The 908,986-nt window shown below is 64.2% G+C and carries 815 protein-coding genes, 18 tRNA genes, 2 other RNA genes, 6 pseudogenes and 3 riboswitches (2 of these 844 only partly in view); of the genes and pseudogenes, 482 read left to right on the plus strand and 359 right to left on the minus strand.

Translation table 11 applies throughout. From position 1 onward, the window contains the following. Nucleotides 1-977, plus strand: the 3' portion of a protein-coding gene (gene typA, locus AC1MGT_RS17095) for a translational GTPase TypA (RefSeq protein ID WP_482897671.1). It extends 856 nt beyond the left edge of the window; the window shows 977 of its 1,833 coding nt (coding positions 857-1,833); the start codon falls outside the window, past its left edge; the stop codon is at nt 975-977. A gap of 127 nt (nt 978-1,104) precedes the next feature. Here the strand turns inward: typA and AC1MGT_RS17100 are convergent, their stop codons facing one another. The 12 genes from AC1MGT_RS17100 to flgB form a co-directional block, all read right to left on the minus strand. Beyond that, a complete protein-coding gene (locus AC1MGT_RS17100; RefSeq protein ID WP_499501172.1) occupies nt 1,105-2,145 on the minus strand; it encodes a hypothetical protein in 1,041 nt (346 codons plus the stop codon). Continuing rightward, complete coding sequence (gene flgL / locus AC1MGT_RS17105) at nt 2,145-3,056, minus strand: flagellar hook-associated protein FlgL (protein WP_499501173.1); 912 nt, start codon at nt 3,054-3,056, stop codon at nt 2,145-2,147. Before flgL ends, AC1MGT_RS17100 begins: the two co-directional genes overlap by 1 nt. A 10-nt stretch (nt 3,057-3,066) precedes the next feature. Then, complete coding sequence (flgK, locus tag AC1MGT_RS17110) at nt 3,067-4,452, minus strand: flagellar hook-associated protein FlgK (RefSeq protein WP_499501174.1); 1,386 nt, start codon at nt 4,450-4,452, stop codon at nt 3,067-3,069. 97 nt (nt 4,453-4,549) lie between these two features. Then, complete coding sequence (locus AC1MGT_RS17115; RefSeq protein WP_499501175.1) at nt 4,550-4,891, minus strand: rod-binding protein; 342 nt, start codon at nt 4,889-4,891, stop codon at nt 4,550-4,552. Then, nucleotides 4,891-6,009, minus strand: a complete 1,119-nt coding sequence (locus AC1MGT_RS17120; protein ID WP_499501176.1) for a flagellar basal body P-ring protein FlgI — start codon at nt 6,007-6,009, stop codon at nt 4,891-4,893. The genes AC1MGT_RS17115 and AC1MGT_RS17120 overlap by 1 nt, the downstream gene beginning before the upstream one ends. Nucleotides 6,010-6,017: 8 nt before the next feature. After that, nucleotides 6,018-6,689, minus strand: a complete 672-nt coding sequence (flgH, locus tag AC1MGT_RS17125) for a flagellar basal body L-ring protein FlgH (protein ID WP_499501177.1) — start codon at nt 6,687-6,689, stop codon at nt 6,018-6,020. Continuing rightward, a complete protein-coding gene (gene flgG / locus AC1MGT_RS17130; protein ID WP_183549500.1) occupies nt 6,689-7,474 on the minus strand; it encodes a flagellar basal-body rod protein FlgG in 786 nt (261 codons plus the stop codon). The genes flgH and flgG overlap by 1 nt, the downstream gene beginning before the upstream one ends. Nucleotides 7,475-7,502: 28 nt before the next feature. Next, a complete protein-coding gene (locus tag AC1MGT_RS17135) occupies nt 7,503-8,228 on the minus strand; it encodes a flagellar basal body rod protein FlgF (protein WP_332530266.1) in 726 nt (241 codons plus the stop codon). Between the two features lie 10 nt (nt 8,229-8,238). After that, a complete protein-coding gene (locus AC1MGT_RS17140) occupies nt 8,239-9,429 on the minus strand; it encodes a flagellar hook protein FlgE (RefSeq protein WP_499501178.1) in 1,191 nt (396 codons plus the stop codon). A gap of 11 nt (nt 9,430-9,440) precedes the next feature. Then, nucleotides 9,441-10,142 (minus strand): flagellar hook capping FlgD N-terminal domain-containing protein, encoded by a 702-nt coding sequence (locus tag AC1MGT_RS17145; protein ID WP_499501179.1) that lies wholly within the window; start codon nt 10,140-10,142, stop codon nt 9,441-9,443. A 2-nt stretch (nt 10,143-10,144) separates the two neighbouring features. After that, nucleotides 10,145-10,549, minus strand: coding sequence for a flagellar basal body rod protein FlgC (gene flgC, locus AC1MGT_RS17150; protein ID WP_258836342.1), 405 nt, complete (start codon nt 10,547-10,549; stop codon nt 10,145-10,147). A 19-nt stretch (nt 10,550-10,568) separates the two neighbouring features. Then, nucleotides 10,569-10,928: a flagellar basal body rod protein FlgB gene (gene flgB / locus AC1MGT_RS17155; RefSeq protein ID WP_499501181.1), complete on the minus strand. Its 360-nt coding sequence runs from the start codon at nt 10,926-10,928 to the stop codon at nt 10,569-10,571. 187 nt (nt 10,929-11,115) lie between these two features. Here flgB and flgA point away from each other — a divergent pair, with 187 nt between their 5' ends. Next, entirely contained in the window at nt 11,116-11,703 is a 588-nt protein-coding gene (gene flgA, locus AC1MGT_RS17160) for a flagellar basal body P-ring formation chaperone FlgA (RefSeq protein WP_499501182.1), read from the plus strand. Nucleotides 11,704-11,719: 16 nt separating this feature from the next. On the opposite strand, the gene AC1MGT_RS17165 is transcribed toward flgA, so the two are convergent. From AC1MGT_RS17165 to fliE, 17 genes are all read right to left on the minus strand, one after another. Further along, nucleotides 11,720-12,484, minus strand: coding sequence for a glycoside hydrolase family 73 protein (locus AC1MGT_RS17165; RefSeq protein ID WP_499501184.1), 765 nt, complete (start codon nt 12,482-12,484; stop codon nt 11,720-11,722). Next, nucleotides 12,471-12,899 carry a flagellar export chaperone FlgN gene (gene flgN, locus AC1MGT_RS17170; RefSeq protein ID WP_499501186.1) on the minus strand — a complete coding sequence of 143 codons (429 nt, stop codon included), beginning with the start codon at nt 12,897-12,899 and terminating at the stop codon, nt 12,471-12,473. The genes AC1MGT_RS17165 and flgN overlap by 14 nt, the downstream gene beginning before the upstream one ends. Before the next feature lie 2 nt (nt 12,900-12,901). After that, nucleotides 12,902-13,207 carry a flagellar biosynthesis anti-sigma factor FlgM gene (gene flgM, locus AC1MGT_RS17175; RefSeq protein WP_499501187.1) on the minus strand — a complete coding sequence of 102 codons (306 nt, stop codon included), beginning with the start codon at nt 13,205-13,207 and terminating at the stop codon, nt 12,902-12,904. Beyond that, nucleotides 13,204-14,181 (minus strand): flagellar motor protein MotB, encoded by a 978-nt coding sequence (locus tag AC1MGT_RS17180; RefSeq protein ID WP_499501189.1) that lies wholly within the window; start codon nt 14,179-14,181, stop codon nt 13,204-13,206. The genes flgM and AC1MGT_RS17180 overlap by 4 nt, the downstream gene beginning before the upstream one ends. A gap of 3 nt (nt 14,182-14,184) precedes the next feature. After that, nucleotides 14,185-15,096 (minus strand): flagellar motor stator protein MotA, encoded by a 912-nt coding sequence (motA, locus tag AC1MGT_RS17185; protein WP_332530275.1) that lies wholly within the window; start codon nt 15,094-15,096, stop codon nt 14,185-14,187. Between the two features lie 37 nt (nt 15,097-15,133). Further along, entirely contained in the window at nt 15,134-15,862 is a 729-nt protein-coding gene (locus AC1MGT_RS17190; protein ID WP_499504307.1) for a FliA/WhiG family RNA polymerase sigma factor, read from the minus strand. Between the two features lie 34 nt (nt 15,863-15,896). After that, on the minus strand, nt 15,897-16,346 hold the full coding sequence (locus tag AC1MGT_RS17195; protein WP_499501191.1) for a flagellar basal body-associated FliL family protein: 450 nt from the start codon (nt 16,344-16,346) through the stop codon (nt 15,897-15,899). A 10-nt stretch (nt 16,347-16,356) separates the two neighbouring features. Further along, complete coding sequence (locus AC1MGT_RS17200; protein WP_499501193.1) at nt 16,357-17,523, minus strand: flagellar hook-length control protein FliK; 1,167 nt, start codon at nt 17,521-17,523, stop codon at nt 16,357-16,359. A gap of 20 nt (nt 17,524-17,543) precedes the next feature. Continuing rightward, a complete protein-coding gene (locus AC1MGT_RS17205; RefSeq protein WP_499501194.1) occupies nt 17,544-17,861 on the minus strand; it encodes a hypothetical protein in 318 nt (105 codons plus the stop codon). Then, nucleotides 17,854-18,243 carry a flagellar export chaperone FliS gene (fliS, locus tag AC1MGT_RS17210; RefSeq protein ID WP_332530279.1) on the minus strand — a complete coding sequence of 130 codons (390 nt, stop codon included), beginning with the start codon at nt 18,241-18,243 and terminating at the stop codon, nt 17,854-17,856. The genes AC1MGT_RS17205 and fliS overlap by 8 nt, the downstream gene beginning before the upstream one ends. Before the next feature lie 19 nt (nt 18,244-18,262). Next, nucleotides 18,263-19,651, minus strand: a complete 1,389-nt coding sequence (gene fliD, locus AC1MGT_RS17215) for a flagellar filament capping protein FliD (protein ID WP_499501195.1) — start codon at nt 19,649-19,651, stop codon at nt 18,263-18,265. Between the two features lie 64 nt (nt 19,652-19,715). Continuing rightward, a complete protein-coding gene (locus AC1MGT_RS17220; RefSeq protein ID WP_499501197.1) occupies nt 19,716-20,159 on the minus strand; it encodes a flagellar FliJ family protein in 444 nt (147 codons plus the stop codon). Then, nucleotides 20,156-21,487 (minus strand): flagellar protein export ATPase FliI, encoded by a 1,332-nt coding sequence (gene fliI / locus AC1MGT_RS17225; protein WP_499501198.1) that lies wholly within the window; start codon nt 21,485-21,487, stop codon nt 20,156-20,158. Before fliI ends, AC1MGT_RS17220 begins: the two co-directional genes overlap by 4 nt. A 17-nt stretch (nt 21,488-21,504) precedes the next feature. Next, nucleotides 21,505-22,191 (minus strand): flagellar assembly protein FliH, encoded by a 687-nt coding sequence (fliH, locus tag AC1MGT_RS17230; RefSeq protein WP_499501199.1) that lies wholly within the window; start codon nt 22,189-22,191, stop codon nt 21,505-21,507. Next, the gene (locus tag AC1MGT_RS17235) at nt 22,188-23,216 is read right to left on the minus strand and encodes a FliG C-terminal domain-containing protein (protein ID WP_499501200.1); all 1,029 of its coding nucleotides are present in this window, start codon (nt 23,214-23,216) and stop codon (nt 22,188-22,190) included. The genes fliH and AC1MGT_RS17235 overlap by 4 nt, the downstream gene beginning before the upstream one ends. After that, nucleotides 23,200-24,885, minus strand: a complete 1,686-nt coding sequence (gene fliF / locus AC1MGT_RS17240; protein WP_499501201.1) for a flagellar basal-body MS-ring/collar protein FliF — start codon at nt 24,883-24,885, stop codon at nt 23,200-23,202. Before fliF ends, AC1MGT_RS17235 begins: the two co-directional genes overlap by 17 nt. 23 nt (nt 24,886-24,908) lie before the next feature. Beyond that, nucleotides 24,909-25,259, minus strand: a complete 351-nt coding sequence (gene fliE / locus AC1MGT_RS17245) for a flagellar hook-basal body complex protein FliE (protein WP_499504308.1) — start codon at nt 25,257-25,259, stop codon at nt 24,909-24,911. A gap of 316 nt (nt 25,260-25,575) precedes the next feature. Between fliE and AC1MGT_RS17250 the strand changes: the two genes are divergently transcribed. The 7 genes from AC1MGT_RS17250 to AC1MGT_RS17280 are packed head-to-tail and all read left to right on the plus strand — an operon-like array spanning nt 25,576 to nt 31,952. Further along, nucleotides 25,576-26,496 carry a FliM/FliN family flagellar motor switch protein gene (locus tag AC1MGT_RS17250; protein WP_499501203.1) on the plus strand — a complete coding sequence of 307 codons (921 nt, stop codon included), beginning with the start codon at nt 25,576-25,578 and terminating at the stop codon, nt 26,494-26,496. A gap of 5 nt (nt 26,497-26,501) precedes the next feature. Further along, entirely contained in the window at nt 26,502-26,852 is a 351-nt protein-coding gene (locus tag AC1MGT_RS17255; protein ID WP_332530426.1) for a FliM/FliN family flagellar motor switch protein, read from the plus strand. Continuing rightward, nucleotides 26,852-27,628: a flagellar type III secretion system pore protein FliP gene (fliP, locus tag AC1MGT_RS17260; RefSeq protein ID WP_499504309.1), complete on the plus strand. Its 777-nt coding sequence runs from the start codon at nt 26,852-26,854 to the stop codon at nt 27,626-27,628. The genes AC1MGT_RS17255 and fliP overlap by 1 nt, the downstream gene beginning before the upstream one ends. A 33-nt stretch (nt 27,629-27,661) precedes the next feature. Then, a complete protein-coding gene (fliQ, locus tag AC1MGT_RS17265; RefSeq protein ID WP_332530288.1) occupies nt 27,662-27,931 on the plus strand; it encodes a flagellar biosynthesis protein FliQ in 270 nt (89 codons plus the stop codon). Between the two features lie 16 nt (nt 27,932-27,947). After that, the gene (fliR, locus tag AC1MGT_RS17270) at nt 27,948-28,727 is read left to right on the plus strand and encodes a flagellar biosynthetic protein FliR (RefSeq protein WP_499501205.1); all 780 of its coding nucleotides are present in this window, start codon (nt 27,948-27,950) and stop codon (nt 28,725-28,727) included. Then, nucleotides 28,717-29,853 (plus strand): flagellar type III secretion system protein FlhB, encoded by a 1,137-nt coding sequence (gene flhB / locus AC1MGT_RS17275; protein ID WP_499501207.1) that lies wholly within the window; start codon nt 28,717-28,719, stop codon nt 29,851-29,853. Before fliR ends, flhB begins: the two co-directional genes overlap by 11 nt. Beyond that, entirely contained in the window at nt 29,850-31,952 is a 2,103-nt protein-coding gene (locus tag AC1MGT_RS17280) for a flagellar biosynthesis protein FlhA (protein ID WP_499501208.1), read from the plus strand. The genes flhB and AC1MGT_RS17280 overlap by 4 nt, the downstream gene beginning before the upstream one ends. Here the strand turns inward: AC1MGT_RS17280 and AC1MGT_RS17285 are convergent, their stop codons facing one another. From AC1MGT_RS17285 to AC1MGT_RS17305, 5 genes and pseudogenes are all read right to left on the minus strand, one after another. Then, on the minus strand, nt 31,953-32,582 hold the full coding sequence (locus tag AC1MGT_RS17285; protein ID WP_499501210.1) for an MFS transporter: 630 nt from the start codon (nt 32,580-32,582) through the stop codon (nt 31,953-31,955). It lies immediately after the preceding gene. Nucleotides 32,583-32,732: 150 nt separating this feature from the next. Continuing rightward, on the minus strand, nt 32,733-33,716 hold the full coding sequence (locus AC1MGT_RS17290) for an IS5 family transposase (protein WP_499500361.1): 984 nt from the start codon (nt 33,714-33,716) through the stop codon (nt 32,733-32,735). Nucleotides 33,717-33,811: 95 nt separating this feature from the next. Beyond that, nucleotides 33,812-34,795 (minus strand): annotated as a pseudogene (locus AC1MGT_RS17295) (MFS transporter); the annotation flags it as partial. Between the two features lie 141 nt (nt 34,796-34,936). Further along, a complete protein-coding gene (locus tag AC1MGT_RS17300; RefSeq protein ID WP_499501212.1) occupies nt 34,937-35,785 on the minus strand; it encodes a hypothetical protein in 849 nt (282 codons plus the stop codon). Between the two features lie 85 nt (nt 35,786-35,870). Continuing rightward, on the minus strand, nt 35,871-36,728 hold the full coding sequence (locus tag AC1MGT_RS17305; RefSeq protein ID WP_499501214.1) for a flagellin N-terminal helical domain-containing protein: 858 nt from the start codon (nt 36,726-36,728) through the stop codon (nt 35,871-35,873). A 269-nt stretch (nt 36,729-36,997) separates the two neighbouring features. On the opposite strand from AC1MGT_RS17305, the gene AC1MGT_RS17310 reads away from it, so the two are divergent. From AC1MGT_RS17310 to AC1MGT_RS17340, 7 genes are all read left to right on the plus strand, one after another. Beyond that, nucleotides 36,998-39,193, plus strand: a complete 2,196-nt coding sequence (locus AC1MGT_RS17310; RefSeq protein WP_499501216.1) for a TonB-dependent receptor — start codon at nt 36,998-37,000, stop codon at nt 39,191-39,193. Nucleotides 39,194-39,385: 192 nt separating this feature from the next. Then, nucleotides 39,386-39,613, plus strand: coding sequence for a hypothetical protein (locus tag AC1MGT_RS17315; protein ID WP_332530294.1), 228 nt, complete (start codon nt 39,386-39,388; stop codon nt 39,611-39,613). Nucleotides 39,614-40,075: 462 nt separating this feature from the next. Further along, nucleotides 40,076-41,590 (plus strand): ATP-dependent nuclease, encoded by a 1,515-nt coding sequence (locus AC1MGT_RS17320; RefSeq protein WP_499501217.1) that lies wholly within the window; start codon nt 40,076-40,078, stop codon nt 41,588-41,590. 903 nt (nt 41,591-42,493) lie between these two features. Beyond that, nucleotides 42,494-43,519, plus strand: a complete 1,026-nt coding sequence (gene dusA / locus AC1MGT_RS17325) for a tRNA dihydrouridine(20/20a) synthase DusA (protein WP_499501219.1) — start codon at nt 42,494-42,496, stop codon at nt 43,517-43,519. A 356-nt stretch (nt 43,520-43,875) separates the two neighbouring features. Then, entirely contained in the window at nt 43,876-45,672 is a 1,797-nt protein-coding gene (locus AC1MGT_RS17330; protein WP_499501220.1) for a methyl-accepting chemotaxis protein, read from the plus strand. A gap of 88 nt (nt 45,673-45,760) precedes the next feature. Beyond that, on the plus strand, nt 45,761-46,105 hold the full coding sequence (locus AC1MGT_RS17335) for an energy transducer TonB (protein WP_482897717.1): 345 nt from the start codon (nt 45,761-45,763) through the stop codon (nt 46,103-46,105). Nucleotides 46,106-46,337: 232 nt separating this feature from the next. Further along, a complete protein-coding gene (locus tag AC1MGT_RS17340) occupies nt 46,338-46,763 on the plus strand; it encodes a YXWGXW repeat-containing protein (protein WP_332530299.1) in 426 nt (141 codons plus the stop codon). 31 nt (nt 46,764-46,794) lie between these two features. Here the strand turns inward: AC1MGT_RS17340 and AC1MGT_RS17345 are convergent, their stop codons facing one another. Both AC1MGT_RS17345 and AC1MGT_RS17350 read right to left on the minus strand, forming a co-directional pair. Further along, nucleotides 46,795-48,375 carry a sensor domain-containing diguanylate cyclase gene (locus AC1MGT_RS17345; RefSeq protein WP_499501221.1) on the minus strand — a complete coding sequence of 527 codons (1,581 nt, stop codon included), beginning with the start codon at nt 48,373-48,375 and terminating at the stop codon, nt 46,795-46,797. A gap of 141 nt (nt 48,376-48,516) precedes the next feature. Continuing rightward, entirely contained in the window at nt 48,517-49,185 is a 669-nt protein-coding gene (locus AC1MGT_RS17350; protein WP_499501222.1) for a pentapeptide repeat-containing protein, read from the minus strand. Between AC1MGT_RS17350 and AC1MGT_RS17355 the strand changes: the two genes are divergently transcribed. The 8 genes from AC1MGT_RS17355 (at nt 49,176) to AC1MGT_RS17390 (ending at nt 59,932) form a co-directional block, all read left to right on the plus strand. Further along, on the plus strand, nt 49,176-49,373 hold the full coding sequence (locus AC1MGT_RS17355; protein ID WP_499501224.1) for a hypothetical protein: 198 nt from the start codon (nt 49,176-49,178) through the stop codon (nt 49,371-49,373). The two genes, AC1MGT_RS17350 and AC1MGT_RS17355, sit on opposite strands and share 10 nt — an antisense overlap. A gap of 176 nt (nt 49,374-49,549) precedes the next feature. After that, nucleotides 49,550-51,022 (plus strand): hypothetical protein, encoded by a 1,473-nt coding sequence (locus AC1MGT_RS17360; RefSeq protein WP_499501226.1) that lies wholly within the window; start codon nt 49,550-49,552, stop codon nt 51,020-51,022. Beyond that, nucleotides 51,019-52,497 (plus strand): hypothetical protein, encoded by a 1,479-nt coding sequence (locus AC1MGT_RS17365; RefSeq protein WP_499501227.1) that lies wholly within the window; start codon nt 51,019-51,021, stop codon nt 52,495-52,497. Before AC1MGT_RS17360 ends, AC1MGT_RS17365 begins: the two co-directional genes overlap by 4 nt. A gap of 40 nt (nt 52,498-52,537) precedes the next feature. Next, nucleotides 52,538-52,975 carry a hypothetical protein gene (locus AC1MGT_RS17370; protein WP_332530305.1) on the plus strand — a complete coding sequence of 146 codons (438 nt, stop codon included), beginning with the start codon at nt 52,538-52,540 and terminating at the stop codon, nt 52,973-52,975. Between the two features lie 25 nt (nt 52,976-53,000). Then, entirely contained in the window at nt 53,001-56,723 is a 3,723-nt protein-coding gene (locus AC1MGT_RS17375) for a tubulin-like doman-containing protein (RefSeq protein WP_499501229.1), read from the plus strand. 196 nt (nt 56,724-56,919) lie between these two features. Then, nucleotides 56,920-57,957, plus strand: a complete 1,038-nt coding sequence (locus AC1MGT_RS17380; RefSeq protein WP_499501231.1) for a hypothetical protein — start codon at nt 56,920-56,922, stop codon at nt 57,955-57,957. A gap of 35 nt (nt 57,958-57,992) precedes the next feature. Beyond that, nucleotides 57,993-58,697 (plus strand): hypothetical protein, encoded by a 705-nt coding sequence (locus AC1MGT_RS17385; RefSeq protein WP_499501232.1) that lies wholly within the window; start codon nt 57,993-57,995, stop codon nt 58,695-58,697. Between the two features lie 293 nt (nt 58,698-58,990). Next, nucleotides 58,991-59,932, plus strand: a complete 942-nt coding sequence (locus tag AC1MGT_RS17390; RefSeq protein ID WP_499501234.1) for a hypothetical protein — start codon at nt 58,991-58,993, stop codon at nt 59,930-59,932. A 596-nt stretch (nt 59,933-60,528) separates the two neighbouring features. On the opposite strand, the gene AC1MGT_RS17395 is transcribed toward AC1MGT_RS17390, so the two are convergent. The 3 genes from AC1MGT_RS17395 to AC1MGT_RS17405 form a co-directional block, all read right to left on the minus strand. Further along, nucleotides 60,529-60,864 carry a hypothetical protein gene (locus AC1MGT_RS17395; RefSeq protein WP_499501236.1) on the minus strand — a complete coding sequence of 112 codons (336 nt, stop codon included), beginning with the start codon at nt 60,862-60,864 and terminating at the stop codon, nt 60,529-60,531. Nucleotides 60,865-61,114: 250 nt separating this feature from the next. Further along, complete coding sequence (locus AC1MGT_RS17400) at nt 61,115-61,579, minus strand: T6SS effector amidase Tae4 family protein (RefSeq protein ID WP_499501237.1); 465 nt, start codon at nt 61,577-61,579, stop codon at nt 61,115-61,117. Then, nucleotides 61,576-62,100 carry a Rap1a/Tai family immunity protein gene (locus tag AC1MGT_RS17405; RefSeq protein WP_499501238.1) on the minus strand — a complete coding sequence of 175 codons (525 nt, stop codon included), beginning with the start codon at nt 62,098-62,100 and terminating at the stop codon, nt 61,576-61,578. The genes AC1MGT_RS17400 and AC1MGT_RS17405 overlap by 4 nt, the downstream gene beginning before the upstream one ends. Nucleotides 62,101-62,162: 62 nt before the next feature. On the opposite strand from AC1MGT_RS17405, the gene AC1MGT_RS17410 reads away from it, so the two are divergent. Next, nucleotides 62,163-63,340 (plus strand): IS3 family transposase gene (locus AC1MGT_RS17410; RefSeq protein ID WP_499500736.1). Its coding sequence is split into 2 segments (ribosomal slippage): nt 62,163-62,430 and nt 62,430-63,340, totalling 1,179 coding nucleotides; the frame shifts between segments, so codons are not numbered across the junction. Between the two features lie 334 nt (nt 63,341-63,674). On the opposite strand, the gene AC1MGT_RS17415 is transcribed toward AC1MGT_RS17410, so the two are convergent. From AC1MGT_RS17415 to AC1MGT_RS17430, 4 genes are all read right to left on the minus strand, one after another. Beyond that, nucleotides 63,675-63,750, minus strand: a tRNA-His gene (locus AC1MGT_RS17415). Between the two features lie 76 nt (nt 63,751-63,826). Continuing rightward, nucleotides 63,827-64,702: a glutamate racemase gene (gene murI / locus AC1MGT_RS17420; protein WP_499501239.1), complete on the minus strand. Its 876-nt coding sequence runs from the start codon at nt 64,700-64,702 to the stop codon at nt 63,827-63,829. 17 nt (nt 64,703-64,719) lie between these two features. Beyond that, nucleotides 64,720-66,255, minus strand: a complete 1,536-nt coding sequence (locus AC1MGT_RS17425; protein ID WP_183549636.1) for a fumarate hydratase — start codon at nt 66,253-66,255, stop codon at nt 64,720-64,722. Between the two features lie 34 nt (nt 66,256-66,289). After that, nucleotides 66,290-66,898 carry a TIGR00645 family protein gene (locus AC1MGT_RS17430; RefSeq protein WP_332530314.1) on the minus strand — a complete coding sequence of 203 codons (609 nt, stop codon included), beginning with the start codon at nt 66,896-66,898 and terminating at the stop codon, nt 66,290-66,292. A 230-nt stretch (nt 66,899-67,128) separates the two neighbouring features. Between AC1MGT_RS17430 and acs the strand changes: the two genes are divergently transcribed. Continuing rightward, on the plus strand, nt 67,129-69,129 hold the full coding sequence (gene acs, locus AC1MGT_RS17435; protein ID WP_499501240.1) for an acetate--CoA ligase: 2,001 nt from the start codon (nt 67,129-67,131) through the stop codon (nt 69,127-69,129). 91 nt (nt 69,130-69,220) lie between these two features. Here the strand turns inward: acs and AC1MGT_RS17440 are convergent, their stop codons facing one another. Beyond that, nucleotides 69,221-71,920: a polysaccharide deacetylase family protein gene (locus AC1MGT_RS17440; protein WP_499501241.1), complete on the minus strand. Its 2,700-nt coding sequence runs from the start codon at nt 71,918-71,920 to the stop codon at nt 69,221-69,223. A 168-nt stretch (nt 71,921-72,088) separates the two neighbouring features. On the opposite strand from AC1MGT_RS17440, the gene AC1MGT_RS17445 reads away from it, so the two are divergent. Together AC1MGT_RS17445 and AC1MGT_RS17450 are read left to right on the plus strand one after the other, a co-directional pair. After that, a tRNA-Ser gene (locus AC1MGT_RS17445) sits at nt 72,089-72,179 on the plus strand. A 675-nt stretch (nt 72,180-72,854) separates the two neighbouring features. Continuing rightward, the gene (locus AC1MGT_RS17450) at nt 72,855-73,793 is read left to right on the plus strand and encodes a hypothetical protein (protein ID WP_499501243.1); all 939 of its coding nucleotides are present in this window, start codon (nt 72,855-72,857) and stop codon (nt 73,791-73,793) included. Between the two features lie 127 nt (nt 73,794-73,920). Here the strand turns inward: AC1MGT_RS17450 and AC1MGT_RS17455 are convergent, their stop codons facing one another. Further along, complete coding sequence (locus AC1MGT_RS17455; RefSeq protein WP_499501245.1) at nt 73,921-74,055, minus strand: hypothetical protein; 135 nt, start codon at nt 74,053-74,055, stop codon at nt 73,921-73,923. Between the two features lie 138 nt (nt 74,056-74,193). Here AC1MGT_RS17455 and AC1MGT_RS17460 point away from each other — a divergent pair, with 138 nt between their 5' ends. After that, on the plus strand, nt 74,194-75,342 hold the full coding sequence (locus tag AC1MGT_RS17460; RefSeq protein WP_499501247.1) for an acyltransferase family protein: 1,149 nt from the start codon (nt 74,194-74,196) through the stop codon (nt 75,340-75,342). Between the two features lie 102 nt (nt 75,343-75,444). Here AC1MGT_RS17460 and AC1MGT_RS17465 read toward each other — a convergent pair whose 3' ends face one another. The 4 genes from AC1MGT_RS17465 to AC1MGT_RS17480 all read right to left on the minus strand — a co-directional run bounded on the left by AC1MGT_RS17465 (nt 75,445) and on the right by AC1MGT_RS17480 (nt 77,509). Then, a complete protein-coding gene (locus AC1MGT_RS17465; protein WP_499501249.1) occupies nt 75,445-76,131 on the minus strand; it encodes a dihydrofolate reductase family protein in 687 nt (228 codons plus the stop codon). 49 nt (nt 76,132-76,180) lie between these two features. Then, nucleotides 76,181-77,044 carry an oxidoreductase gene (locus AC1MGT_RS17470; protein WP_499501251.1) on the minus strand — a complete coding sequence of 288 codons (864 nt, stop codon included), beginning with the start codon at nt 77,042-77,044 and terminating at the stop codon, nt 76,181-76,183. Next, nucleotides 77,044-77,220 carry a DUF3606 domain-containing protein gene (locus AC1MGT_RS17475; RefSeq protein ID WP_499501253.1) on the minus strand — a complete coding sequence of 59 codons (177 nt, stop codon included), beginning with the start codon at nt 77,218-77,220 and terminating at the stop codon, nt 77,044-77,046. Before AC1MGT_RS17475 ends, AC1MGT_RS17470 begins: the two co-directional genes overlap by 1 nt. A gap of 127 nt (nt 77,221-77,347) precedes the next feature. Continuing rightward, nucleotides 77,348-77,509 (minus strand): hypothetical protein, encoded by a 162-nt coding sequence (locus AC1MGT_RS17480; protein ID WP_499501255.1) that lies wholly within the window; start codon nt 77,507-77,509, stop codon nt 77,348-77,350. Nucleotides 77,510-77,544: 35 nt separating this feature from the next. On the opposite strand from AC1MGT_RS17480, the gene AC1MGT_RS17485 reads away from it, so the two are divergent. The 5 genes from AC1MGT_RS17485 to AC1MGT_RS17505 all read left to right on the plus strand — a co-directional run bounded on the left by AC1MGT_RS17485 (nt 77,545) and on the right by AC1MGT_RS17505 (nt 83,263). Next, the gene (locus AC1MGT_RS17485; RefSeq protein ID WP_499501257.1) at nt 77,545-78,387 is read left to right on the plus strand and encodes a PEPxxWA-CTERM sorting domain-containing protein; all 843 of its coding nucleotides are present in this window, start codon (nt 77,545-77,547) and stop codon (nt 78,385-78,387) included. A gap of 95 nt (nt 78,388-78,482) precedes the next feature. Next, entirely contained in the window at nt 78,483-79,313 is an 831-nt protein-coding gene (locus tag AC1MGT_RS17490; protein WP_499501259.1) for a sterol desaturase family protein, read from the plus strand. A 94-nt stretch (nt 79,314-79,407) separates the two neighbouring features. Continuing rightward, entirely contained in the window at nt 79,408-80,967 is a 1,560-nt protein-coding gene (locus AC1MGT_RS17495) for a TerC family protein (RefSeq protein ID WP_499501261.1), read from the plus strand. A 38-nt stretch (nt 80,968-81,005) separates the two neighbouring features. Next, nucleotides 81,006-82,319, plus strand: coding sequence for a VWA domain-containing protein (locus AC1MGT_RS17500; protein WP_499501263.1), 1,314 nt, complete (start codon nt 81,006-81,008; stop codon nt 82,317-82,319). A gap of 149 nt (nt 82,320-82,468) precedes the next feature. Further along, on the plus strand, nt 82,469-83,263 hold the full coding sequence (locus tag AC1MGT_RS17505) for a fatty acid desaturase (protein ID WP_499501264.1): 795 nt from the start codon (nt 82,469-82,471) through the stop codon (nt 83,261-83,263). On the opposite strand, the gene AC1MGT_RS17510 is transcribed toward AC1MGT_RS17505, so the two are convergent. From AC1MGT_RS17510 to AC1MGT_RS17520, 3 genes are all read right to left on the minus strand, one after another. Then, entirely contained in the window at nt 83,199-84,764 is a 1,566-nt protein-coding gene (locus AC1MGT_RS17510) for a PepSY domain-containing protein (protein WP_499501266.1), read from the minus strand. The two genes, AC1MGT_RS17505 and AC1MGT_RS17510, sit on opposite strands and share 65 nt — an antisense overlap. Before the next feature lie 13 nt (nt 84,765-84,777). Further along, nucleotides 84,778-86,925 (minus strand): TonB-dependent receptor, encoded by a 2,148-nt coding sequence (locus AC1MGT_RS17515; protein ID WP_499501267.1) that lies wholly within the window; start codon nt 86,923-86,925, stop codon nt 84,778-84,780. A gap of 98 nt (nt 86,926-87,023) precedes the next feature. Further along, nucleotides 87,024-87,422, minus strand: a complete 399-nt coding sequence (locus tag AC1MGT_RS17520) for a DUF2946 domain-containing protein (RefSeq protein WP_499501269.1) — start codon at nt 87,420-87,422, stop codon at nt 87,024-87,026. Between the two features lie 148 nt (nt 87,423-87,570). Here AC1MGT_RS17520 and waaF point away from each other — a divergent pair, with 148 nt between their 5' ends. From waaF to kdpE, 9 genes are all read left to right on the plus strand, one after another. Beyond that, nucleotides 87,571-88,593 (plus strand): lipopolysaccharide heptosyltransferase II, encoded by a 1,023-nt coding sequence (gene waaF, locus AC1MGT_RS17525; RefSeq protein ID WP_499501271.1) that lies wholly within the window; start codon nt 87,571-87,573, stop codon nt 88,591-88,593. Nucleotides 88,594-88,627: 34 nt separating this feature from the next. Continuing rightward, the gene (rfaD, locus tag AC1MGT_RS17530; RefSeq protein ID WP_332530429.1) at nt 88,628-89,638 is read left to right on the plus strand and encodes an ADP-glyceromanno-heptose 6-epimerase; all 1,011 of its coding nucleotides are present in this window, start codon (nt 88,628-88,630) and stop codon (nt 89,636-89,638) included. A gap of 137 nt (nt 89,639-89,775) precedes the next feature. Continuing rightward, complete coding sequence (locus AC1MGT_RS17535; protein ID WP_499501273.1) at nt 89,776-90,576, plus strand: TorF family putative porin; 801 nt, start codon at nt 89,776-89,778, stop codon at nt 90,574-90,576. Nucleotides 90,577-90,707: 131 nt separating this feature from the next. Further along, nucleotides 90,708-90,797 carry a potassium-transporting ATPase subunit F gene (locus tag AC1MGT_RS17540; protein ID WP_332530337.1) on the plus strand — a complete coding sequence of 30 codons (90 nt, stop codon included), beginning with the start codon at nt 90,708-90,710 and terminating at the stop codon, nt 90,795-90,797. Continuing rightward, entirely contained in the window at nt 90,797-92,596 is a 1,800-nt protein-coding gene (gene kdpA, locus AC1MGT_RS17545) for a potassium-transporting ATPase subunit KdpA (RefSeq protein ID WP_499501275.1), read from the plus strand. The genes AC1MGT_RS17540 and kdpA overlap by 1 nt, the downstream gene beginning before the upstream one ends. A 14-nt stretch (nt 92,597-92,610) precedes the next feature. Then, nucleotides 92,611-94,710 carry a potassium-transporting ATPase subunit KdpB gene (gene kdpB, locus AC1MGT_RS17550; protein WP_499501277.1) on the plus strand — a complete coding sequence of 700 codons (2,100 nt, stop codon included), beginning with the start codon at nt 92,611-92,613 and terminating at the stop codon, nt 94,708-94,710. Between the two features lie 8 nt (nt 94,711-94,718). After that, the gene (gene kdpC / locus AC1MGT_RS17555) at nt 94,719-95,327 is read left to right on the plus strand and encodes a potassium-transporting ATPase subunit KdpC (RefSeq protein WP_499501279.1); all 609 of its coding nucleotides are present in this window, start codon (nt 94,719-94,721) and stop codon (nt 95,325-95,327) included. Beyond that, entirely contained in the window at nt 95,328-98,051 is a 2,724-nt protein-coding gene (kdpD, locus tag AC1MGT_RS17560; RefSeq protein ID WP_499501281.1) for a two-component system sensor histidine kinase KdpD, read from the plus strand. Next, a complete protein-coding gene (kdpE, locus tag AC1MGT_RS17565) occupies nt 98,044-98,736 on the plus strand; it encodes a two-component system response regulator KdpE (RefSeq protein ID WP_499501283.1) in 693 nt (230 codons plus the stop codon). Before kdpD ends, kdpE begins: the two co-directional genes overlap by 8 nt. A gap of 445 nt (nt 98,737-99,181) precedes the next feature. Here kdpE and AC1MGT_RS17570 read toward each other — a convergent pair whose 3' ends face one another. Continuing rightward, nucleotides 99,182-99,589, minus strand: coding sequence for a putative quinol monooxygenase (locus AC1MGT_RS17570; protein WP_499501285.1), 408 nt, complete (start codon nt 99,587-99,589; stop codon nt 99,182-99,184). Between the two features lie 138 nt (nt 99,590-99,727). On the opposite strand from AC1MGT_RS17570, the gene AC1MGT_RS17575 reads away from it, so the two are divergent. Further along, nucleotides 99,728-101,365, plus strand: coding sequence for a M28 family peptidase (locus tag AC1MGT_RS17575; protein WP_499501287.1), 1,638 nt, complete (start codon nt 99,728-99,730; stop codon nt 101,363-101,365). A gap of 43 nt (nt 101,366-101,408) precedes the next feature. On the opposite strand, the gene AC1MGT_RS17580 is transcribed toward AC1MGT_RS17575, so the two are convergent. Then, on the minus strand, nt 101,409-103,967 hold the full coding sequence (locus AC1MGT_RS17580; protein WP_499501289.1) for a hybrid sensor histidine kinase/response regulator: 2,559 nt from the start codon (nt 103,965-103,967) through the stop codon (nt 101,409-101,411). A 114-nt stretch (nt 103,968-104,081) separates the two neighbouring features. Continuing rightward, nucleotides 104,082-104,612 (minus strand): GNAT family N-acetyltransferase, encoded by a 531-nt coding sequence (locus AC1MGT_RS17585; RefSeq protein WP_499501291.1) that lies wholly within the window; start codon nt 104,610-104,612, stop codon nt 104,082-104,084. A gap of 268 nt (nt 104,613-104,880) precedes the next feature. Between AC1MGT_RS17585 and AC1MGT_RS17590 the strand changes: the two genes are divergently transcribed. The 3 genes from AC1MGT_RS17590 (at nt 104,881) to AC1MGT_RS17600 (ending at nt 109,118) form a co-directional block, all read left to right on the plus strand. Beyond that, complete coding sequence (locus AC1MGT_RS17590; protein ID WP_499501293.1) at nt 104,881-106,641, plus strand: methyl-accepting chemotaxis protein; 1,761 nt, start codon at nt 104,881-104,883, stop codon at nt 106,639-106,641. 253 nt (nt 106,642-106,894) lie between these two features. Further along, nucleotides 106,895-107,365, plus strand: a complete 471-nt coding sequence (locus AC1MGT_RS17595) for a chemotaxis protein CheW (RefSeq protein WP_499501295.1) — start codon at nt 106,895-106,897, stop codon at nt 107,363-107,365. Between the two features lie 25 nt (nt 107,366-107,390). Then, the gene (locus tag AC1MGT_RS17600) at nt 107,391-109,118 is read left to right on the plus strand and encodes a methyl-accepting chemotaxis protein (RefSeq protein ID WP_499501297.1); all 1,728 of its coding nucleotides are present in this window, start codon (nt 107,391-107,393) and stop codon (nt 109,116-109,118) included. Between the two features lie 383 nt (nt 109,119-109,501). On the opposite strand, the gene AC1MGT_RS17605 is transcribed toward AC1MGT_RS17600, so the two are convergent. Then, nucleotides 109,502-110,524, minus strand: coding sequence for a porin (locus AC1MGT_RS17605; RefSeq protein ID WP_499501299.1), 1,023 nt, complete (start codon nt 110,522-110,524; stop codon nt 109,502-109,504). 659 nt (nt 110,525-111,183) lie between these two features. Here AC1MGT_RS17605 and AC1MGT_RS17610 point away from each other — a divergent pair. The 12 genes from AC1MGT_RS17610 (at nt 111,184) to AC1MGT_RS17665 (ending at nt 128,485) form a co-directional block, all read left to right on the plus strand. Then, a complete protein-coding gene (locus AC1MGT_RS17610; RefSeq protein WP_499501301.1) occupies nt 111,184-113,814 on the plus strand; it encodes a TonB-dependent receptor in 2,631 nt (876 codons plus the stop codon). 93 nt (nt 113,815-113,907) lie between these two features. Next, complete coding sequence (locus tag AC1MGT_RS17615; protein ID WP_499501303.1) at nt 113,908-115,269, plus strand: MFS transporter; 1,362 nt, start codon at nt 113,908-113,910, stop codon at nt 115,267-115,269. A 22-nt stretch (nt 115,270-115,291) separates the two neighbouring features. Beyond that, on the plus strand, nt 115,292-116,242 hold the full coding sequence (locus tag AC1MGT_RS17620; protein WP_499501305.1) for a glycoside hydrolase family 43 protein: 951 nt from the start codon (nt 115,292-115,294) through the stop codon (nt 116,240-116,242). A 13-nt stretch (nt 116,243-116,255) separates the two neighbouring features. Further along, nucleotides 116,256-117,308, plus strand: a complete 1,053-nt coding sequence (locus AC1MGT_RS17625) for an aldose epimerase family protein (RefSeq protein ID WP_499501307.1) — start codon at nt 116,256-116,258, stop codon at nt 117,306-117,308. Next, the gene (locus AC1MGT_RS17630; protein ID WP_499501309.1) at nt 117,305-118,186 is read left to right on the plus strand and encodes an SMP-30/gluconolactonase/LRE family protein; all 882 of its coding nucleotides are present in this window, start codon (nt 117,305-117,307) and stop codon (nt 118,184-118,186) included. Before AC1MGT_RS17625 ends, AC1MGT_RS17630 begins: the two co-directional genes overlap by 4 nt. A gap of 151 nt (nt 118,187-118,337) precedes the next feature. Beyond that, nucleotides 118,338-120,080: an IlvD/Edd family dehydratase gene (locus AC1MGT_RS17635; RefSeq protein WP_499501311.1), complete on the plus strand. Its 1,743-nt coding sequence runs from the start codon at nt 118,338-118,340 to the stop codon at nt 120,078-120,080. A gap of 24 nt (nt 120,081-120,104) precedes the next feature. Beyond that, complete coding sequence (gene araD1, locus AC1MGT_RS17640; RefSeq protein ID WP_499501313.1) at nt 120,105-121,097, plus strand: AraD1 family protein; 993 nt, start codon at nt 120,105-120,107, stop codon at nt 121,095-121,097. Continuing rightward, complete coding sequence (locus AC1MGT_RS17645) at nt 121,094-122,665, plus strand: aldehyde dehydrogenase (NADP(+)) (RefSeq protein WP_499501315.1); 1,572 nt, start codon at nt 121,094-121,096, stop codon at nt 122,663-122,665. The genes araD1 and AC1MGT_RS17645 overlap by 4 nt, the downstream gene beginning before the upstream one ends. Nucleotides 122,666-122,696: 31 nt before the next feature. Then, the gene (locus tag AC1MGT_RS17650; RefSeq protein ID WP_499501317.1) at nt 122,697-123,464 is read left to right on the plus strand and encodes an SDR family NAD(P)-dependent oxidoreductase; all 768 of its coding nucleotides are present in this window, start codon (nt 122,697-122,699) and stop codon (nt 123,462-123,464) included. A gap of 78 nt (nt 123,465-123,542) precedes the next feature. Next, nucleotides 123,543-125,087 carry an alpha-N-arabinofuranosidase gene (locus tag AC1MGT_RS17655; RefSeq protein ID WP_499501319.1) on the plus strand — a complete coding sequence of 515 codons (1,545 nt, stop codon included), beginning with the start codon at nt 123,543-123,545 and terminating at the stop codon, nt 125,085-125,087. After that, nucleotides 125,088-126,131, plus strand: a complete 1,044-nt coding sequence (locus tag AC1MGT_RS17660) for an arabinan endo-1,5-alpha-L-arabinosidase (RefSeq protein ID WP_499501321.1) — start codon at nt 125,088-125,090, stop codon at nt 126,129-126,131. It abuts the gene before it with no gap. After that, a complete protein-coding gene (locus tag AC1MGT_RS17665; protein ID WP_499501323.1) occupies nt 126,128-128,485 on the plus strand; it encodes a beta-L-arabinofuranosidase domain-containing protein in 2,358 nt (785 codons plus the stop codon). Before AC1MGT_RS17660 ends, AC1MGT_RS17665 begins: the two co-directional genes overlap by 4 nt. Before the next feature lie 9 nt (nt 128,486-128,494). Here AC1MGT_RS17665 and AC1MGT_RS17670 read toward each other — a convergent pair whose 3' ends face one another. Beyond that, nucleotides 128,495-129,211: an anti-sigma factor gene (locus AC1MGT_RS17670; RefSeq protein ID WP_499501325.1), complete on the minus strand. Its 717-nt coding sequence runs from the start codon at nt 129,209-129,211 to the stop codon at nt 128,495-128,497. Then, entirely contained in the window at nt 129,208-129,795 is a 588-nt protein-coding gene (locus AC1MGT_RS17675; protein WP_499501327.1) for a sigma-70 family RNA polymerase sigma factor, read from the minus strand. Before AC1MGT_RS17675 ends, AC1MGT_RS17670 begins: the two co-directional genes overlap by 4 nt. A gap of 242 nt (nt 129,796-130,037) precedes the next feature. Here AC1MGT_RS17675 and AC1MGT_RS17680 point away from each other — a divergent pair, with 242 nt between their 5' ends. The 7 genes from AC1MGT_RS17680 to AC1MGT_RS17710 all read left to right on the plus strand — a co-directional run bounded on the left by AC1MGT_RS17680 (nt 130,038) and on the right by AC1MGT_RS17710 (nt 137,599). After that, nucleotides 130,038-131,015 (plus strand): ferritin-like domain-containing protein, encoded by a 978-nt coding sequence (locus tag AC1MGT_RS17680; RefSeq protein WP_183549775.1) that lies wholly within the window; start codon nt 130,038-130,040, stop codon nt 131,013-131,015. Between the two features lie 144 nt (nt 131,016-131,159). Then, a complete protein-coding gene (locus tag AC1MGT_RS17685) occupies nt 131,160-132,122 on the plus strand; it encodes an ABC transporter substrate-binding protein (protein WP_499501328.1) in 963 nt (320 codons plus the stop codon). Nucleotides 132,123-132,129: 7 nt separating this feature from the next. Further along, entirely contained in the window at nt 132,130-133,662 is a 1,533-nt protein-coding gene (locus AC1MGT_RS17690) for a sugar ABC transporter ATP-binding protein (protein ID WP_499501330.1), read from the plus strand. 59 nt (nt 133,663-133,721) lie between these two features. Beyond that, the gene (locus AC1MGT_RS17695) at nt 133,722-134,729 is read left to right on the plus strand and encodes an ABC transporter permease (RefSeq protein WP_332530431.1); all 1,008 of its coding nucleotides are present in this window, start codon (nt 133,722-133,724) and stop codon (nt 134,727-134,729) included. Further along, a complete protein-coding gene (gene yjfF / locus AC1MGT_RS17700; RefSeq protein ID WP_499501332.1) occupies nt 134,726-135,691 on the plus strand; it encodes a galactofuranose ABC transporter, permease protein YjfF in 966 nt (321 codons plus the stop codon). The genes AC1MGT_RS17695 and yjfF overlap by 4 nt, the downstream gene beginning before the upstream one ends. Nucleotides 135,692-135,705: 14 nt before the next feature. Next, the gene (locus AC1MGT_RS17705; RefSeq protein WP_499501334.1) at nt 135,706-136,653 is read left to right on the plus strand and encodes a glycoside hydrolase family 43 protein; all 948 of its coding nucleotides are present in this window, start codon (nt 135,706-135,708) and stop codon (nt 136,651-136,653) included. Nucleotides 136,654-136,657: 4 nt separating this feature from the next. Further along, entirely contained in the window at nt 136,658-137,599 is a 942-nt protein-coding gene (locus AC1MGT_RS17710) for a LysR family transcriptional regulator (protein WP_499501336.1), read from the plus strand. A gap of 12 nt (nt 137,600-137,611) precedes the next feature. On the opposite strand, the gene AC1MGT_RS17715 is transcribed toward AC1MGT_RS17710, so the two are convergent. Further along, nucleotides 137,612-138,580, minus strand: a complete 969-nt coding sequence (locus AC1MGT_RS17715; RefSeq protein ID WP_499501338.1) for an IS1595 family transposase — start codon at nt 138,578-138,580, stop codon at nt 137,612-137,614. 312 nt (nt 138,581-138,892) lie between these two features. Between AC1MGT_RS17715 and AC1MGT_RS17720 the strand changes: the two genes are divergently transcribed. From AC1MGT_RS17720 to AC1MGT_RS17730, 3 genes are all read left to right on the plus strand, one after another. Beyond that, nucleotides 138,893-141,769, plus strand: coding sequence for an ATP-binding protein (locus AC1MGT_RS17720; protein WP_499501340.1), 2,877 nt, complete (start codon nt 138,893-138,895; stop codon nt 141,767-141,769). Between the two features lie 88 nt (nt 141,770-141,857). Then, nucleotides 141,858-142,553, plus strand: coding sequence for a fumarylacetoacetate hydrolase family protein (locus AC1MGT_RS17725; protein WP_499501342.1), 696 nt, complete (start codon nt 141,858-141,860; stop codon nt 142,551-142,553). An 87-nt stretch (nt 142,554-142,640) separates the two neighbouring features. Further along, a complete protein-coding gene (locus AC1MGT_RS17730; protein WP_499501344.1) occupies nt 142,641-143,498 on the plus strand; it encodes a hypothetical protein in 858 nt (285 codons plus the stop codon). Between the two features lie 15 nt (nt 143,499-143,513). Here the strand turns inward: AC1MGT_RS17730 and AC1MGT_RS17735 are convergent, their stop codons facing one another. Next, nucleotides 143,514-145,064, minus strand: a complete 1,551-nt coding sequence (locus tag AC1MGT_RS17735) for a methyl-accepting chemotaxis protein (protein WP_499504310.1) — start codon at nt 145,062-145,064, stop codon at nt 143,514-143,516. Between the two features lie 191 nt (nt 145,065-145,255). Further along, nucleotides 145,256-146,281 carry an asparaginase gene (locus AC1MGT_RS17740; protein ID WP_499501346.1) on the minus strand — a complete coding sequence of 342 codons (1,026 nt, stop codon included), beginning with the start codon at nt 146,279-146,281 and terminating at the stop codon, nt 145,256-145,258. Nucleotides 146,282-146,542: 261 nt separating this feature from the next. Between AC1MGT_RS17740 and AC1MGT_RS17745 the strand changes: the two genes are divergently transcribed. Then, entirely contained in the window at nt 146,543-146,926 is a 384-nt protein-coding gene (locus AC1MGT_RS17745; protein ID WP_499501347.1) for a hypothetical protein, read from the plus strand. Here the strand turns inward: AC1MGT_RS17745 and AC1MGT_RS17750 are convergent. Then, complete coding sequence (locus AC1MGT_RS17750; RefSeq protein ID WP_499501349.1) at nt 146,912-147,778, minus strand: pirin family protein; 867 nt, start codon at nt 147,776-147,778, stop codon at nt 146,912-146,914. The genes AC1MGT_RS17745 and AC1MGT_RS17750 overlap by 15 nt on opposite strands. 125 nt (nt 147,779-147,903) lie before the next feature. On the opposite strand from AC1MGT_RS17750, the gene AC1MGT_RS17755 reads away from it, so the two are divergent. From AC1MGT_RS17755 to AC1MGT_RS17775, 5 genes are all read left to right on the plus strand, one after another. Further along, entirely contained in the window at nt 147,904-149,454 is a 1,551-nt protein-coding gene (locus tag AC1MGT_RS17755) for a dipeptidase (RefSeq protein ID WP_499501351.1), read from the plus strand. A gap of 362 nt (nt 149,455-149,816) precedes the next feature. Continuing rightward, entirely contained in the window at nt 149,817-150,911 is a 1,095-nt protein-coding gene (gene galT, locus AC1MGT_RS17760) for a galactose-1-phosphate uridylyltransferase (protein ID WP_499501353.1), read from the plus strand. Continuing rightward, the gene (locus tag AC1MGT_RS17765; RefSeq protein ID WP_499501355.1) at nt 150,908-152,011 is read left to right on the plus strand and encodes a M24 family metallopeptidase; all 1,104 of its coding nucleotides are present in this window, start codon (nt 150,908-150,910) and stop codon (nt 152,009-152,011) included. Before galT ends, AC1MGT_RS17765 begins: the two co-directional genes overlap by 4 nt. Beyond that, on the plus strand, nt 152,008-153,123 hold the full coding sequence (gene galK / locus AC1MGT_RS17770) for a galactokinase (RefSeq protein WP_499501357.1): 1,116 nt from the start codon (nt 152,008-152,010) through the stop codon (nt 153,121-153,123). Before AC1MGT_RS17765 ends, galK begins: the two co-directional genes overlap by 4 nt. Next, nucleotides 153,110-154,921, plus strand: a complete 1,812-nt coding sequence (locus AC1MGT_RS17775) for a glycoside hydrolase family 2 protein (protein ID WP_499501359.1) — start codon at nt 153,110-153,112, stop codon at nt 154,919-154,921. The genes galK and AC1MGT_RS17775 overlap by 14 nt, the downstream gene beginning before the upstream one ends. 204 nt (nt 154,922-155,125) lie before the next feature. Here the strand turns inward: AC1MGT_RS17775 and AC1MGT_RS17780 are convergent, their stop codons facing one another. The 7 genes from AC1MGT_RS17780 to AC1MGT_RS17810 form a co-directional block, all read right to left on the minus strand. Further along, nucleotides 155,126-155,695 (minus strand): hypothetical protein, encoded by a 570-nt coding sequence (locus AC1MGT_RS17780; protein WP_499501360.1) that lies wholly within the window; start codon nt 155,693-155,695, stop codon nt 155,126-155,128. 220 nt (nt 155,696-155,915) lie between these two features. Beyond that, complete coding sequence (locus tag AC1MGT_RS17785) at nt 155,916-156,341, minus strand: VanZ family protein (protein WP_499501361.1); 426 nt, start codon at nt 156,339-156,341, stop codon at nt 155,916-155,918. 118 nt (nt 156,342-156,459) lie between these two features. After that, nucleotides 156,460-156,765, minus strand: coding sequence for a hypothetical protein (locus AC1MGT_RS17790; RefSeq protein WP_183553458.1), 306 nt, complete (start codon nt 156,763-156,765; stop codon nt 156,460-156,462). Nucleotides 156,766-157,333: 568 nt separating this feature from the next. After that, complete coding sequence (locus AC1MGT_RS17795; RefSeq protein ID WP_499501362.1) at nt 157,334-158,101, minus strand: SDR family NAD(P)-dependent oxidoreductase; 768 nt, start codon at nt 158,099-158,101, stop codon at nt 157,334-157,336. 44 nt (nt 158,102-158,145) lie between these two features. Beyond that, the gene (locus AC1MGT_RS17800; protein WP_499501363.1) at nt 158,146-158,658 is read right to left on the minus strand and encodes a TPM domain-containing protein; all 513 of its coding nucleotides are present in this window, start codon (nt 158,656-158,658) and stop codon (nt 158,146-158,148) included. Continuing rightward, nucleotides 158,658-159,509, minus strand: coding sequence for a TPM domain-containing protein (locus AC1MGT_RS17805; RefSeq protein ID WP_499501364.1), 852 nt, complete (start codon nt 159,507-159,509; stop codon nt 158,658-158,660). The genes AC1MGT_RS17800 and AC1MGT_RS17805 overlap by 1 nt, the downstream gene beginning before the upstream one ends. A gap of 9 nt (nt 159,510-159,518) precedes the next feature. After that, the gene (locus AC1MGT_RS17810; protein WP_499501365.1) at nt 159,519-160,130 is read right to left on the minus strand and encodes a LemA family protein; all 612 of its coding nucleotides are present in this window, start codon (nt 160,128-160,130) and stop codon (nt 159,519-159,521) included. A gap of 149 nt (nt 160,131-160,279) precedes the next feature. On the opposite strand from AC1MGT_RS17810, the gene pyrF reads away from it, so the two are divergent. Next, nucleotides 160,280-161,107, plus strand: coding sequence for an orotidine-5'-phosphate decarboxylase (gene pyrF, locus AC1MGT_RS17815; RefSeq protein WP_499501367.1), 828 nt, complete (start codon nt 160,280-160,282; stop codon nt 161,105-161,107). 246 nt (nt 161,108-161,353) lie between these two features. On the opposite strand, the gene sbcB is transcribed toward pyrF, so the two are convergent. Both sbcB and AC1MGT_RS17825 read right to left on the minus strand, forming a co-directional pair. Next, entirely contained in the window at nt 161,354-162,802 is a 1,449-nt protein-coding gene (gene sbcB / locus AC1MGT_RS17820; protein ID WP_499501369.1) for an exodeoxyribonuclease I, read from the minus strand. A gap of 107 nt (nt 162,803-162,909) precedes the next feature. Then, nucleotides 162,910-163,872, minus strand: a complete 963-nt coding sequence (locus tag AC1MGT_RS17825) for a GGDEF domain-containing protein (protein ID WP_332530395.1) — start codon at nt 163,870-163,872, stop codon at nt 162,910-162,912. A gap of 129 nt (nt 163,873-164,001) precedes the next feature. Here AC1MGT_RS17825 and AC1MGT_RS17830 point away from each other — a divergent pair, with 129 nt between their 5' ends. Next, nucleotides 164,002-164,814 carry a helical backbone metal receptor gene (locus tag AC1MGT_RS17830; protein WP_499501370.1) on the plus strand — a complete coding sequence of 271 codons (813 nt, stop codon included), beginning with the start codon at nt 164,002-164,004 and terminating at the stop codon, nt 164,812-164,814. 67 nt (nt 164,815-164,881) lie between these two features. On the opposite strand, the gene AC1MGT_RS17835 is transcribed toward AC1MGT_RS17830, so the two are convergent. From AC1MGT_RS17835 to AC1MGT_RS17845, 3 genes are all read right to left on the minus strand, one after another. Beyond that, nucleotides 164,882-165,274, minus strand: a complete 393-nt coding sequence (locus tag AC1MGT_RS17835; RefSeq protein ID WP_499501372.1) for an HPF/RaiA family ribosome-associated protein — start codon at nt 165,272-165,274, stop codon at nt 164,882-164,884. 95 nt (nt 165,275-165,369) lie between these two features. Beyond that, nucleotides 165,370-166,626 carry an MFS transporter gene (locus AC1MGT_RS17840; protein WP_499501373.1) on the minus strand — a complete coding sequence of 419 codons (1,257 nt, stop codon included), beginning with the start codon at nt 166,624-166,626 and terminating at the stop codon, nt 165,370-165,372. A gap of 6 nt (nt 166,627-166,632) precedes the next feature. Next, a complete protein-coding gene (locus AC1MGT_RS17845) occupies nt 166,633-167,661 on the minus strand; it encodes a CDP-6-deoxy-delta-3,4-glucoseen reductase (RefSeq protein WP_499504311.1) in 1,029 nt (342 codons plus the stop codon). Nucleotides 167,662-167,812: 151 nt separating this feature from the next. Between AC1MGT_RS17845 and AC1MGT_RS17850 the strand changes: the two genes are divergently transcribed. Continuing rightward, a complete protein-coding gene (locus AC1MGT_RS17850; protein ID WP_499504312.1) occupies nt 167,813-168,694 on the plus strand; it encodes an NAD(P)H-binding protein in 882 nt (293 codons plus the stop codon). A gap of 33 nt (nt 168,695-168,727) precedes the next feature. Here AC1MGT_RS17850 and AC1MGT_RS17855 read toward each other — a convergent pair whose 3' ends face one another. From AC1MGT_RS17855 to AC1MGT_RS17870, 4 genes are all read right to left on the minus strand, one after another. Further along, on the minus strand, nt 168,728-169,333 hold the full coding sequence (locus AC1MGT_RS17855) for a glycine-rich domain-containing protein (RefSeq protein ID WP_499501376.1): 606 nt from the start codon (nt 169,331-169,333) through the stop codon (nt 168,728-168,730). A 233-nt stretch (nt 169,334-169,566) separates the two neighbouring features. Then, nucleotides 169,567-171,444: a sensor histidine kinase gene (locus AC1MGT_RS17860; protein ID WP_499501378.1), complete on the minus strand. Its 1,878-nt coding sequence runs from the start codon at nt 171,442-171,444 to the stop codon at nt 169,567-169,569. A gap of 188 nt (nt 171,445-171,632) precedes the next feature. After that, on the minus strand, nt 171,633-173,816 hold the full coding sequence (locus AC1MGT_RS17865; RefSeq protein ID WP_499501380.1) for a metallophosphoesterase: 2,184 nt from the start codon (nt 173,814-173,816) through the stop codon (nt 171,633-171,635). 86 nt (nt 173,817-173,902) lie between these two features. After that, the gene (locus tag AC1MGT_RS17870) at nt 173,903-175,657 is read right to left on the minus strand and encodes a glutamine--tRNA ligase/YqeY domain fusion protein (protein ID WP_499501381.1); all 1,755 of its coding nucleotides are present in this window, start codon (nt 175,655-175,657) and stop codon (nt 173,903-173,905) included. 199 nt (nt 175,658-175,856) lie between these two features. Here AC1MGT_RS17870 and AC1MGT_RS17875 point away from each other — a divergent pair, with 199 nt between their 5' ends. From AC1MGT_RS17875 to AC1MGT_RS17895, 5 genes are read left to right on the plus strand one after another with little or no spacing between them, the layout of a single operon-like run. Continuing rightward, on the plus strand, nt 175,857-176,150 hold the full coding sequence (locus AC1MGT_RS17875; RefSeq protein WP_499501383.1) for a DnaJ domain-containing protein: 294 nt from the start codon (nt 175,857-175,859) through the stop codon (nt 176,148-176,150). Between the two features lie 48 nt (nt 176,151-176,198). Then, entirely contained in the window at nt 176,199-176,708 is a 510-nt protein-coding gene (locus tag AC1MGT_RS17880) for a hypothetical protein (RefSeq protein ID WP_499501385.1), read from the plus strand. Continuing rightward, a complete protein-coding gene (locus AC1MGT_RS17885) occupies nt 176,698-177,489 on the plus strand; it encodes a hypothetical protein (RefSeq protein ID WP_183549872.1) in 792 nt (263 codons plus the stop codon). Before AC1MGT_RS17880 ends, AC1MGT_RS17885 begins: the two co-directional genes overlap by 11 nt. A 14-nt stretch (nt 177,490-177,503) precedes the next feature. After that, a complete protein-coding gene (locus AC1MGT_RS17890; protein ID WP_183549875.1) occupies nt 177,504-178,382 on the plus strand; it encodes a hypothetical protein in 879 nt (292 codons plus the stop codon). A 10-nt stretch (nt 178,383-178,392) separates the two neighbouring features. After that, nucleotides 178,393-179,601 carry an MFS transporter gene (locus AC1MGT_RS17895; RefSeq protein ID WP_499501387.1) on the plus strand — a complete coding sequence of 403 codons (1,209 nt, stop codon included), beginning with the start codon at nt 178,393-178,395 and terminating at the stop codon, nt 179,599-179,601. Nucleotides 179,602-179,713: 112 nt separating this feature from the next. Here the strand turns inward: AC1MGT_RS17895 and infA are convergent, their stop codons facing one another. After that, a complete protein-coding gene (gene infA / locus AC1MGT_RS17900; RefSeq protein WP_183549881.1) occupies nt 179,714-179,980 on the minus strand; it encodes a translation initiation factor IF-1 in 267 nt (88 codons plus the stop codon). Nucleotides 179,981-180,432: 452 nt separating this feature from the next. Here infA and AC1MGT_RS17905 point away from each other — a divergent pair, with 452 nt between their 5' ends. From AC1MGT_RS17905 to AC1MGT_RS17920, 4 genes are read left to right on the plus strand one after another with little or no spacing between them, the layout of a single operon-like run. Next, a complete protein-coding gene (locus AC1MGT_RS17905; protein WP_499501388.1) occupies nt 180,433-181,935 on the plus strand; it encodes an ATPase domain-containing protein in 1,503 nt (500 codons plus the stop codon). Then, nucleotides 181,922-183,658: a response regulator gene (locus tag AC1MGT_RS17910; RefSeq protein WP_499501389.1), complete on the plus strand. Its 1,737-nt coding sequence runs from the start codon at nt 181,922-181,924 to the stop codon at nt 183,656-183,658. The genes AC1MGT_RS17905 and AC1MGT_RS17910 overlap by 14 nt, the downstream gene beginning before the upstream one ends. A 28-nt stretch (nt 183,659-183,686) precedes the next feature. Continuing rightward, nucleotides 183,687-184,244: a sigma-70 family RNA polymerase sigma factor gene (locus AC1MGT_RS17915; RefSeq protein ID WP_499501391.1), complete on the plus strand. Its 558-nt coding sequence runs from the start codon at nt 183,687-183,689 to the stop codon at nt 184,242-184,244. After that, complete coding sequence (locus AC1MGT_RS17920; protein WP_499501392.1) at nt 184,241-184,936, plus strand: anti-sigma factor; 696 nt, start codon at nt 184,241-184,243, stop codon at nt 184,934-184,936. Before AC1MGT_RS17915 ends, AC1MGT_RS17920 begins: the two co-directional genes overlap by 4 nt. An 86-nt stretch (nt 184,937-185,022) precedes the next feature. Here AC1MGT_RS17920 and AC1MGT_RS17925 read toward each other — a convergent pair whose 3' ends face one another. Then, the gene (locus tag AC1MGT_RS17925) at nt 185,023-186,672 is read right to left on the minus strand and encodes a DUF4394 domain-containing protein (RefSeq protein ID WP_499501393.1); all 1,650 of its coding nucleotides are present in this window, start codon (nt 186,670-186,672) and stop codon (nt 185,023-185,025) included. Nucleotides 186,673-186,941: 269 nt separating this feature from the next. On the opposite strand from AC1MGT_RS17925, the gene AC1MGT_RS17930 reads away from it, so the two are divergent. Next, entirely contained in the window at nt 186,942-187,145 is a 204-nt protein-coding gene (locus tag AC1MGT_RS17930; RefSeq protein ID WP_332530412.1) for a hypothetical protein, read from the plus strand. A gap of 46 nt (nt 187,146-187,191) precedes the next feature. On the opposite strand, the gene AC1MGT_RS17935 is transcribed toward AC1MGT_RS17930, so the two are convergent. From AC1MGT_RS17935 to AC1MGT_RS17945, 3 genes are read right to left on the minus strand one after another with little or no spacing between them, the layout of a single operon-like run. Continuing rightward, nucleotides 187,192-188,460 carry a CaiB/BaiF CoA transferase family protein gene (locus tag AC1MGT_RS17935; protein WP_499501394.1) on the minus strand — a complete coding sequence of 423 codons (1,269 nt, stop codon included), beginning with the start codon at nt 188,458-188,460 and terminating at the stop codon, nt 187,192-187,194. Nucleotides 188,461-188,494: 34 nt separating this feature from the next. Further along, entirely contained in the window at nt 188,495-190,264 is a 1,770-nt protein-coding gene (locus tag AC1MGT_RS17940) for a cation:proton antiporter domain-containing protein (protein ID WP_499501395.1), read from the minus strand. A gap of 56 nt (nt 190,265-190,320) precedes the next feature. After that, nucleotides 190,321-192,648, minus strand: coding sequence for a family 1 glycosylhydrolase (locus AC1MGT_RS17945; RefSeq protein ID WP_499501396.1), 2,328 nt, complete (start codon nt 192,646-192,648; stop codon nt 190,321-190,323). 299 nt (nt 192,649-192,947) lie between these two features. Here AC1MGT_RS17945 and trpS point away from each other — a divergent pair, with 299 nt between their 5' ends. Next, the gene (gene trpS, locus AC1MGT_RS17950; RefSeq protein ID WP_499501397.1) at nt 192,948-194,009 is read left to right on the plus strand and encodes a tryptophan--tRNA ligase; all 1,062 of its coding nucleotides are present in this window, start codon (nt 192,948-192,950) and stop codon (nt 194,007-194,009) included. A 116-nt stretch (nt 194,010-194,125) separates the two neighbouring features. Next, a complete protein-coding gene (locus AC1MGT_RS17955) occupies nt 194,126-195,175 on the plus strand; it encodes a serine endopeptidase (RefSeq protein ID WP_499501398.1) in 1,050 nt (349 codons plus the stop codon). A gap of 60 nt (nt 195,176-195,235) precedes the next feature. Here AC1MGT_RS17955 and AC1MGT_RS17960 read toward each other — a convergent pair whose 3' ends face one another. Continuing rightward, complete coding sequence (locus tag AC1MGT_RS17960; RefSeq protein WP_499504313.1) at nt 195,236-195,664, minus strand: DUF3597 domain-containing protein; 429 nt, start codon at nt 195,662-195,664, stop codon at nt 195,236-195,238. Between the two features lie 767 nt (nt 195,665-196,431). On the opposite strand from AC1MGT_RS17960, the gene AC1MGT_RS17965 reads away from it, so the two are divergent. From AC1MGT_RS17965 to alaS, 4 genes are all read left to right on the plus strand, one after another. Continuing rightward, nucleotides 196,432-196,782, plus strand: a complete 351-nt coding sequence (locus AC1MGT_RS17965; RefSeq protein ID WP_499501399.1) for a DUF1294 domain-containing protein — start codon at nt 196,432-196,434, stop codon at nt 196,780-196,782. Nucleotides 196,783-196,802: 20 nt separating this feature from the next. Then, entirely contained in the window at nt 196,803-197,555 is a 753-nt protein-coding gene (ugpQ, locus tag AC1MGT_RS17970; RefSeq protein ID WP_499504314.1) for a glycerophosphodiester phosphodiesterase, read from the plus strand. Between the two features lie 94 nt (nt 197,556-197,649). Then, nucleotides 197,650-199,305 (plus strand): flagellinolysin, encoded by a 1,656-nt coding sequence (locus AC1MGT_RS17975; protein ID WP_499501400.1) that lies wholly within the window; start codon nt 197,650-197,652, stop codon nt 199,303-199,305. Nucleotides 199,306-199,377: 72 nt separating this feature from the next. Then, nucleotides 199,378-201,987, plus strand: a complete 2,610-nt coding sequence (gene alaS / locus AC1MGT_RS17980; RefSeq protein ID WP_499501401.1) for an alanine--tRNA ligase — start codon at nt 199,378-199,380, stop codon at nt 201,985-201,987. 86 nt (nt 201,988-202,073) lie between these two features. Here alaS and AC1MGT_RS17985 read toward each other — a convergent pair whose 3' ends face one another. Further along, the gene (locus tag AC1MGT_RS17985; RefSeq protein WP_499501402.1) at nt 202,074-202,388 is read right to left on the minus strand and encodes a hypothetical protein; all 315 of its coding nucleotides are present in this window, start codon (nt 202,386-202,388) and stop codon (nt 202,074-202,076) included. A 65-nt stretch (nt 202,389-202,453) separates the two neighbouring features. Further along, a complete protein-coding gene (locus AC1MGT_RS17990; RefSeq protein WP_499501403.1) occupies nt 202,454-203,353 on the minus strand; it encodes a LysR family transcriptional regulator in 900 nt (299 codons plus the stop codon). 151 nt (nt 203,354-203,504) lie between these two features. On the opposite strand from AC1MGT_RS17990, the gene AC1MGT_RS17995 reads away from it, so the two are divergent. The 5 genes from AC1MGT_RS17995 (at nt 203,505) to AC1MGT_RS18015 (ending at nt 208,257) form a co-directional block, all read left to right on the plus strand. After that, on the plus strand, nt 203,505-203,831 hold the full coding sequence (locus AC1MGT_RS17995; RefSeq protein WP_499501404.1) for a putative quinol monooxygenase: 327 nt from the start codon (nt 203,505-203,507) through the stop codon (nt 203,829-203,831). Between the two features lie 362 nt (nt 203,832-204,193). Next, entirely contained in the window at nt 204,194-204,421 is a 228-nt protein-coding gene (locus AC1MGT_RS18000; RefSeq protein ID WP_183553472.1) for a sulfurtransferase TusA family protein, read from the plus strand. 221 nt (nt 204,422-204,642) lie between these two features. Next, complete coding sequence (locus tag AC1MGT_RS18005) at nt 204,643-205,392, plus strand: electron transfer flavoprotein subunit beta/FixA family protein (RefSeq protein WP_183549925.1); 750 nt, start codon at nt 204,643-204,645, stop codon at nt 205,390-205,392. A 34-nt stretch (nt 205,393-205,426) separates the two neighbouring features. After that, entirely contained in the window at nt 205,427-206,356 is a 930-nt protein-coding gene (locus tag AC1MGT_RS18010; protein ID WP_499501405.1) for an electron transfer flavoprotein subunit alpha/FixB family protein, read from the plus strand. 110 nt (nt 206,357-206,466) lie between these two features. Then, a complete protein-coding gene (locus AC1MGT_RS18015) occupies nt 206,467-208,257 on the plus strand; it encodes an acyl-CoA dehydrogenase (RefSeq protein ID WP_499501406.1) in 1,791 nt (596 codons plus the stop codon). Nucleotides 208,258-208,314: 57 nt separating this feature from the next. Here AC1MGT_RS18015 and AC1MGT_RS18020 read toward each other — a convergent pair whose 3' ends face one another. Then, nucleotides 208,315-208,728 (minus strand): NINE protein, encoded by a 414-nt coding sequence (locus AC1MGT_RS18020; protein ID WP_499501408.1) that lies wholly within the window; start codon nt 208,726-208,728, stop codon nt 208,315-208,317. A 248-nt stretch (nt 208,729-208,976) separates the two neighbouring features. Here AC1MGT_RS18020 and rpsP point away from each other — a divergent pair, with 248 nt between their 5' ends. From rpsP to AC1MGT_RS18065, 9 genes are all read left to right on the plus strand, one after another. Further along, nucleotides 208,977-209,225 carry a 30S ribosomal protein S16 gene (gene rpsP / locus AC1MGT_RS18025; RefSeq protein WP_183549939.1) on the plus strand — a complete coding sequence of 83 codons (249 nt, stop codon included), beginning with the start codon at nt 208,977-208,979 and terminating at the stop codon, nt 209,223-209,225. Nucleotides 209,226-209,321: 96 nt separating this feature from the next. Continuing rightward, nucleotides 209,322-209,816 (plus strand): ribosome maturation factor RimM, encoded by a 495-nt coding sequence (gene rimM / locus AC1MGT_RS18030; RefSeq protein ID WP_499501410.1) that lies wholly within the window; start codon nt 209,322-209,324, stop codon nt 209,814-209,816. 26 nt (nt 209,817-209,842) lie between these two features. Next, nucleotides 209,843-210,604, plus strand: coding sequence for a tRNA (guanosine(37)-N1)-methyltransferase TrmD (trmD, locus tag AC1MGT_RS18035; RefSeq protein ID WP_499501412.1), 762 nt, complete (start codon nt 209,843-209,845; stop codon nt 210,602-210,604). Nucleotides 210,605-210,739: 135 nt separating this feature from the next. Beyond that, nucleotides 210,740-211,132 carry a 50S ribosomal protein L19 gene (rplS, locus tag AC1MGT_RS18040; RefSeq protein ID WP_183553473.1) on the plus strand — a complete coding sequence of 131 codons (393 nt, stop codon included), beginning with the start codon at nt 210,740-210,742 and terminating at the stop codon, nt 211,130-211,132. Between the two features lie 91 nt (nt 211,133-211,223). Next, complete coding sequence (locus tag AC1MGT_RS18045) at nt 211,224-211,889, plus strand: CoA pyrophosphatase (protein WP_499501414.1); 666 nt, start codon at nt 211,224-211,226, stop codon at nt 211,887-211,889. A gap of 91 nt (nt 211,890-211,980) precedes the next feature. Further along, complete coding sequence (locus AC1MGT_RS18050; protein ID WP_499501415.1) at nt 211,981-212,940, plus strand: CobD/CbiB family protein; 960 nt, start codon at nt 211,981-211,983, stop codon at nt 212,938-212,940. Between the two features lie 84 nt (nt 212,941-213,024). After that, nucleotides 213,025-213,375: a DUF3579 domain-containing protein gene (locus AC1MGT_RS18055; protein ID WP_183549952.1), complete on the plus strand. Its 351-nt coding sequence runs from the start codon at nt 213,025-213,027 to the stop codon at nt 213,373-213,375. Between the two features lie 189 nt (nt 213,376-213,564). Beyond that, nucleotides 213,565-216,387: a M16 family metallopeptidase gene (locus tag AC1MGT_RS18060; RefSeq protein ID WP_499501416.1), complete on the plus strand. Its 2,823-nt coding sequence runs from the start codon at nt 213,565-213,567 to the stop codon at nt 216,385-216,387. Between the two features lie 101 nt (nt 216,388-216,488). Further along, nucleotides 216,489-217,280 carry an SDR family oxidoreductase gene (locus tag AC1MGT_RS18065; protein WP_499501417.1) on the plus strand — a complete coding sequence of 264 codons (792 nt, stop codon included), beginning with the start codon at nt 216,489-216,491 and terminating at the stop codon, nt 217,278-217,280. A gap of 17 nt (nt 217,281-217,297) precedes the next feature. Here AC1MGT_RS18065 and AC1MGT_RS18070 read toward each other — a convergent pair whose 3' ends face one another. The 8 genes from AC1MGT_RS18070 to AC1MGT_RS18105 form a co-directional block, all read right to left on the minus strand. After that, the gene (locus tag AC1MGT_RS18070) at nt 217,298-218,368 is read right to left on the minus strand and encodes a flavodoxin family protein (RefSeq protein WP_499501418.1); all 1,071 of its coding nucleotides are present in this window, start codon (nt 218,366-218,368) and stop codon (nt 217,298-217,300) included. A gap of 118 nt (nt 218,369-218,486) precedes the next feature. After that, entirely contained in the window at nt 218,487-219,002 is a 516-nt protein-coding gene (locus AC1MGT_RS18075) for a LysR substrate-binding domain-containing protein (RefSeq protein WP_499501419.1), read from the minus strand. 275 nt (nt 219,003-219,277) lie between these two features. Further along, complete coding sequence (locus AC1MGT_RS18080) at nt 219,278-219,700, minus strand: lysozyme inhibitor LprI family protein (protein ID WP_499501420.1); 423 nt, start codon at nt 219,698-219,700, stop codon at nt 219,278-219,280. An 83-nt stretch (nt 219,701-219,783) separates the two neighbouring features. Beyond that, complete coding sequence (locus AC1MGT_RS18085) at nt 219,784-221,067, minus strand: tetratricopeptide repeat protein (RefSeq protein WP_499501421.1); 1,284 nt, start codon at nt 221,065-221,067, stop codon at nt 219,784-219,786. A gap of 177 nt (nt 221,068-221,244) precedes the next feature. Beyond that, nucleotides 221,245-222,732 carry a glycoside hydrolase family 3 protein gene (locus AC1MGT_RS18090; protein WP_499501422.1) on the minus strand — a complete coding sequence of 496 codons (1,488 nt, stop codon included), beginning with the start codon at nt 222,730-222,732 and terminating at the stop codon, nt 221,245-221,247. 17 nt (nt 222,733-222,749) lie between these two features. Then, complete coding sequence (locus AC1MGT_RS18095) at nt 222,750-223,772, minus strand: SIS domain-containing protein (RefSeq protein WP_499504315.1); 1,023 nt, start codon at nt 223,770-223,772, stop codon at nt 222,750-222,752. Between the two features lie 38 nt (nt 223,773-223,810). Further along, nucleotides 223,811-224,920, minus strand: a complete 1,110-nt coding sequence (nagA, locus tag AC1MGT_RS18100) for an N-acetylglucosamine-6-phosphate deacetylase (protein WP_499501423.1) — start codon at nt 224,918-224,920, stop codon at nt 223,811-223,813. Further along, complete coding sequence (locus tag AC1MGT_RS18105; RefSeq protein ID WP_499501424.1) at nt 224,917-225,795, minus strand: glucosamine kinase nucleotide-binding domain-containing protein; 879 nt, start codon at nt 225,793-225,795, stop codon at nt 224,917-224,919. Before AC1MGT_RS18105 ends, nagA begins: the two co-directional genes overlap by 4 nt. A 276-nt stretch (nt 225,796-226,071) precedes the next feature. Between AC1MGT_RS18105 and AC1MGT_RS18110 the strand changes: the two genes are divergently transcribed. The 6 genes from AC1MGT_RS18110 to AC1MGT_RS18135 all read left to right on the plus strand — a co-directional run bounded on the left by AC1MGT_RS18110 (nt 226,072) and on the right by AC1MGT_RS18135 (nt 232,873). Then, complete coding sequence (locus AC1MGT_RS18110; protein WP_499501425.1) at nt 226,072-229,047, plus strand: ATP-binding protein; 2,976 nt, start codon at nt 226,072-226,074, stop codon at nt 229,045-229,047. Between the two features lie 66 nt (nt 229,048-229,113). Beyond that, the gene (locus tag AC1MGT_RS18115) at nt 229,114-229,632 is read left to right on the plus strand and encodes a hypothetical protein (protein WP_499501427.1); all 519 of its coding nucleotides are present in this window, start codon (nt 229,114-229,116) and stop codon (nt 229,630-229,632) included. 6 nt (nt 229,633-229,638) lie between these two features. Further along, entirely contained in the window at nt 229,639-231,291 is a 1,653-nt protein-coding gene (locus AC1MGT_RS18120; RefSeq protein WP_499501428.1) for an AAA family ATPase, read from the plus strand. A gap of 1 nt (nt 231,292) precedes the next feature. After that, the gene (locus tag AC1MGT_RS18125; RefSeq protein ID WP_499501430.1) at nt 231,293-232,096 is read left to right on the plus strand and encodes a general secretion pathway protein GspB; all 804 of its coding nucleotides are present in this window, start codon (nt 231,293-231,295) and stop codon (nt 232,094-232,096) included. Between the two features lies 1 nt (nt 232,097). Beyond that, nucleotides 232,098-232,658, plus strand: a complete 561-nt coding sequence (mobB, locus tag AC1MGT_RS18130) for a molybdopterin-guanine dinucleotide biosynthesis protein B (RefSeq protein WP_499501432.1) — start codon at nt 232,098-232,100, stop codon at nt 232,656-232,658. 23 nt (nt 232,659-232,681) lie between these two features. Beyond that, the gene (locus tag AC1MGT_RS18135; RefSeq protein ID WP_332530710.1) at nt 232,682-232,873 is read left to right on the plus strand and encodes a putative motility protein; all 192 of its coding nucleotides are present in this window, start codon (nt 232,682-232,684) and stop codon (nt 232,871-232,873) included. Nucleotides 232,874-232,921: 48 nt separating this feature from the next. Here AC1MGT_RS18135 and AC1MGT_RS18140 read toward each other — a convergent pair whose 3' ends face one another. From AC1MGT_RS18140 to fumC, 3 genes are all read right to left on the minus strand, one after another. Continuing rightward, on the minus strand, nt 232,922-233,206 hold the full coding sequence (locus tag AC1MGT_RS18140) for a DUF883 family protein (RefSeq protein WP_499501433.1): 285 nt from the start codon (nt 233,204-233,206) through the stop codon (nt 232,922-232,924). Nucleotides 233,207-233,311: 105 nt separating this feature from the next. After that, complete coding sequence (locus AC1MGT_RS18145) at nt 233,312-233,524, minus strand: RNA-binding S4 domain-containing protein (protein WP_183550004.1); 213 nt, start codon at nt 233,522-233,524, stop codon at nt 233,312-233,314. A 61-nt stretch (nt 233,525-233,585) separates the two neighbouring features. Continuing rightward, nucleotides 233,586-234,983 carry a class II fumarate hydratase gene (gene fumC, locus AC1MGT_RS18150; RefSeq protein WP_258836197.1) on the minus strand — a complete coding sequence of 466 codons (1,398 nt, stop codon included), beginning with the start codon at nt 234,981-234,983 and terminating at the stop codon, nt 233,586-233,588. A gap of 125 nt (nt 234,984-235,108) precedes the next feature. On the opposite strand from fumC, the gene AC1MGT_RS18155 reads away from it, so the two are divergent. Next, nucleotides 235,109-236,221 carry a FimV/HubP-related protein gene (locus AC1MGT_RS18155; RefSeq protein ID WP_499501436.1) on the plus strand — a complete coding sequence of 371 codons (1,113 nt, stop codon included), beginning with the start codon at nt 235,109-235,111 and terminating at the stop codon, nt 236,219-236,221. Between the two features lie 326 nt (nt 236,222-236,547). Here the strand turns inward: AC1MGT_RS18155 and AC1MGT_RS18160 are convergent, their stop codons facing one another. Next, nucleotides 236,548-236,829, minus strand: coding sequence for a flagellar protein FliT (locus AC1MGT_RS18160; protein WP_499501437.1), 282 nt, complete (start codon nt 236,827-236,829; stop codon nt 236,548-236,550). A gap of 159 nt (nt 236,830-236,988) precedes the next feature. Between AC1MGT_RS18160 and AC1MGT_RS18165 the strand changes: the two genes are divergently transcribed. Continuing rightward, a complete protein-coding gene (locus AC1MGT_RS18165; protein ID WP_499501438.1) occupies nt 236,989-237,606 on the plus strand; it encodes a class I SAM-dependent methyltransferase in 618 nt (205 codons plus the stop codon). 72 nt (nt 237,607-237,678) lie between these two features. Continuing rightward, nucleotides 237,679-237,855 (plus strand): CsbD family protein, encoded by a 177-nt coding sequence (locus AC1MGT_RS18170; RefSeq protein WP_258836194.1) that lies wholly within the window; start codon nt 237,679-237,681, stop codon nt 237,853-237,855. Between the two features lie 63 nt (nt 237,856-237,918). On the opposite strand, the gene AC1MGT_RS18175 is transcribed toward AC1MGT_RS18170, so the two are convergent. Further along, nucleotides 237,919-239,022 (minus strand): AI-2E family transporter, encoded by a 1,104-nt coding sequence (locus AC1MGT_RS18175; RefSeq protein WP_499501439.1) that lies wholly within the window; start codon nt 239,020-239,022, stop codon nt 237,919-237,921. A gap of 236 nt (nt 239,023-239,258) precedes the next feature. On the opposite strand from AC1MGT_RS18175, the gene AC1MGT_RS18180 reads away from it, so the two are divergent. After that, entirely contained in the window at nt 239,259-239,465 is a 207-nt protein-coding gene (locus AC1MGT_RS18180; RefSeq protein ID WP_499501440.1) for a CsbD family protein, read from the plus strand. Between the two features lie 99 nt (nt 239,466-239,564). Here AC1MGT_RS18180 and AC1MGT_RS18185 read toward each other — a convergent pair whose 3' ends face one another. Continuing rightward, nucleotides 239,565-241,784, minus strand: coding sequence for a S9 family peptidase (locus AC1MGT_RS18185; RefSeq protein ID WP_499501442.1), 2,220 nt, complete (start codon nt 241,782-241,784; stop codon nt 239,565-239,567). An 87-nt stretch (nt 241,785-241,871) separates the two neighbouring features. Then, on the minus strand, nt 241,872-243,272 hold the full coding sequence (locus AC1MGT_RS18190; RefSeq protein WP_499501445.1) for an MATE family efflux transporter: 1,401 nt from the start codon (nt 243,270-243,272) through the stop codon (nt 241,872-241,874). A 176-nt stretch (nt 243,273-243,448) separates the two neighbouring features. On the opposite strand from AC1MGT_RS18190, the gene tssF reads away from it, so the two are divergent. The 3 genes from tssF (at nt 243,449) to AC1MGT_RS18205 (ending at nt 246,970) form a co-directional block, all read left to right on the plus strand. Further along, nucleotides 243,449-245,281 (plus strand): type VI secretion system baseplate subunit TssF, encoded by a 1,833-nt coding sequence (tssF, locus tag AC1MGT_RS18195; protein WP_499501447.1) that lies wholly within the window; start codon nt 243,449-243,451, stop codon nt 245,279-245,281. A 3-nt stretch (nt 245,282-245,284) separates the two neighbouring features. Then, nucleotides 245,285-246,244: a type VI secretion system baseplate subunit TssG gene (gene tssG / locus AC1MGT_RS18200; RefSeq protein WP_499501449.1), complete on the plus strand. Its 960-nt coding sequence runs from the start codon at nt 245,285-245,287 to the stop codon at nt 246,242-246,244. Between the two features lie 96 nt (nt 246,245-246,340). Then, nucleotides 246,341-246,970: a type 1 glutamine amidotransferase domain-containing protein gene (locus AC1MGT_RS18205; protein ID WP_499501451.1), complete on the plus strand. Its 630-nt coding sequence runs from the start codon at nt 246,341-246,343 to the stop codon at nt 246,968-246,970. A 28-nt stretch (nt 246,971-246,998) separates the two neighbouring features. Here the strand turns inward: AC1MGT_RS18205 and AC1MGT_RS18210 are convergent, their stop codons facing one another. From AC1MGT_RS18210 to ssrA, 3 genes are all read right to left on the minus strand, one after another. Further along, complete coding sequence (locus tag AC1MGT_RS18210; protein ID WP_332530724.1) at nt 246,999-247,553, minus strand: manganese efflux pump MntP; 555 nt, start codon at nt 247,551-247,553, stop codon at nt 246,999-247,001. 3 nt (nt 247,554-247,556) lie between these two features. Next, nucleotides 247,557-247,730: riboswitch (yybP-ykoY riboswitch) on the minus strand. An 84-nt stretch (nt 247,731-247,814) separates the two neighbouring features. Next, entirely contained in the window at nt 247,815-248,936 is a 1,122-nt protein-coding gene (locus AC1MGT_RS18215) for an acyltransferase family protein (RefSeq protein WP_499501452.1), read from the minus strand. Nucleotides 248,937-249,296: 360 nt separating this feature from the next. Next, nucleotides 249,297-249,655: a transfer-messenger RNA gene (gene ssrA / locus AC1MGT_RS18220) on the minus strand. 98 nt (nt 249,656-249,753) lie between these two features. On the opposite strand from ssrA, the gene AC1MGT_RS18225 reads away from it, so the two are divergent. Next, a complete protein-coding gene (locus AC1MGT_RS18225) occupies nt 249,754-250,665 on the plus strand; it encodes a class I SAM-dependent methyltransferase (protein WP_499501454.1) in 912 nt (303 codons plus the stop codon). Nucleotides 250,666-250,720: 55 nt separating this feature from the next. Here the strand turns inward: AC1MGT_RS18225 and AC1MGT_RS18230 are convergent, their stop codons facing one another. From AC1MGT_RS18230 to ompA, 4 genes are all read right to left on the minus strand, one after another. Further along, the gene (locus AC1MGT_RS18230; protein WP_499501456.1) at nt 250,721-251,335 is read right to left on the minus strand and encodes a glycine zipper 2TM domain-containing protein; all 615 of its coding nucleotides are present in this window, start codon (nt 251,333-251,335) and stop codon (nt 250,721-250,723) included. A gap of 195 nt (nt 251,336-251,530) precedes the next feature. Next, a complete protein-coding gene (locus AC1MGT_RS18235; protein WP_499501458.1) occupies nt 251,531-252,238 on the minus strand; it encodes an HAD family hydrolase in 708 nt (235 codons plus the stop codon). Nucleotides 252,239-252,242: 4 nt separating this feature from the next. After that, nucleotides 252,243-252,947 (minus strand): bifunctional 2-polyprenyl-6-hydroxyphenol methylase/3-demethylubiquinol 3-O-methyltransferase UbiG, encoded by a 705-nt coding sequence (ubiG, locus tag AC1MGT_RS18240; RefSeq protein ID WP_183550052.1) that lies wholly within the window; start codon nt 252,945-252,947, stop codon nt 252,243-252,245. A 146-nt stretch (nt 252,948-253,093) separates the two neighbouring features. After that, a complete protein-coding gene (gene ompA / locus AC1MGT_RS18245) occupies nt 253,094-253,798 on the minus strand; it encodes an outer membrane protein OmpA (protein ID WP_183550055.1) in 705 nt (234 codons plus the stop codon). Nucleotides 253,799-254,172: 374 nt separating this feature from the next. Between ompA and gyrA the strand changes: the two genes are divergently transcribed. From gyrA to AC1MGT_RS18295, 10 genes are all read left to right on the plus strand, one after another. Next, a complete protein-coding gene (gene gyrA, locus AC1MGT_RS18250) occupies nt 254,173-256,788 on the plus strand; it encodes a DNA gyrase subunit A (RefSeq protein WP_183550057.1) in 2,616 nt (871 codons plus the stop codon). 115 nt (nt 256,789-256,903) lie between these two features. Beyond that, the gene (locus AC1MGT_RS18255; RefSeq protein ID WP_499501460.1) at nt 256,904-257,479 is read left to right on the plus strand and encodes a DUF2059 domain-containing protein; all 576 of its coding nucleotides are present in this window, start codon (nt 256,904-256,906) and stop codon (nt 257,477-257,479) included. 19 nt (nt 257,480-257,498) lie between these two features. Beyond that, nucleotides 257,499-258,584: a 3-phosphoserine/phosphohydroxythreonine transaminase gene (gene serC, locus AC1MGT_RS18260; protein ID WP_499501462.1), complete on the plus strand. Its 1,086-nt coding sequence runs from the start codon at nt 257,499-257,501 to the stop codon at nt 258,582-258,584. Nucleotides 258,585-258,689: 105 nt separating this feature from the next. Then, entirely contained in the window at nt 258,690-259,760 is a 1,071-nt protein-coding gene (gene pheA, locus AC1MGT_RS18265) for a prephenate dehydratase (RefSeq protein ID WP_183550066.1), read from the plus strand. Between the two features lie 22 nt (nt 259,761-259,782). Continuing rightward, nucleotides 259,783-260,886, plus strand: a complete 1,104-nt coding sequence (hisC, locus tag AC1MGT_RS18270; protein ID WP_499501464.1) for a histidinol-phosphate transaminase — start codon at nt 259,783-259,785, stop codon at nt 260,884-260,886. Next, nucleotides 260,887-261,789: a prephenate dehydrogenase gene (locus AC1MGT_RS18275; protein ID WP_499501465.1), complete on the plus strand. Its 903-nt coding sequence runs from the start codon at nt 260,887-260,889 to the stop codon at nt 261,787-261,789. It abuts the gene before it with no gap. Further along, nucleotides 261,786-263,117, plus strand: coding sequence for a 3-phosphoshikimate 1-carboxyvinyltransferase (gene aroA, locus AC1MGT_RS18280; protein WP_499501466.1), 1,332 nt, complete (start codon nt 261,786-261,788; stop codon nt 263,115-263,117). Before AC1MGT_RS18275 ends, aroA begins: the two co-directional genes overlap by 4 nt. Nucleotides 263,118-263,135: 18 nt before the next feature. Then, the gene (cmk, locus tag AC1MGT_RS18285; protein WP_499504316.1) at nt 263,136-263,798 is read left to right on the plus strand and encodes a (d)CMP kinase; all 663 of its coding nucleotides are present in this window, start codon (nt 263,136-263,138) and stop codon (nt 263,796-263,798) included. 341 nt (nt 263,799-264,139) lie between these two features. Further along, a complete protein-coding gene (gene rpsA / locus AC1MGT_RS18290) occupies nt 264,140-265,846 on the plus strand; it encodes a 30S ribosomal protein S1 (protein ID WP_183550082.1) in 1,707 nt (568 codons plus the stop codon). Between the two features lie 26 nt (nt 265,847-265,872). Beyond that, nucleotides 265,873-266,178: an integration host factor subunit beta gene (locus tag AC1MGT_RS18295; protein ID WP_183550085.1), complete on the plus strand. Its 306-nt coding sequence runs from the start codon at nt 265,873-265,875 to the stop codon at nt 266,176-266,178. A 60-nt stretch (nt 266,179-266,238) separates the two neighbouring features. Here AC1MGT_RS18295 and AC1MGT_RS18300 read toward each other — a convergent pair whose 3' ends face one another. Beyond that, on the minus strand, nt 266,239-267,186 hold the full coding sequence (locus AC1MGT_RS18300; RefSeq protein ID WP_499504317.1) for an IS1595 family transposase: 948 nt from the start codon (nt 267,184-267,186) through the stop codon (nt 266,239-266,241). Between the two features lie 217 nt (nt 267,187-267,403). On the opposite strand from AC1MGT_RS18300, the gene AC1MGT_RS18305 reads away from it, so the two are divergent. The 7 genes from AC1MGT_RS18305 to cysM all read left to right on the plus strand — a co-directional run bounded on the left by AC1MGT_RS18305 (nt 267,404) and on the right by cysM (nt 273,398). Continuing rightward, nucleotides 267,404-267,727, plus strand: coding sequence for a LapA family protein (locus AC1MGT_RS18305; RefSeq protein WP_499501467.1), 324 nt, complete (start codon nt 267,404-267,406; stop codon nt 267,725-267,727). A 13-nt stretch (nt 267,728-267,740) separates the two neighbouring features. Beyond that, on the plus strand, nt 267,741-268,916 hold the full coding sequence (gene lapB, locus AC1MGT_RS18310) for a lipopolysaccharide assembly protein LapB (RefSeq protein ID WP_332530738.1): 1,176 nt from the start codon (nt 267,741-267,743) through the stop codon (nt 268,914-268,916). Nucleotides 268,917-268,954: 38 nt separating this feature from the next. Further along, nucleotides 268,955-269,923 (plus strand): D-glycero-beta-D-manno-heptose-7-phosphate kinase, encoded by a 969-nt coding sequence (rfaE1, locus tag AC1MGT_RS18315; RefSeq protein ID WP_499501468.1) that lies wholly within the window; start codon nt 268,955-268,957, stop codon nt 269,921-269,923. A gap of 111 nt (nt 269,924-270,034) precedes the next feature. Then, the gene (locus AC1MGT_RS18320) at nt 270,035-270,382 is read left to right on the plus strand and encodes a ComEA family DNA-binding protein (RefSeq protein ID WP_499501469.1); all 348 of its coding nucleotides are present in this window, start codon (nt 270,035-270,037) and stop codon (nt 270,380-270,382) included. An 89-nt stretch (nt 270,383-270,471) separates the two neighbouring features. Next, nucleotides 270,472-271,899 (plus strand): M28 family peptidase, encoded by a 1,428-nt coding sequence (locus AC1MGT_RS18325; protein WP_499501470.1) that lies wholly within the window; start codon nt 270,472-270,474, stop codon nt 271,897-271,899. Between the two features lie 15 nt (nt 271,900-271,914). Beyond that, nucleotides 271,915-272,388 (plus strand): DUF4124 domain-containing protein, encoded by a 474-nt coding sequence (locus tag AC1MGT_RS18330; protein ID WP_499501471.1) that lies wholly within the window; start codon nt 271,915-271,917, stop codon nt 272,386-272,388. A 107-nt stretch (nt 272,389-272,495) separates the two neighbouring features. Beyond that, the gene (gene cysM / locus AC1MGT_RS18335; protein WP_499501472.1) at nt 272,496-273,398 is read left to right on the plus strand and encodes a cysteine synthase CysM; all 903 of its coding nucleotides are present in this window, start codon (nt 272,496-272,498) and stop codon (nt 273,396-273,398) included. Between the two features lie 266 nt (nt 273,399-273,664). Here the strand turns inward: cysM and AC1MGT_RS18340 are convergent, their stop codons facing one another. The 5 genes from AC1MGT_RS18340 to AC1MGT_RS18360 all read right to left on the minus strand — a co-directional run bounded on the left by AC1MGT_RS18340 (nt 273,665) and on the right by AC1MGT_RS18360 (nt 279,624). Continuing rightward, nucleotides 273,665-274,003: a hypothetical protein gene (locus AC1MGT_RS18340; RefSeq protein WP_183550106.1), complete on the minus strand. Its 339-nt coding sequence runs from the start codon at nt 274,001-274,003 to the stop codon at nt 273,665-273,667. Nucleotides 274,004-274,470: 467 nt separating this feature from the next. After that, nucleotides 274,471-275,703, minus strand: coding sequence for a lytic murein transglycosylase B (gene mltB, locus AC1MGT_RS18345; RefSeq protein ID WP_499501474.1), 1,233 nt, complete (start codon nt 275,701-275,703; stop codon nt 274,471-274,473). Further along, nucleotides 275,700-277,715, minus strand: a complete 2,016-nt coding sequence (locus AC1MGT_RS18350) for a transglutaminase TgpA family protein (protein WP_499501475.1) — start codon at nt 277,713-277,715, stop codon at nt 275,700-275,702. Before AC1MGT_RS18350 ends, mltB begins: the two co-directional genes overlap by 4 nt. Then, nucleotides 277,712-278,704: a DUF58 domain-containing protein gene (locus AC1MGT_RS18355; protein ID WP_499501476.1), complete on the minus strand. Its 993-nt coding sequence runs from the start codon at nt 278,702-278,704 to the stop codon at nt 277,712-277,714. The genes AC1MGT_RS18350 and AC1MGT_RS18355 overlap by 4 nt, the downstream gene beginning before the upstream one ends. After that, nucleotides 278,704-279,624 (minus strand): AAA family ATPase, encoded by a 921-nt coding sequence (locus AC1MGT_RS18360; protein ID WP_499501477.1) that lies wholly within the window; start codon nt 279,622-279,624, stop codon nt 278,704-278,706. The genes AC1MGT_RS18355 and AC1MGT_RS18360 overlap by 1 nt, the downstream gene beginning before the upstream one ends. Nucleotides 279,625-279,841: 217 nt before the next feature. Between AC1MGT_RS18360 and AC1MGT_RS18365 the strand changes: the two genes are divergently transcribed. The 7 genes from AC1MGT_RS18365 to AC1MGT_RS18395 all read left to right on the plus strand — a co-directional run bounded on the left by AC1MGT_RS18365 (nt 279,842) and on the right by AC1MGT_RS18395 (nt 287,618). Then, a complete protein-coding gene (locus AC1MGT_RS18365) occupies nt 279,842-280,774 on the plus strand; it encodes a histone deacetylase family protein (RefSeq protein WP_499501478.1) in 933 nt (310 codons plus the stop codon). A 69-nt stretch (nt 280,775-280,843) separates the two neighbouring features. Continuing rightward, the gene (locus AC1MGT_RS18370) at nt 280,844-281,752 is read left to right on the plus strand and encodes a hypothetical protein (RefSeq protein WP_499501479.1); all 909 of its coding nucleotides are present in this window, start codon (nt 280,844-280,846) and stop codon (nt 281,750-281,752) included. Continuing rightward, nucleotides 281,724-282,944: a hypothetical protein gene (locus tag AC1MGT_RS18375; protein WP_499501480.1), complete on the plus strand. Its 1,221-nt coding sequence runs from the start codon at nt 281,724-281,726 to the stop codon at nt 282,942-282,944. The genes AC1MGT_RS18370 and AC1MGT_RS18375 overlap by 29 nt, the downstream gene beginning before the upstream one ends. A 296-nt stretch (nt 282,945-283,240) precedes the next feature. Further along, nucleotides 283,241-284,188: a ribosome biogenesis GTPase YlqF gene (gene ylqF / locus AC1MGT_RS18380; RefSeq protein ID WP_332530749.1), complete on the plus strand. Its 948-nt coding sequence runs from the start codon at nt 283,241-283,243 to the stop codon at nt 284,186-284,188. Between the two features lie 25 nt (nt 284,189-284,213). Beyond that, a riboswitch (cobalamin riboswitch) is annotated at nt 284,214-284,452 on the plus strand. 68 nt (nt 284,453-284,520) lie between these two features. Then, the gene (locus AC1MGT_RS18385) at nt 284,521-286,479 is read left to right on the plus strand and encodes a TonB-dependent receptor (RefSeq protein ID WP_499501481.1); all 1,959 of its coding nucleotides are present in this window, start codon (nt 284,521-284,523) and stop codon (nt 286,477-286,479) included. A gap of 150 nt (nt 286,480-286,629) precedes the next feature. Next, complete coding sequence (locus tag AC1MGT_RS18390; protein WP_183550131.1) at nt 286,630-287,292, plus strand: thiol:disulfide interchange protein DsbA/DsbL; 663 nt, start codon at nt 286,630-286,632, stop codon at nt 287,290-287,292. Further along, nucleotides 287,289-287,618, plus strand: a complete 330-nt coding sequence (locus AC1MGT_RS18395; protein ID WP_183550134.1) for a hypothetical protein — start codon at nt 287,289-287,291, stop codon at nt 287,616-287,618. Before AC1MGT_RS18390 ends, AC1MGT_RS18395 begins: the two co-directional genes overlap by 4 nt. Nucleotides 287,619-287,663: 45 nt before the next feature. On the opposite strand, the gene AC1MGT_RS18400 is transcribed toward AC1MGT_RS18395, so the two are convergent. Together AC1MGT_RS18400 and AC1MGT_RS18405 are read right to left on the minus strand one after the other, a co-directional pair. Continuing rightward, the gene (locus AC1MGT_RS18400) at nt 287,664-288,887 is read right to left on the minus strand and encodes an MFS transporter (protein WP_499501482.1); all 1,224 of its coding nucleotides are present in this window, start codon (nt 288,885-288,887) and stop codon (nt 287,664-287,666) included. Then, nucleotides 288,884-290,203 carry an ATP-binding protein gene (locus tag AC1MGT_RS18405; protein WP_499501483.1) on the minus strand — a complete coding sequence of 440 codons (1,320 nt, stop codon included), beginning with the start codon at nt 290,201-290,203 and terminating at the stop codon, nt 288,884-288,886. The genes AC1MGT_RS18400 and AC1MGT_RS18405 overlap by 4 nt, the downstream gene beginning before the upstream one ends. A 351-nt stretch (nt 290,204-290,554) precedes the next feature. Here AC1MGT_RS18405 and AC1MGT_RS18410 point away from each other — a divergent pair, with 351 nt between their 5' ends. Both AC1MGT_RS18410 and AC1MGT_RS18415 read left to right on the plus strand, forming a co-directional pair. Beyond that, entirely contained in the window at nt 290,555-291,394 is an 840-nt protein-coding gene (locus tag AC1MGT_RS18410; RefSeq protein ID WP_499501485.1) for a MipA/OmpV family protein, read from the plus strand. Next, nucleotides 291,394-292,089, plus strand: a complete 696-nt coding sequence (locus AC1MGT_RS18415) for a hypothetical protein (RefSeq protein WP_499501486.1) — start codon at nt 291,394-291,396, stop codon at nt 292,087-292,089. Before AC1MGT_RS18410 ends, AC1MGT_RS18415 begins: the two co-directional genes overlap by 1 nt. A gap of 225 nt (nt 292,090-292,314) precedes the next feature. Here AC1MGT_RS18415 and AC1MGT_RS18420 read toward each other — a convergent pair whose 3' ends face one another. Both AC1MGT_RS18420 and AC1MGT_RS18425 read right to left on the minus strand, forming a co-directional pair. Further along, a complete protein-coding gene (locus tag AC1MGT_RS18420; protein ID WP_499501487.1) occupies nt 292,315-293,001 on the minus strand; it encodes a response regulator in 687 nt (228 codons plus the stop codon). A gap of 143 nt (nt 293,002-293,144) precedes the next feature. Next, nucleotides 293,145-294,713: an alpha-amylase gene (locus tag AC1MGT_RS18425; RefSeq protein WP_499501488.1), complete on the minus strand. Its 1,569-nt coding sequence runs from the start codon at nt 294,711-294,713 to the stop codon at nt 293,145-293,147. A 251-nt stretch (nt 294,714-294,964) separates the two neighbouring features. Here AC1MGT_RS18425 and AC1MGT_RS18430 point away from each other — a divergent pair, with 251 nt between their 5' ends. After that, the gene (locus AC1MGT_RS18430; protein WP_499501489.1) at nt 294,965-295,750 is read left to right on the plus strand and encodes a UCP032817 domain-containing protein; all 786 of its coding nucleotides are present in this window, start codon (nt 294,965-294,967) and stop codon (nt 295,748-295,750) included. A gap of 85 nt (nt 295,751-295,835) precedes the next feature. Here AC1MGT_RS18430 and AC1MGT_RS18435 read toward each other — a convergent pair whose 3' ends face one another. After that, nucleotides 295,836-296,411, minus strand: coding sequence for a superoxide dismutase (locus AC1MGT_RS18435; RefSeq protein ID WP_183550156.1), 576 nt, complete (start codon nt 296,409-296,411; stop codon nt 295,836-295,838). A gap of 110 nt (nt 296,412-296,521) precedes the next feature. Continuing rightward, on the minus strand, nt 296,522-297,883 hold the full coding sequence (xseA, locus tag AC1MGT_RS18440; RefSeq protein WP_499501490.1) for an exodeoxyribonuclease VII large subunit: 1,362 nt from the start codon (nt 297,881-297,883) through the stop codon (nt 296,522-296,524). Between the two features lie 1,065 nt (nt 297,884-298,948). Here xseA and AC1MGT_RS18445 point away from each other — a divergent pair. From AC1MGT_RS18445 to ggt, 9 genes are all read left to right on the plus strand, one after another. Continuing rightward, nucleotides 298,949-299,557 carry a MotA/TolQ/ExbB proton channel family protein gene (locus AC1MGT_RS18445; RefSeq protein WP_183550160.1) on the plus strand — a complete coding sequence of 203 codons (609 nt, stop codon included), beginning with the start codon at nt 298,949-298,951 and terminating at the stop codon, nt 299,555-299,557. Beyond that, nucleotides 299,557-299,994 (plus strand): ExbD/TolR family protein, encoded by a 438-nt coding sequence (locus AC1MGT_RS18450; RefSeq protein ID WP_332533441.1) that lies wholly within the window; start codon nt 299,557-299,559, stop codon nt 299,992-299,994. The genes AC1MGT_RS18445 and AC1MGT_RS18450 overlap by 1 nt, the downstream gene beginning before the upstream one ends. A 39-nt stretch (nt 299,995-300,033) precedes the next feature. Continuing rightward, the gene (gene lpxK, locus AC1MGT_RS18455; protein ID WP_499501491.1) at nt 300,034-301,068 is read left to right on the plus strand and encodes a tetraacyldisaccharide 4'-kinase; all 1,035 of its coding nucleotides are present in this window, start codon (nt 300,034-300,036) and stop codon (nt 301,066-301,068) included. Continuing rightward, nucleotides 301,049-301,219, plus strand: coding sequence for a Trm112 family protein (locus AC1MGT_RS18460; protein ID WP_183550164.1), 171 nt, complete (start codon nt 301,049-301,051; stop codon nt 301,217-301,219). The genes lpxK and AC1MGT_RS18460 overlap by 20 nt, the downstream gene beginning before the upstream one ends. 9 nt (nt 301,220-301,228) lie before the next feature. Further along, nucleotides 301,229-301,981, plus strand: coding sequence for a 3-deoxy-manno-octulosonate cytidylyltransferase (gene kdsB / locus AC1MGT_RS18465; protein WP_499501492.1), 753 nt, complete (start codon nt 301,229-301,231; stop codon nt 301,979-301,981). Nucleotides 301,982-302,167: 186 nt separating this feature from the next. Continuing rightward, nucleotides 302,168-302,824, plus strand: coding sequence for an adenylate kinase (adk, locus tag AC1MGT_RS18470; RefSeq protein ID WP_258836150.1), 657 nt, complete (start codon nt 302,168-302,170; stop codon nt 302,822-302,824). Between the two features lie 179 nt (nt 302,825-303,003). Beyond that, nucleotides 303,004-303,573 (plus strand): hypothetical protein, encoded by a 570-nt coding sequence (locus AC1MGT_RS18475; RefSeq protein ID WP_499501493.1) that lies wholly within the window; start codon nt 303,004-303,006, stop codon nt 303,571-303,573. 106 nt (nt 303,574-303,679) lie between these two features. Continuing rightward, entirely contained in the window at nt 303,680-304,438 is a 759-nt protein-coding gene (locus AC1MGT_RS18480; RefSeq protein ID WP_258836148.1) for a 3-hydroxyacyl-CoA dehydrogenase, read from the plus strand. A gap of 107 nt (nt 304,439-304,545) precedes the next feature. Beyond that, nucleotides 304,546-306,321 (plus strand): gamma-glutamyltransferase, encoded by a 1,776-nt coding sequence (gene ggt, locus AC1MGT_RS18485; RefSeq protein WP_499501494.1) that lies wholly within the window; start codon nt 304,546-304,548, stop codon nt 306,319-306,321. Nucleotides 306,322-306,363: 42 nt separating this feature from the next. Here the strand turns inward: ggt and AC1MGT_RS18490 are convergent, their stop codons facing one another. Together AC1MGT_RS18490 and AC1MGT_RS18495 are read right to left on the minus strand one after the other, a co-directional pair. Next, on the minus strand, nt 306,364-306,954 hold the full coding sequence (locus AC1MGT_RS18490) for a hypothetical protein (protein WP_499501495.1): 591 nt from the start codon (nt 306,952-306,954) through the stop codon (nt 306,364-306,366). A 90-nt stretch (nt 306,955-307,044) separates the two neighbouring features. Next, nucleotides 307,045-307,635: a hypothetical protein gene (locus AC1MGT_RS18495; RefSeq protein WP_499501496.1), complete on the minus strand. Its 591-nt coding sequence runs from the start codon at nt 307,633-307,635 to the stop codon at nt 307,045-307,047. 394 nt (nt 307,636-308,029) lie between these two features. Here AC1MGT_RS18495 and AC1MGT_RS18500 point away from each other — a divergent pair, with 394 nt between their 5' ends. The 4 genes from AC1MGT_RS18500 to AC1MGT_RS18515 all read left to right on the plus strand — a co-directional run bounded on the left by AC1MGT_RS18500 (nt 308,030) and on the right by AC1MGT_RS18515 (nt 315,331). Beyond that, nucleotides 308,030-312,310, plus strand: a complete 4,281-nt coding sequence (locus AC1MGT_RS18500; RefSeq protein ID WP_499501497.1) for a hybrid sensor histidine kinase/response regulator — start codon at nt 308,030-308,032, stop codon at nt 312,308-312,310. Nucleotides 312,311-312,354: 44 nt separating this feature from the next. Next, on the plus strand, nt 312,355-313,035 hold the full coding sequence (locus AC1MGT_RS18505) for a response regulator (RefSeq protein WP_499501498.1): 681 nt from the start codon (nt 312,355-312,357) through the stop codon (nt 313,033-313,035). A gap of 126 nt (nt 313,036-313,161) precedes the next feature. Then, entirely contained in the window at nt 313,162-314,799 is a 1,638-nt protein-coding gene (locus AC1MGT_RS18510) for an AMP-binding protein (protein ID WP_499501499.1), read from the plus strand. A 7-nt stretch (nt 314,800-314,806) separates the two neighbouring features. Further along, complete coding sequence (locus tag AC1MGT_RS18515; protein ID WP_499501500.1) at nt 314,807-315,331, plus strand: MarR family winged helix-turn-helix transcriptional regulator; 525 nt, start codon at nt 314,807-314,809, stop codon at nt 315,329-315,331. 1 nt (nt 315,332) lies between these two features. Here AC1MGT_RS18515 and AC1MGT_RS18520 read toward each other — a convergent pair. Then, nucleotides 315,333-315,407: transfer RNA gene (locus AC1MGT_RS18520), tRNA-Arg, on the minus strand. Between the two features lie 228 nt (nt 315,408-315,635). Here AC1MGT_RS18520 and AC1MGT_RS18525 point away from each other — a divergent pair. The 14 genes from AC1MGT_RS18525 to AC1MGT_RS18590 all read left to right on the plus strand — a co-directional run bounded on the left by AC1MGT_RS18525 (nt 315,636) and on the right by AC1MGT_RS18590 (nt 333,981). Then, the gene (locus tag AC1MGT_RS18525; RefSeq protein WP_183550195.1) at nt 315,636-317,537 is read left to right on the plus strand and encodes an ATP-binding cassette domain-containing protein; all 1,902 of its coding nucleotides are present in this window, start codon (nt 315,636-315,638) and stop codon (nt 317,535-317,537) included. A 39-nt stretch (nt 317,538-317,576) separates the two neighbouring features. Next, nucleotides 317,577-318,314 carry a CAAX prenyl protease-related protein gene (locus AC1MGT_RS18530; protein ID WP_499501501.1) on the plus strand — a complete coding sequence of 246 codons (738 nt, stop codon included), beginning with the start codon at nt 317,577-317,579 and terminating at the stop codon, nt 318,312-318,314. A gap of 36 nt (nt 318,315-318,350) precedes the next feature. After that, entirely contained in the window at nt 318,351-319,565 is a 1,215-nt protein-coding gene (gene epsL, locus AC1MGT_RS18535) for an XrtB/PEP-CTERM-associated polysaccharide biosynthesis outer membrane protein EpsL (protein WP_499501502.1), read from the plus strand. A gap of 184 nt (nt 319,566-319,749) precedes the next feature. Beyond that, nucleotides 319,750-320,550, plus strand: coding sequence for a polysaccharide export protein EpsE (epsE, locus tag AC1MGT_RS18540; protein WP_499501503.1), 801 nt, complete (start codon nt 319,750-319,752; stop codon nt 320,548-320,550). 120 nt (nt 320,551-320,670) lie between these two features. Continuing rightward, nucleotides 320,671-321,153: an MgtC/SapB family protein gene (locus AC1MGT_RS18545; protein ID WP_499501504.1), complete on the plus strand. Its 483-nt coding sequence runs from the start codon at nt 320,671-320,673 to the stop codon at nt 321,151-321,153. A gap of 484 nt (nt 321,154-321,637) precedes the next feature. Next, the gene (locus AC1MGT_RS18550) at nt 321,638-323,632 is read left to right on the plus strand and encodes a heparinase II/III family protein (RefSeq protein WP_499501505.1); all 1,995 of its coding nucleotides are present in this window, start codon (nt 321,638-321,640) and stop codon (nt 323,630-323,632) included. 603 nt (nt 323,633-324,235) lie between these two features. Next, complete coding sequence (gene galE / locus AC1MGT_RS18555; protein ID WP_499501506.1) at nt 324,236-325,234, plus strand: UDP-glucose 4-epimerase GalE; 999 nt, start codon at nt 324,236-324,238, stop codon at nt 325,232-325,234. 16 nt (nt 325,235-325,250) lie between these two features. After that, complete coding sequence (locus AC1MGT_RS18560; protein ID WP_332533416.1) at nt 325,251-326,417, plus strand: nucleotidyltransferase family protein; 1,167 nt, start codon at nt 325,251-325,253, stop codon at nt 326,415-326,417. After that, entirely contained in the window at nt 326,414-327,832 is a 1,419-nt protein-coding gene (locus AC1MGT_RS18565) for a mannose-1-phosphate guanylyltransferase/mannose-6-phosphate isomerase (RefSeq protein WP_332533417.1), read from the plus strand. The genes AC1MGT_RS18560 and AC1MGT_RS18565 overlap by 4 nt, the downstream gene beginning before the upstream one ends. A gap of 467 nt (nt 327,833-328,299) precedes the next feature. Beyond that, entirely contained in the window at nt 328,300-331,278 is a 2,979-nt protein-coding gene (locus tag AC1MGT_RS18570; protein WP_499501507.1) for an ExeM/NucH family extracellular endonuclease, read from the plus strand. Between the two features lie 12 nt (nt 331,279-331,290). Next, complete coding sequence (locus tag AC1MGT_RS18575; protein ID WP_499501508.1) at nt 331,291-331,893, plus strand: NF038129 family PEP-CTERM protein; 603 nt, start codon at nt 331,291-331,293, stop codon at nt 331,891-331,893. A gap of 159 nt (nt 331,894-332,052) precedes the next feature. Then, nucleotides 332,053-332,769, plus strand: coding sequence for a winged helix-turn-helix domain-containing protein (locus tag AC1MGT_RS18580; protein ID WP_499504318.1), 717 nt, complete (start codon nt 332,053-332,055; stop codon nt 332,767-332,769). Then, nucleotides 332,766-333,476, plus strand: coding sequence for a LuxR C-terminal-related transcriptional regulator (locus AC1MGT_RS18585; protein ID WP_499501509.1), 711 nt, complete (start codon nt 332,766-332,768; stop codon nt 333,474-333,476). Before AC1MGT_RS18580 ends, AC1MGT_RS18585 begins: the two co-directional genes overlap by 4 nt. A gap of 82 nt (nt 333,477-333,558) precedes the next feature. Continuing rightward, nucleotides 333,559-333,981 (plus strand): hypothetical protein, encoded by a 423-nt coding sequence (locus AC1MGT_RS18590; protein WP_499501510.1) that lies wholly within the window; start codon nt 333,559-333,561, stop codon nt 333,979-333,981. A 121-nt stretch (nt 333,982-334,102) separates the two neighbouring features. On the opposite strand, the gene AC1MGT_RS18595 is transcribed toward AC1MGT_RS18590, so the two are convergent. Together AC1MGT_RS18595 and AC1MGT_RS18600 are read right to left on the minus strand one after the other, a co-directional pair. Then, nucleotides 334,103-337,243: a S8 family serine peptidase gene (locus tag AC1MGT_RS18595; protein ID WP_499501511.1), complete on the minus strand. Its 3,141-nt coding sequence runs from the start codon at nt 337,241-337,243 to the stop codon at nt 334,103-334,105. A gap of 31 nt (nt 337,244-337,274) precedes the next feature. Then, nucleotides 337,275-338,000, minus strand: coding sequence for an NF038120 family PEP-CTERM protein (locus AC1MGT_RS18600; RefSeq protein ID WP_499501512.1), 726 nt, complete (start codon nt 337,998-338,000; stop codon nt 337,275-337,277). A gap of 427 nt (nt 338,001-338,427) precedes the next feature. On the opposite strand from AC1MGT_RS18600, the gene gspG reads away from it, so the two are divergent. The 11 genes from gspG (at nt 338,428) to AC1MGT_RS18655 (ending at nt 347,994) form a co-directional block, all read left to right on the plus strand. Then, nucleotides 338,428-338,865, plus strand: a complete 438-nt coding sequence (gspG, locus tag AC1MGT_RS18605) for a type II secretion system major pseudopilin GspG (RefSeq protein ID WP_258836125.1) — start codon at nt 338,428-338,430, stop codon at nt 338,863-338,865. 62 nt (nt 338,866-338,927) lie between these two features. After that, nucleotides 338,928-340,115 carry a type II secretion system F family protein gene (locus tag AC1MGT_RS18610; RefSeq protein ID WP_499501513.1) on the plus strand — a complete coding sequence of 396 codons (1,188 nt, stop codon included), beginning with the start codon at nt 338,928-338,930 and terminating at the stop codon, nt 340,113-340,115. Continuing rightward, a complete protein-coding gene (locus AC1MGT_RS18615) occupies nt 340,112-341,797 on the plus strand; it encodes a GspE/PulE family protein (protein ID WP_499501514.1) in 1,686 nt (561 codons plus the stop codon). Before AC1MGT_RS18610 ends, AC1MGT_RS18615 begins: the two co-directional genes overlap by 4 nt. Beyond that, on the plus strand, nt 341,790-342,611 hold the full coding sequence (locus AC1MGT_RS18620; RefSeq protein ID WP_499501515.1) for a hypothetical protein: 822 nt from the start codon (nt 341,790-341,792) through the stop codon (nt 342,609-342,611). The genes AC1MGT_RS18615 and AC1MGT_RS18620 overlap by 8 nt, the downstream gene beginning before the upstream one ends. Continuing rightward, complete coding sequence (locus AC1MGT_RS18625; RefSeq protein WP_499501516.1) at nt 342,608-343,153, plus strand: PilN domain-containing protein; 546 nt, start codon at nt 342,608-342,610, stop codon at nt 343,151-343,153. The genes AC1MGT_RS18620 and AC1MGT_RS18625 overlap by 4 nt, the downstream gene beginning before the upstream one ends. Beyond that, nucleotides 343,150-343,725, plus strand: a complete 576-nt coding sequence (locus AC1MGT_RS18630; RefSeq protein WP_499501517.1) for a hypothetical protein — start codon at nt 343,150-343,152, stop codon at nt 343,723-343,725. The genes AC1MGT_RS18625 and AC1MGT_RS18630 overlap by 4 nt, the downstream gene beginning before the upstream one ends. Continuing rightward, nucleotides 343,722-344,267, plus strand: coding sequence for a hypothetical protein (locus AC1MGT_RS18635; protein WP_499501518.1), 546 nt, complete (start codon nt 343,722-343,724; stop codon nt 344,265-344,267). Before AC1MGT_RS18630 ends, AC1MGT_RS18635 begins: the two co-directional genes overlap by 4 nt. Next, complete coding sequence (locus tag AC1MGT_RS18640) at nt 344,267-346,348, plus strand: secretin GspD/PilQ domain-containing protein (RefSeq protein WP_499504319.1); 2,082 nt, start codon at nt 344,267-344,269, stop codon at nt 346,346-346,348. The genes AC1MGT_RS18635 and AC1MGT_RS18640 overlap by 1 nt, the downstream gene beginning before the upstream one ends. Before the next feature lie 11 nt (nt 346,349-346,359). Next, nucleotides 346,360-346,833: a type II secretion system protein gene (locus tag AC1MGT_RS18645; protein WP_499501519.1), complete on the plus strand. Its 474-nt coding sequence runs from the start codon at nt 346,360-346,362 to the stop codon at nt 346,831-346,833. 16 nt (nt 346,834-346,849) lie between these two features. Further along, nucleotides 346,850-347,239: a type II secretion system protein gene (locus tag AC1MGT_RS18650; protein ID WP_499501520.1), complete on the plus strand. Its 390-nt coding sequence runs from the start codon at nt 346,850-346,852 to the stop codon at nt 347,237-347,239. After that, nucleotides 347,233-347,994, plus strand: a complete 762-nt coding sequence (locus AC1MGT_RS18655) for a type II secretion system protein (RefSeq protein ID WP_499501522.1) — start codon at nt 347,233-347,235, stop codon at nt 347,992-347,994. Before AC1MGT_RS18650 ends, AC1MGT_RS18655 begins: the two co-directional genes overlap by 7 nt. A gap of 177 nt (nt 347,995-348,171) precedes the next feature. Here AC1MGT_RS18655 and AC1MGT_RS18660 read toward each other — a convergent pair whose 3' ends face one another. Together AC1MGT_RS18660 and AC1MGT_RS18665 are read right to left on the minus strand one after the other, a co-directional pair. Beyond that, nucleotides 348,172-348,399, minus strand: coding sequence for a hypothetical protein (locus AC1MGT_RS18660; RefSeq protein ID WP_499501524.1), 228 nt, complete (start codon nt 348,397-348,399; stop codon nt 348,172-348,174). Between the two features lie 299 nt (nt 348,400-348,698). Beyond that, a complete protein-coding gene (locus AC1MGT_RS18665) occupies nt 348,699-349,250 on the minus strand; it encodes a GNAT family N-acetyltransferase (RefSeq protein ID WP_499501526.1) in 552 nt (183 codons plus the stop codon). Between the two features lie 337 nt (nt 349,251-349,587). On the opposite strand from AC1MGT_RS18665, the gene AC1MGT_RS18670 reads away from it, so the two are divergent. Both AC1MGT_RS18670 and AC1MGT_RS18675 read left to right on the plus strand, forming a co-directional pair. Beyond that, nucleotides 349,588-350,067, plus strand: coding sequence for a nuclear transport factor 2 family protein (locus tag AC1MGT_RS18670; protein ID WP_499501527.1), 480 nt, complete (start codon nt 349,588-349,590; stop codon nt 350,065-350,067). A gap of 19 nt (nt 350,068-350,086) precedes the next feature. After that, on the plus strand, nt 350,087-351,634 hold the full coding sequence (locus tag AC1MGT_RS18675; protein WP_499501528.1) for a dienelactone hydrolase family protein: 1,548 nt from the start codon (nt 350,087-350,089) through the stop codon (nt 351,632-351,634). A gap of 7 nt (nt 351,635-351,641) precedes the next feature. Here AC1MGT_RS18675 and murJ read toward each other — a convergent pair whose 3' ends face one another. Then, on the minus strand, nt 351,642-353,192 hold the full coding sequence (gene murJ, locus AC1MGT_RS18680) for a murein biosynthesis integral membrane protein MurJ (protein WP_499501529.1): 1,551 nt from the start codon (nt 353,190-353,192) through the stop codon (nt 351,642-351,644). A 209-nt stretch (nt 353,193-353,401) separates the two neighbouring features. On the opposite strand from murJ, the gene rpsT reads away from it, so the two are divergent. Beyond that, a complete protein-coding gene (gene rpsT / locus AC1MGT_RS18685) occupies nt 353,402-353,668 on the plus strand; it encodes a 30S ribosomal protein S20 (protein WP_183550274.1) in 267 nt (88 codons plus the stop codon). A gap of 415 nt (nt 353,669-354,083) precedes the next feature. Continuing rightward, on the plus strand, nt 354,084-356,315 hold the full coding sequence (locus AC1MGT_RS18690; RefSeq protein ID WP_499501530.1) for an NADP-dependent isocitrate dehydrogenase: 2,232 nt from the start codon (nt 354,084-354,086) through the stop codon (nt 356,313-356,315). Nucleotides 356,316-356,366: 51 nt separating this feature from the next. Here the strand turns inward: AC1MGT_RS18690 and AC1MGT_RS18695 are convergent, their stop codons facing one another. Beyond that, on the minus strand, nt 356,367-356,933 hold the full coding sequence (locus AC1MGT_RS18695; protein ID WP_499501531.1) for a pseudouridine synthase: 567 nt from the start codon (nt 356,931-356,933) through the stop codon (nt 356,367-356,369). 169 nt (nt 356,934-357,102) lie between these two features. Here AC1MGT_RS18695 and icd point away from each other — a divergent pair, with 169 nt between their 5' ends. Beyond that, nucleotides 357,103-358,356: an NADP-dependent isocitrate dehydrogenase gene (gene icd, locus AC1MGT_RS18700; protein ID WP_499501532.1), complete on the plus strand. Its 1,254-nt coding sequence runs from the start codon at nt 357,103-357,105 to the stop codon at nt 358,354-358,356. 26 nt (nt 358,357-358,382) lie between these two features. Then, on the plus strand, nt 358,383-358,676 hold the full coding sequence (locus AC1MGT_RS18705; protein ID WP_499501533.1) for a hypothetical protein: 294 nt from the start codon (nt 358,383-358,385) through the stop codon (nt 358,674-358,676). A gap of 58 nt (nt 358,677-358,734) precedes the next feature. Here AC1MGT_RS18705 and AC1MGT_RS18710 read toward each other — a convergent pair whose 3' ends face one another. Further along, nucleotides 358,735-358,938: a cold-shock protein gene (locus tag AC1MGT_RS18710; protein ID WP_171084635.1), complete on the minus strand. Its 204-nt coding sequence runs from the start codon at nt 358,936-358,938 to the stop codon at nt 358,735-358,737. A 317-nt stretch (nt 358,939-359,255) separates the two neighbouring features. On the opposite strand from AC1MGT_RS18710, the gene clpS reads away from it, so the two are divergent. The 3 genes from clpS to AC1MGT_RS18725 all read left to right on the plus strand — a co-directional run bounded on the left by clpS (nt 359,256) and on the right by AC1MGT_RS18725 (nt 363,616). Continuing rightward, nucleotides 359,256-359,558 carry an ATP-dependent Clp protease adapter ClpS gene (gene clpS, locus AC1MGT_RS18715; RefSeq protein ID WP_137175749.1) on the plus strand — a complete coding sequence of 101 codons (303 nt, stop codon included), beginning with the start codon at nt 359,256-359,258 and terminating at the stop codon, nt 359,556-359,558. Beyond that, nucleotides 359,555-361,855 carry an ATP-dependent Clp protease ATP-binding subunit ClpA gene (gene clpA / locus AC1MGT_RS18720; protein WP_258836105.1) on the plus strand — a complete coding sequence of 767 codons (2,301 nt, stop codon included), beginning with the start codon at nt 359,555-359,557 and terminating at the stop codon, nt 361,853-361,855. Before clpS ends, clpA begins: the two co-directional genes overlap by 4 nt. Nucleotides 361,856-362,047: 192 nt before the next feature. Beyond that, complete coding sequence (locus AC1MGT_RS18725) at nt 362,048-363,616, plus strand: methyl-accepting chemotaxis protein (RefSeq protein WP_499501534.1); 1,569 nt, start codon at nt 362,048-362,050, stop codon at nt 363,614-363,616. 78 nt (nt 363,617-363,694) lie between these two features. Here the strand turns inward: AC1MGT_RS18725 and AC1MGT_RS18730 are convergent, their stop codons facing one another. The 3 genes from AC1MGT_RS18730 to prpR all read right to left on the minus strand — a co-directional run bounded on the left by AC1MGT_RS18730 (nt 363,695) and on the right by prpR (nt 368,069). Then, nucleotides 363,695-364,894 (minus strand): trans-sulfuration enzyme family protein, encoded by a 1,200-nt coding sequence (locus AC1MGT_RS18730; protein WP_499501535.1) that lies wholly within the window; start codon nt 364,892-364,894, stop codon nt 363,695-363,697. After that, complete coding sequence (locus tag AC1MGT_RS18735; RefSeq protein ID WP_499501536.1) at nt 364,891-366,270, minus strand: pyridoxal-phosphate dependent enzyme; 1,380 nt, start codon at nt 366,268-366,270, stop codon at nt 364,891-364,893. The genes AC1MGT_RS18730 and AC1MGT_RS18735 overlap by 4 nt, the downstream gene beginning before the upstream one ends. 176 nt (nt 366,271-366,446) lie before the next feature. Continuing rightward, on the minus strand, nt 366,447-368,069 hold the full coding sequence (prpR, locus tag AC1MGT_RS18740; protein ID WP_499501537.1) for a propionate catabolism operon regulatory protein PrpR: 1,623 nt from the start codon (nt 368,067-368,069) through the stop codon (nt 366,447-366,449). A gap of 174 nt (nt 368,070-368,243) precedes the next feature. Here prpR and AC1MGT_RS18745 point away from each other — a divergent pair, with 174 nt between their 5' ends. The 7 genes from AC1MGT_RS18745 (at nt 368,244) to AC1MGT_RS18775 (ending at nt 379,034) form a co-directional block, all read left to right on the plus strand. Then, the gene (locus tag AC1MGT_RS18745) at nt 368,244-368,552 is read left to right on the plus strand and encodes a DUF485 domain-containing protein (RefSeq protein ID WP_499501538.1); all 309 of its coding nucleotides are present in this window, start codon (nt 368,244-368,246) and stop codon (nt 368,550-368,552) included. After that, nucleotides 368,549-370,216, plus strand: coding sequence for a cation acetate symporter (locus tag AC1MGT_RS18750; protein ID WP_499501539.1), 1,668 nt, complete (start codon nt 368,549-368,551; stop codon nt 370,214-370,216). The genes AC1MGT_RS18745 and AC1MGT_RS18750 overlap by 4 nt, the downstream gene beginning before the upstream one ends. 237 nt (nt 370,217-370,453) lie before the next feature. Continuing rightward, the gene (prpB, locus tag AC1MGT_RS18755; RefSeq protein WP_499501540.1) at nt 370,454-371,344 is read left to right on the plus strand and encodes a methylisocitrate lyase; all 891 of its coding nucleotides are present in this window, start codon (nt 370,454-370,456) and stop codon (nt 371,342-371,344) included. A gap of 11 nt (nt 371,345-371,355) precedes the next feature. Continuing rightward, nucleotides 371,356-372,516, plus strand: a complete 1,161-nt coding sequence (prpC, locus tag AC1MGT_RS18760; protein WP_499501541.1) for a bifunctional 2-methylcitrate synthase/citrate synthase — start codon at nt 371,356-371,358, stop codon at nt 372,514-372,516. Between the two features lie 4 nt (nt 372,517-372,520). Continuing rightward, nucleotides 372,521-375,121, plus strand: a complete 2,601-nt coding sequence (gene acnD, locus AC1MGT_RS18765) for a Fe/S-dependent 2-methylisocitrate dehydratase AcnD (protein ID WP_499501542.1) — start codon at nt 372,521-372,523, stop codon at nt 375,119-375,121. Further along, complete coding sequence (gene prpF / locus AC1MGT_RS18770; protein ID WP_499501543.1) at nt 375,118-376,311, plus strand: 2-methylaconitate cis-trans isomerase PrpF; 1,194 nt, start codon at nt 375,118-375,120, stop codon at nt 376,309-376,311. The genes acnD and prpF overlap by 4 nt, the downstream gene beginning before the upstream one ends. A 122-nt stretch (nt 376,312-376,433) precedes the next feature. Continuing rightward, on the plus strand, nt 376,434-379,034 hold the full coding sequence (locus tag AC1MGT_RS18775; RefSeq protein ID WP_499501544.1) for a bifunctional diguanylate cyclase/phosphodiesterase: 2,601 nt from the start codon (nt 376,434-376,436) through the stop codon (nt 379,032-379,034). Here AC1MGT_RS18775 and xth read toward each other — a convergent pair. Beyond that, nucleotides 379,031-379,798 (minus strand): exodeoxyribonuclease III, encoded by a 768-nt coding sequence (xth, locus tag AC1MGT_RS18780; protein WP_499501545.1) that lies wholly within the window; start codon nt 379,796-379,798, stop codon nt 379,031-379,033. The two genes, AC1MGT_RS18775 and xth, sit on opposite strands and share 4 nt — an antisense overlap. Before the next feature lie 457 nt (nt 379,799-380,255). Between xth and AC1MGT_RS18785 the strand changes: the two genes are divergently transcribed. The 3 genes from AC1MGT_RS18785 to AC1MGT_RS18795 all read left to right on the plus strand — a co-directional run bounded on the left by AC1MGT_RS18785 (nt 380,256) and on the right by AC1MGT_RS18795 (nt 381,316). Continuing rightward, complete coding sequence (locus AC1MGT_RS18785; protein WP_499501546.1) at nt 380,256-380,603, plus strand: phiTE_015 family protein; 348 nt, start codon at nt 380,256-380,258, stop codon at nt 380,601-380,603. A gap of 13 nt (nt 380,604-380,616) precedes the next feature. Further along, a complete protein-coding gene (locus AC1MGT_RS18790) occupies nt 380,617-380,805 on the plus strand; it encodes a DUF1653 domain-containing protein (protein WP_499501547.1) in 189 nt (62 codons plus the stop codon). 124 nt (nt 380,806-380,929) lie between these two features. Continuing rightward, the gene (locus tag AC1MGT_RS18795) at nt 380,930-381,316 is read left to right on the plus strand and encodes a hypothetical protein (RefSeq protein WP_499501548.1); all 387 of its coding nucleotides are present in this window, start codon (nt 380,930-380,932) and stop codon (nt 381,314-381,316) included. 280 nt (nt 381,317-381,596) lie between these two features. Here the strand turns inward: AC1MGT_RS18795 and AC1MGT_RS18800 are convergent, their stop codons facing one another. Then, complete coding sequence (locus AC1MGT_RS18800; RefSeq protein ID WP_499501549.1) at nt 381,597-383,090, minus strand: leucyl aminopeptidase; 1,494 nt, start codon at nt 383,088-383,090, stop codon at nt 381,597-381,599. A 63-nt stretch (nt 383,091-383,153) separates the two neighbouring features. On the opposite strand from AC1MGT_RS18800, the gene lptF reads away from it, so the two are divergent. From lptF to AC1MGT_RS18815, 3 genes are read left to right on the plus strand one after another with little or no spacing between them, the layout of a single operon-like run. Next, the gene (gene lptF / locus AC1MGT_RS18805; protein ID WP_332533537.1) at nt 383,154-384,308 is read left to right on the plus strand and encodes an LPS export ABC transporter permease LptF; all 1,155 of its coding nucleotides are present in this window, start codon (nt 383,154-383,156) and stop codon (nt 384,306-384,308) included. Next, nucleotides 384,305-385,489, plus strand: coding sequence for an LPS export ABC transporter permease LptG (lptG, locus tag AC1MGT_RS18810; RefSeq protein ID WP_258836089.1), 1,185 nt, complete (start codon nt 384,305-384,307; stop codon nt 385,487-385,489). Before lptF ends, lptG begins: the two co-directional genes overlap by 4 nt. Before the next feature lie 11 nt (nt 385,490-385,500). Next, nucleotides 385,501-385,872, plus strand: coding sequence for a sirohydrochlorin chelatase (locus AC1MGT_RS18815; RefSeq protein ID WP_499504320.1), 372 nt, complete (start codon nt 385,501-385,503; stop codon nt 385,870-385,872). A gap of 38 nt (nt 385,873-385,910) precedes the next feature. Here the strand turns inward: AC1MGT_RS18815 and cobA are convergent, their stop codons facing one another. Genes cobA through AC1MGT_RS18845 form a run of 6 tightly spaced genes read right to left on the minus strand, consistent with a single transcriptional unit; the run spans nt 385,911 to nt 391,887 of the window. Beyond that, nucleotides 385,911-386,630 carry a uroporphyrinogen-III C-methyltransferase gene (cobA, locus tag AC1MGT_RS18820; RefSeq protein ID WP_499501551.1) on the minus strand — a complete coding sequence of 240 codons (720 nt, stop codon included), beginning with the start codon at nt 386,628-386,630 and terminating at the stop codon, nt 385,911-385,913. Nucleotides 386,631-386,646: 16 nt separating this feature from the next. After that, nucleotides 386,647-387,972 (minus strand): sulfate adenylyltransferase subunit 1, encoded by a 1,326-nt coding sequence (locus AC1MGT_RS18825; RefSeq protein ID WP_499501553.1) that lies wholly within the window; start codon nt 387,970-387,972, stop codon nt 386,647-386,649. Then, on the minus strand, nt 387,972-388,904 hold the full coding sequence (gene cysD, locus AC1MGT_RS18830; protein WP_499501554.1) for a sulfate adenylyltransferase subunit CysD: 933 nt from the start codon (nt 388,902-388,904) through the stop codon (nt 387,972-387,974). Before cysD ends, AC1MGT_RS18825 begins: the two co-directional genes overlap by 1 nt. Before the next feature lie 24 nt (nt 388,905-388,928). Next, the gene (locus tag AC1MGT_RS18835) at nt 388,929-389,645 is read right to left on the minus strand and encodes a phosphoadenylyl-sulfate reductase (protein WP_499501555.1); all 717 of its coding nucleotides are present in this window, start codon (nt 389,643-389,645) and stop codon (nt 388,929-388,931) included. Between the two features lie 9 nt (nt 389,646-389,654). Beyond that, entirely contained in the window at nt 389,655-390,206 is a 552-nt protein-coding gene (locus tag AC1MGT_RS18840) for a DUF934 domain-containing protein (protein WP_499501556.1), read from the minus strand. Next, a complete protein-coding gene (locus AC1MGT_RS18845; RefSeq protein ID WP_499501557.1) occupies nt 390,199-391,887 on the minus strand; it encodes a nitrite/sulfite reductase in 1,689 nt (562 codons plus the stop codon). The genes AC1MGT_RS18840 and AC1MGT_RS18845 overlap by 8 nt, the downstream gene beginning before the upstream one ends. 165 nt (nt 391,888-392,052) lie before the next feature. Between AC1MGT_RS18845 and AC1MGT_RS18850 the strand changes: the two genes are divergently transcribed. From AC1MGT_RS18850 to AC1MGT_RS18875, 6 genes are all read left to right on the plus strand, one after another. Beyond that, nucleotides 392,053-392,991: a CysB family HTH-type transcriptional regulator gene (locus AC1MGT_RS18850; RefSeq protein ID WP_332533543.1), complete on the plus strand. Its 939-nt coding sequence runs from the start codon at nt 392,053-392,055 to the stop codon at nt 392,989-392,991. A gap of 29 nt (nt 392,992-393,020) precedes the next feature. Continuing rightward, nucleotides 393,021-393,689 (plus strand): class I SAM-dependent methyltransferase, encoded by a 669-nt coding sequence (locus AC1MGT_RS18855; RefSeq protein WP_499501558.1) that lies wholly within the window; start codon nt 393,021-393,023, stop codon nt 393,687-393,689. Nucleotides 393,690-393,691: 2 nt separating this feature from the next. Further along, entirely contained in the window at nt 393,692-394,210 is a 519-nt protein-coding gene (locus tag AC1MGT_RS18860) for a GNAT family N-acetyltransferase (protein ID WP_499501560.1), read from the plus strand. Between the two features lie 30 nt (nt 394,211-394,240). Continuing rightward, nucleotides 394,241-394,687 (plus strand): YaiI/YqxD family protein, encoded by a 447-nt coding sequence (locus AC1MGT_RS18865; RefSeq protein ID WP_499501561.1) that lies wholly within the window; start codon nt 394,241-394,243, stop codon nt 394,685-394,687. A 151-nt stretch (nt 394,688-394,838) separates the two neighbouring features. Continuing rightward, nucleotides 394,839-395,408, plus strand: a complete 570-nt coding sequence (locus AC1MGT_RS18870) for a hypothetical protein (protein WP_499501562.1) — start codon at nt 394,839-394,841, stop codon at nt 395,406-395,408. A gap of 133 nt (nt 395,409-395,541) precedes the next feature. Then, nucleotides 395,542-395,832: a hypothetical protein gene (locus AC1MGT_RS18875; protein ID WP_499501563.1), complete on the plus strand. Its 291-nt coding sequence runs from the start codon at nt 395,542-395,544 to the stop codon at nt 395,830-395,832. 116 nt (nt 395,833-395,948) lie between these two features. On the opposite strand, the gene AC1MGT_RS18880 is transcribed toward AC1MGT_RS18875, so the two are convergent. Next, nucleotides 395,949-396,842, minus strand: coding sequence for a LysR family transcriptional regulator (locus AC1MGT_RS18880; RefSeq protein ID WP_499501564.1), 894 nt, complete (start codon nt 396,840-396,842; stop codon nt 395,949-395,951). 146 nt (nt 396,843-396,988) lie between these two features. Here AC1MGT_RS18880 and AC1MGT_RS18885 point away from each other — a divergent pair, with 146 nt between their 5' ends. Both AC1MGT_RS18885 and AC1MGT_RS18890 read left to right on the plus strand, forming a co-directional pair. After that, nucleotides 396,989-397,426, plus strand: coding sequence for a PACE efflux transporter (locus tag AC1MGT_RS18885; RefSeq protein WP_499501565.1), 438 nt, complete (start codon nt 396,989-396,991; stop codon nt 397,424-397,426). A 347-nt stretch (nt 397,427-397,773) separates the two neighbouring features. Then, nucleotides 397,774-398,951, plus strand: a protein-coding gene (locus tag AC1MGT_RS18890; RefSeq protein ID WP_499500736.1) for an IS3 family transposase whose coding sequence is annotated in 2 segments (ribosomal slippage) — nt 397,774-398,041 and nt 398,041-398,951 — 1,179 coding nt in all. Because the reading frame shifts where the segments join, the coding sequence is not laid out codon by codon here. 3 nt (nt 398,952-398,954) lie between these two features. On the opposite strand, the gene AC1MGT_RS18895 is transcribed toward AC1MGT_RS18890, so the two are convergent. Beyond that, nucleotides 398,955-399,224 carry a hypothetical protein gene (locus AC1MGT_RS18895; RefSeq protein ID WP_499501566.1) on the minus strand — a complete coding sequence of 90 codons (270 nt, stop codon included), beginning with the start codon at nt 399,222-399,224 and terminating at the stop codon, nt 398,955-398,957. Between the two features lie 414 nt (nt 399,225-399,638). Here AC1MGT_RS18895 and AC1MGT_RS18900 point away from each other — a divergent pair. The 8 genes and pseudogenes from AC1MGT_RS18900 to AC1MGT_RS18935 all read left to right on the plus strand — a co-directional run. Then, nucleotides 399,639-400,331 (plus strand): annotated as a pseudogene (locus AC1MGT_RS18900) (IS1595 family transposase); the annotation flags it as partial. A gap of 180 nt (nt 400,332-400,511) precedes the next feature. Further along, nucleotides 400,512-401,204, plus strand: a complete 693-nt coding sequence (locus AC1MGT_RS18905) for a recombinase family protein (protein ID WP_499504321.1) — start codon at nt 400,512-400,514, stop codon at nt 401,202-401,204. 72 nt (nt 401,205-401,276) lie between these two features. Then, nucleotides 401,277-401,438: a recombinase zinc ribbon domain-containing protein gene (locus tag AC1MGT_RS18910; protein WP_499504322.1), complete on the plus strand. Its 162-nt coding sequence runs from the start codon at nt 401,277-401,279 to the stop codon at nt 401,436-401,438. A 209-nt stretch (nt 401,439-401,647) separates the two neighbouring features. After that, on the plus strand, nt 401,648-402,088 hold the full coding sequence (locus tag AC1MGT_RS18915) for a hypothetical protein (RefSeq protein ID WP_499501567.1): 441 nt from the start codon (nt 401,648-401,650) through the stop codon (nt 402,086-402,088). 511 nt (nt 402,089-402,599) lie between these two features. Then, nucleotides 402,600-403,103 (plus strand): hypothetical protein, encoded by a 504-nt coding sequence (locus AC1MGT_RS18920; protein WP_499501568.1) that lies wholly within the window; start codon nt 402,600-402,602, stop codon nt 403,101-403,103. 35 nt (nt 403,104-403,138) lie between these two features. Then, nucleotides 403,139-404,694, plus strand: a protein-coding gene (locus tag AC1MGT_RS18925; RefSeq protein ID WP_499501569.1) for an IS3 family transposase whose coding sequence is annotated in 2 segments (ribosomal slippage) — nt 403,139-403,601 and nt 403,601-404,694 — 1,557 coding nt in all. Because the reading frame shifts where the segments join, the coding sequence is not laid out codon by codon here. 252 nt (nt 404,695-404,946) lie between these two features. Continuing rightward, nucleotides 404,947-405,810 (plus strand): ImmA/IrrE family metallo-endopeptidase, encoded by an 864-nt coding sequence (locus tag AC1MGT_RS18930; RefSeq protein ID WP_499501570.1) that lies wholly within the window; start codon nt 404,947-404,949, stop codon nt 405,808-405,810. Further along, nucleotides 405,803-406,873, plus strand: coding sequence for a beta family protein (locus AC1MGT_RS18935; protein ID WP_499504323.1), 1,071 nt, complete (start codon nt 405,803-405,805; stop codon nt 406,871-406,873). The genes AC1MGT_RS18930 and AC1MGT_RS18935 overlap by 8 nt, the downstream gene beginning before the upstream one ends. Here the strand turns inward: AC1MGT_RS18935 and AC1MGT_RS18940 are convergent. Together AC1MGT_RS18940 and AC1MGT_RS18945 are read right to left on the minus strand one after the other, a co-directional pair. Next, nucleotides 406,863-407,435 carry a sce7726 family protein gene (locus AC1MGT_RS18940; protein ID WP_499501571.1) on the minus strand — a complete coding sequence of 191 codons (573 nt, stop codon included), beginning with the start codon at nt 407,433-407,435 and terminating at the stop codon, nt 406,863-406,865. The genes AC1MGT_RS18935 and AC1MGT_RS18940 overlap by 11 nt on opposite strands. 590 nt (nt 407,436-408,025) lie before the next feature. Then, a complete protein-coding gene (locus AC1MGT_RS18945; RefSeq protein WP_499501572.1) occupies nt 408,026-409,204 on the minus strand; it encodes a lipase family protein in 1,179 nt (392 codons plus the stop codon). A gap of 400 nt (nt 409,205-409,604) precedes the next feature. On the opposite strand from AC1MGT_RS18945, the pseudogene AC1MGT_RS18950 reads away from it, so the two are divergent. Next, nucleotides 409,605-409,898 (plus strand): annotated as a pseudogene (locus tag AC1MGT_RS18950) (IS1595 family transposase); the annotation flags it as partial. Between the two features lie 113 nt (nt 409,899-410,011). On the opposite strand, the gene AC1MGT_RS18955 reads toward AC1MGT_RS18950, so the two are convergent. The 9 genes from AC1MGT_RS18955 to AC1MGT_RS18995 all read right to left on the minus strand — a co-directional run bounded on the left by AC1MGT_RS18955 (nt 410,012) and on the right by AC1MGT_RS18995 (nt 422,681). Next, nucleotides 410,012-411,052, minus strand: coding sequence for a porin (locus AC1MGT_RS18955; protein ID WP_499501573.1), 1,041 nt, complete (start codon nt 411,050-411,052; stop codon nt 410,012-410,014). A 151-nt stretch (nt 411,053-411,203) separates the two neighbouring features. Further along, nucleotides 411,204-412,310 (minus strand): sensor histidine kinase, encoded by a 1,107-nt coding sequence (locus tag AC1MGT_RS18960; RefSeq protein ID WP_499501574.1) that lies wholly within the window; start codon nt 412,308-412,310, stop codon nt 411,204-411,206. 117 nt (nt 412,311-412,427) lie between these two features. Beyond that, a complete protein-coding gene (locus tag AC1MGT_RS18965; protein WP_332533559.1) occupies nt 412,428-413,189 on the minus strand; it encodes a LytR/AlgR family response regulator transcription factor in 762 nt (253 codons plus the stop codon). A gap of 104 nt (nt 413,190-413,293) precedes the next feature. Next, nucleotides 413,294-414,577 carry a sensor histidine kinase gene (locus AC1MGT_RS18970; protein WP_499504324.1) on the minus strand — a complete coding sequence of 428 codons (1,284 nt, stop codon included), beginning with the start codon at nt 414,575-414,577 and terminating at the stop codon, nt 413,294-413,296. 267 nt (nt 414,578-414,844) lie between these two features. Beyond that, nucleotides 414,845-417,208 (minus strand): sensor domain-containing protein, encoded by a 2,364-nt coding sequence (locus tag AC1MGT_RS18975; RefSeq protein WP_499501575.1) that lies wholly within the window; start codon nt 417,206-417,208, stop codon nt 414,845-414,847. Between the two features lie 131 nt (nt 417,209-417,339). Further along, on the minus strand, nt 417,340-418,197 hold the full coding sequence (fdhD, locus tag AC1MGT_RS18980; RefSeq protein ID WP_499454020.1) for a formate dehydrogenase accessory sulfurtransferase FdhD: 858 nt from the start codon (nt 418,195-418,197) through the stop codon (nt 417,340-417,342). Continuing rightward, nucleotides 418,194-420,533: an FdhF/YdeP family oxidoreductase gene (locus tag AC1MGT_RS18985; protein WP_499501576.1), complete on the minus strand. Its 2,340-nt coding sequence runs from the start codon at nt 420,531-420,533 to the stop codon at nt 418,194-418,196. The genes fdhD and AC1MGT_RS18985 overlap by 4 nt, the downstream gene beginning before the upstream one ends. Nucleotides 420,534-420,748: 215 nt before the next feature. After that, on the minus strand, nt 420,749-422,017 hold the full coding sequence (locus tag AC1MGT_RS18990; protein WP_499452917.1) for a nitronate monooxygenase: 1,269 nt from the start codon (nt 422,015-422,017) through the stop codon (nt 420,749-420,751). A 178-nt stretch (nt 422,018-422,195) separates the two neighbouring features. After that, complete coding sequence (locus AC1MGT_RS18995; protein ID WP_183550398.1) at nt 422,196-422,681, minus strand: YajQ family cyclic di-GMP-binding protein; 486 nt, start codon at nt 422,679-422,681, stop codon at nt 422,196-422,198. 143 nt (nt 422,682-422,824) lie between these two features. Between AC1MGT_RS18995 and murB the strand changes: the two genes are divergently transcribed. The 6 genes from murB to blaOXA (AC1MGT_RS19025) all read left to right on the plus strand — a co-directional run bounded on the left by murB (nt 422,825) and on the right by blaOXA (AC1MGT_RS19025) (nt 428,417). Next, nucleotides 422,825-423,841, plus strand: coding sequence for a UDP-N-acetylmuramate dehydrogenase (gene murB / locus AC1MGT_RS19000; protein ID WP_499501577.1), 1,017 nt, complete (start codon nt 422,825-422,827; stop codon nt 423,839-423,841). Between the two features lie 10 nt (nt 423,842-423,851). Further along, a complete protein-coding gene (locus tag AC1MGT_RS19005) occupies nt 423,852-424,559 on the plus strand; it encodes an SDR family oxidoreductase (protein ID WP_499501579.1) in 708 nt (235 codons plus the stop codon). Between the two features lie 104 nt (nt 424,560-424,663). Next, complete coding sequence (locus AC1MGT_RS19010) at nt 424,664-425,047, plus strand: BlaI/MecI/CopY family transcriptional regulator (protein WP_258836062.1); 384 nt, start codon at nt 424,664-424,666, stop codon at nt 425,045-425,047. Beyond that, entirely contained in the window at nt 425,044-426,768 is a 1,725-nt protein-coding gene (gene blaOXA / locus AC1MGT_RS19015; protein WP_499501581.1) for a class D beta-lactamase, read from the plus strand. Before AC1MGT_RS19010 ends, blaOXA (AC1MGT_RS19015) begins: the two co-directional genes overlap by 4 nt. A 9-nt stretch (nt 426,769-426,777) precedes the next feature. Then, nucleotides 426,778-427,641 (plus strand): subclass B3 metallo-beta-lactamase, encoded by an 864-nt coding sequence (bla, locus tag AC1MGT_RS19020; RefSeq protein WP_499501582.1) that lies wholly within the window; start codon nt 426,778-426,780, stop codon nt 427,639-427,641. Further along, nucleotides 427,641-428,417 (plus strand): class D beta-lactamase, encoded by a 777-nt coding sequence (gene blaOXA, locus AC1MGT_RS19025; protein WP_499504325.1) that lies wholly within the window; start codon nt 427,641-427,643, stop codon nt 428,415-428,417. The genes bla and blaOXA (AC1MGT_RS19025) overlap by 1 nt, the downstream gene beginning before the upstream one ends. Before the next feature lie 183 nt (nt 428,418-428,600). Here the strand turns inward: blaOXA (AC1MGT_RS19025) and AC1MGT_RS19030 are convergent, their stop codons facing one another. From AC1MGT_RS19030 to AC1MGT_RS19055, 6 genes are all read right to left on the minus strand, one after another. Further along, nucleotides 428,601-430,241, minus strand: a complete 1,641-nt coding sequence (locus AC1MGT_RS19030) for a DUF4832 domain-containing protein (protein ID WP_499501583.1) — start codon at nt 430,239-430,241, stop codon at nt 428,601-428,603. A gap of 255 nt (nt 430,242-430,496) precedes the next feature. Next, nucleotides 430,497-431,729 carry an argininosuccinate synthase gene (locus tag AC1MGT_RS19035; protein WP_258836058.1) on the minus strand — a complete coding sequence of 411 codons (1,233 nt, stop codon included), beginning with the start codon at nt 431,727-431,729 and terminating at the stop codon, nt 430,497-430,499. Nucleotides 431,730-431,841: 112 nt separating this feature from the next. Continuing rightward, nucleotides 431,842-432,765: an ornithine carbamoyltransferase gene (argF, locus tag AC1MGT_RS19040; protein WP_499504326.1), complete on the minus strand. Its 924-nt coding sequence runs from the start codon at nt 432,763-432,765 to the stop codon at nt 431,842-431,844. 84 nt (nt 432,766-432,849) lie between these two features. After that, on the minus strand, nt 432,850-433,764 hold the full coding sequence (gene rsgA, locus AC1MGT_RS19045) for a ribosome small subunit-dependent GTPase A (protein WP_499501584.1): 915 nt from the start codon (nt 433,762-433,764) through the stop codon (nt 432,850-432,852). After that, nucleotides 433,761-434,105, minus strand: coding sequence for a 4a-hydroxytetrahydrobiopterin dehydratase (locus tag AC1MGT_RS19050; RefSeq protein ID WP_332529787.1), 345 nt, complete (start codon nt 434,103-434,105; stop codon nt 433,761-433,763). The genes rsgA and AC1MGT_RS19050 overlap by 4 nt, the downstream gene beginning before the upstream one ends. After that, the gene (locus AC1MGT_RS19055) at nt 434,102-435,364 is read right to left on the minus strand and encodes a M48 family metallopeptidase (protein ID WP_332529788.1); all 1,263 of its coding nucleotides are present in this window, start codon (nt 435,362-435,364) and stop codon (nt 434,102-434,104) included. The genes AC1MGT_RS19050 and AC1MGT_RS19055 overlap by 4 nt, the downstream gene beginning before the upstream one ends. Before the next feature lie 47 nt (nt 435,365-435,411). On the opposite strand from AC1MGT_RS19055, the gene orn reads away from it, so the two are divergent. Then, nucleotides 435,412-435,996, plus strand: coding sequence for an oligoribonuclease (gene orn, locus AC1MGT_RS19060; protein ID WP_183550437.1), 585 nt, complete (start codon nt 435,412-435,414; stop codon nt 435,994-435,996). A gap of 128 nt (nt 435,997-436,124) precedes the next feature. Then, a complete protein-coding gene (locus tag AC1MGT_RS19065; RefSeq protein ID WP_499501585.1) occupies nt 436,125-438,623 on the plus strand; it encodes a hybrid sensor histidine kinase/response regulator in 2,499 nt (832 codons plus the stop codon). A 27-nt stretch (nt 438,624-438,650) separates the two neighbouring features. Here the strand turns inward: AC1MGT_RS19065 and AC1MGT_RS19070 are convergent, their stop codons facing one another. Further along, nucleotides 438,651-439,337: a UPF0149 family protein gene (locus AC1MGT_RS19070; protein ID WP_183550443.1), complete on the minus strand. Its 687-nt coding sequence runs from the start codon at nt 439,335-439,337 to the stop codon at nt 438,651-438,653. 130 nt (nt 439,338-439,467) lie between these two features. After that, the gene (locus AC1MGT_RS19075) at nt 439,468-440,508 is read right to left on the minus strand and encodes an alpha/beta hydrolase (protein WP_499501586.1); all 1,041 of its coding nucleotides are present in this window, start codon (nt 440,506-440,508) and stop codon (nt 439,468-439,470) included. Between the two features lie 157 nt (nt 440,509-440,665). On the opposite strand from AC1MGT_RS19075, the gene AC1MGT_RS19080 reads away from it, so the two are divergent. Continuing rightward, nucleotides 440,666-441,679: a serine/threonine protein kinase gene (locus tag AC1MGT_RS19080; RefSeq protein ID WP_499501587.1), complete on the plus strand. Its 1,014-nt coding sequence runs from the start codon at nt 440,666-440,668 to the stop codon at nt 441,677-441,679. A 108-nt stretch (nt 441,680-441,787) separates the two neighbouring features. Then, nucleotides 441,788-444,241 carry a coiled-coil domain-containing protein gene (locus tag AC1MGT_RS19085; RefSeq protein WP_499501588.1) on the plus strand — a complete coding sequence of 818 codons (2,454 nt, stop codon included), beginning with the start codon at nt 441,788-441,790 and terminating at the stop codon, nt 444,239-444,241. A 27-nt stretch (nt 444,242-444,268) separates the two neighbouring features. Here the strand turns inward: AC1MGT_RS19085 and AC1MGT_RS19090 are convergent, their stop codons facing one another. Both AC1MGT_RS19090 and AC1MGT_RS19095 read right to left on the minus strand, forming a co-directional pair. Next, nucleotides 444,269-444,703, minus strand: a complete 435-nt coding sequence (locus tag AC1MGT_RS19090; protein WP_499501589.1) for a DUF8785 domain-containing protein — start codon at nt 444,701-444,703, stop codon at nt 444,269-444,271. Nucleotides 444,704-444,825: 122 nt separating this feature from the next. Further along, nucleotides 444,826-445,884, minus strand: coding sequence for a DUF475 domain-containing protein (locus AC1MGT_RS19095; RefSeq protein WP_499501590.1), 1,059 nt, complete (start codon nt 445,882-445,884; stop codon nt 444,826-444,828). A gap of 133 nt (nt 445,885-446,017) precedes the next feature. On the opposite strand from AC1MGT_RS19095, the gene AC1MGT_RS19100 reads away from it, so the two are divergent. The 4 genes from AC1MGT_RS19100 to AC1MGT_RS19115 all read left to right on the plus strand — a co-directional run bounded on the left by AC1MGT_RS19100 (nt 446,018) and on the right by AC1MGT_RS19115 (nt 455,556). Further along, on the plus strand, nt 446,018-446,440 hold the full coding sequence (locus AC1MGT_RS19100; protein ID WP_499501591.1) for a divergent PAP2 family protein: 423 nt from the start codon (nt 446,018-446,020) through the stop codon (nt 446,438-446,440). Nucleotides 446,441-446,685: 245 nt separating this feature from the next. Beyond that, the gene (locus AC1MGT_RS19105) at nt 446,686-447,831 is read left to right on the plus strand and encodes an efflux RND transporter periplasmic adaptor subunit (RefSeq protein WP_499501592.1); all 1,146 of its coding nucleotides are present in this window, start codon (nt 446,686-446,688) and stop codon (nt 447,829-447,831) included. 28 nt (nt 447,832-447,859) lie between these two features. Beyond that, the gene (locus AC1MGT_RS19110; RefSeq protein ID WP_499501593.1) at nt 447,860-451,066 is read left to right on the plus strand and encodes an efflux RND transporter permease subunit; all 3,207 of its coding nucleotides are present in this window, start codon (nt 447,860-447,862) and stop codon (nt 451,064-451,066) included. A 260-nt stretch (nt 451,067-451,326) separates the two neighbouring features. Then, complete coding sequence (locus AC1MGT_RS19115; RefSeq protein WP_499501594.1) at nt 451,327-455,556, plus strand: ATP-binding protein; 4,230 nt, start codon at nt 451,327-451,329, stop codon at nt 455,554-455,556. Between the two features lie 91 nt (nt 455,557-455,647). Here AC1MGT_RS19115 and AC1MGT_RS19120 read toward each other — a convergent pair whose 3' ends face one another. The 4 genes from AC1MGT_RS19120 to AC1MGT_RS19135 form a co-directional block, all read right to left on the minus strand. Next, nucleotides 455,648-456,049: a hypothetical protein gene (locus AC1MGT_RS19120; protein ID WP_499501595.1), complete on the minus strand. Its 402-nt coding sequence runs from the start codon at nt 456,047-456,049 to the stop codon at nt 455,648-455,650. Nucleotides 456,050-456,341: 292 nt separating this feature from the next. Further along, on the minus strand, nt 456,342-457,319 hold the full coding sequence (locus AC1MGT_RS19125; RefSeq protein ID WP_499501596.1) for an NAD(P)H-hydrate dehydratase: 978 nt from the start codon (nt 457,317-457,319) through the stop codon (nt 456,342-456,344). Nucleotides 457,320-457,330: 11 nt separating this feature from the next. Beyond that, the gene (locus AC1MGT_RS19130) at nt 457,331-458,092 is read right to left on the minus strand and encodes a histidine phosphatase family protein (protein WP_499501597.1); all 762 of its coding nucleotides are present in this window, start codon (nt 458,090-458,092) and stop codon (nt 457,331-457,333) included. A 95-nt stretch (nt 458,093-458,187) separates the two neighbouring features. Then, nucleotides 458,188-459,588: an L-cystine transporter gene (locus AC1MGT_RS19135; protein ID WP_499501598.1), complete on the minus strand. Its 1,401-nt coding sequence runs from the start codon at nt 459,586-459,588 to the stop codon at nt 458,188-458,190. A 251-nt stretch (nt 459,589-459,839) separates the two neighbouring features. Between AC1MGT_RS19135 and AC1MGT_RS19140 the strand changes: the two genes are divergently transcribed. After that, the gene (locus AC1MGT_RS19140; RefSeq protein WP_499501599.1) at nt 459,840-461,657 is read left to right on the plus strand and encodes a methyl-accepting chemotaxis protein; all 1,818 of its coding nucleotides are present in this window, start codon (nt 459,840-459,842) and stop codon (nt 461,655-461,657) included. 33 nt (nt 461,658-461,690) lie between these two features. On the opposite strand, the gene AC1MGT_RS19145 is transcribed toward AC1MGT_RS19140, so the two are convergent. The 5 genes from AC1MGT_RS19145 to AC1MGT_RS19165 all read right to left on the minus strand — a co-directional run bounded on the left by AC1MGT_RS19145 (nt 461,691) and on the right by AC1MGT_RS19165 (nt 466,023). Continuing rightward, nucleotides 461,691-463,061 (minus strand): DUF3526 domain-containing protein, encoded by a 1,371-nt coding sequence (locus AC1MGT_RS19145; RefSeq protein WP_499501600.1) that lies wholly within the window; start codon nt 463,059-463,061, stop codon nt 461,691-461,693. Beyond that, entirely contained in the window at nt 463,058-464,488 is a 1,431-nt protein-coding gene (locus AC1MGT_RS19150; protein WP_499501602.1) for a DUF3526 domain-containing protein, read from the minus strand. Before AC1MGT_RS19150 ends, AC1MGT_RS19145 begins: the two co-directional genes overlap by 4 nt. Beyond that, nucleotides 464,485-465,240, minus strand: a complete 756-nt coding sequence (locus tag AC1MGT_RS19155) for an ABC transporter ATP-binding protein (protein ID WP_499501603.1) — start codon at nt 465,238-465,240, stop codon at nt 464,485-464,487. Before AC1MGT_RS19155 ends, AC1MGT_RS19150 begins: the two co-directional genes overlap by 4 nt. 161 nt (nt 465,241-465,401) lie before the next feature. Then, nucleotides 465,402-465,731, minus strand: coding sequence for a hypothetical protein (locus AC1MGT_RS19160; protein WP_499501604.1), 330 nt, complete (start codon nt 465,729-465,731; stop codon nt 465,402-465,404). Between the two features lie 97 nt (nt 465,732-465,828). After that, complete coding sequence (locus AC1MGT_RS19165; RefSeq protein WP_183550491.1) at nt 465,829-466,023, minus strand: hypothetical protein; 195 nt, start codon at nt 466,021-466,023, stop codon at nt 465,829-465,831. A gap of 427 nt (nt 466,024-466,450) precedes the next feature. Here AC1MGT_RS19165 and AC1MGT_RS19170 point away from each other — a divergent pair, with 427 nt between their 5' ends. From AC1MGT_RS19170 to AC1MGT_RS19180, 3 genes are read left to right on the plus strand one after another with little or no spacing between them, the layout of a single operon-like run. Further along, complete coding sequence (locus tag AC1MGT_RS19170) at nt 466,451-467,731, plus strand: CmpA/NrtA family ABC transporter substrate-binding protein (protein WP_499501605.1); 1,281 nt, start codon at nt 466,451-466,453, stop codon at nt 467,729-467,731. Nucleotides 467,732-467,759: 28 nt separating this feature from the next. Beyond that, nucleotides 467,760-468,665: a nitrate ABC transporter permease gene (gene ntrB / locus AC1MGT_RS19175; RefSeq protein ID WP_499501606.1), complete on the plus strand. Its 906-nt coding sequence runs from the start codon at nt 467,760-467,762 to the stop codon at nt 468,663-468,665. A gap of 13 nt (nt 468,666-468,678) precedes the next feature. Beyond that, nucleotides 468,679-469,488, plus strand: a complete 810-nt coding sequence (locus AC1MGT_RS19180; RefSeq protein ID WP_499501607.1) for an ABC transporter ATP-binding protein — start codon at nt 468,679-468,681, stop codon at nt 469,486-469,488. 445 nt (nt 469,489-469,933) lie between these two features. On the opposite strand, the gene AC1MGT_RS19185 is transcribed toward AC1MGT_RS19180, so the two are convergent. The 11 genes from AC1MGT_RS19185 to arsA all read right to left on the minus strand — a co-directional run bounded on the left by AC1MGT_RS19185 (nt 469,934) and on the right by arsA (nt 479,022). Further along, nucleotides 469,934-470,191, minus strand: a complete 258-nt coding sequence (locus AC1MGT_RS19185) for a hypothetical protein (protein ID WP_258836033.1) — start codon at nt 470,189-470,191, stop codon at nt 469,934-469,936. A gap of 70 nt (nt 470,192-470,261) precedes the next feature. Next, nucleotides 470,262-470,337, minus strand: a tRNA-Lys gene (locus AC1MGT_RS19190). A gap of 73 nt (nt 470,338-470,410) precedes the next feature. Then, nucleotides 470,411-471,166 carry a tol-pal system protein YbgF gene (gene ybgF, locus AC1MGT_RS19195; protein ID WP_499501608.1) on the minus strand — a complete coding sequence of 252 codons (756 nt, stop codon included), beginning with the start codon at nt 471,164-471,166 and terminating at the stop codon, nt 470,411-470,413. Nucleotides 471,167-471,296: 130 nt separating this feature from the next. Continuing rightward, a complete protein-coding gene (pal, locus tag AC1MGT_RS19200) occupies nt 471,297-471,821 on the minus strand; it encodes a peptidoglycan-associated lipoprotein Pal (protein WP_499501610.1) in 525 nt (174 codons plus the stop codon). 33 nt (nt 471,822-471,854) lie between these two features. After that, nucleotides 471,855-473,126: a Tol-Pal system beta propeller repeat protein TolB gene (tolB, locus tag AC1MGT_RS19205; RefSeq protein ID WP_499501611.1), complete on the minus strand. Its 1,272-nt coding sequence runs from the start codon at nt 473,124-473,126 to the stop codon at nt 471,855-471,857. A 31-nt stretch (nt 473,127-473,157) separates the two neighbouring features. After that, nucleotides 473,158-474,234, minus strand: a complete 1,077-nt coding sequence (tolA, locus tag AC1MGT_RS19210; protein WP_499501612.1) for a cell envelope integrity protein TolA — start codon at nt 474,232-474,234, stop codon at nt 473,158-473,160. A gap of 24 nt (nt 474,235-474,258) precedes the next feature. Beyond that, on the minus strand, nt 474,259-474,690 hold the full coding sequence (locus tag AC1MGT_RS19215; protein ID WP_332529818.1) for a biopolymer transporter ExbD: 432 nt from the start codon (nt 474,688-474,690) through the stop codon (nt 474,259-474,261). 16 nt (nt 474,691-474,706) lie between these two features. Continuing rightward, complete coding sequence (gene tolQ, locus AC1MGT_RS19220) at nt 474,707-475,390, minus strand: protein TolQ (protein WP_183550516.1); 684 nt, start codon at nt 475,388-475,390, stop codon at nt 474,707-474,709. Between the two features lie 23 nt (nt 475,391-475,413). Beyond that, entirely contained in the window at nt 475,414-475,818 is a 405-nt protein-coding gene (gene ybgC / locus AC1MGT_RS19225; RefSeq protein WP_499501613.1) for a tol-pal system-associated acyl-CoA thioesterase, read from the minus strand. A 246-nt stretch (nt 475,819-476,064) separates the two neighbouring features. Next, the gene (locus AC1MGT_RS19230) at nt 476,065-476,811 is read right to left on the minus strand and encodes an SDR family oxidoreductase (RefSeq protein WP_332529820.1); all 747 of its coding nucleotides are present in this window, start codon (nt 476,809-476,811) and stop codon (nt 476,065-476,067) included. A 195-nt stretch (nt 476,812-477,006) separates the two neighbouring features. Then, nucleotides 477,007-479,022 (minus strand): arsenical pump-driving ATPase, encoded by a 2,016-nt coding sequence (gene arsA, locus AC1MGT_RS19235; protein ID WP_499501614.1) that lies wholly within the window; start codon nt 479,020-479,022, stop codon nt 477,007-477,009. Between the two features lie 263 nt (nt 479,023-479,285). After that, nucleotides 479,286-479,405: riboswitch (ZMP/ZTP riboswitch) on the plus strand. Nucleotides 479,406-479,504: 99 nt separating this feature from the next. Between arsA and glyA the strand changes: the two genes are divergently transcribed. The 9 genes from glyA (at nt 479,505) to AC1MGT_RS19280 (ending at nt 486,503) form a co-directional block, all read left to right on the plus strand. Next, a complete protein-coding gene (glyA, locus tag AC1MGT_RS19240) occupies nt 479,505-480,752 on the plus strand; it encodes a serine hydroxymethyltransferase (RefSeq protein ID WP_258836027.1) in 1,248 nt (415 codons plus the stop codon). Nucleotides 480,753-480,815: 63 nt separating this feature from the next. Then, nucleotides 480,816-481,283, plus strand: a complete 468-nt coding sequence (gene nrdR, locus AC1MGT_RS19245) for a transcriptional regulator NrdR (protein ID WP_183550526.1) — start codon at nt 480,816-480,818, stop codon at nt 481,281-481,283. Between the two features lie 103 nt (nt 481,284-481,386). Next, nucleotides 481,387-481,914, plus strand: coding sequence for a type IV pilus modification protein PilV (pilV, locus tag AC1MGT_RS19250; protein ID WP_499501615.1), 528 nt, complete (start codon nt 481,387-481,389; stop codon nt 481,912-481,914). Beyond that, nucleotides 481,911-482,912 (plus strand): PilW family protein, encoded by a 1,002-nt coding sequence (locus AC1MGT_RS19255; protein WP_499501616.1) that lies wholly within the window; start codon nt 481,911-481,913, stop codon nt 482,910-482,912. Before pilV ends, AC1MGT_RS19255 begins: the two co-directional genes overlap by 4 nt. Before the next feature lie 7 nt (nt 482,913-482,919). Beyond that, nucleotides 482,920-483,564 (plus strand): pilus assembly PilX family protein, encoded by a 645-nt coding sequence (locus AC1MGT_RS19260; RefSeq protein WP_499501617.1) that lies wholly within the window; start codon nt 482,920-482,922, stop codon nt 483,562-483,564. A gap of 27 nt (nt 483,565-483,591) precedes the next feature. Beyond that, entirely contained in the window at nt 483,592-484,071 is a 480-nt protein-coding gene (locus AC1MGT_RS19265) for a type IV pilin protein (protein ID WP_499501618.1), read from the plus strand. After that, nucleotides 484,068-484,661, plus strand: a complete 594-nt coding sequence (locus AC1MGT_RS19270) for a GspH/FimT family pseudopilin (protein WP_499501619.1) — start codon at nt 484,068-484,070, stop codon at nt 484,659-484,661. Before AC1MGT_RS19265 ends, AC1MGT_RS19270 begins: the two co-directional genes overlap by 4 nt. A gap of 39 nt (nt 484,662-484,700) precedes the next feature. Further along, nucleotides 484,701-485,864, plus strand: coding sequence for a bifunctional diaminohydroxyphosphoribosylaminopyrimidine deaminase/5-amino-6-(5-phosphoribosylamino)uracil reductase RibD (gene ribD / locus AC1MGT_RS19275; protein WP_499501620.1), 1,164 nt, complete (start codon nt 484,701-484,703; stop codon nt 485,862-485,864). A gap of 6 nt (nt 485,865-485,870) precedes the next feature. Then, nucleotides 485,871-486,503, plus strand: coding sequence for a riboflavin synthase (locus tag AC1MGT_RS19280; protein WP_499501621.1), 633 nt, complete (start codon nt 485,871-485,873; stop codon nt 486,501-486,503). Here the strand turns inward: AC1MGT_RS19280 and AC1MGT_RS19285 are convergent. The 3 genes from AC1MGT_RS19285 to AC1MGT_RS19295 all read right to left on the minus strand — a co-directional run bounded on the left by AC1MGT_RS19285 (nt 486,464) and on the right by AC1MGT_RS19295 (nt 494,876). Further along, nucleotides 486,464-488,917: a hybrid sensor histidine kinase/response regulator gene (locus tag AC1MGT_RS19285; protein WP_499501622.1), complete on the minus strand. Its 2,454-nt coding sequence runs from the start codon at nt 488,915-488,917 to the stop codon at nt 486,464-486,466. The two genes, AC1MGT_RS19280 and AC1MGT_RS19285, sit on opposite strands and share 40 nt — an antisense overlap. Nucleotides 488,918-489,153: 236 nt before the next feature. After that, entirely contained in the window at nt 489,154-492,078 is a 2,925-nt protein-coding gene (locus AC1MGT_RS19290) for a M16 family metallopeptidase (protein ID WP_499501623.1), read from the minus strand. A gap of 125 nt (nt 492,079-492,203) precedes the next feature. Beyond that, nucleotides 492,204-494,876 carry a two-component system response regulator gene (locus AC1MGT_RS19295; RefSeq protein WP_499501624.1) on the minus strand — a complete coding sequence of 891 codons (2,673 nt, stop codon included), beginning with the start codon at nt 494,874-494,876 and terminating at the stop codon, nt 492,204-492,206. A gap of 346 nt (nt 494,877-495,222) precedes the next feature. Here AC1MGT_RS19295 and ribBA point away from each other — a divergent pair, with 346 nt between their 5' ends. From ribBA to nusB, 3 genes are read left to right on the plus strand one after another with little or no spacing between them, the layout of a single operon-like run. Continuing rightward, nucleotides 495,223-496,335 carry a bifunctional 3,4-dihydroxy-2-butanone-4-phosphate synthase/GTP cyclohydrolase II gene (gene ribBA / locus AC1MGT_RS19300; RefSeq protein WP_499501625.1) on the plus strand — a complete coding sequence of 371 codons (1,113 nt, stop codon included), beginning with the start codon at nt 495,223-495,225 and terminating at the stop codon, nt 496,333-496,335. A gap of 33 nt (nt 496,336-496,368) precedes the next feature. Next, the gene (gene ribH, locus AC1MGT_RS19305; RefSeq protein ID WP_183550546.1) at nt 496,369-496,848 is read left to right on the plus strand and encodes a 6,7-dimethyl-8-ribityllumazine synthase; all 480 of its coding nucleotides are present in this window, start codon (nt 496,369-496,371) and stop codon (nt 496,846-496,848) included. A gap of 19 nt (nt 496,849-496,867) precedes the next feature. Then, on the plus strand, nt 496,868-497,338 hold the full coding sequence (gene nusB / locus AC1MGT_RS19310; RefSeq protein WP_183550548.1) for a transcription antitermination factor NusB: 471 nt from the start codon (nt 496,868-496,870) through the stop codon (nt 497,336-497,338). A 236-nt stretch (nt 497,339-497,574) separates the two neighbouring features. On the opposite strand, the gene AC1MGT_RS19315 is transcribed toward nusB, so the two are convergent. Further along, nucleotides 497,575-498,372, minus strand: a complete 798-nt coding sequence (locus tag AC1MGT_RS19315) for a transglycosylase SLT domain-containing protein (RefSeq protein ID WP_499504327.1) — start codon at nt 498,370-498,372, stop codon at nt 497,575-497,577. 621 nt (nt 498,373-498,993) lie between these two features. Between AC1MGT_RS19315 and ubiD the strand changes: the two genes are divergently transcribed. From ubiD to AC1MGT_RS19345, 6 genes are all read left to right on the plus strand, one after another. Further along, nucleotides 498,994-500,478, plus strand: coding sequence for a 4-hydroxy-3-polyprenylbenzoate decarboxylase (gene ubiD, locus AC1MGT_RS19320; protein ID WP_499501626.1), 1,485 nt, complete (start codon nt 498,994-498,996; stop codon nt 500,476-500,478). Nucleotides 500,479-500,547: 69 nt separating this feature from the next. Then, nucleotides 500,548-500,646, plus strand: an RNA gene (gene ffs, locus AC1MGT_RS19325) — signal recognition particle sRNA small type. A 173-nt stretch (nt 500,647-500,819) separates the two neighbouring features. Then, nucleotides 500,820-503,054: a DNA polymerase III subunit gamma/tau gene (locus AC1MGT_RS19330; protein ID WP_499501627.1), complete on the plus strand. Its 2,235-nt coding sequence runs from the start codon at nt 500,820-500,822 to the stop codon at nt 503,052-503,054. Nucleotides 503,055-503,093: 39 nt separating this feature from the next. Continuing rightward, the gene (locus tag AC1MGT_RS19335) at nt 503,094-503,423 is read left to right on the plus strand and encodes a YbaB/EbfC family nucleoid-associated protein (RefSeq protein ID WP_183550557.1); all 330 of its coding nucleotides are present in this window, start codon (nt 503,094-503,096) and stop codon (nt 503,421-503,423) included. A gap of 59 nt (nt 503,424-503,482) precedes the next feature. Next, nucleotides 503,483-504,073, plus strand: a complete 591-nt coding sequence (gene recR, locus AC1MGT_RS19340) for a recombination mediator RecR (RefSeq protein WP_499452960.1) — start codon at nt 503,483-503,485, stop codon at nt 504,071-504,073. A gap of 146 nt (nt 504,074-504,219) precedes the next feature. Further along, nucleotides 504,220-506,625 (plus strand): penicillin acylase family protein, encoded by a 2,406-nt coding sequence (locus AC1MGT_RS19345; protein ID WP_499501628.1) that lies wholly within the window; start codon nt 504,220-504,222, stop codon nt 506,623-506,625. A gap of 20 nt (nt 506,626-506,645) precedes the next feature. Here the strand turns inward: AC1MGT_RS19345 and AC1MGT_RS19350 are convergent, their stop codons facing one another. From AC1MGT_RS19350 to AC1MGT_RS19360, 3 genes are all read right to left on the minus strand, one after another. Then, nucleotides 506,646-508,817, minus strand: a complete 2,172-nt coding sequence (locus AC1MGT_RS19350) for a putative bifunctional diguanylate cyclase/phosphodiesterase (RefSeq protein ID WP_499501629.1) — start codon at nt 508,815-508,817, stop codon at nt 506,646-506,648. 1 nt (nt 508,818) lies between these two features. Beyond that, nucleotides 508,819-511,713 carry a hybrid sensor histidine kinase/response regulator gene (locus AC1MGT_RS19355; RefSeq protein ID WP_499501630.1) on the minus strand — a complete coding sequence of 965 codons (2,895 nt, stop codon included), beginning with the start codon at nt 511,711-511,713 and terminating at the stop codon, nt 508,819-508,821. Between the two features lie 452 nt (nt 511,714-512,165). Beyond that, on the minus strand, nt 512,166-512,801 hold the full coding sequence (locus AC1MGT_RS19360; protein ID WP_499501631.1) for an NAD(P)H-dependent oxidoreductase: 636 nt from the start codon (nt 512,799-512,801) through the stop codon (nt 512,166-512,168). A gap of 96 nt (nt 512,802-512,897) precedes the next feature. Between AC1MGT_RS19360 and AC1MGT_RS19365 the strand changes: the two genes are divergently transcribed. Continuing rightward, a complete protein-coding gene (locus tag AC1MGT_RS19365; protein ID WP_499501632.1) occupies nt 512,898-513,824 on the plus strand; it encodes a LysR family transcriptional regulator in 927 nt (308 codons plus the stop codon). 75 nt (nt 513,825-513,899) lie between these two features. Further along, on the plus strand, nt 513,900-514,472 hold the full coding sequence (locus AC1MGT_RS19370) for a GNAT family N-acetyltransferase (protein WP_499501633.1): 573 nt from the start codon (nt 513,900-513,902) through the stop codon (nt 514,470-514,472). A gap of 168 nt (nt 514,473-514,640) precedes the next feature. Here AC1MGT_RS19370 and AC1MGT_RS19375 read toward each other — a convergent pair whose 3' ends face one another. Next, the gene (locus AC1MGT_RS19375) at nt 514,641-514,835 is read right to left on the minus strand and encodes a YbdD/YjiX family protein (RefSeq protein WP_183550582.1); all 195 of its coding nucleotides are present in this window, start codon (nt 514,833-514,835) and stop codon (nt 514,641-514,643) included. Next, entirely contained in the window at nt 514,835-516,901 is a 2,067-nt protein-coding gene (locus AC1MGT_RS19380) for a carbon starvation CstA family protein (RefSeq protein ID WP_499501634.1), read from the minus strand. Before AC1MGT_RS19380 ends, AC1MGT_RS19375 begins: the two co-directional genes overlap by 1 nt. 201 nt (nt 516,902-517,102) lie before the next feature. On the opposite strand from AC1MGT_RS19380, the gene AC1MGT_RS19385 reads away from it, so the two are divergent. The 7 genes from AC1MGT_RS19385 to AC1MGT_RS19415 all read left to right on the plus strand — a co-directional run bounded on the left by AC1MGT_RS19385 (nt 517,103) and on the right by AC1MGT_RS19415 (nt 524,045). Next, nucleotides 517,103-518,461 carry a cache domain-containing protein gene (locus AC1MGT_RS19385; RefSeq protein ID WP_499501635.1) on the plus strand — a complete coding sequence of 453 codons (1,359 nt, stop codon included), beginning with the start codon at nt 517,103-517,105 and terminating at the stop codon, nt 518,459-518,461. A gap of 4 nt (nt 518,462-518,465) precedes the next feature. Continuing rightward, complete coding sequence (locus AC1MGT_RS19390) at nt 518,466-519,098, plus strand: response regulator transcription factor (RefSeq protein WP_499452967.1); 633 nt, start codon at nt 518,466-518,468, stop codon at nt 519,096-519,098. A gap of 79 nt (nt 519,099-519,177) precedes the next feature. Continuing rightward, entirely contained in the window at nt 519,178-520,356 is a 1,179-nt protein-coding gene (locus AC1MGT_RS19395) for an HDOD domain-containing protein (protein WP_499501636.1), read from the plus strand. Continuing rightward, nucleotides 520,349-522,415 (plus strand): putative bifunctional diguanylate cyclase/phosphodiesterase, encoded by a 2,067-nt coding sequence (locus tag AC1MGT_RS19400; protein WP_499501637.1) that lies wholly within the window; start codon nt 520,349-520,351, stop codon nt 522,413-522,415. The genes AC1MGT_RS19395 and AC1MGT_RS19400 overlap by 8 nt, the downstream gene beginning before the upstream one ends. Before the next feature lie 52 nt (nt 522,416-522,467). Then, nucleotides 522,468-522,557, plus strand: a tRNA-Ser gene (locus AC1MGT_RS19405). Nucleotides 522,558-522,729: 172 nt separating this feature from the next. Then, nucleotides 522,730-523,335, plus strand: a complete 606-nt coding sequence (locus tag AC1MGT_RS19410; protein ID WP_499501638.1) for a type IV toxin-antitoxin system AbiEi family antitoxin domain-containing protein — start codon at nt 522,730-522,732, stop codon at nt 523,333-523,335. Continuing rightward, nucleotides 523,332-524,045, plus strand: a complete 714-nt coding sequence (locus tag AC1MGT_RS19415) for a nucleotidyl transferase AbiEii/AbiGii toxin family protein (protein WP_499501639.1) — start codon at nt 523,332-523,334, stop codon at nt 524,043-524,045. The genes AC1MGT_RS19410 and AC1MGT_RS19415 overlap by 4 nt, the downstream gene beginning before the upstream one ends. A 52-nt stretch (nt 524,046-524,097) precedes the next feature. Here the strand turns inward: AC1MGT_RS19415 and AC1MGT_RS19420 are convergent, their stop codons facing one another. Both AC1MGT_RS19420 and AC1MGT_RS19425 read right to left on the minus strand, forming a co-directional pair. Continuing rightward, nucleotides 524,098-524,742, minus strand: a complete 645-nt coding sequence (locus AC1MGT_RS19420) for a hypothetical protein (protein WP_499501641.1) — start codon at nt 524,740-524,742, stop codon at nt 524,098-524,100. A 373-nt stretch (nt 524,743-525,115) separates the two neighbouring features. Continuing rightward, on the minus strand, nt 525,116-525,511 hold the full coding sequence (locus tag AC1MGT_RS19425) for a hypothetical protein (RefSeq protein ID WP_499501642.1): 396 nt from the start codon (nt 525,509-525,511) through the stop codon (nt 525,116-525,118). Nucleotides 525,512-525,884: 373 nt separating this feature from the next. Between AC1MGT_RS19425 and AC1MGT_RS19430 the strand changes: the two genes are divergently transcribed. Further along, nucleotides 525,885-527,528 carry a methyl-accepting chemotaxis protein gene (locus AC1MGT_RS19430; RefSeq protein ID WP_499501643.1) on the plus strand — a complete coding sequence of 548 codons (1,644 nt, stop codon included), beginning with the start codon at nt 525,885-525,887 and terminating at the stop codon, nt 527,526-527,528. A 29-nt stretch (nt 527,529-527,557) separates the two neighbouring features. Here AC1MGT_RS19430 and AC1MGT_RS19435 read toward each other — a convergent pair whose 3' ends face one another. Beyond that, nucleotides 527,558-529,015 carry a carboxylesterase/lipase family protein gene (locus tag AC1MGT_RS19435; protein WP_499501644.1) on the minus strand — a complete coding sequence of 486 codons (1,458 nt, stop codon included), beginning with the start codon at nt 529,013-529,015 and terminating at the stop codon, nt 527,558-527,560. A gap of 312 nt (nt 529,016-529,327) precedes the next feature. On the opposite strand from AC1MGT_RS19435, the gene AC1MGT_RS19440 reads away from it, so the two are divergent. The 4 genes from AC1MGT_RS19440 (at nt 529,328) to AC1MGT_RS19455 (ending at nt 533,415) form a co-directional block, all read left to right on the plus strand. Further along, nucleotides 529,328-530,986 (plus strand): diguanylate cyclase domain-containing protein, encoded by a 1,659-nt coding sequence (locus AC1MGT_RS19440; protein WP_499501645.1) that lies wholly within the window; start codon nt 529,328-529,330, stop codon nt 530,984-530,986. 55 nt (nt 530,987-531,041) lie between these two features. Beyond that, on the plus strand, nt 531,042-531,773 hold the full coding sequence (locus AC1MGT_RS19445) for a helix-turn-helix domain-containing protein (RefSeq protein WP_332529872.1): 732 nt from the start codon (nt 531,042-531,044) through the stop codon (nt 531,771-531,773). Nucleotides 531,774-531,903: 130 nt separating this feature from the next. After that, a complete protein-coding gene (locus AC1MGT_RS19450) occupies nt 531,904-532,881 on the plus strand; it encodes a porin (RefSeq protein WP_499501646.1) in 978 nt (325 codons plus the stop codon). 99 nt (nt 532,882-532,980) lie between these two features. Beyond that, nucleotides 532,981-533,415, plus strand: a complete 435-nt coding sequence (locus tag AC1MGT_RS19455; protein WP_499501647.1) for a hypothetical protein — start codon at nt 532,981-532,983, stop codon at nt 533,413-533,415. On the opposite strand, the gene AC1MGT_RS19460 is transcribed toward AC1MGT_RS19455, so the two are convergent. The 3 genes from AC1MGT_RS19460 to AC1MGT_RS19470 form a co-directional block, all read right to left on the minus strand. Next, nucleotides 533,377-534,399: an SDR family oxidoreductase gene (locus AC1MGT_RS19460; protein ID WP_499501648.1), complete on the minus strand. Its 1,023-nt coding sequence runs from the start codon at nt 534,397-534,399 to the stop codon at nt 533,377-533,379. The two genes, AC1MGT_RS19455 and AC1MGT_RS19460, sit on opposite strands and share 39 nt — an antisense overlap. Nucleotides 534,400-534,608: 209 nt before the next feature. Further along, the gene (locus AC1MGT_RS19465) at nt 534,609-535,610 is read right to left on the minus strand and encodes a sulfate ABC transporter substrate-binding protein (protein ID WP_499501649.1); all 1,002 of its coding nucleotides are present in this window, start codon (nt 535,608-535,610) and stop codon (nt 534,609-534,611) included. 110 nt (nt 535,611-535,720) lie between these two features. Beyond that, the gene (locus AC1MGT_RS19470) at nt 535,721-535,933 is read right to left on the minus strand and encodes a hypothetical protein (RefSeq protein ID WP_183550633.1); all 213 of its coding nucleotides are present in this window, start codon (nt 535,931-535,933) and stop codon (nt 535,721-535,723) included. A 140-nt stretch (nt 535,934-536,073) separates the two neighbouring features. Here AC1MGT_RS19470 and AC1MGT_RS19475 point away from each other — a divergent pair, with 140 nt between their 5' ends. Both AC1MGT_RS19475 and AC1MGT_RS19480 read left to right on the plus strand, forming a co-directional pair. After that, the gene (locus AC1MGT_RS19475) at nt 536,074-536,823 is read left to right on the plus strand and encodes a phosphatase PAP2 family protein (protein WP_499501650.1); all 750 of its coding nucleotides are present in this window, start codon (nt 536,074-536,076) and stop codon (nt 536,821-536,823) included. Nucleotides 536,824-536,834: 11 nt separating this feature from the next. Beyond that, on the plus strand, nt 536,835-537,671 hold the full coding sequence (locus tag AC1MGT_RS19480; protein WP_499501651.1) for a metallophosphoesterase family protein: 837 nt from the start codon (nt 536,835-536,837) through the stop codon (nt 537,669-537,671). 14 nt (nt 537,672-537,685) lie between these two features. Here AC1MGT_RS19480 and cls read toward each other — a convergent pair whose 3' ends face one another. Both cls and AC1MGT_RS19490 read right to left on the minus strand, forming a co-directional pair. Then, a complete protein-coding gene (gene cls, locus AC1MGT_RS19485; RefSeq protein ID WP_499501652.1) occupies nt 537,686-539,074 on the minus strand; it encodes a cardiolipin synthase in 1,389 nt (462 codons plus the stop codon). After that, on the minus strand, nt 539,071-541,275 hold the full coding sequence (locus AC1MGT_RS19490; protein ID WP_499501653.1) for a site-specific recombinase: 2,205 nt from the start codon (nt 541,273-541,275) through the stop codon (nt 539,071-539,073). The genes cls and AC1MGT_RS19490 overlap by 4 nt, the downstream gene beginning before the upstream one ends. Before the next feature lie 196 nt (nt 541,276-541,471). On the opposite strand from AC1MGT_RS19490, the gene AC1MGT_RS19495 reads away from it, so the two are divergent. Continuing rightward, on the plus strand, nt 541,472-542,308 hold the full coding sequence (locus AC1MGT_RS19495) for a branched-chain amino acid aminotransferase (protein ID WP_499504328.1): 837 nt from the start codon (nt 541,472-541,474) through the stop codon (nt 542,306-542,308). A 71-nt stretch (nt 542,309-542,379) separates the two neighbouring features. On the opposite strand, the gene AC1MGT_RS19500 is transcribed toward AC1MGT_RS19495, so the two are convergent. The 4 genes from AC1MGT_RS19500 to AC1MGT_RS19515 form a co-directional block, all read right to left on the minus strand. Then, entirely contained in the window at nt 542,380-543,048 is a 669-nt protein-coding gene (locus AC1MGT_RS19500) for a YiaD family glycine zipper/OmpA-like lipoprotein (RefSeq protein ID WP_499501654.1), read from the minus strand. Between the two features lie 108 nt (nt 543,049-543,156). Continuing rightward, nucleotides 543,157-543,303, minus strand: coding sequence for a lmo0937 family membrane protein (locus tag AC1MGT_RS19505; RefSeq protein ID WP_005671362.1), 147 nt, complete (start codon nt 543,301-543,303; stop codon nt 543,157-543,159). Between the two features lie 86 nt (nt 543,304-543,389). Continuing rightward, entirely contained in the window at nt 543,390-543,614 is a 225-nt protein-coding gene (locus AC1MGT_RS19510) for a hypothetical protein (protein ID WP_499501655.1), read from the minus strand. Between the two features lie 172 nt (nt 543,615-543,786). Next, nucleotides 543,787-544,485, minus strand: coding sequence for a glycine zipper 2TM domain-containing protein (locus AC1MGT_RS19515; RefSeq protein ID WP_499501656.1), 699 nt, complete (start codon nt 544,483-544,485; stop codon nt 543,787-543,789). A 185-nt stretch (nt 544,486-544,670) separates the two neighbouring features. Here AC1MGT_RS19515 and AC1MGT_RS19520 point away from each other — a divergent pair, with 185 nt between their 5' ends. Further along, on the plus strand, nt 544,671-545,399 hold the full coding sequence (locus AC1MGT_RS19520; RefSeq protein WP_332529883.1) for a Crp/Fnr family transcriptional regulator: 729 nt from the start codon (nt 544,671-544,673) through the stop codon (nt 545,397-545,399). Between the two features lie 101 nt (nt 545,400-545,500). On the opposite strand, the gene AC1MGT_RS19525 is transcribed toward AC1MGT_RS19520, so the two are convergent. From AC1MGT_RS19525 to AC1MGT_RS19535, 3 genes are all read right to left on the minus strand, one after another. Then, nucleotides 545,501-545,722 carry a YMGG-like glycine zipper-containing protein gene (locus AC1MGT_RS19525; protein ID WP_332529884.1) on the minus strand — a complete coding sequence of 74 codons (222 nt, stop codon included), beginning with the start codon at nt 545,720-545,722 and terminating at the stop codon, nt 545,501-545,503. Nucleotides 545,723-545,742: 20 nt separating this feature from the next. Next, nucleotides 545,743-546,069, minus strand: coding sequence for a BON domain-containing protein (locus AC1MGT_RS19530; RefSeq protein WP_499501657.1), 327 nt, complete (start codon nt 546,067-546,069; stop codon nt 545,743-545,745). A 118-nt stretch (nt 546,070-546,187) separates the two neighbouring features. After that, nucleotides 546,188-548,257, minus strand: coding sequence for an AsmA family protein (locus AC1MGT_RS19535; RefSeq protein ID WP_499501658.1), 2,070 nt, complete (start codon nt 548,255-548,257; stop codon nt 546,188-546,190). A gap of 210 nt (nt 548,258-548,467) precedes the next feature. Here AC1MGT_RS19535 and AC1MGT_RS19540 point away from each other — a divergent pair, with 210 nt between their 5' ends. From AC1MGT_RS19540 to AC1MGT_RS19570, 7 genes are all read left to right on the plus strand, one after another. Further along, nucleotides 548,468-548,857 (plus strand): DUF4398 domain-containing protein, encoded by a 390-nt coding sequence (locus tag AC1MGT_RS19540; protein ID WP_183550666.1) that lies wholly within the window; start codon nt 548,468-548,470, stop codon nt 548,855-548,857. A 103-nt stretch (nt 548,858-548,960) separates the two neighbouring features. Beyond that, the gene (locus tag AC1MGT_RS19545; protein WP_499452988.1) at nt 548,961-549,884 is read left to right on the plus strand and encodes an OmpA family protein; all 924 of its coding nucleotides are present in this window, start codon (nt 548,961-548,963) and stop codon (nt 549,882-549,884) included. Between the two features lie 38 nt (nt 549,885-549,922). After that, on the plus strand, nt 549,923-550,456 hold the full coding sequence (locus tag AC1MGT_RS19550) for a ferritin-like domain-containing protein (RefSeq protein ID WP_183550672.1): 534 nt from the start codon (nt 549,923-549,925) through the stop codon (nt 550,454-550,456). A gap of 66 nt (nt 550,457-550,522) precedes the next feature. Continuing rightward, nucleotides 550,523-550,867: an ElaB/YgaM/YqjD family protein gene (locus AC1MGT_RS19555; protein WP_332529889.1), complete on the plus strand. Its 345-nt coding sequence runs from the start codon at nt 550,523-550,525 to the stop codon at nt 550,865-550,867. A gap of 13 nt (nt 550,868-550,880) precedes the next feature. Then, complete coding sequence (locus AC1MGT_RS19560) at nt 550,881-551,267, plus strand: phage holin family protein (protein ID WP_183550679.1); 387 nt, start codon at nt 550,881-550,883, stop codon at nt 551,265-551,267. A 23-nt stretch (nt 551,268-551,290) separates the two neighbouring features. Then, nucleotides 551,291-551,689, plus strand: a complete 399-nt coding sequence (locus AC1MGT_RS19565) for a hypothetical protein (RefSeq protein ID WP_499501659.1) — start codon at nt 551,291-551,293, stop codon at nt 551,687-551,689. A 191-nt stretch (nt 551,690-551,880) separates the two neighbouring features. Then, nucleotides 551,881-553,023 carry a DUF3616 domain-containing protein gene (locus tag AC1MGT_RS19570; RefSeq protein ID WP_499501660.1) on the plus strand — a complete coding sequence of 381 codons (1,143 nt, stop codon included), beginning with the start codon at nt 551,881-551,883 and terminating at the stop codon, nt 553,021-553,023. Between the two features lie 28 nt (nt 553,024-553,051). Here AC1MGT_RS19570 and AC1MGT_RS19575 read toward each other — a convergent pair whose 3' ends face one another. Together AC1MGT_RS19575 and AC1MGT_RS19580 are read right to left on the minus strand one after the other, a co-directional pair. Then, nucleotides 553,052-553,399, minus strand: a complete 348-nt coding sequence (locus tag AC1MGT_RS19575; protein ID WP_499501661.1) for a hypothetical protein — start codon at nt 553,397-553,399, stop codon at nt 553,052-553,054. A 111-nt stretch (nt 553,400-553,510) separates the two neighbouring features. Continuing rightward, nucleotides 553,511-553,969: an outer membrane lipoprotein gene (locus AC1MGT_RS19580; protein WP_499501662.1), complete on the minus strand. Its 459-nt coding sequence runs from the start codon at nt 553,967-553,969 to the stop codon at nt 553,511-553,513. Nucleotides 553,970-554,216: 247 nt separating this feature from the next. Between AC1MGT_RS19580 and AC1MGT_RS19585 the strand changes: the two genes are divergently transcribed. From AC1MGT_RS19585 to AC1MGT_RS19595, 3 genes are all read left to right on the plus strand, one after another. Beyond that, nucleotides 554,217-554,768: a hypothetical protein gene (locus AC1MGT_RS19585; RefSeq protein WP_499501663.1), complete on the plus strand. Its 552-nt coding sequence runs from the start codon at nt 554,217-554,219 to the stop codon at nt 554,766-554,768. Between the two features lie 79 nt (nt 554,769-554,847). Continuing rightward, on the plus strand, nt 554,848-555,162 hold the full coding sequence (locus tag AC1MGT_RS19590) for a BON domain-containing protein (RefSeq protein ID WP_183550710.1): 315 nt from the start codon (nt 554,848-554,850) through the stop codon (nt 555,160-555,162). 45 nt (nt 555,163-555,207) lie between these two features. Continuing rightward, nucleotides 555,208-556,464 (plus strand): AI-2E family transporter, encoded by a 1,257-nt coding sequence (locus tag AC1MGT_RS19595; RefSeq protein ID WP_332529896.1) that lies wholly within the window; start codon nt 555,208-555,210, stop codon nt 556,462-556,464. A gap of 37 nt (nt 556,465-556,501) precedes the next feature. On the opposite strand, the gene AC1MGT_RS19600 is transcribed toward AC1MGT_RS19595, so the two are convergent. Continuing rightward, on the minus strand, nt 556,502-557,416 hold the full coding sequence (locus AC1MGT_RS19600; RefSeq protein ID WP_332529897.1) for a YihY/virulence factor BrkB family protein: 915 nt from the start codon (nt 557,414-557,416) through the stop codon (nt 556,502-556,504). Between the two features lie 86 nt (nt 557,417-557,502). Further along, on the minus strand, nt 557,503-558,531 hold the full coding sequence (locus AC1MGT_RS19605; RefSeq protein ID WP_499452995.1) for an OmpA family protein: 1,029 nt from the start codon (nt 558,529-558,531) through the stop codon (nt 557,503-557,505). A 525-nt stretch (nt 558,532-559,056) separates the two neighbouring features. Here AC1MGT_RS19605 and AC1MGT_RS19610 point away from each other — a divergent pair. The 4 genes from AC1MGT_RS19610 (at nt 559,057) to AC1MGT_RS19625 (ending at nt 562,179) form a co-directional block, all read left to right on the plus strand. Next, nucleotides 559,057-559,659 (plus strand): winged helix-turn-helix domain-containing protein, encoded by a 603-nt coding sequence (locus AC1MGT_RS19610; protein WP_183550722.1) that lies wholly within the window; start codon nt 559,057-559,059, stop codon nt 559,657-559,659. 214 nt (nt 559,660-559,873) lie between these two features. Beyond that, nucleotides 559,874-560,620 carry a glutathione peroxidase gene (locus AC1MGT_RS19615; RefSeq protein ID WP_499501664.1) on the plus strand — a complete coding sequence of 249 codons (747 nt, stop codon included), beginning with the start codon at nt 559,874-559,876 and terminating at the stop codon, nt 560,618-560,620. Nucleotides 560,621-560,622: 2 nt separating this feature from the next. Continuing rightward, nucleotides 560,623-561,510 carry a M90 family metallopeptidase gene (locus AC1MGT_RS19620; protein ID WP_499504329.1) on the plus strand — a complete coding sequence of 296 codons (888 nt, stop codon included), beginning with the start codon at nt 560,623-560,625 and terminating at the stop codon, nt 561,508-561,510. A gap of 114 nt (nt 561,511-561,624) precedes the next feature. Further along, complete coding sequence (locus AC1MGT_RS19625; protein WP_499501665.1) at nt 561,625-562,179, plus strand: hypothetical protein; 555 nt, start codon at nt 561,625-561,627, stop codon at nt 562,177-562,179. Nucleotides 562,180-562,228: 49 nt separating this feature from the next. On the opposite strand, the gene AC1MGT_RS19630 is transcribed toward AC1MGT_RS19625, so the two are convergent. From AC1MGT_RS19630 to AC1MGT_RS19645, 4 genes are all read right to left on the minus strand, one after another. Continuing rightward, nucleotides 562,229-562,906, minus strand: coding sequence for a hypothetical protein (locus AC1MGT_RS19630; RefSeq protein WP_499501666.1), 678 nt, complete (start codon nt 562,904-562,906; stop codon nt 562,229-562,231). Beyond that, complete coding sequence (locus AC1MGT_RS19635; RefSeq protein ID WP_499501667.1) at nt 562,906-563,745, minus strand: hypothetical protein; 840 nt, start codon at nt 563,743-563,745, stop codon at nt 562,906-562,908. The genes AC1MGT_RS19630 and AC1MGT_RS19635 overlap by 1 nt, the downstream gene beginning before the upstream one ends. A gap of 547 nt (nt 563,746-564,292) precedes the next feature. Beyond that, on the minus strand, nt 564,293-565,651 hold the full coding sequence (locus AC1MGT_RS19640) for a DEAD/DEAH box helicase (RefSeq protein WP_499501668.1): 1,359 nt from the start codon (nt 565,649-565,651) through the stop codon (nt 564,293-564,295). A gap of 246 nt (nt 565,652-565,897) precedes the next feature. After that, nucleotides 565,898-566,677 (minus strand): inositol monophosphatase family protein, encoded by a 780-nt coding sequence (locus tag AC1MGT_RS19645; protein WP_183553544.1) that lies wholly within the window; start codon nt 566,675-566,677, stop codon nt 565,898-565,900. 181 nt (nt 566,678-566,858) lie between these two features. Between AC1MGT_RS19645 and AC1MGT_RS19650 the strand changes: the two genes are divergently transcribed. The 5 genes from AC1MGT_RS19650 to AC1MGT_RS19670 all read left to right on the plus strand — a co-directional run bounded on the left by AC1MGT_RS19650 (nt 566,859) and on the right by AC1MGT_RS19670 (nt 570,995). Next, a complete protein-coding gene (locus AC1MGT_RS19650; protein ID WP_499501669.1) occupies nt 566,859-567,638 on the plus strand; it encodes an RNA methyltransferase in 780 nt (259 codons plus the stop codon). Nucleotides 567,639-567,729: 91 nt separating this feature from the next. Then, nucleotides 567,730-568,713 (plus strand): alpha/beta hydrolase, encoded by a 984-nt coding sequence (locus AC1MGT_RS19655; protein ID WP_499501670.1) that lies wholly within the window; start codon nt 567,730-567,732, stop codon nt 568,711-568,713. Nucleotides 568,714-568,742: 29 nt separating this feature from the next. After that, nucleotides 568,743-569,600 (plus strand): response regulator, encoded by an 858-nt coding sequence (locus AC1MGT_RS19660; RefSeq protein WP_499501671.1) that lies wholly within the window; start codon nt 568,743-568,745, stop codon nt 569,598-569,600. A 91-nt stretch (nt 569,601-569,691) separates the two neighbouring features. After that, nucleotides 569,692-570,387: a TetR/AcrR family transcriptional regulator gene (locus AC1MGT_RS19665; RefSeq protein WP_183550752.1), complete on the plus strand. Its 696-nt coding sequence runs from the start codon at nt 569,692-569,694 to the stop codon at nt 570,385-570,387. A gap of 11 nt (nt 570,388-570,398) precedes the next feature. Continuing rightward, on the plus strand, nt 570,399-570,995 hold the full coding sequence (locus AC1MGT_RS19670) for an LOG family protein (protein WP_332529910.1): 597 nt from the start codon (nt 570,399-570,401) through the stop codon (nt 570,993-570,995). A 10-nt stretch (nt 570,996-571,005) separates the two neighbouring features. Here the strand turns inward: AC1MGT_RS19670 and AC1MGT_RS19675 are convergent, their stop codons facing one another. From AC1MGT_RS19675 to AC1MGT_RS19705, 7 genes are all read right to left on the minus strand, one after another. After that, nucleotides 571,006-572,121 (minus strand): diguanylate cyclase domain-containing protein, encoded by a 1,116-nt coding sequence (locus tag AC1MGT_RS19675; RefSeq protein WP_499501672.1) that lies wholly within the window; start codon nt 572,119-572,121, stop codon nt 571,006-571,008. Then, nucleotides 572,102-574,861, minus strand: a complete 2,760-nt coding sequence (locus tag AC1MGT_RS19680) for a bifunctional diguanylate cyclase/phosphodiesterase (RefSeq protein ID WP_499501673.1) — start codon at nt 574,859-574,861, stop codon at nt 572,102-572,104. Before AC1MGT_RS19680 ends, AC1MGT_RS19675 begins: the two co-directional genes overlap by 20 nt. A gap of 7 nt (nt 574,862-574,868) precedes the next feature. Next, on the minus strand, nt 574,869-575,309 hold the full coding sequence (locus AC1MGT_RS19685) for a phosphate ABC transporter substrate-binding protein (protein ID WP_499501674.1): 441 nt from the start codon (nt 575,307-575,309) through the stop codon (nt 574,869-574,871). 5 nt (nt 575,310-575,314) lie between these two features. After that, nucleotides 575,315-576,607 carry a hypothetical protein gene (locus tag AC1MGT_RS19690; protein ID WP_499501675.1) on the minus strand — a complete coding sequence of 431 codons (1,293 nt, stop codon included), beginning with the start codon at nt 576,605-576,607 and terminating at the stop codon, nt 575,315-575,317. 165 nt (nt 576,608-576,772) lie between these two features. Further along, on the minus strand, nt 576,773-577,306 hold the full coding sequence (locus AC1MGT_RS19695; protein ID WP_499501676.1) for a YgjP-like metallopeptidase domain-containing protein: 534 nt from the start codon (nt 577,304-577,306) through the stop codon (nt 576,773-576,775). A 139-nt stretch (nt 577,307-577,445) separates the two neighbouring features. Then, on the minus strand, nt 577,446-577,787 hold the full coding sequence (locus tag AC1MGT_RS19700) for a KGG domain-containing protein (RefSeq protein WP_499501678.1): 342 nt from the start codon (nt 577,785-577,787) through the stop codon (nt 577,446-577,448). A 153-nt stretch (nt 577,788-577,940) separates the two neighbouring features. Beyond that, on the minus strand, nt 577,941-578,972 hold the full coding sequence (locus AC1MGT_RS19705; protein ID WP_499501679.1) for an NADP-dependent oxidoreductase: 1,032 nt from the start codon (nt 578,970-578,972) through the stop codon (nt 577,941-577,943). Between the two features lie 128 nt (nt 578,973-579,100). On the opposite strand from AC1MGT_RS19705, the gene AC1MGT_RS19710 reads away from it, so the two are divergent. Next, nucleotides 579,101-579,643 carry a YaeQ family protein gene (locus AC1MGT_RS19710; protein ID WP_258837476.1) on the plus strand — a complete coding sequence of 181 codons (543 nt, stop codon included), beginning with the start codon at nt 579,101-579,103 and terminating at the stop codon, nt 579,641-579,643. A gap of 40 nt (nt 579,644-579,683) precedes the next feature. Further along, entirely contained in the window at nt 579,684-580,172 is a 489-nt protein-coding gene (locus tag AC1MGT_RS19715) for a copper chaperone PCu(A)C (protein WP_332529919.1), read from the plus strand. Between the two features lie 38 nt (nt 580,173-580,210). On the opposite strand, the gene AC1MGT_RS19720 is transcribed toward AC1MGT_RS19715, so the two are convergent. Further along, the gene (locus AC1MGT_RS19720) at nt 580,211-580,993 is read right to left on the minus strand and encodes a head GIN domain-containing protein (protein WP_499501680.1); all 783 of its coding nucleotides are present in this window, start codon (nt 580,991-580,993) and stop codon (nt 580,211-580,213) included. Nucleotides 580,994-581,189: 196 nt separating this feature from the next. Here AC1MGT_RS19720 and AC1MGT_RS19725 point away from each other — a divergent pair, with 196 nt between their 5' ends. Together AC1MGT_RS19725 and AC1MGT_RS19730 are read left to right on the plus strand one after the other, a co-directional pair. Then, nucleotides 581,190-581,672, plus strand: a complete 483-nt coding sequence (locus AC1MGT_RS19725) for a DMT family transporter (RefSeq protein WP_499501682.1) — start codon at nt 581,190-581,192, stop codon at nt 581,670-581,672. A 72-nt stretch (nt 581,673-581,744) separates the two neighbouring features. Continuing rightward, nucleotides 581,745-582,866 (plus strand): type IV pilus twitching motility protein PilT, encoded by a 1,122-nt coding sequence (locus AC1MGT_RS19730; protein ID WP_332529922.1) that lies wholly within the window; start codon nt 581,745-581,747, stop codon nt 582,864-582,866. A 12-nt stretch (nt 582,867-582,878) separates the two neighbouring features. On the opposite strand, the gene AC1MGT_RS19735 is transcribed toward AC1MGT_RS19730, so the two are convergent. The 4 genes from AC1MGT_RS19735 to AC1MGT_RS19750 form a co-directional block, all read right to left on the minus strand. After that, on the minus strand, nt 582,879-584,153 hold the full coding sequence (locus AC1MGT_RS19735) for a cytochrome c (protein WP_499504330.1): 1,275 nt from the start codon (nt 584,151-584,153) through the stop codon (nt 582,879-582,881). Beyond that, complete coding sequence (locus AC1MGT_RS19740; protein ID WP_499501683.1) at nt 584,153-584,863, minus strand: c-type cytochrome; 711 nt, start codon at nt 584,861-584,863, stop codon at nt 584,153-584,155. The genes AC1MGT_RS19735 and AC1MGT_RS19740 overlap by 1 nt, the downstream gene beginning before the upstream one ends. A gap of 61 nt (nt 584,864-584,924) precedes the next feature. Further along, nucleotides 584,925-585,536, minus strand: coding sequence for a 3'-5' exonuclease (locus AC1MGT_RS19745; protein WP_499501685.1), 612 nt, complete (start codon nt 585,534-585,536; stop codon nt 584,925-584,927). Nucleotides 585,537-585,574: 38 nt separating this feature from the next. Then, nucleotides 585,575-586,099: a ProQ/FINO family protein gene (locus AC1MGT_RS19750; RefSeq protein ID WP_499501686.1), complete on the minus strand. Its 525-nt coding sequence runs from the start codon at nt 586,097-586,099 to the stop codon at nt 585,575-585,577. A 555-nt stretch (nt 586,100-586,654) separates the two neighbouring features. Here AC1MGT_RS19750 and rpoD point away from each other — a divergent pair. The 3 genes from rpoD (at nt 586,655) to AC1MGT_RS19765 (ending at nt 592,102) form a co-directional block, all read left to right on the plus strand. Beyond that, nucleotides 586,655-589,387 carry an RNA polymerase sigma factor RpoD gene (gene rpoD / locus AC1MGT_RS19755; RefSeq protein WP_499501687.1) on the plus strand — a complete coding sequence of 911 codons (2,733 nt, stop codon included), beginning with the start codon at nt 586,655-586,657 and terminating at the stop codon, nt 589,385-589,387. 303 nt (nt 589,388-589,690) lie between these two features. Continuing rightward, nucleotides 589,691-590,485, plus strand: coding sequence for a transporter (locus AC1MGT_RS19760; protein WP_499501688.1), 795 nt, complete (start codon nt 589,691-589,693; stop codon nt 590,483-590,485). Nucleotides 590,486-590,497: 12 nt separating this feature from the next. Continuing rightward, nucleotides 590,498-592,102 carry a methyl-accepting chemotaxis protein gene (locus AC1MGT_RS19765; RefSeq protein WP_499501689.1) on the plus strand — a complete coding sequence of 535 codons (1,605 nt, stop codon included), beginning with the start codon at nt 590,498-590,500 and terminating at the stop codon, nt 592,100-592,102. Nucleotides 592,103-592,106: 4 nt separating this feature from the next. On the opposite strand, the gene ppc is transcribed toward AC1MGT_RS19765, so the two are convergent. After that, on the minus strand, nt 592,107-594,932 hold the full coding sequence (gene ppc, locus AC1MGT_RS19770; RefSeq protein WP_499501690.1) for a phosphoenolpyruvate carboxylase: 2,826 nt from the start codon (nt 594,930-594,932) through the stop codon (nt 592,107-592,109). 185 nt (nt 594,933-595,117) lie between these two features. Between ppc and hemC the strand changes: the two genes are divergently transcribed. The 5 genes from hemC to ppa all read left to right on the plus strand — a co-directional run bounded on the left by hemC (nt 595,118) and on the right by ppa (nt 599,836). Next, nucleotides 595,118-596,077, plus strand: coding sequence for a hydroxymethylbilane synthase (gene hemC / locus AC1MGT_RS19775; protein ID WP_499501691.1), 960 nt, complete (start codon nt 595,118-595,120; stop codon nt 596,075-596,077). Next, complete coding sequence (locus AC1MGT_RS19780) at nt 596,070-596,858, plus strand: uroporphyrinogen-III synthase (RefSeq protein WP_499501692.1); 789 nt, start codon at nt 596,070-596,072, stop codon at nt 596,856-596,858. The genes hemC and AC1MGT_RS19780 overlap by 8 nt, the downstream gene beginning before the upstream one ends. Continuing rightward, entirely contained in the window at nt 596,855-598,036 is a 1,182-nt protein-coding gene (locus AC1MGT_RS19785; RefSeq protein WP_499501693.1) for a uroporphyrinogen-III C-methyltransferase, read from the plus strand. The genes AC1MGT_RS19780 and AC1MGT_RS19785 overlap by 4 nt, the downstream gene beginning before the upstream one ends. Before the next feature lie 2 nt (nt 598,037-598,038). Next, complete coding sequence (locus tag AC1MGT_RS19790) at nt 598,039-599,235, plus strand: heme biosynthesis protein HemY (RefSeq protein ID WP_183550809.1); 1,197 nt, start codon at nt 598,039-598,041, stop codon at nt 599,233-599,235. A 61-nt stretch (nt 599,236-599,296) separates the two neighbouring features. Beyond that, nucleotides 599,297-599,836: an inorganic diphosphatase gene (ppa, locus tag AC1MGT_RS19795; RefSeq protein WP_258837489.1), complete on the plus strand. Its 540-nt coding sequence runs from the start codon at nt 599,297-599,299 to the stop codon at nt 599,834-599,836. Between the two features lie 60 nt (nt 599,837-599,896). Here the strand turns inward: ppa and AC1MGT_RS19800 are convergent, their stop codons facing one another. The 7 genes from AC1MGT_RS19800 to AC1MGT_RS19830 all read right to left on the minus strand — a co-directional run bounded on the left by AC1MGT_RS19800 (nt 599,897) and on the right by AC1MGT_RS19830 (nt 607,965). Continuing rightward, the gene (locus AC1MGT_RS19800) at nt 599,897-600,562 is read right to left on the minus strand and encodes a choice-of-anchor J domain-containing protein (RefSeq protein ID WP_499501694.1); all 666 of its coding nucleotides are present in this window, start codon (nt 600,560-600,562) and stop codon (nt 599,897-599,899) included. 214 nt (nt 600,563-600,776) lie between these two features. Beyond that, entirely contained in the window at nt 600,777-601,862 is a 1,086-nt protein-coding gene (locus AC1MGT_RS19805; RefSeq protein WP_499501695.1) for a branched-chain amino acid ABC transporter permease, read from the minus strand. A 2-nt stretch (nt 601,863-601,864) separates the two neighbouring features. After that, nucleotides 601,865-602,887: a branched-chain amino acid ABC transporter permease gene (locus AC1MGT_RS19810; RefSeq protein WP_499501696.1), complete on the minus strand. Its 1,023-nt coding sequence runs from the start codon at nt 602,885-602,887 to the stop codon at nt 601,865-601,867. 8 nt (nt 602,888-602,895) lie between these two features. Beyond that, complete coding sequence (locus AC1MGT_RS19815) at nt 602,896-603,642, minus strand: ABC transporter ATP-binding protein (protein WP_499504331.1); 747 nt, start codon at nt 603,640-603,642, stop codon at nt 602,896-602,898. Then, nucleotides 603,629-604,426, minus strand: coding sequence for an ABC transporter ATP-binding protein (locus AC1MGT_RS19820; protein ID WP_499501697.1), 798 nt, complete (start codon nt 604,424-604,426; stop codon nt 603,629-603,631). Before AC1MGT_RS19820 ends, AC1MGT_RS19815 begins: the two co-directional genes overlap by 14 nt. Before the next feature lies 1 nt (nt 604,427). Continuing rightward, nucleotides 604,428-605,636, minus strand: coding sequence for a substrate-binding domain-containing protein (locus AC1MGT_RS19825; RefSeq protein ID WP_499501698.1), 1,209 nt, complete (start codon nt 605,634-605,636; stop codon nt 604,428-604,430). A gap of 46 nt (nt 605,637-605,682) precedes the next feature. Next, nucleotides 605,683-607,965: a TonB-dependent receptor gene (locus AC1MGT_RS19830; RefSeq protein ID WP_499501699.1), complete on the minus strand. Its 2,283-nt coding sequence runs from the start codon at nt 607,963-607,965 to the stop codon at nt 605,683-605,685. Between AC1MGT_RS19830 and AC1MGT_RS19835 the strand changes: the two genes are divergently transcribed. Together AC1MGT_RS19835 and AC1MGT_RS19840 are read left to right on the plus strand one after the other, a co-directional pair. Then, nucleotides 607,964-608,155 carry a hypothetical protein gene (locus tag AC1MGT_RS19835; RefSeq protein ID WP_499501700.1) on the plus strand — a complete coding sequence of 64 codons (192 nt, stop codon included), beginning with the start codon at nt 607,964-607,966 and terminating at the stop codon, nt 608,153-608,155. The two genes, AC1MGT_RS19830 and AC1MGT_RS19835, sit on opposite strands and share 2 nt — an antisense overlap. A gap of 57 nt (nt 608,156-608,212) precedes the next feature. Then, entirely contained in the window at nt 608,213-609,133 is a 921-nt protein-coding gene (locus AC1MGT_RS19840; protein ID WP_499501701.1) for a LysR family transcriptional regulator, read from the plus strand. A 44-nt stretch (nt 609,134-609,177) separates the two neighbouring features. On the opposite strand, the gene udk is transcribed toward AC1MGT_RS19840, so the two are convergent. Then, on the minus strand, nt 609,178-609,819 hold the full coding sequence (gene udk, locus AC1MGT_RS19845) for a uridine kinase (protein WP_183550835.1): 642 nt from the start codon (nt 609,817-609,819) through the stop codon (nt 609,178-609,180). Nucleotides 609,820-609,878: 59 nt separating this feature from the next. Beyond that, on the minus strand, nt 609,879-610,859 hold the full coding sequence (locus tag AC1MGT_RS19850; protein ID WP_499501702.1) for a TIGR01777 family oxidoreductase: 981 nt from the start codon (nt 610,857-610,859) through the stop codon (nt 609,879-609,881). 309 nt (nt 610,860-611,168) lie between these two features. Here AC1MGT_RS19850 and AC1MGT_RS19855 point away from each other — a divergent pair, with 309 nt between their 5' ends. The 9 genes from AC1MGT_RS19855 to AC1MGT_RS19895 all read left to right on the plus strand — a co-directional run bounded on the left by AC1MGT_RS19855 (nt 611,169) and on the right by AC1MGT_RS19895 (nt 618,969). After that, on the plus strand, nt 611,169-612,587 hold the full coding sequence (locus AC1MGT_RS19855; protein ID WP_499501703.1) for an SLC13 family permease: 1,419 nt from the start codon (nt 611,169-611,171) through the stop codon (nt 612,585-612,587). Between the two features lie 25 nt (nt 612,588-612,612). After that, on the plus strand, nt 612,613-614,280 hold the full coding sequence (mdcA, locus tag AC1MGT_RS19860) for a malonate decarboxylase subunit alpha (protein ID WP_499501704.1): 1,668 nt from the start codon (nt 612,613-612,615) through the stop codon (nt 614,278-614,280). Between the two features lie 11 nt (nt 614,281-614,291). Beyond that, nucleotides 614,292-614,615, plus strand: a complete 324-nt coding sequence (gene mdcC, locus AC1MGT_RS19865) for a malonate decarboxylase acyl carrier protein (RefSeq protein ID WP_482898243.1) — start codon at nt 614,292-614,294, stop codon at nt 614,613-614,615. Beyond that, a complete protein-coding gene (locus tag AC1MGT_RS19870) occupies nt 614,612-615,520 on the plus strand; it encodes a biotin-independent malonate decarboxylase subunit beta (RefSeq protein ID WP_499501705.1) in 909 nt (302 codons plus the stop codon). Before mdcC ends, AC1MGT_RS19870 begins: the two co-directional genes overlap by 4 nt. Beyond that, nucleotides 615,520-616,236 carry a biotin-independent malonate decarboxylase subunit gamma gene (gene mdcE / locus AC1MGT_RS19875; RefSeq protein ID WP_499504332.1) on the plus strand — a complete coding sequence of 239 codons (717 nt, stop codon included), beginning with the start codon at nt 615,520-615,522 and terminating at the stop codon, nt 616,234-616,236. The genes AC1MGT_RS19870 and mdcE overlap by 1 nt, the downstream gene beginning before the upstream one ends. Beyond that, on the plus strand, nt 616,220-616,894 hold the full coding sequence (gene mdcG / locus AC1MGT_RS19880; protein ID WP_499501706.1) for a malonate decarboxylase holo-[acyl-carrier-protein] synthase: 675 nt from the start codon (nt 616,220-616,222) through the stop codon (nt 616,892-616,894). Before mdcE ends, mdcG begins: the two co-directional genes overlap by 17 nt. Beyond that, the gene (gene mdcB, locus AC1MGT_RS19885) at nt 616,887-617,783 is read left to right on the plus strand and encodes a triphosphoribosyl-dephospho-CoA synthase MdcB (RefSeq protein ID WP_499501707.1); all 897 of its coding nucleotides are present in this window, start codon (nt 616,887-616,889) and stop codon (nt 617,781-617,783) included. Before mdcG ends, mdcB begins: the two co-directional genes overlap by 8 nt. Beyond that, nucleotides 617,753-618,709 carry an ACP S-malonyltransferase gene (locus AC1MGT_RS19890; protein ID WP_499501708.1) on the plus strand — a complete coding sequence of 319 codons (957 nt, stop codon included), beginning with the start codon at nt 617,753-617,755 and terminating at the stop codon, nt 618,707-618,709. Before mdcB ends, AC1MGT_RS19890 begins: the two co-directional genes overlap by 31 nt. A gap of 131 nt (nt 618,710-618,840) precedes the next feature. Continuing rightward, nucleotides 618,841-618,969, plus strand: a complete 129-nt coding sequence (locus tag AC1MGT_RS19895) for a hypothetical protein (RefSeq protein ID WP_332529949.1) — start codon at nt 618,841-618,843, stop codon at nt 618,967-618,969. Between the two features lie 97 nt (nt 618,970-619,066). On the opposite strand, the gene AC1MGT_RS19900 is transcribed toward AC1MGT_RS19895, so the two are convergent. Beyond that, a complete protein-coding gene (locus AC1MGT_RS19900) occupies nt 619,067-620,677 on the minus strand; it encodes a DUF4214 domain-containing protein (protein WP_499501709.1) in 1,611 nt (536 codons plus the stop codon). Nucleotides 620,678-620,788: 111 nt separating this feature from the next. Further along, nucleotides 620,789-621,937: a GNAT family N-acetyltransferase gene (locus tag AC1MGT_RS19905; RefSeq protein ID WP_499501710.1), complete on the minus strand. Its 1,149-nt coding sequence runs from the start codon at nt 621,935-621,937 to the stop codon at nt 620,789-620,791. Nucleotides 621,938-622,017: 80 nt separating this feature from the next. Here AC1MGT_RS19905 and AC1MGT_RS19910 point away from each other — a divergent pair, with 80 nt between their 5' ends. Together AC1MGT_RS19910 and AC1MGT_RS19915 are read left to right on the plus strand one after the other, a co-directional pair. Then, nucleotides 622,018-624,090, plus strand: a complete 2,073-nt coding sequence (locus AC1MGT_RS19910) for an NAD(+) synthase (protein WP_499501711.1) — start codon at nt 622,018-622,020, stop codon at nt 624,088-624,090. Then, entirely contained in the window at nt 624,087-624,425 is a 339-nt protein-coding gene (locus tag AC1MGT_RS19915; RefSeq protein ID WP_183550870.1) for a P-II family nitrogen regulator, read from the plus strand. The genes AC1MGT_RS19910 and AC1MGT_RS19915 overlap by 4 nt, the downstream gene beginning before the upstream one ends. A 35-nt stretch (nt 624,426-624,460) precedes the next feature. Here the strand turns inward: AC1MGT_RS19915 and AC1MGT_RS19920 are convergent, their stop codons facing one another. Continuing rightward, nucleotides 624,461-625,066, minus strand: a complete 606-nt coding sequence (locus AC1MGT_RS19920) for a trimeric intracellular cation channel family protein (protein WP_499501712.1) — start codon at nt 625,064-625,066, stop codon at nt 624,461-624,463. Between the two features lie 212 nt (nt 625,067-625,278). Between AC1MGT_RS19920 and AC1MGT_RS19925 the strand changes: the two genes are divergently transcribed. Further along, nucleotides 625,279-625,704: a DUF1842 domain-containing protein gene (locus AC1MGT_RS19925; RefSeq protein ID WP_499501713.1), complete on the plus strand. Its 426-nt coding sequence runs from the start codon at nt 625,279-625,281 to the stop codon at nt 625,702-625,704. Here the strand turns inward: AC1MGT_RS19925 and AC1MGT_RS19930 are convergent. The 3 genes from AC1MGT_RS19930 to trxB all read right to left on the minus strand — a co-directional run bounded on the left by AC1MGT_RS19930 (nt 625,673) and on the right by trxB (nt 629,679). Then, complete coding sequence (locus AC1MGT_RS19930) at nt 625,673-627,868, minus strand: ATP-binding protein (RefSeq protein ID WP_499501714.1); 2,196 nt, start codon at nt 627,866-627,868, stop codon at nt 625,673-625,675. The two genes, AC1MGT_RS19925 and AC1MGT_RS19930, sit on opposite strands and share 32 nt — an antisense overlap. Before the next feature lie 150 nt (nt 627,869-628,018). After that, a complete protein-coding gene (locus tag AC1MGT_RS19935) occupies nt 628,019-628,687 on the minus strand; it encodes a Smr/MutS family protein (protein WP_499501715.1) in 669 nt (222 codons plus the stop codon). 23 nt (nt 628,688-628,710) lie between these two features. Further along, nucleotides 628,711-629,679, minus strand: coding sequence for a thioredoxin-disulfide reductase (trxB, locus tag AC1MGT_RS19940; RefSeq protein WP_183550884.1), 969 nt, complete (start codon nt 629,677-629,679; stop codon nt 628,711-628,713). Between the two features lie 208 nt (nt 629,680-629,887). On the opposite strand from trxB, the gene AC1MGT_RS19945 reads away from it, so the two are divergent. From AC1MGT_RS19945 to AC1MGT_RS19955, 3 genes are read left to right on the plus strand one after another with little or no spacing between them, the layout of a single operon-like run. Then, complete coding sequence (locus tag AC1MGT_RS19945) at nt 629,888-632,380, plus strand: DNA translocase FtsK (RefSeq protein ID WP_499501716.1); 2,493 nt, start codon at nt 629,888-629,890, stop codon at nt 632,378-632,380. A gap of 53 nt (nt 632,381-632,433) precedes the next feature. Continuing rightward, nucleotides 632,434-633,138 (plus strand): outer membrane lipoprotein chaperone LolA, encoded by a 705-nt coding sequence (lolA, locus tag AC1MGT_RS19950; RefSeq protein WP_499504333.1) that lies wholly within the window; start codon nt 632,434-632,436, stop codon nt 633,136-633,138. A gap of 17 nt (nt 633,139-633,155) precedes the next feature. Next, nucleotides 633,156-634,457, plus strand: coding sequence for a replication-associated recombination protein A (locus AC1MGT_RS19955; protein ID WP_332529958.1), 1,302 nt, complete (start codon nt 633,156-633,158; stop codon nt 634,455-634,457). Here the strand turns inward: AC1MGT_RS19955 and AC1MGT_RS19960 are convergent. Further along, on the minus strand, nt 634,454-634,819 hold the full coding sequence (locus tag AC1MGT_RS19960) for a winged helix-turn-helix domain-containing protein (protein ID WP_332529959.1): 366 nt from the start codon (nt 634,817-634,819) through the stop codon (nt 634,454-634,456). The two genes, AC1MGT_RS19955 and AC1MGT_RS19960, sit on opposite strands and share 4 nt — an antisense overlap. Before the next feature lie 140 nt (nt 634,820-634,959). Between AC1MGT_RS19960 and AC1MGT_RS19965 the strand changes: the two genes are divergently transcribed. The 5 genes from AC1MGT_RS19965 to AC1MGT_RS19985 all read left to right on the plus strand — a co-directional run bounded on the left by AC1MGT_RS19965 (nt 634,960) and on the right by AC1MGT_RS19985 (nt 638,527). Continuing rightward, nucleotides 634,960-635,511: a hypothetical protein gene (locus tag AC1MGT_RS19965; RefSeq protein ID WP_499501717.1), complete on the plus strand. Its 552-nt coding sequence runs from the start codon at nt 634,960-634,962 to the stop codon at nt 635,509-635,511. Between the two features lie 158 nt (nt 635,512-635,669). Then, nucleotides 635,670-635,852, plus strand: a complete 183-nt coding sequence (locus tag AC1MGT_RS19970; RefSeq protein WP_499501718.1) for a hypothetical protein — start codon at nt 635,670-635,672, stop codon at nt 635,850-635,852. 119 nt (nt 635,853-635,971) lie between these two features. Further along, entirely contained in the window at nt 635,972-637,267 is a 1,296-nt protein-coding gene (gene serS, locus AC1MGT_RS19975) for a serine--tRNA ligase (RefSeq protein WP_499501719.1), read from the plus strand. A gap of 112 nt (nt 637,268-637,379) precedes the next feature. Further along, nucleotides 637,380-637,469 (plus strand) — tRNA-Ser (locus AC1MGT_RS19980). Between the two features lie 104 nt (nt 637,470-637,573). Then, nucleotides 637,574-638,527 carry a bile acid:sodium symporter family protein gene (locus tag AC1MGT_RS19985; protein ID WP_499501720.1) on the plus strand — a complete coding sequence of 318 codons (954 nt, stop codon included), beginning with the start codon at nt 637,574-637,576 and terminating at the stop codon, nt 638,525-638,527. On the opposite strand, the gene AC1MGT_RS19990 is transcribed toward AC1MGT_RS19985, so the two are convergent. Further along, nucleotides 638,524-639,042, minus strand: a complete 519-nt coding sequence (locus tag AC1MGT_RS19990) for an arsinothricin resistance N-acetyltransferase ArsN1 family B (protein ID WP_499501721.1) — start codon at nt 639,040-639,042, stop codon at nt 638,524-638,526. The two genes, AC1MGT_RS19985 and AC1MGT_RS19990, sit on opposite strands and share 4 nt — an antisense overlap. Before the next feature lie 158 nt (nt 639,043-639,200). Between AC1MGT_RS19990 and AC1MGT_RS19995 the strand changes: the two genes are divergently transcribed. Genes AC1MGT_RS19995 through AC1MGT_RS20010 form a run of 4 tightly spaced genes read left to right on the plus strand, consistent with a single transcriptional unit; the run spans nt 639,201 to nt 643,192 of the window. Beyond that, nucleotides 639,201-640,706: a DASS family sodium-coupled anion symporter gene (locus AC1MGT_RS19995; RefSeq protein WP_499501722.1), complete on the plus strand. Its 1,506-nt coding sequence runs from the start codon at nt 639,201-639,203 to the stop codon at nt 640,704-640,706. A 25-nt stretch (nt 640,707-640,731) separates the two neighbouring features. After that, nucleotides 640,732-641,694 (plus strand): phosphate acetyltransferase, encoded by a 963-nt coding sequence (locus AC1MGT_RS20000; protein ID WP_499501723.1) that lies wholly within the window; start codon nt 640,732-640,734, stop codon nt 641,692-641,694. Beyond that, entirely contained in the window at nt 641,694-642,908 is a 1,215-nt protein-coding gene (locus AC1MGT_RS20005; RefSeq protein WP_499501724.1) for an acetate/propionate family kinase, read from the plus strand. The genes AC1MGT_RS20000 and AC1MGT_RS20005 overlap by 1 nt, the downstream gene beginning before the upstream one ends. After that, nucleotides 642,905-643,192, plus strand: a complete 288-nt coding sequence (locus AC1MGT_RS20010; protein WP_499501725.1) for an RNA recognition motif domain-containing protein — start codon at nt 642,905-642,907, stop codon at nt 643,190-643,192. Before AC1MGT_RS20005 ends, AC1MGT_RS20010 begins: the two co-directional genes overlap by 4 nt. A gap of 76 nt (nt 643,193-643,268) precedes the next feature. On the opposite strand, the gene AC1MGT_RS20015 is transcribed toward AC1MGT_RS20010, so the two are convergent. Together AC1MGT_RS20015 and AC1MGT_RS20020 are read right to left on the minus strand one after the other, a co-directional pair. Continuing rightward, entirely contained in the window at nt 643,269-643,955 is a 687-nt protein-coding gene (locus AC1MGT_RS20015; protein ID WP_499501726.1) for a hypothetical protein, read from the minus strand. A 122-nt stretch (nt 643,956-644,077) separates the two neighbouring features. Continuing rightward, on the minus strand, nt 644,078-644,983 hold the full coding sequence (locus AC1MGT_RS20020; RefSeq protein WP_499501727.1) for a LysR family transcriptional regulator: 906 nt from the start codon (nt 644,981-644,983) through the stop codon (nt 644,078-644,080). A 107-nt stretch (nt 644,984-645,090) separates the two neighbouring features. Between AC1MGT_RS20020 and AC1MGT_RS20025 the strand changes: the two genes are divergently transcribed. The 3 genes from AC1MGT_RS20025 (at nt 645,091) to AC1MGT_RS20035 (ending at nt 647,254) form a co-directional block, all read left to right on the plus strand. Beyond that, a complete protein-coding gene (locus AC1MGT_RS20025; RefSeq protein ID WP_499501728.1) occupies nt 645,091-645,420 on the plus strand; it encodes a nuclear transport factor 2 family protein in 330 nt (109 codons plus the stop codon). A 116-nt stretch (nt 645,421-645,536) separates the two neighbouring features. Next, nucleotides 645,537-645,626: transfer RNA gene (locus AC1MGT_RS20030), tRNA-Ser, on the plus strand. A gap of 323 nt (nt 645,627-645,949) precedes the next feature. Further along, nucleotides 645,950-647,254, plus strand: a complete 1,305-nt coding sequence (locus AC1MGT_RS20035; RefSeq protein WP_499501729.1) for a cation:proton antiporter — start codon at nt 645,950-645,952, stop codon at nt 647,252-647,254. 7 nt (nt 647,255-647,261) lie between these two features. Here AC1MGT_RS20035 and AC1MGT_RS20040 read toward each other — a convergent pair whose 3' ends face one another. Then, the gene (locus AC1MGT_RS20040) at nt 647,262-648,197 is read right to left on the minus strand and encodes a methyltransferase (protein WP_499501730.1); all 936 of its coding nucleotides are present in this window, start codon (nt 648,195-648,197) and stop codon (nt 647,262-647,264) included. 164 nt (nt 648,198-648,361) lie between these two features. On the opposite strand from AC1MGT_RS20040, the gene AC1MGT_RS20045 reads away from it, so the two are divergent. The 5 genes from AC1MGT_RS20045 (at nt 648,362) to AC1MGT_RS20065 (ending at nt 653,394) form a co-directional block, all read left to right on the plus strand. After that, the gene (locus AC1MGT_RS20045) at nt 648,362-648,544 is read left to right on the plus strand and encodes a hypothetical protein (protein WP_499501731.1); all 183 of its coding nucleotides are present in this window, start codon (nt 648,362-648,364) and stop codon (nt 648,542-648,544) included. 28 nt (nt 648,545-648,572) lie between these two features. Continuing rightward, nucleotides 648,573-649,454, plus strand: a complete 882-nt coding sequence (gene ypfJ / locus AC1MGT_RS20050; RefSeq protein WP_499453054.1) for a KPN_02809 family neutral zinc metallopeptidase — start codon at nt 648,573-648,575, stop codon at nt 649,452-649,454. Nucleotides 649,455-649,639: 185 nt separating this feature from the next. Then, a complete protein-coding gene (locus AC1MGT_RS20055) occupies nt 649,640-650,824 on the plus strand; it encodes a zinc-dependent alcohol dehydrogenase (RefSeq protein WP_499501732.1) in 1,185 nt (394 codons plus the stop codon). A 43-nt stretch (nt 650,825-650,867) separates the two neighbouring features. Further along, complete coding sequence (locus AC1MGT_RS20060; RefSeq protein ID WP_499501734.1) at nt 650,868-651,461, plus strand: hypothetical protein; 594 nt, start codon at nt 650,868-650,870, stop codon at nt 651,459-651,461. A gap of 94 nt (nt 651,462-651,555) precedes the next feature. After that, on the plus strand, nt 651,556-653,394 hold the full coding sequence (locus tag AC1MGT_RS20065) for a M4 family metallopeptidase (protein ID WP_499501735.1): 1,839 nt from the start codon (nt 651,556-651,558) through the stop codon (nt 653,392-653,394). Here the strand turns inward: AC1MGT_RS20065 and AC1MGT_RS20070 are convergent. Continuing rightward, the gene (locus AC1MGT_RS20070; RefSeq protein WP_499501736.1) at nt 653,363-654,055 is read right to left on the minus strand and encodes a M23 family metallopeptidase; all 693 of its coding nucleotides are present in this window, start codon (nt 654,053-654,055) and stop codon (nt 653,363-653,365) included. The two genes, AC1MGT_RS20065 and AC1MGT_RS20070, sit on opposite strands and share 32 nt — an antisense overlap. Before the next feature lie 60 nt (nt 654,056-654,115). Continuing rightward, a complete protein-coding gene (locus tag AC1MGT_RS20075; RefSeq protein WP_499501737.1) occupies nt 654,116-655,147 on the minus strand; it encodes a L,D-transpeptidase family protein in 1,032 nt (343 codons plus the stop codon). Nucleotides 655,148-655,261: 114 nt separating this feature from the next. Between AC1MGT_RS20075 and AC1MGT_RS20080 the strand changes: the two genes are divergently transcribed. Then, nucleotides 655,262-655,570, plus strand: a complete 309-nt coding sequence (locus AC1MGT_RS20080; protein WP_499501738.1) for a 2Fe-2S iron-sulfur cluster-binding protein — start codon at nt 655,262-655,264, stop codon at nt 655,568-655,570. 294 nt (nt 655,571-655,864) lie between these two features. Here the strand turns inward: AC1MGT_RS20080 and AC1MGT_RS20085 are convergent, their stop codons facing one another. Then, nucleotides 655,865-656,767: an alpha/beta hydrolase gene (locus AC1MGT_RS20085; protein WP_499501739.1), complete on the minus strand. Its 903-nt coding sequence runs from the start codon at nt 656,765-656,767 to the stop codon at nt 655,865-655,867. A 159-nt stretch (nt 656,768-656,926) separates the two neighbouring features. On the opposite strand from AC1MGT_RS20085, the gene AC1MGT_RS20090 reads away from it, so the two are divergent. Continuing rightward, nucleotides 656,927-657,121: a hypothetical protein gene (locus AC1MGT_RS20090; RefSeq protein ID WP_499501740.1), complete on the plus strand. Its 195-nt coding sequence runs from the start codon at nt 656,927-656,929 to the stop codon at nt 657,119-657,121. Between the two features lie 15 nt (nt 657,122-657,136). On the opposite strand, the gene AC1MGT_RS20095 is transcribed toward AC1MGT_RS20090, so the two are convergent. Next, nucleotides 657,137-657,337 (minus strand): hypothetical protein, encoded by a 201-nt coding sequence (locus AC1MGT_RS20095; protein WP_332529988.1) that lies wholly within the window; start codon nt 657,335-657,337, stop codon nt 657,137-657,139. 186 nt (nt 657,338-657,523) lie between these two features. Between AC1MGT_RS20095 and AC1MGT_RS20100 the strand changes: the two genes are divergently transcribed. Both AC1MGT_RS20100 and AC1MGT_RS20105 read left to right on the plus strand, forming a co-directional pair. Next, entirely contained in the window at nt 657,524-657,661 is a 138-nt protein-coding gene (locus AC1MGT_RS20100; protein WP_332529989.1) for a hypothetical protein, read from the plus strand. A gap of 59 nt (nt 657,662-657,720) precedes the next feature. Then, nucleotides 657,721-658,092, plus strand: coding sequence for a hypothetical protein (locus AC1MGT_RS20105; RefSeq protein ID WP_332529990.1), 372 nt, complete (start codon nt 657,721-657,723; stop codon nt 658,090-658,092). Nucleotides 658,093-658,200: 108 nt separating this feature from the next. Here AC1MGT_RS20105 and AC1MGT_RS20110 read toward each other — a convergent pair whose 3' ends face one another. The 6 genes from AC1MGT_RS20110 to AC1MGT_RS20135 all read right to left on the minus strand — a co-directional run bounded on the left by AC1MGT_RS20110 (nt 658,201) and on the right by AC1MGT_RS20135 (nt 666,360). Beyond that, nucleotides 658,201-658,422, minus strand: a complete 222-nt coding sequence (locus AC1MGT_RS20110; protein ID WP_499501741.1) for a hypothetical protein — start codon at nt 658,420-658,422, stop codon at nt 658,201-658,203. Between the two features lie 145 nt (nt 658,423-658,567). Beyond that, nucleotides 658,568-661,408 (minus strand): bifunctional diguanylate cyclase/phosphodiesterase, encoded by a 2,841-nt coding sequence (locus AC1MGT_RS20115; RefSeq protein ID WP_499501742.1) that lies wholly within the window; start codon nt 661,406-661,408, stop codon nt 658,568-658,570. A 164-nt stretch (nt 661,409-661,572) separates the two neighbouring features. Continuing rightward, the gene (locus tag AC1MGT_RS20120) at nt 661,573-662,352 is read right to left on the minus strand and encodes a fused MFS/spermidine synthase (RefSeq protein ID WP_499501743.1); all 780 of its coding nucleotides are present in this window, start codon (nt 662,350-662,352) and stop codon (nt 661,573-661,575) included. A gap of 32 nt (nt 662,353-662,384) precedes the next feature. Further along, the gene (locus AC1MGT_RS20125) at nt 662,385-663,905 is read right to left on the minus strand and encodes a CitMHS family transporter (RefSeq protein WP_499504334.1); all 1,521 of its coding nucleotides are present in this window, start codon (nt 663,903-663,905) and stop codon (nt 662,385-662,387) included. Nucleotides 663,906-664,178: 273 nt separating this feature from the next. After that, nucleotides 664,179-665,657, minus strand: coding sequence for a sensor histidine kinase (locus tag AC1MGT_RS20130; RefSeq protein ID WP_499501744.1), 1,479 nt, complete (start codon nt 665,655-665,657; stop codon nt 664,179-664,181). A gap of 13 nt (nt 665,658-665,670) precedes the next feature. Next, nucleotides 665,671-666,360: a response regulator gene (locus AC1MGT_RS20135; protein WP_258837542.1), complete on the minus strand. Its 690-nt coding sequence runs from the start codon at nt 666,358-666,360 to the stop codon at nt 665,671-665,673. 134 nt (nt 666,361-666,494) lie between these two features. Here AC1MGT_RS20135 and AC1MGT_RS20140 point away from each other — a divergent pair, with 134 nt between their 5' ends. From AC1MGT_RS20140 to AC1MGT_RS20185, 10 genes are all read left to right on the plus strand, one after another. Next, nucleotides 666,495-667,562, plus strand: a complete 1,068-nt coding sequence (locus AC1MGT_RS20140; protein ID WP_499501745.1) for a porin — start codon at nt 666,495-666,497, stop codon at nt 667,560-667,562. A 30-nt stretch (nt 667,563-667,592) separates the two neighbouring features. Continuing rightward, nucleotides 667,593-668,564, plus strand: a complete 972-nt coding sequence (locus tag AC1MGT_RS20145) for a tripartite tricarboxylate transporter substrate binding protein (protein ID WP_499501746.1) — start codon at nt 667,593-667,595, stop codon at nt 668,562-668,564. 33 nt (nt 668,565-668,597) lie between these two features. Then, nucleotides 668,598-669,320: a CPBP family intramembrane glutamic endopeptidase gene (locus AC1MGT_RS20150; protein WP_499501748.1), complete on the plus strand. Its 723-nt coding sequence runs from the start codon at nt 668,598-668,600 to the stop codon at nt 669,318-669,320. Between the two features lie 145 nt (nt 669,321-669,465). Next, entirely contained in the window at nt 669,466-670,422 is a 957-nt protein-coding gene (locus AC1MGT_RS20155) for a GGDEF domain-containing protein (RefSeq protein ID WP_499501749.1), read from the plus strand. Between the two features lie 160 nt (nt 670,423-670,582). Further along, nucleotides 670,583-671,230, plus strand: coding sequence for a double zinc ribbon domain-containing protein (locus AC1MGT_RS20160; RefSeq protein WP_499501750.1), 648 nt, complete (start codon nt 670,583-670,585; stop codon nt 671,228-671,230). Nucleotides 671,231-671,375: 145 nt separating this feature from the next. After that, complete coding sequence (locus tag AC1MGT_RS20165; protein WP_499501751.1) at nt 671,376-672,965, plus strand: aspartate-alanine antiporter-like transporter; 1,590 nt, start codon at nt 671,376-671,378, stop codon at nt 672,963-672,965. A gap of 69 nt (nt 672,966-673,034) precedes the next feature. Next, nucleotides 673,035-673,283 (plus strand): hypothetical protein, encoded by a 249-nt coding sequence (locus tag AC1MGT_RS20170; RefSeq protein ID WP_183551000.1) that lies wholly within the window; start codon nt 673,035-673,037, stop codon nt 673,281-673,283. Between the two features lie 42 nt (nt 673,284-673,325). After that, nucleotides 673,326-673,952, plus strand: a complete 627-nt coding sequence (locus AC1MGT_RS20175; RefSeq protein WP_499501752.1) for an exopolysaccharide biosynthesis protein — start codon at nt 673,326-673,328, stop codon at nt 673,950-673,952. Between the two features lie 158 nt (nt 673,953-674,110). Further along, a complete protein-coding gene (locus AC1MGT_RS20180; protein ID WP_499501753.1) occupies nt 674,111-675,283 on the plus strand; it encodes a GGDEF domain-containing protein in 1,173 nt (390 codons plus the stop codon). 66 nt (nt 675,284-675,349) lie between these two features. After that, entirely contained in the window at nt 675,350-676,276 is a 927-nt protein-coding gene (locus AC1MGT_RS20185) for a Ppx/GppA phosphatase family protein (protein WP_499501754.1), read from the plus strand. Here AC1MGT_RS20185 and AC1MGT_RS20190 read toward each other — a convergent pair. After that, nucleotides 676,250-677,347: an AI-2E family transporter gene (locus AC1MGT_RS20190; RefSeq protein ID WP_499501755.1), complete on the minus strand. Its 1,098-nt coding sequence runs from the start codon at nt 677,345-677,347 to the stop codon at nt 676,250-676,252. The two genes, AC1MGT_RS20185 and AC1MGT_RS20190, sit on opposite strands and share 27 nt — an antisense overlap. A 75-nt stretch (nt 677,348-677,422) precedes the next feature. Then, nucleotides 677,423-677,581 carry a hypothetical protein gene (locus AC1MGT_RS20195; protein ID WP_499501756.1) on the minus strand — a complete coding sequence of 53 codons (159 nt, stop codon included), beginning with the start codon at nt 677,579-677,581 and terminating at the stop codon, nt 677,423-677,425. Between the two features lie 71 nt (nt 677,582-677,652). Here AC1MGT_RS20195 and AC1MGT_RS20200 point away from each other — a divergent pair, with 71 nt between their 5' ends. Then, entirely contained in the window at nt 677,653-678,174 is a 522-nt protein-coding gene (locus AC1MGT_RS20200; protein WP_499501757.1) for a hypothetical protein, read from the plus strand. A 21-nt stretch (nt 678,175-678,195) separates the two neighbouring features. On the opposite strand, the gene AC1MGT_RS20205 is transcribed toward AC1MGT_RS20200, so the two are convergent. The 6 genes from AC1MGT_RS20205 to AC1MGT_RS20230 form a co-directional block, all read right to left on the minus strand. Beyond that, nucleotides 678,196-678,486: a hypothetical protein gene (locus AC1MGT_RS20205; RefSeq protein WP_332530008.1), complete on the minus strand. Its 291-nt coding sequence runs from the start codon at nt 678,484-678,486 to the stop codon at nt 678,196-678,198. Between the two features lie 172 nt (nt 678,487-678,658). Continuing rightward, nucleotides 678,659-679,303, minus strand: coding sequence for an ABC transporter ATP-binding protein (locus tag AC1MGT_RS20210; RefSeq protein WP_499501759.1), 645 nt, complete (start codon nt 679,301-679,303; stop codon nt 678,659-678,661). A gap of 39 nt (nt 679,304-679,342) precedes the next feature. Continuing rightward, complete coding sequence (gene phnE, locus AC1MGT_RS20215) at nt 679,343-680,161, minus strand: phosphonate ABC transporter, permease protein PhnE (RefSeq protein WP_499501760.1); 819 nt, start codon at nt 680,159-680,161, stop codon at nt 679,343-679,345. Next, nucleotides 680,158-680,988 carry a PhnE/PtxC family ABC transporter permease gene (locus AC1MGT_RS20220; RefSeq protein WP_499501761.1) on the minus strand — a complete coding sequence of 277 codons (831 nt, stop codon included), beginning with the start codon at nt 680,986-680,988 and terminating at the stop codon, nt 680,158-680,160. The genes phnE and AC1MGT_RS20220 overlap by 4 nt, the downstream gene beginning before the upstream one ends. Before the next feature lie 2 nt (nt 680,989-680,990). Further along, nucleotides 680,991-681,806 carry a phosphonate ABC transporter ATP-binding protein gene (locus tag AC1MGT_RS20225; RefSeq protein WP_499501762.1) on the minus strand — a complete coding sequence of 272 codons (816 nt, stop codon included), beginning with the start codon at nt 681,804-681,806 and terminating at the stop codon, nt 680,991-680,993. Nucleotides 681,807-681,813: 7 nt separating this feature from the next. Continuing rightward, nucleotides 681,814-682,692 (minus strand): putative selenate ABC transporter substrate-binding protein, encoded by an 879-nt coding sequence (locus AC1MGT_RS20230; protein WP_499501763.1) that lies wholly within the window; start codon nt 682,690-682,692, stop codon nt 681,814-681,816. A gap of 210 nt (nt 682,693-682,902) precedes the next feature. Here AC1MGT_RS20230 and egtD point away from each other — a divergent pair, with 210 nt between their 5' ends. The 3 genes from egtD to AC1MGT_RS20245 are packed head-to-tail and all read left to right on the plus strand — an operon-like array spanning nt 682,903 to nt 686,032. Then, complete coding sequence (gene egtD / locus AC1MGT_RS20235; protein WP_499501764.1) at nt 682,903-683,871, plus strand: L-histidine N(alpha)-methyltransferase; 969 nt, start codon at nt 682,903-682,905, stop codon at nt 683,869-683,871. Further along, complete coding sequence (egtB, locus tag AC1MGT_RS20240) at nt 683,868-685,094, plus strand: ergothioneine biosynthesis protein EgtB (protein WP_499501765.1); 1,227 nt, start codon at nt 683,868-683,870, stop codon at nt 685,092-685,094. The genes egtD and egtB overlap by 4 nt, the downstream gene beginning before the upstream one ends. Then, complete coding sequence (locus AC1MGT_RS20245) at nt 685,091-686,032, plus strand: YihY/virulence factor BrkB family protein (protein ID WP_499501766.1); 942 nt, start codon at nt 685,091-685,093, stop codon at nt 686,030-686,032. Before egtB ends, AC1MGT_RS20245 begins: the two co-directional genes overlap by 4 nt. Before the next feature lie 62 nt (nt 686,033-686,094). On the opposite strand, the gene AC1MGT_RS20250 is transcribed toward AC1MGT_RS20245, so the two are convergent. Beyond that, entirely contained in the window at nt 686,095-687,057 is a 963-nt protein-coding gene (locus AC1MGT_RS20250; protein WP_308638126.1) for a TerC family protein, read from the minus strand. Nucleotides 687,058-687,265: 208 nt separating this feature from the next. On the opposite strand from AC1MGT_RS20250, the gene nhaR reads away from it, so the two are divergent. Next, entirely contained in the window at nt 687,266-688,162 is an 897-nt protein-coding gene (gene nhaR / locus AC1MGT_RS20255) for a transcriptional activator NhaR (protein ID WP_499501767.1), read from the plus strand. 9 nt (nt 688,163-688,171) lie between these two features. Here the strand turns inward: nhaR and selD are convergent, their stop codons facing one another. From selD to AC1MGT_RS20270, 3 genes are all read right to left on the minus strand, one after another. After that, entirely contained in the window at nt 688,172-689,227 is a 1,056-nt protein-coding gene (selD, locus tag AC1MGT_RS20260) for a selenide, water dikinase SelD (RefSeq protein ID WP_499501768.1), read from the minus strand. 138 nt (nt 689,228-689,365) lie between these two features. Then, the gene (locus AC1MGT_RS20265) at nt 689,366-690,919 is read right to left on the minus strand and encodes a DEAD/DEAH box helicase (protein ID WP_343027716.1); all 1,554 of its coding nucleotides are present in this window, start codon (nt 690,917-690,919) and stop codon (nt 689,366-689,368) included. Between the two features lie 389 nt (nt 690,920-691,308). Next, nucleotides 691,309-692,631: a transglycosylase SLT domain-containing protein gene (locus AC1MGT_RS20270; RefSeq protein WP_499501769.1), complete on the minus strand. Its 1,323-nt coding sequence runs from the start codon at nt 692,629-692,631 to the stop codon at nt 691,309-691,311. A gap of 345 nt (nt 692,632-692,976) precedes the next feature. Between AC1MGT_RS20270 and AC1MGT_RS20275 the strand changes: the two genes are divergently transcribed. Both AC1MGT_RS20275 and AC1MGT_RS20280 read left to right on the plus strand, forming a co-directional pair. After that, on the plus strand, nt 692,977-693,543 hold the full coding sequence (locus tag AC1MGT_RS20275) for a DUF1415 domain-containing protein (protein ID WP_499501770.1): 567 nt from the start codon (nt 692,977-692,979) through the stop codon (nt 693,541-693,543). After that, nucleotides 693,527-693,772 carry a DUF1289 domain-containing protein gene (locus AC1MGT_RS20280; RefSeq protein ID WP_499501771.1) on the plus strand — a complete coding sequence of 82 codons (246 nt, stop codon included), beginning with the start codon at nt 693,527-693,529 and terminating at the stop codon, nt 693,770-693,772. The genes AC1MGT_RS20275 and AC1MGT_RS20280 overlap by 17 nt, the downstream gene beginning before the upstream one ends. 19 nt (nt 693,773-693,791) lie before the next feature. Here AC1MGT_RS20280 and AC1MGT_RS20285 read toward each other — a convergent pair whose 3' ends face one another. Beyond that, nucleotides 693,792-694,301 carry a DUF1993 domain-containing protein gene (locus tag AC1MGT_RS20285; protein ID WP_332530021.1) on the minus strand — a complete coding sequence of 170 codons (510 nt, stop codon included), beginning with the start codon at nt 694,299-694,301 and terminating at the stop codon, nt 693,792-693,794. A 172-nt stretch (nt 694,302-694,473) separates the two neighbouring features. Here AC1MGT_RS20285 and AC1MGT_RS20290 point away from each other — a divergent pair, with 172 nt between their 5' ends. Next, nucleotides 694,474-697,614, plus strand: a complete 3,141-nt coding sequence (locus tag AC1MGT_RS20290; protein WP_499501772.1) for an EAL domain-containing protein — start codon at nt 694,474-694,476, stop codon at nt 697,612-697,614. On the opposite strand, the gene AC1MGT_RS20295 is transcribed toward AC1MGT_RS20290, so the two are convergent. Continuing rightward, nucleotides 697,611-698,036, minus strand: a complete 426-nt coding sequence (locus AC1MGT_RS20295; RefSeq protein WP_499504335.1) for a thioredoxin family protein — start codon at nt 698,034-698,036, stop codon at nt 697,611-697,613. The genes AC1MGT_RS20290 and AC1MGT_RS20295 overlap by 4 nt on opposite strands. Before the next feature lie 89 nt (nt 698,037-698,125). On the opposite strand from AC1MGT_RS20295, the gene tsaB reads away from it, so the two are divergent. The 4 genes from tsaB to AC1MGT_RS20315 are packed head-to-tail and all read left to right on the plus strand — an operon-like array spanning nt 698,126 to nt 701,124. Continuing rightward, complete coding sequence (gene tsaB, locus AC1MGT_RS20300) at nt 698,126-698,833, plus strand: tRNA (adenosine(37)-N6)-threonylcarbamoyltransferase complex dimerization subunit type 1 TsaB (protein ID WP_499501773.1); 708 nt, start codon at nt 698,126-698,128, stop codon at nt 698,831-698,833. After that, nucleotides 698,830-699,297, plus strand: coding sequence for a ribosomal protein S18-alanine N-acetyltransferase (gene rimI / locus AC1MGT_RS20305; RefSeq protein ID WP_499501774.1), 468 nt, complete (start codon nt 698,830-698,832; stop codon nt 699,295-699,297). Before tsaB ends, rimI begins: the two co-directional genes overlap by 4 nt. Next, nucleotides 699,294-700,202 carry a uracil-DNA glycosylase gene (locus AC1MGT_RS20310; protein ID WP_499501775.1) on the plus strand — a complete coding sequence of 303 codons (909 nt, stop codon included), beginning with the start codon at nt 699,294-699,296 and terminating at the stop codon, nt 700,200-700,202. Before rimI ends, AC1MGT_RS20310 begins: the two co-directional genes overlap by 4 nt. Further along, nucleotides 700,186-701,124, plus strand: coding sequence for a DUF1853 family protein (locus tag AC1MGT_RS20315; protein ID WP_499501776.1), 939 nt, complete (start codon nt 700,186-700,188; stop codon nt 701,122-701,124). Before AC1MGT_RS20310 ends, AC1MGT_RS20315 begins: the two co-directional genes overlap by 17 nt. A gap of 456 nt (nt 701,125-701,580) precedes the next feature. On the opposite strand, the gene lplT is transcribed toward AC1MGT_RS20315, so the two are convergent. Then, nucleotides 701,581-702,840 carry a lysophospholipid transporter LplT gene (lplT, locus tag AC1MGT_RS20320; protein WP_499501777.1) on the minus strand — a complete coding sequence of 420 codons (1,260 nt, stop codon included), beginning with the start codon at nt 702,838-702,840 and terminating at the stop codon, nt 701,581-701,583. Nucleotides 702,841-703,000: 160 nt separating this feature from the next. On the opposite strand from lplT, the gene alr reads away from it, so the two are divergent. The 10 genes from alr to phoR all read left to right on the plus strand — a co-directional run bounded on the left by alr (nt 703,001) and on the right by phoR (nt 713,038). Continuing rightward, nucleotides 703,001-704,107 carry an alanine racemase gene (gene alr / locus AC1MGT_RS20325; RefSeq protein ID WP_499501778.1) on the plus strand — a complete coding sequence of 369 codons (1,107 nt, stop codon included), beginning with the start codon at nt 703,001-703,003 and terminating at the stop codon, nt 704,105-704,107. 12 nt (nt 704,108-704,119) lie between these two features. Next, entirely contained in the window at nt 704,120-705,496 is a 1,377-nt protein-coding gene (gene radA, locus AC1MGT_RS20330; protein ID WP_183551078.1) for a DNA repair protein RadA, read from the plus strand. A gap of 93 nt (nt 705,497-705,589) precedes the next feature. Further along, nucleotides 705,590-705,910 (plus strand): PilZ domain-containing protein, encoded by a 321-nt coding sequence (locus tag AC1MGT_RS20335; RefSeq protein WP_499501779.1) that lies wholly within the window; start codon nt 705,590-705,592, stop codon nt 705,908-705,910. Nucleotides 705,911-706,400: 490 nt separating this feature from the next. Continuing rightward, nucleotides 706,401-707,435 (plus strand): phosphate ABC transporter substrate-binding protein PstS, encoded by a 1,035-nt coding sequence (gene pstS / locus AC1MGT_RS20340; protein WP_499501780.1) that lies wholly within the window; start codon nt 706,401-706,403, stop codon nt 707,433-707,435. Between the two features lie 108 nt (nt 707,436-707,543). Next, nucleotides 707,544-708,566 carry a phosphate ABC transporter permease subunit PstC gene (gene pstC / locus AC1MGT_RS20345; RefSeq protein ID WP_183551087.1) on the plus strand — a complete coding sequence of 341 codons (1,023 nt, stop codon included), beginning with the start codon at nt 707,544-707,546 and terminating at the stop codon, nt 708,564-708,566. 13 nt (nt 708,567-708,579) lie between these two features. Next, nucleotides 708,580-709,440: a phosphate ABC transporter permease PstA gene (gene pstA / locus AC1MGT_RS20350; RefSeq protein WP_183551089.1), complete on the plus strand. Its 861-nt coding sequence runs from the start codon at nt 708,580-708,582 to the stop codon at nt 709,438-709,440. Nucleotides 709,441-709,476: 36 nt separating this feature from the next. Continuing rightward, on the plus strand, nt 709,477-710,265 hold the full coding sequence (gene pstB, locus AC1MGT_RS20355; RefSeq protein WP_258837575.1) for a phosphate ABC transporter ATP-binding protein PstB: 789 nt from the start codon (nt 709,477-709,479) through the stop codon (nt 710,263-710,265). Between the two features lie 71 nt (nt 710,266-710,336). Then, complete coding sequence (phoU, locus tag AC1MGT_RS20360; RefSeq protein ID WP_183551093.1) at nt 710,337-711,038, plus strand: phosphate signaling complex protein PhoU; 702 nt, start codon at nt 710,337-710,339, stop codon at nt 711,036-711,038. Between the two features lie 2 nt (nt 711,039-711,040). Then, nucleotides 711,041-711,727 (plus strand): response regulator, encoded by a 687-nt coding sequence (locus AC1MGT_RS20365; protein ID WP_183551095.1) that lies wholly within the window; start codon nt 711,041-711,043, stop codon nt 711,725-711,727. Between the two features lie 18 nt (nt 711,728-711,745). Beyond that, entirely contained in the window at nt 711,746-713,038 is a 1,293-nt protein-coding gene (gene phoR, locus AC1MGT_RS20370) for a phosphate regulon sensor histidine kinase PhoR (protein ID WP_499501781.1), read from the plus strand. A 486-nt stretch (nt 713,039-713,524) separates the two neighbouring features. On the opposite strand, the gene AC1MGT_RS20375 is transcribed toward phoR, so the two are convergent. The 4 genes from AC1MGT_RS20375 to AC1MGT_RS20390 are packed head-to-tail and all read right to left on the minus strand — an operon-like array spanning nt 713,525 to nt 716,576. Beyond that, nucleotides 713,525-713,875, minus strand: a complete 351-nt coding sequence (locus AC1MGT_RS20375; protein ID WP_499501782.1) for a DUF3325 domain-containing protein — start codon at nt 713,873-713,875, stop codon at nt 713,525-713,527. Then, on the minus strand, nt 713,872-715,509 hold the full coding sequence (locus AC1MGT_RS20380) for a PepSY-associated TM helix domain-containing protein (RefSeq protein WP_499501783.1): 1,638 nt from the start codon (nt 715,507-715,509) through the stop codon (nt 713,872-713,874). Before AC1MGT_RS20380 ends, AC1MGT_RS20375 begins: the two co-directional genes overlap by 4 nt. Then, nucleotides 715,506-715,793 (minus strand): DUF3649 domain-containing protein, encoded by a 288-nt coding sequence (locus AC1MGT_RS20385; RefSeq protein WP_332530035.1) that lies wholly within the window; start codon nt 715,791-715,793, stop codon nt 715,506-715,508. Before AC1MGT_RS20385 ends, AC1MGT_RS20380 begins: the two co-directional genes overlap by 4 nt. A 57-nt stretch (nt 715,794-715,850) precedes the next feature. Then, a complete protein-coding gene (locus AC1MGT_RS20390) occupies nt 715,851-716,576 on the minus strand; it encodes a DUF4198 domain-containing protein (protein ID WP_499501784.1) in 726 nt (241 codons plus the stop codon). 199 nt (nt 716,577-716,775) lie between these two features. Here AC1MGT_RS20390 and AC1MGT_RS20395 point away from each other — a divergent pair, with 199 nt between their 5' ends. The 6 genes from AC1MGT_RS20395 (at nt 716,776) to AC1MGT_RS20420 (ending at nt 723,869) form a co-directional block, all read left to right on the plus strand. Next, nucleotides 716,776-717,693, plus strand: a complete 918-nt coding sequence (locus AC1MGT_RS20395; protein WP_499501786.1) for a patatin-like phospholipase family protein — start codon at nt 716,776-716,778, stop codon at nt 717,691-717,693. Between the two features lie 11 nt (nt 717,694-717,704). Beyond that, complete coding sequence (locus AC1MGT_RS20400; RefSeq protein WP_499501788.1) at nt 717,705-718,115, plus strand: GlcG/HbpS family heme-binding protein; 411 nt, start codon at nt 717,705-717,707, stop codon at nt 718,113-718,115. A 243-nt stretch (nt 718,116-718,358) separates the two neighbouring features. Then, nucleotides 718,359-719,522 carry a glutamine-hydrolyzing carbamoyl-phosphate synthase small subunit gene (gene carA / locus AC1MGT_RS20405; protein ID WP_258837584.1) on the plus strand — a complete coding sequence of 388 codons (1,164 nt, stop codon included), beginning with the start codon at nt 718,359-718,361 and terminating at the stop codon, nt 719,520-719,522. 1 nt (nt 719,523) lies between these two features. Then, on the plus strand, nt 719,524-722,754 hold the full coding sequence (carB, locus tag AC1MGT_RS20410; protein ID WP_499501790.1) for a carbamoyl-phosphate synthase large subunit: 3,231 nt from the start codon (nt 719,524-719,526) through the stop codon (nt 722,752-722,754). Nucleotides 722,755-722,901: 147 nt separating this feature from the next. Next, entirely contained in the window at nt 722,902-723,375 is a 474-nt protein-coding gene (greA, locus tag AC1MGT_RS20415; RefSeq protein WP_183551119.1) for a transcription elongation factor GreA, read from the plus strand. After that, nucleotides 723,375-723,869: a DUF4149 domain-containing protein gene (locus AC1MGT_RS20420; RefSeq protein ID WP_499501792.1), complete on the plus strand. Its 495-nt coding sequence runs from the start codon at nt 723,375-723,377 to the stop codon at nt 723,867-723,869. The genes greA and AC1MGT_RS20420 overlap by 1 nt, the downstream gene beginning before the upstream one ends. A 95-nt stretch (nt 723,870-723,964) precedes the next feature. Here AC1MGT_RS20420 and yhbY read toward each other — a convergent pair whose 3' ends face one another. Then, complete coding sequence (gene yhbY / locus AC1MGT_RS20425) at nt 723,965-724,435, minus strand: ribosome assembly RNA-binding protein YhbY (RefSeq protein WP_499501794.1); 471 nt, start codon at nt 724,433-724,435, stop codon at nt 723,965-723,967. Nucleotides 724,436-724,477: 42 nt separating this feature from the next. Between yhbY and AC1MGT_RS20430 the strand changes: the two genes are divergently transcribed. The 6 genes from AC1MGT_RS20430 to AC1MGT_RS20455 all read left to right on the plus strand — a co-directional run bounded on the left by AC1MGT_RS20430 (nt 724,478) and on the right by AC1MGT_RS20455 (nt 729,873). Further along, entirely contained in the window at nt 724,478-725,125 is a 648-nt protein-coding gene (locus AC1MGT_RS20430; protein ID WP_499501795.1) for an RlmE family RNA methyltransferase, read from the plus strand. Between the two features lie 236 nt (nt 725,126-725,361). Continuing rightward, nucleotides 725,362-727,245: an ATP-dependent zinc metalloprotease FtsH gene (gene ftsH, locus AC1MGT_RS20435; protein WP_258837589.1), complete on the plus strand. Its 1,884-nt coding sequence runs from the start codon at nt 725,362-725,364 to the stop codon at nt 727,243-727,245. A gap of 109 nt (nt 727,246-727,354) precedes the next feature. Beyond that, complete coding sequence (folP, locus tag AC1MGT_RS20440) at nt 727,355-728,203, plus strand: dihydropteroate synthase (RefSeq protein ID WP_499501796.1); 849 nt, start codon at nt 727,355-727,357, stop codon at nt 728,201-728,203. Nucleotides 728,204-728,234: 31 nt separating this feature from the next. Then, complete coding sequence (gene glmM, locus AC1MGT_RS20445; protein ID WP_499501797.1) at nt 728,235-729,575, plus strand: phosphoglucosamine mutase; 1,341 nt, start codon at nt 728,235-728,237, stop codon at nt 729,573-729,575. A 79-nt stretch (nt 729,576-729,654) separates the two neighbouring features. Then, a tRNA-Pro gene (locus tag AC1MGT_RS20450) sits at nt 729,655-729,731 on the plus strand. A 65-nt stretch (nt 729,732-729,796) separates the two neighbouring features. Next, nucleotides 729,797-729,873: transfer RNA gene (locus tag AC1MGT_RS20455), tRNA-Arg, on the plus strand. 174 nt (nt 729,874-730,047) lie between these two features. On the opposite strand, the gene AC1MGT_RS20460 is transcribed toward AC1MGT_RS20455, so the two are convergent. Continuing rightward, nucleotides 730,048-731,088 (minus strand): DUF4214 domain-containing protein, encoded by a 1,041-nt coding sequence (locus AC1MGT_RS20460; protein ID WP_499501798.1) that lies wholly within the window; start codon nt 731,086-731,088, stop codon nt 730,048-730,050. 98 nt (nt 731,089-731,186) lie between these two features. Then, nucleotides 731,187-731,597: a tellurite resistance TerB family protein gene (locus AC1MGT_RS20465; RefSeq protein ID WP_499501800.1), complete on the minus strand. Its 411-nt coding sequence runs from the start codon at nt 731,595-731,597 to the stop codon at nt 731,187-731,189. A 107-nt stretch (nt 731,598-731,704) separates the two neighbouring features. Here AC1MGT_RS20465 and AC1MGT_RS20470 point away from each other — a divergent pair, with 107 nt between their 5' ends. Then, nucleotides 731,705-732,592, plus strand: coding sequence for a LysR family transcriptional regulator (locus AC1MGT_RS20470; protein WP_499501801.1), 888 nt, complete (start codon nt 731,705-731,707; stop codon nt 732,590-732,592). A 16-nt stretch (nt 732,593-732,608) separates the two neighbouring features. Here AC1MGT_RS20470 and AC1MGT_RS20475 read toward each other — a convergent pair whose 3' ends face one another. Further along, a complete protein-coding gene (locus tag AC1MGT_RS20475; protein WP_499501802.1) occupies nt 732,609-733,346 on the minus strand; it encodes a S24 family peptidase in 738 nt (245 codons plus the stop codon). Between the two features lie 169 nt (nt 733,347-733,515). On the opposite strand from AC1MGT_RS20475, the gene AC1MGT_RS20480 reads away from it, so the two are divergent. The 3 genes from AC1MGT_RS20480 (at nt 733,516) to AC1MGT_RS20490 (ending at nt 736,058) form a co-directional block, all read left to right on the plus strand. Next, on the plus strand, nt 733,516-733,722 hold the full coding sequence (locus tag AC1MGT_RS20480) for a hypothetical protein (RefSeq protein WP_499501803.1): 207 nt from the start codon (nt 733,516-733,518) through the stop codon (nt 733,720-733,722). A gap of 96 nt (nt 733,723-733,818) precedes the next feature. Next, on the plus strand, nt 733,819-734,235 hold the full coding sequence (locus tag AC1MGT_RS20485) for a DUF5710 domain-containing protein (RefSeq protein ID WP_499501804.1): 417 nt from the start codon (nt 733,819-733,821) through the stop codon (nt 734,233-734,235). Nucleotides 734,236-734,294: 59 nt separating this feature from the next. Beyond that, on the plus strand, nt 734,295-736,058 hold the full coding sequence (locus AC1MGT_RS20490; RefSeq protein WP_499501806.1) for an energy transducer TonB: 1,764 nt from the start codon (nt 734,295-734,297) through the stop codon (nt 736,056-736,058). 25 nt (nt 736,059-736,083) lie between these two features. Here AC1MGT_RS20490 and AC1MGT_RS20495 read toward each other — a convergent pair whose 3' ends face one another. From AC1MGT_RS20495 to AC1MGT_RS20505, 3 genes are all read right to left on the minus strand, one after another. Continuing rightward, nucleotides 736,084-737,214 carry a DegT/DnrJ/EryC1/StrS family aminotransferase gene (locus AC1MGT_RS20495; RefSeq protein ID WP_499501807.1) on the minus strand — a complete coding sequence of 377 codons (1,131 nt, stop codon included), beginning with the start codon at nt 737,212-737,214 and terminating at the stop codon, nt 736,084-736,086. Nucleotides 737,215-737,229: 15 nt separating this feature from the next. After that, entirely contained in the window at nt 737,230-738,558 is a 1,329-nt protein-coding gene (locus AC1MGT_RS20500) for a nucleotide sugar dehydrogenase (RefSeq protein ID WP_499501808.1), read from the minus strand. Between the two features lie 612 nt (nt 738,559-739,170). Then, nucleotides 739,171-740,127 (minus strand): N-acetylmuramoyl-L-alanine amidase-like domain-containing protein, encoded by a 957-nt coding sequence (locus AC1MGT_RS20505; protein WP_499501809.1) that lies wholly within the window; start codon nt 740,125-740,127, stop codon nt 739,171-739,173. A 237-nt stretch (nt 740,128-740,364) separates the two neighbouring features. On the opposite strand from AC1MGT_RS20505, the gene AC1MGT_RS20510 reads away from it, so the two are divergent. The 7 genes from AC1MGT_RS20510 (at nt 740,365) to AC1MGT_RS20540 (ending at nt 747,142) form a co-directional block, all read left to right on the plus strand. Next, entirely contained in the window at nt 740,365-743,388 is a 3,024-nt protein-coding gene (locus AC1MGT_RS20510; protein ID WP_499501810.1) for a TonB-dependent receptor, read from the plus strand. A 219-nt stretch (nt 743,389-743,607) separates the two neighbouring features. Further along, nucleotides 743,608-743,823 carry a hypothetical protein gene (locus tag AC1MGT_RS20515; protein WP_499501811.1) on the plus strand — a complete coding sequence of 72 codons (216 nt, stop codon included), beginning with the start codon at nt 743,608-743,610 and terminating at the stop codon, nt 743,821-743,823. Nucleotides 743,824-743,892: 69 nt separating this feature from the next. Next, nucleotides 743,893-744,069 carry a hypothetical protein gene (locus tag AC1MGT_RS20520; protein WP_499501812.1) on the plus strand — a complete coding sequence of 59 codons (177 nt, stop codon included), beginning with the start codon at nt 743,893-743,895 and terminating at the stop codon, nt 744,067-744,069. Nucleotides 744,070-744,249: 180 nt separating this feature from the next. Beyond that, nucleotides 744,250-744,627, plus strand: coding sequence for a LiaI-LiaF-like domain-containing protein (locus tag AC1MGT_RS20525; RefSeq protein WP_332530057.1), 378 nt, complete (start codon nt 744,250-744,252; stop codon nt 744,625-744,627). Next, nucleotides 744,617-745,342, plus strand: a complete 726-nt coding sequence (locus tag AC1MGT_RS20530) for a LiaI-LiaF-like domain-containing protein (protein WP_499501813.1) — start codon at nt 744,617-744,619, stop codon at nt 745,340-745,342. The genes AC1MGT_RS20525 and AC1MGT_RS20530 overlap by 11 nt, the downstream gene beginning before the upstream one ends. Then, the gene (locus tag AC1MGT_RS20535) at nt 745,342-746,409 is read left to right on the plus strand and encodes a sensor histidine kinase (protein WP_499501814.1); all 1,068 of its coding nucleotides are present in this window, start codon (nt 745,342-745,344) and stop codon (nt 746,407-746,409) included. The genes AC1MGT_RS20530 and AC1MGT_RS20535 overlap by 1 nt, the downstream gene beginning before the upstream one ends. A gap of 4 nt (nt 746,410-746,413) precedes the next feature. After that, a complete protein-coding gene (locus tag AC1MGT_RS20540; RefSeq protein WP_499501815.1) occupies nt 746,414-747,142 on the plus strand; it encodes a LytR/AlgR family response regulator transcription factor in 729 nt (242 codons plus the stop codon). 4 nt (nt 747,143-747,146) lie between these two features. Here AC1MGT_RS20540 and AC1MGT_RS20545 read toward each other — a convergent pair whose 3' ends face one another. From AC1MGT_RS20545 to AC1MGT_RS20555, 3 genes are all read right to left on the minus strand, one after another. Further along, nucleotides 747,147-749,507 carry a helicase C-terminal domain-containing protein gene (locus tag AC1MGT_RS20545; protein WP_499501816.1) on the minus strand — a complete coding sequence of 787 codons (2,361 nt, stop codon included), beginning with the start codon at nt 749,505-749,507 and terminating at the stop codon, nt 747,147-747,149. Beyond that, on the minus strand, nt 749,446-751,101 hold the full coding sequence (locus AC1MGT_RS20550) for a VRR-NUC domain-containing protein (RefSeq protein WP_499501817.1): 1,656 nt from the start codon (nt 751,099-751,101) through the stop codon (nt 749,446-749,448). Before AC1MGT_RS20550 ends, AC1MGT_RS20545 begins: the two co-directional genes overlap by 62 nt. Nucleotides 751,102-751,188: 87 nt before the next feature. Beyond that, nucleotides 751,189-751,932 (minus strand): hypothetical protein, encoded by a 744-nt coding sequence (locus tag AC1MGT_RS20555; protein WP_499501818.1) that lies wholly within the window; start codon nt 751,930-751,932, stop codon nt 751,189-751,191. A gap of 60 nt (nt 751,933-751,992) precedes the next feature. Here AC1MGT_RS20555 and AC1MGT_RS20560 point away from each other — a divergent pair, with 60 nt between their 5' ends. From AC1MGT_RS20560 to AC1MGT_RS20575, 4 genes are all read left to right on the plus strand, one after another. Beyond that, nucleotides 751,993-752,832 (plus strand): M15 family metallopeptidase, encoded by an 840-nt coding sequence (locus AC1MGT_RS20560; protein WP_499501819.1) that lies wholly within the window; start codon nt 751,993-751,995, stop codon nt 752,830-752,832. A 176-nt stretch (nt 752,833-753,008) separates the two neighbouring features. Then, complete coding sequence (tssM, locus tag AC1MGT_RS20565) at nt 753,009-756,734, plus strand: type VI secretion system membrane subunit TssM (RefSeq protein ID WP_499501820.1); 3,726 nt, start codon at nt 753,009-753,011, stop codon at nt 756,732-756,734. Then, nucleotides 756,734-757,681: a type VI secretion system-associated protein TagF gene (gene tagF / locus AC1MGT_RS20570; protein ID WP_499501822.1), complete on the plus strand. Its 948-nt coding sequence runs from the start codon at nt 756,734-756,736 to the stop codon at nt 757,679-757,681. Before tssM ends, tagF begins: the two co-directional genes overlap by 1 nt. A 25-nt stretch (nt 757,682-757,706) precedes the next feature. Next, nucleotides 757,707-758,453, plus strand: a complete 747-nt coding sequence (locus AC1MGT_RS20575; protein ID WP_499504336.1) for an OmpA family protein — start codon at nt 757,707-757,709, stop codon at nt 758,451-758,453. A gap of 36 nt (nt 758,454-758,489) precedes the next feature. Here AC1MGT_RS20575 and icmH read toward each other — a convergent pair whose 3' ends face one another. The 3 genes from icmH to tssJ are packed head-to-tail and all read right to left on the minus strand — an operon-like array spanning nt 758,490 to nt 761,275. After that, the gene (gene icmH, locus AC1MGT_RS20580) at nt 758,490-759,254 is read right to left on the minus strand and encodes a type IVB secretion system protein IcmH/DotU (protein ID WP_499501824.1); all 765 of its coding nucleotides are present in this window, start codon (nt 759,252-759,254) and stop codon (nt 758,490-758,492) included. Then, nucleotides 759,251-760,624, minus strand: a complete 1,374-nt coding sequence (gene tssK / locus AC1MGT_RS20585; RefSeq protein WP_499501826.1) for a type VI secretion system baseplate subunit TssK — start codon at nt 760,622-760,624, stop codon at nt 759,251-759,253. Before tssK ends, icmH begins: the two co-directional genes overlap by 4 nt. Before the next feature lie 60 nt (nt 760,625-760,684). Then, a complete protein-coding gene (gene tssJ / locus AC1MGT_RS20590) occupies nt 760,685-761,275 on the minus strand; it encodes a type VI secretion system lipoprotein TssJ (protein WP_499501828.1) in 591 nt (196 codons plus the stop codon). Nucleotides 761,276-761,478: 203 nt separating this feature from the next. Between tssJ and AC1MGT_RS20595 the strand changes: the two genes are divergently transcribed. From AC1MGT_RS20595 to tssA, 7 genes are all read left to right on the plus strand, one after another. Beyond that, nucleotides 761,479-762,063 carry a tetratricopeptide repeat protein gene (locus tag AC1MGT_RS20595; RefSeq protein WP_499501830.1) on the plus strand — a complete coding sequence of 195 codons (585 nt, stop codon included), beginning with the start codon at nt 761,479-761,481 and terminating at the stop codon, nt 762,061-762,063. A 60-nt stretch (nt 762,064-762,123) separates the two neighbouring features. Next, nucleotides 762,124-762,639 carry a type VI secretion system contractile sheath small subunit gene (tssB, locus tag AC1MGT_RS20600; protein ID WP_183551302.1) on the plus strand — a complete coding sequence of 172 codons (516 nt, stop codon included), beginning with the start codon at nt 762,124-762,126 and terminating at the stop codon, nt 762,637-762,639. Nucleotide 762,640: 1 nt separating this feature from the next. Beyond that, nucleotides 762,641-764,131 carry a type VI secretion system contractile sheath large subunit gene (gene tssC, locus AC1MGT_RS20605; RefSeq protein ID WP_499501832.1) on the plus strand — a complete coding sequence of 497 codons (1,491 nt, stop codon included), beginning with the start codon at nt 762,641-762,643 and terminating at the stop codon, nt 764,129-764,131. A 55-nt stretch (nt 764,132-764,186) separates the two neighbouring features. After that, a complete protein-coding gene (locus AC1MGT_RS20610; protein WP_183551309.1) occupies nt 764,187-764,678 on the plus strand; it encodes an Hcp family type VI secretion system effector in 492 nt (163 codons plus the stop codon). A 76-nt stretch (nt 764,679-764,754) separates the two neighbouring features. Beyond that, the gene (gene tssE, locus AC1MGT_RS20615; protein WP_499501834.1) at nt 764,755-765,279 is read left to right on the plus strand and encodes a type VI secretion system baseplate subunit TssE; all 525 of its coding nucleotides are present in this window, start codon (nt 764,755-764,757) and stop codon (nt 765,277-765,279) included. Continuing rightward, nucleotides 765,255-767,912 carry a type VI secretion system ATPase TssH gene (gene tssH, locus AC1MGT_RS20620; RefSeq protein ID WP_499501836.1) on the plus strand — a complete coding sequence of 886 codons (2,658 nt, stop codon included), beginning with the start codon at nt 765,255-765,257 and terminating at the stop codon, nt 767,910-767,912. Before tssE ends, tssH begins: the two co-directional genes overlap by 25 nt. Before the next feature lie 27 nt (nt 767,913-767,939). After that, nucleotides 767,940-768,950, plus strand: a complete 1,011-nt coding sequence (tssA, locus tag AC1MGT_RS20625) for a type VI secretion system protein TssA (protein ID WP_499501838.1) — start codon at nt 767,940-767,942, stop codon at nt 768,948-768,950. Between the two features lie 25 nt (nt 768,951-768,975). On the opposite strand, the gene phaP is transcribed toward tssA, so the two are convergent. Both phaP and AC1MGT_RS20635 read right to left on the minus strand, forming a co-directional pair. Continuing rightward, on the minus strand, nt 768,976-769,539 hold the full coding sequence (gene phaP, locus AC1MGT_RS20630) for a TIGR01841 family phasin (RefSeq protein ID WP_499501839.1): 564 nt from the start codon (nt 769,537-769,539) through the stop codon (nt 768,976-768,978). A 72-nt stretch (nt 769,540-769,611) separates the two neighbouring features. Beyond that, nucleotides 769,612-769,818, minus strand: a complete 207-nt coding sequence (locus tag AC1MGT_RS20635; protein WP_183553594.1) for a hypothetical protein — start codon at nt 769,816-769,818, stop codon at nt 769,612-769,614. Between the two features lie 124 nt (nt 769,819-769,942). Here AC1MGT_RS20635 and cueR point away from each other — a divergent pair, with 124 nt between their 5' ends. Next, nucleotides 769,943-770,332, plus strand: coding sequence for a Cu(I)-responsive transcriptional regulator (gene cueR / locus AC1MGT_RS20640; RefSeq protein WP_499504337.1), 390 nt, complete (start codon nt 769,943-769,945; stop codon nt 770,330-770,332). 101 nt (nt 770,333-770,433) lie between these two features. Here the strand turns inward: cueR and AC1MGT_RS20645 are convergent. From AC1MGT_RS20645 to AC1MGT_RS20660, 4 genes are all read right to left on the minus strand, one after another. Continuing rightward, nucleotides 770,434-770,518, minus strand: a tRNA-Leu gene (locus AC1MGT_RS20645). Between the two features lie 52 nt (nt 770,519-770,570). Beyond that, nucleotides 770,571-770,655, minus strand: a tRNA-Leu gene (locus AC1MGT_RS20650). Nucleotides 770,656-770,710: 55 nt separating this feature from the next. Beyond that, nucleotides 770,711-770,795, minus strand: a tRNA-Leu gene (locus AC1MGT_RS20655). Between the two features lie 37 nt (nt 770,796-770,832). Further along, nucleotides 770,833-770,917 (minus strand) — tRNA-Leu (locus AC1MGT_RS20660). A gap of 384 nt (nt 770,918-771,301) precedes the next feature. On the opposite strand from AC1MGT_RS20660, the pseudogene rnr reads away from it, so the two are divergent. From rnr to AC1MGT_RS20675, 3 genes and pseudogenes are all read left to right on the plus strand, one after another. Next, nucleotides 771,302-773,590 (plus strand): annotated as a pseudogene (rnr, locus tag AC1MGT_RS20665) (ribonuclease R); the annotation flags it as partial. Between the two features lie 1,240 nt (nt 773,591-774,830). Then, nucleotides 774,831-775,574 (plus strand): 23S rRNA (guanosine(2251)-2'-O)-methyltransferase RlmB, encoded by a 744-nt coding sequence (rlmB, locus tag AC1MGT_RS20670; protein WP_183551326.1) that lies wholly within the window; start codon nt 774,831-774,833, stop codon nt 775,572-775,574. 185 nt (nt 775,575-775,759) lie between these two features. Continuing rightward, the gene (locus AC1MGT_RS20675) at nt 775,760-776,425 is read left to right on the plus strand and encodes a YceH family protein (protein ID WP_499501841.1); all 666 of its coding nucleotides are present in this window, start codon (nt 775,760-775,762) and stop codon (nt 776,423-776,425) included. Here the strand turns inward: AC1MGT_RS20675 and AC1MGT_RS20680 are convergent. The 7 genes from AC1MGT_RS20680 to AC1MGT_RS20710 form a co-directional block, all read right to left on the minus strand. Next, entirely contained in the window at nt 776,385-777,173 is a 789-nt protein-coding gene (locus AC1MGT_RS20680; RefSeq protein ID WP_499501843.1) for a hypothetical protein, read from the minus strand. The genes AC1MGT_RS20675 and AC1MGT_RS20680 overlap by 41 nt on opposite strands. A 5-nt stretch (nt 777,174-777,178) precedes the next feature. Next, nucleotides 777,179-778,162 (minus strand): hypothetical protein, encoded by a 984-nt coding sequence (locus AC1MGT_RS20685; RefSeq protein ID WP_499501845.1) that lies wholly within the window; start codon nt 778,160-778,162, stop codon nt 777,179-777,181. After that, nucleotides 778,159-779,031, minus strand: a complete 873-nt coding sequence (locus tag AC1MGT_RS20690) for an ABC transporter ATP-binding protein (RefSeq protein WP_499501847.1) — start codon at nt 779,029-779,031, stop codon at nt 778,159-778,161. Before AC1MGT_RS20690 ends, AC1MGT_RS20685 begins: the two co-directional genes overlap by 4 nt. After that, the gene (locus AC1MGT_RS20695) at nt 779,028-779,396 is read right to left on the minus strand and encodes a GntR family transcriptional regulator (RefSeq protein ID WP_499501848.1); all 369 of its coding nucleotides are present in this window, start codon (nt 779,394-779,396) and stop codon (nt 779,028-779,030) included. Before AC1MGT_RS20695 ends, AC1MGT_RS20690 begins: the two co-directional genes overlap by 4 nt. A 163-nt stretch (nt 779,397-779,559) precedes the next feature. After that, on the minus strand, nt 779,560-780,342 hold the full coding sequence (locus AC1MGT_RS20700; protein ID WP_499501849.1) for a UDP-2,3-diacylglucosamine diphosphatase: 783 nt from the start codon (nt 780,340-780,342) through the stop codon (nt 779,560-779,562). Nucleotides 780,343-780,373: 31 nt separating this feature from the next. Further along, a complete protein-coding gene (locus AC1MGT_RS20705; protein WP_499501850.1) occupies nt 780,374-780,865 on the minus strand; it encodes a peptidylprolyl isomerase in 492 nt (163 codons plus the stop codon). A 59-nt stretch (nt 780,866-780,924) separates the two neighbouring features. After that, nucleotides 780,925-781,542: a peptidylprolyl isomerase gene (locus tag AC1MGT_RS20710; protein ID WP_499501852.1), complete on the minus strand. Its 618-nt coding sequence runs from the start codon at nt 781,540-781,542 to the stop codon at nt 780,925-780,927. A gap of 286 nt (nt 781,543-781,828) precedes the next feature. Between AC1MGT_RS20710 and cysS the strand changes: the two genes are divergently transcribed. The 6 genes from cysS (at nt 781,829) to AC1MGT_RS20740 (ending at nt 788,069) form a co-directional block, all read left to right on the plus strand. Continuing rightward, on the plus strand, nt 781,829-783,229 hold the full coding sequence (cysS, locus tag AC1MGT_RS20715; protein ID WP_499501854.1) for a cysteine--tRNA ligase: 1,401 nt from the start codon (nt 781,829-781,831) through the stop codon (nt 783,227-783,229). Next, nucleotides 783,229-783,918 carry a DNA-3-methyladenine glycosylase family protein gene (locus AC1MGT_RS20720; protein ID WP_258837698.1) on the plus strand — a complete coding sequence of 230 codons (690 nt, stop codon included), beginning with the start codon at nt 783,229-783,231 and terminating at the stop codon, nt 783,916-783,918. Before cysS ends, AC1MGT_RS20720 begins: the two co-directional genes overlap by 1 nt. A 100-nt stretch (nt 783,919-784,018) precedes the next feature. Further along, complete coding sequence (locus AC1MGT_RS20725; protein WP_183551355.1) at nt 784,019-784,996, plus strand: acetyl-CoA carboxylase carboxyltransferase subunit alpha; 978 nt, start codon at nt 784,019-784,021, stop codon at nt 784,994-784,996. 62 nt (nt 784,997-785,058) lie between these two features. Then, nucleotides 785,059-786,483 (plus strand): tRNA lysidine(34) synthetase TilS, encoded by a 1,425-nt coding sequence (tilS, locus tag AC1MGT_RS20730; protein ID WP_499501856.1) that lies wholly within the window; start codon nt 785,059-785,061, stop codon nt 786,481-786,483. A gap of 148 nt (nt 786,484-786,631) precedes the next feature. Then, a complete protein-coding gene (locus AC1MGT_RS20735) occupies nt 786,632-787,879 on the plus strand; it encodes an aspartate kinase (protein ID WP_183551359.1) in 1,248 nt (415 codons plus the stop codon). Nucleotides 787,880-787,976: 97 nt separating this feature from the next. Further along, nucleotides 787,977-788,069: transfer RNA gene (locus AC1MGT_RS20740), tRNA-Ser, on the plus strand. 113 nt (nt 788,070-788,182) lie between these two features. Here AC1MGT_RS20740 and AC1MGT_RS20745 read toward each other — a convergent pair. The 3 genes and pseudogenes from AC1MGT_RS20745 to AC1MGT_RS20755 form a co-directional block, all read right to left on the minus strand. Further along, a pseudogene (locus AC1MGT_RS20745) lies at nt 788,183-788,317 on the minus strand (helix-turn-helix transcriptional regulator); the annotation flags it as partial. A 48-nt stretch (nt 788,318-788,365) separates the two neighbouring features. Continuing rightward, nucleotides 788,366-788,689 carry a hypothetical protein gene (locus AC1MGT_RS20750; RefSeq protein WP_499504338.1) on the minus strand — a complete coding sequence of 108 codons (324 nt, stop codon included), beginning with the start codon at nt 788,687-788,689 and terminating at the stop codon, nt 788,366-788,368. After that, nucleotides 788,610-788,825 (minus strand): hypothetical protein, encoded by a 216-nt coding sequence (locus AC1MGT_RS20755; protein ID WP_499504364.1) that lies wholly within the window; start codon nt 788,823-788,825, stop codon nt 788,610-788,612. The genes AC1MGT_RS20750 and AC1MGT_RS20755 overlap by 80 nt, the downstream gene beginning before the upstream one ends. Before the next feature lie 147 nt (nt 788,826-788,972). Between AC1MGT_RS20755 and AC1MGT_RS20760 the strand changes: the two genes are divergently transcribed. Together AC1MGT_RS20760 and AC1MGT_RS20765 are read left to right on the plus strand one after the other, a co-directional pair. Continuing rightward, complete coding sequence (locus AC1MGT_RS20760) at nt 788,973-789,104, plus strand: hypothetical protein (RefSeq protein WP_499501857.1); 132 nt, start codon at nt 788,973-788,975, stop codon at nt 789,102-789,104. A 139-nt stretch (nt 789,105-789,243) separates the two neighbouring features. Then, a complete protein-coding gene (locus AC1MGT_RS20765; RefSeq protein WP_499501858.1) occupies nt 789,244-789,477 on the plus strand; it encodes a hypothetical protein in 234 nt (77 codons plus the stop codon). 475 nt (nt 789,478-789,952) lie between these two features. Here the strand turns inward: AC1MGT_RS20765 and AC1MGT_RS20770 are convergent, their stop codons facing one another. After that, complete coding sequence (locus AC1MGT_RS20770; RefSeq protein ID WP_499501859.1) at nt 789,953-790,891, minus strand: IS5 family transposase; 939 nt, start codon at nt 790,889-790,891, stop codon at nt 789,953-789,955. A gap of 81 nt (nt 790,892-790,972) precedes the next feature. Between AC1MGT_RS20770 and AC1MGT_RS20775 the strand changes: the two genes are divergently transcribed. Next, nucleotides 790,973-792,070: a Gfo/Idh/MocA family protein gene (locus AC1MGT_RS20775; RefSeq protein ID WP_499501860.1), complete on the plus strand. Its 1,098-nt coding sequence runs from the start codon at nt 790,973-790,975 to the stop codon at nt 792,068-792,070. Nucleotides 792,071-792,168: 98 nt separating this feature from the next. Continuing rightward, nucleotides 792,169-793,401, plus strand: a complete 1,233-nt coding sequence (locus AC1MGT_RS20780) for an MFS transporter (RefSeq protein ID WP_499501861.1) — start codon at nt 792,169-792,171, stop codon at nt 793,399-793,401. A gap of 11 nt (nt 793,402-793,412) precedes the next feature. Here AC1MGT_RS20780 and AC1MGT_RS20785 read toward each other — a convergent pair whose 3' ends face one another. Both AC1MGT_RS20785 and AC1MGT_RS20790 read right to left on the minus strand, forming a co-directional pair. Further along, nucleotides 793,413-793,913 carry a hypothetical protein gene (locus AC1MGT_RS20785; RefSeq protein WP_499501863.1) on the minus strand — a complete coding sequence of 167 codons (501 nt, stop codon included), beginning with the start codon at nt 793,911-793,913 and terminating at the stop codon, nt 793,413-793,415. Then, nucleotides 793,910-797,272, minus strand: a complete 3,363-nt coding sequence (locus AC1MGT_RS20790) for an nSTAND1 domain-containing NTPase (RefSeq protein WP_499501865.1) — start codon at nt 797,270-797,272, stop codon at nt 793,910-793,912. Before AC1MGT_RS20790 ends, AC1MGT_RS20785 begins: the two co-directional genes overlap by 4 nt. A gap of 332 nt (nt 797,273-797,604) precedes the next feature. Between AC1MGT_RS20790 and AC1MGT_RS20795 the strand changes: the two genes are divergently transcribed. The 5 genes from AC1MGT_RS20795 (at nt 797,605) to AC1MGT_RS20815 (ending at nt 803,087) form a co-directional block, all read left to right on the plus strand. Then, complete coding sequence (locus tag AC1MGT_RS20795; protein WP_499501867.1) at nt 797,605-798,441, plus strand: hypothetical protein; 837 nt, start codon at nt 797,605-797,607, stop codon at nt 798,439-798,441. Between the two features lie 67 nt (nt 798,442-798,508). Beyond that, nucleotides 798,509-798,892 (plus strand): hypothetical protein, encoded by a 384-nt coding sequence (locus AC1MGT_RS20800; RefSeq protein WP_499501869.1) that lies wholly within the window; start codon nt 798,509-798,511, stop codon nt 798,890-798,892. Nucleotides 798,893-799,052: 160 nt separating this feature from the next. Then, nucleotides 799,053-799,484 carry a DUF2231 domain-containing protein gene (locus AC1MGT_RS20805; protein ID WP_499501871.1) on the plus strand — a complete coding sequence of 144 codons (432 nt, stop codon included), beginning with the start codon at nt 799,053-799,055 and terminating at the stop codon, nt 799,482-799,484. A 29-nt stretch (nt 799,485-799,513) separates the two neighbouring features. Then, nucleotides 799,514-800,773 carry a PQQ-dependent sugar dehydrogenase gene (locus tag AC1MGT_RS20810; RefSeq protein WP_499504339.1) on the plus strand — a complete coding sequence of 420 codons (1,260 nt, stop codon included), beginning with the start codon at nt 799,514-799,516 and terminating at the stop codon, nt 800,771-800,773. 259 nt (nt 800,774-801,032) lie between these two features. Further along, nucleotides 801,033-803,087: a TonB-dependent receptor gene (locus AC1MGT_RS20815; protein WP_499501872.1), complete on the plus strand. Its 2,055-nt coding sequence runs from the start codon at nt 801,033-801,035 to the stop codon at nt 803,085-803,087. A gap of 5 nt (nt 803,088-803,092) precedes the next feature. Here AC1MGT_RS20815 and AC1MGT_RS20820 read toward each other — a convergent pair whose 3' ends face one another. The 3 genes from AC1MGT_RS20820 to AC1MGT_RS20830 all read right to left on the minus strand — a co-directional run bounded on the left by AC1MGT_RS20820 (nt 803,093) and on the right by AC1MGT_RS20830 (nt 805,168). Then, on the minus strand, nt 803,093-803,722 hold the full coding sequence (locus AC1MGT_RS20820) for an NAD(P)H-binding protein (RefSeq protein ID WP_499501873.1): 630 nt from the start codon (nt 803,720-803,722) through the stop codon (nt 803,093-803,095). Nucleotides 803,723-803,818: 96 nt separating this feature from the next. Next, nucleotides 803,819-804,448 carry a superoxide dismutase gene (locus AC1MGT_RS20825; RefSeq protein ID WP_499501875.1) on the minus strand — a complete coding sequence of 210 codons (630 nt, stop codon included), beginning with the start codon at nt 804,446-804,448 and terminating at the stop codon, nt 803,819-803,821. 222 nt (nt 804,449-804,670) lie between these two features. Then, a complete protein-coding gene (locus AC1MGT_RS20830) occupies nt 804,671-805,168 on the minus strand; it encodes a nuclear transport factor 2 family protein (RefSeq protein WP_499501877.1) in 498 nt (165 codons plus the stop codon). Between the two features lie 171 nt (nt 805,169-805,339). Between AC1MGT_RS20830 and AC1MGT_RS20835 the strand changes: the two genes are divergently transcribed. The 3 genes from AC1MGT_RS20835 to AC1MGT_RS20845 all read left to right on the plus strand — a co-directional run bounded on the left by AC1MGT_RS20835 (nt 805,340) and on the right by AC1MGT_RS20845 (nt 811,093). Then, nucleotides 805,340-805,678, plus strand: a complete 339-nt coding sequence (locus tag AC1MGT_RS20835) for a hypothetical protein (protein WP_499501878.1) — start codon at nt 805,340-805,342, stop codon at nt 805,676-805,678. Nucleotides 805,679-805,738: 60 nt separating this feature from the next. Further along, nucleotides 805,739-808,174 (plus strand): heavy metal translocating P-type ATPase, encoded by a 2,436-nt coding sequence (locus tag AC1MGT_RS20840; RefSeq protein ID WP_499501880.1) that lies wholly within the window; start codon nt 805,739-805,741, stop codon nt 808,172-808,174. Between the two features lie 144 nt (nt 808,175-808,318). After that, a complete protein-coding gene (locus tag AC1MGT_RS20845) occupies nt 808,319-811,093 on the plus strand; it encodes a PAS domain S-box protein (protein ID WP_499501881.1) in 2,775 nt (924 codons plus the stop codon). Here AC1MGT_RS20845 and AC1MGT_RS20850 read toward each other — a convergent pair. Genes AC1MGT_RS20850 through AC1MGT_RS20865 form a run of 4 tightly spaced genes read right to left on the minus strand, consistent with a single transcriptional unit; the run spans nt 811,090 to nt 814,747 of the window. Continuing rightward, nucleotides 811,090-812,502, minus strand: a complete 1,413-nt coding sequence (locus AC1MGT_RS20850; RefSeq protein ID WP_499501882.1) for a multicopper oxidase family protein — start codon at nt 812,500-812,502, stop codon at nt 811,090-811,092. The two genes, AC1MGT_RS20845 and AC1MGT_RS20850, sit on opposite strands and share 4 nt — an antisense overlap. Beyond that, nucleotides 812,499-813,890 carry a TolC family protein gene (locus AC1MGT_RS20855; RefSeq protein ID WP_499501883.1) on the minus strand — a complete coding sequence of 464 codons (1,392 nt, stop codon included), beginning with the start codon at nt 813,888-813,890 and terminating at the stop codon, nt 812,499-812,501. The genes AC1MGT_RS20850 and AC1MGT_RS20855 overlap by 4 nt, the downstream gene beginning before the upstream one ends. Beyond that, complete coding sequence (locus tag AC1MGT_RS20860; RefSeq protein ID WP_499501884.1) at nt 813,890-814,273, minus strand: hypothetical protein; 384 nt, start codon at nt 814,271-814,273, stop codon at nt 813,890-813,892. Before AC1MGT_RS20860 ends, AC1MGT_RS20855 begins: the two co-directional genes overlap by 1 nt. Before the next feature lie 60 nt (nt 814,274-814,333). Next, nucleotides 814,334-814,747, minus strand: coding sequence for a hypothetical protein (locus AC1MGT_RS20865; protein WP_499501885.1), 414 nt, complete (start codon nt 814,745-814,747; stop codon nt 814,334-814,336). 113 nt (nt 814,748-814,860) lie between these two features. On the opposite strand from AC1MGT_RS20865, the gene AC1MGT_RS20870 reads away from it, so the two are divergent. The 3 genes from AC1MGT_RS20870 (at nt 814,861) to AC1MGT_RS20880 (ending at nt 818,564) form a co-directional block, all read left to right on the plus strand. Next, nucleotides 814,861-815,271 (plus strand): hypothetical protein, encoded by a 411-nt coding sequence (locus AC1MGT_RS20870; protein WP_499501886.1) that lies wholly within the window; start codon nt 814,861-814,863, stop codon nt 815,269-815,271. Between the two features lie 147 nt (nt 815,272-815,418). Beyond that, nucleotides 815,419-818,124, plus strand: coding sequence for a bifunctional acetate--CoA ligase family protein/GNAT family N-acetyltransferase (locus AC1MGT_RS20875; protein ID WP_499501887.1), 2,706 nt, complete (start codon nt 815,419-815,421; stop codon nt 818,122-818,124). A gap of 134 nt (nt 818,125-818,258) precedes the next feature. Next, nucleotides 818,259-818,564, plus strand: coding sequence for a hypothetical protein (locus AC1MGT_RS20880; RefSeq protein ID WP_499501888.1), 306 nt, complete (start codon nt 818,259-818,261; stop codon nt 818,562-818,564). Nucleotides 818,565-818,676: 112 nt separating this feature from the next. Here the strand turns inward: AC1MGT_RS20880 and AC1MGT_RS20885 are convergent, their stop codons facing one another. After that, on the minus strand, nt 818,677-819,837 hold the full coding sequence (locus AC1MGT_RS20885; RefSeq protein ID WP_499501889.1) for an IS30 family transposase: 1,161 nt from the start codon (nt 819,835-819,837) through the stop codon (nt 818,677-818,679). A 130-nt stretch (nt 819,838-819,967) separates the two neighbouring features. On the opposite strand from AC1MGT_RS20885, the pseudogene AC1MGT_RS20890 reads away from it, so the two are divergent. Then, nucleotides 819,968-820,584, plus strand: a pseudogene (locus tag AC1MGT_RS20890) (transposase); the annotation flags it as partial. Between the two features lie 15 nt (nt 820,585-820,599). On the opposite strand, the gene AC1MGT_RS20895 reads toward AC1MGT_RS20890, so the two are convergent. The 6 genes from AC1MGT_RS20895 to AC1MGT_RS20920 form a co-directional block, all read right to left on the minus strand. Then, nucleotides 820,600-821,844, minus strand: coding sequence for a DEAD/DEAH box helicase (locus AC1MGT_RS20895; protein WP_499501890.1), 1,245 nt, complete (start codon nt 821,842-821,844; stop codon nt 820,600-820,602). Nucleotides 821,845-821,954: 110 nt separating this feature from the next. Further along, nucleotides 821,955-822,092 carry a hypothetical protein gene (locus AC1MGT_RS20900; RefSeq protein WP_499501892.1) on the minus strand — a complete coding sequence of 46 codons (138 nt, stop codon included), beginning with the start codon at nt 822,090-822,092 and terminating at the stop codon, nt 821,955-821,957. A 68-nt stretch (nt 822,093-822,160) separates the two neighbouring features. After that, nucleotides 822,161-823,888: an ArnT family glycosyltransferase gene (locus tag AC1MGT_RS20905; RefSeq protein ID WP_499501894.1), complete on the minus strand. Its 1,728-nt coding sequence runs from the start codon at nt 823,886-823,888 to the stop codon at nt 822,161-822,163. Continuing rightward, nucleotides 823,860-824,564 (minus strand): TVP38/TMEM64 family protein, encoded by a 705-nt coding sequence (locus AC1MGT_RS20910; RefSeq protein ID WP_499501896.1) that lies wholly within the window; start codon nt 824,562-824,564, stop codon nt 823,860-823,862. Before AC1MGT_RS20910 ends, AC1MGT_RS20905 begins: the two co-directional genes overlap by 29 nt. Then, entirely contained in the window at nt 824,561-825,325 is a 765-nt protein-coding gene (locus tag AC1MGT_RS20915) for a glycosyltransferase family 2 protein (protein ID WP_499501897.1), read from the minus strand. Before AC1MGT_RS20915 ends, AC1MGT_RS20910 begins: the two co-directional genes overlap by 4 nt. A 194-nt stretch (nt 825,326-825,519) precedes the next feature. After that, complete coding sequence (locus AC1MGT_RS20920; protein WP_499501898.1) at nt 825,520-826,209, minus strand: hypothetical protein; 690 nt, start codon at nt 826,207-826,209, stop codon at nt 825,520-825,522. A 231-nt stretch (nt 826,210-826,440) separates the two neighbouring features. On the opposite strand from AC1MGT_RS20920, the gene AC1MGT_RS20925 reads away from it, so the two are divergent. The 3 genes from AC1MGT_RS20925 (at nt 826,441) to AC1MGT_RS20935 (ending at nt 829,867) form a co-directional block, all read left to right on the plus strand. Further along, nucleotides 826,441-827,703: a sensor histidine kinase gene (locus tag AC1MGT_RS20925; protein WP_499501900.1), complete on the plus strand. Its 1,263-nt coding sequence runs from the start codon at nt 826,441-826,443 to the stop codon at nt 827,701-827,703. Next, the gene (locus tag AC1MGT_RS20930; protein ID WP_499501901.1) at nt 827,700-828,470 is read left to right on the plus strand and encodes a LytR/AlgR family response regulator transcription factor; all 771 of its coding nucleotides are present in this window, start codon (nt 827,700-827,702) and stop codon (nt 828,468-828,470) included. The genes AC1MGT_RS20925 and AC1MGT_RS20930 overlap by 4 nt, the downstream gene beginning before the upstream one ends. Nucleotides 828,471-828,565: 95 nt before the next feature. Beyond that, a complete protein-coding gene (locus tag AC1MGT_RS20935) occupies nt 828,566-829,867 on the plus strand; it encodes an NAD(P)/FAD-dependent oxidoreductase (RefSeq protein WP_499501902.1) in 1,302 nt (433 codons plus the stop codon). 76 nt (nt 829,868-829,943) lie between these two features. Here AC1MGT_RS20935 and AC1MGT_RS20940 read toward each other — a convergent pair whose 3' ends face one another. Continuing rightward, the gene (locus AC1MGT_RS20940) at nt 829,944-830,663 is read right to left on the minus strand and encodes a sensor histidine kinase (protein WP_499501903.1); all 720 of its coding nucleotides are present in this window, start codon (nt 830,661-830,663) and stop codon (nt 829,944-829,946) included. A gap of 192 nt (nt 830,664-830,855) precedes the next feature. Here AC1MGT_RS20940 and AC1MGT_RS20945 point away from each other — a divergent pair, with 192 nt between their 5' ends. Next, entirely contained in the window at nt 830,856-831,335 is a 480-nt protein-coding gene (locus tag AC1MGT_RS20945) for a hemerythrin domain-containing protein (RefSeq protein WP_499501904.1), read from the plus strand. Nucleotides 831,336-831,524: 189 nt separating this feature from the next. Further along, nucleotides 831,525-831,944 carry a hypothetical protein gene (locus AC1MGT_RS20950; protein ID WP_499501906.1) on the plus strand — a complete coding sequence of 140 codons (420 nt, stop codon included), beginning with the start codon at nt 831,525-831,527 and terminating at the stop codon, nt 831,942-831,944. Nucleotides 831,945-832,087: 143 nt separating this feature from the next. Here AC1MGT_RS20950 and AC1MGT_RS20955 read toward each other — a convergent pair whose 3' ends face one another. From AC1MGT_RS20955 to AC1MGT_RS20965, 3 genes are all read right to left on the minus strand, one after another. Next, on the minus strand, nt 832,088-833,092 hold the full coding sequence (locus tag AC1MGT_RS20955; protein ID WP_499501908.1) for a response regulator: 1,005 nt from the start codon (nt 833,090-833,092) through the stop codon (nt 832,088-832,090). 130 nt (nt 833,093-833,222) lie between these two features. Next, complete coding sequence (locus tag AC1MGT_RS20960) at nt 833,223-836,249, minus strand: ATP-binding protein (RefSeq protein WP_499501910.1); 3,027 nt, start codon at nt 836,247-836,249, stop codon at nt 833,223-833,225. A gap of 161 nt (nt 836,250-836,410) precedes the next feature. Then, entirely contained in the window at nt 836,411-837,244 is an 834-nt protein-coding gene (locus AC1MGT_RS20965; protein WP_499501911.1) for a response regulator, read from the minus strand. 283 nt (nt 837,245-837,527) lie between these two features. Here AC1MGT_RS20965 and AC1MGT_RS20970 point away from each other — a divergent pair, with 283 nt between their 5' ends. From AC1MGT_RS20970 to AC1MGT_RS20980, 3 genes are read left to right on the plus strand one after another with little or no spacing between them, the layout of a single operon-like run. Next, nucleotides 837,528-839,459 (plus strand): TOL_0244 family TonB-dependent receptor, encoded by a 1,932-nt coding sequence (locus AC1MGT_RS20970; protein WP_499501913.1) that lies wholly within the window; start codon nt 837,528-837,530, stop codon nt 839,457-839,459. Between the two features lie 16 nt (nt 839,460-839,475). Then, complete coding sequence (locus tag AC1MGT_RS20975) at nt 839,476-840,063, plus strand: TOL_0243 family YfiR-like periplasmic protein (protein WP_499501914.1); 588 nt, start codon at nt 839,476-839,478, stop codon at nt 840,061-840,063. Beyond that, entirely contained in the window at nt 840,063-841,955 is a 1,893-nt protein-coding gene (locus tag AC1MGT_RS20980) for a sensor histidine kinase, YfiR-like protein-associated (RefSeq protein ID WP_499501915.1), read from the plus strand. The genes AC1MGT_RS20975 and AC1MGT_RS20980 overlap by 1 nt, the downstream gene beginning before the upstream one ends. Before the next feature lie 87 nt (nt 841,956-842,042). Here the strand turns inward: AC1MGT_RS20980 and AC1MGT_RS20985 are convergent, their stop codons facing one another. The 6 genes from AC1MGT_RS20985 to AC1MGT_RS21010 all read right to left on the minus strand — a co-directional run bounded on the left by AC1MGT_RS20985 (nt 842,043) and on the right by AC1MGT_RS21010 (nt 844,625). Further along, nucleotides 842,043-843,011, minus strand: a complete 969-nt coding sequence (locus AC1MGT_RS20985; protein WP_499501917.1) for an IS1595 family transposase — start codon at nt 843,009-843,011, stop codon at nt 842,043-842,045. A gap of 152 nt (nt 843,012-843,163) precedes the next feature. Beyond that, nucleotides 843,164-843,240 (minus strand) — tRNA-Arg (locus tag AC1MGT_RS20990). Between the two features lie 162 nt (nt 843,241-843,402). Next, nucleotides 843,403-843,479 (minus strand) — tRNA-Arg (locus tag AC1MGT_RS20995). An 80-nt stretch (nt 843,480-843,559) separates the two neighbouring features. Continuing rightward, the gene (locus AC1MGT_RS21000) at nt 843,560-844,189 is read right to left on the minus strand and encodes an NUDIX hydrolase (RefSeq protein WP_499501918.1); all 630 of its coding nucleotides are present in this window, start codon (nt 844,187-844,189) and stop codon (nt 843,560-843,562) included. Between the two features lie 89 nt (nt 844,190-844,278). Then, nucleotides 844,279-844,355, minus strand: a tRNA-Arg gene (locus AC1MGT_RS21005). A gap of 193 nt (nt 844,356-844,548) precedes the next feature. Further along, nucleotides 844,549-844,625, minus strand: a tRNA-Arg gene (locus AC1MGT_RS21010). Nucleotides 844,626-844,734: 109 nt separating this feature from the next. Between AC1MGT_RS21010 and AC1MGT_RS21015 the strand changes: the two genes are divergently transcribed. Then, a complete protein-coding gene (locus AC1MGT_RS21015) occupies nt 844,735-848,619 on the plus strand; it encodes a two-component regulator propeller domain-containing protein (protein ID WP_499501919.1) in 3,885 nt (1,294 codons plus the stop codon). Here the strand turns inward: AC1MGT_RS21015 and AC1MGT_RS21020 are convergent. Next, nucleotides 848,616-849,557 (minus strand): D-2-hydroxyacid dehydrogenase, encoded by a 942-nt coding sequence (locus AC1MGT_RS21020; protein ID WP_499501920.1) that lies wholly within the window; start codon nt 849,555-849,557, stop codon nt 848,616-848,618. The genes AC1MGT_RS21015 and AC1MGT_RS21020 overlap by 4 nt on opposite strands. 123 nt (nt 849,558-849,680) lie before the next feature. On the opposite strand from AC1MGT_RS21020, the gene ligD reads away from it, so the two are divergent. Further along, nucleotides 849,681-852,251: a DNA ligase D gene (gene ligD / locus AC1MGT_RS21025; protein WP_499501921.1), complete on the plus strand. Its 2,571-nt coding sequence runs from the start codon at nt 849,681-849,683 to the stop codon at nt 852,249-852,251. Nucleotides 852,252-852,271: 20 nt separating this feature from the next. Here the strand turns inward: ligD and AC1MGT_RS21030 are convergent, their stop codons facing one another. The 3 genes from AC1MGT_RS21030 to AC1MGT_RS21040 are packed head-to-tail and all read right to left on the minus strand — an operon-like array spanning nt 852,272 to nt 854,547. Further along, nucleotides 852,272-852,505, minus strand: coding sequence for a hypothetical protein (locus AC1MGT_RS21030; protein WP_332532972.1), 234 nt, complete (start codon nt 852,503-852,505; stop codon nt 852,272-852,274). A gap of 2 nt (nt 852,506-852,507) precedes the next feature. Next, complete coding sequence (gene ku / locus AC1MGT_RS21035; protein WP_499501922.1) at nt 852,508-853,557, minus strand: non-homologous end joining protein Ku; 1,050 nt, start codon at nt 853,555-853,557, stop codon at nt 852,508-852,510. A gap of 24 nt (nt 853,558-853,581) precedes the next feature. After that, complete coding sequence (locus AC1MGT_RS21040; protein ID WP_499501923.1) at nt 853,582-854,547, minus strand: SDR family oxidoreductase; 966 nt, start codon at nt 854,545-854,547, stop codon at nt 853,582-853,584. A gap of 177 nt (nt 854,548-854,724) precedes the next feature. Between AC1MGT_RS21040 and AC1MGT_RS21045 the strand changes: the two genes are divergently transcribed. From AC1MGT_RS21045 to AC1MGT_RS21090, 10 genes are all read left to right on the plus strand, one after another. Then, a complete protein-coding gene (locus AC1MGT_RS21045) occupies nt 854,725-856,197 on the plus strand; it encodes a diguanylate cyclase (RefSeq protein WP_499501924.1) in 1,473 nt (490 codons plus the stop codon). A 103-nt stretch (nt 856,198-856,300) separates the two neighbouring features. Next, complete coding sequence (locus AC1MGT_RS21050; RefSeq protein WP_499501925.1) at nt 856,301-857,140, plus strand: urease accessory protein UreD; 840 nt, start codon at nt 856,301-856,303, stop codon at nt 857,138-857,140. A gap of 27 nt (nt 857,141-857,167) precedes the next feature. Continuing rightward, complete coding sequence (locus AC1MGT_RS21055; RefSeq protein ID WP_183551533.1) at nt 857,168-857,470, plus strand: urease subunit gamma; 303 nt, start codon at nt 857,168-857,170, stop codon at nt 857,468-857,470. A 12-nt stretch (nt 857,471-857,482) separates the two neighbouring features. After that, nucleotides 857,483-857,821: an urease subunit beta gene (locus AC1MGT_RS21060; RefSeq protein ID WP_499501926.1), complete on the plus strand. Its 339-nt coding sequence runs from the start codon at nt 857,483-857,485 to the stop codon at nt 857,819-857,821. Next, the gene (gene ureC / locus AC1MGT_RS21065; RefSeq protein WP_499504340.1) at nt 857,821-859,521 is read left to right on the plus strand and encodes an urease subunit alpha; all 1,701 of its coding nucleotides are present in this window, start codon (nt 857,821-857,823) and stop codon (nt 859,519-859,521) included. Before AC1MGT_RS21060 ends, ureC begins: the two co-directional genes overlap by 1 nt. A gap of 9 nt (nt 859,522-859,530) precedes the next feature. Beyond that, a complete protein-coding gene (ureE, locus tag AC1MGT_RS21070; protein ID WP_499501927.1) occupies nt 859,531-860,064 on the plus strand; it encodes an urease accessory protein UreE in 534 nt (177 codons plus the stop codon). Nucleotides 860,065-860,071: 7 nt separating this feature from the next. Beyond that, nucleotides 860,072-860,737 (plus strand): urease accessory protein UreF, encoded by a 666-nt coding sequence (locus AC1MGT_RS21075; RefSeq protein ID WP_499501928.1) that lies wholly within the window; start codon nt 860,072-860,074, stop codon nt 860,735-860,737. Nucleotides 860,738-860,760: 23 nt separating this feature from the next. Continuing rightward, nucleotides 860,761-861,384 (plus strand): urease accessory protein UreG, encoded by a 624-nt coding sequence (gene ureG / locus AC1MGT_RS21080; RefSeq protein WP_499501929.1) that lies wholly within the window; start codon nt 860,761-860,763, stop codon nt 861,382-861,384. Nucleotides 861,385-861,400: 16 nt separating this feature from the next. Beyond that, complete coding sequence (locus tag AC1MGT_RS21085; RefSeq protein WP_499501930.1) at nt 861,401-862,000, plus strand: HupE/UreJ family protein; 600 nt, start codon at nt 861,401-861,403, stop codon at nt 861,998-862,000. Between the two features lie 87 nt (nt 862,001-862,087). Continuing rightward, nucleotides 862,088-863,746: a SulP family inorganic anion transporter gene (locus tag AC1MGT_RS21090; protein ID WP_499501931.1), complete on the plus strand. Its 1,659-nt coding sequence runs from the start codon at nt 862,088-862,090 to the stop codon at nt 863,744-863,746. An 11-nt stretch (nt 863,747-863,757) separates the two neighbouring features. On the opposite strand, the gene AC1MGT_RS21095 is transcribed toward AC1MGT_RS21090, so the two are convergent. Then, the gene (locus tag AC1MGT_RS21095; RefSeq protein ID WP_499501932.1) at nt 863,758-864,390 is read right to left on the minus strand and encodes a 1-acyl-sn-glycerol-3-phosphate acyltransferase; all 633 of its coding nucleotides are present in this window, start codon (nt 864,388-864,390) and stop codon (nt 863,758-863,760) included. A 191-nt stretch (nt 864,391-864,581) separates the two neighbouring features. On the opposite strand from AC1MGT_RS21095, the gene arsC reads away from it, so the two are divergent. After that, nucleotides 864,582-864,929, plus strand: coding sequence for an arsenate reductase (glutaredoxin) (gene arsC, locus AC1MGT_RS21100; protein ID WP_499501933.1), 348 nt, complete (start codon nt 864,582-864,584; stop codon nt 864,927-864,929). On the opposite strand, the gene AC1MGT_RS21105 is transcribed toward arsC, so the two are convergent. The 6 genes from AC1MGT_RS21105 to AC1MGT_RS21130 form a co-directional block, all read right to left on the minus strand. After that, a complete protein-coding gene (locus tag AC1MGT_RS21105; RefSeq protein ID WP_499501934.1) occupies nt 864,913-865,365 on the minus strand; it encodes an acyl-CoA thioesterase in 453 nt (150 codons plus the stop codon). The two genes, arsC and AC1MGT_RS21105, sit on opposite strands and share 17 nt — an antisense overlap. Before the next feature lie 98 nt (nt 865,366-865,463). Further along, nucleotides 865,464-866,240, minus strand: a complete 777-nt coding sequence (locus AC1MGT_RS21110; RefSeq protein ID WP_499501935.1) for a hypothetical protein — start codon at nt 866,238-866,240, stop codon at nt 865,464-865,466. Between the two features lie 7 nt (nt 866,241-866,247). Further along, nucleotides 866,248-868,902 carry an aminopeptidase N gene (gene pepN / locus AC1MGT_RS21115; RefSeq protein ID WP_499501937.1) on the minus strand — a complete coding sequence of 885 codons (2,655 nt, stop codon included), beginning with the start codon at nt 868,900-868,902 and terminating at the stop codon, nt 866,248-866,250. Between the two features lie 180 nt (nt 868,903-869,082). After that, complete coding sequence (locus AC1MGT_RS21120) at nt 869,083-870,051, minus strand: IS1595 family transposase (RefSeq protein ID WP_499501938.1); 969 nt, start codon at nt 870,049-870,051, stop codon at nt 869,083-869,085. A 172-nt stretch (nt 870,052-870,223) separates the two neighbouring features. Beyond that, nucleotides 870,224-871,288, minus strand: coding sequence for an alkene reductase (locus AC1MGT_RS21125; protein ID WP_499501939.1), 1,065 nt, complete (start codon nt 871,286-871,288; stop codon nt 870,224-870,226). A gap of 9 nt (nt 871,289-871,297) precedes the next feature. After that, nucleotides 871,298-871,594, minus strand: coding sequence for an ArsR/SmtB family transcription factor (locus tag AC1MGT_RS21130; protein WP_499501940.1), 297 nt, complete (start codon nt 871,592-871,594; stop codon nt 871,298-871,300). Nucleotides 871,595-871,742: 148 nt separating this feature from the next. Between AC1MGT_RS21130 and sugE the strand changes: the two genes are divergently transcribed. Further along, the gene (gene sugE, locus AC1MGT_RS21135) at nt 871,743-872,063 is read left to right on the plus strand and encodes a quaternary ammonium compound efflux SMR transporter SugE (RefSeq protein ID WP_499501941.1); all 321 of its coding nucleotides are present in this window, start codon (nt 871,743-871,745) and stop codon (nt 872,061-872,063) included. Nucleotides 872,064-872,066: 3 nt separating this feature from the next. Here the strand turns inward: sugE and AC1MGT_RS21140 are convergent, their stop codons facing one another. Then, nucleotides 872,067-873,041 carry a succinylglutamate desuccinylase/aspartoacylase family protein gene (locus AC1MGT_RS21140; RefSeq protein WP_499501942.1) on the minus strand — a complete coding sequence of 325 codons (975 nt, stop codon included), beginning with the start codon at nt 873,039-873,041 and terminating at the stop codon, nt 872,067-872,069. 209 nt (nt 873,042-873,250) lie between these two features. On the opposite strand from AC1MGT_RS21140, the gene AC1MGT_RS21145 reads away from it, so the two are divergent. Genes AC1MGT_RS21145 through AC1MGT_RS21155 form a run of 3 tightly spaced genes read left to right on the plus strand, consistent with a single transcriptional unit; the run spans nt 873,251 to nt 874,222 of the window. Beyond that, on the plus strand, nt 873,251-873,457 hold the full coding sequence (locus AC1MGT_RS21145) for a hypothetical protein (protein WP_499501943.1): 207 nt from the start codon (nt 873,251-873,253) through the stop codon (nt 873,455-873,457). A 14-nt stretch (nt 873,458-873,471) separates the two neighbouring features. Continuing rightward, complete coding sequence (locus tag AC1MGT_RS21150; RefSeq protein ID WP_499501944.1) at nt 873,472-873,972, plus strand: hypothetical protein; 501 nt, start codon at nt 873,472-873,474, stop codon at nt 873,970-873,972. A 25-nt stretch (nt 873,973-873,997) separates the two neighbouring features. Beyond that, a complete protein-coding gene (locus AC1MGT_RS21155; protein ID WP_499501945.1) occupies nt 873,998-874,222 on the plus strand; it encodes a hypothetical protein in 225 nt (74 codons plus the stop codon). Between the two features lie 20 nt (nt 874,223-874,242). Here AC1MGT_RS21155 and AC1MGT_RS21160 read toward each other — a convergent pair whose 3' ends face one another. From AC1MGT_RS21160 to AC1MGT_RS21170, 3 genes are all read right to left on the minus strand, one after another. Further along, nucleotides 874,243-874,713, minus strand: coding sequence for a hypothetical protein (locus tag AC1MGT_RS21160; RefSeq protein WP_183551599.1), 471 nt, complete (start codon nt 874,711-874,713; stop codon nt 874,243-874,245). Between the two features lie 81 nt (nt 874,714-874,794). After that, nucleotides 874,795-875,589, minus strand: a complete 795-nt coding sequence (locus AC1MGT_RS21165) for a pirin family protein (RefSeq protein ID WP_499504341.1) — start codon at nt 875,587-875,589, stop codon at nt 874,795-874,797. Between the two features lie 139 nt (nt 875,590-875,728). Beyond that, entirely contained in the window at nt 875,729-876,325 is a 597-nt protein-coding gene (locus tag AC1MGT_RS21170; protein ID WP_499501946.1) for an FMN-dependent NADH-azoreductase, read from the minus strand. Between the two features lie 108 nt (nt 876,326-876,433). On the opposite strand from AC1MGT_RS21170, the gene AC1MGT_RS21175 reads away from it, so the two are divergent. Then, nucleotides 876,434-877,405: a LysR family transcriptional regulator gene (locus AC1MGT_RS21175; RefSeq protein WP_499501947.1), complete on the plus strand. Its 972-nt coding sequence runs from the start codon at nt 876,434-876,436 to the stop codon at nt 877,403-877,405. Nucleotides 877,406-877,415: 10 nt separating this feature from the next. On the opposite strand, the gene asd is transcribed toward AC1MGT_RS21175, so the two are convergent. Further along, a complete protein-coding gene (gene asd / locus AC1MGT_RS21180; protein WP_499504342.1) occupies nt 877,416-878,249 on the minus strand; it encodes an archaetidylserine decarboxylase in 834 nt (277 codons plus the stop codon). A 292-nt stretch (nt 878,250-878,541) separates the two neighbouring features. Between asd and AC1MGT_RS21185 the strand changes: the two genes are divergently transcribed. After that, nucleotides 878,542-880,698 carry a TonB-dependent receptor plug domain-containing protein gene (locus AC1MGT_RS21185; protein ID WP_499501948.1) on the plus strand — a complete coding sequence of 719 codons (2,157 nt, stop codon included), beginning with the start codon at nt 878,542-878,544 and terminating at the stop codon, nt 880,696-880,698. 221 nt (nt 880,699-880,919) lie between these two features. Here AC1MGT_RS21185 and AC1MGT_RS21190 read toward each other — a convergent pair whose 3' ends face one another. From AC1MGT_RS21190 to AC1MGT_RS21200, 3 genes are all read right to left on the minus strand, one after another. Then, nucleotides 880,920-882,188 (minus strand): TCR/Tet family MFS transporter, encoded by a 1,269-nt coding sequence (locus AC1MGT_RS21190; protein ID WP_499501949.1) that lies wholly within the window; start codon nt 882,186-882,188, stop codon nt 880,920-880,922. Nucleotides 882,189-882,256: 68 nt separating this feature from the next. Further along, nucleotides 882,257-882,916, minus strand: coding sequence for an HD domain-containing protein (locus tag AC1MGT_RS21195; RefSeq protein ID WP_499501950.1), 660 nt, complete (start codon nt 882,914-882,916; stop codon nt 882,257-882,259). Beyond that, nucleotides 882,910-883,578, minus strand: a complete 669-nt coding sequence (locus AC1MGT_RS21200) for a ribonuclease HI family protein (protein WP_499501951.1) — start codon at nt 883,576-883,578, stop codon at nt 882,910-882,912. The genes AC1MGT_RS21195 and AC1MGT_RS21200 overlap by 7 nt, the downstream gene beginning before the upstream one ends. Before the next feature lie 87 nt (nt 883,579-883,665). On the opposite strand from AC1MGT_RS21200, the gene AC1MGT_RS21205 reads away from it, so the two are divergent. Continuing rightward, nucleotides 883,666-885,621 carry a S9 family peptidase gene (locus tag AC1MGT_RS21205; RefSeq protein WP_499501952.1) on the plus strand — a complete coding sequence of 652 codons (1,956 nt, stop codon included), beginning with the start codon at nt 883,666-883,668 and terminating at the stop codon, nt 885,619-885,621. Here the strand turns inward: AC1MGT_RS21205 and AC1MGT_RS21210 are convergent. Together AC1MGT_RS21210 and AC1MGT_RS21215 are read right to left on the minus strand one after the other, a co-directional pair. Beyond that, a complete protein-coding gene (locus tag AC1MGT_RS21210) occupies nt 885,618-886,199 on the minus strand; it encodes a YXWGXW repeat-containing protein (RefSeq protein ID WP_499501953.1) in 582 nt (193 codons plus the stop codon). The genes AC1MGT_RS21205 and AC1MGT_RS21210 overlap by 4 nt on opposite strands. A gap of 163 nt (nt 886,200-886,362) precedes the next feature. After that, nucleotides 886,363-886,599: a hypothetical protein gene (locus tag AC1MGT_RS21215; protein WP_499501954.1), complete on the minus strand. Its 237-nt coding sequence runs from the start codon at nt 886,597-886,599 to the stop codon at nt 886,363-886,365. A gap of 225 nt (nt 886,600-886,824) precedes the next feature. Between AC1MGT_RS21215 and AC1MGT_RS21220 the strand changes: the two genes are divergently transcribed. From AC1MGT_RS21220 to AC1MGT_RS21255, 8 genes are all read left to right on the plus strand, one after another. Continuing rightward, nucleotides 886,825-889,911, plus strand: a complete 3,087-nt coding sequence (locus tag AC1MGT_RS21220; protein WP_499501955.1) for a penicillin-binding transpeptidase domain-containing protein — start codon at nt 886,825-886,827, stop codon at nt 889,909-889,911. Nucleotides 889,912-890,001: 90 nt separating this feature from the next. Further along, nucleotides 890,002-891,288 carry a hypothetical protein gene (locus tag AC1MGT_RS21225; protein WP_499501956.1) on the plus strand — a complete coding sequence of 429 codons (1,287 nt, stop codon included), beginning with the start codon at nt 890,002-890,004 and terminating at the stop codon, nt 891,286-891,288. Then, nucleotides 891,285-891,836, plus strand: coding sequence for a hypothetical protein (locus AC1MGT_RS21230; protein WP_499501957.1), 552 nt, complete (start codon nt 891,285-891,287; stop codon nt 891,834-891,836). The genes AC1MGT_RS21225 and AC1MGT_RS21230 overlap by 4 nt, the downstream gene beginning before the upstream one ends. Before the next feature lie 30 nt (nt 891,837-891,866). After that, nucleotides 891,867-892,946, plus strand: a complete 1,080-nt coding sequence (locus tag AC1MGT_RS21235; protein WP_499501958.1) for a hypothetical protein — start codon at nt 891,867-891,869, stop codon at nt 892,944-892,946. Further along, on the plus strand, nt 892,943-893,947 hold the full coding sequence (locus tag AC1MGT_RS21240) for a hypothetical protein (protein ID WP_499501959.1): 1,005 nt from the start codon (nt 892,943-892,945) through the stop codon (nt 893,945-893,947). The genes AC1MGT_RS21235 and AC1MGT_RS21240 overlap by 4 nt, the downstream gene beginning before the upstream one ends. Nucleotides 893,948-894,071: 124 nt before the next feature. Then, nucleotides 894,072-896,126, plus strand: coding sequence for a coiled-coil domain-containing protein (locus AC1MGT_RS21245; RefSeq protein WP_499501960.1), 2,055 nt, complete (start codon nt 894,072-894,074; stop codon nt 896,124-896,126). A 7-nt stretch (nt 896,127-896,133) separates the two neighbouring features. Next, a complete protein-coding gene (locus tag AC1MGT_RS21250) occupies nt 896,134-898,416 on the plus strand; it encodes an SUMF1/EgtB/PvdO family nonheme iron enzyme (RefSeq protein ID WP_499501961.1) in 2,283 nt (760 codons plus the stop codon). Between the two features lie 71 nt (nt 898,417-898,487). Beyond that, nucleotides 898,488-899,378 (plus strand): pirin family protein, encoded by an 891-nt coding sequence (locus AC1MGT_RS21255; RefSeq protein WP_499501963.1) that lies wholly within the window; start codon nt 898,488-898,490, stop codon nt 899,376-899,378. A 201-nt stretch (nt 899,379-899,579) separates the two neighbouring features. On the opposite strand, the gene AC1MGT_RS21260 is transcribed toward AC1MGT_RS21255, so the two are convergent. Both AC1MGT_RS21260 and AC1MGT_RS21265 read right to left on the minus strand, forming a co-directional pair. Further along, a complete protein-coding gene (locus AC1MGT_RS21260) occupies nt 899,580-901,181 on the minus strand; it encodes an FHA domain-containing protein (RefSeq protein WP_499501964.1) in 1,602 nt (533 codons plus the stop codon). A gap of 138 nt (nt 901,182-901,319) precedes the next feature. Continuing rightward, on the minus strand, nt 901,320-902,300 hold the full coding sequence (locus tag AC1MGT_RS21265; RefSeq protein WP_499501965.1) for a PP2C family protein-serine/threonine phosphatase: 981 nt from the start codon (nt 902,298-902,300) through the stop codon (nt 901,320-901,322). A 176-nt stretch (nt 902,301-902,476) separates the two neighbouring features. Here AC1MGT_RS21265 and AC1MGT_RS21270 point away from each other — a divergent pair, with 176 nt between their 5' ends. From AC1MGT_RS21270 to AC1MGT_RS21290, 5 genes are all read left to right on the plus strand, one after another. Continuing rightward, complete coding sequence (locus tag AC1MGT_RS21270; RefSeq protein ID WP_499501967.1) at nt 902,477-902,953, plus strand: GNAT family N-acetyltransferase; 477 nt, start codon at nt 902,477-902,479, stop codon at nt 902,951-902,953. Between the two features lie 264 nt (nt 902,954-903,217). Beyond that, entirely contained in the window at nt 903,218-904,504 is a 1,287-nt protein-coding gene (locus AC1MGT_RS21275) for a lipopolysaccharide biosynthesis protein (RefSeq protein WP_499501968.1), read from the plus strand. Nucleotides 904,505-904,525: 21 nt separating this feature from the next. Next, entirely contained in the window at nt 904,526-905,467 is a 942-nt protein-coding gene (locus AC1MGT_RS21280) for a polysaccharide pyruvyl transferase family protein (RefSeq protein ID WP_499501969.1), read from the plus strand. Nucleotides 905,468-905,499: 32 nt separating this feature from the next. Continuing rightward, nucleotides 905,500-907,629 carry a two-component system response regulator gene (locus tag AC1MGT_RS21285; RefSeq protein WP_499501970.1) on the plus strand — a complete coding sequence of 710 codons (2,130 nt, stop codon included), beginning with the start codon at nt 905,500-905,502 and terminating at the stop codon, nt 907,627-907,629. A 70-nt stretch (nt 907,630-907,699) separates the two neighbouring features. Next, a complete protein-coding gene (locus AC1MGT_RS21290) occupies nt 907,700-908,431 on the plus strand; it encodes a hypothetical protein (protein WP_499501971.1) in 732 nt (243 codons plus the stop codon). 130 nt (nt 908,432-908,561) lie between these two features. On the opposite strand, the gene AC1MGT_RS21295 is transcribed toward AC1MGT_RS21290, so the two are convergent. Beyond that, nucleotides 908,562-908,986: the 3' portion of a hypothetical protein gene (locus AC1MGT_RS21295; protein ID WP_499501972.1), read on the minus strand. 205 nt of this gene lie beyond the right edge of the window; the window shows 425 of its 630 coding nt (coding positions 206-630); the start codon falls outside the window, past its right edge; its stop codon occupies nt 908,562-908,564.

Below are 908,986 nucleotides of genomic sequence, written 5' to 3' on the forward strand. Positions count from 1 at the left end.
TCGGCATCGGTTCGACCGTCTGCGCACCGGACACCCCGGACGCACTCGAAATGCTGACCGTCGATGAGCCAACGCTGACCATGAACTTCATGGTCAACAACTCGCCACTGGCAGGCCGCGAAGGCAAGTTCGTCACCAGCCGTCAGCTGCGCGAACGCCTCGACCGCGAACTGAAAGCCAACGTCGCACTGCGCGTTTCGCCAACCGACGACGACACGATCTTCGAAGTCTCGGGCCGCGGCGAACTGCACCTGACGATTCTGCTGGAAAACATGCGTCGCGAAGGCTTCGAGCTGGCCGTGTCGCGTCCACGCGTCGTGTTCAAGATGGTCGATGGCGTGCGCCATGAGCCGTTCGAGAGCCTGTCGGTCGACGTCGAAGAAGCGAACCAGGGTGGCGTGATGGAAGAACTGGGCCGTCGTCGTGGCGACCTGCAGAACATGGAATCGGATGGCAAGGGCCGTGTGCGTCTCGAGTACCTGATCCCGGCGCGTGGCCTGATCGGCTTCCAGGGCGAATTCATGACCCTGACCCGCGGCACCGGCCTGATGAGCCACGTGTTCCACGAGTACGCACCAGTCGACAACAGCAAGGGCGAAATGGCCGGCCGTCGTAACGGCGTACTGATCTCGCAGGATGACGGCGCTGCCGTTGCCTACGCGATCTGGAAACTGCAGGACCGCGGCCGCATGTTCGTGTCGCACAACGATCCGGTGTACGAAGGCATGGTCATCGGCATCCACTCGCGCGACAACGACCTGGTCGTGAACCCGATCAAGGGCAAGCAGCTGACCAACGTGCGTTCGTCGGGTACTGACGAAGCGGTGCGCCTGGTGCCACCAATTCAGATGTCGCTGGAATACGCGGTCGAATTCATCGAGGACGACGAACTGGTCGAGATCACCCCGAAGAGCATTCGTCTGCGCAAGCGCTACCTGAAAGAGCACGAGCGCAAGAAGGCCAACCGCGAAGGTTAATGCCTTCCCCTCACCGGCAATCGAGATTGCCGGTGAATGAAAAAACCCCGCTGCATGCAGCGGGTTTTTTTTTTATCCAAGCGATGCTGAATAAGCGCGATGTCAGACGTTCAACGGCTGGAAAGTGTCAGCGCAACCCGAGCAGCGCCTGCACCCGTTCGCGGCTCACACCCACCAGCGCCGAGGTGATGGCCAGCAGCGACTGGTAATCGTGGCTGGTGGCGGTGCCGGAGAAATCCGCGGCCAGCAGCGCCAGTTCGGCTTGCGGCAGCTCCGATTGCGCCGTGCGCGCCGTGGCCTGACTCAGGGCGAGGGCGGCGGCATCCTGCGAGCGACGCACGCGCGCCAGCGCTTGCACCACCTCGCGCAGACCCTGGCGCAGGGCGTCCGGATTACCCAGTTGCCATTCCCGTGGCGCCAGCGAGGCTGGCAGCGCGGTCGTATCGACGCGGCCACGGCCCGTCACGGCAATGGCGTCCCTGACGCCGTCGAATGTGGCCTCGGGCGTCGTGAAGACGAGCGCGCGCTCCGTGTCGAGCCCGGCGCGGATGCCGACCGGTGCCAGCGTGCGGTCCAGGCGCCGGGCGATCTCTTCCTCCGTCATGCCCGGCTCGAACGTGGCCGCCAGTTGCGGGCCGCCGATGCTGCCGACCGAAAAGCCCAGTGTCTGGGGGGCGGCCGCCTGCAGGCTGGCGACGTCCAGGCCGTCGATACGAAAACGCTGTTGCGCGACGCGGCCGCCGTCGAAGCCCAGCTCGGCATCGAGCCCGGCGCCGCCTTCGCTGCGGCGGGTGTCGAGTGTGTCGCCCAGCTGGCGTGCCCGCGCTTCGAGCTGGCGCGATGCCGCGCCGCGCCCGGCCAGGCGCGTGCTCAGATCGGCCTTGAGCGCTTCGAGCTGGGCGGCGATGCGTGCCAGATAGTCGAGCGCTTGTTGGGCCTGGGCCACGCCCGTTTGCAGATCGTGGCCGTGCGCAGCGCTGCGGCGCGACGCGCGCGCAGTGGCCGCCGTAGCGGACGCCGTCGCGGAGCCCGTCGCGGGTTCGGCCGCGGACGGCTGCGTGGCAACAGCCCGGGCTGCCATGGCGCCAGCGCGGACGAGGCCGGCTGGCGTGCTGCTACCCGAAACGGCCGGCGGGGTAATGGTGCGGGTCAGGGCGTCCATGGGCATCAGAGCGCATCGAACAGCGACAGGTTGCCGATCTTGGCGTAGGCCTTGTAGGTCGCCTGCAGGGCCGATGAGTAGCCGCTGAGCTCAGTCGCGGCGACGCCGACGTCGAGCTGGCCGATGTCGAGGATGGCCATCTGGTTCGACAGGCTGATGTTGGCGTGGTTGGCCTCGAGCGTCCGGATGACGTTCTGGCGCCCGCCCATCGTGGCGATCTTGCTCGACACCAGCCCCTGGGTCGTGTCGAAGCCCTTCAGGTTGGCTGCCAGCACCGCACGTACGGCAGGGTCATTGGCGCTCGCGCTAGGGGCCGACAGCACGCGGATGGTCTCGTCGAGCTGATTCAGCAAGGACTCCAGGCCCGCCAGGTCTTCGTTGGCGGGCTGGGTCAGGCCACTGCCGACCGTGACGTTCTGGCTGTTGGTGTTGCCCACATACGTGTAACGCGCACCCGGTACGGCGGCCGGATCGTAGGCCAGCGGCGCCGTCCGCGTCAGCGTGCCCGAGAACAGATGGTTGCCTTCGTGGTCGACCGTATTGGCGGTGAAGAACAGGCTGTCCTTCAGCGCCTGCAGCGGTGCCAGCATCGCTTTCAGGTCGGCCGGGGCATTGCTGCCGTCGGAGGCCCAGACCAGCAGGTCGCGGCCCTCGTTCATCTCGCTCACCATATTGCTCAGGTAGCCTTCCGACTTGGACAGGCGCAGCTGCAGCGCGCCGATATTGTCGCGGTATTGCTGGACCGACGATTCCTCGCGCTCCAGGCGCGACAGGCGCACGCTGTCGACCGGGTCGTCCGATGGCAGCAGGATGCGCTTGTTGCTGGCGATCTGCTGCATGATCTGGCTGACCCGCTCCTGGTTGACCTGGAGCGAAGCGTTCATCGTCGATTGGTACTGGGAAGTGGCGATACGCATGATTATTCCTTTAGCCCATCATCGCGAGCGTGGCGTCGAACATCGAGTTGGCAATCGAGATCACCCGCATGTTCGCTTCGTACATCCGCTGCAGTTCCACCAGCTTGACCGCTTCTTCGTCTTCGTTGACGCCGCTGGTCGATTGCCAGTCGTCGACCGCTTGCGTGCGCACGGTGTCGGTGGTCTTCAGGGATGCTCTGTTGAGTTTGCTGTCGATGGCCAGTTTGCCCAGCAGCTGGGTATCGGCGTCGCTCAGCAGGACAGTCCCGATCCCGGGCAACGTGACCGGCTGGCCCTTCAGCGCGGCAAGTTGTTGCAGATTGGCGGTATCGCCCGGCAAGCCATCACCCGAGAAGGCCAGGTCTTCGGCCTTGAAGCCGGCGACGACCTTCAGTGCATTCGCGCCGCCGCCCGGGGTGTAGACGAACAGCGGTGTGCCGGCCACGGCGGGCCCGCTGGCGCGCGTGCTGAACCCGAGCGCCAGCTGGGCATTGACGCGCTCGGCAATGGTGCGGCCCAGCGCGTCGACATCATCCTGCAGCGGCTTGAGGGTCGTGATTTCGTACAGGCTCAGGCCACCGATCTGGCCCCCCATTTTCGTGGCATCCAGCGTGAAGGTGGCACTGGCAAACGTGATCGAAAACGCCTGTGGCGCGCCCGTCGTCGCGGCGGCCTGCAGCGTGCCGTGCATGCTGCCGATCACCAGCGCCTGGCCGCTCTTGAGCGCGACATCGCGGCTGCCATCGGCGTTGGTCGATACTTCGAGCGCCATCTTCGACGCCAGTGCGTCGATGGCGTTGTCGCGCGCATCGATCAGGCCGGATGCCGAGACGCCGCCCGCCTGGGTTTCCATGATCTGCCGGTTCAGGCTCGCGATCGTGCCGATGTCGCTGTTGGCCGCATCGACCAGCGCGCTGCGCTGCTGGCGCACCGACGTGATCTGCGCGTTGAAAACATTGTTCATGCCATTGATGCGCTCGCCCATCAGGCTCGCGGACGTCAGCACCTGCTGGCGCAGCGGGGTCGAACCGGGGTCGCCAGCCACGGCGTTGATCGCCTTGAAGAAATCGTCGATGCCGGCCGACAGGCTGGCCGAGGCGTCGCCCATCACGCTTTCGAGCTGCGTCAGGTAGGGCTGCGACTGGGCGTAGGCGCCTTGTTCCGACGCGGCGCGCCACATCGCCTGGCTCTTGTAGTTGTCCGAGAAGCGCATGAGCGAGCTGACCTCGACGCCATTGCCGGCCGACCGCCCGCTGGCATCCGGGCCGACCGATGTGAACAGCGCCGATTGCCGGGTGTACCCCTTGGTTTGCAGATTCGCGATGTTCTGGCTGCTGGCCGACAGGGCGATCTGGGCGGCGAGGGCGCCGGAAAGGGCATTGTTGATGATCGTCATGGTGGAACTCGTTTCGGGACAGGGTTAACCTGATAAGGCGACCAATTCTTGCCGCCTGTTAAGCTTTACTGCAGATTGGCGCTGCCGGTGCAGACGGTCAGGTCTTGCCCCCGCCGGCGCCCGGCACCAGCTGGCGCAGGATCGCGTCGGCGATGCCGAACGCGCGCTGGCCGGCCATATTGCCTGCCAGCAGATCGTCGGCCATGTCCTGCATGTCCTGGTTGACGCGGTTGTTGAACACGCTGTCCTCGCTTGCCATCTCGCGGGTCGAGGCACGCATCGTGCGCAGCATGTGGCCGATGAAGAAGCGTTCGAATTCCACCGCAGCCTTGGTAGCCTTGGCGACGTAGGCCGGATCGACCTGTGGCTCGGCAGCGGGGGCGATCGCATTCTCGGTGTTGGTCGCCAGGCTCGTGTTGCGAAGTTCGTCGATGCGCATCAGATCACCACCAGTTCGCCTTCGATCGCGCCGGCCTGGTCGAGGGCCTGCAGGATCGCCATGATGTCATCGGGCGAGGCGCCCAGGCTGTTGACGGTGTCGATGATCGTCTGCAGGCGCGCGCCGGGCGGCCAGCGGAACATCTGGCCCGAACCCTGGTCGACCGACAGCTTCGATTCGGGCGTCACGGCGGTCTGGCCATTGCTGAGCGGGCCCGGCTGGCTGACACGCGAACTCTCCGAAATGATCACCTTGAGCGAGCCGTGCGTGACGGCGGCCGCTTTCACGCGCAGGCCGTCGGCGATGACGACGGTGCCGGTGCGCGAATTGAACACGACGCGCGGCACCTCGACGCCCGATTCGACGGTCAATGCCGTCAGGCGCGCCATGAACGCCACGCGCTCGGTCGGATTGCTCGGCGCGATGACGTCGACGCTGGTGCCGTCCTGCGTCGTGGCCACCGGGCCGTAGCGCTTGTTGATCGCATCGACGACATTGGTCGCCGTCTCGAAATGCGGCTGGCGCAGGCGCAGCGTGATTTGCGGCCGGGTGGCGAAATCGCTGGCGATCTCGCGCTCGATCTGGGCGCCGTTGGGCACGCGGCCGGCGGTCGGGGTATTCACGGTGACCGACGAACCGCTGCGGCCCGTGGCGTTCAGGCCACCCACCACGACATTGCCCTGGGCCAGTGCATAGACTTCGTTGTCGGCCGCGCGCAGTTGCGTCAGCAGCAGCGTGCCGCCGCGCAGGCTTTTCGAGTCGCCCAGCGACGAAACGGTCACGTCGATCGTCTGGCCACGGCGGTAGCCGGGCGGGAAGGTGGCCGAGACCATGACGGCCGCGACGTTCTTGTTCTTGGCGTCTTCGCCCTCGGGCAGGCGCACGCCGAACTGCTTGAGCATGTTGACGACCGACTGGCTCGAATATTTCACCTGGGTCGAGTCGCCGCTGCCGTTCAGGCCCACGACCAGGCCATAGCCGACCAGCGGATTGTCGCGCACGCCTTCGACGCTGACGAGGTTGCGCAGGGCCTGGGCGGCGTGGGCGGGGTGGATGGGCAGCAGGGCGCTCGCGCAGAACGCGGCAAACAGCAATGGCGCAAAACGGCGCGAAATCATGGAGATCCTCAGAACGGCATCAGGGGGCTGTTGAAAAAGCGCGTCAGCCAGCCCGGTGTGTTGGCTTCGGCCAATGCGCCGCGGGCGGAATAGGCGATGCGGGCATTGGCCACGCGCAGCGACGAGACGCGGTTGTCGGTATCGATGTCGGCGGCGCGGACAAAGCCTTTCAGGCGCACGAATTCTTCGCCCTGGTTCAGCATCAGGTTCTTTTCGCCGGCCACGCGCAGCAGGCCATTGGGCAGCACTTCCTGCACGATCACGGTCAGGGCGCCAGACAATGCATTCTGCTGGGTGCTGGTGGCGTCGCCCTCGAAATCGCGGTCGGCCGAAATGTCGATCCCGGTCTTGCCGTAGACCTTGCCGAGCGCAGCCAGTGGCGAGATGCCGACCGACGAGCCCTTCGAGATGCTGGTGCCGGCGCGCTTGCTCGCTTGCGTCGTCTCTTGCAGGATCACGGTGACGGCGTCGCCCACGCGGTAGGCGCGGCTGTCGGACGTCAGCGAGACCGTGTCGGCCGTGAACACGCCACCCGACAGGCCGGCGCGCACCGGACGCTGCAGCGGCATGGCGTCGTCGTCGGCCAGGGACACCGGCATCGGCGACGAGCAGCCGGCCAGGACCAGCCCGCACAGGGCGGCGGCAAGCGCGCGGGCAAGCGGGATTGCAACGGTATGCATCAGCGTGCCGCCGCCGCCAGGGTCTGCAGCATATTGTCCGCTGCCGACAGCACCTTGGTGTTCATCTCATAGGTGCGCTGGGCCGCGATCATGTCGACCATCTCTTCGACGACCTGCACGTTCGAGCCTTCCAACGAGCCTTGCTTGAGCTTGCCGAATGCGGCGTCGCCCGGGCGGCCTTCATTGGCTGCGCCGCTGGCAGCGGTTTCCTGGAACAGGTTGTCGCCCAGCGCCAGGAGGCCCGTCGGGTTGATGAAGGCGGTCAGGTTCAGCTGACCGATTTCCTGCGGCGCCGGCTGGCCCGCGATCGTGACCGAGACGACGCCGTTCTCGCCGATGGTCACGCCGGCAGCGTTCTGCGGAATCGTGATCTGCGGCACGATCGGCAAGCCCTGGGCATTGGTCAGCGTGCCGTTGGCATCGACCTGCAACTGGCCGGCGCGGGTGTAGGCCGGTTCGCCGTTCGGGCGGCGGACCTGCAGGAAGCCGGCGCCCGAGATCGCGACGTCAAGCGGCTGGCTGGTCTGTTGCAGGCTGCCGTTGGTGAAGGCTTTCTGGGTGCCGACCACGCGCACGCCGTTACCGAGCTGCACGCCATTGCTGACGGTGTTGTCGGCGTTCTGGGCGCCCGGTTGCGCATCGACCTGGTAGAACAGGTCTTCGAACACGACGCGGTCACGCTTGAAGCCGACGGTGTTGACGTTGGCCAGGTTGTTGGCGATGGCCTGCAGCTTGGCGTCTTGCGCCTGTACACCGGTCTTGCTGATCCACATTGCTGGATTCATGGTTGCTCCCTGTGAGGTTGTGCCGGCGTCAAGCGCCGAGCAGTCGGTTGCCCGATTCATTCATGCTGTCGCTGGCCTTGAACATCTTCATCTGCATCTCGAAGCTGCGGTTCAGGGCCATCACGGCGACCATTTCTTCCACTGCCGAAACGTTGCTGCCTTCGAGCACGCGGCTGCGTACATTGATGTTCTGGTCGGCCGCCAGCGGCTCGCCGCCACGCGCCACGATCAGGCCCGCTTCGTTCTTGGTCAGTTCGGCGCCTTCGGCGCTCACCAGCCGCAGCCGGTCGACGACCTGGGTCACGGTGCCACCTTCGGGCATCACCGAGATCGTGCCGTCGTTGGCGATGTCGACCGCCGTGTGCGGCGGCAGCACGATCGCGCCGCCTTCGCCCAGCAGCGGGCGGCCGGCAACCGACAGCGCGCCATTGGCATCGATGGCGATGGCGCCGCTGCGGGTATAGGCTTCGCCGCCAGCCCATTCGACCGCCAGGTAGCCGTTGCCGGCGACGGCCACGTCCAGTGGACGGCCGGTCTCGCGCACAGTGCCGGTGCGGGTGGAAATCGTGTCGGCTTCCGAGCGCGACTGGTGCACGCTGTCGTAGCCGTAGCCACCCAGCGACTGCACCGACGCCAGCTCGATATTGGCGCGAAAGCCCGGCGTGTCGGCATTGGCCAGGTTGTTGGCCCGCACCTGCTGCGCGCGCAGCGTGCGTTCGGCGCCGCTGACGGCGGTAAAGATGAGCTTATCCATGGCGCGGCGCTTACAGGGCCTGCATCAGCGACTGCATCATCTGGTTCTCGGCGGTGATGACCTTCGAGTTCGCCTGATAATTGCGCTGCGACGTCATCAGGCCTACCAGTTCCGACGTGATGTCGACGTTCGAGCCTTCCAGCACGCCCTTGGACAGCTTGCCGCCCAGGCCCACGCCCGGCGTCGTGTACAGCGGCGCGCCCGAATTGGCATTCGCGATCCAGGCGGTATCGCTGACCGATACCAGGCTGCCTTCGTCGGGGAAGGTCGCAATCGCGATCGTGCCGACGACCTGCTGCTGCTCGTTGCTGTACTTGGCCACGATCGAACCGTTCTCGGCCAGCTCGACGCCGACGAAGGTGCCCGAGGCATAACCGTCGGCGCGGTTGGTGGTGTTGGTTGCTTCGCCGGCAAACTTGGACGTGCCCGTATAGTCGAAGCTGAACGTCATGTCGGCCGCGCCCGTTGCGGCGCCGGGGATGGTCAGGGCCGTGCCGGTCGTCGTCGCCGGCAGGATCTGGCCATTGGTGCCGAAGTTCATGGCAAAGCCGGCGCCGGCCGGTGCCGCGCCATCGAGGCTGTAGTGCACGGTCACGGTGTCGGCATCGGTCTTGACGAAGTACTGTGACACGGTGTGCTGGGTGCCGAGCGAGTCGTAGACCACCGACTGCTTGACCATATTGTAGGTATTGGCGTCAGTCGGGCTGAAGGCGGTGGCCGGGACTTTCCAGTCGCCCGACATATTGCCGGCATAGCTCACCTTGGTGGTGGCCACGGCCGGGATCTGGCCGGTCGGGATGGCGATGTCGCCCATCGTGCCAAGCACGCCGCCCACGGTCGGGCCGTAGCCCTGGACTTTCTTGCCGGTCGAATCGACCAGCAAGCCATCGGCGTTGGTCGAGAAGATGCCCACGCGCGAGTACGACACGACGCCCTGGGCATCGCGGCTGGTGAAGAAGCCGCGGCCCTGGATCGCTGCGTCCATGCCGCGCCCGGTGCTCGACAGGCTGCCGTTCTGGCTGATGTTCTGGGTCAGCGACTGTACCTGCACGCCGTTGGCCTGGTCGCCGGCATACACCGAGGCGAAGTTGGCGCGGCTGCTCTTGAAGCCGTAGGTACCGGCGTTGGCGATATTGTTCGACAGCGTCGTGAGCTGTTCGTTGATGGCCTGGATGCCCGACAGGGCGATATTGAAGCTCATGGCTGATCCTTTTAATTGAACGTGACGGGCGCATCGGCGCCGGTGGTCGTGCCGTTGAAACCCGTGATCCAGCCCGGCTCGACGTCGCCGATGCCTGCCACCTGCATGACGATGCCGCCGGTCGACGACAGCCGCACGCTGTTCAGGCGGCCGTCGATTTCCACCGCCGGCTGGGTGCCGTCGGCCGCTTCGGCAGCGATGCTGTATTTGCCTGCTGGCAGGCCGAGTTTGGCCGGGTCGATCGTGAAATGCTGCGCGCCCGCGGCATGCGGCGGCAACTCGATCCGTGTCTGTGTCCCGGTGGCGCCGGTGAGCACCAGGTGGGTCAGGCTGCTGGCCCCGCCCAGCTGGACACTGCCCTGCAGCGCCGTCTCGCCCAGTTGCACGCGGCTCGTCTCGACCGAGACCTGGTTGCCGACCTGGCCGCCCATCGCCAGCACCTGCAGGCTTTGCAGCATGGTGGCGCTGGCAGCGGTGGTCTGCGTCATGTTTTCCAGCGCTTCGGTCTGCGACAGCTGCGACAGCTGGTTGACGAACGTGGCCGGATCCGATGGCGCCAGCGGATCCTGGTTGCGGATCTGCGCGACCAGCAGCTTGGTAAACATGTCCTTGTTGGCGCTGACGGGGCTGGCCGCCGGGGCGACGGCGTTGCTGTTCGCGTTGCCGTTCGTGTTGCCATTCAGGCCGAAGGCATTCGACGCGGTGGTGACCATGATCAGCTCTCTCCCATGCGGATCAGCGACTGCTGCATCGACTTGATGCGGCCCATGACCTCGACATTGGTTTCGAAAGCGCGCGAGGCGGCCATCATGTCAGCCATTTCGGCCACTTCGTTGACGTTCGCGTAGAACACCATGCCGTCGGCATCGGCCAGCGGATTGTCCGGTTCGTGCATGCGGCGCAGTGGCGCGCTCGACTCGACCACGTCGAGCACCTGCACGCTGGCAGTACCGGCGTCGCCCACCATCGCGGCGAACACGGGCTTGCGCGCGCGGTAGGCATCGGCTTCGGTGCCCGCGACTGCGTTTGCGTTGGCCAGGTTGCTGGCGATCGTGTTCATGCGCACGGTCTGGGCCGCCATGGCCGAGCCGGCAATCTGTGAAATATCCTTGAATCCCATGGGATGCTCCTGGTTGGTCTTATTGACCGGAAATGACTTTGTTCAGACCGCGCAGCTTCATGTTGATGAAGGTAAGGCTGGTCTGGAAGTCGGACGCGTTCTGCGAAAACGCTGCCTGCTCGACGCCGATTTCGACGGTGTTGCCGTCAGCGCTGGCCTGGTACGGGACGCGGTACAGCGGGCCGTCGGCCGACAGGGGCGGCATGCCGTCGTCGGCATCGCGCTGGTCCTGCAATGCACTGGCGAAATCGATGTCGCGGGCGGTGTAGCCCGGCGTGCTTTCGTTGGCGATGTTGGCGGCCAGAACGCGGGTGCGTTCAGCGCGCAGCTGCAGCGCGTCGGCGTGTACGCCCAGCGCCTGCTTGAAATTGATCGACATGGCGATTCTCCGTGAAGTGCAGTGGGATTGGTTAAAATGGCTGTTTCCGCCTGACCAATATTGTCCACCCATGAGTTTCCATAAGGCAATACTGATTATTGTAGCGTGTGTGTTGTGCACCACAGCATGGTCAGCGCAAACTATTTCTGCGCAGATACAAAAAATTGCACGTGATGAGCTCGAAAAAGTGGCGGCCGCCAGCGGCTTGTCCGAACCCGAATTCGACTTGACCGTGGTCAGCAGCCGGCCGGCACCAGCGTGCAGCGTGGCGCCCGCCATTGAGGCCGTCGATACGCGCCAGCCGGCGCGAATGCGCTTTGTCGCGCGTTGCCCGGATGGCAGCGGCTGGCGCCATGAATTCATCGTGCGGGCGCGGGTGTCGGCCATGGTGGCCGTGGCCAGCGCGCCGTTGTCAGCCAATACGGTGCTGGGCGCGTCCGATGTCGCACTCGAGCGGCGCGACATCACCAATATTGCCGATCCGGTCGGCGTGCTGGCCAATGTCGTCGGCCAGTCGAGCCGGCGCAGCCTGCGTGCAGGCGATGTGCTGCGCGCGGGCAGCCTGGCCGCACCGGTCGTGGTCAAGCGCGGCGACGGTGTGGTGATGGTGGCGCGCCAGGATGGCATCGAAGTGAGCATGGCCGGCGAGGCGCTCGACGCCGGCGCGCGCGGCGCCGTGGTCCGCGTCAAGAACAGCGCCAGTGGCCAGGTCGTGCGCATGCGCGTGGTCGGCGCCGGCGCGGTCCAGCCGCCCGACTTGCCGTTGGGCGAATGACGGGGCAAGCCCGGCATCATTCAGCCGTCCCCTGCAGCTTGCCGGCGATGCGCGCCAGCTTCGAAGCATAGTCGGGGTCGGTAGCGTAACCGCCGCGCGCCAGTCCCTGCGCGAACGCCTGCGCATCGTTGCCCGTATTGAGGGCGCCGCGGTAGCGCGGGTTGTCCAGCAACACGCGTGCGTAATCCTGGAATGCACTGGCCGCATCCGGATAGGCGCGAAAGCGCTCACGGGTGGTCAGCGCCGCGCCGTTCACGTATTCAGTGGTGGTCGAGTCGCCCGTCGCCCCGTTCCAGCGCGGCCCGGCCTTGATGCCGAACAGGTTGTGGCTGCTCGCACCGCCGGGGGCGCGCAGCGGCCGCTGGCCCCAGCCCGATTCAAGGGCAGCATGGGCCTGCACCAGTTCCGGCGCCACGCCGAGCTGCTGTGCCGCCTGGCGTGCCCAGGGCGCGATGCTGTCCAGGAATGCCTGCTGCTGGGGCGGCCTGGCGACGGCGTTTGGCGCCGGGACACCATCAGCGCCGTCAGCGCCCTCGGTGCCATCCATGATCAGGCCGGTGGCGCGTGCGCGCAGCAGCGCACCTTCGGCGCTCAGTGCGCTGGCAGCGCCGCCATCCGGGTCGCCATGCTGGATGTAGGCAGCCACTTCACTGGCCACATCGTTCAACAGGCTGCCAAACCCCGTGCCCCCGCCGGAAGCGGCGGTCGGGCGCGTTGCGTTCGCTGCGCTCGTGGCGGCGGTTGGCGCGGTGGCCCGGGTCGTCAGGTCAACGTGGCGCATACAATTGCTCTTCGCCGTGCAACACGCGCTGCATGATGCCGTGCTGTTCGGCCAGCAACTGGCCGTTGCGCAGCGTCGCGTCCTTGCAGGCGCGCACCGTCTGCTCCAGCGCCTGCCAGGCCGCCTCGAAGGCGGCGCGCGGGGCCGGCGCCAGCGTCGCGCTGTACTGCGCCATCGTTCCCTGCGGCCCCAGCAGTGCGCGCACCAGATTCACGCGCTGCTGGCGGCGCGCTTCCATGGCCTCGAGCAGCGGGGTGAGTTCATCGGCCAGCGTACTCAGCTCGGCGCTGCGGTGGCGCACGGCGGCGTCGAACTGGCGTTCGAGCAGCATCAGGATGTTGGCCGCTTCCTTGACATCCTGCGTGACGCCATCGGCAAGCAGCGTGTTGGCCTGGCTGCGGGTGAGGGTGGCCATGCTCAGCGTCCCGAGTGGAACTTTTGAATCAGGCCGGCCAGGCGCCCGGCATCGAACGGCAGCTCGCCGCGTGCGAGCGCTTCGCGCAATTCGGCCACGCGCACGGCGTCGAAGTCCGGCATGGCGCTGAGCGCATCGGCGGCAGGCTGCAGCACCGCCGACTGCAGGGCGGCTGCCGGCGCCGCCGACGCTTCGGTCTGGACCGGTACCGACACCGCACCGGCGCCAGGCGTCACGGTGGTGATGGCGGACGACGATGTGCCGGAGATTTTCATGCGGTTACCTCGTGATTTGGTGTTGATGGTCATGGCGATGTCGGCAGCTGGCCGCGCAGAGTTTCCAGTGCCGCCGTGTCGGGCAGGCTGACGGTCGCGCCCGCACCGGCGTTGCCGACCAGTGTCCTGGCTGCGGGTGCGCCGGCGGCCGGTGCGCCGAACATGCCGGCCACGGCACGCGACTGCGCGCTGGTCAGGATCAAGAGTTCGATGCGGCGGTTCTTGCCGTCGAGCGGCTGTTCGGGATGCAGCGGGCCGCGGTCGGCCATGCCCACCACCTGCAGCACGGTGTCGGTGCGCATGCCGCCGGTGAGCAGCTGGGCCCGCGCCGACAGCGCGCGGTCGGTCGACAGCGCCCAGTTCGAATAGGCGCCGCGGTCCATGCCGGCGTAGCGGCTGGCGTCGGTATGGCCGACGATCAGCATCTGGTTGCGCATCTGCGCGAACAGCGGCCCCATCTTCTGCAACAGGCGCGCAAAGCGCCCGGTCGGCAGCGCGCTGCCGCGCATGAACATGCCCTGCTTGTCGGTGTCGTGCAGCATCACGCGCAAGCCGTAGGGCGTGACCACGGTGGCCAGGTTCGGGGCCAGGCCTGCTTCGGCCGACAGCTCGGTGAGCGCTTTGGACAGCGCGGACAGGTCGGCCTGCGTTTCATAGCCGACCTTCGGTGCGTTCGCATCGCCCCCGCTGCCCGGATTGCCGGGGCCGCCATTGCCGGTGTGCGGTACCGGGAAGCGTTCGATCAGGCTGCCGCTGGGTTCGCTGGCGATGGCCGGCTTCTGGCCCTGGCCTTCGAGCATGCCGCTTTCGGTCGCCTCGCTGATGATGGCTTTCAGATTCTGCTGCTCGCGCGAAGCGATCAGCCACAGCACCAGGAACAGGGCCATCAGCGCCAGGCAGAAGTCGGCGAACGCGACTTTCCAGGCGCCGCCATGCTCGTCATGCTGGTGCTTGCCGCCACCACGCTTGACGATGGTCGATTCGTGCTTGTCGTTCGTTTTCGACACGTGTTACCCCGTCATGCGGTCGGCGGCGCGACGGCGCTTGTTCTGCGATTCGTCTTCGCCGCCCATCGCGTTGATCCACTGTTCGAGCTGGGCAAAGCTGGGCTTGGTATTCAGCTGGATCAGGCGGCGCCCGGCGTCGATCGCCAGCAGGGCAGGCTTGCCGGCCACGTGGGTGCACAGCACGACCTTGACGGTTTCCATCGTCGAAGCGTCCGAGTTGACCCGCTGTTTCATCAGGTTGGCCAGCGGCTCGAGCACGCCGTAGCAGGCGAAGATGCCGATGAAGGTGCCGACCATGGCCGCGCCGATCTTTTCGGCGATCTCGCCCGAATCGGCGCCGCCCGAGACCGAGTACATGGCCATCACGATGCCCAGCACGGCCGCCAGGATGCCAAAGCCCGGCATCGCTTCGGCGATCTTCTGCAGCGATTTGGCCGGTTGCGTCAGCTCTTCGTGGATGGCTTCGAGTTCCTGCTCGAGCACGCCTTCGAGCTCGTGCGCGTTGATCTTGCCCATCGCCATCAGGCGGAAGTTATCGACGATGAATGCAAGCAGCTTGGTTTCGTCCAGGATCGCCGGATAGCGCTGGAACAGCGGGCTTTCGGCGGGCGCCTCGACGTGCGCGTCGAGTGCCTTCAGGCCACCGGCGGCAGTCTGCAGCAGCTCGTACATCAACAGCAGCAGCTGGCGCTGGAATTCCGAGTCGTGCTTCTTGCGCGCCGCCACCTTCTTGAGCTGGTGGCCCAGTTCGGCCAGGACGTGCCTCGGGTTGCCGAGCACCAGTGCGCCCAGCGCGGCGCCGCCGATGATCAACAGCTCGATCGGGTGGAAGATCGAGGTAAAGGTGCCGCCCATCAGGGTAAAGCCCCCGAAGACGGCGCCAAGCACGATGGCGATACCGAGTAATTGCTGCATGACGTGGTGCCTTTCTGGCGGTTTCTGTGGTGTCGGTTCAGTCGCGCCGGAGCGCGGTCTTCATTTTTGCCAGCGCGCTCTTGTTGAGCTGGCAGACGCGCGCATCGGACAGGTCGAGCACGGCGGCGATTTCCTTGTAGCTCAGTTCGAACTCATAGATCATCTGGATCACGCGCTGCTCCTTGTCGTTCAGCCTGGCCAGCGCCTGTTCCAGGCTGCGCCGTACCAGATAGCTTTCTTCAGGGCCGGGCGTGTGCTGCTCGGCGCCAACCGCTTCCTGCAGGATCTCGTCGAAACTGAGCATTTCTTCGGCGCTTTCGGCCAGCAGATACTGTTGATATTCATCCGGACTCAGGCCCAGTGCGGCTGCCGCTTCCTGTTCGTTCGGCTCGCGGCCCAGGCTGCGGGTGAGCGCGCGCAGCGCGTCGCGCTGGCGGTGGCTGTCCTGGCGCACGGCGCGCGGGCGCCAGTCCTGGCGCCGCAATTCGTCCAGGATTGCACCGCGCACGCGCAGTGCGGCGTAGCTTGAAAACCCGGTATCCGGCGTGCCATAGCGACGCAGCGCTTCGAGCAGGCCCATCAGGCCGATCTGTTCCATGTCCTCGCGCCCCATCGCGCCCGAGACCTGGCTGCCGAGCTGACGCACGATGCGCTTGACCAGCGGCGCATACGCCACCAGGTGACGCGACTCGTCCTGCGGCGACAAGCCCGCGCTGGCCACCACGTCGCCATATTCGCTGGCGGCGGCATCGGCGTAATCGGTCATGTAGGCCACGGCGTCTCCGGGATCAGGCTGCGTATCACTCGATGATCAGCTTGCCGACCATGACTTCGGAAAACGGCTTGATGTGGTTTTCCTTCGCATAGTTGGCGTCGAAGACCTTGTTCAGCTCGGCCGCGTACTGGTCCACCGTCATGGCGGACGCTTCGGTCATCGTGCGTGCCGACAGGGCGGACACCACGATGCTGCGCAGCAGCGGCAACTGTTCCTTGGTGGCCTTTTCGTCCGCTGCCGTGGTGGCCAGCACCAGGTCGACCGACAGGTAATGGGTGGCCTGCTCGGCCGGTGCACGGCGCAGCATGACGATGACCTTGTCCAGCGTGACGTACTTGGTCAGCTTGGTCTCGGGCGCCGGCTTGGCGGCCACGGCGGCGCCTGCGGTCGTGCTCGTGTACCACATGGCGCCACCGGCGGCGGCGGCCGCCAAGACGGCGACCGCGGCAATGGCGATGATCAGTTTTGATTTCATGGGGGTCGTGTCAGTTCATCGAGAAAAGAGTGGCGCCGGCGGCGGTTTCGTCGTGCAGCGCGCGGCCAGGGGTGCGCGCCTGTTCCTGTTCCTGGCGCGAACGACCCTGGGCATCGGCCTGGCCCTGGCCCGGCGTCTGGCCACCGGTCTGGGCGCTGGCCTGCATGCGCGGCACGTCGCTGACGTTGACCGAGACACTGCTGTACTGGCGCCCCGCGAGGTCGCTGCGCAGGCTGTCGCTGACAGCGTTCAGCTGGCGCAAGACGTCGCTGTTGGACGCGGCGATGTGGATCTCCAGGTTGCCGCCGCTGTGGCGGATCGCGATGTCGATGCGGCCGAGCATCGGCGGCTCGAGGCGGATCGTGGCCTGGTCGATGTTGCGGCCAAGCTGGAGCTGCAGGCGCTCGCCCAGCGCCTCGTGCAGGTTCTGGCGCCATGCAGTCGGCGGACCAGCCAGCACGAGGCTGTCGGCGCCGCGCGCGCCCGCGGGCGGCGTGGCAGCGGCGCTCACGCCCGGCACCGTCGTGACGCTGGCGGCGTCGGCGCTGGCCTCGGCCGCGGCCTCACCCGCTACGGGCGCGGCGGCAGGCAAGGCGTTCGGCTGCGCCGTCACCGGCTGGGCGGCGCCCGGGCCAGGCCCGGTTGCTGCTGCCGGCATGCCGGCGGCCTGCACGGCAGATGGCAGGATCGGCGGCGCTGCGGCGGTCAGCACATTGGCCGCTGCCGGTGTGGCGCGTGCGCCGCCCGCCTGGGCGACGGCCTCCAGCACGCCGGCAGCATCGTCGGAAGGCGCAGCAGCGCCATCACCGGCAACGCCGGGCTTCGCACCCTGCATCGCCAGCATCATCGCTGGCAGTGCGGCCGGCGCCACCAGCGGCGCCATCGCGGCCAGCAGGACGTCAGGCGCGTGCTCTTCTTCGGGCGCTGCCTTGGCTTCATCGGCGTCGGCGTCCGGCGCGGCCACGGTATCGCCCTGCGGCGCGGCGGCGGTCTCGGGCAACGCTTGCTCCCGTGCGATCCAGTGACCGAAGGGCAGGGCCGCGGCTGGCGGCGTCGCAGGCGCCTGGGCCGGCGTGTCAGCACCGGCTGCGCCGGCAGGCGGCGCCAGCGCATCGGGCGCCGCTGCCGGGGCGGGATTGCCGGCCACGTTGCCGGCCGCGCGCATCGCAGTATTCATGGCGCTGTTCATCGCAAGGTTCATTGCACAATCTCACCAGGTTCGGTTGCGCCCGCGAGGGCATAGGCTATCCAGCCTTCCTTGTTGTCGCGCATCTCGTCCATGCGCGCCTGCAGGCCGGCAGCGGCAGCGGCGCCCGCATGCGCGGCGCGCTCGTGCGCTGCCTGCAGTTGCCGCAGGGCCGCGCGCTCGGCGGCGCTCCACGGGCCCTTGACGGCCAGCGCCTGCAACTGGCGCGCCAGGTCGCGCACGGCCCGCTCGAGGCCATCCCAGTCGGCGCCGCTGACGGCGGCGTCGAGATCTGCGCCCAGGCGGCCGATGACGAGTGACCTATCCATTGCGTTCCTGAACGCCTTTCCAGCCCTGGCGAATGGTCGACAGGATGCGGGTGACTTCATCGACCATGTCCGGGTCGAGCTTGATGCCGGCCGTGTGCAGGCGGCCCGCGCAGAAGTCGTAGATGCGGGCGAGGTTGGCGACCGTGTCGCCGCCGCCGTCGAAGTCGAGCGAGCTGGCCAGGCCATTGATGATCTCGACGCACTTGTTGATGCTGTTTGCCTTCTGTTCGTAGCGGCGGGCGACGATGTGCGCGCGGGCGCGCGCCAGTTCGTCGAGCAGGCCGTCGGTGAGCAGCAGCACCAGGTCGACCGGCGAGGCGCGGGTGGTCTGCGCGTCGAGGTTCACTGCGTGGTAACTGCCGTAGGCTTCTTGATAGGACATGGTGGGAATCCGGCTGTGGTTATTTGTCGTTGCCGAACAGGGCATCGAACAGGGACACGTTGTTGTTCATCACGGACTGCATCGTCTGCAGCTGCGTGAATTGGCGCAGGTAGCGCTGGTAGGCGGCTTCATGCTGCCCGTCGAGCGAAGCCTGGCGATCGCTCAGGCGCGATTGCTGGCTGGTGGTCTGTTCGCGGCGCTGCTTGATCTGGCCGTCGACGCTGCTGCTCCAGGTTTTCAGGTAGTTGTCGAGCGCACCGGCGATGCCGGTCGGGGCCGACGTACTCGGCGCGCCGATCAGCGCGTCCAGGCCTGTGGGATTGACGGCCAGCTGGCTGGTCAGGCGCGCCGCATCCAGTTCGAGCGTGCCGCTGCGGGTGGAAATGATGCCGTAGGCCGCCAGCGAATCGCCACTGGCGGGCCGCAGCAGCGACCCGAGCCGGTCGTTAAGGGCGCGCACGCCGCTGTCATGCGCGAACGTGCCGCCGGCCACGCCCTTGGCAGCGTCGCCGCTGGCGGTCAGCTTGCTCAGCGTGTTCTTGAGCTTGTTGTAGGCGTCGACGAACGCCTGCACATTGGCCGTGGTGGCCTTGGTGTCGGCCGATACGGTCAGCGTGACGGGCGCCGCGCCGGTCGTCTGGGCCCGGGTAAACGTCATGCTGACGCCATCGACGGCGGTGAACGTGTTGCTGGCCTGCGTGATCGCGGTGCCGTTCTCGGCGCCGACGCGGATCTCGGCATCCTGGGCCTCGACCAGCACGCGGTGCCGCGCCGGGTCGGCATTCGCGTCAACCAGGCTGGACGTACCGGTCAGGTCGCTCGTATCGAGCGTGATGGCCGAGTTCAGGCCCGTGTCCCGGGCGGTGAGCACCAGCTCCGCCGTACCGCCGGTGGTGACGATCGAGGCCGTGACCTTGCCCCCGTTGCCGGCTGCGCCATTGATGGCGGCGGCCAGTTCGCGCGTGCTCAGCGCGCCGCCATCGGTATTGGCCGCGATCATGTCGACGTCGAAGGCGAGGGCGCCGCCCATGTTCAGTTTGAGCGTGCCCGCCACGCCGGTGCTGTCGGTCAGGCCCGTGAGCGAGACCTGGCTGGCCGTGGCGATCTGCTTGACGAAGAACGCATACGTGCCGGCGGCGGCCTTGCTGCTGGCCGTGGCGCTGCCGATCGTGGTGTCGCCAAACACGGCGGACTGGGCGAACACCTTCTTGTTCGCGCCCGTGAGCGCCGCCAGGCTGGTCTGGAACGCCAGCAGCGCCGAATTCATCTCGGTCAGGCCGCGCTCGGCGGCCGTGGCGGCGGCAAGCTGCGTCGTCAGGATCTGCTGGCGCGGCGCGATGTACTTGTCCGCCAGATTCGTCGCGGTCGGGACGGGATCGTAGACCGGTGAGGTGATTGCCGTTGCCATGGGATGGGTTCCTTGTGGTTGCGTGTGCGTGTGCGTGTGCTTGTACGTGTGCGTGTGGTTGGGCTCAGGCCCGCCCGGCCAGCCAGGATTGGGTGGCGATATCGTCTTCGCGCTTGCGGGTGGCGCGCTCCTGCCCGGCGGCCTGCGCGCTTTGTTCGCGTGCCAGCACCTTGCCCAGCAGTTCGCGTCCGACCCAGGCATCCCTGAGCCGGTCCTGCGAGACCGCCATGTTCGCCTGGTGCAGCGACAGGTCGACCCGGTGGCTGTCGGCCAGCGCCATCACGCCCTGCTTGTAGGCGCCGCAGTTCAGCGCCATGGCAGGATTGATCTGCAGCGCCGCGCCCGATGCGCCGCTGCCGTGCGTCAGCGCCGTCAGGCGTTGCAGGTTGTTCTGGTAGCGCACCCGGGTTGCTTCCTGGCTGGCCAGATCGGCTTCCAGGCGTTCGACCTGGGTCGAACGGAGCTGCACCAGGGTGCCCAGGCTGCGGATGGTCGTCGAACGGGTCATGCCATGATCGCTTTCAGGGCGTCGATGCAATGGTCGATGGGCGCGCCTTCGCGCGTGCCCTGGCATAAAAACGTCTCGATATGCGGCTGCAGCGCCACGGCGCGGTCGGTCTCCGGGTCGGCGCCCGGCACGTACGCGCCCAGTGGGATCAGGTCGCGCACGCGCGCATGGCGCGCCAGGGCCGCCTTGAGCCTGCGTGCGGCCAGCGTGTGCTCCGGCGTGACCACCTGCGCCATGCAGCGCGAGATCGATTGCGCAATGTCGATCGCCGGGTAGTGGCCGCGCTCGGCCAGTTCGCGCGTGAGCACGATGTGGCCATCGAGGATCGCGCGCGCCGAGTCGACCACCGGATCCTGCTGGTCGTCGCCCTCGGCCAGCACCGTGTAGATGGCGCTCATGCTGCCTTGCGGGTTCTCGCCATTGCCGGCCGATTCGACCAGTTGCGGCATGTTCGAAAACACCGACGGCGGATAGCCGCGCGTGGCCGGCGGCTCGCCCAGCGACAGCGCCACTTCGCGCAGCGCCATCGCGTAGCGGGTCAGCGAATCGCACAGCAGCAGCACGTTCTGGCCGCGGTCGCGGAAATGCGCCGCCACCGCATGGCACAGCTCGGTCGCCATGACACGCATCAACGGGCTGTCGTCGGCCGGTGCGACGACGAGAACGGCGCGCTTCAGGCCTTCGGGTCCGAGTGAGCGCTCGACGAATTCGCGCACCTCGCGATTGCGCTCGCCGATCAGGCCGACCACGACCACATCGGCCACGGTCTGGCGCGTGATCAGGCCCAGCAGCACCGATTTGCCGACGCCGGAACCGGCCATCAGGCCGACGCGCTGGCCCTTGCCGATGGTGAGCATTGCATTGATGGCGCGCACGCCGACGTCGAGCGGCTCGTCCACCGGGGTTTTCTTCAGCGGATTCACGCGCGGCGGGGCAGGGGCGAGCGGCTGGTCGCCACTCAGGCGGCCCAGGCCATCGATCGGCTCGCCCAGGCCGTTGACCATGCGGCCCATCCAGCTCGGGCCGATCATCAGCTCGGCCTTGTCCGCCGCCGGCAGCACGCGCGCGCCGGTGGCCAGGCCGGTCGCCTTCTTGAACGGCATCAGGTACGAGACCTTGTCGCGAAAGCCGACCACCTGCGCATCGAGCCACTCACCATCAACCGTCTCGATGCGGCAGCGCTGGCCCGTGTGCAGGCGGCAGCCGCTCGCTTCCAGCAGTAGCCCCTGGGCGCCGACCAGGCGTCCGGTGGGCGTGGCCACTGGCACCGCGCCGAGTTCGACAGCGCGCAGCGAGTCAGCCAGCGAATGCGATAGCGAATTTGCCATTGACGCGGCCAATCCCGTCATGCCCGTTCCCCTTCACCGAGCAACTGGTTCTGGACCTGTTCCATCACGGCCGCCAGGCGCCCCTGGCAACCGGCATCGACTTCATGGTCGCCCGAACGCACGCGGCATTCGCCGGCGTCGAGCGCCGGGTCGGGCAGGATCGTCCACTTCTTGGCGCGCTTCGGATCGAGCTCCAGCACGCGGCGCAGTTCTTCCGGATTCATGAACACCTCGACCTGGTCGCGCGACGGCGGCATCACGGCCAGCGCTTCCTCGACCAGCGAGAGCAGCTGCACCGGCTGCAGCGCCAGTTCGGCGCGGATCACCTGGCGCGCGATCTTGCCTACCAGCTCGACCACTTCGGTGCGCTGCGCGGCGCGCAGGTCGGTCTTGAGTTTCTTGAGGCTCTTGAGCATCGCGTCGACCGGCTTGGCCAGCTGTTCGAAGCTCTCGAGCGCCATCGCCCGGCCTTCGTCAATGCCCCGTTCGAGGCCTTCGATCTTGCCTGCGGCAATGCCATCGGCGCGGCCCTGGTCCAGCCCCACCTCGTAGCCGTCACGCTGGCCCTGGCGATAACCGTCGGCCAGCGCGCTTTGCCACTCGTCGGCGGCATTGCCACCGGCCGCCCCGGCGGACGCGCCGGCAGGGCGCGCCGCGCTGAACTGGTGCAGCGGCGGAAAGTGGTAAGTGCGAAACGGTTTCATTCGGCGGTCGCTTCGGCAAACAGCTGGATGTCGATCTCGCCGGCATCGGCCAGCTCCTTGACCGTGGTCATGATTTCGCGGCGGGTCTGCTCGATGCGCGACATCGGCACCGGGCCCGAGCGGCGCATCAGGTCTTCGAAGCTTTGCGCCTGGCGGCGCGGCATCGCGGCCAGGATGGTGTCGCGCAGCGGCGCTTCGGCGCCCTTCAGCGCGATCGCCCACTGCTCCAGCGGCACGTCGTCGAGCAGGCGCGAGATGACCGGTTCGGTCTGGCGCGACAGGATGAAGAAGTCGTACATCGACATTTCGATCTGCGAGACGACCTCGGGATCGTGGGCGCGCAGCAGTTCGACCATGCCGGCGCGGTTGTCCTGCAGGCGGTTGAGGATGTCGGCGACCTGGCGTACGCCTTCGACGCTGGCGCTTTGCGTGTCGAACGCGGCCAGGCAGCGGCCGACCAGCTCTTCGAGCTCGTGCAGCACGTCGCGGTTGATCTCGTCCAGGCGCGCCATGTTCAAGAGCACCAGTTCGCGCCCCTCCACCGGCAGCGCTTCCAGGATCTGCGAGGCCAGTGCGGGCGGCAAAAAGGCCAGGAACACGGCCTGCATCTGCACGTGCTCGCTCGAGACGAATTCGGCCAGCCACTTTGGCGACGCGTACTGCAGGCGCGCCATTTTCGGGCGGATCGCATCGCCATAGATCGAATTGAGCACGCTGTTGGCGATGTCGCTGCCCAGCGCCAGATCCAGCGAGCGCTTCAGGTAGCTGCGCGAGGCGCCATGCAGGCCGCTTTGCTGGCGGTAGTCGTCGAAGAACGTCTGCAGCGCCGATTTGACGGTGTCGACCTTGATGCCGCTCATGCGCGACATGACCTGGGTCAGCTCCATCAGTTCGTCGCGCTCGAGACAGCGCAGCACGGCCGCAGCCTGTTCTTCGCCGATCGACAGCAGCACGATGGCTGCCTGCTCGACCGGGGTCAAGCCGGCCTCGAGGTCGCTGTCTTCGATGTTATTCAGTTCGGCCATGTTTTTTCTGTACCCATTGTTTGACGACTTCAGCAACGCGCTCCGGCTCCTTGGCCGCCAGCACTCTCAGGTGATCGACCATGACGTCGACCGGCGAGCCGGATGGCGGCAAGTCATAGTTCTCGAGAAGGGGAATGACGGCGCCCGGGCTGCCCTGCGCAGGTGCTTCGAGCGCCGCCACGCTGCCAGGCAGTGCGGTGAGCGGCGCCGCGGCAGTGGCGCCCGGCAAGGCCGGGGTGGCCGGGATGGCCGGCGTGGCCGGCGACGGCGCCAGCCGCGTGGTGGCGGCGCGCAGCAGCGGCCTGGCCAGCAGGAAGTAGGCCAGCAGCGCGCCGACGGCCCACAAGGCCCAGCTCGCCATGTCGACGATGTTGTCGCGTTGCTGCCACCAGGCCTGTTCCACCGGGGCGGCCGGGAACTTCATGGCCGACACGGCCAGCACATCGCCCCGTGCAGCGTCGATGCCCAGGCCACCGGCCAGGATCTTCTCGATGTTCGTCAGTTCGGCCGGTGTCCAGGCCTTGCCGTCGGCGGCGCTGGTCGCGTTGAGCACCACGGCCACCGACAGTTTTTTCAGGCGGCCCCGCTCGCGCTTGATCTGCGTGATCGCGCGGTCATACGCGTACTGGCGGGTGGTGGCGTTCTTGCGCGCGCTGCCATCGTCGGGTTTTTCGGCAGGCGGGGCGCCCGCCGCGTCCGTGACGGCCGGCGCCGGCGGCCGGTTCGACAGCGTGCCCGGCACGCCCATCGCCATGCGGCTTTTTTCCATCTCTTCGCGCATGGCTTCGCTCGTGACTTTCGGGGCTTCGCCGTATTTTTCCTGGGTTTCTTCGATGCGGTCGTTGTCCACGGCGGCGGTCACGCTGACCTTGTAGTTGGCCACGCCAAGAATCGGCGCGAGCAGGTCGTTGACGTTGGCGCGCACCTCGTCGGCGTGGCGCTTTGCAGCCGTGTCGCCCTGCGCGGCGCCATCGAAGCCGTCGGCCAGGTCGATGCGCGAGGACAGGTAGTTGCCGGCCTGGTCGACCAGCGAGACGCGCTGCGGCGACAGGCCCGCCACGCTGCCCGAGACCATGTTGACGATCGCGGCGATCTGTTCGTTGCCCAGGCTGCGGCCCGGCTTGACGGCGACCACGACCGACGCCGAGTTGCCGTCGGCATTGCCGGTCACGAACGAACTGGTCTTCGCGATGGCCAGGTGCACGCGGGCGCTGGCGATCGAATCCATCGTCAGGATGCTTTGCGCCAGCTCGCCTTCGAGGCCGCGCCGGAAACGCACGTCCTGCACGAACTGCGACACGCCGAGCGGGTCGTTGCGGTCCATCAGCTCGAGGCCGGCCGGCAGCTGGGCGGTGACGCCCTTGGCCGCGAGCAGCATGCGCACCTTGCCCAGCTGCGACGACGGGACCAGCACCTGGCCGCTGTCCGGATGGACGCGGTAGGGAATCTGTTCGGCTTCGAGCACCGTCATCATGTCGGCGGCAACGACTTTCTCGCGCGCGCCGAAGACTGGCTTGTAGCTCGATTGATCCTGCCACATGAACATCATGACGGCAGCGGTGACGGCCACTGCCAGGCCCAGCATCAGCGGCAGGTTGTTGCGCAGCAGCGGTGGCAGCGCGGGCAGCGCGAACTTGCCGCTGAAGGGGGACTTGAGGGAGGAGAGCACGTGAGCGTCGCTTGTCAGGTAAATCAGATCGGGAGCTTGAGCAGTTCGTCGACTGCGCCCATGACCTTGTTGCGTACTTGCATCAGCATCGAGAACGAGAGACTGGCTTCCTGGCTGGCCAGCATGGCCCCGACCAGGTCATCGCTCTTGCCGGTTTCAACCGCTGTCACCCGGGCGCTCGCGGCCTGATCCTGGGCATCGACGCCGGCGATGGCGCTCTGCATCGCCTGGGTAAATGAAAACGCCCCGGCGCCACCTGTCGGTGCGCCGAGTTCGGCAAACGAGGTAGCAGCCGGTGCAATTGCCAGACGATTCGCATCGTTGCTCAATTGCGACAGATCAGCCTGGATCAGGCCAGCAAGTTCGGTTGCCATCATGGTTTCCTTGAAAGTTTAATGTTGTACATCGGCCACAAAAAGCATGGAAATTGCAGTAATTTCCGGTCGGTAATTGTTAAATACCGTCGAAGATGGCATGCGTAACGTCATCACGACACAATCCTGTACCACTGGTGTCCGTGTTCAAAATCTCCTATGAGGAGCAGAGAATGATGCGGTGCAATGGTCCAATATTACCGTAGGGCAAATGATAAATCAAAGCGATATGTCAAAGTTGCGGTGGTAAAACTCGCGGTATAATTATTGCTGTTGGGAATCAAAGCAATGTGACATTAACTTCCGATAAAGACAGATGCCAATCAATCAACTTAACCGACGACGCGACCATCAGGTGCTCGATCCGTGCCTGCTGGGACGGCCGGTGCATCTGCTTCCGGCCTTTGCTGCCGGGCTGGCCGAGGCGATTGGTGCCGAGATGGCATCGCCCGGCGGGCGCCGGCACTGGGGTGCTTACCGTCTCGAACACCTCGCGTTCGAACGGGCGCCCGAGCAGCCCGGACTGCGCTGGCTTGGGGTCAGCGGACCCTACGGCGTGGCGGCTGTTGCCTTTGAACGGGCCCTGCTTCTGGGGCTGCTGGAAGGGCGTTACGCACGCCGTCAACCGGCAACTTCTGCTGCGGTGCAGCAAAGTCCGGCGCTGGAGCGGGTCACGGCGACCGAAGAGCGTCTCGCTGTCACACTTGCCCAGCAACTGGCCAGCCAGCTCGATGCACGTGTGGCCGATGGCCTGGCCCGACTGGACGGCGCGCCCGCACCCGTCAAGACCGGCGCCGGCGCCGCGATCGTGCCGGCCGGCGCGCCAGGCAAAACCGGGTGGGTGCTGCGCGCCGTGCTGCGCGCGCAGTACGGCCGGCGCGAAACCGATGAGCCGACCCAGGCTGCGCCGGAAGGGCAGATCTGGATCGGGCTCGACCACGCCCTGATGGCTTGCGTACTGCAGGGCATCAAGGCCGACCGCGGCGCCGTGCGCGCGGCGGGCAGCGCACGCATGCCGGGCGAGCCGCTGGCCACGCGCCTTGAAGTCAAGCTCGACGGCTGCCTGGTGAGCAAGGAGATCACGCTCGCCACGCTGTTCGGCCTGCAGGTCGGCGATGTGATTCCCGTGGCGCTCGGTCGCGCCGATGTCGTGCTGGATAACTCCCGCCTGTTCACCGCCGCAGTAGCAGAGCACAAGGGCAAGCTGTGTTTAACCTCATTTGAAGATGCCGAATAATGGACATGAATCTCAACGAGCAACTGGGTGGCGACGTCATCATTGACGACCTGGACGGCGAAGATGCGTTGCAAGCCGCCGCCGGGCGCACCGGTGCGCGCCAGCTGCCGCAGATGATGCGGCGCATCCCCGTCACGCTGACCCTCGAAGTCGGTTCGGTGCGCATCTCGCTGCAGGAACTGATGGACATCGGGCCGTCGTCGGTACTGCCCCTTGATTCGCTCGCCGGCGAACCGCTGGTCATCAAGGTCAACGGTACCCCGATCGGCCGCGCCGAAGTCGTGGTCGCGGGCGAGCAGTACGGTCTGAAGGTGATCGATCTCGAAGGCCTGAACCTGGATATTCTCGCGCCATGATGTGCTTTGCCGGGGGCGTCAGGGCCCGTGCCCCTGCGCTTCTGTCCGCGCTGCTGGTGGGACTCTTGATCGCGGTCCCGGCCGCGGCCCAGAACCAGGACCTGCTGGCCGGCGTGCTGCCCGGCGCCACGTCCACCAGCGCCGGCATGAGCGTCAAGTCGCAGATCCTGGTGCTCATGACGCTGCTCGGGCTGCTGCCCGTGATGGTCATGATGATGACCTGCTTCACGCGCTTCGTGATCGTGCTGTCGCTGCTGCGCCAGGCGCTCGGTCTGCAGCAGGGCCTGCCCACCCGGATCATCACCGGCATCGCCCTGATCCTGACCATCCTCGTCATGCGCCCCGTGGGCGAGCAGGTCTGGACCCAGGCCTTCCTGCCGTACGACCAGGACAAGATCGGCCTCGAGACCGCGCTGCGCATCGCCGAGCAACCTGTCTCGCGCTTCATGCTGGCCCAGACCAGCAAGGCCTCGCTGGCGCAGGTCGCCCGCCTGGCCGGCGAATCGACGGCGCAGCCGCCGCAGCAGCACAGCTTCCCCGTCAAGCTGGCCGCGTTCGTGCTGTCCGAACTGAAGACCGCGTTCCAGATCGGCGCGATGCTGTTCATCCCGTTTTTGATCATCGACCTGGTGGTCTCGTCGGTGCTGATGGCGATGGGCATGATGATGCTCTCGCCCCTCGTCATTTCCCTGCCGTTCAAGCTGCTGCTGTTCGTGCTGGTCGATGGCTGGACGCTCACGGTGAGCACACTGGTTGGCAGCATCCATGCGTACTAGTGTCAAACCTGGCCTGGCCACGGGAGAATCGCGATGAGTCCCGATATCGCCGTCGACCTCGTGGTCGAGGCCCTGCAGATTGTCATGCTGATGGTGATGGTGCTGGTGATCCCGGGGCTGCTGGTCGGCCTGCTGGTGGCGCTGGTGCAGGCAGCCACCCAGATCAACGAACAGACGCTGAGTTTTTTGCCGCGCCTGCTGGTGACGCTGCTGGCCGTGATCCTGGCCGGCCACTGGATGACGTCCACGCTGATGGATTACTGCGTCTCGGTGTTCCAGCGCGCGGCAACGCTCGTCGGCTAGGGCAGGGCACGCGCCGATGGAACTGTACGGCTTCCTGATGCCGCTGATCGGCGCCCTGTGGTGGCCGTTCTGCCGCATCATGGCGATGATGATCACCGCGCCCGTACTGGGCGACGGCACGATCCCCATCCCGGTGCGCGTGCTGCTGGCCGTGGTGCTGTCGTTTCTGATGCTGCCGCTCACGAGCAAGGGCGCGATGCCCGATGCCTTTTCGCTGGCAGGCGTGCTGGCGATGTTCGAGCAGGCCGTGATCGGCGCCGTCATCGGCCTGGCGCTGCAGTTCGCGATGGCGGCCATCAGCATGCTGGGTTTCCTGGCCTCGAGCCAGATCGGCTTTTCGATGGCGACGATGAACGACCCGGTCAACGGCCAGGCGTCGGACGTGATTTCGAGCCTGATGGCGCTGGTGGCGATGCTGGTGTTCTTCGCCATCGACGCGCACCTGGTGCTGGTGGCGGTGCTGGGCCAGAGTTTTCTGGCCTGGCCGGTCGGCGGCGGCCTGCAGCCGATGCTGCTCGAAGCCGTGGCGCTGAACCTGAGCTGGGTGTTTGCCGCCGCGATCCTGCTGGCGCTGCCGCTCGTGTTTTCGACTGTGGTGGTGCAGATCGGCTTTGGTTTTCTGAACCGCGTCGCGCCCAGCCTGAACCTGTTTTCGCTGGGCTTTTCGCTGGTGACGATTTTTGGCTTGCTGATGCTGATCCAGCTGGTGCGCTTCATCCCGGAGCACTACATCGCGATGACCAACCAGGTGCTGGAAATGCTGACCGAACAAATGAGGCTGGCCCATGGCCGATAGCAGCAGCGGCGACAAGACCGAAAAACCCTCGGCGCAAAAGCTCAAGAAAGCGCGCGACGAGGGGCAAGTGGCGCGCTCGCGCGACCTGGCAACGGCTGTCGGCATCCTGATCAGCCTGAAGGTCTTCATGCTGATGCTGCCCGGTTACCTGGACGACATGCGCCACCTGTTTCGCCTCGTGTTCGTGCCGCTGGGCGAGGCGGGCGACCTGGAAAACGCGATGTCGACCGTGTTTTCGTCGGCGCTGCTGCTGCTCGTGCACATGGTGCTGCCATTGCTGGCCGTGCCGCTGGCGATCGTCATCGCTGGCGCGATCCCGGGCGGCATTGTCGCCAGCGGCAAGAACCTGGCACCGAAGTTCAGCCGCCTCAATCCGCTGACCAATCTGGGCAACCTGTTCAAGCAGAAGCACTGGGTGGGCTTCCTGACGTCAGCGGCCAAGGCGATCGTGCTCGGCATCGTGCTGTGGCATGTCTCGAATGGCAGCATCAAGGGCTATATCGAGTTGCAGCGCATGCCGCTGGACGACGCCATCGGCGCCGGTGGCACGCTGGTGTTTGACGCGCTGATGGCGCTGGTGGCGGTGTTCGTGATTTTCGCGCTGATCGACGTGCCGGTGCAGAGTTTTCTCTTCATGCGCAACCAGCGCATGAGCAAGCAGGACATCAAGGAAGAGCACAAGAGCAGCGAAGGCCGCCCGGAAATCAAGCAGCGCATCCGCCAGCTGCAAAACCAGCTGGCCCAGCGCAGCGTGCGCAAGTCGGTGCCGACGGCCGACGTCGTGATCGTCAATCCCGAACATTACGCGGTGGCACTCAAGTACGACGTCGACCGCGCCGAGGCGCCGTTCGTGGTGGCCAAGGGCGTCGACGAGATGGCACTGTTCATCCGCCGCGTGGCCGTCGAACACGGGCTCGAGGTGGTGGAGCTGCCGCCGCTGGCGCGCGCGATCTATCACACGAGCCAGGTGCAGCAGCAGATTCCCGCGCCGCTGTACCAGGCCGTGTCGCAAGTGCTGAATTATGTTTTACAACTGAATGCGTTCCGTGCAGGCAGGCGCCAGGCGCCGCCCCGGTTCCCCAATGAGGTGGTCGTACCACCGCACCTGAGTGAGGCTCAAGCATGACCGTGACGAATACCTTCAACGCCTTCGTGGGAGAGCTGCGCCGCCACAAGTTCGCCGCGCCCGTGTTCCTGATCGCGCTGCTGGGGATGATCATCCTGCCGCTGCCGCCGATCCTGCTCGACGTGCTGTTCACGTTCAACATCGTGCTGGCGCTGATCGTGATCCTGGTGGCCGTGACGGCGCGGCGCCCGCTCGACTTCTCGGTGTTCCCGACCGTGATCCTGGGCACGACCCTGATGCGCCTGGCGCTGAACGTGGCCTCGACCCGCGTCGTCCTGCTGCACGGTCACGAAGGCACGCACGCGGCCGGCCAGGTCATCGAATCGTTCGGCAATGTCGTCATCGGCGGCAATTTCGTTGTCGGCCTGGTGGTGTTCGTGATCCTGATGATCATCAACTTCATCGTCGTGACCAAGGGCGCCGAGCGCATCTCGGAAGTCTCGGCGCGCTTCACGCTCGACGCGCTGCCGGGCAAGCAGATGGCGATCGACGCCGACCTCAATGCCGGCCTGGTCAACCAGGAGCAGGCAACCACGCGGCGCAAGGACGTCGCGGCCGAAGCCGACTTTTACGGCGCGATGGACGGCGCCTCGAAATTCGTGCGCGGCGATGCCATCGCCTCGATCCTGATCCTGATCATCAACCTGATCGGCGGCGTCGCCATCGGCGCGCTGATGCACGACCTGCCGCTGGGCGACGCCTTCCGCGTGTACGCGCTGCTCACGATCGGCGATGGCCTGGTGGGCCAGATCCCTGCGCTGCTGCTGTCGGCCGCCGCCGCCATCCTGGTCACGCGCATCGGCGAGTCGGGCGACCTCGAACAGCAGGTCGGCCATCAACTGCTGGCCCAGCCGGGCGTGCTGTACTCGGCCGCCGGCGTGATGATGATCCTGGCGATCGTGCCGGGCATGCCGTGGTGGTTCTTCACGGTGGCCGCCGGCGTGCTGGCCTGGGTCGGCTGGACGATGGCCAAGCGCATCGGCGCGCCGGACGTGGCGGGCGTCGCGAAGATCGAAGCGGCGCTGCGCGACGACCGCGTGCCCGAACTCGATTGGCAGGCGCTGCCGGTGGTGCAGGCGGTCACGGTGGCGGTGGGCTACAAGCTGGTGGGCATGATCGACCGCGCCCAGGCCGAGCCGCTGGCCAAGCGCATCAAGGGCGTGCGCCAGAGCCTGTCGGAGCAGATGGGCATGCTGCTGCCGGCGATTTCGGTGCGCGACGACCTGGCGCTGCGCCCGACGCAATACGCGATCAGCCTGTCGGGCACCGTCGTGGCCGAGGCCGAAGTCATGCCCGACCATCTGCTGGCGATCCCGTCGCCGAACGTGTACGGCGAACTCGATGGCATTCCCGGCATCGAGCCGGCGTACGGGATGGCGATCACGTGGATTTTGCCCGAGCAGAAAGCGCACGCACTGGGCCTGGGTTACCAGGTGGTCGAAGTGCCGAGCGCGATCGCGACGCACGTGTCGAAAGTGGTGCGCGAATACCTGCACGAATTGTTCCGCCACGAAGACGTGCCGGCGATCCTGGAACGCCTGACGGCGCTGTCGCCCAAGCTGGCCGCCGCGCTCGACAAGGCGCTCACGCACACCCAGCTACTGCGCGTGTTCCGCGTGCTGCTCACCGAAGGCGTGTCACTGAAGGACATCGTGGTGATCGCCACCACGCTGCTCGACAGCTCCGAGACGACCAAGGACCCGATCCTGCTGGCGGCCGAAGTGCGCTGCGCGCTGCGGCGCCAGATCGTCTCGACGCTGTTCGGCAAAAAGAAGGACATGCCGGCCTTTAACCTGTCGGCCGAACTGGAAAACATGCTGCTTGGCTCGCTGAACCAGGCGCGCCAGAATGGCGGCGGCAAGGTCGCGCTCGATAACTACCCGATCGATCCGCAACTGCTGTCGCAACTGCAGATCAATATGCCCGTCGCGCGCGAGCAGATGAAGGGGCAGCACACGCCGCCGCTGCTGCTGGTGCTGCCGCAGGTGCGGCCATTGCTGGCCCGTTACGCGCGGCTGTTCGCGCCGGGCCTGCACGTGCTGTCGTACAACGAGATCCCCGAAAACCGCGATGTGTCGATCGTCGGCACGGTGGGTTGATCAGCCCTTGGCCACGAGGCGTCGCGTGATCACCGGGCCATCCGGCCCCAGGTGAAACGCCAGCTTGCGCTCGCGTAGCGCGGCGTCGCCCGCCGTGGCGCGGTCGAAGCGGCGCAGGTGTTCGGTCCAGGACGGATCGATGATCTGCTCGGTGAATAATCCCGGATCGCTGACGTCGCGCAGCAAGGTCCAGCTCAGCGCGCCCTGGCGCAGGCGCGCGCGCCGGCTCAGTTCCATCAGCGCCATGAACGCTTCGGTGCGCTCCGGGTCGATCCGGTATTCCACCGTCAGCACGAGGCGCCCGCCATCCTGCAGCGGTGACAGCGATGGCGCCAGCGCCTTGAGCGCGGAGGATGGCGTCATGTCTTCGAGCAGCTCGCGGTCCTGGATCAGGCGCAGCACGAGCGCCATGACGACCACGCTGCTGCCGGCCGCATACAACAGGCTGTGCTGCACGCTGTCGAGCGTCGCGACCTGGCCCCAGACCGCGGCGCCCGTCGCACTCGCGCCCATCAGGGCCATCTGGTAGATCGACATCCCGCGCGCCCGCACCCAGTCGGGCAGGGCCATCTGCATCGATACGCTCAGCGAATTGGCCGACACGATGAAGGCCATCCCCGACAGCCACATCGCGCTAGGGAAACGCTGATCAATTGACGATTTTGGCGTCTCCGAGGTTTTTTGGCGACGCGGTCGCGCTCCAGCTGCGATCTCGTTTTTTAGAGATCACTACAGCCTGTTTTTATGCGTTATAGCGGTATTCCTTGCGCCTTTTGGCGCTCAGGACGCAACTCGGGTTTCAGTGACCCTAAATCGTCGCCCAGCCAGCACTAAATTGGCGAAGCCAAACAATGTAAACAGTTGCGCAGTGTTCTTCGCCAGGCCGCGGTAGCGCGTCTTTCGATGACGGAACAGGTTCTTGATGACATGGAACGGATGCTCGACTTTCGCGCGCACGCTGGCCTTCAGATGCTCCAGTTTTTCCGTCATGCGGCCCAGTTTGTTTTTGGGCAGCGCCTTGCGTTTGGAGCGCTTCATGGCGACATGCCAGGTCACCGCTTTGCCAACATTTTCCGGGCGCTTCTCCACGCCCTGATAGCCGGCGTCGCCGATCGCAGCGGTCTCGTCTCCATGCAAAAGCGCATGTGCTTGCGTCACGTCGGAGACATTGCCAGCCGTGCCCACGACGGTGTGCACCAAGCCAGACGCAGCATCAACGCCGATGTGCGCTTTCATCCCGAAGTGCCAGTCATTGCCCTTCTTCGATTGGTGCATCTCCGGATCACGCTTGCCATCCTTGTTCTTCGTCGACGGTGGCGCGGCGATCAGCGTGGCGTCAACAATGGTCCCCTCGCGCATCATCAAACCCTTTTCGGCGAGGTGTCGGTTGATCGTATCGAAGATCTGGCGCGTCAGATCTTTTGCTTCGAGCAGGTGACGAAACTTGAGCAGCGTCGTCGCGTCTGGCGCCGACTCGCGGCCCAGATCGATGCCGACGAAAGCGCGAATGGACTGGCTGTCGTAGATCGCATCTTCAATGCCCTCGTCCGACAAACCGAAGCATTGTTGGGCCACATACATCCGCAGCATTCGCGCCAGCCCGATCGGTGGACGGCCAGCGCCTTCGACCTTCGGATAGAACGGCTCGACCAGTTTGTGCAGCTTGCTCCACGGTGTCACGCTATCGATCTCAGCGAGAAAAAGGTCGCGCCGCGTGAGCTTTTTCTTGGCGGCGTATTCGAGGTCGGAGAAGCTCTTTTGCATGATCGATGGCGGGCGAGGAACGTAGCGTCATTGTCTCAGGTTGTGGCACCGGCGGGAACCGGAGCGGCCGAATTAATCAGCGTCTCCCTAGAGGTCAGCACCACGTTCGTGCTGACGGCTGCTACTGCGATCATCGCCGCCGACAGCACGGTGCTGGCCATGACGAGCGTATCGCGGCTGAACGCCTGGCGCATGCGCGGCAGGAAGAACACGGCGCTGATCGCGCCGCCGCCCATGCAGGCCAGCAGCAGCGTAAACACCCCGGCGCCGCCGCCACCCTGCGCGCGCGCGACCAGCGGCAGCAGCGCCATCAGCGCGGTGGAGTGAAAGAACGACGCCGCCACCCGCGCCAGCACGGCCTTGACGCGGTTGGAATGGCGGGCAAACTGCAGGCCGACGCGCATCGCGCCGCCGATCCGCTCGCGCCCCAGCGGACTTGGCACGTGCGTGCGGCGCCAGCGCATGATCACGAAGCCCGAAATCACCGACAACACGGCATTCAGCACGAATACATATGCGCTGCCCAGGCTGGCGATGATGGCGCCGGCCGCCAGAGGCCCGGCAATGCGCGACGCGTTCATCGCCACGCCATTCAAGGCCAGCGCCGCCGGCAGCTGCGCGCGCGGCACGAGTTCGGGCACGATCGCCGAGAACACGGGCCAGCGCATGGCCAGGCCAATGCCGTTGGCGAACGTGAGCGCCAGCAGCACGGGCGGCGTGATGGCGTCGGCCAGGATCACCGCGCACAGGATCGTGGCCACGACGGCGACCCAGAATTGCGTGATGATGAAATAGCGCCGCCGGTCGAGGATGTCGGCCAGCGCGCCGCTGGGCAAGCCGAGCAAAAACACGGGCAGCATCGACGCGGTCTGCACCAGCGCGACCCAGATCGGCGCGGTCGTCAGCGACGTCATCATCCAGGCGGCGGCCACGTCGTTCATCCACATGCAGGTGTTGGCGATCAGCCAGGTCAGCCACAGCATGCGGAATACGGGGGCGCGCATCGGCCCGAACGCCGACGGCGGCGGCGCGGCGTCGTTGGCCGAGGGCGCCGGGGCTGGGGTCTGGGATCTGGTCATGCCGGTGAGCTCACCGGCAGCGGCGCGGCTGGCCGCGTGCATCTGCAGCGTGTCATTGAAAAGGCGAATACGTGAAGACAAGCGCCATTGTAGTCGGGGCAGCGCCCGGGGCGGCGCGCTGCTCAGCCTGCTGGATCAACTTCAGCTGCGCGCCCGCTGCGCTGGCAGCAGCAGCGCCAGTTCGGCCACGGCGCGAAACACGGCCGGCGTCAGCGCTTGTGCCGCCTCTTCGGCATTGGCGATCATCGCGTGGCTGCGTCCGGGGGGCAGGGCGTCGCGAAAGCCCCAGCGCAGCACCGTCAGGCCGGCGCGCTTCAGCACGGTTTCGAGTTCGGGCTGCAGCCAGCGCAAGCGCGTGAGCGCGCTCGCATCGGGCGCGCAGACCTCGATCACCAGGCCCTGCGGCGTCGGTTCGACCTGGATCACGACGGCGCTGCCATCGGCCAGTTCGAGTTCGAGGCGCAGCGCAGCGCGCGCACGGCGGCGGCGGCCGGGAGGCTTGTCGGCCTCGTCGGCCAGCACGGCCAGGTGCTGCGGCTTGTCGCCGGCGCCATGGACCGTGAAGCGCCAGGCATCCTGGTGCGTTGCGAGCAGCTGGGGCTGGTGCACGACCTGGCCCTGTTGCCCGGCAGCGAGCATGGCCGGCGACAAATGCCCGCCCATGTCGGCCAGCGCGCGGCTGGTCAACTGGCTGCCATGGTTACGCACCTGGCTGCGCCAGGCGCGCGCCAGGCCGGCGCCGTCCTGCTGCTGATAGGCGAGCTGGCGCGCCATCAGCACCTGGTCCGGCCGCATGGCGGCGCCATCGCTGTCGGCGGCCGCACCCGGCTGGCCGGTGGCCTGGGTCTCCGGCGCCAGTCGCGCTGAAAACGGCAGCGGCAGCGCATCGGCGCCGCCGGCCAGCACGGCGGCCGGGGCCACCACGGCGCCGACCTGCAGTGGCGCGAGGGTTGGCGGGGGCAGCGCGGCAACGGGGAACATCTGGGCCATTGGAATGCCTGTCAAAAATGAAAAAAGGCCAACCGCGTGGCTGGCCTTTGAACTCTACCCGGGGTGAGGCCCGGGCATGCGGCCATTATTGCAGCAGCGACATGACCATCGACGACATGCTGTTCGACTGCTTGAGCATGGCGGTGCCGGCTTGCAGCAGCATCTGGCTCGACGTCATGTTGGCGCTTTCGGTCGCGAAGTCGACGTCCATGATCAGGCCGGTAGCTTGCTTGGTGTTGGTGCTGATGTTCGACAGGTTGTTGTTGACGTGTTCCAGGCGGTTGGCGGCGGCGCCCAGGCTCGAACGGACTTTGTTGACCGATGCCAGTGCGGTGGTCAGGTCGGTGATCGCAGTGCTCGCATCAGCGGCGGTGCTGATTTCCGTGCCTGCGGCGCCGGCAGCGTACGACGCGGTGGCAGCGCTCACGTCGGTAGCAATGGCAGTCACGTCCGTGGCCATCGTGATGTTCATGACTTCGTTTGCATCAGCGCCGATCTGGAATTTCATGGCGGCGCCGATGGTACCGCCGACGATCAGCGTTTCGCCGCCGAACTTGGTGTTTTTCAGCACGTTGCCGAGTTCGGTACCCAGTGCGTCGTATTCCGATTGCATCGACTCCTTGTCAGCGATGCTCGACGACGTATCGGCAGCCTGGGTTGCCAGATCCTTCATGCGGATCAGCATGTTCGACACTTCATCCAGCGCGCCTTCCGCAGTTTGCAGCATGGCGGTCGAGTTCTGGGTGTTACGCATGGCAACGGCCATACCCGAGGTCTGCGCTTTCAGGCGCGAAGCGATCTGCAGGCCGGCAGCGTCATCCATTGCCGAGTTGATGCGGTAGCCGGTCGACAGACGGGTCATCGAGGTCGACAGATTGCTCTGGGTCTTCGAGATGGCGTTTTGTGCGGACAGGGCAGCGTTGTTGGTGTGCAGGCTCAGCATGATGGACTCCGAAAATGTAGGGGAAGAATTCTGTATGTCGAGTGCGTCACTCGCTCTCATGAGTACAAGGCGACACATTTCCGTACGGCATTAAATTCTTTATCGAATTTGTTGAAATAAATTTTTCAGTCGGTATTCAAGCCTGCGCTGACCGTCTCACCTTGTCGTACGTCGAAGCAATAGCAAGCCCTCGATAATGCGAATGAGGATGATAATGATTCTCATCTCTGTTAGAATCCCGGTTTTTCGCACCTTACGATCGCCAAACCATGACCCAACACGCCAATGCTCCTCTGCGCCCACCCGTCGAATCGATCCTGTCGCGCCTGATCAGGAGTGCTCTCGTTGGCGCTGTCGCCTCGGCGCCGATGCTGGTGCTGCCGTTTGCCGCCAATGCGCAGGAGGCAGGGCCCGCGGTGGAGAAGGTGATCATCACCGGTGCGAAAGTACAGGCCGATCCGGCCTACGCTGGCGGCCAGATCGGACGCAGCGGCGGCCTGGGCATTCTGGGCGAGGCGGACATCATGAAGACGCCGTTCGCTACAACCAACTATACGTCGCAGATCCTCGAAGACCAGCAGGTACGCACGCTGGCCGACGTCGTCGTCAATGAAGCGTCGGTGCGCGTGATGACGTCGACCGGCGGTTTCAGCGAAGACTTCCAGATCCGGGGCTTCAATGTCACCAGCGGCGACGTCGGCCTGAACGGCCTGTACGGCCTGTCGTCGTCGAACCGCATGCCGGCTGCCATCATGGAGCGCGTCGAAGTGCTCAAGGGCCCTGGCACGCTGATGTATGGCATCAGCCCGAACGGCAGCGTTGGCGGCAATATCAATATCGTGACCAAGCGCGCTGGCGACCAGCCACTGACGCGCGTGACGGCCACCTATGAAAGCCAGGCGCTGTTTGGCACCCATGTCGACGTCGGCCGCCGCTTTGGCGACAACGGCGCCTGGGGCGTGCGCGTCAATGGCGTGATCCGCGGCGGCGACACCAATATCGACGACGGCAAGCAGGATTTCGGCCTGGCCGCGATCGCGCTCGACTACCGCTCGCCGAAACTGCGCTGGACCCTGGACAGCTACGGCCAGCAAGAAAAGACCGACAACTTCCGCGCGCAGAACAGCTTCCGGCCCGACATCGCGTCGATCCCGGCGCCGCCGTCGGGCCACCGCGCCGTGTACCGCGGCGCCGACCTCGAGTTCCGCGATGCGACGATCGCGTCGCGCCTCGAGTACGATGTGTCGAAGCAGTTGATGGTCTACGCGACGGCCGGCTACCACTACGGTGCCAGCGAACAGGACTTCCCGACGGCGCGCGCACTGAATGCGGTCGACGCTGCCGGCAACTTCCGCCTGACCAACACCTGGTACGACGCCTATGGGCGCAGCAAGACCGGCGAAGTCGGCGCCCGCCTGAGCCTGGACACGGCCGGCATCAAGCACTTCATCACCGCCTCGGTCTCGCGCCTGGACAGTGAAGCGGGAAGCTTCTACCTGTCGGCCCCGGCCAGCTCGTCGCAGCTGTCGAACATCTACAACCCGGTGGCGATCACGCCGATGACGGGCAACCGTCTGGCGCCGACCAAGACGTCGGAAACCGAGCTGTCGAGCGTCTCGCTGACCGACACGCTGACGTTCCTGGACGGCCGCGTGCTGTTCACCGGCGGCTTGCGCAAGCAAAAGGTAGCGGCTGACAACGTGGCGCCAAGCGGCGCTGTGACAAGCTCATACAGCGAAAGCGCCGTGTCGCCGCTGGCTGGCCTGGTTGTCATGCCGATGGAAAACGTGTCGCTGTACGCCAACTTCACGTCAGGCCTGACCCGCGGCAGCACCGCCCCGGCGACGGCCGCGAACGCCGGTGAAGTCTTCGCCCCGTTCAAGTCCAAGCAATACGAAGTGGGCACGAAAGTCGATACCGGCCGCGTACTGCTCGGCGCCGCCGTGTTCCAGATCGACCGTCCTAACGCCATCACCGATCCGCTGACGACGGTCTACAGCCTGGACGGCACGCAGCGCAACCGCGGCCTGGAATTGTCGGCGGTCGGCGAAGCCGCACCGGGCCTGCGCCTGATGACGAGCGCCACGTTCTACAACGCCAAGCAGCAGCGCACAGCCGGAGGCATCAACGAAGGCAAGAAAGCCACGGGGGTGCCGAAGAACGCGTTCAACGCCGGCGTCGATTGGGACTTGCCATGGATTAGCGGCCTGAGCCTGAATGCCCGCGCGATCCACACGGCGGAGCTGGCGCAGAATGTCACCAATACCGTGTATATCTCGTCGTGGACGCGTTTTGATCTCGGCGCGCGTTATCGTACCGAGCTGATGGGCAAGCCGGTCGTGCTGCGCGCCAGTGTTGAGAACGCTGCCAACAAGCGCTACTGGCTGTCGAGCAGCACGCTGGCTACCGTTGGTACGGCAGCGGCGCCGCGCACGGTGCTGGTATCGGCGCAGGTCGATTTCTAAGTCATACTGCGACGTCAGCTGGGACCTGCCTGCACGGTGACTGCAGGCAGGTCCTGCGTTTTTTTTGGCAGCGCCAGCGCGCGCTACTAGATTCGGAACAAAAATTTGCTCCTGGTGTTGTTTTGCGGTAACTGAATCACGTGCATTCTGTTGCTCTAAGGTATAGTTCTTCACATATTCTGCGAACATGTGATGAAACTTATAACCTTTGAAATCAGCGATCGTTCCCTTGCGATCACTACCGTGAAAAAAGCGGGAGAGCAGTGGGACTGCGTAATATCGGCTTCCAGCCATGCCGGTGACGGCGCGATGTCAGCCATCGTCCAGAAACAGGTCAAATTTGACGGCGCGTATTGTGCCGATCTGGTGCTGGAGAAGGCGGTGGATTTCAGTGGCGCTTTCCTGCAACTGATGATGTAAAAAGCCTCGCTCGCTCGCTAGCGGCGTCGGTATGGCACGACGTCCAGATTTATATTCCTAGTGCACCCGTCTCCCGACTGGTCAGATGCTGATCCACGGTTCGATTGTAGCCGTACTTCTTTCGGCGGACGAACTTCCACCACCTCCTCCTGATCCGCAGTGTTGCGTAACAACCCTATCGTGTGTCGAGGAGGGCGGGTAGATGCACACAAGCATGAATCGCAGTGACATCAACTTAATACTGTGGGTAGCCTGAGTGTGGCCCTGGTGATGGATTAGATATAGGAACTTGCTTTCTTTTATAGCAGCCTGATCCTCTGTAGCAGTTTCGTAGCAACGTACACCGCGTGTGGGAAACCCTTGGTAATTTTTTTAGGTCTTGAAAGCAATAATAACAGGAGTTTGTCTACCATATGTTACTATCGAGACATCAAAATAAACTTTCGAAAATGGAGATGACCAATGGCTGTAAGGGTAACTATCGAAAATCTTAAGTCGATTAAAAGTTTGATTTTTGACGTGCCGATGCACGGAGCATTCGTCCTGACTGGCGCTAATGGATGCGGAAAGACATCGCTGCTCACGGCGCTTCACCGAATGGGTATGGCAAATGCGTTTCAAACTGGTCTTCCAGGTGCGAAAAAATTTAATGGAATCGATGGGTTGGAGGCTGCGAGACTGGTTTATGAAATAAATGGGAAAAGCGTATCATACCGCTACAACAATACGCGATGGTCTGCGACTCCAAAATCTCACAGCTCTTTAGTCTTCGATGGTTTTAGCGATGTCCTTTTTCTTAAGGCAGATTCGTCTAGAGTAGAGCCTACACCAAATGAATTGGTCGGTGCCAGAAAACTCGCGGCGGATCCTTTGCTAAAAAAATTTCTAAATGACGTTTTTGACACAGAAAAATTTGAAAAGTTATTAAAAATAAATTTGCCGGGTAAAAATACAGTTGCGCATTTGATAGAAATGGAAGGCGGACCGGGAAAAAAGAAAAATTTCTACTCAGAGAAAGCATTTAGTCTTGGTGAATTGTGCGTTATGCGTTTGGCACAAAAACTGCTATCTGTAAAAAATGGTGCTTTATATATTGTCGATGAGTTCGAGATGGCTCTTCATCCTGCTGCCCAGGTACGACTGTTCAAAGAAATTGAGACGCTGGCGAAAAGCAGAAACTGCACGATTTTGGTGTCGACCCATTCGTCCAGTCTTATCAAGAGCGTAAAGCGCGAAAACATAATATATCTCGAAAATATTGATGGCATTGTCTCTGTACACAGAAATGTTTATCCCACCTATGCACTTCAGTATATAGCAATGGATGAAGAGAACGTTCCAGACAAAATGATCTTCGTCGAGGATACGTCGGCGCAATTTTGTATAGATGCGATGTGGAAAATGCATGTTAAGGGTCATGCTAATCCTCATCTCCTACCAACAGTGCATTCTGTTGTAATTGGCGGATATAAAGAGGTGCTTAGGTTTTTAGATCGGAGTTCATCTTTCATACCGAATATTACCCGGCGAATGGCGGCACTTGATCTTGATGCAGAACCTATTTGCATGCCGCCCATAGCTATTGCAGGGCAGCCTTTGCCAGACCTGACGGTTCCGCAGGAGCTATATCGAAAACTGAAAAGCGATGTTGTCTTTTTGCCTTGGACTCCTGAGGTTGGATTTTGTGATCTACTTCACGCAAATCTGAGTACGGCGCTGCCTGCACTTAAGGCTTTTACTGGCGTTATGAGCTTAAAAATTACAAATGTTGAGGCAAACGACCACATTGGACTGAGTCCTTCGGACGCACGTAAGAAATGCAAGCAGACTGTCGATGGAATAGCATCGAGGATTGCATCGAAGAAAGCATGCACAACCGACAGAGCTAGAGAGGAGTTGTTTGCTTTTTTAGTTGAGGAATTCACAAAAACGGATAAACAGTCAATGGCTGCCCTTTCCGGAAAGTTATTTTCTTAATCTATAATGTTCGTCAGTTCTGAGCTACCGTTTGCATAGAAAAGGAACCAGCGCATTCACATTGCATTCTATTACTAGTTGTAGTTTCTCAGTGAATCGAAATAGAGGGTAACATCGCGGATATCGGCCATGGTTTCATCCTCTGTGTTCGGAATCGGAAAATATGGACTGGACGCTTGCTATAGGAGGTCTTCATAGACATGCCGATCGCACTACAGTCCTTTTTTCAGGTTTTCGCCGGGTTTTTTTTAACAGTCAGCAATATAAATTCGGCGTTCTTTGTAAATTTTGCTTTTCAACTGTGCATGGGGGATGTGAGGGCAGCCAAGCAGGTAGGTGGTGTTCTGGTGCTGGTCACAGCAGCAGTAGATCGGTAGGCTCCAAGTGATCATGCGGCTATCGCCATTCTCGCCCGTAGCTGTTGTTCGCTATGATCAGCGCCGCCGCAGGTGTCGGCACGTTGCTCCCAAGTATCTACACCAGCTTTAACTCTTGTGTCAGATCTGACATTTGAGCATGACTTCAACATAAGCCTGTCAGGCCGCAGTGCTTGCACTGCACTATCCAGGCCCTGGCACGTGACCCGAAATCCGAAAGCGACCCTGATACGTCTTTTCTAAGTCTGGCGTTCGCGGTAATTCGGGTGTCAGGTCTGACATTTGCAAATAACCTCAACCTAACTTTTTCAGGTTACATCGCTTGCACAGCACAGCCCAAGCCTCAGCACGCGACCTGAAATCGGAACCAACCCCAACAGCATCGTTTGTCAGATGTGGCGTTCGTGCACCGTAGTCCTTGCCCCAACCAATCAGCAGCATGGATGCAGCATGAACAGCTTTGGCTTATGATGGCGCGTTTTCGACAGTATTCATCGCCTGCTCCCAGGCGACCACACCCTCCAGCATGAGCACTACTTCCACCATTCCGGCTGCTACTGCCATCGTGCCGCCATCCCGCCGCCTTTCGGTTGCCCCCATGATGGACTGGACCGACCGCCATTGCCGCGTCTTTCACCGGCAGATCACCCGCCATACCTGGCTCTATACCGAGATGGTCAACACGGGCGCGCTGGTCTATGGCGACGCCGAGCGTCATCTGCGCTTCGACGACATCGAGCATCCCGTCGCCCTGCAGTTAGGTGGCAGCGACCCGGGCGATCTGGCCAAAAGCGCCAAGCTCGGCGAGCAGTGGGGCTACGACGAGATCAACCTGAACTGCGGCTGCCCCTCCGAGCGCGTGCAGAAGGGCGCGTTTGGCGCCTGCCTGATGAACGAGCCGCAACTGGTGGCCGACTGCGTCAAGGCAATGCGCGACGCCGTCTCGATCGACGTCACGGTCAAGCACCGCATCGGCATCGACCACAATGAAGAGTACGGCTTTGTGCGCGACTTCATCGGTACGGTCGCCGATGCTGGCTGCAAGACGTTCATCGTGCACGCCCGTAATGCGATCCTGAAGGGCCTGTCGCCGAAGGAAAACCGCGAGATCCCGCCGCTGCGCTACGCTGTGGCGTATGAGCTCAAACGCGAGTTTCCCGACCTCGAAATCATCATCAACGGCGGCATCAAGAGTGATGACGAGATCGCGCTGCACCTGCAGCATGTCGACGGCGTCATGCTGGGGCGCGAGGCCTATCACAACCCATGGACGATGGCCGACTGGGACGCCCGTTTCTACGATGCCCCTGGCGCGGCACGCACTCGGATCGACGTGCTCGAGGCGATGATCCCGTACATCGAAGCGCAACTGCGCCAGTACGGGCCGCTGGGCTTGAAACTGAACAGCATCACGCGCCACATGCTGGGCCTGATGCAGGGCTTGCCGGGCGCACGCGCTTTCCGCCAGACGCTGTCGGACTCGAAGCAGCTGGCGCTGGGCGATGCACGCCTGCTGCTGGCGGCCGCTGCCCGGATGCCAGCGACCGCATAAGCACACCCGACCGACAAAAAGCGTGCCTTGGCACGCTTTTTTTTCGCCTGTCGACAAAGCGAGACATTTCCTTGCCGAAACTCTCTTGAAGCTTCAAATTTGCTTGCCGAAGAGCAACGCCGGCTCCATAATGTTTCCCTGTTCCAATTCTTGAACTCTATCAGCGCTGTTGTTGCGGTGAAACAATTCATTCGAGAAAGAGATTTTCTCGCTGGTTGAGGAAATCTTGATTTATCCTTTGGGAAATAGCTGAAAACTATAAGAAACATAGATTTCACTTGCGCATCGTACGGTGTATCGCGTGACGCGATCTCAACCGGGCGAGTTTCGATCAATAAGTTACAGGGAAAACACGAATGAATTTGAACAACATGAAGGTCGGCACCCGTCTGGCCCTCGGTTTTGCACTGGTTCTGGTACTGCTGGTCGCAGTCGCGGTGGTCGGTATCCTGCGCATGGCGCAGATCCAGGATCGCCTCGATCACGTGGTAAGCGTCAGCAACGTATCGACCGGTCTCGTGGTCGAGATGCGCAACAATGTCGGCGATCGCCTCGCTTCGCTGCGCGTGCTGACCCTGATGACCGACCCGGCCGACATGGAACCGGAAATCGTCAAATTCAAGGAACAGACCGCCAAGTACGATGCGGCCCAGGCCAAGCTGGCGGCGCTGTTCGCACAGCACGCCAATGCCCAGGAAAAGACGCTGCTGAACCAGATCAAGGAACACGAGGCCACCGCGATGCCCGCCATCGCCCGCGCGACCGAACTGTATCTGGCTGCAAACGCAATGGATGCTACCCGCGTGATGATTCGCGAAGTGCGTCCCGTGCAGCGCAAGTGGACCGACGCCCTGAACGCGCTGTCGGCCCTCGAAGACAAACAGAATGCCCAGAGCAAGGCCGATGCCGAAACGGCGTTTGCCAATGCCCGTAACTTCATGCTGATCCTGCTGGTCCTTGCTGTCGTCATGGGTATCGTCGCTGCCGTGGCCATTACCCGCAGCCTGCTCAAGCAGCTCGGCGGCGAGCCAGCCTACACGGCCAAGATCGCCGGCAGCATCGCCCATGGCGACCTGTCGATCGCCATCGACACGAAAGAATCGGACCGCGGCAGCCTGCTGGTCGAAATGAAGGAAATGCGCAACAGCTTGGTTGGTATCGTCGAGCAAGTGCGTCGCGGTACGGAAACGATTGGTACCGCCTCGCGTGAAATTGCCGCCGGCAATATCGACCTGTCGTCGCGGACTGAACTGCAGGCGAGCTCGCTGGAAAAGACCGCCTCGGCGATGGAGCAGCTGACCGCGACCGTGAAACAGAATGCCGACAGTGCCCGCGAAGCCAATGCGCTGGCGGCAACCGCGTCGGACGTGGCCCGCAAGGGCGGCGACGTGGTGTCGCAAGTGGTCGGCACGATGGGCGAGATCAATACGTCGGCCAACAAGATCTCGGACATCATCGGCGTCATCGATGGCATCGCCTTCCAGACCAACATCCTGGCGCTGAACGCGGCAGTCGAAGCGGCCCGTGCCGGTGAACAGGGCCGTGGTTTTGCGGTCGTGGCATCCGAAGTGCGCAACCTGGCGCAGCGTTCGGCAGCGGCAGCAAAAGAAATCAAGACGCTGATCGGCGACTCGGTCGAGAAGGTCGAGCGCGGCAGCAAGCTGGTCGGCCAGGCCGGCGTGACGATGGACGAAGTGGTCTCGAGCGTCAAGCGCGTGACCGACATCATGAGCGAAATCGCCAACGCCAGCGCCGAGCAAAGCGCCGGCATTGCCCAGGTCAACACGTCGATCATCGAGATGGACAGCATGACGCAACAAAACGCTGCGCTGGTCGAACAAGCCGCCGCAGCCGCACAGAGTCTGCAGGACCAGGCAGGCGAGCTGGCCCGCGTGGTCAGCATCTTCAAGCTGGAAGAGGGCGAAGAGCACCACGTTCCAGCCCACGCCAAGTCCCCGGCAGCGGCGCCGGTCGTGACCTCCACTGCGGTGGTGGCGCGCCCGGTCGTCAAGCGCCCGGCGCCACCGGCACTGAAAAAGCCGGCCGCAGCCCCGGCCGCACCGAAAAAAGCGGGTGAAGCAGTTGCAGCGCCGAAGCCGAAGAAAGCCGCCGTCAGCGCCACCGCCAGCGCCGACGAGTGGGAAGAGTTCTGATTTTTATGTAGTCGACCAGCGCCGGCCAGCCGTGCGGCGCACACCCAGACCATTGCCGTTCAATTCAAAAACCTTAAGTGGGGAAACCATGAAAAACCTGTCCGCCAAGCTGTTCGTTGCACTGACCCTGACCGCCGCTGCCGGCGCGAGCTTCGCCGCTGAGACCGCTGCCCAGTTCGATCCAAAGAAATGCAGCATCGAGTACCCGAAGGCGTCGCTGATGAATGAAGAGCAGGGCACGACGACCGCGTCGTTCCTGGTCACCGCGGACGGCACCGTGACGGAATCGAAGATCGACAAGTCGAGCGGCTTCAAGAACCTGGACCGCGCGCTGGTCAAGGGCCTGACCTCGTGCAAGTTCAAGCCGGGCACCAAGGACGGCGCACCAGCACAGACCTGGACCAAGATCGACTACGCTTTCAAGCTCGACTGATCCACGCTCGCTTTACGTTTCCTTTCACGCAGCCGGCCCATGTGCCGGCTGCGTCGTTTTATCCCCCGCAGTACCGCCTCCCGTGTCATTTCCCCTCTGCACCAAACAATCCTGGTTGTTACAAGATTGTTGCCATATGTTACTACTGTAATGACTTGGTTCAATCCCGTTTTTTACCGCATGTGCCCGCTATAGTAGGTTCATACAAACAGAAACCGAAACGGAGCACACCATGAAAACCTTCCTCTCGACCGCCACCGCTGCTGCTGCCGCGCTCCTGATCGGCACCTCGGCTTTCGCACCGGTGCAAGCTCAGCCGCATCATCAGCGCGCCGACGTCATCATCATCAAGAAGGCGCCGCCAGCGCTGCGCCGCGAAGCCGTGCCGAACGCACGCCGTGGTTTCGACTGGGTGCCGGGTTACTGGAACTGGAACGGTCGCCGCCACGATTGGGTGGGCGGCCATTGGGAAAAAGTGCGTCCGGGCTATGCCTATCAGCGCGCACAGTGGCGCCAGGACCGTAATGGCTGGCACCTCGACCGCGGTGGCTGGCGCCAGGAAGTGCGCGGCCGTGACAACGGTCCACGCGGCGACCGCGATCGCGACGGCGTCCCGAACCGCCACGACGACCGTCCGAACAATCCAAACCGTTATTGATGGGGCAGGCAGCGGCGCCGCAGGGCACGGTTCAAGAGACTGTGCTGTCGCCGCCGCAGACCTGGTTACGGCCTGACAGTTTGGCCTGGTAGAGCAGGGCGTCAGCACGTTCTACCAGACTACTGGCAGCAATCGCCACGCCTTCCCCGGTCGTGCTGGCCACCGTCGACGTGTAGACGCCGGCGCTGATCGTCACGACCCCGGCGTCATTGCCGGCATGCGCGATCTGCAGTGCCATCACGGCGCAGCGGATGCGCTCGGCGACCATCCTGGCCCCGGTCGGGTCGGTATCCGGCAGCAGCGCCACGAATTCTTCACCCCCATAACGCGCCGCCAGATCGGCCGGGCGCACCAGGCTGTCCCGCAGCGCCGCCGCTACCTGGCGCAGGCAGGCGTCGCCCGCCACGTGGCCATAGGTATCGTTGAAGCGCTTGAAGTAGTCGACGTCGATCAGCACGATCGACAGCGGCAGCACGCTACGCGCCGCGCGCGCACTTTCCAGCGTCATCGCCGCTTCGAAACGGCGCCGGTTGGCGATGCCGGTCAAGCCATCGTGGTCGGCCAGCACGGTCAATGCGCGGTTATGTTCCTGCAGTTGCTCGCGCGCCCCTACCAGTTCGTTTTGCAGATGGTCGCGAATCATGATCTGGCGCACCAGGCGCCAGCCAAAGGCCAGCAGCAGCACGATGGCAACAAACGTGATTGCGGCTTGCGTCAGCACCGATTGCAGCCATTTCGCGAGGATTTCCTCCTTCGATTGCGCGGTCGCGACAATCAACGGATAGGTGTCGAGGTGGCGGTAACTGTAGAGCCGCTCGATGCTGTCGATCTTCGAGCGTCGCATGCCGGAGCCCACCGGCCCCTGGCTCAGGTACATCTGCTGGATCGGGCCATTGCTCACATTGGTGCCAATCAGCGACTCGCTGTGCGGCAGGCGGTAAACCATCGTGCCATCGTCGAGCGTGAGCATGACCACGCCGGCGCGGCCGACGTCGAAGCTTTCGTATAGCGTTGAAAAATACGCGATGCGGATGGTGCCCAGTGCCACACCGGCGAACGTGCCGTCGGGATGATCGAGCCGGCGCGACACCGGCAAAACCCATTCGCCGCTCGACCGGCTGCGCACCGGTTTGCCCACATGCACGTCGCGATCCCGGTGTTTAAGGTGATATTGAAAGTACTCGCGGTCGGCGTTGTTGTACTGCGGCGTGCGGTCTTGCGACGTCATCACCCAGCGTCCATCGGCGCCAAACACGAACAGGGCATGCAGTTCATCGACCTGCGAGGCCATATTCTTTAAATGCAGCTGCAACCGGGTGCGCGCCGCGCCGCGCTCTGTGCCATCGGTTTCCACGCGCTCGACCACGCCGGAGAGCACGGTATCGACGACACGCACGGCGCTTTCTCCCTGCGCCGCCAGCGCATGCGACATATTGGCGGTGGCCACGGCCACTTCGGTCAGGCGTTCCTGGCGCGCACGCCAACTGTCCGAGATCTGGATCGCCAGCAATAGCAGGCACAGCGCGATCAGGAACAGCAACGCATTGCGCACGGCGGGGCGCTTTTCAGCGGTCAGGCGGGAGATTTCGGGAGCGGCACTGGTGTTTGGCATCGTGGGGGATGGCGAGCCGCTACAAACGCCCACGGTCGTCAGCTGCAGGGACTCTGATTACTTGTACAAAACCAACAGATTGTCGCACAGCGCTGCCACTGCACCTGGATTGTTGCCGCCCTGTTACAACTGCCGCGCGGTTCACGCCACACGCAGGCCCAGCTCACTGATCAGTTCGGCCGCCTGGCGCGGTGTGATCCAGGCGCCCTGGAACAGCTTCACGTCGGCCAGTGTCAAGCCCGAGAGATCTGCTTCGCGCAGGTCGGCATTGTCGAAGCGCGCCTGTTTCAGGCTCGCGTTGCGCAGGCTGCCGCCCTCGAACACGGTGTCCCGAAAGTCGCAGGCGGCCAGGTCGGCATCGGAAAAGTCGAGTTCTTTCAATGTCGATTTGCGAAACGACATGCGGCGCAGGTCGGCGCCGATCAGCAGGCATTCTTCAAAGGTCAAACCCAGGTGCGCCGCTTCTTCGAAATTCGCACCGGTCAGTTTGCAGCCCTTGAAGGTGAGTGAGGCAAGGCGCGCGCGACGCCAGCTGCTGTTATTCAGGTCGCAGCTCTGGAACTGCGCGTCGGTCAGGTCGGCCGCTTCAAAATCGGCTTGCCGGCCGCGGCAGCGCCGCCAGGTGGTCTGCGCCAGTTTGGCGGCGTAAAACGAGGTTTCGGCAATGCTGCAGTTGATGAAACTGCTGCCGCGCAGGTCGAGCCGCGACAGATCGGCAGCGTCGAGCATGCAATCGAGAAAAGTGACGTTGCCGCTGGCAAGTGCCGCATCGATTGCGTCACGGCCGGGAAATTGGGTAAATGTATGCATTGATGTATGTTGAAAAAGCGGATGCCAAAGAAGGGAACCGTTCTTCAAGTTCCCGGATTGCGCTGATGGCACGCAATATCACGCCAGGGAGCCAGCGCATCGCCAGCGACATAATGACTGCGGCAGTTTACCTGAATTCGCCATGCCCGATCCGTGCAGGATTCCACCAGGAATTGATGGCGTTTTGACGGGCGGCGCGGGTGTTGTGCGCATGATGAGCAAGGCACCAGCTGCGTTTCCACTTGGACAAAAAAGAAGGTAAGATAGTGTTGCTCCCTTTATGTTTTTGATAAGCCCTTATTCTTGGTTAAGCATATTGAAAATAGTTGAAGGGTAATCGTGTTTGAGAAATTCGGAATACAAGATGGATCATAAGAAAACGGCTGATTGGGATCTCGCTTCCGGCAGCTGGACGGTGGCAGCCAACGATGGCGAGATTCGCCTGAATCGCACGGTGATGGGCAATCCCGTCGCCGCCTCATTGGGTTCTGCAGATATTGCCGCCATCATGAACATGCGCCGTGCGCACGATGCGTCAACGCTGTATCCCCCCGATTTCAATTTCTCGCCCATCGACGGCGCGCAACTGGCGCCCAATGCCCCAAGCGGCGCCAGCTGGATCGCGCCAAGCGGCGCATCGGCCCTCACGGACGCCGGGATGCCCGAAGCCGTCGGCCTGAAGCGCACGCGCCACAGCGTGCCGGTCGACCGCCTGCGCCGACACGACGCCGACAGCATGGCTGACATGGAATTGCCGCTGCCGCCGCCCGGCGAGTACGAATTCTTCTCGGGCACGTTCGGCACCGTCGGCGCTGTGTTGCTGGCACTCGATACGGGCAAGGGCACGCTGTTCGGCTGGTTGCCGGCGTCGAAAAAATGGCAGCCGTTGCTCGGCACCGGCACGCGCCTGCTGTCCGAATCCAATTTACCGGTTCATGCCTGGCGTGCCGAGATGGCCGCCGCGTTCAACAGCCGCCTGTATATCCCCACCGAACATGGCCTGGCCATGCTGGTGCCCGATTTCGCGGCGCTGCAGTTCCGGATTGATTACGTCGGCAACGCCCCGGTCGTGGGCGCACCGGTGGCCTTCGATCACCAGGTCTGGTCGCCGATTCGTCATGAAAACGGCGTGGTCCAGTTCGTGTTTGCCGACGCCCATGGCGTGGCCGGTCCGCCACTGCGCGTCGATGGCAGCTGGACTTTGGGCGAGATGGGGGCGCCGTGCGCCTATGGCCGGCTTGCGGTCTGGCCCTGCGCGGAAGGGCAGTTGCGCTTGCAAAAAATGACCGACGGCAGTGTGGCGGCCACGTTCCTGGCCTGGCCTGACGGCATCACACCGCACTTCGAGTTTGGCAGCGCGCACATGGCGCGCTCGGGTTCGCTGTGGCAGTTGTGCTTTGACAGCCGCCTCGACAGCTACGTATATGTGCGCCTTGGCGTGAACGAGCACGAACAGGTCGCCGCGCTCAATCCACGCATCGGCTCGGGCACCATCAATTACCGCTTTGCCACCAAGCTGAAAACCGACCCGTGGATCGAGCCCGAACATGGCGACGACGGTGCGGCCAACACGGTCGTGGTGCCGCTGCTCGAGCTGGGCGAGCGCAGCGCCGTGCTGGCCCTGCGCATCGACAGCACGGCTGGCCTGGGTACCTTGCTCAATTCGGCTGAACGCATGCGCGCCCAACTGGTCTACGATGATGAGAACAACGACATCGTGTTTCACACCATCGCGGTCAGCAAACCATGGGAACTACGCCTCTTCCTGCACAACGGCTATCTGTGGGCCTACCACCCCGGCATGCAGCGCATCCTCGGCTGGGACGTCCAGCAATGATGCCGCGCGCGTGGTGTGCGGCGCTCACGAGCGTCGTTTTGGGTCTGTGCGCTGTGCCGGCGCAGGCCATTCAGCAAGCGTTTCTGGTGCAGAATTCCGGCTGGATGGAGCCGTTCTACGCCGATCCGCAATCGCAGTTCAAGCCGCTGATCGCCGCTGTGGCCAATGCCGCCGCGCGCCCGGGCGACAAGGTCATGGTGCTGGCGTTCAGCCAGTCCAGCGGCAGCAATGTCTCGCCGCAATTGCTGGGGCAGGGCGATGGCGCCGCCCAGGTCGCCGGCTGGCTGGCACCGCTCGCGCCTGCGCGCAAGAGCCCTAGTGCACTAGCCGACACGGATTTTCGCGAAGCGGTCACCAAGACCATCGGTGAGACGTTCAAGTCGCGTCCCGGCATCATCTGGATCTTCACCAACAACAAGAACAGCCCGGGCAACGATCCCGCCACGGCAGCGCGCAACCTGGAGTTCTACCGGCTGCTGCATCTGGAGCCATCGATTACGCGCACCGTGGTGTTTCCGTTGCGTATGCCGGTGCAGGGCAAGTTCTTTGCTGCCAAGGGCTTGATGGTCTACGGGCTGGCCTACGGCAAGGAAGCCGGTGACGAGCTGGGCCGCATGGTGGCCGAAGGCCGGCTCTTCAGGATCCTGACGAAACCGCCTGCGCGACTGAAACCGGTGGACCAGGACGGGGTGCGCATCGTGCCCCAGGCCGTGCTGAATACCCCGAACATGACGGCCTCGATGGGCACCGACAAGCGCACCGTCGTGCTCGATGTGGACGCCGACAAGCTGGTCCCGCAAGTGCGCCTGAAAGCATCGTTGCAGAACCTGTTCTACCCGTACCTGATCGCCCAGGCGACCGTCGATGGCCAGTTGCGCACGCGCGCCGGCACGACGCCGTTGACGGTGGCGCCCGCAGCGGTAAGCAATCTCGCGCCTGGCGCCAGCCAGTCGATCGAGGTGAGCTTCAAGCTGCCGCTCGAAGAAGTGCCGTCGGCCTGGTCGCGCCAGGCCATTGCGGCGATGGGCAAGCAAGTGATCATGCCGATGTCGGTGAGCCTGGGCCTGAGCAATCAACGGCTGGCTTTGCCGGCATCGTTCAAGACCGAGATGCAGGAACTGTTCCCCGGCGATCCGCTGTCGGACATGTTCGTGCCGCCCGACAGCGTGAAATCGTCCACCGCGCAGGTGCCGCTGATCGTGCGTGTGCAATACCCATTGACGCCGGTGCTCGTGATCGTCGGCGGCGTGCTGGCGTTGCTGCTGGCGCTGGCCGTGCTCGCGTTTCTGGCGATGAAAACCACGCGCTATCCGATCATGGTCAACGGCGTGCGCCGCAATGTGCTGCTCAAGCCGTTCAAGTCGCTGGCGATCAAGGCCGACGACGGCGCCGCGGTCGGCGAAATCCGGCGCGGTCTCGGCCGCCCGAGCGTGGTCCAGGTCGAGCCGGGCCAGACGTTGACCATCGCGTCGTAATCCATTCAAGTAGTCTTTATCCCATTCAGGAGAACGTGGCATGACGCAGCAAGCAAAAGATAACGCAGGCTTTGCCCTGCCGGCACCGGTCGAAGGCCAGCAGGCGCCAGCAGCGGCAGCGACCCCCGCGACCCCCGCCACGGGAACGCCCGAGACGGTCGAATCGCTGCCGGTGACCACCGACGTCGACACGTCGTCGCGCGATGCGCTGATCGGCGGCGGCGTGCTGCTGGTGCTGTTCATTGCGTTCTTCTTTGCCAAAAATGCCTACGCCAACACGCTGGTGGCAAAACGTATTCAACCGGGCAAGGCGAATGCGGCCGGCTGGTGGCTGTTCATCTTTTTGGCCAGCCTGTCGACCGGCGTCGTGCTGGCGGCAATCAATGCACCGAAGTTCATGGCGCCCCTGATCATCGGACCACTGACGCTGATCGGCCTGATTGCGCTGGTGCTGATGCTGCTGTCTTCCCGCAAATAAGTACCCAGACCAGGAACCACGCGACATGGCAGATAATCTGAACCAAACGATCGGCGCCGGCACGGGCGAGCGCAAGCAGGAGCAGAGCATCGACCTGCGCCCGACGCTGTTCATCGGTATCGGCGGCACCGGCATGGAAGTGCTGATGCGCGTACGCCGCCGCATCCTCAATACTTTGTGGGGTGGCAACGGCGCGCGCACCCGCGTCGACAGCCTGGCCGAATTTCCGGTCGCGCAATTCATCCAGTTCGACCTCGATACGGGCGCCGTCATCGACAGCGGCCGCGCCCAGGCCGAAGACCTGCAATTTGACCAGGTCAAGTTCACCGATGAAGAGAAAATCGTCGAAGCGTTCGACATGGACAAGTACAGCCGTGACGACGACGCGCTGGAGAAATACCCGCACATCAAGGAATGGCTGTCGCTGACGCCAAAGAAAATCCGCGAGCTGGGTATCGACCCATCGAAGGGCGCCGGCCAGATCCGCGCCGTCTCGCGCCTGTACCTGTTCGACAAGTACACCAAGATCCGCGACAAGATCCGCCTGAAGCTCAAGACGCTCAAGGCCGGCCTGTCGCACGAGCAGCAACTGGCGCGCCTGGGCCTGCGCATGGAAACCGAGAAGTTCCGCATCGTTATCGTGGGTTCGGTCGCCGGCGGCACCGGTTCCGGCGCCTTCCTCGACATGGGTTTGCTGGCGCGCTGGCTGGCCAAGTCCGAGGTGGGCAATGCCGACGTCGAACTGATGCTGTTTTTGCCGACCGGCTACGCGGGCGCCAACAAGGAGCGCACCGAAGCGAACGGCTACGCCGCGCTGATGGAACTCGAATCGGCGATGCTTGGCAACAAGGGCTATGTGGGCCGCTGGGATGCCTACGACCAGCCGGAATTGCCGCGCGAACCGTACAGCGAAGTCTATTTGATCGACTCGGGCAACCTGGCGCAGCAGCACACGAACGACGTCAAGGATGTCTACCACATGGTGGCCGACACGCTGTTCGAAGATTTTGCCTCGGGCGACTTCGCGCGCCGCAAGCGCTCGGTGGCCGTGAACCAGGCACAGCACAAGAATTTCCTGCACGATGCGCTGGTGCCGAAGAACCGCTTTGCTGACATGCGCCTGTCGTACTCGAAGCGCTTCTCGTCGTTTGGCCAGGCCGTGCTCGACACGCGCCAGGAAGCGCGGCGCGAAGAGCGCGCGCACCGCTGGGCCGGTGCGATGCTCAAGGCCTTCTTTGGCGTGGGCGGCGCCGACACCGGCGTGAACCGCGCCACCGACAAGCAGCGCGACGAATTCATGGCGGCCCAGATGGCGCTGCGCGCCGCGCCGTTCAGTGATTTCCCGACGTTCTCCGACCGCAACGTCGAGCTGAAACGATCGAGCGGCGAGTTCCTCGATTACGCCCTCGTCGACGACCTGCTGCAGGACAAGCATGGCCTGCTGCTGGCCGGCGTCGAGCAGCGCGTCAATGCGCGCATCGACAGCATCCGTACCGGGTTCGATCGCGCAGAGTGGCCGACGCAGGTGCGCGAAACCGTCCAGCAGCTCGAACGCGACTCGGTGCGCGACCAGGATTCCACCGCCGACACGACCGAAGACCGCGTGGTCAAACGCCGGCGCGAGGTGCTCGAGCGCATCAAGCTCGCGATCCGCGACCAGCTCTACGCCTACCTCGACAACAAGGATTTCGGCGGCCTCGAATACGTGCTGTCGCTGGTCGAGCAGATCAAGGACAGGCTCGAAGCACCCGGCACCGGCCTGATCAGCGCTCTCAAGCTCAACAGCGAGCGTTACCGGGAAATCAAGGAAGCGGTGCGCACCCGCGAATACGAACGGCTGCTGGCCAACCTCGAACAGACCCGGGGCGGCTTCTTCAGCAGCAACAACGAGAAGCAGGCGGTCACGGTGCTGGACCACCTGCGCACCGAGATCGCCAACGCGCTCAAGTTCCACCTGCGCGCCAAGGCCGCCGACGAAGCGGCGATCCTCATGGCCGACCTGTCCGCCTGGCTGGGCAAGAAGAACGGTGTCGACGCGCAGGGCCGTCCCATCTGGAACGGTCTGGTTGGCGAATTGCAAGCCGGCCGCGAAGCCGTGCTGGCCATGCTGGGTCAGCTGCAGCACGCCAACGCCATCATCCAGCAAGACCTGAACAAGGACCACGCCACGTTGATCACGGTGCCAGTGGCCGAGCGCAACGTGCCGATGCCGAACGCGCTGCAACTGCGCGAATGGGCCGACGAAGCGTTCAAGGACCTGGGCGGCTCGAAGGTGCTGTTCCCGATGTTGGGTGACGCCGCCCAGCGCAGCGAGATCATCAACAAAGTCAAACGCATGGCCGAGCGGCAGTTGACGCTGGCCGGTGCAGGCGATGCGGACAACGTCGACCACGATCCGTTGATCGAGGCGCTGGAACAGATGAATCCAGTGGAACGGATGGACCGCTTCCGCAAACTGCTGGCCTGCGCGATGCCGTGGATCGATGCGAATTTGTCGGGCGACTTCACGGTGAAGGCCGACCAGTTCAAGTGCTTCGTGGGCGTGGCCAATGCCGACCGTTTCAAACGCCTGTTTGGCGCCGAACTCAATACCTGCGTGCCGACCCAGGCCAATATCACCGCGGCGCAATTGTCCATCGTCGAAACCGGCGTGCCGGGCCGCGCCGTCTGTTACTGCGAACTGTCCGGCATCCCGATGACGGTGCTGCGCGGCATGGAAGGGTGGCGCACCAGCTACCGCAAGGAAGCCGAAAAGAACCCGACTCACACGCACATCGACTCGACCCAGTTCAGCCATCCGATGGCGCCGACGACCGACGAGATCAATCGCCTAGCCGAAGACTTCAAGCAGTACCTGCAGGCGATCATGCTGGGCATCCTGACGCGCTCGACCCAGCGCGTGATCCCGCGCGGGCAGTACCAGTTTGCGGTCGCGCGCGGCGACGTGCGCCGCATCGGCAACGAACGCGCGATTCGCCAGAACGGGCTGCCAGCTACTTACCGCGACGCCATCGTCGAGCGGGTGCAGGAGCGCCTGGCCGAACTCGACGCCAGCCAGACCGTTGCCCTCGCAGCGCTGGCAAGCTATTACGAGACGGCCGTCTACACGCCGAAACTGGTGGAAGACGCGACCGGCGCGCAGGATGACCGCAAGGGCTTTGCCAGCGCAATTGCCGGCGAAGCCAAGCGCGAGCTGGCCGAGAAGGCCCGCCGCAAGGGCATGAGCCAGCGCGACATCGACCGCGCCGACGAGCAATTACTCGAGGTGCTGACGGAGTGGGCGAGCGTCGTGCCGGATTCGGATGAAGACGCGTACGACTGGGAAGTGCGCGAGCCGGGCGAGGATGGTCATCTGCGCCTGAAATACGTGATCAAGCCGGACGCGTTCAATGCCGGCAAGTTAGACGCCTTGCTGGCGCCGCAGGCCACTGCGCCTGTTGCCACGTTCCCTGCTGGTGCGCCGGGAATGCCTGGCATGCCGCCGCCATTGGGTGCGACGCCACCGCCACTGGGTATGCCGCCACCGCTCGTCGAGCATCAATATCATCTGGGCATTGGCGGGCAGCAGTTCGGGCCTTATACCGCGCAGCAGATCGTGCAGATGGTGCAGACGGGGCAGGTCGTGGTTGCCAGTACGAAGGTGTGGCGTGCGGGTCTTGCGGCGTGGGGTGAGCTGGGGCAGTTGCCGGAATTGACGATGCTGTTTGCAGCGCCGGCCTCGCCGCCGCCGTTGCCACCGATGCTGTGAGGACGAGACTTTGAAACAGTGTTCTGGCTGCAGTGCGACGCTGCAGGGTGAGGTGGCGTTTTGTCCATTCTGTGGTGAAGGGGTGGATGGGGCGGTGCGCAAGGTGGGGCAGGTTGCTGCTCCTGCTCCTGCTGCTGCGGTGCCGGTATCAGCGCCGTCGAGCGTGCCTGTGCCTCCCGCTCCAGCTGCACCTGTCGTGACACCGCGACCAGTTGCGGCGCCGGCAATTGTGCCGCCTGCTGCCGCTGTGCCGCCATCTGCACCCGCAACACCTTCCCGGCCTGCAGCCGATCGCGCGCCGATACCGCCCGCAACGCGCAAAGGCGGGAAGGGCAAGTGGATCGCCGGCGGGATCGCGCTGCTGCTGGTTGTGCTCTACAACATGGGTTCCGGGGACAAACCGGTGATCGAGGAAAATTCCTGCGAATCGGCCTTCAACCTGGGCACCCAGGCGGTCACGTCGGGCGACCTTGCCGCCGCGCGCACCCAGGCGCTGCGGGCCAGCGCCGAATGCGGCGACAAGGAACGCGCCAAGGTCAATACCTTGCAACGTGCGATTGCAGCAGCGGAAAAGACCGACAACGCCTGCCAGCGCAACTTCCGTTCAATCGACGGCCTGCTGCAGGACAGCCGGCCCGGTCGTGCACGCGCAGGACTGAACGAATTGACGGCGGCGTGTTCAAACAAGCCGGAGGCCGAAGCCTTGCGCACCCGGCTGGAGGCGACCCAGGAGTCCATCAAGGCAGCGCTGGCTGACGTGCGCAGTGCGCTCGATGCACGTGATCAGGCGCAAGCCAGGGCCGCACTGGCCAAACTGACTGGCCTGAACCGCGATGAACCCAGCTTGAATCAGCTTAAATGGGAGGTCGACGCACTGGATGCCGCCGCGGCAGCCGCAGCCCAGCCAGCGCCGCCTGCCGAGGTCTTCATGCCGGGCGCTGCACCGGTCCAGCGCGCGCCAAGCCAGGTGCAGGAGCCGGTGGCGCCGCGTGCGCCGACTGCGCCGAGTGCTTCAGGTACACAAGACGGGGGCGCAGCGCAGCGCACGTCGATGGCAACGATGTTCCTGCGCGATGCCGAGCAGGCATTGTTGCAGCGAAAATTTGATGCCGCAAAAACCTATGTAGAAAGCGCACGCCGGGCCGATCCGAACAATCCGCAGCTCGACAGCATGATGCAGCAGATCCGCGATCGCGAACGCCAGATGCTCCAAGAAGAAACCACCATCAGATAAAGCAGTCTCATCAGGGAAAATACATGAAAACGCCAATGAAAAAGATCGTTGTCCTGACGTTGCTGACGAGCCTGGTATCCGGCTGCGCCACCACGGGCCAGAGCGGCATGTCGCAAATGCAATACCCGCGAGGCGGCGTCGCCGCCGAGCAGGACCCGTGCGCCGTCGGCTCATCGGCACTGATGGGTGCCGCAGCCGGCGCACTGCTGGGCGCGCTGATGGATGGCAAACGCGGCGCCGCACGTGGCGCTGCCGCCGGCGGCATCGTGGCCGCACTTGGCTGCGTGGCCATCAACTCGCAATCACGGCAGACCCGCACCGCCGCCCAGGTCGACAATGACTTCATCCGCACGCGTGGACGCCTGCCAGCCGAGCCGCAAGTGGTGTCGTATCAGCCGCGCTTGAATGCCAGCACGGTGCAGCGTGGAAAGCCGGTGGTGGTCAACTCGACCGTCGAACTGGTGAACGGCGCGACGACACCGGTCATGCAAGTGCGCGAAGAGCTGGTGGTGTTCGATCAGGATGGCAAGCAGTTCAAATCCGGCTCGAAGGCGCTGACCAACAACTCGGGCGGGCGTTTTGAAAACTCGTTTGAAATCACGCTGCCGAAGGATGCGTCGCAGGGACGCTATGCGCTGCGGACCAATTTGTACGTCAACGGCAAGTTGTCGGCGTCGCGGGATATGAATACGCAGCTGGTGTGGAATGGGGCTGCACCGGTGATGGTGGCTAGTCGTTAAACCTCCGTTGACATGGTTTCATCTCATACGTTTAAGTATAGTAGAGCGCGAATGATTCCTAGATATCGAATAATCTCGAGGGTTTGGGATATTATGGTCACTGCAAATCCCACTATCTATTCTGCTCGGGTATCATTGAGAGTAGTGCTGGTATACCGCGCCTTATGATCCTTGGTAGACAAAGTTTGAGGTGATCTAAGCGTAAGGGCATTGCTATTTCAGACAAGCGGACTACTTGTGATGGCTGCATCCTCACATATACGGCTACCGGCCGTTCGTTCTATAAGGTCGTCATGCGTCCAGATTTCATTCTATGCTTAGGCGTGATATTTGCATTGTCAGGCTGCGTCAGTCGTGAGCAGTCTGATAGCCATTCAATTGTCACCAGGGATACGCGGGGCGAAAAGGTACAGATTGGTACGACCAGAGGCACATATGGGCCGTTAGGTCCGTTAGGGCGATTCGACGTTGTAAGCACATCGGGCCCGGCAGGTAAAGAAGGAGAGCGCGGCGAGCGGGGCGATCGCGGTCCAACGGGGCAGAAAGGTGCTCCTGGGGAGCCTGGTCGGAAGGGCGACAGAGGCGAACCTGGAGTGCGCGGTATCGATGGTGAGCGCGGTCTCAGTGGAGAAACGGGGAAGGTTGGAGAGCGCGGTGAAAAAGGCGACATGGGGGTACCTGGAGCAGACGCTCCATACAGTCTCGTTGGTGTGTCGTCCCCACTGATTGTTCCGTGGTTTATTAGTCAGGCAGGATCTGACAGTAAAAAACTTGGCGAGGAAAACAAAGCAAACACAGTCGAAAGCGTAGGATTATTCTTTTACTATTTGCTGGTCGGTTTTTCGGCGCTGATTACCGCACTGAGTCCGTTGATTCTTGTGTACTTTGAAAGCCGAAAAGAAAGTGACGATGGGGCTTCGAAAATTCCGGATATTCTCGTGAAGGGGTTTTACACGATTCTGCAGTTGTTTGTTCTCGTATTTGGGTCATTGTTTGTCGCCTTTTTAGCTCTGCATTTCATGCAATGGCTGCTGATATTTATCTGTGTCTATTCACTGGTTATCGCGATCGCATTCGTCTGCTATGCATATGGGAAAACGCTGCTTGCCAGTCATGAGAACAAGTTAATGCTCGCTGATCTAAAGCTGGAAAGAAGGCGCCAACGTCAATTTTTTAAAGTGAAAACGGCCAGAAACCAGGCAAATCGACCTAGCGACTCAAATACAGAAAAATGATTGTAGTTATTGTTTGCAAGATATCAGCTATATTGATGAACTATCTGATCTGCAAAGCGCCACGTTGAAGTCTTTGCAATAGAATTTCTCGAGTCTAACTGGAAATAGCTGTATACGAGTATCACGTAAAAGGCTTAGGTCAGTCTAATCTTCGGACACGAGCTCAGTCCTAAATTAGAAAAGATTAGCCTACCGCACTTCCATAGGTGTACCTAAAGCCGGGATCAGGTCTGACATTCGCACACGAGCTCCGGCTTAACATAGCGTTTAAGACTGAAATGTTAAGCTTAGCAAAGACATTATTTGCCGCGCTGGAAGCACAACGGGATGAATGTAAGGAATGTGTCCGAATGCCAGACCGGATCGCCGCTTTTTGCTTCAATTTTTTGTGGCAGACTAAAAGCAAGCAATAGCCAGAGGCGGCTCTGAGATTCGGACACAAGCTCATACTCCATTAGCATCGAAGACTAGGGAGTTTTGCTGAGCGAAGAAATTTGATACGTGCAGCAGGGATTGCGAGGCGAATGCAGAGCACGTGTCTGAATGTCAGACCCGACCCCACCTTTCTTAGGTCTGGCCGAAGTAGGGGCGCAAAATCATTTGCACTGGACGGATGCTGTCACTCGGCGCGACTCCAGTATTCGTTGCTTGAGTATGCAATGTTTCGCGGAAGGACTCACGCGATACCAGCGAGCGGCGGTGGGCTCGTACCAGCAGGCTATCCATCTCACCTCGCCACCATTGAAGCCGAAGCTGACATCATGGCCGCCGTATACCATTTTCGGCTTACCCACCAATTCGTACTGTCTCCCATCACCTTCAAACATGCCGACCCCGATGAGTCGCGCTCCAGAATTCTTCGCGGGACAGTCGATTACCTCTGCTTGCACGGCGCCAGAAACCAAAATAATTGCGAGCAATGCGGCCTTCATTTGGAAACCACTACGTAGAACTGGTCTGCGTTATCTAAGTCGAAATCGGCGCTTTCCTCGGCCTTACTTTTGCCCCGTGCGATGACTTCCCCTTGCCTGATGGTATTTAAGATGCGCGTGAGCCACTGGTCCATGACCCGCATATACAGCCGGGTGTAGAGTACGTGTTTAAATGTCAGACCTGAGCCTGGCTTTTACTCTTGCATGAAGACAGTTCAGGTCTGGCCGAATTCGGGGCCCAACAAAGCGATCAATTTAGTGGCCAGAACCAGATCGGCTTTGCCGCCCAAAAGCAAGCGCGCGCGCAATCCTGGAATCTGCTTCCGGGTCGATGCACGATCAGGTCTATGTGACCTACCGCGCCCCCTCCGATGCGAAAAAAGGACACGACGCCATTACGACTGCCGATTCCTGCGCGCGCCTCGTCTTCGTCGGTGTAGACCTCGGGCCACCCCCAGATCATCTTGAGAATTTCCGACAGCTTTTCCTGTCCAGGTTCGATGAGCTTGCCAGCAAGCACACCAGCCTTCGCTTTCATACGAGCACCAGGCAATGGCACCCCAGCCCGTAGCAGCCCGTAGCTCATGCGCACTGCACATGTATTCATATAGCTCTGGTTGTCGATCAGGTCGTCCCAGCCGATCTCGCCATATAATTCCTCGCGTGAAGCTTGCGCCGGGTAGTGTTTGAGCAACTGTATAAATGCCGGCTTCATGGCTCGGATCCTGGCGTTGGGCACGGATAGATCCTGCTTACCATCGATAAGGCCAACTCAGCCGCGCTCCCCGTAAGTTGACGTGGGGATAGGCGCTTCATCTGTTCGGCAGCTTCATAGCTGAGCTCGTGCGCAACGGGCTGACCATTTGGGCACCACCGCACGCCGACGGTGCCGTCGAGCAGTCCATCCATATATCCCATCGCCCGCTCGCGGCGGAGCGACGCTAGATCGTTTTTTGGCATTGCCACCATGTCGCGCACGAACTGTTCGCCGGTCATGGCCGGTGGATGCGGCTCCGCTGACGCCCCTAAAGGCACTAGGGCTAACAGCAGGATCAGAGGACATAAGCTGACCTCCATTGATTCGGTTGCGGCAGCGCGAGTAGCGCGACATTGATACGCACTGCTAGTGTTCCATCGTCCCTGTAACTGTGCGCATACCGTACGCCTAATGCGTCGCCAGACTCTCTGTGACATCGTGTCACCCCACTGCCGTTTTTGCCTCATCGTGACCTCCATGTAGTGGTCTAATGTCTCCGGACACCTCGATAGGTGGATAATTCACCTTCGAAGGAGTTTACATGACCAGGCAGCGCCGCAATTTTGACCCTAGCTTCAAGCTTGAGGTCGTTCGAATGATCACAGAACAAGGCCTCAGCATTTCGCACGTCAGCCAGACGATGGACATTGGCGTTACCGCGATCCGTCGCTGGATGGAACAGTACGAGGCCGAGCAACAAGGCCAGCCAGGCATTGGCAAACCGTTGACGGCTGAGCAGCAGCGAATCCGTCAGTTGGAGCAGGAAAACCGTCAACTTCGTAGTGATGTGGACGTCTTAAAAAAGGCATCGGCCTTCTTTGCCCGCGAGCTCAAATGAGCTATCGGCTCATCGATGAGCTGCAAACGAAGGCCGTACCTGTCGCACAAACCTGTCGTCTCCTTGGTGTTAGCCGGGCTGGATTTTACGAAGCCAAGCGTCGTGCAACTGCGCCGATGTTTTGCAAAGCGAGCGTGCATTTGCGTGCCGCGTTCATGAGCAGCGGCCAAAGTTACGGCAGCCGTCGGCTTGTCACGGCACTGGCCAACAGAGGCCTGCAGGTCGGGCGTTACAAGGTGCGCCGCCTGATGCAACAGGCCTGCCTGAAGCCAGTCTGGAAGCGCAAATTCGTACACACAACCGACAGTAAGCATGCCCTGCCGGTTGCGCCGAACGTCCTTGCCCGACAGTTCAACCCGGCAGCGCCGAATCAGGCTTATGCCTCGGATATCACGTACATCCGTACTGGCGCAGGCTGGCTCTACTTGGCTGTCGTGCTCGACCTGTTCTCGCGCAGAGTCGTGGGCTGGGCAATGGCGCCGAGCATGCCAGCTGCCTTGGTTTGCGATGCCTTGCGTATGGCGATCCAAGCTCGGCGACCAGCGGCCGGACTGGTCGTCCACTCCGACCGCGGCAGCCAATATGCAAGCGACCAGTACCAAGCGTTGTTGACCGAGCATGGCTTCGTTTGCAGCATGAGCCGCAAAGGCAACTGCTGGGATAACGCCGTCGCTGAACGCTTCTTCTTAAATTTAAAGATGGAGCGTGTCTGGCAGCGCAATTATGCGAACCAAGCCGAAGCCAAGCTTGATGTGGCCAACTACATCGTCGGCTTCTACAACTGCGAGCGCTTGCATTCTGTATTGGGCAATCTGCCGCCCAGCGTCTATGAACGCGCAATGGCAGAGAAAGAACTTATCGTTGTGTCCGAAATTACTTGACCACTACACCATATGTGAGAGGTCATACTGACAAAGTATGCATTACAGCAAGCCGACTTCTATCAAGGACTGGCACAGCCGTCACTAGCAAAGCTCATGGAAGCCAGAAAAGCCAGGGCAGGTCTGGAGTAGGGGGTATTCGGAAACGAACTCAGGCTTCACGTAGCGTCAAGAGCCGAGGAAGTTTGCTGAGCAAAGAAATTCGATGCCGTGCAGGAAGGACTACAGGCTCAATGTTGAGGTCGTGTCCGAATGTCAGACCTGACCCCGGCTTTTGTTCGTATCAGAACGCAAAAAGCCCAGTCCGAAGACTGGGCTTTTTACTTGCATTCTGTGGGGTGGCTGATGGGGCTCGAACCCACGACAACAGGAATCACAATCCTGGACTCTACCAACTGAGCTACAGCCACCACTGAACTACTACATCTGTCTCGTTGTTTCCGCGACAGAACAAGATTATATAAACTTTAGCCCGTGCTTGCAAATTTAATTGCATGTCGAAGCAGAGGGCGCTTGCGGCTCGGCAATGTCGACCGCGTACACGGGCGGATCTATCCCCAGCAGGCTGCGAAACGCTGCCGTCAGCGCCGCCGCACTGGCCGTCGTATAGCCCGTCAGACCAGCTGGCAGCGCATCCAAGCCAACAGCCCGCGCCAGCCCACCAGCCACCAGCAAACGCGCCAATTGCCGCGCCACGGCATCCCCCGTATCCACCAGCGCCACGTCACTGCGCCCCGCATCCGCCAGCAGCCGCTCGATCGCCCCACGCACCAGCGGATAATGCGTGCAGCCCAGCACCAGCGTATCGGCACCCTGCGCCAGCAGTGGTGCAATGAAGCGGTCCAGCATGGCCATCATGGCGCCAGAGTCCAGCTCACCCAGTTCGATCTGGTCCACCAGGCCCACACATGGCTGCAGCAAAAAATCCACCCCGGTTTCACGATTAATCTGGTCGCGCAGCAGCAAGAACTTTGCGCCTTGCAGGGTGCGCGCCGTCGCCAGCACGCCCACCTTGCCACTGCGGGTGAGTGCAGCAGCCGGCTTCAGCCCCGGCTCCACCCCCACAACCGGCATCCCCGGATGCGTCTCACGCAGCACGCGCACCGCCGCCACAGTGGCCGTATTGCACGCGACGACGATCGCCTTCGCACCTCGCGCAATCAGGAAGTCAGCAATCGCCAGCACGCGCGCAATGACGAGCGCTTCCGGCTTGTCGCCATACGGCGCATAGCCGGAATCGGCGACGTACAACAGGTGTTCATGCGGCAGCTGCGCCTGGATGTGGCGCAGCACCGAGAGACCGCCGACGCCCGAGTCGAAAATGCCGACCGGGGCGTCGTGGGAAAGCGTGGTGGAAACCATGCTGGAGGGGAGAGGTGTTATGCGACGTTGATCGGCACGCCGCGCAGCGATTCGATCTTGGCCGACCATTCCTTCGGGCCGGTCGTGTGGACCGACGTGCCGGTCGAATCGACGGCGACGGTCACTGGCATGTCGGTCACGTCGAACTCGTAGATCGCTTCCATGCCCAGGTCCGCAAAGCCGACCACGGTGGCCGACTTGATCGCTTTCGAGACCAGGTACGCCGAGCCGCCGACCGCCATCAGGTAGGCCGACTGGTGCTTCTTGATCGACTCGATGGCGGCCGGGCCGCGTTCGGCCTTGCCGATCATCGAGATCAGGCCGGTCTGCTCGAGCATCATGTCGGTGAACTTGTCCATGCGCGTGGCGGTCGTCGGGCCAGCCGGGCCGACCACTTCGTCGCCGACCGGGTCGACCGGGCCGACGTAATAGATCACGCGGTTGGTGAAGTCCACCGGCAGCGATTCGCCCTTGGCCAGCATGTCCTGGATGCGCTTGTGCGCGGCGTCGCGGCCCGTCAGCATTTTGCCGTTGAGCAGCAGCGTCTGGCCAGGCTGCCACGAAGCGACTTCTTCCTTGGTCAGCGTGTTCAGGTCGACGCGCTTGGATTTCTGCGTGTCGGGCGTCCAGTTCACATCAGGCCAGCTCGACAGTGCAGGCGGTTCGATGTAGACCGGGCCCGAGCCGTCGAGCACGAAGTGCGCGTGGCGCGTGGCGGCGCAGTTCGGGATCATCGCCACGGGCTTCGACGCCGCGTGGGTCGGGTACATATTGATCTTCACGTCCAGCACCGTGGTCAGGCCGCCCAGGCCCTGTGCGCCGATGCCCAGCGCGTTGATCTTGTCGCACAGCTCGATACGCAGCTCTTCGAGTTTGTTGTTCGGGCCGCGCTGGCGCAGCTCGTACATGTCGATGTCTTCCATCAGCGACTCTTTGGCCATCAGCATCGCCTTCTCGGCGGTGCCGCCGATGCCGATGCCGAGCATGCCCGGTGGGCACCAGCCCGCGCCCATCAACGGCACGGTTTTCAGCACCCAGTCGACCAGCGAGTCGGACGGGTTGAGCATGACGAACTTGGTTTTATTTTCCGAGCCGCCACCTTTGGCTGCAACTTTCACGTCGACGGTCTCGCCTTCGACCAGCTCCATGTGGACCACGGCCGGGGTGTTGTCCTTGGTGTTCTTGCGCTCGAAATGCGGGTCCGCGACGATCGAAGCGCGCAGCTTGTTGTCGGCGAAGTTGTAGGCGCGGCGCACGCCTTCGTTGACGGCGTCCGTGACGGTGCCCGTGAAACCCTCGAAGCGCACGCCCATGCCGATTTTGAGGAACACGTTGACGATGCCGGTGTCCTGGCAGATCGGACGCTTGCCTTCGGCGCACATGCGCGAATTGGTCAGGATCTGGGCGATCGCATCCTTGGCAGCCGGGCTTTGCTCGGCCTCGTAGGCGCGCGCCAGGTGCTGGATGTAATCCGCAGGGTGGTAGTAGCTGATGTACTGCAGTGCTGCCGCGACCGATTCGATCAGGTCGTCTTGGGTAATCACGGTTGCCATGTTCGCTCTTTCAGGAGTACCAGGAATGTTTGTTTTAAGCGTGCTTGTCGTTGTGCGTGCTCATCACGATGCGGTCGGTGTAGGCAATCGCCATGGCCGAGAGCAGGAACGCGAAGTGGATCAGGGTCTGGAAGAACAGCGTCTTCACATCGTATGACGACGCATTGATGAAGGTCTTGAGCAGATGAATCGACGAAATGCCGATGATTGCCATCGCCAGCTTGGTCTTCAGGACCGACGCGTTCACGTGCGACAACCATTCTGGCTGGTCCGGGTGACCATCCAGATGCATGCGCGACACGAACGTCTCATAACCCCCGATGATCACCATGATCAACAGGTTCGAGATCATCACCACATCGATCAGGCCGAGCACGACCAGCATGATGATGGTTTCATTGAGCCGGGTAGGGCGCAGGGCGCCCGGAACGCTGACGGCATCGATGATGTGTTTGAGCGAATCGGCGTTGCCCATGGCGGCGCCGATCAGGTCGACGAGTTCGACCCAGAAGTGAAAGACGTAGACGCACTGGGCCAGGATCAGGCCAAGGTAGAGCGGCAGTTGCAGCCAGCGGCTCGAGAAAATCAGCGAATTGAGGGGCGACAGCTTGCGAAAAGGCTGGTTGGGGGGCAGAGACGACATCGGGATGGAACTCCAGGAAATGCGAGAAAATTCAGCACGGCATTTTACACCGGCGCTGGCGTTACGGTGTCGTTGGCAGAGCACTTGCCCGCTTTGCAACGGACGGCGTTAGAATGAATTGGGCGGCGCAGGCTGGCCCAACGCCTAGTCGCCGGGGCGAGGTGTAAGGGCTCAGTAAGCGAGCGCCCCTATGGTATCGGCATAACCCACTAACTAGAATGGAGACTGACATGTCCGAGAACGAGACGACGCAGGAGCAATCCCAGGGCCTGCAAGAGCACCGCGTGTTCCAGCCGCCGCACGAATTTGCCGCGAACGCCACGGTCAGCGGCATGGCCGCCTACGACAAGCTGTGCGCCGAAGCCGCCAGCGACTACGAAGGTTTCTGGGCGCGCCTGGCGCGCGAGAACCTCGACTGGCACAAGCCATTCACCAGCACCCTCGACGAGTCCGACGCGCCGTTCTACAAATGGTTCGGCGACGGCCAGCTCAATGCGTCGTACAACTGCCTCGACCGCAATCTTGAAAACGGCAACGCCGACAAGACCGCGATCATCTTCGAAGCCGACGATGGCGCCGTCAACCGCGTGACCTACCGCGAGCTGCACGAGCGTGTCTGCAAATTCGCCAACGCGCTCAAGTCGCGCGGCATCAAGAAGGGCGACCGCGTCATCATCTACATGTCGATGTCGGTCGAAGGCATCAGCGCGATGCAGGCCTGCGCCCGCATTGGCGCGACCCACTCGGTGGTGTTTGGCGGCTTCTCCGCCAAGTCGCTGCAGGAGCGCATCATCGATGCTGGCGCGGTCGCCGTCATCACGGCCGACGAGCAGCAGCGCGGCGGCAAATCGCTGCCCCTCAAAGCCATCGTCGATGAAGCCCTGGGAATGGGCGGCTGCAACACGGTCAAGGACGTCATCGTCTACAAGCGCACCGGCGGCGACGTCGCCTTCCAGGAAGGCCGCGACCTGTGGCTGCACGAGCTGGTCGAAGGCCAGTCGGCCGACTGCGAGCCGGAATGGGTCGACGCTGAGCACCCCCTGTTCATCCTATACACGTCCGGCTCGACCGGCACCCCGAAAGGCGTGCAGCACTCGACCGGCGGCTACCTGCTGTGGGCCGCGCTGACCATGAAGTGGACGTTCGACCTGAAGCCCGACGATGTCTTCTGGTGCACCGCCGACATCGGCTGGATTACCGGCCACACCTACATCGCCTATGGCCCGCTGGCCGTCGGCGGCACGCAGGTCGTGTTCGAGGGCGTGCCCACCTTCCCGAACGCCAGCCGCTTCTGGAAGACGATTGAAAAGCACAAGGTCAGCATCTTCTACACGGCGCCAACGGCGATCCGCTCGCTGATCAAGGCGTCGGACGTGGACGAAAAGGTCCATCCGAAGAATTCGGACCTGTCGAGCCTGCGCCTCTTGGGTTCGGTCGGCGAGCCGATCAATCCGGAAGCCTGGATGTGGTACTACAAGAACGTCGGCGGCGAACGCTGCCCGATCGTCGACACCTTCTGGCAGACCGAAACGGGCGGCCACATGATCACGCCGCTGCCTGGCGCGACGCCGATGGTGCCGGGTTCGTGCACGCTGCCGCTGCCGGGCATCATGGCCGCGATCGTCGATGAAGCCGGCGCCGACGTGCCGAACGGGCAGGGCGGCATCCTGGTCGTCAAGCGTCCATGGCCGTCGATGATCCGCACCATCTGGAATAACCCGGACCGGTTCCGCACCAGTTACTTCCCGGACGAGCTGGGTGGCAAATACTACCTGGCGGGCGACGGCGCGATCCGTAACAAGGACACGGGCAACTTCACGATCACGGGCCGCATCGACGACGTGCTGAACGTCTCGGGTCACCGCATGGGCACGATGGAAATCGAATCGGCGCTGGTGGCCAATTCGCTGGTGGCCGAAGCGGCGGTGGTGGGGCGCCCGGACGACACGACGGGCGAATCGATCTGCGCCTTCGTCGTGCTCAAGGGCGCGCGGCCAACGGGTGAAGAAGCGAAGAAAATCGCGAATGAGCTGCGTGCGTGGGTGGGCAAGGAGATCGGTCCGATCGCCAAGCCGAAGGAGATCCGCTTCGGTGACAACCTGCCAAAAACCCGCTCGGGCAAGATCATGCGCCGCCTGCTGCGCGTGCTGGCCAAGGGCGAGAACATCACGCAGGATGTGTCGACGCTCGAGAATCCAGCGATTCTGGAGCAGCTGAAAGAATCGGCGTAATCGCAAGCGTCTGCACCGGCCTGCGGGCCGGTGGAAAAAATGCCCGTGGTCGCATTGCGAACACGGGCATTTTTTATGACGCCAACCACCATCACAACTTCTGTAACTGCTCCTTCGCATACGCCGCACCTGCACCGGTCGGCGCCAATTCAAGATACGTCGTGAACGCCGCTTTGGCTTTCTGCGGCTGCTTCGACCTCACATACGCATCACCTAAATTGCGATACGCAATCGCCCGCGACGGATCGATCTTGACGGTATTTTCAAACCAGCGCGCCGCCTCGACAAAACGATCCTGCTTGTAAAACACGAAGCCCAGGTTATTGGCCGCCAGGGCAAAGTCCGGCCGCAGCTTGAGCGCCTCGGTAAACTGCGCCTCGGCCTGCGCATACTGCTTCTCCCGATAGAGCTGCAACCCCAGATCGTTAGCCCGCTGCGCCTGCTGCCGGCTTGACACCGGCACCGCCGCCGGCGCCTTGAGCCGCGTCTCGCCACCCTGCAGATCCTTGACCACGACCGTGCCCGTTGCCTTCGACGCCTGCGCATCGAGCCGCGTATTGAGCGCAATCGCATCGTTCGACAACTGCGCCGTGCCGGCCGTGAGGAACTCGGTCTCTTCCGGCAGCTCGAACACGAAGTCGCCGCCTTCCGATCCCGGCAAGCTGCCAAAGGCGGGCGTCTGCTGCGACACGCTGGATACCGCCGGCGCCACATACGCCGCCAGCTCGGTGGCCGTGATCAGGCCATCGCCATTCAGGTCACCCTTGCCGCCCAGGCCCTGCATCAGGGTCCAGGTAAAGACCGAGTGGCCATTCGGCCCGCCATCGGCCACCAGCTGGTCGGTGCCGCCGGCCGTCAGCATCTGCCGGCCCAGGCGGCGCGCGTTGTCGCGCAAGAACGACGCATTGGCCGCGCCGCGTGTCAGGCCAAGGCCGCTGTAGCAGGCGTCCATCACGAACAGCGCATGCTTGGCGGGCAGGCTCTCGGCGATGTTCTGGATTTCGGTCATCGGAATCGCATCGGTGGCCAGGTTGTTCGGGTCGGCGTCGAACGGCACGATGTAGCCGAGATCGCGCCCCGAGCTGAGTTTGCGCGTGGCGCCGTGTCCGGCAAAGAACACGAACACGCGGTCGTCTGGCTGCAAGCCGCCATGGGCCAGACGATCGTGGAACGCGGCCAGGATGCCTTGGCGCGTGGCCTGTTCATTCTTTAGCGTGATCACGCGTTCCTGCGCGAAGCCGAACTTTTGCACCAGCAGCCGCTCGACGCCTTCGGCATCGCGCACCGCATATTCCAGGCGCGGCCACTTCGGATAATTGTCGATGCCCACCAAGATCGCCCACGAATTGGCGTAGCCGGTGGCCGCCGCGCGTGGCGCCGGCGTGGGCGCTGCCTTGCTGTCGACCTGGAACGTGGCGCCATCCCAGCCGGCAAATTGATAGCCCTCGGCCGCCAGCCGCTCGAGAATCATCGGCAGCGCCTTGACGGTGCGCTCGTGGATATCGTGGAACAGGATGATGCCGCGGCCTTCCTTTTCGACAGTGCGCAGCACGCGGTCGGCAATCGACGACGGCACCGGATCGGCCCAGTCGAGCGAATCGATATTCCACATCATTGACGTGAGCTGCGCATCGGCCAGCAATTGCATGCCCTCGCGATTACGCGCGCCATACGGAAAGCGAAACAGCGACGAGCGCTTCGGATCGACGGCCTTGAGCAGCGTATCGGTATCGAGGATTTCGGACTTGAGCTTCGCGCCCGTCTGCTTGGACAACTGCGCATGCGTGAGGCTGTGATTGGCCAGCACGTAACCGGCGTCCTTGAGCTTGCGGCTCACTTGGGCATTGGCACTCAGTTTCGCTGCACCCTGCGCATCGAGCGCGCCCAGGTTGCGTCCGACGTTGAAGAAGATCGCCGGCGCGTTGTACTGCTTGAGGATCGCGGCGATTTCTTCGCTGTAGCGGCGGTGCGGGCCGTCGTCAAAGGTGAGCAGCACGGTCTTTTTAGGGAGCGACTTGCCGAAGATTTCGGCGCCTTCGCGGCTGGCCTGCGCTGGCGCGCCCGGCTCAGAAGCAGCCGGTTCCGGCTCGGGCGCAGCGGGGTAGGGCAACACGACGCCGTATTCCTTCAGGATGCGTTCGCGCGTGTAGAGCTTTTCCAGGTAGGCGATGTAGCTGTCCCACTTCTCGCGTTTCAGCTCGATCGCACGGGTATCGTAGCGCCCGAAGATCGCGCGGATCTCCTTCTCGTAATTGCGCTCGATTTCGGCCAGCGCGTCGAGGTCTTCCGAGATCCGCTTGTGCAGCTTGATCGCGGCGAGCGACGAATCGCTGGCGATCTGCGCCTGCAGGCTGCGCAGGGTTTCGCGAAACGCCAGGCGGTCGGCGTCGTACAGGCCGTCGCCCGACTCGATATAGTCGAGCAGGGTGCCGATGGCGTCGAAGCGGCGTGGGTTGTTCGACGCGATCAGGGTGGCCAGAGCGGTCTCCACGCGGCCGATGCGTTCCTGGTTTTCATGGAACAGCTGCTGGCCGATGCGGTTCGCCTGGGCACGCTCGGCGGCAGGCAGCGTGGCCTCGTCGTGGGTCAGCACGATGATCTTGCGGTAGGCGTCGAGCATGGCGCCCAGCTCGGTTGCGATGGCGCTGGCGTCCTGGGTGCTAGTGGCGGTTGCGGGGGCAGGCTTCGTTTCCGGCGCCCCGGTCGGGGTGCGGTTCACGAGCCAGGAGCCTGCGCCGGCACCAGCGGCGGCCACAGCGAAGATGATGAGATAAAGTGATGTGCGTTTCACGACGTATCCGTTGCGGGTAGCGTGCCGGATGGGCAGGCCAGCCGGGAACGATACCATTCACGGGTGGTTGGGGGGAAGGGGCTTGCCGACCGTTGTCAGGTCGGTCTTGTACTACCAGGAATTGTTGTTATAATGAGCGGCTTCGTGGAACGCACACGTCGACCATCAGGAGAGATGGATGAGTGGTTTAAGTCGCACGCCTGGAAAGCGTGTGTAGGTTCATAGCCTACCGGGGGTTCGAATCCCCCTCTCTCCGCCAAAAATACTGAAAAGCCCCTATGAAGGGGCTTTTTCAATTCTGCCTACCCTCATCTCTACCAACACAAACCGCTGCGCACAAGCCGGGGTCACAAGCCGGGGTCAGGTCTGACAAACGGACACGGCCTGAACTGTAGTGCGACATATTCGCCCTTAAGGCAGAGCTTGTGTCTGGGCACAAGCCGGGGTCAGGTCTGACAAATGGGCACAAGCCGGGGTCAGGTCTGACAAACGGACACGGCCTGAACTGTAGTGCGGCATATTCGCCCTTAAGGCAGAGCTTGTGTCCGAATGTCAGACCTGACCCCGACTACGTGTGACCCCGACTACGTGACCCCGACTACGGGTAGTGCGGCATATTCGCCGTTAAGGCAGAGCTTGTGTCCGAATGTCAGACCTGACCCTGGCTATCGCTGGCTATCGTGACCCTGGCTATCGAATGTCAGACCTGACCCTGGCTATCCTGGCTATCCCGGCTATCCTGGTAGCCCATAGCCGCTGGACGCGTCTAAAAAGGCGGGTCACCGGCGCTCTGTCACGCTGTCGTAAGCATAGCGTCATGAGTGGAAAAATAAGCTTGCGCTCATATGCGTTTACGCTAAGATTGTTAATCTAAATAACAATATTTATAGGCATGGCATCAATGACTCAACACGCGGTACTGCTAAGGCGAGCAATGATGTACCTAGGGCTAAGCGGCGTAGCGCTCGCAAAAATGATTACAACCTGCCGCGAGGACGGCAAAACTACTGCCCCAGAAACCGTGAGCCGCTGGCTCAACGGCATCAATCCAGTTGAACCAAGCCTTATAGGGTGGGTAACGGAACTTGTCAGGGCAAAAGCTCTGAAAGACGGCTGCGCCCTCATTACATGGCCGGCTAGAAAATCAATAACGATTGCGGTAGCGAACTTGAAGGGCGGTGTGGGGACGACCACTGTCTCGCACAACCTCGCATTCGTGGCGAGTAAGGCGTATCGACTAAACACCTTGCACATAAGCGCCGGGATACGGAGCGATACCGAAGTCGCTTCGCGTGCATTGGAGCGGCTGGGCATCCGCGCCGGTGTAATGTCCTACGACGCAGCGTTGACGCATAGGCCCGATCGGCATCAGGTGGTGATCGTCGACGTTGCACGAGATGCTGCATATGAAGCGCTTGGACAAGGCGAAGATGCGTTCCTGCGCCACTTCGAGGCTGATGTCATATTAGTGCCGGCCGACTTCGGCTGTGTCTTTGAAGCCGGGTCAACCAGACAGTTCGTTGGAATTCGAGGACTGCGTGGCTTGGTTCGATTACTGCATCGGCCACGTTACATGGAGATAGATTTTTCTGCAGTAGCAGCTAAAGAGGGGCTCGACGTTACGAGTGCCCTGTTCTGCCCGATGTTCATACCGAAGTCGCTTTCTTACGCGCCACACATTCCGCTGACCTGGGGTGGTGAATGGCAGGCTCCTGAGCAGCAGCACTATCATGTCGAACTGTTCCGCTATTTGGTCGAACAAGCAGGCGGGGAAGTTAGCTTGCCAGGCGATACCGAAGCGTCGCTGCGTAAGATGGGTTTAGCCGAGCTCCTTGATTTTGTGGCTACCGGCGAACCTTCGGCAATAACATGAATTTGCTGAAGGCTAGCGCTTCGCACGTCCTTGCCGTCGCATATAGCTGTGCACAAGAAGTGCTACTCGCTTCAGCTCTGCTTCGATCACGGCCAGCTCCTTACGGTACGCGGACGACCTGACACCATTACGGCTTGCGATCGCCTTCTGGTCCGACGTTCTCGGGCCGGTCGACTTGCGCCGCGGCGTCCACCGACGGATTGCCGCGGCCTGCCTGCCCCGGCGTTCTGGTGTCCAGCCGTTCGAGTTCTTGATGACGCACCCGTTAGTTCGACGCAAAAAGCGGTCAACCGAAGGTCTGCGCTGGCTCGAGGTTCGCGCAAGATGGGGTGCAGGTCGAGGTGGACGCTCGCATCACGCCACCATATATAATTGCAAAGTAGCCAACTTTGCCAATTGTATGAATATTTCTAATCCTGTCTTCGCTGTCGCTTTAACGCTGTTGGCATTCTTGGCGATCAAAATCACGTTCGTATTTGAAGACAAAAGTCCTCCGCCGATGCGGTTTGCCACGATCAACGGTCTGCGTGGATATCTCGCACTCTTCGTGATGTTGCACCATGCGTGCATGTGGTTCGTATTGGTTCAGACAGGCAAATGGGATGTACCTCGGCCAAATCTATACGGACCTCTGGGCCAGGCCAGCGTTCTCATGTTTTTTATGATCACGAGTTTTTTATTCTATGACAAACTAATGAATGCGCGGGGGCGCAGGTTTGACTGGAAAGCATTTTTCATCGGCCGTTTTTTCCGTATTGCGCCGCTCTATTACGTGGTCCTGGTATTTGTTTTTCTAACCGTTGCCTACCTGTCAGACTGGCGCGTCGTCGACAGCCCGCAGGCGATTTTCCTCGCCGTTGCGAAGTGGCTGTTGTTCACCATTCCTACTGCAGCGCCACTCAATGGTCACACGGATTCCTGGATCATCATGGCTGGCGTGACGTGGTCGCTCCGGTACGAGTGGTGTTTCTATCTGGCCCTGCCATTGATTTCGCTGGCTGTAGGGCAACGTCCAGGTTGGCTCATGCTGCTTGTCTCGGTCGCAGCGCTGATCATCGGTTGGCGGATCGGATTGAATAGTCGATTTGCAGCAGTATTTGTTGGTGGCATCCTGGCCGCGTATCTGGTGCGTGATCCGAGATTTACGCGATTCTGTGAAAAAAGGGTGGCATCAATATTGGTGCTACTTTGTTTTGCTGCAGCGCTTCAATTTGAAAATCTGCTGCAGATTGCGCCGTGTATCGCGCTGATCACCGCCTTCTGCGTGATTGCCGGCGGTGCAAATATGTTCGGCTTACTCTCGCTGCCGACGTCTCACAGACTCGGCGAACTCGCTTACGGTATCTATTTAATCCATGGCATCGTGCTATTCGTGGCGATAAATTTTCTTGTCGGCAAAGATGTCGCCGCGGACATGTCAGTGCCAATGTACTGGATGTTTGTTGCGGTGCTGGCGCTGGTCACTCTCGGCCTGTCTGGCATGGCATACCACTACGTCGAGAAGCCAGGAATCGCCGTGGGCAAGCGGCTTGGCAAGCGAAGCACATAATCCCCGGCCGGCCCTGATGGTCTCAGGTCCTCAATCCATTCAGACAGGCCGTGGGTCGAACGCTGGCGCGCGCGAATCAATGATCACCGCGCGCCGAACGCGTCACGACCGCTTGTAACGCAGCCAGACGCCGCCACTGTCCTGAACCTCGGCCGAGTCGAGTTTCAGGTAACTCGGCTGCTTCCAGGACTCTTCGGCAATTTCAAACGACGCAGGATGATGGCCACGCCCGTCGATCAGCGGCAATATCAGCACGCTGACTTCATCGACCAGCCCTGCATTGACGAACGAGCCGCTGACGTGCGGCCCGCCTTCGACGATCAGCCGCTTCGTGCCCAGTTCATCGGCCAGGGTCTGCACGACCTGCGCCAGATCGATATCGGTTTTGCCTGCGAAAAAATACGACACCTCGATCGACTGCAGATAGGCCAGATAGTCGTCCGACACGGCTTCCGTCAACACCGCGACCACGTGGGAGCCGAGTGCTTCATTGCTCTTCCAGGCGACCTTGCCGTGACCATCGATGGCAATGGCGTAGGTCTTCGCATCACGCTTGGCAAAATAGGGCGTACGTGGGATCGGCTCCTTCGCCAACCCTTTCGGATACCCTTCGCCATGCGCGATTTCTTCCATGGTCGTGCGGCCACAAATCCAGCCATCAAAGTCAAACGTCGCGGCGAGCTTTTCGTACAGGTCGCCCGCAGCGTTCTTGAATGGCCGATCCCAGCCATCGGTCAGCGCGTGCCCGTCGATGGATGACATCATGTGGCAAATAACATAGGGTTTCATTAAATTCTCCAGAACGAGACATCAACAAATTGCTCGTCAATTAAAAGGGTCATGCCTCGTCATCAAAGTCGGCAGACAAACTCAGATCACGTTGCATCGAGATGTCGCGAACGCGTTCCTCCAGGCGCTCAACAACCGCATTAAAACCCCAGGCGCCGAGCACGAGATGCCGTGGCGCGTCGGCGCCATTCGCAATCGTGACCATGGCCTGCGCGGCCCTGACCGGGTCACCGGCCTGCGCGCCGCTCGTTTCTTTCGTCCCGGCCAAGCGTTTTCCTGCCGTATCAGCGTAATCAGCGATCCCGCTCGTTGTCTGGCGCAAGGAGCGGCCCGCCCAATCCGTGCGAAACGGCCCAGGCTCGACGCACGTCACGCCAATTCCCAGCGGAAGCACTTCGGCGCGCAGCGCGTCCGACCAGCCCTCGACCGCATGCTTGGATGCGGCGTAGTAGCCGGACCCCGGATAACCGATGAGGCCAGCGACCGAGGTGATGTTGAGGATGTTGCCCTTGCGCTGCTCGCGCATCAGGGGAAGGACCGCCCGCGTCATGGCGAACAGGCCGAAAACGTTCGTGTCGAATTGCGCACGAATTTCCGCTTCTTCACCTTCTTCGACAGTGCTCTGGTAGCCGTACCCCGCGTTGTTGACCAAAACGTCGATGCGGCCGAAATGGTCGCGCGTCGCAGCAACGGCTGCATCGATGTCTGCCGGACGGGTGACATCGAGAGACAGTGCGAGTACCCGGTCCGGTGCGCTGCCTTCGAGGTCTGTAATGGCGTGCTTGTCGCGCGCGGTGACGACCACGCGCCAACCGCGCTGAACGATCAGTTCAGCCAAAGCCCGGCCCAGGCCAGTTGAACAGCCGGTAATGAACCAGACCGGCGTGTTGTCCTGCTCCGGAAAGCGCTGCATTACTTATTCAAGTGCTCGCGCACCTTGGCCGCACTGTGGCCCACTTGGCCAACCACGCGCTCCAGCTCTTCCTTGCTGATGCCCAGGGCTTCAGTCCAATAACGGACCTCGTGCGCCTCGGTGAGACTGATGAGGTTGCGGTCTGGGTTGCCTTTGTTTGAAAGATTATCTGACATGGGTTATCTCCTCAAAACTGCAGGATGCGCGGCCAGAGAGTACTGAGTCAGTGCGTGATTTCACGAACCGCTGAACAACTTCATGTAATAGACCGCCAGGGCATGCCTTCCATCCGGCGGCGCCTTGCTACCTGTCTGTTGTTTTCGCTGCATGCTGTTCGTCCAATGTTTTATGCAATTCGTCCAGCGTGGGTGTCCTGGCACTGCCGTTTGCAAGGTACTTTGCCAAAACACCCTGAAAAATGCATAAAGGCAACAAAATTGCAATATAAATATTGATCTTGCGCATTGAGAATCTGCTAGAATATTTACAGGCAATAAAAATTGATCATCATTCACAAAAGTTTCATTGTCTGGGCCGTGTCGATCCCAGGAAAATGCCGCTATCTGTCACCAATGTCGATATTCCACGGAGTCCGTCCCATGCGCATCAAGTCAGTCCTGCTGTTCCTGTCAGCTTTCATCACGTTCAGCGCGGGGATCGCCCACGGCAGCCCGATTCTGGTCAAGAACGGCGACTTCGAGTTGACTTCCAAAGGTGGTAACAAGAAGGTCAACGGTACGCATCTTGAATCTGACCGCACGACGCTGACCGGCTGGACCAGCAGCGAAAACGGCGGCAAGGGCGGCGGATATAACTTCGTATTGGATGGCACGATTGCGAACACCCCGCGGTCAGCGCTGTGGCTCGAAGGGAAGGGCAATGGTTACACTGCATCGCCAACCGGTGGCAATTTCTTTGCGTCGGATTCGCAATACCATCCGGGCATGCTGTCTCAACTGATCAGTGGCCTGACAATCGGCACCAGCTACCTGCTGACGTTTGATTACGCGCTGGCGCAGCAGGTCGGTTTCTATGGCGCCAACTACGACAACTTCTGGGAAGTGGGCTTCGGTAGTGCCACCGCCAGCACCGCGCCTTTGAGCATTGCCGACAATGCATTTAGTGGATGGAAAACGGCCACCATGGCGTTTACCGCAACCAACGCCAGCGAAATGCTGTCGTTCCTGGCCCGGGGCACCGCACCAGGCGCTCCGCCATTCATGCTGCTGGATAATGTTGCGTTGAATGCAGAAGTGCCGGAGCCGGCAACCTGGATGCTCATGATCGGTGGCCTGGGCCTGCTTGCCGTCAACGCACGCCGCCGCCGCAACGCACGCGTATGATTTTGCACGCCCGGTAGCATCGCGCTTGCCCATAAGGGCACTTCCCGCTACCGGCTTGCTGTTGGTTGATCCTCATTTCGCACGCTGCATTTGCCATGAACGTTTCCCTCGCCGAATTCGCTGCCACCGCACTGCGCCTGTGCGTCTGGCTGATCCTGCTCACGGCCCTGTTCGTGCCGCTGGAGCGCTGGTTCGGCGTGCGCCACGACGGCCCGAACGGCGAGTTGCGCCACAACCTCGCGTATTACTTCCTCAGCAGCCTGGTGCCCATCGTGCTGCTGAGCGCGCCGTTGGCGCTGCTGGCCATGCTGGCCGCCTGGCTGGTGCCGGACGCCTTGACCACCGCCATCGCCGGCTTGCCCCTCGCGGTGCGCATGGTGCTTGCCTTCGTAATCGCCGAAACGGGTTTCTATTGGGGCCACCGGCTCAGCCATGAGCTGCCGTGGCTGTGGCGTTTTCATGCGCTGCACCACAGCACCGAACGCATGCACTTCCTTGCCAATACGCGCAGCCATCCCGTCGACATGGTTGTCACGCGCCTGTTCGGCATCGTGCCGCTGTATCTGCTGGGCCTGGCCAGCCCGACGGTGGCCGGCAGCGCCGCGCCCGCCGCACTGATCGTGCTGGGCACGTTGTGGGGCTTCTTCATCCACGCCAACCTGCGCTGGCGTTTCGGCCCGCTCGAATGGCTCGTCACGACGCCGGCCTTTCATCACTGGCACCACAGTCGGCACGAGCACCTCAACCGCAACTATGCGTCCACGTTGCCATTCCTGGACCGCTTGTTCGACAGTCACTACCTGCCACGCCACTGGCCGGCCGAAGTGGGGACGGACACGCCGCTCGCGCCCACTTTGAGCCGCCAGTTGATCGAGCCGCTGCTGCCGGCACCGACGGCCAGACCGGCGCCCGAACGGCCATTTTGAAGGGCGACGCCAATACAACGGCGGCCCCCCGGATCTGCTTGATTGACGGCGTGATCGCGTACAATGACGGGCCAATCACTACCAAACACACCTAATGGAATGGCTTTTTGACCCAAATATCTGGGTCGGCTTGTTCACCCTTGTCGTGCTCGAGATCGTCCTTGGCATCGACAACCTGATCTTCATCGCCATCCTGGCGGACAAACTCCCCCCGCACCAGCGTGACAAAGCCCGCCTTGTCGGCCTGTCGCTCGCCATGATCATGCGCCTTGGCCTGCTGACCGTCATCGCCTGGCTCGTCAAACTCACCGCGCCCCTGATTGCCCTCGGCCCGCTGACGTTCTCCGGGCGCGACCTGATTTTGCTGGTGGGCGGCTTCTTCCTGCTGGCCAAGGCCACGATGGAGCTGCACGAGCGCGTCGAAGGCAAGCTGCAGGTCGCTACCGGCAAGCGCGCCTACGCGAGCTTCGCTGCCGTCGTCGCGCAGATCATCGTGCTCGACGCCGTGTTCTCGCTCGACGCTGTGATCACCGCGGTCGGCATGGTCGATGAGCTGGGCGTCATGATGGCCGCCGTCGTGATCTCGATGGGCGTCATGCTGTTTGCGTCCAAGCCGCTCACGCGCTTTGTCAACGCGCATCCGACCGTCGTCGTGCTGTGCCTGAGCTTCCTCTTGATGATCGGCCTGTCGCTGATCGCCGAAGGCCTGGGCTTCCATATTCCGAAGGGTTACCTGTACGCGGCGATCGGCTTCTCGGTGGTCATCGAACTGCTCAACCAGCTGGCGCGCCGCAACTTCGTCAAGCAGGATGCGCACATCCCGCTGCGCGACCGCACGGCTGATGCGGTGCTGCGCCTGCTGGGCAGCACGCGCGGGATCGAGCCGGGCGACGAGCCGGCCCCGGTGACGAGCAAACAGCAGAAGCAAAAGCCCGACGAGCCGACCTTCGAGCTCGAAGAGCGCAATATGGTCAGCGGGGTCCTGAGCCTGTCGCAGCGCTCGGTGCGCTCGATCATGACCAACCGCTCGGACATCTCATGGATCAATATCGAGGACGATGCCGACACGATCCGCGCCCAGCTCCTGGCCACGCCGCACGGCTTCTTCCCGGTCTGCCGGGGCGAGCTCGATGAAGTGATCGGCGTCGCGCGCGCGAAAGACCTGATCGCCGACCTGGCGCTGTCAGGCGCGATCGATGCGAACAATATCCGCGTGCCGATCATCCTGCCCGATGCCAGCGGCGTGCTCAAGGTGATGGACCGCCTCAAGCGCTCGCACGGCCAGCTGGTCATCATCGCCGACGAATACGGTACCTTGCAGGGCTTGGTCACGCCAATTGACATCCTCGAAGCCATCGCCGGCGAATTCCCGGACGAAGACGAGCAGCCCGTGGTGCAGGACCTGGGCGGCGGGCGCTGGCGCGTGGATGGCACGGCCGACCTGCACTACCTGGAACAGGTGCTCGAGGTGGACGCGCTGGTGGGCGACACCGACGATTACACGTCGCTGGCCGGCCTGATGCTCGAGCGCTTCGGCACCTTGCCGCTGGTGGGCGACGGCATCGAGATCGAAGGCTTGCGCATGGAAGTCGAAGAGGTGCTCGAACGGCGCATCGCCTCGGTGCTGGTTACCCGCATTGCCGATCCGCTTTGACGACAAGTTGAACGACCGTTTTTGACAGGGACACGATCATGCAAGCACTCTCCCGGGGCCAGCGCCTGCCCCTGTCCACCGTGGTACCAGACGGCGTCCTGCAGGCGGGCGTATCGGCCCAGGGACTGGCGCTCGATGTCGCGTGCTTCGCGCTAAGCGCCGCCGGCAAGCTGGCGGACGAACGCTACATGACGTTTTTCAATCAGCCCGCGACGCCGTGCGGCGGCGTGGCGCTGGTCGCGGTCGGCCAGGATGCTGCGGGCTTCAGTTTCCAGCTCGCGCGGCTACCTGGCTGGGTCGAACGCGTCAGCATCGTCGCCAGCACCGAGGGCGCAGCGACGATGGCGCAACTGCAGACCGGTTACCTGCGCCTGGTTGGTCCGCAAGGTGAGTTCGCGCGCTTCACGTTCAGCGGCAGCGACTTCGCCGGCGAGCGAGCCGTCATGCTGGGCGAGCTGTATCGCAAGGACGGCGGCTGGCGCTTCATGGCCGTGGGGCAGGGCTTCAACGGCGGGCTGGATGCGCTGGTGCGTCACTTCGGCGGCGCAGTGGCGGATGACGCGCCCCCGGCGCCTTCAGCACCATCGGTCGACCTCGAAAAGCGCGTGGCCCAGGCCGCGCCGCAGCTGGTCAATCTGGTCAAGTCGGCTGCCGTGTCGCTCGAAAAAGCGGGGCTCGCGCAGCATCGTGCCAAGGTCTGCCTGGTGCTCGACATCTCCGGTTCGATGAGCGCCTTGTACAGCAAGGGTCTGGTGCAGAAATTCGCCGAGCGCATCCTGGTGCTGGGCTGCCGCTTCGATGACGACGGCGAGATCGACGTGTTCCTGTTTGGCCGCAACGTCCACCAGGGCGAGGCGATGGGCCTGTCGAACTGGCCGAACTACATCAAGGGCATCATCACGCGCCACCCGCTCGAAGGTGATACCCGCTACGGCGCCGCGATCGAAGCCGTGCGCCGCCACTACTTCCCGGATGCGCGTGGTGGCGAACGCCGTGCCGTCGCCAAGGCCGCCGTGCCGGTGTACGTGATGTTCGTTACCGACGGCTCGACGTCCGACAAGCCGCTGACCGAACGCCAGCTGCGCTGGGCCAGCCGCGAGCCGATCTTCTGGCAGTTCATGGGCATCGGCAAAGGGCGCAAGTCCAAGGCCAAGGCGCTGGCCAGCTTCGCCGACTCGGATTTCCCGTTCCTCGAAAAACTCGACGAGCTTGATGGCCGCCTCGTCGATAACGCGGATTTCTTCTCGGTCGCCTCGCCCGACGAGCATCCCGACGCCGCGCTGTACGACCTGTTGATGAACGAATACCCGCAGTGGGTGAAGCAGGTCAGGGCGCTCGGCATGATCGGCTGATGCGCGGTAGAAGGGTTCGCATTTGTCATGCAAACAGGCCCGGAAATACCGCTCTTCTCAGTCGTTAGAAACCGGTAGTTGCACGTTACTCTTGTCGCATCGTCAGGACGTCGTTACGTCCACAGACCGTGTACAACAGGAGAAACAACGTGTTCGAAGGATTCATCCAGCTCAACCCAACGGGCGTCGCGCTCACCATGGCCGCGTCGTACATCATGACCGTGTTTGCCAGCGAACTGTATCTGCATCGTTCGCGCAGCCACCGCGCGATCACGTTCCACCCGATGCTGTGCCAGCTGTTTCGCCTGTGGATCTGGCTGACGACCTACGGCGTGACCGCCAAGGCCTGGGTGGCGGTGCACCGCAAGCACCACGCCAAGTGCGACACGGTCGACGACCCGCACAGCCCGCAGATCCACGGCCTCTGGACCATTCTGACCAAGGGCACGCTGCTGTACCGTAAAGCCGCCCGCAACGCTGACCTGATCAAGGCCTACGGCGTGGGCATCAAGGAAGACTGGATGGACGCGCATCTGTATACAAAGCACCGCTTCCGCGGCGCGTTCCTGTTCCTGGCGCTCGAGATGCTTGCGTTCGGCGTGACCAACGGCTTTTTGATCTGGCTGTTCCAGTTTTCGATCCTGCCATTCTGGGCCTCGGGCTTCATCAACGGGATCTTCCACGTGGTGGGCTACCGTAACTTCGAGACGAAGGAAGCGTCACGTAACTTCTTCCCGATCGGGATCATCTTCGGCGGCGCCGAGCTGCACAACAACCACCACGCCAATCCGGCGTCGGCCAAGCTGTCGATGAAGTGGTGGGAGTTCGATGCGGGCTGGCTCGTCATCCGCATCCTCTCGTTCGTGCGCCTCGTGACCATCAACCATGTCGACCGCTTGCCGGCGCCGGATGCGCCGCAGGCACGGCGGCACGCGGCGGGTTGACGCCCGCCGGGCGCAGCTTCTTGCCAAGCCGGCGCCACCCGATCACCACGCCCGTCACGCTGAGCAGCAAACCACCGAGGCTCAGCACGACCAGCACGATGTCCCATAGCGGCCGCCGTTCCAGCAGCGGCAGCCAGTCCCACGAATGCAGCATCGCAAACAGCCAGCGGCTGGTGCGCTTGCCGCTGTCGATGTGGCCCAGCACCGCACCCGTATGCGGGTCGAGATGCACCCAGGTCGCATGCGGATCGTCGAACACGAGACGTAATGCCGGTAGCGGCTTGTCGGCGCCGCCCATCATCGTGTGCGCATCGCGCGCGTAGTAATACAGGTCATACGCGGCCAGTTGCTCGACCCGTGCGACGGGTGCATCGACCAGGTGCGTGGCGGCAGCCCACAGCGCCGCCGTGTCGAGCGTCACCGGTCGCGCCGTGTGGCTGTCCAGCACCTGCGGCGCGCCGCCCGCGCGGTACGCCAGCACGCGGTTCTGGCCCAGCACGCGCACCCAGCGCAGCTCGCGCACGGCGCCCGTGCTGGCGGCCAGCAGCGCTGGCGGCGCGGCGTCCTGGCCCGTCAGCGTCAATGATCCGCCCTGCAGCGCCTCCATGCGCAGCTTCGGCGCACCCGTGTCGAAGATGTGCCACGGGTTCATCGACATCAGGCCGCTGAAGATCCACGCGATCGTCACCAGCGCAAACAGCAGGCCCGTCACGTGGTGCCAGCGCATCATCGCAGTCGGGTAGGGCGTGCGCGCACCGCTTCGGTAGGGCGTACGAAAACGCCAGCGCAGGATGCCGGCCACGGTGCCCGACAGCGCAGCGGCGATGCCGGCGATGGCCAGGTAATTGACGATATTGGTCCAGTAAGGCTGGAACACGTTGCCGCGAAACGGATACAGCCAGTGGATCCAGGCGCCGGCGTAATTCCACAACTGTTCGCTGCGCGTTGCGTCGCGCACGACCTCACCGCTTTTCCCGGACACGTACAGCAGCGTGCGATCGGCGTCAATCACCTCCACCCGGTGCAGCGGGCGCTGCGCATCGAGCCCGCGCGAATGGGTGAAGGCGTCTTCGTCGATCACGTCCCGGTAATGCACGTTCACGCCGGGGCCGGCCCAGGCGCCAGCACTGGCCAGCGCATCGGCCGCGTTCACCGTTTCAACGCGCGCGCCGCTGATCGCGTCGATGACGGTGGCGCCGCTCTTGCCGCTGGCAATCGGCGTCGCCACATACACGGCGCGCCCGCCACTGGACGCCGCCAGGCGCAACCCGTCCAGCGGCTTGGAGACACCGGCCCTGGCCAGCGCCACGTCTGGTGCCAGCAGCGGCGCCTTTTGCGACAGCGCCGGGAGATGCGCCAGCCGTTCGGCATCGGTCAGTTTCGGGTAGCCGACATACATCATCACGATGCCTGACGCGAACCACATCGCAAACAGCACGCAACCACCGATGCCCAGCCAGCGGTGGGTCAGGAACAGCCAGCGCTTGAGTTGTGCCTTCATGCCGGGCTCCCCCTTAGAACGCCACGCGCAGCGACACGTCCGCCGTGCGCGCCGCGCCCAGGTACGCCATCGTGCTGTTCACGTTGGCGGCGTAGATCCGGTCGGTCAGATTGCGCACGCGCCCGACCAGCGTGACGTCGCGGTTGATCTGGTAGGCCAGGCCCAGGTCGACGAACGTATAGGCCGGCCAGTACAGCGTGTTGGCTACATCCGCATACACCTTGCCGACCCGGCGCACGCCGATGTTCGTCTGCAGCGCCGGCGTGATGGCGTACGACAGCCACAGGTTGGCCACGGTCGCCGGCGTGTTGACCGGCGTCTTCCCGGCCAGCGACACGTTGCCCTGGCGGTAGTTCTGGTATTCGGCATCCACGTAGGTGACATTGCCCTGCAGGCCAATGCGGCGCGTCGGCTGCAGGCCGACAGCCAGTTCGACGCCTTGCGACGTCTGCTCGCCCACGAGCAGGGTCAGCGCGCTGTTATTCGGGTCCTGCGTCGCGATGTTCTTGCGCGTGATGTGGTACGCGGCCAGCGTCGCCGTGCCCTTGCCGTCCCAGAATCCCAGCTTGCTGCCCACTTCGAACTGGCGTCCTGTCGTCAGCTCGCTGTTGGTGCGCACGTCCGCGAACGAGGCGGTCGACAGCACGCCGGACGGTGGATCGGCCGCTGTCGCGTATTGCGCATACAGGTTCATGTCGGGCGTGACGTCCCATATCAGGCCAAGGCGGCCCGTCGTCGGCGTGTAGCTGCGCGCGAAGCTGGCCGGGCTGGCGCTGGTCACCTCGCGGCGGTTGGTCAGGTCGAGTTCAATGCGCTCGTGGCGCAGCGCGGTCACCAGGTTCAGGGCGGGCACCAGCGCAGTGCGGTTCTCGATATACAGGGCCGTTGTCGTGACCTTGTTGTCGCGGTCGGGGCGGAAGCCCGGCCTCATGCCCTGCACCGCGAAGAAGCGTTCGGTGACGAAGTCGTACGGGTCGACTGTACTGACCGTGGCGGGCAGGCTGTTCGGAAAGCGCGTCTGCTTGTTGACGCTGACGTCCAGGCCAAAGGCCCAATCGCTGCGGCGTGCGCCGATGTGGCTCTTGTACACGCCATCAAGGCGATCGCCCACCATGCGCTGGTCGTGGCGCTGGAGCAGGGCGGCCGAGCGGATCACGGCCGTGTTGGACGGGTTGAAGCGGTAGGTCTCGACGTTGCGGTAGTCACGCAGCGCATCGTAGAGGTACAGCGTATTCGTGAACTGCAGCGCATCGCTGACCTGCCACTTGCCGATCGAGCGCAGCCAGTGCACGCGCTGGTCGTAGACGCCGTCGGCACTGTTGTAGTTCTTGAAGCGCGTAGCCTCGAGGATGCGCGTCTGGCCGGCAATCGGATTGGCCAGCGGCGTGCCCCAGTACGGCCGGTCCACGTCTTCCTGCTGGAATTCATAGGCCAGCGTATGCGTCACGCCGCGCCCGAACTGCGAGAGCAGGGACGCCGCGAGCTGGGTCGAGCGGCTGTCGACGCCGTCGATCGGGCTGCCGGTGTCGCGGTGGTTGATGTCGATGCGTGCGTACTGGCCATCGCTCAGTTGGCGGTTCAGGCCGACCGACACTTCTTTCAAGCCATGTGCGCCAAGCCGTGCCTGGGCTTCTGAAAACTCGCGCGTCTCGGCCAGTTTGGTGACGTAGTTGATCGAGCCGCCGACAGCGCCCGAGCCGAACAGAAAGCTCGATGGTCCGCCGATGGCTTCGACCCGGTCGATGATCCAGCTGTCGACGGGGCGCGCGGCGATCGCATACTGGACGTTGATGCCGTTGAACAGCTGGCTGATCGAGCCGCTGCCAAAGCCCCGGTAGCTCACGCCGATATTGCCCGGCGCATTGTGGGCGGTTACGCCGGGGATGGCGCGCAGGATTTCCTGCGTGTCCTGGGCGCCCCGCACGTCGATCAGTGCGCGGTCGACAACGGTGACGGTGGCCGGTGTTTCACGTGCGCTCAAGCCAAGGCGGCTGGCGGTATCGAGTGGCGTGTCGAGGTCGAGCAGGCTGCCGGCGCGCGGTGCATCGGCCGTGATCTCGACGGTGGGGATGGTCTGGGCGTGCACCTGCCACGGGACGACGAAGGTAAAGCCCAGGGCGAGCGCGATCGTGCGCGGCCCGGCGTGAAGACATGGGGTCATTGCATTTCCTGTGCGCGCGACGAACGGCGATGGCGCGTCGCGCATGGTCCGCCGGTGCTGCATGGGGATGCAGCGCCGGAATCAAGGGTGAGGACGGATCAGGAAAGGGATGGGGGCGGCCCGCGCGATTGCGCAGCTGTCCAGGCGAATTGCGGACGTGGCGCCTGATAGAACAGGGGCGGGTAGGGATCGCGCTCGAGGCTTGCCACCAGCAGCGCGCCAGCGTAGGGCGGCGCCATGGCGGCGTGCTGGTGCGAGCAGCACAAGTCACAGTGTGACATGTCGGGCACCGGTGGCGCCGTCGTCTGGCCCGCGTCGTCCACGACCAGGACGTGGCGCGTGCCGCTGGCGCTGCAAATCTCGGACAGATAGGCATTGGGTGGCTGCGCGGTGGCCAGGGCCATCGCATGCGACAGCACGGGCGTGAACAGGCCAAACAGGAACGCCACGAGGACGGTCCAGCCATACAGCGCGCGGGTTGTGCGAAGCCTGTGCATATGAAAATTATAGTCGGGGCAGCGCGCCGCGGCGCACGGGAGGTCAATTTGTCCATCTTGCCGGGCGGCCAGCGACCGGGTCGCGAACGATACCGCGTGCGATTGCTATAATCGCGGCCTACCATTCCCGCTACCCACGACCAACACGATGCCGCGCACCCTTGTCATTTCCCCGAACTGGATCGGCGACGCCGTGATGGCCCAGCCCTTGCTGCGCCGGCTCCGGGAGCGCCATCCCGATCGCCCGATCGATGTGGTCGCGCCCACCTGGGTCGCCCCGGTCTGGCGCGCAATGCGCGAAGTCGATACGGTGATCGAGTCGCCATTCAAGCATGGCGCGTTGCAGTGGAAAGAGCGCAAGGCGTTCGCAAAAATGCTCAAGGCGCGCGGTTACGCCGACTCGTACGTCCTGCCCAACACGCTCAAGTTCGCGCTGATCCCGTGGCTGGCCGGCATCCCGCGCCGCGTAGGCTACAAGGGCGAGATGCGCTATGGCCTGGTCAATGTCATGCACCACGACGACAAGACCGCGCCGCGTCCGATGGCCCAGTTCTACCAGGCGCTGGCCGACGCGCCGGTGCGCGACCTGGCGCGGCCCGAGCGCCTGCCCGAACCGGCGATGACGGTGGCGCCAGCAGAAGCGCAGGCCGCGCTCGCGCGCCTGCAACTGCCGGGCGGCGCGCACGTCGTGTTCGCACCGGGCGCCGAATTCGGCCCGGCCAAGCGCTGGCCGTCCACGTACTTCGCCGAGCTGGCGCAGACGATCCTGGCCCATCGGCCGGATGTACAGATCCTGCTGCTCGGCTCACCGAAAGACCGCGCGGTCTGCGACGAGATCACCGCGATTGTGCCGCAGGCGCATAACCTGGCCGGTTCGACCTCGCTGGCCGAAGCCATCGCGCTGATCTCGCGCGCCACCGCCGTGGTCACGAACGACTCGGGCCTGATGCACATCGGCGCGGCGCTGGGGCGGCCGGTGGTGGCCATTTATGGCCCGACCGATCCGCGCCATACGCCGCCGTTGTCGCAACTGGCGCAGATCCTGTGGCTGCACATCGAATGCTCGCCCTGCCAGCAGCGTGAATGCCCGCTGGGCCACCAGAACTGCATGAAGCAGATCCTGCCGCAGGCTGTCTGGCAGCCCTTGCAATCCATGCTTGCCGCTGCGTGATGCGGGCAAGCCAAACGATTTAACAGAGGACCCCATCATGATTCTGGTTACCGGCGCCGCAGGTTTTATTGGCGCGAACCTCGTACATGCACTGTCAGCGCGCCAGCCGTTCAGCGTGTTCGCCGTCGACAATATGTCGCGGCCCGAAAAATTCCATAACATCGTCGACGCCGAGATCGCGGACTACGCCGACAAGGAAGACTTCCTGGTGCGCCTGAAGGCCGGGGAGTTCGACAACAAGTTCACCGCCGTGCTGCACCAGGGCGCGTGCTCGAACACGATGGAGACCGATGGCCGCTACATGATGAAGAATAACTACGACTACACGGTCGCGTTGTTCGAATTCTGCCAGCGCCAGGACATCCCGTTCATCTACGCATCCTCGGCCGCCGTGTATGGCGCGGGCACCGTGTTTCGCGAAGAGCGGCCGCTCGAGCGCCCACTGAACGTCTACGGTTATTCCAAATTCCTGTTCGACCAGTACCTGCGCCGCTACTGGGCCACCAAGGGCAAGGATGCGGGCAGCCAGGTCGTCGGCCTGCGCTACTTCAACGTCTACGGCCCGCTCGAAGGGCACAAGGGCACGATGGCGTCGGTGCCGTTCCACCAGTACCACCAGTTCCTGAAGGACGGCAAGGTGCGTCTGTTCGGCGCCAACGACGGTTACGAAGCCGGCGCGCAGATGCGCGATTTCGTCTACATCGACGACGTCGTCAAGGTCAACCTGTTCTTCCTGGACCATCCGGAGCAGCGCGGCATCTTCAACCTGGGTACCGGGCGCGCGCAGCCGTTCAACGACCTGGCGGTGGCCACGGCCAACGCGCTTGCCAACGAAGGCAAGCCAGCCTTGACGCTGCAGGAGATCGTCGACCAGGGCCTGCTCGAGTACCTGCCGTTCCCGGACAAATTGAAAGGCAAATACCAGAGCTTCACGCAGGCCGACATCTCGGCACTGCGCGCGGCCGGCTACAACGAACCGTTTACCGACGCGGCCACCGGCGTGGCCAAATACATGGACTGGCTGCGCGCGCAGCCGGTGCGTTAAGGCCGACGTTTACATCACGTATACACCGGGGGGCAAGCTTTATACCCGGTTTTTACGCTTGAATCGCTAACCTGCTCGTGTTCCATGCGACGCCATCGTGCGCCGCCTGGGTTCCAACACAACCACGAGCAGACACCATGAACGCATCGATTCAAGCACGGCGCGCCGCCCTGGCGGCAGCCGCCATGCTGGCCATCAGTGGCGCGGCCCAGGCCCAGGCCACCGACACCTTCGCGCCGGCCGAACCTTCCGCAGCCGCATCCCCCGTCACCTTCAACGCCGCCATCACGTCGGACTACCGCTACCGGGGGATTTCGCAGACGCGCCTGCAACCGGCAGTGCAGGGCGGTCTTGACTACGTCCACGCCGCTGGCTGGTATGTGGGCGCGTGGGCATCGACTGTCAAGTTCGCGAAGGACGCCGGCGGCGACGGCGACGTCGAGATCGATCTGTACGCCGGCAAGCGCGGCGAGATCGCGGTCGGCCTGTCCTCGGGTTTGACGTACGACGTCGGCGTGCTGCGCTACCTGTATCCGGACAATGGCCTGGGCCAGGTCGCCGGCTTCGTCAATGCCAACACCACCGAGGTGTATGCGCAACTGGGTTACGGCCCCGCCTACATCAAGTATTCGCACGCCACCACGAACCTGTTCGGCTTCGTCGACAGCAAGGGGAGCGGCTACCTCGACATCGGCGCCAGTCTCGACGCCGGCCATGGCGTCACGGTGCTGCTGCACGCAGGCCGCCAGCGCGTGGACAACAACCCGGCAGCCGATTACACCGACTGGAAGATCGGCGCCTCGCGCAGCTTTGCGCTGGCCACGGTGGCCGTCGCGTATGTCGGCACCAACGCCAGCAAGAGCGCTTACGCCTCACCAAGAAACGGCAAGTTCACGGGCCGCGACGCGCTGCAGCTGACCCTCAGCCGCACCTTCTGAATCCAACCACCAGAATAACCACCACGCTGAAAGCGAACGTCCATGGATCTCATCTATATCGGCGCGCTCCTCGTCTTCGTCCGCCTGACTTGCCTGCTGGTGAGCGGTTGCGGACTCCTCGGAGGCAAGCAATGAATCTCTCCTACGTGATCGGCGGCCTGGCCGCCTGCGCGCTCCTGGTCTATCTCCTGATCGCCCTGTTCAAACCGGAGGACATGTGATGGCCACCAATGAACTGATGACGCAGTTCCTGCCGCTGCTGGCGCTGTTCCTGGTCGTGCTGCTTGCGCTGGCCTGGCCGCTGGGCGCACTGCTGGCGCGCATCGGCGCCGCCGACATCAAGCCAGGCGCCGTGCCCGGCCTGGGCTGGGTCGGCGGCATCGAGCGCGCGCTGCTGCGCGCTGCGGGTCCCGCCGCCGGCACCGCACAGACCTGGAAAGCCTATGCGCTGGCGCTGATCGCCTTCAATGCCGTCGGCGTGGTGTTTGTCTACGGCTTGCAGCGCCTGCAGGGCTGGCTCCCGCTCAATCCTGAAGGGATGGCGGGTGTGAGTCCCGATTCGAGTTTCAACACCGCCGTCAGCTTCGTCGCCAACACCAACTGGCAAGGCTACAGCGGCGAGCAGACGATGAGCATCCTGACCCAGATGGTCGGCCTGGCCGGCCAGAACTTCTTTTCGGCCGCTACCGGCATCGCCGTCGCGTTCGCGCTGATCCGCGGCTTTGCCGCGCGATCGGCCGGCGCGATCGGCAATTTCTGGGTCGACGTCACGCGCTCGACGCTGTACGTGCTGCTGCCGCTGTCCGTGATCCTGGCCGTATTCCTGGCGGGGCAGGGCGTGGTGCAGAGCATTGGGCCGCATGTCGAAGCGCAGGTGATCGAGCCGGTCGCCTACACGCAGCCGGCCAGCGATGGCCAGGCCGCGGTCGAAACGCGCGCCGACACGCAGGTCATTCCGATGGGCCCCATCGCTTCGCAGGAAGCCATCAAGATGCTGGGCACGAACGGCGGTGGCTACTTCAACGCCAACTCCGCGCACCCGTTTGAAAACCCGACCGCGCTGTCGAACTTCGCGCAGATGGTGGCCATCTTCCTGATCCCTGCCGCGCTGTGCTTCGCGTTCGGCCGCATGGTGGGCGATCCCCGCCAGGGCTGGGCCGTGCTGGGCACGATGACGCTGATCTTCGTGATCGCGGCCATCGGGGCTTTCTCCGCCGAGCAGCAGGCCAATCCGCTGCTCACGCCACTGGGCATCGACCAGGCGGCAAGCAGCCTGCAGTCGGGCGGCAATATGGAAGGCAAGGAGACCCGTTTCGGCATCGCCGCATCGAGCCTGTTCGCGGTCGTGACCACGGCCGCATCGTGCGGCGCAGTCAACGCCATGCACGATTCGTTCATGCCGCTGGGCGGGATGGTGCCGATGGTGATGATGCAGTTCGGTGAAGTGATCTTCGGTGGCGTGGGCTCGGGCCTGTACGGCATGCTGGTGTTCGCGATCCTGACGGTGTTCATCGCCGGCCTGATGATTGGCCGCACGCCGGAATACCTGGGCAAGAAGATCGGCGCGTTCGAGATGAAGATGGTCGCTGTCGTCATTCTGGTCACGCCATGCCTGGTCTTGCTGGGCACCGCGCTGGCCGTTACCACGGGCGCTGGTGCAGCCGGCGTGGCCAATCCGGGCGCGCACGGCTTCTCTGAAATCCTGTATGCGCTCACGTCCGCCGCCAACAACAACGGCAGCGCGCTTGCGGGTTTGTCGGCCAATACGCCGTTCTACAACACCCTGCTGGCCGTGGCGATGTGGTTCGGTCGCTTCGGCGTGATCGTGCCGGTGCTGGCCATTGCCGGCTCCCTGGCGAGCCGCCAGCGCCTGCCCGCCACGCCCGGTACCTTGCCCACCCATGGCCTGATGTTCGTCGCCATGCTGGCCGCGATCGTCGTGCTGGTCGGTGTCCTCAACTACGTTCCGGCGCTGGCGCTGGGTCCCGTGGTCGAACACCTGCAATTGTTCGGAGAATGACAATGGATCAATCGATGATCAACCCAACTGAAGCAACCCCGGTCCAGGCGCCGCGCAAGTCGCTGAATCTGTTCGACGGCGCGCTGGTCTGGCCGGCGATGCTCGACGCGCTCAAGAAGCTCCATCCGCGCACGCAGCTGCGCAGCCCCGTGATGTTCGTCGTCTACGTCGGCAGCATCATCACCACGCTGCTGTGGTTCCAGGCGCTGGCCGGGCATGGCGAAACAAGCGCCGGCTTCATCCTGGCCACCGCCGTCTGGCTGTGGTTCACGGTGCTGTTCGCGAACTTCGCCGAAGCACTGGCCGAAGGCCGCAGCAAGGCGCAGGCAGCATCGCTGCGCAATCTGCGCCAGACCGTGACGGCAAAGAAGCTCGAGGCGCCCAAGCACGGCGAGCCATGGCAGGCCTGCCCGTCGGGCGATCTGCGCAAGGGCATGTTCTTCCTGGCCGAAGCGGGCGACGTGATTCCCGTGGACGGCGAAGTGGTCGACGGCGTGGCCTCGGTCGACGAAAGCGCCATCACCGGCGAATCGGCGCCCGTGATCCGCGAATCGGGCGGCGACTTCGGCTCGGTCACCGGCGGCACCCGCGTGCTGTCGGACTGGCTGGTGGTGCAGGTGAGCGCCAATCCCGGCGAGACGTTCCTTGACCGGATGATCGGCATGGTCGAAGGCGCCTCACGCAAGAAGACCCCGAACGAGATCGCGCTGACGATCCTGCTCGTGGCGCTGACGATCGTGTTTCTGGTCGTGACGGTGACGCTGCTGCCGTTCTCGCTGTTTGCGGTGCAGGCTTCCGGCAGCGGCTCGCCGGTGACGCTCACCGCACTGGTGGCGCTGCTGGTATGCCTGATCCCGACGACGATCGGTGGCCTGCTGTCGGCCATCGGCGTTGCCGGCATGAGCCGCATGTTGCAGGCCAACGTGATCGCCACGTCGGGCCGCGCAGTGGAAGCTGCTGGCGACGTCGACGTGCTCCTGCTTGACAAGACCGGCACCATCACGTTTGGTAACCGCCAGGCCGCCGCGTTCCTGCCGGCGCCCGGGGTGACCGAAGAAGAACTGGCCGACGTGGCGCAACTGGCGTCGCTGGCCGACGAAACGCCGGAAGGCCGCAGCATCGTGGTGCTGGCCAAGAACCGCTTCAATCTGCGCGAACGGGCGATGGAGTCGCTCGGCGCGGTGTTCGTGCCGTTCACGGCCCAGACGCGCATGAGTGGGGTTGACCTGGGTGAGCGGCAGTTGCGCAAGGGCGCCGCCTCGGCGCTGCGCCGTCACATGGAATCGCTCGGTGCGGTCTGGCCGGGCGACGTGGAACGCAGCGTCGACGAAGCGTCGCGCCGTGGCAGCACGCCGCTCGTGGTGGCCGACGGCAGCCGCGTGATGGGTGTCGTTGAACTCAAGGACGTCGTCAAGGGCGGCATCCGCGAGCGCTTCGCCGAACTGCGCCGCATGGGCGTCAAGACCGTGATGGTCACCGGCGACAACAAGCTCACGGCGGCGGCGATTGCGGCCGAAGCGGGGGTCGATGACTTCATCGCCGAAGCCACGCCGGAAGAAAAGCTCGCGCTGATCCGCAGGTACCAGAGCGAAGGCAAGCTGGTAGCGATGACGGGCGACGGCACCAACGATGCACCGGCGCTGGCCCAGGCCGACGTCGCCGTGGCGATGAACTCGGGCACGCAGGCGGCCAAGGAGGCCGGCAATATGGTCGACCTGGATTCGAATCCGACCAAGCTGCTGGAGATCGTCGAAATCGGCAAGCAGATGCTGATGACGCGTGGCGCGCTGACGACGTTCTCGATCTCGAACGACATCGCCAAGTATTTTGCGATCGTGCCGGCCATGTTCGTCGCCACCTATCCCGAGCTGAAGGCGCTGGACGTGATGGGGTTGACCAGCCCATCGTCGGCCATCATGTCGGCCGTGATCTTCAATGCCCTGATCATCGTGGTCCTGATCCCGCTGGCGCTGCGCGGCGTGCGTTATCGCGCCATCGGTGCGGCGGCCCTGCTGCGCCGGAACATGCTGATCTACGGCCTTGGCGGTCTGCTGCTGCCGTTCGCCGGCATCAAGCTGATCGACATGGCGCTCACTGCGCTCAATCTGACCTAGGAGTTTTCATGCAATCGATTCTTCGCCCCGCACTCGTGCTGTTCGCGGTGCTCACGCTGATCTGCGGCGTGTTGTATCCACTGGCCGTGACCGGGATCGCCCAGGCGGCGTTTCCCGTGCAGGCCAATGGCAGCCTGATCGAACGGGATGGCAAAACCGTCGGCTCGGCGCTGATCGGCCAGTCATTCACTGCGCCGGGCTACTTCTGGGGCCGGCCGTCGGCCACCGGCCCGATGGCGAATAATGGCGGTGGCTCGGGCGGCTCGAACCAGGGGCCGCTCAATCCAGCCTTGGAAGAAGCGGTCAAGGGCCGCGTCGCTGTGCTGCGCGCACTCGACCCGTCCAACACAGCGCCCGTGCCAGTCGACCTGGTGACGGCATCGGCCAGCGGTCTCGATCCCGAGATCAGCGTGGCGGGCGCGCAGTACCAGGCGGCGCGGGTGGCGCGTGCGCGCGCGATGCCGGTCGAACGGGTCGGCGCGCTGATCGAACGGCACACCGAGCTGCCATTACCGGGCCTGCCAGGCGCGCCGCGCGTGAATGTGCTGGCGCTGAACCTGGCGCTGGACCAGGCTGCCGGCGTGGTCAGCGGCCCCGAAAGCGGTCATACTTGCTAGATGATGCCGCACGACGACCAGCGACCCGACCCCGACGCACTGCTTGCGCAACTGCGCGAGCAGGACCGGCGCGCCGCGAGAGGGCGCCTGCGCATCTATTTTGGCGCTTCGGCCGGCGTGGGCAAGACCTACGCCATGCTGCAAGAGGCGCGCAAGCTGCAGCGCGATGGCGCCGCGCCGCTGGTGGGCGTCATCGAAACCCACGGGCGCACCGAGACGGCGCGCCTGCTCGACGGGCTCGAACTGCTGCCACGGCGGCGCATCGACTACCGCGGCAAGACGCTCGACGAATTCGATCTCGACGCCGCGCTGGCGCGTGCGCCCGGCGTCATCCTGGTCGACGAACTGGCGCATTCGAACGCGCCCGGTTCGCGCCATCCCAAGCGCTGGCAGGACGTCGAAGAACTGCTGGCGGCCGGCATCGACGTGCTCACGACCGTCAACGTGCAGCACCTGGAAAGCCTGAACGATGTGGTGGGCGGCATCGCCGGTATCCGCGTGGCCGAGACGGTGCCCGATCGGGTGTTCGACAGCGCCGATGAAATCGTGATGGTCGACCTGACGGCCGATGCGCTGCTGGCGCGGCTGAAAGAGGGCAAGGTGTATCAGCCGCAGCAGGCCGAGCGCGCGGCCGGTAATTTCTTCAAAAAGGGCAACCTGATCGCGCTGCGCGAACTGGCGCTGCGCCGCACGGCCGACCGCGTCGAAGGCGACGTGCGCGCCTGGCGCGAAGCGCAATCGATCGACGCGATCTGGAAGACCGGCGCCGGCCTGCTGGTGTGCCTCGGGCCGGGCACGCACGCCGAACACGTCGTGCGCAGCAGTGCGCGCATGGCGTCGCAACTGGGTACGGGCTGGCATGCGGTGTATGTCGAAACGGCCCGCCTGGGCAAGCTGCCCGAGGCAGCGCGGGTGCGTATCATGGACACGCTCAAGCTTGCGCAGAGCCTGGGCGCCACCACTGCGGTGCTGTCGGGGGAGGACATCGCGGCCAGCACGCTCGATTACGCGCGCGACCATAACCTGTCGCGCATCGCGCTGGGCCGGGATGGCTCGCGCTGGCCGTGGCGCCGGCGAACCGCGCGCCGGCTTGCGCGGCTCGCGCCGGGCGTGGACCTGATCGAGATCGGGCAGCCGGCGGTGCCGCCTGCTGCGGTCAGCGGCGCGGTGGCAGCCGCGGTTGCGGCTGCGCCGCCTCAGTCATTGCTGCCGCATGCGTGGGCTGTCGGCGCCAGCCTGCTGACAGCGCTGGTGGCGACGCCGCTGCGGCCGTGGCTCGATCTGGCCAATATCGTCATGCTGTTCCTGCTTGTGGTGCTGCTCGTGGCCATGCGTTTCGGGCGCGCGCCATCGGTCACCGCCACCTGCGTCGGCGTGGCCAGTTTCGATTTCTTCTTCGTGCCGCCGCGTTTCGATTTCGCGGTGAGTGACGTGCAGTACCTGATCACGTTCGCCGTGATGCTGGCCGTCGGCCTGATTACCGGGCACCTGACGGCTGGCCTGCGCTTCCAGGCGCGCGTGGCGGCGCAGCGCGAGCGGCGCGTGCGCGCGCTGTACGAATTCGCGCGTGAGTTGTCCGGTGCGCTGGCGGCGTCGCAGGTGTTTGAGTCGAGCCGCGCCGTGATCCAGAATGCGTTCGGCGCGCGCGCCACGCTGCTGGTGCCCGATGCCGACGGGCGGCTCGGTATGCCGGCGGCGGACGATGGCGCTGCGGCGAATCCGGCGCCCGGTAACGTCGACCTGGGCATCGCCCAGTGGGCGTATGACCACGCGCAGCCGGCGGGCCTGGGCACGGACACGCTGCCGGCGTGCCCCTTGTTTTACCTGCCGCTGGTGGCGCCGATGCGCACGCGCGGCGTGCTGGCGATCGAGCCGGAAGGCGGGCGCTGGGTCCTGATTCCCGAGCAGCGGCGCCAGCTCGACGCCTTGGCGGCGCTGGCGGCGATCGCGCTCGAGCGCGTGCATTACGTCGAAGTGGCGCAGGCCGCATTGGTGAACATGGAATCGGAGCGGCTGCGCAATTCGCTGCTGGCAGCGCTGTCGCACGATCTGCGCACGCCGCTCACGGCGCTGGTAGGCTTGTCCGAATCGCTGCTGCGCGGCGAGCCGGCGCTGCCGGCCAATTCGCTGGCGATGGCGCAGGCGCTGCACGATGAAGCGGTGCGCATGGGGACCCTGGTGGCGAACCTGCTGGACATGGCGCGTATCGAAAGCGGGGAAGTGCGCTTCAACCTGGAATGGCAGGCGCTCGAAGAAGTCATCGGCAGCGCACTGCGCGCCTGTGGCGCGGCGCTGCGCCGGCACACGGTGACAGTGCGCCTGCCGCCCGATATGCCGCTGGTGCGGTTCGACGCCGTGCTGATCGAACGGGTGCTGTGCAACCTCGTTGAAAATGCCGCAAAATACACGCCGCCCGGTTCGCGCATCGAGATTGCAGCGCTGGCACGCGGCGACTGGATCGACGTCACGGTGAGCGACGACGGGCCTGGCCTGCGCGCCGGCAGCGAAGAAGCGATCTTCGAAAAATTCACCCGCGGCGAGCGCGAATCGGCGCTGCCCGGCGTGGGCCTGGGCCTGGCAATCTGCCGCGCGATCATCGGTGCACATGGCGGCATGATCCGCGCCTGCACATCAACCCTGGGCGGCGCCGGCTTCGTGTTCTCGCTGCCGGCCGGCAGCCCCCCTGAACTGGACTTGCTGTCGATGGAGACAAACGATGCTTGACGCGCCATGCGCACTGCTGGTCGAGGACGAGCCGCAGATCCGCCGCTTCGTGCGCGCCGCACTCGAACAGGAAGGCTGGCAGGTGCACGAATCGGTGAGCATGGCGCGCGGCCTGATCGACGCCGGCACGCGCCGCCCCGACCTGATCGTGCTCGACCTCGGCCTGCCGGACGGCGACGGCATCGACTTCATCCACGACGTGCGCAAGTGGTCAGCGGTGCCGATCATCGTGCTGTCGGCGCGCGTGGCCGAGGGCGAGAAAATCCGCGCCCTCGACGCCGGCGCCGACGACTACCTGACCAAACCGTTCGGCACCGGCGAACTCCTCGCCCGCGTGCGCGCCACGCTGCGCCGCCAGCGCCAACCCGCCGCCGGCGGCGACAGCAAAACGCACTTCAGCGACGTCTCAGTGGACCTGCAAGACCGTGTAGTCACGCGAAACGGCGAACACGTCCACTTAACGCCTACCGAATACCGCCTGCTCGCCGTCCTGGTCAGCAACGCCGGCCGCGTGATGACGGCCCCCCAACTGCTGCGCGCCGTCTGGGGCCCCGGCCACGCCGAAAGCGGCCACTACCTGCGCATCTACATGGGCCACCTGCGCCACAAACTCGAACCAGACCCCGCCCAACCCCGCCACCTCCTCACCGAAACCGGCGTCGGCTACCGCCTCTGGCTCGGCTAAAAATCCCGCAATCAATATTAAATAAATTAGGGTCAGAGTAGAATTAAAAAGCAATTTTTGAAGTTGCCAGTCAATTCGACTCTGACCCTAATTAATTTGCAACGCTTTCCCAAAATCTAAATTAGGGTCAGAGTCGAATTGTTTGACAACTTTCGGTAATTGCCCAATAAATCTACTCTGACCCTAATTGATTATTCCCTTTGGGCACCAATTATCTTGCGATGTTGAATCTAAGGCGAGAAAGAAAGATCCGCGCATAATTTAGATGCGCAGCGAATTCGATTCAGTGAATCCAGGAATAAAACTATCGAAAAGAGGAGATCAATTGCTCAATAATTCGACTCTGACCCTAATTAATTTGCAAGAGTTTCTGCAAGAGTAAATTAGGGTCAGAGTCGAATTGTTTGACAACTTTGGGTAATTGCCCAATAAATCTACTCTGACCCTATTTGTTGGGGAGGCCTTGGCCGCCGACCGGTTCGGTTTCGAAGCGTTCGCCGAAGCCGGCGATCAGGGGGCGGGCTTGTTTGATGGCGGCTTGGACGGCGGGCAGGGTCAGGGAGGCCTTGTGGTTGTCTTGTGTGTCCCAGGTTTCGGTGATCCAGATGGCGTCGGCGTCCTGTTTGTCTTTGGCGATGATGTAGGCCAGGCAGCCGGGCATGGCGGTGGTGCCTTCGAGCAGGATGGCGATGAGGGCGTCGCGTTGGTCCGGCGTGGCGAGCATTTTTCCGATCAGACCGTACATGCGGGGTGTCTCTTTCATCGTGGTGGTGACGGGAAGTACGGCGGCGCGGGCCTGGGTTAGCGGCAGGGCTGCCAGCGTCCCCAGCACCTTGCGGCGGGATACGGTCATGCCTGTCCTCGCGTGGAATTGTTCCTTGAGAAGTATAGGTGTGGCTCCTGGCGCCGCCAAGCACAAACGGGCGTCTTGGCGCATTCGATGCAGGTCGGGTTAAGATGGCTTTTCCATCATCCTGTCACGAAAGCCTCGATGCGACTTCATCCTCTTGCCCTGGCCGTCAGCGCCTGCATTTTCTCCGTCTCCCAGGCTGCGCATGCGCAGCAGCCGGCCGCCGTGTCCGAGACCGCTCTGCGCGCCCACCTGTCGTTCCTCGCTGACGATCTGCTCGAAGGCCGCGGCACCGGCCAGCGCGGCGGCGACCTGGCCGTACGCTATCTGGAAACGCAGGCTGCGCTGATTGGCCTCAAGCCCATCCCCGGCGGCGGTTATCGCCAGAAGGTCGAGATCGAGGGCAGCAAACTTCTGAATGGCAGCGCCACCTTCACCGCCGGCGGCAAGACCTTCAAGCCGGCGCTGGGCAAGGGCATCGTCATGGGCACCAAGAGCGGCAACGAGAATCTGTCGTTCGATGCGCCCCTCGTCTTCGTCGGCTACGGCGCGGCAGCGCCCGAAGAACAATGGGACGACTACAAGGGCCTCGACGCCAAGGGCAAGATCCTCGTCATGATGGTCGACGACCCTCAGCCCACCGCCGAGGAGCCCAACCGCTTCGCCGGCAAGGCCTATACCTGGTATGGCCGCTGGGTCTACAAATTCGAGGAAGCCGCGCGCCGCGGCGCGGCCGGTGTCCTGTTGATCCACACGACGCCGTCGAGCTCCTATCCGTGGAGCGTGCCGGCCAATGGCTTCGGCAACGAGCGCTTTGGCCTCAAGGGCCCGGGCAACCCGATGGAAGGCTGGCTGCACGAAGACACGGCGCGCGAGCTGTTCGCGGCCGGTGGCCATGACCTCGACAAGCTGCGCGCGCAGGCCGAGCGCCGTGATTTTCGCCCGGTCGACCTGAAGGTCGCGGCGCATGTTCAATTGCGCTCGGCGATCCGGCCGGTCGAGCAGTTCAACGTGATCGGCATCGTGCCCGGCACCGACGCCAAGCTGAAAGAGCAGGCCGTCGTGTATTCGTCGCACTGGGATCACATGGGCATGGCCGAACTGAAAGCCGGCGACGATCCGAAGGCCGACCGCATCTACAACGGCGCGATCGACAACGCATCGGGTACCGCGGCGCTCCTGGTGATGGCAGCCGAAGCGGTGAAGAAGCCGGCCAAGCGGACCCAGATCTTCTTGTGGCCCGCCGCTGAAGAGCAGGGCTTGCTGGGCGCGGCGGCGTATGTCGCCAACCCGGTCTGGCCGCTGGCGCAAACGGCGGCCGACCTCAATCTCGATAGCCTGAACTTCGTCGGCCGCACCCGCGATATCGGTGTCGCCGGCGCGGAGCGCAGCAGCCTGTTCGAGACCTCGAGCCAGGTGGCCAGGTCGATGGGCCTGAAAATCGCGCCAAGCACGCCGGACATGTCGGGCGCCTACTTCCGCGCCGACCACTTCGCGTTCGCCAAGGCGGGCGTGCCGGCGTTTAACGTCGGTTCGGCCGTGTTCTCGGGCGATGGCCACTTCGAGTTCGAGCAGCACCAGAACGAATCGAGCACCAACATCAAGGGCTTCAAGGACCACTACCACCAGGTCAGCGATGCATACCGGCCCGAGTGGGATTTGTCCGGCATGGTGCAGCAGGCCCAGTTCACGCTCAACCTCGGTTACGCGGTCGCGAACGCACCTGGCATGCCGACCTGGAAGAAGGGCGAAGCCTTCGGCAGCGTCAAGCGCAAATAGGGTTCGCCGCCAGCGCTCACACGGCTCACACGGCTCACACGGCTCACACGGCAGCGGCGGCGCCACTGGCCGCCGCCGTCAGGATGCGATCCAGGTCGGTCATGTCCACCGGCTTGACCAGATGATGGTCGAACCCGGCCTGGCTGCTGGCATCGCGATCCTGCGACTGGCCATAGCCGGTAACCGCCACCAGCAAGGCATTCGCGGTCGCCGGTGCTGCGCGCAGGCGGCGCGCCAGTTCATGGCCGTCCATCCCGGGCAGGCCGATGTCGAGCAGGCAGGCGTCGGGCACGAACTGCGCGGCGCGCTGCAAGGCGTCGAACGGATCGTGTTCGACCGCCACCTCATGCCCGGCTGCGCTGACGTACATCGCGAGCACCTGCGCCGCATCGATATTGTCGTCCACCACCAGCACCTTGAGTTGCTGCAGCGCGCCTGCCTCGTGCGTGTTGGCAGCGCTGCTGCCGGCGCTGCGGTCTTCGCTGCGCGGCAGCGTCACGATGAAGGTGCTGCCCAGGCCCTGGCCCGGGCTCTCCACGCGTACGCTGCCGCCATGCAGCTGCACCAGGCTGCGCACCAGCGCAAGTCCGATTCCCAGGCCGCCCTGCGTGCGGTCGGGCGTGCGTTCGCCCTGCACGAACATCTCGAATGCACGGTCCAGTTCTTCGGGCAGCATGCCGATGCCATTATCTGCCACCACGATGCGCAGGCGCGATGCGTCGAGTTCGAGCGCTACCCGCAGCTTGCCGCCGGCGGGCGTGAACTTGACCGCGTTGTGCAGCAGATTGCCCACCACCTGCACCAGCCGTTTGCGGTCGCCCATCACCCAGGCCGGCGTTGCCGGCAGCGACGATGTCAGCGTATGGCCTCGCTGGCGTAGCGGTTCCTGGACCTGTTCCATCGCTTCGGCCAGCACCTCGTTGACATCGAGGCGCACTTTCGACAGCGCCACCAGGCCGCGCGTGACGCGCGACACGTCCAGCAGATCGTCCACCAGACCGGCCATGTGCCGCGCCTGGCGCGCGATGATGCCGCTGATCTGGCGCGTGCGCGCCGGGTCGAGCGTGTCATGGCCCAGCAACTGCGCGCCGGAGGCGATTGGTGCCAGCGGGTTGCGCAGCTCATGGGCGAGCATCGCCAGAAATTCGTTCTTGCGCTGGTCGGCCTGGCGCAGCGCTTCTTCGGCGTTGACGCGGTCGGTCACGTCCTGGATCGTGCCGCGCAGCGCCGACACGCGCGCGTCGCCGTCCTGCACCGCCTCGCAATGCAGGTCGATCCAGATGCGGTGGCCGTCGGCGTGCAGTACCTGCAGCTGCAGCCTGCCGCTGCCGCCGGTACGTTGCAGCTCGCGGATCAGGGCATTGGCGCGCTGCCACGATTCTTCGGGCAGCACCGCGCCGCGTTGTTCGTCGAACGGCGGCAGCTCACGCCCGTAGATGTGCGGCACCGACTCGGACGTGACCAGGGCACCGGACGGCAGTTGCATGTGCCAGGTGCCGAAGCGCGCCATGCGGTGCGCGTCGCGCAGTTCGGCTTCCTTGATGGCCAGCGCTTGCGCGCGTTCGCCGAGCAGCGTCGATGCGGCGCTGATCGCCTCGGCCACTTCGGCCGCTTCCTTGACGTGTACTTGTGTGAAGCGGGGCGGTGTTTCGCCTTTGCCCAGCGCCACCGCCGGTGCCGTCAGGGCCTGGACCGAACGCGCGAGGCGTCCGCCAATCTGCCAGGCCAGCCACAGGCCGACGGCAAACAGCAGCAGCACGCCGGTCAGCAGCGCGGCCAGCGGTTCGAACAGCACCTGGTTCAGGTTCGAGCGCGGCATGCCGATGGCGACGTGCCAGCCGGTGGCTTCGGAGCGCGAGTAGAAGGTGAGCAGGGCAGTGCCTTCCTGCGACACCGACTGCACGATGCCTTCGCGCTGGCGCTCCATGGCGCGAAACAGCGGATCGGTGACGCGGTTGCCGACGAAGCGCTCGGGACTCAGGTTGCGCGCGAAGATGGTGCCGCTGGCGTCGACCACCGACGCACGCGCGCCATCCGACACGGATCTGGGCGTCAGCATGTCGTCGAAATACCCGGGCCGTACACCGATGCTCAGCACGTAGGCCACGCTGCCGTCGATCATCACCGGCACGTCGACGCTGACGGTGGGCTGGCCGATGACCTTGCCGATGAAAACGCGCGAGATGCCTGGCCGGCCGCTGGCAAAGACCTTTTCCAGCGAGTCGGACGGTTCGAGCGGAAGGCGTTCGCCGTAGACGACGGCGGTGTTGAGGATCTGCTGGCCACTGCGCTCGCGCAGTACGGCGATCATGCCGTCGCCGGCCAGTTGCAGCGCCTCGCGCGCCTGGCGGTGCACGAGCGGGAAGTCGCGGTCCTGGAGCGCATCGAGCGTCGACAGGGTCTGGGCAATGACCTGCGCCTGCAGCAGCTTGCTGTCGACCGTGTGCACCAGCGCGCGCACGGTCTGCATGGTGTTGCGCTCGAACTGGGCGCGGCTTTTCTGGTACTGATGGACGAACAGGAGCGATGCGCCGACCACGCCCGGCAACAGCGTTACCAGGACCAGCCAGAGCAAATAAGCCCGCAGTGGTCTGCGGGGCATGGTGGACGATATGCCAGTCACATTGCTTTCCAGAACGTTTAATCCGGCAAATTCTACGCCACAAACCAAAAGTACATGCTTTCCTTTAGTGAGGCTGGCAGCGGGCTGTGTCGGTCAGCGCCGGTTGCGTGTGAACAGAGTCTTGTAATAAATTGCCGTCGCGTGCCAGCGGCCATTGGGTGTACACGCGTACTCAGGCAATTCGCCGACCCGCTCGTAGCCGCTTTGTTGCACTAGTCGCTCGGCGCCGGAACCCACCGCCGCATCCAGAAACAACAAGCCACGGCGCAAGGCCAGTGCTTCGATCTCGAGGGCTTGCAGCAGTGCCATCCCGATGCCACTGCGTCGTACGGTGCAGTGTACGAGCAACTGTTGTACTTCGGCGCGGTTGTGGCCATTTGGCTTCGCACACAATGCTAGCTGGATACTGCCAACCAGCACGCCGTCAAGTTCCGCTGCCAATAGTACGCGCTGGCCCAGACCAACTTCTTCCGCGATGCCTTGCCAGTACGCGTCAAGCTGATCCTGGTCAAGGCCGTTGACGAATCCAAGTGAATGGCCATCGGCCACCGCATCGAGCAGCAACGTGCCCAGCGATGGCATGGATTGGGCGATGGTGCGTGGATCGAGTCTGCGGATGATCATGGAACTCCCTGAACAGAGGGTGAATGGATTGTCCATTGATCTCAAGCACGATGCATGCCAACGTGTTCATGTCCATATGGCCACTGTGTCATCACCTGTTGTGGGCGCACCATACTTTCGACCTAAACCAAGTTTTATTTTCCGGTATTGACATGGATCTATCGACATGACGAAAAGTCGCTTGTAATGTTCTCTCAGGGTAACTATTTTCAGCGCCTGACGCTGCACAAGGACGACCATGACAGCACCAACCAAGAAACGCCGTGCCATGACACTGGCAAATCTGCGCATCGGCAAGCGACTGGCACTGGGCTTTGGCCTGATCTGCATCATGCTGGTCGTGATGATCGTACTGAGCAATGCGATGCTGGCCCGCACCAATGCGGGCACCGCCGAGATCGTCAACGAGCGCATGCCGCGCATCGCGTTGACCACCCAGATGCAGGACCGGATCAACGATATCGCCATCTCGCTGCGCAACATGATCCTCAGCGAGAGCGGTTCCGACCACCGGCGCCAGGTCAAGGACATCATGGCCGCGCGCGCGGCGATGGACGCCATCCTGGTCAAGCTGCGCGCATCGCTGCATCACCCGAAAGCGCTCGAACTGCTGGCACAGATGGACAAGGAAACCGCGCTGTACAAGGCCGGGCAGGATGCGATGATCAAGCACCTCGAGGCCGAGGAAGTCGACGAGGCGCGCGCGCTCCTCGGCGAGGACCTGGGCCCGCTGCTGATGCGCCTGAAGCGGGCGACGTCCGAGCAGACCGCGCTGCAGGTCGCGATCGCGGATGAGGCCGCGCGCGCCGCCGCCGCCACCTACCGCAATACCAGTCTGCTGATGTGGGGGCTGGGCGGCGTCGCATTGCTGCTGTCGTTGCTGGGGGCGTGGGCGATCACGCGCTCGATCACGCGGCCACTGGCGCGCGCGCTGGATGTGGCCAACACGGTTGCCGCCGGCGACCTGACCAGCCGCATCGAAGTGACCACGCTCGACGAAACGGGCCAGTTGCTGCAAGCCCTCAAGACCATGAACGAAAATCTCGCGCGCACCGTCGGCACCGTGCGCGTGGGGACCGACACGATCGCGCTGGCCGCTGCCGAAGTGGCAGCGGGCAATCATGATCTGTCGATCCGCACCGAGCAGCAGGCCGCGGCGCTGGAAGAAGCGGCGTCGTCGATGGAAGAGCTGACGGCGACCGTGCGCCAGAATGCGGACAATGCGCGCCAGGCCAATGTGATGGCGGGCCTGGCCTCGAGCGTTGCCTCGCGCGGCGGCGACGTGATCGAGCAGGTGGTCGGCACGATGGACGGCATCAACGCGTCGTCGAACAAGATCAACGACATCATCGGCGTCATCGATGGCATCGCGTTCCAGACCAATATCCTGGCCCTGAACGCGGCGGTGGAGGCAGCCCGCGCGGGCGAGCAGGGCAGGGGCTTTGCCGTGGTGGCGGGTGAGGTGCGCAATCTGGCGCAGCGCTCGGCGGCGGCGGCGCGCGAAATCAAGGGCCTGATCCAGGATTCAAGCGGCAAGGTTGCCGAGGGCGGCAAGCTGGTGGCGCAGGCTGGCCAGACCATGCGCGAGATCGTCGACAGCGTGCGCGGCGTGACCGACATCATGACCGAGATCAGCGCGGCGAGCCTGGAGCAGACCGCCGGCATCGAGCAGATCAACCAGGCTGTGGCGCAGATGGACGAGGGCACGCAGCAGAACGCGGCGCTGGTGGAAGAAGCGGCAGCGGCGGCGACCTCGATGCGCGAGCAGGCGGCCCGGCTGGCGCAGGCGGTGGCGGTATTCCAGATCGACGGGGAGCAGATGCAAGGTGCATCGGCGGCAGCGCCGCAAGCGGTGGCGCCGCCGCGTGCAGTGCCGGCGCCTGCACCGGTCGCTAAAACGACCGCGATACCGGCTCGGGCCCCGAACCCTGCCCCGGGCAAGGCAATCGCAGCAGCCAAGGTACCACCCAAACCAGAGGTGACGGCCGGCGCAACGCCGGTGGCGGCCGGGGATTGGGAAGAGTTCTGACATCGCGCCAGGCCTGAATTTCACCGGTCAAACGGCATCGTCACTGAAAACGGCAAGCTGCGGCTTGCCGTTTTTTTTGCACGAACAACCAACACATGCGCAAAGAAAACGTGCGCATCGTCCAGTATTCATTGCAATCACGCTGGCATTGCCGTTTCGTTAGCGTGCATGCATCGTTATCGTCCGCGTTAGAATCTAACCTGCTTGCCGAAAAGAAACATGACGAAATCTCACGGCATTGGAAGGTAATACCATGGAACACGCAATCAACGATCGCGAAGTGCTCTCTTTCCGCCTCGGCAGGGAAGAATATGGCATCAGTATCCTCAAAGTGCAGGAAATCCGCGGCTACGAGGCGCCGACGCGCCTGGCCAATGCGCCCGAATTTCTCAAGGGTGTCATCAATCTGCGTGGCCGGATCGTGCCGGTTGTAGACATGCGCATCAAGTTCGGCTTTGCCAATCCGACCTATGACAGCCTGACGGTCGTGATCATCCTGAACATTGCGCAGCACGTGATCGGCATGGTGGTCGACAGCGTCTCCGAGGTCGTCACCCTCGAAGCCGACCAGATCCGGCCGGCGCCTGCCATGGGCTCGCTTGATGCGGGCTATCTGCGTGGTCTCGGCACGGTCGGCGAACGCATGCTGATCCTGCTCGATATCGACGCCCTGATGCAATCCGAAGAACTCGGCCTCGTGCCGTCGCTCGCGCTGGCCGCCTGAGCCGCCCTGCAGAAAGAACAACCCCATGAAACTCGGTAATCTGAATATCGCCACGCGCCTGTCGCTTGGCTTTGGCATCGTTGGCGTCATGCTCATCGCGATGATCTTGATGAGCAATGCGTCGCTGCTGCGCGTGAACAATGGCACCAGGGATATCGTCGAGCACCGGATCCCGGCAATCGAGATGAGCAACCGACTCGAAGGCCAGATCAACGTCATCGCCATTGCGCTGCGCAACATGATGCTCAACGCCGAGCCGACCGACCGCCAGAAGCAGGTGGATGCGATCGGCAAGGCCCGTGCGACGATCACCGCAACGCTGGCCGAGATCGAGCCGCTGCTGACGGCGCATCCCGATGAACTGGCCATCCTGCGTACCATGCAGAGCACGAGCACCAGCTACCTGACCGGCGTCACCGAACTGCTCGCCCTGATCAACGCAGGCGAGGAAGAGCCGGCCAAGCTCTATCTGACCAACGAACTGCGTCCACGCCTGGCCAGGCTGAAGGATGCCACTGCCGCCGAACTGGCGCTGCAGAAGGACCTGAGCGCGAAGGCTGCAGCAAGCGCCGCAGCAACCTATGACAGGACAATGTGGCAGACCTGGGCGCTGGGCGGTCTGGCGCTGGCGTTCGCGGCCCTGGTGGCCACCTTGATCACGCGTTCGATCACCGTGCCGGTACGCCGCGCGCTGGAAGTGGCCAATACCGTCGCCGCCGGCGACCTGACCAGCCGCATCGACGTCACCACGCAGGATGAGACCGGCCGGCTGCTGCAGGCGCTCAAGACAATGAACGAAAGTCTGGCGCGCACCGTGGGCGCCGTGCGGATTGGCACCGACACCATCGCGGTTGCCGCCAGCCAGGTGGCGGCGGGCAGCCAGGACCTGTCTGGCCGCACCGAGCAGCAGGCCGGGGCGCTGGAAGAAACGGCATCGTCGATGGAGGAACTGACGTCGACCGTCAAGCAGAACGCCGACAATGCGCGCCAGGCCAACAAGCTGGCCGAGACCGCGTCGAACGTGGCGGCGCGCGGCGGTGAAGTGATCCATCAGGTGGTCGACACGATGGACCAGATCGACGCATCGTCGAACAAGATCAGCGACATCATCGGCGTGATCGACAGCATCGCCTTCCAGACCAATATCCTGGCGCTCAACGCGGCGGTGGAAGCGGCGCGTGCCGGCGAGCAGGGCCGCGGCTTTGCGGTCGTGGCCAGCGAAGTGCGCAATCTGGCGCAGCGCTCGGCGGCGGCGGCCAGGGAAATCAAGACGCTGATCGGCGACTCGAGCAGCAAGGTTGCCGACGGCAGCAAGCTGGTAGCCCAGGCAGGTTCCACGATGCAGGAAATCGTCGACAGCGTCCGGCGCGTGACCGACATCATGACCGAGATCAGCGCCGCCAGCGTCGAGCAGACCGCCGGCATCGAGCAGATCAACCAGGCCGTGGCGCAGATGGACGAGGGCACGCAGCAGAACGCGGCGCTGGTCGAGGAAGCGGCAGCGGCGTCGGCGTCGATGCAGGAGCAGGCCGCGATGCTGGCTGCCGCCGTGGCGGTGTTCAGGATCGATGCCGGGCAGATGGCCGATGCGGCGCCAGCTGACGTTGCCGTTGTGCGCGGCAAGCCGGCAGCGGCGCCGGCACCGGCAGTGAAGAAGGTCGCCATTGCCCATGCCAAGCCGGCCCCGGCGCCGGCCCCGACGCGCACGCAGGCCAGGACGCCTGTCGCTGCGGACGAGTGGGAAACGTTCTAAGCCGGTCAGGACCTGCATGCCCGGATAGCGGGCAAGAAAAAACGGCAAGCCGCAGGGCTTGCCGTTTTTTTGTTGCGTGGTCTGAACGTTGCAGGAGCTGTCATTGTCAGCGATGGATGAGGGCGCTGGCATGACCCCATGACCCCATGACCCCATGACCCCATGACCCCGTGCCGCCGTAACCCCGTCATTCCATGACGCCGTACGCCACGTATTCCCTCTGAAGCCGATACGCTATCCGGTGCACCCAACGCATCCCCTATTTAACGTTGACAGCGCCGAACCGCAAACCGCAGACGTAAAAAAACGGCAGACCCTGCGGTCTGCCGTTTTCATGTCCGTCGCGCACCAGGCGACATGCGCCCGATGCGGTAGGGCATCGCTTAGAACGAGTGACGCACGCCGACGTTGTAGACCTGTGGGTCTGCGCCGAAGGCAGTCGCTGGCAGGGCCAGGGTGCCAGCAGCCGAGGTCAGCGCGAACACGCCGTTGTTGTTGTTACGCAGCTTTGCGTACGATGCGTACACGTTGGTGCGCTTCGACAGGGTGTAGCTGTAGGCAACGGTGACTGCCTTGCCTTCTGCGCCACTGGCCAGTTCTTGCTGCTGGTAGTTCAGGAAGACGCGGTTGGCGCCGAAGCCATACGACACGCCGGCGTTCTTCTGCTCGTACTTGGCGCTTGGCAGGATGCCGGTTTCCGGATCAGCAGCCATGTAGCCAGCGCGCACTTCGAAGTCGCCGAACTTGTAGCCAATACCTGCGTTGTACTCTTTGTCGTCGCCGGTCGCCAGGCGCTCGACGTTCTGGTAACCAGCACCGATGTACAGGCCAGCGTTAGCGTATTCCAGCGCGACGCCGGTCACGTCGCCCGATGGGTCGATGCTACGCTCGCCAGCGCCGTAGGCAGCGCGCAGGGTGAAGCCGCTCAGCTGGTTGCTCTGGTAGTTGACCGAGTTCGACAGGCGACGGGTCAGGCGGTTGGTGCCGAAGGCAGCCAGGTTCGAACCGTAGAAGCCCTGGCCCAGGGTGTCCGATGCGCCGGCAACAGCAGCGATCGGGCCATATTCACGACCGACGGTCACGGTGCCGAAGGCGCCTTGCAGGCCCACGACAGCGCGGCGCTGGAACATGTTCGAATCGGTTGCGCCGGTATCGACGGCAACACCGGCTTCGATGTTGAACAGTGCCTTCAGACCATTGCCCAGGTCTTCGGTACCACGGAAACCGATACGGCTGGACGATTGGCTACCCGACGTCACAACAGTGCGGCTGCTCTCGCCAGGCGCATCGTTGTTTTCAACACCGATCGACGCATCGACCATACCGTACATGGTGACGCTGGTTTGGGCTTGGGCGACGAGTGGCAGTGCCGACACGAGGGCGATGGCAAGAATTTTGTGCTTCATGGATGAATCTCCAGTGTTTGTTTGTGAAATAGCCTAGTAATCATGACATGCCCGACGGACATCTGTCACCGGGTTCGCCCAAGCGGAATTGGCGTGACGGCGACCGCAATTGGCATCAAAAAAATCCCCCGAGGGCCAGATTCTCATAGGAGAACCGTGGATTCCAGCAGCCTTCCCAGCGTCGCGAATCGCGCCCGCGAAGCACTTAAAATATTGCTGAAAATCAACCAGAGGCGTTGCAGCGACGCCACATTTTTGGCCTTGACAGCTGCTGCAATGCGCAATAACGGTGCACGCATGCATTCCGCTGCCCATCGAGCCATGAGCGCGACTGTATGACAGCGGGGTCCATCCATCCTGGAATCTGGCCATGTTGCCGTTTTTTTTGCACCGCAATAGTGCATTGGGACCTTTGCCCCCGTCACGCCGACAGCAACCTCGATCACTTGCAATGTCGATACGTAAATTGGTATCGGAACTGCGGAAAAATTGATTGGAACGTTCTCAGTGCAACGCCTACCATTCCGTACAGCATCGAAACAATAAAGTCGCACAGCGACGTATAACGATTAAGGAGACATATGACACGGTATTCGCCGGGCAGCATTGCGCCCACATTTTCCCCAACCCTCCGCATTCATGCCCGCCGCAGGTTTGCCTTGCGTGCCACGGTCGCGGCCCTGGCCGGCGCTGGCCTGATGAGCGCGGCGACGGTTGGCGCCCAGGAAGTCGGCGCCGCCACGGCGGACATCCCGGCCGCCAGCGCCCCGTCGAATGCCGAAAACAACACGGCGCGCGCCGGCGCCGACCGCGATGCGGCCGTCGTGACCGTCACCGGAACCCGCCAGGCCGCCCAGAGCGCGCAGGCCATCAAGCGCAACGCCGAGCAGGTGCTCGATTCGATCGTCGCCGACGACATCGGCAAATTCCCCGACAAGAACGTGGCCGAGATCCTGGGCCGTGTGCCGGGCGTGCAGGTGATCCGCCAGAATGGCGAAGCCGGCAACGTCGTCATCCGTGGTCTGGGCGGCATCACGACGCTGTACAACGGCCGCGAAATGTTCACCGCCGCCGGGCGCAGCCTGTTCCTGGCCGATGTGCCGGTCGCCATGCTGCAGCGCGTGGACGTCTACAAATCGCAGGGCGCCGACATGGTCGAAGGCGGCACCTCGGGCGTCATCGACGTGCGCACCAACCGGCCATTCGATTTCAAGGGCGCGCAGGCCGCCTTCAATGTCCGCGGCGAGCACCGCGACAAGGCCGACAAGATCGATCCGAACGTCTCGGGCCTGCTGTCGAACCGCTGGAAAACGGCCATGGGCGAGATCGGCCTGCTCGGCGGCCTGTCGTACCAGCGCGGCCGCTACCATGACGAAACGGCCTTCGTGGGCGAACCACGCACGATCGACCGCGGCATCATCGGCGCACCGTCGATGGGCCGCGTGATGAGCGGCGGCGATCGCGAACGCCTGGCCGGCAACCTGTCGGCCCAGTGGCGCCCGTCGAGCGACCTCGAAGTGTACGCCGAGAGCTTCTCGACCAAGATCGACCACGACTCGCAAAGCATCTTCTTCGTGGGCGACCTGCCAATCAACAATCCCGGCTCCACCGTCACGCCGATGCCGGGCTCCAATTACCTGGGTTCGATCAGCAATCCCAACGTGAACACCTTCACGCTGAGCTCGACCCAGGCGCGGCGCGACGATTCGGAAACCCATCAGGGCGCCGTCGGCGCGATCTGGAAGGCCACCCCCGGCGTGCGCGTCAGCGGCGAGGTGGTGCGCACGGTCAGCAAGTACAGCCAGAAGAATCCGATCCTCGACACGGTCATGAACATGTCGAAGGCAATCAATGCCGAAGTGCGCGACGGCGGCGGCTACCTGGAATACCCGGGCACCGACATGACCGATCCGGCCAACTGGACGATGTTCGCGCTGTTCGATAACCACAACCGCTCGCGCGGCGCCGCCACCGACTGGCGCGGCGACGTGGCCTGGACGCCGGAAGCCGATGGTTTCTTCAAGGAACTCAGCGTGGGCGCGCGGCATGTCCAGCGCGACGCCTCGTTCGTGCACGAGCTGAACGGCTACACGGCCGCGCCGAATTCGTTCACGCCAAACGCGATCAAGGTCACCGACTTCCCGGGCCTGAACTGCACCAGCCCGAAAACGGGCGGCAACTACGGGATGAACCAGTTCTATGCGCCGTGCCGGGACTACCTGCTCGACAACACGGGCGCGATCCGCCAGGTCATCAAGGGCAATCCGGATCCGCAACCGGACAATCCGCTGTCGTTCTACTCGGACCGCGAACAGTCGAGCGCCGCCTACATCAAGGCCAACTTCGGCTTCGATGCATGGTCGCTGCCGATCGACGGCACCGCCGGCCTGCGCTACGTGAAAACCAAGCAGCGCATCAGCGGCTTCTCGTCCACGGCCGGCGTGGTCTCGCCAGTCACCGTCTCGAGCACCACCAACGACGTGCTGCCAAGCCTGTCGATGCGCGCCCACTTCAGGCAAGACCTGATCGGCCGCCTGTCGGCCAGCAAGGCGATCGAACGGGCGCCGTTCGGCGACTTCAATCCGGGCCTGACGCTGTTCCCGTCCACCACCACGACGCTGGCCACCGGCAGCGCCGGCAACCCGAACCTCAAGCCGCAAGAGGCGCGGAACGTCGACGTGGCGCTGGAGTGGTACTTCGCGCCGGCCGGCTCGATCACCGGCACGCTGTTCCAGCACGACTACGAAAACTACCTGCGCCGCAGCGCGCGGCCGGAAACGTATGACGGCCTGACCTACAACGTCAGCCGCCCGTACAACGCGGTCGAGGGCAAGCTCAAGGGCGCCGAACTGGCGTACCAGCAGTTCTACACGAAGCTGCCGGGCTGGCTGGGCGGGCTCGGGATGCAGGCCAACGTGACCTGGATGGATGGCGGCCTGGCCGAAGCCGACGGCACCATCAACACGTTCGCCGGCATGTCGAAGCTGTCGGCCAACCTGGTCGCGCTGTACGAATACGGCAAATGGTCGGGCCGCATCGCCTACAGCTGGCGCGACAAGTTCACTGCCGAGTACAACTACCGCGCGTTGCCGTATAACATCGTCGTGGATCCGCTCAAGACGCTCGACGCTTCGGTGTCGTACAAGCTGACCGACAAGCTGACGGTCACGCTCGACGGCAGCAACCTGCTGGACCAGTCGTACCACGACTATCACAGCGTACCGGAGCTGCCGCGCGACGTGCGCCGCTACGACCGCGTCGTGGGTCTGGCGCTCAGGTGGCGCAATTGAGTGGTGCCGGCCGGTTTTTCTTGATGGCCGGCTGACCTGTTCCAACCGGGCGCCGCAGGATTTCCTGCCGCGCCCCGTCGTTGTTTTGATTGGATGGAAAACGTGCAAACGCAAAAACTCTCGACGCTTGAAAAAGTCGGCTTCGGCGCCGGCGACATGGCGCTCAATGTGGTGATCTCGTCGATGATGCTGATCATCACCTTCTTCTACACCGACATCTATGGCCTGCACGTGCGCGACCTGGCGGTGCTGTTCGTCGTCGTCAAGATCGTCGGCGCCGTGGCCGACCTGGCGATGGGGCAGGTGACCGATTCGGTATTGACGCGCTGGGGGCGCTACCGCCCGTGGCTGCTGCTGCTCGCGGTGCCGTACGGCCTGTCGGTGTTCCTCGTGTTTTCCACACCAGGCTGGGACTACGACGCGAAACTGATCTGGGCCTACTCCACCTACATCCTCATGACCATCATGACCGCCGGCGTGGGCATTCCGTACATCTCGCTGATCAGCGGCCTGACCGCCGATCCCCAGCAGCGCCTGTCGGCCAATGGCTACCGGCTGTTCTTCGCCAAGGTGGGCGCCTTCATGGTGACGATCGTCGTGCCGGTCCTGGCCAGCGCCTGGGATGGCGCGCATCCGGCTGCCGGCTACCAGGCGGCAATGGCGGTGATGGCGGCCATCGGCGTGCTGCTGTTCGTGTTCTGCTTTTTCACCACCACCGAGCGGGTCGTGCACAAGGTCGAGAAGCAGCCGCTGATGGCGCAGGTGCGCGTGCTGCTCAAGAACGACCAGTGGCTGATCCTGTGCGCCGTGTGCGTGACCGGCACCATCGGCTACGTGATCCGTGGCTCGGTGGCGATCTACTATGCCAAGTACTACCTGGGCGGCGACACGGCGGCCGTATCGGCCTTCCTGTCGACCGGCGTGGCGGCGGCCATCCTGGCGATGGTGGTCTCGACCTGGACCACCAAGTTCTATTGCAAGGTCAAGCTGTTCCGGCATTCGCAGATCGCGGTGGCGGTGCTCAGCGTGATGATGTATTTCCTGGTGCAGCCGGGCGACATGGTCACTGCCTTTGTCCTGTATTTCCTGCTCTCGCTGGTGGTCGACCTGCACGCGCCGGTGTTCTGGTCGGCCATCGCCGAGACGATCGACTACGGTCAGGTCAAGACCGGCAAGCGCGTCTCGGGCTTCGCATTCGGCGGCATCTCGGTATGCCAGAAGATCGGCATGGGCGTGGCCGGCTACATGGTCGGCATCCTGCTCGACTACTTCCGTTACGTGCCGAACCAGTCGCAATCGGCGCTGGCGCTGCAGGGCATCGCGCTGATGCTGTCGGTGATTCCAGGCTTCTTCCACTTTTTAATGGGGATGCTGATGTTCAAGTACCGGATCAGCGACGACTATTACACCACCGTCAAGCAGGACATGCAGGCGCACGGCTACGCCACCACCTGACAATCACATACAGAGAACAACCATGCAAGAAACCATCCTTCAGCCGCTGATCGAGCAACGCGCCGATCCTTATATCTACAAGCACACCGACGGCTACTATTACTTCACGGCCTCGGTGCCGCTGTACGACCGCATCGAACTGCGCCGCGCGACGACCATCGCCGGTCTGGCCACCGCGCCCACGGTCGACGCCTGGCACAAGCCCGAGACCGGCCCGTATTCCGAGCTGGTCTGGGCCCCGGAGCTGCACTTCAATGACGGCGCCTGGTATGTCTATTTTGCCGCCGCGCCCAGCCGCGCGATCAAGGACGCGTTGTTCCAGCACCGCATGTACGCGATCCGTAACCGCCATGCCAACCCGCTGGAAGGCGAGTGGGAATTCATGGGCCAGGTCGACACCGGCATCGACAGCTTCTGCCTCGATGCAACCACCTTTACCCACAAGGGCACGCTGTATTACCTGTGGGCGCAGAAGGACCCCGCCATCGAGGGCAATTCGAACCTGTACATCGCGCCGATGAAAACGCCCTGGCAGATCGAGGGCGCTCCGATCCTCTTGAGCAAACCGGAGCACGACTGGGAAACGATCGGCTTCTGGGTCAACGAAGGCCCGTCGGTCCTGCGCCGTAACGGCAAGATCTTCATCAGCTACTCGGCCAGCGCGACCGACCACAACTACGCCATGGGGTTGCTGTCGGCCGACGAAGACGCCGATCTGCTCGATCCGCGCTCGTGGACCAAGTCGGCGCAGCCTGTTTTGCGTACATGCTACGATCACGGCGTCTATGGGCCGGGCCACAACAGCTTCACGCTGGCCGAAGACAACGACACCGTGATGCTGGTCTACCACGCGCGTACCTACACCGAGATCGTCGGCGATCCGCTCTGGAATCCGGACCGCCACACCTTCGTGAAACCGCTGCGCTGGGACGACCAGGGCATGCCGGTGTTCGGCCGACCCTCTGTCTATTAAGGATCACATCACCGTGCAAACCGGTATCACGCAAGCGCCATTCGGCCACCTGCCAGGCGGCGCCGCCGTCACCCAGTTCACGCTCACCAATGCCAATGGCATGGTGGCGAAGATCATCGACTTCGGCGGCGTCATCACCGAACTGCATGCGCCGGACCGCGATGGCAGGTTCGCCGACGTGGTGCTCGGCTTCAATTCGCTAGAGCCATACTGCACCGACAGCCCGTACTTCGGCGCGCTGATCGGCCGCTACGGCAACCGCATCGCCAGGGGGCGCTTCACGCTCGATGGCGCGCAGGTTCAGCTGCCGGTCAACAACGGCAACAACCACCTGCACGGTGGTGCAGGCGGCTTTGATCGCGTTCTGTGGACGGCGACGGTCGATGGCGCCAGCCTGCGCCTGGCCTACCGCAGCGTCGACGGCGAGATGGGCTATCCCGGCAACCTCGATGTCACGGTCGTCTACCAGCTCAATGACGCCAATGAACTGGTGGTGCGTTTCCATGCCGTGACCGACAAGGCCACGCCGGTCAACCTGACGCAGCACAGTTACTTCAACCTGGCCGGCGAGGGCGACATCCTGGGGCACTACCTGACCATCGATGCCGACAGCTTCGTGGCGATCGACAGCGAATTGATTCCCACGGGCGAACTCACGCCCGTTACTGGCACGCCGTTCGACTTTCGCCTGCCACGCCAGATCGGCGAGCGGATCGGGCAGCCCGACAAGCAGCTGCGCCACGGCAGCGGCTACGACCATAATCTCGTCCTGAACAGGCCGCAAGGCACGGGATTGACCAGGGCTGCGCGAGTGAGTGAACCCGTCTCGGGCCGCGTGCTCGAACTATGGACGCAGGAACCCGGCGTGCAGTTCTACAGCGGGAACTTCCTCGATGGGTCATTGCACGGCAAGGGCCGCAGCTACGGACACCGCAGCGGCTTGTGCCTGGAACCCCAGCATTTCCCCGATTCGCCGAACCAGCCGCAGTTCCCGAACGTGATCCTGCGCCCGGGCGAGGTGTATGCCACCGAGTCGCGCTTTCGTTTTACCACCGAGGCGGCGTGATGGAGGTGCTGACCGACACCCGGCACGAGCTGGGCGAGTGCGTGCTGTGGTGCGAGCGCACCGGCCGCCTGCTGTGGACCGATATCCCCGCCGCCACCCTGTGGGCATACACGCCGGCCACCGGCCGCAAGGCCAGCTGGCCGATGCCCGAGCGCCTGTGCTGCTTCGCGCTGACCGGCAGCGACGACCGCCTGCTGCTGGGGCTGGCGTCCGGTCTCGCGTTCTTCACCTTCTCGAGCGGCAAGGTCACGCGCATCTGTGATGTCGAACCGGAGATCCCGTCCACGCGCATCAACGATGGCCGCTGCGACCGGCAGGGGCGGTTCGTGTTCGGCATGTTCAACCAGGCCGAGAATCCCAAGCACGCACTGGGGGGCTTCTACCGCCTGAACCTCGACCTGTCGCTCGAACGCCTGCCGCTGCCCAACGCGGCCATCGCCAACAGTATCTGCTTCAGTCCCAACGGGCGCCGCATGTACTTTGCCGACTCGGCGCAAAAGGCGATCCTGTACGCCGACTACAACCCGTGCAGCGCCGAAGTGGGGCGCGTGCACACATTCGTCGCGGCCGATGCCGTGCCCGGGGAGCCCGACGGCTCGACGATCGACGCCGCCGGCTTCCTGTGGAGTACGCGCTGGGGCGCCGGCATCGTCGCGCGCTTTGCGCCCGACGGCCAGCTCGAACGGACGGTGCCACTGGCAGCGCCGCAGCCGAGCTGCCCGGCCTTCGGCGGGCCTGACCTGACGACACTGTTCGTCACCAGCGCCCACCTGGGCATGACCAATGCCGAACGTGCGGCCGCGCCGCTGTCGGGCGCATTGTTTGCGCAGGCTCTGGAGATCCGCGGCCTGCCCGAGTCGCGTTTCCTGCACGTTTGACGGCTCGTCAGCGATACGAAAAACGGTATCGATCTTCGTTAAAATTTGATTAGTAAGTTATCTGCCCGGACTTTAGACTTCCTCTCGGTAATCAAGTGATATGGACAGCGGCACCATGCACGCTTCATCCAGAGAATAACGAGGAGATACGATGTCCGAGGCAAAGAAAAAGACGCCGCTGCGTTCTGCGGCATGGTTTGGCACGCAGGATAAAAACGGGTTCATGTACCGCAGCTGGATGAAGAACCAGGGCATACCCGACCACGAATTCCAGGGCAAGCCGATCATCGGCATCTGCAACACCTGGTCCGAACTGACCCCGTGCAATGCGCACTTTCGCAAGCTCGCCGAGCACGTCAAGCGCGGCATCCTGGAAGCGGGCGGCTTCCCCGTTGAATTCCCCGTGTTTTCGAATGGCGAATCCAATCTGCGCCCGACGGCGATGCTGACCCGGAACCTGGCCAGCATGGACGTCGAGGAATCCATCCGCGGCAATCCGATGGATGCGGTCGTGCTGCTGGTCGGCTGCGACAAGACCACGCCGGCGCTGCTGATGGGCGCGGCCAGCGTCGACCTGCCGACGATCGTCGTCACTGGCGGCCCGATGCTCAACGGTAAACTGAACGGCAAGGACATCGGCTCCGGCACCGCCGTCTGGCAGTTGCACGAGCAGGCCAAGGCCGGCACGATCACGATGCACGAATTTCTGTCGGCCGAAGCGGGCCACTCGCGCAGCGCGGGCACCTGCAACACGATGGGCACGGCGTCGACGATGGCCTGCATGGCCGAAGCGCTGGGCACCTCGCTGCCGCACAACGCCGCGATTCCCGCCGTGGATGCGCGCCGCTACGTGCTGGCGCACATGTCGGGCATGCGCATCGTCGAGATGGTGCACGAAGACCTGCGCCTGTCGAAGATCCTCACCCGTGCAAATTTCGAGAACGCCATCCGCGTGAATGCGGCCATCGGCGGCTCGACCAACGCCGTGATCCACCTGAAGGCCATTGCCGGGCGGGTGGGCGTGCCGCTCGAACTGGAAGACTGGACCCGCATTGGCAAGGGCACGCCGACCGTGGTCGACCTGCTGCCATCGGGGCGCTTCCTGATGGAAGAGTTCTATTACGCGGGCGGCTTGCCGGCCGTGATTCGCCGCCTGGGCGAGGGCGGCCTGATTCCCAACAAGGATGCGCTGACCGTCAATGGCAACACGCTGTGGGAAAACTGCGTCGCCGCGCCGATCTACAACGATGAGGTCGTGCGTCAGCTGGACAATCCGCTGATCGCGGACGGCGGCATCTGCATCCTGCGCGGCAATCTCGCGCCGCGCGGAGCCGTGCTCAAACCGTCGGCCGCCTCGCCGCACCTGATGCAGCATCGCGGACGCGCCGTGGTCTTCGAAGACTTCGATCACTACAAGCAGCGCATCCTCGACCCCGACCTGGACGTCGACGAAAACTCGGTGCTCCTGATGAAGAACTGCGGCCCGAAAGGTTATCCGGGCATGGCCGAAGTGGGCAATATGGGCTTGCCGCCCAAGCTGCTGGCCAGGGGCATCACCGACATGGTGCGCATTTCGGATGCGCGCATGAGCGGCACCGCATATGGCACCGTGGTGCTGCACGTCGCGCCGGAAGCGATGGACGGCGGCCCGCTGGGCATCGTGCAGGACGGCGACATGATCCAGCTCGATTGTCATAACGGGCTGCTCAACGTCGAACTGCCGGATGCTGAAATCGTGCGCCGGCTGGCCGATCGCGCCGAAAAGAACAAGCCCGTGCAGCACAGCGGCTACCAGCGCCTGTACCTCGATCACGTGATGCAGGCCGACGATGGCTGCGATTTCGATTTCCTCGTCGGCTGCCGTGGCTCGGCCGTGCCGAAGCATTCCCACTGAACCAAGAACCGAGGAGACCAGAGCATGCTGCTCATCCAATTTCTGACCGACGCGCAGGAGCGCCGGGTCGGCATCCTGACCGGCGCCACCATCCGCGTCATCGATGGCTACACCACCACCCTGGAGCTCGCACGCGCCGCGATCGGCAGCGGCCAGGGCCTGGCCCAGCTGGCCGAGGACGCCGCCGGCGCGCAGCAGGTCGACTATGACGCGACCGCGCAGGCCGGCCGCATCCTGCCACCGCTCGACCACCCGGACGCCGCCCACTGCTACGTGACCGGCACCGGCCTGACCCACCTGGGCAGCGCCGATGCACGCGACGCCATGCACCAGAAAATCGGCGGCGATATCGCCGCGCTCAGCGACAGCATGAAGATGTTCCGCATGGGCGTCGAAGGCGGCAAGCCGCCGACCGGCACGGCCGGCGTGCAGCCGGAATGGTTCTACAAGGGCGACGGCTCGATCGTGCGCGCCACCGGCCAGGACCTCGAGATGCCGGCATTCTCGCTCGACGGCGGTGAAGAGCCGGAGATCGCCGGCCTGTACCTGATCGGCGACGACGGGCACCCGTACCGCCTCGGTTACGCCATCGGCAACGAGTTTTCCGATCACGTGACCGAGCGCCAGAACTACCTGTACCTTGCCCATTCCAAGCTGCGCAACTGCGGCCTGGGCCCGGCGCTGCTGGTGGGCGAACTGCCGGCGCACGTCGCGGGCGTCTCGCGCATCATTGGCGCGGATGGCAAGGTGCGCTGGGAAAAGCACTTCGTCAGCGGTGAACAGAACATGTCGCACACGCTCGAGAACCTCGAGCACCACCACTTCAAGTACGGCCTGTTCAAGCGCGCCGGCGACGTCCACATCCACTTCTTCGGCACCGCCACGCTGAGCTTTGCCGATGGCGTCCAGGTCGCGCCAGGGGAAACCTTCGAAGTCGCGTCGCCCACCTTCGGCCCGGCGCTGCGCAACCGCCTCGCGGTGCAGTCTACCCCTTACACGAAAGTGACCGCCTTATGAGCATCACCGGCGACGCCATCATCAACGGCCTTGCAGAGCGCGGCGGCGCGGGCGCGTTCCAGGCCTGGGCGCCCGGCCAGCGCGAGCACATCGAGCCGGCCTTCCACATGGTCACGCCCGAGCAGATCGACCGCGCCTGCACGCTGGCCGGCGACGCCTTCGACGCCTTTCGCGCGACGGGCGACGCGGCCCGTGCGCAGTTTCTCGAGACCGTGGCCGAGCAGGTCCTGGCCATCGGCGACGCGCTGATCGAGCGTGCGATGCTGGAAACCGGCCTGCCGCGCGTGCGCCTGGAAGGTGAGCGCATGCGCACCGTGGGCCAGCTGCGCCTGTTTGCCACGCTGCTGCGCGAAGGCTCATGGAACGATGCGCGCCTGGACACGGCGCTGCCCGAGCGCGCGCCGCCCCGGCCCGACCTGCGCATGCGCCTGATCGGCGTTGGCCCGGTGGCCGTGTTCGCCGCCAGTAACTTCCCGCTGGCGTTCTCGGTCGCCGGTGGCGATACGGCGTCCGCGTTTGCGGCCGGTTGTCCGGTCGTGCTCAAGGCCCACTCGGCCCACCCGGGCACGTCGGAACTCGTGGGCCGCGCAGTCGCCCGGGCCGTCGCGCAATGCGGCTTGCCAGCCGGCGTGTTTGCGCTGTTGAGCGGGACCGGCAATGGCATCGGCCAGCGCCTGGTGGCGCACCCGGCGATCCAGGCCGTGGGCTTTACCGGCTCGCGCTCGGGCGGCCTGGCCCTGATGGCGGTGGCGGCCGCGCGCAGGCAGCCGATTCCCGTGTATGCCGAAATGAGCTCGATCAATCCGGTGTTCCTGCTGCCCGAGGCGCTGGCCAACCGGGGCGAGGAGATCGGCAAGGGCTTCGCTGCGTCGCTGACCATGGGCGTCGGCCAGTTCTGCACCAATCCCGGGCTGGTGCTGGCGGTCGACGGGCCGGGCCTGGATCATTTTACCAACGCCGCGAGCGACGCGCTGGCAGCATCCAGCAGCGCCGTGATGCTCAACCAGGGCATTGCAGACAGCTACCGCAAGGGCGTCGAGGCGCTGGCCGGCAACGACGCGATCACCACGCTCGCACGGGTGGCGCACGAAGAAGGCAAAGGCGGCGCGGCGTTGTTTCGCACGACGGCCGATGAATTCCTCGCGCGCACCGAGCTGCACGACGAAGTGTTCGGCCCCGCCTCGGTGCTGGTGGTCTGCAAGGATGCGGGCAAGATGCGCGACGTGGCCGAGGCCATCGAGGGCCAGCTGACCGCCACGCTGCAGCTCGACGCGGGCGACATCGCCGCCGCCAGAGCGCTGCTGCCGACGCTGGAGCGCAAAGTCGGGCGCATCCTGGCCAACGGGTATCCTACCGGCGTCGAGGTGTCGACGGCGATGGTGCATGGCGGGCCGTTCCCGTCGACGGCCGACGGCCGCAGCACCTCGGTGGGAACGGGCGCGATCAGCCGCTTCTTGCGACCGGTCTGCTACCAGAACCTGCCGGCCGCACTGCTGCCGGAGATCCTTCAGGATGGTAACCCGCTGGGCGCGTGGCGGCGCCGGGATGGCGCGCTCACCAAAGAGTGAGCGGGCAGACAACAACAAGATGGAGACAAGCATGCAACACATGGCGAACTACCCGAGCCTGAGGGACAGGCGGGTGTTTGTGACGGGCGGCGGCACCGGCATCGGTGCGGCGATCGTGGAAGCGTTCGTGGCGCAGGGCGCCGTCGTCGCGTTCGTGGACATCGCGCGCGAGGCCAGCGAAGCACTGTGCGCGCAACTGGCCGGGGCCGGCCACCGGGCGCCGGCGTATCGGCACTGCGACATCACGGACATCCCCGCGCTGCAGCGCACGATGGCCGAACTGGCCGCGCAGCTGGGCGACTTCGAGGTGCTGGTCAACAATGCGGCGAACGACCAGCGCCACGATATCCATGACGTCTCGCTCGACTACTGGAACGAGCGCATCGCGATCAACCAGCGCCCGATGTTCTTTACCTGCCAGGCGGTCCTGCCGGGCATGAAAAAGAAGGGCGGCGGCTCGATCATCAATTTCAGTTCGATGTCCTGGCATGCCAAGGGTGCCGGCTATCCGGTCTATGCGACCACCAAGGCCGCCGTGATCGGCCTGACACGCAGCCTGGCGCGTGACCTGGGACCGTTCGGTGTACGGGTCAACACCGTCACGCCCGGCTGGGTCATGACGCAGCGCCAGATCGACTTGTGGGTGGACGACGCGGCCGAAGCCGAGATCAAGAAAGCGCAGTGCCTGCCGGGCAAGCTGATGCCGGAGGATGTCGCGCGCATGGTGCTGTTCCTGGGCGCCGACGATAGCCAGATGTGCACGGCGCAGGACTTCGTCGTGGATGCCGGCTGGACCTGAGATGCGCCGGCCGTCACATCGCGGCACAGGCAAATAAAACAAGCCTGCAACAACAAGCAGGCAAAACCAATGGAGACAATGTTGAAAGCACTCAAACCCCTCATCTTCGCATGCGGCCTGGCCGCCATGCCTGCGTTTGCCCAGGTCAGCGTGTCGGTCGACACCGGCAAGCCAGGCCCTGTCATCAACAAGAACGTGTATGGCCAGTTCGCCGAACACCTCGGCACCGGCATCTACGGCGGCCTGTGGGTTGGCCAGAACTCCTCCATCCCCAATACCCGCGGCTGGCGCAATGACGTCGTCGGCGCCCTGAAGGAATTGAAGGTTCCGCTGGTGCGCTGGCCGGGCGGCTGCTTCGCCGACGAATACCACTGGCGCGACGGCATCGGCGCGCGCAACAAGCGCCCGGTCAAGGTCAACACGCACTGGGGCGGCGTGGCCGAGGACAATGCGGTGGGCACGCATGAATTCTTCGACCTGGTCGAGATCCTGGGCACGGAAGCCTACATCAACGGCAACCTGGGTTCCGGCACGCCGCAGGAGATGGCCGAGTGGCTCGAGTACATGACGTCGGACACCAAGTCGTCCCTGGCCGAACTGCGTCGCAAGAACGGCCGCAAGGCGCCGTACAAGGTGGCCTATTTCGGCATCGGCAACGAAGCCTGGGGCTGCGGCGGTAACATGAAGCCGGAATACTATGCCAACCTGTACAACCACTACGCGACGTTCCTGAAAACGCCACCGGATGCACGACCGAAAATGATCGCCAGCGGTGGCAACGACAACGACACCAAATGGACCGAGGTGCTGAGCAAGGAAGCCGCGCGCGGCACCGACGGCATCAGCTTCCACTACTACACGCTGCCGACCGGCGTATGGGAAAAGAAGGGCGCCGCCACGGGCTTCCCGGAATCGGAATGGTTCTCGACCATGCAGCAAACGCTGCGCATGGACCAGCACATCAAGCAGAACGTCGCCATCCTCGACAAGAACGATCCCGAGAAGAAAATCGGGTTCTACGTCGACGAATGGGGCACCTGGTACGACGTCGAACCGGGCACCAATCCGGGCTTCCTGTTCCAGCGTAACACCCTGCGCGACGCGGTCGTGGCGGCGCTGAACTTTAACATCTTCCATGCCCACGCCGAGCGCGTGCGCATGACGAACATCGCGCAGATGGTCAACGTGCTGCAGGCGATGATCATCACCGACAAGGAGAAGATGCTGCTCACGCCAACCTACCACGCGTACAAGATGTACATCCCGTTCCAGGATGCGACGTCGCTGCCGGTGGCGGTCGACAATGATGTGGCCTATTCGAGCAACGGCAAGGGCGTGCCGGGCATCAGCGCCACGGCGGCGCGCGCCAAGGATGGCAAGGTGTATATCGCGCTGGTCAACACGCACCCGACCCGTGCCAGCGATGTCACGCTCAATGTGGCGGGCCTGACGGTCGGTGGCGTTGCGGGCCAGGTGCTCACGGCCGATGCCATGGATGCGCACAACACGTTCGAAAAGCCTCAGGCGATCAAGCCGGCGCCGTTCAGCGCCAGGGCGCAGGATGGCAAGCTGACGATCAAGGTCCCGGCCAAGGCCGTGATGGTCTTCGCGGTCGAGGCATAAATGCGGGCCGCACACCTCGTGTGGGCGGCGCTGGCGATTGCCAGTGCGGCCAGCGCGGCCAGCGCCGCCGCAGCCGCCGGCGGAGCCACTGCCGCGCAGGTCGGCGTGCACGACCCGGTCATGGCGAAGCAGGGCGCGCGCTACTACCTGTTCAGCACCGGCCCCGGGATCACGTTCTACAGCTCGACCGACCTGACGACGTGGAAGCCGGAAGGCCGCGTCTTCAAGGAGGGCCCGGCCTGGGCGACACGGGCCGCGCCGACCTTCGACGGGCATATCTGGGCGCCCGACATCTATCACCACGACGGCAAGTACTACCTGTACTACTCGGTGTCGGGCTTCGGCAAGAACACGTCGGCCATCGGCGTGACCGTCAACACGACGCTCGACCCGCGTTCGCCCGCCTACAAGTGGGAAGACCAGGGCCCGGTCGTGCAGTCGGTGCCGGGGCGCGACCTGTGGAACGCCATCGACGCGCAGGTGATCGACGACGCCAAAGGCACGCCGTGGATGTCGTTCGGCTCGTTCTGGGGCGGCCTGAAACTGGTCAGGCTCGACGCCAGCCGCACCAGGCTCGCCGAGCCGCAGGAATGGCACACGATCGCGCGCCGCGAGCGGCCTGCTTTCACGCCGGACGACGAAGCCGGGCCGGCGCAGATCGAGGCGCCGTTCATCTTCCCCAAGAACGGCTGGTACTACCTGTTCGCCTCTTGGGACCTGTGCTGCAAGGGCAAGGACAGCACGTACAAGGTCGTGGTGGGCCGCGCGAAAACGATCACCGGACCCTACCTCGACCGCAACGGCGTCGACATGGCCAAGGGCGGCGGCACACTCGTGATCGCGGGCGACAGCGACTGGCGTGGCCTGGGCCACAACAGCGCTTACACGTTCGACGGCAAGGACTACATGGTGCTGCACGCCTACGAGACCGCCGACCGCTTCAAGCAGAAGCTGAAGGTGCTGGAGATGGGCTGGGACCGGGATGGCTGGCCGGTGCTCGATCAGAAGGACCTGAATCGCTATCAGAGCGCGCTGCAGCCATGAAGGTTCGCCTCCTGGCATGGCTGCTGCTGGGAGCGGGTACGCTGGCGCAGGCGGCCGCGCCGTTCCCGCTGGCCGACGTGCGCCTGGGCGCGGGGCCGTTCCTCGACGCCCAGACCACCAACCTGAACTACCTGATGGCGATGGAGCCGGACCGCCTGCTTACGCCGTTCCTGCGCGAGGCCGGCCTGGAGTCGCGCAAGCCAAGCTACGGCAACTGGGAATCCTCGGGCCTGGATGGCCACATGGGCGGGCACTACCTGTCGGCGCTGGCGCTCATGTACGCGTCGACCGGCGACGCGGAAACGCTGCGCCGCCTGAATTACATGGTCGCCGAACTGCAACGCGCGCAGCACGCCAATGGCGACGGCTACCTCGGCGGCATCCCGGGTGGCCACCAGGCCTGGCGCGATGTCGCGGCCGGCAAGCTCGAAGCCGATGGCTTCTCGGTCAACGGCAAGTGGGTGCCGTGGTACAACCTGCACAAGGTCTATGCGGGCCTGCGCGATGCCTACCGCTATGGCGGAAACCGGGACGCGCGCGCCATGCTGGTTGCGCTGTCCGACTGGGCGCTGTCCTTGACCGCACGCCTGTCGCCGGAACAGATGCAGGCGATGCTGCGCAGCGAGCATGGTGGCATGAACGAGATCTTCGTCGATGTCGCCGAGATCACCGGCGACAGGAAGTACCTCGACCTCGCACTGCGCTTTTCGCACCAGGCGATCCTGCAGCCGCTGGCGCGGCAGGACGACCAGCTCACCGGCCTGCATGCCAATACGCAGATCCCGAAGGTCATTGGCTTTCAGCGGATCCATGATGCGACCGGGCGCAAGGACATGGGCGACGCGGCCAGGTTCTTCTGGCAGACGGTGGTGGAGAAGCGCTCGGTGGCGATCGGCGGCAACAGCGTCAAGGAGCATTTCCACAGCCGGGACGACTTCGCGCCGACCGTGCATGACGTCGAAGGGCCGGAGACCTGCAACACCTACAATATGCTCAAGCTGACGCAGATGCTGTTCGCGGCCGAGCAGAAGGGCGCTTATGGCGACTATTACGAGCGCGCGCTGTACAACCACATCCTGTCGTCGCAGCGCCCGCAGGGCGGGTTCGTGTATTTCACGCCGCTGCGGCCGAATCACTACCGCGTGTATTCGCAGCCCGACCAGGGCATGTGGTGCTGCGTGGGCTCGGGCATCGAAAGCCACGCCAAGTACGGTGAATTCATCTACGCGCACGAGAAGGACACCTTGTTCGTCAACCTGTTCATGGCCTCGACCCTCGACTGGAAAGCGCAGGGCGTCCGGCTGACGCAGGCGACCCGCTTCCCGGATGCCGAGACGACGCGCCTGACGATCGACCGCGCCACACCCGGCTCGAACACGTTCACGGTGAGGATCCGTTATCCCGGTTGGGTGGCCCCTGGGCGCATGACGGTGCAAGTCAATGGCAGGGCGGTCAAGCTTGATGCCGGGCCGGGCGGCTACGTGGCGCTCACGCGCAGCTGGCGCACCGGGGACCGAATCGACGTGCGCCTGCCGATGACCACGCACCTGGAGCAGTTGCCGGACAAGTCGAACTATTACGCGGTGCTGCACGGCCCCGTGGTGCTGGCGGCCAGGACACGGATGCCGGGCGACGAGCGGCTGCAGTATCTGGCCGACGACGCGCGCATGGGGCACATCGCATCCGGCCCGGTCTGCCCGATGGAATCAGCGCCGATGTTCGTCAGCGATTCGGTGGACTTCATCCGCAAATTCAAGCCGGTGGCCGGCAAGCCGTTGACGTTCACCGCGCCGGGGCTGGTGCATGGTGCGGACGGACCGGCCACCGAGTTCGTGCCGTTCTTCCGCCTGCACGAATCGCGCTACACGATGTACTGGCAGCACGCGACGCCGGTGGGGCTGAAGGCGCAACAGGCGGCCAATGCTGCGGGCGAGGCAGAGCGCCTGGCGCTCGATGCGCGCACCATCGACCAGGTCGCGCCGGGCGAGCAGCAACCGGAGTCCGACCATTTCTTCAAGGGCGAGGGCATCGACGCCGGTGTCAATAATGGACGCCACTGGCGCCATGCGTCAAAGTGGTTCAGCTATGAATTGAAGGATCCGAAGCAGCAAGCCGCCGTGCTGCGGCTGACGTATGCGAAAGCCGACGCCGGGCGGCGCTTCGACATCCTGCTCAATGGGCATGTGCTGGCCAACGTGACGTTGACCGGCGACGCGGCCGGGGATTTCTACACCGTCGACTACCCGATTCCGGCCGCGCTGCGGGACGCCGCGCAAGGTCTGCTCAACGTGCGCTTCGTCGCGCAGGCCGGTTCACTGGCCGGCGGCCTGTATGGATTGCGGCTGCTGCGCTAAGAGTCGCCCTTACAGCATCCGCACCCAGTTGCCCTTGTACAGAATCGGTCCGGTCGGTCCACCGGCGCCGGGCGAGCCGCCGCGCGGTTCGAGCGAGACGGCCAGCGTGGCGATGTCGTCGCCAATGGCGCCGCCGGTCAGCGGCAGCGTGATCGCGCCTTCCGGCGGGATCACGCCGAGCGAACGGGGCGCGCCTTCCTTGGGAACAGCCCACAGCTGCAGCGATTTGTCGGCGGCGACCGGCGCGTTCTCCACCAGGCGCGCCGTGAACACGCGGCGCTCGCTGTCGGCGGTCAGCAGCAGCGCCGTGCGGGCCTTGTCATCGATCAGCGTGGCGACCAGATCGACCTGCGGCGCCTCGACCAGCGTCGAGCGCAATATGCCCACCATCAGCAAGGTCGCGGCCAGTGACGCCAGGCTCAGTGAGCGCCAGAACGTCAGCGACTCGGTGCGCCAGAACTGCCAGGCCGCGTGCGCACGTTGTTGCACCTGGCCCAGGCCAAGGCGGCGTTCGATCGCGCGCCACACCTGGGCGCGCGGTGTCTGCGCACCCGAGAATTCGGCCATCGGCATCAGGCGCTCCTGCCATTCGGCGGTCAGGCGCTGCAGCACCGCGTCGTCACGCAGATAGCGCTCGAAGCGCCGGCGCGCGCCACCCCTGAGCGTACCGAGGACATACTCGGCCGCCAGCTTGTCGCACAGTTGCGGGTTGTCGCGGATATTCATGCTCGTTCGCCTTTTACCAGGCACGTCTTGAGCCGCTCCAGGCTGCGGCGGATCCAGGTCTTGACGGTACCGATCGGTATCGCCATCTGCTGCGCTACCTCGCTGTGCGACAGGTCGTGGAAGAAGGCCAGGCCCACGACTTGCCGGTGCGCGCCTTCGAGCAACGACATGCACAAGGCCAGCGCCTTCGCATCATGGCTGATCAAGAGGGCGTCGATCGGCGTGGCGCGCGGATCCTGGAGGGCCGCCATGATCTCGGCATCGAAGACGGGGCCGTCGATGTCGAGGTCGTGGGCACAGCGGCGCAGCAGGTCGAGCGATTTGTTGCGCACGATCGTCGTCATCCAGGTCATGGGCGCGGCCAGGTGGCGCTGGTATCCGGCGGCGCCGTTCCAGATCGCCACGAACCCATCTTGCAATGCTTCTTCAGCCAGTTCGCGCTTGCCTAATATACGCAGCGCGTAGCCAAACAGTTTCGGAGAAATGGCGTCGTACAGCGCGCGAAATGCCGCCGCGTCGCCTTTTGCTGTCGCTTGCAGCCAGGTGGTCAGCTGCTCGGGATCGGGATGAAGGGTGTCTGGCACTGCCATCCTTGGACGTTGTAGGAGTGGGGAATCGGGTGATATTGACAATATCACATCGTTCCGATCGCGCTCGCACGGCTGGGCCCGCGTACAAATTCAACACTATTTTAAAAATAGTTGAAACCGATTCAATCGTGCGTCAGTACAAGCTATACGCGCTGCATTGGTAGCCAGGTTTCCTGGCTGGAATAACCGAGCAGACGCCCGCCCATTTATACGATCGCATCAACCGGAGACCTACCATGACAGACACGAATGTGACATTGGCACTGCTCGAATCACGCAAGGAAAAGCTGGAAAAGCGCCGCTCGTTTTTCAAGAACGTGGGAGGGATCAGCGTCGGTATGGTAGGGGGCACCTTCCTGTCCGCCTGCGGCGGCTCGGTCAAGGACGCGATTGCGCAGGCCGCGCAGCCGACCGATATCGACATCCTTAATTTCGCGCTGAACCTCGAGTACCTCGAAGCGCAGTTCTATTCGTACGCCGTGTTCGGCACCGGCCTGGCCGCAAGCCTGACGGGCGGCACGGGCACGCAGGGCGCCGTGACGGGTGGCCGCGCAGTCGCATTCAAGGATCCGCTGGTCGCGCAATACGCCAAGGAAATCGCGCAGGATGAGATCGCGCACGTGGGCTTCCTGCGCGCAGCACTCGGTTCGGCGGCCGTTGCCCAGCCAGCCATCGACATCGGCGGCACCGATCCAAACGGCGCGTTCTCGAACGCGGCCCGCGCGGCCGGCCTGGTGGGCCCGGGCGTTGCCTTCGACCCGTATGCCAGCGATGAAAACTTCCTGCTCGGCGCATTCATCTTCGAGGACGTCGGCGTGACCGCGTACAAGGGCGCGTCGCCGCTCATCACGAACAAGACGTTCCTGGAAGCGGCAGCCGGCATCCTGGCGGCCGAGGCGTACCACGCCGGCATCGTGCGCACCGTGCTGTACACGAAAGGCTTGACGGCGCCAACGCTGCGCACCGCGGCCACGGCAATCTCGAACGCACGCGACAGCCTCGACGGTTCGACCGATGTCGACCAGGGCATCGTGAATGCCACCGACAGCACCGTGTCGAACATCGTCCCGCTTGACAAGGATGGCATCGCGTTCAGCCGCACGCCGGGCGACGTGCTCAATATCGTGTATCTGACCAAGGAATCGGTCACGATGGGCGGCTTCTTCCCGCGTGGTGTGAACGGACTGCTCAATATGAGTTCCGCCTACGTCTGATCGCCAGTAAGACCAGCATGATGCGGTAGCGTTCTGCCGCATCATGCTGGATACCAGAAAAAGTATCACTCGGCGCAAAAAATTGATTGGATCAGTATCACACTTTGTCCTACGATTGCAGAACAACAATATCGGAGACAAGTGATGCGATTCAACCGCAGGAAGTTCCTGGGCGTAGCCACGGCCGCCACTTTTGCAGCAACCCACCCGGCGCTCGCCGCCAAGCCTCTCACCATCGGCTTTTCGCAGGTCGGCGCCGAGAGCGAATGGCGCACCGCGAACACCACCTCGATCAAGGACGCCGCCAAAAAGGCTGGCGTCATCATGAAATTCGCCGACGCCCAGCAGCGTCAGGAAAACCAGGTCAAGGCCATCCGCTCGTTCATCGCCCAGCGCGTCGACATCATCGCGTTCTCGCCCGTCGTCGAATCGGGCTGGGATACCGTGCTGCGTGAAGCCAAGGCTGCCAAGATCCCCGTCATCCTCACCGACCGCGGCGTGAAAGTTGCCGACCCGTCGCTGTACGTGACGCTGCTCGGCTCCGACTTCGTGGAAGAGGGTCGCCGCGCCGCCCGCTGGCTGGTCGAGCACGCGAAGAAGAACCCGGGCCGCGCCTACAACATCGTCGAGCTGCAAGGGACCGTCGGCTCGGCGCCGGCGATCGACCGCAAGGCCGGCTTCGCTGAAGTGATCAAGGGCGAGCCGCGTCTGAAGATGCTGCGTTCGCAGACGGGCGACTTCACCCGCACCAAGGGCAAGGAAGTGATGGAAGCGTTCCTCAAGTCCGAGGGCAAGAACATCACCGTCCTGTACGCGCACAACGACGACATGGCCATCGGTGCAATCCAGGCGATCGAGGAAGCGGGCATCAAGCCCGGCAAGGATATCCTCGTGATCTCGATCGATGGCGTGCGCGGCGCGTTCGAGGCCATGTTGCAGGGCAAGCTGAACGTGACGGTCGAATGCAATCCGCTGCTGGGTCCCCAGCTGATGCAGGCCGCGCTGGCGGTCAAGGCGGGTAAACCGGTCCCCAAACGCATCGTCGTCAATGAGGGCGTGTTCCCGGCTGAAGTGGCGGCGAAGGAATTCCCGAACCGTCGCTATTGAGGCGGCCATGCTCCCCACGACAACGCAGGTGCCGGTCCTGGAAGTGACCGGCATCCACAAGCAGTTTCCCGGCGTGCGCGCGCTGTCGGATGCGGGCCTGCGCCTGTATCCGGGCGAAGTCCACACGCTGATGGGCCAGAACGGCGCGGGCAAGTCCACGCTGATCAAGGTGCTCACGGGCGTCTACCAGCCCGATCGCGGCAGCATCGTGTTTGCTGGCGAGGCGATTGCGCCGCGCTCGACGCAGGACGCGCAGGACCTGGGCATCAGCACCGTGTACCAGGAAGTGAACCTGTGCCCGAACCTGTCGGTCGCCGAGAACATCTTCATCGGCCGCTACCCGCGGCGCTGGGGCATGATCGACTGGCGCCGCATGCGGCAGCAGGCGCAGGCGCTGCTGACGCGCCTGCAGGTGCACATCGACGTGCGCCAGCCGTTGGCCAGCTTCCCGCTGGCGGTCCAGCAGATGGTGGCCATTGCGCGCGCGCTGAGCATTTCGGCGCGGGTGCTCATCCTGGACGAGCCCACGTCGAGCCTCGACGAAGCCGAAGTCCAGCTGCTGTTTTCCAATCTGCGCGCGCTGCGCGAGCAGGGCATGGCGATCCTGTTCGTGACGCACTTCCTGGAGCAGACCTACGCGATCTCGGACCGCATCACCGTGATGCGCAACGGCGAGCGGGAAGGCGAATACCTGTGCCGCGACTTGTCGCGCCTGGCGCTGGTGAACAAGATGATCGGTGCTGCGCCCGATGCCCAGGAACTGCCTGCCACCGGTCAGCAAGCGGCGCAGGCGGCCAGCGCTGCGGCGGGCGAGATTGTCCTGCGCACGCGCGGCGCCGCCCGGCGCGGCGTGCTTGCGCCGCTGGACCTTGTGATCCGCAAGGGCGAGCTGCTGGGCCTTGCCGGCCTGCTGGGATCCGGCCGCACCGAAACCGCGCGCATGCTGTTCGGCGCCGACCGGATCGACAGCGGCGCGATCGAGATCAAGGGCCGCGCGCGTGCCCTTGCCACGCCACGTGACGCGATCACGCACGGTGTTGGTTTTTGTTCCGAGGACCGCAAGCACGAAGGCGCGATCCTCGACCTGTCGGTGCGCGAAAACCTGATCCTGGCGCTGCAGGCGCGCCAGGGTTTGCTGCGCGCGATTCCGCTGCGCCGCCAGCAGGCGCTGGCCGATCACTATGTGCAGCAACTGGGGATCAAGACGGCCAGCATCGAGACGCCCATCGGCACGCTCTCGGGTGGTAACCAGCAAAAGGTGCTGCTGGCGCGCTGGCTGGCTACCGAACCGACCCTGATGATTCTCGACGAACCGACGCGCGGCATCGACGTGCGCGCCAAGCAGGAGATCATGGATTACGTCACGAGCCTGTGCCGCAAAGGCATGTCGATCCTGTTCATTTCGTCCGAACTGCCGGAAGTGCTGCGCGTGAGCGACCGGATTGTCGTCATGCGCGACCGCAAGGCCTGCGGCGAGTACCGGCGCGGTGAGCTCGACGACAGCACGGTGCTGCACGTGATTGCCGGGGAGGGCGCGTGATGGCCGTCAACGACATCCCGGCGCTGCAGCCGCCCGCGCGGGTGCCTCTGGCATCACGCATGCTGGCACACCGCCTGTTCCGGCCCCTGGCCGCGCTGGCCGTGCTGTTGCTGATCGACTTTCTGCTGATTCCCGGCTTCTTCCACCTGGAGGTGCGCGACGGCCATCTGTATGGCGCGCTGGTCGACATCGTCAACCGCGCGGCGCCCCTGATGCTGGCGGCGATCGGCATGACGCTGGTGATTGCGACGCGCGGCATCGACATCTCGGTCGGCGCCGTCGTTGCGCTGTCCGGCACCGTCGCCTCGATGCTCATTGGCGGCACGATGGTGATGCAGGATGGCGTGCCAGTGTATCTGGCCGACACGCCGATGCTGGTGGCGATTGCCGCCGCCCTCGGCGCGGCGCTGCTGTGCGGCCTGTGGAACGGCGCGCTCGTCGCCGGCCTGGGCCTGCAGCCGATCGTCGCGACGCTGATCCTGATGGTGGCGGGGCGCGGCCTGGCCCAGTTGCTCACCGATGGCCAGATCGTCACGGTCTACTACCAGCCATATTTTTTCCTGGGCAGCGGGTATCTGTTTGGCTTGCCGTTCGCGCTGTTTGTGGTGGCGGTGGTGTTCGGCGTCACGGCGCTGCTGCTGCGCCACACGGCGCTGGGGCTGTTCATCCAGGCGGTAGGTATCAATCCGGTGGCCGCGCGCCTGGCCGGCATCCGTACGGCGGCGCTGATCGTGTTCGTCTACGTGTTCGCGGCCACCTGCGCCGGCATGGCGGGCCTGTTAATCAGTTCCAACGTGAAGAGCGCGGACGCCAACAACGCCGGCCTGATGCTCGAACTCGATGCCATCCTGGCCGTCACGCTGGGTGGCACGTCGCTCGCGGGCGGCAAATTCAGCCTGGCCGGTTCGCTCGTCGGGGCTTTGATCATCCAGACGCTCACCTACACCATCTATTCGCTGGGCGTGCCGCCCGAGGTCAATATGGTCGTCAAGTCGGTTGTCGTGTTCCTGGTCTGTATTTCGCAGTCCGACCAGTTCAGGCAGTTGTGGCAGCGGAGGCGCGCATGAATGTCCGCGTACTTGCGAAGGCCCCGTCCTTCACATCCCTCGTCACGGTGGCGCTGCTGGTGGCGATGCTGCTCGTCGGCGGCGCGCTGTACGACGGCTTCCTGTCGCTGCAGGTGCTGCTCAATCTCCTGATCGACAATGCGTTTTTGCTCGTGATCGCGATCGGCATGGGCTTCGTGATCCTGTCCGGCGGGATCGACCTGTCGGTGGGCGCGGTGCTCGCACTGGCGACGATGATCGCGGCCTGGCTCCTGCAGGTGGCGCACTGGCCGCCGCTGGCGGTGATCGCCGTTGTCCTGTTGCTGGGCGCCGGGTTCGGCGCGGGCATGGGGGCGATCATCCACTACTTCCGGCTGCAGCCGTTCATCGTCACGCTGGCCGGCATGTTCCTCGCGCGCGGCCTGTGTTACCTGATCAGCATCGAGTCGATCACGATCGACGATCCGCTGTTCGTGGCGATGTCGCAGACCCAGCTGCCGTTTTTCGGGGGCTTCCTGTCGCCCGGAGCGCTGATTGCGCTGGGCATGCTGGGCCTGGCCATCTGGCTCGCGCACTACAGCGGCTTTGGCCGCGCCGTGTATGCGGTCGGCGGCAATGAAACCTCGGCCGCGATGATGGGGCTGGCGGTCGGGCGCACCAAGGTGCTCGTGTATGCCCTGAGCAGCTTCTGCGCCGCGCTGGCCGGCGTGCTGTTCGCGTTCTACATGCTGTCCGGCTACGGGCTGCATGCGCAGGGGACCGAGCTCGATGCCATCGCCGCCGTCGTCATCGGCGGCACGCTGCTGACGGGCGGCTACGGCTACGTGGCCGGCGCGCTGTCGGGCGTGCTGGTGCTGGGCACGATCCAGACGCTGATCGCCTTCGATGGCACGCTCAGTTCGTGGTGGACGAGGATCGTGATCGGCGGCCTGCTGTTCGTGTTCTGCGTCGTCCAGCGCGTGATGGCATTCGGAAGAAAATAATAGAAGGAGACACCATGAAACACACCATGTTTGCCGCGCTGCTGTGCGCGAGCGCCTGCGCGCAAGCCGCCAACCCGATCGTCCGGGACATCTTCACGGCCGACCCGGCCGCACTGGTCGACAAGGGCCGCGTTTACCTGTACGTCGGCAAGGATGACGCACCGGCGGGCGGCAAGGATTACGTCATGAACGAATGGCGCGTCTACTCGAGCTGCGACATGCAGCGCTGGACGGACCACGGCTCGCCGCTGCGTTACTCGACCTTCAAATGGGCCGGGCGCGACGCCTGGGCCTCGGACATCGTCCGGCGCGGGGACAAGTATTATTTCTATTCGACGGTCGACCATGCGACGATTCCCGGGAAGGCGATCGGCGTGGCGGTGTCGGACAGCCCGACCGGCCCGTTCGTCGATGCACTGGGCCGCGCGCTGGTGACGAACGACATGACGAAGCAGACGCAGATCCTGTGGGATGATATCGACCCGGCCGTGTTCATCGACGACGATGGCCAGGCTTATCTGTATTGGGGCAATACGGTCATGAAGTATGTCAAACTCAAGCCGAACATGATCGAGTTCGACGGCCCGATCCAGACCGCCGGCCTGGACAATTTCGTCGAGGCAGCCTATGTCCACAAGCACAAGGGCACGTATTATCTGACTTACTCGCGCCACTTTCCTGAAGAAACCGTGGCCATGCGCGGCCCGGGCGTGCATGGGCCATGGTCGATGGATGGCGTCATCATGGAAAAGAACACCAATGTGAAGACCATCCACCAAGCGATCGTCGACTTCAATGGCAAGTCGTACATTTTTTACCATAACGGCAAGCTGCCCACGGGGGGCGAATTCCGCCGCTCGGTCGCGGTCGAAGAATTGCACTACGCGCCGGACGGCAAGATCCTGCCGGTCGCGCAAACGACCGCCGGCCCTGCCGCCAATCCAGCGCCGGGCTGCACGTGATCTGATGGAGACGACTAACCCCAACTGGTTCTTGAAGGCGCGCCTGAAAACGCGCCAGTTGCTGCTGCTGATTGCGCTGGATGATTACCGCAACATTCACCGGGCGGCCGAAGAACTGCACATGACGCAGCCGGCGGCATCGAAACAGGTCAAGGATCTGGAAGAGATGCTCGACGTGCGCCTGTTCGAACGGCTGCCGCGCGGGATGGAGCCGACGATCTACGGCGAAACGATGATCCGCCACGCGCGCATGGCCCTGACCAGCCTGGCGCTGGCACACGACGACATCGTCGCGCTCAAGGCCGGCCTGGCGGGCCAGGTCGAGGTAGGCGTGATCATGACGCCGGCGATGGCGCTGCTGCCGCGCGCCATTGCCCGTATCAAGGAGCAGGCGCCGCTGCTGCGCATCGGCGTGCAGCTCGAGTCGAGCAATGTGCTGCTCGATAAGCTCAAGCACGGCACGCTCGACTTCATGATCGGGCGCATCCTCGAAAAAGAAGATTCCACCGGGCTGATCTACGAAGAGCTGACCGAGGAGCCGGCCTGTGCGGTCGTGCGGCCCGATCATCCTTTGCTGGAAAGTAAAAACCTGACGCTCGAGGCGCTTGTCGGGCGGCCCTGGATCCTGCCGCCACCGGGCAGCATCCTGCGCCACCGCTTCGACATGATGTTCCTGCGCGCCGGCCTGCAGCCGCCGGTGAACGTCGTCGACACAACGGCGCTGTTGCTGGTCACCGCGCTGTTGCAGCAAACCGATGCATTGCACGTGATGCCGCAGGAAGTCGCCCAATATTATGCGTCGTTGAATGTGATGCGGATCTTGCCGATCGATTTGCCCTGCAAGATGGATGCGTTCGGCATAATCCGTCAGCAGGATCATCTGCTGTCGCCAGGGGCCGAATTGCTGCTGGGCGCCGTGCGCGCCGCTGCTGCGGAGATTTACTAGGCGCAGTCAGCGTTATCTATTGATGACGCTGATAGCAATACTAAGCAATTGTCCGGGGGACGTGACCCGTTCGCCATCCAGCGCCCAGCGCCAGCCCAGGTAATTGGGCAGGTAGCGCGACGCCACACCACGAAAGCCCTGTAGCCAGGCCTTGAAGCGCTGGTGGTAGGCGTTCACGTTCTGCACGTGGATGGCAAGGCTGCCCAGACGCCTTGCACGCACACCGGCGCGCACATTAACCGCCTCATGCGCGATCCTGTGCTTGCGTGCGAAGGCGCGGTAAGCGGGATGGCCGTCACTGACCAGCAAGGCCTGCCTGTCGAGCCTGGGTAGCAAGTCACGCTCGAGTTGCGCAGTCTTGAGCGCACCGCGCCCAGTAACGGCGTCGACCGTGCGTCCTTCGCGGTCGCGCGCGACCAGAATGCAATCGAGTTCGCTGGAAATACCCCGTTTGGCAGCATGGCCGCCGCGGTGGCGCGGTGGCCGATCGAGTGTGCGCGAACCTTTTTGTGACTCGAGCAGAAATGTTTCGTCAGCCTCGACGATGCCATTCAGGAGCGCGGGCCGGTCGAGCTTGATCCAATGCAGGAAGCGGTGGCGCCAGCGAAAGGCGGTGTTGCGGTGTACGCCGACCCGATCTGCGCCCTTGCGTACGGGGAGTGAATCGAGCAGCACCTGCGAATACGCGAGCCATTTGGCTTTGTGCCTGAGCCGCGCCAGTGGCGTGCCGGTGAGGTCGTTAAAGGTACGGCCGCAGGCGCAGCAGCGGTAGCGCTGCAAGTCGTTGGCAAAACCATGCCGGTAGCAATGCTCGTTGCCGCATCTGGGGCAGCAGCGGCTTGACGCTCTGACCTCACTGATGAGTGCGACCACCTGATCCAGCCCGGCTGCAGGATGCAGGGCATCGAGCACTTGCCGGCGTTGCGGCTGATTCAACGAAGGCAGTTTTGCGAACCAGCCCTTGAAACGTGGCGCTTTCATGATCGACTCCTGACGCTGGGGACAGGGGTTGGACCATTGGACTACTCATCAGTTCAAAGTTAGTCTCTATTTAACGTTGACTGCGCCATCTATTAGGATGGCGCAGTCTGCGTTTAACGTTGACTGCGCCTCAGGATTGTGGCGTCCCCGCCACGCCCATCATGGCCTCAGGTGTAACGGGCGCGGTCCCGTTTGCTTGCTCGCTATAATCGCCCCAACAAGAATATGTTGGCGGCGCTGCAGCAGGGCAGGATCAGATGTTTCAGGATATCGAGCTCGCCAGCCTTGCAAGAACCACACTGGGTATTCCTGATGAGTAATCTGAGCGGCTTCATGCCGATGGTCGGCGGCAGTTCCACGCTGTCCGGCGACCCCACCGTACTGGATGCGCCTGCACCAGTTCTGGCCGCGCCGTCGGCGCTGTTTGCGTCTTCTCCTGCGACAGCATTTGCCCCTCCACCCGCATCCACAGAGCGTGCGCTGGCCGGGCTTGCACACTTGCACCCGGATGCCTGGCCCGAAGGCCTGCGCGCCATTGCCGACCTCATCCAGGCGTCGCGTTTTCCCATGTTTCTGGCGATCGGGCGCGAGCTGCGCCTGTTCTACAACGACGCTTATTCCGACCTGCTGGGCGACAAGCACCCGGCGGCACGCGGCGCGCCGTATGCCAGTGTGCGCCCCGAGTTGTGGGAGCGCATGCGGCCGTATTTCGACGAAGTCCTGGCCGGCGAATCGGCCCAGCTCCAGCACGCGCTGATGGAATTCGAGCGCAACGGCAAGCGCGAACGGCGCTTTTTCTGCGTGTCCCTGTCGCCCGTGCGCCATGCGGGGCAGGTGGCCGGCGTCTATTGCGTGCTCACCGAAACAACGTCCGACGTGCTGTCCGATTACCGTCATGCCTTCCACCAGAAGCTCGGCGAAGCGCTCGACGGCCTCGATGACGCCGCCCACATCATGCGCGCGACGAGCGCCATGACCGGGCAGACGCTGGGCGTGGCGCGCGTGGGTTATGGCGAAGTCGACGCCCTTGGCCGCACCGTCAGCATCGACCGCGACTGGACGGACGGCCGCATGGCCAGCCTGGCCGGCAGGTCGTATCCCCTTGACGCGTTCGGCCCGGTGGTCAATGCCAAGCTGCGCCAGGGTCGCAGCGTGCGCATCGACGACGTCGATGCCGACGAACGCAGTGCGCCGCATGCCGCGGCCTACGCCGCCATTGGCGCGCGGGCGCTGGTGATGGTGCCGATCATCGAGGAAGGGCGCCTGTGCGCCGTGTTCTACCTGCACGAACCGATGGCGCGCCACTGGACCGAACAGGAAGTGGCCCTGGCCGAAGACGTGGCGCGCCACACGCGTGAAGTGGCGCGCCGCTCGCGCGTCGAAGAAAGCCTGCGCGACGAAAGCCGCATCCTCGAGACGGTCAACCGCGCCGGGCGCGCGCTGGCCTCGACACTCGACCTCGACACGCTGGCCCAATCGATCACCGACGCCGGCGCCGAACTGAGTGGCGCGCGCTTCGGCGCGTTCTTCTGCAATCCTGCGGGCCGGGGCGACCCGCTGCACGATCCGGTGCATGCGACGATCTGCGCCACGGCGCATGAGCAGATGCGCCTGTACGCGCTGTCGGGCGCGTCGCGCGAGCAGTTCGACCGGCTTGCGCCCCCGACGGCGGCCATCTTCCGCCCGCTGATCGAAGGCGGGGCGCCGGTGCGCAGCGACGACATCACGTGCGATCCGCAGCACGCTGCGCTGGTGGCCGACGGCACGCCGCTGGCGCAGCTGCGCGTACGCAGCTATCTTGCGGTGCCGGTCGTGTCGCAATCGGGCAAGGTGCTCGGTGGCCTGTTCCTCGGTCACCCGGCGCCGGCCATGTTCACCGAACGCACCGAGCGCATGGTTGCCAATCTCGCCGCGCAAGCCGCCGTGGCGATGGACAATGCGCACCTGTACGAGATCGCGCAAACGTCGGCGCTCGAACGCGATGCGCTGCTGCAGAGCGAGCGCCTGGCGCGCGTGCAGGCCGAGCGCCTGAGTCACACCAAGGACGAATTCCTGGCCATGCTGGCGCACGAGCTGCGCAACCCGCTCGCGCCGATCAGCAGTTCGGCCAGCTTGCTCAGCATGCAGTTCGCGAACGAGCCGCGCATTTGCCAGACCAGCTCCATCATCAGCCGCCAGGTCAAGCACATGAGCCGCCTGATCGACGATCTGCTCGACGTGTCGCGCGTCACGCGCGGGCTGGTCAAGCTCAAGCTGGCGACGGTCGATTTTCGCGATGTCGTGAACGGGGCGCTCGACCAGACCCGCCCGCTGGTGCTCGAAAAATCGCACCACGTGACCGTGCAACTGCCCGAGACGCCCGTGTACGTGCGGGGTGACCAGACGCGCCTCGTGCAGAGCGTGGCCAATATCGTCGGCAACGCCGCTAAGTACACGCCCAAGGCCGGTACGCTGACGCTGCGCCTGGTGGCCGGCGACGGGCGCATGATGCTCGAAGTGCGCGACAACGGGTCCGGCATGCCGCCCGACCTGCTGCCCAATGTGTTCGACCTGTTCACGCAGGGCGCACGCACGCTGGCCCGCTCGCAGGGTGGGCTGGGACTGGGCCTCACGCTCGTCAAGCGCCTGGTCGACCTGCACGATGGCGAGGTCACCGCGCATAGCGATGGCGTCGGTTGCGGCAGCACGTTCACGCTCTGCCTGCCGTGCGTGAGTGCGCGCGCCAGCGAGGGTGATGCCGACGATGCGCTGCCGTCCGAGGCCGACCCGGTACGCGCCGCGCTGGGCCGCCAGCTGCGCGTGCTGATCGTCGACGACAACACGGACGCCGCTGACAGTCTGGCCACGCTGCTGCAGGTGCAGGGCCACGCCACCGCCGTCGAATACGACGCCGCCTCGGCCCTGCGCCGCGCGCGCGTCGAGCATCCCGACGTGATGCTGATCGATATCGGGCTGCCCGACATCGACGGCTACCAGTTGGCCTCGAGCCTGCGCGCGCTGCCCGAGATGGCGGCCACGGTGCCGGTGGCCGTGACCGGCTATGGCCAGGCGAAGGACCGCGAGCGGGCGCTCGAGGCCGGCTTCGTCCATCACCTGGTCAAGCCGGTCGACATGACGGCGCTCGTGCGCATTCTGGATTCGAGTGCAGCGCAGGCAGCGCAAGCCGAGGCAGCGGCCGCATCGGCCTGAGCTTAAACCTGAGCTTGAGCTTGAGCCTGAGTCTTGCCGCCCTTCATGGCGGGAGTATGATGATGCTCCTGTCAATGAAAGGATGAGCATGACCGAATTTGTCATCACCGCACCCGAGACGGCGTCCGTGGCCGTCACCGGTTCCAGCGCGCGCTTCCCGGTGCGCCGCGTGTTCTGCGTGGGCCGCAACTATGCAGCGCACGCACGCGAAATGGGCAGCGACCCGAATCGGGAACCACCGTTCTTCTTCACCAAGCCAGCCGATGCCGTTGTGCCGGCCAGCGGCGCGGTGCCGTATCCGCCATCGACGAACGACCTGCACCACGAGATCGAACTGGTCGTGGCGCTGAAAGCCGGCGGCAAGGACATCGACGCGGCGCAGGCGCTCGATCTGGTGTGGGGTTATGGCGTGGGCCTGGACCTGACCCGGCGCGACCTGCAGGCTGTGGCCAAGGACGCCGGCCGGCCATGGGACATGGCCAAGGGCTTCGACGCGTCGGCGCCGTGCAGTGCACTGCATCCGGTCAGCGACGTGGGGCATCCCGCCCAGGCGCGCATCTGGCTCGAAGTGAACGGTACGCTGCGCCAGGAAGGCAACCTCGATGAAATGATCTGGCCCATCGCGGACGTGATCGCGTCGCTGTCGCGCCTCGTGACGCTGGCCCCGGGCGACCTGATTTATTCGGGCACGCCGTCCGGCGTCGGCGCGCTGCAGCCGGGTGACCAGGTGCGCGGCGGCGTCGATGGCGTCGACACGTTCGAGCTGACCATCGCGCCACGCTGAGGGTCAGCTTCTCCACAATCTTTGTTCTGCCTCAACACGTGCGAAATTTGATACGCTAGGGATATCGGCGCGCGTGGGGAGGTGGCAATGACACAAGTTGCATTGATAGCCGTGCATGGCATGGGCGAAACCTTGCCCGACTATGCCGACGGCCTGATGGCGGAGCTGCGTACCCGCCTGGATGCGCTGGCCAGCCAGGTCGTCATGCGCTCGGTCTACTACCAGGGCATCCTGCACGATAACCAGCGCCTGGTCTGGGACCGCACCGCGGCCACCGGCCAGGTGCGCTACGCGGCGCTGCGCAAATTCGTCCTGTACGGTCTGGGCGACGCCGCCGGGCTGGAAAACAGCAAGGATGATCCCGGCTCGGTCTACGAGCAGGCCCAGGGCGAGATCGCCAGCGCGCTGTTGTCGGCCCACGCGGCGCGGCCCGGCATGCCGGTCGTATTCGTCGCGCATTCGCTCGGTTGCCAGGTGCTGTCGAGCTATCTGTACGATGCGCAGAAGGCGGCCGCCGGCAAGCCGGTCGGCGCCGGCATTTGGCGTGATATCGGTGCGTGGGCCGGCGCAACGCTCGGCCGGGCGCTGACAGCAAGCGAACTGGCGTTCATCGGCGGCGGCAGCTGCGTCGGGCTGGTTACCACCGGCTGCAATATCCCGATCTTTGTCGCCGCGCACCAGGAAATGCACATCATCCCGATTGCGCCGCCGACGTCGCTGTTCAAGTGGATCAACTTCTATGATCCCGACGACGTGCTGGGCTGGCCGCTGCAGCCGCTTTCAAATGGCTACCGTACGCTGGTCGAGGACCGCGCGATCAATGCCGGCGGCGGGGTGGGCGACTTGTTGCTGCGCAGCTGGAATCCGCTGGCGCACAACACCTACTGGGACGATGACGCGGTGCTGGACGCCATCGCCGCGATGCTGCGCCGGCTGGCGGCGTAGCGGGCTTCCAGGCGCCTAGGCTGCCAGCGCCGGCACCGCGCGCGCCGCCAGTTGCGGGCGCGTCCGCCCGCCGGTATTACCCAGCTTGAACGCGGCCGCCACCTGCGCCAGTTGCGCTGCCTGTTCCTGCATGCTCGCTGCCGCGGCGGCGGCTTCCTCGACCAGCGCCGCGTTCTGCTGCGTCACCTGGTCCATCTGCGCGATCGCTTCGTTGACCTGGTTGATGCCCACGCGCTGCTCCTGCGTGGCAGTGCTGATCTCGGACATCATGTCGGTCACCCGCGCCACGCTGGCCACGACGTCGTCCATCGTGGCGCCGGCCTGCTGCACGAGCGCCGTGCCGGCATTCACCTGCGTCATCGAGTCGCCGATCAGGCCCTTGATTTCGCGCGCCGCACCGGCCGAACGCTGCGCCAGATTGCGCACTTCGGACGCCACCACGGCAAAGCCGCGCCCCTGTTCCCCGGCGCGCGCTGCTTCCACGGCGGCATTCAGGGCCAGGATATTGGTCTGGAAGGCGATGCCGTCGATCACGCCGATGATGTCGACGATCTTGCGCGCCGAGGCGTCGATCGAACCCATCGTGTCGACCACCTGGCCGACGATGGCGCCGCCACGCGCCGCAACATCCGAGGCGGTTTTTGCCAGGCCGTTGGCCTGTACCGCATTGTCGGCATTCTGACGCACGGTCGCGGTCAGTTCTTCCATCGAGGCGGCCGTTTCTTCGAGCGAGCTGGCCTGCTGTTCGGTGCGTGCCGACAGGTCGAGGTTGCCGGCCGCGATCTCGCTCGACGCGGTCGAGATCGCGTTCGTGCCTTGCTGGACTTGCGAGACCACCCGCACCAGCGAGCCGTTCATCGTTTCCAGCGCGCGCATCAGGTCGCCGACCTGGTCTTTCGGATAGCTCGCGAACGTGTGGCCAAGGTCGCCCGAGGCGACGGTTTCAGCGACGTCGAGCGCGGCGTCCAGCGGCCGGGTGATGCTGCGCGTGACGAACACGGCGGCCACGGCACCGATCGCCGTCGACAGCAGGGCCAGCAGCAGCACCAGTTGCGTGCTGCGTGCATTCGCCGCTTCGATGGCCAGCGCCGTCTGGTCGATGCTCTTGCGCTGGATCTGCAACAGGCTCTGGACCCGGGCGCCATAGGCGGCGGCGGCTGGCGCAAATACCTGTTCGTAGGCCTGTTCTGCCGTCGCTGAGTCACCTGACGTGCGCGCGTTCATCACGGTTTCCTTGGCTTTCTGGTAGGTCTTGCGCAGGCCAAGGATGTCCTGCAGCGTTGCTTTCTCTTCGGGCGAGTCGAGCAGGACTTCGACTTTCTTGAGGATGGCCGTGGTGTCGGTGACGCTGTCCTTGATCGGCTTGGCAAACACGGCCGCCAGGGTACCGTCGGTGCTGCGCGCAATGAGCGAGGTACGCGCGATGGCCGAATAGGTCAGCACATACCAGTCCGAGACCAGGCGTTCCTTGGTCAGCGGCTTTTGCATCATCTGCTGGGTGGCCTCGGCGCTGGAACGCGTGGTGTAGAGGGCGAACGAGGTGCCGGCCAGCGACAGGACGAGCATCGTGGCAAAGCCAAGGGTGAGGCGGGAGCCGATACGTAGATTTTTTAACACGATGTCATCACTTTGAAGAAAGGATTGAGCGCCGAAGAAATGCCTTGCGGCAAGTATCAACCCTTTAAACTTCAAATGAAATAGCAAGAAGACAGGATGTTGTAATGACGCCGCACAAGCCGGATGCGGCGTTATCTGGCTTATGCCTGACGCGCCAGCTTGAACAGCGTACGGATGTCACCGGCCACGGCGCCGCGCGCGTTCTTGATGACAGGCTGGCGATAACGTTCGAGCAGCTCGCGCCGCGCTGCGTTCAGCAGGCCCAGCTGGTCGAGCACCGCGTACACGGTGGGGTGCAGCGCGCGCACATTGCCATCGGTGATCTTGATCGCGATGCCGATCCCGGCCGAGCGGATGCCGATTGCCTGCACGGCGTCGGCGCCGATCTTGGTGACCCAGTCACCGCCGCCTGCCGTCATCCAGTGCAGGTCGGTGCGCTCCTCGCCCGAGACCAGATCGGGGCGGGCGATCATCGCGTCGCGCAGCGTGCCCATCGCGCCGCCCAGTTGCGGGTCTTGCGGGCCATGCGCGAGGCGCGCGTACAGGTGCGCCAGGCGACTGAGCGGCATCGCGTAGTTGGGGGCCGAACAGCCGTCCAGGCCAACCGGCATGGCTTCGGGCGCCACGCCGATGGCGTCGGCCAGCGTGCTGCGCACGGCTTGCTGCAGCGGGTGCGCGCGGTCGACATAGTTTGCCGTGGGCGCATCGTGCAGGCGGCACCAGGCCAGAAAGCCGCTGTGCTTGCCGGAGCAGTTGTGGTGCAGCGGCGTCCAGTGCGCGTCCGGCGGGGGTTTCTGGCCGGTGAACTCGTAATGCAGCGGCACCGCGCAGCCGCATTCGAGGTGGCCGGGGTCGAGTCCGATCTTGTTGAGGATCGAGCTAACGCCGTCGAGATGCTTGTCTTCGCCCGAATGGCTCGCGCACAGCAGCGCGACTTCATCGCCGGAGAGGCCAAAGCGCGCCGGGCCATCGGCCAGGATGAAGGGCAGGGCCTGGAACGGCTTGAGCGCCGAGCGCGTGAAGGTCGGGTAATCCGGGTCGCCGGCGGACCACAACAGACGGCCGTGCGTGTCGACGACGGCGACCGATCCAAGGTGTATGTTCTCGATCACGTTACCGCTGTCGGGGTAGCCGCGCGTGGTCGCGGCGAGGGGAATGACTGGCATGGGAAAGGGTACATTGGCGTTGGAGGAACCCTACTGTACGACATACCTACGCAATGCAGACACACAGTTGAAATAAGGCGCGCTTTCATATATGCACCTCCCGTTCACCCCGCCGATTGCGCACTTCGTCGCGCATTTCCGGCGCTTGATGCCCCTGGTGCTTGAACAGGTTTTGCGGCTCGCTAGACTGGCTTCATCGTCAGGCAACGCAGCGCTGGCGACACGGACTTCTTCGCCACCGACCTGAAAGGAATTTCCATCATGCGCCTCTCCCAACTCGCCTTGTTCGCCGCCGCCGCTGCCGTTTCACTGACCAGCGCCGCCCAGCCAGTGACTGCAGCCAATCCCGACGTCGTCAACGTGCACGCTGCGCAGCCAAAGAAAGTCTATATCGATCCGCTGATGTACAAGCGCATGCAGGGCGCCTACAAGCTCGAGGACGGGCGCACGCTGCACGTGACGGGCAAGAGCCGCAAGCTGTACGCCGACCTGGGTGACGGGCCGCAGGAAATCGTCCACGTGGGCCGCGACCGCTTCGAGGCGGTCGGCCGCGACCTGAGCGTGCGCTTCGACGGCGGACCGTTCCCGCACACGGTGCACCTGAAGGACGATGGCGGCCGGGTGCTGGCGTCAAGCCAGCGTTGAGCCGAAGCGGCCGGCCTGGTAGTCGGTGATCGCCTGCGCGATTTCATCGCGGGTGTTCATGACGAACGGCCCGTGCGAGACGACCGGTTCGCCGATCGGATCGGCATGCCCGAACAGCAGCAGCGAGCCGGACTCGGCGACGATCTCGAGCGTGTCGCCCTCCGTGCTCAGCTCCACCAGTTGGTAAGCGTTGGCGAGATCGCCGTGGTGACCCACGCCGATGCGTCCACGCACCACATACAGCAGCACGTTGCGACCTTGCAGGCCGGTGATGCGCAGCCGGCCACCGGCCTGCATCGCGACCGTGCTCATGAACACACCGGTCAGCGATTGCACCGGGCCCGTGCTGCCGTCCCACGCGCCCGCGATCAGGTTCAGCGTGACCTTGCCGTCGTCGAGCGCTAACGCAGGAATCCGGTCCTGCTGCACGCCTGTATAGGCAGGCGCCGTCATCTTCAGGCGCGACGGCAGGTTGACCCATAACTGCAGGATTTCGAGTGGGCCGCCTGTCTCTAAAAACGCACGCGGCGAGACCTCGGCATGCACGATGCCGCTGCCGGCCGTCATCCACTGGATGCCACCGGCGTGGATCACGCTTTCATGGCCGGCGCTGTCGCGGTGGGCCAGCATGCCTTCGACGATGAAGGTGACTGTTTCAAAGCCCCGGTGCGGATGCGGGCCAAATGGCAGACCGCGGTTGTGCGGGCCGTAGGTCTGCGGACCATGATGATTCAGGAACAGGAACGGATCGATCTGGTCGAGCTGAGGCGAGGGCACGGGGCGCTGCGTGAGCAGGTCGCCGATGTCGTCGCGCAGCGCGGCGTGCGCGCGCAGGAAGGTCTTGTCAGTCATGGTGTGAATGCCGTTTAGTCAGGATGCGTAACGATACGCTGAAAGTGGCCGTCGCGTTCACAGCGGTGGCAGAAGACGCTATGCTGGACGTTTGCGTGTCTGCAACCCTTGGAGATCGGCCCCGTATGTACAAGAACGCCTGCCTTGCCAGCCTGTTGCTGGCCTCATCCACTGTCCTGGCTGCCGCACCTGCTGCCGCATCTACTGCAACCTCGGCTGCAGCGCCCAGCGAGGCCGCCGTCAGCGCTGCCAAGTATGCGGTGGCCACCTACCGCAACGACGTCGTCGACACGCTGGCCAAACTGGTGAGCTTCAACACGGTGGCCGATCCGCGCTACCCGTCGGACCGGAACCCGGTGCATGCCGCGTTCAAGGCCACGCTCAAGGCAGAAGCCGAGCGCCTGGGCCTGGACTATACCGATTACGGCTGGACAGTCGTCATCGGCCTGGGCAAGGGCGCCGAGCGTGTCGGCATCGTCACCCACGGCGATGTGCAGCCGGTCGACCCGACCAAGTGGAAGAAGTCGCCATTCGTGCTGGACCGCACGAGCGAGCCGGGCAAGCTGATCGCGCGCGGCGCCGAGGACGACAAGGGACCGATCGCCACCGCACTGTATGCGATGAAGACGATCCGCGACCGCCAGATCCCCTTGAGCAAACGCATCGAGCTGTACGTGTACATGGGCGAGGAATCCGACTGGGGCCCGCTGACCGAATTTCTCAAGACGCACGTGCCGCCGCAGATGAGCATCACGCTCGACGCCGAGTATCCGGTGGTGACGGCGGAGAAGGGCGGCGGCCTCGTGGCCGTGACGGTGCCGAAGGCCGGCGCGCAGGCGCCCGTGGAGGGCGACGCCTACATCGCCGCGTTCGGGGGCGGTTCGTTCAACACGCAGATTCCCGAAGACGCCGAAGCGCTGGTGGCCAACGCGACGCCGCAGATCGAGGGACAGATCCGCGCGCGCGGTGCGCAGCACGAGGGCATGACCTACACCTACACGTGGCAGGGCAAGGATCTGGCAGTGCGCGCCAAGGGATTGTCGGCCCACTCGTCCAAGCCGCAGGAAGGCGTGAACGCCGTGAGCATGCTGGCCGATGCACTGGCCGTGCGGCCATGGGCCAATACGACCGCCGGCGGCGTCGTCAACTACCTCAACGAGATGGTGGGGACGGGCTACTACGGCGAGAAATTTGGCAGCGGCGCCGGCAACATCGCCTACCGCGACAAGTTCATGGGCCCGCTCACGTTCAAGCCCACCGTGATTCGCCAGCTGGACGACGGCATCGAAGTGGCGATCAATGTGCGCCGCCCGCAAGGCAAGACGGGCGCGCAGCTGACCGATGAAATCAACGCCGCACTGAGCCAGTGGCAGGCGCGCCAGGTCCCGCTCACCAACATCAAGGTCGGCGTGCGCGACCCGTGGGTGCTGAACGATGCGCCGCAGGTGCCGACGCTGCTGGCGACCTTTGCCTATTTCACCGGCATGAAGGATGCGAAGCCGGTCGCCATTGGCGGCGGGACCAACTCGCGCCTGTTCCCGAATGCCGTCAGTTTCGGGCCATCGATGCCGGGCCAGAAATATTCCGGGCATTCGGAGCATGAATTCATCACGACCAAGCAGCTGCTGCTGAACCTGCAGATGTACACATCGGTGCTGGTCGAGCTGGCGCGCTAGGCACGTGCCCTGCAGCTCTGCTGGACGCCGTGGTTGCCACGGCTGACCTGTAGGGCTCCTTCTTGCCAGGTAGTGTAAAAACTTCTAATTTTTGCGTAGGCGCCGGACTACAATATCCCTGCCGTGGAGTGCCCGCAAGGGCGCTCTCCCTTGTGAATCATCGTTGTATGCCAAGGGCGGTATCGTCTTGATACAGCCACAGTATTGTCGCCTGGAAAAGTACGAAGTTCCGGGCAGAAAATGTGGCAAATACAGCATGATAGGATCGGCTTGGAGCCAAGCTCCTGCAGCCGCGAGCGCGCCAATGCGTCGATGTTGGCGTGCGCGTTCGCGCCGGATGTGACCGAACCTTATTGATTGCCATGCACAGTAAAGAACTCAAAAAACCGGACGGACGCAACCTTACCCTCTACAGCAACCGGCCCATTCCCGATGGCCTTGTTGCCCCCAGCCCGTTTCCGGATCCCCAGCACGCCAACCCGCACCTGCGCTGGCATCCGCTGCGCGGCGAGTGGGTGACCTATGCCGCGTTCCGCCAGAACCGCACGTATCAGCCGCCGCCCCAGTACAACCCGCTGGCGCCGACGATCGATCCTGCCAATCCCACCGAGATGCCGGCCGGCGACTACGAGATCGCCGTGTTCGACAACCGCTTTCCGTCCCTCGCGCTCGAGTCGCACGATCCGCCGTCGGTGACGGTGCAGACCGCGCCGGCCAATGGCCAGTGCGAAGTGGTCGTGTTCACGCAGGATCCGAACACGGCGCTGGCCCACCTGCCGCTGTCACGCATTGCGCTGTTGCTGCAGGTGTGGGGCGATCGCACCACGCGCGTGGGCAGCCACCCGCACATCCAGTACGTGCTGCCGTTCGAGAACCGCGGCGCCGAAGTGGGCGTGACGCTGCACCATCCGCACGGCCAGATCTATTCGTACCCGTTTGTGCCGTCAGTCCCGGCGCGCATGCTCGCGCAAGAGCGCGACTACTACCAGCAGCACGGCACGAGCATGCTGTGCGACATGGCGCGTGACGAAGCGGCCGATGGCAAGCGCGTGCTGTACCAGGACGATTTCGCCATCGCCTTCGTGCCGGCCTGCGCCCGTTATCCGTACGAGGTCTGGGTGATGCCGACCGCGCCGTGCAAGGATTTCGCGGCGCTCACGCCGCCGCAGCGCGACTCGCTGGCGCGTGCACTCAAGACCGTGCTGCTCAAGTACGAGACGCTGTGGAACCGACCGTTCCCGTACCTGATGGCGTGGTACCAGGCGCCGACCGACGGCGCCGAGCATCCCGAGACGCAGCTGCACGCCCAGTTCTATCCGCCGTACCGCACGCGCGACCGCCTGAAATACCTGGCCGGCACCGAGCTCGCCGCCGGCATGTTCGCAATGGACGTGCTGCCCGAAACCACGGCGTATGAATTGCAGCAGGTCGAGATCGACCTGGAGGAGGGCGCATGACGGACATCGATATGCGCGCCCAGGAGGTCGCCGACAAACTCGCGCTGCTGCGCGCCACCCTTGCCACCAGCGGCGCCGGCGCCGTGCGCCTGCGCGGCACCGACTGGTTCGCGTGGATTACGGCAGGCGGCTCGAGCGCCGTGCTGCACACGACCGACACGGGCATTGCCGAAGTGCTGGTCACAGCGGGCGACGCCTGCGTGCTGACCGACCAGATCGAAGGCGAGCGCCTGCGCCTCGAAGAAGTACCGGCCGGGTTCAGCTTTCATATCGAACCATGGGCCGAACCCGAGCTGCGCGAGCATTTCGTGCTCGCTGCTGCCGAAGGCCGGCCGGTGCTGTCGGACCGGCCGCAGACCGACGAACTGCCGTTGCCACTGCCGCTACGCCAGCGCAAGCTGGTGCTGGGCGACGCCGAACAGGCGCGTTACCGGCTGCTGGGACGCGAAGCGGCCGAAGCGATGACCGAAGTGCTGCACCGCGCCCGGCCCGACTGGACCGAGCAGCAGCTGGCCGGTGCCGGCGCCGAGGCGCTGTGGCGCCGCGGCATCCATCCGGCGCTGGTGCTGGTGGCCGGTGCAAGGCGCTTGCCATTGTTCCGCCACGCGACGCCGTCGCACGAGCCAATTGGCGAGCGCGCCATGCTCGTGTTCTGCGCGCGCCGCCATGGCCTGTATGCCAACCTGACCCGCTTCGTGGGCTTTGGCGGCGCCGCTGCTGCGCCGGCAGCGCAGCGCGCACTGATGGCGCTCGAAGCCACCGGCCTGGCGGCCGTGGCGCCTGGCAAATCGCTGTCGTCGGTATATCACGCGCTGGCCCAGGCCTATCACCACGCCGACGTCGAAGACGCGATCCGCGAGCACCACCAGGGCGGCATCACCGGCTACCTGGCGCGCGAGATCGTGGCCACCCCAAGCACGGCCACGCAGCTCGAACAGGGCATGGCATTTGCGTTCAATCCAAGTTATAACGGTATGAAGATCGAAGACACGTTCCTGCTCGGCCCCGACGGACTCGAAAACCTGACCTTCGACCCGGCCTGGCCGTCGGTGGATATCCAAGGCCGTCAGCGGCCGCTCTGGCTGGAGGTGGACGCATGACCATCACGACCGATACCTTCTTTGGCGGCGCCCCCGAGGTAAACGCCTCGGCCCCGGGACGCGTGAATCTGCTGGGCGAGCACACCGACTACAACGACGGGTACATGCTGCCGGTGGCCACGCCGCAGCGCACGCTGGTGGCCATGAGCCGCAGCGGCGACGACCATTTCCATTTTTACTCGCCCAACTTCGACGCGACCGTGACGTTTGCAAAGGACAGCAGCGCGCCGCAGGGCTTCGGCAGCTATATCGAGGGCTGCATCCGCCTCGTGCAGGCCGAGGGCATCGAGGTGCCGCCGCTGCGCGTGTATGTCGAGACCGATCTGCCGGTGGGGTCGGGCCTGTCGTCGTCGGCCGCGCTCGAAGTGGCCACGCTGCGCGCCATGCGCGCGCTGCTGGGGTTCGAGCTCGACGACGTCAAGCTGGCGCGCATCGCCCAGCGCGCCGAAATCGAATACGCGCACGTGAACTGCGGGATCATGGACCAGATGGCCTCGAGCCTGGCCGATGAAACCAATATGCTGTTCATCGATGCGCGCACGCTCGAACATCACCTGTCGGCACTGCCGCCGGATACCGAACTGATCGTGATCGATTCGGGCGTGGCGCGCACGCTGGCGGCCAGCAAGTACAACGAACGCCGCGCCGAATGCGAAGAAGCCTCGCGCATCCTGGGCGTGACGGCGCTGCGCGACGTGGTCGACCCGGCCTCGGTCGAGACGCTGCCGTCGCCGCTGCGCGAACGGGCCCGCCACGTGGTGCAGGAAAACCTGCGCGTGCTCGAAGCGGCCAAGGGCGTCGATGCCGAACGCTTCGGCGAACTGATGAACGCATCGCATGCGAGCCTGCGTGACGATTACGAAGTCTCGATCCGCGCGCTCGACGTCCTGTGCGACGCGCTGCGCGCCGCCCCCGGCGTACTGGGCGCGCGCCTGACCGGCGCCGGCTTTGGCGGCGCCTGCGTCGCCCTGTGCCGCAAGGGGCAGGCGCAAGAAGCAGCCGCCACCGCGCTGGCGGCGTATCACGATCATCATGGACCAGGCAATGACGTCCAGGGACGCATCCTGATTCCGGTGCCAACTGACAGAAAGGACAAGAATGAATCAGTTTGAATATCCGCGTCCACAACTGGTGCGCGACCAGTGGCAGAACCTGAACGGCACATGGCAGTTCTGCTTCGATGACGAAGGGCACTACACGCTGCCGTCGGACGTGAAGGAATGGACGCACGAGATCACCGTGCCGTTTGCACCGGAAACCGCGATGAGCGGCATCGAGGACACGGGCTTTCACCGCTTCGTCTGGTACCAGCGCGAATTCGAGGTCATGCCCATGGAGGGGCGCACGATCATGCACTTCGGCGCGGTTGACTACAGCGCACGCGTCTGGGTCAATGGCCAGCTGGTCGTCGAGCACGAGGGTGGGCACACGCCGTTTTCCGCCGATATTTCCGGCACCCTGAACGCGGATGGCAAGCAGGTCGTCACGGTCTGGGTCGAAGACGATCCGGCCGATCTGGCCAAGCCGCGCGGCAAGCAGGACTGGCTCCTCGATGCGCACTCGATCTGGTATCCACGCACCACCGGCATCTGGCAGACTGTCTGGATCGAGCAGGTCTCGCAGACGTATATCCAGAAGCTGCGCTGGACGCCGGTGTTCGAGACCTATGAAATCGGCTGCGAAGTGTTTGCCACCGGCGATATCCAGGAAGAGCTGTTCGTCGAAGTCAAGATCTGGAACGGCGACCAGTTGCTGGCCGACGATTACTACAAGCTGCTCAATGGTGAGGCGAACCGCAAGATCGCGCTGTCCGATCCGGGGATCGACGATTCGCGCAATGAGATCCTGTGGAGCCCGGAACGCCCGACCCTGCTCGATGCCGAAGTGACCCTGCGCGCAGGCGACGTGGTGCTGGACCGCATCCGCTCGTACACGGCGCTGCGCTCGGTGTCGATCAACCGTGACCGCTTCATGCTCAATGGCCGCCCGTACCAGCTGCGCCTGGTGCTGGACCAGGGCTACTGGCCGGAATCGTTCATGACGGCGCCGTCCGACGAACACCTGAAGCGCGACGTCGAGCTGGCCAAGCTGATGGGCTTCAATGGCGTACGCAAGCACCAGAAGATCGAAGATCCGCGCTTCCTGTACTGGGCCGACAAGCTGGGCCTGATGGTGTGGGAAGAGATGCCATCGGCTTACCGCTTCAGCCCGCGCGCCATCACGCGCATGGTCAAGGAATGGACCGAGGCGATCGAGCGCGACTACAGCCACCCGTGCATCATCGTCTGGGTGGCCTTCAACGAGTCGTGGGGTGTGCCGAATCTGACGCTCACGCAGGCGCATCGCAATGCCGTCGAGGCGCTATACCACCTGACGCGCACGCTTGACTCGACCCGCCCCGTGATCGGCAACGATGGCTGGGAAGCGTCTGCCACGGACATCCTGGGCATTCACGACTACGACAGCGATCCCGAGAAGGTGCTGGCGCGCTACGCCGTCACCGATCCGGTGCGCACGCTGTTCGACCAGCGCCGCCCGGGTGGCCGCATCCTGACGCTCGACGGCTTCCCGCATCGGGGCCAGCCGATCGTGCTGACGGAATTCGGTGGCATCGCCTACGATCCGAAACAGACGCCCAATCCCGACGAAACCACGTGGGGCTACAGCCGCGCGCACACGGCCGAAAGCTATCTGAAGCAGTACCGGCGCCTGCTGCAGGTGGTCAACGAGACGTTCATGTTCAGTGGTTTCTGCTACACGCAGTTCACGGACACGTTCCAGGAAGCCAATGGCTTGCTGAACGCCGATCGCTCGCCGAAACTGCCGCTGGATGTGATCAGCGCCGCCACGCGCAATATGCCGCTGTTCCAGCGTGCGGTGGAAGAGGGCAAGGATCCTGGCACGCCGTAACGTCGCAGGCAGGGCAGGGCAGGGCCAGTAGGGCGGGCCTGCCCGCTGAGGCAGTCAGGTAATGCGGTAAGCAAAAGGCCACATGTCGCGTCAGCGCATGTGGCTTTTTTACAGCCGTGCAGACGGTTTTAACAGACGCGACGCAAGGTGAGGCTGTCGACCGGTTGAATGCAAGACCCATAGCGGACCTGACGACACCTTGCATCATTTCGATTTGTAGCGTGCCAGGATCTTCACTCGCTCACCCTGGTGCCCAACCTTGCTGCCCCACTTACGTAACTGGGCAAGCTGTTCGCGCTCGTCCTGGAGACCAGGTAATTTAAGAGAGCGTCGCACAACATAGATGTCCAGTATGGGCTCTTCGTTGCAACGCACGGGTGGGCGTTTGCGAGAGTCACGCGCCATGGCTGCAATATCACCATCGTCGAGTACAACATGCCGGCACTCGTAATTTCGTAACGCAACAGCAGCCACACTGCGTGAGCGCATGTCGACGATAACTGCTGCCTTTTCCATGCAGCTCTGGCGGCGACACCCGTCGATCATGGCGTATGGCCCGAACTGGACGGGTTCTTCATCTCCAGGGATACCGATAAACTCATCAATCGTCCGGACTAACGACGCGTTTGGGATATACGCGTCAATCTGCATGCCTGCGAATACAGATTTGCTATCCGGGTAGACAAGGCGAGCGACATCGTAAAAACCCAGCGTCGCGGATTGTGCCGAAGTCGTGGTTAACGCGACAAGCGCTAAAAGAACTTTACCGAACATTAAATCGCTCCCTGGAACGTGGACAGACGATGGTGGCTCAGCTGGGACATGGTTATCTTGGCGCACCTATCGCTGGTTCTGCTGTCCGCTCCTGGCCGGGAAGCGAAAGTTCGTCCTGGTCAGCGTAACTCAGCAAGAAGCGATCGACTTCGCTACTTGACGTCCGGTAGTCGCAGTAATTTCCAGAGCGGCGCTTCTATGTCGGAAAATCACAGCGCTGTCAGCGCGGACGCGCGGGATTGCGGCCGGACGCCTGCGGCATCGGGATGCGCGCGAGCAGTGCTCCCAGTGCCGTCGCTGCGACGGTCGCGGCGCTGACATCGACCAGCCAGTCGTGCACCGTACCCGAGCGGTACGGCAGGAAGTGTTGCACGCCCTCGTCGAAGGCGCCCATCAGCGCAATCGCCAGCACCGCCTTGAGCACACGTTGCAGCGTGCTGCCGGTGCTGCCCAGGAACCAGAGCGTTGCGAGGCCGGCATAGGCCAGGCTGTGCAGCACGATGCCGGACGCGTATTCGCCCACCTCGGCGCGCGCACCGGGCACGGAGCCGGCGATCACGATGCAGGTAAAGATGAGCAGGGCCGCAGCGTGCATGGCACGGCGGTGACGGGGTTCGGCGTACAGCAGGGGAGACAGGGCAGGCATGGCGACGTGGTAACAGTACAGTAACGGTGACGGGGCAAACGTCAACGTTACCATGCCGGGCGCACCTTGTGTGCCCGTTGCCGCTGGCCCGTGCGCTGGCCGCCCAACGCGACGTGCGTCAAATCGTCAGCGCAGGGGCGCCGTCGGCGTAATGGGCGTCGAAACAGCTGGCGCAGTCGGCGCAGAACAGGTGCGCCACGCGCACGCTCGCCTGTCGTAACACGAGTTTCAGGTGTGCCCGCCGGCACTTGGGACATACTTCGCGGACGCTGCCGAACGTGAGCAGATTGAGAGGGACGCTGTCGCGGTCGATATCGTCGACCACGGCGCGCGGATTGAGTTCGCTGAGAACGAGGTCGCTTGAATCCTGATGGCGACGGCAACTGTCTGGCGAAAGCGATGTTTCTGGTACACGTAAACTCATCGGACAATCTCCCGTGGTCGTTTCGTTGTACGCGGTCTCCACCCGCTGGACAAGGTGGGACGTCGCAGCTTCATGATAGCCCTATTGAAGACGGCTTCAAGCACATAGACAATTTTTTCTGGCCCAAGTTGCGACAATGCCGAAAAAAATGCCCGCGCTGGGCGGGCATAACCCGAGATCGGGCCAAGAGTGCGGAAACCGGGTTGGTGTGCAGCGCACGGAGCGCTCCACACCTGCTGGCACCACGCATATCGGTTACGTGTGTGTCAGGTGCATTCGAGTATAGGCAGGGAATGTGACGGGTCAGTGACCGTCGTCAAGGTTCGGATGGAACAGCAGGAATGTGATGACAGAATTGGGCTTATGACAATACGGCCGCAAATGACGTGGGCCGCGCAAACCGTCCAGGCAAAAAAAAAGCCCGCTGTGCGGGCTTGAAACTATTTTCTTGGAGGAGAATAGTGGAGACAGGTGTAACTATAGGGATTTGGTGACCGAGCGTCCAATTGCGTTTTCGGATACCAGACATGTGATCTGTCAATATCTCTCGAATGTGGCCAGCGACATATCAATCACGCACCGGCACCGTGTAGTTCAGTGCCATGCGGCCACCGTCGGCGTACAGGGTCTGGCCCGTCATGTACGAGGCATCGTCGCTGGCCAGGAAGGCGGCGATCGACGCGACTTCTTCCGGTTCGCCGCACCGGCCCAGCGGAGTGCGCGACAGGATCGTGTGACGTGCTTCCGGGCTGCCCAGCACCGCTTTTTTCGCCAGTTCGGTCAGGATCGTGCCGGGACCGATGGCGTTCACGCGAATGTCGTACTGGGCCAGGGTGATGGCGGCCACGCGTGTGAGCTGGTTGACGCCGCCTTTCGAGATCACGTACGGCACCTGGTTCGGGATCGTCAGCTCGGCATTCACGCTCGACATATTGATGATGCAGCCGCCTTCGCCACGCGCCACCATATCGCGCGCCGCCGCCTGGCTGCACAGGAACATCGATTTCAGGTTGATGCGCAGCACGCGGTCGAAATCGTCCTCGTGCAGGTCGAGGAACTCGGCCGCGTGGGTTACACCGGCATTGTTGATCAGGATATCGATGCGGCCAAACGCGGCCAGCGTGGCCGCGATCATCGCATCGACCTCGACCTTGATGCCGACGTCGGCACGGTAGGCGCGGGCTGCGTCGCCCAGGCTGGCAGCGGCTTGCTCGACTTCGGGCCGGATATCGACCAGCATGACGCGCGCGCCTTCGCGCACGAGGCGCTCGGCGCAGGCCAGGCCAATGCCTTGGCTGGCCCCGGTGACGATGGCGATTTTCTGATGTAGTTTCATGGCGGGCTTTCGACGCTGTGGCAAAAGCCGCCATTCTACTGCTGCTAGAGCATGATGGGCCGGTCAGGCAACTCGTTGGTGCGCTCGCCGCTGGCCGGGAAGTGCTGGTGCAGCAGGTCGTTGACCTGCGCCACTGCCGCCAGCGTGGCGTCATGGAAGTGCCCGCCCTTGAAGCCTGCCGTCATCGTGCGGCACACCGCCTGCCAGGTGGCGGCGTCGATCTTGCGGTCGATGCCCCGGTCGGCCACGATGTCGATCTTGTGCTCGGCCAGGTTCACGTAGATCAGCACGCCGCAATTGTCTTCGGTGTCCCACACGCCATAGTCGGCGAACAGCGCGAGGGCGCGCTGGCGGTTGGTGATGCCGTCCCAGGCCGCGTCGAAGGGCAGGGCCTTCTCGACGATCAGGCGCACTTCGCCGCGGTGTGTGCGCTCACCGGCATCGATGGCTTCGGCAATGGCCGTCAGCGTCGTTTCAGGAAACGCGCGCCGCGCTTCAGCCGCGCTGCTGGTGGCGTGGCGCCACGCGCGTGTCATTTTTTGTGTGATCGATCCCATTACCAGTCTCCCGAGGCGCCGCCGCCGTCAAAGCCGCCACCACCACCCGAAAAACCACCGCCGCCGAAGCCACCACCACCGCCGCCGCCACCGCCAAACCCGCCACCACCACCGTTGCTCATATTGCCGATGATATTACCGAGGATGAAGCCGGTCGTCGCGCCACCCCAGTTCGAACGGCCACGGCTGCTCGTAACCGTACGGCCGCGCTTGCCGCCGAAGACCGAGCGCAGCAGGAATGCACCGATCAGGATCGCGAAGATGGCGATCAACGGAATCCCGCCACCGCCCGCAGCTTCCTGTCGTTGTGGTGCTTGCTGCGCAGGTGCCGGGAAGGCTTCCTGGTTGAGCAGCGCGGCGATGGCACCCACGCCGGCCACCAAACCTTCGTAATAATGTTGTTCCCGGAAATGCGGCGCGATCACGTCCTGCAGGATGCGCTTGGATTGGGCGTCGGTCAGCACACCCTGTACGCCACGGCCAGCCTCGATACGCAGGCGGCGCAACGCTGACGGGTTGCCAGGCGCAACAACCAGCAGCACGCCGTCGTCGACGCCCTTGCGGCCGAGTTTCCAGGCATCGGTAACGCGGATGCTGTAGGCCTCGATGGCTTCGGGCTCGGTCGATTTGACAAGCAGCACGGCGATCTGGCTACCCGTCTTGGCTTCGTAGTCAGCCAGCACGGCTTCCAGGCGCTGGCGCTGGGTGGCGTCGAGCATGCCAGCCTGGTCGGTCACGCGGGTCGTGAGCTTCGGCACCTCCTTGAGCTGGGCATGGGCCGTCCCCGTACCGGCGAGCAGCGTCGCCAGTGCGAACAGGAGCGTGGAAAACAAGCGCAGGAAGGCCGTCATCGCCAGACCTTACTTGCCGAAGTCGACTGCCGGTGCAGTCGAGATCGCTTTTTCATTCTCGACCGTGAACGATGGCTTGGTCTCGTAGCCGAACACCATGGCCGTCAGGTTCTTCGGGAACTGGCGCACGGTCACGTTGTAATCCTGGACCGAGGCGATGTAGCGCTGGCGGGCCACCGTGATGCGGTTCTCGGTGCCTTCGAGCTGCGAGGCCAGGTCACGGAAGCTGGTGTCGGCTTTCAGGTCCGGGTATTTTTCGGACACCACCATCAGGCGCGACAGCGCGCTCGACAGTTCACCCTGCACCTGCTGGAACTTCTGGAACGCTTCCGGGTTGTTCAGCACTTCCGGGGTGATCTGGAAGCTGGTGGCCGAGGCGCGGGCGCGCGTGACGGCTTCGAGCGTTTCACGTTCGTGCGAGGCATAGCCCTTGACCGTGTTGACCAGGTTCGGGATCAGGTCGGCGCGGCGCTGGTACTGGTTGACCACTTCGCTCCAGGCGGCCTTGGTCGCTTCATCCTTGGTCTGGAAATCGTTGTAGCCGCAGCCCGAGAGCAGGACGCCGGCGAGGATGGCGCTGCCGAGCAGGCGGGTCCAGCGGGAGATAAAGGTCGTATTCATGGCAGTAAAGGTCCGTGCAAGTTGTCGAATAATCAAAATATACCTGAAACGCGCCGCAATTGGTGTTCCTGCAACCCCGAGGGGCAGGGGACCGCATCGCGGCGGGTACAATAATGGGTTTGCAATTATCCGGATACAAGGGGCTCGACGTGACTTTCATTCAAAAACTGGCGGCTGCATGGACCCGCAACGATTCGCTGCTGTGTGTCGGCCTCGACCCGGACCTGGCGCGCTTCCCGGCGCACCTGGCCGGCCAGCCGGATGCGATCGTGCAGTTCTGCAAGGCCATCATTGACGCCACCGCCGACCTGGCCTGTGCCTTCAAGCCGCAGATCGCCTATTTCGCCGCGCTTGGCGCCGAAGACCAGCTTGAGGAAATCTGCACCTATCTGCGTGAAACGTATCCACACATCCCGCTGGTGCTCGATGCCAAGCGCGGCGACATCGGCGCGACCGCGCACCAGTACGCACGCGAAGCATTCGACCGCTACGGCGCCGATGCGGTGACCGTCAATCCGTATATGGGCTTCGATTCGGTCGAGCCGTACATGGCCTGGCCGGACCGCGGCGTGATCGTGCTGTGCCGCACGTCGAACGCGGGCGGTTCCGACCTGCAATTCCTGGACGTGGGCGGGCGCCCGCTGTATCAGCACGTGGCGCAACTGGTGGCCGACAAGTGGAACCGCAATGGCCAGTGCGCGCTGGTAGTCGGTGCGACGTTCCCGGAAGAGATCGCGCAGGTGCGGGCACTGGTGGGCGACATGCCGCTGTTGATTCCGGGCGTGGGCGCGCAGGGTGGCGATGTCGAGGCGACCGTCAAGGCCGGCCGCACGGCAGGCGGCGCCGGCATGATGATCAATTCATCGCGTGCGATTTTGTATGCGACGCCGCAGGCGGGTGAAGATTTTGCGCAGGCAGCGCGGCGCGTGGCGACGGAAACGCGCGACGCGATCAATGCGGCGCGCAACGCGGCCTGATGAAAACATCACGCCGTTTGGCGTAATGTCGTAGCGGCGTAACGGCGTAATGTCGTAGCGGCGTAACGGCGTAACGGCTAACGGCGTAACGGCGTAATGGCTAACGGCGTAACGGCGTAATGGTGTAACGGCGGTAGGGTGGACGGGTTCCCCCGTCCACGCGTTCAATCAACGTCAATGCGCCACGAGTTCAAGTGAATTTGAACGCGTGGACGGCCAGCCGTCCACCCTACGTATCGCCGACTTTCAGTGCAGTTCAGGCGCGATCATTTCGGCGTAGTCGTACAGCGCGCCGAGAATCGCCTCGGCCCGCTCGTCGGCCGTCTCCGACAATGCATCGATCTCCTGGAACAATTGATCGATGGTTCTGGCCCCGCCGGCGCCCTCGAACAGGCGCGCCGCGCGGTGCGCTTCCCAGGTCTGCATTTCTTCTTCCGATAACGTTTCGGGGAAGTTGCGCGCCCGGTAGCGCAGCAGCAGTTCGTTGAGGCGCTCGTCGTCGAAGCTCACGCGCTTGCCTGTCAGGGCCGCGGGTTTTTGCATGCGGATCGATTCCAGCTGGCGCCGGTCATCCTTGCTGACGAACCCGCCATACAGGTCTTCATCCACATCGACCGGCGTGCCGGATGCCGGCTTTTGCAGCACCTGCGCCCAGACGGCGCGCAGGTCGGGGCCGGCAGCGGCCAGCGCAGCGTGCGCGCGGCCCTGTTCGAGATCGATATCCCAGCGCGTGGCCAGTTCAGGCTGCAGCGTCTTCAGATTGGCCACCAGCATCGGCGACTTGTTCAGGTGCACGCTCTTGATCGGCAGGCGCGTGACGCCTTCCGGCAAGTCGTCGGTGCGCGTGAACATGCGTGTGCGGATCGTCTCGGCATCCAGGGCGAACAGTTCGGATGGATCGTAGCGGCAATCCCAAACCAGGATTTCGTTCTTGTTGGTCGGGTGCTGCGCCAGCGGATAAACGAGGGCCAGGCAGCCGTTCTCGACCGGGAACATGCCGGACACGTGCAGGAACGGCTGGCGCGCTTCAGGGGCCTGGTGCAGGCCGATCTCGGCGGCGACGCGGTCCTTGCGGCGCAGCTCCAGGCAAAAGTCGAACAGGCGCGGCTGCTTGCTGCGGATCAGGCGCGCCAGCGCAATGGTCGCGCGCACGTCCGACAGCGCATCGTGCGCGGCCTCGTGTGCCAGGCCGTTGGCTGCGCTCAGGTGCTCCAGCTTGAAGCTCGGCTTGCCATCGTCGCGCGTCGGCCACACGATGCCGTCCGGGCGCAGCGCATGCACCATGCGCACGACGTCGAGCAAGTCCCAGCGGCCGCAGTTGTGCTGCCACTCGCGCGCGTATGGATCGATCAGGTTGCGCCAGAACAGGTAGCGCGTGACTTCGTCGTCGAAGCGGATCGTGTTGTAGCCGACGCCGATCGTGTCGGGCTGGCTGAATGCGGCCTCGATCTGGCGCGCGAACTCGTGCTCGGGCACGCCGTGTTCGAGGCAGTGCTGCGGCAGGATGCCGGTGATCAGGCACGATTCCGGATCGGGCAGAAAATCATTGGCCGGCTGGCAGTACAGCATGATCGGATCGCCGATCTCGTTGAGTTCAGCGTCGGTGCGGATCGCGGCGAACTGGGCCGGGCGGTCGCGGCGCGGGGTCGCGCCAAAGGTTTCGTAGTCGTGCCAGAGGAAGGTATGCGGGCTCATGTCTTGTTGTTGTCTTGGCTGCAATCACAGCGTCGGCGACATGGTGGCACAGATGCGCCGTCCCGTCACGGCCCGGTGTCACGGTCCGTGCGGGACGGCATTGGGCGCTAGTTGCAGACGCGGTTGCGCCCGGCTTCTTTCGCCCGGTACAGAGCGGCGTCGGCCGCCGCCATCAGCGCGTACTCGTCGCCGTTCTCGCCCAGGCTGGCCACGCCGAACGACGCGGTCAGGTGCGGCAGCTCCACGCGCATGTCGGTAAACACGACGGTGTCGCGCAGGCGCTGGCACAGGCGCTCGGCCACCATCGTGGCCAGTTCGATGCCGGTGTCGGGCAGCACGGCCAGCATTTCCTCGCCGCCGAAGCGAACTGCGAAGTCGGATGGGCGCAGCGCGTCGCGGATCAGGCTGGCTGCGGCCGACAGCGCCACGTCGCCGATGATGTGGCCGTGGGTATCGTTGAACTGCTTGAAGTGGTCGAGGTCGATCATGACGATCGACAGGCCGCTGCCGGTGCGGGCAGCGCGCGCCGCCAGCTTCGGCAACATGTCGTTGAGCCAGGCGCGGTTGTACAGGCCCGTGAGCGGATCGTTGAGCGACAGCTGGCGGTAGAATTCGCCGAGCTTCTGGCGCCGGCGCAGCAGTGCATTGGTGGTGCGGATACGGAACGACAGCAGGCGCAGCAGATTGCGCGCCAGTACGCTCGAGTGGTCGATCAGCGTCCAGACGACGCTCGATTCGATCACCAGGAGCTCGCTGTCTTCCAGCGCCGTCATGGCCGCCAGATTGGCGGCATCGTCCAGCACGGCCTGGTCGCCCACGCTCTCGCCTGGCAAGACGCGGGTGGTGCCGGTTTCGTCGCCTGCGTGCGCGTCCGATTCGATTTCGAGCTGGCCCGAGAGTACGATATACAGGTGCGCCTGGCCACTGTCGTCGATGCGCTCGCCCTGCGGCACGCGCACGATGGCGCAGTCGGCCAGCATCGCGGCGACATCAGGGTCGGTTTCGTCGCGAAACAGTTGCAAGTCGTTGATATTGGTACGGCTGGTGCCGAAGGTGCCGATCTGTTCCAAGTGAGTCCTCGAGCGGTATGCCGCGTTGGCATGCGTGATTGCATGTGTTATTACATCAGCGGGATCATAGCCGATTGTGCCACCCTTGCGCGTTTGGCGAAACTTAAACCATCATGACCACATCTTCACATGACATCCAGCACCACTGAACTGACCGACGCGCTGGGTCAGGTACACCGGCCGGCGCCCGGCGCGCGCATCGTTTCCCTCGTGCCGTCGATCACCGAATTGCTGTGCGACCTGGGCCTGGCACCGCAGCTTGCCGGCCGCACAGGGTTTTGCATTCATCCACAGGCGCTCGTTGCCGCCATTCCCAAGATCGGCGGCACCAAGGACGTCAATCTCGACAAGATCCGTGCCCTGGCGCCGACCCATGTTGTCGTCAATCTCGATGAAAACACCCGGCCGACGTACGACGCGCTGCTGGAGTTCGTGCCGCATGTGATCGTCACGCATCCGGTGACGCCGCAGGACAATCTGGCGCTGGCCCGCCTGCTGGGCGGCATCTTCGGCGTGCAGGATGCGGCCGAATCCTGGTGCACCGCCTTCGAACAGGCCTTGGCCGCGCTGCGTGCCCGGCCCGCCGGTCCATCACGGACCGTGCTGTACTGCATCTGGCAGGATCCGTGGATGAGCATCTCGGCCGATACCTATATCGCTGCGATGCTGGCCGAGCTGGGTTGGCGCGTGCCGCACCTTGGCGAAGACCGCTACCCGCGCTTCACATGGTCGGACAGCCTGGTCGACGGGCTTGACGCCGTGCTGCTGTCGACCGAGCCCTACCGCTTCACGCAGGCGCATGTGGACGCGCTGGAAAAACAGATCGGTATTCCCGTGCTGCTGGTCGATGGCGAAATGCTGTCGTGGTACGGCAGCCGCGCGCTGGCGGGTGTGAATTATCTGGGGACGTTGCGGGAAATGCTGGAAGGTGCGCCGCGCTAGGTACTTGAAACGCGGCATGCTTGTTGCCCCTGCGCCCATGGCGGGCGCAGGGTCCTGCGGGCACTGATCAGTTATCGGTCAGGTGCTTGTCGGCCGTTGGATCGATCTCGCCGTCAGCGCCGACCACCGGAACGGCGGTATGGCGATGCTTGTCGTGCAGGCGACCGATGGTGCTGTCGAGTGCACGGGCCAGTTTGCCGCTGGCGTTGTTGATGGCCTGGTGCAGGTCATTTGCATGATCGTGCACGACAATCGGGGCCACGCCGGCCAGGCGTGCTTCGAGCATGCAGTGGTTGCCGCCGTCCGCTTTCTTTTCCTTGTTCTCGTCGCTCAGGTGAACGTCGACGCGGGTCACTTGCTCGCTGAAACGACCGATGGAAGCGCGCACGACGGTATCCACGTGCTCGTCCAGGCCCTGGTGCTTGGTGATGGTGTTATCGGTATTGACATTGATCTGCATGGATGGCTCCTGTAATCGTTATGGCTTTATCTTACACGCCCCGCGATTTTTACCGCGTCCGCTCCGCCAACCGTGCTCGACCCGGCATACGACCATCAAACCACGTCTTTTTCCCGCGCTGCCTCATGGTGCGGAAAACGGTCCATCCGCGACAGCACCGGAAACAGCATCGCCCACACGCCCGTCACGACCAGCGTGGCCACGCCGCCGAGCAGGATCGCGCGGGTCAATCCCAGCCAGCCAGCCGTGACGCCGGACTCGAATTCACCGAGCTCGTTCGAGGCGCCGATGAACACCGAGTTCACGGCGCTCACGCGCCCGCGGATATCGTCGGGCGTTTCGTACTGCACCAGCAGGTGGCGGATATACACGCTGACCATGTCGCCCACGCCCAGCAGGAACAGCGCGCCGAAGGCCACCGCAAAGTGGTCGGTCAGGCCCAGCACGATCACGCACAGCCCGAACAGGGCAACGCCGCCGAACATCCAGGCGCCGACGCGGCGCGTGATCGGGAACATCACCAGCGCCACCGAGCACAGGGCCGCGCCCATGCCCGGCGCGGTGCGCAGGAAGCCCAGGCCGGACGGCCCGGCGCCCAGGATGTCATGTGCGTAGGCCGGCAGCAGGGCGGTCGCCCCGCCGAAGAGCACCGCGAACAGGTCGAGTGAAATCGCGCCCAGCACGATCGGGCGCGAGCGCACGAAGCGCAAGCCTTCGAGCAGCGTGTGCCAGCTGACGGGCGCCTTGTTGATCACCTGCGCGATCGTGCGCGTGTTCGTCATGAGCAGGACCGCCAGCGCCAGCAGCGAGGCGGCGGTCATGTGCACCGTCTGCGGGCCCAGCACGTAGATCAGGCCGCCGACGATCGGGCCGAGGATCATCGCCACGTGCATCGTCGAGGAACCCAGCGCCACGGCCTGGCTGAAGTCGCGGTCCGGCACCAGGTTCTTGAGCACCGCCTGCGAGGCCGGCATCATGAAGGCACGTGCGCTGCCGAACAGCACCAGGATCGCGAACACGGGCCACACGGTCGTGCTGCCACTGGCCGTGAACGCAATCAGCATCGCGCTGCACAGCAGTTGCACGGCCATGCAGCACAGCACGATCAGGCGCCGGTTGTAGCGATCGGCCACGTGGCCGGCCCAGAGAATCAGCACCAGGAACGGCGCAAACTGCGCCAGGCCGATCAGGCCCAGGTCGAACAGGCTGCCGGTGATCTGGTAGACCTGCCAGCCGATCGCCACGCTCTGCATCTGTACGGCAAAGGTGGCGAGAAAGCGCGCCGACAGGTAGAACGCCAGGTTACGGTTGCGCAGGACACCCAGGCGCCCGGTCGGGGAAATCAGCGGCATGGGCCCTTACTGGTCGGCCAGATCGGCGGCGGTCGTGAACGCGTCGGCGAAGAATTCGTCCTCGGGCAGGCCGCACAGCGCCACGTAGTCGCGGCGCGCCGCATCGACCATGAGCGGTGCGCCGCAGGCATATACCTGATGGCCGGAGAGGTCGATGATGTCCTGCACGACAGCGGCATGCACGTAGCCAGTGCGGCCCGTCCAGGCATCCTCGGGCAGCGCATCCGAAATCACCGGCACGTAGGTGAAGTCGGGCAGCGTGGTTTCCCAGGCGCGGCACAGTTCGTCCATGTACAGGTCTTGCGGGCGGCGACCGCCCCAGTACAGCGTGACCTTGCGCGTGGACTTCAGGTGCATCAGGTGCTCGACCAGGGCCTTGACCGGTGCGAAGCCGGTGCCGGACGCCAGCAGCACGATCGGCTTGTCGGAATCTTCGCGTAAAAAGAAGGTGCCGAGCGGGCCTTCGAAGCGCAGGATGTCGCGCTCTTTCATTGCGCCGAACACGTGGTCGGTGAACAGGCCGCCGGGCAGGTGGCGGATATGCAGTTCGAGCGGGCCTTCGAACGACGGCGCATTGGCAATCGAATACGCGCGGCGCTTGCCGTCCTTGAGCAGGAATTCGATGTACTGGCCGGCGCGGTAGGCCAGCAATTCATTGGCCGGCAATTGCAGGTTGACGATGGCGACGTCCGGCGCGGCCTTGCGGATGCCGGCAACGCGGGTGGGCATCTTGCGCAGCGGGTAATCCGAGCTGCCGCCCACTTCGCGCGCTTCGATCACCAGGTCGGCCGACGGCATCGCGCAGCAGAACAGCGCCATGCCGGCGGTCTTTTCGATGTCGGAGAGGGCGCGCTGCTGGTAGGGCTTGTGCTCGATGGCGCCATCGAGCACCTTGCCCTTGCACGAGCCGCAGGCGCCGTTCTTGCAGCCATACGGCAGGCCGACGCCGGCGCGGATGGCGGCGGCCAGGACGGTTTCATCGGCTTCGCAGCCGAACTGGCTGCCGCTGGGCTGGACGGTGATCTGGAAGGTCATGCGAATGGAGAAGTTGGGGCGCGAACGCGGGTGGTTGGTGGGGTGCGCCGGCGTGCGGCGAGAGGCCGCCATTCTACACCCGCCCTTGTTTTGCCGGGCGCGCCCTGTGCTACAGTTGCCGCCTCCACGACCCCGCGATTCTTTCATGACCATGCCATCCCGCCCCGCTTTTGCCCGTCCGCGCCTGTTGATTATCGGCTGCGGCGACGTCGGCATGCGCCTGCTGCCACTGCTGGCCGGGCGCTTCCGCGTGTTTGCACTGACCAGCCAGCCGGAGCGCTGTGCCGAACTCCGCGCGGCCGGTGCGGTGCCGGTCGTCGCCGACCTCGACCAGCCCGCAACGCTGGCGCGCCTGCGCAATCTGACGCCGTGGGTGCTGCACCTGGCTCCGCCACAGCCCGACGGCGATACCGACCGCCGCACGCGCCACCTGGTGGCGGCGCTGGGGGCCGTGCGCCGCATCGTGTATGTGAGCACCAGCGGGGTGTATGGCGATTGCGGCGGGGCGCTGGTGAAAGAGTACCGGCCGGTGGCGCCGAAGAACGGGCGTGCCCGGCGCCGCGTCGACGCCGAGCGCATCCTGCGCGCGTGGGCCCTGGTGGCCGGTGCGACGCTGTCGATCCTGCGCGTGCCGGGCATCTACGCCGCCGACCGGCTGCCGCTGCGCCGGTTGGAGCAGGGCACGCCGGCGCTGCGATTTGAGGACGATGTGTACACCAACCATATTCACGCCGACGACCTGGCCCGCATCGTGCTGCAGGCGTTGACACGTGGCCGGTCCGGGCGGGTATATCACGCGGTCGACGACACGCGCATGAAGATGGCCGATTACTTTGACGCCGTGGCCGATACCTTCGGCATGCCGCGCTCACCGCGCCTGCCGCGCGCCGAACTGGCGCAGCTGGTCTCGCCCGTGCTGCTGTCGTACATGTCCGAGTCGCGCCAGCTCGACAACACGCGCCTGCGGCGCGAGCTGCGCGTGCGTCTGCAATACCCGGACGTCGCCACGGCGCTGGCGCGCCTGCGGCGCTGAGCCACGCCGTCGGGTATTCCCGCTTATATCCGCTTATGCCCGCTTGCCGGGCGACGCGCAGAACGCGATCTTGCTCGTCATGAGGGCCGGCAGGCCCGGCGAGGCGCAGAAAGTGCTGTCTGCGCCCTTGGCAACCGGCTTGCCGGGAGACGCGCAGAAGGCGGTGGCATTCGCTGCGGCTGCCGGTTTGCCCGGGGACGCACAGAACGCGGTGGCGCCTGCCGGCTTGCCTGGCGACGCGCAGAACGCAGCGTCGCCCCTGACCACGACACCGAACTCGGCTTCGTACAGCGCGCGCATGCGCTCGCCCGCCTGGACATGCTCGCCTTCGGTGCCGGCGGCGATGCCGACGTACGGATAGTGGTGCAGGAAGAAGCCGAAGGCGGCCTCGCAGTCACGCGCGTACTTCATGGTGTCGAGGATGTGGTAGTGCCAGAAGGTGTCGACATCGACCGTTGGCGAGGCACCGGCATCCGGGTACTTTTTCATGAGGAACAGGAAGCGCCGGTATTCGGTTTCCACGGCGTTGGTGCGCATTTCGGACCAGCCCTCCCCGGACGCTTCGTGCATCAGCTTTATCTTGATCGGGTTCAGGTCAAGCGCCTCGAAGGCAGCGTATTCGGTATGGGTCGACATCATGATCACCTCGTGTGGTTGTGTGGATGAATCGGAAAGTGCTGGCGGCTGTCACGGTGCCTGAGTGCAGTATTTCCATGGCGCATTACCGGAAAATTCCGGTGGTGTTGACCTGTGACAGACACAGCCATTGTCATGCGCTGGCTCAGCTCAGCAGTTGAGCTGGATCAAACTTGGGAGCATGGACGAGCGCGGTGACGGGCGACGTCGTCACCGTTGCTGGGAAAGGGGATGCCTCAGGCGGCGATGGGCGAGATTGGGGCGCTGTCGGTGCGCATGCCGGCGGCCGCCGGAGCGCCGGCCGCCGGAGCGCCGGCCGCCGGCATGCCATCCACCGGGATGCTGACCACGATCGTGGTGCCGCCGCCCATGCCGCTGCTGTTGATCGAGAACGAGCCGCCCAGGATGGCGATGCGTTCCTCGATGCCCACCAGGCCGAAGGAGCCGTGGCGGTTGCGGCTGCCCGGCTGCAGGCCGACGCCGTTGTCGCGGATGGTCATGGTGAGCATGCCGGCATGCTGGTGCAGCGTGATGCCGACTTCGCTGGCACGCGCGTGGCGCGCCACGTTGTTGAGCGACTCCTGCAGGATGCGGAAGAACGCGGTCGCACTGTTGTCATCGATGCGGTGCTCGCCATCGTCGTCCACCAGCTCGCAGGTGATGCCGGTGCGGCGCGCGAAGTCGGCCACCTGCCAGTCGACGGCGGCCGACAGGCCCAGGTCGAGTACGTTCGGCCGCAGGTCGTTGATGATCTGGCGCACGCTGCGGATGGTGACGTCGATCTGGCGCACCGTGGCTGCGGCGCGCGCGTGCAGGCGCTGCTGCGCCCCACGGGTACGGTTGGCCAGCAGTTCGGCCTCGATTTTCAGCGCCAGCAGGTTCTGCGCCAGGTCGTCGTGGATTTCGCGCGCAATGCGCTTGCGCTCGCCTTCCTTGATCTGCTCCGCGTGGGCGGCCAGCAGGCGCAGTTTTTCATGGCTGGCCTGCAGCTTGGTCTGCGAGGCGCGCAGTTCGCGCGTCATTTCCTCGGCCATGCGCAGCGCGTTGCGGCGCGACGAGGCCAGCGTCTGGAACAGCGCGTAGAGCAGGGCGGTACTCATGCCGGCGGCAAGCGCCGCCAGCCATGGGTAATACATGTCGAAGCGGGTGTACATGTCGGATCTGGGAATGCTGAAATCGGCGCGCCAGACGCGCTGGTTGAATTCAATGGGCAGGCTGGCCGCGAAGATCCCGTCGTCGGTCTGCGAGGTGGCTGGATTGGGTTGCGCGCTCGTCGCCAGGCTGTCGTACAGCACGGCGCGCGGCGGCGCTTCGCCCGGTTCCGGCGCCAGCGCGGTCAGCTCGGTCAGCACCAGGCGCACGCCCTTGACGGGAAATTCATCGAGCACACCGGCGACCAGCGGCGCAAGGCCGAAGCCAAGACCGGCCGAACCGATATACGCCAGGCGCCGTTCCTCGACGCTGTCGTTGGGCAGGTCGCTGCGGTAGACCGGCAGGCGCAGCGCCAGCGCACTCTGGTTGGGACCGGGCCGCAAGGCGATGCGGGTCCCCGAAGCGCTCGAGCTGCCGGTATCGCGCGACATGGCCAGCGAGCGCCGGGTCGTGCCGCGCGCTTCCAGGTCCAGCCCCAGCCGGTCAAGCAGATTCGGCGGCAACGGTTCCATGTACACCAGGACGGTGTAGGTATCGCGATCCGGCGCCGTCAGCAACGGGGTGTGCGCGACGCCGCGCCGCGCCAGGCGCTTTTGCAACTCGTCGTTCAGCGCCGGCAGGCCGTCGGCGCGCACCGCGCGCGCGTAATTGATGTTGACGATCCCGGGGAACTGGCGCTTGATGTCGAGTTCACCGACATACTGGTGGAACTGGGCCGCGCTGGTATCGGGTTCGGCGCGAAACAGGCCGGCGACCCCGCGCAGCACGTCGCTGTAGCTTTTGATCCGGGCATCGATATTGTTCTGGGCGGCGCGCGCCATGGCGCGAAAGCGTGTCTGCGCATCGCTCTCGATCGCGCCGGACGTCGCACAGTAGGCGCCGGCCCCGAACGCCAGCGACAGCACCACGCCGACGATCATGGCGGCGGGTACGAACGTCCCGGATTGGCGGTCTGGATGCATGGCGGATCTCACGAACGTGAGGCTGGTTGTGGACGTGCGTGCGGATGATGTTTCTACGCTAAGCATTGTCGGCGTCCACCGTAGCTAGCAGGTTTACTAGGTTCTGCAACAATGCTGCCCCTTGACGACATCACGGCGCCCGGCTCGTTGCGAGCGGGGCACCGTGACACAGTTGGCGTGGGACCGGCCTAGTTGAAGCTCAGCCCGTTGTTGCTGGCGTTACTGACTTTCTTGCCCTTCAGGTCGACCGTGAAATGGTCGCTCGGCTTGGCCGAACCAAGACCCTTGAGGATCGCGAAGACGCCCTTGAACTGCTGCTGGAACGGCACGTTCACGGGGTTCTGGTCGGACGGCTTGTCGCCGATGCGCACGATCGGCGTCGGGCTGGCCGGGAACGCCGCCATCAGCACCTTGTACTGGTTGACGCGCGCCTGGCCCATGTCGCGCAGGGCCAGTTCGCCCGCGTACACGGTACGGTGGAAGTCGCCGTAGAACGCGTACGGGGTGAGGTTCGCAAAGTCGTCCAGGCGCAGGCCGGCAGCCGTGGCCAGGCGTTCGGCGCGCACCGTGGCGTCCTGCCAGTCGGTGGCCAGCGTCGAGGCGGCAACCGTGGTGGTCGGGGGCGTGCCGGCGGCGGCGCATGCGGCGCTCAAGGGCAGGATGCCGGGCGCGTCCTTCAGTTGCGCCAGCGTGACCTTGGTCTGCAACTGTGACAGGATCAGCATCTGCTTGCCGTTCAGGGCCATCGCGGCTTCTTTCATCTCGCACGGCCAGTATTCTTCCATGAAGCGCAGGCGCGACAGCTCGCCGAAGTACTGGTGCGTGAATTCGCCGTACGAACGGGTATCGAGGATGCTGCGGTCCCAGCGCTTGGCGACATCGGCGTTAACCGAGCTGCCCTTGAGGTAGTCGTTCTCGACGACGTAGTGCGGGAACAGTTCGGCAAAGCGTGGCACCGTCGACAGCGGCATGGTCTGGACGTCGATCGTCTCGGCGTCCTTGTAGGTGACGACCTTGTAGGCGGCGCCATACACGGCCAGCGACGGCGACTGCACGTTGACGAGGTAGTTACTGCTGCCATCAGTGTGGTCGTTGGTGCCGTTGAAGTGCATGTGGCCGCCCACGTGCAGGCGCAGGCCCGTGGCCGCCACGGCATTCGCAACATTCTGGTCCGGCACGCGCGCCGTCTGGAACGCGCCGGACTTGAACACGTCCTTCATGGCCTGCGTCTGGTTGGCGTAGAAGTCCATGGTCGGGTAGTGCGAGAAGGCCATCAGCTGCTTGCCCTCGGCCTTGGCGCGCGCAGCAACCGACTTGATGTAATCCATCAGGAACATCTTGTGGGTGATCACCTTGTTCCAGCCGGCGTTACCGGCGCCGTCGAAGCCCTTGAAGCTGGTCGGGTTGGCCGGGTCGAACTTCGCGTTCGGCACGAACACATTGGCGTCGATCGACAGCAGCCACAGGCCCTTGACCGGCTCGACCAGGTAGGTCGTGTCGATCAGCTTCGTGCATTTGGTGAAGGCTTTGCCCAGCTTGGCCTCGCCAGCAGCTTTATAGGCGCCGCCCGAGCCTTCGGCGCAGATTTCGAATTCACGGCTCTTGCCGCCAGACTGCGCCAACGCTGCGTCATACGTGTACTTGCCGGCGTCGTACTTGCTGAACGGGGTTTCCCACAGCAGGTCGGCCTTGTTCGGCATGAAGCCGAATTCGCCCATCTTGACCATCAGGCGTTCGGTGCCTTGTTCCATGACCTGGTCGGTGCAGATCACCGTCGGGTCCTTGGCCAGGCACGCCGGATTGCCAGTGGCATAGATTTTCTGTTCCTTGCCGTCCTTGGTCAGAAAGTCGTTCTTGCCCGCTTCGTTGTCGTCAAACGGCTCGACCGGGTCGTGGTTGCCGGGCGCGATGAAAAAGCGCATGCCCTTGGCCTGGTACTGCTTCATGATCTCGGCGATGCCGTCGACGTTCATCGGCTGGGCGTCGTCGGTATAGTCGCCCGGCAGCGCAACGACGCGAATGCCCTTGGCATAGGCGTCGTCGAGCGCGGCGTAGAAGGCGAAGTAATTTTCGTTGAACAGGCGCGTGGAGGTCAGCTGCGCATACATCGTGCGGATGGTCGCGTTCTTGCCATCCTTGGTCGGAATGCCCGCGAACTGGCTGCTCTTGAAGTCGCCGTAGACATTCTGGAAGTGCACATCGCTCATGAAGGCGACGGCGGTGCTGACCGGGGCAGGGGCCGGCGCCGGGCTTTGCACCGGCGGCGTGGCGGTGACAGGGGCGTCGCTGTCGCCGGGACTGCAACCTGCCAGCACGGCCAGCAGGGAAAGCGCCGCGCAGGCGGCAGCGCGGTGAGGCATTGGACGGGTCATGCAATTACTCCGGTCATCAAGATGCCCGGAGGATGACATCGTTGCATGACCGGATGGTTACATGACCGGATAGTTACATGAGGCTGTTACTTGCCCCAGCTGTCCTTGAGCGTCGTCACCCGGTTGAAGACCGGCTTGCCCGGCGTCGAATCGACGCGGTCGGCCACGAAGTAGCCGTGACGCTCAAACTGGAAGCGCTGGTCGCCCACGGCGTCCTTCAGGCCCGGTTCCAGATACGCGGTGATGGTTTCCAGCGCATTCGGATTGAGCACCGTCTTGAAGTCCTTGCCGCCGGCGTCCGGCTGCGGGTCCAGGAACAGACGGTCGTACAGGCGCACTTCGGCTTCCAGTGCGCTGGCGGCGCTGACCCACGTGATGTTGCCCTTGACCTTGTAATTGTCCGCGCCCGGCGTGCCCGACTTCGAATCCTCGAAGTACTTGACGTGCACGGCGGTGACGTTGCCGTCGGCATCCTTGTCGAAGCCCGTGCACTCGACCACGTAGCCATACTTCAGGCGCACGCGGCTGCCCGGCAGGTCGCCCTGCGGCGGCGTGAAGCGGAAGTAGCCCTTGACCGGCGTTTCCATGAAGTCTTCCTGCTCGATCCACAGTTCGCGGGTGAACGGGAAGGTGCGCTTGCCCATCTCGGGATGGTGCGGGTGCACCGGCGACGAACATTCGTGCGACTCGCCTTCGGGGAAGTTGTCGACGATGAGCTTCAACGGGCGCAGCACGGCAATCGCGCGCGGCGCCTTTGGGTCGAGATCATCGCGCAGCGCGCCTTCGAGCGTGCTCATGTCGATCCAGCCGTCGGCCTTCGACACGCCGATGCGCTCGCAGAACAGCTGCAGCGATTCGGGCGTGTAGCCGCGGCGGCGCAGGCCAACGATGGTCGGCATGCGCGGATCGTCCCAGCCGGTGACGGTGCCATCGTCGACCAGCGCGCGCAGCTTGCGCTTGGAGGTCACGACATAGGTCAAATTCAGGCGCGCAAATTCGTACTGGCGTGGCACGGGCTTGTTGAAGAAGCCGCCTTCGGCCAGCGTCTCGACCAGCCAGTCGTAGAACGGGCGGTGATCCTGGAATTCCAGCGTGCACAGCGAGTGCGTGATGTTTTCGATCGCATCCGAGATCGGGTGCGTGTAGTCGTACATCGGGTAGATGCACCAGGCGTCGCCCGTGCGGTGGTGGTGCGCATGGCGGATGCGGTACAGGGCCGGATCGCGGTTCGTCATGATTGGCGAGGACATCGCGTCTTCGCTCATCTTGGCGCGCAGGATGTGTTCGCCATCCTTGTACTTGCCGGCTTTCATGTCGCGGAACAGCTGGAGCGATTCTTCGGTCGGGCGGTCGCGGAAGCGCGAATTGGTGCCCAGCGTGCCGAAATTGCCGCGGTTCTTCGCCATCTCTTCGGCGCTCTGGCTGTCGACGTAGGCTTTCCCGTTCTGGATCAGGTACTCGGCCATCGCGTACAGCTGGTCGAAGTAGTCGCTGGCGTAGTACAGGTGCTCCTGGCCCTCCTGCTGCCACGAGAAACCGAGCCACTTGACGCTGTCGATGATCGTGTCGACGTATTCCTGGTCTTCCTTCTCGGGATTGGTGTCGTCGAAACGCAGGTGGCACAGGCCGCCGTAGTCGCGCGCCAGGCCGAAGTTCAGGCAGATCGATTTGGCGTGGCCGATGTGCAGGTAGCCATTCGGCTCGGGCGGGAAGCGCGTGATCACGGGCGGCAGGCCCTCGCGGGCATGCGTGCCGGCGGCCAGGTCGGATTCGACGATGGCACGCACAAAGTTCGACGACGGTGCGTTGCCCGGCGCCGGGGAATTCTTGTCGTTGCTCATGAGATAGTTCTGGGAGGGTAAGGTGTCGGGCATTTTACCGTAGACAGCGGCCCTGTAGCATGCCCTCGTCGTTACCCTGCCTGCTGCCACCGCCATCCCGCAAAAGCGGGCACCCGCGCCCCGTCGAACCTTTTCTATAGGATAATCTCTCTTTAAACCGTGATTCATTGCCAGACGGCTGACGCCGGGAGAGTTTCTGTTGGAAAATTTATATGCGATCCTCGGCGTGGCCCCGAATGCCACCGACGATGAGATCAAGAAGGTCTACCGCTCGCTGGCCATGCGCTATCACCCGGACCGCAACCAGGCGCCGGGCGCCGAGGCGCGCTTCAAGGCCGTGAGCAAGGCCTACGAGATCCTGTCTGACCGCGCGAAGCGCGACGACTACAACCAGAGCCTGAACCACCGCATCGTGCTCGACGCCGAAGCCGAAGCCTTCGAGCTGTGGCGCTCGCTGTTCGCCCTGAACGGCGTCAGCCTGCCCGCGCACTGACGCTTTGGCCGCCGATGCGGCCCGCCATACACATCTACAGGACACACTATGAAAAACGTACATCCCGAATTCTCTTTCCAGTCGCGTGAACTGGAAGGCCAGATCGAAGGCACCCTGGGCGACCCGCCGAACCGCAAGAACTACGACATGATGGTGAACGCGCTGGTGTCCGAATACGCCGACGGCGGCGGCATCGACGACGTCAACATGATGGCCTTCGCGCTGGTCGACAAGATCCGCTTTCTGGACGCCAAGGGCCTGATGCGCGAAGCGCTCGACTATGCCGACGGCGACCCTTCCAAGGTGTTCGCGATGGCCGAATGCACGGGTGACGACGGCGCCAAGATGTACGAAGCGATGACGACTAACTTCCCGGAGCTGGCGCGCCAGGCGATCATCACCGCATTCCTGTTCAAGAACCAGAATCGCTGGGACGATGAAGACCAGTCGCTCGAGCAGCTGGGCCGCAATGACGATGGCGACGATGTCGATGAAGACGGCGAAGCAACCGACGACTTCAGCGGCCTGTTCGACGAAGGAGACCGCGATGAGCGATGATACCGGCAGCAAGAACGAACACCTGCCAGCCTTGACGCAGCAGGTGGGCGACTTGGTGCTGGCCGGCTCGCTCGACCACGCCGAAGAGGTGTTTTCGAAGGCGGCCGACGAGCATGGCGACTACGCCGTGGCGCAGGTGCTGAGCGACCTGCCACCGCAAGTGACGGCGCTGCACCTGGCCGGCTTTGACGGCGGCAAGACGTCGCTGGCCACGATGCTGGTGCCGCCCAAGGCCTGGGCGGACAGCCTGGCCTACATCGCCGCGACCTGGCCCGACAACCTGATCGAGGACGATCCCGAGCGCATCGCCGAAAACCTGTTCAACCACGTCCATGGCGTGGTGTATGCGCAGGACGACGAAGAGCGCCGCAACGAGCTGCTCGAAGCAGCGTCCGCCACCGACCATGGCGCGACGATCTTCGCGATCATGTGGTCGCTGGCCCCGCGCGAAATCCTCGAAGTGGCGGGCGAAATCCTGTCCAAGGGGCGCTACGTGAGCGGCCAGACGAGCGCGGACAGCGACATCGTGCCGCTGGCGGTCGACCTGGCCAAGGCCAGCGAAGATGGCTGGGAGCGTTCGCTGCTCGAGCTGTTCCCTGAATTCCGCCACAGCGCCGAGATGGCCGAGATCGAACTGCCGGACGATCCGGATGAAGAGTCCGAATTCATGCAGCGCTCGACCCGCGACCTGTTGCTGCGCCTGCGCAAGCAAGTGCCGTCGGTGCGCAGCATGCCGCGCCGCAGCCCGCGCCGCAGCCTGGGTTCGGACATCTTTTCGTGACGGCAGGCTCCAGCATGTTGCCCGCCATTGTCATTGAAAAGCCGCCCCGGCTGATCCGCGCGATCCGGCTGCTGCCGGTCGACGCCACGCCCGATGAAGCGGCGATCCTGGCCGACGAACTGTCCGGGATCACCGCCATGGTGGCCGAAAAGTTCACCAACGACCGCACGGCCGAAGGCATCGGGCGCGCGCTTCTGTTGACGGTCGGCGGCATCTCGCTGGGCCTCGAACACCTGATCCAGACCGAGGAAGAGGGCGACCTCGATGCGCTCGACATCCTGATCGGGGAGGGCGCCGAGCACGCGTTCCAGGCCGGCTTTCGCCTGATCCGCGAGCTGGCCGCGCTGCCCGAGGACAGCCTGGTGAGCGAGTACGATCTCGATCCGATCTACGCGCAGCGGCGTCTGAAGGAGCTGTTCGTCGACATCTGCACGGCCGATCCGGGCGAATCGTGGTCGGGCTATGAGCGCTATCTGGGCCAGGTGCGCCAGCGCCAGGAAGTCCAGGCGGTGGTCAAGGCCGCCGAGTGGCTGCGCAAGCACCACTACGAGGGCGCGGTCGTCGATCCGGACCTGAATGCCGAAGGCGTGATCGCGATGGCGATCATCTTTGCGGCCGAAGGTGGCGCGCGTATCACGGCGCGCACCGGCCAGCGCGAGTTCGAACGCTTCGTCAAGGCGGTGCGCAAGCACAATCCCGACTTCGAGGCCGGCTGGGCCGAGCTGATGGCCCGCGTGCCGCCGGCACATCAGCCAGTCATCGCCGCCCGCATCGCGACCTACCGCGCCAGTTGCACGGTGCTGCAACTGATTGGCACGACAGCGACGATGAAGCAGCTGTTCGCCGAAATGGAAAACTACGCCGGGTCGGAGCTCGATCCCGAGTATCCGTGAAAGCTGCCAGGTGAGCGCGTCGGGCGCCCGCATTGCCGCCGGCAGCGCGGCGTTCCGGCGCATCAACCGCGCCATGGCCTTTGGCGGCTTTTCCACCTTCGCATTGCTGTATTGCGTCCAGCCCTTGATGCCGCTAATGGGCCGCGACTTCGGGTTGTCACCCGCGCAGAGCAGCCTGGTGCTGTCGGTGGCGACGGCCACGCTGGCCCTGGCGCTGCTGGGCTCCAGCAACGTCGCCGAGCGCTTCGGGCGCAAGAAGGTCATGGTCGGCTCGATGCTCAGCGGCGCGGTGCTGACCCTGGGCTGCGCCTTTGCTTCCGACTACATTCACCTGGTGGCGCTGCGCGCCTGCATGGGCCTGATGCTGGGCGGCTTGCCGGCCGTGGCGATGGCTTACCTGGGCGACGAGATCGAACCGACATCCCTTGGCCTGTCGATGGGCATGTACATCAGCGGCAGTGCCTTTGGCGGCATGACGGGGCGGGTACTGTCGGCCTTCATCAGCGATTTCGCCTCATGGCGCATTGCGCTCGGCGTGCTAGGCGCGGCCGGGCTGTACGCGGCGTGGGAATTCTCGCGCAGCCTGCCAGCCTCGCGCCATGGCGCGACGCTGCCGGCGCGCGGGCCTGGCTTCATTGCAGGCTTGCGCATCCACTTGCGCGATCCGGGGCTACCGTGGCTGTTCGCGCTGTCGTTCCTGCTGATGGGCGCGTTTATCACGCTGTACAACTATATCGGCTACCGCCTGCTGGGTGCGCCGTTCAACCTGCGCCCGAGCGCCGTCGGGCTGCTATCGCTGCTGTACCTGCTCGGTATTGTCAGTTCGATGTGGGCCGGCAAGCTGGCCGACCGGCTCGGACGGCGCAATGTGCTGTGGCTCTTGATGGGGCTGATGATCGCCGGGTTGCTGATCACGCTGGCCGATTCGCTGGTGGCGATCGTGTTGGGCGTGGGCCTGGCAACCTTCGGCTTTTTTGCGTCGCACTCGGTGGCCAGCAGCTGGGTAGGGCGGCGCGCACGGGCGCCGCAGGCGCTGGCCTCGGGCATCTACCTGTTTTTCTATTACCTGGGATCGAGCGTGGTGGGCTGGTCGGGCGGGTACGTCTATGAGCACTGGGGCTGGACCGGTGTCGTGACCTTGCTGGCGGGGCTGCTGGGGGTGGGGCTGGCGATCGCGCTGCATCTGCGGCGCCTGGCGCCGTTGCCGGTGAGCTACTAGCCGGAGTAAATAGGGAGCAATACCGAGTAGCGGGCAACACCGATGCCGTGCGCCGGCCGAAAACCGGTCGCACAAGTAAAAACGCCACGCTGCGAAGCGTGGCGTTGTCCGATCAGCGGCGAGCTGCGCGGTTTTGCGGGCGCGGTGCGCCGCCGGTCTTGCCAAGGTGACGGAAGGTGATCCGGCCCTTGCTCAGGTCGTACGGCGACAGTTCGAGGCTGACCTGGTCGCCGGCGATGATGCGGATGTGGTTCTTGCGCATCTTGCCCGAGGTGTAAGCGATCAGCTTGTGGCCGTTTTCGCAGTCGATACGATAACGCGAGTCCGGCAGCACTTCAGCCACGACGCCATTCATTTCGATGAGTTCTTCTTTTGCCATGATGGAGCTCCTGTAAATTTTAATATTGGGTAATCACACCAGCCTGGCGCGTGGCGCACGGGCTGGCGAATGATGCGGCCTGCGTGAAGCAGGCAGTGTCAGGATGGGAATAATATTGACTTCGCTGGGTGTTGCGGCCCGTGTGCCATCTCGTGCCGTGGCGTCGCGCTTTGCGCGAATCATTTGTCCACAGGAACACGATATGGGGACGGTAGTAGAATTTTCCAGTGGCAATCTCGTGTTGTCATTCCTGAAACTTTGTAATCGTGGAGGAGTGATCGATGCCATACAAGCGATAGTGTAGCACGGTTGCCGGTCTGCGGCTCATGCGCACGCATAATGACGATATAATCTGCTTAACTTCCGTTGCAAAAAGCAACGCTTTTCACCAGGTCTTTCGCGTGCAGCATTTGCCCCACGTGTCGATCGGCCGACTTTCCTGGGCTGCTCTCATGAACGACCACATTTCCGCCAATGTAACCGGCCGTATTTCCACCGGTATCGCCGGCCTCGACGACATCCTGGGTGGCGGCTTGACGCCCCAGCGCGTGTATCTCGTCGAGGGTTCGCCCGGCGCCGGCAAGACCACCCTCGGCCTGCAATTCCTGCTCGACGGCATGGCGCGCGGTGAAGCCGGCCTGTATGTCACGCTTTCCGAAACCACCGACGAACTGATTGCGGTGGGTCAAAGCCATGGGTGGGACCTGACCCCGCTGTCGATCTACGAGCTGGCAGGTGAAGACGACCTTGATCTTGACTCGCAGCAGTCCGTGTTTCATCCGTCCGAAATCGAGCTGGGCGAAACGACGCGCAAGGTGATGGACCGGGTCGACGAACTGCAGCCGGTGCGGGTGGTGTTCGACAGCCTGTCCGAAATGCGGCTGCTGGCCCAGAATCCGCTGCGCTACCGGCGCCAGATTCTTGCTCTCAAACAATTCTTCTCCGCGCGTGGCTGTACCGTGCTGCTGCTCGATGACAAGACCAACCAGTCCGATCAGCAGCTGCACAGCATTGCCCACGGCGTCATCAGCCTGGAGCAGATCGCCCGCGACTACGGCAAGGAACGGCGCCGCGTCAATATCCTCAAGATGCGCGGGATTCGCTTCCGTGGCGGCTACCACGACTATGCGCTCGACACGGGTGGCATCACGATGTACCCGCGCCTGGTCGCCGCCGAACACGTGCGCGATTTCGTGCCGCTGGTCGGCTCGAGCGGCTCCGACGGCTTTGACGCGCTGCTGGGCGGCGGTCTGATTCGCGGCACCAACACGCTGATCGTCGGCCCCTCCGGCATCGGCAAGACGACGCTGTCCACGCGCTGCCTGCTGGCCGCGCTCGAGCGTGGCGAAAAGGCGGCCTACTACCTGTTCGACGAAGGCCTGGGCACCTTCTTTGCCCGCAGCACGCAACTGGGGCTGGACCTGCGGCCCTACCTGGCCACCGGCCAGCTCGCGATGTGCCACTTCGATCCGGCCGAACTCTCGCCCGGCGAATTCGCGCAACTGCTGCGCGACGCCGTCGAACAGCAGGGCACGCGCTTCATGGTGATCGACAGCCTGAACGCCTATCTGCAGGCGATGCCGGGCGAACAGTTCCTGACATTGCAGATGCACGAACTGCTGTCGTACCTGAACCAGCAGGGCGTGACGACCATGATGATCCTGGGCCAGCATGGCCTGATGGCCGAAGGGCGCACCGACGTCGACCTGAGCTATCTGAGCGACAGCACGGTGCTGATGCGCTTCTTTGAAGCGAGCGGTAATGTGCGGCGCGCGATCAGCGTGATCAAGAGCCGCACCACGCAGCACGCACAGACGATTCACGAGCTGCAACTGGGCGAGGGCGGCGTGCGCATCGGCGCGCCGCTCGTGGGCTTCGAGGGTGTGCTGACCGGCATCCCCAACTACCGCGGCGCCACGCCCATGATGGATCCGGTCCCAGATGCCGGGCAATAGCCAACCGCGCAGCGCGCACGAAGAGCGCATCCTGATTTTCGCGCCGCGCGGGCGCGACGCCGACGTCATGGCGTCGGTGCTGCAGCGCGATGGCCTCGAGTGCAAGGCCTTCCTCGACTTCGCCCAGCTTGGGGCGGCGATCGAGGAGGGCGCCGGCGCGGCCATCCTGGCCGAAGAAGCGCTGCAGAACATCGATCCCAGGGCCTTGCATGCGTGGCTCGAGGCGCAGGCGCCGTGGTCCGACTTTCCGTTCATCGTGTTGCTGGCCAAGACCGTCGGCCTGCAGCAGGGCGCGGCGCGCGAGCGCCTGGGCGACTACGGCAACGTGATCCTGCTCGAACGCCCGCTCAATGCCCAGACGCTGCGCAGTGCCAGCATCTCGGCCCTGCGCGCGCGCCGCCGCCAATACCAGGCGCGCGACGTGCTGGCCGACCGCGAGCGCACGGCGCAGAGCCTGCACGACAGCCGGCAGGAACTCGTCGCGCTGAACGAAACGCTCGAATCGCGCATCGACGAGCGCACCCGCGCGCTGGCCCAGGCCAACGACCGCCTGATGAACGAAATCATCGAGCGCGAGCGCGTGCAGCAGGCGATGGCGCAGTACCAGAAGATGGAAGCGGTCGGGCGCCTGACCGGCGGCATCGCGCACGATTTCAACAATCTGCTCAATGTGATCCAGGGCAGCATGGATCTGATCCTGTTGATGTCGAAGGACGATGTGGCCAAAGGCCGCGCCGAGATCGCGCGCCGCGCCTGCCAGCGCGGCGGCAAGCTCACGAGCCAGTTGCTGGCGTTCGCGCGCAACCAGAGCCTCGACCTGCGCGAAACCGATATCGGCCTGCTGTTCGACGGCGTGCGCGAACTGGTGGCCAGCTCGGTCGGCTCGGCCATCCGGCTGCGCTTTGCCGTCGACGACGACTGCGCGGCGGTGCTGGCCGATGGCAACCAGATGGAGATGGCCTTGCTCAACCTGGCCATCAATGCGCGCGACGCGATGCCGGCCGGCGGCGAGCTGGTGTTCGCAGCGGGCCTGTCGGCCCCGCCGGCCGGCTTGCTGGCCGAGGGCGACTATGTGCGCATCGCGGTGACCGACAGCGGCGAAGGCATGGCGCCGGATCTGGTGGCCAAGGTGTTCGAGCCGTTCTTCACGACCAAGGGTGTCAAGGGCACGGGACTGGGCCTGAGCCAGGTGTACGGCATGGCGCAGCAATCGGGCGGCGCGGCGCGCATCCTCAGCGAACAGGGCGTGGGCACCACGGTGGAAATCTGGCTGCGCGCCGCCACCAATATCGACGAGGCCGAGCCGGCGCCATTGGCGCAGATGCCGGTCGCAAGCCACCCGGCCCGCATCCTGATTGTCGAGGACGACGATTTCGTGCGCGCCTCGATGGTGTCGTCGCTCGAAGCGCTCGGCCACCAGGTGACGCAGGCGGCCGACGGCGAAGCGGGCCTGGCGGCGCTGCAACGGGCGCGCCCGGAACTCCTGATCACCGATTACCTGATGCCCGGCATGACGGGCGCCGACCTGATGGTGCGTACGCGCGATATGTTCCCGGGCCTGCCGATGATCATCGCTACCGGCTACGCCGACATGAAGGCGATCGAGCAGGTGATCGGCGACGATATCGTGCTGCGCAAGCCGTTCCAGCTGGCCGAACTGGCCGTGAGCGTCGGCCAGGCCCTGGATCGCCAGCGCCAGCGCGAGAGCGCGGCACTCGTATGAATGCACTGCTACTCTCCAACGGACGATCGTGACGACAGCACCTGACCCATTCGACTATGAAGCCGCCATCGGCGCCTGCGCCCGCGGCGACCGGCATGCCCTGCGCCGGCTGTATGACCAGGAAAGCCCGCGCCTCCTCGGCGTGGCACTGCGCATCGTGCGCGACCGCCAGAGCGCCGAAGACGTCGTGCATGACGCTTTCGTGAGCATCTGGACCCGCGCCGGCACGTTTGATGCCACGCGCGGTTCGGGCCGCGGCTGGATGTACACGATCGTGCGCCACGGGGCACTCGACGCCGTGCGCGATGGCGCCCACGAAGTCGGCGTCGACGAAGACACGCTCGATGCGCTCGACGCCGACGCCTTCGATCCCAATATGCAGGACGCCTTCGAGCTGCGCCAGGACATGGGCCGGCTGCACGAGTGCCTGACCCGGCTCGATCCGGCCAAGCGCAACAGCATCCTGCATGCCTATGTGGATGGCTTCTCGCACAGTGAAATCGCCGAGCGGCTCAAGTCGCCGCTGGGCACGGTCAAGGCCTGGATCAAGCGCGGCATGAGCGCGCTGCGGGAGTGCATGGTATGAACGCTACACACGATTACGACGAACTTGCCGGCCAATACGTGCTCGGCACGCTGCCGCGCGCCCAGCGGCTCGAGGTCGACGCCGCGCTGGCCAATAACGCATCATTGCGCGCCGCCGTCGCATTCTGGGAAGCACGGCTGCTGCCCTTGACCACGCTGGTGGAACCGAGCACGCCACCGGCGTCGCTGTGGGCGCGCATCGAGCGCAGCCTGGGCCATGTCACCAAACCGGCGCCGACTGCACGCGCCGGCTGGTGGGAGCGCCTGGGCCTGTGGCGGGGCCTGGCCGCGGGCGGTTTTGCTGCCGCTGCCGTCATGGCGGTAGTGGTGGGCCTGCGCGTCAATGACTTGCAGCAGCCGCACTACATGGTCGTGCTGGCCGCGCCACAGAACGCGGCGCCTGGTTGGGTGCTCAAGATGACGGGGGCGACGACGTTGCGCCTCGAGCCGCTGGTGGCGACCGCCGTGCCGGCGCAGCGCGCGCTGCAATTGTGGACCAAGGCCGACGACTGGTCCGGTCCCGTGTCGCTGGGTCTCGTCAAGCCTGGCGAGACCGTCGAGGTCAAGCTCGACAAGCTGCCGAAGATCGTGCCGAACCAGCTGTTCGAGATCACGCTGGAGCCGGAAGCCGGCTCCCCGATCGGCAAACCGACCGGCCCGATCCTGTTCATCGGCCGCGCTGTCGTCATCTAGAAATCGCGCACACCAATGGAAAAGGGCGTTCCCACGCAAGCGGGAACGCCCTTTGTTCATGCTACGGTGCGATTATCGCAACCAGATCAACGCAGCCAGATCGCGATGTCCTTCACGCCCGGCATGCCGCTGCCGATCCGCGATGCGGCCGGGTTGGCGGCGCCGCCAATCAGCGCGCCGGCGCCGGTCGTGATATCGACGCGGTACAGCGACGTCGGGCCACCGTCGGTGGTGCGCAGCGCTGCCAGCACCAGACCGTTCGCGCCGCCAGCGATGTCCATGCCGCCGTCGCCGGCGATCGTCACGCCCAGCGGGCCGACATTGACCAGCGTGCCATCGTTTGGCGGATTCTGCAGTGCCAGCACCGAGCTGGTGCTGTCGACGTCGAACAGTTGCGTCGCGGTCGCGTTCAGGACGCTGTTCGTGTAGGCGGCTGCTGCCACCATCGGGGCTGCACCGGCGCGGTTGATGACGCCATCGGTGGTGGTCGCGCCGGTGTCGACGTTGATGCGCAGGTTCTGGCCGCTGTTGCTGATCACGCGCAGGCGGTCGGCGACCGGGTTGAAGTCGACGGCAAATGCGGTGCCGGCAATCGCGGTGTACGGCAGCGTGGTGTCGGTGCTGTCAGCGGCCAGCGTGGCTTTCACGGTGGCCACGCCGGTGGCCGGATCGATCGTGATCAGGCGCGCGGTCGAGGTCAGGCCGTACAGCATATTGTCACGTGGACGCACGTCGATGCCCAGCACGACTTCGCCCGCGGCCAGGCCACTGATGGTGACGTTGGTGTCGAGCGCGTTCGGCGTACCGACCTTGAAGCCGACCAGGCGGTTATCGTCGGTCAGGCCCAGCACGACCGGCGTCTGCGCCGCGCGCAGCGCGATGCCGCGGATGTCTTCGGTCACGCCCAGCGCGCCCACCAGCGTGGCCGGTGCGGTGGTGGCGGCCAGGTTCACGCCATACAGATTGCGTGCGCCGCCGACGGTGGCCACCATATAGCCCATGTTCGTGCGTGCATCGATGTCGAAGCCGTTGACGGCGCCGGCGACGATGCCCAGCGGGACCGGATTGGCCAGCGTGCCGTTGTTTGGCGGGTTCTGGGTGTACAGCGTGTTGTTGACCGCATCGATGCCAAACAGCGTCGTCGAGCCGGTGCCGGCGAACGAGTTGGTGTAGGCCGAGGCCGAAATCGCCGTGTTCGCTGCGCCGCCGTTGATGCTGCCGTCGGTGGTCGTCGCGCCGGTGTCGACGTTGATGCGCAGGCTCTGGCCCGTGTTGCTGACGATGCGCAGGCGGTCGGCCATCGGGTTGAAGTCGACGCCGAAGTTGGTGCCGGCCAGCGCGGTGAAGGCGTCGGTGGTGTCGGCGGCATCAGCGGCCAGGCGCGACTTGTTGGTGGCAGCGCCAGTCGCCGGGTCGAGCGTGTACAGGCGGCCGGTCGAACCGACGCCGTACAGCATGCCGTCGGCCGGACGCATGTCGATGCCGACCAGGTTTTCGCCGCTCTGCAGGCCAGTGACCAGCACATTGGTGCGGATGGTCGCAGGGGCGGCGCGGTCGAACGAGATCAGACGGTTGCTGACAGTCAGGGCAACCACATCGCCAACAGTCGCGGACGCCGGCGGCGGGGTGATCGGCGCCGGCGCGGCGTTGTTGTCGTCGTCGTCGCTGCCGCAGGCGGTCAGCGCAAGGGCGATCGAAGAAACGAGGACGAGCTTGGCGAATTGTGGTTTTTTCATGATGTGTCCTTATTAGTAGAATGGGTCGTCAAAGTGGATCAGGGCGCATGGCCCGCGGGCAGGCTGCCATGTCGACCCGGGTACTACGCACCAGATGCAGGATTGGATGCAGACGGATGAAAATAAATTTTTCTGCGTAGCCCGGCGGGTGCATGCAGCCAGTGTGCATGTGAGAATGCACGCATTTTGATGACAATGTCGCATGTTACTGTAGGGAAATCCTGGTGCAGCCGTCCTGCACCGGCAACCCCTGTTTCAACGGTGTCGTCATGCGTGTTTCCCTGGGTGAGGTCGTGTCCGTGGCCGCCTTTTCGCTGGCCGGGTCGGTCTCGTGCATCAAGGCCTGGTCGGTCTTGTCGGGTACCCCATTCACGCCGGGTTTCTACATTGCCGGCGCGATCTTCAGTCTGCTGATCTGTTCGTTTTTTTTGCTGGCGTTCGCGTCGGTGCGGGCCTGGACCCGGGTGCGCTGAGGCAGCCCTGACGGCCAGGCGGCCGCCAGGATGGCGGGAGATGGCGCTAGACGACGCCGCGGTTCTGCAGGGCCGCGATCTCGGCGTCGCTCTTGCCCAGCACATCGCGCAGCACGTCCAGCGTGTGCTGGCCCAGCGTGGGCGGCGCCACGGTGCTGGTGGCCGGCGTGGCCGACATGCGGATCGGATTGCGCACCAGCGTCACTTCGCCGGCGCTCGGATGCGGCAGCGCGATCGCCATCGCGCGCGCCTGCACCTGTTCGTTGGCGAAGACCTCGCCAACGTCGTTGATCGGCCCGCACGGCACGCCGTGTTCTTCCAGCAGCGCGATCCAGGCGGCGCGCGTTTTTTCGCCGACCATCTCGGCCAGTAGCGGCACGAGCACATCGCGATGCTGTACCCGCAGCGGATTGGTGGCAAAGCGCGCGTCAAGCGCCAGCTCGGGCCGGCCGCCCGCTTCGACGAACTTCTGGTACTGGCCATCGTTGCCGGCGGCGACGATGATGTGGCCGTCCAGGCAGGCAAAGGTCTGGTACGGCACGATATTGGCGTGCGCATTGCCCCAGCGCTTCGGGGCCTTGCCACTGTTGAGATAATTGCTGCCGACATTGGCCAGCATCGCCACCTGCGTGTCGAGCAGCGCCATGTCGATGTGCTGGCCTTCACCGGTGCGGTCGCGGTGTGTCAGCGCGGCCAGTACGGCCACCGTCGCATACATGCCCGTCATCAGGTCAGTCAGCGCGACGCCGGCCTTTTGCGGCCCGCCGCCGGGCAGGTCATCGCGCTCGCCCGTCACCGACATCAGGCCGCCCATGCCCTGGATCAGAAAATCGTAGCCGGCGCGGTGCGCGTACGGCCCATCCTGGCCAAAGCCCGTGATCGAGCAGTAGACCAGATCGGGTTTGAGCGCCTTGAGGCTCGCGTAGTCGAGGCCATAGCGCGCCAGGTGCCCGACCTTGAAGTTCTCGAGCACCACGTCGCATGACAGCACCAGTTCGCGCAGTAATGCCTGGCCTTCGCTGCTGGCGATGTCGACCGTCATCGAGCGCTTGCCACGGTTGGCCGTCAGGTAGTAGGCCGCTTCCTGCGTGTCGCGGCCAGCGGCGTCCTTCGCATACGGCGGGCCCCAGGCGCGCGTGTCGTCGCCGCTGCCGGGGCGCTCGATCTTGATTACATCGGCGCCCAGATCGGCCAGGTTTTGCGCGCACCACGGGCCGGCCAGCACGCGCGACAGGTCGAGCACGCGGATGTGGCCGAGCGCCTTGGGCAGCGATGTGGAAGCGGAAGCGGAAGCGGAAGCGGAGGATGGCGTCATGGTGGAGGCAGCTTAAGCAATCATGAAGCGCCGATTATAACGGGCCGGCCATGGGCTGCGGGGCCAGCTGGGCGGCCGCGGACAGTGCGCGTTCACGGTCGACGATGGCGTCGATCGTGCGCTCTTCCAGCCCCATTGCCCCAAGCACGAAGCTGGACAACTGCAGGCTCGCTTCCAGCGTTTCCGGCACCACGACCGAGGCGCCGGCCAGGCGCAGGTCGCGCGCGTGCTTCTCGTCGCGCGAGCGGGCAAACAAGGCCACGTGCGGGAATTCACGGCGGATGCCGTGCACCGCCTGCAGCGCCGCGAGCGGCTGATCCATCGTCAGCACGATCGCGGGCGCCTCGTCGGCGTGCACGCGGCGCAGCAGCTCGGGCCGCGCCGCGTTGCCGAACCAGACCGGCCAGCCGTCGGCGCGCAGCTGCGCCACCAGCCGCGCATCGGTTTCGAACGCCACGAACGGAATCTTTTGCGCAGTGAGCAGCTTGCCCAGTTGCTGGCCGACGCGGCCGAAGCCGGCAATGATGACCTGGCCGCGCACAGCACTCAGGGCGGCATGATCGTGCTGCGCGGCGAGCTGGTTCCCGCGCGTTTCCAGCTGGTCGCCAATAACCGTGCCCAGGCGCGCCAGCAGCGGCGTGATGAACAGCGACAGGCCGACCGCCAGCATCACGCGCGCGCCCAGCGCCGGATCGAGCACGCCGCTGGTGGCCGCATAGCCGATGACGATGAAGGCGAACTCGCCGCCCTGGCCCAGCAGCAGGCCACCTTCGACGGCGCGGCCCCACGGCAGGCCGCCAATCCGGAACAGCAGGGCCACGACGACGCCCTTGATCAGCACCAGCCCGAGGACGAAGCTGGCCAGCCACAGCGGTGCCTCGAGAATCTGGCCGGTGTCGATCGTCATCCCGACCGTCATGAAGAACAGCCCCATGAGCAAACCCTTGAACGGTTCGACCATCAGTTCGACCTCGTGCTTGAATTCGGTCTCGGCCAGCAGCAGGCCGGCAATCAGGGCGCCCAGCGCCATCGACAGGCCGGCGGCGGCCGACAGCGCCGCGATGCCGAAGGTCGCGAGCAGGACCAGCGCCATGAACACGTCGGGCTGGCGCTGGCGCGCAAAAGCGCGAAACAGCGGGTGCACGACGCGCCCGCCCACGAGGTAGATGAGGGCAATCGCGCCGGCGGCCTTGGCCAGCGTGATCGCGGCCAGCAGCAGCGCGCCGTTGCCGTCGCCGGCGCCCTTGGCCAGCGCGCCGATCAGGATCAGGATCGGCACCACGGCCAGATCCTGCAGCATCAATACGGCGAACGCGGCCTGGCCCAGGCGCGTGCCGGTGCTGTGCTGCTGGTTCATCAGCTGCATGACAACGGCGGTGGACGAGAGCGAGAGTACGAGGCCGAGGACGACGGCGGCCTGGCCCGGTAAACCATACAGGTACAGCGCGGCGCCGATCAGCGTGGCGCTGGCCGCGACCTGCGCGGTGCCGGCGCCGAACACCCAGCGCCGCATCGACCACAGGCGCGCGGCCGACAGTTCCAGCCCAATCATGAACATCAGGAACAGCACGCCGATTTCGGCCAGCATCGAGATGCCGGGGCCTGCGGGGAAGGTAAGAAACGACAGCCACGGCGTGTGCAGGGCCAGCGCGCCCAGGCCGAAGGGGCCGAGCAGGGCGCCGACGGCGAGAAAGCCGAGCACCTGGTTGATGCGCAGGCGCTGCAGGGTGGGGATGAGGATGCCGGCCAGGATCAGGAACAGCAGAATTTCACGCAGGAAGGGGAAAGCGTGGTGGTCGTTCACGGTGGTACCTGTTCGTGGAGGGTTGGCGCAATTGCCAACCCTACCACACCGGCCGGTCAGGTCCCGGAGTGCACTGCCTCGTCCACTTCGGCCTGGCGCTCGCCACCCGCGACGTCCTGGCGTCGTTCGGCCTGCGCTTCGAGTTCACGCCGTTCGTCGCGGTCGGCATTGCGCAGGTCGATGTAGCGGCGCAGCGCATCGTCGAGCGTCGGCAGCAGCGCGCCCCGTTCGCTGGCGAGCGCGCAATAGCGTGGCCGCGGCGCCGTGAAGCCGAATTCCTCTGCGGGCAGCGCTTCGAGCCGGTGCGCATCGATGCCGGCCAGTTCGGCCGCGCGGCGCGCCAGCTCGGCCCAGGTCAGCTCGCCCTGGTTCGCCAGGTGCCAGATGCCGGCTTCGCCATCGACCGCGAGGTCGAGGCAGGCATGCACCAGGTCGGGCACGAAGGTCGGCGACACGGTCAGGTCGCCGGCCGCGACGAACGGATCGCCCCGTTCCAGCGCTGCGAGCGCCTGGGTGACGAAGTTGTGTTCGTCCCACGGCCCGAAGAAGGCACTCGTGCGCACGACCAGCGCGCCCGGGTGGTTCAGCAGGACGACGCGCTCGGCTTCGGCCTTGCTGCGGCCATACACGCCCAGCGGCGCAACTGGATCGGATTCGACATACGGGCGCTCGTTGCTGCCATCGAACACGAGGTCGCTCGAGAACGTGGTCAGGTGGATGCCATGCTGCGCGCAGGCGGCGGCCAGCGTCGCCGCGCCCACCGTGTTTTCACGCATGCAGCGTTCGAGTTCGCGTTCGGCGTCGTCCACGCGCACGTAGCCGCAGGTATTGATCACGGCCCACGGCTTGTAGCGGGCCAGTGCGCGCTCGACCGACTCCTGATCGGCGATGTCCATGTCCTGGCGCGACAGCAGGCGGTGCGCCAGGTTGCGCTTTTCGCAGATGCGGGCAAACGCGCGGCCCAGCGTGCCGGTGGCGCCCAGGATCAGGATCGGCGGGGCGCCTGTGTCGACCACGCGGTGACCGTCGGCGACGATGGACGTCACGGTGTCGGGCGTGGCGACCGGCTGGCACACGAAGCGGCCCGGACGGCGCCACCAGCCCTGCGCGCGCAGCACCGGGTGCGACAGCGGCTCGCCAGCAGCCAGTTCATTCATCATCGTGGCCAGCGCGGTGCGGCGCGGCAGTGGCGAGCGCACGTCAAGCGGGCCCGGTTCGTAATAGCCATGTTCGGCAGTGACGAGGCAATTCCAGTCGAACGAGCCGAGCAGCGCCCAGACGGTCACGGCGCGCACGTCGACGCCGTTGGCGCGCGACCCCTGCGCTGCTTCCCAGATTTCAAGCAGCCAGCGCATCTGGTCTTCGCGGTTGGCGTCGATGTGCGCCTCGGTGATCGCCAGCGGGATGCCGTAGCGTTCCCAGATTTCCTGCAGCAGTGGGGCGATGCCAGGTGTGGGCGTGGCCAGCACGCGCGACGCTTCGACGTCGGCGCACGGGAGGTCGTCGGCCATGCCGCGGTGGTGCGCCGGATAGCGCTCCGGGCGATGGTCGAGCCAGCGCTCGCTCGTGACGTAGTAATTGCAGCCGATGATGTCGGGCGGGCACGGGTTGTCGCGGAACCAGAGGAGTTCGGCGGCATCGGCGCCATTGCGCAGCAGGTAGTTCCACAACGGGTGGTCGGGCACGAGCATCCCGCACAGCAGGTCCCAGCCGAGCCAGCGGCGCTCGTTGTAGAACTCGGCGACGTCGCTCAGTTCGGGCGTGCTGTAGGTCTTGCCGAGATCGTCAGTCTGGATCAGCTTGGCAGCCGGATTGACGGCGCGGATCGCGCGCATCGACAGCACAGTGGCGCGGCACTGATTCAGCAGCGCCTGGATGAACGTGCGGTCGTCGCGCCCGTGCGGATACCAGACGCCGTACAGGCCGGCAAAGCGCGCCGTCGTGCAGATCTCGTTGACGGGGGTGTAGTACTCGAGCCAGGGATAGCGCGCAGCGACGGCGCCGGCGTAGTCGGCCAGGGCCTGCGCAAAGCCGGGGTCGACCAGGCTCGTGTGGCGCGGCCCGCTGCCGTGGTGAACCAGGCCGGCGATCGGCGTGACGCCGGCTTCTCGCAGGGCGTTCAGGCGTTCGTCGGGCCAGTGCCAGTTGGCGTGCTCGAGGCCATCCGGGGCGGTGCGTTCCCACAGTATCGGATAGCGGATGGCGCGGATGCCGAGGCCGGCGAAGCGCTCGATGTCGCACGGCCGGTCGGTGTGGCCGTTGCGGTCGAGCTGGCTGAAATAAGCGTCCTGCACGCGGTTGACGGTGCATTCGAGGCCACCCCACAGTTCGAGGGGATGGTCCTGGTGATTTTGATGATTATGGCTGTTCGTGCTCTTGTTCATGGTGTTGGTTCCTTAATATTATTACAACTAGCTGGTCGGCATGAAGTGCTCTGACTGATCGATGCTGTGTTGGGAGAGCCCTGCTGCCGAGTCATGGACCGGGTGGCGGTTGACAGCGCGGCGGCAACCTGCAACCATGCGGTCCATGATCTTTCCGAAAGCACATCCAATTCTTCTTTCCTGGTGGCGCCGCTGACAGCGCGCGGCCACGGGAAATGATGTGCATTTCATAGCCGCCTCGATTCAGGCGGCGTTCATTGTTGATACGCAGCGATCGGGGCATAGAACCAGGAACCTCGATGACACTGCCTACTTCAACTACTTCTACCGATAACGCAACGACCGCCGCAACTACGCCGGCTGCCAACTCGATCATCCTCACCGGTGACCGGCCGACGGGCCCGCTGCACCTGGGCCACTTCGTCGGCAGCCTGCGCGATCGCGTGGCATACCAGCACCAATACCGCCAGTTCGTCATGCTCGCCGACTCGCAGGCGATGACCGACAATATGGATGACTTGGGTAAGGTACACCGGAATGTGGTCGAAGTGGCGCTCGATTACCTTGCTGTCGGGATCGATCCGGCCAAGACGACCGTGTTCATCCAGTCGCAAATCCCCGAGCTGACCGAGCTGACGTTCTATTACCTGAACCTCGTGACCGTCGCGCGCCTCGAGCGCAACCCGACCGTCAAGGCCGAAATCGTCCTGCGCGGCTTCGAGCGCGACATCCCGGCGGGCTTTCTGACCTACCCGGCCAGCCAGGCCGCCGACATCACCGCGTTCAAGGCGAACATGGTGCCGGTGGGCGAAGACCAGATCCCGATGATCGAGCAGTGCAACGAGATCGTGCGCAAGTTCAACCGCATCGTCGGGCGCGACATCCTGGTGGAAGCCAAGGCCTTCGTGCCTGAAGTGGGGCGCCTGCCGGGCATCGACGGCAAGGCCAAGATGAGCAAGTCGCTGGGCAACACGATCAATCTGGGCGCGAGCCCTGACGAGATCCGCGCTGCCGTCCGGAACGTCTACACCGACCCGCTGCACCTGAAGGTTTCCGATCCGGGCCACATCGAAGGCAACGTCGCCTTCACGTATCTGGACGCGTTCGATACCGACAAGGACGGCCTGGCCGAGATGAAGGCGCATTACCAGCGCGGTGGCCTGGGCGACAGCATCGTCAAGAAGCGCCTCGAAGGCATCCTGCAAGAGATGCTGGCGCCGATCCGCACGCGCCGTGAAGAGTTCGCGAAAGACCCGGCCTACGTCATGCAGATGCTGAAAGAAGGCACGATGAAGGCGCGTGAAGTCGCGGCGGCGACGACCGACGAAGTCAAGAAGGCGCTGGGGCTGTCGTACTTCTGACTGGTATCACACGGCGATGCCGGCGGTAGCGCAGCGCAAGGCCGTGTTGACTATCGGTAGCGTAGACCGCCCGGGGATGGCAAGCTGCCTGCTTGTCCATCACCCTGGAGTTGATCATGAGCAAAGGCTTGCGCCTGACTGAAAAATGGATGCAGCGCGCCCTGTGGCTCGTTGCGTTCGTGTTTGCTGGCTTTTTGATCGGGCTTGGCAGCCTGATCGTGCAGAACGTGCGCGATGTTGAAGAGCCACTGACGCTCGAGCAATTCATGGACCCGGTCCAATTGGCCAGTGTGCAAGCCGAGCGGGAAGCAGCGCACAAAGCGCAGGAACAGGCCCAGACGCGCCTGGAGCAGGCGACCCAGAAGCACACGGTGGCCAGCGCGAATACTGCTTCGGCACGCGAGACGTTCGGCAACTGGCTGGCGACCCGGCAGGTGACGGCGCGGCCCGAGCAGGATCCGGAATTAATCAAGCGTACCGAAGCACTCGATGCGCTGGCAAGCGCCGAGCGCACGGCCCTTGCAGCAGTGGAGGCCGAACAGCAGACGCTGCTCGACGCAACCCAGGCCGGGGAGCGTGCCGGCACCCGCTGGCGTGCGCTGGAAGAGCCAGCCGCGAAGGCGTTGTTTGAAGCGCAGGCGGCGCGCGATCTTCGCGTGTTTGGCTATCGGCTCGCGCTGACCCTGCCGCTCTTGCTGGTGGCCGGCTGGCTGTTCAAGCACAAGCGCAAGACGCCCGACTGGCCGTTTGCCTGGGGCTTCATCCTGTTTGCATTGTTCACGTTCTTCTTCGAACTGGTGCCGTATCTGCCGAGCTATGGCGGGTATGTGCGCTACATCGTCGGCATCATCCTGACGGTCGTTGCCGGGCGCTATGCGATCCGGTGGTTGCAGGGATATCTGGCGCGCCAGAAGCTGGCTGAAGCCTTGCCCGATGCCGAGCGGCGTCAGGGGATGCGCTATGACGTGGCCCAGACCAGGCTGGCGAAAAGCCTGTGTCCCGGGTGCGAGCGTGCGGTCGACCTGAAGGATGGCAAGAACGATTTCTGCCCGCACTGCGGCATCGGCTTGTTCAACCGCTGTACTGCTTGCACGCCGCGCAAGAATGCGTTTGCACGATTCTGCTTCGCCTGCGGGGCGGCGGCCAACACGACACTGGCCGACTGAATAAAAAAACCGCAGCCGGCGGGACCGGTTGCGGTTTCGTGGAGTGCGCGCTACGGGGTATCAGTCACGCAGGTCAGCTGGCACCTTGCCGCCATTGGCCGCCAGCTTGTTCATGACCTGGCGGTGCAGCCAGATGTTCATCTTGGCCGAATCGTTCATGTCGCCGGTGTAGTTAAGCTCAGCGGCGAGTTCCTTGCGCGACTGCAGGCTGCTGTCCAGACCGAGCAGCTTGAGCAGGTCGACGATCGACGAACGCCAGTTCAGTTGCTGGCCCGACGAGGCGAGCATGCCGTTGAGGACTTGCTCGACATCGACTGGTTGGGCTGGCGCCGCTGCCGGGGCTGGCGCTGCTGCTGGTGCGGCGGCCGTTGGTGCGGCTGGTGCCGGTGCTGCGGTCGGGGCAGCAGGTGCAGCCGTTGGCGTTGCCGCCGGTGCTGCGTCTTTTTTGCCTGGGAAAATTTTATGGAAGATGTTGCTCAGGATACCCACGGGTCCCTCCTTTTCTGGTGATTGTTTACGGATATTGTTTGCCATGTAGCCCAGTGCGACGGCCAGGGCGGCGCCCCCGGCAGCCTTGATCAGCGTTGGATGCTCGGCGTAGAAGTCGCTCATGCGATCGACGATGCCGGGATTCTGCTGCTGTGCTTTTTCAGCCAGTTCCTGTACTTGCTCAGGCGAGACCTGCGCCGCCTGTTCAGGTGTGACCTGCGTTGGCACATTGTTGCCAAAGATCTTGCTCAGTGCACCACCAGCGACCGACGACAGCACGCCGCCGCCCGCGCCGCCCAGCAAGCTGGTCAGCATGCCGGCGCGCTGGTTCTGATCGCTCTGGCCAAACAACTGGCTGACCATTTGCGGGAACGGTGGGGTCTGGTCGGAGCGCAGTGCGCTCGCGATGCCTTGCGCGACGCTGGCCCGCGGCGCGTTCTGCGCTACCTGGTCGAAGTCGGCGGCAGCATTGCCGTTGGTGCTGGCGGCGCCTGCGCCACCAAGATATTGCTGCAACAAATTACCTAAATCAAAAGCCATGTGTTCTCCTGCTGGGTGAATGCCGGGATGGATGACCAGCGTAGGCGTTTTGATATCGACCGCTCTGTACGATGACGAACCCACGGTGCATCGATCATCAACGATCTGCGCTCGGTGATCGGCGCTCTGCGCTCTGTGAACGTTACGTGGGTGTTTCACAGGAAAGGGTAGCGCTGCATCTATTTGCCAGGTGGACACGACAGTACCGCGAACGGTAAGCTGTCGCTATGCCCTACGTCCCGCTCGCCGTGTTCCTCGTCCTGTACCTGTTTGCCAGCCTGGCCTGGAACATGTCCCAGATCGTCGGCGCCGCCTACCTCGTCACCAGCCTGACCTGTTTCGTGGCCTACGCGATGGACAAGTCGGCGGCGCGCGCCAGTACGTGGCGCACACCGGAAGCCACGCTCCTGCTGCTGGGCCTGATTGGTGGCTGGCCTGGTGCCGTCGTGGCGCAACAATGGCTGCGCCACAAGACCAGCAAGCAATCGTTCCAGTGGAAGTTTCAGGCGACGGTGGCGCTGAACCTGGGCGTATTCGCATTCCTTGCTTACCGCTTCGGCCAACCGGCCTTTGCATGATGATGATGAAGAATGATCCCGTGTGGCCATGGCCCCGCATCCTCGCGCACCGGGGAGGCGGCACGCTCGCGCCCGAAAACACGGTGGCCGGCTTGCGCTGCGGTATGGCGGCGGGCTTTCGCGCGATCGAGTTCGACGTCATGCTGGCGCGCGACGGCGTCCCCGTGGTGCTGCACGATCCTGGCCTGGGCCGCACGGTCCGGGGCAGCGGCAGCGTGTTCGAGCACGATGCGCGGGACCTGGCCGCGATGGATGCCGGCAGCTGGTTCGGCCCGGCGTTCGCGGGCGAGCCGGTGCCGCTGTTCGACGCCTTCGCGCGCCTGTGCATGGCCCACGGCATCTGGATGAATATCGAGATCAAGCCGGCGCCCGGCTACGAACGCGAGACGGGCCGCACCGTGGCGCAGATGACGGCCGCGCTGTTCGCCGACGCGCTCACATCCGGCGACCCGGCCGCGTTGCCGCTGTTGTCGTCATTCAGCAACGTCGCACTGGCCGCGGCCCAGGCGGCGGCCCCGATCCTGCCACGTGCCTGCCTCATCAGCGCGCTCGGTGCCGATTGGCAGACGCGGGCGCAGGCGCTCGGCGCACGCGCCATCCATACCAACCACTTGCACCTGAGCCAGCAGCAGGCACGCGCCGTCAAGGACGCCGGCTATGGCCTGTTCTGCTACACCGTCAACGATGCCGGCCGCGCGCGCGAACTGCTGGCCTGGGGTGTGGACGCCTTCTGCACCGACCGCATCGACCTGATCACGCCCGATTTCGCCTGACGGCAGACCTTGGCACTATATTTACATTGTGACCTAAAGTAACAGGGGAGGGGTGACGTTAAGAACTGACGATCATTCTGACAGTGTTGCCACCATGGCGCTTTCCATCTCGACGAATACCCTGTCGCCCAGTACGCAGCGCAGCATGCGCACGCATGATACCGAGGCGGCAAAGCTCACCGAGCGCCTGAGCTCAGGCATGCGCATCAATCGCGCGTCCGACGACGCGGCCGGCCAGGCGATCACGTCGCGCCTGACGTCGAACCTGCGCGGCACCAGCCAGGCGATGCGCAGCCTGAGCGATGCGACATCGATGCTGCAGGTGGCCGACGGTGCCATGGCCAGCGTCACCGAGACCCTGCAACGCCTGCGCGAGATGGCAGTGGCCGCCGGCAACGGCAGCTACACGGACGGCGATCGCGGCGCGCTGCAGAAAGAAACGCAGGCGCTGCTGCAACACATCACACAAGTGGGCACCGACACCAGCTTTAACGGGCAAGCGCTGTTTTCGCAGGACACCGTCAGCATTGGCGGCGACGAACGGCGGCGCGCCGTGCTCGATGGCCTGCAGTCCGGCTGGCTCAGTTCTGCTGAGGACATGATCAAGCAGCATTACGGCCTCATGGGTGACGGCGCCAAACTGACTGTCAACCTCGAGACCACGGATGGCGCCTACAACGTGCTTGCCTCGGTGTCCGGCACGTCGTCCGGCGGCAAGCTGAACAATCTGCACCTGAACCTCGACATGGCCGACTTCGGCACCGCGGTCACGCCCGATGGCGGCAGCGCGCCGCTCTACAGCGACCGCATCGTCGCCCATGAAATGGTGCACGCCGTGATGGGCCGCACCATGAACATGGGCGCGCTGCCCCAATGGTTTGTCGAAGGCACGGCTGAACTGATCAATGGCGCCGACGAACGGCTGGCCGGCGCCGGCAGCATCGCGGGCGTGGTCGCCACCATCGCTGGCGGCGGTTTTTCCTACGAAGGCGGGTATGCCGCCAGCCGCTACCTGCACGACCGCATGAAAGGCCTGGGCGTGGAGGGTGGTATCAAGGGCATCATGCAATACCTGAACAACAACCAGTCCGCCAATCTCGACGCGGCGCTCAATGCCGTGTCAAAAGGCGTGTACACCAGCAATGCCGCGTTCCTGGCCGACTTCGGCGCCAACGGCGCACAATTTATCAATACAAAAATGAATCTGACCAATGCCGATACGGGCGCCATCGGCGGCCTGGATGCCGACGGCGGCGCCGTGCGCGATGCCCGCGCCGTCGTGCCCGCCAGCGGGACCAGCAATGCCGCAGACGGCCTGGCCGGTTTCAATGTCGTGTACCCGAACGAAGGCGGCGCCAGCGGCGTGCGGCGCGTGCAGGTGCAGGCGGGCGACAGTGCCGGCGACCTGATCGACCTGCAATTCTCGTCGATGAATGCGCGCGCCCTCGGCCTGGCCAGTCTCGACATGACGCGCTCCAGTGTGGCGCTGCTGACCATCGACCGGGCGCTGGAGTTCGTCAATGAGCAGCGCGTGCGCACTGGCGCCTCGAGCAACCGGCTGGATCTGGCCGCCGGTGCCCTCGAGACGAGTTCACAGAACATGCAGGCGGCCCGCTCGCGCATCCAGGACACGGATTACGCGAGCGACACGGCGCGGCTGACCCGCACGCAGATCCTGCAACAGGCAGCGTCGGCGATGCTGGCGCAGGCCAACGGGCAACCACGCTCAGTTCTGGGCCTGCTGCGCTGAGAATGGATCGGGGAGCTAGGCTATAATCGTTCCTTTATAGGCACGCTGCCTCACTCCGCCCAACGATCAGACATGAAATCCTCCGACATCCGCGAAAAGTTCCTCAAGTTCTTCGAATCCAAAGGCCATTCCATCGTGCGTTCCAGCCCGCTGGTGCCGGGCAACGACCCGACCATGCTGCTGACCAACAGCGGCATGGTGCAGTTCAAGGATGTCTTCCTGGGCCTGGATTCGCGCCCGTACTCGCGCGCGACGTCCGTGCAGCGCTGCGTGCGCGCCGGCGGCAAGCACAACGATCTGGAAAACGTCGGCTACACGGCGCGGCACCACACGTTCTTCGAGATGCTGGGCAACTTCAGCTTCGGCGACTACTTCAAGCGCGATGCGATCCAGCTGGCCTGGGAACTTCTGACCAAGGTCTACCTGCTGCCGGCCGAAAAGCTGACCATCACGGTCTATTTCGAGGACGACGAAGCGTACGACATCTGGGCCAACGAGATCGGCGTGCCAAAAGAGCGCATCATCCGCATTGGCGACAACAAGGGCGCGCGCTACGCATCCGACAATTTCTGGCAGATGGCCGATACGGGCCCATGCGGTCCGTGCACCGAGATCTTCTACGACCACGGCGCCGACATCTGGGGCGGCCCACCGGGCTCGGCTGAAGAAGACGGTGACCGCTTCATCGAAATCTGGAACCTCGTGTTCATGCAGTTCTACCGCGACGAGACCGGCTCGCTCACTCCGCTGCCGAAGCCGTCGATCGACACCGGCATGGGCATGGAGCGCCTGGCCGCTGTGCTGCAGAACGTGCACAGCAACTACGAAATCGACCTGTTCCAGAACCTGATCAAGGCCGCTGCCCGCGAAACCGCCGCGCCCGACCTCGAGAACAATTCGCTGAAGGTCATCGCCGACCACATCCGCGCTGCGTCGTTCATGATCGTCGACGGCATCATCCCGAGCAGCGAAGGCCACGGCTACGTGCTGCGCCGCATCGTGCGCCGCGCGCTGCGCCACGGCCACAAGCTGGGCCAGACCAAGCCATTCTTCTACAAGCTGGTCGCGGACCTCGACATCGAGATGGGCGAAGCCTATCCCGAACTGCGCACGGCCAAAGAACGCGTGGCGCAAGTGCTCAAGGCCGAAGAAGAACGCTTCGGCGAGACGCTGGAAAACGGCATGAAGATCCTCGAAGCCCAACTGGCCAAGGATCCGAAGAACCTCGACGGCGGCACCGCCTTCACGCTGTACGACACCTACGGCTTCCCACTCGACCTCACCGCCGACATTTGCCGCGAGCGTGGCATCACGCTCGACGAAGCGGGCTTTACTGCCGCCATGGAACAGCAAAAGAAGACGGCGCGCGCCGCCGGCAAGTTCAAGATGGCGGCCAACGTCGAGTACGCGGGCGAAAAAACGAAATTCGTCGGCTACGATTCGCTGGCCCACAACACGCACGTGCTGGCGCTGTATGCCGACGGCGTGAAGGTCGAGCAACTGAGCGCCGGTCAGGCGGGCATCGTCGTGCTCGACACGACGCCGTTCTACGCTGAATCGGGCGGCCAGGTGGGCGACCAGGGTGTGATTGGCGACGGCGCCATCCGCTTCGAAGTCGAAGACACGCTCAAGATCCAGGCCGACGTCTTCGGTCACCACGGCGTGCTGCGCGAAGGCACGCTGAAGGTCGGCGCGACGGTCGATGCACAGGTCGACACGGCCAAGCGCGCACGCACCATTCGCAACCACTCGGCAACGCACCTGATGCACAAGGCGCTGCGCGAAGTGCTGGGTACGCACGTGGCACAAAAAGGTTCGCTGGTCGATCCTGACAAGACGCGCTTCGACTTCAGCCACCCGCAGGCGCTGACGCTGGACGAAATCACGCAGGTCGAGACCATCGTCAACCGCGAGATTCTCGAAAACCACGCGACGCAGTCGCACAATATGTCGTTCGACGATGCGGTCAAGCACGGCGCCATGGCCCTGTTCGGCGAGAAGTACGGCGACACCGTGCGCGTGCTCGACATCGGCACCTCGAAAGAGCTGTGCGGCGGCGTCCACGTGACCCGCACCGGCGACATCGGCCTGTTCAAGATCGTGTCCGAAGGCGGCGTCGCTGCCGGCATCCGCCGCATCGAAGCCGTCACGGGTGAAGGCGCACTGGCTCTGGTGCAATCGATCAACCGCAAGCTGATCGAAGCGGCCGGCGCCCTGAAGACCAATCCTGACGAACTGACCAGCCGTATCGGCCAGGTGCAGGATCAGGTGAAGCTGCTCGAAAAAGAAGTCGCTGCGCTGAAGTCGAAGCTGGCGTCGGGGCAGGGCGACGAGCTGATCGCACAAGCCATCGACGTCAACGGCATCAAGGTGCTGGCAGCGACGATGGAAGGCGCTGACGTGGCCACGCTGCGCGAAGCAATGGACAAGCTCAAGGACAAGCTGGGCACGGCCGCCATCGTGCTGGCAAGCGTCCTCGACGGCAAGGTCAGCCTGATCGCAGGCGTGACCAAGGATGCCACCGGCAAGGTCAAGGCGGGCGAGCTGGTCAACTTTGTGGCCCAGCAGGTAGGCGGCAAGGGCGGCGGGCGTCCGGACATGGCGCAGGCCGGCGGTACCGACCCATCGGGCTTGCCGGCAGCGCTGGCCGGCGTGGCGGGCTGGGTGGGCGAGCGCGCGTAAGCACGCCGCCTGCGAGATCGACGCCGCCTTCGGGCGGCGTTTTTTTTCGGCGCGCCGCTGGTGGCGTTCGATGAATACTGCGTTGACTAACGCCGCTTCCAATGTCCGGGGATGTTCTTGTCCGGCCATTGCTTGTCCACTTTTTCCTTGAACGCGCAAAAATCCGGCGCAACGAACTCGCCCGACTGAACGCCGCGGCATTCCCACATCACGGCGCTTCTGTGTGCAAACTGGTCCCACGCGTAGTCGTAGTCGATCGGGGCCGGTGTATTCGGTGCAATGTCGATCACGGCATCCGGTCCGGCCTTCCCCTGGCCGGGTTGGTCTTGAAGTTTGTCCTGCGAATAGGCGACGGGAAGCAACTGCATCGCGATGAAGAGCGAGAAGGCAATAATTTTCATGTTCTGATACCCCCAGGTTGGCATACACGATGACGTCAGCTTAGCAGGTTGCCGGGCTGGAAAAGTCATCGACTGTCTCGAACGAGTCCGGGAACATTCGCAAGCACCTGCGCAATAAAGTCAATGAAGACCGCTGCACGCCGGGGCAGGCGCCGTTCTGCGGAATACAGCACATTGACGGGCACCGGCGGCGCCCCATGCCCGGTCAACACCGCTACCAGTTTGCCGCTCTGCAGTTCCTTGGTCACCATCCAGGCCGGCAGGTAAGCGATCCCCAGGTCGTTCAGGACGGCGCGCCGGATGCCGTCCAGACTATTGAGTCGCACACGTCCGCTGACCTTGCGATCGCCATCCCTGAACGGCCAGCTGTCATTGCCGGCCGCCAGCAAGGTATACACAAGGCAGTCGTGCGCAGGCAGGTCGCCGGGTTCCAGCGGCGTGCCACGTTGTTTCAGATACGTCCTGCTTGCCACGCAGATGCGCGCAGATTGACCGACGCACCGGGCACGCAGGGTGCTGTCACGTAACTTGCCACCCCGGATGGCGATATCGATGCCTTCGGCCACCAGGTCGATGTAGGCGTCACTCAGACGACATTCCACATCGACATGCGGATAGCGCTGCAGAAAATCCGGCAGGGCGGGTATCAAGAGTTCAGTGCCGATACTCTCCGGACACGCAATGCGCAGCAGTCCATGCGGATCTTGTTCACCATGCGCCTCTGCTTCGGCTTCTCCGATGATGTCGAGTGCCAGGCGCGCTTGCGCGTAATAGCGCTGGCCCTCGGTCGTGGCGACCATTTGCCGCGTCGAGCGATGCAGCAGCCGCGTGCCGAGCGACTTCTCCAGTGCCGCCACATGCCGGCTGACGTTTGGTTGCCCAATCCCGAGTTCGCGCGCGACGGCTGAAAAACTACCGGTTTCGACGGCGCGCACGAAGCATCGCATCCACAACAATTTATCCATTCCTGCCCGCGTGAATTGGTTTTATGCGGCGAGAGCATAAATGATATGGCCGCTGCATGGCTTCTCATCCATGCAGTCAGCAATCAGACTGCACCAATTGCCCCATGCACATACGCTCGTGCCCCGGGGTTTCACCATGACAGGAACCCATATGAATACTGCTTCCACTGCACGCTTCGTCAGCCTGGTGGGCACCTATGAAATCAATCCGCTGGACGCTGCGGCCTTTGCACGCAGCGCGACGGCGTCGGTTGACCAGATCGCTGGCAAACCAGGCTGCCTGTATTACATCGCCTCGCAAGACCTGAAGCAGGCCAACGTGTTTCACCTGGCCGAAGGCTGGGCCACGCAAGAAGCTCTCGATGTTCACCTCGGCAGTCCGGATTTTCTGGCCATGCTGGAGCAGGCATTCACACTGCGCATCGTGCGCCGTGAAATTTATGTGTCGGCGTCGGCAGGGCGAACGTTGCTGGGTTGATCGGCGCAATCCGTCCGCAAATCCAGCTGTCGGACATGGATTGACCCGCCCATCAACGCTTCAATCGAACCAGCACCCATTTTATTGCGCAAGATTGTCTGACCGTCTATTGCACGCGCCGATTTGGGTCGCATCTTGTCTGCATGATGCACCGCCATAGTGCTTTTTTGTGAGCATCCAGTACAGACTCGGTAGCAGCTCGTCAAGCTTTTAACACTGGGTTGCAGGCTCGCAACAATCTATGACTATTTTGGTGCGCTGCGTCATACTGTGGGAATTGGAGTAGTATTCGAGTTCCAGCACCCTCCTTACTGATCAGGAATGCGATGAGCGACATCATTTTCGACACTGACACCGACACCATGGAATTCCAGAGAGATCTGGATGCGCGGGGGCTCAATTGCCCACTGCCCATCCTCAAAGCGAAGAAGGCGCTCGCCGAAATGGAGAGTGGCCAGGTGTTGCGTATCGTGGCCACCGACACCGGCTCCGTGCGCGACTTTCAGGCGTTTGCCAAACAGACCGGCAATGCGCTGCTGGCCCACACCTTCGAACACGGCGAGTTCACGTTTCTGATGCGCCGCAAGTAATCCAGGCTGCCGTGTTGCGCCTGTCGATGCGGCGCACACACTTGCCGTGCCGGGGTCTGTGCCCCGTTTGTTTTCCCCAAATTCATGACAGACCGAGTATTTTAGGTGTTTTCCTCTACTAAAAAATCGCACGCTCGTGCTTTAATTTGGCCCGTTGCCCCGATTTCTCATATAATCTGAGCCACTTTAGTCTGTCTCCATCTCATTTTAAAAGGCACCCTATGAAAGTCCTGGTACCCGTCAAACGCGTGGTCGACTACAACGTCAAGGTTCGCGTCAAGTCCGACAACAGCGGTGTGGATATCGCCAACGTCAAGATGTCGATGAACCCGTTCGACGAAATCGCGCTGGAAGAGGCGACCCGCCTGAAAGAAGGCGGCAAGGTTACCGAAGTGGTGGCAGTGTCGATCGGCGTGCCGCAGTGCCAGGAAACCCTGCGCACCGGCCTGGCCATCGGCGCCGACCGCGCCATCCTGGTCGAGACCGCAGGCGACACCGAGCCGCTGGGCGTGGCCAAGATCATGAAGGCGCTGGCCGACAAAGAGCAGCCACAGCTGATCATCCTGGGCAAGCAGGCAATCGATGACGACTCGAACCAGACCGGCCAGATGCTCGCCGCACTGCTGGGCTGGCCACAAGCGACGTTCGCGTCGAAAGTGGTGCTCGAGGACGGCAAGGTCACCGTGACGCGTGAAGTCGACGGCGGCCTGGAAACCGTGGCGCTCAAGCTGCCTGCAGTCATCACCACCGACCTGCGCCTGAACGAGCCGCGCTACGTGACGCTGCCGAACATCATGAAGGCCAAGAAAAAGCCGCTCGAGACGATCAAGCCGGAAGACCTGGGCGTGGACGTGGCGCCGCGCCTGAAGACGTTGAAAGTCGTCGAGCCGGCCAAGCGTTCGGCGGGTGTGAAGGTCCCGGACGTAGGCACGCTGGTGCAGAAACTGCGCACTGAAGCCAAAGTCATCTGAGCCGTTTGTCGTCATTTACAAGATAGGAATCAACATGGTCGCATTAGTCATTGCTGAACACGACAACGGCTCCCTGAAGGGCGCTACCCACCACACCGTTACCGCAGCTGTCCAGTGCGGCGGCGATGTGCATATCCTGGTTGCCGGTTCGGGCTGCGGCGCCGCTGCCGACGCTGCTGCGCAGATCGCAGGCGTTTCGAAAGTGCTGGTCGCCGACGCGCCGCACTTCGCTGACGGCCTGGCCGAGAACGTGGCCGAGCAGATCCTGGCGATCGCCGGCAGCTACTCGCACATCCTCGCGCCCGCCACCGCCTACGGCAAGAACATCCTGCCGCGCGTGGCCGCCAAGCTGGACGTCGCGCAGATCTCCGAGATCACCAAGGTCGATTCGCCCGACACGTTCGAGCGCCCGATCTACGCCGGTAACGCGATTGCCACCGTGCAGTCGAGCGACAGCGTGAAAGTCATCACCGTGCGCGGCACGGCGTTCGATTCGGCAGCCGCTGGTGGTTCGGCCGCCATCGAAGCCATCGCTGCTGTCGCAGACGCGGGCACGTCGAGCTTCGTGGGCCGCGAGCTGGCCAAGTCGGACCGTCCGGAACTGACCGCCGCCAAGGTGATCGTCTCGGGTGGCCGCGGCATCGGCTCGGCCGACAACTTCAAGATCCTCGAGCCACTGGCCGACAAGCTGGGCGCGGCCATGGGTGCATCGCGCGCCGCCGTCGACGCCGGCTTCGTGCCGAACGACTGGCAAGTTGGCCAGACGGGCAAGATCGTCGCGCCAACGCTGTACATCGCCGTCGGTATTTCCGGCGCGATCCAGCACTTGGCCGGCATGAAGGACTCGAAGGTCATCGTCGCGATCAACAAGGACCCGGAAGCGCCGATCTTCTCGGTCGCCGATTACGGCCTGGTGGGCGACCTGTTCGAGGCAGTGCCGGAACTGGTCAAGGAACTGGGCTGATCGCCAGGCGCGGCGTCGTTGTACGCCGCGCCGACAGCCGCCAATGACGCCGTTCCCGCCTGTGCAGGAACGGCGTTTTTTTTGCATAAGAATTTATTCAGGAGACAATGGTGAGCTACAACGCCCCGCTGAAAGACATGCAGTTCGTGCTGACCGAACTGGCCAACCTGGCCGAGATCAATGCGCTGCCCGGCTGTGAAGATGCGACGCCCGATACCGTGGAAGCGGTTCTGGAAGAGAACGCGAAATTCTGCCGCGACGTGATCGCGCCGCTCAACCGCGTCGGCGACAAGGACCCAAGCTACTGGAAAGACGGCGTCGTTACCACGACCAAGGGTTTCCGCGAGGCGTTCAAGGCGTACGCCGAGGCCGGCTGGCAGGGTGTGCAGCATCCGCAGGACTTCGGCGGGCAGGGCTTGCCCAAGCTCGTGGCCACGCCGTGCATGGAGATGCTGCATGGCGCCAACCTGTCGTTCGCGCTGGTGGCACTGTTGTCCGACGGCGCCATCGAGGCCTTGCTCACCGCCGGTTCGGACGCGCAAAAGGCGCGCTTCCTCGAGCCGCTGGTGTCGGGCCGGTGGACCGGCACCATGAACCTGACCGAGCCGCAGGCCGGCTCCGACCTGGCCGCCGTGCGCACCCGCGCCGAGCCGCAGGGCGACGGCACCTATAAACTGTTCGGCACCAAGATCTACATCACGTATGGCGATCACGACATGACCGAGAACATCGTGCACCTGGTGCTGGCGCGCACGCCTGACGCGCCACCGGGCGTGAAGGGGATCTCGCTGTTCATCGTGCCCAAGTTCATGATCAATGACGATGGTTCGCTGGGCGAACGCAACGACGTCGCCTGCGTCTCGATCGAGCACAAGCTGGGCATCAAGGCCAGCCCAACGGCCGTGCTGCAGTTCGGCGACAACGGCGGGGCTGTCGGCACGCTGGTCGGCGAAGAAAACCGTGGCCTCGAATACATGTTCATCATGATGAATGCAGCGCGCTTCGGCGTGGGCATCCAGGGCGTCGGTCTGGCCGAGCATGCGTACCAGGGCGCCGTGGCCTTCGCCAAGGACCGCGTCCAGTCGCGCGACGTGGCCGGCTCGAGCGGTCCGGTGACGATCATCCACCACCCGGACGTGCGCCGCATGCTGATGTCGATGCGCTCACAGACGGAAGCCGCGCGCGCGCTGGCCTATGTCGGTGCGGCACTGTCCGACCTGGCCCATCACCATCCGGATGAAGCAACGCGCACGGCGAACCTGGCCATCTATGAATACCTGGTCCCGGTCATCAAGGGCTGGGCGACCGAGATGAGCGAGCAGGTCGCGCGCGACGGCGTGCAGGTGCACGGCGGCATGGGCTTCATCGAAGAAACGGGCGCGGCGCAGCACTACCGCGATGCCAAGATCCTGACCATCTACGAAGGCACGACCGCGATCCAGGCCAACGACCTGGTGGGCCGCAAGACGGTGCGCGATGGCGGCGCCGTGGCCAAGGCGCTGATCGCGCAGATCCGCGATGTCGAGCGCCAGTTGATGGACGCGCAGAACGCCGATTTCGCGGCCATCGCACAGCGCCTGCAGGAAGGCAGCGCGGCGCTCGAACAAGTGGTCGAGTATGTGGTGGCCAATATCAAGACGGATGTGAAGGCGGTGTTTGCCGGCAGCGTCACGTACCTGAAGCTGGCTGGCATCGTGCTCGGCGGCTGGCAGATGGCGCGCGCGGCGCTGGCGGCGCAGAAGCGCCTGGATGCAGGCGAGGGCGATGCTGCCTTCTACCGCGCCAAGATCGGCACGGCGCGCTTCTTTGCCGATCACATCCTGTCGCAGGCGCCGGGATTGTGCACGTCGATCGTCGATGGCGCGGCAGGCGTGCTGGCGCTGGAGATCGAGCAGTTCTAACGGAACAGTTCGCGCTGGCCGTAACAAAAAAGGCAGCCTGCGGGCTGCCTTTTTTTATCACCCGTACGCGCCGCCCGTGTACATCACATCCGACAACCGTGCGATCGTCCCGATCAGCACGGTCGTCGCCACCAGCATCGTGATCACCAGCAGCAACACCAGCACCCAGTTCGAGCGAGTCTGCTGCCCGCTGTGCGCATTGTATTGGGCATCCCACTTCTCATCCGGCGTCAGGCCAATCACCAGCGCCTCGACAAAGCCGACGATGTACGACACCAGCAGCGGCAGCACCATATAGAACGGATGCGGCTTGACCGCGCCATACAGTATTCCGGTGACCGGCAGGCAGCACAGGTGCAAGAGGCCAATGCGGTCCGCACCAGGCTTCAGGTAAAAGCGGTGGATGCCGAAGCCACCCAGCAGCAGGGCGAGCAGGGTAGCAACAGTCTTGTTCTTGTGCGCAGCAGCCATGGATGTTGTCAATCGTTCAGGAAAGCCAAAGTATCGTCCAGATTGGCGCGAATGGCACGCTTTCAGCGATTGACAGCGTATTCCAGGCCAATCGGGCAGATGGCTGGTAGCGGTATGGCGCGAAATCGGTGATAATGGTTGATTCTCCTGGGACTGCGCGCCCTGTATCATTAACGCTTGCTGCTGTTCGGTGTCGCGCGCTATAATCGTCGACTTTCTCCGTCCAGAACAACTTTTTCGGAAATATTATGGTCGTTATTCGTTTGGCTCGTGGTGGCGCAAAAAAGCGTCCGTTCTTCAATATCGTTGCAACTGATTCGCGCAATCGTCGCGATGGTCGTTTCATCGAGCGTATCGGTTTCTACAACCCGATGGCATCGGGCGCTGAAGTCAGCCTGCGTATCGCTGCTGACCGTCTGTCGCACTGGCAAGGCGTTGGCGCACAACTGTCGCCAACCGTCGCTCGCCTGGTCGCCCAGCAAAAGCCAGCTGCTTAATTTCATTAAGCAAGGTACGCAGGTTTGAACGATTCAGCAGCGAGCAACGCAGGTACGGGAACTTCGGTTCCCGCCGATCTGGCCGAAGTGGGGTACGTGTCCGGTGCTTATGGCATCGTCGGTGGCATTCGTGTCACGCCGCACTCCGCTGACGCCGATGCGCTGCTGAACGTGAAAACCTGGTGGGTCAGCAAGCCGACTCTGCACGCCGTTACGGTGCGCAGTGCAAAACTGCATGGCGGCGATGTCGTCGCCACGCTGGTCGGCCTGCAGGGCCGCGATGCTGCCGAAGCGCTCAAGGGCGCCACGGTACAGATCGCACGCAGCGCGTTTCCCGCGCTCGAAGAAGATGAGTATTACTGGTCCGATCTGATCGGGCTTGACGTGGTCAACCTGCAGGGCGAAGCTCTGGGCAAGGTGGCCGACATGATGAGCAATGGCGCGCAATCGATTTTGCGCATTGTGCCGGTGCCCGATCCGTCGTCCGACGAAAAAGCACCCGAGCGCCTCGTGCCGTTCGTCGACCAATTCGTCAAGACTGTCAGCCTCGACCAAAAACTGATTACCCTGGACTGGGGTCTCGATTTTTGAACCCGTCCACGTGGGCTTGAGATCCGATGCAATTTGACGTCGTGAGCTTGTTCCCGGAAATGTTTGCCGCATTGACGCAGTCCGGGGTGACCCGCCGTGCGTTCGAGCAGCAACGCTGGGGCTTGCATCTCTGGAATCCACGCGATTTCACGCAAGACCGTCACCGCACCGTCGATGACCGCCCGTATGGCGGTGGTCCCGGCATGGTGATGATGGCACGGCCGCTCGAAGCGACCATCGATGCCGCGAAGGCGCGCCAGCAAGACCTCGGTCTGCCCAGCCCGCGCGTGGTGTTCATGTCGCCGCAAGGCAAGCCGCTGACCCATGCCCGCGCGATGGCACTGAAGGACGAGCCTGGTCTCGTCATCCTGTGCGGTCGCTACGAAGCGGTGGATCAGCGCCTGCTCGATCGCTGCGTCGATGAGGAAATTTCTCTCGGCGACTTCGTGCTATCGGGCGGTGAATTGCCGGCGATGGCCCTGATGGACGCCGTGGTACGCCTGATTCCCGGTGTGCTCGGCGACGATGCATCGGCCGTCGAAGACAGTTTCGTCAACGGCTTGCTCGACTCGCCGCACTATACGCGGCCTGACGTGTACGAAGACATACCGGTACCACCTGTCCTGATGGGTGGCAACCACGCCGAGATCGTCAAGTGGCGCCGCCAGCGCATGCTGGAAGCCACCGCAGCGAAGCGGCCGGATCTGCTGGACGCGGCGCGCGCCGCCGGCCAGCTGACCAAGAAGGACGAACAGTTTCTGGCAGGGTTGGTCAAACCTGCCGAGTAAGAATGTGGCGTCGCAAGACGCGTGCAGAATATGCGTCGCAAGACGCATGCAAAAGCGGGCACGTTGCCCGTTGTTCAACCCCATCCTCTACTGGGCGAAGGTAGCGCCGGCAAGATGGTTTATGGAGTCATAAAAATGAATCTGATTCAACAACTCGAGCAAGAAGAAATTGCGCGCCTCGGCCGCAAGATCCCTGATTTCGCACCTGGCGATACCGTTATCGTCAGCGTCAACGTCGTCGAAGGCACCCGCAAGCGCGCCCAGGCATACGAAGGCGTCGTGATTTCCCGTCGTAACCGTGGCTTGAACTCGAACTTCATCGTTCGCAAGATCTCGTCCGGCGAAGGCGTCGAGCGTACGTTCCAACTCTACTCGCCGCTGATCGCTTCGATCGAAGTCAAGCGTCGTGGCGATGTGCGTCGTGCGAAGCTGTACTACCTGCGTGAGCGTTCGGGCAAATCGGCGCGTATCAAAGAAAAACTGCCACAGCGTCGCGTCAAAGCAGCGCCAGCAGCTGCAGCTGAGTAATAGCTTTCGTGCGCAAGCACCTTTGCTAATAAAAAGGCATCCGCAAGGATGCCTTTTTTACTATCCGCAGCGTTATTGAAAGAACGTTATTTTGGCCAAGCTCGTGTTCGACCCCACCCAGTTGCCCGTGATCAGTCTGGCCGGCGAGGCCGCGCTCGCGCCCGCGCGGCTGAGTCCGACAGCGCTGCGCCAGCGCTTTGCGCAAACCCTGACGTGGGATCCGGAAATCTCGACCGAGACCGACGAACGCCTGGCCGCGCCGTTTCGCCGCGCCGCCGTATTGATCCCGCTGGTCGAGCGGCCAGAAGGCGTGACGGTCCTGCTTACGCGCCGCACCGACCACCTGACGAGCCACGCCGGCCAGGTCAGCTTTCCCGGTGGCCGCTCGGAAGATTACGATTCGTCGCCCATCGAAACCGCGTTGCGCGAAACCGAAGAAGAAATCGGCCTGTCGCGCCACCGCATCGAGATCATCGGCGTGCTGCCCGACTACGCCACCATCAGCGCGTACCGCGTCACGCCGGTCGTGGCCCTGGTCGCGCCACCGTTCACCTTGCAGGTGGACCCGGGCGAAGTAGCGGAAGCCTTCGAGGTGCCACTGGCCTGGCTGATGGACGGCCAGCATCACCAGCGGCGCGAAATCGACCTGCCGCAGGGCGGCAGCCGGGCCTTCTACACGATGCCCTACGAGCAGTATTTTGTCTGGGGCGCAACGGCCGCCATGCTGCGCAACCTGTTCCACTTTCTGCGGGCTTAAGGGAATGTTATTGCCCGAAATTTGATTCTGGCGTACTTCTCCGCTATCGTAACGGGGCAGTCGTATTGCCATAACAAAAAAGGGTTCCTGAATGACATTCTTTTCCATCCTGTGCGCGCTGCTCTTCGAGCAACTGAAACCGCTGCGCGCGGACAACCAGGTGTACGGCGCCATCAAGGCGCTGACGATTCGCATCGAAACCTGGTTCAACGCCGGCGAGCAGACCAATGGCCGCATGGGATGGTTGCTGATGATGGGTGCGCTGATGCTGCCCACCTGGCTCGTCTACTGGGTGTTCATGCATTACAACCTGATCTTCCTGGCCTTCGTCTGGAATGTCCTGATCATCTACCTGACGATGGGGTTTCGCCACTACAGCCATTTCTTTACGTCGATCCAGTTCGCACTCAACGCCGGCGACGAGCCGCGTGCGCGCGCGCTGCTGGCCGAATGGACGCGGCTCGACACAGTCGGCATGGACAGCACGGAAATCACCCGCATCGCTGTCGAGAAAGCCCTGATCACGACGCACCGCAATGTGTTTGGCGTGTTCTTCTGGTTCCTGATGCCGCTGGGCCCGGCCGGCGCCGTGATGTACCGCGTCTCGGAATACCTGTCGCGTGCGTGGAATGAGCCCGACCACATGCGCAACGAAGCGTTCGGCGAGTTTGCGGCCAAGGCGTTCTACTGGATCGACTGGATGCCCGTACGCCTGACGGCGGTGGCATTCGCCGTGGTGGGCAATTTCGAAGATGCCGTCTATGCGTGGCGCAATTTTGCCAACCGGTGGGTCGACGAAGCGCGCGGCATCATCCTATCGGCGGGCGGCGGTGCGATGGGTGTGCGGCTTGGCACGCCCAACGAAAATGCTCCACAATTGTTGCCGGCGGACGCCGCCATGGTTGACATGAGCGACAGCGAAACGGACATCCTGCCGGGCGAAGACCCGACGATCCGTGCGCTGCAGAGCACGGTTGGCCTCGTGTGGCGTGCGCTGATTCTGTGGATGATTTTGCTGTTGCTGACCTCGAGCGTGGCCTGGCTGCGCTAGGGCAGAGAAGGGGGCAGCGCCCGCTTCCTCGTCCTCAGGTCTTCTATAAGATATAATAGTGGCTTCACTTAGCCCCTCAGGACTATGACCGACTTAGCGCAGACCAAGGACGAGGATCTCTCCGGAGAATTTTTTGTCCTGGGCATCACGAACAACGGCAAGCAATTCCGCCCGAGCGACTGGGCGGAGCGGCTGTGCGGCGTCCTGGCAGCCTATTGTCCCGGCACCGGCGGCCCGAATGCCCACCTGAAGTTTTCTCCCTACGTCTACCCGACCCTCGTCAACGGGATCAAGGCCGTCGTGGTCAACCGCAAGCTGCAGAAGATCGAACCACTGGCGTATCACTTCGTGCGCAGCTTTGCCACCGATAACGACATGCAGATCGTCGAGGCGTGCTTCGTGCCGCTGCCCGGCGAGAAGAAGCCCGAAGCCTGAACCTTCAGCACCACGCCACTGGCGCCTTGATCACATCAAGGCGCCAGTGTTCATTTGGGGGGGGGCTTAAGCACGCCTCGGATGCTTCCTGTCAACCCGTCAACCGAAGGGGCATGCTGGGCTTGCCCATCTGCTACTATTTCGGCCGCAGGCGGGACGGTTGGCGTCCTGCCCCAATGATCGGACATCATGGATTCAAAGAACAAGCTGCGCGGTATGTCCGCGCATGTCGCGGCGCTGTGCCTGGCGCTGATCACCATTGCGCCTGCCGGTGCACAGCCTGCTGTCAACGCAACTGCTGTCAACGCACCTGCGGCCAGCGCGCCTGCGGCCAGCGCCGCCAAAGCAGTGCTGCCCAAGGGCGTGACGCTCGGCCCGGCAGTCGAAGGCATCACCGAATACCGCCTGGCCAACGGCCTGAAGGTACTGCTGTTCCCGGACGCTTCGCGCCCGACCGTGACGGTCAACATGACCTATCTGGTCGGCTCGCGCCACGAAAACTACGGCGAAACGGGCATGGCCCACCTGCTCGAACACCTGCTGTTCAAGGGCTCGACAAAGAACCGCGACATCACCAGGCAGTTCTCGGAGCGGGGCATGCAGTTCAACGGCACCACGTCACTCGACCGCACCAACTACTATGAAGTGTTCCAGGCGTCGAAAGACAATCTGGACTGGGCGCTGCAGATGGAAGCGGACCGCATGGTCAACTCGTTCGTCTCCGCCAAGGACCTGGCGTCCGAGATGACGGTCGTGCGCAACGAGTTTGAAAGCGGCGAAAACCAGCCGGGCAATGTGCTGTTCAAGCGCATGCAGAGCATCGCCTACGACTGGCACAGCTATGGCCGCTCGACGATCGGCAACCGCAGCGACATCGAGAACGTTCGGATCAAGAATCTGCAGGACTTTTATCGCACCTACTACCAGCCGGACAACGCCGTGCTGCTGGTGGCCGGCCAGTTCGAGCCGGCTGCCACACTGGCGAAGATCCAGCGCCTGTTCGGGGCTATCCCGAAACCGAAACGCAGCTTGCCCGTGTTCTGGACCGAAGAGCCGACCCAGGACGGCGAGCGCAGCTTTACCGTGCGACGCCAGGGTGACATGCAGTTCGTCGCGATTGGCTACAAGATCCCGTCCGACCTGCACGCGGACGCCGAAGCGCTGGGCTTTGCCTCGCAGATCATGGGCGATGCGCCCAACGGCCGCCTGCACAAGCTGCTGGTCGAAACAGGCAAGGCGAGCCAGGTGTTCAGCTTTGGCCAGACCGGCTACGCGCCGGGCCTGCAGTACTTTGGCGCCGTGGTCAAGCTGGGCGAACCCATCGAGCCGGTGCGCGAGGCGCTGGTCCAGGCCGTCGAAGAATTCGCCAGCAAGCCGCCCACGGCCGAAGAACTCGAGCGCGTGCGCCGTTCGTGGCTCAATACGATCGAGCGCAGCCTGAACGATCCGCAGGCGGTGGGCGTGGCGCTGTCCGAGCCGGCATCCCTTGGCGACTGGCGCATGTTTTTCGTCAGCCGCGAGCGCGTGCGGAAGATGACGGCCGAACAGGTCGCCGCCAGCGCCGGCCGCTACTACCTGCGCACCAACCGCGTGACCGGCACCTTCATTCCTGAAGAATCATCGAAACGCGCCGCGCTGCCGTCGGCGCCTGCCGTGACGGACGTGCTGAAGGACTTCAAGCCGGCCGTGTCGAACCTGGTGGCGGAAAACTTTGACCCGAGCCAGCAGAACATCATGCAGCGCACCACGGTAACGACGGCGGGTGGTGTGAAGCTGGCGCTGCTGCCCAAAAAGAACCGGGGCGAGACCGTCACGGTCGACCTGCGCCAGCACTTCGGCACCGAGCAAAGCCTGTTCGGCAAGGGCACGGTCCAGGGCCTCACGTCGGCGATGCTGATGCGCGGTACCACGCGCTACACGCGCGCCGAACTGGCCGATGCCTTCGACAAGCTCAAGATGACGGGTGGTCCGACGCATTTCCAGACCACGCGCGAACATCTGCCCGAGGCATTGAAACTGGTGGCGCACGTGCTGCGGGAACCGGCATTCCCGGAATCGGAATTCGAGCAGCTGCGTCAGCAGATCCTGGTCGGGCTGGAAGCGAGCCGTAACGAGCCCGACAGCGCCGCCGCGCGCGCGATGGCGCTGCACTTCAACCGCTATCCAAAGGGCGACGTGCGCCATGCGAACTCGCTCGAAGAAGACGTCGCTGACGTCAAGGCGGCGCGCCTGGCCGATCTGAAGGCCTTCCACGCCGACTTCCATGGCGCCCAGCCGGCCGAGATGGCGATCGTGGGTGACTTCGACGCAGCCCAGATCACGCCGCTGGTGAACACGCTGTTCGGTGCCTGGCGCGCGCCGCAGCCGTTCGCACCGGTGCTGACCGGCCACGCCGACGTGGCGCCGCTTGCGCGCACGCTCAACACGCCGGACAAGGAAAATGGTTCGTACACGGCGCGCCTGAACGTCGACCTGAACGTCGAGGATCCGGACTATCCGGCCCTGATGCTGGCCAACTATATCTTCGGCGAAGGCGGCCTGAAGTCGCGCCTGATGGACCGGATCCGCCAGAAGGATGGCCTGTCGTATGGCGGCGGCTCGAACCTGATGGCGGGTACGCTCGACCGCTTCGGTGTGTTCTCGATCGGCGCGATCGCGGCGCCGCAGAACCTGGCCAAGCTCGATGCTGCAGTGCGCGCCGAATTGACGCGCGCGGTCAAGGAGGGCTTCACGGCGGAAGAGCTGGCCGGTGCCCGCTCAGGCCTGATGCAGCAACGCCTGCAGACACGCACGAACGATGCCGCGCTGGCAAGCGGCTGGACCTCGTATCTGTACCGCGGCAAGACCTTCCTGTGGTCGCTGGAACTGGAACGCAAGCTGAACGCGGTCACGTTGCCCGAGCTGAATGCCGCATTCCGCAAGGCGATCGATCCGGCAAAACTGTCCGTCGTGATGGCTGGCGACCAATCCAAAGTCGGCGAGCCGGTCAAACCGATAGTCGCTATGCCCTAACTGCAACAGTTGCCCGACTTAAATGCCCTGGGTTGTGACGCCGGAAGAAGCATGCGTTAAAATGTTTCCTTTCGGAATCAAAGTATCACCCAGGGAGTATCATGAAGGGCATCAGCAAATTGCCGGCAGCAAACGGCATGTCGTTCACCGGCAAGGTTGTCCTGGTCACTGGCGCCGCCAGCGGCATCGGTCGCGCCATTGCCTTGGCCTTTGGCCGCGCCGGCGCCTGTGTGGTCGTGGCCGACATCTCGATCGAGGGTGGCCACGCGACGGCGGGCATGATCGTGGAAAACGGCGGCAAGGCGTTGTTCGTGCAGTGCAATGTCACGCGCGCGCCCGAGGTCGAAGCGCTGGTGGAAAAGACGATCAATTACTATGGTCGCCTGGACATCGCGGTGAATAACGCTGCCGTGGATGAAGAGCACCATCCGCTGGCGGATACCGACGACGAGCAGTTTGACCGCATCATGAACGTCAACGTCAAGGGTGTCTGGTTGTGCATGAAATACCAGCTGCGCAAGATGCTGGCGCAGGGCGGCGGGGCGATCGTCAACATGGCGGGCGTGGCCGGCCTGGTGGGCAGCCCGAACCATGCAGTCTACGGCGCCAGCAAGCATGCCGTCGTGGGCCTGACCAAGAGCGCTGCCGCCGAGTACGCACGCGATGGCGTGCGTATCAACGTGCTGTGCCCGGCGGCGGTGAAGACGCCGATGCTGGCGCGCGCGATCGAGCGTGATCCGGGCATCGAGAAAAAGCTCAAGGCAGCCCATCCAATGGGCCGCTTCGCCGAAGCCGGTGAAGTCGCGCAAGCCGCCCTGTGGCTGTGCTCGGACATGGCCTCGTACGTCAATGGCCACGAGATGGTGATCGACGGCGGTTATACGGCCGTCTAGGTTCGCCAGCCCAGGTCTTACTTGGGTCGTGGCTGCTTGAGCTCCTGGCTGGCGACGGCGACGCGGCCGGCGCGCACTTCGCCCACAGCAATCGCCACGGCGCGCGCGACATTGCGCGCTTCTTCCTGCACCGCGTGGTCGGCGTCGAATGTCTCGTGGCTGTCGGCATACGATTCGTAGTAGCCGATGAAGCGGTTGAGCTGGCCGAAGCTGCCCGAACTGATCAAGCCCATCCATTCCAGCCAGTCCGACAGCGAGCGGCGCACGCCCTCGATGCCGGCCACGTCGCCATGCACGATGAGGCCGAATGCGCGGCCGGCCAGGTGCTTTGGATATTCCCAGCCGTCGCGTTCGATCTGCTTGGCCATCTCGGCTTTCTTGCCCTGGGTCGAGGTGGGATCGGGATTGCCGCCGTCGGCGCAGACCAGGCGGTCGATCATCTGCTTGAGCACGCCCGGTGTCTGGTACCAGTAGACCGGCGTGATGATGATGACGCCGTGCGCCAGCACCCAGCGCTCGTAGATCTCGTTCATCCAGTCATTGACCTGGCGCTCGGCGTGGTTCGGGTAGCAGCTGCATGGCCAGTGGCACAGCGGCATGGCGGTCGACACGCAACCCTTGCACGGGTGGATGTGGCGGTCGTAGTCCGAGTTGATCAGGCTAAGGTCGAGGATATCGGCCTCGATGCCATCGGCTTCGATGACGGCGCGCGCCATCTCGGCCATGCGCCAGCTTTTTGAAATTTCGCCGGGGCAGGTGCCGTCGTTGCGGGCCGAAGCATTGATGATCAGGATGCGGCTTTTGGTGTCCGGGTTCTTCTGGTGTTGTTCGGCTTCGAGGAGGCGATCGCGCGCGGCTTTCCAGTCGATCGACAGGTCGTAGTCGGGATCGGCAAAGCCAGGGCCGGCCTTGACCGTGCGGGGCGCCTTGCGGCCGTCCTGGTAGGCGTCCCAGGCCACTGCCTCAATGGCGGCCAGCTCGTTTTCCAGCGCGTCGTAGCCGGGGTCCTGGAAGGTGCGACGGAATTGCAGGTGAAATTCGTTGCGCCCCAGTTTGGCGGGCGCCTGGCCCTTGCGTACCGTCGTCATAAATTCTCCAATGTGAATGGCGTAATTATCGTGGCGACGGGTCAAAGGCTATGTTCGGACGCGCACACAGAATCGTTGCACCAATCAAGTTTGCGTCCAAACAGCACGATTTGTGCGCTCATAGTCGCTCGGAAAACTCCGCAATCATGGCCCGTAGCCAACGTTGGGCAGGATGACCGTGATGGCGCCCGTGCCACAACATGCTGACCGAAAAGCCGGGGACGGGAAAAGCGCAATCGACGACCTCAAGCAGCGCTGCGCCATTGCGCACCAGGCGTGCCGGTACCAGTGCCACGAGGTCCGATTGTGCAACGATGCCAGGCACGAACAGGAATGACGACGCCGACAACACCACCTTGCGCTGATGGCCAAGCGCGGCCAGCCCGATATCCAGAGGCGTCGAGAAGGCACCGCCATCAAGCGACACAATGACATGCTCGAGCCCGCAGAATTGCGCAGCGGAGATCCCGGGACACAGCGCCGGATGGCCGTGCCTGCCGATCAAGACATAGCGCTCGTCGAACAGGTGCCGGCTGCAACAGCCGGGGTCAGGTCTGACATTCGGACACGAGCTCAACAAAATGTCTATTTGTGAAAGCCTTGATGAAGGAACGAAGGGAGAGTCCGTGTCCAAATGTCAGACCTGACCCCGGCTATGAGGAAGACGCCGTGTCCAAATGTCAGACCTGACCCCGGCTATGAGGAAGAGTCCGTGTCCAAATGTCAGACCTGACCCCGGCTATGCGGCTATGCGGCTATGCCGGCTATGTGAAAGCCTTGATGAAGGAACGAAAGAAGAGTCCGTGTCCAAATGTCAGACCTGACCCCGGCTATGACCCCGGCTATGACCCCGGCTATGTGACCCCGGCTATGCATCGTTGCTCGGAGAATTTGATTCGGCAGAGATGGTTAGTCCGAATTCCAGGTTCTTAATTGTGCTGCACGCTGTGTCGCATGTTCACGGCGGCAGTTCATTTTGTACCATGATTGTAGGCTTGCTCCAGGACGTAATTCGTATTTGGCATCGCAGTCCAGATCCCGGAACTTGATCCATTCACGCTGCGCTTTGATCAATCCCTCCCGAGCCTTCGAGCCCTCAAGGTTGGCAAGCAGTTGCGTGTATGCCGAATTCAGACTCTGCTCTGATTCCTTGAGCTTGTCCTCCTCGCATCGTAGTGAGTCGAACGAGGTGCCATCGTTTGAGCATCGCGGACTTTGCGCAAAGGCGGCAGTCGATAGCATGGCAAACGCGACGCCATAGATCCAGGTGCATCGATTCATCGATTCGTCCTTAAAATGGTTGTGGCTGATAGTGGCGGTTCGCGCGAGCATGAGCGCACCATGCCAATGCATGAAAAAAGCGGGCCAGACCCAGGGCCCGGCCCGCTTTCACGGGTCCATCAACAGCAGCAGTCTTACTTCTGTTGCTGCAGCAGCACCAGCCAGTACTTGGCCAGGTCGCCGGCACCGCCGCCGCCCTTGACGGTCTGGAAGGTCGAGATCGCTTCAGCTTTCTTGCCGGCGCGAACTTGTGCCATGCCGAGGCGCAGCTTGGCTTCTTCCGCGTTCTTCAGGCCACCCTTGGCGATACCTTGCTGGATGAAGCCGACGCCCTTGTCGCCCTGGTCCATGGTCGCGTACGCCCAACCCAGGTTGACGAGGCCGGCGCCGGTCTTGGCCTTGGCCGCGCCTGCTTCACCGGCAGCGATGTTCTTGGCATCGTCCGCCGCGCCCTTGTTGGCCTTGTCGCGCAGCGCGTTGTGGGTCTTGGCATTGGCGCCTTTGCCCAGCACGCCGGCAGCGTAACCGGCATCCATGGTTTTCTTCGCTTCGGTCGGGAAACCGTCACGCAGCGACAGCTCGGCCAGGTCCACGTATTCCTCGGCCGCCATCTGCTTGACGGCAGCGGCTTCCAGGCGATACACGTTAATCATGTTGGTCTGTGCATCGAAGCCCGACTTGCGTGCCACGCCGCGGTTGAGCAGGTCGGTCCAGAAGTCGTCGCTCGGGTAGTGGGTGACCAGCTTTTCCAGTGCGACCAGGTAACCGGCATCGTCCTTGACCTTGTTGGCCGACGAGGCCAGGAGGCGCAGGTCTTCTTCGCTTGGCTTTTGGCCGGCTTTTTCGGTGGCTTCGATCGCTGGCAGCAGCGCCGTCTTGGCGCTGGCGTAATCGCCGCCCAGGTAGTAGGCGCGGGTCAGTGGCGCGGCAACTTTTTCAGGCGTCGGGCTTTCTTTCTGGTAGCGCTTGAACCACTCGATCGCCTTCGGGTAATCCTTGGCGTTGTAGTGCATATTGGCCAGGGCCTGGATGAAGTCAGCCTGCTCGTTCGGCGCCAGGCGGCCCGATGCGATGACGGCTTCGAGGGCCGGGATCGAGATGGCGTTGTCGTTCGTTGCCGAACCCAGCGACAGCTTCATGCGGTTGACGACGTAGTCTTCGTACGGCGTGCGGTTCGGGAAGGCTTCGGCCTGCGTCACGCGGCTCTGGATTTCGGCGTAATTCTTTGCATCCATCAGCGGCTTGATCTGCGCCGGGTCGAGCAGCTTGAACAGCTCTGGGCGGACGGTGTCCTTTGGCGCTGCAGCGGCGGCGGCGGCAGGCTTGTCCTGCGCCTGGACGGCAGGAATCACGGCAGCGGAGCTCAGGCCGACGGCGGCCAGCATCAGGCAGAGGCGGGCGAGACGGAATTGGGACATTGGTTATCCTTCTATCTAGACAAAAAATATACGAAATGTGCGTTTTGCAATATAGCAAAAATGCCAAGCTCGGACAAAAAAGTATTGTCCCATATATCCAGCTTTTTCTGGATTGGCAATTGTGCCGCAGCACGGGCCGCCGTGCCCGTGTCGTTACATCGCGTTACTTTGCCGCTGTCACGGCCCGTCAAAACCCGGTACCGGGCAGACTCCCGGCGCGTCGATCTCGCCGGCCAGCCAGGCCACGACCGCGGCCAGCGCCGGCGGCGCGAAGCCATAGGTGAGAAGGGCAGGAGCAGGAAAATCGAGCGCCTGGTACGGATTCCACAAGGCCAGGTGCAAATCGGGCCGCCAGGTTGCGCAGGCCTGGGGCCCATAGCGGCGGCGCGCGGTCGAGGCCAGGATTGTGAAACGGCCGTCGGCCGGCAGCGCGTTCCAGTCGAAGGTCTCGCTGTCGGCAAAGGTCACCAGGTCGACGTCGTACAGCTGCGCCAGCGCTGCCGCGATGCCTGCCGCCGGCACGCCGGCCTCCGACACGCCATCGCTGACCACGTCGGCGCGTGCGACCACGCGCACGCGCGCACCGCGCTCAGGGCGCTGGGGCGAGCGCAATGCTGTCAGGCCCGCGCGCCATGCGCGTTCCATCAGTGCGCGGTCATCCGGTTCGGCCGCGTACGCGACCGCGCCGGCCGGATGTGCGTCAGCCAGTTTGCCAAGGCGCGCCAGACGCGCCTGCACGGCCGCCAGCGGCAGCACGCCGTCGCGGATCGCCGCGGCAATCGCCTGCACGGTCTCGATCTGCGTAGCGCGCGTGCCGATGGCCATGACCATGTCGGCGCCGGCCACCAGCGCATTCACAGCCGCCTGGCCGACGCCGTAGCGGTGGGCGATGGCGTGCATGTCCATGCCGTCCGTGATGATCACGCCGTCGTAGCCAAATTGCTCGCGCAGCACGCCGGTGAGAATCGCATGCGACATGGTGGCCGGATTGGCGGGGTCCAGCGCGGGATAGACGATGTGGGCCGTCATCATGGCCGGCGCGTGGGGCGCAGCAAGGCGGAACGGGGCGAATTCGAACTGTTCGAGGTCGGCGCGCGATTTGTCGACGTAGGGCAGGTCGCGGTGCGAATCGACATGCGTGTCGCCATGGCCGGGGAAGTGCTTGACGCAGCAGGCCACGCCTTCGCGCTCGCTGCCTTCCATCCAGGCCAGCGCAATGCGCGTTGCCTGATCCGGATCGGCGCCGAACGAGCGCTCGGCAATCACCGGGTTGCGCGGGTTGTTGTTCAGGTCAAGCACCGGCGCGAAGTTCCAGTTGAAGCCCAGCGAGCGCACCGCGCGCGCCACGGCCGCGCCGACGTCACGCGCCAGGTCCGGATCATTGGCTGCGCCGAGCGCCATCGCGCTGGGCGGGGCCGGCACCCAGGTCGAACGCACGACGGCGCCGCCTTCCTGGTCAAGGGCGATCAGGGCTTGTGGCCCGATCGCGTCACGCAACGCGCCCGTGAAACGCGTCAGCTGCGGCGCGTCGAGCATGTTCTGGCGGAACAGGCAGGCGCCGCGAATGCGGTAGGTGCGCAGGAAGGCGTCGGTCTCGGCATCGAGTTCGGTGCCGAACAGGCGCACCATCACCAGTTGGCCGGCCAGGTCGAGGTAGTCGTTCATGGTCGAGATTCAGGCGGTTAGTTCGTCTTGGTGACTTTGCTCAGGTGGCGCGGCTGGTCGGCATTCATGCCGCGTGCCGCCGACAGTTTGGCCGCCATTGTATAAAACGCCTGCGCCGCGACGATCGGGTCGAGGTCGGGGATGGCGGCGGTGGGCAGCGTCAGGTCGCGGCTGGCGATGTCGGCCGGCGCGGCGAGCAGGACGCGCGCGCCCCGTGCGCGCATGTCGTCGGCCAGCGCCACCAGGCTGGCCTGGGTCGGGCCGCGCGTTGCAAAGATCAGCAGCGGATAGCCGTCTTCGATCAGCGCCATCGGGCCGTGCTTGATCTCGGCGCCCGAAAACGCTTCGGCCTGCAGCGCCGAGGTTTCCTTGAACTTGAGCGCCGCTTCGAGCGCGAGTGGGAAGCTGATGCCGCGGCCCACCACCATGATGTTGCGCGCCGGCGCCAGCACGTCGATGGCGGCCGACCAGTCGCCATCCTGGCCGAAACTGCGGGCAGCGCGCAGCGCATCGGGCAGGGCGGCGATGCCGTCCTTCAGTTCCGGGTCGTTCTGCCAATCGGCGACCAGGCGCGCCCCGGCCACCAGGCTCGCGATGAAGCTCTTGGTCGCGGCCACGCTGTGCTCCTTGCCGGCATGCAGTGGCATGGTCCATTCGGCTGCCTCGGCCAGCGGCGAAGCGGCGTCGTTGACCAGCGCCACCGTCACGGCCCCGCCGGCGCGGAAGTACTGCATCGGCTCGACCACGTCGGGACTCTGGCCCGATTGCGAAATCGCGATGGCCAGCGTGTCGCGCGCGATGATCGGCGACTTGTACAGCGTGATGAGCGACATCGGCAGCGACGTGACCAGGCGGCCCATGCGCGACATGATCAGGTACGCCAGGTAGCCCGACGCGTGATCGGAGCTGCCGCGCGCCACCGTCACGGCGCTGTGCAACTGGGTCGCACGCAGCTGTTCGCCCAGCGCGGCGTAGCGGTCGGCGTCCTGTGTCAGGGCGTGGGCGATGCAGTCGCCCGACGACAGGGCCTCTTGCAGCATCAGCGATTGGTGACCGTCAGCGGTGGCGGGCGTGGCATTCACAGGCATTCTCCTTCGATATAGACAGCTTTGACGTTCAGGGCGCGGTCCAGGACCACGAAATCGGCGTGACAGCCAGGCGCCAGGCGGCCGCGCCGGGTCTCGCCGAGGTAATCGGCAGCATGGGTCGAGACGCGCTTGCTGGCGTCTTCGATCGACAGCCCCATGCCCACCAGGTTGCGCAGCGCCTGGTCCATCGTCAGCGTGCTGCCGGCCAGCGTGCCGTCGGCCAGGCGCACGCCGCCCATGCATTTGTGGACCACCTGGCGGCCCAGCATGTACTCGCCATCGGGCATGCCGGCCGCCGCCGTCGAATCGGTCACGCAGAACAATTTGGGGATGCAGCGCAGGGCAGTGCGGATCGCGCCCGGGTGCACGTGCAGCAGATCGGGAATGATCTCGGCGTATTCGGCGTGCGCGAGCGCGGCGCCGACCATGCCAGGGTCGCGGTGGTGCAGGCCGGGCATGGCGTTGAACAGGTGCGTGAAGCCGGCCGCGCCGTGTGCAAGCGCTGCCACGCCGACGTCGTAATCGCCGTTCGTGTGGCCGATCTGGACCCGGATGCCGGCCTTCGTCAACTGCCGCACGAGGGCCATGTGGCCGTCGATCTCGGGCGCCACGGTGATCAGCTTCATCGGCGCCAGCGCGTGAAAGCGCATGACTTCATCGAGATGCGCTTCGCGCGCAAACGGTGGCTGGGCGCCGAGTTTGCCAGAGTTGATGTACGGGCCTTCCAGGTGCACGCCAAGAATGCGCGCCTCGCCCTTGCCGCGCGCTGCGCAGGCCGCGCCGATGGCGCTCAAAGCCCGGTCGATGTCTTCGACGGGGGCAGTCATGGTCGTGGCCAGCAGGCTGGTGGTGCCGTGCCTGGCGTGCAGCGAGGCGATCACGTGCGGGGCATCGCCGCCTTCCATCATGTCGCGGCCCGCGCCGCCGTGCACGTGCACGTCGATAAAGCCCGGCACGATGTAGACGTCGTCGTTGTTGGCCGGGTCGGCGCGGCGGCCGTCGATGACGTCGACACGCGCGCCGAAGCGCAGCGCCCCGTGCACCCAGCCGGCCGGTGTGAGGATGTTGCCCTTGATAGCGGGGCGAGCGTCGTTGGTCATGTGTTGGCGTCCTTCAGATGCAGTTCGATCATGCGCAGCGCGCCGGCGGCGGAGTCGCCATGCGGTGCGCTGCAGCGGGCCAGCGTCTCGGCCGGCAGGTAGGCGCGCAGCGTGTCACCCAGGCCGCCGCACAGCGCCAGCGGCAAGCTGCCCGACGGGTCGAGCGCGCGCGCGATGCGGGCCGCTTCTGCACCCGCCTGTGTCAGGATCCCGGCGGCCACGGGATCGGTGGCGCCGTGCGCCACGACGAAGCGCGCCAGGCCCGCGTAGTCGGTCTGCGTGGCGTGGCCGAGCCAGACCTGGATCGGATCGCGCGCGCCGCCGCAGGCGGCAATCACGGCGTCGGCAAAGGCGCCGCCTTCGGCGCGGGCGTCGAGCACCTGCTGGATGTGACCGATCGCGCGCAGGCCCATCCAGGCGCCGCCCGCTTCGTCGCCGGCAGGAAAGCCCCAGCCGCCCACTTCAACGCGCGTGCCATCCTGCCGCAACGCTTCGCCGACACTGCCGGTGCCGATGGCGACGATCGCGCCGGGCTGCCCGCCATGGGCGCCCATCAGCGTCGTGAACCCGTCGGTGTCGAGCACGAGGGCGCCAAAGCCGGGATCGGCGGCGCGGAAGGCGGCCGCCCATTCCTTGTTGTGGACGCCCGCCATGCCCAGGCCGATTGCGCAGGCTGACATGGGGACGGTGTCGATGCCGATTGCGGCGAAGGCCTGGCTGGTGGCGGCAAGGACCGCGCTCCAGGCCTTGTCGATGCCGTGGCGCAGACCGGATGCGCCGCTGCTGCCGGTTGCGAGCACGGCGCCGTCGCGGCCGGCCAGGCGCACGCGGGTATTGGTGCCGCCGCCGTCAACGCCAATGAGATAGTCGATCATGGTGTCCAATGAGTGCCGGGAAAAGGGTCATCGCACTATAGGCAGGGCATTCCGGCATGTCAACAGGTATTTAACTGGTATTGATTATGAAGGACTGCTGTGTAGATTTCGCTCTATAGCAGAGCGGCATATATTCGAGCCGGTGAGTAAATTGGTATCGCAATTGGTATTGCGCGAGGCTCGGTCGAGCACCGGCACCTTTTCCTACAGGAAAAGGGCAACTTGTCGGGGCGTCAAAGTGGTATCGTTCATGGAATATCCCTGGTGAATAACTCCATGCCCGACCTCTTGCCCTCGCACCTCCCGCCCTCGAACCTGGCGTTTGCCACCGGTGGCGGGGACATGGGCGCGCTGCTGCGCGCGCTCGACTGGGCGCACCATCCGCTTGGCCCGCTGGCGGCCTGGCCGCAACCACTGCGCACTGCAGTGAGCCTGATGCTCGGTGCGCGCCAGCCCATGTACGTGGCCTGGGGCCCGGCGCTGCACCTGCTCTACAACGATGCCTATCGCGTCGTGCTGGGCGCGCGAGGCGAGCATCCCGAACAGACGTTCGGCCAGCCGTTTGCCGAGGTCTGGGCCGATGTCTGGGACGAGGTCCGCCCGATGCTGTCCGCTACGCTGCAGGGCAATCCGGTGCACGAAGAAGACCACGGCTTCGTCGTGCACCGCAACGGCTACCCGGAGCAGATCTACGCCACCTTCTCGACCATCGCGCTGCGTGACGAGGCGGGGCAGGTGGCAGGCGTGTGCTGCATGTGCGCCGAAACCACGGCCCAGGTGCTGGCCGCGCAACAGCGCGACCACGCGCTGCACGCGCTGGAAACCACCAACGAAAAGCTGCGCATCGCGGCCGATGCCGGCGAATTTGGCCTGTTCGACCATTCGCTGACCCACTGTGACATCGTCTGGAACACGCACGCGCGTACACATTTCGGCGTGCCGCCCGGCGGGCCAGTGACCCACACGCTGATCGACGGCGCGTTCCATCCGGACGACCGCGAGCGCGTCGTGGCAAAGGTGGCGGCGCTGCTGGCCGCGCCGGGCGATGGCCACTACTGCGACGAATACCGCACGGTGAGCGCCATCGATGGCCGCGAACGCTGGATCGCGGCCAGCGGGCGCCTGCTGCGCGATGCTGCGGGCGCCCCGGAACGCCTGGTTGGCACCACGCTCGATATCACCAGCCGCAAGCTGTTCGAAGCAAGCGCGCGCGCCACTGCCAACGAAGCCATGGCCGCAGCCGAAGCGAACGCCAAGTTCCGCACGTTCTTCGAGCAGGGCACGCACTTCGGGACCCTGATGACACCGGGCGGCACGCTGATCGAAGCCAATCACGTGGCCCTCGACGCCGGTGGTTACGCGCGCGAAGACGTGCTGGGGCGCCCGTTCCAGGCCTGCGGCTGGTGGAGCGGCTCGCCGAAGGTGGCGGCCGAGATCGCGGCCTGCGTCGCGCTGGCCGCGAGCGGAGAGCGTGTGCGCCGCGAGCTGCCGTACTTCGTGGCGGGCGGGGGCGAGCGCTTCATCGACCTCGTCATCGCGCCGGTCATGGGCGACGACGGCGCCTTGCTGTTCGTGGCCGCCACCGGCAGCGACATCACCGAGCGGCGCCAGGTCGAAGAGCGCCTGCGCATGCTCGACGCGATCGGCGAAGCCACGCGCGTCGCGCACGATCCGAAGACGATCATGGACGAGGCCACGCGCCTGCTGGGCCAATACCTGGGCGTCACGCGCGTGGCCTACGCGGACGTCGAGGCGGACAACGACCGCTTCACGATCCGCCACGACTGGGTGACGCCGGGCGCCATCAGCACCGTGGGCGTGTATTCGCTCGATCTGTTCGGCTCGCGCGCCCGCGCCGACATGCGCGAAGGCCGCACGCTGCTGATCCACGACGTCGAGCGCGAACTGACGGACGAAGACGGCGCCGCGATGTTCACCCAGATCGATGTCAGGGCCATCATCTGCTGCCCGCTGGTCAAGGGCGGCAGGCTGGCGGCCATGATGGCGGTGCACCAGCGCACGCCGCGCGTCTGGACGGCGGGCGAGGTGGCGCTGGTCGAGGCGGTGGTCGAGCGCTGCTGGGCGCACATCGAACGGGTACGTGCCACGGAAGCGCTGCACGACGCCGACCGCCGCAAGTCGGAGTTTCTCGCCACGCTGGCGCACGAGCTGCGCAACCCGCTGGCGCCGATCCGCAACGGTCTCGAACTCATGCGCATGGGTGCGGACAAGCCGGGCAGCGCCTTGCGGCTGGGCGGCGTGCGCGCGATGATGGAGCGCCAGGTCGGCCACATGGTCCACCTGATCAACGACCTGCTCGACATCGCGCGCGTCTCAAGCGGCAAGCTGGTGCTGCAGATGCAGCCGGTCGATTTGCGCGACGTGATCGCAACGGCCATCGAAACCAGCAAGCCGCTGATCGACGCTGCCGGCCATGCGTTGTCGGTCGATCTGCCGCTGCTGCCGGTGCCGGTCGACGTCGACCCGGTGCGCATCAGCCAGGTGGTCAGCAACCTGCTGTCGAATGCCGCCAAGTACACGCCGCACGGCGGGCGTATCGTGCTGGCGGCGCGCATCGAGGGGGACGAAGTGGTGGTGACGGTGCGCGATAACGGCGTGGGCATCGCGGCCGACATGCTGGCGGCCGTGTTCGAGATGTTCACCCAGGTGGCGCGCAGCATCGAGCGCGCCAACGGCGGACTGGGGATCGGGCTCTCGCTCGTGCGGCGCCTGGTCGAACTGCATGGCGGCGCGGTCAGCGCGCAGAGTGCCGGCGTGGGCCTGGGCAGCAGCTTTGCCGTGCGCCTGCCGTTGATGACGCCGGCGCTCGTCGCTGCGCCGGCGCCTGCGCCAGCGGCGGACGGCACGCCGGGTGGCGCACTGCAGGTGCTGGTCGCGGACGACAACGTCGACGCCGCCGCCACGCTGGCGGCGCTGCTCGAGATCGCCGGCCACGCGGTCCGGGTCGTGCATGACGGCGCGGCAGCGGTGGAAGAAGCCGCGGGCTTCCAGCCTGACCTCGTGTTTCTCGATATCGGCATGCCGCTCATGGACGGCTATGAAGCGGCGCGCCGCCTGCGCCAGCTGCCCGCGCTCGACGGCGTCATGCTGGTGGCGCTGACTGGCTGGGGCACCGAGGAAGACCGCGCCCGCTCGCGCGCGGCGGGTTTTGATCGTCATCTGCTCAAGCCGGCCTTGCCGGACGATGTCGATGCGGTGCTGGCAGCGGCGGCAACACGCGCGTTGGCGTGATCCGGCACTTGGCAGTCCGGGCGCCACGCAGTGTCATAATGGGCGCCGATGAAGGAGAGTATCGCCATGATCCGCCCGATTGTTGCCTGCCGTACCACTAAGCTGTTGCCGCTGCTCGCCGGCCTCGTGCTGTCCTGCACCGCAACCGGGGCAGGCGCGGCGCCATCGACGTTCGGGCCGGTGATCGGCAGCGCGCTCCTGTGCCGCAGCCAGCTCGATAACGCCTACTTCCATGCCTATCTCACCGAGTTTTTCGGCCCGGCCTACAAGCGCGAGGGCGGGGCCTACTGGTTCCGCACCGAGGCGTCGCTGTGGGGTTCAAATGTGGAACAAGTCATGGTCAGCGACGACACGAGCGCCGTGGTGTTCGTGGCCGCGATCCTCGAGGCCAAGCCCGACGAACTGGAAAAGTCGGTGCGCGCCGCCGCGGGTACGCCGTTTCGCGCGGCCGATGGCTCGCGCTACCCGTTGCGCAAGTCGATCCCCGGCAGCACGATCGCTTACGCGAACGACAAAAGCAAAATATACTGCGCCAAGTTCAAGCCGCAGAGCAGCCCGCAGAGCATCCCGCAGAGCACCCGTTAGTCATTCATGTACAACCACTATTTCCAGCTCACGCACTCGCCATTTTCGATCGCCCCCGATCCGCGCTACCTGTTCATGAGTGAGCGGCACCGCGAAGCGCTGGCGCACCTGTTGTACGGGATCGGCAGCGGCGGCGGCTTCGTGCTGCTCACCGGCGAGATCGGCGCCGGCAAGACCACGGTCTGCCGCTGCTTCATCGAGCAGGTGCCCGCGAACTGCCGCCTGGCGTACATCTTCAATCCGCGCCTGACGGCGCAGGAGCTGCTGCAGACCGTGTGCGACGAGCTGCATATCGAGGTGGCGCCGGCCGCCGCTGGTGCGGGCGTGAAGGGCTATGTGGATGCGATCAACCGCTACCTGCTGGCGTCGCACGCGCAGGGCCTGAACAACGTGCTGGTGATCGACGAGGCGCAGAACCTGTCGAGCGACGTGCTCGAGCAACTGCGCCTGTTGACCAATCTCGAAACCAGCGAGCGCAAGCTGCTGCAGATCATCCTGATCGGCCAGCCCGAACTGCGCACGATGCTCGCGCGCCCCGAACTCGAACAACTGGCCCAGCGCGTGATTGCACGCTACCACCTGGGGCCACTGGGCGAAGCCGAAACGGGCGCGTATATCGCCCACCGGCTGGCCGTGGCTGGCGCCGTCGGCGTGCCATTCCCGCCCGCGCTGACGCCGCTGGTGCACCGCCTGGCGCATGGCGTGCCGCGCCGGATCAACCTGCTGTGCGACCGCGCGCTGCTGGGCGCCTATGTGGAAAACAGTCCGCAGGTCACGCGCGCCATCCTGCGCCGGGCGGCCGCCGAAGTCTTTGCCGACGATCCGGCCGCGCGCCGCGCACCGCAGCGCTGGCCACTGCTGGCCGGCGGCGCGCTGGCCTGCGTGGCGCTGGGCGCGGCGGCGTGGCAGATGCTGCCACAGCATGCGGCGCAGCCAGCGGCGGCCAGTGTTGCGGCGGTCAAGCCGGCGCCGGTTGCTTCGGTTGCTGCGGCGGCATCGAGCACACCCAAGCCTGTCGCCATCCCCGCCGCGGCACCAGGTGCGCCGCTGCCGACGCTCGAGAACGAGACCGCGGCGCTGGGGGCCCTGGCGGCGCTGTGGGGGCCGTCATTTGCCAACCTGGCCGGCGCCGATCCAAAGGCCATCTGCGAGGCCGCGCTGCGTGCCAATCTGCGCTGCCATGCGGGGCGGGGCGGCGTGTACGAGCTGCGCCTGCTCGACCGGCCGGCCGTGGTCACGCTGCACGACGGATCGCGCACCGGCCATGCGGTGCTGGTCGGGATGGACGAGCGCAGCGTCACGCTGGCGCAGGGCGACCGGCGCGAGCGCGTCGACATTGCGGCCTTTGTCGCACGCTTCGGGGGTGAATTCACCACCTTCTGGCGCATGCCTGCGGCGTTTCGCGATGTCGTCGCCCAGGGCGACCGCGGGCCGGACGTCGACTGGATCGCCCAACGACTTGCAGGCCTGCACAGCGCCACGGCGCCGGCGCTCGATGCGCCGCTCGACGCCCGCACCAAGGAATGGCTGCGCGCCTTCCAGGCCGCGCAAGACCTGAAGGCCGATGGCGTGGTCGGACCACGTACTTATATGCGTCTGAACCAGCTGTCGAACGTGGCGGAGCCCCGTTTGCTGGCCGCTGGCGGGACGGGAAGCTGATATGTCGTACATTCTCGAAGCACTCAAGAAGGCGCAAGCCGAACGCCAGCTGGGCAACGCCCCGACCATCCACGCACCGGCGCCGTCGTACGCCGGGCCGCGTGCAGGGCAGGGCGTGCAACGGCGCTACCTGGCGCTTGGCGTGGGCGTCGTCGTGGTCGCAGCAGCCGTGGCGCTGCTGTGGCCGCGCTTTGCGGGCGAACAGCCAGTGCGGCTGGCAGCCGTGACGCCGCCTGCAGTCTTGGCGGCGACTGCGCCCGCGACTGTGCCGGCTACCGCGCCGGCTACCGCGCCGGCTACCGCGCCGGCTACCGCGCCGGCTACCGCGCCGGCTACCGCGCCGGCTACCGCGCCGGTAGCGATGCCTGCACCGCCCGCTGCTGTGATACCCGCACCCGCCCCGGTTGTTCAGCCTGCACCTGCACCCCCACCGGTAGCCGAAGCCCGGCCGTTACGTGCGAAGCCCGCACCGGCGCCGGCCGTGTCGACGGCGTCACCGTCACCGCAGCCGTCACCGCAGCAGCGCGAGACCGCACCAGCACCTGTCACCGTGGCTCCGCAACCAGTCGGCGACGACCAGCTGCGCACGCTGCAGCAACTGCCGGACACACTCCAGCGTGAAATCCCGAAGGTGGCCTTTGGCGGCTACATCTATTCGCCAACGCCCGGCGAGAGCCTGCTGCTGGTCGACAAGATGCTGCGCCGCGAAGGCGAGGAAGTCGCCCCTGGTCTCGTGCTCGAGCGGCTCACGCCGAAGGCCGCCGTGATGAATTACCGTGGAACCCGTTACCGTGCCGCATACTGAGTTGTCGGATCAACGCGCGTCCGGCCCCGTGCTGGCGGTGGTCGGCTGGTCGGGCAGTGGCAAGACGACGCTGCTCGAACATCTCGTCGCCGGCCTGTCCGGCGCCGGCCTGCGCGTCAATATCGTCAAGCACAGCCACCACGATATCGAGCTCGAGCCGCCGCGCAAGGACAGTGCGCGCCTGCGCCTGGCCGGGGCGGCCGAGGTGATGATCGCCTCGCCGTACCGGATCGCCATCATGCGTGAGCTGCGCGCCGCCCCTGAGCCGCCGCTGGCCGAGTTGCTGGCGCGCCTGTCGCCCGCCGACCTGACGCTGGTGGAAGGCTACAAGTGGGAGTCGCTGCCGAAGCTGGAAGTGCATCGCCCGGCGCTGGACAAGCCGGCCTTGTACATCGACGATGCGACGATCGTGGCGGTGGTGTCGGACGTGGCCCGTCCCGCGACGCTGCGCGCCGGCGTGGCCTGGCTCGACCTGAACGACATCGGCGCGGTGCTGGCCTGGGTGGGTAAATGGGCGGGCGCCAACCCTCAAGTTCTGCCTGGCGGCGTCGTTAAAGACTGACGAGTCTCATTCTGGAGGAATATATGGACGTCACGAATATTGCCAAACTGTCGACCAGCATGGCGGAAACCGGTATCCGTCAGGAAGTGGGCATGACGATGCTCAAGCGCGCGATGGACATCGAAGCCTCGTCGGCAGCCCAGATGATCGCCTCGCTCCCGCAGCCGCAGAACCTGCCGGCGCATCTGGGCAATTCGATCAACACGAAGGCGTAAGCAACCCGGCGCGATGCCGGGTTTTTTTGTTATAGCTTAGTGTATAGCTCAGTGAAACGCGCGCAGGATGCGCGATTCGCCCGAGCGGTCCGCGAACTGCTCGTTGGCCAGGCGCGTGGCGGCCATCATGCGTTCGAGCTGGGCATCCTCGAAACGCGACAGTTCTTCATTCGCCGCTTCCAGCGCCAGGGACAGCTTGGTCCGGGCGTTCTGGTACAACTCGCTCGAGTATTGATCCGTGTTCTTGAGCAGTTCTTCCGCGTTCTCGATCACGAGACGCAGGTCACCGATCAGTTGCTCTTGCGACTGTGCGCGGGTTTCAGGGGTTTCCATCGCTTTCACCTATAAGCCGTTGATTGACGTCTTAAAATATAAACAAGGAAGCCCTGTTCTGTTTGTTAGGCCGCAAACATAAGAAGCTGTCTTTCTGTCTATTTTTTATTGAACGGTGATTTCGACGTCGCCTAGCGTAACGACCTGGCCGGTACGGATCTTGGCCGTCTTGCGTAGTTCCTGCTTGCCGTCGACCTTCACCACGCCACTGGCGACCAGGTTCTTGCCAGCGCCGCCGCTGTCGACCAGCCCGGCCAGCTTGAGCAGCTGGTTGACTTCGACAAATTCCGATGTCAACTCGAATTCGATTTTTTGCATGTTTTCCTCGGGTGTGAAAAGGGCGGCCTGATGGGCATGCGGCCGCCCGGGTACTGGGTGTTTATTCGACCGGATCGGGCCGCGTCATGTCAATCGGCACGATCCACTGGTCAAACTGCTGATCATCGACAAAACCGCTTTGCAGGGCGGCCTGGCGCAGGGTCAGGCCTTCCTTCGATGCGGTCTTGGCAATCTGCGCGGCGCGATCATACCCGATGTGCGGGGCCAGTGCCGTCACCAGCATCAGCGATTTTTCCATCAGTTCGCCGATCCGGACCAGGTTCGGCTCGATGCCCTGGGCGCAGTGCGTGTCGAACGAGCGCATGCCGTCGGCCAGCAGGCGCGCACTTTGCAGGAAGTTATGGGCAATCATCGGCTTGAACACATTGAGCTCGAAGTTGCCCTGCGAGCCGCCGACGGTGATCGCGACATCGTTGCCGAACACCTGGCAGCAAAGCATCGTCAATGCTTCGCACTGGGTCGGGTTGACCTTGCCCGGCATGATCGAGCTGCCCGGTTCATTTTCGGGGATGGTGATTTCGCCCAAGCCCGAGCGCGGGCCGGACGCCATCCAGCGGATGTCGTTGGCGATTTTCATCAGCGCCGTGGCCAACAGCTTGAACGCGCCATGGGCGGAGACCATCGCGTCATGCCCCGCCAGCGCCATGAATTTGTTCGGTGCCGACTTGAACGACAGCCCGGTGCGCGAACCGAGTTCGGCCGCGATGCGCGGTGCGAAATCGGGATGGGCATTCAGGCCCGTGCCCACGGCGGTGCCGCCGGCCGCCAGTTGCAGCAGGCCGGACAAGGTGGACTTGAGCGCGCTTTCGGCAAATTCGAGCTGGGCCACGTAGCCGGAAAATTCCTGGCCGAGCGTCAGCGGCGTCGCATCCTGCAGGTGGGTGCGGCCGATCTTGACGATCGGCTCGAAATCGCGCGACTTGCGCAGCAGCGTGCCGCGCAATTGCGCCAGGGCAGGCAGGACTTCCTTGGCCAGTGCCCAGGCAGCAGCCACGTGCATTGCGGTGGGGAAGATGTCGTTGGACGACTGGCCCATGTTGACGTGGTCGTTCGGGTGCAGCAGGCGTGCTTCGCCGCGCTCGCCGCCGAGCAACTCGGAGCCGCGGTTGGCCAGCACCTCGTTCATGTTCATATTGCTTTGCGTGCCCGAGCCGGTCTGCCACACGGCCAGCGGGAATTCGCCAGGGTGGCGCCCGTCGAGCACTTCGTCGGCCGCGCGGATGATGGCGTCGGCCTTGTCGGCTGGCAGCTTGCCCAGCGAGCGGTTGACAGCGGCCGCGGCGCGCTTGACCTGGGCGAGCGCGGCGACCAGTTCGGGCGCCATGCGTTCGGTCGAGATGTGGAAGTGGTGAAGCGAGCGCTGCGTCTGCGCACCCCACAAATTGTTTTGTGGCACTTCGATCGGACCAAAGCTGTCTTTCTCAATCCTGTTTTCCATGGACATGTCCTGATATGCAAGAGGCTGGGATTAAAGAGTTTATCCCAATGTCCGTTAATGACGCTTGGGCTTCACTTTTGTTAGTTGCTATGGCCAGCCGCCTCCCTGTATTCATCACGTGTGCTTTGCTTTCCTGTGGCGTCGGCGCAGCCGAGCTCGGCGAACCGCGCATCAGTTCGTATATCGGCCAGCCGCTGGCGCTGGAACTCGAGCTGACTGCGCTGGCGTCTCCCGCGACCCCAGTCCAGGCACGCCTGGCGCACCCGGACGTGTACCGGGGCGCGAACATCGGCATGCCGGCCGTGCTGTCGACGCTGGCCATGCGTGTGAGCCAGCGCGATGGCCGTCAGTTCCTGCGCGTAACGTCGTCGGCGCCCGTCGAATCAAGCCGCCTGCATTTGTACCTTGATCTGGCCGATGGCGGGACGCGCGACGTGCGTCTCGTGACGCTTTTCATTGCGCCGAATCCGAATCCGCCCGCGCCAGCGGTTCCACTACCGGTTCCGGTTCCATTACCGGTTCCGGCGCCGGTGCCCATGCCCGCGAAGGCGCCGGCGCCGGTCGTGGCGGACCTTTCTGCTGCGCCCGTTGCTGGGTCCAAGCCGATGGCGGTCAAGCCAAGGCCACCGAAGCCGCCAAAGCCACCACGCCCGGTCATGCCGACGGTGCCGGTCGTCGCGGAGAAGGTGGCGCCGGCGCCCGAACCGCCTGCAGCCACGCAAGCACTGACGCCATTGTCCAAGCCGCTGCCAGTGCCAGTTGCTCTGCCTGCACCTGCCTCTGCCGCGACCTGCGCGCCGGCATCCTCGGTCGACAGCGCAACCGTGTGCGCCGCGCTCGATGTCAAGAATGCCCAGTTGCGCGAGCAGATTGGCACGCTGGAAGACAAGGTGCGTGTGCTGCAGGTGGCGCTGGGCGCCAGCCCGTCCGCCGTCGTCCAGGACAAGGTCGCGCCGCGGGCCGCGCCACGGCCATCCCGCAAGCGGCCTGCGCCGGAACCGGACGCCTCCACGCCGTGGGGCTGGATCGCCGGGGCAGTGGTTGCCGTCCTGGCGCTGGTGGGTGGCGCGCTGTTCATCCTGCGCCGCCGCAAGCGGGCAGCGCCGATGATCCAGCCCATGCCGCGCGCTTCGCTGATGGCGCGTCTGCGGCAGCGTTTCGCGCGCAAAACGAAGACGCCGGCGCCGGTCGAACCACAGCTGGACGAGTCGCACAATGAAATGTCTACACAACTTTGATTTTGCGCTATAATTGCCTCGTGATCGACAAGGTCACAGACAGCACAGGGTCTGGCGCAGTCACCAACGATAGGTGGCGCGACAAGCAGACGACCGTTGAGGAAACGCCTGTGTCTGGAAGCAGTTCGCTTGCCTACAGTGGCAACGGACGCCGGCAGCAACCGGCACGAGGCGACGCCAGCAGATAGCTGGGGTTCGTCCTCTCACCGAATTCGTCACCCGGCTTCAAGCCCGGTGGCCTCCAAAGCGCCCACCGGGCGCTTTTTTATTGCCTGTGCCATAAAAAAAGCACCCGAAGGTGCCTTGATCGACGATTCGACGGCGGATCAGTGTGGATGCAGGGCGCGATCGACTTGCGCATCCCACGGATCGGTGACGTCACGGATGGCGCGGTCATTGGCCATCAACTGTTTCAGCAGGTCGACCTTGCTGAGACGCTTTTCGCCCGTCAGTGCTGGCAGGCCGGCTGTTGCTGGCGCTGCCTGAGCCCGGGCTTCCAGATTCAATTGTGCAAACTCTTGCCAGTCGCGGGCCTTGGCGGCGTGCGTCATCTGGCCCGTCAGGCCAGTCAGGTTTTCGTAAATCGCAAGGACATCGTCTGCGTTCATAGGGTTACCAAAGCATGGTTTCTCAGGCCGGATTGCCGGTTGTCTGAATCATTTACGGCCTGGCTAATGGGAACTTTAGGGTAGTCTGGAAAATATTTTCGATGCATTTTGCATGGGTGCGCATGCCGCAAGCAGCGTCCCCGCTGGCATACTATGCGCATGAACCATGACGACATCTCCCGCAGTACTCTCCAACACTACAACGAGCATGCCGAGGATTTCTTTGCCGGCACGATTGACCATGACGTAAGTCAAAACATTGATGCCTTGCTGGGTGCGATCACAACGTCAGCGCCGCATACGATCCTTGATCTGGGCTGCGGGCCCGGGCGTGACCTCAAGACCTTCAGCGGCCTCGGCCATCGCGCCATCGGCGTGGACGGCAGCGAACGGTTTGTCGCCATGGCCCGGGAATACAGTGGTTGCGAGGTATGGCAGCAAGATTTTTTACACCTGGATTTGCCGCCCGCGCTGTTCGACGGCATTTTTGCCAATGCGGTGCTGTTTCACGTCCCCAGCGCGGCATTGCCGCACACGCTCGATCAATTGTTCGGCACGCTCAAGCCGGGCGGGGTGCTGTTCACGTCGAACCCACGTGGCGAAAATCAGGAAGGCTGGAACGGCGAGCGCTATGGCACCTACCATGACTACGACAGCTGGCATCGCTTCATGCTCGCGGCTGGCTTCGTGGCGCTGCATCACTATTACCGGCCACCTGGTTTACCGCGCGACCAACAACCGTGGCTGGCGAGTGTCTGGCGCAAGCCTGTTTGTTAAGCGCCGTACAGAACTGACCGGAAGTTACTCCTAGTGTGAAGCCTCATCCACGTCACGGGCAAGGAGATTGCAATGAACAAGGATCAAGTCAAGGGCAAGACCAAGGAAGTCGCCGGCAAGGTGCAGCAGAAGGTTGGCGAAGCCGTCGGCAGTCGCCAGCAGCAGAGCGAAGGCCTGTCAAACCAGGCTGAAGGGAAAGCGCAGAAGAAAGTTGGCGATGTCAAGGATATTGCAAAAGGCAATCGCTGATGCATCTCCGCTGATTCATTCGGCATCAACAACAAAGCCGCGCATTGCGCGGCTTTGCTTTTATCAGGACTCTCTGGCGGGTCTGTCCCCGGGTCTGTCGCCCAGTATATCTTCGATATACAGCATCTTCACCAGCACGGACATCACAGCTGCCAGTGGCGTAGCCAGCGCAACACCGGCGAAGCCGAACAGCGTGCCGAAGATCAGCTGCATCACGATTACGAGTGCCGGCGGCAACTCGATGGCTTTCGCCTCGATCATCGGCTGCAACACATAACCTTCGAGCATATTGATTGCTGCGAACAGCAGCAGCGCGTACAGGGCCAGGTCAGGGCTGATCGACAGCGCCAGCAACACGGCCGGAATGCCCGCCATGATCGGACCCAGGTAGGGGATGAAGTCGAGCAGGCCCGCAATCACGCCCAGGATCAGCGCCAGTGGCACGCCGAGCAGGCTCAGGCCGATGGCGGTGGTGACGCCGACGATCAGCATCGACACTGCCTTGCCCAATAGCCAGCTCGACAGGTTGTCGCCCATCTCTTGCATGACTTCACGTGCGCGGCCCCGCTTCTGTTGCGGCACGAGGCGGATGAAACCACCCGTATACACGCCGGGTGAAGCGGCAAAATAAATCCCCACGAAAATGATAATGACAATATTGCCCAGCGCGCCGATGACGCCACTGAAGAACAGGCCGGCATTCGGCACAAGCGAACCCATCTGCTTGACGATGTCTTCCGGTGGCGGCAGCTCGGCCACGACGCGCTTGAGGATAGGATGCTGCGCGACTTCCGCTTGCAGGCGCTCGACGGCTGCGGGGATTTCCTTGGCCAGCTGACCCGACTGCTCGGAGATCTGCGGCGCCATGGCCCACCCGCCGAGACCGAAGACGGCAGTGAGCAGCAACACGACGATGACCAGGGCGATATTGCGCTTGATGCCCGTGCGCTGATGCAGCAATGCGCTCAGTTTGTAGAGCAGGATCGAAAACAGGATGCAGGCAAAGATCAGCAGCAAGGCGTCGGCAGCGAGCACGACCGCTGCCAGGCCAAGGATGAACAGGACGCCGATACCGTTGACGAGCGTGACGCGGCGCGCGAGTTTGCGCTGGGTGAGGGGAGTCTCAGGCGCTGGAGCGTCGGAGGATGGTGGCGTGTGGGGATTCATGGTGGTATCTGATTGCGCAATGAAAATTGTTATTTAAACTGATGTAGTTACAACTGCCTTTGTACAACTGGTGTAGTTATAGCTGATGTTGGTAAAACGATAGCATTCTTAACGGCAAGATGGCGCATCGTTCGATTGTTGTACTAAGTGCGTGCGCTAACAGAAGAGCTGGAAACATTCCGTTAATCTGTACTCATCGCATCGCCAACCGGCCATGCCAACCAAAGGAGATCACCATGAATAAAGACCAAGTCGAAGGCAAACTGAAAGAAGTTGGCGGCAAAATCCAAGAAGGCGCCGGCAAACTGGTGGACAGCAAGGAACAGCAGGCTAAAGGCCTGGCAAACCAGGTTGAAGGCAAGGTCCAGAACGCCGCTGGCGACGTGCGCGAAGCAGCAGAAGACGCAGCTGACGACGCAAACCGTCCACGTCCACGTCCATAAAACGGACTCCCTCACCAGCCGCGCACAGCGGCAGGTGAATGGGCGAAGAAAAAGCCGCATCGTTTCCGATGCGGCTTTTTTACGTCTGGTGCAACAGCCTTATTTTGCCGGCGTCTCGCCCAGATGACGCTTGAAGTACGATTCAATCAAGCCGTAGACATGACGCTGGTTGGTGCGTCCCGAGATGCCATGCTTGGCGCCCGGATACGTCATCAGGTCGAACTGCACATTGCGCTTGACCAGTTCATCGATCAAGAGCGTCGTGTTCGAGAACAGCACATTGTCATCGGCCATGCCGTGCACCAGCAACAGCGGCGACTTCATCCCATCCAGGTGCGCAAACACGCCGCTGCGCTTGTACGCTTCCGGATCGCCCTTCGGGGTCGCGCCGACGAACTGTTCGGTGTAATGGGTGTCATACAGCGACCAGTCGGTCACCGGCGCCACCGACACGCCCATCGCGATCTTGTCCGATGCGGCCGACAGCAGACGCAGCGTCATGAAACCGCCATAGCTCCAGCCGAACACGCCGATGCGCTTTGGATCGACAAAGCTCTGTTTGGCCAGCCAGTCGATGCCGGTCACCTGGTCTTCGACTTCGTGCTTGCCAAGATTGTTGTACAGCACGTCGGTAAAGGCGCGCTCGCGGCGGCCCGAGCCACGGTTATCGAGGCGGAACACGACGAAACCCTGCTGCGCCATGTATTGGTCAAAATAATTGCCCCAGGCGCGGGTCACGCGCTGCGAGTGCGGGCCGCCGTAGGTGAACAGGAACACCGGATACCGCTTGGTCGCGTCAAAATTGGCCGGCTTGATGATCGAATAGTGCAGCGTCTGGCCATCGTTGGCCTTCATCGTGCCATATTCGGTCGCCAGGTGGTCGGCCAGGTGGCGCGTGTACGGGTGATCGGCATTGAGCTCGTTCTTTTCGATCCACTCGACCATCGCGCCATCGGCGCGGCGGATCGACACCTGCGGCGGGGTGCGCGGGTTCGAATAGGTGTCGACAAACAATTTGCCATTGCCGGCAAACGCCGCGTCGTGCCAGCCGTCGCCCTGCGTGATGCGGGCCGGCTTGTCGGCGCTGCTGCCGTCCAGGGCCAGCGCGTAGGTCTGCTTGTCAATCACGGCGTCGCGGTTCGACGACACGTACACCTTGCCGGCGCCTTCGTCGACCGCCAGTACATCGTCCACGCCCCACGCACCGCGCGAGATCGGGTGCAGCAGCTTGCCGTCCAGGTCGTACAGATACAGGTGGTTATAGCCGCTGCGCTCCGACGCCCAGATGAAGGCCTTGCGGTTTTTCAGGAAGCGCAGGTCGTTGTGAATGCTGACCCAGGTCTTGGAGTTTTCCGAGAACAGCGGGCGCTGGGCCAGCGAGCCGACATCGACGGCCACCAGGTCCAGGCGCTTCTGGTCGCGCGTCTGGCGCTGGTACACGAGCGTCTTGGCGTCGGCGCTGAAATCGGCGCGCACCAGATAAATATCCTTGTCCGCGCCCAGGTCGACCTTGCGCTGCACGCCGGTGGCCGGGTCGACCAGCATCAGGTCGATCAGCACGTTCGGATCGCCCGCGGCCGGGTAGTGCTGGTCGATCACCTCGGTGCGATCGGCGAAGATCTCGAAGCGGCGCACGACCGGCACCGGCGCTTCATCGTAGCGGCGGTAGGCAATGGCAGAATCGTCTGGCGCCCAGTAATAGCCGGTGGTCTGGCTCATTTCTTCCTGCGCGATGAACTCGGCCGCGCCGTTGTGCACGGTGCCCTTGCCATCGGTGGTCAGCTGGCGCTCGGCGCCGCTTTTCAGGTCGATCACAACCAGGTTCTGGTCGCGCACGAACGAGACATAACGGCCGCGCGGCGAGATTTTCGGATCGGTCACGCTGCCCGAGGCGACCTTGCGTGCGTTCTCTGGCTGGGCGGCATCGACGAGGTACAGGTCACCACCGATCGGCACCAGCAATTGCTTGCCATCCGGCGACCAGAAATAATTCAGGATGCCCGACAGGCCGGCAGTGCGGGCGCGCTCGCGGCGTGCTTTTTCTTCGATCGACAAGGCCTCGTTCGGCACCAGTTGCTTCGAATCCACCAGGCGCTGCGTGGCCTTGCTCTTGGTATTGTATTCCCACAGGTCGAGACGGTACTGGTCGTCGGCGCGCGGGCGCAGGAAGGTCACGCGTTCACCGTCGGGCGACACGCGCAGATTGCGCACACTGGCACCGGCCAGCGAAGCGTCGCCATAAATACGGTCGAGGGTCAGACGTTCAGCCATGGCAGGAACGGCCGTGAGAGCGGCCAGAAGGACGAGGAGAGGGCGCATAGTTTCTCTGATGGATGTTTAATTGACAGCAACCGCGAGACGATACCAGAGTCAGACTGCCAGCGCTGTAATGACATGTCATAAAAACTAGGACACCAACGCTTTCGCCACACCCTCGCGAATGCGCTGGCGCGCCAGTTTTTCAAATTGCCAGGTCAGCAGCACCGCCGCAACTGTCAACGCGAACACGAGCCCGATCCAGAACCCGGTGGCTTCCATCGGCGCCGCAGGCGTCCACGGGAACCATTGCGGCGCCAGGCCCAGCACGCAACCGAGTGGCAGCGACAAGCCCCAGAACGAGACCAGCTGGATCACCATTGGCGGGCGCGTTACCTGGTAGCCGCGGATGGCCGACGCGGTGGCAACCTGGGTGGCATCCGACAACTGGAACAGTGCCGCGAACAGCAGCAGGTGGGCCGTCACTTGCTGCACGGCCGGATCGGACGTGTAGGCGGCCGCGATTTCCCAGCGGAAGATGGCAATGAACAATGCCGCCAGCGCGCCGAACGTCAGCGAGACACCCACGCCGACCCAGCCGACGAAGCGCGCCCGCACCGGGTCGCCTTCGCCCATTGCCTGGCCGACGCGGGTGAGCATGCCGATCGCGAAACTGAGCGGCAGCATGAAGACGAGCGACGCAAAATTGAGCGCGATCTGGTGCGCCGACACTTGCACGACGCCATAGCGCGCCACCAGCAGGCTGATCAGGCCAAAAGCGCTGACCTCAGCAAAATACGTCACGCCGATCGGCAGGCCCAGGCGCAGCATGCTGCCGATGGCCGCCGCGTCCGGACCCTCGAAGCGATCGAACGGGTAGGTCATGCGATAGGCGGGCGAGCGCCGCACCCACCACAGCATCACGCCCAGCATCAGCCACATGCCGCTGGCCGTGGCGATCGCGCAGCCGACCGCGCCCAGGCGCGGAAAGCCGAGTTCGCCAAAGACAAGCAACCAGCTCACCAGGGTGTTGTACAGCAGACCGAAAATGGCGATCCACATGATCGGCTTGGTCTGGTTGATGCTCGTCGTGTAGCCGTACAGCGCGCGGTAGACGCCAAACGCCGGCAAGCCGACGCTGATCACGTGCACGACCAGCGACGCCCGCGCGGCGACGTGGGCATCGAGCCCGACATGGTCGAACAGCAGCGTGCACAGGTTGGCAAACAACATCGCAATGGTGCCGACCAACAGCCCTTTCCACATGGCCTGGCGCACCGAGTGGGGCACCTGATCATGCCGCGCGGCGCCCATTTCGTGCGCGACAACGGTATTGATCGCCATCATCGTGCCCATCACGGTCACCAGCACGATCGACCACACGGCCGTGCCAAGCGACACGGCCGCCAGTTCTTCGGCGCTGACGTGCCCGGTCATGGCGACATCGACCACGCCCATCCCGACGGTGGCCAGCTGGCCGACCAGCACGGGCCACGACAGGCGCCACAGGGTGAGAATTTCGGTACGGATCGGTGTGGCGGAGGTGGTCATGATGCGGGCTCGACTAAAGGAACCCGGGATTTTACTGACTTATTGTCAAGGTCGGTGGAAGCCGCACTGTCCACGCGCTGCAACGTGTCGTTTATCCGCGCGCATCCATTGCGCTTTCACAACGGCCATGCGCGCGATCTGACCGACCGTAGCGTGTCAGCCTGAGGGAGAATGCAATGAAAGCGCTGTTGCCCTACTACGAGCGCGAGCTGGTCTACCTGAACACGGTCGGCCGCGAGCTTGCCCACCAGTATCCGAAGCTGGCTGCCGAGCTGGGCCTGGGACCGGAAGGCAGCGAGGATCCGCACATCCGGCGCCTGATCCAGGCATGCGCGCTGCTCAATGCGCGCACCGCGAAAAAGCTCGACGACGATTATCCGGAATTCACCGAGGCGCTGCTCGGCAGCCTGTATCCGCATTTCCTGCACGGCATCCCGAGCTGCTCGATTGTGCGCGTCGACGACAGCGACCGCCAGGCCAGCTCGGTCACGCTTGGCCATGTGCACGTGGTGCCGCGCGGTACCGAGATGACGTCGCTGGCCGCGCGCGGCGCGCCATGCCGCTTCCGCACGACGGCCGACCTGGCGCTGGCGCCAGTGACGGTCACGCGCGCCTGGTTCTTGCCGGTGGCGCAGGTGCCGCCGCCGCTCCGGCTGCCGGCCCGCGCCAGCGCGCGCATCAGCATCAGTATCGACAGCGCCATACCGTGCCGGCTGTTGCCCAGGCTTGGCCTGGCGCGCCTGCGGCTGCACGTCGACGGCGACGCGCTGCTGACGGCCGCGCTCATCGACAGCCTGTGCCTGCACACGCTGGAAACGTGGGTCGAGACAGAAGGGCAGGATCGCTGGCGCCGCCTGGACTGCCCGGCCTTGTCGCTCGGCGGCCTCGAGCCGGACGAAGCGCTGGTGCCCGAACCGGCGCATGCCCATCCCGCCTACCGCTTGCTGACCGAGTACTTTGCCTTCCCCGACAAGTTCCACTTCCTCGACGTCGACCTGGCGGCGCTGGCGCCGATGTTTCCCGCTGGCGCGCGCCGCTTCACGCTGCACGTGCTGCTGACTGGCCTGCACGCGGACGCCGGTCCGGCGCGTGTCCTGCGCGCGCTGTCGCACCAGCACTTGCTCGCGGGCTGCGCGCCGGTGGTCAATTTGTTCCGGCAAGCGGCGGCGCCGGTGCGCATCACGCACCGTTCAGCCCTGTACGACGTGGTGCCGGGCCGGCACGAAGACGATGTCGAAGTCTATAGCATCGACGCAGTCCAGGTGCTGACGACGCGTAGTGGCAAGACGACCGGCGTGACCTATCGCCCCTGTTATGGCCTGCGCCATGGCGAAGGCGGCGAGGGCCAGCGCTACTGGTTCGACCGCCGCATTGATGGAGGCGATCGCCGGCACCGCATGCAGATCGCCTTCAGCGACGACGACACGGCGCTGGCCGGACCCGAGCCAGCGATCGCGTCGATCGACCTGACCTGCAGCAACGGCCCGGCGGCCTGCGCGGTAGGCGTCGGCGCGTCGGGCGGCGACTTGGCCAGCGAAACGGCGACGAGCGGCGTGCCCATCCGCCTGTTGCGCAAGCCATCGGCGCCGCTGCACTTCGGCAACCGCGACGGCACCGGCTGGCGCCTCGTGGCCCAGCTGGCGCTGAATCACCGTTCGCTGGCTCAGCTCGACGCCTTCCGCGACACGCTGGCGCTGTACGACCTGGCGCGCTCAGGCAGTTCGCAGCGCCAGATCGCCGGCCTCACCGCGCTGGCCACGCTGCCAGCCACGGCGTGGCTGCGCAACCGGCACGGCGCCACGCTCGTGCACGGCACCGAGGTGCGGCTGACGCTGGACGAAGAAGCATTTGCCGGCAGCAGCGTGTTCGTCTTCGCGCAGGTAGTCAGCCGCTTTCTGGGGCTCTATGTTCACCTGAACAGTTTCACGCGACTGGTGTTGATCTCTGGCCAGAGCGGCAAGGAGCTTCTGCGCTGTGAGCCACGCAGTGGCAGTCTGACGCTGGTGTAGTGGGTGATTGCCGACCTGCTGGCGCATCCGCAGCGCTACGAATTTTTCCAGGCAGTGCGCCTGCTGTTGCGCTGGCTCGGCCGGCAGGGAATCGGCCCCGAGCAGGCGCTTGGCGGCATCATTCGCTTTCGCAACAGCGTCGGACTGGGCTTTCCACCGAGCGAGATCGAGGCCATCGAGCCTGGCACCGGGGACGTGCCGGCAATCACGATCACACCCGCGATGATGGGGTTGCTCGGCACGATGGGCGCCTTGCCGCTGCACTATACCGAACGGTTCGCCGCCTGGGAGTTGCGCAACCGCGACGAAGGGCCGCGTGCCTTTCTCGATCTGTTTTCCAGCCGCCAGGTGGCGCTGTTTTACCGCGCCTGGTGCAAGTACCGGGTGCGGCAACCGCTGGCGGCGGGCGCCGACCGTTTTCAGCCGCTGCTGCTGGCGCTGGCTGGCGGGGCGTCGGGGCAGCAAGACATGGCTGGCGCCGATGCCATGGCCCGGTTTGCCGCGCCGCTGCGCAGCCGCGTGGTCAGCGCCGACCTGATCGCTGGCGTACTCGGCGCCTGCTTTGGCGTGGCAGTGCGTGTCGAGCAATTTACCGGGCGCTGGGATGTGCTCGCACCGGGCCGGCGCACGCTGCTTGCCCAGGGCAATTGTGTGCTGGGGGCGGGCGCAACTGCAGGGGCGCGGCTGCTGCGGCCCGAGCTCGGCATCCGCATTCGTCTGGGCCCGGTGAGCGCCGCCGAGTTCGAGCGGTTCCTCCCGGGGCAGGAGGGCAGCCGCGCATTGGCTGCGTTGCTCCGACGCTTTGCCATCGACGTGCCGTATCGCACTCTGCAAGTCGTGCTGCGGCGCGAGGCGGTCCATGGTGTCCAGCTCGGCGGTTCGACGCGGCTGGGGCTGGATGGCTTCCTGTGTACGCGGGATGCACTAAGCGATCGCGACGACATGTGCTACCTGCTCGACTAACATGTTCGATTCCTGACGGCATACGCGCGCCACACATGTGACGGGCAGCCTACAATCGATGTCAACGAATTAACAAACCATCGACCAGGAGGCACCATGCAACAAGCAGAAAACATGCAGCCGGCAGATCATCTCGAACCAGCAGCAACCCAATCACTTGAAGGGCGCCGCGTCGCGGTCCTGATGACCGACGGCGTCGAGCAAGTCGAATACACGAAGCCGCGCCAGTTCCTCGAAGCGCAGGGCGTGACGGTCGTGCTGATCTCGCCAAAGAAAGTGGGCGAACAGATCCAGGGCTTCAATCACCTCGAACCATGCGACAAATACGCGGTCGAACTGAACGTGGAAGACGCCAACGCAGATGACTACGATCTGCTCCTGCTGCCGGGCGGCGTGGCCAATCCCGACAATCTGCGCTCGAGCCCGGAATCGATCGCCTTCATCAAGGCGTTTGGCGATGGCGACAAGCCGATTGCCGCGATCTGCCATGGCCCGTGGCCGCTGATCGACGCTGGCATTGCCGAGTCGAAGCACATGACCAGCTGGCCGACGCTGCAGATCGACCTGGTCAATGCCGGCGCCGAATGGACCGATGACGAAGTGGTGGTCGACGGCAAACTGATCACGAGCCGCAAGCCGGACGATATTCCGGCGTTTAACGAAGCCATCATGAAGCAATTGATGGTGCAGCAAGAGGCTGGCACCGATCCTGGGCCGACCTCGTAATGTCCTAGTCGTCAGCGGGCGGGCCGCGTCACTGCAAGTGTTCCCACAGCGTGACGCAGCCGACCGCGATCAATACCAGGCCGCCGAAGATCTCGGCGCGCTTGCCCGCCAGGGCGCCGATACGGCGTCCTACCAGCATGCCCAGCGTTACCATCGTCAGCGTCGCTAGGCCAATGGCCAGCGCCGGCCAGACGATATGGGTGGCCGTAAAGGCCAGACTTACGCCGACGACCATGGCGTCGATGCTGGTGGCGAAACCCGTCAATGCCAGCAGCCACAGTGGCCGGTTCGAGTCTTCGGCATCTTCCGGTGGGGATAAGCCTTCGTGGATCATGCGCACGCCCAGTCCGCAGAGCAAGACGAACGCCACCCAGTGATCCCAGCTCTCGACGTAGGAAGCGGCAATGCTGCCCAGCGCCCAGCCGACCAGCGGCGTCACACCCTCGATCACACCGAACAGCAGGCCCACCTTCAACGCATCCTTGAACCGTACATGATGGCGGCGTGCGCCCATGGCAATGGCGACGGCAAAAGCGTCGGTAGACATGGCGAAGGCGAGGATGAGGATGGCAACGAGAGACATGACAGCTTTCCGATCGGGCACGACACAAGGCATGTCGCGTGGCCCGAACGTCACGCAAACATGCCAATGGTCTTGCCAACCAGAAGGCTTGCGCACCATGACGTTGAGCGTCAAGTATGTTGATGCGACAAACTTCCGAAAGAGGAAGCAGGCTACTCCCCAAGGGCGGCGCTATGGTAACTCAGCGGTAGCTAATCGGCAAGGCGCGTTATGTGCGCGTGATGGGGGCGTTAAGGATGTGTTAGCACCACATTGTCAGCATCAAGCGAGAACGGTGCGGCGCCCGGGTGCCCACATCAGCGCGCGGCCGATCGGTAACTCGACGCCGTGATGGAACAGGGCGCCGGCGATCATACTGGCAATCCAGGCGAGGATGACGCCGGCAGTTTGCACAAGCACGTCCTGCGGCGCGAAGCGGGTGAATGCCGCATTGATGACTAGGCACACAGGAAAATGCACCAGGAACACGGAGAACGAGATGTTCCCGGCGTTACTGACGACGCGCCATCGGCCAGGTGCAGTCGACGCGGACTGCATGCGGCCGAACGCGACCAGCACACACGCGACGAGCAGCGCAAGTGCAATGCGGCTGCGGAAGTCGACCGTCAGCGCGAGCAGCGCTGGCACCGCCATCAGTAGCAGCAGGATGGCGACGGAGCGCGGCCGACGGGTGGGATCGCTCGCCCACCAGGCCAGCGATCCCAGGCCATAACTGCCGAGAAAGTAGGGCGCCCAGACATCCCAGTCGGCATCCAGGTTGAAGTACAGCAGCGAGGCACCGGTGGCAATGGCCGTCATGGCCGGGGTCAGGTACGCAGGCATGGGTTGTGCCGATACGCGGCTGCAAGCCCACAGCAGGATGCTGAACATGGCATACAGCTGCAGATCGATGGCGACGTACCAGGCGCCGGCCGACAGCGCGTCGTAGGCGAGTACGTCGTGCAGCAGGAGCGCGTGTGCGAGCAATTGTCCGCCGCTGGGCGGTGCGGAGATGGCGTCGTGTGTCATCCACAAGCCTGCTAGCCACGAGGCAGCGACGGCCAGCAGGATCGCGACGAAGAACGGCGGGGCCAGCTTGGTGTAGCGGCGCAGGATGGTTTTTAACGGATTTGCCGGGCCGGACAGCGCCTGGGGTGACAATGATTTTGCGGCAAGGAAACCGCCGATGACAAGGAAGACCTGGACCGCGATGCGGGCGTCCTGGGCGAGCCAGTCGATCAGGTCAGGGAGTGCCTCGCGGGTGTAGTCGGCCATGGGGCCGTAGAAGGCCAGGTGGTGCAGGACGATCAGTTGGGCGGAGATGGCTTTGAGCAGGTTGATCGTGGCGTATTCTGCGGGGCGTTGTGACGGGGTTATCGGCGTGATGCTGGGGGTGGACTTCATGTGTTTTCCGGGATGCTGCTGACGCGCTTGGTGGGGCGCTATCATAGCTGATCTTGCTAGAAAGACATGGTGGGGCGGTGTGTGGGGTAGGGTTTTGTTTTTGGCTTGGCTTGCAGTGATTGCTTTCTGATCGAAACCTGCGGCGTTTCAGCAGAGGCGGGAGGGCAAGAAATCGCCTTGGCGATTTCCCTCTGGTCAGGCGAATCGGAGAGCCTTGCGCTTGCAAGCGCAAGGCGGATTTCCGGCGGGGAGCAGTGCTCCCCGAATTCCCGGAAATCCCCCGCGTCCCGCGGGTTCGAGTCCCGCCGCCTGGAGCGCAGGCGAAAAAAAACCGTCCACTGGACGGTTTTTTAGGAATACTGGTGGAGGCGGCGGGAATCGAACCCGCGTCCGCAAGCACTCTACAGACAGTTCTACATACTTAGCACTATCATTTAATTTAGCCCGTACAGCGCGGATGTGCACGCTTTGGACAGGCGAGTTACCTTAAATTTCGGAAACAACCAAGTAACCCGGCTGAGTCCTAGCCTCTGTAAATGACTCTACTAGTCTTGCGACTCACCCCAGAGGCGAGGTGTTGTAGAGCTAGCAGCAATTAAGCTGCTTGTGCGTACGAGTTATCGTTTGCAGTTATTGATTTCTGGATGTATTTACGAGGTAACCAGTCCTCGGTATGCCCTGCGCTGCTTTGCAACCCACGTCGAAACCAGGTCGCCCCCAGTGTCGAGAAGTTTTATTGTACCCCATGCGTGGGTGATGTACACCCGTTTTCATTAGAAGCGCCTTAAAGTCGCTGTTGGTGAGAAACCCACAATGCATGCTCGAATTGCAATATGCTCGTCAGATTCATCATGTAACGACAGGGCTCGTAATGACATGCATCGTTTGTGGCGGTTCGCAGATCGCAGGACTGACTGGCTGGCACGCAACATGCCGCGGTTGTCGTTATGAAAGCGCCGCGTTGAGGCCGGCGATCAATGCGCCCAGCACCGTACCCATGGATGAGGCACAGCGCGAGGCGGCGCTGAAGGCATTGCGCGTCCAGAATTTCAACACGATCGTCGGCTATGCCAAACAGCATGTTTCGGCCAGCAAGCCGCGGCTGCTCGACGTAGGCAGCGCACATGGCTGGTTTCTGGAGGCGGCACGCGGGCAATTCGATGTGCTGGGTGTCGAGCCCGATGCTGAGGTAGGCGGGCGTGCGGCTGCGCGTGGTTTGCCGGTGCGCTCGGGGTATTTTCCTGATGCCGTGGGCCGCGACGAGCGTTTCGATGCGATCGTTTTCAACGATGTGATCGAGCATATTCCCGATATTCACAGCGCACTGGCAGCTTGCCACGCGCATCTGAATGACGGCGGCATCCTGATCCTGAACCTGCCCAGTAGCCGTGGCTTTTTCTATCGCGTGTCCAAGGTGTTGGCCCGGATCGGCTGGCGCGGACCGTTCGAGCGCATGTGGCAAAAAGATATGCCATCGCCACACGTTCACTATTTTGACCCGCGCAATCTGCGCGAACTGGTGCTCAAGCAAGGGTTCACGATGGCAAAAACGGCCGAGTTGCCTGCACTGCGCGCGGAAGGCCTCATGGAACGGCTGCGCTACGTGGGCAAGGCCGCACCGGTGTCGCTGTATCTCCAGTACATCGTGATTCGCTGCGCCATCCCGGTCCTGAGCGTTTTCCCGAGCGACATCATCGTCAGCATCTTCACGAAAAAAGCCGCAAGCTGATCAGCTTGCGGCCAAGGGGAGGTGTTGGGTTGTCGCGTGCTTGGTTGTCGCGTGCTTAGCGGTTGCGGTTGGCAATTTCGTTGCCGAGCATGCCGCCGCCGATCACGCCGGCCACGGTGGCCAGTTTCTTGCCATTGCCGCCGCCAATCTGATTGCCGATCAAGCCGCCGATGACGGCGCCGGTACCGATGCCGACATAGTTCGGCTGCGCTGGTGCTGGCTCAGCGTAACGCGGCTGTTCATAGCGTACTGGCTTCGGCGCGGCGTGCACCACGCGGGTTTTCTCGACCACGCGCACCACCGGCTTTTCCTTGATGATCACCGTCGGCTGCTGCTGCTGCTGCTGGGCCACTGGCTGGGCATACGCCAGCTGATTGGCGGGCACCATCGCCGGCACCATCGCAGGGACCAGTTGCTGCTGGTTAGCGGCGACCGGCACCAGCTGGCCATTCTGGACCATGTAACCGTTAGGCACCTGCAGGCCAGGCTGCTGCATGCCTGGCTGCTGCAGATTGTAGGGCGACGTGGCTGCCAGTGGCATTGGCTCGGGCGCGCTCTTGGACGATGGCAGCAGACCAGTGATCGCTGCGGCACCGGTCAGGCTGACGATGATGACCGACGCTGCTGCGGCTGCCATCATTGGGTGAATGCGGTTGGTGGTGTTTTCCATGATCTGCTCCAGTAAGTTATTGCTTGTTTGTATGGATGTAGATTACTGGCGAGCTCGCTTCCAAGCTAGACGCATCCCTGTATCAATCGTAAAGAGATGTAAGCCACCATCCCTGGTGGGCATAAACAAAAATGGCGCCCGGAGGAGGGCGCCATTGTGGAACGAAGTCAGTGCGAAATCAGTTTGACCGCTCGATCAGGCTGCCCGATCCGCGCGCGACGTGCGATCTGCAGCATCGCGCAGTGCAGCCAGCAATTGCTCCGGTGTGTCGAACAGATAATCAGCGCCCCAGGTCGACGGTGCAATCGCGCCGCAGTAACCCCAGGCGCAGGCCACCGTGATCATGCCGGCTGCCTTGCCGGCCTCGATATCGCGCAGGTCGTCACCCACGTACCAGCACTGTTCTGGTGCGACGCCCAGGCGGCGGGCCCCTTCAAGCACGGGCGCCGGGTGTGGCTTGGCGAACGCCGTCGTGTCGCCCGACACGATGCAGCCGGCGTGCGCCAGCGCGATCTGCGGCACCAGCGGGTCGGTAAAGCGCGACGGTTTATTGGTGACGATGCCCCACGCCATGCCGGCTTGTTCGATGCCAGTGAGCAGTTCATTGATGCCATCGAACAGCGTCGTATGGGTCGACATCGCGGTCTGGTAGCGGTCGAACCAGGCCAGGCGCAGTTCTTCGTAACCATCGTCGCCCGGCGCCAGGCCAAAGGCAGCGCCGATCATGCCGCGCGCACCGGCCGACGCGGTAGGGCGTAACACCTCGTACGGCGTCTCGGCCAGGCCGCGCTCGGTGCGTAGCCAGTTGACAGCCGCAGCCAGGTCGGGCGCGGTGTCGGCCAGCGTGCCATCGAGGTCGAACAGGACGGCGCGCGGCGCCGGAATCGAAGCAGGGAAGGTCATCGGATCACAGGGGTTTGGTGCACGCCACCATGTAGTTCACACTGGTGTCGCTGTTGAGCGAATAAATTTTGGTCAGCGGATTGTAGGTCAGGCCCTTGAGGCCATCGACCTGCAGGCCGGCCTGACGCACGAACTGCGACAGCTCGGCCGGTGTGATGAACTTGCCGTAGTCGTGCGTGCCGCGCGGCAGCATGCGCAGGATGTACTCGGCGCCGATCACGGCAAACAGGTACGACTTCGGATTGCGGTTGAGCGTCGAGAAGAACAGGTGGCCGCCCGGTTTGACGAGCGCTGCCGCGGCGCGCACGATCGAGGCGGGGTCGGGCACGTGTTCCAGCATTTCCATGCAGGTGACCACGTCGAACTGGCCCGGCTCTGCCAGGGCCATGTCTTCGGCAGCGATGTGCTTGTAACGCACCTCGACGCCTGATTCGAGGCTGTGCAGGTCAGCGACCTTCAGCGCTTTTTCCGACAAATCGATGCCGGTGACCTTGGCACCTTTTTTCGCCATCGACTCGGACAGCACGCCGCCGCCGCAACCGATATCGATCACGTTCTTGCCGGCCAGCGGCACGCGCGCGTTGATCCATTCAAGGCGCAGGGGATTGATCTCGTGCAGCGGCCGGAATTCCGAGGTTGGATCCCACCAGCGGTGGGCCAGTTCGCTGAACTTCTGAATTTCTGATGGGTCTGAATTTGTCGTCGTCATAGCTCGGAATAATAACGGAAATCGACATTGCCCGGCGGGCAAGGTCGCCCCCGTGCAGACGGGGGGCGAATTTATCGCTGCGCGCATGAAAAAACCCCGCCGTAGCGGGGTTTTTATGGAACCGGTAAGGGTTCTGCGGGGCCTGATTACTTGGCGGCGCCGCGGGTACCGACCACTTCGATTTCCACGCGACGGTTCTGTGCGCGGCCTTCGGCAGTCGCGTTGTCCGCTTTAGGCTGGCTCTCGCCCTTGCCTTCGGTGTAGATGCGGGTTTCTTCGATGCCCTTGCCCTTCAGGTAAGCCTTGACAGCTTCTGCACGGCGGATCGACAGTTTCTGGTTGTACGCATCGGTACCGACCGAGTCAGTGTGACCGACGGCGATGATGACTTCCAGGTTCATGTCGCCCAGCTTGCCGCTCAGTTCGTCCAGCGATGCCTTGCCGGCTGGCTTCAGGATCGCCTTGTCGAAGTCGAAGAATGCGTCGGCCGAGTAGCTGACTTTTTCCGAGGTTGGCACTGGGGCTGCTTCAGGCACTGGTGCCGGTGCTGGTGCAGGGGCGACAGGCGCTGGTGGCGCGACGCACTTGCCGTTTTCAAGCTTTTCTGGCTCGACGCACAGAGGCGCGTCGCAACCTGGGACCGCATCGGCCGGGGTCCAGTAGCCGGTACGCCAGCACAGACCGAAAGGATTGCGTGCGATCACGCCGCGGCTGTCCTGCACATAAGCGCTGTATGGGGTGCGCGCTTGCAGGTCAGTGGTCAGCGGCGCATAAGGTGGGGCGCTTTGGGCAGAAGCGACGCCCGCGATGGCGGCCGTTGCTGCGAACAGAACAGTGATCATTTTTTTCATATTCTTTTCCTTTCGGTAAATTCCGTGTCGATTCAGACAGTCTCCATGTGGTCATAACAATAACATGGTGGCTGCTCTGTCCGTTTCGTATTGTGAAACAAGCAATTGACTTCCTGGCCATTCTGCCACACGCACCAAAATCGTACGACTGCACCTAAATCAAACACCGAGCATTTGTTGCTTGACGTTGTTTAAGCGCAACATTTATGCAAGCAGGCGTCACTGGTGACGACAATACTGGAACTTTTAGTGAGTCCAGTCCGGATTTCCCGTGCCAAAAAGGCATGGGCCGGAATTGAGCAACTACTATGTTGCGCGTGGTAGAATCGCCCGCTGTAACTTATAACTTTCGCCTGAAAGCAGTCGACCCGCCAATGGATCAATTCGCAAAAGAAACAGTCCCGATTTCCCTCGAAGAAGAGATGCGCAAGAGCTATCTCGATTACGCGATGAGCGTGATCGTCGGCCGCGCACTGCCGGATGTCCGCGACGGCCTGAAGCCGGTGCACCGCCGCGTCCTGTACGCGATGCACGAAATGAACAACGTGTGGAACCGGCCTTACCTGAAGTGCGCGCGCGTCGTCGGCGACACGATGGGCAAATTCCACCCGCACGGCGACTCGTCGATCTACGACACGCTCGTGCGCATGGCGCAAGACTTCTCGCTGCGCTACACGCTGGTCGATGGTCAGGGCAACTTCGGCTCCATCGACGGCGACAGCGCCGCGGCGATGCGTTACACCGAGTGCCGCCTGGACAAGATTGCCGGTGAAATTCTGGCCGACATCGACAAGGACACCGTCGACTTCCAGCCGAACTACGACGGCAAAGAGAAAGAGCCGACCGTCCTGCCAACCCGCATCCCGAACCTGTTGATCAATGGTTCGTCGGGCATCGCGGTCGGCATGGCCACCAATATTCCGCCGCACAACCTGTCCGAAGTGATTGCTGGCGCGATGCACGTGCTGCACAACCCGGATTGCACGATTGACGAGCTGATCGAGCTGATCCCGGCGCCGGACTTCCCGACCGCCGGCATCATCTATGGCGTCTCGGGCGTGCGCGACGGTTACCGTACCGGCCGTGGCCGCGTCGTGATGCGCGCCAAGACCCACTTCGAAGAAATCGGCCGCGACGGTGCCCGTACGGCGATCATCATCGATGAGCTGCCGTACCAGGTGAACAAGAAGTCGCTGCTCGAGCGCATCGCCGAGAACGTGCGCGACAAGAAGCTCGAAGGCATTTCCGACATCCGCGACGAGTCCGACAAGTCGGGCATGCGCGTCGTGATCGAACTCAAGCGCGGCGAAGTCCCTGAAGTCGTACTGAACAACCTGTACAAGCAAACGCAGCTGCAAGACACGTTCGGCATGAACATGGTGGCTCTGGTCAATGGCCAGCCGAAGCTGCTGAACCTCAAGCAGATGCTCGAGTGCTTCCTGTCGCACCGCCGCGAAGTCGTCACGCGCCGTACCGTGTTCGAACTGCGCAAGGCGCGCGACCGCGGCCACATGCTCGAAGGCCTGGCCGTTGCGCTGGCCAATATCGACGACTTCATCGCGATCATCAAGGCGGCGCCATCGCCACCGGTCGCCAAGGTCGAGCTGATGCAGCAAGCCTGGGATTCGTCCCTGGTCCGTGAAATGCTCAACCGCACCGAAACCGGCGCTGCCGGCGGCATCGAAGCCTTCCGTCCCGAGCACCTGCCAAAGCACTACGGCATGCAGCCAGACGGCCTGTACAAGCTGTCGGACGAACAGGCGCAAGAGATTCTGCAAATGCGTCTGCAGCGCCTGACGGGCCTGGAGCAGGACAAGATCGTCAACGAGTACAAGGAAGTGATGACCCACATCGCCGACCTGCTCGACATCCTGTCCAAACCAGAGCGCGTCACCACGATCATCGTCGACGAAATGACGGCGATCAAATCCGAGTACGCCGACAATGGCAAGGATGCGCGCCGTTCGGCCATCGAGCACAATGCCAGCGACCTCGAAACCGAAGACCTGATCACGCCACAGGACATGGTCGTGACGCTGTCGCACTCGGGCTACATGAAGTCGCAGCCGGTGTCCGAATACCGCGCGCAAAAGCGCGGCGGCCGTGGCAAGCAGGCGATGGCAACGAAAGAAGACGACTGGATCGACCAGCTCTTCATCGCCAACACGCACGACTACATCCTGTGCTTCAGCAACCGTGGCCGCATGTACTGGCTCAAGGTCTGGGAAGTGCCGCAAGGCTCGCGCAACTCGCGCGGCAAGCCGATCGTCAACATGTTCCCTTTGCAGGACAACGAAAAGATCACCGTCGTGCTGCCGCTGCAGGGCGAGAACCGCACCTTCCCTGAAGACCATTACGTGTTCATGTCCACCTCGCTGGGCACGGTCAAGAAGACGCCACTGCGCGACTTCTCCAATCCACGCAAGGCCGGCATCATCGCGGTCGACCTGGACGAGGGCGACGTGCTGGTTGGCGCGGCGCTCACCGACGGCAAGCACGACGTGATGCTGTTCTCCGACGCCGGCAAGGCCGTGCGCTTCGACGAGAACGACGTGCGCCCGATGGGCCGTACGGCGCGCGGCGTGCGCGGCATGAACCTCGAAGAGGGCCAGGAAGTCATCGCGCTGCTGGTGGCCGAGAACGAGCAGCAAACCGTTCTCACCGCGACCGAAAACGGCTTCGGCAAGCGTACCCCGATCACGGAGTACACCCGCCATGGCCGCGGCACGAAGGGCATGATCGCGATCCAGACCTCCGAGCGTAACGGCAAGGTGGTGGCGGCGACCCTGGTCGAGCCAAGCGACGAGATCATGCTGATCACAACAGGCGGCGTGCTGATTCGCACCCGCGTCTCCGAGATCCGCGAGATGGGCCGCGCGACGCAGGGCGTGACCCTCATCGCCGTGGAAGACGGCACCAAGCTGTCGGGCCTGCAGCGCATCGTCGAAACCGACCTCGAAGAAGTCGAGTTCGAGCCGGCGCCCGAGTAACATCGTACTGAGCAGGGGCGTGCTGTCGCCCCTGTTGCTGCCACTTCGAATGGCCGGCCCGGCAGGCCGGCCATTGTCCCAAGTCGCCGGGCTCTGCCACCCGCATGGACTCCTGATGAAACACCTTCTTCGTTCCCTGACCCTCGTTGCCGCTGTCGCTGCTGCGCCGTCGTTTGCCGTGGCGCAGACTGCGCCGGCCCCAATGGCCACGGCCGCTGCCGTCAGCCCGCAAGCCAACGCCGCCGTCAAGGAACTGCTCGACGCGATGGACGTGCGCAAGATGATGACCGCGTCGTTCGCCGAGATGGAAAAGGCGCTGCCGCAGATGATGCGCGCGCAGATGACAGCCGTGATCAACGCCGATCCGGGCGCCGATGCCGAGAAAAAGAAGGCTGCACTGGCCAAGGTCGAGCAGGTCTTGCCCGTGGCGTCGCAAGCCATCAACCGCATGTTCAAGGATCCGGCGCTGATCGATGAAATGATGGTCGAAATCGCGCCGCTGTACGCCAGGAACTACACGGTCGCTGAACTGAAGGAACTGACCGCGTTCTACCGCACGCCGCTGGGCCGCAAGATGATGGCCCTGAGCCCGCGCCTGTCTGCCGAAAGCATGGCGATCGGCCAGCGCATCGTCGCACCGCGCCTGAATGGCATGATGCAGGAAGTCATGCAGAGCGCACAAGGCAAATAACCTTCCACGAAAGGACCGCATGACCCAGATCTTCAATTTCTCGGCCGGCCCCGCCGTACTGCCGAAAGAGGTGCTCCAACAGGCCGCGCACGACATGCTCGACTGGCATGGCAGCGGCATGTCGGTGATGGAGATGAGCCACCGTGGTCCCGAATTTTCCAGCATCCACCGCCAGGCGCTGGATGACCTGCGCGAGCTGCTGAACGTGCCGGCCAATTACAAGATCCTGTTCCAGCAGGGCGGGGGGCTTGGGCAGAACGCCATCGTGCCGCTCAACCTGGCCGGTCGCCGCCCAGACCCGGTGATCGACTTTGTCCACACCGGTACCTGGTCGGGCAAGTCGGCCAAGGAAGCGGCGCGCTTTGCGCGCGTGAACATCGCGGCGTCAGGCGAGCCTGAGCACTTCACCCGCGTGCCGGCGCGAGACACCTGGCGCCTGAGCAACGACGCATCGTATCTGCACATCTGCACCAACGAAACCATCGACGGCGTCGAGTACCCTGACGCGCCCGACGTGCCGGCCGATCTGCCGATCGTGGCCGACATGTCGTCGCACATCCTGTCGCGCCAGATTGACATCTCGAAGTACGGCGTGATCTTCGCCGGCGCGCAAAAGAACATCGGCCCGGCGGGCCTGACGCTCGTGATCGTGCGCGATGACCTGCTCGACTTTGCCTCGCCACAGTGCCCGTCGGCCTTCCACTGGAAGACCTGCGCCGAGCACGATTCGCTGTACAACACGCCGCCCACCTATGCGATCTATATCGCGGGGCTCGTGTTCGCGTGGCTCAAGCAGCGCGGCGGCGTGGCGGCGATGGAAGCAGTCAATATCGAAAAAGCGCGCCTGCTGTATGCCGCGCTCGATGCCGATGATTTCTACGCCAACCGCGTGGATCCGGCCTACCGTTCTCGCATGAACATTCCGTTCTACCTGCGCGACGAATCACTGAACGAGCAATTCCTGGCCGGCGCGAAAGAGCGCGGGCTGTTGCAACTGAAGGGCCACAAGTCCGTCGGCGGCATGCGGGCATCCATCTACAACGCGATGCCAATCGAGGGCGTACAGGCCCTCGTCGATTATTTGAACACGTTTGCAGGACGGTAAGCCGTCGCGGTTGAGCACGACGTAGGTGGACGGCTTTGCCGTCCACGCGTCCAATGCACGGCTGATGCGCCCGAACGCAAACAACATCGACCAACCAGCATAACGATGACAGACAAACTCACCCCCTTGCGCGAACGCATCGATGCGATCGACGCACAAATCCTCCAGCTGCTGAGCGAGCGCGGCCAGGTCGCGCAAGCCGTCGGCCACGTGAAGGCCGAAACCAACGCGCCCGTGTTTCGCCCCGAGCGCGAAGCCCAGGTGCTGCGCGGCGTGGCCGAGCGCAATCCCGGTCCGCTCAAGAACAGCGACGTCCAGACGATCTTCCGCGAGATCATGTCGTCCTGCCGCGCCCTTGAAAAGCGTGTCACGGTGGCGTTTCTCGGCCCCACGGGCACCTTCAGCGAGCAGGCCGTGTTCCAGCAGTTCGGCACGGCCATCGACGCGCTGCCGTGCGTGTCGATCGATGAAGTGTTCCGCGCCACCGAGGCCGGCACCGCTGACTTTGGCGTGGTCCCGGTCGAGAATTCGTCCGAGGGCGCCATCAACCGCACCCTCGACCTGCTGCTGGCAACGACCACCATCATCAGCGGTGAAGTCTCGATCGCGGTCCACCACAGCCTGATGACCAAGACCGGCACGATGGACGGCGTGACCGTCGTCTGCGCCCATTCGCAGGCGCTGGCACAATGCCAGGTGTGGCTGAACCAGCATTACCCGAACATCGAGCGCCGCGCGGTGGCCTCGAACGCCGAGGCGGCCGTGCTGGCCAGCCAGGATCCGACGGTCGCCGCGATCGCCAGCGAGATGGCGGGCGAGCAGTATCGCCTGGGCGTCGTGCAGGCCCACATCCAGGACGATCCGCACAACCGCACGCGCTTCGTCGTGATCGGCCAGTTGCAGACCGGCCGCTCGGGCAAGGACCGCACCGGCATCGTGCTGGCCGTGCCGAACAAGGCCGGCGCCGTCTACAACCTGCTCGCGCCTCTTGAAAAACACGGCGTGTCGATGACGCGTTTCGAGTCGCGCCCGGCCCGCATCGGCACCTGGGAGTACTACTTCTACGTCGACATCGAGGGCCACGTGCACGACGCTGCCGTTGCGCGCGCGCTCGAGGAACTCAAGGACAACGCCGCCTTCTTCAAGGTGCTGGGGTCCTACCCGCAAAGCCTTTAAAACGATTACGAGAGAGATTTTCATGTCGACATTTGGTCCTGAATACATCCGTGCCATCGCCCCGTACCAGGCCGGCAAGCCGATCGCCGAAGTGGCCCGCGAATATGGTCTTGACGAAGCAAACATCGTCAAGCTGGCGTCGAACGAAAACCCGTTCGGCATTCCGGCGTCGAGCCGCGCCGCGATGCTCGAAGCAGCAGCAGACCTGGGTCGCTACCCGGACGCCAACGGGTTTGATTTGAAGACCGCGCTGGCCAAGCGCTACGACGTGCCGCTCGAATGGCTCACGCTCGGCAACGGCAGCAACGACATCCTCGAAATCGCGGCGCACGCCTTCGTACAAAAAGGCGAAGCGGTCGTGTACTCGCAGTACTCGTTCGCCGTGTATGCGCTGGCCACGCAAGGCGTCGGTGGCCGCGCGATCGTGGTGCCGGCCGTCGACTATGGTCACGACCTCGATGCGATGGCGGCCGCCATCGATGCCGACACGCGCCTGGTGTACGTCGCCAACCCGAACAACCCGACCGGCACGTTCATCCCGGCCGCGCAGATCGAAGCGTTCCTGCAAAAAGTGCCGGCGCGCGTGATCGTCGTGCTGGACGAAGCGTACAACGAGTACCTGGCGCCCGAACATCAATTCGAGTCAAGCGCCTGGGTACGCAAATACCCGAACCTGATCGTGTCGCGCACGTTCTCGAAGGCCTATGGACTGGCCGGCCTGCGCGTGGGCTTTGCCATCGCGCAGCCAGCGGTCACTGACCTGATGAACCGCATCCGCCAGCCGTTCAACGTCAACTCGCTGGCGCAGGCCGCCGCAGTGGCCGCGCTGAACGACACGCCGTTCCTGGACCAGGGCGCGCGCAACAACGCCGACGGCTATCGCCAGATGATCGCCGCGTTCGAGGAGCTGGGGCTCGAGTACGTGCCATCGTTCGGTAACTTCGTGCTGGTGCGGGTCGGCGACGACGACGGCGCCGGTGCGCGCGTGAACGTGGCGCTGCTCAAGCAGGGCGTGATCGTGCGCCCGGTCGGCAACTACGGTCTGCCGCAGTGGCTGCGCATCTCGATCGGCCTGCCGCAGGAGAACGCGGCCTTCATCGAGGCGTTGAAGAAGGCGCTTCGCTGAATGCTGGACAAGATCGTTATCGTCGGCGTCGGCCTGATTGGCGGTTCGTTCGCGCTGGCGCTCAAACGCGCCGGGCAGGTGCGGGAAGTGGTCGGCATCGGCCGCCATCCCGAAGCGCTGGCCCGGGCGCTGGCCCTTGGCATCATCGACAGGGTCTGTGACGACTATGCCGATGCGATGGACAAGGCTGACCTGGTCATGCTGGCCGCGCCGGTGGCGCAGACGGGGCCGATCCTGGCCGCGCTGCTGCCGCACCTGGCGCCCGGCACGGTCGTCACCGATGCCGGCAGCACCAAGTGCGACGTGGTCGCGGCAGCCCGCGCGGTGCTCGGCGAGCGTGTGCACCAGTTCGTGCCCGGCCACCCGATCGCCGGCAGCGAAGCAAATGGCCCCGACGCCGCACTGGCCGGCCTGTACCAGGGCAAGAAGGCCGTGCTCACGCCGCTGCCCGAGAACGCAGCAAGCGATGTCGAACGTGTCTCCGCCGCCTGGCGCGCCTGCGGCGCCGTGATCCATCAACTGACGCCCCAAGACCATGACCGCGTGTTCGCCGCCGTGAGCCATCTGCCGCACTTGCTGGCCTACGCGCTGGTGGACGACCTCGCCGGCAAGCCGCACGCCGACATGTTGTTCCAGTACGCCGCCAGCGGCTTTCGCGACTTCACGCGCATCGCCGGTTCGTCGCCCGAAATGTGGCGCGACATCAGCCTGGCCAACCGGGCTGCGCTGCTGACCGAGCTGGATGCCTATCTGGCACAATTGACGACGATGCGGGCCATGCTCGCCGCCGGCGACGGGGCCGGATTGCACGATATTTATGCGAACGCGCAGCGCGCCCGCCACGAGTGGCAGATCGCCATCGAAGCTGGCTCGGGTCGCGCGCCAATTCAGGAAAACACATGACGCAGCAAAAACACTATCCGCAGCATATCGATCTCGAACCCGTGCTGCACGCGCAGGGCGTGGTGCGGCTGCCGGGCTCCAAGAGCATCTCGAACCGCACGCTGCTGCTGGCCGCGCTGGCCGAGGGCACGACCACGATCCACGACATGCTCGCGTCGGACGACACGATGGTCATGCTGGGCGCACTGCGCTCGCTGGGCATCCGTTGGGATGAGGTCGACGAGCGCACGGTCATCGTGCATGGCAACGGCGGCGTGCTGCCCGAGGCTGCGGCCGATCTGTTCATGGGCAATGCCGGCACCGCGATCCGGCCGCTGACGGCGGCGCTGGCCGTGATCGGCGGCGACTACACGCTGCATGGCGTCTCGCGCATGCATGAGCGCCCGATCGGCGACCTGGTCGACGCACTGAACGCCGTCGGCGCGCAGATCGAGTACACGGGTGAGCAGGGCTTTCCGCCGCTGCGCATCCGCCGCGGCCACATCACGGCCAACCGCATGGCCGTGCGCGGCAATGTGTCGAGCCAGTTCCTGACCGCGCTCTTGATGGCTGCGCCGCTGATGGCCACCACGCATCCGGTCTCGATCGATGTCGTCGGCGAGCTGATTTCCAAGCCGTACATCGAGATCACGCTGAACCTGATGCGCCGCTTCGGCGTCGAGGTCGAGCAGAATGGCTGGGCCTCGTTCACCGTGCAGCCGGGCCAGCGCTATCAAAGCCCGGGCACGATCCACGTCGAAGGCGATGCGTCGTCGGCGTCGTACTTCCTGGCCGCCGGCGCGATTGCGGGCGGGCCGGTGCGCGTCGAAGGCGTGGGTGAGCACAGCATCCAGGGCGACGTGCGCTTTGCCGATGCGCTCGAACGCATGGGCGCCATTGTCACGCGGGGCGAGAACTGGATCGAGGTGCAATCGAATGGCGTGCTGAAAGCCATCGACGCCGACTTCAACCACATCCCGGATGCGGCGATGACGATCGCGGTGGCGGCGCTGTACGCCGACGGCCCGAGCACGCTGCGCAATATCGCCAGCTGGCGCGTGAAGGAAACCGATCGCCTGAGCGCGATGGCGACCGAACTGCGCAAGGTCGGTGCCGAGGTGGAGGAGGGGCCCGACTACATCCGCATCACGCCGCCGGACGAACTCAAGCCCGCCACGATCGACACCTACGACGACCACCGGATGGCGATGTGCTTCTCGCTCGCGTCACTGGACGGCAAGGCGCGGCGCGGCAACGCGATGCGGATCAACGATCCGAAGTGCGTCGCCAAGACTTTCCCCGACTATTTCGAAGCGTTTGCGGGCATTGCGCGCAACGAGCTGTTTTAATTGACCCGCCCCGACCCTATGCCGAACTCCAACGTACCAGTCATCACCATCGACGGCCCGACCGCTTCCGGCAAGGGCACCGTGGCCAGCCGCATCGCCGACCGCCTGGGTTTTCACCTGCTCGACTCAGGCGCGCTGTATCGCCTGACGGCGCTGCAGGCACTGCGCGGCGCGCTGCCGCTGTCGGACGAAGCTGGCATCGCGAAGCTGGCCCAGCAACTGCCGGCGCGCTTCCGGGATGACGTGATCTACCTGGCGGATGAGGATGTAAGCCACGCGATCCGCGCGGAAGAGGTGGGCAATATGGCGTCGAAAATCGCCGCCTTGCCGGGCGTGCGCCAGGCGCTGTTTGACCTGCAGCTGGGCTTTCGCGCGGCGCCGGGACTGGTGGCCGACGGGCGCGATATGGGCACGGTGATATTTCCCACCGCCAAGCTCAAGGTGTTCCTTACCGCAAGTGCTGAGGCGCGCGCGCAACGCCGGTATAAGCAATTGATTGACAAAGGCTTTTCTGCTAATATGAACGACCTGCTGGCTGATTTACGGGCTAGAGACGAACGCGACACCCATCGCGCAGTCGCTCCCCTGGTCGCAGCAGCTGATGCGCATATCCTGGATACCTCTGCGATGGGGGTCGACCAGGCGGTCGAGCAAGTCCTGGCCTGGTATGCGCAGAAATAAGACTTTGAATGACGTGGTGGCGGTGGTGTCAACCGGTTGTAGTTTGAACCGTTAGGCAGCAGCGCCTGAACGTCATTCCCGCGCAGGCGGGAATCCCGGTTCGATGCGTCACCATTGGCTTGAGTCATCGCCATGGTGGTTTGCAAGTAAATCTGGATCCCCACCTGGGTGGGGACGGTGGTCTTCCGGTTGGCATCTTCGTTGTTGAGGGTGGCAGTCGAAGACCTTGTCCTTTGGTGCTTGCGACAGCATATTGGCCATCGCAAGCGTGTTTTAACCTAACCCAGTTCAGTCCGCACTATCGTCGGTCTGCTGGCTCACATGAAATAACCAACTTTTTTATGTCTACTGCAACTACCCAAGATACTGGTATGGAAAGCTTTGCCGCCCTCTTCGAGGAATCGCTGTCGCGTCAAGACATGCGTTCGGGCGAAGTCATTTCGGCTGAAGTCGTGCGTCTGGATCACAACTTCGTGATCGTCAACGCAGGCCTGAAGTCGGAAGCGTTCATTCCAATCGAAGAATTCAAGAATGACCAGGGCGAACTGGAAGTCGCAGTAGGCGACTTCGTTTCCGTGGCCATCGAGTCGCTGGAAAACGGCTTTGGCGACACCATCCTGTCGCGCGACAAGGCCAAGCGTCTGGCTTCGTGGCTGGCGCTGGAAAAAGCAATGGAATCGGGCGAAATCGTCACCGGTACCGTCAATGGCAAAGTCAAGGGCGGCCTGACCGTTCTGACCAACGGCATCCGCGCGTTCCTGCCGGGTTCGCTGGTTGACACCCGTCCAGTCAAGGACACGACCCCATTCGAAGGCAAGACCCTCGAATTCAAGGTCATCAAGCTGGACCGCAAGCGTAACAACGTCGTGCTGTCGCGCCGCGCTGTCATCGAAGCATCGATGGGCGAAGAGCGTCAGAAGCTGATGGAAACGCTGAAAGAAGGTACCGTCGTTACCGGTATCGTCAAGAACATCACCGACTATGGCGCATTCGTCGACCTGGGCGGCATCGATGGTCTGCTGCACATCACCGATCTGGCATGGCGTCGTGTGCGTCACCCGTCCGAAGTCCTGTCGGTTGGCCAAGAGATCACCGCCAAGGTCCTCAAGTACGATCAAGAGAAGAACCGCGTCTCGCTGGGCGTCAAGCAGCTGGGCGACGATCCATGGACCGGTCTGTCGCGTCGTTACCCACAGAGCACCCGCCTGTTCGGTAAAGTCACGAACCTCACCGACTACGGCGCGTTCGTCGAAGTCGAGCAGGGTATCGAAGGTCTGGTCCACGTGTCCGAAATGGACTGGACCAACAAGAACGTGGCACCAAACAAAGTTGTCCAGCTGGGCGACGAAGTGGAAGTCATGGTTCTGGAGATCGACGAAGAGCGCCGCCGTATTTCGCTGGGCATGAAGCAGTGCAAAGCAAATCCATGGGACGACTTCGGCATGACCCACAAGAAGGGCGACAAGGTCAAGGGTTCGATCAAGTCGATCACCGACTTCGGCGTGTTCATCGGCCTGCCAGGCAACATCGATGGTCTGGTGCACCTGTCGGATCTGTCGTGGACCGAAGCCGGCGAAGAAGCTGTGCGTCGCTTCAAGAAAGGCGACGAACTGGAAGCCGTGGTTCTGGCCATCGACGTCGAGCGCGAGCGTGTTTCGCTGGGCGTGAAGCAACTCGAAGGCGACCCGTTCAACACCTACTCGTCGATGAACGACAAGGGTTCGCTGGTTACCGGCACCGTGAAATCGGTTGAGCCAAAAGGCGCCGTGATCTCGCTGTCGGAAGAAGTCGAAGGCTACCTGCGCGCTTCGGAAATCTCGCGTGACCGCGTTGAAGATGCTGGCACCCACCTGAAAGTCGGCGACACCGTCGAAGCTCTGGTGATCAACATCGATCGCAAGGCTCGCAGCATCCAGCTGTCGATCAAGGCGAAAGACAATGTCGATACGCAAGAAGCCATGAGCAAGCTGTCGAACGACAACAGCGCTGCTTCGGGCACGACCAGCCTGGGCGCACTGCTCAAGGCCAAGTTCGACAACAAGAACTAATCAGGTAACCCCTGAGGAGCTTGCAGATGACCAAATCCGAGCTGATCAACCGACTGGCTGAGCGTTATTCTCAGCTGGTGGCAAAGGATGCGGAATTTGCTGTCAAGACCATCCTCGATGCGATGACCAACGCCCTGGCGACCGGTCAACGCATCGAGATCCGTGGTTTCGGCAGTTTCTCGCTGAACAGCCGTCCGCCGCGCATCGGTCGCAATCCGAAGTCCGGCGACAAGGTGATGGTGCCCGAAAAACGGGTGCCGCACTTCAAGCCGGGCAAGCAGTTGCGCGAGCAGGTGGACGCGATGGTCGGGCAACCGATCATCAACGATTGAGTCAGTGCTGGCACCAAGAAACGGCATCCGCGAGGGTGCCGTTTTTTTTGGCCGGCGCAGTCAGCGTTTTCTGTTGATGACGCTGATAGCAATACTAAGCAATTGTTCTGGCGAAATGATCCGCTCTCCATCCAGCGCCCAACGCCAGCCCAGATAGTTGGGCAGGTAGCGCGACGCCACGCCACGAAAGCCTTGCAGCCAGGCCTTGAAGCGCTGGTGGTAGGCGTTCACGTTCTGCACATGGATGGCAAGATTGCCCAGCCGCCTCGCACGCACCCCGGCGCGCAGATTGACCGCTTCGTGCGCGATCCTGTGCTTGCGTGCAAAGGCTCGGTAGGCAGGATGGCCGTCACTGACGAGCAGCGCCTGCCGATCGAGCCTGGGCAGCAAGTCACGGTCGAGTTGCGCAGCCGTGAGCGTACCGCGACCGGTGAAGGCATCGACCGTGCGCCCCTCGCGGTCGCGCGCGACCAAGATGCAATCGAGTTCACTGGAAATTCCCCGTTTGGCAGCGTGGCCACCACGGCGGCGCGGTGGCCGATTGAGCGTGCGTGAACCTTTCTGTGACTCAAGCAGAAATGTTTCGTCAGCCTCGACGATGCCATTGAGCGCTGCGGGCCGGTCGAGCTTGACCCAATGCAGAAAGCGGTGACGCCAGCGAAAGGCCGTGTTGCGGTGTACGCCAACCCGGTCTGCCGCTTTCCGTACGGTGAGCGAATCGAGCAGCACCTGCGAATACGCGAGCCATTTGGCTTTGAGCCTGAGCCGCGCCAGTGGCGTGCCGGTCAAGTCGTTGAAGGTGCGGCCGCAGGCACAGCAGCGGTAGCGCTGCAAGTCGTTGGCGAACCCGTGCCGGTAGCAGCGCGCGTTGCCGCATCTGGGACAGCAGCGGCCTGACGCTCTGGCCTCAGTGATGAGTGCGACCACCTGATCGAGCCCGGCTGCAGGATGCAGGGCATCGAGCACCGGCGCTGTGGCTGGTTCAGCGAAGGCAATCTTGCGAACCAGCCCTTGAAACGTGGTGCTTTCATGATCGACTCCTGACGCTGGGACAGGGATTTGACCATTGGACTGCTCGTTAGTTCAAAGCTGGTCTCTATTTAACGTTGACTGCGCCTTTTGGCCTGTCGGGTCAGCCAACGGCCCAACGCCGCACGCTATTTTGAAATATGATGGCGGATATGCGACACTTCGCCCTTACACCATTGTCTAGCGGAACCTGTTGATGAAATTCGTCTCGACCATCGTCGGATTTGTCCTGTTCGTCCTGTTTTTCGGTTTCGCGCTGAAGAACACGAAAGAGGTCGACCTGCATTTTTTCCTCGACTATGAACTGCGCGGCCCCCTCGTGCTGATGCTGCTGGCGTTCTTCGTCGCCGGCGCCGCCTTCGGCATCCTGGCCCTGGCGCCGACCGTGTTCCGTCAGCGCCGCGAAAAATGGCAGCACAAGTACACCATCCAGGCTCTGCAAAGCGCCGCCGGTACCGGTGTGGTCGCCACCACGCCACCGCCGCCGGATGCCGTTCCACCGGTTGCACCCCGCCACTAACAACAAGAACACCATGGATTTCGAACTCTGGATGCTGCTTGGCATCCCCTTCTTCTTTGGCCTGGGCTGGCTCGCTGCCCGGGTCGACATTAACGAGGTGGTCTCCGAGTCGCGCACGCTGCCGCGCGGCTATTTCAAGGGCCTGAACCACCTGCTCAACGACCAGCCCGACAAGGCCATCGATTCGTTCATCGAGATCGTCAAGCTCGATCCTGAATCGAGCGACATGCACTTCGCGCTGGGCAATCTGTTTCGCCGTCGCGGCGAGACCGAGCGTGCCATCCGCGTGCACCAGAACCTGCTCGCTCGGCCTGACTTGCCGAGCGAAGAGAAAGCGCACGCGCAGTACGAACTGGGCATCGACTACCTGAAAGCCGGTCTGCTGGATCGCGCAGAGGAATCGTTCAATGGCCTGGCCGACACACCGTATGCGGTGCAGGCGCGCCGTTCGCTGCTGGAAATTTACCAGCGCGAAAAGGAATGGAAGCGCGCCATCGAGGCTGCCGAAGACTTGCAGGCATCTGGCGCCGGCGCGCGCCAGATCGAGATCGCCCAGTTCTATTGCGAACTGGCGGCCGACGCGCTGGTGCACATGGCGCCAAGCGACGCGATGCTGCTGCTGGACAAGGCGCTGGAAGCGAATCGCCACAGCGTGCGCGCGACCATCCTGCGCGGCGACGCGCTGCTGGCCCAGGGCGATGTGGAAGAAGCGCTCAAGACCTGGCGCCGCGTGGAGCAGCAAAGCGTGCCGCACGTGGCCCTGGTGGCTGCGCGCCTGATGGATGGCTACCGCAAGGTGGGCCGCCCGCAGGAGGGCGTGAACCTGCTGCGCTCGTACCTGGCCGAGGCTTCGTCGATCGACCTGATCGAAGTGGTGTTCAAGGCCGTCATCGAGCTCGATGGCGTCGAAGCGGCCAAGGGCCTGGTGGTGGAAGAGCTGCGCCGCAATCCGACGCTGCTTGGCCTGGATAAATTGCTTGAAGCGCGTCTGATGGATGCGCCGGCCCATGTCTGGGAAGAGCTGTCGATGGTCAAGAACCTGGTGCAGCGCTACACGCAGAAGCTGGCGCGCTATCAGTGCAGCCACTGCGGTTTCAAGGCGCGCCAGTTCTACTGGCAATGCCCGGGCTGCAACCGCTGGGATTCGTACCCGCCACGCCGCACCGAAGAACTCAATGTGATGAACTGACGGTTCATCGAACGATCCCAATGACAAGCGATATGCCCATGACCCCGAGCCGCCTGCTGGTGGCCGACGATTACCGCCAGCAGGCGGCCCCTGAACTCTCCGCCGTGCGCCTGCTGGTGGTGGGCGACGTGATGCTCGACCGCTACTGGTTCGGCGACGTCTCGCGCATCTCGCCCGAAGCGCCGGTGCCCGTCGTGCGCATCGAGCGGCGCGAGGAGCGCCTGGGCGGCGCTGCCAATGTGGCGCGCAATGCCGCTGCGCTGGGCGCCTACACGGGCCTGCTGGGCGTGGTGGGGGCCGACGAGGCGGGCGACGAAGTCGAGCGCCTGCTGCAGGGCGCGGGCATCCACAGCTATCTCAAGCGCGACGAGGCGATCTCAACGATCATCAAGCTGCGCGTCATCGGCCGCCAGCAGCAGATGGTGCGCATCGATTTCGAGGATGCGCCGACCGAGACCGTGCTGCGCGACAAGCTCAGCCAGTTCAAGGCGCTGCTGCCCGATTACGACGTGATCATCCTGTCCGATTACAACAAGGGTGCGCTGGTCAATGTCGCCGAGATGATTGCCCTGGCGCGCGCTGCCGGCAAGATCGTGCTGGTCGATCCGAAAGGCGACGATTTCACGCCGTACAAGGGCGCAAGCATCCTCACGCCCAACCGCGCCGAACTGCAGCGCGTCGTCGGCGGCTGGAAGAGCGAGACGCAATTGCTCGAAAAAGCGCAGGCGCTGCGTGTGGACCTTGGCCTGGATGCGCTGCTCTTGACGCGCTCCGAAGAAGGCATGAGCCTGTTCACGGCCGACGAAGTGCTGCATGTGAATGCCGATGCGCGCGAAGTGTTCGACGTATCGGGCGCCGGTGACACGGTGATTGCGACGCTGGCCACGATGCTGGGCACGGGCGCGCCGCTGGGCGAAGCGCTGGTCACGGCCAACCGCGCCGGCGGCATCGTCGTCGGCAAGCTGGGCACGGCCACCGTGACCCGCGACGAGCTGTTTCCGGGTTGAGTCGCGCCTGATCTGCCTCAAGCCCGGCCCGTCAACGACGCGCCGGGCGATCCGTTAGGAGTCCGATGGGCGGCGTCGCCGTCCAGCGTCTTCAACCAACGGAGAAATTCGATGATCAAGAAACTGATGCTTGCCTTTGCCGCGCTGGCTGTCTCGGGCAGCATGGCGTTTGCCCAGGTCGATGTGAACAAAGCCGATGTCGCCGCGCTCGATGGCGTCAAGGGCGTGGGGCCGAGCATGTCCAAGGCCATTCTCGACGAGCGCGCCAAGGGCGAGTTCAAGGACTGGTCCGACCTGCAAACGCGCGTCAAGGGGCTGGGTGACAAGAAGGCCGCCAAGCTGAGCCAGTCCGGGCTGGTGGTCAATGGCAAGGGCAAGGAAGGCGCAGCAGCCAAGCCTGCCGCCGCCAAAGGCGACAAGTCGGCCGCCAAACCGGCCGACGCCAAGACCGCAACATGACATGTATTGACTGACAGCGTCACGGGCGCGTGGCAAGATGTTCCAGCTCTTCAAGATCATGCTTGAACATCATTATCAGAAAGGTCGTCATGCCTCACGCCCGTGTTTCAACCCGTGCTTCAACTGCCTTGCTGGCAGCCCTGCTGGCTGCTTCCGGCGCCGCTTCAGCTGCTGCGCCAGCAACTACGCCCGCAACTACGTCCGCTGCGCCCGCCACACCGAAACAACCCGACATCACCGCGCAGCAAGCCCAGATCACGAAGATCCTGGGTGAAGTCTCGCAGCAGCGCATCGAAGGCCATATCCGCAAGCTGGTCAGCTTCGGCACGCGCCACACGATGTCCGAGACCGAATCGCCAACGCGCGGCATCGGCGCTGCCCGCCGCTGGATCAAGGCCGAGCTCGAGCGCTGCGGTGCCGGCACGCCATTGCAGGTCACGTATGACAGCCATGTGGCGCCCGTCTCGGCGCGCATCACCAAGCCCACCGAGATCGTCAACGTCGTCGCGACGCTGCCGGGCACGCAGGCCGCTTCCAAAGAGCGAATGTACGTGGTCAGCGGCCACTACGACTCGCGCGCTTCGGACGTGATGGACGCCACCTCGGACGCACCAGGTGCAAACGACGACGCATCGGGCACCGCTGCCATCATGGAACTGGCATGCGTGATGGCCAAATACAAGTTCGACGCGACGCTCGTGTTCATGGCCGTGGCCGCCGAAGAGCAGGGCCTGATCGGCGCCCGCCACTGGGCCGTCGGCGCGCGTGAAAAGAACTGGAACGTGGCCGGCATGTTCACCAACGACATCATCGGCAGCTCCAAGGGCGACGACGGCAAGGTCGACAACAAGCAGGTGCGCCTGTTCGCCCAGAGTATCCCGGCGACCAAGGAAATGAGCGAGGCCGTGCGCCAGCTCGTGGCCACGGGCGGCGAGAACGATTCGCTTTCGCGCCAGCTCGCACGCCACACGAAGGAGCAGGGCGAGCGCTACGTGAAAGGCTTCAAGGTCAGCGTGATCCAGCGGCATGACCGCTATCTGCGCGGGGGCGACCACATGCCGTTCCTCGAGCAGGGCTACGCCGCGCTGCGCTTTACCGAACCAGCCGAAGATTTCGCGCACCAGCACCAGGATCTGCGCACCGAGAACGGCAAGGTGTATGGCGACACGATCGACCACGTCGACTTCGACTACATCGCCAAGGTCACACGCGTGAATGGCGCCGCGATGGCCTCGCTCGCAATGGCGCCGGCCGCACCGCAGGAGGTCAAGCTGCGCACCGCGGCCCTGACCAACGATTCCACACTGGTCTGGAAAGCGAATGGCGAGCCCGATCTGGCCGGCTACCGCATCGTCTGGCGCGACACCACCAGCGCCAACTGGGAAGGCTCGAAGTGGGTCGGCAACGTGACGGAAGCCACGCTCGACCTGTCGAAGGACAATGTCTTCTTTGGCGTGCAGGCGGTTGACAAGGACGGCAACGTCAGCGTCGCGACGTATCCGCTGCCGCTGCGTTAATCCGGTATCGCTATCGTGAAATCGTCCATCGTCATGTGCATCATTGCGGTGGGCGGGTGCGTACTCGCGTTGCCGGCTGCGGCGCAGGTCTACAAATGCGTCGATCCCAAAACCGGCGCCAAGACCTATTCCGACTCGGGCTGCGCCCGCAGCGCGCAGCGCACGACGATGGAGGCACTCCCGCCAGTCGTCACGCGTGCGCCGCAGGCAACGCGGCCTGCGCCGGCGCAGGACTGGCGTGCAGAAGACGCGCGTGCGGGCCTGCAGGCAGTCGCGGCCGAGCCGGTCGGCTCGATCGCGCCGCCGCAGGGTGATCCGAACTCGTACGAGTGCGAGCAGGCAAAAAGGAAACTGGCGGTACGCCGAAGCCGCGTCACCAATTTCGCTTCCGATGCCAAAGAACCCATCATCGATGTCAACCGCATCTGCGGTTACTTCATGAATCCAAATCCCATGCCAGGCCAGCTGACGCGCCAGGGTACGCGCTGAACACCATTCCCTGCTGCCGTTTGCAGTCGCGACCGGCGGCTGCGCCGACGCCCGTGTGCGTCTCGGATTAAAATGGTGTTTTGGTATCGCAAGGAATAGAGAACGCAATGGCATACAAGACCATCGAATCCACGATCGGCAACACGCCGCTCGTGCAGCTGCAGCGCCTGCCGGGCGCGGAGTGCGCAGCCCGCAACAACATCATCCTGGGCAAGCTCGAAGGCAATAACCCGGCCGGTTCGGTAAAGGACCGGGCTGCGATGTCGATGCTGCGCGGCGCCGAACTGCGTGGCCAGATCAAGCCGGGCGACACGCTGATCGAAGCGACCAGCGGCAATACCGGCATCGCGCTGGCGATGGCTGCGGCGATCCTCGGCTACAAGATGATCCTGCTGATGCCCGACAACCTGTCGATCGAGCGGCGCCAGAGCATGGCCGCCTATGGTGCGCAGATCATCCTCACGCCAAAGACGGGCGGCATGGAGTACGCGCGCGACATGGCCGAGCAGATGCAGAAAGACGGCCAGGGCATCATCCTCGACCAGTTCGCCAACGACGACAATCCACGCGCGCACTACGAGAGCACGGGCCCGGAAATCTGGCGTGACACCGAAGGGCGGGTCACGCACTTCGTCAGCGCCATGGGCACCACCGGCACCATCATGGGCGTGTCGCGCTATCTGAAGGAGCAGAACGAGGCCGTGCGCATCATCGGCGCGCAGCCCGAAGAAGGCTCGTCGATCCCGGGCATCCGCAAGTGGCCCGAAGCCTACCTGCCGAAGATCTATGACAAGGCGCGCGTCGACCAGGTCGAGAGCGTGAGCCAGGCAGCCGCCGAGCAGATGGCACGCCGCATGGCAGCCGAAGAGGGCATCTTCTGCGGCATTTCGGCCGCCGGCGCCTGTGAAGTGGCGCTGCGCATCGCCCAGACCGTCGAGAACGCGACCATCGTGTTCATCGTCTGCGACCGGGGCGATCGCTACTTGTCCACGGGTGTCTTTCCCGCCTGAGGCAAGGGCGCGGTCAACGTTGATACAAAATTGACTGCGCCATAAAAAAGGCCGCCTGGTGCACAGGCGGCCTTGTCAAATCAGTCCTTGGACTGCCTAGACCTTTCCATCGGCTCCAAGCCAATTTCCTTCGGTCGTCCGCCAATGCGGCGGCTCATACGCCCGCGCGGGCGTATGCACTACTGGTGCCGGCCGTACCATATGGGACGGCCCGTTCAATCCTGGCCAGACGAGAAACGCAGGCGCCCGGAAGCGCCCGGCGTCGCTCAGTCCTTCATTGCCGGGACTGCGCCTTCTTTTGGCTTGAACTGCTTGTCGCTGATGCGGAATTTTGCACGGCGATCGCCCATCAGGTAGCGCAGGTCGCGGATCGACAGGTCGCTCACTTCGTGCATGCGGATCAGCAGCGAGGCGCCGACCGGCAGGCGGTGGTGACGGATTTTCGAGATCACTGGCGGCGCCACTTCCAGCGCGCGCGACAGCGCTGCGTCATTTTTCAGACGCAGGTTCTCGATCAGCGTATCGAGCAGGCGATTCGGGTTGTACTGAAGCAGCTCGTCGCCTTCCGAATCGCTGTTCATATCAATGCCGACTTGGTTAGTCATGATTCATATTCCTTAGGGGTTAGTGCGGAGTCATCAACATCTACAACGTCGAGTCCGGTTTTACTTTCGTAAATTTCTATTCAATTGTACAACTATTTCGATACCGATACTCATGAGCAAGCCGGAATCGTTTCTTTCGATTCGGTTATCGTTGTCTACTTGCAACAATAGCCGCAATGCAATTCTCTCATATAGTCACGTGAAACAACTATTGTTTTTTGATTAATGAGTAGTGTACGGGCATCCAGCATTTGATGCCGCACAGTATGGGAATTGCTGACTTAATGGAAAGAAAATGGGGAGTATGACTACATTCGTAATATATTTAGTACGAATAATTGCAAGATACTTGCGCATACCCCTGGGGGGTATGCAAGCGAGTGCTGGTCAGCAATATTGAAAGTTGGCAGGAAACTTGTTACAAAGGATTACAAAATTTCCCGCTCGGAAAGTGAACGTGACGTGCCTCACTCCGGCCGGGCAGCGCGCACCGCACGTCCCAGGTCGACTACTGACATTGCATAGAAATAACTGCGATTGTATTTGGTGATGGCATAAAAATTATCGTTGGCGACCCAGTACTCGGTCGGCTCAGCGCCATTTTGCAAGTCGATCAAACCGTACAGGTTCTCCGCCGGCAGCGGCGTGCTGGTGACCACGCCCGCAGCGCGCAGCGCTTCCGGTTTCAGCGTCGCTTCCAGACCGAGTCCGAGCAGTGGTTCCCAGGCGCGCGTTGGCGAGACGTCGGCAGCATACGCGGTCGGCCCGCGGTGCTCGGGGTTCCAGCCATGCTGGATCAGGAAATTGGCCACGCTGCCAATCGCATCGACGCTGGAGCCGCGCAGATCGACGCGGCCATCGTTGTCGAAGTCCACACCATATTTGAGGATATTGCTCGGCATGAATTGCGGCAAACCGACTGCACCAGCGAATGAGCCGAGCAGCGAGAACGGGTCGTAGCCGCGCTCGCGCGCCAGCACCAATGTGTTGGCCAGCTCATCGCGGAAGAACGCCTGGCGCGCCGCCTGGTTCGGTGCGGCCGGATAGGCGAACGCCAGCGTGGTGAGCGAGTCGAGCACGCGGAAGCGCCCGGTGTCGCGGCCATAGATGGTTTCGATGCCGATGATGCCGACGATGATCTCGGCCGGCACGCCATATGCCGCTTCGGCGCGCTTGAGCGCCTCGGCGTTCTCTTCCCAGAAGCGCACGCCGGCACGAATCCGGATCGGCTCGATGAAGCGGGCGCTGTAGGCTTGCCAGTTCTTCGGCTTGCCCGGCGGCGCCGGCTTGACCAGCTGCACGGCCGTATCGATGTAGCGCACCTGGCCAAACAGCGTCTCGAGCGCCGTGCGTTCAAAGCCGTGCTGCGCGACCATTCCCTCGATGAATTCGCGCACCGGTTGCCATTCCAGAAAGTTGACGTGCTCGTTGTCGGTGTCGACGACGCTGGCGGCAGCGGCAGCGGCGCCGGCTGCAGCAACTGGCGCGGCCTTGGCGGCCGTGCGGCGCGCCTTGGACGATTTCGCTTTCGTTGATTTGACTTTCGCTGATTTGGCTTTCGCTGCGGCCCTGGCTTTGGCGGCCTTGGTCTTGGCTTGCGCGCTGCGTGCCTGGGTGTCGGAAGAAGGGGCGGCGAGCGCATCGCCATGCGCGCTGGCGACAAGGGCGAGCGCGGCGAACAGGGTAACAATTAATTTCATCTGACTTGCGACAATAGACGTTTCAAGGTGGCGTGGAGCCGGGGATCGGCTGCGGGCGCGGCGTAGCGCCAGGCGCTGTAACGACGCAGGAAGGCGATGGCGGCCTCGCGGGCGGGCTGGCCCAGGGCCTGCGCGCCGGCGGCGGTAGCAGCATCGGTGGCGAGGATGCGCGCCGCGTAGGCGCTGGGCCCTTCGTCTTGTGCGCGCGGCAGGCCGGCCTGGCCCAGTCGCTTGCACAAGACCGAGTATAGAGCATCGATCGGGTCGATTTCGCGACGGCGCCGCAAAATCTTCATGCCCCACCAGGCCAATCCGGCCAGCACCAGCGCGACGCCGAACGGCCAGCCGAGCAACTTGTCCTGCAAGCCCTGTACGACGCTGCGCTGGCGTTCCGGCGTGTAGTTCAGCACCCACTGGTTCCAGCCGTTGTTGAGCGCGCCCATCGCGTTGCGCACATCGGCCAGCCAGGCGCTGGCTTGCAGTCCGAACGGGTTCACGCCGCGCAGCGCGTCGATCCCGAATGGCGCAGGCCGTTCCGTGGCCCGGTTCGTCCCCGACTGCACGCGCTCCGGCGCCACCGCCGCCGTCGGATCCACGCGCAGCCAGCCGCGGCCTGCGATCCAGACTTCGGCCCAGGCATGGGCATCCGACTGGCGCACCGTCATGAAGCCGTCGATGGGATTGAGTTCGCCCCCCTGGTAGCCGGTCACCACGCGCGCCGGCACGCCGGCCGCGCGCATCAAAAACACGAACGCGCCCGAGTAATGTTCGCAAAAGCCCGAGCGTGTCCCGTACAGGAATTCGTCGACCGTATGGCGCCCGAGCAGCGGCGGGGCCAGCGTGTATTCAAATGGCTGCTCGCGGAACTGGCGCAGCACGGCGTCCACTCGCGCGGCCGGGTCGCCCAGCGCGCGCAAGGCCATGCCGGCAGCCAGGGCGCGCGGGTTGAAGCCATACGGCAGCAGCAGCCAGCGATTGGTGTCCGCCAGTACCGGACCATTCTGCAGCGCATACTCGACGTGCGAGCTGGCGCGGTAGCGCACGCGGCTCGCCAGCGGCGTGTCGGCCGTCAGTTCGAACTGCGGCGAGATGCGCAGCTCGTGGCCCGGCACGACGGGCAATTCGCCCGGCATCTCGAGCGCGAACACCCAGCGCGACTGCGATGGTTCGAGCGTGACTTCGTATTCCAGACCCGGCCCGCCGACCGACAGGCGCAGATTGCGGCCCGATGCGATGTTGTCGCCGCGACGCCAGGTCAGGCCATCGAAGGCGTCGAGCACGGGGCCGCGCCAGTACAACTGAGGCGCCAGCGGCGGACGGCCAAAGAAGCGCACGCGAAACGCCGGCTCTTCGGACAGCGCCAGGTTCGACATCTGGCCCGGCGCCATCTGGTCCGACAAGCCCGAGGTGCCGGCGCCCGCGCCGCCCGGCATGCTCCACAGCGGGCCCTGGATGCGCGGGAACACGAAAAACAGCGCAATCGCAATCGGCGCAGCAAAGGCCAGCATGCGCGCGGCCATCGCCAGGCGCGTGCGCAGCGGCGGCACCGCGCCGGTGAACTGGAACGACAGCTGCGTGGCCAGCAGCAGCAGCACCGACGCGATCATCATGACCGCCGTGCCGATCCCCTGCGCGTAAAAGAAGTTGGTGAGCACCAGGAAGAAGCACAGGAACACCACGACGAACAGGTCGCGCCGCGCGTGCATTTCGAGCATCTTGAAGGCCACCAGCAGCACCAGCATCGCCACGCCGGCATCCTTGCCGAGCAGCGTGTCGTAGCTGAACTGCACGCCGACCATGGCGGCAATCGCGATCGGCAGCAGGACGATGGTCCTGGGCATGCGCTTGCCGCGCAGCGTGATGGCGGCGCGCCAGGCCAGCGTGGCCGCGCACAGCAGCGAAACCCACCACGGCAGGTGCAGCGCGTGCGGCGCCAGCACCAGCACCGCGCTGCCCAGGAGCAGCAGCGTGTCGGCCTTGTCGCGTGGCAGCGGGGTACGCAGGAAGTTCATGCGGGGCCCTCGATGCCGTACAGGGCCAGCGCGCGCAGACACGCCGCCTGGTGCGCCGCGCCACTGCCGGCATCGATGCGCACGGCGCCCAGGTGGAAGGCGTAGGGCAGGGCGCGGCTTTCGGCGTCCAGTACCCAGCGCGTCAGGCGCGCCAGGCGCAGTTCGATGTCAAGGTTGCGTGGCAGGCGGTCGAAGTCGAGCACCAGTTCGTCGCCGCCACCGCCTTCGAAGTGTTTCGTCACCAGCTGGCCGCCGATGCTCGGGTCGAGCCGCGCGATCTGGCGCCACGCCATCTGGCGCGGCGAGTCGCCCGCCTGGTAATTGCGCACGCCGGCAAAGTCGTCATGGCCGGCCGTGCGCACGCTGTTGCCGCCGCCGCCCTGCAGCGGCAGGCCGGGCGCGCCGTCTTCGGGGCGTGGGTAGACCAGCACGCGCGCGGCCGGCCGCCAGTAGCTCCAGGCCACGAACAGGCCGAGGGGAAAGCGCGTCGACAGCTTCACGCGCCCCGGCGCCGCCCAGCCACGCGCGGTGGTCGGCAGCGTGAGCGTGACGGTGGCCTGCGTGCCGGCGGCGATGTCGGCGACATGGCGTGGCTCGGGCCAGTCGGCAAAATCGGCCCGCACGGCGTAGCGCGCCAGGCGCGTGCGGTTGATCACATGCAGCTCGAATTGCGCCACTTCGCCCGCAAACACGGGCGCCGTGCGGCCCTGTTGCAGGCGCAGCTGCGCCAGATTGCGATAGGTGGCCACCATGTCGACCAGCGCGCACGACAAAGCCAGGAAGGTCAGCCCGAAGCCCAGGCCAAGCCCATAATTGACCGAGCCAACCAGCAGCACGGCCAGCAGCAGCACGAAGCCCAGGCCCGCGCGCGACGGCACGATGAACACGCGGCGCTGGCTGATGACCACCTCGCCCGCATCGAGCGCGCCGCCGCGCGGCAGCCATGTGCCGGTCGTGCGGCGCAACCAGCCCCGTAGCGCCAGCGCCATCAGACCGGGACCGCCTTTTGCAGTTGCAGCACCAGGTCGCGGCTGGCCAGCGCCGTGCCGTGCGCGGCGCGCAGTGGCCGCAAGCGGTGCGCGCAGACCGGCACCAGCACGGCCTGGATATCCTCTGGGATCACGTGGTCGCGCCCTTCCAGCGCGGCCCAGGCGCGCCCGGCCTGCAGCAGCGCGATCGCGGCGCGTGGCGACAGGCCCTCGGCGAACATGCCGTTCTGGCGCGAGGCCTGTGCCAGCGCCTGCACATAGGTGATCAGGGCGTCGGACGCGTGGATGGTGCGCAGCTGGTGCCGGGCCGCGGCCAGCTCGGCGGCCTGCATCGCCGGCTGCAGGGTCTTGAGCATCGCGCGCCGGTCTTCGCCCATCAGCAGCGCGCGTTCGGCGGCGGCGTCCGGGTAGCCCAGCGTCAGGCACATCAAAAAGCGGTCGAGCTGCGACTCGGGTAGCGGGAACACGCCGACCTGGTTGGCCGGGTTCTGCGTGGCGATGACAAAGAAGGGCTCGGGCAGGGCGCGCGTGACGCCATCGGCCGAGACCTGGTGTTCTTCCATGGCTTCGAGCAGGCCCGACTGGGTCTTGGGCGTGGCGCGGTTGATCTCGTCGGCCAGCAGCACCTGCGTGAAGATCGGGCCGGGGTGGAACACGAACTCGTTCTTTTCGCGCTCGTAGATCGAGATGCCGGCCACGTCGGCCGGCAGCAAATCGCTGGTGAACTGGACGCGGTTGAAGCGCAGGCCCAGCGAAATGGCCAGCGCGTGCGCCAGCGTGGTCTTGCCGACGCCCGGCAGGTCGTCAAGGAGCAGGTGGCCGCCGGCCAGCAGGCAGGTCAGGGCCAGGCGCACCTGCTGGTCCTTGCCGACCACCACCTGGTTGACCTGGCGTGCGACGGCGTGCAATTTGTTGAACATGGTTGGCTTTACGTTATTCGGTACATGGAACAGGTCATTGGACCTTGAACGTATGGCATGATTGACAAGGCGGCACAGCAGCGCTGTGGCCTGCCGTGGTAGATTAGCGTCATTGGCAATCTTCATACGTCGACAGCAACAAGCCGTCCCAAGGGATTCTATGCGAGAACGGCGTGGCAAGGTGTGAATGGATGAGCACAGGCGGAGACCGAGCATTATGAGTACAGCGATTTACAGCCACCCCGACTGCCTGCGGCACGAGATGGGCGATTGGCACCCCGAGTCCCCGGCGCGCCTGCGGGCCATCGACGACCAATTGATCCTGGCGCGCCTGGATGGCCTGATCGAGCAGCGCAGTGCGCCGCTGGCCGACACGGCGCAGATCCTGCGCAACCACACGGCGGGCGCGCTGGCGCTCGTGCGCGACCATGTGCCCACGACGCCGGGCGACTATTACCCGCTCGATGGCGACACGTCGCTCAATCAGCACAGCTACCAGGCGGCGCTGCGCGCGGCCGGCGCTGCCGTGGCGGCAACCGACGACGTCATCGCCGGCACGGTCACCAACGCCTTCTGCTCGGTGCGCCCGCCAGGCCACCATGCAACGCCGACCGAGCCGATGGGCTTTTGCCTCTTCAATAACGTGGCCATCGCCGCGCGCCACGCGCTCGAGGCGCATGGACTCGAGCGCGTCGCAATCATCGACTTCGATGTCCATCACGGCAACGGCACCGCCGATGCGTTTCGTGACGATCCGCGCGTGCTGATGGCGAGCTTCTTCCAGCACCCGTTCTTTCCCTACACCGAGCCCGAACCGATTACGGCCACCTGCGTGAACGTGCCCGTGCCGGCGCGCTGCGAGGGCGACACCGTGCGCCAGCTGGTGCAGGAGCAGTGGCTGCCGGCGCTGCATGCCTTCAAGCCGCAGATGATTTTTGTCTCGGCCGGCTTCGACGGCCATCGCGACGACGACATGGGCGGCATCGGGCTGGTCGAGGCAGACTATGCGTGGATCACGCGGCAGGTGCTGGCGGTGGCCAACGAGCACGCTGGCGGGCGGATCGTCAGCTGTCTCGAAGGCGGCTATGAGCTGTCGTCGCTGGCGCGCAGCGTCGTGGCGCATCTGAAGGTGCTGGCCGATCTCGAATAGTCGGGAACCGCGCCGGCATTCTGGTCTCTAACGTAGCACCGGCACGCGCCGGGCAGCGAGGAGACCAGCATGAGCGAGGAGACCAGCATGAAACACCGCCGCATCCCGTACACCTTCTACGTTATTTGCACCTTGTGCCTGCTGCTGGCCAGCACCGTGGCGGGCGCCACCAATTACACCCTCTGGATCAATGGCCGCAGCGGCGGCGGCGCGCCCGGCAACTACAGCGACTTTCGCTACTGGGGCCCGGCCGCGACCCCTGCCGGCATCAACAAGCGGGCAGTCAATTGGGACGGCCGTAGCAGCATTGCCTCGCAAAGCGGTCGCGTGCGCGATGCGCTCGACTGCTTCTGCACGGGCCAGAACTGGTGCTATATCGCCACCTACAGCGCGGGCGACCTGCTGCTTGGCTACACACTGGCCAATTACGGCGGCTCGGCGCGCACCGTGACGAACGCCAGCGCGAACGCCAGCGGTGTATGCGCCGCCAGCGGCGGTGTGCAGACGGGCTGGAACCTCAAATGGGTGCGCGTCGCGGCCGGCGCGGCGGGCGGCTCCGAGCTCGCCAACGCCGGCGGCTGGACCACCTCCGAGCCGCTCGTGCAAGACCTCAAGACCAGCACCGCGCGCGCCATGTACAACCACAATGACACCCGCAACGTCTGGTTCTATCGCTACGCGGGCGCGCGCGGCACCGCGTACTCGTTCCTGTTGCCGGGCCAGGACGACGAAGTCGTGGCCTACCACAGCAGCGGCGGCGTGGCCGGCAATGCGGGCCGTTCGCTGTGTAATCCTGGCGACTGGCTGTGCGACGACCTGCGCCTGGGCACCGCGCCGAACCAGGGCGGCAGCGTCAAGTGGAGCTGGCACTCGGTCGTGTTCCGCGACGACGGCGAACGCTTCAACCACTATGGCGACGGCAACTGGGCCGGCATCATCGGAGTCATGCGTGACGCGATGGTCGATACGGCCAACTAGGCGGCGCGCCGTTTGGCTGGCGCTGTTCGTCGCCGCTGCGTTCGTGGTCGGGCTGTTTGGGCACAAGGACGATACGGCGCTGCCACGTGCAGCGTCGGCGCCGCCGGCTGGGTTGCATTTTCTCGGGCCGGTGCCGGTCATGCCCCCCTCCGGCGAAGACCGTAGCGCTCGCCGCCGCCAGCTTGCCGGGCAGGTCCGATTAACGCAGCACACCTATTGCAGCTACCTCCAGCACAGCCGCTATCCGCATGCCTCGCGCCCGGCCGCGCAGCATCCCGACCAGCTGTATCCGAACCAGCCGGTGCGCGAATCGAATCCGATGCGCGTCGCTGGCGGTGACAGCGATCCGGGCGTGCTGGTACAGACCGCGCAGTCGCGCGTCTACCTGGCAGCGGGCGAAACGGTCACGTTGTCGCTGCGCGCCGTCGACGCACACGGCGCCGCGCTGCCGCTGGTGGTCACACGCGCGCTGGCCCACGGGATGGTTGCGCAGGGAGCTCGCCCCGCGCCCAGCGCGACGCTGGCGTTTTCAGAGGATGACGGCGGCAACTGGCGCGCCACGTTCGCGCCGCATGCGGGCGCACTGGCGGGCTTTCACGGCACCATCCGCAGCGAAGTGCGTTTCAGCGCGGCCGGCCGCGCGGGTGTCGTGTTGTTCGATGTGATCCATTCGCCCGAGCTGCCGGCTCTGTGGACCGGCACACCGCGTGAAGCGATCGGCGCGGACGCGCTGGAGTTCATGCTGCCGCTCGATGTGCGCTTGGCCGGCCGCTACGTGGTCAGTGGCCGCATCGACGATGCACTGGGCCGCCCGTTCGCGCTGGCGAGCTTCAACGAACTATTGGGGCAGGGGATGCAGTCGGTAGCGTTGCGCGTGCACGGCAAGCTGCTGCACGACGCCGACCCTGCGCCGCCGTTGCCGCTGGTGCTGCGCGATGTCGAAGGTTATCTGCTGCGTGAGAACGCGGACCCGGACCGGCTGCTGCTGGCGCGCCGCGAGGGCCCCGTGCTGGTCAGCCGCACGCTGTCGCTGGCCGGCGTGCCCGATCACGCGTGGCAGAGCGAGGAACGCAGCCGCTATCTGGCCGAGTATGCGAAAGACCGCGCGGCGGCGCGCGAGCGCTTGGCGGCGTTCGATCCGGCGGCCACCATGCCGCCTCTTGCGTGCAGCGAACCGGGGCTGGTTCAGTAAGGCACCAGCGGCAACTCGACCAGCGCGGACACCGCGATGGCGCAGCACAGCAAGCCCACGCCATACCAGCGTGCCATCGATCGTTTCAGTCTGTCCCGTGCGCGCATATGTCGTCTCCGCTGGCGGCCCGCCACCGTGCGTGGCCAAGGGCCAGTGTGCACGCCGAATATGTCAACAGTGTTGCAACGGCTCAACGTCATGCGCAAGAGAAAGACCAGCTGTGGCGGGTTCGCGACGCGCGCGCGCGCCACCAGCGTAAAATAGCACCTTGAACGAAAGATAAAGAAAGCAACAGCATGTCGATACAATGGTTCCCGGGCCACATGAACGCGGCCAAGAAGGAAGCGGCCGAGCAGATGGAGAACATCGATCTGGTGATCGAAGTCCTCGATGCACGCCTGCCCGAGGCGAGCTGCAACCCACTGGTGGATCAGCTGCGCAAGTTCCGCCAGCGTCCCAGCCTCAAGATCCTCAACAAGATCGACCTGGCCGATCCGGTCGCCACCGCCGCCTGGAAAGCCTATTACGATGCGCAGGAAGGCGTCACGGCCTACCCGATGACGACCAAGAAGCCGGCCGACGTCGCCCGTATCCCCGATCTGGCCCTGTCGCTGGCGCCGCACCGCGGCGTGCCGACGAAGCCGCTGCGCATCATGATCATGGGCATTCCCAACGTCGGCAAATCGACGTTGATGAACGCGCTGCTGAAAAAACGCGTGGCCAAGGTGGGCGACGAGCCGGCCGTGACCAAGGTCCAGCAGCGCCTGTACCTGAACAAGAACGTGGTGCTGGTCGACACGCCCGGCATGCTGTGGCCAAAGATCGCCATGGCCACCGATGGCCTGATGCTGGCGGCCAGCCATGCCATTGGCACCAACGCGCTGGTCGAAGAAGAAGTGGCCGAATATCTGGGCGAGCTGCTGCTGCAGCGCTACCCGCACCTGCTCACCGCGCGCTACGGCCTGAAAACCGAGGGCATGGATGGTGTCGGCGTCATCGAAGGCGTCGCGATGCGCCGGGGCTTCCGTGTACGCGGCGGCGAGTACGACTACGAAAAGGCAGCGCACTCGCTGCTGCAGGATTACCGCCAGGGCGCCCTGGGCCGCATCAGCCTGGAAACGCCGGATTCGCGCGCGGCCAGCCTGGCCCTGCACGCGGCCGAAGTGGCCGAGAAAGCCCGCCTGGCCGCCGAGAAGCTCGCTGCCAAGCTCGAAGAGCAGTCGCGCGGCAAGCGCGGCAGCTGACCTGCCAGGGCGCGTGCCGACACGGTATAATCGCGCCGTTTTGGTGCTCTCGCGCGCATTCCGGCGCGCGAAGTTAAACGGGAAACACGACAGGGCTGCGCCGCGCGCCGTCCTGGAAGTGTGCTGCCCCCGCAACGGTCAACAAGCGCCGCGTCCGCACATCCTGCGCCGCGGCAGACAATCTCGATAACCACTGTCCGCACGACAGGAAGGTGAGGGCGTCCGCTTGCCAGCCCGGATACCGGCCAGGACAGGTGGGAGCGCAAGGCGCTTCCTTCGACGCCAGGCTGCGGGGACGCAGCGGGGCGCCCTTTACCGAGAACACACTCATCATGACTTTTGCAGCTCCCGCGCGCCGCGCGCCCCTCGTTGTGGCGTGCGCCTTCGCCGTGTCCACCTTCGCCACCATCGCCACCGCACAGGAAACGCTGGCGCCGGTCGTCGTCACCGCCGCCCGCTTCCCGGCCACCGCCACGCCAATCGGCGCCACCGTGATCACCGCTGACCAGATCCGCAGCGCCGGCGTGGCCGACGTCAATGCGGCCATCCGCAAGATCGGCGGCGTCTTCGGTCGCCAGAGCCTGGACGGCTCGCCCGACTTCAGCCTGGACCTGCGGGGTTTCGGCACCAACAGCGCGCAAAACGTGGTGGTGATGGTCGACGGCGTGCGTCTGAATGAAAACGAGCTGGCCAGCACGGTGCTCTCGAGCATCCCGGTCGACACGGTCGAGCGCATCGAGATCACGCGCGGCGGCAGCAGCGTGCTGTACGGCGACGGCGCCACCGGCGGCGTGATCCAGATCTTCACCCGCCGCCCGCAAGGTAGCGGCACGCGCGGCACCCTGTTCGTGGAAGGTGGACGCTTCGACGCGCTCGACCTGCGCGCCTCGATCGCGCATGGCGCCGGCCCGTGGTCGTTCGACGCCGCCGTGGCCGACCGCCGCACCGACAACTACCGTGACAACAACAAGTACGAGCAGACGAGCTTCAGCGGCGGCGTGCAATATGCGTACGCTTCGAATGGCCGCGCCGGCCTGCGCTTCGAGAGCTCGCGCTCGGACTCGCGCCTGCCGGGCTCGCTGAACGAGGCACAGTTCCAGGCCAACCCGACCCAGAGCAATACGCCGGATGACTTCGGCTCGCTCGACACCGACCGTGTCAGCGCGTTCGTCGAACACCGCATCGGCGCCATCGAACTGGCGGCCGAACTGTCGCACCGCGAGCGCGATGTCGGTTCGACGTATGTGTTCTCGGGCTTCCCATCGGCCTCGCGCTACCAGTCCGAGCAGACCCAGTTCTCGCCACGTCTGCGCCACACCGCCACGCTTGGCGACAAGCGCAATGAATTCGTTACCGGGATCGATCTGACCCGCTGGGACCGCCAAGTGACGTCGAGCTTCTCGGCCGGCGACGCAAAACAGGCGTCCAAGGCGCTCTACGTGCGCGACGAACTGACCTGGAACGCGCCGCACAATGCGCGCCTGGCCGTCGGCGCGCGCCATGAACGTTTCGACAAGAACTATGCCGACCCGCTCGCGTTCACCGCTCCCGAAGACACCGAACAATCGGTCAATGCGTTCACGGTCGAAGGCAGCATTGACGTCGCGCGCGAGGTGACCATGTTCGCCAAGGCCGGCCGCAGCTACCGCATCGCCAACATCGACGAAAACTCGTACCGCGCCACAACGGACGTGCTGGCGCCGCAAACATCGCGCGACCTCGAACTGGGCGTCGCCTTCGGCAACGACGCGCGCAAGGCCACGGCCCGCGTGTTCCGGCACCGCCTGACCAACGAAATCTTCTTCGACCCGACGCTGGCCGGCGGCTTTGGCATCAACACCAACCTCGACCCGACCCGGCGCCAGGGTGTCGAAGTCGAAGGACAGGCGCTGCTGGCGACCAATCTGCGCCTGACCGGCGCGTGGCAGTACGTGCAGTCCGAGTTCCGTGATGGCCCAAACGCCGGCCGCGAGATGGTGCTGGTGCCGAAACACGTCGTGACGACGCGCCTGGCCTGGACGCCGGGCAATGGCCAGACCGCCGATGTGGGCGCGCAGTGGGTGGCCAGCCAGCGTTTCGGCAGCGACTTCGCCAATAGCTGCGACGCCCGCGTGCCGTCGTACACGACGGTCGACGCCCGCTATGCGCGCCGCTTCGGCCCATGGGAAGCGTCGGTATCGGGCCTGAACCTGCTCGATCGCCAGCACTACAGTTACGCGTTCAGCTGCCGCGCCGGGATTTACCCGAGCGATGGCCGCCAGCTGAAGGTGTCGCTGCGCTACGACTTCTGATCCATGTTCTGCGGGGCGCGGACGGCTGATGTATTTGCATGCATGTTTCAGCGGTAAGCAAATGCAATAAATCGCGCCCTGCAGACAGGGAAAGGGCAAAAAGTGGTAATCTCGCGATCGTTCGCTCAATCATATATGTGGAAGGATGTTATGCGCACTCTGCGTTTTGCCCTCGTTGCTGCCGCCCTGGTTGCCGGTTTCGCCAATGCTTCGCCGACTGATCCACGCGTCGGTTCCGAATACACCGTGCTGGCCGCGCCGCAGCCGACCCAGACCGTCGGCAAGAAGGTCGAAGTCGTCGAATTCTTCGCCTACCACTGCGGCGCCTGCAATGCGTTCGAGCCGACGCTCAATGCATGGATCAAGAAGCAGGGCGACAACATCGTGATGCGCCGCATCCCGCTGCCATTCCAGGGCCCAAGCGACCCGGAAGCACGCCTGTTCCTGACGCTCGACGCCATGGGCAAGCTGGAGCAGTACCATGACCGCGTGTTCCGCGCCGTGCACGTCGAGCGCAAGCGCCTGATGAAGGATGAGGACATCATCGCCTGGGCAACCTCGAACGGGCTCGACAAGGCCAAGTTCATGGAAGCGTGGAACTCGTTCGGCGTGCAGACCAAGCTCAAGCGCCTGCCGGCAGTTGCCGAAGCGTACAAGGCCAGCAGCACGCCGACCGTCGTCATCGATGGTAAATACGTCGTGTCGCCGGCTACTGTGGCACAATCGAACAAGATCCAGGACATGGGCCAGCTGATGACGGCCACTGGCCAGGTCCTCGATGCACTGGTAACGAAAGCAGCCCAGACCAAATGACCAACGACGTCGAACGCGATATCCTCAAGATCTATGAAGGGTCACGGCCCAAAGAGGAAGAGCTGTTTGAGACCAGCCGCGTGAACCATGTCGCGTGGTCGCTGGCGGCGATCTTCGCCCTGGTGGCCATCTGGCTGGCCATCGCGCTGGTCAATGCCGAAAACCAGCGTCATGCGCTGGCGACGAACAAGTGCCCCGACATGGTCTTCAAGTCCGGTGTCGACAAGGCCTGCCTCGTCACGGTCAATTCGCGCGATCACTGGTGGCAGCATCTCTGGCATGCGGTGACGAATGTGCGTCCGCTGCCGAGTAATGTCGGGCAGTAAAGGTTGTTGATAGCAAGTTGAACGGCGTCCGGTGGACGCCGTTTTTCATTCTACTGGTGTCCCCGCATGCATTACCCGGGCGCGGGCGCTGGCACTCCAGCGCCGCAGCGCCACCGAGGCGCACGCCGCCAGCACCCCCCCGACGACCAGCACCAGTCGCGTGTCGATCAGCGTCAGCACCGCGCCCAACAGCGCCATCAGAATATTGGCCAGGCAGAAAATGGTCGACAGCAGCGCCATGACCGAACCCTGGCCATACTCCGCGAACGTATCGGCCGACCACGTTTGCAGCGCCGTGTTGTAGAACGCATGCGGCACGCCGAACAGGACGATGCCCGCAATGCCGATCCACAGATTGCCTAAGCCCACGCACAGGATCGCCGTGGCGCCCACGGCCGCATACCAGCCGGCGCGCAGGCGGCCTTCGACGAGGCTGGCATGGCCGGCAAACAGCGCGGCAGTGGTCATCAACGCGCACATGCCCATGTTCACCAGCGAAATCTGGCGCGCATCGTAGCTGCCCACGTCGACCAGCCACAACGGGAAGTACTCGTACAGCGACGCGACGCCGCAGCAATAGCCCAGGTGGATGATGAACAGCGTGCGCAGCGGCCCGTGGCGCAGTAGCGTCAGCGCATGGCGTTCACGCGCGACGGTCCACCAGCGCAGCCCGTGCGTGGCCGGTGGCGTCGCCGGGATCGTCAGGAACACGCCGAGCGTGCCCAGCAGCAGCGCGACCGCGGCGATGCCGAACGGGACTTCTGCGCCGTAGGCCATCGTGAAACCGCCCAGCAGCGGTCCGACGAGCCAGCCAAGGTTGAACGCACCATTAAGCCAGGACAGAGCGTGATTGCGCAGCGGCCCCTTGACGCGTTCGATCACCAGCGCGCGCATGACGGCGCCATTGCCTTCGAGCAGACCGGTGAAGAAGCGCGCCGCCAGGAACAGCAGATACGATTCCATGACCATCGCGGCGGCCGTGAGCAAGTGGCCGAGCGCCGCGCCCACGGTCGTGAGCAGCAGCGCGCGGCGCCGGCCGAAGCCGTCCGACAGCGGCCCCAGCACCGCGCTGCCGATCAGCAGGCCCAGTGGATTGATCATCAGCGCAATGCTCAGCAGCAGCTTGGGCGGCAAGCCGAGGAAGCTGTTCAGGCCGTGGACGCTGCCGTCGGCAAACAGCGGCGCCAGCATCGGGTAGGGCAGGGAGGCGCCGACGGTCGACAGCAAGGCCAGCGCGCACAGGGTGGTGATCAGGAACCGTTCGTTCATGCGGGAGTCTCGATGGACAGCGGCAGCCGCACGACGAAGCGCGCGCCGCCAAGACCGGACGTCGCCACCTGCAGCGTCCCGCCATGCAACAGCACCGCCTTGAGCGCGATCGACAAGCCGAGCCCGAAGCCGCCGGTGGCGCGGTCGCGGCTGCGGTCGAGCCGGTAGAACGGCTCGAACACCTTGTCACGCTCGGCGTCGGGGATGCCGGGGCCGTCGTCGTCGACGGCAATCTCGATGTTGGTTGGTCCCCGTGTCGCCGACAGCACGACCCGGCTGCTGGCATATTTCTGGGCGTTGCGCAGCAGATTGCCGACGGCGCGCGCCAGCAGGCGGGCGTCGCCGTCGATGGTGCCGAGCCCGTCCTCAAACTGGCAACTGACGTCCCGGGGCGACGGTGGCAGCGTGGCGCAGCAGTCGCGCAGCAGCGCGTCCAGATCCACCGTAGCGCCCTGCAGCGTGCCGGCGCTGTCGAGTTTGCTCATATCGAGCAGCTCTCTCACCAGGTCGTTCAGTTCGCGCACATCGCCTTCCATCGCGGCGATGCGGCGGCGCAGGTCCGGGTCGTTGGCCCGCGCGTCCAGCAATTCAAGGCCGAATTCAAGGCGCGCAATCGGCGTGCGCAATTCGTGCGAGACCGAATGCAGCAGGCTGCGCTGCGCGCCCATCAGCGCCTCGATGCGCCCGGCCATGTCGTTGATGCGTTCGGCCAGCGGATAGACGATCTCGGAGGGGGCGAGCTGGGCGCGTGCCGACAGCTTGCCGGCGCCGAACTCGTCGGCCATCCGTGACAGCGATTGCAGCGCCCGCCAGTGCGAACGCGACCACAAGGCAATCGGCAGCAGCAGGGCGAGGGCGACGATGACGAAGCGCAGCAGCTCCTTCTTGAGCTCCTTGCCGATATCGATCGGCAAGTTCTGCGCATGCAGCACGTCATCGTTGCTGCCGATATAGCGCTCGCCCGCCAGGTCGACACGCCGATACAGGGCGCGTTCGCCGATATCCAGGACAATCGCGCCGCGATCGAGCGCCGCACGCCGGGCGCCATCGAACCGGGCGCGCGCGGCGGCCAGCGGCAGCAGGTCATAGCGCACCGGCGAGACTTCACGCACATTGTTCAGGCGCGTGAGCCACTCGTCGCCGGGCGCTTCGTCCACATAGTGTTCGATCAGGAAAATCTGGCCCGCCGCCTGGCGCCGTGCAATGTCTTCCAGCGGATCGCCGAACAGGCGCGCAAAGGCGAAGTAGATGAGGAAGGTCGCGGCCGTGATTGCCAGCATGACGACCACGAAAAACCGGAAAAATAGCCGGTTCACGGGTGCATCCCGGGTGACTGTCGGTGATGAAGCGCGGCCAAAAGCATGGTTTCTCCTGAGCCGGAGATTGTACAGCGGCAAGGGCGCAACCGTCAGCATCCACGCCGGCGCACGGGCATCGCCTTACAAATTGACGACAATTGGTGGACATCTGAAGGGTGATTCACGGCGGCGCAACGCTTACCATCAGTCGCATCATCAGGGTTTCCGTTTGCCCACTGATGCGCAAGTGTCAGTGGGTTTTTTTATTTGTGCCAGAGCGAAAGCGTCTGCGTTGCCACCATGCGATTGGGAGAGCGAAGCTTGCTCGACGTAAAATATCAGCACACGAACTCCCGGAACGCCATCACGATGAAACAGTTCTTCGCCCTGGCCCTCGCTGCAGCAAGTGGTGTTGCGAGCGCGCAGACGCCGGCCACCAACCCGATGCCCGACGGCAGCCACGATATGTATGCGGGACTGGGCGCTGTGTCACGGGCGCGCTATGAGGGCGCGGCAAATACGAAGACATCGGTCCTGCCAGTGCTGCAGGTGCAGTGGAGCAATGGGATCTTCATTTCCGGCATGAGCGCCGGGATGCACATGTCGACCGATCCCACGCTTGAATTCGGCCCATTGGTATCGCTCCACGCCAGCCGCGACGAGTCCGGTTCGGGCGGCATCGTCGATGGCGTCGGCGTGGCGACCATGCTGCCGCTGGCGGCGCGCATGCGGCGCGACAATCCGCTGGCCGGCATGCCGGACGTGGATGCACGGATCGAAGGCGGCGCCTTCCTCAACTATTACCTGACTCCCGCATGGCGTCTCACCAGCAGTGTGCTGATCGGCTCCGGTAGCGAGCGCGACGGTGCACGCATGACGCTGGGCGTGCAGCGCCTGGCCGTGGCCATTGCGCCGCAGCACACGGTCTCGCTCAATGCCGGGCTCACGCTGGTCAACCGCGACTACAACCAGAGTTATTTCGGCGTGAGCGAGAACGACGCCTGGACCAGCGACAATCCCGTGTACCGCCCTGGAGGCGGCCTGAAGGATGTGCACGTCGGCGCGCGCTGGAACTGGGCGCTTGGTCCGTCCTGGATGCTCACCACCAACGTGCAAGCGACGCGCCTGACCGGCAGCGTTCGCCATAGCCCGCTCGTCGAGCGGCCCACCAACGTGACGGTTTCGACCGCCTTCGCTTACCGCTTCTGATGATGCAACGCGTACACCTCTCCGCCTGCGTGACCCTGCTGCTGACGGCAGGCGTTGCCGTCGCGCAGGTGCGTGCCGACGAATGGGTGAGCTATCGGGATGCCTACCGCGCGATGGTGGTATTCGACAAATATGGCGGACCCAAGCATCTGCTGCAGAATCAACTGCAGGTACGCCCGCGTGCCAAAGGGATGCTGGAAGATGGCGCGAGCCTGCTGATCAAGGGCCGCACGCTGCAGACCAGCCTGGCGCTCGATCCACTTGGCCGCACGACGCTGCCGCTGCTCAAGGCCGCCTACGACGAGAACGCCGTGCTGGCGCCCAACCGGCCGCTGGGCGGCTTCACGGTGCGCCCGCGCATCTCGCTGGCGCTGCGCGCCGATGGCTCATACGACGCGACCGAACTGCGCGCCGCCTGCGAGCAGGCCCTGGGCTTTGCCCGCCACATCAACGCCTCGGCGCGCAGCCAGGCGTGCGTGGGCGTGCGGCTCGTGTTTCCCAAGACAAGTACCGATGCCGGCGCCCGGGTGCGGGCCGGTAGCGCCGAGACCGTCCTGCCAGTCACGCGCGCGCCAGCGTTCACCGGCGACATCGATGACGATTTCCCGGCCGTCACCTACCGCTTCGCGCCAACAGACGCGACCCAGCTCGTCACGTACCACGCGCCGCTAGCGATCGTGCCGGTGTTCGAATAGGTAAAAAGCGGGGGTCAGGTCTGACATTCGGACACGAGCTCGACAATCGGCTAGTCAGAACTAGCTGGCACCGGGTCATGCTAATACTGGTCAAGACACTTTTGGAAGTGGCTAAGGCTGAGGCCGTGTCCGAATGTCAGACCTGACCCCGGCTGTGTGACCCCGGCTGTGAATCGTCAGACGTAAAAAAAACCTGCCGCGGCAGGTTTTTTTATGGGAGCGCCGTCAATTCCAGGCCGATGGCGAAAACAGGTAGCCTTCGCCCCACACTGTCTTGATCTTTTCCGAATCGGCATCGTCGAACTTGCGGCGCAGCTTCGAGATGCAGTTGTCGATACTGCGGTCGAGGCCATCGAACTCGATCCCGCGCATCTTCTTGAGCAGGGCGTCGCGCGAGAGCACGCGCCCGGCCGCCTCGGCCAGCACCAGCAGCAGTTTGTATTCGGTATTCGACAGTATGCACGGCTGACCACGCCAGACGACGCTGCGGTCGCTCGTGACGATGCGCAGCGCGCCAAATTGCAGGATGCGCGCATCGACGCCCGACTTGGCCTGGGCCCTCCGCATCAGCGCGCGCAGGCGGGCCAGCAGCACGCGCGGCTGGACCGGCTTGTTGACGAAATCGTCGGCGCCTTGCTCCAGGCCCGAGACTTCATCGTACGAATCTTCGCGCGCGGTCAGGATCAGGATCGGGACGTCCGAGTGCTCGCGGATCTGGCGGCATACCACCATGCCGTCCAGGCCCGGCAACATCAGGTCGAGGATCACGACGTCGGGCGAGAGTTCCTTGAAACGCTCGAGCGCGACGTCGCCGCGGGTGACGAGGTCAACCGCGAACTCGTAACTGGACAGGTATTCGGAGACGAGCTCGGCCAGGCGCGCATCGTCTTCCACCAACATTACACGGTGCATTCAATTTCTCCTCGGTCGGCCATTGTAGCGGCCAGTGCGCCGGAATGGCAGATCCTGCGAGAAGCGAGACAAGTCATTACAGTTTGACGACAACCGGGCGCATCTGATGCGCCCGGTTGTCGATCAAGGCGCACACACGATCCTCAGTCGGCACCAATCGTGTTGCGTGACACGCTGGCGCCGACTTTCTGGTTGGCGTGCAGTGCAAGCGCCGGCACGGTCGCCCCATTCACGCTGCCCAGCGTGAACTTGACGACGCCAGTGGCCGGGACCACCACGGTGTCGCCGCTGCAACCTGTTTTGGCGGCATTGAGCTGGCCATTGATGACGTTGCAATAGGTGCCAGGCGGGAGGCCGGTCGCCTGCGTCGTGGTCCAGACCGCTGAGTCGTTATTGATCGCGACAAATCCCTTGCTGCCACGCGAAAAGGCGATCTGGTTGCGCGTGCCGGTGACAAAATTATCGACGCCCTGGCCCGATGTGGCAGCGCGAAACCCGACCATGTTCGAAATTTCGGGCCAGCGGTGAATGAAGTCCCATGCCTGGTTGATCAGCGGATTGCCATTCGCGTCGAACGGGCTGGTGCTTGGTGGCGGCTGTTCGCTCCGGGTAAAGCGAAAGCCCGAATGCACTTGCGCCGCGCCGTAGGGCCAGGCCAGCATCAGGACATTGGCCAGCTGGTAGCGCTTGGTGCCTTGCGTATCGTTGGGAACGCCGGTGAAGTTGCTGGCCACGAGCGAGCTCGGGGCGTGTTCGCCGCGTTCGGAGTCCCAGTTGTTGATGAACACGGTCGCCTTGTCGCTGGGGAGGAAGCCCCAGGTCCCGCCCCATCCGGCGCTTGGCGAACCCATAAACCTGGGCAAGTCCGCCACGGCGGCGCCATTCACATTCTGGAACATTTCCTTCATCGCATAGACGTAATGGAACTCGTTGACCAAGCCAGTGGCCAGGTAGGCACTCGCCTTGACGCCACTGTCCGGGATCACCTCTTGCGTGAACCACAGGGGCTCACCGGCTCGGGTGGTCCGGGATACGCCATTGAGGAAGCCGGCAATGTCGCCCGGCGCCATGTGCTTGGCGGCGTCCAGCCGCACACCGTCCACGCCCATGGCCACGAGCTTGTTCAGGTAGTTGCGGATCTGGCCCTGAACATAGGTGGCCCCGGTATTCAGGTCGGGCAGGTTGTTGAGGCGGCAGCTCGTCACCCTGGTGCGGTCGGCCAGGCTGTAGTCACCGCCCTGGATAACGCAGGCGGCATGGAAGTCGGGGGCGCTGAAATAGGGATAGCTTTGCGTGGCGGCATTCCAGCTGCTGCCATCGGTGGCCGTGCCGGTGCCGGCGCCGTCGGCCATCTGGTTGACGACCACGTCGGCGTAGATGCGCACCTTGGCCGCGTGGCAGGTATTGATCATGGCCTGCAGCTCGGCTTCCGTGCCCATCCGGCTGTCGAGCCTGGTGTAGTTGACGGCCTGATAGACGTCGTACCAGAAGTCCAGCTTGCGCGATGCATGCGGTGGCGAGATCTGCACCGCGCCGTAGCCCTGTGGCCCGAGCCAGTTCGTGCACTCCCTGGCGATGTCGTTCCATTTCCAGCGGAACATCTGTACCGAGGTATCGGCAGGGTTGAAGTCGGCAGCCGCTGCTGGCGTGCTGAACGCCATGGCGATGGAGGCGATGCTGCAGAGACGCGCTGCGCGGGGCAGACGGTGCACCAATTTCCTGGTTCGGATGAATTCCACGTTGATTCCCGGGTTGTGACGCGTTGACGATAATGCCCCCACGGTGGACTAACTATCTGTCCAATGTTGCTATGACGGAAATTATCACGGAACGTCAGGGCATAGATTCAGACTTGCTTCAGAGCCAGGCAGCCTGGGCATGGGGGTTGCCGGCTTGACGAACAGGGATCCGTCGTCGAAGATTCCGATCATCCAACCACGTCCTGACACCCTTGGAAAACGCCATGAACCTGGTCGTCAAAGTACGCGTGCTGCGGCACATCCGGCAGTCCGGCTATCGTCCGCAACTGGAGGACCTTCCTCCTGGTCTGTTCCCGTTCTGGCAGCGCACTAGCGGGAAAGAATTTCCCGGCATGCCGGACAACGCACTCTTTTTCATGCATGCAGCGACCGGACTGATGCGCTTTTTCGAGGTCGCGGCAGACCGGCGCGAGCCGTGCGCGTTGCCATCGCTGGCCGCCGACTCGGTCTGGCATGCTTGGATGGCATGGGACGCCGTGAATCTGGATCACTTCTGCCGCCGCCACTTCGGCAAGCCAATCGACCATCTTCCCCGCGCCATGCTCGATGCGCTGGCATTGCCGCGCGTGCTCGTTGGCTGCCGTGAACACGAAGACGCGCGCTCGCGGGTACGGGGCTTGCCCGCGTTGTTCCGCCTCGATGCCACATTGCGTATGCCATATGGTCATGGCTACGCGCTGCAGGACGAGGACATCGTGTACAGCCGTCTGGATGCGAACGGCAAAATGACCGGGGGCGCACGGCCGCATCCCGAGCTGACACTGCGGGCGCTGCTGCTGGCAAACCTGATCAGCCAGACAGACTATGCCGCGGCACTGCGAGAAAAACGGGGGCTGGATACCGGGGCAGGCACCTATTATGTCGGTGATGGCGGCAACGACAAGGCGATGCGCGACTGTGACGCCGACCTCAACTGCCACGGCGGCGGAAGCGATGGTGGCGATAGCGGCGGTGGCAGCAGTTGCGGCGGCGGTGGCGGAGGAGACTGACCGCCAGCATGCAAACGGCCCGCTTGCGCGGGCCGTTGCAGATAGTCACGCCGGACAGCGCGTGACGTTCAGTGACTCATTTACTTCAGGCCATGTTCTGGTTGACGAAGTCCCAGTTGGCCACGTTCCAGAACGCTTCCAGGAACTTCGCGCGCGCATTGCGGTAGTCGATGTAGTAAGCGTGTTCCCAGACGTCGGCCGTCAGCAGCGGCTTGTCGGTCGTGGTCAGTGGCGTTGCGGCGTTCGACGTGTTGACGATGTCGACGCTGCCGTCGGCCTTTTGCACCAGCCAGGTCCAGCCCGAACCGAAGTTGCCCAGTGCCGATTTGTTGAACTCTTCCTTGAACTTCTCGACCGAGCCCCATTTGGCATTGATTGCGTCCAGCGCCTTGCCACTCGGTGCGGCGCCGTTCGGGGTCATGCAGTGCCAGAAGAAGGTGTGGTTCCAGACCTGTGCCGAATTGTTGAACACGCCGCCCGACGACTTCTTGACGATCTCTTCCAGTGGCATCTCTTCGAACTCGGTGCCCTTGATCAGATTATTCAGGTTGGTCACGTAGGTCTGGTGATGCTTGCCGTGGTGGTATTCCAGGGTCTCGGCCGAAATGTGCGGTTGCAGGGCGTCCTTGGCATACGGCAGTGCTGGCAGGGTGTGTTCCATGATAAATCCTTGTTGGGTTGGAAAGGTTGCAGTTCTGATAGCGGCGCTATTCTAAACCGGCTGCAGCAATATTGCATGACTGCATTCTCTTTCCTGCCGGACAGGATTCGTTACTCGAGCACGCTCTGCACCTGTGCTACACCAACCTCGGCGCTGCCATCGGCCAGTCGGATGCGCAAGGTGTCGCGTGCGTGGATCTTCGCCGGGTCGCGCACGATCTGGCCTTTGCCGTCGCGCACGATCGCGTAGCCACGCTCGAGCGTGCGCTGCGGGTTGAGCAGTTCGAGTTGCGCTGCAAGGCCCATCAGCGCATCGCGGCGGCCCTTGAGGTTATTGCGCAGGCTGGTGTGCAAGTGACGCCCGTCCGACGCCAGTTGCGCCCGCAGCGCGCGCATGTCGGGCCGGTGCCGGCTCCAGCGCTGCTGCAATTGCGCCAGCACCAGTCCCTGGCGGTTGATGGGCAGCTTGACCGCATGCGTCATGGCTGTGGCCAGTGCCAGCAGTTTCAGGCGCTGGTGGCCGATCTGCGCTGACGGGCTCAACAGGCGACGGCTCAGGTTATCCAGGCCCTGGCTGGCGTCCGACAGGCGGCGGTCCATCGCGCGCTGCAGGTCGAGCGCGTCGCCATGGAGCGATGCGAGCCAGTCGGCGCGGGGTGTGGCGGCCAGTTCGGCGGCGGCAGTTGGCGTCGCGGCGCGCACGTCGGCCGCGAAGTCGGCGATGGTCACGTCGGTTTCGTGGCCCACGCCCGAGACCACGGGAATGGCGCAGGCATCGATCGCGCGCGCCACGCATTCTTCGTTAAAACTCCACAGGTCTTCGATCGATCCGCCACCGCGGCACACCAGCAATACGTCGACTTCGCCGCGGCGCGAAGCCGTCATGATCGCCTCGGCAATCTTGTCGGCAGCGAACTGGCCCTGGACCGGAGTGGGGTAGAGCACCACGTGTACGTGGGGCGCGCGTCGGCGCAGCGCCGTGAGCACATCGCGCAGCGCCGCGGCGCCGGGGCTCGTGACGATGCCGATGCTGCGCGGGAACAGCGGCAGCGGCCGCTTGCGGTCGGCGTCGAACATGCCTTGCGCCGCCAGCTTTTCCTTCAAGCGCAGGAATGCCTCATACAACTGGCCAACGCCGGCGCGCCTGATCGCCTCGACATTGATCTGGTAATCGCCGCGCGCGCCGTACAGCGTCACGAGAGCGCGCACTTCGACCTTGTCGCCTTCACGCGGGATGAAGCCGGCCGACTGCGCGCGGCCACGGAACATCACGGCGCGCACCTGGGCTGCGTCGTCCTTGAGCGTGAAATACCAGTGGCCCGACGCCGCGCGCGTGAAATTGGAAATTTCGCCGCCGATCCAGGTCAGTGGAAAAGTGCGCTCGAGCAGGCGCGCCACTTGCTGGTTCAGCGCGGTGACGCTCAGAACGGCAGGGGGCGTGTAGGCAGAGTCGGCGTCGCTGGTCGGGAACATGGTCAGTCGCGAAAAATCGGAGAGGGCGATTATAGCCGCCCTGGCGAAGTGTCCGGGTTCGGTGGCAATCCGGTCGGCTGAAGCCGATTATTGCTGCTTTTCAATGCAATCTATTGAAATGGGTTTGAAATCAAGAGGTTGCAGGGTTAGTAATGTTGTTTGAGAGCGGTTTATCCACACAAACTGTGGGGAACTCATTCATAGGACATGACGCTGCGCGCGGATTGAGCAGGGGAGGTAGATTTATTACAAAACAATGACTTAGGGTCATTGCAGCAGGCTTGATCACAAAGTTGTCCACAGAATCTGTGCACACCTTTTGTTTGTCGCTAGACGGCTTTTTACACCGGAAAGTTATATTCCGAATCCGCCCGGTCGATACCAACCAAGCTGCTTAATTTTGAAGCAGGACGATTGGTTGTTAATGAAATCAATGACTTACACCCCTAACTTTATGTTTCCTCACATTGTTATCCACATAAAGTGTGCACAGGGCGAATTTTCTGTGAACAAGAGGCGCTAAGGCCGAATAAACGTGGCAATGGCAGGGAATACGGCGTGTTTCAGGCGTGATTCAGGCCATATGCTCAAATTTTAAGCTCTGCGTGTTTGCTGATTAAAATCAATAGCTTAGTGTCATAAACGACGTCTTGCACACACTTTTGTCCACAATAAGTGTGTGGAACTACACAGCTATACCTGTTGAGCAAACTGGTGCAACACTGCCTCCAAAACAGGCGCGTAATCGAAACCCTTTGAAATCAATAGCTTAGGTGTTGTCCAGGGGCCTTGCGCACAATTTTGTCCACAGAATGTGTTCGCAACTACATGCCCCTGCAGGATCGTTGTCGAAAAAACCATGGTGTCATTGCATGCTGGCACTGAGTCATGAGACTGCCATTTTCTTGCGCAGGCGCAGAAAGCCCTTTGAAATCAACGTGCTTGGGCCGTGTCCCGCGCCTTGCGCACAATTTTATCCACAGAAGGTGTGCAGAACTCCACTTGCCGCTTCGCTGCCAACTTGCTACATTGCCGGATTGACTTTTATCCTCTCAGGAGTATCTCTTGCTCGCCATTTTTCAAGCCGCAGGCTGGCCTATCTGGTTCCTGCTGTTCGCGTCGATCGTTGCCGTCGCCCTCATCGTCGAACGCCTGATCACGCTGCGCCGCGAGAAAATCCTCCCACGCAACCTGCTCGACGAAGTCATCCGTGTGCACCACACGGGCAAGGCCACGCCGGACGTCATCAACAAGCTGGAACAGAATTCGCCGCTGGGCACCGTGCTGGCGGCTGCGCTGCGTAACGTCGACGCGCCACGCGACGTCATGAAGGAGTCGATCGAGGAGGCCGGCCGCGGTGTGGCCCAGAACCTCGAACGTTTTCTGACCACGCTCGGCACCATCGCCTCACTCGCGCCGCTGATGGGCCTGTTCGGCACGGTGGTCGGCATGATCGAGATCTTCGGCGCCTCGGCCCCGACCGGTGGCAATAACCCGGCGCAACTGGCGCACGGTATCTCGGTGGCGCTGTACAACACCGGTTTCGGCCTGGCCATCGCGATGCCGGCGCTGGTAGCCTACCGTCACTTCCGCAACCTGGTCGACACCTATATCGTCGACATGGAACTGCAGGCCGTGAAATTTGTCGACGTCGTCCACGGTGCCCGCAAATGATGGATTTTCGCCGTGGCCGCAAGCGCGAGGATCCGGAGATCAACCTGATCCCGTTCATCGACGTGCTGCTCGTGGTCCTGATCTTCTTGATGGTCTCGACCACCTACAGCAAGTTCACCGAGCTGCAGATCACCTTGCCGACGGCCGAGGCCGAGAAGCAGGCGCAAAAGCCGTTCGAGATCAATGTCACGGTCGACGCCAAGGGCAACTACACGGTCAATAACACGCCCGTGGCGTTCACCAGCGTGGCCGGCCTGGCGCAGGACATGCGGACGGCGGCGCGTACGCCGGACGGGCAGGTGGTGGCCAGCCCGGTCGTTATCGTCAATGCCGACCAGTTCGCGATGCACCAGATGGTGATCAATGTGCTCGAAGCAGCGCGTGTGGCCGGCTACGACAAGCTGACCTTCGCTGCCCAGACCGGCACTGGCAAGTAACCTCACCGGCCCGCGTCAAGCGGGCCGGCATCCTCCCGCATGGCTTCTTCCCTAGAATCGACCCTGACCCGCGCGTGGCTGCGGCGCGGCCCGCTTGCCATCGCGCTATTGCCGGTGGCGCTGCTGTTCGGGACGCTGGCCGCCGTGCGCCGCCAGTTGTTTCAGTCCGGCCTCAAGGCATCAAAGCGCTTGCCCGTGCCCGTCATCGTTGTCGGCAACATCTTCATTGGTGGCACTGGCAAGACGCCGCTGACGATCTGGCTGGCCGAGGCCCTGCGCGCGGCCGGCATGCGGCCGGGCATCATCTCGCGCGGTCACGGTGGCGATGCTGGCAAGGATGGCGCGCCGCGCGCTGTCACGCCCGGGTCCGATCCGCGCGTCGTGGGCGACGAGCCGCTCCTGATTGCCCAGCGTACCGGCTGCCCGGTTGTCATCGGCCGCCAGCGCGCCGAGGCGGGCAGGGCGTTGCTGGCGGCGCACCCGGACGTGGACGTGCTCATCACCGACGATGGCTTGCAGCACTACGCGCTGGCGCGCGACATCGAGATCGTCCTGTTCGACGGCCGCGGCGTGGGCAATGGCTGGCTGCTGCCGGCCGGGCCGCTGCGCGAGCCGCCGTCGCGGCGCCGGGATTTCACCGTGGTCAATGTTCCCGAGATCACGCCCGCGCTGGCACGGGCCGTCGGCGGCGCTCCGTACCGCATGCTGCTGTCGGGCCAGTATGCCGAACCGCTGCATGGCGGCGCGCGTGTGCCGCTGGCCGATCTGCGCGCCAAACGCATTGTTGCCGCAGCCGGCATCGGCAATCCGGGGCGCTTCTTCTCGATGCTGCGCACGGCCGGCCTGGCCCCTGGCGAACTGGCCTTGCCCGACCATCACGACTTCCTGGACAACCCGTTCGCCGCTCTGGACGCCGAGATCATTCTGATCACGGAGAAGGATGCAGTAAAATGTCGGCAAATTGAACATCTGAAGGACGATCCGCGCTTGTGGGTCGTGCCTGTGACGGCGCAGCTCGATCCTGCGCTGGCTGAACAAATCGTGGAGAAATGTCGTGGACGCTCGCCTGCTTGATATCCTGGTCTGCCCGTTGTGCAAGGGTCCGCTTGAACTCGACAAGAAGGCGCAGGAGCTGACCTGCCGCGCCGACCGCCTCGCTTATCCGATCCGCGACGGCATCCCGATCATGTGGGCCGACCAGGCGCGCAAGATCGAGCCTGTCTGATCGGCCTGCATGAACTTTACCGTCATCATCCCGGCGCGCCTGGCGTCGACCCGCCTGCCGAACAAGCCGCTGGCCGACTTGGGCGGCAAGCCGATGGTGGTGCGCGTGGCCGAGCGGGCGCGTGAATCGGGCGCGACCCGGATCATCGTCGCGACCGACCACGCCGACATTGCCGCCGCCTGCGCCGAGCATGGCGTGAGCGCCGTGCTCACGCGCGCGGATCACCCGTCGGGCACCGACCGCATCGCCGAAGTCGCGCACGTGCTGGGCCTGGCGCCGGATGACGTCGTCGTCAACCTGCAGGGCGACGAACCGCTGATCGACCCGCGCCTGCTGGCGGCCTGCGCCGCCCGGATCAGCGCCGACGTGCCGATGGCCACCTGCGCGCATCCGATTCTCGATGCGGCCGACGTGTTCAACCCGAACGTCGTCAAGGTCGTGCTCGACAAGCACGGGCGCGCACTGTATTTCTCGCGCGCCACGATCCCCTGGCACCGCGATGCATTTGCCCAGACGCTCGAGTCGCTGCCTGCCGGCTATGCGCCGCTGCGCCACATTGGCCTGTATGCCTACAGCAATGCGTTCTTGCAGGCGTATCCGGCCATGGCCGTGTCGCCGCTCGAGTCGATCGAGGCCCTGGAGCAGCTGCGCGTGCTGTGGCACGGCATCCCGATCGCCGTGCATATCACGGACAGCGCACCGCCAGCGGGCGTTGACACCCCCGACGATCTGGCACGCGTACGCCTGCACTACACGTCTTGATGCACTCCACAAAGGTATAGCCGGGCCGTCTGCGCAGGATCAAATATCCTCACTGCAACGGCTTGCGGCTGGCTTTTACGCCAACTTTTGTGGTAACTTCCGTCTCAACGAAGTCTGCGCCATATCAAAAAGATCACCGTATTCGCCATTTTACTTTTCTCTATTTTCTAGAATCTCAGGAAACTCATGCGTCTCATTCTGTTAGGAGCACCCGGTGCCGGCAAGGGCACCCAGGCCAACTTCATCAAGGAAAAGTTCGGCATCCCCCAAATCTCGACCGGTGACATGCTGCGCGCCGCGATCAAGGCAGGGACTGAACTGGGCCTGGCCGCCAAAAAAGTGATGGATGCCGGCCAGCTCGTGTCGGACGACATCATCATCGGCCTGGTGAAAGAGCGCCTGAAGGACGCAGACTGCCAGAACGGCTATCTGTTCGACGGCTTCCCGCGCACCATCGCGCAGGCCGAAGCGATGAAGGACAGCGGCGTGAACATCGATTACGTTCTCGAGATCGATGTCCCGGACGACATGATCCTCGAACGCATGACCGGCCGCCGCTCGCACGCTGCGTCGGGCCGCGTGTACCACGTCAAGTTCAACCCGCCAAAAGTCGACGATACCGATGACATCACGGGCGAGCCGCTGATCCAGCGTGACGACGACAAGGCGGAAACCGTCTCGAAGCGCCTCGAGGTGTACCACAACCAGACCAAGGTGCTGCTCGGTTACTACGGCAAGTGGGCCGAGTCGGGCCTGCCAGGCGCGCCGAAATATCGCCGCATCTCGGGCGTCGGCCCGGTCGAGCAGGTGCGTGACAACGCGTTTGCCGCGCTGGCCGAATAAGTCGTCCGTCCAGTACCACCTCAGCGATCCCGCGCCGGCCCTGCCTGCGCGGGATCGCTGCATTTCGGGCCTGTCATCGTCATTACGCCGTACAATTGTGAGCAATTGTTTCCCGTGCGCCGTGTGCGGGTTGGCAAGACGATAATAAGTTATCTGTCTACAACCCTGAGAGGTCTCCCATGAACAAGAACAACACCATCCTCGCCATGCTGCTGGCACTTGCCGCTGCCAGTGCCGGTGCCCAGACGACAGGTGCTACCCAGGGTCAGCCCGCCACGGGCGAGACGTACCGTCCATCCCTCGACGGCCAGCAAACCTCGACGCCCGCCGCGCCGATCGACATGCAGCCGAAAACCCAGGAAGAAAAAGCCACGGGCCGCCAGGAGCCATCGCGGCTGAAGGACATCGACCCGGCCACGCATCCAGCGCCGCAGAACGTGCGTCCACAGACAACGCCAGCACCGAAGACGCAGCAAGAGCAAGGCGTGCAACCGGTCGCGCGCCGTTCGGTCCAGCAGCAGATCGATAGTGCAGGTCGCCTGGCGTCGCCAAATGCCCCAACGGTCGTTGCGCCAGCCACCACTGCCCCAACGCCAGTCGTGCCAACGACCAGCCAGGTTGCGCCGTGCATCGGCGCAACCTGCACCGACACGACTGGCGCCACCACCGCCGGTGCCGTGGGCAGCTCGAGCGTGAACAGCGCCGGTCGCCTGTGCAACCGCAGTGGTACCACGGTGCAGTGCTTCTGAACTGACCGCGCGTCGTCCCGAACGTTCTTGATGCGCCTACTTTACGTTTACGTAAACGTTAAAGCCGGGCAAAATAGCGGTACAAGAATTTTCACAAGGGACAACCATGCATATCCAGGATAACGTTTTCATTGTCACCGGCGGCGCGTCCGGTCTTGGCGCGGCCACCGCGCGCATGCTCGCCGCGAATGGCGCGACCGTCGTCATCGCTGACGTCCAGGCCGAAGCAGGCCAGGCTCTGGCCGAAGAGTTGAAGGGTCAATTTGTTCGCTGTGACGTCACCCAGGAAGCCGACGCACAAGCCGTCGTCGATGCGGCAGTTGGGCTGGGCACGCTGCGCGGCCTGGTCAACTGCGCCGGCGTCGCGCCGGCCGTCAAGACCGTCGGCAAGGATGGCGCGCACCCGCTGGACGTGTTCCAGCGCGCCGTGAACATCAACCTGGTCGGCACCTTCAATATGGCGCGCCTGGCTGCCGAGGCCATGGGCAAGACCGAGCCGGCCGAGCACGGCGAGCGCGGCATCATCATCAACACCGCATCGGTCGCCGCGTTCGATGGCCAGATGGGGCAGGCGGCCTACGCGTCGTCCAAGGCGGCCGTGGCCGGCCTGACGCTGCCGATGGCGCGCGACCTGTCGCGTAACGGCATCCGCGTCATGACCATTGCGCCGGGCATTTTCGAGACGCCGATGCTGATGAACATGCCGCAAGAGGTGCGTGATTCACTGGGCAAGATGGTGCCGTTCCCGCCGCGCCTGGGCCTGCCGACGGAGTTCGCCCACCTGGCCCGCGCCATCATCGAAAACGTGATGCTCAACGGCGAGACGATCCGCCTGGATGGCGCGATCCGCATGCAGCCAAAGTAGTTCTTCAGGGACGTGTCCTGAAAGCATTTCGAAGATGCTGTAGCATGTCTTCGATGTCGGGCGCCTGGCCTAAGGTCACGCGCCCGTTTGCTATTTTGGAGAACCGTTTGAACACACTCAGCAAGCTTGCGCTCGCCCTGGCATTGGCCGGCGCGACGACGACGCCCCTGTGGGCCCAGGATTCACTGCAGGCCGCGCCCGAAGCGGCGACTGGCTACACCGAGAAAAATGGCTGGCAGGCCAAGAAGTACATGGTCACCGCCGCCAATCCGCTGGCGGTCGAGGCCGGTTACCAGATCCTGCACCAGGGCGGGGCTGCGATCGATGCGGCCATTGCCACGCAACTGGTGCTGACGCTGGTCGAGCCGCAATCGTCGGGCATCGGCGGCGGTGCGTTCATGGTCCATTACGACGGCAAGCAGACGCAGGCGTTCGATGGCCGCGAAACGGCGCCAAGCAAGGCCGACGAGCACCTGTTCGAACGGCCTGACGGGACGCCGCTGTCGCGCACCGAAGGCGTGGTCGGCGGCCGTTCGGTCGGCGCACCGGGCGTGTTGCGCATGCTCGAACTGGCGCACCGCCAGCACGGCAAGCTGCCGTGGAAGACGCTGTTCGCCCCGGCGATCCGCCTGTCCGAGGAGGGCTTCAAGGTCAGCCCGCGCATGCACAAGATGCTCGCTGGCGAAACCTTCCTGATCAAGGACCCGGTTGCCGCCGCCTATTTTTATGACGCTGCCGGCAAACCGTGGCCGGTCGGCCACGTGCTGAAAAACCCGGCGCTGGCCGCCACGCTGCGCGAGATCGCCGCCGGCGGCGCCGACGTGTTCTACACGGGCCGCTTCGCCCGTGACATCGCAGCCAAAGTGGCCGCGCACCCGACCAATCCAGGGCTGCTGACAGCCAAGGACATCGCCGACTACCGCCCCAAGGTCCGCACGCCCGTCTGCAGCGACTATCGCGCCTACACCGTGTGCGGCATGCCGCCGCCATCGTCGGGCGGGATCGCCGTGGCGCAGATGCTGGGCATGTTCGAGACCTTCGACATGAAGGCGCTCGCGCCGAAAGACGGCGTGCCGGGCGCGGACGCCGTGCACGTGTTCTCGGAAGTAGGGCGCCTGGCCTACGCCGACCGCAACCGCTACGCCGCCGACGCCGACTTCGTGCCGCTGCCGGGCCGTGGCATCCCGAGCCTGATCGACAAGGGCTACCTGACGGCGCGCGCCAAGTTGGTCGGTGCGCGTTCGATGGGCGAGGCCAAGGCCGGCACGCCGCCCGGGATGGAAGTAGCGTGGGGCACCGACAACGCGATCGAGACGCCGTCGACCTCGCACGTCTCGGTCGTCGACGGCAATGGCGCCGGCCTGGCCATGACGACGACGATCGAAGACGCGTTCGGCTCGCGCCAGATGGTCGACGGCTTCATGCTGAATAACCAGTTGACCGACTTCTCGTTCAGCGCGCGTGACGCCGACGGCCCGGTGGCCAACCGCGTCGAAGCGAACAAGCGCCCACGCAGCGCAATGTCGCCGACGATCGTGTTCGACCGCGCCAGCGGCAAGCTGGTACTCGCCATCGGCTCGCCGGGCGGCCCGGCCATCATCAATTATGTGGCCAAGGTGCTGGTGGGCACGCTCGACTGGGACCTGAACGTGCAGCAAGCGATCGCGCTGCCGAATTTCGGCAGCCGCAACGGTCCGACCGAGCTGGAACGGGGTCGCTTCCCCGACGCCACGCTCGACGTGCTGCGCGCACGTGGCCACGCGATCCGGGTCAGCGAGCAGACGTCGGGCCTGCACGGCATCGAGCGTGTGATGGTAAAAGGCGTGCCGATGTGGTTCGGCGGCGCCGATCCGCGCCGGGAAGGTGTTGCCAGGGGCGATTGAGGTATCCCTGGAATGCAAGCCGGCTCGAATGGGCCGGCTTTTTTATTTTATGAGATGCAGATTCCGGAATGCGTAGCGAAGTGCTTCCGGCAGCGTGTCCATGTCGACGTATTGATTCAGGAGTTCGATCCGGAGCTTGTCCTTGCCGCCATACGCAGCAACAAGCCGGTTTGCATAGTCGATCATGAGACGCTGCTGAATGTCGCGCGAGTATTCCTCGGTGAAGTCGTCATCGGCCAGTCGGTAGGGGCCTTCGTGATCGATGATGACGCACGCTTGATGTTGCAGCATGATGATCGGCGCATATTCATCGGTGATGTTGCGTGGGAAGCGCATATCGTCGACGTGGTGCCGAACCTCAGAGCTGTTGAGCAGGTAGTAGACCCGGCCGGAGGCGTCGCTTGCGCTGGCAAAAATGAAGAAGGTGCGATGTGGATTTCCGCCCTCGTCCAGCGCCGGGCACTCCTTGCGTAAGGTTGACGGGAAGGGCGCGAAATGGGTTGTGACGGGTTCATACCGCAGGCGAAGAACGGGATCTTGCAGAATGCGTGGCAGGGGTTGGGCGCACGGCAATCCGCTCAATGTACTGAACAGGATGGCGCAAACAAGTGGCTTGATCGTGTTGGACGACATGGCAGCAGCCTCGCTATTTGTTGATTCCGGATCTGATCGACCATCTGACGGGCTTCGAAAAGGGCGTCAACGCCAGCGAGTTGGCGATCTCTATTTCGGCAGGCGCAAGTCCCTGAATGTCTGGCGAAGCTCGTCGGGCAGCGTGTCGAGATCCACGCGCTGCTTCAGGATTTGCGCCCGAAGCTTCTCTTTGCCGCCGAAGGCCGAGGACAGCCGCGCGGCGAAGTCGATTGCCAGCCTCTGGTGTATATCCTGGGGATATTCGTCATTGAAAACCGGACTCCTGAATATTTCTCTGGCATCGTTATCGATGATCAGACATTCCGGACCCCGGACCATCACGATCAATCCATGGCCACCAGTCGAATACTTGGGGAAATGAGGAGGCTCGGGGTTGTTCCGGATTTCGTACCCATGTAGCAGATAAAAGATTCGGCCCGCATTGTCGCTTGCTTTGGCGAAGACGAAATGTACACCGACACTGTATTCATTGTCAGATAACGTGTCGCACCCGGCGATGGCCTGCAATGGTAGCGGCTCGAAACGTATCTTTGCCTGTTCATAACCCAGTTCAAGGAGCGGGTCGTGAAGGATTCGTGGCAGCGACTGTGCAAATAGAATACCGCTCGCGCTGCCGAGCAATGCGACGGCGATGAGCTGCTTAAGGACGGTAAAACGCATGAGGTGGCCTCTTGATGCGGTAAGTTGGACCTGACCAAACGTCGCGCTGCTTGAAATTCTGGATCCGAATTCGTCCATCGCGTTGCAAGGTTGGATGGAAGACGGGATTCTCGACCGGTACAGGCGTCACGATGTTGGCGTTTCGCAAGACCAGGCGTCGGGTGGCAGCGATCCAGCGCGACTGGGGCACACAAGCGACAATCTGCGACAAATTCTTGCCATTTCCATCCCATATTTGCCTCAAGACAAGCAGAATTTGCTAACCTGCTGGCGTGACGAACAAACAGAAAACCAGACCGGGCGTGACAGAAGATGATGCGCGCGACGCCTGCCGGGGCGGGATTCTGCACGCCTGGCAAAGCAGCGACGTGCTCGCCTTGTTCGCGGCGTGACGATGCTGCGCACGTTCCTGATCCTGGTGCTGCTGGCGCTGACCGCGCTGTGCTCACCCCGTGCGCGCGCAGCGGCGCCCGAACCGACGTTGCGCTTCGATCACCTGTCGGTACAGCACGGCCTGGCGCAGGAGTCGGTGCTGTCGATCCTGCAGGATGCGGATGGCTTCATGTGGTTCGGCACCCAGTCCGGCCTGTCGCGCTACGACGGTTATCGCTTCGTCAATTACCGCACCGAGATCGGCAACCCGCGCAGCCTGGCCAGCAACTGGGTGCGCGCGATGCTGCTCGATCGCCACGGTCGCATGTGGGTGGGCACCGACGGCGGCCTGAATCGCTACGATCCGGCCACCCGCAGCTTCACGCTGTACGCCCCCAACGAGCCGGCGCGGCGCGGCGCCGGCAACCGCCAGATCAAGACGATGATCAGCGATGGCCAGGACGGCCTGTGGATCGGCACCGCCGACGGGTTGCAGTATTTCGACATCGACACCGGCAAGTTCACGGTCTGGCACCATGTCCCGAACGACCCGCGCACGCTGCGCGGTGACGGGATCCAGGCGCTGGCGCTGGGCGGCGACGGGCGCCTCTGGATCGGCAGCGCGGCAGGCCTGGACAGTCTGAGCGCGGACCGCCAGCGCATCGAGCACCATGCGTCGGACCTGGCCGGGCGTGCGCTCCCGGTGCATGCGCTGCTGGTCGACAGCCAGCAGCGGCTGTGGGTGGGCCGTTACGGCGGGCTCGAACGCCACGGTCCGGGCGGGCCGGGCAAGGGCGCGCTGCGCCGCTTCGGGGCTGGCGATGGTGTCGGCAACGAATGGATCACGACCCTGCGCCAGGATGCCGACGGCACGGTGTGGGCGGGCACGCACGACGATGGCCTGTATCGCTGGCGTGCCCAGGGCGATCGCTTCGACACGTTCCGCCATGAGGTCGCCGATCGCCACAGCCTGGGCGACAATTATGTCTCGGCGCTGTACCGCGACGACGTCGGTACGTTCTGGGCCGGCACCTGGTATGGCGGCGTTTCGCGCGTCGACCTGGGCGGCGGTGGTTTTGCCCGCATCGTTGGCCGTCCCGGCGATGCCCATTCCCTGGCCGACAACAAGATCCGCGCGCTGCTGCAGGACGGCGACCATCTGTGGCTCGGTTCGTCCACCGCGCTGCACCGGTTCGATCCTGCCACCGGCAAGGCCGACGTGTACCGGCATGAAAAGGACAACCCCAACAGCCTGATCGACGTGCCGGCAGCGGCCATCGTGCGCGATCGCGCTGGCCTCTTGTGGATCGGCAGCCGCTCGGGCGTGACGAGCTTCGATCCGGCCACGCGGCGCTTCCGGCGCTACATGCTGCCAGGCGACGCCGACGCCAACCAGGTGCGCTCGATGCTGGTCGATCGCGACGATGTGATCTGGATCGGCACGCGCGGCGGCATGCATCGCATGGCGGCCGGCACCCGCGCACTCACGAGTCTGCGGCATGACCCGGCCAAGGCGACCAGCCTGACGGACGACACCGTGCGGCCGCTGCTGGAAGACCGTCGCGGGCGCTTCTGGGTTGGCACGGTGTCGGGCCTGGAATTGCTCGATCGCGCCAGCGGGCGGTTCCGCCACTTCCGCCATGATCCGTTCGACCCGAATAGTCTCAGCCACAACGAAGTGCAGTCGCTGTTCGAAGACAGCCGCGGCGACATCTGGATCGGCACCGGCGTGGGCCTGAACCGCATGGTCACGGGACCGGATGGCACCCTGAGCTTCACGCGCTACACGACGCGTGATGGCCTGGTCGACGATTCGGTGTCGGCCATCCTGGAAGATGCGGACGGACGCATCTGGACCAGCACGTCGAGCGGCATCTCGAGCTACGACCCGGCCAGCGGGCGCTGGCGCAGCTACACGGCCGCCGACGGCATCAGCGAGGGCGCATTCTTCGACACGGCGGCGCTCAAAACGACCGATGGCACGCTGTATTTCGGCGGCTTCAATGGCCTGACCGCGTTCGATCCGCGCGCGATCCACGACAACCGCATCCCGCCGCGCCCGACGATCACCGGGCTGCAGGTGTTCAACCAGCCGGTCGAGCAGGTATTCCCGGGCCTGTTGCCGGGACCGATCGAGCATGCGAGCGCCATCACGCTGCCGTCCGACGCCGCCGTGATCACGGTCGAATTCGCGGCGCTGCATTTCGCCGCGCCCGAGCGCAACCGCTTCGCTTACCGTCTCGATGGTTTCGATGCGGGCTGGGTCAATGCCGGCGCTGACAAGCGCTTTGCCACCTACACCAATCTCGATCCGGGCACCTATGTGTTCCGTGTGCGCGCAGCCAACAAGGACGATGTCTGGAGCGAAGACGTGGCCGCGCTGGCGATCACGATCGAGCCACCACCGTGGGGTACCGCGTGGTTCCGGATCGGGATGATCATCCTGATTTGCGGTGCGATCTACCTGGGCATGCGCATCCGCTTCGCGAGCCTGCGGCACCAGAAGGAGCGCCTCGAGCACCAGGTAAGCGCGCGCACCGAGCAGGTCGAGCAGCAGAACCGCATGCTCGAACTCCAGACGGAGGAACTGCGTGAGCAGGAGCGGCGTGGCCGCCACCAGAGCAACGAGCTGGCACGCGCCTACCGCGCCTTGCAGGACAACGAGGAAGTGCTGCGCCAGGCCAAGGAGCGCGCCGAGGATGCGACGCGCCAGAAGTCCGAGTTTCTGGCCAATATGAGCCACGAAATGCGTACGCCGTTGGCCGGCGTGATCGGCATGCTGGGCTTTGCGCTGCGTGACCTGGCGCTGCGCGAGAACACGCGCGAGCAGATCCTGCGCGGCCAGGCCAATGCCCAGGCCCTGCTGGGGATCATCAACGACCTGCTCGACTTTTCCAAGATCGAGGCCGGCAAGCTGACCCTGGAACGGATCGACTTCGACCTGCACGCCAAGATACGCAATGTGGCCAGCCTGTTCGACGAGCAGGCGGCCATGATGGACCTGGCGTTTTCGGTGCTGGTCGACGACAACGTGCCGCGCTACCTGGCGGGCGATCCCACACGCGTGCGCCAGGTGCTGGTCAACCTGGTCGGCAATGCCTTCAAATTCACCAACGCGGGTGGTGTGACGATCCATGTCGAATGCCGGCCCAGCGACCAGCATGGGGTGAGCAACCACCACATGATCCGCTTCACGGTGCGCGATACCGGCATCGGCATTCCGGCAGCGGCCTTGCCGCGCCTGTTCCAGAAATTCGAGCAGGCCGACACCACCACCACGCGCCGCTACGGCGGCACGGGCCTGGGTCTGGCGATCTGCCGCCAGCTGGTCGAGCTGATGGGCGGGACGATCGGCGTGAGCAGCGTCGAAGGCGAGGGCAGCGTGTTCTCCGTGCTGCTGCCGCTGCGCGACGGCGTCGCACCGGCTCACGTCCCGCACGTGACGCGCGCGCCGCACAGCCACCGGCTGACGATTTTATGCGCCGAGGATTTTCCGACCAACCAGATCATCGCGCGTCTGATGGTCGAGGAGATGGGGCATGCGATCGACATCGTCGACAACGGCGTCGAAGCGGTGGCAGCGTGCGCCCGCAAACGCTACGACCTGATCCTGATGGATGGCCGCATGCCCGAGATGGACGGCGCCAGCGCCACGCGCCTGATCCGCGCCGGCGGCCCGCACGACGCGCCGGTGCTCGACCAGCACGTGATGATCGTGGCGCTCACCGCCAACGCCAGCGGCGAAGACCGCGCACGTTATCTGGCCTGCGGGATGGACGCGTTCTTGACCAAGCCGATCGACGAAGCGGCGCTGCACCTGCAACTGGCACGCGCGATCGAACGCCAGTTGCAGCGCGGATTCGTGCTGCCGCTGATCGAGGACGGGCCTGTACCTGCGCCTGCGCCGGCTGCACCTGCGCCGGCCGCACCTACGCCGGCTGCACCTACGCCGGCTGCACCTACGCCGGCCGCCCTCGATGCGCTGTTCGGGGTGGCGGCGCCGGCGCCGCCTGCCGCGCGCGCCGACACTCTGGGGCTGCGCCTGCGCGCTGCATTCTGCAACGACCTGCCGCGCCGGCGCGCCGAGCTGGACGCCGCGCTGGCAAGCGACGATTTCGAGGCCGCGGGCCGGGTCCTGCACGGGCTGCGCGGCAGCGCCACCTATCTGGCCGAGCCGGCGCTGGAAACACTGTGTGCCGAACTGGAAGCCGCCGCCGACGGTCGCGACGCGCAACGCCTGCGCGCGGGCTTGCCGGTCCTGGCCAGCTTCCTCGATGCCTTCGAAACGGGCGCCCCCTCCTGACACCTGCTTATAATGAAGGTTCTGACGAATCTGGTGGAGACGTGATGAACGTGCTGGTGGTCGACGATGACGTAGTGGCGCGCATGATGCTGATGCATCTGGTGGACAGCTGCGGCAGCCATGCGATCGTCGAAGCGGACGACGGCGCCGATGCCTGGCGCCAGCTCGAAGCGGGCCTGCGGCCCGATATCGTGTTCTGCGACCTGCGCATGCCGCACCTGTCGGGCCTCGAACTGTTGCAGCGCGTGCGTCACGATCCGGTGCTGGCGGCGTTGCCGTTCGTGCTGGTCTCGGCGGCGTCCGACAGCGCCACGATGGACGAGGCGGCGCAGGCCGGCGCCAGCGGCTACATCGTCAAGCCGTTCCGCCACGACGACGTGCGCGTCCAGTTCGAGCGCCTGTTCCCGGCGGCTGATGCACACAACGCGAACGACGCGACCGACGCGAATGACGAGGCTCCGGACGCCGTGGTGCGCCGGCTTGGCATCGACATCGAGCGTCTGCGCGTGTATCTGGATGGCCTGGCGCGCCAGGTGCAGGCGGCGCAGGGTGGTTTGACCGAAGGAGCAGAGGGCGCCGAACAGCTTGCGCGTCTGCGCGCCGGCTGTACCATGCTTGGCTTGCACGGCGCAGCCGAAGCGCTCGAACGGGCGCCGCTGGCGGCAGGCCTGGCGCAAGCGCAGGCAGCGGTGATGCGCCAGATCGAGCGCGCCGCGCGTGCATGATGCCGATGGCCTGTCTGCCCGACAAATCTCCTAGCTGTCGGTGTGCTTTGGACTTACAGTATCCCGCGGGTGTTGCCTGACCGGCGCTGCCGGTCGACTGCTTCGTTGTCAGCCGGGGATCACGCCATGAACGACGTCACCAGTGCAGCGCTGTGCCCCTCCGGCCACACTGATGGCTTCGCGCGCGCACACTTGCCGCCGCCCGATACCTGGCCCGACTTCCTGTTCGACCTCCCCGAGCTGCAATATCCGGAGCGCCTGAACTGCGCGAGTGCGCTGCTCGATGACGCCATCGCGCGCGGCTGGGGGGCGCGCACGGCGCTGATCGGCGCGCGCGAACGCCTGAGCTACGCCGAATTGCTGGCGCAGGTCGACCGCATCGCCCACGTGCTGCGCCATGATCTTGGGCTGGCCACCGGCAGCCGCGTGCTGCTGCGCGGCGCGAACTGCCCGATGATGGCGGCCTGCATCCTGGGCGTGATCAAGGCCGGCTGCATCGTGCTGCCCACCATGCCGCTGCTGCGCGCGCGCGAACTGGGCGCCATCGCCGACAAGGCGCGCATCAATGCGGTGCTGTGCGCCGATGGTCTGGTGGACGAAGTCGATGCGCTCGGCCTGAAAGTGCCGGTCCTGGTGTTCGGTACGCCGGCGCCCGATGCACCCGATGCGCTGGAAGCACGCATGGCCCGCCACGACGCCCCGTTCCTCGCGGCCGACACTGCGCGCGACGACGTCTGCCTGATCAGTTTCACGTCCGGCACCACCGGCATCCCGAAAGGGACCATGCACTTTCACCGCGACGTGCTGGCCGTGTGCGACTGCTTCCCGCGCCATATGCTGGAAGCGTGCGCCGACGATATCTTCATCGGCACGCCGCCGCTGGCGTTCACATTCGGACTGGGCGGCCTGCTGCTGTTTCCGCTGCGCGTCGGTGGCGCTGGTGTGTTGCTCGAACGTCTGAGCCCCGAGGCGTTGCTGGCTGCCATTGGCGACTACCGCGCCACCGTGTGTTTCACGGCGCCGACCTTTTATCGTCTGATGGCGGCGCAGGCGGATCGATTTGAGCTGACCAGCCTGCGCGCCAGCGTGTCGGCCGGCGAGCCGCTGCCGCTGGCCACGCGCGAGGCCTGGCAGGCGGCGACCGGGCTGGCGATGATCGACGGCATCGGCGCGACCGAACTGCTGCATATCTTCATCGCCAGCGCGGGCGCGGCTATCCGGCCAGGCGCGACCGGCAAGCCGGTACCGGGCTACCAGGCCTGCATCCTCGATGCCGACGGCGTACCTGTCGGCCCAGGCGTGATCGGGCGCCTGGCCGTGAAAGGCCCCACCGGCTGCCGCTACCTGGACGACGAGCGCCAGCTCGACTACGTGCAGGATGGCTGGAACATCACCGGCGACGCCTATGAAATGGACGCCGACGGCTACTTCTACTACCGCTCGCGGACCGACGACATGATCATCTCGGCCGGCTACAACATCGCCGGTGCCGAAGTCGAAGAAGCACTGCTGCACCATCCGGCGGTGGCCGAGTGCGCCGTCGTCGGGCGGCTCGACCCCGAGCGCGGGCAGGTGGTCGAGGCCCATGTCGTGCTGCGCGCAGGGCAGGTGGGGTCGGCGGGTCTGGCCTGCGAACTGCAGGAATTCGTGAAGGCGCAGATCGCACCGTACAAGTACCCAAGGGCCATTTTGTTCAAGGAAAAACTGCCTCGCACCGAAACCGGTAAACTACAACGCTTTAAATTACGCACGAACGCAGATTGAGGACAGCATGCAGGAAGTGGATGGACGTGAACAAGACCCAGTGATGGGCGGGGCAGCCGAGCTGGACATGGAAAGCCGCCTGACGGACGAACATCACCAATCGCTGCGCCTGTGGCTGCGCATGCTGTCGTGCACGACGCGCATCGAGAACGAAATCCGCAGTCGCCTGCGCACGACGTTCGACATCACGCTGCCGCGCTTTGACCTGATGGCGCAGCTCCAGCGGCATCCGGACGGCCTGCGCATGGGCGAACTGTCCAAGCGCATGATGGTCACAGGCGGCAATATCACGGGGATTACCGATCAGCTCGAGCGCGAGCAGCTGGTGGTGCGGGTGCAGGATGTGAACGACCGGCGCGCATCGGCTGTCAAGCTGACGCCAGCGGGACGCGCGGCGTTCGACGAGATGGCGGCCGTGCATGAACGCTGGATCGAGGAAATGCTGGCCGATGTGGCGGCGGAAGACAAGGCGACGATGATCGCGTTGTTGTCGACCATGAAGCGCAGTTTGCGGGTGGATGACGGGGTGTAGGTGGTCCCCCCGACTGGAATCGAACCAGTATCCCACGCTTAGGAGGCATGTGCACTATCCATTGTGCTACGGGGAGGACGCCCGCGCCGCCAGGTGCTGACGGCGCGAAGCAGGGCAAGCCTGCAGTCCGGCGGGCAGGCCCCGCAGGGCGGGCTGGTACCGTGAACCGGTTGCAATTATAGCCGGGATCGAAATAGAAATGCAGGTTCATGCCCGGCAGTCGGTACAATGTGCCCCTTAATCAATCAACGCACCTTTTCCCCCCGCGCCAAAAATTTTTCGCGCGACGAAACGCATACCGATCATGGCTGTCATCTCCATTAGTTCCGCTCAACTTGCTTTCGGCCACGTGCCGCTGCTCGATCACGCTGATTTTTCCCTCGAGACCGGCGAACGCGTCGGCCTCATCGGCCGCAACGGCACCGGCAAATCCTCGCTCCTGAAAGTCATCTCGGGTCGCTCGCGCCTGGACGATGGCTTGCTGGTCATGCAGCAGGGCGTCACCATCGCCTATGTTGAACAGGAACCGGTGTTTGACCTGAGCATGACGGTGTTTGCCGTCGTCGCCGGTGGCATGGGCGACCAGCAGGCGATGCTGACCGAATACGAAGAACTGACCGGCAAGTTCGGCCAGGGCGACGATGACGCGCTGATGGAGCGCATGCATGTGATCCAGACCAAGCTCGATGCGAACGATGGCTGGAACCTGGCGCACAAGGTCGAGACCACGCTCGACCGCCTGAACCTGTCGGGCGACGCGCTGATGGGCACGCTCTCGGGCGGTATGCAAAAGCGCGTCGCGCTGGCCGTGGCGCTGGTCTCGGCGCCGGACGTGCTGCTGCTCGATGAACCAACCAACCACCTGGACTTTACGTCGATCAAGTGGCTCGAGAGCCTGCTGCGCGAATTCCGCGGCTCGGTCCTGTTCATTACCCACGATCGTAGCTTCCTGGACAACGTTGCCACCCGCATCATCGAACTCGACCGCGGCCGTCTGCTGTCGTTCCCGGGCAACTTCACGACCTATCAGGCGCGCAAGCAGGAATTGCTGGCCAATGAAGAAGTCGAAAACGCCAAGTTCGACAAGTTCCTGGCGCAAGAAGAAGTGTGGATCCGCAAGGGCGTGCAGGCACGCCGCACCCGCGACGAAGGCCGCGTGCGCCGCCTGGAAGCACTGCGTTCGCAGCGCGCGGTGCGCCGCGACCAGCAGGGCCAGATCAAACTCGACGTGGCCACGGGCGAACGCTCGGGCAAGATCGTTGCCGATCTCGAGAACATCTCGAAGATGTATGGCGACAAGGTCATCGTCGACAACTTCACCGGCACCCTGATGCGTGGCGACAAGGTCGGCCTGATCGGGCCGAACGGCGCCGGTAAAACCACGCTGCTCAAGATCATCCTGGGCGAAGAAACGGCCGACAGCGGCAAGGTCCGCCTGGGCACCAAGCTGAACGTCGCGTACTTCGACCAGATGCGCACTCAGCTCAATGAAGAAGCCAGCCTGGCCGACACCATTGCACCGGGCAGCGACTGGGTCGAAATCAACGGCCAGCGCCGTCACGTGATGACCTACCTGAACGACTTCCTGTTCTCGCCGGAACGCGCGCGTTCGCCGGTCAAGTCGCTCTCCGGTGGCGAGCGCAACCGCTTGCTGCTGGCGCGCCTGTTCGCCAAACCGGCCAATTGCCTCGTGCTCGATGAGCCGACCAACGATCTGGACATCGACACGCTCGAGCTGCTCGAAGAACTGCTCGAGGAATACACAGGCACCGTGTTCCTGGTCAGCCACGACCGCACGTTCCTCGACAACGTCGTCACGCAAGTGATCGTGGCCGAAGGCGCCGGCAAGTGGCGCGAATTCGTCGGTGGTTATACCGACTGGGAACGCGTCAAGGCTGCCACGCCGGTGGTCCAGGCGCCGGTCAAGACGAGCGCACCGAAAGCGGACGACACGGCCGCCCCGGCCGCCAAGAAGGTCAAGCTGAGCTACAAGGAGCAACGCGAGCTGGAAGAGTTGCCGAAGCTGATCGCGACGCTGGAAGATGAACAGTCGGCGATCACGGCCCAGCTCAATGGCCCGGACTTCTACAAGCAGAACCCGGCCGACGCCAAGCGCATCAATGCGCGCTTTGCCGAAATCGAAGATTTGCTGCTTGACGCACTCGAGCGCTGGGAAACGATCGAAGCGCGCTCGCGCGGCGTGTAAGCAACAGGGGCAGCCAATGACCAGGCGGAGCGACTTTTCATGATCGACAACAACGAATCGCGTGCCGCCCGGCCAGCCGGCCCCGGGACCTCGGCCCCTGCGGCCGACGAACCCTTCCTGACCCGCGCCGCCTGGGCGCGGATTCTGCCATTCGGCACCTATATCCTGTTCATGGTGATTGGCGACCTGCTCGAGCGCATGGGCATGAGCCGGGCCGACCTGCGCTGGCTGTATCCGGTACAGGCCGGCGCCGTGCTGGCGTTGCTGGCCGTGTTCTGGCGCCAGTATGACGAGCTGCACCGGTTCGGCCTGCGCCTCTCGCACACGCTCGTTGCGATGGTCGTCGGCGTGATCGTGCTGGTGCTGTGGGTTAATCTGACGCTGCCCTGGATGACGCTGGGCAGCTCGCCCGGCTACGATCCACGCACGAATGGCGAGATCGACTGGCTGATGGTGACGCTGCGTATCGCCGGCGCAGCGCTGATCGTGCCCGTCATGGAAGAATTGTTCTGGCGCTCTTTCTTGATGCGCTGGATCGAACAGGCCAACTTCACACTCGTTGATCCGGCGCGTATCGGATTCAAGGCGTTCGTGATCCCATGCGTGCTGTTCGGCTTTGAACACACGCTGTGGCTGGCCGGTATTGTGGCCGGCGTGGCGTATGGCGTGTTGTATATGAGGCACCGCAACCTGTGGTCGCCCATCCTGGCCCACGCTGTCACGAATGGGTTGCTGGGCGTCTGGGTCGTCTACACAGGGGGCTGGCAATTCTGGTGATTCCTCCGGTAGTACGACCCGTGGAAGACGACGACCATGCCAGCCCCTTCAGCGTTGCATCGCCTTTCTCCGGTCGCGCTGTGCGCCGGTGCCCTCTGGTGCTTTCCTGCAGGCGCGGCGTCCACGGCGCCAGCTGAAGGCCTACAACTGCTCGCCAGCATCGGCTGGGCCCACGACGACAACCTCCTGCGCCAGGCCGATGGGGCGCCCGCGTTCGCCGGCGGGCGCAGCGACAGCTACCGCACGTTCGAAGCGGGTGTGGCGCTCGACCAACACATCAGCCGCCAGCGTATCGCAGCCACCGCCAAAGTGTCGAAGAATGCGTTCGATCGCTTCAGGCAGCTCGACTACACCGGCCACGACCTGCAAGCGACGTGGTTCTGGCACATCGGCACCCAGTTCGACGGCCGTGTCGAGGTGCTGGATATCCGCACACTCGCGCCGTACACCGACTTCAACAGCGACCAGCGCAACCTGCGCCAGCAGCGTCGCCAGGCATTCGATGCCGGCTGGCAGCTGCACCCGAGCTGGAAACTGCGCGCAGGCGCCGAGCGCGACAAGGCAAGCTACGACCTGGCGATCCAGCGCTTCAACAACCGCACCGAAAAGGCATTTGAAACCGAACTGCTGTACCAGCCGAGAGGCGGCAGCGCACTGGGCCTGGTCGCACGCCGCGTCAAGGGCAGATATCCGTACCGGCGACCGGCCATCGCTACGATGCTGACAGACGATTTCACGCAGGACGAACTCAAGCTGCGCGTGAACTGGCTCGCCACCGGCTCGACCACGGTGCAGGGCCTGGCCGGCTACGTGCGGCGCGAGCAGCCGTCGTATGGCGAAGGCGTCACGAGCGGCGTCAACGGCCGCATCAATGCGTTTTATACGCCGCGCGGCGAGGTCAGCTATCAGGCGGGCGTGTGGCGCGAGTTCGCGCCCATTGAAAGCCCGTTTGTCAGTTACACGCTCAACAAGGGCGTCAGCATTGGCATTAACTGGGCGGCCAGCGCCAGGCTGGCGTTCGAGGCCGATGCGACGTACGAGCGGCGCAACTACACGGCGCGGGGTGACTTTGCCGGCGCCGACGCGCTGCGTGACGCGATCCGGTCGGCCAGCGTGCGCGCCGTGTGGCAGGCCCGGCCCAAGGTGAAGGTCGTTGCCACGGTGGTCCACCAGGCGCGCACCGCCTCGGGGCTCGGCACTGGCAAGTTCGATGCGAACGTGGCGCAGGTCAGCGCCAATGTGTTGTTCTGATGACGATTCTGTTGACGTGATGTTGATGGTTTTTTTTGCGAGAAAACGCGCATTGGTTGCGCTGGCGCTAACGCAATCAGGCCAGCGGCTTTTCGGCGGAACCGATGGGTTGCTGACACATCGAATGGCATGTCGGGCATGTGCTGGTGGCCCCGTTGCAACGATCACCGATGCTGGAGGAATCATGAAGCGTGTTGTCATATGGATCGCAGGCCTGGCGTTGATGCTTGGCATGGGCATGGGTATGGGCACAGCTGGCGCGGCAGAAGTGCTGCTGGGGCCGGGGGACGTGGTCAAGCTGTCGGTGTATGGCAGTCCCGACCTGTCAATCGAGACCCGCGTCAGTGAAAGCGGCCATCTCACGTTTCCGTGGCTGGGGCAGGTGGCCGTCGGCGGCATGCCGGTGGCGACGGCCGAGAAGACCATCGCAAGCCTGCTCGAAAAGGGTGGTTACCTGAAGCAGGCCCAGGTCAATATGCTGGTGACGACCCTGGCGAGCCAGCAGATTTCGGTGCTGGGCCATGTAAATCGGCCCGGGCGCTATCCGGTGGACGGGCGCCGCCGTGTGCTCGACATGCTGGCGCTGGCGGGCGGCATTCATAGCGAGGGCGGCGACATGATCAGCCTGGTGCGCACGCGCGATGGAAAGACGCTGCGCGAGACCATCGATGTGGTCGACATGGTGCGCACAGGAGAACTCGACAGGGATGTGGAAGTGGCCGGCGGCGACATCATCTTTGTCGAACGCGCGCCACGGGCGTATATCACCGGCGAAGTCAGTCGCCCGGGACCATTCCGGCTCGAGCGCGGCATGACGGTCCAGCAAGCCTTGTCGGCTGGCGGCGGCTTGAGTCCGCGCGGCAGCAGCAATGGCATCCGCATCACGCGCAAGGCCGCCGGCGGCCAGCCAATCTCCCTGGACGCCCGTGCCAGCGACATCGTCCAGGTCGATGACGTGATCGTCGTGCGCGAAAGCTGGTTCTAAACGTCCATTGCCTTCGCCTCTACTTCGACGTTGCCACCAGCCCGACAGGGCCAGCGTGGCGACACACTTCTTGCATGGATGGCATCATTTCCTTGAAAAATATTGATCAAGGATAGAGGCATGCAAGCGTGGTGGACAGAAAGCTGGGAGACGATTCAACACGAATTTTCCGATCTGGGCGATGCCGAAGATGTGACGATCATTGTCGTGCGTCTGCTGGTGGCGGCGGTGCTGGGTGGTTTGCTTGGTTATGAGCGCGAAACGAAAGGGGCTTCGGCCGGGTTGCGCACACACATGCTGGTCTCGGTTGGCTCGGCGTTGTTCGTCCTGATTCCATTGCAGGCTGGCATGACGATCCAGGATTTGTCACGCGTGTTGCAGGGTGTCACGGCTGGTATTGGTTTCCTTGGCGCTGGCGCGATTCTCAAGCAGCGCGATCAGAACGATATCAAGGGGTTGACCACTGCCGCCAGTGTATGGATGACGGCTGCCATCGGCGTTTCCGCCGGCATGGGGCGCGAAGGCACGGCAGTGCTGAGCGCATTATTTGGACTGGTAATCCTCGCGTTCGTTCGCTCGCCAAGCAAGCGCAACGCTGACTGACAGTGGGGCGGTGGCGTACGCCAGTCGCCCGCCTGTACTGCCCGACGCGCTGATGTTCCAGGACACTTCCGGTGCATCAGCGCCTATGCCAGTCGCCTGATCACGCCAGATGTTGACCCGCTATTGCACCGACTATCTTGTTGTTGTTAGCCAACTTGCCATCGGTGATGACGCCGGGTACGACCTTGTTTGCACCCCTATACCTTCGATTGACGGCACGGCCGCGGCATTCTCATGCCAAGTGAAAACTGTCCGACTTTGCACCATCCTGGCAAGTTTGTCTTCCTCAACGACGCACCCCGAATCGTGCGTAGCTCCCGACACAGATGAATGTATTATCGGAAAAATTGTGCCTTTACCAAGTGCTTGAGCGCGAGGGTGCGGCGTTCATCGCCCCTACACCGGAGGTGCGCTGCGATCCAAGGACGCCTGGCGGCGGATGGCAATCGGTTGACGAGGCAGAATTCTGCATGAAGGAAGCGCAATGAACGGAACAAACATGGTGTGGCTGGTCAACCGCTTGCGCTGCATGTCGGTGGCTGAGATGGGGTACCGGGTCCAGCAGGCCACTGCGATCCGGCTAGGGCGGAGCCTGGCGGGCCGCACGCAGTTGGCGCTGGCACGGTCGGCGCCGCCGGCCGTGCCGACACTCAATTTAGGCGTGCGCGGTGCGCCCGAGCTCGACCCCGGCGAGGTCGAGGCGCTGCTGCTCGACGCCGAGCGCATCTGCGCAGGGCACGTCGTGCTGTTTGCCGATGGGCGCTTTGACGTGGGTGTACCGACCGCATGGAACCGCGACCCCGACACCGGTGTGACCGCGCCGGCCGTGTACCGGGGCGACCTCGCCATTACCGACCGCGAACTGGTGGGCGACATCAAGCATGTCTGGGAACTGAATCGTCACTTGCACCTCGTGCGTCTGGCACAGGCCTGGACGCTCACGCGCGATGCGCGCTGGATGGATGCGCTTGAACAAAACCTGCGCAGCTGGCTTGAGCAGTGCCCACCGCTGACCGGCCCCAACTGGACCAGTTCGCGGGAGCTGGGCATCCGGCTGATCAACTGGAGTCTGATCTGGCAATTGATCGGCGGCGACCGCAGCGCGCTGTTCGAGGGCGATGCCGGGCAGCGCCTGCGCGCGGACTGGCTCGGCAGCATTCACGCCCACTGCCGCACGATCGCACGCCATCTGTCGCGCCATTCGTCAGCCAATAACCACTTGATCGGTGAACTGGCCGGCCTGTACATGGGCGCTGTCACCTGGCCGTGCTGGAAAGAATCGCGCGATTGGCAGACGCTGGCGCAGAACGAGCTGGAAGTGGAAGCTCAGGCGCAATTCTCGCGCGATGGTGTCAACCGCGAGCAGGCCTTTGGCTACCACCTGTTCGTCTGCGAATTTTTGTTCGTGGCCGGCTTGCTGGCCCAGACCGGCGGCCACAGCCTGCGACCGTTTTCGCGCGCGTACTGGGGCAGCCTGCAGCGCGCACTGCGCTTCTTGCGCTCGGTACGCGACGTCGGTGGCAATGTGCCCGCCGTGGGCGACGCCGACGATGGCTGCGTATTCCGCCTGGACGCCTCGGGCATGGACCGCGCCGCGCAGTTGCTGGCGCTGGGCGACACGGTATTTGGCGGCCATGCCGACAGCCACCCGGGCGTGCGCTGGCTGCTGCACACGCTGCCGGGCGGGCGGCCCGATTGCGATCCGCACGAGGTCGATACGGGCTGGGCCTTTCCCGATGGCGGCTACCTGCTGTTCGGCAATCGCTTTGGCGAAGCCGACGAAATCAAGGGCTTGCTCGACTGCGGTCCACTGGGCTACCTGGGCGTGGCTGCCCACGGTCACGCCGATGCGCTGGCGCTGGCTCTGTCGGTCGCGGGTGAACCGTGCCTGGTCGATCCCGGCACCTATTCATACGGCCAGGACGACAAATGGCGTGATTATTTTCGCGGCACGTCCAGCCACAACACGGTGCGCATCGACGGTGTTGACCAATCGGTTTCGGGTGGGCGTTTCATGTGGCTGCGCAAGGCCGTCGCCAGCATCGAGCGCATGCCGGCTTCGCCCCACGAATTCGATTTCCGCGGTTCGCACGACGGCTATGCGCGTCTGCCCGATCCGGTTCGCCATGTACGCAGTGTCCGCTTCGAGAGCGCCAGCAACACGCTGACCGTGCGCGACGAGGTGTCCGGCAAGAAGCCGCACAAGGTCGAGTTGTTCTGGCACTTCGCACCCGGGCTGGACGTGCGCCTGACCAGCAATGGCCTGGCGGTAAGGGGCCGCCGCTTCGTGCTGCAGATGCAGGCCAGCGGCGAGGACCTGCACCTCGAACTGGTGCGCGGCGCCGAAAATCCGCCGCTCGGATGGTACTCGGCCACGTACCAGTCCAAGGTGCCGTGCGACGTCTTGCGGATCTCGACCGTGTCGTCTGCCGTGCCGGTGGAGTGCAAGTTTTCCATCACGTTCATCGACGAAAAGTAGCGCACTGCCCGCAGCAAAGGCACACCGCGCACGCGCTTGGTCGCTGCACCTCTCTGCACCTCGCTGCACCCGCGGATTGCTTGACGAACGGTATATCGTTGCGGATCCCCGGGAGCAGGGCGCGTTCTGAACTTCATGTTGCAGTGCAATCTTGAGCACAGGAACGAGTGTTGCCCGTGCACACGCGTGCGTGCGCACAGAATCGGTTAATGCATTGTAAAATAGATAAGCTTTATCCGCGGGACATCCCGAACCAGGTTGCGGCGCCTCTTTTACTTGGTCCAGCCTCATCCAGTGACCTCGATCCGTACTGCGGCGCCGGGCACGTGCAAGGGGCGGGCAGGCACGAATTCTCGCTGGGCACTCACGAAGATATCGTGCGCGGGTCGGGCAGATGTATTCTAGGCATGGTGCGCCGCAACCGCGGCAACCGGCTATCGCGCCGGTCCCGTTGTTTGAAGCACAATGGTTGCCACGTTCCGAGAACGCGCGCACCAGCAGAGAACAGCAATAAACAGCAGTAACTGGCATCAAGCACTGGCTGGAAGCATCACGGCTATTGCACACAATCGATCACAAAAAGTGAAGGCAGAGAGCAAACACATGAAGATTCTCGTTACTGGCGGCATCGGTTACATCGGTTCGCACACGGTCGTTGAACTGCAAAGCGCAGGGCACGACGTGGTGGTGCTCGACAACCTGTCCAATGCCCAACTGTCGGTACGCGACCGCGTGCAGCGCATCAGCGGCAAACCATTCGCCTTTGTCGAAGCGGACATCCGCGATCGCGCGGCGATGGAAGCGGCGTTCGCCGAGCACAAGCCGGAAGCTGTCATCCACTTCGCCGGCCTGAAGGCGGTAGGGGAATCCGTGGCTGAGCCGCTGCGCTACTACGACAACAATGTCTCGGGCAGCGTCGTGCTGTTTGAAACGATGGCCAAGTTCGGTTGCAAGTCGCTCGTGTTTTCGTCGTCGGCCACCGTGTATGGCGACCCGGCCTCGGTGCCAATCCGCGAAGACTTCCCGCTCTCGGCCACGAACCCGTACGGCCGCAGCAAGCTGATGATCGAAGAGATCCTGCAAGACCTGGCCAAGGCCCAGCCCGACTGGCGCATTGCGCTGCTGCGCTATTTCAATCCGGTGGGCGCCCATGAGAGCGGCCTGATCGGCGAAGAGCCAAGCGGCATTCCAAACAACCTGGTGCCCTATATTGCCCAGGTTGCCAATGGCCAGCGCGAGAAACTGTCGGTCTTCGGGGGCGATTACAACACGCCCGACGGCACCGGCCAGCGTGACTACATCCACGTCGTCGACCTGGCCATCGGCCACGTCAAGACGCTGGACCGCCTGGCCAAGGGGCCGGGCATCGTTGCCTACAACCTTGGTACAGGGCGCGGCAACAGCGTCCTGGAAATGATTCGCGCATTCGAAGCGGCCAGTGGCCGCACGGTCGCCTACCAGATCGTCGACCGCCGCCCAGGTGACGTGGCGAAATGCTACGCCGACCCGGCCAAGGCACGCGATGAACTCGGCTGGACCGCCGAACGCGATGTCGCTCAAATGTGCGCCGATGTATGGCGCTACCAAACCACTGCCAAATAATTCAAAGGAACATCGAATGAAAGCCATGATTCTCGCCGCAGGCAAAGGGACGCGCGTACGTCCACTCACCTACGATCTGCCAAAACCGATGATCCCGCTGCTGGGCCGGCCTGTGATGGCCTACCTGGTGGACCACCTCCGAAAAAACGGGGTGTCTGAAATCATGGTCAACGTCAGCTGGCTGCATGAAAAAATCGAAGAGTACTTCGGCGAAGGCGAGCAGTTCGGCGTCCAGATCGGCTACTCGTTCGAGGGTTACACGAAGGACGACGGCGAAGTCGTGCCGATGCCGATCGGCTCGGCCGGCGGCATGAAGAAAATTCAGGAATTCGGTGGTTTCTTCGACGACACCACGGTTGTGCTGTGTGGCGACGCGCTGATCGACCTCGATCTGAAGGCAGCCCTGATGGAACACCGCCGCAAGGGCGCGATGGCCACCGTCATCACCAAGGAAGTGCCATGGGACAAAGTCTCGTCGTACGGCGTGGTCGTGACCGATGAAGAAGGCCGCATCCAGGAATTCCAGGAAAAGCCAGCCGAAGCCGACGCCAAGTCCAACTTCATTTCGACCGGTATCTATATCTTCGAACCAGAAGTCATCGACCTGATCCCGTCGGGCGTCTCGTTCGACATCGGCTCTGATCTGTTCCCGCTGCTGGCCGAGCGCGGCCTGCCGTTCTATGCGCAGGGCCGGCCGTTCAACTGGCTCGACATCGGCACCATGAGTGACTACTGGGAAGTGCTGCAGACGGTGCTGACCGGCGAAGTGAACCACATGCACGTGCCGGGCATCCAGATCAAGCCGGGCGTCTGGGTTGGCTTGAATACCAGCATCGACTGGGAAGGCACGACGATCGAGGGCCCGGTGTACATCGGCTCGGGCTGCAAAGTCGAGGCGGGTACGCGCATCGTGGGCCCGACCTGGATCGGCCACGGCAGCCACATCTGCGAAGGCGCCGAAGTCGTTCGCAGCGTCTTGTTTGAATACACCCGGGTATTGCATGATGTAACATTGAATGAAATGATTGTATTCAAGGAATACAGTGTCGACCGAAATGGCGAGATGAAGCACACTTCCGAGTATTCTTCCGAAGAGTGGCTCAATGCGCGCGATCGCCGCACTTCGCGCCGCAAGGACACCCCAGATACCAACGAGTCAAAGAAAGAGAAAGTCAGCGCATGAAAATCTATCCAGTCATCCTTTCCGGCGGCGCCGGGACCCGCCTCTGGCCCCTGTCGCGTGCCGTTCTGCCAAAGCAGTTGCTGCCACTGGTTGCCGACAAAACCATGCTGCAGGACACTGCCTTGCGCGTGACGAACTGGCCTGGATTGATGGCTCCTCTGGTGGTATGCGGCAATGACCACCGTTTCATGGTGGCAGAGCAATTGCGCGAAGTGGGCATCACGCCGCTGGGCATCCTGCTCGAGCCGGTTGGTCGCAATACGGCGCCAGCCGTGGCGGCGGCTGCGCATCATCTGCAACAGATCGATCCGGAAGCCGTCATGCTGGTGCTGCCAGCCGACCACGTCATCGAAAACGTTGCCGCCTTCCGTGAAGCGGTCGAGCGCGCGACGCGCCTGGTCGCCGCTGGCAAGCTGGCCACCTTCGGCATCGTGCCGAAGACCCCGGAAACCGGCTACGGCTATATCCGCCGCGGCGAACCGGTGGCCGATTGCAGCGATTGCTACAACGTGGCGCGCTTTGTCGAGAAGCCGGATGCCGCCACCGCCGAAGGCTTTGTTGCCGAAGGCACGTATTACTGGAACAGCGGCATGTTCATGTTTGGCGCCGCCCGTTACCTGAAAGAACTGGAAGAGCATGCGCCGGCCATCGCCGCCGCTGCCGACCAGGCCATGCATGCTGCTTACCGCGACCTCGATTTTTGCCGTCTCGACGAAACCGCCTTCTCGGCGTGCCCGTCCGATTCGATCGACTACGCGGTCATGGAGCACACGCGCGACGCGGCAGTCGTGCCGGCCGACATCGGCTGGAATGACGTCGGTTCGTGGTCGGCCCTGTGGGAAACCCAGCCGAAAGATACGAACGGCAATGCCCAGCGCGGTGACGTGTACCTGGATGGCGTGAAGAACTCGCTGGTGCGCGCCGAAAGCCGCATCGTGGCGGTCGTCGGTCTCGAAGACATCGTTGTCGTCGAAACGCAGGATGCCGTGCTGGTCACGAGCAAGAGCCAGGTGCAGCGCGTCAAGCAGGTGGTCGAACACCTGAAATCGAAAGAGCGCACCGAGCACTTGCACCACACCAAAGTGTACCGTCCGTGGGGCCACTACGAAGGCATCGATGCGGGCGACCGTTTCCAGGTCAAGCGCATCACGGTCAAGCCGGGCGAGAAACTGTCGCTGCAGATGCACCACCATCGCGCCGAGCATTGGGTCGTGGTGTCGGGCACGGCGCGCGTGACGTGCGGCGATACGGTCAGCCTGCTGTCCGAGAACGAATCGACATACATCCCGATCGGCATGAACCACCGTCTGGAAAACCCGGGCAAACTGCCGCTGCACATCATTGAAGTGCAATCCGGCAGCTATCTGGGTGAGGACGATATCGTCCGCTTCGAAGATATCTACAAGCGGGCCTGATTCTTCAGGCCGCTCCACGCTGATACGCGATCGGTTGTATTGACCGACCGCGTATCAGCGGCAGTGGCGCTACGCGTCACTGCGTCACTGCGTCACTGCTTCACTGCATCACCGATGCCTGTATTGCCTGCCCAACCCTGGCCAGGTCTACGCTCTTCCCACACCGACGAATTCTGCCTGCGGCACGCTGGCGGCGCTTCGCCCGTCCGTCTAAAAGTCGTCGACCGGCTTTGCCCGACATCCGGTCAGCTATCCCGATACCGGTACCATGTCGTTGGACCGGATTCCCGGTCACCGTGGGGCGACGACCGTCCTGACACGGTAATTTCCAATTGTGTTGTATGCATGCTGAAGATTAGTTCCTTCGGTCTAATGCAGCGTCATCATGTTGTCAATTTGCGCATTTACTATGATTTTTGTTAATGAATGCCGCAAGCATGTCTTGCACGACAACCAACAGGGAATCCATGACCACCTTTGCATCCTTCATGCCACGGCGCACGCTGCTGGCGACCTTGATCGCGGGCTTTGCTGCGACAGCCTCGGCTGCTCCAGGCGACGTTGTGATCAGCCAGCTGTACGCTCATTCGAACAATGCCGGCGGTCAGTGGAGCCACGACTTCGTCGAGCTGTTCAATCGCAGTTCCTCGCCGGTCAGTCTGGATGGCATGAGCTTGCAATACCAGTCCGCGAGCGGCACTAACTGGGGTTCGGTCACGCGTTTGCCGCCCGTGGAACTCAAGCCTGGTCAGTATTTCCTGATGGTCGGCCGCACCGGCACCCAGGCCAACGCCATGCCAGTAGGCACGGGCGACGTTACCAGCGCCAGCTTCGACATGGCGGCAGGCGGCGGCAAGGTCGCGCTGTCCGGTATTGCGACGCAGATGCCTGCGGGCGATGGCACGAACCTGATCGACCTGGTGGGCTTCGGCAGCGCCAACCGCGCCGAGGGCGCGCCGGCACCGGCCCCATCGACCGTCAATTCGATCCAGCGCGCCGCACTTGGCTGCCAGGATACCGACAACAACCGTGACGACTTTGCCGCCGCGTCCGTGACCGGCCCACGCAGCATGGCCTCGGCCATCCAGGCCTGCGGCGGTCCGGTCGCGCCGCCGATCGTGCTGACCTGCCCGGCGGCAGTCCAGGTCGCGCAGGGCAGCAGTTCGTCGACCGTCCTGTCGGCCATCGACGGCGACAGCATCGTCAACAGCGCCAGCATCATCGCGGGCGCCCGTCCCGGCATCAGCCTGCTCGACTTCGCAGCAGCCGGCGCCGTTGGCGGACGTGCCCAGGCGCAGCTCGTCATTGCCGACACGCTGGCCGCGGGCAGCTATCCGGTCCAGGTCCAGTTCGGCAATGCCGCGGGCGACGCCGAAACCTGCTCCATCAACGTCAATGTGGCCGGTGAACTGCGCATTCCGGCGATCCAGGGATCGGGTGCGGCCAGCCCGTATGTCGGCACGGTCCAGTCCACGCAAGGCGTGATCACGGCCAAGATCGGCAGCGGCTTCTTCATCCAGGATGCTGCCGGCGATGGCGACCCGTCGACGTCGGATGGCCTGTATGTCTTTGGCGCGCAGACCGATGCGCCGATCGGCGAACTGGTGCGCGTGACCGGGACGATCATCGAATACCGCCCGACCGGCGCCAACCGCACCTATACCGAATTTTCCAACGTCACCGGCGTACAGCGCCTGGGTACCGGTCCGGCCGTCACGCCGACCAATATCGTGCTGCCGAATACCGATCTGGCAAGTGTCGAAGGCATGCTGGTGCGCTTCACGTCGCCATTGACCGTGAATGGCAACCGCAATGTCGGTGACCGTGGCGAACTGATCCTTGCCAATGGCCGCCGCGAAAATCCGACCAACCGCTTCCCACTCGGCTCGCCTGAAGCCCTGGCGCTGTACCAGGAACACCAGGCCAACCAGATCGTGCTGGACGATGGCATCTTTATCGCGCCGACCGTGATTCCGTACCTGGCCGACGATGGCACCGTGCGCGTCGGCGACACTGTCACCGACCTGACGGGCGTGATCGACTATGGCGCACTGGGCGGTGGCGGCGCCGGCTTCAAGCTGCAGCCGACCATGGCCCCGACCTTTGCGCGCACCAACGAACGTACTCCAGCCCCAATCCTGCCAGCTGGCATCAAGGTCGGCAGCGCCAACGTGCTCAACTTCTTCACGACCTTCACCGACGGGCGTGATGCCTGGGGCCGCACCGGCCAGGGCTGCACGATCGGCAACTCGACGTCCGCCGGCAATTGCCGCGGTGCCGACAACACGGCCGAATTCGTCCGCCAGCGCGACAAGATCGTCAAGTCGCTGGCGGCGCTCGACGCCGACGTCGTGGGCCTGATGGAAATCCAGAACAACCGTGACATCGCAGTCAGCTACCTGGTCGAGCAGCTCAACGCCGCCACGGCGCCGGGCAAGTACGCCGTCGTGCCACAGCCGGTTGCGCTGGGCACCGATGCGATTCGCGTGGCGATGATCTACAAGCCATCGGTCGTGTCGCTGGTGGGCAGCGCGCTGTCGGACGGCAACGCCGTCAACAACCGTGCGCCGATGGCCCAGACCTTCATGGCCAGCAATGGCGGGGGCAAGTTCTCGGTGGTCGTGAACCATCTGAAATCCAAGGGCGGTTGCAGCGGCGCTGGCGCCGGCGATACCGATCCGGGCAATGGCGCAGGTTGCTGGGATCGTACCCGCACCGCACAGGCCCAGCGCCTGACGTCGTACTTCATCCCGCAAGTGATCGCGGCCGCTGGCGACCCGGACGTGCTGGTTATTGGTGACCTGAACGCCTACGCCTTCGAAAGCCCGATCAACCACCTCACCGGCGTGGCCGGCATGGTCAACCTGCTCGAGCGTTTCGTGCGCCCGAACGCGATGCCGTACTCGTATGTGTTCGACGGCCTGTCAGGCTACCTCGACCACGCACTGGCAAGCAGCTCGCTGGCCACGCAAGTGGTGGGCGCTGCCGAATGGCACAGCAATGCGGATGAGCCGGAAACCATCGACTACAACCTGAACGACACCGTGCAGGATCCGTACCGCAACAATGCCTACCGTGCATCGGATCACGATCCTCTGGTGGTGAGCCTGAACCTGACGCCGGCGTACAGCGATGTTACGGACAGCGTGAAGATCGGTGTGGGCGGCTTCACGCTCAACCGTGTGACAGGAAAATTCAGTGGCAAGGTAACGGTCACCAACATGAGCGCCACGGTCCTGAACGGTCCGCTGCACTTCGTGATGAAGGGCCTGCCTTCCGAACTCACACTGGATAACGCGACCGGGGTGCGCAATGGCGTGCCTTACCTGACCCTGCCGCAGCCCAGCATCGCACCGGGAGCCGCCGTCACGTTCACGACCACTTTCACGAATCCCGCCAAACGCAGCATCACTTACACGCCGCAGCTGGTCTCCGGTGCGCTCTAAATAGGACATGACATGAACAATCTTTTCTCTCTCTTTCTTCGCGCCGTACTGGCGTTCTCGATCGCGGTCGGCGCACCTGCCGCACTGGCTGGTCCGCAATACCAGGTTTCGATCGACACATCGACCCTCTCGGGAAGCTCGGGCTTTCTTTCCCTGAATTTCATTGGGGGCGGCGATCTGGGGCAGAGCGTTGCCAGCGTCAGCAACTTCCGTGGCAACTTCGTGGGCACCCCGTTATATGACGGTGACGTTGTGGGCGATGTTTCGAATGGCGTGACACTCAGCAACACGAGCTTCCTCAGCATTTTCGACCAGGCTGTCACGTTCGGCGGATTATTCGCATTTAACGTGAGCTTCGAGTCGGGCAACGAACTGTTGGGGACGGTGTTTTCCGCAGCATTGCTGAACAATGCGCGTGATGGCTTCCTGGGGGCCGACGCCGACCTGTTCACTATCGATCTGGTGCCTGGTGAGCCAGATGCAGTGGCAGTGCTTGCCCCTGGTCTCACGCAAGTGGCCCAGGTTGCCGAAGTCCCGGAACCAGGCGAATGGCTGCTGCTGGCCACCGGCCTGCTGCTGATCGTCGCCACCCGCCGGATGCAACAGCGCGGTTAAACCCTGCACTACAGGTAAATACAGCGCAGCGACCCTGGAGGCCGCTGCGCTGTATTTATTTTATAAACATATAAATACGATAAAGAAATTGTATTTATAAACATTTGATCCTTGGGGCATAGTCATTGTATTGTCGCGCAGACATTACATATGCCTTCCATGCCAGTCCAGATTCTCGCGGTCGATCCTGACCCTGCTGTCCAGCAATTATTGAGGCTCAATTTCGTCAGTGCCGGCTATCTGGTCGAGTGTTGCCCGGATGCGGAAAGCGCACTGAGACGCATGGCGCGCGGTTTGCCGAATCTGGTGCTGATCGAGTGGGAGTTGCCAGGCCAGAGTGGCGAAACCCTCGTGCGCCGTCTGCGCGCGCACGCCAGCACGCGCGACATGGGCGTGATCATGCTCACAGAGCGCGGCGCCGAGGCCGACAAGGTGCTGGCGCTGGAATCGGGCGCCGACGATTACGTCACCAAGCCATTCAGCCCCCGCGAATTACTGGCACGCACGCAGTCCGTGTTGCGCCGCCTGGCGCCGGCTGGCGCTGCCGCTCTGCGCGACGGTGGCCTGCACCTCGATCCGGACACGTTGCAAGTAAGTGCCGGCGGTCGCCCGATCCTGCTCGGCCCCATTGAATTTCGCCTGCTGGCATTCCTGATGCGCCATCCCGAGCGCGTGCATTCACGGCCGCAGTTGCTCGACCGTGTCTGGGGTCGTCATGCAGTGCTCGACGAACGGACCGTCGACACCCATGTCGGGCGCCTGCGCCAGGCGCTGGGGCCGGACGGGCAGGGCGAGCGCATCCAGACCGTGCGCGGCGCCGGTTACCGCTTCACTGCCGGCTTGCCGACGCTGGCGACGCTGGTGCGGGCAGCATGACGATCCTCGACAAGCTGGAGCAGGAATACCTGCTGCGTACGATCGAGTCGGGTGTCGGACTCACCGAGCGGCGCCAGCTGTTCCTGTGGACGCAGGGGGCGTTTCAGGCGCTGCTGCCACACGAGATCATGCTGTGCGTGACGCTGGATGCGAGCGGCGCCGTCGACCATGTCGAGTGCCTGCACCGCGCCGTGCTCGACCGGGCTGCGCTGGCGCAGCTCAAGGCCGATGTAGCGCCGGCGCTGGTCACGCGCTGGCAGGCGGAGCGCGCCATGCCCACCGTGATCGATGCCAATGACATCGTCTTGCGCGCGACGGGCATGGACCACGCGCTCGTGCATGGCAGCGCGCAGCCGGGGACAACCGGCACGGTATTCGCGCTGCTGGGCATGCCATCGCAGCCGGATGCGCGCCACGTCTATTTTCTGCAGTTGCTGCTGCCGTATCTGCATCTGGGATTGCTGCGCATGCCGGTCGCTACCAGCGCCGGGCAGGGCGCCGACAGCGCGCCGGTGCGGCCCCTCAGCGGGCGCGAACTGGCCGTGCTCGACCGCATACGGGCGGGGCACAGCAACGAAGAAGTGGCGCGCCAGCTTGGCATCAGCGCGCTGACAGTGAAGAACCATCTGCAGCGCAGCTACCGGGTGCTTGGCGTGGCCAACCGGGCGCACGCGGTGGCGCGCTGCATGGCGCTGCGTCTGCTCTGATCGTCGCTGCAAGATAATCCCAGCCGCGCGGGGCAGCCGCAATTCGCTTGACCGCATGCCGATCGCACGCGAAGATAGCCCCATGAACAAACTCTTACTTTTGCTGCTCGTCAGCTGCGCCGCCTGCACGAGCCAGGCCCAGGGTCCCGTCCGCGCCCAGGTCAAGGGAGAAACCTCCATCAGCACGGCGCCGGCCAATACGCCGGCCACTACGCTGGCCGACATCCGGCGCCAGATCGGCACGCCGACGTGCAGCGACAACGCACAATGCCGCACGCTGCCGGTGGGCGCCATGGCCTGTGGCGGCCCGCAGGAATACCTGCCGTACTCCACGCAAAAAAGCGACGCCAATGCGCTGCGCGCACTGTCCGAACGCTCGTACACCGAGACCAAGGCCGCACTCACGGCCAGTGGCATGGTGTCGACCTGCATGCTGAAAGCCGATCCGGGCGCGGTTTGCGTCGCCGGCACCTGCCAGCTGGGCACCGGTTCCCCGGTCAATTGATCGTTCATCGGCGCATGTTCATGCGCCTGCAATGACAAAGCGCGCCGAGGCGCGCTTTGTCGTTTATCACCAGACCACCGGATCGTTGAACGCTGCTGCGTTGCAACGATCCGGCATCGCCTTACAGGCCCAGGTCCTTCTTGCGTGCGCCCGAGACTGCACGTGGAATCGGGCTGTTGGTTTCCACCTGCAGCAGCGTCGTCGAGGCAACCGCGCCGCTTGGTTCAAGCAAGCGGATGGCGCCCAGGAAGCGTTTGCCGGTTGGCAGACCCGACCAGCTGGTGGTGACCGTTGCCGTACCGCCCACGTACACCTGGGCAGGCACCAGCGCCTTGAAGTTGTAGGCGCGGTCGGCCGTGGTGACGACGCCGGCATGCAGGCCGAAACCGATCACGCCGCTGTTGACGGTGTCGTAGCCGAGGGCGCAGACCGTGTAGGTGCCGGCGCTCGGCGAGGTCAGCGTGACCATTTCGTCCGACGTGCCATTGCCCGAATAGCCCACCTCGGCATTCGCACCGTTGAGCACGAGCAGGTCGAGGTCGTTCGTGCCTTCGCCCGTGATGTCGCGGTCGAACAGTTCGAACTTCGCCGCCATCGTGTTGCTTGGCACCACGACCTTGGACACGAACACGCCTGGTACGCTGGCCAGGCACGCCTGGCGCATCGTTTCCCGGGTGCTGAAGATCGCCGGATTGGCGGTGCCCACGGTGCCGGCAATGCGGTTGATTTCCTTCATGCCGCCGGCCGCCACGCCCATCTTGCCGGCGAACCCGGTGCTGATGGTGAGGGACTTGCCGCCGCTGGCGCGGTCGCTTTCCACGAGGGCAGGCGCCGAGATCAGGCGGCCGGAGCGGGCCACGATCGGGCTGCGCACGCGATGGGTGCCGTCCGACCAGGTCAGCGAACCGAACTGCCACACATTCTCGGCAGCGTTGGTGCGGCTCAGCGTCACGGTGTACTGGCGCGTCTCGCCAGCCGGCACGGTCAGCGATGCCGGGCTGACCGTGGCGGTAAAGCCCGTGATCGCCACTGTCGGCGTGTAGGTCGATTCGCTGTCGCTGACATTGGTGACCGAGCGGGTGACGGTGACGGTGCCCAGAACATTGCCGACCGCAATCGACGGCAGGTTCAGGTTATAGCCGGCGATGCTACCGCCACTACATTGCGCTGCGACGCCCGCGCCGCACATGTATTTGCGGTAATCGAGTTCGGTGATGTCATACACCAGGCCCGGATTGGCCGCAGCGTTCGGTGCCACATGGCCTGCGCCCTGGCCGAACGGCAGACGCCCTCGCGTATCGCCGGACAGGATCGCATCGGCAAAGGTGTCGGTGGCGGTCGTCATCAGTGCCGATTTGATCATGGCTGGCGACCAGGTCGGATGCTGCTGGCGCAGCAGGGCGGCCAGGCCGGCCACGTGCGGGCTCGACATCGACGTGCCCTGGTACGACGCCCAGGCCACCGGCACCGGATCGAGCGTGCCGGTCAGCAGCGCTGCGCGCTGCGCTTCGGTCATGTTCGGCGAGACGCCGGCGATGACGTCCACGCCAGGTGCGGTCATGTCAGGCTTGAGCACGTTGGGGTCGTAGCGGTTCGGGCCGCGCGACGAGAAGCTGGCCATCATCGGTGCCGACACGCTCGACGTGCCGATCACGAAGGTCGAGATCGACGCGGTGGCGCCGGACGTTGCGGCATACGACTTGATGACAGCGCCATCGTTGGCATTGACGTGCACCGACGGGACTGCATGCACTTCGGCCACCAGGCCGGTGTTGTTGTCGATCTGCACCATGCCGACGCCACCGGCGTCCTTCACGGCCAGGCTCTTGTCGACGCGCGCATTGCCGCCGCGGGTACAGGTGACGATCTTGCCGGCCACCTTGGCCGGATCGAGCACGGCCTGGCCGCCGTTTTCGCTGGCGCTGTAACACCGTGCCACCAGCGTCGGATTGGCGCCAGGCAGCGCCGCCGATTCGGCGGTGATCATTGGCGCCGGACCCACGGCAGTCGAGTTCATCGAGGCGCCGCGGAAGCTGCGGCCGTTGCCAAGGGTGACGGTGGCCTGCAGTTCGCGGTTGTGGGTCGAGGCGGCAACGGTTGCCTGCCACGGGCTGATGTGGGCGACCGTGTTTGCCGGGCCGCTGTTGCCGGCCGAGGCAGCAACGAACACGCCGGCGTTCGAGGCATTGAAGAAGGCTTGCTCGACCGGGTCGATGATCGACTCACCGCCGCTGATCGAGAAGTTGATCACATGCACGCCATCGACGACCGCCTTTTCAATGGCGGCCACGCTGTCGCCAGTGAAGCAGGCATTGCGTCGGCCACTGGCCTGGCCCGAATCGAGATAGGTCCAGCAGACCTTGTACGAAGCGATCCGCGCGCGGGGCGCCATGCCGCTCATTTCGCCGATGGCGACGCCGCCGACAATCGCGGTCGAGCGGGCATTGCCGCCGGCCGTGGTGGAGGTGTGGGTGCCGTGGCCGCCTTCGCCGGTGGTGCCGCCGATCGAATCGCGTGGCGACGAATTGAATTCGGTCCAGTGGCTGACCCGGTTGCTCGAGCGGTAGCTGGCGTCGAAATACTGGGCGCCGATCAGCTTGTTGTTGCAATCGGCGGCGGTAAAGCCTTCGCCGGTCTGGCACGTGCCTTTCCAGCGAGATGGCGGCGCATCGTACACGATGGAGCCGCTGGTGGCGAAGGTCGGCTTGCCGTTGGCGTCGACACGGTCGGCGTACGATGGATGCTCGGGCCAGATGCCGCCATCGACGATGCCGATGATGATGTCCTCGCCGGCGGCGCCCTGGCCGCCGAGCTGCGACCACAGGCCGCCGGGTTGATCCAGACCGAGGAAGGTCGGGGTGTAGGTGGTGGCCAGTTCGCGCGGCACGTCCGGCGAGACCGTGACCACGTCGGTGCGCGCCATCAGGGTGCGCACTTCGGCATCGGTCAGCATGGCGGCAAAGCCGTTCAGGACCACGCTGTATTCGTGCAGCACCGGTGCGCTGGCGACGACGGCGCGCACGGCGGCCTGCTTGCGGGTCAGGTAGTTGTTGTAGAGAACTACATTCTGGGTTTCCAGGTTCAGGCGGCTGCCTGCGGTCGGCTGGGTCGCAGGCATGCCGGCGATCTCGCCGGTGTAGCCGGCGATCGGCTTGTCGGCCAGCTGAATGATGTATGGGCGGCGCACGTCGTCGGCCTGGACGGTGATCGTCAGGCTGGACAGCACCAGCAGTACTGCAGCGGAAAGTGGACGGAGTTTCATGGTGATTCGTTCCCGGGAAGCGTTGTGGGGATCAGGCGCGGATGGCAAGGCTGTTGTTGCGGCGGCGGCGTGCGCTGGCGGCCAGGCCGGCGATGCCGAGGCCGAACAGCAGGGCGGTGGCCGGTTCCGGCACATCGGCGGCCGGGCCTGATTCCAGGTTCAGGTTATCGATCGCAAACTGGCCCTGGTTGGTATTGAAGGAGTCGCATTCGCGAGCGGCATCGCAAACGAAGCCAAAGAGAGCGATTCTCATGAACTCGAGTCGCGAGAACGTGTCGAGGTCATAGCTGCCGAATTCGAATCCAGCCCTGGATGGACCATCAAGTGCCAGGTTGATAAAAGACGATGTGCCGTCGGCCCGAAAGCCCTGCACGCGCAGCAAACCTGAAATTGCCGGGTAGCCGCCAAGTTCGGTCGTATTGCCAATGAAACTCGCGTCCAGGCCGAGCATACGGAATGGATTGCGGTCCTCGGCAGTGATCCAGACGACACTATCGTTGAACGCGCCGTAGTACATGCTCGAATTATTGACCGGGCACGCCATGTCGCAGGCCCATGGGTCGCTGCCATCGACAAAGGCGCCGACGCCGGTGCTGCTGTCGGCTTGCGGGTTGTAGGCATCGAACAGCATCGAGAAGCCCGACTCCTGGTAGGTCTCGCCATGCGCGACAGCCCCATAGCCGTTTTCGAAGCCGATGGTGGCTGCCTGGGCCGACGTGGTCAGGACGACAGCGCCAAGCGTGGCGCTGCATAACATTGCAAGGGTGCTGCCGAGGGTCGGTGATGCCAATCGTGCTTGCCGAATCATGATGTGCCTTTGTCGTTGGGTTGGTTCCTGCCGCGATACGGCAAGACCGGTAAAAGTGCAACTATCTGTTGCGTTGTAAATAAATATATCAATGGAAATAATTAAAATGTAAAAATTTTTAACAGGAAAAATCTTGAGTTTTCGCAAAATTGATTAATTAAATTCGGTTTGTACAGTGACCAGTCTTTGTTTTACGGTTTTATGACGTCAGTATGAATTGTGGTGTTTTTGTAACGGTAATTGAACAAGGTGCTGTTTGTTTCGGGTCTACAGCTTTGACGCAGGGTGGTATCGCAAAACAAGAGTTGTCCTTCTGCTATACCGCGTGATACCGTTCAGAGGTATTTTTTTCGAGAAGCACATGAGGAGTCGGTTGATGTTTTTTGCCATGAAACGGGGCGCCGCGCGTCGCAGCGCCGGATTCACGTTGCTGGAATTGCTGGTGGTGATCGTCATCATCGGTTTGCTTGCGGCCTATGTCGGCCCGAAATATTTTTCCCAGCTCGGCAAATCCGAAGTCACCGCGGCCAAGGCCCAGATCGATGCGTTCGATAAAACGCTGGACACCTACCGGCTCGATGTCGGCCGCTATCCGACCACCGAAGAAGGCCTGGCGGCCCTGATGACGGCGCCACCGAGCGCCGGCGTCAAATGGAATGGCCCGTACCTGAAGAAAGCCGTGCCGCTCGATCCGTGGGGCAATGCGTACCAGTACCGCGCGCCCGGCGCCCGGGCCGAATACGAAGTGCTTTCGCTGGGCAAGGATGGCCAGCCCGGCGGCGCTGGCGAGAACGCCGACATCACGTCGAACTGAACGACGTTGTCCGCCGCATTGTTCGCCCCATTGTCTGCATCACCCACCTGACAGCACCGCCCATGCAGTTTGCCGTTCGCACCCTCGCGCCCGACATGTCGATCGCCAACCTCGTCGTCGATGCGCTCGATGCGCAGGATGCACGCCGCCAGATCGAGGCGCGCGGCCTGTTCGTCAGCGCCGTCGAACCGGCGCGCGGCGCACGTCTGGCCAGTTCGCGCGGCGCCAAATTATCTCTGGTCCTGTTCAGCCAGGAGCTGCTCGCGCTGCTCAATGCGGGCCTCGGCATCGTCGAAAGTCTCGAAGCCCTGCTGGAAAAGGAAAGCGCCGCGCCCACCCGCGCCGTGCTCGAACGCCTGCTCGGCGGCCTGCGTGAAGGCAAGCGTTTTTCGGCCGTGCTGGCGGCGCAGCCGGCGCTGTTTCCGCCGCTGTACATCGGCATCGTGCGCGCCGCCGAAGGCACGAGCGACCTGCCGCGCGCCCTGACGCGCTACATCGATTACCAGCAGCGCATCGACACCGTGCGCGCGAAGATCGTCAGCGCCTCGATCTATCCGGTGATCCTGCTGATGGTCGGCGGGGGTGTCTCGGGCTTTTTGATCGGCTACGTGGTGCCCAAATTCGCCGAGGTCTACCAGGGCGCGGGTCGCGACCTGCCATGGCTGTCGCAGTTGCTGCTCGACTGGGGCCAGTTCGCGTCCGGCCATGGGACGGCGATCCTGATCGGCGCCGTGCTGGTGGTGGCCGGCATCGTGGCCGGCATCCGCCACCTGCGCCGCAGCGGCGGCATGGGCCGACTGCTGCGGCGCGTGCCCGGCATCGGCGAGCGTGCGCGCGTCTATGAACTCTCGCGCCTGTACCTGACGCTCGGCATGCTGACCGAAGGCGGCATCACGATCGTCGGCGCCATCGAGACCGTGCAGCAGATGGTCTCGCCGCACCTGGCCAGGAACCTGTCGGCGGCGCGCGCCGCGATCGAGTCGGGCGAGCCGATGTCGAACGCCTTCGAAGCCCATGGCCTGACCACGCCGATCTCGCTGCGCATGCTGCGCGTGGGTGAACGCACGGGCGAAATGGGGCCGATGCTGACCCAGTCGGCCGCGTTCTACGATGGCGAGATCGGGCGCTGGATCGATCGCTTCACGCGCACCTTCGAGCCGCTGTTGATGGCGGCGATCGGCCTCGTGGTCGGCGCCATCGTCGTGCTGTTGTACATGCCGATCTTCGATCTGGCAGGGGATATGTCGTGACCGCCGCGCCGTTCGATCCCGCCATCCTGGCGCAGGCCAGAGCAGCGGCCAACGTATCGCGCCGGGGCCTCGTGGCCGAGCTGGAAGCGCTGACCAGGCGCGACGCGCGTGAACTGGTCGACGGCCTGGCGGGGCTGTTTGCGCTGCCCGTCATGGAGACGGGCGAGATGCTGCTGCTCGCACCGGCGTTCGACCTGCTGCCGCTGGCGCAGGCGCTGTCGCGTCACTGCGCGCTGCTGCGCCACGCCGACGGGCGCCTCGTTGGCGTGGTGGCCGATCCGTTCGATCTCGACCTGCAGACGTGGCTTGGCGCCCAGGCCCGCGCCACACCTGGCCGGCCACTCGAACTGTGCTTGGCGCAGCAGGCCGACATCCAGGCCTACCTCTCAAAGCAGGAAGAATCGGCGCGCGCCGTCGATTCGCTCGTGGGTGGGGCAGCCGACGGCCGGCGCGATGGCAAGATCGGCACCGTGCTGTCGTTCGCATCGGTATCCGAAGCGGGCAGCCCGGCCGTCAAGCTGGTCAACTCCACGCTGTACGACGCGCTGAAAGCCGGCGCCTCGGACATTCACCTGGAAAGCACGGCCGGCGGCCTGGCCGTGAAATACCGCGTCGATGGCGTGCTCGATCATGCGACGACGGTGGGCGGCATCGAACTGGCCGAGCACATCATTTCGCGCCTGAAGGTACTGGCCGAACTCGATATCGCCGAGCGCCGCGTACCGCAGGACGGGAGCTTTAGGGTCGAGGCGGCCGGGCGCGACATCGACCTGCGCGTGTCGATCATGCCGAGCATTCACGGCGAAGATGCGGTGATCCGTATCCTCGACAAGCGCGCGATGATCGAGGCCTACGGCTCGCTCACGCTCGAAGCGCTGGGGTTCGACGCGCCATCGCTCGTTACGCTGCGCCATCTGGCGCAGGAAGCCTACGGCATGCTGCTGGTGACGGGCCCCACCGGTTCGGGCAAGACCACGACGCTGTACGCGGCGCTGACCGAAATCCACAATGGCCGCGAAAAGATCATCACGATCGAAGACCCGGTGGAATACCAGCTGCCCGGCATCCTGCAAATCCCGGTCAACGAAAAGAAGGGCCTGACTTTCGCCAAGGGCCTGCGCTCGATCCTGCGGCATGACCCGGACAAGATCATGGTGGGCGAGATCCGTGACCGCGAAACCGCCGAAATTGCGGTGCAGTCGGCGCTGACCGGTCACCTGGTCCTGACGACCGTCCATGCCAACAATGTGTTCGACGTGTTCGGACGCTTCACGCACATGGGCATCGATCCGTATGCGTTCGTCTCGGCCCTGAACGGCATCTGGGCCCAGCGCCTGATCCGCATGAACTGCCCGCGCTGCGGCGAGCGGCACGACCCGACCGACCTTGAACTGGCCTCGGTGCACCTGGAACGTGCCGAGGTGGGCGACTACCTGTTCATGCGCGGCAAGGGCTGCGGCGATTGCCGTGGCACCGGCTACAAGGGCCGCCGTTCGATCGCTGAAATCCTGACCCTGAACGACGAGATCCGTGAACTGATCGTCGACAAGCAGCCGATCCGCCGCATCAAGGCCGCGGCCCATGCCAATGGCACGCGCAGCCTGCGCCTGGCTGCGCTTGACCTGGTGCGGCGCGGCGCCACCACCATCGATGAAATCAAGCGAGTGACCCTGCATGCTTAGGCGGACCAATCTGCGCTTCGGACACACCCTGCGTCTGGGCATTGCCAGCGATGGCCTGGCCCTCGTCAGGATCGACCGCCTGTTCGGCCGCGCGCCCGTGCTGCTGGCCGAGCAGCGGCTCGACCTGTTCGCGCCCGATGCGCTGGCCACGGGCCTCTCCGCGCTGTTTTCCGACCATGCGCCTGGCGGCTGGACGGTAAGTGTCGTGCTGGCCGATGAATTGATCCGACTGTGGCAGGTCACGCCGCCGCAAGAAGCAACGCGCATGGGCGACCTCGAAGGGGCGGCCGCGCTGCGCTTCCAGCACCTGTTCGGGGCGCCGCCTTCCGAGTGGGTGATCCGCGCCGACTGGGATGCCGCCAAGCCGTTCCTGGCCAGCGCCGCGCCGCTCAATCTGCTCGACGGCTTGCAGCTGGCCGCCGAGACCCACCGCTTTTACCTGGTCGACATCCGGCCGCAGTTCGTGGCCGCGCTCAATCAGTGGCGCCAGGCGCGCAGGACAGGGGCGTGGTTCGGCCAGGTGCATGGCGGCGTGCTGTCGCTTGCAGCCTATGACGGCGCGCTCCTGATGGCCGTGCGCAGCAGCCCGATCCCGGCCGGCGCCGATCGCAACTGGCTGGAATCGCACGTGGCGCGCGAAGCGCTGCGCGTGGGCGTGGGGCGGCCCGAACGGCTGCAACTGTGCGGCGCCGCGCCGGCGGCCTGGGGCAGCAGCCCGGGGCGCCTGAAGTTCGCCTGCAGCCTGCTCGAACAGAACGCCGGCGACGGCTGGTCCGACCTGGCGCGCCTGGCGCGTACGGGAGCGCCCGCGTGAAACGTACCCGCATCGATTTTGCCCCGCCGGGCCTGCGCCGCACGCTGTTTCGCACGCCGCCACGTCTGATCTTCATGCTGCCCGCCGTGTTGTTGATCTGCGTGCCCGCAGGGTTCATGACCCAGCGCTACGTCGAGCAGCAGCAGGAGCTGACCGACTTGCAGGCGGCGCTGGCCGTGCGCAGTGCGCCGCCGCCCGTCGTGGTGGCCGCCGCGCCGAAGGTCATCCTGGCGCCGGCGCAGGTCACCGCCGTCAACGCCGCCGTAGGGCAACTGAACCTGCCATGGCGCGACCTGGCGGCGGCACTGGCCGACGCCACGCCAGCGTCAATCGCGCTGCTGGCGCTGGAGCCCGACGCCAAGCGGCGCACGCTGCGCATCAGCGCCGAGGCAAAGAACAGCGACGACATGCTGGCCTACATCACGCGCCTCCAGGCCGAGGAATGGTTCACGAGTGTGGTGCTGATGCGCCATGAAGTGATGCAGGAAGACCCGAACCGGCCGCTGCGCTTCCAGGTCAGCGTGCAATGGGGGACGCCATGACGCTCGCGACCCTGCCATTGCGCGCCCGCCTGCTGCTCGCGCGCGTCAATCCGCTAGTGGCGCTGGTCGTGGCGCTGATCGTGGCCGGCGCAGCCGTGCAGGTCGCGCTGGTGCCGGCGCGCGCCCGCCTCGAAGCAGACTACGAGACGGCGCGCCGTCTCGCGCGCACGCCGCTGCCACCGCGCCCGGCACCAAGCGCGCCGCCACCGAGCAGCGACCAGAACCTGGCGCAGTTCTACGCGACGCTGGGCGATGCGCGCAGTGTTGAGCGCCAGTTGAAAGCGGTGTTCGCACTGGCCGCGCGCCATGGCTTGACGCTGGAGCAGGGCGAGTACCGCACCACCGTTGACCGCAACGCCAAGCTGGTCGCCTATCAGGTCAACCTGCCGGTCAAGGGCAGTTACGGGGCGATCTGGCAGTTCGCGATGGACGTGCTGCGCGCGGTACCGCATGCCTCGCTCGACGACGTGGCGTTTCGCCGCGACGCGATTGGCGAGGCAGGCGTCGATGCGCGGCTGCGCCTGACGTTCTATCTCGCCGAGCGCAGCGCCACACCGGGAGAAGCACGATGAAACCCCGTCACATTGCCATGGGTGGCGCGCTGGCGCTGGCTGCCGGCCTTGTGGTCTTTGGCGACACCACGCCTGAAGATACGTTGGCCGCGCCGGCCGAACGTGTGGCGACAGTCTCGTCTACTGCGCCTGCGCGCAGCACGGCCGTGGCAGTGGCCAAGCCCGTCGCGGACACCGCGATCGTGCGCCTGGTCCCGCGCGACGAGTTGATCGGCGCCGACGGCGAGCGCTTCGGCGAGGGCGAGCAGGGCCTGTTTGCGCGCCACGACTGGACGCCGCCACCGCCGCCGCCATCGAATCTACCGCCGCCGCCACCGCCGCCGCCCGTGGCGCCGCCCCTGCCGTTCAAGTACATCGGCAAGTCGCTCCAGGACGGCGTCTGGGAAATCTACCTGGCCCGCAACGACCGTACCTATCTCGTGCGCGACGGCGCGACGATCGACGGCGCCTACCGCGTCGACGCGATCCGTCCGCCCACGCTGACCCTGACTTACCTGCCGCTGGACCAGGTCCAGCAGCTCAATATTGGAGTATTCGATTGATGGCTCGTTTGCCGATGCGGGGGTTGACCCTGCTGCTGTTGCCGTTTCTTCTCGCGGGTTGCGCGGCGCAGCGCGCCTACCAGGAGGGCAATGCACTGGTGGCCCAGGACAAGGTCGGCGCCGGCCTTGCCAAGTACCAGGAGGCGCTGGCCTCCGACCCCGGCAATCCCGAATACAAGGCGGCCTACCTGCGCGCGCGCGACGGCGCCGTCGTGCGCATGGTGGAGGCAGCCGACCGCGCACTGGCCACCGGCCAGATCGACGTGGCCAGTAATGAATACCGGCGCGTGCAGACCATCGATCCGGGCAACGACCGCGCCCGTGCTGGCCTGCGCCAGGTCGAGGCGGACCGGCGCCACGCGGCCGCACTGATCGAGGCGCGCGCAGCGTTCGAGAAGGACGATATCGAGACCGCCCGCAACAAGCTCGCGGCCGTGCTGACCGAGCGCCCGGCGCACGAGGCGGCGCGCCTGCTGCTGCTGGAGATCGACGAGAAAGCGGCGGCTGCGCCATCCGGCCCGGCAGCGCTGGCGGCCAGCTTCCGCAAGCCCATCAGCCTCGAATTTCGCGATGCCCCGCTCAAGCAGGTGTTCGAGATCATCGCGCGCCACTCGGGCCTGAACTTCATCTTCGATAAGGACGTCAAGGCCGATACCCGCACCTCGATCTTCCTGAAGAACAGCACCGTCGAAGCGGCCGTGTACTACCTGCTCATGACGAACCAGCTCGAGCGCCAGGTCATGGACGGCAACACGATCCTGATCTACCCGAACGTCGCGGCCAAGCTGCGCGAGTACCAGGAAATGACGGTCAAGACGTTCTTCCTGGCGAACGCCGATGCCAAGGCGATTGCCAATACGTTCAAGACGATCCTCAAGAGCCGCGACGTGGTGGTCGATGAAAAACTGAACCTGGTGATCCTGCGCGACAACCCGGAAGCGATCCGCATCGCCACGCAGCTGGTGGCGCTGCAGGACGTGCCGGAGCCCGAAGTCATGCTCGACGTCGAGGTGCTGGAGATCAACCGCAGCAGCGTGATGGACCTGGGGATCAACTGGCCGTCATCGCTCGGGTTCTCGCCACTGACGTCGTTCGATGGCAATGTGCTGACCATCGACCAGCTGCGTGGCCTGAACAGCAGCACGATCACGACAGGCCCGATCAGCGCCACGCTCAACGCCAGCAAGACCGACGGCGACACGACGACGCTGGCCAATCCGCGCATTCGCGTGCGCAACAAGGAAAAGGCCAAGATCGTCATCGGCGACAAGATCCCGAATATCTCGGCGACGGTGTCGTCGGGGATCGGCGGCTTCGCGTCCGATAACATCACCTATCTGGACGTGGGCCTGACGCTGAACGTCGAGCCGACCATTTACCTGAACAACGAGGTGGCGATCCGCATCAACCTCGAGGTCAGCACGCTGGGCGAGCGCGTCGAGACCCGCAACGGCACGGTGGCCTACCGCATCGGCAGCCGCTCGGCGACCACCATGCTGCAACTGAAGGATGGCGAGAACCAGGTGCTCGCTGGCCTGATCAGCAATGAAGACCGCAGCAGCGGCACCAAGGTGCCGGGCGTGGGCGACCTGCCGATCGTCGGACGCCTGTTTGGCAGCCAGACCGACAGCAACGGCCGCACCGAGATCCTGCTGTCGATCACGCCGCGCATCGTGCGCGCGGTGCAGCGCCCGCCCGCATCGGCGTCCGAATTCGGCGCCGGCACCGAGGCGAGCTTCCGCCGCCGGCCCGACAACGCCGTGCGCGCACCCGTGCTGCTGCCGACGACGGGTGCTCGGCCTGCCACGCCAGCTCTGGCGCCGCCAGTGACGGTCACCACGACCACGGTCACGACGCCGGTCGCACCGCCGCCCGTGCAGGAACCCGCGACGTCATTCTCGGTGCCGCCGTCGGCCTTGCCGGCCACGCCGCAACTGGGTTCGCCGCCATCGGCGCCGCCGGGTCAGCCGGTGACGGCGCCTGAATCTGTGCCTGCATCTGCGCCGGAAGCTGCGCCCGAGGCCATGGCGCAGCCAGCCGCCTATCCGCCGGGCGTGACGCCGCCAGTGCCGCAGCGATGACGCAGCCGGGCATGCGCGCGCGGCACGGCTTCACGCTGATCGAGCTGCTCGTCACGCTCGCGATCCTGGGCCTGCTCGGTACCCTGGTGTTGCCCGTGGCCGAAGTCACGGTGCAGCGCCGCGACGAGCAGGAACTGCGGCGCGGCCTGCGCGAAATCCGCGCCGGCCTGGACGCCTACAAGAAGGCCGCCGACGAAGGCCGCGTGGCCACGGCTGCCGACGCCAGTGGCTATCCGGCGCGCCTGGAATTGCTGGTGCAGGGCGTGCCCGATCTGCGCAGCCCGAAGCAGGCCAGGATCTATTTCATGCGGCGCCTGCCGCGCGACCCATTTACGCCTGAGCGCGATCTCGATGACGCCGCCACCTGGGGCAAGCGCAGCTACGCCAGCGAGCCGGATCAACCGCAGGAAGGCGACGATGTCTATGATGTGTATTCGCGCTCCACGCGCGTGGGGCTGAACGGCATCCCCTACAACAAATGGTGAGCACGAGGTGAGCACAATGCGCATGCACGCAGATGGAAAAGGCCGCGGCTTCACGCTGATCGAACTGCTGGTGGTGCTGGGGATCATCGCGCTACTGCTGACGGTGGCGCTGCCGCGCTTTTTCCCCAGCATCGACAGCGCGAAGGAGACGATCCTGGCCGATAACCTGCGCAACACGCGCCAGGTGGTCGATCAGTACCGCTCCGATACCGGCCGCTATCCCGAGTCGCTCGAGCAGCTGGTGGAGGCGCGCTACCTGCGCGAAATCCCGCTCGACCCGGTCACCGAAGCGCGCGACACGTGGATCCTCGAAGCCCCGCACGAAGGGGAGCAGGGCGGCTTTGCCAACCTGCGCAGCGGTGCACCGGGCAACGACCGGCGCGGCCGGCCCTATCTGGAATGGTAGTTCGGGCAGGGATACGCCGCGGGCGCCAGGCCGGGTTCACCTATCTGGGCCTGATCATCTTTGTCACCATCATCGGCCTGGTAGGCGCGGCTACGCTCAAGATCGGCGCGCTGCTGCAACGGGCGGCGGCCGAAGAAGAATTGCTGGACATCGGCGCTGCCTTCAGCGCAGCGCTCGACAGCTACGCGGCGGCGACACCGCAAGGCGCCTCGCCGTATCCGCCATCGCTCAAAGAATTGCTGAAGGACCCGCGCGTGCCGGGCGTGCGCCGGCACCTGCGCAAGATCTTCGTCGACCCGCTGACGGGCAAGGCCGAGTGGGGTGTGGTGTATCTGGGCGACGGCACGACCGGCGTGGTGGCAGTGCATAGCCTGTCGACGGCCAAACCGTTGAAGGTCGCCAATTTCGACAGCCGGTTTGCGGGCCTGGACAATGCGGATACGATTTCGGCGTGGCGGTTCAAGGCGCGCGATCCGGCGTTGGGGCAGGGGCCTGGGCAGCCACTGCCTGCTGCGTCAGCAACGCCGACTGCGCCGGCTGCGCAACCAGCGCAAACAGCGCCGCCTGGCCTGCCTGCGGCGGCGCCGGCAGATGTGCCGCCGGCAGAGACGACAGAGGAGTCCAATCCCGTGCCGGATACCGCGCCGGATACCGTGCCGGATACCGCGCTGGATACCGTCCCGGAACCTGCGCCGGTGAATGCACCCGAACCGGAAGCCGAAGCCTCGCCGGAAAAGCCGCCTGAAGACCGGTAGGGGTGGCCGACCATTACCACAGAGCGCGCCCGCGCCTGCAGGTTCAAGCCCGGTCTCCAGCTTGGCGCTCGCCGCAGTCGGTACCAGACTTTGTTCCTGGCTGATGCGTCGTCGAGCAGGCGAGGCAGGCGATCTTATGGGTAGTCCGATGGCCGCACTCCTGGCAAGACTTACAGACTAGCGTCCAAACATGAACCACATAGAAATCATCATGACGCCCAGCACGATACCAATCACCGATCCTATCCTGACAATGCCCTCCAACGCGTTGGTTACGAGCGCTCCGCTATAGCTATTGAATTCCTGAATCCCAGCAGAATTGCGCCGATAAAACGCCCGCTTCCCAGTCCAATACAGGCCGAAAGCACCTCCAACAAGAAAGATAATTCCCGCTACAAGAGCCATTATCACTCCTCGCAAATTGAAACATCGTCGCATATTAGACTTTAGTAAAATGCTTTATAACATTATTCGCTGCGCCATCGAAGGCTTGGCCTGTCAGGGAAAGCAATAGCAGTCTACAACTCCAATATCTGCAGAAATGCGCGAAATATCAAATTTCGTCAATTATTTACAAGACTTGTTGTAATTAAAAAGATTAATTGGAATTGGGCAGTTACCTTTTGGTAGCATGGGGTATCGAATGTGGGACAAGGGCTTTGCGTAGTGCGGAATGATGACTTGCACGCAGTAGCAGGGCAGGGTCAAGCGGGGCAGGGTACGTCTGACATTGCCGATTCGTACAGGCTGGAGTCGTTGATTGAAAGCACAAACTGATAATTGCACTCTATCTCTTGCTGGCGAATCACGTGTTTGATCGAGAATCCACACCGTTGGAGCACTTTTGCCGAACCTATATTTCCAGCATGTACATTGGCGACTAAAAGACTCAGGTTCCAATGTGACCGCGCCTCATGGATCAACCGCCTGACCGCCAGTGTTGTTAATCCTTGCCCGCAAGCGTTTTCAGCAATCCGATATCCGACTTCTGCCGATCTTTCCAAAACGTTGATATCTTTCAGGTTCGCTCGGCCCACTATTTTTCCTTCAGAATCTTCGATAACAAGCGGATGCCAGGTTCCGTTATCAAGGCCGGATAAATAAGAGGCAATATGTTCGGTAACGCCTTCAAGTGAGTAGAAGGCGGAATTGCGTGTATCAATGTGACGCTCAAACCACTGGCGATTTTCCAATTCAAATTTCAGTAATGGCTCAGCATCAATTGGTTGCAGAGTGCGGATGCGGATCGGCCCCATAGGATCATTTACTCTCTAATGAAAAAATAACGATCATGGCATGTGATATAAGCCCCTTTGCCCGGGGGATTGTCGCGACTGGCTGCTTTTGGCCAAAGCAGATTGTCAGCGTTGCTTAGTGTACGTTCCCGTGGTCCCTGGAACAAGTTGCACGAGCGCCGGCAGACTGCGGTTGCTGTGGCAGACCGCCTGCTTTTGTAGCGAAGTTTATTAGCACTGCACAGTAACCCAGCAGCCATATGTATCCATTTTTAATAGGCAACGATAACGCGGATTGCTATGATCGACCGTCACCGTGACGCCACTACCGGCGTTGACAAACTTTACGAGGAGCCGCATGATTTCTGTCCTGTCGCGCCGTTACAGCAACATGCTATGCATTGCGGGCGCGCTTGCCTGCCTGTTGATCACGCCCGCCCACGCCGCCACGCCGGAACAGTCGGTCAGCGAGCTGGTGCAGCGCTTTGCCACCGCGCAGGGCACGTTCGACCGCGCCACTTTGGAAGCGCTGACAGCCGAGAACTATATCGAGGTTTCCCCGCTGGGCGAGGTCGACCCGCGCGCGAAGATGCTGTCGTTCTATGTCAAGCATGACGACAAGCCGCTGCCGGCAATCACCGTCGACGAGATCACGCCGCGGGTGCTGGGCAATACCGCCATCGTGCTCGCGAAGGTGTCGTACGCCATGACGGTTGGCGGACAAACCCGCACAGCCTCGCTGCGCTCGAGCTTCGTGGCTCAGCAGCAGGACGGCGCCTGGAAGCTGGTCTCTGCGCAGTACACGCCGATCCGGCCATCGGCCGCACCAGCCAAGTGAACAACCAATGAAGTCGCCAATGAAATCGCCAATGAGCCTGCGTCCCGTCCTGATCTTCTTCTCCATCGCCGTCAGTGTCAGTGCCAGTGCAGGCGTGCCGGCGCCTGCCGCGCCAAATCTGATTCCTGAGGCTGGCCCGCATGCCGTCGGCTTGCGCGTCATCCAGCAATATGACTACAGTCGTATGCTCGAGCCGCAGGTCGATGCGTTCGGCAAGGCCGGCAATGCTGCGCCTGGCCGGCCAATCCAGATGCTGGTCTGGTATCCAGCCAGGCGTGGTGGCGGCGCGCCGATGCTGGCCGCAGATTATCAGCAGACCAGCCTGAATGATGTCGACTTCACCGCGCCGGCTGCCGAAGCAACCAGGCAGCGGGCAGACTGGGTGGCGGGACCGCAAAGCGCGCAGTACCGCGCGCCGACGCTGGCCGTGCGCGATGCAGCGGCTGCCGCAGGCCGCTTTCCGGTGGTGATCTACGCGCCCAGCTTTGCTGCCCAAGCCCATGAAAACATCGACCTGTGCGAATACCTGGCCAGCCATGGCTATGTGGTGCTCGCCAGCCGCAGCCTGGGCGCGCGCTCGGTCATGATGACCGACGACGTCGACGGCGTCGAGGCGCAGGCCGCCGATATCGCCTTCCTTGCCAATTATGCACAGACGCTGCCGCAGGCCGACATCGGCAATGTGGCGGCGGCAGGTTTCAGCTGGGGCGGCATGGCCAATGTGTTTGCCGCGGCGCGTTCCAGCCGCATCAAGGCGCTGGTCAGCCTGGATGGCTCCATCCGGTATCACCCAAAGGTGTGGGGCGCGGCGGGTTATGTGCAGCCAGTGCGCACGGCGGTGCCGATGCTGTACCTGGGCGCGCGTGCGCCGTCCGCGGAAGTCATGGAGCGCAGGGACATGCTTGGCAAAAGTTACCTCAACACGATGACCTATTCCGACGTGTATGTCGCGACCCTGCCGCCGATGACGCATCCCGATTTCAGCGCGTGGCATGTGCGCTTTGCCGACGATGCGGCGTTCGGCGACTATGCGCGTGCCGATGTGCTGCAGGCATACCGCAGCGGCGCGCTGTATGTGCGCCGGTTCCTGGACGCCTATCTGAAGCAGGACGGCGAGGCGCTTGCATGGCTGAAGCAGTCGCCGGCGCGCCATGGTATCGGCCCGCAGGTGATGTCGATGACATTCACGCCGGCCCGCCATGAACTCCTTGACGAAGGCGACTTCCTGCGTGCGTTCGCCAAGGCCGGCTACAAGGATGCGCAGTCGATCCACGCCGGGATGGTGGCACGCTCGCCCGACTTCAAACTCAGCCCCTTGAGCATGAATACGCTGGGCTACCAACTGCTGCGCGGGAAGAACGCGCGCGGCGCCGTCGAACTGTTCAAGCTGGCCACGTTCCTCGAACCGAAGTACGCCAATGCGTTCGACAGTGAAGGCGAGGCATATGAAGCGCTCGGCGACACCAAGTCAGCCATTGCGGCGTACGAAAAAGCCGTCGCGGCCGATCCGAACCAGCGCAATGCTGTGGCGCGGATCGCGGCGCTGCGCCGGGGTGGCGCAGGCTAAGCAGCGTTCAGGCCGCGCGGCGCCGGAAGTCGCGTGGCCGGAACCCCAGCAGCGCGAGCATCGCAAAATACGTCACGGCACTGGCCACGATGATGCCGAACAGCGCACCGATGCGCAGGCCGGGCGTCACCTTCATGGCGGCCCAGTCGAACTGCGCCTGGCCGAACCATGCGACCGCACCCATGACCGCCACGCCGATGGCAAGCTTCAGGAAGAATTTCCCCCAGCCCGGCTGCGGCGTATAGATGCCGCGTTTGCGCAGGCCAATGTACAGGCAGGTCGCATTGATGCAGGCGCCCAGGCCAATTGACAGGGCCAGGCCCGCCACGCCCATCAGCGGCACGAAGATCAGGTTCATCAGCTGCGTGGCAACCAGCACCGCAACGGCGATGCGCACCGGCGTCTTGACGTCCTGGCGAGCGTAGAACGCCGGCGCCAGGATCTTGACCAGGATGATGCCCAGCAGGCCGGCGCTGTAGGCCATCAGCGGCATCGATGAATTGACCAGCGCTGCATCGTCGAATTTACCGTAGTGGAAGAGGGTGGCGATCATCGGCACCGCCAGCGTGGCCATGCCGACCGCGGCCGGCAGCGCGAGCAGGAAGGTCAGGCGCAGGCCCCAGTTCAGCAGCGCTGCGTATTCGGCGGTATCGCCTTCGCTATTGGCTTTCGACAGCGATGGCAGCAGGATCGTCCCCAGGGCCACGCCCAGCATCGCGGTCGGGAACTCCATCAGGCGGTCGGCATACTGCAGCGCCGAGACGGCGCCGGCGGCGAGGCTGGCGGCGATGCCGGTATTGATCAACAGGCTGATCTGCGCTGCGGACACGGCAAACACGGCCGGACCCATCTTCTTGAGCATGCGGCGCACGCCGGCGTCGCGCAGGCCCGTCATTGGATTGAACGAGATGCGCGGCAGCATGCCGATTTTCACGAGCGATGGAATCTGGATCGCCACCTGCAGCAGGCCGCCGACGCAGACGGCAATCGCCATCGCATAGATCGGCTGCTCGAGGTAGTTGACCAGCACGAGCGACGCGAAGATGAACGACAGGTTCAGCAGCACCGGCGTGAACGCGGGGATCTTGAACTGGCGCCAGGTATTCAGGATGCCGCCGGCCAGCGCGACAAACGACATGCAGGCAATGTACGGGAACATCATCTGCGTCATGATGACCGACGCGTTATACGCGCCGGGCGTCTCGCGCAGGTCGCCGGCCAGGATCATGATCAGCAGCGGGGCGCCAATGATGCCCACGATGCTGGTAAGCACCGTGGCCCACAGCAGCGACGTGGCGACATGGTCGACCAGCGTCTTGGTGGCCACGTCGCCATGCTGCGTCTTGTATTCGGACAGAATTGGCACGAACGCTTGCGAGAACGCGCCTTCGGCAAACAGACGCCGCAGCAGGTTGGGCAGGCGGAACGCGATGATGAAGGCATCGGTATACGCCGAGGCGCCGAAAGCGCGTGCAAACAGGCTTTCACGCAAGAGGCCAGTGACGCGCGAAAGCATCGTCATGCTGGAGATGGCGGCGAGGGTTCTGAGCAGGTTCATGGCGCGAGATTATACTGGTGCAACTCGACCGGTACCGACATCCGGCCGACAATCTTTGAATTTTGAATTGCCCAGACTTGAAAGCTTCGCTATAATCATGGGCTGTACTGAATTCTGTTAGCAGACACTAATCGTTGGGCAGGCTCCTGCGCCGGTTTAACAGTCGCTAATGTTTGCAAACGCAACTTGACCCCGATTTAGGAAATTCCATGGCAAATACCGCACAAGCGCGCAAGCGCGCTCGTCAAGCAGTTAAGCAAAACGCGCACAACTCGTCGCAGCGTTCGACCCTGCGTACCGCAATCAAGGCAGCTCGCAAAGCCATCCAGGCTGGCGACAAAGAAGCCGCGACCCTGATCTTCCAGCAGTCCGTGTCGAAAATCGACAGCATCGCTGACAAGAAAATCATCCACAAGAACAAAGCAGCGCGCCACAAGAGCCGCCTGGCTGCAGCCCTGAAAGCACTGTCGGCGTAAAGCCCGCGTGCGTGCGGCCTTCGGGCCGCGCAGGCAAGTTCTGTGCAGTGGAAAGACCCGCCCGACTTCGGTCCTGGCGGGTTTTTTTGCTTGGCGCTCCCATTTTTCCATCCGGAATGCATGACGGCGTTAGCGATAACGTAAAAACTGGTGTCTGCCGCAAAGGTGGGGCATAATATGGCGCGTCTTATGTCTTATAGAAGACTAGTGTTGAAGACAGGTTTCGCGGCCTTGCACGAAGCGGCCGCCCAACCAACGGAATGTACGCCGGTGCGCTCTGGCCCTCCCGTCGCAGACAGGGGTAGAATGTCCGGCATCGGCGCCCAGTGCCCGCAGCTCATCTATTGGATGGGCCGTGGCCAATTGTCAGTTTTTACTACGCGCGACGTTGTCGCGATTACCGAGGAAAATGTGCATGAGCAGTGATCAGACCATCATCTACACCCTGACCGACGAGGCGCCGCTGCTGGCGACCCACGCCTTCCTGCCTGTGGTCAGCACCTTCACGAAGCCGGCCGGCATCACCGTCACGGCCAGCGACATCTCGGTCGCGGCCCGTATCCTGGCAGCGTTCCCTGAAAACCTGACCCCGGAGCAGCGCGTGCCGGATTCGCTGGTCGAGCTGGGCAAGAAGACGCTCGAGGCGAGCGCCAACATCATCAAGCTGCCGAACATCAGCGCTTCGGTCAGCCAGCTGACCACCGCGATCAAGGAACTGCAGGACAAGGGCTACAACATCCCTGACTACCCATCGGACCCAAAGACCGACGAAGAAAAAACCATCAAGGCCAAGTACGGCAAGTGCATCGGCTCGGCAGTGAACCCGGTCCTGCGCGAAGGTAACTCCGACCGCCGCGCCCCGCGCGCCGTCAAGGAATACGCGCGCAAGAACCCGCACTCGATGGCCCCATGGTCGCAAGCATCGCGTACCCACGTGGCGCACATGACCGAGGGCGACTTCTACCACGGCGAAAAGTCGATGACGGTCGAGACCGCGCGCGACGTCAAGATGGAACTGGTCACCAAGAGCGGCCAGACCATTGTTCTGAAGCCAAAAGTTTCGCTGCTGGCCGGTGAAATCATCGATTCGATGTTCATGAGCCGCAAGTCGCTGCTGGCCTTCTACGAAGCCCAGATTGAAGATGCACACGCCACGGGCATGCTGTTCTCGCTGCACGTCAAGGCAACGATGATGAAGGTGTCGCACCCGATCGTCTTCGGTCACTGCGTGCGCATGTTCTACAAGGAAGCATTCGAGAAGCACGGCGCGCTGTTCGAGAGCCTGGGCATCAACGTCAACAACGGCATGGCCGACCTGTACAACAAGATCGCCGACCTGCCGTCGTCGCAGCGCGAAGAAATCATCCGCGACCTGCACGCCTGCCAGGAACACCGTCCTGAACTGGCCATGGTCGATTCGGCCAAGGGCATCACCAACTTCCATTCGCCGAATGACGTCATCGTCGACGCGTCGATGCCAGCCATGATCCGCGCCGGCGGCAAGATGTACGGCGCCGATGGCCGCCTGAAGGAAGTCAAGGCTGTCATCCCGGAGAGCACCTTCGCGCGCATCTACCAGGAGATCATCAACTTCTGCAAATGGCACGGCGCCTTCGACCCGAAGACGATGGGTACCGTCCCGAACGTCGGCCTGATGGCCCAGCAAGCCGAAGAATACGGCTCGCACGACAAGACCTTCGAGATCCAGGAAGATGGCGTGGCCAACATCACCGACCTCGCCACCGGCGAAGTCCTGATGAGCCAGAATGTCGAGCAGGGCGATATCTGGCGCATGTGCCAGGTCAAGGATGCGCCGATCCGCGACTGGGTCAAGCTGGCCGTGACGCGCGCGCGCAACTCGGGCATGCCGACCGTGTTCTGGCTCGACCCGTACCGTCCGCACGAAAATGAACTGATCAAGAAGGTCAAGGTCTACCTGAAGGATCACGACACGAACGGCCTGGATATCCAGATCATGTCGCAAGTGCGCGCGATGCGCTTCACGCTCGAGCGCGTCTGGCGTGGCCTGGACACCATCTCGGTGACCGGCAACATCCTGCGCGACTACCTGACCGACCTGTTCCCGATCATGGAACTGGGCACGTCCGCCAAGATGCTGTCGATCGTGCCGCTGATGGCCGGTGGCGGCATGTACGAAACGGGCGCCGGCGGTTCGGCCCCGAAACACGTGCAGCAGCTGGTCGAAGAAAACCACCTGCGCTGGGATTCGCTGGGCGAGTTCCTGGCGCTGGCCGTGTCGCTGGAAGACCTGGGCCTGAAAACCGGCAACCACAAGGCCAAGATTCTGGCTCGCACGCTGGATGCTGCCACCGGCAAGCTGCTGGACAACCGCAAGTCGCCATCGCCAAAGACCGGCGAGCTCGACAACCGTGGCAGCCAGTTCTACCTGTCGCTGTTCTGGGCGCAGGAGCTGGCCGCGCAGACGGACGACGCCGCGCTGGCCGCCACGTTCGCGCCACTGGCCAAGAAATTGGCTGACGATGAAGCAACCATCGTCGCCGAGCTTCTGGCAGTGCAGGGCAAGCCGGTTGATATCGGTGGCTACTACAAGCTGGATGAAGCCAAGGTGACGGCAGCAATGCGTCCGAGCGCCACCTTCAATGCGGCGATCGATTCGTTCGCCTGAACTGAACGGCTGCTGTAACTGAAACCCGCCGACCGAGAGGTCGGCGGGTTTTTATTTGCCCGCGTGGCGCGAGTAGGCCGGCACGTCGATGAATTCGCCCGGCAACAACGGATGCGTACTCAGGGAAAACGGGCCGATACTGCTGCGCACCAGGCGCAGCGTCGGCAAGCCCACGGCCGCCGTCATCCGGCGCACCTGGCGGTTCTTGCCTTCTTCGAGCGTGATGGCAAGCCAGCTGGTGGGCTTGTCCTGGCGCGCGCGGATCGGTGGATTGCGCGGCCACAGCCACTCGGGTTCGGAAATCCGCGTGGCGCGGCACGGCTTGGTGACGAAGTCGCCCAGGTCCAGCGGCGCCTGCAGGCGCGCCATGGCGGCGGCATCGGGCACGCCATCGACCTGCACCAGGTAGGTCTTGGCTTCCTTGTGATCCGGATGGGCGATCTTGTGCTGGAGCTGGCCGTCGTCGGTCAACAGCATCAGGCCTTCGCTGTCGGCGTCGAGCCGGCCGGCGGGGTAGATGCCGGGAATCTTGAGATAGTCAGCAAGGCATTCGCGGCCTTCCTGGGGCGAGAACTGGCACAGGACCTGGAACGGTTTATTGAAGAGGATCAGGGACATGAAGGTGCAGAGAAACGAATGAAAGGGCGGCCAGCCGGTAGCGTGGCAATATGGCAAAATACTGGGGCATAATGAAGAGCAGCCCTCGGCTGACGCTGGCAACGGCGACATTGTAAGCGAGTTCATAACGTCGATCGCACCGCCTTTCGCCACCTACCTGGAGAACTTGATGTACCAGCATATCACCGTCCCGCCTGCGGGCCAGAAGATCACCGTCAATGCCGATTGCAGCTTGAATGTGCCGGCCACGCCGATCATTCCATATATCGAGGGTGACGGCACGGGCGCGGATATCACGCCGGTGATGAAGAAGGTGGTCGACGCGGCGGTACGCAAGGCCTACGGTGGCGAGCGCAGCATCGCCTGGATGGAGATCTTCGCCGGTGAAAAGGCGACCAAACGCTACGGCGCCGATGTCTGGCTGCCCGCAGAAGCGCTGGACGTGCTGAAGGAGTACGTCGTCTCGATCAAGGGCCCGCTGACCACGCCGGTTGGCGGCGGCATCCGCTCGCTCAATGTCGCGCTGCGCCAGGAACTCGACCTGTATGTCTGCCTGCGCCCGGTGCGTTATTTTACCGGCGTGCCGTCGCCACTGAAGCAGCCGGAAAAGACCGACATGGTCATCTTCCGTGAAAACTCCGAGGACATCTACGCCGGCATCGAATGGGAGGCCGGGTCGGAAGGCGCGCAAAAGCTGATCGCGTTCCTGAAAGCCGAGCTGGGCGTGTCGAAGATCCGTTTCCCGGCCACGTCGGCCCTGGGCCTGAAGCCCGTCTCGATCGAGGGCACCGAACGCCTCGTGCGCAAGGCGATCCAGTACGCGATCGACCACGACAAGCCATCGGTGACCCTGGTCCACAAGGGCAATATCATGAAGTACACGGAAGGCGGCTTCCGGGATTGGGGTTACGCGCTGGCGCAGAAGGAATTCGGTGCCGAGCTGTTCGACGGCGGCCCATGGTGCAAGCTGAAAAATCCGAAGACCGGGCGCGACATCATGATCAAGGACTCGATCGCCGACGCCTTCCTGCAACAGATCCTGCTGCGCCCGGCTGAATACAGCGTGATCGCCACGCTGAACCTGAACGGCGATTACATTTCGGATGCACTGGCGGCCCAGGTCGGCGGCATCGGCATCGCGCCAGGCGCAAACATGTCCGATTCGGTAGCGATGTTCGAAGCAACCCACGGCACGGCGCCAAAATACGCCGGCAAGGATTACGTGAATCCGGGCTCGCTGATCCTGTCGGCGGAAATGATGCTGCGCCATATGGGCTGGAGCGAGGCGGCCGACCTGATCATTGCAGCGATGGGCAAGGCAATTGTGTCGAAAAAAGTGACGTATGATTTTGCGCGCCTGATGGAAGGGGCGACGCAGGTGTCTTGCTCGGGCTTTGGTGAAGTGCTGATCGAGAATATGTAATACGACGCAGGGTTGGGGGAGGGCATATGCAACAGGACGCGGCAATCATGCAGCACTACGAGAGGCTCGGGCGCTTCATCTACGGCTTTCAGCGTCATACCGATCCGGACGCGCTGCGCGCGCTGCCGCCGTCGCACAGCTTGGCCACGCGCGGCGCTGAACTGGCGGCACGTTTTGAGGCCGCCATTGCGGCGTCGAGATGGGACGGCGAAACCGGGCAACCCGACACGGTGAGTGAAGCAGCGTTCAGCGCGATTCTGGAAGAGGCAAAGTCATTCGCCGGTGAAATTGGCTGGCAGTACGGGATACCCACAACTTGAACGGGCGAAAAAAAGCCCCACTGTAGAGTGGGGCTTTTCACTTCCGGTAGGGGAATGATTAATTACCCTGGATGTTGGAAGCTTGCTTGCCTTTAGGGCCTTGCGTGACTTCGAATTGGACTTTTTGACCTTCTTTGAGGGTCTTAAAACCGTTCATGTTGATTGCGGAGAAGTGTGCGAACAGATCCTCGCCGCCGTCATCAGGCGTGATGAAGCCAAAGCCTTTGGAATCATTGAACCACTTAACAGTACCAGTTGCCATAAAAGAACTTTCAATTTTAACAAATCACACGAGCCATAAAAGCAAGAAACCTCTTGCCCTCCTCAGCCTGCTAACTGCTTATCAACGAGTACATAAGTACAAAGTCGATGACTGCATTGTTGGTGGAATAATCACGTAAGTCAAGAGGTTTGGGGCGCGGGTTGTCAAATTTTTCATCGTATTCCTGTGCAGTGGACTTGATTTCGGCAATCGAAACGCCATCTGCGCAGTTATCCGAAAACGCGTAAGATGGAAACAACAGAAAAACGGGCTGATGTTTACGCTTGGCACTAACCTCGGAAGTATTAGAATACCCCATGGCAACGAAGCACGATACTGAACAACTGCTAGAGCGGCAGACCGTCAAACCGCCTCCGCTATACCAGGTGGCGCTACTGAACGATGATTACACGCCGATGGAGTTTGTCGTGGCCGTGATCCAGGAGTATTTCAACAAGGATCGGGAAACGGCCACGCAGATCATGCTGTCGGTACACCAGAACGGCAAAGGAGTGTGCGGCGTGTTTTCCAAAGATATAGCGTGTACCAAAGTGGAGTTTGTCTTAACGCATGCACGCAAGGCAGGGCATCCCCTGCAGTGCGTGATGGAGGAAGTATGATTGCGCAGGAACTTGAAGTATCCCTACACATGGCCTTTGTCGAGGCACGCCAGGCACGCCACGAGTTCATCACCGTGGAACACCTGCTATTGGCACTGCTCGACAATCCTTCGGCCGCCGAAGTCCTGCGTGCATGCGCGGTCAATATTGAAGACCTGCGCAAGACCCTGACGAATTTCATCGGCGATAACACCCCGACCGTGCCTGGCACGGGCGAGGTTGACACACAGCCGACCCTTGGTTTCCAGCGCGTGATCCAGCGTGCGATCATGCACGTGCAATCGGCGTCCAACGGCAAGAAGGAAGTCACCGGCGCCAACGTGCTGGTGGCGATCTTCGGCGAAAAAGACTCGCACGCGGTGTACTACCTGCATCAGCAGGGCGTGACCCGTCTCGACGTGGTCAATTTCATTTCGCACGGCGTGCGCAAGGACCAGCAGGTCGACACGTCCAAGGCGCCGGAAGGCGTCGAGGAAGCGCAGGTCGAAGGCCAGGCCAAGGAAAGCCCGCTGGACCAGTTCACGCAGAATCTGAACAAAGCCGCGGCCGATGGCAAGATCGATCCGCTGATCGGGCGCGAAGAAGAAGTCGACCGCGTCATCCAGATCCTGTGCCGTCGCCGCAAGAACAATCCGCTGCTGGTGGGCGAGGCGGGCGTGGGTAAAACCGCGATCGCCGAGGGCCTGGCATGGCGCATCGTCCAGGAAGACGTGCCTGAAATCCTGCAGAACGCTGTCGTGTTCTCGCTGGACATGGGCGCGCTGCTGGCCGGCACCAAGTACCGCGGTGATTTCGAACAACGCCTGAAGGCCGTGCTCAAGCAGATCAAGGACACGCCGAACGGCATCCTGTTCATCGACGAGATCCACACGATCATCGGCGCCGGTTCGGCATCGGGCGGTACGCTCGACGCATCGAACCTGCTCAAGCCAGCGTTGGCCAATGGCCAGCTCAAGTGCATCGGCGCGACCACGTTCACCGAGTACCGCGGCGTGTTCGAGAAAGACCACGCGCTGTCGCGCCGGTTCCAGAAGGTCGACGTCAACGAGCCGACCGTCGAACAGACCATCGCGATCCTGCGTGGCCTGAAATCGCGCTTCGAAGAGCACCATGGCGTGAAGTACTCGGCCTCGGCCCTGACCACGGCCGCGGAACTGGCTGCGCGCTTCATCAATGACCGTCACCTGCCCGACAAGGCCATCGACGTGATCGACGAAGCCGGCGCCGCCCAGCGCGTGCTGCCGAAGTCGAAGCAGAAGAAAACGATCGGCAAGACCGAGATCGAGGACATCATTGCCAAGATCGCGCGTATCCCGCCGCAGTCGGTCAATCAGGACGACCGCAGCAAGCTGCAGACGATCGACCGCGATCTGCGCAACGTCGTGTTCGGCCAAGACCCGGCGATCGAGGCGCTGTCGGCCGCGATCAAGATGGCACGTGCCGGCCTGGGCAAGACGGACAAGCCGATTGGCTCGTTCCTGTTCTCGGGTCCGACCGGTGTCGGCAAGACCGAGGTCGCCAAGCAGCTCGCCTTCATCCTGGGCATCGAGCTGGTGCGCTTCGACATGTCCGAGTACATGGAGCGTCACGCTGTCTCGCGTCTGATTGGCGCGCCACCGGGCTACGTTGGTTTCGACCAGGGCGGCCTGCTGACCGAAGCGATCACCAAGAAGCCGCATACCGTGCTGCTGCTGGATGAGATTGAAAAAGCCCACCCGGACATTTTCAACATCCTGCTGCAGGTGATGGACCATGGCACGCTGACCGACAACAACGGTCGCAAGGCCGACTTCCGCAACGTGATCATCGTCATGACCACGAACGCGGGCGCCGAAAGCCTGACCAAGCGTTCGGTGGGCTTCGTCAACTCGCGTGAAGCGGGCGACGAGATGGGCGACATCAAGCGCATGTTCACGCCGGAGTTCCGTAACCGTCTGGATGCGATCATCAGCTTCCGCGCGCTGGACGAAGACATCATCCTGCGCGTCGTCGACAAGTTCCTGATGCAGCTGGAAGAGCAGCTGCACGAGAAAAAAGTCGAAGCCATCTTCACCGAGAAGCTGCGCAAGTTCCTCGGCCAGAAGGGGTTCGACCCGTCGATGGGTGCACGACCGATGTCGCGCCTGATCCAGGACATGATCCGCAAGGCCCTGGCCGACGAACTGCTGTTTGGTCGCCTGACCAACGGTGGCCGTGTCACGGTCGACCTGAACGAGAAGGACGAGGTTGTTCTCGAGTTCCCCGAGGGCGATGTCAGCCCGCCACCGGCCCCGGCCGAGACGGTCGAAATCGAGTAAGCAGTTTTGCTCCCAAAAAAGCCCGCGCACGCATGTGCCGCGGGCTTTTTTTATGCCGAGCGGAACCCACACGTAACGCTGATTGCGCATTTCATAATGGCAATTACAGTTACTTCGGGTCCATTTCACATGCCTGTCATCGAAGCTTCCTACACTGTGCGTACACGCTGTTTCACTCTCACGAAGATCCCAATGCGACTCGCACCGCGCAACACGTTTTCCAAGCTCATCGGCGCCTTTGGCATCCTGTCCCTCGTCATCGTTCTCATTGCCGCCGTTGCCGTCTGGCGCATGCACGCGGCCGACGTCATCACATCCAACCTGGTCGACGACAAGCTGGCCAAGCAGCAACTGACGTCCGAGCTATTGGGCATCGCGCGCCTGAATGGCTCGCGCGCCGTCTCGATCGCGCGCAGCGACAGCCTGGAACTGGGCGATTACTTCGGCGCACAACTGGCAGAGGGCCGCAAGATCGCCGCCGATATCGAGGCGAAACTGGGCAAACTGCCGGCCACGCCACAGGAACGCACGTTGATCGCCGCAGCAAGCGCAAACAAAGCGGCGCTGGCCACGATCCAGGCTGACCTGTTCAAGGCCAAGGACCTGGGCCAGACTGGCCTCGTCGAAGACATCCTCACAAAGCGCTGGGAGCCGGCCTATCGCGCCGAAGTCGCCGCGCTCGAGGGCCTGCTGACCCACGAAAGCACCGAAGCGCACCGCCTGGCCGATGCGTCGGCAGCGGAATCGAGCTTCAGCAAGGTGCTGCTGCTGGCGCTGGGCGCAGCAGCGCTGGCCGTGGCCGGTGGCCTGGCCTGGCTCCTGACCCGCAACCTGGTGGGGCCGCTCAGGCAAGCCGCGACGCTGGCAGAGCAGGTGGCCCATGGCGACCTGCGCCCGACCATCAGCCATACCCGCACCGATGAAATCGGCCGCCTGTTCGATGCACTCAATGGCATGACGCACGGCGTCTCGGGCACCGTGGCGCAAGTGCTGCAAGGGGCACAGGCAATCGATGCCGCGTCCAGTGAAATCGCCGAAGGCAACCAGGACCTGTCGATCCGCACCGAGCGCCAGGCCGAGTCGCTGCGCGAGACGGTGACGGCAATGGACGAACTGTCGGGCGCCATCGCCAGCAACAACGCCAATGCGCAGCAGGCCAATGCGCTGGCCCAGACCGCATCCGGCGTGGCCGCCGAGGGCGCGCAGGCCGTGGGTCAGCTGGTCGTGCGCATGGGCGCGATCAAGGCGTCGGCCGCGCGTATCGTGGACATCACCGGCATGATCGACAGCATCGCCTTCCAGACGAATATCCTGGCCCTGAACGCCGCGGTGGAAGCGGCGCGCGCCGGCAGCGAGGGGCGCGGCTTTGCCGTGGTGGCGTCTGAAGTGCGCAACCTGGCGCAGCACTCGGCCGGCGCCGCGAAAGAAATCAAGAAGCTGATCGGCGAATCGTCGCGCGAGATCGAGGCCGGCACCGGCATCGCTGAAGCGGCCGGTTCGACGATGCGTACCATGCTGCAGCACGTGCATGACGTGGCGGGCATCCTGGGCGAAATCCACACCGCCAGCGCCGGTCAGGCCAACGGCGTGTCGCAAGTGAGCCGCGCCATTGCCGAGATGGACCTCTCGACCCAGCAAAATGCGGCGATGGTGGAAGAGGCGGCAGCAGCGGCCGCCTCGATGCGCCAGCAGGCCGCGGAATTGTCGGCGCTGGTGGCGACGTTCAAATTGCGTGCCCAAGGGCCGTTGTTATTGGCGTAGTAGGGTGTGCGGCTTCGCCGCACACGCGGTGATGGTTGACGGCACGGTCATCCGTGATGATGACAGCAATTCACCCAATCAAATCGCCGCCAGCGCCCGCCGCAAATCCTCGCGCTGATCATCGATATGCTCGATGCCGACCGACAACCGGATCAGCCCATCGCCAATCCCCAGCTCGGCACGCCGCTCCGGCGGAATGCTCGCATGCGTCATCAGCGCCGGATGCTCGATCAGGCTCTCCACCCCGCCCAGGCTTTCGGCCAGCGTGAACACTTCGCACGCTTCGAGAAAACGCCGCGCGCCGTCGATGTCGGTGTCCAGGTCGATCGAGACGATGCCGCCATAACCGCCATGCATCTGGTTGCGCGCCAGTGCATGCTGCGGGTGCGATTCCAGCCCGGGATAGTGCACCTTGCGGACCTGCGGCTGCTGCTCGAGCCAGTTCGCCAGCAATAGCGCGTTGCCGCTGCTGCGTTCCACGCGCAGGGCCAGCGTCTTGATCCCGCGTAGCACGAGGAAGCTGTCGAACGGCCCCTGGATCGCGCCCACCGAGTTCTGGATGAAGCCGAGCTTCTCGGCCAGGCCGGTCTGGTGGTCGTTGGCGCCGACAATCGCCACGCCGCCGATCACGTCCGAGTGGCCGTTGATGTACTTGGTGGTCGAGTGCACGATGATGTCGAACCCGTGTTCGAGCGGGCGCTGGATGATCGGGCTGGCGAACGTGTTGTCGCACACGCACAGGATGCCGCGCGCATGGCACAGGCTCGCGATCGCGGTCAGGTCGGCCAGCTTGAGCATCGGGTTCGTCGGCGTCTCGACCCACACCATGCGCGTGGCGGGCGTGATGGCAGCGGCCAGGGCCTCCGGGTCGGACAGGTCGACGTAGCTGAACGTGTGGCCGGCGCTGTCGCGGCGCACGCGTTCGAACAAGCGGTAGGTGCCGCCATACATGTCGTCACCCGCGACGACGTGCGAGCCGCTCGGGAGCAGTTCCAGGACGGCGGCAATCGCCGCCAGGCCCGACGCAAACGCGAAGGCGGCGCGGCCACCCTCGATGTCGGCCAGCGAGCGTTCGAGCGCAAAGCGCGTCGGGTTGTGCGAGCGGCCGTAGTCGAAGCCCTGGTGCACGCCGGGGCTTTCCTGGCGATAGGTCGAGGTGGCGAAGATCGGCGGCATCACGGCGCCGGTCGCGGGTTCGGGCGACTGGCCGCCGTGGATGACGCGGGTGGCCAGGTGGCGTTTGAATTCGATGGTGTGTTTGGTGTCCGGATGGGTCACGAGAGTGTCCTTCGCAGGTGATTGAGCAGGTCGTAGCGCGTGATCAGGCCAAAGAACTGCGGCCCGTCGGCGATCACGGCAGTAAGGCCCCGGTCGAGAATGTCGCGCAGTTGCGCCATGCTCGCGCCAGGGGGCAGGGTTTGCAGGTCGGCCGTCATCGTGGACGACACCGGCGCGCTGAAATGGTCGTTCGATTGCGTGACCTTGAGCAGCAGGTCGGATTCGTCGATCAGGCCCGCCAGGCGTCCTTCGGCATCCATCACGGGCAGTTGCTGCAGGTCGCTCGAGCGCATGCGGTTGAACGCAGTGAGCAGCGTATCCGACGGCGCCAGCGTGATGACTTCGCCGGCGTCGTGGCGGCGGCCGATCAGGTCGCGCAGGTCGCCCGTCTTCGGGCGCGTGATCAGGCCCTGGTCGACCATCCAGCCATCGCTGTACACCTTGCTGAGATAGCGCGTCCCCGTGTCGCAGACGAACGTAACGACGCGCTTGGGGCGCGTCTGTGCGCGGCAGTATTTGAGCGCCGCCGCCAGCAGCGTGCCGGTGGACGAGCCGCCCAGGATGCCTTCCTGCTGCAGCAGCAGGCGGGCAGTGGCGAAGCTTTCTTCGTCGGTGATCGTGTAGGCCTTCTTGACGCGGGTGAGGTCGGCGATGCCGGGAATGAAGTCTTCGCCGATGCCTTCCACGGCCCACGAGCCGGCATGCTGCGACACGTGGCCAGTCTCGACGTATTCGGCCAGGATTGAGCCTTTCGGATCGGCCAGGATGAATTCGAGCAGGGGCGCGGCTTTCCTGAAGTAGCGCGACAGGCCCGTCAGCGTGCCGGACGAGCCGACCCCGAGTACGATCGCGTCCAGCTTGTGCTTGGCCTGGTCCCAGATCTCGGGGCCGGTGGTGGTTTCGTGGGCGCGCGGATTGGCCGGGTTGTTGAACTGGTCGGCGAACCAGGCGCCGGGAATCTGCTTGGCCAGCCGCGCGGCAAGATCCTGGTAATACTCGGGGTGGCCCTTGCCGACGTCGGAGCGGGTCAGGTGGATTTCGGCGCCAAGCGCCTTGAGGTGCAGGATTTTTTCGGGCGCCATCTTGTCAGGCACGACGAGCACGACGCGATAGCCCTTGATGCGCGCCACCAGCGCCAGGCCCAGGCCCGTGTTGCCGGCAGTGGCTTCGACGACGGTGCCGCCGGGATTGAGCAGGCCATCATGCTCGGCCTGTTCGATCATCGTCTTGCCGATACGGTCCTTGATGGAGCCGCCCGGGTTTTGCGATTCGAGCTTCAAAAACAGCTGGCAGGGGCCCGTATCGATGCGGGTCACTTCGACCATCGGGGTATCGCCAATCAGGGAAAACAGAGCCGCTTGCGACGCATGTTGCATATTTGCCTCCGTTGGGGTCGGATGCGGCGCCGCGGGTAGGGCGCCGCGGCCGGCATGCCAGGACGACCTGGCGCGGATTGGCGCCGGGCCATATCAAAGAATCATGATACGAGTTTTCGATACATGTTGCTTTGGAGCGTCTTAAGGGTTGAAGATCGGAGGTCAGCGCTCAGAAATCAGCCTTCCGCCTTCAGCCGTCGCCACAGCGTCGTGCGGCTGATCCCAAGATGATCGGCCGCCAGGTCGCGCTGCCCGCCAAAGCGCGCCAGCACTGCCGCTACCGATTCCCGGTTCTGCCCGACCCATGCACCAGCCGGGGCAGCACCACGCGCCAGCTCCGGCGCCACCGACAGCATGAAGCCCGGCGTCAGCGCCTGCAGCGGCTCGGCCGCCAAAAAGAGCGCCAGGCGCTCGGTCAGGTTGCGCAGCTCGCGCACGTTACCGGGCCAGGCGTAGCCGGTGAGCAGCGGCGTACACACTTTCAGTTCGGCCAGCAGATTCGGGTGCGGGCGCGCATCGAGCGCGGCCAGCGCGCCCTTGAGCGACCATTCGAGCAGCGGCGCGATGTCCTGCACCCGTGCCCGCAGCGGCGGCAGGGCCAGGCGCAGCACGGCCAGGCGATAGAACAGGTCGGCCCGGAAGCGCCCGTCGCGCACGCGCGCCTCCAGGTCGCAGTGGGTGGCGCTGATCACGCGCACATCGATCGGCACCGGCCGCGTGCCGCCCACGCGCATCACTTCACGTTCTTCGAGCACGCGCAGCAGGCGTGTTTGCAGGCTAAGGGGCATTTCGCCGATCTCGTCGAGAAACAGCGTGCCGCCATTGGCCGCTTCGAACAGGCCCGCGTGGCCGCCGCGGCGCGCGCCGGTAAATGCGCCGTCTTCATGGCCGAACAGTTCCGATTCGAGCAGCGACTCGGCAATCGCGCCGCAGTTGACGGCCACGAAAGGGCGGTTCGCATCCCGGCGCGGGCTTTCGCGGTGGATTGCCTGCGCCACGAGTTCCTTGCCGCTGCCGGTTTCGCCTTCGATCAGCACGGTGCTGGGCGAGCGCGCGTACAGCACGACGGTCTGGCGCAGCTGCTGCATGGCGGGCGAATCGCCGCGCAGGTCGTTCAGGCCGCGCCGCAGCCGTTGCCTGTCGGGCGGCGTGCTGCCGGTTCGGCCACGGCCACGGCTGCGGTCGACCTCGAGCCGGGTCAGGCGCGCCAGTTCCAGTGCATCGTCGAACGCTTGCCGGATCGACGCCGCCGAATACAGGAACACGGCGCGCAGGCCGGCTTCCTCGGCCAGGTCGGTCACCGAACCGGCGCCGACGATGACGGCCACGCCCAGTGCCTTGAGTTCGTCGACGGCGGCGCGCGCATCTTCCTGCGTCACATAGCTGCGCTGGACCAGGTCCAGGCCGAATCCGGTCGCGAACTCGGCCAGTTCCGGGAGCAGGGCGCCGTAACTGACAACGCCAATGGCGCCATGGGCGTTGCCGGCAAGCTTGCGCGCGCGCGTGAGCGCCTGCAGCACATCGAAGCCACTGGCCCGGGCCGCGACCACAGGCACCGAAACGCGGCTCTTGAGCCAGGCCGCGTTCGAGCCGGCGGCGATCACGACGTCACAATGTTCCGTGGCGAGCCGCTCGCGGATGTGCGTTGCAGCCTCATCGAACCCGATATGCAAGGGCTCGATCGAGGCCAGGTGATCGTATTCGACGGTGATGTCGCGAAACAGGGCGGACAGGCGCGACACCGACACCGTCCAGATGATGGGCTTGTCGCTGGCGGAAGAAGTGCGTGGGGAATCCATGTTTCAAGTGTAGTGCAAATGATGGCCGTTGTTTCAGCCTGAAACGCGCAATGGGCGAACGACCGGTCGAAATTAGGCACCCGGCGTAAGAATCCGGTAAGGGCATGCCCGTAGGATGGGTCGCAGCCAAAAGGCAGCCGAACCACGGCACTATCAAAAGAATCAGGAGACAAAGTGGATCAAGACATCGTAGAACGGGTCAAGAATGACCCCAATTACCAGAAACTCAAACGCATCCGTTCCCGCTTCGGCTGGACGCTGACCTGGGCCATGATGATCGTGTACTACGGCTTTACGCTGCTGGTCGCGTTCAACAAGGAGTTCATGGGCACCCCGATCGGCAACAGTGTCATCACCTGGGGCATTCCCCTGGGCCTGTTCGTCATCCTGTTCACCGTTCTAATTACCGGCATCTATGTGCGCCGCGCCAACCGCGAATACGACGAGTTGAGCGACGCCATCCGTGCAAAGGTGGGCGCATGATGGCCGGCGCCCGCACCTCCTCACTGCTGGCATTCGTGCTGCTGGCCGCCTCCGGCATTGCTTACGCCGCGCCCGACATGGGCCAGGCCGTTCGCCAGCCGACCAACTGGACCGCGATCAGCATGTTCGCGCTGTTCGTCGTCGGCACGCTGTTCATCACCAAGTGGGCTGCCGCCAAGACCAAGTCGGCGTCCGACTTCTACACCGCTGGTGGCGGCATCACGGGCTTTCAGAACGGCCTGGCGATCGCGGGCGACTTCATGTCGGCCGCGTCGTTCCTGGGTATCTCGGCCGCCGTGTTCCTCGACGGTTACGATGGCCTGATCTACGCGATCGGCTTCCTGGTCGGCTGGCCTGTCATCACGTTCCTGATGGCCGAGCGCCTGCGCAACCTGGGCCGCTTCACGTTTGCCGACGTGGCCTCGTACCGCTTCGCGCAAAAGCCGATCCGCGTGTTCGCGGCCTCCGGCACACTGGTCGTCGTCGCGTTCTACCTGATCGCGCAGATGGTTGGCGCGGGTCAGCTGATCAAGCTGCTGTTCGGTCTGGAGTACTGGATCGCCGTCGTGCTGGTCGGTATCCTGATGATGGTCTACGTGCTGTTCGGCGGCATGACGGCCACCACCTGGGTCCAGATCATCAAGGCCGTGCTGCTGCTGTCGGGCGCGTCGTTCATGGCGTTCTCGGTGCTGGCGCAATACAACTTCAGCCCGGCCAAACTGTTCCAGACCGCGACCGAAGTACACGCCAAGGGCACCGCCATCATGGGTCCGGGCACCTTCATCAAGGATCCGATCTCCGCCATCTCGTTCGGCATGGCGCTGATGTTCGGTACCGCTGGCCTGCCGCACATCCTGATGCGCTTCTTCACCGTCCCGAGCGCGAAGGAAGCGCGCAAGTCGGTACTGTGGGCCACCACCTGGATCGGCTACTTCTACATCCTGACCTTCATCATCGGCTTCGGCGCGATCGTGCTGGTGGGTACCAACCCGGCATTCAAGGATGCAGCCGGTGCCCTGCTGGGCGGTAACAATATGGCGGCGGTTCACCTGGCCAAGGCCGTGGGCGGCGACGTGTTCCTGGGCTTCATCTCGGCGGTGGCGTTCGCGACCATCCTGGCTGTGGTGGCAGGTCTGACGCTGTCCGGCGCCTCGGCCGTGTCGCACGATCTGTATGCGACCGTGTTCAAGAAGGGCAATGCCACCAGCGAAAACGAGCTGCGCGTGTCGAAGATCACCACCATCGCCCTGGGTATTGTGGCCGTGGTGCTGGGTATCGCCTTCGAAAAGCAGAACGTCGCCTTCATGGTGTCGCTGGCCTTCGCCATTGCTGCATCGGCCAACTTCCCGGTGCTGTTCATGTCGGTGCTGTGGAAGGATTGCACCACCCGCGGCGCAACCGTCGGCGGCTTCCTGGGCCTGGCCACGGCAGTGGGCCTGACGATCGTGTCGAAATCGGTGTGGGTCGATGTGCTGCACCATCCGGCCGCGATCTTCCCGTATGCCTCGCCAGCGATCTTCTCGATGGCAGTGGGCTTCATCGGTATCTGGCTGTTCTCAATCACCGACAAGGGTCCGCGTGCCCAGATCGACCGTGCAGGCTTCGAGGCGCAGCAAGTGCGTGCCGAAACCGGTATCGGCGCATCGGGTGCGTCGGGTCACTAAGAGCGGCTCAGCTACTCAAAATCAACCGGGTGCGCGCCGCAAGGCGGCACCCGGTTTTTTTACGCCTGAACGTTTCATGTTTCATACTCTTGTTTCAGCATGAAACAACAGCACTTCTTTTAAAAAGGTATTTGGGTAGAATCTGCACGCAAGTGCTTGATATGGCGGATCAGCGAATGCTGGCACGGTGCTTGCAATGAACTACACAACTTCTTCACCGTGATGACAAGGACCAGCATGAGCAAACTTTCCGCAGGCGCCGCCTTCCGCCAGGCGATCCTCGATGAATCCCCGCTGCAAGTCGTGGGCGCAATCAACGCCAACCACGCACTGCTGGCCAAGCGCGCCGGCTTCAAGGCCATCTACCTGTCCGGTGGCGGCGTCGCTGCCGGCTCCCTCGGCCTGCCTGACCTGGGCATTTCGAATCTCGACGACGTGCTGGTCGACGTGCGCCGCATTACCGACGTCTGCAACCTGCCGCTGCTGGTCGACGTCGACACCGGCTTTGGCGCCTCGGCCTTCAATGTCGCGCGCACCGTGCGTTCGCTCAGCAAGGCCGGCGCCGCCGCCTGCCACATCGAAGACCAGGTCGGCGCCAAGCGCTGCGGCCACCGGCCGGGCAAGGAAATCGTCAGCAAGGAAGAAATGGTCGACCGCATCCGCGCCGCTGCTGACGCGCGCCTGGACGACGACTTTGTGATCATGGCGCGCACCGATGCGCTGGCCGTCGAAGGCCTGGACGCAGCGATCGAGCGCGCCGTGGCCTGCGTCGAAGCGGGCGCCGACATGATCTTCCCGGAAGCGATGACGACGCTCGACATGTACAAGCGCTTCGCTGATGCGGTGAAGGTGCCGGTGCTGGCCAATATCACCGAGTTTGGCGCGACGCCGCTGTTTACCGTCGACGAGCTGGCCGGCGCCGGCGTTGGCCTCGTGCTGTATCCGCTGTCGGCGTTTCGCGCGATGAACAAGGCCGCCGAAAACGTCTACACCGCGATCCGCCGTGACGGCACGCAGCAGAACGTGTTGGGCACGATGCAGACGCGCGCCGAACTGTATGACCGCATCGATTACCACAGCTACGAGCAGAAGCTCGACGCGCTGTTTGCCCAGAACAAAGTCAAGTAAGGAGACCTCACATGAATACGCAGAACCAGGAAACCCCGACCTTCAAACCGAAGAAATCCGTCGCCCTGTCCGGCGTCGCCGCTGGTAACACCGCGCTGTGCTCGGTCGGCAAATCGGGCAACGACCTGCATTACCGCGGCTACGATATCCTCGACATCGCGACCACCAGCGAATTCGAGGAAATCGCCTACCTGCTGGTGCACGGTAAACTGCCGAATGACGGCGAACTGCGCGGCTACAAGGCCAAGCTGCGTTCGCTGCGCGGCCTGCCGCAGGCGCTCAAAAGCGCGCTCGAAGCGTTGCCGGCCAATGCCCATCCGATGGACGTGATGCGCACGGGCGTGTCGGTCCTGGGCTGCACGCTGCCCGAGAAGGACGATCACCACATCAACGGCGCGCGCGATATTGCCGACCGCCTGATGGCGTCGTTCGGCTCGATGCTGCTGTACTGGTACCACTTCAGCCACAGCGGCAAACGCATCGACGTGAATACCGACGACGATTCGATCGGCGGCCACTTCCTGCACCTGCTGCATGGCTTTGCGCCAAAAGAGTCGTGGGTGCGCGCGATGCACACGTCGCTGATCCTGTACGCCGAACACGAATTCAATGCCTCGACCTTCACCGCCCGCGTGATCGCCGGTACCGGCTCGGACATCCACTCGGCCATCACGGGCGCGATCGGCGCGCTGCGCGGACCGAAGCACGGTGGCGCCAATGAAGTCGCGCACGACATCCAGAAGCGCTATGACAACCCGGACGAAGCCGAGGCCGATATCCGCAACCGCGTGGCCAACAAGGAAGTCGTGATCGGCTTCGGCCATCCGGTCTACACGATCTCGGACCCGCGCAACAAGGTGATCAAGGAAGTGGCGCGCACCTTGTCGGAAGAGGGCGGCTCGATGAAGATGTTCGACATCGCCGAGCGCCTCGAGACCGTGATGTGGGACGTGAAAAAGATGTTCCCGAACCTGGACTGGTTCTCGGCCGTGTCGTACCACATGATGGGCGTGCCGACGGCGATGTTCACGCCGCTGTTCGTCATCGCGCGCACGTCGGGCTGGGCGGCGCACGTCATCGAGCAGCGCATCGACAACAAGATCATCCGCCCGAGCGCCAACTACGTGGGGCCGGAGGATCTGCAGTTCGTGCCGCTGGCAGAGCGCAAGTAACGCCATGAATACCGATTACCGCACACCCCTGCCGGGCACGGATCTCGATTACTTCGACACCCGCGCCGCCGTCGACGCGATCGCGCCTGGCGCCTACGCCACGCTGCCCTACACGTCGCGCGTACTGGCCGAAAACCTCGTGCGCCGCTGCGCGCCGGCGAGCCTGCGCGATTCGCTGAAGCAGCTCATCGAACGCAAGCGCGACCTGGATTTTCCGTGGTTCCCGGCGCGCGTGGTCTGCCACGACATCCTCGGCCAGACCGCACTGGTCGACCTGGCCGGCCTGCGCGACGCCATCGCGCTGCAAGGGGGCGACCCGGCGCTGGTCAATCCGGTGGTGCCGACGCAGCTCGTGGTCGACCATTCGCTGGCGGTCGAATGCGGCGGGTTCGACCCGGATGCGTTCACCAAGAACCGCGCCATCGAAGACCGCCGCAATGAAGACCGCTTCCACTTCATCGACTGGACCAAGAAGGCCTTCAAGAACGTCGACGTGATCCCGCCCGGGAACGGCATCCTGCACCAGATCAATCTCGAGCGCATGTCGCCCGTGATCCAGGCGGAGCGCGGCGTGGCCTATCCGGATACGCTGGTCGGCACCGACTCGCACACGCCGATGGTCGACGCGCTTGGCGTGCTTGCCATCGGCGTTGGCGGGCTGGAAGCCGAGAGCGTGATGCTGGGCCGCGCCTCGTGGATGCGTCTGCCCGACATCGTCGGCGTCGAACTCACCGGCAAGCCGCAGCCGGGCATCACCGCGACCGACGTCGTGCTGGCGCTGACCGAGTTCCTGCGTAATGCCAAAGTCGTCTCGACCTATCTGGAATTTTATGGCGCTGGCGCAGCTGCGCTGACGCTGGGCGACCGCGCGACGATCGCGAACATGGCGCCCGAATTCGGCGCCACCGCCGCGATGTTCTACATCGACGAGCAAACCATCAAGTACCTGCGCCTGACGGGACGCGACGATGCGACCGTGCACCTGGTCGAGACGTATGCGAAGCACGCCGGCCTGTGGGCCGACAGCCTGCAGAGCGCCGAATACGAGCGCACGCTGTCGTTCGATTTGTCAAACGTGGTGCGCAATATCGCCGGCCCGTCCAATCCGCACAAGCGCGTGCCGACGTCCGAGCTGGCCGCACGCGGCATCTCGGGCGTGGTGGAAAACACACCGGGCCAGATGCCCGATGGCGCCGTCATCATCGCCGCGATCACCAGCTGCACCAACACCAGCAACCCGCGCAATATGGTCACGGCGGGCCTGCTGGCGCGCAATGCCAACCGCGCGGGCCTGACCCGTAAACCCTGGGTGAAAAGTTCACTGGCGCCCGGCTCGAAGGCAGTGGCGCTGTACCTCGACGAAGCGGGCCTGAGCCAGGAGCTCGACCAGCTGGGCTTTGGCGTCGTCGCCTTTGCCTGCACCACCTGCAACGGTATGAGCGGCGCGCTCGACCCAGTGATCCAGGACGAGATCATCAAGCGCGACCTGTATGCAACGGCGGTCCTGTCGGGCAACCGCAATTTCGACGGCCGCATCCACCCGTACGCGAAGCAGGCCTTTTTGGCGTCGCCGCCGCTGGTGGTGGCGTACGCGATTGCCGGCACCATCCGCTTCGACATCGAGAAGGACGTGCTGGGGCTGGACAACGCAGGGCGCGAAATCCGCCTGGCCGACCTGTGGCCATCGGAGGAAGAAATCGACGCCGTGGTCGCCGCGAGCGTCAAGCCGGAACAGTTCCGCAAGGTCTACACGCCGATGTTCGCGCGCGTGGCCGACGATGGCGCCGCCGTCAGCCCGCTGTACGACTGGCGGGCGCAGAGCACTTATATCCGCCGGCCACCGTACTGGGAAGGCGCGCTGGCTGGCAGCCGGCCGCTCGCTGGAATGCGGCCATTGGCGGTCCTGGGGGACAACATCACCACCGATCACTTGTCGCCGTCGAACGCGATCCTGCTCGACTCGGCCGCCGGTGAATACCTGGCCAAGATGGGCCTGCCAGAAGAAGACTTCAATTCGTATGCCACGCACCGGGGCGACCACCTGACAGCGCAGCGCGCGACGTTCGCCAATCCGACGCTCAAGAACGAGATGGTGAAAGACAGCCACGGCAAGGTGATGGCCGGTTCGCTCGCGCGCATCGAGCCAGAGGGTGAAGTGACCCGCATGTGGGAGGCGATCGAGCATTACATGGCGCGCAAGCAGCCGTTGATCATCATCGCCGGGGCCGATTATGGCCAGGGCTCGTCGCGCGACTGGGCGGCCAAGGGCGTGCGTCTGGCGGGCGTCGAGGCGATTGCGGCCGAAGGCTTCGAGCGCATCCACCGCACCAACCTGGTGGGCATGGGCGTGCTGCCGCTCGAATTCAAGCCGGGCGAGAACCGCATCACCCTGGCCATCGACGGCACCGAAACGTTCGATGTGATCGGGGCGCGCACGCCGCGCGCCGAGCTCACGCTGGTCATCAACCGCGCGAGCGGCGAGCGGGTCGAGGTGGCCGTGACGTGCCGGCTCGATACGGCCGAAGAAGTGGCCATCTACGAAGCCGGCGGCGTGCTGCAACGCTTCGCGCAGGATTTCCTTGAATCGACGGTGAAGGCGGCATGATGGAAGCAACCACGTATTCTCCCCAGCGCCGGATCGCCGCCACTTATATGCGCGGCGGCACCAGCAAGGGCGTGTTCTTCAAGCTGGACGACCTGCCGGACGACGCCCGCGTGGCCGGCGCCGCACGCGATGCGCTGCTGCTGCGCGTGATCGGCAGCCCCGACCCGTATGGCAAGCAGATCGACGGCATGGGCGGCGCCACGTCGAGCACCAGCAAGGCCGTCATCGTCGCGGCGTCCGCGCGCGCTGAGCACGACGTCGACTACCTGTTCGGCCAGGTGGCAATCGACAAGCCGTTCGTCGACTGGAGCGGTAATTGCGGCAACCTGTCGGCTGCAGTCGGTCCGTTCGCCATCGCCGCGGGCCTGGTCGATCCGGCGCGCGTGCCGCACGACGGCGTGGCCGTGGTGCGCATCTGGCAAGCCAATATCGGCAAGACCATCCTCGCGCACGTGCCGATGGCCGCAGGCCAGGTGCAGGAAACGGGCGGTTTCGAGCTCGATGGCGTGACCTTCCCGGCAGCCGAGGTGCAGCTCGAGTTCATGGACCCGGCCGCCGAGGAAGAGGGCGGTGGCGGCGCCATGTTCCCGACCGGGAATCTGGTCGATGAACTCGACGTGCCCGGTGTGGGCGTGCTGCGCGCCACGCTGATCAACGCGGGCATCCCGACCATCTTCGTCGAGGCCGGGGCGCTGGGCTACGATGGCACCGAGCTGCAGGACGCGATCAATGGCGACCCGCGCGCACTGGCCGTGTTCGAGACGATCCGCGCCCACGGCGCGCTGCGCATGGGCCTCATCGCCAGCATCGACGAGGCAGGCAAGCGCCAGCACACGCCGAAGGTCGCGTTCGTGGCCAAGGCGGCCGGGTATGTATCGTCGAGTGGCCGGCAGGTGGCGGCGGGCGAGATCGACCTGCTGGTGCGGGCGCTGTCGATGGGCAAGCTGCACCACGCGATGATGGGCACCGCAGCAGTGGCGATCGGCACGGCGGCGGCCATTCCGGGCACGCTGGTGAACCTGGCAGCCGGCGGCGGCGAGCGCTCGGCGGTGCGGTTCGGCCATCCTTCCGGCACGCTGCGGGTGGGCGCCGAAGCAGTGCTGGAAGACGGGCAGTGGCGCGTGGCGAAAGCCAGCATGAGCCGCAGCGCGCGCGTCCTGATGGAAGGCTGGGTGCGGGTGCCCGGTTAGTGTCGCTTTCTCGTCGCGCGAGGCTGGAGTAACGGGCTGTTTCCGGGTTATGATTGACCTTCAGTGGTTGCTAAATGGCAACTCGCCGGATCATCATAACCAACAGCTTGGCTGCCTCGACGATGGATGGATTTTCGACCCCGCACGTTCCTGATGTACCGGCCCCCGGCGCGCCTGCGCGTGGCCTCGTCGGCGTGCGCCGCACGGTGCGCGAACAGCGCGCGATCTTTGAGCACGCACCGGTTGGCATTGCCGTCACCCAGCCCGACCAGATCCGTTCATTCAACCCGCGCCTGGGCGAAATGTTCGGCTATGCGCAGCATGAAGTCGATACCATTTCGCTGCCGGACGTGTGCGTGTCGCCCGAGGCGTATCAGGCCCTGGCTACCGAAGCATTCACCGTGCTGGGGCGGGGCGACATGTTCGAAAAGAGCGAGCAGCAGTTTCGGCGCCGCGATGGCTCGCCCTTCTGGGCGCGCCTGCGCGGCTGCTCGGTCGAACCGGGCAACCGCAGCGCGGGCACGATCTGGATCGTCGAGGATGTGACCGAGGCGCGCCAGGCGGCCAGTGAAATGCAGGCGATCATGACCAACGCATCGATCGGCGTCATGTTCACCCGCAACCGCGTGATCCGGCGCGCCAATCCCGCCTTCTGCACGATGTTCGGCTATGCAGGCGATGAGCCGATCGGCGTCTCCACACGCGTGCTGTACCCGGACGAAGAAGCGTACCGCGCGCTGGGCGCCGAGGCGTATCCGCAACTGGCGGATGGCCGGCCGTTTCGCACCGAACGCATCCTCGTGCGCAAGGACGGCGCGCCGGCCTGGGTCCTGATGATCGGCTATCAGGTCAATCCGCTCGACCCGGACAAGGGCACGATCTGGATGCTCGAAGACCGCACCCGCGAAAAGGGCGACGAGCAGTCGCTGCGCGAGGCGCTGATGGAAAATCGCGCGATCCTGAATAATGCGGTGCTGGGCATTGCCGTCGTCGAGAACGGTCGCACGCTGCATTGCAACCGCAAGATGGAAGAGCTGTTCGGCGCGCCGCCGGGCGGCATGGATGGCGCGCCGGTACGCGCGCTGTATCCGGACCAGGACAGCTGGCTGGCGGCGCGCGCCGTGTCCGAGACGCAGTTCGCTACAGGCCAGGCCCACATGGCAGAGCACGAAATGATACGCCGTGACGGCACGCGCTTCTGGGCGCGCCTGTCCGGGCGCCTGTTCGACGCCGCACTCACGCGCGGGCGCAGCGTCTGGCTGGTGGACGACGTGACGGCCCAGCGCGAAGCGGCCGACGCGGTGCGGCGCGCGCGCGACGAACTCGAAGTGCGCGTGGCCGAACGCACGGCCGAACTGGCCGGCGCCAACGCACTGCTGCAGGAAGAAATCAACGAACGGCGCCAGGCCGAGGCGCGCGTGCACCACATGGCGTACCACGACAGCCTGACGGGGCTGCCCAATCGCGCCATGCTGTCGGACCGGCTCGATGCGGCGATGCGCAGCGTGACCAGCGGCGACGAAGCGCACAAGGGCGCGGGCCTGGCGCTGATTTTCCTCGACCTGGACCGGTTCAAGACGATCAACGATTCGCTCGGCCACCTGGTGGGCGACCTGCTGCTGTGCGAAGTCGCGCGCCGGCTGGTGCGCTCGGTGCGCCCGGGCGACCTGGTGGCGCGACTCGGGGGCGATGAATTCGTCGTGTTGCTGCCCGGGGTCGAGGAGGGCCCTGCCGCCGCTGCGGTCGGCGACGCGATCATCGCGGCGCTGGCTTCGCCGTGCGCCATCGAAGGCCGCAGCCTGCATATCTCGCCGTCGATCGGCATCTGCCTGTATCCGCAGGACGGCGGCGACGTCGATACGCTGATGCGCCACGCGGACGCGGCGATGTACCAGGCCAAGGCGGCGGGCCGCAACAATTATCAGTTTTTCACCGAGCGCATGAACCAGGCCGCGGCGCGCCACTTCGAGCTCGAATCGAGCCTGCGCGGCGCGCTGGCGCGGGACGAATTCGAGCTGCACTATCAGCCGATCATGTGCACCGCCACGCGCCGTGTGCACGGGCTCGAAGTGCTGCTGCGCTGGCGGCGCGGGGGCAATGAGCTGGTGGGGCCGGACGAATTCATTCCGATCCTCGAAGAGAGCGGCATGATCATGGCAGTGGGCGAATGGGTGATCCGCACCGCGTGCGCGCAGAACCAGTTGTGGCGCAGCGAAGGGCTGGACGTGGTGCCGCTCGCGATCAACCTGTCGGCGCGCCAGTTCACGCACCACGGCCTGGTCGACTCGATCCGCGGCATCGTGCAGGAAACCGGGATCGACGCGGGCCTGGTGGAATTCGAGATCACCGAGACGGCCCTGATGCAGCATGGCGGCCAGACGCTCGAGACGCTGCGTCAGATGAATGCGATGGGGATGTGCCTGTCGATCGACGACTTCGGCACGGGGTATTCGAGCCTGGCGTACCTCAAACGCTTCCCGGTGCGCAAGATCAAGATCGACCGCGCCTTCGTGCGCGAGCTGGAAGCGAGCGCCGAGGATCGGGCGATCGTGGCGGCCGTCATGGCGCTGGCAAACAGCCTGCAGCTGGCGGTGGTGGCCGAAGGCGTGGAGACGGAAGGGCAATACGCGCTGCTGCGCTCGTTCGGCTGCGAGTTCGCCCAGGGCTATCTGTTTGCGCGCCCGTTACCGGCCGCGCAAATCGGCAGACTGCTGGCCGGTTAGTCGGCCAGCGTCGCCACTACTGGGGCGTGGTCCGATGGCTGTTCCCATTTGCGGGTCTCGCGGTCGATGTGGCATGCGGTGCAGCGCGCGGCCAGTGCTTTGGACAGCAGGATGTGATCGATGCGCAGCCCGCGGTTGCGGCGAAACGCCATCTGGCGGTAATCCCACCAGCTGTACTGCTTCTCGGGCTGCTCGAACAGGCGGAAGGCGTCGGACAGGCCCAGGGCGATGAGCGCCTGCAGCGCGTCGCGCTCGGGCAGCGAGAAGTGGATCCGTCCTTCCCATTCGGCCACGTCGTGCACATCGCGCGCCTCGGGCGCAATATTGTAGTCGCCGAGGATCGCGAACTGCGGATGCGCGGCCATCTCGGCCGCCACCCATTTCTGCAGGGCCGCCAGCCAGGCCAGCTTGTAGGCGTACTTGTCCGAGCCGACTTCCTGCCCGTTGGGTACGTACGCGCAGATGAAACGCACGCCACCGATCGTCGCGGCCAGCAGGCGCTGCTGTGGGTCGTCGAAGTGCGGATTGTTGCGCACGACATCCTCGATCGGCAAGCGGGACAGGATCGCCACACCGTTGTACGTCTTCTGGCCCGAGAACGCGACTTGGTAGCCGGCGGCATTGAGTTCGGCGACCGGGAACTTGTCGTCGGTCAGCTTGGTCTCTTGAATGCAGAGCACGTCAACAGGATTGGTGTCCAGCCATTGCAACAAATGTGCAAGGCGGACTTTTAAAGAATTCACATTCCAGGTGACAATTTTCATCGGTTTATCTACAGTTAACGTTGTGAAGTTGCTGATAGCTCAAGTGTGTCTAGGCGAATTGCTTGCCAACCGGCTATTATTAACGAAATTACCGGATTGATTCCGTGTCATGCATGAAATAACGATAGGGTTATCCATGTCGGGTTGGTATAATTACAACACCTGATGACACTATTCATTGGTAGCTTTCCAAAAAGTATTGCCCGATTCCCCCGTCAAGACTATAACTAGTCGGGTCCGGTACTTGTCGCAAAAAGCGACAGCATCGAGGGATTGCTTTTTGGTAATAATAAAATTGCGTACGTGCAACTTTCATTGTACCATTGGCTGGTCGCGATGCAGCGTTGGTCGACAGCTCACACAGTTGTTTCAAGCCATCGACGTGCGCTAGTGGTACTATTGTGAAATATTGCGTTCAGGAGTTCATCATCCTGGCGCAGAATTGAAAAGGACAGAAATGCGCAGTGCATTTGAAGCATGGGCCCAGCGTGAAGGCCACATCGTTCGCCGCCGCGAAGACAAGCCCGAGGAATACCTCGTTTTCGAGACCCAGCGTCGTTGGGTGATCTGGCAAGCTGCCCTGGCGCATGGCGCCAAGACCGCGGCCGATTCGCCATCGAAGTTCGGCAAGGATGGCAGCCCTGCGCCAGCCATCGCGCCCGACGAAGCGGCAGTGCGCAACAGCGTGCTGAACGAAGTCCTGGACGCCTTCAGCGAACTGGACGAGACCGCCGGCATGGAAGGCGTGCTCAAGGTCATCCAGGGCCTGAAGAAAAAGCAGAAGGCCGAGGCCGAAAAGGTCTGACCCGGTCTGCCGGATGCGTTACCGTCACTACAAGGGCCGCATCTACGAGCTGGTGTGCGAGGCGCTGCTGGAATCCGACCACACCCCGGTCATCGTGTACCGGGCTGAGGACGGCGCTGTCTGGGTGCGTCCCCGCGAAGATTTCTTCGATACCGTCACGGTCGGCGGCGCCACGCAACCGCGTTTTGCGCCGCTGGACTGATCCTACCTCAGTATTTTCGCGCCGCTGCCGTTAAAGAAGCATCTGCTTCTCGACGGTCGCCATGTTGCCTTTTCTCCGCCCACTCGTTCTGTCCGCGCTTGCCCTCTTGGGCGGCTGCGCGACCATGTCCGATTCCCCCACGCAGCAGCTCGAAGTGCGCACGGTGCTCGACTACCGCGAGATCGGCGGGGTCGGCTGCATCCTGAGCAATGATGCCGGCCGCTGGTATGTGATCGCCCCGGGCCGCGTGACGGTCACGCGCAACAAGGGACCGCTGGCGATCAGCTGCAAGAAGCAGGGCGTGGCCATCGCCGCCGAGACCGTCCAGGCGCAGCTCAATACCAGCAACCTCGTCGGCAACCTGGTCACGACCGCCGGCATCGGCCACTACGTCGACCGCTACTCGGGCGCCGGTTATGGCTACCCGTCCACGCTGACCGTACTGATGCAGCCAGCAGAAAAATCCCCCGCCGCCGCAGGCGCCGAACCCGTAGCAACAAGGATGTTCTGACCTGATTTGCGCAAAGCCGGGGTCAGGTCTGACATTCGGACACGAACTCGACAATAAAGCCGGTAAAGCCGGGGTCAGGTCTGACATTCGGACACGATCTCGACAATCGGGTAAGCGGAACTAGCTGGCGCAGGGCTATGTTAATACTGGGCAAGGCACCATCGGAAATGGCTACGGCTCAGGTCGTGTCCGAATGTCAGACCTGACCCCCGCTGTATGCGCTGGTTCGAGACGAAAAAAAGCCCCGCATGCGGGGCTTTTTCACGATGCGTGGGATTGCTTACACGCGATTCATCAGGAACGTGGTCAGCAGCGGCACCGGACGGCCCGTGGCGCCCTTGGCGGCGCCCGACTTCCAGGCGGTGCCGGCGATGTCGAGGTGGGCCCAGGTGTACTTGCGGGTAAAGTTCTCCAGGAAGCACGCGGCCGTGATCGATGCGGCGCCCGGGGTGCCGATATTGGCCAGGTCGGCGAAGTTCGACTTGAGCTGGTCGTTGTAGATCTCGCCCAGCGGGAAGCGCCAGGCCACGTCGCCAGCCTGCTTGCCGGCCGTGAGCAGCTCGTCGGCCAGGGCGTCGTGCGCGGCGTCGTCACGGGTGAACAGGCCGCTCGTGTGGTGGCCCAGGGCCACGATGCAGGCGCCCGTCAGCGTGGCGATGTCGACCACGACGGCCGGGTTGAAGCGCTCGGCGTACGACAGCGCATCGCACAGCACCAGGCGGCCTTCGGCGTCGGTGTTGAGGATTTCAATCGTGGTGCCGTTCATGGCGGTGACGATGTCGCCCGGCTTGGCCGCGCGACCCGATGGCATGTTCTCGCAGGCGACGACGATGCCGATCACGTTGAGCTTCAGGCCCATCTCGCCGATGGCGCGGAAGGTGCCCAGCACCGAACCGGCGCCGCACATATCGTATTTCATCTCGTCCATGCTCGGACCCGGCTTGATCGAGATGCCGCCCGAGTCGAACGTGATGCCCTTGCCGACCAGGACGACCGGCGCATCGTTCGGCTTGCCACCGTTGTGGCGCAGGACGATGAACTTCGGCGCTTCTTCACTGCCGCGCGCAACCGCCAGGAAGCTGCCCATCTTGAGCGCTTCGAGCTGTTTGCGTTCGAGGACTTCGAGGCCAAAGCCGAAGTCGTCGGCCAGCTTGCGCGCCGTTTGTGCCAGGTAGGTCGGGGTGCAGATGTTTGGCGACAGGTTGCCCAGGTCGCGCGTGAGCTTCATGCCGTTGGCAATCGCTGCGGCCTGCGCCAGGGCTGCCTTGGCGCTACCGGCATCCGGCGTGGCGATGACGACCTTGCGCACGCCGGCGGGTGCCGGTTCTTTCTTGCTTTTTTGTGCGTCGGTACGGTATTCGGCGTCGCTCGAGGCCAGCACCAGTGCCTGCAGCGCCCAGTTCGCGTCGCGTTCTTTCACGCTGTCGAGCGGGAATGCGATAATGGCGTCCGTGGAACCCAGTGTAGCGAACATTTTCAGGGCGGCAGTCGCGCCCGTGGTGAAGCTTTTCTGGGAAACGATCTCGTCAGCGCCCAGGCCGATGAGCAGCACGCGCGCTGCAGTCACGCCCGCAACGCCGCGCAGCAGCAGGGTCGAACCAGGCTTGCCGCTGATGTCGCCGGACTTGACCGCCGCGCTGATCTCGCCATTCACGTCGAGTGCTTTTGCTGCAGCCGACAATTTTTTATTTTCGAACACCGCCACTGCTACACAGCCGGTCTTCGCCGCTGCCAGGGTGTTTTTTGTGTCGAATGCTTTTATGCTAAAGTCCATTTGGTTCTCCGATTCGTTGTTCGCGGCGGACTGCCTAATCTGCAATTATAACGACTCTATTGAATGATCTTCCGACGTTCCCTGCAACGTGAGTTGGCAAGCGCCGCTGGCGCGACCTTCACGGTGCTGTTTTCCATTCTTGTGACCTGGACGCTGATCGCCATTCTTGGCCGCGCGGCGGGCGGCAAGGTCGCGTCCGGCGACGTGCTGTCGCTGATCGTGTTCCGCAGCGCCGAGCTGCTGCCGATCATCCTGATCCTCACCTGCTTCATCGCCGTCGTTGCTGCCGTCACGCGCAGTTACCGCGATTCCGAAATGGTCGTCTGGTTCGCGTCCGGCCAGTCGTTGCTGGCGTGGATCCGGCCCGTGCTCACGCTGGGCCTGCCGATGGTGTTCGTCGTGGCCGCGCTGTCGCTGGTCGTCACGCCGTGGGCCAAGATGAAGAGCGCCGAATTCGTCGAGCGTTTCCAGAAGCGCGAAGACCTGCAGCGCGTTGCGCCGGGCCAGTTCCGCGAATCGAGTTCGAACGACCGCGTATTCTTTGTCGAGCGCAGCGCCGAAGGCACGACCGTCGTGCAGAACGTGTTCGTCAACAGCGTCGATGGCAACACGCATTCGGTCGTGGTGGCCAAGCAGGGCGTCATCGAATCGGACGGCAAGGGCGGCCAGTTCCTCGTGCTGAGCAACGGGCGCCGCTACGAAGGCATTCCGGGCCAGGCCAACTTCCAGACGATGGAGTTCGAGCGCTACAGCATGCGCGTGGCCACGCAGGCCCCGATGCTCGGTGCCGACATCCCGGTGGCGGCGCTGTCCACGCCCGCGCTGCTGCTCGCGCCCAACCGCTTTACGCAGGCCGAACTGCTGGCGCGCATCGCCGCGCCGATCACCTGCCTGATCCTGATGCTGCTGGCGATCCCGCTCGGCTTCGTCAACCCGCGCGCGGGGTCGTCGGCCAACATGATCCTGGCGCTGCTGATCTTCTTCACCTATAACAACCTGGTGCGGCTGTCCGAAGCCAGCGTCAAGCAGGGCAAGCTGGCGTTTGCCATGGGCTGGTGGCCGCTGCACCTGTTCGCGCTGCTGTGCGTGGCGGGCCTGTTTGCCTGGCGCCTCAACGTGAACCACCCATACCACCCGCTGGTCATGCTGAGCGCCTTCAAGCGCCGCCTGCGCAAGCCACAGCCTTTGCACAAGCGTGACGAGGCAGCCGTCGAATGAAAATCCTCCAGCGTTACTTCGCAATCAATATCTTCCAGGCGGTGGCCTTCGTGCTGGCCGCATTCCTGGCGCTCGTCGCCTTCATGGACCTGACCAGCATCCTGCCATCGGTCGGCAAGAACGACTTCGGCATGCAGCACGCGTTTCTGTATGTGCTGCTGCTCGTGCCGGGCAATGTGTACCAGGTGATGCCCGTGGCCGCGCTGATCGGCACCATCTACACGATGGCGCAGTTTGCCTCGAGCTCCGAGTTCACCATCATGCGCGCTTCGTCGATGTCGACCCGGCATGCGGCCTGGATGCTGTTCAAGATCGGCGCCATCTTCGTCGTGGTGACGTTCATTTTCGGCGAGCTGATCACCCCGCGCACGGCGCCCATTGCCGAGCGCATGCGCCTGACGGCCAAGGGCGGCTCGGTCTCGGCCGAGTTCCGCTCGGGGATGTGGACCAAGGACAGCGTCCATGAAAACGGCGTGCGCGGCACCATCACCGGCTCGCGCTTCTTCAACGTGCGCCGCATCGCGGCCGACGGCCAGCTGGAAGACGTGCGGCTCTACGAGTTCGACAACAATATGCGCATGCGCTCGCTCGTGACGGCGGCGCGCGGTACCTATGGCGGCAACAACACGTGGCGCCTGACGGACGTGACGGAAACGATGTTCACCAACAGCCGCGAGTTGCCGGCGCCCGGTTCGGCCGTGCCGGAAGGGCAGACGATCCAGAGCACGTATGGCCAGGAAACCGCGGCCATTGCGACGCGCAAGCTGGCCACCTACACGCTGGCGTCCGAGATCACCCCGAAGATCCTGTCGGTATCGCGCTCGGACCCCGAGCGCATGTCGGCGGCCGAACTGGCTGTCTACACGCGCCACCTGGCCGAGAACAAGCAGGAGACCGAGCGCTTCAAGGTCGCGTTCTGGAAAAAGGTCATCGATCCGTTTTCAATCTTCGTGCTGATGGCGCTGGCGCTGCCGTTCGCCTACCTGCACACACGCAGCGGCGGCGTGAGCCTGAAAATCTTCATCGGCATCATGATCGGCGTGAGCTTCCTGCTGATCAATTCCCTGTTCTCGCACCTCGGTGTGCTGACCATCCTGCCTGCGTTCTTCACGGCGCTGGCGCCCAGCCTGTTATTCCTGCTCATGGCGCTCGGTGCGCTGTGGTGGGTGGAGCGACACTAAGCATGACGACAATGAAACGTGGCCTGATCCTGTTTGCCCACGGCGCGCGCGCCGCGTCCTGGGCGGTGCCTTTCGAGCGCCTGCGCGACCAGACGCGCGAGCGTGTCGCCGGTGCGGTCGTGGAGCTGGCATTCCTGGAACTGATGACGCCAAGCCTGCCCGATACCATCGACGCCATGCGCGCGCAGGGCATCGACGACATCACGGTGGTGCCGGTGTTCCTGGGGAAGGGTGGGCATCTGCTGCGTGATCTGCCTGCGCTGTGCGATGAAGTACGCGCGGTGCATCCGGCGTTGACGCTCAATGTCGCCGGCGCCATCGGTGAGGATCCGGGCGTGCAGCGGGCGATGACGGATTATTGCGTCAATTCGTTGGGTGGCTGAACACGTGGACGGATTCTCCGTCCACGTGTTCAACGAAATCAATCCGGCTGGTGCTCGCGCCGCGCCAGCGCCTCACCCATCATGACCAGCACTGGCCCATGGCCAGGCTCCAGCCCACGCGCCAGGTCCGTCAGCGTCAAACGCAGGATGCGTTGATCGGCGCGACTGCAATTTTCCACCACGACCACCGGCAGGTCGGCACGCCGACCTTCGGCCAGTAGCCGTTCTGCAGTGGCAGCGGCCTCGCGCCCGCCCATGTACTGGACCAGCGTATCGGTTTCGGGCAAAGCAGGATGGTCCGGTTCATCGGGCGCGGTGCTCGACGTGAAGAACGCCACGCTGCGCGCCACACCACGTTTGGTCAGCGGCTGCTTGGTGGCTGCCGCGGCAGCGACGGCGGTGGTAATCCCCGGTACGACTTCGACCTCGATCCCTTCGGCTTCGAGTGCCCGCAATTCTTCATCGGCGCGGCCAAACAGCATCGGATCACCGCCTTTGAGGCGCACGACCAGCGCATACTTGTGCGCGCACTCCACTAACTGGCCGTTGATCAGCGTCTGCGCCATCGATCGCTGCCCCGAGCGCTTGCCGACCGAAATTTTATCGGCCCGCTCGCACAGCGCCAGCATCTCGGGCGTCACCAGCGCGTCGTACAGCACCACGTCGGCGGCTGCCAGCAGGCGCGCGCCGCGCACCGTGATCAGGTCGGCCGCGCCGGGGCCTGCTCCCACCAGATAAACTTTGCCCAGTGCCGCCATACCGCCCCTTTGTTGTTTACGCGTCGATGCGGATCATACCTGCGGCCACAGTCTGGTGGGTGACTTCGTCGATCAGGATGAAGGCGCCAGTCGCGCGGATCGCGTCGTAGGCATCGGCCGCCAGCGGCTGCTGGACGGTCAGTTGCACGCGTGCGATGTCGTTGAGCTTCAGGCCCTCGGCCGGATGGCGCTCTTGCGTGTTCACGTCCAGCAGCGTGTCGATGCGCGCGAACTTGGCCGCCGTCTGGCGCGTGCCGTGTTTGAGCCAATACTTGCGGCGCAGGTCCAGCGGCTCGTCGGCCATCCAGCAGACATCGGCCGTGACTTGCTTGAGCAAGGTCGCCGGCTGCGCGCTACCGGCCAGCATGTCGCCGCGCGAGACATCCACGTATTCGTTCAGCACCAGCGTGACCGACTGGCCGGTCGTTGCCGACTGCAGCGAGCCGTCGAACGTGACGATCTCCTTGACCGTCGCGCTCTGGCCGGACGGCTGAACGACCAGCGTATCGCCCACGTTCACGACGCCCGATTCGATGCGGCCCATGTAGCCACGGAAGTCCTTGGCCGCATGGCCGTTGTGGCGCGCCACCAGCTGTACCGGGAAGCGGAAGGGCGCGCTGTGCGCTTCGTCGTAGACCGACAGCGATTCGAGCAGGTCGATCAGCGTCGGGCCGCTGTACCACGGCGTGTTCGTCGATTTTTCCACCACGTTGTCGCCAGTGAGCGCCGACAGGGGAATCGCCGTGATGTCCTTCAGGCCCAGCGACGTCGCAAACTTCTGGTACTCGGCCACGATACGGTCATAGATCGCCTGGTCGTAGCCGATCAGATCCATCTTGTTGACAGCCACCACGACGTGTTCAATCTGCAGCAGTTTCGCGATCGTCGAGTGGCGTTTGGTCTGCGTGAGCAGGTCGACGCCGCCGTCTTCGCGCAGCGTCACTTTCGACACGTCGATCAGGATGATGACGGCGTCGGCAGTCGATGCGCCCGTGACCATATTGCGCGTGTACTGCTCGTGGCCCGGCGTGTCGGCGATGATGAACTTGCGCTTGGGCGTGGCGAAGTAGCGGTAGGCCACGTCGATCGTGATGCCCTGTTCGCGCTCGGCTTCGAGGCCGTCGGTCAGCAGCGACAGGTCGATCGTGTCGCCCACGGTGCGCTTGTGCTTGGCGCGCGAGACGGCGGCCAGCTGGTCGGCGAAGATGCCCTTGCTGTCAAACAGCAGGCGGCCGATCAGCGTGCTCTTGCCATCGTCGACCGAGCCGGCGGTGATGAAGCGCAGCAGTGAGCGGTTGGCTTTGGTGTCGCCGTTGGCGTTGAGGTCAGTCATGGCGTTCATCAGAAGTATCCTGCTTTCTTGCGTTTTTCCATCGAGGCTTCGGAGGTCTGGTCATCCATGCGTGTGGCGCCCCGCTCAGTGATGTCGGTAATCGCCGTCTCGGCAATGATGTCGGCCAGCGAATCGGCGCTGGAGGCCACCGGGCAGGTGCACGAGATGTCGCCCACGGTCCGGAAGCGCACGGTGCGGTTCTCGACCGTCTCGCCCTCGCGCGCCGGGGTCAGGGGCGTAAGTGGTACCAGCAGGCCATTGCGTTCGATGACGTCGCGCTGGTGCGCGAAATAGATCGACGGCAGCGCCAGTTTCTCGCGGGCGATGTATTGCCACACATCGAGCTCGGTCCAGTTCGAGATCGGGAACACGCGCATGTTTTCGCCCGGATGGACGCGGGTGTTATACAGGTCCCACAGTTCGGGGCGCTGGGCTTTCGGGTCCCACTGGCCGAACTCGTCGCGGAACGAAAAGATGCGTTCCTTGGCGCGGGCTTTTTCTTCGTCGCGGCGTGCCCCGCCGATGCAGGCGTCGAAGCCGTGTTCGGCGATGGTTTCCAGCAGCGTGACGGCCTGGGCCGCATTGCGCGAATCGGTGGCCGGGTTGCGCAGGCGCACCGTGCCGCGGCGGATCGATTCTTCGACGCTGCCGACGATCAGGCGCTCGCCCAGCTCAGCGGCGCGGGCGTCGCGGAAGGCAATCACCTCGTCGAAATTATGGCCGGTGTCGATGTGCACGAGCGGGAACGGGAAGCTGCCCGGGCGGAAGGCTTTTTCGGCCAGGCGCAGCAGGACGACCGAGTCCTTGCCGCCCGAGAACAGCAGGGCGGGGTTGCTGCATTCGGCGGCCACTTCGCGCAGGATGTGGATCGCTTCGGACTCCAGCGCGTCCAGGTGGGCGGCGTTTACTTCGTTAAAGATGCTCTCGGTAACAGATGTCATGGCGGTGCCTGTTGTTGTTGTGGCTTAGGCAGCCACGGATTTGATGCGGATAAGTTTGCCGTCAACCACGTGCAACCCGCATTCCTTCGATTCCGGGTTTTCCCACCACCAGCGGCCGGCGCGCACATCTTCGCCGGGCTGCACGGCGCGGGTGCACGGTTCGCAGCCGATCGACGGGAAGCCACGGTCGTGCAGCGCGTTGTATGGTACTTGATGCGTGCGCAGATACTCCCAGACGTTCTCTTCGCTCCAGTCCGTCAACGGATTGAACTTCTGGATGGCGTGGCCCAGATCGTCTTCCTGCACCGCCAGTTCGGCGCGCGTGGCCGACTGCGCGCGGCGCTGGCCCGTGATCCAGGCACGCTTGCCGGCCAGTGCGCGACCGAGCGGCTCGACCTTGCGGATGCGGCAGCATTCCTTGCGCATGTCCACGCTCTCGTAGAACGCGTTCAGGCCGTTCTGCGTGACGTAGCGCTCGACCGCCAGCGGGTCGGGGCGGAACAGGGCGATATCGTAGTCGTACGTTTCCTTGACGCGATCGATCATCGCCAGCGTTTCGGCATGCAGCCGGCCTGTCTCGAGCGAGAAGATCGCAATCGGCAATTCGGCCTTCAGGATCAGGTCGGTCAGCACCATGTCTTCGGCCGCCAGGCTCGATGCGAACACGGCTGGCGTGAAATCACGGGCAATACGTTCCAGGATCGCGCTGGTCTCGGCCACGCGACGATGCAGATCGCTCATGAAGGGCTCCTAGCTGGCAACGTCGCCTGACGGCGCCGGGGTTTCCCGTGGCACGCGGCGGAACAACGGCACCGGATTGTCGATCGACGCCTGGTAGGTTTCCGAAAACACCGACAAGCCCTTGAGCGCATCGTGGATGCTGCGATCCTGGCGGGTGGCAAATGCATCGAAGCCGCAGCGCTGCATCTGGAACAGCTGGTCGCGCAGCACGTCGCCGATGGCGCGCAGTTCGCCCGTCCAGCCAAGGCGCCGGCGCAGATTGAAGGCCGTCGAGTAGCCACGGCCATCGGTGAACTTCGGGAAGTCGATCGCGATGACCGCAAAGCGGCCCAGATCGTCCTTGATGCTCTCCGCGCGCTCGTCCGGTGCCAGCCATACGCCGAGTTCCGCGCGCGTCTCCAGCGCAGCGCGCTGGGCCAGCCAGACGGTCAGCGGCACGATGATCTTGCCGTCCGGGACGTTAACCGTCTCGGGCGTGTCGGTTTCTGCAAGACGCAGCACGCTCCAGTCGTCGGCGACGACGTCGCGGCCCTTGATGATCTGTGGGTGAGCGTCAAGCATACTGATCTTCCTTCGCGGGTTCGCCGACCGGAATCGGCGTGGCATACAGATGTTCCTTGAATGGGGCAATGCCGAGGCGGCCCACGGTGTCGACGAAGCGCTCACCCTCGATCCGACACTGCACATACGTCTCGAGCAAGCGCCCGATTACTTCCGGCATTTGCGGCGCCGAGAACGACGGCCCGATGATCTTGCCGATGGCCGAGGTGTTGCCCTGCGCGCCGCCGACCGACACCTGGTACCACTCGCTGCCATCCTTGTCCACGCCCAGGATGCCGATATTGCCGACGTGGTGGTGGCCGCAGGCATTGATGCAGCCCGAGATATTCAGTTCGATGTCGCCGATGTCGTGCTGGAAGTCCAGGTCGTCGAAGCGCTCGGCAATCGCCGCGGCAATCGGCAAGGACTTGGCATTGGCCAGCGAGCAATAGTCGCCGCCAGGGCAGGCAATGATGTCGGTCAGGAGGCCAATGTTCGGCGTGGCCAGGCCCTGCGATTTGAGCAATTGCCACAGCGCGAACAACTGGCTTTGCTCGACATCGGCCAGCACCAGGTTCTGCTCGTGCGTCACGCGCACTTCGCCAAAGCTGAACTGGTCGGCCAGGTCGGCCACGAAATCGAGTTGCCCGTCGGTGGCGTCGCCCGGCGGCACGCCGGTTTTTTTCAGCGACAGCAGCACGGCGGCGTAACCCGGCACCTTGTGTGGCTTGACGTTGCGATCGAGCCAGTTGGCAAACGGTTTGTTGTCTGGCTGCGACGCAGCCACGTCAATCGTCTCGAGCGTGCGGTAGGCGTGCGGCTGGAACCACTTGGCAACGCGGTCGAATTCTTCCTGCGTCAGCGTTTCAGGGCCATCCTTCAGGTCGGCCCATTCGGCTTCGACCTGGCGCGTGAATTCCTCGACGCCCATGGCTTTAAGCAAAATCTTGATGCGTGCCTTGTACTTGTTGTCGCGGCGACCGTTCTGGTTGTACACGCGCATCACGGCTTCGGTGTACGTCAGCAGGTGCTGCCACGGCAGAAATTCGCGGATGACGCTGCCCAGGATCGGCGTACGGCCCATGCCGCCACCAGCCATGAACTTGAAGCCGACTTCGCCTGCTTCGTTGTGCACAACCGTCAGACCGATATCGTGCACGGCGATGGCCGCGCGGTCTTCGACGGCGCCATTGATGGCGACCTTGAACTTGCGGGGCAGGGCGGCAAATTCCGGGTGGAAGGTGCTCCACTGGCGCAGGATCTCGGCAAACGGGCGCGGATCGATGATCTCATCGGCCGCCACGCCGGCGAATTCGTCGGTGGTGATGTTGCGGATGCAATTGCCCGAGGTCTGGATGGCGTGCATCTCGACCGAGGCCAGGTCGGTCAGGATGTCCGGCGTCTGCTCCAGCTCGATCCAGTTGTACTGGATGTTCTGGCGCGTGGTGAAGTGGCCGTAGCCGCGGTCGTAGGTGCGGGCGATGTGGCCGAACATGCGCACCTGGGCGCTCGACAGCAGGCCATAAGGCACGGCGACGCGCAGCATGTAGGCGTGGCGCTGCATGTACAGGCCGTTCTGCAGGCGCAGCGGGATGAATTCTTCTTCGAGCAACTCACCGCTCAGGCGGCGCGCCACCTGGTCGCGGTACTGGGCGATGCGCTCGCGCACGATGAGATGGTCGTACTGGTCGTAACGATACATGGGCTTGTTCCGGTAAGGGCGGATAGTGCACGCCCATTCAATAATGTTCCGATGATACGGAGATCGGCTTATATTCCAAACTACGGATAATTTATTTGCTTATATACGTAACCTGAATAAGCATCTTAAAATGCTGTTCGCAGATCCAACAAGAATATTTCCAGAATGAACCTCCATCAGCTGCGCTTCGTGCGCGAGGCCGTGCGCCAGAACTACAACCTGACCGACGCCGCCAAATCGCTGTTTACCTCGCAGCCGGGGGTCTCGAAGGCGATCATCGAGCTGGAAGAAGAGCTGGGCGTCGACATCTTCACGCGCCACGGCAAGCGCATTCGCGGCCTGACCGAGCCGGGCCGGCTGGTGCTGCAGTCGGTCGAGCTGATCATGCAGGAGATCGAAAGCCTCAAGCGCATCGGCAAGGAATACGCCGCCCACGACAGTGGCAGCTTCACGATTGCCACCACGCACACGCAGGCGCGCTACATGCTGCCGAAAGTGGTGCAGGCGTTCATGCAGAAGTACCCGAAGGTGCGCCTGTCGCTGCTCCAGGGCAATCCGAAGCAGATCGCCGACATGGTCAAGAGCGACCAGGCCGACCTGGCCATCGCCACCGAAGCCATCACGACGATCGACGGCCTGATCACGCTGCCGGCCTACCAGTGGGAACACGTGGTGGTGGCGCCGCCCGAGCACCCGCTGTTCAAGTCGCGGGCGATCTCGCTCGAAGAAATCGCCAGCTACCCGATCATCACGTATGATGCCGCCTTCGCCGGGCGCAGCAAGATCGATCACGCCTTCGGCCTGCGCGCCCTGAGCCCGGACGTCCTGCTGGAGGCGATCGACGCCGACGTGATCAAGACCTATGTCGAACTGGGCATGGGCATCGGCATCATCGCCGGCATGGCGTTCGACGCCGAGCGCGATCGCGGCCTGCGCGCGATCCCGGTCGGCCACCTGTTCGGCATGAACACGTCGCGCGTGGCGATCAAGCAGGGCGCCTACCTGCGCAGCTATGTGTACACCTTCATCGAACTGCTGACGCCGACACTGAATCGCAAGATGGTCGAATCGGCCATGCGCGGTGGGGACAATTACGAACTTTGATGCACAACGACATTTCAATGGAAACACCGATGGACAAGAATCCGGTTATCGCCTACTACGACAGCATTGCCGCTCACTATGACAACGCCGCCGCCGAGGTGGCCGACGAGCAGCTGGAAGACCTGGACGAAGCGCGCGAGCAAATTTCCACGCTGCTGGCCGGCCACCGCATCCTGGAGCTGGGCTGCGGCAGCGGCGCCTGGACCGAGGTGCTGGCCGAAACCGCCGAGTCGATCGTCGCCACCGACGCCAGCGCCGCAATGCTCGAGCTCGCGCAAATGCATGGCGAGGACCTGGACAATGTCGAATACCGCCTGATGGATGCACTGGCGCTCCCGGATGACTTGGGCACGGGGGACGACAAGTTCACGGCCGTGTTCCTGGGCGGCCTGTGGGCGCACCTGACCCGCAAGCAGCAGGACGATCTGCTGCAATCACTGAAAAAGCGCCTGGGCAAGGATGTGCTGCTGGTGCTGTTCGACGACAACTACGTCGAAGGCGATAGCGCCGTCACCGTGCGCACCGATTTGCTGGGCAACACCCACGAATTCCAGCTCGACGCCGACGGCAAGCAGCATGAACTCGTCAAGAACTACCCAACCGACAGCGCGCTGCGCAAGCGCGTGGGCGTGGCGGGACGCGAGATCCGCGTGGCGCGCTGGGAGTTTTACTGGGTGCTGACCTGCCGCTTGAAATGACCGTGTCTTTGCAGCCAGCCGACAGCCGCTTCACGGTCGAGCGTGCGACACGCGAGGATCAGGCGCTGTTGTTCCGCATGCTGCAGTTCTATTATTTCGAAGCGACCCAGTGGAGCGGCGAAGACTTGCTGGAAGATGGGCTGTACGAGTCCGATGCGGCTGGCGTGGCAAGCTACTGCGAGCCGGACGGCGTGGACGCAGCCTGGCTGTTGACGGTAGATGGTCAAGCAGCCGGTTTTGTTTTGGTCGAATCGATCCCGTTCGAAGGTGGCCAGATCCGGGAATTGGCCGACCTGTTCGTCATGCCGAAGTACCGCCGTCTCGGCCTGGCCGAGGCTGCGACGCGCAAGATCGTGCCGGGTCACGAAGGGCCGTGGTTGGTTTCGGTGTTTCGCAAGGATGAACGTGCGCTGCGTTACTGGCAGGGCGCCTTTGCGCGGCTGCCGTTCAGGTCGGTCCAGCCCGGGCCACACCATGCGCTTTTTCACCAGTTCATCATCAATGGTGATGTGCCCGACTGATCTTTCAAAACAACTTATTTCATTCTTATCATGCATATCTGGGTCGATGCCGATGCCTGTCCTGGCGTCATCAAGGATATCCTTTTTCGGGTAGCGGAGCGCACCCAGTTGCCCGTCACGCTCGTGGCCAATCAGTTGATGCGCGTGCCGGGCTCGCGCTTCATCCGCGCGCTGCAGGTGCCCGCAGGCGCCGATGTGGCCGATGCCGAGATCGTCGAGCGCGTGAGTCCGGGCGACATCGTCGTCACCGGCGACATTCCGCTGGCGGCGCTGGTGCTGGAGAAGGGCGGCCTGCCGCTCAATCCGCGCGGCGACTGGTACACGAAGGACACGATCGCGCAGCAACTGACGATGCGTGCCTTCATGGAAGAACTGCGTGGCAGCGGCGTCGATACGGGTGGGCCGGCGGCGTTCAGCCAGGCCGACAGCCGCAATTTTGCCAATGCCCTTGATCGCGCGCTGGCGAAGCGGAAATAAACCCTGTTTTGCCATGACAGGTCGGCCTGGATGTATATGCCCAGTATGACAGCGGCATGGAATCAATCCGGCCCGTAGATTCCGGTCGTGGCTTCTGGTAGGGTAGTCTGCTTGTACCTGCAATCTGCGCCAGTGGCGGAGCATCGTCCACTTGATCGACTTGTCATCCGGGGGAATCATGCCAGCCGTTTCAGTCAACGATCGCCGCATCCTGCTTACGTTGCTCGCGTTTGGTGCCGAAGCCGGCATCCTGGCATGGGAATATCTGAACGGTGGCGTTCGGTCCCACCACCTGCTGGCCAATCCGGATCTGCCCGCCGTCTCGAACTGGTGGGGACTGCTCCTGATCCCGCTGTTGACGTGGTGGACCATGACCCAGTTGCGCCGCCGCATTGAGAGCAGTGCTCAGTACAACGCGAAGGGGTTTGCAGCACTGGCCGCATTCGTGTGCGCTCTGGTGTATGGGCTCGCATTGTCGCTCCTGTTCTCGCACGGCAGCATGCTGGTCGACTATGCTTTCTTTGGTCTCCTTGCCCTGGCCCTGGTGCTGCGCCTGTGGCATGGAGAGTATGTGCTTGGATTCGTTTTCGGCATGGGGTTCGTGATCGGGCCGGTCTTGCCAGCACTATTCGGCGCCATGGTCGCGCTGTTTTCATGGGTGGTGCATACCGCGTGGCGCGTGCTGTGGCGCAAGGTCCGCGCCAGGCGCGGTCTGGCGTGACTGACCAGATCATCACCCCACCCAATAAATGTAAGCATTTGTTAAGTCGGTCAACAGCTTGGCGAGCTCATCGTTGATTGGTTAGTAGCATGGAAAACATGCACTTCCAAACCATCACCCAAGGAGCTGCACCATGAAAAAATTGACTGTTACCCTGATTGCGGGTCTGTTTGCCACCGCTGCCTTCGCCCAGACGCCAGCCACTTCGACGTCTTCAGCAACGTCAGAAGCACATGGCACGACGGACACCAAGACCCCGAAAGCCGCATTTGTCCCTAACGAGAATCTGAAGGGCAGCACGCAAACCGACGGCAAGCTGGTCAAGAAGGTCAGCAAGGACGATGCGAAAGCGGTAGCGCAAGCCGACAAGGAAGCCAAGGCGACGGCGAAAGCCGAGAGCAAGGGCGACGTCAAGGCAAAGTAAGGGCGCGGGGAGTGGTGCAAACCGGGACCCACAGAACACCTGTATCAGAGGCGGCCAGACCGGATCATCGTTTGGCCGCATGAAAAAACCCGCGAATGTCGCGGGTTTTTTACGCATCAACCCTCACCCTCGTGGTACTGCGCGAACAGCAGCCCCACGAAATCGACGACCGCCCTGACGCGCGCAGTCGTTCGCACCGTGCGATGCATCGAGAGCCAGATGGCCTGATCCAATTCGGGAATATGCGCAATTGCCGTGACGAGGCCATGGGCTTCGCTTGCCAGAAACGAGGCCAGCACACCCAGGCCGGCGCCATGCGTCACACCATCAAGGATGCCAAGGCCATAGCTGCAGCGCATCCAGGGTGCAGGCGCACCGGGCAACGCCCGTAACCACTGGTCGGACTGGAACTCGGCACGTGGCTCGTCGAAGCCCACGAATGGCACGCCTGTCCAGTTCTGGTTCGCTATGGCCTCGGCATAGCGCGTTGCGATCGCCTGACTGCCATACAGTCCAAACGACAGCGTGCCGACCTGGCGCGCCACGAGGTCGAGCTGTTCGGGCCGGTAAGGACGAATTGCGATATCGGCTTCGCGCCGTGCCAGGTTATAGGGCCGGTGGGAGGTAACGATCTCGACCTCCACATCGGGATAGGCGTCATGGAACGGTGCGAAGCGGGTCGTGAGGAAGTACGAGAGCCATTCGTCGGTATTGATGCGTACCACGCCCGACGCAGAACTTGCATTCTGCCGCGCCTGTGCATGCTCGACTTCCAGCGCAATATCGCTCATCTGTTCGGCCAGTGCGAACATGTCCACGCCAAACGTCGTTGGAACGCAACCACCTTGATGGCGCTCGACAAGCTTCTGGCCGACCGCTTCTTCGAGCTGGTCGAGCCTTCGCGACAGCGTGGCAGGGCTCAACCCAGCCCTTCGCGCCGCACCGCGCAAAGTGCCTTCCTGCGCAATGAGTGCCAGCAAGCGCAGGTCGTCCCAGTTCAACTGTTTCATATTTGCACCATGATGCCTCAGTTTCTTGGCTATGTGTGCATTTATCGACTATGGGATGATCTTGCCTTGCTTTACCGGTCCAGCGTTTGAACGTACTGCTCAACATCTGCCTGCCGTAAGCTCCACCAACAATAACAAGGATTTACATGCGTACATTCGCCGATCGCGTGCGCCACGCGCTTCTTTTCGAGGCGGTGGCGCTGGCCATCTTTATCCCGGGATCCGCAGTCCTGTTCGACCAGCCCGTGCAGGACATGGGCGTCATTGGCATTTTCTCGGCCACGATCGCCACACTCTGGAATTTCGTGTTCAACGTTGGATTTGACCGCGCCATGCTGCGTCTGCGCGGCAGCGTCGAAAAGACGATGGCGATTCGTGTCACGCATACCTTGCTGTTCGAAGCCGGCCTGGTTGCCATGCTGATCCCGCTGATCGCCTGGTATCTGGGGATTGGCTTGTGGGCTGCGCTACTGATGGATATTGCCATCGTGACGTTTTATCTGATCTACGGCTTTCTGTTCAATCTTGCATATGATCGCTTGTTCCCAGTCGCCAGTGTGGCGGCGTCCGCGCAGCCCTGCTGAATATCGCCGACTGCCCGCAACGTCTGGTTGGGATTGACGCGGCAACCCGCTGTATCGAGAAGCCGCGTTGTGATTGATTGGTAGAGAGACCTTGGCTGGGCAGTGGCCAGTCATGGTCCTTCACTAGCGCTGCGCAACAGCCGATGAGATCACCACCATATCGGCGAAGCGCGGGTCTGGCGCGTAGGTCATGAGCATGTCGTCGCCGAATTCGCCAAGATTGAATTCCATGGTGACTCGACCATCTCCCGACACGAATTTATACGGGGCGACAGCAAGAAGACTGTAGTGGTCTAATGTCTCCGGACACCTCGATAGGTGGATAATTCACCTTCGAAGGAGTTTACATGACCAGGCAGCGCCGCAATTTTGACCCTAGCTTCAAGCTTGAGGTCGTTCGAATGATCACAGAACAAGGCCTCAGCATTTCGCACGTCAGCCAGACGATGGACATTGGCGTTACCGCGATCCGTCGCTGGATGGAACAGTACGAGGCCGAGCAACAAGGCCAGCCAGGCATTGGCAAACCGTTGACGGCTGAGCAGCAGCGAATCCGTCAGTTGGAGCAGGAAAACCGTCAACTTCGTAGTGATGTGGACGTCTTAAAAAAGGCATCGGCCTTCTTTGCCCGCGAGCTCAAATGAGCTATCGGCTCATCGATGAGCTGCAAACGAAGGCCGTACCTGTCGCACAAACCTGTCGTCTCCTTGGTGTTAGCCGGGCTGGATTTTACGAAGCCAAGCGTCGTGCAACTGCGCCGATGTTTTGCAAAGCGAGCGTGCATTTGCGTGCCGCGTTCATGAGCAGCGGCCAAAGTTACGGCAGCCGTCGGCTTGTCACGGCACTGGCCAACAGAGGCCTGCAGGTCGGGCGTTACAAGGTGCGCCGCCTGATGCAACAGGCCTGCCTGAAGCCAGTCTGGAAGCGCAAATTCGTACACACAACCGACAGTAAGCATGCCCTGCCGGTTGCGCCGAACGTCCTTGCCCGACAGTTCAACCCGGCAGCGCCGAATCAGGCTTATGCCTCGGATATCACGTACATCCGTACTGGCGCAGGCTGGCTCTACTTGGCTGTCGTGCTCGACCTGTTCTCGCGCAGAGTCGTGGGCTGGGCAATGGCGCCGAGCATGCCAGCTGCCTTGGTTTGCGATGCCTTGCGTATGGCGATCCAAGCTCGGCGACCAGCGGCCGGACTGGTCGTCCACTCCGACCGCGGCAGCCAATATGCAAGCGACCAGTACCAAGCGTTGTTGACCGAGCATGGCTTCGTTTGCAGCATGAGCCGCAAAGGCAACTGCTGGGATAACGCCGTCGCTGAACGCTTCTTCTTAAATTTAAAGATGGAGCGTGTCTGGCAGCGCAATTATGCGAACCAAGCCGAAGCCAAGCTTGATGTGGCCAACTACATCGTCGGCTTCTACAACTGCGAGCGCTTGCATTCTGTATTGGGCAATCTGCCGCCCAGCGTCTATGAACGCGCAATGGCAGAGAAAGAACTTATCGTTGTGTCCGAAATTACTTGACCACTACAGACGCATTGGTTGCTGTTTATCGATCTTGGTATCGATCGTGCGGGTGCTTGGTCGTACTTTCAGGCGCCAGCCATTTATCAGATTGTAGGTTCCGGCAATTTGCCGGGCTTGTTCTTCCTGAATCCGAACCGGCTTTGCTGCTGCGCTGACAACCACTGACGTGAGTGGCGCCGTGTCACTTTGTGGATAAGGCCAAGACTGCGCGCCAGAAGTCGAGGCGAGAAGAAACAGGGTTGCGGGGAGCAAAACAGATGAAATGCGCATGATATTTCCTTATGAAATACAGGCAGAGGCGCCTGTTCTGGCGTTTGCGCAAAAAGGGCGTGATGCCTTGTCGTCGGGAAAACATTGACCACGTTTGAGGCTGTCGTGAGTCAGAATGGAGTTTAGGTCGGGTGCATTGAACGACAAGCGTAAAACTATGATCCTGACTAAATTGACTATTGGCTCAAAAAGTCAGATGCAAACGACATGACACGCGATTCGTCTGGTCGTTTCCAGATTCGTATCAAATCCAGAGAGCCGAGCGGTAATCTCGCGCAACGGCGAGGCAGCCGGTGTATATCCAATCAGGCTCGCAGCCATAAAAAAGGCGCAGTCAACATTAAATAGAGACTAGCTTTGAACTGATGAGTAGTCCGATGGTCCAACCCCTGTCCCGAGCGTCAGGAGTCGACCATGAAAGCGCCACGTTTCAAGGGCTGGTTCGCAAAACTGCCTTCACTGAACCAGCCGCAGCGCCGGCAAGTGCTGGATGCCCTGCATCCTGCAGCCGGACTCGATCAGGTGGTCGCGCTCATCGATGAGGTCAGAGCACCAGGCCGCTGCTGCCCCAAATGCGGCAACGAGCACTGCTATCGGCATGGTTTCGCCAACGACTTGCAGCGCTATCGTTGCTGTTCCTGCGGCCGCACCTTTAACGACCTCACCGGCACGCCCCTGGCGCGGCTCAGGCACAAAGCCAAATGGCTCGCGTATTCGCAGGTCCTGCTCGATTCACTCCCCGTGCGCAAGGCCGCAGATCGGGTGGGCGTACACCGCAACACCGCCTTTCGCTGGCGGCACCGCTTCCTGAATTGGGTCAAGCTCGACCGGCCCGCGCTGCTGAATGGCATCGTCGAGGCTGACGAAACATTTCTGCTCGAGTCAAAAAAAGGTTCGCGTACGCTTGATCGGCCACCGCGCCACCGCGGCGGCCATGCTGCCAAACGGGGCATTTCCAGCGAATTGGATTGCATCCTGGTCGCGCGCGACCGCGAAGGGCGCACCATCGATGCCGTTACCGGGCGCGGTGCGCTCAAGACTGCGCAACTCGAGCGTGACTTGCTACCCAGGCTCGACAGGCAGGCCCTGCTGGTAATCATGTGCAACAATAGGCCAGATCTAGAAAAGGACAAATGTGTGGCAGTAGCTTACTCGTACATACGTTTTTCATCTCCCGAACAGCGGTTTGGGGGACAGTCTGCGTCGGCAACAGGCCGAGAGCAACCGTTGGGCACAAGAACACGGGCTGGAGTTGGACACGTCGTTAAACATCAGTGACTTCAGAAAATCCGCCTACCGAGGAAAAAATGCACTGGAGGGGGATTAGGTGCCTTTCTAAACGCAGTGGAAAATGGAACCGTTGAAAAAGGATCATACCTCCTAGTTGAAAACCTAGATCGTCTGACGCGGATGGAACCTGGTGCAGCTTTTGCACTTTTACAGTCGATCGTCAGTCGAGGGATCACGGTCGTTACCCTTTCAGATAATAGGCAGTACACCGCAGAGAATCTTAACAGAGACATTTCGTCCCTGCTTATTAGCTTAATAACCATGCATCGAGCGCATGAGGAAAGCCGCATTAAGGGCGTGCGGGTACGGGCATCGTGGAGCAAGAAAAAACAAATTGACGCGCGTGCCGGCCTGCCGATAACAAATATGATCCCATTTTGGTTACGAATTATCGATGGGAAATTTGAGGTTATAGAAGCAAAAGCCGCTGTGATACGCCGTGTCTTTGCGTTAGCGACTGAAGAAGGCTTAGGGCAACGTGCAATAGTGACCCGCTTGAAAAAAGAGGGGTGCGCGACTATAGGTCGTATTGATCAATGGACAGAAACATCTGTACGTCGGATCATCCAAAACGTCGCTGTCATCGGGACGTATCAGCCGCGAGCAACGGACATGACAAATCCTGCAGAGCGACAAAATGACGGGGAACCGATTGAAAACTATTACCCCGCAGTCGTATCCTCACAGTAATTCTATTACGCACAGACACTACGTGAACGTGCACTTATTCCGCGCGGTCCGCGAGGTGAAAACTTAGGAACGATTTTTACTGGCTTAGTTTTCTGTGGTGGATGTGGTGCAACAATGCGACGTCAAGGGGCGTCTGCTAACGATGTATTTATCCGCTCACGTTGTTCGGCAAATTGCGGAGCGCCGTCGTGGAAATATGATGTTTTACATGTGTTAGTAATAGGTTTCTTTTAACACGATCTAATGCCTCATCTCGATAACAAAAAACCTTCCCAGCAAGCGCCGGCGGGTTGCAAAGCGAGCGTAGTAATAGTCAGCGCGCTCATTCTACATTGACCGACACTACCTTGCGCGTCGACTCATATCGGAGCATCTGGGGTATCAATCAAGGCCAGCTTTTTGGAGTAGCTAAGTGTCTCACCATTTGGGATGAATTTCGGCGCATGTCAAAGGCTCCAGATAATCTTATTTTAAGATCGCTTTGGGCGAAAGCACGTGGCGGTTATGAAGAAGGGCGTATAAACAAAGGTTTGGGGCGGCGCGGTGATGCTTTAGGTTTTTTAAAAGCTTTAGGCGGGCTTGACGCTGCGCGCAATGGCAAAGCCAAGAAAAAGAAGCTAATCGTAACTCGAGTGGTTGAAGAGTCTAAAAACCGTTTTGGGGATAGAATAAAAAAGACTGTGGGGATCTCCCTTATAAAAAAAGAATGGAAACGTAATCATAAAGATAAAGATGGTAAAAAACATTCAAAATCTGTATGGAAAACCAGCATCGAAGTTCTTGCCAGCATACGAACAAAGTTCAAGGTATGGAGATTTCAGAAAATTAAATCACAAGCTGCTGCATTTGATCGTATTAATAGTATAAATTCAATTTGGCCCTAGTTAATTCTAGCGATATCCAATTAATTTATTATGTAATACGTCGCCGGCATAGCCGGCTATAAGCGCTCTATTTTCATGATCTAAATTCCATCATAAATTATCTATCCTGCACTAAGAGAATTCTGATGAAATAATTAGCATTAATATTAGAGGAGTTTGATAAAATAAGCTGATTTCTGTTGACAATCAATAAGGTAATTAGCAATAAAGATGGATTTATGTATTTGTGCTAGCGTTTACTAAAAACCACTATGACAGATGCTTCGGAAAACTTTTTCTAGTTATCCAAGGTAGGTAATTAGCAGCGGCAGAAGATCGAACCACATAGTTTCCATAGAGAAATATATGTGTAGTGAATAAAGTGTCTAGACTTGGCGAAGACTATCCACATTTTGTTGTTGTTGGGTACCAAAAAATACATAAATGTCCACGAATGTTGTATATTGATCACTTGCTTGTTCTAGCGTCCCTTCGTAGAGCCATATGTGTCCCATGACTGTTTAGTACCCGAATGACAACCATCAATCAAATCAAAAAAATGTTGGAATCGGGGCAGATTACTCCGAGCGACGACGATATTGTCAGACAGGGTGTGCTGACGTCGTCGAGCGGGGCTTCGGTTCCGTATACACTTCATCACGGCTGGGACATCGCGAAATGTTACAGTTGCGACGAACACTGGGGCAAGTTTAACCTCGATCTTTTCGGATTTATTGACGAGCAGAACTATACTCCTGCTGATTTGGACAAGGTTTTGGCTCAGATTCAAATTGATGATCGTCATTGGAAGTGGTTTAAGAAGGCTTGCGCGCTCAAAGACGAGTCGTACGAATGGTTCTTCATCATGGCAGAAGGTAAGCCCCAGGGCGCTTGTCTGATTTACCACCCGAAGAAGAGCGTCATTAATGCTGATGACATCTTCTACATTGAGTTCCTTGCAGTGGCACCTTGGAACCGCACCAATCCCGTAGCGTCGCCCCCCGGTGTCAGAATAGTTGTCGCGTCACCTGATTAAGTGAAGTCATACCGGGGACGGGCAAGAGAGAATGTGTGAAGCAGTATCCAGCAGAACGAAAAGAGGCGATGTTGCGGCAGATGATGCCGCCCCAGAACCGGTTGGTGTCGGAATTGGCGCGGGAGAGCGGGATCACCGAGCAGACGCTTTATACTTGGCGCCGTCAACTTCGTGATCAAGGAACACCGGTGCCAGGTAGTGGGAAAAATGCTGAGGAATGGACCTCGGAGGACAAGTTCGCGGTGGTGCTGGAAACGGCAGCGTTAAACGAGAGCGAACTGTCGGAGTATTGTCGCCGGAAGGGACTATTTGCAGAGCAGATCGCCACGTGGCGAGCCGCATGCATGGCCGCCAACGTGAGCATGGTGCAGCAGACGCGGGCGCAACAGGTCCAGTCGAAGGAAGACAAGAAGCGGATTCGGCAGTTGGAGAAAGACTTGCAGCGCAAGGAGAAGGCGCTGGCTGAAGCCGCAGCGTTGCTGATCCTGCGAAAAAAAGCCCAGGCGATCTGGGGGGACAAAGAGGAAGACTGATCAGCGTCCCAGATCGCCTGTCATGTGTAGGGTTGATCCGTGAAGCCGAAGCTGCAGGCAGCCGGTTGTCACCGGCCTGCCGCGAGCTCGGCATCACCCTACGGACGTTTCAACGCTGGGTGCGGGCTGGGGATGATGCTGTAGCCGTCGACAGCCGCCCGACCTGCATCAGGCCTGAGCCGGCCAACAAGCTCACTGACAACGAGCGTACCGAGATTCTGGCTGTCGCCAACAGCGAGGAATTCGCCAGTCTGCCACCGAGTCAGATCGTGCCGACGCTGGCTGATCGAGGCATCTATGTAGCCTCGGAATCGAGCTTCTACCGCGTCTTGAAGTCGGCCTCGCAACAGCACCATCGCGGCAAGGCAAAGAAGCCGAGTGAACGCGTCGTCACGAGCCATTGCGCCATGGCGCCGAACCAGGTTTGGAGTTGGGACATTACGTGGCTGCCGGCCGCGATCAAGGGCAAGTACCACTACTGGTACATGGTGCTCGACATCTACAGCCGCAAGATCATCGGTCACGAAGTTCATGAGGCCGAGTCGGCGGAATCGGCGTCACGGCTGATGCGGCGGGCCAGTCTGGCCGAGGGATTGGCAGGCAGGCCGCTCGTACTGCACTCGGATAACGGCAGTGCAATGAAAGGCTCGACCATGCTGGCCACATTGGAGCAACTCGGCGTTGCCCCGTCGTTCAGCAGGCCGCGTGTGAGCAACGACAATGCCTACGCTGAGTCCTTGTTCAGGACCTGCAAATATCGGCCGGATTACCCAAGTAAGCCGTTCGCGACGCTCGAACAAGCGCGGGCATGGACGCAGAAATTTGTGCGCTGGTACAACCAGGATCACAAACACAGCGGCCTGAAATTCGTGACGCCGGCACAGCGCCATGGCGGCCAGGCTGAAGCGATTCTCGAGCATCGCGAACAGGTATATCGAGAAGCGAAAAGCCGCAATCCTCGGCGCTGGTCGCGCAATGTCAGGAACTGGACTTTGGATGGTCAAGTCTGGTTGAATCCGGAACGGATTCGACCAGAGAAACTACAGCAGGTCGTGTGAGGTGACGCGACAACTACGTTGACAAACACCGTCGCGTCGGTTCAATGGTGTGGGAACGCTTCTGGTCAAGAGCGCGATCACCTACGTAAAAGATTCCCTGGCTTACCGTTTCGGATTCTCTCTTCATGCACTGCCTCGTGCCAGCGGGTACTACAGGAAGATTGGAATGCAGCGCTTTGCTGCAGAAGATAAGGACACGTTGGAATATTTCGAGATGCCTGAGAGCGCCGCAGCGGACTATCTGGAGGCACCATGACTGATAATTTCGAACTTGATCAAGATGATTTCTATCATCTGCCTTCTGACGCGCGCTCGGCAAAGGAGCAATTCGCTCTTTATTTGAAATCCAAAGAAATATTTGATGCTATACCAAAGTCTGTAAGAACGGGTGATCCGAGTGCAGATCTTCATACGCTATTTAAGGAAGTGTCGCTGGCGGAGACATATAACTCGGCTCTATATCGTAGAAAATTGGACGCGAGCGAATCGCTCTCGTCCTTCTGGCTTTCCAAAGTTCGGAATTTTGCGACAGTATTTAGTGTGGCAAGAAGGGTTCCAAAATTTGCTGGTTTAGAGGAAAGTGAACTTAGCTCCATAGCAAAGTGGAGTAAAGATGTCGATCATTTGCCAGCGGTAAGTGGCGCTCTGCTTCAGCGCGGGATAATCTTGGTATATGAGCGAGCGATCCCAGGTATGAAGTTGGATGGCGCAGCGTTCCTCCTTGACTCAGGTAATCCTGTGATTGGTATGACACTCCGTTATCCGAGAGTTGACAACTACTGGTTCACCCTTATGCATGAGCTTGCTCACGTGGCTAAGCACTATAATCTGTTGCAGAGCCCAATTCTGGATGATTTGGAAGAAACGCCGCTAGATAAGGTTGAAAAAGAAGCTGATCGGTTAGCCGGAACTTCTTTAATCAGCCGCAGTGACTGGCGAAGCTGTCCTGCGAAGTATGATTTAAGTGAAAAGAACGTTTTAATTTTTGCGGCGCAAATAGGCGTTCATCCGTCTATTGTTGCAGGTAGGCTGCGACGAGAGTTGGGCCGCTACGATATATTTTCAGATATTGTAAATAAAACCAATACTAGGGGAATACTTCTTGGCGATGAATAACTACGTTCCGTTTTTGAAGCTTAAGGTTAACGAAATAGGTGCTCTCAAGGGGCTTGATGCCGAAATCAAAAGTCACATAGTTCCGTTCTTCGACTTCCCGCAAAAGGTTGATGTTGCTGAAGATCAGTTCGTAGACTTGGTTGAAAAATCAGCGCGTAAGATCAAGAAGAATCTTGCTGGTTACAAAGCATTTTACCTCGACAATTTTGATATCAGTGACCAACTGAAGATTGCAGGTAAGGATAATTATGAGTTCATAATCGATAGCTTTTCAGATCAGAACTTCATACCTGTGCTCGGCCTTGATCGTGCACCTGGACGAAACCAGATCGTATTTGCGGCGAAACAAGACGGTCGAATTATGTCCGATTCCGTCGCACTACGGCTTTTAGTCGAAGATTTCGAAGATTTCGATGCTGTAGTCGATGAGATATCGGACTTGGCCGATGAGGCTGGCGATCTCTTTGACAACTGGGTCCTGATATTCGACAACAGGCTGTGTCTCAATGTTGACGCCGAAGACCGGGGCTCATTAATAGCAGAGTTTATTCAGGAATCCGAGAAGGTTTTCAATTTTGATGAAATTGTAGTTACAGGGTCATCTATCCCAGCTTCGATTAAAGATATTGTTTCATCGGTAAGCGATATTACTCATAATCGTGCAGAACTTGCGATTTATCGGGGTGTGATCGACAAGTTGGAAGACGTCTCGATCACGCTAGGCGACTATACTATCGTAAGTCCATTGTATTCCGACCTGAACGTTCCGCCGGAAGCTCTTCGTAACGTAACTGCGCCAAAAATTGTTTACTCTTATGAAGATGTGCACTACATCGAGCGTGGCGGCTCTCTTAAGTCTCATGCTCGCGGCTCGCTTCAATACAACGATATTGCGCTCAACCTAATTGGAATGCATTTCTATCGTGGAGCGCCATACTCATACGGCGACAACTACATTCACCAAAAGGCGAATTTCATCGGCACATCGATAACACCGAGTAGTATCTTGAATCCCACTATCAATGCACATATAACGTATATGTGTAAAGGGTTTACTGTGTAGCTTTTCTTGCGATTATTTGAGCACTTATGTGGCGGCTCACATCATCCTTGCCGAGGGTATCCCCAATGAGATTCGACAAACTTGCCCTAGATAGGTTTTTGACTTTTTCGTTTGTGATCGGGGAGGCTACTTCTGCTAGTTCGGATCGCCAAAGGGTGAGCAGAGCCAGTTTCTTGTCGTAATAGGGGTTTGTACTAGTAGGTCTTATATATTTCAACGTGATTCTTTCGTTTTTGAAATATGCAAGCATAATGCCCCAATGAGACGGTGCTAATCGTTCTGCACTTGAATGATGTCTTGCTGTGGTTACTAGGGTAATTTTCCGAAAAGCTACGTTGTAGAATTTGGCTTGTTGTAATATCCGACTGATGCTATCGTTTTCGCCTTTTATTTCATAACAATGCATATCGCTATGTAGAGTTACCACATCGGCGATTGCATTGCCATTGTGAACTCGTAATTCTTCGATAATTTTCTTTGGCAACGTTGACGTCCATAGACGTTCGATCAATGCTGCTCTTATCGCTCCATCACCCAGTGTTGGGCTCGTCTGAATTTCCATCTTAATGGCAATTTTATCGCTAGTGTCGGTGCTTCGTTATATAAGTCTCAATCACATACCTACCTGCCGAGGCTAGGGGTATCTGCGCTGCTCGAGGTCTGCAAGAGTTGAAGAGAGTAACTAATCGGTGATATTCGACCCAGATTGGTCCCACTAGGCATCATGCGCCTACGTCACCGTTAGTTGCAATCGTATCAACTCAACTTGATGTGTCCACCCTCTAGTATAGCAAGATAGGTCTCTAAATGTATCAGGCGTATTGTTGCCAACAATGGTGGCACTTGGCATGCTAGTGTCCGCTTGTAGTTCGACATTGACCCTAGGCGCTCCCATCCGGACCGTGTCAGCTACGCAAGACGGCGATACTCATGGATGCCTTTCGTATGAGAGACGTGTTTGCTGGGGTGACGTATGTCCCTGCGATTGAGGATAGCCAGACGTGCGTGAAGGGTTAGCATCCACCATAGAGAAAGCAGCGATATGTCCGAGTCTACCCCGTGTCTTGGAGTTCATTTCGTCGCTTAAGCTAAGTAGGCCTTCTATCAGGTCAGTTGTATAACTGGCTGTCCCTGACATGACCGTTCGGGGAGTTAGATGGACGTCTGTGCAGGGCAAAGCGTGTTTTTTAGAGCTAAGGTATAAGTGACTGGTTGTAGGTCTGGTACGCCAATATATGTGTTTCCGTCAGGCGCCTTTTTCGCCTTTCTCATCAAGTTGCGCGAGTAGAAATGCGATAGTTGTTCAGCGTAGTGATCCATCCGGTGGCCATATGCAAGTATCTTAGTTGCACCTTTGTTTTCGAACTCAATCCGCAATTGATAGGCGAAATCTCGTTCGATATCGATCCCTACTGAATAATCAAAATACGGCGGGTTAAGCAAAAGAAAAATATTCCCGTTAGCTTGGTAGCTCTCGTTTGACCAACCGAAGAAATTTGGTGGTGGCATGAAAGGTACAACGTCGTCACACCGCACAATTCGATGAGTAACCTGGTTTAAGACTTGATACTTCCTAGCGCCTTCATTGGTAGTAAAGCGGGGAGCCCCAAACGTGACAACAGATGCAACCTGTGATCCCCCTTGATGCAGATACATGGATATGATTGATGCAATTGATCCACCTAATGAATGCCCTGACAGATAAAATTTATAAGTCGTCAGCACTTCGTCGCTTAAATTGTGCTTCTTTAGGTGCGCCAAGATCTCTCGGGCAAGAGTACGAAAGCCTGAATGAACTCGAAAACCCAGCTCTTCATCGAATGCTGATGCCGCCTTTAAATCGTAGAGCACATCGTCAAGATTTGCAGTGCCACGCACCGCTATTTCTATCGTCTTGCCGTGATGGTTGACGTTAAGTAAAACGATAGAAACTGCATCCTTAAATAGAGGTTTTTGCCGAGGCACCGTAATCCGTTGCCAATTAGTCCCCGCGAAATTGTCATTGGAGTAGGTCAATTCTGCCGATCTTGCAGCGTTTTCAATATCCTGACTTACAGCTTTTAACGCGCCGATTCGGAAGATTCTTTGTGTGATAGGCAAGTTCTGGATTTTCACTGCAGGCACTTCAGTGTTCTTTTCGAATTTTGGAATCCTCTCAGTTACCGGGCGCCGGCTTGGCTTTAATAGACGTGCTACCTCTTCATCCGACGGCATTGCCGCAGATCCGGTCGGGTTTTGGGCAAGACTATCCGCGACCGTAAAGATCGTCGTAAGAAGTAAAAGGCAAAGCACTTTCATTTTCAGCCCCCTTATCATCAGTGCAAATAACATGCCTAAATTGCATGTTATGTTACGTCATATCGCGCAGTCTCAAGCCAAGCCTGAGAAAAATTTCAAAAATTTGTCATGGGTTCCTCTCCCGTTCGGCGCTCAATTGACTGAAAAAAAATCGAACAAACAGCGAAGCGTCAAATTTTGGAAACGTAGTTCCGTAGCTCTTAGTTGCAAGCGCCTAGATTTAGCGGTGCTGATAGTTACAGCGATGCTGTCACAGCAGTAATTATGTTTACAGCGAAGTGCGCGGTCCAATGCTCGAACGTCCGCACCTCTGCTTCGATCAGAGAGGTATGTTTAGCATATATTGCATCTAATTTTGCGTGTGGAAAAACTGCGACTGTGTTTTTTGATCAACATGCGCACTTGCGGAATTTCTGGCTTATTGTTGCCTACGATGGTCAGTGACAGCCACCCCGCTTACCGCGCCTTTGCACGCAAGCACAGGATCGCGCACGAGGCGGTCAATGTGCGCGCCGGTATGCGTGCAAGGCGTCTGGGCAGCCTTGCCATCCACGTGCAGAACGTGAACGCCTACCACCAGCGCTTCAAGGCCTGGCTACAGGGCTTTCGTGGTGTGGCGTCGCGCTACCTGCCCAATTACCTGGGCTGGCGCTGGGCGCTGAATGGAGAGCGGATCATTTTGCCAGAACAATTGCTTTGCATTGCTATCAGTGTCATCAACAGATAACGCTGACTGCGCCATGAAAAATGCCGGCAGCGCCGGCATCAAATGTCCCCACGAACGCAGGAACGGTGGGCTAACGTCACACGCCGCCGTTGGCGGCGTGTGCGGCGCCATGGTTAGAACGCGTGACGGATACCAACGGTCAGCACCGATGGATCGGCGCTCAGGGCACTGATGGCCGGCACGCTCGAGACCGGGGTCACGTTGTTCGACGACGCATTGATGCCGAAGGCAGCGCGGTTGTTGTTGCTCAGCTGGGCGTAGGTACCGTAGAAGTTGGTGCGCTTCGACAGCGTATAGGTGTACGACACGGCCACGGTGTTGCCCTTGGCGCCGTTGTTCAGCTTTTGCTGCTGGAAGTTCAGGAAGAACTTGTTCGCGCCCATTGCGTACGATGCGCCGATGTTGGCGTTCTTGTACTCGACGCCGTTAGTGGCGGTGGTGCCTTCCAGTTCGGCTTCCAGGTAGTTACCCTTGATTTCGAAGTCGCCGAACTTGTAGCCGGCACCGAATGCCATTTCCTTGTCGTCACCCTTCGCCAGGCGCTCGATGGTGTGGTAACCGGCGCCCAGGTACAGGCCGCCAATCTTGTATTCCAGCGCGATGCCCAGCAGGTCACCCGACGGGTCCACGGTTTTTTCACCGGTCGAGTAGGCGGCGTTGACGATGAAGCCCGACAGGTCGTTCGATTTGTAGTTGATCGAGTTCGACAGGCGACGGGTCAGACGGTTGGTGCCGAAGGCCGACAGGTTGCTGCCGTACATGCCCTGGCCGTTGATGTCCGATGCGGCGGCGACAGCAGCGATTGGCGAGTACTCGCGGCCCAGGGTCACGGTACCGAAGTTGCCTTGCAGGCCGACCACGGCGCGGCGGCCGAAGGTTTGCGTATCGGTGGCACCGGTATCCAGCGCGACGCCGGCTTCGATGTTGAACAGGGCTTTCAGGCCATTGCCGAGATCTTCGGTACCGCGGAAGCCCAGACGGCTACTCGACTGGTTGCCCGAGCTGATGGTGGTACGACGGTCTTCACCCGGCACGTCGGTGTCTTCGAGAGCGACGGCCGCGTCCATCACGCCATAGATCTGGACGTTGGTTTGGGCGGATGCGAACAGTGGCAGGGATGACAGCACGGCGGCGGCCAGGAACTTATACTTCATGAAGATCTCCAGTGTGGTTTCGACAAGATGTAGAGTTTGTAATCAACTCAGATCGACAGCGATCTTATCGAGACTATGTGTCGAGTTCATGACAGCTTGGCACTGTTGTTTTTATGCAATAGGACGTTTGGCACGCCCGATTCTTCGGGCATCAGACGACATGGCCCGCAATGGGCAGCACGATGTCGATGCGCGTCCCCGGCGGCTCATCGGCGCCGATCGTGATATCGCCCTGCATGGCCCAGACCCGCTCGCGCATCCCGATCAGGCCCAGCGATTCGGCCTTGCCCATGTCCTGCGCGCGGATGCCCCGGCCATCGTCCTGGACCGTCAGCAGCAGGTCGCCATTGGTGCGATACAGATTCACGCACACGTGCTGCGCACCAGCATGGCGCGCGATATTGGTCAGTGCCTCTTGCACGATGCGAAAGATGGCGGTGCTGGCCGCATCGTCCAGCCGCAATTCGGCTTCATCCGCGAGGACGGTGCAGGCAATGCCGTGGCGTTCGGTGAATTCGTCGCGCAAGCCCTGCAGTGCAAAATACAGGCCGCCTTCGTCGAGGGCGCGCGGGCGCAGATTGGTGGCGATCCGCCTCAGCGACGCAATGGCCGTGAGCAGATTGCTTTCCATGCCGGCGATCAGCGGTGTGCTGGCCTCGGGCAAGTGCTTGACACGCGCCAGTAGCGTCAGGTCCATGCGCAGCGACGCAAGCAGTTGCCCGAGGTCGTCGTGCAGCTCGCGCGCGATATGCGTGCGCTCTTCTTCGCGAATGCTTTGCAGTGCCGACGACAGTTGGCGCAACTGGTCATGCGAGCGCGCTAGCGTTTGCTGGACCAGGTGCCGCTCGGACACATCGCGCAGGATCACCGTGTAGATCGGCCGGCCTTCGTGCTCCACGTTCGAGATCGACCCTTCGATGGGAAAGCGTTCGCCATCGCTGCGGATGCCGGTGACGGCGTAGTCGGTGGCACGCCGGCCGGCGCGTCCGAGGCCGGCGGGAAAATAGTCGGGCGGGGTGCGCGCATCGGCGCCGGGTGCGAGGATGAAGCGCGCCAGCGGACTGCCCTGCAGGCTGGCCACGCCCGTATCGAACATGCGCGCCGCCGCCGGGTTGGCCAGCAGGATCGTGGTGTCGTGGCCGACCGACAGGATGGCGTCGCTGGCGCTGTGCAGGATGCGCCGGCTGTCGCAGGCGCGCGCGGCGCGCTGGTCGAGGCTGCGGTTTCGCCGCAGGTGCATCGTGCGCTGAAGTTTCATGCGGGCAGGGACGAGAAGGCCACGGGCGAGGGCCGGACCTTCTACACTACGCGCCCGCTCCGGCGGGGCCTTGAGAGGTCACAAGGCGCGCAATAGCACGCGCGCCCCGCAACGCTGTCACATCTGCTTGAACAGGTGCAAGAAACTGCGGCTGACTTCGAGCTTTTCGGGCCGGCCCTTGACCATCACCAGATGACGGCCACGGATATCGCGCGTCACGCCTTCGATGGCATTGACGTTGACCAGCGTCGCGCGGTGGATTTGCCAGAACAGCGAAGGATCGAGCTCATCAGCCAGGTCACGCACCGGCTTGCGGATCAGCGCCTCGAAGCCGCTCGTCTGCACGCTGGTGTATTTTTCGTCCGAACGGAAGAACAGGATGTCTTCGACGGGAATCATGCGCAGGTCCTGGCCGATGCTGGCCTGGATCCATTGCAGGTGCTTCGGCTTGGGCGAGGCGATCTTTTCGGCCAGCTGGCTCAGCATGGCGCTGACGCTGTCGTTCACATTGGCCGGCGGCCGCTCGAGGCGCTCCTTCAGGCGGTCGACCGTCACCCGCAAGCGATCCGGCTCGGTCGGCTTGAGCACGTAGTCGATGGCGCCGCGTTCGAACGCCTCCACCGCGTACTGGTCGTAGGCCGTGACGAACACGACCAGGCTCTTGTCGCCGATGTCGCGCGCCGCTTCCATGCCGGTCTTGCCCGGCATGCGGATGTCCAGAAACGTCAGGTCGGGCTTGAGTTCGCCCACCAGCTGGACTGCCTCGTCACCATTCTTCGCTTCGCCGACGATCTGCAGTTCGGGCCAAGCATCCTGCAGGCGCATGCGCAGTTGGTCGCGCATCAGTCTTTCGTCATCGGCAATGATTGCGGTGGGCATGGTGGTCTCTTGAGCGTGTTGTTATGAAAATATGATTGAATGATTATTCAATGAAACTGATTTACAGGCAAGCGATCGATCGCCGCTGCCCGCCCGCCAGCTGATTACTTGGACAACTGGTACGGCACTTCGATCGTCGCGATCACGCCGGTCGGGCTGTTGGCGCCGATGTGCAGCCAGCCGGCCTCGCCATGCAGCAGCTTCAGGCGTTCGCGGATCGTCTGCAGGCCCAGGCCGGTGCCGTCGCTGGGCATCACGCCAAAGCCCACGCCGTCGTCGGCCACGGTCACGCGCAGGCGGCTGTCGACGACCTCGGCGACGATGTTCAGCGTGCCGCCTTCGGGCTTGCACTCCAGCCCGTGCTTGATGGCGTTCTCGACCATCGATTGCAGCATCATCGGCGGAAAGGCCGCGCTGCGCAGGCCGTCGGGCACGCGCAGGTTGACCGTCAGGCGTTCTTCCATCCGCATTTTGAGCAAGTCCAGGTAGGCATTGACCATGTCGACCTCGCGCCCCAGGCCCGTCACGACGGCGTTGTCGCGCATTTGCGGCAGCACCGCGCGCAGGTACTGGATCAGGCTGCGCTGCATGGCCGACGCGCGTGGCGGGTCGACGCGGATCAGGTGCTCGACGGATGCCAGCGTGTTGAATAAAAAGTGGGGCTCGACCTGGGCCTGCATCATCTGCATTTTCGTTTCCATCAGCTGGCGCTGCATCGCTTCGCGCTCGGCGGCCGCGTTGGCCACCTGGGCTTCGGCATCGGCGCGCTTCTTGCCACCGACGAGCGCTTTTGTGCCGAACAGCGCCAGCAGCAACAGCACGACGAAGTTCATGAACCAGGTGGACGCCTGCTTGTGATAGCGCGACACCTTCTGTTCGGCCGCGTCTTCGACGGCGGCCTCGATGGCGTTCGACAGTTCTTCACCGATTTGCGGTGGCAATTCGATGTGGACCGAGTCGCTGCCTGGCGAGATATTCACGGCGCCGGTGCTGGAGGAGGGCGCTGTCACTGTTACCGGCGGACCCGGTGGTGCGTCGGGCGTGTCCGGTACGGCAGGGACCTCGGGCGTTTCCGGTGTCGTCGCCGGTGCTGTTTCTGCCGTGCGGGTCCGGGTGCGGGGATTGAAGCGGATGCCGCTCTCGTCGATCAGGATGCTGGCGTCGCTGCGGCGGCCGGATTCGCGCTCGGCGCGGGCGATTTCTTCTTCGGCCGGGCCGTTGAACAGTTCTTCCTGCAGGATGCCGGCGGCGGTCAAGGTCAGGCCGGCAAAAAGAAGAAACTTCCACCATGACAGCTGGGTGACCCAGGTCGCCACGCCGTCGAAAGCGCGGTAGAGCCAGGACAGGGTGCCGGCCAGATGGTGCTGTGTCGTGCTGCGTGCTTGCATGGCGTCGTCGATCGTCGGAGGATGTTGCATCGGCCCAAAAGGGCGGCCGTTGGAATGATGCAACTTTAACGCGCCGGGCGCGTCAGGGCCAGTTTCCTGCGACAGTCTGCACAAATCGGGGAATGGACGGGGTGGGCGTCACGGTATGGTAAATCGGCCACATTGATTGCCGTAGGGTGGACGGCTCTGCCGTCCACGCGTTCGACGCAAGTTGGATGTGTGGCGCACCGACGTTCATTGAACGCGTGGACGGGGGACCCGTCCACCCTACAACGCATGTTGGCGATCCTTGAGGAAAGCGCGCGCGGCAGCGGCTGACAATGGCGCGCTGAACCATTGGCCCTGCATCTGGTCGCACCCGTGGCTGCGCAAAAAGTCGACCTGCGCCTCGGTTTCCACCGCTTCGCCCACCACGGTGATATCGAGATTGTGGCCGATATCGATCAGGGTCCGGGCGAGCGCGCCGTTGCGGCCGTGGTCGGCGATGTCATGCACGGCCTTGCGTGACAGTTTCACCTGGCGCACCGATAACTGCTGCAGGAACGCCAGATCGGACATACCTTGCCCGAACTGGTCGACTGACAGCATTGCGCCTGTCGCGCGCAATTGCACCGAGAGGTCGCGCCCCAGACCGGGGTTGCGGATCAGGTCAGCTTCGGGGATCTCGATCTCGAGGCTCCCGGGTGGTAACCCGGCCTCCTGCATGCGGCGGGCGATGCCGCCGATGAAATCGGGCCGGCTGTATTCGCGGTGCGTCACGTTCACCGCCACCGGCAGGCCCGTGTAACCGGCGCTGCGCAGATCGCGTGCGAAGGCGCAGGCCTGGTCCAGCACCCAGCCGCCGATCTCGACAATTTGTCCGCTTTCTTCGGCTTCGGCCAGAAAGGACGCCGGCAGCATCACGCCGTGCTCGGGATGGCGCCAGCGCAGCAGGGCCTCGAACCCCCGCACCTTGCCGCTGTGCGCTTCCATCCGGGGCTGGAACAACAGGAACAGCTGATCGTCCTCGAGTGCGCTGCGCATGCTGTCGGCCAGTGCGGTGCGCGCTGCGCTGACGTCGTGCATTTCGCGGGAATGAAAGTGCACGCCACCGCCATGGCGCTTGGCGCGGTGCATCGCCATGTCGGCGGCGCGGATCAGGTCAGCCGTCGTCGCGCCATCGTGCGGGTAGGCCGCCACGCCCAGGCTCGCGCCCACGGCGATGTCGTTGCCGCCAAACGAGACCGGCATGATCAATGCGCGGCGTAACCGTTCAACCATGCGCAGCGTGAAGCGCAGTGTCGGCTGGTCGACCAGCACCATCGCAAACTCATCGCCTGCCATGCGCGCCACCGTATCGCTGTCGCGCACGGCTGCCTGCAAGCGCCGTGCCACGACCTTGAGCACGGCGTCGCCGGCATCGTGGCCGAAGGTGTCGTTGATGGCCTTGAAACCGTCCAGGTCGATCAGCACGGTCGCCACCAGCGTCTGGTGGCGCTGGGCCAGGTGCAGGGCATGGTCGAGCCGGTCGCGCAACAGCGTGCGGCTGGCAAGCCCTGTCAGGCTGTCATGGTTGACGTCGTGCCCGAGATTGTCGGTGCGCTGCTTGCTGGCGGTGACGTCGTTGATGATGCCGATGAAGTGGGTGACCTTGCCATTGTCGTCGTGCACGGGCGTGATGTGCAGGTCATTCCAGAACAGTTCGCCATTCTTGCGCAGGTTACGCAGTACGACGTGCACCGAGCGGTGTTCGCGCAGCGCCCGGTGCATGCGGCTGCGCTCGTCGGCGTCCAGCCCGGGCGCCGCCATGAAGCGCGAATCGCGCCCGATGACTTCGTCGGCGCTGTAACCGGTGATGTGTTCAAAGGCGGGATTGACGTACTCGATCAGGTGGTCGGGCCCCCCATCGCGGGCGATGATCACGCCATTGCGGGCCGCATTGAGCGCGCGCCGGTACAGGGCCAGCTGGCGCTCGCGTGCGCGCTGGCGGGAAATGTCGATGCCCATGCCAAAGATGTACTGGCCCCCATTGCAATCGATGCGCGCGCCACGCAGCAGCATCGGTGTTTCGCGGCCACTGCGCGAAACATAGTCGGTCTCCAGGGCGATCTCGGTATTGTTGTCGAACATGGCCTCGACCTGCCTGAGTGCGCCGGGGCGGTCGCGCGGGTCGAGCATGGCGATGCCGTTGGCGGCGGCGATTTCGTCCGGCATCATCTCGCACAACCGTTCGAGATTATGGTTCCACAGCAGGACGCGGCCTTCGCGGTTCATGATGTAGAAGGTGCCCGGCAGCAGGTCGACGACGGCGGACAGTGGTGTCGCGCCGAGCCGCTCGCCTTCCGATACGCCGATCACGGTCGGGATGATAGTGATGCTATAGCCGAGCGGGGCGCCGTCGCGGCCCGTCTGCAACACGAGGTGGAGGTTGGCAGGGCGCGGGCCGGCGCTTGTCGCCAATGTGGTATGGCTCTGGGCGGCGCCTTGCAAGACTACCCAGCTGGCACCGTCGAGCAGGCTGGCGACCGGCTGGCCGATGATGTCGGCTGCAGCACGACCGAACAGCGCGGCGCACGCCGGGTTCCAACTGGTGATGGTGCCCGCTTGATCAGCCAGGAAGCTGACGTGCTCGGCAGGGGCAAACGTTGACATGTCGGGCCGCCTCTCTCGCATCGCGTCGCGTTGGTTGCGCGCATGCTTTCAGCTTATACCCGTTCAACATCGTTGTCGCGCGCCGCGCTTGAGACGTGCGCGGGTGTGCATCAGATCCCTGCGTCAGACGCTCAGGTCAGGCGTTGCGGATGGCTGTAGACGACGTGGCGGCCGGCGCGCACGAAGCCGGCCAGCGTCACGCCGGCAGCATCGGCCAGGCGCACGGCCATGGCCGTCGGCGCCGAAATGGCCGCCAGCACGGCAATGCCGGCGCGCGCGGTCTTTTGCACCATCTCGAAACTGGCGCGGCTGGTCACGACGACGAAGCCGCTGTCAGCTGGTACGCCATCGTGCGCCACCGCGCCGATCAGTTTGTCGAGCGCATTGTGGCGGCCGACGTCTTCGCGCACGGTGCGCAGCACCCCATCGCGGTCGGCCCAGCCCGCCGCGTGGACGGCGCCGGTCGCCAGGTGCAGGTGCTGGCGCGCCGCCATCGCGGCCATCGCGCGGTGCAGTGCATCGGGCGCAAACTGCGCCGTAACGCCATGCGCGCCGCCATCGCGTGCATCGATCAGACCCGTCTCGCGCTCGAACCAGGCCAGGCTGTCCACACCGCACAGGCCGCAGCCGGTCTTGCCAGTGCGCGCACGCCGCGTTTCCTTCAGGCGCGCCATGGCGCCGGGGGCAATCTCCATCGCTAGCGTGATGCCGTGCGGGCCCGTCTCGATGGCAATGTCGCGGATATCTGCCGCCTGGCGCACGATGCGCTCCGACAGCGAAAATCCCAGTGCGAAGTCTTCCAGGTCTTGCGGCGAGGCCAGCATCACGGCGTGGCTGATGCCGTTGTAGACGAGTGCTACCGGCACTTCCTCGGCCAGCACTTCGGCCAGCGCCTCGCTCGCGCCAGCCTGCCAGCAGGCCGCCGGCACGCTGCTGGCAACGGGATAGTCCGGCCCGCCGTCACCGGGAAAGGACGTGCGCGCGTTCATGCCACGCTCGGTGCCGCGCTGGTTGCCGCGCTCGTTGCCACTGAATGACTGCGCTCGAGCAGCACATCGATGGCCTTGGCTGCCGGTACCTTGCTCTCCTTCGCGTGGTGCCACAGCGGAATCAGCGGATTGCATTCCGGGTAATAACCGGCGATGCAGCCGGTCGGCACATCGTAGGGCACGATCTGCAAGCCTTCGACGCGGCGATTCACGCCATCGTCCGCATGCGTGCGCAGCGCCACGACGTCGCCCTTGCCCAGGCCATAGCGTTCCATGTCGGCCGCGTTCATGAACAGCACCATGCGGCTGCCGTGCACGCCGCGGAAGCGGTCGTCGTTGCTGTAGATGGTCGTGTTGAACTGGCCGTCGCTGCGGATCGTAAACAGGCGCAGGATGTCGGGGCCGCCCGGCATGTTCGGGTTGCCTGGCAGTTCTTCGGGCACCGTGAATTCGGCCTTGCCGCTCTCGGTCTTCCAGATGCGCTCGGCAGCGGCCAATGGCTTGCGGTAGCCGCCCGGCGTCCACATGCGCTCGTTCAGATCCTTGAAGATCTCGGGGAAGGTCACGCCCATGGCCTTGCGGATGACCCGATAGTCGGCCACCCAGGCGTCCCAGTTGACATTGGGGTTGGGCGCCAGCGTCGCCTTGGCAATGCCTGCGACGATCGCCGGTTCGGACAGCAGCCCGGGCGCGGCCGGCTCGGTCATCCCGCGCGAGCCGTGCATGTGCGACGTGCTGTCTTCGACCGACACGGACTGGTCACCCGAGCCCTGGCGGTCGATTTCAATACGGCCCAGACACGGCAGGAGGTAGGCCGCCTTGCCGTGGATGACGTGGTTGCGGTTGAGCTTGGTAGCGATCTGCACCGTCAGCGGCAGCTCGCGCCAGGCCGCTTCCATCAGCACCGTTTCCGGCACGGCGCGCAGGAAATTGCCGCCCAGGCCGATGAAGCCCTGCAAGTCGCGCTTGATGATGGCTTCGCAGGCATCGACCGTCGTCAGGCCCATGTCGCGTGGCGGCTCGAAGTTGAATTGTTCCTTGAGCTTGTCGAGCGGCGCCAGTTCGGGTTTTTCGGTGATGCCCACCGTGCGCTGGCCCTGTACGTTCGAGTGGCCGCGTACCGGACAGATGCCGGCGCCCGGCTTGCCAATATTGCCGCGCAGGAGCAGCAGGTTGACCAGCATCGTCACATTCTGCACGCCATTACGGTGCTGCGTCAGGCCCATGCCGTACACGCCCAGCACCGCGCTTGACTTGGCATACACGCTCGCAGCTTCTTCGAGCGCCGCTTGCGACAGGCCCGCTTCGCGCTCGATGGCTTCCCATGAGCAGGCGCGCACGGCCTGCTCGAAGTCGCTGAAGCCGTTGGTGTGTTCCTGGATGAACGCGATGTCGATCACGCGCTGTTCGCCAGCCGCCAGCGCCGCATCGTCGAGGGCAAAGATCGCCTTGCACATGCCCATGATCACGGCTGTGTCGCCACCCGGCTTGACCTGGTGGTACTGGGTCGAGATGGCCGTCTCTTGCCTGGTCAGCATTTCCAGCGGCGACTGTGGATTGGTGAAGCTGACGAGCCCGCGCTCGCGCAGCGGGTTGAAGGTGATGATCGGCACGTCGCGCTTGCGCGCCTCTTGCAGCTGGTGCAGCATGCGCGGGCTGTTCACGCCCACGTTCTGGCCGAAGAACAGAATGCAGTCGGTATCCTCGAAGTCGCTCAGCTTGACCGTGCCTACGCCTACGCCGATCGTTTTTTGCAAGCCGACCGACGTACTTTCGTGGCACATGTTCGAGCTGTCCGGCAGGTTGTTGTTGCCATACATGCGCGCCAGCAGCTGGTACATGTACGACGTTTCCAGCGAGGCGCGGCCCGATGCGTAGAACACGACCTGCTTGGGGTCAAAACCGCGCAGCGCGGCGCCGATCTCGTTGAACGCCACGTCCCAGTCGACCTGCACATATTTGTCGCTGGCGGCGTCGTAGCGCAGCGGCGTGGTCAGGCGGCCGTGGTCTTCCAGTTCATGGTCGCTCCAGCTTTCGAGCTCGGTCAGCGTGTGGCGCTGGAAAAAGTCGGCGCCGATGGACTTGCTCGTGGTTTCCCAGGCGGTGGCCTTGGCGCCGCTGGAACAGAATTCAAAGGGGTGCGGATTGGCCGGCTTGGCCCAGGCGCAGCTGACACAGGCGAAGCCATCTGTCTTGTTTTGCTTGAGCAGCAAGCCCGTGTCTTTGACGACGACGTTCTGGTCGGTCAGGATCGTGCTGACGTCACCGACCGAGCCCCAGCCGCCGGCTGGCATCGTGGCTTTGGTAATGCGGACCTGCTTTTTCTCTTCGCTCATTGCTCACTCCCGCTGATGGAGTGATTACCGTAACGTTCATGCAAGACGGCTTCGGTGCGGCTGCGCACATTCAGCGGCGATCACGGGGCAGGGGCGGGACAAGGCGGTTCATTCAGGCGTAAACGCAAAAACGTCATTCCCGCGGGGGCAGGAATGACGCTTTCATGGCCACCGTACGGCGCGGCAACAGCGAAAGTAGGGCTTACACCGCGCGATTACGCCGCAACGATCTCCTGCTTTTCCGGCAGGGCGATCTCGTTGTTGACGCTGAACTGGTAATCCTTGAACACGTGCTCGGCGCTCAGGATCTGGTAGTTGCCATCGGCCAGCAGATGTGACGTGTCCTTCAGGCGGTACGTGTAATGACCGCACGTCCAGCAATTGAAGTTGCGCATATGCGTGCACAGGCAGGTCTTGTCCATCACCGTGACTTTTTTCAGTTCCGGATGCGCCTGCACCTCGCGGTTGTAGGCATTGATGTACGAGCAATTGCCGGTCGCATCGAGCAGATAACCATACGATTCGCAGCCCGGGCGAATGCCCGAGCCAATCGCCGGCGTATTCTTGAGCATGCGCATCGGATAGCCGGTCGGCGAGATGCCGTTGACTTCGATGTCTTCTTCGCTGGCGCGGAAGTATTCCTGCTTGACGTCGTCCGGCAGGCCGCATTCGGTGGTCACAGTAAAGCGCGTGGCGACCTGAACGGCGCCCGCGCCTTTTTCGAGGAAGCTGACGGCATCCGAACCGGTGAACACGCCACCGGCGGCAATCACCGGGATGCCCAGCTGCTCGGCCTTCACGAACGCATGGATTTCGTCCATGATCGTGTGCAGGTCGTATTGCTTCCAGTCATCCATGCCGAAGCCCAGGTGGCCGCCAGCCAGGGGGCCTTCGACGATGATGAAGTCGGGCTTGCGGTCCAGGCGCGAGACTTTACGCAGGAACAGTTGCAGCGCGCGCACGGACGAGACGATGATGCCCAGGTGCGCATCGCGGAAACGCGGGTGGTCCTTGATCAGCTCGAACGAACCCAGGTGCAGGCCGGCCGACAGCGTGATGCCGTCGATGCCGCCGTCCAGGGCCGACGCCAGGCGCACGCGCAGCGTTTCCTTCGGCGCGTTCATGGTCAGCTTTTCCATGCAGTTTACGTAGATCAGGCCATCGCCTTTCTTCGCTTCCATGGTGGAGCTGACATGACGGCGCGTGGCCTCGGCCAGGTGATCCAGATCGAACTGGACCACGGCCTTGTTCATGTTGTTGATGTTGAACTTGTAGGTCTTGGTTTTTTCCTTGACGTACGTGGTGTCGAACTTGCGGTCGGACACGTCTTGCGACATTGCATCGGAGATATGGCCGATCCCGCCCAGGCGGGCTGCTTCCAGCGCCAGCTCGGACGTCGAAATGTCCACACCCATTCCGCCGATCATGATGGGCACGTATTCCTTGTTGCCCATGCGCAGGCGGAAATCATCAACACGTTTCATTGCTATCCTTAGACTACCTAATCTGCCCGGAGTGGCTGCGGTGTGCGAGAGTCGACCCTGGGTCGACACACGGCGCCATTTTACTCCAAGCGTTACAAGGCTTCAGCGGACACATTGTCCACGTAGCGCCCCGTGCCAGCGCCGGTCAAGCCGGCCCGTTGCAACGCGCTGATACCGATCAGTCGCGGAAGTTGTTGAAGGCCAGCGGCAGGTCTTGCACGTCCTTGCGCAGCATGGCCATGGCCGTCTGCAGGTCGTCGCGCTTGGCGCCGGTGATGCGCACCGATTCGCCCTGGATGCTCGCCTGCACCTTCATTTTGCTTTCCTTGACCAGCTTGGTGATCTTTTTTGCGTCGTCGGTTTCGATACCGTTGCGCACCTTGATCACCAGCTTGACCTTGTCGCCGCCGATTTTCTCGACCTTGCCTTCGTCCAGAAAACGCACGTCAACCTTACGCTTGGCCATCTTGTTGATCAGGACGTCCTTGACCTGGGTCAGCTGGAAATCGGAATCGGCAAACAGCGTCAGTTCCTTGTCTTTTTGCTCGACATTGGCCGAGCTGCCCTTGAAATCGAAACGGGTCGTGATTTCTTTGTTCGATTGTTCAACCGCGTTCTTTACTTCGACCATGTCTGCTTCGCAGACGACATCAAATGATGGCATGGGGTGTCCTTTTTTTGTCTTGCATGTAGATGAATCCCTCTATTTTAGCGGACGGCGGCCCGAATCGCGACCGTTTCACCCGTGTGGAAAGCCGGCAATGCACGAACCACTATAATGAAACGACACTTTTACGCCGTTACATCATGCCTCTCATTCACGACCAGCCGCTCGACACGTTCAATACCTTCCGCATTCCCGCCCGCGCGCGCCACTATCTGCGCGTGGATGGCGCCGAGCAACTGGCCGCGGTGCGTGCCGATCCGGCGCTGGCTGCCTTGCCGCGCCTGGTACTTGGCGGCGGCAGCAATCTGCTGTTTACGCGCGACGTCGAGGGCCTGGTGCTGCACATGACGGGGCAGGGCCGCGAGGTGCTGGGCGACGAGGCCGGCAAGATCCTCGTGCGCGCCCAGGCCGGCGAAAACTGGCACGGCTTCGTGCGCTTCACGCTCGAGCAGGGGATCGGCGGGCTGGAAAACCTGTCGCTGATACCCGGCACCGTGGGCGCGGCGCCTATCCAGAATGTGGGGGCGTATGGCGTCGAAACCAAGGACGTATTCCATAGCCTTACTGCCTACGACATGGCCAGCGGCGCCACGCGCACGCTGGACGCGGCCGCCTGCCGCTTCGGCTACCGCGACAGCATCTTCAAGCATCCCGATGGCGCCAATCTCGTCGTGCTGGACGTGACCTTTGCGCTGCCGCGCGCGTGGGGGCCGAACCTGCGCTACGCCGAACTGGGCAATGCGGTGCAGGAAGCTGGACTAACGGCGCCCACGCCGAACGATATTGGCCTGATGGTCGAAGCGATCCGGCGCCGCAAGCTGCCCGATCCGCGCGAGATCGGCAATGCCGGCAGCTTCTTCAAGAACCCGGTGGTGTCAAACGCGGAATGCACGCGCCTGCTCGCGCAGTTCCCGACCCTGGTGCATCACGCTCAGCCAGACGGCACGTTCAAGCTGGCCGCGGGCTGGCTGATCGACCAGTGCGGCTGGAAAGGCCGCCACCTGGGCGCGGCCGGCGTGTACCACAAGCAGGCGCTGGTGCTGGTCAACCTGGGCGGGGCCACGGGACAGGAAGTCGTCCAGCTGGCTGCCGCCATCCAGGCCGATGTCGCGGCGCGCTATGGCGTGATGCTCGAACCCGAACCCGTCTTCATCTAGGAGCCTCCCTATGAACAAAGTCATCGTCACCGGCCACACCCGTGGCCTCGGGGCCGCCATCGCGGCCGAATTAAAGGCGCGCGGCCTGGCCGTGCTGGGCCTGGCGCGCGGACGTTCCGCGCTGGCCGGCATCGAACAGGCTGAAGTCGACATGGCCGATCCGGCCGCGTTACAGGCCTGGCTCGCCGGCCCGGCGCTGCGCGATTTTCTCGCGGGCGCCGACGCCGTGTACCTCGTCAACAATGCCGGCGTCGTCACGCCAGTGGGCCCGCTTGCCGCGCAGGCGCCGGCGGCCGTGCTGCAGGCGGTGATGCTCAACGTTGGCGCGCCGCTGGCGCTGGCCGCCGCGTTCGTGCAGGCCGCGCCCGAGGCGACGCGGCGCATCCTGCACATTTCCAGCGGGGCAGGGCGCAATGCCTATCCTGGCTGGGCCGTGTACTGCGCGACGAAGGCGGCGCTCGACCAGCATGCGCGCGCTGTCCAGCTTGATGGCGATTCGCGCGTGCTTGCAGTCAGCCTGGCGCCGGGCGTCATCGATACCGACATGCAGGCGGCGATCCGCGCGACACCGGACGCCAACTTCCCGCTGCGCGAGCGCTTCGTCGAGCTGAAGGACACGGGCGGCTTGACCTCACCCGAGGATTGCGCGCGCAACCTGGCCGATTATCTGCTCGCGACTGGCTTTGGCAGCGAAGCGGTCGACGATCTGCGCAACTGACGGTCGTCGCAAGTTCTTGTTGACGCGATTGCGACACTTGTCGCATAATTGTGGCAAGAGTCACAACAAGTGTCACATTAATCGTCACGTCAAGGACTGTTGCCATGGCCGTACCCTCGATTTCCGAACTGAGCCTCCTCAAGGCGTTATGGCGCCAGCAGCCGCTCAGCGCGCGTGAAATCCACGACGCCGTCGAGGCCGAACTGGGCTGGTCGTATTCCTCCACCCGCAAGACGCTCGAACGCATGCTCGACAAAGGCATGGTGCGTCAGGAATTGCGCCATGGGGTGCAGGTGTATGCCGCAGTCAGCGACAAGGTCGATACGCTGGCCGCGTTCGCCCATGACTTTGGCAAGCGCGTGATGGAGATCGACACGCCGCTGCCGGTCAATATGTTCACCGGCAGCAAATTGGTGGACGACGATGAGCTCGCGCGTCTGGAGCAACTGCTTAACGACTGGCCAGTCGACAAGGACGCGGCGCCATGACTGCGCTCGACGCGGCGCTCATCCGCTTGCTGTTCGCCAGCATCGGCTGCCTGGCCGCTGGCCTGGCCGTGTGGGGCGTGCTGGCGCTGGCGCGGCGGTACCTGCCGGCGCTTGGCATGCAGCGCACCCCGTGGATGCTGGGGCAGGTCGCGCTTGCGGCCACCTTCATCATCCTGATGCTGCCGCAGGCGCAGCAGCTTCACATGCTGCCCGTGTTCAATGTCGATCTGTCGCCCATGACGGCCGGCACAGTCCCCAGGCCCGTTCAGGCGGCCGGTGCTGCCAGCACGTTTGCCCAATCCCGCTCGTGGCTGAGCTGGACCGCGTGGGCATGGGCGCTGGCTTATACGGGCGGTTTGCTGTGGATGCTTGCGCGCCTGGTCCATGGCCAGCGCGCGCTGGCGCGGCTGCTGCGTGCCGGTGCGCGAACGCCGTCGGACGGGTCGCTGCCTCTCATGATCGAAGTCGATGCCCCCATTTCCCCGATGCTGGTCGGTCCGGTCCGACCGCGCTTGCTGTTGCCGCTGGCCCTGCGAACGATCGATCCACTGCAGCGCGAGCTGATCGTCGCCCACGAACTGACGCACTGGCGCCGGGGCGATCTGTGGTGGCTCGCCGCCTGCGCGCTGCTCCAGGCACTGTGCTGGTTCAATCCGGCGATGCGCCTGCTGCGCGCGCGCCTCGTCTGGGCCCAGGAACTGGGCTGCGACCGCGACGTGCTGCGCGGCCGGTCGCAGGTCCAGCGCAAGGCGTACGCTGCCGCGCTGGTGGCGCAGCTGCGCTTCCAGTACCAGGCCGCGCCAGCCAATGCGCTGGCCTTCGGTGGCGTCGCGCCGGACACGCTGGCCGCGCGTGTCGCGCTGATCCGCTCACCGGGCCTCGCCCGTCATGCAGGCCGTGCCCGCTGCGCCGGCCTGACGGCACTGGCGCTGGTGTTCGGCGCCAACCTCGCGCTGCAGCCGGCATTGGCCTGGGACGCTGCGCCAGAAACGCTCGACTGCACGCTGATGCTCGATGCTGCCACGGGGGCGGTGCTGGTCGAGGAAGGGCGCTGCGATGTACGCACCACGCCGGCGTCGATCTTCAATATCGCCGTGAGCCTGATGGGATTCGACGCCGGCATCCTGCAGGATACCCGCACACCGGCGCTGCCGTTCAAGGCGGGCTACATCGACTGGCAGCCAGCGTGGCGCGCCACCACCGATCCGGCGAGCTGGATCCGCAATTCGACCGTCTGGTACGCGCAGCAGGTCACTAGCCGGCTGGGCGAAGGCCGCGTACAGGATTACGTGGATCGCTTCGACTACGGCAACCAGGACCTTACCGGCGGCGTCGACAGGGCCTGGATCTCGTCGTCGCTGCAGGTCTCGCCGCGTGAACAAGCCGCTTTTCTGCGCAAGGTCGCCAACCGCGAACTTCTCGTCAGCGCGCACGCCTTCGACATGACGGCGCAGCTGCTGCGCTTGCCCACGTCGGCCAATGGCTGGCAGGTGTACGGCAAGACCGGCACTGCCACGGACAGCGCGCGCGATGGGGCCGGGGCCACGGGCCGCGCGCTCGGCTGGTTCGTCGGCTGGGCCACGAAGGATGGGCGCACCGTCGTTTTCACGCGGCAGATGCTTGGCCCGCGCCACCCGGACCGCGCGGCCGGGCCGCTCCTGAAAGAACACTTCCTGCGCGCGCTGCCGGGAAGGCTCGCAACGCTTTCACCGTCCACATAAGGAATCGTCATGATGAAACACACAAGCCTGGCACTCGCCGCGGCTGGCCTCGCCGCGTGCCTGCAGCCTGCTGCAGCCAACGACTGGAACACGCCGCAGGAACCGTTTGCCCTGTACGGCAACACCTTCTATGTCGGCACGCATGGGCTGTCGGCGGTCCTGATCACGTCGAACGAGGGACATATCCTCATTGACGGGGGCAGCGACAAGTCGGCGCCCCAGATCGTCCGTAACGTTCGCCAGCTCGGCTTCAAGGTCGAAGACATCCGCTTCATCCTGAATTCGCACGCGCATTTCGACCATGCGGGCGGCATCGCAGAACTGCAGCGCCTGTCGGGCGCCGAGGTCCTGGCCGGCAGCGCCACCGTGCCCGTACTGCGCAGCGGCCAGGCCAGCAAGGGCGACCCGCAGTACACCGACCTGACACCCATGGCGCCGATCGGGCGCGTGCGGGGCGTGGCCGACGGCGACGTGGTCAAGCTCGGCCCGCTGGCAGTGACGATGCACGCGACACCCGGCCACACGCAGGGCGGCGCGAGCTGGACCTGGAACGCCATCGAAGGCGGCCGGACGGCGCACATGGTGTACGCCGACAGCCTGAACGCCATCGCGGCGGGGCCATTTCGCTACCGTGGGCACCCGGCCTATCCGACGGCGCGCGCGGACCTCGAGCGCTCGATCGCGACGGTGGCCGGCCTGCCGTGCGACGTGCTGGTATCGGCGCATCCGGAAGGCAGCGATCTGTGGCAGCGCTACGCCCGCCGCGCTGCGCGGGGCAACGCCGCCTTCATCGACACCACCGCCTGCCGCACGTATGCCGACAAGGCTAGAGCGCGTCTGGCCACCCGACTGACCAAGGAAACAGCCCAGTGATCAAGCATGTTCTTGCACTCGCCCTGATGGCGTTCGGCGCCGTCGCCCAGGCCACCGAATGGCGCGACAGCCCGGCCATCACGCAGCTGTTCAAGAAAGAGGGCGTGACGGGCACGTTCGTCGTGCACGACGTGGCCCAGGACACCGACACGGGCCACGACCGCCAGCGCGCCGCCAAACGGTTCATCCCGGCGTCGACCTTCAAACTCCCGAACTCGCTGATCGCACTGAGTACCGGCGCCGTCGCCTCGGTCGATGAGATCGTGCCGTACGGCGGCAAGCCAGTCGCCCGCCCCGAATGGGCCAGAGACATGGGGCTGCGCGAAGCGATCAAGATCTCGAACGTGCCCGTCTACCAGGAAATGGCACGGCGCATCGGACTGGAACGCATGCGCGGCGCGCTCGTGCGCATGAATTACGGGAACATGGACACCGGCACGGTGGTGGACCGCTTCTGGCTCGATGGCCCGCTCGAAATCAGCGCGCTCGAGCAGACCGTGTTCCTGGCCCGGCTGGCGCAGGGCCAGTTGCCGTTCGAGAACGTGCACATGGACGCGGTGCGCGCGATTGCGCGCCAGGATGGTCCGGCCGAACTGTATGCGAAAACCGGCTGGGGCAAGCGACCCGGCCAGCCCGATATCGGCTGGTGGGTCGGCTGGATCAAGAAGGACGGCAAGCTCTACACGTTCGCGCTGAACATCGACATCCCGGACGGGGCGCCCGACAAACGCGTGGTGCTGGCGAAAGCGGCGCTGCAGTCAATGGAGCTGTTATAGCACCACGTCCGGCTGAAGAAAAGCGGGGGTCAGGTCTGACATTCGGACACGATCTCGACAGTCGAGTAGTCGGGACGAGCTAGCACAGCGCCATGCTAATCCTGAGAACGACACCATTGGAAGTGGTTAATGCTGAGGTCGTGTCCGAATGTCAGACCTGACCCCGGCTGTTCTTTGTGATGCCTATTTCACCGTGACAATCGTGCCAGTGCTGAAAGCACCGAGCGCAGCATCCCATGCCTGCCGGTTGCCGGCATTGTCTGCGTTGGCCGGTCGTACTGCGAACCGTGGATCGCCGTTGACCTGCGCTGCGCCATCCGGAAGGGCAAGGTAGATATCGTATTCACCGGGCTGGGCTGTCGAGGGGATGCCAACCGACGTATCGTGAGCGAAGGTATTGCCGGCAGTCCAAGTCCTTGGATCGACTGAGGTCACGAGCTTGAGGACATTGCCGCTGACGCGATGCTTCAGGAAGACACTGAGCTGTCGAGGTTTGTACGGCCGCGCCCAGCCGACGTTGCGCACAGCGATGCGAATCGGCCATGCTGCGCCGGCCGCTGCAGTAGCGGCGTGCTCGGTGGAGAGGAACTCCAGCCGGTAGCCCATCGAGCGCTGTACTTCGGCGTAGCAACCATCCTTTTTCCAGCGGCTATGGAACGCTTCGGTGTAGTACTCACTGTTCAAGTACGTCAGCGAAAACTGTTTTCCTTCGCCCAGGATTGCCGCGCAGCTGGTGCGGGGCTGTGCGCCATCCTCATCTGCCGGATTGCAGGTTTCGCCACCGAACGGGGTCACCTTGGACAGGGCCATCGTGTAGTTGCGCTGCTCGGTCCTCGTGCTGGCGTTGTCGCTATAGGTGCCGACGTCGGTCGCACTTGCCAGGAAGCAGTCGTTGTGCACGCCGGAGCGCGATGCCGCAGATCCATTCAATGCACTCGATTCACCGGGCGCGCTGGCAAACCATGCCATCAAATGGGGCGGATAGCGGAACTGGACGAACTGGTCCTTTGGCATGGCATCAAGAAGGGCGTCCCGGATGGCCGTGCGGTTGGTACTGCTGGCCAGGCCATTGGACGATGTATGCCACTCGCCCCAGGCCCCGATGAAGCCGGCCTGCAGGTAGGCAATGACATCGGTGTTTTCCTGCAAAACCGGCTTGAGCTGGGCAATATGCGCCAGCACTCGGCTCAGCGATGCATCGGTGACATCCCGGTACTCGGTTTCGCTGGCCGGATAGTTGTAGACGAATCGCGGAATAACCTTTACGCCCGATTGCCGCGCGTTTGAAAATGCCGTGCGCAGCCGGGACAACAAACTGGCTGGCAGTGCGCTGCTCTTGTAACCGTCGAGTCGGACCATGGAGTAGACAATCCGGATTCCATTCTTGTACGCATCAGCACCGTCGCTCTTGCTGAACTGATCCAGATCGGTCCATGCCCAGCGATAGAAGCCTCGCTCGGGGTTGGCGATCTCGGCATCGGTGCCGCTGAATTGTGTGAAGACGACTGGTGCGGCGACGGGGGCGAGCGCCGGCGTCGGGGTCGGCGTTGGGACGGGTGCTGCGACCGACGTCGGCGTCGGCACTGGTGCCGGGACAGGTGTCGAAACCGGCGCTGGATCAGGTGTTGGGTTTGGCGCCCGATTTGGCACCGGATCCGGTGCCGGAATCAAGACCGGAGCCGGAGAAGAAACAGAACCGCTGGCGCTCTCGCCAACTTGCTTGCTTTCCTCAGTGCCACCGCCGCAGCCGCTCAGAAGCACAGTGCTGGCGCAGAGCGCAATCGACACCGTGAGGTTCGAGAATGACAGGTTATTCAATGCCATATGTAAATTTTTCTGTAGAACAGTGGTGAGGGGAGATGCGCCGATGAAGGGAAAGCGTCAGAGCACAGAATCTATTTAATTGCCTATTTGCAACAATATGGAGCGTCGGTACTATGCACGTAACCAGTAATTTAATCAAGAATGAAACGCAGGGTAGTTCGGGCAGAACGAAGCAATGGTCGAACCCAGATGCCATTCCCGATACCCCCAAACAAAAAAGCCGCCCTCAGGCGGCTTTCTCATCCACGAACCGGCTTACTGCCCGCGCTTGGCGCGTGCCTTCGCCGCAATCCGCATGCGCAGCGCATTGAGCTTGATGAAGCCGCCAGCGTCAGCCTGATTGTACGCGCCACCATCTTCATCGAACGTGGCGATGTTCATGTCGAACAGCGAATCGGTCTTCGAATCGCGCGACACGACGATCACATTGCCCTTGTACAGCTTGATACGCACCCAGCCGTTCACGGTGGCTTGCGTGTGGTCGATCAGCGTCTGCAGTGCAACGCGTTCCGGCGCCCACCAGTAGCCGTTATAGATCAGCGACGCGTAGCGTGGCATCAGGTCGTCCTTCAGGTGCGCCACTTCGCGGTCGAGCGTGATCGATTCGATGGCGCGGTGCGCGCGCAGCATGATCGTGCCCCCCGGAGTTTCGTAGCAGCCGCGCGACTTCATGCCGACGTAGCGGTTTTCCACCAGGTCCAGGCGGCCGATGCCGTGCTTGCCACCCAGGCGGTTCAGCTCGGTCAGGACGGCGGCTGGTGACAGGCGCTTGCCGTTCAGGCCGACGATGTCGCCGCGCTCGAATTCGACGTCCAGGTATTCCGCTTCGTCCGGCGCCGCTTCTGGCGAGACGGTCCAGCGCCACATCGATTCCTCGGCTTCGGCGCTCGGGTTTTCCAGGTGACGGCCTTCAAAGCTGATGTGCAGCAGGTTGGCGTCCATCGAGTACGGCGCGCCGCCGTTCTTGTGCTTCATGTCCACCGCGATGCCCGCGTCTTCTGCGTACTTCAGCAGTTTTTCGCGCGACAGCAGGTCCCATTCACGCCATGGCGCGATGATCTTGACGTCTGGCTTGAGTGCATACGCGCCCAGCTCGAAACGCACCTGGTCGTTGCCCTTGCCGGTCGCGCCGTGCGAGACGGCATCGGCGCCGGTTTCGTTGGCGATCTCGATCAGGCGCTTGGCGATCAGCGGACGCGCGATCGACGTGCCCAGCAGGTATTCGCCTTCGTACACGGTGTTCGCGCGGAACATCGGATACACGAAGTCGCGCACGAATTCTTCGCGCACGTCGTCGATGTAGATGTTCTCTGGCTTGATGCCGAATTTGATGGCCTTGGCGCGTGCCGGTTCCAGTTCTTCACCCTGGCCGAGGTCGGCGGTGAAGGTGACGATTTCGCAGCCGTAATTGTCTTGCAGCCATTTCAGGATGACGGAGGTGTCGAGGCCGCCAGAATAGGCCAGTACTACTTTCTTGATGTCGCTCATGGGATGTTCCAGTGATGGAGGGAGGGTAGAGGAGTAATGGTCAGCTGGCTCGCAAATCCAGCCCGGCAAGCGCCGGGATGGACGGCCAACGATCAAGCTTCAGGGGTAAAAATCAATCTTCGATACGGCCGAGCAGCAGGTACTCGATCAGGGCTTTTTGCACGTGCAGGCGGTTTTCGGCTTCGTCCCAGACGACCGATTGCGGGCCGTCGATGACCTCGGCGGCCACTTCTTCGCCGCGGTGTGCTGGCAGGCAGTGCATGAACAGCGCGTCGCTCGCGGCGCGGGCCATCTTGGCTTCGTCAACGATGAAGCCGTCAAACGCCTTCATGCGCTCGGCGTTTTCCTTTTCGTAGCCCATGCTGGTCCAGACGTCGGTATTGACCAGGTGCGCGCCTTCGCAGGCGTCCGACGGGTTGTCGAACAGCGTGTAGCGCGTGGTCGAGACCAGGCTCGGGTCCATCTCGTAGCCTTTTGGGGTGGCGACGTTCAGGTGGAAGCCGAAGACTTCGGCTGCCTGCAACCACGAGTACAGCATATTGTTGGCGTCGCCGATCCATGCGACGGTCTTGCCGGCGATGGAGCCGCGATGCTCGTGGAACGTGAACACATCCGCCAGCACCTGGCACGGGTGGTGTTCATTGGTCAGGCCATTGATGACCGGCACGCGCGAATTGGCGGCGAAGCGGTCGATGATGTCCTGACCAAAGGTGCGGATCATGATGATGTCGCACATGCGGCTGATGACCTGGCCGGCGTCTTCCACCGGTTCGCCACGGCCGAGCTGGCTGTCGCGCGTGTTCAGGTAGATGGCGGCGCCGCCCAGCTGGTGCATGCCGGCTTCGAACGACAGGCGCGTGCGCGTCGAGCTTTTCTCGAACACCATCACCAGCGTGCGGTCGACCAGCGGGTGATACACCTCGTAGGCCTTGAACTTGCGCTTGATGATCGCCGCGCGCTTGATGACGTATTCGAACTCGTCGCGCGTGAAGTCGGAAAACTGCAGGAAGTGCTTGATCGGTGGGGTGCTCGTCATCATAAGTCTGCTCGTGTCTGCTGCGATGTTTATCCCTTGAATTATAAGGGGAATTTCTTTCCGTTAGGGAAAGTAGTCAGGGCCTTAGTACAGGGTCTGCGCGGATTCGTGCAGCAGTTGCCCGTAGAGTTCATGGCGGTGCTTCCAGATCTTGCCCGCTGCCACGGCATCGAGAATGGCGCAGAACGGCTCGGCCAGGTGGCGGCAGTTGTAGTACTTGCAGCCACCCAGATACGGCTTGAACTCCACAAAAGCGCGCTCGAGCATGCCCTCGCTCAGGTGATACAGGCCAAATTCCTGGAAGCCCGGCGAATCGATGATCGCACCGGCCTTGCCATCGACTTCGGGCAGCCAGTACAGGCGCGTGAACGTCGTCGTGTGCTTGCCGGTATCGAGCGCAGCCGAGATTTCGCGCACGGCGATATCGGCGTCCGGAATCAACAGATTGATCAGCGACGACTTGCCCATGCCCGACTGGCCGATGAAGATCGACGAATGGCCGGCCAGCAGCGGCTTGAGGATTTCCACGGTTTCTTCAGGATGCGCCTGGGCCGAGACCTCGTGCACCGGATAGCCGAGGCGCGAATACTGCGCGGCGCGTTCGCGTGCGCGGGGCAGCAGGTCGGTCACGTCGGTCTTGTTGAGGATCAGGTGCGCCTCGATGCCGGCCGCCTCGCATGCCACCAGCGAGCGCGATACCAGGTCGTCGGCAAAGCCGGGTTCGGTGGCGATCACGACGAACAGGCGCGAGATGTTGGCCGCCAGCAGCTTGGATTTGTACTGGTCGGAGCGGTACAGCAGCGTGGTGCGCTCGGCGATGCGCTCGATCACGGCCTGGTTCTCGGACGTCCTGACCACGTGGACGACGTCGCCCACGGCCACATTGGTTTTCTTGCCGCGCGTGACGCACTGCAGTTTTTCGCCGTCGATGTCGGCCAGGTAGTGGCGGCCGTGGGCCGCGATGATGGTGCCGGTCAGTTCAGTGGGGGATGCGCTCATGCGGTTTCCTGGTTGAGGTACAGCGCATTGGCTTTCGCGGCGCAGATAAAGTCGTTGTCGGACAGCGTGCTGCCCGCGGAATGGGTGGTCCAGCTGACGCGGCAGGTGGTGTAGCCCACCGTCATCTCAGGGTGATGGTCTTCGTGCTCGGCCAGCGTTGCCACCGCGTTGACGAATGCAATCGTGGCGCGGTAGTCGGGCAGCGTGAAGGTGCGCGCCAGGACGTTATCGGCCACTTCCCAGCCGGGCACTTCGTGCAGCAGCGTGGCGATGGCCGCTGCGTCGAGCGCGGCTGTCTTGCGCGTGCAGTGGCGCGACGTGAGTGGTGGCGTCAGGTTCATGCGGCCGCCATCGTCAGGCGCTTGACCCGAACCGACGCCGGCGGGTGCGAATCGTAGAACGCCGAATGCAGCGGATCGGGCGTCAGCGTCGACGCATTGTCTTCGTACATCTTGACCAGCGCCGACACCAGGTCGCGGTGGTCGGTGTGCTGCGCAGCAAAAGCGTCAGCCTCGAATTCATGCTTGCGCGACGTGATCGAGCTCAGCGGCGCGAGCACGAAGGTGAATACCGGCAACACGAGGATGAACAGGATCAGCGCCATGCCATCGTTCGACGCGTTCATGAACGGCAGCACGCCCAGGCCCGTATAGAACCAGGCCTGGCCCTTCAGGTAGCCGAGCAAGGCAAGGAAGGCCAGCGAGATCGCGAACATCGTGGCCACGCGCTTGACGATGTGGCGCAGCTTGAAGTGGCCCAACTCGTGCGCCAGCACCGCTTCGATTTCCTGTGGCTCCAGGCGCGACAGCAGCGTGTCGAAAAACACGATGCGCTTGGCACGCCCAAAGCCCGAGAAATACGCATTACCGTGCGCGCTGCGCTTGCTGCCGTCCATGACGAACAGGCCGCGCGACGCAAAGCCCACGCGCGTCATCAAGCCATCGATGCGCTGCTTGAGGCTGACGTCGGCCAGTGGCGTGAATTTGTTGAACAGCGGCGCGATCACGGTTGGGTAGAACGCAATCATCAGGAGCTGGAACCCGCTCCAGACGAACCACGTGTACAGCCACCACAGCGAGCCGCTTGCTTCCATCAGCTTGAGCACGACCCACAGCAGCGGCAGGCCGATCAGCGCGCCCACGAACGTGCTCTTGATCAGGTCGCCCCACCACAGGCCGGGCGTCATCTTGTTGAAGCCGAAGCGCTGCTCGAGGACGAACTGGCGATACCAGTCGAGCGGCAGATCGAGCACACTGGCGATCACGGCAAAGGCAACGACCAGCACCAGCTGGTGCATCAGACCGGGGCCGGTGAACGGCAGGATCGCCAGCGACAGCAGTTGCAGGCCGCCCATCAGCGTGAAGCCGATCAGGACGATGGCGCCCCACAGCGTGCCGATCAGGCCGAGCCGGGTCTTGGCGACGGTGTAGTCGGCCGCTTTCTGGTGCGCCGCGAGCGGCACTTTCGGCGCAAACTCGGCCGGCACGCTGGCGCGGTGGCGCGCGATATGCCGGATATGGCGCGCGGCCAGCCAGGTACGCAGCGACAAGGTGAGCAGCAGGAAAACGACGAACAAAACCGAAAACGCGAATGAAGACATTCTGTGCCTGTGAGAAAATGCAGGATTGATTAGGCAAAGAGAGAATTATGTCACAAGCGACACCTTCCGCAGTGCCGGGCACGCCCCAGCGGCCCAATGAATTCAACCTGGTCTGGCTCGACATGGAAATGACGGGCCTCGACCCGGACAACGACCGCATCATCGAGGTCGCCGTCGTCGTCACCGATCCCGACCTGAACATCATCGCCGAAGGCCCGGTGTTCGCGATCCACCAGTCGGATGAAACACTCGACAAGATGGACAACTGGAACAAGGGCACCCACGGCAAGTCGGGCCTGATCGACCGGGTCAAGGCGTCGACCGTGACGGAAGCCCAGGCCGAAGTCGAGCTGATCGAATTTCTCAAGCAGTACGTGCCAAAGAACAAGTCGCCGATGTGCGGCAATTCGATCTGCCAGGACCGTCGCTTCATGGCGCGCGGCATGCCGAAGCTCGAAGCGTTCTTCCATTACCGTAATCTCGACGTGTCGACGCTGAAGGAACTGTGCCGCCGCTGGAAGCCCGAGCTGGCATCCGGCTTCAAGAAGCACCAGAAGCACACGGCGCTGGCCGACATCGTCGAGTCGATCGAAGAGCTGCGCTACTACCGTGAGCACTTCATCAAGCTGTGATGCGCAAACTGTGATGCGTAAGCTGTGATGCGTTAACGGTCATTCGAGAGTTGTAAAGTTGCGCAAGGGCCACTGTCAAACCGGAAAAAGCTGCAATCCGGCAAGCAAGTTATGCGACAATCCTGCGCATGGCCTCGCTCTCCGCTACCGCTTTTTCGGGTGACAGTGTGATGGCTGCGCAGATGCGCAGCCACGACTGGCGCCAGTGCCCGCTCGGCGCACCCGACACCTGGCCGCCGTCCCTCCGGACGGCCGTCGACATGTTGCTGCATTCCGCCTTCCCGATGTTCGTTGCGTGGGGGCCACAGCACATCGTCCTGTACAACGATGCCTATATCCCGATGCTCGGCGAGCGCCACCCAGGTGCGCTCGGTCAGCCGTTCACGGCCGTGTGGCCCGAGGTCTGGCCCGAGCTGCAGCCGCAGATCGAACGCACGATGGCGGGCAAGCCGGTCTTTTTCGAAGATTACGGGCTGTGCCTGCTGCGCAACGGCTACCCCGAGCGCGCCTGGTTCACTTTCTCGTACGCCCCGTTGCATGCCGATGGCGGCAGTGTCGGCGGCCTGTTCTGCACCGCGATGGAAACCACGGCCCGCATGCTGGGCGAGCGCCGCGCGGCGTTCCGGCTCATGCTGTCCGACGCGCTGGCAGTGCTGGCCGATCCGGGTGACGTGATTGCCACCGCCAGTGCGCTGCTGGGTGCAGAGTTAAGTGCAGACTCAACGACGACGCGCGCGCGGTATGCCGAGATCGATCCGCTCAGCGGAACGCTGGCCGCACCCTGCCTGTCGGCGCTGGCGGACAGCGCGCCGCGGGCGCAGCTGGACCGCTTCGGTCCCGCAATGATGGCCGCGCTGCAGCAGGGCGCCGTGGTGAGCATCCACGACACCGCCAACGATCCGCGCGCGTTGCAGTCGCCGTTTGGCGAGCGCGTGGGTGCCATGCTGGTGGTGCCGTTGATGGCGGCGGGCCGCCTGGCCGCGTGCCTGTGTGTCGATGCGCCGGCGCCGCGCGCGTGGACCGAACACGATATCCGGCTGGCGCGCGACGTGGCCGAGCGCACCTGGGCCGCGGCGGGCACGGCGCGTGCGCATGCGATGCTGCGCGAAGAGCGCGACCGGGGCCGCGAGATCTTCGCCAACATTTCCGAAGGCTTCGCGCTGTTCGACCGCAACTGGGTGATGCAGCACATGAACACCGAAGGCTTGCGTATCTGCGCCGTCACGAGCGACGAGGTCATCGGCCGCAATCACTGGTCCGTGTTCCCGGCCATGCTCGAGTCCGAGGCCGGGCGCATGTACCAGAGCGTGATGGCCAGCCGCAAGGCGGGCAGCGCCGAACAGTGCCGCGTATTTCCCGATGGTCGCCGCGTCTGGATCGATCTGCGCGCCTATCCGACCCAGGACGGGGGCATCGCGACGTTCTTCCGCGACATCACCGACCGCAAGCTTGCCGAAGAAAAGCTGGTGGAGGCCGATCGCCGCAAGGATGAATTCCTGGCGATGCTCGCGCACGAGCTGCGCAATCCGCTGGCGCCGATCAGCGCTGCGGCCGAGCTGCTCAGGCTCGGCAACGTCGATGCGCGCCGGGTGCACCAGAGCAGCACCATCATCAGCCGCCAGGTGCGCCACATGACGCGGCTGGTGGACGATCTGCTCGACGTCTCGCGTGTGACGCGCGGTCTGATCACGCTGGGCCAGGCACGTGTGGCGGCGCGCACCGTCATCGAAGAAGCCATCGAGCAGGTACGGCCGACCATCGACACGCGCGCGCAGACGCTCAGCGTGCGCCTGCCGTCGGCCGGCGTTGCGGTGCTCGGTGACAAGGCGCGCCTGGTGCAGGTGGTGGCCAATGTGCTGGCCAATGCGGCCAAGTACACACCGGCCGGGCGCAGCATCGACCTGCGCGCCGACCTGCACGGCACACGTCTGGTGCTGAGTGTGCGCGACGAAGGCATCGGCATGGACGTCGAACTCACCGGGCGCGTGTTCGACCTGTTTACGCAGGCCGAGCGCTCATCGGACCGCGCTCAGGGCGGCCTGGGGCTCGGCCTGGCGCTGGTCAAGCACCTGGTCGAGCTGCACGGGGGCACGGTGGGCTGTTCGAGTCCGGGGCTGGGCAAGGGCAGCACCTTCGTCATCACGCTGCCGCTGCTTGAAGAAGCGCCGGACCTGCCAGAGCCGGAGGTCAATGCGCCAGTTGCCGTCATGCGCCTGAAAGTGCTGGTGGTGGATGACAATACCGATGCGGCAGAAATGCTTGGTCTGCTGCTGGCAGCGCAGGGGCATGACGTGGCGATCGAGCACGGGGCGCTGGGTGCACTGGCGCGGGCGCGCAGCATGCGGCCCGATGTCTGCCTGCTTGATATCGGCTTGCCCGACATCGACGGGCACGAACTGGCGCGGCGCCTGCAGCAGGATCCCGGGATGGCCGGTTCGGTGCTGGTGGCGGTAACGGGCTACGGGCAGCCACAGGACCGCGATGCGGCGCTGGCGGCGGGGTTTGCGCACCATCTGGTCAAGCCGCTCGATGTGGAGGTATTGCTGGAGGTGCTGGCTGGCGTGCCGGGCAGGGTGCCCGGGCAGCAGGTTCGCGAAAACGTATGGGAACAGGTTGGGCAGGATTGACGGCCGGGCCGTCAATCCTGCAGCTTATTACTCAGCGCCGCAGCACTTCTTGAATTTCTTGCCGCTGCCGCAGGTGCAGTCGTCGTTGCGGCCAACCTTCGGCTCGTCGCGCACGATCGTTTCCACCGCCGGCTTGCGCAGTGGCAGCCAGTGGCGGTAGATCGCCGGCACGTTGGCTTCGATCTGCAACGCCAGCGCATGCACCTTGACCGGGTCGTCGACCTCGGCCAGTTCGGCTTCTTCGATTTCGTCCGCGCCCAGCAGGTAGATCGGGCGGATCAGTTCGGCGACGTCGCTGTCCCAGATCGCATCCCACGAGCCGGCGCGCAGTTCGACGCCTTCCCAGAAACCCCAGCACCAGGCTTCCGGATCGATCAGCACCTTGCCGTCGACCTCGTGCTCGCAGAACAACGGCTCGAAGTCCTTCGGCGCGACTTCGAACGTGATCAGGACTTCGTTCATGAAGCGCATGATCAGGTTGACGATGCGCTCTTCGTCGCGCTTGTTCTTCCATTTCGGCGCCGCGGCCTCGTCTTCGCCCCAGACCATCGGCAGCCATTCGGCCGGCATGATCGATTCCGGGCCGATCGCGATGGCGGTCAGGTAGCCGTGCAGGGTGTCCATCGTCATCGCGTCGTCGGAGCAACGGTCGGAGAGCAGGAACTGGTCGAGTTCGTCGAATTCTTTTTCGGAGAGGGGCTGTTCGAGGTGCATGGGGTAGGTGGTCTGTGGCGCGAACGCGCCTGTTGCGTCAAAGGCGCCAGTGTAACGCCTGCGCCGTCGCCGGGCACGAAAAACCTGCCGGCGAGGCGCTGCTTGCAACGTTTACTTCAGTAAAAAATGATTAACGCTTGGCATTGAACGCCTTGGTCAGCTCGTCAGCTGCGAACTGCTGGGCTTCCTTGGCCTTCGGCACCACGGCGTCCATGCCGAAGAACTCGTGGGTTACGCCGGTGAAGTGGCGATAGTTGACGGTCACGCCTTCCTTCTTGAGGCGGTCGGCGTAAGCCTTACCCTCGGTCATCAGCGGATCGATTTCTGCGGTGATCACGGTTGCCGGTGGCAGGCCCTTGAGCGAGGCAGCCTTCATCGGCAGTGCGTGCGGGCTCTTCGGATCGGCGCCGTAGTGCTTGAAGAACCACGTCATCATCGCCTTGTTCAGTGGCTTGGCGTTGGCGTTCTTCTTGTACGACTCGTTGTTCATGTCGTCGTTGACCACTGGGTAGACCAGCAGCTGGTGCACCGGCATCTGGATTTTCTTTTCCATCGCCATCATCGACACCACGGTCGCCAGGTTGCCGCCGGCCGATTCGCCCGCCACTGCGACACGCATCGGATCGCCATTGATGCTCTTGGCATTGGCCAGCGCCCACTGGTAGGCCGCGAACGCGTCCTCGGTCTGGGTCGGGAACTTGTGCTCCGGTGCACGGCGGTAGTCGGCCGAGATCACGATCGCCTTGGCCTTCTTGGCCAGGCCACGCACCGACGCTTCATACACCTTGGTGTCGGCAATCACGAAGCCGCCGCCGTGGAAGTACACGACGACCGGGAACGGGCCCGCGCCTTCAGGCGTGAAGATGTGGATCGGGAAGCTGCCGTCCTTGCCCTGGATCGATTGCGTCTTCATCGTGACGCCTGGTTCCGGTGCCGTGCTCTTGCCGGCGTCGGTCAGCACTTTCTTGACAGCGTCGCTCGGGGTTGGCTGCTTGCGCGCTTCTTCCGGGCTCAGGGTTTCGATCGGCTTTGGCTTCAGGGCCGCCATCGCGTCCAACACTTTTTGCATGTTCGGCTCAGCCTTTGGCGGCTGGGCAGCAGTTTGTGCGATGGCGGTGCCGGCCAACAGGCCAGCGGCGAGAGCGATGACGGTCAAAGTCAGTTTTTTCATGGTCAGTCCTATGCGGTGATTTGTCCGCTGCACGATTGCGCGGGTACATACATGACATGAGACCTTGTTAGATTGTCACGCTCTGTGCGAGAACGAACACAGCAATAGTGAAATGTTCGCAATCACCACGCGGCCGTGCGCCGCCGTACAATGGTGCATGGATAACCTGAACCCCGCCACCGCCGACGCCGCGCCAGATCACCCGTACGCGCGCCTCGATCCCGCGACCGTGCTCGATGCGCTCGACAGTGTCGGCCTGCATGGCGACGGGCGCCTGCTGGCGCTCAACAGCTACGAGAACCGCGTCTACCGCGTGGGCCGTGAAGAGGGCGAGCCGGTGGTGGTCAAGTTTTACCGGCCCGAACGCTGGAGCGATGAGGCCATCCTCGAAGAGCATGGCTTTGTTGCCGAGCTGGTGGCGCAGGAGGTCCCCGTGGTGCCGGCCATCGACATCGACGGGCGCACGCTGCACACGTTCGACGGTTTCCGTTTTGCGGTGTTCGAGAGCCGCGGCGGGCGCGCCCCGGAGCTGGGCGACCCCGCCGTACTGGAATGGATTGGCCGCTTCATCGGCCGCATTCATGCGCAGGGCGCCGTCAAGCCATTCCTGCTGCGCCCGGCGCTCGACCCGGTCACGTTCGGCCGCGAGCCGTTCGACTGGCTGCGCGCCCACGACTTCGTGCCGCCCGAACTGATGCCGGCCTGGTCGAGCGTGATGGAACAGGCGCTTGAAGGCGTCGCGCGCTGCTACGAGCGCGCTGGCGAGTTGCCGCTCGTGCGCCTGCATGGCGATTGCCACGGCGGCAACGTGCTGTGGACGCCGGACGGACCGCACTTCGTCGATTTCGACGACAGCCGCATGGGCCCGGCAGTGCAGGATCTGTGGATGCTGCTGTCAGGCGAGCGGCAGGAAATGGTGGGCCAGATGGCCGACGTGCTGGCCGGCTACGAGGATTTCTGCGATTTCCACCCGCGCCAGCTGTACCTGGTCGAAGCATTGCGCACACTGCGCCTGATCCATTACTCGGCATGGCTGGCGATGCGCTGGACCGATCCGGCATTCCCGGCTGCTTTCCCCTGGTTCAATACCCAGCGTTACTGGCAGGATCGCATCCTCGAATTGCGCGAGCAGGTCGCGTTGATGGATGAGCCGCCGCTGTGGCAGATGTAGAGGGGCGAGGCAAAGCGCCAAGCTGATGCACGATTGCCACCCAGTTCGGCATAGCACGAGAACCGGATTTACCGGATAATCAACCCGACTGCCGCCACAGAGACTCGCATGGAACCGAACCCAGCCCAACAAGACGACACCGACTTCACGATCGACCTGCCGCCGGCCGCCGGCGCGCTGGCGCCGACCGATGTGGTGTCAATGCCAGTGCCAACCCCGGCGGCTGCCGCGTTCGCGCAGCCGGTGGTGCCAGTCACCCCGGTGCTGCCCGCTGCGGCGGAACCTGCTGAATTTGCCGGTCCGGGTCGCAAACCACTCGAAATGCGCGAAATCCAGGAAGCGATCGCGCGTGTCGAGGCAGAAGCCAAGGCCAATATGGCGGCCGAGAGCCGTCACCACGCTGAAGCGCGCGCCCGTTCGCTGGCCGACGAGCGCGCCTCGCTCGACGCCGCTGCCGCCGCGGCGGCGCAAGCCAATTCCCAGGCGTCCGAAGACGCCATCGCCGCCAACCGCGAACGCCTCGACTCGCTGCGCGCCGCCGCGCAGGCATCGAGCGAACGTCTGGAGGCGATCCGTCAAGAGACTGCAGAGCTGCGCGCGCGCGTGAAAAGCGACACCGAAGTGCGGGTCGCCACCGAAGCGCGTGCCCGCCTCGAAGAAGAAGCACGCCGCCGCGCCACGGCGCAGATCGAAGCCGAGGCCGAACTGGCTGCCAAGGCCGCCCGCGCAGCCGACGAACTGGTCGTGCACACCGAGCAGGCGCGCCTGCAGGCAGTCGAACGCATGGCCGCCGTCGAGGCGGCGCGCGAAGAAGTGCAGCACAACGCCAGCGCCGACGCCCGCATCGCCATCCTGGCGCGCGAGCGCGAGCGGGCCGAACGTTCCGCCCGCCAGACCGCCGAAAAGCTCGCCGATGCCGAAGCGGAAGCCCTTGAACTGACCCAGCAGCGCGAGCGCGCCGACCAGATCGCGTTGACGTCGGCCTTTGCCCGCGCGGCAGCCGAGGCGCGCGCACTCGAAGAAGCGCGTGCCTACGCCCACATCGAGCAGGAACGCGAGGCGATCGCGTTGGCCCAGGCCGAGTCCGAACGGGTGGCCGGCCAGTCGCTGCGCATGCGCCTGCAGACCGAAAAAGACATCCGCGACGCCGCCGTGCACCGCGAACGGCAAGAACAGATGGCGGCCTCGAGCGCCGCCGCGCGGCGCGACGCCGAAACGCGCATCCTGGCCGCGACCGAAGCGCGCATCGAAGCCGACCGCAAGCTGCGCCTGGTGGCCGAAGACCGCGCCCGCGCCGAAGAAGAAGCGGGTGAGCAGGTGCAGGCGCGGCTGGAAGCCGAAGCGCAGGCGGCGCTTGACGCACGCGCGCGCATGGCGGCCGACGAAGCGGCCACTGCCGCAGCGCAGGTTGAGGCCGAAGAACACCGGCGCGAGCGCGCGCTGGCCGACGAGCGCGCTGCGCTGGCACAGGCGGCAGCCGACGCGCAGGCAGCATTGAACAACGACGACGCAGCGGCCCTGGCGCTCGAAGCGTCGCAGGTGCAGTTGCAGCAAGAGGCCGCGCAACTGGCGGCGCAGCGCCGCGAACAGGCTGAACACCTGGTGCAGGCCGAGCAGGAGCGCAAGACCGCCGAGGCGCAAGCCCTGGCGGCACTGGAACAGAAAATCGCGGCCGAGCACGAGCTGACGCTGGCGGCCCAGGCGCGCAGCGAGGCCGAAGCGGCGGCTGCCGCAGCCCTGCAGGTGAAGGTCGAGGCCGAGCGGCGCATCGAAGAAGCGCAGCGCGCCGCCTGGGAAGCGCAGCAGGCGCAGGCCGATGCAGCCATCGAAGAAGCGTCTCAGGCTGAAGCGGCAGCCGCCGCCCAGCAAGCACACGCGCGCCGCGCCGCCGAGCTGGCGCAAGCCCAGGCCGAACGGGCCGAGGTCGAGCAGCAACAGGTGGCATTGACCGAAGCAGCCATCGCCGCCGAGCGCGACGCAACCCGGGCTGCGCGCGAGGCGCTCGTGCTGGTGGAACGCAAGCTGGCCGCGCAGCGCGAGCAGGCCGCCGCCGACACCCGCGCCAACGAAGCGCAGGCAGCGCGCCTCGCGTCCGAACAGGCTGCGGCACAGGCGGCCGTGTCGCGTGCCGACGCCGAGCAGGCGCAGGCCGAACTGGCGCGCCAGCGCGAGCTGGCCGAGCTGGCGGCGGTGCAGGCGGCGCTTGAAAAGCGCGAAGCGCAGCGGGCGCTGCTCGAACATGCGCAAGAGCACGCCGAGATGCAGCGCAAGGCGGCGCACGCGACGCAGCAGATGGCCGACGCGCGCAAGCAGCTGGTCAATCTGGAAAGCCGGCGTCAGGACGACGACGCAGTCGAGCTGGCAGCGACGCAGCGCGCCATCGGCGAGCGCAAGGTCGAAGCAGGGCAGCGCTCGGTCTCGGCCGACCTGACGCGCGAGGTGCTGGGCCGATTCAAGCAGTCGCAGGCGCGGGCCGGCGATACATCGGCGGCGCAGGCGGCCGCCAGACTGGCAGAAGTGATTGCGACCCAGCGCGAGCTGGACCCGGATCGCAAACCATAACGGGGGCGGGCGGTCCGCCCCCTGTGCTTACTGCGCCGGCGCCTGTTCAGGCAAACCCGGCGCCTGGCTTGGCGACAGCGGATTGTCCGGGCCGCCGGCCACTTTCGACACGAAATACTCGGTCTCGCCGAAGCACGTGGTGGGCACGCCCTTGTGCTGGTCATACGTCAGCTGCACACGCTTGCCCATGCTGGCCAGCAGGGCCGGCACCACGGTTTCGTCGCGCACCGTAAACACGAAGCGTTCGGGAATCGCGCCCGGCATGCTCGACAGCAGAATCTCGCCTTCCCACGTTTTGCACAGCCAGCCGCGCTTGGAGAATTTCTGCAGGTAGCCGGCCCGTTCGCCTTCCGAATACGACCAGGTCAGTGTGAACCAGGTATAGCCTGCAGCCAGGACAGCAACGACGGCGATGAGGATGAGCAGGATGGCGGAAGTGCGCTTGGGCAGGGTGGTCGGCATGGTTGGGGCTGGTCGATCAAGAAAGTGGGCAGGGTTGGCAAACGGGCAGCGCAAACGCGGTGCGCGCCCATTCTGCCATGCCTTGCCTTAATCGCAAACCGGGATTCCTGACAACGGAGGATTCAGCCTGTCTGGCTGGCCGCCAGAGCGTTTTCAGCGGCCAGGCGCCGGCGATGTCGTATGGATGACCACAGCGAGACGAGAATGAACGCCAGCCCGGACAACCCCGTGAACCATTCGGGGATGTGATAGTGCACGCTGGCGAACATGATCAGCGCCAGGATGCCGATGGCGTAGTGCGCGCCATGCTCCAGATACACGAATTCCTGCAGCGTGCCCTTGTAGACCAGGAACACGGTCATCGAGCGTACGAACATGGCGCCGATGGCCAGCCCCAGCATGATGATGACGACATCGTTGGTGATGGCAAACGCGCCGATCACGCCATCGAAGCTGAACGACGCATCGAGTACCTCGAGATACAGGAAGCCCCCGATGCTGCCCTGCGAGATCATCGCGCCCACCGACGGATCGTGTTCCTTCGCTTCCAGCAGGTTGCTGAGCCATTTCACGGCTATATAGATGAGCACACCGGTAACGCCGGCGATCAGCACCGCCAGCTTGCGCGCTTCTGGCATCAGGCGCATGGCGACGACCACGCACAGCAGCGTGAGCAGCACGGCCAGGCCTTCGGTGCCGTATTTGCCGACCTTCGCTTCGAACCAGTGCAGCCAGTGCAGCTCTTTCTCATCATCGAACAAAAAATTCAGGAACACCAGCATCAGGAAGGCGCCACCAAAAGCCGCGACCTCGGCGTGGTGCGCCGTCAGGTTGCGCGAATACTCGGCGGGATTGTCGAGCGCCATGTGCCAGACGTCCGGCAACCCCAGCCCGGTTGCGGCGGCCACGATCACTAGCGGAAACAACAGGCGCATCCCGAACACCGCCACCAGGATGCCGACGGTGAGGAACAACTTGCGCCAGAATTCGTTCCAGTGCTTGAGTACCGAAGCGTTGACCACCGCATTGTCGAAAGAAAGCGACACTTCGAGCACGCCGAGGATGGCAGTGATCCACAAGGCCTGCAGCAGCCCTGGCCAGCCCCGGTGCGCATAGCCCCACCAGCCGGCGAGCACCATGAGCACTGCCGTTACGACGAACGACCACCGGAAATGCCGCATATGCGCCTCTTGTGTGCAGGTACCTGTTGGGACAATATTACCGTGTCCCTGCCAAAATGGGCTGTACCGAAAGTCGCCCGCTGAGCCTTGCTTCTGAGATAATTCTGCCCAGCATTTTTCACTCTAAGACATCATGGAAATCATTTATCTCGTCACACCGGTACTGACCTGGATGGTAGTCGGCCCGATCAAGTTCCTCATATCCAGTGTCCGCTATCGGCGCTGGGCTTTCGACCTGGTCGGCAATGGCGGCTTTCCCAGCAACCACAGCGCCGTCGTTTCCAGCATGGCCACGCTGATCGCGCTGCGCGAAGGCATGGGCCATCCGGCATTCGGCGTGGCCGTCACGCTTGCCTTCATCGTCATGATCGACGCCAACAGCCTGCGCCAGCACGTCGGTCGCCACGCTGTCACGCTGAACCGCCTGCATGACGGCAAAGAGGATTATGTGATCCTGCGCGAGCGCATGGGGCACACCCGGTTCGAGATCGCCGGCGGCATCCTGACCGGCATCGGCATGGGCTTTCTGATCTACACCGTGCTGGGCGGGTTCTAGTGTATGTACGGGATGCGTGCGCCGCGCATCCCGTGGACGTCCGGGCGTCCATCGTCTGTCCGTTTTTTATGGCATTCCATCCCGGACGGAATGCAGCTCATCGCCAGATTCCGCACTTCATCCATCCAATTCCGCAAACCACAGGATCGTCAATTGACGCTGCTGGAGACCTCCTGAATACTGCGCGCTGGATGTATCTGAACTTATTTTTATAAAAACACCGAGTCCATTTCCGGAGAACCACCATGCTGCGCAAAACACTCCTCGTTCTAGCCATCGCATCAAGCCTAGTCGCTTGCGGCAAAGATTCCAAAGCCCCCGAGGGCAAGGACAACAAGCCGACCCAGCTGACCGTGGCGCAGGAGGATGTCTTGACGATCCAGAGTGCGTCGGTGTCGTCGGGCCCGGTGATTACCGGCTCGATCGAGCCTGAGCGCCGCGCCGACCTGCGCGCCGAAGTCTCGGCCATCGTGCTGCAGGTGCTCAAGGAAAACGGTGAACCGGTCAAGCGCGGCGACGTGCTGGTGCGCCTCGACGAAACCTCGATCCGCGACACCCTGATGTCGGCCGAAGACATGCAGCGCGCCGCCTCGCTGGCCGTCGACCAGGCCAATCGCCAGCTCGAGCGCCTGAAAACCCTGACGGCGTCGGGCATGACGTCGGCCAAGGCGCTCGACGACGCCGAGATGGCGCGCAACAACGCAATGAGTGAACTGTCGAGCTCGCGCAGCCGCGTGGCCACCGCGCGCCAGCAACTGGCCCGCACCACCGTGCGCGCGCCGTTCGACGGCATCGTCTCCGAGCGCAAGGTCTCCAACGGCGACACCGCCACCATCGGCAAGGAACTCGTCAAGGTCATCGACCCGACCAGCATGCGCTTCGAAGGCGCGGTCTCGGCCGATTCGGTCAGCACCGTCAAGATCGGCCAGAAGGTCAACTTTCGCGTCAACGGTTACGCCGACCAGACGTTTGCCGGCGTGGTCAGACGCATCGATCCGGCCGCCAATCCGGTGACGCGCCAGGTCGAGGTGCTGGTAGGCTTTGTCGACAATGCGCAGCCGCGCGTGGCCGGTCTGTACGCCGAAGGGCGTGTCGACGCTGCCGCGAGCGATGCGCTGATGCTGCCCGAGAGCGCGCTGGTGCGCGTGGGCGACGCCAGCCACACCTGGCGCATCAAGGACAAGACGCTGTCGAAGGTCAAGCTGGTGGTCGGCGCGCGCGATGCCCGTACCGGCAATGTCGAGATCAAGCAGGGCCTCGCGGCCGGCGACGTGGTGCTGCGTGCGCCGACGTCGAACCTGAAGGACGGCCAGAAGGTCGACATGCCGAACGCCCGTGTGGCCAGCGCCAATGGCGCAGCTTCGGGTGCCGGCGCAGTCCAGGGCAAGTAAATCCAGGAACACCAAAGGAAAACCCACCATGTTCCTGTCCAATTTTAGTGTCAAGAAACCGGTCGCGACGATCGTCATCATCGTCGCGATGATGGCCATCGGCCTGCTGGCCCTGTCCAAGCTGAAGGTCAACCAGGAGCCGGACGTCGAGATCCCGATCATCGTCGTCGACATTCCGTATCCGGGCGCATCGCCCGAGACCGCCGAGCGTGAAATCACCAACCGCCTCGAAAAGCAGATGCAGGCGATCCAGGGCGTCAAGGACGTCAATTCCAATTCCTATGAAGGCGGCGCCTCGATCTGGATGGAATTCGACTTCAACCGCGACCTGATCGAAGCATCGGACGACGTGCGCAATGCGATTGCCGCCGTGCGCTACAAGCTGCCGATCGAGATGCGCGAGCCCGTGCTGCGCCGGATCGATCCGTCGGCCCAGCCGATCATGTCGCTGGCGCTGTCGTCCAGCACCCAGAGCCACGCCGAAATCTCGCGCTACGCCGAAGACGTGCTGGCCGACGAATTCCGCGGCATCGATGGCGTCTCGACCGTGGTCGTCAACGGCGCGCTGCGGCGCGAACTGTCGGTGCTGCTGCGCGCCGAGAAGCTGAGCGAATTCAATGTCTCGGCGTCCGATGTCACCAACGCGCTGCGCAACGGTAATACCAATGCGCCGGTGGGCAAGCTGCGCAGCGAACTGGACGAAAAAGGCATCCGCCTCGTCGGTCGCATCGAGCGGCCCGAAGACTTTTCGCAGATCGTCGTCAAGCGCAATGGCGACCAGATCGTGCGCCTGAGCCAGGTGGCCGAGATCCGCGATGGCTTCGCCGACGTGAATACGCTGTCGGTGCGCAGTGGCAAGCCAAATGTGGGCCTGCAGATTTCGCGTTCACGCGATGCCTCGACCGTGTCGCTGGCCAAGCGGGTGCACGAAGTGGTGGCGGCGCAGAGCAAGCTGCTGCCGGCCGGAACCGAACTCGAGGTCGTGCGCGACGGCGGCAAGGATGCGCAGTCGAGCCTGAACAACGTGATCGAGGCGCTGGTGCTGGGCGCCGTGCTGACCGTGTTCGTCGTCTACGCGTTTCTCAACTCCTGGCGCTCGACGCTGATCACCGCACTGGCACTGCCGACGTCGGTGCTGGCCGCATTCATCGCCGTCTGGCTGTGCGGCTTCACGCTGAACTTCATGACGCTGCTGGGCCTGTCGCTGGCCATTGGCGTGCTGATCGACGATGCGATCGTGGTGCGCGAAAACATCGTGCGCCATATGGAAATGGGGTCCGACCGCCGCACTGCAGCGCTCGAAGGCACCGCCGAGATCGGCATGGCCGTGGCCGCGACCACGTTCTCGATCATGGCCGTGTTCGTGCCAGTGGCCTTCATGCCGGGCGTGTCCGGCGAGTGGTTCCGCCCGTTTGCCCTGACCGTGACCTGCTCGGTGATCGTGTCGCTGTTCATCTCGTTCACGCTCGACCCGATGATGTCGGCCTACTGGGGTGACCCACCGGATCACCACAGCCGCCCGAAGACCGGCATCGGCGCCGTGCTCGACCGCTTCAATCACTGGTTCGACCACCAGGCCGACCGCTATGGCCGCGTGATCGCCTGGGCGCTGCATCACCGTCGCGCGATGGCATTCCTGGCTGTTGCCAGCCTGATCGGCGCGCTGGTCATGCACCATTACTTTGGCGGGTCGAGCTTCCTGCCCAAGCAGGACTCGGGCAACCTGCAGATCGAGGTGCGCACGCCGGCTTCGTCGTCGATCGAATATGCGCGCCGCAAACTCGAAGCGGCAGCCGTGCTGGCCCGCACCTTGCCTGAAACGAAGGACACCAACAGCAACGTCAAGACCAGCGGCGGCACGATCTACGTCGACATCGGCAAGCGCAGCGAACGCAAGCGCACTGCGTCCGAAGTCGCCGTCGAACTGCGCGCCAAGATTGCCAGCCTGGTGGGCGCCGAATACACGGTCATCGATGACCTGTCCGGCGGTGGCAAGCCGGTGCAGGTGGAATTTACCGGTCCCGATTCGCGCAAACTGATGGAGCTGACCACCGCCTACATGGAAAAGCTGCGTGAAGTACCGGGTGCGGTCGACGTCGCGCTGTCCGAGCAGGATCCGAAGAACGAACTGCAGATCGTGCTTGACCGGGGTCTTGCCAATGCCCTGGGTATTTCGGTGGGCGATGCGGCGCAGTCGCTGCGGGTGGCGTTCGCCGGCATCGAAGTGGGCGACTGGGTCGATCCGACCAGCGAAACCCGCGACGTCGCTGTGCGTCTGCATCCGGACGACCGCGTCAATACCGACAGCATCGAGCGCCTGCCGATTCCGGTCACCGGCACCGGCATGATGGTGCCGCTCGAGCAGATCGCGTCGATCACGATGGGCAAGGGCCCGTCGGCGATCCGTCACAAGAATGGCGAGCGCATGATTACCGTGTCGGCCAATGCCCAGGGCCGTTCGGCGGGCGAAGTCACGACCGACGCCATGAAACTGGCGCGCACCTTCGACTTCCCGCCGGGGTATGGCCTGGCGCTGGGCGGGTCGGGTGAAGATCAGGCCGAACTGTTCAAGGAGATGCTCATTGCGCTGTTCTCGGGCATCGCGCTGATGTACCTGATCCTCGTGATGCAGTTCGGGTCGTTCACGGCGCCGATCGGTGTGATGCTGTCGTTGCCGCTGTCGCTGATCGGGGTCGTGCTGGCCCTGATCATGACGGGCAACACGCTCAACCTGATGAGCATGATCGGCATCCTGATGCTGATGGGGCTGGTGGCCAAGAACGCGATCCTGCTGCTCGACGCCGCCAGGGCGCTCGAGCACGAAGGGATGGACCGCGAAGAAGCGCTGATGGCGGCCGGGCGCAAGCGCCTGCGGCCGATCCTGATGACCACCTTCGCGCTGATCGCCGGCATGCTGCCGGTGGCGCTGGCCCTGGGCGACTCGGGCGAGTTCTACCAGCCACTGGCCATTGCGATCATCGGCGGCACGATCACCTCGACCATCCTGACGCTGCTGGTGGTGCCAACCTTCTATGACAGCATCGAGATCGCCCGTGACCGCATGGTGGCCAAGTACGGCCGCCGCGCCGAGCATCGCAATGCGCTGGTGGCATTCCTGATGACGTTTGTCGAAGCCATCCTGGCGCTGACTCTGGTGCGCCTGGTCTATCGGCTGGTCATGCGCGTCGTGCGGATGGTGACGGGCCGCGGCCGTGCCAAGGTGGCGCCGGTCTGATCCACAGCGGCAGGGCGCTGCGCGCCTTGCCGGATGTTCCGGACACGGCCAGTGATGACTGGCCGTGTTTTTTTATGCTTGACAAATGGTTGCTTTATCGGGGTTGTAAAATAGCACCCCGGCAACCAACGGACGACGGCTTATGGTCTAATAGCGGCTGTTTTGCCATGCACTTTGCCATCAGGCAGCATGTGCAACGGTGGCGTGCCTGTGCACGCCGCCACGCCGCATCTCCATTTTCCTCCGTAAGGTCCAGCCCCATGCCCGCAGCCCAGCCCATCGCCTTGTCCGTTAACGACGACATGAACTGGCTCGCCGGTGGGGGCGAGATGGGCGAACTGATCCGCAGCATGGACTGGTCGGCGACGCCGCTCGGACCGCTGTCCGGCTGGCCGCAGAGCCTGCGCACATCGGTCAGCCTGTGCCTGTCGTCGACGTTCCCGATCCTGGTCTGCTGGGGCCCGGACGACATCCAGATCTACAACGACGCCTACCGCCCGATCTGCGGCGACCTGCATCCGGCAGCGATGGGCGCGCCATTCAAGGTGGTCTGGGCCTCGGCCCTGCCGGTCGTGGGCGAGGCCTTCGAACTGGCGCACCAGGGCTCCGGTGCGTACATCCGCGACCAGCAGATGTTCCTCGACCGCAGTGGCTATCTCGAAGAAGCCAATATGACGTTCTCGTTCTCGCCAATCCGCGACGAGTCGGGCGCGATCGGCGGGATATTCCACCCGATTACCGAAACCACGGTACAGGTGCTCAACGCGCGCCGCAGCAAGGGCTTGCGTGACCTGACCGCGAGCCTGGCAGGCGTGCGCGCGATCGGTGACATCGGTACGCAGCTCGCAAGCCACTGCGCGCACATGACGGCCGACGTGCCGTTCGTGCTGTTCTACCAGATCGATGCCGAGACCGGCACGCTGGCGCTGCGCGGCAGCGCCGGCCTGGCAGCGGGCAACCCATTGGCGCCGCTGACAGCTGCCTTCGATGACAGCATCTGGCCATTTGCCCGCAGTAACAGCTCGCAGACGGTCGAACAGGCCGACGACGTGGCCGCGCGCCTGGGTGATGTCGCTTGCGGGCCCTACGAAGACGCGCCGCGCTCGGCGCTGGTGCTGCCACTGACCTTGCCCGGCCAGCAGGAGCTGTTCGGCTTTGTCGTGGCCGGGGTCAGCGTGCGCCGCGCGCTCGATGCCGAGTACCGCAACTTTTATGCGTTGCTGGGGGCGGCTGTCAATACCGCCGTGGGCAATGTCATCGCCTACGAGCAGGAACAGCGCCGCGCCGAAGAACTGGCTCAGATCGACCGCGCCAAGACCGCGTTCTTCTCGAACGTCTCGCATGAATTTCGTACGCCGCTGACGCTGATCCTCGGCCCGCTCGACGATGCGCTGGCCGATGCGCCCGAGTCGATGAATGCGATCCAGCGCCAGCGCGTCGAGCTCACGCACCGCAACTCGCTGCGCCTGCTCAAGCTGGTCAATTCGCTGCTCGACTTTTCGCGCATCGAGGCCGGCCGCGTGCAGGCCAGCTACGTCCCGGTCGATCTCACGCGCCTGACGGTCGACCTGGCCGGCGTGTTCGAGTCGGCCATGGCCAAGGGAGGGCTGGACTACACGGTCGATCTGCAGCCGCTGACGCAGCCGGTCTTCGTCGACCGCGACATGTGGGAAAAGATCGTCTTCAACCTGCTGTCGAACGCCTTCAAGTTCACGCTGCACGGGGGCGTCACGGTGACCCTGCGCGAACATGCCGGCATGGCGCGGCTGTCGGTGCAGGACACCGGCACCGGCATTCCCGAGCACGAACTGCCGCGCATGTTCGAGCGCTTCCACCGCATCGAGGGCGCGCCGGGCCGGACCTACGAAGGCACTGGCATCGGCCTGGCGCTGATCCAGGAGCTGGTGCGCCTGCATGGCGGGACGATCGCGGTCTCGAGCACCTTCGGCGAAGGCACCCGTTTCGACGTCGACCTGCCGTTTGGCGACGCGCACCTGCCGGCGGATCGCATCGTGCAGGCGCCGGAGGCGCTGGCCGACCGCCAGCGCATGGGCGCGGCGTTCGTCGAGGAAGCACTGCGCTGGCTGCCCGACACGCAGGGAGGCGCTGCGCCGGCCCCGGATTCGGACCTGGACACGAGCGCGCCCACGCAGCCTGAGGTGCAGCACGAAGCGCAGCATGACGCGCGACCGCGCATCCTGGTCGCCGACGACAACAACGACATGCGCGCCTACCTGAAATCGCTGCTCGAACCGCATGCCGACGTGCGCGTGGTGGCCGATGGCCAGGCGGCCTATGAGATGGCGCTGCTGGACCCGCCCGACCTGCTGCTGTCGGATGTAATGATGCCGCGCCTGGACGGTTTCGGCCTGATCGCCAAGGTGCGCGCCAGCGAGCTGCTGCGCCATCTGCCGGTCATGCTGCTGTCGGCGCGCGCCGGCGAAGAAGCCAAGGTCGAGGGCCTGCAGGCCGGCGCTGATGACTACCTGGTCAAGCCGTTTTCGGCCAACGAACTGCTGGCGCGCATCGGCACCCAGGTGGCGCTGGGGCGCGAGCGGCGCGAGAACGCACGCGCTGCGCAGGCGCGCGAAGCGCATGTGCGGGCGCTGATCGACGCGTCGCCCGCGATGCTCTGGACCACCGACAACGACAGCCTGTGCACTTACCTGAGCCAGCGCTGGTACGATTACACGGGCCGCGCGCCCGAGCAGGACCTGGGCATGGGCTGGCTCGAGAACGTGCACCCCGACGACGCCGCGCGCTCGGGCGAGATCTTCCTGGCCGCCAGTGCCGCGCGCCAGCCATTCTCGTTCGACTACCGCCTGCGCGGCCGTGACGGTAGCTACCGCTGGTTCATCGATGCCGGCCTGCCGCGCGTGAACGCCGCCGGTGAGCCGGACGGCTATGTCGGCACCGTGATCGACGTCCATGCGCGCAAGCTGCTGCAGGAGCGCTTCGAGCGCGTGTCCGAGGCGGGCGATATCGGCGTCTGGTACGCCGACGTGCCGTTCACGCATTTCCAGATCAATGCCGAGATGGCGCTGCACTTCGGCGTTGACATGGGCCGCGCCGCTTCGGTCAGCGAGCTGCTGGCCGCGGTGGAGCCGGAAGACCGCGAGCGGCTGGCCGAGAGTGTCGAGCACGCGGTGCGCGCCGGCGCGCCGCTGGACCTTGAATTCCGCACCCGTGTTGCCGCAGCGGACGGCGGCGATGGTACGCCGCGCTGGTTGCGCGCCATTGGCTGGTGTGGCCTGGACAAGAATGGCCAGCCCGAGCGCTTCGACGGCGTCACGCTCGATATCGACAGCCAGAAGCACGCCGAGCAGGAACTGCACCGTCTGGCGCGCGAACTGGGCGCGAAGAACCGGGCGCAGAGCGACTTCCTGTTTACGCTCGCGCACGAACTGCGCAATCCGCTGGCGCCGATCCGTTCGGGGCTGGAGCTGATGCGCATCGGCGCGGCCAGCGGCGACGTGCAGGCCATCATGCGGCGTCAGGTCGATCACATGGTGCACCTGGTGGACGACTTGCTCGACATGGCGCGCCTGGCCGAAGGCAAGGTCACGCTGCGCTGCGAGCGTGTGCTGCTGGCCGACGCGGTGCGCGAAGCCGTCGACATGAGCATGCCGCTGGTCGAGCGCGGCCGCCACACGCTGGCCGTGCACCTGCCGGACGGTTACGTCGGCCTGCACGCCGACCGCCATCGCGTGGCCCAGATCCTGAGTAACCTGCTCAACAACGCGGCGAAGTACACGCCGCCGGGTGGCGCGCTGGAAATCCGGGCGCAGATCGAGGGCGATGAAGTCGCGATCTCGGTGCTGGACAATGGCATCGGCATCGCCGCCGATGCGCTCGAGGGCGTGTTCGATATGTATGCGCAGGCCCATGCGGGCGCCGAGATGGCGCAGGGCGGCCTGGGTGTGGGCCTGAACCTCGTGCAGCGTCTGGTGAAGCTGCATGGCGGCCGGGTGGCCGCCACCAGCGCCGGGGTCGGGCAGGGCAGCCAGTTCACGGTCTGGCTGCCGCTGCCGGCCGACAGCGCCGCGCCGCCGCCAGTCGTGGCTGATGCGGCGCAGCTGGCAGGGCAGGCCGACCCGGGCGTGCTGCGTATCCTGGTGGTGGACGATAATGTCGATGCGGCCGAGACGCTGCAGGCCCTGCTGGAGATGAACGGGCACACGGTAACCGCCGTGCACGACGGCGCCTCGGCGCTGCTGCAGGCGGCAGCGCTGGTGCCGCAAGTCGTGTTTCTCGATATCGGGTTGCCCGACATGACCGGCTACGACGCGGCCGAAGCGATGCGGCGCATCCCCGGTATGGAAACATCGACGCTGATCGCACTGACAGGTTGGGGCGCGGAGCAGGACCGCAAGCGCTCGAGTCAGGCAGGGTTCGACCATCATCTGACCAAGCCAGCTGATTTTTTGATTGTGGAGAAATTGATCCGCGATGTAGCGGAGCGCGCGCCAGGACCTCTCCCGGCGCCGTGACAAAACAAACAGCCCGGCTAAGAAGCCGGGCTGCGATGGTGCGCCGAACCCGCCCCGATTTGCAGGGCGCTGTTCGGCTGGTTGACCGCGATTACTTGCCGGTCGTGCCGGTTGGCGGCGTGGTGGTGCTTTGTGGGTCGGTGGTCTGTGGGCTGGTGGCGCCTTCTGCAGTGCCGGTCATGCCCGTGGTGCCGGTAGCACCAGTCGTGCCCATGGTGCCAGCTGCGCCCGACGTGTCGGTCGTGGTGCCGGTGGTGCCGGCAGCAGCGCCCGTGCCCATGTCGCCCGTACCGGTGGTGCCGGTGCCCGTTGCGCCAGCGCCGGTGTCACCCATGGTGCCGGTGGCGCCCGAGGTGCTGCTTGGCATGGTGGCTGAGGTGTCAGCCGGAACGGTCGTGGTGGTCGCTGCTTCATCTTTCTTGCATGCGCCCAGCAGGGTTGCCAGCACAGCGGCGGTCAGCAGGATTTTTGGTGCCTTGGTCATTGCATTCATTTTTTCACTCCTCGATTGACGTCTATTTGTGTGCCACAGATCCCGGACTGCTTGTTGGGACATTGCGGCGCCAGATCGGTTCCACTGTGACGCGATGGTCGCTGGTGAAACGTTGAGGGTACCGACGCAATACGCGGCCCCAGTGCGTACTTCAGTGAATCTGTTTCGACTTCAATGTGTTTCAATGCATCTGTGTCGATTAGACCGCAAGCCCGACAGCTGGTTCGTTAGATACCGCACACTTACGGAAATCGGTAACATTATTTACACAGATCGTGTGACCGCGAGTGTTCTAGGTGCCCAGGTGGACATCGCCCGCGACGGGCGGGGCGGGCGCTGCCGCTGGCTTGTCCTGCCCGCCAAGCTCCTCCAATAAAATTGGTACCTCGGCGGCAAGCTCGCGGGCCAGATACCCGAGCGTGCCCAGACGCTGCGCCAGCCGGTCGCCGGCGCGTGCATGCAGCGCGACGCCCCAGCAGGCCGCCTGCGCTTCGGTGGCGCCGCGTGCCAGCAGGCCGCCGATGATACCGGCCAGGACGTCGCCCGAGCCGGAACTGGCCAGTCCGATATTGCCGGCGCCTTCGTGCTGCCACAGCGTGCCGTCCGGCGCGGCGATCACGGTGCGCGCGCCCTTGAGTGCGATGACGGCGTTCCAGTCGCGCGCCGCGGCCAGGGCCGGCGCATCGGGCAGGCCGACGATGCAATCCTTGTCGATGCCCGTCAGGTGCGCCATTTCGCCGCAGTGCGGTGTCATGATCACGGGACGGTCAAAACGCATCGGCTTGCCCTCGGGCCAGTGCTCTGGTGGATAGAGCAGAACGTCCATCGCGCAGGCGTCGAGCACCAGGCCCACGTCCGCGTCGACCAGGTGGGGTAGCAGTGCATGCACCAGGCGCGCTGTGCTCGCTTCGTCGCGCATGCCGGGCCCGACCAGCACGGCGTTGACGCGATCGGCCAGCGGGTCAAGGCTGGACAGGGCGTCGAGGCTGAAGCCATCGGTATCGTGCTCGGTCAGGCCGATCACGCGCGCCTCGGGCATGGCCAGTGCGACCAGCTGGGCGACACTGGCGCCGGTCGCGATCGTGAGCTTGCCGGCCCCGGCGCGCAGCGCGGCCGTGGCTGCCAGGATGATGGCGCCCGGCATTTCGCGTGAGCCGCCGATGATCAAAATGTGGCCGCGTACTTCCTTGTCGCCTGCCGCGCCCGGTTGCGGCAGTGGCCAGGCGGCCAGCATGGCGGGGTCGACGTCGTGTACCTGGTTCATGTCCATGGGGGATGCCCTTATGCGTTGGGGGCCGATGCGACGTCCTTGGCCACGGTGACCGGTGTGCCGGTCTCCTCCAGCGGCGCGACGAAATTGACCAAGCGCAGCGCCAGGTCGCCGTGCTTGCCGGCCTCGGGATCGAATTCGTACGATGTGACGGAACAGTTCGGGACATCGTCGTTGCGGTCAAATTCCAGGATCTGCGCTTCGGTGAGGTGCTCGAACAGGTAGCGGAAGCAATTGACCGTGACCTGGTGCGCGACGATCAGCACGCGCTCGCCGGCAAATTCCCGTTCGAGCGTATCCATGACACTGCGCAGGCGCAGGATGACGTCACACCAGCTTTCGCCGCCGGGCGGGCGGAAATAGAACTTGCCGACGTGATGGCGCTGCTCGTAGAGGTCGGGGAAGTCGTGCGCGATGCCGTGCGTCGTCAGGCGGTCGAGCACGCCGAATTCCTTCTCGCGCAGGCGCTCGTCTTCGCGCACGCACAGGCTGTCGCGGTCGAGGTGGCGCATCACGAGGTTGGCCGTTTCGGCGGCGCGCACGTACGGCGAATGCAATACGACGGTCGGGCGCTGCGCTTCCGGCAGCGACGCGAACCAGGCGCCGAGGGCGTCGGACTGGCGCTCGCCAAGGTCGGACAATGGCACGTCGACGTCGCGCTCGGCGATGTCGATGCGGTGTCCTGCTGCTGCTTCAGCCAGGTCGCGGGCGACGTTGCCGGCGCTCTGTCCATGCCGCACGACCCAAATTTCCTGTGGCCATTTTTGTTCCATAAAGTCCGCCAAAAAGTTATCTTGGCGTCATCATAGAAGGTTTCATGACGGCTTCAGCGCACGATTGTTCCGTGCACGGAAACCGTCGGGCAGCGTCAGACGGCCCGCGCCTCGCTGTCCAGGTTGATGTCGGCGTCATCGTTGAACACGCGCATATCGGTCTGCCCCATGACCCGGCTGGTGACGGTGCCAGCGGCGATCGAGCCGCTGACATTCAGCGCCGTGCGGCCCATGTCGATCAGCGGTTCGACCGAGATCAGCAGGCCCGCGAGCGCCACCGGCAGGTCCATCGCCGACAGCACGATCAGCGCGGCGAAGGTGGCGCCGCCGCCGACACCTGCCACGCCGATCGAGCCGAAGGCGATGATCGCCAGCAGCGGCAGCAGGAACGCGGCCGTGAACGGATCGACGCCGACCGTCGGCGCAATCATCACCGCCAGCATGGCCGGGTAGATGCCGGCGCAGCCGTTCTGGCCGATCGTGGCGCCGAACGAGGCGGCGAAGTTGGCCGTGCCTTCGGGCGTGCCCAGGCGCGCGGTCTGCGTGGCCACGCTCATCGGGATCGAGCCGGCGCTGGTGCGCGAGGTGAATGCGAACACCAGCACCGGGAAGATCTTCTTCACGTAGCGCCATGGCTTCAGGCCGGCCGCTGCGACCATCGCCAGGTGGACGCAGAACATCAGCGCCAGCGCGGCATACGAGGCGACCACGAAGTTGAGCAGGCCAAGAATGTCTTGCCAGCTCGAGCTGGAGACGACCTTGGCCATCAGCGCGAACACGCCGTACGGGGTCAGGCGCAGCACGAGCGTGACCATGCGCATCACGATCACGTGGGCCACGTGCACGAAGCTGCTGAACGACGTGAAGACTTCCGGCTTCTTGCCGGCGATGCCGGTGGCCGAGACACCAATGAAGATCGCGAATATCACCACCGCAATGGTCGAGGTCTTGCGCGCGCCGGTCATGTCGAGGAACGGGTTGGCCGGGATGAAGGACAGCAGCAGCGACGGCAGCGACAGTTCCTTGGCCGCTGCCAGATTGCCCTGCATGTATTCGCCGCGCGCGACTTCAGCGGCGGTGGAGGTCAGGCCGACCGCCGTCAGGCCGAACAGCTTGGCCATCAGGATGCCGATCGAGGCCGCCACGATGGTCGTGATGAGCAGGATGCCGATCGTGAGCGTGCTGATCTTGCCGAGCGAGGAGGCGTCGCGCAGCTTCAGGATCGCCTGGATGATCGAGACCATGATCAATGGAATGATGATCATCTGCAGCAGTTGGACATAGCCGCTGCCGATCACGTTGAGCCAGGTGTTGGTGGCCTTGATCTCCGGCCCCGCCACATCGTACATCGCCTGCAGCGCGGCCCCGAGCAGAACGCCAAGGCCAAGGCCGGCAAAGACCCGCTTGGTGAACGAAACATGATTGGCCTGCAACCGGTACAGGAAGACGCAGACGGCCAGGGCAATGGCCAGGTTGAGCAGGACGGGAAGTGTCATGGGGGCTTCGATGGGACGACGTGGACAATCGTGTCATTTTATCGACAAAGTTGCCTGTTCACAGTGCGCTAGTCATTTTTGCCAAGGCGCAGCTTGTACTGGCAGCCCTTGGCTGTTGCGGACCAGCGACGCTGGCAGCGGCTTGTATAGGTAACCCGTCAATCTTCCGTTCAATACTTCCCACAGGGAAGACAAAGTTTCTATAATCCAATAACGCACCTTCTTATTCCTCTCACGTCAGCCCAGCGAACATGTTCAAACATCTCAGCATCAAGTCGCGCCTCATTTTCGTCATCGCGTTTCTCGCGGTCGAACTCATCGCCGGCGCCGTCATCGGCATCTACAACCTCGGCACGGCCAACGCTGAGCTCAAGCAGATGTACGATCGCCGCCTGGTCGGCTTGAGCCAGGCCGGGGAGGTCACGCAGCTGATCACGGCAAACCAGCTGACCGTGGCCAAGGCGGTCACTTTGGAAGATGCCGCCCAGCGCAGCGCTGCGATGGACACCGTCCAAGCGACGAGCGCTACCATCAACAAGCTCTGGGGCCAGTTCACGCAGATCCCGATGAGCGAGAAGGAGCGCGCGCTGGTCGGAGAGATCGCCGCAGCGCGCAAGGCGTTCCTCGATGGCGGCCTGCTGCCGGCAGTGGCGGCGATTCGCGCCAATGACAATGCGCAGGCGATCCAGCTGCTGAACGGGCCAATGACACAGTTGTATGCATCGCTCAATACGCTGGGCATCCGGCTGATCGACGAGCAGCAGGCCGCAGCACTGGCCGAATACCAGGCCTCGCAGGCGACCTTTGAACTGGTGCGCGCGGTGTGCCTGGCCGGCCTGGCCTTCGGCCTCATCATGGCCGCGCTAGTCGGGTACCTGCTGGTGCGCGCGATCGTGCGTCCGATCGAGCAGGCCGTGAAGATCGCCGGCGCCGTCGCCCAGGGCGACCTGACCCAGACCATCGAGGTCACGTCGACCGACGAAACCGGCCGTCTGCTGCAGGCGCTCAAGGACATGAACGAATCGCTCGTGCGCATTGTCGGCCAGGTCCGCACCGGTACCGACAACATCGCCACCGCTTCCAGCGAAATTGCGGCTGGCAACCTGGATCTGTCGTCGCGCACCGAGCAGCAGGCCGGCTCGCTGGAAGAAACCGCCTCGTCAATGGAAGAACTGACGTCGACCGTCAAGCAGAATGCCGACAACGCGCGCCAGGCCAATGCGCTGGCCACATCGGCGTCGGAAGTGGCAGGCAAGGGCGGCGCCGTGGTGGCCGAGGTGGTGCAGACGATGGGCGCGATCAATACGTCGGCCACCCGCATCGTCGACATCATCGCCGTGATCGACGGCATCGCGTTCCAGACCAATATCCTGGCCCTGAACGCGGCCGTCGAAGCAGCGCGCGCCGGCGAGCAGGGCCGCGGCTTTGCAGTCGTGGCGGGCGAGGTGCGCAGCCTGGCGCAGCGCAGCGCGGCAGCGGCCAAGGAAATCAAGGTGCTGATCGACGATTCGGTCGAGAAGGTGCACCACGGCTCGGAACTGGTGGACCGCGCCGGTACGACGATGGCCGAAATCGTGCAAAGCGTGAACCGCGTGACCGACATCATGGCCGAGATCACCGCGGCCAGCCAGGAACAGACGGCTGGCATCGAGCAGATCAACGGCGCCGTGGCGCAGATGGATCAGGTGACCACGCAGAATGCGGCGCTGGTCGAACAGGCGTCGGCGGCGGCGACGTCGCTACAGGAAGAAGCGGCCAAGCTGGCGCAGACCGTGGGCGAGTTCAAGCTTGCTACGCCGGCAGGCGTGCGCGCAGCTGCGGCCAAGCCGCGCGTGGTCGCCAGCATGCCGAAGATGGTAGCCAATGCGGCGCCGAAGCCGGTAGAGAAGGCGCCTGCGAAGTTGCCTGCGAAGTTGCCTACGAAAGCACCGGTGCTAACGCCGGTAAAACCGGTCGTGACAAAAGCCCGCACCGATGCCGCGCCAGCCGCGAAGCCGGTGAAGCCAGCGAAGGCAGCGAAGGCAGAAACAGCCAACGCCAGCGCCGGCGACGGCTGGGAAGAGTTCTGACGCAGTCCGGGATTGGCGGCCCGGCCGCCAATCCTACCGCACCGTGCGCAATCTGCGCAGCCCCGCCGCCAGCAGCAGCAAGGCCAGCACGGCCAGCGCCAGCAACTGCCCCGGCGCCAGCGTCCCCTTCATCGCACGGCCGTCGTACACAGGCAGCTTCGCCGCATCGCTTGGTGTGAACGGCCGCTCCTCGAACAGGTACGGATAGAAGAACTGCCGCAGCTGCGTGTGATACGCCCCGATGCGGTCGTGGTACGCCAGTTGCGAGGCCAGGTCGGTATCGGCCAGCCGGTGCAGCAGCACCTGCACGTTCACCGACGCCAGCAGCAGCCCGGCGCGCGCGGTCCAGTCTTCACGCGCCATCATGCTGGCGCGGTACTGCGCCACGCTTGGCGCCACCGCGTCGTCGCCCGCCTGATGCATCGCGTAATACCATTTCCAGTGGAAGCGCCCGGTGACCGGCGCCGTGTCCTTCCATTCGGGATGCGTGCGGAAGAATTTCTCGAACGTTTCAGGCTTGGGCACGTCCCACGCCGAGTGCACGGCCTGGCGTTGCGCCAGCGCCAGCTCGACCCCCTTCGACACCGGCGACAGGCGCGCGATGCCCGCATCGGCCAGTGTCGGCAGGATCATCGTCAGTCCCACCAGGCTCGCCAGCAGGATCGCGGCGCTGCCGGCCGACGTGCGCGCACGCGCCGCCACCCAGGCCGCCAGGCCAAACCAGAACGCCAGGTACAGCGTCGCCACCAGTGCAATCTGGCCGAAACCCGTCACGCCGGCGCCGGCGATGAAGACGCCCACTGCCAGCGGCAGCAGCGCGGCCAGCCACAGCAACCCGTAGCGCAAGCCGACGCGGCGGCGCCAGGTGTCGGCCGCGCCTTTCGGCAGGGACGCCAGCAGGCGCAGGCGGCCGGCCTCGCGCTCGCTCGAGACCAGATCGTGCATCAGCGCGATGACGAACAGCGGCGTCAGGTACACCAGCACGAACGCGAAATCGAAGCGCCCAGGCATGGCCAGCTCGGGATTGATCGACTCCGATTCGTACAGCTGCGCGTGCAACCCGAGGATGCGCACGCGCAGCGCCGAAGGCTGCAGATCGCGTCCGCCGATGGCGGCAAACGCCAGCGGCGACGGCGGATTGACGGTCAGGTGCGGCAGGTAGTAGCCGACCGCACCGGCTTCGACACTGCCGGTTTTGCTGACAGCGCGTAACTGCGTGGCCAGGATGGCCGCATGGTCATGGGCATGGCTCGCGGCGATGCGCTCGAGCGTGGCGCGCTGCTGACTCACGGCGTGCAGGCCAGTCCAGACGGACAGCGCGGACAGCAGCGCCAGCAGCACGACAGCGCCGACGGCCAGGCGCGAGTGCGCGATCTGGCGCAGTTCAAGAAGATACGTTTTCATGCCGGATTCCTTTCCAGGCGTTTGGCAACCCAGCCGCCGATGGTGAATAACGCCAGCAGCCAGCCGCCCAGCAGGGTGAACGCGGGCCAGGCGTGGCGCGCGGCGACCTCGCCGAACGGGGCAGGGGCGTAGCCGAAGCGGGGCGTGTCTTCCCAGTGGTGCTTGTCGATGCGCTCGTCGCCGGCGCCAGTGGGCGTGACAACATTGACATGCAGGCCGTTGAGCCGCTGGACAAAGGCGTAGCGGTAGCGTTCACCTTCGAGCAGGAAGCGCGCGTGGCTGTCGAGGTTGGTGCCGGATAGCGCAGTCGACATGCGGCGCAGCGCGATCAGCGGACTGGCCACGCTGGCCGAATGGACGATCGCGCTTTCTTCACTCTGGCGCGCATGATCGGCGCACATGAATTCATCGAACAGGGCGCTCGTCATGCGCTCGCCCTCGGCCATCAACAGGCCGCTGTAGTTGACCGGCAGGTCTTCCACGCGCGTCACGCCGTAGTGTTGCAGCGTGCGCGCCCGGAACGCCTTGAAGTACGGGTCGTCGGGATTATGGCTATCGCCGATCGCGGCCAGCCGATCGTGGATCGCAACCTCGGTTTCGATGCGGCTCGGGCGGCCCACGTCGCCGGCCGCGACATCGGGCATCACGCGCGGCAGCAGAATCGCCGTGACGATCCAGCCGGCCACCAGTGCCAGCAGCGCATCGCGCGCCCGGGGCAGCGACGCCGATACCAGCACGGCCGCCACGACCCACACCAGCAGGTACAGCGCATACCCGGCCAGCAGCGCGATCGCCTCGGCGGCGACGGTCGGGTGCACGACGGCGATCGCCACCAGCGCGATAAAGGCCGGCGCACCCAGCAGCAGCGCCACACCCGCATGGGCCGCGAGCTTGCCCAGCAACAGCGTCGCGCCGCGCACACCCTGGACGATCTGCAGCCGCAACTGGCCACGTTCACGTTCGCGCGCGACGCTGCCGAAGGCGAGGAACACGATCAGCAGCGGCGTGAGCACCTGCAGCACGAAGGCGGGCGTCAACTGGCCAAAGCGCAGCAGCACCGACGACTGGGCGGCGTCGCTGAAGTTCGCGCTGTTCTGGCGGTGACCTTCCAAAAACAGCGTGCTGCCGGTGAACGGATCGACGCCGAAATCGAAGAAGGCGAGGGGACTCAGTGGCCGGAACACATAGTGCCCATAGTGGACGACGCGGTGCGGGTGGCGGTCCGGCTGGTTGGCCCACTGGGCGTCGACCGTGCTCTGGAAGCGCGCACGTTCGGCGTTCACGGCGCCCACACGCTCATGGCTGACGACGATGGCCACGAGCGTGAGCGCCAGCATCAGGATGCCGGCGGCGACCGCCACCTGGTTGCGCAGCATCGCGCGCCACTCGCCCACGGCAACCGCGGGCAGTGCTCGAGAAACGCTCATGCGGCCTCCGGTCTGGCGGCAGCGTTAGTGGCACCGGCGTAGCGCCGGTACAGGTCGCGCACGTCATAGTGTTCGGCGCCGCTGGCGGCCACTTCGTGGCTGATGTGGCCGCGCTCCAGAAAGCCGATGCGGTCGGCCACTTCGGCCGCGCCCAGCAAATCGTGCGTGACCATGAAGATGGCGCTGCCCCGTGCGCGCAAGTCCTGCAGCAGCGTGTTGAATTCGCTGGTGGCCTGCGGATCCAGGCCCGTGGTCGGCTCGTCGAGCAATAGCAGCGGCACCTGGCGCGCGACGGCCAGCGCAATCGCGACCTTCTGGCGCATGCCTTTCGAGTAGCCGCCCAGGCGACGCGTCCATGCGGCCGGATCGAGCCGCACGGCGCTCAGGGCATCGTCGATGGTAGCGTTAAGAGTGGCATTAAGCGGAGCGCTGCCGGCCAGGCGCAGGAAGTAGTCGATGTTTTCGCGGGCACTCAGGTGTTCGTAGAGCGCGACGTTTTCGGGCACGTAGGCAAGCTGGCCGCGCGCGGCGAGCGGGTCGGCGGCGACGTCGATGCCGCACACGCGCACGCTGCCGGTCTGCGGTGCGAGAAAGCCGAGGAAGGCGTTGAGCGTCGTCGACTTGCCGGCGCCATTGCCGCCCAGCAGGGCATAGATTTCACCGCGCGCAACGCGCAGGTTCAGGTCGCGCAGGACGGTCGTGGCGCCGTAGGCGACGGTCACGCCGGTCGCTTCCATGGCAGGAGTGGTCATGGTCATCGTGTTCTTTCAAAGTAAACAAGCTATGCCGGCGCACGCATGCAGCGTGCGCGCTCGTTGCAGACGCGCAGGTGCGGCGCCGGCAAACGGGACGGAGATGACTCGCGCCGCGACGCCGTCACGTCACGTTAGTGACCGCGTCGGGGCAAGACGAGTCAGTGGACGGACTGGTGGCGTGGTGGCGCCTGGGGGGAAGGGATCAGGTACTGGCGCCGGTAGAACGGCGCAGGGCGCGGCAGGCGCGCGAGGAGGTAGACGACCGCGAGGAAGACGGCCAGCAATTGTGGTGACACGGCCGGCAGGTCCGCCGTGGCGTGGGCGGCGACCTGGCAGCTGACACAGTCGGACAGCTGCTCGGCCAGATCATGCTCGTGGTACGAGCTGCCGATGAGTTGCAGTGCCAGGATCAGCGCGCACGCACACAGGAGCAGCCGGCGCAGGGCCGTGCTGGTGTGGGTGATGCGTAAGGTGTGCAACAGCGACATGCAATCCTGGCTGAACGGGTGACGGCGCAGTATAGCCCGGCCATTGCGGCGCGGGCAAGGCGCCAGGCAAGGCACAAGGCGGGGCGTAATGCCCGGCTTACTCGAACGCCACCAGCAGCGTGGCCAGGCTGATGCAGACGACGGCAACCACGCCGATGCGCTGGCGCAGGCGGCGACTGCTCGCGACGATGTCTTTCGCGATATGACGGCGTGGCTTTTTTGGATTGCTGCGGTCGACGGCGGTCGCCGTATGGATCGGCGTGCGGTGACGCTGGACTTGTTCGGTGTGCATAAATGGCTCCAGTTGCAGGCCCCGGCGGTGCAAGGTCAGTAGTGGTAGTAATGTACTCGTGCTTGTGTTTGAGGCAATAAACAATCCTAGCATGCACGCATTGGGTTGTGGAAGGCCACGTTGTCAACCGTGCGCGCGTACGGACAGCGGGCTTGCCCGGCCTGCAGGACCGTCCAAAAAGAGGCGCTGCGCGATCGTAGTGCGCCGCGCGCGCCATGCTGCGGTGCACCGCAGCAGCGGCCATTCGTACGCTCACTCTGCGGCGGTCACTGGCACGAAGCTTGCGTAATGAGTAATGCGCAACGGAGCGCACGAGGTGAATGCCAACGCTGGCCCCGCCTCCCCGGACAACGACGTCTACCAACGCATGAACACGTTCATGTGGGGTAGCCGTTTTTTTTTGCCTGATCACTTTTTGGGATTCGCAATGGAAAATCAACAGCGTCAAGCGCAGGGCAACCCTTCTACCGGGACGAACGTCGATGGGACGCGCCGCAATATCATCCAGGGTGCGTCGCTGGCAGCGGCCGGCAGCCTGCTGGGGCTGGCCGGGGGCGGGGCATGGGCAGCGGGGTCGGACAAACCGGAAAAGACCGAGATCAAGATCGGCTTCATTCCGCTGACCGATTGCGCATCGGTCGTGATGGCGTCGGTGCTGGGCTTCGACAAGAAGTACGGCGTCAAGTTCGTGCTGAGCAAAGAGGCCTCATGGGCCGGCGTGCGCGACAAGCTCGCCAATGGCGACCTCGACGCCGCCCACGTGCTGTACGGCCTGCTGTACGGCGTGCAGATGGGCATTGGCGGCCAGAAGAAGGACATGGCCGTGCTGATGGGCTTGAACAACAACGGCCAGGCCATCACGCTGTCGAAGCAACTGGCCACCAAGGGCGCGGTCGACGGCGCCTCGCTCGCCAAACTGATGCGCACCGAAAAGCGCGACTACACGTTCGCGCAAACCTTCCCGACCGGCACCCACGCGATGTGGCTGTATTACTGGCTCGCCGCCAACGGCATCAATCCGATGAAGGATGCCAAGGTCATCACGGTGCCACCGCCGCAGATGGTAGCCAATATGCGCATCGGCAACATGGACGGCTTCTGCGTGGGCGAACCGTGGGGTCACCGCGCCATCATGGACGGCATCGGCATCACCGCCACGACGACCCAGGACATCTGGCGCGACCACCCCGAGAAGGTGCTGGGCTCGACGCTGGAATTTGCCAAGGCCAATCCGAACACGTGCCGCGCGATGATGGCTGCCATTCTGGAGGCGGGCAAGTGGATCGATGCGTCGCTGGCCAACAAGAACAAGATGGCCGAAGTGATCGCCGCCAAGTCGTACGTCAACACCAGCAAGGATGCGATCGACCAGCGCATCATGGGCCGCTACCAGAACGGCATGGGCAAGACCTGGGACGACGCGAACCACATGAAGTTCTACAACGATGGCCTGGTCAACTTCCCGTACCTGTCCGACGGTATGTGGTTCATGACGCAGCATCGTCGCTGGGGCCTGCTCAAGAGCGATCCGGATTACCTGGCGGTGGCCACGGCGGTCAACCAGGTCCAGTTGTACAAGGACGCGGCCACGATGACGAAGACGCCGGTCCCGGCGAGCTTGCTGCGCACATCGAAGCTGATGGACGGCACCGTGTGGGATGGCAAGAACCCACAGGCGTATGCCGCGTCGTTCAAGGTCAAGGCTTGACCATCCACCCGTACTGCGAGGAGCCGTCATGAATGCCCTGTTGAAATCCGTTCCCAACGAGCCGGCGCCAGTGCCGGTGGCCGTCAGCGGCCCGGCGCGCACGGTGACGCCGCGCAAGCCGGCAGCCAGCACCGTTGCTGCGCGTCGCGCACAGCCGTTTGCCACGGCAGTCCGGCGCGTGGCGCCGCCGCTGACCGGCATCGCGCTCGTGCTGCTGGTCTGGCAAGTGATCGCCGCGCAGAACGAGGCGTTTCCGTCGCCGCTGGTCACGTGGCAGGCAGCGCTCGAACTGTTTGCCGATCCGTTCTACCGCAACAGCCCCAACGACCAGGGCATCGGCTGGAACGTGCTGGCGTCGCTGCAGCGCGTGGCGATCGGCTTCGGCCTGGCGGCGCTGATCGGCATTCCGCTGGGCTTCGTGATCGGGCGCGTGCAGTTTGTCAGCCGCATGTTCGGCCCGATCATCAGTCTGCTCAAGCCCGTGTCGCCGCTGGCCTGGCTGCCGATTGGCCTCTTGGTGTTCAAGTCGGCCGACCCGGCGGCGATCTGGTCGATCTTCATCTGCTCGATCTGGCCGATGATCATCAACACGGCCGTTGGCGTGCAGCGTGTGCCGCAGGACTACATGAACGTGGCGCGCGTGCTGAACCTGTCGGAGTGGAAGATCCTCACCAAGATCCTGCTCCCATCGGCGCTGCCGTACATCCTGACCGGCGTGCGGCTGGCGATCGGCACCGCATGGCTCGTCATCGTCGCGGCCGAAATGCTGACCGGCGGCGTGGGCATCGGCTTCTGGGTGTGGGACGAGTGGAACAACCTGAACGTGGCGCACATCATGATCGCGATTGCCATCATCGGCGTGGTCGGCCTGCTGCTCGAACTGGCGCTGGTGTCGCTGGCACGCGCACTGACCCACGAACAAGTGGCTAACTGAAAGGGTTTCGATCATGGACGAACTGCAAAAGAAATTCATCGACATCACCGGCGTCGAGATGGCGTTTCACACCAAGAAGGGCGTGTTCCCGGCGTTGCAGGGGATCGACCTGACGGTCAGCAAGGGCGAATTCATCACGCTGATCGGCCACTCGGGCTGCGGCAAGTCGACGCTGCTGAACCTGATCGCCGGACTGCTCAAGCCGACCGCAGGCCTGCTGATCTGCGCTGGCCGCGAGATCGGCGGCCCGTCACCGGAGCGCGCGGTCGTGTTCCAGAATCATTCGTTATTGCCATGGCTGACGTGCTACGAGAACATCCACCTGGGCGTCGAGCGGGTGTTTGGCGGGGCTGAATCCCGCGCGCAGTTGCGCGAGCGGACGATGGATGCGCTGGCGCTGGTGGGCCTGACGAGCGCCGAAACCAAGCGGCCGCATGAAATCTCGGGCGGCATGAAGCAGCGCGTCGGCATCGCGCGGGCGCTGGCGATGCAGCCGAAGGTGCTGTTGATGGACGAGCCGTTCGGCGCGCTCGACGCGCTCACGCGCGCGCACTTGCAGGACGAACTGCTCAAGATCGTGGCGGCCACGAAATCCACCGTGGTGATGGTGACGCACGATGTGGACGAGGCGGTGCTGCTGTCGGACCGGATCGTCATGCTGACCAATGGGCCGGCAGCCACGATCGGCGAGATCGTCGCCGTGGAACTCGAGCGGCCCCGTGACCGGGTGGCGCTGGCGCAGGATGCGCGCTATACCGAGCATCGGCGGCAGGTGCTGGAGTTCTTGTACCGGAAGCAGGCGCATCCGGCCGTGGCTGCCTGATTGGTGGCGGTGTTGGACTGAAGAAAAGCTGATGGATGATCAAAAGGCGAATACACTGTAAAACTTGTGGTATCGCGAAATTCTGGTCGGATGTTAAAACGCTGATCAGTGAGACCGTAGGGTGGACGGGTTTCCCGTCCACGCGTTCAACGATTTCTGGGTCACCACGAATCGAATGAAGGTGAACGCGTGGACGGCATAGCCGTCCACCCTACGTGCTGTTTGCAGTAGTCATCCTGGTATGTCCACTTCTTGAAAGAGCACACAATGTCGAACTCCATCAAACCAGGGCCAAAGCCCAAGCGGGAGGACGGGCATGATGATCAGCGCCGTCACGTCAATCCGCCGAACAAACCAAAACATCCATCGCTGCCCGTTCACAAACCAGTGAAGAAGTAGCGCAACGCCAGAACCGTTTTCCTGGCTATGCCTGTTCAATCCGGGATCAGGTCGCTTTTTTCTTCTGCACCTGACGCTGCTGCTGCTTGCGCTGCGTCTGGTTGCGGTTTTGCTTGCCTTCGTGGAGCGCGGTGGCGTCCAGCTTGGCTTGCTCGGCGGTGCGCAGCTCTTCCTTGTCGTCGTGCGCGACAAAGTAATCGTTGGCTTGCGCATCGACCACCAGCTTGATCGCCGCTTCGTCGGTGAGGTCATACATCTCCGTGAGGAGCGTGGTCACCTCGTCGAGAAAATCTTCATAAGTCATGGTGGGATTATCCTAATGTGAGCGGAACACAAAAAAGCCAACCCGAAGGTTGGCTTTTCTGCTGAATCTTTGGTAGGCCGTGCGGGATTCGAACCTGCGACCAACGGATTAAAAGTCCGCTGCTCTACCAGCTGAGCTAACGACCCGAAGAAGCAAGATTATAGGGGGCGACACGGGCGCTGTCAAATGCTGCGCCCGGTGTGTCGCTCGCCGTTACGGTTATTTCAGCGACGCCAGCCGATCGCGCGCGGTCTGCGCGGCGCTCGAATCCGGGTACTTTGCCACCAGCGTCTGGAGCGACTTCTTCGCGTTCTTGTTGTCCTTGAGCAGGGCGTAGCTGCTGGCGATATTGAGCATCGCGTCCGGCACCTTCTGGCTGGTGGCGTAGGTGGTCGTGACGACCTGCTGCGCTGCGATGGCCTTCTTGTAGTCGCCCAGTGCGTAGAAGGTGTTGCCGAGCCAGTACTGCGCGTTCGATGCGTACGGCGACTGCGGGAACTGCCGCACGAATTCCTGCAGCGCGACCGAGGCGCCCTTATAGTCGCCCGACTGGAACATGGCAGTGGCGGCTTCGTAGGCGGTCTTTTCGGTCGGCAGCACTTCGGCGGCCTGGCCGTCGATCACTTCGGCGCGCGGCTCGACCTTCTTCAGGCGCGCGTCGAGGTCGGCGTACAGCTGCTTCTGGCTGTTCTGGGCTTTCGCGACTTCATTGGCCAGCACTTCGATCTGGCCGCGCAGGCGGGCGATTTCCTGCATCGTCTGCTCGTGCTGGTTGAGCATCTCGATCTGCACCGTCTTGTCCGATTTGCTGTCGATGCGTGCGGTCAGGTCGCGCGTGATGTTGTCGACCTTGGTGCGCAGGTCCAGGATGGCCTTGCGCGCTTCTTCGTCGTCGAACGGGCCGGCGACGGCGTGCAGCGGCATCGACAGGGCCAGCACGAGGCATGCGAGGCGGGACTTGGACAGTTTGAGCATAAGCGTTGTGTTCTTTCTACTAAGCCGGTGACTTCGGCGGTTGCTGAGATAAAACAAGGGGCGGGTAGCAGTCTGCACTGCGTCCCGCCCCCTGTCAATCGAACCTGTCCGGCTTGTTCAGCCGAATCGGTTATTGATAGACGATGTCTGCGCGGCGGTTTTCAGCCCACGATTCTTCGTTGCTGCCGGTGGCTTTTGGCTTTTCTTCGCCCAGCGACACGGCTTCGATCTGGTTTTCCGACACGCCCAGCGACGCCATCGAACGACGGACGGCTTCAGCACGCTTCTGGCCCAGGGCCAGGTTGTACTCGGTGCCGCCGCGTTCATCGGTATTGCCCTGGATCAGGACTTTACGCGACGTGTTCTTGGTCAGGAAGTTCGAGTGGTTCTGGACCACTGGCTGACCATCAGCGCGCACGACGAAGCTGTCGTAGTCGAAGTAGATGCTGCGCTTGGCCAGAACGCCTTGTGGGTCGTTCAGCGGATCGACGCTGCCGGTCTGGACCGGGTTGATGTCGCGTGGATCAGCAGCTGGCGCTGCCGGCGTTGGCGATTTCTCGACGACCGGGGTTTCGTTCAGCTTGGTTGGCGACGAGCAAGCGGCCAGCAGGGCTGCGGTGGAAACGATGAAAGCTACACTCTTGAAGTTGCGCATGGATTTTCTCCTGTTATGTTGAGGTTTTACTTCTTACTTCATGAAGGGACCCCAGCTGGGCTCCCGAATGTTTCCCGCTTTGGTCGTCAAGCGTTGCTTGACTCGTCCATCCACAGACACCACGGCCAGCGAGGTGCGACCGCCACCCTTGGTTGCATACATGATGTACTTGCCGTTAGGCGAAAAACTCGGTTCGGTGGCCCCATCGGCCAGGCGCAGTTCCTGGCCGCTGGCCAGGTCCATCGCATATAAGGAGTAAGCGCCGCCGCGCTGCGAAATCCAGGCCAGCGTCTTGCCGTCGGACGACACGCGTGGGCTGATGTTGTAGCTGCCATTGAACGTCACACGGGTGGCGTTGCCGCCGGCTGCGCTCATTTTGTAGATCTGCGGGCCACCGCTGCGGTCGCTCGTGAAATAAATGGTCCGGCCGTCGGCCGAATATTGTGGCTCGGTGTCGATCGCCGGGTTGTTGGTCAGCCGCTTGTGGCCGGTGCCGCCCGAATTGACCGAGTAGATCTCGGTATTGCCGTCCTTCGACAGGGCCACGGCCAGCGTCGAGCCGTCCGGCGACCACGATGGCGCCGAGTTGTTGCCCTTCTGGTTCGAGATCACGTTGCGGCGACCCGTCATCAGGTCTTGCAGATACACGACCGGCTTGCGGTCTTCCATCGAGACGTAGGCGACTTTCGAGCCGTCCGGCGACCAGGATGGCGAAATGATCGGCTCCTTGCCCTGGGTGGCGATGACTTCGTTCTCGCCGTCAGCATCCGACACGGCCAGGACATAGCGCTTGGCGCCGCTGTCGGCTTTCACGTAGGCGATGCGGGTCGAGAAGATGCCGCGCACACCGGTCAGCTTTTCATAGACATCGTCGGCAATGCGGTGCGCCTGCAGGCGCGTGTAGCGGGGCTGGACTTCGCCGCCCATCTGCGAAATTTCGCCACCCTTGACGGTGTCCATCAGCTTGTAGCGGATGGCAAAACGGCCATCCGGTTGCTTGGACACACTGCCGACCACGAGCGCGTCGGCGCCGCTGGCCTTGAAGGCAGCCAGATTGATGCTGCCGGCGTCACGGTCGCTGATGACCTGACCAGCGTCGATGACCTTGAATACGCCACTGCGCTCGAGGTCGGCGCGGATGACGGCCGAGACCTTATCGGGTGCGACGGATTCGTCGGCGAAGGCCGCAATGGCGACCGGAATCTGGTTGCTGCCGACACCGGCGATTTCGATTTGCAGCTGCGCATTGGCTGCCGATCCCATGGCGAGGGAAGCGCTAAACAGCAAGAAATGGATTTTTTTCATAGTTTCTCTTGTAAAACTGGTTCGAACCGAATCAATCGTAATCGCGCATCGAGAAATTCACGTCAAGCGTACGCTCCACGGTCCCGTCCTTCTTTTTGGGCAGTGGCGATGCTTTCTTGATACCATTTTCCACTGCCCTGTCAAATTCTGGCACACCGCTGCTTTTCACCAACCTGACCGACATGATTTCACCGGTCGGCAACTGGTCGACGCGGAACGTGGCGCGTGGATTTCCCGATACATCGGTGTTGCCCGGATAGGCCGTGCTGCTCTTGATGGCCGCCGTGATCGCGGCGATATAACCGCCGTCCGACTTCGGTCCCGTCGACTTGGCCGCGCTGCCGCCGCTGCCCATGGCGCCGGCCATGCGCTTGAGCTCATCGGCACGCAGCTTTGCGAGCTTGGCGTCTTCGGCAGCGGCTGCCTTGGCTTTCGCGGCATCCGCTTTCTTCTTCTCGGCAGCCGCTGCGACCTGATCGGCTTTCTTTTTCTCGTCCGCTTCTTTTTTCTTTTCAGCCGCGGCCAGCGCTGCCGCTTTCTTGTCGGCTTCCTTCTCGGCTTCTTTTTTCTTTTCGTCCGCTTCCTTCTTGGCGAGCAGCTCTTTTTCTTTCTCTTTCTGCTTGCGCTCGGCCTCGTCCTTCTTCTTTTGCTCGGCGAGCTTTTCCTCACGCTCGCGTTTTTCCGCGTCACGTTTCTCGGCCAGTGCTTTCTTCTTCGCTTCCTCGGCCTTGCGTTCCTTTTCGCGCTGCAGGGCGATGTCCGGCGCTGGCTTCGGCGCCGGCTCTTCGACCACCGGTGGTGGCGGCGGCGGTGGCGGGGTGCGCACGGGTTCCGGCGTCGGCTCGGGCGCTGGCTCCGGTTCAGGGGTTGGCTCGGGCTCCGGGGTAGGCTCGGGCGGCAGCTCGGGGGCGGCTGCTGTCTGCACTGACATGTCCCACACTTCGGCCTCGACCGTGATCGGCGTCTTGGCCGTCCAGCTCACGCCGATCCACAGAAACGCCAGCAACGCGGCGTGCACGGCCACTGCCAGCAGGAACGATGGCAGGCGGCTCGGTTCGGGCGGCACGTGGTACGGCACGCCGGCGTTGTCTGGCTTTATTTCGGGCATATTCTAGGCATCAATGCATCGACATCACTGGGTGGCCAGGCCAACCCGGTTGATACCCATCTTCTTGGCTTCCGAGATCAGTTGGATAACGTCGTCGTACTTGCTCTCGCGGTCGCCCGCGATCAGCACCGGATAATCGGGATGTTCTTCATGCAGCGCGCGCAGGCGCTGCAGCAGGGCAGAGCGGTCGGCCACGTCTTCCTGGGCCACGCGTCCCTTGCCCTGCACGCCGATCGACAGGCGATTCTCGGGCTCGATCGAAATCTGGATATAGGTGTCCGGCGGCAGCGCCGATTTCTCGGCGCGCGGCAGGTTGACCACGCTCGGCGCCTGGTTGGCCGGCACTGCCATGAAAATAATGAGCAGCACCAGCATCACGTCGATGTACGGCACGACGTTGATCTCGGATTTGAACTTGCGGCGACGTCCGCCGCGCATGCTGCTGGAAAAGGCCATGGTCAGGCTCCCTGGATCAGCGCGACTGGCGCTGGAGAATGTTCGAGAATTCTTCGACGAAGCTCTCGAAGCGGTTGGCCAGGCGGTCGATATCGTGCGTGAAGCGGTTGTATGCCACCACGGCCGGAATGGCGGCAAACAAGCCGATTGCGGTCGCGATCAGTGCTTCGGCAATGCCTGGCGCGACGATCGCCAGCGTGGCCTGCTCGACGCTGGCCAGACCGCGAAACGCGTTCATGATGCCCCAGACGGTACCCAGAAGGCCGATGTACGGCGAGACCGAGCCGACCGACGCCAGGAAGTTCAGGTGCGATTCGAGTGCATCGAGTTCGCGCTGGAACGAAGCGCGCATGGCGCGGCGGGCGCCGTCGAGCACCGAGTTCATGTCGAGCGTTTCGCGCGATGCTTGCTTGCCCTTGATGAATTCACCCATGCCGGACTCGAAGATGCGGGCCAGGGCGCCGCTCTGGTCGCGCTGACTGCTGGCGCTCTGATGCAACGTGTGCAGGTTGCCGCCGGCCCAGAAACTACGCTCGAACTGCTCGGTCTGCGCACGTGCGGCGCGGATCGCGAATACCTTGCGGAAGATGTAGGTCCAGCTCACGATCGACAGCAGTAACAGCAAGGCCATAATCAATTGCACCAGCACGTGGGCATTGCCGATCAGGGCGACGAATGAAAGGTCTGGGGTGACGGTCATGGGCTATTTATTTAGGTATGTATTCAGGCGGCACGCATTTTAGCAGCCACGTGGTCAGGCAAGGGGCGCGGGCGCATTGTGGCAATATCGACACAACACACGGTCACGCTCGCCGTATTGAGCAGGGTTTCACCGCACCAGGCCTGCTGCAGAAACTGGACCGATGCGCGGCCCAGCCTGGAAACACTGGTCTGGATCGTCAGCTGGTCGTCGAGGCGCGCCGCAGCGTGATAGTCGAGGGTCACATTCTTGACGACGAATGCGGTGTTGTCCGCGTCGAGCAGGGCTTGTTGCTGCACGCCCAGTGACCGAAGCCATTCGGTGCGGGCGCGTTCAAAGAATTTCAGGTAGTTGGCATAGAAGACAATGCCGCCAGCGTCGGTATCTTCGTAATACACCCTGACTGGCCAGTTAAATACTGAAGACATTGTTACTGCCGATACATGAACATGAGAAACATTCTACGCGAGTTTCCTTCTCGATATCACCGTTTCCGGCCATCGATCGTGGAAATTACTTACGTACCCCTCGCACAAAATTGTGCTTTTGAGCGGTAGTAGACTTGAAACTTGGCAAAAAGACCAATCACTGTAACATTTTCTCACAAATGGCGACCGTGCTATCGGTGGCCAATCTGCTAGCCCGCGCACGTGCCTGCGCGGGCTAGCGAGCAATCAGGCGCGCTTGATCGTGAATGGCGAGAAGCCCTGGCAGGTCGGCATCAGTTCGATGCTGTTGACGTTGACGTGCGGTGGCAGCGTCGCGATCCAGTACGCGGTGTCGGCAATATCCTTTGCGCTCAGCGGCGTCGTCCCTTCGTAGACCTTGGCTGCTGCCGAATCGTCGCCCTTGAAGCGCACGTTGGAGAATTCCGTGCCGCCGGACAAGCCCGGCGCCAGATTCGTCGCACGCACGCCGGTGCCGACGAGGTCGGCGCGCAGATTGAGCGTGAACTGTTCGACAAACGCTTTGGTGGCGCCGTACACGTTGCCGCCTGGATAAGGGTAGTGGCCGGCGGTCGAGCCGATATTGATCACCAGGCCGCTGCCACGCGCGACCATGTCGGGCAGCACGAGGCGGGTCATCGTCACCAGGCCTTTGCAATTGGTGGCGATCATGGTTTCCCAGTCTTCCAGCGGCACTTCGTGCGCCGGCACCGTATTCAGGGCCAGGCCGGCATTGTTGATCAGCACATCGATCCCCTTCCAGTCGGCTGGCAAACCGGCTAGCGCCGCTTCGATCGATGCGCGGCTGGTGACGTCGAGCGTTACCGGCAGGGCGGCGTCGCCCAGCTCGCCTGCCAGATCGGCGATGCGGTCGGTGCGGCGGGCTGCCAGGATCACGCGGTGGCCGTGCGAAACGAAGGTACGCGCCATTTCGGCGCCGAAGCCGGCCGATGCGCCGGTGATGAGGACGATCATGATGAATCCTTGAAAGGGCAGTGAGGGAGAAGCAAGAAGGCACATGCAGGGTTGCAAAATTGTAGCCGAAATGACCATGAAGACGTGCAGGCCATCACGGCGGCCGCTCTGGACGCACGAATCTTTCCCCAAACAAGTCAGGCACGTGAAATTTGGCGCAGTCAACGATTGCGGGCGAATACCCGATCGGTATGGCTATCGGTGAACACCATCCGTTTCCTGCTGTTGAGTGACGAGCTTGGACAATTCGACAACACCAACCGGTGGCGTGGTACGCCAGGGCACGACGAACAAGCGCGCGGCCAACCCATCGGCCATGCGTTTCATCTGCTTGCGTTCGCCCGCCATTCGCGCTGCCAGCAGCGGATCATGGGTGCCCGCTGCGAGGATGCTCTTGTTGATCACCCACGCGTAAGGTTCGACACTGGCGCGGCGCAAGTCGTCTTGCAGCGCTGCCGCTTGCGACACCGGGGTCACTTCGGGCAAGGTCACCAGGATGATCCTGGTGTAGGTTCCGTCCTGTAGCCGCATCAGGGGCGTGGTCACGCGCCCGGCGCCATGGCCTTCGAATTCGCGCAACGTTTGCCGATGATAGGCCCCGGTGGCGTCCATCAGCAGCAGGGAATGCCCGGTTGGCGCGGTGTCGAGTACAACAAAGGCGCTACGCCCTTCATTGACAATTTTCGAGAAGGCGTGAAAGACCGCAACTTCCTCCGTGCAGGGCGAGCGCAGGTCTTCCAGTAGCAGTGCCTGTTCCTGAGGATTCAGCCCTGGCGATCTGCTTGCCATGATCTTGTCGATGTAGCGCCGGGTTTCGACCTTGGGATCGATGCGGTCGACCTGCAGGCCAGGCACGTCGCCATCCAGCGTGCCGACAAGGTGCGCCGCCGGATCCGTGGTGCTGAGATGGACCGTTTTTCCGCGTTGAATCAGGCCGAGGGCCAAGGCTGCAGCTACCGTCGTCTTGCCGACGCCGCCCTTGCCCATTACCATGATCAAGCCATGTCCGGCGAGTGCCAATTCATCGACCAGGGCGTCCAGGCCCGGCAGCGGCGCACTGGCTTCGGCAACGATCTCCGCGTTGGCGATGGGGGTCGTGCTGGCTGTAAGCAGCGCACGCAGGGCAGGCAGCCCGACCGTGTCGAACGATCGCAACGGTATCTGGTCTTGCGGCAGCGATCGCAAGGATGTCGGCATCTCATTCAATGCCTGCTCTTCCAGTGCGGCAATAGCAGCCGCGACGACGTCGCCGTGATCGCTTGCATGGAACACGCCATTGATGATCAGGCGCTGGTTGTTCAGACCGAGCGTGCGCAATTCTTCCGATGTGCGTGCCGCCTCGGCAATCGCACTCTTGTCGGCGCGGGAGACCAGGATGACAGTGGTTTGGGCGGGATCGCTCAAGGCGTCCAGGGCTGCCTTGAAGCGCACTTCCTGCATCTTCAAGCCTGAATGCGGCCCGAGACACGAGGCGCCGCGATCATTTCCGGCCAGAAAGCCACTCCATGCCTGAGGCAAGCTGAGCAAGCGCAATGTGTGTCCCGTCGGCGCCGTGTCGAACACGATATGGTCGTAGTCATCGGCTGCGTCGGACAGCAGGGAGGCAAACTCGTCAAATGAAGCGATTTCGGTGGTACAAGCGCCGGACAACTGTTCGCGCACCGTTGCACGGTCCGTGTCGCTCGCGCCGGATGCCATCTGCGCCAGCACGCGTTGGCGATACGATTCGGCCGCAGTGTCCGGGTTGATGTTCAGCACCGCCAAGCCGGGTGCGCCAGGCACTGGCGTCGGACTATTGCTAAGCGTAATGCCCAGCATCTCATCGAGGTTCGATGCGGCGTCGGTACTTACCAGGAGTACCTTTTTTCCAGCATCGGCAAGCGCAAGCGCCGTAGCAGTCGACAGCGACGTCTTTCCGACGCCGCCTTTACCCGTAAAGAACAGGTGCCGCGTCGGCCGCTCCAGAAAGCGCGCCGTGTTGGGCCTGAGCCAGTCTGCTACCTGTTCGGGCGTTGGAATGCCGCCGCCATGCACAAGCACGCCATCGATCAGGACAGCGGGCGTCGCAGTAGCGCCGAGTCGCAGGATGTCTTCCGGGGCCGAAACCTGCGTAATATCGACGGACACCCCGGCAGCGAAGGCTGCTTTTTCAAGGCGTGCAATCGTGGCTCGACACTTGCCGCAGCCGGTTCCCAGTACCTTGATTTCCATTGTCTGACCTTTCGGTGATTGTTGAGAATGAAAATCGGCCAGGAAAATAGCTGGCGAACCTGAGGCACGGACTGCGTGCGCGGCCGCTTCTTGCCGATGAAGTTCAGGGTACAGCGGAACCCGGCCAGCAAACCGGATCGTCCGGTAATTTGTCTGCGAAAGCCGGCGAGGCCGCGGTGGGGCAGGCAATTGCGCCCTGACTGGTCACCAGAATGGCGCTTTCCTTGCCCTTCAATGGGGAGTTCAGTACAATTTGCGGACTTTACGTCTCACGTAACTGGCGAAACACCGCACAAGCGCCACCGATTGGTGCGCGGCGCGGCAAAGGTGGGTACCCACCGGGGAACGTGAGACGCCATACGCCGTTCGCCTGGGCAGCCATCAACCGGTACGCGTTCGATCGCGGCTGCCCGCGCCCTTTGGCTCCCGCACCCGCACACAGCGCCGCTCGTTGCCTGGATTACTATCGATTGGAGTTTTACATGTTTGCTAAAGACCATACGCTGGCCAATGTCGATCCGGATCTGTGGAATGCCATTCAGAAGGAAAACGTCCGTCAGCAAGACCACATCGAGCTGATCGCGTCCGAAAACTACACCTCGCCAGCCGTCATGGAAGCGCAGGGCTCGCAACTGACCAACAAGTACGCCGAAGGCTATCCGGGCAAGCGCTACTACGGCGGCTGCGAATACGTCGACATCGTCGAGCAGCTGGCAATCGACCGCCTGAAGCAACTGTTTGGCGCGGAAGCCGCCAACGTGCAGCCGAACTCGGGTTCGCAGGCGAACCAGGGCGTGTTCTTCGCTGTGTTGAAACCAGGCGACACGATCATGGGCATGTCGCTGGCCGAAGGCGGTCACCTGACCCACGGCATGCCGCTGAACATGTCGGGCAAGTGGTTCAACGTCGTCTCGTACGGCCTGACCGCTGACGAAGACATCGACTACGAGGCGCTCGAGCGCCAGGCGCACGAGCACAAGCCGAAGATGATCATCGCCGGCGCATCGGCGTTCTCGCTGAAGATCGACTTCGAGCGCATCGCCAAGGTTGCCAAGGCAGTCGGCGCCTACTTCATGGTCGACATGGCCCACTACGCCGGCCTGATCGCTGCAGGCGAGTACCCGAACCCGGTGCCGTTCGCCGACTTCGTCACGTCGACCACGCACAAGTCGCTGCGCGGCCCGCGCGGCGGCATCATCCTGATGAAGGCCGAGCACGAGAAAATCATCAACTCGGCCATCTTCCCTGGCATCCAGGGCGGCCCGCTGATGCACGTGATCGCCGGCAAGGCCGTCGCTTTCAAGGAGGCGCTGACGCCTGAGTTCAAGACCTACCAGCAGCAGGTTGTCAAGAACGCCAAGGCACTGGCCGACACGCTGACCGCGCGTGGCCTGCGCATCGTGTCGGGGCGCACCGAATCGCACGTGATGCTGGTCGATCTGCGCGCCAAGAACCTGACCGGCAAGGAAGCCGAAGCAATCCTGGGCCAGGCGCACATGACCTGCAACAAGAACGGCATCCCGAACGACCCGCAAAAGCCGTTCGTCACGTCGGGCATCCGCTTGGGCAGCCCGGCCTTCACGACGCGTGGCTTTGTTGAAGAAGATGCCGTCACCGTGGGCAACCTGATCGCCGACGTGCTGGACAACCCGCACGACGCTGCGACCATCGAGCGCGTCAAGGGCGAAGTCAAGAAACTCACCAGCAAGTATCCGGTCTACGCTGCCTGATTTGCCTTCCGGGCCGGTTCGCTCGCCCGGAAGTACCCCATGTAGTATTGCAGCCCCGGCGCCATGAAATGTCCCTTTTGCCAGCATGAAGATACACAAGTCCTCGATACCCGCGTATCGGAGGAGGGGGACGCCATCCGGCGCCGGCGCCGCTGCGGCAAGTGCGACAAGCGCTTCACCACCTATGAGCGCATCGAACTGTCGATGCCGATCATCGTCAAGAAGAACGGCAGCCGCACCGAGTTTGCCTCATCAAAGCTGCGTGGCAGCCTGATGCTGGCGCTGCGCAAGCGGCCGGTGGCAGCCGAAGCCATCGACAAGGCCGTTGCCTCCATCGAAGAAAAGCTGCTCACCAGCGGCCTGCGCGAAGTCGATACCGGCCATGTGGGCGAGCTCGTGATGCAAGAGCTCAAGGGCCTCGACAAGATCGCGTATATCCGCTTCGCATCGGTCTACAAGAATTTCGAAGACCTGGATTCGTTCCAGGCAGCGCTGGCCGAAGTCGGGCACCAGCGAAAGCTCGACAACTAATCCCTTTTCAAGGTTCCCCGATTGGCGCGGCGTACGCTTGCGCCGACGCACGGGCGTGCAAAGCCGGCCTGATAACGTCGTAGCTCGTTATCGGGAGGCTTGCGTGCGCAACCATTCACACCGCGGTTTTACCCTCATCGAAGTACTGGTGGCGCTGTTCGTGCTCGCCATCGGCATCGTCGGCGCCGGAGCGGCCCAGTTGGCGGCCGAGCGCACGCGCCAGCAGGCGGCGCTGATGGCCGAAGCGGGCCAGCTCGCAAGTTCGCTGGCGGCGCGCATCGGCGCCAACCTGCCGCTGGCCAGCCTGCCCGATGCGGCCAATCCCTATCTGTCGCTCGACTATGACGCCGTCGCCGACGGCCCGCCTGTCGCCGCCGCCCCATGCTTCGGCACTGCCGCATGCGATCCGCTGGCGCTGGCGGCCTTCGATCTCGATGAGACGCGCCTGCTCGTGCACCGGCGCTTTCCCGGCGGGCGCATTGCCGTATGCCGCGATGTGGCCCCGTGGGATGCCGCCAGCCGCCGCTATCGGTGGGCATGCAGCGGCGGTGCGCATGCCGCGGTGGCGATTAAGATCGGCTGGCACGGCAACGATGACTTGCCCGCGTTCGTGCTGATGGTGGCGCGATGAGTTGCCATCGTCGCCGGGTTGTGCGTCAGAGCGGCTTCACCATCGCCGAATTCATGGTCGCGATGACGCTTGGCCTGGCCGTGCTGCTGGCGGCTGGCTCGCTGCTGATTGGCGCCACGCGTGCGCATGCGGCGCTGCTCGAAGCGGCCGAGATGGATGACGCCGGCCGCTACGCGCTCGATGCGCTGGCGCGCGCCGTGCGCCTGGCGGGCCACGTCGACTGGGCCGCGCATCCGGTGATCGATCCTGCGCTACCTGCCGCGATCGCTGGGCTGGATGCTGCGTCGCTGACCCATGCCGGCGCTGGCATCGATGCGCCGCTTCCGGCGACCGTCAACGGCAGCGACGTGCTGGCGCTGCGCTTTTCCGGTACGGGCGCGCCACCGGACGGCGATGGCGGCACGCTCGATTGCGCCGGCTTTCCCGTGCACCGCGATCAGGAAGGCTGGAGCATTTTCTACGTTGCGCGCAATGCCCAGGGCGACGCTGAACTGCGCTGCAAATACCGGGGCGCCGGCAACTGGTCGTCCGATGCCGTGGCAGGGCGTGTCGACAGCTTCCAGGTGCTGTATGGCCTCGATACCGATGGCGATGGTGCGCCCAACCGGTACGTGAACGCCAGCGCGATCCGGGCGCTCGACGCGGCGCTGGTGCTGGCCGGGTCGACTCTAGATGAGCGTGCCGCCGATCTGCGCACACGCAGCCACTGGAAGCACGTTGCGAGCGTGCGGGTTGGCTTGCTGCTGCATGGGCCGCGCCAGGCGCCTGGTGTGGGCGCGGGCCTCGTCCATTGGCTGTTTGGTCCCGGGTATGACGGTGCGCTGGCGGCTGCCGATCCGGGTGTCCGGCTGGCGGCGGCCGATCTCGATCGCGGCGGCGATGCGCGCATGCACAAGGTGTATGGCGCCGTGATTGCGGTGCCGATTGAGGTGCCCGTTTTGTCAGCGACTGCGCCGCCCGTTGTGCCACCTTCTGCGCCGCCGGCCGCGGCGCCTTGAGTTGCCTATGCGCCACCGACTTCCACCCATGCCGCGGCGCCAGGCCGGCATCGCGCTCATCACCGCGCTCGTGCTGATGCTGGCCGTGCTCATGACGGGCATCGCCTCTGCGCGCGGCGCGCTGCAAAGCACCCGTGCCGCTGCGTACGAACGCGAGCGCGCGCTGGCCCTGCACATGGCCCAAGCCGCCTTGCTCGATGCCGAACACGATATCGACGGTGGCGCAGCGCCAGGCTCGGCGCGCGCCAACGCGATCCGTGGCGGCAGTGCGGATGCCTTTGTCGGCGCGTGCCTGGGCGCCCGGCCGTACAACGGTTTGTGTGCGCACGACGCCGACGCCGATGGCCAGCTGGCCCGGCTGGCGCTTGACGATGGCCCGGCCATCCCGTTCGGCACGTTTACCGGCGCCACGCTGCCCACAGGGGAGGGCGGCTTGCCACTCGAGACGCCACGCTACCTGATCGAGCTGATGCCGGCGTCCGCCAACGGCCAGCTGTATCGCATCGCCGCGCGCGGTGCCGGCAGCATGCCGGGCGCCGGGGCTGCCGTGCAGGCCTACTACCGTCTGCCACCCGCCGGCGGGCATGGCCGGCGCGTTGGCTGGCGCGAAATCGGCAACTGGTCCGCGCTGGTTGCCGCGGCATCCGAATAACGCACCCGGGCAAACAGGAGCGAGTTCATGACACGACACCGCAACGGCTTTACGCTGATCGAACTGCTGATGGTGCTGGCAATCGTCGGCATCCTGGCCTCGGTGGCCTATCCGTCGTATGCGCGCCAGATCGTCAAGGCGCGCCGGGTCGAAGCCCAGTTGGCGCTGCTCGACCTGATGCAGCGCCAGGAACAATACCGCGCCCAGCATCACAGCTATATCGCGTTCTCGATGGCCACAAGCACCCTTGATGCGGGTCAGTTCCGCACCTGGCTCGGCAACAGCGCCGCCGCCAGCGCCTATGAGCTCGACGGCGAGGCCTGTCCGGAGCAGTCAATTGCCGCCTGCATCGTGCTGCGTGCGCGGCCCGGCACGGTCAATGTCAACGCTGCATTTGCCGATCCGGAATGCGGCACGCTGACGCTGGACAGCACAGGTGCGCAGGGCGCCAGCGGCGCAAGTGGCGCAAGTGGTTCGATCGGCCAGCCCACACGTTGCTGGCCATGACAGGCCCTCGTGTGACCACGCTGGCCCGCGCCATCCTGCGCCGCCACTGCACTGGCCTGTCGATGGCCGAACTGGCCGTGGTGCTGGGCATGGTGGCGATCACGTCGTCGCTGGCGGCGCCCGGCCTGCACCGGATCGTGCAGGGCCAGGAACTGCGCATGGCCGCCAGCGACCTCTACAGTGCGGTCCAGCTCACCCGATCAATGGCAATTGCCCGTAACGAACCCGTGATCCTCACATCCAACGACGTGGCCGGCATCGACTGGTCGCGTGGCTGGACCGTGTATGTCGATCGCGACAACAATCGCCAGGCGGGCGCAGGCGACGAGATCCTGGCCGTACGCGCGACGCTGCCGCAGGGCGTGCAGGTGAGCTATTCCTTTGCCAGCCCTGCAGCCCCGCAATACATCGCCTACAATGGCGCGGGACGCAGTTGCAGCGATACGAGCAGCGCCGCAGCGCGGCCAGGCACGCTGTCGCTGTTCCACGGCGGCGGGGTACGCCGTATTAAAATCAATCTGCTTGGCCGCCCGCGCCTGTGCAACCCGGCGCATGACGCCGGCTGCGACGGCGTCGCAGCGCCGCCCTGAAATAAGCTTAAAAACAAGCGCATTGCACGATGCGCACCGATGAAAGACCACGTGACGCACGACAGCCAACCCATTCTCAACGACACCGAAGGCATGGCCGCGGCGCTGGCCTGGGCGGCGCGCGGCATGTTCATCACGGCGCCCAATCCCCGCATCGGCTGCGTGATCGTCAAGAACGACGTCGTCATTGGCGCCGGCCACACGCAACCGGCCGGCCAGGCGCACGCCGAAATCCAGGCGCTGCGCGACGCCGCTGCGCGTGGCAACGACGTGCGTGGCGCCACCGCGTACGTCACGCTCGAACCGTGCAGCCACCACGGCCGCACGCCGCCCTGTTCGGACGCGCTGATCGCCGCCGGCCTGGGGCGCGTGGTCGCGGCCATGGTCGACCCCAATCCGCTCGTGGCGGGGCGCGGCCTGGCGCAGCTGGAAGCGGCGGGCATCGCCGTGCGCTCCGGGATCATGGCGCGCGAAGCGCAAGAATTGAATATTGGCTTTTTCTCGCGCATGGTGCGCGGCCTGCCGTGGGTGCGCCTGAAAGTGGCCGCCAGCCTGGATGGCGCCACGGCCCTGGCCGGCGGCGAAAGCCAGTGGATCACCGGGCCGGATGCGCGCGCCGACGGCCATGCCTGGCGCGCCCGCGCCAGCGCGATCGTCACCGGCATCGGCACCGTCAAGGCCGACAACCCGCAGCTCACCGTCCGGGGCTTGGCCACGCCGATGCAGCCGCGCCGCGTGATCGTCGACAGCCGCCTCGAGATCGATCCCGATGCGCACATCCTGCAGGGCGAACCGTGCTGGCTCGTCGCGGCGGTCGAGCAGCCGGGCGACGAGAAGGCAGCCGCCCTGCGCGCCGCCGGCCACGAAGTGCTGTACCTGCCGAACGCCCACGGCAAGGTCGACCTGCCAGCGCTGATGCGCGAACTGGGCCGGCGCGAAGTCAATGAAGTGCACGTCGAAGCGGGCAGCAAGCTCAATGCCTCGCTCGTGCGCGAAGGCTGCGTCGACGAATTGCTGGTCTATCTGGCGCCAAGCCTGATCGGCCCGGGGCAGGGGATGTTCGACCTGCCGCCGCTCACCCTGCTGACCGAGCGGCGCCAGTTGCGCTTCCACGACGTCACGCGCGTGGGCGACGACCTGCGCATCCTGGCCCGCTTCGCCGAAGCTGCTTCCCCATCCTCTGCTACCTCCAACAAGGAATAACGTCGTATGTTTACTGGAATCGTCGCCGCTGTCGGCACCATCACTTCCGTCGCGCCGCTGGCCGGCGGCCTGGACGCCGGCGTGCGTCTTGCCATCGATGCCGGCCCGTTGCCGCTGGCCGACGTGGGTCTGGGTGACTCGATCGCCATCAACGGCGCCTGCATGACCGTCACCGAAAAGAGCGCCACCGGGTTCACGGTCGACGTCTCGCGCGAAAGCCTGAACAAGACCGTGGGCCTGGACGCGCCGGGTGAAGTCAATCTCGAGAAAGCCCTGACGCTGGCTGAGCGCCTGGGTGGCCACCTGGTGTCGGGCCACGTCGACGGCCTGGGCGTCGTGCACAGCTTCGAGCCGGTCGGCGAATCACGCGAACTGATCATCGATGCGCCGCACGAGCTGGGCAAATTCCTGGCCTATAAAGGGTCGATCGTCGTCAATGGCGTGTCGCTGACGGTCAACCGCGTCGCTGACCTAGAAGAGGGCGGCCAGAAAGTGTGCCGCTTCTCGATCAACCTGATTCCCCACACGATCGACGTCACCACGCTGCGGCACCTGGCCGCCGGCTCGCGCGTCAATCTCGAGATCGACCTGATTGCGCGTTACGTCGAGCGCATGCTGGCAGCAACCACCGCCAGGTAATCGAGCACACGGCTCGAGTCCACCGGCTTGGTGAAGTGCGCGTCAAAGCCGGCGGCGCTCGAGCGCGCCAGATCGTCCTGCGCACCCCAGCCGGAGACGGCGACGATGGTGCAGCGTTCGAGCCCGGCGATCTGCCGCAGGCCGCGCGCCACGTCGTGGCCCGACATGTCCGGCAGGCCGATATCGAGAAACACCACGTCCGGTACGCATTGCGCGGCCATCTGCAGCGCCTGCTGGCCGTCATGGGCGACCGTTACGGCGTGGCCCTCCATCTCGAGCAGCATCGACAGCGTCACCGCCGCATCCACATTGTCGTCCGTGACGAGAATGCGCAGTGCCGGCACAGCCGGCGTGCCCTGCGCGGCGACCTCCTCAAGCGGCGCCGCCGCCGGCGCTTCGTCCAGCGCGAGCCGGACCACGAAGGTGCTGCCCTTGCCGATGCCCTCGCTGTGCGCACTGACCGCGCCGCCGTGCAGGTCGACCAGCTGGCGTACCAGCGACAGGCCGATGCCCAGGCCGCCCTGCGCGTGCTGGCGGTTGCTGCCCACCTGGCTGAACATCTCGAACACCGATTCCAGCGCGGTTGCAGGAATGCCGACGCCGTTGTCGGTGACGGTGATGACGGCGTGGGCGCCGTCCTGCGTCACGCGCAGCGACAGCGCGCCGCCTGGCGGCGTGTACTTGGCCGCATTGGTCAACAGGTTGCCGATCACCTGCGCGATGCGGGTGGCGTCGGCCTGTACCGGCAGCGGCGCAGCGTGCAGCTGCAGGTCGAATGCATGGCGGTGTTTGTCGATCAGGGGCAGGCTGGTTTCGACCGCATTGGTCACGATGGCGTTGAGGTCGACGCGGGTCTTGCGTATCTCCACCTTGCCATTGGTGACGCGCGCGATGTCGAGCAGGTCGTCGATCAGGTGCGCCAGTTGCCGGACCTGGCGCTCCATCATATCGCGCACATTGGCCACCACGGCGGGTTCGCGGGGCCCGACGCGCATCAGTTCCAGGCCCGTCATCAAAGGGGCCAGCGGATTGCGCAGTTCGTGCGCCAGCACGGCCAGGAATTCGCTCAGGTTGCGGTTGGACCGGGCCACTTCGTCGAACAGCTCGCGCTGGCGGGATTCGGCCAGGCGCAGCGCTGCTTCGGTGCGTTTGAAGGCATCGATGTCGGTGACGATCGCCACATGGCCGCGCATGACACCGTCGCGGCCCTTGAGAGGTACGGCGGCCACCTGCGTCCAGATCTCGGCGCCATCGTCGCCCAGGTAGCGCGCTTCGATGCCCGGTACGACGCGCTCGCCGCGCGCCGCCCGTGCGCCGGCGAAATCACGGCGCTCGACGAGCCGACCGTCGTCATGAAACGCAGTCCAGCGCATGTAGCGCTCTTCGTCCAGCGACGGCAGCACGCCGGTGGGCAGGTAGCGGTGCATTGCCTGGTTCGACAGCAGCAGCTTGCCGTCCTGGCCGGCCACGGCCACGCCCACCGGCAGGGCGTCGAACATCGCCACGAGCGTGTCGCGCGTCTCGTGCAGCGCCTGTTCGGTTCGCTTGCGGTCGCTGATGTCGAGCACGTTGCCGACAAAACCCAGGAAGTCGCCGTTCGCTGCAAAGCGCGGCTGTCCGGTCGCAATTACCCAGCGGTACCCATCGACGGCATGCCGCAGCCGATGCTCCATGCTGAATGGCACGCGGCGCGCATTGGCATCGACGACGGCGTGCAGCGCCGCGTCGCGCTCGTCGGGATGCACGGCGGCCGTCCAGCCGAACGCCAGGCTAGTCTCCCGGTCCTGGGCCGTGAATTCGTGCCAGGCGCGCGACAGGAACGAGAGCTTGCCATCGGGCTCGGTGACCCACAGCATGGCCGGCGCAGCATCGGCCAGGTCCAGGAACCGCGATTCGCTGCGTGCCAGCGCGCGTTCGGCCAGGCGGCGCTGCAGGATGGCGGCAGCCTGGTTGGCGGCCACGCCCAGCAGCAGGCGCTCGTGTTCGGACGGAAAGCCGGCGCGCCGCGCGCCGATGACCACGACGCCGGGATTGCTGCCGGTGCCGAAGCGCGCCGTGCCCAATTGCAGCGGCGCGTCGCCGGCATGCAGGGTTGCAGGCTGCATGTCAAGCAGGTCGGCCGACCCGATGGCGGCGTCGAGCGCCGCGCGCGCGGCCGGCAGCATGGCACCATTATCGTCATCGTTGCGCCGGAGGCGAATCGCGTCCAGGGGATCGATCTCGCCCTTGCCCGGCAGGTGGATACCGACCAGGTCCAGGTCCAGCGTCGTGAGCAGGACGCTCGCCAGGCTGTCGATGACGCCTTCCGGCGGCAGGTCGCCCCAGATGGCCGGCAGGGTGGTCATGGCAACCAAGTCGCGCGTGGTCTTGCGCAGACGGTCGATTTCGGTGCGGTACTCGTCGGGTGAATGCATGCGGCTGCCGACTCAGTGCGCTGGCATCACGCGGTGGTGTGCTTGTGCGCCCTGCAACAGGGCGCTGGCCAGGTGAACCGGGTGATCGGGCATGCTCATGGGTTGTTACCAGTAGAGCGCCGATAGTGCCTGGCGCCGGCGTTGATGTGTACGGGGGCGAATGCCCGCTGCGGGCACGCATAGTATAGACGATGCGCGCCGGCAGCCCGAAAGGCCAGGCCGGCGCGCCTGGCCCATCAGGTGCCCGGCAGTGTCGACTGACCCGGCTGCACTGCGGGCAGCGTTTTCGCCACGGTGGCCGCCCTGGCGGCCGCTTCGGGATTGAGCACCACCTGCACATAGTTCTTCGTATCGAAGTAACGCCGCGCCGCGGCCTGCACGTCCTGCGCCGTCAGCGCGGCCACCTGCTGCTCGACCTTCAGGATCGACGCCCGGTCGGTGCCTTCGGTCAGGCTCGATTGCAGGTTCGCCACCCAGTAGCCGTTCTCGCGCAGCGAGCGGCGGTGGTTCTGGATCCAGCCGGATTTCACTTTTTCCAGCTCGGCAGCGTCCGGTCCGTTCTCTTGCAGGCGCTTGATTTCGGCAAGCGTTGCGGCCACGACCTTGTCGACATTTTCCGGCCCGGTCGGCAGGTTGATGCCGATCGAGTAGTTCCCGTACGGGATCTTGCTGAGCGCGCCGCTGGCGCCGCCGCCGTAGATCATCGCCATCTTTTCGCGCAGCACCTCGATGATGCGCAGATTGGTCACTTCGATCAGTGCCGACAGGCGCAGCTGCTCGGCCTCGGAAAATACGGCCGGCCCCGTGAAGTTGATCGAGATACTGCTCTTGGGCTCGGTGCCGCTGCGCACTTCGCGCTTGACCACACCGGTGACCGGGCGCAGGCCCACGTCGCGGTATGCCACCGGCAGCGCGGGCGTGGGCAGGGTGCCCAGATAGCTGGTCAACAGCGGCCGGATCGCTTTTTCGTCGAAGCTGCCCACCAGGATGAACGTCATGTCCTTCGCGCTCGAGAAGCGCTGGCGGAAGATGGCGATGCTGCGATCGAGGTCGATCTTGGCATACTCGCCGGCATCGAGCGAGCGTGGCGCGCGCGGGTGGTCGCCAAACAGCGCCGACACCACGGCGTCGCCGAAGCGCCGCCCCGGCTGGCCGCTGGCATTGCGCGCAATCTCGGCCTGCTTGTCGATATACGCGTGGAACAGGTCTTCGTCGCGGCGCACGCCCGCGAACTTCAGCCACAACAACTGCAGCATCGTTTCGATGTCGGTGGCGCCCGAGGCGCCCGCAATCACGTCGGTGTAGCTGCCCAGGCCCACGGTCACGCCGGCGGCCTTGCCGGCCAGGATCTTGCGCATGTCCAGCGGCGTGAAATCCTTCACGCCCATGCTGGCCACGATCGCATTGGAAAAGCGCGCGTTGAGGATGTCCTGGTCAGGAAACAGGCTTTGCCCGCCGGGGCGCGCCGCGCTCAGGACCACCTGGTCATTCAGGAAGTCGGTGGGCTTGAGGATTACCTTGACGCCGTTGGACAGGGTCAGGCGCGTCAGACCCAGCGCCTTGTCGTGCTCTTCGTGCGTGATCGTGCCGGGTTGCGCCGGGCGTTCCATCAGGCGCGCCGCCAGCAATTTCTCGTCGTACGGCTCGACCGGCAGGCGCGCGGCGTCGCTTACTGCGGCCAGCAATTGCGGGCCGGTGGGCGTGTCGGGCTTGGCCACGCCCGTGTACAGCACCAGCTTGCCCGAGTCTTGCGGGATCGTACTGCGCGCGTAGGCGTTCATCTCGGCCTGCGTGATGCCGGGCACCAGGTTCTGCACGTAGCGGTATTCGGTCTCGATGCCGGGGATGGCTTCGTCCTGCAGGAAGTTGCGGATGTATTCGGCAGCATACGTGCCCGAATCGCTCTTGGCGCGCTCGTTCCAGGCCTGCTCGTAGGTGCGCATCAGGTTTTTCTTGGCACGTTCGAGTTCCTGCACGCCGAAGCCGTGCTGGCGCGCGCGTTCGTTTTCCTGGACCAGCGCTGCAATCGCGGGCTGCGCGCCACGCGGGCCGATGGCGGCCGACGCGTTATAGGCGCGGTAGCGCGGGGTCAGCTTGCCCAGCGAGCTGCTGGCACCCAGCCATGGCGCATCGGGCAGTTGCGAGATCTCGGCCAGGCGCGCGCTGAGCATCGACGCGAACAGGCCCTGCACCAGCTCTTCGCGGTAGGCGCGCACGGTGCCCAGGTCGCGTACCGGTTGCACCGGATAGCGGATCAGCACCGCATTGCCATCGGCTTCCGGATCCGTCACGACCAGCGCCTCGGTGTCGGCGCGCGCCGGAATCGCGGCATACGCGCGCGGGCGCGGCGTGGCCGGATTCTTCAGACGCGTGAAGTGCTGCTTGACGAGCTTCTCGGCCTGCGCCGGATCGATGTCGCCGACCACGACGACCGCCATCAGGTCGGGCCGGTACCAATCCTTGTAGAAGCGCTTGAGCGTCTCGGGCTTGAAATTGCGCAGCACGTCTTCGCGGCCGATCGGCAGGCGTTCGGCGTAGCGCGAGCCGTTGAACAGGCGCGGATAGATCTGCTTGCCCATGCGGTCGGCCGCGCCTTTGCCCAGGCGCGCTTCTTCGAGGATGATGCCACGCTCCTTGTCGACGGCGTCGGTATCGAAGCTCACGCCATGGGCCCAGTCTTCCAGCACCTGGAAGGCGCGGGTGACATTTTGCGGCTTGTCGGTCGGAATGGGCAGGATGTACACGGTCTCGTCGAACGACGTGTAGGCATTCAGGTCGGCGCCGAAGCCCACGCCGATCGATTGCAGGTACGACACCAGTTCGTGCTTGCGGAAATTGGTCGAGCCATTGAATGCCATGTGCTCGACGAAGTGCGCCAGGCCGCGCTGGTCGTCGTCTTCCAGGATCGAGCCGGCCTTGACGACCAGGCGCAGTTCGAGCTTGTGTTCGGGGCGCGCATTGCGCTGGATGTAGTAGGTCAGACCATTGGCCAGCTTGCCAACCTTGACCTGCGGGCCGACCGGGATCACGGCGTCGAGCTGCAGCGCGTCCATTTTCGAGACGGCTGCCTTTGGCGCGCTGACCTGCGGCGCACTGTGCGCCAGCGAGGACACGCACACCAACGCGGCCAGGCAGGCGCCGCGTACGAATTTGTTGCTCATTGGGGGTTCCCGGTGACTTGATCGGTGCATTTTACAGCGCGTGCGCCGCTGCACGGCTGGGCTTAAGGCTGCGCTAACGAACGCTGCAGGGCCCGTGCAGGTACCGTGCAGCGACGCCGCAGCGCTTACAGCATCACGCTGCCGAGCGCCAGCAACCCGGCCATGTCGCTGGCCGGGATAGGGCGGCCATACAGATAGCCCTGCATCACGTCGCAGCCGAGCGAACCGAGAAAATCGCGCTGACCGATCGTCTCGACGCCTTCGGCCACCACGGACAACGACAGGCCCTTGGCCAGCGCGATGGTGGCCTGGGCAATCGCTGCGCTGCGCTGCTCGCTGGTGATGTTGCGCACGAAGGTCTGGTCGATCTTGAGTTTGTCGAGCGGGAAGCGCGATAGGTAGCCCAGCGATGAGTAGCCCGTGCCGAAGTCGTCGAGCGAGAGCGAGACGCCCAGCGCGCGCAGTTCGGCCATCTGGGCCTCGGCCGCGCTGCTGTCGCCCAGCATCACGCTTTCGGTCAGTTCGACTTCAAGCCAGCGCGGTGCCAGGCCGCTGTCGTGCAGCGCGCTGCGCACCACCGACACGACGGCGCCGGCCTTGAACTGGTGGGCCGAGACATTGACCGCCACGCGTACCGGCGCCAGGCCTGCATCCTGCCAGGCCTGGTTCTGGAAGCACGCCTGACGGATGACCCATTCGCCGATCGGATGGATCAGGCCCGTGTCTTCGGCCAGCGGGATGAAGTCGGCCGGCGAGACATTGCCGATCTCGCCGCTGTTCCAGCGCAGCAGGGCTTCCATGCCGACCAGTGTGCCGTCCAGGTGGGATACCTGCGGCTGGTAGTGCAGCGCCAGTTCGTCACGTTCGATCGCGCGCCGCAGGCGCGTTTCCAGCGCCAGCCAGCGCAGCGCCTCGGCATTCATCTCGCCCTTGAAGAAGCGGAAGCCATTGCGCCCCGATTCCTTGACGTGCGTGAGCGCCGCGTCAGCCGCCTTGAGCAGGTCGCCCGGCGCATCGCCATCGCGCGGATAGATGCTGATCCCTACGCTGCCCGTGACCACCAGGTCGTGACCGCCCACGCCATGCGGCTCGGCGACGGCGTCGATCAGCTTCTGGGCGCAGTAGATCACGTCGTCGGTGTCGTCGAAATCGGTCATCAAGAGCACGAATTCATCGCCCGACAGGCGCGCCACGGTATCGGTCGGGCCGGCCAGGACACTGACGCGGCGCGCGACTTCGCGCAGCACGGTGTCGCCGGCAGCGTGGCCCAGGCTGTCATTGATGCGCGAGAGCCGGTCGACGTTGAACAGCAGCAGAGCGACCTGGCTGGCATCCTGGCGCGCTGCAGCCAGGGCCTGGCTCACGCGGTCGTTGAACAGCGAGCGGTTCGGCAACTGCGTCAGCGCGTCGTGGTTCGACAAAAAGTCGAGCTGGTGGTGCGCCGCTTTCAGCGCCGACAGATCGGTCGACACCGACACGTAGGCCGTCAGGTTGCCGGCATCGTCGCGCACGGCGCTGATGCTCATGCTGGCCGGGTAGATTTCGCCGTTCTTGCGGCGGTTCCAGATTTCGCCGCGCCACTGGCCGTCTTTTTCGAGGCAGTTCCACATGCTGGCGTAGAACGCGGCGTCGTGCCGGCCCGAGCGCATGAAGCGCGGGTTGGTCCCCATGACGTCGGCTTCGACGTAGCCGGTGATCGCCTCGAAGGCCGGATTGGCGGCGACGATATTGGCGTCGGCGTCGGTCATCAGGATCGCTTCCTGGGTGCTGTCGAACACCTGGCGCGCCAGCTCCAGCCGGTGCTCGCTGTCGCGCAGGGCGGCGTCGGAATCGGCGCGGGCGATGGCCTCGAGCTGCAGCTGCGCCGCGTGGTGCTGGACCACTTCGTACAGGTTCAGGTTTTCGTAGGCCACCGCCAGTTGCGCGGCCAGCGCCGTGGCCCAGCGCTCTTCTTCGTCCGTGAAGGGCGCAGCGTTGTCGGCGCGCGTGCAATACAGCCAGCCCAGTGGATGCTGCAGGTCGTGGACCTGCAGGCCGAGCAGGTGAACGACGCTCGGATGGCCGGCGGGCAGCGTGGCCAGCAGCGTATCGTCCGCGTCCAGCCGCAATGGCGCCCGGGCGCGCAGCAGCACGCCCGGCAGATCGTGCTCATCCAGTGCCGATGGCAACAGCAGGGCGGCGTCGACACCATACGTGCCCAGATGGCGCACGCTGCTTTCCGAACTGCCCAGCAGGCACAGCGCGACACAATCGGCATCCAGCACGCGGCGCACGGCGTCGACGAATGCCGCGGCCAGCGCTTCGACCCGGCGTTCGCCGACGAGCATCATGCACATGCGCTCGAGTTCGCCGAGGCGCGCGCCCAGGTCGAACGGCAAGTCGCGCTCGTGTTCGTGCTCGGAGACGGAGCAGGGCGCCGGCGCGCCGCCAGCAATGCCCAGCTCGGCGTCGACAGCCTCGAGGATGCGGTGCGGGTCGGCCGGCTTGCCCAGCACCGTGGTGACGCCGCAGCGGGCCGCCATCGCCACCGTTTCGCGTTCCGAATAGACGGCCGAGAAGAAGATGACGCGGGTGTTTTCCAGCGCCGGCTCGGCGCGCAACTGCTGGACGAACTCGTAACCGTCCATCGTCGGCATCAGGATGTCGGTGATGATCAGGTCGGGCAGTTCGGCGCGCGTGATGGCCAGCGCGCAGGCGCCGTTTTCGGCTTCGAGGATGCGGTGCCCGCTCAGGCCGAGCAGGGCGCTCAGATAACTGCGGTTGCTGGGTCGGTCGTCGACGATCAGGATGGTCGCCATCAGCAAAGCCTGCCGCTGGCAGTGGCGCCTGGAGAGTGAAGGGGGCAAGCAAGCGGCATGGGAACTCCGTCGGAAAGACTGCCGCGGTGGAAGGGTAAATACGGCAATAATGTGTTAATCATAATCCAGTTGGTGACAGTCGTGCCGCGGGCTTGCCACGCGAATGAACAAGCTTAACAATTAACCGACACGCGGTCACCTGTGGTTGTCTATTGGCAACGCATGGTTGACGACAAGGGCACATCGTGCTGTCAATTTGGCGCTGTGGCCATCGGGAATGCCGTTGGGCGTCTGTAAATCCTTTAAAATAGCGGATTACGCAAAACCCCTGTTTCAAGGAATCTGTATGTCCATTTCCAGCACTGAGGAAATCGTCGCCGAACTGCGCGCTGGCCGCATGGTCATTCTGGTCGACGAAGAAGATCGCGAAAACGAAGGCGACCTCGTGCTTGCAGCCGATTTCGTCACCCCGGAGGCGATCAATTTCATGATCCGCCACGCCCGTGGCCTGGTCTGCCTGACCCTGACCGAAGAACGCTGCGATCAGCTGGCCCTGCCGATGATGACGTCCAAGAACGGCACCTCGTTCGGCACCAATTTCACCGTCTCGATCGAAGCCGCCGAAGGCGTGACCACCGGTATCTCGGCGGCCGACCGCGCGCGTACCATCCAGGTGGCGGTCCACAAGGGCACCGTACCGGACGATCTGGTCCAGCCGGGCCACATCTTCCCGCTGCGTGCCCAGAAGGGCGGCGTCCTGATGCGCGCCGGCCATACCGAAGCCGGTTGCGACCTGACGCAGATGGCCGGCCTGTCGCCTGCGTCGGTGATCTGCGAGATCATCAAGGAAGACGGCACGATGGCGCGCCTGCCCGACCTGATCGAGTTCGCCCGCGAGCACGGCCTCAAGATCGGCACCATTGCCGACCTGATCCATTACCGCAGCCAGAACGAATGCCTGGTCGAGCGCATTGCCGAACGCGCGCTGTCGACCGAGGCGGGCGAATTCAAGCTGGTGGCGTTCCGCGACGCACCAAGCGGCTCGGCCCACCTGGCGCTCGTGCATGGCGAGCTGTCGCCGGATAAAGAAGCGCTTGTGCGCGTGCACCAGCCGGTGTCGATTCTCGACCTGCTGGAAAACCGCGCGACCACCCACTCGTGGGACATGGCTTCGGCGATGCGCACGATCAAGGCCAGCGATGCCGGCGTGATCGTGCTGCTCAATTGCGGCGAAACAGCCGAGCAATTGTTTGCGCAACTGGCACCGCAGGATGCACGCGGCAACCGCGCCGGCGCACGCGCCGCGTCGATGGACCTGCGCACCTATGGCATCGGCGCCCAGATCCTGCGCGCGCTGGGCGTACGCAAGATGCAGCTGCTGGCCAATCCCCGCAAGATGCCGTCGATGACCGGGTTCGACCTGGAAGTGACCGGCTACGTGCCGCGTCCCGACGCCTGAATCATCCCATCCAACTAATACAAGAGGTCAGTCATGACGGTAGGAACTTTTGAAAGCAATATGCAGGGCGAAGACCTGCGCATCGGTATCGTGCAGGCCCGCTTCAACGAGACCGTGGGCAATGGCCTGCTGTCGTCGTGCCTGGCTGAGCTCAAGCGCCTGGGCGTGGCCGATGAAGACATCCTGCACGTGACCGTGCCGGGTGCACTCGAAGTGCCGCTGGCGCTGCAGCGCATGGCCGTGACCGAACAGTTCGACGCGCTGATCGCGCTGGGCGCCGTCATCCGCGGTGAAACCTACCACTTCGAGCTGGTGTCGAACGAATCGGGTGCAGGCATCACCCGCATCGGCCTCGATTACGGCATTCCGGTCGCCAACGCGATCCTGACCACCGAGAACGATGCGCAGGCAGAAGTGCGCATGGCCGAAAAAGGCGCCGACGCCGCGCGTGTCGCCGTCGAAATGGCCAACCTGCTGATGGCGCTGGACGAGCTGGTGCCAGAAGACGAATAACACTAAAGGCAAGAGAACAATGACTGACAAGAATATGCACGCCAACCCGAGCAAGAACCGCACGCCGCGCCACCGCGCGCGCGAGTTCGCGCTCCAGGGTCTGTACCAATGGCTGCTGAACAATGAACCGGCACGCATCGTGGCGGCCAATATCCGCAGCGCGCATGGTTTCGACAAAGCCGACAGCGAGTTCTTTTCGGCGCTGCTCAATGGCGCGATCAGCACCTCGGTCGAGCTGCGCGAGTCGATCGCCCCGCTGATCGACCGTTCGATCGCCGAACTCTCGCCGATCGAGCACGCGGTCCTGCTGCTGGGCGCGTACGAGCTGAAGAACCATCCCGAAGTGCCATACCGCGTCGTGATCAACGAAGCAGTCGAGCTGACCAAGTCGTTTGGCGGTATCGACGGCCACAAGTATGTCAATGGCGTGCTGGACAAGCTGGCCCAGCGCCTGCGTCCTGACGAAGCGGCGGGCGATCAGCGCCGCTGATCGTTTGGCCTGCACCATGTAAAAAGCCACCGTGCGCGAGCCGGTGGCTTTTTTTATGCCTGCTCGTAGGGTGGACGGGGGGGGGCGAGCCGGCTATGCCGTCCACGCGTTCAACACCGGGCGGCTTCGTGTTGCCATATTGGACTCGTGAACGCGTGGACGGGGGACCCGTCCACCCTACGACGGACATAAAAAAACCACCGCCGCAGCGGTGGTTTTCAGATGAGCCGTTGAATTTATAGACCGGCCAATGCGTCCGATGCAACCACTGGTGTGGCGGCGGCGGCCGTTGCTTCCGGCACTGGCGTTGCATCCGGCTTGACGCTGTCAGCTTCAGGCTGCTTGCTGACGACGATCGGTGCCGGCGTCGGCTTGTTGCGCTTCATTGCCGGCACGTTCTGGCCTTTCGCGACTTGGTTCAGCAGGCGGTACTCGTTGATGACCTTCGCGCCATAGCCCTGGTCGCTGTCCATGTCGGCGGCGCCCACATAGGTTTTCAGGCCGCCTTCGACCGAACCGGTGCGCTTGACGTAGTCTTTCAGGATCAAGGCGCCGACACGGATGTTGGCCACGGGATTGAGGGCTGCCTGCTGGCCGCCGACTTTCTCGAACTTGTCGTGGTGGACCTTGGCCATCACTTGCATCAGGCCCTTGGCGCCCATCGCGCTCTCGGCGAACGGGTTCAGGCCCGATTCGATCGCCATCACCGCCAGGATCAGGAGCGGATCGAGTTTCAGGTCGTGCGCCGTCATGTAGGCGGTCGAGACCAGCATATTGGCGGCGTCGCTGGCGACGCGGTAACGCTTCGACAGCCACTTGGTCACGTACTGCTGCTGCTTGGTGTTGCCAAGCGTGGCGGACGACGTGCCCATATGGGTCGTTTCCACGGCCACCGTCTGCGCCGTGGCCTGCATTGCGGGCACGACCGTAGCGACAGGTGCTGCCGACATATTGACGGCGACGACCGGTTCCGGATGCAGCATCTCGGAGACGCGCTTGGCGACGCTGTCGTTGGAGTAGATCAGGGCCATCAGGGCCACAGCGCTAAGACCGAATACGGTCAGGGTAGAACGCGCAGTTTGTACAACACTGCGTGCCGTTTTGGTCACGGAGGATACCGTGATGGGCTGGCTGGCCCTGGAGTGCATGAACTTTGCGCTCATGATAAAACGATGAAACATCGAATTTCCCCTTGTCGCGGCAAAAAGAAACCCGTCGTCGCGCCAAAGGCGTTACGTGGGGTGCTCTGGACCGTGCATCAGAAAATCGTTTGTCGCCGCGACGCGGCCGACTAACGCCGTCATTGCCTCGCTTCAGCTGGCTGCCGTCCAACATGGGGACTGGTGCCAGTGGCTCAACAACTGTCTCGGGGGAGTGGGCAGACGCCCGTTGAAAACACTCCTACAATGTCATGTGGGGCCCCGACCCCGTGAATGCATGAGAACAGCTAAAATTGTGTCAAAAAAGGTATCGCTGACTCATCAAGTAGGACGGATTGTATGGGCGAGCTTATATCAAGTCAACCCTAGCACGACTGTTCTATATAACTTCCAGTTATTAAGGTCGTACTGATGAGCGTGAAACACTTGTCGAATCAATCACTTGGCGGCGTCGCTTCACTAATGTTCTGCAACCGAAGAAAAGCTTAAAACTTGATGAAATATACAGATCTGCGTGATTTTATGGCCCAATTGGAGCGCATGGGTGAGCTCAAACGTGTCGATTTTCCTGTCTCGACGCACCTTGAAATGACCGAAGTGTGCGACCGCACGTTGCGCGCCGAGGGTCCTGCGCTGCTGTTTTCCAAGCCGGCCGGGCACACGATTCCGGTGCTGGCCAATCTGTTCGGTACGCCGAAGCGGGTGGCGCTGGGGATGGGCGCGAACGATGTAAGCGAGCTGCGCCGCATCGGCCACGTGCTGGCGCGCCTGAAGGAACCCGAGCCGCCCAAGGGCTTTGCCGACATCATGGGGATGGGCTCGCTGGTAAAAGCGGTGTGGGACATGGCGCCAAAAGAGGTCAAGGGCGCGTCCTGCCAGGAGATCGTCTGGGAAGGGCAGGACGTCGACCTGGCCCGCCTGCCGATCCAGCATTGCTGGCCGGGTGACGTCGCACCATTGATTACCTGGGGCCTGGTGATTACCAAGGGCCCGAACAAGAAGCGCCAGAACCTGGGCATCTACCGCCAGCAGGTGCTGGGCCGGAACAAGGTCATCATGCGCTGGCTGGCGCACCGGGGCGGCGCGCTCGACTTCCGCGAGCACGCGCTGTCCAATCCAGGCAAACCGTATCCGATCGCCGTGGCGCTGGGCGCCGATCCGGCCACGATCCTGGGCGCGGTGACGCCGGTGCCTGATTCGCTGTCCGAATACCAGTTTGCCGGCCTGCTGCGCGGCAGCCGCACGACGCTGACCAAGGCGATTGGCAGCGAACTGCGCGTGCCGGCATCCGCCGAGATCGTGCTGGAAGGGCATATCTATCCGGATGCGAACCACCCGACCGGTTTCGAGCATGCGCTCGAGGGGCCGTATGGCGACCACACTGGCTACTATAATGAGCAGGACAGTTTCCCGGTGTTTACCATTGACCGCATCACGATGCGGCGCGACCCGATCTACCACTCGACCTACACGGGCAAACCGCCGGATGAGCCGGCCGTGCTGGGCGTGGCGCTCAATGAAGTGTTCATCCCGTTGCTGCAGAAACAGTTCACCGAAATCACCGACTTCTATCTGCCGCCGGAAGGCTGCAGCTATCGCATGGCAGTCGTGCAGATGAAGAAGCAGTACGCGGGCCACGCCAAGCGCGTGATGTTCGGCGTCTGGAGTTTCCTGCGCCAGTTCATGTATACCAAGTTCATCGTGGTGGTCGACGAAGACGTCAATGTGCGCGACTGGAAAGAAGTGATCTGGGCGATCACGACACGTGTCGATCCGACCCGCGACACGGTGCTGGTCGACAATACGCCCATCGATTACCTGGACTTTGCATCGCCGATCAGTGGCCTGGGCAGCAAGATGGGCATCGACGCGACCAATAAATGGCCGGGCGAGACCAACCGCGAGTGGGGCACGCCGATCGTGATGGCGCCGGACGTCAAGGCGCGCGTGGATGCAATCTGGCAAGAGCTGGGGATCTGATGACAGTGGCCGGCGATGCATGTCGCCGGCCATTTCCCCAAACCGCGTGCGTGGGGTATAATTCGCGCTGGCGGGCCCCTGCGCATTGCGGCATGGTTTACCTGGTCAGGTCGGGAACGAAGCAGCCAAAGCCGTTCACCGCAAGTGCCGCAGATCAGGCTCGCCTCTTTCGTTGTTCTTCGCGTGATTACGCGTTCGTATTTTCTGTTTGGCCCCCCTTTTTTGCATCACGTTCGCTAGCACGGCGCCGTCACGCCTGTCATCAGCGCCGCGTGCCGTCTTGTATGCCAGCGCATCCGCCGAATGTCCGCGGCGGGCGTCATCTGCGGTAAAATCGTGGCATGTCCTATCAAGTCCTCGCCCGCAAATACCGTCCCAAGAATTTCGATACGCTGGTCGGCCAGGAGCACGTCGTCCGTGCACTGAGCCACGCCCTGCGCACCGGGCGGCTGCACCACGCCTATCTGTTCACGGGTACCCGCGGGGTCGGCAAGACCACGCTGTCGCGCATCCTGGCCAAGTCGCTCAATTGCATTGGCCCGGACGGGCAGGGCGGCATCACCGAGCAGCCGTGTGGCGTCTGCGAAGCCTGCGTCGCCATCGATGCCGGCCGCTTTGTCGATTACATCGAGATGGATGCGGCGTCCAACCGCGGCGTCGACGAGATGGCCCAATTGCTCGAACAGGCGGTCTACGCGCCAAGCAATGCGCGCTTCAAGGTCTACATGATCGACGAGGTGCACATGCTGACGAACCACGCGTTCAATTCGATGCTCAAGACGCTCGAAGAACCGCCGCCGCACGTCAAGTTCATCCTTGCCACCACCGATCCGCAAAAGATTCCCGTGACGGTGCTGTCGCGCTGCCTGCAGTTCAACCTCAAGCAGATGCCGCCCGGGCACATTGTCGGCCACCTTGAAGACATCCTGGGGCAAGAAGGCGTCACGTTCGAGCAGCCGGCGCTGCGCCTGCTGGCGCAAGGCGCCCACGGCTCGATGCGCGATGCGCTGTCGCTGACCGACCAGGCCATTGCCTATGCTGCCGGCCAGGTCACGCTCGAATCGGTGCAGGGCATGCTCGGCGCGCTCGACCAGTCGTATCTGGTGCGCCTGCTCGATGCGCTCGCCGCGCAGGACGGCGCCGACCTGATGACGGTGGCCGATGAAATGGCCAGCCGCAGCCTGTCGTACAACGGCGCGCTGCAAGACCTGGGCACGCTGCTGCACCGTATCGCGCTGGCGCAATCGGTACCGGGCGCGGTGCCGCAGGATTTGCCCGAGCTGGCCGACATCATGCGCCTGGCCGGCCTGTTCGAGCCGCAAGAGGTACAGCTGTATTACCAGATCGCCGTGCATGGCCGTAACGAGATCGGTCTTGCGCCTGATGAATACGCGGGCTTCACCATGACGCTGCTGCGCATGCTGGCGTTTCGCCCCGGCCAGGGCGGCGCCGAGGTCCAGGCCCCGCCCGCTGCCGCACCGATCAATGTGCCTGGCGCCCGCGCGGCGGCCGCTGCTGCAGCCAGCCATGCAGCGGTGACGCCGCGCGCGGCTGCGTCGGCGGCACCCGCTACCGCAGCGACGCCAGCGGCATCTGCGCCACGTCCCGCAGTGCCAGCAGCAGCGCCACCGCCGCCAATGCCTGCCGCACCGACGGGTGCCTCCGCGCCCGGTGCGCCGCCGATGACATCGGCGCGGGCTGCCATCAATGCGGCGCTGGAAGCAGCACGCGCCGGCGCCGGCATGCGACCAAGCGGCAACAAGCGTCCCGAGTCCGCGCCGGCGCCGGCTGCCGATCCTGCACCACCGCCACCGCGGCCTTCCGCGCCGGCCGCGCCGGGCCCGGGCGCCACGATGCACGCGTCGTCTTCGGCTTCTTCGGCGCCGCAAGGCCGGTCTGCGCCGCCATGGGATGGCGGTGGCCAGCAGGCCGTCGCGCAATCCGTTGCACCCGCGCAGGCGCAAGCGATCGCAGCGCCGCAGCCGGCGCTGCGCGCCCAGCAGCCACCTGATGATGACGTGCCGTCCTGGGTCACCGAGTTTTCGGACGACACGGCCGTGGCCACCGTCACCACCGAGGCCGCGCCAGCCGTCGTGGTTGCTCCCGCTCCGGCCGCGGCTGCAGCTGCAGCTATGCGTGCGCCGCGCGTGGCGCCGCACGCCTACGTCATCACGCCGGTCCCCGAGATCGACTGGGACGGCAACTGGCCGGCGCTGGCCGGCAGCCTGCCGCTGCGCGGCGTGGCCCAGCAACTGGCGTTGCAGACCGAGCTGGTTGCGTGCGAAGCGCGTGATAATGCGGTCACGTTCCGCCTGCGCGTCCCGGTCGACACGCTGCGCGCCAGCGGCAACAGCGAAAAGCTGGCGGCGGCGCTGCAAGAACATTTCCCGAACCTGCGCGTCTGCGTGGAGTCCGATATCGGCCCGGTCTGGTACACCGCCGGCGCCGAACAGAAAGCGGCGCGCGAGGCGCGCCAGCGCGAGGCCGAGGCCCTGGTCGCGGCCGACCCGCTCGTGCAGGAACTCGAGCAACGCTTCGATGCGTTCGTCGTGCCCGGCTCGGTCAAGATCGCCTGATCCAATCACTACAGATAACCCCATTTGGAGAACCACACCATGATGAAGAACCAGCTCGCAGGCTTGATGAAACAGGCGCAAGCCATGCAGGACAACATGAAAAAGGCGCAGGAAGCGCTGGCCCTGGTCGAAGTCGAAGGCCAGTCGGGCGCCGGCCTCGTCAAGGTCGTCATGACCTGCAAGAACGACGTCAAGCGCGTCACGATCGACCCGTCGCTGCTTGGCGACGACCGCGACATGCTGGAAGACCTGGTGGCTGCTGCATTCAACGACGCGTCGCGCAAGGCCGAAGCCACCGCCGCTGAAAAAATGAGCGGCGTGACCGCCGGCATGCCGGGCCTGCCGCCTGGCTTCAAGATGCCTTTCTGATCCAGGGATGATGCGGCCCTGCCGGCGCCATGCCGGCGGGCCGTTTTATTCACCCATCCATGTCGACATCCCTCGAATTTCTCATCGAATCGCTCCGGCGCCTGCCTGGCGTGGGGCCCAAGTCCGCCCAGCGCATGGCGTTTCACCTGCTCCAGCATGACCGCGAGGGCGCCGCACAACTGTCGCGCGCGCTGTACCAGGCGGTCGACACGGTGCACCACTGCATCAAGTGCAATACCTTCTCGGACATCGAGATCTGCGACCTGTGCGCCGATCCCGAGCGCGACCACACGCTGCTGTGCGTGGTCGAAACGCCGGCCGACCAGTTGATGGTCGAGCAGACGCTGACCTGGCGCGGCCTGTACTTCGTGCTGATGGGGCGCCTGTCGCCGCTGGACAATATCGGGCCGCGCGACCTGCATCTGGAAAAGCTGGTGACGCGCGCCACCGACGAGGTGGTGGGCGAAGTGGTGCTGGCCACCAATTTCACCAACGAGGGCGAAGCCACCGCGCACTACATCAGCGAAATGCTCAAGGCGCGCGGTCTCAAGGTCAGCCGCCTGGCGCGTGGCGTTCCCGTTGGCGGCGAACTCGAGTACGTCGACGCGGGCACCATTGCGCGCGCGATGCTCGATCGGCGCAGCACGTAGGCGTGATCGTTGGCAAATGCGCTGGCAGATGCGCCGGCAAGCTCTCGACGAGGCCCGTTTACGCGGGCCTCGTTTCTTTGTGGCACAGTTATCTGGCAACATACACGGCACTAGCGCAGCACGAGTGCAGCACTTAGGGAGACACCATGCAGGGATGGAAGAAATGGACATTGCGCGGCTTGGCCGCGTTGCTGGGCCTCGTGCTGCTGGTACTGCTGGGCGCCTGGCTGTTCCTGCGCGCCAGCCTGCCGCAGCTCGACGGCGCGCGCCAAGGCGCAGGCCTGTCGGCCGAGGTGCGCATCGAGCGCGATGCGAGCGGCGTGCCCATGATCACCGGCGCGACGCGGCTAGACGTGGCATATGCGACCGGCTTCGTGCATGCCCAGGAACGCTTCTTCCAGATGGACCTGCTGCGCCGCACGGCATCCGGCGAGCTGGCCGAGTTGTTCGGTCCGCGCGCCGTGCCCCTCGACCGCGCCAACCGGCTGCACCGTTTCGCTTCCCGCGCCCAGGCCACGTTCGCGCGCCTGACGCCGGCCGAGCGTGCGCTGCTCGAACGCTACGCGACCGGTGTCAACGCCGGCCTGGCGGCGCTGAACGCGCGGCCGTTCGAATACGCACTGACTGGCGCGGCGCAGCGTCCGTGGCATGGCGCCGATTCGCTGCTCGTCGTCTGGGCCATGTACATCGACCTGCAAGGCATGCAGGCGTCGCGTGAACTGGCGCGCGGCTGGCTGCGCGAGCACAGCGACGCCGCGCAACTGGCCTTTCTGCTGCCCGAGGCGACCGCATTCGACACCACGCTCGATGGCGGCGTTCCGCCAGCGCCGGCCCCGATTCCGGCGCATGCGCCAGCCTGGTGGGGTGGGGCGCCAAACCTTCCGGATGCCCCCGTCAAGCTGGCCGGTCTCGACGTGACCGATTCCGTTGGCAGCAACAACTACGCACTGGCCGGCAGCCGCAGCACCAACGGTGCGGCGATCGTCGCCGACGATATGCACCTCGGCCTGCAATTGCCCAACATCTGGTACCGGCTGGCGCTGCGCTTTCCCGATCCGGCGGCGCCCGGCGGCCAGCGGCGCCTGGTCGGCGTGAGCCTGCCCGGCGCGCCGCCTTCGGTCATCGTCGGCAGCAATGGCCAGGTGGCGTGGGCCTTCACCAACAGCTACGCCGATGCGCTGGACCTGGTTGAGCTAGGCGTCGACGCCGCGCGCCCGGGCCAGGTCAAGTTGGCGGGCCAGTGGGAAACGCCGCAGGAACACGTCGAGTCGATCCTGGTGAAAGGCGCGCCGGCCGAACGGATGGTGGTTCGCGAGACCTCGCTTGGCCCGATCCGCGAGGTCGCCGGCCGCAGCTACGCCGTGCACTGGATCGCGCACGATCCGGCGGCGCTGAACATGCAGCATCTCAAACTTGAGTCAAGCGCCACGCTGGCTGCCGCGCTGGCGACGGCGGCCAGCGATGGCATCCCGGCGCAGAACTTCGTGGCCGGCGACGCGCAGGGGAATATCGGCTGGACAATCGCCGGCCTGCTGCCACGGCGCACGACCGCGCCGAGCGACACGACGTTTCCGCTCACGCCCGATGCGGCAACGCCGACCTGGTCGGGGGCGCTGCCTTATGCAGCGCATCCGCGTGTAGTCAATCCCGCCAACGGCCAGCTCACCACTGCCAACAGCCGCCAGTTGATGGGCGCCGGTTACGCGCTGCTGGGCGACGGCGGCTACGACCTGGGCATGCGCAACCACCAGCTGCACGATGGCCTGGCCGCTTTGGGTGCGCAGACCGACGTGCGGCGCGCGTTCGACGCGGCGCTGGACGACCGCGCGATCCTGATCGGTGCCTGGCGCGAACGCGCGCTGGCCGCGCTCGACGCCGGGGCGCTGGCAGCACATCCGGCGCGCGCCGAGTTCCGGCGCCTGCTCGAGACCAGCTGGGATGGCCGCGCCAGTGTGAATTCGGTCGGCTACCGCCTCGCGCGCGACTTCATGTGGGCGCTGCACGACCTGCTGTACGGCGGCGCCAATCTGGCGCTGAAAGACCTCGACCCAAAGGCCAGCGCTGCCGGCGCCAGCGCGCGCTGGCCGGCCGTGGTGGCGCGCCTGCTCGACGCACGACCTGCGGGCTGGCTGCCACCGGGCCACGCCGATTGGCAGGCGCTGCAACTGGCCGCGGTGGACCGTGCGATCGCCGCGCTGCAGGACGCCGGCACGCCACTGGCGCAAGCCACCTGGGGGCAGCGCAATACGGCAGGCGTTGCGCATCCGATCAGCATGGCAGTGCCGGCGCTGCGGCCCTGGCTCGCCGCACCGGCCGACCAGCTGGCCGGCGATGCGCACATGCCGCGCGTGGCGGGGCCGAAGTTCGGCCAGTCCGAACGCCTGGTCGTCTCACCGGGGCGGGAAGAAGAGGGTTTGTACAATATGCCGGGCGGGCAGAGCGGGCATCCGCTGTCGCCGTTTTTCCTGACCGGGCACGGAGCCTGGGTCGATGGCACGCCGACGCCGTTGTTGCCGGGCGCGGCGCGCTACACGCTGCGCCTCCATCCCTGAATCGGCTGGTGCTGCCGGCCTTACCTGGCCGGCAGCACCAGCTGCACGACCTGCAGCAGCTCGGTGATCGTCTCGGCGCCGGACGGGTGGCCAAGATAGTAGCCCTGCACCAGATCGCAGCCATATTCTTCGAGCAGCAAGAGCTGCTCGCCCGTCTCGACGCCTTCGGCCACCACGACCATCTTCAGCCCGTGCGCCATCGCGATGATCGCGCGCGTGATGGCTGCGTTTTCGGAATCCTGCGGCAGTCCCGAAATGAAGCTGCGGTCGATTTTCAGTGCGCGCACGTCGAAGCGCTTCAGGTAATTCATCGACGAATACCCCGTGCCGAAGTCGTCGATCGACAGGTGCACGCCGATATTGCGCAGGCGTTCGAGCGTGACCATCGTGGCGCGCGCATCGTCCATCAGCGTGCCTTCGGTGAGCTCCAGTTCGAGCAGGCGCGGTTCGAGTCCCGTGTCGAGCAGCGCCGAGAGCACGATCTGCGACAGGTTCTCGTCCTTGAACTGCTTGGCTGACAGGTTCACCGCGATGCGCAGCGTGCGCTGCGTCAGGCGCTGCCACGTGCGCGCCTGGCGGCAGGCGGTGCGCAGCACCCATTCGCCGATCGGCACGATCAGGCCCGTCTCTTCGGCCAGCGGAATGAATTCGGTCGGCGCAATCAGGCCCCGTTCGGGATGGCGCCAGCGCACCAGCGCTTCGACGCCGACGATCTCCGCGCTGGCTACATCGCGTTGCGGCTGGTAGACCAGGTACAGCTCGTCGTTCTGCAGTGCACGGCGCAGGCCGACCTCAAGCTTCACGTGGCTCATGATCTGCATCGTCAGCGATGAGCTGTACAGCTTCGCGTTGTTCTTGCCACAGCTCTTGGCATGGTACATCGCGGTGTCGGCAAACTTGAGGAGCGAGACGCAATCGTCGCCGTCTTCCGGGAACAGCGAGATGCCAATGCTGGCCGTGACGAAGATCTCGTTGCCTTCGATGATGAACGAACGCTGCATCGCTTCCTTGACCCGGTGCGCGACGTTGAGCGCGTGCTCGACCCGTTCGAGGTCCGGGATCAGGATCGTGAATTCGTCGCCGCCCAGGCGCGCCAGGTTGCTGGCGCCGTCTTCGTTCACTTCGCCGCCGTCGCCGCGCGAGACCACGTCGCTCGGGCGCGTGGTCTCGCGCAGGCGCTCGGACACCATCTTGAGCAGCTGGTCGCCCGCATTGTGGCCAAGCGTGTCGTTGATGCGCTTGAATGCGTCGAGGTCCATGAACAGCACCGCGAACTTCTTGTTGCCGATCCGTGAGCGGTGCAGCTCGCGTTCGAGCGTTTCCAGGAACGCCTGGCGGTTCGGGATCCCTGTCAGGCCGTCGCAATAGGCCAGGCGCCGGATCTGTTCTTCGGTGCGTTTGCGCTCGCTGATATCGCGCACGAGACCCAGCACTTCGGACGAACTGGTGGCCACCAGGCGCGCCTCGAAATGCTGGGCCACGCCGGCGTCGACCAGTTCGTATTCAACCGAGCGCACCTGGTGCGTGGTCAGCACGGCCTTCATCTGCTCCAGCATGCGCCCGGCGATGTCCGGCGGCAGCGTCGCGGTCAGGTGTCTGCCGATGAAGCGGGCGCCGGCGCTGTCGGGCGGGTCCGGGCGGGTAAGGCTGCCCTGGCCAGGTTGTTCGTGACCGGGACGTTCGTGACCCTGCTCGTAATCCAGATAGAAGCCGTCGGCATTCAGGCGAAAGAAGGTATCGGGAATCGCCGCCAGCACGGCGCGGTTCTGGGCGTCGGCGATGCGCAGGCGGGCGATGGCGTCGCTGGCGCGCAGCACGTACAGCACGCGGTGCCCGAGGATCTGCCAGTTGATCGGCTTGGACACGAAATCGGTCGCGCCCACTTCGTAGGCGTGGGTGACGGCTTCGATGTCGTCGCTGCCGGTCACCATGATGACCGGCACGCAGACGCCATCGCGTTCGGCGGCGCGGATCGCGCGGCACGCAGCAAAACCGTCCATGCGCGGCATGTCGACGTCCATCAGGATCAGGTCGGGCTGGCCGGTGCGGGCCTGGTCGAGGGCGTCGATGCCGTCGCCGGCCTGGATCCCGTCCAGGCCAACCTGCGCCAGCATCTCGAGCATCAGCATCCGCATGACCGGATCGTCGTCGGCAACCAGGACCGTCACGCGCTGGGTGGGAGCGGAAGGCATGTCAGGATTCCTTTTCAAGCGCTGCGTGCAGCGACAGTCTTACCGCGCGAAATTCGCGTGCCAGGTCGGCCAGCAGCGGGCCGCCGCTGTCGACATTGCCGCTGCGTCCCAGTTGCTCGAGTTCGCGGCACAGGCTGGATAAGTGCGTGGCGCCGATATTGGCGCTGGCCGATTTGAGGCCGTGGGCCACGCGCCGCACGCTTTCGGCATCGCCTTCGCCCAGCGCCTGGCGCAGCGCATGCAACTGACGCGGCGTGTCGCCGACATAGGCGGCGATCACCTTCTGCACGAGCGCGTCGCCGTCGTCGTGGCTCAGGGCGCGGATATTCTCCAGGGCGGTGCGGTTGATCGGATCGGCGCCTGGGGTAGTGCGCGGGTCGGTGCGCGGATCGGTGCGCGTGGGTGCAGGAGCCGTCGCCGGCGCAGGCCGGGCTGACGGCAGCGGCAGCGGCGTCGCTGGCGCGATCTCGACGACGGGCTCGTCGCCATGCTCGCGCGCCGACAGCAGCGGCATCGCGATCCAGCGGCCGATGACGGTGGCCAGCTGCTGCTGTGTGAAGGGCTTGGACAGGTAATCGTCCATGCCCGCCGCCAGGCAGGCTTCGCGGTCGCCCTGCAGCGCGTTGGCGGTGATTGCGATCACGGGTAGCCCGCGCTGTCGGCCCATCTCGCGCTCGTGGCGCCGGATCTCGCCGGTGGCCGCAAAGCCGTCCATCACCGGCATCTGGCAATCCATCAGCACCGCGTCCCAACGGCCTTCGTGCACGGCGCGCAGCGCTTCCTGGCCGTTTTTCGCGCAGCCCGTTTCGAGGCCCAGGCTCTCCAGCATCGCGCGGGCGACTTCGACATTGACCGGGTTGTCTTCGGCCAGCAGCACGCGCCGCGCGCGCCTGGCCGGATGCAGCGCCGGTTCCTGGCCGCTGCCTTCGGCCGGCGGCGCCGCCGGCCGCTGCAGCCGCGCCGCCCGCACCGCCAGGCACGCATACAGATCGGCCGCGCGCGCCGGTTTGACCAGCTGGTACGCCACGCCCGCTTCGCGCCGCTGTACCGGATCGGCGGCCAGCCGTTCGGGGCTGAGCAGCACCAGGTGCGTGTCGCGCGCCAGCGGTTCGGCGCGCACTGCGGCGGCCAGGGCCAGGCCGCTGGTCTCGCACAGTTCCATGTCCAGCACCGCCGCATCGTAGGGCCGGCCGGCGCGGGCCGCGTTGACCAGCCACTCGAAGGCGAGCGCGCCACCGACGTCGTCGCACTGCGCATGCCACGCTGTCAGCTGCTGCACCAGCGCCTTGCGGCTGCCATCCTGCTCGTCGACGACCAGCACGCGCAGGCCATCGAGTGTGTTGAGGTGATGGCCCGGCGCGTCCGGGTCGACCCGGTGCTTGTCGAAGCTGACCGTGAACCAGAAGACCGAGCCGCGCTGCTGTGCATTCTCGACCCCGATGGCGCCGTTCATCAGCTCGACGATCTGCTTTGAAATCGCCAGCCCAAGGCCGGTGCCGCCGTACTTGCGGGTGGTTGAGTCGTCCGCCTGCGAGAAGGCGTTGAACAGGCGCGCCCGTGCTTCGCGCGAAATGCCGATGCCCGTGTCGTGCACTTCGAAGCGCAGCACGACCTGTTGCGGGTCTTCGCCCGCCACGCGCACGCGGGCCAGGATGCGGCCATCGTCGGTGAACTTGAGCGCGTTGCCCAGCAGGTTGGCCAGGATCTGGCGCAGCCGGTTCGGATCGCCGCAGATCGCCACCGGGATGTCGTTGGCAATGTCGAAGTCGCACGCCAGGCCCTTGGCCGCGGCTTGCGGCGTGTACACCTTGTGGATCTCGTCGAGCAGGTCCCACAGGTTGAAGTTGATGTACTCGATCGTGAGCTTGCCGGCTTCGATCTTGGAAAAATCGAGGATGTCGTTGATGATCACCAGGAGGTGCTCGCCCGAGCGTTTCACCAGCTGCGTGTAGTTGCGCTGGGCGTCGGTGAGCGACGTGGCGAGCAGCATGTCGGTCATGCCCAGCACGCCATTCATCGGCGTGCGGATCTCGTGGCTCATCGTGGCCAGAAAGCCGCTCTTGGCGCGGCTGGCCGCTTCGGCCGCATTCTTGGCTTTCTCGAGCTGCTCGGTGCGCACGCCGACCTGGCGTTCGAGCTCGTCGCGATGGTGCAGCAGGGCGGCGCCGCGCTCTTCGATCTGCGCCAGCATGCCGTTGAAGCTGTCGATCAGCACGCCCAGTTCATCGCTGCGCGTGTGCGGGATCCGCAGGCCGTAGTTCTGGCTGGCCGAGACCTTGTGCGCAGCCTGGATCAGCTTGGTGATCGGCTCGGCGATGCTGTGCTTGAGCCGCCCGGCCAGCACCAGCGACACGAGCAGCGCCGCGCCCATCGCCAGCCCGATCACGCCCAGGCTGGTGGCGATGTCGAGCCACATCGGCAACAGGTCAGCCTCGATCATCACCGCGCCCACCACCAGTTCGCCGTGCTGCACTGCCTGCACCACGCGCATGTGGCGCGCCAGCAGCGCGCGGCCGCCGCGGTTGATCCGCTCGAGCGTGCCGGCCTCGATGTCGTCCAGCGGCGCGAGGGCGGCGGCCTGGCGTCCCGGCGTGTGGTAGGCGGCGATGGGCTGGCCGAAGCGGTCGTACAGTACGGCGGCCGACACGCTCTGGCGGGCTTCGAGGGCCGACAGCGTCGCGCTGGCCTGCTTGCGATCGACCAGCATCAGGTCGCCGGCGCAGGCCGCGCCGATGACGCGCGCGAATGCCGTCAATTGCGCAGCTTCGGCGCGGCGGTGGTTGTGGATGGAGGTGACGGCAAACGCGCCGAACACGAACAGCAACGCCGTCGCGGTCGAGAGCAGCGAGATGATGGTCAGCTTCCGGTTCAGGCTCGAGCGCTCGAAGTTCGGCATCGCAATTCCCGCGGTGGGCACAGCGGCATGGACCTGCACGACGCGGATCCTCCGCGCGGGCAAGAGCCCGCAGGAAAAAAATATACGGGGTAGGGGCGTGCGCGGCTTTGCGTGAACGCAAAGGGGGCGGGCGAACCGGGTTCATGTTGCAAACACGCCCGCATTAAAAGGGAGCGCATAGATTAGGTGCTGAAGGTTGATGGACTGATCCGGATGGTGACGTTCCCTATCCCACTCGCCAAAAAAGTAACTAACCAACGGTGATGGTCGGGGCCACCGAAGAGCGGCGACCATGGCCGGGGCCGGCCCATGACGCCTCATGCGCGAACGCAGAGGGCAGGGGCGATGCCTAGGGCAATACCGGGATGGTGAGTCACTCCCCTGATCATCATTGGGGAATAGGGCGGCGCGTGCAGATCGACGCCGCCCGGCAGGTTACGGCAAAACGAGGATCAGTCGATTTCGCTGACGAACTGGTCGAGCGGGCGGCGTACTTTCGCCAGGCCTGCCAGCCAGTCATCTTCGGTCTTGCGGTAGCCCAGCGGCAGAATGACCACGCTGCGCAGGTGGCGTTCGCCGAGATTCAGAATGCTGTCGACAGCGGCCGGATCGAAGCCTTCCATCGGCGTGCAATCGACTTCCTCGAAGGCGGCTGCGATCATCGCCGCGCTGAAACCGATGTAGGCCTGGCGCGCCGCGTGCTCGAAGTTCACCTGTGCATCGCGGCCCGGGTAGGTCGACAGCAGTTGCTGGCGATAGGCTTCCCAGCCTTCGTTGCGGAAACCGCGCACTTCGTTGGTCAGGTCGAACATGTGGTTGATCCGCTCGGGCGTGTAGTTGTCCCAGGCCGCAAAGACCAGCAGGTGCGAGGCGTCGACGACTTGCGCCTGATTCCAGGCGACGTCCTTGATCTTGGCACGCAGTGCCTGATTCTTCACGATCAGGATTTCATAGGGCTGCAGGCCGGACGACGTCGGCGCCAGGCGCGCCGCTTCGATGATCCGGTCCATCTTCTCCTGCGGCACCTTGCGCGTCGGGTCCATCGCCTTGGTGGCATAGCGCCAGTTCAGTTTGTCGAGCAATTCCACGTGATTCCTTTTGAAAGAGAGATGCACCATTGTATTTTTTCTCAGCAGATAGATAAACTACGATTCTGGCAAATGATTTGTTCTTGAGGAGACAAGATGGGACGGAAGTTCGATCACCTGGCCGATGTCGAGGTTTTTCTGAGCGTCGTCGAGCACGGTTCGTTCAGTGCAGCCGCGATCGTGCTGTCGACCACGCCTTCGGTGCTGAGCCGGGCTCTGTCGCGACTCGAAGCACGGCTCGCCACGCAATTACTGCGCCGGACTACGCGCAGCCTCAGCCTCACCGACGCCGGCCAGCGCTACGCCAATGAGGCACGTGACGCCTTCGCCCGCCTCGGACAGGCAGAGCAGGCAATGCGCAGCACGACAGCGCAACTGAGCGGCAAGGTACGCATGAGCGTGTCGACCGGGTACGGGCAGCAGCGCCTGCCGCCGATACTGGCCGCTTACGCGCGGGCCTATCCGCTGGTCGAACTCGACGTCGACATCACCAACCGCAACGTCGACCTGGTGGCCGAGGGATTCGACCTGGCGATCCGCTCCGGCCCGCTGCCGAGCAGCACGATGGCGTCGCGCCAGCTGGAAGCATCGCCCCTGTGCCTGCTGGCATCCCCCGCCTACCTGGAGACCGCCGGAGCACTCGCGACGCTCGACGACCTGGCGCGCCAGCAATGCATCGCCTTTGTCCGACCCAACACAGGACGTGTGTTCCCCTGGCAGCTGCGCGATGGAGGCCGCGACATCGACTGGATCCCGCCGGCGTCGGTGATGGTATCGACCGACGCGATGGGCGTCATCTGGCTGGCCGAGCAGGGAATGGGAATCGCACTGTGTCCACGCCTGTTTGCCGAAGCCAGCCTGGCGGCCGGACAGCTGGTGGAGATATTGCCGCAACTAAGTGGCCGCACGCGCGCATTCTCGGTCGTCTACCCGGCCCACCGAGGCCTGTCGGCAGCATCGCGCGCACTGATCGACATGCTGGTGGCAGCGCACGGCAGTTCAAAAAGCCGGGGTCAGGTCTGACATTTGGACACGGACTCTTCCTTAGTCCGCTCACAACGTCTTTCATAAACAGGCTATTGTTGAACTCGTGTCCGAATGTCAGACCTGACCCCGGCTGTGACCCCGGCTGTGATTCTGGTCGCTGGTCAAGCCAAGCGGCAACTTTTATTCTCAAATACTGGAGCCAATGTGCATAACGAATTACCCGCTAAATCTTCCAGCGTCCAGGTCCGTCAGGCCAGCCTCGCGGATCTTGATTTGCTCGTGCCGATGTTCGACCAATATCGCCAGTTTTACGACCAACACAGCAATCCCACCGCAGTGCGAACGTTCCTGGCAGAGCGTTTAACAAATGGTGATTCGGTTCTGTTTCTTGCGCAGGATGGCGAGGAGGCCCTTGGATTTACTCAGCTGTATCCGAGCTTTTCATCCGTATCAATGGCCCGAACTTTTATACTCAACGATCTGTTTGTCGCAGAAAACGCCCGCCGCCGCGGTGTCGGCAAGGCGCTGATCGACGCTGCGGTACGGCATGCCAAGGCGACTGGCGCAATCCGCTTGGGCTTATCCACCGCAAAAGCCAATGAAACCGCACAGGCGCTGTATCAGGAAACCGGGTGGGTACGCGAAGAAGCCTTCGCAGCGTACAACCTTAGCCTGCTCAACTGAACGAAGCCTCAGACCTTCTGGCGTCGTGGCAGCGCTGGCTCGCAAGGCTTGACTGAGTTCATGGGGTAGCGAACTGCTGGACATGAAAAAACCCCAAAAGTTGACATTCAACTTTTGGGGTTTTTAGTTCACGCAGCGTCGCCTCGACGACGCTCAGCTGCTACAGGCTCAGCAGCACGAAGCCCGGCTCCCTCCATACCGCGCCTCCTGGCGCTCACGGAAGAACTCCTCGTACGTCATCGCCGGCTCATCTGGATGCGTACGCTCCATGTGCGCCAGGTACGTGTCGTACTCGGGCAGGCCGACCATCAGGCGCAGCGACTGCCCGAGGTAACTGCCGGCCTGCTTCAGGGTGCCAAACATCAGGTCACCTGCGGTGCGGGCATGGCGACGTACGGCGACTCTTTTGCGGTCGCGCCATTCGCCTTGCGGGCATCCATCACCGTGCGCAGTCCATAGAACAGCACGGCCAGCACGACGAAGATGAAGAAGCCGGCCAGGCTGGCGTTGACGTAGTCGTTGAAGATGATTCGTTCCATCTCGACGATCGACTTGGCCGGCGCCAGGATCGTGCCGGCGTCGTGCGCGGCCTGGTACTTGTTGGCGTGCGCCACGAAGCCGATGCGCGGGTCGACGTGGAAGATCTTCTGGTAGCCCGCCGTCAGCGTGCAGGCCAGCAGCCACAGCGTCGGCAGTGCAGTGACCCACGCGTACTGGCCGCGCTTCATCTTGAACAGCACACAGGTACCGAGCATGAGCGCAATACCGGCCAGCATCTGGTTGGCGATACCGAACAGCGGCCACAAGGTGTTGATGCCGCCCAGCGGATCGACCACGCCCTGGTACAGGAAGTAACCCCAGGCCGCCACGCACAGGCCCGTGGCCAGCAGGTTGGCCGGCAGCGAATCGGTGCGCTTGAGCGATGGTGCGAACGCGCCCAGCAGATCCTGCAGCATGAAGCGGCCGGCGCGGGTGCCCGCGTCCACCGCGGTCAGGATGAACAGCGCCTCGAACAGGATCGCGAAGTGGTACCAGAACGCCATCATGGTCTGGCCACCGACCAGGTTCGACAGGATGTGGGCCATGCCCACTGCCAGCGTCGGTGCGCCACCGGCGCGCGAGATGATCGTGTGTTCGCCGACGTCGCGGGCCATTTGCTCCAGCGCTTCCGGCGTGATCACGAAGCCCATCTGCGAGACGGCAGCGGCGGCCGATTGCGCGGTGGTGCCCAGCAGGGCGGCCGGGCTGTTCATGGCGAAGTAGACGCCCGGGTCGATGGTCGACGCGGCGATCAGCGCCATCATGGCGACAAAACTTTCCATCAGCATGCCGCCGTAGCCGATGAAGCGCGCCTGCGTTTCATTTTCCAGCATCTTCGGCGTGGTACCCGAGGCGATCAGCGCGTGGAAGCCAGACACGGCGCCGCAGGCAATCGTGATGAACAGGAACGGGAAGATGCCGCCCGACCAGACCGGGCCGGTACCGTCGACGAACTTCGTCACCGCCGGCATGCGCAGGTCCGGTGCAACGACCAGGATGCCGATCGCCAGCGCCAGAATGGTGCCGATCTTGAGGAAGGTCGACAGATAGTCGCGTGGCGCCAGCAGCAGCCAAACGGGAATCACGGCGGCGACAAAGCCGTAGCCGATCAGCATCCAGGTCAGCTCGGTGCCGGTGAAGGTGAACATCGGGCCCCAGACTGGCGAATCGTGCACCCACTGGCCGCCGATGATGGCGAGCATCAGCAACACGAAGCCGATCAGCGAAATCTCGCCGATGCGCCCGACCCGCACATAGCGCGAGTAGATGCCCATGAACAGCGCGATCGGGATCGTCGCCATCACGGTGAAGGTGCCCCACGGCGAACCGGTGAGCGCTTTCACGACGATCAGCGCCAGCACGGCCAGGATGATCACCATGATCATGAAAGTGCCGAGCAGCGCGATCATGCCGGGGATCTCGCCCATTTCGGATTTGATCAAGTCACCGAGCGAGCGGCCGTCGCGGCGCGTGGACATGAACAGCACGATGAAATCCTGCACCGCGCCGGCAAACACGACGCCGGCCAGAATCCACATCATCCCGGGCAGATAACCCATCTGCGCGGCGAGCACGGGGCCCACCAGCGGGCCGGCGCCGGCAATCGCGGCAAAGTGGTGACCGAACAAAACGTTTTTGTTGGTCGGCACGTAATCAAGGCCATCGTTGAACTTGTGGGCCGGTGTCTGGCGGGTAGCGTCGAGCCCCAGCACCTTGTTGGCGATGAACTTCGAGTAGAAGCGGTAAGCGATGAGATAGACGCAGCCGGCGGCCGCGACGATCCAGATGGCATTGATGGTTTCACCGCGTTTGAGCGCGATGTAGCCGAGCGAAAACGCGCCCAGGATGGACAAGGCGATCCATCCGAGCATGCTCGTCATTTTCTTCATTGGTGACTCCTCCGATATGGATTGATGCTTCGTACGCCAGTACATGCCGGCGCGATTCTTTACAGCATGGCAATGAGTATCTTGCACAATTATCAGGACTGCAAGCGCAACTATTACGCAGAAGCTACGTACCACTACGTAGGACGCATGCCCGTAACGCACGTAAAATGCCTTGCTTTCCCATCAGAAGGCAGTCGGCCCATGCGGCTCAAGCAAAAAGTCATCATGCTGGCGGTCGCGCCGCTGGTCGTGGCCCTGTGCGCAATTACCCTCTACGTGCGCCAGCAGGCTGTCACTCTGGCGCAACAGCAGCGCGACACGATTGGCAGCGCCTACCTGGCCAGCAAGGAGGCCGAGCTGCGCCACTACGTCGAGCTGGCCACGCGCTCGATCGCGCACCTGACCCAGAGCGGCCGCAGCGACCCGGCCACGCAGGCCGAGGCGATCCGCATCCTGTCGTCGCTGAGCTACGGCGGCGACGGCTACTTTTTCGTGTATGACACGCGCGGCAAGAATCTCGCGCATCCGCGCCAGCCGGAACTGGTCGGCACCGACATGTGGAACTGGCGCGACTCGACCGGTTCGCTGACCATCCAGCGCCTGATCGGGCTGGCACAGGGCGGCGGTGGATTCCTGCGCTACACGTGGGCCAAGCCGTCAAGCAAAACGGCAGCGCCCAAGCTGGGCTACGTGGTGCCGGTCGCGCACTGGGGCTGGGTCATGGGCACCGGCATCTATCTCGACGATGTCGCGGCGGCGCTCGAACTGGTCGAGGCCCAGCAGTCACGCAACAGTGACCAGACGCTGCTGTGGATGGCGGTGCTGGCCACGCTGGCGACAATCGGCGTGGCCGGTGGCGGGCTGGCGCTGAACATCAGCGAAGGGCGCCTGGCCGACGCCAAGCTGCGCGCGCTGGCCCAGCGCGTGGTGGAATCGCAGGAAGAAGAGCGGGCGCGCCTGTCGCGCGACCTGCACGACGGGATCAGCCAGGCGCTGGTCTCGGTCAAGCTGCAGCTGGAAGCGGGCATCATCCGTCTCGACGGCGATGCGGGCAAGCGCGAGCAGGCGCGCGCGGGCCTGGAGCGCACCGTCGACCAGGTCAACACGGTGCTGGGCGAAGTGCGCCGCATCTCGCACGACCTGCGTCCGACGCTGCTCGACGACATGGGCCTGGCGCCCGCGCTGGAATACCTGGCGCGCGAATTCGGCGAGGACGCCGGCACGCCGGTGCGCTTTCGCGCGGCCGGCGCCGTGGATGCGCTGCCCGACATGGTCGGCACGGTGCTGTTTCGCATCGCGCAAGAGGCGCTGACCAATGTCGAACGCCACGCCCAGGCGAGCACCATCGAGCTCTCGCTCGAACGCGTGGCCAACCGCGTCAGCCTGTCGATTGCCGACGATGGCGTCGGCTTCGACACCGATGACGTGGCCGTGCACCCGAAGCGGGGCATCGGCTTGAGGAATATGATGGAACGGATGGAAGCGATCGGCGGACGCCTGTCGGTCAACTCGACGTCCAGCGGCACCAGCGTGGTGGCCAGCATCGACTTGAAGGAGTAGGGCAGTGAACGGTGAAACGAAAGAAGTGAAGATTCTGCTGGTGGACGACCACCCTTTGGTGCGCGACGGCCTGCGCGCGCGGCTCGAGTCGGCGCCGCACCTGAACGTCGTGGCCGAAGCCGGTTCGAGCGCCGAGGCGCTCGAACGCGCCGGCGAATACCATCCCGATTTGGTACTGATGGACGTGAACATGCGCGGCGGCAGTGGTATCGAAGCCACATTTCAGCTCACCGCGCGTTTTCCCGGTATCGCGGTCCTGATGTTGTCAATGCACGACAAACCAGAGTACGTCAGCCAGGCGATGGGCGCCGGTGCCCGCGGTTACGTGCTCAAGGATGCGCCGGGCAAGGACATCGTGCTGGCCATCGACACCGTCATGGGCGGTGGCATCTATTACAGCGCCGCACTGGCGCGCCAGCTGGCCAATCCGGCCGCGCCGAGCGACCAGCTCACGGCGCGCGAGCACGAAGTACTGGGGCATATCGCTGCCGGCCAGTCGAACAAGCAGATCGCGCGCGACCTCGATCTGTCGGTGCGCACCGTTGAAACGCATCGCCTGAACATCAAACGCAAGCTGGGTATCGAAGGCCAGGCAGAGCTGATCCGGTTCGCGGTGCAGCGCGCCGGCGGTAACTGATGGTCAATACGGGCTGTCCGGTAGGAAACTTCGATTTGCTTTATGGCATTCGGTGCAATAAGATTGCCTGGATACTACTTTGAAACTTTCCATGGCAGAGCAGGAAACATCTCCGCTGGTTGCAATCGAGCCGGTCGCAAATGCGCAAAATGAATGGGTCGCGCTCAGCCTGCGCCTGGCCCCGGGCGCCGACCTGTTGCAGCGCCTGCACACCGTGTTCGGCACGCCCGACCTGCTAGCCGCCGTCGCGCCGCTCGACTGCCTGCTGACGCTGGACGACCCGTCCCCATTGACCCCGCCGGTGCTGGCGCTGTTGCCCGCCAATCGCGTCGGGTTCGTGATCGACGCAAACGCGCTGGCCACCGATGGCGTGGCGCGCAAGCTCGTTGAACTGCATGCGTACGGTTACCGCATCTGGCTGGACGGCGACATTCCCGATGGCGTCACCGCACCGCCTGCGCTGCGCTCGGTCGCACGCAACTGCCGCGTCGCCCCATTGCCGCCAGGGCGCCTAGTGGCCCTGTTCGCCCCGCACATCGCGTACGGCGTCGACAGCGCGCGCCGTTTCTTCGGTTGCGAGATCGCCGGCTTCGACTGGTTCATCGGCGACTACGCCTACGATCCCGACATCGCGCCGTCGCCCGACGACGACGGCAGTTCGCGGCGCCGCATCCTCACGCTGCTCGGTTTGCTGGCGCGCGACGCCGATTCGTGCGAGCTCGAAGAGCAAGTCAAGCAGGATCCGGCGCTGGCCTACAATCTTCTTAAGCTGGTCAATTCGGCCGCGTTCACCGTCGCCACGCAAGTGACCAGCTTTGGCCAGGCGATCACGGTGCTGGGCCGGCGCCAGTTGCAGCGCTGGCTGCAACTGCTGCTGTACGCGCGTCAGCAACCGGACGGCCTGCCGAACCTGCTGCTGCCGCTGGCCGCGCGCCGCGGCGCCCAGCTCGAAGCGCTCGCGCGCCTGCAGGGCGACGACCGCGATGCGCAGGACCTGGCCTTCATGACCGGCGTGTTCTCGTTGCTCGACCGGCTGCTGCACATGCCGATGTCCGAGATCGCAGCCGAGCTCTACCTGCCCGAGGACGTCTACGGCGCGCTCGTGCACCGCAGCGGCCAGCTGGGCGCGTGGCTCGAACTGGTCGACGCCAATCCGACCGAGACGGTGCTGCACGCGGCCGGCGTGAGCCTGGAGCACTGGTGGAGCAGCCAGCTGCACGCCTACCACTGGGCAATCGAGGTAGGCCGCAATGTCTGACGTGCGCGAACTGGCCCCGACCGCCTTCGTCCAGGGCACGAGCGCCGTCTGCGACGCCGTCCTGCGCCTGCGCGGCGACGCGCTGGTACTGGAACTGAGCCGTCTGGTGCGCACCCTGACGGGCAGCGCGCAGGGCCGCTTCGTGCCCGGCCCGGGCCTGGTCGATCCCGGCCAACCCGGCGGACGCGTGCTGCGCCATGCGGTGGCCGTGGGCCTCGAACAATTCGGCTGGTACGAAGTGAGCGGCTTCAACGACCACGCCGAGGCCAGCGCCCACGCACTCGCCGCGCTCGCGCAACTGACGGCGAGCCTGATGCAGATGCATTCGCTGGCGCAGCGCTCGACCCACGCGTACGCCCAGATGGAAGCGCAACTGGCGCACCAGTCGCAGATCCTCGACCAGATCCACGAGTCGGTGCTGACGATGGACCAGATGGGCTACATCACCAGCTGGAACCGGGGCGCTGAACGCCTGTTCGGCTACACGTCGTTCGAAGCGGTGGGCCGCAACATCCTGTTTTTGTACGCCGACGAAGACCTGGGCGAGGAGGAGGAGGGCGGCGCGCTGCCCGACCTGTTCGCGGAGCACGGCGGGCGCATGATGGAGGTGAAACGCCGCAAGAAGTCGGGCGACATCTTCTGGGCCAGCCTGTCACTCTCGCCACTGCGCGACCTGGCCGGCCGCCCGAGCGGCCTGATCGCCTACCTGACCGACATCACCGAGCGCAAACAGGCCGAAGAGCAGCTGCACCACCTGGCCTACTACGACGAGCTGACCGGCCTGCCGAACCGCACGCTGTTCGCGCGCCTGGTCGACCAGGCCCTGATGGTGGCGCAGCGTAACGAGACGGCCGGCTGCATCCTGTTCATCGACCTGAACCGCTTCAAACGCATCAACGACACGCTGGGCCGGCGCATCGGCGACGAACTGCTCAAGCAGGTCGGCCAGCGCTTCAAGGCCACGCTGCGCGACGAAGACCTGGTGGCGCGCCTGTCGGGCGACGAATACGCGGTGGGCCTGGCCGACGTGCGCCAGCACTTCGAAGCCACCACCGTCGCGCAGAAACTGCAGGCCGCGCTCGACGCGCCCTTCATCATCGGCGGCCACGACCTGCGCGTGGGCGCCAGCATCGGCATCAGCGTCTACCCGCAGGATGGCAACGATGCCGAAACGCTGCTGGCGCTGGCCGACATCGCGATGGAACGGGCCAAGGGCGACGATGCCAACCCCGACCGCAGCGTCGCGTTCTACAGCCAGGACATGAACAAGGGCATGCAGGAGCGCATGCGCATCGAATCCGGCCTGCGCCATGCGCTGGGCAACGGCGAACTGGTGCTGTACTACCAGCCGAAGTTCGAAATCGCCAGCGGCCGCCTGGTGGGCGCGGAAGCGCTGGTGCGCTGGATGCATCCCGAGCGCGGCATCGTGCCGCCCGGCGAATTCATCCCGCTGGCCGAAACCACGGGCCTGATCGTGCAGGTGGGCGAGTGGGTGCTGGAAGAAGCCTGCGCGCAGGCGTCGATCTGGCAGCGCTCGGGCATCGCCCCGTTCCGCGTTGCTGTGAACGTGTCGGCCCGCGAATTCACGCCATCGCTGCCGGAGCGCGTGGCTACCACGCTGCAGCGCTATCAGCTCGACCCGTCGTGGCTGGAGCTGGAAATCACCGAGAGCACGCTGATGCACGATGTGGATCGCGTGACGGCGATCATGGACCAGATCACGGCGCTGGGCGTGTCGCTGTCGCTGGACGATTTCGGGACCGGGTTCTCGAGCCTGTCGTATCTGAAGCGGTTCCCGATTCATACGCTCAAGATCGACCGGTCGTTCACGATGGGGATACCGGCGGATGGGAGTGATTGCGCGATCGCGGGGACGATCATCAGCATGGCAAGGCAGTTGTGTTTGCGCGTGATTGCCGAGGGTGTCGAGACGCTGGATCAGCTGGCGTTTCTGCGCGGGGCGGGGTGTGATGAGGTGCAGGGGTATTTGTATGCGGCGCCGTTGCCGGCGTATGCTTTTGAGAAGGCGTTGCGGGAGAATTGGGCGTTGGTGGGGTGAGAGGGCAGAACTCCCTCACGCAGCCGCTGATTATGTATAATGCCGTGCAACAGGAAGCGTGGCCGAGTGGTTGAAGGCAGCAGTCTTGAAAACTGCCGACGGTGTGAGCCGTTCGTGAGTTCGAATCTCACCGCTTCCGCCAAGACACTGAAAAAAAGCCCCACACGTTGGGGCTTTTTTTCGTCTTCTCATCGGGGAAATTTCAACGATGCGGTTCGCAGTCCTCCTGTCCAGTCGAGCAATCATATTGAGAGGAAATGCACAATATGTCGGCAAATATGGATAAGTGCCGATCTTTTGTATAGACTGTCCTTATGAGTGAATCAGCTGAACGAATTCTTGCGCTTGCAAAGTCCAAAGGCATACTGCGTACACGAGATGTCGACAGTGCCGGTGCACCGCGCGCACTGCTCGCCTCGCTGGCCGACGACGGCCGGCTGCTCAAACTCGGCCGCGGGATGTATACGCTGCCCGACCGGGCTGCGTCGGAGCACGAAAGTTTTGCCGAAGTGGCTACACGCAGCGAAAGCGGGGTGCTTTGCCTGCTTTCCGCGCTGCGTTTTCATGATCTGACCACGCAGCAGTCATCCGAAATCTGGCTCGCCATCCCACACAAGGCCCGTGCTCCGCGCTTGGATTACCCGCCACTTAGGATCATCCGCATGTCGGGGTTGGCAATGACCGAGGGCGTCGATGTTGCAGACGTTGGTAGTGTTCAGGTGCGCGTATTCAATGTTGCGAAGACGGTTGCTGACTGCTTCAAGTTCCGCAACAAGATCGGCCTCGACGTAGCGCTCGAAGCCTTGCGCGAAGCCTGGAACGATAAGCGCGCAACGATGGACGACCTGTGGCGCTATGCCGAAATCTGCCGGGTAGCGAACGTCATGCGACCGTATCTGGAAACAGTGGGGGCCGTATGAAAACAGCGAATCGTGGCGCATCGGTGCGTGCACGGTTGCTGAACCGCGCGAAGGCCGACAGGTTAGACTTCAACCTGATCCTGACACGGTATTCGCTCGAGCGGCTGTTGTACCGTTTGAGCATCTCGTCCTGGGCCGATCAGTTCTTGCTGAAGGGCGCGCTCCTCTTCGACCTGTGGTTCGATCAGCCGCACCGGCCGACCCGTGACATCGACTTGCTTGGCTTCGGACCTTCCGAAATTGACGACTTGGTTGAGCTTTTCCAGCAGGTCTGTGTCCAGACGTCAGACGATGGCATGGTCTTCGACCAAGGCAGCGTGCAGGCGACGCGGATTCGCAAGGACGCCAACTATGAGGGTGTTCGCGTGACGCTGACGGGCAAACTGGACAGTGCGCGCTGCCCGGTGCAGATCGACATCGGGTATGGCGATGCCGTTACACCTGCGGCAGAACTCGTGCAATTTCCGGCGCTTCTTGAAGATGTCGCGCCGCCATCGCTGCGTGCCTATCCGGTATACACCGTGATCGCTGAGAAGTACGAAGCGATCGTCAGTCTGGGTATGGCTAACACGCGCTTGAAAGATTATTTCGACCTGTGGTTTCTTGCGACCTACGCAAAGACCGATGAGGCTATTCAGCAGCACCCCCGGGGTCTCGGTTTCCCCCGTAGTAGAGAAACCAAGGTAATTCAGATCACGTCATTGCACTAGCAGATGAGTAAAATACTTCCTGACAGTTAGGCTGGCAGGGAACCATTAGCGACTAGCTCGGACGTAAGGTCATTGCGTGCTGGATGGCCTGTTGAAATTTGATGCCGAGCGGCGTCGTAGGATAAGTCATGACTCCGTCATCGTCCCAACTTGCCCCTGTTTTCGTCAACGTCAAGCCGAGGCTTACTAGGTTCTGGCGCCACGTGTCGCGATCATCGCTGGGGGTCGGGTCCGCCAGTTCGTGAAGGTCATCAATGTATGCCATGTCGACGGCGTGCATGAGGCGTAGTAGATCAAAGCTGTCGATCACTTCATCTAGGTAGGCAGCAAAGAGTTTTGCCAGCATGCTTGGCTTTTCAAGGTCCGTAACTTTTTCAAGTACGAGGAAAAGAGTCTCGCCTACTTTCTCGGCTTGACCATCATCATTTACCAGTGTCGCCCGAAACGCTCTCGATTCGGCTGCTGCACGAAGGGCCGGCTCCTCAATAAATCGCGTGAGCTTTGTAACAAGAACGCGTGAGCGGATATCGTTAATTCCCTGAGCGATTTTCAAACAGCTTCCCACAATCGGGACAGCTTTGATCGCTTCGTTGTCCGTAACCAGGTCGAGCGCCGCTTCCGTGCCTTCAAGGAACGCTTCGAGGAAATTCCGGTTTGGCTTCATCGTTTCTACTTGGTGATTGGTCGGTACTGGCATCTTATTGGAAATCCCAGCGCAGAGGCTACTCCCATCGTTTCACAGGTTGCGTAAACGGTTTCCGCAAACCCTGCCTTATTTCGTCGGTTTGACCACATCTTCTACCTTCGATAGCCCTTGCGCGTGATCTGTTTATTCGTGTGTGCGAGCAGCTCGCTGGTGTCCTCGAGGCTGACAATTTCGCTTGCTGCCTTTGGCCGGATGTTTCGGAACTTAACGCACTGATGCGAAGGGCAAGATCGACGGCCATTCAATCCACCCTGACGCCGCGGATGATTGCGCTCACCAACGAACTGCGCAATGCGAAAGCTCTGCCTGCTGGTTGCGTGCCTGATGCTGATGTAAATTCGTGGCACGCTCGCGTCGCAGCGGATTACTCAAATGACCCATCAGGCAGCACCTTACCGCACCATGGACAGAACCGTGCGAAGGCGTAGTCGTCGTTGATGCACCAACAGGGATCTTCATTTCTGAACATCTCGAATGAAAACTTTGTTCCATCATCGCCGTCCACCGCTTCTTGCATTTGAGCACAGCAGTATTTCTCCGCTCTTTCTCTCGCGGTTATTCGACTGGGGTCGATAAAATCTAACCACTTCTGACATGATCGGCAATTTGCAACATGGATGATCTGTTGCGTTATCAACGGCGAAAAATTTTCGTCGTCCGCCTCGATGCAGCCGCTTACGGCGAGCCATACCGCCGAGTCACCCGTATCGCGTGGGGATAGATGATCTAAAAGATCAGCCCTCGCTTTCATGCAGTTCATAACAGCGCCTTTCAGTGGATTTTCCTCACACTCGCTGGTAAGCGATACTTCTGTTTTCGATATCGCTGCGCATCGCTAGCGAACAAATTGATGGTGCATACCTGACGGGGCAGGGAGTGGGCTATCTGGATGCCGGTACACGCTCAGGGCCGAACAGATTACGCGAACCGTACTGGCCTTTGAAGAGTGCCAGCTATGGCTAGCTACATGGTCCCACAAGACCAGGCACTCGCATCAGACACAGCGCATTGCCCGAACAACAACTGTGAATATTGTCAGACGGAAAGTCATGTTTCTTGTTCGAAATCTGGCCGAAGTTTGTGGATAATCGACCCCCTCAGCGACATCGTTCGCGCCCCACTTCCCATCCATCATGAAAAACTTCAGTATCAAGTACGTGATCGCCGCCGTCATCGGCTTGCTCATCCTTGCCGTCATTACTGTCGGCGTCCTCGGCTACCACTCCACGCAGCGCGCCGTTGACCTCCTCGAAAACCTCGCACTTACGACGGCCAACCAGCAGATCGGCATGTCCGACCTGAAAATGCGCATGGAAACCAACCGCAGCCACATCCTGCAGGCCCTGCAGCACAATCCTGAGAACAAGCACGCGGCGCTGCATAACCATCCGCTGACGTTCCACAGCGACTTCATCGCCAAGAACAGCGAAGAGATGCGTAAGGAGCAGCAGGAGCTGCAGGCGAGTCTGCGCTTCCCTGAAACGCGTGACCGTTTTGCTGCATGGATGACGGCTAGCGACAATCTGGGAATCGACATGATCGGCAATGCCATGCGGACGATTCAATCGGGTCAGTGGGATGACGCCAACCTGATGCTCGGCAAGCAGATCAACCCGACCTACAACAAGTCGACCGAGGCATTCGCTGCATTACAGACGCTGATGAGCGAGCGCAACGTCCGTCAGGGCAAGGAACTGCACCAGGAACTCGCCGTGCTCAACACGGTCGTGATTGCCGCCATCGTCGTGGCGATCCTGCTCAGCATCGGTGCTGCGTTCTACCTGGTCCGTGCGATCAATACGCCGCTGATGCAGGCCGTGGCCGTGGCACGCCGTGTTGCCGATGGCGACCTGAGTGTCCAGGCGCCGGTCAGCTCGACCAATGAATTTGGTCAGCTGCTGGCTGCCTTGCGTGACATGACCGCGTCGCTGGCCGGTATCGTCAAGGATGTGCGTAGCGAAAGTGAAGTGATTGCCACGGCGTCGACCCAGATCGCCGCCGGCAATATGGACTTGTCGGCGCGTACCGAACAGCAGGCCAGCGCCATCGAAGAGACGGCCGCGTCGGTCGAAGAGCTGACCAGCACGGTGCGCCAGAACGCAGAAAATGCGCGTCAAGCCAATGAGCTGGCGGCATCGGCCACGCAGATCGCGACCCGTGGTGGTTCGGTCGTGACCGAAGTCGTGGGTACCATGGGCGAGATCAATGCGTCGGCCCGCAAGATCGTCGACATCATCGGCGTCATCGATGGCATCGCGTTCCAGACCAATATCCTGGCGCTCAATGCCGCCGTGGAAGCAGCGCGTGCCGGTGAGCAGGGCCGTGGCTTTGCCGTCGTTGCAAGCGAAGTGCGCAATCTGGCGCAGCGTTCGGCCAGTGCCGCCAAGGAGATCAAGGAACTGATCGGCGACTCGGTCAGCAAGGTGGATGCGGGCACGCGCCTGGTCGACCAGGCCGGTGCAACGATGGAAGAAATCCTGCAGAGCGTGCGCCGGGTGGCGGGCATCATGGGTGAAATCAGTGTGGCCAGCGCCGAGCAGAGCTCGGGCATCGAGCAGATTCACCATGCGATCAGCCAGATGGACCAAGTGACGCAGCAGAATGCAGCCCTCGTCGAGGAAGCTGCCAGCGCCGCTACCTCGTTGCAGGAAAGCGCTGCCGGGCTGGCCGATCGCGTCAGCGTGTTCAAGGTCGCACCGGCCACCCTGTCAGCGCCGGTCCAGGCCGTCACGACGCGCCGCCCGAACGCAATTGCGTTCCAGCCGCAACTGGCCTGATGTAAATCCGGGCGCCGAAGGCTGGCGCTTCAGCGACGCTCGCCAGCCTTGGCGGGCGCCGTCTGCGCCGCATCGATGTCGGCGCCCCAGGCATCCTTGCCCATCACCGCAGTGCCGTTGGCGGTGAAGTCCATGATCGCGTCGGTCGAACGGGCGTAGCGGTCCCACGCCGGCAGCCCGGCCCCGTTCGGATCCCCGCGCTTCGCAAAATTCACCATATACGTACTCATCGTCTTGCCCATGCCAAGATCGCGGGCCGTTGCCTGCGCCCCGTACTTGACGGCCACCGTGTCGAAGAAGAACGGGATATCCGTGGCATGCCCGGCTCCAGCGCCCGGTTTTTCATTGGCCTGGTGCACATAGGAAAAGCGGTACGCATACACGGGCGCGCCGTGTCCGGCCAACGTCCCGGCCAGGCTGCGCGCACCGGCCACCATATATCCGGTCTTGCCGCCGATATCCGCGCTGGTTGCACCGATCATCACCGGCACCTTGTGCATGCGGCCTTCGGCAAACGCGGCGCGTGAATCGATCGCCAGCTTGCCGTCGACATATGGGCCGTGGTACGTCGGCTTGTCGCCCTGCATGAAGTTCGCCAGGTTCAAGCCATCGGCGATCGTGTCCGCCGGCAGCGCCCGCAGTTTCTCGAGCGCTTTTGGATCGTCCGCCGCGATGCCCTTGGCGCTCGCGAATTGCACGCCGATCCGTTCGACGTCGGCCAGCGGCGTCGGCGCCGTCCCGCCATCGCCGCCCGACATCACGACTGCCTTGGCGAACAACCCGTTGCTCATTGGCGAGGTCAGCAGCGTATTGACCGACATGCCGCCCGCCGATTCGCCGGCGATCGTGACATTGGCCGGATCGCCGCCGAACGCCGCCACATTGCGCTTGACCCATTCCAGCGCCGCGATCTGATCCATGAAGCCGTAGTTGCCGACCACGCCTTTAGCGCCGCTGGTGCCCGTCTCGCGCGTCAGCTGTGGATGGGCAAAGAAGCCGAAGCGCCCGATGCGGTAATTGAAGCTGACGACGAGCGCGCCCTGTTTTGCCAGTTCGGCGCCGGAATAGGTCGGGGGCGACGCGCCGCCGTTGACGAAGCCGCCACCATAGATCCAGACGATCACGGGTAAGGTACCTTTGGCATCGGCCGGCTTCCAGACGTTCAGGTACAGGCAGTCTTCGCTCGGCGTCGTGCCCAGTGGGGCGGCGTCGCTGGGGAAGGGCACTTGCATGCAATCTGCCGCGTACGCGGTTGCCTGCCGTACGCCCGCCCACGGCTTGACAGGCGCGGGCGAGCGCCAGCGCAGCGTGCCCACTGGCGGGGCGGCGAACGGGATACCTTTCCAGCTGGCGACGCCCGCATCGGTCGAGCCTGCCACCTTGCCGGTGTCGATGGTGATCACCGGTGCGTCTGGCGACGCGGTCGCGCCCGGCGCGGCCACGACAAGGGACACAGCAAACAAGGAAAGCAGGGAACGATGCGACATGGATGGGGCCTCTTGATCGGATGGTTGAACGGTTGTTAGCAGATAGTAATCGACCTGCGACAGTGAAGGCGGTACGGACGGCTACCGGGGGAGGGGCGGGGGGCAATCTTGTCCTGGAGGTGGTCAAGCCCCGCAATCTCCGTTACAGTGTTGCAATTCATCCAAAATAGCGGATCGGAAATTGTATTTCCACGGCGCATCTGCAGTAATCCGAAGTCACTACCGGTTTCGGCGCTATGATGATGAGCTATTACTCGTTTGCAAATACCGTACATGCAAGGTTTGCTCTGTAGATTTCGACTGTCCACCCTGATGACCCTGGCCGTGTGCGCTACGGTGGCACTGACGGTCGCTCTGCTGCTCGCGGTGGTCAATCATTTTGCGGTGCGCCAGGCCAATGCTGAAGCCCAGTTGCGCCTGCAACAGCTGTCTTGGCAAATGCGCGATTCGCTCAACCGCGTCGTCGAGCAGGCCACGGGCGACGCCCGCCTGCTGGCCGCTTTGCCGCAAGTGCGCAACGCGCGCAGTCCGGCGTCCGCGCGTATTGCGCTGGAAAGCCTGCAGCAAACGTTCCCCGATTACGCCTGGATCGGCCTGGCCGATATCAACGGCAAGGTCACTGCCTCGACCAAGGGCCTGCTTGAAGGCGCGGACGTCAGCGCCCGGCCATGGTTCAGGTCCGGCCAGGTGGGCGTGCGCGCCACCGATTACCATCCTGCCGTCATGCTTGAAAAGCTCATGCCCCATGGTAGCGATCCATGGCGCTTCGTCGATGTCTCCACGCCCGTCTTCAGCCATGACGGCGAGATGTTCGCCGTGCTCGGCCTGCACCTGAGCTGGGACTGGGCGCGGCGCCAGGCGCGCAAGCTTCTAACCCCGGCATTGCGCGAATATGGCGCCGAGATCCTGGTCGTGCGCAATGACGGGACCGTCATGCTTGGCCCGCAAGAACTGGTCGAGAAAAAGATTTCAACGGAAAGCCTGCGCCGCGCCCGGCTGGGCGACACGGGCGCGCTGCGTGAAGCGTGGCCCGATGGGCGTACCTATCTCACCGGTTATAGCCAGACGGGCCAGATCGGCAACGAGGCGTCGCTGAACTGGGCGGTGCTGGTGCGCCAGGACGAAGACAAGGCGTTACAGAGCGCCAAGCTGCTGCAGCACCGGATGCTGATGTGGAGCGGCTTGCTGGGCGTGGTGCTCGCCGTGATCGCGGCCTTGCTGGCGCAGCGCCTGGCGCGCCCGATGACGCGCTTGGGCGAGGCGATCGAGCGGGTGACGGAAGCGACTGCCAGCGGTCACGAGTTGCCAACGATTCCGCATATCCAGGGCTTCTACGAAGCCAATATGCTGTCGCGCACGATGCGCAACCTGGTCGAGAGCGAAGAGCAATACCGGAGCGCCCTGCAGCAGATGAATGAACACCTGGAATCGAAGGTGGCGCAGCGTACGGCCGAACTGCAGGCATTGCTGCTGCGCGACGTGCTGACGGGGTTACCGAACCGGCGGGCGCTACTCGAAACGCTGCCCGAGGCGATGGGCCGCGCCAGCCGGGGTGGGCGTCCGGCGGCGTTGCTGTTCATCGACATGGATGGCTTCAAGGCGGTCAATGACAACCACGGCCACGAAGAAGGCGACGAGCTGCTGCGCCAGTTTGGCGCGCGCCTTGCCGGTGCGATTCGCATGACCGATATGGTTGCGCGCCTGGCGGGTGACGAATTCGTCGTCGTGCTGGAAATGCTGACCTCGCGCACCGATGCCGAGGAAACTGCCTGGAAGCTGCTCGACCGCGTGCGCGAGCCGTATCAGCTCAGCACCACCGAAGTCACCGTGGGCGCCAGCATCGGCGTCGCGGTCTTCGCGCCGGGCGACAAGCCCGATCTCGATGCCTGGCTGGCGCGCGCCGACCATGCGATGTACGCCGCCAAGCGCGGCGGCAAGAATGCGGTGGCGCTGGCTGCCGTACCAATATGAGGCGCAGGCTGGCCTTCACGCCCCAAGTTGTCCTTTGCGATTGCCAGTAGCCTCCATGAACCAAATCAGCCAGATCATCGCCACCATCAAGCGTCAGCTGAAACTGCAGGGACTGACCTACCGTGACGTTGCCGTCGCGCTCGACTTGTCCGAGCCAAGCGTCAAGCGCCTGTTCGCCAGTGAGCAATTTACCCTCGACCGGATCGTCGAAATCTGCAGCCTGCTCGGCTTCACGCTGGCCGAGATCACGCAGGAAGCCCAGGCCGGCCAGCGCCGCCTGCGCACGCTCAGCGCAGGGCAGGAAGCCGAGCTGGTGTCGGATCCGAAGCTGTTGCTCGTCGCCGTCTGCGCGCTGAACCACTGGCGCATGCTCGACATCCTTGGTGCTTATGCCCTGACCGAAGCGCAATGCGTCCAGCATCTGCTCCATCTCGACCGCCTGCAACTCATCTCGCTCTTGCCGGGCAACCGCATCCGTGTGAACGTGGCGCGCGATTTCGACTGGCTGCCGGATGGCCCGATCCGGGCGTATTTCCGCGAGCAGGGCTTGCCCGAATTTGTGGCCGGCGCGTTCGGCGGGGTGGGCGAGTCGCTCGATTTCGCGCATGGGATGCTGACCGAAAGCGCGCGCGCCAAGCTGCAGCAGGAGCTGCGCCAGTTGCGCAGCCGCTTTGCGCAATTGCACGACGAAAGCCTGGCCGCGCCGCTGGCGCAGCGGCGTGGTACCGGCTTGCTGCTTGCCCTGCGCGAATGGGAGCCAGCAGGCTTTGCGTGCCTGCGCCGGTAGAGTATGATCGGTTACACATGCTGCACAGTGACGAAGCGAAAGCAGCCGCTTCTGCAAAGTAATGTGAAGTAATAGACAGATGGGTTCGCGACATTTCGCGGATAGTAGGTGTCAGGGAGATTGTGACGCCATGAAAATGTCTTTCATCGCTATGGCCGTGCTGGGTTCGAGTGCGGTATGTGCTTCAGCACAGGACTCGGTGGCCACCGCAAGGGGCGCCGGCAAGGTTGCGATCCCTGAAAGCGTGTGCGCGCAAGATTGCCTGGCCCAACTCCAGCTGGGCGCGCGCGCCGATGGCGTCACTGCGCCCGCCGGCAATGCCGTCTTCACTCGCGAATCTTCCGTCGGGCCCGAGCCAACCACCGGGCACGTCGGCGCCGGCACGCTGACCGTTGGCCGGCAATTCAATATCGACTACACGACGCTCAATGACGTCGGCGACCCATTCCACGGTGGCCTGGCCGCCCAGGCGGCGCCACGCGGCGCACGCGCTGACGACAGCGTCGCTTACGAAGGCAAGCTTGCCGGTGTGTCGACCGGCGCCAAGTGGGGCAAGGGCGACGTCGACGGTTCGCCCTCGGGCCGCGCCTGGGGCATGTCGGTCGGCGTCAATCTCGGGCCGCTGACGATTCGCGCGGCCCACCAGAACCGCAACGTGGCCAAGGTCACGCGCTACGACCAGGTCGACATCACGATGGCCGCCAAGAATTCCATCGTTGCCGCCAATATGCGCTTCGACTGGGGCACGGCGTACGCCGCCTACAGTGCCAGCCGCGGCTGGGGCAGCTCGCCGCTGTTCAATCCCGATAATCCCTACAGCGCCGGCGTGGCCGCCACACGTTCCACCAACAGCCGCGACGTGCTTGCCGGGGTGGCTGTGCCCATGAGCCACTCGACCACGCTGCTGGCCTCCTACATCCGCCGCAACGACCGCGACCTGTCCAACCGCGATGCGCGCCAGGTCGCCGTTGGCGCCAGCTACGCCGTCTCGCGCCGCATGGATTTCTACGCAGCGTATTCGCGCATCCAGCATCTGGCCGGCGTGCATCTGGGCGTCAAACCGGGCAATGGCTCGTCGCTCAACGTCGGGATGCGGCGCGCTTTCTGATCACAGCGTGCCCGTTCGTGCGCCGTCCCTGCGTTGCGACAGGAATCGGCAAAATTCAGTAATGTGTCTCCATGGTTCATTAACTATTGAGGAGACCTTATGACTGGTACCAGCACACTTGATCCGGATAACTTCCCAGAAGCACCAGACCGCAGCCTGGGCAAGGGCCATGGCGTCGACGCACTCGGCCCGAGCGACTTGTCGGACACCGGCAGCGATGTCGTGGGCGGTCCTGGCTTTGCCAGCAATATCGATCCCGAGCAAACGCTCGACTTCGACGGCGGCACCACGTCCGACCTCGAAGCCGGTCACGCAGGTGAAACGGCCGGGCCGGATGTTGGCGACGCCGATTTCTCGGGCGACAGCGACCGCAGCGGTACGGGCGAACGCGCCGCAGCTGGCCGCGACGCGGTTGTCAGGGACGGCGCCGACATCGACACCGACCGCGTCGAGTCGATCCCCGATCTGCCACTGAGCGAGGATGACACCGACTTCTTAACGAGTCTTCCGCCGGGTCAGGACGTAAGCCGCTAACAAGGCGCCGCTGCCCAGCAGGGCAGCGTTGATGTACTTCGAGCGCAGTGCTGCCGCCGTGTATTCGCTGTGCTCGATGACGTGATGTGGCGAGCCCTGGCGCTCGCGCAGTTCACGCGTGTAGTCAGGCTTGTGCAGGGCGTCGCGCCGGCTTGGGTCGGTGTCGACGTCCAGCTTCTGGTTCACGAACATCGTCGCCTGCAGGAATTTGTCGAACACGCGCGGCAGCAGGCGCGCGCCCGTCGAATTCATCTTGGCCGCACCACCGACGAAGACGTCGCGCTTCGGGTGCTGGGCCGCATACAAGATCGCATCAGCAACGATTTCTGGCGCGTAGACCGGCGCCGGCAGCTTCGGTTCCTTGTCCATATAATTCTTCGCGTGCACGGCAAACATCGTGTCGATCCCGGTCGGCTTGATCAGCGTGACCGACATCGGTGCGCCTTCCTTGTCCAGTTCGATGCGCAGCGCATCCGTGAAACCCTTCACCGCGTGCTTGGACGCCGCGTACATGCCTTGCAGCGGGATCGCGTGGTCCGACAGCTCGCTGCCCAGGTTGATCAGCGCGCCGCCGCCGCGCAGCTTCATGCGCTTGACCGCTTCCATCGAACCATTTACCACGCCCCAGAAGTTGGTCTGGAACAGGCGGTGATGGTCTTCGGGCGCCACATCTTCCATCCGGCCAAAGATCGAGATACCCGCATTGTTGATCCAGGTGTCGATACGGCCGAAGCGCTCGATGGCGGCGTCGCCAATGCGCGCCACATCGTCGATATTGCCCACGTCCGCCGTGACGGTGACGACCTCGGCGCCGATCGTGGTCAGTTCTTCAGCCAGGTGGGCGAGAGCGTCGTCGGCGCGTGCCGCGAGCACCAGCTTGGCGCCGCGTTCGGCAGCCATGCGCGCCGTGGTCAGGCCGATGCCGCTGGTGGCGCCCGTGATGACGATGACTTGCTCGTTGATTTTCTTCAGTTTGACTGACATGGATGATCCTTTTTTGCTTTAATTGGTCGAGGAAGGTGTTAGTGAAATGATCACTTCGTGTTTCATAGTGATATTTCAAGAGAAAACGTGGCGCGCGGGTGACGGGGCGGTGCCGGCAGTCGCCCGATAACTAAAAACGCCGTTCCCACACAATGCGGGAACGGCGTTTCACGAGGACTGCGCGGGCGCAGGCGCAGGTAGGCGACAGGTTATTTCTTGGAGTAAATCTGATCGAACACACCGCCGTCAGCAAAGTGGGTTTTCTGCGCCGCGGTCCAGCCACCGAAATCGCTGATCTGGAACAGCTTGATCTGCGGGAACTGCGACGCGTATTTCTTGGCGAACTTCTCGACCGAAGGGCGGTAGTAGTTCTTGGCGATGATGTCCTGGCCCTGGTCGCCGTACAAAAATTCGAGGTAAGCCTGCGCCACAGGCCGCGTGCCGCGCTTGTCGACGGTCTTGTCGACGACGGCCACCGGTGGCTCGGCCAGGATGCTGACCGACGGTGCGACAATCTCGAACTTGTCCGGACCGAGTTCACGCAGCGCCAGCAGTGCCTCGTTTTCCCAGGCCAGCAGCACGTCGCCGATGCCACGCTCGACGAACGTGGTGGTGGCACCGCGGGCGCCCGAATCGAGTACCGGCACGTTCTTGTACAGGCGCGCCAGGTAGTCGCGCGCCTTGGCGTCGGTGCCGCCCGGCTGGCGCAGCGCGTAGCCATAGGCGGCCAGGTGGTTCCAGCGCGCGCCGCCGGACGTCTTCGGATTCGGCGTGATCACCGAGATGCCCGGCTTGACGAGGTCGCCCCAGTCGCGGATCTGTTTTGGATTGCCCTTGCGCACCAGGAACACGATGGTCGACGTGTACGGCGCGCTGCGGTACTTGAGCTTTTGTTCCCAGCCCGGATTGATCAGGCCCTTGTCGCGGATGGCGTCGATGTCGTAGGCCAGCGCAAGGGTGACGACATCGGCCTGAAGGCCGTCGATCACCGAGCGCGCCTGCTTGCCCGAGCCGCCGTGCGATTGCTTGATCGTGACGTTGTCGCCGGTCTTTGCTTTCCAGTGCCTGGCAAATGCCGCATCGAATTCGTGGTACAGCTCGCGCGTCGGATCATACGATACGTTGAGCAGGCTGATGTCGGCAGCAAATGCAGGCGCATGCGCCAGAAGGGTCAGGGCTGCCAGCGAGCGGATGAAGGTTTTGCGAAGCATCGAGTGTCTTTCTCCAGGTTAGAGACGGTAGAGTACGGTCTCGGGCTATAGAAAGAAAACGAATAAATTCAAGCAACCTTATACGATTTCTGCGCCGGCACAGGTGCGGCTCAGTTTGCCTTCGACAGGATGACCAGCCAGCGGCGGAACAGCAGGATTTCAACATGGCCGGCTTCGACGCCGGTATCGCACTCAATGACTGGATTCACGGCGTAGAAACGCTTGCGGAAGTCGCGGGTCACCAGGATTTCGCGACGGCCAATGCGGACCATGAAAGGGGTCGGGGCGTGTTCCATACCAAAAGAGCTATTGAGCGTGGTCATGTTCGTTTCCTCGTATCGAGTGGTTATGCAGTGAAGTAAGAATACCATAACTACTGTATGAATCAACAGTTACTGTTCGGGCATACAGTAGTTTTTGTCGTGTGTGGTATTTTCGCCAAGTCAGTCATAATCGCGTCATCATGACCAAAACACTGCCACGTCTCCAGCGCTTTGCCGCCAACCGCTTCTCTGCCGAGGGCGAATACGGGCTGCACCTGACCATCGGCGTGGCGCTGCTGCTCGCTGCGATGGCGGTGTTCGCCCAGCTTGCCGGCGCCGTCGTGGCCGGCGCGCCGATCACGCAGTTCGACGCCGACATCGCCAACTGGCTGCACCTGCACGCGCGCCAGGGCGGCCTCTTGCGTGACGTGCTCCTGCTCATCACCCATATCCACAGCACCCCGGGCATCCTCATCATGGCCTTCTGCGCGGCGCTATGGCTGTATCGCAGCGGTCACCGTTACTGGACGATGGCAGTCATCGCCAGCGTGCCGGGTGGAATGCTGCTCAACGTCGCGCTCAAGCACACGTTCGAGCGCGCCCGGCCGCACTTCGACGAGCCGATCGTCATGTTGACCACCTATAGTTTCCCCAGCGGGCATACGATGGCCGCCACTGTGCTGTATGGCGTGCTGGCCTGCTATTTCGCGCGCCGCGCCCGGTCATGGCCGGGCAGGGTGCTGCCGTTCGTGCTGGCGGCCCTGATGACTGGCGCCGTGGCGTTTTCACGCATGTATCTCGGCGCGCACTATCTCACCGACATCCTGGCCGCACTGACGGAGGGCTGCGGCTGGCTCGCGATCTGCATCAGCGGCACCGCCACCCTCAATCGCCGCCGCAGGGCCCGTGAACAGCGCCAGTCCGGTGCGGCCTCACCCCAAGACATGTAAGGAATTTTTCGATGCGCACTCTCGTTCACCTTTCCGACCTGCACTTCGGCCGCGTCGACCAGGCCCTGCTCGGTCCGTTGCGCGAGCTCGTGCACAGCATCGCGGCCGACGTCGTCGTCATTTCGGGTGACCTGACCCAGCGCGCCAAGGTGGAAGAATTCGAGGAAGCGCGCGCGTTTCTCGATTCGCTGCCGGGGCCGCAGATCGTCGTGCCGGGCAACCACGATATTTCGCTGTACAACGTGCTGCGCCGGTTTGCCCGGCCGCTGTCGCGCTATCGCCGCTACATCACTGACGATCTCGAGCCGGTCTTCATCGACGACGAGATTGCCGTCGTGGGCGTCAACACGGCCCGTTCGCTGACCATCAAGGACGGGCGCGTCAGCCACGAGCAGATCGCCGCGCTGCGCGAGCGCCTGAGCGGTCTGAGCCCCGATGTCACGCGCATCGTCGTCACGCACCACCCGTTCGACTTGCCCGATCACTTCGAAAAACGCGACCTGGTCGTGCGCGCGCCGCTGGCGATGGAAGTGTTTGCCGAAACCGGTGTCGATATCCTGATGGCCGGGCACATGCACGCCAGCCACGCCGGCAGCACGGCGGCGCGTTACCAGATCGATGCCTATGCGGCGCTGGTGATCCAGGCCGGCACGGCGACCTCGACGCGCGGGCGCGGCGAAGTCAATTCATTCAATGTGGTGCGGGTAGACGCGCAGCGGGTCGAGATCGACCGCTATGGCTGGGATGCGGTGGGCGGCAAGTTTGAAGTGCTCAATACCGAAAAGTTCATGCAGGCAGGCAGCGTGTGGTCGCCGCACACCGACGGCATGCTGGCAGCGGGGCTCTGAGGCCCCAGGCGCTGTCAGATCCAGTATTCGGTCAGGCGCGCCATCGCTTCACGCAGGCGGTCGGACCATGGCCGCCGCTTCCACGCGTCGAGCTTGATTTCCTTCGAATGGACGACGTCCTCCCTGAACGCTGCCTCCATTTCGCGCCCGAAGGCCGGGTCCAGCACGACCACATTGACCTCGTAGTTGTGGATGAAACTGCGGCGGTCGATATTGGCCGAGCCGATGGATGACCACATGCCATCGATCACCGTCGTCTTGGCATGCAGGACGGCCACCTGCAACTGGTGGATGCGTACGCCACCTTCAAGCAGCTCTTCATAGAACGATTCCCCCGCATGCCGGATGAAGCCGTGGTCGGACACGCCCGGCAGCACGAGCTGCACGTCCACGCCGCGCTTGGCGGCAGCGATCAGGCCGTCGACGATCTGGCGGTCCGGCACGAAGTACGCAGCCGTCAGGTGGATCGATTTCTTCGATTCGCCAATGGCGACGACGAGCGACTTGTAGATGGCCGAATCGTGCTCTGGCGACGTGGCCAGCACCCGCACCACCTTGTCGCCCGCTGGCGCCAGTTGCGGAAAGTAATCGATCTGCGGCAATTCGCCGGCGTCCTGATGCACCCAGTTGTCGATGAACGCCCATTGCAGCGCGCCGACGGCAGGACCCTGAATCTTGATGTGCGTATCGCGCCAGCCGACCTTGTCCTGGCTCACGTCGTCTGGGCGCTTCTTGGACCGGAACAGCGAGCTGTTCGCGTAGGTGCTGCTGATGTTGATACCACCGGTAAAGGCCACGAGGCCGTCGACGATCATGATCTTGCGGTGATCGCGGTTGTTCAGCGCCCATTTGCCGGGCCGCTTGGTGGGGTCCACCGGATTGAAGACCAGCACGTTCACGCCGGCCTGGCGCAGCCGGTCGAAGAATTCCTTCGGCGTGGACAGCGTGCCGACCCCATCGACCATGATATTGACCACCACGCCTTCGCTGCGCTTCTGCATCAGGATCTCGGCAAACTGCCCACCGATCTCGTCATGGTCGAAGATGTAGGTTTCCAGATTGATCGATTTTTTGGCCCCGCGCGCCGCTTCCATCATCGCGCGCATTGTCGCCGGGCCGTCGAACAGCAGCGTGACCGCGTTACCGGCAATCATCGGCACCCCGGTGGCCTGTTCTTCCAGCACCGCCAGCGCCTTGAGGTCGGTCGACGCGCGCGCCCAGCGCCGCTTGAGCAGCGCTGCCGCCTGTTTCTGCTTGAGTTCGCCATGCTGCGTCGTGACCGTCGGCGTCGACTGGTCAGGCCCTCCGGTCATGGTGCTAGCATCGGGCAGTGACTTGCAGGCCGTGACCGCGCAGGCGAGAGCGGCGATGGCACACCAGGCGGCGAAGCGCTGTTTGATCATTTTGATCCTCGTACGGGTTCTGCATCGGGGGGCGCCAATTGGCGGTGCTTGGGGCCGAGGAAGAATTCCACCGGCGAATACGCGAAACGGCGGCCCAATGCCTGCACCAGCAGGATGCCGCGCTTGAAGCGGATCTTGCGTGCGCGCAGCGCAACCCACAGCGCCAGGCCGAAGCTGACCAACAGGTTGACCGTGCCGATCAGCAGCACACCGGCCGTCGCATTGATGAGTTGTGGCACGGTCATCTGGTAGTCGAGCGCCACCAGCGCGGTCGCGAAGTTGGCGGCCGAGAACGTAATGTGGCGAATGTCGATCGGCAGGCCCAGCAGGAAGCCGACCGTGCCCGTGGTGCCGAGCAGGATGCCGAAGAAGAAGTTACCCATCAGGCCGCCGAGGTTATTCTCGACATACGCGCCCAGGCGCGCTAGCCGTGCTGGACCCAGCAGCGTGCGCAGGCCGCGCAATTGCTGGACGCGCTGGCCCATGCGGGTGTACAACGCCTTGTTGTCGTAGTAGCCCGATACCAGGCCGGCCACGAACAGCCAGACACCCGCCACCGCTGCATAGAACAGGGCAGGGCTGTTGACGGGATCAATCTCGTTGAGCAGGTGCAGCGCCTTGATCGGGTCGACCAGATGCTCGCCCCGGTACCAGCGCACGCCCTCGGCGATGGCCCAGGCCACCGGAAACGCGACCAGCACGTTGCCGAGCACCGCCACCATTTGGGTGCGGAATACTTTATTGACGAGCTCAGCAAGCCGGTCGACGTCGAGGCCGCGCCCGGTCGCCGAGCGGTGCAGCGAGGCCGCGATGCGCTGGGCGGTCATGGCCGGCTGCTTGGTTGCGACGGTAAAGTGCAGCATGTGGATCAGCACGAAGCCGAACGAGTAATTCATGCTGAACAAAAAGGCCTGGACCAGCGGTGGCGAGTGCAGATAGCCCAGCAGAATCTTGAGCAGCGCCATGAAGCCGACGATGAAGCCGGCGCCGGACGACGACCACAGCATCTTGCGCAAGCCCTTGCGGTCTTCGGCGATGTAGTGCTCGCCGGTGCGGCTGGCGTTTTCGGTGACATTGCGCGCCAGAAGGTCGACGTTGTCGCGCACCAGGTTCGTCACCTGATACTTGGTGTTGTGCGCTTCGATGAGTTCTTCGGCCAGCTCGATCACGGCGCGCTCGCGCGCAGTCAAAACAGCCGGCGGCGGGTCAGTGTCCGTCACGACGGCGAGATTGCCTTGGGTCGAGGGCGTGACGGCCGATGCGGCCGCGCCGGCAAGCTGCGGGGTCGCGGCTGCCATGGCGGTCAGCACGCCCTGGGTTGCGGCTTGCATGTCCGCCGTGTCGGCATTCGTGGCAACTTCGGGCACGTCCACCAGGAACAGCAGCTTTTGCAGACGGTCGATACTTTGCTGCAGCGCGACCAGCAGGTAGGTCAGGGCGATGCTGGTGCCGCTGCTCAGCGCCAGGCGCCGGATCTTGAGCACCACGTCTTCGCACTGGTCGAGCATCACGAGCAGGTGGCGCGCGTCGTCCGGGCGCGGGATGTCCCCATTCAGGTAGCGCGCGTATTCATCCAGGTACCGGTTGACCTCGATGTTCTGCATCAGGAACGGCGAATCGAAGTTCTCGATCTGGCTGTAGCTGTGCACCAGGCGCGGCTCCAGGCCCAGCGCGCAGACGCGGCACGACAGCGTGCGGATCGCATCGAGCAAGCCCTTGAGCGTGACCACGCGTGCGCGGCCGGGATTCGCATCGGCCGGGACCGGCGCGCTTTCGATCACATGAAACAGCGCCATCCAGTCAGTGTCGGGCACCGCGCGGATCCACTCGTAATCGTCCTGGCGGTACAGCACCTGGTCGAGTGCATCGGACAGGTACAGGTCTTCCAGTGCCGGCGGCAGGAAACGGTACGTGATACGGCTTTTCAGCTCGGTGACGAAACCATCGTTCGACAGGATGCCGATGTCACTGTACAGGCTGGTATGGCGGCGCTTTTCGAGCAGCGTGGTGATGTAGCGGCGCAGCGCCCAGGCCTGGTCGGGATTGCCCTTGAGAAGCTGGGTCAGCGTACGCACGGACTGGGCCGGATCGTCCACGGTTTGCCATACCCAGCGCTGGCGCGGGCGCAGATGGCACACCAACTCAACCAGCAGGTCGATATTGTCACTGTTGGGGTCGATTCGTTCGAGCGTAGCAAGCATGAAAAAAATTGATACTGGAAAGCCTCAGTGTACGCGACGAGCCCGGCCTGAATGGTGTGGCAACGAACAATAACGTCGTGGAAATGTCTGTATGGCACTTTTAATGCCCGAACTGGCAATGGTGGCGGCTGGACGAGGGCAGGGCAATCCCGCTACACTGGACTGGATTTGCAATGTTGCAGTGACGAAGGAAACCATGTACCTCACGTATTTCAACGGCCAATGGGCCGAGGGCAATGTGCCCTTGTATGGCGCGATGGACCACAGCCTGTGGCTGGGTTCGTCCGTCTTCGACGGCGCGCGTTCGCTTGCCGGCAAGCTGCCCGACCTGCGGCCGCACCTCGAGCGCGTCATCAGCTCCGCCGACAAGCTAGGCCTGGCCTGCCCGCTGAGCGTGGACGAGATGGAAGCGCTGGTGCACGAAGGCGTCGCGAAGTTTGCGCCGGATGCCGAGCTGTATGTGCGCCCGCTCGTGTTTGGCACGGAAGGCTTCCTGATTCCGGTTGCCGAAAAAAGCCAGTTCGCGCTGACGCTGTTCGATGCGCCGCTGCCACCGTTCGTCGGGTTTTCGGCCGGCCTGTCGACGATGCGCCGGCCACAGCCGAGCATGGCGCCGACGGACGCCAAGGCGTCGGCCCTGTACGCCAACTCGACCCGCGCCATGCGCGAAGTGAAGGCGCGCGGCTTCGAGCAGGCGATCATGCTCGACGGTGAAGGCCATGTCGCTGAATTTGGGGCCTCGAACCTGTTCCTGGTCACGGCCGACGGCAAGGTGGTCACGCCCCGCTTGAACGGTACTTTCCTGGCCGGCATTACGCGTGCGCGTGTGATGGCGCTGCTGGCCGGTGTGGGCATCGAGGTCGAAGAACGCACGGTCGAAGAAGCCGAACTGCGCACGGCGCGTGAAATCTTCAGCACCGGTAACTATGGCAAGGTCACGCCATGTACCCGCTATGAACACCATGTGCTGGAAGTCGGGCCGGTCGCAAGCCAGGCGCGCGAGCTGTATCTGGCGTTCACGCAGGCCGCGTAACCGGACCTGATCTGTGCCAATGACAAAGGCCGGCAATTGCCGGCCTTTTGTATTGCTACCGCACGTGGCGATTAGCCGCGTGCTGGTTCCGCGACATAGATCTCGACGCGACGGTTGCGCGCCTTGCCTGCGTTGTCGTTGTTCGACGCGATTGGCTCGCGCGAACCGCGGCCTTCGATGGTGATGCGGTTCGGGTTCACGCCGCGGCCTGCCAGGTAGTCACGGGTGCGCGATGCGCGATCGACCGACAATGGCTGGTTGATGCTGTCGCTGCCGGTGCTGTCGGTGTGGCCGATGATCACGACATTGGTGTTCGGGTTTTCTTGCAGCGTCGAAGCGAAGCGCTGCAGCACTGGCTGGAAGTTGCTCTTGATGTCCGAGCGGCCCGTGTCGAACGAGATGTCGCTCGGGATTTCCAGCTTCAGGCGGTTGTCCGAGGTCTGGGTGACTTGCACGCCGGTGCCCTGGGTCGCTTGTTCCATGGCTTGTTTTTGCTGTTCCATGCGCTTGGACCAGATATTGCCGATCACGGCGCCGGCTGCTGCGCCAATCGCTGCGCCGCCAGCCACACGGCCGCCGCCACCGCCGCTGGTCGTGCCGCCGATCAGGCCACCCAGGCCTGCGCCGATGCCGGCGCCGGTTGCGGTGCCGCGCTGGGTGCCGGTCATGTCTGCGCAACCGGTGGCCGTCATGACGACGATGGCAACTGCTGCGGTGGTTTTGATGAAGTTTTTGTTCATGGTGGAACTCCTTAAAAGTAAGAAATCCGTTTCGCTGTCACGCCATCAAAAGGCGCGACCGCGAAACGGATTGGATTTTACGACAAGCAGAGACTTGCCATAAAAATGCTATATACCGCGGCCGCTGATCAGGCGAACCAGGATCATGATGACGGCGACGACGAGCAGGATGTGGATGAAACCGCCGATGGTGTACGAGGTCACCAAGCCGAGCAGCCAGAGAATAACGAGGACAACAGCAATTGTGTACAGCATGATGAATCTCCTAGAAGGGGTGCGCCGGTTGCGCTGTGAGACCAGTATGTTGTTTCCTGAGAGCGACTACCGTACGATGGCGTACATTAAACGCAACTTTTTTGTTTTTGCACGCCAGGGATCCAGCCCATCATCCCGATCAGGCCGGTAAAGCCGATCAGACACGTCAACAGGCCACCAGCGATCAGGAAGACGACATCGTGGGCCTGCACCAGTTCTTGCGCAGCAGGCGCCGGGCTGGCCGACAGCAGGCCGAACAAAGTCAGTACCATTCCCCAAATAATGATGCCGATCCAGGTCAAGGTGGTCATGTGGGTCTCCCTGATTGATGCTGTTCGCCAATCGATTCAGCATGGGAACAATTGTCGCCTTAGCTCATCAATAATTCCGTGCGATGGCACACATTGCAATTAGGAAAAAAATTGACCGGGATGCTTGCGCGATCCCGGCCAATGGTGTTGCTGCAAAAAAGCTGATTCTTGGTTATGCCACCGAGCGCAGACGGCCCTTGACGATGCGCACGCGGTCGCCGCTGCCCCATTGTGGCTGGCTGGTCTGGCGGAAGGTACGCAGCGTGCCGTCATCCAGGCGCACCCGGATTTCATAGCTGGTCGTTGCCTTCACATTGCCCTCGACCTGGTTGCCGACGACAGCGCCGCCGATGGCGCCAGCCGCCGTGGCCAGCGTCTTGCCATTGCCACCACCGATCTGGTTACCCAGCAAACCGCCGAGGACGGCGCCACCGGCTGCGCCCAGGCCACTGCCTTCGGCGCGCTGCTTGATCGCGCGCACCGATTCCACGTTGCCGCAGTTTTCACACCAGTTGCTCTTTGCTGCCAATTGGGTCGGCTCGCTTTCCTTGATCTGCGTCACAGGCGCAGCTTGCTTTACAGGTGCCGGTGCAGGTACGGGAGCCGGCGCAGGGGCATAGGCTTGCGCCGGCGCCTGGGCATCGGCAGGGTAGGCGTAGCCAGCTTGCGGCGCACCTTGTGGGAGGGTCGACGCGAGTGCCAGGCGATCGGCCTCGGTCAGCTGACGGTTGGCCGTGCCGCCGACCGACGATGGCAGCCAGCCCATGATGGCGGCGGTGCCGACCAGCGAGAACAGCACAACAGCGGCGGCGGCCAGCAGCAGCAGCGGGTGGGTGCGGTTCTTGACCGGCATGGTTGGAGGGGTTGTCATCTTTTGTTCCTTTCGTATAGGCATTAAGCCGGATGTTCAATGATTGTCCTCAGGAACAACTAATGCTTCCGTGCGTCACCGTACATACCTGCGCACCCTGTGCGATTAGGCTCCATCACATTGTGTGTAAATGTAACTGGTCGTAGCGGTCCCGGCTGGCCCACGTACCAACCTGTGAGGAAATAATGAATTCTGCCGTCCACCCGCCTGTCTTCGAGCCCAACAGTAATTTGTTACTCGCAGCACTTCCCCCGCAAGATCTCGCCCAGATGCTGCCGCAGCTCGATGAGGTCAGGGTGGAAGCTGGCCAGGTCTTGTGCGAAGCGGGCGATCCCATTCTTCACATTTATTTCCCCCACGATTGCCTGGTGTCGCTGCTGGGCGTGGCCGAAGGGCGCATGACGCTCGAGGTCGGCCAGGTCGGGCGTGAAGGGATGCTTGGCGCTACCACGGCGCTGGGCCACGACATCACGCAGGTGCGCGCCGTCGTACAGCGCGCCGGTAGCGCGAGCCGGATGGAGGGCGGCCGCTTTCGCCTCGAAGTCTCGCGCAATCCTGCATTGCAGCGGGTGCTGTATCGCTACACCGATTCCTTGCTGGCCCAGGCGATCCAGATCGCCGTGTGCAGCCGTTTTCACGTGCTCGAGGCGCGGCTGGCCCGCTCGCTGCTCGTCACCCGCGACCGCCTTCAATCGGATAAATTCCATCTGACGCACGAGTTTCTCGCGCATGCATTGGGCGTGCGCCGGGTCGGCGTGACCAAGGCGGCCAGCGCGCTGCAGCAGCAGGGCCTGATCAATTACAGCCGGGGCAATATCGAGATCCTCGACCCGGAACGCCTGGCGGCAGCGGCGTGTACCTGCTACCAGATCGTGCGCGAAGCGGGCGCTGCACCGGCCACTGATACCGTCTGAGTGATCCACGCCGTAGTGCGTTCTCCAATGCAAAACGCCCGGCAAGCCGGGCGTTTTGCATTCACTGACAGTGCGCTGGCATTGCTGCCAGCGAACGGGAATCAGTTGGTGGTCTTGACTTGGTTGCCGACCACGCCGCCGACAGCTGCGCCGCCAACGGTGCCGATTGCGCTGCCGCCGGTCAGGACGCCACCGAGCACAGCGCCGGCGCCAGCGCCGACTGCGGTGTTACGGTCTTGCTTCGACATGTTCGAGCAGCCGACCATACCGAAAGCGGCGGTCGCCAGGGTTGCCGTCACTACCAGGTTTTTGATGAGTTTCATGAAGTTCTCCTTTGATGGGGTTATTTCAGGCGCAGGTCATTCCTGACCGATTTCACGCCGTTGACGGTTCGCGCGGCCGAAGCCGCTGCGGCGACGCTGTCGGCCGAAGAGACGAATCCCTGCAACCGGACAATGCCTTGGTACGTATTGACATCCAGATCGGACACCTTCAGGTCGGGATCGCGCCTGATGGCGCTGTGCACCCCGGCAGTAATGACATCGTCCTGGACCGCTTCGACCTTGCCGAAACCGGGTAATCCGGACGTACATCCCGTCAGTACTCCACCAGCCAGTGCGACCAGTAAAACAGGGATGCTGCCAAAACGCTTGATGCTCGATCCGTTCATGCGGGTGTTTCTTTTCTTGATGACCTGACGCGATCATAGTCAGGATTGCCAAATTGATCTGTTCGGCAACACACAGAGTCCGTGCCAGGTTGTTACAGGTTGTATCCGTCAGGCTATTTCAGCGACGCTGGCGCCGACCCGGTGGCGGGGCACTGGGCGCCTCGCGTGCCTGGGCCAGCAGCCGTGCGCAATCGCTGTCTTCGCCCGGGCCCGTATTGATCAATGGGAGCAGGGCGGCCAGGGGCGCGGCCACGACGGCTAGTGCTGCGGCGCCGCCCGCTTTCATTGCCAGCACGCCCTTGTCGATGGCCACGTCCGGCTTGCTGAACGGACCGCGCACATACAGTGGCGCGCGCAGCGAAAAGATGCGCAGCGCCTTGGTTTCGGGCCGGATGCGCAGTTCCATCTGCTCGCCCGCCAGGTTGATGGCGCCGTCGACGGTGATGATGGCTTCCTCGGTGTCGACGATGAAGCTGCGCGTGCGCGCGACGCCATCCTGAACGGCAAAGTCGGCCGCCACGCAGTTGAGCTCCACTTGCTTGTCGCCGAACAGCTTGGTGACCACGATGTTCGCCACGTTCAAGCCCGCCATTTCCAACAGCATCTTGCTCACCGTGCCTTCACTGACGAGCGCCTTGAGTTCACCATTGGATGTGGCCAGCAGCGATGCGACCGAGTTGCCGGTGGCCGACAGTTTGGCGTCCGCATTGATCTGGCCCGCTGTGGCCTGCATCTGCTCGATCTTCGGGAACAATTGCTTGATGCCGATCTTGCGTGCCCGCACGTCCGCCATCGCCTTGATGGCATTCTTGCCGCCGCGCCCGCTGCCATCGAGACGAATGGTGGTGCGCACGGCGCCGCCGGCCATGCCGAATTCAAGGGGATCGAGCCGGAGTACGCCGTTGTCCATCTTGATGTGACTGCTGAGCTTGCTGATCGGCAGCGCCTTGTCACGCACGATATTGTCCGCCGCAAAGCGCACGTCGGCATCCAGCGCTGTCCAGCGTTCGGTGTGGAATTCTTCCACCGGCAACACTTTGCCGCTCGGCTGCTTCGTCTCGACGCCGCGCGCCGCCTTGCTGGCGTTCGAATCGGCGCCGACGAGTGGCGCCAGATCGGCAAACACGAGCTGACGCGAGCGTACATTGCCCGACAACACCGGACGCGCGCCACCGGTGGCGTACTCGAGGCGCCCACCGATATCGCTCGCGCCAACCTTGCCGGCAAAGCCGTCATACACCCAGCGGCTCGCATCCTTTGCCAACCGGCCGGTCAGGCGGCCCGATGTGGAAAACGCCGGCGTTTCCGGCAACAGCACGCCGGTAAAGTGATACAGGCGCGCCATGCTGGCGCCGGCCAGTTCAAGTTGCACGTCCAGCGCGGCAAGCCGGGCCGGATTGGTGACGGTGCCGGTAATGGCGATGCGCGTCTTGCCCGATTTGAATTCACCCTGGATCGGGTAGGGCGCGGTCTCGTCCTTCAGCGAAAACACCGAGCCGAGCTTGCCGCCGCCGCCCACTTTCGCGCCGTTGTAGTCACCGTCCAGCGTGAACGCCACGCCATAGACCGGATCGCGCTCAAGCGTGCGTACCCGGGCCGTCACATCGGCTTTGGTGACCGCATCCTTGACGTGAATGATGCCGTCGGTCAGCACGACGCGCTCGAGGTCGAGATTCCAGCGCGACGGTTGCTCGTTGCGCTGGAAGGTCCAGTTATTCGTGGCCGCGTTCAGGCGCAGCAGGTCGACGCGGGGCGCGTCGAAGCGCAGCAGCGGGATGCCGATGCGTTTGTCCAGCAGCGCGAGCGGATCGAGCGAGAAGGAAAACTGGCCCACGCTGGCCATGTTCCCGGCGGTCATGCCGGCCGGATTGCCAATCGTGGTGTTGCGCGCGACAAGGTAGGGCCACGGGATGTGGTCGCGCCACGTGCGCTCGGCCGGCGCCATCCGCGCCGCCGGGCGTTCCCACGAGACAGTCAGGTCGCCATGGATGGCAAACGGGCGGTCGATGGCGTCGCTGACCTTATTGTTGATCCACGGCCGCGCGCGGTTCCAGTCGAAGGTCGCGATGACGATGATGGCGATGACGGGCAAAGCGATCAGCACGGCAAGGGCCCAGAGGCCGATCTTCTTCTTGCTGCGGCGCGGCCCCGGTGGGCGCTGCGCCGCCAGCGGCGTTGGCTCGGCCATGAATGTCCTTTATCAGTAGTGGATGTGATGCGTGCGGCGAGGGTAGCCTACGCGAGTCTGTGTCAACGTGCGATGGCGCACCCAGTGCCGGCGATAGGCTTCGCATGCACAGCGGGTGCGCATCGCTGCAGGCAATGTGCGTCACCGAACTGAGCGCATTCCATAACAGGTTTATAACGTTATCTACACCACTTCCGAGGAGAAAATGTAATGAATAAACATCAATCGATGACCGGGTTTGCCCGCCTTGGCTGCGTTGCCGCTCTACTGGCACTGACAGCTTGCGCAAGTCCTGACAAGGCGCCTGCGACGGCGGACGTGGCTGTCTCGCGCAACGCGATCGAGAACGCCGTATCGGCAGGTGCAGCTGACCTGGCACCGGCGGAAATCACGGCGGCGCGCGAGAAGATGGGCAAGGCCAACCAGGCCCTGGCCGCACGCGACTACAAGCTGGCGCGCGAACTGGCAGTTCAGGCTCAGGCCGACGCCAAGCTGGCGCAAAGCAAGGCTGTGTCGAGCAAGGCAACTGCTGCGTCGACCCAGCTGAATGAAGACTTGCGCGTGCTGCGCGAAGAAGTCGACCGCGCCAATACCAACTAAGAGCAACTAAAACTCAGCAAGCAATTGCACTGTCTCCTGTCTGTCGCAGACAGGAGTCCGCGCCGACGATCCGGCGCATATGGAAAATAAAAGGAATAACAACATGAAAAACCGCAAATCCGCCGTATCGATCCTGGCCGCCGCCGTGCTGGCCGCTGCCTGCGCCAGCGCACCGATGACCACGCCGACGCTCGACCAGGCGCGCGCCGACTTTGTCAGCGCCAACAATAATTCGCAGGTCTCGACCTACGCACCGCTCGAATTCAAGCAAGCCAGCGAAGCCCTCGACCAGGCCAACCAGGCTGCTGCCCGCCGCGAAAGCCTGAGCGACATCGACCGTCTGGCCTATGTCGCCAAGCAGCGCATCGCCACGGCGCAAGAAGTTGCCAAGGGCAAGGCCGCGGAAGCGAATATCGCCGACGCAACGCGTCAGCGCGACATGGTTCGCCTCGATGCCCGCACCGCCGAAGCCGATCGCGCCAAGCGCGACGCTGAAGCCGCCCAGGCTGCTGCCCAGCAGGCCCAGGGTCAGGCGCAGCAAGCCCAGATGCAGGCACAGGCAGCGCAGGCTGAAACGGCTGCGATGGCCGAACGCGCTGCCAAGCTCGAAGCGCTGCTGGTCGACCTGCAGGCCGTGAAAACCGAACGCGGCTTTGTCGTCACGATCGGCGACGTCCTGTTCGCTACTGACCAGGCCGTGCTGAATGCGAATGGCGTTTCGACGCTGCGCAAACTGGCCGACGTGATGGCCCAGAACCCGAACCGTACCGTGCTGATCGAAGGTTTCACCGACAGCACCGGCAGCGAGAGCCACAACCAGCAACTGTCGGAGCGTCGCGCCAGCGCCGTCGCCACCGCGCTGGCCGGCCAGGGCGTGCCACGCGAGCGCATTGCGATGCGCGCCTACGGCGAAGCCTTCCCTGTTGCATCGAATGACAGCGCAGCAAGCCGTCAGCAGAATCGTCGCGTCGAAATCGTTCTGTCGAACGAAGGCGCCGCCATTCCGCCACGCGCAGCAGCACGTTGAACACATTTTTTGAACTGACTCTGAATTAAGGAATGACAATGGAACAAACCAACAACCTCGGCCACGGCTTTGATGTCTCCGCAATCCGCAAGGCAGCCGCCAACCTCGACGACGGCGCCGTCACCGAGGGCTACCAGGCCGACCGTGAAGCGGTCATCGCGATGCTGAACGATGCACTGGCCACCGAACTGTTGTGCGTCATGCGCTACAAGCGCCACTACTACACGGTCAGCGGTCCAGGCACCGGCCAGATCAAGGCCGAGTTCCTCGAGCACGCGCAGCAAGAGCAGGAACACGCCGACCGCATCGCCGAACGCATCGTGCAACTGAACGGTTCGCCAGATTTCAACCCGGCCACGTTTGCTGCCCGCAGCCACGCCGAATACGATGCGTCGGAGAACGCGCAGGACATGGTCCGCGCCGACCTGATCGCCGAACGTGTGGCGATCGAATCGTATCGCCAGATGATCGTGGCGATCGGCGACAAGGATCCAACCACCCGCAACATGCTGGTTGAAATCATGGCCGTTGAAGAAGAACACGCCGACGACATGCGCGACCTGATGGCCTGAGCCTGACGGTGACCCGCCCCGTGCGGCGGGTCAGTTTCGATGATTGATTAGTGACAGGAGTAGAACATGCTAGACACTTCCCGCAACAGCAACGGCAGCATGCACCCGATCAGCGGCAGCACCTATGCCACCCAGTCCGACATGAAGGCTCTCGTGCGTGACGCGCAGTCGATGCTGACCGCCGCCGCATCGCTCACCGGCGAGAAAGCCGAAGAACTGCGCGAGCGTGGCATGGCGTTGCTTGACACCGTCCTGGGCGGCGCCAGCCTGGTCCCGACCCAAGCCGTGGTCAAGGGCAAGGAACTGGTTCATACCGCTGATGTCTACGTCAAGGACAATCCGTGGCGCATCGTGGCAGTAGCGGCAGGTGTCGGCGTGCTCATTGGCGTGCTACTAAGCCGCAAACATTAAGGTTGGGGGCTACGTGGATAAAGAAGAAGCAGTCGTGCATAACCCCGGCGTATTCGCCGGCATTTCCAGTCTGTTCAAGAGCCTGTTCGGCCTGGCCGTCTCGCGCGTCGAACTCGCCGCGCTGGAGCTGGCCGACATCCGCAATCACATCATCGAGCTGGTGGCCATCTTTGCCGTGGCCGCGCTGGCGGTCTGGTTTGCCATCGCCTTCGGTGCAATGACGATCGTCGCGCTGGCATGGGAATCGATGGGCTGGACCATCCTGTTGATCATGTTCGCCGTGTTTGCACTGATCACGGCCATTCTCGTGGCCAAGGGCATGGCCCTGATCAAGCAGAACAAGCTGGGCTTTCCTGCCACGATGAAAGAACTGAAAAACGACCGTGAGATGCTGCTGTGAGCGGCGCACCCAAAGAGGCCAACATGCACAAACACGACAAGACGACCGGGTTGGCCGGTCATCAACACAGCCTGGACCCGGCAACGCGCAAGCAGGAGCTGCTGCGTGAAGGCGAGTTCTTCCGCGCTGGCGTGGCCCATGCCAAGGCCAGCATCCAGCATGGCATCAAGCCTGAGGTGATGCTCCGCTCGGCCTTCGACCACACGACCGTGGCGCTGCGCACCAGGGCCGACGCGCTGCTCAAGCCGACCGGCACCAATGTGTCGATGCTGCTGCCGTATGCCATGACCGCCGTGAACTTCGTGCGCCAGCGTCGTATGGGCAAGCAGGCAGCGGGCGCCGCAGTTGGCGTGGGCATTCTGGGCTGGTACCTGAATCGCCGGCGCACGCGCAAGGCAGCCAAGGCTGCCAAGGAAGCATGAACCGGTGCCGGCGCCTTCGAGCGCCGGCACACGATCTGACCGCCACGAATAACGCTGCAGGGTAGTGCGCTGTACCGGCTTTGGTGGGGCTTGAACGGCGTTCCAATCGCAAGTTGGACGCCGTCTTTTTTTGTCCGCCTGCTCCCCGCCGATCCAGTATGCTGCCCCCGTCCCTTCACTGCGAGAACCCCATGCATCCCTCGAATATTGTCTTGCTCGAATTCCATCCGGAACGCGATGACCTCAGTCCCGACAAGGAGTTGCGCAACGGCCTGTCGGTGGCACTGCGCATGGGCAAGACGCTGTGGTTGGCAAACGATGAATCCGTCAGCATCGAGCGCCTGACGCTGGTGGAAGAAGACAGCCGCGGCCAGAGCAGCTTTGCGCGTGAGCACCATCAATTTGCGCTGCACGACTTCTTCGACCTGCCGCTGCCGGCCTTCGACATCGAGAAAGGCCGCATCAATGAGGCCGATGTCGAGGGGTTGGCCTGCGATGGCAAATATATGTGGGTCACCGGATCGCACAGCCTGCGCCGCAAGAAGCCCGACCCGCTCAATGGCAACAAGCGCACGCACAAGCGCTTGGCGACAGTCAGCGCCGACGGCAACCGCTATTTGCTGGGCCGCATTCCGATGGGCGAACAGGATGGCGTGCCCACCTTGCTCAAGGAGGTCGAGCACAAGGGCAAGCGCCGCACTGCTGCGCTGCTGCGCGGCGATGCGCACGGCAACGAACTGACGGTGCAGCTCAGGCAGGACGAGCACCTCGGCCCGTTCCTTGCCATTCCCGGCAAGGACAACGGCTTTGATATCGAGGGCATCGCGCTGGCGGGCAAGCACGTGCTGCTGGGCCTGCGCGGGCCGGTGCTGCGGGGTTGGGCCACCATCATCGAAGTGGCCCCGGTCGACGACGAGACACCGGGTTCGCTGCGCCTGGCGCCGCTCGACGCGGATGGCAACCTGTACCGCAAGCACTTCCTGGATTTGGGCGGGCTGGGCATTCGCGACCTGTGCAAACAGGGCAGGGATCTGCTGATCCTGGCCGGGCCGACGATGGATCTGGACGGCCCCGTGACACTATTTCGGTGGGTTGGCGGCGCCCAGCCGGATGGCGAAACGGTGGTTTCTGCCGAGGTATTGGAGCACGTGCTGAACCTGCCGTTCGGGCAGGGCGTCGATCACCCGGAAGGCATCGCGCTGTTCGCCAGTCGCGATGGGGCCGATGAGGGTTTGCTGGTGGTGCACGATTCGGCGTCGCCAAGCCGGCAGATCGGGGAGAGCACGCTGGTGGCGGACGTGTATCCGCTACCGTCGCGCAAGAAAAAGCGCTGACGCCAGCTGGCGCTGGCCAACTTCGGCGTCAGTTCGATGGCGCCTTGGTCAGCAGCGCGGAATCGCGCTGGAACGTTGCGCGTGCTTGGGCCACGCAGGCCTTGCGGTCGGCGGCAGGCTGTTGCTTGCAAGCGTTTTGCGCTTCCTGCAATGCGGCGCGCAGTTCCTTGCGCAGCGTCTGCTGCTCTGGATCGTTGCGGTACCAGCGTGCCGGATCGCCATTGGCAATTTCCTGAGCTTGCTGACGGGCGGCGACCTGACTGACATTGGCGTCGCCACCCGTGGCCGGCGTCGATTGGGCGGTGGCGGTCAGGCAGGTGAGGGAAGTTGAGAGCGCGAGCAGGCAAGCAGTGGCGGAGCGAATGACGTGGGCCATGATGGTCTCCAGAAGCGGTGCGGAAGAGGGTCGTGCTGACGGAGCGGAAGCGGGAAAGGGCGTATGCCCGATTTCCGCTCCCACTCTGGTAGTGCCGGGTCGATCTGTAGATCAGTAACGGTACACGCGGCCGTCGACGATGCGAACGCGGTTGCCCACGCGCAGATCGTAGACGCTGTCCTGCATCACGGCGCGGTATTCGCCGTTATCCATGCGGATATTGATCTGATACTGCTCAGGACCCTGTGCATTGCGGTTCTTTTCCACATTGTTACCCAGCGCAGCACCGGCAACACCGGCAGCCACGGTGGCTGCAGTACGGCCGCTGCCGCTACCGATCTGGTTACCGGCCAGTGCACCGACCACACCGCCCAGGATGGCGCCGGCGCCGCTGGTGCGGTTTTCACCTTGTGCGACCTGGATCGAATCGATCACGCCGTAGCCGGCCGAAGCGCTGCTGCTGGCATTGTTGTAGCCGCCGCCGAATGGCTGCTGGCTGTTGCTGGCACAACCGGTCAGCAGGGCGCCGGTGGCAAGGACGACAGCGATAAGTTTACGGTTTGCATTCATATTGTTCTCCTGACAAAAGGTTTTACTCAGAATAGACACCCTGGAGATGGGGGTCTGTGCGTTGCCGCACCCACCTTGTTCTGCTTCTCGGTCCAGCCACTAGCCTGCAGCGGAGAATATGTCAGGCAATTTGCGTTGTTTCAGTGACACAGCCCAACACTCTGCGTCTTGTGTTCGCCAGCGTACAGAAGCCCAGTGTGGTGCATGTAAAGATGGCGTCAGTGTTGACAAATGGTGAACAAAAATAATGAAGACTCCGCATCTGACATTCCTGATCGCTGTTGCCATGGCCTGGACTGCTCCGGCTCTGGCGCAAGTACCAGGCCAGGATGCGAAGGCCGCTTATCAATACGCGATGGATACTGCCGAAGCTGGCTACGACGCGGCCAAGGCCAGGTGTGACACCGTGGCCGGTGTGCCGCACGAGATCTGCGTTGCCGATGCCCGTGCAGCACGGGTCCGGATCGAAGAAGAGGCGACGGCAGCCCAGAAGAACACGCTCGCGGCTTATACCCAGGCACGCATGCGCATCGCGACCGCGTTCCATGAACGCGACAAGACGCGCTGTGGTGCACTTGTGGGTAACGACCGCGAAGTCTGTCTGGCCCAGGCCAATGCGACACTGGTTGCGCTTCAGGCTGATGCCCGGGCCGACCGCAAGGCGATCGAAGCGCGTCTGGATGCCAATGACGTCAAGATCGAAGCTGAATATCGCGTCGCACTGCAGAAGTGCGATGCCTTCGCCGGCGCTGTCAAGGACGGGTGCGTGAGCACCGCCCGGACGGCATACGGCAAATAAACCTGCGGGCCGGCTTGCCGGCGCCGCGCAATCCGCCCGCAAGGGTAAGTTTTAAACATGATCATTATTAGGAGCCATCATGAAAATCGCTAAAAGCATCATCTCCGCTGCCATCTTCGCTACCGTTGCTATCACCGCTGTCGGTTGCTCGTCGACCAACAAGCAAGCCAGCACCGGCGAATACGTCGATGACGCAGTGATCACCACCAAGGTCAAGGCTGCCCTGATCAACGACCCTAACGTGAAAGCACGTGAAGTCAACGTCGAAACGTTCAAGGGCGACGTTCAGCTGTCGGGCTTTGTTGCTGATGCACGCGATGCACAGCGCGCTGTCGAGATCGCACGTGGCGTCAAAGGCGTCACCGCAGTCAAGAACGACATCCGCGTGAAATAATAGTCGGATCGCCGGGGCGGCCCGGTCTTTTGTTCAGGCACACATATGCAGCTAGCTCAATCTGATCCGGCCATGCCGGCAACCCCGCCTGATACTGCCGCCCCGGGGGCTTTGCCCCCAAGCAGCAACGGTGACGCCCTCCATCCCGAGGTGCGTTCCACCGGCGACGATCTCGCGCTTCACATCGGTGCGCTACGCGTACCACTGCACGTCAACGCCCGCGGCCTCGCGCTCGGCGTACTCGCTACCATCGCTTTCGTCTTCGCGCTCCAATGGGCGCAAAAATTCTTCGTGCCGCTTCTGCTCGGCATTCTGATCGCGTATACCCTCAATCCTGTCGTACGCTGGCTCGAGCGCTGGCATATCCGCCGCATCGTCGGCGCCACACTGGTCACCGTCGTGATCGTGGGCGCGATGGCCGGTACCGTGTACCGGCTGCAGGGTGAATTCTTCAACATCATCGACGATCTGCCAACGCTGACATCGAAAGTCACGCGCATCCTGTCGAACACGACGGGCGAGCGCTCGACGCTGCAGCAGATGCAGGCGGCCGCCGCCGAGATCGAACGCGCGGCCAGCAATGTCGGCTCGGACGCCCGCCGCGTGACGCAGCAGCGGCGCCAGAATGCCGGTGATGCATCGTCGAGCTCGCCAATTCGCGTGATGGACTGGGTGCTGGCCGGCTCGATGAGCCTGGCTGCCTTCATGTCGCAGGCCACGATGGTGATCTTCCTCGTGTTCTTCCTGCTCCTGGCGGGCGACACGTTCAAGCGCAAGCTCGTCAAGCTGACGGGGCCTTCGCTGTCGCGCAAGAAAGTCACGGTCCATATCCTGGACGACATCAACACATCCATCCAGAGCTATATGTTCATGCTGCTGGTGACCAATGTCCTGCTGGCGCTGCTGATGTGGGGCACGCTGCGCGCGATCGGCCTGGAAAACGCTGGCGCATGGGCGGCATTTGCCGGTGTGGCGCACCTGATGCCGTATTTTGGTCCGCTCGTGATCACGGTCGCGACTGGCATGGCCGCATTCCTGCAGTTTGAAACCGTGGGCATGGTGACGCTGGTGGCGGGCGCTTCGCTCGGCATTGCGACACTGGTCGGCATGGTTGTGGCGACCTGGATGACCGGAAAGATCGCGCGCATGAATCCGGCGGCGGTCTTCGTCAGCCTGCTGTTCTGGGGCTGGCTCTGGGGTGTCTGGGGCTTGCTGCTGGGGGTGCCGCTCGTGATGGTGCTCAAGGTCGTGGCCGAGCGCGTCGAGGGGATGGAAGTCGTATCGGAGCTGCTGGGAGAATAAGGTCGGCAGCCAGGCCGCCGACCTTCGGGGTACAACGTTATTCCGCCTTGGGTTTCGGGTCCACGCCCGTCACCGACTTTGGCTTGTTACGCAAGCTACCCATCTGCAACGCATACTGGCGCGCGAATTCCGCGCCCAGGAAAAAGATCTGCGCCGAGTAATATACCCACAGCAGCAAGGCGATCAGCGAACCGGCGGCGCCGAAGCTGTCGGTAGTGCCGCTGTTGCCGATGTACAGGCCAATCCCGAACTTCCCCAGCGTGAACATCGCCGCCGTGCCAAGCGCGCCGATAGCCACGTCTTGCCACGACAGTTTGACGCGCGGCAGCAGCTTGTAGATCACGCCGAACAGGGTGGCGATGACCAGGAAGCCCAGGCCCGAAGCAATCCAGCCAATGACGATCGCAGCGTCTTGCCACATACCGCTGATAAATTTCTCAGCCACCGTTGTGGCGGCGCTGATCACCAGTGACACCATCAGCAGGAAACCCAGCACCAGAATCACGCCGAACGACAACAAGCGGGTGCGGATCAGATTCCAGATGCCGCCATTTGGTGGTGCCGGCAGGTTCCAGATTTCGTCCAGGCTGTCCTTGAGTTCTGAAAACACCGTCGTTGCACCGACGATCAGCAGCAATGTGGCCACGATTGTGGCAAACATGCCCGTTTCCTTGTTTTGCGCACCGGCCAGGATGGCCTGGATGGTATCGGCGCCCTGGACACCGACAAGACCGCGCAATTCATTGAGCAGCTGCCCTTGAGCTGCTTCCGCACCGTAGAAAAAACCGGCAACGGCGATCACCAGCACCAGGATCGGCGCCAGCGAAAACAACGTGTAGAACGCCAGCGCAGCCCCTTTGCTGGACGCCCGGTGATCGATCCAATCCATGACTGCAGCGCGCAGAACCTGATAAATCTGATGCGTGTACGGGAACCATTTATTCACTGCCATAACCGCTTCTCCAAAAGAAAAGGGGGCCGAAGCCCCCTCGATCTCGCATGGTCACCGCCGACATGCGGCAGTGACAGCTTCAGGTATTAACGCTGGACTGGGACTTCAACCGTGATCTGGTCGACTTCGACGCGACGGTTAGGTTCCAGGCAAGCGATCAGCTGAGCGCGGCCTTTCTGGTTGCACTCGACGACTGGGTTAGCTTCGCCCTTGCCGATGGCGCGCAGACGGTTGCCGTCGATGCCTTTGCCGATCAGATACTCACGCACGGCCATGGCGCGACGCTCCGACAGCTTCTGGTTGTAGGTTTCCGAACCCAGACGGTCGGTGTAACCGGTGATTTCGACGTTGGTGACGCTGGTGTCAGCTTGCAGGGCAGCAGCGATTTCGTCCAGCTTAGGTGCTGGGGTGATCACGACAGCCTTGTCGAAGGCGAACATCTTGGTCGCTTCGAGGGTGACTTTCTGGAAGCGTGGTGCTGGTGGTGGTGGCGGTGCGACTGGCTCAGGTGCTGGAGCTGGTGCTTCGACCACTGGTGCCGGTGCTGGCATTGGTGCTGCTGGTGGTGGGTTGAACGCGTAGTTCACGCCGACGGTCAGCATTTTGTTGTTGCTGCGCTTGAAGCCGAACAGTTCGTCATCACGCAGGAAGCCACGCACGGTGCGCAGGTCAGCTTGCAGCGACCATTGCGGGGTCAGGCTTGCCTGGAAACCGATACCAACGGTGCCGTACGGCGAGTTTTTCTCGACGTTACGCAGTGGATTGTTGACCTTGTCACGCTCAACACCCAGACCGAACAGGATGAATGGACGGAAACGCTCACGGCTCAGCATCAGCAGAGCGTCTGCGCCCAGCAGGGTCTGGCGGTATTCGCTGCGACCCTGTTCGAAACGGGTCTGGCTGGCGCCGACCTGGATGTCCCAGTTCTGACTGACCGCCTTACCGAACTTCAGGCCGCCACCCGTGTCGCGGTCATCAACGCCGAAGTCTGCATCTGGCTTAACGTGGTTCACGCTAGGCTGGATATACCACGATGGGTTGATCTCTTGCGCGAGGGTGGCGCCGGATGCGCACAGCAGTGCTGCAGCCAGGGCGATTTTCTTGGTGTTGTTCACAGGTAACTCCCGTTGGTTAAAATTGATGACAAAGCATGCGTCAGCAGCTAAGTTGGATAAAGCTTAACAGTGCCAGTTCCGAATCCTCGGTGCGCTACCGCACCTAATGCAAAAACGCTGTGCGATTTTACAACAGTGGTCAAATTCGCACATTTCTAAGGTGAAACGAACTGTAACGACGCTGTCATGTTGCGCATGAGGAGGGTGCGCACTGCAGAATGTCATGTTGCAGTCATGCAGGTATAGTGTTGCTTGTGCAGATGACATGATGCGGCAGCGTTGTCATGTCTTAGAGAGTTTACAAGATTGCCAAGAGTTCCACCAGCGGTGCCAAAACAACGCGTTTTGTGCCCTGCACCATGGTGCTTTTAGGAATCTTGTCGAATGTTGGATGGCGCACAGACCATGGTGTCTGATGCAGGCAATCTTGAGGCTAGTTAAGCGGAACCGAGATGTTGTCAGGGTGTCACACGACACACAGCGACCCGGACCACACAGTCTCACTCTCTATTGGAGCTAATCAATATGCATGCAACGACACAGCACAACGCAGCCGAGACCGGCGCAGTGCACACCTCCGGCAATTCGGCGCTGATCGAACGCGTCCCACCACAGCCAACCGAGCGCGCACCGATTTCGTTGGCCCCGATCGAGCGCGTGCGTTCGACGTCTGCCACCCAGCGCCGCATTGAAAACATGCAAAAGCTGATCAACGAACTCTCGAGCCATGAAATGCTGGCCGATGAGATTGCCTGGTTCCTCAAGTTTTCGCCGTCCGGCGCCCGCAAGTACATCCGCGACCTGCGTGAAGCCGGCGTGATCGAGCTGGCCCGCTACATCGAAGGCACCGCCACCTACCTGGGCAAGGCCGTGTACCAGATTTCGCCAGATCCAGACCGCGTCAAGGCGTTCCTGGCAGCGATCTGCCAGCCAAAGCGCGAAGGCGTTGCCCCACGCAAGGAGCGTCCGGGCCTGCGCGAGCAAAACATGGCTGGCAGCGGCCGTCACTTCCATATTTTGGCTGATGACACCCACTACGCCATCCGCGTCAATCGCAGCCCTGTGGCACGCGATCCACTCGTTGCAGCACTGTTCGGCCCGCCACCAGGCCAACCTGCAGTCAAGTAAGGCGCCGCAGTTGCGCCCCCGGGCTGGTGCGGTCGAGACCCGCACTGGCCACGGTCCTGACGAACGCTGTCGTCCTTCGCCGCGCATTTTGCGCGGTTTTGTTTTTGGGGCGCGTTTTTTACACCGTATGTGTTGAAAACAAATCAATAGTCCTCAACTGACGTGCCATATCGCTGTGTTTGCGCGATGCACAATCAACCAGATAGGAGTATCGATGTTACCGAGTGCCGAATCGCTGGAAGGCAAACCCGTACCCAAGGTGACGTTCAAGGCGCGCCCCGACGATCAGTGGCGCGATGTGACGTCCGATGAGTTGTTCAAGGGCCGCACCGTGGTGGTCTTTTCGCTGCCCGGGGCATTTACCCCAACCTGTTCCTCGACCCATCTGCCGCGCTACAACGAGCTGGCGCCCGTGCTGCGCTCGCATGGTGTCGATGAGGTGCTCTGCATTTCGGTCAATGACGCCTTCGTCATGAACCAGTGGAAAGCAGGGCAGGACGCCGCCAACATCACGGTCATCCCGGACGGCAATGGTGACTTCACGACCGGGATGGGCATGCTGGTCGACAAGCGCGACCTCGGTTTCGGCAGCCGCTCGTGGCGCTATTCGATGCTCGTGCGCGACGGCGTGATCGACAAGATTTTCATCGAGGCCGACAAAGAGGGCGATCCGTTCGAGGTGTCGGATGCCGACACGATGCTTGACTACGTTGCGCCGCAGGCACAGGTGCCCGAGCCGGTGGTGATGTTTTCGCGGCCCGGCTGCCCGCACTGCGCGCGCGCACGGCAGGCGCTGCAGGATCAGGACATCCATTTCACCGACATTTCCGAAGACCAGAAGATCAATTCGATCGTCTTGCGCGGCATCAGCGGCCGGATGACGTGGCCACAAGTATTCGTTGGTGGTGAATTGATCGGCGGCGCCGACGACGTGCAGGCCTGGCTCGCCAACCGGACCTGATGATGGAAGCACTTGCTGTCGGGTTGCTGGGCGTCGTTATCCTGGCCGCCTGGCTGGTGTCCAAGTGGCGGTTGCGCCGCGCCATAGCCCGGCCGCTGCCGGCAGAGCATGTGGCGATCCTGGCGCGCAATGTCATGCAATACAGTCGCATGGACGATCTGCAGCGCCAACAATTGGCGCGGATGGTCCAGCATTTTCTGCATGAAAAAAAGTTCGTCGGCTGCGCCGGGCTCGAGTTGACTGACGAAATGCGCGTGACCATTGCAGGCCAGGCGTGCTTGCTGCTGCTGGGTCGTGTCGGCGGCAATGCAAAGCCGGTCAGTTATCCGACGCTCGAGATGGTTCTGGTGTATCCGGGGGCGTTTCTGGCGCCGCGCAAGCAGATCGATGCCTCCGGCGTGGTGACTGAAGAGCGGCAGGACTTGCTGGGTGAATCGTGGGGCGATGGGCGCGTCATCCTGTCGTGGGATCATGTGCGGCGCGGCGATACCGCCGATGCGCCTGGCCACAATGTCGTGTTGCACGAGTTCGCGCATCAGCTCGACAGTGAGTCCGGCAGTACCAATGGCGCGCCGTATCTGGGTAGCAGCGAGCGCTACCGTAGTTGGTCCGAGGTGTTGACGCGCGACTATGCGAACCTGCGGCACGATGCCATGTGGGGTAAGCAGGGAGTGCTTGACCATTACGGCGCCACCAATCCCGCCGAATTTTTCGCCGTCGCCACGGAAAGCTTCTTCGAGCAACCGCACCAGCTGGCCGCGCGCCATCCCGCCTTGTATGACGAATTCCTCAAGTATTACAGGATCGATCCACGTCAATGGCAACATGCCCCGACTGCGCCCGTGGAGGAACCGCCGCAGTATGGCGTGGTCTACGGGCAGTGGCGCTGAACGCTGAAGTCGTCAAATTGAAGGCGGCTGGCTGTGACAGGGTGCGTGCGGCGCCGTACAGATGGGTCGCTGCTGCGGGCGCATGCTGGCCTCTCTATCCAGGAGGATTTGCCCATGTCTATGATCATCGCAGGACGTTTCCAGCTTCAGGACGAGGTCGACCGCGCGCGTAGCGCACTGGTCGACGCCGGCTTCGACGCCGATCGCATCAGCGGCTTCTATCTGAGCCAGCCGGGTCAGCACGATGTGACGCCTATCGGTAGCGACAATTTGCAGTCGCCCGGTGCGAAGGACACGCCCGAAGGCGTCGTTCAGGGCATGGCGACAGGTGGTGCGGTTGGTGTGGCCGTTGGTGCGGCAACGTCACCCGTTACCGGGCCGATCGGGCCGATCGTCGGCGGGCTCGTGGGCGGGCATATTGGTTCGCTGTTCAGCTTTTCGAAAATGAAAGACCGGGGCGAACCGGAAGAGGGCGGCGAGAACGCAGTGGCGCCGCGCACGGCCGGCATGCTGGTGGCGGTTGCGTTTACCGATCCCGCGCTGGAAGCCCGCGCCGTTGACTTGCTGCGCGGACTCGGCGCACATCATATCGAGCGTGCGCAGGGCAATATCGTGGCTGGTGACTGGGCCGATTTCGATCCGTCGAGTCTGCCGGACGTGATTGCCTGAGGTGTCAGTGGGGTTCGGCTGACGTCCTTGTGTCAGTGCACGGGGCAGATCAGGTCTTGGCGGGTGAACCCGGCTTGAGCGTCTTGAGTGTGGCGTTGTGGAGCTGTATTTTCTCCAGCGCAGCGCCCACTTGCGAAAACTGGCCCCTGGCGATGCTGCCGACCAATAACAGAATCCCTCCTACGAGCCCGGTGACTTCGCCGATGACACCGATGCGGCGGATTTTTTCGGCCGCCTCTGCCGTCAGGGCCATCAGCCGATGTTGTGGCTCTTTGAGATCCTGGATCACGAATATGGCCGCGTCGGCGTACAGCGCATGGGCGTACTGGCGCAGCAACCGCTCATCGTCGGTCAATGCGCGCATCAGGGCCTTTTGCGCATCCGGCATGGTGCGATCGTTGTAACCCGCAATCTCTTGCAGGATACGTTCGTGCAGATCATCGGCGATACAGACCACACTGTCGGCCAGGTCAACGACGCATTGCATGGTCGATAGCGCATTGGCGCGATTGGCGCCGTCTGTATCGAACCCGGTTGCGGCGGCTTGCTGTGCAGATGGCGGCATGCCAGGCGTCATTGTTGCGACGATCGCGTCGGGCGTGCATGGCTGGTTGGGCAGAGGCGATGTCGCTTGCGGGCGCGGAGCGGCCGGTGGTGGCGTGTTTGCTTCGTCGGATGCGCCGTGGTCGGGATTGCTGTGTGAAGATGTCGCCATGATATTCCCCATTATTCGCCGCTGAGAGCGTCGCGGATCAGATTCAGGTCGTGAACATAGCCCGCCAGCATATGGCGCGTTTCCTCGCTGCTGAGCTTATCCATGTTCTCGCGCATTTTCTGGTGGCCCAGTGCCACCTTGGTCAGGCCCTGCTGGGCCAGCTTGTAACGGCGGTCGATCAGCTTGTACTCGGCTGTCTTGTTTTGCAAATGCACCTTGGCCAGCGTCACCAGCATGCGATCGGCATTGCGGTTGGCCATCGGAATTTCGACGTTGAAGAGGCCCAGCACGGTCTTCCGTTCATTCTCGTTGGCCTTTTCATAGATGCGGGTCAGCACGATCATTGCATCGATCAGCGTCTGCACATCGGCATTCCCATCGCGCACCATGGTGTCGACGCTGCGGTTCTGGTAGCGGGAAGTGATCACCCGCGTCAGCAGTCGGGTCATCCCTGTATAGGCTGCCACGTGCCGCTGCTGCAAGCCCGAATCCGTCATCGCCTTGAGACCGCTTCCCAGATCATCGATGCGTCCGGACAAGTCGTACCGGCCATCGCCTGCCAGCGAGCTCAATGTCTGCATATACAACACGAGTGTTTTCTGAATCGCAATAAAATCATCAAACACCGCCCGCCGCCGGGCATCGGTATCGCGCGCCACGCGCTCGGCCTGCGGCGACAGATACGGCAACTCGCGCTCATAGGTATCCCGATACCGGCGCGACAACTCTGCATACCCGCCCAGCCTGGCCGACGCATCCGCAAACTCCCGCACCTCACCCAAGCTGACCTGCCCCGTAGAAGCACACCCGGCCACCAACACCCCCACCAGTACCAGCACCCTGCGCGTCATACCACCTCCCGCACCACAAAAGCTCATTCTTCCCACCCACCTGCCACACAACTTTGTTTTTCCTCAATATCCACCCATTAACACGGCCAAAATAAAAATGAGGGTCAGAGTCGAATTAAATGACAACTTTAAAAGTTATCAAACAATTCGACTTTGACCCCAATTGATAAGTAATTGATTTCGAGGAAGTCGATAATGCAACAATCTTCTGGCGAATTGATTCCCGGATGTTGCTCAATAATTCGACTCTGACCCTCATTAAATACAAGGCCAAAAGCAGCTAAGCGGAAATAAAAAGGGCCTCGCGGAGGAAGCTATTTTTTATTGGATATTGATTCGCGAACTTCTGCCAGTTTCGGGAATCTTCAGCAGCAAAAACAATGAGGGTCAGAGTCGAATTAAATGACAACTTTTAAAGTTGTCAAACAATTCGACTCTGACCCTCATTGTTGGGTAAGAGCTTTGGCGATATTAACCTTCAGGTGACATCGAATCAGCGAGTGGTGTGACAAAGTTTCTCGATAATTCGACTCTGACCCTGATTGGGTTAGCGGTCGCGGCGCACTGCGGAGGCGGGGCGTGGGCCGCTGCGTTTTGCAGCTGCGGGGGCGCCACCTGGGGTGCGGGGCTTGTTGCCACCGCCGCCGCCGCCGTTACCACGGCCACCGCCATTGCCGCCGCCCGGACGACCGCCGCGGCCGGTGTGGCCTGGGGCGCCGCTGCGCAGCTGGATTGGTTGTGGCTTGGCGTTCATGTCGGGCTCGAAGCCTTCGATGACTTCACGTGGCAGGGTTTGCTTGATCAGCTTTTCGATGTCTTTCAACATCTGGTGTTCGTCAACGCAGACCAGCGACACCGCTTCACCCGTCGCGCCGGCACGGCCCGTACGTCCTATGCGGTGGACGTAGTCTTCCGGGATGTTCGGCAGGTCGTAGTTCACCACGTGTGGCAACTGGTCGATGTCGATGCCGCGCGCAGCGATGTCGGTGGCGACCAGCACTTGCAGGCTGCCGTCCTTGAACTCGGCCAGCGCCTTGGTGCGTGCCGACTGGCTCTTGTTGCCGTGGATCGCCATCGCGCCGATGCTGTCCTTGCCCAGTTGCTCGACCAGCTTGTTGGCGCCGTGCTTGGTGCGCGTAAACACCAGCACCTGCGTCCAGTTATTCGTCTTGATCAGGTGCGACAGCAGCGGGTGCTTCTTGTCGCGGTCGACCGGGTGGATCTTCTGTGCGATGACTTCCACGGTCGAGTTGCGGCGCGCCACTTCGATCATCTGCGGGTTGTTCAGCAGGCGATCGGCGAGCGTCTTGATCTCTTCCGAGAACGTGGCCGAGAACAGCAGGTTCTGGCGCTTGGCCGGCAGCAGTGCCAGCACTTTGCGGATGTCGTGGATGAAGCCCATGTCCAGCATGCGGTCGGCTTCGTCCAGGATCAGGATTTCGACTTTCGACAGGTCGACCGTACCCTGGCCAGCGTGGTCCAGTAGACGGCCCGGCGTGGCGACGAGGATGTCGACGCCATGCTTGAGCAGCTTGATCTGTGGATTGATGCCGACGCCGCCAAAGATCACGGCCGAATTCAGGTTCGTGTACGTGCCATACAGGCGCACGCTTTCCTCGACCTGGGCCGCGAGTTCGCGGGTCGGGGTCAGCACCAGCGCGCGGATCACGCGTGGCGAGGTCTTGTTTTTCTGCGCTGCGCCGATCGTGTCGTTCGACAGGCGATGCAGGATCGGCAGCGTGAAGCCAGCCGTCTTGCCGGTACCGGTCTGGGCGCCGGCGAGCAGGTCGCCGCCGTTCAAAACGGTTGGAATGGCCTGGCTCTGGATCGGGGTCGGGGCGGTATAGCCTTGTTCGGTTACCGCGCGCACGATCGCGTCAGAGAGACCAAGTGAAGAAAATGACATAGATTTTTTCAGTAAAAAAGCGGCCCGTCGCCATGCATGGCGGCAGTCCTGGAATCGGATTGATCGATGCAGGCGCGCAAGCTAGCGGGCGCCCGGACGCTGCCGCACAGGCGGCTAGCAGGGATTATAGTGAAGTGTATTTCACTGTAGAAAGTATTTGACGCAGAACTCTGTAACGTTTTGTACAAAAGCACAGGCCACTGGCAAGCACTGCCTGCGAGTGGCCTGACTGTTACAACGTGTATTTTACGCGAAAGGCGACAACAGCGGGACAAGCGCGCCGAAAACCTTCGGACCGGCGGCGATCACGTCACCCTTGTTCAGGTAATCCGATTCGCCGCTGAACTCGCCGACGATGCCGCCAGCTTCGGTCACCAGAAGGGCGCCGGCGGCGATGTCCCAGATCTTCAGGTTCTTTTCAAAGAAGCCGTCGATGCGGCCAGCGGCCACGTTGGCCAGTTCCAGCGCTGCCGAACCGCCGCTGCGCACGCCATGGCTGCGCGAGGCGACGACTTCGTACATGCGCAGGTATTCGGCCAGGGCGCGTGGATCAGGACCATGGCCCGACGACAGCAGGGCGCGGCCGATCCGCTCGGTGCTGCGTACGCGGATACGCTTGTCGTTCAGGTAGGCGCCGCCGCCCTTGGTGGCGGTGAACAGGTCGTTGCGGACCGGGTCGTAGACCAGGCCGTTCGTGATCACGCCGCGCTGCTTGAGCGCGATCGAGATGCAATAGTTGGGATAGCCGTGCAGGAAGTTGGTGGTGCCATCGATCGGGTCGATGATCCACACGTTTTCACTCTCGTCGTTCAGATTGGCTGATGCACCGCTTTCCTCGGCCAGGATGGCATGGCCCGGATACGCCTTGAGCAGCGTTTCGACGATTTCATGCTCCGCCGCCTGGTCGACGTCGGTGACGAAATCGTTGTGTTGCTTTTCCGAAACGACGATGCGGTCGATGTCGAAGGACGCACGGTTGATGACGGTGGCGGCGCGGCGGGCGGCCTTGATGGCCGTGTTGAGCATTGGGTGCATGGAGGCTTTTCCGTAAGAACGCGAACGCCCACTCACGCACCGATGGGGCGCCGTGAACGATCAGCTATTGAAGAGTGATTAAAGAGCAGGGTGGCGCCGGAACCCGTTACAATCCGGGGCTTGCCCCCGCTACCGTAAAACCGTCCGCACCACGCGATGGTCGCTATTGTAAATGAACCCGACCCAAACCGACACTTCTTCTTTCAGCCCGCTGCCGCTGTTTAGCCGTTTGCGTTTCGTCCTCGTCGAAACGAGCCGTGCCGGCAACATCGGCTCGGTCGCGCGTGCGATGAAAACGATGGGCTTTACCGATCTGGTGCTGGTCACGCCGAAGTGCGCCGATTTCGTCAACGATCCCGAAGCCGTCGCCTTTGCCAGTGGCGCGGGGGATGTGCTGAACAACGCACGGGTCGTACCCGATATCGGTGCTGCGCTCGACGGCTGCAACTTCGCCGCCGCCGTCTCGGCCAGATTGCGCGAATTCTCGCCCCCTGTCTGGACCCCGCGCGCGTTCGCCGAACATGCCGGCGCCACGCCCGACCTGCGCGCCGCCATCGTGTTCGGCAACGAGCGCGTGGGGCTGCCGAACGACATTGTCGAGCGGTGCAATGTGCTGATCAACATCCCGGCCAATCCCGACTATTCATCGTTGAACCTGTCGCAGGCGGCCCAGGTGCTGGCCTACGAGGCGCGCATCGCCTCTGTCAGCGGCGCGCCCGCTACCCGTGGCGTCGGTTTCCAGGGCGACGCCGCCAGCGTGACCCAGATCGACGGCATGTACGCGCACCTCGAGCAGGCACTGGTCGCCATCGGTTTCCTGAATGCCGACAACCCGAAAAAGCTCATGCCGCGCATCAAGCGCATGTTCGCGCGCGGTGGCCTGGAACTCGAAGAGGTCAACATCCTGCGCGGCATCGCCCGCGCGATTCTGAAGGACGCGCCACCCCGCTGATGTCGCCGCAGCCAGCCTATACTCGCGTCATGGATACCGATCGCATCGCTCCGCGCTCATACCGCGCCAGCCGTTCAGCCAAGGTGCCGGCATGAGTTCGCGCCAGCTGCTGCGCCTCGTCCTGCTCGTGCAGGTGCTGGTCGCCTGCGCCATCGGCGCGGCCGCCGCCCGGGCCGGCGCCGGGCCGTGGCAAGCCGCCACCATCGGCCTGGGGAGCGTGATCCTCGTGCGCCTGGCGATCAACGCGAACAATTTTGTGATGAGCCGGCGCGCTGCCAGCCCGACGCCGCCCGAATACCGGATCGGGGTTGCTGCCGCGTTGCGGATGTTTGGCGAAGAATTTGGCGCCAGCATGCTGGCCAGTTCCTGGCACATGCCGCGCGCGCGGCCCCGCACGCGCATCCATCCCGGCAGCAGCACGCCGCCCGTCCTGCTGCTGCACGGTTACGGTTGCAACAGCGGTTATTGGGCGCATCTGGCGGCGCGGCTCGACGCCGCCGGCATCAGCCACGCCACGCTCGACCTGGAACCGCTCACCGGCGACATCGACGGCTTTGCCGATGCGATCGAAGAGGGCGCAACACGGTTGCGGCGCGCGGCCGGTGCGCAGCAGGTCATCCTCGTCGGCCATAGCATGGGTGGCCTGGCCGCGCGCGCCTGGCTGCGCCGGCATGGCAGTGCGCAGGCGGCGCGCGTCATCACCCTCGGCACGCCGCATCACGGTACATGCCTTGCCGCGTTCGGCATCGGCATCAACGCCGCGCAGATGCGGCGGGCGGGTACCGACGGACCCGCCTGCGCGTGGCTGAGCGAGCTCGCGGCGCACGAAGATGCTGCCACGCGCGCGTGCATCACGTCGATTTACACGCATCACGACAATATCGTGGCGCCGCAGACATCGGGGCACCTGGAGGGTGCGCGCAACATCGACATCGGCGGCGTCGGCCACGTCGCGCTGGGTCGCAACCGGCGCGTGCTGGCGATCGTCATGGACGAGATCGGACGCGTGCCGACAGACAGTCCGGCACCCCCCGTTTTGCGTGAATCCGCCCCGCGCCCCAGCGTGGTACAGTGATGTCAATAACGCATCCTTTGGAGCACCCAGTGGCGCGCATCCTGATCATCGAAGACAACCCGGCGAACATCGAACTGATGTCGTTCCTGCTCAGCGCCTATGGCCACGCGCCACTCAGCGCGGCCGATGGCCCCCGCGGCGTGGCCGCTGCGCGCAGCGAGCGTCCCGACCTGATCGCCTGCGACGTAAATCTGCCCGGGATGGACGGTTTTGCCGTGCTCGCCGAGCTCAAGGGCGACCCGGCGCTGGCCGGCGTGCCCATCCTGGCCGTGACCGCGCTGGCAATGACAGGCGACCGTGAAAAAGTGCTGGCCGCCGGCTTCGATGGTTATATCAGCAAGCCGATCGAGCCCGAAAGCTTCGTCGCGGAGCTCGAAGCCTTTCTGACCCCTACGCCAGCGTCTGCGCCGGCGCCGGCAATCGCGACGCCGCCGGCCCCGGCTCAAATCCAGTCAACGTCGGCAACCGCGTCAACCGAGGCCGCCACCACGCCGGCCGCAGATGCACGCACGCTGCTGCTGGTCGACGACGACCGCTTCATGCTCGGGGTGCTCAACGACATGCTGATCGGCCAGCCGTACCGGGTGCTCAGCGCCTGCTCGGGCGAAGAAGCGCTCCAGGTGCTGTCGCATGAGCCGGTTGAGGTGATCCTGTGCGACCAGGCCATGCCCGGCATGCGCGGTACCGAGGTACTGGCCGAGGCGGCAGTGCGCTATCCGAAGACGGTGCGCCTGATGCTGTCGGGCCAGCCCGACCTGACCGACATCGAAGCAGCCATCAAGAGCGGCGTGGCCGATGGCCATTACATCAAGCCGCTTGGCGCGCGGGCGCTGCGCGAGCAGCTCGACGAAGCGTTCCGCCTGCAGAGTGCGCGCAGGACCGGATAACATGAATCCCCGGCCAGTCATCCGGCAGATGGCTCGATAGAACGACCGTTCGATGATATCCTTGCGGGAACAAACACGAACAGCGGCCTACATGCAACAAAAAGCACCGCGCCGGACCCGTGAACGCATCCTCGAGCTCTCGCTCAGGCTGTTCAACGAGTTCGGCGAGCCCAATATCACGACCACCGTCATTGCCGAGGAGATGAATATCTCGCCCGGCAATCTGTACTACCATTTCCGCAACAAGGACGACATCGTCAATTCGATCTTCGTCCAGTTCGAGGCGGAGATCGAGCGCATCCTGACGGTGCCGGCCGGGCGCCGCTCGAACATGGAAGACGTGTGGCTGTACCTGCACCACATGTTCAAGCTGATCTGGCGCTACCGCTTCTTCTACCGCGACCTGAACGATCTGCTGTCGCGTAACCGCAAGCTCGAACTGCACTTCAAGGCGATTCACGCGCACAAGATCAAGGTGGCGCGCCAGCTGTGCGAAGACTTGCGCAGCGAAGGCTCGCTCGACGCGTCCGATCAGCAGATCGGCGCCATGGCCACCAATATGGTGGTCGTGGCAACTTACTGGCTGTCGTTCGAATACGTGCGCAACCCCCGCAAGTACAGCGAGCAGCAGGCCATTGCCGATGCGCTCGCGCGCGGCTGCTACCAGGTGCTGTCGATGGTCGGGCCCTACCTGAATGGCGAAACCCGCGTCCTGTTCGAGAAGCTGTCTGACGACTATCTGAAAAAACTGTCGGCCGACGCCAGGCCCGGCGCTGACTTCCTTTGAAAATGCACACGATGAAAACCCTTGCTGTCTACTGCGGCGCCGCACGTGGCGTCAACCCTGCCCACGCCGATGCCGCGCGCCTGCTGGCGCGCGCCATGGTCGACCACAACATCAGCCTCGTCTACGGCGGCGGCAAGGTCGGCCTGATGGGCGTGATCGCCGATGAAGTGCTGCGCCTGGGCGGCGAAGCCACCGGCGTCATCCCCCGCGCCCTGGTCGAGCGCGAAGTAGGCCACGCGGGCCTCACGCGCCTGTTCGTCGTCAAGGACATGCACGAGCGAAAAGCAATGATGGCCGACCTGTCCGAAGGCTTCATCGCCATGCCGGGCGGGATGGGCACGCTCGAAGAGCTGTTCGAGATGGTGACCTGGGCCCAGCTGGGCATCCACGCCAAGCCGATTGGCCTCTTGAACGTGAACGGTTTCTACGATGGCCTGCGTACCTTCGTGGGCCACCAGGTGGCCGAAGGATTCGTGCGGCCCGAGCACGAAGACCTGATGATCGCCGACAGCGATCCCGACGTGCTGATCCAGCGCCTGCGCGCGGTGGTGCCGGTCGTGCTGGAGTCGAGCCTGCCAGCGGCGGCGGCCGACGAGTTGAAAGGCTAGCGCTGAAAAACTAAGCGACTTCGATCCGGTCGCGTCCTGCCGCCTTGGCCCGGTACAGCGCCTTGTCGGCGCGGCTGATCGCTTCCGTAAACGCTTCGCCATCGCGCCGTTCGGCCAGGCCGGCCGAAAAGCTGATCCGCCGCGCCGGCGTCATGCCGTCGATCTGCAGCGCGTGCACGCGCGTGACGATGCGTTCCAGTACCTGGCGCGCCGCCTGCGGTGTGGCGTCCGGCAGCAGCAGCAGAAATTCTTCCCCGCCCCAGCGCGCCAGCGTGTCGTGCTCGCGCAGCGCGCCATGCGCCGCGCCGGCAAAGCCGCGCAGCACGGCGTCGCCCACGGCGTGCCCATACTGGTCGTTCACTTCCTTGAACAGGTCGAGGTCGAGCAGCGCCACGCAGCTGGCAGAGGACGCCGAGCGCCGTTCTTCGGCGCCCAGCAACTCGTTCATGTGGCGGCGGTTGGCCAGCGACGTCAATTCGTCGACGGTAGCAAGCGTACGGATGGTGTCGAGGGCCGCCAGCAGCTCCTGCCTGCTGGCCTTCATGCGCCGGCGCAGCTTGGTCATTTCGCTGGCCAGCAGCGTGGTCGCCAGCAATGCCGCGGCCAGGTAGCCGAAGGTCATCGCTTCGACGGCGGGCGGATGGCCCATGGGATCGATTGCCTGCAAATACCACATGATGCCGGCCATGCCCGCCAGCGCGGCGCCAACCAGCAGCAGTGCGCGGCGCGGGTGCATGGCGAACGTGCAGAAGGCGATGGCCACCACCAGCATGCTCAGGAGTGAGGCGCGCAGCGGGCCAGCGATCGCATAGCCCGCGATGATGCAGCCGATCGCGAACAGCGATTGCAGCGCGGCCAGCATGTCGGGCGCGATCTTCAGTCGCGTGCTGAAATGGATCAGGGCGTAGAACGCGAGCGTGCCGCATGCGGCGATGATGCTCAGCACCAGCGCGGGGCCGCGCGGGGTGTAGCCGGCCCCGACCTGCGCCGCCAGCAGGCCCATGGTCGCCACATACAGCATGGCAGTGGCGATCCAGTAGTTGCGCATGCGGCGCAGCATGAGCGCCGGATGGGCCGGCGCAGCGGTGGTATCGGTGCTATCGGTACTACTCGGCGCAGGGGTCATGCGCGTCTCCTGCGCTGCCTGCGAGCAGGCGTGCGATGTCGCTGGCCGGGAGCGGCCGGCTGAACAGGTAACCCTGCATTTCGTCGCAGTCGTTGGCGCGCAGGAAGTCGCGCTGCTGTTCGGTCTCGACGCCTTCGGCAATCACGCGCAGGTCGAGCTTGTGGCCCAGCGAGATCACGGCCATCGCGATTGCCTGGTCGTCGGGCGAGTCGGCCAGGTCGGCGACGAACGACTTGTCGATCTTGAGGCGGCTGATCGGGAACGACTTGAGCGCCGACAGGCTCGAATAGCCCGTGCCGAAGTCGTCGATCGACAGCGCCACGCCCATCGCTTCGAGCTCGCGCATCTTGTCGACCGAGCGGCCCAGGTCGCGCATGATCAGGCTTTCGGTGACCTCGACTTCGAGGCCGTCGGCCGGCAGGCCGCTGGCGCGCAACGCCTCGGCAACGCGTTCGACGAGGCGCTTGTCTTCGAACTGGCGCGCCGAGACATTCACCGACACGCTGACCGGGGGCAGGCCAGCCGTGCGCCAGGCCTGGGCCTGGGCGCAGGCGGTGCGCAGCACCCAGTCGCCGATCTGCACGATCAGGCCACTCTCCTCGGCCAGGCCGATGAAGCGCAGCGGCGAGACCAGGCCCTGCTCGGGATGGTGCCAGCGAATCAGCGCCTCGACGCCGAACAGGCAATTCGTGCGCAGGTCGATCTTCGGCTGGTACAGCAGCTGGAACTGGCAGGGGCCCGGATAGTCTTCGGCGCAGGTGTCGATCGCCGCGCGCAGGCCTTCGAGCAGCACGAGCTTTTCGTCGACGCTCTCGTTCATTTCGCTGACGTAGTACTGCACGTTGTTGCTGCCCAGTTCCTTGGCGCGGTACATGGCCACGTCGGCGTGCATCATGAGGGCGTTGGCGCTGGCGCCGTCGCGCGGGTAGAACGTCACGCCGACGCTGCAGCTCACTTGGACCTCCTGGCCCTCGACCAGCACCGGCTCGGTCACGGCTTCACGCACCCGCTCGAGCAGGGGCGCGATTGCCATCGGGTCGCCCGCGAGGTCCGGCAACAGGATCACGAATTCGTCGCCGCCAAAGCGCGCCAGCGTATCGTCGCTCCGCAGGCAGCGATGCATGCGCGCGCCGACCACTTTGAGCAGTTCGTCGCCGGCGTTGTGGCCCAGCGTGTCGTTGACCAGCTTGAAGCCATCGAGGTCGATGAACGCGAGACCAACCGCGCGGCCCGCTTCGGCCGCAGTGACGATCGCCTGGCCCAGGCGCTCGCGCAGCAGGCTGCGGTTGGGCAGGCCGGTCAGGTCGTCGTGGTGCGCCAGATGGCGGATGCGCTGCTCGCCCATCTTGCGCTCGGTGATGTCGCGCACGATCACGACGACGCCATCCTCGACCGCCACCGCCTGGCGGTGCAGCCAGACACCGGGCTGGGGCAGGGTCTGCGCCTGCCACTCCGTTTCGCGCGCAATGCCGTCGCGCGCCACCGCCGACAGGTCGTCGAAGACGGATTGACTGATCGACGGTGGCAGCAGGCCCGAGATCGGCTTGGCTGCCATCTGCTGCTTGGTCAGGCTGGTGAAGCGCTCGGCGCGGCTATTGGTGGTGGCGACCACGAAATCACGCACCTCGCCGCGCGGACCGAACACGGTGCGCAACACGAAGAAAGCGTCGGGGCTGGCTTCGGATGCAGCGGCGTAGGTTTCCTGCGCCAGCCGTTCGCGCCGGCGCGCCTTGGCCAGCTGCCACGACCACGCGCTCACCAGGATCACGACGGCAATCAAGAGCGCACTGGCCGCGCCCGCGCCAAGCAGCCAGGCGCGCCGGCCCTGATAGAAATCGGCCATCTGTTCGGCTTCGGACAAGCCGGCCACCGCGACCAGCGGGAAGCTGTTCATCGGCCGGCTGGCGACGGTGCGGCTCTCGGACTCGAGCACGGGTGCGCCGCGCGCGGTCGTGCCGGCCGCCACACCGCCATGTGCGCCCGGCACGAAGCGCTGGCCCCACGACACCGTGTCGCCCACGCGCAGCGCGCGCAGCACGCCGTCGGTGCCCGCCATGCCGAGCAGGCCGCGATCGCCCTGGCGCGAGCGCTCGTAGCCGCTGGTGAAATAGGCCGGGTCGAGCGCGACGACGGCCACGCCGGAGAAGCGCCCGGCCGCATCGTTGATGCGGCGCGAAAAGTGGACGGTCGGTTCCCTTGAGGCTTCGCTCAGGCTGGTCAGGCTGACGAACGGCACGTCGTCGCGGGTCTGGCGATGAAATTCGAACCACGCGGTGCGTGCCAGGTCATGCTTCTTCGACGCGGGATTGCTCGCGACAATGTGTCCGCTGGCGTCGCTGATCTCGACCTGGAACACGAGGCCGGGTGGCAGCAGGCCCTTGGCTTCGAGCGCGGGCAGGGCGCCGGTCGGGCCATTCTGCTCGACCGCGTACTTCAATACGCGCAGGGTCTGGTCGATCGCGCTCAGGCTGCGCGCCAGTTGCGCTTCATAGGTGTCGAGCAGTTCCTGGGTCGCGTCGCGCGTGGCCACGACAGCGGCGCGGCGCTCCGAGTCGATCACGTGCAGCGTGCCGAACCACATTGCGCCCAGCAGCGCCAGCGCGAACAGCGGCAGCGAGATGTGTGTTTCGAGCGCCAGACCAAGCCAGCGTGCGAGCAGGCCGCGCGTGCGCTGCGCGCCTGCCGCCGGCTCGCCGTCGCTGGCGAGCGACGGCCCGCTGGGACGCGCGAGCATGTTCATGGCGTGCTCACTGCAGCACCAGCACCGGGCGTACGGACGGGTCGAGCGCAGCGCGCTCGATGTAGCCGATCATCGACGGGTTATCAGCCACCATGCGGCGCACGGCGGCGTCGCTCGCGGCTTCGCGCGGCGGCTGGCCGCGGCCGGTAAAGACCATCTTGGACCAGTGGGCCTTGAGCAGCGCCGGGGTCTTGCCGGTGAGCTGGCGATAGAACAGGTCGCGCTGCGCTGCGCCCAGCCCCTGGTCGATGGCGACGGCGGCCGCGCCATCCGGGAAGCGGCCCGTCTGGCCGAGGAAGATGGCGCTGACCTGTTCGGCGTTGAGCACCGGGTTCGGGTTGCGGCTCGAGACGATGACGACCAGTTCGGCCGACGCGTTCGTGGCGACGAAGCACAGCGTGCACAGGGCCAGCAGGTGGCGGGAATAATTACCGAGGCGTGTTTTCATCGGCGTCAAAAGACAAAGTCCAGCGCAATGCTGGTCACGTTAGTCGTGCGGTCCGAACGAAACGCAGGCGTGGAATTGATCAGGGTGCCGCGTGAACCGCCGCGTGGTCGCACGCTCTCGAACTGCAGCTTGAGGGCGACGTTGGTGGCGACGTCCCAGCGCACGCCGGTGCTCCAGGTGGTCTGGATCGGAATCGTTGCCAGCAGCGTGTTCAGCGCGCCGTTGATCTGGGCGGCGCCGGCGGCGACCGGCGGGGGCAGGCCTTGCAGTGACAGGCCGGGGTCGGACGTCGCCACATCGGCGCGGATCTGCGCATAGCCGATGTAGGGCGTGAAAGCGCCCTGGCGCCAGCCGGCGCCGACATACACCGACGTGCCGCCGCCGAGCAGGGAGTCGGTACGGGTGCGTCCCGTCTCGGCGGTGACGAACCAGGCGCCCGGGTCATAGCTGGCGCCCGCGCTGATCATCGTCACACGCTTGTCGACGATGGCATAGCGCTCGGCGAGCATCTGGCCCTGCGGACCGAACATGCGCAGGCCGGCGAACAGGTCGGCGGCAATGTCGGTGTTCAGGCGCGCGCGCGCCGCTGACAGGCGCACGGTCAAGGGGCCGTAGTCCATGCTGTGCGACAGGCCCAGGATGTTTTCGGCGTCGATTTGCAGGCCGAAGCCCAGATCCTGGTCGGTGCTGCCCGAAAACACCTGCGTTGCGTGACGCACGGCGCCCGCGTTCCAGCGCCAGGTCGCGTCGACCCCGTCGCTGCTTGAAATCGGCAGGGCGCCATAGACTTCGACCGGCGTGCGCACCCACGGAATGGTGTAGCCGACCTTGCGCGATTCAGCGCCGAGAAAGACGGGCAGTGCGATGCGGCCGACGCGCAGTGCAAGATCGGGCGTCATCTGGTACTTGATATTGGCCCATTCGATGCGCGGATGGTAGTTGCCGTTCAGACGCTGCTCGCTGATTACCTGCAGCACGCCCGACCAGGCGCCCTGGCCCACGTCGAGCTGGGCGCCAAGGCGGCTGTCGACGTCGGGGCTCCAGGAGCCAGATACGCCGGCGCCGCTGGCGCGCAGGATGGACGAGGTGAAATCGGCATCGCGGTTGTTCGAACGGACAACGCCGAGCGTGCCGAAGCCGGACAGCTTCCACGTGGGGACTGCGGTCGTGTCAGGCGCCGGGTCGGCGACCTGTGCTTCTCCTTGTGTCTGCGCCTGTGCGTGGAGCGGCGTGCAGGCGAGCACACAAGTGGCAAATGCGGCAGGCAATAGCGTGCCGGGAAAATAGTGCGAAAGCATGTGATGTGATGTTGGCGCCAAGGGCCTGTGCGGTGTCGGGTAACGCCGGACTGGAATCCGAGGACTCTAGCGAAGCGTACGCGCAAAGTCGAGCAGTGCTCAACAGGACAGACGAATAGCAAGGATTTTGTTGCGCATGTGCAACGACAGTTGCGAATGGTAACATCAACGCGGAAGTGGCGCTGGTTCGGCACTCCACAAGCGCGCGCCCGCCAGATCGAGCCAGGTCAGGTACAAACGGACATCGAATTCCAGCTGGTGATAGGCAGGTTCCATCCAGCAGCACAGCTTGTAAAACGCCTTGTCGTGTTCTTTTTCTTTCAGGTGCGCCAGTTCGTGCACGGCGATCATGCGCAGGAATGGCAGCGGCGCATCGCGAAACAGGCTGGCGATGCGAATCTCATGCTTGGCCTTGAGGCGCCCGCCCTGGACGCGCGAGATGGCCGTGTGCAGGCCGAGCGCATGCTGGACCACCTGGATCTTGCTGTCGAAGGCGACCTTCGAAACCGGGGCAGCCTGGCGCAGGTACTCGTCCTTCAGGTCCTGGACGTAGTCGTACAGGGCGCGGTCGGTGCGGATGCCGTGCGGCGCCGGATAGCGCTGGCGCAGCGTGTCGCCAAGACGGTCTTGCGCGATCAGGCCGCTGACCTGCGTGCGCAGTTGCTCGGGATAGGCGGTCAGGTATTTCAGGGTATGCATAAGCCGGGCAATGTACCACAGGGGGTGGCGCCGTGCCTGGCGGCTAACCATGGCCCGCACAAGCAGCCCAGGTAACCAATATGGGCGACGCCAGATAAAAGCGTCGTCCCCGCACCGGCAGGGAACGACGCTGCCAGGGCTAGGTGTCCTTGCTGCTCTGACGATTGCCTTTGTCGGCCATGGCCGCTGCCGCCGCGCGCTGCGCCGACTGTCGGCTTTCGCCACCCTTGCGGCCGATGTCGGCCATGTGCGCGCGGTTGCGACTGACGGCTTCGCCGCCTTTCTGGCCGGCGCGGCGCGCTTCTTCGGAATCGAATTCGTGCGCCGTCCCTTTTTGATGCGCCGCCTGGCCGCCCTTGCTGGCGATTTCACGCTGCTGGTTCTGGTCCATCGCCGCGAAACCCCGCTTGGCCGGTTGCCCGTTTTTCTGGGCACTGCCGGTCGCCGTCTCTTTGCTGCCGTTCTCTTTGCTCGTCGCCATGTCGATCTCCTTGTGCCCGTGGGCTGTCAGTGGAAGAGGTCGTGCCCGATGCCACGAGCGCACACAGGATGCGCTCTCGTGTTTAGAGAAACGTGGTGAGCGTTAGTTCCGCCGTTTTCACGCGAGGGGTGGCCAGAGACGGTATCGGTGCGACTAGGCGTCGGCCACCTTGAGTACCAGCTTGCCCAGATTGCGCCCTTCAAACAGCATCAGGAGCGCCTGCGGGAATTGTTCGAAGCCGTCGACCACGTGCTCGTGACTGGTGATCTCGCCAGCCGCCAGCCACGCGCCCAGTTCGGCCACCGCCTCGTGGTAGCGCGGGGCGTAGTCGAACACCACCATGCCTTCCATCCGCGCGCGGTTCACCAGCAACGCCAGGTAGTTCGCCGGTCCCTTGACAGGCGCCGTGGCGTTGTATTGCGAGATCGCCCCGCAGATCACGATCCGCGCCTTCATGTTGATGCGCGTGAGGACGGCGTCGAGGATGTCGCCGCCGACATTGTCGAAATAGACGTCCACGCCCTGCGGACAATGCTGCTTGAGCGCCGCGTGCAGGCCGCCCGCCTTGTAGTCGATGCAGGCGTCAAAACCCAGTTGCTCGACGACGAAGCGGCATTTCTCGGTGCCGCCCGCAATGCCGACCACGCGGCAACCCATGCGCTTGGCGACCTGGCCCACGGTCATGCCGACGGCGCCGGCCGCGCCCGAGACCACGACCGTGTCGCCCGCTTTGGCCTGGCCCACGTCGCGCAGGCCGAAGTACGCCGTCATGCCCGGCATGCCGAGCAGGTTCAGCCATGCGGTAAGGTTACCGATACGGGGATCGATTTTGACGAATCCGGCGTTCTTGTCATCGGCGGGGCCGGACCAGTAGCGCTGTACGCCGGTGCCGCCGGCGACATGGTCGCCCACGGCGAAGCGGGGCGAGCGCGACGCCACCACGACGCCCAGTCCGCCGGCGCGCATGACTTCGCCAATGGCGACCGGCCGGATATACGATTTGCCTTCGTTCATCCAGCCACGCATGGCCGGGTCGAGCGACAGGTAAAGCACCTTGACCACGATCTCGCCTTCAGCGGGCGCCGGCACTGCCTGTTCGTGCAGTTGCCAGTCGTGGGCCTGCGGCAGCCCGACCGGGCGTGCAGCGAGCAGGAATTGCTGATTGGGTGGAAAGGTGTCGGTCATGCGGGTCTCCTTGGCTAGGTTGGATGATCTCTGGCAGGAAGTCTATACCGCGCCGTCGCCCGGCGCGCGCTGCGCATGCGACAATAGCGGGTTCCACTACCGATCAATCCGTTCAAAGCACCGCACCAATGGCTATCAAAGCGACCATCTACAAGGCTGACCTGTCGATTGCCGACATGGACCGCAACTATTACCAGGAACACAGCCTGACGATCGCCCGGCATCCGTCCGAGACCGATGAACGCGTGATGATCCGCGTGCTGGCCTACGCGCTGCACGCCGACCCGGCGCTGGCGTTCACGAAAGACCTGTTCGATGTCGACGAGCCGGCGCTGTGGCTCAAGGACCTCACCGGCGCCATCGACCTGTGGATCGAAGTGGGCCAGCCCGACGAAAAGCGCCTGCTGAAAGCAGCCGGCCGCGCCGAGAAAGTGATCGTCTACAGCTACAGCGCGACGAGCAGCATCTGGTTCAAGGGCATTGCCAACAAGATCGAGCGCGCGAAAAACGTCAGCGTGATCAACATCCCGGCCGAGATCAGCGCCCAGCTCGAGAAAATGGCGTCGCGCTCGATGGCGCTGCAATGCACGATCCAGGATGGCCAGGTGTGGCTGACCGACGGCACCGACACCGTGCTGGTCGAGCGTGAAGCCTTGCGCGGCGCAGTGTAAGATTGTATTTTTCACTGACTTCAACTAGCCAAGGATTGCCATGACCCGTCACCTGATCGCCGCGCTTGCCGCGGGCCTGTTTTCCGTCTCCGCGCTGGCCCAGGTCACCGTGACCGAACCCTGGGTGCGCGCCACCGTGCCGGCCCAGAAAAGCACGGGCGCCTTCATGCAGCTGCAATCGGCCACACCGGCGCGCCTGCTCGAAGTGCGCACGCCGGTCGCCGGCCGCGCCGAAATCCACGAGATGGCGATGGAGGGCCAGGTGATGCGCATGCGTCAGGTGAAGGGCATCGATCTGCCGGCCGGCAAACCGGTCGTGCTGGCGTCGGGCGGCTACCACGTGATGCTGCTGGACCTGAAGCGCCAGCTGAAAGAGGGAGAGAACGTCGATCTGACCCTGGTGGTGCAGGACGCCGCCGCCAAGCGCCAGGAAGTCAAAGTGACGCTGCCGGTCATGCCGCTGACGCACAGCGGCAAGCCGGCGGCGCAGGATGCGCACGGTGCGCACGCGGGCCACGCCGGCCACTGAGCTCTGCTGAGCCGCTGAGCGCAGCGGCTTTTGCCCCATCAGCGCGGCGCGTTTCCGATGCGCCGCACTTCTCCCGAACCCGCCACGCTGCGACTCACCTTCGGATCGCCGTAATAGCCGACATCGCCCGACCCGGCAATGCTCGCGCGCAGATCATTCTTTGCCCACACCGTCGCGTCGCCGGATCCGGCGATGCTCACGCGCGCCGTATCGGCGGCGATCCTGCCCAGGTCGACATCGCCTGAACCGCCGATCGACACCGACAGTTCGCGTACCGCGCCGCCATCGGCGCGCAGGTCGCCGCTGCCGGCCACGCTGGCGGAGACCGTGTCTGCTTCGAGACGCGCGATCTGGATCTTGCCCGAGCCGCCGACGTCCAGGTCCAGGCGCTTGCCGCGCAGGACATCCGCATCGATGGTGCCCGAGCCGCCCAGCGACAGACGATCGATCTGGCGCGCCGTCACGACAATCTTGAGGTTGCGGGTGCGCAGGTTCAGGTTGCGCTTGGCGGGACGGATGCGCAGCATGCCGTCTTCGACGCGCGTCTCGATCAGCGCCTGCAGATTGTCATCGGTCTCGACAGTGACGCTGTCGACGTTGCCGACGTTGCCAGTACGCAGTTCCAGCCGGCCCGGCAGACCCAGCGCGATGCCATTGAATGACTCGACCTTGCGCGCCTGGCGCGTGACGTTGCCATTGCCTTCGACCTGTTCGCTGCCGAACGGCCAGGCCATGGCCGCAGGGGGCGCCACGCTGCAGGCGAGGGCGGAGGCGAGCATCAGGGCGCGCAGGGCAGGGATGGAATAGGCGTGACGCGACATGGTGGGGCTCCTTGAAAGGCGGTGGGAATGGTGCACATCCTGGCAGGACCGCCCCGTGCTGCCGAGCCGTTTGCGACAGACTGCGCGCGGCGTGGTGTGAAATGCAACTGTGCGGATTAAGCCGCGCGCTCCGACTATCCAGCACGCCCACGCAAGATGCACTAAGATAGTGCGCTTTTTGCTACGGAGTAGTGCGATGAACGTGATTTTATTGGCGATGGCCTTCTGTGTGGGCATGGCCATGTCGGTGCAGGCGGCGATCAACAGCCAGCTGGCCCATTCGATCGGTGCCAATTCGGTGATGGCGGCGCTGGTGTCGTTCAGCTGCGGCACGGCGGTGCTGCTGGCGGTGGCGCTGGCCAAGAGCGGTGTCGGCGGCCTGGGCGCGACGCTGGCAGCGTTGCCGTCGCAGCCCGCCTGGAAGTTCCTGGGTGGCTTTCTCGGCGCAGCATTCGTGTTCGGGACCGTGTTCCTGGCGCCGCGCATCGGGCTGCTCAGCCTGATCGTGCTGGTGATTGCCGGGCAACTGCTCAGCTCGATGGCGATCGACCATTTCGGTCTGATCAATATGGCGACGCGCAAGGTGTCCGGCGTGCGCATTGCTGGTGCGCTGGTGGTCGTGGTCGGGGTAACGATCACGGTGTTCGGTGAGCGTATTGTTGCTAGTATGTCACGCTAAAGATTTTTTTCTTTTCTGCAATATTCAGGTTCTATAATGGTCGACACTTGATCTTTTACCAGCATCGGCCAGATGGAACATCACCAGTCCTCGCAGATTCCCACCCTGTCGTATATCGAGAATGAAGACCATCCGGTATTCGAAACGCTGGTCCAGCAGATCCTGCATCTGCTGAACTCGAAGCTGGTGTTTTCGGACATCATCATCCACCAGAACAGCCCCTTGATGCTGCGCCAGCCAAAAGGCCTGGTGGCGGTGACCGATTCGCCGATCACGAAGGAAGAGCTGGAAGAATTCTTCGATGTGATCGAGCCGAACTGGCCGCAGCGCATCGCCTCGCGCGCGTTCGACCGCTCGATTGACCTGCACACGGCGCGCATCCGCGCCAACTGCTTCCGCTTCCAGGGCGGCAAGCGGATTGGCTGCGTGATCCGGCGCTTTCCGAAAGAGCCGATCCCGCTGGCCGACCTGGGCCTGTGGGACGACGAGCGCGAATTCGCCAGCCTGACCAGCGGCCTGGTCCTGATCATCGGCGATACGTGTCAGGGCAAGTCGACGACGATCGCGTCGATCCTCGACGAGATCAACCGCCACCGCTCGGGCCACATCATCACCATCGAAGACCCGGTCGAAACGCTGATCCCGCAGCGCCGCTGCATCATCACGCAGCGCGAAGTGGGCGAGGACGGCGACGTCGACAGCTATTACCTGGGCGCTCTTGATGCGCTGCGCGAGCGGCCGGACGTGATCGTCATCGGCGAGATTCGCGACGCCCAGACGGCGCAGGAAGCGCTGGCGCTGGCCGAATCCGGCCCGTTGGTGCTGGCGTCGCTGCATGCGCGCTCGACCGAGCTGGGCCTGCAAAAGATGCTGCGCCTGCTGGGCAACACGGACGCCCAGGCGCAAGCGCTGGCGCACGCGCTGCGCGGCGTGCTGTGCCAGGCGCTGCTACCGTCGGTGGAGGGCAACCGCTACCACCTGGCCACCGAATGCCTGACCCCGAGTCCGGCCGTCGTGCGCATGCTCGAAGCAGGGGACCTGGGCAGCATCCGCGCGCACATGAATCGCGGCATCGATGCCGGTTGCCACACGATGAATGCGTCGCTCGAAGGCTTGCTGGCATCGCACAAGGTGCGTCTGGAAGATGCGCGCAACGCCACCACCGATCGGGTGGCGTTTGCCGACATGGTATGAGTCCCTGACGGCTCAGTCCAGCGACACCGCCCGATAGCGATTGACCTCGGTCGCCGTCACCGGCGCGCCGGCATTGCCCCAGCTGGCCCGGATCCAGGTCAGCACCGCCGCGACCTGCGCGTCATCGAGTTCATGCCCGAACGGCGGCATCCCGTACGGCCGTGGATTGCCGCGCGTGCCGGGCGGGAATCCGCCGTTGACCGTCATCCGGATCGCGTTCACGGCCGGCGTCATCAAGACGGCGCGGTTGCCGGCCAGTGGCGGGTAGGCCGGCATGCGTCCCTTGCCGTCGTCGCCATGACATGCCGCGCACTGCGCCCCGTAGATCCGGCCCCCTTCGGCCAGTACCTGTTCAGCGGCAGGCAGCAATGCCGGCGCGGGCTGCGCACTCACGGGCGTGGCGGCGAGCGACTTCAGGTAGCCCGCCATCGCGCCCAGATCGTCCGGTGTCAGGTACTGCAGGCTGCGCGCCACCACTTCGGCCATCGGGCCCGTCGCCGCGCCACGCGGCGAGATGCCGGTACCCAGCAACGCCACGATATCCGCGTCGCGCCAGTCACCCAGGCCCGCTTCGTGGTTGGCCGTCAGCGACGGCGCGTACCAGCCGAGGGTCGGGATCATGCCGCCAGCCAGCGCGCCATCTGCCGCGCCCAGGCTGTTGCGGGTGCTGTGGCAGGCGCTGCAATGGCCCAGGCCTTCGACCAGGTACGCGCCCCGGTTCCAGCTGGCGCTGCGCGCCGGTTGCGGGGCATATTCGGCAGGCCGGAAGTACAGCAGGCGCCAGCCGGCCAGCAACGCCTGCTGGTCGTACGGGAAGCGGATGTCGTGCGGCCGGTTTGCCTGGCGCTGCGGCGGCAGGCTGCGAAAGTACGCAAACAGCGCATCCGCATCCGCGCGAGTCACTTTGGTGTAGTTCGTGTACGGGAAGGCTGGATACAGCAGGCGGCCGCTTGGTGCGATGCCATTGTGCAGCGCGTTCCAGAAGTCGTCGGCGCTCCAGGCGCCGATGCCGGTGTCACGGTCGGGCGTGAGGTTCGGGCCGTAAAAGCGCCCGAACGGCGTATCGAGCGCGCGCCCGCCCGCATACGCCACGCCACCACGCGCCGTGTGGCAGGCGATGCAGTCGCCGGCGCGTGCCAGGTAGGCGCCGCGTGCGATGTTGGCGGGCGTGGACGCCCAGGCGGCAGGGGAGCTGGCTGGAACGAACTCGGCGCGCGGCCATGCCAGGGCGATCGCGATGCCGACGGCGGCGACCACGGCCAGTAAAGCAATGCGGACGGTCTTCATCATGGCGCGCTGCCGCAGAGTATCGGCAGCGGCCGGGCGATGGCATCGGCGGGCTTTGGGTCGGCCGGCATTGGCTGCGCTGCCAGCCAGCCCGAGACGGCGGCGACATCGTCGGGCGACAGGCGTGCAGCGACCTGACCCATGCAATCGGGCGCATGGGCGCGCCGCACGCCGTTGCGCCAGGCGCCGAACTGCGCGTTGATGTAGTCGCGTGGCAGGCCAAGCAGGCCCGGGATCGCGGGCTGCACGCCGGTCAGGCGCGCGCCGTGGCAGGCGATGCAGGCCGGGATGCCGCGGGTCTGGTCACCCTCGTGCACGAGCTGGCCGCCCCGGTCACGCTGTGCGGGCGACAGGTTCATGGGCGAAGGCAGCAGTACGGTCGGCGCCTGCGCCGCAAAGTGCGCGGCGATTTCGCGCAGGTAGGCGTCTAGCAGGTGCTCGGTGAGGTAAGTCATCACGGGATAGTGGCGCCGGCCATCCTGAAAATTGCGCAGCTGGTGATACAGGTAGCCGGCTGGCTTGCCGCCGATACGCGGATAGAAACTGTCGTTGACAGGATTGCCGCGCGCATCGACGCGCGCGTGGCAGGTGGCGCAGGCGAGCAGGCGCTGGGTGAGCGTGTCGGGGACGGCTTGTGGCGCAGCGTCGGCCACGAGCGCTATTGTGCACAGGAGCGCAGCAGCGGGCCAACGGAAGCGTCGAGATGGCATGGATTCACCGGCAGCATGGACGCCGACGATGATAGCGCGAATCTTGAACGCCGAGCGGGATTTACGCTGCGGGGGTTTCGGTCTTCCAGCGCCGGTAGATCCGCAGCGCCGCATGCGCATCGTCGGCCGCGTATTGCAGCTGCTTGTCGGACAGGTGCGGCAGCGACCAGTTGGTCGTCGTGATGCGCTTGGATTTTTGCAGGCGCTGGCCAAAGAAGCGCTCCACTGCACTCCTGGCGCCCAGCGGATTCTTTTCACCGCGCCGGCGCAGCGCCGTCGACAGATCGAGCACGTTGCGCAGCTCGATGCCGAACTTGGACTTCAGCCGCTTGACGTCGTCACCCAGGCCAAAACCCACCTTGAGGATGCTGCCGGAGGCCAGCACGGGTTCCAGCACGGTGAAGGCGAGGGCGTTGCCAGCGGGCGTGGCGGTCTGGAACAGAAAAGCGAACTCGTCGGTCGCCAATTGCACCAGGTGCGGCCCGGTCGAGACTTCGCCCTTGGCGAACGTTGGCTTGGATTCGGTGTCGAAGCCGATGACGTCGGCCGCAAGAAGCGCCGCGAGCGCCTGCTGCGCGTCGGCGTCGGACCGCACCAGCCGCACATGGGTCGGGTCGATGCCGATGTAGGCGGGCAGCTCAGGTTGCAGGTCGGCTCGCGAGCCGGCTTGCATGCCATCTGCTGCCGCATCCTTCATGGCGTCGCCCGAATTCAAGTCTTCGAGAACTTGGACGCCAGCGCCTGCAGTTTTTCCTGGCGCTTGCGGTTGTTTTCTTCTTCGAGGGCGGCGTCGCGCTCGGCCTTCTTGCGGTCGGCTTCTTTCTTGAAGCGCTGCTGCAGCTGCTCTTTAGCGTGCAGGCGGTGCGCCTCAGGCACTTCGGCGCCGGCGGTGCCGTCGAGGTCGTAGCGGACCTTGGCTTTTTCCATCGCGCGCAGGTAGCGCATCGAGCCGGTGTGGATGCCGAGGGCGGCGCGCATCGTTTTCTTGTCCAGGCCCGGCATGCGTGCCTGCAACTGCTTGTCAATACCGATCGACAGTGGCAGGCAGTCACGGAACGCGGGATACTCCTGCTGGAGTTGCTTGAGCAGCGAGCGCGCCGACTGGCCTGATGCCGGGGCCGCAGCCGGGGCTGCTGGCGCTGCCGGCTCGGCTGGCGACTGCGTTGGCTGCTGTGCATCCGGGGTGGCTGGCGCGGCGGTGGTGTCGACGGACTCTGCAGGGGTATTGGTATTCATTGACTTCATGGTAAGAACAGGATTGCGAAGGATAGCACGGCGCTAAAAGCCGCATTGTACTAGTTCCACTAATAAATGTTGAGAAAGACGCACTGCGATGAAGCATTGAAACGCGAAATCGTGTATGATCCGCCTCTTGCCTTGAGTCCGGCTTGCGCCGGCGCAGACCAGCAAGAAGGTCATCATGCAGGGGCGATGCACCCGGTGACGCGTGCAGATCCTTTACCGGATCAAGCGATGATCACCAAAACTTGCATTGGGGCGTAATGGCCCCATCTCCTATTCTTCTAGAAAAATAGATGCAAGCCCGTGTTAGCGGGCTTTTTTTCGTTCCGACATGCACAGCACGATTTTGAACAGCGACCAACGCCACCTGCCCGCAGCCCCGATATTACGCCGGCGCGCGCACCGAAGGGCAGGTCGAGCTTGAAGTCTGGCATGTCCGCCCTAAGGTAGGGCCACTTCCGTTCCCCATTCCCAGGTCCCGTACGCGGGGCCCGCTGGATTATTGACTTCGCAGGCGCGCTACTCGCCTCGACTGGAGAGTTTTAAGCTATGAAAAACACCGCCAAGACATTGACACTGACAGCGAAAAAAGCCCCTGCCAAAGCATCGGCCCCGCTGGCAGTGCCTAAAACCGCCACTTCCTACTTCCTCGAAACGGAAGCGGCGGCCAAGGTCACGGTGGTCAAGACCCGTTCGCGCCTGGCGACGCTCAAAGCCCAGGCCGACGCGATCCTGGCCGCCGGTGGCCCCGCCGCCGAGCCGGTTGCCGCCCCAGTCGTCGCTGAAGCCGCACCCGCAGCAGTCGAGCCGGTGGCCGCCGCGCCAGTGGAAGCTGCCGCGCCGGTCGAGGTCAGCGCGCCTGAACCTGTCGCCACCGACACCGCCGCCGATGCGCACGATCCTGCCGACGACTACATGCCAACGCAGGCCAAGCCAGCCGCGCCACCGGTCATCGTACGCAAGCGCGGCCGTCTGGCGGCATTGAAAAACGCCGAGCCGGAAAGCGACGTTGCTGCCGAAGCTGCACCAGCCGACGCCGTGGCCGCCGCCGTTGCCGAGCCTGCCCCGGTGGCCGAAGAAGCGCCGAAAGTCGTGCGCACCCGCACCGCGCGTCGTGTCGACGCCAGCCCGGCGTCGGTGCCAGTCGCCCAGACCAATGCCGTCGGCACCGTCAGCAAGACCACCGACGCTGCCGCGCTGGCGGCGATCGACACGTCGGGCTACCTGCTGCCGCAGGTGAAGGTGCCTGGCCGCCGTGGCCGCAAGCCGAGCGAATTCGTGCCGGAAAACGACGAAGTCGCGGCGCTGAACGCCGTCGAGCGCGCCGAAATGAAGGCCGCATCGAAAGTGCGTGAGCGCAAGGCCAAGGGCATTGCGCTGCTGAAGGAAGAAGGCTTCTCGGAAACCGAACTCGAGCGCCGTCGCCAGCAACTGAAGAACCTGATCAACATGGGCAAGGAGCGGGGCTTCCTGACCCACGCTGAGATCAACGATCACCTGCCGGAAAACATCATCGATCCGGAAGCGATCGAAGGCATCATCGCGACCTTCAACGACATGGGCATCGCCGTCTACGAGCGCGCCCCTGAAGCCGAAATGATGCTGTTGTCGGACCAGGCCGTGACGCCGACGAGCGAAGACGAAGTGGAAGCGGCTGCCGCAACCGCGCTGTCGACCGCCGACTCGGACTTCGGCCGCACGACCGACCCGGTGCGCATGTACATGCGTGAAATGGGCGCCGTGTCGCTGCTGACGCGCGAAGGCGAAATCGAAATCGCCAAGCGCATCGAGCAGGGCCTGAAGGACATGGTCCAGGCAATCTCGGCGTGCCCGACGACGATCTCGGAAATCATCGCGCTGTCGCACAAGATCGCCAACGATGAACTGAAGATCGACGACGTGGTCGATGGTTTCGTCGACATGAACGATACCCCGGCGCCAGCCGCCTCGGTCGCCCACGCCGCTGCGATCAGCGAAGAGGACGACGAAGAAGAAGAGGAAGAAGTCGAAGAAGAAGAGGGCGACGTCAACAGCGGCGCCGCTGCCGGCTACTCGCCAGAGCAACTCGCGCAACTCAAGAAGAGCGCGCTCGAGAAATTTGCACTGATCGAGCAGCAGTTCGACTTGATGGGCCACGCGTTCAAGAACAAGGGGTATGGCTCGCCGGCATACGAAGATGCGCAAGCTGTCATCTCGTACGAACTGCTGGGCATCCGCTTTACCGCCAAGGTCGTCGAGAAGCTGTGCGACACGCTGCGCGGCCAGATGGACGAAGTGCGTTCGATCGAGCGCGCCGTGCTGGACATCTGCGTGAACCGCTGCGGCATGCCGCGCGCCCACTTCATCAAGGTCTTCCCGGGCAATGAAACCGATCTGCAATGGGGCGACCGCGAAGTCGACTGCGCGTATCCGTACAGCGCAGTGCTGAGCCGTAATCTGCCGGCGATCAAGGAACTGCAACAGCGCATGATCGACCTGCAGGCGCGCGTGGCACTGCCGCTGGCCGACCTGCGCAAGATCAACAAGCAGATGGCGGCGGGCGAAAAGCGTGCACGTCAGGCCAAGCGCGAGATGACCGTGGCCAACCTGCGCCTGGTGATCTCGATCGCCAAGAAATACATCAACCGCGGCCTGCAGTTCCTGGATCTGATCCAGGAAGGCAATATCGGCCTGCTGAAAGCGGTCGACAAGTTCGAATACCGTCGCGGCTACAAGTTCTCGACGTATGCGACGTGGTGGATCCGCCAGGCGATCACGCGTTCGATCGCCGACATGGCCCGCACGATCCGCGTCCCGGTGCACATGATCGAGACCATCAACAAGATGAACCGCATCTCGCGCCAGATCATGCAGGAAACGGGCAGCGAGCCGGATCTGCCGACGTTGGCCCTGAAGATGGAAATGCCAGAGAACAAGGTTCGCGAGATCATGAAGATCGCGAAAGAGCCGATTTCGATGGAAACGCCGATGGGCGAGGACGGCGATTCGCAGCTGGGCGACTTCATCGAAGACAACGCCACGCTGGCCCCGCTGGACGCCGCACTGCACGCCTCGATGCGCAACGTGATCAAGGAAGTTCTCGATTCGCTGACCCCGCGCGAAGCCAAGGTGCTGCGCATGCGTTACGGCGTGGAGATGTCGAACGACCACACGCTGGAAGAAGTGGGCAAGCAGTTCGACGTGACCCGCGAGCGCATTCGCCAGATCGAAGCCAAGGCGATGAGCAAGCTGCGCCAGCCGTCGCGCTCGGACAAGCTCAAGACGTTCCTGCACAATCAGTAAGCCGGCAGATGCCGCGTCGACGCTGTCGACATGAACAAGCCGCCCGGTTCGCACCGGGCGGCTTTTTTTCGCGTTGTCGAACCCATCTGCGACGGCCTTGTTCTGCAGACGACCTTCCAGAATACGTCGCGGTTCTCCAAAAACCACAGTTCATTATCTCGGTTTCAAGCACACCGTGGCTGTCAATACACACCACTTATTGAACACAAGAAATAAATGCAGACATGTGTTCTACGCCGACAAATCTTTGCAATACTCGACCTGCATTCCAGGCGCAGACCTCCTTTCCTGAAAGACCGCAAGATGCCTACCTCCCCATCCCCACGCTTCACTTTTACCTGTCTTGCCAGCCTGGCGCTGCTGGCACCGCTGTCAGCCATGGCTGCCGACGACGGGATCGTTACCGACCGGCCCGATTTCGTCGAGTCCAGCAATGTGGTCGGCCGCGGCCGGTTCCAGATCGAGACCAGCGTGCTGGCCGAGCGGGACAAGACCGATGGCGTGCGCGCACGGACCTACAGCATGCCCACGCTGCTGCGCTATGGCGTGGGCGACGTGCTCGAACTGCGGCTCGAGACCGACGGCCGTACGGTCCAGCATGCGGGTGGCGAGGGCACATCAGCCGGCTACGCCGACACTGCGCTCGGCGTGAAGTGGCATGTGCAGGACGAGGCGCCGGGCCGCCCGTCGGTGGGTGTGCTGCTGCATGCCGACCTGGACAGCGGTTCGCGGGCCTGGCGCGGCCAGGGTGTGCGCCCGTCGCTGCGCGTGGCGGCTGAATGGGAATTGCCGGGCGATCTGTCGCTGGGCGTGATGCCCGGCGTCGGCCGCGAGCGCACCGAGGAAGGCAAGCGCTATGGCTACGGCATCCTCGGCGTGGTGCTCGGCAAGGAGCTGACGCCGACCTGGCGCGCATTCGTCGAAGTGGCGGCGCCGCAGATCGCCCGCAGCGCCAACGGCGGCACCGTGGCCACCTTCGACACGGGCATGGCGTGGCTGCTGTCGGACCGCTGCCAGCTCGACGCCATGCTCGCGCTGGGCCTGAACCGGCGCACGCCCGATGCCGCGCTCACGGTCGGGCTATCGTTCAAACTGTAGGGAGAAATCACCATGAATCTGACCATCCGGCACCGGCTGTTTCTATCCAACCTGGCAGCGGTGTTTCTGGCCGCTGTGGTGGCCAGCATCGGCTATGGCGCGATGTTGTCGCTTGAAACGGCAATGAACGCCATCACCGACAATGGCAGCGCGCTGAAGAACCAGCTGCAGGCCGACATGGCGCACGACGCCTTGCGCGCCGACGTGCTGGCCGCGCTGATTGTCGGGCCGGATGACACAGGCAAGCAGGCCGAGGTCCGGCGCGATCATGCGCAGCATGCTGCGACACTGGCCGGCTTGATCGACACGCTGGCCAAGGAGAATACCGACGCAGCCTTGCAAAGCGCCATTCCTGCCGTGCGCGCCGACGTCGACGCCTATCTCAAGAGCGTGGCGCGGATGATCGACCTGGCGTTTGCCGACCCGGTTGCGGCGCGCCAGGCGCAGGCGGACTTCATGGGGCATTTCCGCAAGCTCGAAACGAGCATGGGCGAACTGAGCGACACCATCGGGGCCAGCGCCGAGGCCACGCGCGTTGGCGGGCACGAACTGGTCGTGCGCTCCGAACGCCTGCTGCTGCTGGCGTCCCTGATTTCCGTGATGCTGATGGTGGTGGTGGGCCAGCTGTCTGCGCGCGCCATCCGGCGCCCGCTCGAGGAAGCGGTGGCGTTCGCAGGCCGCATCGCCGACGGCGACTTGGGCGCCACGCTCGACTGCAACGCCGACGACCGGACCGAAACCGGGCGCCTGAAGGTGGCGCTGCAGCGCATGCGCGCCAACCTGCATGGGGTGGTCAGCCAGGTGCGCGGCAGTACCGACGCCATTGAAACGGCGTCCGGTGAAATCGCCAGCGGCAACCTGGACCTGTCACGCCGCACCGAACAGCAGGCCGGCGCACTTGAAGAAACGGCGGCATCGATCGAAGAGCTGGCGGCGACGGTCAAGCAGAATGCCGACAACGCCTTGCAGGCCAACACGCTGACGGCATCGGCGTCCCAGGTGGCCGTCAAGGGCGGCGAAGCGGTGGCGCGCGTGGTCGACACGATGGGCGCGATCCATACATCCTCGCGCCGCATTGTCGACATCACCGGCACGATCGAATCGATCGCGTTCCAGACCAATATCCTGGCGCTCAATGCGGCGGTGGAGGCAGCGCGCGCCGGCGAGCAGGGGCGCGGTTTTGCCGTGGTGGCGTCCGAGGTGCGCAACCTGGCCCAGCGCGCCAATGCAGCGGCCGGCGAAATCAAGGTGCTCATCGACGAGTCGGTACGGCACGCCGACAACGGGATATCCCTCGTCGCGGCGGCCGGCGGCACGATGGACGAGATCGTGGCCAGCGTGCGGCGCGTGACCGATATCGTGGCCGAGATTGCCACTGCCAGCCAGCGGCAGGGACAGGGCATCGCGCAGGTCAACAGCGCGATCGGGGAAATCGACGCCGTCACGCAGCAGAATGCTGCGCTGGTCGAGCAGGCCGCCGCGGCGGCGGCCTCGATGCAGGAGCAGACGGCCAACCTCAGTGTGCTGGTCGGGAATTTCAAGCTGGGGCAGGCGGCGCCGGTACAACTGGCGCCGGTAGAGCGGCGCCGGCAGACCGGCGTGTTGCAACTGGCCTAAACCGTTAGCCCGTATTGCGCAGACCGGCCGCAACGCCGTTGATCGACAGGTGGATGCCCCGGTGCACGCGCGCATCGACCTGGCTCGCCGGATCGAGCGCCAGCGCCCGGTGCCGGCCGATCAGCTCCACCTGCAGGTGGTTCAGCGGGTCCAGGTAGGCAAACCGGTTCTGGATCGAACGCGCCAGCAGCGGATTGCCCTGCAGGCGCTCGCCCGTGCCGGTGATGTCTTCCAGGATGGTCAGCGTGAGCGCATGTTCGGCCGTAATGCGCTTGAAGATCCGCTCGCGCAGTTCCACGTCGGCCACCAGTTCCGCATAGCGCCGGGCGATCGGCAGGTCGGTCTTGGCCAGCACCATGTCCATGTTCGACAGCAGCGTGGCAAAGAACGGCCATTCCTGGAACATCGTGCGCAGCTCGGCCAGTTTCGCATCAACCTCGCCTTCACCGAGCCAGCCGTGAACTGCCGACGCAAAGCCGAACCAGCCCGGCAGCAGCAGGCGGCACTGGCCCCACGAGAAGCCCCACGGAATTGCGCGCAGGTCTTCGATGCGGCGGGTCGATTTGCGCGAAGCAGGGCGCGAACCGAGGTTCAGCTCTGCGATCTCGGCGATCGGCGTGGCGGCAAAGAAGTAGTCGGTAAAGCCGGGCGTGTCGTAGACCAGGTCACGGTAGGCCTTGTAGGCGCGGTTGGATAGCTCGGCCATCACCGACTCGAAGCGGTGCAGGCGACCGGTCTGCGCTTCGCTCGCCGTGTTGGGCGTCAGGCTGGCTTCCAGCGTGGCCGAGACCAGCAGCTCCAGGTTGCGCCGGCCGATTTCGGCATTCGAAAACTTGGACGCGATGATTTCGCCCTGTTCGGTCAGGCGGATCTGGCCATTGACGGTGCCCGGCGGCTGGGCGCGGATTGCGTCGTAGCTCGGTCCACCGCCACGGCCAACCGTGCCGCCGCGGCCGTGGAACAGGCGCAGCTTGACCTTCTGCTGCGCGAATACCTCGACCAGTTTCAACTCGGCCTGGTACAGCTCCCAGTTCGATGTCAGGAAGCCACCGTCCTTGTTCGAGTCGGAGTAGCCCAGCATGACTTCCTGCAGGTGGCCCTGCTTGGCGATCACGTTCGCCACGAACGGCAGCGCCATCCACGCATCCATGATCCCGGCTGCGCGTTGCAGGTCGGGGATGGTTTCGAACAGCGGGATCACCATCACTTCGCCCGTCGCGCTGCTGGCGCGCAGCAGCCCGGTCTCTTTTTGCAGCAGCAGCACTTCGAGCAGGTCGGACACCGTCTCGGTGTGCGAGATGATGTAGTTGCGGATGGCGCGCGGGCCGTAGCGCAGGCGGATCTCGCGCGCGCAGCGCAGGATCGCCAGCTCGGACGTCGTCTCTTCGCCGTAGGTGTCCCATGGCGAGATCAATGGCCGGGCGCTGTCGAGTTCGCGCAGCAGCAGCGCCACCTTGGCGTCTTCGTCGAGCGCGGCGTAGTCAGCCTCGACGCCGGCGCGGGCCAGCAGTTCGGCCAGCACGCGCTCGTGGATGTCCGAACTCTGGCGCATGTCCAGCGAGGCCAGGTGGAAGCCGAAGATGCGCGCGGCGCGCAGCAGGCCGGCCAGGCGCGGCATGGTCAGCATCGCGCCGTGGTTCTGGCGCAGCGAGTCGGCCAGCGTTTCGAGGTCGGCCGCGAACAGTTCGGGGTCGAGGTACGGCGCGGCGTGGCCGACTTCCTTGCGCAGGATGTGGCCCACGCCCAGCTCGCGCGCGGTGGCGGCCAGGCGTGCATAGATGCCGATCAGCGCGCGCCGGTAGGGCTCATCGCTGCGGTGGGGCGAGGCGTCGGGCGAGTTCTGGGCCAGCAGCTCCAGGGCAGGCGTGACGTCCACCAGCAGCGTGGAGGCCGACAGTTCGGCGCCCAGCGCATGGACTTCGTCGAGATAGAAGTCGAGGATCGTCGTCGACTGGCGCGTCAGCGCGTGGCGCATCGTGTCGGCGTTGACGTTCGGGTTGCCGTCACGGTCGCCGCCGATCCAGCTGCCCATCTGCAGGTACGATGCGTGCGGCTTGGGCGCAGTATCCTGCGCGCCGTCGTCAGGGCCGTATTGTTCGGCGATCTCGAACTCGATGTCGTCGTACAGCGCCGGCAGTTCGCGCAGGAAGGTGATGCGGTAGTAGGACAGGGCGTTGTCGATTTCGTCGGCCACCGTCAGCTTCGAGTAGCGCAGCATGCGCGTCTGCCACAGCGTGGCGATGCGGGCATGCAGCATCTGCTCGTTGCGCTGGCGCTCGCGTGGCGTGAGCGGTGTGTCGCGCTCGGCCAGCAGGCGCGCGATATCGTGCTCGGCGTCCAGGATACTCTTGCGCTGCACCTCGGTCGGGTGCGCCGTCAGTACGGGCGAAATCAGCGCCTCATTGAAGAATGCCTGCACTTCGTCGCGCCCGATGCCGGCGCCGGCCAGCTTGTCCAGCGCGTAGCCGATGCTGCCGGCGCGCGGCGCCGAGCCACCCAGCAGGTGCGCGCGGCGGCGGCGGTTGTGGTGCTGGTCTTCGGCGATATTGGCCAGGTGCGAGAAGTATGAGAACGCGCGCACGACCGAAATGGTCTGGTCGCGCGTGAGCCCGTGCAGCATCGTCGTGAGCTCTTTGCTGGCATCGGGATCGTCGTCGCGCCTGAAGCGCACGGCGGTCTGGCGGATGGTTTCGACCAGGTCGAAGACCTCGGCGCCTTCCTGGTCGCGCAGTACGTCGCCCAGCAGGCGGCCAAGCAGGCGGATGTCTTCTTTGAGCGGCGCGTCCTTGTCGGCGCCGGTAGTTACGTCAGGGAGAGCAGGATTGTTCATATCGACCACAAGTAAGCGTTGTGCGAGGGCGGTTGGCCACGGTCTGCAAGAGGCCCCCATGATAAAATTTGTGATCTTATGCAGGGAGCGGTTACCGGCATCGGCCGGATCGGCCCAATGACAGTGAAAGAATTCGTGTGTTAGCAGCTATTCAGCAAGGTACTTCGGCGCCAGCGGCGCCAACGATGCCGTCAAAACTCATTATCGCATCCCGCGAGAGCCGCCTGGCCATGTGGCAGGCGGAGCACGTACGCGACCGGCTCGTCGCATTATATCCACAGTGTCGCGTCGAGATTCTTGGCATGACGACACGGGGCGACCAGATTCTCGACCGCACGCTGTCGGCCGTCGGCGGCAAGGGCCTGTTCGTCAAGGAACTCGAAGTCGCGATGGCCGAAGGCCGCGCCGACCTGGCCGTGCACTCGCTCAAGGACGTGCCGATGGAGCTGCCCGAAGGCTTCGAGCTGACCGCCGTGCTCGAACGCGAAGACCCGCGCGACGCGTTTGTGTCCAACGATTACGCCAGCCTCGACGCGCTGCCGGCCGGCGCCATCGTCGGCACCAGCAGCCTGCGCCGCCAGTCGCTGATCGCGGCGCGCTATCCGCACCTGGTCATCCTGCCTCTGCGCGGCAACCTCGATACGCGGCTTAGCAAGCTCGATCGCGGCGAATATGCCGCCATCATCCTGGCCGCTGCGGGCCTCAAGCGCCTCGGCCTGCCGCAGCGCATCCGCGCACTGCTCGAACCCGAAATGAGTTTGCCGGCGGCCGGGCAGGGCGCGATGGCGATCGAAATCCTGAGCAGCGCGCGCAGCGACGGCGTCGACCTGCGCGCCGTGCTGGCGCCGCTGAACCACGACGACACGGCCAGCGCCGTGCTGGCCGAGCGCAAGGTCTCGCGCATCTTTGGCGGCAGCTGCCAGATCCCGCTGGCGGCGTTCGCCACCGTGCAGGGCGGCCAGATGCGCCTGCGCGCGATGGTTGCCACACCGGACGGCAAGCGCAGCGCGCACGCTGAAGTGAGCGGTTCGGTCGAGCAGCCCGAATATCTGGGCGAGCAGGTGTCCGAGTTGCTGGCCCAGCAGGATGCGAATGCGATCCTGGCGGCGTGCCGTCTCGATGCCGCTGCAAACCAGGATGCCTGACATGGTTGAGACGGCGCGCGTCGTCGTCGTCACGCGCCCGCGCGCGCAGGCCGATGCGCTGGCGCAGGCGGTGTCCGCCAGCGGCCGCACGGCCGTCCTTCTGCCGCTGCTCGAGATCAGCCCGGTCCAGGATGCCACGCCGCTGCGCGCGGCGCTGGCTGAACTCGACCGGTTTGCGCTGGTAGCGTTCGTCTCGCCCAATGCCATTGACGCCGCGTTCGCGCACATCGACGCCTGGCCCGTGGCCGTGCCGGTGGCGATTGTCGGCGATGGCAGCCGCGCCGCGCTGGCACGCCACGGCGTGACCGGTGACACGTGTACGATTTTCAGCCCGGCCGACAGCGCGCACAGCGATTCCGAGCATCTGCTGCAGCGCCTCGACCTCGCATCGTACGCCGGCAAACGCGTGCTGATCGTGCGCGGCGACGGCGGACGCGAGCTGCTGGCCGACGCCTTGCGCGCCGCTGGCGCCCGGGTCGAACCGGTCGCGGCCTACCGCCGCGCGACGCCGGTATTGACGGCGGAACTGGCCACACGATTGCGCGCCTTGCTGGCGCAGCCAAACGACTGGATAATCACGAGCTCGGAAGCCCTGCGTGGCCTGGCCGGGCTGGTGAAAGCCATCGACGACAATGCGCTGATGGCGCGATTGATGCAGCAGCGCCTGATCGTGCCCCATGCGCGGATTGCACAGACGGCCCGCGATCTGGGCCTGGAACACGTGCGCCTCACCGGTTCCGGCGATGCACGCCTACTAGCAGCGTTACAATCACAAGAATGAACGAATTGCCGAACAACTCAGACCAGCCCCAGGCCAGCGTGCCCGCTCCCAGCCTTGCCAAGCCGGAGGAGGCGCCGGTACCGCCTGCTGCGCCGCGCGTGAGCGGTCCGGCCGCGCATGGCCTGTTCGACCGCGTAGCGCGGCCGTTGCCGCTGGCCGTCATCGCGCTGGCCGCATTGCTGGCCGTGCAGACGGTCTCGTCGCACAGCCGCATCAATTCGCTGCGCCAAGACATGGCGCGCAGCCTGCAGAAGGGCAATGCGGTCAATGCCGAGACGGCGGCGCTCGCGCGCGACGTGGCCGACCAGTCGAAGGAACTGCAGATCAAGGTCGGCGTGCTCGAGAGCCGCCAGAGCGAAGCGCAGAGCCAGCAGGTCGCGCTCGAGCAGCTCTACAAGGATCTGTCGCAGAACCGCGACGAGTGGGCGCTGTCCGAAATCGAGCAGGTGCTCGCGACCGCGAGCCAGCAGCTGCAGCTGGCCGGCAATGTGCAGGGCGCCCTGATCGCGCTGCAGAACGCCGATCGCGCCGTCTCGAGCTCGAATGCGCCGCAATTTTTGACCATCCGCCGCGCGATCGCGGCCGACATCGACAAGCTCAAGGCCTTGCCGGCGGTCGATCTGGCCGGCGTCGCGCTGCGCCTGGACAATGTGATCGTCCAGGTCGAGACGCTGCCGATGCTGGCCGATGAAAAGCCGTTGCTGCCAGTGGCGCCGGTGCGCACGACGCGCCGGCTCGAGGCTGCGGCCGCGCCTGTCAAGGGCGCCGCGCCGGCCGTCCCGCCCGAGTCGCTGGGCGTGGGCCAGCGCCTGCTGCAGACCTGGAGCATGTGGAGCCAGGAGATGTGGGACGATATCCGCCAGCTGATCCGCGTGCGCAGTGTCGACGACCCCGAGGCGCTGATGCTGTCGCCGAGCGAATCGTTCTTTATCCGCGAAAACCTCAAGCTGCGCCTGCTCAATGCGCGCCTGGCCCTGTTGTCGCGTAACGAAGCCACGTTCCGCGACGATCTGGCCACGGCCCAGACCATGCTGGCCAAGTACTTCGACACGCGCGCCCGCACGACGCAATCGGCCCAGGCGGCATTGCGCCAGGTGCAGGCCAATGACCTGACGATCGAATTGCCGACGCTGGCCGAGAGCCTGGGCGCGGTGCGCAACTACAAAGCGAAGCAATAACCATGCGCTTACTCATCTGGCTGGTTACGCTGATGGCCGCGGCCATCGGCATCGCGGTGACGGCGCGCTTCAATCCGGGCAATGTGGTGCTGTTCTATCCACCGCACCGGATCGACATGTCGCTCAATCTGTTTGTCGTGGTGCTGATGCTGCTGTTCGCCACGCTGTACGTGCTGGTGCGCACCTTCTACGCGACGGCGCGCATGCCGCAGCGGGTGGCCGCGTACCGCCAGCGCCGCCGCGAGCGCGATGGCAACAAGGGCTTGCGCGACGCGCTCAAGGCACTGTTCGAAGGCCGCTTCGGCCACGCCGAAAAAGCCGCGATGCGCGCCGCCGACCTGCCCGAGAACACGGGCCTGGCAGCGCTGATCGGCGCGCGCGCGGCGCACCGCATGCGCGAGCCGGCACGGCGCGACGCCTGGCTGGCCGGCATTTCGCATGACACCACGCTCAAGACGGCGCGCCTGATGACGCTGACCGAACTGCTGGTGGACGATCACCGCCCTGAGGCGGCGCTCGAAGCGGTGGCCGAGCTCAATGCCAGCGGCCAGCGCCATATCCACGCGCTGCAGTGGGCGATGAAGGCCAACCAGCAGGCGCGCAACTGGCCCGAGGTGCTGCGCCTGGTGCGCATCCTCGACAAGCGCAATGCACTGCATCCGGCGCTGGCGCGGCGCCTGCGCGAAATGGCCTACGAAGCGCTGCTGGGCGGGGAAGACCACGACGCCGAATCGATCCGCTGGACCTGGGCCACGGTGCCCCCGCAAGACCGCACGGTGCCGTACGTCGCGGCGCGCGCCGCCGGCGCCTTCAATGCGCGCGGCCTGCACGACGAAGCGCGCGCGATTGCCGAAGAGTCGCTCAAGGCCAATTGGGACGAGCGCGTCGTGCGCGCCTACCGCGACGCGGCCAGTCCGGCCGGCTCGCCATCGCTGCTGGCCCAGATCGAAGCCTGCGAAACGTGGCGTCGTGAACGGCCGCAGGATGCCGAACTGGCGCTCACGCTCGGCACGCTGTGCCTGAAACAGAAGCTGTGGGGCAAGGCCCAGCGCTATCTGGAGCAAGCCTTGTCGGACGCGACCGAAGCGGCGATGGTGCGCGAAGCGCATCTGAAACTGGCCCAGATGCATGAAGCACTGGGGCAGGACGAGCTGGCCGCCAAGCATTACCGGCAGTGCGCACTGGCGACTGTGTTGTAACGCGTGCCTTTCGCTATAATGGCGGACTAATTTTGACTCTTTAGCAACCAAGGATCCCATCATGAGCCTGAACAACGTCCCAGCCGGCAAAGACGTGCCGAACGACTTCAACGTCATCATTGAAATCCCGATGAACTCCGATCCGGTCAAGTATGAAGTCGACAAGGACACGGGCGCGATCTTCGTCGATCGTTTCATGGGTACGGCCATGCACTACCCGTGCAACTACGGCTACGTGCCGCAAACCATCGCCGACGACGGCGACCCATGCGACGTGCTGGTCATCACCCCGTTCCCGCTGCCACCAGGCGTCGTGGTCCGTTGCCGCGCGCTGGGCGTGCTGAAGATGACCGATGACGGCGGCGGCGACGCCAAGGTCATCGCAGTGCCGATCGAAAAAGTGCTGCCGATGTACAAGAAAATCCAGTCGCTGGATGACGTGGAAGAGCTGCGCCTGAAGCAGATCCAGCACTTCTTCGAGCACTACAAGGACCTCGAAGCGGGCAAATGGGTCAAGATCGAAGGCTGGGCTGGCATCGATGAAGCCAAGGCCGAGATCGTTGCCGGCGTGGCAGCGTTCAACAAGGGCGCCCAGGCATAAGCCAGCGCGCAGGCAGTAGTTGAAAGCCGGCAGCCCGTGAGGGTTGCCGGCTTTTTTACGTCAGTGGCGCTCGTGGCGGCGCAGCAGGCCAAGCACGCCCAGGCCATCGGCCAGCAGAAGCCGGCTGGTGGGTTCCGGCAGCCGCGTGACCACGCGCACCGTGTCGAGTCCGATATGGCTCAGCCTGGCCGCATCGCCCAGGTAGCGAAACGCGAAGCGGCCTGTGCCATCCACCGTCAGGTCGAGGTGCCATGGTTGCCATTGAGCGGGGAAGTCGACGGCGCCGCTGATGCTGGCCAGCAGCGTATCGAAGGACGCTGCAGCGGTCCCGCTGCCGCAGCCGCTGCCGTAGCGCACTTCGAGCAGGTCGTCGAAGCCGTCGACGCGTTCGCGGCTGGTGAAGAACGACAGCGTGGTGGGGCCGCTGAGCGTCAATGTCGGCGTGATCAGCCAGTTGTCGACGCGGCCGACGCCATGGGCGGCGCTGAGGCAGCTCGCGGCGGCGTAGGCGTCGGGTGCGCCGGCCTGGGCGGGGAAGATGTCAGGGTCGCCCTGGCACCATGGCGCGCCTAGCGGGACGCTGCGGTTGATGCGGACCCAGCCCGGGGAGTCGGCCAGGTTGCCGAAATCTTCGCTGAGTACCTCGATCCCGGCTGCCTGGGTGGTGTGAGGGGCGCAGGCGGTCGGGACCGCCGCTGTGGCGAGCATGTAATTGAGTCGTTGCATGATGAGGCGTCGCGTCGTGAGTCGAGGCTTTATCATAGAAACGGCGGGCGCCGCGGTATTGCGGTGCGTTGGGGCTGCCGGGTCACGTGCCCGGCCCGACGCAAAGGGGGAGGGGGAACCAAAAAAAGTCGCCGAGGTCGTAGGGTGGACGGGTTTCCCGTCCACGCGTTCAACCCGACGTCGCATACGACGGATGTTTGCGAATTGAATGTTCTTAGCGCAGAGAGCGCGCCGCCAGCCACGCCCGCAGCCGCAGCTTGCCAACGATCCCGACCGGAAACCAGTAAATGGACAGGATGAACAGCAGCCCCAGCCACAGCATCCACCGGTCCGGGTGCAGGGCGGCGGCCAGCACCGGCACGCCGTCCAGCGCAGCAGCGCCGTGCGCCATCCAGTCCTTCAGGTAGTTCTGGGCCAGGGTGAACAGCGTCGCGCCCACGACCGCGCCATACATCGTGCCCATGCCGCCAATCACGACGATCAGCAGGATGTCGGTCATGACCTCGAAGCCGAGCGATGTGTCCGGGCCGACGTAGCGCAGCCACAGCGCCATCAGGGCGCCGGCCAGGCTTGCCGTCAGCGCTGCCAGGACATTGGCCCAGATCCGGTACACCATCGTGCGGTAGCCAAGGGCTTCGGCGCGAAACGCGTTTTCGCGGATCGCCTGCAGTACACGCCCGAACGGCGAATTGACCAGCCGCAGCAGGAACAGGAACAGCAGCAGGCAGCCGACGAACACGACGTAATAGGTCAGCAGCCGGCCATCGAGATGGCGGCCGAACACCTCGTGCTCGACCAGCCGATAGGCAGGAGAAAGCACGTGCGGCACGCGGAACGTGACGCCATCCTCGCCGCCGGTGAAGTCGGACAGTTGCGACGCCAGCACGGCAAACGACGAGGCCACGGCCAGCGTGATCATCGCGTAGAAGATGGCTTGCACACGCAGCGCGAACAGCCCGACTACCAGCGCCAGGGCCAGCGCAAGCAGCAGCGCCAGGCCAAGCCCCGCCATGGCGACGCCCCAGGTCGGCTCGTCGACGCGCGCCAGTGCCAGCCCGATGCCATACGCCCCGATTCCGTAGAACATCGTGTGGGCGAACGAGACGATGCCGGTATAGCCCAGCAGCAGGTCGTAGGACGCCACCAGCACGATGTAGACGCAGATCGTGGCCGCCGTGTTGAGTGACCGCGCGCCCGAAGTCAGGAACGGCGCCAGCGCCAGCCCGAGGAGGATCACGACCAGCAGCGCCGTCAGGATGCGGCTGCGCGGCAGGTCGCCCGATAACAGTTGCCGCAGCATGTTTACCCCCGTCCCGTCGCATACAGCCCGGCGGGCCGCCACAGCAGGACCGAAATCATCAGGACGATGCCCGACACCAGCGCGATCCCGGGCGCCAGGAAGCCGGTGTAGTTGGCCACCAGCGCCATGAGCAGCGCGCCGATGAAGCAGCCACCGACCGATCCCAGGCCGCCGATGATGATGACGATGAACAGCATCACCATGATCTCGCCGCCCATCGCTGCCGTCAGCGTTTCCTTGTACAGGCCCCACATCACGCCGCCCAGGCCGGCCAGGCCCGCGCCGGCCGCGAACACCATCACGAACAGGCGCCGGATGCGGTAACCGAGCGCTTCGACCATCTCGCCATGTTCGACGCCGGCGCGCACCAGCAGGCCGATCTTCGTGCGGTTCAGGATCAGGTACATCGCGGCAAACACCACTAGGCCAATCGCCACCGCCACCAGCCGGTACTTGTCGATGGCCGCGTCGCCCAGCAGGAACGCGCCGCGCAGGGCCGTGGGCAGCGGCACGGCGATCGTCGCGGCGCCCCAGACGACGTGGATCAGCTGCTCGGCCACGATCATGCCGCCCATCGTGACCAGTATCTGCTTGAGATGCTGGCCGTAGACGGGCTGGATGAGCAGCCGCTCGAAGGCCCAGCCCAGCAGCGCCGTGACGAGCATGGCGACCACGATCGCCAGCGCCAGTACGGCCAGATTGATGGGCAGGGAATCCATCTCGAGCCAGCTGCGCAGCGGCAGCAGCACGAGCGTAGCGGAAAACGCGCCGACCGCGATGAATGCGCCGTGGCCGAAATTGATCACGTTCATCAGCCCGAACACGAGTGTCAGCCCGCTGGCCATGATGAAGATCATCATGCCCATCGCGAGGCCCGCGACGGTGAGGGTGACCCAGGTGGACCAGCTGCCCACCAGCGGCAGGGTGGCCAGCATCAGCGCCGGCACCAGCAGCAGCGGCGCGATGTCGCGGCGGGTGGCCGGCAGCTGGGCGTCGGTCGACGGTACGGTGGGGGCGAGGGACATGGGCGTTCCTAGGGTGGGGTGTCGAGGGACAGGCCGAGCAGGCGCTGTTGCAGCGCGGCGTCGCCCGCCAGCACGGCCATCGGGCCGGCATGGACCACGCGGCCGCCATCCATCACACTGGCCGTGTCGCCCAGCGTGCGCACGACGTGCACGTTCTGTTCGACCAGCAGGATCGTCGCGCCTTGCGCCTTCAGCTCGCGAAACGCCGCCATCAGGCTGTGCACGATGGCGGGCGCCAGACCCTTGGTCGGCTCGTCGACCAGCAGCAGCTTGCGCGGTTCGACGATGGCGCGCGCGATCGCCACCATCTGTTTCTGGCCACCGGACAGGTTGCCGGCCGGGCGGTGCCAGAACGTGCGTAGCGCCGGGAAGAAGCCACAGATCCAGTCAACACGCGCGGTATCGAGCGGGCCGTCGCGCGCGGCCAGCACCAGGTTCTCGCGCACCGTCAGGTCGGAAAACACGGCCATGTTCTCGGGCACATACGCAATGCCGGCGCGCGCGATGGCGGATGTGGCCAGCCTGGTGATGTCGCTGCCATCGAAGTGAATGCTGCCGCTGCTGGCGCGCCACAGGCCCATGATCGTACGCAGCGTCGTCGTCTTGCCGGCGCCGTTGCGCCCCAGCAGGACGGCCAGTTCGCCGCGCGCTACCTGCAGGTCGACGCCATGCAGGATGTGGTACTGGCCGATGTGCGTGTGCACGCCGGCCAGGCGCAGCAGCGGCTGGCGCGCCGCGGGATCAGGCGCGAGCATGTTCGGTGTCGGACGTTCCAAGATAAGCCTCCTGAACGATGGCGGATGCCATGACCTCGCGTGGTTCGCCATCGGCCACCAGCGCCCCGTTGTGCAGCACGACGATGCGGTCGGCGAGCTGGCGCACGACGTCCATCTTGTGCTCGACCAGCAGCACCGTGCGGGCGGCGTCGCCTTTGACTTCGCGGATCAGGTCGAGCACGACCGGCACGTCGTCGGCGCTCATGCCGGCGGTGGGTTCGTCGAACATCATCACGGACGGTTGCAACGCCAGCAGGATCGCGACTTCGAGCTTGCGCTGGTCGCCGTGCGACAGCGCGCCCACCAGCATGTCGCGCCGCGCCGCCAGTGCCACGCGCTCGAGGTAGTAATCGGCGCGTTCGACAAGGTCCCGGTGGCTTGACCAGACCGACAGGAAGTCCAGGCCGATGCCGGCGCGGCTCTGGACCGCCAGGCGCACGTTCTCGATCACGGACAGCAACGGGAACAGGTTGGTGAGCTGGAAGGCGCGGCCGATGCCAAGGCGCGTGCGGCGCGCGGCGCCCAGGCGCGTGATGTCGCGGCCATGCAGGTGCACGCTGCCGGCGCTCGCGCGCAACTGGCCCGAGATCAGGTTGAACCACGTGGTCTTGCCGGCGCCGTTGGGCCCGACGATGACGGTCAGCGTGCCCGGATAAAAGTCGGCCGTGACGGCGTTGACGGCAACGTGCCCGCCGAAGCGGATCGTCAGGCCGCGCGTGGACAGGGATGGCGCAATGCGGTCAAGGTCGAGGTCGTCGGCCATGTCAGCGCTTGTTTCGCACCGGCAGCGGCATCTCGTCGGCCGGGATGTCACGCACCAGTTCGAGCAGATCCCATTCGTTCTTCTGGTTTTTCTTGATGCGGAAGTGGTACATCGGCTGGATTGCCTGGTGGTCATCCTTGCGAAAGACCATGGCGCCCTTCGGCGTCTCGAAGCGCATGCCTTCCATCGCAGCGGCCATCCGGTCGCCATCGCCATCCTGGACCTTGCCCAGCGCCGCAACGACTGCGCTGGCGGCGGCCATGCCACCGGCCGTGAACATGTCGGGCGGGGTCTTGTGGCGCTTCTTGTGCTCTGCCACCAGCCATTCGTTCATCGGATTCTTTGGAAAATCGTAGTAGTAATAGATGGTGCCTTCGGTGCCTGCATGCGCCTTCCAGGTTTGCATCACGGGCAGGATATTGCCGCCCGGGGCCAGCGCGATGCCGTAGCGTTCGGGTTTCATGGCGGCGATCTTGTTCATTGGACTCGGGCCGGCCCAGACGATGGCCAGCACGCGCGGCTGCGGCTTGTTTTTCAGGGCATCGAACAGGCGCTGCGCCGATGCCGTGAAGTCGGTCGTCGCGAGCGGCGCATATTCTTCGTGGACGACGCTGGCCTTGCTGCCAGTCGCGGTCAAGGCTTCCTTGCCGGCCTTGATCGCATCGCGCCCGAACGCATAATCCTGGGTCAGGAAGCCCACGCTGCCGCTTTTCAGGGTGCTGGCGGCAGCCAGCGCATCCTGCATCGAGCTGCGCGCCGTGCGGAAGATGTACTTGTTCCACTTGTCGCCCGTGATCGCATCGGCCACGGCCGGCTCGATGATGAGCACTTTTTTGTATTCCTTCGCCACCGGCAGCATGGCCAGCGCCGAGGCGGACGAGGTGGTGCCCACCGCAATGTCGACGCGGTCGTCGCCATACGCTTCGGCCAGCAGCGTACGGCCCAGATCGGGCTTGCTCTGGTCGTCCTTGACGATCACCTTGATGGCGCGGCCGTTGATGGCCATGGTGCCTTTGGTCAGATACTCGAGGCCGAGCATGAAGCCGCTCTCGGTCTCGCGCGCGTAGGTTTCAAGTGGGCCCGTCTTGCCGGCGATGAGGGCAACTTTAAAGTCCTTGCCCTGTGCGCCCGCGTGGGGCGCGGCGCCCAGTGCACATGCGGCCAATGCGGCCAGAAGCAGCAGGGTGATGGATCTGATCGAATGGCGCATGCGGTCTCCTCGTGGTGTTTTGTCAGGGCGTGGCCAAGGCTGCGGTTCAGAAGCGCAGCTCAAGCGTCGCCGACACCGTGCGCGGGTTGCCGTAGAAAGCGGTCAGCGTGCCTTCGTTGCCCAGCGTCGGGAACAGGTAGCCGGCCGTTTTATAGTGTTCGTCGCCCAGGTTCTTGCCGTGCAGGCCGGCGCGCACCTTGCCATCCGCGCGGGTCCAGACGATGCTCGCGTCCCAGATCCTGTACGAGTCCTGGTCGAGGATCGATGCGGTTTCGAACTGGCTGGTGGCGCCCTTGAATGCATAGCTGCCGATCAGCGAGACGCGTCCGTTGTGGCCCATGACCGGCAGCGGGATGTCGTAATTGGCGCGCAGGTTGGCCGAATTCTTCGGCGTGTTCTGGAACGTGCGCTGACCGGCCACATTGACATTGGCCACGATGTATTCCCGGTAGCTGGCGTCGATGTAGCTGTACATCCCGGCGACCATGAAGTTGGGCGTGATATTGGCGACTGCCTCGAGTTCGACGCCCTTGATCCGTGCCTTGCCGGCGTTGGTCGTCACGCCCGCGAAGCTGTCGTCGCGCCCATCGCCGTTGGTGTCGATGGCGATCGAGCCCGGGATCTGCACGTCCTGGTAATCGCTGTGGAACACGGCCAGGTTGGTCGTGATGCGCCCGCCATTGAACGCCGACTTGAGACCAAGTTCGGTCGTCTCGATTGTTTCCGGTGCATAGCCGGCGCGCGCGGTGGCGATCGGGAGCCGCGTGCCGACCACGTTCAGGCGCGGATCGAACCCACCACCCTTGAAGCCTTCGGAGTACGACGCGTACAGGTTGTGGGCATCGTTCATCTTCCAGCTCAGTGCCACGCGCGGCGTGAATTTCTTATCCTTGCGCTCGAGCAGGCCGCCGCGCAGGTCGGTGTCGGTGCGAAACAGGATAGCGTTCGGATTGCCCATCCGGGGCGAGCCAGCCAGCCCGAAATATATCTGGCGCAGCACGTCGGCCTCGCGCTGGTCGACCGTGTAGCGTCCGCCCAGCGACAGGCTCAGGCCCTCGGCGAGCGTGTAGCTGCCGTCAAAGTAAGCGGCCCAGGCCTTCGTGTCGATGTCGCCCAGCGTGAAGGTCGATGTGGGCACCGCGCCGGCCAGGATGGTGTCGAACTGGTTGAAGGCGTTGGCGTCCATGTAGTACACGCCGGCCACGCCCTGCAGGCGCGCGCCGCTGTAGGTCGCTTGCAGCTCCTGGCTGAACTGGCGGTTGGTGTACAGCGCCGGCACTTCCATGTCCACGACGGGCAGGGCGTCGAAGTCGATCGGCGCCCATGACTTGTCGCGGCGCGCCGCGGTGATCGATTTCAGGCGCCACGCACTGTCGACGGTGTACTCGACCGTGACCGAGCCGCCGTACGAGCGCACTTCCTGGTCGCGGCCCAGCACTTTGGTGAGATTGCCGCGCGTGTCGAACACGTCGTTCAGGATGGGCGCGCCGCTCGTGCGTCCGACGAGCAGGCGATGGCCGTTCTTGGGGTTGGAATCGTCCTGCGTGAAGTCGCCGGCAAGGCGCACGAACAGGTCCTGGTTCGGCACGAGTTCAATTGAGACCCGACCGGCGGTGATGTCCTTGTCGTAGTTGCCCTTGCCGGTGGTCAGGTTGTCGCCAAAGCCGTCGCGCCGGAAGCGCGCGAACGTGCCGCCGATACGCGCGGTGTCGGTCAGCGGCGTGCTGGCCGTGAGCACGCCGTCTCGCTGGCCGTAGTCGCCGAGCGTGGCGCGCACGCGCACGTCGCGCTGGGGGCCAAGCTTGCGGGTGACATACTTGAGCGCGCCGCCGATCGTGTTGCGGCCGTACAGCGTGCCCTGCGGGCCGCGCAGAACCTCGATGCGCTCGACGTCGTAGATGTCGGCCACGGCCGCCTGCGGCCGGGCCAAATAAATGTCGTCGACATAGATGCCCACGCCCGACTCGAAACCGGCCAGCGGATCGGCCTGACCGACGCCGCGGATGAACGCCGTGAGCGTGCTGTTGGTGGCGCGCGACGCCTTGAGCGTCGTGTTGGGCAGCGACAGCGCCAGGGCAGTCACGTCGGGCAACGCCTGCTTGGAGAGCTGGTCGGCCGAGAACGCGGTGACAGACACCGGCACGTCCTGCAGCGATTCTTCGCGCCGGCGCGCGGTGACGACCACTCTGGACATGTTGTCGTCGGTAGTCGCCGCTGCCGGGGCGCCCGTCGCTTCCTGGGCATGGACGGCGCCGATGGCGCCGCTGCACGCGGCCAGCAGGGCGCATGTGGATGGATGCAGCAGCTTCATCTTTCTAATCGGACGCATGGATGTCTCCTTATTGTTCGTCGCCACGGTGGATGTGTCGCTCAAAGGGGGAATGTGCCCGAGCGCACCTTGCGTCGCCTTGCGCATCAACAAGCGCTCTGATGAATACGCAGTTCGAATGGCGGCGTTGCAACAGATGGTCGAACTCATGCGCGTTGCATCACCAAGCGTGCCGGTGCCTGGCGATTGAGGCCCCGTGTGGGCGGTTGATGTATCCTCGTCGTGTATCCATTTCACGAGGGCCCCCATGCGCAGCCAGATCAGCGACGACATCACTTTCCGCAAACTCGAGATCCTGCTGGCGTACATGGAAGGCGGCAACCTGAACGCCGCCGCCCGCATGCTCGACATCAGCGCCGTCAGCGTGCACCGCGCGCTGCATTCGCTGGAAGATGGAATGAGTTGTCAGCTGTTCAGTCTGCAGGGCCGCAACCTGATTCCCAACGACGCCGCGCAGGTGCTGGCGGACGTGAGCCGCGACGTGGTGCGGCTGATGGCGGACGGCATTGCAGCGACGCGCTCGGCCGCCGGTTATTCAGCCGATCACTTGAAGATCGGCTCGCTGTATTCACTGACGACCGGCACGATCCCCGACGTTATCATCGGTATCAAGCTGCGCAAGCAGGAACTCGAGACCGAACTGGTGCTGGGCTCGAATGCGGACCTGCTGCACAAGCTCAAGCAGAATGCGATCGATGCGGCCCTGATGGCGGTGCCCGAACCCGATCCGGATATCGAGTCGATCGCGCTGTTCGAGGACGAGATTTTCTTTGCGGCGCCGGCCGGGTCGCCGTATGCGGGCATGGCCGAAGTCGATCTGCGCGCCTGCGCGGACGAGAAATTCGTCTGCCTGAAGGATGGTTTCGTGACCTTCAGCGGGTTTCAGGAAGCGTTTCGCATCGCCGGGTATGCGCCGAGCATCGTCACGCGCGTGGGCGATATTTTTTCGCTGATGAACCTGGTGGGGGCGGGGATCGGCTACACGCTGCTGCCGGGCCGCGTGCGCCATGCGTTTGGCGACAAGGTCCAGCTGATCCCGCTGAAGAACGATTATCTGATGCGTCAGACGATCGGCCTGAGCTTCCTGCGGGTGCGCGAGCGGGATCCGAATCTGCTGGCGCTGGCGGCGGTGTGCCGGATGCTGAAACACCGCACGCCAACGGGCTGAATGCGCTGGCGCTGGTGCCGGTAAGGATCAGCGCCCAGCCATCTTCACGAGCGCTTCAACTGGTTGATCACGCTGGCGACCTTGGTGGTGATCATGTCGACCGCCGGATTGTTCGCCCCGTGCGGGATGATGACATCGGCGTTGCGCTTGGTTGGCTCGATGAACTGCTTGTGCATCGGCCGCACGGTATCCAGGTACTGGCTGATGACGCTTTCCACCGAGCGGCCCCGTTCCGTGATATCGCGCTGCATGCGGCGGATGAAGCGGATGTCGGATGCCGTATCGACGAAGATCTTCAGCGACATCATGTCGCACAGGGCCGGGTCATACAGGGCAAACAGGCCTTCGATGACGATGACCGGCGCGGGCTTGACCCGGATGGTGCGGTCGGAGCGGTTATGGAGCGTGAAGTCGTACTCGGGCATGTCGATCGACTCGCCCCGGCGCAGCGCCTGGACGTGCTGCACCAGCAGCGACCACTCAAACGCCTGCGGATGGTCGTAATTCTGCTGGGTGCGTACTTCGGGACTAAGATGCGTCTGGTCGCAGTAATAATCATCCTGCATCACGACCGAGACCATCTCGGTACCAAACGTGGAGAGCACTTGCCTGGACACCGTGGACTTGCCACTGCCGCTACCGCCCGCGACGCCAATAATAAACGGTTGAAAAGGAAAACTGAGCATGCCGAATGATACCGGATTCGGGACCTGACTGACAGGCCCCGTGGCCCCTGGCGGCCCCGTTACTTCAGGCTGCGCAGCGCCGCTTCAAGCGCTGGATATTTGAACTCGAACCCTTCGCGGGCGAACCGCAACGGCACCACGCGCTGGCCTTCCAGCAGCAAATCAGCCTGCTCGCCGAGCGCCAGGCGCATCGGCCAGGCAGGCGTCGGGATCACGCATGGCCGTTTCCAGACGCGCGCGGCCGCCTGGCTGAATTCCAGTTGCGACACCGCGATCGGTGCGGTGAAGTTGGTCGCGCCAAACGTCGGCGCAGATGCATCGCTGAGCGCCTGCTTCCAGCGGTGCGCGATGCCCCCGATCAGATCGTCGATGTGAATCCACGACAGCCACTGGCGGCCGCTACCCAGCCGGCCGCCGATGCCCAGCCGGATCGGCAGCAGCATCATCGGCAGCGCGCCTTGCTCGCCCAGCACCAGGCCGAAGCGCATGCACTCCACCTGCACGCCGTGGCGCACCGCGCCGGCCGCGGCGGCTTCCCACTCGCGGCACAGGTCCGACATGAACATCGGCTGGGGAGGCGCTGCTTCGTCGAGCTTGGCGTCGTCGCCGATCCGCTGGATGCCGTAGTACCCGATCGCCGACGCCGACAGCAACAGCCGCGGCTTGTGGCTGGCGCGGCCGATCCAGTCGACCACTTTTTCCGTCAGTGCGACGCGGCTCTGGCGCAGCGCGGCCTTGCGCGCGGCGGTCCAGCGCTGGCCGAGAATCCGGGCGCCGGCCAGGTTGACGACGATGTCGACCTGGTGGTCGAGCGGCAGATCGTCCATCGCGGCGATGGCGCGCACCCGACCGTCGAACAGCGTGGCAGCGCGCCCCACGTCGCGCGTCAGGGCAATCACCTGATGGCCATCCTGCAGCAGCGCGCGCACCAGATGCTGGCCGACGAAGCCCGTGGCCCCGGTGACCAGCACGCAGCGGGCGACCTTGTCGAAGACGCTCAGGGGGCGGGCAGGTGCGGGTGCGGCAGTAGCGGTGTTCATCAAAGCTTCCTTGCGGTCAGGGTCGATCGAGGCGAGGCAGGCCTGGCCCGACATCCGGGCACCTGGCGCTGCACAGCAGGAATGTAACACTTCCGCTGACAGTAAACGTTAGTACCCCAGCGTAATTGATCTCGAAAGCGATCAGGTTTACCTTGGCGGCACAACCTGCATAACAAAAGAGCATGGCCGGCCCCGCAGTGTCCCGAGACCACGGTCCGAGGAGGCGATGGCGACAGACCATGCATTGGAGACGTATCACCAGCGACGCGCCGGGTGGAACCGGCCTTCGCACCTCGTAGGAGCCACCCTGTGTCCTCTCATGTCATTGCAATCTGCGTTCTGGCGCTCATGTTTATTGTCGCCACCGCCATGCCCATCAATATGGGCGTCATCGCGTTTGTCGGCGCCTTCCTGGTCGGCACCATCGTCTTCAGCATGGAGACCAAGGCCATCATGTCCGGCTACCCGGCCGAGCTGTTCCTGACCCTGGTCGGCATCACCTTCCTGTTCGCCCAGGCCCAGAACAATGGCACGATCGACTGGCTCGTCAGACTGGCCGTGCGTGCCGTCGGCGGGCGCATCGCCGCCATTCCCTGGGTCATGTTCGCGGTCACGGCGCTCCTGACCTCCGTCGGCGCCGTCAGCCCGGCCGCAGTGGCAATCATCGCCCCGATCGCGCTGGGCTTTGCCGCCAAGTACAAGATCAATCCCCTGATGATGGGCCTCTTGGTCATCCACGGCGCGCAGGGCGGCGGCTTCTCGCCGATCAGCATCTATGGCGGCATCACCAACAAGGTCGTCATGGAAGCCGGCCTGCCGATTTCGCCGTTGACCACTGCCTTCACCAGCCTGGGCGTGAACCTGGCCGTGTCGGTCATCCTGTTCTTCGTGTTCGGCGGCGCCAAACTGATGCGCCAGGAAATGCCGAAGGCCGGCGCCGGCATCCGTCCGATGACGCCATTCACGCCACCCGTGGCAGTCGCAGCGCAGGGCCCGCAGATCTACGGCGACGCCGAGAATGAAACCGGCAGCGAAGAACGCCTCACCGCGCAGCGTTCGACGGCCGCCGTCGGCGCCGTCGGCAACGGTGGTCCTGGCTCGGGCCTGGGCACCGGCGACATCGATCTGCATGCCGGGCCGACCTTCCACCAGATGTTCACCGTCGTCGGCCTGATCGCGCTGGCCGTGCTCACGCTGCTGTACAAACTCGATATCGGCTTCGTCGCCCTGACCATCGGCCTCTTGATTTCGATCCTGTCGCCGCAGGTGCAAAAGCGCGCCATCGGCCAGGTGTCGTGGCCCGAGATCATGCTGATCGTCGGCGTGAGCACGTATGTCGGCGTCATGCAGAAAATGGGCACCATTGCCTGGGTCGGCGACAGCGTCGCCAGCCTGACCTCGCCGCTGATGGTGGCCTTGCTGCTGCTGTTCGTCGGCGCCATCGTCTCGGCCTTTGCGTCGTCGACTGCCGTGCTGGGTTCGCTCATTCCGCTGGCCGTGCCGTTCCTGGCATCGGGCACCGGTGTCGACGCCATCGGTTTCATCGCTGCCATGGCCGTCGCCTCGACGATCGTCGACGTTAGCCCGTTCTCCACCAATGGCGCACTCGTGCTGGCCAGTGCCCAGGGCATCGACCGTGACGTATTCCTGCGCCAGCTGATGATCTATGGCGGTATCGTGACGCTGGTGGCACCGATCGTCGTGTGGCTGCTGTTCGTGGTGTTGTAAGGCCACGCAAATTTTAGGAATGATCATGAATCATGCTGAAGGCCGCTGGACCGGCCAGCAACGTAACCGCAGCGAGCGCCTGGCCCGCGCCGGCGCCGCACTTGGCGGGGCGCTCGACGGCAAGGTCGTCCAGGCCTCGCACATCGTCGAGCTGCTGCACGCGGTGCTCGAACCGGGCGACCGCGTCTGCCTCGAAGGCAACAACCAGAAGCAGGCAGACTTTCTAGGTAAAGCCCTGACGCGCGTCGATACGGCGCGCGTGCACGACCTGCACATGCTGCTGTCGGTGCTGTCGCTCCCGGAACACCTGGACGTGTTCGAGAAGGGCATCGCGTCGAAACTCGATTTCTCGTTCTCGGGTCCGCAGGCCGGCCGCCTGGCCAAGCTGGCACAGTCGGGCAAGCTCAATATCGGCGCGATCCACACCTACCTCGAGCTGTTCGCGCGCTACTTCATCGACCTGACGCCGCGCGTGGCGCTGGTGGCCGCCGAAATGGCCGACCGCGACGGCAATCTGTACACCGGCCCGAATACCGAAGACACGCCGGCGATTGCCGAAGCGACGGCCTTCAAGAGCGGCATCGTGATCGCGCAGGTGAACCAGATCGTCGACAAGCTGCCCCGCATCGACATTCCCGGCGACTGGGTCGGCTACGTCGTGCAGTCGCCCTCGCCGTACTACATCGAGCCGCTGTTTACGCGTGATCCGGCTTTGATTTCAGAGATTCAGGTGTTGATGGCGATGATGGCCATCAAGGGCATCTATGCCGAGTACGAGATCGAGCGCCTGAACCACGGCATCGGTTTCGACACGGCCGCCATCGAACTGCTGCTGCCAACCTACGCCGCGAGCCTGGGCCTGAAAGGCAAGATTGCCCGTCACTGGGCATTAAATCCACACCCGGCCCTGATCCCCGCGATCGAAGCGGGCTTCGTCGAATCGGTGCACTCGTTCGGCTCCGAGCTGGGCATGGAAAACTATATCCGCGCGCGGCCCGACGTGTTCTTCGTGGGGCCGGATGGCTCGATGCGCAGCAACCGCGCCTTTTGCCAGGCAGCCGGGCACTACGCGTGCGACCTGTTCATCGGCTCGACGCTGCAGATCGACTTGCAGGGCAATTCGTCGACCGCCACGCTGGGCCGCATCGCGGGCTTCGGTGGCGCGCCGAACATGGGCGCCGATGCGCGTGGCCGGCGCCATCCGAGCAAGGCCTGGCTGAAGGCCGGCGAAGAGGCGCGCGCGGGCCGCAACGTGATCCCGCGCGGACAAAAGCTGGTGGTGCAGATGGTCGAGACCTTCCGCGAACACATGGCGCCGGCCTTCGTCGACAAGCTCGATGCCTGGCAACTGGCCGAGCAGGCTGGCATGGCGATTCCGCCGGTGATGATTTATGGTGATGACGTGAGCCACATTCTGACCGAGGAAGGCATCGCCAACCTGCTGCTGTGCCGCACTGACGAAGAGCGCGAACAGGCGATCCGCGGCGTGGCCGGCTACACGCCGGTGGGCATGGCGCGCGACAAGCGCATGGTCGAGAACCTGCGCGACCGGGGCATCATCCGCCGGCCCGAAGATCTCGGCATCGACAAACGCATGGCGACCCGCGACCTGCTGGCCGCCAAGAACATGAAGGGCCTGGTGCGCGCATCGGGCGGGCTGTACGACCCGCCGAAGCGCTTCAGGAACTGGTAAGGAACAACATCATGGAAACGCTGAACTATCGTTTCGAAGGCGGACAGCGCCCATTGAGCGGCATGCCGCAACTGGTGGGCGTGGTGGGCTCGGGCAATCTTGAAATCCTGATCGAACCGGCGCACCTGAAGGGTGCCTGCGAGATCGAAGTGCGCACGGCGGCCGTCGGTTTCGGCGCCACCTGGCAGGCCGTCATGGCCGACTTTCATGCGCGCTGGAGCCTGGCCGATGCGCGCGTGAGCGTCAACGACATGGGCGCCACGCCGGCTGTCGTGAGCCTGCGCCTGGACCAGGCGGTCGAGTCGATCGCCGACCTTCCCGGAGGCGCGCCATGAGCAGCTACCAGGAACTCACGGCGCGCCAGCGCATTCCGGCCATGTTCGACGCCGGCAGTTTCGAAGAATTCTTGCCGCCGTCAATGCGCATCGTCAGTCCGCACCTGGCGCAGCTCGATGCGGCGGTGTCGTTCGACGATGGCGTCGTCGTCGGGCGCGGCAAGCTCGGTGGCCAGGTCGTGTTTGGCGCGGCGCAGGAGGGCGGCTTCATGGGCGGCGCGGTGGGCGAAGTCCATGGCGCCAAGCTGGTGGGCATGCTGCAGCGCGCGATCGATGAACGGGCGCACGCCGTCGTGCTGCTGCTGGAATCGGGCGGCGTGCGGCTGCACGAAGCCAACGCGGGCCTGATCGCCGTGTCGGAAGTCATGCGCGCGATGCTCGACGTGCGCGCAGCCGGCATTCCCGTGATCGCCGTCGTCGGTGGCGCCAACGGGTGCTTTGGCGGCATGGGCATCGCGGCGCGCTGTGCCAATACGGTCATCATGTCCGAAGAAGGGCGCCTGGCGATGTCCGGTCCCGAGGTCATCGAGACTGCCAACGGCGTGGAAGAATTCGATTCGCGCGACCGCGCACTGGTCTGGCGCACGACGGGCGGCAAGCACCGCTACCTGCTGGGCGACTGCCAGGTGCTGGTGGAAGACGACACCGAGGCGCTGCGCGCGGCAGCGCTCGAAGCCATCGCGGACATCCCGGCGGGCGGCGCACCGTTGACGCTCGACGGCCTGCTGGCCGAGCAGGCGATGCTCGAACGGCGCCTGCAAGACACGCAGGGCCTCACCGAACCGATGGATATCTGGAAGGGGCTGGGCATGCCGGATCCGGCGCGGGTGCCGATGCTGGAACCCGACGCCTTCCTCACACTGGCGGCGCAGCACCGCGCCACGCCCACGCTGGGAGAACGATGATGGATTGGCAGACGGTAGCAGCACAACTTTTCCCCGGCGGGCATACCATCACCGAAGCCGACAATTTTTTAAGCGGTAGCGCGCAGGTCGACGGCAAGCCGGTGGCCGTCATCGGCACCACCGGCCACACGCCGATCGGCATCGAGATCGCGCTGGCCCAGGCGCAGGCGATCCTGTGGACGGTGCGCGAGCATCCGGGGCGCCCTATCCTGATCCTGGTCGACACGCAAGGGCAGCGCCTGCGTCACCGCGACGAGATGCTGGGCATCAACAGCTACATGGCCCATCTGGGCAAATGCGTCGACCTGGCGCGGCGCGAAGGCCACACCGTGATCGGCCTCGTGTACGACCAGGCGCTGTCGGGTGGGTTCATCACCAGTGGCCTGATTGCCAGCGCCTGTTACGCGCTGCCCGAGGCGACCATCCGCGTGATGGGTCTGCCGGCGATGGCGCGCATCACGAAGGTGCCCGAGGAACGCCTGACCGAGCTGGCCAAGGACAATCCCGTGTTCGCGCCGGGGCCGGAAAACTACCTGCGCATGGGTGGCCTGCACGGCATCTGGAAAAGCGATCTGGCGGGCGAATTGATCCGCGCACTGGCCGACAGCAAGGCCGAGGACGGGCGCATGGCGCTGGGCCTGGCGCGGGGCGGCCGCCTGCTGGCGCACCCGGTGGCGCAGGCGGTCAGGGTGGGCAGCGATGTTCGCCCGGCATGACCTGGTCTGGCTGACGAGCCGCGGCTGGCAGCGCGTGCGCGACGGCGCGCCGCAGGCCGCCCTGTCTGCGCTGGATCGCTGGCATGACGGCGGCTGGCCGGCCGTCGTGCGGCGCACCGAAGCCGGCATGCTGCCGGGCGAGGTGGCGATTGGGTTCCCGCTACCGCCGCGGCCCGAAGATGGCGGCAAACTCAAATTCGGCTGCGCCGTCGAGATGTCCGATATCGGCCGGCGCACGCGGGCCTTGCCGCTGGTCGGCGCGCTCGACGCCGTGCCGGCGCAATGGCGCGAGGGCCTGGAAGCGCTCGAACGCCAGGCGGCCGACGCCGGCGTGAGCCTCTCCGTGTACGGTTCGGTGGCGCTGGCCGCGCTCACGGGCCAGTATTATCTGACGCCGCTGTCCGATATCGACGTGCTGTTGCAGCCGCAGACGCGGCGCCAGCTGATGATCGGACTCGATCTGCTGTCGTGGCATGCGGGCATTTTGCCGCTCGATGGCGAAGTGGTGTTCCCCGATGGCCGCGCGGTCGCGTGGAAAGAATTGCGTGCGGCGTTTGCCGGCGCGCCGGGTACGCGCGTGTTGACGAAAGGGCTGGACCGCATCGCGCTGGTGCTGCCCGAAGCATTGATGGCCACGCTGGAGGAAGAACATGGATGACCTGAACCCGCTGCAGACAGTGCGAGCGCCTGGCTGGCCCGGGCAGGGCGACGCCAGCGAGCGCGCCTTTTGCCAGCGCACCGCGCGCGTGGCCGTGCGCAGCCTGTATGCGGAACTGGTGCTGTATCCGAAGCCGGGCCTGGTCTCGAAGGTCGACAACGGCAGCCACACCGACATGACGGCGGCCACCTTCATGCGCAGCCTGTTCGCGCTGCGGCGCTACTTTGCCGACATCACCCGCGCCGGCATGCAGGATGCGCCGTTCCACGCTTTGAAACAGCTGGGCATCGACGCCGAAGCACAGATGCTGCGCGCTACCGGCGGCATCAACACGCACCGTGGCGCGATCTTTTGCCTGGGCATGCTGTGCGCGGCCATCGGCCGCTGCCAGGCGCTCGGCGACGCCTTGACCCCAACGCGCATCGGCGAACTGCTGCGCGCCTGCTGGGGCCAGGCGCTGGGCGCGCACAGCGTTGTCAACGGCGAACCTGTTTCGCACGGCGCCCGCGCCGTGCAGCGCTACGCAGCCAGCGGTGCGCGCGAAGAAGGCGCGCTTGGCTTTCCTTCGGTGTTCGATGTGGGCTTGCCGGCGCTGCGCCGTGCATTGGCAGCGGGGCGCGGCCTGCGCGAGGCCCGCATCGATGGGTTATTCGCGCTCATGGCGCATATCAGCGACACCAATGTCTACCATCGCGGCGGCGTCGAAGGCGCCTTGACGGTGCGGCGCCAGGCGCGCGCCTTCATCGCGCGCGGTGCTACGGCGGCGCCGGACTGGGAAGCGCGCGCGCTGGCCAGCCACCGCACCTTCGTGGCGGCGCGGCTGTCGCCGGGCGGCGCGGCCGATCTGCTGGGCGCCGTGTGCCTCGTGCACGCGGTGACGACGCGCTGATGGCGGGGCGCCTGGCCATCCTGTGCCCGGGGCAGGGCGCGCAGCATCCGGCGATGTTCGACATGGCGCGCCTTGACCCCGCCGCCAGCCGGCTGCTCGAGGAATGGAGCGCCGATCCGGCACTGGGCGCAACGCTGCAGGACGGTGTTGGCGAAGAACGCTTCACGAATCGCATCGCGCAACCGGCCATCGTCGCTGCCACGCTGGCCATGTGGCGCGCGTTGCAGGCCACGATCGCGACGCCGGAGCTGGTGGCCGGCTACAGCATCGGTGAGTTGTCAGCCTATGGCGTCGCCGGAGCGCTGGCACCGGAGGACGTGGTCAAGCTGGCCATCGAGCGGGCGCGCCTGATGGATGCCTGCGTGACCGACGGCGCAGAGCAGGGCATGGTGGCGCTGTCCGGCATGCCGTCCGGGACGGTCGACGACTTGCTGGCGGGCGCCGGGTTTTATCCGGCCATCGTGACTGGTGACGATGCGCTGGTGGCAGGCGGCCCGGCCGCGCAGCGTGACGCGTTGGCCAGCGCCGCGATTGCCGCCGGTGGCCACGCTACCGTGCTGCCGGTCGCGGTCGCGTCGCATACACCGTTGCTGGCGGGCGCGGTCGCGCCGTTCGCTGCCTTACTGGCTGATGCGCAATGGCGCGCGCCCGCGTTCCCGGTACTGTCCGGCATCTCGGCGGAACCGGTATTCGACGCGCGCAAGGCGCTGGCCGAGCTGCCGCGTCAGATTGCCGAGACGATCCGCTGGCGCGAATGCATGGATGCGATCACTGAGGCCGGCGTCACTGTAGCGCTCGAACTGGGGCCGGGCACCGCGCTGTCCCGTATGTTGCAGTCGCGCAACCCAAACATTGCCTGCCGCTCAGTGACGGAATTCCGCTCGCTCGACGGGATACGCGCCTGGCTAGACAGGCAGCTCGACTGACATTCACCAAGCTGATGTCTGATATTGCAACTCAGAATTGGAAAACACGCTGAGTCGCCTATATAACAGTTGTACACCAACTGAAACCATAGGCGTTGCCCATCTGGGCGATGCAATCGAAGGAGCTCTACGTGAAAAAGATTGTCCACGCACTCGTCGCCGCTGCCGGCAGCCGCGCCAAATACGCTCTGCGCAAGCGAGCAGAAGCCATCAAGCCAGCGAAGGTCGATTATCGCCTGAACGCCGGCGGCTGGAACTGAGCAGTACTCACCGCCACCGTGTGGCGGTAGCAAAAGAAGGCTGGCGCCATTTGGCGAACCAGCCTTTTTTTTTGCGGGGGCCGCACGCCGCCGTGTATCAGGCCAGCTCGAACGTCGTGCTCATCGTCCCGACCAGCGCCACCATTTCGCTCGACTCGGCCAGCGCCAGCAGCACGTCGCCCCGGTCGAGATACCCTTGCGCGAGCAGCCCGGTCCAATCCGCCAGCTCGGTCGTTGTGGCGTCGCGCTCGAGCGCCGTGCGGTACAGCTGCGCGATGAACGCCGGATCATCCAGCCGGTCGGTCGACTCGGCGGCATCGACAAAGCTGTCGGCGATATCAGCCAGCGTCATGCCTTCTTCCGAGCGGTCGATCCAGTAATTCAGGCCCGCCAGATCCGGCTGACGGTCATACAGCGCGTCGTACATGCGAATGAGTACGGCGATGTCGGTGGTGCCAAACGCGATCTCGGTCGACGCGTCATGCGTCAGTTTTTCGTCCGAATCGACGAGCGCCAGCGCCAGGCCGGCGCGGCTGATGTCGCCGCTGGCCAGAGTTGCCGTCCAGTAGGCCAGGCCGTCGGCGTCGGTGGCGCGGCCCAGGATCTGATCGTACAGCCAGGTGACGTAAGCGCCGTTTGCCTGCGGGACGTCGCCGGCCAGCTCGGACGACGCCAGGATCGATTGCGTCACATCCTCGAGCGAGGCGGCGCCGGCCAGCGTGCGCATCCAGTAATCGAGGCTGCCGGCGTCGGGCGCGCGTTCCAGCAGCGTCTCGTACAACCGCGTGACGCTGCCGCGCACTGTGGTGTCAGCAACAGCTTCGCCTAAAAGGAAGGCTTCGATGTTGTTTGCCTGATAGCTTATGTTCCGAAGATTGCCGGGGGTCAGGCCCAATACGGCATGACCGTCCATCGTGTCGTAAGCATAAAACGAATAATCGGCCCGGCTGTCACGTTTGAGCTGCAGCGTGTCATAGCCCTCGCCACCGTCGATCTCATAGAACGAGGCGTGTCCGATCGTGTCCTGGATGCTCTCGCCGATGATGATCCGGTCGTTGCCGCCGCCGGTGCTGACCCGGTCCTGGCCACCGTCGAGAATAATGGTCTGGCTGGCGCCGTCGGCGATGATGTTGGCTCTGCCGATCACCTGATTGAAGGTGCCGCCACCGGTGATAAGCGTGAGGTTGAAGCCCGAGAGGGCGATTTGCGCCGCGTCACCGAGGTCATTGGTGTCGATGAGCACCGCCGTATAAAATTGTCCGTCGCTGTTCGATACCTGCATGACCGAGCGTGTTGCGTTTTCGGCTGCCATTGTCGGCGTAACCGTCGACAGCAGGAATCCGCCCGAATCGCGCATGCCTTCCCACTGCGCGGCGATGACATCGGTCATCGTCGCCCGGCTGGCCGCCGGTACATGCGCGTCGATCTGCGGCTGCAACAGCGCCGGTCCGTTCTTGAGCGGCTGCTGGTACGTCAGTGCCGTCATCCGCATGCCGTACCCGGTTGGCAGGCTGGCCGTCAAAGCTGGCTCGCCGTCCTCAGTCGTTGTGACCGGAATATCGGCCAGCGCGTTGCCGTTCGCGTCCTGGCGCGTGGCCGTGATCACCGGCACGACCACGGTACGCGTGGGGTTGCCGAAGCTGTCGGCGCCGGCGGTGACGTTGACGTCGACGCCATCGATCACGACGGTGGATGAAGCGGTTGCCATACGCGGTCCTCGCAAGTGAACATTGATCAGGCACCAACTATAGGCGGTTTGCACCGCGCACGGCCTCATTCAGGCCAGAATACCCGGCACGCATATCCGGTCCCGGGCAAGCTACCCGGCGCGCTGCCGGAACGGACTGCGCTCGTTCAATTCATCGAGATAGTCGTCGATGCCGCCGGCTTCACGCTGCAGGAAATTTTCCACCGCATTGGCAAACGACGGATGCGCCAGCCAGTGCGCCGACCAGGTCTTGGTCGGCAGGAAGCCGCGCGCCATCTTGTGTTCGCCCTGCGCGCCGCCTTCGAACGTGGCAATGCCCTGCTCGATGCAGAATTCCAGTGGCTGGTAATACGCAGCCTCGAAATGCAGGCACGGCACGTGTTCGAGCGCGCCCCAGTAGCGGCCGTACAGCGTGTCGGCATCGTGGATGACGAGCGATGCGGCGACCGCGCGGCCTTCCAGTTCGGCGATCACCAGGAGGATATTGTCCGGCATCGTTGCACCGATGCGCAGGAAAAAGTCCAGGTTCAGGTACGGCGTCGAGTGGTGGTCTTTGTACGTGTTGCGGTAGCAGCGGTTGAACAGCACCCAGTCCTCGCGCGTGGCATCCGCCCCGCGCACGCGCCGCATCGTGACGCCGGCATCGACCACCTTGCGCCGCTCGGCGCGGATGTTCTTGCGCTTCTTTGGCTCGAGCGTGGCCAGAAACTCGTCGAAGCTCGCATACCCCCGGTTCAGCCAGTGAAACTGCACGCCGCTGCGCAGCAGGAAGCCGGCATCCTTGAGCGCCTGCGCTTCGTCCTCGGGCGGGAACAGGATGTGGGTCGACGAGACTTCGGTGGCCGACTGCGTGGCCGTCAGCACGTCGATCAGCGCGGCGCGCGCGGCGGCGTCGACCGCCAGCAGGCGCGAGCCGGCCACGGGCGTGAACGGAATCGCCGACAGCAGCTTCGGGTAATAGTCGAGGCCATTGCGCGCGTAGGCATCGGCCCAGGCCCAGTCGAATACGTACTCGCCATACGAGTGGCCCTTGACGTACAGGGGCAGGGCGGCCGCCAGCACGTCGGCCGCGTCGTACAGCAGCAAAAATTGCGGCTGCCAGCCGCTTTCGGGCGCCGCGCTGCCCGACGCGTGCAGCGCGTGCAGGAAGGCGTACGAGAGAAACGGCGTCGGCGCCGCCTGGGCCTGGACCAGTGCGTCCCACGGCGCCTGCCCGACTTCGGACAGGCTCGAGACGATATGCGTGCGATAATCTGTCATTGCTTTCAACATTGCTTCCAATTCCAAGAAGTGAGTGCCACGGGCAGCGATTTGCCGCGTCGGCACTGCGAGAGACCCTTATGACCAGCCGATTCTTCAATCTCTATTCGCACCATTTTGCACGCGTTGCGGTCGCCATCCCGCGCATCCGTGTGGCCGACCCGGCCTACAACGTCGAACAGACGGTCAAGCTGGCGCAGCAGGCGGCAAGCGAAGGCGCGGCGCTGGTCGCGTTCCCGGAGCTGGGCCTGTCTGCCTATACCTGCGACGACCTGTTCCACCAGCGCGCGCTGCTCGACGCCTGCTTGGGCGGCTTGCAGACCATCCTCGATGCCTCGCGCAGCCTGCCGCTGGCCATCGTCATCGGCATGCCGCTGCGGGTGAACCACATGCTGTTCAACTGCGCCGTCGCCATCGCCAACGGGCGCGTGCTGGGCGTGGTGCCGAAAAGTTATTTGCCTAATTATGGCGAGTTTTACGAATCCCGGCAGTTCACGCCCGCCGATTGCGCGCCGGTCGACGTGATCGACCTGTTTGGCCAGACCGTGCCGTTCGGCGTGAACCTGCTGTTCGAGGTCGCCAATCTGCCGCTGTTGCGCTTTCACCTCGAGATCTGCGAAGACGTCTGGGTGCCGGTGCCGCCGTCATCGTTCGCGGCACTGGCCGGCGCCACGGTGCTGGTCAACCTGTCGGCATCGAACGTCGTCGTCGGCAAGAGCGGCTACCGCCACCAGCTGGTGGGCCAGCAATCGGCGCGCTGCATGGCTGCTTACCTGTACACGTCGGCCGGGCGGGGCGAGTCGACCACCGACATGGCGTGGGATGGCCAGTCGCTGATCTACGAAAAGGGCGAGCTGCTGGCCGAATCCGAACGCTTTTCCGACGAGTCGCACATCATCTTTGCCGACGTTGACCTCGATCGCCTGTCGACCGAGCGCATGAAGGCCACCACGTTCGCGCAGACTGCGCAGCGCCATGCGGCCGAAGTCGCGGCGTTTCGCATCGTGCGTTTCGACCTCGCGCTGCCCGTGGAGCGCAGCTTGCCGCTGGCGCGCGTTGTCGAGCGATTCCCGTACGTGCCGGTCGACCGCGCCCTGCGCGACGAGCGCTGCACCGAGGTCTACAACATCCAGGTGCAGGCACTGATCCAGCGCCTGGCGTCGAGCGGCATCCAGAAGGTCGTCATTGGCGTCTCGGGTGGCCTGGACTCGACGCATGCGCTGCTCGTCTGCGCAAAAGTCATGGACCGCCTGAAGCTGCCGCGCACGAACATCCTGGCGTACACGATGCCGGGCTTTGCCACGAGCGAGCGCACGCTCAGGCAGGCGCGCGACCTGATGGCGGCCGTGGGCTGCAGCGCGCAGGAGATCGACATCCGCCCAAGCTGCATCCAGATGCTCAAGGATCTGGGCCACCCGTACAGCGAGGGCACGCTAGATTACGACATCACGTTCGAAAACGTGCAGGCGGGCGAGCGCACCAACCACCTGTTCCGGCTGGCGAACTTCCACAACGGGATCGTGATCGGCACGGGCGATTTGTCCGAGCTGGCGATGGGCTGGTGCACCTACGGCGTGGGCGACCATATGTCGCACTACAACGTCAACGCCAGCGTGCCCAAGACGCTGATCTCGTACCTCGTGCGCTGGGTGGCCGAGACGGGCACCGTGGTTGCCGAAGGCCAGTCGCAGGTGCTGATCGACATTCTCGATACCGAGATCAGCCCCGAGCTGGTGCCGGGCGGCGCCGCCGATGCCAAGCCCGCACAAAGCACGCAGGAGCGCATCGGCCCCTACGAGCTGCAGGACTTCAACCTGTTCTACACGCTGCGCTATGGCTTCAAGCCGAGCAAGGTCGCGTTCATGGCGTATTCGGCGTGGCACGACAGCGCAGCGGGCCGCTGGCCGGACGAGACCGGCACGCGCAACCAATACGACCTGGACGCCATCAAGCGCAACCTGTCGATCTTTTTGTTCCGTTTCTTCAAGACCAGCCAGTTCAAGCGCTCGTGCGTACCGAACGGACCGAAGGTCGGCAACGGCGGCTCCCTTTCGCCACGCGGCGACTGGCGCGCGCCGTCCGACTCCGAGGCCACCGTCTGGCTCGACGACCTGGCGACTATCCCCGACTCATCGAAAGGACTACCACCATGAAACAGATTACCTGCGTGATCAAACCGTTCAAGCTCGACGAAGTGCGCGAAGCGCTGGCCGAAGTCAATGTCACCGGCCTGACCGTCACCGAAGTAAAAGGCTTTGGCCGCCAGAAGGGGCATACCGAGTTGTACCGCGGCGCCGAATACGTCGTGGACTTCCTGCCGAAAGTGAAAATCGAAGTGGTGGTGGACGATCCGATGGCCGACAGCGTCGTCGACGCCATCATCAAGGCGGCGCGCACCGGCAAGATCGGCGACGGCAAGATTTTTGTACAGAACATCGAGCAGGTCATCCGGATCCGTACCGGCGAAACCGGCCCGGACGCCGTCTAAGCAAGCATATCTGACCCCGCCGGGGCGGTACGTCGTTACCGCCCCATCCGCATATCGAATTTCCACGTCAGCAGCCGCAGGCCGCTGATGAACAGGCAGCTCGACCACAGCGCGAAATCATGCGGCACGCCGTACTTGCCCATGAGCAGGAACAGCCAGTTGCCGATGAAGGCGCAGATCGCATACGGTTTGCCATCCCGGAACACCATCGGCACCTCGTTGCAGACGATATCGCGCAGTACGCCCCCGAAAATCCCCGTAATGACGCCCATCATCGAGGCGATGAAGATCGGCATGTCCGCCGCCAGCGCGGCTGATACGCCCGCGATCGAGAACAGGCCCAGGCCCACCGCATCGGCAATCACGATCAGGCGCTCCGAGACGATCTGGCGCAGTGTGCGGATGAGGGGAGAAGCAACCAGTGCCAGCACGAAGATCGCGATCGCATATTCCTGGTGCGTTACCCAGAACAGCGGGCGCTTGTCGAGCAGGATGTCGCGCAGCGTGCCGCCGCCGAATGCGGTAATGAACGCCACAGTGAATACCCCGACCAGGTCCATGCGCTTGCGCCGTGCCTCGATGAAGCCGGAAAATGCGCCGACCAGGATCGCCATGATTTCGATGAACTTGATGAGCGTCATGCAGCAGAGGTCAGGGAATGGTGTTGTGAGATTACCACGGGCTCAGCGCTTGCATAAAAGAATTATGCGCACCCTGCGCCATGGGCGTCGCCCCGCCTGGGAGAGGGAAGAAAACCGGAAGGTCATTGCGGCCGGGCGTGCTTACAGTGGCGAGGTCCCGCGCGGCGTGAGCGCTGGAGAATCCCTGCAAGCCAACCCAGATGAAGGAGTAGATGATGGCGAATACGTTCGAGTCCGTGAGAGTGGTCACCTTGACCGCCGGCAACTGCGGCATGCCCGGCGCCCCGATCCTGAAGATGGTGCTGATGATCGACCAGGCCGATGGCACCGTGCAGGGCAAGGGCGAGATCACCCAGGCCCTGGCGTCCCCGTACGGCGAGTTGCCGGTGTCGAACATCACCGGCCAGATACGCGCGATGGGGTTCGGCCCGGCGACGATGTCACTGGCGCTCAAGGGCACCATCATCGCGACGCTCAAACCGCCGGCGATCGGTACCCTGGAGATTCCATTCAGCGCCTTCTTCGTGACCGACAACGACTGGATGGGCAGAGGTTACTTCAACTACCCGCCCAACGACGTGACCGATGTGCCGGTCGCCCCGGGGCTTAGCGCGCCAGCAGTGGTAGCCGCAGCGTAAAGATCACCCGCCCATCCGCATACCGGTAGGCCAGTTCACCCTGGTGCTCGCGCACGATCTGCTGCGCGATGTACAGGCCCAGGCCCATGCCGGTGCGGTTGCGCGGGTTATTCATCGACGCGCGCTTGAACGGATTGAACAGCGTGGCCACGGTTTCGGGCGCGATCGCCTGGCCGGCGTTGGCGACCTCGACCGATGCATCACGCTCGTTGGCGCGCAGGCACACGGTCACCGGCGTGCCCGGCTCGCCGTGGTGGCGCGCGTTGCTCATCAGATTGGATAACACCTGGCCCAGGCGGCCGCTGTCGGCCTTGACGATGGCTTCATCGTCGCAGATCAGGTCGAGCGGGATCGACGGATACGCCATGCGCGCCTCGTCCATCAGGTCGATCAGCAATTCCTTCAGGTCGACCGGTACCAGCGAAACGCCCAGGCCCATGCCGCTGTCGATACGGCTCATGTCCAGTACCTGGCTGATCATGCGCTGCATGCGGTTGGTCGACGACTGGATGCGCTTGCCCAGCGTCGGCTGGCCGTTGCCGCCACCGTTGCCGGTGCGCTCGAGCACCATGCCAGCCATATTGATCGAGTGCAGCGGATCACGCAGGTCATGCCCGAGCATGGCCAGCAACTGCGCGCGGGTCGCTTCGGTTTGGGAGCGGTGCGAGTTCACGGCGCGCACCAGCTCCGCCAGCGTCAGACGGGCATTGCCCAGCACGGTGGGTTCCCACGGGTGCGCACAGCCGCGCACCGTCTCATGCCAGGCGTCGAACGAGCCGCGTGGCGTCAGGCGTTCGCCCAACGGGCCGAAAATGGCAATTTTTTCGGGGCGGCCGCCCCAGGCCACGGTTTCGATCTGCTCGACGCGCAGCAGCACGCACCAGCCCTGGCCCATCGGATCGAAGGGCATGGCCAGCATGCCCACCCACTTTCCCAATTGTGCCTGTAGTGCTTCCGGCCATTCATGCTTGCCTTCGCGCACCAGCAAATCGTGCTGGTTGTCCGGCAGCGACGCAATGATGGCCTTGGCCAGTTCGGGCGCCAGTTCGCCATGCACGACCACCTTGCCGTGCTGGGCGACGATCATTGCCTGGGCGCCGGCAGCCGCCAGCAGTGACTGGCCATGTTCGCCCAGCGCGTCGATCGGGTCGTCGTCGAGCAGCAGCGATTCGACGATGCTCGTGCGCACGCGGGCCGACTGCTCGGCCAGCGTGGCGTCGGCGCGCGCTTCGATGCTGAGGATGGTCGATGCCATCACCTGTGCCAGCACGTCGGCCGCCAGGCGCACGGCGTACGGCACCAGCTTCTTCGACATGTGATGGCAGGCGATCAGGCCCCACAGGCGGCCGTTGATGACGATGGACACGCTCATCGACGCCATCACGTGCATGTTTTTCAGGTACTCGATGTGCACCGGCGAGACGCTGCGCAGCACCGCGAAACTCATGTCCAGCGGCAGGGCGCCCGGCGCGCCGCACAGCGGAACGGCCTTGTAGTCCATGTCGCCGATCATGCGCAGCGTGTTGAGCGTGTACAGTCGGCGCGCCTGGGCCGGGATGTCGCCGGCCGGATAGCGCTGGCCGATGTACGGCACCAGGTCGTCGCGGCGGCTTTCGGCGACCACGTCGCCGCTGTCGTCAGCGCGGAAACGGTAGGCCATCACGCGGTCGAACCCGGTGAAGTCGCGCACCTGGGCCACGGCCACGCTGAGCAGCCCTTCAATGGTTTTCTGACGGCGCAGGCGGTCGATCGAGCTGTGCGCCTTGACGGCGAACTGCGACACTTCCTCGGTCGAGGCTTCGCGCAGTTCGAATTCGGCGGTAACGCGCCCATGGGCGGCGTGCACGACGCAATCATATTCGGCCGCGCCAATGGACAGGCCGGCCACGATCGGGCCGGCGTCGTCGTCGTGCAAGGTGTCGATGCAGTCGGTGATGGCGTCGAAGGCGGCGACCGGCAGGGCCAGCGCGTCCAGCGACAGGCCCAGTTGCGGGGTGACACCCAGCATGGCGGGCGCGTTTTCGCTCCAGCCGGCCAGACGTGCGTCTTCGGTAAAGAACAGAATTGCGCCGTGGGGCTGGATCGAGCCGGGGATATGGATCGGCTCGTCGGCGCAGGACGACAAATCGACCTGCTGCCCATGCTCCATGATGACCGCTTGCATTGCCTTCAAATCACACCACCCCTAGTCGAATGACCGGCAAAAGACCGGCCGAGAGGAATTCTACAATCAACCGGCAAAAGGCGTGGAAACTGCAAACACGAACATTGCAATTGTTACACAACCATGTTGCATTACCCATACAGACGCGTGTTATTCCAGTAGTGCAGCGCGCAGCAGGGCGATCAGCGCGCCATGGCCGCCGTCGGAGCGGCCGGCCGCGCAAAAGGCAATCACTTCGTTCTTTTGCACGAGCCAGCTGTGCACGATCCCGCGCAGCACCGGTTCGCCACCCGGTGAGCCGTAACCGATGCCATGGATGATGCGCACGCAACGCACGCCGCGCCGGTTGGCGCGGTGCAAAAAGTCGGTGAGGGCGTCGCGCGCAGCGTCGCGGTTCAGGCCATGCAGGTCGAGCTCGTCCTGGATCGGCCAGTGACGTTTGCGCAATTTGCGCACGACATCGGGGCCGACGCCATCGCGCGAGTAGCTCAGGGCCGGGTCTTCGTCGAGCATGCCTTCGACGTCGAACTGGTCCGACAGCGATTCGCGCAGGACGGCTTCGGTTTCCTCTGCGGCAGAGAGAACCGGTCCGCGCTGGATCGGGCGGTTCGGGGCCACGTACACCGGGCGATGGACATAGCGATCGGATTCGGGCAGCTTGCGCACGCCCTGCATCGAGCTGCGAAATTCCACTGCCCGTTCACGCGCCAGGCGTTCGCGTTGTTCACGCTCGGCCTGTTCGATGGCGCGCACGCGCTCGTTTTCCTTGAGCTGGTCGCGCAAGCCCTTGAGCTCAGCGAAGTCTTTCATGCCTGCCATCGAATGCGGTCCCTGGTGAGGATTTACTGTGGATCGTCTTCCAGCGCTTCGAGGTAGCGCTGTGCGTCGAGCGCGGCCATACAGCCGGTGCCCGAGCTGGTGATCGCCTGGCGATAGATGTGATCCTGCACGTCGCCGGCAGCAAACACACCCGGCACGCTGGTGGCAGTGGCCATGCCTTCGAGGCCCGACTTGGTCACCAGATAGCCGCCGCTGTGCATCTCGAGCTGGCCTTCAAAGATGCCCGTGTTCGGCTTGTGGCCGATGGCCACGAACAGGCCGTGCACGGTCAGGTCCTTGAAGTCGCCCGTCTGGGTCGATTTCAGGCGCAGGCCAGTCACGCCGCTGTTGTCGCCCAGGACTTCGTCGAGCGTCTGGTTATATTCCAGCACGATCTTGCCTTCGGAGACCTTGTGCATCAGGCGGTCGACCAGGATCGGCTCGGCGCGGAAGCGGTCGCGGCGGTGGATCAGCGTGACCTTCGAGGCGATGCCGGCCAGGTACAGCGCTTCTTCGACAGCGGTATTGCCGCCGCCAATGACGGCGACTTCCTGGTTACGGTAGAAGAAGCCGTCGCAGGTGGCGCAGGCCGACACGCCCTTGCCCATGAACGCCTGCTCCGATGGCAGGCCCAGGTACTGGGCCGAGGCGCCGGTCGCGATGATCAGGGCGTCGCAGGTGAAGGTGAAGCTGTCGCCCACCAGGCGGATCGGCTTTTCGTTCAGGTAGGTCGTGTGGATCTGGTCGAACACGATCTCGGTATTGAAGCGCTCGGCGTGCTGCAGCAGGCGCTGCATCAGCTCCGGACCCTGCACGCCCAGCGGATCGCCCGGCCAGTTCTCGACATCGGTGGTGGTCATCAGCTGGCCGCCTTGCTCAACGCCCGTCACCAGCATCGGCTTGAGGTTGGCGCGCGCGGCGTACACAGCGGCGCTGTAGCCGGCAGGACCGGAACCGAGAATGAGGACTTTGGCGTGTTTAGTTGTAGTCATGGCGGCGCTTCAATGATTGTTAATAGACACACGGCAATTGGGGGCACCTTGAGAAGAATCAAGGCCCACGCGGGCGCCGGTCGGGGTGTGCGAAAGAGGGCAGATTATAGACGATGCGGCGCGCGGGCATGAATCGTGGGGCCAGTGTGACCGTATATCGCTTAGAATGACCGGATCGTCGATTCGTAGTTACCACGCAGTGCCTGCAATGAGCAAGAATAGTCCAGCCGCCACCTCCGGATATACCCGCACCAAGCAAACGGCCCGCGCGCCGCTGCCAGGCCGCCTGTCGCGCCTGCTGTCCGAAGCGCGCTGGATCGCCGGCGCCGTCGCGTTCCTTTATTTCGTCCTGATTTTGCTCAGCTACAGCAAGGGGGATCCCGGCTGGTCGCACGCCAATTCGGTACCCCGCATCGACAATCTGGGCGGCGCTGCCGGCGCCTGGCTGTCCGACCTGCTGCTGTTCATCTTCGGCTTTTCGGCCTGGTGGTGGAGCGTCATCTTCCTGCGTCAAGTCTGGCGCGGCTGGCGGCGCCTGACCGACAAGCTCGGTACGGCCGCGGCCGCAGAGCCCGTGCACCATGGTGAAATCTACGTCCGCTGGATCGGCTTCGCACTGATGTTCGCCGGCAGCGTCGGCCTGGAATACCTGCGCATGTGGTCGTGGGATGTCGAACTGCCACGCGCGCCCGGTGGCGTGCTGGGGCAATTGATCGGGCACGCCAGCCAGGTCACGTTCGGGGCCACCGGCGCCACCTTGCTGCTGTTGCTGCTGTTCGGCCTGGGCTTTTCGCTGTTCTTCCAGGTCTCGTGGCTGGCCGTGGCCGAGCGCATCGGCGGCGTGTTCGACGATGCGTTCGACTGGTTCCGCCTGCGCATGGAAGACATCGAAGACCGCAAGCAGGGCGAAGTGGCGGCCGTCAAGCGCGACGAGGTCGTCGATCACGGCCGCGCCAAGTTCACCGAAAAGCATTCGAACGAGCCGATTCCGGTCGTCAAGGCCGAGCCGTCGCTCGACATGGCGCCAGCGCCGGCAACCGTTTCCATGGCCAAGTCGACGGCATCGTCGGCCTCGGGTAGCGCGCCAAGTGCCGCGCCAAGCGCCCAGCCAGCGCTGCAGCCGATCAAGATCGAGCCGCAGATGGTCAGCGTGCCCAAATCCGAGCGCGCCGAAAAAGAACGCCAGACGCCACTGTTCTCCGATCACCGGGGCGATACCGACCTGCCGCCGCTGGCGCTGCTCGATGAAGCACCGCCCGTGACCGAAACGGTCAGCGTCGAGACGCTGGAATTCACCAGCCGCCTCATCGAAAAGAAACTGTCCGACTTTGGCGTCGACGCCAAAGTCGTGGCTGCCTACCCGGGCCCGGTCGTCACGCGCTACGAGATCGAACCGGCCACCGGCGTGAAGGGCAGCCAGATCGTCAACCTGGCGCGCGACCTGGCGCGCTCGCTGTCGCTGACGTCGATCCGCGTCGTGGAAACCATCCCCGGCAAGAACTACATGGCGCTCGAGCTGCCAAACCCGAAGCGCCAGATCGTGCGCCTGTCCGAGATCGTCGGCTCCAAGGTGTATGGCGACAGCGCGTCGAGCCTGACCGTGGCGCTGGGCAAGGACATCGCCGGCAAGCCGGTGGTGGCCGACCTGGCCAAGATGCCGCACCTGCTGGTGGCGGGTACGACGGGTTCCGGCAAGTCGGTCGGCATCAACGCCACCATCCTGTCGCTGCTCTACAAGTCCGATCCGGCCGACGTGCGCCTGATCCTGATCGACCCGAAGATGCTGGAAATGTCGGTGTACGAAGGCATTCCGCACCTGCTTGCACCGGTCGTGACCGACATGCGCCAGGCGGGCCACGCGCTGAACTGGGCCGTCAACGAGATGGAGCGCCGCTACAAGCTGATGAGTAAACTCGGCGTGCGTAATCTGGCCGGCTACAACAACAAGATCCTCGAGGCCACCAAGCGCGAAGAGCACATCCCGAATCCGTTCTCGATCATGCCGGACAACCCGGAGCCGCTCGAAAAGCTGCCGACCATCGTCATCATCATCGACGAATTGGCCGACCTGATGATGGTCGTCGGTAAGAAGGTCGAAGAGCTGATCGCCCGTATTGCGCAAAAGGCGCGCGCCGCCGGCATTCACCTGATCCTGGCAACGCAGCGACCATCGGTCGACGTCATCACCGGCCTGATCAAGGCGAACATCCCGACCCGCATTGCGTTCCAGGTATCGTCGAAGATCGACTCGCGCACGATTCTCGACCAGATGGGCGCCGAGGCGCTGCTGGGCATGGGCGACATGCTGTACATGCCGCCGGGTACCGGCCTGCCGGTGCGCGTGCACGGGGCTTTCGTGTCCGACGAGGAAGTGCATCGAGTTGTAAAACATCTGCAATCGCTGGGCGAGCCGAACTATATTGAAGGCATCCTCGAAGGGGGCACGCTGGAAGAAGGCGGCGCCACTGACGGGGCCGCAGCAGGCGAGGGTGGCGGCGAGGCCGACGCGCTGTACGACCAGGCGGTGCAGGTGGTGCTCAAGAACCGCCGCGCATCGATCTCACTGGTCCAGCGTCACCTGCGCATCGGCTACAACCGCGCCGCGCGCCTGCTGGAACAGATGGAAAACAGTGGCGTCGTCTCGCCGATGCAGTCGAACGGCAACCGCGACATCCTGGTGCCGGCGGCCAGCGCGGAATAACAGCGCGCCTACCATGCGCCCGCGCTGCCTGACTGGTCATGAACCGTCGTAGGGTGGACGGCTCCGCCGTCCACGCGTCCAACCTGCCCAAGCAGGCCCAACAACAAGAAAAGGCCCCACGCATGCAAGCAACCAAATTCACCATCGCCGCACTCCTGGCCACGAGCGCCTTCGCGTTCTCGACCATCGCCAGCGCCGCCGCACTCGACCAATTCAAATCCTTCGTCGCCAGCACCAAGTCGGCCAAGGGCGAATTCACCCAGCAACAGCTGGGCAAATCCAAAAGCGGCAAGGCCAGCCCCGCATCGAGCGGCAGCTTCGTCTTTGCCCGTCCCGGCAAGTTCATCTGGACCTACCAGAAGCCGTACGAGCAAGTCCTGCAAGCCGATGGCGACCAGCTGTATATCTACGACAAGGACCTCAACCAGGTCACCGTGCGCAAACTCGGTAACGCGCTGGGTTCATCCCCGGCAGCGATCCTGTTTGGCAGCAACAAGCTGGAAGAAAACTTCACGCTCAGCGAAGCGGGCGAACGCGACGGCATGGAGTGGCTCAACGCCGTACCGAAAGCCAAGGACACGTCATTCGAGCAGATCAGCATCGGTCTGAAAGGCGGCGTGCCGCTGGCGATGGAACTGAAGGACACGTTCGGCCAGACTTCGCGCCTGACCTTCACGAACTTCCAGCGCAACCCGGCCCTGGGCGCGCAGCAATTCAAGTTCGAGACGCCCAAGGGCGCCGACGTCGTCAACCAGTAAGCCGTACGGAGAGCGCCGTGGATGACCTGTTCAAGACCGAACCGGCGGCGCCGCTGGCCGAAGCCCTGCGCCCGCGCACCATCGACGAGGTCGTGGGGCAGAGCCACTTGCTGGGTCCCGGCAAGCCGCTGAACCTGGTCTTCAAGTCGGGCAAGCCCCATTCGATGATCCTGTGGGGCCCGCCGGGCGTGGGCAAGACCACGCTGGCGCGCCTGACCGCGTATGCGTTCGACTGCGAATTCATCGCGCTGTCGGCCGTATTGTCGGGCGTGAAGGATATCCGCGCGTCGATCGACCAGGCCGAGCAGTATCTGGCGCGCGGCAAGCACACGATCCTGTTCATCGACGAAATCCACCGTTTCAACAAATCGCAGCAGGATGCCTTGCTGCCGTTCGTCGAAAGCGGGCTGGTCACGCTGATCGGCGCGACGACCGAGAATCCGTCGTTCGAGGTGAATTCGGCGCTGCTGTCGCGCTCGCAGGTGTACACGCTCAAGGCATTGACCGATGACGAGTTGCGCCAGTTGCTCGCGCGCGCGAAAGAATCCGTACTGCAGCATCTCGAATTCGACGAGGTCGCCATCGACACGCTGATCGGCTACGCCGACGGCGACGCGCGCCGCTTCCTGAACCTGCTCGAGCAGACGAAGACGTCCAGCGACACGGCCGGCATCACGCACATCACGGCCGACTTCGTCGAAAATGCGCTGACGCTGAACGTGCGCCGCTTCGACAAGGGCGGCGACAATTTTTATGACCAGATCTCGGCACTGCACAAGTCGGTGCGCGGCTCGCATCCCGATGCCGCGCTGTACTGGCTATGCCGCATGCTCGACGGCGGGGCCGATGCCAAGTATCTGTCGCGCCGCATCGTGCGCATGGCCTGGGAAGACATCGGCATCGCCGATCCGCGTGCGATTCAGCTGGCCAACGATGCTGCCGCCACCTACGAGCGGCTCGGCTCGCCAGAAGGCGAACTGGCGCTGGGTCAGGCAGTGATCTATCTGGCGATTGCCGCCAAGAGCAACGCCGGCTACAACGCCTTCAATGCGGCGATGGCGTTCGTGCGCAAGGACAAGTCGCGCGAAGTGCCAGTTCACTTGCGCAATGCACCGACCAAGCTCATGAAGGAACTGGGCTACGGTCATGATTACCGGTATGCCCACGACGAGCCGCATGCGTATGCGGCGGGGGAGACCTATCTGCCGTACGACATGCCAGAGCCAGGCTGGTACCAGCCGGTGCCGCGCGGGATCGAAACCAAGATCGCCGAGAAGATGGCGTGGCTGCGCGGGCTGGACGACGAGGCCCGCCGCTAGCGGCCTTCTGCGGCCTTCACCAGCAGGCCTGACAATTCATCAAAGTACGCCAGCGCTGCCGGCGTGAGGTCAACCTGCTTGCGCCGGGTGTCTTCGGTGTCGGTGAGCGTGAGCCAGCCTTTCTTGCGCATCGCCGTGACCCGCGCATGGATGGTGGCGGGTGCACCGAGGTGTTCCTGCGCCATCAGGTCGCGCACGGAGAGGCGCTGGTGCGCCTGCAATGCACGGGCGACCACAGCCAGCACGCGCTCTTCGCGCGCGTCCAGCGGCCCCAGCGTGGGCAGCGTGCGCAGTGCGTCGACCAGATTCAGGAAGCGCAGGTAAATATCGGCCGGCCTTGTCGGCGGTTTTTCTTGACTCATCGAGTTCCCATGCCCTGTTCGGGCAATGCTTGTTGCAGTGCTGCCACGCTCAGCAAATTGTTGCGTGTCGGTTAACATCGGCTTGTTTATAATCCGGCCTTCGTCCGTGGTCCTTGCATTGTAACCAAAGCCTCTCATCCATGCGTCATTTGCAGCTTAAGTTCGTCATGGTGGCGTGCACGGCGACCCTGTTCCTGGCCACCATCCTGCTGAACGAAATGCTGTTTACGCGCCTTGAGTTCGTACCCGGCATCAATATAATCTACCTGCCTGCCGGGGTACGCCTGCTGAGCGTCTTGCTGTTCGCCGAGGCCGGTGCATTTGGCCTGCTGCTGGCATCCTGGTACATCTGCTTCTTCCACTTTTTCCCGGATGATCCGCTACGCTCGTTCGCTGGCGGCATCCTGTCGTCGCTGGCGCCGTATCTTGCATACCGCGCCTTGCTGGCGTCAGGGATCGGTGCATCGCTGCGCGGCATGAGCGGCCAGCGGTTGTTCTGCTTCGCGCTGCTGTTCTCCGTCATGAGTCCTGCCATGCACCATGCCTGGTTTGCGCTGATGGGCGGCCAGAATCTGTGGAAAGGCTTCGTCGTCATGTTCACCGGCGATCTGGCTGGCACACTCATCGTGCTGTATGGCGCCAGGCTTGCGCTGAACGTGTTCTGGCCCAAGCCTGTGGGGCGCCGCTACTGACTGACGGGCAGCGTTGCCGTCGGTCGCTTGGCGGCGCATTCTGCGCCGCCGTTCATGCGCTTCGTCGCAAGTCGATGGTGGTTCAGGGGATCGGTGGCTACAGTACCACCATACCGCAGCAAGTCTGCGAACCCTGAAACCACCACCGAGGAGCCATCATGAACATCCGCAAAAACTTCGAAGCCCTGTTCCTGGCCGTTGTTGCACTGGGCCTGGTTGGCAGCTACGTCACCGCAGACGAACGGCCGATCACGATCGCTGCATCGACCGCGCCGGCGCTCGACATGGCCAGCATCCAGACCGTCGTCGTGAGCGCGCCGCGCCTGGCCGCCACGCTGTAACTCGCCGCCGATCGGTGGGCAGGCGAGGGCCCGGCAACGTCACTGCCAAATCTCGCAAGGAATGCCAGTCGGCTTGGTACAATTGTGGTTTCGATACACACAGCCTGGTCCAACCCGACATGATTGACATCCAACTTCTCCGCAAAGACATCGACACCGCTGCCGCCCGCCTGGCGACCCGCAAGTACCAGCTCGATGTGTCCGTCTTCAGTGCACTGGAGGCCGAACGCAAGGCCATCCAGACGCGCACCGAAGAACTGCAGGGCAAGCGCAATGCGCTGTCCAAGCAGATCGGCATGCTCAAGGGCAAAGGCGAAGACACGACGGCCGTGATGGCGGAAGTGGCGGGCCTGGCCGACGAGCTCAAGGCCAATGAAGCGGCGCTGGCGAAGGTGCAGGAAAGCATGGCGCAGTTCATGGCGGCCGTGCCGAACCTGCCGCACGAGAGCGCCCCGCAGGGCCTGGATGAAAGCGGCAACGTCGAAGTGCGCAAGGTCGGCGATGTGCCGGCATTTGACTTCGCCGTGCGCGACCACGTCGACATCGGCGAGCGTCTGGGCCTGGACTTTGAAACCGCCACCAAGATCACCGGTTCGCGCTTCTCGATGATGAAGGGTGGCATGGCGCGCATGCACCGCGCGCTGGCGCAGTTCATGCTCGACACGCACACCGAACGCCACGGCTATACCGAGTGCTACACCCCGTACATGGTCAATGCCGATTCGCTGCGCGGCACCGGCCAGCTGCCGAAATTCGAAGCCGACCTGTTCTCGGTGAAAAAGGGCGGCGTCGAAGGCGAGGGCGAGACCTTCTACCTGATCCCGACGTCCGAAGTCTCGCTGACCAACGTCGTGCGCGATGAGATCCTGGCGCTGGATGCGCTGCCGCTCAAGATGACGGCGCACACGCCATGCTTCCGCTCCGAAGCCGGTAGCTACGGCCGCGACACGCGCGGCATGATCCGCCAGCACCAGTTCGACAAGGTTGAGCTGGTCCAGGTGGTGCATCCGGAACAGTCGTACGCGGTGCTGGACGAGATGGTCGGCCATGCCGAGTTCATCCTGACCTCGCTTGGCCTGCCGTACCGTGTCATGCTGCTGTGCACGGGCGACATGGGCTTCTCGGCCGCCAAGACTTTCGACATCGAAGTCTGGCTGCCGGCGCAGAACACGTACCGCGAGATTTCATCGCTGTCGAACTGCGAAGCGTTCCAGTCGCGCCGCATGCAGGCCCGCTTCCGCAATGCCCAGGGCAAGCCCGAGCTGGTGCACACGCTCAATGGCTCGGGCCTGGCCGTGGGCCGCACACTGGTGGCCGTGCTCGAGAACTACCAGCAGGCCGACGGCAGCGTGATCGTTCCCGAGGTGCTGCGCCCGTACATGGGTGGCCTGGAACGCCTGACGCCAGCAGCTTGAAACGGGTGAGGGAAAGGGAAATCAGCCACGGCGCATTTTCTCCCTTCCATTTCCCGATCAATCCGCTATAATGGCGGTCTCTTGCAGCTCACAGCAAGAATCGACCGAATCAGGAGAGGTGGCAGAGTGGTCGAATGTACCTGACTCGAAATCAGGCGTACGCGCGAGCGTACCGTGGGTTCGAATCCCACCCTCTCCGCCAAGTAGCATGGAACAAGCCACCGCAAGGTGGCTTTTTTCATTCCCGAACGCTGCCAGGATCCCAGTATGCTCGCCCGAATGTCATCCCGATTTCTGCCGGACCGAATGACCCTGATGCTGCTGGCCGTCGTGGCCGCAGCCAGCATCTTCCCGGCGCAGGGCGACGTCGCCGCCGTGCTGAAGGTCGTCACGATGGTGATGATCGGCGTGCTGTTCTTCCTGCACGGCGCCAAGCTGTCGCGCGCTGCGATCATTGCCGGTGCGACCCACTGGCGCCTGCACCTGCTGGTGCTGCTGTGCACCTTCGCGCTGTTCCCCGTGCTGGCGCTGCTGTTCAAGCCCGGCATCCTGCTGCTGCTGACGCCCGAGCTGTATCTCGGCATCCTGTTTCTGTGCCTGCTACCGTCGACCGTGCAGTCGTCGATCGCGTTCACGGCGGCGGCGCGCGGCAATGTGCCGGCTGCGGTCTGCAGCGCTTCAGTGTCGAGCCTGCTCGGCATCTTCCTCACGCCGTTGCTGGTGAGCGTGGCAATGCCGGCCTCGTCCGGCGCCGGCGCGTCGCTCGATTCGGTCCTGATGATCGTCTACCAGCTGTTGCTGCCATTCGTTGCGGGCCAGATCGCCCGGCGCTGGATCGGGGGCTGGGTCGATCGCCACAAGAGCCTGGTCAGGGGCGTGGACCAGGGCTCGATCCTGCTGGTGGTGTTTTCCGCGTTCAGTGCGGCTGTGGTGGAAGGGTTGTGGTCGCGCGTGCCGCCCGCCATGCTGGGCAACCTGATCCTGGTCTGCATCGTCCTGCTGGCCGTCGTCATGCTGGTGGTGACATGGCTGGCGCGGCGCTTCGGGTTTTCGAAGGCCGACGAAATCACCATCGTGTTTTGCGGCTCGAAGAAAAGCCTGGCCACCGGCATTCCGCTGGCCCACGTGCTGATTCCCGCCGCCAGCATCAGCATGGTGGTGCTGCCGCTGATGCTGTTCCACCAGATCCAGTTGATCGTCTGCGCGGTGATTGCGGGCCGCCACGCGCGGCGGCCGGTTGAGCCCGCCGAACCCGTCTAGCCTGGTGTCAGGCGCATCTGCCAGTAGCCGACATCGACCCACATCCCGAGCTTGAAGCCCACTTCTGAAAAGTGCGCGACCTTGGCAAAACCCAGGCGTTCGTGCAGCCGGACACTGCGCGCGTTCGGCTGCGCGATGCCGGCAATGACCGTGTGCAGGCCGCGCGTGCGCAATGCATCCAGCAAGCTGGCATACAGGCGCATGCCATGGCCCTGGCCGGCCAGGGCGGCATCGAGATAGATCGTACTCTCGACCGCGTGGCGATAGGCAGGCCGGGCGCGCCATTTGGTGGCGTAGGCATAGCCGATGATGACGTCGCCATCGGTCAGCACCAGCCACGGCAGGCCGCCGTCGATGACGTCGGCGATGCGCGCGGCCATGTCTGCAGCGGTTACCGGCGTTTCCTCGAACGAGATGGTCGTGCCATCGACGTAGTGGTTGTAGATGACGCAGATGCGGGCGGCGTCAAGCGGGCATGCGGGGCGGATCGTGGTCATCGTCGGGTGCAAGGCCATGTAAAGATGCATCATAGGACAAGCTGAGCCATAAGCCACGACCTGCGTGAATACCCGACCAAACCGCTCGATGATTGATGCGGTGCAATATATTCCTGTTACTATCAGACCAGTAGTCAATATTTTCGTTGGCTGGTCGGTTACGTAGAAGGAAGTTCATGCTGTTGCGCTTGCAGGCTGCATTTCGTTATTTCAATCAGGCCGTGCCGTTTCGCCTGATCCCTGCACTGGTTACCACTGCCGTACTGCTCACGCTGCTGGTCATTCCGCATCCCGCAGGCTTGACCGCTGGTGCATGGACGCTGGTGGCGATTTTTCTGACCACCATCGTCGCCATCATCCTGAAGGTCATGCCCATCGACGTCATGGCGCTGATGGCGATCGTGATCGTAGCGCTGTCGCAAGTGACGTCCGGGTCGTCGAAGGCCGCGATGGCCGATGCACTGAGCAGCTTTTCCAGCCCGCTCATCTGGCTGATCGTCGTTGCCGTGCTGATCTCGCGCGGCCTGAAAAAGACCGGCTTGGGCAACCGCATCGGGCTGAACTTCATCGCGCTGCTCGGCAAGCGCACGATCGGCATTGGCTACGGGCTGGCCGTCTGCGAGCTGGTGCTGGCGCCGTTCACGCCCAGTAATACCGCGCGCGGCGGCGGCATCGTCCACCCGATCATGAAGTCGATCGCCGCGTCATTCGATTCCGACCCGGTCAAGGGCACCGAGGGCAAGGTCGGCACGTACCTGGCGCTGGTCAACTACCACGCCAATCCCATCACCTCGACGATGTTCGTCACCGCCACCGCGCCCAATCCGCTGGTGGTGGACTTCGTCGCGCGTGCCAGTGGCCAGACATTTCAGCTGAGCTGGACCACGTGGGCGCTGTGCATGGTGCTGCCAGGCCTCGTGTGCCTGTTCCTGATGCCCCTGATTATTTACCTGCTGGCGCCACCAGAGCTCAAGCAGACGCCGGATGCGATCGGCTTCGCGCGGGCCGAGCTTGCGGGCATGGGGCCCTTGTCGGCCAGTGAACGCGTGATGCTCGGCACCTTCGGCCTGCTGCTGGTGCTGTGGGCGAACGTGCCGGCGATGATCTTTGGCAGCGCGTTCACGCTCGACCCGACTGTGGTCGCCTTTGTCGGCCTGTTCATCCTGATCATCACGGGCACGCTCGACTGGGACGATATCCTGTCCGAGAAAAGCGCGTGGGATACGCTGATCTGGTTCGGCGCGCTCGTCATGCTGGCCGAGCAGCTCAACAAGATGGGCGTGATTGCATGGGCGTCGAACGGCATGCGCGACGCGATTGTTGCCAGCGGCATGGGGTGGGGTGCCGCAGCGAGCGTGCTGGTGCTGGCCTTTGTGCTGTCGCACTACCTGTTCGCCAGCACCACGGCCCACATCAGCGCGATGATGTTCGCGTTTCTGTCGGTAGGCGCAGCGCTGGTGCCGGGCCAGTATCTCGTGCTGTTCCTGCTGATGATGACGGCGGCGTCGGGCATCATGATGACGCTGACTCACTACGCCACCGGCACCTCGCCCATCATCTTCGGCAGCGGGTATGTCACCATGGGCCTGTGGTGGAAAGTCGGCTTCATCATGTGCCTGTTCGAGCTGGCGGTGTTTGCCGTCGTCGGCGGCCTGTGGTGGAAGTTGCTCGGGTACTGGTGATGTACCCACGTTCAAGGAGAGATTGATGACCGCAGTCACGACCGCACATCCATACTATGACCGCCTGATCGAGGCCGGCCGTGCCAATGGCCCGGTGACGGTGGCGGTAGCGCACCCGTGCGACCGCTACGCACTTGAAGCGGCGCTCGACGCGGCCCGTATCGGCCTGATCACGCCGCTGCTGGTCGGGCCGGCGGCGCGCATTCACGCCGCGGCCGATGCTGCCGGCCTGGACATCGGCGCGCTGCGCCTGGTCGACACGGCGCACAGCCACGCGTCGGCCGCACGCGCCGTCGAACTGGTGCGCGAAGGGAAGGCTGCCGCGCTGATGAAAGGCAGCCTGCACACGGATGAACTGATGGGCGCCGTGGTCGCCGCCACGACCGGTTTGCGCACCGCGCGGCGCCTGAGCCACTGCTTCGTGATGGACGTGCCGGGGCGCAGCGAACCGCTCATCATCACCGACGCCGCCATCAACATCATCCCGACGCTGGCCGAAAAGCGCGACATCGTGCAGAACGCGATCGACCTGGCGCATGTGCTGCGCTTCGAGGGCGTGCGCGTGGCGATCCTGGCGGCGGTGGAAACGGTCAGCGACAAGATGCCATCGACGATCGACGCGGCGGCGCTGTGCAAGATGGCCGACCGTGGCCAGATCACCGGCGCGATCCTGGATGGCCCGCTGGCGATGGACAATGCGATCGACCCGCAGGCCGCCGCCGTCAAGGGGCTCGATTCGCCCGTGGCCGGGCGCGCCAACGTGCTCGTTGCGCCGGATCTGGAAGCGGGCAACATGCTGGCCAAGAGCCTGACCTTCATGGCCGGGGCGGCTGCGGCCGGCATCGTCCTCGGCGCGCGCGTGCCGCTGATCCTGACCAGCCGCGCCGATTCGGTCGCCGCGCGCCTGGCCTCGTGCGCCGTCGCCGTGCTGCTGGCGCGGCATCAGTTGGCCAGCGCCAGCGCCAATGCCAGCGTGGCGGGGCGCTGATGGCGACGCAGGACTGCATCGCGGTCATCAATGCCGGCTCGTCGAGCATCAAGTTTTCGCTGCATGCGCTGCCTGATCTGGCGCCGCTCTTCACGGGCAAGATCGACGGGCTGTATCGGGGCGCCGCGCGCTTCATCGCCCGCGATGCCGCTGGCGACACGGTGGGTGAACATGCCTGGACGGCGCCGCTCGACCACCAGGCCGGGATGGAATACCTGATCGATTTCGCCGAGGGCCACCTGGATGGCTACCGCGTATGCGCGGTCGGTCACCGTATCGTGCACGGCGGTGTCGACTTCAGCGGACCGGTCCAGCTGGACGATACCGTGCTCGACCGGCTGGCCAGCCTGATTCCGCTGGCGCCGCTGCATCTGCCGCACAACCTGGCGCCGGTACGCGCTTTGACCGCGCTGCGGCCTGGCCTGCTGCAGGTCGGCTGCTTCGACACCGCGTTCCATACGGCGCAGCCGGCGCTGGCACAGGCGTTCGCGCTGCCGCAGGCGATCACGGAACTGGGCATCCGCCGCTACGGCTTTCACGGGCTGTCCTACGAATACATCGCGGCCACGCTGCCGCTGTGCGATCCGGCGCTGGCCGGCGCGCGCGTGGTCGCCGCGCATTTGGGCAATGGCGCCAGCATGTGCGCGATGCACGGCGGGCGCAGCATGGCCAGCACGATGGGTTTCACGGCGGTCGATGGCCTGCCGATGGGCACGCGTTGCGGCGCGCTTGACCCGGGTGTGGTCATCTACCTGATCGAAGAACTGGGCATGACGGTGGAGAGCGTGCAGCGCATGATGTACAACGAGTCGGGCTTGCTGGGTGTGTCCGGCGTGTCGTCCGACATGCGCGTGCTGGAAGCGAGCAGCGACCCGCGCGCGCAACTGGCGATCGACTTGCTGGTGTACCGGATTGGCCGCGAATTGGGGTCGCTGGCGGCCAGCCTGAGCGGGCTGGATGCGCTGGTGTTCTCGGGCGGGATCGGCGAGAACAGCGCGCGGCTGCGCGCTGCGGTATGCCGTGATGCGGCCTGGCTCGGGGTCGAACTCGACCCGGCCGCCAATGCGGCGCCGCCCGCTGGCCCGGCCTGTATCAGCCTGGCGTCGAGCCGGGTCGCCGTCTGGCTGGTGCCCGCCAACGAAGAACTGATGATCGCGCGCCATACCTGCGACCTGCTCGATCCACCCTTGCCTGAATCTGGAGAACACCCATGAAAGTCATCCTGTCGGGCCTGCACGCCGATGCCTGCGAAAGCACCATCATCGACAGCTTCACCCCGTATTTTCACATCACGCAGGTGGACATGATCCGCGAAGGCTCGCCTGACAGTCCCTGGGCCGTGCTGCATATCGCCGACTCGTACGAGCATGCATGGGCGGCCTGCAACAGCCTGCGCGGCGTCTTCCACCGTGGCAAGCGCCTGAGCGTCTACATTCCGACCCACCAGCCCGACATCTATCACGAGTTCGCGCCGCACGAGCGCCTCGATATCGCTTGAGCGTGGCGACGCGGCGTCGCGCTCGACGCACAGCAATGCACGCACGCTGCACCCGCTCGGGTGACATCCGGCGTGTTCAAAAGCCCTGGTGACGCATCTGCGCCTGCACTGCGAATGCCAGCGGCGCCGCGGGCGGGTACACCTCGTCGTACAGCGCGCGTAGTTCGGCGGCCGCATCAGGATCGCACGTGGCGGCGTCCGATACGCAGCGGCCAGGCCCGTAGTCGGGGGCAGCCGGCGCATGCAGCACTGTCTCGGCGAGCGTGGCATCGTCGACCCGCGCCACGTGCGCGAGCACGGCATCGCGCTCGCTGACACCAGGACCGGCGGCGCCGCTGACAGCGACGAACAGCACCCGCATGGCGGGGTTGAACGTGCGCGCGCCGTTCAGGCGCGCCAGCAGCCGGTATTGCAGGTCGAGCTCGAGCGCGCCGCCCCGCACCGGCACCACCACCAGCCGGCTCTCCGCCAGCACGCAGCGGCAGCCGTCGGTATCACGCGTGCCGGCGTCGATCAGGATGTCGTCGAACAGCGGGCGCAGTGCGGCCAGACGCGTCCTCACCGCGCGGCTGCCCACCTGATGCGTTTCAATCCATGGCTGCACGCCGGCTTGGCTGCGTTCCTCGGACCAGTCGCTGTTGCCATTCCCGGCGGTGGTCATCAGGCACACGCGCCGGCCGCTTTGCGCGCGCAGAACCGCCAGGTTGCGCGCCACGACTGTGCGCTCCAGGCTGCTGTGTTGATTGACGATGGCGATGATCATGGGTGGGTTCCTGAACAGATTCGATCTGCCCAGCGTAGCGATGCGGCCCTAAAAATGGGGCAAAAGAGGTGGGTGCGCCCGTCAATGCCGTGTAAACGTGGCATTGAATGCCCTGCGGGCGATCAGGCGACGGCGTCGCGCAGCGCGGTGGCCATGTCGATGAGGGCGCGCAGCTTCGGCTGGCCCTGCGCTTTTGCGGCGAAGTACAGGTAGAGGCCTGACGTGTTCGGCACGAACGGTGCAAGCACACGTTCGAGCTGGCCATTGGCAAGGTCGTGTGCGATCTCGATGTCGGGCAAATAGGCCAGGCCCATGCCGGAGCGGGCAAAGTCGGCGATCAGGCCTGTGTCGTTGACGACGAGCGTGTGGCCGGTCTCGACGTGGAATGCGCCGCCATCGCGCGTGAACTGCCAGCGCGCGAGCAGCTTTGAGGTATGAAAGCGGTAGCGGATCGTCGCGTGGCGCACGAGGTCTTCCGGTATGCGCGGCCGGCCGGCATCGGCGAAGTAGGCGGGGGCGCCGACGACCGACCAGCGCAGCTCAGGCGTCAGGCGCACCGCGACCATGCCTTGCGCGACCGACTGGCCAAGACGGATGCCCGCGTCGTACCCCCGTTCCAGCAAATCGACTTCGCCGTCGTCGAGCGAGATATCGAGCGCCACGTCGGGATGCGCGCGCCGGAACTGCGGCGCCAGCGTCTTGAGCACCAGCGCACCCAATGCGCGCGGGACAGTGAGCCGCAGGGTGCCGGCCGGGCGGTCCCGAAAGCGCGCCAGGCTCGAAAAGGCGTCGTCGATCTGACACGTCGCCGCCAGCAGGTCGGCGTATAGCGTGCTGCCCGTCTCGGTCAGCATGACCCGGCGCGTGTTGCGCGTCAGTAGGATGACGCCGTGCTGCGCTTCGAGCAGTTTCACGGCCTTGCTGGCGGCGGCAGGTGTCACGCCGATGCGGATGGCAGCGGCCGTAAAACTCTTCATCTCGGCAACGGCGAGAAAGATGCGGATGGCGTCCAGGGAGGTGGTTTTCATCGCGACGATCATTAACTTGGAGTTGATAGTCTATCGGCTAACTGTGGGTATCGCGAGGTAATCAAGGCTGGCAGGATATGGACTCACATTCACCTTCAGGAGACATCATGACAATCCCCATGCCCGCCCCGGTCGCCGACTACTTCCTGCACGCGAATGCACACGATGCCGATGCGGTGGCAGCGTGCTTCAGCCAGGATGCCGAGGTACGCGACGAGGGGCACGCGTATCGCGGGCCCGACGCGATCCGCGCCTGGAAGCGCGCGACCAGCGCCCGCTACGGCGCGACAGCGCATCCGGTATCGTGCGAAGTGACGCCGCCAGGTTGTATCGTTCAGGCCGAGGTCACGGGAAACTTCCCCGGCAGCCCGGTACACATCGTCTTCGATTTCAGCCTCGACGGCCCGGCGATCATCGAATTGGCCATTCGCGCATGAGCGAACCAGCACGCCACCTCGTCGCCATTAAAAAAAGTTGCGGCTCATTACTTGCAAGGTTCGCCAGCCTGCCGGTATAATGCGGCCTCTCGCAGCGATGCGAGACGACCGAATCTGGAGAGGTGGCAGAGTGGTCGAATGTACCTGACTCGAAATCAGGCGTACGCGCGAGCGTACCGTGGGTTCGAATCCCACCCTCTCCGCCAAGTAGCAAAAAAAAAGCCACCGCAAGGTGGCTTTTTTCATTCGTACGGCACAGCCGGGGCACAGCCGGGGTCAGGTCTGACATTCGGACACGGCCTCATCCTTATCCAGTTCCAATCGTGTGTTGACCAGTACCGGCATGGTCCGGTCAGCTAGTTCCGACTACCCGATTGTCGAGGTCGTGTCCGAATGTCAGACCTGACCCTCGCTTTTCCTCGCTTTTCGTTCTGGCCCATATCGGGCACCAATCATTCCTGCCGGCTACACAACGGGCCTGTACAGACATTGTCCGTACAATCGCCCGATTCAAACTGCTGGCTATCCCATGTCGACAACTCACTGGTTTTTCCTGATCGGCATGCTGATGCTGGCGCGCGGGCTTGCGGCGTCTACCCTGGCGCGGTTGCCCGTCACGTCCGCGATCATCTATCTGGGCGTCGGACTCGTCCTCGGGCCTGCAGGCTTTCATGTGTTTTCATTCGATCCCATCGGCCAATCCCATTTGCTGGAAACGCTCACCGAGATCGCCGTGCTGGTGTCGCTGTTCTCGGCGGGCGTGAAGATGCCTGTGCCTATCCGCTGGCCGCGCTGGGTGCCGGCGCTGCGGCTTGCGTGGGTGTCGATGACTATCAGTGTCGCGCTCGTGGCTGCCTTCGCGTACTACATCCTCGGGCTGCCGGTCGGGGCCGGCATTCTGCTGGGCGCCATCCTGGCCCCGACCGATCCGGTGCTGGCCACCGATGTCCAGGTGCGCCATCCCGATGACCGCGACGAATTGCGCTTCACGCTGACCTGCGAAGCGGGGATGAACGATGGCTCCGCGTTTCCATTCGTGATGCTGGGTCTTGGCTTGCTGGGCGTGCATGAGCTTGGCGACTTTGGCCTGCACTGGTTTGCGGTGGAAGTCATCTGGGCCACGTTCGGGGCGATCCTGATCGGCGCCCTGGGCGGCTATGCGGTCGGGCGCCTGGGTTGGATGCTGCGGGGAAGGGAACCCAAGCACGAGGTACTCGACGACCTGGTCGGCCTGGGCCTGATCGCCGTCGTCTACGCAGTGACGGTGATGTGCATGGCGTGGGGCTTTCTGGCCGTGTTCGCGGCCGGCGTGGCGCTGCGCCATACCGAACTGACGGCGTCGGGCGCGCACAAGGATCGCCAGGGTCTGCTTGTGCCGGATGAGCCGGCTGTCAACCCGGCAGGGGAAGCCCAGGCGCCGCTGTCGGTCAGCTCGGAATCGCTGGTGTTCAAGGAGCACATCGAGCGCCTGTCCGAACTGACGCTGGTGCTGCTGCTGGGCGGCATGCTGGCGATCCAGACCTGGACCTGGCAGACGGTCTTGACGGCGCTGTTCCTGTTCGTGGTGGCGCGGCCGCTGAGCGTCTACCTGGGGCTCCTGGGCTGCGGGCGCTCGCCGCGCGTGACATCGATGATCGCCTGGTTCGGCGTGCGCGGTATCGGTTCGTTGTATTACCTGATGTATGCGATCAACCATGACTTGCCATCCGGCCTGGCAAGCCAGCTCAGTCAGATCACGATTGCCGTGATCATGCTCTCGATCCTGGTCCATGGCCTGAGCGTCAAACCGATTCTCGACCGCTTCTGGCGGCGGCGCAGGAACAATCCGGGCTAACCAGTTTTTAGCGCTTGCGCGCCTGCAGCCACACTGCGGCAATCCGCTCGACCTCTTCATACCCGGGCTCGCCGAGCTGCCCGCCGAAGATGTCGGGATCGAGTTCTTCGTACGACCACGATGCGCATTCTGCATCCAGGCGCGCGCGCAGGCTCTCAAGGAAATGGTCACTGTCCCCCGTGATCGCCACGCCCGTGTACAACAGCAGCAGCCCGCCGGAGCGCAGGCGCGGCAGGCCTTCTTCGACGATGCGGCGCGACAGCTCGGCGCCACGTTCACCGCCACCGTGGCGGTAGCGGCGAGCGTCCGGATCGAGAACGAACGGCGGATTCGACACGATCAGGTCGACCTCGCCCGCCACACCATTGAACAGATCGCTTTCACAGGCCGTGAACCTCGTCACGTCGTTCAGTTGTGCGTTCACCCGGGACAGCGCCAGCGCGGCCAGGTTGACATCGGCGCCGATCACGTCGGCAGCCGGGAAGGCACGCGCGATCGTCAGCGCGCCGGCACCACTGCCGCAGCCGACATCGATCGCGCGCATGGGCGCGGGGTCGGCCGACGCGAATGCGCGCCGCATGGCGCCGATGAAGCGGTAGGTGTCCGGCCCGAAGAACACCGCATCGTCGTCGTGCGTCGGAAAGGCGGAATGAAACAGCAGCAGGTCGTCCAGCGTCGAGGCGCGCACGGTCGAGCGCAGCGCGTCGCCTTCGCCGGCCAGGACGCCGGCATCCGCCATCAGTTCGATCATGCCGGGCGGCAGCACGGCGGGGGCAAACGGCCGGCTCCAGCCGAACACGTCGCGCAGATCGCGCGCCTGTTCGTTGCCGGGCCGGCCGTTGACGCGCCGGTGTGTCGACGGCGTGACCGTCATGAAGCGGTAACCGGCCTGGCGCAGGGTCGTGCCAAGGGTGAGCAGGGCAGTGGCTTGGATAGATGTCATGGCGCAAGCATCGCATGAATCGCGCGCATCGGCGCGCACGAACCGGGTCATATGCCAATTGAATTTGATGCATTATGTGATCACTCGAACATACCGGATGACGGCAACCAACCATACTCATCAACATAGTCAAACGACAACGATAACGAGAGAGAACACGCAAAATGAAAAGCTTCGACATGGACGACGTCCCGCGCGGCCGCATGGACCGCGAAATTGCCCGCGAACGCCGCGAGCGCGCGCTGAACGACGAGCAGCGTGCTGGCCTGGCGCCCGTCGACGACCTGCGCGGCAAGGATGCGCGCGAGCGTGCCGACACCTGCAACCTCAAGCGCAACAGCCGCTGAATCAAACACTGAAAGACTAGGAGAACGTATGCGTTGGGATGGTGACCGTGAAAGCAGCAATGTCGAAGACCGTCGGGGCGACAGTGGCGGGGGAGGTGGTGGTGGCTTCGGCATTGGCGGGCGCTCGATCGGCATCGGCACCATCGTCATCGCCCTGGTAGGTTCCTACTTTTTGGGCGTCTCGCCGGCCACGATCCTGAGCCTGCTGTCGGGTGGCGGCGCGCCGCAGGTCCAGCAATCGTCGCAGCCGCGCGCGGCGCCGGCTGACGACCGCGAAAGCAAGTTCGTGCGTACCACGCTGGCCTACACCGAAGACGCATGGACCCAGATCTTCACCGAACAGAATGCGCAGTACCAGCCGGCCAAACTCGTGCTGTTCGACGGCCGCACGAATACCTCGTGCGGTGTCGGCCAGAGTGCGACCGGGCCGTTCTACTGCCCGGCCGATGCGTCGGTGTACATCGACCTCGACTTCTTCCGCACGATGCAGCAGCGGTTCAATGCCGGCGGTGAGTTCGCCCAGGCGTATGTGATCGCGCACGAAGTCGGCCACCACGTCCAGAACCTGCTCGGGATTTCCGACAAAGTACACGCGGCCCAGCAGAACGCGTCGGAGAAGCAGGGCAATATCCTGTCGGTCAAGCTCGAACTGCAAGCCGACTGCTTCGCCGGTGTCTGGGCCAAGCGCACCGATCAGCGTGCGAAGATCCTGGAGCAGGGCGATGTGGAGGCCGCCCTGAACGCAGCCAGCGCGATCGGCGACGATGCGCTGCAAAAGCAGTCGCGCGGCGTGGTGGTCCCGGACTCATTTACGCACGGTACGTCGGCGCAGCGCGTCCGCTGGTTCGAACGTGGCCTTGAGAGTGGTGAAGTGGCCTCGTGCAATACTTTTGATGCCAAAAATCTATAAAAGGCGTGAGAAAGTTTCCTGTCGGGTATAAAGACGGACGTTAATTCGGGGTAAGTGCATAAAAATGCGTGTTCGTTACCGTGCGCGTATGGCAATTCTTGGCAACTTGACATAAGTTAGTGTTAGATCAGCACGCTATTCATCGCGCGCCGACATCACCTTACAGAACTTGCCAAGGAGTGCTTATGCTTGCCATGAATTACCGCGGGCCATACCGAGTCCGCGCCGACCAGAAGCCCGAGCCTGTCATTGAACACCCCGGTGACGCCATCGTGCGCGTCACCCGCGCCTGCATCTGCGGTTCCGACCTGCACTTGTACCACGGCCTTGTGCCCGATACCCGCGTGGGCCACACCTTTGGCCACGAATTCATCGGCATCGTCGAAGAAGTCGGGTCGGATGTCCACAAGCTCAAGGTGGGCGACAAGGTGCTGGTGCCCTTCAACGTCTTTTGCGGCTCCTGCTTCTTTTGCCAGCACGAGCTGTACGGCAATTGCCACAACACGAATGCACAATCGACCGCCGTGGGCGCGATCTACGGTTACTCGCACACGGCGGGCGGCTACGACGGCGGCCAGGCCGAGTACGTGCGCGTGCCGATGGCCGACGTCGGCCCGATGATCATCCCGGAAGACATCCACGACGATGACGCCGTGCTGCTCACCGACGCGCTGCCCACCGGTTACCAGGCCGCCGAAATGGGCGACATCAAGGAAGGCGACACGGTCGTCGTGTTTGGCGCGGGCCCGGTCGGCATCTTTGCTGCCAAGTCGGCCTGGCTGATGGGCGCGGGCCGCGTGATCGTCGTCGACGAGATCGAATACCGCCTCGAATTCGTCAAGAACTACGCGCAGTGCGAAGTGGTCAACTTCAAGGAAGTGCGCGACATGGCGCTGCACATCAAGAAGATGACCGACTGGATGGGCGCTGACGTCTGCATTGACGCGGTCGGCTGCGAAGCGGCCGGCAACACGATGCAGACCATCACGGGCGTCTACACGATGATGCAGGCGGGGGCGGCGACCGTGCTGCACTGGTGCATCAACTCGGTGCGCAAGGGCGGCAATGTGTCGATCGTTGGCGTGTATGGGCCGACCTTCAATGCGGTCCCGATCGGCAATGCGCTGAACAAAGGTTTGACGCTGCGCATGAACCAGGCCAGCGTGCGCCGCCATTTGCCGCGTTTGATCGAGCACATCCGCGCTGGCCGCATCGACCCGAAAGCCATCATCACGCACCGCGTGCCGCTGGAAGAGGTGTCGGATGCGTATCACATCTTCTCGAGCAAGCTCGATAACTGCATCAAGACGATCCTGATTCCGCCGCGCGCGAACGAAGTACGCGCCGTCAAGGCCAGCATCGCAGCGTAACCGGCATGCAGATCACGAATGCAGACCACCATAAGGACACATTATGCAGACACGTAACGACATCGTGAGCGCCAACGACCAGCACGACGGCGATCACGCGCCAGGCGAACACGACAACGATGGCCACGTTGGCCACGTCCACGGTGCGATTGCACCGCGCCGGCCCACCCGCGCGCAACTGGCACACATCCAGGGCTGGGGCGCCGACCTCGACCGCAAGGACCGGCCTGGCGTGCCAATGGAACGCACGCCGCCGCGCTTCATCAACGTCCCGGACGGCGATCCTGCACCGCAGGACGAGCGCGTCGAGGTGCTCGTCTCCACCGAGCGTCCGGGCCGCACGCCGCTGTTCGGCACGGTCCAGCCGCCATCCGGCCTCTCTGGCATGATCCGGCGCCAGGCCTTCAAGCTGACCGAAAACGACGTGCGTCACTGGCTGCTGTTGCTGGTGGCAGACCGCGTCAACATGGTCGAGGGCATTGGCGAGGATCTTGCCAGCGGCAAGATTCCGAACGTGCTGGCCGAGATGGGCATCAAGGCCGAGTTCCAGCACAACAAGGCGGGCCTGGCGAAGAAGGTTGCGCTGGGTGTGGCTGTTGTTGGGACAGCGGTGTATCTGATGAAGCGCCGTAGGTAGGGGACATTGTTCTCAAGCAAATACTCGTTTATTTGCACGTCCATCATGGTCGATGACCGGCGCCACCTGGCCCGGCATACCGGATGGAGCCGAGATGATTCCTCAACCGTTGTTCAGGGCAGTTCTGCTGGGTGCCGCCATCGCGCTGGCGCCCGGCGTCCACGGCGCGCCGATGATGAGCCCGCCACAGAAGTTGGACACGCAGGCGCAGACGCAGGTCCTAGTCCAGCTGACGGCGCGCCGGCCGGCCATCGGCCTTGATGCCGATCACGGGTACCGCGTCGTTGCACAGCACCCCGGCGTGCAGGGCACGCACGTGGTGCGCGCGGCGCATCTGTACAAGGGCGTGCGCATCTTTGGCTCCGAATCCGTGGTCGTGCTCGATGCGCGCCAGCAGATCGTGTCCGAGAGCGCCTCGCCCCGCCGCCTGCAGTTGGGGCGCGGCGCAGCCGGTGCACTGAGTCCCGTCACCACCGGCTTCGACACCATGCCGGTCGTCAAGCGCAAGGCGGCCATCAACGCCGCCATCAAGGGCGGTCCATCCCGCGCCGTCAACGTCAAGCTGCCCACCGCCGAACTGGTGATCTATCCCGTGATGCGCGACGAGCGCGCACCTGGCGCCGTCGCCAAACCGGATAGCGAACTCAATGCGCTTGACCTGGTCGAAACGGTCGACCGCTACGCGCTCGCCTGGCATGTGCGCGTGCGCATGCGCAGCGGCGAGCAGCCGATCTTCTATGACGTCATCGTCGATGCGCGCACGGGCGCCGTCATCGATCGCTGGAACGCGCTGCAAACAGTGGAAGGCGTTGGTCGCAGCCAGTACAGCGGCAACGTGCCGCTCAGTACGTCATTTGATGGCAACATGTACCAACTGCTCGACCCCCAGCGCGGCAAGGGCGGCACGTTCGGTGCGATGGCAATCACCAACGCCAACCACGCTACCACCAGCGGGCGCGTCTACACCAACAGCAGCAACACCTGGGGCGACGGCAAGCAGTTCGTCGAGGGTGGCAGCACGACAGGCGCCAATGGTCAGACCGCGGCCGTCAACGCCATGTGGGGCCTGATGAATACCTATGACCTGCACCTGAACGTGCTGGGCTGGCGCGCGCTCGACGGCCAGGACACGGCCTCGCACATCGCCGTGCATGTCAACCGCGGCTATGACAATGCCTACTACAGCAACACCTGCCATTGCATGTTCATCGGCGACGGCACGTTCTTCACCAACCTGGCGGCGATCGACGTGGTCGGTCACGAAATGGGGCACGGCATCACGGCCGCCACATCGAACCTGGTCTACACGGGCGAGTCGGGCGGGCTGAACGAATCGAGTTCGGACATCGCGGGCGAAGTCGTCGAAGCGTACGCGCGTGCCGGCGGCAAGGGGGAAGTCGTGCCCGAACTAGGCAATGACTGGATGCTGGGCAGCGAGATCGCCCGCGACGGCAAGCCGCTGCGCTGGATGATCAAGCCGAGCAAGGATGGCAACAGCCGCGACGCCTGGAGTACAAGCCTGAAACGACTGGACGTGCACTACAGCAGCGGCCCGAACAACCGGATGTTTTATTTCCTGGCGCGCGGTTCAGCGGCCGACAAGACGAACGATGCATGGAGCAGCTACCTGAAGCGGCGCCCGGTGGCGATGACGGGCATTGGCATCGACAAGGCATTCCGGATCTGGTTCCGTGCGAACACGACCAAGTTCACGGCCAGCACCAATTACGCCGATGCGCGGGCGAAGATGATCGAGTCGGCGGGGGAGTTGTACGGAACGGGCAGCCGCGAAGTCGTCGCGGTCACGCGCGCCTATGCAGCAATCAATGTCGGGGCCGACATCGACGAACTGGCGACCGCGTCCGTTGCCGGGCCGGCCGCCGCAGTGCTCACCTCAGAAATTACTGATCGCTCATCAGTGGAAACGGATTGAGCGGCGTGCCTTTCCACCATTGCTTTTCTGGCGTCAGGGCGACGACGGCGAAGTGCAGGTGCGGTGCGTTCGGATCGGAATTGCCGGTTACGCCGACATAACCGATCAACGTGCCGCGCTTGACTTCCATGCCTTCGGCGATGCCGTCGGCGTAGCGGTCCAGGTGGGCGTAGTAGTACGCGAACTGGCCGGTTGGATCGAACTGGTACACAGTCAGGCCGCCCGGCTTGCTGTGAAACAGCTTGGCGACCTTGCCGTCAGCCACGGCGACGACGGGCGTGCCGGTCGGGGCCATGATATCGAGCGCCTCGTGCTGGCGCTGCTCACCGCGCGGCTGGTAGAAGGTATCGGTCAGCTGGGCCGACTTGATGCCCTGGACCGGCACCAGCAGCTTGCCCGGCATGCTCATCGGGGCGGCAGAACCTGCCGCAGCAGTGGCGTCAGGCGTCGGGCGCAGTGGCAGATCGGCATCTTCCAGGTTCGGCACCACGACCGGCGCCGGCGGCAACTGGCCCTCGATCTGGGATGCCGGAATGCCGGGTGCTGCCGGCACCGTTGCTGCAACTTCTGGCGCCGGCTTGTCAGGCACGTCCTGCAATGCCACGAACAGGATCGCAGCGCCGACCAGCACGCCGAGGACAAACGTGATCAACCATTTCATCTTGTTCTCCGTGCGGCGCCACGGGCGCCGCTTGTCTACAGCATCTGCCTGGATTGCTGCTTATTTTTCGAGGACGACTTCGGTGCCAGCGGTCACGGCAGCGCCCACTTCGGCGGCGCTCCAGTTGGTCAGGCGGATGCAGCCATGCGATTCGGTCTTGCCCACGTGGCCCGGCACTGGCGTGCCGTGGATGCCGTAGTGCGGCTTGGACAGGTCGATCCACATCACGCCGACCGGGTTGTTCGGGCCTGGCTTGACGGGGGTTGCCTTGTCGCCCGGCTTGGCGTCCCAGAACAGTTTCGGGTTGTAGTTGTAGACCGGATTGGCGTGCACGCCTTCGATTTTCCAGGTGCCGATCGGCAGCGGATCGCGGCTGCTACCGGTCGAGGCCGGATACTGGGCCAGCAGGCGACCCGATGCGTCATACAGTTGCAGCGTCTTGGCGCCATCGCGCACGACGACCTTGGTGGCCTGCGCCAGTGGTTCCTTGCCGCTCACGTTCGGCACCATGATGCGTTCGCCCGCGCGGGTAAAGGTCTTGCCAGGATTGAGGCGCTGCAGCAGTTCCGGGCTGGCGTGGAATTTTTCGCCCAGGCCTTCGAGCACGTTGGCGTAGCCCAGCTGGGCCAGCTTGGCCTTTTCCATCATCGTGTCGGGCACCGGCTGGAACGGGCCTTCGACGTCTTCCGGAATCAGCGCGTATTCGGCCAGCGTGGGCGTGGTGTCGGTGGCGAGGGCATTCCAGGTCGCATCATCGAGCTTGCCGGTGACCGGCAGCTTGCGCACGGCCTGGAACGTATTCAGGGCCTGGCGCATGTTCGAGCCGTAGGCACCGTCCAGTTCACCCGGGGATAGGTAAATGCGTTCGAGCAGCACCTGCGCGCGCAGCAGTTTTTCAAATTCTGCCTGCTCGGCGATGGCCGGATCCTGCACAGCGCCGGGCGCAGCGGTTACCGCCGTCGACATCGTCGTGTTCTGGGCTGTCGTCGCCGGTTGGGCGGCTGGTGGCAGCGGGGCAGGCTGTTGCGCGATGGCATGGGTCAGCGTGCCTCCAAGGGCGGCGATCAGGGTCAGGGCGGTTATCTTGTTCATGCGGTCTCCGGGTTTGCTTCTGGAAAACTGTAGAGTAGTGAAATCCATCCTCCGGGTCTGTGCGTCAGCGTACTCACAACAGGTCAACTGTTTCATTGGGGCTACAATTGCACTATGGATCAGCCTGTTTACACTGTTATTGTCATGCCACTGGGCGCCCGTGTCGCCGTTGGCGCGTCCACGACCTTGCTGCATGCGCTCGAGGCCGCCGGCATCGAGCTGCCCAGCTCATGTCGCAACGGAACCTGCCGCACATGTCTGTGCCGCTTACGCGCCGGCAAGGTGGCGTATACGGTCGAGTGGCCGGGCCTGTCGGTCGATGAGCGGCAGGGCGGCGACATATTGCCCTGCGTGGCGCTGGCACGCGACGACCTGGTGCTGGACGTCCCGCTGGCGCGGCGCGTCGCTACCGGGCGGGATTAGCATAGTGGTACTATCCGCATGATGCCCGACGCGCTGTCCGGCACGTTCTCATGACATCCGCAGCAACCACCATGAATGGAGCACCACCATGAGCAAAAGTCAGGATGCAAAGAAGACGACCAAGAAAGAACCGGCCAAGACCATGAAGGAAAAGAAGGAAGCCAAGAAGGTCAAGAAAGAAGAAAAGTCGCGCCAGCAGTAAAGACCGCAGTAAACCAGCAGTAAAGCACACGCAATAAGCTCAGCCTGACCCTGCATCACCGCGTCGCCTCCCGGCGACGCGTACCGCCTGTCCTACGGCGTTTCTGTAGAGAGGCCCAGCGCCCCCTCGATCACGTTCAGCACCGTCGGCCACGCCGGCGAACTCGTTGCCACCTCATCGTAATGGCTGGCCTCCGGCAGGATCACCACGTCCGCCACATCCCCCAGCTTGGCTGCGCGCGCCGCGTAGTCGTGCGCCACGCGCGGCGGCGAAATCGTGTCGAGCGCCCCCGTCACGAGCCACGTGCGGCTGCCATTGGGCATCAGGTCGGCGGCATTGGTATCGACCAATACGTCGGGCCGCGCAGCGCTCGGCGTGCCGGCCAGTTGCGCGAGATCGCGGTCGCAGCTCGACTTGATCAGCGCCGCTTCGTGGCGCAGGTCGGCCAGGCCGCCCAGGCTCACGATACGGTCGATCTTGAGTGGATTGGCATGGTGCAGCGGGCTGCCGGCCGGTATCCGCGCGCGGCCCGCGATCCATTGCACCAGCTGGCCGCCGGCCGAGTGGCCGACGGCGACGATGCGTTCGAGGTCGAGCTTGTGCGCGGGCGCATGCGCTGCCAGCAGGTCGAGCGCGGCGTGCATGTCGAGGTACATGCCAGGGTAGCCACCACCCGGTTCATCGATGCGCCGGTATTCGACGTTCCAGACCGCAATCCCGCGTGCGGCCAGCGCGCCGGCCATATTACGAAACTGGGTAATGCCGCCGAACTTGCTGTTCCAGCAGCCACCGTGCACCAGCACCGCCACGGGGAACGGGCCGGCGCCGGGCGGCACGAACAGTTCCGCGTATTGGGACGGCGCGGGGCCATAGGCAAGTTTGGTGGTCGGGGCAGGGCCGCGCAGGGCCAGGTAGTCGTCGAGTTTCATCGGGGCGGCGTGGGCGCTCGAGGCGGCGCCAAGCGCGAGGGCAAACAGCAGGCTGGAAAAGCGCATGGCGGGGCGGTGGGAGTGGTGAAAACATCACTATAGCCGAGTCGCCACGCCGCAGCAGCATGCGGCAATGGCAAGCGGCCATTGCGGGGCAATCGTACGGCCCCGGGGTGACAGCCATGCTAGTCTGCCCATGACTCCATCACTTACCGAAAGGCGACCATGAACCAATTCCATGCCAACGACGCCTCGCGCGAACCGATCATTCTGCATGCGCACACGACACCCGATCCGGATGCGCCGAACGACCCACTGGCGCCGCCGCCACAGCCACCGGTGCCGGACGACGTGCCTGATCCCGTCAATGCCCCGGTTGAAGAGCCGAGCATGCCAGAACCACCGATCCGGGCCCACTAAATTAACATGAGCTGATCAAGCGCCGGGTTTCTGGCGCTGACCTTCCTTGTCTTCTTGCTTGTCATCGCTGCCTGCCGGCGGCAGTCCCGGGATCTCGCGAATCATTTGTTCGGTGTCGTGCTGACCAGGCGAGCGTTCGCCGCTGCCAATGTCGGCTTCATCGAAAATGGCACGATCCTTGTTTTCGGGATCGACGTTGTTTGGTGTGTCATTCATGCTGGGCTCCAATAGCGTTATCAATGTTGTACGATCCTAACAGCCCCGGTGCTGTCATGTCGCGCGCCAGACCGTCGTGAAAACTGTTGCTTTTTCGTCCGTCTACAGAGCACGTGTGCTTCCTGTCACAGAACCGCAACAATGCGGTTTCTATAATATCGATGACATCAAAAACAGGAGGAGATCATGGGCTCGACGTTGTACAACAAGATTTATCTGGGCCGCAGCTCGCTGCTGGGCTCGCGTAACGTGCAGCTGGCGCTCGTGCTGGGCGTACTGGCCAGCGCCGGCCTGGGTTGGCTGATTCTGCGTTCGCTGCGCTGAAGGTTGCCCCGGCGCGCTGCGACGCGTACCATGCGCCCTTTGGTCAACGAAACGCGGTAATGAAAAACGAAAAGCTCACGACGGACGAATACGACGCACTCGACATGGTGCGGCGCGGCGGTAAACAAGAGATGGCCAGCGCCTGTGTCGGGCGCAATTCGAAGCGCCTGTGTGGCATCAAGCTGATGTCATATGGTCGTGACAAGCGGCTGACGCTGACCGACAAGGGTGAAGAAGTGCTGTTCCTGCGCCGCTGCGTGACGGGCCTGCGCGCGCTCGCGGCAGATCCGCAGGTGGCGCTCGACGAAGATGTCCTGCGCTTCCTGAACCGCAAGTCGCATATCGTGCCGCTCGAAGGCGGCGGCCATGGCCTGAGCGACAAGGGCCGCGAATCGCTGGCCGATATCGCCCTGAGCGAAGAGCGCCGCTGATCGCGCCGGCCGTCCATTGCGGACGGCCGCTGTATTGCCTCTCAGCTATTTACCTCTCAGCTATTTTCTGAGTCTTCAGCTGCAGCCGGGCTGCAGCATTGCGCGTGTTTAGTGCGCGCGGCGGCGGGCTGGATACACCAGCGCCCGCACCGCAACTTCGGCCGGTACGTTCATCGTTGCGAGAAATTCCGCTGCGCGCTGCAGGCCGAGGGTCGGAATCGATGCGATCGCCTGGTTGACCAGATCGGACGTGCGGCCATCGACGCGCTGGTGGCGGGTCGTGGTCGTATTCGGTGTCATGGCCATGTCGGGCATGTCATTCATGTTCATTATGGTGTCCAGGTTTCGGGGTTGTGCCATTGGCCCGATGATTGTACGACCAATAATGTTTATTTAGCTATATAAATGTTTTGCCGGCCATGTAATGACACGGCTTGATACCGCCACGCGTGGCGGGCATGCAACTGACCGTACGCTAGGCGGGTAAAGTCTCGGGCGCTGGTGATGGCGTCGGCGCCGGCAGGCAGCGGCCTTCGGCCAGCAGCGCCTCGAACTGGTCGGCCGGCACCGGCTTGCTGAAATAGTAGCCCTGCATTTCGTCGCAGCCGTGGCTGCGCAGATAATCGAGCTGCGCCAGTGTCTCGACGCCTTCGGCGATCACGGCCAGTTTCAGGTTGTGGGCCAGCGCGATGATCGACGTGACGATGGCCGCATCGTTGGCGTCGTGCGTGATGTCGGCCACGAACGAGCGGTCGATCTTGAGCACGTCGATCGGGAAGCGCGACAGGTACGAGAAGCTCGAATACCCGGTGCCGAAGTCGTCGATGGACAGATTGATCCCGAGCGCCTTCATCCGGTGCAGCAACTCCACCGCCGGCGTCACGTCACTCATGAACAGGCTTTCGGTCAGCTCGATCTCCAGGCAGGCCGCATCGAGCCCGGTCTCCTGCAGCGTTGCTTCCAGGCTGGCCATCAGGTTGGCCGCGCCGAACTGGCGGGCCGACAGGTTCACTGCCACCCGCAGGCGCGGGTAGCCGGCAACCTGCCAGGCCTTGTTCTGGGCACAGGCGGTGCGCATGACCCAGGCACCGATCGGCACGATCAGGCCGGTCTCTTCGGCCACGCCGACAAAGCGCCCCGGCGGCACCATGCCCAGTTCGGGATGGTTCCAGCGAATCAGCGCCTCCATGCCGACGATCTGGCCCGTCTTCATGTCCACCTGCGGCTGGTAGTGCAGGACGAATTCGTCGCGTTCGAGCGCATTGCGCAGTGCGCCTTCGATACGCACCCGTTCCATCGCCTCGTCGTTCATGCTCGGCGTGAAGAACTGGAAGTTGTTGCGCCCCAGTTTCTTGGCACGGTACATGGCGATGTCAGCGTGCTCGATCAGGTTTTCGCTCAGCGTGCCTTCGGTCGGGAACACGGCTACGCCGACCGAGCAGGTCACGAAGAATTCCTTGTTGCCGAGCATGACCGGCTGGGCCACGGCGTCCATGATCCGCTGCACGACGGCAGGCGAGAGCGGTTCGTCGGCATGCTCGTTGAGGATCACGACGAATTCGTCGCCCGACAGGCGCGCCACGGTATCGGCATCGCGCAGCGCCGCGCGCAGGCGCGCCGCCACCGTTACCAGCAGCACGTCGCCGGCCTTGTGGCCCATGCTGTCGTTTACGAACTTGAAGCGGTCCAGGTCGATCAGCATGACCCACACCGGCCGGTCGCTGCGGCTGGCAAACGCGATCGACTGGCTCAGGCGGTCCTGCAGCAGCGAGCGATTGGGCAGGCCGGTGAGCACGTCGTGCTGGGCCACGTGGTGCACGCGCTGCTCGGTCAGCTTGCGCTCGGTGATGTCGCTGCCGGTACCGCGGTAGCCGGTGAGCACGCCCGCGTCGTCGAACACCGGTTCGCCATTGACGCAGAACCAGCGCGCGTTGCCATTGTCGTCGAGCACCTGGTATTCGAGATTGTTGAACGCCTCGCGCGCCTGCATCTTGGCCAGGTGGGTGCGGCCGCTTTCGCTGTCGAGCAGGCCAGGCACGTATTCCCAGCGCGTCTTGCCGATCAGGCCCTGCACGGCGACGCCCGATTTTTCGGTGAAGCCGCCGGTGATCATCGTGAAGCGCAGCTCGGCGTCCTGTTCCCAGTACCAGTCCGACGACATCGACACCAGCTGGCGGAAACGCTGCTCGCTGTGCAGCAGCGCTTTTTCGGCGCGCTCGCGCGCGACCATGTCATCGATCAGCTGGCGGTTGCTGCGGCGCAGCTCCGACGTGCGCTGGCGCACCAGTTGCTGCACCTTGCGCGCCCGCTCGCCGGCCGACTGCACGAAGGCGGCGCCCATCAGCGTGACAAGGATGCCCCCGCACAGCAGCGACAGCGAGGCAAGGTGGTCAGCCAAAAACGGCCGCGGCGCCGCGGCGACCTCGACGCGCCAGGGCCGCCCGCCCGCGTGCAACACGGTGCTGTGCAGACCATGATCGGGACGCAGCCAGCCGGCAAATTCATGGCGCGATGCGCTCGACGTGGGGCCGTTCGAGAACAGCAGGGCGGCAGGGTCGGCATGGTCGCTCGCATACACCGACACGAAGATGTCGCCGCCACCCAGCAGGCCGGCGGCGGCAAGCGATTCGCGCACGAGTTCCTGGCCCCGGACGACGACGGCGGTATTGCCGCGCATGACGCCCTGCTTGTCGAACACCGGCTGCACCAAGTCGAAGCTGGCCTTGCTCGCGGGCGCCTGGGCCAGCGCGAACACGGCGCTGGCGGCTGGCTGGCCCGTGCTGCGCGCCAGTTCGAGCGCGCCCATGACAGCGGCGTTGTGGGACAGGTTCAGGCCGAAGGCCGCTTCGTTGCCGGCCATCGGTTCGACATATTCGATGACGTGGTAGCCGGTGCGCAGCGGCGCCGGCGCCAGGCCGCTGGCCGTCAACTCGGTCAGGATCGTACCGGGACGCACGCGCTGCAGCTCGGCCTCGATCGCGGCGCGGTCACTGCCCGGCACGACGCGGTGGAAATTGAACGCCTGGATGAAGCGGTGGCGCTCGAGCAGGGCCGACGTGAAGTCGGCAAACCGCTCTCGGCTGACCGGTTCGCCCCTGGAAAACAGCTGGTTGGTGACGGCCAGAACTTCAAAGGCCTGGCCCATGCCCTGCTGCACCGCCGCCACGCGCTGGTCGGCGCGCTGGCCGAACGCGAGCGCCATATTGTCGTATTCGAGGTGGCTGACACCGATGAACAGGCCGAACGAAGCGGCCATGCCGCCCCCGAGCGTGAGGGCTGCCGCGAGAGTCAGTGAACGGGGCAGTCGGCGCGGCATGTTATTGAAAGGTCCAGGTCAATCCGTACAAATGAGTCAGGGGCGCACGCGACGACGGTTCTTGCCGACGAGCATGAATGCGCGCCAGTGTGTCATACAAGGGGCTGGCACCGCAAACTTATCGTATTGTGAGGGACAAAGTGCCCGCCGTGGGTAAAACCGTCCTAGCCGCGACGCCGCGCCAGCCAGGCCACCACGGCGCGCGCGAGCAGCCGGTTGGCCCCGCCGAAACCGATGCCGCTGCGGTCCCGGCCGCCCCGTGCAAGGCGTACCAACAGGCGTTCTCCGCGTAAAGGCGGGGTGGCGGGGCGCACGGCAAACAGGATCCGGTTGTTGCCGGCGATCTCCCGGAACCAGATCACGCGCCCATAGAAGGCATGCTGCAACCGTTGTAAGAAAGACACATAGTCGGGGTCGTAGGTGAAAATATTGGCCACCAGCACACCGCCGGGACGCAGCGCACGGCGGCAGGCTGTGTAGAACGCGCGGCTGGCCAGCGCCGGCGGCAAGCCACCCCGGTCGAAGCCATCCACCAGCAGCACATCGGCGTCGCCCGGCGTGCGCGCCAGGTAGTCGGCCGCGTCGCAATGCAGCACCCGCAGGCGTTCATCGTCCGGTGGCACGCAGAACAGGCCGCGTAGCGCGATCACGTCGGCGCGGATCTCGAGCACCGTGATGCGGGCCTGGGGAAAGTGGCGGTAGCAGAACTTGGCGAGCGAGCCGCCGCCCAGGCCCACCATCACGATGTGGCGCGGGCGCGGCGCGAACAGCGCAAAGCACATCATGGCGCGGGTGTAATCGAGGACGAGGGCGTCGGGCCGCGCCAGCAGCATCTCGCTTTGCACATCGCCAGGTGTGAATGCGAGGGTGCGGCGCTTGCCGTCGCTCACGACCAGGGGCGCAGCGGCGGCAGGGAGTTCAGGAAGATGTTGGGGCGCGGGCATCTGGCAAGTATATGCCGCCGCGCCCCGCCGGATTATGCAGCGCTGCCCATCAGCGGGACGACGCCGAACACCAGCGCTGCCGCCAGCATGACCAGTGCGGCCGAGATCGACCAGATCAGCGTGAAGCGCTGGTGGTCGCCAAACTCCACCTTGCACATGCCGACCAGCAGATAGGTCGAGGCGACCAGTGGGCTGAGCAGGTGAACCGGCTGGCCGATCACCGAGGCGCGGCCGATTTCTGCTGCCGTGATGCCGTACACTTCGGCCGCCTTGGCCAGCACCGGCACGATGCCGAAGTAGAACGCGTCGTTCGAGATGAAGAACGTGAACGGGATGCTCAAGAGGCCCGTGACGACCGCCAGGTACGGACCCATCCAGTCGGGCACGCCTGCGATGACGGACAGTGCAATCGCATCGACCATCTTGGTACCCTGCAGGATGCCGACGAAGATGCCGGCCGCGAAGATCAGCGACACCACCGGCAGCACGTTGGCTGCATGGTGCGCAATGCGCTCCTTCTGCTCTTCGAGGCCCGGATAGTTGATCATGATCGCGACGGCGAAGAAGATCATGAACAGCACGGGCAGGGGCAGCACGCCCATGATCAGGAACACCATCAACAGGGTCGTCATCGCGAAGTTGATCCAGATCAGCCGTGGGCGCTTGATCGCGGCGTTCGAGACGTCATTGTCGTCGCTACCGCCACCATTGCCGCCACCGGTGGCCAGCACCGGCTCCGTCGCAGGCGTCATCGTCGATTCGACACGACCGCCCGCCAGCTGGTGCACATTGCCATCGCGCGCCGAGGCAGCGGCGCTCGGGCTCCAGTGACCGGTGGTGCCGTTCATTTCGGCGGCCACGGCCGGCTGCAGCACGGCGACATTCTGCGCCGCCTGGGCAGCTTTTTCCGCTTTTTCAGCCTGCGTCGGCAGCGTCATGATGCCCAGGCGCTTGCGCTCCTTCATGCCCAGCACGCAGGCCACGAACACGACCCAGATGCAGGTGACGGCCATCGGCAGGATCATCGGCACGAAGATGTCGCTGACGTCCACGCCGAGGGCAGTGGCGGCGCGCGCCGTCGGGCCGCCCCACGGCAGGATGTTGAAGACGCCGCCCGCCAGCATGATCACGCAGGCGAGCACCAGGCGGCTCATGCCGAGCCGCACGTACAGCGGCAGCATGGCGGCAACGGTGATCATGTAGGTCGTGGCGCCATCGCCGTCGAGCGAGATGAACATCGCCAGCACGGCGGTGCCCACCACGATCTTGAACGGGTCACCGCCGACGAGCTTCAGGATGAGGCGCACGACCGGATCGAACAGGCCCGAATCGATCATGATGCCGAAGTACAGGATGGCGAACATCAGCATGACGCCGGTCGGGGCCAGGTTGCGGATCCCGTCGAGCATCATCGGGCCGAGTTGTGGCCCGAAGCCGCCGATCACGCCGAACCCGATGGGCACCACGATCAGGGCCACGAGCGCCGGCAGGCGCTTGGTCATGATCAGGTACATGAACACGACGACCATGGAATACGCCAGGATGGTCAACATCATCATCATTCTCCTTGCCGGTGCGCTTGCCGCACGCGGTGTGTGGGCCGCTGGGGCCCGGGGTGTTGGTGCAGGTGGCGCGTGGGGTTGTGGTGCACGGCTGCTTCATGCAGACCGATGCACGGTCGATCGCGCGCCGTTTTTTTCAGGCGCGGTTCAAACGGGGGAAAGCGCGGCCAGGGCGGCGTGCGCGGGGGCAGGGAAGTGCATGGTGTCTCCGATCGTTGTCGTTGGTGTGCTGCTGTTTGCACCAACTATAGGCGTGCGTGCCTTTCAATTGGCTTTCAGTGCACTTGACGCTTCAACGATTGCCGGCGCGGGGAATATCACGCGCACGCTCAGGCCAGGCCCATCGCCGGATGGGCCCAGCGTGATGCCGGCGCCATGCAGGTTGGCGATATCGCGCACGATGGCCAGTCCCAGTCCGGTGCCGCCCGGATTGGCTTCGAGCGTGGCCTGGGCGCGGTAGAACGGCATGAACACTTTATCGACATCGCCCGCTGCGATGCCTGGCCCGCTGTCGCTGACGGCGAGCGTGACATCGTCGTCTTCGCGCGCGACCTGCAGCAGCACGCTGCCGCCGGCGGGCGTATAGCGGATCGCATTGTCGACCAGGTTCGACACCATTTCGTGCAGCAGCAACCCCTGGCCCGGGACCGTGGTGAGGTCGTCGGCATCGGCTTCGAGCGCCAGGTCGATCCCTTTCTGTACGGCTGGCAGCGCCAGTTCCAGTCCGACCTGGCGCGCCACCTCTGCCAGCGACACGGGCGCATCTGGCGTGCTGCCGCTGCCATGCTCGATGCGCGCGAGCGTCAGCAGGCGGTTGGCCAGGTGAATTGCGCCATCGGTGGTGCCGGCGATCGAGCCGACAATGGCGCGCATCGCGGCCGGATCGTTTTCGCGCAGGGCCAGTTCGGCTTGCGTCTTGAGCACCGCCAGCGGGGTACGCAACTGGTGCGAGGCGTCGGCGATGAAGCGGCGCTGGCTGGCGATCAGGTCCTGCGTGCGCGCCATCGCGCCGTTCATTGCCGCCACCAGCGGCCGCACTTCCTTGTGCACGAGCGCCGGATCGATGTTCGACAGGTCGGACAGCGCGCGCGTTTCCACCTCGTTCTTCAGCAGCATCAGGGGCCGCAGCACCAGGCGCACGGCAAACCACACCATCGCTGCCACCGCCAGCACCAGCAGCGCCTGGCGCAGCAGAGTGCTGATCAGGATGTCGCGCGACAGGGCCTGGCGCGCGTCGAGCGTTTCGCCGACCTGGATCAGCGCGATGCCGCGCATCGAATCGTCGTAGACCGGTTGCAGCAGCGCGGCGATGCGCACCCGCTCGCCGTTGTAGGTGGCGTGATAGAACCGCACCAGTGCCGGATACAGGTCGGTACGCGGCACGTTCTTCGGCACCGGCGGCAGGTCGTCGTAGCCCGATACCGTCTCGCCGTGCAGGCCCGTGACCTTGTAGTAGATGCGGCCCAGCGTATCGGTTTCAAAGCTGTCGAGCGCCACGTAGGGCACGTTGGCGACGACCTTGCCATCCTGGACCGAGACCCGCTCGGCCAGCGCGCGCGTGGACGAGAGCAGCGAGCGGTCGTAGGCGACATCGGCCGCCTCGAGGGCGTCGCGGTACAGCGAGACCGCATTGAGCGCGACGAGCAGCACCAGCGGCAGGATCAGCCAGCGCAGCAGCTGCCCGCGCAGGCTGCCCAGTGGGCGGCCGGCGGTGATCTGGAGCAGGGACGCGCGCAGGGTCATCGCGTGCGGCGGCTCAATCGGGCCGTTGCTGCATCAGGTAACCGATGCCCCGCAACGTGACGATCATCGCGCGGGCATCCGGGAACTTGTCGAGCTTCTTGCGGATGCGGTGGATATACAGCTCGATGGCGTCGAGGTTGACGTCGTCGGCCAGCGCGAACACTTCGTCGAACAGCTTTTCTTTCGACAGCGCGCGGCCCGGGCGTGCAATCAGCGCTTCGAGCACGGCGTGCTCGCGTGGCGTCAGCGCGAGCGCTTCGCCGCAAATGGTAAACATGCGCGACACGGTGTCGAAACGCAGGCCACCGCATTCGTGCACCAGCGCTTCGTTGCCGCTGCGGCGGCGCAGCAGCGCTTTGACGCGCGCTTCGAGTTCGGCCAGCTCGAACGGCTTGGGCAGGTAGTCGTCGGCGCCCAGGTTCAGGCCCTGCACGCGGTCTTCGAGGCCACCGCGCGCGGTCAGGATCAGCACCGGCGTACCGCCACGTGCGCCGCCGCGCGCGCGCAGCCGGCGCAGCACGTCCAGGCCGTCCATCTTGGGCAGCGTCAGGTCCAGGATCACCAGGGCGTAGTCCTGGGTGTGGAGCAGTGCGTCGGCATCGGCGCCGGTGGCGGCGCATTCAACGGTCAGCTTGGCGTCGCGCAGGGCCTTGGACACCCAATGGGACAGTTCGACATGGTCTTCAACGAGCAGGATTCTCATCGCGCCAGTGTAAACGCAAAGCGGCTTTCCCGAAAAGCGGCACTGAAAGCGAACTGAAAGGCGCGCGCCCATATAGTCGGCCCACAAGCAGCGACCCAGCTGCAGCAGATCACCATAACAACGTTCGGAGACACATGAAACAATCGGCCCTCGCGCTTGCCGTCCTGGCAGCGCTGTCCCTTTCCGCACCCGTCCTTGCCCAGAGCAATGTCCAGGTCTATGGCCTGATCGACGCCGGCGCGGAATTCGTCAACCATGCCGGCGAAGACGGCGGCAACGCGGTGCGCGTCATCTCGGGCGGCAAGAATACGTCGCGCTGGGGCTTTCGCGGCAGCGAAGACCTGGGTGGCGGCCTGAAAGCCGTCTTCAACCTCGAAGGTGGCATCCTGCTCGACACGGGCGCCAGCGACGGCGCGATCTTCAAGCGCCAGGCCTACGTGGGACTGGAGAACGACCTGGGCCGGATCGTCATCGGCCGTTCGTTCACTACCGTGTATGAACTGGTGATCAAGTTCGATCCGCTGGGCTTTGCGCCGAACTATTCGTGGGCAACGGGCGGCAGCGCCACCAGGCCATCACGCTACGGCATGACGACCCAGTTCGATAACCTGATCAAGTACACGGGGCGCACGGGCGGCTTCACGTACGGCGCCACGGTCGGCCTGGGCGAACGTTCGGGCAGCTCGCGCGAAGGGCGCAAGCTGGCGCTGGGCGGCTCATGGTTCGGCGATGGCCTGGGCGTGATGGCCTCATGGGAGCGGATCGACGGCACGCCGATCGAGGGCGCCGCCACGAATGGATTGGACGAAACGACGGCGTACCACGTGGCGGTCGACTACCGCAGCGGCCCGTGGCGCTATACGGCCGGCAAGCGCGGCTACAAGCTGGCGCAGGGCCGTACCAACCTGGCCGACCTGCGCGGCGACACCTACTGGGGCGGCATCACGCGCACGATCGACGCGGTCACGCTGACGGGCGCGGTCTATCACATCAACACGAAGAACCTGCCTGCCAACCTGGACGCCGACCCGACGATGTTCGTCGCGCGCGCCATGCTGGCGCTGTCCAAGCGCACCGACCTGTATCTGTCGCTGGCGCACGCGAAGGCGGACAACGGCCAGCTGATTGGCCTCTCGCGCGACGATCCGGGCTTCGGATCGACCCAGAGCGGCATCACCGCGGGCATGCAGCACCGCTTCTAGTTCCGCCACGCGGTATCGTGCGGCGGTATCATGGGCGCCATGAAAACCTCGCACGTTCTCCTGTTGACCATCCTGGCGTTCGGCGGCCTGCCGCACGCCGGCGCTGCCGAATGCCTGATTCCGTCGAAACCCGGTGGTGGCATGGACCTCACCTGCAAGCTGGCGCAAAAAGCCCTGCACGATCAACCTGGCGCGCCTGAACTCACGCTCAGCTACCTGCCCGGGGGCGTGGGCGCCGTGGCCTGGCATTCGGTCGTCTCGCAGCGCCGCAGCGAGCCCGATACGCTCGTCACCTTTTCGGGCGGCTCGGTCCTGAATCTCGCGCTGGGCAAATTCGGCAAGGCCGACGTCGACGACGTGCGCTGGGTCGCGGCCTTCGGCGCCGACTACGGCATGGTCGCCGTGCGCGCCGATTCCCCCTACAAGACACTGTCCGACCTGCTGAGTGCGATCAAGCGCAACCCGAAGCAGGTCTTGATAGGCATGTCCGGCACGGTCGGCAGCCAGGACTGGATCAAGATGGCGCTGCTCGCGCGCATGGCTGGCGTGGACCCGCGCAAGCTGCGCTTTGTCGCTCTCGAAGGCGGCGGTGAACAATTCATCGCGATGGGGGCAGGGCATGTGCAGGCGGTGTCGGGCGACACGTCCGAAGCGCTGCTGGCAGCCAGAGCCGGCAATGTGCGCGTGCTGGCAGTGCTGTCCGAAGGGCGTTTGCCGGGCGCGCTGGCCGGCGTGCGCACGGCGCGCGAGCAGGGATACGACGTGGTCTGGCCGGTGATTCGCGGCGTCTGGATGGGGCCGGATGTGCGCGAGGCGGATTACCGGCGCTGGGTCAAGGCATTCGACGGGGTGGAGAGTTCGCCTGCGTTTGCGGAAATGCGGGCGCAGGCCGGGTTGTATCCGTTTGCACTGACGGGCGATGCGCTCACGCGGTATGTCAAGCAGTCGGTGGATACCTATCACCGGCAGGCGAGGCAGTTCAAGCTGCTGAGGGAGCCGTAGGACGGCGCGTAGCCCGCCTCGACCTGTTCACATATGCTGAATCATCTACTTGCAGCCTACCTGCTTATCATTTTCCCGGCGTGGAATCTCTGGCGCAGCTTGCGGCCCAAGCGTGGCACGCCGCCGCGTTCACTCATGCGCCAGTACGGTTCGATGAGCGCGCATTCGCTGGCCTTGCTGGGCGTCTTGTGGGCCAGTTCATCGCAGGCCGGGTATACGTTGGAACAGCTCGGCTTCGACATGCCGCTCTCGAGCGCTGGCGCGTGGGGCCTGGGATGTGCAGTCCTGCTGATGTGCGGCTTGTGGGCGATCGGCAGCATGATCGAACGCCGTAAAACACCGCAAGCGCGTGCGGAGGACGAACGCAAGATGCTGGCGTCTTCGTCAATATGGCCGCGTAACCTTGCTGAAGCGTTCGCATTCGCCGCGAGTATGCTGATCGTGACAGGCGGATGGGAAGTGCTTTATCGCGGGTTCTTGCTGCTGGTGCTGTCGCCTGTCATTGGCCTGCCATTGGCGATTGTGGCATCTGCGCTTGCCTACGGTATCGGGCACGGCTATGCAAATCCAAAGCAGCTTGCTGGCTCGATCATCTCAGCGATATTTTTTACCATTGCGTATGCCTGGACACAGAGTCTATGGTGGTTGATTCTCATCCACGTGTTCATACCCTTGAGTACGATTCCGGCAGTGATGCGTGCGCAGCGCCGTCAGCCTGCTCCACAACCCGCCATCACGTCTGTCATCGGTAGCTGAAGGGTTGCTTCTGTCCCGCAGCTGGCGGTATTGACAGTACGTGACTTTTTCATAACGGCAACCTATCATGCTGGCATGAGGTCCTCGTGCGGGTCAGAAACGGCCCCACTTTCAAGGATATCCATTCATCTCAGCCCACTTGTCTATGACTTTGCCACCTGTAATTCCTCCGTCGGTTGTTTGCGAAGACCCCGGCGTGTACCGGACGCTATTGGAATCCACCAAGGCAATTCCATGGCGAATAGACTGGGCGACGATGCGGTTTACCTACATTGGTCCGCAGATCGAAGAACTGCTGGGATGGAGCCAGGCAAGCTGGCTTACCGTGAACGACTGGGCCGAGCGCATCCATGAGGAAGATCGTCAGAATACGGTCGAGTTCTGTGTGGCGCAATCGCAAAAAGGCGTTGACCATGAGGCTGACTACCGCGCCATCACGCGTCATGGCAATCATGTCTGGATCCGGGATGTGGTTCACGTTGTGCGTCACTCTGACGGCAGTGTGGAGTCGCTGGTCGGCTTCATGTTTGACATCTCGGCGCGAAAAGAGGCCGAAGACAAGATCGTTCAATTGCAGCGCGAACTCGAGCGTCTGTCGTACCGCGACAGCCTCACGGGTGTTGCCAACAGACGCATGTTCGACACCCTCTATTCCGTGGAATGGGGAAAAGCGCGCGATAGCGGTCACCCGCTGTCTCTCGTGATCATCGATATCGATCACTTCAAGCAGTACAACGATCACTATGGTCACGTGCAAGGTGACGAGTGCCTGCGACGCGTGGCCCAAGTGTTCGACGGAGCAGCATCCGACCCGGACGACCTGTGCGCCCGTCTCGGTGGCGAGGAATTCGTGCTGCTGTTGCCTGTCACGGACCGGGAGGCGGCGTGGAGCAAGGCTGAGCGCTGCCGTGAGCTGCTGGCGGCACAAGAGATTTTGCACGCCCGCTCCGGCGTCGGCCAGCTGGTGACCGTGAGCATGGGTATCGGTACCATCGTGCCAGGTGCCCAGGATGACGCCAAGGCGTTCCTCGACCGGATTGATCGCCGTCTTTATCAGGCGAAGTCAGCAGGGCGTGACCGGTTCTGCGACAACGAAGCATAGTGTCGACGCGATTGTTGGCCGGCTTCACGAAAGGCGTCGATATTTTAATGAAGCAGCCAGCAAATCGATCGTCCGGAAGCGCTTGGCGTGAGATTGCGTGATATTGCGCTTCCTCAGCCCAGATAAACTCTACATTTTATAAACCTGGGAATAGCAGCCTATGTCCGACATGCAGTTTGCTAACAACTATCGCGATCTGAGCAACTCGACAGGCGTCGATGCAGGGTTCCAGTTCGAATTTTCCTGCGAGCGCTGCAGTGACCGCTGGCGCACGCACTTCAAACCGTACCGCAGCGCCCAGGCCTCGGGTTGGCTGCAAAAAGGGGCAAGCATGTTCGGTGGCCTGCTCGGCAATGCTGGCAGCGTGATCGATAGCATGGCCCAGGCGGGCTGGCATTCGGCACGCGACGAAGCCTTTACTGAGGCGGTAGCCGCTGGCAAGATGCACTTCAACCGGTGCGGAAACTGTCACGACTACGTCTGCAACCAGTGCTTCGACAACGCGAACGGCCTTTGCTTCAACTGCGCACCCAATGTGAAGGTGAAGATCACGCAGGCACGCGCCCAGGGCGAAGTGTCGGCCGCGTCCGAAAAGGCAAACGCCGAGGGTCAGACGCGCGGTGGACGCCTGGACGTCACGCAGAACATGCAGCTGGTGTGTACGCAATGCCGGGCCGAAACCCATGGTGCGAAGTTCTGCCCGGAGTGCGGCCACCGGACTGCCCAGCAGGTTACTTGTCGCGCCTGCGCGACGACGCTGCAGCCAGGCTCGAAGTTTTGTACCGAGTGCGGTGAGCGTCAATCGTAAGTCTGTACCCAGCCTGTCAGCGCGGCCATGCTTCAACGCCGCGCCGATCATCGCCATGAAGGCTTGCGTTTATATCGCATTAACACCAGGCAATCAGGTCCCCATGCCGTAGACTGCATCTCACACATGCAACCAGGCAACGTCCATGACCGCCATCACCACGTTCTTCAGCCACCAGCCGATGTTTGCGCTGTTTTTCACCATCGCCGCGGGCTACTTGCTAGGGGCGGTCAGCGTGAAAGGCTTGTCGCTCGGTTCCGGCGCGGTGCTGTTCGTTGGCCTCGCGGTCGGCGCGGCTGCACCTGACCTGGTCTTGCCCGGCATGCTCGGCAATCTGGGCCTGCTGCTGTTTCTGTACGGCGTCGGCATTGCCTATGGCGCCCAGTTCTTTCGCGGCTTGACGACGCACGACGGTATCAAAGCCAATCTGGCGGCGCTGCTGGCCGTCCTCACGGCGTTGGCGCTGGCCGTCGGCGTGGCGTGGCTATTCCCCGTCTTTGCCTTGCCCGAAGCGCTGGGCGCCTTCGCCGGTGCTGGTACCAGCACGGCTGCGCTGCAGGCGGCGCTGGCTGTATTCGGCACGTCGGCTGCGACCGGGTATTCGGTCGCATATCCCGTCGGCGTGGCCGTGCCGATCCTGCTGCTTGGCCTATACAACGCCGTGTTCAAGCCGGCAAGCCCGGCGCCAGCGTCGTCCGCCCTGCATCTCGAAGAAATTGACGTGGCTGAATTTTCCGTGCTGGGCATGACCCTGCTTGAGGCTGCGGCGCGCTTGCCGGCCGGTGTCGCCATCGTTGCGCTGCGGCGTGGCGAGCATAATCTGGTCGCCGACAACGCCATGCGCATCGAGTCGGGCGACCGCCTGCTCGTCGCAGGCAATGACCAGGCAGTGCTGCACGAAGTCGCAACGCGCTTCGGCCCGGCGCATCCGGGCGGCATGCTGCACGATCGCAGCGACCTCGACTACGACCGCTTCTTCATCTCCGCTGCCAGCATGGCCGGTTTGCCACTGAGCGCACTGGCGCTGCCGGCCGGACTCAATGCCCGCGTCCTGCACTTGCGGCGTGGGGATGCCGACCTGGTCCTGGCCCCGGGGCGGCTGCTCGAAATGGGCGACCGCATCGGCGTGCTCGCGCCGCGCAGCAGCTTTCCCGCGCTGCGCAAGCTGTTCGGCGACTCGGTGCGCAGCACGGGGGAGGTGAGCTACATCGGGATCGGCGTCGGCGTGACGCTCGGGCTGGCGTTCGGCGCGATCATCTGGCCGTTGCCGCTGATCGGGCAGTTTTCGTTCGGGTTCGCGGGGCTGCTGCTGGTCGCGCTGGTGCTTGGCTGGCGTCGTCGCAGCGGGATGTTCCAGTGGGCGATGCCGATCCCGGCCAACCTGGTCTTGCGCAATTTTGGCCTGACGCTGTTCCTGGCGGTCGTGGGCATCTCGTCGGGCGCGACGTTTGCCGCGGCGATCGCCAACGATGGTTTGCTGTACCTGCTGCTGGGCAGCGCGATTGCGGCCACGCTCGTCATCGTCACGATGGTCATTGCCCTGTTCGTGTTTCGCCTGCCGTTCGACAGCGTGGTGGGCATCGTGGCCGGTACCACGGGCAATCCGGCCATCCTCGCGTTTGCCAACCGGATCGCGCCGACGGACCGGCCGGATATCGGTTACGCGATGATTTTCCCGTCGATGACAGTGCTCAAGATCCTGCTCGTGCAAGTGATCGGCGTCGTGGGGCGGTGAACTTTTCATGTGTCCGCAATGCGCGCACCGTAAAATAGCGGTTTGATCGATCAAGCACGGATTATTTTTATGGAACCAGCAGAGCAGCGTTATCTCGTCCGCCAGGACAAACGGTCGGACGACGGCAAGAAACCACCCGTCTTCGCGAAGGTCATGCGCAGCAAGGAAGGCAAGTTCGAGGGCGTCTCCTTCATCAAGAACAAGGAGAAGGCGACGATCATGACGATCGCGCAAGCGGACGAAGTCATCGCCTGGGCCACAACCAAGAAAGACAAAGCGGCCGAGTACGAGACCCGAATCATTTGCGTTGGCCAATAAGCCACCCTGTTCGGCTATCCGGACGCACCACACGACCACATCATGCACAGTGAACCACCCGTTTCCCAGCGTCTGCGCGCGCTGGTCCGCTCGATGCCGCGCACCGGCATCACCCTCAGTGAACTGATCCGCAGCGTCGGCAACGACGGCCTCCTGATCCTCGTGGCGCTGCTCACGCTGGTGTTCCTGATCCCGATTTCGATTCCGGGCGTGAGCACCGTGTTCGGCGCCGCGATCCTGCTCATCAGCGTCAGCCGCCTGTTCGGGCGCGATCTGTGGATTCCATCGAAGCTCGAACACCGTGTCATCGGCACGCGCAAGCTGCGTCCGCTGCTGCGCAAGGCGCTGTCGTGGCTCAAGAAACTCGAGCGTGTCAGCAAGCCCAACCGCATCCAGTGGCTGGTGGCCGCCGGTCCGGTCGCTTTCTTCAACAACGCGGCCCTGATCCTGGGTGCGGTGCTGCTGATGATGCCGTTCGGGCTGATCCCGTTCAGCAACACGTTCCCGGCCGTGGCGATCCTGTTCCTCGCCATCGGCTTGCTGCAGCGCGACGGCGTCTGCATCCTGCTGGGTCACATCAGCAATGTCGTGACCATCATCTATTTCAGCGTGCTCATTGGCGGTGGTGGCCTGGCCGTGCGCGAGGTCTTCAACCGCTTCGCCGGCTGAGCGGCAGCGTTGGCTTGTTGCAAGGCATCACTTTCTGATAAGCTGGCCGGCAGCCGCCCGTGCGCCGTCTGCCGGCCCCCAGGCGCGAATCAATCACCCCGCACTCCGGCCCGCCAGCCTGGTGCCGGCACTCCGGAACGCCGAACATGAGTAATGACATGCCTATGCTGGATGCGTCGACGATGGTGCTGGTGCTCGCGCTGGGCAACCTGACCCTGTGCGCGCTGCTGACCTTTTTCAATCACGGTCCTGTACGTGCCCCTGCGATGACGTTCTGGAGTCTGTCGAAACAGATTCAGGGCGGCGCCTGGCTGCTGCTGGCGCTGGGCGACTCTGGTGTGGTGCCGGCCCCCATCTCGATCCCTGGCGGCTACGCGCTGCTGTTTGCCGGCGTGGCGATCGAAGCGGGCGCCTCGTGGGAAGCAGCGCGCCGGCCGGCCTGGCGCACACCGACGCTGATCCTCGTTGGCGTGGCCGTTCTCGTGTTCTTCCTGTGCTATCTCGTCGACGAAGAGGGCTTGCGCAGCGTGGCCGCATCGCTCCTGCTGGGCGCGTTCTACCTGTCCGGCGCGGTGGCGCTCGCCTGGCGCTGGCGCGATGCGAGCCTGCTGCAGCGCTTCCTGGCGCTGGCCACAGGGGCGCTGGCGCTGGTGGTCGCGGCGCGTGGATTATCTGTGCTGCTGCTGCCACGTGGCTGGGGCTGGCTCTCGAACGATCTGCTGAGCCAATTCTCCAGTGGCGCCCTGTACCTGCTCCTGCTCGGCAATGCCTTTGGCGTGCTGCTCTTGACCCGCGAACGCCTGCAGGACACGCTCGAACGGCTCGAAACGGTCGATCCTCTGACCGACGCGCCCAACCGGCGTGGCTTCTTCCAGCTGCTCGCGCCGTGGCTGGCGCTGGCGCGCCGGCCCGGCCTGCCGACGGCGCTGATCGTGTTCGACCTCGATGGCTTCAAGCGCGTCAATGACAGCTACGGCCATCCGGCCGGCGACGTCGTGCTGCACCAGATGGTCGCGCTGTGCCGGCGCCAGTTGCGCGACAGCGATCAGCTGGGGCGCGTGGTGGGCGTCGAATTTGCCGTCCTGCTCCCGCGCACCAGCCTCGATGAAGCGGTGCTTGTGGCCGAACGCATCCGCGCCGCCATCGACACGACACCGGTCAAGAGCGAGCGGGCGATGATCAAGCTCACGGCCAGTTTTGGCGTGACGACGATCCGGCCCGAAGACAGCACGACCTCGCTGTTCCAGCGCGCCGACGAGGCCATGCAGCGCGCCAAGCGAGCGGGCCGCAATCGCGTGGCGCCTGCCAGCGAAGCGGTCGCCGATATCTAGCGCGCGGGCCCGCTTCGCAAGGTCATGTAACGCGCCCGTCACGGTGGCCGCTTATGCTCATGACCCATGCCGACCATCGATCACGAATCACCCATCTATGCCGCTGTCGAGCTTGGCTCGGACAGTTTTCGCCTGCACATCGGCCGTTTCGGTGATGGCGGGCTCGAGCTCGTCGCGACCATGTGCGAGAAGGTCGAGCTGTCAGCGTCGTTCGACGAAGACGGCATGCTCGACAGCGCAGCGCTGCGCCGTGCCCTGGCCTGCCTGGGGCAGTTCCGGGGCGCGCTGGACGCCTGGCGGCCGCACGCCGTGCGCGTCGTCGCCACCGCGGCCCTGCGCATGGCGCGCAATGCCGCCTTGTTCTTGCCCGCGGCCGGGCGCGCGCTAGGACACCCGGTCGACATCATCGCGGGCGATGAAGCGGGGCGCCTGGTCTATCTGGGCGTGGCCAATACGCTGGGCGCAGCCGACCCTGCGCCGCGGCTCGTGCTCGACATCGGCAGCATCTCGACGGAGCTCGTGATCGGGGAGGGTGCCACGATCCGGCGCATCGAATCGTTCGCGCTTGGGGCGGTGCGCCAGAGTTTGACCTTTTTCGCGAACGGGCAGATCGACGCGGCGGGCTTCGACGCCGCCGTGCGCTCAAGCCGCAGCCGCTTTGCCGAAGCGGGGTTCGGCGCGCGCGGCTGGGACATGGCGTATGGGGCGTGCGGGACGGTGCGTGCGCTGGCTGGCCACGTGCACCGGGGTAGTAATGTGGACACGCCGCTGACACGGGCCGATCTCGCAGGTTTGCGCGATGCCTTCATCGCCACCCGCCAGGGCGTGCATCTGGCCGGCGGGCTGGCGCTGCTGTACGGCCTGATGGAAGAACTGGATATCGCGGCAGTCACGCCGGTGGCCGCCGGCCTGCGCGTGGGCGCGCTGTGGGACCTGCATCAGCGCGCCGACGCATTCGTTGGCAGGCTAGCCGATCCGATGGACGTCGACTGACGCATCGCCTGACGCGTCGGCGGCCGCCGGATCGACGATCAGCGGTGTCACGGGCGTGCTGTCACGCAGCCAGCCGAACAGGATCGCCATCATCAAGGGTCCGACAAAGAGGCCAATGACGCCCAGCGTCGATACGCCGCCCAACAAGCCGAACAGGACTGCCAGGAATGGCAGGTTGACGCGCTTGCCGATCAGCTTCGGGCGGATGAATTTATCGACCAGGAACAGCTCGACCGCGCCCCAGGTGAACAGGCCCAGCGCCTCGGCCGAATTGCCCTGACCGAACAGCAGCAGCGACACCATCGTGAACGACAGCGGCGCGCCGCCCGGGATCAGGGCCAGGTAGCCGGTAATCACGCCCAGCAGCACAGGGGCCGGCGCGCCAGCGATCCAGTAAGCCACGCCCAGCACGATACCTTCCAGGATCGCAATCGAGCCCAGGCCGAGTGCCGTGCCGCGCACCGACAGCGGCAGCACGCGGCGCAGCTTGGCGTACTGGACGGGCGCCAGGCGCTGGCCGGCGCCGTCGATGTAATGCATCACGGCCGCGCCGTGCAGGTACAGCACGAACAGCGTCAGGAGCGTCAGGAACAGGTACAGCGCATTGGCCAGGATGGTCGAGCCCCAGACCCGCGCCGTGTCGGTCAGGTGCGGCATGAAGTCGCCCAGGGTCGTGCGCACGAGGGCGTTCAGGCCGCCTGGCACGGCCAGGTGTTCGAGCCACCAGGTAACAGCCGGTTCGGCCACCAGCGGCAGGCCGGTGAGCCAGGCCGGCACCGGCACGCCAGTCTGGTTGAAGCTGATGAGCAGGCGCTGCAGGCTGGCCAGTTCGCTGCTGAGCGTATGGAACAGCAGGACGGACGGGCCCACGAAGCTGACGATCAGCAGTACGAGCATGAAGGTGGCGCTGGCCAGCGGCGGCCAGCCGCGGTGCAGCATGCGCTGGTGCAGCGGCCACGTGATCACGGCCAGGAGGCCGGCCCACGCGATCGAGCCGAGAAAGTGCTGGAGCAGCAGGGCCAGCGCGGTGGCAAACAGCACCGGCAGGATCCATTGAGTCTTGGTGCGCATACTGGCCTGGGTCGGGTTCATAAATTACTGGGGTGCGCAGGGGCCAGCGAGAAGAAGCTCGCGGCGCCGACAAGTTTACAGCAGAGTCGTCGCCCTGGCAGGATAATTCAGGTGTATCTCCTGCAAAAGAGGAGTTTGCCGAAGTTTTACTTCGGAAAAACAGAAACCTCGCTCTATGAAGCCTGTATTGTCACCCGGATTGGCTTCGGCTGCCGGTGGGATGTCTTTACCCATCCTGCATTCCTGTCCGACAGCATACTGGCAAATCGTTTATATTGTTTGCCTTCTCAACGACGGAGCGGCTCATGCCCCGCACACCTGCCGCCAAATCAGCATCCCGCGCCGCGCCTGCGGCAGCGAAAACCCCCCGCGCTGCCAAGCCCGTGAAGGCCGCCGCCAAGACTGCCAAGACTGCCAAAGTCGCCAAGCCCGTCGCGCCACCAGCGGCGCCAGCCAGGCCCGCCGCAAAAACCAGCGTGAAGTCGGTGCTCAAGTCGGCCGCCAGGGCGCTGGCCAGCAGCCCGGCCCGCAAACCGGCTGCGCCACGCGCCGCTGCCAAGCCGCCGGTCGTACCGATCGTTGAACGTGCGCCCGCCGTAGAAGCGCGCCCGGCACTCGTGCGCGACAGCTTCACGATGCCGGAAAACGAGTATGCAGTGCTGCTGGAAGTAAAACAGGCTTGCCTGCGCGCCGGTGTCGACGTCAAGAAAAGCGAGCTGCTGCGCATTGGCGTGGCCCTGCTGGGCCAGCTCGACGTGGCGACCTTGCAAGGCGTGCTGGTGGCGCTGCCGCAGCTCAAGACCGGGCGGCCACCGGCGCAGGAGTGACTTCGGTGCCGTCGCGCGCCGTCAGTGCAGCGCCGCGGCGCTGCTGAGTTCCTTTAGCTCGCGGATCGGGATATTCGATTTTTCGTGCATGCGCAATAGAATCGTCGCGCCGACATTGAGCTTGCGATGGCGGATCTTGCTGATGATCGGAGGCTGCACTTCGAGCACGCGGCACAGCTCCGCGTCATTCTTCAACTGCATGCGCTCGATCAGTGTGTCGAGCAGCTTGTTGGGCACGAAGCTCGACGGCTCCAGCTCGCGCGCTCGTTGCATCGCTTCGAGTAACTCCTGTTTTTTCTGGCGTACGGTCATGTCGATTCTCCCTGATGAATACATGATTCAGGACAGACCGGTTGTTCTGGATAATCCTTGCCTGTTTTGACAGCTGTTTGCGGCAGGTCGTTGCGATATTACTACGATTGCGTCGCGCACGTTTCGGGTCATTTAACTAATTTCGCGGTAACCGAGCGTTTCTTCTCGGAATTTACGCTAATTTCAGACCTGCGTGAGTCAGCAGCAGGACCTTGTCGGCCATGGCGGCCGCGGCGTGGGAGTGGGTGACCATGATGGCGCCGGCGCCATGTGCACGCGTCTCGTCGCGCAGAAGTTGCAGGATGCTGCCGGCGGTTTCGGGATCGAGGTTGCCGGTCGGTTCATCGGCCAGCAGCAGGGCCGGGCGGTGCGCCAGTGCGCGGGCAATCGCCACGCGCTGCATCTCGCCGCCGGACAGCTGGCGCGGGAAATCGCCGCCGCGGCCGTGCAGCCCGACCGCATCGAGCATCGCGTCGGCGCGCTCGAGCGGTGCCTTGTTCAGCAGCAGCGGCAGGGCAACGTTCTGGCGCAGCGTCAGGTGCGGCAGCACGTGAAAGGCCTGGAAGATGAAGCCCATGCGGGTGCGGCGCAGCCGCGTGGCGGCGTCGTCGTCCAGGTTCGAGATCGGCGTACCGTCGATGACCACGCGGCCGCCGTCGGGCGTGTCCAGGCCCGCGATCAGGTTCAGCAGCGTCGACTTGCCCACGCCCGATTCGCCCATGATGGCGACGAACTCGCCGGCCTTGAACACGTGCGAGAGTTCGGCCAGCACGGTGCGGCCGCCATACGATTTGGTGAGTTGGTCGAGTTCGAGCATCGGGTGAGGTGTCCGCAAGTAAGGGTTAACGCATGAGTATTAACGCATCAATGCGCGGCGCAGCGCATAACTGGCCGCATCGACCAGCGCCACCAGCACCAGCATCGCAATCACGACCGTGGCAGCGCTGGGCATCTGGAACAGCGACAGGTGATACTTGAGCATCTGGCCCAGGCCCCCGGCGCCGACCACACCCAGTACTGCCGCCGCGCGGATATTGTTTTCCCAGCGGTACAGCGTGTACGACAGCATCTGCGGCAGCGCCTGGGGCAGCGTCGCGTACAAAAACGCCGCCAGCGGCCGCGCGCCGTTCGTGCGCAGGCTCTGCTCGGCGTGCGGCTCGATGTTTTCCAGCGCATCGGCAAACAGGCGCCCCAGCACACCGGCCGTGTGCGCGGCCAGTGCCAGCGTGCCGGCCAGCGGCCCCAGGCCCGCCAGCACCAGCAGCACCGCGGCCCATACCAGTTCGGGGATCGAGCGCAGCACATTGAGCACCAGGCGCGTCACGGCGCGCGCTGTGCGGCCCATGCGCCCGGCGCCGGCCAGCGCCAGCGGCATGGCGAGAAGCGCCGCCAGGATGGTGCCGATGGCCGACATGGCCAGGGTTTCCCAGAACGCGACGAGTGTCTTGGCCAGGAACGCCGGGGCGGTGTCGGGCGGCGCGAAGCCGGCCAGGAATTCGGACGCCGAATCGATCGCTTCCCGCGTGAAGAATGCGCTCCACTGCAGCGGCAGCGAGGCAAAGCTGGCGACGATCAGCGCCAGCAGGCCGCCGAGAATGAGCCAGGTGCCGGCCTGACGTGGCGGCGGGGCGGGGATCGCCGTGAGGGAAGTGGGCGGGGTGTTGTCAGCCTTCATCCGATCCTCCGGCGCAGCAGTTTCGAGACCAGGTCGGCGCCGGCCACCAGCAGCACGAACATGATGAGCATGGTCGCCACTTCGCCGCCGGCCATCATCTTGGTCGATTCATCCAGCCGCTGGCCCAGGCCGCCGGCGCCGACGAAGCCCATCACGGCCGAGCCCCGAATCGCGCACTCCCAGCGGTACACGGTGTACGACACCAGTTCGGCGCTGGCATCGGGCAGGGCGCCATACAGCAGGGCCGGCAGGCGCCCGCTGCCATTGGCCAGCAGGACGTCGGTCGCATGCGCGTCGGACGATTCGAGGATTTCGGCATACACCTTGGCCAGCATGCCCGTATACGACAGCGCGATCGCCAGCACTCCGGCCGTCGGGCCCAGGCCCACGATGCGCACGAACAGCAGCGCCCACACCAGCTCGGGCACGGAGCGCAGCACCATCAGGATCCAGCGCAGGACCTGGCGCACGACGCCCGCCAGCGGACGGATGCGGCCCGTGCCCAGGCGCGAGATCGACAGGCGTTCGCTGATGACGAAGGTGGCCGGAATGGCGACGATCAGCGCCAGCGTCAGGCCGGCGGTGGCGATTGCCACTGTCTGCCAGGTTTCGCGCAGCACCATCGCCAGAAAAGCAGGATCGGTTTCGGGCGTCAGGAAATCACGCAGGAAGCCACCGGCCGCGCGCAGGCTTTGCGCGTCGAACAGCAGCCATGGTTTGAATTCGGCTGCGACCAGCAGCGGGTACAGCAGCAGGACGAAGACGACGGCGCCCATCAGGCGCGCGCGCCAGGCCGGATCGGGATGCAGCACCGTCTTGCTCGTCATGCCTAGAAACAGGCGCCGACGGCGATTTGGGCAGCCGTGTCGTGTGGCGGGGCCACGTGCGGCTCGACGTGTTCGTTGGCGTACAGGTCGGCGATCATGGTGTCGGTGACCTGCTCGCGCGGCGCGTCGAACACGATGCGCCCGTCGCGCAGGCCCACCAGGCGGCCGAACTGTTCGCGCGCCAGATCCACCTGATGCAGGCTGCACACGAGCGTGGCGTTGCGCTGGGCGGCTTCCTGGCGCAGCGTGGCCAGCGTGTGGCGGGCAAGGGCAGGGTCAAGTGCCGAAATCGGCTCGTCGACCAGCAAGGCTTCGGCATCGGACAGCAGCAGGCGCGCCAGGCCGCAGCGCTGGCGTTCGCCGCCGGACAATCGGTCGACGCGCGCATACAGTTTGTCGCCCAGCGAAAAGCGCGACAGCGCAGCGTGCGCCGCATCGGGATCGTTCGGGCGCACGAGCGAGGTCAAGGCCTGCCACAGCGACCAGTGCGGCAAGCGCGCCGCCAGCACGGCCGTGACGACGCGCTGGCGCGCCGGCAGAGGTGGTGTCTGCGGCGCCAGGAACAGGCGCGCACGCAGCCGGTGGCGCGCGGCGTGCGGCAGGTGCCACGGCTCCTGGCCCAGGATCTCCAGCGTACCTTCGCTCGGTTGATGGGCGCAGGCCAGCGTGGCCAGCAGCGTGGTCTTGCCGGCCCCGGACGGGCCGATCAGGGCGACCTGTTCACCGGCGCCGATCGTGAGGTCGAGCGCGTGCAGGGCAGCCGCGCGGCTGCCCGTCAGGTGGCGCACGGTCACGCCGCGCAGGCGAAAGGTCGCCATCGTGCGATTACTTCAGCAGACCGGCGTTTTTCGCTGCCGCTTCGATCGCGCCGTAGTTGGCGGTCTTGGTCGGCACGAAGCGGGTTGCGCGCTGCAGTTCGAGGATTTCCTTGCCCTGCGGGGTCGAATCGTCCAGCGCCAGGAAAGCGTCGGTGATTTTCTTCTTCAGCGCCGGGTCCATGTCGGTGCGCACGGTCCAGTTGTAGTCGAAGTAGCCAGGGGTCGTGTAGAACACGCGCACCTGCTTCGGATCGACTTTTTTGGCCTCGACCAATTTTTCCCAGACCGAGATGTTCAGCGCGCCCGCATCGACCTTGCCGCCGGCAACGGCAGCCACGGTGGCGTCATGCGCGCCCGAGAAGGCGATGCGTTTCAGGTCGGTGTCCGGATTGATCTTGGCGCCCAGCAGGAACGAGCGCGGCATCAGGTGGCCCGAGGTCGACGATTCCGAGCCGAAGGCCAGCGTCTTGCCCTTCAGGTCTTCCAGCTTGGTGATGGTCGGCACGGTGGTGATGAAGACCGAGCGGAATTTTTCGTCTTCCACGCGCTGCACCAGCGGGGTGACCTGGCCCTTGCTGCGCACATTCGCCTGCACAAAGGTAAAGCCGCCGAACCAGACCATGTCGATCTTGCGGTTGACCAGGCCTTCCACCGACGCAGCGTAGTCGGTCACCGGGGTGAACTCCACCTTGAGACCCGTGGCCTTGGCCAGATAGTCGCCCAGCGGCTTGAACTTGCGCTGCAGTTCGGTCGGCGATTCGTCGGGAATGGCCGAAACACGCAGCACGCCGTTGCTCTGCGCGTGGGCAGCGCCCGCGATCAGCATCGTGCCGGCAGCAGCGGCGCACAGGGTTTTGAGAACGTTGCGGCGGAAGGACAGGGTCATGGTGGCTCTTGTCTAAAAAGTAATGAAACGAGGCTGACCCGAGGGGCAGCACGCTTGGCGTGAGGCAGACTAGGCGAATCCGGGGAATCCGCTATGATAGCTAAAACAGCAATACACAGAGAAATAAACAAAGAAATACCAGAACTACGCGAAGCAAAACTCACAGGCCATCTCGCATGGTGCGTCGTGGCGGCACGAATGATAAACCCTATGCTGACATCCTGTACACCTGAAGACGTCGCGGCGCCCCGTCACAGCGCGCACGAAGCCGACGAACTGCACACCGGTCTGCAGGCGCCAGCCGCCTGGATCTCCCCCAAATACCTGTATGACGCACTTGGCTCGAAGTTATTCGAAGCGATCTGCGAACTGCCAGAGTATTACCCGACACGCACCGAAGCGGCGATCTTTGAGCGCTATGGCGCCGAAATCGCCCGTTCCGCGGGCACCGGCGCCACCCTGATCGACCTCGGCGCCGGCAACTGCGCCAAGGCAGCGGCGCTGTTCCCGCTGTTGCAGCCAGCGCAGTACGTGGCCATCGACATTTCCACCGACTTCGTGCACGACGCCCTGGCGCGCCTGCGCCAACGGTTCCCGCAGATCGCGATGGAAGCGCTGGGGATGGATTTTTCGTCAAGCTTCGAATTGCCGCCGCAGGTTAATGCCGGCCGGCGCCTGTTCTTTTATCCGGGCTCGTCGATCGGTAACTTTACGCCGGATGAAGCGCAGGGCTTCCTCACGCGTCTGCGTGCGCAGTGCGGCAACGATGGCGGCGTGCTGATCGGCATCGACCTCGCCAAGGATTCTGCCACGCTCGACGCTGCGTACGATGACGCGCTGGGCGTCACCTCGGCCTTCAACCTGAATTTGCTTCGTCACGTGAACCGCCTGATCGACGCCGACTTCGACATCAAGGGCTGGCAGCACCGGGGCGCCTACAACGCGGCCATGGGCCGCATCGAGATGCACCTGGAGGCGCGCAGCGCGCAGACCGTGCACTGGCGCGGTGGCGAGCGCCGCTTCGAAGCGGGCGAACGGATCCACACCGAGAACAGCTACAAATACCAGCAGGCCGACGCGATCGGGCTGCTTGAGCGCTCCGGTTTCGAGGCCACGCGCGTCTGGACCGATCCGCAGCGCTGGTTCGCCGTCATTCACGCTCAGGCGATCGCATCATGAACATGATGCGCGATGACAGCTTGCCACGCGCTTTTGCGCAGGTACGTACCCGTTCGCTGCAGTTAGCCGAGGGCTTGTCTGACGAAGACTGCTGCGCGCAGTCGATGCCGGACGCGAGCCCGATGAAATGGCATCTGGCGCACACGACGTGGTTTTTTGAAACCTTCATCCTCGAGCCGCGCGAAGCCAATTTCGCGCCATTTCATCCGGCGTTCCGGGTGTTCTTCAACTCGTACTACAACGGCGTGGGCAACAAGCATCCGCGCGCCCAGCGCGGGCTCTTGACGCGCCCGGCGATGAGTGTCGTCAGGGACTACCGTGCAAATGTCGACCGCCGTATCGCCGATCTGCTGGCCGGCGGCATCGACGAGACGCTGGCCACGCTGATCGAACTGGGCCTGCAGCACGAACAGCAGCACCAGGAACTGATGCTCACCGACGTCAAGCATTTGCTGGCGCAAAATCCGCTGTACCCGGCGTATGCGACGGACGCCATGGCGCCGTCCGCACCGGCCGAGCCGCTGGCCTGGCTCGATTTCGAAGGCGGCCTGGCCGAAGCTGGTTATGGCGGCAAGGGCTTTTGCTTCGACAACGAATTGCCGCGCCACCGCACCTACGTGGCGCCGTTCGCACTGGCCTCGCGCCTGGTCACCAACGGCGAATACCGCGCGTTCATCGAGGCGGGCGGTTACCGCGATCCGGCACTGTGGCTGGCCGAAGGCTGGGACCGCGTCAACAGTGGCGAGATCACCCATCCGCTGTACTGGGTGGAGCAGGCCGATGGCTGGCACGAGTTCACGCTGCATGGTCTGCAGCCGCTCGACCCCGAGCTGCCCGTCACGCATGTCTCGATGTACGAGGCCGATGCCTTTGCGCGCTGGTCGGGCGCGCGCCTGCCGACCGAATTCGAGTGGGAATTCGCGGCGCGCCAGGCCTGTCTGGGCAGCGGCCCGGCCCATCATCCCGATGCTGCCAGCGGCGCTGGCCTGCAACAGATGTTCGGCGCATGCTGGCAGTGGACCAGCAGCAGCTACGCACCGTATCCCGGCTTCGCACCGGCGCCCGGCGCCATCGGTGAATACAACGGCAAGTTCATGATCAACCAGTATGTCTTGCGCGGCTCGTCCTGCGCCACGCCAGGCGGTCACGCCCGGCCCAGCTACCGCAACTTCTTCCCGACAGGCGCGCGCTGGCAATTTTCCGGCATTCGCCTCGCCCGATGAGTCGTCGGCGTGACTGGACGGCGCGCCTGAAAGATCAGCGCGCCAATGTCTATATCCTGAATCATCCGCTCAAGTTCACGCTGCAAGTCCTGAAGGGGTTCCGCGCCAACCAGGGCCTGCTGCTGGCGGGCGCCGTGGCCTATTACGCGCTGCTGTCGATCGTGCCGTTTTTGATGCTGGTGATGGTGGTGCTGTCGCACTTCATCGACCCGGCCGAGTTGCTGGAAACGCTCAGCCGCTATCTGCAACTGCTGGTGCCGGGGCAGTCGGCGCCGATCGTGGCCGAGGTGGCGCACTTCCTGGACGACCGGCAACTCATCACCTGGGTGCTGGCGGTGACGATGCTGTTCTTCAGTTCGCTTGCCTTCACGGTGCTGGAAAACGCGATGAGCGTGATCTTCGTGCACCGCGTGGCGATCCGGCGCCGGCATTACCTGGTGTCGGCCGTGCTGCCTTATTGCTATATCCTGGCGCTGGGCGTGGGCATCATGGTCGTCACGCTGGTGGCGGGCGCGCTGCAGGTCATGGGGCGCGAAAGCGTGTGGCTGTTCAACTATGAGTGGTCGCTGAACGGCGTGTCCGGTGCGCTGCTGTATCTGCTGGGGCTGATCGGCGAGATTCTCGTGCTCACGTCGATCTACCTGGTGATGCCGGTGGGGCGGCTGTCGATATGGCACGCCGCCATCGGTGGCGTGACGGCAGCGCTGCTGTGGGAAGCAGCGCGCCACATTCTGGTCTGGTATTTCTCGACGCTGTCGCAGGTGAACCTGGTGTATGGCTCGATGACGACGGCCATCGTCGTCATGTTTTCGCTCGAGATCGCAGCCACGCTGCTCCTCCTGGGCGCGCAGGTGATCGCGGAGTACGAGCGGGTCGGCCTGGTGCCCGACGATGCGGCGCAAGACCCAATGACAACGGCGCCAGACGCAGCCCGGTAAGTTCCGGGTGCTCCTGGCGCCGTTGGGGGCGCTGTTGTGGACGCTACGGGCAAGCGACTAGCTTATTTGTCGTCCTTCTTGGTGATGAACACGCTGGCAATACAGCTACCGGCGATCAGCACAGCCACGACGGTCAGCGAAGCCTGCACTGGCACGTGGTACCACGGCATGATCAGCATCTTGACACCGATGAAGGTCAGGACCATTGCCAGGCCATACTTTAGCAGGTGGAAGCGGTCAGCCACGTCGACCAGCAGGAAGTACAGCGCACGCAAACCCAGGATCGCAAACATGTTCGACGTGAACACGATGAACGGGTCGGTCGTGATCGCGAAGATGGCCGGGATCGAGTCGACCGCGAACACCAGGTCGGTCACTTCGATCAGGATCAGCACCAGGAACAGCGGGGTGACAAAGCGCACACCGTTGATTCGCACGAAGAACTTTTCGCCGTGGTCGCCTTCGGACACTTTCAGGTGCCTGCGGGCGAACTTCAGGATCGGGTTGTTGACCACGTCCGGTTCTGCATCGACGGCCACCAGCATGCGGATACCCGTGAACAGCAGGAATGCGCCGAACAGGTACAGCACCCAGCTGAATTCGCTCACGACCCACGCACCGGCGCTGATCATGATGGCGCGCATGATGATCGCACCGAGCACACCGTAAATCAGGACGCGGCGCTGGTATTGCTGCGGCACCTGGAATGCGGTAAAGATCAGCAGGAACACGAAGACGTTATCGACCGACAGGGCTTTTTCGATCAGGTAACCGGAGAAGAACTCCAGCGCTTTCTGGTCCGCGATTTCCGAGCCGACGCTGCCTTTCAGATACCACCAGAGGCCGGCATTGAACAGCAGGGCCATGCTGACCCAGACGAGCGACCAGATACCCGCTTCCTTGACGCTGACCTTGTGCGCCTTGTTACCGCCAAAGACGAACAGGTCGAGCGCCAGCATCACCAGCACGAAGCCGACGAAGCCAGCCCACATCATGGGGCTTGCAATTGTTTCCAGACCGTTCATTGGTTGCTCCCTTCATGGCGCAGCTCGTGCAGCCGGTTGTCCTGCGCCCGCGCGCAGGAATGGTGGACAGGATGTGTCATTGGTATGGCACCTATAGTTTGTGGTGAGGACTCGACTATAGGGGAGCGCGAAGCATCGTACAAATCGAATATAATTTCATATAACATCGAATTTAACGATGTATTGAGTCCATGTTATTGGAGAGCACATGTCTGCGCTGAACTACAAGCACCTGCGTTACTTCTGGATGGTGGCCAAGACCGGCAGCATCGCCAAGGCGGCCTCGCAGCTGAACCTGACGCCCCATTCGATTTCAGGGCAATTGTCCGAATTCGCCGATGCATTGGGCGTGGCGCTGTTTCGCAAGTCGGGCCGCAGCCTCGAGCTGACCGACACGGGCCGCCGCATCGTCAGCTATGCCGAAACGATCTTCAGCACTGGCGACGAATTGCTCGAACTGGTGCGCGACAAAAGCTTCGCCACGATGTCGTTCCGTATTGGCTGCGCCGATTCGGTGTCGAAGCTCATTGCCTGCCAGCTGGTGGAGCCGGCGTTGCGGCTGAAGGAGCCGGTGCGGCTGATCTGCCGCGAAGGGCGGCTCGACAGCCTGATCGGCGACCTTGCCGTGCACCGGCTCGACCTGGTGATTGCCGACCGACCGATTCCCGGGCATTTCAGCGTGCGCGCGTACAACCACTTGCTCGGCCAGAGTCCGATGACGGCGCTGTGCACGCAGGCGCTGGCGGCCACGTTCGATCAGCCGTTTCCGGCCTGCCTGGACAATGCGCCAATGCTGTTGCCGGGAGAAGATTTCGCGATCCACCAGCGCCTGTTGCGCTGGCTGGAGCAGGCCGAGGTCCATCCGCACATCGTCGGCGAATTCGACGACAGCGCGATGATGAATGCGTTCGGCCAGTCAGGGGCAGGGGTGTTCTTCGTGCCGACGGTGATTGCGGCGCAGGTGAGCCAGCAATACCAGGTGGTGGCGCTGGGCCAGATCGATGGGGTGGTGGAGCAGGTGTATGCGATCACCACCGAACGCCGGATGAGTCATCCGGCCACAGTGGCGATCAGTACGCTGGCGCGCGACAAGCTGTTTGTTTAATACCTGCGGTTATGGCTTGACGCTGATGCCTGGCTCGCCGGCAGCCATGCGGCCGATGATCGCAGCGTCGGCAAAGCCTTCGCGTGCGAACAGCGCCAGCACCTCATCGGCGGCTGCCGGGTCGCAGGCCACCAGCAGCCCGCCCGAGGTCTGCGGATCGGTCAGCAGCGCGCGCTGCTCGGGCAGGATCGCCGCATCGAGCTGCACGTCCTTGCCATACGCTTCCCAGTTGCGGCCCGATGCGCCCGTGAAGTAGCCATCCTGCGCCAGTTGCAGGACGCCCGGCAGCAGCGGAATATTCGGCATGTCCAGCGTGGCATGCAGCTTCGCGCCGCGCGACAGTTCGAGCAGGTGCCCCAGGAGGCCAAAGCCGGTGACGTCAGTCAGCGCGTGCACGTTCGGCATGTCGGCCAGCAGGCGTCCGGGTTTGTTCAGTTTGGTCGTGTTGGCGATCATCGCCGCGTAGCCGTCAGCGCCGAGCTTGTCTTTCTTGAGCGCGGCCGACAGCACGCCCACGCCCAGCGGTTTGCCGAGAATGAGCACGTCGCCATCGCGGGCGTCGGCATTGCGTTTGACTTTCGACGGATGCACAAGGCCCAGCACGACCAGGCCATAGATCGGCTCGACCGAATCGATCGTGTGGCCGCCGGCAATGGGAATGCCCGCTTCGGCGCAAATGGACTCGCCGCCGCGCAGGATCTGGCCGATCGTGTCGAGCGGCAGCTTGTTGATCGGCATGCCGACCAGCGCCAGCGCCATGATCGGCGTGCCGCCCATCGCATACACGTCCGAGATCGCATTGGTGGCGGCGATGCGGCCGAAGTCGAACGGGTCGTCGACGATCGGCATGAAGAAGTCGGTGGTGGCGATCAGGGCCTGTTCATCGTTGAGCTTGTAGACCGCGGCGTCATCGGCGGTCTCGATGCCAACCATCAATTCCTTCGGCACGGGGAAGCCATGCGACGACTTCAGGATCTCGGCCAGTACGCCGGGCGCGATCTTGCAGCCGCAGCCGCCGCCGTGCGAGAACGAAGTGAGTTTGATGGGTTGGTCGCTGGTGCTCATGGGATGTCCGGTAATCGTTGATCGTCTTGGATTATCCACCATGTAGCGTGGACGTGCCAGGCAGGGTGCCAGTAATGGAATTGGCGGCCATAAAAAAACGGCTGCCGAAGCAGCCGTTTCTTGATTCACGCAGGGTGATTACTCACCGAACGAACGACGCACGCCGTCCGCCGAACGTGGGTGGGCACCCTTGTAACCGCCTTCGCGACGGGCCGGCTGGCCTTCACGCGGGGCGCTGAAACGGTTGCCGTCACGTGGCGCGCTTGGCGCACGTGGTGCGGCGCCTGGAGCGCGTGCCGGACCGGCTTCACGCGGACCGCGGTCAGCGTAACGGCTTTCCGATGGGGCGCCACGGGAACCGCTGGCGGCGCGGTCGGCATAGCCTTCACGCGCACCAGATGGCTTCGAGAAACCGCGCGATGCCGGCTTGGCCGACGGGCTGCGGCCATCGCCTGGCTTCCAGCCGGCGCGGGCCGGTGCTGCAGCGCGCTTTGGCTCGAAACCTTCGACGACGGCGACCGGGATCGGCTGGCGCGTGAAGCGCTCGATGCGGCGCACGTTCATGCTTTCAGCGTGGTTCACCAGCGAGACGGCGACACCGTTACGGCCTGCACGACCGGTACGGCCGATGCGGTGGACGTAGTCTTCCGGGAACTTCGGCAGGTCGTAGTTGACGACGTGCGTGATGCTCGGCACGTCGATGCCGCGTGCGGCGACGTCGGTTGCGACCAGCACCTTGATGCTGCCACGACGCATGCTGTCCAGCGTGCGGTTACGGGCGCCCTGGTGCATGTCGCCATGCAGTGCGGCAGCAGCGAAACCGGCGATGTTCAGACGGTCGGCGATCGTGTCGGCGTCACGCTTGGTGGCGGTGAAGACCACGGCCTGGTCCATCGATTCGTCGCGCAGCAGGTGGTCCAGCAGGCGATTCTTGTGCGACAGGTCGTCGACGAAGTGGACGCGCTGCGAGATGTTTTCGTGACGGTTGGTCGCGCTGGCGATCTGGATCGTCATCGGATCGGTTGTGATACGGCGCGCCATGTTGCCGACGACGCCATCCAGCGTGGCCGAGAACAGCATGGTTTGACGGGCCGACGGGGTCGCGGCAACGATTTTCTCGATGTCGTCGATGAAACCCATGTCCAGCATGCGGTCGGCTTCGTCGAGCACGAGGATCTCGAGCTGCGAGAAGTCGATCTTGCCCGACTCCATGTGGTCGATCAGACGGCCTGGGGTAGCAACCAGGATTTCAGGGTTCTTGGCCAGCAGTTGCATCTGTTTCGGGTACGGCATGCCGCCCAGGATCGAGACGCAGCGCAGGCGGCGCATGTGGGCCGTGTACTGTTCGGTCGCAGCCGAGACTTGCAGGGCCAGTTCGCGGGTTGGGGTCAGCACCAGCATCTTTGGCTGGGCAGCCTTGAAACGGACGCGCTCGCCCTTGGCGCGGGCAGCCTGCGCTTCTTGCGCAGCGGTCTTGCCGGCTGGCGTTTCTTCGGCGTTGGCCAGCTTGTTCAGTGCTGGCAGCATGAAGGCGGCAGTCTTGCCCGAACCGGTTTGCGACGAGACCAGCAGGTCGCGGCCGGCGATGGCGGCAGGAATGGCTTGCGCCTGCACTGGCGTAGGGGTGGTGTAACCGGTATCGGCAACAGCCTGGACGAGGGACGCGTGGAGGCCTAGGGCTTCAAAACTCATGTGATCTGTACTTTCGGAATAAATCAAATACGCTCGCACGGATGGCGCGAACGAAAAAATGCAACGCGAACCAACAAACGAAATGACTCAGAATGAAAGAAATTTCGGCACAAAAGCTTTGCGCCGGGACGGTGTCTGAAAGCGACACACAGGGCGGGAGGGCTTTAGAAAGGCGCTCTAATGAGCTGCCTGGGGTTTGCGGTGCTGCTTGGATGACTGCCTTGCTGCTGCCTGGCCTGAATGTTTTCAGAGCAGGGCGCGATGTCGCAGTGCACAAACCGCACTATACAGGTTTTTCGGCCTTCGTGCACGGACCCTTTGAAAATCGTATAACTGGCTGCGTGCGAAACGACTGCCGGCACCCCCGTGGCGGGGATGCCGGCCAGGGATCAGCGCTGCTTGCGCTTGGACGACGTATTGCGGGAGATACGCTTGCTGTCCTTGCGCACGCCAGCCTTGGTCTTGAAACGGCTGGTGGCGCGCTTGACGATGCCGCGGTCGGTTTCGAACGCGACGACGGCGTTGTCGATGATGTTCTCGGCAATGTCGCCATGGCTCGAGGTCGAGATTTTCGGCACCAGGATCGTCGAACCCACTTTCAGGAGCGACTGCGCTGGAATGTTATTGGCCTGGCGGATGACTTCCGGTGTGGTGCCGAACTTCGAAGCCAGCGAAGCGATGCTCACGCGCGCACCGGTGATCTTGTGCGTGGTCCAGGTGGACAGCGCCTGGCCCCATTGCGCGAGGTTCAGGTGGAATTTCTCGGCGTTTTCTTTCGGCAGCAGGATCTGGGTCTGGGCGCCGCCGATGATGACCGGCTTCTTGAACTGCGGATTGAGCGCCTTGAATTCGTCGAGCGACATTTCGGCCAGCTGGGCTGCGACTGCCAGATCGATGTCACTGGTCTTGTCGACCGTGGTGAAGTAGGGCTGGTTGTCGATCGCTGGCAGCACGACGCCATAGTTGCCCGGATTGGCGATCACGTTCTTGACCGCCTGCAGCTTTGGCACATAGTTGCGCGTTTCGGCTGGCATCAGATCGGCCAGGCTTTCGAAATCGGTTGGTTTGCCTGCGGCCTGGTTTTTCTTGATGGCGCGCTGCACATTGCCTTCGCCCCAGTTATACGCAGCCAGGGCCAGCGGCCAGTCGCCGAACATCGTGTACAGGCGCTGCAGATAGCTCAGCGCCGCATCGGTGGACGCCACGACGCCACGGCGCTCGTCCTTGAACATGTTTTGCTTGAGGTCGAAATCTTTGCCCGTACCTGGCACGAACTGCCACAGGCCGGCGGCATTGGCGCTCGACATGGCTTGCGGATTGAAGGCCGATTCGATCACCGGCAGCAGCGCCAGTTCGGTCGGCATGCCGCGCTTTTCGAGCTCGGACACCACGTGATACAGGTAAGGGGAAGCGCGGCCGGAGATGCGGGACAGCGTGGCGGGATGATTGGCGTAGGCCTGGGTATGACGGGTGACGAGCGCGTTGTTCAGATCGGGAATCGCGTAGCCGCTGCGAATGCGGCCCCAGACGTCGGTTTCGCGGTATTCATCGAGTTTGGTCTGGACTTGCGAAGTTGCTGTGGTGGTGCGGCTGCCGACTGCGGCAGACTGGACGGTAGGCAGGGAGGCTGCGTCCATGGCAAAACTGAGGGGTGACGCGGCCAGGAAGGCCAATGCAGCCAGTGCGAAGGTAGGACGTTTCGTGTTGTGCATAGCTTTCCAATGTTGCGTTCGGGAACGAACGGACCGAGGACCAGGAGGCAGTGTACGAAGGGATTGTCGAGCGAGTCAAGATGTATGACGCCTTCGTTACAATAAAAATGCCTTCTAGAATCGCGCGCGTTGACATCATGAAAACAGAAGATGCCATCAGGATCATCGAAATTAATGAACCGCCGGTATTTTTAGTCAGCAGCACCGGGATTTGGCGCCGCTATTCACTGCGCATACGACCACGTCCAGCAAACGTTACCCGTGGAGCTGGGCCGATCTATGAGCACACGCAAAGAGTGCGTACAATCCCGCTTTTGCTGTCTGCATTGCTATTGAAAGTCTTATATGAGCACTCCCAACCTCAACGCCGACGATGACGCCATCATCGGGGCGACCCGCAACTGGCTCGAACGCGCGGTGATCGGCCTGAATCTGTGCCCGTTTGCCAAGGCCGTGTATGTCAAGGAGCAGGTGCGCTTTGTCGTTGCCACCGCAACCACACCCGAGCAATTGCTTGAAACCTTGATGGACGAGCTGCAGCACCTGTCCGACACGGACGCCGCCAAGACCGACACCACACTGATCATTCACCCGTTCGTGCTGGGTGATTTCGAGGATTACAACGAGTTCCTCGACGTGGCCGATGCCGCGCTCGAGGACATGCAGCTCGATGGTGAACTGCAGGTGGCCAGCTTCCATCCTTTATATCAGTTCGCCGACACCGACATCAACGATATCTCGAATTACACGAACCGCGCACCGTACCCGATCCTGCACTTGCTGCGCGAAGAGAGCATCGAGCGCGCCGTGGAAGCCTTCCCGCAGGCGGAAGAGATCTTCGAAAAGAATATCGAGACGATGGAACAGCTTGGACACGACGGTTGGGACAAGCTCCATGTCGGACCAGCGTGAAGCGGGCGGGGCCAGCCCCGCACGGGTGACGCCGGTAACGCCCGGAACCCCAGCCGGCCGGCCGGACACGCCGTGCGTGGCGGTATGCTCGACCACGTTCGACGAAGTCTGCCGCGGTTGCGGTCGCACTGTGGCCGAGGTTGCTCACTGGGTGTCGATGAGCGCCGATGCCAAAGAGCTCGTCTGGCAGCGCATCCTGGCGCAGGGTTACCCGCGCCGGAACAAGTGACCGCTGTTAGTTAGCGTTATTAATAGCTGCCGATAAAGTCGCGCTTGCCGATCGGCACACCGTTGTGGCGCAGGATCGCGTACGCGGTCGTCACGTGGAAGCCAAACTGCGGCATCGCGAAGTGGGTCAGGTAGACCGCGCCGGTGTCGAAATGGCGTGCGCGTTCCCCGCTGCCGTGGGTGATCGGGCGGGTTGCACCGGCGTCGATGTCGGCTTGTTCCAGGCTGTCCAGGAAGCCGACCGTACGCGTGATGCGCTGCTGCAGTTCGGTGAAGGTGCGCTCGCCATCTTCGTAGCGCGGCGATTCGATGCCGGCCAGGCGCGCCCCGGCGCCCTTGGCGAAATCGGTGGCGAGCTGGATCTGGCGCGCCAGCGGGAACATGTCGGGGAACAGGCGGGCTTGTAACAGGGCATCCGGTTCGATGCGCCGCTCCAGCGCATGGGCCTCGGCTTTTTCGAGCACGCCAGCCAGGGCGTCGAGCAATTGGCGAAACACCGGCACCGAAGCGGCGTACAGGGAATGACTCATCAGATTCTCCTCGATTAGAAACGCGTTCATGACAATCCATCATAGCAAGTCTGGTCGCGCGTTGCCGACCAGTAGTTATGGGCCGTTAGCTAGTGACGCTTAGCAAGCGACGGCGCATAATCGCGTTTTTTACATCAAGTCAGTAAAACCAGCGCCGGCGGCGCCAACGACCATGTCCACATCGTCATCTACCAACCCTACCATCCTGTCGCGCCTGGGCAGCCTGTATGGCCGCTCGCTGTACCGCGCCTTGTTACTGGTGGTGTTCGTCGGGCTGGCGGGGCCGGCGGCCGTGGGCAGTTATCTTCTGATCGGGGTCCAGGAGCGCGCGGCGGTTGCCGCGGCGCTCGACGAATCCCTGCAGCGCAATGCAGAAATCCTCGCGCTCGGCGTGCAGGAGCCGCTCTGGAATCTGGATCCGGAAACGGCGCGGCCGCTGCTCGATGCGATGCTGCGCGACCCGGCCGTCGTCATGGTCGAGCTGCATGGCCCGGAAGGCGAGGTCGCGCTACGGGTGCGCTCGCCGGCGCGGCCGCTGGGCCAGGTGCTCCGCGCCGAACGGCCGGTTGTGATGCGCGGCGAGACGATCGGTACCGTTCGCCTCGAGATGGACGACTACCTTAGCCGGCAGGAGCTGCGCAGCAAGCAGCGCAACTATGCGCTGGTCGTTGTCGGGCAGGTCGCCGTTTCGCTGCTGCTGATCGCGTTGCTGTTGCGGCGCCGGTTGCTCTCGCCGCTGCGCAGCCTGATGCGGTTTTCCGACCGGCTGGCGCGCGCTGACTTCGATACGCCGCTCGCGCTGTCGGCGGCCGACGAACTGGGTCGCCTGGGCCGGCAGATGGAGCGCATGCGCCTGGCCATTCGCGATCTGTTCGCCGACATCGCGCGGCGTGAAGAACAGTTTCGCAGCATCGTGAACCAGGTCCCCGGCGCCGTGTTTCGCGTGCGCGCCGGTGGGGCCATCGAATTCGTGAGTGATGCGATCGAAGACATCACCGGCCACTCGGCAGAGCGCCTGATGGGCGCCACGACCGACGACTGGAGCGATATCGTGCATCCGGAAGACCGGCGCCGGTACAGCCACACGGTGCGCCACGCCACGCGCGTCGGTGACGCATATCAGATGGAATACCGGATCATCGATGCGCACGGCGTGGAGCGCTGGGTGCAGGAAAGCGGCCAGCCGCAGGGATTATCGGGCGCGGCTGCGCTGGACGGCGCGGTGCGGATCGACGGCATCATCTCGGATATCAGTGAGCGCAAGCACAACGAGATGCGCATTGAGGCCCTGCTGACCGAACAGAGCGCGATCCTCGACAACGTGATGTTCGGCGTGCTGTTCGTGCGCCAGCGACGCATCGTTTCGAGCAACCGGCGCGGCGAAGCCTTGTTCGGCTATGACGAGGGCCAGATGGTCGGCCAGTCGACCGAGATCCTGTACCCCACGCGTGAAGATTACGAGCAGACCGCCATGACGCAATACCCGCTACTGGCGCGGCGCATGGACCTGGGCGAGGAACACCAGCTGCGCCATCGCGACGGCAGCCTGTTCTGGTGCCTGGTGAGCGGCTCGGCGCTTGACCCGGCGTACCCGGACGAAGGCAGCATCTGGGTGTTCGCCGACATCACCGAGCGCAAGCTGGCCGAAGAAAAGCTGCGCCTGTCGGCCACGGTCCTCGAGCATATCGCCGATGGCGTGATGGTGCTGGACGTGACGGGCCGGATCGTCGCCATCAACCCGGCTTTCACCTGCATCACCGGCTATAGTGAAGAGGAGGCGGTGGGACGTGAGTCGAGCATGATGCGCGGCCGGCTCCAGGACGACGCCTTCTATCACAAGCTGTGGCGCGAGCTGGACGAGACGGGCTTCTGGCGCGGCGAGATCTGGGATACGCGCCGGGATGGCGAAGCGTATCTGGAGTCACTGACCGTCACGGCGGTGCGGGGCGACGCTGGTGCGATCACGCATTATGTGTCGGTCTTCAGCGACATCACGCGCGCGCGCGAATCGCAGAACCAGCTCGATCACCTGGCGCACCACGATCCCCTGACCGCGCTGCCCAACCGCCTGCTGTACCACGACCGCCTGCGCCACGCGATGACGCGCGCGCAGCGCGACGGCCAGCAGCTCGCGGTGCTGTTCATCGACCTCGATCGCTTCAAGAACGTCAACGACACGCTGGGGCACCACGTCGGCGACGAACTGCTCAAGCAGGCCGCCAGCGCGCTGGCCCGGTGCCTGCGCGAAGGCGACACGCTGGCGCGCCTGGGCGGCGACGAATTCATCGTGCTGCTCGAGGATATCGGCGGCGTCGCCGGCGCGGCGCGCGTGGCGGCCAAGCTGATCGCGATGTTCGAGCAGCCGTTCATGGTGTCCGGCTACGAGCTCTTTGTCACGGGCAGCGTCGGCATCAGCCTGTATCCGCAGGATGCGCAGGACATGCACATGTTGATCCGCAATGCCGACGTGGCGATGTACCAGGCCAAGGCGCGCGGGCGCAACGGCTACCAGTTCTATGCGGCGTCGATGAGCGGCGACGGCGTCGAACGCCTGCGCATGGAAGGCCTGCTGCGCCGCGCGATCGACAAGAACGAGATCTATCTGGCGTATCAGCCACAGGTTGAAATTGACAGCGGCCGGCTGACCGGCGTCGAAGCGCTGGTGCGCTGGCACAGTGCCGAGCTGGGGCAGATCGGGCCGTGCCAGTTCATCCCGCTGGCCGAAGACACCGGTTTTATCGGCCAGCTTGGCCAGTGGGTGCTGCAGGAAGCCTGCCGCCAGATGGTGGCGTGGGAAGCGCAGGGTTTGAGTATGCCGAAGATCGCCGTGAACCTGTCGGTGCGCCAGTTCGAGCGCGGCGGCATGGCGGCGATCGTCACCGAGGTGCTGGAATCGACCGGCCTCGCGCCGCACCGCCTGCAGCTGGAAGTGACCGAGTCGATCATCATGAACACGGGCGACGCGCTGCAGTACGTGAAAGACCTGCACGCGATCGGCGTGGGGCTGGCGATCGACGATTTCGGCACCGGCTATTCATCGCTGGCGTACCTGAAGCAGTTGCCGGTGCAAACGCTCAAGATCGACCGCAGCTTCATCAAGGATATCTCGCAGGGGCCGGACGACGAGGCGATCGCGGTTGCCATCATCCAGCTTGGCAAGAGCATGAACCTGTCGGTGATTGCTGAAGGTGTCGAGCGCGCGGATCAGGCGGCCTTTTTGCTGCGCCATGGGTGCAATCTGGCGCAGGGGTATTTGTATGGGAAGCCGGTGGCGGCGGATGAGATTCTGGCGCGTTGGGGCGGGCAGGATTAGTCCGCGCCGCCCAGCAGTTGCCGCAGATTGCAGTCGCGCTGCCATTCGCGGCGCTCATCGCTCGATTGCGCCAGGCGCACCAGTTCGGCCGGCGCGATCTCGGCCTGGGCCTGGATCAGCCGATCGGCCACGCCACCATCGGGCACCATCGTGCCGAAAAACGCCACGGTGTCGCCGCGCTGCAGCAGCAGCGTCGGGAAGTTGTCGACATCGAGGTCGCCGACCAGGGCGGCCTGGTCTTCGATGTCGATCCAGATGAAGTGCTTGTCCGGGTGGCGCGCGGCCAGGTTCTCGAACGTGGCGCGGTAGGTCGCGCAGGTGCCGCACCAGGCGGCGCACAGGCAGGCGACCGTCCAGGCGTCGTCGTGGACGGCGGCGACAGCGGCGTCGAGGGTCGTGGAATCGAGGGTCAGGCTATGCATGGAGCGCATTTTACTCCGTGTTGCGCCGCAATGTGGCGGGGAAGGCCGAGCGGCATGGATGGCGCCCGGCCAAGCGGTTAAAATACGGGATGCCTACCATTCTTGCCATTGAAACCTCGGCCGAGCTGGCGTCTTGCGCGCTCCTGGTCAACGACGCCGTTATTTTCCGTGCCACTGCCGGCGTGCGCAGCCACTCGCAATCGATCCTGCCGATGGTGCAGAAACTGCTGCGCGAAGCCGGCATTGCGCTGGCGGACTGCGACGCGATTGCCTTCGGGGCCGGTCCCGGCTCGTTTACCGGCGTGCGCACGGCGTGCGGCGTGGCACAGGGATTGGCGTACGGCGCCAATCTGCCGGTGCTCCCAATGGTCACGCTGGCCGCGATGGCTGAAAGCTGCCGGGCGCGCTGCGGCGCGACCGAGGTGCTGGCGGTGCTCGACGCGCGCATGGGCGAAGTCTATTGGGCGCAGTACCGCTTCGATGGCGCATGGCGCGAAGTCGTGGCGCCCACGCTGAGCGCGCCGCAGGCCGTGGCGCCGCTGGCGGTGGCTGGTCTGCAGGCGTGCGGCAACGGCTTCGAGGCGTATCCCGACGCCTTCGCCGGGCAGGCATGTGCTGCCGGCGCCATGGCCGACATCGTGCCGCATGCGCGCGAGATGGTGCCCCTTGCCGTTGGCGCGCTGGCGGCCGGGCTGGGCGTGCCGGCGGCGCAGGCGCAGCCGATTTACCTGCGCAACAAGATCGCGTTTACCACGGCCGAGCGCCTGGTGATCAATGCTGCCAAGGCCGCCGCATGAGCGACCTGCAAGATCTTGGCCTGCAACTGGCGCCGATGACGGCGGCCGATGTGGGCGAGGTGTGCGCGCTGGAGGCGAGCGTGTTTCCGTTTCCCTGGAGTCGCGGGAACTTCATCGACTCGCTCAACAGCGGCTACGATTGCTGGACCGTGCGCGATGATGCGGGCCAGTTGGCCGGCTACTACCTGTTGATGTACGCGCTGGATGAGGCGCACCTGCTCGACGTCGCGGTGGCGGCGAATCGCCAGCGCCAGGGACTGGGCCGGCGCTTGCTGGCCGTGCTGGCGGCGCGAGCGCGCAGCCAGGGCATGACGTCGATCCTGCTCGAGGTGCGGCCGTCGAACGAGCGCGCGCTGGACGTGTACCGGCGCCATGGCTATGTCCATATCGGGCGCCGCAAGGGCTACTATCCGGCCGGCGCCGCGGGCCGTGAAGATGCCATCGTGATGAGACTGGATTTATGAAGACCGTGAGCGGGCGCGATGCGCTGTTCCTGAACGAGATGGGGATTGGGCCGTTGTGGCAGTTGCGGGCGGCTGCGCCTTCCGCGGATGCTGCTGGTGACGATGTTGTCGCCAGCGATGTTGATTTCGCTGGCGACACTGCGCCGGCGGTGGCGACTGCTTCTGCGCCGGCGGTTGTTCCGGCTTCTGCACCGGTGCCGGTGCCCGATCCTGCTCCGCTCGCGCGTGGGATGACGCCGCTGTCGGCGCCACCGTATCGCAATCCGCCGCCCGTCGCCACTGACGCTGCGTGGGACGACGGCAGTGACGCCGCGCCGGCCGCGCCCGACGTGTCGACGCTCGACTGGACGGGCTTGCGGCAAGCGATTGCCGGCTGCAAGGATTGCGCATGCGGGGAAGGGCGCAAACCCGTGTATGGCAGCGGGCCGCGCCAGGCGGTCTGGCTGATCGCCGCCGGCACGCCAAGCGCGCTCGACGAGCAGGCGGGCCAGCCGCTGACGGGTGATCCGGGCAAGCTGCTGGACAATATGTTGCACGCGGTCGGCCTGTCGCGCGAGCGCGATGCGTATGTCACGCCACTGGTGAAGTGCCGTCCGGTCAACGCCAGGGGCGGCGAGCGCGCGCCGACGCCTGACGAAATCACGGCGTGCCGGCCGTTCCTGGAACGCGAGCTGGCGCTGACGGGCGCGACGACCGTGCTGACGATGGGGCAGGTCGCAGCCAACGGCCTGCTGGGCCGCGCCCCGACCGAGCCGCTGGCCGGCGTGCGCGGTCAAGTGCACGCGTTGAACGAGGTGCCACTGGTCGCCACGCTGCATCCGGGTGAATTGCTGCTGCGCGGCGCCGATAAGGCGCTGGCCTGGGCCGACCTGTGCCGGGCGCGTTCGCTTGAACCCCGCACCTAGCTATCAGGCCGCGTTCCACGCGCGCTGGCGGCACCTGACGTTGCCACCGGTGCGCGCGCTGGCCTGGCTGCTCGATTCGCCCGATCTGCTCGATGGCGCCGCACCGGCATGGGCTGGGCGCGTGGCAACGCTGGGGTCCGTCACGGACGAGGTCGCCACCTGGCTGGCGCAGCTCGATGCTGACCCCTCAACCCTGAACGCCGCGCTCGGCGAGAAACCGTACACGCGACTGGGGCTGTACGCCGAAAAGCTGATGGCGTTCTACTTCGCGCAGCAGGGGCGGCTGGTCGCGCACGGCCTGCAAATCCGCGCCAACCGCAATGACACGGTCGGCGAATTCGACTTCCTGCTCGAAAATGGCCCGGATGCGCTGGAGCACATCGAGTTCGCGACAAAATTCTATCTGCAGGGAGAAGGCGGCGCAGGTGGCCTCGACACATTGGTCGGCCCCAACCTGGCCGATACGCTGGGCCTGAAGATGCGCAAGATCTTCGAACGCCAGCTCGCACTCGGCCAACACCCGGCCGCGCAAGCGCAACTGCCACGTCCCGTCAGCAAAGCCGGCGCGCTGGTCAAAGGCTGGCTGTTCTATCCGGCCGGTCACTGGCCGGCAATGCAAGGCATCACCCAAGGCCATTGCCGCGGCTTCTGGTGCGCGCTAAGCGAGCTGGATAGTCTGCCCGACGACATCTACGTGATCCTGCCAAAACTCGAATGGCTGGCGCCACTGCGCACCGCTTCACCGACTTGGACAATGACCCGCGCACAACTGGCAGCCGAACTGACCGACCGCTTTGCCACCTCAAACACCCCAGCGCTGATCGCAAGAGTCCGCCCACAAGACGACGTGCTGGAAGAAGTCGACCGCGGCTTCATCGTCCCCAACGACTGGCGCACCCGCGCCCAAACCGCCACCCCCTAACCCCTAATGAGGGTCAGAGTCGATTTATTGAGCAATTTCCCGAATTGCCCAATAAATAGCCCCCGACCCTGCCTCAAACCCCGCCGATCAGCTCGCCAAACAAAGTAGGGTCAGAGTAGATTTAATGGGCAATTCCCCAAAGTTGTCAAACAATTCGACTCTGACCCTAATTATTTTTTTGCTTGCAGGATTCGTTTAGTTTGTCTGCAAGCATCAAATTCAGCCGATGGCTGAATCGGTTCGGAAAGCGCTGACAAATGCGTAGCGGCCAGCAAGTTCAGCCCGCCAAACAATTAGGGTCAGAGTCGAATTATTGAGCAATTTCTCGCGAATGCGGAGAAAGTGGGGACAGAGTGACTGTCCTGAGCTATTGCCTGCTGGGTATGCCGAGCAGGGCAGGCTTCATGGAAAGGGGTCAGGCGAAACGTTGTCAAACAATTCGACACTGACCCTAGTTTAGTGTTTGCCTTCGCCGATGAGGCCCAGGGAGTCGTGTTCGCGCTGGTTCATCAGGTGGCGGCGTTGGATCAGGAGCATGATGCCGGCGACGGACAGGCCGAAGATGACGATGATGATGTTCAGGTCGAGGTTCAGCGTGATCATCACTGCGTAGGCGGCGAGCATCGTCAGGATCGACAGGTTCTCGTTGAAGTTTTGCACCGCGATCGAGTGACCGGCGCTCATCAGGACGTGGCCGCGGTGCTGCAGCAGCGCGTTCATCGGGACCACGAAGAAGCCCGACAGGAAGCCGATGAAGGCCAGCAGCGGGTAGGCCAGCGTGACCGATTTCACGAACACCATGCTCGTCACCACCAGGCCCATGATGATGCCCATCGGGATCACCGTGAGCGACTTGCGCAGCGGGATCATGCGGGCGGCCATCGCGGCGCCCAGTGCGACGCCGATCGCGACCACGCCGATCAGGTTCGTCGCCTGGTCCAGCGGCAGGCCCAGCGATGCTTCGGCCCATTTGAGCACGATGAATTGCAGCGTCGCGCCAGCGCCCCAGAACAGCGTGGTCACGGCCAGCGAAATCTGCCCCAGCTTGTCGCGCCACAGTGTGGCCGAGCAATTGGCGAAGTCGGTGATGAGCTTGATCGGATTGCGTTCCTGGTGCTCGTAGCGCGCGCCGGTGTCCGGGATGCGCAGGTTGAAGATGGCGGCCAGGATATAGATTGCGACCACGACGGCCATTGCGGCCTCGGCCGGTGTGTCGATGCCCAGGCGTGGTAGCAGGTCGAACGAGAGCAAAAAGCCCGAGCCGCGCGGGCTGACCAGCGTGCCGCCCAGCACCGTGCCGAGGATGATCGACATCACCGTCAAGCCTTCGATCCAGCCATTGGCCGGCACCAGTTTTTCCGGCGGCAGCAATTCGGTCAGGATGCCGTATTTGGCAGGCGAATACACGGCCGCGCCAAAGCCGACGACGGCGTACGAAATCAATGGGTGCACCGTGAAGAACATCAGCGCGCAGCCGAATACCTTGATGATGTTCGCGATGAACATCACGCGGCCCTTGTTGAGCGCATCGGCGAAGGCGCCGACGAAGGCGGCCAGCAACACATAGAACAGGACGAACGACAGCTTCAGCAGCGGAGTGAGCGATGCCGGGGCGTCCATTGCGACGAGCAGGCTGATCGCGACAAACAGGAGCGCGTTATCTGCCAGCGACGAGAAGAACTGCGCCGCCATGATGGTATAAAAACCACGGTTCATTCTAAAATTCTAAAGTTCGGTCCGGGTTGCTTTATACCATGAATGGCTGGCGTGGCGAAGCCGTACGATGCGCCGTGGCTGCACCGGCAACGCCCGTTGGCCTGCTCCGGTAGAATAGCCACTCCAACTTTTCGTACCGGTTTCATCCCGATCGCCGACCATGCCGCGCCCACTCCTTGCCACCATTCACCCGGAATCGATGCAGCACAATCTGTCGCAGGCCCGCACCTGCGCGCCTATGGCGAAGATCTGGGCGGTCGTCAAAGCCGATGCCTACGGCCACGGCCTCGAACGCGCGATGCATGGCTTTGCCACGGCCGATGGCCTGGCCCTGATCGAGCTCGAAAACGCCATCCGTCTGCGCGAACTTGGCTGGATCAAGCCAATCCTCTTATTAGAGGGATTCTTCGAAGCAGCCGACGTGCCCCTGCTTGCCGAACACAATATCGTCACGGCCGTGCACTCGGTCGAACAGATCAAGCTGCTCGAATACACCCAGCTCTACCGCCCGATCGATGTCTACCTGAAAATGAATACGGGCATGAACCGCCTGGGCCTGCGCCCGGACGAGTACGCGGCCGCCTACAAGCGGCTGCGCGCGATCCCCGACGTGCGCAACATCACGCACATGACGCACTTTGCCAACGCCGACGAACTCGAGCACCCGCTATTGACCATCGCCGAGCAGGTGCGCCGCTTCCAGATCGGTGCCGGCGATTTGCCCGGCGAGCGCAGCCTGTCCAATTCGGGCGGCGTGCTGCATCAGGCCATGATCAGCGAGCACCTCCAGAACGACTGGGTCCGGCCCGGCATCATGCTGTACGGCGGCACGCCGGGCGGGCGCAGCGCGGGCGATTTCGGCCTGCGCCCGACGATGACGCTGCGCTCGGAAATCATCGGCATCCAGCACATCGAGCGCGGCGACACGGTTGGCTACGGCAGTCGCTTCGTGGCCGACGGCCCGATGACGATCGGCGTCGTCGCCTGCGGCTATGCCGACGGCTACCCGCGCAGCGCCCCGCATGGCACGCCGGTGATCGTCGATGGCGTGCGCACGGGGCTGATCGGCCGCGTCTCGATGGACATGATGACGGTCGACCTCTCGCCGGTGCCCAATGCGCGCATCGGCAGCAAGGTCACGCTGTGGGGCGATGGCCTGCCGATCGACGACGTGGCGCACGCCGCCGGTACGATCGGCTACGAGTTGATGTGCGCCGTCGCGCCGCGCGTGCGCATCGCCGAAGGCCGCCTGGGCACCGATGGATAACTGATAGAGAACATGGCAAAAGCAAAAACCAATTACACCTGCTCCGAATGTGGCGCGATCGCCACCCGCTGGATGGGCCAGTGCGCCGACTGCAAGGCCTGGAACACGATGGTCGAAACCGTCGTCGAAGCGCCCGGCGTGAACCGTATGTCGCAAACGCCGCACCGCGCGCTGGCGCAGACCGCACCAGTGCTGTCGCTGGCCGATATCGAGGCGATCGACGTGCCGCGCTTTGGCACCGGCATCGAGGAATTCGACCGCGTGCTGGGTGGCGGCCTGGTGGCCGGCGGCGTCGTGCTGATTGGCGGCGACCCGGGTATCGGCAAGTCCACGCTGCTGCTGCAGGCGCTGGCCAGCCTGTCCAAAACGCGCTCCACGTTATATGTCAGCGGTGAAGAATCCGGCGCCCAGATCGCGCTGCGCGCGCGCCGGCTCGCGGTCGACGCGCAAGACCTCAAATTACAAGCCGAGATCCAGCTCGAGAAAATCCTCGGCACGATCGCCGACCTGAAGCCCGAAGTGGCGGTGATCGATTCGATCCAGACCGTGTATTCGGACGCCCTGACGTCCGCGCCCGGTTCGGTGGCCCAGGTGCGCGAATGCGCGGCGCAGCTGACGCGCGTGGCCAAGCAGACCGGCGTGACGATCATCCTGGTCGGCCACGTGACGAAAGAGGGCGCGCTGGCCGGCCCGCGCGTGCTCGAACACATCGTCGATACGGTGCTGTATTTCGAGGGCGATACGCAGTCGAGCTTCCGCCTTGTGCGGGCGATCAAGAACCGCTTCGGCGCCGTCAACGAGCTGGGTGTGTTCGCGATGACCGAAAAAGGCCTGAAAGGGGTGTCGAATCCGTCCGCGCTGTTCCTGTCGCAGCACGACACGCCCGTGCCGGGCTCGTGCGTCATGGTCACGCAGGAAGGCACGCGCCCGCTGCTGGTCGAAATCCAGGCGCTGGTCGACACGAGCCACCTGCCCAATGCGCGCCGCCTGTCGGTCGGTCTCGAGCAGAACCGCCTGGCGATGCTGCTGGCGGTGCTGCACCGCCATGCCGGCATCGCCGCGTTTGATCAGGACGTGTTCATCAACGCAGTGGGTGGCGTGAAGATCACCGAACCGGCGGCCGACCTGGCCGTGCTGCTGGCGATCAATTCATCGATGCGCAGCAAACCGTTGCCGCGCGGGCTCGTGGTGTTTGGTGAAGTGGGCCTGGCCGGCGAGATCCGGCCGGCGCCGCGTGGCCAGGAACGCTTGCGCGAAGCGGCCAAGCTGGGCTTTTCGATTGCCGTGATCCCGAAAGCGAATGCGCCGAAGCAGAAAATTGAGGGCATGACGATCATCGCCGTCGAACGCATCGAAGAAGCGTTCAACAAACTACGCGAACTCGACTAGGCGCATGGCACACCGGCACGGCGCAACAATGTCGTGCCGGATCCTGTGGATGTTCCTATAATAGTGTCTCTTTTCAGGCATCATGGGAAACAAGTGTTACAAGAGCAGAGGCAGTCCCCGCGCAAAGTATTGCGTACCAAAGTCTTGCTGGCCATTGACGGTCGGGCGCCATTCACCGGCAAGAGCGTCGATGTCAGCCCCAACGGCATCAGTGTCAACATCCCCGATCCGGTGCCGGTCGGGCTCGCCAGCCAGCTGCGTTTCGACCTGATGATCGACGGTCGCTTCACGACGATCGACACCCGTGCCAAAGCGTTGCACTGCATTTTCAGCGGCGGTGAGTACAAAGTGGGGTTTCAGTTTCAGAGCCTTGACCTGGCAGCCGTGACCGCGTTGGCGCGCTTCCTGCGCTGACAGTAATGCTGACATCGACGCTGACATCGACGCACCATGCGGCAAGCGGCGAGCGCCCTGAGGCCTCGCCGCTTGCTGTCTGACCCGCTGAGCGGGTTTGTCGCTATTCGTGATAGCGGTCTTCGAGTTCCCTGGCACTGCCACGTACTTCCTGGTAGATCTCGAACGCGACCAGTGCCGCCAGCCCGCCCAGGATCCCCATGACCATCATGTCCAGCATACAATCATCAACGCCGTTGGGCATTCCCTCCATGTGAAACCGACACTTCAGGTTAGCAGCTGACACGGTATTTACAAGGCTGGCGCAGGTGGAAAAATATTGGTGCACGCCCAGCCGCGCGCCGCATCCCCACCGGCAATGCCATGCTTGCGGCCGTGTCATGTTCGTGTCACATTTCAGAATATGTCATGAACTTGTCATATTCGCCCGCTAGACTGCGCTTCATCGTCAGCGGGATCGTCCCGTCGTTCTATTTTCAGAGGATCAGATATGCGCATGAAGCATCTCTTCGTTTCGATCGCCGTTGCCGCTTCGGCATTCACCGCAACCGCCCAGGCCGCCAACATCACCGGCGCAGGCGCGACGTTCCCTTATCCGATCTACGCCAAATGGGCCGAGCTGTACAAGGCAGCGACCGGCAATGGCCTGAACTACCAGTCGGTCGGTTCCGGCGCCGGCATCAAGCAGATCAAGGCCAAGACCGTCGACTTCGGCGCGTCCGACATGCCGCTGGCAGCCGCTGAACTCAACGCCGCCGGCCTGTTCCAGTTCCCGGCCGTGATGGGCGGCGTCGTGCCGATCGTCAACCTGGCGGGCATCGCCCCGGGCCAGATGAAACTGAGCGGCGCCGTCATCGCCGACATTTACATGGGCAAGATCGTCAAGTGGAATGCGCCGCAGATCGCTGCGCTGAATCCGGGCGTCAAACTGCCGGACGCCGACATCACCGTCGTGCGCCGTGCCGACAGCTCGGGCACCTCGTTCCTGTGGACCGACTTCCTGTCGAAGTCGAGCCCGGAATGGAAGACGAAAGTCGGCGCCGGCACCACCGTCAAGTGGGCAGTGGGCGTGGGCGGCAAGGGCAACGAAGGTGTGGCCGCCAACGTGCAGCGCATCAAGGGCGGCATCGGCTACGTCGAGTGGGCCTACGCCAAGAAGAACAAAATGTCGCACACCCAGCTCCAGAACAAGGATGGTGTGTTCCTGCAACCAAGCGACGACGCCTTCAAGGCCGCCGCTGCTGGCGCCAACTGGTCGGGTACCCCGGGCTTTGCGGTCATCCTGACCGACCAGCCAGGCAAGGACAGCTGGCCAGTCACGGGCGCATCGTACATCCTCGTGCACAAGGCCCAGGACGCGGCCAAGGGCAAGGAAGTGCTGAAGTTCTTCGACTGGTCGTACAAGAACGGCGCCGCCTCGGCTGCTGAACTCGACTACGTGCCAATGCCTGCGCCGGTCATCAAGCTGGTGCAGGACGCCTGGCGCACCAATCTGAAAGACACCACCGGCAAGGCGCTCTGGTAATCCACTAGTTTTCATCATCGAAGGACCGGCCCGACCGGTCCTTCTGCATGCCAGCAATATTGACAAAACGATATTGATTACGAGTCTTATAGCGAGTCTTCCACACATATGAGCGCCCACCCATCCTTGTCCGCGCAGGACCTGCCTGAACAGGCAGCAGCCGAAGACGCCCGCCGTTACGCTGCACTGCGCACGACGATGCGCAATCAGCGCATCCAGGACTTCTTCTTCCACAAAATCACGCTGCTGTTTGCTGCCACGGTCCTGGCGGTGCTGATCGGGATCATCATCTCGCTGGCCATCGGCGCCGCGCCGGCGTTCTCGCAGTTTGGCCCGGGCTTCATCACCCGCGTCGAATGGGATCCGGTGAACGACGAGTTCGGTGCCATGATCGCCATCTGGGGCACGCTGGCCACATCGATCATCGCGCTGGCCGTGGCCTTTCCGATCAGCTTCGGCATCGCGCTGTTCCTGACGGAGATCTGCCCGGCCTGGCTGCGCCGCCCGCTGGGCACCGCTGTCGAACTGCTCGCCGGCGTGCCGTCGATCATCTACGGCATGTGGGGTCTGTTCGTGTTCGCGCCGATGTTCGCCGACCACGTGCAGCCGCTGCTGAAAGAAACCATCGGCCAGTTGCCGGTAATCGGCGTCATCTTCCAGGGCCCGACGATGGGTATCGGCATCATGACCGCCGGCCTGATTCTGGCAATCATGATCATCCCGTTCATCGCCTCGGTGATGCGCGACGTGTTCGAGATCGTGCCGACCGTGTTGAAGGAATCGGCGTATGGCCTCGGTTGCACCCGCTGGGAAGTGGTGCGCAAGGTCGTGCTGCCATATACCCGCAACGGTGTGGTGGGTGGTGTCATGCTGGGCCTGGGCCGCGCGCTGGGTGAAACGATGGCTGTGACGTTCGTGATCGGTAACGCGCACTCGCTGTCGGCCTCGCTGTTCTCGCCAGGTAATTCGATTTCGTCGACGCTCGCCAACGAATTTGCCGAAGCGGCCAGCACGCTGCATTCGTCGTCGCTGTTTGCGCTGGCACTGATCCTGTTTGGCATCACGTTCATCGTGCTGTCGGCGGCCAAGATCATGCTGCTCGGTATGTCCCGTAACGAAGGTACGAAATAAGATGGCAACTGAGATGAACACTGCTACCAAGAACCCGGTGTATCGCCGTCGCCTGCTGGCGCACCGCATCGGCATCACGCTGTCGGTGTGCGCGATGGGCATCGGTCTGGCCTTCCTGGCCTGGATTCTGTTCACGCTGCTGTACAACGGCCTGGGCGGCCTGTCGGCCACGCTGTTCACGGCTGACACGCCAGCCCCGGGCACGCCTGGCGGCGGCTTGCGCAACGCCATTCTCGGCAGCGTGATGATGGTCGGCCTGTCGACGCTGATCAGCACGCCGGTGGGCATCCTGGCCGGTATTTATCTGGCTGAATACGGCGAGAACAACAAGTTCGCGCAAGTCACGCGCTTCGTGACCGACATCATGCTGTCGGCCCCGTCGATCGTGATCGGCCTGTTCGTGTACGCGATCTACGTCGCCAAGGTCCAGCACTTTTCGGGCTATGCCGGCACGATCGCACTGTCGCTGATCGCCATCCCGGTCGTCGTGCGCACTACTGACAACATGCTGCGCCTGGTACCACCCAGCCTGCTCGAAGCAGCCTATGCGCTGGGTGCGCCGCACTGGAAAGTGGCCCTGACCGTGCGCCTGCGCGCCGTGAAGGCTGGCGTCGTCACCGGCGTGCTGCTGGCCGTGGCCCGCGTCACGGGTGAAACCGCGCCGCTGCTGTTCACCGCGCTGAACAACCAGTTCTACAGCCACGACATGAATGCGCCGCTGGCGAACCTGCCGGTGGTGATCTACACCTACGCCATGAGCCCGTATGACGACTGGCGCTCGCTGGCCTGGGCCGGTGCATTGCTGGTGACCACGACCGTGTTGCTGCTGAACATTCTGTCGCGTACGCTGTTCAGCCAAAAAACCCCGAATTAATTCACTCTGATAAACGATAAAGTGATGAACCAAGCCATGCTCAATACGACTCCGACCCCGGCTGCGGCCAAAGCCAAGACGATCGAAATCGAAGGCCTGAACTTCTTTTACGGTAAAACGCAGAGTCTGAAGAATGTCAGCCTCGACATCCACGCCAAGCAGGTGACGGCCTTTATCGGCCCGTCGGGCTGCGGCAAGTCGACGCTGCTGCGCACCCTCAACCGGATGTACGACCTGTACCCGGGCCAGCGCGCCGAAGGCAAGATCATGTACCGCGGCGGCAATATCCTCGACGCAGGCGTTGACGTGAACATGCTGCGTGCCAAGGTCGGCATGGTGTTCCAGAAGCCGACCCCGTTCCCGATGTCGATCTACGACAACATCGCGTTTGGCGTGCGCCTGTACGAGAACCTGTCGAAAGGCGAGATGGACGAGCGCGTCGAGTGGGCACTGAAAAAGGCAGCGCTGTGGGAAGAAGCCAAGGACAAGCTGTCCAAGAGCGGCCTGTCGCTGTCGGGCGGCCAGCAGCAGCGCCTGTGCATCGCGCGCGGCGTGGCAGTCAAGCCCGACGTGCTGCTGCTCGATGAGCCGACCTCGGCGCTGGACCCGATTTCGACCGCCAAGATCGAAGAGCTGATCAGCGAACTGAAGCAGGATTACACGATCACGATCGTGACCCACAATATGCAGCAGGCCGCGCGCTGCTCCGACTACACCGCCTATATGTACCTGGGCGAGCTGGTCGAATTCGGCGAGACCGACCAGATCTTCATGAAGCCGGCGCGCAAGGAAACGCAAGACTATATTACCGGCCGTTTCGGTTGATTGAACAGGCTGAGACTTTATCGGCCGGCCCACTTGGTCCGGCTTCACAAGAATATTGACGGAGAGTTTGTATGACAGGCGAGCATTCATCCAAGCAGTACGACCAGGAACTCGAAGGGATTCGTTCCCAGGTCTTGCTGATGGGCGGCATGGTGGAAACCCAGTTCGAAGAAGCGCTGGAATGCTTCCGCATCGGCGACATCGCGCGCGCCGAGCGCGTGATGGCCGAAGACCAGGCCGTCAACCAGCTTGAAGTCGCGCTGGACGACGCCTGCAGCCACCTGATCGTGAAACGCCAGCCGACCGCGAACGACCTGCGCACCGTGATGGCCACCATCAAGGTGATCACCGACCTCGAGCGGATCGGCGACGAAGCGACCAAGGTTGCGCGCACGGCGAAAAGCCTGCACGAGCGGGGCGCGACGGGCTTTGCCCATTTCGACATGATCCGCACGATCGCCAAGGCGACGTCCGAACTGCTGCACGATTCGCTCGACGCGTTCGCGCGCCTGGACGGCAAGCAGGCCTTGCAGATCATCGCGGGCGACGAAGTGGTCGACCACGAGTTCCGCGTCATCCTGCGCACGATGGTCACGTTCATGATGGAAGACCCGCGCACGATTTCGTCGGCGCTCGACACGCTGTGGGTGGCCAAGGCCATCGAGCGTATCGGCGACCATGCCAAGAACATCGCCGAATACGTGATCTACGTGGTCGAAGGCCGCGACATCCGCCACAGCAAGCCGACGCTCGGCGAGCCGCCGGTACTGTGAGCATGGCCGACACCACCTCCGTCCTCGTGGTCGAGGACGAGCCGGCGATCGTTGAACTGGTGACCTATTCGCTGCGCGAAGCGGGCTGGGAAATCCGCACGGCCGATACGGCGGCCGGCGCCTGGGACAGCATCAGCCGGGGCAAGCCCGACCTGCTGCTGCTGGACTGGATGCTGCCCGACCAGAGCGGCTTGCGCTTGCTGTCGCGCCTGCGCGCCGACCGCGACTTCCAGGAGCTGCCGGTGATCATGCTGACCGCCAAGAGCATGGAAGAAGACAAGCTGGCGGGGCTGAACAGCGGCGCCGACGACTACATCACCAAGCCGTTCTCGCCACGCGAACTGCTGGCCCGTTCGCGCGCGCTGCTGCGCCGCAAGAGCCCGCACCTGGCCGAAGCGCCGCTGCGTGCCGGCAGCGTGACGCTCGATCCGAACAGCTGCACCGTGACGGTCGAGAACCAGCAGATCGACATCGGCAACGCCGAGTACAAGCTGCTCAAGTACCTGCTGGCGCACCGCGAGCGCGTGTTTTCGCGCGCCCAGTTGCTCGACAAGGTGTGGGGCGACCATGCGGTGATCGAAGAGCGCACGGTCGACGTGCATGTGCTGCGGCTGCGCAAGGCGCTGAAATCGGCCGATGGCCTGATCCGCACGGTGCGCAGCGTCGGCTACATGCTGTCCGAAAAATAGTCTGTGTCGAAGGACGCGATGAATCCCAAGTTGCTGTTCTGGGTCCCGGCGCTGTTGCGCCTGGGGCTGTTGTTTGCCTTTGCGGGCCTCGTCTGGTGGTGGATGGGGCTGGTGGCCGGGCTGTCGCTGGCGCTGGCCGCCACCGTCACGGCCATCATCGTCCAGCTGTCGTACCTGCAGAAGCTGGGCGAATGGCTCGAGCATCCGCAAGAGACGCGCCTGCCGGATGGCTGGGGCGCCTGGACGGAAGCGTTCGCGCGCCTGTACCACCTGCGGCGCGACGACAAGAAGCACCAGGCTGAACTCACGGAATGGCTGGCCCGCTTCCGCCAGGCGATGCACCTGCTGCCGGAAGGCGTCGCGATCATGGACGACGTGCTGTTCCTGGAGTGGTGCAACCCGGCGCTCGAGCGCCATCTGGGCCTGACAATGGAGCGTGACAAGGGCTTGCGCGTGACCAATCTGGTGCGCCATCCCGATTTCATAGACTACATCATCCTGGGCCGCTACGAGCAGCCGCTGACGCTGGCGTTCAGGGGCCGCAAGATCGAATGCCGCATCATCCCGTTCGAGAACCGGCGCCAGATCCTGGTCACGCACGACGCGACCGACACCGAGCGGATCGAAGCGATGCGGCGCGACTTCATTGCCAATGCATCGCACGAGCTGAGGACGCCGCTGACGGTGATTGTTGGCTTCCTGGAAATCGCGATGGCCGACCCTGGCCTGGACGTCACCACGCGCACGGCGCACCTGAGCCTGATGACCGAGCAGGCGCAGCGCATGCAGCGGCTGATCCAGGACATGCTGACCCTGTCGCGGCTGGAGTCGGACGAATTTCCGCTCAAGCGTGAGCGGGTGGATATCAAGCTTCTGGTCGAATCGATCGCCGCCGAAGCGCGCGCGCTGTCGGGCGGCCGGCACACGATCGAGGTGGCAGTCGACGGCCCGGACGTGATGGGCAGCATGGAAGAGCTGCGCAGTGCCTTTGCCAACCTGGCGTCGAACGCCGTACGCTACTCGCCCAACGGCGGCACGATCCGCCTGGCCTGGTCACGCGGCCCCGACGCGCTGGCGTTTGCGGTAACCGACTGCGGCATCGGCATCGACCCGGAACACATCCCGCGCCTGACGGAGCGTTTCTACCGCGTGGACAAGAGCCGCTCGCGCGAAACGCAGGGCACGGGCCTGGGCCTGGCCATCGTCAAGCACGTGCTGCTGCGCCACGGCGGCAAGCTGACGATCACGTCACAACCCGGCAAAGGCAGCACCTTCGCCGCCACGCTCCCGAACACATCCCTGCCAGCGTAACCCTCCGCCCCCAAAAGCAATTGCCCTACAATTGGGGTCAGAGTCGAATTGTTTGATAACTTTGTGACATGCCGGGGAGATCTTCCGGTTGATCACAAATCGCACGGAAACGTTTGTTTGGGACAATGAGGGTCAGAGTCGAATTAATGAGCAACTTCGAAAGTTGTCAAACAATTCGACTCTGACCCTCATTGTTTTTTGGGCGTTTTAGTGAGAAGAACAATTGATTTTGAATAGAACGATGGGCGCAGGCAAACAAAGGCTTCGTTCAATAGATAGAGCGACATTTTTCGGTGATTTTGACCCCAAAAACATGAGGGTCAGAGTCGAATTAATGAGCAACTTCGAAAGTTGTCAAACAATTCGACTCTGACCCTAATTGTCTTTTGGGCAAGCTGAAGCGAGGAAATTGAGGGTCGGCAAAACTTCGTGGTGCGAGTGGGAAATTGCCCAATAATTCGACTCTGACCCTAATTGTTCCTGATGTTAGGGTAGCAGGAGGAGGGCGGTGGTCAGGGCGGCTGCTGGGATGCCGATCCAGGCGCCTTGGGCGACTTTGCGGGGGGCGTATTGGAGCATGGCGGCGACGGTCCAGGCGGCGACCGACAGGACGCCGCACCACAGCACCGGGCCGACGTGCCAGCCGCGGGCGGCGATGCAGGCGGCGAAGGAGAGCGCCAGACCCAGCCAGGCCAATGTCCGCATGCGCATCCTGAGCGCCGGCGCCGGCTCTTTGCCGCGGCCGTGCAGGTCGGCGTAGTGGCGGTCCATCACGATGCCTTTGGCGGCGAATGCGCTGAAGGCGAGGGAAACACTGCTGAGAGATAGCATGCTCATACGGGCTCCATGGTCGAGGTCGATCCGGCGTCAGCCGCCGTCTGCTTTTTCGCTGCTTTCTTTTTGGCTTTGTGCCCCAGCCACCAGGCGGCCCAGCCGAGCAATGCGCCCAGCACCAGAACGACGATGTCGAACGCCGCCACCGGCCGCAGCCCCGGGCCGCCGAACAGCGACACACCCAGGTGCGAATCGGTCGTGAACACGTTCAGCACAGGGATGCCCGCCAACAGCACCGCGCCCACCGTTAGCTGGAAACGCCACATCGCGCGTGTCGGCCGGATCTGGGCGAGGAGGGCGGCGGCGCCCCAGGCGATGAAGAACCAGTTGGCTTCGGCGCTGGCGCGTTGGGCCATGTCCACCGGCAGCAGGCGGTTGGCCCAGAAGAAGGCGGCAAACGCGATCGGCAGGCCGGCAATGGCGCCGATGTTCAGTGCGTCGACCAGGCGCACGCCGAAGCCGACGCGTCCGCCACTGGCCACGACCTTGGCGTACGACTGGCGCTCCCGCACGCCCCACAGCAGCGCGCCGGTGGCGACCATCGCGCTGCCGGCCAGGCCGCACACGAAGAACAGCGCGCGTAGCAGCGGATCGGCAAAGTGCGCCAGGTGCATGCCGTAGATCGCGGCGCGCGTGGCCAGCGTCGTGCTCAACTGGGGCGTTTGCGACACCAGGGCGCCACTGACGCCATCAAACGTCATCGCCGGCTCAAGATTCGACAACTGCTGGCCCGACGGGCGATACAGTTCCACGCGCGCGGCTGCATCGTTCGGATGGCTGATCGCCACGCGCGATGGCGTCACGCCCCACGCCCGCTCGGCCTGTTGCAGCATCGGCCCGATGTCGGCCAGCGGCGCGGCGATGTCCGCCGGCTTGCCGCGCTCGACGTTCCCGAACACGTCGCTGAACATCGTGTTCTGCTCATCCCCGTACAGCGCCTTGGTGGGCGCGGGCATGTAGATGAACATCAGCGTCACGATGCCCGTATACGTGATCATCAGGTGAAACGGCAGTGCCAGCACGGCCGTCGCGTTGTGCGCGTCCAGCCACGAACGCTGGCCCTTCTTTGGCCGGAACGTGAAGAAGTCCTTGAAGATGCGCTTGTGCGTGATCACGCCGCTGATGATCGCCACCAGCATGAACATCGCGCCAATGCCGACGATCCAGCGGCCCCAGATCGCCGGCATGTAGTGCAGGTCGAAGTGCAGGCGGTACAGGAAGTCCCCACCACGGGTGTCGCGCGGTTTGGCCGTTGGCAGGCCTGTCGTCGGGTCGAGCGTGACATTCTGGTCGCGCAGCGCATTGCGGCGCTCTGCGCGCGACATGTCTTTTTTCGGCGGATTCTGCCAGGCAGCCTGGATCAGCGGATTGCGCTCGTCGGGAAGGTCGATCGTCCAGCGCGTCGCGCCCGGTGCGCGCTCCTGCAACGTGCGCACGGCCAGTTGCGCCGACTGCGCCGGGGAGAGCGTGGCCGGCGCGGCGGCTGCCGCGTGCAGCTCGGGCTTCATCCAGAACGTGATCTCGTGCCGGTAATACGCCGCCGTGCCGGCCATGAACACCAGCAGCAGCAGCCAGCACACGAGCAGGCCAGCCCACGTATGCACCCATGCCATCGATTGCCGCAAGCCGTCCTTCATGCCGTTCCTCCGACCAGCCACAAAATCATCCACAGCTTCGCGCACATCACAGCCACCCCGACGCAGGCGTGCAGCGCGCTGCGCGTGGCAAAGACCCACAGGATCACGCAGGGATAGATGACGAACGCCAGCAGCGTGGCGATGGTGACGGCATCGGCGCGTGGCAGCGGCAGCGCCAGCGCAATCAGTGCGCCGGCAAGCGCCGCGAGCACGTAGCCGCCGCCGATCGCGGCCACCGCGCGGGCGGTGACGCCGCCACGGTAGCGCCAGGTGGTCGTGGTCATGAGCCCGGGCCTTTCTTCAGACGTCGGATGGCGTCACTGGATACACGGTCAGCCGGATCAGTGATCGGCGCTTGGGGCCATGGCCGGACCAGCCGGGACGGCTGCGATGCCCTTTGGCTGCACGACGCTCAGCGACGTGGTGTAGCTCGACGTTGCATATTGCAGGCCGGCGCGCTCGCCCGCCGTCTTGTCGGTGTGCTCGGTCTCCAGCACATACAGGCCTTTCCATGGCATGTCGAACTTGACGACGCCGCTGTCATCCGACTCCGCTTCTTTCGCCCAGCCGCTCTGGACGATGGCATTGACCTTCGCTTTCGGCAGCGGCTGGCCCTTGTAGAACACCTTGAATTCGCCGGTCTTGCCGGTCGGGACGAGGTCGAGCGTCAGTTTCGGCTGCTGCGCAGCGAAGCTGGTGGCCATGCGCGCGGCCGGCACCCAGATGTGGTTCAGCTTCTTGCCGTTCTCATCTGTTTCCCAGCTCGGGTAGGCATTGTCCTGAGCAACGAGCGCGTCACCCGCCGCCGGCGTGGCGCCGCTGACCAAATAACCCTTGGCCGTCTTGTCCAGCTTGAGCGTGCGTTCGCCCTTGGCGCCCAGCAGCATCGCGCTCGGGGCGCCGAACTTGTCGAGCAGGCCCGGCGTGGTTTCGCGCTGGTTCAGGGCAAACTCGCCAAATTGCAGCTTGACCGCCTTGCCGTCCTGCTCGAACCAGATTTGGTGGGCCTGTGCGGCAGGCGCTGCGACCAGCATGGCGACGAGGGAGGAGAGCAGAATCTTGTTCATGGTGAGCGCTTTGTGGTTATTGATCGGATCAGACGGGCAGTAATGCGACAGGAATTATAATGCGAATCATTCTCATTTCAAAACATTTTTGCAACTGCTCCGAGCGGACCGAATAACCAGCTTGCCGTCGTGCCCGCCGGGGCATGCCATCAAGAACGCGCCGATGTACAATCGTGCCTCGTTCTTATCGGCCTCCTCTATGCTCTCTCGACGTACTTCCTTCGTGGCCTGCGCCGCGCTGTTGCTGGCAGCCTGCGGCAGCACCCCGACCCCGGCTCCCGTCACTCCCGTTGCCGCCCCCAAGGCAGCGCCATTGCCTCCCAAGAAAATCCGTATCGGCTTGGCCCTCGGTGGCGGCGCCGCGCGCGGGTTCGCCCACATCGGCGTCATCAAGGCGCTCGAAGCCCAGGGCATCTACCCGGAAATCGTCGTCGGCACCAGCGCCGGCTCGGTCGTCGGCGCGCTGTATGCGTCGGGCGTGAACGGCTTCGCGCTGCAAAAGACGGCCATGACCATGGACGAGGCCACCATCTCGGACTGGGCGTTGCCGCTGTTCAGCAAATCGACGGGCCTGCTCAAGGGCGAAGCGCTGCAGAGCTATGTGAACAAGGCCGTCAACAACGTACCGATCGAGAAGCTGAAGCTGCGCTTCGGCGCCGTGGCGACCGACCTGAAAACGGGCCAGCCGATCCTGTTCAGCCGCGGCAATACCGGCATGGCCGTGCGTGCGTCGTCGTCAGTCCCGAGCGTGTTCCAGCCAGTCGTCATCGGCAACAAGAGCTATGTCGATGGCGGCCTGGTCGCACCGGTGCCGGTGCGCTACGTGCGCGACATGGGCGCCGATTTCATCATCGCGGTCAATATCTCGAGCGCGACCGAGGGCGCAGCCACGGCCAGTTCGCTCGACGTGCTGATGCAGACCTTCTCGATCATGGGTCAGCGCCTGAATCACTTCGAGCTCAAGGATGCCGACGTCGTCATCACGCCGGCACTGGGCAATATGGGCTCGAGCGATTTCGGTGGCCGCAACCTGGCCATCCTGGCGGGCGAGCAGGCCGCCGCCGCCGTCATGCCGCAAATCAAGGCCAAACTGAAACTCAAACAGCAAGTTCCCTGAGAAAGCCCACGATGAACACCAAACCTTACCTGACCCTGGCGGACGCCAAACAGATCGGCGCTGCTGCCGAAGCCGAAGCCCTCGCCAACGGCTGGGCCGTGTCGATCGCCATCGTCGACGATGGCGGCCACCTGCTGTGGCAGCAACGCCTGGACGGCGCGCCGCCAATCTCGTCCCACATCGCACCGAGCAAGGCCAACACGGCCGCACTTGGCCGCCGCGAGTCGAAGGTGTATGAGGACGTGATCAATGGTGGCCGCATGTCGTTCCTCAGCGCGCCGAAGCTCGAAGGCATGCTCGAGGGCGGCGTGCCCGTCATCGTCGATGGCCACGTGATCGGCGCCGTCGGTGTCTCGGGCGTGAAATCGAACGAGGATGTACAAATCGCCAAAGCCGGTATCGCCGCCTTGGACGCGGCGTAAATCGAGCGTGCGGGCGCGTGATTTTTGCATCATCAGCGCCCGTATTTGCTGCAACGCCGCATTGCCGAATGCCGCTGCACGCGCTATAATTCGGAAGTTTATCTAATTCAAACTTCGCCGTAGCGCATACCCACCAACCCTCATTCAACATGACCTCCAACACCCGGCGCAAGCAGTGCAGCGGGGTTAGCTGGATGTCGGTCTGACGTGGCGCAGCTACGGCAACTTTTACGGGAGTTGCCCTTGCCGCCATTCTTTTCCGGCCCCTCTGTTCCGGCCATTCTGGCCCTTGCCGACGGGACCATCTTCAAAGGTTATTCCATCGGCGCCGTCGGTCACACGACCGGCGAAGTGGTGTTCAACACCGCCATGACCGGCTACCAGGAAATCCTTACCGACCCGAGCTATTCGCGTCAGATCGTCACGCTGACCTACCCGCACATCGGTAACTATGGCGTCAACACGACCGACGTGGAAGCATCGAAAGTGCACGCCGCGGGCCTCATCATTCGCGACCTGCCGCTGCTGGCCTCCAACTTCCGCTCGACGCAGTCGCTCGGCGACTACCTGAAGGCCGAGAACGTCGTCGCGATTGCCGGCATCGACACCCGCAAGCTCACCCGCATCCTGCGCGAGAAGGGCGCCCAGGCCGGCGCGATCCTCACCGCTGCGCAAGGCGCCGAGCCATCGACTGCGCAAGCGCTCGAACTGGCGCGCTCGTTCCCGGGCCTGGCTGGCATGGACCTGGCCAAGGTCGTCTCGGTGAAGAACGCGTACGAATTCACCGAAACCGAATGGAAGCTGGGCGAAGGCTTCGGCAAGCAGACCAATCCCCAGTACCATGTGGTCGCCTTCGACTACGGCGTCAAGCGCAACATCCTGCGCATGCTGGCCGAGCGCGGTTGCAAGGTCACCGTGCTGCCGGCGCAGTCCACTGCCGCCGATGCGCTGGCGCTGAACCCGGACGGTATCTTCCTGGCCAACGGCCCGGGCGACCCGGAACCATGCGACTACGCCATCGCCGCCTCGCGCGAGCTGATCGAAAAAGGCATCCCGACCTTCGGCATCTGCCTCGGTCACCAGATCATGGCGCTGGCCTCCGGCGCCAAGACCATGAAGATGAAGTTCGGCCACCACGGCGCCAACCACCCGGTGCAGGACCTCGATTCCAAGAAGGTGTTGATCACGTCGCAGAACCACGGCTTTGCGGTCGATCCGACCACCTTGCCGGCAAACTGCCGCGTCACGCACGTGTCGCTGTTCGACGGCTCGCTGCAGGGTTTCGAGCGTACCGACAAACCGGCGTTCTGCTTCCAGGGTCACCCGGAAGCCTCGCCTGGGCCGACCGACGTCGCCTACCTGTTTGACCGCTTCATCGGCCTGATGCAAGCAGCGGAGAAAAAATAATATGCCAAAACGTAGTGATATCAAAAGCATCCTGATCATCGGCGCCGGCCCGATCGTCATCGGCCAGGCCGTCGAATTCGACTACTCCGGCGCGCAAGCCTGCAAGGCCCTGCGCGAAGAGGGTTACAAGGTCATCCTGGTGAACTCGAACCCGGCCACGATCATGACCGACCCGGAAACGGCGGATGTGACGTACATCGAGCCGATCACCTGGAAGGTCGTCGAGCGCATCATCGAGAAAGAGCGTCCGGACGCGATCCTGCCGACGATGGGCGGCCAGACTGCGCTCAACTGCGCGCTCGACCTGCACCGCCATGGCGTGCTCGAAAAATACAACGTCGAGCTGATCGGCGCGACGCCGGAAGCGATCGACAAGGCCGAAGACCGCCTGAAGTTCAAGAACGCGATGACCAAGATCGGCCTGGGTTCGGCGCGTTCGGGCGTGGCGCACACGATGGAAGAATCGTGGGTCGTGCAACGTGAGATGGGCTTCCCGACCATCATCCGTCCATCGTTCACGATGGGCGGCAGCGGCGGCGGCATTGCTTACAACGAAGAAGAATTCGAAGCGATCTGCAAGCGCGGCCTGGAAGCCTCGCCAACCTCGGAGCTCCTGATCGAAGAGTCGCTGCTCGGTTGGAAAGAGTACGAGATGGAAGTCGTGCGCGACAAGAACGACAACTGCATCATCATCTGCTCGATCGAGAACCTCGATCCGATGGGCGTGCACACGGGCGACTCGATCACCGTCGCACCGGCGCAGACCCTGACCGACAAGGAATACCAGATCCTGCGCAACGCGTCGATCGACGTGCTGCGTGAAATCGGCGTCGACACGGGCGGCTCGAACGTGCAGTTCGCGATCAACCCGAAAGACGGCCGCATGATCGTCATCGAGATGAACCCGCGCGTTTCGCGTTCGTCGGCGCTGGCCTCGAAAGCCACCGGCTTCCCGATCGCCAAGGTCGCAGCCAAGCTGGCCGTGGGCTACACGCTCGACGAGCTGCGCAACGACATCACGGGCGGCGCCACGCCGGCCTCGTTCGAACCGTCGATCGACTACGTCGTTGTGAAAATCCCGCGCTTCACGTTCGAGAAATTCCCGACCGCCGACAAGCACCTGACCACGCAGATGAAATCGGTGGGCGAAGTGATGGCCATGGGCCGCACCTTCCAGGAATCGTTCCAGAAAGCGCTGCGCGGTTTGGAAGTCGGCGTCGATGGCCTGAACGAAAAAACGCGCGACCGCGAAAAGATCGAAGAAGAGCTGGGCGAGCCTGGTCCGGACCGCATCTGGTATGTGGGCGATGCGTTTGCCCAGGGCTTCACGCTCGAGGAAGTGCACAACCTGACCAAGATCGATCCGTGGTTCCTCGTGCAGATCAAGGAAATCGTCGACATCGAGCTGTGGCTCGAAACGCAGACGTTGGAAAGCCTGGACAAGCCGCTGCTGTACAAGCTCAAGCAAAAAGGCTTTGCTGACCGTCGCCTGGCATTCCTGCTGAAAGTGAAGCCGGAAGAAGTCCGCGCGCGCCGCCATGCGCTGAACATCCGTCCGGTCTACAAGCGCGTCGACACCTGCGCGGCCGAGTTTTCGACCGACACCGCGTACATGTACTCGACGTACGACGAAGAGTGCGAGTCGAACCCGACCGACAAGAAGAAGATCATGGTGCTGGGCGGTGGCCCGAACCGCATTGGCCAGGGCATCGAGTTCGACTACTGCTGCGTCCACGCGGCCCTCGCGATGCGCGAAGACGGCTACGAGACCATCATGGTCAACTGCAATCCAGAGACGGTTTCGACCGACTACGACACGTCGGATCGCCTGTACTTCGAGTCGCTGACGCTGGAAGACGTGCTGGAAATCGTCGAGCTCGAAAAGCCGGTCGGCGTCATCGTGCAATACGGCGGCCAGACCCCGTTGAAACTGGCGCTGGACCTGGAAGCGAACGGCGTGCCGATCATCGGCACCTCGCCGGACATGATCGACGCCGCCGAAGACCGCGAGCGTTTCCAGCAGCTGCTGCAAGAGCTGGGCCTGCGCCAGCCGCCAAACCGCACCGCCCGCACCGAAGCCGACGCGCTGGCGCTGGCCGAAGAAATCGGGTATCCGCTGGTCGTGCGTCCATCGTACGTGCTGGGTGGCCGCGCGATGGAAATCGTCCATGAGCAGCGTGACCTCGAGCGCTACATGCGCGAAGCGGTCAAGGTCTCGCACGATTCGCCGGTGCTGCTCGACCGCTTCCTGAACGACGCCATCGAAGTCGACGTCGACTGCATCTCGGACGGCGAAGCCACCTTCATCGGCGGCGTGATGGAACACATCGAACAGGCTGGCGTGCACTCGGGCGACTCGGCCTGCTCGCTGCCACCGTACTCGCTGACACAAGCGACGATCGATGAGCTCAAGCGCCAGACCTCGCTGATGGCCAAGGCCCTGAACGTGGTTGGCCTGATGAACGTGCAGTTCGCGATCCAGCAGAAGGAAGAAAACGGCCAAACAGTTGATACTGTTTTTGTGCTGGAAGTAAACCCACGTGCGTCGCGTACCGTGCCGTTCGTGTCGAAAGCCACCGGCCTGCAGCTGGCGAAGATCGCCGCGCGCTGCATGGTTGGCCAGACGCTGGCGCAGCAGGGCATCACGAAGGAAGTGATCCCGCCATTCTTCAGCGTGAAGGAAGTCGTGTTCCCGTTCGTGAAATTCCCGGGCGTCGACACCATCCTGGGCCCCGAGATGAAATCGACCGGCGAAGTGATGGGCGTAGGCATGACCTTCGGCGAAGCCTTCGTCAAGTCGCAGCTGGCAGCCGGCATCAAGCTGCCGCGTTCGGGCACCGTGTTCCTGTCGGTGAAGTCGTCCGACAAGCCGCGCGCAACGAGCGTGGCACGTGACCTGGTGGCGCTGGGCTTCGACCTGGTCGCAACCAAGGGCACGGCCGCCGTGATCGCGGCCGCCGGGATTCCGGTGCGCGCCGTGAACAAGGTGCTGGAAGGCCGTCCGCACGTCGTCGACATGATCAAGAACCGCGAAATCGTCATGGTCGTCAACACCGTCGAAGAAAAGCGCAGTGCCATCGTCGACTCGCGCGCGATCCGTACGTCGGCACTGGCCGCCCACGTGGTGACCTACACGACGATCGCCGGCGCCGAAGCGGCCATCGAGGGCATGCCGCATATCGACGAACTGCGTGTGTATGATTTACAAGGTCTGCATAAAACCTTAAACTAAGCAGACGCAGTACCCGTCACACTGGAAGTCCAGTCAACCACAGAGCTCGCGCGGCCTTGGCGCCGCGTGCCTCTGTGGTTTTCGCTTTCTTGTCGCGTTGGTACTATCCGCCCCGGCGGACCCGTCAAACAAACCAAGCAGAGAACCATGACCACACCACTGACCAAATTCGGCGCAGAACTCCTGAAAGAAGAGCTGCACCAGCTCAAGACGAAGGAACGCCGCAGCGTGATCGACGCGATCGCCGAAGCGCGTTCGCATGGCGACCTGTCCGAGAACGCCGAATACGATGCCGCCAAGGAGCGTCAGGCGTTCGTCGAAGGCCGTATCGCCGAGCTGGAAAGCAAGCTGAGCACCTCGCAGGTGATCGATCCGACCACGCTCGACGCCGAAGGCCGCGTGGTGTTCGCCGCCACCGTCGACCTGGAAGACCTCGATTCGAGCCAGAAGGTCACGTACCAGATCGTCGGCATGGATGAAGCCGACCTCAAGATGAACAAGGTCTCGATCACGTCGCCAATCGCGCGCGCGCTGATCGGCAAATACGCCGGCGACGTCGTTGAAGTGCAGGCGCCGTCCGGCCCGCGCGAATACGAAATCCTGGAAGTTCGCTACATCTGATGGACAGCGGCGCGCAGGGGCTCGCAGCAGGTCAGGCACCAGGCCGGGCAGGGCGCCTGCCCGCGGCGCGCCTGCTGGTGGCGGCGCTGTGGACCGGCAGCCTGTGGGCGCTGGGCTATATCGCCGCGCCGGCGGCGTTCAAGGTGCTCGGCAGCGGGCAGGCCGGCGATCTGGTGGCCGTGCTGCTCACGCGCCAGGCGTGGCTGTCGATCGGCTGTGCGGTCGTACTGGCGCTGTTGCTGTGGCGCTCGACCGACCTCGCCCCGCAGAGCCGGCGCTTTCTCGGCTGGCTCGTGATCGCGATGCTGGCGTGCGCGCTGGTGATTTTCGTGGGCTTGCAGCCCGGAATGGCGCATTTGCGCGCACTGGCCGGTGAGGCCGGGGTGCGTGCGTCGCCGTACTGGACGCAGTTTGCGGTCATGCATGGGGTGTCGCAAGTGTTCCACATGATCCAGAGTGTACTGGGGGCATGGTTACTGTTGAAGTTGCGGTAATTTGACCCTGGCTTCTGTTTGAGTGCAGCGTCTCGCCGTCACCGGTTGAACGCGTGATGGTGCGGACGTAAAAAAACCGGGTTGCCCCGGTTTTTTTACTTGTTCAGCGAGCTCTTCTTGGAGCTGGTCTGACGCGGCTTGGCACGCTTGATGTTGCCGCCTGCCGTCACGCGCTCGTTACCCTTGAGCATGACCTTGGTGACGCTCGGCTTCTTGGTGCCGCTGGCGCTGGCCTTGACGATCGTGACTTCGCGCATGCCCGGGCCGGCCTTGCTGCTGCGTTCCTTGGCCGTCTCGACCTTCGGACGGTACAGCACCAGCAGCTTGCCGATGTGCTGGACCTGGGCCGCTTGGAGGTCGGCGCTGATCTTGTCGTACATGGCAACGCGCGCTTCGCGGTCGTCACCGAACACGCGCACCTTGATCAGGCCGTGCGAGTCGAGGCTGTTGGCGACTTCCTTCATCACGGATTCGGTCAGGCCGTCGGCGCCGATCATGACAACAGGATTGAGCCCGTGGGCTTCTGCGCGCAGAGCACTGCGCTCGGCCGGAGTGAGTTTAAGCATAATAAATTTTTGATGGACCTATAAAAGCAGTATTCTACGCGAATGGCCAAGAACAAATTAAACAAAAACTGGTTACACGACCATATTAACGATCCCTATGTCAAACTCGCGCAAAAAGAGGGCTACCGCGCCCGTGCCGCCTACAAACTGAAAGAAATCGACGAGGCCGAGAAACTCATCAAGTCGGGCAATGTTGTTGTCGACCTTGGCTGCACACCAGGCAGCTGGGCCCAGTACACGCGGCGCAAGCTGGCCGGCAAGGACGGCGGCGGCATTCACGGCACCATCATCGGTCTGGATATTTTGCCAATGGAACCGGTCGCCGATGTTCAATATATCCAGGGCGACTTCCGCGAAGAAGACGTGCTGACGCAGCTCGACGTCGTGCTGGCCGATCGCAAGGTCGACGTGGTGCTGTCGGACATGGCGCCGAACCTGTCGGGTATCGGCCACGCCGACGCCGCGCGCATGGAACATCTGATCGATCTGGCAATCGAATTCTCGCAGGCGCATCTGAAGCCGGGCGGCGCGCTGCTGGTGAAGTGTTTCAAGGACATGGGTTTTACCCAGATTCTGGAGAAATTCCGCCTCGAGTTTACGACCGTGAAGCAAATCAAACCGAAGGCCAGCCGCGATAAATCGTCCGAGATTTTCCTGCTGGGCAGGGGTCTGAAAAATCCGAGTGTGTAATTGGCGTGTGGTGACAGATCGCCCCTTGAAATTCAGCCGCGCGGCCACCACATCTGCCGCGTGATCCCTTGTATTGCGACTGCGTTTCGGGCGGTCGGCAATGTCGGGAATGAATAAGACAGTCATTCGATGGTATTTCGACACTACGGCTGGAGTTGCGTGGCAGCGTTGGCCTATTGCGGGTAAAATCAGAATACTGAAATCGGTAGAGATGCGTACGCATCGGAGGAGTGCTCGTGAATAATATGTTTTCCAAATCCGCCATCTGGGTGGTCGTCGCGCTGCTGTTGTTCATGCTGTTCAAGCAGTTTGACACCCACAGCGTCGCTGGCGGCAGCAAGACCATCGCTTATTCCGAGTTGCTCGATGAAGTGAAGTCGCGCCGCATCAAGGAAGTCCTGATCGAGGGCACCAACATCACCGCCACGCGCGCTGATGACACCAAGGTGCGCGCGACCGCCACCGGTCTCGACCGTGGCCTGATCGGCGACCTGCGCGAATACGGCGTGCGCTTCGATGTCAAGCCACCAGAAGAGCCTTCGTTCCTGCAACAGGTCTTCATCTCGTGGTTCCCGATGCTTTTGCTGATCGGCGTGTGGGTATTCTTCATGCGTCAGATGCAGGGTGGCGGCAAGGGCGGCGCGTTCTCCTTCGGCAAGTCGAAGGCACGCATGCTTGACGAAACCAACAACACCGTGACGTTCTCGGACGTCGCCGGTTGCGATGAAGCCAAAGAAGAAGTTTCCGAGATCGTCGACTTCCTGCGCGATCCAACCAAGTTCCAGAAACTGGGCGGCCGTATCCCGCGCGGCGTGCTGATGGTCGGTCCTCCGGGTACCGGTAAGACGCTGCTGGCCCGCGCCATTGCCGGCGAAGCCAAAGTGCCGTTCTTCTCGATTTCGGGTTCCGACTTTGTCGAGATGTTCGTCGGCGTCGGTGCCAGCCGTGTCCGTGACATGTTCGAAAATGCTAAAAAGCATTCGCCTTGCATCATCTTCATTGACGAGATCGACGCTGTCGGTCGTCACCGCGGCGCTGGCATGGGTGGCGGCAACGACGAGCGCGAACAGACGCTGAACCAGCTGCTGGTCGAGATGGATGGCTTCGAAGCACAATCGGGCGTGATCGTCATCGCTGCGACCAACCGCGCCGACGTGCTCGATAAAGCGCTGCTGCGTCCGGGCCGTTTCGACCGCCAGGTGATGGTGGGCCTGCCGGACATCCGTGGCCGTGAACAGATCCTGAACGTGCACATGCGCAAAGTGCCAATCGGCACCGACGTCAAGTCCGACATCCTGGCCCGCGGTACGCCTGGTTTCTCGGGCGCTGATCTGGCGAACCTGGTCAATGAAGCGGCGCTGTTTGCAGCCCGCCGCAGCAAGCGTCTGGTCGAAATGATCGATTTCGAAGATGCGAAAGACAAGATCTTCATGGGTCCGGAACGCAAGTCGATGGTCATCCGCGAGGAAGAGCGCCGCAACACGGCCTACCATGAGTCGGGCCACGCGGTGATCGCCAAGCTGTTGCCAAAGGCTGATCCAGTGCACAAGGTCACGATCATGCCACGCGGTTATGCGCTTGGCCTGACCTGGCAGCTGCCTGAGCACGACGCACTGTCTGGCTACAAAGACAAGATGCTCGAAGAAATCTCGATCCTGTTCGGTGGCCGGATTGCCGAAGAGATTTTTGTGGGCCAGATGTCCACCGGCGCATCGAATGACTTCTCGCGTGCTACCAAGCTGGCGCGTTCGATGGTGACCCGCTTCGGCATGTCCGACAGCATGGGCGTGATGGTCTACGAAGACAGCGAGAACGAAGGCTTCTTCGGCGGCGCCACCAAGACCATTTCGGAAGCGACCCAGCAAAAGGTGGACGCCGAGATCCGCGCGATCCTCGACACGCAGTACGCCCTGGCGCGTCGCCTGCTGGAAGAAAACCGCGACAAGGTCGAGATGATGACGAAGGCGCTGCTCGACTGGGAAACCATCGATGCAGACCAGATCAACGACATCATGGCTGGCCAGGAGCCACGCAAGCCGACGACGGTGCTGACCAAGCGCACGCCGCCAGGCGACAGCGGCCCTGGTGGTGTGGCACCAAACGCCACCGCACCAGCCTGACGCTCGCGCTACCCCACGAAGGCACCCGCAAGGGTGCCTTTTTTCATGATGGCGCCCGCTTGCTGCTTTGACTTACTGAGCAGCCTGCAGCGCCCGCACTACTGACACCATGAACAAGACACTCCAATGCGGGCAGTTCAGCTTCGCGCTCGATGGCGCCGCGTTCCTCGAGCCCGTCGTGATGGGCATTCTGAACATCACGCCGGATTCGTTTTCCGACGGCGGTCGCTATCAGGGCCTGGAATTCGCGCTGACGCACGCCGAAGCCATGATCCGCGATGGCGCCACGATGATCGACATCGGCGGTGAGTCAACCCGCCCTGGCTCGCCTGGCGTGCCCCTCGATGAAGAACTGCGCCGGGTGATGCCGACGCTGTACGCCCTGCGCACGCTGGACGTCGCGCTGTCGGTCGATACGACCAAGCCTGACGTGATGCGCGAAGCGCTGATCGCCGGCGCCGACATGATCAACGACGTCAACGGCTTTCGCACACCGGGCGCACTGGAAGCGGTGCAGGACAGCGACTGCGGCCTGTGCGTGATGCACATGCAAGCCACGCCAGCCACGATGCAGCAGGCGCCCCAGTATGATGACGTCGTGGGTGACGTGATTGCGTTCCTTAAAGCACGGATTGACGCGATGACGGCGGCCGGCATCGAGCGCAGCCGCATCTGCGTCGACCCGGGCTTTGGCTTCGGCAAGACGGTCGAGCACAACTACGCGTTGCTGCGCGGCCTGGGCCGCATCCGGGATGAACTTGGCTTGCCGGTGCTGGCCGGCATGTCACGCAAATCGATGATCGGTGCCGTCACCGGCCGTCCGGTCGAGCAGCGCACCGCCGGTAGTGTCGGCGCGGCATTGGCTGCGGTAGCGCAGGGCGCTAGAATCGTGCGTGTGCATGATGTTGCGGAGACGGTCGATGCGCTGAAGGTATGGCACGCGGCCATGCATTCATAAAATTCGTTTCAATAAGAGAAAAGAGAACTAGATGGCACGGAAATATTTCGGCACCGATGGCATTCGCGGCCTCGTGGGCGCAGCACCAATCACCCCTGATTTCGTCATGCGTCTTGGCTACGCTGCCGGCACCGTGCTGGCAAAGGGCAAAAAATCGAGCAGCGGCCGGCCCGTCGTCCTGATCGGCAAGGACACGCGTATCTCGGGCTATATGCTCGAAGCAGCGCTGGAGTCTGGCTTCTCGGCTGCCGGCGTCGACGTCATGCTGGCCGGCCCGATGCCGACCCCGGCCATCGCTTACCTGACGCGCGCGCTGCGCCTGCAGGCCGGCGTCGTGATCTCCGCATCGCACAACCCGTTCCAGGACAATGGCATCAAGTTCTTCTCCGGCCATGGCACCAAGCTGCCAGACTCGGTCGAACTGGAAATCGAAGATGCAATCGACCAGCCGATGGGCTGCGTGTCGTCCGACAAGCTGGGCCGCGTATCGCGCCTGCGCGACGCTCAAGGCCGCTACATCGAATTCTGCAAGAGCACGTTCCCGAACGAGCTCGATCTGCGAGGCCTGAAGATCGTCGTCGACAGCGCCCATGGCGCGGCCTACAACATCGCCCCGCACGTGTTCCATGAACTGGGCGCCGAAGTTATTTCCATTGGCGCACAGCCAGACGGCTTCAACATCAATGCCGGCTTTGGCGCCACCGCGCCGCAAGCGCTGTCCGAAGCTGTCGTCGCCAACAAGGCCGACCTGGGCATCGCGCTCGACGGCGACGCCGACCGCCTGATCATGGTCGACGCCACCGGCCGCGTCTACAACGGCGACGAGCTCTTGTACGTGATGGTGCGCGACCGCATGAGCACCGGCCCCGTGGCCGGCGCCGTGGGCACCCTGATGACCAATATGGCGCTCGAAGTGGCGTTCAAGGAAATGGGCATCGGCTTTGCGCGCGCCAAGGTGGGCGACCGCTACGTGCTCGAAGTCATGAGGGAGCGTGGCTGGCTGTTCGGCGGAGAAGGTTCGGGCCACCTGCTGGCACTGGACAAGCACACCACTGGCGACGGCATCGTCTCGGCCCTGCAAGTGCTGTCGGCGCTGGTACGCGGCAACAAGTCGCTGGCCGAATGCTGCAACGAGCTGACGTTGTTCCCGCAAACCCTGATCAACAAGAAAGTCGCGCCGGGCTTCGACTGGACCGCCGATCCGGCGATGGTTGCCGAGAAGGAAGCGGTCGAGCGCGAGCTGGGCGACAACGGCCGCGTGCTGATCCGTGCATCGGGCACCGAGCCATTGATCCGGGTGATGGTCGAGGCGAAAGAGGCGGAACTTGCTGACAGCCTTGCACGCCGCATCGCGGCCAAGTTGTCGGCATAAATAGTGCGAGCGGTGCGCTGGAATTGAACCCACAAGGGCTGGCGCTTCGCGAATGATTGGCATATAATGTTGCCCACGGCGGAGTGTAGCGCAGCCCGGTAGCGCACCTGGTTTGGGACCAGGGGGTCCAAGGTTCGAATCCTTGTACTCCGACCAGCAAGATTCATCAAAACAGGCCGTCATCGACGGCCTGTTTTGTTTTCCGGTCTCATCGTTTTGCACCGCCCTTAGCTCAGTCGGATAGAGCAACAGCCTTCTAAGCTGTGGGTCGGGGGTTCGATTCCCTCAGGGCGGGCCAGATTTTCCTCATTATTTCAAAGCGTTAATCAGTCGCCATTGTTGATTGTTTCAGCAGTGCGCTACTCACTTCCTGACCAGTGTTGCTAACGGATTGCGAGCAACTGAGGCCAAAGATGCGGGTCAGCGGTTCACTGATCGCGTGGCAAACCACTTGTGTGATCCTCGTTCCCCATCACGTCACAATGAACTCATACCCAGCCTGCAGCGAGCCGACGACCTGCGCTTGGTTTTCCGCGCTTTCGCTAAATTGCACGACCAGGTCGGCCTTGGTAATCGCATTACGCTCCAGAGCGCCGAGCCAGTGCGCGAAGCCGGCGGCATCCGGCGCGCGGTCCAGCACGTTTGCGTAGAGCGCCGTGACGAGCGCTGCGTCCGTCGGCGCGGCGCCGTATTGGCTCTTGAATTCGGGCGAGTCGACGAATGCCTGCGCCACTGACCTCAACGACTGGCCCTGGCCCATTTGCCCGATCCAGTACCCCAGGCCGCCCGCGTCGGGCGTGCGATCAAATGCAGCCTGGTACAGGCGGTAAGCCTCGGCAGGAAAGCCCTGCGTTTCATACGAGATGAAGGCGCCATCGTCGAATGACAGGCGCTCGACGCTGCGCAGGATATCGGTGCCGTCGTAGCCGACCAGATCGGTCACGGTAATCGCGCCATCGCGCAGGCTGACGGTGTATTCGTTGCGTCGGCCTTCCAGCACGAAGGTATCGATGCCGGCGCCGCCATCGACGATGTCATTCGTGCGCGTGCCGTACAAGGTGTCGTGCGCGTCCGTGCCGATGATCCGGGTGGTTGCGGGCAAGCGGCTCTCGTACACGTTCACGCTGGCATAGGTGTCGTAATAATCCTGATCCCATGAGGCATTGATGTAGTACCAGCCGGTATAGGCCGCGGTGAACGCTGCGTAATCGTAGCCGTAGGCACCACTGCCGTCGTCTGCAGCAATCGCATTGCCGGCGTCGTCGTAGATGCGCAGCTGGAAGGGATCGTGGTAGCTGCCGCTTTGCACCGTGTAACCCATGCCGGCGGTGGCATGGAACACGAAGATATCGTCCTCGCCCGCATACGGATCGGTCGTGCTGTAGCGGGCGGTGCGGCCGTAGAACTGGCCGAGTTCGGGGTCCCGCACGGGGTCGAGGTCGAGGCGCCAGGCCCAGTTCATTTCCGACCGGGTCAGGTCATCCAGAAAATCCAGCGTGGGGTAGGCGGACATGGCAGGCCTCGGGCATTGGGATGTCCGATTATAGGCTGGGCCACATCCGCCAATCCGCCGACATGGTTACGCTTTGTAAGCGCGCTGCGGTGCGGTCGTCACGCGGCGGCCGGGAACGGCTCGGTGCCGTCACCCCAGGCCGCCAGCGCGCGGCGTAGCAGGCGACGCTCGCGGTGATCGATCATCTGGTCGGCCCTGACGATCTCGAGCATGCCCTTGAGCACCAGCGCGCGCAGCGCCGGATCCTGCACTTCGTCCAGCAGCGCGTCGATCGTCGCCGGTTCGATTTCGACCATGCCGGCAGCGTGGTTCGTGCTGTGGGCCAGCAGATCCTGGGTCAGCTCGCCGGCGGCATCGTCGAACGTGTCTTCGCTCACGCCCAATACCTCGAGTACGCCGCTGCGGTGCAGCGTCTTGAGCTCCTGGGGCGCCAGGCGGCCGTCGGCGATCATCGCCAGGGCCAGCAGGCGGCTCATGGCCTTGGGACTGTCGGTTGAGTAATTTCTCATTGCTTCCTCGCTTCATGTGAACTGAGTCACCAATATACGGTTGCGCAATGCTAAAGTAAAATCGAATAATCTTTAGCAATTCTCAATATTTTTGGTGGTAACGGCGAATGAACTACAAGCACCTGCAGTACTTTCATGCAGTCGCCACGGCTGGTAGCGTCGTGCGCGCGGCCGAGCAGTTGCACGTCTCGGCGCAAGCGATCAGCACGCAGTTGCAGTTGCTGGAAGACCAGTTTGGTGAGGAACTCCTGCGCAAGAAGGGGCGCGGGCTGGTGCTGACCGAAGCTGGCAAGACCGTCCTGCGCTATACGGACCAGATCTTCAGCCTCGGCAATGAACTGGAGCAGGCGGTGCGGCGTGGTTTGTTCACCGAGACCGAGACACTGCGGGTAGGCCTGTGCGATGTGATCGCCAAGACGATGGCCTTCCGGCTACTGCAACCTGCGCGCGATGCAGGGCTCGCCATGCACCTGGTCTGTCGCGAAGGGCGTTTTGGCGACCTGATGGAAGACCTCAGCGCGCACCGGCTCGACCTGCTGATCTCGGACCAGGGTTTGCCGCCCGGCGGCGCCGTGCGCGGCCACAGTCATCTGCTCGGATCGAGCACCGTGACGGTCGTGGCGCACCCCGACGTGTGCCAGCACTGGGCCGGCGAATTTCCGCAGCGCCTGAAAGGCGCGCCGTTCCTGATGCCGGGCCAGGGTGCGGCCCTGCACAGCCAGTTGATGGCCTGGCTCGAGGCGCAGGGCTTGCGCCCGATTGTTGTCGGCGAATTCGATGACGGGGCGCTCCTGGGCGCCTTTGCCGGCGCCGGTGCGGGCTTCATGGCGGCCCCGACCGTGCTTGCGGACGCATTGTGCGCGCAATACGGGCTAGCGCCGGTGGGGGTGATCGACGCCATTGTCGAGCAGGTCTATGCCGTGACCGTCGAGCGCCGGGTACATCATCCGGCGCTGCGGCGGATACTGGAACGGGCGCCGCAGGTGTTTGCCTGACAGCCGGCGGCGCTTGTCAGATGCGGTCGCTTTCCTTGCGCACGACACGGCCGATCACGATGCATTCGTCGCCCTGACACAGCTTGCGGTGGTAGGTGCGCTGGTCCGGGTTGTCGGAGGTGAGCCACCACTGGGCTGCCTCGCGCGCCAGTCGCTTGACGACGGCTTCGCCCTCAACATTGAACGCGAACACGGCGCCGGCAACTGGCTTGGTGTCGAGCGTGTTGATGACGACGATGTCGCCAGCGTACAGCGATGGCTCCATGCTTTCACCCTTGACGTAGATCGCAATCAGATGCGATGGACTGTACTGGTTGCGCTCCAGCCAGGTGCGGCGCATGCCGAGCGTGCCGCCATCGCGTGCTTCCGGTTCGGCCCGGTACCCGGTGATGCCGGCTGACAGGCGCAGCTTAACCATTGGAATGGGCACGAAGGCATCGTCATCGCCTTCGGCCACTACGCGCAATGCGTTGGGTAACCCGGTCAGTCCAGGCAGGCCGTGCAGGGCGCCGCTGTTATTTGCCGGGCCACCACCCAGCGGCGCGAGGATCTCGGCCGGAAGGCGGCAGCCGGTCACCCTGGAGATCGCCAGCAACTGTTTCAGGTTGGGACTGTGCTTTTCATTTTCCCAGTGCGAGATGTTGGCCTTGGTATGGCCGCGGTCGGTACCGAGTTCGAGCGCAAGACGGGCGCCCAGTGCCGTGCCCGACAAGCCGGCGGCGGTGCGCGCTTCTTTCACCCAGTTAGCAATCATTGTTTGAAGGTCCATATGCGTATGGTAAAGGAAATCTATACATTGAAGTATAGCTTTTCTTTACTGCTGTGGTATAGTTTTCCTATACTTTCATACATCGCATTGATGTGGCGCAGGGTAGGCGTGGGCTTGCCGGTGCAGGTACCGCCGCAAGCACAGGGGAGACACGATGATCATTGAAACATTGCAGCGTCTGATGGACGCCAACCTGGCCGGACTGGCCACCGACTTGACGCTGACAGATATCGGCGCGCTGATCGGCATGTTCAGCGCCTTGCTGAGCACCATCGGCAATTTGCTATATACATGGCGCAAGGATCGCCGCGAGCAGCGCGACAGCGATGCGGCATGGGCAAGGCGCCAAAAGGAACCTTGATGTCGTGCTGGTTGGCGTGCCTCGCTCGGTCCGGTGACCAGCCCGGCGCGGTAGAATAGCAATCCGCAAGCATATCGATCCCGGAGCAGTTCGCACATGGTTTTTCTCACCGTCCCCTACGCCGAAAAGGACGCCGCCAAGGCGCTCGGCGCCCGCTGGAATCCCACCCGTCGCCGCTGGTATGTGGCCGATGGTGTCGCCACTGAGCCGTTTGCCAAGTGGATTGATGCTGCTTCTGCGTCTGCATCCACCTCGGCATCTGCCTCAGCCGGCGGTGCAGCCAGGCCTGGCGCCAAGGCGGGTTCCGGGCGGGTGGACAGCTATCAAGGGAAGACGGTGGTTGGCGTGAATTACGTGGCGCTTGACCACGATTGCAATCCACTTGAAGAATGCCCGAGCTGCATGCAGACACTGGAAGGCACGCCATGGTGGCAGGCACGCACCAGCCTGGCAGCATTGGTTGGCGGCATGCCGGGCACGTCCAGTATTCGAACGCCCGGCAAGGCGGCGTGATCGCCATACGGCCGCGTTAACGCTAAGATGCAAGCCTGACAATACCTCCCAACGACGCCATGCATCCTGCGACCGCCAGCACGCGCCGCGCCGGCCACGCCCGCAGCAACCGGCGCCTGGTCGGTGGTATTGCCATTTCGGTGCTGCTGCATGCCTTGCTGTTGTCGCTGCAGTTTGGGGTGCCGGGCAGCGATGCCGGCGGTGGGGGACCGCTCAGCATTGTGCTAGCCCCTGCGTCTCTTCCTCTGCCAGCACTTGTACCTGAGCCGGCACCAACCGTCGCTGCTGTGCCCACGCCAACAGTCCCAACGCCTGTCCAGCCGGCGCTGCCCGTTGCCGCTGTCCCGCAAACACCAGTGCCTGCGCCTGCGCGCGGCTTGCAGCTGGTCGATCTGCCACCCCCACCGCCGCCACCCCCGGTTGCGCAGATTGCAGCGGAGCCGAAGCCACGTCCGCGTCGGCCGGCGCCAATTGCGCCCAAGCGTGTTCTGCGCGACGTGACAACGCCCGTGATTGCCATCGAAGCGAATCCGGAGTCCGAGTTTGCTGTCGCGGTGCCATTACCCGAGGTTAACGCCGGTTCGCCGCCAACGGTTGTCGAACCGGTCGACTCGCCCGAGGAAGTGGCGATCAGCGAGATACCAGTCACCCCGGAACCTGTCGTGGATGCCGAGGCGGAGCGCGCAGAGCGTGAGCAAGCGCTGCAGCAGGAGCTTGCCTTGCAGCGAGAGCAGGAGCAGGCGCGGCTGGCACAGGCACAGGTGGAGGCGCAACGCAACGCCGCCGAGGCAAGCAGGCTCGCCGAGCAGCAGCAACAAGCGCAGCAGCAGCAAGCGCTGCGCGATCGGGAGGCGCTGCTGGAGCGTGAACGACAGGCCGTCGTGGCGCGCGATCTGGCTGCACAGCGCGCGGCGCAGGAAGCGGCAACGCAGGAAGCCCTGGCGCAGGCGCAGTTACAAGCACGCCAGCGCGCCGAGGATGCCGCGCGGCGCGTGGTGCAGGAGACAGCCGAGCGCCAGCGCACCGAGGAACTGGCACAGCGCAGGTTGGCCGAGGAACAGGCGCGCCAACAAGCGGACGAGCGTCAGCGCGTCGAGGACCTGGCGCAGCGCAGGCTGGCCGAGGAGCGCGCACGCCAGCAAGCGGCCGAGCAGGCTCGCGTGGACGCCGAGCGGCTGGCACGGGGCGCTGCCCAAGAAGCGGCCCGTCAGGCGGCGCAGCGCTTGCAGGCGCAAGCTCCCGGACCGGCTGCGGGGGCAGGCGCAGGACCAGCCGCTGGCGGCGCTGCCGCCGCGCGCACGGACGGCGTTGGCGCTGGCGTAGGCACCGGCAGCGGGGCAGGCATGCAAGCGGGGCCGGGCGCCATGGCTGGCTTGCCCGGCAATCGCGCACGCGAGTTGCTGCGCGGGGTAACGATCCCGAATGTGGACGCCTCCGGCTTGCCGCGCGACCGGCCTGCCGGCAATCGCCGTGTGGTGGCCGACGGCGGCGAGCGCGATGCGCCGCTGCGCTTGTACGTCGACAGCGTGCGCCAGAAACTCGAGCGCAACGCGGTGCTCGGCGGCGCGCGCCTGTCGCTGCGCGACGTACGCATCGATCCTCTGGTGAGCGTATCGTTGCGCAGCGACGGCAGTATCGACGAGATCACGATCGTGCGTTCAAGCGGCCGCGCCGATATGGACGATGCCGTGCGCCGATTCGTGCGCCTGAACGCCCGCTACGCCGCGTTTCCGCCGAACGTCGCCGCGAACTTCGATGTGATCGAGATACGCCGTGTCTGGCGCTTTGCCGAGGGACTCAAGCTCGTCGAAGAGATGCGCTGACGCCATCCGGTCGATCGTCGTCGCGTCACCCCTGCAGCTCGACCGGTTCCACGACCCGCGCTTGCAGCGGCCCCGTCGCGTGCAGCAGACACTGGACGGCATGACGGACATTTGCCGCCGCCAGGTGCGGTCCGATCGGTAAACTCAGCAGGGACGTTGCCATCGCGTCAGCGACGGGGCATGACGCATCGGCTGCCAGCTTGGCGTAGGCAGGTTGCCGGTGGACCGGTACTGGGTAGTGCACGGCGGTCGGGACGCCGGCATGCGCCAGGATGGCGCGCACCTGCTCGCGCTGCTCGACCAGCACCGCATACCCCGCACAGGCACTGGTGCGGTCGGACCGGCAGCCAATGACGGGCAAGTGCGGCTGCAGCATCTCGTCGTACGCAGCCGCGATGCGGCGGCGCTGCCTGATGTCCCAATCGAACCGTTCCAGCCTGGCCAGCACGATCGCGCATTGGAGCGTCTCCATGCACGCGTCGTGGCCACAACGGTGAGGCGCATGGCGCCGCGCCTGACGGTGCACGCGAATGTCGCGCATCGCGCCGGCGAGCGCATCGTCGTTCGTGAAGAGAGCGCCGCCATCGCCATAGCAACCGAGAGGGTTGGTCGGAAAAAAACTGGTGCAGCCGATTGTTGACAGATTGCCGCTCTGGCGCCCACGGTAGGTGGCGCCAAAACTCTGTGCGCCGTCTTCGATCACGGCCAGCCCGTGGCGGGCCGCGACGCCATTGATGGCGTCCATGTCGGGTGACTGGCCGTACAGCGAGACCGGGATGATCGCGCGCGTGGCCGGTGTGATCGCTCCTTCGATCAGCTGCGGATCGAGCGTGCACGTGGCGCGCTCGATGTCGGCGAACACGGGCCTGGCGCCGACCAGCACGATCGCCTTGGCTGCTGCACTGGCGGCAAACGGTGTGGTGATGACGTCGTCACCTGGCCCGACGCCAATGGCCATCAGGGCGATTGCCAGTGCCGTGGTGCCAGAGGACGCGGTGATGCAATGGTGCGCGCCCGTGTAGTCGGCCAGACGTTGCTCGAGTTCGGCGACTTCAGGCCCCATGGTGCGCTGGCCGTGGTCGAGAACGGCCTGGATGCGGCTGTTGATCAGGCTGCGCGACGTCTCGTCCTGCGATCGCGGGTCGATGGATTGCATGCGCTGTCCCTGGCCTCAGGCCTGCACGACGTTGGGCGAGCGGTTCGGGAACACACCGCGCGTATCCACGATCAGGCTGGCGTTCTGGCGCACGAGTTCATAGTCGAAGGCGGTGTGGCCGGTCGCCAGCAGCACCACGTCATACGAGGCAAGCGACGCTGGTGTAAGTTCGACGCTGGACAGGTCGAAGTGGTGCTCGCGCATGCGCGGGAACACCGGCACATGGGGGTCGGAATAATCGACTACGGCGCCACGCGCGCGCAGCAGTTCCATCAGTGCCACCGAGGGTGATTCACGCATGTCTTCGACGTCTTTCTTGTACGCGATACCCAGCACCAGGATGCGGCTGCCCATGACGGCGCGGCTGCGGCTGTTCAGTGCGTCGGCCACTTTGGCGATCACCCAGGCCGGCATGTCGCTGTTGATTTCGCCGGCCAATTCGATGAAGCGGGTGTGCAGCCCGAACTGGCGCGCTTTCCAGGTGAGGTAGAACGGGTCGATCGGGATGCAGTGCCCGCCCAGGCCCGGGCCGGGATAATAGGCGGTGAAGCCGAACGGCTTGGTGGCCGCGGCCCGGATGACTTCGTGGATGTCGATGTCCATGCGGTCGGCGATGATTTTCATCTCGTTGACCAAGCCGATATTGACGGCGCGGTGAATGTTTTCGAGCAGTTTGGTCAGCTCGGCCGCGCGGGTTGAGCTGACCGGGACGACGGTGTCGATCGCCTGCCGGTACAGGGCCAGGCCGGCTTCCAGGCAGGCGTCGGTCGAGCCGCCGCAAATCTTGGGGATGGTCCGGGTGTGGAAGTCGGGGTTGCCGGGGTCTTCGCGCTCAGGCGAGAACACGAGGAACACATCGTGGCCGACGCGCAGGCCGCGTGCTTCCAGGCGGGGCCGGAGTTCTTCTTCGGTGGTGCCGGGATAGGTGGTGCTTTCAAGGGACAGCAACTGCCCGGGGCGCATATGGGGCAGTAGCGACTCGACCGTGCCGATCACGTACGACAAATCGGGCTCGCGGTAGGCGGTGAGAGGCGTGGGGACGCAGATGATCAGCGCATCGGCTTCGACCACGCGCGAAAAGTCGCTGCTGGCGACCAGCCCGGCGGCGCGCGCCGCAGCGATTGTCGGCCCTTTGATATGGGCGATATAGCTCTCGCCCCGGTTGAGCTGATCGACCTTGGCGGCGTCGATGTCGATCCCCAGTACGTGAAAGCCTTCGGCCGCATAGCGCAGCGCGAGTGGCAGCCCGACGTAGCCAAGGCCAATGATGCCAATTACGGCGTGGCGCTCACGCAGCCGGGTCAGCAGCTGCTCCAGGTGAACTGAATGGATATCGTCTCGCATGGGTTCCTCGACAGTGACAGTGGCAGATACGGGTAAGAATAAAACCGGCAATTTCTTGGGCCGATGGTGCAGCAGCGTGTTATTGCAGCTGTTCTGCCTGAATCAACGCCGGCATGACTGAATTTGAATCAACTGACTAATGGTGCGGGAGAAGCCGAATAAAGGAATGCGAAAATAAATAACCCTACCGAAAGAAAAAAACGATTGATTTCGACACCGTGTTGTACGCGAGAGGCCACCAGGCGGTACGGCATGTCGAGCAGCCATGGCAATCACTTCGTCGCTTGAAAAATCAGCTGCTGCACTCCAAGAAATTGATTCAAGAAACTATCAAAAGAATGCGCGCCGATTACTCTGATATACGGATCGAATTAACATGAATTTGATTGCCGGTTATTTGCGAGTTGATTATCCAATCCTGGCTGCATGGCGGGATTGAGGTCACTCAACAGCGCTCAGGGATATCAGCGATCAAGCGTGCTTAAAACGGTTTGGGGAAAATAGAAATAGAATCAGGGAATTAAATTTCTAATTCCCTATTTCTTGAATGAAGATTCAAGTGGAGGAGGGTAACGTTCCCGGCCCGGCAAGCCGGGAACGCAAAGCAATGTATTACGCGCCCGGCCGGCCCGGCCGCGGCTGCGGCGCCATTGGCGGCACCGTGATGGTCTCGTTCAGGCGCAGGAATTTGAAGCCGGCCAGCATCTGGCCGGGTTTGCCGGCGCGCGCATTGTCCGCTTCGCGTCCGGCCACCCGTGCCATGTACGACGCGAACGTTTCTTCGCGCACCTTCGGCGCTGACGAATGCAGGAAGTGCCGCTCGCCGTTTGGCCCCAGCACCACCAGGCCCACGTGCGAGGCCCAGTACTCGCCGTTGCGGGTCGAGATCACGTTGACGAAGTCGCCTTCCTGCAGCTCGTCGAGGATGGCCGCCACGCCGTCTTTCGGCACGTAGGCTTGGCGGCTCGTTTCGACGGGGATGTCGCGCACTGTGTTATGGCGCGTGCGCAGGAAGCGCGCGCGGTCGACGCGCATGTCATAGCCGGGGCCGTTTGGGCCCGCCAGGTCGGCGCTGATGTCGGTGACCAGCCAGCGGTTGGCCACGTTCCAGTCCAGCTCGGTGTAATGGTTGCGCGTGGCCACGCCGATCACGCCGTCGCGGTAGCGGATCCGCTGCAGCATCCAGAAGAACTCTTCCCACGATTGCGACAGCGCCATCGCATACGTGTGTTCCGCAAAGACGACGCAATCGCTTTGTTCGAGACTGTACATCGGCAAGCTGTCGTGGATCTCGAACGGGAACTCGCCCAGCAGGTTCAGTGAGTACGGCTGGCCGATGTTCTGGCGGCCGATCGCAGCGATGCGCTTGCGCAGGTCGGGCTGCGCGCTCTGCATGTGCGGGATGTACTGGCCGGTCTCGAACGGCGTCATCTTGTAGATCGGCTTGTCCAGCAGGGCCGCCAGCGGCGTGGGCGGCGGCGGCGCACCTGGAATCGGCGGCGTGGCGGCAGGGGGGCTGGCGCAGCCGGTCAGGACGGCGCTGGCAAGAAGCAGGCAGGCAAGGCGCATGGCGGTCATCTCGGGAGAAGGGAAAGTGTCACGCTAATCCGGTGTGTGCGCTGGGGATAATGAATTCTGCGCATCTACCCATAACCTGAGCGACCCGGCGGAAACATGCATTCCTCCCAGTTATACGAAAGCGAACACAAGTGATTATTCATGATGGCAATCCATCATCAATACTCGGCACAAGCATTTAAAAATTTGCCTTACTTTACCAAGAATCGCACCCTTCCCAGGAGAGAGATGATGTTCAAGCAGAAGCCGCTTGCCGCGGCCGTATCGATGGCCGTCTGGAGCCTTGCCACGTTGCCAGTGCTGGCGCAGGCGCAAGCGCAGGACCAGGAGACCCCAGCCGCAGTGCCGATGCAGACCGTGGAAGTGACGGGCATTCGCGCCTCGCTGGCCCGGTCGCTGGCGGTCAAGCGCGATGCGTCGGCCAACGTCGAGGTCATCACGGCCGAAGACGTCGGCAAGATGCCTGACAAAAACCTGGCTGATTCGCTGCAGCGCCTGGCCGGCGTGGCCGTGCGGACCGACTATGACGAGGCCGAGAAGGTCTCGATGCGCGGCACCAACCCGGACATGTCGCTGATCATCTTCAATGGCCACGCCGTCAGCAGCGCCGACTGGTACGTGGCCGATCAGGGCTCGAGCTCGCGCTCGACCAGCCTGTCCCTGATGCCATCGCACGTGCTGCAGCAGGCTGTCGTCTACAAGACATCGCAGGCCAATATCGTCGATGGCGGCCTGGCGGGCACCATCAATGTCTCCACGCGTAAACCCCTGTCGGCCAAGGAGAACCTGTCGGGCGTGATCAGCGTCGGCGCCAGCTATGCCGATCTGCCGGGCCGCTACGCGCCGGACATGAACGGCTCGGTCAACTGGAAGAACGAGGCCGGCACCTTCGGCGTGCTGGCTGCGCTGTTTGCCGAAAAGCGCTACGTGCGACGCGATTCGGTCTCGCGGTTCGCCTACGGCACCAACAGCGGCTGGGACGTGATCAACACCAGCACCATGAAAGGCATCACCGATGCATCGCTCGCCGGCACCGGCTACACGGCAGCAGACCTGAACGGTGTGCGCCTGCCGGGCTCGATGAGCTCGGAGTTCGTCGAATCCGTGCGCGACCGCAAGGGCGGTATGCTGTCGCTGCAGTTCAAGCCGAACCGCGACCTCGACGTGACGCTCACGGGCTTTCATTCGTCGATGGATGCCGACAACCACGGCCGCCTGACGTCAAGCGCCATCTACTCGATGCTGCTCGGGAAGAACGCGCCGCTGGGCAGTACCGTCGCCACCGCCGCCAACACCAGTTCGAACGGACAGCAGGTGTTTGCGCAGATCCGCAATCCGGTCATCGTCAACGAGACCACCGTGTATGGCAACCAGCTCAAGGTACTGAAGGCCGCCGACATCGTGTTCCCGAACGGGACCACGCCGCAGTACGTCGGTAACTCGGAAGGCTTCTACCGCGACGGCGCCAAGGCCGAGAGCTCGTTCCTCGACCTGGACGCCAAATACCGTGTCAACGACGACCTCACGATCAAGACGCTGCTGTCGACCACGCGCGGCGTGGGCACGACCGAACTCGATCAGGGCCTGACGCTGGCCCGCTATGGCACTGGTATCTCTTACGCGCTCGGCAGCCTGCATGACGCCCCGTTCGTTCAGTACCAGAACGCCGGCGGCAACCAGCCCGGCCTGAACGCCGACGGCAGCGGCTACACCATCGTTGACCGCGCCGCCTCGGGCGTGCGCACTGTCGACAAGGAGTGGAGCGCGCAGTTCGACACCGAATACCGCGTCGACCGCGGCATCTTCCAGTCGCTGGAAAGCGGTGTGCGCTTCTCGGATCACAAGCGCACCAGCGCGCGCCGCGGCCCGGCCTTCCGCAACGGCATCACGCTCAACCCGGTCACGGGCCGCGTCACATCCAATACGCCGACGCCAACCACCGGCTGGCAAGCGTTCCCGGGCGACTTCGGCGATGGCCTGGACGGCCCGGCCGGCTGGGACAACACCGGCTTCACGTACACGCCGGAAGCGATCAAGGACTACATCGCGGCCAATACCAAGGTCACCAGCGACGCGTTCGAGCGCCGCGTGAGTTCCGAGATCGACATGCAGGAACGTCAGAGCGCCGCCTACCTGATGGCCAACCTGGAACGCGATCGCTGGTCGGGTAATGTTGGCGTGCGCTTCTCGCGCACCGAAGTGAAAGCCAATATCGCCACGCCGATTCCCGCTGGCGCCTGCCAGCGCGTCGCGCCGGGCCAGTCGCCCGTGACCTGCGCCGCCTATCCGGGCGCGATCACCGATGCCGGCGACGCGACCCCGTTCTTTGATGGCACGCCGTTCAATCCACTGGCCGGTATCATGTATTACAAGACGCCCACCAAGCGCACCTTCGACAACTGGCTGCCAAGCCTGAACGTGCGCTACGACATGGGCAACGACATGCTGGCGCGCTTTGGCGTGAGCCGCACGATCGGGCGTCAGAACTACAACCTGCTGGGCAGCGGCTTCGGCACGCCAGGCTGCGACGCCAATGGCTGCCGCGTTACTGGGCCAAATCCCGACCTCGAACCGCAAACGGCCGACAACGTCGACCTGTCGTGGTCGTGGTACTTCGCACCGCGCTCGATCATTGCGCTGAGCGTGTTCCATTCGTCGATCGACGGTTACCCGAAAACGGGCGCCGTGGGCAGCACCACGATCGACCTGCAGGATCCGCGCGACCAGACCGTCAAGTCCTTCTTCGTCAACACCGCCTCGCAACAGGGCGCGAAGATCAACGGCATCGAGCTGCAGTACGAGCAGCCGTTCGGCCAGACCAACTTCGGCTTCACGTCGAACATCAGCCGCGCCAAGACGAAAGTCGACGATGGCCGGCCGATGGTGGGCGCATCCGAATGGACCGGCAACCTGGGTCTGTACTATGAAGACCGCAAGCTGTCGGCGCGTCTGGTTGCAAACTACCGCGGCGAGTATGTCAACAGCACGACGGCGCCGGCGCCAACGGCCAACAGCCAGGGCCTGACCGTGATCAACGGCGTGGCGATGCCCACCGCGCCGACCTACGCCGATGCAGTGACGACGCTGGCGCTGTCGGCCAACTACTACTTCACCGACAACCTGGAGCTCGCGTTCAGCGCGACCAACCTGACCAACGCCAAACGCGCGCAATATCGCTACAGCGAAGAAGAGCAGCAAAAGCTCGACGTCAGCGGTCGCCAGTATTATCTGAACCTGCGCTACAAGTTCTGATCGCGGCTTGCCGCAAAAGGGGAGGGGGCTACGGCCCCCTTTTTGCATGGGTATGTCGAGCTCAGCCGTATTGACGCCCAAAGTGTGCGGCATCTAACGGTGAATGGTGAACGCAGCCGTTAAGATGCTCCTGTCTGAGTGAGGAACGCGCGAAGAAATTCGCAGCCATCCGACACCTCAACAGGTTAGCCGGTCGCCTCGAGGATCGGCACCAATTTCATGACCGTTGCGGGCGTCGTGCCTGCACCGGGCAACAAGGAAGCGGAGGTTGCGATGTACGATGTCAAGCATCCAGCGAAGCACCTGGTGCGCGAATATCTAGCGCGCCGCTCGCGTGATCCGAAGCCGCCACCGGCGCCCGAAGAAATCCGGCGCCAGCTTGGCTGGGCAATGTTGATCCCGACGGCGCTCAAGACCGCCCCGACCCGCAACTAGCCTTCGCACACGTTTTCGCGTCGACGTCCTGTCAAGGACGCGGCGCATAGTTCAACCAAGGAGACCGTTATGACCAGCAGAATCGGAAGCAAGCACATCGCCCAACATCGCGGCAAGGCAGAACGCATCGAGATCAAGCGCACCAATATCGCACGTGAAGCCGTACGCCAGGCCGAAGCACGCGCCAAGTACCGCAACGTGCCAAAAGGCCTGATCAAGCGCCAGGAAGCCGCCAGCGCTGCCTGATAGCACCTGCGCTGCACACTGAACCCGCCTTTACGGCGGGTTTTTTTTCGCCTGTATGTTTGTCACGGGCGTCGATTCGCCATTCGCCGGAATGGATTCGCCATTCGCCGAAAACTACTTTCCCCACCGTGCCGACCCTTGTTATCGTGCTCCCTGTTCGATCACAAGGAGGTCCGCACCATGCAATCCGAAGAATCCTACCGCTGGCGCAAACAAATCGTCTGGGGCTTGCTGCTCATCGTCGTCGGCGCCGTCGTGCTGCTCGATCGCCTGTACTACATCAACGCCGAAGACTACTGGCACTACGCGCCGCTGCTGCTCGTTGCTGTGGGCATCAGTCAGACCATCGGCTACCCGAGTCCCAAGGAATTCGGCAATGGCTTGTGGACGGTGTTTGCCGGCCTGTGGCTGTTTGCGGTGCTCGAGAATGCGTTCGGCCTGACGTTCCGTAACAGCTGGCCGCTGTTCATCCTGATGTGGGGCATCAAGCTGGTGCTCGACCCCTTCATCGCCCGTCGTTTCCTCAATAACCAGAAGGTGGGCCGCCATGAAAAATGATCGCTTGCCCAGGGGCGTGACGGGCCAGGTCGTACTTGGCGTGCTGGTCATCGGCATGGGCCTCTTGTTCCTGCTCGATAACCTCGGCCTGGTCGACATGCACCGGGCGTTTTCCTTCTGGCCGATGCTGTTCGTGATCGTTGGCACGGTCAAGCTGTGCGACACGCGCAGCCAGGGTGGTACGCTGCTCGGCGCTGCGCTGGTCGGCGTGGGCATCCTGATGATGCTCGACCGGCTCGACATCATCAACTTCAGTGTGCGCACCTTGTGGCCGCTGATCCTGATTGGCCTGGGCGGCTTCCTGGTTGCCAAGGCGCTGCGCAGCCGCGGCCTGCCGGGCAGCGTCGCCGCCCACCAAGGCGCCGGAATGCTCGATGATACGGGCAGCGGCGAGACCGTCGACATCACGGCAATCCTGGGCGGCTACGAGCGCCGCGTGGCAACGCAGGATTTTCGCGGCGGTGAAATCACGGCGGTCATGGGCGGGTGTGAACTTGATATGCGCAGCGCCTCGATCCGTGGCGAGGCGGTAATCAATGTGTTCGCGTTCTGGGGCGGCGTGACCATCAAGTGTCCTCCCGACTGGACCGTGATCCTGCTCGGCACGCCGATCCTGGGCGGCTTCGAAGAAAAAACCGCCGTGCCACCCGATGCCAGCAAACGCCTCGTCATTCGCGGCTACGCGATCATGGGCGGTGTGGAAATCCGCAACTGATGGGCCGGATATTCTGGGCCGGGCGCAGCGCCGCGCTGTACCTGGCGGCCTGGCTGATGCTGGGGCTGATGCTCGCGGGCCTGCTCGATGCGGCCACCGGCGCCGGCATTCCGGCTAGCCTGCTGTTCGCGCTGCCGCTGATGCTGGTGTATGCGAGCGTGTGCGGCTTTTCGAGCTACTACCTGTGCCGCGCCTATCCGCTGGCAAGCAAGTCGCTGCGCTCGGTGCTGGTCGTGTTCTTTGTCACGGCCGCCAGCGCGGCCTTGCTGTGGTGCGCAGCGGCGGTGGCGTGGGCGGCATTCTGGCGCTGGCTGGCGCCGTCGATGGGCGGCGTGCTGCTCTCACCACCGGTCGCCGCGGTGATGTTCGGCGTCGGCGTGCTGCTGTACGGCATGACGGCCTGCGCGCATTATCTGGCGCTGGAGTTCGAACGCGCACGCCGGCTGGAAACGCGCGAACTCCAATTGAAGCTGCTGGCGCAGGACGCCGAACTGCGCATGCTGCGCATGCAGATCGACCCGCACTTTTTATTCAACAGCCTCAATTCGATCAGCGCGCTCACCAGCATCGATGCCGACGCCGCGCGCGACATGACCTTGCAACTGGCCGGCTTCTTTCGCCACACGCTGGGACTCGAGGCGCACCGCAAGGTTCTGCTGTCGGACGAAGTCGAACTGACGCAGCGCTTTCTGGCGATCGAGCAGGTGCGCTTCGGCCCGCGTTTGGCATTCGCGTGCGAGATGGCGGATGATGCGGCGCGCTGCCTGCTACCGCCGATGATCCTGCAGCCGCTGGTGGAGAACGCGGTCAAGCATGGCATCGGCCAGCTGCCGCAGGGCGGCGTGGTGCGCGTGCACGCGGTGCGCGCCGGCTCGCAACTGAAGCTGCGGGTCGAGAACGACGTCGATCCGGACGGTGGGCCGGCCGGCAAGGGCGGTGGCGTCGGCCTGGCGAACGTGCGCCAGCGCCTGCACGCCGTGTATGGCATCGACGCGAGCGTGCATGCTACACGCGATGGGGCGATTTTTCGGGTGGACCTGATCCTGCCCGCAGACATGGGAGACTGACGGCATGCGGATTCTGATCGTGGACGATGAACACCTGGCGCGCGCCGTGCTGCGCGAATACCTGGCGACGCACACGGACGTCGAGATCGTCGGCGAATGCGCGAATGGCTTCGAGGCCGTCAAGGCCATTGCGGAGCTCGACCCCGACCTGGTCTTCCTCGACATCCAGATGCCGAAACTTGACGGCTTCGAGGTGGTCGAACTGGCCGGCAGCAAGCCGCACTACATCTTCGCCACCGCGTACGATCAGTTTGCGCTGCGCGCGTTCGAGGTGCATGCGATCGACTATCTGCTCAAGCCGTTTTCGCGCGCGCGCCTTGGCGAAGCGCTGGCGCAGGCGCGCCTGCGCACGCCCCAGCCGGCGCAGATCGAGGCGGTGGTGAAGGAGGCAGCGGCGCGCCATACGCCGCTCGAGCGCATCCTGATCCGCGACGGCGCCCGCGTGCACGTGGTGTCAACGGCCAGCGTGGATTACATCGAGGCGCAGGACGATTACGTCGCCGTCTGCGCGGACGGCAGGCAGTACCTCAAGCTTGGCAGTCTGGCCGAGCTCGAGGCGCAGCTCGATCCGGCCGTCTTCGTGCGCATCCACCGCTCGCACATCGTCAATCTGGGCGCGATCGCGCGCATCGAACCGGTCAGCAAGGACAATCACTGCGCCGTGCTGAAAAGCGGCGTCAAGCTGCCCATCAGCCGCAGCGGCTATCAGCGTATCCGCGAGCTGCTGGCGTAGATGTTCAGCGCGAATTGTGCGCGCCCAGCTCCCACCAGGCCGGCATCAGCGCGCGGATGCCCGGCTGGGCGAAGCGGTCGTCGATCAGCCACACGACGCCGCGATCCTGCTCGGTGCGGATCACGCGGCCGGCCGCCTGCACCACTTTCTGGATGCCAGGGTAAAGGTACGTGTAGTCGTAGCCGGCGCCAAACAGCGTCTGCATCCGTTCGCGCAGTTGCTCGTTGACGGGATTGACCTGCGGCAGGCCGAGCGTGGCGACAAACGCGCCGATCAGGCGCTCGCCCGGCAGGTCGACCCCTTCGCCGAACGCGCCGCCCAGTACCGCAAAGCCCACGCCCGCGCCACCAATGGCAAAGCGGTCGATGAAGCCCTGGCGTGCGGTCTCGCTCATGCGGCGTTCCTGGCGCCAGGCCGTCACGCCCGGATCCAACCTCGCCAGCGCGCCCGCCACCTGGTCCATGTAGTCGAAGCTGCTGAAGAAGGCCAGGTAGTTGCCGGGGCGTTCGTGGAACTGGCGGGCGATCAGTTCGGCGATCGGTTGCACCGACGCGGCGCGCGCCTGGTAGCGGGTCGAAATGCCTTTGGCGACATGCACGTCCAGCTGGCTGGCCGTGAACGGTGAATCGACCTCGACCCAGGCCGTGTCGGCCGGCAGCCCGAGCGTGTCGGTACAGTATTGCCAGGTGCCGAGTGTGCCCGAGAACAGCGTGCTCGAATGCGACGCGGCAAAGCGCGGACCGAGGAATGGCGCCGGCACCACGTTGCGGATGCAGATCGTCGAGTCGCGCAAGGTAGGGCGGTCGGCGTCGCGCGACAAGTCCACCAGAGAGTGCGGCCCGAACGACTCGGCCAGGCGCGCAAATTGCAGCGCGTCGAAATGGAAGCGCTGCAGGTCGGGGTCGAGCGGACCTGGGAACGCCGCCAGGTGTTCGTTGATGGTGCTGGACGCATCCTGCAGCGCATCGACCAGTTTCGCCGGCATCGACTCGAGCAGCTGGTACGGTGCAGGCGCGCCCTTGTCGACATTGGTCCAGGCGCGCCCGACGCGCTCGAGCGCTTTCTTCACGGCCGGTGGCGCGACGGCGCGCGCGGCGCGCAGCAGCTCGCGGTCGATCTCGGCGCTGTACATCGAGCGTGCGCGGTTGACCAGGTTGTGCGCTTCGTCGACCAGCACGCTGGCTTTCCAGCCGTTGGCCTGCGCCAGCGCGTACAGCATCGCGCCGCCGTCGAAATAATAGTTGTAGTCGCCGACGATCATGTCGACCCAGCGCGTCATCTCGCTGCCCAGGTAGTACGGACAGACGTCGTGTTCGAGGGCGACCGTGCGCAGTGCTTCCCGGTCCAGCACCAGCACCTCGGCCGCAGCGGCGCGCGCGGCCGGCAAGCGGTCATAGAAGCCGCGCGCCAGCGGGCAGGCGTCTCCGTGGCACGCTTTATCCGGATGCTCGCAGGCCTTGTCGCGCGCGGTCAGTTCCAGTACGCGCAGCGGGGTTGCCGCTTTTGTTCCCGATGCGCCGCACAGTTTGGCCGCGCCATCGAGCGCGAGGCGCCGGCCCGGCGTCTTCGCGGCCAGGAAAAACACCTTGTCGATGCCCTGCTGCGGCATCGCTTTGAGGGTCGGGAACAGGCTGCCGACCGTCTTGCCGATGCCTGTCGGCGCTTGTGCGAGCAGGCAGCGCCCGCTCGTGTTGGCGCGGTAGATACTCTCGGCTAGGTGACGCTGGCCGGGCCGGAAATCGGCATGCGGGAAACGCAGCTGGGTCAGGGCATCGTTGCGCGCGGCGCGGTGCGCGCTCTCCTGTGCGGCCCAGCTCGAGAAGCGTTCGCACAGGCCCGCGAAATGGGTCTGCAGCCACGCGCTGTCGCGCTGCTCGCGCAGCACTGTTTCAACGCCGCTGCCGATGTCGTAATAGACGAGGGCCAGGTTGACCACGTCCAGGCCGCGCTCCTGGCACAGCAGGTGACCATACACGCGCACCTGCGCCCAGTGCAGGTGGCGGTGGTTGTCGGGGATGGACTCGGGGCGGCCGCGGTGTGTTTTGATCTCTTCGATCAGGTTTTCGTGTTCGTCGTAGCCGTCGGCGCGGCCGCGTACGCGCAAGCCATTCCATTCACCCGACAGCGGCAATTCGGCGCGGTAACCGTCGCCCCGGCGTGCGGCGACGACGGCGTGGCCGGCGATGCCTTCCTGCGCACTGGGCGAGGGCGTGAAGCGCAGGTCGAGATCACCGGCCTTAGCGGTGAACTCGCACAGCGCGCGCACGGCGATCGTGTAGGCAGGTTGCGTGGTGCCGGTCAAATCAGGCCGCCATCTCGGGCGCCAGATCCCAGACCAGGTAGCAGACGGCCACCGGCATCGCATGCGCGGCGCAGTACTCGATCCAGCGCTGCTGGTTGTCCTGCAGGCGGTCGCCCGGGCCCTTTACTTCGATCATCGTGTAGCGGTTTTCGAGGGGGAAGAACTGGATCAGGTCGGGAAAGCCCGTGCGGTTTTCGCGTACATCGGCCAGGATCCGCTCGCACCACTTGCGCAGGTGCGCAGCCGGGATGCAGTCCAGTGCCAGTTCGACCAGCTCGAGGCTGATGCCGTCCCAGTGCACGAAGGGCGACTGCAGGCCGGCCTTGTCGCGGTAGGTCGCGCGGATGGTGTCGCGGTAGGCACCGGAATCGAGTTCATCGAAGCAGGCGGAAAATTCAGCCAGGCGGCGCGCGTAAAAATCAGCGCTGTACAGGTCGGCCGGCCCGCGGTGAAACGGGTGGAAGAAGGCGCCGGGAATGGCGGCGAAGATGGCGCGCCAGCACAACAGGCCAAACAGCGTGTTGGCCAGCGCGTTTTCGACATAGAACACGGGCGCACCGTCTTGCGCCAGATGGTCGCGCACCGCGCCCTCGACCCAGCGCTCGCCATTCGGCGGCGCCAGGCACAGGTCGATGCGCTGCACCTCGGTTTTCGGCAGCCGGCCCAGGCGCGCGTGACCCAGGCGGCGCGCCAGGCGCGGCGCGATACGCGCCAGGTGCTGGCGTTCGGCGTCGTTCTCGGGGGTGGCCTGGGCCTCGGTCAGCAGGGCCCAGGCGTCGTCGAAGCGCTCGTGTTTTTCAAGGACGCGGATGGCGCGGCCCCGCGCGCCGGGGTAGCGGCAGCGGGCATAGGCGGCAAACGCGCCATCCCAGTCTTTCTGCTTTTCGTAGTGCTGGCCGATCTGGAACACGAGCTTTTCGCGTCGGCTGGCCAGCCAGTCGTTGTCGAACGCATGCTCGGGCAGGTCGCGCACGACATCCTCGACGGCTTCGCCGGCAGCGAAGCGTTCGCGGCACGCGTGCAGCAGGATGTAGTGATCGATGTCAGCGCGCTGGCGGAAACCACGTGAGGCCGGCGAGATGTCGACCTGCTCGTAGCGGAACAGACCCAGGTCGGACAGCACGAAGTCGGTCCAGCCCTGGCGCAGGTTACCGAAGAAGACCAGGCGCAGGCGGTCGCAGAGGGGCTTGACGTGGATGCGCCAGGCGACATCGGGGCAGTCGCCATACCAGCCCGAAAAACGGCGAGGGTCGGCGCAGTCGGCCCGCAAGGCCTCGAGCAGGTCGCCCTTGCGCGCGCTTTTCTGGCGCAGGTGCGGGAAGGCCTGGGCGACTTCGGGCTTGGAGAGCAGGTCGAACAGTTCGTCGAGCGAGAGTTCGGGATCGGCCTCAATCCAGCCGGTGCCCAGCAGGTGGCCGGCTGCCTCGACGGGGCAGCCGATCTCGGCGTAGCGGAGTTTACTGGCGCGAAACAGCGTGCCTTTTCGCATGACCATGCGCACGAATAGCGCGCGCGCTGCGTGGGGCAGGGCAGGGAAGGCGGCCAGGAACGCGTGCTCCTGCGCGTCGAGCAGGTCGGCATAGCGTTCGCCGATCCAGTCGAGAACACGCTGAAAGTTGTCCAGATAATAAAACTCGTTTTCCAACAACCTGATCATGACCACCCGCGTTACTGTTCTTATGTACAGTATAAGCCCGGGCGGACGGGGAATCCAGCAGTTTCGGCGCGATCGTCCCGCGCGGTGCTAGCGCGTTGGCCGCGGACGACAAGCGTCGCCGGCGCAGCGGTCCGGGCTCATCTCCGGGTCGGGCAGGGCGTGGCCATTGGCGTGATAGATGACGGCCGAGATCAGGGCGACATCGCTGTCGGGGGGCTCGGTCGCACGCGCCGGTCCGGCATGTTTCGTTGGCCGTGCCGCCTGGCGCGGTACGCTGGCGCGCGCCTGGAACGGGGCCGGCGCCGCAGTCGGGGCCTTGGTCGCGCTGCGTTCGGGCGCAGCAGCCGTGCGCGTGGGTTTGGCGGGTGCTCGCCCTCCGTCCGCCGGTCGCAACAGGCGCAGCGGTGGCACCGGCGGTGGCAAGACGTGCGCCGTGCTGGCTGCGGGCGCTGGTGCTGCCACTGGCGCTGAAACTGGCAATGGCACTGGCGCAGCGTCGACGATGACGGCCGCCGCCAGCGGCGCAGCAGGTTCGTCGGCCACGATTGCCCGCGCCGCGATCCCTGCGTGCGCGGGCACGACCCTGTGCGGGCTGTCCTGCCCCGCCGCCAGCCAGGCCAGGGCGCCCGTCAACAACAGCGCGACGAGGACGGCGCCGCCATACCAGGCCACCCGCACGCCCGTGCCGCCGGGCGCAGTGCGGCGCGCCGGTTCGCGTTCGAGCCTGGCGAGAATGCTGTCTTCGTTGCCGCCGCGCCGCGCTGACGACATCAGATCGGGCCGCAGATTTGGTTGCGTGGGGTTCGCTTGATGTTCGTCTGATGAACGCACGGCAGCACTCCTAAGATGGGGTTTTTCCAGTTCCGATTAGAAACAATCCTGGAGGTACCGATGCTGATCTTTATCGCGCTTCTGTACGTTTGTGGCGCATCCTGCCTGATCTGGCTGGCCGTGTTCCCGACAGGTCGCGCACTGGCAACACGCGGCATCGGCCGCCTGCGCGCGCTGGTGCGGCATGCCGGCGCCTGGGGGCACGCGGGCGGGCGGGCGCTGGGCGCCGCGCGCGATGCGGCCGCGCTCACGCTGCGCGAGCGCCTGCTGCGCTTCCTGCGCCGGCATCGGGTGGTGTTCGCCATTGTCGCGCCGGTGATCCTGATTCCGTCGCTGCTGGCGCTGGCGCTGAGCAATCCCGCCATGCTGCCGGTGTATCAGGGCAGCGCCGCCATGCCCGATGAGCAGGTGGCGGCGCTGCTGGCCGGCGAACAACTGGCGCCCCCGGTGGCGCTGCCGCCGGACGTCTTCACGACCGCCGAAGTCGAGCTGATACGACCAATGTTGGTGGGCGCGAGCCGCAACTGGGGCCTGCTGCACCCCGACTTCAGCGCGCGCCTGTTATTGGCCTTCAAGATCATGAAGGAGCAGCACGGTTACGAGATGGCGCTGCTCGAAGGCTACCGCAGCCCGGCGCGCCAGGATGCGCTGGCGGCCAGTGGCAGCAACGTCACCAATGCACGCGCGTTCCAGAGCTGGCACCAGTATGGCCTGGCGGGCGACTGCGCGTTCCTGCGCGACGGCAAGCTGGTGATTTCCGAAAAAGACCCGTGGGCGATGCGCGGCTACCAGGCGTACGGACAGGTGGCCGAGTCGCTCGGCCTGACCTGGGGCGGGCGCTGGAAGATGATGGATTTTGGCCACACCGAGCTGCGCCTGCGCGGGGTGATGCGGCGCTGACGCGGCGATGATGCGACGCTGAACCTGCAAGCGCCGGCGTTGCCCCAAGTCCACCGTGTTGCGCCCGCTCAAGCGGCGGCAGCCATGCGCGTGCGAGCATTTCCTGTGAGACTCTTTTTTCAACGGACCTGGGCCCCGCCATGGCGCGATTCTGGAACTTTCTGACCAGCAGCCGCATGCTGATCCTGATTGGCGTGCTCGCCGTCGCGGCGCTGCTGGTGCTCGGCGCGGTGGCGCTGGACATCGCCATCGTCTGGGCCGCCATCGTGGGCCTGGCCTTGCTTGGCAGCTGGGGCGCCGGCTGGATGATCCGACGCGCCTGGCGCGCGCGCGAAGGCGCCCGGCTGGCGTCGGCCATGGCCGAGGGCGAGGGCGGTGGTCACGCCACAGACGATGCGATGGACGACAACGGCAAGGGCGACGTCGCCGTGCTGCGCAAGAATCTGCTCGATGCGGTCAGCACCATCAAGACGTCCAAGCTTGGTCTGACGCGTGGCGCCGCGGCGCTGTACGAACTGCCGTGGTATATGGTCATCGGCAATCCGGCGGCGGGCAAGAGCAGCGCCATCGTGCGCTCGGGACTGACGTTTCCGATCCCCGGCAACAAGGCCGTGCAAGGCGTGGGCGGCACCCGCAACTGCGACTGGTTCTTCACCACCGACGGCATCCTGCTCGACACGGCCGGGCGCTATTCGGTGCAGGAGGACGACCGCGACGAGTGGTTCGGCTTTCTCGACCTGCTGCGCCGCCATCGCCACCGTGCGCCGGTCAACGGCATCCTGATCGCCGTCAGCGTGGCCGAACTGATGGCCGGTCCGGCCACGGCATCGCATGAACTGGCCAAGAACCTGCGCACCCGCATGCAGGAGCTGACCGAGCGCCTGGGCGTGCATCCGCCCGTGTATGTCGTGTTCACGAAGGTCGATCTGGTGGCGGGCTTTGTGGACTTTTTCCATGGCAGCGAACAGGCCGAGCGCGAGCGCATCTGGGGCGCCACGCTGCGCTATAACCGCCGCAGCGCGCCGCAGGACGTGCTGGCCTTTTTCGACGACGAGTTCGAGGCGCTCGTCGATGGCCTGAAAGAGATGAGCCTGGCCGGCATGGGCGCCAACCGCAGCACCCTGATGCGCCCCGGCGTGTTCACGTTTCCCCTCGAATTCGCGGCGATCAGGACGCCGCTGCGCGCCTTTTTGGCCACGCTGTTCGATGAAAACACGTACCAGTTCAAGCCCGTGTTTCGCGGCTTTTACTTCACCAGCGCGCTGCAGGAAGGCAGCGTGCAAGACTTGTCGAGCCAGCGCGTGGCCAGCCGCTTCGACCTGGCGTTGGCCAATCGTGAAGGCGCGGTGGCCGAGCCGGCAGCCGGGCAGTCCGGCTACTTTTTGCTGGACCTGTTTCGCAAGGTGATCTTCGCCGACCGCGACCTGGTCAGGCGCTACACGCATCCGGCGGCGGCGCGCTGGAAGCTGGGTGTGTTCTTCGCCGCCACGATCCTGCTGGGCTGCGCGATGGGCGGCTGGTCCTGGGCCTACATGGGCAATCGCCAGCTGGTGGCCAATGTACAGGCCGACCTCGACAAAGTAAGCAAGCTGCAGGCCGGCCGCATCGACCTGCAGTCGCGGCTCGAAGCGCTCGATATCCTGCAGGACCGCATCGAGCTGCTCGATGGCTACAGCCAGGACAAGCCGTGGGCGCTGGGCTTCGGCCTGTACCAGGGTGGGCAGCTGTCGCGCAAGCTGCGCGACGAATACTTCGCTGGCGTGCGCGCCGTGATGGTCGAACCGGTCACCGGCGCGCTCGAGACCATGCTGACGGAAGTGAACAGCAATGCGGCCAGCCTCGATCCGGCGCGCCAGGCCGCCACGCCGGCGGCACGGCCCGGCCAGCCGTACCAGGATGCGTCGCCCACCAGCGTCGGCGATGCCTACAACGCCCTCAAGACCTACCTGATGCTGGGCGATAAAACCCACGCCGAGTCGGGGCATTTGAACGACCAGCTCACGCGCTACTGGCGCGGCTGGCTGGAAGCGCACCGCGGCGCGATGCCGCGCGAGCAGATGATCCGCAGCGCCGAACGCCTGCTCAGCTTTCACCTGGCTAATATCGATGATCCGGCCTGGCCGCAGATGACGCTCAAGCTGGGCCTGCTCGACACCACCCGCGAGCACCTGCGCCGCGTGGTGCGCGGCACCCCGGCGCGCGAGCGCGTGTACGCTGACATCCGCACGCGCGCCGCCACGCGCTTCCCGGCGGTGACGGTGGCGCGCATCGTCGGCGAACAGGACAGCGCCCTGGTGGCCGGTAGCCATGCGGTCAGCGGCGCGTTTACCCGCGCGGCGTGGGACAAGTTCGTGCTGGGCGCGATCCGCGAAGCCTCGAACCGCGAACTCAATACCGTCGACTGGGTGCTCAAGACCACGGCGCGCGACGACTTGACGCTCGAGGGCAGCCCGGAGCAGATCCAGAAGGCGCTGATCGACCTGTACAAGGCTGACTATGCACGTGAATGGGTCAAGTTCGTGCAGGGCGTGGCGATTACCGACCTGCGCGGCTTCGACGCCAGTGTGCAGGCAATGAATCGCCTGGGCGACCCGCAGACGTCACCCATCGCCAGGCTGCTGCGCACGATCCATGAAGAGACCGCCTGGGACAATCCGGGCGGGTTACGCCAGCCTGCGAGCAAGACCGAACGCGGCGTCGCCGAGTGGATCAAGCAGAAGATCCTGCGCCGGGCGCCGTCCGATGCACGCACGCTGGCCGACACCATCGATCCGGCCGAGTTGACCGGCGGGCCGCAAAGCGCAGGCCCGATCGGCCGCGAATTCGCCGGCGTGGCGCGCCTGGTCGGGGCCAAGGAGAAAGAAGCGTCGTTGATGACGGGCTACCTCGACGCGCTGTCGCGCCTGCGCACGCGCTTGAATACGCTGAAGAACCAGGGCGACCCGGGGCCGGGCGCCAAGCAGTTCATGCAGCAGACGCTCGAAGGGACTGGCTCGGAACTGGCCGAGGCGCTGCGCTACGTCGACGAGCAGATGCTTACCGGGATGAGCGAGAGCCAGAAAAGCGCGCTGCGGCCACTGCTCGTGCGGCCGTTGACGCAGACCTTCGCGATGATCGTGCTGCCGTCCGAGGCCGAGATCAACAAGACCTGGCAGGCGCAGGTCGTCGAGCCATTCACGCGCACGCTGGCGACGAAGTATCCGTTCGCGCAAGGCGCAAGCATCGAGGCAACGCCAGGCGAGATCGGCCAGGTGTTCGGGCCCGACGGCGCGGTGGCCAAATTCGTGGGCACGGCCATGGGTCCGCTCGTGGTGCGGCGCGGCGACGTGCTGGCAGCGCGCACTTGGGCCGACATCGGCATCTCGCTCGCGCCGCAGGCAGTGGCGGCGTTCCCGGCCTGGATCGCGCCGCTGTCGAACAACGGCGTGGCGGCCGGCACGGCGGCGCAGACCGTGTTCCAGGTGCTGCCGCTCACGGCGCCCGGCACGCTCGAATACACGCTGGAGATCGATGGCCAGCAACTCCGTTACCGCAACACCCCGGCCAGCTGGAGCAATATGGTGCATCCGGGGCCACAGGGGATGTCGGGTGCACGCGTGTCGGCCGTGACGTTCGATGGCCGCACCGTGGAACTGTTCAACCAGCCCGGCCAGTTCGGCCTGCAGCGCCTGTTCGAGTCGGCGCAGCGCACGAAGAAGGACGACGGCGTGTTCGAGCTGCGCTGGAGCGGCAGCAATGTGACGGTGGCGGTGGACCTGAAGATCGTCAGCAGCCCGCAGGCGGGCGGGGGCGGGGGCGCACAGGCGCAGGGCCAGGGTTTTCGTGGCATGCGCCTGCCGCCGGCAATCGTCGGCCACTTCGATGCGGCGGCGCCTGCACTGGCCAGCACGGGAGGCCAGTGATGCGCCCCGACCGGATCGGTTACTTCGGCAAGCTGCCCGCGCGCGCCGACTTCGTCAAACTGGCGCACGAACCGGCCACGATCGGGATGCTCGACGCCTGGCTGGCGCAGGTGATGACGCTGCTGCCGTCCGATGCGCGCTGGCGCGTGCACTACGACGCCATGGCACCGGTGAGCTTCGCCCTCGTCGGCCCGGCGCGCCACCACGCGGTGGCCGGGCATCTGCTGGCCAGCCGCGACCAGTCGGGCCGGCGCTTTCCGTTTCTGGCCACGCGCACGCTGACGGTGGCCGATCCGGCCGCGTTCGTGGCGCACTGTCCCGTCGCTTTTGCCCCGCTGTGGACGTTTTTGCAGGAAATCTGCCCGAAGGTACTGGCAGATGCCGATCCCGCGGCGTCGTTGCAGGCGATCGCCGACAGCGCGATCGGCCTGGGTGATGCGGGCGACTACGCGACCTGGATCGATGCCGGCACGGTGGGTTCGCTCGATGCGCTGCTGGGCAACTGCGGTGTCGCGCGGCTGGTGCTGGCGCTTGGCCTCCTGCTGCAGCCCGTGATGCGCAGCCCGCCCCGCACACTCGACAAGAGTCTCGTGCTGCCGCTGCCGCCCGACCCGGCGGCGCATTATCCGGTGGCGGCGTTCTGGCTTGGGCTGATCGCGCCATTCCTGCGGCGCGCCGGGTTCGACCTGGCGCTGTTCATCACGCACCAGGACGGGCGACCGGTGCTGGTGGTGGGCTTTTGCGCCGCGCTGGCCGACACGCTGCGCGCCATGATCGATCCTCTGGTGGGCGCCGACCTGCAGGTACGCCTGCAGCACACGGCCTGGATCGACGAGCAGCTGCAGCTCGAGCCCGACGTGCGCGCGCTGGCCAGCCAGCTGGCCCAGCCCGACCTGCCGCTGGCGCTGGCGCGCACGCTGTTCATGACAACCTTCATCGGAGCCTGACGTGATACTTCGCACACTGATCGTCATGCTGTGCCTGGCGGGCCTGCAGCACGGCGCAGCCACGGCCCAGACCCAGACCGACGCCCCGGTGCTGGTGACCGGCACCGTGGCCGACGAGGCGACCAGGGCGGCGCTGCTGGAACGCCTGCGCGGCGTCTACGGCGCCGCGCGCGTGGTCGACCAGCTGTCAGTCGGCACCGTGTCGACGCCCGCCAACTGGAACACGTATGTCGGCCGACTGATTGGCCCCAACCTGCGCCTGGTGAAAGGTGGCCAGCTGCACATCGACGGCAACAGCGTCAGTCTGCGCGGCGACGTGGCCAGCGAAGAGCAGCGCCAGAAGATCGCGGGCGACATCGCGGCGAGCCTGAATCCCACTTACACCGTCAACAACGGCTTGCGGGTGCAGGTGTCGCAGCAAGTGGTGCTCGATACGGCGCTGGCTGACCGCATCATTGAATTCGAATCGGGCAAGGCGACGCTGACGCCCACGGGCATCGCCGTGCTGGACGGGATGACAGTCGCGCTGCGCAATATCAAGGGCGTCAAGGTCGGCGTCATCGGCCACACCGACAACGCCGGTTCGCGCGCCGGCAACCTGTCGCTGAGCCAGGCGCGGGCCGAAGCGGTCAGGGCGTATGTGGTGGCCCAGGGCATTGGGGCCGAATCGATCGCGGTATCGGGCGAGGGGCCCGACCGGCCGGTGGCGGACAACCGCACGCCGGAAGGGAAGGCGCGCAACCGGCGCATCGAGTTCAAGGTGATCCAGTAAAGCGCCCCCGGCCTCTCGGCCGGGTCCATTCACGCTTTACGGCAATGTGATCGTCACGTTCGCCGCTTTCGGCGGCAGCGTCACCAGATCGTTGTAATGCGCCAGCGCGTAGCCGGTGTCGTTGCCCAGCACGGTCCGGAAACCCACGTATGCACCCAGCCCGGCCACCGTGAACACCGCTCCCAGCACCCACAGCGACAGGTCGCTGCGCACGCGGTTGACCACCTGGTCCGGCCGCTCGGCATGGGGAGCGAAGCCCCGCGTGCGGCCGCGCATGCGGGCGATCTCGTCGCCCAGACGCGCCACCAGGTAGTCGAGCTTGTCCTTGCCGTCGAGCGCATAGCGGCCCTGAAACCCCAGCAGCAGGCACATATGGAAAACCTCGAGCGCCTCGACCTGCTGCGCCCCGCGCGCGCGCAGGTCGTCGAGCCGGTGGAAGAAATGCTCGCCCGCGAGCTGGTCGCCAAACACGCGCAGCTGCAGGGGCCGGGTTTCCCACGCGTCGCGCACGTCGAAGGTCGAGCGCAGGATGATTTCGTCGACCGCCGAGCAGAATGCGTACTTGGCGGCCAGGATGTCGTCGGCCGCGATCCCCAGTGCCTTGGCATTGCGGTCGACGTCCATCAGAAAGCTCGTCATGTTGTCGGCAAACGCGACCTTGTCCTGCGGCCCGCATCCGGTCTTGAGCAGGAACAGCGCATAGAACCCCTCGTACATGATGTCGCTGAGGCGTTGCGTGCGGACGGCGCGCTCGCCCGTATCGCCTTTGGGCGCGGCGCGGCGCTCGATGAACGCGCTCATGCCGACACCGCAATCAGTTCGAGGCGCAGTTCGCGCAGCCCGTTGGGGACGTACACCGACATCGCCTGCGACTTGAGCATGGCCTCGTACAGCGCCCCGCGCACGTCGAGGACGAAGTAGACCATGTCGGGGCGCACGGGAATCGCGCTGGGCACCTGCGGTGCGTGCAGCAGCCTGACGCCCGGCAGCGCCGACAGCACGCAGCGGTCGACGTCTTCGGGCGCGCCGACCTTGAATTGCAGCGGCACGGTTTCGACCAGGCGCAGCGCCGGCATGTCGGCGGCCACGGCAAGGTACAGCGTGGTTTGGGGCGTGATGCGGCCCGAATCGAGCGCGCCGTGGTAGTACGACGGGCGGTCGTGGTGCAGCGCGATGGTGAAGTAGCGCGACGAGATCACGGTGTCGAGGAGTTCGCGGATGATGCCGTCCAGGCGCGCGAACGGCGGCCCGGGATCGGCGTGGACATACGCGGGCAGGTCATCCAGCCGGTAGCTGCGCGAATAGGTCATCAGGCCGCCGGCCAGATGCAGCAGCGCGCCGTACAGGCGCTCGGGATGCAGCTCGCGGTGGTGCAGGTAATGGGCCAGCGCCGCATAGCCGGCGCTGGCCGTGTGCAGCAGCCAGAACGCCGACACGTCGCCGCCGCGGATCTCGACCACGTTGCGGCTCGGTTCGCGCAGGTCGCCATACAGCGCGGTTACCTTGGCCAGCAGCTTTTCCATCAGCCGCGCCAGCGCGCCGTGAAGGCCCAGGCCCGGGCCGGCCACCGCGTCGATCGACAGGCTCGGTGGAATGAAGCCGGGATCGGGCTCGAAGCCGCCGGTGGCCACGCGGCGCAGGCGCAGCAGCGGAAAGCTCTCGTAGGCTTCGAGCGCGTCGCCGTCGGCCACCAGCCGCAGCGCCTTGCGCAGGTAGGTGACCGGGGCTTCGGCGGCGCTGCTGTACAGGTCATGCGTATCGCGGTCATGCCGGGAAAAGCGCAGCGCGTCTTCCGGCTCGTGCAAGCCGTCGCCGTCGCCGGCGGCGATCGCGCAGTTCTCGCCATGGGCGCGCAGCATCGGCAGGGCGGCGTAGTAGGTGACGGTCTGCAGCTCGGGCGGCAGGTCGGCCAGGCGCACCTGGGGCGGCAGTATGTCGCCATCGGGTGCCCGGTACACCTCGCCCTCGGGGAACAGCAGCGAGAGTTCCTCGATGCGCAGCACGTCGCTCCTGAGCGCGTCCAGGTCGATCGTCATCCGGCGCACGCCCCAGCAATACGGATGCAGCGCGCACGCGGTCTGGTTCAGGCGCGCATCGTGGTAGCGCTCCTGCTGCTGGAAATGCTGGGGCCGCAGGAACAATCCTTCGTCCCATAAGACCTTGGATGGCATGCTCACGTCGGCCTCGCTTGGTGTCCGAAAATGTTTAGCTTGCAGGAAAGTTTTCGACGTTTATTGACAGCGCACAGACCCCAGCGTGCTTGCACCACTGACGGTGCCACCGGCCACACTCATCGCACAGGCGTGCAGACCGATATTCACGCCGTTGCGCTCGGCCTCCACGCTGCTGACCGTCGTGCGCCAATGGCCGGCCGCGGGGCTATGGAACAGTGCCACGATGCCAACGTGGCCGGCTTCGCGCGCCACCTTCTCGGTCACTTCGTAGCGCTGCCCCGGCACCAGCATGATTTCGCGGACATCGAGCAGGTCGGCGCCGAGCCGCTCGCGTTCCTGTTGCGGGTCGAGGAAGGCGGCGTAGGGCGCTTCTTCGAAGGCGTCCTTCTGGCGCAGCTTGTAGAGGCGCACCGCGAGCGCCAGCGGCTGGCCGCGCTCGTTGACGTTCAGACGTGTGGCTGCGTGCAGCCGCAGCGGTACGTTACGGGGCGGCTGTTGTGATTCGGGCAGCCCGGCCGCTTTGCGCAGGCCCACCGCGCCCAGCGCCGCATTGGTGAATGAACCGTGCGGGGTGTTGCCGCAGCCGGCCAGCGCAGCGGCGAACGTCAACGCGAGCAGCAACAGCGCGCAGCGGTGGGTTGGGGTCATCCGATTCTCCTGTGCAGTTTCTTGAACGCCAGCGTTGGATTGAATCCGTTTCCCACCCGCATACGCTGCGCCAGCGCAAGCGGTCGCCCGTTCGCGCATCGAACCCACACCTGTTTGCTGAATGCACGCGCTGTTGACCGTGCACAACTGCATGCGGGTGCCGATGCGAATAATGGTGGCTTGTTTATCCACCGGAGCCGAACATGATTCGCCAACGACTGTTACCCATGCTGATCGGCGTTGCCGTCCTGGCCGGGTGCGCCACCGACGGTACGGGCACCAGTACGAACACCCCACGCGCCGCCGTGTCCGGGAACATCTACGTGCAGGCCGATGCGGCGCTGGCGGCGCGCCAGCCCGAAAAAGCGATCCTGCTGCTCAAATCGGCCAGCGTAGCCCATCCCGTCGACAAGAAGCCGTGGGTGCGCATGGCGCAGATCCGTTTCGATGCCAGCCAGTATGGCGAGGCAATCAGTCATGCCCAGGAAGCCCTGGCGCGCGACCCCAACGACACGCTGGCCTACAGCATCCTGGCCGTCAGCGGCCTGCGCGTAGCCAGCAAGGCACTGGCCGACCTGACCCGCAAGAACAATCTGCAGGGGTCGGTGCGCAGCGAGGCGCAGGACCTGGCCAGGCTGCTGCGCACCAGCCTGGGCGAAGAAGTGCTGGTCAGTACGCGACCGGCCGCGCGCCCATCGGCGCGCAAGCCGCCCACCCAGTCGGCGGCGGCACCGTCGCGACCCGCGCCTGCCCCAGCGGGCGGCAGCCCGTTCGACGTCCTGAAGTAACGCGGCATTTCTCACCAGTGGCCGGCCACGCCGGTCATCCCATCCCTTACTGGAGTCGACATGGCCAAGAACGAAAGCGTACAAAAACGGTTGCAGAAAGTGCGCGCGCCGCGTGTGCAGATGACGTATGACGTCGAGATCGGCGACGCAACCGAGAACAAGGAGCTGCCGTTCGTGGTCGGTGTGGTCGGCGATTTCGGGACCGATCCCCAGGTTGACAAGAAACGCCTGAAGGACCGCACGTTCGTCAATGTCGATGCGAGCAATTTCGACGAGGTGCTCGGGGGCGTGGCGCCGGTGGCGAGCTTCAAGGTGGACAACCACCTGTCGCCGGAAGGCGGGGAGTTCGGCGTGCAGCTGCAGTTTCGCGAGATGGCCGACTTTCGGCCCGAATCGGTGGTGCGCCAGGTGGCGCCGCTGGCCAGGCTGCTCGAAGCGCGCACCAAGCTGGCCGACCTGCGCAACAAGCTGGCGGGGAACGACAAGCTCGAAGACATCCTGACCGACGTGCTGGGCAACACCGAAAAGCTCGACAGCCTGCGCAAGCAGCAGGGCGACACCGGCAAGGAGGGTTGAGATGGCCGCAGTCCTCGAATCAACAGCCGCACAGCCGGGCGCCCCCGAACTGGATGCGTCGCTGCTCGACCAGATCGTCGAACAGAGTCGCGTGGCCACATCCAGCAGCGAGCATGTGCGGGCGCGCGACCTGATCTCGGAGCTGGTCAGCCAGGTCATGCAGGGCACGATGGTGATGTCGTCGAACCTGTCGGCCACGATCGACGCCCGGCTGGCGGAGCTCGACCGCATGATCTCCGACCAGTTATCCAGCGTGATGCACGCGCCCGAATTCCAGAAGCTCGAGCGCAGCTGGACGGGCCTGCAATATCTGGTCAAAAACAGCACGACCGGCGCGAACCTGCAGATCCGCATGCTCAACGCGTCCAAGCGCGAGCTGGTGAAAGACTTCCAGTCGGCGATGGAATTCGATCAGAGCACGATGTTCAAGAAAATCTACGAAGAAGAATTCGGCACCTTCGGCGGCGCGCCGTACGGCACGCTGATCGGCGACTTCGAGATCACGCGCCAGCCCGAAGACATCTATTTTCTCGAACAGATGTCGCACGTGGCCGCCGCCAGCCATGCGCCGTTCATCACGTGCTCCAGTCCCGAACTGTTCGGCGTCGAAAGCTTCGGCGACCTGGGCAAGCCGCGCGACCTGGCCAAGGTGTTCGACACCGTCGAATACGCGAAGTGGAAGGCGTTCCGGGAATCGGAAGACGCGCGCTACGTCGGGCTGACGCTGCCGCGCTTCCTGGGCCGGCTGCCGTACCACCCGGCTGACGGCATGACCACCGAAGGCTTCAATTACGTCGAAGACGTCGACGGCAGCGACCATTCTCGCTACCTGTGGTGCAACGCGGCGTATGCGTTCGGCGCGCGCCTGACGCGCGCGTTCGAGGATTACGGCTGGTGCGCAGCAATCCGCGGTGTCGAGGGCGGGGGGCTGGTCGAAAACCTGCCGACCCACACGTTCAAGACCGACGAGGGCGAGGTGGCTCTGAAGTGCCCGACCGAAGTGGCGATCACGGACCGGCGCGAGAAGGAAATGTCGGACCTGGGCTTCATCTCGCTCGTGCACTGCAAGAACACGTCGTACGCCGCGTTTTTTGGGGCGCAGTCGGCGCAGAAGGCGCGCAAGTACAACAACGAAGCGGCCAATGCGAACGCGGTGCTGTCGTCGCAACTTCAATACATCTTTGCTGTGTCGCGTATAGCGCATTACATGAAATCCATGATGCGCGACAAGATCGGCAGCTTCGCGGCAGCGTCCAATGTCGAGGATTACCTGAACCGCTGGCTGACGCAGTACGTCCTGCTCGACGATAACGCTAGCCAGGACCAGAAAGCGCAGTTCCCGCTGCGCGAAGCCAGCGTGCAGGTGTCCGAGGTGCCGGGCCGGCCCGGCGTGTACCGCGCCGTGTCGTTCCTGCGACCGCATTTCCAGCTCGACGAGCTGTCCGTTTCGCTCCGTTTGGTCGCGGAGTTGCCGCAATCGACCAAGAACTGACTGCTGTAACCAACTTGTTATTCAACCGACGTTTCAATCACACTTGGAGTAGAACATGGCAATTGACGTGTACCTGCAGATCGACGGGATCAAAGGCGAGTCGCAGGATGACCGGCACAAGGACTGGATCGAGTGCACCTCGGTGAACTGGGGCGTGAGCCAGCCCCGGTCGGCCACGGCATCCACCGGCGGCGGTCACACCGCCGAACGCTGCGAGCATCAGGAAATCGCGCTGACCAAGCTCGCCGACCTGGCCTCGCCCATCCTGTTGCAAACCTGCTCGGCAGGCAAAACCATCCCCAAGGCCAAGCTGGAATTCATGCGCGCCGATGGCCAGGGCGAGCGCATCAAGTACTTCGAGATCGAGCTTGAAAACGTGCTGATCGGCGGTGTCCAGCCAAGCGTTGCCGAAGGCAGCATCATCCACGAAGCGGTGGGCCTGAAGTTCTCGAAGATCAAGTGGAAATACACCCAGCAAAAGGTGACCGGCGGCGCCGGCGGCAACACCTCGGGCGGCTGGGACCTGGCGGCCAACAAGATCGTCTGAGCGGCGCCCGCCGCTTTCCACGCGGCGGCCTCGCGCCGCCGCGTGTTCGTTGTAATCACCCCCCTTCGGAGACACCATGAAAGGCTGTACGCCTGGCCTGCTCGACCGCATGATGGACGAGCGCCGCGATCTTGCGGCCGGCGCACTGGCCGGCATCGAGCGCGTCAAGGACAGCATCGCGCGTGACCTCGAAGCCTTGCTCAATACCCGCCTCGCGCTCGATCCCGCCCATCTGGCCGGCTACCCGCATGCGCGCGCGTCGCTGCTCAATTACGGCCTGATCGACTTCGCCGGTTTTTGCCTGACCAGCAGCCTCGATCGCGCCGCCGTCTGCGCCAGCATCGAAGAAGCGCTTGCCTCTCATGAGCCGCGCCTGTCCAACGTGCGCGCCGCGTTCGCGCCGGATGCGGGCGACGTCAATCGCCTGCAGTTTGTGATTCACGCTAGTTGCGCGCTGGGTGGCCAGGACGAGACGATCAACTTCAACGCCGTGCTGCAACCGTCGTCGCTGCACTACGACGTCAACCGTACCGTGCGGCCTGCCAAGGCCGCGTCCCCACCCGACCAGGAGGCACGATGGACATCAACCTCAAGACGCTGATCTCGAAGCTCAACGACACGACCCGCGCGGCGGCCACGCGCGCTGCCAGTATCTGCGTTGGACTGGGCCAGTATGAAGTCGACGTCGAGCACCTGTTTCTTGGCCTGATCGAGCAGCCGGGCAGCGACCTGGCTGCGATCGCGCGCCACTGCGATATCAGCCTCACCGGCCTGGAAGCCGACCTGCGCCGCGAAGTGGCGCGCTTTGCCACCGGCAGCGCACGCACGCCCGTGTTTTCGCGCCATCTGCCGCTGCTGTTCGAGCACGCCTGGCTGATCGCCTCGCTCGGCACCGGCGGGCCGCCCCGGATTCGCAGCAGCCATCTGGTGCTTGCACTCCTGACCGAGCCGTCGCTGGCGCAACTGGCGCAGCGTGCGTCGCCGCTGTTTGCCCGATTCCCGCTCGATCGCCTGAAGCACGATCTCGAGCGCCTGACGCGCGGCTCGGGCGAGCAAACCGATCTGGCGGCCGAGGTCAGCGAGCCAGGGCCGGACGCCGCGTCCGAGCTGGCGCAGTCTGCAGGCCGCGCCACGCCGGCCCTTGATCAGTACACGACGTGCCTGACGGCGCGTGCGCGCGACGGCAAGGTCGACCCGGTCATCGGGCGTGACATGGAAATCCGCCAGGCGATCGACATCCTGATGCGGCGGCGCCAGAACAACCCGATCCTGACCGGCGAGGCAGGCGTCGGCAAAACGGCCGTCGTCGAAGGCCTGGCGCTGCGCATTGCGCTGGGCGACGTGCCGGACGTGCTGGAGGGCGCCGAGATCCACACGCTCGACATGGGCTTGCTGCAGGCCGGCGCCAGCGTGAAGGGCGAGTTCGAAAACCGCCTCAAGAATGTCATCCACGAGATCAAGCAGAGCCCCCACGCGATCATCCTCTTCATCGATGAAGCGCACACGATGATCGGCGCCGGCGGCGCGGCCGGCCAGAACGATGCGGCCAACCTGCTCAAGCCCGCACTGGCGCGGGGCGAACTGCGCACGATCGCCGCAACCACCTGGGGCGAATACAAGAAATACTTCGAAAAGGATGCAGCGCTCGCGCGGCGCTTCCAGGTGATCAAGGTCGAGGAACCCGACGAAGACACGGCGGCTGCGATGCTGCGCGCGATGGCGCCGCTGATGGAGCAGCACTTCGGCGTGCGCATCTACGACGAGGCCATCACCGAGGCAGTGCGCCTGTCGCATCGCTACATCAGCGGGCGCCAGTTGCCGGACAAGGCCATCAGCGTGCTGGACACGGCCTGCGCCAGGGTGGCGCTGGGCCAGAGAGCCACGCCGGCGCTGCTGGAAGAGTGCGGGCGCCGGATCGAGCGCGTCGACGCGCGCGTCAAAGCCCTGAGTCGCGACGCCAGCGCCGGCGAGGATCACGCGTCCGCGCTGGCGTCGCTGGGCGAAGAGCGCGCCAGTGCGGCGGCCGAGCAGGCCGCGCTGCAGGGCCGCTGGGCCGACGAGCAGGCGCTGGCGGGCCAGATCGCCACACTGCGCGCGGAACTCGAAGCGGCCGGGCCGGACGCAGCGGGGGACGGCAGCACGCAACTGCGCGCGCTCGGCGAGCGCCTGCGTGGCCTGCAGGGTGACGCGCCGCTGGTGCCGGTGCAGGTCGACGGGCACACGGTTGCCGCCATCGTCGCCGCCTGGACCGGCATCCCGCTCGGGCGCATGGTCAAGGATGAAATCCGCACCGTCGTCAATCTGCAGGCGATGCTCGACGAGCGCATCCTGGGCCAGCGCCACGCGAGCAGCGTCGTGGCCCAGCGCGTGCGCACGGCGCGCGCCAATCTCGACGATCCGAACAAGCCCAAGGGCGTGTTTTTGTTTGTCGGCACCTCGGGCGTGGGCAAGACCGAAACGGCGCTGGCGCTGGCCGACATCCTGTACGGCGGCGAGCGCAAGCTCATCACGATCAATATGAGCGAATACCAGGAAGCGCACAGCGTCTCGGGCCTGAAAGGCTCGCCGCCCGGCTATGTCGGCTATGGCGAGGGCGGCGTGCTGACCGAAGCGGTGCGGCGCAATCCGTACAGCGTCGTGCTGCTCGACGAAGCCGAGAAAGCGCACCCCGACGTGCTCGAACTGTTCTATCAGGTCTTCGACAAGGGCGTGATGGACGATGCCGAAGGCCGCGACATCGACTTTCGCAACACGATCATCATCCTGACCTCGAACGTCGGCGCGAGCCAGCTGATGGCCGCCTGCCTGAACAAGACGGCGGCCGACCTGCCCACGCCCGACGCATTGGCCGAGCTGCTGCGCCCGAGCCTGATGAAACATTTCAAGCCCGCTTTCCTGGGCCGCTTGAGCGTGGTGCCGTTCTACCCGATCGGCGACGAGGTGCTGGCCAATATCATCCGACTGAAGCTCGCCCGCATCGGTGCGCGCGTGCTCGAGAACCACAAGGCCAGCTTCGAATACGACGACGCCCTGGTGGCGGCAGTGCTCAGCCGCTGCACGGAAGTCGATTCCGGCGCGCGCAATATCGACAATATCCTGGGCGGCACGCTGCTGCCCGAGATCGCCGACAGCGTGCTGGCGCGGATGATGGAAGGCGGCGCCCTCGCGCGCGTGAAGGTCGGCGCCACCCGCGCCGGCAAATTCAAATACCTGATCGAACCAGTGCAGGCTTGATTGCAGACTTGACCCCAAGGAGACACCATGCTCGCTATCGACCTGTTGCTCACACCAATCACGCCGGACAATCCGTGCGGCGCTGACCTGGCCTTTGCGCCCGAAGTCGACGAGATCGCCCGCGCGCGTCTGGCCGACGATCCGTCGCTGGAGCAGGGCGCCTGGGTCACGGCGCTCAAGGAAGCCGACTGGAAGTTCGTCGGCAAACGCTGTGCGGCGCTGCTCGAAACGCGCAGCAAGGACTTGCAACTGGCCGTCTGGCTGGCCGAGGCAAGCACCCGGACCGGCGGCATGCGCGGACTGGCCGATGGCTTGGGCCTGGTCGCCGCGCTGTGCGCGCGCTACTGGGACGGCGTGCATCCGCAGGCCGACGAAGACGGCGTCGAGCGGCGCATCGGCATCCTGGCCTGGCTGGCCAGCCGCGTGGCGCCGCTGGCCAAGGGTGTCGCGCTGGACGAGAGCGGCGCGCTGACGCTGCAGGCATGGGAAGTGGCGCGCGCACGGGGGCCGGACGCGGTGGCCGAACTGGAGGTGTTGCGTGCGCGCAGCAAGCCGGCGTTCGTGCAGGCGCTGCTGGTTGACTGCGAAGCGGGCGTCGCGGCCCTTGGCGAACTCGAACGCGTCGTCGATGCACAACTGGGCAACGACGGTCCCAGTTACGGCATGGCCCGCGCGGCGCTACGCGACGTCATCGACTTGATCTCACCCAGTTTGCCGGTAGCGGTGACAAGCGCTGCGTCATCGACGGCAGGGCAGGGCGGCGCCATCGCCGTGGCGCGGCCAGCGCACATCGACGGACCGGTCGGGCATCGCGACCAGGCGCTGGCGCAGCTGCGTCAGGTCGCCGATTTCTTCCGGCGCACGGAGCCGCACAGCCCCGTTGCGTATCTGGCAGAAAAAGCGGCGCGCTGGGGCGAGCAGCCATTGCATGCCTGGCTGCGTTCGGTGATCAAGGATGAGGTGTCGCTGGCGCGGCTGGAAGACTTGCTGGGGATCGACGACCCGGCGGACCAGCCGATGAAACACCCGGCGCCCTGAGGGGCCGGGTTGTTGGGGGGCGGGCTTACTCGGGCTTGTCCTGCTTGCCACCGCCCGGCGTGACCATGGTGCTGGCGCGTTCGAATTGCGCTTCGACCGTCTGCACCGCCTGGCGCGTGGCGGCCGTCACTTGCTCGTAGCCCTTGAAGGCATTGTCGATCGCCGCCTTCATGATCTGGACCGCGTTCTCGGAGCCCGGCTTGACGTTCTGCGTGACGTCATAGATCAGCGCCGATAGTGTGTTCTTCGCTTCGACGGCGTGCGCATCGGCCGCACCACGGAACTCGTTGTGCATGTCGTCGATGATGGCTTTCAATTGCGTCGTGTATTCGGCCGCGTTGGTCACGCCGGCGGCTGGCTGCATGCGCGCCGCGAGCGACTCGTACGCGGCCTTCGGATTGCCGGCCTGGGCGATGTCACGGCTCGCTTGCATCGTGCTGTCCATCGTGCTCTTGATGGCATTCATGTTCAGGGCGACGACCTGCTCGACGCCCTTGACGGTCTTGCCGGCCAGCGCATTGAAGGTCTGCATCTGCAGGTCGAACAGGGTTTTCGTGGCGTTGGCAAACTGTTCCGGGCTGGTAAACATGGGGTGTCTCCTCAGTGGGTAAGCTGTTTTTGAAGCTGAACAATGACAGACAAACGACGTCTGCCGGATTCATTATTTAACAACGATGGGTTTTTCGCAACGCGCGTCACGATAGGGGCCGGTCGCCTTGACCCAGCCTTCACCCAGCGGCGTCGGCGAACAGGCCAGGGCGCCCGTGAGCTTGCTGCGCCATTGGTAATACGGCGCCGGCGCAGCCAGGCTGGAAGAGAGAACGACAAGGAGCGCCGTCCCGAGGACGGCAGAGCGAAGAATCTGCATGACGCCCATGCTCGACCGTTACGGCGCGCAAGTCAAGCATGCACTTGTCCTTCCCACTGTGGGAAGGTGTAAGCTGGTGCGTGAACGACAACCGGAGTGCACCGTGCAAGCTACCCCATCCAGCATGAATATCGGCGACGCCGCCCGCGCATCGGGCGTGACGGCCAAGATGATCCGCCATTATGAATCGATCGGCCTGGTGCCGGTGCCACGCCGCACCGGCGCCGGCTATCGCCTCTACAACGAGCGCGAGGTGCGCGTGCTGCAATTCATCCATCGCGGGCGGGCACTGGGCTTTTCGCTGGACCAGATCAGGAACCTGCTGGCGCTGTGGGAAGACAAGGGCCGGGCCAGTGCCGATGTGCGCGCGCTGGCGCAGACGCATATCGAGGAACTGGACCGCAAGATCGCGGAGATGGCGGCAATGCGCCGTACGCTCGTGAGCCTGGCGGCATCGTGCCATGGTGATGCGCGCTCGGCCTGCCCAATCCTGGACGACCTGGCGACGCACTGAACTCGCGTCAGAAAACAGCGCGTACAACGCAAAACGCCGTAACCCTGTTTGGAAGGCTACGGCGTTTTGCGGGACACGGGGTCCACAAACTCTACATTTTTTGGTGCCCACGGAGGGACTCGAACCCCCACACCTTGCGGCACATGGACCTGAACCATGCGCGTCTACCAATTCCGCCACGTGGGCACTGCAACTGCTGACAACGATATTACAGACTGCTTACTGCGAGATAGACTTTTGGTGCCCACGGAGGGACTCGAACCCCCACACCTTGCGGCACATGGACCTGAACCATGCGCGTCTACCAATTCCGCCACGTGGGCACTGGGACTACTCAACAACGATACTGCTTACTACCTTACTACTACCTGAAACCTTTGGTGCCCACGGAGGGACTCGAACCCCCACACCTTGCGGCACATGGACCTGAACCATGCGCGTCTACCAATTCCGCCACGTGGGCACTGCAACTACACGAACTTTACAATCGATGAACTTTTTGGTGCCCACGGAGGGACTCGAACCCCCACACCTCGCGGCACATGGACCTGAACCATGCGCGTCTACCAATTCCGCCACGTGGGCACTGCAAGAACATCTCTGCTACAATAGCAGGGTTTGTCATTTTCCGCCAGATCAACTATTCGTGAAACATAGCTGACAGGCGCATCAAACATCCTCTGCTACCACTGCTTTTCATCGCTCCGGCGTTGTCGCCGTTGCTGAAGAGAGCGAGATTATAGCGGATCATTTTCAATAGTCAAAGACCCAAGGTGAAGTTCTCGACAAGGACTCACGTGCAAGTACCCCGCGCATGCATCCCGTAACGGGCGCAGGTCGTTGGCGCACATCATGTTAGGCGAATCGGATAGACCTCCGTTACACTACGCCTGTCATGGTGTCAATTAACCACGCTGCCGCCCTTATGTGATGTGCGGCGCTCTACTGGCCAAAGAAAAAAGAATCGATTTGAAGCAACCTACTCATACCATTCCAAGCCGCGAGGAAATCCTCGCTGTCTTCCGCGACGCCGCTGAATCGCTCGATGCAGCCGCCCTGGCACATGCCCTTGATGTTCAGCCCGCAGCGCAGGAAGTCCTCGGCCGCCGCCTGAACGCGATGGAGCGTGACGGCCAGATCCGTTCCGACCGCAGCGGCACCTATATGCTGGCTGATCATTCCGCCTTCGTGGCCGGCAAGGTCAGCGCGCATCGCGACGGTTTTGGCTTCGTGATTCCCGATGAACCGGGTCCCGACCTGTTCCTGTCCGACCGCGAAATGCAGAAAGTGCTGCACGGCGACCGCGTCATGGCGCGCGTGACGGGCATGGACCGCCGCGGCCGTCCTGAAGGCTCGATTGTCGAAGTCGTCCAGCGCGCAAACACGCACATCATCGGGCGCCTGCTCAATGAAGAGGGCGCGTGGATCGTCTCGCCCGAAGACCAGCGTATCGCCCAGGACGTGATCGTCACCGGCCCGACCGGCAATGCCCGTGCAGGGCAGATCGTCAGTGTCGAACTGCTGGAGCAGCCAGGCCGCTTCCAGAAGCCGACCGGCCGTATCGTCGAAGTGCTCGGTGAGCTCGATGACCCGGGCATGGAAATCGAAATCGCCGTGCGCAAGTTCGGCGTGCCGCACATCTTCTCGCCAGCCGCGCTCAAGCAGGCCGGGCGCCTGCCGAACGAAGTCATCGATGCCGATCTGGCCAACCGCGTGGATCTGCGCGACGTGCCCCTGGTGACGATCGACGGCGAAGACGCACGCGACTTCGACGATGCCGTCTACTGCGAACCCGTCACCATCAAGGGCGTGAACAGTTTCCGCCTGCTGGTCGCGATTGCCGACGTCAGCCATTACGTCAAGCCGACCGAGGCGCTCGACGCTGACGCGATCGAACGCTCGACGTCCGTCTACTTCCCGCGCCGCGTGATCCCGATGCTGCCCGAGAAGCTGTCGAACGGCCTGTGCTCGCTGAATCCGGCGGTCGACCGCTGCACGCTGGTGTGCGACATGGTGGTCTCGCAGGATGGTGAAGTCACTGCGTACCAGTTCTACCCGGCCGTGATGCACTCGGCTGCGCGCATGACCTATAACGAAGTGGCCGATATCCTGGCTGACGAGAACGGCGAACAAGCCCAGAAGCGTCCGGGCATCGTGCCGCATCTGCAACACCTGAACCAGGTGTTCCGCGCGCTGCTCAAGGCACGCCAGGAGCGCGGTGCGATCGACTTCGAAACCACCGAAACCTATATCGTCTGCAACGCGCTGGGCAAGATCGAAAAGATCATTCCACGCACCCGCAACGACGCGCACCGCCTGATCGAAGAGTGCATGCTGTCGGCCAACGTGTGCGCCGCTGATTTCCTGCTGCGCCACAAGCACCCGGGCACGTTCCGCATTCACGCGACGCCGACCGAAGAAAAGCTGAACCAGCTGCGTACCTTCCTCAAGCAGGTCGGCCTGAACCTGGCCGGCGGCAACAAGCCGAGCGCGCGCGACTACGCTGCCGTGATGCAGCAGATCAAGGAGCGGCCGGATGCACAACTGCTGCAGACGATGATGCTGCGCTCGATGCAGCAGGCCGTCTACAGCCCGGACAACGTCGGCCACTTCGGCCTGGCGTTCGAGGCGTACGCGCACTTCACCAGCCCGATCCGCCGCTATCCCGATCTGCTGACGCACCGCGCGATCAAGGCGATCCTGCTTGGCAAGAAGTACGAGCCGAAGGGTATCGACCTGGCCAAGCTGAACACGACGCAGTCGAACTCGGCCCGCAAGCAGGCCGCGAAAGACAAGGCCGACGGCAAGGCGCCGAAGAACGAAAAAGACCTGACCATCTGGGACGCCCTGGGTGTGCACTGCTCGGCCAACGAACGCCGCGCCGACGAAGCGTCGCGCGACGTCGAAAACTGGCTCAAGTGCTTCTTCATGCAGGACAAGATCGGCGAAGAGTACACCGGCACCATCGCTGGCGTGACCACCTTCGGCATCTTCGTCCAGTTGGACGAGCTGTTCGTCGAAGGCCTGGTGCACGTCACCGAGCTGGGCGCCGATTACTTCCAGTACGACGAAGCGCGCCACGTGCTGCGCGGCGAGCGTACCGGCCAGAGCTATGGCCTGACCGACAAGGTGACCGTCAAGGTCGCACGCGTCGATCTGGAATCGCGCAAGATCGACCTGACGCTGGCGTCCGCGCCTGGCGCCGAGTCGTCGGGCGACGATGCCGGGCGCGAGCGCAATCAGGGTGGCCGCAACAAGGAACATCGCAGCAACGAGCCACGCACGAACGATGGTCGTCAGAACAATGGCGGCAATGGTGGTGGCGGCAACAACGGCAATCACAACGGTGGTAACGGCGGTAACGGTAATAACAACGGCGGTAACGGCAATAACAACGGCGGTAACGGCAATAACAACGGCGGTAACGGCAAGCGTTCGCGCGGTGGTCGTTCGCGTGGGCCGAAGCCAGGCAACAACGGCGGCAATAACGATCAAGGTCGTCCACAGCAGTCGCCACTCGAGATTGCACGTCCGCTTGGTCAGGATGGCATCGAGCCGCAACAGGCCAAGCCGAAATCGCGCAAAGCCCGTCAGAAGGCCAAGGCGGCCGAGCGCGCTGCAGCAGCAGCAGCGGCGCCAATGACGACAGCGACGCCGCAGGCGCCAGTGCAAGCAGCGAAGCCGGCGCCAGTGCAGGCATCAAAGCCTGCACCAACGCCAGTGCAGGCGCAGAAACCAGCGCCTGTTGCAGCACCGGCACCAGCACCAGCACCGGTTGCAGCAGCACCAGCACCGGTCGCGCAGCCAAAGCCTGCCGAAGCAGCCGCTGCCCCAGCGCCAGCGCGTAAGCCGCGTGCAACCAAGGCCGTCGTCAACGACGTGGTCGCGGCTGCACCAGCCCCTGCGCCAGCGCCGGTTGCCGACGCCAAGCCAGTGAAAACTGCAGCAAAGAAAGCGGTCGCGAAAGCGCCAGCCGTTGCGGCGCCAGTTGCAGCAGCACCTGTCGTGGCAGCGCCAGCGGTCAAGGCGCCAGCCAAAAAAGCTGCTGCCAAGACGGCTGCCGTGAAAGCGCCAGTCGAGGCAGCACCAGTTGATGCACCGGCCAAAGTAGCAGCGGTCAAGGCACCAGCGAAAAAGGCAGCAGTCAAGGCACCAGCCAAGTCAGCAGCAGTCAAGTCTCCGGCCGAGACCGTTGCTGCGAAAGCACCGGCCAAGGCGGCGGCAGTCAAGGCCCCGGCCAAGGCAGCAGCAGTCAAAACGCCAGCCAAGGCAGCAGCCACCAAGGCCCCGGCCGAGGCAGTCGCTGCCAAAGCACCAGCCAAAAAGGCAGCAGCTGCACCACGCAAGGCCGCAGCCAAGGCTGTCGCTGAGCCAGCTGCGCCGAAGGCTGTCAAGGCGCCGGCCAAGACCGCAGTGAAGACCGCGCCGAAAACTGCAGCAAAGACCGCAGCCAAAACCAGCAAGAAGTAAGTCCCTGAAAGTATTCGAAAAGTAGCAAATGAAAAATAAAATGATTTTCGGCTTCCACGCCGTGACTTCGCGACTGCGTCACGAGTCGCAGTCAGTGGAAGAAATCTTCGTCGATGCCGAGCGCAACGACGGCCGCATGAAGGACCTGATCGCCAATGCCAAGGCGGCCGGCGTGCGCGTGATGCCGGTCGAGGCAGCACGCCTCGACAAGATCACCGGTACCCGCCGTCACCAGGGCGTGATTGCGTTTGCCAGCCAGCTCGCGCTGGCGCGCAATCTCGATGAGCTGCTTGACGCCATCGAAGGTCCGCCATTGCTGCTGATCCTGGATGGCATCACCGATCCGCACAACCTGGGCGCCTGCCTGCGCGTGGCCGACGGTGTCGGCGCGCACGCGGTCATCGTGCCGAAGGACCGCGCGGTCGGCCTGAACGCCACCGCCGCCAAGGTCGCCAGCGGCGCCGCCGAGACAGTCCCGTACATCACGGTGACCAACCTGGCGCGCACGATGCGCGAGCTGAAGGAACGCGACATTCTCCTGATCGGCACCACGGACGACGCCGACAAGGGTCTGTACGAAGCCGACTTCTCCGGCCCGGCCGCACTGGTCATGGGTTCGGAAGGCGAGGGCATGCGCCGCCTGACGCGCGAGACCTGCGATGTGCTGGTCAGCATCCCGATGTTTGGTTCAGTCGAAAGCCTGAACGTGTCAGTGGCTTCGGGCGTCTGCCTGTACGAAGCACGTCGCCAGCGTATTGGCCGCGACAGCTGATTGTGCTTCATGCCCGGATTGCTGCACTCGCGGCAATCCGGGCAGTTTCATCCCTCCGCAGTAGCAAACTCCCTCCAGCAACACTCTTCCCGAATCGGCGACGAAACACGCCAGTCCATCCTGCGCCAACGACGGTGGTAAACTCGGTTCGAACAAATGAACCGTTTGGCATAACAAGGAAACGCATGACGAATGAAATGGTGGCGGTACTCGACCCGGTCGAGCTGCGCGTGCTGGCCGTATTGGCCGAAAAAGAAGGCCTGACGCCCGATAATTATCCGATGTCGCTCAACGCGATCGTCAATGGCTGCAACCAGTTGTCGAGCCGCGATCCGGTCATGCAGATCAGCGAAGCGGTCGTGCTCGATACGCTGCAGCGGCTGGCCGAGCGCAAGCTCGTGAACGCCATCTCGCAGGCCGGCGCGCGCGTCGTCAAGTACGAACACCGCATGCGCATCAAGTGGACGCTCGAGCAGGACAAGCTGGCCGTGCTCACGATCCTGATGCTGCGTGGCCTGCAGACCGCCGGTGAAATCCGCACCCGCAGCGGGCGCCTGCACGAATTCAAGACGGTGGCCGATGTCGAAACGGCGCTGCAATTCTTGATCGACAAATACCCGCCGCTGGTCGTGAAACTCGAACGCGCGCCGGGCACCAAGGAATCGCGGTACGGCCAACTGCTGGGCGGCGAGATCACCATCGTTGCCGGCAGCGAGCAGACGTCCAGCAGCGCGAGCAACCTGACGCAGGGCGGCCGCATCACGCAGCTTGAAGAAGAAGTCGCCGCGCTGCGCGGCGAGATGGAAGACCTCAAGGGCCAGTTCGAGGCGTTTCGCCAGCAGTTCCAGTAACCGGCTCGAACGCCAGTTCGATCAGCGCGTCGTCGCTCCAGTCCGGGTCATTCAGAGCGACGCGGAAATTGCGTTCCTCGACCGGTAGATCTTTCGTGCGATCACCTTCACGCAAGGTGGCGCGCGCGAGGGTCGCTGGCGTGTCGAATTGAAAGCCCTCGCGCTCGGCATTGAAGAAGTTGCACCAGTTGGGCGTCAGCAGCACGCTGTTGACGAACAGTGTGCGCATCAGGCCAAGCTCCTCTTTGCCAATCGCCACCATCACGTGGCATTCAAGCCGCAGGTCGCCGAGGCGCCGTACGTTCTCTGGCAGGCCAGGCGAGCGCACCAGCGGCGTCACACGGTACATGCGCCGTTTTCGATTGAGCACCAGTTCGCTGTCCGCCGCCAGTGCGGCGCTGCTGCGCGGCACGATCGTCTCAACCGCATCGTTCAGGGTCAGCGGCAGCACGAAGCCATCCTTGCCTTCCAGGCGCAGCGCCAGTGGCGCCTCATTCGGCTTGGGCGTCTTGTCGGTCCAGGCGCGCCGCTCGACCCGGAAGCGCAGGATCTCCGCTTTTGGTGCCATGCTGTGATGGCGCTCGAAGGCGTCAAGGCCCGCGACGATCGCCGTGTACTTGCGCACTTCCGGCTTGCGGATTGCGTTGATGTGGATGGACTCCGGGCTGTCCGGCGGCGTATCGGCTGCGCTGGCGCTGACGGTGACACCGACTAGCATCGCGAGCATCAGGATGGAAAGAAGTCGCATCACGTTCAACCCTCGTCACGCCACCGGCGCAGGCGAATCGCGCCGTAGATCATTGCGCAGCCCGCTGCGGCCGCGATCCAGACACCCGGCGTGAGCAGCGTGGCATACGACGTGCCCAGCAGGAGCGGTCCATCGAGGCCGGCCTGTTGCTGCTGCGCCAGCGCCTCTCCATTGACTTCGCCGAACCAGATCCCGGGGAACACGCCCAGCAGCACCCGCGCCACGATCTCTTCACCGAACCACTTGACGTTCATCGACACGCCCGCAAAACGCCCGGCCAGGAAATCGAACCAGGCCAGGATCGCAAGCGCCACCAGCGGCGCGCCGACGGCCCACAGGAACACGCGCGACTTTGCCCAGCTCGACACCAGCAGCAGCCAGCCGACCGTCGGCAACGCCCACAGAATGTACAGTGGCAGGAAGCTGATCAGATACACGGGCGCCAGGTAAAAGTCGACATTGGCCAGGACTGGCGCGATCAGGTTGATACCCTTGATGGCGCCGCCCAGCAGGCCGATCACCAGCAGGATCAGTGAGGCGGCAATGCCGATCGCAATCGTCGCCAGCGGCGCGACCAGCAGCGCCGTTACCGCCTTCGACAGCACGGTCTGCGCATCGGACATCGGCAGCGACTTCCAGAACAGGATGCTGCGGTCGCGCCGGTCGTCGTACAGCGCCGCCATGCAGTAGAAGAACACGACTACCGGCAGCACGAAGAACAGCGGCGCCGTGATCACCAGGTAGCTCGACGAAGCAGCAGCGGCCAGCCTGGCCAGCACCGCCGGCGGCAAACCGTTGACCGTCATGACTTGTTCGCCGCTGACCTGCATGTGGAACGACGGGTTGGCGATGATGGCGTACAGGAAGCCGCCACCGAACAGCAGCACGATCACGGCGGCCACGACCAGCGGCGCCCAGAAGAAGGCGCCCTTGTGTTCCCACAGTTCGCGCCGGATCAGCCATTTCATGGTGCTCATTGGCGTAGTCATGCGTAGGTTCCTTTCATGGTGGCGACGAACAGGTCGGCCACGCTCGGGTTGCGAACCTCGCCAAGCGCCGCCAGTTGGGTGCGGGACAGGCCGCCGGCGCGCAGTGCGTCGAACAGCATCACGGATTTGCCGAACAACGTGCGCTCGTCGATCGGTTGCAGCGCCCTGGCCGCCGCAACCTTGTCGCTGCCCACCATGACTTCGACGTAGCGCTCGCCAATTTCTTCCATCGACGCAGCCAGCGCAATCTTGCCGTCGCGGATGAACAGCAGGTCGGTCAGGATGTGCTCGACTTCCTCGACTTGGTGCGTCGTGATGACGATCGTCTTGTGTTCGTCAAAATAGTCTTCGAGCAGGTTCTGGTAAAACGCCTTGCGGTAGATGATGTCCAGCCCGAGCGTCGGCTCGTCCAGCACCAGCAGCTTCGCGTCGATTGCCATGACGAGCGCCAGGTGCAGTTGCACGATCATGCCCTTGGACATTTCCTTGACCTTCATCGTCGGCGTCAGCTTGGTGTTGGTGATATAGCGTTCGGCCTTGCTGCGATCGAAGCGCGGATGCACGCCCGCCACGAAGTCGATCGCATCCTTCACGCGCAGCCAGCGCGGCAGGATGGCGACGTCGGCGATGAAGCAGACGTCCTTCATCAGCTCGTCGCGCTGGGTGCGCGGATCGAGCCCAAGCACCGACAGTTCGCCTTCGCACTGGATCAGGCCAAGGGCAGCCTTGAGCGTCGTCGTCTTGCCCGATCCGTTGGGACCGATCAGGCCGACGATGCGGCCAGCGGCGATCTCGATGTCGATGTTGTCGACGGCGATCCGCTTGCCGTAGTGTTTGCTCAAGCCCCGCGCGGAAATGACGGCGCTCATGCGGCACCTCCGTGGTCCGCGGTGGTCAGCAGCTCTTTGACGTCCAGGCCCAGGCGGCGGATACGCTCGAGCATCGCCGGCCACTCTTCACTGATGAAACGTGCGCGCTCGCTTGCCAGCAGTTTCTCGCTGGCGCCTTCGGTGACATACATGCCAATTCCCCTTCGTTTTTCCACCAGGTTCTCGTCGACCAGTTCCTGATAGGCCTTCGACACGGTGATTGGGTTGAGTTGATAGTCGGCGGCGATCTGGCGCACCGAGGGCAGGGCGTCGCCAGCCTTGAGATCGCCATCGAGCATCATGCCGACGACGCGCTCCTTGAGCTGGCGGTAAATCGGGGTCTTATCGTTCCAGCCGACGGTCATCGGGGGCCTCCGTGGTGGTTCGGTGCGGCGTCATTGTGATGCGCATGCCTGCCTCCTCATGGTGGTGTGTTGAAGTGGTGTTGTACTTGAGTATAACAGTGGCCGCGCAAAGGTCAATATGCAGACGCGAGATCATGCGCGGCGGGTAGAGCGTGGAAAGTTCTTAGAGAATGGCGCCGTCGACGTCGTGGCGCACGAGGCTGCCATCCGGGTACAGCGCGATCCAGCCGCCGCGAGCGGGTAGGTCGTCGAGTTCCCAGTCGGGTAGCACGTAGCGCAGCTTGTCGCCATGCGCGTGCACGGCGGGCCGGTGCGTGTGCCCGTGAATGATGACGTCGGCATCGAGCGAGGCGAACACATCCGCTACAGCATCAGGCGTGACGTCCATCGTCTCATACGACTTGCCCGTGTGGGCTTCGCGCGAGCCTTCGCGCAGTCCGGCGATGATGCCCTTGCGCTGCGCGAGCGGCATGCCGAGAAATTGTGCCTGCCAGGCCGGGTTGCGCACCTGGGCGCGAAACGCCATGTATTTGGTGTCGAGCGTGCACTGCGCGTCGCCATGCACGAGCGCGACGCGGCGCGTGCCGGCCTCGATGACATGGGGTTCTTGCAGCAGGGTCAGATGGGCGGCGTGCGCGAAGCCTTCCCCGACCAGAAAGTCGCGGTTGCCAGCGATCCAGAAGACCGCCACGCCGGCGTCGGCGACGGCGCGGATCGCCGTGATGATGGTCTGGTGGAACGGATCGGCAACGTTATCGTCGCCGGCCCAGTATTCGAAGATATCGCCGAGCAGGTACAACTGCTCGGCATGCACCGCGCGCTCGGCAAGAAAGCGCAGAAACGCTTCCAGCGTGCGCGGGTGCGAGACCTGCAGGTGCAGGTCGGAGATGAACAGCGCGAACGGGCGCGCAGGCAGCGTCGTGGGAGCGCTCAACAGAACGCTCATGAGACCGACTGATGCTGGTGCGCGCCGAACATTACAGGACTTCGATTTTCTCGATGATGACTGGGTCGACCGGCACGTCGGAGTGCATGCCGCCGCGGCTGGTCTTGACGTTGTTCAGCGCGTCGACGACGTCCTGGCCGCCGGTGACTTTGCCGAACACGGCGTAGCCCCAGCCGTCCTGGCCCGGGTAGTCGAGGAAGGCATTGTTCTTGGTGTTGATGAAGAACTGGGCCGATGCCGAATGCGGATCCGACGTGCGGGCCATGGCCAGCGTGTACTTGTCATTCTTCAGACCGTTCTTGGCTTCGTTCTCGACGGTTGCCGGGGTAGGCTTTTGCTTCATGCCTGGCTCGAAACCGCCGCCCTGGATCATGAAGTCCTTGATCACGCGGTGGAAGATCGTGTTGCTGAAGTGACCCTTGTTGACGTAGTCGATGAAGTTGGCAACGGTCTTCGGTGCTTTTTCAGCGTCCAGTTCAGCAGTGATTTTGCCCTGGTTGGTGGTGATGAGAATCGTCGTCATGTGGTGTCCTTGTAATTGGTTGATGGGCGTGCGCGCCGGATGCAGACGCGGCGGAACCGTTATTTTACTAGCTTGTCGCCCTTGAGCAGCGTCACGGACGTAATCTTGATCGGCACGACCGGCACGTTCTGCATGCCGCGCACGTCGTCGACGACGACGGCCTTGATCTTGTCGACCGTTTCCTGGCCCTTGACCACCTTGCCGAACACGGTGTAACCGGAGCCGCCGACGAACGGGAAGTCGATGCCCGAATTATCGGCCACGTTGATGAACCATTGCGACGTGGCGCTGTCAGGATTGTCTTCGCGCGCCATCGAAATCGTGTACGGTTGGTTCGACAGGCCGTTGTTCGATTCGTTCTTGATGGGCTTCTGTGTCTTGCGGCCTTCAAACTTTTCGTTCATGCCGCCGCCCTGGATCATGAAGCCATCGATCACGCGGTGGAAAATCGTGCCATTGTAGGCGCCCGACTTGGCATAGGCCGCGAAGTTGGCTACCGTCTTGGGAGCTTTCTCCTGATCGAGTTCGACGACGATCTCGCCCATGCTGGTCTTGATCGAATACTGTGGCATGTCGGCCGCCAGCGCGCTGCCGGAGAACAGCAGGCCGCAGGCGAGGGCAGCGGTGGCGCCGGCCATGCGCACGAGGGCGAAGCGACGGTTGAATGACGATGACATCTGGCTTCCTCTGATGGACCGCGCACGTGGCGCTGTCAAGGGTTGTCCCAAAAATAAAGCTGGTCCGTATGGGGCCAGCCGGGTTTTTATCAATGCTATACTTTCCTTGAAGCGCACAAGAGAAGCGCTTACAAACAACGTCCCATTCTATCAAATAAGAATAACACCGAGGCCCCAGGCGCACCCCACGCCGCACCCATCCGGCTGGCGCGCATGCAATGCCGCGCCGGGATGGTCGTTGCGGTGCCGGCGAGCGTTTGCCATCCTCGTGCGAACCGAAAATTCAATGAGCCAACTCAAGATTTACAACACGCTGGCGCGTGACAAGCAGGTTTTTGTCCCTAAGGTCGCCGGCAAGGTCGGCATGTATGTCTGCGGCATGACTGTCTACGATTACTGCCACGTTGGCCATGCACGCATGATGATGGCGTTCGATGTCGTGTACCGCTGGTTGCTCGCGTCCGGCTACGAGGTCGAGTACGTGCGCAACATCACCGACATCGACGACAAGATCATCAAGCGCGCCGTCGAGAATGGCGAAACAATCGGCGCACTGACGAGCCGCTTCGTCGGGTACATGGATGAAGACACGGCTGCGCTGGGCATCCTGCCGCCGACCGTCGTGCCACGCGCTACCGAGTACGTCCCGCAGATGCTGTCGATCATCGGCAAGCTCGAACAGAAAGGCCTGGCCTATCAAACGGCCGACGGCGACGTCAATTACGCCGTGCGCGGCTTCGACGGCTACGGCAAGCTGTCGGGCAAATCGCTCGACGACCTGCGCGCCGGCGAGCGTGTCGACGTCAACACCGGCAAGCGCGATCCGCTCGACTTCGTGCTGTGGAAAGCCGCCAAGGAATCCGAGCCAGCCGAGGCCAAATGGGATTCGCAGTGGGGCCAGGGCCGGCCGGGCTGGCACATTGAATGCTCAGCCATGTCGTGCGCGACGCTGGGCGAACACTTCGACATCCATGGCGGCGGCGCCGATCTGCAGTTTCCGCACCACGAAAACGAGATCGCCCAGTCCGAAGGCGCGTTCGGCGCGCCGATGGTCAACTACTGGATCCACAACGGGTTCGTGCGCGTCGATAACGAAAAGATGTCCAAGTCACTGGGCAACTTCTTCACGATCCGCGACGTGCTCAAGAAGTATGACGCCGAAGTCGTGCGCTTCTTCATCCTGCGCGCCCACTATCGCAGCCCGCTCAATTATTCCGACGTCCATATCGACGACGCGAAGGCAGCGCTGACCCGCCTGTACACAGCGCTGAACGGGATCGAGCTTGGCAACGAGCCGGTCGCGGTCGACTGGGACGAAGCCCACGCCCGCCGCGTGCGCGACGCGATGGACGACGACTTCAACACGCCACTGGCAGTGGCCGCGCTGTTCGATCTGGCCGGCGAAGTCAACCGCACCCGGTCCATGGATGCGGCGCGCCAGCTCAAGGCGCTGGCTGCCGTGCTCGGCCTGCTCGAACGCTCACCGCAGGCGTTCCTGCAGGCGGGTAGCCCCGATGCGGGCGAGGGTGGCCTGGACGAAGCAGCTATCCAGGACGCGATCGCACGCCGCGCAGCCGCCAAGGCAGCGCGCGACTTCGCCGGCGCCGACGCCATCCGCAAGCAATTGACGGAGGCGGGCATCGTCCTGGAAGACAAGGCCGACGGAACGACCTGGCGCCGTACATAATGCCAGCGAACAAGGACAAGTCGGGCAGCGTGGCTGCATTGGCAGGCACGTCGCCGGCGCACGATGCGCTCGCCGTGCCGATCTACTGGGCCGAAGCCAAGCGCGAACTGATGCAGCGCGACCGCATCATGAACAAGCTGATCCCGCAGTTCGGCGACCTGCACCTGCGTGGCCAGCCCGACCCGTTCACGACGCTCGCGCGCTCGATCGTCGGTCAGCAAGTCACGCCAAAAGCGGCCGACCTGGCCTGGGGCAAGCTGCTGGCGGTCTGCCCGACCTTGGGCCCGAGCCAGATCATCAAGCTGGGCGCAGTCCAGTTGTCCGGCTGCGGCCTGTCCAAGCGCAAGACCGAATACATCCTCGACCTGGCCGACCACTTCAAGGCCAAGCGGGTGCACGCCGACCTGTGGTCCGAAATGGATGACGAGGCCGTCATTGCCGAGCTGATCCGCATTCGCGGCATCAGTCGCTGGACAGCCGAGATGTTTTTGATATTTAATCTGCTGCGGCCGAACGTTCTGCCACTGGACGATCCCGGCCTGATCCAGGGCATCAGCCAAAACTATTTCTCGGGCGAACCTGTTTCGCGCAGCGATGCGCGTGAGGTGTCGGCCAACTGGGAACCCTGGCGCACGGTGGCGACCTGGTATTTGTGGCGCAGCCTGGACCCGGTCGCCCCTGCGGCATGAGCCCCCGATCCGCCCGACACGCCACCGGCTTACGGTAGAATAGCGCCCTGATCCGCCGCGCAGCCTCAGAGCACGGCCAAGACATTACCCCGGAGTGACAATGACTAAATTAACTTTCCTCGATTTCGAGCAGCCGATCGCCGAGCTCGATTCCAAGATTGAAGAGCTGCGGTTCGTACAAGATGATTCCGCCGTCGATATCTCCGAGGAGATCGATCGCCTGGACAAGAAAAGCCAGCAGCTCACCAAAGACATCTACGCCAAGCTGACTCCGTGGCAAGTGTCGAAGATTTCGCGTCACCCGCAGCGTCCGTACACGATGGACTATGTGAACTCGATCTTCACCGATTTCCATGAACTGCACGGCGACCGCACCTTCGCCGACGACCAGTCGATCATTGGCGGCCTGGCCCGCTTTAATGGCCAGCCCTGCATGGTCATCGGCCACCAGAAGGGCCGCGACACCAAAGAGCGCGCGATGCGCAACTTCGGCATGCCCAAGCCCGAAGGCTATCGCAAGGCCATGCGCCTGATGAAGCTGGCCGAAAAATTCGGCCTGCCGATTTTTACGTTCGTCGACACCCCGGGCGCGTTCCCCGGCATCGAAGCCGAAGAGCGCGGCCAGTCCGAAGCCATCGGTCACAACCTGTACGTGATGGCCGAACTAAAGGTGCCGCTGATCGCCACCATCATCGGTGAAGGCGGTTCCGGCGGCGCACTGGCCATCGCCGTTGGCGACGCCGTGCTGATCCTGCAATACGCGACCTATTCGGTGATTTCGCCGGAAGGCTGCGCATCGATCCTGTGGAAGACGTCCGAGCGCGCGGCCGATGCTGCCGACGCACTGGGCCTGACCGCACACCGCCTGAAGGCGATGGGCCTGGTCGACAAGATCGTCAACGAGCCACTGGGCGGCGCGCACCGCGACCCGAAACAGATGGCGCAATTGCTCAAGCGCGCACTGGCCGACACGCTGCGCCAGTTCCAGGGCATGAAGACCAAGGACCTGCTCGAAGCGCGTCACGCCAAGCTGATGGCATACGGCAAGTTCAAGGAAACGCCGCCGCGCGAAGAGTAAGCCTGACCAGCGAGTTTTAATCAGCGAGTCCCAGCAGCGAGTCCCAGCAGCGAGTTCCTACAGTGAGCAGAACCAATCGCGGGACCGATCCAGCCGGATCGGTCCCGGCAACATGCAATGAGGCGCTCGCGCGCCTGTCGACCACCTACACACCCACCTCGATCGCGATCGCCTGCAGCGGCGGCCTCGATTCAATGGTCTTGCTGCACCTGGCCCACGCCTGGTGCGCGCAGCAGGGCATCCCGCTGGTTGCCTTTCACGTCCATCACGGCCTGAGCCCGAACGCCGATGCCTGGCTCGCGCATTGCGAACGCAGCTGCGAAGCGCTGGGTGTGCCGTTCGACCACCGTCGCGTGACGATCCCGGTCGACGGCTCCGGCGTGGAAGCGGCCGCACGCCGCCCACGTTATGCGGCGCTGGGAGCCATGTGCCGTGAGCATGGCGCGACCCTGCTGCTGACCGCGCATCACCTCGACGATCAGGCCGAAACCGTGCTGCTGCAATTGCTGCGCGGCTCGGGGCCGGCTGGCTTGTCCGGCATGGAAGCGGCCAACCGCTCGCCCGGCTTGCTGGGCGACGACGTCACCGTGATGGCGCGCCCGCTACTGACGCAACCGCGCGCGGCGCTCGAGGCCTACGCCGCGACGCATGCTTTGACCTGGGTCGAGGATGAATCCAACCAGGATGCGCGCTATGCACGCAACGCGCTGCGCCATCAGGTAATGCCGGCGCTGGCCGCGAACTTCCCCGGCTTCCAGGCGCGCCTGGCGCGCGGCGCGGCCCACGTCGCGTCGGCCCAGCGCATGCTCGAAGAACTGGCAGCGCAAGACCTGGCCGCCTGTCTGGATAGCGATGCGGTCGACCTCGCGGTGCTCGGCGCGCTCAGTGCCGATCGCATCGACAATTGCCTGCGCCACCTGTTCGCCGTACGTGGGCTGGCGATGCCATCGACTGCGTGGCTCGCCGAAATGGTCTGGCAATTGTTCTCGGCGCGCGAGGATGCGCAGCTGAAGGTCACGCATCCCGATTGCCACATCCGCCGCCACCGCGGCAAGCTGTACCTGACGCCGCACTTGCCGGAACTGGAAGGCATGCGCGACCCGGACGATCTCGGCATCTTCGTCAAGGAAGGGCAGCGCTTCCGCTGGCAGGGCGAAGCGTCGATCGCGTTTCCGGCCTACGGCGGCATGTTGCACTTCGTGCCGGCCGCGCGCGGCTTCGACGCCGCCTGGCTGCGCGCACTGCCGTTGATGATCGATTTCCGCAAGGGCGGCGAGCGCCTCAAGACGGCGGCCAACCGGCCCACGCGCGGCCTGAAGGCGCATTTTCAGGCGCTGGGCGTGCCGGCCTGGGAGCGCGAGCGCCTGCCCACCGTCAGCCGTGGCCGCGAGCTCTTGTTCGCCGCAGGCATCGGGATGGATTGCGCCCATGTGCTGGAAGGCGGCGAGGACAGGATCGAATTGCGCTGGGAAGCCAACGCTGGCTAAAGGGACCTGCTGGCTTCGTTGCAAAACGCATTAGGTTATTTTCTTTTCGTATAGCTTTTACGCCAACGAGCCTTGTGATGCCGCGCTGCACCATGCTAGAGTGAGGGTCCCTTTTTGATCCTTACCCCTAGCTGGAACCCTTCCTGATATGGCTTTAATTGTCCACAAATATGGCGGTACGTCGATGGGATCGACGGACCGTATCAAGAATGTCGCGGCCCGTGTGGCCAAGTGGCACGACGCAGGTCACCAAATCGTCGTCGTGCCGTCCGCCATGTCGGGCGAAACCAATCGCCTGATCGGTCTGGCCAAGCAGATCATGGACCAGCCCGACCCACGCGAACTGGACATGATCGCCTCGACCGGCGAGCAAGTGTCCGTGGGCCTCCTGGCCATGGCGCTGCTGGCCATCGGCAAGGACGCGGTCTCGTACACCGGCTGGCAGGCGGGCATCCGCACCGACTCGTCGTTCACGAAGGCGCGCATCCAGTCGATCGACGACACGCGCGTGCTGCGCGACCTGGCCAACGGCAAGATCGTCATCATCACGGGTTTCCAGGGCATGGACGAGGACGGCAATATCTCGACCCTCGGCCGTGGCGGTTCGGACACCTCGGCAGTGGCGATTGCGGCCGCGCTGAAGGCCGACGAATGCCTGATCTACACCGACGTCGACGGTGTCTACACGACCGACCCGCGCGTGGTCGACGAGGCGCGCCGCCTGTCGAAGATCACCTTCGAAGAAATGCTCGAGCTGGCTTCGCTGGGCTCGAAAGTGCTGCAAACCCGCTCGGTGGAGTTTGCAGGCAATTACCAGGTGCCGACGCGCGTGCTGTCGTCGCTGACCGATCCCCTGATGCCCCTGGCCGAAGAAGCCAGCTCCGGCACCCTGATTTCGTTTGAGGAAGAAAGCAATATGGAACAAGCCGTCATCTCCGGCATCGCCTTCAATCGCGATGAAGCAAAGATCACCGTCCTGGGCGTGCCGGACAAGCCAGGTGTCGCGTTCCACATCCTGGGCCCGATCGCCGAAGCCAATATCGAAGTCGACATGATCATCCAGAACCAGTCGGTGGACGGCAAGACCGACTTCACCTTCACGGTCTCGCGCAACGACTATGTGCAGGCAATGAAGGTGCTGGAAGACCAGAAGGACATCCTGGGCGCGGCCAAGATCGTCGGCGACGCCAAGGTCTCGAAAGTCTCGGCCGTTGGCGTGGGCATGCGCAGCCACGTCGGCGTGGCCTCGGACATGTTCCGCACGCTCTCGGAAGAGGGCATCAACATCCAGATGATCTCGACGTCGGAGATCAAGATCTCGGTGCTGATCGATGAGAAGTATATGGAACTGGCCGTGCGCGCGCTGCACAAGTCGTTTAATCTCGAACAAAGTTAAGCCAGTTTGCAATTTTTTGGGTGTGTTTTCTTGACCAAATGAGCACCAACCCTTAAGATGCTTGCACTCAGCGCTGACGGAAACGTTGGTACTGATTGGAGACGTGGCCGAGTGGCCGAAGGCACATCCCTGCTAAGGATGCATACGGCTTATACCTGTATCGTGGGTTCGAATCCCACCGTCTCCGCCAGTTACTTGAAAAAGCCCCTGTGAAGGGGCTTTTTCTTTTCTACCTACCCCCGTTTCTACCCCCCGATCTAATAGGCTCGCTTTGACGCCGGTCTGCAGGTTCTTCTGCCATTCCGCGATTGCCGACTCGTCCCAAGCCAAGGCCCGCGGCCCGAGCGGAACCGGCGCCGGGAAGGTGCCAGCCTTGCTACGATCGTCGATCGCGGTGCGCTTGATCCCGACCACACCCATCACGGCCGGCAGGTGCAGAAATCGTCGCGGTTGGTGGTCACGGTGTCGTCCTCAAAATAATTGGTGTTATGCGGGCTGGTGGCGGATCCGCGCATGAGTGTTTTCGGCGAGGCGTTTTGCCTTACGCCAGTCATTGGCATTGCGACCTTGCTTGCGAGCTGCAAGTGACCAAGCCATCGGGTCGGCGGTGTGCCGCAGGCCGGTGATGTGCGGCAACGACAGCGCAGTTGATTTCAGGCCGACGCCATGGAGGCGAAGGTCCGGCCGCGCGTGCTCGATCGCTTGCAGCACCCGCACGATGGCTGCCGGGTCACCGTTGCGCTTGTACGCCAGCGGCACCGCGCCCATCCTGGTTGTAGCCGCTGGCCTGACCTCGCTCGACGCCGCGATCGCGCGCGTCGTGGCGCAACCGTCGATGACCGGCAATGGTCAAGGGCGCGCCAGCCCAGCGGCGCGGCCTGGTCGCACTGGTCGGCGCCGTGGCCGCGACGGCGCTGCTCAGCTTCACGTCCGCATTCGAACGCACCGCGCTTTCCACCTACCGCGACATGGCCCGCGTACTCACGTACTCCACCGGTGCCACCGAGAACGCGGCCTGGGGAAGACGTACACGCCCGCGCAGTGCCGCGCCCAGCGCGACCGCGACCTTGAGCGGCACGCCGCCGGCATCGCCATGTGCATCCCGCTCGCGCGCCTCAAGGATGCGCGCGGCAAGGTCGTGATGCGCAAGGTGCTCGAGGAAGTGCGGGGCCTCACACGCCGGCGCCAGGCCGAGCGCGAGCTGTGCTTGAAAGGCCTGCCATGATCCCGGTCCAGTAACGCGCGCTGGCGCCCGGCCCAGCCCTGCTGCTGGCGATGGCGCTTGCCGGCGCCGCCGGCTGGTTCACGAACGGTTGGCGGCACGAGCAGAGATCGCCGAGCTGCAGCGCGCGCACGCGGAAACCATGCGCAGTCAATCGGCGCTGGCGCTGACTACGCTGCAGGCCGACGCCGCGCGCATTACCAAGGCGGCCACCGAGTTCGCCACTATTCAATCCACCTTGGCGCCGCGCATGTCGGCGCTCACCAAGGAGCTGCGCAATACGAAACCTTTGCCTGCTGGTTGCGTGTCTGATGCTGACCGCGTGCGCAACCTCGACGCCGCAATCGATGCTGCCAACAAAAGCATCCCTCGATAGCGCGCTGTCTGCCCCGTGCCAGTTGGTCGCGCGGCCCAGTGCCGACGACTACGGCGCATGGCAGGCCTGGGTTATCGAGCTGCCACCCCTCTACGCTACGTGTCCGGGGCGGCACGCGAAAACCGTTCAGGCGTGGCCAAAGTAACTGAACAAAATGAGTCACAGACAATATATTAATGGCAACACAAGTTTCCAAAACATAACGCATATTCGCGTAGAAAATTGATATAATTCTATCGTTGTCATCATGGCATCCGAAAGTTTCCGGTAGAAAACGGGTGCTGTTCTCCCACGCCGTCACGCTGGACCGTCTGTCATTGTTGCTTCTGTCTTCGTTAACTTTGTGGAGTAACAAATGATATCTCGCGACCTTCGTCTAGACAGTCTGCGCGGCATCCTTCTGGTCATCATGACTTTCAATCGGCTTTGTTGCATAAATCAGCAGAGTTCGTAATTCCCCAAACCCCAGGCGGAATTACGGCATGCTCACCGCCATAGTCGTAGGCGTGCCCAACCGGGTGAACCGATTGAGAATGGCGGCACGGACCTGTAGTTCCGCGACCTGACGGTCGAAATCACGTGCCATAACGCGTTCACCGAGCAGCTTGAAACAACGCATCTTGGTCTCGACAAGGCTGCGCCGGTGATAGCCGCTCCACTTCTTCCAGATTTTCCTGCCCAGTAGACGCGTGGCCGCCAGGATGGCGTTGCGGGCTGTGGCGCCTGGGCGCCGATCCTTCCATGGCTTGGCGTTCTTACGAGTTGGAATAACCGCTTGTGCCCCACGTTGCGCGATCGCTTCATGACAGTCTTTGGTGTCGTAGGCACCATCACCGCTGACGCTTGCGACGGTCTCGCTGGCGGGAATTTGGTCGAGCAGGTATGGCAGCATCTGCGCATCGCCTGTGGCGTTGTCGGTCACTTCAATGGCCCGGATTTCCAGCGTGGCCGCATCAATGCCAAGGTGGACCTTACGCCACTGACGACGATAGTCGGTCCCATGTTTTTTGGTCTTCCACTCGCCTTCGCCCAGCATCTTAATGCCCGTGCTGTCGACTAGGAGGTGCAATCCGGTTACAGTCGGCTGCGCTCCGATCGTTACCGGTAGATATTTCTGGCGCCGGCTAACGGTGCTGAAGTCAGGCACCTGCCAGTCCAGGCCAGCGAGCTTGAGCAGGCTTTGCGCCATGCCCATCGCCTGGCGCAGGGCCAGATTGAACAAGCCCTTGATGGTCAGGCAGAACTGGATTGCCGCCTCGCTGTACTTCGGTCGCCGGCCCCGCTTGCCGCTGGCACTGCCGTGCCAGCGCATGTCCTTTTCCAGCCAGATGAGCAGCGAGCCGCGCGCCTTCAGCGCCGTGTTGTAGTCTTTCCAGTTGGTCGTTCGGTACTTTGGTTTTGCTGGGGCAGTCATGCCGTCAGTTTACCCCGCACCCACGCTAGACCGCTGAACGGGGCCTATTTGTGCAACAAAGCCGTTTCAGCCACTCCCGCAGTGTCCGTCAACAAAATCCGCGTCGGCATCGTCGGCGCCGGTACCTGGGCCGAATATGGCCACATCCCCTCGCTCGCCTTGCTGCCCGAGTTCGAACTGACGGCCGTCTACAGCCGCAGTGCCGACAAGGCCCAGGCACTGGCCGCGCGCCATGGCATTGCCCATCCCGTCACCTCGCTGCAGGCGCTCGTCGAGCACCCTGAGGTCGACCTGGTGCTGGTGCTGAACCAGGCGCCGCAGCACGAGGCAGCCATCCGCGCCGCCATCGCGGCCGGCAAGGACGTGTATTCGGAATGGCCGCTGACCACCAGCACCGCCGTGTCGGCCGAGCTCGCAGCATTGGCCGAGCAGGCCGGTGTGCGCCACGTCGTGGGCCTGCAGCGCCGCCTGTCGCCGAGCTACCGCTACATGAGCGATCTGCTGGCCGAAGGCTATATCGGCGAACTGCGTTCGGTGCGGATGCATGTCAGCGTCGACGCGTTCGGCGCGCGCCGCATGGGGTATCTGGCCTATACGGTACCAGCCGAGAATTTTTCGGATCTGCTGCCGATCTTCGGCGGCCACTTCCTCGATATCCTGTTCAGGCATTTCGGTTTCCCTCGCACGCTGAATGCGTTGACGGCCAACCAGATCAAGCAGGTAACGATCGTCGATACCGGCGAGACGCTGCCGCGTACCAATCCCGACCAGGTGCTCGTGACCGGCACCTTCGCCAACGGCGCCGTGCTGACGGTGCAGCTTGAAGCGGGTAAGCGCAATAACGCCGGCGTGCAGATCGATCTGACAGGGACTGAAGGCGACCTGCGCATCACCAATGCGACCAGCTTCGGTCCATCGGTCAATCTGATCGAAGGCGCGCGGGGCGACGCCCAGCCGTTGCAGGCGTTGCCCGTGCCGGCGCAGTACGACTGGTTGCCGGAGCATGCCCTCGGCGGCAGCGTCGCCGAGCTGGCCCATCTGTATGCGGCGTATGCCGGCGACGTGCGCGATGGCACGCAGTTGGCGCCAACCTTCGCCGACGCGGTCAAGATGCATGCGGTGATCGACGCGATCATCGCGTCCGACCGCAGCGGCAGCCGGGTCGATCTGAACGTCTGATCCGCCAGCCTGCACCTTTTCACTTATTTCAACGTTCGCAGCAGCGGTGCATGGGTCAACCATGCGTCGCCGCTGCGGCGTTCGCCATTGCATTACCCATGACACCAGATACCTTAACGCACCCCGACGAACTCCGCGATTCACCCGCCGTCCCGAAGCTGCCACTGACCTCACTGCTGGCGCTGACGATGGTCAGCTTTGTCGTCATCCTCACCGAAGTTCTGCCCGCCGGGCTGCTGCCGCAGCTTGCTGCCAGCCTGGACAGTTCGCAGTCCGTGATGGGGCAGCTGATCAGCATCTACGCGCTGGGTTCGGTATTGGCCGCGATCCCGCTGGCGGCCGCCACGCAAGGCGTTGGCCGCCGCACCTTGCTGCTCACGTCGCTGGCCGGCTTCGTGATTGCCAACACGATCACCGCGCTGTCCACCAGCCTGGTGCTGATCTTTGTCGCCCGGTTCCTGGGCGGTGTGGCGGCGGGCCTGGCCTGGGCCATGCTGGTCGGCTACGCAGCGCGGATGGTCGCACCGCAGCACAAGGGCAGGGCGATCGCCATTGCGATGGCGGGCACGCCGCTGGCGCTGACGGTCGGTATCCCGCTCGGCACCTATGTCGGCAACCTGGTTGGCTGGCGCATCGCGTTCGGCGCGCTCAGTGCGCTGGCCGCACTGCTGATGCTGTGGATCGTGCTGCGGCTGCCGGCGCTGCGCGCCATTCCCGGCCAACAACGTCAGAGTGTGGCGCAGGTGTTCGCGCTGCCCGGCGTGCGCACCGTGCTGGCAGTGCTGCTCTTGTACGTCGTCACGCACAACCTGCTGTACACGTATATCGCGCCACTCGTGACGCTGGCCGGGCTGGCGCCGCGCGTGGATTTCCTGCTCGCGCTGTTCGGCGGCGCCGCGTTACTGAGCCTGCTGCTGGTGGGGACGCTGGTCGACCGCTGGCTGCGCCAGCTGGTCATGGCCAGCACGGGTCTGTTCCTGCTGGCGTGCGTCATGCTGGCGCTGTGGCCCGGTGTGCAGGCGGTGGTGTACGTGGCGATTGCGGTATGGGGGCTGGCGTTCGGCGGGGCGGCGACCTTGTTCGTGACGTCGCTGTCCAATGCATCGGGGCCAGGCCAGGACGTGGCGCAGTCGATGATGACGACGGTCTGGAATCTCGCGATTTTCGCCGGCAGCGTCGTTGGCGGCATGTTGCTGGGCCACTTCGGCGCGGGGTCGTTTGCCTGGGCCGCCACGGCAACGCTGTGCGCAACCCTGCTGATCATCTGGCGCAGCCGCGCGCAGTGTTACTGGCGGGGCGCCGCGGCGCGCGCCCCTGGTGAGTCCCGGTAATCCTTTCCGGTCTATTTGCCCACGCCGTTCTTGATTTCGGGATCCGTGGTGGCAATCAGCTCGAATACGGGCGTGGGCGATTTGCCGGTCGACTGCTTGCTGAACACGAGAATCACACCGCGTGTGGTGTGGGGAACCACCGGAATGACCATGAACCGGTTGGCGTCAAACAGGCAGGCGCTCGGCAGGGGATCGGCGCTCACCGACAGCGTACGCGCCACGCCCGCGTACAGCGTGACACTGCGGTCGAGTCGGTCCCCCGTCAGGTGCGTGTGCTGCAGAATGGCCTCGATATCAGGCTGGAACAGCATGACGCCATTCGCATCGCCCCCGCCACGCCTGGCGTCGAGATCCTTGGGCGAGATCTTTTCCCAATATTGGTCGCTGCCAGCCTGCGCGTAATAGAACACGTTTTCCACACTGCCGTCGTCGGGAATGACGGGCACCACGAAGAAGATGGGGGCACTGCCTGGCACGGATGCGGCGATGGAGACCGGTGCTGCTGTTGTCATGGTGCGATCCTGGTTGATACTACGTTAAGAAATGCCAGCGATTGCGGTCGGTAGCCGCCTTGCGTCAGCGTTTGCACATCGGCGCCGGTGACGGCGCCTTCCCCTGCACATGCTCGTGCTACCAGCCAGGCTTCGCGCACGAAGCCCGCCTGGCCGGTGTCGATGGCCGGCTGCAAGGCGCTGCGCGCCGCCTTGCACTGCGCGGCCGGGTAGGGCCCGCTCAAGGCACCGGCGCCGGCCCCGGCCTGCAACAGCAGCATGGCGGCCCGTGCCTGCAGCTCCCGGCCCTGCCACAGATACGGGTATTGCGCCATCAGGCCGCGGATGTCCTGGGCCGCCCCGCTGGCCTCGGCGCGCGCTTTGGCCCAGTCGCGTGCCCGCAGCGCTTGCCCGGCGAGCACGAGGCGCGCCTGCACGGCACTCTGGCGCCACTCGCGCATGGCCTGGCTGGCCTGGTCGTGACCGGCCATGCGGCGCTCCAATGCGGCCAGCCCGGCGATGATGGGCATGCCGGCATCCGCCTGCGCCAGCAGAAGGGCGCTGTCAGCCAGCAGGCTTTCGGCTTGCCAGAAGGCGTTGCTGGCGCCACCGACCAGCGCCTGGCGCATCCAGTGCACCCCAGCCTGTCTGGCCGCGATGGCGTCAAGGGGTCGGCCCAATGCCTGCAAGGCTTCGGCGCGCCGGCTCTCGATGACGCCCAGGTCGCGCAGCCGCACCGCTTCGCCGGGGCGTGCCTGTTGCAGTCGCTGCTGGACGCCGCGCGCGGTGTCGTACAGCGCCAGCGCGCGCCGGCTGTCACCTTTCAGATGCGCCAGCTGACCCAGCCAGGCGCGCGCGCTGGCAACCGCGTCCTGCGCATCGATATCATCCGGATGGTCGGCCAGCACCGCCAGCTTGAGCGCGAGCGATTGCTCGAAGCCGCGCTGCGCGTCAGCCCAGCGGCCACGCCGCATCGCGATCGAACTCAGGCTACCGAGCGCATAGCCGAGCTCGGCCCTGGCCTGGGGATGCGCCGGCGCTGCGACCAGCCAGGCCTGGCTGGCCGCGCGATAGCGCTTCATGTGCACCGTGGCGTCATCCAGGCGGCCGGCGTCATAGGCGATCTGGCCCAGCCAGAACGCGCTGGCGCCCAGCGTCTTGTAGTACTCGCCAGGATCGATGCCCGGCGCCGGCCCCATGGCCGCGAGCAGGGCGTAGGCGCGCGTCAGCGCCGTGCCGGCCAGCGCGAGCTGCTGCGTTCCCCGGCTGCTGTTGACTTCGCCGATCACGACGAGCGCTTTGGCACGCTGCAGGGTGTCGGCCGGCAGCTCGTCCCGGACATCCTGCGGGATGAGCACCTGCAAACCTTGTTCACCGATGCTGCCCAGCAGATCGAGCTTGCCGATCGGTCGCAGCTGGTCGGCAAGTTCACCCAGCATGAAGGTGGCCAGGCGCCGGCTCTGGTGCTCGCGTGCAGTCACGGTGTCGGCCAGCCGCGCGTTGTGCACGGCGGCCAGTCCGGCGGTCAACGCCAGCGCCAGTGCGCCGACCAGCGCGGCCACGCGCCAGCGCGCCAGCGCCGTGAGCCGTGCCTGGGAGCGCGTCACGAAGTCGTGCTCGTCACGCCCGAACAGTTGTGGTGCGGCGCGCACCGCATCCCGCGATTGCCACAGCAACGGCACCCGCGGCAACAGGCATGCCCTGGCGCGGCCACTGTCCAGCCAGCGGCGCACCCATGGACCCAGCTCGGCGCGGGCGGTCAGCGTTGCCCGGTGCTGCGCAATCCAGGCAGTGACCCGTGGCCAGCGGCGCAGCAACGCTTCGTGCGCCACGCGAAAGCCGATCTCGCCGCCGCCGAGGCGGTCGGCCACCAGCAGGCGCGCCTCGATCAGCGCATCGACCAATGCCCGCTCATGCACGTCGGCCAGGCTGGCGCCGGTGACCGAGCGGCTGCTGGGCGACGCGTCGTCGGTCGACACGGTGACCAGACGCGGCAGCAGGCGCGACAGCGCCGCTTGCTGGGCGACTGGCAAGGCCGCCAGGATCGCCTCGGCCCGGCTGCCGATGGCGCCTTCCAGGCCGCCCAGCGCATCGTAGGCGGCCCAGGTCAGTTCGTCGCCCGGTGCACGCGCCAGGTACAGGGCCTGCAGCGTGTATTGCAGCAGCGGCAAGGCGTCGCCAGCCTGCATCGCATCGGCGCACAGGCGGTCGTCGAGCCGGTTCAGGCTGCTCGCATCGCTGCCGTAGGTCAGGTTGGCCGCGCGCGCGGGCAGGCGGATCATCTGCATGATCGCCTGCGCGTCAGGCGGTGCCAGGTCCATGTGCGCGCCGTGCTCCTTGTCGTGCATGAACAGGCGATGGGACGACAGGCTGGGATAGACATCGTTGCGGCACACCGCCAGCACCAGCACCAGGCTGCTGCGTACCAGCCGCTCGATACAGTCGACAAAATCCTGCAGGCCCGCTGCGATGGCCGGGCCGAACAGGCCTTCCAGGCGGTCCAGTACCAGCAGCGGCGCGCCCTGGGTGCCGGCGCGCCGCGCCTGCAAACCGATCCGCAGCAGCCGCAGCACCTCGTCCGGCTCGGCGCGCAGCAGCGCCGCCAGCGAGGCAATGCTGTGGCCCGACAGCAGCGCGACATTGCCGATCTCCCAATCGAGCAGGGCGCCGGCCAGCGCCTGCCAGGGGCCGGTCTCGTCGAGCGCCCCCAGGTCCAGTACCGTCGCCGTACAGGCCCGCACGCGCGTATCGCCGGGCACGCAAGCGGCGAGCATGGCGGGGATGAGGCCGGCCCGTACCAGCGATGTTTTGCCGGAGCCGCTGGGACCCAGCAGCACGACCAGCGCATGGCCCCGCGCCTGCTGCTCACCGAGACGCCGATGCAATTGCCTGATGGCCTCATCACGGCCGAAATACACGGCTGCATGTTCCGTGCCGAACGGTTCCAGTCCCCGAAACGGCGACGCGCCGCGCCAGGCGCCGCTCAGGCTGCGCGGTCCGCCGTCGGACAATACGCGGATCGGGGCGATCATCCGGTAGCCCTGCTTGCGGATCGTCTCGATGTAGCGAGGGCTGGCGGCTGCATCCTGCAGCGCCCGGCGCAGGCCGGCAATCGCCTTGTGCACCTGGTTGTCGCCCTGCACCTGGCCGGGCCAGCAGGCATCGAGCAGGGTATCGGCCGTCACGACCTCGCCACTCCGACGGCACAGTTCTGCCAGGACGGCCATCGGCCGTGGCTCCAGTGCGACCATGTCGTCGCCGCGTACGATCCGGTGCGCCGTCACGTCGATCGTCCAGTCGCCAAGCAGGAAGCGGCCGCCGTCGATCAGTGGGTCACTCTCTCGCAGCGCACGTAATTCCGGTGGTGATGCGTGGTTCAAGATCACTCCCTAAGGGTGGGTGAAGCGCATCGCGGTCGGCCGGGGCAGGCGGGCCAGAGCCGGCCGACTTTACAGCCTGTCAATATCTCACGTGAAAGATGGTTTTGTATACCTGACAATATTTCAGTTGCACTGATGGCCGTTATCTGGTTGGACGCCGCAGTCGCTGGCTGCGCACGCCTGGGGGCAGGCAGGTTGCAACGGTCGCTTTGATCAGCAGAATCAATGACTTGCCGTATCTGAAGGCGTGGGAAGGTAACCGGAAGGCAGCCACGCCGGGGTTGGCATAGGATCGGTTGGCACAGTGCGTACAGCGCGCGCTACAGGAGAGCATGATGAATCCCCCCGCATTGTCACTCATTACCGGAGTGCCGGCCGTGGGCAATGCGCCACGGCCATGCTCCGATGACGCCGTCCGCGAGACCTTGCAACGTGTGCTGACCAGCAAGCGATTTGCCAAGGCGCGCCGCTGCGCGGCGCTGCTCGCCTATCTGGTCGAGCGCGCGCTGCTGTCCGACAACACGGCCGCGTCGCCGCCGGAACACGAGATCGGCGTTGCCGTGTTCGGCCGCGATCCCGCATCGTATTTCCCCGCAGACGATCCCATCGTCCGTGTCCAGGCGGGACGCCTGCGCCTGCGCCTGACGGCGTATTACGCGGACGAAGGCGCCGCCGATACCTTGCGCATCACGGTGCCGCAAGGCCGTTACCACGCCCGCATTGCACTGGCCGACAACGGGGCGGCGGGTCCCTTGGGCCTCGTCCCCGCGCCGCTGTTGCTGTTCAGCCCACTCATCTGCCTGTGCGCCGACGCGCAGGCCGTGCACTTCACCGCAGGCCTGAACGACGAACTGGGATTCCGGCTGTACCGTGAACTGCATTCGCTCAGCCTGGCAAGCGGGGACCGCGCGTCGCCGCCAGCCGAGCATCCCCGCGCCCTTTACCTGCTCGAGGGCGCCGTGCGTCAGGACGCTTTGCTGCTGCGGGTATCCCTGATCCTGCGACAGGGGGCAGGAGGGGCAGTGCTGTGGTATGCGCAGTTCGACCGCGCCCATGGCAGCGACCTTGGCAGCGACAACGCCATCGGCAACCAGGAGCAGATGGCCGCGCGCTGCGTGGCCGCGCTACAGGAACACCTGCCCCGCTGCCTTTCCCTTCGGGCTCTGTAAGGCGATGGCGAGGTACCGGCCCATGCTGGCCATCGTGGTCAGTCATGCGCATCTGGTGGGCAGGGCCATGGATCTTCGCTTCATTCCCAGTCTCGAGACGACTGCGCTGATGCTGCGTGAAGGCCTGCTGCTGCGCCATACGCCGGATGGCGCCGAACTATGGTGCAATGCCGCGCAGGTGTCGGCGGCAGCGCAGCGTTTCGTCGTGCTGCCGCTGGTGTTCCGGGTATTCACGCGCAACGCCCGCCTGCCATCCTGCACCCACTGGCCGGTAGCACGCCCCCTGCGCTATGTCTGCGTTGAGGGGAAGGTGCAGATGCAGGCGGAGACCCTGGCTGGCTCGGGCGCGTCCCGCCGCCCCTTGCTGTCGGTCGAGATCGACCACCGTCCGGCGCGCGATGGTGCATGCGCCATGTACCGGATCGCACTGGCGGCGAAACGGCCTCACTGAAGGCCGCTACTCCCCGCGAACCGCTTCATCACCATCGATGTGCGAACGGGGCGGTTGGTATGACGATGACCCACGATTCGCGCCGTGCTCAACGATGCGACAGTCAGTTGGCATAGCCGCTATAGTCTGCGTTATCAAAATTACCAATAAGGTCAACCCCATGTCTACTGTCACCACGGCCAGCGCAGGCTATGTCCGCGCGCCAGGCGTGCTCCACACGATCCTGCTCGCAGGCAGCGTGTCGCTGTTCCTCGGCGCATTGCTCAGCGATTACACCTACTACAACACTTACCAGATCCAGTGGAGCAATTTTGCTTCGTGGCTCAACGCCGGTGCCTTGCTGTTCGCCGGACTGGCGCTCGTGTTCGCGCTGGTCAATCTGCTGCGCGCCAGGCCAATGGCCGGTCGGCCGTTGAACTACTTCGTGCTGCTGCTGCTGACCTTCGTGATCGGTCTGGTCAACGCTTTCCAGCATGCCAAGGATGCCTGGGCGCTCATGCCGACCGGCCTGGTGCTGTCGGCCATCGTCTTTATCCTGATTTGCATTACCGCTGTGTTAGGCCTTAACCCACGTTCGGGAGGACTGAAATGAATCGCTCGAGCGCACTTGCCCTGTTCAGCATGACCCTGCTGGCCAGCGCCTGCAGTAACGAAGCCAATACCAACCTGGCCAGCGGCCCGGATCCGAAACTGCCGGCGCCCGAGCGCGGCCTGTTTCCGAGCATGAAGATTGCCGAGCCGACTGCATGGGGCGATCAGAAGCCGACCGTGCCAGAGGGTTACAGCATCACGGCCATCGCGACCGACCTGAAGATCCCGCGCCAGATGCTGGTGCTGCCGAACGGCGATATCCTGGTGGCGGAAGGGCGTGGCGGCAGCGCGGCCAAGCTCAAGCCGAAGGACGTCATTGCCGGCTACATCAAGGCGCAGGGCAATACCAAGGTCAAGGGCGGCAATCGCCTGACGCTGCTGCGCGATGCGGACGGCGATGGCCAGTACGAGCTCAAGACCGTGTTCGCCGAGAACCTGAATGCCCCATACGGCCTGGCGTTTGCCAACAACAAGCTGTACGTGGCGAACCAGGACGCGGTCGTTACCTTTGATTACCAGCCGGGTCAGACCAAGGCTGCCGCAGCGCCGGTGACGCTCACCCAACTGCCCGCCGAGATCAACCACCACTGGACGAAAGCGATGACCATCAGCCCCGATGGCCGCTATGTCTACGTCGGTATCGGTTCGAACAGCAACATCACCGAGCGCGGCATGGAAGCCGAAGTCGACCGCGCAATGGTCTGGCAGATCGACGTGACGACGGGCGCCCACAAGCCGTACGCCACGGGCCTGCGCAACCCGACGGCGCTGGCGATGAACCCGGAAACGGGCCAGCTGTGGTCAGTCGTGAACGAGCGCGACGAGCTGGGTCCGGACCTGGTGCCGGATTACCTGACCTCGGTGAAAGAGGGCGGTTTCTACGGCTGGCCGTACAGCTACTGGGGCCAGAACGTCGATCCGCGCGTGATGCCGCCGAACCCGAAAAAGGTGGCGGCTGCCATCAAGCCGGACTATGGCCTTGGCTCGCACGTCGCGGCGCTCGGTCTGCACTTCTCGCTGCCGGCCATGGGCGCGAAATTCGCCAATGGCGCCTTCGTTGGCGAACACGGCAGCTGGAACCGCGACAATCCGGTTGGCTACAAGGTGATCTTCGTGCCATTCGCGAATGGTCGTCCGGCCGGCGCAGCGATCGACTTCGCCACGGGCTTCCGGGATGCCAACGGCAAGACACGTGGTCGTCCGGTCGGTGTCACGGTCGATCCGCGCGGCGCGCTGATCATCGCCGACGACCTGGCCAACACGGTGTGGCGCGTGGTGCCGAACCGCTGATCGTCACCTGACGCAAACGCCGCAGATGACGCGAGTGATGCCAAGCCTGGCGTCATTTGCGCTGCGGCTTTTTTACGCCCTTTACTTTGTGGAGCTGCACGGCGGCGCGTGGGTGTTCGGCGTGCGGGAAGTCGCACTGAGGTCGAGAATAGGGGATGCCCGGCACCATCCCGCATATTGCCATCACTACTGATAATGGTTTATCATTATTGACTCAGCAGGCATTGCCGCTTGCGCCGTCCATGACAAGGTCTTTCTGATGACATTCAAGCTCCTTCCTGTTGCCCATGCACTTGCTCTGGCAACCCTCGGTTCCACGTTCGCCCACGCCGCTGATCCCGCAATCGTCATGGGTGAGGTGCGCGTCAGCGCCCAGCGCGATGCCGGCGCCTTGCGCTCGAGCCGCGTCCTGACATCGGTCGACGTGCTGGGGGCGGACAAGATCGAAGACAAGAACGTGACCAACAGTTGGGAGCTCGTCGGCCAGTTGCCCGGTGTGCAGCTGACCGAAACGCGGATGGGCGCCGAATCGGGCAAGGCGAGTTTTCGCGCATTCAATGGCGAAGGCTATATCAATGGCATCAAGGTGCTGATCGACGGCATCCCGAGCAATGTCAACAGCGGCAACCAGCGCTTCATCGACATGATCTTCCCGCTTGAAGTCGACTATATCGAAGTGGTGCGCGGTACGAACGACCCGCGCTATGGCCTGCACAATATCGGCGGCAACCTGAACATCGGCACGCGTCAGGGCGGCAATTACTTTGATAGCCGGTTCACCTACGGCAGCTTCAACACCCGCGAAGTGCAGGCCGCATATGGCCGCGAAGCCGACGGCTTTGCGCAAAACTATTTCGTGGCCAGGCAGTTGACTGACAGCTACCGCGCGAACGGCGACTCCAATAAATACTCGGTCGGCGGCAAGTGGTTCGTCACGTCGACCGACAAGGCGGTCACGGCCGGCCTGGTCGTGCGCACTTACCAGCACGCGTCGGGCGAGCCGGGTTTTCTGACCGCAGCCGAGCTGGCCGCTGACCGCCGCCAGTCGCCGCGCAAGAACGCCAACGACAAGACCGACCGCGACATGCACCATGCCAGCGCGCACCTGGACTGGCACATCACGCCGAACGCCTTCCTCAGCAACAAGCTGTACTACAACGAGTACAAGGATGACCGCCGCGTCACCTTCACCAGCAATCCCGAAGGCAACGCACCGCGCCAGCGCCGTCTGTGGGATGAAGAGCAGCTCGGTTTCATGAGCACCCTGACGTGGCGTGCGAACGAGCGCGTCACGGTCGATGGCGGTGTCAATACCGAGCGCCAGGACAACGGCTACCGCCGCCTGCGCTACAACTTCGCGATTCCGACAGACTTCACGACGCCGGCCCGCATCCAGAACGATGACCGCTACAAGTTCAACAACGTCGGGGCCTATGTGCAGGCGGTGATCAAGGCGACCGACACCATCCAGCTCGTGCCGGGCTACCGGGTCGACCGCTTCACGGGCAACCAGCCGCTGGCGGGCGGGACGAGCGCGCGATTGCAGGATTACGGCTGGATCAAGCAGCCCAAGTTCAGCATGGTCTGGAGTCCGGCGACGGACATCAGCGTGTATGGCAACTGGGGCCGCACGTTCCAGATCCTGACGGGTTCCGTGGGCCCCGCCTACCTGGTGCCGGGCCAGGCACCGTTCGACGCGTCGGTCAATACCGGCAAGGAAGTCGGCGTCAAGCTCAAGCCCACCACCCGCAGCGACGTGCGCCTGGCGATCTGGCGCCAGGACGCTACCGGCGAAGTGGCGAACATGCCGGCCACCGGCACCACGGTCGGGTTGGGTGAGACGCGCCGCGAAGGCCTCGACTTCCAGCTCTCGGGCAAAGTCACCGACAGGCTCGAACTGTCGCTGTCGCACTCGCTGCAAAAGGCCGAAGTGATCAGTGCACTGGGCGCGAATGGCGTGTCACTGGCCGGCAAGGAAGTGTTCTCGACGCCGCGCCACATCACCAATGTCAGCCTGGATTACAAGCACTCGGATACCTGGCGCTTTGGCCTGCAGGGCCGTTCGCAGGGCAGCTACTACATCGATAATCCGAACGAGCAAGGCAAGTTCGGCGGCTTCGTGCTGTTCGACGCCAATGTGCGCTACGCGATCTCGCCACGCACCAGCATCGATGTTCAGGTCAAGAACATCGCGGACCGCAATTACGAATATGCGTGGTACGACAACTTCTTCTGGCCGGCAAGCCAGGCGCAGCCGATGTTCTCATCGGGTAATGGCCGGGCCGCGTATATTTCACTGAACGTGAAGTTATAGGCTGCTCAGACCAGCTGCTCCGAGGGGATGATGTGCACGCCCGGGCGCGCCTGCAGCGCGGCGTCGATCAGGGCGTGCGCGATGCGCGGGGCAGGGTTGATGCGCCAACGGCGCGGCAGCACGGGTCCGAGCAGTCCTAGCAGGATGCCGGACACGCGTTCGCCCAGGCGTCGTTCGTGGCGCTCTCCGCCAATCAGACCAGGCCGCACATGGGTCAGCGACGTGAATCCCAGCCCGGCCAGATCGCGTTCGAGTTCGCCCTTGACACGGTTGTAGAAAAAACGTGCGTCCGGATCGGCGCCGATGGCCGAGTTCAGCACGTGGCGCGGCGTGCCGTGCTGGCGCGCGAGCCTTGCCACCGCCAGCGGATAATCATGGTCCACACGCCGGAACGCAGCTTGCGAACCGGCGCTGCGCATCGTCGTGCCCAGCGTGCAGATGACGGCGTCGGCCTGCCACCAGGCCGCGTCCGGCGGCAAGGCGTCGAAGTCGACGACAGGCGCCTGCAGTTTCGGATGCGGTGGCAAGGCGCGCCGCGTCGGTGCCACCACCGACGTGACCTTCGGGTCGGCCAGCGCCATCTCCAGCACGTGGCTTCCGACCAGTCCGCTCGACCCAACCAGCAGCAGTTTCATGGGTGTCCCTTAGTGCAAATGTAAACGGCGCGAAGCCAGCGTGATGGCCGGCCTCGCATGTGAAGCAAGGCCTGCAAGGCAGGCCCGGGCACCGGCTTATTTGGCCAGCGCTTCTTCGTAGCGGCGTTCGACTTCCGCCCAGTTGATGATGTTGAAGAAGGCCGCGATGTAGTCAGGGCGCTTGTTCTGGTATTGCAGGTAGTACGCGTGTTCCCACACGTCCAGGCCCAGGATTGGCGTGCCGCCCGACATCCCGGCAAACTGGCCCATCAGCGGGCTGTCCTGATTGGCGCTGCTTTCCACCAGCAGCTTGCCGTCCTTGCCGACGGTTAGCCAGGCCCAGCCGCTACCGAAGCGGGTCTGCGCCGCTTTGGTAAAGGCATCCTTGAACTTCTCGTAGCCGCCCAGGTCGTCTTCGATCGCCTGTGCGACTTTGCCCGTTGGCTTGCCGCCTTCCGCGGTCAGCACGGTCCAGAACAGCGAGTGGTTGGCGTGACCGCCGCCATTGTTGCGCACTGCGCCCTGGACGGCTTGCGGCAGGCTGCCGATGTCGGCGATCAGCTGCTCGACCGGCATCTCGGCGACGCCGGCTTCGCCCAGCGCGTTGTTGACGTTGGTGATGTAGGCCTGATGGTGCTTCGTGTGGTGGATTTCCATCGTGCGCGAATCGAAATGCGGCTCGAGGGCATCGTAGGCGTAAGGCAGTGGTGGCAATGTGTATGGCATGATCATTCTCCGTTCAGATGGTTGGGAACACTGTTCCGGTATGAAGCGAGGCACCAGGGCCATGTTCGTCACGGCCCGGCGTCGTGCATGTGCTGGTCAACGTGGGATGGGCAACGCACACCCCGGGGCACCCGCCGAAACGTGTTCAGCGTGCGCCCTGACTTGTCCAGAATACCAGCATCTGCAATTGGCTGCCGCGCAGGGTGAGCGCGAAGGCAATGATCAGCGTGCCGGCCGGATCTCGGTACTCTGCATCATCGTGTTGCGCCAGCCGTCGGTCTGCAGCTGCCAGACGCGAACATAGCGCCCGCGAAACTCGCGCGGACCGCTGACTGGCTGCAGATCGGCCTGCATGCGACCGCGGACGATGGCCGTGTGACCGCTGTCGAGCAACTGGATTTCCATGCTCACGTTGCTGTACGAGCGAAACTCGTATTCATCGCGCGTCAGCACTTGCATGAATTCGCTGCGGGTACGCACGCGGCCATTGGTTTCGACGTGATAGTAGTCGGTGGCGATCAGGTCGCGCAGGGCGTCGACATCCCGCGTGGCGACGGCCTCGGCGAGGTGCCGCTCAGCATCGCGCAGTGCAATCAGCAATGGCGACTGCGCATTGGTAACGGCAACGCCAGGCGCGGCGCCCCGCAGCGGGACGTGCGCCGTCGCGGCGCCCGTGGCAAGCAGACACGACAGGAATAGAGCGGACGGCAAGGCGCGCATGATGACTGGTCCAGAGAAGCTGTATGTCAGTATATAAAGTCTGGCATGCCACGAATGTAACAAAATGTTTCAACAGCATGCCGAACTTGCACGTATTGCTGTTGTCGCGCCGACAATAAGACTACACTGGCGGCACCGGCACGATCGACCGGTAATTTACCGGAGCACTTCATGACGATGGCAGGGGGCGGGGACGTCCATACGAACAGTGGCGCACTGCGCGCATCGATGGGCATCGATGCCGTGCGCGTGGCGCTGGCAACGGCGATGATTCTGCTGGTTCCGCTGGCCGGGATGCAGTTCGCGCATGGCGTCCAGTGGACCGGCTTCGATTTCGCGGTGGCCGCAGTGTTGCTGGCCAGCGCCGGCTGGACGTGTCTGCGCACGGGCCGCCGTGTTGCGCGTCTGGCCGTGTGGCAGCGCTTTGCCGTCATCGGCGCGCTGGCGCTGGTGTTTGCCGCGCTGTGGGTCGAACTCGCCGTGGGTGTGCTGTTCAACTTCGGCAGCTAACCCGGGCAAACTTCAAGAGTGTGTTGACCTTCCCGTAGTGGGAAGGTTTATCCTTGTCGGATGGATGCCAACACTACCCCTCCCGTACCGCCGCCGGTCACACTGCTGATCGATGGCATGACCTGCGCCTCCTGCGTGGCGCGCGTCGAAAAAGCCCTGGCACAGGTACCTGGCGTCACAGGCGCCAGTGTCAACCTGGCCACCGAAAAGGCCCGCATCGACGGCGCAGCGCCAGCGGCAGCCCTGTTGGCTGCCGTGGAAGGGGCCGGTTACGCAGCCCGCATCGAGACGGCTGACGCGCCTGCCACACCCGTCAAGACCGGCGCCGCCACCTGGTGGCCGGTCGCCATCGGCGCGCTCTTGTCCATCCCGCTTGTGTTGCCGATGTTCCTGGCGCCATTCGGCATCGACGCGATGCTGCCAGGCTGGCTGCAATGGCTGCTGGCCACGCCCGTGCAATTCTGGCTCGGCGCGCGTTTCTACCGCGCCGGCTGGGGCGCGCTGCGCGCCGGCGCCGGCAATATGGACCTGCTCGTTGCGATCGGCACCAGCGCCGCCTACGGCCTGTCGCTGTACCTGCTGCTGACGCAGAGCGGGCATGCAGCGTCCCACCTGTATTTCGAGTCGTCGGCCGTCGTCATCACGCTGGTGCTGCTCGGTAAATGGCTGGAAGGCCGTGCTCGCCGCCAGACCATCGAGGCACTGGGCGCGCTGGAGCAACTGCAGCCGGCCGACGCCCTCGTGCGTCGCGACGGCGCCGATGTCCGCGTGCCGTTGGCGGCCTTGCGCGTGGGCGACGTCATGGTGGTCAAGCCGGGCGAGCGGGTAGCCGCCGATGGCGTCGTGCTCGAGGGCCTGAGCCACGTCGACGAGTCGCTGCTGACTGGCGAGAGCCTGCCGCAGGCCAAGGGCCCGCTTGACGCTGTCGTGGGCGGCGCCGTCAACGCCGACGGCCTGTTGCTGGTGCGCGCCACTGCCGTCGGCAGTGCGACGACGCTTGCGCAGATTATCCGCATGGTCGAAGACGCGCAGGCCGCCAAGGCGCCGATCCAGCGCCTGGTCGACCGGGTCAGCGCCGTGTTCGTGCCGGTGGTGCTGGCCATTGCGCTCGTCACGCTGCTGGTCTGGGGCGTGGGTACGGGTAACTGGCAGGGCGCGCTGCTCAACGCGGTGGCCGTCATGGTGATTGCCTGTCCGTGCGCGCTGGGTCTGGCCACGCCGACGGCGATCATGGTCGGTACCGGCGTGGCCGCGCGCCACGGCATCCTGATCAAGGACGCCGAGGCGCTGGAAACGGCGCACGCCGTCGACGTCGTCGTGTTCGACAAGACCGGTACCCTGACCGAGGGCCGCCCGCAATTGCTGGCGCTGGAAGGGCCAGACGCGACGCGCCTGCTCACGCTGGCCGCCGCGGTCCAGCAAACGAGCGCCCATCCGCTGGCGCGCGCCGTGCTGGACGAAGCGGTGCGCCGCGCGTTGACTGTGCCGGACGCGACCGATGCGCGCGCGCTGCCGGGTCGTGGCGTGCAAGCCGACGTCGATGGCGCGACGATCCTGCTTGGCAACCGGCGCCTGATGAACGACCTTGGCGTACCGGCGGGTGGGGCAGAAGCGCATGAAGCGGCCGGGCGCACCGTGTCCTGGCTGGCCGAGCGGCGCGGCGATGCCGTCACCGTGCTTGGCCTGCTCGCGTTCGGCGACGGGCTCAAGCCCGGCGCGCAGGACGCCGTCGCAAGGCTGGTCGCGCGCGGCATCACGCCCGTGCTGCTGACCGGTGACAGCGCCGGCGCCGCGCAGGGCGTGGCGCGCGCGCTGGGCATCACGCGCGTGCATGCCGAGGTGCTGCCGGCCGACAAGGCCGACGTCATCGCGGCGCTGCGCCAGGCTGGCCGCACGGTCGCCATGATCGGCGACGGCATCAACGATGCGCCGGCCCTGGCCGCTGCCGACGTCGGCATGGCGATGGCAACCGGGACCGACGTCGCGATGCACAGCGCCGGCATCACGCTGATGCGGGGCGATCCGATGCTGGTGGCCGACGCGCTCGACGTCTCGCAGCGTACCTGGCGCAAGATTCGGCAGAACCTCGGCTGGGCCTTCATCTATAACCTGATCGGCGTGCCGCTGGCCGCCTTCGGTCTTCTCAATCCGGTGCTGGCCGGCGCCGCGATGGCGCTCAGTTCGGTCAGCGTCGTGGCCAACGCCTTGCTGCTGCGCCGCTGGCAAGCCGCACCACATTCCACCCCCGCCACCGGGGCGCCCGTGCCCGTGCCCCCAACCAAAGGAGAAATTCCCATGTATGAATTGACTGTTGCCGACATGACCTGCAAGCACTGCGTTGGCCGCGTGACCGCTGCCGTCCACGCCGTTGATCCGGCCGCCACGGTGAACATCGATCTGGCCAGCGGCAAGGTCCGCATCGACAGCACCGCCGATCTGGCCCCGCTGGCGGCGGCCATTGACGGTGCCGGGTATCCCGTGACGGCCGGCGCCTGAGGCAGGCCGGTCCCACGGCCCAGTGCGTTTTCTGGACGTTAAGCGGATAAATACGCCCCAAACAATATTCATTTAGGCTATATTTTGTAGAAAGAACAATACCGAACCTGTGCATCTCCGACCGACCTCGTCAGCGGAATCCTCATGAGAGATGGTGTACTCGCAGAACCGATCGACCTGGTCAAGCATCCGCCCGGTAGCGCCCAGTTGCGCTGGGCTGTGCTGGTGCTGGCGGCGCTGGGGCTGCTGTTTGCGGTCCTGGTGCCGGCAGCTGGCGTGCCCTTGCCACATGCACCGGAATTCCTGCCGATCTATCTGTCAACGCTGATCGCCAGTAATTTCGTTACCGGCATCCTGCTGCTCGGTCATGTCCACACGCGGCGCTCGCTGGCGCTGGGCATCCTTGCGCTCGGCTATCTGTTCACGGCGCTGATCGCCGGCGCCCACATGCTCACGTTCCACGGCCTGCTTGGCGACGAAGGCGTCCTTGGCGGGAATCTTCAAACCTCCGCCTGGCTGCACGCCGCTTGGCACGCGCTGTATCCGCTGTTCGTGCTCGGCTACTCGCGCAGCGCACGGGGGCGCCTGGCCGGGGCGCCGCTACCGCCACACTTCATGCGCATCGGCGCGCTGCTGACCGCACTGTTCGTGTCGCTGCTGGTGTTGGTGGGCACGACCGGTGCGCCGTATCTGCCCAGACTGATCGACGGCACGCGCACCTTGCCGCTCTACCATGGCATCTCGGCGGCGATACTGGCGCTGTCGGTCTACGTGCTGTACGCCACGGTGCAAAAGCGCCCGCGTACCGTGCTCGATGTCTGGCTGACCGTGGCAATGGCGGCCTGGGTGTTCGAAGTGGGCCTGTCCTGCGTGTTCAATACGGGTCTCTACGACCTCGGTTTCTATGCCGGGCGGCTGTACGGGCTGTCCACGTCGCTGTTCGTGCTGGGCGCGCTGGCGATCGACAATATCGCGCTGCACGCGCGCCTGCACGCAACGTTCCAGGAAATGATCGAAACGCGTGCGCACGCCCAGTGGCAAAGCCTGCTCGGCACCGTGCTGCGCCAATTGCCCGACGGCGTCCTGATCGTCGACGGCCAGGGCCGCTGCGTGATGGCCAACGACCAGGCGAAGCAGATGGCGCGCCACTTCGGCGCTGACGGCGTCGGGGGCATGCTCGACCTGATCTGTGAACCGGTGGCGCGCGCGATCGGCGGCCGGGCGTTTCGCGACGCCATGATCGAGAGCGTGCATGGCGGCGCGAGACGGGTGTACGCGGTCAGTGGCGCGCCGCTGCGCGAGAGCGCCGCCGAACTGGCCTCCGCCGTGATCGTCATCGACGACATCACCGAGCGCACCGAGGCCAGTGCGGCGCTGACACGGGCGCTGGACCAGACCCGCTACCTGATCGAGAACACCCCGCTGGCCGTGATCGAATGGGACCGCGACCTGGTCATCACGCTGTGGAACCGCCGCGCTGAAGAATTGTTCGGCTGGTCCGCAGGCGACGCCATCGGCCAGCGGATCGACCGCATCGGCATGATCCACGAGGGCGATGCCGACCAGGTCGACACGATGATCGCGCGCCTGATCGACTCCGGCACGCGCTACGCCAAGTCGGCCAACCGCAACCGCACCCGCGACGGGCGTGCGCTGTGCTGCGAATGGTACAACTCGGTACTGGTCGACGAGGCAGGCGCGATCCAGACCGTGTTCTCGCTGGTGCTGGACGTGTCCGAGCGTGAAGCGGCGATGCACAGCCTGCGCGAAGCCGACGGGCGCAAGGATGTCTATATCGCCACGCTGGCGCACGAGCTGCGCAACCCGCTCGCGCCGATCGCCAATGCGGCCTCGCTTCTGCGCAGCAAGGCGCTGGCGCCGGAACGCATCGAATGGATCGCGGCCATGGTGGGGCGCCAGGCCGACCAGATGGCGCGCCTGCTCGACGACCTGCTGGACGTGTCGCGCATCAGTCGCGGCAAGATCGAACTGCGCCGCGTGCGCGTGGACCTGGGCCGATTGCTGCGCGAAACACTGCAAACGAGCATGCCGCTGATCGAGGCCGGGCGCCACCAGGTGGCGTTGCGGGTGGCCGACGAACCGCTCTGGGTCGACGCCGATCCGCTGCGCCTGACGCAGGTGTTTGCCAACCTGATCACGAATGCGGCCAAGTACACGCCGCCCGGTGGCGGTCTCGAACTGGGCTTGCGGCGCGAAGACAACCAGGCCGTGGCGTGGGTGGCCGACAGCGGCGTGGGACTGGCACCCGACATGCTCGAACGCGTGTTCGATCCGTTCGTGCAGGCCGGCAGCGCGAGTCACCTGGCGCAGGGCGGCCTGGGGATCGGGCTGTCGCTGGCCAAGGGCTTCGTCGAGCTGCATGGCGGCAGCATCCGGGCCGACAGCGACGGACCGGGCCGCGGCGCGACCTTCCTCGTTCGCCTGCACCTGTGCGAGGAGCCGGCCATGGCGCCGGGCGACGCGCTCCCGGTGCCCGATGGCGCTGCGCTGGGCAAGCACATCCTGGTGGCCGACGACAATGTCGATGCAGCGGAATCGCTGGCCTGGCTGCTGCGTTCCGAAGGCGCGACCGTGATGGTGGCGCACGATGGAGCGCAGGCGCTGCGCCTGCACCGCGAACGGCCGGCCCGGATCGCGGTACTCGACCTGGGCATGCCGCACATGGATGGGCTGGAACTGGCGGGCGTGCTGGCGCAGGACGTGCCGCGCCCCTACCTGGTGGCCGTGACGGGGCGCGGCAGAAAGGAAGACCGCGCCGCCTCGCTGGCGGCCGGCTTCGACGAGCACTTCACGAAGCCGGTCGCGCCGCAGCAGCTGATTGCGCTGCTGCGCGAGGTACCTGAGGTACCTGAGGTACCTGAGGTACCTGAGGTGCCCGAGGCGCCTGCAGCCGGCTAGTGGTGCTCGTGCCCGGTCATGTCCTTCGCGCCGGGCTTGCGTGCATCCATGGCCTGGCCAGCCGGCGCCGGCGCGGGGCGGGCATCCGGCGCGCGTGGCGCTGGCGGTAGCGCATCGGCGCCGTCGCCCGTCCATTCGCGCGCGACCGTACCGGCCGGATGCCGGTACCAGCCGGGGTCGCTGTAGTCGCCGCGTTTGAGGCCTTCGCGCACCTTGAGCACCGTGAACATGCCGCCCATTTCCAGGTTGCCGAACGGGCCGTCGCCGCTCATCATCGGCAGCGTGTTGGCCGGCAGCGGCATCTTCATGTCGCCCATCGAGCCGCCCTTGTCGCCCATGACCATATAGCCCGGCACCAGCTTGTTGATCTTCTCGGCCACGCCGCGATGGTCGACGCCGATCAGCGTGGGCACGTCATGGCCCATCGCGTTCATCGTGTGGTGCGATTTGTGGCAGTGGAACGCCCAGTCGCCCGGCGCATCGGCCACGAACTCGATCGCGCGCATCTGGCCCACGGCGACGTCGGTCGTCACCTCGGGCCAGCGCGCCGACTTCGGCACCCAGCCGCCATCGGTGCCGGCCACCTCGAAGCGGTGTCCGTGCAGGTGGATCGGGTGGTTCGTCATCGTCAGGTTGCCAACGCGAATGCGCACCTTGTCGCCCAAGCGCGCGACCATCGGATCCAGGCCCGGGAACACGCGGCTGTTGATGGTCCACAGGTTGAAGTCGAGCATCGTGTTGGTGCGCGGCGTATAGCTGCCCGGTTCGATGTCGTACGAGGACAGCAGCATCACGTAATCGCGATCGACGGCGTGCTGGCGCGGATCCTTGGGGTGCGTGACCCAGAAACCCATCATCCCCATCGCCATCTGCTGCATCTCGTCGGCGTGCGGGTGGTACATGAAGGTGCCCGCATGGCGCGCGACGAATTCGTAGACGAAGGTCTTGCCGGGCTGAATGCCGGGTTGGGTCAGGCCCGTCACGCCGTCCATCCCGCACGGCAGCAACTGGCCATGCCAGTGCACGCTGGTGTGTTCGGGCAGCTTGTTGGTGACAAAGATGCGCACCCGGTCACCCTCGACCACTTCGATGGTCGGGCCCGGGCTCTGGCCGTTGTAGCCCCACAGATTGACCTGCATGCCGGGCGCGAATTCGCGCACGACCGGTTCGGCCACGAGGTGGAATTCCTTGACGCCGTCCTTCATGCGCCACGGCAGCGTCCAGCCGTTGAGCGTGACGACGGGGTTGTACGGGCGCCCGCCTGTCGGGGCCAGCGGCGCGGCGGTGGCGCTCGAGGTGTGGGTCGGGGCTTCCGGCAGCGACGCCGCGCCGGCACGGCTCACGAGCGAGGCGCCCAGTGCCGTGATGCCGGCGCCGGCGCCGGTCAGGAACGATCTGCGGTTGGTCATTGTGGGGTGTCCTTCATATCAGTGGTCGATGGCGCCGGCAGGCGCGTGCCGATGGCGGTTTCCAGGTCGACCTGGGCCAGCCAGAAATCCTTCAGCGCTTCGATGGTGGCGTGGACCGCGGCGGCTTGTTCGCGCGCGTCGGCCAGCAGCTCGAACGGGCTGGCCAGCATGCCGTTGTAGCGCAGCAGCGTCTCGTCCGCGATCTGCTTGCGCAGCGGGATCACCTGGTCGCGGTAGTGGCGCGCCACGTCGTAGCTGGCGCGGTAGCCGAGGTAGCCCGCGCGCGCTTCGCTGCGGGCGTTGACCGCGACCGCCGCGACCTGGCCGAGCGACTGCATGTACACCGCTTCGGCGCGCGCCACGCGGGCGCCGCCCCAGTCGAACAGCGGCAGCTCCAGGCCGATCTCGTAGCCATCACTCTTTGGCTCGCCTGTCTCGCGCTTGTCCGCATAGCCCAGGTCGAGCACATTGACAAAGCGCGTGGTGCGCGTGAGGCCCAGGTCGGCGGCGGTGCCGGCTGCGGCGGCGCGCGCGGCCTGCACGTCCAGGCGCTGGCTCAGCGCCGTGCGCTCGATGCCGGTCAGTTCGGCGGGCGCCGCCGGCAGGTCGGGCAAGCGCTCGGGCAGTGTGTAGAGCGCCTGCGCGCCCCACAGGCCGAGCTGGCGCGTCAGATGTTCGCGCGCGGCGTTGGCCTCGCGGTCGGCGCGCAGTACGCCGGCGCCGGCTTCGGCGTGGAAGGCCGACTCACGCGCCAGGTCCAGCGCACTGGCATTGCCGGCCTGGGTCATGCGCGCCATCAGTGCGCTTGACGCGTCGGCGGCGTCGGCCACCTGACGCGCATAGGTCAGAGCCTGGCGCGCCGCCACGGCCTCGATCCAGGCGCGCCGGGTGGCGTTGACGTGATGCTCGATGGCGGCGGCCACGCGCAGCGTGGTTTCGTCAAGGCGCCGCGCGGCCATGCGCTGGCGCAGCGGCATCGTGAGCAGGCCCGCCAGGTCGATCGACACGGAGCGTTCGGTTTCCCGGTTCCCGCCGCCGTCCATGCGCGAGAACCCGAAGCCCGGATTGCGCAGGCGCGCGGCCTGGGCCACGTCGGCCTGGGCAATGCCGGCTTCCCAGTAGGTGGCCTGCAGGCCGGGATGGTTCAGCGCGGCGATGCGTACGGCGGCGTCCTGCGTCAGCGGCGCCTGTAGCAAAGTGTCGATTTCGACCTGCAAGGCCTGGCGGTCGGCATCGCTGCGCAGCAGGCGCGCATCCACGCCCGTGCGCGCCTGCGCCGCAGCGGCGCTGGCCTCGAATGCGCGCTCGGGCGTGACGCTGGCGCAGCCGGCCAGAAGTACGCCCAGGCTCAGGGCCAGCGTTGCATGCCATGAAATTGGACTTGCCATCAGTGGTGCTCCTTGTGGTCTGGCTGCGCTGGAGCAGGGGCGTGGTGGTGCGCGTGCGGATCAGGGGCCGGCTTGCCATGGCCGCTGTGCGCATGTGGATCGGGCGCCGGTTTGCCGTGCCCGGCATGCGCATCATGGCCGGGCTGGGCCGCCACGATGCGGTTGTGTTCCTGCCAGGCGCGGTCAGGCGTGGTGGTTGCGGCGGCGCGTGCCGGTGGCACATACGCCGGCTGGTAGCGGGTTTCCGGGACGGCGGCGTGCGGGTCGGTGGTGTTCGCGGCCGGCGTGGCCCGGTGGCCGCTCTGCGCTGCGGCAGGCGTCAGGACGCAGGCGCAGGCCAGCACGCAGGCCAGCAGCAGCTGTGGTCGGGTAAAGGTCGACATGGTTCCTCGTTCGGTGAAATGCAGTGATGCCGCGCCAGCGTGGCGCGGTGGTGTGCTGATTCAGGCGAGCGGGAAGCGGGGAGGTCGTTCGGGCAGGGCAAGGTCGACAGCCTCGGGGCGGCCGGTGGCTGCCTCGATCAGCCGGGTGGACAAGGTCTGCGGCGCGGCGGGAATCGTTGGTGCGCCCGCCATGGCGGCGCCGATGCAACAGGCGGCGCAGGCGCTGCAGCGCTCCTGGTCGTGGTCAGTCGGGGCATGGTCGGTGGCCGTGGCAACCTGCGGGCCGGCATCGTGGCAATGACCCGCCTTGGCGTCCATGTAGTGCGGCGCCGCCACGGCGGTGACGCTGCCATGCTGCATGGCTGCATGTGTGCACGCCAGCATGCCTGCCGAAGCGATGCCCTGGAAGGGAATCGCCAGCAGCAGCAGCCACACGAGCGCGCGGCGCAGGCAGACATGGACGGTTGAATTCACGCGGTAATTCTAGCATGGCGTCCGCGCAACACTGCTGTCATGAAGGTGGCGGGAAACCTTGCCGGGCAAGGGGCGCGGCTGATAGCATGCCAAGTTGATTCAATGATAATTCAATGGCAAGGGCAGGCATGGTGTTGATCGAGCGACTGCTCGCTCTGCGACGCAGGAAGAATCAGGAAGAAGTAGCGGGCAGGGCGGCCGAAGTCATCGCGCACGTCCTGTTCGATGTTGGTGCCGACCGTTTCCTGAACGGCAGCATGCTGCTCGATCGCCAGTTCCGCCTGCGTTTCTACGCGGTGCTGCCGCCGGCGGCCGACGACATGCTGGCGGCCATCGCGCTGTGCGACTTGCCCGAAGCGCGGCACATGCGCAGTTGCATGGCCGACGTGGCCTTCGATGCCCACGTCGTCGCGTGTCATACGCAGGGTCTGGCCGATGGCTTGATGCGCGAATTGCTCGCTTGTTCGGCCGAACTGCGGGCGCTGCCCGAGCGGCGCATCGGCGGCGTGTTCGCCTTCCGCTAGCTGCGGCGCGGGAATTTGTGCGCGCTGCAGCGCGCCGTGGCGGTATGCTGGTGTTAATGACGCCACTGACGCAAAGGTCCCATCCATGTCGCATGCCGCCCGCTTCCTGAACCGCCCGGCCATGCCGCGCACCTTCCCGGTACTTTCATGAGTGTTCGTAACCTGCAGCACCTGTTCGCGCCGCGGTCGGTAGCGCTGATCGGCGCCTCGGCGCGCCCGGGCAGCATGGGTGCCACGCTGCTGGCCAATCTGCAAGGCGGCGGCTTCAAGGGCAAGCTGTTTGCCGTCAATCCCAAATACACGCAGCTGGGCGACTTGCCGTGTTACGCCGCCGTGGCTGACTTGCCCGAGGCGCCCGACCTGGCCGTCATCTGCACGCCGGCCGCCACCGTGCCGCAACTGGTGCGCCAGCTGGGCGAGCGCGGCACGCGCGCCGCCGTGGTGCTCACCAGCGGGCTGGCGCGCGGTCGCGATGCACGGGGGCGAAGCCTGCGCCAGGCCACGCTCGACGCGGCGCACCCCTATCTGCTGCGGCTTCTCGGCGCGAACAGCGCGGGCCTGCTGGTCCCTGGCCTCGGCCTGAACGCCAGCGTGGCCCACAGCGGCGCACTGCCGGGACGGATTGCCTTCGTCTCGCAGTCCGGGTCACTGATGACGGGCGTACTCGATTGGGCGCGCACGCGCGGCATCGGCTTTTCGCACTTCATCTCGCTGGGCGACTCGGCTGACGTCGACCTGGGCGACGTGCTCGATCACCTGGCCAGCGATGGCAATGCCGGCGCGATCCTGCTGTATGTCGACCAGCTGCGCTACGCGCGCAAATTCATGTCGGCGGCGCGCGCCGCCGCGCGCAGCAAGCCGGTGATCGTGCTCAAGTCGCGCAGCGATACCGACGGCGCCCGGCCGGCGGCCAGCGAAAGCGGGGCGCTGGCCACCGAGGACGACGTGTTCGACGCCGCGATCCGGCGCGCCGGCATGCTGCGCGTTCACACGACCGAGCAGCTGTTCGCGGCGGTCGAGACGCTGGCCTACGCGCGCGTGCTGCATGGCGAGCGCCTGGCCATCCTCAGCAACGGCCTCGGACCGGGCGTACTGGCGCGCGACGCGCTGCGCTACGGCGGCGGCGTGGCGGCGACGCTGTCACCCGAATCGGTCATGCGGCTCGATGCCGTGCTGCCGGCCGGCTGGAACGGCGCGCAGCCTGGCAATCCAGTGCGTGCCAGCCCGGTCAACCTGCTGGGCGGCGCGCCGCCCGAGCGTTACGCGGCGGCGCTCGACGTGCTGCTGGCCGACCCGCAGGTCGACGCGGTGCTGATCGTGCATTCGCCGACGGCGACCGTCGACAGTCGCGACGTCGCCAATGCGATTGCGCCGCTGGCGCGCGCCGCTTCGCGCCCCATCCTGTCGTGCTGGCTGGGCGGCGCCTCGGTCGTGGCTGCGCGCGCGATCGCGGCCGAGGCGCGCATGCCCACGTACCGCACGCCCGAAGACGGGGTCAACGGCTTCCTGCAACTGGTGAACTACCGGCGCAACCAGAACCTGCTGATGGAAGTGCCGCCGTCGATGGCCGGCCATATGGCGCCCGACCGCAGCGCTGCGCGCGCGCTGGTGCGCGAGGCGATCGCCGCCAAGCGCCTGCTGCTGTCCGACCCCGAAACCAAGGCGATCCTGCGCGCGTATGGCCTGGCGCTGGTCGAGACGCGCGCCGCCGTGGACGCCGACGCGGCCGTGGCGGCAGCGCGCGCGATCGGGTTCCCGGTTGCCGTCAAGATCCTCACGCCCGACGTGATGCACAAGTCCGATGTTGGCGGCGTGACGCTTGACCTCGATTCGGAAGACGCCGTGCGCGCTGCCGCGCTGCGCATGCGCGCGCGCCTGGGCGAGCTGTTCCCGCAGGCGCGCTTCGACGGCTTTTCGGTGCAGGCCATGTGCCGCCGCACGCACGGCCACGAACTGATCGTGGGCGCCGCGCTCGACCCGGTGTTCGGGCCGGTGCTGGTGTTTGGCCAGGGTGGTGTGGCGGTCGAGGTGCTCGATGATTATTCGGTCGGCCTGCCGCCGCTGAACCTGGTGCTGGCGCGCGACCTGGTCGACCGCACGCGCGTGGCGCGCCTCCTGGCCGGCTACCGCAACCGGCCGGCCGCCAATCTCGACGCCGTGCTGGCGGTGCTTATCCAGGTATCGCGCCTGATCTCCGATATTCCTGAAATCGTCGAGCTGGACATCAACCCGCTGGTGGTCGACAGCCGCGGCGCGATCGTGCTCGACGCGCGCATGCGGCTGGCGCTGGCCGACCGTTCGGGCAGCACGCTCGACCGGCTCGCGATCCGGCCCTATCCGCGCGAACTGGAAGAGACGATCGAGTGGCAGGGCGCGCCGCTGCTGCTGCGCCCGATCCGCCCCGAAGACGGGCCGGCGCACCTGGCGTTCTTCGACGCGCTCACGCCCGACGACGTACGCTACCGGATGTTCGTGCGCATCCGCGAGCTGCAGCCGTCGCAGCTGGCGCGCTTCACGCAGATCGACTACGACCGCGAGATGGCCTTCATCGCCACCCGCAAGAACGCGGACGGGGTGTTCGAGACGCTGGCGGTTGCCCGCGTCGTGGCCGATCCCGACAACACGAGCGCCGAATTCGCCGTCACCGTGCGCTCGGACCTCAAAGGAATGGGGCTGGGGCGCATCATGATGGAAAAGCTGATCCGGTATTGCCGCGCGCGCGGCACCGGCGAGATCGTCGGCGAAGCGCTGCCGCAGAATTCGCGCATCGTCGCGATGGTGAAAAAACTGGGCTTCGAGGTGACGATCGATCGTGAGGACGGCACACGAAATATGCGCCTCGCATTACGTTAACCGTTTCGCGCGCCATGTGACATTCGGAGGATTTTGGGCTCTGCTGCGGTGGTAAGGTGACAGTGTTTGTCGCCCTGTCACGTCGTGACGATTCGTACCGCCTATTGTCAACAGGGTCCGACCCTGCTCCTGTGATGTCCCGACTCGGTTTGTTGTTGTGCGCGCCGTACGCCTTGTTCATCCTGGCCTGCGTCGGTATTGTGTCGCTCGGTGCTGGCGACGATGCGTCGCAGTTGATCTTCCTGCAGTTGCCGATTGCCGCCCAGCTGGTCGTGGTGCAGGCGCTGGGCCTTGGCCGCGCCCTCGAATTTTTGTCGTGGCCCGACGCGTATGGCCTGTTCGTCACGCCAGCCTTCGTGCTGTTGTATGCCGCCGGCGCGCTGTGTGAGCGGGGCCTGGCGCGCCGGCGCGGGCTGGCGCCCGTGCGCAGCGGCGCCTGATCCGGGCACGGCGCAATGCCGGCTCAGAACTCCTGACAAAACCTGTTACTTCCTTTGGCGGCAGCATGGTCGTACAGTGCGCTTTACCGACCGTCTGCTTTCGGCCTTGGATTCAACCGGTCGATGCAACAAGTTTGCTGAATCGTTCAGCGGGTGTCTGGTATTCTAAAGTCTTCCTTGGCCGTTCGTTCAATTTGCGAGCTACTTCGTTAAGTTGGGCCTGCGAGTACGCGGAGATATCGATGCCTTTTGGGAAATACTGGCGTAATAGTCCGTTGGTATTTTCATTGCTACCACGCTGCCAAGGGCTGTGTGGATCGCAGAAGTAGACATCGATATCAGTGGCCATGGTAAAACGCTTGTGGTCAGCCATTTCCTTGCCCCGGTCCCAAGTCAGTGATTGATAAAGCTCTCGGGGTAACTGACGGGCGTTATCAATCAATGCGCTGATGACTGTTTCTGTATCTTTGCTTGCGACTTTTACTAGCATCACGTAACGAGTGTGGCGTTCGACAAGGGTAGCGATCTGGCTATTTCTGTCTCCGAACACTAGGTCTCCTTCCCAATGTCCTGGTACAGCGCGATCCTCCACTATGGCAGGTCGTTCGCTGATCGATACCGTATCTTTGATCCTGCCGTGATTTTCTTTCTTTTGCGTATGATGACGCGATCGGCGCATGGCCCGGGTTCGCCGAAGATGCTCAAGTAGCTCCTTTTTCAGCGCACCACGGGCCTGAATGAAGAGGCTGCGATAAATCGTTTCATGCGACACCTGGTAATCCTCGCTGCCTGAAAACGTATGCTTGAGCCACCCAGCAATTTGCTCAGGCGACCACTGTAATTGGAGTTTGCTTGTTACGATATTTGCCAACTCAGGGTTGGTCACCAGTTTGCAGCACTTAGGACGATGGGCTCGCTTCCAAGCAGCCGCGTCTGCACAGCCAGCTCGATAGCTCGTCTGGCCACCATTGCGACTGATCTCACGGCTAATAGTGGACGGTGCTCGTCCAAGTGCTTGAGCAATCTGACGGATCGATTGACCAGTAGCTAGCGAGCGTGATATTTCTTCCCGCTCGGCCAAGGTTAATGCCAGTCTTGATCGGTGTCTTTCTGCGGGCCGAATGCCACCAGACTCGGCAAGAATTCGCTGTATAGACGAGTGGTTTCGATCGAACAGCTGGGCAATTTGCTGGAGCGATTCCCCCTTTTTCCAGTGCTCCCACATCAACGCCTTCTGGGCATCCGTATAATAAATCCTTGCTCTCTGCTTCATCCGTAACACTCCTTCTGCTTACCCAGAGTTTAGTGTGTTGCGTCGACCGGTTGAATCCAAGGTCGATAGCGGACCGACGCAGCGTTAGTCCGGCACTAACAAAGCGGCCACGTTCGTACGGACTAATGCCATAGCGCGAGCACTACTTCCGGGAGATCTGTGGTCGCTTATAGCAGATCATCTTCTAGCCCATCACCGATCGCCGAAAGGCGGACGCTTTCATATTGATGATCACGCGGCCCTGGCTGGGATCCGGTTTAGTCCTCAAGACCGGAATGCCATGGGAGTACCTGCCGCGCGAACTCGGCTGCGGCCTAGCGATCGCGGCAAACGCGTAAGCAAACACCATCTGCTGGTGGATGAGCATGGGCCTTTGCCAGTCGCTCAGATCTCAGGCGGGCAAGTACACGACTCGCGTTCCTTATCCCGCTGTAGCGTCCGTCCCAGAAGTGAAAGGATGAGCAGGCCGTGCTCGAAGACGCCCAAGTGAGCTGCATGCCGATCAAGCGTATGCTTCGAGAACCCATCCGACTTGGTTGGACCATCGGGGCATTACCAGATCGAATCGCGCGGCATGGCCTAGAGTCGCGCGAACGGCTCGGCTGATGGCAGCGGGTCGTCGAGCGCACCTTGGGTTTGCTACACTGCGCTCGCTGACTGCGCAGACGACATGAGCGACGGGCAGACATCCATCAGGCGTTTCTCTCGCTTGCCTGCTCGCTCGTTTGTTGGCGGTATGTCGAGCGGCGTTGTCAGGCGCTCTTAACGCCGAAAGCGCACGTCCTCACTCACCACGGGCGCATTGCCTTTGGGCTTCTTCGGTTTTTTGGGCTTCTTGACGATCTGCCCCTTTGCATCGGTCTGCGGCACGCGGTGCTCGGGCGCATAGCCCGGCTCTTCCACGCGTTCGAGCGTCTGGCGCGTGAGCACTTCGATTGCCGCCAGTTGCTCGACTTCGTCGGCGCACACCAGCGACACCGCTTCGCCGCTCGCGCCCTTGCGGCCCGTGCGCCCGGTGCGGTGCACGTAGTCCTCGGCCACGATCGGCAAATCCACATTGATCACGGCCGGCAGGTCGTCGATGTCGATGCCGCGCGCGGCGACGTCGGTGGCGATCAGCACGCGTATCTCGCCGGCCTTGAAACGATCAAGCGCGCGCAGGCGCGCCGGCTGCGGCTTGTCGCCGTGGATCGAGTCGACCGGGATGCCTTTGGATTCAAGCAGGCCGACCAGTTCATCGACCCCCTTGCGGGTACGGGCGAAGGCCAGCACCTGTGTCCAGTCGCGCCGTTCCAGCAGGTGCACGAACAGCGCGGCCTTGCGTTTCTTGTCGACCGGGATCACCCACTGGCGGATGGCTGCCACCGTTGTGTTGCGCGGCGTTGCCTCGATACGTACCGGTTCGCGCAGCATCTGGTTCGACAGCGCGCGGATCGGGTCGGAGAACGTGGCCGAGAACAGCAGCGTCTGACGTTTCTTCGGCAGCAGTTTCAGGATGTTGTCGAGCTCGCGCGCAAAGCCCAGGTCGAGCATGCGGTCGGCTTCGTCCAGCACCAGCGTTTTCACTTCGTTGAAGTGCACCGCATTCTGCCGGTGCAGGTCGAGCAGGCGACCCGGCGTGGCGACGAGTACGTCCACGCCCTTGCGCAGCGTCATCATCTGCGGATTGATGCTCACGCCGCCATAAGCGACCATCGAGCGCAGTGGCAGGCCCTCGGCATAGGTGCGCACGCTTTCGTGCACCTGTTCGGCCAGTTCGCGGGTCGGCACCAGGATCAGCGCGCGCGCCGCGTTGTTGCCGACCTTGCCGCCCATGACGAGACGCTGCAGGATCGGCAGCGTGAAGCCGGCGGTCTTGCCGGTGCCGGTCTGGGCGGCGGCCATCACGTCGTTCCCAGCCAGGATGGCGGGAATCGCCTGCTCCTGGACGGCGGTGGGCGTGTGGTAGGCGAGGGCGTCCAGGGTACGGACGATCGGCTCGATCAGGCCGAGGGAAGCAAACGACATGGGCAGGACACCTTGCGACGAAAAATGGACAGGCCGCAGTGTAACCTGCCGGCGCCGGCATGGCGATCATTGGCACGCCGCCAGGGCGTGCCAAACTCATTCGTCCAGGATCAGGACAACGCTGGCGTGTGCAGAGCGGCTTGCGCGACCGGGGCGATGGGCTGAGCCGGCGCATTGTGTTCGCGGCAGCCGCCCAGCATCAGGCAGGCGAAGGTCAGTACAGCGGCGGAATAAGTGCGTAGTTGCATGATGAATCCTCCGGGTAGCAGACGACCATCATACGCCGTACCGGCGCGCGCTGGCGCGCCGTGGCGCCCTATGACAGGATGTCCTTCCTGACGGGAATATAGCGATACGTTGCGTGGCCGACAGGCCCGTCGCAGCGTTCACGCAGCGCCGTGGCATCGAGCATGACCCAGTCGCGCCGATGGGCCTGGCCAAGCACCCGATGCCGCGACAGATCGAAGCAGCGCAGCGCCAGATGATCGGGCACCAGCAGCACGCGCGCAGGATCGGCGCGCATCCAGTGCCATGCGCTCGACTCTTGCTGCGCCAGCAGCGCCAGATAACTGAAATGCACCATGGGCCGGTCCGTAAACAGCAGGAACTGCTCCTTGAACTCGAGCATGCCGACTTGCGTTCCAGGCCCGATCTGGCGCTCGAGTTCCTGCAGAACGGCGCGCGGCGTGCGGTGCGGGTCGAGGGTTGGCCACAGCCAGAAGGCGATGCACAGCCAGGTCAGCAGGCTGGCCAGCGCAAGTTGCTCGAACAAGGCGCGCTTGCGCAGCAGCAGGGGGATGCCGGCCAACGCCAGCCCCAGCAGCAGCACACCGGGCGCCAGTGCCGCGACGGCCTCGGCATAGTCGTCGGCCCGGGCTGGCAGCCGGTGGGGCGCCAGCCATGCGACGCCTGCCAGCGCTATCAGCAGCACGCCTATCAGCACGAGCACTGCGCGCAACAGCACTGATGCGGCGCGACGGCCCGCGGCCGGCGTCTGCTCCCAGACGCGGGCGAGCGCCAGCGCGCACATCGGCAGCGCGGGCAGGATGTAGACCTCGCGCTTGCCTGGGCTCAGCGAAAAGAACAGCAGCACGAGTGCAACCCAGCTCAGCAGGATGCGCAGCGCTGCGTCACGCGGCCACAGGTCGATGATGCCGCGTAGCCGCAGTACGAACAGCACGACCAGCGGAAACCACATCGTCGGCAAGGCAGTCGTCAGGTAGTAGTGCCATGGCTGGATGTGGTGCCATGCATTGGCGTAGCGCTCGGCGGTCTGCCTGAACAGGATGTTGTCGCGGTAGGCCAGCAGTTCGGGGCTGTGCACGCGCTCGACCGTGAGCCACATCGGCGCCAGCCACAGCGCGAGCGTGGCCAGCATCAGGGCGGGCCCCCACCACGCGCGCAGGCGCCAGGCCTGGTGCCCGGATTCATCAGCGCGGCCGCGCCAGATGGCCAGCGGGATCAGCATCAGTGCCGGGAGAAACCCGACGCCCTTGGTCATGACGCCCAGCGCCATCGCCACCCAGCTGGCGGCATACCAGCCCCAGGCGGGCCCGGTCAGAAAGTGGCGGATCAGCCCATAGCAGCCGAGCGTGATCCAGAAGCACAGCACCGCATCGATCTGCGCACCCTTGGCCTGCAGCAGGAACTGCGGCGTGAACACGAGGATCAGCACCGCCGAGCGCGCGACGTGGTCGCCCCACAAGCGGCGCCCCAGATCGAACACCAGCCACAGCGTCCCCAGTCCCGCCAGCGCACTGGGCAGCAGAAAGGCGATCTTCAGCTGTCCGGTCAGCTGATAGAACAGGGCGATCAGCCACATGAAGACAGGCGGCTTGTCCGGATAGAATTCGCCGCCCCGCGTGGGAAACAGCCACTGGCCCGATTCCACCATTTCGCGTGCGACCTGGGCAAAGCGCGGCTCATCGGCTGGCCAGGGCGCGCGCAACCCGATGCCCGCGAACAGCGCAATGAGCGTCAGCCCGACGAGCCACGGCCACCAGCTTGGGGCCTGATCAAGGTTGCCGGTGTGCGGGCGTGGCATGCATTTGTCCCCGGATCTGCTGCAGACGCTGCTTGAAGCCATGATGGTAGAGGTAGAGCGCGAGTGCCGTGGACAGCGCCAGCGTCAGCAGGCCAAGCCAAAGCTGCTGTTCGTCGTGCAAGGCCAGGCCTGCGCCGGCAAAGCTGAACAGCAGCATTTGCGGCAGGTAGCCCAGCAGGCTGCCCCAGAACACCGCCGGCATGCTCAGCCGGGCCAGCCCCACGGCGATATTGGTCGCCAGATTGCTGCCGACCGGCATCAGCCGCAGCGTGCAGATCCACAGCCAGGTGTCGCGGGCCAGCAGTTGGCGGATGATGGCGACCCAGTCGCCATAGCGAGTGCTGGCCCAGGCCGTGCCGATGTGGCGCACGCAGCAGATTGCCAGCAGGGCGCCAAAGCCGGTCAGCAGAGTGCTCAGCAACGCGCCCGGCACGCCACCGATGACGCAACCGCAGGCGAAGGCGAGCACCTGGCGCGGACCGCCAAGCGCAGTGTAGACGATGCCGGTGATCGCGAGCACGGGCCAGGCGACGGCCCAGTGCCGCTCGAACAGGCGGTTGAGCAGATCCAGTTCGGTAAATGACCCCCACCACTGGAAATGCAGCGACACGAAGCCGAGCGTCAGTACGCCCGTCAGCAGCAGCGGTTTGATCAGCAGGGCCAGTGCGGGTTTCAATGCCGCACTTCCATGCGGTCAATCAGCGGCAGCTTGCTGCGGCGGATCAGCCAGCTGACGCCCCACATGTCGACGATGCCCACCCACAGCCGGTTCCAGGCCGTGTATTTCGACACGCCGGCAGTGCGGTGGCGATGGCGCACCGGCACGATGGCGATCACGCCGCCCAGGCGCTTGACCAGCGCCGGCACGAACCGGTGCATGTGGTCGAAATAGGGCAGGCACAGCCAGGTGGCGCGCGGCACCAGCTTGAGGCCGCAGCCGGTATCGGGCACTCCGTCGTCGAGGATGCGGCGGCGCACGGCGTTGGCAATGCGCGACTGGATTTTTTTCCAGCGCGTGTCGCGCCGGTCGGCGCGAAAGCCGGCAATGCAAAAATGCCGGTGCGTTTCGCTTAAAGTAAGTCCCTGCGCTACCAGCGCCGGAATGTCGGCCGGGTCGTTCTGGCAGTCACCGTCGATCGTGACGAGAAAACGCCCGGTGGCGTGGCGCGCGGCGGTCCACAGGGCCGTGCTCTGGCCGGCACTGGTTGCGTGGCGGATCAGCCGCGCCGGCATGCCCCATCGCTGGCAATGCTGCAGGAACACGGCGCCGGTGTCGTCGCTGCTGCCATCGTCCACCAGCACGACCTCGTGCGTCAGATGCCCGGCCAGGGCGTGGTGGATTTCGTCCACCAGATGGCCGATATTGCCGGCCTCATCCTTTGCGGGAATCAGTACCGACACCAGCCACGCATGCTCGTTGCTCGCTTCGTCAGCCATATCGCGCAATCTCTCCAAAAAGAGCGCAGCACACATACTGCGCATCATGTTCTGCAAGAATTCTGGATAACGACGTCTGACGCTCGCTCGCTAAGTATGAGCTGTCAATGCAGGTCAGTGTACGAGGTCGTGATCACCTTGGAAAGTAATAGTTGATGGCAAGCGCCCCGAGGCGGAAGGTTGTCGAGAGAGCGTCAGAAGCTGTACGACACGCTGGCGCGCAGCACGGGGAAGAACTTGTGGTCGGCCAGTTCATTCGTCAGGCGTGCTTCTTCGACGGCGACGTCACGGACCAGCACGGCGCACACGGCCTGCGACGTACGGCAGCCGCGGCTGATCAGGTCGACCTGTCCCTTGCCCTGGTAAAAGGCGCCGAGATCGGCGCTGACGTTCCAGCGCTTGTTCGGCGTGAGGGCATTGCCCCAGCCGATGCCGAAGTAGGGCGCCGCCTTGCGGAAGTCGACATTGCCATCGAGCGTGCCGACATCTGCCGCACTGTAGCTCTGACCATTGATGAGGTAGCGCCCGTTGCTGTTCGGCCGCGCCTTGGCCGTCACTTCATTGCCGTTGTAGACCACGCCGGCGGTGAGGCGCAACGGCGTGTCGGCGAATGCATACCAGTCGAACAGGGCGTCGAACGTTTGCAGCTTGGCGTCGCCGTCGTAATCGATGCCGCCCGAACGCTTGTCGAAGTCGTGCTTGTAGTAGTTGATGCCGAAACGGCCATTGAGCGTGCGTTCCATTGGCACGACCAGATGGACGCCCGCGCCGGTCGTGCCCAGGGTGGCGGTGACGCCGACGCCGATTTCGGCATGGGCGGATGCGGCAGCGACAGTGGCGGCAATGGTTGCGGCAATGGCAATGACGTTACGTGGGATGGACATCTCGACGACCTCTCTATCAAAAAGCGGAAAGGCGCGATTGTACGGCCAGCGCCCGTTTGCATACTCAGCAAATTTGTAATGCGGCGCGTGGGCAACACCGGTGCGCGCCACTGACGCGGATGCCGCCGGGGCCGGTTTCGTCGGCCCAGCCGCGGCTTCGTCGCATAATGCTGTCTTGCGAACCATGGCGTGCCTATGCTGGCGCCATTCTTCAACGTTTGAAAGCCCATCATGATGTCGAGTTTTTTCCACCACGGTCGCCTGGTCCTTGCCTGGAGCGCGGTGTACCTGGCGCTGTGTATCTTCATCAGCGACACCGTTCTGCACGATATCGATCTGAATATCGAGGGGTATGTGGCGCTGCTCGGGTTTGCGCTGGTCGGCTGGGTGCTGCTGATCGCGTTCTCGCACACCCGCCGCGTGCGGCTGCTGGCCGGCACCGTGAACGCGGCCACGCTGGCAAACCGCCAGCGGCGCCAGATCGAGATCCCGTTCGAGGCCGGCGAAGCATTCGACATGATCGACGCCGCGATCCGCGAACTGCCGGGCGTCACCGCCGTCGACAGCGCCCGCGACAGCCTGCAGGTGCGCGCCAAGGTCGAGCGCACCGATCTGTATGGTGGCAATGCATCGGCCGGCGCGGCGCTGGCCCGCCTGTCGACCTGGCGCAACCAGATCCGCGCCACGATCACGCCCAATGGCGACGCGGCCGGCAGCGTGACGCTGATCTGCGAACCGGAAGACCCGGCCTGGATCGACTGGTTCCTAGTCGACCAGGGTAGCAACCTGGAAAACGCCGACGCCATCGTGCGCGCCATCACGCGCCGCATCGCCGAGCGGCGCCGCCTCGAAACACAGGCCGTGCGCGAGAGCGCGACCGAGAAGGAATTGACGGTGGCGCGCCTGAACCTGCTCCACGCCCAGGTCGAGCCGCACTTTTTGTACAACACGCTGGCCAGCGCCCAGGTCCTCACGCGCACCGATCCGGCGCGCGCCGACGCCATGCTGGGTAACCTGATCCAGTACCTGCGCCACTCGCTGCCGCGTACCGAGGATGCGCCGTCGACGCTGGGCGAAGAGCTGGAACGGGCGCGCGCTTATCTCGACATCCTGGCCATCCGCATGGGGCCGCGCCTGGCCCTGCAGGTCGATGTGCCGGACGAACTGCGCCGGCTCGTGTTTCCGCCGATGATGCTGCAAACGCTCGTCGAGAACGCCATCAAGCACGGGTTGGAGCCCAAGCCGGGCGGCGGCACTGTCTGGATCCTGGCGCGCGCCATCGACAATGCGGCGGCCGTCACGGTGGCCGACGACGGCCGTGGCTTCTCGCTCGAGACGGCCGGCACCGGCATCGGCCTGCGCAATGTGCGCGAGCGTCTGCGCCTCGGCTACGGCAGCATGGCGAGCTTTGCCATCGTGGCCAACTTCCCGAGCGGCGTGGCCGCCACCATCACGGTGCCGATGGCGCTGCAGGGCGCGGGGGTGCGCACATGACCCGTTGCGTCATTGCCGAAGATGAACTCCTGCTGCAGGAAGAGTTGATCAAGCTGCTGAGCGAGGTGTGGCCGGACCTCGAGATCGTGGCCGCCTGCGACGATGGCGGCAGCGCCCTTGACGCCATTGCCAGCTACCGGCCCGAGGTTGCGTTCCTCGACATTCGCATGCCGGGGCTGTCGGGCCTCGAGGTAGCCTCGAGCGTGCTGGCGGCGGGGCTGCGCACCGAGATCGTGTTCGTGACTGCGTATGATCAGTACGCGCTCGACGCCTTTGATCGGGGCGCCGTCGATTACCTGCTCAAGCCGGTCGGGCGCGAACGCCTGGCCGCGACCGTGGCCCGGCTGCGCGATCGGCTGGCGCGCGGTGTGGCGGATACGACACAGCTGGCGGCGCTGCTGGCGCGCTTGCAGAGCGTTGCGCCGCCGGCGCCGCGCGCCCAGCCGCTGGTCTGGCTGACGGCCAGCCGCGGCGTCGAGACGCGCCTGATCCTGGTCGACGACGTGGCGTATTTCCAGTCCGATTCCAAGTACACGGTGGTCATGACGGCCGAGGGCGAATCGCTGCTGCGCAAGCCCATCCGTGACCTTCTCGAGGTGCTCGACCCGTCCATGTTCCGGCAGGTGCACCGCTCGACGATCGTCAATCTGCGGGCCGTGGCGGGTGTCACGCGCGACGACAGCGGCAAGGGCGTCATCCGCCTGCGCAACCGGCCCGAGACGCTGACAGTCAGTCAGCCGTTCATGGCGCTCTTTCGTCACATGTAGGGACAGGCCAGCGCGCGCGACGTTGCCGTAGTAAAATCTCAGATGGCCATCAGGCCGGCGTTGTTGCCGGCTGGGGCATCAAGAAGGAGGCAAGCTTGCGTAGCGATATCGTGATCGTGGGTGGCGGCGCTGGCGGTCTGGAGCTGGCATGCAAACTCGGCCGTAAACTCGGCCCGACAAAGGTGACGCTGGTCGACAGCCGCCTGTACCACATCTGGAAACCGTCGCTGCATGAAGTCGCGGCGGGCACCCTGGACATCCACCAGGAAGGTCTGTCGTACGCGATGCTCGCGCACGACAATGGATTCAATTTCGTGCTCGGTCCGATGACCGGGCTGGACGAGGCCGGCCAGGCGATCGAGATCGGGGCCGTGTATTCGGCCACCGAACACGACGAAGTGCTGCCGGCGCGTCGCCTGGCGTACACGTCGCTCGTGATCGCAATCGGCAGCACCTCGAACTACTTCGGCGTGCCGGGCGCGCAGGAACATTCCATTTCGCTGAATGCGACCGAAGACGCCGAACGCTTCCGCCTGCGCATGCTGCGCCTGATGCTGGCGGTCGAGCAGCAGCGCGAAGAGGGCCGTGAGACCGGCCTGGACGTCGTCATCATCGGTGGCGGCGCGACCGGCGTCGAGCTGGCCGCCGAACTGCGCGAAGCGTCGGGTGCGTATGCGCGCTACGGCTTCGCACGGATGGACGTCAAGCGCGACGTGCGCATCACCATTCTCGAAGGCGCGCCGCGCATCCTGGCGCCGCTCCCCGAGCGCGTGTCGAATGCGGCGCTGGGCCTGCTGAACAAGCGCGGCATCCGCGTCGTCAGCGATTGCCGCGTCACGGCGATCGAGAGCGACAAGGTGCTCGACGCCAATGGCAATGTGTATCCGGCCGACCTGTGCGTATGGGCGGCGGGTATCCGCGCCCCCGAAATGCTTGGCAAGCTCGGCCTGCAGACCGCACGCGGCGGCGGTCTGGATGTCGATTCGCATCTGCGCGTCAAGGGTACGCAAGCCATCTGGTCGCTGGGCGACTGCGCGGTCTGCATCGACGGCAACGGCTTGCCGGTGCCGCCACGTGCGCAGGCGGCGCACCAGCAGGCCGATTACCTCGTCACGACCTTCCTGCGCATGGACAAGGGCCAGCCGGCCTTGACCGAGCCTTATGAATACCGCGACTACGGTTCGCTCGTGTCGGTCGGTCAGAACACCAGTGTCGGTAGCCTGATGGGTTCGCTTCGCGGCGCGAGCTGGTTCGTGCAGGGCGGCATTGCGCGCCTGATGTACGCCAGCCTGCACCTGATGCACCACCGGGCCGTGATGGGCATTACCCGCACGGGCCTGCTGGCAGTGGCGCGCTTCCTGATCCGGCGCAGCACACCGCTGGTCAAGCTGCACTGACGGGATCGTCGTCAGGCGACAAACAACAACGGCGGCCAGTGGCCGCCGTTGTTGTTTTTAAAGACCCTACCGCTGTCTAGGCCGGCAATTCGCGCGGCAGCGTCATTTGCAGCATCGCGCCGCCGTTCTCGGCGCGCACCAGGATCAGGTTGCCACCGAGCGTGCGGGCGCGTTCGCGCAGCAGACGCAGGCCATGGCGTTCACCGGCGGCCAGCGGATCGGCGCCGGGACCGACGCCATCGTCGCGCACCGTCAGCATGGCCATGTCGCCATCGTCATCCAGGATCACGTCCACGCGCGTGGCCTGCGCATGCGCCGCGGCGTTGCGCAAACCTTCCTCGGCGCAGCGCAGCAGCAGCACGGCATGCTCGCGCGACCAGGCGCCGTCTTCCTCGGGCAGGCTCGCTTGCGCCTGGATGCCATGCTCGGCGCCGAATTCGGGCACCAGCTCGGCCAGCGCGGTGCGCAACCCCAGGAATTCGAGCTTGTCGTTCCACAGCGCGAGTTGCATCTGGCGATTGGTCTCGATGACGCCTCCGAGCAGAAGCTTCATTTGCGCAGCGCGGTCGCGCAGTGCTTTGTCTTCGGCCGGCAGGCGCTGGGTGAGCAGGGCGAGATGCATCGTCAGGGCCGTCATGGACGAACCCAGACTATCGTGCAACTGGCGCGCAAGCTGGCGACGCTCCTGGTCCCAGCTGTTGGCCAGCCAGGACACCATGTCGGAGAGTTCAGCAGTGCGCGCCGCGACCAGGCGTTCCAGCTCCGGGTCGGGATGCGGTGGGACCGGTTCAGTCATCAGGGTCTCAATTAAATGTTTCCCAAATCATACAACAATTGTCATTTATCCGTCGCGCATTGGGTGCCGCAAGAACGGTTCGTTATGTTCGCACCGAGTGTGAAGTCGCGAACAGTGTGGATGGCGCGTCAGGCGCACTCTGGCAATGTGGCCAACGAGTCATCATTCAACCAACAATACGGGGGTAACACCATGACCAAAGCAACGACCAAAAAGACGAGCGGCCCGCAGGATGCCCTGGACCTTCTGAAGAGCCAGCACGACGAAGTGAAAGACATGTTCGACAAGTTCGAAGAACTGGGCGAGCGCGCCACGGTCAGCAAGAAGAAACTGGCCAACGAGATCTGCGAAGCCCTGATCATGCACACGTCGATCGAAGAAGAAATCTTCTACCCGGCGCTGCGCAAGACGTCGAAGGAAATGGAAGACATGCTCGACGAAGCGTTTGTCGAACACGCGTCGGCCAAGGACCTGATCGCACAGGTGCAGGAGATGGAACCGGACGAAGACTACTACGACGCCAAAGTGAAGGTGCTGGGCGAATACGTGTCGCACCACGTCGAAGAAGAAGAGGAAGAAATGTTCCCCAAAGTGCGCAAGCTTGACCTCGACCTGGAAGCCATGGGCGCTGAGATGGCCGCCCGTCGCGACGAAATTCTCGCTACGGTCTAAAGCGTCGTTGACAGACTGGCCGGCCTCCCCGGGGCCGGCTTTTTTACGTCCATGCCATTCAGCAAAGATTTCGACCGTGCGGGCAGTCAAGACGTTCGCTGCCGCACATACGTGCTATTGCTGGTATGCGATATTGAAAGCTAGCCGGTTCCATCAAGGACGGGGGCGTTATATAAGAGAGGACACACCATGAATATCGATAACATCGTAAATGAGCAGTTCCGTGGCAAGAGTTTCCGTGAGCTGGCCGACGCGCCATTGTCGGCACTGCGCGGCATCGGCGAGCAGCAGGCCAACACGCTGGCCGATACGCTGGGCGTAAAGACCATTGGCGACCTGGCGAGCCTGCAGGCGGTCAGCTTCGCTGTCGCGATCAAGGCGCTCGCCGGCAGCGAGACGCAATCGAGCCAGGAGCAGGCGAAGCAGACCTTGCTGGATGATGCAGTTGAAATGACGTTCCCGGCCAGCGATCCAATCTCGGTCGATTCCGGCATTACCCGCATTGAAGTGCCGCCCGAGATGGTCGATGCAGGCCATGATCACCAGAACGCGCGTTCGATCGAAGAAACAAGCACCATTCGCGATTGCCCGCCAACCGAAAAGCGTTAAGCACAAGGCAGGGCAGGACTGAGCAGGCCACGGAACGCACGTTCCGTGGCCTGTTTTTTTTGGCGCAGCCAACGCAAAAGCACACCGGGGCGCTCGCTTGCGCGAGGGCCCCGGTCTTTAGTCAGCTGAAAGAAGGTGACGTATCAGCGATGCGGCGTCGCCAGCTCGGGAACTGGCGCCGGCACTGGCGCGCCGGTGGTCTTGGACGCTGCCTGGCGATTGGCCGCAGGCGAGCAGAAACGGTTCTTGCCGGCGCGCTTGGCTTCGTACAACGCGTAGTCGGCGATATTGATCAGGGCGTCGACCGATTCGGCGTCGTCCGGATAGATACTGATGCCGATGGATGTCGACAGGCGCAGTGTCAGGTCGTTGATGAAGAAAGGCTCGGACAACGCTTCCACCAGCTTGGCTGCCGGACCTTGCGCATCGGGCAGGCCGTGGATATCGCCCAGCACGACCATGAATTCATCGCCACCCAGGCGGGCAACGGTGTCTTCCTTGCGCGAACTGGCGAGCAACCGCTGCGACACGGCTTTCAGGATCTCGTCGCCATACGCGTGGCCATAGGTGTCGTTGATCGCCTTGAAACCATCCAGGTCGAGATACATGATCGCGGCCTTGGCATGGGTACGGTTGGCATGCTGCAGCGCCGTCTCGATACGGTCTTCGAGCAAGCGACGGTTCGGCAGGCCGGTGAGGGCGTCGTGCAGTGCCAGTTCTTGCTGGGCCTTCGAGTACTGGGCCAGCTCCTTGTAGAGCAGGCGTACTTCGAGCATGTTATGGATACGCTTGTGTACTTCGAGCAGGTCGAACGGCTTGCTGATGAAGTCGCGAGCGCCGGCTTCGAGCGCAGCAATCTTGAAACTTGGCTGGGCCGTCAGGGCCAGAACCGGCAGATAGCCACCCTGTTCAATTTCCTTGAGGCCTTTCATGACCTGGAAGCCATTCAGACCTGGCATTTGCAGGTCGAGCAGAATCAGATCGTAATTGTGTTCGCGATGGAGCGGGCACACCTGCTCCGGCAGCATGGTCGAGCTGACGCAGGTGTAGCCTTCTTCGCGCAATATCTCTTCCATCAGCTCGATATTGTCGGGCGAATCGTCTACCACCAGGACTTTGGCGTTCAAAATGTCTTGTCTGCTCGGCATGCTTATCTCTTTATCGAAACTGGGCGGCGCCCCATTTCGGGGTGGAATCTAACGATACCTTACCTCTAATTAGTGTATCAAGGACCATAAAATTTCTTGTAGGACAGCGCCGCGTCAGAAGGTAGGAACATCATCGACTAGGGCCGCGGCCGCTTTCGGCGAGCATCGGCACAGCCGGCGGCGTGCTGACCATGCCGATTGCCGCCATCAATTCGCTCTGTTCGACCGGTTTGGACACATGGGCCGAGAAGCCGGCCTCGAGCGCCTTCAGGCGGTCTTCGGAGCGTGCAAACGCCGTCAGCGCGATCGCCGGAATCAGGCCGCCGGCGTCGCGCGGCAGGGCCCGGACCCAGGCGAGAAACTCGAGGCCGTTCACATCGGGCATGCCGAGGTCGCTGATCAACAGGTCGGGCGGGCTCGCGCGCAACTGCGCCATGGCGTCCTGTGCGCTGCCGGCCAGTCGCACCTTCGCATGGCAATCGGACAGGATGCGGGCGATCAGCTCGCGCGCGTCGCGGTCATCGTCCACCACCAGCACCGACATGCCGCGCATGTCGCGCACCATGGCCTCGGGCGCCGCCTCCGGGGCGGCAGGCAAGGTGGCTTGCGCCATGTCCGGCAGCGAGCCGGCATCGCTGCCGGCTGGCCGCGATGAGCGTGGCATGCTCGACAGCGCTGCCGGCAGTTCGATCGTGAAGCTCGCGCCCTGGCCAGGGCCCGCACTGTCGGCGCGCACCGTACCGCCATGCTGTTCGATCAGGTGTTTCACGATCGACAAGCCCAGACCCAGGCCGCCATGGCTGCGTGTCATCGAGGCATCGCCCTGGCGGAAGCGCTCGAACACGTGCGTGATGAATTCGGGCGCGATGCCCGAGCCGGTATCGCGGATCGTGATGGCCACCTGGTCGTCGTGGTACCCCAGCTCGATCGTGACCAGCCCGTCCCGGGGCGTGAACTTGATCGCATTCGACAGCAGATTCCAGACCACTTGCTGGAGCCGCCCAGGGTCACCGGCGACGGACGGGATGGCGACGCCTTCGGGATAGCGCCGCTCGATGCGGATGCCCTTGGCGTCGGCGGCCGGGCGCACCGTTTCGATGGCCGCGTCGATGAAGCTGCCCGGGGCCAGCGTCTGCATGTCGAGCAGCACCTTGCCGGACGTGATGCGGCTCATGTCGAGCAGGTCTTCGATCAGCTGCGCCTGGGCGCGCGCATTGCGCTCGATCGTCGACAGACCGCGCTGCAGGTCGGCGCCATCGCGGCTGCCGCGCCGCAGCACCTGCGACCAGCCGAGAATGGCCGACAGCGGCGTGCGCAGTTCGTGCGACAGCGTGGCCAAAAATTCGTCCTTCATCTGGCTCGTGCGCTCGGCTTCGGCGCGCGCTTCGCGCTCGTTTTCGAGCAGCACCTTGCGTTCTTCGGCCGCGCGGCTGGCCACTTCATACAGGCGGATGTTATCGACCGCGATCGCAGCCTGCGCCGCGATGCCGCTGACGATGCGTTCACTGCGTTCGGTAAACACGTTCGGTTCAGGGTGCCCGAAGAACAGCGTGCCGAGCAGTTCGCCCGAGCGCGCCATGACTGGCACGGTCAAGTAGCTGCGCACCGACGGTTGGCCGCTCGGCAGAGCGAAGTGCAGCGCGCTGCTGGCCTGGACCGGATCGGCTGTCAGGTCGGCCACGCGCTGCAGGCGCGTCGTGCGCAGGCCAGGGCCGAACAGTGCGCTGGCGCCCGGTTCGGCGAAGTCCTGGAACTGGGCTGACGTGGCGCCCGACAGCGTGTACAGCGAATACAGCGTGCCTTCGCCATCCTGGCCGTAATGGACGAAGGCGGCAAAACGCGCGCCGCAGACGCCGCCGGCGACATCGGTGGCGGCCTGCATCACGGCGCGCAGATCGCGCGTCGAGGCCAGCATGCTGCCGGTGCTGTTGAGCAGTTCAAGCACGTGCGATTCGTCGCGCAGCGCCTGCTCGGCGCGCTTGACCTGGTCGACGTCGGTATTCGTGCCGAACCAGCGCACCACGCGGCCGTCGCGGTCGTGCACGGCTTCGACCCGCGTCAGGAACCAGCGGAAATTGCCGTCGGCGCCGCGGATCGGAAATTCCATCTCGAATGCCGTGCCGGTGCGCACCGATTCATCCCAATGTTCGAGCACGGCAGGCAACACCGCCGGGTCATACACTTTTTTCCAGCCCCAGCCGGTCGATTCTTCGGGCGTGATGCCCGTGTATTCGTACCAGCGCTCGTTGAACCAGACGATCGAGCCGTCCGGATCGGCCATCCATGCCAGTTGGGGAATGGTATTGGCCAGCGCGCGCAATTCTTCTTCGCTCTGGCGCAGGTGGTCGTCGGCCGCGCGGCGGGCGCTGATGTCCTGCGCCATGCCCGTCATGCCCAGTACGCCGCCGCCGTCGACGGCGCTGGCGTAATCGGGGCGGCCGACCAGGGCCACGCAGCGCGCGGCGCCGCCAGCCAGGTTGCCGCGCGGGAGCAGCCGGCATTCGAGATCGAGGTCAGTGCCCTGGGAGAAGGCGGCCAGCACGGCGCGCCGCACGACCTTGCGGTCTTCGGGTTGCAGCCGCTCGCGCAGGCTTGGCCACGCCAGCGCAACATCGGCCGGCAGGCCGAGGATCTCGGCCGCGCGCTCACCGAACGTGACGCGATCGGTAGCCGCATCCCAGCGCCAGTCGCCCAGGCGCCCGGCCGCGATCGCCAGTTGCAGGCGGTTGTTGTTGTCGATTAACGCCTGCTGATCGAGCTTGCGCGCCGTGATGTCCTGGAAATACAGGGTCAGGCCTTCAGGGGACGGGTAGACCCTCATGTCGAGCCAGGCATTCAGGCGGCGGTAATAGAATTCGCGATTGACCGTAACGCGCTGCTCCATTGCGCGCACGCAATCGAGGGCCACCGTCGTGCCGTGCAGGTCCTCGAACTCATCCCACAGCCTGGCCCCGACCAGGTCGCCACGCCGCTTGTTGAGCGGCTCGACCATTTGCAGGGCTCGGCCATTGATATAGGTGATGTTCCAGTCGCGGTCCACCGCGCAAAAGCCATCCGTGAGGCTTTCGAGCATGTTTTCCATGCGCTCGGTGGCGCGCTGGAGCGCCTCTTGCGCGGCGACCAGATCCTGGCCGGACACGTCGCGGGCAATGCTCATGTCGGCCTCCGGAGGAAGCGCGCGATGGTGCGGACGTGTTGTGATGAAGAGTTCATGCCGGGGTTGCCATGCGCCCGAAGCCGGGCAGGATGCGTTTCATTGTAGACCAGCCGGGCGGGTCCGACTCACACTTTGTGAGCGCGGACCGTTTTGCCCGTCGATCAGCGTCGGCCCGGCTGACGCACTACCTTGGCCAGCGCATCCTGCAACTGGTCGATTTCATACGGTTTTTGCAGCGACTGGTACGGGAACTCGAGGTGCCGCAACAGCGTGTCGCCGTAGCCCGACGCGAAGATGATCGACAGCGCCGGGTCGTCGCCGATGGCGCGCTGCACCAGTTCGACGCCGGACATGCCCGGCAGGCTGACGTCGGAAAACAGCACGTCGTAGCGCTGGCTCGCCAGCAGCGTCAGGGCATCGTCGGGATGCGCCACGCCATCGGCTTCGTGACCGAAGGCCTTGAGCATCTCGCACACCAGATATTGCGAGTCGACATTGTCTTCGACGACCAGGATGCGCAGGCCTGCATCGTCGACCGCTTCCTGGGCCGGCTGCACGGTCGCAGGGGCCAGCGCAATCTGCACACCGCGCACGGTCCCGGTTTCATCGCGCACCGGGGACAGGCGCAGGTCAAAACGGTTGTCCGCGTTGCCGTCGAGGCGGCGGAAGGTCAGGGCGGTGTCGGCCAGCACACCTGCCTCACCACGCCAGGCTGCGGCCAGCGCCGCACCGGCAGCAGCCAGTGGCGGCGGCATGACCGGCGGGACCGATCCACCGGGTACGCGACCATAGCCAGGACCGGCCAGGGCTGCGTAGGCCTCATTGAACACGAGGACCGTTTCCGGTCCCCATACCAGCAGGGTCGGGAGCGGCGAATTGAGCAACAGATCGCTGCACAACCGCAGCGGCAACGGCCAGCGGGCGGCGTCGCCCAGGGCGGTCGTGCTCCAGTCGTAGGAAGCGGTGCTCCGGGCGGAAAGGTCGAGGTCGGGCATGGATTGTTGTAAAAACGAAAATATTGGCGGCATCCTACACCAAACAGGATGCACCTGCTCGGGCAACCGTGCGCGCAAAAAAAAGCCCGCTTCGTAAGAGGCGGGCTAAATCTATTTCCTAGGAGGAGAATAGAGGAGACAGTGCAATCATGCTGCATTGCGTCAAATCAGTCCAATTTATATTTCCAATACCTGTCATTGCTTTAATCAATATCCCGGGAAAGTTGTCAAGAACTGCGTTGTGGCGTGTGCGCACTTGGTGCGAGCGAGAAAATGTTCTACGATGGCAACTATGCCACCTTCCTCGTTGTATGTTTGCGCCTTTGCCGCACTGTTGTCGACCGCATATTCCCTTGATGCAAGCGCGCAGGACGATTCGGGCGCGCTGCCGTGGGCAGATTACTCGCTCGAACAATTATCCGATATCGCCGTGACGTCTGTATCGCGCCAGAGCGAGCCGCTGGCGCGCGCGGCAGCGTCGGTATTCGTGATCAGCGCCACGGACATCGCACGCTCGGGCGCGACCACGCTGCCCGAAGTGTTGCGGCTGGCGCCGAATCTTCAGGTCGCCCGTGTGAATACCCACGAATACGCGATCAGCGCCCGCGGATTCCTGTCGCCCCAGGCCAACAAGCTGCTTGTCATGATCGATGGCCGCAGCGTGTATTCGCCGCTGTTTTCCGGCGTGGTCTGGGAAATGCAGGATGTGGCGCTGGAAGACGTCGCGCGCATCGAGGTGGTCAGCGGGCCGGGCGGTACGGTGTGGGGTACGAATGCCGTCAACGGGGTGATCAATATCATCACACGCAGCGCGGCCGAGACCCACGGCGGCGTGGTCACTGCATATGCCGGGCCGGACGAGCGTGGCGCCGGTGTTCGCTACGGCGGACAGTTCGAGAACGGACCGCACTGGCGCGTGTACGCCAGGCAAGCGCGGATCGAAGCCGATCGCAGCGAGCCGGCTGACGGCGCCGACAATCGCATGGCGCGCGAGCAGGCCGGTTTTCGTCTCGACTGGGAAGGCAGCGAGCACGATGTAACGCTCAGCGGAGACGTATATGACGGGCGCTTGCGCAACACGTCCCTGTTGGCGAGCGGGACGATGTCCGGCGCCAATCTGCGTGCAGAGGTCGAGCGCGATCTTGCCGACGCCGGCAAGTTGCGCATGCATGCCTGGCTTGATCACACGCGCCGCAGCAAGCCGGGCGTGGGGATGCAGCAGATCGACACGGTCGACGTCGAGGCCCAGCATCTGGTGGGCTTCGGTGCGCATGGCGTCACGTGGGGTGGCGGGTATCGCCACAGCCGCGACCAGATCGACGGCGGGCCCGTGTTGCGTTTCTCACCAGCGCGCCGCAACCTGCGCTGGTCGCACCTGTTCGTGCAGGATGAGTTCGCCCTGACGCCGGCGCTGCGCGCCGTGGCCGGGATGCGCGTCGAACACAATGTATATACGGGCAGCGAGTTGCTGCCCAATCTGCGGCTGGCGTGGGACGCGAACGACCATGCGACGCTGTGGGCGGCCCTGTCGCGCACGGTGCGTGCACCGTCGCGCATCGACCGTGATCTGTTTGTCATTAATCCGGCCTCGCCGCGCCAGTTTTTGATTGCCGGCGGCGCCGACACAGTCGCGGAAACGGCGCGTGTGGCCGAGCTGGGCTTCCGCGCTCAACCCATGCCGACGCTGTCGTATTCGGCCACGCTGTTCTATACCGACTTCGAGCGGCTGCGCTCGCTGGAGCCGTCAACACCCGGCGTAAGGTTACCGTACGTCATCAACAGCCTGGGCAAGGGCAATTTGCGCGGCATCGAATTCTGGGCCAGCTGGCAGGCCGCGCGCGGCTGGCGCCTGCACGCCGGCGGCTTGCTGCAGGACGTCGACATGGGGCGCGAGCCGGCCAGTCGCGACACCACGGGGTTGTCCTTCTTGGGTGGCAATGATCCCAACCTGACCTGGACCCTGCGCAGTGCGCACGATCTGAGCGAACGCGTCTGGGCGGATTTTTCACTTCGTTACGTCGCACGGCTGCCGCAGCTGGCCGTGCCAAGTTATCATGAGCTCGACGCGCGGATCGCGTGGCAAGTGCGTCCCGATCTCGAGCTCGCCCTTGCCGGGCGCAACCTGTTGCATGCCCGCCACGCCGAATTCGTCGCGGCAAGCAGCCGCCAGTTGCTCGAGCGCACGGTGTTTGCCAGCGCCACGCTGCGTTTTTGACGTGCGAATGGATTTCATGACTATCAATCAACCAGCTTGTCTGCCGCGCCGCAGGGCGTGCCTGGCCTTGATGCTGCCGCTGCTGGCAGGCCTCAGCCTTGGCCTGCCTGCGCACGCGATCGTGGTCGAGACTGCGCCCGCACTCGAACGCCGCGTCAAGGCCGCTTTCCTGTACAAGTTTTTGGGCTACGCCGATTTCCCGGCCGGCTCGTTCGCCGATGCAGCGACGCCGGTGAGCATTGGCGTGGTCGGCGCTGACGATATGGCGGCCGAGCTGACCCGTATTGCCGCGGGCCGTCTGGTGGCCGGGCGCATGATCACGGTGCGCGCGCTGCGCGAGCAGGATCTGGCACAGCCGCTGCACGTGTTGTTTGTCGCCGGCCAGGATGATGCGCGCGCCGCACGCCTGCTGCGCGCCGCCAATGCACAGCTGACCGTGACCGAATGCGACGGCGGACTGCGCAGTGGCAGCGTCATCAACTTTACGATCATCGACGATCGGGTTCGTTTCGACGTCTCGCTTGACGCGGCGGAAAAGAAGAATGTGAAGCTCAGTTCGCGCCTGCTGACGGTAGCGAACCGTGTTCAAAAAGGAGCCACGTGATGTCTATGCACGATACCGGCTCCGTGCGCAGCAAATTGATCCTCATGGCGGTGTCCACCACCGCAGTGGCGTTGCTGTGCGCGGGTATCGCCATGCTGTTGCTCGACCTGCGCACCTTCCAGCGCTACTGGATCGACGACCTCACCACCCAGGCCGACATCGTCGCCAGCGTGACCGCACCTGCGGTCTCGTTCAACGACCCGGTCGACGTGGCGCAGAGCCTGACCCTGTTGCGGGTGCGCCCGCAGATCGTGGCCGCGGCCGTGTTTACTGCGAATGGCACGCGCTTTGCCACCTACGTGCGCGCCGGCGTCAAGGCCAACCTGCCCGAGCAACCCGAGCCGGCCGGCTACCGCATCGAGCGCGGCGAAGTTGTCCTGTACCACGACATCGTCGAAAACGGCGACCGGGTCGGCACCGTCTACCTGCGCTCGCGCTACGGCGTGCTCGACCGGGCCCTGAGCTACGGCGCGATCCTGGGCGGTGTGCTGCTGGGCGCCCTCGTGATCGCCGCCATCGTGGCCTCGCGCCTGCAGGCCTCGATCACGCGGCCGCTCGAAGCGGTGACCGATATCGCGCGCCAGGTCATGCTGCGGCGCGACTTCAGCCTGCGCGTGCCGGGGCACCAGAAGGGCGAGATCGGCGTGCTGGTCGAAGCCTTCAACGACATGCTGGCCGAGATCGGCCGCCGCTCGGACGCGCTGCAGACCGCCAACCGTACGCTCGAGCACGAGATGGACGTGCGCCAGAAGGCCGAGGGCGCGCTGATCCTGGCCGATCGCCGCAAGGACGAATTCCTGGCGACGCTGGCGCACGAATTGCGCAATCCGCTGGCGCCGATCCGCACGGGCCTGGATATCCTGCGCATCCGCAGCGGCGACGCCCAGGCCACGCAGCGCGCGACCGACATCATGGAACGCCAGCTGCGCCAGATGGTGCGTCTGGTGGACGACCTGCTGGACGTCTCGCGCATCAATACCGGCAAGTTCACGATCAAGATGGGCCGCGTGGAACTCAAGGCCGTCGTCAACGATGCGCTCGAAGTGGTGCGCTCGTACATCGAGCTGCACGGGCACGAACTGGTGCTCGAATTGCCCGATCGCCCCGTGTTCCTGCATGGCGACGCAACGCGCCTGGCCCAGGTGCTGTCGAACCTGCTCAACAATGCGGCCAAGTACACCAACCGGGGCGGGCGCGTCGTGCTCAAGGGCGAAGTGGACGAGAACACCCTGATCCTCGAAGTGGCCGATACCGGCATCGGCCTGGCGCCGGAGATGCTCGACTCGGTGTTCGACATGTTCGTCCAGGTCGACTCGACGCTCGAGCGCAGCAATGCCGGCCTGGGCGTGGGCCTGTCGCTGGCGCGCAAGCTCGTCGAACTGCATGGTGGGACGATTACGGCGCACAGCGAAGGCCTCGGCCATGGCAGCCGCTTCGTGGTGCGCCTGCCGATCGTTGTCGAACCGGAGCCGCCGACCAAGCCGACCCCGGCCGCCTTCATCAGCGCCGAGAGCTACCGCATCCTGCTGGCCGACGACAACGTCGACTTCGTCAACAGCATCGGCGCGCTGCTCACGGCCATGGGGCACAGCGTGGTCATCACGCACAACGGGCCCGATGCGCTGGCGGCTGCTGCGCGGTTCTGCCCGGACTACGCCTTCCTGGATATCGGTCTGCCGCACATGTCCGGATACGACCTGGCGCGCGGGATCCGCAAGCTGCCCACTGGCGCGCTGACCGTGCTGATCGCCGTCACGGGCTGGGGCCAGGAGAAAGACCGCCAGCTGGCGTTCGAGTCCGGCTTTGACCACCACATGGTCAAGCCGGTGCGCTTCGAGCAAATCGAAGAGATTCTGGGTAGCCGCAGCATCATCAAGAAGCTGCGTACCTGAGTGTGATGCGTCGTCTGGCGGGGCGGGGCAAGCCTGTCCTCCAGATGACGTGGTGATGTTGTCGCAACCTTAAAGGCGCAGTCAGTGTTATCTGTTGATGACGCTGATAGCAATGCGAAACAATTGTTCCGGCAAAATAATTCGCTGTCCATCCAACGCCCAGCGCCAGCCCAGGTAATTGGGCAGGTAGCGCGACGCCACGCCGCGAAAGCCCTGTAGCCAGGTCTTGAAACGCTGATGGTAGGCATTCACGTTCTGCACATGGATAGCAAGATTGCCCAGTCGCCTCGCACGCACACCGGCGCGCAGGTTGACCGTCTCGTGCGCGATCCTGTGCTTGCGTGCAAAGGCGCGGTAGGCGGCGTGGCTATCACTGACCAGCAACGCCTGTTTATCGAGCCTGGGCAGCAAGTTACGATCGAGTTGCGCAGCCGTGAGTGCACCGCGGCCAGTCACGGCATCGACCGTGCGCCCTTCGCGGTCGCGCACGACCAGGATGCAGTCCAGTTCGCAGGAAATGCCCGGTTTGGCAGCGCGGCCGCCGCGATGGCGCGGTGCCCGGTCAAGTGTGCGTGAACCTTTTTGTGATTCGAGCAGAAATGTTTCGTCGGCCTCGACAATGCCATTGAGGACTGCGGGCCGGTCGAGCTTGACCCAATGCAGGAAACGGTGGCGCCATCGAAAGGCCGTGTTGCGGTGTACGTTGACCCGGTCTGCCGCCTTGCGTACGGGGAGTGAATCGAGCAGCGTCTGAGAATACGCGAGCCATTTGGCCTTGAGCCTCAGCCGCGCCAGCGGGGTACCGGTCAGGTCGTTAAAAGTGCGGCCGCAAGCGCAGCAGCGATAGCGCTGCAAGTCGTTGGCGAACCCGTGCCGGTAGCAACGCTCGTTGCCGCATCTGGGGCAGCAGCGGCCTGGCGCTCTGGATTCACTGATGAGTGCGACTACCTGATCGAGCCCGGCTGCAGGATGCAGGGCATCAAGCACCTGCCGGCGCTGCGGCTGATTCAGCGAAGGCAGTTTTGCAAACCAGCCCTTGAAACGCGGCGCTTTCATGATCGACTCCTGACGCTGTGGACAGGGGTTGGACCACTGGACTGCTCGTCAGTTCAAGCTAGTCTCTATTTAACGCTGACTGCGCCACCTAAAAAACCAGGACGCAAAGAAAAATGGCTCAGAATTTCTTCTGAGCCATTCTCTTGAAACTTTGGTGCGGCTGGCAGGAATCGAACCCACGACCCCTTGGTTCGTAGCCAAGTACTCTATCCAGCTGAGCTACAGCCGCCCGAAGCACGCATTATAGCAGCATGTATCGGATTGGCAAAGTCTGCCGTGTTTCAATGTGCTCGCGTGCAGGTAATGTCTTCGGTCATCTAAAAGCAGCAGAAACTGTCGCACAAAAGAAAAATGGCTCAGAATTTCTTCTGAGCCATTCTCTTTGAAACTTTGGTGCGGCTGGCAGGAATCGAACCCACGACCCCTTGGTTCGTAGCCAAGTACTCTATCCAGCTGAGCTACAGCCGCCCGAGGCACGCATTATAGCGGGGTGTGGCGATCTTGGCAAACGCGTATCGGGAGATTGTTTTGCCGGCGTCGGCGGGGCATCAGATTCGCCGCAGCGTATCGATGATGACCGCATCGTTGGGATTGCCCAGCACCGTCTCCAGCAGTGCCATCGGCACCAGGTGCACGGCCTGGCTTTCCCAGCCCATCAGCGCCGGATTGCCGCCCAGGCGCCGCGCCAGGTAATAGCGCGTGAGCGTCTGCGTGCGCCGGCAGTCGATCAGGTGCCGGACGATCTGCACGCGCAGGCCCGATTCCTCGAATGCTTCGCGGATGGCCGTTGCCTGCAGGCTGATGTCCGGGTCGACACGGCCCTTGGGGAAGGTGGCGTCGTAACCGCCGAAGGCGTTCGAGGGCGCGACGGCCCACACGCGGCCATCGTCTTCCACGATCACGACGCCTGCAGCTGGCGCAAACCCCGTTGGCACGACAAAGGGCGGCTCGTCGATGACGGCCTGGCCAGGGACCATTTGCCAGTCGGCGTTGCTGCCCGGAATATCGAGCCATGGTGCAAACGGCACATCGTTCAGCGATGGGGGCAGTGCGCCGAGTGGAATCACGGTGGCGATGCTTGCCGGGTCATCCCAGGTGGCGATGGCCGTGGGCGCCGAAGGGTGCGCGAGACATACCGGTGCGCCATGCTCATCGGGTTGGGGATGGAAGGTGGTCATCGTCGGGAAGTATATTGGGAGTAGCGTGTAACACGAGCCCAAATGCAATAAGGGCACTTCTTGCGAAGTGCCCTTATCTTGAAAAGGTTTGGTGCGGCTGGCAGGAATCGAACCCACGACCCCTTGGTTCGTAGCCAAGTACTCTATCCAGCTGAGCTACAGCCGCCCAATGCGAGCATTATAGCGGGCAGTGAGCATCTTGGCAAAGGGTGATTATGCTCACGTGATGCTGATTCATCTGCCAGATTAGGAGGGGCTCTGTCGGAAGCCATATTCCGCCAGACATGTCCATCAGTCTGCAACAAATACCGCGACCAAGAAAAAAGGCCAGATCTCGCGATCTGGCCTTTCGTATTTTCTGGTGCGGCTGGCAGGAATCGAACCCACGACCCCTTGGTTCGTAGCCAAGTACTCTATCCAGCTGAGCTACAGCCGCCCGAGGCACGCATTATAGCAGTGACATTTTATTTCTGGAAGACTCAAATTATTTCACGGCAACAAAGACCTCTGGTAGATTGGTCGCAGCGCAAATCGATCGGATGACCATGCCAGGTTCTACCTGGGCTGCCTGTAGCGGCCTGTTTCGTTTCACCTTCTTCCTGCTGCTGGCGCTGGCGTTGCCGGCCGACGCCAACCAGCGCAACCTGCGCTTCGAGCGCCTGTCTGTTGAGGAGGGCTTGTCCCAGCACTCGGTCATGAGCATTTTGCAGGATCGCCAGGGGTTCATCTGGTTCGGCACCCAGGCCGGCCTGCATCGCTACGACGGCTACCGGATCGTCATCTACCGCAACGACGCCAACGATCCTGCCAGCATCCCCGACAATTTCATCTCGGCCTCGTACGAAGATCCGGCCGGCCGCCTGTGGTTCGGCACGAAAGGTGGGCTGGCGCGGCACGATCCGGCAACCGGCCGGTTCGAGCGGTTTGCGCTGACCCAGCAGGGCCGCACCGTCAAGCGTTCGGTGGTGGCGATCGTGCCGGGGCCCGATGGCGCGCTGTGGCTCGCGACCAATGACGGCGTGGTGCGCTTCGACCCGCACACGGGCCAGCAGCGCAACCATGTATCCGATCCGGACAACCCGGCGAGCCTGCGCGACAACCGCGTCAATGCACTCGCATTCGACGGGCGCGGGGCGCTGTGGGTTGGCACCGCCGCAGGCCTGGACCGGCTCGACCCGACGAGCGGCCAGCTCACGCGCTTCATGATGGCGCCGCCCGATGACGCCGAACGCAATGCCGTGCTGGCGCTGTCGATGGGACCGCGCCAGACGCTGTGGATCGGTACCGCGGCGGGCCTCGAGGCCTGGCGCATCGACGGCGATGTGCCGCAGCGGCGTCAGATCGGCGCGGCAGACGGCATGCGCGGCGCGCGGATCCGGACGCTGTACCACGACAGCGGTGCGCAGCTGTGGGTCGGTACCTCGGTCGATGGCCTGAAGTGGCTCGATCCGTCCAGCGGCCGGTTCACCGGCTACCGCCATCTGCCACAGGATCGGCACAGCCTGTCCGACAACATGGTCTCGGCGCTGCTGGTCGACCGCACCGGTACGCTGTGGGTCGGCACGTATTTTGGCGGGATCAACCGCACCGACCTTGCCAGCGGGGGCTTTGCGCGCTTTGGCGAAACGGAAGGGATGGGTCGCGCCAGGGTACGGGCCATTGTCGACGACCCGGCCGGGCGCCTGTGGCTGGGCACCAGCGGCGATGGCCTGATGCTGCTCGATCCGGCCACGCGCACGACCCGGCGCTTCGGCACCGATGCGTTCACGGGCAAGGTCGTCACTGCGCTGGCGCAGGCCGGGGGGCGGCTCTGGATCGGCACCCCCACCGGCCTGGCGTGGCGCGACGCGCGCGGGCGCATGGGGCATGTCGAATTGGGCCAGAGTCCGGGTGCCAATCATATACAGGCGCTGCGCGAGGGCCGCGACGGCACGCTGTGGGTCATGACGCGCGATGGGCTGTCCGCAGTCGCGCCGGGCGCCACCACCGTGCGCAACTGGCGCAATGTGCCGGGTGATGCCACGAGCCTGGGCGACAACTATGGCTTTGCCCTGGTCGAAGACCGGCGCGGCGTGCTGTGGATCGGTACCGAATCGGGCCTGGAGCGCTTTGACCCCGCCAGCGGCACCTTCAGCCGCTTTCGCCATGACCCGCACGATGGCGCGAGCCTGCGCCACAGCCGTGTGTATCATCTGCTCGAGTCCAAGGACGGCCACCTGTGGGTCGGCACCGCAGGGGGCCTGCACCGGATGGTGCAGGCTGGCGGCCGCACGTCGTTTCGCTACTACCCGTTCAGCAGCCAGGATGCGCAGTCGATCGGCGCGATCCTCGAAGACGACGCTGGCATTATCTGGGCCAGCACGACCGCCGGCATCACGCGCGTCGATCCGGTCACCGGCCAGACCAAGAGTTATAACGCCAAGGATGGCTTGATCGACGGTGCCTATTTCGTCGGCGCCGGCCGGCGCGGTGCCGACGGGCGGCTGCACTTTGGCGGCGTGAGCGGCGTCACATCATTCAACCCGGCCGACGTGCATGACAATCCGTTCCCGCCAACAGTTGCCATCACCGACCTGCAGGTATTGAACCGCTCGCGCGGCATCCACAACCTGGCGGCGCAACGGGCAATCACGCTGTCGCACCGCGACACCGTGATCTCGCTCGAGTTCGCGGCGCTGCACTACGCCGACCCGATGGGCAATCTGTACGCTTACCAGCTTGAAGGCTTCGACGCCAACTGGGTCAATACCGGCGCGGGGCGGCGCTTTGCCACCTATACCAATCTCGATCCCGGCCATTACGTGTTCCGGGTCCGGGCCAGCAACAAGGATGGCGTCTGGAGCAAGGATGCGGCCACGCTCGCGATAACCGTCACGCCGCCATACTGGAAAACATGGTGGTTCCGTACGCTGGCCGCGGCGCTCGTGGTGACGCTGTCGTACCTCGCCTACCGGCTGCGCATCGGCGCGCTCGTGACGCGCCAGGGCTTGCTCGCGCGCGAAGTCGACGCCCGCACCGGCGAGCTGCTGCTGCAGAAGGAAGCGGCTGAACGGGGCAAGCGCGAGGTCGAACGGCAGAAAGAATCGGTCGAGCGTGCACACCGCAACATCGCGCTGCTGTCGGAGATGGGACGCATGCTGACCACGAACCTCGACCACGAGGCGATCATGCTGACGCTGTACCAGCACGTCAAGGCACTGATGGATGCACCGCTGTTTGCCGTCGCGCTGCGCCAGCGCGAGCGCGGCGTGCTCGAGCTGCCGTTCGCAATGGCGTTCGGCCGGCGCGAGACCCCGCGCGAGCTGGCCTTCGATCCGGCCGGGCACCTGCTGGCGCGCTGCGTGAACGAGAACCGCGCATTTTTGCTGGCCGACGTCGACGCCGAACTGCGGGCCTGCCTGCCCGACGCGCCTGACCTGGCCGCTGCGGTGGCGCTGGCCGCACCGGCGGCTGCACTCCCGATGCCGGGCTCGCTGCTATGCGTGCCGGTGACGGCGGGCGAGCGCGTGCTGGGCGCACTGACGGTGCAAAGCCTGGAAGCAAGCGCCTACGGCCAGGTCCACCTCGACATGCTCGGTACACTGGCGGCCTATGTCGGCGTGGCCATGGACAATGCCGAAGCCTACGCGCGCCTGAAGGAAACCCAGGTGCAACTGGCGGCGCAGGAGCGGCTGGCGTCACTCGGTTCGCTCGTGGCCGGCGTGGCGCACGAACTCAATACGCCGATCGGCAACAGCCTTCTCATGGCCAGCACGCTGCAGGAACGCACGCATGCGGTGGCGGCGCAGTTCGAGGCCACCACGCTCAAGCGGTCCGACCTGGCCGATTACATGGGCGCGGCGCGCGATGCGTCGCAGCTGATCGTGCGCAGCCTGCACAATGCGGCTGAACTGGTGAGCAGCTTCCGCCAGGTCTCGGTCGACCAGGCCAGTGCACAGCGGCGCCGCTTCGACCTGGCCCAGGCCTGCCATGAAATTGGCGCGACCCTGATGAATACAGTGCGACTGGGAGGGCATCGGCTCGACATCGACGTGCCGGCCGGGATTGTGATGGACAGTTTTCCCGGTCCGCTGGGCCAGGTGATCATCAACTTCGTCAACAACGCGATGCTGCATGCGTTCGACGGCCCGGGCGGCATCATGACGCTGACGGCGCTGGAAACCGATGGCCAGGTCGCACTCACGTTCCGCGACGATGGCCGCGGCATCGACCCGGCTTACCTGGGCCGGATCTTCGATCCGTTCTTCACGACGCGCATGGGCCAGGGCGGCACCGGTCTGGGACTGAACATCGTCTACAACATCGTCACGACGCTGATGGGCGGGACGATCCGCGTCGTGAGCCTGCCGGACGCCGGCACCGCCTTCCTGCTCGAACTGCCGCAGAAAGCGCCCGAGGCCCTGGCGCCCACCGTCAGCGCCGCTATTTAAACGACGTTGGTTGGCGTGCCGGCATGCCACGCTTCGATATTATCGACCAGCATGTCGGCCAGCGTCTGCATCGCGCCGAAGCTGGCCCACGCGATGTGCGGCGTGAGCAGAAAATGCGGCAGGCGCAGGCGCAGCAGCGGATTGTTCGAGGCGGGCGGCTCTTCGCTCAGGACATCGAAGCCGGCGGCGATGCGGCCTTCCATCAGCACATTGGCCAGCGCCGCCTCGTCGACCAGGCCGCCGCGCGCCGTGTTGATCAGGAGCGCGCCGGGCTGCATCAGAGCGAGTTCGCGCGCGCCGATCATGTGGCGCGTCGCGTCGGTCAGCGGTACGTGCAGGCTCACCACCTGCGACGTCGCCAGCAACTCGTCCAGCGGCAGTGCCGTGACGTCCGTATCGGTGATCGGCGAGCGCGAGGTGGCGACGACCTCCATGCCAAAAGCGCGCGCGATGCTGGCCACCTGCCGGCCCAGCGCGCCGTAGCCGACGATGCCCAGCCGCGTGCCGGCCAGATCGCCGATCGGGTGGTCGAGCAGGCAAAAGCGGCTCGAGGTTTCCCACTTGCCCGCCTCGACATCGGCCGCGTAGGCGCGCAGGTTGCGGCGCAGCGCCAGGATCAGCGTGAAGCAGTGCTCTGGCACCGATACCAGCGAATAATTGTGGATATTTGCCACCACGATGCCGGCCGCGCGGCAGGCTGCCAGGTCGACATTGTCGGTACCGGTCGCGGCGACGGCGACCATCTTCAGGTCGGGCAGGCGCGTGATGGCGTCGGCCCGCAACGGCACCTTGTTGGTGATGGCGACGGTGGCGCCGGCCAGGCGTGCCAGGACGTCATCGACCGCAGTGGCGGCATGGTCTTGCCAGGTATGCTCGAAGGCGGGTATGCGGACATTGGCGCGCAGGCTGTCACGGTCGAGAAAAACGATTCGCTGCATGGTGTCCTTTCGCGGTTGGCGGCTTGCAGTAATCATAACAGCCCCTGTCAGCGTGAGTTGCCGTACAGTCCGCGGCGCGCCACGGGGCTACGCTGGCAATCATCGAATTTCCCAGGGGTTGCCATGACGGACGCGCTCAAAGCCTACAAAGCCAAACGCAATTTCGATATCACGTCCGAGCCGGCCGACGGCGGGAAGGGGGGGCAGGACGTGCTCACCTTCGTGATCCAGAAGCACTGGGCCAGCCGCCTGCACTACGATTTCCGGCTCGAGCTCGACGGCACGATGAAAAGCTGGGCCGTGCCGAAAGGCCCCAGCTACGACACGCACGACAAGCGGATGGCCGTGGAGGTCGAGGACCACCCGATCTCGTACTCGGACTTCGAAGGCACGATTCCGGCCAAGCAGTACGGCGCCGGCAAGGTGATCATCTGGGACAAGGGTACCTGGGAGCCGCTGGAAGACCCGCGCGCGGGTTTTGCCAAGGGCAGCATCAAGTTCGCGCTGCACGGTCACAAGATGCATGGCCGCTGGACGCTCGTGCGGATGAAGGGCCGTGGCGAAAAGCAGCCGCCATGGCTGCTGATCAAGGAGAAAGACGATTACGCGCGTCCGGCCGAAGAATTCTCGCTGGTCGACGAACTGCCCGACAGCGTGAAGGCATTGCCGATGCCAAAGCGCGCCGCGCAAAAGGTCGAGGCGCTGCGCGAGGAAGCGAAGGCGGCGCCTGCGAAGAAGGCACCCGCCAAAAAAGCACCCGCGAAAAAAGCGGCAGCAAAAAAGGCACCGGCAAAGCGCGCGGCGACGGAAGACGCCACGTCGCCGCTCCCCGCGAAATTCTCGCCTGAACTGGCCACGCTCGTCGATGCGCCGCCGCCCGACCCCGAAAACTGGCTGTTCGAAGTCAAGTTCGACGGCTACCGCATGCTCGCGCGCATCGAGGAGGGCGCGGTGCGTCTCATCACACGCAATGCGAACGACTGGACCGACAAGCTCACGCCGCTGAGGGAAGAGCTGGAACGCATGGCGCTGCCCGACGGCTGGTACGACGGCGAAATCGTCGTGCACGACGACGCCGGCAAGCCCGACTTCGGCCTGCTGCAGGCAGCATTCGACGGCAACGGCACCGTCGACATCGATTACTTCCTGTTCGATATTCCGTACTTCGACGGCCACGACCTGCGCCAGATGCCGCTGGTCGACCGCCGCACGGTGCTCGAACAGGTGCTCAAGAAGGCCAAATCCGACAAGGTACGGTTTTCCGCCGAATTCGGTGCCAAGCCGGATGAACTGATCGTCGCGGCCTGCAAGATCGGCCTCGAAGGCGTGATCGGCAAGCGGCGCGACGCCCGCTATGTGTCGCGCCGCTCGCCCGACTGGATCAAACTGAAATGCGGCCGGCGCCAGGAATTCGTCATCGGCGGTTTCACCGACCCGAAGGGCGCGCGCACCGGCATTGGCGCGCTGCTGCTCGGGGTCCATGACGAAGACGGTGTCTTGCGCTATGCCGGTAATGTCGGCTCGGGCTTCAACCATGCCACCCTGACCAGCATCGCCGAACAACTCGAGGCGCTGCGCACCGACACGAGTCCGTTCCCGCCGCGCGCCGTGCCGGGGCGCGCACACCACTGGGTCAAGCCGGTGCTGGTAGCGGAAGTGAGTTTCTCGGACTGGACGAGCGGTGGCGCCGTGCGCCATCCGGTATTCCAGGGGCTGCGCAAGGACAAGCCGGCCAAGAACATCACCCGCGAGCAGGCGCTTCCGATAGAAGACGTCACGGATGACGAGCCGGTGGCCGCACAGGGCAAGCTGCCGGCATCGCTGAAGATCACCAACGGCGAGCGCGTGATCGACAAGGCGTCGGGCGCCACCAAGCTGGCGCTGGTGCGTTATTACGCACTGGTGGGCGACCTGATGATGGAACATCTGAAAGGCCGCCCGGTGTCGCTGGTGCGTGCGCCCGAAGGCGTGGGCGGCGAGCTGTTTTTCCAGAAGCACGTCGACGTGCGCAAGATGCCCGGCCTGCGCGACCTGGACCAGGCGCTCGACCCGGAGCACCCGCCCATGCTCGAAGTGGCCACGCCGCTGGGCATCCTGTCGTCGGCGCAGTGGAACGTGGTGGAGATCCATACCCAGAACGCGTTCAAGGGCAGTTACCAGAAACCGAACCGGATGGTGTTCGACCTCGATCCGGGCGACGGCATCAAGTGGCCCGAGATGCAGGAAGCAGCGCAGCTGATGCACGCCTTCCTGGACGAGCTGGGTTTACCGGCGTTCCTGAAAACCAGCGGCGGCAAGGGCCTGCACGTCGTGGTACCGATCAAGGGCAACCACGACTGGGACACGGTCAAACGCTTCTCGCAGGCGATCGTGCACCACATGGCACAAACGCTGCCGGAGCGCTTCGCCTTCAAGAGCGGGCCGAAAAACCGGGTCGGCAAAATCTTCATCGATTACCTGCGCAACGGGCAGGGGGCGACGACGGTGGCCGCATGGTCGGCGCGTTCGCGCCCGCGGCTGGCGATTTCGGTGCCGCTGGGCTGGGATGAGCTGGACAAGCTGACATCGAGCGACCAGTGGACCATCGCCAATGTGCACGAGCGGCTCGATGTCGGGAATACGCCGTGGCAGGACTATGCCACGGCGGCGAAGACACTGACCAAAGCGATGAAGCAGCTCGGGTTCGTGCCGTAGGGGTAGGCGAGCGCGGTGCTCTAGGCTTCGTTCCTGAAGATGCCGCGCACGTTCATGGCCAGCAGTGCGACCTGCAGCGCGATGAGCGCCCAGGCTTCGTCGTGCCAGCCCCAGATGATCCACAGCACGTTGCTGAAGATGAACGTCCAGAAACCCAGGATGCGGCGCTCGGCGCGCTTGGCGCCGACCAGATAGGCGGCAATCAGGCTGACGGCCATGGCGGGCCATTGAAGAAAGTCGATGAATCCGTCCATCCTCACGCCGCTTTCTTGCGCGCAGGCGCCCTGGTGCTGGCTTTCGCAGCTGCCTTCTTGGCTGGCGGCTTTGCGGCTGGCTTGGCCGCTGCCTTGGTGGCAGTGGCACGGGCCCCTGACGTAGCCGCCTTGCGCGCACGTGGAGGCGGCTGGTCGTCCCCGCTATCCTCGTCGTCGACCGGTTTGCGCGACTTGCGTGGCGGCGGATCGTCGTCGTCATCGTCGTCATCAAGGGCGGCCAGCGCCGCCTTGGCCGGCTTCTTGTCAAGGCTGGCCTGGAGCAGGGCAACCAGATCGATGACCTTGCCGGTGGTGCGCTTTTCCTTCTCGGGCTCGGGCTGGGTGATGGTCTTGGTCTGCTTGGCCTTGATCTTTTTCTTGACCAGGGCCAGCACGTCTTCGCGGTAGCTGTCGTGGTACTGCGCTGGCGCCCAGTCTTCGCTCATGCCCTCGACCAGGGCCATCGCCATCTTGAGTTCCTTGACGGTGACGGCAGCCGTTTTCGAATTGGGCGACGGGATCTTGAGTTCACCCGCGTCGCGCATCTCGTCCGGGTAGCGCAGCGTATTGAGCACGATCGTGTCGCCCACGCAGATCAGCGCCGCCAGATGCTGCTTGACGCGGATGACCACGTGCGCTATGCCGATCTTGCCCGCTTCGCGCAGCGTCTCGCGCAAGAGCGCATAGACTTTCGCGCCGCCCTTGCCGGGCGCCAGGTAATACGGCTGGTCGTAGTAGATCAGCGGCACATCGCCGGCATCGACGAAGGCCTGGATGTCGATCGTCTGCGTCGCTTCCGGATTGGCGCGGCGCAGGTCTTCATCCGACAGCACGACGTATTCGCCGTCTTCGTACTCGTAGCCCTTGACGATGTCGTCCCACACGACTTCCTTGCCATTGCCCTTGTTGTAGCGTTTGAACCCGACCGGCGAAAAATCACGTCGGTCGAGCATCGTCAGGTCGAGCCCCTTGGTCTCGACCGCGGGGTACATATCGACCGGAATGTGGACCAGTCCGAAACTGATCGCGCCCTTCCACATGCTGCGTGCCATTGCCTGCTCCTCGCTGTGGGTCTGTTATTCGCCGACGACGCCGGTCACCGGCAACACGATGCCCGTGATGTAGCCCGAGCACACGGGCGAGGCCAGGAACACGTAGGCCGGCGACAGTTCTTCCGGCTGGGCCGGGCGCCGGTAGTCGGTGCTGGCGCCGAACTCGGTGATGTCGTCCGGGCCCTTGTCGGCCGGGTTCAGCGGCGTCCAGACAGGACCCGGCGCCACCGCGTTCACGCGGATGCCCTGGTCGAGCAGGCTGCCGGCCAGCGACATCGTGAATGCGTGGATTGCACCCTTGGTCGACGAATAGTCGATCAGCTTGGCCGAGCCTTTCAGACCGGTGACCGAGCCCGTATTGATGATCGACGCGCCGCGCTTGAGGTGCGGCACGACGGCCTTGGCCATGTGGAAGTAGCCGAAGATATTGGTGCGGAAGGTTTCCTCGAACCGCTCCTCGGTGATATCGAGGATCGAATCGGCGTGCTCCTGGAATGCGGCGTTGTTGACCAGAACGTCCAGCCGGCCGAATTCCTTGACCACCTGCTGCACGGCGTCGTTGCAGAATGCCGGATCCTTGACGTCGCCCGCGATGGTGATGCAGCGGCGGCCTTCGGCCTCGATGCAGCGCTTGGTCTCTGCCGCATCGATGTCCTCGTTCAGATACATGACGGCGACATCGGCGCCTTCACGTGCGAACAGCACCGCCACCGCGCGCCCGATGCCCGAGTCGGCGCCGGTGACGATGGCGGCCATGCCTTCGAGCTTGCCGCTGCCCTTGTAGCCCTCGGCCATGAATTTCGGCTTGCTTTCCATGTCGGCTTCAAGGCCCGGCTTGGCCAGGTGCTGCGCCGGCATCGGCGGCGCTGGCTGGTCGACGCCGGTCTGGACTGCTTCTTTGCTCTCGGATTCGTTCTTTTTGGCGTCGCGCGCGTCCTGTTCTTCCTGGATGGCGCGCTGCTTTGCTGCCACGTCGTCTTGATGTGCCATGGTGATTCTCCCGTGAGTGTGGTTTCGTTCGCAAGAGTATTCGGCGCGCACCCTGGTACGACGGTGCGCTCCCACACACAGGACGACAATTGCTATGCTTGGCACGCCCGCTTATGGCAAACTTGCTTTGCAGCCATGCCGACAGGGCGCGGCTGGACCCATATCTGGAGAATCACCATGCATCAAGAAGACGGCGCGCGCGAAGACTTTACCTGCGTCTTCGTCAATCCCGTCGGCCAGCGCCGCGCCGATTTCCAGCACGGCTGCGACGGCATGTTTGCCAATCTGCGCGTGGCGGCAGGGGCCGAGCAGGCGCGCGCGCTGCTGGCGCGCGAACCGGCCGACCTGCTCGTGCTGGACCTGGAACGCTGCGACCTCGCCATCGACCTGGCAGCGCTGGGCGCCCTGGTCGCCGAGCGCGCCGGTGCGCCGGTGCTGGTGCTGTGTCCGTTCACGAACGCGCGCTGGCTGCCGGCGCTGATGGCGTTCGGTCCGCTCGACTACGCCATCGGCCCACTGCGCGCGCAGCAGACCCGCGCACTGCTGGCCGCGCGCATGCGCACCGGATTTGACGTCGTGGCGCCTGGCGCGCCCACGCCATCGGAAGCCGAGCTGCGCACGCTGCTGGCACTGCGTACTGTCTGTCAGCAGGCATTGACCGATGCCGATGACAGCGTGCGCTTTGCCGAGCGCCTGTGCGCGGCGCTGGCCGGCTGGCCCGGCGTCGTGCATGCGGCGCTGTTCCAGCATCGGGATGGCGACCTGCATCTCGAGGCCGAGCAGGGCGTGGACGGCCTGCACCTGTCGGCGCTGCTCGCGCACGGTGGCGGGTTGCTGCAATCGCCGCTGCGCCATGCGTTTCCCGGCCTGCTGGCGGCGGCAACAGGCGAATTCACGCTGCTCGATACACTCGACAAGGCGGGCGAGCCGGCCCTGGCGGCGCGCCTGGACACCTTTGGCGCGCGCATGGTCGTCGGCGTGCCGATCCCCGCGCCGGGACCGGGCGGGCCCATGGGCTCGCTGTGCCTGCTGTTCGGCGACGCACGGCCTTTTTCGTCAGCGCAGTTGCAGGCACTGGACGATGTCGCCGGGCTGGCCGCGCATGGCCTGCGCATGGCCGAGGTCACGCGCGAGAACGAGGCGCTGCTGGCCCGCATCACGCATCTTGCCACGACCGACGCCCTGACCGACCTGGCCAACCGCCGCCACGGCGAAGGCTTGCTGGAACAGGAAATCAAGCGCGCACGCCGCTACCGGCTGCCGCTGGCGCTGATCGTCTTCGATATCGACCGCTTCAGCCAGATCAACGACACCTTCGGCCACCCGGTCGGTGACCTGGTGCTGCGCACGGTCGCCGACACGGCAAGTGCGCTGCTGCGCGCGAGCGATGTGCTGGTGCGCTCGGGCGGCGAAGAATTCCAGGTCATCGCATCGCACACGAGCGCGATTGACGCGCTGAAGATGGCCGAGAAGCTGCGCGCGGCGATCGAGCAGGTCGAAATACCCGGGTGTGACCACGTCACGATCAGCCTCGGCGTGGCCCAGTTGGGCGAGGGCGAGAGCGGCGACTCGATGGCGGTGCGTACCCACGCCGCATTGGCGCGTGCCAAGCGCGCCGGTCGCAACTGCATCGAGCTGGCGATGTCCTGACGCGTTCGGGTGCGACGCGCACCTTTGCGGTGCGCGTCGCTTGCAAAATAGACGTCCCACACCACGTAATGACGCTGGCACGCATCGTGCTGTTTCATCAGGCATGCGCGATTGCACCCCTTCCGATCCATCCACGGTCTTCCCCGCCTGGCAAGCCAGCCTGGCGCTGGGCTTCGTGCGCGATGGCGCCACGACGCGCCTCGTGCACCGCACGCACCGCGGCCCGCTGCGTGTGCAGAAGGCGCTGTATCCGGAAGGCCCCGGCGCCTGCCACGTGATCGTCGTGCACCCGCCGGGCGGCGTGGTCGGGGGCGACCGGCTCGAGATCGACGTCGACGCCGGCCCCGCTTGCAGCGTGCTCGCCACCAGCCCCGGCGCGGCCAAGTGGTACCGCGCCAATGGTCGCGTGTCGCAGCAGGCGGTGCGCCTGCGGGTTGGCGCGGGCGCCGCCATCGAATGGCTGCCGCAGGAAACCATCTTCTATGACGCGGCCAGCGTCGACCTCGACCACGAAGTCGATCTCGCTGCCGGCAGCACCTATATCGGCAGTGAAGTGCTGTGCTTCGGCCGCGTGGCCGCCGGGGAAGCGTTCACGCGTGGACGGATCCGCCAGCGCACGCGCATTCGCCAGGAGGGCCGCCTGCTGTGGTGGGAGCAGGGCATCCTGACTCCCGATGGTATCGCCAGCCCGCTTGGCATGCGCGGCCACGCGGTGTGCGCGACCTTGCTTGCCGTCGGCCGGCCCGTGCCCGCCGCGCTGCAGGCGCACGTGCGCGCGCTCCACCCGCAACTGGCGTCGAGCCAGGTGAAGTCGGTGTTCGTCGCGCGTTATCTCGGCGACGATGGCGAAGCGGCGCGCGCCGTCATGGCAAACGTGTGGGCATTGCTGCGGCCCCATCTGCTCGAGCGCCCGGCGTGCCCGCCGCGTATCTGGCTCACCTAGACTGGCTCACTGGATACGGAACCGCCCATGGACCTGACGCCCCGCGAAAAAGACAAGCTGCTGATCTTTACTGCTGCATTGCTCGCCGAACGCCGGCGTGCGCGCGGCCTCAAACTGAATTACCCGGAAGCCGTGGCCCTGATCACGGCCGCCATCATGGAAGGCGCGCGCGATGGCCGCAGCGTGGCCGAGCTGATGAGCGAAGGCACGACGATCCTCGCGCGCGGCGACGTGATGGAGGGCGTGCCCGAGATGATCCCCGATATCCAGGTCGAGGCCACGTTCCCGGACGGGACCAAGCTCGTGACCGTCCACCATCCGATTCCCTAGCCGGAGCCCAGCGTGATCCCAGGCGAATACTTTCTTGACGACGGCGATATCGAACTCAACGTCGGTCGGCGCACGCTGACCGTGGTCGTGGCCAATGCCGGCGACCGGCCAGTGCAGGTCGGCTCGCACTACCACTTTTATGAAGTCAATCCCGCGCTGCAGTTCGAGCGTGACGCGGCGCTTGGCATGCGGCTGAACATCGCGGCCGGCACCGCAGTGCGCTTCGAGCCGGGCCAGCGCCGCACGGTCGAACTGGTCGACCTGGCGGGCGAGCGGATCGTGCATGGTTTCCAGGGCCGCGTGTCAGGACCGTTGCCAGCGTCCTTGCCTTTGACCCCAGGGGACGCATGATGGTCACGCTCAGCCGCCAGGCCTATGCCGACATGTATGGCCCGACCACGGGCGACCGCATCCGCCTGGCCGACACCGACCTCGTGATCGAAATCGAACGCGACTTCGCGACCTATGGTGAAGAGGTCAAGTTCGGCGGCGGTAAAGTGATCCGCGACGGCATGGGCCAGTCGCAGCGCCTGCGAGAGGGCGTGATGGACACCGTCATCACCAACGCCGTCATCATCGACCACTGGGGCATCGTCAAGGCGGATATCGGCATCAAGGATGGCCTGATTGCCGCCATCGGCAAGGCGGGCAACCCGGATATCCAGCCGAATGTCACGATGGCCATCGGCGGGGCCACCGAGATCATCGCCGGCGAAGGCATGATCGTTACGGCCGGCGGCGTCGACACGCACATCCACTTCATCTGCCCGCAGCAGATCGACGAAGCGCTGTACTCGGGCATCACGACGATGCTGGGCGGCGGCACCGGACCCGCCGTCGGCACGGCTGCCACGACCTGCACGCCGGGCGCCTGGCACATTCATTCGATGCTGCAGGCGGCCGACGCGTTCCCGATGAACCTGGGCTTTTTCGGCAAGGGCAACGTCAGCCAGCCCGGCCCGCTCGAAGAGCAGGTCCATGCCGGCGCCGTGGGCCTGAAGCTGCACGAGGACTGGGGCAGCACGCCGGCGGCGATCGACAACTGCCTGTCGGTGGCCGAACGGCTGGACGTGCAGGTGGCGCTGCACTCCGACACGCTCAACGAGGCGGGGTTTCTGGAGTCGACCGTGGCGGCGTTCAAGGGCCGCACGATCCACACCTTCCACACGGAGGGTGCCGGCGGTGGGCACGCGCCCGACATCATCGCGGCCGTGGGCTACGACAACGTGTTGCCGTCGTCGACCAATCCCACGCGCCCGTTCACGGTCAACACGCTCGACGAGCACCTGGACATGCTGATGGTCTGCCACCATCTCGACCCGGCGATTGCCGAAGACGTGGCGTTTGCCGAATCGCGCATCCGGCGCGAGACGATCGCCGCCGAGGACATCCTGCACGACCTGGGCGCGATCTCGATGATGTCGTCGGACTCGCAGGCGATGGGCCGCGTAGGCGAGACGATCATGCGCACCTGGCAGACGGCGCACAAGATGAAGGTGCAGCGCGGCGCTTTGGAGGGCGACTCGTCACGCAACGACAATGCCCGCGTCAAGCGCTACATCGCCAAGTACACGATCAATCCCGCCATCACGCACGGCATCGCGCACGTCGTCGGCTCGCTCGAGGTGGGCAAGATCGCCGACATCGTGCTGTGGCGCCCGGCCTTCTTTGGCGTCAAGCCGTCGATGGTGGTCAAGGGCGGCATGATCGCTGCCAGCCTGATGGGCGACCCGAATGCATCGATCCCGACGCCGCAGCCGGTGCATTACCGGCCCATGTTCGGCGCGTTTGGCGGCGGCCTGCGCAAGTCGTTCACCTTTGTGTCGCAAAGCGCGTTCGAGGCCGGCATCGCAGGCACGCTGGGACTGAGCAAAACGACGATCGCCGTGCGCGGCACCCGCGGCCTGCGCAAGCGCGACATGATCCACAACGGCGCCACGCCGCACATGGAAGTCGATCCCGAAACCTATGAAGTGCGCGCCGACGGCCGCCTGCTGGTCTGCGAAGCGGCGGGCGTGCTGCCGCTGGCGCAGCGTTACTTCCTGTTCTAGAGGCCATCCATGATTTCACTGCATACCCGCATCGCTGTTGCCGACGTCGTGCATGACACGTTGGTGCTGCCGTTCGAACAACGGGAGCGCTGCCGCCAGCGCGCGCGCCTGGCCTCGGGGGAAGAGGTCGCGCTGTTCCTCGTGCGCGGCACGGTGCTGCGCGATGGCGACCTGCTGCTGGGCGAAGGCGGGCGTGTCGTGCGCGTCGAGGCCGCGCTGGAGCCAACGTATGTCGTGCGCTGCAGCGCCCCGACGCTGCTGGCGCGCTGTGCCTTTCACCTGGGGAACCGCCATACGCAGACGCAGGTGGGGCCGGGCTGGCTGCGCATCCGTGTCGATCCGGTGTTGCGCGAGATGGTTGCGGGGCTGGGGGCTGAGGTCAGTGAAGAACTGGCGAAATTCGAGCCGGAGGCGGGCGCGTATGGCGGCGGCCACGGTCACCATCATGAGCAGGGGCCGGGCGGCTTGCTGGCGCCGGTGCCGCTGCGCCAGAAGATCCACCGGCCGTCGGACGTCACGCCGGTTGAACCGAATCTCACATGAGTGCGACATGAACGCCGCCAGCCTGCTGCACCTGCTGCAGTTTGCCAGTCCGGCCTTGCCGATCGGCGGCTACAGCTATTCGCAGGGCCTCGAGGCGGCGCTCGAAGAAGGCCTGGTCACAGATGCCGACAGCGCCCGCGCCTGGATCGTGCGCTACCTCGATGACGTCGTGGCGCGCTGGGATGCGCCCGTGTTGTGGCGCCTTCTCGGCGCGTTCGCCGCGCGCGACGCCGAAGCGACCACGCACTGGGGCGGGTGCTTCCTCGCGTCGCGCGACACGGCCGAACTGCGCGCCGAATCGGTCCAGATGGGCTATTCGCTGAGCCGCCTGATCGCGGAGCTGGGCGTGGCCGACACGCGCGCGCTGGGCGAGGACGTCACCCTGCCGCTGGCGTTTGCCTGCGCCGTCGACGGACTCGATATTCCGCACGAAGAAGCGCTGCTGGCGATGGTGTTCGCGTGGGTCGAGAACCAGGTGCTGGTGTGTGTCAAGTCGGTGCCGCTGGGGCAGGTCGCCGGCCAGCGCCTGCTGCTGTCGCTGCGGCCCGAGATCGAGCGCGCCGTTGAACTGGCGCGGCGTTTGCCGGACGACGAAATGTCGAACTGGGCGCCTGGCCTGTCGATGCTGTTGATGCGGCACGAAGTCCAGCATGGCCGCCTGTACCGGTCATGATCATTGTTGATGAAGGAAAAACCATGACAACATCCAATCCGCTGCGGGTCGGGATCGGCGGGCCGGTGGGCTCGGGCAAGACCGCGCTGTGCGAGCTGCTGTGCCGCCACATGCGTGACGACTACGACATGGCCGTGATCACCAACGATATCTACACGCGCGAAGACATGGACATCCTGCTGCGCGCCGGCGCGCTCGCACCCGAACGCCTGATGGGCGTGGAGACGGGCGGCTGCCCGCACACGGCGATCCGCGAAGACGCGTCGATCAACCTGGAAGCCATCGCGCGCCTGCAGGCCGATTTTCCCGACCTCGAACTGGTGCTGGTCGAATCGGGTGGTGACAACCTGGCCGCGACCTTCAGCCCGGAGCTATCCGACCTGACGCTGTACGTGATCGACGTCGCGGGCGGTGAGAAGATCCCACGCAAGGGCGGGCCGGGCATCACGCGCTCGGACCTCCTGATCATCAACAAGACCGATCTGGCGCCGCATGTCGGGGCGGACCTGGCGGTGATGGCGAGCGATGCACAGCGCCAGCGTGGCGAGCGGCCCTTTGTGTTTACCAATATGCGCACGGGCGAGGGCGTGCAGGAGGTGGTCGCGTTCATCCGCGAGCAGGGCTTGCTCGACGCAGTTCACCAATGACACCAGGGAGATGACCATGACGACAAGTTTGCGCGCGCTGCACCACACCATCCGCCACACCATCCGCCACCACCGGGCCCGCGCGGGCGTGGCGGTGACCGCCCTGACACTGGCGCTGCCGGCGGCCGCGCATCCCGGGCACGCGCCCGACAGCGGCTTCGTGGCCGGCCTGCTGCACCCGGTAACGGGCATCGACCATTTGCTGGCGCTGTTCGCGGTTGGCCTCTGGAGCCGCCAGCAGCACCGCTACCTGCTCGCACCGACGTTCCTCGTGATGATGGCGCTGGGCGCGGCCAGCAGCGGCGGCGTCGCGTTGCCGGCTCTCGAACTGTCGATCGCGGCGACCGTGCTGCTGCTGGGCGGGTTGGCGGCATATGCGCCGCGCCTGCAGAGGAGGATGCAGCCGCAGCTGGCGGTCCTCACCGTCGGCGCCTGCGCATTCGTGCACGGACTCGCGCACGGCAATGAACTGACCGGCATGGCCAGCGGCGCCGGCTTCATCCTGGCCAGCGCCGGGCTGATGCTGCTGGGCGCGATCCCGGGCGAGCGCCTGCGCCGGCCACTGGCTGCGGCCATCGGCGCGGCGGGCATCTGGCTGGTGGCGCTGGCCCGTTGAAGTATGCGTCCTGAGGCTCGGCCTGGGCTGGTAATCATGCTACGCTAGCGTTCTTTTCACCTCCGGCCGTCCCGGCCAGGACTTTCCATGCTTGAGTGGTTGCGCCCGTACCGGCGCGCCGCGCTGCCGGGCGATATCAGCGCCGGCATCGTGGTGGCGATGATGATGATCCCGCAGGGCATGGCCTACGCACTGGTGGCGGGCCTGCCGCCGGCGGTCGGCATCTATGCCAGCATCATCCCGCCCTTGCTGTACGCACTGTTCGGCACCAGCAGCACGCAATCGGTCGGGCCGATGGCGATCATTTCCCTGATGACGGCGTCCACGCTGGCGCCGCTGGCCACGCCCGGCACCGCGCTGTATGGCGTGCTGGCAGCGCAACTGGCCTTGCTATCCGGCCTGGTCCTGCTGCTGTGCGGGCTGCTGCGCATCGGCTTTCTCGCCAACTTCTTTTCACGGCCCGTGATGAGCGGCTTCACCATCGGCTCGGCAATCGTCATCGCATGGGGCCAGTTGCGCACGCTGGTGGGCAGCCCCATCGAGATCGGCATGACGCCACACTGGCCAAGCATCCTGCTGGGCGTGGGCTCGCTCGTGCTGCTCCTGGCCGCGCGCAGCCACCTGGCACCGCTGCTGCGCTGGCTACGCATGCCGGCAGCGGCGGCCGACGTCGGGGCCAAGCTGGCGCCGATCGCCGTCGTGCTGGGCGCGATGGCGCTCGTGCAGCAGCTGGGTCTCGTGCAGATGGGCGTGGCCACGACGGGCGCCGTGCCGACCGGTTTGCCGGGCCTGAACCTGGCGACGTCGTCGCAGCACTGGCAGGCGCTGCTCCAACCGGCGCTCTTGATCGGCTTCATGGTGTTCCTGATCAGCATGTCGGGCGCGCAGGCGCTGGCGCTCAAGCGCGGCGGCGAGAAACTGGTCAGCAACCGCGAACTGGTGGGCCTGGGCGCGGCCAACGTCGGCAGCGCGCTGACCGGCGGCTTTCCCGTCACCGGCAGTCTGTCGCGTTCGGCCGTCAATTTCGCGGCCGGCGCCAATACGCAGCTGGCCAGCATGATCACGGCCGGCCTGCTGGCGCTGGCGCTCGTGCTGCCCACCGGCTGGCTCGCACTGCTGCCGCTGCCGACACTGGCCGCAACGATCATCGTGGCCGTGCTCGGGATGCTCGACCTGTCGACGCTGCGCACCGCCTGGCGCTACGACCGCGCCGATGCGCTGGCGCTGCTGGCCACTGCCGGCGGCGTGCTGATCCTGGGTGTGGAAGCCGGGGTGCTGGTGGGCGTGGCGCTGTCGATGGTCGTGCTGATCTGGCGCGCCAGTCGGCCGCATATCGCAGTGCTGGGGCGCATCCATGGCACCGAACACTTCCGTAATGTCGAGCGCTATTCGGCCGAGACGACGCCGGGTCTGCTGATGCTGCGGGTGGATGCCGGCCTGTTCTTCGGCAATGTGGATGCGGTCAACGAGCGCATCGACGAAGAACTCGTCGCCCATGCGGGCACGCGCCATCTGGTGCTGGTGCTGTCGGCCGTGAATGCGATCGACACATCGGCGCTGTTCGGGCTCGAAGAGCTGATCAGTTCGCTACGCCAGCGCGGCGTGCTGCTGCATCTGGCGGAAGTGAAGGGGCCGGTCATGGACCGGCTCAAGGAAAGCGACTTGTTGGGCAAACTCGATGGCCAGGTGTTCCTGAGCGCTGCCATTGCGTGGGACCAGCTGGCGGGTTCACCGCCGCGGGACTGAGCCCGCGGCGTTCAGGCCCGCTTGCGCTGCGTGGCTTGCTCGTCGCGTGGCGGGGCCAGCACGATCGGCGCAGCATTCTCCGGGTACAGCGCCTGGCTGCCCACGTAGACGGCGCGGATGGCGTCCATGTCGCGCTCGACGTCGCCGGTCGGCGTCATCGTGTCGACGAGGCTCAGCTCTTTCTTGCCATAGTCAAAGCGCACCAGCACCATCGGCACATTGGCCGTGACGGCCAGGTGGTAGAAGCCGCTTTTCCAGTTGGGACGATAGGCGCGCGTGCCTTCCGGCGTGATGCCGATCCAGAACGATGGCGCGGCGAGCATGGTGTCGGCCAGCTGGCGCGTTGCGCCCATCGGCGCGCGGCGATCGACCGGGACACCGCCCCAGTGGCGCATCAGGCGCCCCATCGGGCCCCGGAACAGCGTGTCCTTGGCCAGCCACTTGAACTGCGTGCCCATGGCCCACGTGGCCAGCAGGCCGATCGGGAAATCCCAGTTCGACGTGTGCGGATAGATGACGCAGACGCCGTGCGGCCCTGGCAACGGTTTGAAGAACACCTTCCAGCCGAAACACTGCAGTACGCGCAGCGCCGCGCGCTGGCGCAGGGTGGGCAGGGCTGCAGGGCGCAGCAAGTAGTCGGTCATCGGGTCTCCGGAGGGTGGCGTCAGTCATCTGCAACGGCTGCAGTTCTTACGCTCGATAAAATCAAGCGTGCGATTCTAGCCCGGCCCGGAAGGGGTCACAAGCAAAATAGTGGTGACGGGTATGCGCTGTGGTTATCATGTCGTTGTCCGATTCACCACACGATGAATAGAAAAACACCATTGCTATGACCATGGCCATCACGATTTACCACAATGCCCGCTGCGGCACGTCGCGCAACACGCTGGCCGCCATCCGCGAAGCCGGTCATGAACCGCAGATCATCGACTACCTGGCCAACCCGCCAACACGAGACACACTGACCCGCTTGATTGCCGATGCGGGCATCACGGTGCGGGAGGCCGTGCGCAGCAAGGAAGCGGTCTTCACCGAATTGGGGCTGGACCAGCCGGGCACCAGCGACGCTGCGCTGCTGGATGCGATGGTCGCGCACCCGATCCTGATCGAGCGGCCATTTGTCGTGACACCCAACGGCGTGCGGCTATGCCGGCCGTTCACGCGCGTCAGCGAGATCCTGTAGGCGGGCTGCCCACGATCACCGGCATGTACGTGTCCAGGAATTCGGCGGGCATGCGGCGCGGTCGGCCGCTCGAGAGTTCAATGCAGACCAGGTCCCAGCGGCCGCGCAGTACCGTGGCGCCATCGCTGTCGCGCACCAGCTGGAAGCGCCGCTCCATCGACAGCTTGCCGTCGCCGCCCACCAGCCAGGTGGCCAGGCGCAGCGCTTCGCCGACGACCGTGGGCAGCAGGTAATCGTATTCGCCGCGCCGGATCGCCATCGCGCGGTCGAGGCGCCGGTAGTCGTCGAGTGACAGGCCGAGGCTGTCGGAGTGCGCCCAGCCGGCCTGCTCGCACCAGCGCACGTACACGGCATTGTTGGTGTGGTTCAGGCCATCGATGTCGCCGGCCTGCGGCGTCACCGCCAGGATGAACGGTTGCGGATAATCCCAGTCCAATGTGTTGTCTCCGTGAGCGGCAGGGGGCCGCAAGTCCCGTCATTTTACGGTAGGGCGGGATGGCGGTGGATGGCAAGCGCGCACGGCTTGTCAGCGGCTCAGTCGCGCTTGAACTGCACCCGGGTCGGGCACTCGATTGTCCCGGCGAAGCCCCCGCCACCGGCCGTGTCGAACGAGGTCGCGCCGCCAACCTGGGCGCCAAACGGGCTCGGCCTGATGCCACCACCGGTGCGGCACCAGGTGCGCCCGCCCAGGCGGAAGCGGTACACGACAACGCCGTCCGGCGCCGTATAACTTTCCGATGTCAGCGTGCGCGAGGTGTCCACGCGGGCATTGCCGACGGCCTGCGCGAAGCGCTGCCATTTGCTGTCGCCCGGGTCGAGCGGCGCCAGCTTCCCTTTGCGCAGGTCGTGGTCGACCGCGCCTGCCGTGCGCTTGCCGCGGCTGGCCAGGCTGTCGTCGCCTGGGGTGGTGGTGTCTTGTGCTGAGGCGGACGGGGTGGGGAAGGGATCTGCCGCAGGTTCGCTCGTGGCCGCAGGCGGCGCAGCGTCCGCAGGGGCTGGCGTGATCGCTTGTGGCGCCACTGTCGGCGCGACAGGAACGGCGCGCGCAGGAATTGCCTGCGTTGCGCGCGGTCGTGGTGACGCTGCGGCAGCGGGGGCAGCGGGTGCAGCGGGTGCAGTAGAAGGACGCGAAGGCGCTGGTGCCAACACCGCCACCACGATGAATTCACGGGGCGCCGACACAACCGCCGGCAGCACCCGTACGCCCGTCGCCTGCAACCACCACCAGCCCAGCAGCAGGTGCAGACCCAGCGTGACCGCAAGCGGCCAGCCGGGCGTACGGCGCGGCGTCAGGACCCCGGCAGCCAGCATGTGGCGATCAGCCTTTTGGTGCGTTCAGCTCTGCCTTGATCGCCACGCAGCGCTGATCGTCCTGCAGCGTGTCCAGCAGCGTGCGGCGCGTGAACGCCGACAGGTCCGTCATCGTTGCCGCCGCACGGGTCAGACGCGCCACGCTTTGCGGCGTGCAGGTCGCCGGGATCATCGTGCCCGCATACGCGCGCATGAAGACCGGGCCGCCCGTCTTGTCCACCTGCGGCAGGCGCGCCAGGCGCGCATCGGCATCGCGCTCATTGAGCGCGCCCTGTTCGGCCGGGAAGATGCTGCCCATCGCGGTGCGGATGCGCGAGAATGGCAGCGCCGTCTTCTGGTCTTCGATCTGCTTGACCCAGTCCGCCTTGACGGCTGCGTCGGGACGGATGACGGTCGCTGCCACGGCTGCGATCTGGCCGGCGTCCGACTTGTCACGTGCGGACTCCTGCGCGATCAGGTCGAACGCGCCCGGATAGTTGTAGCGGTTCAGGCGCGCGATGATCGACCAGCGCTGTGGCTGACCGACCGGCACGCCCGCGGCGTCGACCTTGCCATCGAGGATGCCGGCCAGGCGCGCCAGCGCGTCCGGGCTGCTGGCAACGCTGACGTACTGGTTGAACCAGCGGCGCTGGAAGTCGGCGTTGCCCTTGTTGGCCAGCACGCCGTCCCACGCCATTTTTTCCAGTGCCAGCGTGGTCTGGCGCGTGTAGGCGTTATCCAGATTCATCGCATTGAGGTAGGCCTTCGACTCGCTGACCTTGCCCAGTACATCGCCCAGCAGCGTGTAATCCTTCTCGAGCGGCGCATTGTTCAGCGCCACGGTGATGAAGTCATTCAGTGGCATTTCGGCGTCGCGCACGCCATCCCACAGGCTCTGCCACAACATCGCGCGCAGCAGCGGATCGTCGACCTTGGCCAGGCTGGTGCGCGCGGTGGCGAACGAGCGCTTGTCCAGCTTGACCTTGGCGTAGCCCCAGTCCTGGTAGTTAGGGTAGACCAGATCCGGGCACGCCGTGCCGTTCATGTCCGGCACCGCGGTCTTGGCGCCCGTGTAGGTGACGGGAACGTTCTTCACCAGTGTCAGCTTGTCGCCGTCGAGCTTGAAAGCGCCGATCTGCACGCGCTGTTCGCGCAGCGTCGACAGGTCTTTCGATGGCGCGGTCTGCGCCAGCGTGAAGTTGCGGATCTTGCCACCGCTGCAGCTGTAGTTCGCGGCGATGGTGTTCACCCCGGCGTTGTACAGCCATTGCTTGGTCCAGCCGGACAGGTCGCGGCCTGCCGCTTCACCAAGGCTGCCGATGAAATCGTCGAGCGTCGCGTTCTTCCACGAGTACTTGACCAGGTAGTTGTGCACGCCCTTGCGGAACACGTCTTCGCCCAGCAGATGGCGCAGCTGCTTGAGCGTCGAGCCGCCTTTCGAATAGGTGATCGCATCGATGTTGTCGAAGGCATTGCTCGACGACGGCACTGGCACTTCAATCGGGTGCGTGCTGGCCGTCTGGTCCTGGATGTAGGCGCGCTGCTTGCCGCTCTGGTAGAACTTCTGCCACGAATCCTTGAACTCGGTCGATTCGACCGTCGCCAGTACGCCCATGAAGGACGCGAAGCTTTCGTTCAGCCACAGGCCGTTCCACCACTTCATGGTCACCAGGTTGCCGAACCACTGGTGCGCCATCTCGTGCATGATCACTTCGGTCAGCGACTGCTTCTGCTCGGCCGTCATATTGGCCACGCCGTAGCGCGCTTCGGCAAACGTGATCGCGCCAGCATTTTCCATCGCGCCGTACAGGAAGTCCGGCACGATCAGCTGGTCGTATTTCTCGAACGGATACGGGACACCGAAGTATTCTTCGAAGAAGCCGAGGCCGGCCTTGGTCTGACGGAACCAGTCTGCCGGGACCACCAGCTTGGCCAGCGACTGGCGCGCGAACAGGCGCATCGGGTACTTGCCGCTGTTGTCTTCCCAGACCTGGTACGGGCCGGCGTGCAGCGAGAAGTTGTACGGGCTGAGTCGTTTGGTGGTCTTGAAGGTCCAGTGGCGGTTCGCGCCACGCTCGTCGATCTTCGTTTCGCGCGTGGTCGTGACCACGTGCCAGTCGCGCGGCGCGGTGACCGACACCGTGTAGCTGGCCTTCAGGTCGGGCTGGTCGAACACCGCGAACATCTGCTGGGCGGCGACGGGCTCGAAGTGCGAATAGGTGTAGACGCGGCCATCGGCCGGATCGACCATGCGGTGCAGGCCTTCGCCATTGGTGCTGTGCAGGCGCTCGTAATCGATGACGACCGTGTTGCGGCCCTTGGCCAGGCTGGCCGCGTCGAGCGTGACGAACCACTTGTTGTAGCGCGTGGCGACCGGCTTGCCGTTGACGCTGACCGACTTGACGGTGGCGTCCTTCAGGTCGAGCGTGACGGGCGCGTCGACGTCCTTGAGGTCGAACGTCACGGTCGTGGTGCCGGCAAAGGTTTCCTTGCCGGTCAGCGTGAAGTCCAGCACATAGTCCACGTTCGATACGCGTGCGGAGCGGGCAAAGGCGTCGACCTGCGACAGGAATGGCGTCTCGGCGCGCGCGCCCTGAGTCGCCGGCGCAGCGTGGACGGCGCCGCTGAAGGCGATGGCGGAAGCGATGGCAAGCGCCATGGCGCGGTGTGCTGGAACGTTCACTGAAAATCCTCTCTCGGTAGGCGCATCGACACGTGCGCACAGTAACAATCTAACAATCGCGCAAGAATATCACTAACGTTCGTGGCTGGACACCCATCACGATGATCCTTTTTCACCCATGCATATGGCATGCATATGCTTCATTCAAGCGTCAATACGAAAAAAAAGGCGCAGTCAACCTTATCTGTTGATGACGCCGACTGCGATGCAGAACAACTGTTCTGCGGAACTGACCCGCCCACCATCCAGGGCCCAGCGCCATCCCAGGTAATTGGGCAGGTAGCGCGATGCCACCCCGCGAAAGGCTCGTAGCCAGTCCTTGAAACGCCCGTGATATGCGTTCACGTTCTGTACGTGGATGGCGCGGCTGCCCATATGCCTGACGCGCACGCCGGCGCGCAGATTGACGGTCTCGTGCGCAATACCATGCTTGCGTGCAAAGGCCCGGTACGCGGCGTGGTTGTCGGTGACCAGGAGCGCCTGCGGATCAAGCCTGGGTAGCAAATCGCGTTCGAGTTGGGTGGCGGTCAGTGCGCCACGGCCAGTAACGGCATCGATGGTTCGGCCATTCCGGTCGCGCGCCACCAGGATGCAATCGAGATGGCGGGAAATACCAGGCTTGGGCGCGCGGCCACCCCGTCGGCGTGGCGGGCGGTCGAGCGTGCGTGATCCTTTTTGCGATTCGAGGAGGAATGTTTCATCGGCCTCCACGAGGCCGTTGAGCGATGCAGGCCGGTCGAGTTTGACCCATTCGAGAAAGCGGTGGCGCCACCGGAATGCCGTGTTGCGGTGCACGCCGACCTGGTCTGCGCCCTTGCGTACGGACAGTGAATGGAGCAGCACCTGCGAATATGCGAGCCATTTGGCCTTGTGCCTGAGTCGCGCCAGCGGCGTGCCGCTCAGGTCGTTGAACGTGCGGCCACAGGCGCAGCAGCGAAAGCGCTGCAGGTCGTTGGCGAATCCGTGCCGGTTGCAGCGTTCGTTGCCACAACTGGGGCAGCAGCGCGCTAGCGCTCTGGCTTGCGCGATCAGTGCGACTACCTGGTCGAGGCCAGCTGCGGGATGCAGGGCGTCGAGCACTTGCCGGCGCTGTGGCTGATTCAGCGCTGGCAACCTGGCAAACCAGCTCTTGAAACGGGGCGCTTTCATGATCGACTCCTGACGCTGGGGACAGGCGTTGGACCATGGGACCGCTGATCAGTTCATAGCTCGGCTCTATTTAACGTTGACTGCGCCAAAAAAAACAGGACCCGCAGGTCCTGTTCGAAGAAGCGCCGCCCCTCGCCGGCAAGAGCGGGCGAGGGCGCGGAGAAAGGGATGCTTACACCGTGGCCGGCAGTGCCGGATAATCGGTGTAGCCGGTTGCGCCCGGATGGTAGAACGTGTCCGGGTTCGGCTTGTTGAGCGGTGCGTTCAGTTGCAGGCGTTCCACCAGGTCCGGGTTGGCGATGTACAGCTGGCCCCACGAGACGGCATCGGCCGTGCCGCTGGCGATCAGTTCCTCGGCCTTTTCCTTGCTCAGCTGCTGGTTCGCGATCCACACGCCGCCGAATTCTTTCTTGATCATCGGGCCCAGTTCATCCGGGCTTTGGCCTTCGCGGGTGAAGATGAACGCGATCTTGCGGCGGCCCAGTTCACGCGCCACGTAGCCGAAGGTCTCGGCCGGCGTCGAGTCGCCCATGTCGTGCGAGTCGCGTGCCGGCGCCAGGTGCATGCCGACACGGTCGGCGCCCCAGACGTCGATGCAGGCATCGGTCACTTCCAGCAGCAGACGTGCGCGGTTCTCGATCGAGCCGCCGTAGGCGTCGGTGCGCTGGTTGGTCGAGTCTTGCAGGAACTGGTCGAGCAGATAGCCATTGGCGCCGTGGATTTCGACGCCGTCGAAACCGGCCAGCTTGGCATTCTCGGCGCCCTTGCGGTAGGCCGACACGATGCCCGGAATTTCTTCGAGGTCGAGCGCGCGCGGGGTGACGTATTCACGCTTCGGGCGCAGCAGGCTCACGTGGCCGTCCGGCTTGATCGCCGATGGGGCCACTGGCAGCTGGCCGTCCAGGAACGACGGGTCAGAGATGCGGCCGACGTGCCACAGCTGCAGGAAGATGCGGCCGCCGGCAGCGTGCACGGCGTCGGTCACGAGCTTCCAGCCTTCGACCTGCTCATCGGACCAGATGCCCGGCGTGTCGGCGTAACCGACGCCCATCGGGGTGACCGAGGTGGCTTCGGACAGGATCAGGCCCGCTGAAGCGCGCTGCACATAGTATTGGGCCATCAGCGCATTGGGGACACGGCCACCGCCATCGGCGCGCGAGCGGGTCAGCGGCGCCATGACAATGCGGTTTGGCCATTCGAGGGCGCCGACCTTGATCGGATCAAACATGGTAGTCATATTGTTTTCCTAGATTGCGTCGTTCAATTGGGCGAGGAAGGCCGCAATGGCTTCCTCGTTGCGATGATAAAAAACCCACTGGCCGACGCGGCGTGTGCCCACCAGGCCCGCGCGCTGCAGCGTAGCCAGGTGCGCCGATACGGTCGATTGCGACAGGCCGGTGCGCTGGTCGATCAGCTTGCAGCACACGCCCATCTCGAGCGGGTGTTCCTGCTCGCTGAAGTGCAGTTGCGGATCCTTCAGCCAGTGCAGGATCTGGCGCCGCACCGGGTTGGCCAGGGCCTTGTGGATCGCGTCGATGTCCATCGGTTGGTTCCTTATATCGGGATCTTTCGATCCGAATATCGTCATCTTACGATATTCAGAAAAAGTCTGCTGGCGACGGTCCGATTTTCGCCCAGGGGGCGGTGGTATACTCGCCGCCTTTTGACCTGACAACGCGTGAGGAAGCCCCATGAGCTGGATCTATCTTGTCATCGCCGGCCTGCTCGAAGTGGCCTGGGCCGTCGGCCTGAAATACACGGTGGGTTTCACCCGGCTGTGGCCATCGGTGTTTACGGTGACGACGATGGCGGCCAGCGTCGGCATGCTGGGCCTGGCGCTGCGCCAGCTGCCGCTGGGCACCGCCTACGCCATCTGGACCGGCATCGGCACCATCGGCACGGCGATCTTTGGCATGCTGATGCTGGGCGAACCGGCCGGCGCGCTGCGCCTCCTGGCGATCGCGCTGATCATCAGCGGCATCGTGATGCTCAAGCTGCTGTCGCCGGCGTGAAGATCAGTTCTGTTCGCGTCCGAACACCGGATTCGGACGGGTGAGGTAATACCACTCGGTGTTGGCGGCAGCGCTGGCGGCCGGGAACAGAATGCGGCCGCCGAATTCGGCGGTCACGGGCGTGCCGTCGGCGCGGGTGCCGATCAGTTCACCTTTTTCAACCGGATCGAAGCTCTTCCACGGACGCGAGAACGCGTCATCCGCGTGCAGCTTGTCGTGCACGACGACCATCGACAGCGCTTCCATCGCATCGAAATCCACGGGCACCGGGTCGGGCGCCGCAATCAAACCCAGGTGCGCCAGCGTATTCATGATCGCGCGGTACGCCACATCGGGCGCGGCCGGATCGTCGTGCTGGCCCGCTTCGAGCGTCAGCGCGTAGCCGCCCGTGCTGCGCATGTATTCGGTTGTTCCCACGCCGTAGCGCAGGACGGTTTCCAGTTCGTCCGCACTGCGGCTGCGGCGCTGCACGCCGTCGCCATAAGTCGCCAGCCAGCCATCGACAAACCGGCGCACGCCCAGGCGGCGCGCCCACGCGCGTTCTTTTTCGGCGTGGTGGAACGGCTGCAGCGTGCCGTCATTGTCGAGCGGGCCGACCATCACGAACGGCTCGCCCGTGGCGGCGAACGAGTGGATATCGAGCAGCACGTCGTGCTGGCCGAGCAGCGGGCACAGCCAGTTCGCGATCTGGTCTTCAAAATCCTGTGGATTCGCTTTCGGGAACAGGTCGCGGTTCAGGTTACGGTCGCCATTGCGCGTGACTTGCTGGTACGCCAGCGGATTGACGATCGGGACGAACGTGACGCTGCCGGCCGCGATGTGCAGCGCACCGCTGTCGATCTCGTCCATCACGCGCCGGATGGCTTTGGTGCCGCACACTTCGTTGCCGTGGGTTGCGCCCATGATGATGACGCGCGGGCCTGGCTGCAGGCCCGTGTAGTTGATGGATTTGAACTGGAACTGGAGGGGCGAAGTCATGGGCGATATGGGCAGTTGAAATAGTGGCGATATTCTATCGGTAAACTCAGCGCATCACGCAACTTGCTGAATGACCGAATGCGCTGGTCGACCGCTCGGCACGTCGGGCAAAATCGGCGTTTCCTGGTACGGCCGGAGGCATGCAGGCGCGATGGTCGAGATGGCTCGTGGACGGTGCATTCGCCGATAACTTGTGGCATAGTGGGTGCATGAAAGCACTCAAAAGCAAACTGGCGTCGCAGCTCTTGGCTGACGCTCAAGCAAGTGATCAGCTGCTCGATTTCGTGCTCGGCAAAACTGCACGCGCGGGTGTCCAGAAATCCGCCGTGACCGGTCAGTTCGTCATTCGTGGCGAGGACGGTCGCGCCATGCAGGTCAGTGCAAGAGTCGTGCCGAAAGCGTCAAAAGCAGCCTAGCGTAATCGTTATCAATGAACCTGGCGCTTCCTGCGTTAATCGCATTTCTGGTACTGCTACCAGGATTCGTATTTCGTAGTGGGCTTAAACGGACGGAGAGCGAATCACTTGATTTTTCTCCATTCGGCCGCGTGGCGGCGGAAGGTGTGCTGTTTTCGCTGATCCTGCATGCAGCCTGGCTGGGCATTTCTTCGCTGTTTGGCTTTCGGCTTGATCCACTGACCTCGATGAACTTGCTCTCTGCGCATGCTGTAACGCAGGCACGAGGCAACGTACAAGTCGCTAGTCAGTTCGGTGCGATTTCAGCTTACTTCATCTCATTGCTGGTCGCATCGCATGTCGTACCAGCGCTGATACGTCGTGCGATTTCCACGTTCAAACTTGACCGTATCGATACGATCGCTGGTTCCGTGTTCCGATTTCATGACGCGCCCTGGTACTACCTGCTTACTGGCGCCGACTTTGAAAAGCAGGATGAGCCTGACCTCATCTACGTGTCCGAATCGTCGAGGTAGGAAAGGAGCGGTACTGTACGTCGGGGTGCTCAATAATTTTTACTTCGACAAAGATGGCCAGCTTGAGCGGCTTATTCTTCAGAGAGTCAAGCGCCGCCCCATGTCGGCCGACAAGTCCGCGGACGGGCAAGACATCGAGCGCTTTTATCCAGTCGACGGCGATAGTTTTGTGCTTCGCTACGCTGAAGCCATCACGTTGAACATCCAATACGTGAAATTGACTGCCAACGATGTTGGAACAGTGGCCTGACCATCGATCGATTGGTTGGACTAGCCCCGCGCCTCGATCACGCCAAACCCCGCTGGTGCATCACCCAGATACGCCAGCACCGCATGCGCCTGGATATTGGCATCAAACTGCGCATTGGCCGCGATCGTCGCGCGCAAGCCCGGCACGATGTCGGGCGTGTGCGGCTGACGGTACGCCTTGATCAGCAGCGCCACCAGATCGGCCGGCGCATCGGCCCGGCGCAGGCGTGCTTCGATGATGGCCAGCAGCGCGCGCTGCATGCGGGGCGTGGGATTACGGATCTCACCGAACACATAGGGCGTGTTGGTGATGGCCGCGCAGATGATGGTTTCCATCCGCTCGGCCTTGAGGTCGGACGGGATGTCGAAGTAAGCCTTGTTCCAGCGGGTGTACGGGGAAGCGTGGCCGCGCGGGAAGCGGTCGGCGTTTTCCAGCCCCAGCGCGTAGCTGGCGCGGGCGAGCAGGTCGCCCAGGGTGTCTAGCAATGCCATGGCAGGCTGTGTTGCGCTTGTGTCATCCCGAGAGTGTAGCGCATGCCTGCCAGGTACGTAGGGTGGACGATGACGAAGCGCTCACGCGAAACGCCCGGCGCGAAAATCCTCGACCGCCTGATGCAGCTCGGCCTGCGTATTCATCACGAACGGTCCGTACTGCGCGATCGGCTCGCTCAAAGGGCGCCCGGCCAGCACCAGCAGGCGCGTGGGTGCGATCGCCTTGATTCGCACGCCGTCGGCGCCGGCGGCATTGTCGAGGATCGCCATGCGCGTTTGCGGCACGCCTTTCCCGTCGATGACGGCTTCACCGCGAAACACATAGACGAACGCGTTGTGCCCAGCTGGGATCGGCTGCTCGAACGTCACGCCGGCCGGGATCTCGAGGTCGAGATACAGCGGCTCGGTATGCGCCCGCTGGACCGCGCCCTCGATGCCATGCGTGCGGCCGGCGATCACCTGCACGGTCACGCCGTCGTCGGTCGTCAGGCGCGGCACCTCCTCGAGCGGGATGTCGCGGTACCACGGCGCCGTCATCTTGTCGCTCGCGGGCAGGTTGAGCCACAGCTGGAAGCCTTCCATCAGGCCGGCGTTCTGCTCCGGCATCTCGGAGTGAATCACCCCGCGGCCGGCCGTCATCCACTGCACGCCGCCATCGGTGACCAGGCCTTCGTTGCCGGCGCTGTCGCGGTGGCGCATGCGCCCGGCCAGCATGTAGGTGATGGTCTCGAAGCCCCGGTGCGGGTGCTCCGGGAAGCCGGCGATGTAGTCGCCCGGCTTGTCGCTGCCGAAGGCGTCGAGCATCAGGAACGGGTCCAGGCGGCGCTGCAGGGGACCCGTCAGGATACGGTTGATGCGTACGCCCGCGCCATCCATCACGAACTGCCCGTTGATGATGCGCTCGACCCCGCGGCTTTTGACGAGGGGCGCCGTGGTGACCGGATGCGTGATCGTAGTGGTCAATCTGTTCTCCTGTTTGTTGCGCCGCCTGACGGCGGCCGGGGTCTTGCGGGTATTACGCCAGCGCCGCTTCGACGGCGGCGTTGGCCGCTGCCTGGCCCGCAGCCACGGCATCGGGGCCCATTGCCATGCCCGACGAGTAAATATAGGTCTGGTCCGAGAGGCCCAGGAAGCCCAGCAGCGCGCGCATCTGCGGCACTTGCGGATCCTGCGCCTCTTCATACACACCGCCGCGCGCTGCGGCCACATAGACCTTCTTGTTCTTGAGCAGGCCTTCCGGACCGGTCTCGGTATAGCGGAACGTCACGCCAGCGCGGGCAATGGCGTCGAACCAGCTTTTCAGCTGCACCGGCATCGAGAAGTTGTACATCGGGGCACCCAGCACGATCACGTCGGCCGCCTGTGCTTCGAGGATCAGCGCATCGTCCTGCTCCACACGCGCCAGTTGCGCGGCGGTGCGCTGCTCGCCCGGCGTGAACAGCGCGCCCAGGGCCGCGCCGTCGAGCAGCGGGACCGGGGCTGCGCCCAGGTCGCGGCGCACGATAGTTGCGCCCGGGTTGGCGGCGACCAGCTTGTCGACGATCTGTTGCGTGACGCGGGTCGATTCGGAAGCGTCGCCGCGGATGCTCGAGGTGATGTGCAGGATGTTCATGGTGGTGGTCCTTTCAGGGGTGGAGTCGCGATGTGTTCACTGTATCCTTTCCAAAAACAATGCGAAAGCCCGTAAAATGGATAACATTATTCTGCTGATGGGACAATCATGGACGTCGAACCGAATGACCTGCTGCTGTTTGCCCGCATCGTCGAAGCAGGGAGCTTCACGCGCGCGGCCGATCGCGTCAATTTGCCGAAGTCGACGGTCTCGCGCCGCCTGGCGTTGCTTGAGACGACCCTGGGCGAGCGACTCCTGCAGCGCACGACGCGCAAGCTGGTGGTGACCGAATTCGGCGCCAGCCTGTATGAACACGCGCGGCGACTGGCCGACGAAGTGGAGGCGGCTGGCGCGCTGGCCCAGCACCGCCAGGGCGAGCCGAGTGGCAAGCTGCGCATCTCGGCGCCGGGCGACTTTGCCAACAGCAGCCTGAATCACGTGATCGCGCGTTTTCTCGAACGTTATCCTTCCGTGACGCTCGAGATGGATCTGACACCGCGCCGGGTTGACCTGGTGGCCGAGAATTTCGACATCGCCATCCGCATGGGCGACTTGCCAGACGACGCCACGCTCAGCGCGCGCCCGTTCATCCTCGAGCAACCGGGCCTGTTCGCATCACCGGCTTATCTGGCGCGGCACGGCATTCCCGAGCATCCGGACGACCTGGCGACGCACGACGTGCTGTGCATCCTGAGCCGCAGCGGCGGCCCGATGCCATGGACGCTGATTCGCGGGAAGGTGCGCTGGCAGCGCGCGCTGCCAAGCCGGCTGACGGCCAATTCACCTGACCTGCTGGCGCGCATCGCCGCGCGCGGCGCCGGGATCGCGCTCAGCTCGACGCTGTTTGCCGAACCATATGTACAGACGGGGGAACTGGTGCGGGTGCTTCCGGAATGGGAGATGCCGACCGCGAATGGCTGGGCGGTGTTCCCGAGCCGCAAGCTGATGCCGGCCAAGACGCGCGCATTCCTGGCGATGATGGAAGAGACCTGTACGGCCCATGGTCATGGGCCGGAGCAAATCGCTGCGGCCTTCAGGGCGAAGGCCGCATTGGAGGAGGGTGCGCCGGACGTTGCCTGAGCGCGAACGATCAGCGCAGGGGCCGGTTGCCCATCACGTCACCCAGGCGTACCTTGCCCTCGGGTGCCCAGGCTGGATTGAAGCGGATCGCGCCTTTCTGGAACAGCATCACGACGGTGGAGCCGAGCAGGAAGCGGCCCATTTCTTCGCCTTTTTTCAACGTGACCTGGCCCGGTTCGTACTGCCAGTCGCAGATGCGCGCCATGCGCGGCGGATTGACGACGCCATGCCAGACGGTGGCCATGCTGCCGACGATGGTCGCGCCCACGAGCGTCATCACGAATGGGCCGAATTCGTCGCTGTCGAACACGCACACGACGCGCTCGTTACGCGCGAACAGCCCCGGCACGCCGCGCGCCGTCGTCGGGTTCACCGAGAACAGCTTGCCGGGCACATAGATCATGCGCGTCAGGCGGCCGTCGCACGGCATGTGGATGCGGTGGTAATCCTTCGGGCTCAGGTAGACGTTGGCGAAGTGGCCGTGCTGGAAGTGCGCCGCCAGCGTCTGATCGCCGCCGACCAGTTCGGCCGTGGTGAACTTGTGGCCCTTGGCCTGGAAGATCTGGTGGTCATCGATGTCGCCGAACTGGCTGATCGCGCCATCGACCGGGCACACGTAATCGGCCTGTGCCAAAGGGCGCACGCCATCGCGCAGGGCGCGGGTGAAGAATTCGTTGAAACTCGGGTAGCTGGCGATGTCCGGATTGGCCGCTTCGCTCATGTCGACGCCATATTTGCCCACGAACCAACGGATCAGGCCAGTCGTCATCGACCCGCCACGATGGCCGGCAACGCGGCCGGCGAGGTTGGTCATTGCCTGCTTCGGCATCACATATTGGGGCAGGACTTTGAGTCTGGACACGGTTGATCGCCTTTCGCGGAAAAGTGCGCATTATAGCTGGGCATGTCAGACGGAAATTCTGTTGCCGCTTTTAACACTGTTGCGCCGAGTGTACCGCAGGTAGCCGGGGGATGGCGGACAGTGCAAGCATGCGCTTCCCTGTTATTTATAAGTTCCATGTACTAGCAATATATGATGCGCTGCAGTCGAATAAAAATTTCTATATTTACGTTTACATTATGCTACGAAGTGGCATATTCTGGCCCGGCCTGTTCAATAACCTGGAGAAGCCGCCGTGACGAATCTGCCAACGCACTACACCGTGTCCCTGTTGATCGCTGCAAGCCTGCCGCTACCGGCAGCTGCCCAGACTGAACCTGGCATCCCGCAGGTGGACATCCGGGGCAGCGCTGCCGGCTACGATGCGCGTCGCGACGACACCGCCACCCGCATCATCATCAAGCGCGACGAACTCACGCGCTACGGCGACCGCTCGATCCTGGATGCGCTGCGGCGCGTACCCGGGGTGACGATCGACGGCAGCAGCGGTCAGGGCGGAACGATCCAGCTGCGTGGCCTGGGTGCCGGCTATACGCAGGTACTGATCAACGGCGAACGGGCCCCCGGCAACTTCAGCTTCGACACACTGTCGCCCGAAGTGGTCGAGCGCATCGAGGTGCTGCGCGCCGCGACGGCAGACCTGTCGACGCAGGCGGTGGCCGGCACGGTCAACATCGTCCTGCGCCACGTGGCCAAGACGCGGGAGCGCGAACTCAAGCTGGGCATGCTCGGTTCGGATGTGTTCAAGGGGCCGAATGCGTCCCTGCAACTGAGCGACCGGCGCGAGGGCTTCGCCTGGTCGCTGGCGGGCGATGGCGTGAGTGAGCGGTTCGATCGCGTCAATGGCATGGTGCTGGAAAACACGGGAACCGACGGCGCCATCGACCTGCTGCGCATGACGGCGACCGATGAACGTGGCCGCATGCGACGCCTGAACCTGACGCCGCGCCTGGAGTGGACACTGGCTGGCGGCGACAAGATCACGTCCGAGACGTTCGTGAACGTGACCCGGTTTCGCAACCGTGGCCATGCCCTTGTCACCACGCTGATCGGCGGCCCGCCACCTGCGCCCGATCTGGTCACGCACTACCGCGCCGATGACGAAACGGCGCGCACCGACCTGCGCTGGAGCAGGGGCTTTCCGTCCGGCGCCAGCATCGAAGCCAAGCTTGGCCTGACGGGTGAGCGCAGCGAGAATGTGGGATTGCGCGATGGGCGCGACGCTGCCGGCAATCCCGAGACCGATGGCCGCATTGACGGTGCGCGGCGTGACCGCGGCATCAATTCGACCGGCAAGGCGATGCGCAAACTCGGCAGCGGTCACGCGCTTGCCACTGGCTGGGACGGCAGCGTCACGTGGAGCGATGAGACGCGCATCGAACAGGATCGCGTGCGCACGTTTCCGTCAGGGCTGGCGCTGGACGAAACGTTCGAGGCGCGCGTGACCCGGTTGGCCATGTACGTCCAGGACGAGTGGGACATCACGCCGCACTGGTCGATGTATCTGGGGCTGCGCTGGGAGGGCATCCGCACGCGCGCGTCCGGCAATTCGTTTGCCTCGACCCGCACGGGCTCCGGTGTCTGGAGCCCGGTCATGCAGACCTTGTGGAAGATCCCGGGCCGCAAGGGCGACCAGGTGCGTTTCGCACTGACCCGCACCTACAAAGAGCCGGAGTTGTGGAACCTGCTGCCGCGGCGCCAGGCGTTCGAAAACAACAGCGCCACCGAGGCCGACTTCCAGGGCAATCCGAACCTCAGGCCCGAACTGGCGTGGGGCATCGACGCCGGGTACGAGCATTACTGGGCCGAGAACGCGATGGTGTCGATCGCCACCTCGCTGCGCCGGATCGACGACTATACGAGCAACCGCATCTACTTTGACGGTTACCGCTGGATCTTCACACCGGTGAACGACGGCCGTGCCCAGACCCGCTCAGTGGAGCTGGAAACGAAGTTTCCCCTGAAGTCCCTGTTTGCGGATGCGCCGGAGATCGACGTGCGGGCGGGCGTGGCGCGCCACTGGTCGCGCGTCGAATCGGTACCGGGCCCCGATAACCGTCTCGAACGGCAAACGCCCTTGTCGGCCAACCTGGGGATCGATTACCGCCGGGGCGCGCTGACATTGGGCAGCAGCGTCGCGCACAAGCGCAACGGCCTGGTGCGCGTGACAGCCAATCGCGGCTACTACACCGCGCCGCGCACCGACCTGGATGCGTACGCCGCCTGGCGCATCGATACAAAGCGCTTGCTGCGGCTGTCGCTGGCCAACCTGCTGCGCGAGAATGAAGGCTTCGAGCCATCGTACACCGACCCGGTGACGGGCCTGGAAAAACGCCGCTTCTATTTCACCGGTCCGCTGCGTGCCACGCTCACGTATCAGCTGGCGTTTTGACGGATTTAAACATCGGGGTCATAAACATCGGGGTCAGGTCTGACATTCGGACACGACCTCAGCACTACTTTTAAACATCGGGGTCAGGTCTGACATTCGGACACGACCTCAGCACTACTTTTGGCAAAGGCACTAATTTCCGCACTGGTATCTGAACCCACGTCGAAAACTGTGCAATCGTCAGCCAAGCAAGTGCTTAATGCTGAGGTCGTGTCCAAATGTCAGACCTGACCCCGGCTTTGGATCTGGCCTTGCGGGTCGTCCACTTTGTGGTTGCGGAAGTAGCGCCAGGCCACGATCAGTGCCAGTAGTTGCATGAATGCGCACAGGTAGAAGCTGCTGCCGACGCGCCAGTCGGATTGCGGCAGGTGGCTTACGGCGCTGAGGATGCCTGTGCCGAGCAGCGGGGTGATGATGACCGCGAGGCTGCCGATCGACTGCAGGGAGCCCATCAACTCGCCTTGCTGGTCGGGCGGCGAGGATTTGGAGACAAGCCCTTGCAGCGCCGGGCCGGCGGCGTAGGCGAGGACATTGCACATGATGAAGACGTACATCATCCAGCCTTCGGTCGCCAAGCCGTAGGCGGCATACGCCATGGCGCCCGAGCCCAGGCCCAGGAGGGCAAGGCGCGGCTCGCCAAAGCGCCGGATCAGGATGCCCAGCAGCCCGGCCTGCACGATGACCGACGTCAGGCCCACGCAGAACAGGGCGATGCCGTTGTCGCGCGGCGTCCAGTCGAAGCGGAAGGTGGTGTACAGCACCCAGGTCGATTGCAGCATCATCTGGGCGAAGGTGGCCAGGAACACGGCGACGACGAGACCGCGGATGTCCTGGCGCCGCACGAGGCGCATCAGTGCCGTGAACGGGTTCAGGCGCGCCCATGCGAAGGGCGGGCGGGCGCCGGGCGCCAGCGACTCGGGTACGAAGAAGTAGCCGTATATGAGGTTCGCGCCGGACAGCGCAGCGGCGACGTAGAACGGCAGGTGCAGGTTGCTCTCGCCAAGCACGCCCCCGAGCATCGGGCCGCAGATGAAGCCCAGGCCAAAGGCGGCGCCGATCTTGCCGAAGCTCTTGGCGCGGTTTTCGCGGGTCGAGATGTCGGATGCGTAGGCCGACGCCACCGACATGCTGGCCGACGACATGCCGCCGATGACGCGTCCGAGGAATAGCCACGCGAGACTGGGCGCCCAGGCAGTGACGAGGAAATTCAGGCACATGCCGCCCATCGAATACAGCAGTACCGGGCGCCGGCCGACGCGGTCGCTCAGCGCGCCCAGCGCCGGCATGAACAGAAATTGCAGCAGGCCGAATACGGTGGCCAGCACGCCGTACCAGAGCGCGCGCATGTCGGCGCCTTCGACGAACTGCCCGACCAGCAGCGGCAGCACGGGCACGATCAGGCCAATGCCGAGCATGTCGATGAACACGCAGACCAGCACGAAATTGAGGTTGCCGCCCGACGCTTGCGGCACGGTGGTCGTACTGGTCATGGACACCTCGGCAGTTGGCGGTCGCCTATCTTAGCATTGCGGCAACGCCTGCATGCCGTTAGCAAACGTCAGGTGCCGCTCCACTCGGCCGCGAACTGCGCCCGGAACGTCATCAACTGCTCGAGGCGTTCGCGGCCCACGGCGCGCGCAGCTTCCGTCTGCATCATGTCCGGTAGCTTGTCGAGCTTGACGACGATATGGTCGAGCGCGTAGCGGCGATCGTCGTGCGCGCGGTCGTCGCCCAGCGGATCGGTCGGATGCGCCAGGCCGCTTTCCATCCGCCCCGCGATGTAAAACATGCGCGCCAGTCCCACCAGGCCCAGGCCGTCGAGACGGTCAGCGTCCTGCACAATCTTTGCCTCGATCGTGGTGGCCGGAATTGCCGCCGAAAAGCTGTGGGCTTCGATGGCATGCGCGACTGCGTCGAGTTTCTCGGGCGGGAAGCCCAGCGGTGCGAGCAACTGGCGCGCCAGTTCGGCCGAACGGCGCGATGCCTGATTGCGCGCGGGGTCGTTCTTCGGCAAATTCACCAGGTCGTGCAGATAGCTGGCCGCCAGCACCACCAGGCGGTCGGCTTCCGGGTGGTGCGCGAGCAGCGCCTGGGCGTTGCGCCAGACGCGGTCGAGGTGGGCGCCATCGTGGGCGCCGTCGGTGCCGGCATCCTGCGCCGCCAGCGCAATGAGTTGTGTGCGCCAGGCGGCGAAATCGGTCGGAGTACGTTCTAGCATGTTGATGTTTCCGGTAAAAGAGGCGGCACGGCGCGCTGCGAGAGCGCATCGGCCTCGAAATTCTTGTGACGCGGGATCCAGCGCAGCTGCGCCTGCGGCAGGCGCGCGAGCAGGGCGCAGGCGCGGTCGCGGTAGTCACGCAGGCTGGGCGCACTTGCGCTGGCGGGACCATTCACGTCGTCAATGACGACCTGGCTGTCTCCGACCACCAGCACGTCGTGCGCGCCGTGCGCCACGGCCGCCTCCAGCACGGCGATCAGGGCCAGGTATTCCGCTTCGCTGCTGTTGCCGTAGCCGGCGTCGTGCGAGATCGCGACGCGCACGCCGCCCGGGCCTTCGAGGACGGCGCCGATGCCGCAGCGGCCGGGGTTCGGGCGCGCCGAGCCGTCGAACCAGGCGCGCCACGCTGTCTTGCCGGCCCCCGCACCCCGCGTGCGTGCTGCGCTGGCCAGCGCTGCGCGTCGGTCTGACTGCTGCGCCGCATGCAAGCGCAACGCGGCGCGTTCGGCCAGCAGGTGCGCCAGGCCAGCCAGGCCAGCGCTGTGCGTGAGCGTGCGGGTGAGTGCCTCGAGCTCGTCCAGGCCGGCGCGCGTCATCAGGCGCTGGCTGGCCGCCAGTTCGGTCTTGAATGCGGCGGCGCGCAGAAGGCTCAGGTCGTTCATGGCGAGAGCATAACCGATCTTGATTCGTTGACAGAAGTTAAGACTTTTGAAACACTGGATCGGTGCTGTCCAACCTGAGGAGAAGCGATGCGTCCGTCCCGTCATGCAGTCCGATTGTCCCTGTTCGCCGTGCTGGTCGGCGCCGTGTCGATGCCGTTGCAGGCCAGCGCGCAGGTTGAAAAACCCGGCGCGCAGCCGCTGGCGAAAGCGTCGCTGAAACAGGGCAAGCAGGTCAAGCGCTACACCATCGAGCAGTTCATGGCGACGACCTCCGTGACTGGCGCCTCGTTCAGCAAGGACGAGCGGCAGATCCTGTTCAGCAGTAACGCGTCCGGCATCTTCAATGCGTACACGCTGCCCGTGGGCGGCGGCACGCCGCGCGCGCTGACCACGTCCACCGGCGATTCGACCTACGCGGTGGGCTACTTCTACAACGACGACCGCATCCTGTTCACGCGCGACACGGGCGGCGACGAGCAAAATCACCTGTACGTGCTTGAACCAGGCGGCAAGGAGCGCGACCTGACGCCCGGCAAACTGAAGGCCTCGTTTGCCGGCTGGAAGCCCGATGGCAGCGGCTTCTACGTCGCCACCAACGAGCGCGATCCGAAATTCTTCGACATCTACCTGTACGACGCGGGCAGCTACGACCGCACGATGGTGTACCAGAACGACAGCGGCATGAACGTCTCGGACATCAGCCGCGACGGCAACTGGCTCGCGTTCGACAAGTCCAGCACCACGTCCGACAGCGACGTCTACGTGTATCACCTGCCGACGCGCACGATGAAGCACATCACGCCGCACACCGCGCCGGCCAGCCATTCGGCCGCCACGTTCGATCCGCAATCGAAACGCCTGCTGTTTACCACCAATGCTGGCGGCGAGTTCACGCGCATCGCCGCATACGATCTGGCCAGCGGCGCGACAAGCGATGTCGAAAAGGCCGACTGGGACCTGCTCGACACCAGCTACTCGCGCAATGGCGCTAACCGGGTCAGCATCGTCAACCGCGACGGCAGCATCGACGTACGCGTGTTCGACGCTGCCGGCAAACCGGTCACGCTACCGAAACTGCCGGGCGGCGAGATGCGCCAGGTGACGTTCTCCGCCAGTGGCCGCCTGATGGCGTTCTATCTGAATGGCGACCGCTCGCCGAACAATCTGTACGTGCACGACTTTGTCAGCAAGAAGACCACGCAGCTCACGCGCAGCCTGAACCCAGCCATCGATCCGAACGACCTGGTGGAAGCGGAGGTCGTGCGCTTCAAGTCCTTCGACGGCACGGTGATCCCGTCGATCTACTACAAGCCGAAGGGCGCGGCGCCGAACGCCAGGGTGCCGGCGGTGGTGTACGTGCACGGCGGGCCGGGCGGGCAAACGATGCGTGGCTACAGCGCGCAGATCCAGTACCTGGTCAATCACGGGTACGCGGTCCTGGGCATCAACAACCGGGGCAGCTCGGGCTATGGCAAGACGTTCTTCCGCGCGGACGATCGCAAGCACGGCATGGAGCCGCTGTGGGATTGCATCGAAGCGAAGACCTGGCTGGCGAGCCAGTCGTATATTGACCCCGAGCGTATCGGCATCATGGGCGGCAGCTACGGCGGCTACATGACGCTCGCAGCGCTGGCGTTCCGGCCCGAGGCGTTCAAGGTCGGCATCGACATTTTCGGGGTGAGCAACTGGGTGCGCACGCTCGAGAGCATTCCGCCGTATTGGGAAGCGCAGCGCAAGGCGCTGTATGACGAGATCGGCGACCCGGTCAAGGACAAGGCATTTCTGGTCGAGACGTCACCGCTGTTCCACGCGCACCGCATCATCAAGCCGCTGATGGTGATCCAGGGCGCGAACGATCCGCGCGTGATCCGGCCCGAGAGCGACGAGATCGTGGAAGCGGTCCGCAAGAACAAGGTCGACGTCGAGTACGTCGTGTTCGACGACGAAGGCCATGGTTTCTCGAAGAAGAAAAACCAGACCGAGGCCAGCGCGAAGATCCTGGCGTTTCTGGACAAACACCTGAAACGCCAGGATCTAAATTAACGGCGATACGGATTGTCCGGCCGGCTGTCATGGCGGTTGCGCACGCCGTCGCCATCGCGGTCCCGGTCGTGACGGTTGCGGATGCCGTCGTTGTCGCGATCGCGGTCGCGGTAGTTCGGTACGCCGTCGCGGTCGAAGTCCGGTCCGCGCCCGCGGCCATTGCCGTGATGCCGATCGCGATCGCGGTGGTCCCGGTAACCGCGGTCGCGGTCATAGCCGTCATGGCCGCGCACATACACCGGCTGCGGGCCGTAGTGGTGGCCCGGGCCGCGGTTCCAGCGCGACGGTTCCATCACCCAGCGATTGCCGCGATGGTGCCAGCTCGGCGGCGCATACACGTAACCGGGGCGCGCCACGACGTAGTGGCCGGGCACCCAGTCATGGCGGTGACCGCGCCATTCCCAGTAGCCGGGCGCCCAGACGTGGCCGCGACGCGGACCGGGGATGCGCTCGTAGATGGGGGCGGGCGGGGCGTTGCTGATCACGACCGAGACATGCGGCTGGGCCTGTGCAGACAGCGGGATGGTGGCAGCCGCGCCAATGGCGATCAGGGCTGCAAGAATAAGCGGGGATTTCATGGTCGTCTCCAGATCCGTAAGCGGATAAGCGGAATATAGCAATCCGGGATCGGTGACGCGAAGCCTGAAGCAAGTTATTACATCTGACACAGATTGGTGGCGTTTGCCGTCCACCTGGCCGCCGCGCGCCGCCCGTTGGGGGCGCCGCGACGACCGACCGCGGTCACAGCCGGCTCGCTGCGGTGACGGTATCCAGTGCCAGCAGTTGCGACTTCTCGGCATTGCTCAGGCGCTTGGCAGTGACGGTCACGGTGGCGACCTTGGCGCCGCTGGCAATGGCCGCGCTGCTGGTATTGAAGGCGGTGGCGTTGGCGTCCGATACCTTGGCCAGATAGCCGACAGGAACGGCGATCAGGGCGGCGGCGATGAAGACGGCTTCCATGTGTTTAAGGACGTTCATTTTGCTTCTCCTTGGTGGTTGAGTGGTGTGTCGATGTGTGTACTTTAGGCGCGGTCCCGCACCGCTTCCAGTGGTGTGCGACGAGCCGCAGAAAACGGGGGGTGAGCTGCATCAGGGCGGTCCTGAACATGGGCGCGCAGCCCTGATCCGCTCAGCGGTTTCACCGTCCCTCCGCTAGTCCTGCGCAAGGGCGCATGGGCGCCACGCTAACGACTGGACTCGTGCATGACCGGCCCCTTCGCTACCCTGACCCGCAACATCGCTGCGTCACGCACGGCGCGGCGGCGCGCCCGCAATCTGCGCCGGGGCTGGACCATTTCGCTCGGTCCCGCCTGGGCCTGGGCCGCGCTGGCACTGGTGATGGGCGGCGCGGTCGCGCTGGCGCTGCACGCGCGCGCCTTGCCGAACGATGCCCAGGATGTTCCTGGCGCGCGGGCACTGGCGGCGCTGCAGCCGCTGGCGCCGGGTCTGGAATTTGTCGTGCCGGCCGACAGCGGCGTGTCGCTGACGCAGCGCGGCGCGCTGGCGCTCATCATTGCCAGCGGCATGCAGGCCGGTCCGGCGGTCAGGGTCGACCTGTGCACACAGATGCTCGATCCGGCGAACGGGCGGGTGCTGCCGCTGCGCGTCGGTTATCCGTTTGGCGAAGCGGCCGCGCTCGCGCGGAGTAGCAGTGGGCCAGCACGCAGCGTGCTGCTTGCGCGCGATGGCTCGGCCATGCCGCGCATCGACATCACGGGGAACGCGGGCACGGGCCTGGCCATCGCCTGGAACGCCGGCTTCGGCACCGCCAGCTGGATCAGCGATGCAACGGGCGGGGTGGCGACGCATGCGCGCCAGGGTCAGGCCGCGCTGGGCGGTGCGGGCTGGCTGCTGTGGCGCGGCGAGGCACTGCGCTTCACGCGCCGGCCAAGCGGCGCCTGCCCACAGGCCGGTGAGCTGGTGCTGCAGCATTTTCAACCTGGTCAGCAGGCCGCAACGACAGCGCTGGTGCAGGCCTTCCCGGCATCTGGCGCGCCGGTCACGCTGCGCTTGCGTCCCGGCGTCTGGACCGTGCCGCTGGTCCCGGGCGCCGGCCTGGAAGACCAGGCGCTGTTCGAGGCGCTGCGGGCGCGGGGCTTGCTGCGCCTTGGCCGCGACGGCTTGATCGAGCTGGCGCCGCGCGACTTGCTGGCCTGGCTCCAGGCGGACGAGCCCGTGCGCGCGCCGCTGCCGGGCTGGCAGCATTTTCAACTCGACGCGGGCGACCGGCGCCTGCTCGAACGCCTGCATCACCGGGCCGACGGCGCCTTCGTGCGCGAACAGGTGCGCGTGTTCAATAGCGAACGGCGGCTGGTAGCGTGGCGCGTGCGGCCCGGCGCAACGGCGATCTGGCAAGCGGCAGTGGCAGGCAGCCCGGCCGTGCGCGAGGCCGGCTTGCCGCTGGCGGCGATGCGCCTGTTCGCGCAGTTGCCGCAAGACTGGGCGTCGTGGAATCGTGTCGGCGGCTGGGAAGGCGGGCGGCGTGACAGCCTCGTGAGCATCAATGCACAAGCAGAAGGCAAGCCGCTGGAGCTGCTGGTTGCCGGCCGTGTGCGCAGTGTGCTGGGCGCCACGGTGGTGGCCCGCGGCGTCTGCGACGGGCGCGCCTGCCCGGACGCGGGCGCCGTGGTGCACCTGCTGCTGTCGCCGCTGCCGGGTGCGACGTCGGTCAAGGTCGAGATCGAGCCGCTCGACCTGGCCAGACTGTCTGGCGGCGCCGACGCCGCTTACCGCCATCTGAAGGTCGAGCGGGGCGCGCTCGCTTGGCAGGCGCTGCCTGCTGGCAGCCGCAGCGTCCGGCCCGCCGGCGCCGCTGTGCGCCTGGTCGATCGCAACGGCGACGCCCTCTGGCAGGATGGTGCGCCGTCGGTCCAGGCCACGCTGGCCGGCCTGGCGCCGCTGCTTGGCATGCACCGCCAGCACGACGGCAGCGTGGCCGGCATGCTGGCACGTCTGGGCGGGAGCGACCATGCGGCGAGCCTGACGCTCGATCTGACGCTGCAAGCGCGCGCCCAGGTGCTGCTCGACTGCATCGGCCAGCAGGGCGGCCAGTGGGACGGGCGCGTTTGCCGTGGCGCCCAGCCCGCGCCCGCCGAGCGGCGCGCCGGCCTGGTGCTGCTCGACGCCGGCACGGGCGACATCCTGGCCGCCGCATCGAGTGGTGGAAATAGTGCTGCGCCGGACAACTGGCCAGAGGTGCGCGACTTTGATCGCGCCGACCCGGCGCGCAGCCCGTTGCGCATCGCCGCATTCCAGCACGACGGCGGTGCCCACCGCGCGCCCGGCTCGACCTTCAAGGTGATCACCGCGCTCGGTCTCGAGCAGGCCGCGCGCGGCGACAAGCAGCTCGATGCGCTGCTGGGCGGCTTGCCGTTGCCGCAGGTCGACCGCATCGCAAGCGATGGCGGCTACGACTTTCGCACCGATGCGCCCAGCTACCCGGCGGGCGGCACGCGCGCCCGCATCACCAATTTCCGCGACCAGATCACCGGCGCGCGTGCTGCAGACGGTCGCCTCGGCCTGGCCGGCGCGATGGCGCACAGTGTCAATACGTGGTTCGCCTGGACCGGTGAACTCAGCGACCGCACACTGCTCGGCCAGCCCGACGGCGGCATGCCTGGCGCCACCGCGCTGGAGCCCGGGGCGCTCGACGCCGCGCGTCCGGTGGCGGCGATTGCGGCGCGCCTGGGCTTCGGCCAGCCGTTGCGACTGGATGGCGGTTTGCTGCCGCCAGACTATCGCTGGGGCGACTGGGATGCGCTGTCGGCGTCCGCGTCGCAGCTCGATCCAATCCACAGCCGCCATGAGCTGCGCCAGATGGCAATTGGCCTGCGCATGCAGACCACGCCCCTGCAGATGGCGCTGGTGGCCGCGAGCGTCGGCGAAGGGCGCAGCGTGACGCCGCGCCTGCTTCTGGCGCTCGACAGCCGCGATGCTGCAGCGAGCCAGGGCGCGCCCCTTGGTGTGCGGCTGGACCGCGTACGCGCCGGCATGAAGGGCGTGATCGATTACGGTACGGCAGCCGGTGCATTCCGTAGCCCGGCATTTGCTGCGCTGCGCCCCGGCCTTTATGGCAAGACGGGCACCGCGCCGGTCGGCAATGACGATCTGGCCACGGTCTGGTTCATGGGTTATCTGGAGCCGGGCAGCTTGCCGGGCCAGACCCGCCGTCTCGCATTCGCCGCCTTTGTCAGCCACTCTGCATTGACGGGCGGCGGCCATGCGGCGCCGGTGGTAGCGGCCCTGCTGGCATCCATGGCCGGGCAGTCGTTGGAAAAGAGGCACAAATAGGGGTCTCCATCGCGCCTGAATGCTGTAGTTGTATGGCATCATCTATTTCACTGTGCAACACTTGCGCAGCGAATCGAGGACGAGGAAGGTATGCGTTTACCGGGGACCCGGTATCAGGAGCACGGCTGGGAGCAGGTCCGCAAGTTGCTGGGTCAGTGTTCCCTGCAGGCGCTCGCCCGCATCGACCCCGCCACGCTGCTGGGCGCCGATACGGACAGTTCGCTGGCTGCGTACGTCGAGGCGGTCGCCCCCATCCTGCACGCAGGCGGCAGCCGCGCGCATGCCCCTGGCAACAGCTACGGCGAGACGACCGCCGAGCTGGCCCTGAGCCTCGTTTATGAATTGCAGGCACGGCCCGCCGACTGGGCCGCACTGTGCACGGCTGTGGCCACTGAAGCTGCGCGCATCGGCCCGTTCTGGACGCAACCTGGCGGCGACGCGCTGCTGCGCAAGAAATTCAATGACCTGTATGCGGTATTGCGCGACAAGGTCGACAGCGACCACTATCAGGTCGCGTGCGGCCGGCCCTGCAGCCCGAACCGCATGTACGCCTACCGGATGCTCGACACGGCCTACCACGACATCGCGCGCCTGTTCGAGAGCTGGCGCGAACATGCGCCGCAGATCGGCGCGATCCTGGGCCGCAGTGTCGAGGCGATGCCGATCGAAGTGCGCCAGCTGCGCTCGATCGGCGACTGCAAGCCCGAATGGATCATGCGCTGGAGCGAGAGCCTGGAAGCGCATACCGGCGCGCCGGGACCTTTGCACACGCGCTCGAAACGCTTCGCCAGCCTCAAATCGAATCCCGACAAGATCGGCGCGATGCTGCGCGAAATCGGCGAGTACGACGCGCTGTCGGCCAACCGCGACAGCGACTGGTTGCAGGACGCCAGTGCGGCTGATGCCTGGCTCGACGATTACTGGCGCGTGCTGAACGAGTCCGAACAGGGCAGCACTCCGGGCCCGGATCAGATTCTGGAAGCGCGCCAGGACGCGCTGGACATCGATCTGGATGCAGATCCGGAAATCGAAGCGCCAATGACGGCACCACTGACCTCCATCGCGCCCTGCGTTTCACTTCCCCCCAACTACCTGGTAGTGGCAGCGACGGTCGAGGACCGTGCCAGCTGGGCGGCGCGCCGGATGGCGCAGGACAGCTTGCCGGTACGCCTCGCGGTGTACCTCAAGCTGCTTGGGCCATTCGACGACTGTTATCCTTCCGAATGGTGCGACCCCGCCACGGGCGAATTGCCGACGATGGGCCAACTGGCCCTGCTCGATGGCGTCTCGCTGCCAACCCTGCGCAAGCGGCGCGACGCCGCGATACTGCGTCTGAACGAGGTGGCTGGACTACAGGAGGAACAACAATGGGCATGACGAACCTGGATCGCAAACTGCAAGCCGGCGCGCTGCTGGCGCGCCGCGTGGAAGGCGATGGCCTGATGCTGGCCGACGCCATCCTGCTGCAGGCGCTGGATGGCAGCCGGCCGCTGACGCACGGCGAACGCACGGCGCTGCAGGCGTCGCCCCTGACGCTGCGCCGCATGCGCCATCTGGCCAATGCAATTCGTACTCAGCACGTAAGCTGGACCGGCAGCGCGGGGCTGCTCCGCGCGGCCGACAGCGGCGCCCCGCTGGAGATGCTGCGCACGGATGACCGGATGTGGCGCCTGCACTTCGTCGACCAGGGCGGCGTGCCAGGCGTAGTAGTGCAGCTCGATCTGGACGCACCGGGTGCGGCGCAACTGCTGGCAGCGCGCGCGACGATCGCCGTGCGCGACGGCGCCGGCAGCGTGATCGTGCAGGGCAGCCTGGATGCGGACGGCGAGTGCGAAGGCCCATGGCCATTTGCGGCCGCACCGGCAGTCCATTTTCAACGGCATGGCGCGCGTTTCGATGTGACGCCGGTGCCTCCATCCACATAGTGCAGTTCCCGAATTCGCTCAAGGATAACGATGCTAGGTTCACTGTTCAGGAATCCCCTGCGACGCCCGCCACGGCAGGACGCGTTCGACGCGACCCTGCTCGGCAGCGTGGCAATCGCGTTGCCGGCGCCAGCCGGGATCACCATTCCTGCGCCGTGCGCCGCCGTGCTGGTCGACCGCGGTGGCCGCAGCCGGCGCCTGGCGACCGGCAGCCGCATCGCAGTGCTGGAAGGGGAAACCGCCTGGTGCGTCCATCCGGGGCCGTACACCTGTGACCTCGTCCCGTTTGCCGGCGCGCCCGAGATTGGCCTGCACGTGACCTTTGCCGTCGATGCCAGCGATCCGCGCGCCACGCACCAGCGTTTCGACCTGTTCCTGGCCAGTGAGGCGGGTAGCGCGGTCGATCTCGCGGGCTTTGGCGCGCTGGCACAAACGGCGCTGCAGCGCGAGCTGGCGCAGGGCAATCTCGACCTGCCGCCCTGCACGACGCTCGAAGAGTGGAACACGTTCCGGTCGGGCTTCAACCAGCTGATGTACACGCGCTTCGGCGTGACGGTCGACGATTGCGTGCCGGTCGACCTGGGCACGACGCACGATTATCCGGCGCTGCTCGAAGCACGGCTGGCGGCGCAAGCCGTCTTCGCGACGGCGGCAGCATCGACCGAACCAGCGGCTGCAATGCCAGCCGAAGCATTCGTGCCGGCCTGCGAAGATGCCCGCGCATTGCGCCGTCTGTTCCTGGAACTGCCGTGCCTGATGTGCGCGGTGCGCATGGCGGTACTGCCGGCCGATCAGGGTCGCTTCCGCCAGCATCAGGAGCTGCTGCGCCGGCTCGACTTGGTCAGCCTGTCGGTCGGCACGATGCCGGCGCTCGAACTGGCCGCGCCCGGCCAGCCACTGGCACCCGAGGAGCAACTGCGCCGCGCGCGCCACAGCCGCCGCGCCGCCGCCGCGCTCGATGAAGCCTGGGCACTGTTGGCGCGCATGAAGGTCGCCGGCGAAGGCCCGCTCGACGTGCTGTTCGACGAAGCCGACCGCATCGTTGCCAATCTCGAGACCGAGACGGCCGCGCGCCGCGTCACGCTCGTGCAGGACGAGGTGACGGCATGACGGCGCCCGTGTTCGAAGCAAGCTGCCGCAGCATCCTGCCCGACGGCAGCATGCTCACCATCACCGCCACGCGCCGCCCGCGCGCGGGCCGCGCCGACGTCAAGTGCAGCGTTCCCGGTGCGCCGGCGCAGGCCGAACGGATGCAGCAGGTGGTACGCCTGGCGCGCCATACCGAGCCGCGTTACGACAGCCGCGACCAGGTGGTGCTCAGCGCGGATCGCGCGTTGGATCCTGCCGCGCGCGACTGGGAACTGGCCGCCGTGCTGGCCGACCGCATCGTGCGCGGCGTGTTTCAGGCGGCGCGACCCGTGGTGGCCAATGGCTGGTCCGACGCCTGGCACCTGGGCCGGATCGATGGCCGCGCACTGGTCAATGTGCCCGACGGCGTGCTGGCGGGCGGCCCGGACGCCTTGCCCCACCTGGGCGCGCTGACCGGTCAGCCCGATCCGGGTGCAGCCACGGCCAGCGCGCGCGCCTGGTTCCCGCTGCACAGCGGCGGCGACCACGATGATCTCGGCTGGGTCGACGTGAGCGTGCGGCCGCTGGCCGGTGCGCTTGACGCCGACGACGATGCCATCAGCGTGCCCGACCTGGACGCGCTGCGCCAGGGCCAGGTGCGGGCCGTCCTGGCCGGCGCCCGGCATTTTGATGGTCGCGGTCAGGGCCAGTGGAAAACGACGGTGCGCTTTGGCAAGACGGGTTTTTCGGGCCACTCGTACGGGCTGGCGCTGGTGATGGCCGACCGCATCGCGCGCGGCCGCGAATTCATGGCGCGGGGCAGGGTGATCGCCACCGGCACGTCGAGCGCCTGGCATGCGGGCAAGGTCGAGACCGTGGACGCGCTGGCGCCGAAGTGCGCGCTGATCCTGCGCGAAGCAGGTTCAGGCGACCGCATCCTGCTGCCCAAGGCGTGGGAAAACGCGCTGCCGCAGGGCATGCGTGAAGCGCTGCGTGCGCGTGGCGCGAGTCTCGCGTGTGTGGAACGCATCGGCATCATTTGAGATCACAGGTTTGACATCGCGGGCGTGCGCGAGCGCACCGCGCCCGCAGACAGTGCGCTGCTAGAATCGGTAGGTTGGACTGCAGGTTGGCAAGCAGAAGGCAAGAGAGAAAACGGAGTCAGCTATGTTGCACATGTTCGGAGTAAACGGCGCCAGCTGCCCGCGGTGCGAGCGCAAGAATGGGGTCGATGCGCGCTACTGCGCGGGCTGCGGCGTGATCCTGGGCGCGCCGCGCAGCAAGCCGGTGCTGGTCGAGAACCGCTGGGTGCCCGCGCCCGATGAACTGGCCGTGTTCTTTGGCCTGCGTGAATTGTCCGGGCTGTTCGTCAAGACGCTGCGCGTGCCGGCCACGGCGCGCGGCTTCATCCTGCAGGGCGACAAGGCCACCGAAGTGCCGCAGGGCGAATACGAACTCGAAGGCTTCTTCACGCGCCTGAACCATCTGCTGCGCGACCAGCATGCCGAAATCCTCGTCACGCGCACGACGGCGCTGCCGGTGCCATTCGAGTTCGACGACATCCCCACCTGCGAGCAGCTTGCCATTTCGGTGCGCTTCACGGTCAGCATCAAGATAGAAAACGTCCCGGCCTTTGCGCGCCACTTCATGACCACGCCCGGCACCATCGGCACGCCCGAGTTGCGCGAACTGCTGGCGCACCCGGTGCGCCAGCTGGCGCTGGAATTCATCGGCGCGCGCTCGATCCGCGAGATGGCAGCCGGCGGCGCGCTGCGCGAAGAATTCGACGAACGCCTGCAGGGCGGCCTCAAGCTCCTGCTGGCCGACTACGGCCTGGCCGTGACGAGCGTGCAGACGGTGGAGCTGCGCCACGACAAATACGACGCCAACCGCGCGCGCGTGGGCAGCATGTGGCTGGCGGCCGACGAGCAGCACGTGCAACTGGCGCACAAGCGTCACCTGGACGAGCTGTACACGGCCGAAGAATGGCAGGGCATCAAACGGAGCGAAGAAGAAGCGCGCCTGCGCATCCGCCGCGCCGAGCTGCGCCAGGACGATGCGATCGCGCGCGCCGAGATGTCGCTGCAGGGTGCCGACCGCGCACACGGCGTGCGTGCACGCCAGATCGAATTGTATGGCCGCATCCTCGAAGCGAACTCGCGCGAGCAGGCGCTGGCGCAAGGCGCCGGTGAAGTACTGGCCGAGCTGCAGCACGAGGCCGCGCAAAAAGGGGCACAGCGCGCGGACGAAGCAGCGCAGTGGCAGCACCTGCGCGCGATGGCCGGCGTGCACATGCGCGCGGAAGTCGCCAGCGCTCAGCAGGAAGCGCAGCATGCGCGCCAGTCGGCGCAGCAGCGCTTTTCGCAGCAGCTGCTGCAGCAGCAGATCCGCCACAAGATCGACCAGGCGCGCCTGATCGAGGACGCGACGCGCCAGCGTGACGAACTGATTCGCCTGCGCGAGAGCGAAGCCGAAGCGGCGCGGCGCATGCGCGACATCGACGAAGCCGAGTACCAGGCGCGCTATCAGGCCCTGAAGCTGGCCAACGATGCGCGCCTGCGCGAGGCCGGCCGCACGCAGGAATGGGAAGACGAACAGGCGCGCCAGCGCATCGAAGGCGCCCGGCGCGGCGCCGGCAAGCTCGATGCCGAGGCCCAGCAGGACAAACTGCAGCGCACGATCGAACTCGAAGCATTGCAGGCCCGCTCGCTGCAGGACGTGACGCTGCACGCAGACGAACGCCGCGCCGGCCTGGGCGAAGCCGCCCGCGCAGGCGAGCGGGCGCACGAGATTGCGCTTGCCCGCCTGGCGATGGAACGCGCCGCGGCGCTGGGCGCGATGGACGACACGGCCAAGCTGGCCCTGGCCGATGCCGCCAATGCCGTCGTGCTGGCCGATTACCTCAAAACGCGCGTGCATGCCGACATGGATGCCGACCAGTTGACGGCGCTGGCCGGCGTGGCCGGCGCCGGCAAGGTCGACCTGGGTGAAGCAGCGCGCGCGGCGGCGCAGCTGGTGCGCGACGAACAGGCGCGGCGCGAGCACGAAGTGGACAAGGACCGGCGCCATCAGCTCGACCTCCTGAGACTGCAGAACGACGTGAACAAGGCCGCCTTGCATGCGCAGGCCGGTGTGGCGGGCGCGCGCCAGTGTGTGCACGGTCACGCCCTGCAACGCGACGATCGCGTGTGCGGCGCCTGCGGCGGCGCGCCGTCTGCCTGATCGATCAATGCAAACAGCCATCGACAAGATCCGCGAACTGCGCGCACTGCACGACGACGGCCTGCTGAGCCGGCAAGAGTTCGAGCTGCGCAAGAACGCGATCCTCGACGCGGCCTACCAGCCCGGCGAGCGGCCCGCGGATCCGGATGCGCTGTACGACGCGTCCTCGTCCGCGCCTGCAGCGCGCCCCGGCACCGAAATCGGCCTGATGACGGGCCAGGAAATCGGCCCGCAAAACCGGCGCTACCGGCTCGAACGCCTGATCGCGCACGGCGGCATGGGCCAGGTATGGCAGGCGACCGACCTGGCCACGCACGCCGAACTGGGGCACAGCGCCCAGGTGGCGCTCAAGATCCTGCCGGCGCATGCGACGTCCGCCGCCAGCCACGCCAAGCTCCTGATCCAGGAAGCCACGCGCGCGCGGCGCCTGGCGCACGAACACATCGTGCGCGTTTATGAATGGGCGCAGGACCCGGCCACGTCGAGCTTTTTCCTGATCATGGAGTATCTCGAAGGCGAAGACCTGGACGCCGTGCTGGCGCGCGAAGGCCGCCTGCCATTGGCGCGCGTGCTGGCCTTGCTCGACCCGGTCGCCGCTGCGCTCGACTATGCGTGGGACCGGCATCACCTGGTCCACCGCGACATCAAGCCGGGCAATGTGTTCGTCACGACGAAAGGCGACGTCAAGCTGCTCGACTTCGGCATCGCGGCGCGCGCGCGGGCCAGCGGCCCGGCGTCGAAGCTCGATGCACCGGCCACGTCCGGCACGGCCGGCTACCGCGCGCCGGAAGCCGTGATCGAAGGCCGTACGCCAGAACCCACACTGGACGTGTATGCGGTGGCCGTCATGATCCACCAGCTTCTCACCGGCGTGCTGCCTGGTGAGCCGGGTGGCACCGTGCCCGAGACGCTGGGCGCGCGCCAGTGGGAGGTGCTACGCGGCGGTTTCGGGCGCGATCCGGCGGCGCGCCCGGCCAGCGTGCACGCGCTGCTGGCGGCGATCCGCGCGGCGGCCGGGCCGTCGGCCGTCGAACAGGCGGCGCAGGACGCCCGCGAGCGCATCGAGCAGGAACGCGTGGCGCGCGAACTGGCCGCGCGGCGTGCGATCGAAGCCGAGGCGGCTGCCGTCATCAAGGCGCAGCAGGACGAGCAGCGCCGCGTGCAGCTGCGCGAGCAGCAGCGGCGAGAACGGCTCGAGGCCGAACAGGCACGCCTGGCGCGCAAGGAATCGCTGCGCCAGCAACTGCTGACCCGGCGCGATGAAGAAGTCGCCAAGACCCAGGCAGCCAAGGAAGAAGCTGCGCGCAAGGCCGCGCAACTCAAAGCGGCGGCAGCTTATCTGGCGCAGCAGAAAAAGGCGCGCGAGGACGCCGCTGCGGGCGCTGTTGGCGAGCCTGTCAGCCAGGAACGGGCGCCCGACGCAGCCGCGGCCGTGGCGGTGGCAGATGCGCCAGCAGCGGCGGCGCCGGTCGCCGACACCGGCATCCTGCGTGACGCCTTCATCGACGGCAGCGGCAGCGGCCCGGCGATGGTGCTGATCCAGACGGGGCGCTTCCAGATGGGTTCTCCCGAGCACGAGCGCCGCATTGCGATGGCGGCGGGTTCACAGAAGAACTGGATCGCGCGTGAAACCCCGCAGCACTGGGTCGGCATCGAGCGTCCGTTTGCGATGGGCCGCTATCCGGTGACGGTGGGCGAGTGGCGTGTCTTTGCGCAGGCCAGCGCCTGGCAGCCGGCCGGCGAGGTTGATTGGGCCGCGCCAGGCTTTCCGCAAACCGACGACCATCCGGTGGTCGGCGTGACGTGGTTCGACGCGCTGCAGTACGTGGCGTGGCTGAGCGCAGCGACCGGCAAGCGCTATCGCCTGCCAAGCGAAGCCGAATGGGAATACGCCTGCCGCGCCGGCACGAAGACCGCATTCAACACGGGCGACACGATCGCCACAACGCAGGCCAATTTCGACGGCACGTTCACCTACAACGGGGGGCCACGCGGCGAGTTCCGGCACGGCACCACGAAGGTCGATACCTTTGCACCGAACGCCTGGGGCCTGCACGACATGCACGGCAATGTCTGGGAATGGGTGCAGGACGTCGTGCACGAGAACTATGACGGCGCACCGGGCGACGGCAGCGCCTGGGAAACGGGCGGCGACCAGGTGCGCCGCATCCTGCGCGGCGGCTCGTGGCTGTACAACCCGCGCTACCTGCGCTCGGCGCTGCGCAACGGGTTCTCGGCCGTGCTGTCCAATGACATCGTCGGCCTGCGCGTTGTGCGCGAGCTGATGTAGACAAGACTGGAAGGCGCCGGGCGATCCGGTGTACAGTCAGGCATTCCCTTTCCTTTTTTACGACACCTGCCATGGCCATCGCGCACCTGTTTCGATCCCACGATAAAGACCTGGGCGGCGGTTTTACCGTGCGCCGCCTGTTGCCCGCTGCAGCCCGCCAATCTATCGGCCCGTTCCTGTTTTTCGACCACATGGGACCGGTGGAAGCGCCGGCCGGCGCCCGTCACGATGTGCGGCCGCACCCCCATATCGGGTTGGCCACGGTCACCTACCTGTTCGAGGGCGCGATCATGCACCGCGACAGCCTGGGCACCGAGCAGCGCATCGAGCCGGGCGCCGTCAACTGGATGACGGCCGGTAGCGGCATCGTGCATTCCGAGCGCACGCCTGAAGATCTGCTCGAACGCACGCGCCGCACGCACGGCCTGCAACTGTGGGCGGCGCTGCCGCGCGAGCACGAAGAAACACCGGCTGCGTTCAGCCACACACCGGCCGACCGGATCCCCGAGATTGCACTACCGGGCGCCACGGTGCGATTGCTGGTGGGCAGTGCGTTTGGCCAAACGTCGCCCGTGCCGACCTTCAGCCAGACGCTGTACCTCGACGTGCAACTGGCGCCCGGGGCGTCCATCGAACTGGACGACTTGCCTGATGAAACCGCGCTGTACGCGCCATTCGGCACGATCGAGATCGACGGCGAGCCGGTGGCCGCCAACACGATGGTCATGCTCGAGCCGGGGGCGGCAGTGCGGGTCAGCGCCACTGCCGGCGCGCGCTTTGTCGTGATCGGCGGGGCACCGCTCGACGGCAAGCGCTTCATTTTCTGGAACTTCGTGTCGAGCAGCCGTGAGCGCATCGAACAGGCAGCGCGCGACTGGGAAAACGACCGTTTTGTGCCGTTGGCAGGCGACAATGAACGCATCCCGTTGCCGCAGTGGCCGCCAACCTGGCGCCGCGACTGACCTTGCCGCGCGGCTAACGCGCGCCCGTTCGGTGCGGGCGGGCGTAATCTGGCATCACCCTTTGTGTGTCAATACGAATGAGGTGATGTCATGAAAATTCCTGAACACCTGCGTGCGCCGGCGATCGTGTTCGCCCTGCAGGCAGTGCTGCTGGCCGGTGCGGCGCTGGTCTTTCTGGTGCTGGTGCCGTCGTACGGCTGATCAGGCGCTGAGCGCGGCAGCAGGCAGGGTGCGGCGGTCGACGCTGCGCCGGTCGGTGCGCGCCTCGGGATAGGCAACGGGGACAAAGCGCGCCGCCATGCCAATGCCGGGTTGTTGCACCCGATCAAGCGTGCCACTGGTAGCCAGGGGCGCGTCGCGCCCGCTTGCCCGGTCACGTTGCCAAAAGCCGCCATCACGGTGGAACAGCAGTGGCAGGGCGACGGCGCGCGGCATTGTCACTGACTGGGTGCCAGCGCTGGCGCCGTTGAGCGCGGTTTGGCCAGCCGGCGGCACGGCGTCTGGTGCCATCAGATAAAAACACTCGGCCCGTGCGCCCGCATCAAGCCGGTGCAGCACGACTGCATGCGCCAGCAGCGCCGTCACTTCGAGCGTGACGATGCCCTTGATGCTGGCGGTCAGTTCGATGCGCATGCCCAGGCGCAGCTGCACTGGCATGTGCTTGCCGGGCCAGACGCCGTCGAGCAGCAAGCCATAGCGCGACACGTCTTCGATCTCGAACCCGGCGCGGCTGCGACGGATGATGGCGTGGCGACCGGACAGCCGGCGCGTCAGACCACCGATGTCCATGCCGGTGTCGCCATGGTGGGCCAGCAGCACGTCGGCGTCGGGCGCGTCGAGCTCGAAGCGGCCCAGCATGAATTCGTCGAGCGCGAACAGGCGCACGTGGCGCTGGGTGGCCGAATCGGCTTCGGCATGCACGAGGCACGCGCTGTCGGTCAGGCATGGGTGCGCGGCAGGCTGGGCCGGCAGATCGATCTCGATCAGGTCTTCGTCCCAGGCAATGGTGGTCATGCCCATGTCGATCTTGCCGGTGCCGTTGCCGCCGTCCAGGTTGAGATGGGCAATGGATGCGTTGCGGGCCACGACGTCGATATCGATGCGGCCGCCGCCCGGCGCATTGACGCGGGCAATGCCGGCGTCGTCGGCCGTGACGCGCACGTTCTTGTGCGTGGCGAGGAAGGTCTGGTGGATTTCCCCCAGGCTGGCATCCTGGCGCGGCACCAGGATCACGGGCGAGCAGGTCCAGGTGCGGCTGGCCTCGGGCGCATGTGCGTGGCGGCTGTGCAGTTCGATTTCGATGCGGTACTGGCCATGTTCGAGGCCGCGCGATGAAAATTCGAGGAACAGGGGCCGCCAGTCGCCGCGCGAGGTGCGCTGGAAGCAATAGCTCTCGCCGCCGTGCAGGCGCAGCGCCGAGTGCACGAGCAAGCGCACGTCGGGCGCGCAGTCCATCGGCATGCCGCGCAGTTCGAGACGCAGCGCCTGGCGGCCGCCGGCCGCGCGCGGATCGAACCCGCTGATGTGCAGTTGCGGGCGCTGCAGGCTGGTCGACGCTGGTGGCGTGGCCGGCGAGTTTGCCGGGACGACCGTGTCACGGCGCGTGCGCACGGCGCTGATCGTATCGAAACTGGTTGGCAAGCCATCGGCCACCGGATGCGCGGACTGCGGCAACGGCGCGGCATGTGCCTGATACGCGCCGGCCGCAGCCTCGGGCTGGGCATGTCCGTGCGCGCACCGCACCTCGCCGGGGGCGACCCAGACGGTGCAGTGCGGATGCGCGGGATTGCGGCAGCGATTCATGTCAGATTGATCAGTTTAGAAAGTTCGAAAACGGTGTTGCAAGCTTACGCTGTTTTCAGCAGGCATGGCGCACCGAGCTCGTTGATTATCAACATTATTTACCTATGGCATCAAATTGATTTGCCATCTTTCCAACGTTCAATAACCCGTATCGTCGTCGTCCAGCGGCAAGGCGGTTTCATCGGCGTGGCGGGGCAGGGGGCGCAGCACGAGCGCCGTCAGATTATCCGGTTGCAGACCAGCAGGCGGCTCGTGTTCCATCAGTCCAAACAGGCGGTCGACGAGCGTCGCCGCAGCCGGCGCATCGGCCAGCAGCGCCGGCCAGCGCGCGACAAACGCATCGGGCTGGGCGCACGACCAGAAGCCGTCGGTGGCCAGCAAATACGCTCCGTCGGCCCGCAATGGCAGCGCGCGGCGATCGGGCAGGTGGGCCAGCCAGCATGGCAGGTTGGCGGGCGTGAGGGCAAACAAGCCATCGGACAGGCGCGACGGATCGGCAAAGGCATTGCCTAGAATGAACGCCTGGGCAATCTGCGGCGCGTGGCGGCCATGGACTTCGCGCCACCAGTCGGCTTCGCCAAGCCGGCCGGCAAGTGCGGCGCCGGTGGCCGGTACGTGGTCGACCGTCAGCACCGTGGCCTGCTGCGCATCGAGTTCATACAGTCGCGAGTCGCCCACGTGGTACAGCAGCGGTGCGACGCCGGGCGGCAGTTCGAGCAGCGTCAGCGTCGTGCCGGGCCGGCCCGTCGCGCCCGTGCCATCGGCAAACTGCGCCTGCAGCATGGCGTGCAGGACATCGAGGTAAGCCGTCAACGCGTCGAGCGTTGTACATGGCGGCATGGCGACAAGGCCGGCAGCAAGTGCTTCGGCCGCTTCGCGCCCATGGCCATGGCCGCCCATCCCGTCTAGGACCGCCAGGCGGCCATGGCCGGCAGGCCACCCTGCAATGGTCGTGATGACTGGCAGTTGGTCGTGCAAATGGCAGGCGCGCCCGTCGAAATCGATGACGACGAGATTGTCCTGGTTTTCGCTGCGGATGGCGGGCCCAACGCCGACACGGCTCGTCACGGCGACGTCGAAGGAGGGGGCAAAGCGAAAATCGGCAAGCGTCGGCGGCATGGGTTGGGGGCGTAATGGTGTGATGACACTGAGTGATGCCACTGTACTACTGTTTGTTGGCAAGTCATGCGCTGAACAGATGCCCTTACTCGCGCCAACCACGGCAATGAACCTGCAGCCCGAGATACCGGTCATGGTATATTTACATTCCCAACGCTATCTTTTTGAGACGCGCCATGGAAGTCCGCCCCCTTGACGCTGCCGACGTGCCAGTCCTGGTGCCGGCCATGGCAGCGCTGCTGCGCAGCCTGGCACTGGAATTCGTTGTGCACGAATCAACGCCGCTTGGGGCCGCGGCATTCCTGGCCGAGAATGACGAGCGTGGCATTCGCGGCTACCTGGCGCGGGGGCATACCTGTCATGTGGCGCTCGATGGCGACCGGCTGGCCGGCTTCATCGCCATCCGTGACAACAGCCATCTGTTTCACTTGTTTGTCGGCACAGCCTGGCAGCGGCAGGGACTGGCGCGGCGCTTGTGGCACGTGGCGCGCGCCGCCGCCATCGCGCGCGGCGGGGACGGCAATTTCACGGTCAACGCGTCGAACTACGCCGTGCCGGCCTATGAACGGCTCGGCTTCGTGCGGGTGTCGCCGACCCAGTGCGTCAAGGGGCTTTCGTTCAATCCGATGCACCTCGCCTGGGCGGGGGATTGAGCGGGTTGTACGTTCGTCGCGCAACCGGCAGATGACGCGCTGTGCACTTTCAGTATATATTGCCTCGCGACAAAAGTTTTCGTTTTGGCAGCCGGTTACAATGGCGGTCGGTCCGTATCGGTCGGGCGTGAGCGACGCATTGCTGCGCCGTGCTCGGCGAGTTTTGATGATGATGATCCTGAATAACCTGATCCGCAAACTTCCTGCAAACGTCCTGCCCAAGGCAGCATGGGAGACATTGGCATGAGCGCGACTGCGCCATCAATGCCTTCCATTTCACGCGCATTCGGCAAAACCCTGATGACCACCATGGGCATGACTGTGGTGGGATTCATCTCATCCGTCATTACCGCGCGCATATTGGGGCCGGAAGGGCGTGGCCTGCTATCGGCGGCCATCCTGGTCTGTTCGCTGTCTGCCGGTGTCGCGCAGTGCGGCATGGGCAGCAGCTATCTGTATCACTTCGGCGCGGCGCGGCAGTTTCCCTATCTGCGCTTCCTTCTCCTGTCGCTGCTGAGCATCAGCATCTTTGCCACTGCGCTGGCCGCCGCGGGACTGCAGTTGAGCGATGCGGTGCAACTGCACCGCTTCATGTGGCTGATCCTGGCGTTTGCGGCATTCATGGCGAGCCAGACCTATCTTTACACACTCACACAACTCCACTCGGATCTTCATTTCTTCAACATCCTGCGCTTCACGCAGGTGTTCGGGAATCTGGTCCTGATGCTGCCATTGGTGCTGTGGTTCGACGTGGTGACCTTTGAACAGATACTGGCCACGCAATTGCTGATGCTAATCGGCGTCACGGTCATGGGGCTGTGGTGGGCGCGCAAGCACCGGATCTGGCAATTGAAAACCGATGTCAAGGCGCCGGTACAGCCCTGGGGCGTCTTGCGCTATGGTTTTCACCAGCAGGGCATCGGTTTGTTGAGCCTGTTTTTGGTCAATTTTGACAAGCTGTTTCTGCTCAATCGCGGCACCATCCGCGAATACGGTTTCTACGCGCTGGCATTCACGACGTCGCGCCTGATCGGCGCGGTGCAGGAATCGGCGTCGGTTGCGTTGTTCTCGCGCTTTGCCGGCCGGGATGAGCAAGCGCTGAGCCAGGCGGTGCGCAACACGTTCCGCGTCACTTTCGTGCCGCTGATGGTGCTGGCCGCGATCGGCGGCGCGTTATCGCCCTGGCTGTTCAATCTCATCTATGGCAAATCGTTTGCGGCGATGACGATGCCGTTCGCGATCCTGCTGTTCGAATGCGTGATCGGCGGCGCCAGCTGGACGCTGGCCCAACGTTTCACCGCCGCCGGACAACCGGGGCTGGTGCTGGCGCGCCAGATCATCGCCGTGGTCCCGGTGCTGATCGCCATCCCGTTTCTGCCGCAGGAAAATACGTATGTCTGGCTGGCGGGGCTGATGCTGGCGGGTGCCTGCCTGCGCCTGATCACGACGATCATTCTCGGGGTGCGCCGGCTCAATGAGCCGATGCCCGACTTCATCCCGACCCGCGGCGACCTTGCCATCCTGCGCCGGGTGGTGACGCGTGCCAAGTAACTTGATTTTTCGGGAGTAGCCTTGAATAACCACCGTTCGATGATGCTGGATCTGCAAAACAAGCATGACACCATTCATGATTTGCTGAAGGGCAGAGACTTTCATTACATCGATATTCCGATGCACGACAATATCGGTGATCTGCTCATCATGCAGGGCACGCTGGCGTTCTTCAAGAAGAAGCGTCTGTCGCCGCGCACGATATCGACGTCGTGGGCATTCGATCCGTCATGGGTCAAGCCGGGCGATATCCTGGTGTTTCACGGTGGCGGCAATTTCGGCGACCTGTACGCAAACATCAACGAAATACGCGAAGAGATCATCACGCGCTTCCCGGATAACCGCATCGTGATGTTGCCACAAACGGTGTTTTTTGCGAGTGAAGCGACCCGTGACCGGTCGGTTGCCGTATTCCGGCGGCATGCCGATGTCCACATTTTTGTTCGAGATAAAGTGTCGCAGCAGATTGCGAATCTGTTTTCGGACAATGTGTATCTGGCGCCCGATATGGCGCACCACCTGTATCCGGTCGCCAGCGCCGGCAACGGCAGCGGCGTGCTGCGCATCGAGCGCGTGGACACGGAAAAGCCGGTCGTGCCGGCGTCGCTGAAGGATGCGCAATTCGATACCCGAACCGACTGGATCGAGGTCGTGGGCAAGGAAAAGCGACTGATCGGCTTTGCCTGGCGCATTCAGGCCGCCTTCATCAAGCGGGGCTGGCAAACCTGCAAGAAGCTGGTCGGGCCATGGTACTGGATACCGGTCGCGCAGCGCTTTTCGTCCAGGGCCGTGGCGCTGTTTGCCCGCCACGAACATATCGTCACGGACCGCCTGCACGGCCACATCCTGGCGTGCCTGATGGACAAGCACCACACCGTGATCGACAACAGTTACGGCAAGAATTCCACGTACATCGACGAATGGACCGCCCACAGCGATCTGGTGCGACTGGTGAAGGTCTGACGCATGCCCGCTTTTTCCAAGGATAGTACCTGATGACCACCTCCGCCCCGACTGTCCTGATCGTCGACGATGAAGCCAAGAGCCGCGACCGGCTGGCCTGCCTGCTGGCGCCCGGAGGCTATGACACGACGAGCGCCGCCAGCGGTGAAGAAGCGTTGTCCTCGGTCGCGTCCGAAGCGCCGGACCTGATCCTGATTGCGCAGACGATGCCGGGCATCGACGGCTGCCAGGTGGCCAGCATCCTCAAGGCCGATCCGGCGACCGAGAATATCCCGATCATCATGGTTACCGGCGTGGAGGACACCGGCATGCGCCAGGCGGGACTGGAGGCGGGGGCCGAGGAATTCCTGAGCAAACCGGTGGATCCCACGGAGCTCGGACTGCGGGTGCGTAATCTGCTGCGCCTGAAGGACATGGGCGACCTGGAAGACCAGGTGCTCGTGCTCGAGCAGAAAATCGCTGCCCGCACGGCCGACCTGCTGCGCTTTCGCACGGCGATGAATGCGACGCCGGACGCCCTCATGCTGGTCAGCCGCGACACGATGCACTTCGTCGAGGTCAACGACACCACCTGCGCCATGCTGGGCTACACGCGCGCCGAGATGCTGACTCTGGGCCCGGTGGCCCTGGGCGCGGCGACGCACGATGAACTCGAGGCGATGTTCGAGCCCACGCCGGGTGGCCGGATCAAGCCCCGACTGAGCGAGGTCACGCTGCACTGCAAGGATGGCGGGTCGGTGGATGTGGAGATCCATCGCCAGGCCCTGTTGTCCGGGAATGACTGGATCATCGTCAGCGTGGTGCGCGACATCACTGAGCGTAGAGTCGCGCAGCAAATTTTGCAGTACCAGGCCAGCCACGACGTGCTCACCGGGCTGCCCAACCGGGCCTGGTTCTACGAGGCGCTCCACAGCACTGTGCGGGCGACGCACAGCGCCAGTCCCCGCGTTGCGGTGGTCTTTCTCGATCTCGATCGCTTCAAGAATGTCAATGACACGCTCGGTCACGCCATGGGCGACGAGTTGCTGGTACAGTTCAGCGCCCGTCTGGCCACCTGTGTCGGCGAACGCGATACTGTCGCGCGCCTGGGCGGGGATGAATTCGGCCTGATCCTGATGCTCGACCACGACCCGGCGCACGCGGCCACCGTGGCCGGCCGGATCGCCGAGGTGCTGTATCCGCCGTTTAACCTGCGCGGCTTCGAGGTGATTGTCACGGCCAGCGTCGGCATCACGGTCCATCCGCAAGATGGCGCCGATCCCGAGGTGCTGATCAAGTACGCCGACACGGCCATGTACGAGGCCAAGCAGGCCGGGCGCGACACCTACCGCTTCTTCACTGCCCAGATGAACGCCGATGCGTTGCAGCGCCAGGACCTCGAGCACGCGCTGCGCAAGGCGGTCGAGAACGAGGAGTTCGAACTGTATTACCAGCCCAAGTTGCAGCTCGGTGCGGACACCATTGTCGGTGTCGAAGCGCTGCTGCGCTGGGACCGGCCCGGTCATGGGCTGGTGTCGCCGGGCCTGTTCGTGCCGGTGCTGGAAGAGACGGGACTGATCGTGCGCGTCGGCCGCTGGGTGATCGACACGGCCTGCCGCCAGATCAAGGCCTGGACGCTTCAGAAGACGGGGCCAATGCAGGTGTCGGTCAATATCGCGGGGCGCCAGTTCGCCGAGGGCGACCTCGAAGGCGACGTGATGCGCGCCCTGGCGGAGCATGACGTGCCAGCCGCACTGCTGGAACTGGAACTGACCGAGACGTCGCTGATGATCAACACCGAGCGCACGATGCAATGCCTGAGCAACCTGCGTGCACGCGGCATCCAGGTCTCGGTCGATGATTTCGGCACCGGTTATTCGAGCCTGGCCTATCTGCGCCGTTTCCCGATTGACAAGCTCAAGATCGATATTGCCTTCATTCGCGACGTGACCACCAATGCCGAAGACGCGGCCATCGTCAACGCGATCATCACGATGGCCCACAGTCTGAGCGTGAAGGTCGTCGCCGAAGGCGTCGAGACGCCGGCGCAGAAGGCCTTCCTGCTGGCGCATGGGTGCGACCAGATTCAGGGCTACCTGGTCAGCCGCCCGCTGCCGGCGAACCTGGTCACATCGCTGATGGCGCTGCACGCTGCCAGGGTTCCGGCGTCTGCCGCCGCGTGACGGGAGACGGCAGGGCGCGGTGGTAATTGTTGAATAAGTGACCCCATCGGACTGGCTATACTGAGCGGATATGAACCGCGCCCCTTCGCGTTACCGTTTCACCGATCCCCGCAGCGCGGGCCTGGCGGCCACGCTGCTCGTGCATGGGCTGTTGATCCTGGGGTGGCAGATGGCGCGCACGTTGCCGGCCCCGGTTGCAGGTAACGATGCGGCGATGCTGTGGCTGCGGGTGCCAGCGCCAGCGCCGCGCACGATTGTCGTGCAGCCGATCCAGCGGGAGGCTGCGCCGACGCCGACGCGTAGTACGCGGCCGCGGCCGGTGCCTGTGGCGCAGGCAGAGACGCCGGCACAAATTCCCGTACCTGCACCGGTGACCACGCCAGCGCCCGATGCGCCGCCAGCGCCGGTTGAACCGGCCATCCCCAGCACCGCCACCATCATGGACAGCGCACGCCGCAGTATCGGCGACATCGATCGGGCACTGCGCAAGGAACGCCAGCCGACGATCGTGCTGCCGCCGGACAGCCCGCAACTGCGCCTGCGCCGCGGCATCGAGCATGCGCGCGAGATGGCGCCGCCGCGCCTGTGGGAGGCGCCGCGCGTCGTTGAACTGGTCAACAACACGGGCGATGGCGCGCGGCGCACCCGCGTGATTACCGCAAACGGCACTTACTGCCTGACGGACCGCGCGCCGACCACCGACGTCGAGATGTTCGAAAAGCACGGCAAGCAGCGCTACACGACCTGTCCGAAGGATGAAGAACCGGCCCGGCGGCAGGAATGGCGGACTGCGCGTGATTGAGCCGTGTACCGGCAACGCTGACGATGGTGTCGCTGGTCGCGTGCGGCGCACCGACGGACACGGTTGACCTGATAACCGGGTGGTCGAAGAGGCGTCTACGCCAAAGCGAACGGACGGCGCCTGGTTGAGCTCATTGCTGTTTTAGGCGACATACATCCTTGTAGGCTTCGGCATAAGGCTTGTCGAAGCAATGTTCGAGTCCTTCGACGACATCGATATTGATGGGCCAACGAATTCTTTTCTTTGTTCCATCGTCGAAGTCCGCCTCCATATAACCGTCAATGACAGGCGGCACACCCACGCCTGTGGGCGGTGGGACTGCAGCAAGCGTTGCCCGAGCCCGCTGCAGCGCAGATCGGTCCCTGCGGAGAAAGGCAATCGTTGCATCGACGTATGGATTCCAACCAGCCTTATCGTCTTTCGCAGGCTTGTAGGCTTTTTTCATCAAAGCGATTGCTTCGGCATACTGCCCAGCATCAGCCCGCACCTGGGCTTCATGCCAGAACAATAGCCCGGCGTGTTTGTGATGCGCGTTCCGGTAATCGCGCACCAGGT

The organism is Telluria sp. BA11, assembly GCF_056680305.1.

What these genes read in the sequence shown, in the direction of transcription:
- AC1MGT_RS17100 (WP_499501172.1), bottom strand. Translation starts at nt 2,145, where the DNA reads ATGCCCATGGACGCCCTGACCCGCACCATTACCCCGCCGGCCGTTTCG.
- flgL (WP_499501173.1), bottom strand. Translation starts at nt 3,056, where the DNA reads ATGCGTATCGCCACTTCCCAGTACCAATCGACGATGAACGCTTCGCTC.
- flgK (WP_499501174.1), bottom strand. Translation starts at nt 4,452, where the DNA reads ATGACGATCATCAACAATGCCCTTTCCGGCGCCCTCGCCGCCCAGATC.
- AC1MGT_RS17115 (WP_499501175.1), bottom strand. Translation starts at nt 4,891, where the DNA reads ATGCGCATCGACGAACTTCGCAACACGAGCCTGGCGACCAACACCGAG.
- AC1MGT_RS17120 (WP_499501176.1), bottom strand. Translation starts at nt 6,009, where the DNA reads ATGATTTCGCGCCGTTTTGCGCCATTGCTGTTTGCCGCGTTCTGCGCG.
- flgH (WP_499501177.1), bottom strand. Translation starts at nt 6,689, where the DNA reads ATGCATACCGTTGCAATCCCGCTTGCCCGCGCGCTTGCCGCCGCCCTG.
- flgG (WP_183549500.1), bottom strand. Translation starts at nt 7,474, where the DNA reads ATGAATCCAGCAATGTGGATCAGCAAGACCGGTGTACAGGCGCAAGAC.
- AC1MGT_RS17135 (WP_332530266.1), bottom strand. Translation starts at nt 8,228, where the DNA reads ATGGATAAGCTCATCTTTACCGCCGTCAGCGGCGCCGAACGCACGCTG.
- AC1MGT_RS17140 (WP_499501178.1), bottom strand. Translation starts at nt 9,429, where the DNA reads ATGAGCTTCAATATCGCCCTGTCGGGCATCCAGGCCATCAACGAACAG.
- AC1MGT_RS17145 (WP_499501179.1), bottom strand. Translation starts at nt 10,142, where the DNA reads ATGGTCACCACCGCGTCGAATGCCTTCGGCCTGAATGGCAACACGAAC.
- flgC (WP_258836342.1), bottom strand. Translation starts at nt 10,549, where the DNA reads ATGGGATTCAAGGATATTTCACAGATTGCCGGCTCGGCCATGGCGGCC.
- flgB (WP_499501181.1), bottom strand. Translation starts at nt 10,928, where the DNA reads ATGTCGATCAATTTCAAGCAGGCGCTGGGCGTACACGCCGACGCGCTG.
- AC1MGT_RS17165 (WP_499501184.1), bottom strand. Translation starts at nt 12,484, where the DNA reads ATGCGCCACGTTGACCTGACGACCCGGGCCACCGCGCCAACCGCCGCC.
- flgN (WP_499501186.1), bottom strand. Translation starts at nt 12,899, where the DNA reads ATGGCCACCCTCACCCGCAGCCAGGCCAACACGCTGCTTGCCGATGGC.
- flgM (WP_499501187.1), bottom strand. Translation starts at nt 13,207, where the DNA reads ATGACCATCAACACCAAATCACGAGGTAACCGCATGAAAATCTCCGGC.
- motA (WP_332530275.1), bottom strand. Translation starts at nt 15,096, where the DNA reads ATGCAGCAATTACTCGGTATCGCCATCGTGCTTGGCGCCGTCTTCGGG.
- AC1MGT_RS17190 (WP_499504307.1), bottom strand. Translation starts at nt 15,862, where the DNA reads ATGACCGATTACGCCGATGCCGCCGCCAGCGAATATGGCGACGTGGTG.
- AC1MGT_RS17195 (WP_499501191.1), bottom strand. Translation starts at nt 16,346, where the DNA reads ATGAAATCAAAACTGATCATCGCCATTGCCGCGGTCGCCGTCTTGGCG.
- AC1MGT_RS17200 (WP_499501193.1), bottom strand. Translation starts at nt 17,523, where the DNA reads ATGAATACTGCGATGCGCGCGGCCGGCAACGTGGCCGGCAATCCCGCC.
- AC1MGT_RS17205 (WP_499501194.1), bottom strand. Translation starts at nt 17,861, where the DNA reads ATGGATAGGTCACTCGTCATCGGCCGCCTGGGCGCAGATCTCGACGCC.
- fliS (WP_332530279.1), bottom strand. Translation starts at nt 18,243, where the DNA reads ATGTCCTATCAAGAAGCCTACGGCAGTTACCACGCAGTGAACCTCGAC.
- fliD (WP_499501195.1), bottom strand. Translation starts at nt 19,651, where the DNA reads ATGGCAACGGCAATCACCTCACCGGTCTACGATCCCGTCCCGACCGCG.
- AC1MGT_RS17220 (WP_499501197.1), bottom strand. Translation starts at nt 20,159, where the DNA reads ATGACCCGTTCGACGACCATCCGCAGCCTGGGCACCCTGGTGCAGCTC.
- fliI (WP_499501198.1), bottom strand. Translation starts at nt 21,487, where the DNA reads ATGGCAAATTCGCTATCGCATTCGCTGGCTGACTCGCTGCGCGCTGTC.
- fliH (WP_499501199.1), bottom strand. Translation starts at nt 22,191, where the DNA reads ATGAAACCGTTTCGCACTTACCACTTTCCGCCGCTGCACCAGTTCAGC.
- AC1MGT_RS17235 (WP_499501200.1), bottom strand. Translation starts at nt 23,216, where the DNA reads ATGGCCGAACTGAATAACATCGAAGACAGCGACCTCGAGGCCGGCTTG.
- fliE (WP_499504308.1), bottom strand. Translation starts at nt 25,259, where the DNA reads ATGGCAACCGAACTTGCTGGCCTGATCCAGGCTGATCTGTCGCAATTG.
- AC1MGT_RS17250 (WP_499501203.1), top strand. Translation starts at nt 25,576, where the DNA reads ATGCCAATCAATCAACTTAACCGACGACGCGACCATCAGGTGCTCGAT.
- AC1MGT_RS17255 (WP_332530426.1), top strand. Translation starts at nt 26,502, where the DNA reads ATGAATCTCAACGAGCAACTGGGTGGCGACGTCATCATTGACGACCTG.
- fliP (WP_499504309.1), top strand. Translation starts at nt 26,852, where the DNA reads ATGTGCTTTGCCGGGGGCGTCAGGGCCCGTGCCCCTGCGCTTCTGTCC.
- fliQ (WP_332530288.1), top strand. Translation starts at nt 27,662, where the DNA reads ATGAGTCCCGATATCGCCGTCGACCTCGTGGTCGAGGCCCTGCAGATT.
- fliR (WP_499501205.1), top strand. Translation starts at nt 27,948, where the DNA reads ATGGAACTGTACGGCTTCCTGATGCCGCTGATCGGCGCCCTGTGGTGG.
- flhB (WP_499501207.1), top strand. Translation starts at nt 28,717, where the DNA reads ATGGCCGATAGCAGCAGCGGCGACAAGACCGAAAAACCCTCGGCGCAA.
- AC1MGT_RS17280 (WP_499501208.1), top strand. Translation starts at nt 29,850, where the DNA reads ATGACCGTGACGAATACCTTCAACGCCTTCGTGGGAGAGCTGCGCCGC.
- AC1MGT_RS17285 (WP_499501210.1), bottom strand. Translation starts at nt 32,582, where the DNA reads ATGTGGCTGTCGGGGATGGCCTTCATCGTGTCGGCCAATTCGCTGAGC.
- AC1MGT_RS17290 (WP_499500361.1), bottom strand. Translation starts at nt 33,716, where the DNA reads ATGCAAAAGAGCTTCTCCGACCTCGAATACGCCGCCAAGAAAAAGCTC.
- AC1MGT_RS17300 (WP_499501212.1), bottom strand. Translation starts at nt 35,785, where the DNA reads ATGGCCCAGATGTTCCCCGTTGCCGCGCTGCCCCCGCCAACCCTCGCG.
- AC1MGT_RS17305 (WP_499501214.1), bottom strand. Translation starts at nt 36,728, where the DNA reads ATGCTGAGCCTGCACACCAACAACGCTGCCCTGTCCGCACAAAACGCC.
- AC1MGT_RS17310 (WP_499501216.1), top strand. Translation starts at nt 36,998, where the DNA reads ATGACCCAACACGCCAATGCTCCTCTGCGCCCACCCGTCGAATCGATC.
- AC1MGT_RS17315 (WP_332530294.1), top strand. Translation starts at nt 39,386, where the DNA reads ATGAAACTTATAACCTTTGAAATCAGCGATCGTTCCCTTGCGATCACT.
- AC1MGT_RS17320 (WP_499501217.1), top strand. Translation starts at nt 40,076, where the DNA reads ATGGCTGTAAGGGTAACTATCGAAAATCTTAAGTCGATTAAAAGTTTG.
- dusA (WP_499501219.1), top strand. Translation starts at nt 42,494, where the DNA reads ATGAGCACTACTTCCACCATTCCGGCTGCTACTGCCATCGTGCCGCCA.
- AC1MGT_RS17330 (WP_499501220.1), top strand. Translation starts at nt 43,876, where the DNA reads ATGAATTTGAACAACATGAAGGTCGGCACCCGTCTGGCCCTCGGTTTT.
- AC1MGT_RS17335 (WP_482897717.1), top strand. Translation starts at nt 45,761, where the DNA reads ATGAAAAACCTGTCCGCCAAGCTGTTCGTTGCACTGACCCTGACCGCC.
- AC1MGT_RS17340 (WP_332530299.1), top strand. Translation starts at nt 46,338, where the DNA reads ATGAAAACCTTCCTCTCGACCGCCACCGCTGCTGCTGCCGCGCTCCTG.
- AC1MGT_RS17345 (WP_499501221.1), bottom strand. Translation starts at nt 48,375, where the DNA reads ATGCCAAACACCAGTGCCGCTCCCGAAATCTCCCGCCTGACCGCTGAA.
- AC1MGT_RS17355 (WP_499501224.1), top strand. Translation starts at nt 49,176, where the DNA reads ATGTATGCATTGATGTATGTTGAAAAAGCGGATGCCAAAGAAGGGAAC.
- AC1MGT_RS17350 (WP_499501222.1), bottom strand. Translation starts at nt 49,185, where the DNA reads ATGCATACATTTACCCAATTTCCCGGCCGTGACGCAATCGATGCGGCA.
- AC1MGT_RS17360 (WP_499501226.1), top strand. Translation starts at nt 49,550, where the DNA reads ATGGATCATAAGAAAACGGCTGATTGGGATCTCGCTTCCGGCAGCTGG.
- AC1MGT_RS17365 (WP_499501227.1), top strand. Translation starts at nt 51,019, where the DNA reads ATGATGCCGCGCGCGTGGTGTGCGGCGCTCACGAGCGTCGTTTTGGGT.
- AC1MGT_RS17370 (WP_332530305.1), top strand. Translation starts at nt 52,538, where the DNA reads ATGACGCAGCAAGCAAAAGATAACGCAGGCTTTGCCCTGCCGGCACCG.
- AC1MGT_RS17375 (WP_499501229.1), top strand. Translation starts at nt 53,001, where the DNA reads ATGGCAGATAATCTGAACCAAACGATCGGCGCCGGCACGGGCGAGCGC.
- AC1MGT_RS17385 (WP_499501232.1), top strand. Translation starts at nt 57,993, where the DNA reads ATGAAAAAGATCGTTGTCCTGACGTTGCTGACGAGCCTGGTATCCGGC.
- AC1MGT_RS17390 (WP_499501234.1), top strand. Translation starts at nt 58,991, where the DNA reads ATGCGTCCAGATTTCATTCTATGCTTAGGCGTGATATTTGCATTGTCA.
- AC1MGT_RS17395 (WP_499501236.1), bottom strand. Translation starts at nt 60,864, where the DNA reads ATGAAGGCCGCATTGCTCGCAATTATTTTGGTTTCTGGCGCCGTGCAA.
- AC1MGT_RS17400 (WP_499501237.1), bottom strand. Translation starts at nt 61,579, where the DNA reads ATGAAGCCGGCATTTATACAGTTGCTCAAACACTACCCGGCGCAAGCT.
- AC1MGT_RS17405 (WP_499501238.1), bottom strand. Translation starts at nt 62,100, where the DNA reads ATGGAGGTCACGATGAGGCAAAAACGGCAGTGGGGTGACACGATGTCA.
- murI (WP_499501239.1), bottom strand. Translation starts at nt 64,702, where the DNA reads ATGGTTTCCACCACGCTTTCCCACGACGCCCCGGTCGGCATTTTCGAC.
- AC1MGT_RS17425 (WP_183549636.1), bottom strand. Translation starts at nt 66,255, where the DNA reads ATGGCAACCGTGATTACCCAAGACGACCTGATCGAATCGGTCGCGGCA.
- AC1MGT_RS17430 (WP_332530314.1), bottom strand. Translation starts at nt 66,898, where the DNA reads ATGTCGTCTCTGCCCCCCAACCAGCCTTTTCGCAAGCTGTCGCCCCTC.
- acs (WP_499501240.1), top strand. Translation starts at nt 67,129, where the DNA reads ATGTCCGAGAACGAGACGACGCAGGAGCAATCCCAGGGCCTGCAAGAG.
- AC1MGT_RS17450 (WP_499501243.1), top strand. Translation starts at nt 72,855, where the DNA reads ATGATGTACCTAGGGCTAAGCGGCGTAGCGCTCGCAAAAATGATTACA.
- AC1MGT_RS17460 (WP_499501247.1), top strand. Translation starts at nt 74,194, where the DNA reads ATGAATATTTCTAATCCTGTCTTCGCTGTCGCTTTAACGCTGTTGGCA.
- AC1MGT_RS17465 (WP_499501249.1), bottom strand. Translation starts at nt 76,131, where the DNA reads ATGAAACCCTATGTTATTTGCCACATGATGTCATCCATCGACGGGCAC.
- AC1MGT_RS17470 (WP_499501251.1), bottom strand. Translation starts at nt 77,044, where the DNA reads ATGCAGCGCTTTCCGGAGCAGGACAACACGCCGGTCTGGTTCATTACC.
- AC1MGT_RS17475 (WP_499501253.1), bottom strand. Translation starts at nt 77,220, where the DNA reads ATGTCAGATAATCTTTCAAACAAAGGCAACCCAGACCGCAACCTCATC.
- AC1MGT_RS17480 (WP_499501255.1), bottom strand. Translation starts at nt 77,509, where the DNA reads ATGCGCAAGATCAATATTTATATTGCAATTTTGTTGCCTTTATGCATT.
- AC1MGT_RS17490 (WP_499501259.1), top strand. Translation starts at nt 78,483, where the DNA reads ATGAACGTTTCCCTCGCCGAATTCGCTGCCACCGCACTGCGCCTGTGC.
- AC1MGT_RS17495 (WP_499501261.1), top strand. Translation starts at nt 79,408, where the DNA reads ATGGAATGGCTTTTTGACCCAAATATCTGGGTCGGCTTGTTCACCCTT.
- AC1MGT_RS17500 (WP_499501263.1), top strand. Translation starts at nt 81,006, where the DNA reads ATGCAAGCACTCTCCCGGGGCCAGCGCCTGCCCCTGTCCACCGTGGTA.
- AC1MGT_RS17510 (WP_499501266.1), bottom strand. Translation starts at nt 84,764, where the DNA reads ATGAAGGCACAACTCAAGCGCTGGCTGTTCCTGACCCACCGCTGGCTG.
- AC1MGT_RS17515 (WP_499501267.1), bottom strand. Translation starts at nt 86,925, where the DNA reads ATGACCCCATGTCTTCACGCCGGGCCGCGCACGATCGCGCTCGCCCTG.
- AC1MGT_RS17520 (WP_499501269.1), bottom strand. Translation starts at nt 87,422, where the DNA reads ATGCACAGGCTTCGCACAACCCGCGCGCTGTATGGCTGGACCGTCCTC.
- waaF (WP_499501271.1), top strand. Translation starts at nt 87,571, where the DNA reads ATGCCGCGCACCCTTGTCATTTCCCCGAACTGGATCGGCGACGCCGTG.
- AC1MGT_RS17535 (WP_499501273.1), top strand. Translation starts at nt 89,776, where the DNA reads ATGAACGCATCGATTCAAGCACGGCGCGCCGCCCTGGCGGCAGCCGCC.
- AC1MGT_RS17540 (WP_332530337.1), top strand. Translation starts at nt 90,708, where the DNA reads ATGAATCTCTCCTACGTGATCGGCGGCCTGGCCGCCTGCGCGCTCCTG.
- kdpA (WP_499501275.1), top strand. Translation starts at nt 90,797, where the DNA reads ATGGCCACCAATGAACTGATGACGCAGTTCCTGCCGCTGCTGGCGCTG.
- kdpB (WP_499501277.1), top strand. Translation starts at nt 92,611, where the DNA reads ATGATCAACCCAACTGAAGCAACCCCGGTCCAGGCGCCGCGCAAGTCG.
- kdpC (WP_499501279.1), top strand. Translation starts at nt 94,719, where the DNA reads ATGCAATCGATTCTTCGCCCCGCACTCGTGCTGTTCGCGGTGCTCACG.
- kdpD (WP_499501281.1), top strand. Translation starts at nt 95,328, where the DNA reads ATGATGCCGCACGACGACCAGCGACCCGACCCCGACGCACTGCTTGCG.
- kdpE (WP_499501283.1), top strand. Translation starts at nt 98,044, where the DNA reads ATGCTTGACGCGCCATGCGCACTGCTGGTCGAGGACGAGCCGCAGATC.
- AC1MGT_RS17570 (WP_499501285.1), bottom strand. Translation starts at nt 99,589, where the DNA reads ATGACCGTATCCCGCCGCAAGGTGCTGGGGACGCTGGCAGCCCTGCCG.
- AC1MGT_RS17575 (WP_499501287.1), top strand. Translation starts at nt 99,728, where the DNA reads ATGCGACTTCATCCTCTTGCCCTGGCCGTCAGCGCCTGCATTTTCTCC.
- AC1MGT_RS17580 (WP_499501289.1), bottom strand. Translation starts at nt 103,967, where the DNA reads ATGCCCCGCAGACCACTGCGGGCTTATTTGCTCTGGCTGGTCCTGGTA.
- AC1MGT_RS17585 (WP_499501291.1), bottom strand. Translation starts at nt 104,612, where the DNA reads ATGATCATCCGCAGACTCGATCCACGCACCATCGCCCAATCCATGCCA.
- AC1MGT_RS17590 (WP_499501293.1), top strand. Translation starts at nt 104,881, where the DNA reads ATGACACTGGCAAATCTGCGCATCGGCAAGCGACTGGCACTGGGCTTT.
- AC1MGT_RS17595 (WP_499501295.1), top strand. Translation starts at nt 106,895, where the DNA reads ATGGAACACGCAATCAACGATCGCGAAGTGCTCTCTTTCCGCCTCGGC.
- AC1MGT_RS17600 (WP_499501297.1), top strand. Translation starts at nt 107,391, where the DNA reads ATGAAACTCGGTAATCTGAATATCGCCACGCGCCTGTCGCTTGGCTTT.
- AC1MGT_RS17605 (WP_499501299.1), bottom strand. Translation starts at nt 110,524, where the DNA reads ATGAAGCACAAAATTCTTGCCATCGCCCTCGTGTCGGCACTGCCACTC.
- AC1MGT_RS17615 (WP_499501303.1), top strand. Translation starts at nt 113,908, where the DNA reads ATGGAAAACGTGCAAACGCAAAAACTCTCGACGCTTGAAAAAGTCGGC.
- AC1MGT_RS17620 (WP_499501305.1), top strand. Translation starts at nt 115,292, where the DNA reads ATGCAAGAAACCATCCTTCAGCCGCTGATCGAGCAACGCGCCGATCCT.
- AC1MGT_RS17635 (WP_499501311.1), top strand. Translation starts at nt 118,338, where the DNA reads ATGTCCGAGGCAAAGAAAAAGACGCCGCTGCGTTCTGCGGCATGGTTT.
- araD1 (WP_499501313.1), top strand. Translation starts at nt 120,105, where the DNA reads ATGCTGCTCATCCAATTTCTGACCGACGCGCAGGAGCGCCGGGTCGGC.
- AC1MGT_RS17645 (WP_499501315.1), top strand. Translation starts at nt 121,094, where the DNA reads ATGAGCATCACCGGCGACGCCATCATCAACGGCCTTGCAGAGCGCGGC.
- AC1MGT_RS17650 (WP_499501317.1), top strand. Translation starts at nt 122,697, where the DNA reads ATGCAACACATGGCGAACTACCCGAGCCTGAGGGACAGGCGGGTGTTT.
- AC1MGT_RS17655 (WP_499501319.1), top strand. Translation starts at nt 123,543, where the DNA reads ATGTTGAAAGCACTCAAACCCCTCATCTTCGCATGCGGCCTGGCCGCC.
- AC1MGT_RS17660 (WP_499501321.1), top strand. Translation starts at nt 125,088, where the DNA reads ATGCGGGCCGCACACCTCGTGTGGGCGGCGCTGGCGATTGCCAGTGCG.
- AC1MGT_RS17665 (WP_499501323.1), top strand. Translation starts at nt 126,128, where the DNA reads ATGAAGGTTCGCCTCCTGGCATGGCTGCTGCTGGGAGCGGGTACGCTG.
- AC1MGT_RS17670 (WP_499501325.1), bottom strand. Translation starts at nt 129,211, where the DNA reads ATGAATATCCGCGACAACCCGCAACTGTGCGACAAGCTGGCGGCCGAG.
- AC1MGT_RS17680 (WP_183549775.1), top strand. Translation starts at nt 130,038, where the DNA reads ATGACAGACACGAATGTGACATTGGCACTGCTCGAATCACGCAAGGAA.
- AC1MGT_RS17685 (WP_499501328.1), top strand. Translation starts at nt 131,160, where the DNA reads ATGCGATTCAACCGCAGGAAGTTCCTGGGCGTAGCCACGGCCGCCACT.
- AC1MGT_RS17690 (WP_499501330.1), top strand. Translation starts at nt 132,130, where the DNA reads ATGCTCCCCACGACAACGCAGGTGCCGGTCCTGGAAGTGACCGGCATC.
- AC1MGT_RS17695 (WP_332530431.1), top strand. Translation starts at nt 133,722, where the DNA reads ATGCTGGCACACCGCCTGTTCCGGCCCCTGGCCGCGCTGGCCGTGCTG.
- yjfF (WP_499501332.1), top strand. Translation starts at nt 134,726, where the DNA reads ATGAATGTCCGCGTACTTGCGAAGGCCCCGTCCTTCACATCCCTCGTC.
- AC1MGT_RS17705 (WP_499501334.1), top strand. Translation starts at nt 135,706, where the DNA reads ATGAAACACACCATGTTTGCCGCGCTGCTGTGCGCGAGCGCCTGCGCG.
- AC1MGT_RS17710 (WP_499501336.1), top strand. Translation starts at nt 136,658, where the DNA reads ATGGAGACGACTAACCCCAACTGGTTCTTGAAGGCGCGCCTGAAAACG.
- AC1MGT_RS17715 (WP_499501338.1), bottom strand. Translation starts at nt 138,580, where the DNA reads ATGAAAGCGCCACGTTTCAAGGGCTGGTTCGCAAAACTGCCTTCGTTG.
- AC1MGT_RS17720 (WP_499501340.1), top strand. Translation starts at nt 138,893, where the DNA reads ATGAGTAATCTGAGCGGCTTCATGCCGATGGTCGGCGGCAGTTCCACG.
- AC1MGT_RS17725 (WP_499501342.1), top strand. Translation starts at nt 141,858, where the DNA reads ATGACCGAATTTGTCATCACCGCACCCGAGACGGCGTCCGTGGCCGTC.
- AC1MGT_RS17730 (WP_499501344.1), top strand. Translation starts at nt 142,641, where the DNA reads ATGACACAAGTTGCATTGATAGCCGTGCATGGCATGGGCGAAACCTTG.
- AC1MGT_RS17735 (WP_499504310.1), bottom strand. Translation starts at nt 145,064, where the DNA reads ATGCTCGTCCTGTCGCTGGCCGGCACCTCGTTCGCCCTCTACACCACG.
- AC1MGT_RS17740 (WP_499501346.1), bottom strand. Translation starts at nt 146,281, where the DNA reads ATGCCAGTCATTCCCCTCGCCGCGACCACGCGCGGCTACCCCGACAGC.
- AC1MGT_RS17745 (WP_499501347.1), top strand. Translation starts at nt 146,543, where the DNA reads ATGCGCCTCTCCCAACTCGCCTTGTTCGCCGCCGCCGCTGCCGTTTCA.
- AC1MGT_RS17750 (WP_499501349.1), bottom strand. Translation starts at nt 147,778, where the DNA reads ATGACTGACAAGACCTTCCTGCGCGCGCACGCCGCGCTGCGCGACGAC.
- AC1MGT_RS17755 (WP_499501351.1), top strand. Translation starts at nt 147,904, where the DNA reads ATGTACAAGAACGCCTGCCTTGCCAGCCTGTTGCTGGCCTCATCCACT.
- galT (WP_499501353.1), top strand. Translation starts at nt 149,817, where the DNA reads ATGCACAGTAAAGAACTCAAAAAACCGGACGGACGCAACCTTACCCTC.
- AC1MGT_RS17765 (WP_499501355.1), top strand. Translation starts at nt 150,908, where the DNA reads ATGACGGACATCGATATGCGCGCCCAGGAGGTCGCCGACAAACTCGCG.
- galK (WP_499501357.1), top strand. Translation starts at nt 152,008, where the DNA reads ATGACCATCACGACCGATACCTTCTTTGGCGGCGCCCCCGAGGTAAAC.
- AC1MGT_RS17775 (WP_499501359.1), top strand. Translation starts at nt 153,110, where the DNA reads ATGAATCAGTTTGAATATCCGCGTCCACAACTGGTGCGCGACCAGTGG.
- AC1MGT_RS17780 (WP_499501360.1), bottom strand. Translation starts at nt 155,695, where the DNA reads ATGTTCGGTAAAGTTCTTTTAGCGCTTGTCGCGTTAACCACGACTTCG.
- AC1MGT_RS17785 (WP_499501361.1), bottom strand. Translation starts at nt 156,341, where the DNA reads ATGCCTGCCCTGTCTCCCCTGCTGTACGCCGAACCCCGTCACCGCCGT.
- AC1MGT_RS17790 (WP_183553458.1), bottom strand. Translation starts at nt 156,765, where the DNA reads ATGAGTTTACGTGTACCAGAAACATCGCTTTCGCCAGACAGTTGCCGT.
- AC1MGT_RS17795 (WP_499501362.1), bottom strand. Translation starts at nt 158,101, where the DNA reads ATGAAACTACATCAGAAAATCGCCATCGTCACCGGGGCCAGCCAAGGC.
- AC1MGT_RS17800 (WP_499501363.1), bottom strand. Translation starts at nt 158,658, where the DNA reads ATGGGATCGATCACACAAAAAATGACACGCGCGTGGCGCCACGCCACC.
- AC1MGT_RS17805 (WP_499501364.1), bottom strand. Translation starts at nt 159,509, where the DNA reads ATGACGGCCTTCCTGCGCTTGTTTTCCACGCTCCTGTTCGCACTGGCG.
- AC1MGT_RS17810 (WP_499501365.1), bottom strand. Translation starts at nt 160,130, where the DNA reads ATGAATACGACCTTTATCTCCCGCTGGACCCGCCTGCTCGGCAGCGCC.
- sbcB (WP_499501369.1), bottom strand. Translation starts at nt 162,802, where the DNA reads ATGAGCCCGCATACCTTCCTCTGGCACGACTACGAAACCTTTGGCGCG.
- AC1MGT_RS17830 (WP_499501370.1), top strand. Translation starts at nt 164,002, where the DNA reads ATGACATCCAGCACCACTGAACTGACCGACGCGCTGGGTCAGGTACAC.
- AC1MGT_RS17835 (WP_499501372.1), bottom strand. Translation starts at nt 165,274, where the DNA reads ATGCAGATCAATGTCAATACCGATAACACCATCACCAAGCACCAGGGC.
- AC1MGT_RS17840 (WP_499501373.1), bottom strand. Translation starts at nt 166,626, where the DNA reads ATGCCGCTGATTTCCCCGACCGGGCGCCTGGGTGTCCTGCGCAACCGT.
- AC1MGT_RS17845 (WP_499504311.1), bottom strand. Translation starts at nt 167,661, where the DNA reads ATGACCTTCCAGATCACCGTCCAGCCCAGCGGCAGCCAGTTCGGCTGC.
- AC1MGT_RS17850 (WP_499504312.1), top strand. Translation starts at nt 167,813, where the DNA reads ATGCCATCCCGCCCCGCTTTTGCCCGTCCGCGCCTGTTGATTATCGGC.
- AC1MGT_RS17855 (WP_499501376.1), bottom strand. Translation starts at nt 169,333, where the DNA reads ATGATGTCGACCCATACCGAATACGCTGCCTTCGAGGCGCTTGACCTG.
- AC1MGT_RS17860 (WP_499501378.1), bottom strand. Translation starts at nt 171,444, where the DNA reads ATGCATCCAGACCGCCAATCCGGGACGTTCGTACCCGCCGCCATGATC.
- AC1MGT_RS17865 (WP_499501380.1), bottom strand. Translation starts at nt 173,816, where the DNA reads ATGACCCGTCCAATGCCTCACCGCGCTGCCGCCTGCGCGGCGCTTTCC.
- AC1MGT_RS17870 (WP_499501381.1), bottom strand. Translation starts at nt 175,657, where the DNA reads ATGAGCAACGACAAGAATTCCCCGGCGCCGGGCAACGCACCGTCGTCG.
- AC1MGT_RS17880 (WP_499501385.1), top strand. Translation starts at nt 176,199, where the DNA reads ATGAAAAACGTACATCCCGAATTCTCTTTCCAGTCGCGTGAACTGGAA.
- AC1MGT_RS17885 (WP_183549872.1), top strand. Translation starts at nt 176,698, where the DNA reads ATGAGCGATGATACCGGCAGCAAGAACGAACACCTGCCAGCCTTGACG.
- AC1MGT_RS17890 (WP_183549875.1), top strand. Translation starts at nt 177,504, where the DNA reads ATGTTGCCCGCCATTGTCATTGAAAAGCCGCCCCGGCTGATCCGCGCG.
- infA (WP_183549881.1), bottom strand. Translation starts at nt 179,980, where the DNA reads ATGGCAAAAGAAGAACTCATCGAAATGAATGGCGTCGTGGCTGAAGTG.
- AC1MGT_RS17905 (WP_499501388.1), top strand. Translation starts at nt 180,433, where the DNA reads ATGAACGACCACATTTCCGCCAATGTAACCGGCCGTATTTCCACCGGT.
- AC1MGT_RS17910 (WP_499501389.1), top strand. Translation starts at nt 181,922, where the DNA reads ATGCCGGGCAATAGCCAACCGCGCAGCGCGCACGAAGAGCGCATCCTG.
- AC1MGT_RS17920 (WP_499501392.1), top strand. Translation starts at nt 184,241, where the DNA reads ATGAACGCTACACACGATTACGACGAACTTGCCGGCCAATACGTGCTC.
- AC1MGT_RS17925 (WP_499501393.1), bottom strand. Translation starts at nt 186,672, where the DNA reads ATGAAAAAACCACAATTCGCCAAGCTCGTCCTCGTTTCTTCGATCGCC.
- AC1MGT_RS17930 (WP_332530412.1), top strand. Translation starts at nt 186,942, where the DNA reads ATGCGTGTTTCCCTGGGTGAGGTCGTGTCCGTGGCCGCCTTTTCGCTG.
- AC1MGT_RS17935 (WP_499501394.1), bottom strand. Translation starts at nt 188,460, where the DNA reads ATGACGCCATCCTCCGCTTCCGCTTCCGCTTCCGCTTCCACATCGCTG.
- AC1MGT_RS17945 (WP_499501396.1), bottom strand. Translation starts at nt 192,648, where the DNA reads ATGAACAAGAGCACGAACAGCCATAATCATCAAAATCACCAGGACCAT.
- trpS (WP_499501397.1), top strand. Translation starts at nt 192,948, where the DNA reads ATGACACTGCCTACTTCAACTACTTCTACCGATAACGCAACGACCGCC.
- AC1MGT_RS17955 (WP_499501398.1), top strand. Translation starts at nt 194,126, where the DNA reads ATGAGCAAAGGCTTGCGCCTGACTGAAAAATGGATGCAGCGCGCCCTG.
- AC1MGT_RS17965 (WP_499501399.1), top strand. Translation starts at nt 196,432, where the DNA reads ATGCCCTACGTCCCGCTCGCCGTGTTCCTCGTCCTGTACCTGTTTGCC.
- AC1MGT_RS17975 (WP_499501400.1), top strand. Translation starts at nt 197,650, where the DNA reads ATGGCGCTTTCCATCTCGACGAATACCCTGTCGCCCAGTACGCAGCGC.
- alaS (WP_499501401.1), top strand. Translation starts at nt 199,378, where the DNA reads ATGAAATCCTCCGACATCCGCGAAAAGTTCCTCAAGTTCTTCGAATCC.
- AC1MGT_RS17985 (WP_499501402.1), bottom strand. Translation starts at nt 202,388, where the DNA reads ATGAAAATTATTGCCTTCTCGCTCTTCATCGCGATGCAGTTGCTTCCC.
- AC1MGT_RS17990 (WP_499501403.1), bottom strand. Translation starts at nt 203,353, where the DNA reads ATGGATAAATTGTTGTGGATGCGATGCTTCGTGCGCGCCGTCGAAACC.
- AC1MGT_RS17995 (WP_499501404.1), top strand. Translation starts at nt 203,505, where the DNA reads ATGAATACTGCTTCCACTGCACGCTTCGTCAGCCTGGTGGGCACCTAT.
- AC1MGT_RS18000 (WP_183553472.1), top strand. Translation starts at nt 204,194, where the DNA reads ATGGAATTCCAGAGAGATCTGGATGCGCGGGGGCTCAATTGCCCACTG.
- AC1MGT_RS18005 (WP_183549925.1), top strand. Translation starts at nt 204,643, where the DNA reads ATGAAAGTCCTGGTACCCGTCAAACGCGTGGTCGACTACAACGTCAAG.
- AC1MGT_RS18010 (WP_499501405.1), top strand. Translation starts at nt 205,427, where the DNA reads ATGGTCGCATTAGTCATTGCTGAACACGACAACGGCTCCCTGAAGGGC.
- AC1MGT_RS18020 (WP_499501408.1), bottom strand. Translation starts at nt 208,728, where the DNA reads ATGGCTGCTGCGCACAAGAACAAGACTGTTGCTACCCTGCTCGCCCTG.
- rpsP (WP_183549939.1), top strand. Translation starts at nt 208,977, where the DNA reads ATGGTCGTTATTCGTTTGGCTCGTGGTGGCGCAAAAAAGCGTCCGTTC.
- trmD (WP_499501412.1), top strand. Translation starts at nt 209,843, where the DNA reads ATGCAATTTGACGTCGTGAGCTTGTTCCCGGAAATGTTTGCCGCATTG.
- rplS (WP_183553473.1), top strand. Translation starts at nt 210,740, where the DNA reads ATGAATCTGATTCAACAACTCGAGCAAGAAGAAATTGCGCGCCTCGGC.
- AC1MGT_RS18050 (WP_499501415.1), top strand. Translation starts at nt 211,981, where the DNA reads ATGACATTCTTTTCCATCCTGTGCGCGCTGCTCTTCGAGCAACTGAAA.
- AC1MGT_RS18055 (WP_183549952.1), top strand. Translation starts at nt 213,025, where the DNA reads ATGACCGACTTAGCGCAGACCAAGGACGAGGATCTCTCCGGAGAATTT.
- AC1MGT_RS18060 (WP_499501416.1), top strand. Translation starts at nt 213,565, where the DNA reads ATGGATTCAAAGAACAAGCTGCGCGGTATGTCCGCGCATGTCGCGGCG.
- AC1MGT_RS18065 (WP_499501417.1), top strand. Translation starts at nt 216,489, where the DNA reads ATGAAGGGCATCAGCAAATTGCCGGCAGCAAACGGCATGTCGTTCACC.
- AC1MGT_RS18070 (WP_499501418.1), bottom strand. Translation starts at nt 218,368, where the DNA reads ATGACGACGGTACGCAAGGGCCAGGCGCCCGCCAAACTGGGGCGCAAC.
- AC1MGT_RS18080 (WP_499501420.1), bottom strand. Translation starts at nt 219,700, where the DNA reads ATGCTCGCGCGAACCGCCACTATCAGCCACAACCATTTTAAGGACGAA.
- AC1MGT_RS18085 (WP_499501421.1), bottom strand. Translation starts at nt 221,067, where the DNA reads ATGTCCCAATTCCGTCTCGCCCGCCTCTGCCTGATGCTGGCCGCCGTC.
- AC1MGT_RS18090 (WP_499501422.1), bottom strand. Translation starts at nt 222,732, where the DNA reads ATGAACGACTACCTCGACCTGGCCGGCCAACTGGTGATGGTGCGCCTG.
- AC1MGT_RS18095 (WP_499504315.1), bottom strand. Translation starts at nt 223,772, where the DNA reads ATGCTGCAAGAGGCCCTGTCGTCGGGCGACTGCATCGCCCACGCCCTG.
- nagA (WP_499501423.1), bottom strand. Translation starts at nt 224,920, where the DNA reads ATGACCAACGACGCTCGCCCCGCTATCAAGGGCAACATCCTCACACCG.
- AC1MGT_RS18105 (WP_499501424.1), bottom strand. Translation starts at nt 225,795, where the DNA reads ATGATCGACTATCTCATTGGCGTTGACGGCGGCGGCACCAATACCCGC.
- AC1MGT_RS18110 (WP_499501425.1), top strand. Translation starts at nt 226,072, where the DNA reads ATGCCCGACCTCTTGCCCTCGCACCTCCCGCCCTCGAACCTGGCGTTT.
- AC1MGT_RS18115 (WP_499501427.1), top strand. Translation starts at nt 229,114, where the DNA reads ATGATCCGCCCGATTGTTGCCTGCCGTACCACTAAGCTGTTGCCGCTG.
- AC1MGT_RS18120 (WP_499501428.1), top strand. Translation starts at nt 229,639, where the DNA reads ATGTACAACCACTATTTCCAGCTCACGCACTCGCCATTTTCGATCGCC.
- AC1MGT_RS18125 (WP_499501430.1), top strand. Translation starts at nt 231,293, where the DNA reads ATGTCGTACATTCTCGAAGCACTCAAGAAGGCGCAAGCCGAACGCCAG.
- AC1MGT_RS18135 (WP_332530710.1), top strand. Translation starts at nt 232,682, where the DNA reads ATGGACGTCACGAATATTGCCAAACTGTCGACCAGCATGGCGGAAACC.
- AC1MGT_RS18140 (WP_499501433.1), bottom strand. Translation starts at nt 233,206, where the DNA reads ATGGAAACCCCTGAAACCCGCGCACAGTCGCAAGAGCAACTGATCGGT.
- AC1MGT_RS18145 (WP_183550004.1), bottom strand. Translation starts at nt 233,524, where the DNA reads ATGCAAAAAATCGAATTCGAGTTGACATCGGAATTTGTCGAAGTCAAC.
- fumC (WP_258836197.1), bottom strand. Translation starts at nt 234,983, where the DNA reads ATGGAAAACAGGATTGAGAAAGACAGCTTTGGTCCGATCGAAGTGCCA.
- AC1MGT_RS18160 (WP_499501437.1), bottom strand. Translation starts at nt 236,829, where the DNA reads ATGAACGCAGACGATGTCCTTGCGATTTACGAAAACCTGACTGGCCTG.
- AC1MGT_RS18165 (WP_499501438.1), top strand. Translation starts at nt 236,989, where the DNA reads ATGAACCATGACGACATCTCCCGCAGTACTCTCCAACACTACAACGAG.
- AC1MGT_RS18170 (WP_258836194.1), top strand. Translation starts at nt 237,679, where the DNA reads ATGAACAAGGATCAAGTCAAGGGCAAGACCAAGGAAGTCGCCGGCAAG.
- AC1MGT_RS18175 (WP_499501439.1), bottom strand. Translation starts at nt 239,022, where the DNA reads ATGAATCCCCACACGCCACCATCCTCCGACGCTCCAGCGCCTGAGACT.
- AC1MGT_RS18180 (WP_499501440.1), top strand. Translation starts at nt 239,259, where the DNA reads ATGAATAAAGACCAAGTCGAAGGCAAACTGAAAGAAGTTGGCGGCAAA.
- AC1MGT_RS18185 (WP_499501442.1), bottom strand. Translation starts at nt 241,784, where the DNA reads ATGCGCCCTCTCCTCGTCCTTCTGGCCGCTCTCACGGCCGTTCCTGCC.
- AC1MGT_RS18190 (WP_499501445.1), bottom strand. Translation starts at nt 243,272, where the DNA reads ATGACCACCTCCGCCACACCGATCCGTACCGAAATTCTCACCCTGTGG.
- tssF (WP_499501447.1), top strand. Translation starts at nt 243,449, where the DNA reads ATGAAAGCGCTGTTGCCCTACTACGAGCGCGAGCTGGTCTACCTGAAC.
- AC1MGT_RS18205 (WP_499501451.1), top strand. Translation starts at nt 246,341, where the DNA reads ATGCAACAAGCAGAAAACATGCAGCCGGCAGATCATCTCGAACCAGCA.
- AC1MGT_RS18210 (WP_332530724.1), bottom strand. Translation starts at nt 247,553, where the DNA reads ATGTCTCTCGTTGCCATCCTCATCCTCGCCTTCGCCATGTCTACCGAC.
- AC1MGT_RS18215 (WP_499501452.1), bottom strand. Translation starts at nt 248,936, where the DNA reads ATGAAGTCCACCCCCAGCATCACGCCGATAACCCCGTCACAACGCCCC.
- AC1MGT_RS18225 (WP_499501454.1), top strand. Translation starts at nt 249,754, where the DNA reads ATGCTCGAATTGCAATATGCTCGTCAGATTCATCATGTAACGACAGGG.
- AC1MGT_RS18230 (WP_499501456.1), bottom strand. Translation starts at nt 251,335, where the DNA reads ATGGAAAACACCACCAACCGCATTCACCCAATGATGGCAGCCGCAGCA.
- AC1MGT_RS18235 (WP_499501458.1), bottom strand. Translation starts at nt 252,238, where the DNA reads ATGACCTTCCCTGCTTCGATTCCGGCGCCGCGCGCCGTCCTGTTCGAC.
- ubiG (WP_183550052.1), bottom strand. Translation starts at nt 252,947, where the DNA reads ATGACGACGACAAATTCAGACCCATCAGAAATTCAGAAGTTCAGCGAA.
- ompA (WP_183550055.1), bottom strand. Translation starts at nt 253,798, where the DNA reads ATGAAAAAAATGATCACTGTTCTGTTCGCAGCAACGGCCGCCATCGCG.
- gyrA (WP_183550057.1), top strand. Translation starts at nt 254,173, where the DNA reads ATGGATCAATTCGCAAAAGAAACAGTCCCGATTTCCCTCGAAGAAGAG.
- AC1MGT_RS18255 (WP_499501460.1), top strand. Translation starts at nt 256,904, where the DNA reads ATGAAACACCTTCTTCGTTCCCTGACCCTCGTTGCCGCTGTCGCTGCT.
- serC (WP_499501462.1), top strand. Translation starts at nt 257,499, where the DNA reads ATGACCCAGATCTTCAATTTCTCGGCCGGCCCCGCCGTACTGCCGAAA.
- pheA (WP_183550066.1), top strand. Translation starts at nt 258,690, where the DNA reads ATGACAGACAAACTCACCCCCTTGCGCGAACGCATCGATGCGATCGAC.
- hisC (WP_499501464.1), top strand. Translation starts at nt 259,783, where the DNA reads ATGTCGACATTTGGTCCTGAATACATCCGTGCCATCGCCCCGTACCAG.
- AC1MGT_RS18275 (WP_499501465.1), top strand. Translation starts at nt 260,887, where the DNA reads ATGCTGGACAAGATCGTTATCGTCGGCGTCGGCCTGATTGGCGGTTCG.
- aroA (WP_499501466.1), top strand. Translation starts at nt 261,786, where the DNA reads ATGACGCAGCAAAAACACTATCCGCAGCATATCGATCTCGAACCCGTG.
- cmk (WP_499504316.1), top strand. Translation starts at nt 263,136, where the DNA reads ATGCCGAACTCCAACGTACCAGTCATCACCATCGACGGCCCGACCGCT.
- rpsA (WP_183550082.1), top strand. Translation starts at nt 264,140, where the DNA reads ATGTCTACTGCAACTACCCAAGATACTGGTATGGAAAGCTTTGCCGCC.
- AC1MGT_RS18295 (WP_183550085.1), top strand. Translation starts at nt 265,873, where the DNA reads ATGACCAAATCCGAGCTGATCAACCGACTGGCTGAGCGTTATTCTCAG.
- AC1MGT_RS18305 (WP_499501467.1), top strand. Translation starts at nt 267,404, where the DNA reads ATGAAATTCGTCTCGACCATCGTCGGATTTGTCCTGTTCGTCCTGTTT.
- lapB (WP_332530738.1), top strand. Translation starts at nt 267,741, where the DNA reads ATGGATTTCGAACTCTGGATGCTGCTTGGCATCCCCTTCTTCTTTGGC.
- rfaE1 (WP_499501468.1), top strand. Translation starts at nt 268,955, where the DNA reads ATGACCCCGAGCCGCCTGCTGGTGGCCGACGATTACCGCCAGCAGGCG.
- AC1MGT_RS18320 (WP_499501469.1), top strand. Translation starts at nt 270,035, where the DNA reads ATGATCAAGAAACTGATGCTTGCCTTTGCCGCGCTGGCTGTCTCGGGC.
- AC1MGT_RS18325 (WP_499501470.1), top strand. Translation starts at nt 270,472, where the DNA reads ATGCCTCACGCCCGTGTTTCAACCCGTGCTTCAACTGCCTTGCTGGCA.
- cysM (WP_499501472.1), top strand. Translation starts at nt 272,496, where the DNA reads ATGGCATACAAGACCATCGAATCCACGATCGGCAACACGCCGCTCGTG.
- AC1MGT_RS18340 (WP_183550106.1), bottom strand. Translation starts at nt 274,003, where the DNA reads ATGACTAACCAAGTCGGCATTGATATGAACAGCGATTCGGAAGGCGAC.
- mltB (WP_499501474.1), bottom strand. Translation starts at nt 275,703, where the DNA reads ATGAAATTAATTGTTACCCTGTTCGCCGCGCTCGCCCTTGTCGCCAGC.
- AC1MGT_RS18350 (WP_499501475.1), bottom strand. Translation starts at nt 277,715, where the DNA reads ATGAACTTCCTGCGTACCCCGCTGCCACGCGACAAGGCCGACACGCTG.
- AC1MGT_RS18355 (WP_499501476.1), bottom strand. Translation starts at nt 278,704, where the DNA reads ATGGCGCTGGCGCTACGGGGCTGGTTGCGCCGCACGACCGGCACATGG.
- AC1MGT_RS18360 (WP_499501477.1), bottom strand. Translation starts at nt 279,624, where the DNA reads ATGTTCAACAAATTGCACGCCGTCGCACGCCAGGTCAACCAGGTGGTG.
- AC1MGT_RS18365 (WP_499501478.1), top strand. Translation starts at nt 279,842, where the DNA reads ATGAGTACAGCGATTTACAGCCACCCCGACTGCCTGCGGCACGAGATG.
- AC1MGT_RS18370 (WP_499501479.1), top strand. Translation starts at nt 280,844, where the DNA reads ATGAGCGAGGAGACCAGCATGAAACACCGCCGCATCCCGTACACCTTC.
- ylqF (WP_332530749.1), top strand. Translation starts at nt 283,241, where the DNA reads ATGTCGATACAATGGTTCCCGGGCCACATGAACGCGGCCAAGAAGGAA.
- AC1MGT_RS18385 (WP_499501481.1), top strand. Translation starts at nt 284,521, where the DNA reads ATGACTTTTGCAGCTCCCGCGCGCCGCGCGCCCCTCGTTGTGGCGTGC.
- AC1MGT_RS18390 (WP_183550131.1), top strand. Translation starts at nt 286,630, where the DNA reads ATGCGCACTCTGCGTTTTGCCCTCGTTGCTGCCGCCCTGGTTGCCGGT.
- AC1MGT_RS18395 (WP_183550134.1), top strand. Translation starts at nt 287,289, where the DNA reads ATGACCAACGACGTCGAACGCGATATCCTCAAGATCTATGAAGGGTCA.
- AC1MGT_RS18400 (WP_499501482.1), bottom strand. Translation starts at nt 288,887, where the DNA reads ATGAACGAACGGTTCCTGATCACCACCCTGTGCGCGCTGGCCTTGCTG.
- AC1MGT_RS18410 (WP_499501485.1), top strand. Translation starts at nt 290,555, where the DNA reads ATGAAACAGTTCTTCGCCCTGGCCCTCGCTGCAGCAAGTGGTGTTGCG.
- AC1MGT_RS18415 (WP_499501486.1), top strand. Translation starts at nt 291,394, where the DNA reads ATGATGCAACGCGTACACCTCTCCGCCTGCGTGACCCTGCTGCTGACG.
- AC1MGT_RS18420 (WP_499501487.1), bottom strand. Translation starts at nt 293,001, where the DNA reads ATGCACCGTGTAATGTTGGTGGAAGACGATGCGCGCCTGGCCGAGCTC.
- AC1MGT_RS18430 (WP_499501489.1), top strand. Translation starts at nt 294,965, where the DNA reads ATGAACCTGGTCGTCAAAGTACGCGTGCTGCGGCACATCCGGCAGTCC.
- AC1MGT_RS18435 (WP_183550156.1), bottom strand. Translation starts at nt 296,411, where the DNA reads ATGGAACACACCCTGCCAGCACTGCCGTATGCCAAGGACGCCCTGCAA.
- xseA (WP_499501490.1), bottom strand. Translation starts at nt 297,883, where the DNA reads ATGTTCCCGACCAGCGACGCCGACTCTGCCTACACGCCCCCTGCCGTT.
- AC1MGT_RS18450 (WP_332533441.1), top strand. Translation starts at nt 299,557, where the DNA reads ATGGATTTTCGCCGTGGCCGCAAGCGCGAGGATCCGGAGATCAACCTG.
- lpxK (WP_499501491.1), top strand. Translation starts at nt 300,034, where the DNA reads ATGGCTTCTTCCCTAGAATCGACCCTGACCCGCGCGTGGCTGCGGCGC.
- kdsB (WP_499501492.1), top strand. Translation starts at nt 301,229, where the DNA reads ATGAACTTTACCGTCATCATCCCGGCGCGCCTGGCGTCGACCCGCCTG.
- adk (WP_258836150.1), top strand. Translation starts at nt 302,168, where the DNA reads ATGCGTCTCATTCTGTTAGGAGCACCCGGTGCCGGCAAGGGCACCCAG.
- AC1MGT_RS18475 (WP_499501493.1), top strand. Translation starts at nt 303,004, where the DNA reads ATGAACAAGAACAACACCATCCTCGCCATGCTGCTGGCACTTGCCGCT.
- AC1MGT_RS18480 (WP_258836148.1), top strand. Translation starts at nt 303,680, where the DNA reads ATGCATATCCAGGATAACGTTTTCATTGTCACCGGCGGCGCGTCCGGT.
- AC1MGT_RS18490 (WP_499501495.1), bottom strand. Translation starts at nt 306,954, where the DNA reads ATGTCGTCCAACACGATCAAGCCACTTGTTTGCGCCATCCTGTTCAGT.
- AC1MGT_RS18495 (WP_499501496.1), bottom strand. Translation starts at nt 307,635, where the DNA reads ATGCGTTTTACCGTCCTTAAGCAGCTCATCGCCGTCGCATTGCTCGGC.
- AC1MGT_RS18500 (WP_499501497.1), top strand. Translation starts at nt 308,030, where the DNA reads ATGCTGCGCACGTTCCTGATCCTGGTGCTGCTGGCGCTGACCGCGCTG.
- AC1MGT_RS18505 (WP_499501498.1), top strand. Translation starts at nt 312,355, where the DNA reads ATGAACGTGCTGGTGGTCGACGATGACGTAGTGGCGCGCATGATGCTG.
- AC1MGT_RS18510 (WP_499501499.1), top strand. Translation starts at nt 313,162, where the DNA reads ATGAACGACGTCACCAGTGCAGCGCTGTGCCCCTCCGGCCACACTGAT.
- AC1MGT_RS18515 (WP_499501500.1), top strand. Translation starts at nt 314,807, where the DNA reads ATGCAGGAAGTGGATGGACGTGAACAAGACCCAGTGATGGGCGGGGCA.
- AC1MGT_RS18525 (WP_183550195.1), top strand. Translation starts at nt 315,636, where the DNA reads ATGGCTGTCATCTCCATTAGTTCCGCTCAACTTGCTTTCGGCCACGTG.
- AC1MGT_RS18530 (WP_499501501.1), top strand. Translation starts at nt 317,577, where the DNA reads ATGATCGACAACAACGAATCGCGTGCCGCCCGGCCAGCCGGCCCCGGG.
- epsL (WP_499501502.1), top strand. Translation starts at nt 318,351, where the DNA reads ATGCCAGCCCCTTCAGCGTTGCATCGCCTTTCTCCGGTCGCGCTGTGC.
- epsE (WP_499501503.1), top strand. Translation starts at nt 319,750, where the DNA reads ATGAAGCGTGTTGTCATATGGATCGCAGGCCTGGCGTTGATGCTTGGC.
- AC1MGT_RS18545 (WP_499501504.1), top strand. Translation starts at nt 320,671, where the DNA reads ATGCAAGCGTGGTGGACAGAAAGCTGGGAGACGATTCAACACGAATTT.
- AC1MGT_RS18550 (WP_499501505.1), top strand. Translation starts at nt 321,638, where the DNA reads ATGAACGGAACAAACATGGTGTGGCTGGTCAACCGCTTGCGCTGCATG.
- galE (WP_499501506.1), top strand. Translation starts at nt 324,236, where the DNA reads ATGAAGATTCTCGTTACTGGCGGCATCGGTTACATCGGTTCGCACACG.
- AC1MGT_RS18560 (WP_332533416.1), top strand. Translation starts at nt 325,251, where the DNA reads ATGAAAGCCATGATTCTCGCCGCAGGCAAAGGGACGCGCGTACGTCCA.
- AC1MGT_RS18565 (WP_332533417.1), top strand. Translation starts at nt 326,414, where the DNA reads ATGAAAATCTATCCAGTCATCCTTTCCGGCGGCGCCGGGACCCGCCTC.
- AC1MGT_RS18570 (WP_499501507.1), top strand. Translation starts at nt 328,300, where the DNA reads ATGACCACCTTTGCATCCTTCATGCCACGGCGCACGCTGCTGGCGACC.
- AC1MGT_RS18575 (WP_499501508.1), top strand. Translation starts at nt 331,291, where the DNA reads ATGAACAATCTTTTCTCTCTCTTTCTTCGCGCCGTACTGGCGTTCTCG.
- AC1MGT_RS18580 (WP_499504318.1), top strand. Translation starts at nt 332,053, where the DNA reads ATGCCAGTCCAGATTCTCGCGGTCGATCCTGACCCTGCTGTCCAGCAA.
- AC1MGT_RS18585 (WP_499501509.1), top strand. Translation starts at nt 332,766, where the DNA reads ATGACGATCCTCGACAAGCTGGAGCAGGAATACCTGCTGCGTACGATC.
- AC1MGT_RS18590 (WP_499501510.1), top strand. Translation starts at nt 333,559, where the DNA reads ATGAACAAACTCTTACTTTTGCTGCTCGTCAGCTGCGCCGCCTGCACG.
- AC1MGT_RS18595 (WP_499501511.1), bottom strand. Translation starts at nt 337,243, where the DNA reads ATGAAACTCCGTCCACTTTCCGCTGCAGTACTGCTGGTGCTGTCCAGC.
- AC1MGT_RS18600 (WP_499501512.1), bottom strand. Translation starts at nt 338,000, where the DNA reads ATGTTATGCAGCGCCACGCTTGGCGCTGTCGTCCTGACCACGTCGGCC.
- gspG (WP_258836125.1), top strand. Translation starts at nt 338,428, where the DNA reads ATGTTTTTTGCCATGAAACGGGGCGCCGCGCGTCGCAGCGCCGGATTC.
- AC1MGT_RS18610 (WP_499501513.1), top strand. Translation starts at nt 338,928, where the DNA reads ATGCAGTTTGCCGTTCGCACCCTCGCGCCCGACATGTCGATCGCCAAC.
- AC1MGT_RS18620 (WP_499501515.1), top strand. Translation starts at nt 341,790, where the DNA reads ATGCTTAGGCGGACCAATCTGCGCTTCGGACACACCCTGCGTCTGGGC.
- AC1MGT_RS18630 (WP_499501517.1), top strand. Translation starts at nt 343,150, where the DNA reads ATGACGCTCGCGACCCTGCCATTGCGCGCCCGCCTGCTGCTCGCGCGC.
- AC1MGT_RS18635 (WP_499501518.1), top strand. Translation starts at nt 343,722, where the DNA reads ATGAAACCCCGTCACATTGCCATGGGTGGCGCGCTGGCGCTGGCTGCC.
- AC1MGT_RS18640 (WP_499504319.1), top strand. Translation starts at nt 344,267, where the DNA reads ATGGCTCGTTTGCCGATGCGGGGGTTGACCCTGCTGCTGTTGCCGTTT.
- AC1MGT_RS18645 (WP_499501519.1), top strand. Translation starts at nt 346,360, where the DNA reads ATGCGCGCGCGGCACGGCTTCACGCTGATCGAGCTGCTCGTCACGCTC.
- AC1MGT_RS18650 (WP_499501520.1), top strand. Translation starts at nt 346,850, where the DNA reads ATGCGCATGCACGCAGATGGAAAAGGCCGCGGCTTCACGCTGATCGAA.
- AC1MGT_RS18655 (WP_499501522.1), top strand. Translation starts at nt 347,233, where the DNA reads ATGGTAGTTCGGGCAGGGATACGCCGCGGGCGCCAGGCCGGGTTCACC.
- AC1MGT_RS18660 (WP_499501524.1), bottom strand. Translation starts at nt 348,399, where the DNA reads ATGGCTCTTGTAGCGGGAATTATCTTTCTTGTTGGAGGTGCTTTCGGC.
- AC1MGT_RS18665 (WP_499501526.1), bottom strand. Translation starts at nt 349,250, where the DNA reads ATGGGGCCGATCCGCATCCGCACTCTGCAACCAATTGATGCTGAGCCA.
- AC1MGT_RS18670 (WP_499501527.1), top strand. Translation starts at nt 349,588, where the DNA reads ATGATTTCTGTCCTGTCGCGCCGTTACAGCAACATGCTATGCATTGCG.
- AC1MGT_RS18675 (WP_499501528.1), top strand. Translation starts at nt 350,087, where the DNA reads ATGAAATCGCCAATGAGCCTGCGTCCCGTCCTGATCTTCTTCTCCATC.
- murJ (WP_499501529.1), bottom strand. Translation starts at nt 353,192, where the DNA reads ATGAACCTGCTCAGAACCCTCGCCGCCATCTCCAGCATGACGATGCTT.
- rpsT (WP_183550274.1), top strand. Translation starts at nt 353,402, where the DNA reads ATGGCAAATACCGCACAAGCGCGCAAGCGCGCTCGTCAAGCAGTTAAG.
- AC1MGT_RS18690 (WP_499501530.1), top strand. Translation starts at nt 354,084, where the DNA reads ATGAGCAGTGATCAGACCATCATCTACACCCTGACCGACGAGGCGCCG.
- AC1MGT_RS18695 (WP_499501531.1), bottom strand. Translation starts at nt 356,933, where the DNA reads ATGTCCCTGATCCTCTTCAATAAACCGTTCCAGGTCCTGTGCCAGTTC.
- icd (WP_499501532.1), top strand. Translation starts at nt 357,103, where the DNA reads ATGTACCAGCATATCACCGTCCCGCCTGCGGGCCAGAAGATCACCGTC.
- AC1MGT_RS18705 (WP_499501533.1), top strand. Translation starts at nt 358,383, where the DNA reads ATGCAACAGGACGCGGCAATCATGCAGCACTACGAGAGGCTCGGGCGC.
- AC1MGT_RS18710 (WP_171084635.1), bottom strand. Translation starts at nt 358,938, where the DNA reads ATGGCAACTGGTACTGTTAAGTGGTTCAATGATTCCAAAGGCTTTGGC.
- clpS (WP_137175749.1), top strand. Translation starts at nt 359,256, where the DNA reads ATGGCAACGAAGCACGATACTGAACAACTGCTAGAGCGGCAGACCGTC.
- clpA (WP_258836105.1), top strand. Translation starts at nt 359,555, where the DNA reads ATGATTGCGCAGGAACTTGAAGTATCCCTACACATGGCCTTTGTCGAG.
- AC1MGT_RS18725 (WP_499501534.1), top strand. Translation starts at nt 362,048, where the DNA reads ATGCGACTCGCACCGCGCAACACGTTTTCCAAGCTCATCGGCGCCTTT.
- AC1MGT_RS18735 (WP_499501536.1), bottom strand. Translation starts at nt 366,270, where the DNA reads ATGCAACATGCGTCGCAAGCGGCTCTGTTTTCCCTGATTGGCGATACC.
- prpR (WP_499501537.1), bottom strand. Translation starts at nt 368,069, where the DNA reads ATGGATTCCCCACGCACTTCTTCCGCCAGCGACAAGCCCATCATCTGG.
- AC1MGT_RS18750 (WP_499501539.1), top strand. Translation starts at nt 368,549, where the DNA reads ATGATGGCCGGCGCCCGCACCTCCTCACTGCTGGCATTCGTGCTGCTG.
- prpB (WP_499501540.1), top strand. Translation starts at nt 370,454, where the DNA reads ATGAGCAAACTTTCCGCAGGCGCCGCCTTCCGCCAGGCGATCCTCGAT.
- prpC (WP_499501541.1), top strand. Translation starts at nt 371,356, where the DNA reads ATGAATACGCAGAACCAGGAAACCCCGACCTTCAAACCGAAGAAATCC.
- acnD (WP_499501542.1), top strand. Translation starts at nt 372,521, where the DNA reads ATGAATACCGATTACCGCACACCCCTGCCGGGCACGGATCTCGATTAC.
- prpF (WP_499501543.1), top strand. Translation starts at nt 375,118, where the DNA reads ATGATGGAAGCAACCACGTATTCTCCCCAGCGCCGGATCGCCGCCACT.
- AC1MGT_RS18775 (WP_499501544.1), top strand. Translation starts at nt 376,434, where the DNA reads ATGGATGGATTTTCGACCCCGCACGTTCCTGATGTACCGGCCCCCGGC.
- xth (WP_499501545.1), bottom strand. Translation starts at nt 379,798, where the DNA reads ATGAAAATTGTCACCTGGAATGTGAATTCTTTAAAAGTCCGCCTTGCA.
- AC1MGT_RS18785 (WP_499501546.1), top strand. Translation starts at nt 380,256, where the DNA reads ATGCGCAGTGCATTTGAAGCATGGGCCCAGCGTGAAGGCCACATCGTT.
- AC1MGT_RS18790 (WP_499501547.1), top strand. Translation starts at nt 380,617, where the DNA reads ATGCGTTACCGTCACTACAAGGGCCGCATCTACGAGCTGGTGTGCGAG.
- AC1MGT_RS18795 (WP_499501548.1), top strand. Translation starts at nt 380,930, where the DNA reads ATGTCCGATTCCCCCACGCAGCAGCTCGAAGTGCGCACGGTGCTCGAC.
- AC1MGT_RS18800 (WP_499501549.1), bottom strand. Translation starts at nt 383,090, where the DNA reads ATGGACTTTAGCATAAAAGCATTCGACACAAAAAACACCCTGGCAGCG.
- lptF (WP_332533537.1), top strand. Translation starts at nt 383,154, where the DNA reads ATGATCTTCCGACGTTCCCTGCAACGTGAGTTGGCAAGCGCCGCTGGC.
- lptG (WP_258836089.1), top strand. Translation starts at nt 384,305, where the DNA reads ATGAAAATCCTCCAGCGTTACTTCGCAATCAATATCTTCCAGGCGGTG.
- AC1MGT_RS18815 (WP_499504320.1), top strand. Translation starts at nt 385,501, where the DNA reads ATGAAACGTGGCCTGATCCTGTTTGCCCACGGCGCGCGCGCCGCGTCC.
- cobA (WP_499501551.1), bottom strand. Translation starts at nt 386,630, where the DNA reads ATGGCGGCACTGGGCAAAGTTTATCTGGTGGGAGCAGGCCCCGGCGCG.
- AC1MGT_RS18825 (WP_499501553.1), bottom strand. Translation starts at nt 387,972, where the DNA reads ATGAACGCCATGACTGACCTCAACGCCAACGGCGACACCAAAGCCAAC.
- cysD (WP_499501554.1), bottom strand. Translation starts at nt 388,904, where the DNA reads ATGACATCTGTTACCGAGAGCATCTTTAACGAAGTAAACGCCGCCCAC.
- AC1MGT_RS18835 (WP_499501555.1), bottom strand. Translation starts at nt 389,645, where the DNA reads ATGAGCGATCTGCATCGTCGCGTGGCCGAGACCAGCGCGATCCTGGAA.
- AC1MGT_RS18840 (WP_499501556.1), bottom strand. Translation starts at nt 390,206, where the DNA reads ATGCTTGACGCTCACCCACAGATCATCAAGGGCCGCGACGTCGTCGCC.
- AC1MGT_RS18845 (WP_499501557.1), bottom strand. Translation starts at nt 391,887, where the DNA reads ATGTATCGTTACGACCAGTACGACCATCTCATCGTGCGCGAGCGCATC.
- AC1MGT_RS18850 (WP_332533543.1), top strand. Translation starts at nt 392,053, where the DNA reads ATGAACCTCCATCAGCTGCGCTTCGTGCGCGAGGCCGTGCGCCAGAAC.
- AC1MGT_RS18855 (WP_499501558.1), top strand. Translation starts at nt 393,021, where the DNA reads ATGGACAAGAATCCGGTTATCGCCTACTACGACAGCATTGCCGCTCAC.
- AC1MGT_RS18865 (WP_499501561.1), top strand. Translation starts at nt 394,241, where the DNA reads ATGCATATCTGGGTCGATGCCGATGCCTGTCCTGGCGTCATCAAGGAT.
- AC1MGT_RS18875 (WP_499501563.1), top strand. Translation starts at nt 395,542, where the DNA reads ATGAAAAAATTGACTGTTACCCTGATTGCGGGTCTGTTTGCCACCGCT.
- AC1MGT_RS18880 (WP_499501564.1), bottom strand. Translation starts at nt 396,842, where the DNA reads ATGAAACAGTTGAACTGGGACGACCTGCGCTTGCTGGCACTCATTGCG.
- AC1MGT_RS18885 (WP_499501565.1), top strand. Translation starts at nt 396,989, where the DNA reads ATGCGTACATTCGCCGATCGCGTGCGCCACGCGCTTCTTTTCGAGGCG.
- AC1MGT_RS18895 (WP_499501566.1), bottom strand. Translation starts at nt 399,224, where the DNA reads ATGCGCATTTCATCTGTTTTGCTCCCCGCAACCCTGTTTCTTCTCGCC.
- AC1MGT_RS18915 (WP_499501567.1), top strand. Translation starts at nt 401,648, where the DNA reads ATGTCAAAGGCTCCAGATAATCTTATTTTAAGATCGCTTTGGGCGAAA.
- AC1MGT_RS18920 (WP_499501568.1), top strand. Translation starts at nt 402,600, where the DNA reads ATGACAACCATCAATCAAATCAAAAAAATGTTGGAATCGGGGCAGATT.
- AC1MGT_RS18930 (WP_499501570.1), top strand. Translation starts at nt 404,947, where the DNA reads ATGACTGATAATTTCGAACTTGATCAAGATGATTTCTATCATCTGCCT.
- AC1MGT_RS18935 (WP_499504323.1), top strand. Translation starts at nt 405,803, where the DNA reads ATGAATAACTACGTTCCGTTTTTGAAGCTTAAGGTTAACGAAATAGGT.
- AC1MGT_RS18940 (WP_499501571.1), bottom strand. Translation starts at nt 407,435, where the DNA reads ATGGAAATTCAGACGAGCCCAACACTGGGTGATGGAGCGATAAGAGCA.
- AC1MGT_RS18945 (WP_499501572.1), bottom strand. Translation starts at nt 409,204, where the DNA reads ATGTTATTTGCACTGATGATAAGGGGGCTGAAAATGAAAGTGCTTTGC.
- AC1MGT_RS18955 (WP_499501573.1), bottom strand. Translation starts at nt 411,052, where the DNA reads ATGAAGTATAAGTTCCTGGCCGCCGCCGTGCTGTCATCCCTGCCACTG.
- AC1MGT_RS18960 (WP_499501574.1), bottom strand. Translation starts at nt 412,310, where the DNA reads ATGAAACTTCAGCGCACGATGCACCTGCGGCGAAACCGCAGCCTCGAC.
- AC1MGT_RS18965 (WP_332533559.1), bottom strand. Translation starts at nt 413,189, where the DNA reads ATGCCCACCGCAATCATTGCCGATGACGAAAGACTGATGCGCGACCAA.
- AC1MGT_RS18970 (WP_499504324.1), bottom strand. Translation starts at nt 414,577, where the DNA reads ATGCAAGCACGCAGCACGACACAGCACCATCTGGCCGGCACCCTGTCC.
- AC1MGT_RS18975 (WP_499501575.1), bottom strand. Translation starts at nt 417,208, where the DNA reads ATGTCAACGTTTGCCCCTGCCGAGCACGTCAGCTTCCTGGCTGATCAA.
- fdhD (WP_499454020.1), bottom strand. Translation starts at nt 418,197, where the DNA reads ATGAACGCGCGCACGTCCTTTCCCGGTGACGGCGGGCCGGACTATCCC.
- AC1MGT_RS18985 (WP_499501576.1), bottom strand. Translation starts at nt 420,533, where the DNA reads ATGAGCGAAGAGAAAAAGCAGGTCCGCATTACCAAAGCCACGATGCCA.
- AC1MGT_RS18990 (WP_499452917.1), bottom strand. Translation starts at nt 422,017, where the DNA reads ATGAAACGTGTTGATGATTTCCGCCTGCGCATGGGCAACAAGGAATAC.
- AC1MGT_RS18995 (WP_183550398.1), bottom strand. Translation starts at nt 422,681, where the DNA reads ATGCCATCATTTGATGTCGTCTGCGAAGCAGACATGGTCGAAGTAAAG.
- murB (WP_499501577.1), top strand. Translation starts at nt 422,825, where the DNA reads ATGCCTCTCATTCACGACCAGCCGCTCGACACGTTCAATACCTTCCGC.
- AC1MGT_RS19005 (WP_499501579.1), top strand. Translation starts at nt 423,852, where the DNA reads ATGAACAAAGTCATCGTCACCGGCCACACCCGTGGCCTCGGGGCCGCC.
- AC1MGT_RS19010 (WP_258836062.1), top strand. Translation starts at nt 424,664, where the DNA reads ATGGCCGTACCCTCGATTTCCGAACTGAGCCTCCTCAAGGCGTTATGG.
- blaOXA (WP_499501581.1), top strand. Translation starts at nt 425,044, where the DNA reads ATGACTGCGCTCGACGCGGCGCTCATCCGCTTGCTGTTCGCCAGCATC.
- bla (WP_499501582.1), top strand. Translation starts at nt 426,778, where the DNA reads ATGATGAAACACACAAGCCTGGCACTCGCCGCGGCTGGCCTCGCCGCG.
- AC1MGT_RS19030 (WP_499501583.1), bottom strand. Translation starts at nt 430,241, where the DNA reads ATGGCATTGAATAACCTGTCATTCTCGAACCTCACGGTGTCGATTGCG.
- AC1MGT_RS19035 (WP_258836058.1), bottom strand. Translation starts at nt 431,729, where the DNA reads ATGAGCGACATCAAGAAAGTAGTACTGGCCTATTCTGGCGGCCTCGAC.
- argF (WP_499504326.1), bottom strand. Translation starts at nt 432,765, where the DNA reads ATGACGAGCACCCCACCGATCAAGCACTTCCTGCAGTTTTCCGACTTC.
- rsgA (WP_499501584.1), bottom strand. Translation starts at nt 433,764, where the DNA reads ATGAGCGCATCCCCCACTGAACTGACCGGCACCATCATCGCGGCCCAC.
- AC1MGT_RS19050 (WP_332529787.1), bottom strand. Translation starts at nt 434,105, where the DNA reads ATGAACCTGACGCCACCACTCACGTCGCGCCACTGCACGCGCAAGACA.
- AC1MGT_RS19055 (WP_332529788.1), bottom strand. Translation starts at nt 435,364, where the DNA reads ATGTCTTCATTCGCGTTTTCGGTTTTGTTCGTCGTTTTCCTGCTGCTC.
- orn (WP_183550437.1), top strand. Translation starts at nt 435,412, where the DNA reads ATGTCACAAGCGACACCTTCCGCAGTGCCGGGCACGCCCCAGCGGCCC.
- AC1MGT_RS19065 (WP_499501585.1), top strand. Translation starts at nt 436,125, where the DNA reads ATGGCCTCGCTCTCCGCTACCGCTTTTTCGGGTGACAGTGTGATGGCT.
- AC1MGT_RS19070 (WP_183550443.1), bottom strand. Translation starts at nt 439,337, where the DNA reads ATGCACCTCGAACAGCCCCTCTCCGAAAAAGAATTCGACGAACTCGAC.
- AC1MGT_RS19075 (WP_499501586.1), bottom strand. Translation starts at nt 440,508, where the DNA reads ATGAAAAAACTGACTTTGACCGTCATCGCTCTCGCCGCTGGCCTGTTG.
- AC1MGT_RS19080 (WP_499501587.1), top strand. Translation starts at nt 440,666, where the DNA reads ATGGATAACCTGAACCCCGCCACCGCCGACGCCGCGCCAGATCACCCG.
- AC1MGT_RS19085 (WP_499501588.1), top strand. Translation starts at nt 441,788, where the DNA reads ATGGAACCGAACCCAGCCCAACAAGACGACACCGACTTCACGATCGAC.
- AC1MGT_RS19090 (WP_499501589.1), bottom strand. Translation starts at nt 444,703, where the DNA reads ATGCCGACCACCCTGCCCAAGCGCACTTCCGCCATCCTGCTCATCCTC.
- AC1MGT_RS19095 (WP_499501590.1), bottom strand. Translation starts at nt 445,884, where the DNA reads ATGCGGCATTTCCGGTGGTCGTTCGTCGTAACGGCAGTGCTCATGGTG.
- AC1MGT_RS19100 (WP_499501591.1), top strand. Translation starts at nt 446,018, where the DNA reads ATGGAAATCATTTATCTCGTCACACCGGTACTGACCTGGATGGTAGTC.
- AC1MGT_RS19105 (WP_499501592.1), top strand. Translation starts at nt 446,686, where the DNA reads ATGCTGCGCAAAACACTCCTCGTTCTAGCCATCGCATCAAGCCTAGTC.
- AC1MGT_RS19110 (WP_499501593.1), top strand. Translation starts at nt 447,860, where the DNA reads ATGTTCCTGTCCAATTTTAGTGTCAAGAAACCGGTCGCGACGATCGTC.
- AC1MGT_RS19115 (WP_499501594.1), top strand. Translation starts at nt 451,327, where the DNA reads ATGCCCGCAGCCCAGCCCATCGCCTTGTCCGTTAACGACGACATGAAC.
- AC1MGT_RS19120 (WP_499501595.1), bottom strand. Translation starts at nt 456,049, where the DNA reads ATGAATGCAATGACCAAGGCACCAAAAATCCTGCTGACCGCCGCTGTG.
- AC1MGT_RS19125 (WP_499501596.1), bottom strand. Translation starts at nt 457,319, where the DNA reads ATGGACATGAACCAGGTACACGACGTCGACCCCGCCATGCTGGCCGCC.
- AC1MGT_RS19130 (WP_499501597.1), bottom strand. Translation starts at nt 458,092, where the DNA reads ATGGAACAAAAATGGCCACAGGAAATTTGGGTCGTGCGGCATGGACAG.
- AC1MGT_RS19135 (WP_499501598.1), bottom strand. Translation starts at nt 459,588, where the DNA reads ATGACACTTCCCGTCCTGCTCAACCTGGCCATTGCCCTGGCCGTCTGC.
- AC1MGT_RS19140 (WP_499501599.1), top strand. Translation starts at nt 459,840, where the DNA reads ATGTTCAAACATCTCAGCATCAAGTCGCGCCTCATTTTCGTCATCGCG.
- AC1MGT_RS19145 (WP_499501600.1), bottom strand. Translation starts at nt 463,061, where the DNA reads ATGAAAACGTATCTTCTTGAACTGCGCCAGATCGCGCACTCGCGCCTG.
- AC1MGT_RS19150 (WP_499501602.1), bottom strand. Translation starts at nt 464,488, where the DNA reads ATGAGCGTTTCTCGAGCACTGCCCGCGGTTGCCGTGGGCGAGTGGCGC.
- AC1MGT_RS19155 (WP_499501603.1), bottom strand. Translation starts at nt 465,240, where the DNA reads ATGACCACTCCTGCCATGGAAGCGACCGGCGTGACCGTCGCCTACGGC.
- AC1MGT_RS19160 (WP_499501604.1), bottom strand. Translation starts at nt 465,731, where the DNA reads ATGTCGCTGTTGCACACCTTACGCATCACCCACACCAGCACGGCCCTG.
- AC1MGT_RS19165 (WP_183550491.1), bottom strand. Translation starts at nt 466,023, where the DNA reads ATGCACACCGAACAAGTCCAGCGTCACCGCACGCCGATCCATACGGCG.
- AC1MGT_RS19170 (WP_499501605.1), top strand. Translation starts at nt 466,451, where the DNA reads ATGGAAAATCAACAGCGTCAAGCGCAGGGCAACCCTTCTACCGGGACG.
- ntrB (WP_499501606.1), top strand. Translation starts at nt 467,760, where the DNA reads ATGAATGCCCTGTTGAAATCCGTTCCCAACGAGCCGGCGCCAGTGCCG.
- AC1MGT_RS19180 (WP_499501607.1), top strand. Translation starts at nt 468,679, where the DNA reads ATGGACGAACTGCAAAAGAAATTCATCGACATCACCGGCGTCGAGATG.
- AC1MGT_RS19185 (WP_258836033.1), bottom strand. Translation starts at nt 470,191, where the DNA reads ATGACTTATGAAGATTTTCTCGACGAGGTGACCACGCTCCTCACGGAG.
- ybgF (WP_499501608.1), bottom strand. Translation starts at nt 471,166, where the DNA reads ATGCTCAAACTGTCCAAGTCCCGCCTCGCATGCCTCGTGCTGGCCCTG.
- pal (WP_499501610.1), bottom strand. Translation starts at nt 471,821, where the DNA reads ATGCGCAACTTCAAGAGTGTAGCTTTCATCGTTTCCACCGCAGCCCTG.
- tolB (WP_499501611.1), bottom strand. Translation starts at nt 473,126, where the DNA reads ATGAAAAAAATCCATTTCTTGCTGTTTAGCGCTTCCCTCGCCATGGGA.
- tolA (WP_499501612.1), bottom strand. Translation starts at nt 474,234, where the DNA reads ATGCCCGAAATAAAGCCAGACAACGCCGGCGTGCCGTACCACGTGCCG.
- AC1MGT_RS19215 (WP_332529818.1), bottom strand. Translation starts at nt 474,690, where the DNA reads ATGGCCTTTTCCAGCAGCATGCGCGGCGGACGTCGCCGCAAGTTCAAA.
- tolQ (WP_183550516.1), bottom strand. Translation starts at nt 475,390, where the DNA reads ATGACCGTCACCCCAGACCTTTCATTCGTCGCCCTGATCGGCAATGCC.
- ybgC (WP_499501613.1), bottom strand. Translation starts at nt 475,818, where the DNA reads ATGTCTTCAGTATTTAACTGGCCAGTCAGGGTGTATTACGAAGATACC.
- AC1MGT_RS19230 (WP_332529820.1), bottom strand. Translation starts at nt 476,811, where the DNA reads ATGATCGTCCTCATCACCGGCGCATCGGCCGGCTTCGGCGCCGAAATG.
- arsA (WP_499501614.1), bottom strand. Translation starts at nt 479,022, where the DNA reads ATGGAAATCAAGGTACTGGGAACCGGCTGCGGCAAGTGTCGAGCCACG.
- glyA (WP_258836027.1), top strand. Translation starts at nt 479,505, where the DNA reads ATGTTTGCTAAAGACCATACGCTGGCCAATGTCGATCCGGATCTGTGG.
- nrdR (WP_183550526.1), top strand. Translation starts at nt 480,816, where the DNA reads ATGAAATGTCCCTTTTGCCAGCATGAAGATACACAAGTCCTCGATACC.
- AC1MGT_RS19255 (WP_499501616.1), top strand. Translation starts at nt 481,911, where the DNA reads ATGAGTTGCCATCGTCGCCGGGTTGTGCGTCAGAGCGGCTTCACCATC.
- AC1MGT_RS19260 (WP_499501617.1), top strand. Translation starts at nt 482,920, where the DNA reads ATGCGCCACCGACTTCCACCCATGCCGCGGCGCCAGGCCGGCATCGCG.
- AC1MGT_RS19265 (WP_499501618.1), top strand. Translation starts at nt 483,592, where the DNA reads ATGACACGACACCGCAACGGCTTTACGCTGATCGAACTGCTGATGGTG.
- AC1MGT_RS19270 (WP_499501619.1), top strand. Translation starts at nt 484,068, where the DNA reads ATGACAGGCCCTCGTGTGACCACGCTGGCCCGCGCCATCCTGCGCCGC.
- ribD (WP_499501620.1), top strand. Translation starts at nt 484,701, where the DNA reads ATGAAAGACCACGTGACGCACGACAGCCAACCCATTCTCAACGACACC.
- AC1MGT_RS19280 (WP_499501621.1), top strand. Translation starts at nt 485,871, where the DNA reads ATGTTTACTGGAATCGTCGCCGCTGTCGGCACCATCACTTCCGTCGCG.
- AC1MGT_RS19285 (WP_499501622.1), bottom strand. Translation starts at nt 488,917, where the DNA reads ATGCATTCACCCGACGAGTACCGCACCGAAATCGACCGTCTGCGCAAG.
- AC1MGT_RS19290 (WP_499501623.1), bottom strand. Translation starts at nt 492,078, where the DNA reads ATGAGCAACAAATTCGTACGCGGCGCCTGCCTGGCCGCGTTGGTGTGC.
- AC1MGT_RS19295 (WP_499501624.1), bottom strand. Translation starts at nt 494,876, where the DNA reads ATGGCGACCATCCTGATCGTCGACGACCGACCCAGCAACCGCAGTTAT.
- ribBA (WP_499501625.1), top strand. Translation starts at nt 495,223, where the DNA reads ATGTCCATTTCCAGCACTGAGGAAATCGTCGCCGAACTGCGCGCTGGC.
- ribH (WP_183550546.1), top strand. Translation starts at nt 496,369, where the DNA reads ATGACGGTAGGAACTTTTGAAAGCAATATGCAGGGCGAAGACCTGCGC.
- nusB (WP_183550548.1), top strand. Translation starts at nt 496,868, where the DNA reads ATGACTGACAAGAATATGCACGCCAACCCGAGCAAGAACCGCACGCCG.
- ubiD (WP_499501626.1), top strand. Translation starts at nt 498,994, where the DNA reads ATGAAATATACAGATCTGCGTGATTTTATGGCCCAATTGGAGCGCATG.
- AC1MGT_RS19330 (WP_499501627.1), top strand. Translation starts at nt 500,820, where the DNA reads ATGTCCTATCAAGTCCTCGCCCGCAAATACCGTCCCAAGAATTTCGAT.
- AC1MGT_RS19335 (WP_183550557.1), top strand. Translation starts at nt 503,094, where the DNA reads ATGATGAAGAACCAGCTCGCAGGCTTGATGAAACAGGCGCAAGCCATG.
- recR (WP_499452960.1), top strand. Translation starts at nt 503,483, where the DNA reads ATGTCGACATCCCTCGAATTTCTCATCGAATCGCTCCGGCGCCTGCCT.
- AC1MGT_RS19345 (WP_499501628.1), top strand. Translation starts at nt 504,220, where the DNA reads ATGCAGGGATGGAAGAAATGGACATTGCGCGGCTTGGCCGCGTTGCTG.
- AC1MGT_RS19350 (WP_499501629.1), bottom strand. Translation starts at nt 508,817, where the DNA reads ATGCCTTCCGCTCCCACCCAGCGCGTGACGGTCCTGGTTGCCGACGAC.
- AC1MGT_RS19355 (WP_499501630.1), bottom strand. Translation starts at nt 511,713, where the DNA reads ATGCCGAACTTCGAGCGCTCGAGCCTGAACCGGAAGCTGACCATCATC.
- AC1MGT_RS19365 (WP_499501632.1), top strand. Translation starts at nt 512,898, where the DNA reads ATGGGACGGAAGTTCGATCACCTGGCCGATGTCGAGGTTTTTCTGAGC.
- AC1MGT_RS19370 (WP_499501633.1), top strand. Translation starts at nt 513,900, where the DNA reads ATGTCAGACCTGACCCCGGCTGTGACCCCGGCTGTGATTCTGGTCGCT.
- AC1MGT_RS19375 (WP_183550582.1), bottom strand. Translation starts at nt 514,835, where the DNA reads ATGTTTGGCACCCTGAAGCAGGCCGGCAGTTACCTCGGGCAGTCGCTG.
- AC1MGT_RS19380 (WP_499501634.1), bottom strand. Translation starts at nt 516,901, where the DNA reads ATGAAGAAAATGACGAGCATGCTCGGATGGATCGCCTTGTCCATCCTG.
- AC1MGT_RS19385 (WP_499501635.1), top strand. Translation starts at nt 517,103, where the DNA reads ATGCGGCTCAAGCAAAAAGTCATCATGCTGGCGGTCGCGCCGCTGGTC.
- AC1MGT_RS19400 (WP_499501637.1), top strand. Translation starts at nt 520,349, where the DNA reads ATGTCTGACGTGCGCGAACTGGCCCCGACCGCCTTCGTCCAGGGCACG.
- AC1MGT_RS19410 (WP_499501638.1), top strand. Translation starts at nt 522,730, where the DNA reads ATGAGTGAATCAGCTGAACGAATTCTTGCGCTTGCAAAGTCCAAAGGC.
- AC1MGT_RS19415 (WP_499501639.1), top strand. Translation starts at nt 523,332, where the DNA reads ATGAAAACAGCGAATCGTGGCGCATCGGTGCGTGCACGGTTGCTGAAC.
- AC1MGT_RS19420 (WP_499501641.1), bottom strand. Translation starts at nt 524,742, where the DNA reads ATGCCAGTACCGACCAATCACCAAGTAGAAACGATGAAGCCAAACCGG.
- AC1MGT_RS19425 (WP_499501642.1), bottom strand. Translation starts at nt 525,511, where the DNA reads ATGAACTGCATGAAAGCGAGGGCTGATCTTTTAGATCATCTATCCCCA.
- AC1MGT_RS19430 (WP_499501643.1), top strand. Translation starts at nt 525,885, where the DNA reads ATGAAAAACTTCAGTATCAAGTACGTGATCGCCGCCGTCATCGGCTTG.
- AC1MGT_RS19435 (WP_499501644.1), bottom strand. Translation starts at nt 529,015, where the DNA reads ATGTCGCATCGTTCCCTGCTTTCCTTGTTTGCTGTGTCCCTTGTCGTG.
- AC1MGT_RS19440 (WP_499501645.1), top strand. Translation starts at nt 529,328, where the DNA reads ATGACCCTGGCCGTGTGCGCTACGGTGGCACTGACGGTCGCTCTGCTG.
- AC1MGT_RS19445 (WP_332529872.1), top strand. Translation starts at nt 531,042, where the DNA reads ATGAACCAAATCAGCCAGATCATCGCCACCATCAAGCGTCAGCTGAAA.
- AC1MGT_RS19450 (WP_499501646.1), top strand. Translation starts at nt 531,904, where the DNA reads ATGAAAATGTCTTTCATCGCTATGGCCGTGCTGGGTTCGAGTGCGGTA.
- AC1MGT_RS19455 (WP_499501647.1), top strand. Translation starts at nt 532,981, where the DNA reads ATGACTGGTACCAGCACACTTGATCCGGATAACTTCCCAGAAGCACCA.
- AC1MGT_RS19460 (WP_499501648.1), bottom strand. Translation starts at nt 534,399, where the DNA reads ATGTCAGTCAAACTGAAGAAAATCAACGAGCAAGTCATCGTCATCACG.
- AC1MGT_RS19465 (WP_499501649.1), bottom strand. Translation starts at nt 535,610, where the DNA reads ATGCTTCGCAAAACCTTCATCCGCTCGCTGGCAGCCCTGACCCTTCTG.
- AC1MGT_RS19470 (WP_183550633.1), bottom strand. Translation starts at nt 535,933, where the DNA reads ATGACCACGCTCAATAGCTCTTTTGGTATGGAACACGCCCCGACCCCT.
- AC1MGT_RS19475 (WP_499501650.1), top strand. Translation starts at nt 536,074, where the DNA reads ATGACCAAAACACTGCCACGTCTCCAGCGCTTTGCCGCCAACCGCTTC.
- AC1MGT_RS19480 (WP_499501651.1), top strand. Translation starts at nt 536,835, where the DNA reads ATGCGCACTCTCGTTCACCTTTCCGACCTGCACTTCGGCCGCGTCGAC.
- cls (WP_499501652.1), bottom strand. Translation starts at nt 539,074, where the DNA reads ATGATCAAACAGCGCTTCGCCGCCTGGTGTGCCATCGCCGCTCTCGCC.
- AC1MGT_RS19490 (WP_499501653.1), bottom strand. Translation starts at nt 541,275, where the DNA reads ATGCTTGCTACGCTCGAACGAATCGACCCCAACAGTGACAATATCGAC.
- AC1MGT_RS19495 (WP_499504328.1), top strand. Translation starts at nt 541,472, where the DNA reads ATGTACCTCACGTATTTCAACGGCCAATGGGCCGAGGGCAATGTGCCC.
- AC1MGT_RS19500 (WP_499501654.1), bottom strand. Translation starts at nt 543,048, where the DNA reads ATGAACAAAAACTTCATCAAAACCACCGCAGCAGTTGCCATCGTCGTC.
- AC1MGT_RS19505 (WP_005671362.1), bottom strand. Translation starts at nt 543,303, where the DNA reads ATGCTGTACACAATTGCTGTTGTCCTCGTTATTCTCTGGCTGCTCGGC.
- AC1MGT_RS19510 (WP_499501655.1), bottom strand. Translation starts at nt 543,614, where the DNA reads ATGACCACCTTGACCTGGATCGGCATCATTATTTGGGGAATGGTACTG.
- AC1MGT_RS19515 (WP_499501656.1), bottom strand. Translation starts at nt 544,485, where the DNA reads ATGACAACCCCTCCAACCATGCCGGTCAAGAACCGCACCCACCCGCTG.
- AC1MGT_RS19520 (WP_332529883.1), top strand. Translation starts at nt 544,671, where the DNA reads ATGAATTCTGCCGTCCACCCGCCTGTCTTCGAGCCCAACAGTAATTTG.
- AC1MGT_RS19525 (WP_332529884.1), bottom strand. Translation starts at nt 545,722, where the DNA reads ATGAAACTCATCAAAAACCTGGTAGTGACGGCAACCCTGGCGACCGCC.
- AC1MGT_RS19530 (WP_499501657.1), bottom strand. Translation starts at nt 546,069, where the DNA reads ATGAACGGATCGAGCATCAAGCGTTTTGGCAGCATCCCTGTTTTACTG.
- AC1MGT_RS19535 (WP_499501658.1), bottom strand. Translation starts at nt 548,257, where the DNA reads ATGGCCGAGCCAACGCCGCTGGCGGCGCAGCGCCCACCGGGGCCGCGC.
- AC1MGT_RS19540 (WP_183550666.1), top strand. Translation starts at nt 548,468, where the DNA reads ATGAATAAACATCAATCGATGACCGGGTTTGCCCGCCTTGGCTGCGTT.
- AC1MGT_RS19545 (WP_499452988.1), top strand. Translation starts at nt 548,961, where the DNA reads ATGAAAAACCGCAAATCCGCCGTATCGATCCTGGCCGCCGCCGTGCTG.
- AC1MGT_RS19550 (WP_183550672.1), top strand. Translation starts at nt 549,923, where the DNA reads ATGGAACAAACCAACAACCTCGGCCACGGCTTTGATGTCTCCGCAATC.
- AC1MGT_RS19555 (WP_332529889.1), top strand. Translation starts at nt 550,523, where the DNA reads ATGCTAGACACTTCCCGCAACAGCAACGGCAGCATGCACCCGATCAGC.
- AC1MGT_RS19565 (WP_499501659.1), top strand. Translation starts at nt 551,291, where the DNA reads ATGCACAAACACGACAAGACGACCGGGTTGGCCGGTCATCAACACAGC.
- AC1MGT_RS19570 (WP_499501660.1), top strand. Translation starts at nt 551,881, where the DNA reads ATGCATCCCTCGAATATTGTCTTGCTCGAATTCCATCCGGAACGCGAT.
- AC1MGT_RS19575 (WP_499501661.1), bottom strand. Translation starts at nt 553,399, where the DNA reads ATGGCCCACGTCATTCGCTCCGCCACTGCTTGCCTGCTCGCGCTCTCA.
- AC1MGT_RS19580 (WP_499501662.1), bottom strand. Translation starts at nt 553,969, where the DNA reads ATGAATGCAAACCGTAAACTTATCGCTGTCGTCCTTGCCACCGGCGCC.
- AC1MGT_RS19585 (WP_499501663.1), top strand. Translation starts at nt 554,217, where the DNA reads ATGAAGACTCCGCATCTGACATTCCTGATCGCTGTTGCCATGGCCTGG.
- AC1MGT_RS19590 (WP_183550710.1), top strand. Translation starts at nt 554,848, where the DNA reads ATGAAAATCGCTAAAAGCATCATCTCCGCTGCCATCTTCGCTACCGTT.
- AC1MGT_RS19595 (WP_332529896.1), top strand. Translation starts at nt 555,208, where the DNA reads ATGCAGCTAGCTCAATCTGATCCGGCCATGCCGGCAACCCCGCCTGAT.
- AC1MGT_RS19600 (WP_332529897.1), bottom strand. Translation starts at nt 557,416, where the DNA reads ATGGCAGTGAATAAATGGTTCCCGTACACGCATCAGATTTATCAGGTT.
- AC1MGT_RS19610 (WP_183550722.1), top strand. Translation starts at nt 559,057, where the DNA reads ATGCATGCAACGACACAGCACAACGCAGCCGAGACCGGCGCAGTGCAC.
- AC1MGT_RS19615 (WP_499501664.1), top strand. Translation starts at nt 559,874, where the DNA reads ATGTTACCGAGTGCCGAATCGCTGGAAGGCAAACCCGTACCCAAGGTG.
- AC1MGT_RS19620 (WP_499504329.1), top strand. Translation starts at nt 560,623, where the DNA reads ATGGAAGCACTTGCTGTCGGGTTGCTGGGCGTCGTTATCCTGGCCGCC.
- AC1MGT_RS19625 (WP_499501665.1), top strand. Translation starts at nt 561,625, where the DNA reads ATGTCTATGATCATCGCAGGACGTTTCCAGCTTCAGGACGAGGTCGAC.
- AC1MGT_RS19630 (WP_499501666.1), bottom strand. Translation starts at nt 562,906, where the DNA reads ATGGGGAATATCATGGCGACATCTTCACACAGCAATCCCGACCACGGC.
- AC1MGT_RS19635 (WP_499501667.1), bottom strand. Translation starts at nt 563,745, where the DNA reads ATGACGCGCAGGGTGCTGGTACTGGTGGGGGTGTTGGTGGCCGGGTGT.
- AC1MGT_RS19640 (WP_499501668.1), bottom strand. Translation starts at nt 565,651, where the DNA reads ATGTCATTTTCTTCACTTGGTCTCTCTGACGCGATCGTGCGCGCGGTA.
- AC1MGT_RS19645 (WP_183553544.1), bottom strand. Translation starts at nt 566,677, where the DNA reads ATGCTCAACACGGCCATCAAGGCCGCCCGCCGCGCCGCCACCGTCATC.
- AC1MGT_RS19650 (WP_499501669.1), top strand. Translation starts at nt 566,859, where the DNA reads ATGAACCCGACCCAAACCGACACTTCTTCTTTCAGCCCGCTGCCGCTG.
- AC1MGT_RS19655 (WP_499501670.1), top strand. Translation starts at nt 567,730, where the DNA reads ATGAGTTCGCGCCAGCTGCTGCGCCTCGTCCTGCTCGTGCAGGTGCTG.
- AC1MGT_RS19665 (WP_183550752.1), top strand. Translation starts at nt 569,692, where the DNA reads ATGCAACAAAAAGCACCGCGCCGGACCCGTGAACGCATCCTCGAGCTC.
- AC1MGT_RS19670 (WP_332529910.1), top strand. Translation starts at nt 570,399, where the DNA reads ATGAAAACCCTTGCTGTCTACTGCGGCGCCGCACGTGGCGTCAACCCT.
- AC1MGT_RS19675 (WP_499501672.1), bottom strand. Translation starts at nt 572,121, where the DNA reads ATGACCCCTGCGCCGAGTAGTACCGATAGCACCGATACCACCGCTGCG.
- AC1MGT_RS19680 (WP_499501673.1), bottom strand. Translation starts at nt 574,861, where the DNA reads ATGAACATGCTCGCGCGTCCCAGCGGGCCGTCGCTCGCCAGCGACGGC.
- AC1MGT_RS19685 (WP_499501674.1), bottom strand. Translation starts at nt 575,309, where the DNA reads ATGAAAACACGCCTCGGTAATTATTCCCGCCACCTGCTGGCCCTGTGC.
- AC1MGT_RS19690 (WP_499501675.1), bottom strand. Translation starts at nt 576,607, where the DNA reads ATGCTTTCGCACTATTTTCCCGGCACGCTATTGCCTGCCGCATTTGCC.
- AC1MGT_RS19695 (WP_499501676.1), bottom strand. Translation starts at nt 577,306, where the DNA reads ATGCATACCCTGAAATACCTGACCGCCTATCCCGAGCAACTGCGCACG.
- AC1MGT_RS19700 (WP_499501678.1), bottom strand. Translation starts at nt 577,787, where the DNA reads ATGGCGACGAGCAAAGAGAACGGCAGCAAAGAGACGGCGACCGGCAGT.
- AC1MGT_RS19705 (WP_499501679.1), bottom strand. Translation starts at nt 578,972, where the DNA reads ATGACCGACACCTTTCCACCCAATCAGCAATTCCTGCTCGCTGCACGC.
- AC1MGT_RS19710 (WP_258837476.1), top strand. Translation starts at nt 579,101, where the DNA reads ATGGCTATCAAAGCGACCATCTACAAGGCTGACCTGTCGATTGCCGAC.
- AC1MGT_RS19715 (WP_332529919.1), top strand. Translation starts at nt 579,684, where the DNA reads ATGACCCGTCACCTGATCGCCGCGCTTGCCGCGGGCCTGTTTTCCGTC.
- AC1MGT_RS19720 (WP_499501680.1), bottom strand. Translation starts at nt 580,993, where the DNA reads ATGTCGCGTCACGCCTATTCCATCCCTGCCCTGCGCGCCCTGATGCTC.
- AC1MGT_RS19725 (WP_499501682.1), top strand. Translation starts at nt 581,190, where the DNA reads ATGAACGTGATTTTATTGGCGATGGCCTTCTGTGTGGGCATGGCCATG.
- AC1MGT_RS19730 (WP_332529922.1), top strand. Translation starts at nt 581,745, where the DNA reads ATGGAACATCACCAGTCCTCGCAGATTCCCACCCTGTCGTATATCGAG.
- AC1MGT_RS19735 (WP_499504330.1), bottom strand. Translation starts at nt 584,153, where the DNA reads ATGAAGACCGTCCGCATTGCTTTACTGGCCGTGGTCGCCGCCGTCGGC.
- AC1MGT_RS19740 (WP_499501683.1), bottom strand. Translation starts at nt 584,863, where the DNA reads ATGCCATCTCGACGCTTCCGTTGGCCCGCTGCTGCGCTCCTGTGCACA.
- AC1MGT_RS19745 (WP_499501685.1), bottom strand. Translation starts at nt 585,536, where the DNA reads ATGCAAGCCGGCTCGCGAGCCGACCTGCAACCTGAGCTGCCCGCCTAC.
- AC1MGT_RS19750 (WP_499501686.1), bottom strand. Translation starts at nt 586,099, where the DNA reads ATGAATACCAATACCCCTGCAGAGTCCGTCGACACCACCGCCGCGCCA.
- rpoD (WP_499501687.1), top strand. Translation starts at nt 586,655, where the DNA reads ATGAAAAACACCGCCAAGACATTGACACTGACAGCGAAAAAAGCCCCT.
- AC1MGT_RS19760 (WP_499501688.1), top strand. Translation starts at nt 589,691, where the DNA reads ATGCCTACCTCCCCATCCCCACGCTTCACTTTTACCTGTCTTGCCAGC.
- AC1MGT_RS19765 (WP_499501689.1), top strand. Translation starts at nt 590,498, where the DNA reads ATGAATCTGACCATCCGGCACCGGCTGTTTCTATCCAACCTGGCAGCG.
- ppc (WP_499501690.1), bottom strand. Translation starts at nt 594,932, where the DNA reads ATGAACAATCCTGCTCTCCCTGACGTAACTACCGGCGCCGACAAGGAC.
- hemC (WP_499501691.1), top strand. Translation starts at nt 595,118, where the DNA reads ATGCCGTCAAAACTCATTATCGCATCCCGCGAGAGCCGCCTGGCCATG.
- AC1MGT_RS19780 (WP_499501692.1), top strand. Translation starts at nt 596,070, where the DNA reads ATGCCTGACATGGTTGAGACGGCGCGCGTCGTCGTCGTCACGCGCCCG.
- AC1MGT_RS19785 (WP_499501693.1), top strand. Translation starts at nt 596,855, where the DNA reads ATGAACGAATTGCCGAACAACTCAGACCAGCCCCAGGCCAGCGTGCCC.
- AC1MGT_RS19790 (WP_183550809.1), top strand. Translation starts at nt 598,039, where the DNA reads ATGCGCTTACTCATCTGGCTGGTTACGCTGATGGCCGCGGCCATCGGC.
- ppa (WP_258837489.1), top strand. Translation starts at nt 599,297, where the DNA reads ATGAGCCTGAACAACGTCCCAGCCGGCAAAGACGTGCCGAACGACTTC.
- AC1MGT_RS19800 (WP_499501694.1), bottom strand. Translation starts at nt 600,562, where the DNA reads ATGCAACGACTCAATTACATGCTCGCCACAGCGGCGGTCCCGACCGCC.
- AC1MGT_RS19805 (WP_499501695.1), bottom strand. Translation starts at nt 601,862, where the DNA reads ATGCTGCGGCAACTGTTATCGGGCGACCTGCCGCGCAGCCGCATCCTG.
- AC1MGT_RS19810 (WP_499501696.1), bottom strand. Translation starts at nt 602,887, where the DNA reads ATGTCCCTCGCCCCCACCGTACCGTCGACCGACGCCCAGCTGCCGGCC.
- AC1MGT_RS19815 (WP_499504331.1), bottom strand. Translation starts at nt 603,642, where the DNA reads ATGCTCGCGCCTGATCCCGCGGCGCGCCAGCCGCTGCTGCGCCTGGCC.
- AC1MGT_RS19820 (WP_499501697.1), bottom strand. Translation starts at nt 604,426, where the DNA reads ATGGCCGACGACCTCGACCTTGACCGCATTGCGCCATCCCTGTCCACG.
- AC1MGT_RS19825 (WP_499501698.1), bottom strand. Translation starts at nt 605,636, where the DNA reads ATGCGCCATTCGATCAGATCCATCACCCTGCTGCTTCTGGCCGCATTG.
- AC1MGT_RS19835 (WP_499501700.1), top strand. Translation starts at nt 607,964, where the DNA reads ATGGATGTCTCCTTATTGTTCGTCGCCACGGTGGATGTGTCGCTCAAA.
- AC1MGT_RS19830 (WP_499501699.1), bottom strand. Translation starts at nt 607,965, where the DNA reads ATGCGTCCGATTAGAAAGATGAAGCTGCTGCATCCATCCACATGCGCC.
- AC1MGT_RS19840 (WP_499501701.1), top strand. Translation starts at nt 608,213, where the DNA reads ATGCGCAGCCAGATCAGCGACGACATCACTTTCCGCAAACTCGAGATC.
- udk (WP_183550835.1), bottom strand. Translation starts at nt 609,819, where the DNA reads ATGCTCAGTTTTCCTTTTCAACCGTTTATTATTGGCGTCGCGGGCGGT.
- AC1MGT_RS19850 (WP_499501702.1), bottom strand. Translation starts at nt 610,859, where the DNA reads ATGAACACCGCTACTGCCGCACCCGCACCTGCCCGCCCCCTGAGCGTC.
- mdcA (WP_499501704.1), top strand. Translation starts at nt 612,613, where the DNA reads ATGAATCATGCTGAAGGCCGCTGGACCGGCCAGCAACGTAACCGCAGC.
- mdcC (WP_482898243.1), top strand. Translation starts at nt 614,292, where the DNA reads ATGGAAACGCTGAACTATCGTTTCGAAGGCGGACAGCGCCCATTGAGC.
- AC1MGT_RS19870 (WP_499501705.1), top strand. Translation starts at nt 614,612, where the DNA reads ATGAGCAGCTACCAGGAACTCACGGCGCGCCAGCGCATTCCGGCCATG.
- mdcE (WP_499504332.1), top strand. Translation starts at nt 615,520, where the DNA reads ATGGATTGGCAGACGGTAGCAGCACAACTTTTCCCCGGCGGGCATACC.
- mdcG (WP_499501706.1), top strand. Translation starts at nt 616,220, where the DNA reads ATGTTCGCCCGGCATGACCTGGTCTGGCTGACGAGCCGCGGCTGGCAG.
- mdcB (WP_499501707.1), top strand. Translation starts at nt 616,887, where the DNA reads ATGGATGACCTGAACCCGCTGCAGACAGTGCGAGCGCCTGGCTGGCCC.
- AC1MGT_RS19900 (WP_499501709.1), bottom strand. Translation starts at nt 620,677, where the DNA reads ATGGCAACCGCTTCATCCACCGTCGTGATCGATGGCGTCGACGTCAAC.
- AC1MGT_RS19905 (WP_499501710.1), bottom strand. Translation starts at nt 621,937, where the DNA reads ATGACAGATTATCGCACGCATATCGTCTCGAGCCTGTCCGAAGTCGGG.
- AC1MGT_RS19910 (WP_499501711.1), top strand. Translation starts at nt 622,018, where the DNA reads ATGACCAGCCGATTCTTCAATCTCTATTCGCACCATTTTGCACGCGTT.
- AC1MGT_RS19915 (WP_183550870.1), top strand. Translation starts at nt 624,087, where the DNA reads ATGAAACAGATTACCTGCGTGATCAAACCGTTCAAGCTCGACGAAGTG.
- AC1MGT_RS19920 (WP_499501712.1), bottom strand. Translation starts at nt 625,066, where the DNA reads ATGACGCTCATCAAGTTCATCGAAATCATGGCGATCCTGGTCGGCGCA.
- AC1MGT_RS19925 (WP_499501713.1), top strand. Translation starts at nt 625,279, where the DNA reads ATGATGGCGAATACGTTCGAGTCCGTGAGAGTGGTCACCTTGACCGCC.
- AC1MGT_RS19930 (WP_499501714.1), bottom strand. Translation starts at nt 627,868, where the DNA reads ATGCAAGCGGTCATCATGGAGCATGGGCAGCAGGTCGATTTGTCGTCC.
- AC1MGT_RS19935 (WP_499501715.1), bottom strand. Translation starts at nt 628,687, where the DNA reads ATGGCAGGCATGAAAGACTTCGCTGAGCTCAAGGGCTTGCGCGACCAG.
- trxB (WP_183550884.1), bottom strand. Translation starts at nt 629,679, where the DNA reads ATGACTACAACTAAACACGCCAAAGTCCTCATTCTCGGTTCCGGTCCT.
- AC1MGT_RS19945 (WP_499501716.1), top strand. Translation starts at nt 629,888, where the DNA reads ATGAGCAAGAATAGTCCAGCCGCCACCTCCGGATATACCCGCACCAAG.
- AC1MGT_RS19960 (WP_332529959.1), bottom strand. Translation starts at nt 634,819, where the DNA reads ATGAGTCAAGAAAAACCGCCGACAAGGCCGGCCGATATTTACCTGCGC.
- AC1MGT_RS19965 (WP_499501717.1), top strand. Translation starts at nt 634,960, where the DNA reads ATGCGTCATTTGCAGCTTAAGTTCGTCATGGTGGCGTGCACGGCGACC.
- AC1MGT_RS19970 (WP_499501718.1), top strand. Translation starts at nt 635,670, where the DNA reads ATGAACATCCGCAAAAACTTCGAAGCCCTGTTCCTGGCCGTTGTTGCA.
- serS (WP_499501719.1), top strand. Translation starts at nt 635,972, where the DNA reads ATGATTGACATCCAACTTCTCCGCAAAGACATCGACACCGCTGCCGCC.
- AC1MGT_RS19985 (WP_499501720.1), top strand. Translation starts at nt 637,574, where the DNA reads ATGACCCTGATGCTGCTGGCCGTCGTGGCCGCAGCCAGCATCTTCCCG.
- AC1MGT_RS19990 (WP_499501721.1), bottom strand. Translation starts at nt 639,042, where the DNA reads ATGGCCTTGCACCCGACGATGACCACGATCCGCCCCGCATGCCCGCTT.
- AC1MGT_RS19995 (WP_499501722.1), top strand. Translation starts at nt 639,201, where the DNA reads ATGCTGTTGCGCTTGCAGGCTGCATTTCGTTATTTCAATCAGGCCGTG.
- AC1MGT_RS20000 (WP_499501723.1), top strand. Translation starts at nt 640,732, where the DNA reads ATGACCGCAGTCACGACCGCACATCCATACTATGACCGCCTGATCGAG.
- AC1MGT_RS20005 (WP_499501724.1), top strand. Translation starts at nt 641,694, where the DNA reads ATGGCGACGCAGGACTGCATCGCGGTCATCAATGCCGGCTCGTCGAGC.
- AC1MGT_RS20010 (WP_499501725.1), top strand. Translation starts at nt 642,905, where the DNA reads ATGAAAGTCATCCTGTCGGGCCTGCACGCCGATGCCTGCGAAAGCACC.
- AC1MGT_RS20015 (WP_499501726.1), bottom strand. Translation starts at nt 643,955, where the DNA reads ATGATCATCGCCATCGTCAATCAACACAGCAGCCTGGAGCGCACAGTC.
- AC1MGT_RS20020 (WP_499501727.1), bottom strand. Translation starts at nt 644,983, where the DNA reads ATGAAAACCACCTCCCTGGACGCCATCCGCATCTTTCTCGCCGTTGCC.
- AC1MGT_RS20025 (WP_499501728.1), top strand. Translation starts at nt 645,091, where the DNA reads ATGACAATCCCCATGCCCGCCCCGGTCGCCGACTACTTCCTGCACGCG.
- AC1MGT_RS20035 (WP_499501729.1), top strand. Translation starts at nt 645,950, where the DNA reads ATGTCGACAACTCACTGGTTTTTCCTGATCGGCATGCTGATGCTGGCG.
- AC1MGT_RS20040 (WP_499501730.1), bottom strand. Translation starts at nt 648,197, where the DNA reads ATGACATCTATCCAAGCCACTGCCCTGCTCACCCTTGGCACGACCCTG.
- AC1MGT_RS20045 (WP_499501731.1), top strand. Translation starts at nt 648,362, where the DNA reads ATGAAAAGCTTCGACATGGACGACGTCCCGCGCGGCCGCATGGACCGC.
- ypfJ (WP_499453054.1), top strand. Translation starts at nt 648,573, where the DNA reads ATGCGTTGGGATGGTGACCGTGAAAGCAGCAATGTCGAAGACCGTCGG.
- AC1MGT_RS20055 (WP_499501732.1), top strand. Translation starts at nt 649,640, where the DNA reads ATGCTTGCCATGAATTACCGCGGGCCATACCGAGTCCGCGCCGACCAG.
- AC1MGT_RS20060 (WP_499501734.1), top strand. Translation starts at nt 650,868, where the DNA reads ATGCAGACACGTAACGACATCGTGAGCGCCAACGACCAGCACGACGGC.
- AC1MGT_RS20065 (WP_499501735.1), top strand. Translation starts at nt 651,556, where the DNA reads ATGATTCCTCAACCGTTGTTCAGGGCAGTTCTGCTGGGTGCCGCCATC.
- AC1MGT_RS20070 (WP_499501736.1), bottom strand. Translation starts at nt 654,055, where the DNA reads ATGAAATGGTTGATCACGTTTGTCCTCGGCGTGCTGGTCGGCGCTGCG.
- AC1MGT_RS20075 (WP_499501737.1), bottom strand. Translation starts at nt 655,147, where the DNA reads ATGAACAAGATAACCGCCCTGACCCTGATCGCCGCCCTTGGAGGCACG.
- AC1MGT_RS20080 (WP_499501738.1), top strand. Translation starts at nt 655,262, where the DNA reads ATGGATCAGCCTGTTTACACTGTTATTGTCATGCCACTGGGCGCCCGT.
- AC1MGT_RS20085 (WP_499501739.1), bottom strand. Translation starts at nt 656,767, where the DNA reads ATGCGCTTTTCCAGCCTGCTGTTTGCCCTCGCGCTTGGCGCCGCCTCG.
- AC1MGT_RS20090 (WP_499501740.1), top strand. Translation starts at nt 656,927, where the DNA reads ATGAACCAATTCCATGCCAACGACGCCTCGCGCGAACCGATCATTCTG.
- AC1MGT_RS20095 (WP_332529988.1), bottom strand. Translation starts at nt 657,337, where the DNA reads ATGAATGACACACCAAACAACGTCGATCCCGAAAACAAGGATCGTGCC.
- AC1MGT_RS20100 (WP_332529989.1), top strand. Translation starts at nt 657,524, where the DNA reads ATGGGCTCGACGTTGTACAACAAGATTTATCTGGGCCGCAGCTCGCTG.
- AC1MGT_RS20105 (WP_332529990.1), top strand. Translation starts at nt 657,721, where the DNA reads ATGAAAAACGAAAAGCTCACGACGGACGAATACGACGCACTCGACATG.
- AC1MGT_RS20110 (WP_499501741.1), bottom strand. Translation starts at nt 658,422, where the DNA reads ATGAACATGAATGACATGCCCGACATGGCCATGACACCGAATACGACC.
- AC1MGT_RS20115 (WP_499501742.1), bottom strand. Translation starts at nt 661,408, where the DNA reads ATGCCGCGCCGACTGCCCCGTTCACTGACTCTCGCGGCAGCCCTCACG.
- AC1MGT_RS20120 (WP_499501743.1), bottom strand. Translation starts at nt 662,352, where the DNA reads ATGCCCGCGCCCCAACATCTTCCTGAACTCCCTGCCGCCGCTGCGCCC.
- AC1MGT_RS20125 (WP_499504334.1), bottom strand. Translation starts at nt 663,905, where the DNA reads ATGTTGACCATCCTGGCGTATTCCATGGTCGTCGTGTTCATGTACCTG.
- AC1MGT_RS20130 (WP_499501744.1), bottom strand. Translation starts at nt 665,657, where the DNA reads ATGACCCTGCGCGCGTCCCTGCTCCAGATCACCGCCGGCCGCCCACTG.
- AC1MGT_RS20135 (WP_258837542.1), bottom strand. Translation starts at nt 666,360, where the DNA reads ATGAGAATCCTGCTCGTTGAAGACCATGTCGAACTGTCCCATTGGGTG.
- AC1MGT_RS20140 (WP_499501745.1), top strand. Translation starts at nt 666,495, where the DNA reads ATGAAACAATCGGCCCTCGCGCTTGCCGTCCTGGCAGCGCTGTCCCTT.
- AC1MGT_RS20145 (WP_499501746.1), top strand. Translation starts at nt 667,593, where the DNA reads ATGGGCGCCATGAAAACCTCGCACGTTCTCCTGTTGACCATCCTGGCG.
- AC1MGT_RS20150 (WP_499501748.1), top strand. Translation starts at nt 668,598, where the DNA reads ATGCTGAATCATCTACTTGCAGCCTACCTGCTTATCATTTTCCCGGCG.
- AC1MGT_RS20155 (WP_499501749.1), top strand. Translation starts at nt 669,466, where the DNA reads ATGACTTTGCCACCTGTAATTCCTCCGTCGGTTGTTTGCGAAGACCCC.
- AC1MGT_RS20160 (WP_499501750.1), top strand. Translation starts at nt 670,583, where the DNA reads ATGTCCGACATGCAGTTTGCTAACAACTATCGCGATCTGAGCAACTCG.
- AC1MGT_RS20165 (WP_499501751.1), top strand. Translation starts at nt 671,376, where the DNA reads ATGACCGCCATCACCACGTTCTTCAGCCACCAGCCGATGTTTGCGCTG.
- AC1MGT_RS20170 (WP_183551000.1), top strand. Translation starts at nt 673,035, where the DNA reads ATGGAACCAGCAGAGCAGCGTTATCTCGTCCGCCAGGACAAACGGTCG.
- AC1MGT_RS20175 (WP_499501752.1), top strand. Translation starts at nt 673,326, where the DNA reads ATGCACAGTGAACCACCCGTTTCCCAGCGTCTGCGCGCGCTGGTCCGC.
- AC1MGT_RS20180 (WP_499501753.1), top strand. Translation starts at nt 674,111, where the DNA reads ATGCCTATGCTGGATGCGTCGACGATGGTGCTGGTGCTCGCGCTGGGC.
- AC1MGT_RS20185 (WP_499501754.1), top strand. Translation starts at nt 675,350, where the DNA reads ATGCCGACCATCGATCACGAATCACCCATCTATGCCGCTGTCGAGCTT.
- AC1MGT_RS20190 (WP_499501755.1), bottom strand. Translation starts at nt 677,347, where the DNA reads ATGCGCACCAAGACTCAATGGATCCTGCCGGTGCTGTTTGCCACCGCG.
- AC1MGT_RS20195 (WP_499501756.1), bottom strand. Translation starts at nt 677,581, where the DNA reads ATGGGTAAAGACATCCCACCGGCAGCCGAAGCCAATCCGGGTGACAAT.
- AC1MGT_RS20200 (WP_499501757.1), top strand. Translation starts at nt 677,653, where the DNA reads ATGCCCCGCACACCTGCCGCCAAATCAGCATCCCGCGCCGCGCCTGCG.
- AC1MGT_RS20205 (WP_332530008.1), bottom strand. Translation starts at nt 678,486, where the DNA reads ATGACCGTACGCCAGAAAAAACAGGAGTTACTCGAAGCGATGCAACGA.
- AC1MGT_RS20210 (WP_499501759.1), bottom strand. Translation starts at nt 679,303, where the DNA reads ATGCTCGAACTCGACCAACTCACCAAATCGTATGGCGGCCGCACCGTG.
- phnE (WP_499501760.1), bottom strand. Translation starts at nt 680,161, where the DNA reads ATGAAGGCTGACAACACCCCGCCCACTTCCCTCACGGCGATCCCCGCC.
- AC1MGT_RS20220 (WP_499501761.1), bottom strand. Translation starts at nt 680,988, where the DNA reads ATGACGAGCAAGACGGTGCTGCATCCCGATCCGGCCTGGCGCGCGCGC.
- AC1MGT_RS20225 (WP_499501762.1), bottom strand. Translation starts at nt 681,806, where the DNA reads ATGGCGACCTTTCGCCTGCGCGGCGTGACCGTGCGCCACCTGACGGGC.
- AC1MGT_RS20230 (WP_499501763.1), bottom strand. Translation starts at nt 682,692, where the DNA reads ATGACCCTGTCCTTCCGCCGCAACGTTCTCAAAACCCTGTGCGCCGCT.
- egtD (WP_499501764.1), top strand. Translation starts at nt 682,903, where the DNA reads ATGCTGACATCCTGTACACCTGAAGACGTCGCGGCGCCCCGTCACAGC.
- egtB (WP_499501765.1), top strand. Translation starts at nt 683,868, where the DNA reads ATGAACATGATGCGCGATGACAGCTTGCCACGCGCTTTTGCGCAGGTA.
- AC1MGT_RS20245 (WP_499501766.1), top strand. Translation starts at nt 685,091, where the DNA reads ATGAGTCGTCGGCGTGACTGGACGGCGCGCCTGAAAGATCAGCGCGCC.
- AC1MGT_RS20250 (WP_308638126.1), bottom strand. Translation starts at nt 687,057, where the DNA reads ATGAACGGTCTGGAAACAATTGCAAGCCCCATGATGTGGGCTGGCTTC.
- nhaR (WP_499501767.1), top strand. Translation starts at nt 687,266, where the DNA reads ATGTCTGCGCTGAACTACAAGCACCTGCGTTACTTCTGGATGGTGGCC.
- selD (WP_499501768.1), bottom strand. Translation starts at nt 689,227, where the DNA reads ATGAGCACCAGCGACCAACCCATCAAACTCACTTCGTTCTCGCACGGC.
- AC1MGT_RS20265 (WP_343027716.1), bottom strand. Translation starts at nt 690,919, where the DNA reads ATGAGTTTTGAAGCCCTAGGCCTCCACGCGTCCCTCGTCCAGGCTGTT.
- AC1MGT_RS20270 (WP_499501769.1), bottom strand. Translation starts at nt 692,631, where the DNA reads ATGCACAACACGAAACGTCCTACCTTCGCACTGGCTGCATTGGCCTTC.
- AC1MGT_RS20275 (WP_499501770.1), top strand. Translation starts at nt 692,977, where the DNA reads ATGAGCACTCCCAACCTCAACGCCGACGATGACGCCATCATCGGGGCG.
- AC1MGT_RS20280 (WP_499501771.1), top strand. Translation starts at nt 693,527, where the DNA reads ATGTCGGACCAGCGTGAAGCGGGCGGGGCCAGCCCCGCACGGGTGACG.
- AC1MGT_RS20285 (WP_332530021.1), bottom strand. Translation starts at nt 694,301, where the DNA reads ATGAGTCATTCCCTGTACGCCGCTTCGGTGCCGGTGTTTCGCCAATTG.
- AC1MGT_RS20290 (WP_499501772.1), top strand. Translation starts at nt 694,474, where the DNA reads ATGTCCACATCGTCATCTACCAACCCTACCATCCTGTCGCGCCTGGGC.
- AC1MGT_RS20295 (WP_499504335.1), bottom strand. Translation starts at nt 698,036, where the DNA reads ATGCATAGCCTGACCCTCGATTCCACGACCCTCGACGCCGCTGTCGCC.
- tsaB (WP_499501773.1), top strand. Translation starts at nt 698,126, where the DNA reads ATGCCTACCATTCTTGCCATTGAAACCTCGGCCGAGCTGGCGTCTTGC.
- rimI (WP_499501774.1), top strand. Translation starts at nt 698,830, where the DNA reads ATGAGCGACCTGCAAGATCTTGGCCTGCAACTGGCGCCGATGACGGCG.
- AC1MGT_RS20310 (WP_499501775.1), top strand. Translation starts at nt 699,294, where the DNA reads ATGAAGACCGTGAGCGGGCGCGATGCGCTGTTCCTGAACGAGATGGGG.
- lplT (WP_499501777.1), bottom strand. Translation starts at nt 702,840, where the DNA reads ATGAACCGTGGTTTTTATACCATCATGGCGGCGCAGTTCTTCTCGTCG.
- alr (WP_499501778.1), top strand. Translation starts at nt 703,001, where the DNA reads ATGCCGCGCCCACTCCTTGCCACCATTCACCCGGAATCGATGCAGCAC.
- radA (WP_183551078.1), top strand. Translation starts at nt 704,120, where the DNA reads ATGGCAAAAGCAAAAACCAATTACACCTGCTCCGAATGTGGCGCGATC.
- pstS (WP_499501780.1), top strand. Translation starts at nt 706,401, where the DNA reads ATGCGCATGAAGCATCTCTTCGTTTCGATCGCCGTTGCCGCTTCGGCA.
- pstC (WP_183551087.1), top strand. Translation starts at nt 707,544, where the DNA reads ATGAGCGCCCACCCATCCTTGTCCGCGCAGGACCTGCCTGAACAGGCA.
- pstA (WP_183551089.1), top strand. Translation starts at nt 708,580, where the DNA reads ATGAACACTGCTACCAAGAACCCGGTGTATCGCCGTCGCCTGCTGGCG.
- pstB (WP_258837575.1), top strand. Translation starts at nt 709,477, where the DNA reads ATGCTCAATACGACTCCGACCCCGGCTGCGGCCAAAGCCAAGACGATC.
- phoU (WP_183551093.1), top strand. Translation starts at nt 710,337, where the DNA reads ATGACAGGCGAGCATTCATCCAAGCAGTACGACCAGGAACTCGAAGGG.
- AC1MGT_RS20365 (WP_183551095.1), top strand. Translation starts at nt 711,041, where the DNA reads ATGGCCGACACCACCTCCGTCCTCGTGGTCGAGGACGAGCCGGCGATC.
- phoR (WP_499501781.1), top strand. Translation starts at nt 711,746, where the DNA reads ATGAATCCCAAGTTGCTGTTCTGGGTCCCGGCGCTGTTGCGCCTGGGG.
- AC1MGT_RS20375 (WP_499501782.1), bottom strand. Translation starts at nt 713,875, where the DNA reads ATGAGCATGCTATCTCTCAGCAGTGTTTCCCTCGCCTTCAGCGCATTC.
- AC1MGT_RS20380 (WP_499501783.1), bottom strand. Translation starts at nt 715,509, where the DNA reads ATGAAGGACGGCTTGCGGCAATCGATGGCATGGGTGCATACGTGGGCT.
- AC1MGT_RS20385 (WP_332530035.1), bottom strand. Translation starts at nt 715,793, where the DNA reads ATGACCACGACCACCTGGCGCTACCGTGGCGGCGTCACCGCCCGCGCG.
- AC1MGT_RS20390 (WP_499501784.1), bottom strand. Translation starts at nt 716,576, where the DNA reads ATGAACAAGATTCTGCTCTCCTCCCTCGTCGCCATGCTGGTCGCAGCG.
- AC1MGT_RS20395 (WP_499501786.1), top strand. Translation starts at nt 716,776, where the DNA reads ATGCTCTCTCGACGTACTTCCTTCGTGGCCTGCGCCGCGCTGTTGCTG.
- AC1MGT_RS20400 (WP_499501788.1), top strand. Translation starts at nt 717,705, where the DNA reads ATGAACACCAAACCTTACCTGACCCTGGCGGACGCCAAACAGATCGGC.
- carB (WP_499501790.1), top strand. Translation starts at nt 719,524, where the DNA reads ATGCCAAAACGTAGTGATATCAAAAGCATCCTGATCATCGGCGCCGGC.
- greA (WP_183551119.1), top strand. Translation starts at nt 722,902, where the DNA reads ATGACCACACCACTGACCAAATTCGGCGCAGAACTCCTGAAAGAAGAG.
- AC1MGT_RS20420 (WP_499501792.1), top strand. Translation starts at nt 723,375, where the DNA reads ATGGACAGCGGCGCGCAGGGGCTCGCAGCAGGTCAGGCACCAGGCCGG.
- yhbY (WP_499501794.1), bottom strand. Translation starts at nt 724,435, where the DNA reads ATGCTTAAACTCACTCCGGCCGAGCGCAGTGCTCTGCGCGCAGAAGCC.
- AC1MGT_RS20430 (WP_499501795.1), top strand. Translation starts at nt 724,478, where the DNA reads ATGGCCAAGAACAAATTAAACAAAAACTGGTTACACGACCATATTAAC.
- folP (WP_499501796.1), top strand. Translation starts at nt 727,355, where the DNA reads ATGAACAAGACACTCCAATGCGGGCAGTTCAGCTTCGCGCTCGATGGC.
- glmM (WP_499501797.1), top strand. Translation starts at nt 728,235, where the DNA reads ATGGCACGGAAATATTTCGGCACCGATGGCATTCGCGGCCTCGTGGGC.
- AC1MGT_RS20460 (WP_499501798.1), bottom strand. Translation starts at nt 731,088, where the DNA reads ATGTCCGCCTACCCCACGCTGGATTTTCTGGATGACCTGACCCGGTCG.
- AC1MGT_RS20465 (WP_499501800.1), bottom strand. Translation starts at nt 731,597, where the DNA reads ATGAGAAATTACTCAACCGACAGTCCCAAGGCCATGAGCCGCCTGCTG.
- AC1MGT_RS20470 (WP_499501801.1), top strand. Translation starts at nt 731,705, where the DNA reads ATGAACTACAAGCACCTGCAGTACTTTCATGCAGTCGCCACGGCTGGT.
- AC1MGT_RS20475 (WP_499501802.1), bottom strand. Translation starts at nt 733,346, where the DNA reads ATGATTGCTAACTGGGTGAAAGAAGCGCGCACCGCCGCCGGCTTGTCG.
- AC1MGT_RS20480 (WP_499501803.1), top strand. Translation starts at nt 733,516, where the DNA reads ATGATCATTGAAACATTGCAGCGTCTGATGGACGCCAACCTGGCCGGA.
- AC1MGT_RS20485 (WP_499501804.1), top strand. Translation starts at nt 733,819, where the DNA reads ATGGTTTTTCTCACCGTCCCCTACGCCGAAAAGGACGCCGCCAAGGCG.
- AC1MGT_RS20490 (WP_499501806.1), top strand. Translation starts at nt 734,295, where the DNA reads ATGCATCCTGCGACCGCCAGCACGCGCCGCGCCGGCCACGCCCGCAGC.
- AC1MGT_RS20495 (WP_499501807.1), bottom strand. Translation starts at nt 737,214, where the DNA reads ATGCAATCCATCGACCCGCGATCGCAGGACGAGACGTCGCGCAGCCTG.
- AC1MGT_RS20500 (WP_499501808.1), bottom strand. Translation starts at nt 738,558, where the DNA reads ATGCGAGACGATATCCATTCAGTTCACCTGGAGCAGCTGCTGACCCGG.
- AC1MGT_RS20505 (WP_499501809.1), bottom strand. Translation starts at nt 740,127, where the DNA reads ATGCGCCTTGCCTGCCTGCTTCTTGCCAGCGCCGTCCTGACCGGCTGC.
- AC1MGT_RS20510 (WP_499501810.1), top strand. Translation starts at nt 740,365, where the DNA reads ATGATGTTCAAGCAGAAGCCGCTTGCCGCGGCCGTATCGATGGCCGTC.
- AC1MGT_RS20515 (WP_499501811.1), top strand. Translation starts at nt 743,608, where the DNA reads ATGACCGTTGCGGGCGTCGTGCCTGCACCGGGCAACAAGGAAGCGGAG.
- AC1MGT_RS20520 (WP_499501812.1), top strand. Translation starts at nt 743,893, where the DNA reads ATGACCAGCAGAATCGGAAGCAAGCACATCGCCCAACATCGCGGCAAG.
- AC1MGT_RS20525 (WP_332530057.1), top strand. Translation starts at nt 744,250, where the DNA reads ATGCAATCCGAAGAATCCTACCGCTGGCGCAAACAAATCGTCTGGGGC.
- AC1MGT_RS20530 (WP_499501813.1), top strand. Translation starts at nt 744,617, where the DNA reads ATGAAAAATGATCGCTTGCCCAGGGGCGTGACGGGCCAGGTCGTACTT.
- AC1MGT_RS20535 (WP_499501814.1), top strand. Translation starts at nt 745,342, where the DNA reads ATGGGCCGGATATTCTGGGCCGGGCGCAGCGCCGCGCTGTACCTGGCG.
- AC1MGT_RS20540 (WP_499501815.1), top strand. Translation starts at nt 746,414, where the DNA reads ATGCGGATTCTGATCGTGGACGATGAACACCTGGCGCGCGCCGTGCTG.
- AC1MGT_RS20545 (WP_499501816.1), bottom strand. Translation starts at nt 749,507, where the DNA reads ATGCGATGCCGGTGGCCGTCTGCTACCTGGTCTGGGATCTGGCGCCCG.
- AC1MGT_RS20550 (WP_499501817.1), bottom strand. Translation starts at nt 751,101, where the DNA reads ATGATCAGGTTGTTGGAAAACGAGTTTTATTATCTGGACAACTTTCAG.
- AC1MGT_RS20560 (WP_499501819.1), top strand. Translation starts at nt 751,993, where the DNA reads ATGCTGATCTTTATCGCGCTTCTGTACGTTTGTGGCGCATCCTGCCTG.
- tssM (WP_499501820.1), top strand. Translation starts at nt 753,009, where the DNA reads ATGCTGATCCTGATTGGCGTGCTCGCCGTCGCGGCGCTGCTGGTGCTC.
- tagF (WP_499501822.1), top strand. Translation starts at nt 756,734, where the DNA reads ATGCGCCCCGACCGGATCGGTTACTTCGGCAAGCTGCCCGCGCGCGCC.
- AC1MGT_RS20575 (WP_499504336.1), top strand. Translation starts at nt 757,707, where the DNA reads ATGCTGTGCCTGGCGGGCCTGCAGCACGGCGCAGCCACGGCCCAGACC.
- icmH (WP_499501824.1), bottom strand. Translation starts at nt 759,254, where the DNA reads ATGAGCGCGTTCATCGAGCGCCGCGCCGCGCCCAAAGGCGATACGGGC.
- tssK (WP_499501826.1), bottom strand. Translation starts at nt 760,624, where the DNA reads ATGCCATCCAAGGTCTTATGGGACGAAGGATTGTTCCTGCGGCCCCAG.
- tssJ (WP_499501828.1), bottom strand. Translation starts at nt 761,275, where the DNA reads ATGACCCCAACCCACCGCTGCGCGCTGTTGCTGCTCGCGTTGACGTTC.
- AC1MGT_RS20595 (WP_499501830.1), top strand. Translation starts at nt 761,479, where the DNA reads ATGATTCGCCAACGACTGTTACCCATGCTGATCGGCGTTGCCGTCCTG.
- tssB (WP_183551302.1), top strand. Translation starts at nt 762,124, where the DNA reads ATGGCCAAGAACGAAAGCGTACAAAAACGGTTGCAGAAAGTGCGCGCG.
- tssC (WP_499501832.1), top strand. Translation starts at nt 762,641, where the DNA reads ATGGCCGCAGTCCTCGAATCAACAGCCGCACAGCCGGGCGCCCCCGAA.
- AC1MGT_RS20610 (WP_183551309.1), top strand. Translation starts at nt 764,187, where the DNA reads ATGGCAATTGACGTGTACCTGCAGATCGACGGGATCAAAGGCGAGTCG.
- tssE (WP_499501834.1), top strand. Translation starts at nt 764,755, where the DNA reads ATGAAAGGCTGTACGCCTGGCCTGCTCGACCGCATGATGGACGAGCGC.
- tssH (WP_499501836.1), top strand. Translation starts at nt 765,255, where the DNA reads ATGGACATCAACCTCAAGACGCTGATCTCGAAGCTCAACGACACGACC.
- tssA (WP_499501838.1), top strand. Translation starts at nt 767,940, where the DNA reads ATGCTCGCTATCGACCTGTTGCTCACACCAATCACGCCGGACAATCCG.
- phaP (WP_499501839.1), bottom strand. Translation starts at nt 769,539, where the DNA reads ATGTTTACCAGCCCGGAACAGTTTGCCAACGCCACGAAAACCCTGTTC.
- AC1MGT_RS20635 (WP_183553594.1), bottom strand. Translation starts at nt 769,818, where the DNA reads ATGCAGATTCTTCGCTCTGCCGTCCTCGGGACGGCGCTCCTTGTCGTT.
- cueR (WP_499504337.1), top strand. Translation starts at nt 769,943, where the DNA reads ATGAATATCGGCGACGCCGCCCGCGCATCGGGCGTGACGGCCAAGATG.
- rlmB (WP_183551326.1), top strand. Translation starts at nt 774,831, where the DNA reads ATGAAAAATAAAATGATTTTCGGCTTCCACGCCGTGACTTCGCGACTG.
- AC1MGT_RS20675 (WP_499501841.1), top strand. Translation starts at nt 775,760, where the DNA reads ATGACGAATGAAATGGTGGCGGTACTCGACCCGGTCGAGCTGCGCGTG.
- AC1MGT_RS20680 (WP_499501843.1), bottom strand. Translation starts at nt 777,173, where the DNA reads ATGCGACTTCTTTCCATCCTGATGCTCGCGATGCTAGTCGGTGTCACC.
- AC1MGT_RS20685 (WP_499501845.1), bottom strand. Translation starts at nt 778,162, where the DNA reads ATGACTACGCCAATGAGCACCATGAAATGGCTGATCCGGCGCGAACTG.
- AC1MGT_RS20690 (WP_499501847.1), bottom strand. Translation starts at nt 779,031, where the DNA reads ATGAGCGCCGTCATTTCCGCGCGGGGCTTGAGCAAACACTACGGCAAG.
- AC1MGT_RS20695 (WP_499501848.1), bottom strand. Translation starts at nt 779,396, where the DNA reads ATGACCGTCGGCTGGAACGATAAGACCCCGATTTACCGCCAGCTCAAG.
- AC1MGT_RS20700 (WP_499501849.1), bottom strand. Translation starts at nt 780,342, where the DNA reads ATGAGCGTTCTGTTGAGCGCTCCCACGACGCTGCCTGCGCGCCCGTTC.
- AC1MGT_RS20705 (WP_499501850.1), bottom strand. Translation starts at nt 780,865, where the DNA reads ATGACGACGATTCTCATCACCACCAACCAGGGCAAAATCACTGCTGAA.
- AC1MGT_RS20710 (WP_499501852.1), bottom strand. Translation starts at nt 781,542, where the DNA reads ATGTCATCGTCATTCAACCGTCGCTTCGCCCTCGTGCGCATGGCCGGC.
- cysS (WP_499501854.1), top strand. Translation starts at nt 781,829, where the DNA reads ATGAGCCAACTCAAGATTTACAACACGCTGGCGCGTGACAAGCAGGTT.
- AC1MGT_RS20720 (WP_258837698.1), top strand. Translation starts at nt 783,229, where the DNA reads ATGCCAGCGAACAAGGACAAGTCGGGCAGCGTGGCTGCATTGGCAGGC.
- AC1MGT_RS20725 (WP_183551355.1), top strand. Translation starts at nt 784,019, where the DNA reads ATGACTAAATTAACTTTCCTCGATTTCGAGCAGCCGATCGCCGAGCTC.
- AC1MGT_RS20735 (WP_183551359.1), top strand. Translation starts at nt 786,632, where the DNA reads ATGGCTTTAATTGTCCACAAATATGGCGGTACGTCGATGGGATCGACG.
- AC1MGT_RS20760 (WP_499501857.1), top strand. Translation starts at nt 788,973, where the DNA reads ATGTGCATCCCGCTCGCGCGCCTCAAGGATGCGCGCGGCAAGGTCGTG.
- AC1MGT_RS20765 (WP_499501858.1), top strand. Translation starts at nt 789,244, where the DNA reads ATGCGCAGTCAATCGGCGCTGGCGCTGACTACGCTGCAGGCCGACGCC.
- AC1MGT_RS20770 (WP_499501859.1), bottom strand. Translation starts at nt 790,891, where the DNA reads ATGACTGCCCCAGCAAAACCAAAGTACCGAACGACCAACTGGAAAGAC.
- AC1MGT_RS20780 (WP_499501861.1), top strand. Translation starts at nt 792,169, where the DNA reads ATGACACCAGATACCTTAACGCACCCCGACGAACTCCGCGATTCACCC.
- AC1MGT_RS20785 (WP_499501863.1), bottom strand. Translation starts at nt 793,913, where the DNA reads ATGACAACAGCAGCACCGGTCTCCATCGCCGCATCCGTGCCAGGCAGT.
- AC1MGT_RS20795 (WP_499501867.1), top strand. Translation starts at nt 797,605, where the DNA reads ATGATGAATCCCCCCGCATTGTCACTCATTACCGGAGTGCCGGCCGTG.
- AC1MGT_RS20800 (WP_499501869.1), top strand. Translation starts at nt 798,509, where the DNA reads ATGGATCTTCGCTTCATTCCCAGTCTCGAGACGACTGCGCTGATGCTG.
- AC1MGT_RS20805 (WP_499501871.1), top strand. Translation starts at nt 799,053, where the DNA reads ATGTCTACTGTCACCACGGCCAGCGCAGGCTATGTCCGCGCGCCAGGC.
- AC1MGT_RS20810 (WP_499504339.1), top strand. Translation starts at nt 799,514, where the DNA reads ATGACCCTGCTGGCCAGCGCCTGCAGTAACGAAGCCAATACCAACCTG.
- AC1MGT_RS20815 (WP_499501872.1), top strand. Translation starts at nt 801,033, where the DNA reads ATGACATTCAAGCTCCTTCCTGTTGCCCATGCACTTGCTCTGGCAACC.
- AC1MGT_RS20820 (WP_499501873.1), bottom strand. Translation starts at nt 803,722, where the DNA reads ATGAAACTGCTGCTGGTTGGGTCGAGCGGACTGGTCGGAAGCCACGTG.
- AC1MGT_RS20825 (WP_499501875.1), bottom strand. Translation starts at nt 804,448, where the DNA reads ATGCCATACACATTGCCACCACTGCCTTACGCCTACGATGCCCTCGAG.
- AC1MGT_RS20830 (WP_499501877.1), bottom strand. Translation starts at nt 805,168, where the DNA reads ATGCGCGCCTTGCCGTCCGCTCTATTCCTGTCGTGTCTGCTTGCCACG.
- AC1MGT_RS20835 (WP_499501878.1), top strand. Translation starts at nt 805,340, where the DNA reads ATGACGATGGCAGGGGGCGGGGACGTCCATACGAACAGTGGCGCACTG.
- AC1MGT_RS20840 (WP_499501880.1), top strand. Translation starts at nt 805,739, where the DNA reads ATGGATGCCAACACTACCCCTCCCGTACCGCCGCCGGTCACACTGCTG.
- AC1MGT_RS20845 (WP_499501881.1), top strand. Translation starts at nt 808,319, where the DNA reads ATGAGAGATGGTGTACTCGCAGAACCGATCGACCTGGTCAAGCATCCG.
- AC1MGT_RS20850 (WP_499501882.1), bottom strand. Translation starts at nt 812,502, where the DNA reads ATGACCAACCGCAGATCGTTCCTGACCGGCGCCGGCGCCGGCATCACG.
- AC1MGT_RS20855 (WP_499501883.1), bottom strand. Translation starts at nt 813,890, where the DNA reads ATGGCAAGTCCAATTTCATGGCATGCAACGCTGGCCCTGAGCCTGGGC.
- AC1MGT_RS20860 (WP_499501884.1), bottom strand. Translation starts at nt 814,273, where the DNA reads ATGTCGACCTTTACCCGACCACAGCTGCTGCTGGCCTGCGTGCTGGCC.
- AC1MGT_RS20870 (WP_499501886.1), top strand. Translation starts at nt 814,861, where the DNA reads ATGGCAAGGGCAGGCATGGTGTTGATCGAGCGACTGCTCGCTCTGCGA.
- AC1MGT_RS20875 (WP_499501887.1), top strand. Translation starts at nt 815,419, where the DNA reads ATGAGTGTTCGTAACCTGCAGCACCTGTTCGCGCCGCGGTCGGTAGCG.
- AC1MGT_RS20880 (WP_499501888.1), top strand. Translation starts at nt 818,259, where the DNA reads ATGTCCCGACTCGGTTTGTTGTTGTGCGCGCCGTACGCCTTGTTCATC.
- AC1MGT_RS20885 (WP_499501889.1), bottom strand. Translation starts at nt 819,837, where the DNA reads ATGAAGCAGAGAGCAAGGATTTATTATACGGATGCCCAGAAGGCGTTG.
- AC1MGT_RS20895 (WP_499501890.1), bottom strand. Translation starts at nt 821,844, where the DNA reads ATGTCGTTTGCTTCCCTCGGCCTGATCGAGCCGATCGTCCGTACCCTG.
- AC1MGT_RS20900 (WP_499501892.1), bottom strand. Translation starts at nt 822,092, where the DNA reads ATGCAACTACGCACTTATTCCGCCGCTGTACTGACCTTCGCCTGCCTG.
- AC1MGT_RS20905 (WP_499501894.1), bottom strand. Translation starts at nt 823,888, where the DNA reads ATGCCACGCCCGCACACCGGCAACCTTGATCAGGCCCCAAGCTGGTGG.
- AC1MGT_RS20915 (WP_499501897.1), bottom strand. Translation starts at nt 825,325, where the DNA reads ATGGCTGACGAAGCGAGCAACGAGCATGCGTGGCTGGTGTCGGTACTG.
- AC1MGT_RS20920 (WP_499501898.1), bottom strand. Translation starts at nt 826,209, where the DNA reads ATGTCCATCCCACGTAACGTCATTGCCATTGCCGCAACCATTGCCGCC.
- AC1MGT_RS20925 (WP_499501900.1), top strand. Translation starts at nt 826,441, where the DNA reads ATGATGTCGAGTTTTTTCCACCACGGTCGCCTGGTCCTTGCCTGGAGC.
- AC1MGT_RS20930 (WP_499501901.1), top strand. Translation starts at nt 827,700, where the DNA reads ATGACCCGTTGCGTCATTGCCGAAGATGAACTCCTGCTGCAGGAAGAG.
- AC1MGT_RS20940 (WP_499501903.1), bottom strand. Translation starts at nt 830,663, where the DNA reads ATGACTGAACCGGTCCCACCGCATCCCGACCCGGAGCTGGAACGCCTG.
- AC1MGT_RS20945 (WP_499501904.1), top strand. Translation starts at nt 830,856, where the DNA reads ATGACCAAAGCAACGACCAAAAAGACGAGCGGCCCGCAGGATGCCCTG.
- AC1MGT_RS20950 (WP_499501906.1), top strand. Translation starts at nt 831,525, where the DNA reads ATGAATATCGATAACATCGTAAATGAGCAGTTCCGTGGCAAGAGTTTC.
- AC1MGT_RS20955 (WP_499501908.1), bottom strand. Translation starts at nt 833,092, where the DNA reads ATGCCGAGCAGACAAGACATTTTGAACGCCAAAGTCCTGGTGGTAGAC.
- AC1MGT_RS20960 (WP_499501910.1), bottom strand. Translation starts at nt 836,249, where the DNA reads ATGAGCATTGCCCGCGACGTGTCCGGCCAGGATCTGGTCGCCGCGCAA.
- AC1MGT_RS20965 (WP_499501911.1), bottom strand. Translation starts at nt 837,244, where the DNA reads ATGCCCGACCTCGACCTTTCCGCCCGGAGCACCGCTTCCTACGACTGG.
- AC1MGT_RS20970 (WP_499501913.1), top strand. Translation starts at nt 837,528, where the DNA reads ATGGCAACTATGCCACCTTCCTCGTTGTATGTTTGCGCCTTTGCCGCA.
- AC1MGT_RS20975 (WP_499501914.1), top strand. Translation starts at nt 839,476, where the DNA reads ATGACTATCAATCAACCAGCTTGTCTGCCGCGCCGCAGGGCGTGCCTG.
- AC1MGT_RS20980 (WP_499501915.1), top strand. Translation starts at nt 840,063, where the DNA reads ATGTCTATGCACGATACCGGCTCCGTGCGCAGCAAATTGATCCTCATG.
- AC1MGT_RS20985 (WP_499501917.1), bottom strand. Translation starts at nt 843,011, where the DNA reads ATGAAAGCGCCGCGTTTCAAGGGCTGGTTTGCAAAACTGCCTTCGCTG.
- AC1MGT_RS21000 (WP_499501918.1), bottom strand. Translation starts at nt 844,189, where the DNA reads ATGACCACCTTCCATCCCCAACCCGATGAGCATGGCGCACCGGTATGT.
- AC1MGT_RS21015 (WP_499501919.1), top strand. Translation starts at nt 844,735, where the DNA reads ATGCCAGGTTCTACCTGGGCTGCCTGTAGCGGCCTGTTTCGTTTCACC.
- AC1MGT_RS21020 (WP_499501920.1), bottom strand. Translation starts at nt 849,557, where the DNA reads ATGCAGCGAATCGTTTTTCTCGACCGTGACAGCCTGCGCGCCAATGTC.
- ligD (WP_499501921.1), top strand. Translation starts at nt 849,681, where the DNA reads ATGACGGACGCGCTCAAAGCCTACAAAGCCAAACGCAATTTCGATATC.
- AC1MGT_RS21030 (WP_332532972.1), bottom strand. Translation starts at nt 852,505, where the DNA reads ATGGACGGATTCATCGACTTTCTTCAATGGCCCGCCATGGCCGTCAGC.
- ku (WP_499501922.1), bottom strand. Translation starts at nt 853,557, where the DNA reads ATGGCACGCAGCATGTGGAAGGGCGCGATCAGTTTCGGACTGGTCCAC.
- AC1MGT_RS21040 (WP_499501923.1), bottom strand. Translation starts at nt 854,547, where the DNA reads ATGGCACATCAAGACGACGTGGCAGCAAAGCAGCGCGCCATCCAGGAA.
- AC1MGT_RS21045 (WP_499501924.1), top strand. Translation starts at nt 854,725, where the DNA reads ATGCATCAAGAAGACGGCGCGCGCGAAGACTTTACCTGCGTCTTCGTC.
- AC1MGT_RS21050 (WP_499501925.1), top strand. Translation starts at nt 856,301, where the DNA reads ATGCGCGATTGCACCCCTTCCGATCCATCCACGGTCTTCCCCGCCTGG.
- AC1MGT_RS21055 (WP_183551533.1), top strand. Translation starts at nt 857,168, where the DNA reads ATGGACCTGACGCCCCGCGAAAAAGACAAGCTGCTGATCTTTACTGCT.
- ureC (WP_499504340.1), top strand. Translation starts at nt 857,821, where the DNA reads ATGGTCACGCTCAGCCGCCAGGCCTATGCCGACATGTATGGCCCGACC.
- ureE (WP_499501927.1), top strand. Translation starts at nt 859,531, where the DNA reads ATGATTTCACTGCATACCCGCATCGCTGTTGCCGACGTCGTGCATGAC.
- AC1MGT_RS21075 (WP_499501928.1), top strand. Translation starts at nt 860,072, where the DNA reads ATGAACGCCGCCAGCCTGCTGCACCTGCTGCAGTTTGCCAGTCCGGCC.
- ureG (WP_499501929.1), top strand. Translation starts at nt 860,761, where the DNA reads ATGACAACATCCAATCCGCTGCGGGTCGGGATCGGCGGGCCGGTGGGC.
- AC1MGT_RS21085 (WP_499501930.1), top strand. Translation starts at nt 861,401, where the DNA reads ATGACGACAAGTTTGCGCGCGCTGCACCACACCATCCGCCACACCATC.
- AC1MGT_RS21090 (WP_499501931.1), top strand. Translation starts at nt 862,088, where the DNA reads ATGCTTGAGTGGTTGCGCCCGTACCGGCGCGCCGCGCTGCCGGGCGAT.
- AC1MGT_RS21095 (WP_499501932.1), bottom strand. Translation starts at nt 864,390, where the DNA reads ATGACCGACTACTTGCTGCGCCCTGCAGCCCTGCCCACCCTGCGCCAG.
- arsC (WP_499501933.1), top strand. Translation starts at nt 864,582, where the DNA reads ATGGCCATCACGATTTACCACAATGCCCGCTGCGGCACGTCGCGCAAC.
- AC1MGT_RS21110 (WP_499501935.1), bottom strand. Translation starts at nt 866,240, where the DNA reads ATGCTGGCTGCCGGGGTCCTGACGCCGCGCCGTACGCCCGGCTGGCCG.
- AC1MGT_RS21120 (WP_499501938.1), bottom strand. Translation starts at nt 870,051, where the DNA reads ATGAAAGCGCCCCGTTTCAAGAGCTGGTTTGCCAGGTTGCCAGCGCTG.
- AC1MGT_RS21125 (WP_499501939.1), bottom strand. Translation starts at nt 871,288, where the DNA reads ATGACTACCATGTTTGATCCGATCAAGGTCGGCGCCCTCGAATGGCCA.
- AC1MGT_RS21130 (WP_499501940.1), bottom strand. Translation starts at nt 871,594, where the DNA reads ATGGACATCGACGCGATCCACAAGGCCCTGGCCAACCCGGTGCGGCGC.
- sugE (WP_499501941.1), top strand. Translation starts at nt 871,743, where the DNA reads ATGAGCTGGATCTATCTTGTCATCGCCGGCCTGCTCGAAGTGGCCTGG.
- AC1MGT_RS21140 (WP_499501942.1), bottom strand. Translation starts at nt 873,041, where the DNA reads ATGACTTCGCCCCTCCAGTTCCAGTTCAAATCCATCAACTACACGGGC.
- AC1MGT_RS21145 (WP_499501943.1), top strand. Translation starts at nt 873,251, where the DNA reads ATGAAAGCACTCAAAAGCAAACTGGCGTCGCAGCTCTTGGCTGACGCT.
- AC1MGT_RS21150 (WP_499501944.1), top strand. Translation starts at nt 873,472, where the DNA reads ATGAACCTGGCGCTTCCTGCGTTAATCGCATTTCTGGTACTGCTACCA.
- AC1MGT_RS21160 (WP_183551599.1), bottom strand. Translation starts at nt 874,713, where the DNA reads ATGGCATTGCTAGACACCCTGGGCGACCTGCTCGCCCGCGCCAGCTAC.
- AC1MGT_RS21165 (WP_499504341.1), bottom strand. Translation starts at nt 875,589, where the DNA reads ATGGATGGCGCGGGCGTACGCATCAACCGTATCCTGACGGGTCCCCTG.
- AC1MGT_RS21170 (WP_499501946.1), bottom strand. Translation starts at nt 876,325, where the DNA reads ATGAACATCCTGCACATCACCTCGAGCATCCGCGGCGACGCTTCCGAA.
- AC1MGT_RS21175 (WP_499501947.1), top strand. Translation starts at nt 876,434, where the DNA reads ATGGACGTCGAACCGAATGACCTGCTGCTGTTTGCCCGCATCGTCGAA.
- AC1MGT_RS21190 (WP_499501949.1), bottom strand. Translation starts at nt 882,188, where the DNA reads ATGACCAGTACGACCACCGTGCCGCAAGCGTCGGGCGGCAACCTCAAT.
- AC1MGT_RS21195 (WP_499501950.1), bottom strand. Translation starts at nt 882,916, where the DNA reads ATGCTAGAACGTACTCCGACCGATTTCGCCGCCTGGCGCACACAACTC.
- AC1MGT_RS21200 (WP_499501951.1), bottom strand. Translation starts at nt 883,578, where the DNA reads ATGAACGACCTGAGCCTTCTGCGCGCCGCCGCATTCAAGACCGAACTG.
- AC1MGT_RS21205 (WP_499501952.1), top strand. Translation starts at nt 883,666, where the DNA reads ATGCGTCCGTCCCGTCATGCAGTCCGATTGTCCCTGTTCGCCGTGCTG.
- AC1MGT_RS21210 (WP_499501953.1), bottom strand. Translation starts at nt 886,199, where the DNA reads ATGAAATCCCCGCTTATTCTTGCAGCCCTGATCGCCATTGGCGCGGCT.
- AC1MGT_RS21215 (WP_499501954.1), bottom strand. Translation starts at nt 886,599, where the DNA reads ATGAACGTCCTTAAACACATGGAAGCCGTCTTCATCGCCGCCGCCCTG.
- AC1MGT_RS21220 (WP_499501955.1), top strand. Translation starts at nt 886,825, where the DNA reads ATGACCGGCCCCTTCGCTACCCTGACCCGCAACATCGCTGCGTCACGC.
- AC1MGT_RS21225 (WP_499501956.1), top strand. Translation starts at nt 890,002, where the DNA reads ATGCGTTTACCGGGGACCCGGTATCAGGAGCACGGCTGGGAGCAGGTC.
- AC1MGT_RS21230 (WP_499501957.1), top strand. Translation starts at nt 891,285, where the DNA reads ATGACGAACCTGGATCGCAAACTGCAAGCCGGCGCGCTGCTGGCGCGC.
- AC1MGT_RS21235 (WP_499501958.1), top strand. Translation starts at nt 891,867, where the DNA reads ATGCTAGGTTCACTGTTCAGGAATCCCCTGCGACGCCCGCCACGGCAG.
- AC1MGT_RS21240 (WP_499501959.1), top strand. Translation starts at nt 892,943, where the DNA reads ATGACGGCGCCCGTGTTCGAAGCAAGCTGCCGCAGCATCCTGCCCGAC.
- AC1MGT_RS21245 (WP_499501960.1), top strand. Translation starts at nt 894,072, where the DNA reads ATGTTGCACATGTTCGGAGTAAACGGCGCCAGCTGCCCGCGGTGCGAG.
- AC1MGT_RS21250 (WP_499501961.1), top strand. Translation starts at nt 896,134, where the DNA reads ATGCAAACAGCCATCGACAAGATCCGCGAACTGCGCGCACTGCACGAC.
- AC1MGT_RS21255 (WP_499501963.1), top strand. Translation starts at nt 898,488, where the DNA reads ATGGCCATCGCGCACCTGTTTCGATCCCACGATAAAGACCTGGGCGGC.
- AC1MGT_RS21260 (WP_499501964.1), bottom strand. Translation starts at nt 901,181, where the DNA reads ATGAATCGCTGCCGCAATCCCGCGCATCCGCACTGCACCGTCTGGGTC.
- AC1MGT_RS21265 (WP_499501965.1), bottom strand. Translation starts at nt 902,300, where the DNA reads ATGCCGCCGACGCTTGCCGATTTTCGCTTTGCCCCCTCCTTCGACGTC.
- AC1MGT_RS21270 (WP_499501967.1), top strand. Translation starts at nt 902,477, where the DNA reads ATGGAAGTCCGCCCCCTTGACGCTGCCGACGTGCCAGTCCTGGTGCCG.
- AC1MGT_RS21275 (WP_499501968.1), top strand. Translation starts at nt 903,218, where the DNA reads ATGCCTTCCATTTCACGCGCATTCGGCAAAACCCTGATGACCACCATG.
- AC1MGT_RS21285 (WP_499501970.1), top strand. Translation starts at nt 905,500, where the DNA reads ATGACCACCTCCGCCCCGACTGTCCTGATCGTCGACGATGAAGCCAAG.
- AC1MGT_RS21290 (WP_499501971.1), top strand. Translation starts at nt 907,700, where the DNA reads ATGAACCGCGCCCCTTCGCGTTACCGTTTCACCGATCCCCGCAGCGCG.